Here is a 922746-nt window from a genome sequence, read left to right as displayed (position 1 = left end):
TGAATTTCGGAATCTAAGAGTGAATCGCGCACCGCTGCTAGAAATAGGCGGAAAATCCGGTTTCCATGCCTATTTTCAAGGGCTTAGAAAGCGCGCCATCGCAACTCACCCGCGATGATCGCGCATTTCAACGATGTTGTTTTCGATTCATCGATGGTGATCGCGCACATGCGATGACGATGCATCGTCACCGCATGTGCGCGTGTTGAATCACTCAGCAGCAGCGGCGCGATGGCGCGCGCTTGCTGCGCTCAGCATGAAGTCAGACACGCGCGGCACGATTTCAGATTTGAATCGCGATCCATTGAACACGCCGTAGTGTCCAACGCCCTTCTGAACGTAATGCACACGACGCTCATCGGGGATCGAACTGCACAACATATGCGTCGCCTCGGTCTGACCGAGGCCGGAAATATCGTCGTTCTCGCCTTCGACGGTCATCAGCGCAACGTTGACGACCTTCGACGGATCAACAGGCTTGCCGCGATGGGTCATCTCGCCCTTCGGCAGCGCATGTTTGACGAACACGGTATCGACGGTCTGCAGGTAATACTCTGCAGTCAGATCCATCACCGCCAGATATTCGTCGTAGAATTCGCGATGCTTGTCCACGAGATCGCCATCGCCCTTCACCAGGTTCTCGAACAGCTTCTTGTGTGCTTCCACGTGGCGGTCGCGATTCATGCTGATGAAGCCGCTGAGCTGCAAAAAGCCTGGATAGACGTCGCGCATGATACCTGGATGCGGAAACGGCACCTTGGTGATCACGTTGTTGCGGAACCAATCCATGCCCTTTTCGGCCGCGAGATTGTTCACAGCGGTCGGATTGCGGCGTGTATCGATCGGGCCGCCCATCAGCGTCATCGACAGGGGCACATAGGGATCGTTCTCGGCTTCCATCACCGACACCGCAGCAAGCACCGGCACGGCGGGCTGACAGACGGCGAGAACATGGACGTTGCCGCCGAGCACGTGGAACATCTCGATCACATAGTCGATGTAGTCTTCGAGATCGAAGCGGCCCGCGGCCAGAGGTACCTGACGCGCATCCGACCAGTCGGTGATGTAGACCTCATGGGTCGGCAGGAAGGCCTCGACGGTACCACGCAGCAATGTCGCATAATGGCCGGACATCGGCGCCACGATCAACACGCGCGGCTGCGGTGCGCGCAGCGGACGCGGGTGCTTGCGATCGAAATACAACAGACGGCAGAACGGCTTTTCCCACACCGAGCGAATCTCGATCGGCGTGCGCACGCCGTTCACGTCGGTATCGTGCAGGCCCCATTCCGGCTTGCCGTAGCGGCGCGTGGTGCGTTCGAACAATTCGCAGCCCGCCGTCACCGACTTGCCGAACTCAGTCTGCGAGAACGGATTCAGCGGATTCTGAAACAGCATCCTGGTAGCGTCTGTCATCGCGCGCGCCGGATTGAGCGACGCGTAGGCCATCTCATACATCCAGTACATCGGGGTGGTCAGAGCCGGGCTCGTCTCGGACGGCAGGGCTGGCGGCCTGCCAAATTCACCTATCGGCATCTGTCCTCACTCGTTGAGCGTCTGCTTTTGCGCTGCAGTATATACTGGTGTCTGCGTAAGAAAGCGTCAATGCGCCGCACGCATGGCTTTCAGGCCATTGGCGGTAAAAACGGCGGTTATCCCTTGATAAATGGTCTTATTCGCCGCCGGAGATCAGCATTCCGGCGCGCCTGGCGCTGTTCAAAAGCCCAAGAAATATCGCGAATGAAACAATAAACAGCACGACGTTGATGGCCAGCGCAGTCAACATCAGGTCGGCGCGGAAGGTGTGATCGAACAGCAGCGCCCGCATGCCCTCGAACACATAGGTCGGCGGCAAGGCCCAGGCGACATATTGCAGCCACGTCGGCAGCACCGAGACTGGATAGTAGACGCAGGCCAGCGGCATCAGCCCGAACATCAGCGTCCAGACAATGCTCTCGGCGCCGAGGCCGTTGCGCAGTACCAGACCCGACACAAAGATACCGAGCGACCAGCTCGTGAAGATCAGGTTGCAGAAGAACGCGATCAGCGGCAGGCCGAGCGCGAACAGGTTGAATTTGAAGAACATTGCGAGAATCACCATCGGGATGATGCCGATGGCGAGGCGGATCAGGCTCATGATCATCAGCGAGATCAGAAACTCGATCGGCTTCAGCGGGCTCATCATCAGATTACCGAGATTGCGCGCCCACATTTCCTCGAGGAAGGAGATGGAGAAGCCAAGCTGGCCGCGAAACAGGATGTCCCACAGGATCACTGCGCCGATCAGCGTGCCGCCGGCCTGGGCGAAGAACCCGGCATTCTGCGAGATGTAATTCTGCAGGAAGCCCCAGGTGATGATCTGCAGCGCCGGCCAATAGACCAGTTCCAGCATCCGCGGCCACGACGACACCAACAGATACCAGTAGCGCAGCACCATCGCATTGATGCGATGCATGGCGATGCCGTGTGACCGCTCTACGAGGCTCATGGCGCCTGCTCCCGGTCGCGACCGCGCGCGACGTCGAGAAATACCTCTTCCAGAGTCGTGCGGTTATAGCGCAGCAATATCTGCTCCGGACTGTCGTCGTCCTCGATGCGGCCCTTCTTCATGATGATGATGCGGTCGCATAACCGCTCGACTTCCAGCATGTTGTGCGAGGCCAAGAGGATCGTGGCGTTGTTGCTCCTGCGATAGGTCTCGATATGTCGCCTGATCCAGTCCGCGGTATCCGGGTCGAGCGAGGCCGTCGGCTCATCGAGCAGCAACAGCTCGGGCGCATTGATCAACGCCTTGGCCAGCGCGACGCGCGTTTTCTGGCCTGCAGAGAGCTTGCCGCTGGCGCGGTCGAGAAAATCCGTGAGATCGAGGTCTTCGGCCAGTTGCGCGATGCGGCCCTTGAGGTCAGGCACGGCATAGAGCTTTCCGAACACGGTGAGGTTCTGCCGGACCGTGAGTCGCATCGGCATGTCGACGTAGGGGCTTTCAAAATTCATCCGGCCGAGCACTTCGGCTGATTGCGCCGGCATCGCACAGCCGAGCACCGAGACCTTGCCCGAGGTCGGCAGCGTCAGCCCCATGATCATGGCAATGGTGGTGGTCTTGCCGGCGCCGTTGCCGCCCAGGAGACCGGTGATGCTGCCGCGCGCGATCTTGAACGAGATGTCGTCCACGGCGCAGTTGGTCTTGTAGAATTTGACGAGATGAGCGACGTCGATCGCCGCCGCAGCATTGCGATCAGCCGTCGCCGCATGACCTGACTTGGTGTCTTCAATCGTCATTGCTGCCGTTCCATGCGGCATTGTGGCGGCGAAGGCAAGCTTGGGCGCTTCAAGTGGCCGCAGCCCGCATGGGTTTGTGGTCATCGCCCGGGGCGTCTAATGTCCTGATATGACCGATATTTCCGCCTCCGACTTTCGCCAGCCGCGCCGTTATGTTCGCCTCGACACGATCCTGCGTTTGCGCTGGCTCGCCGCGCTCGGCCAGTTGGCTGCGATCTTCGTCGTGGTGCAGGGGCTCGAATACGACGTCGCCATCATTCCCTGCGTGACGATCATCGGCCTGTCGGCGACCCTCAATCTCGTGCTGCAGACGCTGTTCAATCCGGTCCACCGCCTGGAACCGCTCTTCGCAGCTGCCCTGCTCGCGCTCAATATCATCGAGCTCGCGGGCCTGCTCTACTGCACCGGCGGATTGCAGAATCCGTTCTCGTTTCTGTTTCTGGCACCGGTGCTGATCTCGGCGACGGCATTGCCGACGCGGTTCACCATCGCGCTCGGCGTTCTCGCGGCAGCCTCTGCCACCGTGCTGGCCTTCTTTCATCTGCCGCTACCATGGGACTCCGCAGAACCGCTGGTGCTGCCGCAAATCTATCTGCTCGGCGTCTGGTTCTCGATCCTGACCGCCATCGGCGTGACCAGCCTCTATGCGTTTCAGGTCACCGAGGAAGCCCGCAAGCTTTCGGACGCACTCGCCGCCACCGAACTGGTGCTGACGCGCGAGCAGCATTTGACCCAGATCGACGGTCTCGCCGCCGCTGCCGCGCACGAATTGGGAACGCCGCTCTCGACCATCTTCTTGATCTCCCGGGAGCTCGAGAAGAACATCCACAACAACCCGGAACTTGCCGATGACCTGAAGACCGTCCGCGAACAGGCGCAGCGCTGCCGCGAGATTCTGTCCAAGATCACGCAGCTGAATTCGAGCGGCGCGCCATTCGACCGCATGCCGCTCTCGCAGCTGATCGAGGAAGCGGTGGCGCCGCATCGCGACTTTGGCATTGCCATCAAGATACGTATCGCCGTCGCCAACGCCCCCGAACCAGCCGGCATGCGCAATCCGGCGATCCTCTACGGCGTCGGCAATATTCTGGAGAATGCGGTCGATTTCGCGCGGGAGCAGGTTGAAGTGAACGCCTGGTGGAATGCGGAAAGTATCGTGATCTCGATCTCGGACGATGGCCCGGGCATTCCGCCAGACCTGCTGAAGCGGATCGGCGAGCCCTATCTGTCGCGTCGGCGCCCCGCCGAGGAGGGCGAACACCGCGGCCTCGGCCTCGGCGTGTTCATCGCGCGCACGCTGCTGGAGCGTACCGGCGCCAGAGTCACTTTCAGCAATCGTGTATTTCCCGATCACGGCGCGGTGGTGCAAATCTCATGGCCACGCGACGCGTTCGAGACTGCGGACCAGTTGGCCGATGTCGACTGATACAGGTCTCACTGTCGCGTGAACGCAGCCGACAGTTGCACCTCATTGACAGCTAGACGCCTTTGAGCCAATTTTATCTCGGTTGATACGACCTGCCGGTTGCGCCCTGAACGGGACGGTGAACGTATCACTTCCTTTGCCGACACCCTTTGTCCGAGCGACCGGGTCAGCAACGCAACCACCTGATGCCCCCTGGTTCGCTCACGCAAAGGACGAAACAGATGCGCGATTTTCGCGATGCAAAGGCTATGGCGCAGACCCTGCGCGAAAACCTCACCACCAAAGCCGTCACGATCAGTCACAGCGAAAGCCTGGAGCTGATATCGAGAATATTGGGTGTCGCTGACTGGAATACCTTGTCTGCGATGCTGCAGGTCGGTCGAACTTCGCCAGAAGTGCCGACTATCAAACTTCAAACCGGAATATCAAGCTACCCGGCCATTCCTCTGAGAGATCTCGTTCCATTCCCGACAACGACCTACCCGCTTTTTGTCGGACGGGAGAAAACAATACTCGCTCTGAAAGATGCCTTCGCGCGGCAGCGGGAGGTCGTGCTTGCTATTCAAAAGAACGAAACTGTTGACGAACCTGGCTTCGAGGACATCTACGACATTGGGGTTCTCGCCCAGTTGCTTGAAATTCAAAGGCTTGATGACGGCACGCTCAGGGTTCTGGCACAGGGACGTCAACGCGTCGTGATTCAGCGCTTCGTAGGCGAGACCGGCTCGTATAGAGCCGACGTTACAGGCGTGAGTGAGGGTCCGATTCCTGATGAACCGGAACTGATCCAGCAGGCAGTCAAACGGTTCGAGAGCTACATTTCGGCTCACGACATGCGCGTGCCACCGATTTGGCCGCCACTGGAGAGAACCCTCGACCCCGGACGGGTTGCCGACGTCATCGCCTCGCATATCGTCTTGCCGATCAGCGAAAAGCAGAAGCTGCTAGCGACTCTCGACCCCGTAAAGAGGCTGAAAAGCGCCGATGCCCTCATCGACCTGTCGACGCTGCCGCTTTCGCCCGCGCTTCACGCGACACGGCGACGCGCTATCGAATATGCCGACCAGAGAGGCCATCAATATGCAACGTTGGAGCACCTGTTACTTGCACTGGTCGATGACACCGATGCCGCCGCGGTGCTGCGGGATTGCAATGCCGATTTCGGCACGTTGAAAGCCGACCTGATCCGCTACCTCGATAAGGAACTGAAAAACCTGATGATCGAGACCGGCAAGAATGGCCAGCCGACGGCAGCATTTGTGCGTGTGTCTCAGCGTGCTGCGGTTCACGCGCAGGAGCTTGGCTGGTCCGAAGTGAGAGGGTCAAACACCTTGATGGCCATCTTTCCCGAAACAAGAAGCCCGGCTGTCCGCCTGCTGAGCGGACAAGGCATCACCCAGAAACTGGTGGCTGCTTCGATCACCGGAAACACAGGATCGGTCTGACGACGTCCGGACGTCCCAGAGTGTCGTTCACAAATGCCGGCTTGGGCGATGGTGATCGCCCGGCCGGCAAGTGTGTGATGCGCCTTGGTTAGACCGCCGGATCGGGAAAGGCCGCAGCCTGCTGCGACGCCCGGCGCTTGACAAAGCCGGCCATGATCAGCGCGACCAGGCCGAGAATGACCGGCGGGAAGACCACGGCATTCACGGTGGGCCAGCCATAATTCGCCAGCAGCTGGCCGGACGAGAACGAACCAACCGCCATCAGGCCGAACACCAGGAAGTCGTTGAAGGCCTGCACCTTGTTGCGCTCCTGCGGCCGATGGGTCTCCAGCACCAGCGCGGAAGCGCCGATGAAGCCGAAATTCCAGCCGAGGCCGAGCACGACGAGACAGACCCAGAAATGCATCGCGCTGATGCCGGCGATGCCGATCACCGCGGCGATCGCCTCCAGCGCCAGACCTGCGGCCACGACCTTCGACGCGCCAAAGCGTGCGATCAGCGATCCCGTGAAGAAGCTCGGACCGTACATCGCCACGATGTGCCACTGCAGGCCGAAATTGGAATCGCTCAGCGTCAGCCCGCAAAGCTTCATCGCCAGCGGCGCCGAGGTCATCACGAGATTCATCATCGAATACGACACCACGCCGCAAATTGCAGCCGCGATGAAGCGCGGCTGCCGCACGATCTCCAGCAGCGGCCTGCCACCATGCATGTCCGCGGGCGCGGGCCTCGGCGCATCCACCGTGGAGAGCAAGGCCATCGCGATCAGGGCGACTACCGCCTGCGCCGCGAAACTCGCAGCAAACAGATAGGGCGACCAGATATCCATGGTCCATTGCACGAGCTGCGGGCCAAGCACGCCGGCGAATACGCCACCAGCCATCACCCAGGAGACGGCTTTCGGACGATAGGACGGGCTGGCGCCATCGGCGGCGGCGAAGCGATAGGACTGCGCGACCGCGCCGTAGAAGCCGCCAAAGAATGTCGCGCAGCAGAACAGCGCGAATGATGCTTTCAGGATCGCGATGGCGCCGAGCAGGCCGCAGATCGCACCGGCGCCACTGCCGATGATGAAGGCGACGCGGCGGCCATAGGCTCGGGAGATCATCCCGACCGGCAGCGTCCCGCAGGCAAGTCCGACGACATAGACCGAGATCGGCACCGTCGCGAGCGAGACGCTGGGCGCCAGTGTTGCACCGACGATGGCGCCGGTGGCGAAGATGACCGCCGAATTGGCACCGCCAAGCGCCTGCGCCGCAGCCAGCCGCATCACGTTGGAACGTGCGCGCGCGTCATCGTGAATCTCTGGGGTAGCCGCGTCGATCATGGGGAAATCCGCCCGGATGTGGCCCGGTTCGTCCGGGGGCCTTTGTTCAGCACGACTATGACGACCGCCCTGCGGCAGATCAACACACGCCAGCGCGCATGCACCATGCGCCGATCATTCAGGCGGCCGGGCAAATACCAGAATCAGATTGTTGGCGGGCATCTCGATGACCTCAGCCAGCCGAAGGCCGACGCTCTGCGCGACGTGCTCCAGATCCTCGACATCGCGCACGCCCCATTCAGGATTACCGTCGCGCAGACTGGTGTCGAACACGGCATTGCTCACGGCCGTATGTTTGCCGCCGCGCTTGAACGGGCCATAGATAAAGAGACGTCCATCCGGCCGCAGATATCTTGCTGCGCCCGCGATCAAACCTTCGGCGACGGGCCAAGGCGCGATGTGGACGACATTCGCGCAGAACACCGCGAGCAGCGCATCCGGGCCGTTGCCGTTCTCCATCTCCGGGCACCATGCCGGATCGGTCAGATCGATCCGCAGCGGCGGTCTGACATTCGTCAATTTCGCATGGGTGCGCCAGGCGGCGATGCTTTTGAGATGAGCGTCGTTGAGGTCGCTCGGCCACCAGGTAATGTCGGGCGTTTGTCCAGCGAAGTGAATGACATGCTGGCCGGTGCCGCTGCCGACTTCCACAACGTCGCCGCAAGCCTGCTGCAGGAAAGTCGCAAGAACCCGCCAGATCGCCTCGTGGTTGCGATGGAAAGCTGCGGCATCGAGCCGGCCATCATCTTCCACGCGTCGGCCATCCCGACCGAATTCGACCACATATTCCGCCATCAGGCCCTCACTGCTGCGGGCAGTATCCCGAACTTGCCTTCACGAACAAGAGAAGAAAGAGATCGTCCAAACGCAGCCAAATGGGTTAATATTCTGACGAATACCCGATCTGAAGAAGGATCGACCACGCAGAATTGGTGCGCCTATGATCTTCCGTCAGCTGTTCGACAGTGTGTCCGGCACATATAGCTACCTGCTTGCCAGCCGCCACGGCGGCGAGGCGCTGATCCTCGATCCGGTCCTGGAAAAGGTCGATCGCTACTGTCAGTTGCTGCGCGAGCTCGACCTGAAGCTTGTGAAGGCGGTCGATACGCATCTCCATGCGGACCACGTCACCGGCCTTGCCGAACTGCGCGATCGCACCCATTGCGTCACCATCATGGGCGACCAGAGCAAGGCCGACGTCGTCGCCATGCGTGTCAGCGACGGCGACAAGGTGACGATCGAAGGCGTCGAGCTCGATGTGATGTATACGCCCGGCCACACCGATGACTCCTACAGCTATCTGATGGGCGACCGCGTCTTCACCGGCGACACGCTGCTGATCCGCGGCACCGGCCGCACCGATTTCCAGAACGGCAGCGCGCGGGCGCAATATGATTCACTGTTCAACCGCCTGCTCAAGCTGCCCGACGAGACGATGGTGTTCCCGGCGCACGACTACAAGGGCGACACCGTGAGCACCATCGGCGAAGAGAAGCGCTACAATCCGCGGCTGCAGGTGAAGTCCGTGGAGGACTACATCGAGCTAATGGGCAAGCTCAACCTGCCGAACCCGAAGCTGATGGATGTGGTGATCCCGGCCAATATGAAGGTCGGGCTGAAGCCGGACGCGCTGAAGAAGCAAGGCCTGGCGCTGTCTCCGCGAGAGGCCATTGCTCACCTCAGCGATCCCGCCATCCTGCTGGTTGACTTGCGCGAGAGCAGCGAGCGCGCCAAGCACGGCGTGCTCGCTGGCGCGCTGCATGCGCCCTACCCTTCGATATCGGACAGCCTCAAGCCCGGCGGCATGTTGCGGGAGGTCGCCACTGCCACCAAGCGCCGCATCGTGTTCTTCTGTGCCTTTGGGGAACGTTCGGCCATGGCGGTCAATGCCGCGAAGGATGCGGGGATCGACAATGCCGCACATCTGGACGGCGGCATCGATGCGTGGAAGAAAGCTGGCGGCCCGGTGTTGGCCGCATAATATAGCGAGCAAGGCGGACCAACCCGCCGCTTGACAGGGGGAGGACTACCATGGCGTCGACACGATCGGCTGTGCCAATGCTGCTGGCAATTGTGCTCGCACTCTCCCTGCAACCGGCCTCCGCACAAACCGCAGCACAGCCCCCCGCGCCAACATCTGCCGGCCCCGTCGATCCGGCGTTGATGCAAGACCTAGTAGTGGCGAACCGCGTCCTAACCGATCTCAATGTGATCGACGGTTTCGGCCATGTCAGCATGCGCCACCCGACCGATCCCAATCGCTACCTGATGGGGCGCTCCGTGGCGCCAGCGCTGGTCACGGCCGACGACATCATGGAATACGATCTCGACTCCAATCCCGTCGACGCGAAGGGACGCGCCAGCTTTCTCGAACGCTTCATCCACGGCGAAATCTACAAGGCCCGGCCCGATGTCAAAGCTGTCGTCCATACGCATTCGCCCGGGATCATCCCCTTCAGCGTCAGCAGCACGCCGCTGCGGCCGGTGTTCCACCTCGGCGCCTTCCTGTTTCCCGACGTGCCGGTGTTCGAGATCCGAGACAGCGCCGGCATGAGCAACATGCTGGTCAGCAACGCGCAGCTGGGCAAGGCGCTGGCCAGTACGCTCGGTGACCGCAGCGTGGCACTGATGCGGGGCCATGGCAGTGTCGTCGTGGCGAGCACAATTCCGATGGCAGTGTTTCGCGCCCATTACAGCAACATCAATGCGCAGCTGCAGTCGCAGGCGCTCGCGCTTGGCGGATCGGTGAGCTATCTGCTGGGCGAGGAAAGCCAGAAAACGCTGGCTGTGATCGACCAGATCCATGGCCGGGCCTGGGATCTGTGGAAGCGCGCCGCGCTGGAAAAGATGGCGCCCAAATAGCGACGCCGCATCAGGCCTCGTGAACCCGTACCTCGATGTCGTCATAGCCTTTGACGCGATAGACGATCACCGAGATCATCCAGCTCAGGATGAAAATCGCGATGATGAGATAGCCGAGCGCGCCGAAATTCTCGTTCAGCGCTTCGATGCCGTCCCAGAAGCTACCTGACAGATCGAGCTTGCGGCCAATCAGGCCGAGCGCCTCGACACCGCCGATCACCAGCGCCACGATCACCGACACCAGCGTGATGATCATGTTGTAATACAGCTTGCGGATCGGCTTCACGAAAGCCCAGCCATAGGCGCGCACCATCAAGACCGAGTCCGTTGCATCGACCAGCGACATTCCCGCCGTGAACAGTGCCGGGAATACAAGGATCGACAACATCGACATGCCATCGGCGCTCTGCGAGGCCGAAATGCCCAGCAGCGCGATTTCGGTCGCGGTGTCGAAGCCGAGACCGAACAGGATGCCGAGCGGATACATGTGCCAGCTCTTCGAGATCACGGCGAAGACCGAACGCAGCATGCGGCCGATGACGCCGCGCTGCGAAAGCAAAACATTGAGATCTTCATCGATGAATCGCTCACCGCGCTTCACTGCCTTGAACAGGCGATACACCGATACGAGAATGAAGATATTGGCCACTGCCACGATCAGCAGGAAGAAAGCCGAGACGCTCGTGCCGATCAGGCCGCCGATTTCCTTGAAGTCCGCGAATTTCTCCTGCAGTGCCGACACTGCCAGCGCCACGAAGATGGATGCTACGACGACCACAGTGGAGTGACCGAGCGAGAAAAACAGGCCCACGGACAGCGGCCGCTTGCCGGACTGCATGAGCTTGCGCGTCACATTATCGATGGCTGCAATGTGGTCGGCGTCCACAGCGTGGCGCAGGCCGAAGGTGTAGGCGAGCAGCGCGGTGCCCAGCAGCACCGGCTGGTCGCGGAAGGCGACCAGGGCCCATATCCAGGCCAGCACATTGGCAGGGATCAGAATGGCGTAGATGGCGATGATGCGGCCGCGCAGGTTGTCGGCGCCATCGTTGAACAGTGTGCGGATCATGGAGATTCTTGCAGTCCGGATTACCACCGGATTGTCTCAGGAAGGCCTGACGGACGCAACCTGGCCTCATTCGCGTCGAATTCGCCGCATTTCCGGCACAAAGCGATTAACTGCAGCGGCCAGTTAGGTGGCAGCAGGGGTGCCGCTTCCTATATCTACGTGATAAGAATGACACAGAGTTCGCTGCGCGCCGATCGCGCGGCCTAACCCGAGGCGTTGATGGACACCGAACAGGAACAGAAGACACCCGCAGAACTGAAGGAAATCCGGCTCGCCCGCAAGGCGGCGCAGGAAGCCGAAGGCGTGAAGGCGATGGCCGACATTGCGGCCGCCGATGTCGCCATCCGCAAGCGGACCGAGGAACTGCGCGCGCTTCGCCTTGCCAGGGAAGCCGAAGAACTAGCCAACCCGCCCGAACCCAAACCGAAAGCTACCAGAAAAAAGAAAACGAGCTGATGCCAACTGACGACAAAGCGACGAAATCCGAACGCGACGCCGCGGCCAAAGCGGTACTCGACAACATGGCCCGACTGAAGGCCATGCGCCTTGCCCGCGAAGCGGTATCGCCCCCCGCGCCGGCCAAGAAGAAGACCGCAACGAAATCGGGCAAGACGTCTTCGAGCAAGACATCGTCGAGCAAATCGGCGGAAAAAGCACAAGCCCTGGCAGCGTGGCTCGCCGATCAGCGCAGCGGCGGCCGCAGGACCTGACTATCGCAGGACCTGCTTTCGCAGGGTCTGATCTATCTCAGGCCGCGCTCGGCGCAGGCCATTCGATCATGGTACGGGTCTTGGTCGCAGAATCGTAGACCTGGATCTGAAGCATCTGAAACTGGTTCTTCAGCTTCATGCCGGCTTCTTCCGCGGCTTCGACCGTATCGTGATGGGATTTGAAATGGCCATCCACCACCAGTGAATAACCTTCGGTCGGCGCCCTGTCGGCGCGAATGAATTTGCGCGCCTGCGGTTCGTCGAGCTCTAACTTCGGTTTTTTCATCGTCACTCCAGAACAAGATTCGCCCGATTTCAAAGCGGGCAGGATTCGCCCCCGTTTACACGGTCATGCGGAAAAACACAGGGCAATTGCGGGATTACGGCAATATCTGCTTCAATCACGGTCAGAATGAGGTCAACACAAGCAATCCGGCGGGGAAAATGATGAGCGGACGAGTGGGCGGAGCCCGCGACGACAAACCGGCCAAGGACGACAAGCAAAAACCCGTCCCCGCGCCGCCGCGGCCTGACGACGACGAGGAAGACGGCGATATCGCCACACCGAAACGCGATCGCGACGACGAAGATGTCTAGCTGTGCGAAGGCATCGCTACATAAGACATCGGCGCGCCACGACTGACGCGCCGATAAATTTCAGATAGCGACGAGTCGTTAAGCTGCCTTGAGGCCGACATCCGGCAGCATCGGACGGTGACGCAGCGCCTTGGTCATGATTCCCTCCACTTCCGCTTTTTCATGCGGCAGCAGCGCCAGACGTGGTGGCCGGGTCAGTGCGGTACCGCGGCCCATGATGTTTTCGCACAGCTTGATGCACTGGACGAGATCCGGGCGCGCATCGAGATGCAGCAGCGGCATGAACCACTCATAGATCGCCATCGCCTCTTGGAGTCGTCCGGCCTTGGCCAGGCGGAACAGCGTCTCGCCTTCGCGTGGGAACGCGTTGGACATGCCGGACACCCAGCCGACGGCGCCCATCGCCACGCTCTCGACAATGACGTCGTCGAGGCCGGCGAACAACACGAAGCGGTCGCCGACCATATTGCGCGTGTCGATGAAGCGGCGTGTATCGCCTGACGAATCCTTGAAGCAGACGACCGTGTCGACATCGGCCAGCGTAGCGAGAATGTCGGGGGTGACATCGTTCTTGTAGATCGGCGGGTTGTTGTAGAGCATCACCGGCAGATCGGTGGCGGTGGCGACCGAACGAAAGTGGGCGGCAGTCTCGTGCGGCTTGGACGAATAGACCAAAGCAGGCATCACCATGATGCCATCGATGCCGACGCGTGCGGCTTCCTTCGCGGTATCCACGGCAAAGGCCGTGGTGAATTCGGCAATACCGCAAAGCACGGGCACGCGGCCCTTCGCGACCGACTTGGCCGCTTCCATGATCGCGATCTTTTCCTTGCGCTCCAGCGAGGTGTTCTCGCCGACGGAGCCGCAGATGATCAGGCCGGACACACCGTCGCGGATCAGGCCGTCCATGACCTTCGCGGTGGCGTCGATGTCGAGCGACAGATCGTCATGGAATTGGGTAGTGACTGCCGGGAAGACACCTTCCCAGGAAATACGGGGACTCATGGCAAAACTCCGTGTGATGCCGGCGCGCATAGCGCGCCGGTTGATGAGAACGATGGGTGGAATTGAGGATCAGATCGTCGCGCCGACCTTGCGCAGCTCGGCGAGCACAGGCGCTTTGGGCAGCCAGATCTTGTCGAATTCAGCGATGACGGCTTCGGTATCCTTGACGGCCACCTGACGCACCGGCACCGACGTGCCCTTGAAATTCTCGATCAGCGCCGGCTCACCAGCGGCCAATTCGTCGATCTGCGCATCGAGCGTCGATTTGACAGCCTTGGTGATCAGTTCCCTGTCGGCGGCGGGCAGCGACTGCCAGACGCGGCCGGATACGACGGCAGCCATCGGCATGAAGACGGCATTCATCTGCAGGATCGACTTTGACACCTTGTCGAAGCGCTGGTTCCAGGAGAATTCCAGATCGGCTTCCAGACCATCGACCTGGCCATTCGACATGGCGTCGAACACCTGCGGCGTCGGAATCGGCGTCGGTGCGGCGCCGAGCGACGAGTAGAAGTCGCGATAGACCGGCGTCGGATTGATACGCAGCTTCATGCCCTTGATATCAGCGAGCGTGTTGAGATCCTTGACCGCGAAGACCGCGCGCATGCCGGTGATGCCCCAGCCGAGGCCAATGGTGCCGGTTTCCGCAGGCAGCACGTCGAACAGTTTGACGGCCGCCGGATGACGCACGAATTTCGCCACGGCTGGCGTGGAGCGCACGATATAGGGCGCGTTGATCGCCGCGATATGCGGCACGCGCGAACCGAGTTCGGCAGCCTGGATGAAGCCCATATCGAGCGCGCCGGTCTGCAACTGCTGCATCATCGCTGCTTCGTTGCCGAGCTGGCCGGAGTGAAACACCGTCATGGTGAGACGGCCCTTGGTCTCTTCCTTGAGCTGATCGGCGAGCTTCAGCGCAGCCTTGTTCCAGGAATGGCCGTTCGGCGTGATCAGGCCGAGACGCAGCTCCTTGGCCTGCGCCAATGCGAGCGACGGCGCAAACACCGAAGCAGCTGCCGATGCGGCGAGGAAGCGACGACGTGAGATGGTCATGACGGAGGCTCCTTGATGGGTATGGGGCTTACTTGATGAGGGCGAGAGACAGATACGGATAGAGCGAGAGCAGCACCAACAGGATGCAGGAGATGAAGAAGAACGGCAGCGTCACCATGAACATCTTGCCGGGCTTGGCGCCGGTGACGGCAGCGGCGACGAAAAAGCAGAGCCCGACAGGTGGCGACAGCAGGCCTAGTACGAGATTGATCACGACGACGACGCCAAAGTGCCTAGGATCGATGTGATAGATCTCGGTGGCCACGGGAAGAAGGATCGGCACGGTCATGATCAGTCCGGGCACGCCGTCGATCACGGTACCGATCACCAAGAGGATGACATTGCAGATCAGCATGAAGCTGATCGGATCCTTGGCGACGGTCTGGATCCAGGCGGCGGTCTCCTGCGGCACCTTGCCGAAAATCAAAACCCAGGAAAACACGGCGGCCGCGGCAACGAGAAACAGCACGATCGCCGAATAAATGCCCGAGCGCAGCATCATTTGCGGCAATTGCGACCACTCGAATTCCTTGGTCCAGTATTTGCCGACAACAGCAGCGGCGACAGCGCCGACGGCAGCCGATTCTGTTGCGTTCGCCAGACCGCCGAGGATGGAGCCGACGATGACGATGGGAATCAAAAGGGTCGGCGAGGTGCGCAGGATGGTCATCACGCGCTGTTTTGGCGTCTGATATTCAGCGCGCGGATAGTTGTAGATGTAGCCCATCAGCGCGATGACGACGCAGAACATGCCGGTCAGGATTACGCCGGGAATGATACCGGCGATCAGCATGTCGCTGACCGACACCTGCGCCAGCACGCTGTAGACCACGAACATCACCGAGGGCGGAATGATCGGGCCGAGCATGCCGCCGTAGGCGGTGAGACCGGCAGCGAAGGTCTTGTCGTAGCCCTTCTTCTCCATTTCCGGCACCATGATCTGCGCCATGATCGCGACTTGTGCGGTCGCCGAGCCGAGAATGGAGGAGATGAACATGTTGGCGAGGATGTTGACGTAGGCCAGTCCACCCTTGAGCGAGCCGACAAAGGCCATCGCCATGTCGACGATGCGCTTGGTGATGCCGCCGCCATTCATAATCTCGCCGATCAGGATAAACAGCGGGATCGCGATCAGACCGTAGCTGTCGACGCCGCCGAACAGTTGCAGCGGATAGGACTGGAACAGCACCGGATTGCCGGACGCCATGATGTAGACGAAGCCGGCGAGGCAGAGACAGAGGCCGATCGGCACGCCGACCAGCATGATCACCGTGAATGCAGCGAAGGTGATCATATCAGTTCACCCCGTCGAGTTCGGAGAGCTGGAAGCCTTTCGGCGGCACCTTGGCGACGAGGCCGAGGTCCTCGAGCAGATTCGCAATGCCATGGATGGTGATCGACACCGCGAAGATCGGCAGCGTCAGATAGAGCACCCAGGTCGGCCAGTTCAGCGTCTGGGTTCGCTCGGTGTAGAGGAAATTGAAGGTCTGGCCCGCGAACTTCTTCGCGTCGAAGCCTGCTTGCGCAAGGCCGATCGGGTCCATCCAGAGCATGCAGGTGACGATCAGACCGATACCGAACACGATCACCGTGCTCGTGGCGATAATCTTGAATATCTGCTGGCTCCTGGCCGACAGGCGCTCGGTCATCATGGTGACCGCAAAATCGAGCCGCAGACGGGTCATGGCGGAGGCGCCGATGAAGGTCAGCCAGACCACCGAATACACCGCCGACTCATCGATCCAGTAGATCGGGAAGTGCGAATAGCGGGTGACGACATTCACCAGGATCAGCGCCGTCAGCAGATACATCAGGCCCATCAGAGCCAGCCGCTCGAAGGCCAGCAGCCCGGCGGACGCCACCAAGATGACCCGGCGGGCCCCGATGGCCGGGGCCGTCGACATCGTCTGGTCACTCATAAACTGCCCCCGCTGTCACGATTGTGATATGATTTTTGGATCGTATAATTTATACAATTTCCCTGTCAAACGCTGATTTGCACAAATTCGCGCCTTGAGGAGTTTTTGTGCGGCAGCGAAGACGGGACGAGATCTGAGATCAATCCGGCCGAAATCCAGAGAAAAGGCTCGATAAATCAATGAGCGCGCCGCTAAAGCACCGCACCCTGTCGGCCATGATCGCGGATCAACTCCGCCAGGCGATCCTCGACGGCACCCATCCGGCCGGCGCGCAGTTACGCCAGGACGCTTTGGGCGAGGCCTATGGCGTCAGCCGGATTCCGGTGCGGGAAGCCCTGTTTCAGCTTGAGGCCGAAGGGCTGGTGAAGATCGTCCCGCAAAAGGGCGCCATCGTTTCGGAACTGTCGCTCGACGAAATCAACGACGTGTTCGATCTCCGGGCCATCCTCGAGCCACGGATGCTGGCGGAGTCCGCGCCGCATTTCGTCGACGACGACTTCGCTGCACTCAACGACATCCAGCACCGCTTCGAGAAGGCGATTGCCGCCGGCAATATCAGCGAATGGGGACAGCTCAACGCCGATTTCCACATGGCGATGTATGTCCGGGCGCGGCAGCCGCGCACGCAGTCGATCGTGATGGCGCTGCTGCAAACCAGCGACCGCTACACGCGCATGCAACTCTCGACGACCACCGCGATGGGCATCGCTGAGAAAGAACACGCCGAACTCATCGCTCTGTGCCGCAGCCAGAAGATCGATGACGCCTGCCGTTTCCTTGAACGTCACATCGAGTCGGTGCGCGCAGACCTTCTGCGCGTCATCGGCCGCACCATTCCGAAGAGCGGCGCGACCTAGACAGACCGCGTCAACAGCAACGACTCGTTTTATGCGAGTTCCTGCTCCACAAGACCGGCGAGATAGCTCGCGCCGATCGGCAGGAGATCGTCGTTGAAATCGTAGCCGGGATTGTGAACGGGCACGCCGCCCTTGTCGGCGGTGCGCTGCCCGAACATCAGATAGGCACCACGGTTGCGTTCGAGCATGAACGCGAAATCTTCGCCGGCAAGAATTGGATTGCCTTCGCGCAGCACCTCGGTAACGCCCGGCACCGCCGCCGCCGCTTCTGCCGCGCGCACCGTCTCGTCGGCCGTGTTGATCGTGGCCGGATAGGCGTGGCGATACTCGATCTCCGCCATGCCGCCGCAGGCTTGCGCGGTCAGCGTCACCGCGCGCATGAAGAACTCCTCGACGCGTTCGCGCACCTCGGGCTTCAGCGTACGTACCGAGCCGCGCAACTCCACCGTCTCGGGCAGAACGATGTCCGAGGTACCGCCATGGATCTGGCCGATGCTGATGATGGCGGATTCCAGCGCATCGATCTGGCGCGACGGAATCGCGTTCAGCGCATTCACCACCTGCGCTGCCATCGCCACCGTATCGATACCCTGATGCGGATGCGCACCGTGCGAGGAACGGCCACGCAGCGTCACCTTGAAATAATCGATCGCCGCCAGCGCCGTGCCGGTCAGCGCCTTGACGGTGCCGAGCGGCATGTCCGGGCTGTTATGGATCGCATAGATGGAATCGCAGGGGAAACGCTCGAACAACCCGTCGTCCATCATCGCCTTGGCGCCAGCGAGCCCTTCCTCGGCCGGCTGAAAGATCAGATGCACCGTGCCGGCGAAATTGCGCGTCTCGGCAAGATATTTCGCAGCACCAAGCAACATGGTGGTGTGCCCGTCATGGCCGCACGCATGCATGCGGCCAGGATTCTGCGAGCGATATTCAACACCGTCGCCCTCCTCCATCGGCAGCGCGTCCATATCGGCCCGCAATCCGATGGCGCGGTTGCTACCGGCCGCCTGGTGACGGCCGCGGATCACACCGACGACGCCGGTACCGCCGAAGCCGCGATGCACCTCGATGCCCCACTCCGACAACCGCTCCGCTACCAGCGCGCTGGTGCGCTCCTCCTCGAAGCCAATCTCCGGATGCGCATGGAAATCCCTGCGCCATGCGGTCATTTCCGGGTGCAATTGGTCGAGACGTTCGCGCGGGGTCATATGCTCTCACCTTTGGGCTTGTCCTGCCCATAGGCTAGCCCGGTGATCTTGCCCTCGCAACCAACCGGCCGCACACGCTGCGCGCGCCACACACTTCAGCGCTCCGTGGTGACAACAAGCAGTTGGGATTAGCGGCTGCGAGATGCGCGCCACCACATGATCGACATCGTGATCGAGCGGCCTGCCTGTGAATGCTGAGCGTTCCGGAAAATGGCACGCCATTCAGAATAAGACTGCGAACCCTTATGCTGTTGAAACAGATACATAATTTCGATTGAACACCTCATGCGCTCAAATGGACAGCAGCCACTCTCGTTTGGGGAAGAAGTGTCGCGGCGCTCGCGCACTCACCATCGACAGCGCGGGGTCCTGATTATCTCGCGAGAGAGTTGGTCATCGATAACGAATTGCAGCTGTCGGATGGGAGGCCTATGCTGAGCCTATAACCACGCAGCCGCCCATCGCACGGCGAGAGTCTGCAGACAAAGACCTTACGATGGATGGCTTGCATTTTGCCCCGGAGGTCACGCCATGACCATTGCTCCCACCCTGCAAAAATACCTGGCCGCTGAAAACATCCAATACGAGGTGATCCCGCACGAACTCCGCATGACGTCGTCCGGCACGGCTGAGGCATGCCACATCTCGGGCGATCGCCTCGCCAAGGGCATCGTGTTGCGGCGCGACGGCGAATATATACTGGCCGTCTTGCCCGCATCGCATCACCTCCGCCTGTCGGACCTGAGAACATCACTCGGCGACAATGTCCACATGGCCGATGAAACCGAGATCCATCAGCTGTTCCGCGACTGCGCACACGGTGCAGTTCCTGCCGTCGGTAAATGCTACGGGCTGGATATCATCGTCGACGACAGCATCCAGGCGCAGCCGGAGGTCTATCTGGAAGCTGGCGATCACGAGACGCTGCTTCATATGGGTCACGCGCAGTTTGCGCGCCTGATGGCCAACGCCCAGCACGGGCGCTTTAGCGCGCATGACTGAGGATTAGTCCGGCGATCCGCGGCGACCGTCGCGGACCCAAATGGAAAGATCGTGCCGCTGCTTAATTGTCGATGCAGCGATGCGACGCTTCTTTACGTCTCATGCCCTGCATCGAAATCGTCTTCGAAACGCAAATGCTTGACGCTGCGCCCGCGGCGCCGCACAAGCTTCAGGGCCTCCACTCCGATCCTGATATGCCTCTCGACATAGTTCGCAGTCACCTCCTGATCCGACGCTTCGGTCTTCACACCCTCAGGAATCATTGGCTGATCGGACACGAGAAGCAGTGCGCCAGTCGAAATGTGATTGGCAAATCCCGCAGCAAAGATTGTTGCGGTCTCCATGTCGATCGCCATGCTCCGTGTACGACGCAATATATCCCTGAAGCGATCATCATGTTCCCAGACACGACGATTGGTCGTGTACACGGTGCCGGTCCAATAGTCGTGACCGAGATCGCGGATCATGGTCGACACCGCGCGTTGCAACTGGAACGCGGGCAGCGCCGGAACCTCCGGGGGCAAGTAATCATTTGAGGTGCCTTCGCCCCGAATGGCCGCAATCGGTAAAACCAAATCGCCGATTTTATTTTTGCGTTTCAACCCACCGCATTTGCCGAGAAACAATACGGCTTTCGGCGCGATGGCACTTAACAGATCCATCACGGTCGCCGCATTCGGACTTCCCATGCCGAAGTTAATCAGAGTGATACCATCGGCAGTCGCATTGGGCATCGGTCGATCTGCGCCCTTTACCAAACTGCCATACGCCGTGGCGAACCATTCGACGTAGTTGTCGAAGTTGGTCAAGAGAACATACTCTCCGAACTCAGCAAGCGGCGTGCCGGTGTAACGCGGCAACCAGTTTTCTACGATATCCTTTTTCTCTTTCATTCCCAATGATCTCGTCCGGAGATGTGCAACACCGCCGCCTGCCAAACTAGTGGATAGGACCGCTCCCTGTCCAATGAGACACGTTTGGATTATTTGGGTTCCATTAATCCACTTGCAACCGTGGATGGTCCGGGCCTTGCGTCGAATGCGCGCTGTTCAGGAGGGTGGATTGCAACAGCGGCCGCGTTTGTCCGGTCTGATCGCGCAGGAATGATGTTTTCTTCTGCGACCTCGCACGTAATTGATTGTATAGTTGGAGAACATGGAGGGAGGCGAGACATACTGCATTGCATCAATTCATCTGAACTCTAGGAACGGAGGTTCGCCATGAAAGTCAAAGAGGTGATGCACAAAGGTGTCGACTGGGTCAGCCCCGACACTCCTGTCACCGAGCTCGCGAAATTGATGCGGGGGCATGACATTGGCTGCGTTCCGGTTGGCGAGGACGACCGCCTGATCGGGATGGTGACTGACCGCGACATTGTCTGCAAAGGGCTCGCGAGGAACAGCTTCGATGCCGGCCGCGCGACGGCGCGCGATGTGATGACCGAAGGTATCCATTGTTGCCGGGAGGACGACGATCTCGCAAAGGCAATACATCACATGGAGAAACTGCGGGTCCGCAGGCTGCCGGTAATCAACAAGAGTAAACGGATGGTCGGCATCGTCAGTCTGGGCGACGTCAGCCATTCTGCGTCAGGTGATTTGTTGTCCGAATGCGTCAAGAGCGTTTCGGCCCATCACTGAAACACGGCCAGCGCTCCTCTTGCGATCCGGCGGAGGGGCGCGGCCAGTCGGCACGATCGTCGAACAGTTCGATGACAGAACTTTGCTCATCGAGCCGCGATGAAGAAGGCCGTGCCTACGCGGTCACGCCATTGTTCGGAGGCGAAGCGAGGGCGTGGATCGAAACTGCGAACTTCTTATGCCATTGAGACTGCCTGATAATATCGACGATTCTTCTCGTCTTACGCAGCCCTCACATTCGTTTCGACAACGGGCGATGGCTCGCCAATCCCGGTCGTATTGAGATTCTGCCAGGACCTCCCACATCATCTTGATAAGGGAGTCCAGGCTGTGCAGACCGTACAGGCCACTCTTGCGGCGACAGTTGCGATTGTCGCTCTGGCCGTCTCCCCCACCACGCCTGTCTCGGCGGAGGGGAGTGGAAAACTTGTGCTGACGATCGCAATCGACGGAGCGATCGGACCGGCAACCGCCAGCTACGTGAAAGACGCACTCGCCAAGGCAAGCGAACGGCGTGCCGAAGCTGTTATTCTGCGTCTGAATACGCCGGGCGGTCTCGTCACCAGCATGCGCGAGACCATCGCCGACGTGCTGGCCTCGCCCGTTCCTGTCATAGGTTATGTCGCCCCGTCGGGAGCCCATGCTGCCAGCGCCGGCACCTATATCCTCTATGCAACGCATATCGCCGCAATGGCGCCGGGCACCAATCTTGGCGCAGCGACGCCAGTGCAAATCGGCAGTCCGGTGCCAGGCCTGCCGGGCATCACCCCTGACAAAGACGGCAAGGACAAGAAAGACAGCTCCCAACAAACGGAGCCGAAGGATGCGATGATGGCGAAGGCGACAAACGACGCCGTCGCCTTTATCCGCAGCCTGGCCGAGTTACGCGGACGTAACGCCGATTGGGCCGAGAAGGCTGTCCGCGAGGCAGCCAGTCTTTCCGCCAGTGCTGCGTTGCAAGCGAGTGTCATCGATCTCATTGCGCGCGACCCGGTCGAACTGCTCAGGCAGGTCGATGGTCGCGTCGTGGAACTTCCCGGTGGCGACAGACGGCATCTGGCGACAAAGGATGCGACGATCGAGACGATCGACTCCGGATGGATCGCGCAATTTCTGTCTGTGATCACCAACCCCAACGTCGCCTTCATTCTTCTGCTGGTCGGCATCTACGGTCTGATTTTTGAATTCATGTCTCCTGGCGCCGTCGCGCCCGGCGTGGTCGGTACGATCTGTCTGTTGCTGGGCCTCTATGCCTTCAACCTGCTGCCGACCAACTATGCCGGCCTTGGGCTGATGATGTTGGGGATCGCGCTACTGATTGTCGAGGCCTTCAACCCGACCGTGGTTCTTGGCCTCGGCGGTGCCATCGCCCTGATCCTCGGTGGGTTGATGTTGTTCAGGATCGAAGCGCCCGGATACCGGCTGTCATGGACACTCGTCGGCATCGTGACGGCGATGTTCATCGGACTGCTACTCATTGTGCTCGGCTCGCTTCAGCGCGCGCGCAAAGCTCCGGCACGAGTCGGCGCGCAGGCCATGCGCGGCCTGCCCGCCGAAGTTCTCGACTGGAATGACATCGAAGGTCACGTCTTCACGCAGGGTGAGCGCTGGCGAGCCCGCGGCATGGAAACATTCAAGCCCGGAGAGACGGTCGAGATCGCCAGCATCACGGATCTGACGCTGATGGTGCGTCGCCGGCCGGCACTCAGCGCCGGTGAAGGAGGTGTGCGATGATGCTCGATTACATAGCCTATTCGCTGCTCGCGATCATCGTGATCGCCTTTCTCTCCTCCGCCATTCGCATCCTGCGTGAATACGAGCGCGGCATCGTCTTCACGCTCGGACGGTTCACCGGCGTGAAAGGTCCGGGGCTCATCATCCTTATTCCGTTCGTGCAGCAGATGGTGAAGGCCGATCTCAGGGTGATGGTGCAGGATGTGCCGCCGCAGGACGTCATTTCCCGCGATAATGTTTCCGTCAAGGTGAACGCCGTTCTCTATTTCCGCATCGTCGACCCGGAACGTGCGATCATCAAGGTCGGGAATTTCATGGCCGCGACCAGCCAGTTGGCACAGACCACGCTGCGCTCGGTGCTCGGCAAGCATGAGCTGGATGAAATGCTCGCAGAGCGCGACAAACTCAACGCCGACATTCAGGAGATCCTCGATCAGCAAACTGACGCGTGGGGCATCAAGGTCACCAACATTGAGATCAAGGATATCGACCTCAATGAGAACATGGTGCGTGCCATCGCCAAGCAGGCCGAAGCGGAGCGGCTGCGGCGGGCGAAAGTGATCAATGCGATAGGCGAGCAGCAAGCCGCTGAGAAGCTCGTCGAGGCCGGCCGGATCCTTGCTCAGGAGCCGCAGGCGATGCAGCTGCGCTATTTTGCGGCGTTGCACGACATTGCAGGCGAGCGGTCATCGACTGTGGTCTTTCCGCTGCCGATGGATCTGCTCAGCCATATGACGCCGCGGCCGGGCGGAGTACCGTGAGTTTATTTCTTGTGCTTCTGCGCCAGCTTCAGCTTGAGTCTGTCATGGGCCGAACGAACCATGGCTTGCGCTGGCTTGCTCATCACCCCAATTTACCATCAATGAGTATCCTCGGCGCGCTCGTCGACAGGCACATGTGACGGGTGTCGTGCGTCGCCGCGCCGGTTTTGCGGGCGCACATACATCGTCATCGCTTCCGGGAGCTCCGCCTTGACTTTCAGAGCGGCGACAAGCGCGTCCTCGGCGTCTACGACGACATGACCCGCCTTGCCCTTCAGCTTGAATCCAACGGTAAATTGCATCTGCGCACCACCTCGTCTTCACTAATTGTCTCGCCCGCCTACTTTCCGCCAGCGGGCGCCATCTCGGCCTTCTTTCCTGTCGACATGACATTTGGCCGGCGCGTGGCACCTCGCGGACGCGCTTCCGGTCCGCAATCAGCCCAGCGACTTGATGATCTCCCGGTAAGCTGTTTCGGGAAACGCTTTCAATGTGTGCGTTCGAATGTTTCCCAGCATGCCCAGCTGCAAATTGAATCGCGCGGCGACGGCATCGTCCGGCGCTTCGTAAACCGCGACGATGTCATAGTCGCCCATGGTCAGAAAGAACGATTTGAACTCTCCGTCCATATCCTTGAGAGCTTTCTTCGCCAAATCGAGACGACGCGGCGAGTCCTTGACGTGTTGGATACCTTGATCAGTCCAGTTTGCAAGCATGATATATGTAGTCATGAAAGTCCTCCTTGCGCACGAGACCCCCGTTCATCTTCACGCCCCAGTCTTGAAGAAAATGATCCGACTCAACAACGTGTAGTCCGATTCAAACACCATGATCCCGACAAAAACCAACAACACCAACGGCGGGAGCAGGATGGCATAGGCCAAAGCCAGACGCTCCCACGCCATGTGCATGAAGACCGCAACAATCAAGCCTGCCTTCAACATCATGAACACCACGATGAGAGACCACCTCAGATATCCCTGCAGATTAAAGTAGTCGACGAGGTAAGAGCATGTACTCAAGACAAACAGCCATCCCCAGACCACGAGATAAAGCTTGATCGGGTGCTGGTGTCCCTCGGCATGTGCTGCGGGAGTTGCATGAGGTGTTGCATGTAGCGTGACTTCAGCCATGTTTTTTCCCTCACCAAAGATAGAAAAAGGCAAAGATAAACACCCATACCAAATCGACGAAATGCCAATACAGGCCGGTGATTTCGACGATCTCGTAGTTCCCCTTCCTGCTTGTGAAAAAGCCCCGACGTTCAGTCTCGAAATCTCCGCGCCAGACCTTTCGCGCAATGATGATCAGGAAAACAACACCAATCGTTACGTGCGTTCCGTGGAATCCTGTAATCATGAAAAAGCATGAGCCGAATTGCTCTGCCCCCCACGGATTTTCCCAGGGCCTCACCCCCTCCATGATCAGCTTGGTCCATTCGAAAGCCTGCATTCCGACAAATGTCGCACCGAACGCGGCGGTCACCAGCATCAGAATCGCCGTTTTGCGGCGATCGTGGCGGTAGCCGAAATTGACGGCCATCGCCATGGTCCCGCTGCTGCTGATCAGCACGAAGGTCATGATGGCAATCAGAATGAGCGGGATGTGTTGTCCTGCAATCGTCAGAGCGAAGACTTCACTCGGGTTTGGCCAGGGCACCGTCGTGGACATGCGCGCCGTCATGTACGACAGCAGGAAGCAACCGAAGATAAAGGTATCGCTGAGGAGAAAGATCCACATCATGGCCTTTCCCCAGGATACATTCTTGAATGCCCGTTGATCCGAGGACCAGTCGGCGACAATACCTTGCCAGCCTGCGGTCGTCGTTCGGCGCTTTTCGATGTTTGTCAGCACAGTCTCTGTCATCGCATCGATGCCTTCCCTATGTCAGCAACTGGCGACAGATGGTGACGAAGTCATCCGCCCAGCCTGTCAGCAGAGCGAGCAGGATCAACCAGACCAAAAGCAGGAAATGCCAATACATCGTGCACAGTTCCACACTCAAATGCAGGCGCGGGATTTCAACACCACGCCATGCCTTGACGATGGTTCTGCCCAGAGCGACGAGACCGCCGAGCAGGTGCAGTCCATGGACTGCGGTGATCAGATAGAAGAAGGCGTTGGCAGGATTGGCCGCCAGAAAGTAGCCCCCGGTGTTGAGCTGCTGCCACACCAGCAACTGACCTATCAGGAAAACAACGGCGGAAAGGCCGCTTGCAAGCAGGCCGATCAGCACATTTTCGCTGTCGTCGCGATGTACGGAAACCTGCGCCCATTGCAGTGCGCCGCTGCTCACGATCAGAACACCGGTGTTGAACCACAGCAACCCGGGCACGGGCAGCGACCGCCAGTCGATCAGTTGCATGCGCATGGAGTAAGCGCTGACGAAGAGCGCAAACAACGACCCGACGACCGCGAGAAACACACCCAAACCTATTTTCGCCGCCGGCAACGACATCGAACTTCCGCCGGGAAAATCGCCGACCGCCCCCTCCTCCAGCCAGGGCTTGGCCGCAAGCCGTTGCTGCGAGAGCCACCATCCCGCAATGGCCGCTATTCCAGCCATGAACAGGACGATGGCCGTCATGGATGCGCTCCCTTCGGCGTCGAGCTGGCCGGCGGTTCATTCTGGGGGATGAAATCCCGTGCTGCGCCGGGCACGCTATAATCATAAGCCCAGCGATAGACGACCGGGAGTTCCTTGCCCCAGTTGCCATGTGCCGGCGGCGTCTGCGGCGTTTGCCACTCGAGCGTGGTCGCGTTCCACGGATTGCCGCCGGCGTCCTCGCCCTTGGACAGGCTCCGGATCATGTTGAACACAAATACGAGCTGGGCAAAGCCGACGATGAGCGCAGCGATACTCATGAATGCATTCAGGTCATGGGCCGACGCCGGGACGAATGCCGTCCCACCGATGTCGTGATAGCGGCGCGGCACACCCAGCAGCCCGAGATAATGCATGGGGAAGAAGATCGCGTAAGCTCCAAGGAACGTGACCCAGAAATGGAAGCGCCCCAGCGTCTCGTTCAGCATCCGTCCCGTCACTTTCGGATACCAGTGATAGATCGCACCAAACACGACCATGATCGGCGCAACCCCCATGACCATGTGAAAATGGGCGACCACGAACATGGTATCGGACAACGGAACGTCCACGACGACGTTGCCGAGGAACAGGCCAGTCAGGCCGCCATTGACGAACGTGATAATGAATGCGAGCGCGAACAGCATCGGAACGGTGAGGTGAATGTCGCCACGCCACAGGGTCAGGATCCAGTTGTAAACCTTGATCGCCGTGGGGATCGCGATGATGAGGGTCGTTGTTGCGAAGAAAAATCCGAACTTCGGATTCATGCCACTGACATACATGTGGTGCGCCCACACCACGAAGCTCATCGCTCCGATGCCGACAATCGCCCACACCATCATGCGATAACCGAAAATATTCTTTCGAGCATGAGTACTGATGAGGTCAGAGACAATGCCAAAAGCAGGTAACGCAACGATATAGACTTCGGGGTGGCCGAAAAACCAGAACAGGTGCTGGAACAGCAGCGGACTGCCACCGCCGTACTTCCCCAGCTGCCCCATCTCCACGAGCGTTGGCATGAAGAAGCTGGTGCCAAGAAGCCGATCGAACAGCATCATCACCGAGGCGACGAACAAGGCTGGAAATGCGAGCAACGCCATCACGGTCGCTGTAAAAATGCCCCACACCGTCAAAGGCAGCCGCATCAGCGTCATTCCGCGCGTGCGACCCTGCAGCACCGTCACGACGTAATTCAAGCCGCCCATGGTGAAGCCGATAATGAACAGGATCAGCGACACCAGCATCATGATGATGCCTGCTTCCTGTCCGGGGCTTCCGGAAAGAATGGCCTGCGGCGGATACAGCGTCCAACCAGCGCCGGTCGGCCCACCCGGTACAAAGAAGGTCGCAACCAGCACCAGCACGGCAAGCAGATAGATCCAGTAGCTCAGCATGTTCGCATAGGGGAACACCATGTCGCGAGCACCGACCATCAGCGGGATGAGATAATTCCCGAAGCCTCCGAGAAACAGCGCCGTGAGAAGGTAGATCACCATGATCATGCCATGCATGGTGATGAACTGAAGATACTGGCTCGGATCGATAAACGAAAACGTTCCGGGGAATCCGAGCTGCAGCCGCATCAGCCACGACAGCACCAGCGCGACCATACCGATGGCCATTGCTGTAATCGCATACTGGACCGCAATGATCTTGGCATCTTGCGAGAAGACATATCGCGTCCACCAACTTCGTGGGTGATAGAGATCGACCTCCCCCACTTCGGCCGGCGGAATTCCTGCGAGTACGTCAGACGGGACATCAACCATTAAAATGTCCTCCCGGATTTATCCTCTGATCGTCGCTCATCGTAAGTGTTACAACGTGCAACGCCGCCGCGCCGGTCCTGCTATTTGCCGCGGGTCTTGTAAGTCGCCTTCGTGATGGGTCGGTGGCCGGATAACGCTGCGAATGTCTGCTGCTTCTCCAGCCATGCATGATATTCGCTCTCTTCCTGGACGATGACGTTGCTCCGCATTTGCGCATGCGCGATGCCGCACAATTCCGCGCAAAGAACCTCGAATGTTCCTGTGCGCGTGGGAGTGAACCAGAAGTATGTGACCGAGCCCGGCACCATATCCATCTTCGCCCGGAACTCAGGCACGTAGAAATCGTGCAGAACGTCGATTGAACGGAGCAATACCTTGACCGGCTTCCCGATCGGGAGATGCAAATCGTCGTTCTCAACCACGACGTCGTCCTGACCATTGGGATCGTTCGGATTCAAGCCCAGTGGATTCTCGGCACTGACATTGCGGGCATCGACCGTCCCGAGCCGGCCGTCCTTTCCTGGCAGCCGGTAGCTCCAGCGCCATTGCTGGCCCATGACCTCGATCTCTGTTGCATCGGACGGCACCGTCACAAACTGATGCCAGACAACCAAACCGGGCGCCAACATCGCTCCGACACCGATCGCGGTCCCTATGGTGAGCCACCATTCGAGCCTTTTGTTTTCGGGCTCATAGGCCGCTTGTCTTCCTTCTTTGTGATGAAAACGGAAGATGCAATAGGCGATGAATGCGACGATCGCGAAGAAGACCGCTCCGGTGATCCAGAACGTCATGGTGATCGTGTCGTCGATGTAACTCCAGTTCGATGCGATCGGCGTCCACCACCATGGGCTAAGGAGGTGAAACAGCACCGAAGCGACTGCGACCAACAGCAGTATGAATGCTACAGCCATCCCTTGTTCATCCTTGCCTCTAGAGGCTGCGGACAAGACTTAGAAAAGGGCGCAGTTCACGTCTGCATCGATGGCTGATTTCGAGCTCGCCATCACAATGCTGGCCGCCTTGCCCTCTAACCGGTCGCAACATCAAATTCGAAAAGTTGCGATCGCTGGTGTCGTCGAACTACGGGCACTTGCCACTACAGGATGTTCCCCGGCGAGCTTGATTGTCAATAGACCGGCTTATTCCTCACGACGACGATAGCACCACGATCGAACCGTTGAGCAATGGCACGCGCAACGGATACTCATATCGCATTGCAATAGACGACGCCGTGCGTCCGCATGACAGACAAAGTGATGCGTCATGCCATCAGCGACGTGGCGAAACGTAAACCTTACAAAGTAAGAATTCACCGAACAGTGCGTGCTATTCTTTCCGGATTGCGCTAAACTTGCCGCACAGGTTGCGACAGGTTTTGCTCGGCAAAGCTCTCTTCGTTGAACTTGGCCGTCTTCCAGAACCCAGTCGCGATTTCTGCGCACGAAGGCGAATACTCGTCATTTGAAAATGACCAGATCTCGCCGGTGCGAACGCGTGGGAGATCGTGACCATGGCTACTCCGTATTCTGACAAGATCTCGCAGACAGCACCTGGCGCTTCCGATAGCGTCGCCGCGCCCGTCATTCGCAAGATCGGGTTGTCCGATTTACATGAAGCGTTACGGCTGGGCTGGGAGGACTTCAAAGCGGTTCCGAGTCACGCCATTATTCTGTGCATTATCTATCCTGTTCTCGGGCTTGTGCTGGCCAGAATGACCCTTGGCTATTCGGTGTTACCGCTGCTTTTCCCACTAGCCGCCGGTTTTGCGTTGATTGGTCCTTTTGCAGCCCTCGGTCTCTATGAACTCAGCCGCCGCCGCGAACGCGGCGAAGAGGCGTCGGCGTGGCATGCACTCGGCGTGCTGCGCTCGCCGTCCTTTGGAGCCATGCTTGGCCTCGGCACGCTCCTGCTCATTCTGTTCGTGGTCTGGGTGACCACTGCGAATGCGATTTACGTTTCCAAGTTCGGCAATGCCCCTGCGGCCAGCATTCCTGATTTCGCATCGCGCATCTTCACAACCACAGAGGGGCACCAACTGATCGTCCAGGGCTGCGGCGTCGGACTATTGTTCGCTATCATGGCCCTGTGCGTTAGCGTCGTGGCGTTTCCGCTGATGCTCGACCGACATGCGAGCGTGACAGACGCAGTTCAGACCTCGCTGCGGGTCGTGATGAAAAATCCAGTGACGATGGCGGCATGGGGTCTGATTGTGGCCGCGCTGCTGGTGGCCGGTTCGCTGCCGTTATTCGTCGGTCTCGCCGTTGTTCTGCCCCTACTCGGTCATGCCACCTGGCATCTTTATCGCAAGGTGCTGGAGCCGGACCCGAATCCTCGGCAGGACCCTCCCCGTCCGCCGAAAGGGCGGCGCTATGCGGCCGATTTTCCGGTCTCTCTCTTCCCGTGGGGCCGCGATAAGCCGTAGGTCGAAACAAACGACCGGAGACGCAGGTTCACAACCATACGGCTGCGGTTTCGATCGCTCGCATGCGGTTCCCTGTCGCGTGAGATTCTGACGGGCTCGCGACAGGCTCGCTGAAGAAGAGCAGCAAAAAGATATTTGTGTCGGCTTCACAATCAGTCGAAGCACCCCGCCCGCGCGGATGAAATCCAGCCCGGACGAGGGGCGATCCCGGATATCCGCCGGAAGCGGACTCCGCTCCCGGCAGGATGTCCGCCCATTATCTATCAGGAGAACCCAAACAGCTTTGCCGGATTTGTGACTAGTATCTTTTCCAGCAAGGCATCGTCCGGCGCGTAGCGATAGAGCAATCCAAGCAGGTCGGCGTCGTTCGGCGGCTGGACGACCGATACCGGGTGCGGCCAGTCGCTTGCCCAGACGCAGCGATCGGGCGCGGCTTCGAGATAGGCTTGCGCGATGGGAACGACGTCGTCCCACGGCGGACCTTTCCTGGACGTCTTTTCGCCGAGCGAGAGCATCACCCAGAAATTGCCCTTCGACAGCAGATCGAGAACCGCACGTAAATTCGGATCGTTCTTGCCGAGGGTTGGATCCGGGCGGCCCATGTGATCGATGAGGACCGGCACCTTGAGGGACGCGATCTTGTCGAGGTTGGCAACGATGCCGTCCTTCTCCGGCTGGAATTTAGCGTACCAGCCGAGTTCGGAAATACGTGCGATCGCGCGCTCGTAGTCGCTGTCCGAAAGTACGGCGCCGAGCTCCTTGCGGAAGCTGAACCGCGCCCCGCCGACGCCGGCGTCGTTCAGCTTGGCGAGATACGCATCGTCACGCTCTGCGAAAACCAGCGCATTCGCGCAGGCCTTGTAGTTCGGCCCCATCGCCGCCAGCCCGTCCAGAACCACCGAGTGATCGGCACCATATGTCGTCGTCTGCACGATGATGCCGCGCTCGATACCAAGCGCCTTGTGTACCCGAAGCGCAGCCTCCCAGGTCGCCGTCGGCATCTGATAGGCCGCGCCCGGCCGGATGGGATAGCGTTCCACCGGACCGAGCACATGGAACTGACTGTCGATGCTCTTCGGCGGCGGCTTGCGGGATGGCGTGCGCGGGTTTGGATCAAATGGAAGATAGTCGGGCATCTGTCTGCTCCTTTAATCGATCACCGCAGTGAAATCGCATTGCACCAGGGCGCCGCCCTCCATCTCCATGGAGAGCGCATGACGGGCTGGGCGCGAATGCTCGTCGGGAAACATCTTGAGCCACTCGACATTGACCGGCCCGCGATTGCTGCGATCCTTGAGCCAGACCGTCATCTTGATGATGTCGTCAGTGCTGCCGCCGCCGGCTTCCACGATCGCCTTCATATGCGCGAACATGTTGGCGCACTGGCTTTCGAGATCGGGCGGCATCTCGCTTGTCCTGGGATCGCGGCCGAGGATGACGCCGGACATCAGCAGATTGTTGATGCGGCAGGCATTGGGGATCGGATTTGCGTGCTTGAACTCGCCGATATGAACGCTGCGGCGGCGCCTGGAAGATGTCATGGCTGCGGTCTCCAGATAACGGTCAAACGAATTGGCACGACACCGAGCCATACGGCCCGTAATCGGCATGTATCGTATCGCCGCGGTTGACCTCGATCGGGCGCGTGAAGGATCCGGCGAGCACCACCTCGCCTGCAGCGAGATATTCGTCGTGCGGCGCGAGGCGATTGGCGAGCCACGCGATGCCGTTTGCCGGATGGTTCAGCACGCCGGCGGCGACGCCGGTCTCCTCTATCTGGCCATTCCGGAACAGCAGCGCGCTGACCCAGCGCAGATCGACATCCAGCGGACGGAATGGACGACCGCCGACCACAAGCGCGGCATTCGCTGCGTTGTCGGAGATCGTGTCCACCACCGTGCGGGGCTTCTTGGTTTGCGGATGCACGCGGTGCATGCGCGTTTCCAGGATTTCGAGCGCCGGTGTGACGTAGGCTGTCGCGTTCAGCACGTCGAAGATCGTACAATCCGGCCCGCGCAGATCGGTCTTGAGCACGAACGCCAATTCGACCTCCACGCGCGGCGCGAAGAACCGCTCATAAGGGATAGCGCCGGCATCCTGATAGAACATGTCGGCGAACAGCACGCCATAATCCGGCTCGGAGATGCTGACCGCGTTCTGCATCGCCTTCGAGGTCAGGCCGATCTTGTGGCCTTTGATCACTCGCCCGCGTTCGAGCTGCAGCGCCGTCCAGGTCCGCTGGATCGCATAGGCATCCTCGATGGTGAGATCGGGATAGTCGGCGGTGAACATGGTGATGAGCGTCTTGGTCCGCTCCGCTTCGTCGAGGCGACGCGCCAGCGTATCGATGACCGTCTGATCAAGCATCGCTATTTCTCCTCTGCGACGACGTTGCGAAGAATGCCGATCTGCCTGGACTCAACCTCGACGACATCGCCTGGCTTGAGCCAACGCGGCGGCGTGAAGCGGGCGCCGGCGCCGGTCGGCGTTCCGGTCGCGATCATGTCGCCGGGTTTCAAGGTGGCAAAAGTCGACAGATAAGAAATCAGATAGTCGAAGGTGAACATCAGCCGCTCTGTCGCATCGTTCTGACGCTCCTCCCCGTTCACTCGCGTGACGATATCGTGCGTCCCTTGCGGATCGCATTCGTCCGCCGTGACGATCCACGGCCCGACGCTGCCGGACCGATCGAAATTCTTGCCCTGGGTGACGTTGAACTTGCCGTGGTGCAGCCAATCCCGCACCGAGCCTTCGTTGCAGAGAGTCATGCCGAAGATGTGCGACCACGCATTCTCTCGCGTAATGTGACGACCTTCCTTGCCGATGACGATCACGAGCTCGCCTTCGTAGTCGAGCTGCTCGGAGATCTTCGGCTTTTCGATGGGCTGATCGGAGCCGACCACCGACGACGGGTTGCGGACGAACAGGCTCGGATATTTCGGCAAATCCGAGCTGTCTTTGTATTCAGCATTGCGGTCCTTATAGTTGACCCCGATGCACCAGAGCTTCTCCGGCGCCGGGATCGGCGGCAGCAAGACCAGATCCGACAGTCGATGATCGGGCTTGTGGCCGGCGCTCACCTGTTTCGCCTTCGCCAGCCCGTTGCCGGCGATCAAGCTGCGCAGATCGGGAAACTCCGATCCAAGCAATGCACTGAGATCGATAACGCCGTCATCGGCCACCACGCCGTAGCGGCTGTTTCCGCCGGTCGAATAGCTGCATAGTTTCATGAAGGCTCCTGAATAATTCACTGGATCGATTGCCGCCGGATCGCGGTGCCGGACCGGCTGCTCGAGCTGCGCCCGCGGCGTTCTTCCAATTACTTCGATGTCTGGAATACGGACTTCAACGTGAAGATCTCGCCTAGCCGCGCGTAACGCGGACCGGCAATGCGGGCGATCGGATCGAGGCTCTCGGTTTCAATCTTGCCGTTGGCGAGCAGATCATCCTTGATGTGAAATGCGACCACTTCGCCGACGATCAACCGGCTGCGGGTATCGCCGAATTCGAGGCATTGCCGAAATCGGCATTCCATCGCAATAGGCGCCGCCGTCAGCCGCGGCACCCCGATATGGTCGCTGGGAGTCGTCTCGAGACCGAGGACTTCAACCTCGCTCACCTCCGGCGGATGTTCGGCGGAGCTTTCGTGAACCGCAGACATCAACGGCGAATCCGCGATGTGAATGACGTATTCTTCGCGATCCAGGATGTTGCGCGCCGTGTCTTTGTAGACGCCTGATTTGCGGCCGACGCTGATTGCCAGCATCGGCGGCTTGGGCGAGACGAAGGTGAAAGCACTGAACGGCGCAAGGTTGACGGTACCTGCCTGCGACAGGCTGGTCACCCATGCGATCGGTCGCGGGACGACGATGCCGGTGAGCAGACGATAAGCCTTTTCGGCACCAAGTTCAGCGGGATCGATCTTCATTCGTCAATCCGCCTTTACGTTGGCCTTGCGCACGACCGGAATCCACTTGGCGTCCTCGCGATCGAGATAGGCTCTGAACTCACCTGGCGTCATCGGGAGCGCTTCGGCGCCAAGCTTTTCGAACTTGTCGATCACGCCTGGCTCTTTGAGTATCTCAACCAGCACTTTGTTCAATTTATCGGCGATGGGAGCGGGGGTGCCCGCCGGGGCAAACAGCCCCGTGAAGGTCTGGCCGTCGAAATCCGGATAGCCGAGCTCAGCGAAAGTGGGCACGTCCGGAAGCGTCTTCAGTCGATGTGGGCTCGTGACCGCCAAGGCGCGCACCATTCCACTCTTGATATATTGAAGGCTGACCGACAGTTGATCGAATGCGAACTGAACCTGTCCGCCGAGAAGGTCATTGGTCGCGGGCGCGTTGCCGCGATAATGCGCCGTCACCCAACGAATCTCGAGCTTGGACTGCATGAGTTCGCTAAGCAGGTGATTGGTGGTGCCCGGCCCCGGAGAGGCCATCGTCAGCTTGCCCGGATCGCGCTTCGCGAGTTCGAGCAATTCGGCGAACGACGTAGCCTTCACGGAAGGATGAACCTCGAGCACCAGCGGCGTCATCGAGATGCTCGAGATCGGCAGGAAGTCGCGCTTCCAGTTGTAGGCGTCGCGCTTGTTGATTTCGGGAGCGAAGAGAACCGGACCATTGGCGCCGACCATGAGCGTGTAGCCATCATTCGGCGCTTTCGCCAGCGCTTCCCCGGCGATCATGCCGCCAGCGCCCGACTTGTTTTCGATCACGAAGGGCTGGCCCAATTTCTCTTGCAGCCGATCCGCGACGATGCGCGCCGCGCTATCGACGTTGCCGCCGGCCGGATAGGGCACGATCAGTTTGACAATGCGCGCGGGCCATTCCTGGGCCGTCGCCGTGCCATTAACCAGCGTCGCGGCAATGGCTGCAGCGATCCATAGCGACCTCATCATTTCCTCCCGCCAGATGCGGCATTCACGCCGCAGACCGTATGTTCGACGCCGATTGGGACCAGCGCTCTTGCGGAGAACCATTGGTTCAACCGCTTTACTTGTCGATGCCAATGTGCGGTTATTGTCCACATTATGGACAACGGATTGCCAACAACACTCGATCCGGAGCCGCGACAAGGCGCGCAGGCGATCCGGCGCGCGCTCTTCCTCCTGCGCGTGCTTGCAGCGGGCGGTGAGAGCGGATTGCCGTTGAATGAGGTCGTCCAAGCGACGCGTCTATCGCGCCCGACCGTACACCGGATCATTCATGTCCTGATGGAGGAGGGGCTCGTCGAGCGCCACGAGCGCTCGGGTCGCTATGCAATCGGCACGCAGGTCCCTGAATTGGCACTCGCTCGCCCATCGCGCTCGCCATTGCTCGCCGCAGCGGACCACATTTTGCGCGAAACATCGCAACGGGTCGGCGACACACTGTTTCTAACGGTGCGCACCGGCAACGACACTTTATGCGTGGATAGGAGAATTGGCTCATATCCGATCCAGGTACTCTCGATCGCCGTCGGTGCGCGGCGGCCGCTGGGCGTCAGCAGCGCAGGCGTTGCCATCCTGGCCGCGTTACCGGCTCAAGAATCACGCCGGATCGCTATGACGAATGAGCCTCGATTTGCGGGATATCGGACCGATCGGCAGACTGTGTTGTCAGAGATCGCCGACGCCCGGCGCAGGGGCTATGGCGTGCGCGAAGTCGGGTTGGTCCAGGGCACGAAATCGATTTCGACCTGGATCAAGACAGCCGACGGCGATCCGGCGGCGGCCCTCACCATATCGGCCGTCCGAACACGGCTCGGCCCGCGACGCGAGCAGGAAGTTGTCGAAACGCTTTTGAAGGCAGCTTACGAGGTCGAGCAGAAAATCCGATAAGCAAGCACGCGTCGCCCAATCCAAGGCAAAGGTCCGCTTGCGACATATGCAGCGATTGAGCAGCCAATCGACGGCTAGCTATTCTAATCTGAACGGAGAAGTCTGGCGGTCCATTCGGGATAAAACTGCGCCCCCCTCCCGTTGCCCGCGCAAAATGGCGCGCCATTCGGCGTATAACCACAAACTCATATATTATTGAAATTGCTTGTGATTTTATAAGATGCCTTATGGCGCGAGGCTCGTCCGCATCGATTCCGGCCTCAAGACACACCTCACAACTCCGCGCGCCACGGCGGCTCCGGGGTGCTAACATAGTCAAGACCGCACGACCGAAGATTTCACCTGTGCGATTGAAACGCGGTCGGGAAACGATGGCGCACGAAGAGATGCACTCCAAAAACAACGGCCGACCGTAATTGCGGTGAGTTGGCTGGGACGTGGAGGACGCTATGGCGTGGCGTGACGACAAGGCCCGGGCAACTCTGATCCGCGACGCGGCGGGAAGCGTGCAGCCGGGCAAGGCTCCCCGAACCTTTGCCGAGCTTATGTTCGGCTACACCAATGCCGAGGACCTCGCCAGTTACGATGCCTCCTCGCTTGCCTTCCTGGCGGAGCAAGCCTGGGAGCATGTACAGCGACGCACGGCGGGTCGTGCCGATATCCGCGTCGTCAATCCGATGATGCCGGACGGGCGCGAGATGTCCGTGCTCGAAATTCTCAACGACGATATGCCTTTCCTGTTCGATTCCATCATGGCGGAGCTCGCCGAGCAGGGCATCGAAGTCACCCTCGTTGCTCACCCCATCATCGCGATGGAGCGCGATGACCAAGGCAAGCTCCTGCACTTCCACGGTGAAACACTGCCGGAAGGGACAAAGGGCGCGCGCGAGAGCCTGATTCACCTCCACATCACCCGCCTCGACGCCGACGCTGACCGCGAGAGGCTGATTGACGGCCTCACCAGAACGTTAAGCGACGTGCGCGCCAGCGTCGCGGACTGGCGCGTCATGCGCGACCGCGTCGAGAACGCGATCAAGACTTTCTCTTCCAATCCACCGCCGCTGCCGATCGACGAGGTCGCCGAGGCCAATCAGTTCCTGCAATGGCTGTGCGCGGACAATTTCACCTTTCTCGGCGTGCGCGAGTATCGCTTCTCGCCCGACAGCGATGCGTCGGACGACATCACGACCGCTGAGGGCCTCGGCATCCTCCGCGACCCCGATGTAAAGGTCCTGCGCCGCGGCAACGAAATGGTGGTGATGACGTCGGAAATTCGCGAGTTCATGCGCGAGCCGACCCTACTCATCGTCATCAAGGCCAATGTGAGTAGCCGCGTTCATCGCCGCATCCGGATGGATTATATCGGCATCAAGCTCTATGCGCCCGACGGCCGGCTCGAGGGAGAACTACGAGTCGTCGGCCTGTTCACCTCAGGCGCCTATACGCGCTCGGCACGACAGATCCCCTATGTTCGCCACAAGGTATCGCGGGTACTCCAGCGCGCCGGCTTCGATCCGAACAGCCATTCGGGCAAGGCGCTGATGCATATCCTCGAGGAATATCCGCGAGACGAACTATTCCAGGTCGACATCGACACCCTCTTCAATTTCGTCATGGAGATCCTGATCCTCTATGAGCGCCCCCGCGTCCGGGCGCTCGCTCGGGTCGACAAGTTCGATCGCTTCGTCTCCATCCTCGTCTTCATTCCGCGCGACAAATACGACACTGATGTGCGCATGCGCGTCGGCGCCTTCCTGTCGCAGATCTACAAGGGGATGCAGGCCGCCTCCTACGTGTCTTTCCCCGAAGGAGCATTGACGCGCGTTCACTACATCATCGGACGCTATGAAGGTAAGACTCCTGCCGTCGAGCGCGCCACGCTGGAAGCCGGGATCAGCGCCATTGCCGCGACCTGGGCCGACAAGCTGAAGGCCGCGCTGACTGCGTCTACCGATGGCATGCGGGCGCGCATGCTCGCCAATCGCTATGCCCAGGCCTTTACCGGCGGCTATACCGAGGTTTCCACGGCGGAACAGGCGATAGCCGATATCGCCACCATCGAAAGGCTCACGCCAACCCGCCCGGTGACGATTTCGGTTCATCGCTTCGAGGGCGAGGGCGATCCCAGACGCTTCGGCCTGAAGGTGTTCTCGGATGCCGCGCCGCTGTCGCTGTCCTATCGCGTGCCGGTGATCGAAAATCACGGCCTGCGCGTGGTCGATGAACGTACCTATCAGATCGTGCCCGGTGCCAGGCCTGAGCCGGTGTGGCTGCACGACATGACGATCGAGACCAGCGACGGCCAGCCGATCGAGATCAACCGGGAGTTCAGCCATCGGCTCGAAGCCTCGATCATGGCGGTGGTCGGTGATCGAGCCGAATCCGACGGATATAACGGGCTGATCCTGCGCACGGCCCTGGGCTGGCGCGAAGTCTCGACCATCCGGGCGCTGTCCCGCTATTTGCACCAGATCCGCGCGCCGTTCAGCCAGGATTATATGTGGGAGACTCTGCGCAAGAACGCAGCGATCACCGCCAACCTCGTCGCGCTATTCCAGGCCCGCCTCGATCCACGCCTCACCCTTACTGATGCCGAGCGCTCGGCCCGGGAGACCGCCCTCCTTGCCGATATCGAGGAGCAGCTCAAATCCGTCGCATCGCTCGACGAAGACCGCATCCTCCGCCGTTTCACCAATCTGGTGCAGTCCACCATCCGCACCAATTTGTGGCAGGTCGGCGAGGACGGACATCCGCGTCCGGTGATCTCATTCAAGTTCGACGCGCGCGGAATCGAAGACCTGCCGGCTCCGCGACCGCTCTACGAGATTTTCGTCTATTCTCCCCGCGTCGAAGGCATTCACCTGCGCTTCGGCAAGGTTGCGCGCGGCGGACTACGGTGGTCCGATCGGCCGCAGGATTTCCGCACCGAGATCCTCGGCCTGGTCAAAGCCCAGCAGGTCAAGAACGCCGTGATCGTGCCGGTCGGCGCCAAAGGCGGCTTCGTGCCCAAGCGCCTGCCGCCGCCCTCCAGCCGCGACGCGTGGCTCGCGGAAGGCACCGAAGCCTATCGCATCTTCGTTCGCTCGCTGCTCGAACTCACCGACAATCTCGACGGCGACGACCTCCTCCCGCCCGACTCGACCTTGCGGCACGATGGCGACGATCCTTATCTGGTCGTCGCCGCCGACAAGGGCACCGCCACCTTCTCCGACATCGCCAACGCGATTTCGGCCGAGAAGAACCATTGGCTCGGCGATGCCTTCGCCTCCGGCGGCAGCCAGGGCTACGACCACAAGAAGATGGGGATTACGGCGCGAGGCGCCTGGGAGGCGGTCAAACGCCACTTCCGCGAGCTCGGCACCGACATTCAGACCATGCCTTTCACTGTAGTTGGCGTCGGCGACATGTCCGGCGACGTCTTCGGCAATGGCATGCTGCTCTCGCCCGCGACGAAATTGGTTGCGGCGTTCGATCACCGCGACATCTTCATCGATCCCTCTCCCGATCCGGCGATCAGCTACGCCGAACGCAAGCGCATGTTCGACATGCCGCGATCGAGCTGGCAGGACTACAACAAATCGCTGATCTCGCAAGGCGGCGGCGTGTTCTCGCGCTCCCTCAAGGCGATTCCGCTCGCACCGGAAGTGCGCACCTTGCTCGATCTCGACAAGCCGCAGGCGACGCCCTTCGAGGTGATGACGGCGATCCTGAAGACGCGCGCAGACCTACTGTGGTTTGGCGGCATCGGCACCTATATCCGGGCGTCGGTGGAGAGCGACGATCAGGCCGGCGACCGCGCCAATGATCCGATCCGCATCACCGGGACCGACGTTCGCGCCAGGGTGATCGGCGAAGGCGCCAATCTCGGCGTCACTCAGCGCGGCCGCATCGAAGCGGCGCAGACGGGCGTCAAGCTCAACACCGACGCGATCGACAATTCGGCCGGTGTGAATACGTCCGACGTCGAGGTCAATATCAAGATCGCATTGGCCCGCCCCGAGCGCGAGGGACGCCTCAGCCCGGCTGACCGTAACACCCTACTTGCCGCGATGACCGACGATGTCGGTGCGCTGGTCCTGCGCAACAACTATCTGCAGACGCTCGCGCTCTCGCTCGCTGAACGCAAGGGCGTGGCCGAAACCGGCTTTCTCACTCGCCTGATGCAGTCGCTCGAGCAGCGCCGCCTGCTCAGCCGGGCAGTCGAATTCCTGCCCGACGACGCCGCGATCACCGAGCGCACACGACGCGGGCAGTCCCTGACGCGGCCTGAACTTGCCGTGTTGCTCGCCTACGCCAAACTGACGCTCTACGACGACCTGCTCGGCACCAGCGTGCCGGACGATCCTTATCTCGCCCGCGAGCTCTCCGGGTATTTTCCGGGCCAGGTTCAGGACAGGTTCCCGACAGCGGTAGAGTGCCATCGCCTCCGACGCGAAATCATCGCGACCAGCCTCGTCAATACGGTCATCAACCGCGGCGGCCCGGCGTGTATCGTGCGCCTGATCGACGAAACCGATGCCGATATCCCCACCATCGTCATGGCCTATGTGGCGGTGGATGAATCCTACGGGCTCAAGTGGCTAAATGATGCGATCGATACGCTCGACGCCTGCATCGAAGGGCAGTTGCAATTGTCCCTCTATGAGGCGGTCCAGGACCTTCTGCTTTCCCGCATGGTCTGGTACGTGCGCAATATTGATTTCAAGGATGGCCTCGAGGCGGTGATCGCACGTTTCGGCCCGGGTATCCGCGAGATCAGCGCCTCTCTCGACAACACCCTGCCACCGGACTTGCAGGCCGCGCGCGGCAAGCGCCGGCAGGAGCTGACCGATGCCGGCGTCCCGTCCGGCCTCGCCGGCGAACTGGCCGATCTCGACACCCTGGTCTCGGCGCCGGACATCGTGACGGTCGCCGAGCGCACCGGCCGCAGCATCGGCGATGCCGCCGCGACGTTCTTTGCCGCCGAGGCCAATTTCCGTCTCGACCGCATCATCGCTGCCGCGCGCAGCGTGCCCGCCAGCGATCGTTTCGAACGCCTCGCCATCGACCGCGCCGTCGACCTGATCGCGGCTGCCGAAAGAGGCCTCGCTGCGGATATGTTGGCAACCGGCCAATCCGGCCAGCAGGCTGCGGAGACCTGGCTTGCAGCTCATCCCGAGGCGACGCGCATCCGCCGCGCAGTCGAGGAGATTGCTGCTGGCGGCCTGACGCTCGCCAAGCTGATGGTGGCGGCAAACCTGCTGGGGGACTTGGTCAAAGGCTGAGGCGTGCGGGGCAGCGATGTGAAACTCTAAAGAGCAATGCTAGCGCAGGTTGTTAGCCAGCGAACGGAGGACCCCAATGATCCACGCTACTTGCCATACCGCTGATAATGTCCGCTGCATCGAGTTCGATGCCACACCCTGGTTCAGCGAGGCTAACGCTCCGAGCATTATCGATTTGGCCGAACGCGGATGGGCCAGCACAGCGATTGCAGATTCCCTCGAGAGCCGACGAGGATACGAACGCTTGCACGACCTCGTTGAGTATGCAGCGAAGCGACTGCAACCGGAATCCCTGGAGGACCCCACCTGGGAAACCTTCGAGTGCGTCGTCGATGGACCCGAGGCCGTAGCCTGGCTCGAGAAAAACCGGCCCGACGTTGTGGCAAGGATCCCGTAAGCTACGAGAAGCGCAGCAATGGCGACGACGATTGGCGCATCACAATGAAGCGGAAATGGCGCGCCCGAAAGGATTCGAACCTCTGACCCCGTGATTCGTAGTCACGTGCTCTATCCAGCTGAGCTACGGGCGCGTGCCGCGATGTGGGGCCAAAGCCGCCAGCACCGGATGCGTTTCGGAAACGATGTTTGCGAAAGCGGGCCATAGCTACCGGGTCGAGCCCGGCTTGGCAAGCGCCCTGAGCCGCTTATTTCACTCCCGTGACATAGCCGGAAAAGACGGCTCAGGCCCGCGCGCGTTCGCTACGGATGCTGTGCAGTTCCACCGGCCGGTCGGGAAGGCTGATCCGGAAGGTGGCGCCCAAAGTGCCTTCCACAAGGTGAATATCGCCGTCATGAGCGCGGACCAGTTCGGCCGCGATCGCGAGGCCCAGCCCACTACCACCGGGGCGGGACGAGCCCTGAAATGCCTCGAACAGGTGGTCGCGCGCCCGCTGCGGGACGCCTGGGCCGGTGTCGGACACTTCGAGAATGGTGACAGCGCCTTCGCGGCGGCCGGTGATGCGGATCTGCTGCGGGGCGACGTCGCTCTGCGGCTGCCCCTCCAGCGCCTGGGCCGCATTGCGGACCAGATTGAGCAAAATGCGAAACAACTGATCGGGATCGGCATCAATCATCAGCCCGCGCTCGATGGCGTTGACCCAGCCGATCGACACGTCGGTCGCGAGCCCGGCCGATTCGCGGACTTCGTTGACCACCGGTTCAACGAGAATCATCTTGCGGTCGGGGGCAGCTTCCTGCGCGCGGCCATAAGAGAGTGTCGACTGGCAGAAGGCGATGGCGCGCTCCAGCGAGCGCATCAGCTTCGGCGCGAAGCGCTGCACGCGGGGATCGGGCACGCTGGCGAGCTGATCCGACAGCAATTGTGACGACGCAAGCAGATTGCGCAGGTCATGATTGATCTTCGAGACCGCGAGGCCGAGCGCAGCGAGACGACTCTTCTGATGCAGCATCGAAACGAGATCGCGCTGCATGTCGGACAATTCGCGCTCCGCCACGCCGATTTCGTCAGCGCGCTGGCTCGGCACGATGATCCGCGCCGAGCTCTCGGGGTTTTCATGGAAAGCGACGAGATTGGCCGTCAAATTCCGCATCGGCCGCACGAAAAGATAATGCAGCGCCAGATAGACCAGCCCCGCAGAGAGAATCGCCAATCCCAGCGACACCCACAACAGATTGCTGGAAAAACGATACATCGCCTGCCGCAGCGGTAACTCATCGACCACCACTTCAATGAATTGCGCCCCGCCGGGCGCCGGCCCGATGATGCGCATCGTCTGATCGCCGGTTTCCAGCATGACCTCGAACGCATCGACAATCGCCGACCACACCGTCATCGACCGCATATCGATGTCATGGTCGATCTGCGCCGGCAGATCCGCGCTGGCGAGCAGACGGCGCTGCTGGCCCATCTTGATGGCCACCGCACGGGCGCCGATGCTGCTCAGGATTTGTCGCGACAGCGATTCCGGGACCATGCCGAGCGGCGCGGCATCCAGCACCAGTGCTGCCGTATTGGCCGCGGCCAGCCTGTCGTTCAGCCTGTTGATCCGGAAATTGGCGATCGAGGGCACATAAATGAGAATTTCGGCAATCAGCACCAGCGGAATGGTGAGCAGCAACAGCTTGCCCGACAGCCCCAGCCGTCGCATGGGGCCGAGCCTGAACGCGGGCTCGATGGGCTTTTCGCCGGCCGAAGACACAATATTGGCCTCTGATCTCACGGTCTGACGCTGAACTATCGAGAGATACGGGTCCAACGACGATTTGTTACGATGATGTTTGCGACCAGTTCTTAAATTTGTCCGCTGAGCGAACACGCTTAAGCCATAGAGCAATTTCACAACCGCCAACAACCTGAAAACACCGGGAAATTGGGATTAATCCCATAGTTCCAAGAATTTGGCGGATCAGAACACCACTACAGGGCAACATTGACGAAAACAGGACGCTCCCGTATAAGCCCGCCAACTGTCCGCGATGACCCGGTTTTGGATCGGGTGCGGCTCGTCTTTGGGCCGGAAATGGCTCGTTGAGCCAACATCTTAGGACTTACCTCAAATTACTCGGCGAATTGCCCGGTCAGCGGAGAACGACCCGTGAAGCGGACTTATCAACCCAGCAAATTGGTGCGCAAGCGCCGTCACGGCTTCCGCGCTCGCTTGGCGACCGTTGGCGGCCGCAAGGTTCTGGCTGCGCGCCGCGCACGTGGCCGCAAGCGCCTCAGCGCCTGATCGGATCTCTTCCGAGAGTTCATCATGGACCGGTTACGGCAGCGGGCGGACTTTCTCGCCGCTGCCAATGGGCCGCGGGTGAACAGCCCTGCCTTTGTGATGCAAACCCGGCGACGTGACGACGACGGCCCGATCAGGGTCGGCTTTACCGTGACCAAAAAAAACGGAACCGCCACCGAGCGGAACCGTATCCGGCGCAGGCTTCGCGAACTGGTGAAGCGCGTCGATGTCTTATCCATGCGACCCCACAGCGATTATGTGCTAGTCGGCCGTCGTGTCGCGCTCCAACGCGATTTCACGATGATGCTCGACGACCTCCGCTCGGCGCTGCACCGCCTCGATCGGCAATCTTCTAAGACGCAATCTTCTAAAACCAGCGTGACCTGACGCTTTCAGCCTGCGACAAGCGCGCAGTTGGAAGCGAGAGCCGCACCCGCATTTGAATGACGAGACCTGAACGATGACCGACAATCGCAACACCATCATTGCCGTCATTCTGTCCGGCCTGGTGCTGATCGGCTGGCAATATTTCTACAACATCCCGCAGATGGAGAAGCAGCGCGCACAGACCGCGACGCAGACCCAGCTTGCCAACCCGACCGCACAGCCCAACGCCACGCCCGGCAGCACGACGCCGACCGCGAATTCCACCGCCGCAGGCGGCGCACCCACGAATGTGGCGCCGGCCAACGCTCCGATCGTCAGCCGCGACAGCGCCATTGCAGCGTCGCAGCGCGTCAAGATCGACACGCCGCGCATCTCCGGCAGCATCGCGCTGAAGGGCGCGCGCCTCGACGATATCTCGCTGACCAAGTTCCGCGACACCGTGGATCCGAAGTCGCCGGCGATCGTGCTGTTCTCCCCCTCCGGCACTGCCGCGCCTTATTATGCCGAGTTCGGCTGGGTCGCCGCCGCCGGTGCGAACACCAAGATTCCCGACCAGAACACCCAGTGGCAGCAGGAAGGCTCCAACGCCCTGACGCCGACCACGCCTGTCGTGCTCAAGTACAACAACGGCGACGGCCTGACGTTCACCCGCACCATTTCGATCGACGACCGCTACCTGTTCTCGGTCAAGGATGACGTCAGCAATATCGGCAACGCGCCGGTGACGCTGTATCCGTTCGCGCTGATCTCGCGCCACGGCACGCCGCATGTCGAAGGCTATTACATCCTGCATGAAGGCCTCGTCGGCTATCTCGGCGACCAGGGCCTGCAGGAATACGGTTACAAGAAGATCGACGAAGCTAAGGCGGTGAATTTCAAGGTCACCAATGCCTGGCTCGGCATCACCGACAAATACTGGGCTTCGGCACTTCTGCCCGACACCAATGCGCAGCTGCAGGCCCGTTTCTCGTCGAACCTGACCGGCACCCAGCGGACCTACCAGACCGACTATCTGCAGGACGCGCAGACCATCGCCATCGGCGGCACCGGCACGGCCAATGCCCGCCTGTTCGCCGGCGCCAAGGAAGCGGCCACTGTCGGCATCAACTTCCCGCTGGCTGTTGGCCTCGGCGGCTACAATCAGGCGCTCGGCCTCAACCACTTCGACCTTCTGATCGACTGGGGCTGGTTCTACTTCATCACCAAGCCGATGTTCCTGGCGCTCGACTGGTTCTTCCACCTCTTCGGTAACTTCGGCATCGCTATTTTGCTGGTGACGGTGCTGGTGAAGATCATCTTCTTCCCGCTGGCCAGCAAGTCCTACGCCTCGATGGCGAAGATGAAGGCCGTGCAGCCGCAGCTGGCGGCACTCAAGGAGCGCTTCCCTGACGACAAGATGAAGCAGCAGCAGGAGATGATGGAGATCTACAAGAAGGAGAAGATCAACCCGATCGCCGGTTGTCTTCCCGTCATGTTGCAGATCCCGGTGTTCTTCTCGCTCTACAAGGTTCTGTTCGTCACCATCGAAATGCGCCACGCGCCGTTCTTTGGCTGGATCAAGGATCTGTCGGCGCATGATCCGACCAATCTCTTCAACCTGTTCGGCCTGATCCCCTTCGATCCGACGACGATTCCGGTGTTCGGTCACTACCTCGCGCTCGGCATCTGGCCGATCATCATGGGCATCACGATGTGGTTCCAGATGAAGCTGAATCCGACACCGCCGGATCCGACGCAGAAGATGATCTTCGACTGGATGCCGCTGATCTTCACCTTCATGCTGGCCGGCTTCCCGGCCGGCCTCGTGATCTACTGGGCATGGAACAACACCCTCTCGGTGCTGCAGCAGGCCTACATCATGAATCGCAACGGCGTGAAGGTCGAACTGTTCGACAACGTGAAGTCGACCTTCGCGAAGAAGCCGGCTGAAAAGAAGACGTAACCCTTGGAGCCCTCATCCTGAGAAGCGGCCACTTGGCCGCGTCTCGAAGGACGAGGGCGGGGCGCTCATGGTTCGAGACGGCGCTTGCGCGCCTCCTCACCATGAGGGCCGGAGCAGCACAGAAAGCCACTTCGCATGACCACTGACACCGATGCGAAGCTGATCGAACAGGGCCGCCTACTTTTTGCAGGCGAATGGACGTTCATCTGGGCCTCGCCCTCGATCGAGACGCTGCCGCCAATGGCAGGGATGGAAGTTGCCTTTGCCGGCCGCTCCAATGTCGGCAAATCCAGCCTGATCAATTCGCTGACCGGGCGCAACGCGCTGGCGCGGACCTCGCATACGCCAGGCCGCACCCAGGAGCTGATCTTCTTCGAAGGTCCCGATGGCTCCGACTTCCGGCTCGTCGATATGCCCGGCTATGGCTATGCATCCGCGCCGAAGGTCAAGATCGCGTCCTGGACCAAGCTGATCTACAATTTCCTCCAGGGCCGGGCGAGCCTGGCGCGCGTCTACGTCCTGATCGACTCCCGGCATGGCCTGAAGGATGTCGACCTCGACGTGCTCAAGTCCCTCGATCGTTCGGCGGTCAGCTACCAGATCGTGCTGACCAAGGCTGATCAGGTGAAGAAGAGCGAACTCGAAAAGACGCTCGAAGAGGTCCGCACCGACTTGAGGACTCATCCGGCAGCCTTTCCGGACGTGCTGGTTACATCGTCGCGCACCGGCGACGGCATGGCCGAATTGCGGGCTGCAATGGTCCGCCTGTTGAACGAGCGCAACTGATGACCCGCTTTAGCCTGTTTCGCATTCTTGTCATCCTGGCCGGCGTGATGGGCGCGGACGGCGTCATTCTGGCTGCCGCTTCGGCGCATCAGCCGGACGCGACGCGGCTGGCCTCGGCCTCCTCGATGCTGCTGTTTCATGCCGCCGCCATTCTCGGTGCCGTCGCCCTGATCGAGCGCGGCGTCGCCCACCTGCAGATCGGCCTGACAGCTGCGTTCGGCTTCGTCATTGCTGCGGCGATCTTCGCCGGCGACCTGACCCTGCGCCAATATGTCGGTCACGGCTTGTTCACAATGGCCGCCCCGACCGGCGGCACCCTGCTGATCCTGAGCTGGCTGGCGCTGGCGGTATCCGCAGCTTGGCCGCGCCCCACCTGACGCCGGGCCACTAGACAGAGCAGCGATGCTTTGCGCGGCGGCAATCAATCGGCTAGAACGCGCCGCAGATTGCTCACCGTGAGATCCGCTTCATGACCGACGCGCCCATCATCAGTGCTCTCGACCAGGCCCGCATCCTGTCGGAGGCGCTGCCCCACATGCAGCAATATGACGAAGAGACAATCGTCATCAAATATGGCGGGCACGCCATGGGCGCCGAGGATACGGCCCGCGCCTTTGCCCGCGACATCGTCCTCTTGGAACAGACCGCCATCAATCCGGTGGTCGTGCATGGCGGCGGCCCGCAGATCGCGCAGATGCTGACGCGCCTCGGCATCAAGTCGGAATTCGCCGCCGGATTGCGCATCACCGACGCGGCGACCATCGAGATCGTCGAGATGGTGCTGGCCGGCTCGATCAACAAACAGATCGTCAGCTACATCAACGAAGCCGGCGGCAAGGCCGTTGGTCTCTGCGGCAAGGACGGCAACATGGTCACCGCGTCGAAGGCGACGCGCACCATGGTCGATCCCGATTCGAACATCGAGAAGGTGGTCGATCTCGGCTTTGTCGGCGAGCCGGAAAAGGTCGATCTCACGCTCCTCAACCAGCTGATCGGCTATGAGCTGATCCCGGTGCTGGCGCCGCTCGCAGCAAGCAAGGACGGCAAGACCTTCAACGTCAATGCCGATACCTTTGCCGGCGCCGTGGCAGGCGCGCTGAAGGCCAAACGCCTGCTTCTGCTCACCGATGTGCCGGGCGTGCTCGACAAGTCGAAGAAGCTGATCCCGGAACTGTCGATCAAGGATGCCCGCAAGCTGATCGCCGACGGCACGATTTCCGGCGGCATGATCCCAAAGGTCGAGACCTGCATCTATTCGCTCGAACAGGGTGTCGAAGGCGTCGTCATTATCGATGGCAAGACTCCCCATGCCGTGCTGCTCGAACTCTTCACCAATCAGGGCACGGGCACGCTGATCCACAAGTGACGGACAACACGCACCACAAGCCGTCATGGCCGGGCTTGTCCCGGCCATCCACGTCTTGGCGGTGGAAAGCGAAAGGCGTGGACGCCCGGGTCAAGCCCGGGCATGACGTGCGGAGGGAGGGCGGACGAACACTCCTTTTCGGTGTCGCCCTGATCTGCTCGGCGTTCGTCTCGGGCAAAGCCCGCGCCGACCTCAAACTCTGCAATCGCATGAGTTATGTCGTCGAAGCCGCCATCGGCATCGACGACAAGAGCGCCACCGCGACGCGCGGCTGGTTTCGCATCGATCCCGCGCAATGCCGCATCGTCGTGCAGGGCACGCTGACGGCCGACCGCATCCTGCTGCATGCCCGCGCGCTCAGCATCTATGGCGCCTCACCCGTGGCGCAGAACGGCACCGACAACCTGTGCATCGCGCCGGATAACTTCGTCATCGCTGCTGCCCGGCAATGCCGTGCCGGACAGTCACAAGTGCCGTTCACGATGATCAAGCCGACGCAGACCGACGACGGCAATATGGTCGCCTATCTCGCGGAAGACAGCGAATATGACGACGAACAGGCCAAACTCGCCGCGATCCAGCGCCTGCTGGTGATCGCCGGTTACGACGCCGCGCCCATCGACGGCGTGGATGGGCCCAAGACCCAGAGCGCGCTCTCGTCCTTCCTCAAGAGCCGTAGTCTTGCTGCCGATGTGGTTTCAACGCCGAATTTCTTCGAGACAATGATCGCCGCCGTGCAGGCGCCCTCCGCAACAGGCCTCACCTGGTGCAACGACACGTCCTACAAGGTGATGGCGTCAGTCGCGACCGATGATGGCAAGGGCGTTGTCAGCCGCGGCTGGTATCGCATCGAGCCAGGCAAATGCCTGCGACCGGATATTGTCGGCCAACCCCGCCAGATCCTCAGTTTCGCCGAGGCCGTCGACGACAATGGCCGTGCCATCAAGCTCAACGACAAGCCGCTGAACTGGGGCGGCGTTCGCATGCTGTGCACGCGCGAGAGCAAATTCGAGATTCGCGACCACAACGACTGCAATACTCGCGGCCTCACCAGCGCCGGCTTCGCTATCGTCGACATGTCGGGCGGCGGCAGGACGCTGCGCTTTGCGACGCCGTGACGACCGGACAACAGAGACAATCAATGACCCTGCCGACCAAATCGCCCCGTGCCTTCAACCATGTCGAGACATGGGTGTTCGATCTCGACAACACGCTGTATCCGCACCACGTGAACCTGTGGCAGCAGGTCGATGGCAAGATCCGCGACTTCGTCGCGAACTTCCTCAGGATTTCGCCCGACGCGGCCTTCAAGGTTCAGAAGGACTATTACAAGCGTTACGGCACCACCATGCGCGGCATGATGACCGAGCACGGTGTGCGCGCCGACGACTTTCTGGCTTTCGTCCACGAGATCGATCACTCGCCGCTGGAGCCCAATCCGGTGATGGGCGCCGCCATCGCACAACTACCAGGCCGCAAACTGATCCTGACTAATGGTTCGGTCGCCCATGCCGGCGCCGTGCTGGAGCGCCTCGGTTTCGCCGATCAGTTCGAGGCTATCTTCGACATCATCGCCGCCGATCTGGAGCCGAAGCCGGCTCAGCAGACCTATGACAAGTTTCTTCGCCTGCACGGCGTCGACCCCTCCAAGGCCGCCATGTTCGAGGACCTGTCCCGCAACCTCGTGGTGCCGCACAAACTCGGCATGACGACCGTGCTGATCGTGCCCGACGGCGCCAAGGAGGTCGTGCGCGAGGACTGGGAACTGGAAGGCCGCGACGACGACCATGTCGACCACGTCACCGACGATCTGACGGGGTTTCTGGCGGCGCTGAACGTGGCGCGGTAGGACGGGATCGACGCCCGCGCGTCTTGACTCTCCCCGGCCAAATCCCGACAAAAGCTTCAAGAAATCACTTTTTACCCACGATCTGCCCAAGGAAATCGCGATGTCGCTGACCGCCCTCGAATCCACCATCAATGCCGCCTTCGACGCGCGCGATAACGTCAACGCTGCGACCAAGGGCGAAGTCCGCGACGCCGTCGATCAGGCGCTGAACCTGCTCGACAAGGGCGAGGCCCGCGTCGCCGTCCGCGCCGACGACGGCAAGTGGACCGTCAATCAGTGGCTGAAGAAGGCCGTGCTGCTGTCGTTCCGCCTCAATGACATGGCGCAGATCTCTGGTGGTCCCGGCGGCGCGGCCTGGTGGGACAAGGTGCCCTCGAAGTTCGAGGGATGGGGCGACAACAGCTTCCGCGACGCCGGCTTCCGCTCTGTGCCGGGCGCTATCGTGCGCAAGTCGGCCTTCATCGCCAAGAACGTCGTGCTGATGCCGTCTTTCGTCAATCTCGGCGCCTATGTCGACGAGAGCTCCATGGTCGACACCTGGTCGACGGTCGGCTCCTGCGCCCAGATCGGCAAGCGCGTGCACATTTCCGGCGGCGTCGGCATCGGCGGCGTGCTGGAGCCGCTACAGGCCGGCCCGGTCATCATCGAGGACGACTGTTTCATCGGCGCCCGCTCGGAAGTCGCTGAAGGCGTGATCGTGCGCAAGGGTGCGGTGCTGGCCATGGGCGTGTTCCTGGGCGCATCGACCAAGATCGTCGATCGCGAGACGGGCGAAGTATTCGTCGGCGAAGTGCCGGAATATGCGGTGCTGGTCCCCGGCAACCTGCCCGGCAAGCCGATGAAGAACGGTCAGATCGGCCCCTCCACCGCCTGCGCCGTGATCGTGAAGCGTGTCGACGAGCGCACCCGCTCCAAGACCAGCATCAACGAACTGCTGCGCGACTGATTTGTCGTTTCGTCCGGTTTGCGCGTAGCATCGTGTAAACCGGACCGATCCGTTGAATTGAGGGCTGCCATGGACTGGACCACGCTGCTTTTCAGCTTCAAGGGACGGATCAACCGCGGCAAATACTGGCTCGCGATCCTGATCTACATAGTGGCCTGGATCGCCTTCGTGGCTGCTGCCGTGATGTGGCTCGGCGGCTTTGACACCGATCGCCTGTTCAGCATGGTCGGCGGCGCGTTGCTGCTGTGGCTGGCCGCCATTGTCCTCATCACCGCCGGTACATGGTCCGGCATCGCCACCGGCATCAAGCGGCTGCATGACCGCGAGAAGAGCGGATGGTGGATCCTGGTGTTCTGGCTCGGCCCCAGCGTCCTGAGCGGCATCGGCAGCACCAGCAGCGCGAGCACCAGCTTCGTCTTTCATATCGCCAGCTTCGCCGTGACCATCTGGGCCATCGTCGAACTGGGCTTCCTGCGCGGCACCGCCGGGCCGAACGAATACGGTCCCGATCCGCTTGCCGCGCTTGCCACTGCACCAAGGGTCTGATGTCCACCGACGCTCTCTCCATCGCTCAAGATCTTCTCCGCTGCCCCTCAGTCACTCCTGCTGACGCCGGCGCCCTCGGCGTGCTCGAGACCCTGCTGACGTCGGCCGGCTTCGAAGTCCATCGCGTCACCTTCAGCGAGGAAGGCAGCGCCGACATCGAAAACCTCTATGCCCGTATCGGGACTTCCGCGCCGCATATCTGTTTTGCTGGCCATACCGACGTGGTGCCGCCCGGTGATGAAGCGGCGTGGACCCATGGCGCTTTCTCCGGCGACGTGACGAACGGCCTGCTCTACGGCCGTGGCGCGGTGGACATGAAGGGTGGCATCGCCGCGTCAGTCGCCGCCGTGCTGGACTATCTGGCCGCGAATGACGGCAAGCCGCAAAAGGACGGCGGCGGTTCGATCTCCTTCCTCATCACCGGCGACGAAGAAGGCATTGCCGTCAATGGCACCGTGAAGCTGCTGCAATGGGCGGCCGAGCGTGGCGAAAAATTCGATCATTGCATCGTCGGCGAGCCTTCGAATGTCGAGGAGATGGGCGACACCATCAAGATCGGCCGCCGCGGCTCGCAATCCGGCACGTTGGTCGTCGATGGCGTGCAGGGCCATGTCGCCTATCCGCATCGCGCATCGAATCCGGTACCGGATATCGCCGCGTTGATCACAGCGCTGAGCAGCGATCCGCTCGATCAGGGCAATGCGCAGTTTCAGCCGTCCAATCTCGAATTCACCTCGGTGGATGTCGGCAACAAGGCGACCAACGTCATCCCCGCGCAAGCGCGGGCGAAGTTCAATATCCGCTTCAACGACCATCACACGCAGGCGTCATTGCGCGACCTGATCGATGCACGCGTCGCAACTGCCGCCGGCAATCGCATTCGCGCGCATGTGATCTGGGAGCCGAGCAATTCGGACAGCTTCGTCACAAAGCCCGGCGCCTTTACCGATACGGTCGTCGCCGCGATCAAGGATGTCACTGGCCGCACACCGGATCTCAACACGGGCGGCGGAACCTCGGATGCGCGCTTCATCAAGAACTACTGCCCGGTGATTGAATTCGGCCTGGTCGGGCAGACCATGCATCAGATCGACGAACACACGAAGGTTACCGATCTGGAGAAGCTCACCCAAATCTATCGTGGCGTGCTGGATCGGTATTTCGCATGAACGGCAAGATTCTCGTCCTCACCGCGCTCGAAAGCGAGCTCGACAAATCACGCGCGCCTGCCGAGATCCAGGTGATTTTCACCGGCGTCGGCAAGATCAACACCACAATCGCAACGCTTCAGGCGGTGCAGGCCATGCAGCCCAAACTCGTCGTGAACTACGGCACCGCCGGCAAGCTAAACACCAAACTCAACGGCCTCGTCGAGGTCAGCGACGTGATCCAGCGCGACATGAATGCCGAGCCGTTGGCGCCGCGCGGCCGCACGCCCTTTGCGCCCGATCTCGACCGCCTGGTCTCGGGCCAGCGCGGCGTGATCTGCGGCAGTGGTGACAGTTTCGTCACCTCCACCGATCCTTGGCTGGTGTCGAACAATGTCGACATCGTCGATATGGAACTGTTTGCCATCGCGCAGGTCTGCCTGCGCCATGGCATCCGCTGGCGCGCCTTCAAGTTCATCACCGACGACGCCAATGATTTTGCGCATGAGCATTGGACGGCGAATGTCGCGAATGGACAGGATCTGTTCTGGGACGCGATGAAGGGCGTGAAGGTCTAGTAGTCGACCTTTACCAGATACAGCCCATCCGGCGGCGCCACGATGCCGCAGGCGCTGCGGTCCTTCGCGGCAAGCGCCGCAGCCAGATCGTCCGGCGTCCAGCGGCCGTTGCCGACCCAGACCAGTGAGCCAACCATCGAGCGCACCTGGCTGTGCAGGAACGAGCGTGCGGAGGTCGTGATGGTGATCGCCTCACCGTTCTGCACCACATCGAGCTGATCGAGCGTGCGGATCGGCGACTTGGCCTGGCATTCGGTATCGCGAAAGGTCGTGAAGTCGTGTCGACCGAGCAAACGCTTCGCAGCCTCGCTCATGGCAGCGACATCGAGCGGGCGCGGCACGCGCCAGACCCGGCCGGCATCGACGGCGAGGTTCGCGCGGCGATTGGTGATGCGATAGACATAGTGGCGTTTGATGGCCGAGAACCGCGCCTCGAAATCATCCGGCACGATATCCGCCGACAGCACGCCGACCGGATGCGGCCGCAGATGGGCATTCATGCCATCGCGAAAGCGACCCGGCACCAGCACTTTCGGCACGTCGCAATGGGCGACCTGGCCGAGCGCATGGACGCCGGCATCGGTGCGACCGGCGCCATGGACGCGGATCGGCTCGCCGCAAATGGCCTCGGCGGCACGCTCCAGCGCGCCCTGTACGGTCAGCGTCGCGTTGGCCTGCACCTGCCATCCGGAAAATGGCGCGCCGTCATATTCGATGATCATCTTGTAGCGCGGCATCAGCCCACCTGCAGAGGCGGCTTCAGCGGCGTGCCACGCAGAAATTCACTGGCCTTCATCGGCTGCTTGCCGGCGCGCTGCAGGTCGATGATCCGGATCGCGCCCTCGCCGCAGGCGATGGTGAGCTGATCGTCGATGATCTCGCCGGGCGCACCCGCGCCCTTTGCAAGCTCGCAGCGCAGAACCTTCACGCGTACCGCCTCGCCCTCGATCGGCACTTCGCACCACGCGCCGGGAAACGGCGACAGCCCATGGCAATGCCTGAGCACCTCGCGCGCCGGCTTCGACCAGTCGATCTTGGCCTCCGCCTTGTCGATCTTGGCCGCGTAAGTGACGCCGTCTGCGCTCTGCGGGGTCAGGCTCAGCCGTCCCCTTTCCAGCGCACCCATGGCCCGCACCATCAGATCGGCGCCGAGCGGCGCCAGTGCATCATGCAGGTCCAGTGCCGTCATCGCATCGGTGATCGCCAGGCGCTCGGCCATGGCGACATCGCCGGTGTCGAGGCCGACATCCATCTTCATCACCATGACGCCGCTCTCGGCGTCGCCCTCCATGATGGCACGATTGATCGGTGCGGCGCCGCGCCAGCGCGGCAACAGCGAGCCGTGCAGGTTGAAACAGCCGAGCGGCGGTACATCGAGAATATTCTGCGGCAGGATCATGCCATAGGCGACGACGACCGCAGCCTCGGCCTCATGCGACCGGAACTCGGCTTCGGCTTCCGGCGTCCGCAGCGTCTTCGGCGTGAAGACGGGAATGCCGAGCCGTTCAGCCTCGCGCGCCACCGGCGTCGGCTGCAGCTTCATGCCACGGCCGGCGGGCTTTGCTTCGCGGGTATAGACGGCGACGATCTCATGGCCGTGGGCCACGAGTTCGAGCAGCGTCGGCACCGCGAAATCCGGCGTGCCCATGAAGATCAAACGAAGCGACATAGGTCGGAGCCGATCTGTTGCAGCGTTGCGCGGAGAAACTACTCCGCGCGCTTGGCGAGCTTGGTGAACTTCTTCAGCACGCGGTCGCGCTTCAGCTTCGAAAGGTAATCGACGAACAGCACGCCATTGAGATGGTCGATCTCGTGCTGAATGCAGGTCGCGAACAGGCCAGAAGCCTCTTCCTCGATGGTCTTGCCGTCGAGGTCCATATAGCGGATCCGTACCGTCGCCGGACGTTCCACTTCCTCGTAATATTCGGGGATCGACAGACAGCCCTCTTCATAGACCGAGAGCTCTTCCGAGGCCGAGATGACCTCCGGATTGATGAAGACACGCGGCTTCTTGCCGTCCTCCTCATCGTCCTTCTTGGCGATGTCCATGGTGATCAGCCGCAGCGGAACCGCGATCTGGATCGCCGCCAGCCCGATCCCGGGTGCGTCATACATCGTCTCGAACATGTCGTCGGCGAGCTTGCGCACCTCTGACGTCACCTTCTCGACTGGTTTGGAGATCAGCCGCAACTGTTTGTCGGGCAGGATAATGATTTCACGAATGGCCATGGCGGCGATTTAATCTGCGCGCCGGTCCGGGTCAATCCGCTGGAAAAGCTGGACTTTGAAGGACGTTAACTCCCCGCCAACCATGAAAATTGAGGCGCGGTTAACCATGCCGGTTAAGGTCTGCTTAACCACATTTCTTAGGCTTGGGTTAACCAGGAAAATTCATTTTGCATTAACCATAAATGTTCCCTCTTCGTTCGCGCAGCCGACCGAATCGGCTACAAGGATGGAATGAACGAGATTCTTTTCATGATCGGCGACATGCCGGTCACCGCCGGCGTAGCATTGATGGGCTTCAGTGCTCTGGCGCTGGGTTTGCTGCTCACCATCGCCATCATCATCGCTCGCTCCGGTAGCCGCGGCGCCGCCATGGCCATGGCCCAGGCGATCCGCGCCGACGAACTGGAAGAACGCCTCAGCGAAGTGCTGAAGGCGCAGAACGAAGCCACCGGCCGCGTCGACGCCATGGGCCAGGCCTTGGCAGGCCGTCAGGCCGACATGGCACGCGCGGTGTCCGAGCGACTGGACTCCGTGACCCATCGCGTCGGCCAATCCATGGAACAGACCACCCGCAACACGATGGAAAGCCTGAGCGCGCTGCATGAGCGGCTGGGCATCATCGACAACGCCCACAAGAACCTCACTGACCTCACCTCGCAGGTAACGACGCTCCGCGACGTGCTCGCCAACAAGCAGTCGCGCGGCGCCTTCGGTCAGGCGCGGATGGAAAGCATCGTCAAGGACGGCATGCCGAGCGGCGCCTATGCGTTCCAGCACACGCTATCGTCGGGCAAACGGCCGGACTGCGTGATCTTCCTGCCGGATCAGCGTCCACTGTGCATCGACGCGAAATTCCCGCTGGAAGCCGTCACGGCGCTGCATGACGCACGCAGCGATGACGAGAAGAAATACGCAGCGCAGCGCTTGCGCGCGGACGTGATGAAACATGTCACCGACATCGCCGAGAAGTATCTGGTTGCCGGCGAGACGCAGGACACCGCGCTGATGTTCGTGCCGTCGGAATCCGTCTATGCGGAAATCCACGACGGTTTCGATGACATCATCCAGAAAGCCTATCGCGCCCGCGTCGTCTTGGTATCGCCGTCGCTGCTGATGCTGGCGATCCAGGTGATGCAGCAAATCCTGAAGGACGCGCGGATGCGCGACGCCGCCGACCAGATCCGCACCGAGGTACTGAATCTGGGCGACGACCTCACCCGGTTGCGCGATCGCGTGATGAAGCTGCAGACGCATTTCGGGCAAGCCAATGAGGACGTCCGCCAGATCCTGATCTCCGCCGACAAGATTGAGAAGCGCGCCGGCCGCATCGAGGAACTGGATTTCAGCAAGAGCGAGCCGGCGGCCGAGGTAGCCCCGGCCATCGCGAAGACCGCCGCCCCCGACATGTTCGCGCCGCTGCCGCGCAAGATTCAGGCAGGGGAATAGGCCACAGGCCGCTTTCCCCCGAATCTGCTAACCCTTCCCCATGACCAGCGCGCCTGACTCGTCCGAAGCCGCCCTCGCCTTGAAGCCCCGTGCCACCTGGCGCGAGAGCATGGCGGTGTATCTGCAGCCGCGGGTGCTGATCGTGCTATTGCTTGGCCTGTCGTCGGGTCTGCCGCTTGCATTGTCCGGTTCCACGCTGCTGGTGTGGATGCGCGAATCCGGCGTCGATCTCGGTACCATCGGGTTGTTCGCCCTCGTCGGCACGCCCTACACGCTGAAGTTCCTTTGGGCGCCGCTGGTCGACGCGCTGCATGTGCCGTTCTTCACGCGGCAATTCGGCCGCCGCCGTGGCTGGCTGGTGTTCTCGCAACTGTTGCTTATCGGCGCGATCCTGCTCCTTGCACTGACCGACCCCGCCCGCTCGCCACTGTTCGTCGCCCTTGGTGCGCTGCTGGTCGCTGCGATGTCATCGACGCAGGACATTGTCGTCGATGCGTTTCGTGTGGAGAGCCTGCCGGAGAGCGAACAGGCGGCCGGCATGGCGTCCTATGTCGCGGCCTATCGCATCGGCATGCTGATCTCGACCGCCGGCGTGCTGTTTCTGGTCAGCGCCTTCGAGAGCACGGGCATCGCGCGCTCCACCGCCTGGATGTGGGGCTATGTGGCAATGGCGGCGATGGTGCTGGTCGGCACGGTCACAGCGCTTGCGGCCACCGAGCCCGAGCAATCCGCGCAGGCCGAAGCGGCCACACGCGGCGAGAGCGCCTTCAATCGCGTGCTGCAGGCTGCAATCGGCGCGTTCTCCGAGTTTCTGGCCCGCAAGGACGCCTGGGCCGCGCTGGCCTTTGTCGTGCTGTTCAAATTCACCGACGCCTTTTCCGGCACCATGACAGCGCCGTTCGTGATTGATCTCGGCTTCACCCGCAACGACTACGCCGCCATCGTCAAAGGCGTCGGCCTTGCCGCCACGCTGATCGGCGGCTTCGCTGGAGGCTTCGTGGCGCGACGCTATTCGCTGGCGGCGAGCCTGTGGATCGGCGCTGTGTTGCAGGCGCTGTCCAACCTGGCATTCTCGTGGCTCGCCATCGTCGGCGTCAATCAATGGGCGCTGGCACTGGCCATCTCGGTCGAGAATTTCACCAGCGCCATCGGCACGGTGATCTTCGTCGCCTATCTCTCCGCGCTCTGCAAGAATCCGCTGCACACGGCCACGCAATATGCGCTACTCACAGCGCTCGCTGCGGTTGGGCGGACCTATCTGTCGGCAGGCGCAGGTTACGTTGCGCAAGCGACGGGATGGCCGATGTTCTTCGTCATCAGCGTGGTGGTCGCGGTACCGAGCCTGATCCTGCTGATCTGGCTGCAGCGCCGCGCGCATTTCGAGATGCTGGGGCCGGTGCGGGTTTAACCGAAGCGAACTCAGTTCGGCTTCGTCACCACGCTCCATTTCGTCACAAGCGCTTCACTCATCTGCCCGGCCTGCTCGGCGCAGGTGACTTCAGCAACCTTGAGCGCCACTTCCTTGCCGACAAGTTTCTTCAGCTGCGTGGCCTGCGCGTCATTGGCCACGACGATCTCGAACGTCTCGGGTCCGGTCTCAAGATTGCACAGCCCTGCAGGCGCCGGCAGCCGACGCGGCTCGCTGACAACTTGATACACATTGGTGCGCTTGCCCTTGGCATCGCGGCTGCGCATGGCGTTGAGCTGCCCGGTCAGCACATCGCCGATCTTCATGGTCTTCGGTGCCACCGGTGCGGCTGGCGGAGCCGGCGTTTCGGTCGCGCCTCTGGCAGCCGTAGCAAACAGGCCGGCCGCACAAATCGCAGCGGCCCAGGTCGGCAAAGCCTTCAAGTCATATCGTGTCATCAATGCTCTTCCAGTCTTAAAACAGCGTCCGCTGTCGCATCGCGGCCGACAACGTGCCTTCGTCGAGATAATCGAGTTCACCACCAACCGGCACGCCATGTGCCAGCCGCGTGACTTTCACATTCGCCTCTTGCAAGAGGTCAGTGATGTAATGCGCCGTGGTTTGCCCATCCACCGTCGCATTCAGCGCCAGGATGATTTCGCTCACCTCTGAATCATGCGCACGTGACACCAGCGCGTCGATGGTCAGATCCTGCGGGCCGACGCCGTCGAGCGGCGACAGCGTTGCACCCAATACATGATACTTGCCCGTCGTCGCATGGGCGCGTTCGAGCGCCCACAAGTCCGCGACATCGGCGACCACCACGATGGTCGAGGGATCGCGGCGCGGGTCCGTGCAGATCGTGCAGGGATTCTGCGTATCGATATTGCTGCAGACCTTGCAGACCTGAATCCGGTCGATCGCCACCTGCAAGGCACCGGCCAGCGGCGTCATCAGCGCCTCGCGCTTCTTGATCAGATGCAGCGCGGCACGCCGGGCCGAGCGCGGGCCAAGACCGGGCAGCCGCGCCAGCAGTTGAATCAGGCGCTCGATTTCCGGACCGGCCGTGGATGCCATCTCAGGTAAGGCCCATCCCCGGCGGCAGACCGAGACCGCCGGTCAGCGCCTGCATCTTCTCTTGCATCGCAGCTTCCGCCTTGCGGCGCGCATCGCCCAATGCAGTCACCAGCAGATCTTCTAGAATCTCGACTTCATCGGCTTTGACCAGCGACGGGTCGATCTTCACGGCCTTCACTTCGGTCTTCGCGGTCATCCGCACAGACACGAGGCCACCGCCGGAGATACCTTCGACCTCGACATGGTCGAGCTCGTCCTGCATCGCCTTCATCTTTGATTGCAGCTGCGCTGCCTGTTTCATCATGCCGAGAAAATCAGCCATGAGTTTTCCTTCGCAGTTCGATTAATCGTCGTCGTTGAGACCGTCGGTCGCGTCATCGCTGATCAGGTCGCTATCGCTGCCGTTGAAGTCCGGCGGCTCAGGGGCGATGACACGAACCTCGACCTTCGCACGCGGAAACCGTGCCAGCACTTCCTTGACCCGCGGATCGGCTTCCGCCACACGCTGGCGCTCATTCTTCTGCTCGAGCTGCTGATCGCGCAGCGTCGGCTGTCCCTGCTCGTTGGACACGATCACGGCCCAACGCCGGCCGGTCCACTGTTCGAGCTTCCGCGACAGATCGTTGATCAGCGTGCGCGACGCCGTGCGCTCCATCGCCAGCTCAAGCCGCCCGTCTTCGATCTTGATCAGGCGCACATCGGCTTCGAGCGCCCCGCGCACCATCAGGTCGCGTTTCTCGCCGGCCAGTGCGACGAGTTCAGGGAAGGTCGAAATCTTCAGCACCGCTGCGGGCGGTGCATCTGCCATGCCGACTTGCGGCCGCGGCGATGGTTCCGCGCCGCCGCGCTGCATGGTCGGACCACGCGACGCACTCGCTGACATCGTCGGCATGGCGGACGGCATCTGCGCTGACGGCAAAGATGCCGACGGAGCGGACGATGGCGCGGCACGGCCTCCACCATTCGTTGGGATCATCGGCGACGTCCCGCCATTCTGGTCGAGCATCCGGATCGCTTCATCCGGCGTCGGCAGATCGGCAACGTAAGCGATGCGCACCAGCACCATCTCTGCGGCGGCGGCGGGACGCGTCGCGCCCTGCACCTCGGTGATGCCCTTGAGCAGCATCTGCCACATACGCGACAGCACCCGCATCGACAGCTTCGAGGCAAAATCGCGTGCGCGCAGACGTTCGGTCTCTCCAAACGCGACATTGTCGGCGGTTGCCGGCACGATCTTCACGCGGGTGACGAAATTGACGAATTCGGCAAGATCGCTCAGCACCACAATCGGATCAGCGCCGACGTCGTATTGTTCGCGAAATTCCTTAAATGCACTGGCGATGTCACCGCGCGCCAGCGAATCGAACAAGTCGATCACGCGGGTGCGATCGGCGAGGCCGAGCATCTGTCGGACGGCATCGGCGCGGACCGTGCCCGCGGCATGCGCAATCGCCTGATCGAACAGCGACAGTGAATCGCGCACCGAGCCTTCGGCGGCGCGGGCGATGATGCCCAGCGCTTCCGGCTCGACCTCGACATTCTCTTTGCCCGCGATGTTCGACAGATGCGACATCAGCACGTCGGCATCGACGCGGCGCAGGTCGAAGCGCTGACAGCGCGACAGCACCGTCACCGGCACCTTGCGGATTTCGGTCGTGGCGAACACGAACTTGGCGTGTTCTGGCGGCTCTTCCAGCGTCTTCAGGAACGCGTTGAAGGCGGCGGTCGACAGCATGTGGACTTCGTCGATGATGTAGACCTTGTAGCGCGCGCTGGAGGGCGCATAGCGCACGCTGTCATTGATCTGGCGAACATCGTCGACGCCGGTGTGGCTCGCGGCGTCCATTTCGAGAATGTCGATATGCCGGCTTTCCATGATCGCCTGGCAATGGATGCCCGGCGTCGGCATATGGATGGTCGGGCCTTTGACCGAGCCATCGGCCATTTCATAATTCAGCGCGCGCGCCAGAATACGCGCCGTCGTCGTCTTGCCGACACCGCGGACACCGGTAAGGATCCAGGCCTGCGGAATGCGGCCGGTCTCGAACGCATTGGAGACGGTGCGGACCAGCGCTTCCTGGCCGATCAGATCGTCGAAACTGCCGGGGCGGTATTTACGCGCGAGCACGCGATAGGGCGTGGCGGCAGCAGGCGCCGGGGCAACGCCCATATCGAAACCGCTCTGGTGATCATCGGGAGGGGACGTGCCAGCGTCGGTCATCGAGGAATCCGCAATGTGTTGTCTCGTAAAGCCGGCTTGCGGAACATCTGGCGCATCATAGGCGGAACGGGACACAGGTTCCGGCCTTCGATGCTGCCTCACTCATCGAACAAGGCGCCCACCGAGCTAACGACCCATGTGCAGGACGCTGAATTTGCTCGATAAAACAAGTAGGAGACTGACGAGCGACCCGATCCGGATCTCGTTAGGGCTGCTTCCTTCCGGACCTGACCCGATTGGCGAGTGGCTCGTCCACCGCCAATCTCCCGGTGCTTATTTGGGGCCAAAATGGTCGGAAAGCAAGCGCGGCGCGTGTCGCAAGTCCGCCGCAAGTTTTGCGCAGGAAAGTCGCAAGAAAACGTGGTCCAGACGCGCAAAACCGGCCATGACGGGAGTTGTCTGCGCAGCCGCTTCCTGCGACGCTGTGCGCCTTAATCGAGAGTCAGAATGGCCGCTCCCTCCTCCTGGTCGCTGCACGAGCAGCTGCAACAAGACACCATCGACATCGGCGACCTCCCCCTCAGCCGCGTGCTGGTGGTGAAGGACGCGCACTACCCCTGGCTGATGCTGGTGCCGCGCCGCGCCGACACGACCGAGATCATCGATCTCGACGAGGTCGCCCAGGGCCAGTTGATGACCGAGATCAACCGCGTCGGCCGCGCACTCAAAGACATCACCAAATGCGACAAGCTCAATGTCGCGGCGCTCGGCAACATGGTGCCGCAGCTGCACGTCCACATCATCGCGCGCCGCAAGACCGATGCCGCCTGGCCGCGGCCGATCTGGGGCGTGATGCCACCACTCGCCCATGACGCGGCCGAAGTGCAGCGTTTCATCTCAGAACTCCGCCGCAAGATCTGGCTCGGTTGACCATCATGACAAGCAAGCTGTTTCCGCTCGGCCATCCGGCCTTCGTCTCCAATACGCTCGATCGCGCCGCGCATCTGCGCTTCAGCGACGAGAAGCTATTCGCGCTGGAGGGCAAAAGCTCCTCGCGCGCTTATGTGATCTACCGCGACTCACTGGTCATGATGAAGGATGGCGATGCCCAGCGCGCGCTGCTGACCATCGACGAGGCGCTGACATTCGGCGCCAATCCCGGCACCGTCTTTCTCGGCTTGCGTGATGGCGATGCCGTATTCGGCATGGGCATCGGCGCACCCGCCGTGGAAAAGCTGCTGACCCGCGACGATGTCGTCGTCAGCGAACTCCGCGGCATGGCCATGCAGGGTATGGTGCCGCCGGAGCAGCTTTCGGCGGTTGCACAGGCCAAGTCGCTCGTCTCCTGGCATCAGCGCCATGGGTTTTGCGCCAATTGCGGCGCCAAATCGTCGATGGCCGAAGGCGGCTGGAAGCGCGTTTGCCCGAGCTGCAAGACCGAGCATTTCCCGCGTACCGATCCCGTCGTCATCATGCTGGTGGAGAAGGGCGACAAGTGCCTGCTCGGCCGCCAGAAGCAGTTCGCACCGGGCATGTATTCGTGCCTTGCCGGTTTCGTCGAAGCGGCCGAGACCATCGAGGACGCGGTGAAGCGCGAGATCTTCGAGGAATCCGGCATCCGCTGTACCGACGTCACCTATTACATGACGCAGCCCTGGCCCTACCCGTCATCCCTGATGATCGGCTGTTCGGCGCGCGCCATCAGCGACGAGATTACCGTCGACAAGATGGAACTTGAGGACGCCCGGTGGTTTGACCGTGACGAGGCGATGCTGATGTGGAAACGCGAACACCCGGACGGGCTCGCGGGGCCGCACCCATTCGCCATCGCGCATCATCTGCTCGGTCGCTGGCTGCATCCCGACCAAGCCTGACCACACGGGGAATCCTTCATGAGTGCCAAGCCTGTCCACGTATTGTGTATCGGCCTGCCGGTTCGCGACCTGACCTTTGCCGTCGAAGCCGTCCCGGGGCGTGGCCAGAAATTCCCCTCCCAACGTTTCGCCCAGATCATCGGCGGCAATGCGCTCAACGCCGCCATCGGCGTCAGCCGGCTGGGTGGCCGGGCGTCGATGACCGGGCCGATGGGCGACAAGCGCGAGACCGCCGACCAGTTTCTGTTCGACGATCTTGCCAAGGAAGGCATCGACTCCGCGCATCTGGTGCATATGCCGGGCCTGGTGACGCCGATCTCGGCCGTCATGATCGACCCGTCGGGCGAGCGCACCATCGTCACCTTCCGCGATCCCGAACTCTGGAAGGTAAAACTGCCCGACCACGACCTGCTGCTGCAGGACTGCAGCGCCATTCTGGTCGAGAGCCGCTGCGCCGGCTTCGCCACCGAGCTGTGCATCGAGGCACGTCATCGCGGCATTCCCGTCGTCGTCGATATCGACAGCACGCTGTCGCAGCGCGAGGGCCTGCTGACCGCCTCCTCGCACCTGATCTTTTCGGACGATGCGCTGCAATCGACCGCCGGCATCACCGACAATCTCAAGGCGCTGCAGAAGATGGCGACGCTCACCTCGTCCTTCCTTGCTGTCACCCGCGGCCCCAAGGGCACCCTGTGGCTCGACGAGCAGGGACATCCTAAGGAAACCCCGGCCTTCCCCGTTCACACCGTGGACACCCTCGGCGCCGGCGACATTTTCCATGGCGCCTTCGCGCTGGAATTCGCGGGCGGCAAGTCGGTACCGGAGGCGCTGCGCTTCGCCTCCGCCGCCGCGGCCCTGAAATGCACCCGCTATGGCGGTGCTTTTGCCTGCCCGCAACGTGCTGAAGTCGAACAGCTTTTGAGGGAATCCAGAGTCGGCGCCCTTAGCTGAGGCGGTACAGGGCTTGCCTTGGAAGAATGTTCTATATATGAGGTTACTCGACCCCATAATTAGAACAAAGTTCTTCCCATGACCGATGTCGCCGACCAGCCCCTTGAATCCGCCCGCCGCCTCGATGCGATCGATCGCAAGATCCTGACCGTCCTGCAGGAAGACGCCTCGCTGTCGGTGGCCGAGATCGGCGACCGCGTGGGGCTTTCGTCGACACCGTGCTGGAAGCGCATCCAGCGCCTCGAGGCCGATGGCGTGATCCTCCGCCGGGTTGCCCTGGTCGATCAGAACAAGATCGGCCTCGGTATCTCGGTGTTTGTCTCGGTGGAGAGCGGCGACCATTCCGACGCCTGGCTGAAGAAGTTCGCCGATGCCGTGAGCGCCATGCCCGAAGTCATGGAATTTTACCGGATGGCCGGCGACGTCGACTACATGCTGCGCGTGGTCGTGGCCGACATGCAGAGCTACGACATCTTCTACAAGAAGCTGATCAGTGCCGTGGCCTTGAAGAACGTCACCTCGCGCTTCGCCATGGAGAAGATCAAGTCGGTCACGGCACTGCCGGTGCCACCGATGCCGGCTGCTTGAGAAATACCGCGCTGTCGTCGCCCTGTCGGACCGGGCGACGACGCCGAAACAGATCAATCGTATACTTCGATTGAATCAACAATAATGATCAATTAGATTTATTGATCAAACGGCATGAGGATGTGGCCAAACCGGAGTTTGGCCCATGACCGTTCTTGCCCAAGATGCGAACCGCACCAGCCCGCTTGCTGCTCGCAACCTCCCGCTTCTTCCCGGATTGGCGCTCACCGGCGCCATCGCCGGCACTGCACTCGCCTTGCGTGAAATCCCCTATATCGGCCTCGCCAGTCCGATGATCCTGGCCATCGGCATCGGTATCGCGATCCAGAACACATCCGGCGCGCCGGCTGCGGCCAAAGCCGGCATCAGTTTCTCCATGCGCAGCATCCTGCGCTTCGCCATCATCCTGCTCGGCCTGCAGCTCACCGCGGCGCAGTTGCTGGAAGTTGGCGGCATCGGCTTCGCGGTAATCGCGGCGACGCTCCTTGCAACCTTCATCTTCACCACATGGCTTGGCCGCGCGATGGGTATCGACCGCCGGCTGGTCGAACTGATCGCCGCCGGCACATCGATCTGCGGCGCCTCCGCCGTGATCGCGACCAACACCGTGACCCGCGCGTCCGATGAGGATGTCGCCTACGCGGTCGCCTGCGTCACCATCTTTGGCTCGATCGCCATGTTCGTCTATCCACTACTCGGTAGCGTGCTGCAGCTCGACCCACATCATTTCGGGCTTTGGGCTGGCGCATCGATCCACGAGATCGCGCAGGTGGTCGCGGCCACCTTCCAGCACAGCCGCGACGCTGGCGAATTCGGCACCGTCGCGAAACTCGCGCGCGTGATGATGCTGGCACCGGTGGTGATCGCACTTGGCCTGCTGGCGACACGGCGCGCACGTGCCATCGGCGCGGAATCCGGCAGCGCCAAGGTGCCGATGCCGTGGTTCGCCTTCGGCTTCGTTGCGATGGTGATCCTGAATAGCCTCGTTGACGTGCCGCATGCAGCTATGAGCGTGATCATTCCGATCACGACCTTCCTGCTGACCATGGCGCTCGCCGCCATGGGGCTGGAAACCAATATCCAGAAGCTGCGCGCCAAGGGCCTGCGCCCGCTGCTGCTCGGCGCCGCAGCCTTCCTGTTCATTGCCAGCTTCAGCCTCATGCTGGTGAAGCTGACTACCTGACGGAGATCACATGACACTCGAACAGCTCCGGATATTCGTCGCCGTCGCCGAACACGAGCACATGACGCGGGCTGCCGAGAGTCTGCATCTCACCCAATCTGCCACCAGCGCCGCCATTGCGGCGCTGGAAACGCGCTATGCGACGCAACTGTTTCACCGCGTCGGCCGCCGCATCGAATTGACCGAGATTGGCCGCGCCTTTCTGATCGAAGCCCGGGCCGTGCTGGCACGCGCTGCCGCCGCGACGACCGTCCTCACCGATATGGCCGGCATGACGCGCGGCTCCCTTGCGCTGGCCGCGAGCCAGACCGTCGGCAACTATTTTCTACCACCCATCATGGCGCACTATCGCCAGCGCTTCCCCGGCATCGACCTCAGCCTCCGCATCGGAAATACCGAACAGGTGGCCGATTGGGTGCGCGACGGCGAAGTCGATCTCGGCATCGTCGAAGGCGCGGTTGACCATCCGGCACTCGCGACCCAGCCCGTGGGCGACGACGAACTTGTGCTGGTGGTCGGTCAATCGCATCCATGGGCGCGACAACGCACCATCGCGCCAGCTCAGTTCGCCGAGACGCAATGGGTGCTGCGTGAAGTCGGCTCCGGCACGCGCGCCATTGCGCAATCGGTGCTGGGCCAATCAGGAAGCTCGCCCGATGACATCCGTATCGCCATGGAGCTGCCGTCGAACGAAGCCGTCTGCGCGGCCGTCGTGGCCGGCGCTGGTGCGAGCATCATGTCCCGGCTGGTCGCCGCCGCCTTGATCGGCAGCGGCGATCTCATCGCCCTCGAAGCCTCGCTGCCAACACGGCGCTTCATCCAGCTGCGCCACAAGGAGCGCTATGTGACGCAAGCGGCAAGGGAGATGTCGGAGATGATTGCGGCGGATCAGGCAGCCAGAACGTAACTCGCACGATTTTCCACCAACTGTCGTCGCCCGGCTTGGCCGGGCGACGACAGCAGAAATCAAATCGTCTGGTTATACGCGCCGACTTCCGGATGCGTCCGCAGCACCACATTCATGGCTTCGAACATGTCGTGCATCCGCGCTTCGGAGACCGGGCTTTCGACAACGACCACCAGCTCCGGTTTGTTCGATGACGCCCGCACCAGACCCCAGCTGCCGTCCTCGCAGGTGACGCGCACGCCGTTGACCGTGACGAGATCGCGGATCGATTGTCCGGCGACCTTATCGCCCTTCTTCTGCGCATCCTCGAAATGCTTCACCACCGCAGCGACGACGCCGTATTTGGTCTCGTCGGCACAATGCGGCGACATGGTCGGCGACGACCAAGTCTTCGGCAGCGCGTCCTTGAGATCGGCCATGGTCTTGCCCGGCGCGCGGTCCATCATTTCGCAGATCGCAATCGCCGAGACGAGGCCGTCGTCATAGCCGCGCCCCACCGGCGCATTGAAGAAGAAGTGACCGGACTTCTCGAAGCCAGCGAGCGCCTTCAGCTCATTAGTGCGGCGCTTCATGTAGGAGTGGCCGGTCTTCCAATAGGTCGTCTTGGCATTCTGCTTCTGCAGCACCGGATCCGTCACGAACAGACCAGTCGATTTCACGTCGACCACGAAAGTCGCATCCTTGTGAACCGCGGACATATCGCGGGCGAGCATCACGCCGACCTTGTCGGCAAAGATTTCCTCGCCGGTGTTGTCGACGACGCCGCAGCGATCGCCGTCACCGTCGAAACCGAGACCGACATCGGCCTTGTGTTCGAGCACCGCATCACGGATCGCATGCAGCATCTCCATGTCTTCCGGATTCGGATTGTATTTCGGGAACGTGTGATCGAGCTCGGTATCGAGCGGGATCACCTCGCAGCCGATCGCTTCCATCACTTGTGGTGCGAAAGCGCCGGCAGTGCCGTTCCCGCAAGCCACGACGACCTTCAGCTTGCGCTTCAGCTTCGGGCGATTGGTGAGATCGGCGATATAACGCGCCGGATAATTCTCATGGAATTGGTAGGAGCCGCCAGCCTTGTTCTTGAATTCGGCATTGAGCACGATTTCCTTCAGCCGGGTCATCTCGTCCGGACCGAAGGTCAGTGGCTTGCTGGCGCCCATCTTCACGCCGGTCCAGCCATTGTCGTTATGCGAGGCCGTCACCATGGCGACACAGGGCACATCGAGATCGAACTGCGCGAAATAGGCCATCGGCGTTACCGCGAGGCCGATATCATGCACCTTGCAGCCGGCGGCCATCAGGCCCGTCATCAGCGCATATTTGATCGAGGCGGAGTAGCCGCGAAAATCGTGTCCGGTGACGATTTCCTGCTTCTGGCCGAGTTCTGCAATCAGCGCGCCGAGCCCCATGCCCAGCGCCTGAATGCCCATCAGGTTGATTTCCTTGCCGAACAGCCAGCGCGCGTCATATTCGCGAAAACCCGTGGCCTTTACCATCGGCTCGGATTCGTAAGCGTAGGTATTCGGCACGAGCAAGGGCTTCGGCTTCGGAAACATCGCAGGACCTCGCATCAATTGGGATCAGTCTTGAATGCGCAGGCTTAGCCTTTGCGCACGCCTGTGGGAAGACGCATGGGCATTCAAGGATGCGAGTTTGTTTAGAATTGGGCTGCGGCGTAAATGCGTGGGGATATGAGGTACTACTGTTCGAGTACCATCCGGCCATTTGCATATTCGAAGCGTTTCAACTTCGAGAGAAACGACAGGCCGAGCAGATTCTCGGACAGTGCCTCATCGGGCAGCACCATCGCATCGACATCACGCACGGTCAGCTCACCGACCTGCACGACAGCGATTCGCGCGCGGGCTGCCTTCAGCGTTCCATTCGCCGTTGTCACCGTGGCGTTATAATCGGCACGCGAGGGACGCAGGCCAAATCGCGCCGCCGACTTTTCATTCAATGCGATGACGGACGCGCCAGTATCGACCATGAAACCGATGCGCTGGCCCTCGATACTCCCCTCAGTCTGGAAGTGACCGCGCGCATCGCGCGCAATCGACAGGCTGCGGACACCGGCCTTTGCATTGGCCTGTGTGGTGGGTGCGGGGGATGACGCCTTCGCCATGGCCGGCGTCGTCGCCGTCATCTTGTCGGCCATCTGCGCCATCACGGTGCCCAGACCGATCAGGATCGCCGCGAAGAACATGATACTACGCATACGCAACCTCACTGAACGCAATCAGGGGAACCGCGAGTTCATCACACGGGCTCACCACCGTCCGTTCAGGACGGTCTTACAGACTGCTATTTTCGCGAAAAGGATGAGCGAAGCGTTAATGAGCGGCACTTTGCCTGATGATCACGTCCCGCGCGGCTTCACGCGGCGCGTGGGCAGCGCATTGGCGGGATCTTCCGGCCAGGGATGGCGCGGATAGCGGCCGCGCAGGTCGGAGCGCACATCGAGGTAGCTGCCGCGCCAGAAGCCCGGCAGATCGCGCGTCACCTGCACCGGCCGCTGCGCCGGCGACAGCAATTCCAGCACCAGCGGCACCTTGCCCTTGGCGACCGACGGATGGGTGTTCAGCCCGAACAATTCCTGCAAACGGACGGCAATGGTCGGCCCCTGTTCCGCTTCATAGTCGATCGCCAGCACGGTCCCCGTCGGCGCCTCGAAATGCGTCGGCGCTTCCTTGTCGAGCCGCGCGCGCAGATCCCAGGGCAGCAGGCCCATCACGGCATCTGACAGATCGCCGGCCGAAAAATCCTTCAGCGAGGTCTTGTCGAACAGCGCCGGCATCAGCCAGCTCTCGCGCGCCGCGGCGAGCGCAGTGTCGGACAGATCGGGCCAGGCGTCGCCTTCCGACGCGCGCAAGAACATCACGCGCCCCCGCCACTGCTGCAGCGCCTTCGACCATGGCAGGCGATCGATGCCCGTGGCCACAAGACCATCGGCGAAGACACGCGCGGTGTCTTCAGAGGGTTTCAGCGTGAACGGCGCTTCCGACAACGTAATCGCATGCAGCACACGCTTGCGACGCCCGCGCAGCGACATCGATGCCCGATCGAAGGTCACGTCGTCGGTATTCTCGATCTGATCGGCGAAACGCGCCTCAATATCAGCCTGCGTGATCGGTGCCGCCAGCAGGATACGGCCATTGGCCGCCGTGCCGGTGAGCTCCGCCACGGCGACATATGGCGCGCGCGCCAGGGCGGCACTTTGTTCGATCGACGCGCCCCGGCCATTGGCGAGCACGAAACTGCCATTGCCGCGGTTCTTGGCGACACGGTCCGGGAAAGCGAAAGCAAGCATGGTGCCGGTGGAAAGCTCCTCGTTCTCTTCGGCTGAAGAGGATTTTTCAACCTGCGACGCCCAGCGCTCCGCGAGCTGCCGGGCGCTGCCGGCGCGCTGCGAGCGGTCGCGGCGGAACAGATCGAGTCTGACATCGAGATCGACGCTATCGCCACCAAGCCCGCGTTCAGTGAGAATGGCGGCGATCTCGGCCGCCTCCTCGCCATAACCAAACCGCGCCGAATCCACGATCATGCGCGCCAGCCGCGGCGGCAGCGCCAGCGCGCGCAGCGCATGGCCTTCCTCGGTGATGCGGCCATCGCCATCGAGCGCGCCGAGTTCGCCGAGCAGGCCGCGTGCTTCCTTCAGCGCCGGCGCGGGCGGCGGATCCAGAAAGGTCAGTTGTGCGGGATCGCTGACGCCCCATTGCGCGAGATCGAGCACCAGCGTGGACAGATCCGCGCTGAGAATTTCGGGCTGTGTGTAGGCCGGCAATGAGGCGGTCTGCGGCTCATCCCATAGCCGGTAGCAGATGCCGGGCTCGGTCCGGCCGGCGCGGCCGCGGCGCTGATCGACGGCGGCGCGCGAGGCCCGCACGGTCTCCAGCCGCGTCAGTCCGATGTCCGGCTCATAGCGCGGCACGCGCGCGACGCCGGAATCCACCACGATCCGCACGCCTTCGATGGTCAGCGAGGTCTCGGCAATCGACGTCGCGAGCACTACCTTGCGCTGTCCCTTGGGCGCAGGCTGGATGGCACGGTCCTGGACGCCGGCATCGAGTGCACCGAATAAAGGGACGATCTCGATGGATGCATCCTGTACGCGCTCGGCGAGAAAATTCTGCGTGCGACGAATTTCTGCAGCGCCCGGCAGGAACGCCAACACCGAGCCGGGATCGGCACGCAAGGCGGTCGCGATGGCGTCGGCCATCTGCCGCTCGAGCTGGATATCGGGCTTGCGGCCGAGATAGCGCGTCTCCACGGGATAAGCGCGACCCTCGCTAGCGATGACCGGTGCATCGCCAAGCAGTTTCGCGATGCGCGCACCGTCGATGGTCGCCGACATCACCAGGATGCGTAGGTCCTCACGCAATCCGGTCTGCGCATCGCGCGCCAGAGCCAAGCCCATATCGGCATCGAGCGAGCGCTCATGGAATTCGTCGAACAACACCGCGCCGATGTTCTTCAACTCGGGGTCATCAAGAATCTGCCGCGAGAAGATACCTTCGGTGACTACTTCGATCCGGGTGTTGCGCGAGATCTTCGAGCCAAAGCGGACGCGATAGCCGACGGTTTCGCCGACGCGCTCGCCCAGCGTTTTCGCCATCCGCTCGGCGCTGGCGCGGGCCGCGATGCGCCGCGGTTCCAGCATGATGATCTTTTTGCCCTTCAGCCACGGCGCATCGAGCAAAGCCAGCGGCACACGCGTGGTCTTGCCGGCGCCCGGCGGCGCCACCAGCACCGCGGCGTTGCCGGCTTCCAGCGCGCCCGACAGGTCGTCAAGCACAGCATCGATGGGCAGGGATGTATCGAAGGTTCGGGTCAAGTCGTCATCTTCGCGATGTTCTCGGGGGGCATACCAATCTCAGGTGTCATACGCGGGCTTGACCCGCGTATCCATCTTGCTTCGCGAGAAGATGGATCGCCGGGTCAGGCCCGGCGATAACGGTGGAGCGGACGTTGCGCCCCATTCCCCCACTCCTTAACGCCCGTTAACCACCCCGCCAAACTCGCCCTGCCGCGACCATTTGCGGGGCATATTTGGGGTTCAGGGAAAGGCAATTGAAACCGATCTCGTCTCATGATCCCGCCAAAAGAAGCGCCGAACAGGGGATACCGATGACCACCAGTGGCACCTTCGCCGTCGCCGATCGCGCGGCGCTGTCAGGGACAGAGCGAATCGACTGGGTCGATTACGCCAAGGGCATCTGCATCATCATGGTGGTGATGATGCACTCGGTGCTGGGCGTCGAACTGGCCGCCGGCCAGACCGGCTATATGCACCTGCTGGTGGCCTTCGCCAAGCCGTTCCGGATGCCGGACTTCTTCCTGATCTCCGGGCTCTTTCTGGCCCGTGTCATCGACCGCGACTGGCGGACCTATCTCGACCGCAAGGTCGTCCACTTCCTGTATTTCTACGTACTCTGGGTGACCATCCAGTTCGGCTTCAAGGCGCCCGGCTTTGCTGCCGAACACGGCTGGGCCTATGTCGCCAATCTCTATCTGATCTCCTATATCGAGCCGTTCGGCACGCTGTGGTTCATCTATATGCTGCCGGTGTTCTTCATCGTCACCAAGCTGGCGCGGCGCGTGCCGCCGCTGCTGATCTGGGGCATCGCCGCCGCGCTGGAGATGGCGCATATCAGCACCGGCTGGACGATGATCGACGAGTTCTGCTCGCGCTTCGTCTATTTCTATTCGGGCTACCTGTTCGCGACGCAGGTCTTCGCGCTGTCCGATCGCGCACGGGCCAAACCAGTGATGGCGCTGGTCGGCCTTGCGGCCTGGGCACTGGTCAATGCCGCTCTCGTCTATGACGGCTGCAGCGAATGGCCAGTGATCTCGCTGATGCTCGGCTTCGCCGGTGCGGTCGCGATCATCGTGATGGGCACGCTGCTGGCGAAGATGCAGTGGCTCGGCTTCATCCGCTTCTTCGGCGAGCATTCCATCGTGATCTATCTCGCCTTCTTCCTGCCGATGGCGACATCCCGCGCGCTATTGCTGAAATTCAGCCCGTTCGACATCGGCACGATCTCGCTGCTGGTGACACTCTGCGGCGTCATCGGCGCGCTGGTGATCTGGAGGCTCGCGCTGATGGTCCGTGCGAACTTCCTGTTCGAGCGCCCAGCAGCGTTCTGGATTGCGCCGAAGAAGAAAAGCGCGACGCTGCAGGCGGCGGAGTAGAACTTACACCGCCGTCGGCGACCTTCCGTCATCGAGCTTCACGCCGTCCTTCATGCCATCAATTTTGGCGCGGAAACCTTCCGCATCGCCGAAATCTGCAAATCCGACATAATGCGGATGCGGGCCGAGCACACGGCGCGCATGCTTGATCGGACACCAATAGACCTCGGTGCGCGCGGCAACCTCGCGCACGAAGGCGGCCACGCCGTTACAGTATGAGCAATAGGCGCAGTTCACCTTCTCGATGATGTTGAGATAAGCGAGATGATGCCGGTCGAACACCAGATAGTCGCGCCGCCGCACCTTGGGGATGCCATAAATCGGAAAGCAGACCGCCTGATAGGCCATCACCCAGAGATCGATCAGTACGAAGGGGATGATCAGTGAATAGATCACCGGGGCGGACAACACGATCAGCGGATTAGCGCTGAAGAGGTATTTCGACGCGCCCACCTTGATGGCGCGCTGCAGCTTCTCGATATCCTGCTCGAAGACAATCTTGCGCCGCTCGAAACGGAAGCGCAGCTCTTCCCGCCGGCGGGTCAGCTCGGCCTCGATCTCGGCCTCCACGCCCTTCAACTTGTCCATCAGTTCGGCGAGCTCGGGCATGACTGGTCCTTCGATTGGCAATGACCGGCGCAAGGGCACATGGAACAGGGCGCGGCGCAAGCCGGGCGGCATCACAAAAACCGGCGGGATGACTGGCTGACAGACTGTCATTTCCGGCGAAAATCCTTAAGTTGCGGCCATGCCGAAAACCTCAGAAACAGCCGCCGCCAAGCCCGCCACCGTCAAGGCCCTCGCGAAGGGTGACCATGTCTTTCTGGTCGACGGCTCGTCCTATATTTTTCGCGCCTATCACGCACTGCCGCCGCTGAACCGCAAATCCGACGGGCTGCAGGTCAATGCGGTGCTGGGCTTCTGCAACATGCTGTGGAAGCTGATCCGCGACATGCCGCCGGACAACCGGCCGACGCATCTGGCGATCATCTTCGACAAGTCGGAAGTGACCTTCCGCAACAAGTTGTATCCCGAATACAAGGCGCACCGGCCGCCGGCGCCGGACGACCTGATCCCGCAATTCGCGCTGATCCGCGACGCCGTCCGCGCCTTCGACCTGCCGAGCATCGAACAATCAGGCTTCGAGGCCGACGATCTGATTGCGACCTATGTCCGCGAAGCCGGTGAGCGCGGCGCGACCGCCACCATCGTGTCGTCGGACAAGGATCTGATGCAGCTCGTGACCGAACAGGTCACCATGTACGACACCATGAAGGATCGTCGCCTCGGCATTGCCGAGGTGATCGAGAAATTCGGCGTGCCGCCGAACAAGGTCGTCGAAGTACAAGCGCTGGCCGGCGACAGCGTCGACAACGTGCCCGGCGTCCCCGGCATCGGCATCAAGACCGCTGCGCAACTCATCATCGAATATGGCGACCTCGAAACGCTGCTGAACCGCGCTGGCGAGATCAAGCAGCCGAAGCGGCGGGAATCGCTGATCGAGCACGCCGAAAAGGCACGCATTTCGCGGCAGCTCGTCCTGCTCGACGACAAGGTCGCCCTCGACGTGCCGCTCGATGACCTCGCAGTGCACGAGCCCGACGCGCGCAAGCTTATCGCGTTCCTGAAGGCGATGGAATTCTCGACACTGACGCGCCGTGTCGCTGAATATGCCGAGATCGATCCGGCAGATGTGGATGCCGACAGCGCAACGAAGAGCAGCTCCGCGCCCTCCGCTCATAGAGCAGGCGGCGATCTGTTCGGGAACACCGAATCTACACCCACAGTGAAAGGCAAAACAGGCGCAACCAGCCCCGTGAGCGGTAGTGCTCATGCGACCGGTCCAGGCAGCAAGGACGTGCTCACCCCGATCTCGCTGGCCAAGGCCCGCGCCGAAGCCGCGCGCAAGATGCCGGTGAAGCGCGAGGCCTATCAGCCTGTACGCTCCCTGAAAGAGCTCGAGCTATGGATCTCCCGCATCCTCGATACCGGTCACGTCGCGTTCGAATGCAAGGCGTCGTCGATCGATCCGATGCAGGCCGACATGGTCGGCATCGCGCTGTCGCTCGGTCCGAATGATGCCTTCTATGTGCCGCTGGCCCATCGCCAGTCCGGCGACGGCGCAGGCCTGTTCGCCGCCGATCTCGAGCCCGACCAGATCAAAGCTGCCGATGCGCTTGCTGCGCTGAAACCGGTGCTGGAATCCGCAGGCCTGCTGAAGATCGGCTTCAACATCAAGTTCACCGCGGTACTGCTCGCACAGCACGGCATCACGCTGCGCAACCATGACGACGTGCAACTGATGTCCTATGCGCTCGACGCCGGGCGCAACGCCCATGGCCTCGATGCGCTCGCCGAGATCTGGCTCGGCCATGCCATGCTGACCTTTGGCGAACTGATCGGCTCCGGTAAGGGCAAGCTGACGTTCGAGCAGGTCAAGATCGACCGCGCCACGGCCTATGCCGCCGAAGACGCCGACGTGTTGCTGCGGCTGTGGAATGTGCTGAAGCCGCGGCTTGCGGCCGAGCGCATGACCACCGTCTATGAGACGCTGGAGCGGCCGCTGATCTCCGTGCTCGCCCGCATGGAGCGCCGCGGCATCTCCATCGACCGTCAGGTGCTGTCAAAACTCTCGGCCGACTTCGCGCAGACCGCTGCGCGCATCGAAGCCGAAATCCGGGAGATCGCCGGCGAGGAGGTCAATATCGGCAGTCCCAAGCAATTGGGCGATATCCTGTTCGGCAAGATGGGTCTGCCGGGCGGCAGCAAAACCAAGACCGGCGCGTGGTCGACCTCGGCGCAGGTGCTCGATGACCTCGCCGAACAAGGCCACGAATTCCCGCGCAAGATACTCGACTGGCGTCAGGTATCGAAACTACGTTCGACCTATACCGACGCGCTGCCGAATTACGTGCATCCGCAGACCCATCGCGTTCACACCACCTACGCACTGGCGGCGACCACCACGGGCCGCCTATCGTCCAACGAACCGAACCTGCAGAACATCCCTGTTCGTACCGAGGATGGCCGCAAGATTCGCCGTGCCTTCATCGCCGCTGATGGACACAAGCTGGTGTCGGCCGACTACTCGCAGATCGAATTGCGACTGCTGGCAGAGATCGCCGATATCCCTGTGCTGAAACAGGCCTTCCAGGACGGCCTCGACATTCACGCCATGACGGCTTCGGAAATGTTCGGCGTGCCGGTCAAGGACATGCCGGCGGAAATCCGCCGCCGCGCCAAGGCGATCAATTTCGGCATTATCTACGGCATTTCGGCGTTCGGCCTCGCCAACCAGCTCAGCATCCCCCGCGAGGAAGCCGGAGCCTATATCAAGAAATACTTCGAGCGCTTCCCGGGCATCCGCGCCTATATGGACCAGACGCGCGATTTCTGCCGGGAGCACGGCTATGTGCAGACCCTGTTCGGGCGTAAATGTCATTACCCGGACATCAAGGCCTCGAACGCCTCGATCCGCGCCTTCAACGAACGCGCCGCGATCAATGCCCGCCTGCAGGGCACCGCCGCCGACATCATCCGCCGCGCCATGACGCGGATGGAAGACGCGCTGGCGGAGAAGAAACTCTCAGCCAAGATGCTGCTGCAGGTGCATGACGAACTGATCTTCGAGGTCCCCGACGACGAAGTCGCGGCGACGCTGCCGGTCGTGCAGCACACGATGCAGGACGCGCCGTTCCCGGCGGTGCTGCTGTCGGTGCCACTGCAGGTCGATGCGCGCGCGGCGGATAACTGGGAAGAGGCACATTAAGCAGCAGCCTTTCCCCGCGCCCGATTGAAACGTCGCGAGGGCCCACATGAGTTTCACCGGCATCAATCCACTGCTGGCCTTCGCGCTGACCGCAACGATTATCGAGATCACGCCTGGGCCCAACATGGCCTATCTCGCGTCCCTGTCGCTATCGCACGGGCTGCGGGTCGGCTTCGCAGCGGTTGCCGGTATCGCCTTGGGCCTGATGACCTATGGTATTGCCGCGACGCTCGGACTTGCCACAGTGATCGACAATTCGCGCTGGCTCTATGAGATACTGCGATGGGCCGGCGTGGCCTATCTGGTGTGGCTCGCCTGGGACGCATGGGCGAGCGAACGCGAAACTGCTGAAGCGGTCGAAGGCGAGGATAGCCAGCCAGGGCGCGCATTCCGGCGCGGACTGGTAACCAATCTGCTCAATCCCAAGGCTGCGGTCTTCTACGTCGCAGTGCTGCCGGAATTCGTGCGGATCGACGGCGGCCCGGTTATGGCGCAGACGCTGATGCTGAGCGTTATTTATGTCAGCATCGCCACGGCGATCCATATGGCCATCGTCATGCTCGCCGGAAGCCTGCAGAAAACCATTGCGACACCCGATCGTCGCCACAAGATACGCCGCTGCCTGGCCGTGGTTCTGCTCGGCATCGCTGTCTGGTTCGCCTTCACCAGCGGCCGCGCACATTGATCGACGAGCTGGCGTCTCCCGGCTGAAATATTTGACCGCCGCGGGCGTGTTTTACGCAATGGCGCCAGATTGCGTTGCCCGATAATATGTCCGCGACCCACCGGAACGTCAGAATGCCCCATCTCACATCCCTGCTCGGTTTTGCCCTCGTCTCGCTCGGCATGGTGCTGACGCCGGGGCCGAACATGATCTACCTGATCTCGCGCTCGATCACGCAGGGGCCTGCGGCCGGCATGGTGTCGCTCGGCGGCGTGGCGCTTGGCTTCATCTTTTACATGCTCTGCGCGGCCTTCGGCATCACCGCGCTGCTGTTCGCCGTACCCTATGCCTATGACGCGCTGCGTCTTGCAGGCGCAGCCTATCTGCTGTGGCTGGCCTGGCAGGCACTGAAGCCAAACGGCCGCTCACCGTTTCAGGTCAAGAAGCTGGCGATCGACAGCCCGCGCAAGCTGTTCGCCATGGGCTTCATCACCAATCTGCTCAATCCGAAGATCGCGATGCTGTACCTGGCGCTGCTGCCGCAATTCATCGATCCCACGGCGGGCAGCGTGCTGACGCAGTCGCTGGTGCTGGGATCGACGCAGACCATCATCAGCGTCGGCGTCAACGGACTGATCGCGCTCGGCGCCGGGTCGATCGCGCTGTTTCTCGGCGAACGACCGACCTGGCTCAAACTGCAGCGCTGGCTGATGGGCACGGTGCTCGCCGGCCTCGCCGTGCGGATGGCGCTGGAAACGCGGAAGGCGTGATCTTCCTAACCTCGCCCCGCTCTTTGCGGGGAGAGGTCGCGCGCACCTTTGCGCGCGGGTGAGGGGCAGGACACCGGGCCTGCCTCACTAACAGTCTGTCGGATCGGAAAGTCGAACCACGCGTTGAGTAATACGCGAGTAGCAGGGACGTTGTGACGTCAGCGCCATGCCCCTCACCCCAGCCCTCTCCCCGCAAAGGGCGGAGAGAGGGAGCCGACCTCAATCCAGCTTCGCGTCCATGCCGCGCTTCACACCCGGACGCGCCATCAGCGTGTCGTACCAGCGGCCGACATTCGGGAAATCGGCGAACGACACCTTGTGGCGCTCATGCCGCCAAGCCCAGCCGAGGACGGCGAAATCGGCCACCGACAGCGCGCCGGCGACGAATTCGTGGTCGGCCAGGCGACGATCCAGCACGCCATAGAGCCGGCGCGTCTCATCGGAATAGCGCTTCAACCCGTAGGCCCGCTGGGTCTCATCTTCCAGCGCGATGAAATGATGCACCTGGCCGGGCATCGGACCGAAGCCCCCCATCTGCCACATCAGCCATTCCAGCACCGGAATCCGCTCGCCGAGAGATTTCGGCAGGAATTTGCCGGTCTTTTCGCCTAGATAGAGCAGGATGGCGCCGGATTCGAACACGCTGACCGGCTTGCCATCCGGCCCTTCGGGATCGACGATGGCGGGAATCTTGTTGTTCGGGCTGATTTTCAGGAATTCGGGCTTCATCTGCTCGCCCTTGCCGATATGCACCGGGAAGACCTTGTAAGGCAGGCCCATTTCCTCCAGTGCGACGGAGATCTTGCGCCCGTTCGGCGTATTCCAGGTGTGCAGCTCGATAGTCATGCGATTCCTCTTCCGGTCTTGCCCGATCTTGTTGCCGGGTCTGTAGCATCGTCCCGATGAGCGGTAAAACGGCCCGAGAGTGTTGACGACACCTGCGCCAGTCTGGAATGTGCCGGAAAGCGCCGATAGATTGCGCCCGGTTCAGCACAGAGACCGTTTCAACAGAGACATGCCATTGACCAAATCAGCCGCCCGCGCCCGCCTGTTCGAGATCATCCGCGACCGTTCGTTCGGTTATGGCGAGATCACGCTGGCTTCGGGCCGCAAGAGCAATTTCTATTTCAACCTGAAACCCACGATGTGCCACCCGGAAGGCGCGGCGCTGCTGGCCGAGCTGACCTACGACGCGCTGCGCGACGACAATCTCGATTATGTTGGCGGGCTTGAGATGGGCGCCGTGCCGCTGGCCGGCGCGCTGGCGCAGCTCTCCTGGCTGAAGAACCATCCGATCGCGGCCTTCTTCGTCCGCAAGAAGCCGAAGGAACATGGCGCGCGCCTCGCCGTCGAAGGCCTCGCCAAGGGCGAGACGCTGGAGGGTAAGCGCATCGTCATTGTCGAGGACGTCACCACCACTGGTGGCTCTGCCGTGAAGGCGCTCGAAGCCGTGCGCGAGGCCGGCGGCGAAGTCGTGCTGGTGTTCACCATGGTGGACCGCGACGAAGGCGCAGCCGAGACCTTTGCCAAGGCCGGCGTGGCGTTTCGCTCGCTTTACAAGGCCGGCGAATTTCTGAAGGGTTGATCCTTCATCGGCTCCGTTCGCGCACAATGCGCGCAAGGACGCAGTGAAAGGTCACCTTTTGCTTCGCTTCATCGCCCTCGCTGCTTTGCTCCTCATTGTCACGCTTGCGCCCGATATGGCGCACGCAGCCGAGGGCGGCCTCGATGGCACCAGGCTGTCGCTGCTGTGGGCATTACCGTTTGCCGGCATCCTGTTGTGCATCGCCACGGGGCCGGTGCTCTATCATCACCTGTGGGAGCACCATTACGGCAAGTTCGCCGCGTTCTGGGCCACGTTGGTGATCTTGCCGCTGTTCTTCGTGACTGATGCAACGACCGTGGTGCACACGCTCTCCCACACCGTGCTGCTCGAATATCTACCGTTCATTCTGCTACTGCTGGCGCTGTTCACCGTGGCCGGCGGAATCTATGTCGAGGGCAACCTGCATGACAGCGTGTTCACCAATACGGCGCTGCTGGGCTTCGGCACGCTGATCGCCAGCGTCGTCGGCACCACCGGCGCGTCGATGATCCTGATCCGGCCGCTGATCCGCGCCAATGACGATCGTCGCACTAACGTACACGTGGTGGTGTTCTTCATCTTCCTCGTCTCGAATATCGGCGGCTCGCTCTCACCACTAGGCGACCCACCGCTGTTTCTCGGCTTCCTCCGCGGCGTCGATTTCTTCTGGACCACGGTGCACATTTTTCCGGAAACGCTGTTCGCGGCCGGCATCGTGCTGGCGATCTTCATGGTGCTCGATGTCTATTTGCATCATCGCGAAGGCAACTTTCCCAGGAAGAAAGACCCGACGCCGGATTCGCCGTTGCATTTGCACGGCAAGATCAACCTGCTGCTGCTGGTCGTGATCATCGGCGCGATCCTGATGAGTGCCAGTTGGAAGCCCGGCATCACTTTCACCCTGCTCGGCACGCCACTCGCATTGCAGGATTTGCTGCGCGACGTGATCTTCGTGCTGGTGACATTTGCGTCGCTGTGGCTGACAAAGACCGAGTACCGCAAGGCGAACGATTTCAAATGGGGGCCGATCGAGGAAGTCGCACTGCTGTTCGCCGGCATTTTCATTTGCATCGTGCCGGTCATGGCCATGCTGCAGGCTGGCGCCAATGGCCCGTTTGCGTCGCTGGTGGCGCTCGTCAGCCATGCCGACGGTACGCCGAACAATGCCGCCTATTTCTGGCTCACCGGCATCCTGTCGTCGTTCCTCGACAATGCGCCAACCTATCTGGTGTTCTTCGAACTCACCGGCGGTGACGCCAAGACATTGATGGCATCGGGCGCGGCGACGCTGGCGGCGATTTCAGCAGGCGCAGTGTTCATGGGCGCCAACACCTATATCGGCAACGCCCCGAATTTCATGGTCTATGCCATCGCCCGCGACGCGGGCATAAAAATGCCAAGCTTCTTCGGTTACATCCTGTGGTCGGGTGCGGTGCTGATCCCGGTCTTCCTGGTGATGACATGGGTGTTTTTCATCTAGCCCGCTGCGCTGGTTACCATTCATTTACCATGACGCCCTAACATGACACCGCACCGGAGCGTTTTCGCTCGGGCACTGACATGCGGTCGCGGAGCTGGCGTTGCGTCACAATCGAACATCCTCGCGTGTCGTGCGTCCCCTGGTGTTGCTGACGGCCATGAGCCTCGTCGCACTGACCCCGCAGACGGCATCTGCGCAGAATTTCTTCGATTTCCTGTTCGGCGGCGGCCAGCCGCAGAAACAGCAGCAGCGCCGCGGCGCGCCCGCGCCGGAGAGCAATTTCTTCTCCGATCCGTTCGGCCTCAACACGCCGGCCGAAGCGCCGCCACCACAGCGCAACGCATCTATCGGGGGCTCCGGTCCCGCCTTCTGCGTGCGCACCTGCGACGGCAAGTATTTTCCGCTCGGTCGCGGCATGAGCCCGGCACAGATGTGTCAGGCATTCTGCCCCGCAGCGACCACCAAGGTCCTGTTCGGCAGCAGCATCGAGAACGCATCATCGAGCACCGGTGAGCGTTACAACGATCTCGAAAATGCCTTCGCCTATCGCAAGGCGCTGAAAGCCGACTGCACCTGTAACGGCCGCGATCCCTCCGGCCTCGCGCCGGTCGATCTGACGCTCGATACGTCGCTGCGTCCCGGCGATGTCATCGCCACCACCAACGGCCTCGTCGCTTTCTCGGGCGTCCGCACCGGCAACACCCAGACTGCGGAATTCACGCCGGTGGCGAATTATCCCGGCCTGACCTCGGATGTCCGTGCCCGGCTCGGCGAGATGAAGGTGGCACCGGTCTCTGCAGAAATGATCACCGACGAAGCGCCGATGTCGGAAGCCGCGCGTGATGCAGCGCCGGCTGCTGCCACGACCGTCGTGCCGAAGAGCGCGCCAACGGCCCGCGCCAAGCGCGCCGAGCTTCAATAGATCATCGCCCGACGATGACGCCGATCACGTTCGGCGCCGAGAGATACTTCTCCTCGATCTCGGCACGCGCCGCCGCGCGATTTTCCGGCGTCAGCAATCCGCGCTTCTCGGCGAGGATCATCCAGCAATAGCCCCACCAGTCCGTCAGCATGCCGTGGTCGTCGACGAGGTCGTAGCCCTGCTCGGCCGCAAAGATCCGCGCATGTGCCTCGTCGAGCTGATCGAGCCAGGCGTGATCTTCCAGCGAGAACAGGTCATCGCTGATGTCGTCCGTCGTATAGCCCCAGACCGAGAGGCAAACGGTGTTGAACTCGCGATCGATCTGATCGTCATCGATCGGATGCCGGCGCGCCATCAAATGCAGCCGCGACAGCGACCGCGCAAAGTCGGCTATGCGGGTGAGAGCAAACTGATCGAAGGCAATGGTGGACATCTAGTCCTCGCGAGCTTGAACAGACCATAGATATTGTAGGCGAAGGCAACGAATCACCTCGGAATATCAATAGCTTACTAATTTGTTCTTAATTTGTTCCAAATTTTTATAAATCCGGTTCTCGCGTGCCTGCCCAAATCCCGGGCAGCTCCATGGCAAAAGCTCGCCACCCCCACGGGTTCCGGGAGCAGCCAAATGCGCGTATGATTTTGGTCAGTGACACAGCTCAGGATGGCCGGTTTGTCAGATCTATCAGTCCCAGCAAAATTCCAACCCGAGAATACGGCTGTCGATGAACTGGCGCTTGCCGACATCAAGAGCGCTATCCTCGTCAAGTTGAGGCTGGCAATCGGCAAGGAAGCCGCATTCGCCACCAAGCACGACTGGTACAAGGCTGCCGCCCTGACGCTGCGCGACCGCATGGTGCATCGCTGGCTGAGCTCGGACAAAGAGAGCTACGACGCCGGCCGCAAGCGGGTCTATTACCTCTCGCTGGAATTCCTGATCGGCCGCCTGTTCACCGATGCGCTGAACAATATGGGCCTGCTGCCGCTGTTCGAAGCCGCGCTCGGCGATCTTGGTGTCGGCCTCGACGAACTCCGCAAATGCGAGCCCGATGCAGCGCTCGGCAATGGCGGCCTCGGCCGCCTCGCCGCTTGCTTCATGGAGAGCATGGCAACGCTCGGCATTCCAGCTTTTGGCTACGGCATCCGCTACAACTTCGGCCTGTTCCGTCAGGTCATCTCGCACGGCGTGCAGCAGGAATATCCCGACGAGTGGCTCGGCTTTGGCAATCCGTGGGAACTACCGCGGCGGGAAGTCACGTATAACGTCTATTTCGGTGGCAGCATCGAGACCGTCGAGGACGGCAAGGGCCGCAAGCAGGTCATCTGGCATCCCGGCGAGACCGTCGAGGCCGTTGCCTATGACACGCCCATCGTCGGCTGGCGCGGCCAACATGTGAACGCGCTGCGGCTGTGGTCGGCGCGCGCGCCGGATCCGCTGCGGCTCGACGTCTTCAACACCGGCGACTATGTCAGCGCCAGCGCCGAGCAGGCGCGCGCCGAAGCGATCTGCAAATTCCTCTATCCGAACGACGAGAGCGCCGCCGGCCGCGAATTGCGTCTGCGCCAGGAATACTTCTTCGTCTCCGCCTCGCTGCAGGATCTGGTGAAGCGTCACCTCCATTCCGACGGCAATCTGCGTGGCCTCGCCAACAAGGCGGCGGTGCAGATGAACGACACGCATCCGAGCCTGGCCATCGCCGAGCTGATGCGCATCCTGGTCGATCAGCACAATATGCGCTGGGATGCCGCCTGGCAGATCACCAACGCGACCTTGTCCTATACCAACCACACGCTGCTGCCCGAAGCGCTGGAGACCTGGCCGGTCGAACTGTTCCAGCGTCTGCTGCCGCGGCATCTCGAAATCATCTACCGCATCAACGAAGCGCATCTCGACCGCGCCGATGCGACGCGCCCCGGCGACACCGCCTATCGCGCTTCGGTCTCGATCATCGACGAGACGTCAGGTCGGCGCGTGCGCATGGGCAATCTCGCTTTCATCGGCTCGCACCGCATCAACGGCGTCTCGGCGATGCATTCGGAGCTGATGAAGGAGACCGTGTTCCACGATCTCAACCAGCTCTATCCCGGTCGCATCACCAACAAGACCAACGGCATTACTTTCCGCCGCTGGCTGATGCTGGCCAATCCGAAGCTCACCGACCTGTTGCGCGCCACTTGCGGCGAAGCCGTGCTCGACGATCCCACGCGGCTCATCAAGCTCGAGGCTTTTGCCGGCGATGCCGCGTTCCAGCAAGAATTCCGCAAGGTCAAACATCACAACAAGCTCGCGCTCGCGCGCGTGATTGGCGAGAAGCTCGGCGTACAGGCCGATCCCTCGGCGCTGTTCGACGTGCAGATCAAGCGCATCCACGAATACAAGCGACAATTGCTCAACCTCATTGAAACAGTCGCGCTGTATCAGGCGATCAAGGACGAGCCCAGCAAGGACTGGGTGCCGCGCGTCAAGATTTTCGCCGGCAAGGCGGCAGCGAGCTATCGTTACGCCAAGCTGATCATCCGCCTCATCAATGACGTCGCCGAGGTCGTGAACAACGACACCACGATCGGCGGCAAGCTGAAGGTCGCGTTCCTGCCCGACTACAATGTCAGCCTGGCGGAAGTCATCATTCCCGCGGCCGATCTGTCCGAACAGATCTCCACCGCCGGCATGGAAGCCTCCGGCACCGGCAATATGAAGCTCTCGCTGAACGGCGCGCTGACCATCGGCACGCTGGACGGCGCCAATATCGAAATCCGCGACAATGTCGGCCCGGAGAACATCGCAATCTTCGGTATGACCGCCGCCGAAGTCGTCGAGCGCCGCGCCAAGGGCCTCGACGCTTCTGACGTCATCAACAAATCGCCCAATCTCGGCCGCGCGATCCAGGCCATCGAGACCGGCGCGTTCTCGCCGGATGATCCCGGCCGTTACGCGTCGGTCGGCCACGCGTTGCGCCACCTCGATCACTATGTGGTCTCGGCCGACTTCGACTCCTATTACGAAGCGCAGCGCGGCATCGACACGCGGTGGAGGGCCGGCTCAGCCTGGAGCCGCGCTGCGATTCTCAACACCGCCCGGATGGGATGGTTCTCGTCAGACCGCACCATCCGCGAATATGCCGATGATATCTGGGGCGTGCCGGTTGCTGGCGATCTGCCGGGCACACCGAGTCTGCAGGCACGAAAGGCAACGTAAGCGCGACGGTGCTCACGCGCGATACGCGACGAGCACCGCGCCGCAGGCGATCAGGATGACGCCGAGCCAGTTCGGCAGCGACAATTTCTCGCCGAGAAACAACACGGCAAACACCGCCACGAACACCACACTGAGCTTGTCGATCGGCGCCACCTGTGCGGCATTGCCGAGCTTGAGCGCGCGGAAATAGCAGATCCACGACGCGCCGGTCGCCAATCCCGACAGCACGAGGAACAACCACGTCTTCGGTGAGACAGCTGACGGCGATTGCCAGTTGCCCGTGACATAAACCATCATGCCCGCGGCCAGCAGGATAACGATGGTGCGGATGAAAGTGGCAAAATCGGAATTGACGTTCTCGATGCCGATCTTGGCGAAGATCGCCGTGAGCGCCGCAAAGCCCGCGGACAGCAGCGCCCAGAACGGCCAGGACAGCATGACGTTTTTCATATCGAAGCAGCCCTCAAACTCTTAGCTGTCATGGCAAGCGGCCCTCGCGGCGACAATCCCATCTTCGCTTGTAACACTGGACTGCATCACTCCTTGCCCGAGGATGGCCTTAAATTTTGTCCATCAAACAAAAAGGGCGGCCTTACGGCCGCCCTTTCGCACTCAATCTTAAAGCAGCGACTTACTCCGCCGCCAGCTTCACATCAGGCGCGGCGGCGCGGACATCCGCATCGACCTGCGCTTCGAACTTGGCGAAGTTCTTCTGGAACATACCGACCAGCTTGCGCGCGGTGGCATCGAACTCGTCCTTGTCCTTCCAGGTGTTCACCGGATTGAGGATCTCCGACGGCACGCCATCCAGCGCGGTCGGGACTGCGAAGCCGAAATACTTGTCGGTGCGGAATTCCACGTTGCGCAGCGAGCCGTTCAGCGCCGCAGTCAGCAGCGCGCGGGTCACCTTGATCGGCATGCGCGAACCGACGCCATACTTGCCACCGGTCCAGCCGGTATTGACCAGCCAGCAGTCGACATTGTGCTTGGCGATCAGGTCACGCAGCATGTTGCCATAGACCGAGGGATCGAGCGGCAGGAAGGGCGAGCCGAAGCAGGTCGAGAATTCCGGCTCCGGATCGTTGCCGAGGCCGCGCTCGGTGCCGGCGACCTTGGCGGTGTAGCCGGACAGGAAGTGATACATCGCCTGCGCCGGAGTCAGCTTGGCGATCGGCGGCAGCACGCCAAACGCGTCGGCGGCGAGCATCACCACGTTCTTCGGCTGCGGCGCGCGGCCGGTGCGCGAGGCATTCGGGATGAAGTCGAGCGGATAGGCGGAACGGGTGTTCTCGGTCTTCGAACCATCGTCGAAATCCGGCAGGCGGGTATTGGCGTCGAGCACGACGTTTTCCAGCACCGCGCCGAAGCGCTTGCTCGCCGCATAGATCGCGGGCTCGGCTTCCTCGGAGAGCTTGATGGTCTTGGCGTAGCAGCCGCCTTCGAAATTGAAGATGCCGTCCTTGCCCCAGCCATGCTCGTCATCGCCGATCAGCGTGCGCTTCGGATCGGCAGAGAGCGTGGTCTTGCCGGTTCCGGAGAGGCCGAAGAAGATCGCGCTGTCACCGTCGGGGCCGACATTGGCCGAGCAATGCATCGGCAGCACGCCCTTGGCGGGCAGATAGTAGTTCAGCGTGGTGAAGACCGACTTCTTCATCTCGCCGGCATAATAAGACCCGCCGATCAGGACGATCTTGCGGGCGAAATCGATTGCTACGACGTTTTCCGAGCGGCAGCCGTGACGTTTGGGATCGGCCTTGAAGCTCGGCAGGTCGATGATGGTGAGTTCAGGCACGAAGTCCTTCAACGCAGCGGCTTCCGGACGGATCAGCAGCGTGCGGATGAACAGGGAGTGCCATGCGAGTTCGGTGAACACGCGGGTCTTGATCTGGAAACTCGGATCGGCGCCGCCATAAAGGTCCTGCGCGAACAGGGTCATGCCTTCGGCGTGCTTCTTGAAATCGATATAGAGCGCTTCGAACTGCTCCGGCGTGATCGCCTGATTGCCAGCCCACCACATCTGTTCGGTGGAAGCGTCCTTGACGGTGAACTTGTCCTTCGGGCTGCGGCCGGTGAATTCACCCGTGTCAGCACAGAGCGCGCCATCGGACGACAATTCGGCTTCGCCGTTACGCAGCGAATATTCGTAAAGCTGCGGCGCGCCGAGATTCCAGTTCACCGCTTTGAGATTTTTCAGTCCGAATTTGTCGGCGCCATAGGCACCGTTGCGTACGCCCGTCTCTTGCACGGAATATTCCTCCTTGAGTCCGCATATCCGACCTGTGCAACTGTCTTCAATCGCACGTCAGCAGCGGTAGCCGTCATTATAACCACCGAGGCCGTAACCCGGCGATCTAATAGTGACGAAGATGTGAAATGCCAAGCTGCTGTCCGCATATTTGGTTTATTCCAGCACGGCACTTGATACCGCTCAATTATTCAAAGCGCGGGCCTGCTCTGCGAGTTCCTTTAGGACTTGCCGCAATGCACCCGGAGTGACAATCCGCCGCGGAAAGTCCAGCCGGATCACCGTCGCGCCGTTCTGCAGGTCCATGCCATCCGGATCGCATCCGGTGCACCGCCAGTCGCCTGCGTCCGCGTGGAGAAGCTTGGTTGCATAGAGATTGAGCGCGTCGAGATGATCGGCGTTCATATGAGCAACGGCGCCCTCCTCGGCCTCGAGCATGCCTTCGGCATCGGTGAGATCGGTCAGGAATTGCTCTGGCTTCAGGTCGTTGATACGGCCAAAGCCGGCCACCAGATGGGCACTCTTCGGCTTGATCCGGAAGAACGAAAAATCCTTAAAATCCACAAAGACTTGCGCGGATGGATGGACGCTGAGATAGCGCCGGCGCAGCAGCGATTTTTCGCTTTCGCTGGCCTCCTGCGCGATACCTCCGAGCATGATGCGTGAGCCCTCCAGGGGGTCCCCCGGCGCCCGCTCATCCAGCATCAGCGAGACGCGGGCATCCGCCAGAATATTGCGGGTATGCAGCGCCAGCCGGGAAATCAGGAGAATCGGCGACCCGTCCGGGTGGCTGGCGACATTGGCCAGCGCACAATAAGGATCGCCGGAACCGACGGCCAGGGTAGCCAGCGCCCCCTGCCGACTGCGCCGCAACAGCGACCGGGTGACGCGCGAGGGGTCGAAATCAGGGGTCGGCTGCATGGTTAAATCCCGTATTTCATTGCAAAAAGTGGCTATTTCTTCTCCCCCGGGAGGTCTATACATCTACGGAACCCACGCGTCATTCAAGCGTTCAGGGAACTTGGCCACACTTCAGCCCAGCTTGCATTGCTCGTTGACTGTGTTCTTAAGGCCACCTCATACGGCGGATTGTTGAATTCTGCCGGATAGCCCATCCCGCTTCGGAAAGCAGGCTCATGCCAACTATCGCACTGGTCGACGACGACCGTAACATTCTCACATCCGTATCGATCGCGCTGGAAGCCGAGGGCTACCGCATCATGACCTATACGGATGGTGCTTCCGCACTCGATGGCTTCCGCACGAGCCAGCCGGACCTCGCAATCCTCGATATCAAGATGCCCCGCATGGACGGCATGGAGACACTGCGCCGTCTGCGCCAGAAGTCCGATCTGCCGGTGATCTTCCTGACGTCGAAGGACGAGGAGATCGACGAGCTGTTCGGCCTGAAAATGGGCGCCGACGATTTCATCCGCAAACCGTTCTCGCAGCGTCTGCTGGTCGAGCGCGTCAAGGCCGTGCTGCGCCGCGCCGCGCCGAAGGACCCGACTGCCGCTCCGAAGGAGACCGACGCCAAGGCGCTCGATCGCGGTTTGCTGCGGATGGATCCGGAACGTCACACCTGCACCTGGAAGAACGAGCCGGTCACATTGACCGTCACCGAGTTCCTGATCCTGCAGGCACTGGCGACGCGCCCCGGCGTGGTGAAGAGCCGCAACGCACTGATGGATGCCGCCTATGACGATCAGGTCTATGTGGACGATCGCACCATCGACAGCCACATCAAGCGGCTGCGCAAGAAGTTCAAGGTCGTCGACGACGACTTCGAGATGATCGAGACGCTGTATGGCGTCGGTTATCGCTTCAAGGAAACCTGATCTGTAAGGGTTTCCGCGGCACGGCTGGGGGCCTGACGGCTCAGCCGTGCTGCGCTAGAATGCGCATCCGCACACGCAACAATGAGCGCCGCGTGACGCATCGCAGATATCGACAACAACCGGGCAGTTTTGGCATTGCTGGATCGTACGCAGCCTGATGAAAGCCTGGACGCCGACGGCACGTCGCCGCATGCGACAGGCGGCGATGCCGATCGCACCCGTCGCGGCTGGCAGCGCCCGCTCGACTGGCTGCGCCGTGCCCGGCAGTTCTTCGTTGCGCTGACCTTTTCGAGCCTGACGCGCCGCATCGTCTCGCTCAACCTCGCCGGCCTCTGCGCGCTGGTCGCCAGCATTCTCTATCTCTCGCAGTTTCGCGCCGGCCTGATCGACGCGCGCGCGCAGAGCCTGCTGGTACAGGCCGAAATCATCGCCAGCGCCATTGCCGCTTCGGCCACGGTCGAAACCAATACGATCACGATCGACCCCGACCGCTTGCTCGATCTCAAGCCCGGCGAAACCTACGGCGTGCCGGACGAACTCTCCGGCCTCGATTTCCCGATCAATCCTGAACGCGTCGCGCCGGTGCTGCGGCGGCTGATTTCGCCGACCAAGACGCGTGCGCGCATTTACGACCGCGACGGCGTGCTCATCCTCGACAGCCGCAGCCTTTATGGCCGCGGCGATGTGCTTCGTTTCGAACTGCCCCCGCCGACGACCGAAAAGCCCGGCTTTGCCGAACGCACAATGATCGCGGTCCGAACCTGGCTCAATCGCGGCGACCTTCCGCTGTATCGCGAACTTGGTCCGGAAAACGGCAACGGCTATCAGGAAGTGCAACAGTCGCTCGACGGTCTGAAGAGCAGCATGGTGCGCATCAACGAACGGGGCGAAGTCATCGTCTCGGTCGCCGTACCAGTGCAGCGCTTCCGCGCCGTCCATGGTTCGCTGATGCTGTCGACCCAGGGCGACGACATCGATCAGATGGTGACCGCCGAACGTCTGGCGATTCTGAAAGTCTTTGCGGTCGCGGCCGTGGTGATGATCGTGCTGTCGCTGCTGCTGGCATCGACCATCGCAGGTCCGGTGCGACGTCTTGCCGACAGCGCCGAGCGCGTTCGCCGCCGCATCCGCACCCGTGTCGAGATCCCGGATTTCACACGCCGCCGCGACGAGATCGGCCATCTCTCCGGAGCGCTGCGCGACATGACCGATGCGCTTTATAACCGCATCGAGGCGATCGAGATGTTCGCGGCCGACGTCTCCCACGAGCTCAAGAATCCTTTGACCTCGCTGCGCTCCGCCGTGGAAACACTCCCGCTGGCAAAGAACGACAACAGCCGCGGCCGCCTGCTCGCCGTGATCGAACACGACGTGCGGCGGCTTGACCGGTTGATCTCGGATATTTCCGACGCCAGCCGTCTCGACGCCGAACTGCAGCGCAACGACACTGCGCCCGTCGATGTCCGACGGTTGTTGACCACACTGACCTCGGTCGCCAACGAAACCAAGCTCGGTCATGACGTCGGCGTTGAAGTCCGCTTCGAAGGGGCCGCCAGCGATGCGTTTTCGGTGCCCGGCCACGACTCCCGCCTCGGTCAGGTCATCACCAATCTCGTCACCAATGCGCAGTCATTCTCGACACCGGGCGGCAAGGTGCGGATCGTCTGCCGTCGCCTGAAAGGCAAGATCGAGATCGTGGTCGATGACGACGGCCCCGGCATCGGACTGGATGCACTCGAACGGATCTTCGAACGCTTTTACACCGACCGCCCACATCAGGGCTTTGGCCAGAATTCCGGCCTCGGCCTGTCGATTTCCAAGCAGATCGTCGAAGCCCATAGCGGTACGATCTGGGCGGAGAACCGCATCGGCCCGGCCAACGCCGACGGCGAGATCCCGGTGCTGGGTGCACGCTTCGTGGTACGGTTGCCGGCCACATGAGCGCGGATGGCAAAAGCATCCATGCCTCCGCCGTACTGGTCGATGACCGCGCTGTCCTGATCCGGGGGCCGTCCGGCTCCGGGAAATCGCGGCTGGTCTTCGACCTGATCCTCGCAGCTCAGAGCGGACAGCTTCCCGAGGCCATGCTGGTCGGCGACGACCGGGTGCATCTGGATGTCAGGGATGGAAAACTGTGGGTACGGCCGGCGCCCGAACTGGTCGGGCTGCTTGAGGTCAGGGGGCTCGGAATCCGGCGTCTGGACTGCGCTACCGGCGCCATCGTCGGGCTGGTGGTCGATCTCGCCGCCACCGACGCTGCACGCCTGCCAGAGCCGGAAGCACTCAAAACCACACTGGAGGGCGTTGAATTGCCCCGAATCCCGGTCGGGACAGGCTTTTCACCACTACCATTGGTCGTAGCCGCGCTTATTACAAACGATGGTTTAGCCGCAGTGCGACCTTTGGACGATTGCTCGAAGGGAATTGGTAACCATATTAGTCCCACTATCGCCACCGAATAGACCCGCGCTACTTCCCGCCGCATCCGTGCAATTTAAGGGAGATTCGCGAAGAGCCCTCTTGCATAGGGGCTCTGGATGGTCAAAGTGGCCCTTTCGTGCGGTGCACCAAAAGCACCCACGAGGAGTTTCCGATGATTGGTCTAGTACTTGTGACCCATGGGCGCCTTGCCGACGAGTTTAAGGCGGCGCTTGAGCACGTAATGGGTCCGCAAAAACAAATTGAAGCCGTGACGATCGGCGCCGAAGACGATTCCGATTTGTGTCGCAGCGACATTATCGAAGCGGTCAATCGCGTCGACAGTGGCGATGGCGTTGCCATCCTCACTGATATGTTCGGCGGCACGCCATCGAATCTGGCGATCTCCTGCATGAGCCGGCCGAAGGTCGAGGTTCTCGCCGGTATCAACCTGCCCATGCTGGTGAAGCTCGCAAAGGTGCGCGAAGAGCGCACGCTGCCCGATGCGATCGCCATGGCGCAGGAAGCCGGCCGCAAATACGTCACCATCGCCAGCCGCGTTCTCGCCGGCAAATGAGCGACAGCCCAGACGATACGACGGTGTCCGGCAGCGTCTCCCGCGAGATTCCGATTACCAACAAGCGTGGCCTTCATGCGCGCGCCTCTGCCAAATTCGTGCAGATGGTCGAACGCTTCAATGCCGACATCACGGTGACACGCAACGGCGAGACCGTTGGCGGTACATCCATCATGGGCCTGATGATGCTGTCCGCCGGACCCGGGACCAGCATCACGGTCACTGCCAAAGGCGCCGAAGCTCAAGCGGCGCTGGATGCGATCACCGAGCTTGTGACCAACAAGTTCGGCGAAGAGTAGCGGTTCGCCGAAAGCTGCTTTGTCAGCGAACGGCTATTTCATCGCGCTAGGCGCCACCACATAGACATCCCACCGCGTGGTCGTGCCGACATTGCCCTTGAAGAAGCGTCGCGTCGACATCACGATGCGTTCGGCATTCGGGAGATTGTCCTTCATCCACGCTTCGCAGCGATCGAATTTCCAGTCACCGACCATGCAGATTCCGATGAAGCCGTTACGCTTCGCTTCGGCCATCGACGTCACGCCTGACGGCCACGGCTCGTAAGGCGTCAGCGGCAGCGGATGATCGGGACTGTAGAACGTCATCTGCTCGGCGACATCAACGAAGCCCACGACCTCGCTCCAGCGCGTGTGGAAGCGCTTGTGCCAGACTTCGGTGAGTTCGCGCGCGAGCTGCGAATAGGAGATGTGAGCGAAATTGCCGTTGGCATCGCGCGGCAGTGACGCGATGGCGATCTGCGGTGCGGCGGCGAGCGTGACCAGCGACAGCACCAGCCAGATCGCGGCGAGCCGTACCAGCGCGACCCGCGGCATCTTCAGCGCCGGGATCGCAATGACCGCCAGCGGCACCAGGAAGAACAGCGAGATACCCCAATCGGTCTTGATATAAACGTCGAACAACAACGCACCGATCGGCGGGCCGACGGCGACAATGGCCTGGATCAGCCAGATATTCAGGGCCTGATCCCTGCGGACACCGGGATTAGTCGTCAGTGACCACGGCCGCCTGACGAATGCGCGGGGATCGCGCGCCACCGACGCCCACCAGCGTGGGCCCGAGGCTAGCACCGCAGCGGCCAAACCCAGCGGCAACAGCAGCAGCGCGAGGTTATGGCCGACATAGCCCCACGCCAGCTGCAAACTCTCCCAGCGTGACGAGATCGCATAGGTATTGCCGGCATAACGAAATGGCGCGTATTCCACCTGCCGCACCCAGTCGAGATGCGGAATCAGCGCCGCCGCCATCGTCGCGATGGCGATCCATGGCGCCGGCGAGCGCAGGAACAGCATCCGCTGGGGATGGATCAGCGCGGCCAGACCGATGGCGCCGATCATCGTCACCACCCAGTATTTGGTCATCAGCGCCAGCGCAGCGGCGAGGCCAAGCAGGAAGCCCGAGCGGATCGAGCGCTTCTCGAACGCGTGCAAATAGGCGAGCACCACCAGCGGCAAAGTTACCAGCTGCAGCAGGTCCGGATTGTATTTGAAGCCCTTGAAATTGAAGATCGGATAGATCGCGACCATCAGCAGCACGAAAAAGGCACGGCGGCGATCGACCACGCGCAGCGCGATCGCCCAGCAAAGGATCATGCCGATGCCGACCGTGACCATGGCGAGCAGATAGGTCGCCCAGTCCACCGGCGGGAAAAATCTGAACCAGACGCCCGAGATCCAGCCCGACAGCGGCGGATGCTTGCCGTAGCCCATCAGGAACTTCTGCCCCCAGGCATAGCCCTCGGAGACGTCGAAATGGATGTCCTGCGCCGCCTTTACCTGGGTCAGGATCGCGGTCCACAGCACCACATGGGCGATCGTGAAGCCGAGCACCAGCAGGACGCTCAATTGCGGATCACACGCCCAGGCAACGAGCCGCGCAGCGCCGCGGCGGCCGATCGACAGCAAGCCCCGGCGTTTGGCGGGGGTAGAGGAAGCGATTGTACTCATGGGCCCTGCCTAGCGTGTTTCGGGCCGGAGTAAAATCAGGATGCCGTGACGGAAACAGGGCCGGGAATCAGGCCGAAACCCGCATTAAGGTTGCCGCATCGGGGCCTGAATGCTATCCCGCGCGCATGACAACCTCCCCGATTTCGAACGTTCGCAACTTCTCCATCGTCGCCCATATCGACCATGGCAAATCGACGCTGGCCGATCGCCTGATCCAGATCACCGGCGGGTTGCAGGCGCGCGAGATGAAGGAGCAGGTGCTCGATTCGATGGATATCGAGCGCGAGCGCGGCATCACCATCAAGGCGCAGACCGTCCGCCTGCATTACAAGGCCAAGGACGGCAAGGATTACATCTTCAACCTGATGGACACGCCCGGCCACGTCGACTTCGCCTACGAGGTCTCGCGGTCGCTGGCGGCCTGCGAAGGCGCACTGCTGGTGGTCGACGCCTCGCAGGGCGTGGAAGCGCAGACGCTCGCCAACGTCTATCACGCACTCGACGCCAATCTCGAAATCGTGCCGATCCTCAACAAGGTCGATCTGCCCGCGGCAGAACCCGAGCAGGTGAAGAAGCAGATCGAGGACGTCATCGGCATCGACGCCTCGGACGCATTGATGATCTCGGCAAAAACAGGTCTGGGCGTGCCTGACGTGCTGGAAGCCATCGTGCACCGGCTGCCGCCGCCGAAGGGTGACCGCGACGCCACGCTGAAGGCGCTGTTGGTCGATAGCTGGTACGACGTTTATCTCGGTGTCGTCGTCCTCATCCGCGTCGTCGACGGCGTCATGAAGAAGGGCCAGCGCGTCCGCATGATGGGCACCAACGCCGCCTATGATGTCGAGCGCGTCGGCTACTTCACGCCGAAGATGGTCAATGTGGACGAACTCGGCCCAGGCGAGATCGGCTTCATCACGGCCGCCATTAAGGAAGTCGCGGACACCCGCGTCGGCGACACCATCACCGACGATCGCAAGCCGGTCACCGAGATGCTGCCAGGCTTCAAGCCCGCGATCCCCGTGGTGTTCTGCGGGTTGTTCCCGGTCGATGCCGACGACTTCGAGACGCTGCGCGCCGCGATGGGCAAGCTGCGGCTGAACGACGCGTCGTTCTCGTTCGAAATGGAAACCTCGGCTGCACTGGGCTTCGGCTTCCGCTGCGGCTTCCTCGGCCTGCTGCATCTGGAAATCATCCAGGAGCGCCTGAGCCGCGAGTTCGATCTGAATCTCATCGCGACCGCACCGTCAGTGATCTACAAGATGCATCTCACCGATGGCGAGGAGATCGAGATCCACAATCCGATCGACATGCCGGATGTGGTGAAGATCGCCGAGATCCAGGAGCCGTGGATCGAAGCCACGATCCTGACGCCCGACGAATATCTCGGCAGCGTGCTGAAGCTCTGCCAGGAACGCCGCGGCAATCAGAAAGAGCTTACTTACGTCGGCGCCCGCGCGATGGTGAAATATGAGCTACCGCTCAACGAAGTGGTGTTCGATTTCTACGATCGCCTGAAATCGATCTCGAAGGGCTACGCCTCGTTCGACTATCATCTGACCGACTACAAGGCCGCCGATCTCGTCAAGATGCAGATCCTGGTCAATGCCGAGCCGGTCGACGCGCTGTCGATGCTGGTCCATCGCACCCGCGCCGAAGGCCGCGGCCGCGCCATGGTCGAGAAGATGAAAGAGCTGATTCCGCCGCACATGTTCGTCATTCCGATCCAGGCAGCGATCGGCGGCAAGGTGATTGCCCGCGAAACCGTCCGCGCGCTGCGCAAGGACGTCACCGCGAAGTGCTATGGCGGCGATATCAGCCGCAAGCGCAAACTTCTGGAGAAGCAGAAGGAAGGCAAGAAGAAGATGCGGCAGTTCGGCAAGGTCGACATCCCGCAGGAAGCGTTTATTGCCGCGCTGAAGGTGGATAGCTGAGGGCATATCGCTTGCAGCTCTGACAGGAGGGGCACTACGTGGCAGCGATGCGGAAGTTGAGCAAAGCGGCCCAGCAACACCCCTCCGGTTTTTCCGATCCGGCCGTCAAAGCGGCATTCGACCGTTACCCGCCGCCCTTCAAGGCGCGGCTCATGGCCCTCCGGCGACTGATCTTCGGGACCGCCGCGGGAATCGATGGCGTCGGTCCGCTGCAGGAGACCCTCAAGTGGAATCAGCCCAGCTATCTGACAAGCGAGACGAAAAGCGGCAGTACCATCCGGCTTGATCGCATGGGGGCCACAGAGCAGTACGCGCTGTACTTTCACTGCCAGACCGATCTGGTTGCAACCTTCCGTGAATTGTATCCAACGGAGCTAAGCTTCGAAGGCAACCGCAGCATCGTGCTGCACGTCGATGATCCCGTGCCGGAACAAGCCCTGAGTCACTGCGTCGGACTGGCGCTGACCTATCATCTCCGCAAGCGCAGGCCTTCAACGAGGTCATCTCAGGCTGAATGAGCGCGGCGACAACTGGCTGTCGTCCGGGAACAAATAGCGCCGTGAATGAACGGATTCCGCCGGCACAATTTTCCGCCCGCCGCAATGCGGCAGGTTTCTGCGACCAAACATCCCCCACGACCGCTATTGCCTCCCCGCTCGCCTCCCCCCATGCTGCCGCCCACGACGCCGAAAACGGCGCGTATAAAAATTTGAGGAGGATTGAATGATCGCGCACCGCACGGTTGCGGCTACGACGTTTGCTGTTTCGCTGCTTTTCGGCGCTTCCGCACTGGCCCAGCAGGCCAACACGCTTCCGCTCAAGATCGGCGTGCTCGCCGACTTCGCTTCGGTCTATGCCGACATCGGCGGCCAGGGGAATGTCGAGGCAGCGAAGATCGCCATCGAGGAATTCGGCGGCAAGATGTTCGACAAGCCGATCGAACTGGTCACCGCCGATGCGCTGAACAAGGCCGACGTCGCCGCCACCATCTCGCGCAAATGGTATGAGGCCGAGAATGTCGACATGATCATCGACATGCCGACATCGGCCACTGCGTTGGCCGGCATGGAGATGTCGAAGCAGTTCGAGAAGATCATGATCGTCACCGACGCCGCGTCGTCGGACATCACCGGCAAGTCCTGCTCGCCCTATACCGCGCACTGGACCTACGACACCTATGGCAACGCTCACACGGTCGGCAGCGCGATCGTCAAGCAGGGCGGCGATTCCTGGTACTTCATCACAGCGGACTATCTGTTCGGCCATTCCATCGAACGTGACACCGGCGACGTGGTGCGCGCCGCGGGCGGCAAGGTGGTCGGCAGCGCCAAGCATCCGCTCAACACGGCGGACTTCTCCTCCTTCCTGCTGCAGGCACAATCGTCCAAGGCCAAGATCATCGGCATGGCCAATGGCGGTGGCGACACCATCAACACCATCAAGCAGGCGTCCGAGTTCGGCATCGTCGCCGGGGGCCAGAAGCTCGCGGGCATCGTGATGTTCATCTCCGACATCCACTCGCTCGGCCTGAAGATGGCGCAGGGGCTGATCATCACCGAGGCCTATTACTGGGATCTCAACGATCGCACCCGGGCTTTCGGCAAGAAGTTCTTCGACAAGATGAAGCGGATGCCGACCATGAACCAGGCGGCGACCTACAGCGCCACGCTGCACTATCTCAAATCGGTGCAGGCGGCAGGCACACGTGCCACCAAGCCGGTGCTGGCGAAGATGCGCGAGATGCCGGTGCGCGACGCCTTCACCGACAATGGTGTGCTCCGCGAGGACGGCCGCATGGTGCACAGCATGTTCCTGCTCGAGGTCAAGAAGCCGGAAGAATCCAAGGCGCCGTGGGATTACTACAAGGTGCTCGCGGAGGTCCCCGGCGATCAGGTGTTCCGTCCGATGAAGGACGGCGGCTGCCAGTATGTGAAGCAGTAACCGCTGACGAGTTCGATCGCCCGGCCCGCCGGGCGGTCGACCCACCACAGGCCAACCGGTCGATGGAGCACGTCAATTCTTCATCGGATTTTGAACGAGGACCCCAGTTTCCGGCTTCGCCACCGGAGCCCTCAACCAGAAGAGCGCCAGGAACGCGAGCGACGTCAGCCCGCCTGTGAGCGCCAGCGCGACGCGCGGGCCACCGTGATCCAGCACAAGGCCGAACAGCAGCGGCGCTGCACCCTGCAGGATGCGCGCCGGCGCGGCCAGCCAGCCGGTTCGCATGCCGTATCCGACGGCGCCAAACATGGCCAGCGGAAGCGTTCCGCGCGCGATCGTGAACAGGCCATTGCCGGCACCGTGCAGGAGAGCGAATGGCAGCGCGACGGGCGCTCCGAACAGGATCAGCAATCCGGCGCCGACGGGATGCAGGCCCGCGGCCAGGCGTGCGGATATCATCGCCGACGCATGTCGTAGCAGACCGAATTCCCCGATCCGGGCTGCGACTTGCGCAGGCCCCATCAAAGCCCCGGCGAGCACGGCCTGCGCCGGGGTGGCCCCGAGCGCTTCCAGCAGGCGCGGCATGTGCGCGGCAAAGGCGGTGGTGACAAACCAGGTCGCACCAAAGACGCCCGCCAGAACGATCATCGCCCATGGAATGCCTGATGTGGGGACGGCAGGCTCATCCAGATGCGCATGCGGCGGCGCCTTCGGAACGAGAAAGCGGTTGAGCGGCAGACCGATGACGATGTGCAACGCGGCCCATGCGAAGCAAGCGCCACGCCAGCCGAAGGCATCGATCATCGCAGCACTGAGCGGCCAGCCGATGGTGCTCGCAAAACCGGCGAACAGGGTGATGCCGGTGATCGCACTGCGGGCCTGTCGTCCCCACAATCCCGCAACCGTCGCAAACGCAGCCTCATACAGGCCGAAACCCATGCCGGCGCCGATGACCAGCCAGGCCAGGGCAAGCGTGATCGGTCCCGTTGCAACCGCAAGCAAGGCCAGCCCCGCCGCAAACATCAGATTGGTGCCGACAAGCACGTCCCGGCCACCGCTGCGGTCGATCATGCGGCCGGCGAGCGGCCCGAGCAAACCCGACACCAGCAGCGCCACGGAGAACATGGCGAAGAACCAAGTCCTGGACAGATGCAGGTCGTCGCAAATGGGATTCGCGAATACGGCCGGAACATAGTAGCTGGAAGCCCATGCCAGTGTCTGCGTCGTACCGAGCGCGGATACGACTTGCCAACGAACGACTGCCACCTCAGTTCACAGCTCCCCGCTCGTACCAGTCCCGTGTCGCCTTCACGATGTGAACCACAGAGAGCATCACCGGCACCTCGATCAGAACGCCGACGACCGTTGCCAGTGCCGCGCCCGATTGAAAACCGAACAGTGCGATCGCCGCGGCCACCGCGAGCTCGAAGAAGTTCGATGCGCCGATCAGGGCGGAGGGGCCGGCCACACACCAGGCGACGCCGAGGCGGCGGTTGAGCCAGTAGGCGAGACCGGCATTGAAATAGACCTGGATCAGGATAGGGACGGCGAGCAGCGCAATGACCATCGGCTGCCGGGTGATCTGCTCGCCCTGCAGCCCGAACAACAGCACCAAAGTTAGCAGGAGCGCGACCAGCGATACCGGACCGAGCAGCGACAGTGCCTGCGATAGCGCCGCCTCGCCTCCCCTCGCCAGCAATGCGCGCCGCCAGAATTGCGCGATTGCCACAGGCACGATGATGTAGAGCAGGACGGACAACAGCAACGTGCCCCAGGGCACGATAATGGATGATAGTCCGAGCAGAAGGCCGACGATCGGAGCGAAGGCGACCACCATGATGGTGTCGTTGAGCGCGACCTGTCCAAGTGTGAAGTTCGGCTCGCCATCGGCCAGATTCGACCAGACAAACACCATCGCCGTACAAGGCGCCGCGGCAAGCAGAATCAGACCGGCCGTATAGCTATCGATCTGGTCCGCGGGCAGATAAGGCCTGAACAGATGGCCGATAAACAGCCAGGCGAGAAGCGCCATCGAGAACGGCTTCACCAGCCAGTTGATTCCGACGGTCGCGGCAATGCCGCGCCAGTGTGCGCCAACGTGACCGAGCGCTCCGAGGTCCACCTTGAGCAGCATGGGAATGATCATCAGCCAGACGAGAACAGCCACCGGCAGATTGACCTGTGCAATCTCCGCCGAGCCCAGCGCATGGAAAACGGCCGGCATCCATCGCCCCAGCAGAATCCCGACGACAATGCAGAGACCGACCCAGATCGTGAGATAGCGCTCGAACAAGCCCATGGCTGGAGCGGAAACCGGCCTGCCGATGGCCTCACTGGTCATGACGTTGTCCTGCGATCCGCTGGCCGCTCGCATCCACGACCCGGTCGCCATCCTCTTTCGAGAACGCTCCAAGCTGCGGAGTGGGCATGATGTCCAGAACCGCTTCGGATGGCCGGCAGAGCCTCACGCCGAGCGCCGAGACCACGATCGGGCGGTTCATCAGAACCGGATGGGCTTCGATGGCGTCGAGCAACTGCGCGTCGGTCAGACTGGTGTCGGAGAGGCCCAGTTCGGCATAGGGCGTTCCCTTCTCGCGCAGGATTTCGCGCACCGACATGCCGGCGCGCGCGAGCAACTGAACGAGCATGACCCGCGACGGCGGTGTCTTCAGATACTCGATGATATGCGGCTCGATGCCGGCATTGCGGATCATGGCCAGCGTGTTGCGCGAGGTGCCGCAATCCGGGTTGTGATAGATGATGACGTCGACGCTATCAGGCACGTGACAGCTCCCTGCCATCCAACGTGCATGCGGACGCCGTGGCCGGCATACAGATGTCGGGATGACCCGCGCAGCAATCCCGCATCAGGAACTGGATGAGGCCCGACAGCGCGTCGTAATCGGCGGTGTAGACAATCGAGCGGGCCTCCCGCTTCGCGCTGGCAAGGCCAGCCTGGGTCAGCTCCTTCAGATGGAAGGACACATTCGAGGCCGACACGCCTGCCGCCTCCGCGATGGCGCCGGCCGGCATCCCGGCGGGACCGGCCTGCACGAGCAGGCGCACGATGCGAAGTCGCGTCTCCTGCGACAGCGCTGCGAAAGCCGACAGGGCTTGACGTTCTTCCATATTTCAATAATCCTAAAAATATCGAATCATGGAGTAACATCGATGCTGAACCTTGCCAAGCCGGAAATTCCGCCTTCGCCGCAGATCGCCGCCGACGACATCAGCATCGGGGCGCTCCTCGCCGCCTGCGACGCGGCACCGGCATTGCCTTTGGTGTTCACCTATGGCGGTCACAGCATTCAGCCGGGCTACCACATCACCGAAGTCAAGGCGGGCGCCTTTTCCGCGCTTGATTGCGGCGGCAATCCCGAAGCGTGGTCGGAGATCTTCGTGCAGCTGTGGGACATCGTCGAAGGCGACCGGACCCATATGACCGCCGGAAAGTTCGCGGCCATCATCCGGAAAGTCTCCGACCATGTTGCTATCGATATCAATGCGCGACTGACTTTCGAAGTGAGCGATGGCATCGCGCCGATGCAACTACACTGCGCGGATACCCCGCGCATACAGGGCGACGTTCTCACGGTGGCGCTTGCCCCACGTCCGGCGAGTTGCAAGCCACGCGACCGCTGGCTGGAGGCGCAGAAGGAAGCCAGTGCATGCTGCGCGCCGGTATCGTCCAAAAGCACGTGCTGCCGGTAGACGCCGCGGTTCAGACCGGAGACCTGTTACTGGACTCTCAACGAGAGCGCGCGGTAGAGCCCACAATCATTATCCTTTGCCACCTGCGGTCGTTGCGCTGCGTCGATCCGCGAGGCGACCAGTCTCTTTTGGCAAAGCTCCTGGCGAGGAGCCGGGATGCGCAGACGCCTGGGCTTGCGATAGCAACCACGCCCGGAATGCCTGCAGCAAAGGATTCCCGGCTTTCTCCTCCGGGCAGGCGAAATAGTACGAGCCGACGCTTTTCAGGGTCAGGCTCGACAACACCTTCAATTTGCCCGACCTGAGTTGGTCGGAAATCAGGAATTCGGGAAGCAGGGCAACACCAAGACCCGAGCTTGCCGCGCTGATCAAAGTGGACTGGATATCGAAACGCGGCCCGCGGATCACATTCGTGCCGCCGAGCTCCGCAGCATCGAACCAGCGACGCCATGCATCGGCGCGTGTGACGAGATGCAGAAGCCGCAGCTCGGCGACCTCGCTCGGCGGCAATTCGCCGCGCCTGCCGATCAGCGTCGGCGATCCGACCGGCAGAAGAATTTCATCGAACAGATAGTCGGCCTGCGTGCCCGGCCAGTCCGGCTCGCCGAAGTAGAGGGCACCATCGAGCGCGGTCTCGCTGAAGAAGAAGCGCGTGTTGCGCGCGCTCACATTGACGGCGACGCCGGGATGACGCGCATAGAAATCCGGCAGGCGCGGAATGAGCCATTGGGCGCCGACGGTGGGCAGTGCCGCGACGTCCAGAACCATGCTGTCGGCCTCATAGCCCATGATTTCGAGCGCATCGCGCTCGATCCGCTCGATCGTCTGCGCCACGCGGGTGCTGTAGGCCGCGCCCGCACGCGTCAACGTGATGCGCTTCTTGATCCGATGAAACAGTTTCACGCCGAGCTGCGTCTCCAGCTGCGCAATCTGGCGCGACACCGCGCTTTCGGTCAGCGCAAGTTCGCTGGCGGCGCGCGTGACGCTGAGGTGTTTGGCAGCCGCGCTGAACGCCATCAGCGCGCCGAGGCTCGGTATTCTGCGGCGCATAGTTCATTCCAAAAACGCAAGATGTCCGCAGATTAAATTGTTTGCACGCCTAAGCACAAGGCAACAATCTCCCCGCGGATGACAAAAGTCATGGCGGGCAGCGACCTCTGGCGAGGTCACGCCCCGGCAACGGTCTCAAGACATGCAGACTGCAGCGCGGTGCCCCGCACAGGTGCTTCGGTCATCAACTTCAAGGAGCACATCAGTGGCAGTCAACAAATTGCATGACGAATTCCACACGCTCGACATGGAGAGCGGCTGGCAATTGCCCGAGGGCTACGATCCCGCGTCGGGCGCGCTGGAGAAGATCCTGTCCGGATCGCTCGATACCGCGAACAAACGCGGCAGCCGGACGCGATTGCTGAAGTTCCCTCCGGGTCTCTTCACCACACAGCAGATCGTTCACGACCACTGGGAAGAAGTCTTTCTCGTCTCCGGCGACCTGATCGTTGGCAACGACGAGAACGGGCAAGGCGGCACGCCGTTCGCCGGCTACACCTACGCCGTCAGACCGCCAGGCGCGTGGCATGGTCCGTTCAAATCCGAGGGCGGCTGCCTGCTTCTCGAAATGCACTACTACGATCCCGCCTGAGAGCCACAGAGACGATGACGGCAGCCTCTTAGAGGGGCCGCAGATCAGAGCCGATGCTCCCTGAAATCCCCGCAAGAGGTCTTGATATGAGTAATGCGAAGCTTCCCGTCATCATCGCTGGTGCAGGGCCGGTCGGCATGGTGGCTGCCGCAGATCTGGTGCGGCAGAACATTCCGGTTCTGGTGCTCGAGAAGAACGACGCGCTGAGCAGCGAGTCGCGCGCATCGACGTTCCATCCGCCCACGCTGGACATGCTCGACGATCTCGGTTTCGCCAGCACGTTGATTGCACAGGGGCTGAAGGCACCGACGGTCCAGTACAGTTCGTCCGAGGACGGTGTGCTCGGCACATTCGATTTCGCGGCGATCTCCGATCTGGTGCGGCATCCGTTCCGCCTGCAAGCCGAACAGTTCAAGCTCACACGCATCATTCTGGACGCCCTGTCCGGCAATCCATTGTTCTCGATCGCGTTCGGCAGCGAGGTTAAATCGGTCGAGCAGACCAGCGATACCGTCAAGGTGGTGGTCACGGCCAACGGCCACGACACCCCGCATGAATGCTCCTGGCTGATCGGCGCCGATGGTGCGAACAGCATCGTCCGCCGCAGCCAGGACATGGAATTCGAGGGCTTCACCTGGCCCGAGCGTTTCCTCGTGATGACGACACCGGTCGATTTCACCGCGCTTCGGCCGGGCGTCTCATCGGTCAGCTATGTCGCCGATCCCGAACGCTGGTACTTCCTTCTGCGTATCCTCGGCGCATGGCGCGTGATGATGCCGGTGGCCGCGGAAACATCCGATGAGGAAGCACTGTCCGAAGCCTATGTGACGGCGTCGATCCGGCGGATCGTTCCCGCAGAGCTGGACGCCCCCATCCTCCACACCACGCTCTATCGTGTGCACCAGCGCGTCGCCGCGAATTTCCAGAAAGGCCGCACATTTCTGGCCGGTGACGCCGCCCATATCAACAACCCGCTCGGCGGCATGGGCATGAATGGCGGCATTCATGATGCATTGAACCTGACCGCGAAGCTGGGTCCAGTCATCAACGGCACCGCTGATGAGGGCATTCTCGCCGATTACGATCTGCAGCGCCGGACGGTCACGATGCAGGCCATTCAGGGCGACACCATCCGCAACAAGAAGAACCTCGAAGCGAAAGACGAAGCCGATCGCGCGCGTTTCCGCGACGACATTCGCGCAGCAGCCGCCGATCCGGAAAAGGCACGAGCGCTATTGCGCCGGATCGCGATGCTCGACTCGCTTGAGCGGGCCGGTGCGTTGCATGTGGCTGAGCACCGCCCGGGGTGATCAGCAACTCTCTCTGAGACGATGTCGACGGCAACCGGTCACTCGGCTGGATAAGAACCGCGGCAGTGGAAGCGCCAGTAAGCCTGGAGGAGCCAACACCATGGTTCCCAAGATGTCATGCAGGAGTTTCAGAATGCCAAGCAAGGATTTACGGATGAAGTGGACGACGTTTCTTTTGGCGGCGCTGGTAGCGCCTGTCGCCTTGGGCGTGCCCGGCGCGGCAGCGGCCGGCTTTCCGGAAAAAATGATCACAATCGTGGTCCCTTATCCGGCTGGAAGCACGGCGGACGCGATTCCACGACTGGTGGCTCCGCTGATGTCGAAGTCGCTCGGCGTCACCGTGATCATCGAGAACCGCGGCGGCGCCAACGGCTCGATCGGGGCGGCTCGCGTCGCCGCTTCGCCGGCGGATGGCTATACGATTCTACTCGCGACAACCGGCATGATGGCGATCAATCCGTGGATCTATGAAAAGCCCGCCTATAATTCCGAAAAGGATTTCGCGCCCATCACCAATGGCGCTTCGACGCCGAACATCCTGGTCGTCAATCCGTCGGTCAAGGCGAACTCGCTGAAGGAACTGGTGGCGCTGGCCAAGGCCGAGCCGGGCAAGCTGACATTTGCGTCGGCCGGTATCGGCAGCACGAGCCATCTGTGCGGCGAGACGCTGAAGGTGCTCGAAGGCATCGATGCCGTCCACATCCCGTATCAGGGCGCAGCTCCGGCACTTCAGGATGTCATCGGTGGTCAGGTGTCCATGATGTGCGATAATCTGTCGAACACGGTCCAGCAGGTACAAAGCGGAGCGCTGAGGCCCATCGTCGTGACCGCGCCTGAACCAAGCAAACAGCTGCCCAATGTGCCGACGTCACCGCAGGCAGGCTATCCCGATCTCCTCGCGGGCAACTGGTACGGCTTTGTCGCTCCATCGGCGACCCCCAAGGATGTGATTGAGAAGCTCAACACATCGATCGTGGAGGCGTTGCGAGATTCAACTGTTTCGGCTCGCCTGGAAGGCCTTGGTTTGACCGTGATCGCGGACAAGCCCGATCAGTTCGGAGCTGTTATCGCCAAGGATTCTGCGCGGATGGAAAATATCGTGAAGCGCTCGAAAGCGAAGATTTCCAACTAGGGATTTTTCGGCATCCCTCCGAGCTTAAACTGGTCTTGACTTTAGTCCTAGATTGAGTTACCTCGCTTCCAGCCTGCTCGATTGCTGCGTGCTCATGACACACAGCGTCGATCAGACTGCAGCGGCGACCCGGTCATCCGGGCAGCTGCTGGTGGAGCGCCGGGAGGCGCAGCGTTCGCTCGGCGGGCTTCGCACCCCCACCGATGTCGTAACGCGCGCGTCTTCCCTGCGGGACTCGCAATCCCGCCGGTGCTGACGTGCGGGCCGGCCCTCGCAAGGCCAGCCTCAAGGGGTCTCGCAAACCCCTGGCGCCTCCCGGCGCTCCATTCTCGCAATGGGAAACGGGATGAAGGGTCGTCCGCACCCTCGCCGAAGCGGAGATCGGCGCGTGCCTTATGCGACCTGTGCGCGGACGGACAGTTCCGCGTCTGGCGCAGCAATGGCCTGAGCGCGCAGCAGCTCGATGATCTCCTCGTTCGGTCGCGCGCGGCTGAACAGGAAGCCCTGCCCTTCATGGCAGCCTTCACTGCGCAGGCAGGCGAGTTCGGATTCTGTCTCGACGCCTTCCGCCGTGATGGTGACACCGAGGCCCATGCCGAGGCTGATGATCGAGCGCACGATGGCCTGCGCATCGCGATTGGAGCCGAGATCGCGCACGAAGGACTGGTCGATCTTGATCTTGTCGAACGGAAAGCTTCTGAGATAGCTCAGCGACGAATAGCCGGTGCCGAAATCGTCCATCGATATGCGAACGCCGAGCGCGCGCAGCGCGTGCAACGTCGCCAGCACCTGATTGCTCTTTTCCAGCAGGAGCGTCTCGGTGATCTCCAGTTCAAGCCGCCGCGGCGGCAGTCCGGAATGCTTCAGCGCATCCATCACCACCGAGAGCAGATTGCCGACGCGGAACTGCAGCGGCGACAGATTGACTGCGACGCGCACTTCATCGGGCCAGCGCGCAGCCTCATTGCAGGCCCGGCGCAGGATCTGCGTGCCGAGCGCATTGATCAGGCCGGTGTCTTCCGCAACGGGGATGAAATCCGCCGGCGAGATCATGCCGCGTTCCGCATGCGGCCAGCGCACCAGCGCCTCGCAGCCGGTGATGCGACCGGTCTTGAGATCGATCAGCGGCTGATAGAATGGCCGGAGCTGATCGTCCTGAATCGCGGAGCGCAGATCGATTTCGATCTTGCGACGCGCCTGCGCGCGAGCGTCCATGCCGGACTCGAAGAAGCTGAAGGTGCCGCGCGAGTCGTTCTTGGCGCGCGACAGCGCCATGTCGGCGTTCTTGAGCAATCGCTCGGATTCGTCACCATCGCTCGGCGCCATCGCGATGCCGATGCTGGCGCCGATGACCACCGAATGACCGTCGAGCAGATAGGTCTCACCGACGGCGTCGAGCAGCCGGCGCGCCAGCAGCACGACATCCTCGGGACGGTTGATGCCGGTCTGGATGATGGCGAATTCGTCCGAGTTCAGCCGGGCCAACGCGTCTTCCTCGCGCAATGACGACCGCAACCGCCGCGCCACGCCACGCAGCAGCTTGTCGCCGATACCATGGCCGAGCGTGTCGTTGACGCCCTTGAAGTTGTCGAGGCCGAGAAACAGCACCGCGACCTTCTCGCCGGTGCGCCGCGTATGCGCGAGGACCTCGTCGAGACGCTGACGCAGCAGGTTGCGATTTGGCAGGCCGGTGAGGCCATCATGATGCGACATGAAAGCCAGCCGCATCTCGGCACGCTTGCGCTCCGTGATATCCATCAGCGCCAGCATCACGGCTGGCACCTCGTTGTAGACGAGGTGCCGCGAATAGATCGCCAGATCGATCAGCGAGCCGTCGGCCTTGACGTGTTTCCAGGTTCGCGCGGCCTGCTCGTCATTGGCGTGATCACCGACCCAGGGCGGGGCGGCCTCGAAAGCCTGCAACTGGCGGATGGTGAGCTTCTCGAACTCCGGACGCGTGTAACCGTAATGTTCGATCGCAGCGTCGTTGACGCTGAGGATGCGTTCGTCATCGAGCGCACAGACGATCATCGGCACCGGATTGCTCTCGAACAGCAGGCGGAACGACGCCTCGCGCTGTTTCAGCTCGGTAATGTCGACGCGCAGACCGATGACACCGCCGTCTTCGGTGAGCCGCTCTTCGATCAGGACGACGCGGCCGTCGGCCAGAACCTGCTCGTGACGTTCGCCTGGATGGAACAGCTTGGCGACGCGTTCCGCGATCCATTCGTCCTCGCGACCGATGGCCTCAGGATAGTCGCCGCGTTCGACACCGACGCGGATCGTGTCCTGCAGACGCGCACCCGGCACGAACTGATCCGAGCTGCGGTTGTAGATTTCCGCGTACTTTTTGTTCCAGAGGATGTAGCGCCCATCGGAATCGAGAAACACGATGCCTTGCGGCAGGATGTCGATCGCCTCGCGCAGACGCTCGTGGGATTTACGGGCTTCCGCGATCGCCGCCTCGGCCTGGGCACGCTGGCGCACGATCTCGCGAATGGGACCGCTGACAAGACCCTTTTTCGGCGCCAGTTTCGGCGCAGCCGCGATCGCCCGGCTCGGCCGGGTGATCCGAGACGCCAGTCCGGCTTTCGCTTTCTTTTTCGCTTCAGGCCGGAACTTCGGCATCAATGATCCACTCGCAACGCGCGTGTGACAATATGTGCAAGAAGTGTCTGAAAAAACGGTATCAATGCCCGTTCACAGCAACCGATTACCGTCTGAACTGCGCGCCTGTACACATCCCGTGCCTTCACAACAGGCAAAAACCGTGGGCCTATGGTTACCCATGTCTGGACGTTACCGGGTCACGCGCGATCATCCCCGCCAAGTGAGAGACGCAAGCGGCTCGAAACGCTGATAAAACGACTGAGCCGGTGGCAACAGGAGGACCGGCAAACCCAAACGCAAAAAAAAGCGCCAGCGTCAGACGTGGTTACCCGCGCGTTAAAATCATGCGTGCCGCAGGTCACTCACCTCATCGACAGCTTCAGCTATAGTCGCAGCATGAGCCTTCGCCTGATTCTCAGCCTCATATTCCTGCCCGCCGTCATTGCTTCAACGCCGCTGGCGTTGGCGCAAACCAAAGGCAGCGTCGATCTGAAACCGCTGCCGCCGCTGGCCAATCCGAACGACCCGGCCATCGGCGCCAAAGAACTATTCGGCCGCAAGGTGCTGCCGACGAAATCGCCGGTGCGCGTGGTCGGCTTCTACGCCAAGGGCTGCATCGCAGGCGCCGAAGCGCTGCCGATCAACGGGCCGACCTGGCAGGTGATGCGGCTATCGCGCAATCGCAACTGGGCGCATCCGCAACTGGTCGAGCTGCTGGAGCGGCTATCGGTCAAGGCTAACAAGAACGCCGGCTGGCCAGGCATCCTGGTCGGCGACATGTCGCAGCCGCGCGGCGGCCCGATGATCACAGGCCATGCCAGCCATCAGGTCGGGCTTGATGCCGATATCTGGTTGACGCCGATGCCGAACCGCCAGCTCTCGCGCAACGAGCGTGAGGAGATGTCGGCGGTGATGATGGTGCGGCACGACCGGCTCGACATCGATCCGACCACCTGGACGCCGTCCCATCTGCCGGTGATCCGCGCCGCGGCGGTGGAGCCCAGCGTGGAACGCATCTTCGTCAACGCCGCCATCAAGAAGGCGCTGTGCCGCGAAGCCAAAGGCGACCGCAGCTGGCTGTCGAAGGTGCGGCCGATGTACGGCCATGATTATCACTTCCATGTCCGCATCAAATGCCCGGTCGGCAGTGCCGAATGCGAAGCCCAGCCACCGCCGACTGATTCCGAGGGCTGCAGCGCCGGCGATCTGGCTTACTGGTTCAGCGATGCCGTACTGCATCCGAAACCGCCGCCGGTTCCGCCCAAGCCGAAGCCGCCGATGACGCTCGCAGAAATGCCGGCTGCGTGCCGACAGGTTCTGACGGCACCGTGATCGGCCGACTGGCTATCGCATTGTCGTGAAACCGGGTTAGAACACGCCATCGTTGTGCCGTAAGCCGACGATCAACAACGGGCGCCCCTCCCGCACTCCTTCCATATCAGCCGCGGCTGTCAGCTGCCCGGCCCAATCCTGCGAGATCCAACATGCGCATCAGTGCACGCAACCAGATCAAGGGTACCGTCCTCGAAGTGACCAAGGGCGCGACCACCTCGCATGTCCGCGTCGACATCGGCGGCGGCCAGGTCGTGACCTCGTCGATCACCAACGAAGCCGTTGACGATCTGGCGCTCAAGGCCGGCGGCAAATGCATCGTCGTGGTGAAAGCCTCCGACGTCATGATCGCGGTGGATTGATTATGTATGCGCGTCTGATTGTCGCGCTCATACTGCTCGGTTCGGCGCCTGCATGGGCTGCCGAGCCCAGCGGCTGTGACAAGTTCAAGTGGCCGATCGACAAGGAGCGCGCCGCACTGACGGCGCAAGATCGCCTCAAGATTGCCTCTGGCGCCGACCTCGCAATTCCCGCCGCAGCGATCCTTGATTTGAAGACACCCGCTGAGGCGAAGCTGCCGACGTCTCCAGAGCGAAAGCCGAAAGACGGCACATTTGCAGGCTTTGCGCGCTTCCAGAAGGCGCCGAAGGCTGGCACATACACCGTCAGCCTGTCGGCGGCGGCGTGGGTCGACGTGGTCCAGGATGGCGAAATCCTGAAGCCGATGGAGTTCAGCGGCGCGACCGACTGCGCCGGCATCCGCAAGACCATGAAGTACGATCTTGCGGCAGGTCCGTTTGTGATCCAGGTCAGCGGCGTGACTGAAAACACCATCAGCTTGGCCGTGCTGCCGTCCGAGTGACGGCAGCCTTAGAGGCCTCCGCGCCCAAGGGCCTTTACCCCCTTGGCCAGCCTGATATTATTCCCCAGCGATATCCCTGCGGACCGTAAGTCCTCGGGATTGCCGGAACGGCGCTTCCGCCTGTCGCATGTCCCACCCAACCAACGCCTGAGTTGCGCGCACTTTGCGCTGTGCTCACGCATGGAGCGCCACATGAACCGTTTTGCCGGACTTTTCGCTGCGTTCTCGATCCTGCTCGGATCGACCTTCACGCCTGCCCATGCGCAGGACAAAACCCTCACCGTGTTCGCCGCAGCGTCGATGAAGAACGCGCTCGACGAGCTCGATGCCGCCTACACTGCCAAGACCGGCGTGAAGATCACCGCCAGCTATGCTGCAAGCTCGGCGCTCGCCAAGCAGATCGAACAGGGCGCGCCGGCCGACGTCTTCGTGTCCGCTGACACCGACTGGATGGACTACGCCATCGGCAAAAAGAACATCAACGTCGCCACGCGCACCGACCTCCTCGGCAACAGCATCGTGCTGATCGCCGCCAAGGACGCCAAGCTCGACAACGTCACCATCGGTCAAGGCTTCGATCTCGCCAAGCTCGCCGGCGACGGCAAGATCGCCACCGGCGATGTGAAGTCGGTCCCGGTCGGCAAATACGCAAAGGCCGCGCTTGAGAAGCTCGGCAGCTGGACCGCCGCCGAGTCGAAATTCGCCATGGCCGAGAGCGTGCGCGCTGCGCTGACGCTGGTCTCACGCGGTGAAGCTCCGCTTGGCATCGTCTATGCGACCGATGCCAAGATCGATCCGGGCGTGAAGATCATCGGCACCTTCCCGTCGGACTCGCACCCGGCGATCATCTATCCGATAGCTGCGACCACCACCGCCAAGAGCGAAGCCGCCGACTACCTGACCTTCCTGAGGTCATCGGCCGCAAAGACGGTTCTTGAGAAGTACGGCTTCACGTTCCTGGTCAAGCCGACGTCCTGACACGTGTCCGACATCTCTCCTGAAGAATGGACGGCGATCCTGCTTTCAGTCAGGGTCGCCGTGATCGCGACATTGATCTCGACGCCGATTGGAATCGGCGTCGCCTGGCTACTCGCGCGGCGTGACTTCTGGGGCAAGCCGATCATCGACGCCATAATCTATCTGCCGCTGGTGCTGCCGCCCGTCGTCACCGGCTATCTGCTGCTGCTGCTGCTCGGCAAACGCGGCCTTCTCGGCGCCTGGCTCGCCGAACATCTCGGCATCGTCTTCGCCTTTCGCTGGACGGGTGCCGCGCTTGCATGCGGCGTGATGTCGTTCCCTCTGCTGGTGCGGCCGATCCGGCTCTCGATTGAGGCGGTTGACCGGCGGCTCGAACAGGCATCGAGCACGCTCGGCGCATCGCCGTGGAAAGTATTTGCAACGGTGACCCTGCCGCTGGCGCTGCCCGGCGTCCTGGCCGGCATGGTCCTCGGCTTTGCCAAGGCCATCGGCGAATTCGGCGCCACCATTACTTTCGTCTCAAACATTCCCGGCGAGACCCAGACGATTTCCTCCGCGATCTACTCGTTGATCCAGACGCCCGACGGTGACGCGGCAGCTTCACGTCTGGTGATGATCTCCATCGGCATCGCCGTACTGGCGCTTATCGCTTCGGAATGGTTCGCGCGCCGCGCGACGCAACGGCTGCATGGAAACTGATCGTGCTGCGCGTTGACGTGTTCAAACAACTCGGCGAGTTTTCGGTCGACGTCGCCTTCACCAGCGAAGGCCGCGTGACGGGCCTGTTCGGCTCCTCAGGTGCGGGCAAGACCTCGCTGGTCAGCATGATCGCCGGCCTCGTGCAGCCGGATCGCGGCATCATCGCCGTGGATGGCGACGTGCTCTATGACGGCAGCGCGCGCGTCCACGTTCCGCCGCATCGGCGCCGAATCGGCTATGTGTTTCAGGATGCGCGACTGTTCCCGCATCTGAGCGTCGCGCAGAACCTCGACTACGGACGCCGGATGAACCGCCTGACACGCGATTCTGCTGAGGAAACGCGCATTACAGAGATGCTTGATATCGGACATCTGCTCGATCGTCGTCCCGGCGGCCTCTCGGGCGGTGAACGTCAACGCGTGGCGCTGGGACGTGCGCTGCTATCTCAACCGAGGCTGCTACTGCTCGACGAACCTATGGGGGCGCTCGACGAGGAGCGGAAGGCAGAGATCCTGCCCTACCTCAAGCGGCTGCGCGATGCAGGCGATGTGCCGATGGTCTTCGTCAGTCACGATGCCGACGAGATGCGGCAACTGGCGACGCAGGTCGTGATGCTGAAGCGTGGCCGTGTCGCGGCCTTCGGTGGCACCGAGATCCTGCCGCGTATCATCCCGGCAGCCTGAGCCAATCAGGCGCCGGACAGCGTGGTCCAGCCTCGCTTCAGTTTCGCCTTGAGGGCTTGCCTGCGTGTCAGCTTTGGCGGCGCGGGATCTTCGTCTTCGGGCAGACGCAGGCCAACCACATTGACGCGTCCGCCGCCAAGGCTGCGCGCGACGAGATCGATGCTGTCGATCGGCAAGGCGGCGCCAACGGTCGGCGCATGATCGAGATGGATGTCGAAATAATCGGCCAGCGTCAGCGACTCCTGGGCTGGATCGACGGCAATGCCGTAGATCGCCGCAAGATCGCCGAGAGTGATTTCACCAGACACCATGAAGTCACCAAGCAGATGCGGGTCCGGCGCCATGCTCGGCGGCATGTCGACAAAGAAGCGATCCAGCGCCTCGGCCTTTTCCGGCGGCGCCAGCAGATAGATGTAATCGCCGGCCGTAACAGGCTCGGCCTCCGCCGGCGTCAGGATGCGCTCATCGCGAATGACCAGCGTCGGCTTCGACCATGACGGAATAAGGTTGCGTTTCAGGTAGAGGCTCTTCGGGCGCACGGCATAGCCGACCAGTTGCTGTTCGAGCTGACCTGGCAAATCGAGTTCGATACGGCGCGGCCCCCTGTCGGTGCGCGGCAGAGCGACATGCAGCTTCCGGGCGGCAAAAGCCAGCGTCCACCCCTGAAACAACAGCGAAATGATCACAACCACGAAAGCGACGTCGAAATACAGCGACGCCTTGGGCAGACCAACCAGCATCGGGATCGAGGCAAGGAAGATTGCGACGGCACCGCGCAGGCCGACCCACGAAACGAACATCTTTTCGCGCCAGTTGAAGCGGAAGGGCTGCAAACACAGGAAGACCGCGACCGGGCGCGCCACGAACATCAGAACCAGGGCAACGCCGACCGCCGGAATGATGCTGCCCACCAGCCGCTCCGGCGACACCAGAAGACCGAGCATGACGAACATCACGATCTGCGCCAGCCACGTCGCAGCGTCGAGGAACGTCACCACGGAATTATGCGCCCGCGTCGGACGATTGCCGATGATGATGCCGGCAAGATAGACCGCCAGAAAGCCTGAGGCGTGAGCGATCTGAGCCAGCCCGAAGATCACCAGAGCCGCGGTGCAGACGAAGGGCGCATGCAACCCCTGCGGCAGCGCCACGCGATTCATGGCCAAGACAACCAACCGGCCACCGACGACGCCGATCAGGGTGCCCAGCACGGCTTCCTGAACAAACTCCATTGCCACATGACCGGCGGAGGCGTCCCCCAGCGACAGAAGCTTGACCAGCGTCAGAGTCAGAAAGACGGCGAACGGATCGTTCGTTCCGGACTCAACTTCGAGTGTCGCGCCAACCCTCGGTCTGAGGCGCAGGCCTTGCGCGTGGACCAGCAGAAAGACAGCAGCCGCGTCGGTGGAAGCCACCACCGCGCCGGTCAGCAGCGCCTGGGTCCAATTCAGGTCGAGGGCATATTTGGCGACCGGTGCCGTGATCAACGCCGTCAACAACACGCCAATCGTGGCCAACACCATCGACGGGGCCAGCACCGCGCGAATGGCCTGAAATCGTGTCTTCAACCCACCGTCAAAGAGGATCAGCGCGAGTGCAACCGAGCCGACCACATAGGTTGTATGGACGTCGTCAAACCGCAGTCCGCCGGGGCCCGCTTCGCCTGCCACCATGCCGATAAACAAGAAGAACAGCAGCAAGGGCGCGCCGAAGCGAAGCGCAAGCAGGCTGGACAGGATGCCGGCCATGACCAGAACTGCGCCGAGAAGGATGGCAATGCTGACGGAATCAAGTGACGCCATGAGGCTCCGAGGCCGGAAATACTTGTAAATCCATGCTTATCGTCGTCACCCCGAGACGCCAAACGTTTTCTGCGTGATACCTATTTGCAGGTATATTTCTCGGGAATTGCTCAAGACCGAAGCTCCGCTCGATGGCGCCGACGTGGTGCTTGTGTGAATCTCTGCCCATCCGAATCAAATGCGCCGTCCAGCGATGATTCCACACCACACGATACATTCACGACAACGAGAGCTGCGCGATGCTTGACCTGACCGACACCCACGAATTCGTGCTGGCAACCGCACGATCGTTCGGCGCCGAGGTAACCTCGCCGTGGTTCTATTTGCAGCTCGGACTTATGATGGCCGGCGGCGGCATTGCCTTCGCCATCGGGGCCGCAATCCGCTCGCGAGTCGATATGACCTCGCTGGCGATGGGCTGGCCGGCGCCGCTGCGCATGTTCATGCGCATTCTCGTCGGCAGCGCGGCCACTGCGGCCTTTGCGATCCTGATGACCCTCGACCGCGTGATCATGCTGAGCGTGACATGGCCGAGCCGCAGCTATTTGCTGTCAATGGCCGCGAAGCTTGCACTCGCCTGGCTGGTGATCCGGCTTGTCACCAGCGTGATCCGTAACGAATTCCTGGTCCGGCTGGTGTCGATCTCGGCCTGGCTCGTGGCGGCGCTCAGCATTGTCGGCCAGTTGCAGCCGACCATCACCATGCTGGATGCGAACGGGATTGATCTCGGCGGCCTCCGGCTGACCCCGCTGCTCTTGATCAAGCTCGGCGTCTTGCTCGCGGTAGCGCTATGGCTCTCGAACATCGCCAGCAATTTTCTCGAAGGCCGCATCAGGCAGTCCCACGATCTGACCCCTTCGATCCAGGTCCTGCTGATCAAGCTGGTGCGCCTGCTCTTGATGGTGTTCGCCGTCGCTCTCGTCATGGGTGCGGTCGGCATCAATCTCTCGGCCCTTGCCGTGTTCTCCGGCGCGGTCGGTGTCGGTATCGGTTTCGGCCTGCAGAAAATCGTCGCCAATTTCATCAGCGGCGTGATCCTGCTGGCGGATAAATCGGTGAAGCCCGGCGACCTCGTCACCATCGGCGACAGCTCCGGCCGCATCAGTGCGATGAATACGCGCTACATCTCGGTCGCCGCGGGCGACGGCCGCGAGTTCCTGATCCCCAACGAGGACCTTATTACCCAGAAGGTGGTGAACTGGACCTATACGGACAAGGACACGCTGGTAAAGGTCAATTTCAGCGCCAATTACGATGCGGATCCGCGCATCGTCTGCAAGCTGGCTATTGACGTCGCAACGGCATCGCCACGGGCCAATACGGCCAAGACGCCGAACTGCATCCTCACTGAATTCGCCGAAGCCGGCATGAAATTCTCACTGACCTTCTGGATCGACTCGCCCGATGGCATGGATGCCGTGAAGAGCGAGGTCATGCTGGGACTGTGGGATGCCTTCAAGCGCGAGGGCATCCGGGTGCCCTATCCGGTCCGCGAGCTGAAGATCCGTGGCGGTGCACTACCGGTCGAAACCATTGTCGAAGTCGCATCCGGTCCGGAATAGTTCTGATGAAGCTACAGGCCGATCTGGTTCCGGCGACGCTGCTGCGGCGCTACAAGCGCTTCCTTGCCGATGTCGAGCTCGCCGATGGCAGCATTATCACCGCCCATGTCGCCAACCCCGGCGCGATGCTCGGCCTGCAGGCGGCCGGCGCGCGGGTCTGGCTGTCGAAGTCGCCGAGCAAGACCCGCAAGCTGCCTTTTTCGTGGGAGCTGATCGAAGCCGATTTCGGCAATGGCCCGGAACTGGTCGGCGTCAATACAATGCACCCCAATGCCATTGTCGCCGAGGCGCTGGCGGCGAACGCAATCCCCGAACTCGCCGGCTACGACACCATCCGCCGCGAGGTGAAATATGGTGCGGCATCGCGGGTGGATTTCGTGCTGGAACACCCGTCGCGGCCGCCCTGCTATGTCGAGGTCAAGAACGTCCACATGATGCGCCAGCTCGGACTGGCAGAGTTCCCGGATTCCGTCACCGCACGCGGCGCCCGTCATCTCGACGAACTGGCCGCCATGGTTGCCACAGGCGCCCGGGCCATGATGCTGTTCGTGGTCCAGATCGGCTCATCCACGGCTTTTGCGCTGGCGCGGGATATCGACCCGGCCTATGGCCGCGCCTTCGACAAAGCCTGCACCGCAGGCGTCGAAGCCATCGCCTATACCTGCCGGATCGACCACGGCAGCATCGTTTTGGCCGGCCGAGTGCCGATTCAGCCATGAATATGGCTGGCGTGGGGACCGAGCAATGAGGTCCTGGAGAGGCTGCTTTGGCTTGCGCTGACCGCCCCAGCCATTAAATTGGGGCCTCAAATCACGCATTCCCGTCGCATCCTGCCTGGCAAGATCACCTGATGAGCTACGTCGAAGCCTCCGAAACCTCCCAGCGCAAAACCGGTCAGATCAAGCTGCATGGTCCCGCCGCTTTTGCCGGCATGCGCAAGGCCGGCGCGCTGGTGTCGCAGTGTCTCGACGAGCTGACCGATCTGGTGAAGCCGGGCGTGCTGACCTCGGCGATCGACGACTTCGTCCGCGAATTCGCCTTCAGCCATGGCGCCTTTCCGGCCACGCTGATGTATCGCGGTTATCGCTATTCGACCTGCACGTCGATCAATCACGTGGTCTGCCACGGCATGCCCGGCGACCGCGCGCTGAAAGAAGGCGACATTGTCAATGTCGACGTCACCTTCATCGTCGAGGGCTGGTATGGCGATTCCAGCCGCATGTATGGCGTCGGCGAACTCGCCCGCAAGGCTGAGCGTCTGGTCGAGGTCACCTATGAATCGCTGATGCGCGGCATCGCCGTGGTCAAGCCCGGCAATACCACCGGCGACATCGGCCATGCGATCCAGAGCTTCGTCGAACCGCAGCAGATGAGCGTGGTGCGCGATTTTTGCGGCCATGGCCTCGGCCGCATGTTCCACGACGAGCCGAACATCATCCATGTCGGCCGCCCTGGCGAAGGCGTGACCTTGCGCCCCGGCATGTTCTTCACCATCGAGCCGATGATCAATCTCGGCAAACCGCATGTGAAGGTTCTGTCCGACGGCTGGACCGCCGTGACCCGCGACCGGTCGCTGTCGGCGCAGTTCGAGCACACCGTTGGCGTGACCGCCACCGGCGTTGAGATTTTCACGCTGTCCAAGCGGCATAACGAACAGCCGCCGACGCCCGCCGCCTAAACTTCAAATCGCCGCAGCGCTACAGACACTTTCTGGTTGCAAATGTAGCCGGGCACGGCATGCTCGCGAATAGTGTCCATGCGAGCGTTTGCGCCACATGCCCGTCAGCCCCATCGATCCGACTGTGCCGCCGGGTCTTGCCGAAGCGCCACATTATCATGGCCATCGGGAGCGACTGAGGGAACGCTTTCGGAGCGTCGGCGCCGATGCGCTGAGCGACTACGAGCTGCTGGAAATGGTGCTGTTCCGTGCGCTGCCGCGCCGGGATGTGAAGCCACTGGCGAAATCGCTGATCACGAAATTCGGCTCCTTCGCTGAGACGGTGCATGCCCCGGACACGCGGCTGCGCGAGGTCGACGGCCTCGGTGAAGCCGCCATCACCGAGATCAAGCTGATCGCCGCTGCCACCAGCCGCGTCGCCAAGGGGCAATTGAAACAGCGCACCGCATTGTCGTCATGGGCCACGGTGATCGACTATTGCCGCACGGCCATGGCCTTCGCCGACAAGGAGCAGTTCCGTATTCTGTTCCTGGACAAGCGCAACCAGTTGATCTCGGACGAGGTCCAGCAGGTCGGCACCGTCGATCACACACCGGTCTATCCGCGGGAGGTCGTGAAGCGCGCGCTCGAACTATCCGCGACAGCGATCATCATGGTGCACAACCATCCATCCGGCGATCCGACGCCATCACAGGCCGATGTTCAGATGACCAAGGCCGTGATCGATGTTGCCGCACCGCTCGGCATCGCGGTGCATGATCACATCATCGTCGGCAAACACGGCCATTCGAGTTTGAAGGGGCTGAAGCTGATCTGAGCAGGTTAATCTCAAGACGTGCAGCGCCGCAGATGCTGCCCGTTCACCCAACGCTTTCCGCGGTAAGCGGGTCGTGGAGCGGCGAGCCAAGCCACCTTATAAACCTCGAATGTGCCGCTGTTGATCTACCACAGAGACGGCGAATATGTTCATCGCTCATCGCCGGTGAACGGAACAGGCGACTGAGTAACGGGCGTCATTGTCGAGTATTGGATACGAAGGCACTGCAGGCCGATTCGCGGTGACAATTTTAGGCGACGAGAATTGATAGTGAATTGGAACCCACGATTTGGCGGATCGTTGATTTCCGACAGAGATTCGGCGTGCGTTCTCGGGCTCATCACGGTCCATCTGTTGCGAACTCGATCGCGCCTCGGCTCGGCCGTTCCCTCCTGGGAGTCGTTCCAAAATTGTCATTCTGTGATTCGATGCTGAGAGGCATGGATCGAAGGAGGAGGATGGCGGAGCGGGATAAACTGAGCCTTGCGGAAGCACTGGTGTCGCTGCTGGCGCGATTGAAGTTCGAGGGTGCAGGCCGGCGGCCCATGATCCACTGGTGATGCTGAAGGCGTTGCTATTGCGGCAATGGTACCCGCTGTCGGATGCGGAGGCGGAGAATTGCTTCGGATGCGACGCTGGAGTAAGCGGATCGTTGCACCGGCTCCGCTCCAGATTAACCGGCTTGTTCGATAACTTCCTAGCGCCTCGACGGTATGCCTGCGGTTGTCTCCAACAGCTAATGCGTCTTGCTAGCGGGCTTCTTCTCCCACCGCTTTGCTTCCTTGATTGCGACATCTTGCGATAAAGGAATTTCGGAAGAACGGCGCTTATTGCTCCGCAAGAAGACGAACACGGAAGCCAACAGAAACGCGGCTTGCCCGGTGAACATGCAAAGAAGCGTCTTCCAGACAATCTGGCCTTCGACATTAGCTGAGAGTACAATTGCTGAGAAAAGCATCGAGCCAAGTAGCGCAAAAATTGCGATGCCGCTCCGTCCAAGCAGACCGAGCGCAAAGCCAGCCAGCCCGTTGATTATAATCAGCATCATGATGACGCTCATGTCAGCTCTCGCTGCCTAAGCAGAACGTTAATGCGTCCCAAGCTAAATTTTGTGAGGCAACTATCGAACTAACGAAACTACACCCAGAGTCCAGAATATTCGATTCCGCGGCGCAAAATCTTGTTAGCATTCGCGGTAGGCGCCCATGTTTTGGACACATGGGGCGAGCGTGCATCTGATGCGCGTGATTTCAAAGAATCAGAAGCGAGCTTCCGCAGCCACCCTGTAGTCGGATACGGTCTGCGGGACCGATCGGATAAGAGTGATAAACTTCAGGAAATCAACAGAGGGCGCGTTCGAAACGTAGATCATATCCCGATCACGCATGATGAAATCCGAGATGAGAAAGTAACCTGATGGATCTTCGAGGTCTGCCCGATACACTGTCGGGACAAGCGGGCCGGGATGCAGGCTCACGTCTACGCCCATGCGCTCAAGTGCTTGGCGCGACTCAAATCGATAGAGAAATACGGCTGCCGCCTGCGCGCGGTCATCTTGAAGACCGCCGGCCTTGGCGAGAGCGTCTCCGAGAGACATACGGTACGAGTCGAACGGGAAGCGACGATCCAGGGGCCCAAGAGTTGTTGTCTGACCAGTCGCGCCGAAAGCCAAGAAGTAGCGCGGACGACGCGTAACCGTCACGACATCGCCGGGACGAAGCTGAATATTGTTGTCCGGCCGTTCATTTACAGCAACGAGCAGCGCGCTGTCGATTTTCCCTTCTCTCTGGATCGAAATGAGACTTTCAAACGCCGGTGCCTTTGTGCCGCCCGCCCGGGCAAGCGCTGGCAGCAACTGGATGCCGCCAGGTTCGATCGGAATACGAGCAGGCGTATTCACCTCGCCAAGAACGCTGATGCTGTTGGAGATTCGATCCGCGACCGAAACAAGGACCTGAGGATCAATCGCACGGCCGCTTAGCTTACTCTTGATCTCAAGCTGCACATCCTGCGGTGACCGGCCCGCAGCCTTGATGGCGCCAGCATAAGGCACGGTGATGTTGCCGGCCAGGTCGACCTGCTGACGTGGCAGCTCCACAGCGTTGCCAGGCGCGGCATTGCCTTCGGTCGACGTGAACAAACCGCCGCGCTGGGCCTCATAAATTGTGATGCTGACGACATCGCCGATTCCAAGCGCAACACTCGTCTTCGCGCGTCCCCGCATGTTGCTAAAGAGCCGCCCGCCATCTTCGGAATTCAAATGCGTAACCACCTCGGGGCGGAGGTTAACTACAACATAGCCGACGGTCGAATTGGGGTTACCAACCGTGTCGACCGACTCCTTGAAGACCCTAGCTGACGGAGGACCACTGGACGGAAGCACTCCGCCCGCACAGCCTCCCAACAGCAACGAGACAAATGCCAGCCCTGCCAACACAGGCCGAGGCCGCGCGCAGTTGGAGAAAAGCGTAATCCGTAAACCGCCCTCGGAATTGGTTGGCGTAGACGTATTCATCAAAGGGGCAGCCTTATTGGCAAGAACGCAAACGCATTTCTGAACAATAGCCTGCAGATGCCGTACCAAGGCAGGTCAGACTCGTCCAACCCCTTTGAACTACCAGTGCTTTTTTATTGGGAATGGAGGATTTCAGGCAACATCGATTAATCGATGATGACCAAAGACGGTTAACGAATGCTTATGGCCGGAAACCAAAAATAACATACTGATATCATTGGGAGTCTTGAGAGCAGAGGTGAGAGACTCCAATGAGCCAGAGAGCACCGCGGATTCCTGCCAATCGAATAAGCACAGCTCACCCGACGAGCTCTCAAATGATACTTTCAGGATGCCGCTTTATTAAGCACAACGCCCAGCATTTTCTCATAGACCATTGGTGCCGTAGACAGGGCACCAATGACTTCGTCGTAGGAGGTCTTTCTCCACTCCACAACGAAGACGAATTTTTCGATCAGAGGGCTGATGGCCCTGGCATCCACCGCTTTGGTTAGCGGCGGCAAATCGATGATAATGTAATCGAAGTTCTCCTTGGCCTTCTTCAGCAACAAATCCATCCCGACCGACGAGAGTTTCTCCGCCGTGTGGATCGGTCTTTCCTGCGTTATCGCTGGCAGGAACTTCAATCCCGTCTCACCATCTTGCCAGAAAAATTCATTGGTATCTTCAGGACGTCCGATCGCATCGAGTAGTCCGGTTGCCGCCGTTGGAGCCAGCGCACGCGTCAGGCCGGCATCCCTCAGACCGCCGTCTATTAGCAACACATGATTGCCGGCATGCGCCACCAGATGAGCGAGATTGGCAGCAATTGTAGTTGCACCCTCTTCAGGCATCGCTGAAACAATACCAATGACCTTCGACTTCCCGATCAATCCGGCGTGATCAGCAGCGACCCTGATCGTGCGAAGAGTTTCAGCAAAGCGCGAGAATGGATCATTAATGACGTAGCGCGCAATTGACTCGCCTGGGTCGAGGTCGCGGGCCGGAGCATCAGTCTTAGGCTCTCCCAAACCTAGTATCTTCGGTCCCGACCTGCGCAATTTCCTCCCCGCTACGAACGGCAAAGCTCCGAAACAAGAAACGCGCAGCGTCGACTCGACACTCTCAGTCGAGCGGAACGTCCGATCGAGTGCCTCGCGTCCAAACGCAGCAGCTGCGCCGGCCATCAAGCCAAGCGCGCTTGCGATACCAAGAATGATGCCGCCCTTTGGATTGCTCTTTTTTTCTGGCGGCGTCGCAATCGTGATAACGCGCGCTTCCGTGGAAGGAACCGAAGTTTGCTGATTCGACTGCACATACTTTTGAAGAAACGAGTCAAAAATCGCGCGATAGCTCAGCGCTGTGCTTTCAAGCTGGCGTAGGGTCACCTGCGCCTTGCGCGTCAGCGCTTCGCCTTTGATCAAGGTATTTACATTTGCAGTGATCGCTTGCTGACGTAGCAGGGCAATTTGGTAGTCGCTTTTGTTCGCCTCGGCAACGCGGCTTACTTCGTCGGCCATCGACCGCTCGAGGCCAATCATCACGTTTCGCAGGTTGACGGCGGCTCCGTGTTCGCGTCCGTACTTTCTCGACAATTGTGCTTCTTGCTGCTGCATATCGAGATATTGTTGGCGCATTCGGTTGATAACTTCACTTTTCAACGTATCTGCGACCGCGGCGTTGGTAACACCTTCGGTCATGACCACGTTCACGCGATCCAGTCGTGCTTTGGCTTCCGCGACCTGCCCTTGGACGAGCACCAGTTGCGTGTTCAGTTCGCCAAGTTGCTGTTCACTAATGAGGCCCTGCTTGGTGTCGACGATATTGTTCTGCGATTTGAAATCCTGCACGGCGCTTTCAGCAACGAATGACTCCTGCCGAAGCTCTGCAATTCGTTCACGCAGCCAGTCGGCCGCTCTCTTCGCTTCGCTATACTTTGCTTCCAGTTGACCTGCGATATATGCATCTGAAAACGCATTGGCGATGATGGCAGCCTTCTTCGGATCACGGGCGCGAAAGCTGATCTCGATGACGTAGGTCAATCCAACCCGAGTGACTGTCAGATTCTCAAGCAGATTATCGACTGCAGCACGCGAAACCCGGCTTTCGCTGGGATCGGACGATTCGGTGAAGAGGCCGACAACAAACCGGATAGCAGTCGCGACTGGAGACCCGCCCGGCGAAGTAAAGTCAGGATCGTTGGCAAGATCCAATTTCTTGGCGACAGCAATGGCAACGCCTTCCGATCGCACCACCTCGACTTGGCTCTCGACGGTCATGGCATCCAAAACCCCGTCGGGCGCGCTAGCTTGCTGCGACGACAGGAACTTTGACCTCGTCGCATCCAGCATCATGCGGGCCTTCGACGTGTATAGCTTGGGAGACGTCATATAAACGGTCGCACCAATGCCCCAGGCGATGACGAGGCAGCCTATCACCAACCAGCGGTTTCGGCGGAATATTGCCAGGAATCCGGACAGGCTAAGACTTCGATCGCCAAAAGGCGGCGCCTGATTGATCTCTTGGTCAACACGAAACGAATTTCGATGCAATTCGAGCACGGCATGCTCCCTTACTCTGACACTACTTCACAATACTGCGCGTCGTAGAAAGCATAGAAAGGTAGTTGGACTCGAAATCTTCTGAGCCGAACCAAATACTAAGCAAGGACGGTGCCAGATATCGGCCACGATCTCACTCAGACATCTCCACCCTCGATCCTTCTTAGATATCCATGGATTTAAACATACGTTCCGGGATCGCTCGGATAATGAACATGATCCCTCGCCAGACACCCAGCACATAGAGTACGTCCTTCTTCTTGCGGTGTGCACTGATGATGGAACTGGCAACCTGCTGCGGACTCGCCGTCAGAAGCGGTGGAAGTGCCATTCCCTCGGTCATTCGGGTGGCGACAAATCCAGGTTTGACCGTAAGCACGTGAAGTCCGCTCGATCCGAAGCGATTACGCAGACCGGATAAAAACGCAGTGAAACCTGCCTTGGCGGAACCATATGTATAATTCTTCTTGCGTCCCCGGTCTCCCGCGACCGAGCTAATTCCAATGATGCACGCGCCTGGCCGCTCCGCCATGAGATTGGCCAAGGCCCCGAGCAATAGGGACGGAGCAACATAATTTACTTGCATGATGTGGTTAGCAGCAGCGGCACTGCTCCATGCGGCCACTTCGTCGCCGAGAACACCGGCAACGGAAATGACGGTACCGGGAACCTCCGTTAGTTTTCCAAGCAGTGCTTCGCGCTGCCCCTCGTCAAGAATATCAAGCTCCATTAGCTGCGCGTCCGCCTTATATCGATAGAACAGATCCTTCACGTCGGGCTCCAGCCTGCTGACATTTCGCGCGGCGAGAATGAGTGAAGCGCCAGCCTTGGCATACTCCGCCGCAATCGCGCGTCCGATATCGGACGCGGCACCCACGATCAAAACAGGCGAAGCGATCATCATTAGATGCCCAGTCGGTCAGAGAGTAAGGAACGCATTTTGCGATCTGGATCGAACCGTTGCCGTACAGCGGCAAATTCAGCGATCCGCGGATATCCACGCTCCAGCATGCGGGCTCCCATCCTGGCATCCTTCGCCAGATAGATCCGCCCCCCGTGATCATCGACGATGCGATCAAGTTCGAGGAGCATGCTGAAAGTTCTTGCTCTAATGGGATAATCGAGAGTCAGCGTGTAGCCCTCCCGTGGAAACGAGAGTGGACTATTCCGCTGTCTCCCACAGAGCTTCAATACGGAGAGAAATGACCCCAGTCCGTAGTCAGAGGCAGTCTGAAGGATCGCGCTTATTCCTGCGAAACTGCTCTCGCGCGGAAATGCAACCTGATACTGAACGAAGCCCGCGCGCCCGTAGATCCGGTTCCATTCCGCGATACTATCGAGAGGGTAGAAGTAAGGCTGGAAATTGATCAACGAGCGCCCGAATTTGCGCGATCCGACATAGAGTGCATTGAAGGCCGATACGCTAAATCTGTTCAGAGTCATTCCGGGAAGGTCGAATGGCACTTTTCGCCCGTTCGGAAGCTTGGCGGAAAATGGCACAGATGCCCGATCCTTCGGCAATTCCGCTGCCGCCAGATGCTCTCCCGTGAATACAACCGAGCGGCCGAGCTTGTCGCCCTTTGCCAGGCTATCGATCCATGCGACCGAATACGTTGCAGAAAGCGATTTCTCCAGCACGTCAAAAGCTTCTCTCAGGTTGTTTGCACGGATCGTTTCCTGAACGATCAGGTCCGTCTCGATGCGCAGCATGCGGAAGGTCGCGCGCAGGATGACGCCGGTCAGTCCCATGCCGCCGATCGTGGCATTGAACAGGTCGACATTCTCATCACCCGCACAGCGCAACGTTCGTCCATCGCTGACCGCGAGTTCAAGGGACTCAACATATTCGCCAAAACTTCCCGCACCATGATGATTCTTTCCATGGACGTCCGAGGCGATCATGCCTCCCACGGTCACGTATTGCGTGCCCGGCGTAACGGGCGGAAACCAGCCCTGCGGTACGAAGACGTTCAGGATGTCGGCGAGAAGCACTCCCGCCTCGCATGTCAGACGCCCCGTCTCGTTGTCGAAAAAAAGAATGCGGTCGCTGCCCTCCATCAGCAGCGTCATCTGCGAATTCAGTGCTGCGTCGCCATAAGCGCGGCCCGCTCCGCGGGCGATCAGGCTTGTTGTTGAAGCCATCAACTTGATAACATCGGCTTCGCCGCGCGCCTTCCGGGCTGTGCATGGCAGCACAGGATATCGTCCCCATCCTGAAAGCATCATACCGTCGCCTCAAAGACAAATCGCCGATCGAGGTGGTACTTGAAGACATAGCCGATAGTGAGCCCGATCACGCCGCCGACCATCAATCCCGTTGTCGTCGGCACGATGAAGAACGCTACGGATTCGAATATCCAGAAGATGGCCGTCGTCACCAGTCCCATCGCCGTATACTTTGAGAACTTGCGCGCATGAGAGTTAAGGTCGCGACTCCGGTCCTCGAAGATATAGCGCTTGTCCAGCACGTACTTAATCAGAAGTCCCGCCAGTGTACCGCCGGTGAGCACGACAAGCAGTCGAAACTGGTCTGCAACTCCCTGCTTTATTAGCAGCCAGCTCAACGCGTTCTGCGTCCCGAGGTTAGTCGCCATTGCTATCACGCAAAAGACGACATAAGTCGCGATCAGGCTATGAGTTGATGACTTCATAGGCTGATATACACGACACCGAGGCATACCGCTCCGACGCCCAGACTGACCCGGTCCCGCGCAGCGAACACGATGGGATCATCGTCCATCTGTCCGCGATGAGCCTTGAGCAACATCCGACTCGTCCAGAACAGCAACGCCACACAGATCAGCAGTAGGCGATGCGGCTTGTTATAGAGATTTACGACAGCCTCGCTATTCAGGTAGAGCGCCATCACCAGCGCCGACAAATAGCCGCTGGCAGCGGCCATGGACTCGATCACCGGCAAATCGTCGAGCCGATACCCTCGTCCGCTCGGATCACCACGTCCGCTGTTTACTCGATCAACAAGTTCTCCGGAACGCTTCACCAGCGCGAGGCTGAGGAACAGGAAGATGGAGAACGCTTCCAGCCACTGAGAAATTAGTACGCCCGTCGCTACCGATCCGCCGATCACCCTCGCTGCATACAGGCAAGCGAGTGCGATGACGTCCACCAGAACTTTGCGCTTAAGCCAAAAGGAATATAGTGTTGTCAAAACCAGGTAGCCGGCCAAGACGATCGCAAAGACCTTCGGCAGGAACAATGTGAGGGAAAACGCCGCGAGCAACAGGCTAGGCGCCATCACCGCTCCATGGATGATGGGAACGCGCCCTGATGCGAACGGACGATGGCGCTTGCGCGGGTGCTGCCGGTCGGCTCGCAGATCGAGCAGATCGTTGAGAATATAGACAGCGGACGCGCACAGGCAAAAACTGATGAAGGCGAGGATCGACCCGAACCAGGTCGTCATCAGGACGTGTCCAGCGATAGCGGGAACAAACACGAGCGCGTTCTTCAGCCATTGATGCGGGCGCAGCGCCGAGATGTAATCGCGAAGGCCCGGCTGAGACCCAACAATCTCCACCACGCCGGGCTGGCCGCCTGAAATCCCGGAGCGCCAGGCGCCACGACCACCCGCGACGATTGCAACGTTACAGGTGCTCCAGACCTTAAGGTCCGCCCGGCTGTCGCCAACATAGTCAAACTGCGCCCTGCCAAATCGCTCGCACAAGGCATCCGCCTTGGCCGCACCAGACAGGTTGATCTTGCCGTCGGATCCAAGCACACCGTCGAACAGGCCAAGGTGATCGGACAGTGCGGATACGAGCTGCGCATCTGCCGCAGACGCGAGATAGATCTTCCGCCCTCGAACCTTCTCGCCGTGAAGGAAGGTGATGACCTCTTCCCGCACGGGCATCAGCGAGATATCGATCTCGGCTTCGCTCGCCAGCCGTGCCTTGAAGGCAGCCTTACCCTCCCGCAACTCCGCCAGTGCCAGCAGCGCTCTCCATGGCTTGCGCGAAAGCAACGCAAGAAATGTCTCAACGAGCAAATCTGTCTTCAGGAGCGTTCCGTCGACATCGACAATAAGCGGAACTGACATACCGGATAACGACGCTTCTGCTAAGCCCATACGCCTTACTCCAGCTCGCCTCACAGTATTACAGGTCGTCTCACATCAACTCGTCTGCATCTCCGCCTTGCGTTGCGCCAGCCCATCGAGGCCCCACCTGTCGCCGCCTCGGACTTCAGAGCGCATCCCGCAGGCCACACGGAATCGGCTTCTTCGCACTACCCGCAGGTGCGACCGGAAACATGTTTGCGGCCACATTGTTGAAGAAATCCCGCGCCGGGACCTCAATTAGATTGTACGTATGACGCGACACGAAGATCACGATGACGAGATAGCCAATCGCAACGAGATCCAGAAACCAGGGACCACCGACCGTGAGAACATCGAACGGGGCTCCGTCATGAACGAATTGCGCACGCAGCGGCATATGCAGTTTTTGCTCCAGCGCCCGTGTCAGCGCATTGAAAATGGTCAGAACAACAAAATGAACCAAATAAATCGAGTACGAAATCTCTCCCATGCTCTGAAGCGGCCGCCACATGAGCCCGTTCGATACGATCCCGCCCCCGCCCGCGAAGACAAACACAACCGCTCCAAAAAGGATTGGGCTCACGAGCGCCAGCTGGCTGCGGGATGACACCGAAAGCAGAACGACCATCACGATAACGATTGGGATCTCGAACCACGACGCTACACGTACCCCCAACGGCGGCGTCATGCGGAAGAGCCGGTAAACGAAAACGCCAACGAAGAATTCACACATACATCGCGGAACAGCAGTATAGAGCGGCGGCGGCCCGGTACGTTGACCGATCAACATGTAGAAGACGACGGCAGCCAGCGCAGCCGCTACCCCCGCAATCACCACCGATGGCCGTCCGAACACCACGCAAATACTTGCGAATGCTGCATAGACGTAGAATTCAGTGCTGATACTCCAACTCGGCAGGTTCCAGGTGAAGTCCGGGAAGAAACCAAGACCATGCAGCAAGAATACATTATAGATGAGCGCCTCCATGCTCGTTCGCCCGGCAAATGCAGGCGCGCCCGCACCGAGGCCAGCAAACTTCATCGTCGCGTACTTCAGGACCTCGCTTGCGAGCAGAACAAGCGTAGTGACAATGTGCAGCGGCCACAGCCGGCCGAAGCGACGAATAGCGAAGCGAAAAAACTCATCCTTGTTCGAAAGGCGGCTGCCATAAGCGTGAGTAAGAACAAAACCGCTCAGGACAAAGAAGAAATCGACGAATACATCCGCTTTTCGGACAAAGGGAATATCAAAAAAATGACCGAGAACACTGAGATGGAAAACTGCAACCCCGATGGCTGCTATACCACGCCAGCCATCTAAAGCTGCGAAACGCAATGGATCCTCCTAAAGGAAAATTCCACTTCGGGTAGGCTATCGAACGCGTACAATTTTCGGCAAGTACATATTATATGCAGGAAACGCCTTCATTTACGACATCTACAGAAACTACACTTCCGAGTTTGTTCGGATGGAACCGAGACTTACTTTTCCTGTAAAATTAGCCTTCCGCAGCTTTTTCTTCGGAAGCGCGCGATGTCCTATAGCGCACCATTCGCACTGCGGACCGCGCCCGCGTCGCGCGTGGTGCCTATGTTCGCGGCGATTTGAGGCGAGCCAATCCACCGAACGATGCCAATACCAGCACAATAACGAACTGGCGCTCCACCGCCTGGGTGACAATCATGGGAGCGAGCAACGCGACGCATGCGATTGCAAATGAGAATGATGAAACTCGAATTCGTTCACTTCGTGCCACATAGATCAAACCGATGAGTGCCATTAGCTCGAGGCCGTAGAATGCCATCAGGTCGAGTTTTGGGCCGACATTACAGCCATAACGCTGGCCCGGGACACAGCCCTCTTCGCCAATCAGGCCTGTGGCGCGCTGCATCGCCCGGATCGCTACGCCCGCCGGATCGGCGCGGACCTCCTCCATGGCCATTTCCTTGAATATGCGGCGCTTGTTTTCGTCATGGAGCCACTGCTCGTATCTTCCCTGGGGCAACAACATGGGGCGCGGGTATGTCACCTTGTCACCCGCTTTATACCGCCGCTCCATTTCCGCGAAGAGCAGTTCATCCGCCTGCGGTCGCTCATGATTCCGAAGGAACACATTATTGTTCCGTGCAAGATTTTCCTCGGCCGTGGTCGCGAATAGCACCACGCCGTTATGTATCATCGCCTGCGCAGCAACGTAGGGCCCGGCGATCAGGGCAAATGCCACCACAAAATGAAACCGATACCGGATCCTGAGCAGAGCGAGTATCACAAGATAAATGGCCAGCACCGCAACGAAAGCGTGTGTCAGACAAGCCATCGCGAACAATGCCCCGCAAAGCACATACCGGCTAGGCTGTCCCTGCGTACCAACGGAGAACAGGCGATACTTCACGATCAGAAATATCGCGGCGCCGAGCAACAGGAGCACCAGGCTTTCAGGACGAATTTGAAAGTAATAATGTGTTCCGATAACGAACAGGGCGACAACGACGATGCCGATATAGCGGCCCCATGGCCGCGCTATCGCGGCGATCAAAAACCCAAAGCCACCATAGGTCAGCAATACACTAGTTCCCCGAAGAAACCCCACGCCGCAATTCGTTAGTGCCTGAATACTGCCCATCAGCATCGGATAGAGCGGCGGCCAGATTCCCCCCGCATAGAATGTGCCGATGGTCTCGAGATTTGCATTTCCGCGGACAATGCTGGCAAACATCATTGACCGCTTGAAGTGGTCATGCTCGTCCGAGAATGTTTCGACAACGCCGAAAATGCCGTTACGGCCCAGCATCGCAAGCGTCAGGACAAAGGCAATGCCAAGCAGGACGAATGAGCCTCCCGGCTTGATATAAAAAGCTGCAGCGCGAGCCATCTCTTTGACGGCGCTTGCGTCATTCGAAGAACTCGTCTCGGCCTGCATAATTGCCTCACTCTGCCCCGTTTACTTTCAACTCGCCCGTTCGCCGGCTCGGCCAGGCCAGGGTTCTCACTGCTGCAGGCGCGGATTCCACAAGCGACCGAAGGAGCCCACGCCGGCCGGAAACAGGAGCCTGTGCACTGGCGGCACGCTGCGAATGACAACAGCAACACCCACGGCGATCACAATCGTCAAAGCGAGCGTCGCAGCGCCTGTCGCCCAAGGCCCCCAATTGGTGACCAGCACCGCCGGCGATATCGCGCGGATCCCGATATAGATCGGCTGGTGAAGGACAAAGAGATCGAAGGACATCCTGCCAAGCCCGCCGAACAACCTTTGCACCGGCAATAACCGGCTAACGGCCATGAGAGTGACAAAGGCCCATATCTGGATGAGGTCGAGCGCAATCAATTTCAACGGCGTTGCGACTGAGGGCACAAAGATCATTCCGACATTGAGCGGATGACCACGATTGATCAGCCCCGTCGCGAGCATGAGCGTCAATGCAATCGCGCCAAGGCCGATGAGCATCCACACTGGTATTCGGCGTCGCCCAAGGTCGAGGAGCGCAATTACCATTCCCGGAAACAGCAGCAACGCCGCAATCGGCCACCCGAATGGCGTGACGTATTTCAGACTCTCCGGCAACAGACCTACCAGACTGTGGGCGAAAGCCGCGACGGCCAGAACAGGCCATAATTGCGCGCCTGCGAGCGGTGCCACGAGCATCATCGCGAAACGGATACCGATCAGCGCTGGCAAAAACCAGAGCAGCTGAAGGCCTGTCGCGTGATCGAAGCCACGCGCGCTCATGGCAAGCACGGCTTCAGCGACCAGCATGGGTACTTCAGTCAATGAGCGACCGGAGAATTTTACAAAGATAAGTGAGTAGACGAGTGTGAACACCACACATGGCCAGCCGTAGCGGATGATCAGGTCGAGTGGTTTTGCCCGCCCCCACGTCTGCCACGGCCTCAGGAACGGCAAGTACAAGAACATCGCGACGTGAAACAAATACAGAAAAGCCCGGAACTCCGGGCTCGCATATTCCAGGCTTTTGTTATGTCCGAAGATGATAAGGAAGATGCAGATACCTTTGAACGCATCAGCCGACGCCGATTCTAACCTTCCAGCATGCGGCTTCTGCTCATCAATGACTTCCGGCGTCGGATGAGTTGCGGAATAGGTCATAGGTCCTTTGCTCCGTCGAAATCGGTCGCCGGCCCCGGGCATGAAGCCCATGACGCACTACATCCTGCGTCAAGCAATCGACATGCCAGAGCTGGCCTCACTATTGCATGAGTAGTTCATCTCGAGCTTGAGAGGTGCGTATGCCGGACCGTAGCTGGGAAGACGAGTCTCGCTCGTCAGGCTGGCGCGAGTTTCACTGCGCAGCATGCGGAAGCCCATCCATTCGGATCCCGAAGGTCCTCAGAGAGGATCAGGAAGTCAGATGTCAGCGCTGTGACTTCGTCGTCTCGACGTGGGGTAATTTTAGGACTTCGATCGAAAACAATATTAGCTGAGACAGAGTTTCTGCCGATAACGCCACATGACTCCCGCGAGAGCTTTGCGGCATTCTTCTTGCACTACATTCTTGGGGCTATTTTCGCATCCTTTTAAATCCATTGTATCGCGCTTGCGCGATGCGACTGAGCGTGGACGAGCGAATGTCTATTCGAGACCTCCGCGACGCAGAGATCGACGAGACGAAGTTTGCACAGATATGTGTCATCGGAGCCGGCTTTGCCGGTTTGGTTGCATCGCTGCGCATGGCCAGGCTGGGCTATTCCGTAATCCTTCTTGAAAGCGGTTATCAGACGGTCGAGTCTGACATCAACGAGTTGAACCGCGCGGACACATCGACGACGTCATATGCCGGCGCCATGACGGGACGGATGCGCGGCCTTGGCGGCACATCGCGCTGGTGGGGTGGCCGCCTTCTTCCACTGACACCGCACGACACGGGTCCACGGCCGCATCTGTCGCTGGATGGCTGGCCGTTTCCGATCCACGAACTCGATATCTATACGACTGAGATCGAGCGCTTATTCGGTCTGGACAACAGCGCTTTCGAGGGCGACGTTCTTGACAGCTTGGACCCCGATACTGTCATTCCGCGGCGCGATCCGGATATCCAGATCCGCCTGCCAAAATGGCCAAACTTCCGGCGCCGAAATATCGGCCAGCGGCTGAGGCGGGAGATCGCACGCAGTTCCGGTCTCCAGCTCTATCTCGGAGCAACCGCTTGCCGCCTGCAAGTCGACGAAGCGACGGGTCGACTGACCTCGGTCGAGGCACGTTCGCTCAGAGGCCGCAAGCTTCAGGTCAGGGCCGATCAGTTCCTGATCTCAGCTGGCACGATAGAAACGACGCGCCTGCTGCTATTGCTAAATTTGCAGACACAATATCGCGCATTCGAAAACTGCCGTGCACTAGGCCATTATTTCCAGGATCATATCCGGCTCGAAGTCGGGCGCCTGCAGCCTGGAGACGATAGTCGCGTAACCCGCCTGTTCGGTTACGACTACTGGGGGAGTACTCGCCGAAAGCTCTACTTCCAGCTCAGTGACCAGGCGCAGGATATCAATGCCGTCGCCAGCGCCTATGCCGAAGTGCGCCTTCATATATCCGACGGAACGCCACTGGACATGCTGAGAGCCCTCGTTCGCGATTTCCAGCGGCACGAGATACAGCATTCGCTACGAAAGTTTCTTTATCTTTCGACAAACGTCGATTTGCTGAGGAGCCTTCGTCTCTGGCGCGCGCTGACGCAGAAAAAATTTCTACCATCGGCGGCCGAACTACGCCTCGATGTCAGGATCGAGCAAGTCCCCGTCTACGACAACCAAATTGCACTCTCGCAGCAGCGCGACAGCTTCGACGTTCCGCTACCCAAGCTGCAATGGGCGCCAGGCGAGACCGATCTCCGCACCTTCCTGCGGACGATTCAGTGCCTCCGCGATTTCTGGGTTCGTGCGGGGATCGAGCGGCTTTGTCCGGTAATCTGGAATCCGAACGTGATCGAGGGAACCCTGTCCCTCTCCGACTCTATTGACACTTCTCACCCGTCCGGCACGACACGCATGGGCACTATACCGGCAGATTCTGTCGTCAATCCGGATCTGCGATGCCATGCGGTCCCGAACATCTGGATCGCCAGCGCATCGGCATTCCCAACTTCTGGCAGCGCCAATCCGACTTTCACAATCATACAGCTGGCGCTCCGGGCGGCCGATGGAATCGTAAGGACAATGCTATCGGGAGGTTGACGTTGGCCATCCCCGCATATCCCGAAAGGAAGCCAACAATGCGTTTTCTTGTCACGGGCACAGCCGGCTTCATCGGCTTTCGCGTTGCACGTGAACTCCTCAAGCTGAGTCATACCGTCCACCGGTCCCGCGAATTGGCAGGGATTCTGCATATCAGGCTATGAGGTGCCGTTCGCGCGTCGCTTCAAATATGTGCAATTGCCGGACTTTCGTTTTCTCGAGTAAAAGAGGTTTGAACGATGGATATTACGGTAGTAGGTGCTGGCTATGTCGGACTGGTTTCGGCAGCCTGTTTTGCAGACTTTGGTCACTCTGTGACTTGCGTGGATACGGACTCCACCAAGGTCGAGAACCTCAAGATTGGTACCATTCCGATCTTTGAACCCGGACTGGACGACCTCGTCACCCGGAATATTTCCGCCGATCGATTGCGATTCACCACAAATCTCAAGGCTGCTGTCAAAGGCGCATCCGTCATCTTCATCGCCGTCGGCACGCCATCACGACGGGGCGACGGCCATGCGGATCTGAGTTATGTCTACCAGGCAGCGCGCGATATAGCGGGAACCGTCGATGGCTATGCAATCATCGTTCTCAAGTCGACGGTACCGGTTGGAACCGGTGATGAAGTCGAGAGCATCATCAGGTCGGCGCGACCTGATCTGCAGTTCTCGGTTGTTTCAAATCCGGAATTCTTGCGTGAAGGCGCTGCGATCGGCGACTTCAAGCGGCCGGATCGTATTGTCATCGGCACCGAGGAAGAGCGTGCACGGGATGTAATGAGCGAAGTCTATCGCCCACTGTTCCTCAACCAGTCGCCAATCTTCTTCACGGAGCGGCGAACTTCCGAGCTTATCAAATACGCATCTAACGCCTTCCTGGCCGTCAAGATCACGTTCATCAACGAGATCGCAGACCTTTGCGAGCTAGCCGATGCCAATGTCCAGGATGTCGCGCGCGGTATGGGGCTGGACAACCGGATCGGTCAGAAATTCCTGCACGCCGGCCCAGGCTATGGTGGGTCATGCTTTCCGAAAGATACGGCGGCCCTTGTCAAGACGGCGCAAGACTATGGTGGAGCGTTACGTATCGTGGAAACGGCCGCTGCCGTAAACGACCAGCGAAAGCGCGCCATGGCTCGTAAGGTCATTGCCGCCTGTGGCGGCTCCGTTAAAGGCAAGACGATCGGATTGCTGGGGCTGACCTTCAAACCCAATACCGACGACATGCGCGATGCTCCATCCATCGCGATCGTTCAGGCGTTGCTCGACGCCGGCGCGACGGTCAATGTTACAGATCCAGTGGGAATGGCGCAGGCCCAGGGGGTTATTAGCGGAGTGACGTTCTATCCGGATGCCTACACTTGCGCTGACAATGCGTCCGCCCTGGTTTTAGTGACGGAGTGGGATGCTTATCGTGCACTGGACTTCCCACGGCTTCGCGAGCTGATGCATCTGCCTATTCTGGTCGACCTCCGGAATGTCTACCGAGCGGCCGAGATCGAACGCCACGGCTTCATTTACAACAGCGTCGGTCACAAGCCTTCGCGACCCAAGTCTTTGCTTCGCGCCGTCAGCTAGATGGCAACATGTAGGCGCCTGGGCTGTCAGTCAGCCTCAGTCGACCGACACAACGGGCAGGCCAACCACCGGCCTGCCCGTCCGGATCTTGATCAGTGAGAATATTCTGCGCCGGGCCCAAACCAGATCCTCGCCGATGATCCGATCCGGCAACAGCGACATCGTCACCGCAAGAACGATGATTAGCGCCACTGCCCCCGCACCATGCGACAGAAGCCAGCCAAACCGTGAGAAGGACCAGATCACCGCGATGTCGGCGAATGCGCCAACGCCAGCGATCCCAACGGCGCGCACGTGCACGAAGGCGATGCTTGCCCAGCTGAGATTAACAAGACGCCGAGCCTGGAGAACACTCACCACGTAGAATATCCAGATTGCAGCAGTGAAGCCGCTCGCGACTCCGACCAGGCCGTGCGGAGATCCTACCAGCAAGCCAACGCTCACAAGGACAAGATAGAGCAATTGACGAAAGGCAACGCCGTTGAAACGTCCTTTGCTGAGCGCTAGTGACTCCGAGATTTTGTAGCTGGCGCGGCCTGAAAATGCCAGGAACAACACACTGGTCACGGGGATCGTGGGCAACCATTGAGAACCGAACAGGATACGAATGATCGGCTCGGCATGGATGGCGAGCCCGACGCCTATAGTGACGTAGATAGGCAGCAACACGGACAGCATGCGCCGAAAGAGCAACGTTACACGCTCGCCATCGTCCTGAACTCCCGACAAACCCGAGAACATGACCCGCTCAACCGTCGTGGAGAATAGTTGCGTTGCCATGGAGAATAGACTGCCGGCACGTGAGTAAAGCCCCAGTCCATCCGCGCCGAACAGTCGCCCGACGATGACATTCGGACTCGAAAGCGCACCCCAGTTCAAAAGCCCACTGGAGACGGAGGCGCGCCAGTCGCTGATGAAATTCCGATCTGTGATCCGCCATACGAATTTTCGAGGCGGACCGGCTGCACGACCAACCAGGACCAGCTCGGTCAACGCGGCGAGAATGCTCGGGATCACCAAAGCCCAAATCCCGAATCCCAGAGCGGCAAGCAAGATGGCTACGATGGAGTAGGCGAATATGCTCGATAACAGCGCGGCAACCGTGACCTCCCGATAGCGATGATCGCGCATCAGCAACCCGATGGCAGGCGCCGCCATCGCTTTGATTGGAATGATGACGACCGCAGCTAACAGCGGCCATTCGAGTCCTTCAATCCTGAAAAATCCGGCCACCCACGGCGATGCAGCGGCTGCCAAAGCTCCGAGCACGAGGCCAAATATTGCAGACAGACTGAAAACTGCATTTCTGAGATCAGCATCGACCTTTGTCCTTTGAATGATGGGAGAGACAAAGCCGCCCTCGGTCAGAGCATTGCCGAGAAACAGAACGACCGTGATCGCAGCCATCATGCCGAATTCACGCGGTGACATCAGTCGTGCCAGTGCCACTGACGACGCAAGCCCGGAGAGTGCCAACCCGAGGCGCCCGATCATCAGCCAGCCAACGCCGGTACCGAGCCTTCGTGTGAGGCTGCCGCCGGAGGATTCCCCACGCGCGTCCATCAGAGAAACGTCCCTCCAGTATCAACTGTGTTACGGTTCACGACGCCACCTCGCTAGCCCAGATAGATATCCGCTGGATGCAGTCGCGGCCGGACATTCCCCGAAAATTTAACGCCGAAAAAGAATGAGCCATTTGCACCGTCAATCCGCCGCTGCTCGGGGATAAATCGATCCAGCATGACGAAGGCCAGTCCCGGAGCTGCCAACAAATTGCCTAGCGTCTTTGATCGCGTGACCGCCCTCCAGAACTGACGAACGGCCCAGTAGAGCGAAAGACCAGGCCCACCGAGAGTGCCACGATCGATTGCCTCGAACTCGCGGAAGAGCAGCCGATGCCCGCTTTCGCTAAAACGCCAGAAATCATAGGCACCCTCGTGAACATGCTGCAGGAATGGTGTTTCCGCATAGACGAACCCGCCGGGCTTCAGTACGCGAACGATCTCGGAGACCACTCGGACAGGGTCCACGACATGCTCCAGCACGGCCTGAATGCAAACCAGATCGACACAGCCCGACATCAATGGGATCGAGTGAGCGTCGGCGACGAAGAGCGTATTATCGCTCGGATAGATGTCGAACGAGACGACGCGTAATTCGGCATCACTATAAAGCGCGTCCGCCCCCTCTCCCCTGGTTCCGCCACCAATCACCAGCACAACCGGCTTGGCGACACGCGCCTTGATCTCCGCCGCTACCCGCTTGTAGTTCCGTGCGCTTGTCGCCGTAGACACATAGAGACTTTTCGCGAACCGTCTGAAAAAAGAGTGTCGCTTCCTATCCAGAAGCGGGCGAAATCCCTCGCTGAAGTCCTCCGGTCGCGCCACGCTGGTGTTGAAATCAATTAGTATCGGTTGCCCATGAATGCGGCGGACGGCGTCTTCCGTTTGGACCGCTTCGCCGCCGCTGGTGCCAATAGCTTCCTTCAAGAATAACGGCGTCTCCAGACATTCAGGACGCCTGAGCAAATGGGCGATCTCGGTGAGGTTAGCCAACACGGTCACATCCCCTTTTCTGAGGGTTGAAAGATCACTAGGCTTGATTGACCTGAGATGTCTCGCGAGTGGTCCTTAGTCCGACAGAAGCGCCTGGCTCGGACAGGGCACGATAGAGTTCAACGTAGCGCATCGCGACTGACTCAAGATCGAACGTTCTCTCCGCGTGCTGGGACAGCCGCCGCGACCACTCCAACCAGACCGCGGGATCGAGTGCATAGGCCCTGCGAACGGCGACCGCGATATCGACTTCGCTACCGCTCACCGAAAACAGCGGATAATTCTCGAACGGAATCACGTCGCGCGCGCCGCTCATATCCGTAATGATTGGCACCACACCAGCCGCGAGCGCCTCCAGCAGCGCGTTAGAGAGGCCTTCAGAGCTTGAGAGCAGCAGCAGAAAATGCGAGCGGTGAAGAAGTCCGCTAACGTCCGTAATGGCACCGAGCAGCCGTACATCTAGCGGATTTCGCGCACTTTTCAATCTGGCTTCGATTGCTCCCCGTAAAGGTCCCTCACCGGCCAGCATCACCGATGTCCCCTTCGGCGCCGGTACGGACTGGAGGCCCGCAATCATCGACAACACATTCTTCTCGGTAGACAACCGCCCCACGAAGCTGAACACCGCCGCGTCTTTGACACTTGCGGCCCGCGCTTCCTGTGTCTCCTCAATACGCGCTGCGAAACGAGTGAGATCGACACCGTTCGGGATCGACGCGATTGCAAATGGAGATACGCCATGCGCCTTCAGATCGTCTTCGATCTGCTTGCTGATCGCAATGAACCGACTCGCATGCCTAACCACAAAATCGACACCGGCCTTCCCGAACAGATACTTCCTCCGTCCGATCACCACGAGATCGTTCTCTTCTCCGCCAACGCCCAACTTCAGGACCGATGGCAGCTTCAGGAACTTGCTTGCGACCGCGGCAACATAGGCATTGATCCGGAGCTGGTGCGCGTGAACGACTTTGATGTGCTGGCGATGCCAGGATAGCCAGAACAGCGCCTGAACCGCCCAAAGCAATGACGACAACAAATGGCGACCGGCGAGCTGCGGCGGCGACGGACACCAGAATCGGATCACTCGGATACCGATAGCAGCATCATCGAGAGCGACACCAGGTACGCGGCTCGACAAGACGATGACATTCTCTCCACGACCTTCCAGCGCCCGAGACAGGCTCAAGCACTGCTTTTCCGCGCCGCCCATGATCTCCACGAACTGACACGTGAGCATAACAACAAGGGACTGGCGATCGTCCTGCTTATGCCGCAACCACATAATCGAGTACTCCGACTCAAAGCAGTCGCTCAAAAACAAGCATACGCTATGCCAACTAATATCGACGCGAGAGCAAGCAAACCGCCGCACGAAAGACTGCGCAATACTTCATATCCTGCCGCTGCGATGATTAATGACGGAACTCTGGGCGCTGCCTTCAGAGCAATCGTAACGTCCACATCTTCGGCGGCCACTGGCGCGAAATCTCGCAGAGCATCCACAAGTTCTTCGCTACAGGTCATGTCACGACGGCGAACCTACGATTTTGAAAGCAAACACCGCTAAACTTTTAATCTTGACGTTAAGCGCCTTCGCAACCCTGAATAGGGCCAGGATATTTTCTTCTGAACTAACAATTTCTGACTATCAAGAATTACGCTCAACGACCTCGACTGCAGAACGATACAAAGCGACGGTCCCCATGCGGGGCTTCCATGCCGGTTCGACTTTCTATCTTTTTCAATGCAACGCGTCGGTAGCAACTATGGCATCGGTATCAGAGTTCCACGGGCCACAGCTTCTGTTCAAGCCCAGCCATCGAATTCCGTTATCGTATGAAGCGTGGGGCTACGCGCTGGCAATAAGCGACGCCTGCGCCATTGTCCTGACCGGCTGTATCTCCGTACTGACATACGCATACTTCTATTCGCACGCCCAGCTCCCAGTTTTCAGCGAATTACGCGCTCCGCTCGGCGCGAGCTTCGTACTCGGTGCTTTGTATCTCGCCTCAGCACATGCACGAGGGATATATCGCCCGTCATCACTGCTGCGAAACGGAACCACACTGACCAAGATACTGACAAACTGGGTAGGCGTCTTTCTCTTCGGCTCTTTGGCGGCGTTCTTGCTGAAGATCGGTGATCAATTCTCGCGAGGCGCTCTCGTTCTTTACTTCGTCACCGGTGCCGTAGCGCTCGGGATCGTAAGATATGCCGCAGGACGTCTTCTAACGAATGCGCTTCGCTACGGCGGCCTCAAGCGCAAGCGGATCGCCCTAATCCAGGATTCCGACCCGCACGCGCCACTGTCGACAACCAATGACATCATTCACTCTCTGTCACAGCATGGGTATGAGATTGTTCGATCTTATCCCGCCAATGATCTTGCGGGCACCTTGGGCCGGGACAGCGCGATCGCCCGCGACGACCTCCTCGATCTTAACCGCGACGGAAAACTCAACGAGATCGTCATTTGTGCTGGCGCCATGAATTCGACGCAGCTTACAAACCTGATGCATCAACTGCGTCGCATCCCGGTTTCCGTGAAATTCATCCCGCATAGCGAGCTATATTTCCTTCTGCAACGGCCATTGGTCGATATCGGAGCCGGCGTTGCTGTCGAGCTGCAGCGCCGACCGTGCTCCACGTTCGAACAGACCATAAAGCGCCTGATTGATATTGCTTTCGCCGGGGCTGGTCTACTCGCTCTGTGGCCGATGATGCTGATGATCGCGGTACTAATCCGCCTGGATAGCCCGGGACCCGTGTTCTTCGCACAAAGGCGCACTGGCTTTAATGGCCGTGTATTTCGGATCCTCAAGTTCCGCTCGATGACCACTGCAGATGACGGCAACGTTATCCGGCAGGCATCGCGCGGCGATGCACGCATTACCCGAATTGGTAGCTGGCTCAGATCGACGAGCATCGACGAGCTGCCTCAGCTGATCAATGTTCTTCGCGGCGAAATGTCAATCGTCGGACCTCGTCCGCATGCCGTTGCGCATGACAAGACCTACGGCAATTTGCTCGATAACTATGCGCTTCGCTACCGGATGCCGCCAGGCATTACGGGATGGGCGCAAGTCACCGGCTATCGCGGCGAGACGGCCACCACAGACCTTATGGCCAAGCGCGTAGAGCAGGATCTCTGGTACATCGAAAATTGGAGTCTGACTCTCGATATTAAGATTATCTTTCGAACTATCTACTCGGTTATGAAAATTCGCGATGTCTACTGATCTACGGGGACGCCGTTTAGCGTTCCTCGACCCGTTTGCCATTTTACGTTTTCTCTTCCGGAGAAATCGACATGTACAATACGAATCCGCATCATATTCTTCACATCATCACTCGCCTCGTTGCAGGAGGAGCTGATGAAAATACAGTCCTCAGCTGCAACCATTTTGCTCAACTGGGGCATCCCGTCACAATCATCTATGGTCACGACTTCGATCCGAAGATGATTGCTCGGTTGCATCCGGCGGTGAAAGCCATTCAGGTCAAGTCCCTGACCAGAAGCATCAGCCCGATGCGGGATCTGCGCGCCATGCGTACGATCCGGCGCCTGCTGTGGTGGCTCCGGCCGGACGTCGTACATACGCACACCAGCAAGGCCGGCGTCATCGGGCGCATGGCGGCAATGAACATCCCGAGTCTCGCCGTCGTTCACGGAATTCATATCCTCGCTTTCATCAACGTCGGCTGGCTGCAGCGTCAGGTCTATGTTGCTCTGGAGCGGGTCACCGCATCATGCACCCACGCTTTCGTCGATGTGAGCCCCGGCATGATGGAACTAGCGCTCGCGCATGGCGTCGGCACCCCCGATTTGCACTATATCGTGCCCAGCGGCATGGACATTGATGCCTTCCGATGCCGACAGCTGGAGCACGTGCGCATCGACACTCCGACGAGCCGTCCGCGCCGACGAGTTGTCTATCTCGCTAATTACGAACAGCGGAAGGCTCATCGCGAGCTGATCGACGGCATCAGCGAGCGAAGGGCACAGTTTGGCGACACGACATTCGTGCTGGCTGGTACAGGCGCGCTCGAAGACTCATTGAAGGAGCATGTGTCTAATCTCGGGCTACAGGAGACTATTGATGTGTGCGGTTATGTCTCCGACGCGCCCGCGTTTCTGGAGACGGCAGATCTGTGCATCTATTGCTCTGGCAGAGAGGGCCTGCCGCGGGCCGTCGTTCAATACTGTGCCAGCGGAAAACCTGCCGTTACTTTCGACCTGCCGGGCATCGAGGTGATTGTGAAGTCGGAGTATAACGGCGTGGTCTGCAAGCAGGGAGATTTTGATTCAATGCTGACCTCCGTCCGCAGCCTACTCGACGACCCGTTTCTTCTTGCCAGCATGAGTTCAAATGCAAAATCCATCGATCTGGAAAAGTGGTCGACTGCCAGTATGGGCGTGTCTCTAGAGACGATCTACCAAACTGCCATCATGCGAGCGCGGGCCATTGTACAATAGTTCCCTCAGAAGCCGATTTGAGATTACACCGCGAAGCATCGTCACGGCCGGCATCGTCTGTTCGCTCGGCGCACTTTTCATGGGCCTGGAGTTACGAACTCCGGCTGGCACGCTGAAGCCCATCGACATTGTCACCCTGGGTCTTATTGCACTGTATCTATGCACGACACATCCGCGTCACATCAGAGCAAGTGCAGGCCTGCTCCTTCTCGTCATGTTTTATCTGGTTTCGACGCTTCCGGCACTTTGGACCGGTGAGCTAGCTTACATCAGCAAGCGATTTTTGCAGATCGCAATTCTTATCTCTCTCGGAATTCTCATCTGCAATATCGATACGTCCGGCCTTCGACGTTGGCATTACCAGCTACTTCTCGGGCTTCTGGCCGCGACAATTGCATTCAACGTCATCTGGCATGTCTCACATGGCCATATCATTGTTTGGAAGCAACTAGGCGATCCAAAATCGGCCTTTCTGTTTCTCCCGATGTGCATCGCGATCGGCCTTGTGATCGGGGCGCTGCCGACCAACCGCTTCTGGCTCTCGATCTGGGGTCTGCTTTTTGTCTTGATCCTGATGTCGGCCGAGCGAAAGGCGCTGGTACCATTTCTGGCCGTCACACTCGCGGTATTTCTCAATATTCGGAACCTGGGCGCTCTCGTTCTGGCTGCCGCGGCGGGCGCTCTGGCCATGGTCTTTGCAGACATTCTGACCGACGGACAGATATCGCGGCGTGTCGGCAGTATATTTTTCGAGCAGGACCGGAATGAGATCTGGTACGCGATAGAAGGCGGCTTACCTTCCTCCATTAGCGATACCGCTCGCAGGCTTGGCACCGAAGTCGCGTGGGCGATGTTCTCCCAGAACCCGTTCCTGGGCGCAGGTACTGATGCAACCGGCAATTTCGCACGGACATATTTCGCAAACTATCCGCCGTATTTGCGGGCAGCCGTGCATAATGAATTTCTGCGCATGCTGGCTGAGAACGGAATTCTCGGTACTGGCATCGTACTTGCTGCGCTTGGCCGTTCGATGATCCTGAGTATTCGCGATGCCATCTGGATGCGGCGTCGCTTCGGCGACTATGCCTACATCCGAATCCTGTTCATCATGTTCATCCCAGTGCTGACCTACATGTGGTATGAAGGGTCCGGCACCGAGATGTTCGTGATCATCGTTTTGATTACTCTGATGCCGGACTTGCTACCCAGTATTGTCATGCGCGCGCGGATTTACGTGGAGCAACGTGTCGCGGTCGCTCGCGCGCAGCACGCGATCGAACCCGGAAAACAGCATCGGTATATCATGGAGAACCGGGCCACTTGAGCTGGTGGCGATATGCATAGACCGCACCTGACGCAGAGAAGCCGGTTGGAACGTAGTAGTGAGTAATCGCATGAGTGTTTCCGTTATCGTTACCTGCTTTGACGAGGGGCCTTTTCTGCATGCAGCCATTGCCAGCGTGCTCGGGCAAAGTCGCGCTGACCTGATCGACCACATCGTTATCTGCGACGACGGGTCGGATGCGGAGACCCAGGCGATCCTGCAGGAGCTCCCCGCGCGCGATCCCCGTATATCGATCTTGCCGGTCGCCACAGGCAAGATTCCGGGCACACGCGGTGTGTCGCTCAACCGCAATCGCGGCGTCGCCGTCACCGACAGCGACTATATCGCCTTCCTGGATGCGGACGATCTCTGGCGAGCGGACAAGCTCGAACGGCAGCTTGCCGTTTTCGAGGCCATCCCGGAGACCGCGCTCGTCTATACTGCATTCTCATTATTCTGGTCGGACAATCGCAAGCCGCCGGAAGTGGCCCCGCTCGTTGATCTTACCCTTCAGTCCGATCAAAGCCTGGCGTATTTCATGGACGACCCCCCCATCGTCCCGTCCACGGTGCTGATGCGGCGATCATTATGGGACAAGCTTGGCGGCTTCGACGCGACGCTGGAAGTGTTCGAGGACACTGAATTTTTCTTCCGTGCAACAAGGCTAGGTCGCGTTGCAGCGGTAAAGATCCCTCTGATTGACAAGCGACTTCACGAATCGGCCGTGACCTCCAAACGCAACCAGTTGATGAAGCATCACGCCTACGTGGCGCTTCATATCGCTGCTCAGGATCCACGTCTGCTTCGTTACGCAGCTAGGCGGCTATCCGAACGAGCACGAAAGCTCGGCAATCTGGAGGCGCTGGACGGCCGTAGCGACAGCGCCGTGAATCTTCTGACGTCGGCGATCTATTTCCATCCGTTGAATCTGCGAGCCTGGCTGACTCTCGCATTACACTATCTAGGCGGCGAATCGGCCATGAGAGCCGTAAAGTTGACGCTGTCACGCGCGAGCCGATCATGACCGGGCAACGCCGCGTTATCTACTTCATTAATGGCCTCACGCGAGGTGGTGCCGAGATCGGGCTGCGCAGCCTGCTGGAGAACGGCCTTTTCGAGGGTTACGACTTCCGGGTCATCATTTTGCACAGAGGTTCCGCCGAGCTCAGGCGTGAAGTCGGAGCTTTGGCGGGCGAAGACCGCATCATCGAAGCCAGCGCTTCGCCAAAGCTGACGATCCGCGGCTGCGTCATCGGAATGTATCTGCTGTTCCGGACCATCGTCACCTTCCGTCCAGACTCAGTTATTTTGTCACTTAAACAGGCGAACATTATCGGCAGGTTCGTTCTATATGCATTTCCCAAGGTCAAGTGCATTGCCTTCGAGCATATTGCCGAACTGGAGCGCGGACGGGCCGTCGCGTTATATAGCAAACTTCTGAGACTGACTTCCGATCGCGTCGATAGCGTTTGGGCAGATTGCACGACGACATTGAATGCAACGCGCGTTTATTTCAAACCGCGGCCGCGTGAGGAGAAAGTCGTACCGCTGTTCCTTGCCAGTGATGAAGCACCGTTGAAGAGCTGTTATGAACTCTCTGGCCCCGCGCGGATCGTAACCGCTGGTCGCCTGGTCAGTCGAAAACGCGTCGATCTCCTGCTCAAGACAATTCGGATTCTCGCCGATCGTGGTCGTATCGTCGTTCTGACCATCTATGGCGAAGGCCCCATGAAATCCGCATTTCAACAATTGGCGAACGAGCTTGGCATTGGCCAACAGGTCGAGTTCGCCGGTTTCAAGCATAAATGGTACGCCGATGCGGCTGAGCACGATCTCTTTATCCATATGAGTGACGAGGAAGGATTCTGTATCGTCGTCGCCGAAGCTATGATGGTAGGCTTGCCCGTTATCGCAAATGCCGTGGGCGGGATACGCGATTACTCTTGCGACGGGAGGACGGCTGTTCACCTGGCATCGATGGATCCGCAGTATGTGGCCGATATTATTGGGAGACATCTCGACTGCGAGAATCATCGGCAACATTTGGGCAATTGTGCCGCTGGCTGGATCAAATCAACATACCAACGAGAGCGAGTGAAGGAGCTGTACAGGAGCGTTGAGTTCTGATTTTCCCTTCACGGATTATTCCTGGATTGACCGACCACGGCCGGCTCATCAATCCGCGGCACGGCTCGGAGACAATTACGCGGTTCATTCTATTTTTCTATTGTTGGATTTTAGTTTCCGTTTTTGTTACGAGGCACGTCTTCTAATGACAGCGGCTCAAGTATTTGTTCTTGAGATTGACGGCAGGCCGACGCTTGTATTTGACGCACCCGATGCGGATATCGCTGGTGCAATGTGTGCCGATGATCTGCTTAGAACAGATCTTGAGTCGTTGACCGCCAATGGCGAGCCGATTTGCACCCCCCATTCCCGCCTCGCATACCGCCTTGCCTCGCCACGCGAGATCGCTGCCTTTGAGCACGCGCATCTTCGCGCTCCCGAGTCTGAGGAGCCGACTATGGTGTTCCTTATCAATGTCGATGGGATCGTCATGATATCCGTCGACCCTTCCGCATAAGTCCGACGAACATCAATCCGAATTCACCACCAGACTTCCTATCGTCTTGGAGATCTTTGAAGAGTAAGGGGGCAAACGTGACGGTTCCGTCGAACAATGTTTGGTCGGTTGAGGAAGATCAGAGACTGAGGGAACTTGCTATAGCCGGCCGATCTAGTTTTGAGATCGCGCAGTTCCTCGATCGTACGCCGGCTGCAGTCAAACGACGGGCAAGCTCTCTGGGTGTTCGGTTTGGTCGGGTCGGACGTGCACGACCGAGCGTTTCACGATTTGGATAGAACCACCCCCTTCTAGAATAGGCTCGTCTCTTACGCGTAGCCGCTAATGTATTGGGGTTTCATTGGCCTTCGGAGAGATTTCGAAGCAGACGACGGCTTTGAGCCGGCTGACGAGCGGCACATGGTCAGCCAGCCATAGTTCGAGACAACAAACGAAGGGTTTCAATACACAGCTCTCAAACCCAACAGATGAGCTTGCTTAGCCGAGCATTGAGCTCTTGACCCAACGTTTATCCAGGCGGTTTGCGCCTGGTCGTCTCAGAGATAAATGTAATTCGTGCGCTTTGATCGTTGTTGCGGCCCGAGTTCGCCCAATTTCTTTCGCTATCTCTTCTGGCGTTAGCCTACCAGCTAGACTGCGGAGCTTTGCAATCTCATCGTCCGTCCAAGGCCGGTGTAACATTGCCATCTGTACCTCCTAACACTGAACTCCTTGCGTAAGTGCTGCAACTTCCATTCCACGCCTTGGGATAGAACCGTAACCTGGTAGTCTCTATCGTTTACTCGCGAACAAATCGCCGTGAGCTATTCCAAATCCAAAACGGAGCTTTCTCACTACAGCATACCGAAGTATTTTATCAGTTCTGCGAACAGATCAACGAATCGCGGAACTAACTAGCTTGCACGCCAGCGATGATGTTCTTTCAGCTGAATATGGACGTGAGTCCTACAGAAGCTGTCGCCTAAGACGCCTTCGACGCTTGATCGCCACTCAAGTCCTGCGCTGCGGAGCAGATTGCCTGCTCCTCCGCGGCCGCGAGTAGACCATCACCATCGTCCTCACCAGCCCATACCATAGTAGAGCGCAAGACCATTTGCGATTCGGGCACTTAAATTAAAGCCGTGCTTGACCCGAACGTCCGCCCTGCACCAGGAGCAGTCATTCCAGAATCGTTCATTCCGCGGTTCGTGCATGAGCTTGCTTTGGGCTCTACGCCGACGCGCGTTCTGTAGCGTCAGAAGAGCAGGAATTTAGACCGATGTATCGGAATGGTCGCAATCCGCTGACGGTGTTCTCGGAGCCGAGATCAGTCAATGTTTGATTGCAGAACACCTTCTGCACTTACCGGAGTCTCTTCGATGACCATCGATCCTAGCCTCACGCAACTTGGAACGTGCAACAGGTCATTGCGCAATTTCGTCACCAGCCGCTCCTTCGTACCTCCAGCAGGTCCAGTATTTTCCACCGTTGGGGAGGTTGTTGAGCGTTATCGCGGACAGGTCAGCGGAGCTCCTCCGTAACTGGCGCTCGATGAGAAACGGTCCATCGTTCCTCAAGATCGGTAAAGCTATTACCTATCCTCTGGAAGAGCTCGATCGCAGAAATCTAGTTCTTTGCCAGTCCTCACGATCGCTCCCGTTGGAGGACGCTATATCGTGACATCTGCCAGTCCGACAGTTGCCGCTGAGTGACATGATCTGGCCGAGATAGATCTCGATTCGGCATCCGTACTACAATGTGACCGTGGAGTTTCGTGAAGGCAGCTGCATGATACTTCCGGTCTATTCCGACCTGTAACGAGGAATCAGCCCAAGTTACCCCCCTTCCGACTTAGGAAAGCACTAGAATCTTGCTTCTAAATGAGATTCTTCCTTCAAGGATGTTGATCCACAACTATCCCACTCCATACCCCACTCGCACATTTTGTCACGACTGATCCCGGAGCTGAAAATGATCGAGCATGATCTGCTGCGTTTACACAAATCGGAGCAGTGGGAGGTAGACAGCCCTGATCGGTCCAATCCATCAAGAGAAAATTTGAGTTAAGTCCAACCAACGTCGAGCCAGTGAGATCTACCATCGACACCTCAACGACCGCACCATAAGAGGTCATCATCCCCCAGCGCCGCAGCAGCTTGCGTACATAGGACGACACCGAATCCTGCGTGATCAGCATTGCAACGCTGTCGCCGACCGGTGCCGCCGCCTATCTCGTTTCGAAGCTACACAGCCCTCGTCAGTGCACCATCGATGATGAGATTGGTACCCGAGATGCGACTCGCGATCGGGCTAGCCACGAACACGACCCCGGCGGCCACTTCCTCTGCGGTTCCCATTCGGCCGGTCGGATTCAAGCTCATGGCCGTTTTGTAAAGCTCGGGCGAGCCGTGTTCTATGCCTTGCCATATGCCGCCCTCGAAATAGGTGTTGCCGGGCGACACCGCGTTGACGCGGACGCCTTTGCCGGCGAGCTGATTGCTCAATCCCTTGGCATAGTGGATCAGTGCAGCCTTGAAGGCGCCGTAAGAGCCGGCGGCGAAATCGACCTCGAACCCGGAGACGCTGGAGACGATGACAATCGACGGCGTCTTCGATTTTTCCAGATAGGGAAGCGCGGCCGCCACCGCATTGACCGTGTGCATCATGTCGATGCGGAATGACTTTTCCCAGGTTTCCGCGGTATCGCCGACCGCCAGTGCGCTGACATTGCATACGAGGATATCGACACCGCCGAGCTCGGCGGCCGCGCTGTCAACCCATTGCTTGAGGGCGACGGGATCGGCGACATCGGTCGACTTGCCCCAGGCTTTGACGCTCTTCGCCTGCAAGGCCGCAACGACGCTGTCGATCTGCTCTTGTTGTCGCGCGCAAATGGCGACGTTGGCGCCCTCGCTAGCGAACATATCCGCAATCGCACGACCGATTCCCTTACTTCCGCCCGTCACGAGAGCGTTCGTGCCCTTCAATCCCAGATCCATGATTCACTCCTCGGTTGAGATGCCTGACTGCTCGGCTTGCACGATTGTCATCGGTGCTCTCGCGCGTGCCACCCCGCAGCTTTCGTGATCAACCCGCGGTAGCTGTGCGGCATCCGCATAGCAACTAGATCTTTCCGGCGCACAACGTTGGTCGGATAGACGGTGTCGAGATTCGTGGTGTCCACCACCGCCGTCGCTGTCCCTTCGGTATCCGCCGCGATGGCTTCCCGACGCGGAAACTCGAAGGTGTCGGGGCCGAACACGCCGCTGAGGCCTGGATATCCGTTGCCGGGATCGAACACATTCGAGAACGCAAAAAACACGTTGTTCTCGCCGGCGCGAACCCGGAAGTGATGCCAGTGATAGAGATCGGCGCCGGTCGGGATCGGATAGTTCTGCGACACAAGCGATCCCACATGCGGGGTGCTGAAACGTTCCTTAATCGCTGCCGCGCAGACGATGAGATCACACCCCTTCAGCGCAAGGATGCGGCCGGCTTCAGGAAACGATGCATCGTGACCGATCAGAAGGCCGATGCGCCCGACCGACGTGTCGGCCACCACCCAGTCATCGCCGTGACGCGCCCAGGCACGCTCGGATTCCGTCAAGTGGGTCTTGCGGTAAACCGCGACAAGGCCTTCTGGCCCGATCAGGCACGCGCTGTTGTAGATCGCATCGCCGTTACGCTCGGCGATGCCGACGACAAGATACACCTTGAGCTGGGCGGCCAGACGGCAGAGCTGATCGGTCTCCGGCCCCGGAACAGTCTGCGCTCGCGCGCCGGGATTGTTGAGGCCGCTCAGCGCGAGTTCCGGAAACACGACGAGGTCGGCCTTGCCCTCAAGCTCCGCCTGCCGCGCAAGCGAGGTGATGCGCGCGAGATTTGCTTCGACGTCATCACCGGGACTCATCTGCGCGACCGCAACCCGCGACGTCCGCCCCGTCGGCCAGGGCTTGTGGCCGTACAACTTGAAGAAATCGCGAGGATTCCAGCTGAACGTATCGGACAGCAGCCCCGCATAGAGTTCGGGGCGGCGCTGAGAGAACACGGCTTCACCGCCAACACGCCGCGCGCGGGACGCGTCCAGATCCATGTCAGCTAGTGCGAAGCCGTCCCCGCCATCGATCAGGGCCACAATTGTTCCGTCCGGCGCGATCACGCAACTGCCGCCGCTGAACTGGACGGTGCGTTCAAGTCCCCACCGATTGCTTTCGATCAGATAGCAACCGTTCTCGAACGCCCGGCTGATCCAATACGGAGCCGGTGTGCGCTCAGCGAGCCAGTTCGAGATATGGCAGATCACGTCGGCGCCCTGCAAGGCGACGAGACGCGCGGTCTCCACAAAGTGGATGTCCATGCAGATCAGCAGCGCGATGCGCCCGATCGGCGTGTCTAAGACCTGATGGCCGAGATCGCCTGCCGCCGACCATTTCGGCTCCGCAATATAGGGATGCGTCTTGCGATGCTGGCCAATCACACCTTCGGGTCCGATCAGCACCGCAGAGTTGAAATAGATGCTGTCGCTATCGACCTCCGGCATGCCGACAACAATGTAGCAGTCATGTTTCCGCGCGAGCGCTGCGAAGCGATCCGTGGTCGGCCCCGGGATCGTCTCGACGAACGGTGCGACCTCAGCCCGGTCGAACCAGCAATAGCCCGTGGTGCCCATCTCCGGCGTAACGATGAGCCGGGCGCCCGCTGTCGCCGCCGCTTCGCAGAGTTCGAGCAGCCGCGCGATATTGCGCTCCTTCTCGAACATGGTCGGTTCGAACTGAACCGTGGCAACCTTGTGCACGCGCGACATGATCGGCTTACCCTTTTAGACCAAAAATGATTTCTTGATCGAAGCGCCGAGCGTATATTTCGGATCCACCATGTTGCCGAGCCGGACGCGGCCGGTCTGGGTCAGTAGCATGTAGGCATCGATCTCCTCAAAGCCGTAATCGGCCGTCATCCAACGGCAAAGCTCGCGATAGGCGATGCGCGCAGCATCTTCCATCGGCCGCGCCGAGCCGATCGTCATGATGAAGTCCTTGGTCTCCAGCCGCGGCCAAGCAATGCTCCAGCCCTTGATCAGATCAATCTGGACCGTGGTCACGGTCGGATGCTCGATCGCGACGCCGCAGAGTTCGCCGTCGCCCTGCGCCGCGTGGCAGTCACCGAGATAGAGCAACGCGCCCTTGGTATTGACCGGCAGATAGATCACCGCACCGACACCGACGTCGGGCAGGTCCATGTTGCCGCCGTAATAGTCCGGCACCAGCGACGAAATCGCCTCGATCTCCGGCGAAGTGCCGATGGTGCCGATGAACGGCTCATAGGGCAGCGTGATCTTGTCGTTCCATTTGGTGCCGTTCTCGAGAGTGATCTCGAGCTTCTTGACGCGCTCGGGCAAAGCCGGATTGAGCAACGCGGTCTGGCCGGTGCCGACCAGCCCGCCGAATTCCGGCATGACGACAGTGGTGCCGCGCGGTTGCGGCCCACGCGGCACGATGCTCTCGATATAGACCGCGAGCGTATCGCCCTTCTCGGCTCCGTTGATCCAGATCGGCCCGTTCTGCGGGTTGAGAAAGGGAAAGTTGAGAATCTTCGAGGGGATGTCGGTCTCGTGCTTGATGGCGCCCTCGAACGCATCATGGGTTTCGGCGGAGACCACAGCGCCGGGATCGACCGTCAGCACAGGCCCTACGTAAGGGCCATAGACATAGTGGTACTTGCCCTGATCCTGTTCGGTGATCATGTGATGGGTGCCGGGTTTTCCCTTGGCGACGCCCTTGCTCGCCATGATCGAATTTTCCTGCCAGGCCATCGATTCACTCCTTCGTCTCTGTGTTGTTATGGGCGTGGGTTGGTTTCAGACCGCGAGATGACGGCGCATTTCTGCCTGATCGTCGAGCGCGGCCCGATCGAGGCTTGCGACGATGCGCCCCTTGTCCATCACGTAGCAGCGCTGCGCCATGGCGCGGATCATGTCGAGATTCTGCTCGACCAGGATGATAGTGACGCCGGTGCTGCGGTTGAGTTCGACCATGTTGCGGGCAATGTCCTGAACGATATTCGGCTGAATGCCTTCGGATGGCTCATCGAGCAAAATAAGGTGGGGATCGGCAATCAGCACACGCCCGATGGCGAGTTGCTGCTGCTGGCCACCGGACATGGTGCCGGCACGCTGGCTCCAGCGCTCCGCGAGGATCGGAAAGGCTTCCACGATCCGCCGCCGTCCCTCCTCGGGGATATCGCCCTTGATCGCAGCGCCGACGGCGATGTTTTCGGCCACCGTCAGGCGCGGAAACACGTCGCGCCCCTGTGGCACATAACCCATGCCAAGCCGCGCCCGTTTGTGCGGCGGCAACAGTTCGACGGCCTCGCCGCGATAGACAATCGAACCGCTCATCGCCGGCACGAGGCCAATCAGGCTTTTCATCAGCGTCGATTTGCCGACGCCGTTGCGGCCGATCACAGCGACGATCTCGCTCTCCCACACCTCGATTTCGAGGCCCTGCAACACCGGCTTGCCGCCGTAACCGGCGCGCAAGGCCTGCGTCGAGAGAATGACTTCCTTACGCATGGGCCTGCCCCAGATAGATAGCGGCGACGCGTTCGTCGGCGACGATCTCATCGATCGAGCCTTGCGCGAAGACCTGTCCAAGATGCAGCACCGTGACGCGCTGCGCGACCTGGCGCACGAAGGCCATGTCGTGCTCGATCGCCAACACTGTCATGCCGTCCGCATTCAATCGCTGCACCATCTCGCCCGTCTGATGCGTTTCTTCCGGCGACATGCCCGCAGTCGGCTCGTCGAGCAGCAACAGTTGCGGCTTCAGGCTGATCGCCATGCCGATTTCGAGCCACTGCTTCTGGCCGTGGCTCAGATTCCCGGCGGTCTGCATCTGCTCGGCTTCAAGGTTGAGGAACGTCAGCAACCGATCGATCCCGCGCGCGAGCTCAACGCTGCGATGCGTCCGCTGCAGGGCGATTTCGAGGTTTTGTCGGACAGACAATCCCTTGAATACGCCAGGCACCTGGAATTTGACCGACAGCCCGCGGTGAATGCGCGCGAACGGTTTCAGCGCAGTGATGTTCTCGCCGGCGAACAGAATATCGCCGCTGCCGGGATGGTGTTCGCCTAGGATCAACCTGAACAGCGTACTCTTCCCCGCACCGTTCGGACCGATCAGGCAATGGATTTCACCGGCCTCAAGCACGAGATCGACCGAATTGGTGACATGCAAGCCGCCGAAATGTTTATTGAGTCCGCGAAGCTCGAGAAGCGCCATCAGACGTCTCCCTTGCTGCGGCGCGCAACGAGCCGGGAAATCAGATTCATGGCACCGAGCACGAGCCCGTTCGGCGCGATCAGCACGGTCAGTACCAGCAGCACACCCATGAACACCAGCGCGTATTGGCTGCCGTAAATGGTCAGGGCCTGGAAGGCCGCGAGCACCACCAGCGTGCCGATCACGGTCGACGTGAGATCGCTGCGGCCGCCGACCGCGACCCAGATCAACGGCAGCGCGGCCGCGGTCATGCCCATGCTCGACGGCGTGATGTACTGTCCCCACGCCGTGTAAAGCACGCCGGAAATGCCCGCGAGCGCCGCTCCGATCACGAAGGTGATGAGCTGATATTTGCGCACGTCGTAGCCCAGCATCTCCGCGCGCTCCGGATTCTCGCGGATAGCAACGATGACGTTGCCAAACGAGGAGTTCATCAGGATGCGCAGGCCGAGATAGACCAGCAGCAGCAATCCCAGCACGGCGTAATAGAGTCCGATATCGGCCAACAACACGATGTCGCCACCGGACCATGGGATCGTTAGCGGCGGCATCGCGCTCATGCCATTAAAGCCGTTGAGGCGCGCCGCGCCGATGCGCCACTCAGGGCCCGCGGTCTGGGCCATAAAGCGCTCCAGCATCAGCGTCACCGCCAGCGTGACAATACCGAGGAAGACGCCGGCGATACGGCCGAAGAACATGAAATAGCCGAGCAGCAACGCAAACAGCGCGGCGATCACGACCGCCAGCACCAGCGCGACCAAGGTGAACCCATAAGCCGAGCCGAAATTGAGCGTGAGGATGCCGTAGCTATAACCGGCAATGCCAAAAAAAGCGGTCTGCCCGAACGAGAGCGAACCGCCATAGCCCCAGATCACACACAGGCTGAGCGCGATGAACACCCAGACGAAGAAATACACGGTATTGCCGACCGTATAACCGTCGCTGAACAACGGATAGGCGCAGGCAATCGCGAACACGATGGCGAACGTAATCCAGAACGCCGGACCACGACCCACAGTCTGCGGGCCTTCGAGGCGGCGGAGGAAACCAGGCAAACCGTTCACAGCTGCGGATCCTTCAGGTTCGTTCGCGCAGCAGGAAGCCGGAGATGCCTTTCGGCAGGACCCGGACAACGATGATCACGGCGACCAGCAAACCGATCTGGCCAAACAATTGTCCCTGCCAGGAGGTCATCACCGACTTCACCACCGCGAGGATCGCGCCGGCCGGCGCGGTACCGAGGAATACGTCGGCCCCACCAATCACCACGGTGACGAAGGCCTCCATGATGAAGGTGGCGCCCATCGTCGGCACCAGCGTCATGGTGGGCGCGTACAGGCCACCTGCAAGACCGGCGAGCCCGGCACCGCAGGCAAAGGTGAGACTGTAGATCAGGCGGGTATCGACACCGAGAGCCGCGGCCATGTGCGGCACCTGGATGGTGGCGCGGGCAAGCACGCCGAAGCGCGTCCAGTTGAACAGCATATAGAGGCCGCCGAGTACGCCGAGCGCGGAGGCAAACAGCACGAGGCGATAGATGGAATAAGAATACTCGCCAACCTGAAAGCTGCCGAACGGCGTTCCGACGCCGGCCATGGAAGAGCCCACCAAGATCAGCGTCCCCTGGGTCGCAATGAGGCTCAGGCCCCAGGTTGCCACGATGGTGTCGAGCGGCCGGTCATAGAGATGGCGGATCACCACGAGTTCGACTAGCGCGCCGACCAACGCGGCGACGATGGCCCCGGCCAAGATCGCCAGCGGCAGCGGCAGGCCGAGATGGACGGTGGAAGCCGTCACATAGGCGCCGCACATGATGAACTCGCCATGGGCGAGATTGATCACGCCCATCATGCCGAAGATCACCGCGAGTCCGCATGCCGACAGCACGAGAAAAGCGAATGCATCGCCGAACTGATAGAGCGCCGAGAATATATGCGTTGCGATGTCCATGAACCAACCGGGATGATGCAAATTCGAAATGCGAGGGAAACTTCAGCTCTTCGAGAACACTGTCCCGGCAGGCAGACGTACCTGCCGGGACGGCGCCGACGCCGATGTCAGGGTTTCGGCGGCGGGTTCGAGGGCGTGTACTGCGCCATAGGATCCTTCTTGGTCAGATCGCAACCGGCATCGCCCAGCCAGTACGGCTTGATGCCCTCCCACACTTTCGGAAACGAGATCGAATGATCGGCCCCGACCTTGGCGAGATAAATGGTGTGCGACATATGCTGGCTCTTCGGGTCGATACAGACCTTGCCCTCCGGCGCATCCATGCAGACATCACCGACCGCGATTACCTTGCGGATATCTTCCCGCTTGGTCGATTTCGCCCGTTCGACCATCTGCTTATAGAGATAGACTGCGAGATAGGAATTCTCGGCTTCCTGGTTCACATAGGGCTCGTTAGGGAACTTGGCCTTGAACTTGGTGTAGAATGCCTTGCTGGCCGGGGTATCGATTTCCTCGATGTAGTTGGTCGTGACGTACATGTCCTTCAGGCTTGGCGGCTTGAAGCGTTTGTGTTCGTAGCCCTGCCCGACGTTGACCGACGAGGCCATCGGCAGATTGACGTTGGCGGATGCCGCCTGCTCGTAATAGGAAGCCTGCGCAGTGCCAACCAGCAGCGTCACCACAAAATCAGGCTTTGCTTTCTGGATATTCTGGATGCTCTGTGAGAACTGGGACACGCCGAGCGGGATGAACTCCTCACCGGCCATCTTGCCGCCGTTCTCCTTGACGATGTTGCGCACCCACTCCGCCGATATCTGGCCGAAATTGTAATCCGCGGCGAGCGTGTAGACGTTCTTGCCGTACTTCTCCATCATGTAGGGAATGAGCGTGGAGAACTGCTGTTCCGGCACCGCACCGGTGACAATCATATGGCCGTCGCAAACGCCGCCTTCGTACTGATTGTTGTAGAATGCGAAGCCGTTGAACTGATCGACGATCGGGCGATAGGCCTCGCGCGAAGCGGACGAGAAGCCAGCGAATACTACGTCGACCTTGTCGCGCTGGAGCACACGCCGCATGAATTCCTGATAGCGTGTGTTGTCGGACTGAGTGTCGTAGGCGACCAGCTCAAGCGGCCGGCCGTCGATACCACCGGCCTTATTGATCTCTTCGGCCGCGAGTTGGATCGCATGCACTTTTCCGATGGTAGCCACTGCGAAATCGCCGGACTGGTCCTCCAGCACCCCGAGCTTGATCGGGGTTTGCGCAAACGCCGCACCTGTCGCGAGAACAAGCGTCCCCGTGAGGGCTACGGCGCGCAGCCCCCGCAACACATTCTTGGTCATGTTGGTGTCTCCTACATCGCTTGCTTGTTGCCGCCTCGCAGCGTGATGCTGGTCGCGCGGCCGGGAATGTCGGGCGCACTTGCCCGCCTGCTCAGAAATTCCTCGCAGTAGAGTTCCAAGTTCTGCCGCGCGCGCATGCTCTCGCGGCGAAGCTGGGAATAGGCGCTCTCTTCATCGAGACCGTCTTGCTGCATCAAGAAGATCACCGCGCGGATCACCGCGCGACGGCTACGACGGCGTTCTTCGAGATCCTGAAGGCGGGCATGCATATCGCTACGCAACATGAACTGGTTCACGCCCATGAACAGCGAGGTGTAGACGGCGCCGCCGTGGACCGGCTTACGCAGGAAGGAAGTCGCGCCGAGATTGACCAACGCCTTCAGACGGCTCGGCGCCTCAACGCCGACCAGACCGATCACCGGCACCGGCGGCAGGCGTGAGATGGGATTGACCTCAATCGCCACCGCGCCTTCGAGATCGCCGTCAATGAACAGGATATCGCGCTCGGACTGCAGGTTGCCGACATCGATCTGCGCGCGGCCGTCGACGATCTCGGGATATTCGGTCGTCACACCAAGTTTGGCGAGGGTGGACTCGAGTGAGCCCTCTTTTCCACCGCGTCCGATGACGACAAGAGCGCGACCGCCTTTGAAATTCTGCAGCAACCGGGATGTCATGATTGCACCACTCTGAGCACGGGAGAGCGCATTGCACTCGCAAAGCGCGGCGACGACTGAACGAGATAGGGATCTGGCGCAATTGGGCTGCGTGCCTCCAGCAGCACTTCGAACTGCCCATTGAGGGTGGAACGGGCGATCCGCGGTGTCAGCCAGGCGTGATAGGTTTGCGGATCAATGCGCACCTCGCCCTGCGGCGCCAGCAAGCTCTGGCTGGCGACCGCGGCGCGCACGGCGCGTGCATCATCGGTACCCGCCTGCTCCAATGCTGCGGCCAGAAGCTTGACGGCGATGTAGGACGCTTCTGCGTCGGCGGACGATACTGGTCCGCCGGGGAAGGCCTTGGCATAGGCGGCGATGAATGCCGCATTCGCCGGAGATTCCAACGAGGAGAAATAGACGCTGGAGCTCAAGTGCCCGTCGATAGCCTCGTCGCCAATCTCCGCAAGCTCCGGCTCTGACAGCGTGCAGCTGGCCACCGGAATTTCATTGACCTGATCGATACCGCGCGCGCGGCAGGCCGCGCGGAAAGCGCGGAAGAAGGCATAGGCGCTCGTACCGATCAGATTGTTGAAGACGAAATCTGGACGCTGCTCAAGGATCGCCGATATCACCTGGTCGAATTCGGTATCGCCCACGGACAGGTATCGCTCTGCGACCACGGCGCCTCCCCGCGCGGTCAGCGCCTCACGGAAGATGCGGTTGTTCTCCCAAGCCCAAATGTAGTTGGAGCCTACACAGAACGCGCGGGTGCCGACTCGCGACACGAGATAGTCGACCAGTGGCAGCACATGCTGATTGGGTGACGCCCCGGTATAAATCACATTGTCCGAACTCTCGAATCCCTCATAGTGCGACGGATACCAGAGCAACCCGTCGAACTTCTCGAAACACGGAATGACCTCCTTGCGGCTCGAAGAAGTATAGCAGCCCAAAACCTGGCGGATCCCGGCGCCGAGTAATTCCAAACTCAGCGCGCGGTAATGCGTAAGATCGCCCGAAGGGTTGACCACGACCGGCTCCAGCGTCACCGCACCGCCTGCTTCGGCATTTTCCTGGAAAGCCAACAACGCACCATTCAGCATCGAGCGTGCGACGACACTGTAAGACCCTGTCGTCGAGAACATCACACCGATACGATAGTGCTTCCGCATCATCAGCTCGATCCAAAACAAAAAAAGCGCCCGCCGGCTGTGAAGCCGAGGGCGCCCTCGCCACCAACTGGACACGCTTGAATTTCAAAGCGCGGTGTTGGAAATGGTTTGAACTTGTAGCGTTATCGGGCAGCTTTGCCCAACGCCTGCAGTTTAGGCTCCTTTAGATCGACCATGCTGTCAAGCGCGTTGTTGCGGCGGGAATTGCTCCAATTCATGCCTCACTGCAGCAAAACTATGCAGGACGCCGAGAACAAGTTACTGATTGCACGAGCGCCAATGACAGCTGTTCCGTCAGCATTCATTCTGACGCCGACACAAAGCATCACCTACAATCTGCCGCTATCGAGTTACATCACACGTCATACCCAGCAGATGTATTTAAGGATTTAGATGCTCGTTCCAATTGCGCTTTGCCGATCATTTCCTGCAGGGTGATGTCGACGACGACGGCACGATCGACTTCGAGGTCCATGTCAACAGCGTCGCGTTGAGAGCAAGTGACTTCATTCTGTGATGACGAAGTGGCTGTTGGCGTCGCTGCCAAGCCTGCTCGTTCGCAGTATCATTTCGAATTTGATCCGAAAGACTTCAGGTTTACGCCAGCGTACTCCAGTCGTTCGCGGAGGCGGCGCGCAGTTGCGACGGCATGAGTGGAATCGCCATGGACGCAGATCGAGCGGATCGGCGTTTGCAGGCGCTTCCCGCACGCGGTGATGACTGCGCCCGTCTCAACCATCTCGACTACCCGCGCGGCCGCCTGCCCGGCATCCTCGATCATGAATTGATAGTGAATTGGAACCCACAAGGTTGACGCACTTAAAGAGCGCCTGCGCGCAGTCGCGCCTAACGTGACGGTCGATGTTTGGCGCGGCCCAAAGAGCCGAGATACCAGAGCGCAGTCATTAGCAGCAGCCATCGAGACAGTGGTAGGCGACGATTACGTGATCAATTGCTGCCAGCGCGGCTGACAGCTTGCTGTTCGATGCCATGCCCGCCCGCATCTGTGCCAATATCTCCCGCCGCACCGCCGGATAGTCGATCCCCATGACACGCCTATCTTTGACAATGCTGCGGCCGGCAACGATCAATTCGCGGATATGGCTGGCGCTCGCGCGCGAGAACAGCAGATTGATGGGATCGATGTCATCGCGCAGGGAATCGTTGTCTACGGCCGCCCAGTCCAAAAGCAACAAATCAGCGCCTGCTCCGGCGCGCAGGACGCCAGCATCGGTGATGTTGCTCACGGAGAAGCGGCCATTGCCGACCGCCGATTGCAGTGCCTGATGTCGTGTGGCGGTGAGATCGAAACCGCTGCCGGCGTGGAGCAGGTGAGACAACCTCAATTCGCGCAGCGAATCGTCATCGTCATCCAGCGCCTTGCTGTCGATGCCTATTGCGAGCTGGCATCCGGCTTTGCGCATCTCGGCCATGGGCGCCAGCCCGGAGTGTAGATGCAGGTTCGAACTGGTGTTGATCGAAATAGTTACGCCGCGTTCGGCCAGCAATTCGAACTCGTCCTGCCGCGCCCAGACGCAATGCGCCAATGTCAGGCGCGGCGACAGCAGGCCGATCTCATCGAGCATGCGCACGACGCCGTCGGGATAATTCGCGTCAGCCCACAGGCGCTGATATTTCGTCTCCAGCAGATGCATATGCACGCGGCGGCCGGTGCGCGCAGAAGCTTCGGCGATCGCCTGCAGCAATGCGTCGCTACACCACTGCACACCGTTGGGCCCGTACTGCACGTTGAAGTTCGGGCCATCCGTCGCTGACGCAACCTCGTCGACGAGAGTCATGTAGTCCTGCGGCGACAGCGGCGCGCGGATGAAGCGGGTTTCGATCTCCGGGCGCAGCTCCGGCGGCAATGCTGCGAGGATCGGTTCGGACGATCCATAGACCAGCGGGTTACGATCCTTCATGGAGACCGCGAAGCCGGCACGGACGCCGACATCGCGCGCGGCGCGCGCGACTTTGGCAACTTCGGTCGGCAGATCCGTCAAGCCCTGGGTGCGGGTGTAGTGGTTCATCACCGTGCCGGCGCCGCCGAGTGCGCTGTTGGCGAAGGCCATGGCGGCGGCGAGATAGGCATCGACCGACGGAAACAGCGCCAGATAGTGAATCCACGATTCCAGCGGCTTGGCGTCGGCGCCGATCGAACTGGTGCGGATGGCGCGGCCGTGATCATGCGCGTTGACCAGTGCAGGCAGCGCCAGCAGCTTCTCCCCGGCGGTATCGGTCGCAGACGCAATCGATGCGATGCGCCCATCGCTGATCGCGATCGACTGCGCGCCGGCCATCGGTCCATCGGGCCCAATGACATGCGCGCAGGTGATGGTCCTCTGGTGGTCAGTCATCAGGGAGCAATGGTCGGCGGTGTGCGGTCCGCCTTGGCGGGCAGGAACGCGCGATTAAAGATTTCGCCCGCTGCGGGCATTTTGGGCAGTTCGAACGAGGCAGCGATGGTGGCAATCGACGAGCTCAGCCTCTTGTCGCTGATGTCGCCGAGCCCGAGGTCGCGCACTTCCGGTGTGTCGATCAGGTTCGTGTAAACGTAAAGCAGGCGGCGCTTCTCGAGATCCTTCTTGATCAGCGGCTCTTCCGCGGCGAGCACGTCGATGGTGGCGTCCGGATTTTGCACCGTCTCCTTCATTGCGCGGTTGATGGCGCGCAGCAGGCCCTTCACGGCCTCGGGATTGTCCTTCGCCAGCTTCGGCGACACCATCACGCCGTTGGAATAGAGATCGAGGCCGAGGTCCGAATAGAAGAACCAGCGGAAATCCTTGTCCGGATCGAGTTTCAGCGACACCAGATTGAGATAGCTGGTGGCGGAGAACACCGCGACGGTGTCGACCTGCCCCTGCAGAAGCATCTGCTCCTGCAGCGCCGGCGACACCTGCGTCACATTGATCTTGCTGTAATCGACGCCGTTCTGCTTGGCGAGCAGCGGCAGCAGCTTGAACGAGGCGCCGCCCGGAGGCGAGCCGAGCTTGGCGCCTTCGAGATCCTTCAGGCTCTTGATCGGGCCGTTTGTTTTTGCGAGCAGCGCGAACGGCGCCTTGTTGTAGATCATATAGACCATCACCGGCGCCTCGCCGGGCTTGGTCGCGGCATTCTGGATGATCGCGTTGATGTCGCCGAAGCCGGCGTCATAGGCGCCGGACATCACGCGCGTCACCGCGGCGGCCGAGCCCTCGCCCTGGTCGATGGTGACGTCGAGATTTTCGGCGGTGAAATAGCCCTTGGCCTTGGCCCAGTAGAACCACGCATGGAGTCCCTGGATCTTCCAGTCGAGCGTGAACTTGATCTTGACCGGATCCGCCGCCTGCGCGGCAAACGGGAGCACAAGGCTGCTGGCGAGGACGAGAGATGTCAGGAGGCGGCGCATGGACGAATTCTCCGGGGAAGGTTGGTTCAAGCTTCCGGTCTTCCAGTGCTGCGATCAACCGCTAAGATTTTGATGCAGCGGTGCTGAAAAGGCATCACTGGATTGGACTGTCACAGCCACTTCGGCACGTCGGTCTTCTGGAAGCTGCGCAGCCGCTCGATCAGCGCTGCAGGATCGGGATCTACTGATATCGAATGCCGGTGCGCCGGCGGCAGAAACTTGCTGACCACCATGTGGTCAATGAAGCCGAGAAACGGCGCGTAGAAGTCGTTGATGTTCAACAGGCCCACGGGTTTGTCGATCTCGCCAAGCTGGTTCATGGTCCAGACTTCCATCATCTCTTCCATGGTGCCGATGCCGCCGGGCATGGCGATGAAGGCGTCGGCGAGCTCCGCCATGCGCTCCTTGCGCCCGCGCAGGGTCGCGACAATCTCACGGCGGTTGAGATGGGGATGCGCATGACCACGCGCGCACAGGCTTTCGGTGATGACGCCATGGGCGGTGCCACCGGCCTTCATCAGCGAATCCGCGACGACGCCCATCAGGCCCTTGGTGGTGCCGCCATAGATCAGCGTGATGCCGGCCCTGGCGAGCTCTTCGCCGAGTTGGCGCGCGCCGTCGGCATAGGCATCTGAATTGCCGAAATTGGAGCCGCAGAACACAGCGACGCTTGTGATCGAACACGTCATGACTATCGCTTCGATTGTGCGAGGATGTCGTGCCTGATCATCGCGTGGATGCCCTTGCTGCGGTTGACCAGTTGCGTGACATGCAGGTCCGCGGCTAGGCTGCAGAGCTGATAGGCATCCGCATCGCTCAGCGTGGTCCGCGCCACGATCAGCGCGATCAGCCGACGCAGCGCGACTCGGGCTGCTTCGTCGAGATCCTCGTCGAACGCCATGGCGATCAGGTGCGTCTTCGTTTCGGCATAAGGCGCGTCGAGCTTGGCGTCTTTCACGAGATCGATCTTGAAGGTGCCGGTAAGGCCGGTCTCGACCGCGGTGAGGCAGACCTCGCCGTCGCCCTGCACTGCATGGCCGTCACCACATGAAAACAAGGCGCCTTCCACCGACACCGGCAGATACAGCACGGCACCAGCGCCGAGTTCCTTGTTGTCGAGGTTGCCGCCGAAATAGGACGGCATCACCGAACTGGCGCGGCCCGTCGCTGGCGACGGCGCGACGCCCATCACGCCGAAGAACGGCTGCGCCTTGAGCCTGATGCCCCAGGTGGTGTCGATCACGCGCTCGGCCGTGTCGATCGGCAGATACACCGTGCGGGCATAGGGAAAATCATCGGGCAGCGTGCCCATGCCGGGCTTGAATAGGGTAAAGCCCCAATCGTCCGCAAGCTTCACGTCCAGGATTTCGACCCGCAGCGCATCGCCGGGCATCGCGCCGCGCACCGCGACGGGACCGGTGAGAATATGCGGCCCCAGATCCGGCTTCACTGCCTGAAGCACTGCATCCAGTTCCGGGCGCACCGTCATGCCGTGCTGTATCGGTCTGCTCTCGGCCGATCCGCTGACGCTGTCGATCGCAATGGTCTCGCCAGGGTCGATCGTGGCCACAGGCTTCAGTGTCGCGTCGAAATAGCCCCAGTGAACGGTGGCAGGATTCGGAAGCAGTGTCTGTGTCATGGAGTGTCCTGTGTTCAGCCGCCAGCGGCAAAGCTGTCGCTGCGCACCGCCCAGCCGGTGACGCGCGCCTCGATAAGCGAGAACACAATATACAAACCGACGCCCAATCCAGCCAGAATGAACAGGCCGGCGAACACCAGCGGCACATCGAAGCTCGACGACGCGATCATCATCAGATTGCCGATGCCGCGATTGGAGGCCACGGTCTCCGAAATCACCGTGCCGACGAAAGCCAGCGTCGCAGCCACCTTCAGTGAGGCGAAGAAGTACGGCATGGTGCGCGGCAGCCCCACATTCCACAGAATTTCCAGCTTGGTCGCGCGCAGCGTCTTCATGACATCCTGCAATTCGGGCTCTGTGGCCGCAAGGCCGGTGGCGACGTTCACGACGATCGGAAAGATGCACATGATCATCGCGGTGAGGATCGCCGGCACGGTGCCCGCGCCGAACCACAGTACGAAGATCGGCACCACCGCGACTTTCGGGATCGACGAGAATCCCACCAGCATCGGATAGGCGACATCATAGGCCAGCTTCGACGAGCCGATCAGCATGCCCAGGAGAATGCCGATCGCGATGCCGAAGCCGAACCCAACCATGGTTGTGTACAGCGTCTGCAGCGCATGCGGCCAGATCGCGGGGAAGCGCGTCCAGAGCGTCGCAAGCACCTGGCTCGGCCGCGGCAGCACGATGTCCGAGACATGGAACATCAGGCACAACAATTCCCACAGTACGAAGAAGCCGATGATGCAGGCGGTGGACATGACCTGGCGGCGGACGCGTTCGCTCATGACACGATCTCCTGAACGGCGCGAGCCGCGACGATGCGCTGGCGCAGGCGCTGGGTCAGCGTGACGAAATCCGGCTCGAACGACACGTCGATGGTGCGCGGCCGCGCGAACGGCACCGTGCTGTCATTGACGATGCGACCGGGCCGCGCCTGCATCACGCAGATGCGCGACGCCAGATAGGCGGCTTCCTTGAGGTCGTGAGTCACCAGCAGCACCGTCGGACGCTTCTCGATCCACAGGTTCTGCATGATCTCCCATAGTTCCTCGCGGGTGAACTGATCGAGCGCGCCGAACGGCTCGTCCAGCAGCAGCAGCGTGGGATCATGAATCAGCGCCCGGCACAGCGAGGCACGCTGCTGCATGCCGCCGGAGAGCTGCCAGGGAAACTTGTCGCCGAAGCCGCCGAGGCCGACCTGCTTGAGCGATGCCTCGACGCGGTCGCGATACTCGGTCTTGCGCTTGGCGCTGAAGCGTTCCTTGAACGGCGGCACGATCTTCAGTGGCAGCATGACATTGTCGCGGATATTCAGCCACGGCAGCAGCGTGGGGTTCTGGAACGCCATGCCGATGCGCGCCGCACCCGCGCCGATTTCGCGGCCGGCAACGAACACGTTGCCCTGGGTCGCATTCAGCGTGCCGGCCACCAGTTTCAGAATCGTCGACTTGCCGCAGCCGGACGGACCGACCAGGGCGACGAATTCGCCCTTGTCTATGCGTAGCGACGTCTCGGCCAGCGCGGTCACGGCGTTCTTCGCCGTGCCGAAGGTGACGCGTACCTTTTCGAGCTCGATCACATTGTCCACAGCGCGGGGCTTTGGGTGGGCGAGCGGTGCGTTCATCGGGTCAGGCTTTCTGCACGGAGGTGATCGCGGCCATGGTCGAGTCGGTGTTGGCCGGCATCGCCGGCGGCATCTGCTGGATCGCATGCACCGATTGCCCGGTGCCGCGGGCTTCCTCTTGCAAGATCCGGTCCTTCATCACGAAGCGGCCGCGCACGATGGTATGGATCGGCAGTGCCGAGGCCTTGCGGCCATGCCACGGCGAAATCTTCGCGCGCGACTGGATCATCGCGTCGTCGACGGTCCATTCGCGCTTGAGGTCGACGATGGCGATATCGGCATCGGACCCCACCGTCAGCGTACCCTTGCGTGGATACAGGCCCCAGATTTTGGCGGGGCTCTCGGCGCTCCAGCGCACGTAGTCGTTGATGGTGGCGCGGCCCTTGTTGATCTCGGTCAGCATCAGCGGCATCTGGGTCTCGACGCCGGGAAAGCCGCAGTCGACCGTCCAGATGTCCCGCCGGGTCTTCTCGTCCGGTGCATGTGGCGCATGGTCGGTGGCGATCATGTCGATCGTGCCATCCATCAGCGCGTTCCACAGCGGCTGCTGGTTGGGCTTCTCGCGCACCGGCGGATTGACGCGCACGACGCCGCCGAATTTTCCGTAATCGGTCTCCGACAGCAGCAGATATTGCGGGCAGGTCTCGCCGGTAATGTCGACGCCCCGCGCCTTGGCTTCGGCCAGCGGCTGCAATTCGGCAGCGGAGGAAATGTGCAGCACGTGGATGCGCGCACCCGTCCATTCGGCGAGGATCGCCGCGCGAGCGACGGCCTCGACGGCGACGACGGCGGGCCGTGCTGCCAGATGCGCGATCGATTCGATGCGTCCGCTGGCACGCAGCCGTGCTTCGCGGCGCTCCATGATGGAATTGGTCTCGGCATGCAGCGAGATGCGCTTGCCGGTCGGGGCCACCACTTCGAAGGCTTCCAGCATCGCGCCGGTGGTCGGCGAGGGGATGCGGCCGAAAGTGTTGCCCATATAGAGCTTGAAGCCGATCACGCCGCCATCGATCAGCGCGTCGACATGTTCGATGCTGTCTTCGCCCAGCACCGCATAGAGCCCGTAGTCGACATAGGCCTTGGCAGAAGCGATCTTGTGCTTGTCGGCCAGCGCTTCCGCATTGTTGATGGTCGGCAGCGTGTTGGGCATGTCGAACACGGTGGTGACGCCGCCAAAGGCCGCGGCGGCGGTGCCGCTGGCAAAGTCTTCCTTCTGCGGATAGCCGGGATCGCGGAAATGCACGTGCACGTCGATGGCGCCGGGCAGAATATGAAGGCCTGTGGCGTCGAGTATCTGCGTCGCCGGCGGCATCGCCTCCGGCGCGCCAATAGCGTGGATCACGCCATCCTTGATGGCGATGCTAGCCTTGTAGCTTGCATCGGGCGATACGATGGTGCCGCCATTGATGACCAAATCAACCTTGTCGCCCATGTTAGCCCCCTCGCTCACAGCATGGCCCAACCGCCATCGACCGGCAGGTCGACGCCGGTAATCTGGCGCGAGACGTCGCTGGCCAGAAACAGGCAGGCATTGGCGACGTCTGCATCGACGGTGACGCGGCGCAGCGCGTAGTCCATGGCGTGGCGCTCGGCGGCTTCTTGTTCGGTGATGCCGAGCTTCAGCGCCATGTCGCGGCAGACCTTGTCGCGAAAGCGCGGGCCATCGACCATGCCAGGCGCCACGCAATTGACGTTGATGTTGTGCGGGCCGACCTCGAGCGCGAAGCTCTTGGTGATGCCGCGCAGACCCCATTTCGAGGCCGAGTAGGCCATGCGGCCGGCGCGGCCGCGCATGCCGAAAGTGCCGCCGACATTGACGATCTTGCCGTAGCGCTGATCGATCATGGTCGGCAACGCCGCGCGCATGGAGTGGAAGCAACCGTTCATATTGAGCGTGATGATCTCGTCGAATTCCTCCGGCGTGGTCTGCACCCCCGTTTTGCCAATCGGGCCGGAGCCGCCGGCGACATTGACAAGAATGTCGATGCGCCCACCGAACGCCGCCTTGGTCTTCTCGGCTGCGGCCTCGCATTGCTCGGACTTCGTGAGATCGCAGGGAATGACGATCACCTCGCCGCCCTTGGCTTTCACCTCGGCGGCAACCGGCTCAATCGCCGAGATATCGCGGCCCAGCAGCGCCAGCTTGCAGCCTTGTTCGGCAAAGGCGTGGGTGATGGAGGCGCCCATACCCTTGGCGGGGCCTGTGATCATGACGACGCGATTTTCGAGGGAGAGTTTCATGGTGCTGTCTTTCTTGGGTCGTTTGCTCTGGCCCCTCCACGTCATTGCAAGGAGCAAAGGCGACGCGGCAATCCAGAAGCCATGAGCGCAGGAAGATTGGAGGCGATGATGCTGAGGGGCCGGTTCGTCGTTACATCGCGGCCTTGATGGCCGTTGGGCGATCGGCCAGCGGCGGCATGAAGCTGCGGTCGAATACGTCGCCGACCTTCGGCGTGCGTGGCAGCTCCTTGGCGCTGACGAGGATATCGATCGCCTTGCTCATGCGTGCGTCGTTGATGTCGCCATGGCCGATCTTTGAAATTTCCGGCGAAGTCATTTCGTCGGACAGCGTGGCTTCCAGGCGCGCGCGTTCGATCTCCGGCTTGATCAGCGGTTCGCGCTTCTGCACGGCCTCGATGGCGGCCTTCGGATCGGCCATCGCATCCTTGACGCCACGGTTGAGCGCCTTGAGGAAGCCCTTCACGGCGTCGGGGTTTTCCCTGGCAAACTTGCGCGAGACGATGATGGCGTTGGAATACAGATCCATGCCGTAGTCGCCGAACTTGATGAAGCGAATCGCCTTTTCAGGATCGATGCCGATCAGCCTGGCGCTGAAACGGATGGTGGTGATGTAGCCGAACACGCCATCGACCTGATCCTTCATCAGCATCTGTTCGCGCAGATTCGGCTGCATGTTGGTCACCTCGACCTTGCTGCAGTCGATCTTGGTCGCCGCGCAGAGCGCCGGGAATAGCTTCAGCGCGCCGTCGTTGGCCGCACCGCCCAGCTTTCGTCCGACGAAATCGGCGGGGGTCTTGATTGGGCTGTCGGCTTTCACCGCCACCGTGAAGGGCGGGCGGTTGTACATCTGGTAGACGCCGATCGGCGCTTCGTCCGGCTTCCTGGCGGCAAGTTCGATCAGCGCATTGATGTCGCCGAAGCCCATGTCATAGGCCCCGTTGGCGACCTGCGGCACCGCCGCACCAGAGCCGTTACCCTGGTCGAAACTGACGTCGAGGCCTTCAGCTTTGAAGTAGCCGCGATCCTGCGCCAGGAAGAACATGCCCTGCGGACCTTCATACTTCCAGTTCAGGACCATCTTGATCTTGGTGTCGGCCTGCGCGGCGACAAACGATCCGGCCGTCACGATCAGTGTCAGGGCAAGCGTCTGCAATCCACGAAATGCATGGCGTCCGGTCATCGGTGTGTTCCTGTTGAGAAGAGTGACACGATCGGCCGGTGGGGTGTCTCTGCCTGCGGCCGCCCTCAGGAACAAGTTAAGCCTATCCGAGTGCGCTTATCTGCTGCTATCTTTTTGCTTAAGCGGTGCAAAAAAGGCCTCACCTGGAAAACGCATGCGACACCTGAAATTGCTGACCCATGTGGTTGAAGTGGCCCGCACCGGCTCGATACGCCGTGCGGCGGAACTGCTCAATCTCACGCCTTCGGCAATGAACCGTCGGATTCAGGATCTGGAGGCCGAAATCGGCACGCCTTTGTTCGAGCGCCGTCCGCGTGGCGTGAAACTCACGACCGCGGGCGAAATGTTCGTGCGCTATGCACGGAGTCAGATCGCCGATGCCGATCGCATGAAGTCTCAGGTCGAGGACCTGCGCGGTCTCAGGCGCGGTCCGATCCAGATTGCCTGCAGTCAGGCCTTGGCACTCGATTTTCTGGCGCTGCGTGTCGCGGCGTTCCAGAAGAAGCACCCGAAAGTCGTATTCGATCTGAAGGTAATGGACCACGAGCGCGCAATGGCGGCGCTTGCCGCCTATGACGTCGATCTGGCTTTGGTGCACCGTCCGACGATGTGGCCGTCGCTGCGCGTCATCAACAGTGTGCCGCAACGGCTGGTAGTGGTGATGAAGGCAGATCATCCGCTTGCGGCCAAGAAAGTCTTGCGGCTGTCGGACTGTGTCGAGTACCCCGCTGCATTGCCGGATCGTACCCTGAGCGGTCGCCAGATTCTTGACGAAGTCACGACGCGGCGCGATCTGCGACTGAATATGCTCGCCGAATCCAATTCCTTCGAGATGCTGCGCGGCTTGGTGTTCCACTGCGACTTGATCTCGTTTCAGATCGAGATCGGCGCGCCTAACGGGACGCTTGGCATGGGTCTTATCGGCCGGCCGATCGATACCCGCGACGTGCCCACGGCCGATTTGGTGCTCTGCCAACTCCGCGGTCGCACGCTACCGGTTGCGGCTGCCACATTTGCGGAAATCCTGACGAAGAGCCTGAACGAGATTCGCCCGGCCGCCTAGCCTTTTCACCGTAAATTATATCATTACGCGAAGCTATTTGAACCGCCCGTCAATCATGCAAGAAGGTCGAGAAACAGCAACCATCAAAGCGCCTTGCCCGCACTGAAGCGGTTTTCGATGACGCCTCTATTCGCATTCAGCAGACCTCGTGGGCTTCGCGAATGTCCGCTTTGCGCCGGAACGGTCATCGACTATGCAAGTTTAACCGCTTCCTCTCTAACCTCTTGATATTAATTTACGCCGATGCACGCTTCGCAGAAATTTTCGGCCCCCGCTGCTCGAATATCCCACCATCCTCGGCAGCTCGTAGCCCTGGAGCAACGATAGGCTGAGGCTGATGAATCCGCTTCGGGATGACGTTGGAACGAAAGGTATCAGAGAAATTTTTCAGCGCACTGCCCAACCTATAGGCTTGCCGGGTTGAACGCTTCTTGGTGAATTACGCTCAGAGTAGAAGCGGTCAGAACCAGTGCGGTTCGGGACATTGCTCGGCAAAGATCGTTGTTTTCGTTCTGGCGCCGGCAAGATGCAATTTTACTGCCCATTTTACAGTCCGTCAGATCTGCAGCGATCCCGCTCAACGGGAGAAGCAGCGATAATCACGCGTAAACGGCATCATCATGCTGTTTAAGTTATTACGCCTCGCTTCTGCAGTTTCGCACCTTGGCCAATGATGGAGTGTGACATGACAACAAAAAGCAACGTCGGGTACGCCCTCGACGAACTGAACCAGGAAACCAACTTTGGCGGCGTTGGTGGTCTCAAGCACCGGGACATCCCGCGTATTGACCTTGCCAGTTTCAAAGTTCGAAAGCAGGAGATTGCCGACCAACTCTGGGCTGCGTCGACGGAGATCGGCTTTTTCCAGCTGATCAATCACGGCATTCCGCAAGAGCTGGTCGACGAGGCCTTCGATATGACCGCGAAGTTTTTTGCGCTCGCCTCGGACGTAAAGGCAAAGTACCCGCTCGGCAAAGGCACCAATGCCGGCTGGGAGTACAAGAGCCAAGTTCGCCCATCCACGGGAACTGCGGACAATAAGGAATCCTACCAAATCACTCTGCCTCGGATGGCTCAGCTGTGGCCGACGGGTCACGAAATCCCCGGATTCAAGGCTGCAATGCTGGCCTTTGAGCACGCCAATTGGGCGGTCGGCATGAAGGTGTTGTCGTGCTTCGCACTCAAACTCGGCTTCAAGCCAGACTTCTTCACCGAAGCGCACGATCCGCAATCCGCGGAATATCAGAGCACTCTACGACTGCTGCATTACTTGCCGATGACGAATGCCAAGCCTGAGGACTATACCGGCTGGCGGGCCGGGGCCCATACCGACTTTGATTGCCTGACGCTCCTGCACCAACGCCTTGGCCAGGGTGGCCTGCAGCTGTGCCCGGGCAAGGAATCCGCCGAATTGGAATGGACCGATGTTGAACCGGCGTCGGGCGTCATCACTTGCAATATTGGCGATATGCTACGCCGCTGGAGCGACGACCGGCTCCTCTCGACTCTGCACCGCGTGCGGATGCCCAAGGCCGACGAATATCTCGGCCCGCGCTATTCTCTCCCGTTCTTTTGCCAGGCGAACAAGGATGCGATGATCCAGGGCCCAGGCAAGATCTACGACCCGATCTCCGCGCACGATTACCTGCAGCAGCGGATCGCAGCGAACTTCGCACAGTAGACTGAGACACAGATCGAAATGGATCGCTGCAGCGCTCACGTCACCGCATCGATCCTCTCCTGCCGGCGAGGCAGCATGGGCGTTCGTATCACCGCATCGCGATGAAATGGGCGGCATGTCTATCAGTGCGGCGGCCAACCGATCGGATGGGCTAGCTGCAGGAACTTCATCGCCGACAGAATGAGCGGTTCTTCGAAACGTGGGCCGACGACTCGAATGCCGGTCGGCAGGCCTTCGCTCGTGAGTCCCGCAGGCGCCGATCCAGCTGGCAGGCTCATGAGGGTGACGAGGAATGATCCTGCAATCCAGTCGGTATAGTTGTCGAGTGTTCTGCCGTTGACCTCGGTCGGAAAATTCATGTTCACCGGAAACTGTTTGACCGGCGATTGAGGCGTCATCAGGAGATCAAAATTTTCGAAGAACCTTGCAAAGGCGAGGAACAACTCCATGCGCTTCTGCTCGGACGCGGCCAAATCCAGCAGCGTAATCTTCAGACCGGCCTTTACGTTCTCCTTCAGGTTCATGCCGAACTCCTCGAGTTGATCAAGATTTTCATATTGCTGACCAACCATCCAAAGCCCACGCCACGCCTGATACGGAGCCTTGCCATCCGACATATCAAAATGGACTTCCTCGACCGTCGCACCGACATCTCGCAGCAACATTGTGGCGGCGCGGCAGATCACATCGATCTCATTATCTACGCCGATCCCGGAAATATCCGAGACATAAGCGATGCGGAGCCCTTTCAAGTCCTGAACGGTGTCGACGATCGTGAACGCGCTCGACCATGGCGGCGCCACCGAAATCGGCGAGCGTCGGCTGAAGCCAGTCATTGCATCCAGCATCAGGGCAGCGTCTTCTGCCGTGCGCGCCAAAGGGCCATGCACCTGGCCGGGATCCCAAGCCAATGGCATCGGGTAGTTCGGGGTCAGCCCCGGTGTCGGACGAATACCCACGATACCATTGAACGACGCCGGCATCCGGATCGAGCATCCAAAGTCAGTGCCCTGCGCCAGCGGTGCCATCCCGGTGGCAACAGCGACTGCCGAACCACCGGATGAGCCGGATGGGCTCAGCGCTGAATTCCATGGGTTGCGCGTGACCCCAAATACATCATTGAAGGTATTGGCCCCAGCAGCGAATTCAGGCGTGTTGGTCTTGCCTAGAATGATGGCGCCAGCGGCTTTCAGCCGCCGCACGACTTCAGCATCCTCCGCAGGGACATGATCTTTGAACCGCGGCGAACCATATGTGGTGCGAATGCCAGCCGTCGGCGTGATGTCCTTGATCACCACGGGCAGCCCGTGCAGCGCGCCAAGGCGATCGCCGCGCATCACCGCTGCCTCGGCATTTTTAGCCGCAGCCCGTGCGCTCGCATCGGCCAAAGTGACAATGGCATTGAGCTTCGGGTTGACGCGCGCGATGACATCCAGATGCGCATCCAGCACCTCGACGGGGCTGACCGACCTGCTCGCAATCAGCGACGCGAGTTCGACGGCGGATTTGCGCGTGAATTCGTCAGTCATGCGGTTTCCCATTCGTCATCGCGGGCCTCCGACCAAGGGCGATGACAACGGTTAAGCTGGCTATTTTCCCGACCAGTGCACGAAGCGGCGTTCGATGGTCAGGAAAAGAAGATTGAGCCCATAACCCAGAGCGCCGGCAGCGAAGATGGCGGCGTACATGTCCGGCATTTCGAACATCTGCTGCGCCTCAAACACACGCTGGCCAAGGCCATCGACCGAGCCGATGAACATCTCGGCAACGACGACGATGACCAGCGCCAGCGACACGCCGTTACGCAAGCCCACGAATGTGGCCGGCATCGATTCCAGCAACATAACGTCCCACAACACCCGCAAGCGCGAAGCACCCATCACCCTCGCGGCGAGGATGCGGGTCTTGCGCGCATTCATAACGCCATAGGCGACATTGAACAGGATGACCAACGCTGCGCCGAATGAGGCAACGAAGATTTTCGTGCGATCGCCCACGCCGAATAGAACCAGGAACAGCGGAAACATGGCCGATGCTGGCGTGGAGCGAAAGAAGTCGATCAGAAATTCAACCGAACGATAAAGCCGCTCGGAAGACCCGAGCAGAATGCCGAGCGGGATGGCGACGATCGCAGCAATGATCGTCGAGTAGATCGTGCGCTCGACCGTTTTGACAAAATCGACACCAAGCTTGCCGTGAAACATGCCGGTCCACAGCGCCTTGAATGTCGCAGCCGGCGACGGCAGCAGGACGGGATCGACGATCCGCAGCCACGTCACGACCGACCAGACGGCCAGCAGCACAACCACGCCGACGAGTGGCAGCAGGACTTCCAGGCGCTTCCAGTTCATCGGTTCGTCAGCCCTTCCGCACTTCGCGCTGGAAGATCTCGAGGCAATGCGCCTTGGTGCTGATGAACTCCCCCTCGGTCATGGTCTTGTCGGTACGTGGGCGCGGCGCATCGTAATGTACGAATTCGACCGGTCGTGCCGGATGCCGCGACAGCAACAGGATGCGGTCGGACAAATAGACTGCCTCCTCTAGATCGTGGGAGACCAAGACGGTCGTGGTATGGGTCTCGACGAACACGCGCTGCAATTGCTCACGCATGAACAACGTCATCTCGTAATCCAGCGCCGAGAACGGTTCGTCGAGGAACAGGATCTCAGGGTCGACCACCAGAGCGCGCATGATCGAGACCAACTGTTGCTGGCCGCCGGACATCTGATAGGGATACAGGTTGAGGTCGATCTTGACGTTCAGACTGGCAACGATCTTCTCGACCTTGAGATTGCGCTCCTTCTTCGGCACGCCCATTACCTTCAGGGGATAGGCGATATTGTCGAAGGCGCTCAGCCAGGGAAACACCGCCTCGCGGTAGTTCTGGAATACATAACCGAACTTGATCTTGTTGAGCGGCTGGCCATCGAACAGGATCTCGCCCTTGTCGGCGGGAAACAGCCCGGCGATCATGTTGATCAGCGTGCTCTTGCCGCAACCGTTCGGACCGAACACCGACATCAGCTTGCCGCGCGGAATATCGAAATCGAAATTGTCGTAGATCGCGGCGTCCGCGAACCGCTTGCTGAGGCCGCGGATCGTCACATGCGGCGCGGTCCGCGTCGCCGCGGCCCGCGCGTTGGCAGACAGCTCCATGCTTGCAGCGGGATGCATCACGATCACGCCTGCTTCAAAATTTTGTAGATATATTTGGTGACGTCGAGCTTCTCCGGCACGACTCCGATCGAAGTGCCGAAGTCCGACAGTTTCTGCAGATCGGCGATCTGCGTCGGCGTCATGTCCTTGGCCATCGTGTAACCGAGCATCGAGACCATATCGACGACATTATCCGGCGTGAACGTGTTCTTGGCGAGATATTTACGCGCGTCATCCGGGTTCTTGTTGATGTAGTCTACGGCCTTACTCCAGGCCATAGCGAAGCGCTTCGCCACCTCTGGCCGCTTCTGGATGAAGTCGCTGGTGATGGCACAGCCGGCTGCATAGGCGTCGGCTTTTGGATTCCCGAGAATGTATTTCGAGATCACACCGGCCTCCAGCGTCCGCGCGACGCCAGCCTTGATCATCATCGACGCATTCGGTTCCAGCGTGTAGCCGCCATCGAACGTGCCCGCGGTCATTGCATTGACATGCTGGCTCATGTCGAGCTGATCGATGGTATAGTCGCCGTCCTTCAGCCCATTCTTGGCAAGAATACCCTTGGCAGTGTTGAGATTGGCCGGCCCCGGCGCCGACATCAACTTCATGCCCTTAAGGTCGGCAATCTTGTCTGCCTTCACGCCGTTGCGAACGACGAATTGCTCCATCTTGAATTCAGGGGTCTGGCTGTTCAAGGCGATATACATCGCAACGCCGGGCTTCTTGATATTGGCGTTGAGACCCTCGAGCGTGACGAGCACTGCGGAGACCTCGATCTGGCCGGTAATCATCGCCGCGACATTGGCCGGACCGCCCATCAGCTTGGTCATTTCCGGTTCGATATTCTGCTCCTTGAAGAACCCCTTCTCCAGCGCCACAAAATACGGCAGGGACGAACTCAGCGGGAACACGCCTACCGCAACCTTGTCCTGCGCCGACGTGCGTCCAGTGCAAAAACCGGTCAGGGTAGCTGCGACGGCCAAGGCAAATGTCAAACGAGCCAGCGACTTCATACGTGCAACTCCTGTTACCAGCATGGCGAGCCCTCTCGCCTTGAACGTTCACGCCCGATGTGGCGGCTGCCTCATTTCAGAGCAAGACTCGTGCCGCATGAACGGATTCAGCGGCTGCTTTTGTCGCCGCTACATCCGGGACCGAAATTCTCCGCGCAGCATCTTTTCGTAACCTTCACCGCGATCGATCATAGGCAGATCGCCTGGCCGCGCCTTGGCCAGCGCCGCACGCTTTGCCGCAGTCGCGGCTTCGTTGATCACCGGTTCGTCCGTGCTAGCCGCTGTGAAAACCACACCATAATCCCGCCCCGCCGCGGCGACCGAGACCCGCCCTTCGATGACGTCGCGCAGCACCAGCGCCAGTTCTCGCGTCAACGGGTCGCCCCAGCCGCCGCCGCCTGTGGTGACCACCTGCACGACCTGGCCCTTCTTCACCTCGGCGCCATCGACCAGTCCCCCGAGCTTGCGGGCTTCGCCTTCGGTGTCCACCGTGACGCAGAACGGCTCGCCCGCCTTGCCACCTTTCAGCCCGTAGCAGCCCAGGCGGACGCGATCTGCGGTGACGATGGTGCGGCAATCCACCAGCGCACGATAGTGTTTCTCATAACCCTGCCCGCCGCGCCGCAAGCCGGCGCCACCGGAATCGGTCGACAGCGCCAGTTTCTCCACCATTACCGGAAACCGGGTCTCGGTGAATTCGGCTGGTTGGTTACGGGAGTCCGGCACGATATGGATCGCGTCATTGCCGTCGGCATAATAACGGCCCCCGGACCCGCCACCGAGCACCTCGCGCGACAGGAAGGGCTTGCCGTCGGCGTCGTTGCCGTAGAAACCGGTATAGCGGATGGTCTCCTGATCCGCCGGCATCCGTCCATCGACCGCCTTTGCCACCACGCCGGCCAGCAGCCCGAGGCTACGTAGCAGCACGAATGAGCGCGCATTGGTCGCCGCTGGCCATTCCGGCGTGATCAGCGTGCCCTTCGGCGGAAAGACGATCTCGAACACGTCGCACACGCCTTCATTGACGTGAATTTCCGCGGCACGCTCCGGTGTGTCGGCGAGATTCCGCAGGATCGGCGCGATCCATTTGATCAGGAAGGCACCATCGGCGTAGTCGGTCGGCCAGTTGATCGGGCCGGTGGATTGCGGATCGGTGCCATTGAAGTCCAGCACAATCTTGCCGGCCTTCTTCGTCATCTTGATCGCGATCTTGTGCAGCTTGGGATCAGTCAGACCATCGTGTTCGACATAGTCCTCCCACGCATATTCGCCATCCGCGATCTTGCGCAACAACTCGTTGCGGTAGATGTCGCGGCACTTGTCCAAGATGGCCTGAAAACAGGCCTCGACCTGGTCCTTGCCAAAACGCTCGAACAATCCCTGCATGCGGCGCGCGCCCATCAGGCAGGCCTGCACCTCGCTGTCCAGATCCGCGGAAAGCATTTCCGGCACGCGGGTGTTGCGCTTGATGATGGTGAAGACGGCATCGTTCTTGACGCCCTCGCTGTAGATCTTCACCGGCGGAATCGCCATGCCTTCCTCGAATACCGTGGCCGCCGTGCCGGGCATCGAGCCAGGCACCTTGCCGCCGACGTCGTCGTGATGGCCGAATGCCTGGATATAGGCGACCACGATGCCTTCGTGGAACACCGGCACCGTACTGCAGAGATCTGGCAGATGGCCGATCGAGCCCTCGGTCAGATAGGTGTCGTTCATCAGGAACACGTCGCCGGGCTTCATGGTTTCCGGCGGGAAGTCACGAACGACTGCATTCGGCATCGCCGAATAGGAACGCCCGGTCAGCTTGCGACAATAACGGTCGAACAGGCCGACGCGATAGTCGTGCGCCTCGCGGATCATCGGCGAGCGCGCGGTGCGCTCGATGGCATATTCGATTTCCGCCTCGATGGAATTCAGCGTGCCTTCGACGATCTGCAACACGATCGGGTCGACATGGACAACGTCACGCGCGGGCGCAGTGGGCCAGGGATGCCTGCTATGCTGGTTCATCACATCGCCTCCTTCGACGACACCGGACGGATCACGAGAATGCCGTGCGGATCGACCTCGACGTATTGTTTGGGGAACACCATCGTCGTGGAGCCGAACTCCTCGATGACGGCCGGACCGGCAATCTTCGCGCCGGGCGGTAGCGTCGCCCGATCATAGAGCGGCGTATCGACGAAACCGGTGTCGAAGTAGACTGGACGTGTGCTCTTCGGGGCAAACTTGCCGTCACCTACGGTGAGCTTCGGCATTTGCGGCCGATCGATTACACCGAAACCGGAGACGCAGAGATTGACCAGTTCGATCTTCTGTTGGCCGGCATAATCGTAGCCGAAGGTCTTCCTATGCGCAGCGTGGAATGCGCCGGTGAGACCCGCAAGGAACGCCGCGTCCATCGGTCCTGCAGGCGCGGTGACCCGCACCTCCATCGACTGCCCGGCGTAGCGAAGGTCTGCCTCACGCACCAACCGGATCTGCGAGGCAGCAATACCATCGCGTTCGAGATTGGCAACGGCTTCTTCTTCCAGTGCCGCATAGCGCTGCGCGATGTTCGCGAGATCGATGGCGTCCTCATGCATCACCTTGGTGACCATATGATCCGTGCGCCAGTCCACTGCGAGCAGGCCGAAGGCGGAGAGATTGCCGGGATTGGGCGGAACGATGCAGGCCTTCATGCCCAGAAGGTCCATCACCGCCGGCGACTGCACCGGGCCTGCACCGCCGAACGACAGCAGTGCGAAGGTGCGCGGATCGATGCCGCGCTGGATAGTCATCTGGCGGATCGCATTGGCCTGCGCCCAATTGGCGATCTCGATGATACCCAGAGCGAGTTGTTCCGCGGTCATGTTACCCGGCAGCCTCGAAGCCAGCGCGGCGACGCCGGCGCGGGCACGCGCGACATCGAGCGCGATGCCGCCGCCGATCAGCGCCGGGGGCAGCCGCCCCAGTACCAGATTGGCATCGGTGATCGCGGGCTCATTGCCGCCGTTGGGATAACACATCGGCCCGGGCACTGCGCCAGCGCTGCGCGGACCGACCTTGAGGTGCCCCTCGCGACTGATCCAGGCAATCGAACCACCACCGATGCCGATGGTGGAGATGTCGATCATCGGGATGCGAACCGGAAACTGCCCAACCGAGCCGCCGTTGGTAGTTGCGGCTTGGCGTTTTCGATCAGGCAAAAGTCGGTCGAGGTGCCACCGGCATCCAGCGTCACCAGATCGGGGAAGCCGGCGATGTCGGCAATGACCGCGCTACCGAGAGCCCCTGCCGCTGGGCCGGACAGCGCTGTCGTGATCGGCTTGCGCAGGATCTGTTCAGAACTGGCGACGCCGCCGCTCGACTGCATCACCAGGAACGGCACGCTCTGCAGCAGACCCAACTCGTCATGCACGCGCTTCAGATAACGGTCGAGATAGGGCTTTACGAACGCATCGACGAGGGTTGTGACCGCGCGCTCGTATTCGCGATATTCCGGCAACACGACGCAGGACAGCGACAAGGTCGCCTCGGGATATTCCTCGGCGACGATCTCGGCGACGCGACGCTCGTGGCTGTCGTTGGCGTAGGAGTGCATCAGGCAAATGCCGATCGCCTGGACCTTGTGCTTGCGATAAAAGCGTGCGGCCTCCCGCACCATGGTTTCGTCGAGGGGACGCAACTCATTGCCTTTGAAGTCAAAGCGACCGCCGACCTCGCGAACGAATTGCAGCGGCACCAGCCGCTCCGGCTTCACCCAGAAATAGGAATTGCCGTAACCATCGGGCACAGACTGTCGTGCAATTTCCAGCAAATGGCGAAAGCCCGAAGTGACGATCAACCCCAGAGATTCGATGCCGCCCTGCAGCAGTGCGTTGGTGGCAACAGTCGTCCCGTGAGCCAGCCCGGCAACGTCCGCCGGCCCGGCACCCGCCCGCGCGAGAATGTCGTTAACGCCGCGCACCAGACCGATTGCCGGATTGGATGGCGTGCTCGAGACCTTGGTGACCTCCATCGCACCGGTGGCAGCGTCCACCGACACGATGTCGGTAAAGGTCCCTCCGGTATCGATTCCGATGCGAAAACGAGGAGTGGCGGTTTGAGACATGCTGACAACTTCCGATGTGAAGATGTGTCAGCATGGGTCCGCGGCCGCTGCGGAGTCAAAATCCGATTTTCGATGGCGCCATCGGAAAAACAGATAGCAGGGACCATTAGCCCTTCAGCATCTCAAGCATCTTCTGAAGCGCGGTTTCCTTGCGTCGTGACATCGGTTGACGCCTACGAAACAGACTGAATGCAACATTTCGCGCCGGCGCGATCGGCATCGCCTTCAACAGACCGAGTGCGACTTCATTGGCGACGCAAGCGCGCGGCACGATGGCGATGCCCCCGCCGGACTGTACGATGATCTTGATGGTCTCGATGTTATCGACGACGGCGATCACGTTCGGACGCATGCCGAGGTCCGTGAACAGCGACATCACCACCTGACCGTAACCGACGGTGAGTTCGCTCATGATCAACGGCTCGGCCAGAAGGCGACCGATATCGACCGGCTGCTTACCACGCCCGAGTGGATGCTTGGCCGGAACGATCAGCGCCATTTCAGCATCGACCAGCCCGGACGGCAACCGGTCCGGATCCGACTCAATGGCCAGGCCAGCGTCGATCCGCTCCTCATGCAGCTCTGTGAAAATATTGCGGGTCGGTGCGGTGATAATCTCCAGCCGCACGCCCGGAAGTTCGCCTTTGAGGTCGGCGAAAAGACGCGGCATGAAGATCTGCGCCATGCCCGAGCCCATCGCGATCGTCAGCGTGTCCAGCACTGCCCCGCGCAATCGCCGCGCGGTATCGGACAGGCTCAGGAGATCGCCAACCACGCGTTCGGATTCATAGAGAAAGGTGCGCCCGCGATCAGTCGCTTCGATGCCACGGGAGGTCCGCGTGAACAGATCGAAACCCACTTCCTCCTCGAGCAGCCTGACTTGCTCGCTGACGGCGGACTGCGAGATGTTCAGCCGCTTCGCGGCTCGGGTAAAGCTGCGCTCCTTCGAGACCGAAAGGGCATAGCGTAACTGCCGGAAATCCAACGATGTGCCCCTTGCCTGTGCCGCGACGCGTGCGGAATGACGCTTCGTATCCGCCACAACGATATAGCACACCTCACTGGCGGGATCGTAACTCCCACAACGCGCTGGGGGCGGCCGGGTGAGCTTTCTTGCTGTGGACCATCTTCAGATCGACGAACATCTCGGCCGTGGGCAGGCCGACCGCAACGCCGTTGATGACGGGTATCCCGATCTCGTCCTCGATCTCATGGGGATCGACTATGAAAGGTACGAACACAGCGCAGAATGGCAGAACGACGTTGACATCGACCCTTGCCATCGCTTCACGACACAGACGCAACGTCAGCTCACGCATCTCGCCGCGGCGCTGCCAAACTTCCGCCAGCGGCATGTCCCACGGCATCATCGAGGAAACCTGTTCGGCCACCCCCAGCCTCGCAGCAGCTTGCGCACATAGGACGACACCGAAGCCTGCGTGATCAGCATTGCAACTCTGTCACCGACCAGTGCCGCCGCGTGGAACGACGGGGTGCCGGTATCAATCACCGTGATGCGCACTTTTGACTCCCCACGTTCCGCGCCGTTACGCCATATAATGAGACAATGTATGCAATTTTAGATCTTTAGTGTGCAAATGACCCGGTCTGGCACGACCATTGCTTGGCTGCCCCTCGTACGTCCGTCTGTACCTTTTCGCTTGAACAGCAACCACGAGACGCTCTCATGACCCGCTGCGATATCCTTCTCAAAGGCGCCAGATTGCGCGGCCTCGCGGAATTCACCGACATTGCGATCACCAACGGCAGGATCACCGCGATCGCGCCGGGACTGACGTTGCAAGCAGAACAGATCATCGAAGCCCGCGGCCGGCTCGTGACTGAATCATTCGCCAATCCGCATCTGCATCTCTGCAAGGTGTGGACACTCACGATGGTCGAGGACGAGGCGCGCGCGAACTATCACGGCGCCAGCATGGGCAAGGCGATGGCGGCCATCGAAGTCGCCAGCCGCGTGAAAGAGAAATACGCCGAAGGCTGGATCATCGAAAACGCACGCCGCGCAGTCGCGCTCGCGGCACTCTATGGCAACCTGCATATCCGCGCCTTTGCCGATGTCGACAGCAAGGGCCGCCTCGAAGGCCTCAATGCGCTCCTGAAAGTGCGCGACGAATTCAAGGGGATCGTCGATGTCCAGGTCGTCGCCTTCCCGCAGGATGGCGTGCTGCGCGAACCCGGGACCAAGGAACTGATGCGTGAAGCGATGGAGCGCGGCGCGGATGTCGTCGGCGGCATTCCGTGGATCGAATATACCGACGCCGCGGCCACCGAGCACATCTCATTCTGTTTCGACCTGGCGCAACAATTCGAGAAGGACGTCTCGATGTTGCTCGACGATGCCGGTGATCCGGGCCTGCGCACGCTGGAGACCTTTGCGATCGAAGCCGGCAAGCGTGGCTGGAGCGGACGCGCGCTCGCGCACCACTGCCGCGCCATGAGCCAGTATCCGAAACCATATTTGCATCGCCTTATCGGCACGCTGCGCGCCGCGAATATCTCGGTGGTCAGCGATCCACATACGGGCCCCCTGCATGCCTGCGTACAGGAGTTGCTGGCGGAGAACGTGAATGTCTGCCTCGGGCAAGACGACATCTCTGACGCGTATTACCCGTTCGGCCGCAACAACATGCTCGAAGTGGTCTTCCTGGCGTCGCATCTGCTCTGGATGATGGCGCGGGAGGAGATCGAAACGCTGTACGATCTCGCTACGATCAATGCCGGCAAGGCGATGAATGTGCCGTTGAAGCTCGGTGTCGGTAATCCCGCGCATCTCGTGATGCTCGCGCAGAACGACGTGCTCGAAGCCGTACGCTTTCATAGCGCGCCGGTCTGCGTGATCAGTCACGGCAAGGTCGTCGATCTCGGCCGGATGCGTGAACTCGCCGGCGAGCCTGCGGTCTAACCGCAAGCACTATTACATCTTCAGCAGCTTGCGCGCGTTCTCGCCGAGAATCCTGGCCTTGTCGGCATCGCTGAGCGATGTCCGCATCACCCAGTCGGTCCCGGCCTTGTTAGAGGCGAACGGCCAATCCACCGAAAACAGGATGCGATCAACACCCATCTCTGCGATACTGCATGCCAAAGCGGTGTCGGAGAAATTGCCGCTCGTGGTGAGGTGGAAGTTGCGCCGGAAGATCTCGCTGAACGTCATGCCGTCGCTCACCGGGCGCGCCAGCAAATCGTCGATGCGCCACAGCATGAACGGTAGCGCCTCGCCAAGATGACCAAGGATCAGCTGCAGCTTCGGATACTCCGCCAGCGCGCCGCTGAGCACCATGCGCACCGCTTGAGTGGCGGTTTCCGCGGTGAAGCCCCATACCGGCCCGCGGAACTCGGGAAATTTGTCGGTAATCCCGTCGTAATAGATCTTCTCGACATCCGGGCTCGGCAACGCCGGGTGCAGATAGATCGGCACGTCCAGTGCTTCGGCGCGCGCAAAGATCGGCCAGAACTGGCGCTCGTCGAGAAACTTGCCGTTGGTCAGGCCATTGACCACCGCACCCTTGAAACCCAGTTCGGTGACGCAACGCTCGAGTTCATCGGCCGCAGCTTCAGGCGCCGGCGTGGGCAACACCGCAAATCCCGCGAAGCGATCACGTGCCATGAAGAATATGCTCTTCGCCAGGCGATCATTGGTCAGCCTCGCCATCCGCACGGCTACATCCGGCGCAAGCTTCTGCGTCGTCGGCCCGGCATGAGACAGCACCTGAATATCGACTGCCCCCTCGTCCATCTCGCGCAGCCGGACCTCACCGAGATCAAGCAATTTGCGCTCGATCTCCGGCGGCCTCAGCAAGTCGAGGCCGGTAAAATGCGCGACCAGCTCGGGGTCGTTGTAGTGTTCTTCAATCGCTATCGTGAAAGGTCTGTGGGCCAGCATCTTCGTCGCCTGTTTGATCCTCGCACCCTATATTTTGTATGCAAAAATACATGCAAAAAATATGGGCGATATCGCTGATTTATAAGCTCCTTTTTTCCCTATTGATTGGTCATGATCCTTCAACACGCGGTAAATGCAGAGACGTGTATGCATGACTTTAGGGATCACCAGATGACCGGCGCCGGGACCGTGAAACGCTACGCTTTCTTGCAGGCGTTGGCCGCGCGCACCGAAAATCAGCTCGTCGTGACCAACCTCGCCAACACCGCCACCGAATGGCTCTCTGTGCGGCCATCGGATGCCAATCTCTATGCCGCAGGCATGGGAATGGTGACATCCTACGCTCTGGGCCTCGCGTTATCGCTGCCCAAGCGGGAGGTCATCGCACTCGACGGCGATGGTGGAATCTTCTTCGACCCCTCGGTATTCGGCGTGATCGCCGCACAGGCCGGCGCCAATCTAACCGTGATCGTGTTTGACAATGGCGGTTACGTATCGACTGGAAAACTGCCGGCGGTCGGTTCGCTCAGCTCATCCGGCGTGGACCTGGAAACACTGGCACGGGCATATGGCATCGCCAATGTCGTGACCGTCGCAGACATCGACGGCTTTATCGGCGTGCTCGACAAACGTATCGTGAACGCGCCGCTGGTAATCGTGGTGAGAACGAGTGTCGAGCAGCAATTTGTCGGCGCGCTGCCGATGGACCTCAAGGAAAACAAGTATCGCTTCGCCCGACACATCGAGCAGAGCCAAGGCGTAAAGATCTTCAAGCCCTCGGCCAAGGAACATGGCGCCAAGCCCGCGGCCGACCCCGCTTTGCGCGAGACCGGACATTCCAGCCTCGGCCAGGTCTTGTACGAAGGCCTCAAGGAGAACGGCGTCAACTTTGCGATCGGTCTACCCTGCAGCGGTTTTTCATCGGTGCAGGAGCTGTTACTTAAGGACGATGGCTTCGACTATGTCTCCGTACCCCATGAAGGCACCGGCCTTGGCATGTGCGCTGGCGCGTGGCTTTCGGGACGGCGACCAGCAGCATTGATCGAGAATTTCGGGCTATTCGCCAGCGTCTATCATCTACTGCGCGGCCATATGAGCTACGGCATTCCGACCTTGATGCTCACGGAATTCCGCGGCGACACCGGCGACCAGGAATTTTTTGCCGAAAGCGGCGAGGTAACGCTCGATGTATTGAAGGCCATGCGCATCAATTATCGCGTCGTCGATCAGATCGATAATCTCAAGCCCGCGATCCGCGACGCGCTTCGCTGGATGGATGGTTGCCTGCGTCCGTTCGCGCTGGTGCCAACATTCAACCTCACTCGCCTGAAATCCTGATCCGCATGACGTCCGCCGGAATCACAGATCGTTTCGACTACGTGATCGCGGGCGGAGGCTCCGCCGGTTGCGTGATGGCGTCACGGCTGTCTGAAGACCCCGCTATCCGCGTGCTGCTGATCGAAGCCGGCGCAGACACGCCGCCCGGCGAGGAGCCCGCGGAAATTCGCAGCCCGGCCCCTGCGGTCATTTTCCACGGCACGCGCTACATGTGGCCGAAGCTTCGGGTAATCCCGTTCCAACACCGGGGCGGCGACCGCTTCTACGAACAGGCCCGCGTGCTCGGCGGCGGCTCCAGCATCAATGCGCAGGTCGGCAATCGCGGCATTCCCGACGATTATGACGAATGGCAGCGGCTCGGCGCCGCCGGCTGGGGCTGGCACGAGGTGTTGCCATACTTCCGCAAACTCGAGCGCGACCTCGACTTTTCCGACAACACGCAGATGCACGGCAGCGACGGGCCGATCCCGCTGATCCGCGTGCCGCGCGCCGAATGGCCGGAATTCTCGCAGCGCCTCGCTGGCGCGGCCGAGAACACTGGACTGCAGGACATCCACGACCAGAACAGCGTTTTCACAGACGGCTATTTTGCGCCGGCCTATACTAACGAGAACCACCAGCGCGTGTCCGCCGCGATGGCCTATCTCACCGCAGTGGTGCGCAAACGGCCGAACCTGACGATCCTCACCGACAGCCTCGTCGTTAGATTAGGCTTCGACGGCACGCGCGCGGTCAGCGTCGATTATGAGAGAGACGGCCAGCGCGCCACCGCGCAAGGCGGCGAGATCATTCTCGCCCTTGGCGCCTTGCAAACACCGGTAATGCTGATGCGCGCAGGCATCGGCCCCGCCGCCACGCTCGCACGGCATGGTATCCCTCCCCGCGCCATACGCGAAGGCGTCGGCCAGAATCTGCGCGATCATCCGGGCACGCATCTTTGCGCACTGGTGAAGCCGCATGCCCGTATGCCGAAGCGGCTAAAGAAGTCCGGCCACGTGGCCCTGCGTTTTACATCGTCGACGCCGGTCTCGTTGCCGTCAGACCTTTATATGCATAACGGCGTGTCTTCGGCGTGGCACGGCGTCGGCCAGCGCATTGCCTATTTCTATCTCTGGCTCAACAAGTCGCGCTCGACCGGCGAAGTGACGTTAAAAGACGTCGATCCCTACAGTATGCCGATCGTACGGATGAACCTGCTCGGCGCCGATGGCGATGTCGAACGGCTCGCGGACGGCTTCCGCGTCATTGCCGGCCTGCTGCGTGATCCGCAGATGGCCCCCGTGATCGAGCATCCATTCGCGGTGCGCTTCAGTCCGTTCATCCGGAGCATGAGCCAGATGCGCCGTTCCAACAAATGGATTATGGGCACACTAGGGAGGCTGCTCGATGGCCCCGCCTGGTTGCGCAGCCTGCTCGTAAAACATGTCCTGTCCAACGCGCCGTCGATCGACGCGCTGTTGGGAGATCCCACCATGCTTAAGGACTACCTCAAGCGGTATGCCATGAGCGTTTCTCACGTCACCTGCACCTGCCGGATCGGACAGCCGGACGATCCCCGTGCCGTGGTCGATCCCGATGGCCTCGTCTATGGCGTCGATAATCTGCGCATCGTCGATGCCTCGGTGATGCCATCGCTGCCGCGCGCCAATACCAATTTGGCCACCATGATGATTGCGGAGAAGATCAGCGACGCGATCCGGCGTAGCTGGACTGCAAGAGTCGCGTGACGAAACGGAGGCGTCAGTGAAGGTCGCGCGTCTGCATGCCGGAGCCGTGCTGTATTTCGACGCTGTGCGGCGCTCCGGCTCGATCCGCGAAGCCGCGCGCCGGCTCAACGTCGCCTCCTCAGCGGTCAATCGCCAGATCCTGCGTCTCGAACAGGACGTCGGGCTGCCGTTATTCGAAAGGCTGGCCACCGGCGTAAGGCTGACAGCTGCGGGGGAGGCCTTTGCGCGCCATGCTATTGTGGTGCTGCAGGATGCCGAACGTCTGAGCGCCGAACTGGACCAGTTGGTCGGCGTGCACTCTGGCCACGTTACGGTGGCCGCCGCTGAGGGAATTTGCACCACCGTCATGCCGGGCGTGATTGCCGCGCTGCGCGCCAAGGCGCCGCGGATCACCGTGTCATTGCGTCGAACAGAGTCGCTCCGGATCGAGCAAACCCTGACCGCCGGGGATGTCGATCTCGGCGTCGGTTTCGATTTGCCGGTCTCAGTTGGATTGCGACGACTGTTCGCCGCCGAATTTGGCGTTGGCGTCATCATGAAGCCCGACCATCAACTGGCGGCGCGAGCGCCAATCCCGCTTTCGGCATGCCTCGATTATCCGTTGATCCTGCCCGAAGATGCGATCTCGATCATGCAACTTCTCGCGCCAGCGTTCCTGCGGCTCAATGTGCGACCGGTGGCATCTGTCAGCACGAACTCCATCGATGCCATTCGCTCGCTGGTCGAAATGGGGGTTGGCATCGGATTGCAGACCCGGTTCGGGCTCGAGCGCTCGCTGGCTGAGCAGCGCATCGCCCATGTTCCGCTCGACGCCGGCGGTCCCGTGGTCAGCACGGTCTCGATCCTGGCCCGCGCCCAGCGCGCGCTCCCCGCCCCGGTCGACATGCTGATCCAACTGCTGGCCGACGACCTGCGGCAACGCCAGCAGGCGGAGCAATTGACCTGATGCCGGATCGGCATCACCCTGAGCGATGATCTGTGCTTCCTGAGCGCACTCATCCGCGCATATGCTGAAGACAACGGCCGGCGCCGCCGGCTGACCAGGATTCGAACTCAAGCGAGGCTTATGATGTCCGACTCTCTGCACGCCGCCGAAATCTCCACGAACCAGCTCCCCGTCATCGATGTCAGCGGGCTCTCCTCGTCAAAATTCACAGATCACAAGGCAGTCGCCGACGCGATGCACGCCGCCTGTGTCAATAACGGCTTCTTCTACATCGCCAATCATGGCGTGCCGCAGGGGCTGATCGATGCCGTGCAGGAGCAGACCCGGATTTTTTTCGACCAGCCGGAAGAAGACAAACGCAAGGTCTCGAAAGCACTGTCGAACTGCAACCGCGGCTGGGAACCGCTGAAGGCGCAGACGCTCGATGTCAATGCGCCGCCGGACCTCAAGGAGACCTATTATATGGGTCTCGAACTGCCCGCGGATCACCCGATGGTCGTCGCTAGGAAATTCAACTATGGCCCGAACCTGTGGCCGCAAGACCTGCTTGGCTTCAAGCCGACGATGCGCGCCTATCACTCCGCCATGCGCGATCTGTCGGAACGCGTCATGATTGGCCTGGCATTGTCGCTCGATCTCCCAGAAGATTATTTTGACGGCTTCAACCGCGATCCGCTCTCGACACTGCGGATCCTGCACTACCCACCGCATCCGGCCGATGCGGAGGCTGGCCAGGCTGGTGCCGGCGCACATACCGACTATGGTGCGCTGACGCTGTTGCTGCAGGATAGCAATGGTGGCCTGCAGGTGCGCGACGCCGGAAATAGCTGGATACACGCTGCACCGATCCCCGGCACATTCGTGTTCAACATCGGCGATGCCATCGCGCGCTGGACCAATGACCTGTATCGCTCGACGGTGCACCGCGTGGTCAACGTCTCCGGCAAGCGCCGCTATTCGGTCCCGTTCTTCTATTCGGGCAATGCAGATCATCCGCTGGAATGTATCCCCGGTTGCCTGAAGCCGGGCGAGACACCGAAATACCCGACCGCGACCGTGGCCGAACACATGCAGCAGATGTATGCGCGCAGCTATAGCACGGCGCCGAAGGCGGCCTGATCTTCGCTTTCTGTTCGCAATGAAAAGGCCCCCCCGAGGGGCCCTTTGTCTTGGTGCGCTCGAAACACTGGCGCTTACTGATAGTCCAGCGACAGCATGTTCGGTGGCATCTTGGTGAAGCCGATCACTTCCGGGCCGGCGACTTTGAAGACGATATCGAATGTCTTGTCGAGCGCAGCATTCATGTCGGGCGTAAACTTCTTGACCAGATCGCGACGGACCTGATCGCGGAACGCGACGATGCCTTCAGGGGACAACTTCATCTCCGCACCGCGCTCTTCCCAGACCTGATCATTGGCCATAAGGATATCGTAAACCTCCTGGTAGGCGGCGACGAAGGCCTTGACGTTATCCGGGTGCTCCTTGACGTAGTCGGCGCGCATCCCGAAGAACAGATATGGCACCGTCGGGATTCCGAGATCTTCCGTGATCTGCCGGATTGTGATCAGCGTCTTGTACTTCTTCGACGCCAGCATGTCGGCCGCTAGTGAATTCCACATCTGGGTGGCATCGAGCTGCCCTTGGTCGCTCGCGCCGCGCAGCAGCGGTGCAGCAGCTTCCTGGATGGTAACTTCCTTGGCGAGATCGATGTTGTACTTCTGCTTCGCCGCCGCCTGCATGATCATCCAATCGTAGGATGTCTTGCTGTGCACGCCGAGTTTCTTGCCCTTGAGGTCCGCCAGGGTCTTGATGGTCGAGTCGGCCGGCTCCAACACTGTGTTGATGTATGTCATGAACGGCGCCACGCCAACCACGGGAATGCCGCCATCGATAATACGCGCGGTGGCGAGCCACTCATAGACGATCATCTCCGCGCTCTTGCTCTGCATCGCGGCCGTCGCGGTGTTGGCATTGGTGTAATTGATGGTTTCGAACTTGAAGCCATACTTCTCGTCGAGCTTGAACTTCTTGATCACGAACGGCGGAAACGACATCGTGCCCGCCGGATTCAGCATCATGCGGATAGTACTGCCGTCGCCCTTTGGTGCGGCATCGGCTGCCGAGCCAATAACCGAGCTCGCGAAGAGAGCGAGCAACGGAAATGCCGCCACGCGCAGAAGACGTTTGGTGCCAGACATCAATTTTCCCTTTCGTAGAAAACGGTGATTAAGCGAGGACAGGATCGGTTCGGCCGGAGTGACTGCGAAGTGCATTGACGACGGTCTTGCTCTTTTCGAAAAGGCTGAGGTCCTCATAGGACCGCGGGCGCTGTACGCCGACCATGCTGATTTCCTCCCGGATAGTTCCTCCAGGACCGCTGCCCATGACCATAATGCGATCGGCAAGAAACGATGCTTCGGTGGCATTATGACTGACGAACAGGATGGTCGTGCGAAATGCCGACCAGATATTGAGCAGGCTCTGGCGCAGATGTCGCGCGGTCATCTCGTCCAACGCGCTGAATGGTTCATCCATCAGCAAAATGTCAGGCTCGATCGCAAAGGCACGAGCGATCGAAGCGCGCTGCTGCATGCCACCGGACAATTGCTGCGGATAGAACTCGGAGAACTTCGAAAGCTCGACCAATTCCAATACGTTGTCGACGCGGTCACGCCACTCACTGGCTGGGAACTTCGAGGCCTTCAGCGCGAATTCCACATTGCCGCGCACCGTCTTCCAGGGTAGCAGGCGGGATTCCTGAAAAACATAGGCCACCCGAAATCCTGCCGCGATCTGCTCCTCGATCGTCTTCCCTTGAATGGTGAACTGGCCATCATAGTCGTTGTCGAGACCGGCCACGATATTCAGCAGCGTGGATTTTCCGCAACCGGACGGCCCAAGGATGCCGACGATCTCACCGACCTCGATCGAAAGATCCACGCCGTTCAACGCCGTCCAGCTTCGGGCACCGCGCTGGCCGCCGAACTCCTTGCGGACATTACTCAAAACTATCTGCGACACGTAATCTCCTTGCGAGGGCGAAGGCAACTTCCGAGACTATTACGCACGCCAGCGGAAGATGCGTTTCTCGATAGTTCCAAGGATGACGACTTCGATGAACAGCATCACCATGAGGAAGCTGAGCGCATGCGCGAGCACCTCCTTCATGTTGAACATCTGGTAGTAGAATTCGATCTTGTAGCCGATGCCGTCACCACGCCCGAGTAACTCAGCGAACAGGATCATCTTCCAGACCAGTCCGAGGCCGAAGCGCGCCGACGCGAGCAGGATCGGTGCGACCTGCGGCGCAACGACCTCGAATATCTGCTGCCGGGTGCTGGCGCGGAACGCCTTTGCCATTCCGAGCAATCGCGGATCGATGCCCTTCACGCCATCGCGAATATTGATGGTAAGGATCGGAATGATCGGGATTGCCGCGCCGAGGATCGCGGCCTTGTCGTTCAATCCGATCACCATGTAGCAAGTCAGCATGATGACCAGCGCCGGGATGGTGATGAAGCAGACGATCCACACCCGAAAGAAAACGCTGGCGCGGTGCGAAAGCCCCATGGTGAAGCCGAGCGCGGCCGAGATCGTCATGGAGATGGTGAACGCAATCAGGATGCGGCCAAGCGTGATGCCGATATCGAGCCAGATTCCGCCTGAGCGCATCGCCTCAAAGAGAACCACGGCAACGACGTGAGGCGCAGGCAGCACCTTCTCCGACATCGTCCACGAGCCGAGATACCAGGCGCCGATGATCGACAGCACGGACAGCACACTGGTGATCGCATCCGCCGTGCGCGGTTGACCGGCGCTGAAACTGGCCATCCGCAAACGGCCTGCGAGGGGGCGAGACGGTATCGGCTTGATCGCGGATGACGGATCAGACGACGCGGCAGGCATACTGGGAGCAGAAATCCGCATGCAAATTCCTTGGTGACCCGATTTTGTAACGCAAGGAGTGTGCCAGTTTGCATACACGGCATTTTCGTTGATATACGCGCGGAAACGCCCTAGTTTTGACGAAACACGACTTTTCCCAATCATTCCGCGGACGGATTTTGGGATTTATGTATGCAAAATAGATCAAAGAGAATGCATCGATGGCGAAAAAGAATGCGGCGGCCGTTTCGGAGAGCGTGAGCCTCAAGCTGGAGACCGGCGAGACGCTGACCGAGGTTCTGCACCGCGAGCTCGAGCAAGCCATTCTCAAAGGCGAGCTTAAGCCAGGCGATCGGCTCGACGAGCAAGAGATCGCGCAGCGCTTCGGCGTGTCGCGGACCCCGGTCCGCGAAGCGTTCCGACTGCTCGGCGCCAACGATTTAGTCGACCTGCGAAGCCGTCAGGGCGTCGTGGTGCGCAAAATCGGCATCAACACGTTGCTTGAGATGTTCCAGGTGATGGCCGAACTCGAAGGGCTCTGTGCCCGCCTCGCCTCACGCCGGATGCTGCCGGAACAGGAAATCGAAATGCGGGCAGCTCATGAACGGCTGAAGACATCGGCCGATGGCACTGACGTCGATGAGTTCAACGCGTTGAACATTGCATTTCACCGCATCATCCATGATGGCGCCCGCAACGTCTATCTCGCACAGGAAACAAGGCAACTGCGCAACCGTGTCGCGCCATTCCTGAGGCGCGTCACTTACAAACCGCACCGTTTTCAGACCACGATCACGGAGCATCAGGCAATCATCGACGCTATTTGCGCGCATGACGCAGAGAAAGCGCATTCGGCAATGCGCGTTCATGTCAATTTGCTGGGAGATGATCTTACGGACTTCATTGCCGCCTATGAGTGATGTCAGCCAACTTTGGCTGCGATGGCCATCGCTGTTCGCAGTTTCTGTGCGTATCGGCCATAGCCGAGCTTGTCTAGAACGCCGCCATAACGTTGCTTGCGTAGCTGAGCTATTGTCCGCTTTGCGCCAGAAACGGTCATAGGAAAATATCCTGTAAAATTACAGGAAATCCTCAATCGGGCAAGAGCCCCAGATTGGCCGCCAGCAGTACGAGCGCTTCCATGATCATATGGGAGCACAGTTGCGCGGCCATCCCGTTGACGTCCTGTGGCGGACTGATTGTGTTGAAGTCCATCGCGACAATGTTCAGGCCTGACAGGCTGCGCAACAGTTCGATTCCTTCGCGGGCCGTGAGACCGCCCCACGCCGGTGTGCAGACGCCCGGGGCTACGGAGGGATCGAACACGTCCATGTCCCAGCACAGATAGACCGGCCGGCCGGCGACCGTGTCGCTGAACTCCGCAACAGTCTGCGCGAAGCCGCGGCGCATCAGGTCCTCGATGGTGATGACACGGAAGCCGAGCCCGCGCGTGTGTTCCAGCACGCCGGAGCAATAGGTGAAGCCGCGAACGCCGATGTGCCAGGACGACGAGGCGTCCACCAGGCCTTCCTGCGCCGCATTGGTGAACTGTGTCGCTGCGTTGTAGCGATCGTCCGGCGTATAGGGATAGGCATCAGTGTGACTGTCGATGTGCAGCGCGACCAAACCCTTGTGCTTTCGCGCTGCGGCCCGCATCAGCGGTAGCGAGACCGAGCCATCGCCGCCGATGCCGATGGGTACCGCGCCGGTCTCGACAATGCGCGCGGCAGCCGCCTCGATCCGCACGAACGCGTCGTCGATGCGACCCGGCACCAGCGCGACGTCGCCGGCATCCACCGCACCGAGCAGCGACAACACGTCAACATCGGCGAGCGAAGGATGGTACCGGCGAATGAGCCGCGACTCGCGGCGCACTTCCAGTGGCCCCTGCCGCGCACCGACCCGGAACGGATGCGTGCCGCAGTCGAACGGCACGCCAAGAATCGCCGCGCGGCATCCCGGCTGCGGCAGGCCCGCAGGCAAGCCCATGAAGGTTTCCGGCCCGATGAACTCTGCCGCTTCGCTCATGTGCCACTCGCTTCCTTCGTTAGAAAATCAAAAGCCGTCAGCGCGTGCACGCGGGAGACGATGCCCAATTCGGAGATATCTGCATATTCGTCAGGGGCGCCCATATTGTAGGGCGTCGGGCCGTAAACGACGGTGGGGATGCCGGCCATTCGAAACCAGCGCGAGTCCGAGCCGCCAACGCGCATGTTCACCGCCGGTGCCATTCCCATCACGTCGGCTGCGGCCCTTGCGCAATAACGTATAAGCTCGTTGTCCGGGTTGGTGTAGTTCGGCTCGAAGCAGCGCAATACGCTCCATGTGATGCCAGGCAGATCGAGCCCCTGTTTCAGGCTGGCAAGAACGGTCTTTGCTGTGACACCCACCGGCAGACGGATATCGACCGCGGCATGCGCGGTGGACGGCACCAGATTGGGCGACGTACCGCCCGATACGATGCCTATATTGGCCGTGACGGCCGACAGTACGTCCGCTTCGCCGGCTCCGCAAAGTGCCTCGGAGATGGCTTTGGCGTCGGCGACCGCCTTGCGGACCTGGTCCGGCATGTCGACTGGCAGATCGCGCAAGGCGCTCACGCGATCCAGAGCAACACGTAATCGGTCGAGCGCGTTCATGCCGAGATGCACATGGGCGCCATGGGCCGCCTTGCCCTTCGCAGTGATATCGATCCAGATGAATCCCTTCTCGCCGAAGCGCGCCACCATCGGCGATCCGGCATCGCCGATGATCGTCGCAGCGCCGGTGGCGTGAGGGACCCGATCGAGCAGAAGCTTGGTCCCGAGCGGACCCATCGTCTCTTCGTCGCCCGCCAATGTCAGCACGGCTTCGCCGCTCCAATGAGCGCGCTGTTCGGCCAATGCAGCCATCGCAACAATGGATGCCGCGATGCCTCCTTTCATATCGGCGGCGCCGCGGCCATAGAGGCGGCCGTCCCGCACCTCGCCGGCCGGATTGACCGACCACTGCGCCGGCGTACCGACCGGATAGGTGTCGAGATGGCCGTTGAACACGACACGCCGGCCGGGACCGGCGCCGCGGATGCGGGCGACCACATTGACGATGTCGGCCGAGCCGGGATGGAGTTCGATCTCCACGCCGGGCACATGCGTCTTGATGAGATCGACAGCGAGAGCCGCCACGGCGCGTGTGTCGCCATCGGGATTAGGCGATGGCGTGCCAATCATCGGCAGTGCCAAGTCGATCACCTGATCGACCCGGTCGCGCGACACCGCCTGGCGTGCCGCATCAACGTCTGGCAAGGCGCGCCTCCCAGATGCGGATCGAGTGCGTCAGAGGCCAGCAGATCACAAAATAGATCAGCCCGATGAAGGTGAAGATTTCGAGCGGACGGAAGGTCGAGGACGACAGCTCCATGCCTCGGCGCGTCACCTCGCTCACCGAGATGACGGAGGCCAGCGAGGAATATTTGATCAGCTGGACGAAGTTCGCAGCAAGCGGGGGCAGCACGCTGCGAATGGCCTGCGGCCCGACGATCCTGACGAAGCTTTGCAGCGGGGTCAGGCCGAGCACTTGCGCGGCCTCGCGGTGTCCGACGGGGACAGTCGCAATGCCGGCGCGGAAGACCTCAGAGATAAACACCGCCGAGTAGAGCGACAGGCCCAAAATCGACGCGGATAGTGCGTCGATCTGGATGTTGAAGACGATCGGCATCACGTAATAAACCCAGAGCAGTTGCACCAGGATGGGCGTATTGCGAATGATCTCGCCCACGGCCAGGGCCGCGATCCGCGCAACACGAAAACGCGACATCTGCATGAGCGCGATCACCATTCCGAGCACGGTCGCCACGATCAGCGTGACGACCGACAGGAACAAGGTCATCCCGATGCCGTCGGCGAGGAAGCCGAAATTTCTCGGGACGATGTCCCAGCGAAAGCTATAGCTCTGCATCGGGTGGCCTTAAGGCGCGACGATCGGGCCGAGCTTGTTCTTCTCGGCGGCCGCCTTCAGGCGTCCATCGAGCTTGATGTTCTGAACAAACAGATTGACGTAGTTCAGCCAGATCTGGTCGCCCTGGTTCATCACATAGGCATAGGGCGTCACCGACATCGGCTCCGGCGGAGATAGCGTCATCGACCAGTCGAACTGGGCATTCATCTTGGTCGATGCCGGAAAGTCCGTCGCCATGACGTCAACCCGGTGCGACATCAGCTCGGCCTGCACAGTGGCAGGCGGCGCCACGGCGACGACCTTGGCGTTCTTCAGATAGCCGCGCATGAAAGGTTCGATGTAGCTGCCCAATGGCATACCCACGTTGACCCCGGGCTTGTCGATATCGGCCCAGCTCTTGATCTTGCCTCCCTTCTGGACGACGGCGTAGACGCCGCTGATCAGGTAGGGCTGCGTGAAAGCGACGGCCTGCGCGCGTTTCATTGTCGCGCCGACGCCGAACATACCGAGATCGCACTTGCTGGCCTGCAGATCGGCGATGAACGTGCTGAAGGACGTCTCGACATATTCGAGCTTCACACCGAGGTCCTTTGCCAGCTGTTCGGACAGATCGATGTCGATGCCCTCAAGCTTGCCGGTATCGGGATTGCGCAGAGAGATCGCATAATATTGCGGCCAGATGCAGACTTTTAGCATGCCGCTCTTGGTGATGTCGTAGAGATGAGACTGCAGTTGCTCGGCGCTGGCCTGATACGCCGTCAACGACGTGACAGCCAATGCAGCGACAAGTGTCAAAAGCTTTTTCATGGTCATCAATCCTCAAAATGCGTCAGGAAACGCCTGGCTCGTTCAGTGGTCGGGTTCTCAAAGAAGAGCGATGGATCGCCCTGCTCAACGATGACGCCCTCGTCCATGAAGACGACACGGCTGGCGACACGGCGCGCAAAGCCCATTTCATGCGTGACGACGAGCATCGTCATGCCTTCGAGCGCCAGCGTGCGCATCACCTGCAGCACTTCTCGGCGCAATTCGGGGTCGAGCGCGGATGTCGGCTCGTCGAACAACAGGACCTTCGGCTGCATAGCCAAAGCGCGTGCGATCGCGACGCGCTGCTGCTGCCCGCCGGACAACCGTGGCGGATAGCTATCGCGCTTCGCGGCCAACCCGACTTTTTCCAGCAGGCTTTCCGCAGTGGCGACCGCCTCGTCGCGAGCGACGCCACGCACGCGCATCGGCGCCTCGATGATGTTTTGCAGCACCGTCATATGCGGCCACAGGTTGAACTGCTGGAACACCATGCCGATCTCGGGCCGCACCTTTTTGGCGGCGGCACGCACGCTGGACGACGGATTTGCTTGCGCCACGGTTGTGCCATCCATCAGGATGCGTCCGTCGGACGGAGCCTCAAGCAGCGCCATGCATCGCAACAGGGTCGTCTTGCCCGAACCGCTGGGGCCAATGATGCAGGTCGACTCTCCCGTGCCGAGTGCCAGATCCACGCCATGCAGCACGGTGTTGGGCCCGAAACGCTTCACCACGGCGTCCGCAGTCAGCAATGGGCCGGACGGGGAAATTGGCGGACTGCTCTCAATCATGCCAGCGGGCGCTCCAACAGGGGTCCGCAATTCATAAGCAAACCTAATGCCAAAATAAACCAGACGCCGCCAAAAGTCATTTTTTGGTATTTTTCCGTAAAAAACTCCTAAATGATGTATAGATGCTGGTTATGGATCTGAGACTTGTCGAGATCTTCAACGCCGTGATGCAGCACCGGTCAGTCACGGAGGCCGCGCGGGCGCTCGGCGTAACGCAGCCCGCCGTCAGCGCAGCGCTCAAGCGCCTGGAGCAGAATGTGGGCTTCGTGCTGTTCCGACGGGAAAGCCGGCATATCGTCCCGACAGCCGAAGCCCATCTCCTGCATAGCGAAGCGGTGCACGCGCTTGCGGGATTTTCCGAGCTGGAAGATGCCGCCGCGGGTATTTCGGCCGGTCAACGCGGCGTTCTGACGATCGCCAGCAGCCCAGGTCCCGGCATCGCCTGGCTTCCGGAGATCGTCAGCCGTTTCCGGCGGGACCGGCCCGCCACCCAGATCAGGCTGCTGACGCGCAGCTCCGACAATGTGCGCAGTCTGGTGTCATCAAGGGCATTCGACATCGGCATCGCCGAACCGCCCTTCGACCGCACGAACACGGTGTTGAAGCGCTATCGGTTCCGGCTGCAATGCGTATTGCCCGCGTCTCACGCATTGGCTGCCCATGAAACGCTCACGCCTGATCTCCTTGAGGGAAGTGATCTCATCATCACGCCGGGAAGCCGAACATCCTACGCTGCAATCTCGCGCGCCTTCGAAGCCAGCGGGACACCGTTTCATCCCGCCATTGAATGCGAGTTTTTTGCTATCGCTCTCAATCTGGCCATCGACGGCGCCGGCATCTGCCTGGTGGACGCGCTCAGTATTTCCGACACGCTCAGGCGGACCGGCAACACCGGCGCGCTGGTCGTTCGACCATTTTCACCATGCGTCTTCTACGAAGTGGGCGTGCTGAAATCGAATGTCGGAGAGCTCAGCGTACTCGCCAGACAATTTCTGAAACTTCTCGATGAGTACACGATGCCTCACCTCGCCCGATTCTGACGGGGATGACGACCGTCTAGCACGCGGGTTACCCAGAGACGTTGCTCGTGATCGGAAAAACCACCGAATACTGGCCTTTCTCGACGACGTCTCCTCTGCGCCACAAACTGCCATTCCAGAACCGTTCATTCCGCGATTCGTGCATGAGCTTGCTTTGGGCTCTATGCCGACGCGCATTCTGTGGCGTCAGAAGAGCAGACATTTAGACTGATGTATCGGAACGGTCCGCAATCCGCTGACGGTGTCCCCAAACCGCAATCAGTCAATGCTTGACTGCAGAACATCTTCTGCACTTATCGGATCCTCTTCGATGACCATCGATCCCAGCCTCACGCAACTTGGAACGTGCAACAGTTCATTGCGTAATTTCGTCACCAGCCGCTCCATCGTACTTCCAGCAGGTCCAGTATTTTTCACCGTTGAGGAGGTTATTGAGCGCTATCGCAGACAGGTCAGCGGGGGCCCCTCCGCAACTGGCGTTCGATGAGAAACGGTCCATCGTTCATCAAGATCGGTAAAGCTATTCTCTATCCTCTGGAGGAGCTCGATCGCTGGGATCGCAGAAATCTAGTTGTTTGCCGGCCTTCACGATCGCTCCCGTTGGAGGACGCTATATCGTGACATCTGCCAGTCCGACATTTGCTACTGAGTGACATGATCTGGCCGAGATAGATCTAGATTTGGAATCCGTATTACAATGTGATCGTGGAGTTTCGTGAAGGCAGCTGCATGATACTTCGGGTCTATCCCGATCTGTAACGAGGAACTAGCCCCAGTTACATCCCCCATCCGGCGACCCGACACCGTCGCAGGCCGATGTGCAGATGACCAAGGCGGTGATCGATGTTGCCGCGCCGCTCGGCATCGCGGTGCATGATCACATCATCGTCGGCAAACACGGCCATGCCAGCCTTAAGGGGCTGAAGCTCATCTAAGGCCAATCAGAACACTTAGTTCTTGGTGGTTTTGACGTATTCTTCTGCTGCTCGAATACCGCTTTTTGCCTTGAGTGTTAAAGCAGTTGTCCGCGGCTTCCATTCGGACACCAGTTTTTCTGCGTTCTTGAGTTCTGCTTCGGACAACATGGCCGCCATTTCATTTACATTCTTTTTGGGCGCTACGTTCGAGAGTTTGAAATATGCATATGACAAAGACAGATCCTTTGGCGCGCCTTTTCCGGCGGAATACAAACGGGACAAACCAAAGAGTGCACCGGGATATCCCTGATCGCCCGCCCTTTTCCACCATTTGAGCGCTTCTTCCGAATTTCCTCGCCTGTCATACAGATTGGCGACATCGTGCTGGGCAAGCGCATAGCCGGCTTCGGCAGAAACAAGCTTATATTTCAAAGCTTGATCCGAGTCAGATTCCACGATGCCTGCGCCTTGCCCGTCATAGTAACAACCAAGCTTATAGGCTCCCAACGGGTCGCTCGACGCAGCTGATTTTTGAAACCACTCAAAGGCCTGCCTACGATCCTGTTGTGTGCCGATGCCATTATTGTACATCATGCCCACATGATATTGCGCCTCTGCATCTCCCTTCTTCGCCAATGCGACCATTGCATTGAAGGTGTCTGCGTCATTGGCATTGGCAGGCATTGAGAAAAATAAAAGGCACGAGAAAGCCAAGGCGAAAAATTTCATCTCACCCTCCAATCGGGTTTGAACCATTTCATCTTGGTAACGCGCAGCGGAAATAGGTTCGAAGAGGCTGATTTGGACCGGACGGATTGTTGCGCAGAGCGCAGTTCGGGCAACGACCTCTCCTCGTCGTCCCCGCAAAAGCGGGGACCCATACACGCCGCGGCGTCATTTGGAGTGCTGTCGTCGTGTGGCTCGCCGTTACAATTGCGTATGCCGTGGTTATGGGTCCCCGCCTTCGCGGGGACGACAAAAGCGGGCGCGGAGCGACCTCCTACTGCCGCAGCAGGATGAGCGGGTCGGCACTATCCGGCACGCGGCGCCACTGAGCGTTATCGTCTGCTTCGAAATGCCAGATCTCGCCTGAGGCCGACATCATCAGCAATTCGCCCCGTTCGAGGCGCCACTGCTTGGGATTGAAATTCGCCACCAGGGGGTCGCAGCGCGGCTTCAGGAACACGGCGAAGTTGTCCTGGGTCGTTTCGGTATTGGTCAGCGTCAGACCGCAGACCACGCGGCCGCTGCCGCGTACCATCGACCAGTCGCCAATCATCTGGTCCATCGACTTGGTCAGCGAGCGGGCTGCAGCGAGATTCTGCAGGATATAGACGCCCTCACCCGTGCGAATGCCCTCGAAGATGCCGCTCTCGACTTCGGTGAAGTCGATCACGGCTTCGCCCGTCGGATTCTGCAGCCGGACGATATCGAGCCCCTTGATGTTCCAGGCCGTGATATCCTTGGTGAAGGGCAACGCCTTCGCGCAATCCGGTTCGAGTTCGAGCTTGAGCCCCTGCGGAGACGTGTCGTTCTTCAGCGTCACCACGCAGGTCTTGCTGCGCTCGGTGGTGGAGAGCTCCCACTGCCCGATCATGTTTTTCCGAAGGGTGGCGGCATCCTGAGCTCGCGCCGGTGCGCCGACAAGCATCGCGCCGGCCACTGCCAGCGCAAAATATCGACAGCGCCCCGACGCGAGTCTCACGATCAGCGTCCCTTTATCGGCGTTTCCGCAATCGGCGTCGTCGGCGCCTTGCCGGCGAACCAGAGTTTGAGGTTGTCGACCACAAGCTGATCCATCGCGTTGCGCGTCACCACCGACGCCGAGCCGACATGCGGCAACAGCACGACGTTCTGCATCGACTTCAGCTCGTCCGGCACTTTGGGCTCCTGCGCAAACACGTCGAGGCCCGCGGCCAGAATGGTGCCCGATTTGAGCGCCGCAATCAGTGCGGGCTCGTCGATCACCGAACCGCGTGCGATATTGATGATGATACCGCGCGGACCGAGCGCCTGCATGACTTCCGCATTGACCAGGTTGGCCGTCGACGGTCCGCCCGGCGTAATGACGATCAGCGTATCCACCGCCTTCGCCATCTCGATCAGGTTCGGATAGTGTTTGTGCGAGACGCCAGCGGCGGGGTTGCGCGAGTGATAGACCACCGGCACCAGCGAGGCGTCGAGACGGCGCGCAATGGCCTGACCGATGCGGCCCATGCCCACCATGCCGACCTTGCGGTCGCGCAGCGAGCCGACTGTGAGCGGATAAGGCTGCGTCAGCCACAGGCCCGAACGGACATATTTGTCCGCCTTGATGAATTCGCGGGCAGTCGCAATGAACAGGCCGAGCGCCGTATCGGCGACTTCCTCGGTCAGCACATCCGGCGTGTTGGTGACGAGGATGTTGTTCTCAGCGGCATATTTCGCGTCGATGTGATCGTAGCCGACGCCGAACGAGGATATGATCTCGACCTTGGGATATTTCGCCAGCACGGCGCTGTTGGTCGGCACCAGGCCGGTCACGGCGATGCCGCGGATTTTCTCGGAGACGCCCGCCGGCAGCCGTTCGAGATCGTGCTGGGTTTCATATTTATGCAATACGAACTGATCCGAGAAGCCGTTATTGATCAGCGGCTTCGTCGGTCCATAGATCAGCAGGTCGATTTTGTCCGAAGAGATTCCCGTCCCCATTATTTTTCCTTTCGCAGTGCACTCTCATGCCAGCGCCGCAACAATTCGTGGGATACCAGCGCGAGCAGCATATAAATCACAATCCCCGCAACGGACAGCAACAATAACGCAGCGAACATTCGGGGAATATTGAGGCGATAGCTGGATTCCGAAATGCGATAGGCGAGGCCTGAACCAGCACCCGCCGCACCTGCAGCGATTTCCGCCGCCACCGCGCCGATCAGCGACAATCCGCCCGCAATGCGCAATCCGCCGAGTATGAACGGCAGTGCCGCCGGAAGCTTCAGATAGCGCAGCACCTGCCAGCGCGACGCGCGGTAGAGCTGGAACAGCCCAGCCAGATTGCGATCCACCGAATTGAGGCCCAGCGTCGTATTGGCCAGCACCGGGAAGAACGCCACGATCCAGGCGCAGACGACGACAGCCGTCTGCTGCGGCAGATAGATCAGCATCAAGGGCGCAATGGCGATGACGGGTGTCACCTGCAGCACGATGGCATAAGGCAACAAGGAATATTCCAGCCATTTGGACTGGTTGAACAACAGCGCCAATGCGATGCCGCCGATGGCTGCGGCGATGAAGCCCTCCAGCGCGGTCAGCAATGTCACGCCGAGGGATTCAGACAGAACCGGCCAGTCGGCGATCAGCGTCTTGAAAACAAGTAAGGGGCCGGGCAGCAGATAGGGCGGGATTTCGCCGATCCGGACGACGAGATCCCACAAAACGATTCCGGCGACGAACACGACCACCGGCCAGACGATGCGCTGCCACGGCATGCTGCTGGGCATTGCCGAACCGCGATCGACTGTGGGCAATGGCTCCAGCCCTTTCATGCCCGCGCCTTTGTCTCGTTGAATGCCGCGTCACTGGCCGCCATCAGTGCTTGCGAAACATCGCGGCAATAGCCGGCATAAGCCATCGAGGTGCGAAACGCGTCGTCGCGCGGTTCAGCGGATTCGATATGGCATTCGGTGCTGACGCGACCAGGCCGCGAGGTCATCACCACAACGCGCTGCGACAGATAAACCGACTCGAACACCGAATGGGTAACGAAGATGACCGTCTTGCCGAGTTCACGCCACAACGCCAGCAGGTCGTTGTTGAGCCGGAAGCGCGTGATCTCGTCCAGCGCGGCAAAGGGCTCGTCCATCAGCAGGATATCCGGCTCGGTCACCAGCGCGCGGGCCAGCGACGCCCGCATCTTCATGCCACCCGATAATTCGCGCGGATAGGCTTCGGCAAAGTCCGCGAGACCGACCTGTGCGAGCACTTCATCCACCCGCGCCGTCGACTGCGCATCCGGCATATGTGCCAGCTTCAGCGGCAGTCGCACATTCTCCCGGATCGTGCTCCATGGCATCAGCGTCGGCTCCTGGAACACGAAACCGATGGCGTGACCGCTGCTCTGCGCAGCGATATCTAAAGTGCCCGCTGACGGCGCGATCAGGCCTGCAATCAGGCGGAGTGCAGTAGATTTGCCGCAGCCGGACGAGCCCAACAGCGAGACGAACTCGCCCTTGCGAATATCGAGATCAAGCGGCCCCAGCGCCACGGTGCCGTTGTCATAGACCTTCGTGACACCGCGCAGGCGCACGGCGGTGGGTGCATCGCTCAACAAGGCAGGGTCGGCCATCTGCCGGGCTACTTCTTCGGCCGGAGATCGAGACCGACACCCTTGTTGATGAACTGCAGCGTATAGGCCTTGCGATAGTCGATGTCGCGCTTGACCACGCCTGCGCGTGACATCTTGTCGAAGAAGCTGGCAACACGCGCTTCGCTCATGGCGCCGATACCGTCTTTGAGCGCATCACCTGAGTCGACGATACCGTATTCCTTCATCTTGGCGATGGAATAGGCCAGCAGGTCATCGGTCATTTCCGGGTTGAGCTTCTTGATGACTTCATTGGCGGCTTTGTTGTCGCCATAGAGATAGTTGTACCAGCCGATCATCGAGGCATCGACGAAACGCTGGACAAGGTCCGGCTTCTTATCGACCCATTCGCGGCGCGTTTCGATCAAGGTCGAATAGCCATCGAAACCGTAATCCGCGAGCAGCATCACGGTTGGCTTGAAATTGGCTTGCTTCTCGACCACGAACGGCTCGGACGTAACATAGCCCTGCATCGCACTGTTCTTGTCGACGATGAAAGGCTGCGCATTATAGGTGTAAGGCTTGACCTTGGACGCGCTGAAGCCAAGCTCGGATCGCATCCATTGGAAATAGCCGGCGACGCCCTCCTTCGAGATCAGCAGCGTCATCGGCTTGAGATCTTCGAGCTTGGTCACCTTGGGATTGGGATGCGCCAGAAAGACCTGCGGGTCCTTCTGGAAGATCGCGGCGACAGCGACCACCGGCACATTATTGGCGACGGCATCGAAGGATTGCAGCGTGTTCGCGCTCATGAAGAAGTCGAGCTTGCCCGAGATCAACAGGATGCGGTTGTTCACGTTCGGGCCGCCCGGCACGATGGTGACGTCGAGGCCGTAATTCTTGTAGGTGCCGTCCGCGACCGCCTGGAAGAAGCCGCCATGTTCAGCCTCGGCCACCCAGTTGGTTCCGAAACTGACCTTGTCGAGCCTGGTTTCCGCCGCGGCAGGCGACCACACGGCCATCACGGCCAATGCGCCAATGGTTAACGCGCGCAGCAGGGATATCGGGCTCATATTGGACTCCGTCGACCGTTATGGCCCATGATAGGAAGCAATCTGCTGCCAGACTACCCTGCAAAATTGACCAAAGAAACGCACCTCGATGACTGCCAATATGCCGCCCCGCGACTGGACTGCCATTCACTGGCCCGACATCGCCAAGAGCGATCCGGCCTCCTGGATTGCTGTGCTGCCATTGGCCGCGACCGAGCAGCACGGACCGCATCTGCCCCTCGGCACTGACGTCATGATTGCGGAGGCTTATCTTGCAGAGGTCCAGCGCCTGCTGCCCGCCGATATTCCGGTAACGTTCCTGCCGCTTCAACCTGTGGGCATTTCGACCGAGCACCTCGCCTTTCCCGGTACGCTGACCTTGCCGACCGAGATCGCATTGCAGACCTGGACCGCGATCGGCGAAAGCGTCGCGCGCGCCGGCGTTCAGAAACTCGTGATCGTCACTAGCCACGGCGGCAACAGTGCAGCAATGACGCTCGCGGCGCAGGACCTGCGCGCCGAATACGGCATGCTGGTCGCCACCACCGGATGGAATCGGTTCGGTGCGCCGGATGGCCTGTTCACCGACGAAGAATTGCGTCACGGGATTCATGGCGGCGCCGTGGAAACATCGATCATGCTGGCGCGCTATCCGCAGCATGTGCGCAACGACAAGATCGCAAACTTCGCGTCGTCAGCGATCGCGATGGAGAAGACCTATCGCTGGCTGTCGGCGAGCCGACCCGCGCCATTCGCGTGGCAGGCCGAAGACCTCCATCCCAGCGGCGCTATTGGCGACGCCACGCAGGCATCAGCCGACAAGGGCGAGAAGCTGCTGGCACACGGCGCAAAAGCGTTCTGCGAACTACTCGCGGACATGCATCGCTTCGACGTGACAGCGTTTGATCGCGAACCGGATGCCGGCGCGTGAGATGTGGTTAACCGCGGATTGCGCGATTCACGCGACGACATATTCCGCGCGGATGACGACACGATTCTGAAACCAAAAGAATTTGCCTGAAACCAAATAGTTCGACCGGGTCTCGAACCCGATCCGTTTGGGCTCCGACTGATTGGCATGCAGGCCACGATGGCTGCACTTCAACAGGATGGAGTTATCCCATGTCGATCAAGTCCAAGATTGCTGCTTTCGCTCTCGTTGCTCTCACCGCTGCCGGCACCGTGGCATCGTCCCAGCAGGCTCAGGCCAAGGGCCCGGGCATCGGCTTCGGTATCGCTGCCGGTGTAGTCGGCGCCGCAGTCGTCGGCAGCGCCATTGCCGCCAACAACGGCTACTACGGTTACGGATATCGCTGCGGTTGGGTCCGCCAGTATGACGGCTACGGCAACTATGTCGGCCGCGTCCGGACCTGCAACTACTAATCTCTTGATCGACTGACGTGGATTTGCGTCCGACACGGGCGCCTCATCCACCCCGTGTCGCACCAGACCCGCTCGGTTGTCCCCCCCGAGCGGGTCATTTTTTTGCGCTCGCCAAATGCCTTTCGAGCCGTGCCGGCCAGCTGCTGTTATCCAACCGTCATGATCGGCTGCCACTGAAACATGCTTCTCCAGTTGCTTCTTGCTATTGCGAATTAGTTGCAATTATAGTCGGGGAGTCGACGGGTTGCTCATTCTGTTTCGTTTTGTCTCACGACGACCCTCGATCCCCCCCAACGTTATGGGCGAATCGACTATTTTTGTGGAATATCAAACGGTTCGTCGCATGATCGGCGGCGACCTAAAGCGAGAAATGACGGCCGCATGAAGTACCCCGACCGATCGCGAGTATTGTCGTGAAGCGCGTTTTGGCCGGTTTTGCGCTGGGCGCATTGGCGTTCGATGGCTCTGCGATCGCGGCCGATATTTCGCCCGGCATGGCGCTGAAAGCGCCCCGCCTGGTTTACGACTGGACCGGGTTTTATCTCGGCGGTCACATCGGCTATGGCGGCGGCAGCTTTGGTCCCGGCAGCAATCCGCTGCCCGCGCAGGGCGTTTTCCTGCCGCCTTCGCCGACCGGCCTGATCGGCGGCTACCAGATCGGCTACAACAGGCAGCTCAGCAACAACGTCGTGCTGGGCTTCGAGGCCGACGCCACGTTCAGCAGTCCGCAGGACGCAGCGCGGTTGATGCCAGCGCCTTTCCATACGACCTTCGACTATTTTGCGACCGCACGCGGCCGCATCGGCTACGCCTTCGGTGCGTTGATGCCGTACGTCACCGGTGGCGTGGCGTGGGGACGCACCAAACTCAATCTCAATGATGCCGACGGCGACCTCATATCATCGGCGACCCGCACCCATTTCGGCTGGACCGCCGGCGCGGGCGTCGAATTTGCCGTTGGCGGCAACTGGACCGCGAAGGCGGAATACGCCTATCTCGATTTGATGCGGCAGACCTATGACCTCGGCAATACCGGGCTGCCGAATGTGAGCGTTGATCCGAATATTCACACCGTCAAAGTCGGCTTGAATTATCGGCTGTGGGACACGCCGCCCTGGTTGCCGTCAGCTCCCGTCACCGGCAAGACTGTGCTGCCGGAATCGACAGACTGGAACGTTCACGCCCAGACCACTTTCATCGCGTCCGCCTATCCGCGGATTCGCTCGCCCTATGAAGGCACCAACAGCCTTCCTGGCGGCGGCCAAGGGCGCGAGACCTTTACGACGACGGCGTTCCTCGGCTGGCGACTGTGGCAGGGCGGTGAGCTCTATCTCAATCCCGAGCTGGCGCAGGGCTTCGGCCTCAACTCCACGCTCGGCCTCGCCGGCTTCCCCAATGGCGAGGCGCAAAAGGGCGGCGCGCCGTTTCCGCGCTTTCGGATGCAGCGCTATTACTTCCGCCAGACGCTTGGCCTCGGCGGCGAGCAGGAAGACGTCCCCGACGCCGCCAATCAATTGGCAGGCAAGCGCGACATCGACCGCATCACGCTCACGGTCGGACGCTTCGCGGTGGGTGATTTCTTCGATGGTAATTCCTACGCCAAGGATCCGCGCGCCGACTTCATGAACTGGGCGATGTGGTCATCGGCCGCTTACGACTTTCCAGCCGACCTGCCGGGCTTCACCCGCGGCGCCATCGTTGAACTGAATCGCAAAGACTGGGCGATCCGAGCCGGCCTGTTTCAGGTGCCGGCGCAGCCTAACAACGACGTCCTGACGTTCAAGACTGGCGGCGCGGTCGTCGAATTCGAGGAGCGTCACCAGATCTTCGACCAGCCCGGCAAGCTGCGCGTCGGTGCCTTCATCAATCGCGGCAATACCGGCAGCTATCGCGGCGCACTGGCGATCGAGGCCAATGATCCCACGCTGGATATCAACGACGTGATGTCCTCGATCCGCCGCGCCAGCGACAAATACGGTTTCTACGTCAACGGTGAGCAGCAGGTTGCCACCGACGTCGGCATCTTCGGGCGCGTCAGCTGGAACGATGGCCAGAACGAGATCCTGTCCTTCACCGATATCGACCGCAGCGTCTCTGCCGGCGTGTCGATCAAGGGCAGCCATTGGGGTCGCGCCAATGACACGATCGGCCTTGGAGGCGCGATCAACGGCCTGTCCGCTGCGCATCGCGACTTCCTCGCCGCTGGCGGCAACGGATTGCTGATCGGCGACGGACGGCTAAATTACGGCACCGAGCGCATCCTCGAAACCTATTATGCCTATGCCATCGACAAGAACTTCACCCTCACGGCCGACTACCAGCTGATTGCGAACCCTGCCTATAACAAGGATCGCGGGCCGGTCTCGATCTTCTCAGGCCGATTGCACGGCGAGTTCTGACGACACATCCTGCGCCGTTTGTAGCCCGGATGAGCGCAGCGATATCCGGGCTACGATAATCTAGGCCGAACGTTCCAGAGCTGCTGGCAGGAACGAGCCCGCTTGCGCCATTTCCCATGCATCGCGAAAGCGCTTGTCGCCGGTGCCATCGACCAGCTCGTTGTGGCGCAGCGCCGGATACATCCGCGTGAAGGACAGAACATCAGTGCTGGAGGCGCGATGCGAGAAATGGATCGGACGAATATCCTGCGGATGAGCGAGCCCGGCTGCCGCGATCAGCTCAGCCAGCGCATGCAACGTCGCCTCGTGATAGTTGTAAACGCGATCGGTCTTCTGAGGCACAGCGAGGGCGCGATTGCGCGTGGGGTCCTGCGTCGTGACGCCGGTCGGGCAACGATCGGTGTGGCAGCTCAGTGACTGGATGCAACCTAGTGCGAACATGAAGCCGCGCGCCGAATTACACCAGTCGGCACCGAGCGCCATGGCGCGGGCGATATCGAAGGCGGTTGCGATCTTGCCGGAGGCGCCAATCTTGATGCGGTCACGCGCGCCGATGCCGATCAGCGCATTGTGCACGAAGTTGACGCCCTCGCGCATCGGCATGCCCAAATGATCCATGAACTCCAGCGGCGCCGCGCCCGTGCCGCCTTCATTGCCATCGACCACGATGAAATCCGGATAGATGCCGGTCTGCAGCATCGCCTTGCAGATCGCGAGAAATTCCCAGGGATGACCGATGCACAGCTTGAAGCCGGCGGGCTTACCGCCGGACAGACGGCGCATCTTGTCGATGAACTCCATCATCTCGATCGGTGTTGAAAACGCCTTGTGATAGGCCGGCGAGATACAGTCCTCACCCATGGCGACGCCGCGGATGCGCGAGATTTCTTCCGACACTTTCGCCGCCGGCAACACGCCGCCGTGGCCCGGCTTTGCGCCCTGGCTGATCTTGAGCTCGACCATCTTGATCTGATCGTTGACGGCAAGCTTCGCGAAGGCGTCGGGATCGAAGTTGCCATCACGCGTGCGGCAACCAAAATAGCCGGAGCCGACCTCCCAGATCAGGTCGCCGCCGTTCTCCTGATGATACGGACTGACGCCGCCTTCTCCAGTGTCATGCGCGAATTCACCACGCTTGGCGCCAGCATTCAGCGCGCGGATCGCATTGGGGCTGAGTGCACCAAAGCTCATAGCCGAGATGTTCAGTACCGAGGCCGAATAGGGCTTGAGGCAATCCGGGCCACCGATGGTGATGCGGAACTGCTCAGTCGCATGCGGCCGCGGCGCGACCGAATGATGCATCCACTCATAGCCCTCTTCGTAGACGTTCTTCTGGGTGCCGAAGGGACGCTTGTCGAGCACCATCTTGGCGCGCTGATAGACCACCGCGCGGGTGTCGCGGCTGAACGGCATACCATCCTTTTCGCTCTCGAAGAAATACTGCCGCATCTCCGGACGGATTTCTTCGAGCAGGAAGCGGATATGCGCCGAGATCGGATAGTTGCGCAGAACCGCATGGTCCTTCTGCAGCACGTCGTGAATGCCAAGCATGGTCAGGCCGCCGAAGACGATGACCGGGATGACAACGAGAGGGATGACCTTGGGGTCGTGAATGCCAATGCCGACCAGCAGCAAGGTGGCGACACCGCAGATCGTCAAAACGATGAAGCGCGGCGAGAGGGGAAGCATCAACGTTTCCATAAAAATCCTGCCTGACATGAATGGCGCTAGCGTTACACAGACCCGATGACGCAAACATCACAGGCGCGTTGCCGCAGAGCATCGCGCCAGAGTGCCCAATCTATCGCGCCACGCTCAATGAATCGTTGCAAAAAGCGAGGGCCCCAGACGACAAAACCCGCGCCGGAGCGCGGGTTTTGCAGTGCAGTGAATCTTGATGGTGTCGGCTGCCTTAGCGCTCGACGAACGCCTTCTCGATCACGAAGTGGCCCGGCTTCGAGCCGCTGCCTTCGATGAAATCGCGCTCTTCGAACATGATCTTGAGATCCTCGAGCATGCTCGGGCTGCCGCACAGCATGATGCGGTCGGTCTCGATCGAAAGCGGGCCCTGGCCGATATCGTTGAACAGCTGCGACGACGCGATCAGGTCCGTGATCCGGCCGCGGTTGCGGAACGGCTCGCGCGTGACCGTCGGGTAATAGGTGAACTTGTCCTTCATCAGCTCGCCGAACAGCTCGTCCTCGGCCAGCTTGGCGACCAGGCGCTCGCCATAAGCGAGTTCGGAAACCTGACGGCAGCCATGCACGAGCACCACATGCTCATAGCGCTCATAGACGTCCGGGTCCTTGATCAGGCTGGCGAACGGCGCGAGGCCGGTGCCGGTGGAGAGCATCAGCAGGCGCTTGCCGGGCAAAAGATTGTCGGTGATCAGCGTGCCGACGGCCTTGCGGCCGACCAGGATGGTGTCGCCTTCCTTGATCTTCTGCAGGCGCGAGGTCAGCGGACCATCCGGCACCTTGATGCTGAAGAATTCCAGCTCTTCCTCGTGGTTCGCGCTGGCCATCGAATAGGCGCGCAACAGCGGCTTGCCATCGACTTCCAGGCCGATCATGGCGAACTGGCCGTTCTGGAAGCGGAACGAGGTGTCGCGGGTGGCTTTGAAGCTGAAAAGTGTATCGGTCCAATGCTGGACAGAAAGAACTTTCTCTCTGTGAAAGGCGCTCATGAGATTTGATTTTCCAGTGCGGGCTTTTTAGAACAAGTCCATTGTTTGCCGCGTCACGATGCCGAGAAACCATTGCGGCTATTGGCTAATTTTGGTTCTCGCAGCTGCGAATGACAATTAGTCAAAGTAGCCATGAAGTGCAATTGCGGACTGAGGGAGGCGGTCGATTAATTTCCAAAGCAGGTTACCCATGCAGCAGCAGCCCATCTGGCCGCGACATTAAATTACCCGATATGGGAGGTTTCGTTCAGTTTCTTGCCGGACACCGTTAATGGTATCCGGCTGGATCGCGTGATCCCGATCCGGTAGTTTCCGGCCACCTCGTTAAAGTCGTCGCAGGCGGCTTTTCGTTCAATCGTCGGCCTGGTCCTTGATGACATCCCTTCGCGACATCCGGGCTGGAAAGCCCCCATCCTATCCCGACCAGTCGATCTATGCCGAATACGCTTGCCGCCAGTTCGGGCTGGATTTCGCCGACGTCGATGGCGGAACGGGCCTGATCTTCACCGTCGGCCGCAATGGCAGGAGCGCATCCTTCGGCGCCGGACGCGGCTCGTTCTTTCCGCAGAACAACGCCACGGCTGCGACGCTGGCGAATGACAAGTATTTCGCCAATGTGCTGATGGAGCGCGCCGGCGTCCCGACTTTGGGCGGGAAATACTTCTTCCTGCATGAGCGTTATCGCGCCCATCGCCCGCCCGGCCACGAACATGCCGACGCCGTCTGGCATTTCGCCGAACTCGGCGACCGGGCCTTCATCAAGCCGCTGATGGGATCGCGCGGCGACTTTGCGGAGATTGTCGTGGGCGGCGACGCGCTCATGGCCTATCTCAAGCAGGTCGCGCAGTATTATGACGCGATCCTGATGCAGCGCATCTATACCGGCCAGGAATATCGCGTGTTCATCCTCGACGACGATGTCGTGTATTGCGCGCAGAAGACGTCGCCCTTTGTGACCGGCGACGGCAAGGCGACGCTCAGGCAATTGATCGCCGCGGAGACGTCCGCGCTGGACCGCCACGGGATTTCGTCGGCCGCCACAGGTCCCGACGACACCTCCCTCGATCGCGTGCTGCCATATGGCGAGCGGCGCGCGATTCCCGGCCGGATGAATCGCAGCGCAGGCGGCAGCATGAGCTTTGCGGCGCCGGGCAACGAGACTGTCGCCTTTGCGATGGCGCTACAGGCCGCCAAGGCGCTCGGCCTGCGCGCTGGCGCGGTCGACCTGTTTACGGATATCGACGGCGATGCTGCGGCCTTGCGCGTGATCGAGGTCAATGCCAATCCCTCGATCCGCTTCCTCGAAGACAGCGGCCGCGAGGATCTGATCCTGCGCATCTGGCGGCATACAATTACGGCGATTGGCCTGCTCGATGTTTAACCTGCCCAAATATGGCGACGGCCTATGCCTCGCCCGGCTGGCGATGCTGCTCGACGCGCTGTCGATCGACCGTGTCAGGCTGCGCAAACATTCCGTCGTCGTCACCGGCTCCAACGGCAAGGGCTCGACCGCGGCATTCTGCGCCAGCATCGGACGCGCTTTCGGCCTGCGGACGGGCCTGTTCACGTCACCGCATCTCTATCGCTTCAACGAGCGCTTCCAGATCGACGGCGTCCCCGTCGATGACGAGTTGCTGGAAGCTCTCGTCCTGCGCGTGGCCACTGCCATCGCCGATCTCAAGCAGCACACGCTGCATGAGACCTTCGGCGCCTTCGAGGCTCAGTTCGCTCTGGCCTGCCTGTATTTCCAGGAGACCGAATGCGAATTCGCCGTGTTCGAAGCGGGCATCGGCGGACGTTACGATCCGGTTCGGCTGGTCGGCGCCGACATCACCTGCGTCACCTCGGTCGATCTCGAACACGTCAACCTGCTCGGCAACTCGCTGGAGCTGATCGCCTGCGACAAGAGCGATGCCTGTATCTCGGGCGGCACCGTCGTCTACGGCGAGAACTGCCTGCCCATGCGCGGCAATCTCGCCGAGTACAATCGCAACCGCAACGTCACCGGCCTGCATATCGGCGACGAGATCACGATCAGTAACGTCTTTGCATCAGCCAAGGCCCAGGCCTTCAACTGCCGGCTGGGCGCATTCGATCTGCGCGCGCTCGAACTCATGCTGGCCGGCGAGTTCCAGCTCAACAACGCCGCCATTGCGGCTGCGCTGTTCATTCTCTGGATGCAGCGCATGCATCCGGATGCGACCACCAGCGCCATCGATCTCGCGGTCCGGACCGGGCTGCGCGATACCAGATGGCCAGGACGGCTCGAAATCGTTCAGCGCGATCCCCTGACCATCATCGATGTCGGCCATACGCCCGATGGCGTCGCACAGGCCCTGAAGAGCCTTCGCGCCATCCATGGCGATGACAACTGGTTGCTGGTGCTCGGCGTCTCCGGCGACAAGAATGTCGACGATATCGCCAAGCATCTCGCGCCCGTCTTCGATACGATCGTGTGCACCCGCGCCTATCACAAGGGCGCCGATGCGCGCGTGGTCGGCGCTGCAGCGCGCAAGGCTCATCCGGCGGCGCGCATTCATGTGGCCAATGCCATGGAAGACGCGGTGCGCCTCAGTCAGCAACTTGCTCGCGCCGTGCCGCGCAAGATCTATGTGGCGGGTGGACTGTTTGCGGCGATCGAATATGCCACGGTGCTGCGCGGCGGCAAGGCGCAGGATCTGCAGTTTTTTTAAAGTTCCCCACTCGTCATTCCGGGGCGTGGCCGGCACTTGCCGGACGCGAACCCGGAATCTCGACATGGGAGTCTCCGGAGAGCCAAACACACCGGGATTCCGGGTTCGCGTGCAGCTGGCGCTGCCCGCGCCCCGGAATGACAGTGTGTGGCTAATTCGTCCCGCCCGCTGAATCGTCCAGCACCTTGAAGCTCTCTTCCAGCTGCGGCGAGATCGAGACACCCATGCGCTCGCCGGTCGGCAGGCGTGCGACGAACCATTTGTTATAGAGCGGGATCAGATCACGGTTGGAGCCGAGCCGTCGAAACGCACGCTCGACGACAGCCGCAAGCTGCGGCTCGCCCTTACGAAACATGATGCCGTAGGGATCATAGGACAGGTAATCGCCGACCACGCGGAACTTGTCCTGCGATTTGTGCCGCGCGATCAGGCCCGACAGCAGGATATCGTCCGTCGCGAAGGCATCGGCCTTGCCGTCGACCAGCATCTGGTAGCTCTGCTCGTGATCGGGCGAGACCACGATGTTGAGGCCGAGATTGAACTTCTTATCGACCGCATGCATCGCCTGTTCGTTGGTGGTGCCTTTGGTGACGACAATGGTCTTGCCCTTGAAGTCAGTCGGTGCAGTACCCGCCGTGGTTTTCGGCACCATCAGCTTGGTGCCGGCGACGAACATCAGCGGCGAGAACGCGACCAGTTTGCGCCGTTCGGCATTGGCCGTGGTCGAGCCGCATTCGAGATCGATCTTGCCGTCGACCACGGCGGGAATGCGATCGTCCGACGTTACTTTTACATATTCGATCTTGAGCTGGGGATCGTCGACCTCGATGCCGATATCCTCGACGATGGCCTCGCAGAGTTCGAGACTGTAGCCGATCGGCCGGCCCGCCTGATCGCGAAACGAGAACGGCGGCGAACTCTCGCGGTAGCCGAGCTTGACCACATGCGCCTTCTTGATCGCCGCCAGCGTCGGGCTAAGCCCTTCCGCAGGCGCTTGCGCCTGCGTAGTCGTCGCCAGCAGCAAAGCTGCCAGAAGCCCGGTGATCGAACCGGTCAGATAGTAGCGCATCACGCACCTCAACCATGTCCGAGGGCGGGGATTTCTCCGGGGATCATGTCGCCAGGCACCACATCGTCGGGACCGAGCTCATGTTCGGGCGCGAGTTCGCCTTCCCATTTAGCAACCACCGCCGTGGCCAGCGAATTGCCGATCACATTGGTGGCACTGCGGCCCATATCTAGGAACGTATCGATACCCATGATCATCAACAGGCCCGCTTCGGGAATGTTGAACTGGCTGAGCGTCGACGCGATCACCACCAGCGAGGCACGCGGCACGCCGGCCACGCCCTTCGAGGTGATCATCAGCGTTGCCAGCATCGCGAGCTGCGTGCCGAGCGACATTTCGATGTGATAGGTCTGCGCGATGAAGATACTGGCGAAGGTGCAGTACATCATCGTGCCGTCGAGATTGAACGAATAGCCCAGCGGCAGCACGAAACTGGAGATGCGCGACGAGGCGCCGAAGCGGTTAAGACCTTCCAGCGTCTTCGGATAGGCAGCTTCCGAACTTGCCGTGGAAAACGCAATCATCAAGGGTTCGCGGATCAGCCGCAGCAGATGGCTGTAGCGCGGCCCGATGACGATGAAGCCGACCACCACGAGAATGCCCCACAGGATCGCCAGCGACAGATAGAAGCCGCCCATGAAGACGATCAGCTTCCACAACACACCGAGGCCATTCTTGGACACGGTCGCCATGATCGCCGCCCACACCGCCAGCGGTGCGAACAGCATCACATAGCCGGTGACCTTCAGCATGATGTGACCGAGGTCATCGATCAGCTGCAGCATCGGCTTGGAGCGTTCCGGCATGGCGCCCATCGCAACTGCGAAGAACACGGCAAAGATGACGATCTGCAGGATTTCGTTCTGCGCCATCGCGTCTGCGATAGAGGTCGGGATCAAATGGGTGAGGAATTTTTCAATGGAGAAAGCCGACACCGGCAAGCCCGTCGATTGCCCCGCAGCCGGTAGCGTTCCCGGGAAATTCGCGCCGGGCTGCAACAGGTTGACCATCACGAGGCCGAGCAGCAGCGAGATGAAGGAGGCGCTGACGAACCAGCCCATGGTCTTGGCGAAGATGCGGCCGAGCTTGGAGCCCGAGCCCATATGGGCGATGCCGCCGACCAGCGTGGCAAAGACCAGGGGCGCGATGATCATCTTGATCAGGCGCAAAAACAACATGGCGATCAGATTGACGTCGGCCGCGATCTCGCCGCGACTATCGGGCAAATAGTTGAAAACCAGCGAGCCCATCACGATGCCCAGCGCCATCGCGATCAGAATGTATTGCGTAAACCTGTTCGACATACCGACCCCCGTTACACATTCCCAACTGCGACAGTCTGTCATATTGATCAGAGCGCGCAACAAGCTTCGTCAGCCGCGTACCGTTTCGGTATCATCAGGCGGCAAATAGCCGTTGTGGAATGCCGCGCTGCCGCATAGCGTCATCGCCAACTACAAAAACTGTGCAGCCTGATTGTTTTGTACGCGGCGACTGCAACAAGTTTCGACAAAGGAAGAAACAGGGAGACAACGGCCATGACCGACACCGTCAATCATCAGGTGCTGCTCGTCGAAAAGCCCACAGGAAAATTGGGGCCCGAGCATTTCAAACTATCAAAGGGTCCGATTCCCGAGCCGAAGGATGGCGAGGCGCTGCTGCGCGTGCGTTACATCTCACTCGACGCCGCCAATCGTGCATGGATGCATGGCGCGACCTATCGGGCGGCGGTCGAGGCCAACACGGTGATGGCGGGCGGCGGCATTGCCGAAGTCGTGTCGTCGAAGTCGCCCGCACTGAAGCCGGGCGATATCGTGTTCGGCGACACCGGCTGGCAGAATTACGCGGCGGTGCCGGCCAAGCATCTCAACAAGATGCCATCAATGGAGCCGATGACGCATCTGCTCAGCGTCTATGGCATCGCCGGACTGACAGCCTATTTCGGCCTGCTGGACGTCGGCAAGCCCAAGGCTGGCGAGACCGTCGTCGTCTCGGCGGCGGCCGGTTCGGTCGGCTCCATCGTCGGCCAGATCGCCAAGATCAAGGGCTGCCGTGTGGTCGGCATCGCGGGCGGCAAGGACAAATGCGACTGGCTGACCAAAGAACTCGGCTTCGATGCCGCGGTGGACTACAAGGACGGCGCGGTGTTCAAGGCGCTGAAGGCGGCAGCGCCGGGTGGCATCGACGTCTATTTCGACAATGTCGGCGGCGACATTCTCGAGGCTTGTCTGGCACAAATGAATCTCAACGGCCGCATCGCCTGCTGCGGCGCCATCTCGCAATATGACGGCGCGCCCTCGGCGACCGGCCCGCGCGGCGTGCCCGGTCTGATCGTGGTGAAACGCCTGATCATGCAGGGCTTCATCGTGATGGACTATATGAACCAGCGCGAAAAAGCTTTGACCGATCTGCAGTCCTGGGTCGCCGCGGGCAAGCTCAAGGTGCAGGAAGACGTCATCGACGGGCTGGAAAACACGCCGCAGGCCCTGATCGGTCTGCTGGCCGGTGAGAACCGGGGCAAGCGGATGGTGAAGGTGTAGGGAGATCGTGTAGCGGGGCTTCTCTCTTATCCCTCCCCCTTGCGGGGAGGGTGGCCGGCCGCTTGGCCGGTCGGGTGGGGGTGCCACGAGCGACGCTCTCCCGTGGGGCACCCCCACCCCGGCCTCCAATTCGTCGATGCTCCGCATCGCCTCGTTCGGCCGACCCTCCCCGCAAGGGGGAGGGATTCCTCTGGCGCCTGTGCGTCGTTGCTGATGTGAATGTCAAACAGCCACTGTTCTTCAGACATGCGTTATCACCCCCATTATTTGCGGCGCGGGGGCGCCGTCGTGTCTTGCATTCCCTGCCCCTGTGAGAGGGCGTGCGGAACGCCGGGTGCCCGATGCACCCTTGGGCCTGATGCGATGCGGTCTTCCGCAATTGTGAGTGCATCAGGACTTTCGGAGGCGCCGAGCAAGTGCCCGACGTTCCGCCTGCGGTGTTTTTTCGGTTGCTTGCACTTTGCCTCGACGAACGCTCCGATCGCGAATTAAAGTCCCAAGGCGATGGGAAGGGAGCCTCAAGCGAGTAGGCCGAACGCGTTTTAACTTGGTCGTCCGTCACACTGTCCAGAGCGTCTTTCCATCCAGGGCCGGCCGTCTCCTTGCCAGTGGCAGTGCTGGCGCAGATCCGTCCTGCCCGAAGACAGACGTCCCCCATGAACCGCGTGACGCCGCATCTCCGGCGTCCACCGCATCCCACCCCGCGAACGTGACGATCGCGATCGCCCCTCTCGGTGGGGCAGGACGAAGGGGAATATAAACCTGGCTGGGATATTGTCAACGGGATGTAGGAATAAATGTTTGGGTGCTGTATATCGCCCCATACTGTCATTCCGGGGCGTGGCCGGCACTTGCCGGACGCGAACCCGGAATCTCGACCTGTTCAGCGCCAAACACTCCGGGATTCCGGGTTCGCGCCGGCCCGCTTCGCGGTCCTCTGCGCCCCGGAATGACGAGGGGGTAGCTGAACACTCCGGCAGTCCGGCCCGGTCCGCCCGGGACAACGAGCGACGAGCCATGCAGATTGCGACGCGCCCCAACGCTGCGACGTCCTATCCACCCGCCCCCCGCTTTTGTATGACCTAGCACTCACTCCCTCCAGCCCATCGATATCTCGCAAGAAGGAAAATCCATGACTGATGCGGCGACTGACGCGGCCTATGCTGAACTCGAAGCCGCCGGCTGGAGCATCATGGACGATGACGGGTTCATCCATTTCGTCGGCCCGATGTGGCACCGGGTCGTCGATGGCATCAATGAATTCGCCATTCTTGGCCAGGACAAGCACCGCAACCGCCGCGGCGTGGTTCAGGGCGGGGCAGTGATGACGCTGGCCGACCGGAGCTGCGGCATGGCGGCGCGCGAGGCTGCGGGGGTCGAGGCGCTCGCCACCGTCCAGATGGATACTTATTTCGTCGATGCCGCGCGGATCGGCGACCTGATGATCTCCCGGCCCAAGGTCGTGCGTGCCACCAAGAGCCTGATCTTCATGAGCACCGAGGTCAGTGTGAACGATCACGTGGTCGCCACGGCGCATGGTGTGTTCAAGACGGTCCGCGACCGCACCGATGCCGGGCGCAAGAACGACTAACCTGACGGCGCCGCGGATTTTCGTCATCTTCACGGATTTTTTTTCGCACGCGGCGGAACGAAAGCGCGATCAGCTCGCTTAGCAAAGACATGCGAACCAAAACAGTTTTTACGCGACCTATATTCGTATTCGATTGATCACGTTTAGACTGACCGATGCTTTCGACCCGAACCATCCCGGCCCTGTGGCCCATGGAACCGGCGATCAAGGTTCAAATCCCATGGCCCAAGACGCTGCCGTAAACGACGCCGCCCTCCCCGCCACCGTCCTGGTCGTCGAGGACGATGTACTGCTGCGCATGTTTGCGGTCGAGATGATCGAGGACGCCGGTTTCCGGGTGATCGAGGCGCCGGATGCCGACGCTGCGATCCGCGTGCTCGAAGCGCGCAACGATATCCGCATCATCTTTACCGATATCGACATGCCCGGCTCGATGAACGGGCTCAAGCTCGCCCATGCCGTCGCCAATCGCTGGCCGCCCATTCGCATCATCGCAACATCGGGCCACTTCAGGATAGGCGAACGCGACCTGCCGGATGGCGGTCGCTTCATTCCCAAACCCTATCGACAGCACCAGATCATCGGCGCCCTCACCGAATTCGCCAATTCTCGCAGCGCATTCGGCGTCTGATAAGCCCCGTTCGCAATTGCGCTCACGCTTGACGCCTCCACACCGCCCGGTCACCCTCGGTTGCTAGATACCAGCTATCGGCGGGGGCACGCGATGTGGGCATCACTCCAGAACTTTCTCGATAGTTCCATGTTTGCCCCGCACGGCATTTGTCTGCTGTGGGATCCCGGCCTGATCTGGCTTCACGTCGGCTCGGATGCACTGATCGCCGCGGCCTATTTCTCGATTCCCGTCGTACTCACAATCTTCGTCTGGAAGCGCCGCGATGTGGAGTTCGGCTGGATCTTCTGGGCCTTCGCGCTCTTCATCATGGCCTGCGGCCTGACCCATGTGATGTCGATCTACACGCTGTGGGTTCCGGCCTATGGCGCCGAAGGAATCCTCAAGGCGATCACCGCCATCGCCTCGGTTGTCACCGCAGCGATTCTCTGGCCACTGCTACCGAGGCTACTGGCGATCCCCTCGCCTGCGCAATTGCGCGAAACCGAACTGGCGCTGATCGAGGAAGGCCGGCACCGGCGCGAGGCCGAGGACATGCTGCGCCATACGCAGAAGATGGAAGCGATCGGTCACCTCACCGGCGGTGTCGCCCATGACTTCAACAATCTGCTGACCATCATCATCGGCAATCTCGAAATCGCCGAGCACAGCATCTCGACCTGGACGGAATCGTCACGTGATCGCCTCAGGCGCGTCATTGCCAGCGCAGCCGGCGGCGCGCAGCGCGCCGTGGTGCTGACGCAGCGCCTGCTCGCCTTCGCACGCAAGCAGCCGCTCGACCCGAAGACCATCAATGTCAACGGATTGCTCCACGGCATGTCGGACTTCTTCCAGCGCACATTGAGCGAGAATATCGATCTCGAAATCGTCGGCGGCGCCGGGCTGTGGCAGGTCGAGGTCGATCCGAGCCAGATGGAAGCCGCCATCCTCAATCTCGTGGTCAATGCCCGCGACGCCATGGCCGGCCAAGACCATCTGAAGATCGGCAAACTGACGATCGAAACCAGCAACGCTTTCATCGACGAGATCTACGCCCTGCAGCATTCCGATGTGGTCATCGGGCAGTATGTTCTGATCTCGGTGACGGACACCGGACCGGGCATGCCCAAGGACGTGCAGGAGCGCGCGTTCGACCCGTTCTTCACCACCAAGGAGCCCGGACAGGGCACCGGCCTCGGCCTGAGCCAGGTCTACGGCTTCGTCAAGCAATCCGGCGGCCATGTGAAGATCTATAGCGAGGTCGGCGAAGGCACGACCATCAAGGTCTATCTGCCGCGCAGCAGGCAGCATACGGAGCAGGCAAGCGAGATCGAGAGGCGCATCGTCGGCAGCAAGGGCAACGAGACTGTGATGATCGTGGAGGACGATCCGGATGTGCGGTCCTACCTGGTCGAGACGCTGGAAGGTCTCAACTATCAGGTCCGCGAAGCCGGCAATGCCGACGCAGCGCTGGCCGACTTCACCGAAGATCCCGAACCGTTCGACCTGCTGCTGACCGATATCGTGATGCCCGGCATGAACGGGCGACTGCTGGCCGACGAGATGCAGAAGCGGCAGCCGAAGCTGAAAGTGCTGTTCATGACCGGCTATTCGCGCAACGCCATCGTGCATCAGGGCCGGCTCGATCCCGGCGTCTCCTTGCTGCAGAAGCCGATTACACAAGCGGCCCTCGGCAACAAGGTGCGCGAGATGCTCGACAAGAGATAGCGACTACGGGATCCGTCTGACGGACGGGACGACGCCCAGCGTCCGCTCCGGATGCGCCTGACGCCGCATCTCACTCAGGGCAATGGCGGCACGCGACGTTTCGTGACCAGCGAGCCAGAGTTCGAAATCCGGCACCGGCAGCGCAGGCGAATAGACGAAGCCCTGGATAACGTCGCAGCCGAGTTCGGTGAGAATCCGGCGCTGCCCGTCGGTCTCGACGCCTTCGGCGACCACGATCATGTCGAGGCTCTGGCCAACGCGTATGATGGCCCGCGTAATCGCCAGCGCGCTCGCCTCGCTTTCAAGGCCGCGCATGAAGCTGCGATCGATCTTCAATTCACGAATCGGCAGATGCGCGAGACGGCTGAGGCTGGAATAGCCGGTACCGAAATCATCCATCGACAGCTGCACGCCGGATTTGCGAATTTTCTCCATGGTCTCGACGGCGGTCGAATGCTCGCTCATCACCACACCTTCGGTGACCTCCAGCATCAGCATGTCCGGCGACAGACCGTTTTCGGCGATCACTTCGCCGACCAGCGTGGCGAGATCGCCATTCTGGAAATTGATCGGAGACAGATTGACCGAGACGCTGGGCACGTCGACGCCATTTCTGCGCCAGGCCGCGACCTGCCGGCAGGCTTCGCGCAGCGACCATGTGCCGATCAGCTCGATCAGTCCGTATTCTTCCGCGAGCGGAATGAATTTCGATGGCGGCACTTCGCCGAGCACCGGATCTGACCAGCGAGCCAGCGCCTCGACACCGTAAAGGCGACCGTCAGCGCGAACCTGCGGCTGATAGTGAAGCCGCAGCGCATCCTGCACGATGGCATTGCGCAGCGCCGTACTGAAGGCGAGTCGCTCCTCGCTGACGCGGTTCATCTCCGCACTGAAGAAGCGATAGGTCGAGCGGCCGGCCTGCTTGGCCTGATACATCGCCGCATCGGCATGTTTGAGCAGACCATCGATATCGCCGGCATTGTCGGGATAGATGCTGACGCCGATGCTGGCCGATACCGGCACCAGCTTGGCGCCAAGCTGCATGGGCGGCAGCAGTGTCTCGAGCAGGCGGCTGGCGATCAAGGCGGCGCCTTCAACATCGCAATTCGGCAGCACAATGACGAATTCGTCGCCGCCCTGCCGGCTCAGCGTATCGGCCGGCCGGATTTGCCTGCACAGTCGTTGCGTGACCTTGACCAGCAACTCGTCGCCAATGGAATGACCGAGCGTGTCGTTGACGTCCTTGAAGTGATCGATATCGAGGAACATCACCGCAATGCGGTCCCTCGGCTTGCTCTTGTCGATCAGCCCCGTCAGGATCTGGCGCAGTTGCGCGCGGTTCGGCAGGCCGGTCAGCGCATCGAAATAGGCCAGACGCGCGATTTCGCTGCGGGCCTCGTGCCGTTCAATGGCCAGTGCGCACAGATGCACACAGGCATCGACGATGGTCTGGTGCCAGCGCGTCGGGCCCCGTGTCTCGCGGAAATAGAAGGCAAAGGCGCCGATGACGCGGCCGTCCCGCGCCTTGATCGGCGTCGACCAGCAGGCGCGCAGGCCGGCCTCCAACGGCAGGCTGCTATAAAGCTGCCACCGCGGATCGGTGGCGATATCGGTGGCCAGCACCGCGTGGCCGAGAAAGGCTGCCGCGCCGCAGGACCCGACATCGGGACCGATGGCAATACCGTCAATAATGGGCGCGAAGGCCGGCGGGAGACTGGGGCCGCCGAGTGGATGGAGCCGGCCGTCCGCGTCCACATGCAGCACCGACGGGACGATATCGGGCGCGATGGCTTCGACGCGGTGGCAGAGATCGCCGATCACATCCATGACCGGCATGTCATTGGCGAGATTTTCCAGCACATGATGCTGCAGCGAATGGATCTGCTTGCTCTCGGTGATGTCGTCGAGCACCGCGACCAGATGCTCGACCTCGCCGGCTTTGTTGCGGCCTGCGTTGACCGTGCTTGAGATCCAGATCTCGTGACCGTCCTTGTCATAGACAAGGATATCCTCTTGCCCGTGTCCTTCGGCATCGATCTGCGCGTGAAACCGCTCCAGCGTTTCGTTGTCGGTATATTCTCCGGTCAGCAAATCCCGCGGGTGTTTGCCCATCGCTTCCGCAAGCGTGTATCCGAACAGCTCCGTGAAAGCGTCGTTGACATAGACGATGGTCATGTCGCGTTTGGAGACCATCACGACGCGGTCGGTCTTTTCGGCAACCAGTGCCATCAGCGCATTTTGTTCGCGGTCACGGACATCGTCCGTCACGTCGCGGATGAAGTTGATGTAGAGCGTCTTGCCGGCGTAATCGACGCGTGAGATCGAGAACGCGCCCCAGGCCTCGCTCCCGTCCTTGCGGCTGATCCTGAACTCGCGGCGGCCCTTGACCGCTACTTGCGGATCCATGGCAGACTTTGCCGCAATCACTCCATCGAGATGTTCGCGCACGTCGAGGGGAACGAGGAAGCTGACCTGCCGGCCGACAACTTCGTCGCGGTGATATCCCCACATCCGCTCGGCAGCAGCATTGAAATGCCTGATCTCGTTGTCGATCCCGGTGATCACGACAGCATCGACCGCCTGTTCGAATGCAGAGAACAGCGCCTTCGCCTCTTCGCTGGGCTGGCCGACAGGACTTGCAGACATGAAACGACCTTCGATCACAGGAGCCGCGGGAGCACGACGACAACTGTCTTCGTTACAGCGGCAATGTCATTCGCTGGTACGAGTGTATTCGAACTCCAGTAGCTAAGAAGTTCGTTCGATCTCATCTTGAAGGGCCGGAATACCGGATGTCGTTAACAACGCGTTAACGACGGTTGTCAATTTCTCGAGATTACATGGCCGCGAGCGCACCCGGCCACATTTCCTCTTGCGCAGCTTCGGCCCGGCGCTCGTCAACCAGCGCCGCCCAGCGTTCGGCATGGCGGGCCACCAGCCAGGCTTCGAGATCGAATGCGGACAGTGCAGGCGAATACAGGAACCCCTGAATGACGTCACAGCCCAGCCCGGCCAGAATCCTGCGCTGCTCTTCGGTCTCGACGCCTTCGGCCACGACCGTCATGTTGAGGCTCTGTCCGACGCACACGATGGCGGTGGCGATCGCCAGAGCACAGACCTCGGTCTCAATACCGCGCATGAAGCTGCGATCGATCTTCAGCTCGCGCACCGGCAAATGCGCCAGGCGACTCAAGCTCGAATAACCGGTGCCGAAATCATCCATCGATAATCCGATGCCCGCCGCGCGGATCTGCATCATGATCTCGATCGCGGTCGTGTGTTCGCTCATCACCGCGCCCTCGGTGACTTCGAGCATCAGCCTGTTAGGCGCCAGCCCGTTTTCCGCGATGATATCGGAGATCAATGCCGGCAATCCCGGATTCAGAAAATTGATCGGCGACAGGTTGACGGAGACGCAAGGCACATCGAGCCCTGCCTTTTGCCACGCCGCAATCTGCCTGCACGCCTCGCGCAGCGACCAGACACCGATCTGCTCGATGAGGCCGCATTCCTCCGCAAGTGGAATGAACTTCGCTGGTGACACATCGCCCAATACGGGATCATGCCAGCGCGCCAATGCCTCGACACCGTACAGATCGCCGCTGCCTGCGCGGATCTGCGGCTGGTAGTGCAACCGCAGGCCGCCTTGCGCAAGCGCGTGGCGCAAAGCGGTGCTGAGACGAAGGCGCTCCTCATTCACGCGATCCATGTCGTTGCTGAAAAACCGATGCGTGGAGCGGCCGGCCTGCTTGGCCTTGTACATTGCCGCATCGGCATATTTCAGCAGACTATCGAGATCGCGGGCATTGTCCGGAAACATGCTGATGCCGGCGCTGGCAGAAATCGGCACCTGATTGCCGCCGAGCTGCAGCGGAACCGACAGCGCCTCGGTGAGACGGCCCGCGATGCGGGATGCATCTGCCGCGATACAGTTCGGCATCAGGATGATGAATTCATCGCCGCCCTGACGACTCAGGATATCGCCCGGTCGGATGTGCTGATGAAGCCGCTGTGTGACAGCGACCAGCAAGTCATCGCCAACAGCATGCCCCAGCGTATCGTTGACGTCCTTGAAGTGATCCAGGTCAAGAAATATCAGCGCCATCTGCGCATCTGCGGGGCATTCCGCGACGGCACGCTCCATCAACTGGCGCATATGGGTCCGGTTCGGCAGTCCGGTGAGTGCATCGAAATAAGCAAGCCGTGAGATTTCGTTGCGCGCTTCCTCCCGCTCGATGGCGACCGCGGCGAGATGAACACAGGCATCGACGATGCCGTGATGCAAGCGGCTGGGTCTGCGACATTCCCTGAAATAGAATGCGAACGTGCCGATGACGCGCCCATCCCTGGTCTTGATCGGCATCGACCAACAGGCCTTCAGACCGGAAGCCAGCGGCGCGCTGTTGTATGGCAGCCAGAGAGGATCGTTTTCGATATCGGTGACCAGAACAGGCTCGCCGCGAAAGGCCGCGGTCCCGCAAGACCCGACATCCGGTCCGATGGCAATGCCGTCCAGCGCCTGCGCATAACCTGCCGGGAGGCTTGGTCCTCCCAAAGGATGCAGCAATCCCGCAGAATCGACATGTAGCACCGAACAGACGACATCGGGCGCGATCTGCTCCACCTTCCGACACAGATTGTCCATCACACCCCGCAGCGGCTGCTCATCGGCCAGCGCTTCGAGAATGTGATGCTGCAACGACTGAAGCTGCTTGCTCTCGGTGATATCGGTCATCAATGCGACGAGGTGCTGGATTTTTCCATCCGCGCCATGAATCGCATTCAAGGCAACCGAGACCCAGACCTCGTTGCCGGCTTTGTCGTACAGGAGGATTTCGTCTTCAGCAGATCCTTCCGTTCTGATCTGCTGGTCCAGATATGCGAGCGTCGCCTGGCTGGTGTATGCGCCGACGAGGAATTCCTCCGGGATGAGTCCCGTCGCCTCATCCAGCGAGTAGCCGAACATGCCGGTGAAGGCGCCGTTGACATAGCAGATCCGTGCATCGCGACCCGCGATGTAGATAGCGCGTTTCGTCTTGTCGACCACGAGAGCCAGCGGGATAATTTCTTCCCTGCGCTTCACCTCCTCCGTCACATCGCGGACGAAGCCCATATAGGTGATCTCGCCATTCACCTCGACCCGCGACATCGACAACGATCCCCAGATCTCGCTGCCGTCCTTGCGTTCGATTTTCACCTCGCGGCTGTGACCGACGATGCGATTGACGCCGGTCGCGCGGTTCGCGGCGATATATCCGTCATGCTGCGACCTGATGGCCATCGGCACCAGAAAGCCGATATTTTGCCCGAGCACTTCATCGCGCTCATAGCCCCACAACCGTTCGGCGGCGGCGTTGAAATGGGTCACGCTATTCTTGCTGTCGATCATCACGACAGCATCGATGGCCTGCTCCAGCCCGGCGAGGAGCGTCCTGGCAGCATCACTCTTCTCGACATGCACCAACGTCATAAACGCAACTCGCAATTACTTTGCTCAAACCATCGGACCGTCTTTGAAATGACCCGATCACCGGCTTTCAGCCGAGGTGGTGCAATCGTATGTGCGAGACGTCGCCAAATTGTTTTGCGCGGCGCCCGAGTTCCCGGCGGCCGCGAACGTACTTAAGGTCCGGATAAAACCACGCAGCCAGAGCAGGACACGCAAGCAACGACGCAACCTTCGATAGTTGGCGCGTCGCTCAAGCGGTATCCTGACGCCGCTGATGCGACGCGAGAATCCTAGTGGGCTTCAGCCGCGAGCACGGCCTCGACACGGATTTCTTCCGTGAGCCGTGCCTTGAGGTCGGAAAAAGCCGGGCTGGTCTTGATGGTGTAGTGCCGCGGATGCGGCAGATCGACCGGGATATCGGCCTTGATGCGCCCGGGACGCGCCGACATCACCACGGTGCGCGACGCGAGGAACACCGCTTCCTCGATATCGTGGGTGACGAAGATCACCGTCTTGCGCTCGCGCTCCCAGATGCCGAGCAGCAATTCCTGCATCAAGGCGCGGGTCTGGTTGTCGAGCGCGCCAAACGGCTCGTCGAGCAGCAGGATCTTCGGATCGTTGGCGAGGGCCCGGGCGATGGCCGTGCGTTGCTGCATACCGCCCGAAAGCTGCTTCGGAAAATGATTGGCGAAGCTGGTGAGGCCCACCTTCTCCAGCCACTGTTTGGCGATGTCGTTGCGCTCGCGGGTCGAGACGCCGCGCTCGCGCAGGCCGAAGGAAATATTCTCCGACACCGTGAGCCAGGGAAACAGCGTGTAGGACTGGAACACCATGCCGCGATCGGCGCCAGGACCGGTGATGGCCTTGCCGTCGAGCAGGATGCGGCCGGTGGTGGGCGTGTCCAGACCGGCGACCATGCGCAGCAGCGTGGACTTGCCGCAGCCTGACGGGCCAAGGATCGTGACGAAGTCGTTGTCCGCAACCGACAGATTGGTCGGCTCCAGCGCACGCGTCGGCGTGCCGCCGCGCACGGCGGGGAAAATCCGCGAGACGTTGTCGATGACGAGCTTGCTCAAATGATGCTCCACGGAAACAAGCGCCGGTTCGCAGCCTTGAACGCGTAGTCCGAAATCAAACCGATGATGCCGATGACGATGATGCCGAAGATGATCTGGCCGGTGGCCAGCAGCGCTTGGCTGTCGATGATCATGTGGCCGATGCCCGAGGACGAGCCGATCAGTTCGGCGACGATGACATAGGTCCAGGCCCAGCCGAGCACGAGACGGAGAATTTCCGCGATCTCCGGCGCCGCGGACGGGATGAGAACGCGCTTGAGCACACCGGCGTCGCGCGCGCCAAGCGTCAGCGATGCCTCGACCAGATCCCGGCGCACGCTGCCGACACTGACAGCGACCATCAGGATGAGCTGGAACACCGAGCCGATGAAAATCACCAGGAGCTTCTGCAATTCGCCGATGCCGGCCCACAGGATCAGCAGCGGAATGAAGGCCGAGGCTGGCAGATAGCGCGCGAAGGAGACGAAGGGTTCGAGAAAGGCTTCGATCGGCTTGTAGGCGCCCATCAGGATGCCGATCGGCACCGCGAACAATGCGGCCAGCACGAAGCCGCCGAGCACGCGCCAGATGGTCATGCCGATATCATGCAGGAAGCCCTGCTTCACCAGCAGAAACCAGCCGTCCTGCAGCATGGTCCACGGATTGGCGAGGAAGGTCTTGGAGACGAAGCCGCCAAAGGTCGCATAGGACCACGCGGCAACGAACAGCACGAAGAACGATATGCCGAGCACCACGCGCGCGGTGGATGAGATGGGGGCGAGTGGTTTCATGCTGCGTATTCGATGCTCATGATCGTCATTGCGAGGAGCTCTTGCGACGAAGCAATCCAGTCTTCCTTAAGTAAGAGCTGGATTGCCGCGTCGCTTCGCTCCTCGCAATGACGGAAGCGACGGCGTGTGTATTTACTGAATGAAGCGCGGATCGGCGAGCTTCGTCAGATCCGGGATTTCCTTGATCACGCCGATCTCGAGCAGCAGCTCGGCAGCTTCCTTCGAAAACGCCTGGTGCTCGCCGGCGAAGAACTTCTTGTTCGCCTCCTGATCCTGCCAGCGCAGATACTGCGCGGAGGCGCCGAACTTCTCGCCGGTCTGCTTCACGTCGGCGCCCATGATCTCATAGGACTTGGCCTGGTCGGCCTTGATCATCGCAACGGCCTCGAAATAGCTCTTGGCCAGCGCCTTCACGGCACCTTCGTTATCGGCGATGAATTTCGGCGTGCAGCCGAAGGTGTCCATGATCATCGGATAGTCGAGCGTGGTGGCGATGATCTTGCCGGCTTCCGGCTTCTCGCGCACGGCAGAGAGATATGGCTCATAGGTCATGGCCGCATCGTTCTGGCCGGCGATGAAGGCCTGTGCTGCCGGACCCGGCTCCATGTTGACGACGGAGACATCCTTCACGCTGAGGCCGTTCTTCTTCAGGAACCAGGCGAGCGTGAAATAGGGCGCAGTGCCCGGGGCCGATGCGGCGACGGTCTTGCCCTTCAGGTCCTTGATCGATGCGGTGCCGGCGCGCACGGCCATGCCGTCAGCGCCATAGGACTTATCGAGCTGGAACAGCTGCGTGGTGGCGACGCCGTTGGCATTCCACACCACCCAGGTCTCGACCGTGGTGGCGGCGCATTGCACATCGCCCGATGCGATGGCGAGATGGCGGCTGGCCTGCGGCACCTTCTTGATGGTGACGTCGAGACCGTTCTTGGCGAAGATGCCGGCTTCCTTCGCCAGCGTCAGCGGCGCAAAACCCGTCCAGCCGGAAATGGCGATGGTGACCTTGGTCTGCGCCGCAGCCGGGGTCGCAACGAGAGCCGCGAGCATGGCGGCGACGGAAACTCCAATCAACTTCATAACGCACTCTCCTCAGCCAGATTTAGAATGATACTGCATGGCAACATGGCGGATTGCCAGAGTCAATTTCCGCAGACGGCCTGCGGCAGATGATTCATATCGTCCTCATGATCGCAGCCCCGTCGGCGTGAAGCGCGCGGTGAGCTGATACAGATCGTTCGGATAGGTGACGCGCACCGATGTGATGATCTTGTTCTTGCGCCACGTGCGGCGCTCGACCACGAGACAGGCGGCCGGCTTCTTCAGCGTCAATGCCTTCAAGGCGACATCGTCGGCGAGACTTGCCGTAATCCGGTGTTCAGCCTCATTCCACGGCACGTGACCAAGCAGCCAGGTACCGGGCGGCACGCGCGTGAAATCGATTTCAGATGCGGGCGGCACCACGTCGAGATTGATCAGGCGCTCTTCCAGCGCGAAGGGCCTGCCCTTGGCGATGTGCCGACAGCTCAACACCAGCACGTCGCAGCTTTTGTCGATGCCGAGACGTTCGAGATCGTCCTTGGTTGCCTTGCGTCGTTTGCGCGTGAGCAACTCATAGGCATAGGCCTCGCCGCGCTTGGCGATCTCGGCCTGGATATCCGGAATATGCAGCACTGCGGACTGCACCAGCGGCTTGGCGACGAAGCTCCCGACGCGGCGCTTGCGTTCGATGACACCAGCGGCTGCGAGACCCGACAGCACCTTGTTCACGGTCATCCGCGAACAGTTATAGCTCTCGACCAGCTCATGCTCGAATGGAATGCGATAGCCGGGCGGCCAGCGGCCGGACAGGATCTTCTCTTCGAGATCGGCGCGGATGCGCTGATACAGCGCCTGCGGCGCGGCCTGCGCTTTTCCATTTGCCGACTTTGACACGCGCGCTGTCGCCATCAGAGTGTCGCCAGCCGCTGCACGACGCGCCGATAGCGCTCGGTGATGAATGCGCGCCTGATGTGGCGACCGCCGTTGACGACCTGCTTGCCGCCGACGAAGACGTCGGAGATCGCCGATTTTCCGACGACGAAGGTCGCGGCATCGAGCCAGCGGTCGCCTGTGACGGCACAGAGATCGGGATGCGCGGTGTCCAGCACGACGATGTCCGCACGCTTGCCGACCGCAAGTACACCGATATTGCGGCCCGAGGCCTGCGTGCCGCCGACCAGCGCATGTTCATAGAGCGCACGGCCGGTGGACTCGCCCTCATGGCGCGCCACGGCATTGCGGACGCGATAGGCGAGACGCTGGCTGTATTCGAGCTGCTTGAGTTCGCCTGGCGCCGTGATCTCGATGTTAGAATCGGAGCCGACGCCGAAGACGCCGCCAGCATCGATGAAGCGCGGGCCTTCGAAAATGCCGTCACCGAGACTCGCTTCGGTGAGCGGACACAGGCCGATGACGGCGCCTGTCTTCGCGATACCGGTGACTTCCTCATCGGTCATATGGGTCGCGTGGATCAGCACCCAGCGCCTGTCGACCGGCATATGATCCAGCAGCCACGCCACCGGACGCTGACCGGACCAGGCGATACAGTCGTCGACTTCCTTCGTCTGTTCCGCCACGTGGATATGGATCGGACCATCGGGCACCGCCTTGAGAACTTCGCTCAACATCTCCGGCGTGATCGCACGCAATGAATGCGGCGCGATACCGATGACGGCGCCATCGAGAGGCGCGATGGCAGCGCGGGATTTATCCAGCAGCGCCAGAAAGCGCGCGGGATCATTGACGAAACGGCGCTGACCGTGGATCGACGGCGCGCCGCCAAAGCCGCTGAAATTGTAGAAGGACGGCAGCAGCGTCAGACCGATGCCGGTCTCGCTGGATGCCGCCGCGATGCGCGTACCCATCTCCGCGAGATTCGCATAAGGCGCGCCGGTCTCGTCGTGATGCAGATAGTGGAATTCCGCGACTGAGGTAAAACCGGCTTCCAGCATCTCGGCATATGCGAAAGCCGCGATGGCCTCGACATCGCCCGGCGTCAGCGTATCGATGAAGCGATACATCAACTGCCGCCATGTCCAGAAACTGTCTTGGGTCGCGCCGCGGATTTCGGTGAGGCCGGCCATGCCGCGCTGGAACGCATGGCTGTGCAGATTGGGCAGTCCGGGCAGCGCCACGCCGCTGATGATTTCAGCGTCAGCACTGCTCGAATTCGCGGCAACGGCCGTGATGGTGCCATTCTCAATCGCGACAATGACGTCGCGCGCCCAGCCTGACGGCAGCAGCGCGTGCGCGAAGAACAGCCTTTTTGCAGCACGTTGCGTGCCCATAGCGATTGCCTGTTGCATTCAAAAGACGCTCGACAATAAGCGAGGCCGCTGATTATGTATAGACATACGACGTCCCGAATTTACGGCAGTCCGTCATGACCTTCGATACCATCTGGACCAATGCACGCCTTGCCACCATGGCGCCCGGCCAGCCCGGCCTCGGGATCTTGGAGGATGGCTGCATCGCAACAAAGGACGGCCGGATCGCTTTCGTCGGGCCGGCTTCGGAATTGCCGGCGGGCGCCGACGCCAAGACCCGCATCGATTGCGAAGGGCGCTGGATCACGCCGGGGCTGGTCGATTGCCACACCCATCTGATCTATGGCGGCAACCGCGCCAGTGAATTCGCAATGCGGCTCGAGGGCGCCAGCTACGAAGATATTTCGCGCGCCGGCGGCGGCATCGCCTCGAGCATGAAGGCGACGCGCGCGGCGAGCGAACAACAGCTCGTCGCCAGCGGATTGAAGCGGCTCGACCATCTGCTCGCCGAAGGCGTCACGACCATCGAGATCAAGTCGGGCTACGGCCTCGACAAGGATACCGAAATCCGCTGCCTCAAGGCCGCGAGGCAGCTCGGCCGCGAGCGCGACGTCTCCGTCCTGACATCGTTTCTTGGCGCACATGCGATGCCGCCGGAAGCGAATGGCGACAATGACGCCTATATCGACACGGTCATCGCCAAAATGCTGCCGGCGATTGCCGAACTAAAGCTCGCCGACGCCGTCGACGCGTTCTGCGAGGGCATCGCATTTTCGCCGGAGCAAACGGCGCGGGTGTTCGACGCCGCCAAGAAACTCGGCCTGCCCGTGAAGCTGCATGCGGACCAGCTGTCCAACCTTCACGGTGCAAAGCTCGCAGCCGATCACGGCGCACTGTCTGCGGATCACCTCGAACATACCGATGAAGACGGCGTGATCGCGCTGACCAAGGCCGGCACCGTGGCCGTGGTATTGCCGGGTGCTTACTACACCCTGCGCGAAACCCAGGCGCCGCCGATCGCGCTGTTCCGCAAACACGGCACCCATCTGGCGCTGGCCACCGACAGCAATCCCGGCACGTCGCCGCTGACCTCGCTGCTGCTGACCATGAATATGGGCGCGACACTGTTTCGCATGACCGTCGACGAATGCCTGCTCGGCGTGACGCGCGAAGGCGCACGGGCACTCGGCAGGCTGAGCGAAGTCGGCACGCTGGAGCCAGGCAAGGCCTGCAATCTCGCTATCTGGGACATCGAACATCCCGCCGAGCTGGTTTACCGCGTCGGCTTCAATCCGCTTCACGCCCGCGTCTGGCACGGCCGGACTTCCGCGACATCCAAATAAGGACATCATCATGGATCGCAGCAAGAACAGCCGCATCGTCCGCAGCCCGCGCGGCACCGAGCTTTCCGCAAAGGACTGGCTCACCGAAGCGCCGCTGCGCATGCTGATGAACAATCTCGATCCGGAAGTGGCCGAGAACCCGAACGAGCTGGTGGTCTATGGCGGCATCGGCCGCGCCGCGCGCAACTGGGAAGCGTTCGACCAGATCGCTAAATCACTTCGTGAGCTCAATGCCGACGAGACGCTGCTGGTGCAATCCGGCAAGCCGGTCGGCGTGTTCAAGACGCATGCGGATGCGCCGCGCGTGCTCATCGCCAATTCCAATCTCGTGCCGCGCTGGGCCACCTGGGAGCACTTCAACGAGCTCGATCGCCGGGGGCTGATGATGTATGGCCAGATGACGGCCGGCTCGTGGATCTATATCGGCTCGCAGGGCATCGTGCAGGGCACCTACGAGACCTTCGTCGAGGCCGGACGTCAGCACTATCACGGCGACCTCTCTGGACGCTGGATCCTCACCGCCGGCCTCGGCGGCATGGGCGGCGCGCAAACGCTGGCGGCGACCATGGCCGGCGCGTCGTGCCTCGCGGTGGAGTGTCAACCGAGCCGCATCGAGATGCGGCTGAAGAGCCGTTATCTCGACGTACAGGCGAAGGATCTCGACGATGCCCTGGCAATCATCGAGAAGGCCAACAAGGAGAAGAAGCCGATCTCGGTCGGCGTGCTCGGCAACGCTGCCGACATCTTCCCCGAGCTGGTCCGCCGCGGCGTCAAGCCGGACATCGTCACCGACCAGACCTCGGCGCATGATCCGGTCAACGGCTATCTCCCGAAAGGCTGGACGCTGTCCGAGTGGGAAGCCAAGCGCGCCAGCGATCCGCAGGCCGTCGAGAAGGCCTCGCGCAAATCGATGAGCGAGCACGTCCGCGCCATGCTCGACTTCCACAAGATGGGCGTGCCGACTGTCGATTACGGCAACAACATCCGCCAGATGGCCAAGGAAGAAGGCGTCGATAACGCATTCGACTTCCCGGGTTTTGTCCCCGCTTACATCCGTCCGCTGTTCTGCCGCGGCATCGGCCCGTTCCGCTGGGCTGCTCTCTCAGGCGATCCCGAGGACATCTACAAGACCGACGCCAAGGTGAAGGAGATCCTCGGACACAACAAGGCGCTGGTGAACTGGCTCGACATGGCGCGCGAGCGCATCCAGTTTCAGGGCCTGCCGGCGCGGATCTGCTGGGTCGGCCTCGGCGATCGCCATCGCCTCGGCCTCGCCTTCAACGAGATGGTGGCCTCGGGCGAGCTCAAGGCACCGATCGTGATCGGCAGGGATCATCTCGACTCGGGTTCAGTGGCAAGCCCGAACCGCGAGACCGAAGCGATGAAGGACGGCTCCGACGCCGTCTCCGACTGGCCGCTGCTCAATGCGCTGCTCAACTGCGCATCTGGCGCAACATGGGTGTCGCTGCATCACGGCGGCGGCGTCGGCATGGGCTTCTCGCAGCATTCCGGCATGGTCATCGTCGCCGACGGCACGCCGGAAGCGGCCAAGCGCCTCGAACGCGTGTTGTGGAACGATCCGGCCACCGGCGTGATGCGTCACGCCGATGCAGGCTATGAGGAAGCCATCGACTGTGCAGAGGAACATCACCTCAATCTGCCATCGCTGCACGCCAACGGCTGAGTGCGGCGCATGCAGATCCTGCGCGCCGCGAACTACAAGGTGATGCCCTGGAAGAACGGGCTGGGATCGACCACGGAGATCGCGATCTTCCCGGCGAATGCAAAGCTGGACGATTTCGACTGGCGCGTCAGTATGGCGCAGGTGACGAGCGACGGACCGTTCTCGTCATTTCCCGGGATTGATCGTACACTTCTGGTCATCGATGGCGCCGGCATCGACCTCAATGTCCACGGCAGCGCATCTGTGCGCATTGATCGCAGTACGATCCATTCCTTTCCGGGCGATCAGCAAACGTCAGCCTTACTGATCGACGGCCCCATTACAGATTTGAATGTGATGAGCAGGCGCGGGATCGTCTCACAGCATGTGAGACGCATCAACGTCATGAAACGTCAGGATTTTATAGTTTCTGCACAAGCGTTTCTGTTCGTTGAGCATGGCACTGCGACCGTACGGTCGGCATCGACCGTCGACAGCCTGTCGGCGCATGATGGGCTGCTTGTGGAACAAGGATCAGCACCTGTCGCGATTGAGTCCGATGCGACGGCGCGAGTAGTCATCATCGAATTCGGTAGATAGCCGCCACACACTGATTTTGATGACGCCATAAGTTCCCGAAATGCCATCCAAATCAAATATATAACCAAGAGTGATTACGCCTATATGATTGGTAGAGAATCGCGACACCACTTGGTCCGACTCATGGCGCAATTGCGAGGCTGGATATTCAAATGCACAAGCGGCATCTCAATATTCCGATTGAAATTGTTCGTACCGTCGTTGCCATTTCAGAAACAGGTAGCTTGACCAAGGCTGCGGAGCAATTGGGGTTGAGTCAGCCCGCGGTGAGTTCGCAGATCAAGCGCCTCGAACAACTTGTTGGCGGTTCGCTGTTCAGCAAGACGCCAAACGGAAGTTGTCCGACCGATCTCGGCAAGCTGGTGCTTGCGCAGGCGCGCAAGATCATCGAGGCCAACGATCAGGTGCTTGCGCTCGGCGGAGCCGATAATCATGTCGACCGGCTTCGTTTGGGCCTGAGCGTTGTCCTCGCGCAGCGCTTCGTCGCCGAGCAAAGCCTGAGCAACCTCAATGACATCCATATCCATGCCGGAATGTCCACCGAGATTGCGACAGCGTTGATCGACGGCCATGTCGACGTCGGGTGTTTTTTCCAGCGGGGAGAAATCAGTCCCGATCTGGCTCCGCTCATTGTCGATGAATCCGAGGATCGGCTGGCATGGGTTCGCTCGAAATCATTCGTGCTCAGCCCCGGCGCACCGATCCCAATCGTCACCTGGACCAATGACGACTGGATGATTCATACGCTCACGCGGCATGGCCTTTCCTATCGGATTGCCTTCAGCAGTCAGGACTACAGCGCGAAGAAAGCCGCCGTCGAAGCCGGCATCGGACTGACGGCTGTTCCCAGCCGGATCATTCCGCCAGGACTGGTCTGGGCCAGGGACTATTACTTACCGGAGCTTCCGACCATCAAAGCGCTGCTCTGCATTCGCCCGGGTATGACATCGCCGCGTGTCCTGGAAATCAAGGATCAGCTCTCGGCGATGTTCCTGCGCCCCGCACTGCCCATGGAAAACGACAAAGTTGCCTAGCGAAGCCGCATATTTCAGAGAGCAGGCCGAGCGCTGCGAAAAGCTGGCGCGGGAGATTGACGACCCCGTGGTTCGCGAACGACTGCTGAACCTAGCCACGGAATATGCTCGCCGCGCGGAAAGGAAACCTGTGCAGCCCCGAGCCCGGCAATCGCCGCGGCCGGATCGGCGCTGAGCGACAACGCGCTACTGCCGGATGCCGTGTTTTTCCAGATCCGCCTGAACCGCCTCGTCTGAGAGGTCGAGCTTGCGCGAATGTTTCCAGTCGTGATGCGAGGTCTCGACGAGACGCTTCACAACATGGTGCGCATCGGTCTCAATGGCCAGTTCGCGGCGATCGTCAAAACTGCCCGGCGTGAGATTGATCGAACCGACGATAGCGCGTTCCTCGTCGGCCAACAGCATCTTGCCGTGCAGCTTCATGTCATTGAGCCGGTGCACCTTGGCGCCGACGTCATGCATGATGCGCAAGCCGCCGATCCCCTCGATCAGCTTGTTCTTCTTCAGCTTGTGCGGCTGCCGCGCCATGATGTGGACCTGAACGCCGCGCAACACTGCGCGAACCAGCCGCTCGATGATGTCCGTGTCCTGATAACGCTCGTTCTGGATCCAGAGCGTGTCCCGCGCGGAATCGATAAAAGCGCCGATCCGCTCGCGGCCATTGTTCGGGCACCAGATCAGTTGCGAGTCCGGGTTCGGTACGAAATCCTGCTTCGCCCAGTCGGCCTCGAAGCAATCCACCATCTCGGAAATTTCAAGCTTCTTGGTCGTGGTCACCGCGTAGTCGCGCGTCTCGGTGAGATCGCGGGTCTCCCAGTTCAGCGACTCGACGAAGCCCCACTCATGATCGATCACCATCGATTTCTGATGGGTCAGCGCGAAGGCCGGATTGCTGTCACGGACCTCGACCCCGGCAGCAGCCAGTGCCGCGGCGGTTTCGTTATTCTCGCTCTCGCCGTTGCGCCGGGCCGGATTGAGCATGACGCGCACTTTCACGCCGCGCCGCTTCGCCGCGATCACCTCATGCAGCAGCGTCGGATCGGTGAACAGGAACATCCGGATATTCAGGCTGCGCTTTGCAGCCCTGATCGGATCAATGATGCACTGCGCGGTGTCATCCGGAAACACGAGCAGGTTATGCGTCATGATTGACCTCTCGCGAGAAATAAAGGTGCCCGCAAACGGCTGATGGTTCTGCAAAACAGCGTCATGGCCTGGAACTACGTCTCCGACTCTATACTTGAATGCGGCGCCGCAGAAAATGGGGCCCGCGCCAGCGCCGAACGGCGATGATGGATGAGATTGTCGAGGCGCTGCGCCGAAGAGACCAGCGTCGCCATTTCAAGTGCATCTTCATCATTGCGCATGGTCTTCGCCAGCTGCGCGCTGAGAAGATCGTCGACCTCCTGCTCGATCGCGCACAGTTCCGCATCATCCGCCGCCGCCCGGATCCGGCGCGGTAATGCATAAAGTGCATTGAGTGTCGCCTCACGGTGGTCGGGCGGGCGGATGCCGAGGAATTTCCAGGCGGCAGCCAGCACAGAGGCAAGGGCGCCAAGGATCATGGGGGCGAGATAGATGTCGTCGCCGTATTTGTCCATGAAGCTCTGCTCGGTACCGTTGTAGTAGGCAGCCGCGCCGGGATGAATGGGGATAAAGGCATCGGGATCGGTGTCGGCAGCGGCGATACCGGCCAGTTGCGGTTGCCCGGCGATCAGATCGCGGCGCGCCGCGATCACCATTTCGGTCAGACGCGCGATCAGGCTGGAATGGAGCTTCTTGTTCGCGACCAGATAATAACTGACCCGAAGCGTCGTCACGTCATCATCCGGGACGGGCGGCGCACCGCGGAGCGACCCTTTCGGAATGTCGAAGCTTTCATAGGCGCCATTGGCGTCGGCAATGGCGCCGGCGGCATCGATCGGGATCAGCACGGGGGCGCCGGTTTTGAACAGACCGCGGACCAGGGACAAATACTTCTCGGTCAGCGGAATCACCACCAGCAGCGCGCCGACTTCCTTGGCTTCCACCGCGCGCCGGGTATCGCTGACCTCAAGATTCTTGAATGTGACCCTCGCGCTCGTCAGGTCGTATTGCTTGGTGAGCGCATCGACCAGCCTGCGATTGACCTCGCCGCCCACCACACCGACGGTGCGGCCGCGCAGGCCTTCGACGCTGGTGATTTTCGAGCCGGGAGGCGCGATCAGCATCACCACCGCCTTGGCCATGACGGCAACGGCGCGCGCCTCGGAGAGATCGCCGACATCGGCCCGGACGACAGCGAGATCGACCTTGCCGGAGGAGAATGCCTTGCCCGCATCGACGGCGTTGCCGAAGGTCTCGAAATCCAGCCGGATGGGCGACTTCCTGGTGGCGAAATGGCTGGCGATGATCGATGCCGTCTTGCCGGCTTCGCCATCGATCGACCCGACCGCCAACTTGAGCACGGTCGGACGCTCGATGTAGCGCCAGGTCAGAAGGCCGCCGCCCAGCACCAGACCGAGGATGCCGGCCAGCAGAAGCACCCTGCCCCAGAACGGGAAAGCAACGGATCGCACGTTCATGTTCGGTCCTGCGCAGCCCTGCCAAATTAACTGACGCTCCTGCCCGCATGCCACAATGCGCGGGCTGTCAGCAAAAATCCATCTGTACCCGACTACAGTTAAGACCCGCTAACCGACGGCGGCTATATACTGCGACCGCCCGGAGTGCTCATGATTCCCGGTCTGGCCGTGTTGCTGGAGACAATGTTCGATGACTCGTCTGGTACTCGAGATGCTCCGGCCCTATCGCGGCTGGCTGATCATCGTCTTCCTCGCCATGCTGGTCGAGATCGCCATGAGCCTGGCCGCGCCCTGGCCGCTGAAACTGGTGCTCGATGACGCGCTGGGCAGCCATCACCTGCCCGCCTGGCTGGACTGGGCCCATGACTACGGCATCGGCCGCCACACGCTCGGCGTCGCACTGTTCGCCGGCATCGCCACCCTGGTCATCGCCGTGATCGGCGCGATCGCCACTTACATCGACAACTACTATTCGACATCGGTCGGCCAGTGGGTGGCCAACGACCTGCGCATCCGCATCTATGCGCATCTGCACCGGCTGTCGCTGCGCTACTACGACAAGGCCAAGACCGGCGCACTGATGTCCACGATCACCACAGACGTCACCACGCTGCAGAACTTCGCTTCATCGTCGACGCTGGATATCCTGCTCGATCTCATCACCATCGTCTTCATGATCGGGTTGATGTTTTGGCTCGACTGGGATTTTACGCTGATCGCGCTCGGCATCACGCCGTTCCTGATTGTCTTCGTGTTCCATTTCAAGCGCGCCGTGAAGGACGTGACGCGCACGGTGCGGCAACGGCAGAGCGAGATCGTTGCCGTGGTCCAGCAGGGCCTCGGCCAGGTGCGCGCAGTCACGGCCTTCGGCAGGCAGGATCTCGAACTGGCACGGCTGGAGGCCGCCAGCCATGCCACGGTCGAGGCCGCCATGAAGGCGCGTCAGGTGAAGTCATTGCTCTCCCCTGTGGTCAGCATCGTGGTGGCGTTCTGCACCGCCATCGTGCTGTGGAAGGGGACCTCGCTGATTGTCGCTGGCACCATGACGGCTGGCGCGCTCACCGTGTACCTCGCTTATCTCGCGCAGTTCTTCAAACCGGTGAAGGACCTCGCCAGCATGACCAGCGCGATCGCGCAGACCACCGTGGCACTGGAGCGGATCCAGAATATTCTCGCGGCCGATGATGTGATCATGGAGAAACCGGGTGCCGTCGATCCCGGCCGTGCCAAAGGCGCTATCACCTTCGAGAACGTCGCCTTCGCCTATAGCGAGGAGGCCAGCGTGCTCCGCGACGTCTCGCTGCATATCGAACCCGGCCAGATCGTCGGCGTGGTCGGGCCGACCGGCTCCGGCAAATCCACGGTGCTGAGCCTGATCCCGCGCTTCTACGATGCGACATCGGGGCGCGTGCTGATCGATGGCGTCGACGTCACCGATTACAAATTGTCCGCCCTGCGCGCCCAGGTCGGCTTCGTGCTGCAGGAGACCGTACTGTTCCGCGGCACGATCCGCGAGAACATCGCTTATGGCCGGCCCGGCGCCACCGATGACGAGATCGTCGCCGCCGCCAAGATCGCCAATGCCGACGAGTTCATCAGCCGCATGCCGCATGGTTACGACTCCATGGTGGGCGAGCGCGGCGACACGCTGTCTGGCGGCCAGCGTCAGCGCATCGGCATCGCGCGCGCGGTGGTGCGCAACAGCCCGATCATGATCCTGGACGAGCCGACCGCGGCGCTCGATCCGGAATCCGAGGCGCTTGTGATCGAGGCGCTGCGCCGGCTGATGCAGGGTCGCACCGTCATCATGATCGCGCATCGGCTTTCAACCATTCGTGACGCCGACAAGATCATCGTGCTGAAGGACGGCGTCGTGGCCGAGCAGGGCTCCAATGACGAATTGATCGCGCAAGGCGGCATCTATGCAGAACTCGTGAAGATCCAGCAGCGGGTGGTGAACGAGCAGTCTGCGGGCGCATCGTAAGCGGTGCCGGAGCGCCTCTTTATAATCATTCTAATAACATACGAGCGTTTGTCTTGACCTTGTCAGGACGCTGCTCGACAAGGTCGGGCATGACCGTCCACCAGACTGCATCCGAAACATCCACACACGAATTGCGCCTCGGCAATGCGCCGCGCGGATTCGTCGGAACCATCGTGGCGTTGCAGCCCGATATTGCAGGCGCCGCCGAGAGCGGCCACGAGCTCGAACGGCATCTGCTGGAAATGGGCTTTACCGAAGGCGCGCGCGTCGAGATCCTGCATCAGGGTGCCATCCAGCGCGATCCGATCGCGGTGCGCGTCGACAATATTACGATCGCCGTTCGCCGGCGCGAAGCCATGGCAGTTGTTGTGAAATGACCCATACAGACGTGACCACCGAGCGCTTTCATCTCGCGCTGGTGGGAGCCCCCAATAGCGGCAAGACATCGCTCTTCAACGCACTCACCGGCAGCCGCCAGAAGGTGGCCAACTATGCAGGCGTCACCGTCGAGCGCAAGGCAGGCGCCTTTGTGACACCGGCCGGCCGTCAGGTGACGCTGCTCGACCTGCCCGGCACCTATTCGCTGCGCGGCCGCAGCCCGGACGAAGAGATCACCCGCGACGTCGTGCTCGGCAAGCGCCCCGGCGAAGCTGCGCCCGATCTGGTCCTGTGCATCGCCGACGCCACCAATCTGCGCCTCACGCTACGGCTGATCCTGGAACTCAAGCGCACCGGTCGCCCGCTGCTGGTGGTGCTCAACATGTTCGACATCGCGCAGCGCCGCGGCGTCAGCATCGATGTCGATGCGATGTCAGCGGCACTCGGCGTGCCTGTCATCACCTCGATCGCGGTGAAGAAGGCCGGCGTCGAGGAATTGCGCAAGCGCACCGACGAATTCGCCGCCAACATGCCGGCAGTTACCACAGGCGATGGCTGGAAGCCGCTCGGCCTGTCCGAGATGAAGGCGCTACAGCGCGAGGCTGACCGCATCATCCGCGAAACCGTCACGATGCCGACCAAGCCGGACACGCTGACCACGCGCGTCGATGCCGTGGTGCTGCATCCAGTCGCCGGTCTCGCGATCCTCGCGCTCATTCTGTTCGTGATGTTCCAGGCGGTGTTCTCCTGGGCGCAGCCGCTGATGGAGCTGCTGTCGGATTCGTTCGGCGCGCTGGGTACGCTGGTGGCACAGGTGCTGCCTGAAGGCATCTTGCAGAGCTTCCTGCAGAACGGGTTGATCGCCGGCGTCGGCAGCGTGCTCGTGTTCCTGCCGCAGATCATCATCATCTTCCTGTTCATCCTGCTGCTGGAAGATTTCGGCTACATGGCGCGCGCGGCGTTCCTGATGGACCGCATCATGGGCGGCGCAGGCCTCCATGGCCGCGCCTTCATCCCGCTGCTGTCGAGCTTCGCCTGCGCCATCCCCGGCATCATGGCGACGCGTGTGATCGATAACCGCCGCGACCGCCTGACCACCATCCTGATCGCGCCGCTGATGACCTGCTCGGCACGCATCCCGGTCTATACGCTGATCATCTCCGCCTTTATCCCGGCGGAAAACGTCTGGGGCTGGGTCAACCTGCAGGGGCTGGTGATGTTCGGGCTCTATGTGGCCGGCATCGGCAGCGCGCTGGCGGCATCCTTTGTCATCAAGTTCTTCATGTGGCGCGACTACCAGCCGGCACCATTCATGCTGGAATTGCCGGACTACAAGCTGCCGCGCATCAAGAGCATCGCCATCGGCGTCTATACCCGCGCCAAGATGTTCCTGCAGCGCGCCGGCACAACCATCCTGTCGATGATGATCCTGATCTGGTTCCTCGCCTCTTTCCCGCAGGCACCGGCCGGCGCCGAAGGGCCGGCGATCAATTACAGCCTCGCCGCGATGATCGGAAAATTCCTGGAGCCGTTCTTCGCCCCGCTCGGCTTCAACTGGCAGATCGCGGTGGCGCTGATCCCCGGCATGGCGGCGCGTGAGGTCGCGGTCGGCGCGCTTGGCACCGTCTATGCGATCGAGGGCGGCAAGGAAGCAGTGGACGCCATCGGCCAGGCGCTGGCCAGCAAATGGAGCCTTGCCACCGCGCTGTCGTTCCTGGCCTGGTTCATCTTCGCCCCGCAATGCGCTTCGACGCTGGCGGTGATCCGCCGCGAGACCGGCAGCACCAAGTGGATGGTGGTGACGTTCCTCTACATGTTCGCACTGGCCTATGTGGCGAGCCTGATCACCTACACGATCGCGAAGGCCGCCGGGCTGGGGTGAGACTCAAACGTAGGGCGGATTAGCCGAAGGCGTAATCCGCCCTACGGCTCAAAATCCCGCCGCGAGTCCATCCTTGCGCGGGTCGGAGCCGGCGACATAGCCGCCATCGATTTTACGCACGAGCTGCGCACCGCCGAAGCCGAAGGCGGAATCCGGCGGTTCGCGCTCGATGACATGGCCGCGGCTGGCGAGGTCTGCCGCGACATTGTCCGGCACTGCGGTCTCGATCGCCACTTTCAACCCGGCGACATAGCGCCAGCGCGGTGCATCCGCTGCCGTCTGCGGATCCTGTCCCCAGAGCTGCATGCGCAGCATGATCTGCAGATGGCCCTGCGCCTGCATCGGGCCGCCCATCAGGCCGAAGGCCATCAGCGGCGCTTTGCCCTGCATGACGAAGCCCGGAATGATGGTCTGGAACGGCCGCTTGCGCGGACCGACCTGATTGGGATGACCATCGGTCAGGACGAAACCGAAGCCACGATTCTGCAGGCTGATGCCGGTGCCGGGCACGACCACGCCGGAGCCGAAGCCCGAATAGTTCGACTGGATATAGGACACCATCATGCCGGAAGCGTCGCCGGTGGACAGGCACACCGTGCCGCCGGTCTTGGGCGCACCGGCGCCAAAATCCTGAGCGCGACTCATGTCGATGAGCTTGGCGCGCGAGGCGAGATAGCTGGGATTGAGCAGATGCGCGACGGTGACGTCGCGCATGTAATCGAGATCGGCCGCATAGGCGTAAACGTCGGCGAAAGCGAGTTTTGTGGCTTCGATCTGCAGATGGAAGGCATCGCCGCTGTCCAGCACGAGACCGTCGGTGCCGTAGGCCCGCATGATTCCCAGCGCCATCAGCGCCGCGATGCCCTGCCCGTTCGGCGGGATCTCATGCAGCGAGGCATCACCGAAATCCTGATGGATGGTGCCGCACCAGTCATTGCGATGCGCAGCCATGTCGGCCTCGTCGAGCACAGCGCCATGCTCGCGCGCAAAGGCAGCGATACGCTGCGCGAGTTCGCCGCGATAGAAGGCTTCGCCTCTGGTCTCGGCGATCAATTTCAACGAATATGCATGGCCCGGCGCCTTGAAGAGCTCACCGGCCGCGGGCGCGCGACCGTTCGGCATGAAGGCCTCGGCAAAACCCGGCTGGTTCTTCAACTCCTCCGCGCCGCGGCGCCAGAGTTCGGCGATCACGGGCGAGACGTGGAAGCCATTCTCCGCATAGGCAATCGCAGGCTCGAACAAGTCAGCGAATGGCAGCTTGCCGAAGCGTTCGGACAGATCGACCCAGGCCGAAACGGCGCCGGGCACGGTGACGCTCTCCCACCCGCGATGCGGGAAGGTCTTGTGATTTGCAAATCGGTCAGGGGTCCATCCCGCTGGCGACCGGCCGGAGGCGTTGAGGCCGTGCAGCTCCTTGCCATCCCAGAGGATGCAATAGGCGTCCGATCCGATGCCGTTGCCGGTCGGCTCGACCACGGTCAGCGTGATAGCTGCCGCGAGCGCCGCATCCAGCGCATTGCCGCCGCGCTCCAGCATGCGCAACCCGGCCTGCGTTGCCAGCGGCTGCGACGCCGCCACCACATTGCGCGCCATGACCGGCGAACGGCGGGAAGCGTAAAGGCCATCATGTCTGTATTGCATCAGTTCAGGCTCTCTTCAGGACTTTGCAGATCAACGCGTCTTCTTATCGTCATTTGCACAAGCCGAACAGACGGGTTGCACCTGCCAAATAGACAGGCGGGTCTGCTCACCTCTCGATCTTGCACCGCCCGGCCGCTTGCGCTTACGGTTCCTCGCCTTCCATCAAGAGGATCAGTATGGCCATCACCGTCATCCGCAACGCGGACTATGTCGTCGCCTGGGACGCCGCAAAGAACAGCCACACCTATGTCACCGGCGGCGATGTCGCTTTCGACGGCGGCCAGATCGTGTTTGCCGGCCGCGACTATCAGGGCGAAGCGGTCGAGACCATCGACGGACGCGGGTTCATGGTGATGCCGGGTCTCGTCGATATCCACTCGCATCCGTCCAGCGAACCGCTCAACAAGGGCTTTCTCGACGAGATCGGCTCGCCCGGCCTGTATAATTCGTCGCTTTACGAATACATGCCGATCCTGCGGTCCGATCCGGAAGGCGTGCCGGACTGCGTGCGCGTTGCGTATTCCGAATTGCTGCTGTCCGGCGTCACCACGGTGGTCGATCTATCGATGCCGCATCCGCAATGGCTCGATCTCGCCGGACAAAGTGGCCTGCGCGTCTATATTGCTCCGGGATTCCGCTCGGCGCGCTGGTTCACGCCGAATGGCACGCTCGTCGATTACGAATGGAACGAGAAGGCCGGCGAGGATGCCATGCTGCAGGCCTTCGCGCTCATCGATGCCGCCGAGAGCCATCCGTCCGGCCGTCTGTCCGGCATGATGTATCCGGCGCAGATCGACACCTGCACGCCACAACTGATGAAAGACAGCTACGCTGAAGCGAAGCGCCGCGGCATTCCGTGGCAGACTCATGCCGCACAGTCGGTGTCGGAATTCCACGAGATCGTCCGCCGCCATGGCGTGACGCCGATCCAGTGGCTCGGCGAACTCGGCGTGCTCGGCCCGACCTCGCTGGTCGGTCACTCCATCTTCGTCGACGACCATCCGCTGACGCCGTGGCACACGAAGCGCGATCTCGCGCTGCTCGCCGAGACAGGAACCACCGTCGCACATTGCCCGACCGTGTTCATGCGCCGCGGCATCGCGCTGCGCGATGTCGGCCGCTACCGCGCCGCCGGCATTTCAGTGGCGATCGGCACCGACACCTATCCGCACAACATGATCGAGGAAATGCGCAACGTGACGATGACCTCGCGACTGATGGCCGGGCATCCGCGCGGCCTGAACTCGACCATGCTTTTCGAGGCTGCCACCACCGTCGGCGCCAAGGCGCTCGGCCGCGACGACATCGGCAGGCTCGAAGCCGGCTGCAAGGCGGATTTCGTGATGGTCGACGTCACCCATCCGATGATGCAGCCGCATCGCGATCCAATCCGCAGCATGATCTATGCGGCGGCGGAACGCGCGGTGCGTCACGTCTATGTGGATGGCCGGCAGGTGGTGAAGGACGGCGTGGTGCAGACCTTCGATTATCCGGCGGCGGCGTTGCGCGTGCATGAGGCGCAGATCCGCGCGGAAGAGCGCACGCCGGGTCTCGACTGGGCCGGCCGCAAGCTGACGGAGATCTCGCCGCTGTCGTTCCCGATGGCGTGGCCGTCGAACGAATGAGCCGGTACTTGCGGCATTCGGACTTTACCACGTGCGCCGGCGCGCTCCCTCTCCCCGCCCTTTTGCGGGGAGAGGGTTGGGGTGAGGGGCGGGGTTTGACGCTTCAACACACGCGGACTCGCGGGTCGAGAAATTTTCCGACCCGCGAGTCCGCGTGTGCTGTGTCTGAAGTGATAGCCCCTCACCCGACCGGCTTTGCCGGTCGACCTCTCCCCGCAAAGAGCGGGGAGAGGTTAAAGCTTACACGCGCTCGATGATGATCGCCGGTGCCATGCCGCCAGCGGCGCACATGGTGACCAGACCGCGCTTCAGGTTGCGGCGCTCGAGTTCGTCGAGAACCGTTCCGATCAGGATAGCGCCGGTGGCGCCGATCGGATGACCGAGCGCGATCGAGCCGCCATTGACGTTGACCTTGCTGCGATCGAGATCGAGATCGCGGATGAACTTCTCGGCGACCACGGCGAAGGCTTCATTGATCTCCCACAGATCGATGTCTTCCTTCTTGAGACCGGCCTTTGCCAGCACCTTCTTCGCAGCCGGCACCGGCGCATTCAGCATCAGGGTCGGGTCGTCACCGATATTGGCCATGGCGACGATGCGCGCGCGCGGCTTCAGGCCATGCTTGTCGGCATAGGACTTCGAGGTCAGCAGCAAGGCTGCGGCACCATCGACCACACCCGATGAATTGCCGGCGTGGTGGAAATGCTCGATCTTGAGATCCGGATATTTCTGGTTGATCTGCTTGCGGAAGGTCATGCCGCTTTCATCCAGCGGATGATCGGCCATCGCAGCGAAAGCCGGCTTCAGACCTGCGAGACCTTCGGCAGTGGTTTCCGGACGCGGGTATTCGTCCTTGGCGAGCACGATGTTGCCCTCGTCATCCTTCACCGGGACGATGCTCTTGTCGAAACGGCCTTCCTTGATCGCGATGGCTGCGCGACGCTGGCTTTCGAGGCCGAGCGCATCGAGCGCCTCGCGGCTGATGCCCTCCATCGAGGCGATCGCGTCGCCACAAATGCCCTGATGCGACTGCGGATGCACCTTGGCGAGCCGCTTGTTGCCCGAGCCCATGCCGAGCGGCGCCTTGCCCGCGGCCATATCCTCGGCGGCCATCGCACCGGTCAGCGACATCATCTCGGTGCCGCCGGCGATGACGACGTCTTCCATGCCCGACATGATCTGGGCCGCCGCGAAATTCACCGCAGTGATGCCACCGCCGCAGAAACGATCCAGCGTGGTGCCGGACGCCTTGATGTCATAGCCGGCGTCGAGCGCGGCCATGCGGCCGAGATCGCCGCCCTGCTTGCCGCGCTGGGTCGAGGTCGACCAGATCACGTCGTCGACGTCAGCGGTGTTGAGTTTGTTGCGCTCGGCAATCGCCTTGAGCACGGTCGCTGCCAGATGCTGCGGATGCTGTTCGGCGAGCTTGCCCTTGCCCACTTTGCCGATGCCACGGGGCGTGCGGACTGCGTCGATAATATAGGCGTCGGCCATGATCTTCTCCCAAGAGTTTTGAAGTGTTTTTCTGACCGCGAGATTGGCCAAGCGACCCGTGAAGTCAAGGTGCGCAGGCGGCATGCACGTCTGCCAAAATTGGCGGGCATCCGGCGCAATTTCGTCCACTACCAGAAAATTGGCACAACCCAGGCACGATATTATAACCATACCCGCGCTACGAAACGGAGGCGGCCGCGCCGCCGCACGCTCATTGCGCTCAACAGCCAGAAATCCAGGAACCTATCTTCATGGATCAGCCTGATGTCCCCCGTCGACGCTCGCGCGTATTTGCGCCCGGCCTCGCCGTTGCCGCGCTTTTGCTTCTGCTGCCTGTAGCCGTGTGGCTCGATCTGACCAATCTGGTTGACGCCGCCTTGCGCCGGCAGGCCAACGACCTGAACTCCGTGATCACCAGCGTGCGTGGTTACTACGCAACCAATGTGGTCGGGCGCGTGCTGGCCCATCAGGGCACCACGCAGGTGGTGCACAATTATGAAAGTGTGCCCGGCGCGATCCCCATCCCGGCGACGCTTTCCCTCGAACTCGGCCGGGTGATCGGGGCGCAGCAGGAGAATATCAACTACCGCTTCGTGTCGGATTATCCGTTCCAGAACCGCGCGCCGCACCAGCTCGACGATTTCGAAAAGACGTCGCTGCGCAGCCTGCGCGACAATTCCGAGCAGAAGATCATCGACACCAAGGCGTCGCTGTTCAGCGACACCGTCCGCATCGTGGCACCCGTGCTGATGGGCCCGGCCTGCGTCAGCTGCCACAACAGCCATCCGGAAAGCCCAAAGAAGGACTGGAAGGTCGGCGACGTCCGCGGCATCCAGGAAGTCATTATCACGCAACCGATCGCGGCCAACCTGTTCTCGTTCAAGTTTTTGCTGGCCTATTTTGCGCTGGCCGCCGTCAGCGGCGTCTCGTTCCTGGCTTTGCAACGCCGCCAGTCGCAGCGCATTGCCGGCATGAACCATGAGCTGGAAGCCAACAACGATTTCCTCGCCGCGCTCTCCATGAAGATCTCACGCTATATCTCACCACAGGTCTACAAGAGCATCTTCAGCGGCCAGAAGGACGTCACCATCCATACCGAGCGCAAGAAGCTGACGATCTTCTTCTCCGACATCCAGAATTTCACGGCCACCACTGAGCGGCTGCAGCCGGAGCTGACCACGCATCTGCTCAACGAGTATTTCACCGAGATGTCGGCGATCGCACACGAGCACGGCGGCACCATCGACAAATTCATCGGCGATGCGATGCTGATCTTCTTCGGCGACCCCGAGACCAAGGGCGACCGGCAGGATGCGCAGGACTGCCTGCGCATGGCGTGGCGGATGCAGCGCAGGCTGATCGAGTTGAATGCGAAGTGGCGCACCGAAGGCATCGAGGAGCCGTTCAAGGCGCGCATCGGCATCAATTCCGGCTATTGCAATGTCGGCAATTTCGGCAGCGCCGACCGCATGGACTATACGATCATCGGGGCCGAGGCGAACCTCGCTGCGCGCCTGCAATCGATCGCAGAACCCGGTGGCATCGCCATCAGCTACGAGACCTTCGCGCTGGTGAGCGACATCATCACCTCGCATCCGCTGCCGCCGATCACCATGAAGGGCATCAGCCGTGAGGTCGTGCCCTATGCGGTGGACAGCATCATCGACGACAGGCCGGTACAAACCGATATCGTCGTTGAACGCATGCCGGGGCTGGATTTCTATCTGGACCCTTCCGCCGTGCGGCCGGCCGACGCCGACCGCCTGCGTTCCGTGCTGAACGAGGCGCTCGCCTCGCTGGATCGCAAGGTATAATCGGCGCCGAATCAACGCCCCAGCGCCACACAGCTGTGTCTATCGCCGGCAGGCAGGTTGCCCCGATTCAGCGAACACCATAGTCATGGCAAAATGACGCTGCGCCTGAAGAACTGCCCGGAATCAGATGCTCCAAGACGATCTTAGCCTGCAGGACGATCCCAGCCTTGCCGCCATGGCGGACACGCTCGCCCGATCCACCGACTATCGCGTGCTCCGCCGGCTGATCCCGCGCACCGAATTCGCGCCGGCCAATGGCCAGCCGACCCGCTCCGGCATTCTCCTCGACGTCGAGACCACGGGTCTCGATCAGGTGCGCGACGAAGTCATCGAACTTGCGATGATCAAGTTCGACTATCTGCCGGACGGCAGCATTACGCGCGTGGCGGATGTCTTCACCGCATTCAACGAGCCGTCGCGGCCGATCCCGCCGGAGATCACCGAGCTCACGGGGATCACGGATGAGATCGTTGCGGGCCACCGCATCGATCCCGATGCCGTCGCCGCCTTCGCCGAAGACGCCGTCATCGTCATCGCGCATAATGCAGGCTTCGACCGCAAGTTTTCCGAGCGCTACTGGCCGGTGTTCCAGCACAAGGCCTGGGGCTGTTCGGCCACCGAAGTCGACTGGCGCAAACATGGTTTCGATGGATCGCGCCTCGGCTATCTGCTCGCCGGCGCAGGCTTCTTTCACCAGGCCCACCGGGCGATCGACGACTGTCACGCGCTGTTGGAAATTCTCGCCTACGAACTCCCCGATCTGGGATCGCCGGCGCTTGCCGTTCTGCTGGAGCGCGCCCGCAAGAAGACGATGCGGGTCTGGGCGGAGCAGTCGCCCTTCGATCTCAAGGACGAGCTGAAGCGGCGCGGCTATCGCTGGAGCGACGGCTCCGACGGCCGGCCGAAGTCCTGGTACATCGATGTCGAAGAAAGCAAGGAAGCGAGCGAAATCGAATTCCTGCGCAAGACGATCTATATGCGCGACGTCGAGCCGCGCGTGCAGGCACTCAGCGCGATGAGCCGGTTTTCGGTGCGAGCGTAGAACATCTAAAGAATAGGCTAGATATTCGCGCCGTCATTGCGAGGAGCTCTTGCGACGAAGCAATCCAGTCTTTTTGTTCTTGAAGACAAGAACTGGATTGCCGCGTCACTTCGCTCCTCGCAATGACGAACGTTAATTCAATCCAGCCGGTGGTCAGACCGGCTGCAGACCGAGCGCCTGCGCCGCCTCGATCCAGACCGGCAACTCCTTCTGATACAGCGCATTGGTCTCCTTGAAGCCGAGCGCCGGTTCGAGCACGAAGGTCTTCAGCACTTCCTTCACTTTCGGATCGCTGTTGGCGGCGACGCAAAGCTGCGACAACCGATCGACGATCGGCTGCGGTGTCGCCTTGGGCACGGCCCAACCCGTGAAGCCGCTCACAGTGAAGAACTTCGACGTTGCGCCCTGCTCGGGCAGCGTTTTCACATTCGGGATGGCGTCGACCTTCTTCGAATGCACGGCGAATGGCACGCCGCGGTCGCTCTGCAGCACACTTTGTGACGCAGTGTAGCTGCCCATCGCGAAATCGATCGAGCCTTCCGCCAATCCGGTCCACATCGGCGCTTCGCCGCGATAATGGATCGGCTCGATCTTGAGGCCATACTGTTTGTTGAGTTCGTTGATCGTCATGTGCGGCGCTGAGCCGACGCTATAGGTGCCGAAGTTCACCTTGTCGTTCTTGCGCGCGAAGGCGACGAAGTCCTCCAGCGTCTTGACGCCGGATTTCGGACTGGCGACCAGTGGCAATCCGGCACCGGGAATGACGCTGACCAGTGTCAGGTCCTTGTCCATATCGTAGCCGGGCGTCTTCAGCATCACCCGGTTCATCACATAGGTGGTCGAGATGGAGCAGAGAATCGTGTGACCGTCGGGCTCGGCGCGCGCGACTTCCGCTGTGCCAATGGCGCCGGATGCGCCGGCCTTGTTTTCGATGACGACAGTCTGTCCGACCTGTTTGGAAATGTATTCGCCGAAGGCACGCGCGAGCAGATCGGTCTGCCCGCCGGCCGGATAGCTACAAATCATGCGGATCTGCCGCGACGGCCAGGCGGCTTGCGCCGAAGCACCGCGCGCGACGAACGGCATGGCGGCGGCAGCCGACCCGGCAGCAATGAAGTGACGACGATTGATGATCGCAGACATGTTTCCCTCCGTTGTTTTTTATGACGGTACCCGATCGCTCCCTCATTCGCCACGACGATAGGCGGGACAGATTGGCGCATTGGAAAAGCAAATCGCTTCCAGCTCTGCACCTATCGGCTCACGCCATCTGGATCGCAGCGCGGCAGTGCAGTAGTGTCCGCTTCAACTAAAAATGCCGGACCGTTCGGATTTGGCGCACACATCACGTGAGGGACGAAACACCATGGCGCGGAATATTCTGATTCTCGGAGCTTCCTACGGCTCGTTGCTGGCGACGAAGCTCTTGATGGCCGGTCATAACGTGACCCTCGTGTGCCGGAAGAAGACCGCCGAACTCATCAATCGCGATGGTACTGAAGTGCGCATCAAACTGCGCGACGAACCGACCCACCGCGCCATCTTCTCACGCGACCTGCCGGGCAAACTGGATGCGACCTCGCCGGATCAGGTCGACATATCGCGCTACGATCTGATCGGCCTTGCGATGCAGGAGCCGCAATATACCAACCACACGATCCGCGTGCTGATGATCAAGATCGCCGCGGCGAAGCTACCTTGCCTGTCGATCATGAACATGCCGCCGCTGCCCTATCTCAAGCGCATTCCGGGGCTGGCCGACATGAAACTCGAAGAGGCCTATACCAATGCCCAGGTGTGGGAACGTTTCGACCCGGGACTGGTGACGCTGTGCTCGCCCGATCCGCAGGCCTTCCGGCCGCCGGAAGAAGCGGCGAATGTGCTTCACGTCGGCCTGCCGACGAATTTCAAGGCATCGGCCTTTGCCGATCCGGCTCACAACAAGCTGCTGCGCGAACTCGAAGCCGACATCGACGCTGTGAAGCTCGACGGCCAAGACGTGCCGGTGAAGCTGAAAGTATTCGACTCGCTGTTCGTGCCGCTGGCGAAATGGTCGATGCTCCTGACCGGCAACTATCGCTGCATCACGCCCGAAGAGCCGCAGTCGATCCGCGAGGCCGTTCACGGCGATCTCAAGGTGTCGCAGTCGATCTACGAGCATGTCGATGCCGTTGCGCGGCGCCTCGGCGCTGATCCCGAAGATCAGGTCCCGTTCGCCAAATACGCCAAGGCAGCCGAGAGCCTGCTCAAGCCGTCATCGGCCGCCCGTGCAGTCGCTGCTGGAGCGCCGTTTATCGAGCGGGTCGATCTTCTGGTGAAGCTGATTTCGCATCAGCTCGGCATGACCAATGCAAATATCGACCGCACGGTCGAAGTCGTCGATCAGAAGCTCAACGAGCGGCTGGAGTCCAGCGCGGGAATCTGACGCGCTGGCGTGACGGTGCTGCGATTGAATACCGGCTTCGCGACTGACATCAGACGCGAAGCCACACCGCCGCGACGGCGTCCTCTATTCGATCGATATGATCTCGAGCTCTTGGGCGCCCGCGCCGACGATGTCACCGACGGCCTTGCCCATGAGCGATTTCGCCACCGGGGAGACGAAGGAAATCGAACCGGCCTTGGGGTCGGCTTCGTCCTCACCCACGATCCGATAGGTCTGCACACGCCCGTCGTTGCGACTGAAAGTCACCGTGCTCCCAAAGGCTACGGTGTCGGTCGATGTCGGAGCTGGAACGAGTTGGGCCGTGCGGACACGGGCCGCGAAATAGCGCATGTCCCGCAACGGGATTGCCGCCTGCCGCCGCCGTTCGTTCACGTCGTCGATCGCGCTCGCGGCGTCATGGGCTTCGCGGGCCTGCTGGAGCTGCGTCTCCAGCGCCTGCAAACCTGCCTCCGTCACAAGGTTCGGATGAGACGAAATAGGGCGATCGGGCAGCTGGGTTTCCGCAGCCGTTTCGGCACTTTCTTCCTTGGTGAAGGCAACGCTCAATCTCGAACTCCGTATCGACGCGATCCGCTGTGACGGCGCAGGAAGCGATTACCCCATTGGTTTGTCAAAACCATGCAGAAATAGCCTGATCGCGTAAATGGCACCCGGAATTTTGCTGCTTTGCGGCACCGGACGGCGACAAGGCAGCCTTGTTCCAGCGGAGGGGCAATCCGATTGTGTTTGCGATCTTCGGGGGTTATGCACTGGCTAGACCGATCCTAAATTGGATCGTGGACGGACCCTGCCCTGACCGCAGGGTCTGACATGCGCCAATGCCGAGCGCCGGCGGCGGTGCATTCAAGCCTCGCAGATCAAGAACGCCGTCAGGAAGGAATTCGTCGTGTCCAAGTCGCCCGTCGTCACCATCGACAACCATCCCGGCCGCTCCGCGCAGACCATCGGCATTGCGCGCATACTCGGCACGGACGAGACGCTCATTCATGAGCCGTCGGTGGGCGTGGTGGGCACCAAGGGCGACAGCCAGTGCTATATGGGCGTGATGTCCAAGGTGGACGCGATCCATGAGAGCCTGAAGAAGCGCATCGGTCGCGGCGAAGGCCAGTTGCCCTATCGCCTCGTGCAGCCGGAATACACCATTGCGACCTCGGACGGCATCCGCAACGGCACGCGCGAAATGCGCTATTCGCTGATCGGCCGCGAAGTGACCAACGACGCGCTGTCGGAGCATCTGAGTGCCACCGGCCTGCTCGGCACCATCGCCGTGGTCGCCTGCGACAAGCCGCCGGTCGGCGCGCTAGCCGCGCTGCTCGAACATAACGAGCCGTCGATCATCATGTCGGACGGCGCGATCCATCCCGGCACGGATCCGGAGACGGGCGAGAAGCTCGACATCGTCAGCGCCTATCAGGTCGCCGGCAATCCGGATGCCGAATATCGCCACCGCATCGCCTGCCATGCCTGCCCGGGATATGGCTCTTGCGGCGGCATCTTCACCTACAACACCATGCAGACCTTCATCGGCGTGGTCGGCATGCAGCCGCTGCACATGGTGGCGCCGCCGTCGGACGATCCGCGCCGCGTCAAGGAATTCCCGGAGCAGCTGGTCAGCTATCTCGCCAACATGATCGCCAAGGGCATCAAGCCGCGCGACATCGTCAGCCGCGACTCGATCCGCAACGCGATGATCGTGTCGCTGGCGATCGGCGGTTCGACCAATGTGACGCTGCATGCGCCGGAAATCGCGCGCGCCGCAGGCTTTGCGGACTTCTGGAAAGAAGTCATGACGCCGGCGGAGTTCAACTACCTTTCGCAATATATCGTGCCGGTCCTCACCGACGCGCGGCCCTATGGCAAATATTCGATGGTCGATATCGATGCGGTCGGCGGCGTGCAGGTGATCGTGCGCGAGCTGATGGATGCCGGCCTGATCAATGGCGACGTGCTGACCTGCACCGGCGAAACGCTGGCCGAGCAGATCAAACGCCTCGAGACCAAGCCGGCCGACGGCCGTGTCGTCTATACTGTCGCGAAGCCCTACAAGCCGACCGGCGGGTTGCGCGTGCTCGGCGGCAACCTGTCGCCGGAATTTTCCGCCATTCTCAAGCTCGCCGGCGTCGAAGGCGGGCTCGAGGACAATCGCTTCCGCGGCACCGCGCGCGTGTTCGAAGGCGAGCGTGGCCTGCTGCAGGCGCTCGACCAGCATCCGGAGAAATTCCAGAACCACGACATGGTCATCGTGCGCTACGACGGCCCCGTGGGTGCGCCCGGCATGCCGGAAATGCTCGACCCGACCTCGCGCATCACCACGTTGTGCCGCGAGCGCAACATCGTCGTGGGTCTCATGACCGATGCGCGCTTCTCCGGCGGCTCGGTGGGTCTGGTCATCGGCCATGTCGGCCCGGAAGCCGCACTCGGTGGTGCCATCGGGTTGATCGAGGACGGCGACGAGATCATCGCCGATCTCAATCTCAACGAACTCAACTGCACGCAGCTGCAGGACCCCGCCATCTATGCCAAGCGCAAGGCGGCATGGGAGAAGGTGGTCGCGGACAATGGCGGCATCCATCCAAGCTGCGGCGAGGCTGATACGCGCTTGCTGCATCGCGCACGCACCAGCGCCGTGCCCGCCACCCGCGGCGCCGGCCTGCATCCGAACCGCGAGGTTTGGGTGCGCAACCAGCGCGAGGCCACACGCTCGGGTTTCGTGCCGAAAAACACACATCGTCCGGAAGCCAACAAGGCCTTCTAGACCTGCGGACGGGCGCTCAGGGCCGGGTTTGCTGCAAAGCTCCCGGCCTGAGCCATTTTCCGTCATCTTCCATCAGCTCTTCCCAAAGCGGCTGGAGCATTTTTCTTTATTGGAAGCATGATCTCTCGACGAACTCGTTTGTCGGCGAAAACAGGCATCCACTTTTCGGGATCATGCTCTAGCCATCTCCCGCTTCAAGCATTTTGAGCGCCTCGCGGTTATCGGCGGCGCGGGCATCGTCGATGTAAGCGACGAGCAACCGGTTGATGGCGACCGAATCAAGCAGCCTGAATTCGCGGGGCCTGATCCAGCCATCGAAATAGCGGTCGATATAACCGATGGGGCTATCGCGCTCCTCCACCCAGTTCGGCCCGATCAGGCCTTGGGGGTGCGGTTCCCAGTAGCAGGAAATGAGGTGGCCGCCTTGGGCACCACCTTGGGCAGAGTGGCCAAGGATTCGCTGACCGTCGCGTGGCGCTTCACTCATCGGCCGAAGGAAGTGGCCGTATTCACGTAAAATCCGCTCAACCTGCATGCAACGCGATTCCATTCCCGGAGGCGCCGACCGACACCACGCAAACATCTAACGGATCGCGCGTTTTTTGTTTCCCATGACAGACCGGTCGGTGTCATCACGCAGCCGGCATTCGCACAGCGGTTTGAGACGTTCCAAACGTGATGCGGGGGTTGCAGCCGATGCAGATAAAGCGCTGCGGTTTTGCCGATCACAATAAATCGATCTAGAGCAAAACCAAACTGCTGCGGGTTAGCGCGAGCAGGTACGCTGGTCCGCCAAACCTCTGTAAATTAAGGCATCTTTCAGCTTTTATTAAGGCGTCGATAAGCATGCCGTTGCGCCAATCCAGATCGTGTCGGGTTGTCGATTGCTGTGGCGAATGGGTGACAGCATTTTACGCAAAAGCTGTCTAAGTCCACGCCATAGACGGAGCGAACGCGCTCTCGGTCTAAAATGGTTTTCTGGAGAAGAAGAAAATGAAGAACTTCCTGATGGGCACCGTTGCCCTGATCGCCCTGGGCGCCTCGGTTCCGGCAATGGCCGCTGATCTGGCTGCTCGTCCCTACACCAAGGCTCCGGCTTACGTTGCCGCTCCGATCTACAACTGGACCGGTTTCTACATCGGCGGTCACGTCGGCGGCGCGTTCAACGGTTCGAACGGCTTCGGCGGCACCTCCGACAATTCGGACGGCCGTTTCCTCGGCGGTCTGCAGATCGGCGCTGACTACCAGTTCGCTCCGAACTGGGTCGTTGGTATCGAAGGTCAGTACAGCTGGGTTGGTTCGAACAACACCAACGTGCTGTTCGCCGGCACCGGCCTCACCTACAACCTGAACCAGAAGGGCCTCGGCTCGGTCACCGGTCGCATCGGTTACACCTGGGGTCCGGCACTGCTCTACGTGAAGGGCGGCTACGCTTACTCGGACTACAGCGAATCCCTGGTCAACGTTGCTGGCGCACCGGTTGCTTTCGCAGCTGGCACCAAGCATGACGGTTACACCGTCGGCGCCGGCCTCGAATACCTGTTCACCCAGAATTGGTCGGGCAAGGTCGAGTACCAGTACTACGACTTCGGCAAGACCCAGTTCTCGGCTCCGACCGCTCTGGTTGCTTTCGGTTCTTCCAAGAACGACGAGCACACCGTCAAGGCCGGCCTGAACTACCGCTTCAACTGGGGTGGCCCGGTTGTTGCGAAGTACTGAGCTTCGCGCCTGATTTCAGGCTCTTAACTACGGAAAGGCCGGCGGAAACGCCGGCCTTTTTCGTTTTACCCTTTGGTAACCTCGCAAGCCCCGCGACAGCCAAAGGTTGCCGATTTACCCGAATATTAACCCGGTACCTACATACTCTCTACGCGATCCGCCACCAGGACGGTGGACGCGGGGGGAATCAATGGCACTGACGTCGTTCATCGGAAAATTCGGACGGTTTCGTTTCTCGCGGCCCCGTTGGGGCATTCGCGGCAGCCTGTTCGCCGCCTTCGCTGTTATCGCGGGCATGGCGATCCTGATCAGTGCCGGTGCCGGCATGATTCTCGGTCAGCTCGGCGGCATGATGACGGACCTGAACGGCCGGGACATTCCGAAACTGACCGCCAGCCTTCAACTGGCCACCGCCAGCGAGAGCCTTGCCAGCCAGGGCCCGATGCTGCTGGCATCGAGCAGCCCCGACGTTCTGAAGGAACGCTCGCAGCGCATGCGGGATACGCACAAGATTGCAGTCGAGAAGCTCGACACCATCGCCAAGCTCGGCGCCGACAAGGCCGTGGTCGCCGCCCTGGCCGATACCGTCAAGAACATCGAAGACACGATTCGCAGCCTTGGCGCTGCCACCCAGGAACGCCTCGACGCCGTCGCCCAGCATCAGAAGCAATACGACTCCCTGCGCGCCGCTGCAGCAAACTTCGTCAAGATGTCGGAGCCAGCCGCCACCGACGCCCAGAACGTGATGAACGACACGCTGCGGGCAACAGTCTTCTCGGCCGAAGATTCGGGCGAGGCCGCGCGAGTCATTGTGCAGGTCGGCGAAGTCGTCGCCAGCACCAACCTGATCTCGTCCGATCTGATGGCCGCGCTGTCGGCCGGCTCGTCCGAAGCGCTCTCTCCGATCGAAGCCAACTTCAAGGCCGCCCAGACCCGCGTCAAATCCAATCTCGATGCCCTGGTCGGCATCAAGGGCACGAAGGAACTGAAGGAAGCCGCCCTGCAGCTGCTGGCGATCGGCGACGGCAAGAACAGCGTCTTCAAGGTGCGCCAGAAAGAGATGGACACCGTCGAATACGGCGAACTCATTCTCGACGAGACGCGCAAGCTGAATGTCGGCCTCGGTATGAGCGTCAAGCAACTGGTCGACAAGGTGCGCAGCGAAACCGACGCCGCCACGACACAGGCGCAGACGACAATCACGCTGGCGACGCAGGTGATGCTCGGCCTCGGCGCGCTGACGCTGATCGGATCGGCGTTGTTCGTCTGGCTCTATGTCGGCCGCAGCATTCTGCGCCGCCTCGCGCAATTGCAGCGCGCGATGCAGCGGCTGTCCAGCGGAGATCTCGACACCGAGATCGCCCGAAGCCGCCAGCAGGACGAAATCGCGGCGATGGCGGGCACGCTCGAAGTATTCCGCGACAGCATGATCAACGCCCGCACGCTGAGCGCGGAGCAGGATCAGGACCGCATTGCCAAGGGCGAACGCACGTCGCGCATCGAAGCCCGCATCGTCGACTTCGAGAGCAAGGTGCGCAATGCTTTGGAGAAGCTGCAGAGCTCGGCCGATTCCATGCAATCGACCGCGCAGAGCATGACGGCTACTGCCGATCGTTCTAGCGCGCTGGTCAGCGCCGTCGCATCGGCCGCAGAGGAAACCTCGGTGAACGTCCAGACGGTGTCGGCCGGGACCGAACAGCTGTCGTCATCGATCAACGAGATCAGCCGACAGGTCGTAACGTCAACCGAAATCGCCGCAAAGGCCGTCAACGAGGCCGGCGAAACCGATGCAACGATGCAGGGCTTGGCCGACAACGCCAATCGCATCAGCGTGGTGATCGATCTGATCCAGACCATCGCGTCGCAGACCAACCTCCTCGCTCTCAACGCGACCATCGAGGCGGCACGCGCGGGCGATGCCGGCCGCGGCTTCGCCGTCGTGGCATCGGAAGTGAAGAGCCTTGCCGATCAGACCGCAAAGGCCACCGACGAGATTCGCACGCAGATCGTGTCGATGCAGCAGGTCACTTCCACCGCCGTCGGAGCGATCCGCAACATCGGGCAGACCATCGCCGAAATCAATCATGTGAGTGCTGCCATCGCCACCGCCGTCGAACAGCAAGGTGCAGCAACACGCGAGATCGCGCGCAACATCCAGCATGCCGCCGGCGGCACCAGCGAAGTGTCAAGCAACATCGTCGGCGTCAGCGATGCATCGACGCAGGCTGGCACGGCTGCCAACGATGTGCTCGGCGCCTCGGGCGAATTGCGCCGCGAGGCCGACGTTCTTCGTGGTGAAATCGACGAATTCCTGTCGAGCATCCGCGCGGCATAGGAGCGGCGATCCAGCGCATGGCTGCACCCGGCCAGCGTCATTGCTCCAACCCTCAAAATCATGGACTGCTTTCACAGCAGCCCATGATCGGTGGCTGCGCAGAATGTAAGGATTGCGTGAATGCCCCCAACTTCCTCTGCATGGACATCGACCGAACTGCGCCACGACTGGCAACGCCATGAAGCCCAGGCACTCTATGATTTGCCGTTTGCAGACCTGATTTTTCAGGCGCAGAGCACCCACCGCAGCAATTTCGATCCGAATCACGTCGAGACCGCGAGCCTGCTCAGCATCAAGACCGGCGGCTGCGCGGAAGACTGCGGTTATTGCTCGCAAAGCGCGCACTACAACACTGACGTCAAGGCGACCAAGCTGATGGATCGCGACGCCGTGGTTGCCACGGCGCAGCGCGCCAAGGATGCCGGTGCGAGCCGTTTCTGCATGGCCGCGGCCTGGCGCAATCCCAAGGACAAGGATCTCGACCGCGTATGCGACATGGTCAGCGCGGTGAAGGATCTCGGCCTCGAGACCTGCGCGACGCTGGGCATGCTCACGGAAGATCAGGCCAAACGCCTGCAGGACGCCGGTCTCGACTTCTACAATCACAATGTCGATACCTCGCCGGAATTCTACGGCAAGATCATCACCACGCGCACTATGGAAGATCGCATCGAGACATTGGCGCGGGCGCGCCATGCCGGCCTCAAGGTCTGCTGCGGCGGTATCATCGGCATGGGCGAGCAGGTCGAGGATCGCCTGGGCATGCTGATGCTGCTGGCGAACCTGCCGCATCATCCGGACAGCGTGCCGATCAATATGTGGAACGAGGTGAAGGGCGTGCCGGTCAACGACACCGCCGAACGCCCGGATCCGATCGCGCTGGTCCGCATGATTGCCGTGGCGCGTATCATGATGCCGAAGAGCGTGGTGCGGCTTTCCGCCGGACGGCAATATATGACCGATGAATTGCAGGCTCTGTGCTTTGTCGCCGGTGCTAATTCGATCTTCATCGGCGACGTACTGCTGACCACGAAAAACCCCCAGACCGACCGGGACGCCAACCTGCTGGACCGGCTCGGCATGACCTCACGGCTCGACGACGTGAGCGGAAAGAACACGCCGACTCCGCCGGTTACCGCTTCAGCACAGGCCGATATGCGCGCCAGCGCATAAACCCATGCCCTGCGCCAGCCGAATTTGTGCTGGCGCAGGGGTCCTTGGCCCGCTAAGCCGGATGAAAAGGACATTGTGACAGAACCGATGCATTCGAAAACAGACGCCAGCACAAAGCCAGCCGATGACCTCCGCTATCCCTGGGAGAACCATCCCGGGACCGATCAGGTGGTCGAAATTGCTCCGGGCGTTCTCTGGATCCGGCTCGACCTGCCGTTTCGCCTCAACCATGTGAACATCTATCTGCTCGCCGACGGCGATGGCTGGGCCATGGTGGATACCGGCATCGGCAACGACGCGACCATCGCTGCATGGACGAAACTGTTCGAAGGTCCGCTGAAGGGCAAACCGATCAGCAAGGTGATCGTCACCCACGCGCATCCCGATCATGTCGGCCAGGCCGGTTGGATGGTGCAGCGGTTCAACTGCCCGTTCTATATGTCGCAAGTCGAATATCTGCAGGGCGTCTATCACCAGCACCGCCGCACCGAAGAGCGCATCGTCAATATGCGGCAGTTCTTCCATCGCCACGGCATGGATGCAGATATCACCGAGCAATTGCTCGGCCGCGGCCAGGAATATCTGAAGAAGACGGTGCCGCTGCCAGCCGCCTATCGCCGGTTGTCCGACGGCGACGATCTCGTGATCGGCACGCGCACCTTCCGCGTGCTCACCGGCGCCGGCCATTCGCCGGATCAGGTGATGCTGTATTGCGAGGCCGATAAACTGTTCCTGTCGGCCGATCAGGTGCTGAGCAAGATCTCGCCGAATGTCAGCGTCTGGGCCCATGAGCCCGACGAGAATTCGCTCGGCTCCTATCTGCATTCACTGAAACGTCTCGCTGATACACTGCCCGACGACGTGCTCGTGCTCCCCGGTCACGGCGTGCCCTTTCACGGCCTCAAGATCCGCATCAAGCAGCTCGCCGATCATCATGAAGAGCGCTGCCAGATGATCGCCGCAGCGTGCAAGGATGCCGGCAAGACGTCCGCCCAGCTGGTGCCGGTGGTGTTTCACAAGCACAAGCTGGATGCCCACCAGACCGGATTTGCCGCCGGCGAATTGATCGCCCACGTCAATCACATGCTGGCGCAGAAGCGGCTGACCTCGACAATGGGCGCCGACGGCATGCTGCGGTTCAAATCGACGTAACCTGCAGCGCAGCAAAAATTCGTGAACGACCTCAGGCTCTTGATGCACATCAAAAGCCGCGGCACGTGGTCAAATTGACCAATTGCGCCTCGACAGCCAAGCTGGAAAAGCTCTAAAACGCACCTGACGCTGGGTTCGGGTTTCGTTTTTGGGTCTTTTGCGATGGATTACAGCAAGTTCTTCAGTGACGCGCTCAATCGTTTGCATGACGAGCGCCGCTATCGTGTCTTCGCCGATCTCGAGCGCATTGCCGGTCGGTTCCCGCATGCGGTCTGGCACACGCCGAATGGTCCGCGCAATGTCGTGATCTGGTGCTCCAACGATTACCTCGGCATGGGCCAGCACCCGAAAGTGGTCGGCGCCATGGTCGAAACCGCGACCCGCGTCGGCACCGGCGCCGGCGGCACCCGCAATATCGCAGGCACGCATCATCCGCTGGTGCAGCTCGAGGAAGAACTCGCGGACCTTCACGGCAAACAGGCCGCCCTGCTGTTCACCTCTGGCTATGTCTCGAACCAGACCGGCATTTCGACGCTCGCCAAGCTGATGCCGAATTGCCTGATCCTGTCTGACGCGCTGAACCATAACTCGATGATCGAAGGCATCCGGCAGGCCGGCTGCGACCGCGTGGTGTTCCGCCATAACGACGTCGCGCATCTCGAGGAACTGCTAAAGGCTGCCGATCCCGCGCGTCCGAAGCTGATCGCCTGCGAGAGTCTGTATTCGATGGATGGCGACGTCGCGCCACTGGCGGCGATCTGCGATCTCGCCGAACGTTATGGCGCGATGACCTATGTGGATGAAGTCCATGCGGTCGGCATGTATGGCCCACGCGGCGGCGGCATCGCCGAGCGCGACGGCGTGATGCATCGCATCGACGTGCTCGAAGGCACGCTGGCCAAGGCCTATGGCTGCCTCGGCGGCTATATCGCAGCAAACAAGGACATTGTAGACGCCGTGCGCTCCTATGCGCCGGGCTTTATCTTCACCACCGCATTGCCGCCGGCGATCTGCTCGGCCGCGACCGCGGCGATCAAACACCTGAAGAGCTCGAGCTGGGAACGCGAACGCCATCAGGACCGCGCTGCGCGGGTCAAGGCGATCCTCACCGCGGCCGGCATTCCGGTGATGTCCACCGACACCCATATCGTGCCGGTCTTCGTCGGCGATGCCGAGCTCTGCAAGAAGGCCTGCGATCTGCTGCTCGAAGATCACGGCATTTACATCCAGCCGATCAACTACCCGACCGTCGCCAAGGGTGCCGAGCGCCTCCGCATCACGCCGTCGCCCTATCACGACGACGTGCTGATCGATCACCTCGCGGAATCGCTGCTGCAGGTGTGGGATGAACTCGGCCTGCCACTGCGCAGCAAGGCGCTGGCGGCAGAGTAACTCACACCAGCGACAACTAAAACATCGTCATGGCCGGGCTTGTCCCGGCCATCCACGTCTTTAGGGTGTCGAAGACGTGGATGCCCGGCACAAGGCCGGGCATGACGAGTTTTGATTGAGCGCACCTTCCTGGTTGCCAGCCCAAGGACTTCTTAAGTGGACATCATCTGGAAAGGTATTCTCGGCGGACTGCTCACCGCCCTGATTGCCTGGTTGTCCAAACGGGGCAACACGCTGCCCGGCATTCTGCCGTTGTTTCCGACCTTTGCGATCATTGCACTGCTCATCGTCGGCGCAAAAGGCGACAGCGCAGGCTTCCGGGAAGCCTGCATGGCCGGCGCGAAGACCATTCCGGCCTATCTCGCTTTTCTCGGCATCTGCTATCTCACGGTCGGCACGTTCGATTACCGCCTCGCTCTGCTGGCCGGCGTGACCGCGTGGCTGTTCATTATCCTGATCGCCTTTTTCGGCCCGCGCTGGATTTAACGACAATCCGGCATTCCCCGGCGTCCGGCCAAATCCCTGTCGCCTGCACCGGCGCAACCGGCTAGATTTTCGCCTGACGGACGGGCTTCAGCCCGCCAAAGGGAGCACGCGCGATGCTGCACGACTGGGGCGTGATTGTTGCCGCCCTCTGCTACATCGGATTTCTGTTTTGCGTCGCCAGCTATGGCGACCGGATCGCGCTGTTCCAGAGCGGCCGCGCCAAGGCCGTCATCTATCCGCTGTCGCTGGCGATCTATTGCACGTCCTGGACGTTCTTTGGCTCGGTCGGAGTGGCCAGCCGGACCAGCGTGGATTTCCTCGCCATCTATGTCGGCCCGATCCTGTTCTTTGCCTTCTTCTCGCCCGTGCTGCGGCGTGTGATCCACCTCGCCAAGACCCAGAACATCACCTCGATCGCCGACTTCATCGCCGCGCGCTACGGCAAGAGCCAGGCCGTCGCCGCTACCGTGGCCGTGATCGCCATCATCGGCTCGGTTCCGTACATTGCGCTGCAGCTGAAAGCCGTCGCATCGTCGCTGGAAACGATCCTCGGCGAAGACAAGGCCATTGCCGGCGTTCCCATCGTCGGCGACATGGCGCTGGTCGTGACGCTCGCCATGGCGATGTTCGCCGTCCTGTTCGGCACGAGGCAGACCAATGCGACCGAGCATCAGCACGGCTTGATGCTCGCCGTGGCGACCGAATCCATCGTCAAGCTGGTGGTGTTCATCATCGCCGGCGCCTTCGTGACATTCTGGATGTTCGGCCCCTCGGAGCTGGTCGAGCGCGCGATGAAGACACCAGAGGCGATGCGCGCCATCAACTATGTGCCGTCGTTCGGCAATTTCCTCACGATGGTGCTGCTGTCGTTCTGCGCCATCATGCTGCTGCCCCGGCAGTTCCACGTCAGCGTCGTCGAGAATTCCAGCGACTCCGAAGTGAGCCGTGCGCGCTGGCTGTTTCCCACCTATCTGATCGCCATCAACCTGTTCGTCATTCCGATCGCCCTGGCGGGCCTCGTGACCTTTCCGTTCGGCGCCGTCGACAGCGACATGTATGTGCTGGCGCTGCCGATCGAGGCCGGATCCAGCGCGCTCAGCATGGCGGTGTTCATCGGCGGCTTGTCGGCTGCCACCGCCATGGTGATCGTCGAATGCGTTGCGCTGGCCATTATGGTATCCAACGATATCGTGTTGCCACTGGTCTTGCGGCGCGGGCCACAGACGCAGAATGAGCAGACCGACTTCGGCAACTTCCTGCTCAAGGCGCGGCGGTTTTCGATCTTCGCCATCATGGTGATGGCCTATTTCTATTTCCGCGCACTCGGCAATACGCAACTGGCCGCCATCGGCCTGCTGTCATTTGCCGCCATCGCGCAACTCGCTCCAGCTTTCTTTGGCGGGCTGATCTGGCGGCGCGCGACCGCCCGCGGCGCCATGGGCGGCATGGTGGTCGGCTTCTTCGTGTGGGCCTATACGCTGTTCATCCCGAGCTTCCTTGAAGGCAGCACCGCAGGCGTCCTGTTCCTGCAGCACGGGCCGTTCGGCATCGAGGCGTTGCGGCCACAGGACCTGCTCGGCACCGAACTGCCACCGCTGCTGCACGGCACGCTGTGGAGCCTGTCGCTCAATATCCTGACCTATATCGTGCTGTCGCTGATGCGGGCGCCGTCGTCGATCGAACGACTGCAGGCTGATGTCTTCGTGCCGAATACGCTGGCGCCGATCACACCGGCATTCCGGCGCTGGCGGACCACAGTCACGGTGCAGGATATCCTCAGCACCGTGACCCAATATCTCGGCCCGGACCGCGCGCGCGAATCCTTCGATGCTTTCGCCACGCGTCGCCGTGTCGATCTCGATCCGGCCGCACCTGCGGATTTCGAACTGCTGCAGCACGCAGAATATCTGATCGCGTCATCGATCGGCGCAGCCTCATCCCGCGTGGTGATGTCGCTGCTGCTGCGCAAGCGTACGGTGTCGGCCAAGGCGGCCTTGAAGCTGCTCGACGATTCCCATGCGGCGCTGCATTTCAATCGCGAAATTCTGCAGACTGCGCTCAATCACGTCCGCCAGGGCATCGCCGTCTTTAACCCCGACCTGCAGCTCATCGTCTCCAACCGGCAGTTCGGCGAACTGCTCGGCCTGCCGCCGCAGATCGTGCAGATCGGCATTCCGCTGCGCGAGATCCTGGAATTCATCGGCATCCAGAGCGCGTCGCCTTACGGCGACAACGAAACCCTGACGCAGGCGCGGTTGGCTGCCTACACCACCGAGGGCGAGCCTTATCTTGAACGTCTTCAGGATCGCCAGATCGTCATCGAGGTGCGTACCAATAAAATGCCCGATGGCGGGCTTGTGCTGACCTTCTCCGACGTCACGCCCAGCTTCGAGGCAGCAGAAGCGCTGGAGCGCGCCAATGCCACGCTGGAAAAGCGCGTCCGCGACCGCACCGAGGAACTGACGCGACTGAATTCCGAACTGGCGCTCGCCAAGAGCACCGCGGAAGACGCCAATATCTCGAAGACCCGCTTTCTGGCCGCCGCCAGCCACGACATTTTGCAGCCGCTTAATGCGGCACGGCTCTATGTCACCAGCCTGGTCGAACGAAAGAGCGGCGGCGAGGATGCGCGGCTGGTCGAGAATATCGACGACTCGCTGGAGGCCATCGAGGAAATCCTCGGCGCCCTGCTCGACATCTCGCGCCTCGATGCCGGCGCCATGAGTCCTGCGATTTCCAGTTTCCGCATCGGCGACCTGATGCGCTCGCTTGAGATCGAATATGCACCGATCGCGCACGCCCGCGGCGTCAAGCTCACATTCGTGCCGTGCTCACTGCCCGTCGAATCCGATCGCCTGATGCTACGACGTCTGCTGCAGAACCTGATCTCGAACGCGATCAAATACACGCCGCATGGCCGCGTGCTGGTCGGCTGCCGGCGCCGCGGCAAGGCCTTGCAGATCGGCATCTACGACACCGGCGTCGGCATTCCGATTCTCAAGCGCGGCGAGATATTCAAGGAATTTCACCGGCTCGAACAGGGTGCACGAATCGCGCGCGGCCTTGGGCTCGGCCTGTCGATCGTCAAGCGCCTCGCCCATGTGCTCAATCACGGCATCGCGCTGGATTCCAATCGCAGCGGCGGCTCGTTCTTCTCGGTGACGGTGCCGGTGGCCAAGGCGATCAATCACACCACCGCGGTCACCAGTGCGACGCCTCTGTCGAAGTCACCGATGTCGGGCACACTCGTTGTCTGTATCGAGAACGACATGGCGATTCTCGACGGCATGAAGACGCTGCTGCAGGCCTGGGGAGCCGAGGTCGTCGCAGTCCCTGATCCGGAAGCTGCGATGAATGCGATTGCCGAAATCCAGGCCTCAGGCCGACGGCTCACGGGCTTGCTGGTCGATTACCATCTCGACCGCGGCAACGGCGTCGCCGCGATCCGGGAAATCCGCACCCGCTTCGGCAAGGAAATCCCGGCGATTCTGATTACTGCCGACCGCAGCCCGCATGTGCAGTCGGCTGCACGGCAGGAGAAGATCGCCGTGCTGAACAAGCCGGTCAAACCGGCGTCGTTGCGCGCCCTGCTCGGACAATGGCGCACGCAGCAGATGATCGCGGCGGAATAGGGCTCTGCCCTCATCCTGAGGAGCGACATCTTCGTCGCGTCTCGAAGGATGATGTCTTAGCATTTCATGGTTCGAGACGGCGCAAGTGCGCCTCCTCACCATGAGGCCGGAGCGATGTCGCTACTGCTGCGGCGTCTGCTCGCCCTGGCGCCACTGGCCGCCAGCGATCTTCGCGGCAGCGATGACAGCCTGGGTGCGGCTCTCGACACCGAGCTTCTGCAGAATCGCCGAGACATGCGCCTTGATGGTCGCCTCGGATACGCCGAGCTCATAGGCGATCTGCTTGTTGAGCAGTCCCTGCGACAGCATCATCAGCACGCGGACCTGCTGAGGCGTCAGCGTCACCAGCCGATCGCGCAGTTTGCTCATTTCCGGATCGGCCGCTGCGGACATGTCGACGTCCGGTGGAACCCAGACGTCGCCATCCATCACGCGCACGATGGCATCGCGCAGCGTATCGACGCCGAAGCGCTTTGGAATGAAGCCTGACGCGCCAAAGTCCAGCGATTGGCGGATCGTACCGACGTCATCGCTGGCGGAGACGATAACCACCGGAATCGCGGGATACTGTGCTCGGAGGTAAATCAGTCCCGAGAATCCTGATATCCCCGGCATCGACAGATCGAGCAGGATCAGATCGACGTCGGAATCCTGTTCCAGCAGTTTGGTCAGATCCTCGAATGTACCAGCTTCATCGACCGTGGTCGTCGGCAGCACACTGCTGACCGCCTGCCGCAATGCACCGCGGAACAACGGATGATCGTCGGCAATAATGAGGCGCGAGGGAGCGATAACGGTCATCAAAATCCATGCAAAAATCTTGCGGCGAACCAGCGACCGCGTTGAGACGACGCGCAAAAGCGCATTTCGCCACAAGTGTCCCCCGCGCGACAACGTCTTGCAAGCGTCCAATGCTGCCACGCGGTAAATTGGTGAACGCAGACCGTTGTGCGGCGCAATATTTCATATGCACGCGCACGGCCGGAAGGACGTTTTCGCCACTGCGACGTCTGCGCGCAGCCCCTTGCGCACGGCCTAAAGTCGTATTGGGTCGCATTTCCCCGCAATGCTACCTTTTGCATCGAAGTTCTCTGCAATGAGCCGACAGAAGTTCGGCGCAGCGAGCGAGAAGCCACAATAAATTTTGCAACGGATTTGGGGAGCGATTCAAACATGTCCACCATCGCAGCAACATCGGCGAAAGCCCAAGGGATGACGAAGGACGAACGCTTCGTCATCTTCGCGTCATCGCTCGGCACTGTTTTCGAATGGTATGACTTCTACCTGTTCGGCTCGCTTGCCGGCATCATCGGCGCGCAGTTCTTCGGCGTGATCGATCCCGCCACCAAGCTGCCGATGTTCAATCAGGCCACGCGCGACATCTTCGCGCTGCTGGCCTTCGCCGCGGGCTTTATCGTTCGTCCGTTTGGCGCCATCGTGTTCGGACGCGTCGGCGACATCGTCGGCCGCAAGTATACGTTCCTCGTCACCATCCTCATCATGGGCCTGTCGACCTTCATCGTCGGCATCCTGCCTAACGCAGCGACCATCGGCATCGCGGCTCCGATCATCCTGATCGGCCTGCGCCTGCTGCAGGGCCTTGCGCTCGGCGGCGAATATGGCGGCGCGGCAACTTATGTGGCGGAGCACTCGCCGGCCGGCAAGCGCGGCTACTACACGTCGTTCATTCAGACTACGGCCACGCTCGGCCTGTTCCTGTCGCTGCTCGTGATCCTGTTCACGCGGTCGGCGCTGGGTGAGCCTGAATTCGCCGCCTGGGGCTGGAGAATTCCGTTCCTGGTCTCGGTGGTTCTGCTCGGCATCTCGGTCTGGATCCGTCTGCGCCTGAATGAATCGCCCGTGTTCCAGAAGATGAAGGACGAGGGCAAGGGCTCCAAGGCTCCGCTCACCGAAGCCTTCGGCAACTGGAGCAACGCCAAGATCGTGCTGATCGCACTGTTCGGCGGCGTGATGGGCCAGGGCGTGGTCTGGTACACCGGCCAGTTCTACGCGCTGTTCTTCATGCAATCGATCCTCAAGGTCGACGGTTACACCGCGAATCTCCTGATCGCGTGGTCGCTGCTGCTCGGCACCGGCTTCTTCGTGTTCTGGGGCGCCTTGTCCGACAAGATCGGCCGCAAGCCGATCATTCTGGCAGGCTGCCTGATCGCAGCGCTGACCTTCTTCCCGATCTTCCGGATGATCACCACCAACGCCAACCCGACTCTGGAAAAGGCGATCGAGACCGTGAAGGTGGAAGTCGTTTCAGATCCCGCGCTGTGCGGCGATCTGTTCAACCCGGTCGGCACCCGCGTGTTCTCCACGCCTTGCGATACGGCCCGCGCCTATCTGGCCCAGTCGTCGGTCAAGTACTCGACCGCCTACGGTGCAGCGGGCTCGGGCGTGAAGGTCGTCGTCAACGGCAAGGACGTGCCCTACACCGCGGCTGCAGCGTCGAACCCGCAGGTTCTCGCAGCGGTTCAGGCGGCGGGCTATCCCAAGGCGGGCGACGCGCAGATCGTGAAGATGGCGCATCCGTTCGATATCTTCCGTCCGCAGGTCGCGGCGGTGATCGGACTGCTGTTCGTCCTGGTGCTGTTCGTGACCATGGTCTACGGGCCGATCGCGGCAATGCTGGTCGAACTGTTCCCGACCAAGATCCGCTACACCTCGATGTCGCTGCCCTATCACATCGGCAACGGCTGGTTCGGCGGACTTCTCCCGGCGACTGCCTTCGCCATCGTGGCCTCGACCGGCGATATCTATGCCGGCTTGTGGTACCCGATCATCTTCGCGGCAATCACCGTGGTCGTCGGCTTCTTCTTCCTGCCGGAGACCAAGGACGTCGATATCAGCGCGAACTAATCTCGCCAAGCCGGCAGCCCAGGCTGCCGGCGGACACGACGACAACAAACGGCCGCGGAGCAATCCGCGGCCTTTTTTTGTTTCGGCAGATCTGCGAGCGTCAGGTCGCGCCGACGAACTGCAGCACCACCTCGCGGCGATGTGGGCGGGCGCGGTGTTCGATCAGATAGATCCCCTGCCAGGTTCCAAGCGCGAGCTTGCCTGACAGAACGGGGATGTGCAGCGAGGTTGCGGTCAGCATGGTACGAACATGCGCCGGCATGTCGTCGGGACCCTCCGTATCGTGCGTCCAGTTAAAATCCTGGGGCGCAAGACGATCGAGCGTTGTCATGAGATCGACCAGCACGGAAGGATCAGCGTTTTCCTGGATGGTGAGCGACGCTGAGGTATGGCGGATGAACAGCGTCAACGAACCTTCACGGGCGCCGATCTCGCTCAGGAATTTGCCGACCTCGCGGGTGATATCGATGAAGCCGGCACCGGATGTCTGCACAGTCAGCAGCGACGACACGACAGTTTCGATGCGAACTGCAGACGGCGCGCTGCGCGTGATAGATCTGGCAGAGGTCACGACGCTCACCTTTCGACTGGTGGATCTTCTGATGAACCAAAACGCGCATATGGCGTTCCCACTTCAATCAGGATGGACAAGGGAAAACGCCATGAAGCCTAAAACATCAAGGGACATTCCGGGGCCGGGGCCACGCAAGGACGAACAGCGCGCGCAGGAGAAAGCGGTGATTAAGGACGCAGACAAGACCGATCAAGCCGACCGCGACGCCATCCATGGCGATGGCGACGATATCGGGCTCGACCGCAAATAAGAGCTGCGCACTGCGTTAATCGTCAGAGCTAACCACATCTGCGCGGTGAATTTCCTCGCCCTCTTCGTTGCGGACGGAAATGGCGAAGTGCTTGCCGCGGAGCTCGGGCCTGATCTTGTAAATATCGCCTGCGAGCTTGTCGGCGACCTCAGCGGCCAGCAATTCATTGCGCAAAATCTGCCCGGAAGCGTCGGGCACGGTCGTCCCATCGACGAGATCAAAATAAAATCTCGGCATCAAAGTGCTCCCTTAAGTCGAAAAACGTACGATTTGGCTCCTCTCTGCTAGTACCGAATTATTCTCGATATCGCGGCAAAAGGCGCTGCGATAATACCAGTCAGCTATGTGAGCGCTGCCATCCGGCGCTAAACTCGCAGCGCTCAGATCTTCCCGCTGGAATCGCGCTGGATGCGGCTGGCCATGTCGACAAGGCGACGCCACGCGTTTTCGACAAAGGCCATCACCCGATCGACGTCGCGTTCGCTCGGCAGCGGAATCTCGATCTTCCTCTCGCCATCCGCACTCCCTGGTTTTCCGGGCTTCAGCGAATCCTGCTTCGGGAGCGCTTCATCGGTCTTGCCGGCGACGGCTGGACCGCGCTGGGCAAGCTCCGCCTTCAGCTTGTCGTTGTCCCTCTGCAACCGCCCGATCTCGGTATCGAGCGCGGCACGTTCATCCGGCAAGACATAACAGGCCCAGCCGGATCCCTTATCCGTGCATGTCGAAACCGTGCCGGTGCGGGTATCCAGGCGGATGACGCCTTCAGCGATCGGCGACAGCGAATAACGGCCATTCTCGATGTCCGGGAGGGCCTGCGCAGACGCACTGACGATCCCGGCCATCAGAACCGCGCCAACCCGCGCAGCGTACCGCATGGGCTGTCCGGGGGAGGCAAAACGCACCACAGCATTCTTCATGGAGATGCTCCGCGTTGCGAGTTCGGGGCGATAGCCGCCTTTACTCTCAAATGTGCTCAGATTTGAGATTTGAAAGGCGCCCGCTTCGCCTTCAACGCATCAGCCAGCAATTCGAGCCGGTCCTGCCCCCAAAATACTTCACCGTTGAGCACATAGGCCGGCGAGCCGAACACGTCAGCCGCAATCGCCTCCTGACGGTTCTGTTCGTATATCGCAGCCACATCGCTGGACGCTGCGCGCTCTAGCAGTTTCGCGCCCGGCAGCCCCGAATCATCCGCCAGCCTGGTCAGCACGGCCGTGTCGCCGAGATTGAGCTGACCTTCCCAGACCGCGGGAAATGCACGGCGCAGGAACGGGTCCGGATCGTGTCCAGCCTCGAGCGCCGCGATCACCAGACCATCGGCGAGTCGGCCATCGAATGGCCAGTTCTTTGGCTGCAGATGGAAATCGAGACCGCGTTTGTCGCGCCAGCGCTGCAATTCAAGCATCCGGTAGCGCTGCCGCACCGGATGACGCTTGCCCAGCGGAAGGCCGCCGGTTTCCGAAAACAGATCGCCGAGAAATACCGGCTTATGATTCACCTTGAGATCATAAGTACTTACGAGATCGCGAAAGAGCGTGTGGCCGATATAGGCCCAGGGCGATGGCAGCGAAAAATAGTAGTCGATCTCTTGAGACATTCCGGGCTCCGGCAGGGGCGTTTTCAAACTCTGCGGTACTCCAACAGAGCGCCCTGCGCCGTGCAAGATAGATCACCTCGAAAGTCATTCTTGCGCTGCGGCGATCCCGCGCAGCGGGATTCGAATTTCGTCAATAAAATCAAATGAATCAAAGCACTAACGGGCGATCAGCGAATCTTGACTTGGCAAGATGCGCTAAGTATGGTCCGCCCGGCTTTGAAGGGTGATGGGGCGTTATTTCCAGCATTTGCAGCGTTATTTCGAGTGTCGCAAGCATGACGAACGGCACACGGGACGATGACAGTGAACGCAGAAACGATGGCAAATCGTCTCCCGATGAGGCTGCGCTTTCCGCAAGGCTCGGAAGTCTGAATCAGCGTCTGTCCAAACTTCAGGATGAGCGCAAACTTCAGACTGACCAATCCGAAACTGGAAGCGGAAACGCGCAGTCCAGGGCATCGGCCATGGCGGTGGGTCTCCGTCTTTCTTCGGAACTGGTCGCGGGCGTCGTCGTCGGAACGATTCTGGGCTGGGGCTTCGATCGTTTGCTGTCGACATCGCCGTGGGGGCTGATCGTTCTCATGCTGCTCGGCTTCGTCGCCGGCGTGATGAACGTGATGCGCTCGGCTGGGGTCGGAAAAAAAGCGGAATAAGAAATTCGCGCCCAAGACCTCCGCGTCGTTGGCGCAGCATTTGAGTGCCGGCTGTCCGGCAAGGAAACGCCGGACGTTCCGGCCGAATTGAAAGACCGACGTGGATGGCCGATCCGATCCATCAATTTGAGATCCACAAGATCTTCACCCTGGGCCATATCGGCAATCAGGAAATCGCCTTCACCAACTCATCGGCCTATATGTTCGGCGCTGTCGCCGTCGTGTCGCTGCTGATGATCGGCGGCAGCGCCGGACGTGCGCTGATCCCGAGCCGTTTCCAGTCGGTCGCCGAGCTGTCCTTCGAATTCGTCTCGAATACGGTGCGCAGTAGCATCGGCGAAGAAGGCATGAAGTTCTTCCCGTTCGTGTTCTCGCTGTTCATGTTCATCCTGACGGCGAATCTGATCGGCATCATCCCCTATACCTTCACCGTCACCAGCCATCTGATCGTCGCCGTCGCGCTGGCATTGATGGTGTTCCTGACCGTGCTGCTCTACGGCCTCTACAAAAACGGTCTCGGCTTCTTCAAGCTGTTCGTGCCGCACGGTATTCCGATTTACATCCTGCCGCTGGTTACGGTGATCGAGGTGATCTCGTTCCTGTCCCGCCCGGTGTCGCATTCGGTCCGTCTGTTCGCCAACATGCTGGCCGGCCACATCACGCTGAAGGTTTTTGCCGGCTTCGTGACCTCGCTCAGCGCACTCGGCGCACTCGGCATTTTTGGTTCGGTGCTGCCGCTGGCCATGACCACGGCGCTGACCGCACTGGAACTGCTGGTCGCCTTCCTGCAGGCCTACGTGTTCACGATCCTGACCTGCATCTATCTCAACGACGCACTTCATCCGGGCCACTAACCGCGTTTTAGTGTTCTGGCGGAATTCCACCCCTCAACTGTCTTAATCCCCTATCCCAAGAAGGAGTTTTACTATGGATCCCATCGCAGCGAAGTACATCGGCGCCGGCATTGCTTGTCTCGGCATGGGTGGCGCTGGCATCGGCGTCGGCATGATCTTCAGCCAGTTCCTCAACGGTGCGCTCCGCAACCCGTCGGCTTCCCAGGGCCAGTTCGCTAACCTGATCTTCGGCTTCGCCGTGACTGAAGCGCTCGGCATCTTCTCGCTGCTGATCGCGCTGCTGCTGCTGTTCGCCGTCTAAGCTGAAAACGGATCCGGTTGCCGCTCCGTCCTGGAGCGCTTCCGATCGATAAGGAGACTGCTGTGGCTGAAGGTCAGGGCAAATCCAAGGGCGCCGATCACGGGACTGCCGCACACACTACGGCAGACGGTGGTCACAAGGCGTCGTTTCCGCCGTTCGAGAGCAACACCTTCGCTTCACAGCTGGTGTCGTTCGCGATCGCGTTCGGCTTGCTCTATCTGATCGTGTCGCGTCTGGCGCTGCCCCGCGTCGGCGGCGTGCTTGCGGCCCGTCAGCAGGTTCTCGATACGGACCTGAACGAAGCCGCGAAGCTCAAGGGCGATTCCGATGCTGCATTGAAGGCTTACGAAACCGAACTCGCCAATGCCCGCGCCAAGGCGCAGGCGATGGCGACCGAGGTTCGTGAGAAGCTCAATGCGGAACAGGAAGCCGCCAAGGCGAAGCTCGAAGAGAGCCTTGCCAGCAAGCTTGCTGCAGCGGAGCAGACCATTGCCACCACCCGCGCAACGGCGATGGGCAATGTGCGCAGCATTGCTGCGGACACGGCCTCGGCGATCGTCGAACGTCTGACGGGCATCAGCCCGGATGCAGGCGCCGTCAACGCCGCGCTCGACGCGTCGCTGAAAGGATAAACGGATGTTCGGACTTCAAGCTGAATTCTGGGTCGCCGTCGCTTTTGTCCTTCTGATGGCGGTGTTCGGCTGGTTCGGTATTCACCGCACCATCCTGACGGCGCTCGACCACCGCAGCGTCCGCATCAAGCAGGAACTCGACGACGCCCGTCGCCTGCGTGATGAAGCCGCCGCGTTGCTCGTCGACTACAAGAAGCGTCATGCAGCGGCCGAGCGCGAAGCGCAGGACATCATCACGTCCGCCAAGGAAGAGGCCGAACGCATTGCCGCCGAAGCCAAGACCAAGATGGAAGATTTTGTCGCTCGCCGCACCAAGAGCGCAGAGGGCAAGATCGCGATGGCGGAAGCCCAGGCTATCGCGGATGTTCGCGCAGCCGCAGCCGAAGCCGCAGTGAATGCCGCAGCCTCGGTACTGTCGCAGTCCGTAAAGGGCTCGGTGGCCGACGACCTGATCGCCAAGGGTATCGGCGAAGTTCGCTCCAAGCTGAACTAAGCGAAAGACTTCAAACTAAAAAAGCCGGCGCGAGATGATCGCGCCGGCTTTTTTCTTGGCTCGGATAACCCCTTAGCGCCGCTTGCGTGCGGGTGCCTGCGATTTCAGGGCCTGCGGATCGAAGCCGATATAGAAGATATAGGAATCGCCTGCAGTGCCTGTGGGCACGGGATAAACAAGATCCTCACCGACCAGACTGAACGGCACGCTGGTCTCGCTGCCGATCTGCACATTGGTCTGGAACACCTTGGTGGCGATGGTCTTCGGCGTCACGCCCTCCTGCACCACGGCGACACGCAGCGGCACATCGACCACTGCTGGCGCGCCGGCCGGCCCGACGATGACGCGGCCCTGGATGCCGATCTTGACCGAGATCTGACCGCCATTGAGATCGCAGGAGCGCGCCGTCCGGGTGATGGTGGCCTGGAAAGCCAGATCGTTGCCGACCGCAGGCTTGCCCGCAGCGCCGACCGCATAGGTCGAGGCGCCCGGCCGGATGCTGACGCTCGGGCAGGTCAGATCGTTCTCGTCGGTCTGCGGCGACTGCGGCGCGCCGACCTCGGTGGACTTGCCCGAGAACAACTGGGTGAAGCGATCGGTCATCGACGGGCTGCCGCCGCCGCCGCTGCTCGGCGAACCGCCGCCGAACATGCTGCCGCCGCCGCAACCGGCCAGCGTCAGGCTTGCTGCAGTGATCACCAGCAGGCCGCGGAGCGCGCCGGTGCGGCCGCTGATCGGCATCGAACGAATGTTTCGCATTATGAAGATATCCCCGGAAATTCAGTCGTTTGCGCAGCCCCGCCCAAGGCGTGCGCAGGGCCTTATAACAGCGCAATGGCGGCGAACCCAAGGCGCTTGAGAGAGGACAGATGCGCGCCATTGCGCCACATCCGGACATCGCGTTGCAGCACGACTACCCGCGGAAGTCCTCATGCAGCATGCCGTAAAGCAGGTGATCCTGCCAGATGCCATTGATGCAGAGATAACGCCGCGCCAGTCCTTCGCGCGAGAAGCCACACTTCTCCAGCACCCGCACCGACGGCAGGTTGGTGGGAATGCAGGCGGCCTCGATGCGGTGCAGGTTCAACTCGCCGAACAAGGTTGGCAACAGCACCCGCAGCGCCGCGGTCATGACGCCCTGCCCGGTATAGGGCTGGCCGACCCAGTAGCCGATGGTGCCGGCCTGGACGATGCCCCGGCGCACATTGGCGAGCGTCACGCCGCCCAGCAGCGTGCCATCGGACTCGCGAAACACCAGAAACGGATAGGCGCGATCAGCGGACGCATCGTCGGCATAGCGGCGCAGCCGGCGGCGAAAGCCGGAGCGCGTGAGGTCGTCTGACGGCCAGATCGGCTCCCACGGCGTGAGATAACCCCGGCTCAGCTCACGCAGATCGGCCCATTGCGGAAAATCGCTCATCACGGGCGCGCGCAATGCAACGCCGTAGCCGCGCGGCGCCAGCGCCGCCGGCATGCTTGATGGCAAACGAAACAGGGCCATAGGCTCGCTCCCTGATGCCTCGGACCTCACCTGCCTAGTGGAGCAGGCTCTTGTCCTTGGCGCGGGTCAATCCTTCCGCAAAAGCCACTGCCGTGTCCAGCCCCCGGCCGCTGCCGAGCGCCGCCACGGCCGGGCGGCTGCGCGTCAGCAAGCCACGGGCGACGTTGCGGGTCGATTCCACGCTGACATCATCGATGCGCTGGACGAGCTCTTCCACGGTGAGCGGACGGCCATAGGCCAGCATGTGCCGCGCCAATTGCTCGGCGCGCGAGCTGCAGCTCTCCAGCGCCATCAGCAGACCGGCCTTCATCTGCGCCTTGGCGCGCGCGATTTCGGCTTCGGTCAATGTCTCCACCGACTCGTTGATGACATCGACGATGACTTCCATCATCTCCGGCGCATCGGTGGGATCGGTGCCGGTATAGAGACCGAAGAAGCCGGTGTCGGTATAGGGCGCGTGGAAGGTGTAGATCGAATAGCAGAGGCCGCGCTTCTCACGCACTTCCTGGAACAGCCGCGAGGACATGCCGCCGCCGAGAATGTTGGTGAAGACCTGCAGGCTGAACAGCGACAGGTCCGATTGCGGCAAGCCTTCCAGCGCCAGCGTCAGATGCGCCTGTTCAAGATCGCGATTGACCACGCGCGAACCGCCCTTGCCGAACATCGCCGGCTGCGGCTTCGGGGCTGCGGTGCCTTCAAAGCTGGAAAAGCGATCGGCGGCTTCATGCACGACCTGGCGGTGATTCACGGCGCCTGCGGCAGCCACCACCATGTCCGGCCCGCGATAATGCGTGGACAGGTAGCTCTGGAGCATGTCGCGATCAAAACCCTTCAACGTCTTGGCGGTGCCCAGAAGCGAACGGCCCATCGGCTGGTCGGGATAGCAGAGCTCGTTGAGATGTTCGAACACGACATCGTCCGGCGTATCCTGCGCCGCGCCGATCTCCTGCACGATCACGCTCTTCTCGCGCTCCAGCTCATCCGGCACGAATGTCGGATTGGCGAGAATGTCGGAGAGCACGTCGAGCGCGAGCGGCACATCGGCCTTCATCACGCGGGCGTAATAGGCTGTGGTTTCGGTCGAGGTCGCGGCATTGAGATCGCCGCCAACCGCCTCGATCTCCTCGACGATCTCGCGCGACGAACGCTTCTTGGTGCCCTTGAACGCCATGTGCTCAAGCAGATGCGAGATGCCGTGCTCGTTGGGCTTCTCATCGCGGCCACCGACGCCGGTCCAGACGCCGAGCGCTGCGGTTTCCAGATGCGGCATGGTATCGGTGATAACCGTCAGGCCCGAAGGCAGCTTGGTAACTTCGACGGTCATCAGGATACTCCTTGCTTCGCAGCACGGCTGACCGACAGCACGAACTGCTCAATATCGCTTTGGTCATTCTTCATGACCTTAATATGCTCGGGCTTCGTCATCAGCCCTTCCAGATAGACCGGCAATGCCGGCCGCACGCCGCACGCCGCTTCCACCGCATCGGGGAATTTCGCTGCATGCGCCGTCGACAGCACGACGTTGGGCACATGCATCTCGGTGGTGTCGCGATCGGCGACGGCCAATGCCACGGCGGTATGCGGATCGATGAGATCGCCGGTTTCGCGCCACGCCGCGCGAATGGCGGCCGAGGTCTCGTCCTCATCGGCGCGGCCGGATTCGAAATCGGCACGGATCGCGGTCAGCACTTTCTCGGGCAGCACGAAACGACCAGACTGCTTCAGCGAATCCATCAGGCCACGCACCAGCGCAGCATCGCGGCCGGAGGCTTCGAACAGCAGGCGCTCGAAATTCGATGACACCTGAATGTCCATCGACGGCGACGACGAGGCATGAACCTCGCGCACCTCGTAGATGCCGGTCTTGAGCGTGCGATCGAGGATGTCGTTGACGTTGGCGGCGACGCGCAGCTTGCGCACCGGTAGGCCCATGCGCTTGGCCACATAGCCGGCAAAGATGTCACCGAAATTGCCGGTAGGTACCGTGAAATCAACGCTGCGGGCAGGCGCACCGACAGCGACGGCCGAGGTGAAGTAGTAAACCACCTGCGCAACGATACGTGCCCAGTTGATCGAGTTCACACCCGACAGCGACACGGCGTCACGAAACTTGTGATGATTGAACAAGCCCTTCACGATCGCCTGGCAATCGTCGAAATGGCCCTCGATGGCGAGCGCATGGACGTTCGACGCGCCGGTCGTGGTCATCATGCGACGCTGCACGTCGGAAATACGGCCGTTCGGAAACAGTACGACGAGATCGACATTGTCGCGACCGGCGAAGGCATCGACGGCAGCGCCACCGGTGTCGCCGGAGGTCGCGACGACAATCGTCGTGCGCTGATTGCGCTTGGCGAGGACGTGATCCATCAGCCGCGCGATGAGCTGCATGGCGACATCCTTGAACGCCAGCGTCGGGCCGTGAAACAGCTCGAGCACGAACTGGTTCGGCGCGGTCTGGTCGAGCGGTACCACGGCGGGATGGCGGAAGGTGGCATAGGCCTCATTGGCCATGCGCCCGAGATCCTCGTCGGAAATCTCGCCGGCCACGAACGGCCGAAGCACTTCGACGGCGACTTCCCAATAGGGGCGGCCGAACAGCGACGCGATGGTCTCGGCTGACAACTGGGGCCAGACCTCGGGAATGTAGAGGCCGCCGTCGCGGGCAAGCCCGGTCAGCATGACATCGCAAAAACCGAGTTTCGGGGCCTCTCCCCGCGTCGAGATATAGGTCGTCAAGGCGTCCTCCAAAGGCGCGGAAACCGCCAAGCCTTTGATAATAATGGGGTTAAAACTTCACGCCGCGTGAAATCGAAGGGCACCATAATGGGTTTCGCCGGGCGAGGAAACCGACTTTGGCCAGGGTTCAGGCTCGCCGCTGGCCCCTGATCCAGACCCCGAAAGCAATCACCACGGCGGCCGCGAGGCCAAACCATGTGATGGCATATTGCATGTGGTCATCCTTGAGATGGATTTCGAGCGGACCGGGCTTCGGAATGGCGTTGGCCGGCACGGGACTTTCCAGATCGACATAGAACGGCGCGACAGGGCCCCAGCCGAGCGCCTGCGCCATGGCGCGCTGGTCCCGGTTGAACCAGAGGCGCTTGTTGACGTCGTCATGGGGCGTCAGCGTACCCGCTGTTTCGGGAAAACGCAGATAGCCGGTCATGGTCACCGGCGCTCCGGTGATGAGCTTCTGCACGGCGCGGTCCTGCTGGGCGCGATCCTGCATCGTGTTCTGCACGAAGCCCGCATTGATCACGACAGTCTCGCCGGATACCAGCTGCGCCGGCAGGAAGGCCCAGGTCACCGGACCCGGCACATCGGGCCGCACGCCGGAGCCGGAGCTGTAGACCATGCCGTCCGGCACGGATTTGTAGGTGGCCGAGAAGCTGACGCGGCGGAATTCGTCTTTCGCCGGGGTCAGCGTGCTCCATGTGGCGGGCGCGGGCAATGTGCCGGGCGCACCTGCAAGGCGCTCCGTGAGTGCGGCGATCAGCGCATGCTTCTCGGTGCGGCGCTGCAACTGCCAGAAGCCGAGGCTGAGGAGCGCACCGACGATGATGAGCGTGACGATGCCGAGACCGGTGATACTGCGCCGGCGCGCTGCAACAGTGTTCATTTCGGCGCGCGATCGATGAGTTGGCCTTCGGAAGCCTTGTGGTGGAATTGCAGGGCGATCAGCAGCGACTTCATGGAGCGCAACGGCAGCAGCGTGGTCGCGAGAATCAGCGGCAGCCATAGCGCGGCATGCAGCCAGAATGGCGGCTGGTACTTAACCTCTACCACCAGCGCAGAGCCGACCACGATGGCACCGGCGAGCATGATGATGAAGATTGCCGGGCCATCACCGGTGTCGATGAAAGCATAGTCCAGTTCGCAACGCTCACAGCGCGGCGCCAGATTGATGAAGCCCGCATAGAGCTTGCCCGCACCGCAGCGCGGGCATTTGCAGGTCAGGCCGCGGATGACGGTCTGGCCGAGCGTGACGGGGGCAGCGAGTTGATCGGGCATCGAGTCGAATTCTTTCACGCCGCAGAGGCCAACGAAAAAGGGCGGCCCTGCGGCCGCCCTCTTGTAGCACCGAATGCGGTCAGTGCGCGGCTGCGCCGACGATGGGGCCGCCATAGCCCCAGACATAGATCGTGACGAACAGGAACAGCCAGACCACGTCCACGAAGTGCCAGTACCAGGCGGCGAATTCGAAGCCGAGGTGCTGCTTCGGCGTGAAGTGGCCGGCATAGACGCGGAACAGGCAGACCAAGAGGAAGATGGTGCCGACCAGCACGTGGAAACCATGGAAGCCGGTCGCCATGAAGAAGGTCGCACCGTAGATGTTGCCCTTGAAGCCGAAAGCAGCGTGGGCGTATTCGAACGCTTGCACGCAGGAGAAGGCTGCGCCGAGCAGCACCGTGAGGATCAGCGCATACTTCACCGCCTTGCGGTCACCTTCCAGCAGCGCGTGATGCGCCCAGGTCACCGTGGTGCCCGAGGTTAGCAGGATCAGCGTGTTGAGCAGCGGCAGGTGCCAGGGATCGAAAGTCTGGATGCCCTTCGGCGGCCAGACGCCACCGAACAGCGCCTCGCGGGTGGCATGGACGGGATCGCCGGGGAACAGCGACGAATTGAAATAGGCCCAGAACCAGGCGACGAAGAACATCACCTCCGAAGCGATGAACAGGATCATGCCGTAGCGATGGCTGATCTGCACCACGCGGGTGTGGTCGCCCTTGTACTGGGCTTCGCGGACCACGTCGGTCCACCAGCTTGCGAACACGTAGAGCACGCCGATGGTGCCGACGCCGAACACGATGGGCGCCGCGGCATACATGTGATGCATCCAGCTGACCGCGCCGACCGCCATGATGAAGGCAAACAGCGAGCCTACCGCCGGCCACGGCGAGGGATCGACGAGGTGATAGTCGTGGTGCTTTGCTTGCGCCGTAGCCATTGCGGTTCTCTCCGTCAGCTGCGCCGGTTGAAGCCGGTGCGAGTTCTCTCAATTTTATAACTTGGAACGCTCCAGGATTTCTCCTGAAGGTTACCCGTATCTCAGAGGTTTCCCTTGCGCTTGTCAGTCTCCGTCGCCGCCAGCGGCTTCGGCGCCGGATCGCGCAGGGGGTAGAACGTGTAGGACAGTGTGATCGACTTCAGTCCGTCATTCTCGCTGTCCGCGGCCAGCGCAGGATCGACATAGAATACGACGGGCATTTCGCGCTTCTCACCGGGCGCCAGGGTCTGGTCGGTGAAGCAGAAGCAATTGATCTTCTGGAAATACGCACCCACCGTCAGCGGCGCCACATTATAGGCAGCCTGTGCGGAGGTGGTACGGGCGGACTGGTTGGTCACGGTGTAGAATACAGTCACGACCTCGCCGATCTTGACCTCGATCTCGCTCTGCTCCGGGACGAACTTCCATGGCAGGCCGCCCGACACATTGGCATCGAAGCGCACGGCGATCGTGCGTGCGATCGGGCCCGTCGCGGGTGCTGAACTCGCCACCATCGTGGTGCCGTTGAAACCGGTGGCGCGGCAGAACCAGTTATAGAGCGGCACGGCGGCGTAGGACGCGCCGACCATGAAGGCCACCAGCAGACCGCAAGCCGCAGCCACCGTCGCATCGCGACCGAGGCGCGGCTTGGAGGCTTTGATGTTCTGCGGCTGATCGGTCATGTCACTCAGCTTTTGCCATTACATGGGCCGGATGAGAACGGCCGGCCCTTTGACCATGGTGACGGCAAAGAACAGTACGACGAGAATGCCGAGCGCCCAGGCGATGGCCAGCGACCGTTCGCGCCGGCTCTTCTTCTGGGCCTCAGTGAGGACGATGCCCTCTGGCTCGGTAGGCTTGCGCTCATTGTCCATCGGATCATGCGCCCCTCTACCAGACCATCGGGAGGATGGCCTTCACGACCACCTCGAGCAACAGAATGGCAAACAGCGCGAACAGATAGACGATCGAGAAAGCAAACAGCTTGCGCGTCGCGCGATTGGCAGGCGTGCCTTCGCGCAGACGATAGACCTGCACGGCGAGATACATCATGCCGGCGCCGAGGATCAGCGACGCCGTGCCGTAGACGGCCGAGAAATAACCGAGCGGCCAAGGCGCGACGGCAGTTGCGACCAGCACGACGGTGTAGAGCAGGATCTGCAGCCGGGTCGCGTCGGGACCGGCGACCACCGGCAGCATCGGCACGCCGGCGCGGGTGTAATCGTCGTTGCGGAACAGGGCCAGCGCCCAGAAATGCGGCGGGGTCCAGAAGAAGATGATCAGAAACAGCAGGAGCGGCTCCATCGAGAGCGTTCCTGACGCCGCAGCCCAGGCGACGACCGGCGGCAGCGCGCCGGCTGCACCGCCGATGACGATGTTCTGCGCGGTCCAGCGCTTCAGAGCGATGGTGTAGATCACGACATAGAAGAAGATGGTGAAAGCGAGCAGCGCGCCGGCGAGCCAGTTGACGAGGATGCCGAGCGTCATCACCGAGAAGAAGGCCAGCACCAGACCGAAGGTCAGCGCTTCCGGCCGGGTGATGCGACCGCGCGGGATCGGGCGGTTGGCGGTGCGCGACATCAGCGCGTCGATATCGGCCTCGTACCACATGTTCAGCGCGCCGGAGGCGCCGCCGCCGACAGCGATACAGAGGATCGAGGTGATCGCCAGCACCGGGTGATGATCGCCCGGCGCCAGGAAATAACCGACCATCGCCGTGAACACGACCAGCGACATCACCCGCGGCTTGAGCAGCGCGATGTAGTCGGCAACACCCGCTTCGGAGACGCGGGGGGCAGACAGGTCGATGGTATGGTGGTCGAGGACGGACAAGATCATTCTCACTTTTGTTACGAGCACTCCGCCGAAACTCTTGCGAGTTCGGCGGAGGCATTAACTCGGTGCGGCACCCAAGAGCGCCGCACGAAAACCACTTACTGAACGCGCGGCAGCACTTCGAACTGATGGAACGGCGGCGGCGAGCTCAGGGTCCATTCCAGCGTGGTCGCGCCCGAACCCCACGGATTGTTCGCAGCCTGTTCCTTGCGGACGAAAGCTTCGATCACACCGTAGATGAAGATCAGCACGGCAAAGCCGGAGATGTAGGAGCCGATCGACGACACCAGGTTCCAGCCGGCAAAGGCATCCGGATAGTCGACATAGCGGCGCGGCATGCCCGACAGACCCAGGAAGTGCTGCGGGAAGAACACCAGATTCACGCCAATGAAGGTGACCCAGAAATGCGCCTTGGCGATGGTTTCCGAATACATGTAGCCGAACATCTTCGGGAACCAGTAATACCAGCCGGCGAAGATGGCGAACACGGCGCCCAGCGACAACACGTAGTGGAAGTGCGCGACCACATAGTAGGTGTCCTGCAGCACGCGATCGACGCCGGCATTGGCCAGCACGACGCCGGTGACGCCGCCGAGGGTGAACAGGAAGATGAAGCCCACGGCCCACAGCATCGGTGCCTTGAACTCGATGGAACCGCCCCACATCGTGGCGATCCAGGAGAAGATCTTCACGCCGGTTGGTACCGCGATGACCATGGTGGCGGCAACGAAGTAGGCCTGCGTCGCCGACGACATGCCGACGGTGTACATGTGGTGCGCCCAGACGACGAAGCCGATGCCGCCGATGGCGACCATCGCATAGGCCATGCCGAGATAGCCGAACACGGGCTTCTTCGAGAAGGTCGAGATGATCTGCGAGATCATGCCGAAGCCTGGCAGGATCAGGATGTACACTTCGGGGTGACCGAAGAACCAGAACAGATGCTGGAACAGGATCGGATCACCGCCGCCGTCTGCGGCGAAGAAGGTGGTGCCGAAGTTACGGTCCGTCAGCAGCATGGTGATGGCGCCCGCCAGAACCGGCAGCGACAGCAGCAGCAGGAACACGGTCACCAGGATCGACCACACGAACAGCGGCATCTTGTGCAGGGTCATGCCCGGCGCGCGCATGTTGAAGATGGTGGTGATGAAGTTGATGGCACCGAGGATCGACGACGCACCGGCGATATGCAGTGCCAGAATCGCGAAGTCGACGGCGGGACCCGGATGGCCCGATGTCGAGAGCGGCGCATACATGGTCCAGCCGGCACCGACGCCGTTGGCGCCGGGCTCGCCCTCCACGAAGGTCGAGATGATGAGCAGCGCAAAGGCAGCCGGCAGCAGCCAGAACGACACGTTGTTCATGCGCGGGAACGCCATGTCCGGCGCGCCGATCATCAGCGGCACCATCCAGTTGCCGAAACCGCCGATCATCGCGGGCATCACCATGAAGAAGATCATGATCAGGCCGTGCGAGGTGACGAAGACGTTGTAGGTGTGGCTTTCGTGGAATATCTGGACGCCCGGATACATCAACTCGATGCGGATCAGGATCGACATGATGCCGCCGATGACGCCCGCCACGATCGCGAAGATAAGGTACATCGTGCCGATGTCCTTATGGTTCGTCGAATAGACGTAACGCCGCCACCCCGTCGGATGCGCATGCGCATGATCGTCGTGGGCGTGATCGTCGTGAGCCGGTGTTGCCGCGGTCGTTGCCATTTTCAAATCCTGCTTTGTCTTCTTCTGGCAGTCTTTGGACCTTGCGGTCCCCTCGCCCTAATTTCTTACAGTGCGTGCGGAGCCTCGCGGCTCCGCCAACCGCTTACTGCGCCACAGCAGTTCCGGCCGAAGCATAGGAATTCGCCGGATTGGACGCGAACTTCTTCTTCGCGGTCTCGACCCATGCGGTGAATTCCTGATCGCTGACGACGCGGATCGCGATCGGCATGAACGCGTGATCCTTGCCGCACAGTTCCGAGCACTGGCCGTAGAACATGCCGGTCTTGGTGGCCTTGAACCAGGTCTCGTTCAGACGGCCCGGAACGGCGTCGATCTTGATGCCGAAGGACGGGATCGCGAAGGAATGGATGACGTCCGCGGCGGTCGTCTGCACGCGCACGACCTTGTTCACGGGAACGACAACTTCGTTATCGACGGCAAGCAGGCGCGGCTGCTTGTCAGCGGCCATCAGCGAGTCGAATTCGAACGGGCCGTTGTCGGGATAGCTGTAGGTCCAGAACCACTGCTTACCGGTTGCCTTGATGGTCAGGTCGGCTTTCGGAATATCGAGTTCCAGGAACAGCAGACGGAACGACGGCACCGCCACAGCGACCAGGATCAGAACCGGGATGATGGTCCACGCCACTTCGATCAGCGTGTTGTGCGTGGTCTTGGATGCGACCGGGTTGGCCTTGGAGTTGAACTTCATCACCACGATGACGAGAAGTACAAGCACGAACAGTGTGATGGCGGTGATCAGCCAGAGCAGGAAATTATGAAACCAGGTGATGTTCTCCATCACCGGCGTGGCGGCTTCCTGCAGCTTGAATTCCCACGGCGCGGGCTGGCCCATCACCTCTGCGAATGCAGCACCGCCAAAAGCAAGCCCGGCCCCAACAACTGCTAACCCCAGCAACCGGCGGCCAATCTGGCCCCTCGACATCCTCATGCCGCTCGCGCTCCCATATTTACTGTCGCATTTCGGCCTGTCGCCGAATTATGCCGCCCGATCCGCACCCTGCCAATTTGCCAAAACGCCCAAGTGATTGGCCTGGAGGCAGTTGTTAGAATGCGTCGAAATCTAGCCTCTCAAACCATAATTCGCGGTCTGTCGCAATGCAGGAGTGGCGCATCCCGTAATGCATTCGGCGGTATTGAACGAAGGTCGCAATTGCTGCATGAAATCAGGCATAAACAGGCGTGCGGCAGCCGAACGGCGCTTGACAGCGGAATTGTCCGATGTAGGCACAGATCAGGCGATCGGCAGGATGCTGATTCGCGCCTGCGAGCGCTTTCGTGGCTCCGTGGATGCCTTCAAGGCGCCGTCATTGCCGTATCATTCCGTGGTTTGGAAAAATCCTCCGGACAGACAGCGTCAAGCGTGCTGCCCTGGACTACGACCACCACGTCACCGCCTAAGGAATCGACCCGGATGGGGCACTCGAAGTTGCAGCATAAACCGACCCTGAACCGCCCGGCCCATGGGATCGCAGGCTGGCGCCGGCTGGCGCTCGGTTGTCTCGCCCTGGCGGCGATCGCCGCCGTCCCGGGTACCGCCAACGCGCAGGGCGCGGTGCGCTCGGTTCATGGCGACTGGCAGATCCGCTGCGACACCCCGCCCGGTGCCCAGGCCGAACAATGCGCCCTGATCCAGAGCGTGGTGGCGGAAGACCGCTCCAATGCCGGCCTGACCGTGATCGTGCTGAAGACCGCCGACCAGAAGAGCAAGCTGATGCGCGTGGTGGCGCCGCTCGGCGTGCTGCTGCCATCCGGCCTCGGCCTCAAGCTCGACAATCAGGACGTCGGCCGCGCCGGCTTCGTGCGCTGCCTGCCCAATGGCTGCGTTGCCGAAGTCGTGATGGACGACAAGCTGCTCGCCCAGCTCCGCACCGCCAAGACTGCCACCTTCATCATCTTCGAAACGCCCGAAGAAGGCATCGGCTTCCCGCTCAGCCTCAACGGCATCGGCGAGGGTTACGACAAGCTGCCATAGGCTTTGAACCCGGCAGCATTAGCCGGAACCGCGCCCTCTGTAATAGTCCAGCAATCGCCGGGCATCTTCAGATGTCCAGTCGGCCTCTCCAGCAAGATATCCCTCGACCTGCCCCGTCGTCCCGATCAGATATGAGATAGGCATCGCGTAGAGGCTGAACGGAGTATCCGGAGCAGCAACCTCGCCGGCACGCGCGACCAGTCCACCAGGGTCGATACCGACATCGAGGTGTCTCAGCTTCAGGTTGCGCACAAACGAAGCAACGTCTGCGCGATCGGTGGCGATCGCGATCACCTGCAGATTTGCGCGCGTCTCGATATCCTGAAGCCGATCAAGGATCGGCAACTCGGTCTTGCAGGCCGGGCACCATGTCGCCCAGAAATTGACCAGAACGACCTTTCCTGGAAACGCGGTCAGATCAACCGGCTTGCCAACTAGGCGAGGCACCGCAACGGACGGGATCGGCCGCGCTCCCCGGATGACAGTGAACTGATGCCGGGTGGTGCCAAAGGGCGGCGGCCCATCTGGCCGCGCATCCACGGCAGCGCCCCCCGCCGCCAATGCGGCCGTCGTGGCCAATGCCCCTTTGAGCAGCGTACGTCGCGAGATTAGCGAGCGAGCGACAGCCCGTGCGCGATGCGGTGTTGTCACGGTCCAGCCTCCGATGGGCATCAAATAGGGTAGCGAAGCGTGCCGCTCAGGATCGGATATAGGACCAACCCGCTTCCTGTAGCTCGATGATCCGTCCAGGCCCGCTCGGAACCATCTGGACATTATCGATAAACGAAATCGGATGACCCTCGCTGCGCTCCATACCGAGCTTAGTCGCTTCGCAGACCACAAAGCGAATGTCAGGGGTAAGAGCCTGGACGACCTTCAGCAGTTCCTTGACTGGCGACGTGTCCACTCGAAACATATGAATGCCGGCGTTGTAAGCGACGATTTCGATCGAGAAGTCCTGCTTCGTCTCCCGGTAGTATTTCGGCAGGTTCAGCGACGTCGAAATCAGCGCTCTCATGACGGTCGGGTCGTCAGTGTTGATCTGCAGTACGAGACGATGTGCCTTGGCCGCCGCAGGCTTCGTCTCCGGCGCCCACGGCTTTGAAATGGCGGACCCTGCGTCCGTCAAAGCCAGAGTGACGAATAACGGTGCCGCAAACGCCAGACCGAACGCCACCGTGGCCAAAGCCTTGCCGCTATAACTCCGCATTGAAATCATCACTTGCACTCGAACACACTGAAACGTTCGGCTTTTTTCAACGGCAATCCGTGGATGGCCGGATGAGAGCGTGAGCGCTCGCTACCTGAGGATCATGCTGCGCTTGGCGTAAGCTACGATAGCGCTCAATGCGAGCAGCACGATCGCCGGAATCGGCGAACCGCCAATGACAAACACATGCGTGAAAATCGCACCGATCATGATGCAGCACAGGAGGGCCGCGCCAAACGCGACCGTTGACGGAATGATGATCAGGACCGCTCCGAGGATTTCGAGCGTGCCGGTCAGATAGCGGAACCATTGCCCAAGACCGATATGTTCGAACTCCTCGACGAGCATCGGCACGCCGTAAAGCTTGCCAGTCCCCGCAGCGGCGAACGCAAGAGCGAGCAAGCCCCTGACGGCCCAGAGACTGATGGAGGTCCAGCGCCGCGGTGCTGACGAGGTGACGGAAGACGATGACATAAGCAGCTCCGAAGATGGTCAAAACGGTTTCGGCGGCGCGGCTGACGACAAAGTCTGCTTCAGATCCACGGCGCGCTTTCGAAGCACAAATTTCGGCAGTAAGATGAAAAAGACAAGTAGAATGCTTTTTCTGAGATAGTATGAAAAACATGACTAATGGAAAAACAGGCGATATCGCGCTCCCCGAATGTCAGCGGGGCCGGGAAGTAGAAGATTTTCATCGGGCGCTGGGGATGATTACCGGCAAATGGAAATGTGAGATCCTCTGGCAACTGGTCCAGAGCAAGCACCGGTTTGGAGAACTGCAGCGAGCGATTCCGAGTGTCACGCAACACATGCTGACGACACAACTGCGCGATCTCGAGTCCAACGGACTCGTCAAGCGCACGGTCTTCGCCGAGATACCTCCGAGGGTGGAATATGAAATCACGGAATCGGCGAGAGCGCTCAGGCCGGTCTTCGACGAACTGTTCCGATGGTCGCAGGCGCATTTCTCTGCGATGCAGGCCCGATCCGCGACCTCATCCGGATCCGACGAGAGCGCAGCGCCCCTGACTCATCCTTGATCCGGGAACAGAGCGGCTTACTCGCCGGGCACCAGGTTGACCGCATGACGGCGCCCGGGCTTCGATGCCGCGCGCAGGCGGCGGCGCGAGAAATACAGGATGAAGCCGGTCACAGTGAACAGCGGCATCAGGGCCGCGGCCAGCAAGAACACGATGCGACCGGGCAGCCCCAGGAATGCACCGGTGTGGATGTGCAGCACCGCGGCCAGAATGCACTCACCGAATGTCTTGTCGTTGTAGAGTTCTGCCGACACCATGCGGCCGGTCACGCCATCGATGCGGAAATCGTCGCGCGCTTCATCGAATGACGCATCCTTTGCCACCGAGCGGATACGCACGACACTGCCCGGTCCGTTCGGCACCTGCATGATCGCCATCGCATAGCGGCTGCCTTGATCAGCCAGAAACGTCGACCAGACCTTGTCGAGTGACGGAACCGCAGGCGCATCAGCGGCAGGTGCTTTGGCGCCCCCCTTTGCTGCGCGCATGGCCGGCGCGGTCACAGCGGGCTTGCTCGACAGAAGCCAGGTCGCGCTGGCCTTGTACCAGTCGAACGACCACCAAAGGCCGGTGAGAATGGTCACCAGATAGACCGGCAGCAACCAGGTGCCGACGACGCTATGCAGCGACCTGTGAAACGGACGGCCGGGCATCGCCAGATTCGGCTTCATCCAGGCCTTGATGCTGCGGACACGGCGCGGCCAGCGCAGCACCATCCCGGAGATCAGCAACACGAACAGGCCGAGCACGGCGACGCCGGTGATCAGACGGCCATAGCCATTGCCGTTACCGGGCAGCAGCAGAAAGCGATGCAGGTTGCGCAGCGTCGCAAAGAAGCCCTCCCCCTGCATCGCCGAGACGACGCGGCCGTCATAGGGATCGACATAGACCGACGAGCGTTCCCCAGTCTCGCTGCGGGCAAAGCGCATACGTACCGCGATACCCGGTTCGCTCGAAAAGACGATGAGGCCAACCTTGCCCGCCCCCGGCACCGCCTGAACCCGCGCCACCAGCTCATCAGGTCCGAGCACAGGTGCAGGCCGCGGATCGACTTTCGTCACATCGCGGTTCAACGCAGCGACGATTTCGTCCTCGAAGCTCAGCATGGCGCCGGTCAGACCGATCAGGCCCAGGATCAGCGAGATCGCCAGGCCGATGATGGAATGGACTTGCAGGAATGCGGATTTGGTTCGTGAGGCCATGAAAAGCGATAATTGCCAGAAGAGATTAGTCCTGCAAGGAATACCGTTCGCACAGGATGATGCTCGGAGGTCTACCGCACTGCAGCCTGAGGCGCATCGGAGCGCAGTTTGTAATAGCTCCAAGGTAGCCCCATCATGGCTGGCACGGTTGCCCCCAGAGGATCTCGCCCCGGCGATGTGCAGGCCTCCCTTTTTGTCAAAACAGCACCTATCTTGGTTTGAATCGCCTGTTTCGCCGCAGGTTACGCCATTGTAAGGCGACCCATCCCCGGGTTGTCGCTACAAATTGAAATCGTGGGCCCGCGCCTGGCGCCGGGGCCGCGCCGCTGACATTGGAGCCTGCATGACCAGCCCAGCCACCACCTCCCTGATCGACCGCGCCAATCTGGACCGCGACGAGGTTCGCCGCGAGCTGATGCGGGGGCTACAGGGAGCTGACGATGGCGAGCTGTTTCTCGAATACAGCCAGTCCGAGGCACTCGGTTTCGACAACGGCCGGCTGAAGCAGGCGACCTATGACACCGCGCAGGGGTTTGGCCTCCGCGCCGTCAAGGACGATGCCGTCGGCTATGCGCATTCTTCCGATGTCTCGATCCCGGCGCTGATCCGTGCGGCTGATGCGGTCAATGCGGTCCGTGGCGGCTATGCCGGTACCTTTGCCGCAGCGCCCTCGCACACTAATGTGCGGCTCTATAGTGACGACAATCCGCTGGATGCGCCGGGCTTCGAGGCCAAGGTCAAGCTGCTGGCCGAAATCGACGCCTATGTCCGCGACAAGGACCCGCGCGTGCGCCAGGTCTCGGTCTCCCTCGGCGCCACCTGGCAGGTGGTCGAAATCCTGCGTCCGGACGGCGAGAGCTATCGCGACATCCGTCCGCTGGTCCGCGTGAATATCTCCGTCGTCGCCGGTCAGGGTGATCGGCAGGAAAGCGGCTCGAAGGGCTATGGCGGCCGCGAGGGCTATGCGCGCTTCATCGAGAGCGGTTCGTGGCGCACGGCAGCCGACGGCGCGCTGCGCGAGGCGCTGGTGAACCTGGAATCGATCCCGGCCCCTGCCGGCGAAATGGATGTGGTGCTCGGCCCCGGCTGGCCCGGCGTGATGCTGCATGAAGCCGTCGGCCACGGGCTCGAAGGCGACTTCAACCGCAAGCAGACCTCGGCTTTCGCCGGTCTGATGGGTCAGCAGGTTGCCGCCAAGGGCGTGACTGTCGTCGATGACGGCACGATCTCGTCGCGCCGCGGCTCGCTGTCCATCGACGACGAAGGCACGCCGACCAACCGCACCACACTGATCGAGGACGGAATCCTTGTGGGCTACATGCAGGACCGCCAGAACGCGCGCCTGATGGGCATGAAGCCGACCGGCAACGGCCGCCGTCAGGGCTATGCCCATGTGCCGATGCCGCGCATGACCAACACCTACATGCTGGCCGGCCAGCGCGATCCCGCGGAGATTCTGGCTTCGGTGAAGAACGGCATCTATGCGGTGAACTTCGGCGGCGGCCAGGTCGACATAACTTCCGGCAAATACGTGTTTCAGTGCACCGAGGCCTACAAGATCGAGAACGGCAAGATCGGCGCGCCGCTGAAGGGCGCGATGATGATCGGCAACGGTCCGACCGACCTGCACCGCATCAGCATGATCGGCAACGATCTCGCGCTCGATGACGGCATCGGGACCTGCGGCAAGCACGGCCAGGGCGTGCCGGTCGGCGTCGGCCAGCCGACGCTGCGCATGGACAAGGTGACCATCGGAGGAACGGGCCAGTGACTACGGATACGGAAACCACAACCGTCGCATCGACTGCAAAGCGCTGGTCCGGCCAGCTGGCACAGATCGTCGCGATCGTCGGCATCGTCTTCGTGGCAAAGGGGGCTCTCGCCGAGCCGTTCTATGTGCCGTCGGCCTCCATGGAGCCGACGCTTCTGATCGGCGATGCATTGCTGGCGACCAAGTTTCCCTACGGCTATTCAACAGCCTCGCTGCCGATCCATGTCTCCCTTCCCGAGACCGGCCGCGTCTTCGCGACCACGCCGAAGCGCGGCGATGTCGTGGTGTTTCGCTGGCCCGGCGACCGCTCCCAGGTCTGGGTCAAGCGGGTAATCGGCCTGCCCGGCGATCGCGTCGAACTGCGCGGCGGTCAGGTCTGGCTCAATGGCGTCGCGACGTCGGTGAAGGCCGACGGCATCGGTGCCGCGGAAGATGACAGCGGCGGCTCCGAACCGGCGCATCGTTATGTCGAAACCCTGCCCGGCGGCGTGTCGCATCCGATCTTCAAGCTGCGCGACAACGGCCGCCTCGACAACACGCCGGAAGTCGTCATTCCCCCCGACCATCTGTTCGTGATGGGCGACAACCGCGACAACTCCGCCGACAGTCGTGTGCCGGTAAGCCAAGGCGGTGTCGGCCTGCTGCCGATGGATAATCTCGTCGGCCGCGTCGATGCCATCGTCGGCTCATGGGATCTCGGCGTGCGTAGCCAGCCGGTGACCAACTGGCTATCGGGTTTCCGGATGGCACGGTTCTTTACCGGGGTGCATTGAGCGCCGCGACAGCAGCATGCGCACAGCAGATTTCATTTCCGCTGTGCTGCGCAATCCAGTCCATGACGCGCTACTCTGCCGGCTGAATGAACTCGGTCTCCCGGACGCCTGGATCGTCGCCGGTTGTCTGACGCAAACGGCGTGGAACGTATTGACCGGCCGCAGGGTCGATTACGGCATCAATGACTACGACGTGTTCTACTTCGACCCCGATCTGTCGTGGGAGGCTGAAGATCGAATCATCGCCGGCTTCCGCGAGTGCGCCGACCGTACCGGCTCTCGCATCGAAGTACGCAATCAGGCCCGCGTCCATCTCTGGTATCCCGAGAAACACGGCAAGCCATACCCTGCTTTGTCTTGCGCAACGGATGGCATCGACCGGTTTCTCACCCGATGCACGCAAGTCGGCCTGAGCAGCAATGGTGTAGATGTCTACGCGCCAGCCGGACTTGATGACGTGGGTGGATTCGTCGTGCGCCCGAATCTGGTGCCAAATTTCTCCGCAGAGGCGTATCGGACCAAATCTGCGCGCTGGCGGGCTCTGTGGCCTGAACTCAAGCTTCACGCTCCGGAAGCTTGGCATCTCGACATGACCGGCGAGGCAAGGCCGCTATGACGTTCGAAGATATCCGCACACTCGCGCGCGTTTGGCCTGAAGTCGACGATGGCACTTCCTACGGCACACCGGCTCTCAAGGTGCGCAAGAAACTGCTGGTCCGACTAAAGGAAGACGGCGACTCGCTGGTGATGCCCGGTGTTCCGCGGGACGAGCGCGACATGCTCGTCGAGAACGAACCGAATATCTTCTATTTCACCGATCACTATATCGCGATTATCCGATGGTGTTGATCCGCCTCTCCAAGGCGAAGCGCGCCCTGGTCGAACCGCTGTTGCGGCGACAGTGGCTGGCGCTGGCCTCGAAAGCTGCGCGCAAGGCGTTCGAGACCGAAGGCTCTTCCCGTCAGAAATAAGCAATTGCGCGGCCGCATATGGCGACCGCGAACCAGATGGCGATTGATGCCAGCGCGCCTTGCCGCGCGCCCGCAGGCATCGGTGACAGCGGCGGCAACGCGGCGATCCTCGGCATGATGATCGCCTCGACCCAGACAACATTGAGCAAGCCCAGCGCGATCAGAGCCGCCTTGATCTGAAACACGCGGTTCAGCACGACATGACTCGCTTCGGCGGTAAACAGAATGCCGCCGGTGAGCACGAGGCCGAGAAATCCGGCAATGGCAAAACGGCGCGCCCTGCGCAGCAGCGGACCAGGCGCCGTTGCAGCTAACCCGCCCGCGAGCCGGACATCCATCACCGCAATGGCACCGGCGAAGAACATCAGCGCGACGATGTGACCGATATTGGCGGACATATAGAGCCAGCGCGATTGCCGGATCGCAGCGCCAATTGCGGACGCTTCCATCGCCATGAAGATCGCGGGTGCGCCCTCAGTCATGAGCCGGCGCTATCGCAATTCGTAGGTCTTGCCGTCCACGGTGATGCGTTCGGCGCGCATCTCGTCCTTCTCGACGGTGGATGGATAGCCGAAGGCCGAGACGGTCTTGCCGACAGCCACGATATCGGCAGACGCCCCGCGCGCCGTCATGCGGGAGGTCGGCGCAAGAGTGACAGTCCAAGCCTTGTCGGACCCCTTGATCACGATCGTCGCGTGCGGGTTCTCGAATTTGCTGTTTTCGACAGGACCGTTCACGGTGACCGGATTGGCAGCGTCGTAGCTGCCCCAACCGTGATGGGCGACGGCGGCGACCGTCGTAACAGCAATCAGTAATCCAGCGCATGTCAGTGCGGGCAGGAGACGCGTCATGGCTCAACTCCCTTTATTGCTGGAATGCTACCTCACAACGCCCGAGATGAAACCCGGTTTTCGCCGCGGCGGCTTGATGTCGTTCTTCAGGAAGCAGCGCGCATTCTTGCCGGCATAACCGGGCCGCGCAAAGGTCCAGGCGCGGCATTTATTGTCACCCTGGCAGGCATCGCGGCAGGCATCGCCGTGCTCGGCCTTGTCGTCGTTCTTGATCTCGAACGAACGATAGTCGCCGCCAAAACGATCAGTCGAGGTTTCCACCGGACCGGTGCGCGGTTCGATGACGCCGGCGCCACGCACGCCGGAGACGCAGCAATAGCTCTCGACCCGCGGCGGCACCTTGTCTTTCAGCCAGCACACCGCGTTTTCGGAATTGTCGCTCGGATAGTTGAAGCTCCAGGCACGACACTTCTTGTCGCGCTCGCAGATCAGCGCGCATTCGGCCGGATCGCCGGATAGTGAGACCGAGCGCGAATAATCACCGCCGGGACGATCGAAATTGGTTTGCGCCTGAGCAGGCGTAACGGCTGCGACCAACAGCATGGCGAGGGCTGTCAGACACGCTCTGAACAGGTTCCTCGGCATGCAGGATGACTTTCAGCGGTTTGCAAACGGCGTAAGAAGGACGCCATTGGAACGCCGGTCACCTGTACCGCTGATGAACGGATTTTCAGCTTCGCCAAGCCGCTGATCTAGAAGCAGTATTCCTCATAGGCTGGCGCCACCGAGCCACCCCAGGCGCCATGGAACCTGTCGAGCATCTGCTCGGCCGGAGTCTTGCCGGAATCCAGTATCCGATCGAGTGCCTCCAGATGGTGGGACTCATCGCGGCCGTGCGCGTCGAGCTTGCCGCGCCGGCGCAGGCCACCATGGGCCAACTGCAGACACTCCTTGGCGATTTCGAACAGATAGCGATCCTTGATCTTCGCCTTGAAGCCCAACTTCGGCACATCGTCGCGCAACGCCTGTCGTTCCGCCGCAGTCCAGTTCTTGACGATATCCCAGGCCGCATTGAGGGCGCTGTCGTCATAAAGCAATCCGACCCAGAACGCCGACAGTGCCGGCAAACGATCCGACGGCACGCCATCGGCGCCGCGCATTTCGAGATAACGCTTCAGGCGGACTTCCGGGAAAATCGTCGAGAGATGATTGGCCCAGTCCGAGAGAGTGGGACGCTCGCCGGGTATCTTCTCGTTCTTGCCCGCGAAGAAGTCGCGGAACGACGAGCCGGACACATCGATATAGGTATCGCCGCGCTTGACGAAATACATCGGAACATCCAGCGCGTAATCGACCCAGCGTTCGAAGCCCATGCCGTCTTCGAACGCCCACGGGATCATGCCGGAGCGGGCATTGTCGGTGTCGCGCCAGACTTCGGACCGGAACGACAGGAAGCCGTTCGGCTTGCCTTCAGTGAATGGCGAATTTGCGAACAAGGCGGTCGCGATCGGCTGCAGCGCAACGGAAACGCGCAGCTTCTTGACCATGTCCGCTTCCGAGGAGAAGTCGAGATTGGTCTGCACCGTGCAGGTCCGGTACATCATGTCCAGACCGTACTGGCCCACTTTGGGCATGTAGTTGGTCATGATCTTGTAGCGGCCCTTGGGCATCACCGGAATCTGCGCGCGCGACCAGGATGGCGTGAGACCGAGGCCAAGAAAGCCGATGCCGAGCGGCGTCGCCACTTCGCGCACCTGCGCCAGATGCGCCATCAATTCGGATTGCGTCTGGTGGACCGTCTCCACCGGCGCGCCTGACAATTCAAACTGGCCGCCAGGCTCGAGCGAGATTGCGCCGCCGCCGGTGACGTCATAGAGGCCGATGATATTGCCGGCTTCCATGATCGGCTCCCAGCCGAGCAGATGCTTCATACCGTCGAGCACCGCGCCGATGCCGCGCGGGCCTTCGTAAGGCACGGGATTGTGACCGTTCAGAGTGAACGGCGTCTTCTCGTGTTCGGTGCCGATGCGGAATTCCGATGGCGGCTTCACGCCCGCCGCCAGCCACGCCACGAGTTCGTCGCGCGATTGCAGCGGCGTCATATCGATTTGGTCACGCGCCATGGAAATTCCGAATGAAAGGCGCTGCAATCTGTTGCGCGCGGTGTCGGGAACGCCCGCGGCCCGTGCGGGTCGCGAACGCAGGCAAAAATTTAAGGTTCATCGCGCCGGCGCGGCGTCTCTGGCGGCCGGCGATGTCACTGTCGATGCCGCTTCTTGGCACGCGCAGCCGAGCCGGTCGAGCAGGCCGCACAGTTTTGCTGCATCTGCGTCGGACAGTTTCGAGCCGACATGTTTCTCGATTGCCGTTGAATAGGCGCAGCCCATCTTCTTGTGCAACTCGCGCCCGGCAGCCGTGATTTCGACGAACAGGCCGCGCTTGTCCATCTTGCATTCGCGGCGTGCAGCCAGGCCTTCGTCGACCAGACGATCGATCAGCCGCGATGTCGAATATTGCGGTATCAGCATCTGCTTTTCGAGCTCGACCGGGCGCATCTCGCCGGTCGGCGAGCGCGACAACTCGGCCAGCGCGTCGTACCATGCGAGCGGCGGAAAACCGGCGCGCTTGAGGTCCTGCTCGACGCCGTCCAGCACCCGGCTCTGGATTCGCATCAGGCGGATCCAGGCGGCTGTCGCCTCGGTGGAAGGTTTACGTTTCATGGCTCAGTCCAAATGGTGGCGGCACCCTAGCCCACTTGATGCAGCTGCATCAATCTTGACTCTTTCATGCATATGCATTTAGTCACCCGCGTGGTTAAACCAATGTCCTCAGGGAGGAATTTTCGATGAAGCTGTATTATTCGCCAGGCGCCTGTTCGCTCTCGCCTCATATCGCACTTCTCGAAGCTGGCCTGCCTTACGATCTCGTGAAGGTCGACCTCAAAGCCAAGAAGCTGGAAAATGGCGACGACTATCTCGCCATCAACCCCAAGGGCCAAGTGCCGGCCCTCGGCCTCGACAGCGGTGCGCTCGTGACCGAAGGTCCTGTCATCGTGCAATACATCGCCGACCAGGCTGCTGCCAAAAATCTGGCGCCGGCCAATGGCAGCGATGCACGCCGCCAGCTGCAGGAGTATCTTGGCTTCATCAACGGGGAGCTGCACAAGAACTTCAGCCCGCTGTTCCAGCCGGTGTTCGACGACGAAGTGAAGGGCTTCTTCAAGACCCGCCTGATGGGCAAGTTCAAATATCTCGATGGCCAGCTCGCAGGTAAGGACTACATGCTGGGCAAGGATTTCAGCGTCGCTGACGGCTATCTGTTCGTCATGCTGAAATGGGCCGACCGGATGAGCATCGATCTCTCCGAATTCAAGAACCTGATGACCTACAAGGACCGCGTCGCTGCCCGCCCGCAAGTGCAGGCCGCGCTGGAGAAGGAAGGCCTGATGAAGGCGGCGTGAGCTGCTGGCATCGAGCTGAAATACGAAAGGGCCGGATCAATGATCCGGCCCTTTTTTGTTTGCTGCTTCCCCTCTCCCCCAGCAGAGGGTGCCTGAGCGGAGCGAAGGCGGGAGAGGGCTCTTGAGAGCCCCCTCTCCCGTCTCGACCGCCCGCGCGAAGCGAAGCTTCGCTAGAGCGGTCGATCCACCCTCTCCCACCAGCCGCGGCTACGCCGCGTCCGGGGGGCGAGGGGAAAGACCTACGCCGCCGCGAGTTTCTTCGGCGGGAAGCGGCCGTAGAAGGTCTCGCCTTTGGCGGCCATCTCTTCGAGCAGCTTCGGTGGCGTGAAGCGGGAGCCGTATTTGGCTTCAAGCTTGTGGCAGAGCTCGACGAACTTCTTGGTGCCCATGAAGTCGATATAGCTCAGCGTACCGCCGGTGAACGGCGCGAAGCCGAAGCCGAGGATCGAGCCGACATCGGCCTCGCGCGGATCGACGATCACGTGATCCTCGACGGTGCGCGCGGCTTCCACCGCCTGCACGACCAGGAAGCGCTGTTTCAGCTCCTCGACATCGAGCGTATCGGGATCGACCGGTTCCGGCAGCAGCGGCGCAATGCCCTTCCACAGAGCCTTCGAGCCCTTGCCCTTCGGCGGATACTCGTAGAAACCCTTGCCGTTCTTGCGACCGAAGCGCTCCTGCTTCTCCACCATCTCGACGATCAGCTTCTTCTGCGCCTGATCGACGGCCTGCGAACCCAGATCGGCTTCGGTGGCCTTCATGATCTTCAGCACCAGATCGAGCGCGATCTCGTCCGACAGCGACAGCGGCCCGACCGGCATACCGGCCATCTTGGCGGTGTTCTCGATCATCGCCGGCGGCACGCCCTCGAGCAGCATTTCAAGGCCTTCGGCCGTGAAGCGCAGCACGCAGCGATTGGCGAAGAAACCGCGGGAGTCATTGACGACAATGGGCGTCTTGCCGATGACGCGAACGTAGTCGAGCGCAGTGGCGAGCGCGACATCGCCGGTGTTCTTGCCGACAATGATCTCCACCAGCATCATTTTCTCGACCGGCGAGAAGAAGTGGATGCCGATGAACTTGGACTGGTCCGCGAATTCTTCAGCGAGCGAGTTGATCGGCAGCGTCGAGGTGTTGGAGGCGATGATGGCGCCTTCCTTCAACAACGGCTGCACCTTCTTGTAGATCTCGGCCTTGACGGCGCGATCCTCGAACACGGCCTCGATAACAAGATCACACTCCTTGATAACGTCGAAGTCCGCAGTCGCGGTGATCTTTGCCAGCAGCGCGGTCTTATCGGCTTCCTTGGCGCGGCCCTTGGCGATCAGACCGTCGATCGCGGCGATGCAATGACCGAGGCCCTTGTCGGCGCTGGCCTGATCGCGATCGATCAGCACCACATCCATGCCGCCGCGCGCCGAGACGAAGCCGACTGATGCGCCCATGAAGCCGGCACCGATGACGGCAAGCTTCTTGACCTTGGTCGGCGGCACGTTCTGCGGACGACGCGCACCCTTGTTGAGCTCCTGCATCGACAGGAACAGGCTGCGGATCATCGCCGCCGCTTCCTTGGTCTGCAGGATATGCGCAAACTGGCGTGACTCGACACGCAGCGCCGCATCCATCGGCAGCTGCAGGCCTTCATAGACGCACTGCATGATGGCGCGGGCCGCCGGATAATTGTCGAAGGTCTCGCGGCGATAGATCGCGTTGCCAGCGGGGAACATCATCATGCCCTGCTTGGAATAGACGGGGCCGCCGGGCAGCTTGAAGCCCTTCTCGTCCCAAGGCGCGACAGCCTTGCCGCCAGCCTTGATCCACTCCTTCGCAGTCGTGATGAGATCGGCCGATGGCACCACCGCGCCGACGATGCCCATCGCCTTCGCCTTGACGAGATTGATCGCTTCGCCCTTCAGCAGCATCTGCATGGTGTCTTGCGGCTGCAGCATGCGCGCGAGGCGCTGGGTGCCGCCGCCGCCGGGGAACAGGCCGACCTTGATTTCGGGCAGGCCCAGACGCGTCTTCGGATTTTCAGCCGCGACGCGATAGTGACAGGCCAGCGTCAGTTCGAACGCGCCGCCGAGCGCGAGGCCATTGATGGCCGCGACCCATGGCTTGCCGGAGGTCTCGATCTTGCGCAGCGTCAGCGACAGCTTCCGGCTCTCGTCGAACAGCATCTGCTGCGCGGCTTCCTCGCCCTTGGCAGCCCTGGTCTCGGCAAACACCTTGCCCATGCCTTCGAGCATCGACAGATCGGCACCGGCCGAGAAAGCTTCCTTGCCGGAGGTGATGACAACGCCCTTCACGGCGGCATCCGCAGTGGTCTGATCGACGATGGCCCCGAGTTCCTCGATGGTCGCTACGTCGAGCACATTCATCGAACGGCCGGAGATGTCCCAGGTGACGAGCGCGATGCCGTCGGCGTCGGTCTCAACCTTGAAGTTCTTGAAGGTCATGTTGGCCACTCCTTACACGCGTTCGATGATGGTGGCGGTGCCCATGCCGCCGCCGATGCAGAGGGTGACGAGGGCCGTCGATTTGTTGGTGCGCTCGAGTTCGTCCAGCACGGTGCCGAGGATCATCGCGCCGGTGGCGCCGAGCGGATGGCCCATGGCGATGGCGCCGCCGCAGACATTGATTTTCTCATTGTCGATATCGAAAGCCTGGATAAAGCGCAGCACCACCGAGGCGAAGGCTTCGTTGAGCTCGAACAGATCGATGTCCGACAGCTTCATGCCGGAACGCTCCAGCACCTTCTTGGTGACGTCCACCGGACCGGTGAGCATCATCGCCGGCTCGGAGCCGATATTGGCAAAGGCGCGAATCTTCGCGCGCGGCTTCAAGCCCGCCTTCTTGCCGGCCGCCTCGCTGCCGAGGAGCACGGCGCCAGCGCCATCGACGATACCCGACGAGTTGCCGGCGTGATGGACGTAGTTGACGCCTTCGATTTCCGGATGCGACTGGATCGCCACGGCATCGAAGCCGCCCATCTGCGCCATCGTCACGAAGGACGGCTGCAGCGCGGCCAGTGACTGCATCGTCGTGGACGGACGCATATGCTCGTCCTTGGCCAGAATGGTGAGGCCGTTGATGTCCTTCACCGGAATGACCGAATTCTTGAAGCGGCCTTCATCCCAGGCCTTGGCAGCGCGCTGCTGGCTCTGCACCGAATAGGCATCGACGTCGTCGCGGGAGAAACCGTATTTGGTTGCGATCAGATCGGCCGAGACGCCCTGAGGCATGAAATAGGCAGGAACGGCGATCGACGGATCGACCGGCCATGCGCCACCGGCAGCACCAATGCCGACGCGGCTCATGGATTCAGCGCCGCCGCCGATGGTCATTTCGTGCTGGCCCGACATGATCTGTGCCGCGGCGAAGTTCACGGCGTCGAGGCCGGAAGCGCAGAAGCGGTTGATCTGGATGCCCGGGACGTCGTTGCCGTAGCCGGCGGACAGCGCAGCCATGCGTGCGATATCGCCGCCGGCTTCGCCGACCGGATCGACCACGCCGAGGATGACGTCATCGATAGTGCCCGGCTGCAGGTTGTTGCGCTCCTTGAGCGCCTTCAGCGGTGCAGTAGCGAGCGCCAGCGCGGTCACCTCATGCAGCGAGCCATCGGCCTTGCCGCGGCCGCGCGGCGTGCGAACGTGATCGTAGATATATGCCTCGGGCATGGTGTCTCCCTCGCGATTAATCGTGTTGTTCGAATTTCTATAACGCCGTCATGGCCGGGGCAAAAGCGCGAAGCGCGGCTTCGCTAGATGTCCCGGCCATCCACGTCTTCTCTCGCGCGCCGCCAAGGCGTGGAGCCCGGCACAAGGCCGGGCATGACGGCGCATATAGTGACTAGAACGCTTCCGCAGGAAGCTCCATCGTCGTCGCGCTGCCGGTCTGGATGCGGGCGAGATGGAGTGCGGTTTCGGGCAACATCCGCTCCATGAAGAAGCGGCCGGTGACCAGCTTGGTGGTCAGATAGGGTGTCGCACCATCAGTGGCAATCTTGTCCTGCGCCACCTTGGCCATCTTCGCCCACATATAGGCGAAGGCGGTGAGGCCGAACAGCTGCATGTAATCGGTAGCGCCGGCACCGGCGTTGTCGGGCTTCATCATAGCATTGTTCATCAGCCACATAGTCGCCTGCTGCAGATGACCGAGCGCATTCGAGAGCGGATCGATGTAAGGCTTCATGGCTTCGTCAGCGCCATGCTCCTTCGCAAATGCGCCGACCTCGCCGAAGAACGCCATCGCGGCACGGCCGCCATCGCGCGGCAGCTTGCGGCCGACCAGATCGAGTGCCTGGATGCCGTTGGCGCCTTCATAGATCATGGCAATGCGCGCGTCGCGCACGAACTGCTCCATGCCCCATTCGGCGATATAGCCGTGACCACCGAACATCTGCTGCGCTGAGACCGCATTGGCAAAACCGCCGTCAGTCAAAACACCCTTCAGCACCGGTGTCATCAGGCCCATGTGATCGTCGGCAGCCTGACGCTCCTTCGGATCGTCCGAGCGATGCGCGACGTCGCTCTTCAGCGCGGTCCACACCACCATGGCACGGGCGGCTTCGTTGAAGGCGCGGATGGTGAGCAGCGTGCGGCGCACGTCCGGATGAACCATGATCGAATCGGCCGGCTTGTCCGGCGACTTCGGCCCGGTCAGCGAGCGGCCCTGCAGGCGATCCTTCGCATAGGCAACCGCATTCTGATAGGCGACTTCGGACTGCGCGAGACCCTGCACGGCAACACCGAGACGGGCTTCGTTCATCATCACGAACATGCCCTGCATGCCCTTGTTCTCTTCGCCGATCAGCCAGCCGGTGGCGCCGTCGTAATTCATCACGCAGGTGGAATTGCCGTGGATGCCCATCTTGTGCTCGATCGAGCCACACATCACGCCGTTGCGTGCGCCGATCGATCCATCGGCATTGACCATGAACTTCGGCACGACGAACAGCGACACGCCCTTGATGCCGGCTGGTGCGCCCTCGATGCGGGCCAGCACCAGATGGATGATATTGTCGGCAAGGTCGTGCTCACCGGCCGAGATGAAGATCTTGGTGCCGGAAATCTTGTAGCTACCGTCCGCCTGCGGCGCGGCCTTGGTGCGCAGCAGACCCAGATCCGTGCCGCAATGCGGCTCGGTGAGGTTCATGGTGCCGGTCCATTCGCCGGCGACCATCTTCGGCAGGAACATCGACTTCTGCTCGGGCTTGCCGTGCACGATGAGTGCTGCGGTCGCGCCCATGGTAAGGCCGCCATACATCGAGAACGCCATATTGGCGGAGATCTGGAATTCAGCGACGGTCTGCGACAGCGTCACCGGCAGACCCTGACCGCCGAATTCAGCGGGAGCCGAGAGGCCGAGCCAGCCGCCCTCGGCGACCTGCTTATAGGCTTCCTTGAAGCCTTTCGGCGTCGTCACGCTGCCGTCGTCGTTGCGCTTGCAGCCTTCGAGATCGCCGACACGATTCAGCGGCTGCAGCACTTCTTCGCTGAGCTTGGCGGCTTCGCCCAGAATCGCTTCGCGCACATCGGCGGACGCGTCAGCAAAGCCGGGCAGGTTGTTGTAGCGATCGAACTGAAACACGTCGTTGAGCAGGAAGCCGACGTCTTCGAGCGGGGCTTTGTAGCTGGGCATGGAATTCTCTCGGTTTGAATTCGATTGATCGGATGATACGGCGGCGCCGTGTCAGATTTACGCAATTGTTATCGGAGATGAAGCAAGCGGCTGGCGGCTCATTGCCGCGCCAATTCCTCGCCCATCAACCGGTGCAACAGGTTGATGGCCTTGAGCGGCCTGACCATCACCTTGAAGTGGGTAATGCGCCCATCATCGGCGAAGGTGATCATGTCGACGCCATTGATTTTGATGCCTTCGATCTCGTTCTCGAATTCGAGCACCGCGCCGTTGTCGCTGCGCCATTCGCCTTTGTAGGCGAAGCCGGGGCCACCCAGCACTTTCTCTGCAGTCGTCAGATACTTGAACACGATCTCACGGCCCCGCTGCGGCGCATGCACGACCGGGCTTTCGAACACGGCGTCCGGATGCAGCAGGTCCCACAGCATCGCCCGATCATGAGACCGCATGAAGCTGTACCATCTATCGAGGCCGCTCACGCTCATCGGCTCTCCCTCCCGCATCGGGCACTGTTCGGCCAGTGCCGCTCCATACACTTCTGCATGGACGTTAACGCCAGAGCGTGGATTTCGTCAATACACATGTGTATGGTCGGGGAATGGATGACCAACTGACCAAAGACCGCCTGACGCGCTCGGCCTGGCTCGACCACGGGCTGAGGATCCTCGCGCGGCAAGGCGCCGACGCGCTGAAGGTCGGCGCACTGGCCACCGGCCTAAACGTGTCACGCGGAAGTTTCTATTGGCATTTCAAAGACATATCTGAATTTCGACTACAGCTTCTGCAGCGCTGGCAGGAGCGGACGACCGATCAGGTGATCGAGGGGATCGACGCCTCGGTCGCTGGCGCCGCACGTCTGACCCACCTGATGAAGCTCGCTTTCAACGAAGATCGCAGCCTGGACCGTGCCATCCGCGCCATGGCCTCGACCGACACAGACGTCGCCAAAATGGTCGCCTCGGTGGATGCGAGGCGGGTCGGCTATATGGCGAAATGGTTGATTGAGGCCGGGGTGGAAAGCCAGCGGGCACTGCCCCGCGCCGAGTTTCTCTATTGGGCCTATATCGGCCAGTCCGCGGTGATGGATCCGCGCCACAGCGCCATCACCGAACTGGATGTCGACGATTTGAGTGCGCTGTTTACGCGCTGACGCCAAAGTCAGAGACATCCGATCCTACCTGCAAATCGGCGCAAGTATATCAGCGAGTTAACTTTTAAGGCTGGCCGAGCCCGATCCTTAACCCGTTATTTACCCTAACCCTGAAAAGTCCGGATCAGAGGCAGACGACCCGCGCACGTTACGATTGTCTTCACAATGGGACGCGCGGGGGAGGCTGCAGGCGCTGGTGGGCGTCAAGCTCGGAACCGGACCAAAGCATGAATTCGCGCGTATCGTGGAGTGTTGACGGGATTGAGCCATCGGTTCGCGAGCGGGCCGAAGCTGCGGCGCGCCGTGCCGGCATGTCGCTCGGCGACTGGCTGAACTCGACCATCGGCGAAGCTCCCCCGCGCTACAACTCGCCCAATGCACGCCCGCGCGACCAGGAACGCCCCCTCACCCCGCGTGCGGCCCTGCCGCAGCGCGACGCGGCCGATGTCGTCGAAATCCACGAGCGGCTCGACGCCATTGCACGGCAGATCGAACTGTTTTCGAAGCCTGCCCAGCGCAGCAGCGAGCCCGGTGTTGCGCGCCAGCTCAATGATGCGATTTCGCGGCTTGATGCGCGTTTGTCGCAGATCAGCGAGCCCGCATATCGCCCCGCGCCGCCGCCGCAACAGCCGCGCATCGATATGGTCGAGCGCGCCGCCAATCAGGTCTATAGCGCCTCGCCGCCGATCGATCCGTTTTCGCTGGATTTCGCTATCGCCGAGATCGCCGCCCGCCAGGGCGAACTCGACGGCACGCCGCGCATGGCCCCGCGCAATGCGCCGCCGATTGCACCGTCATTTGTACAGCCGCCTTACGCACAACCTGCCGCGCCGCCGCAAAGCTTCATGCCGGATATGTCCGGCCTGGAGCGCCAGCTGTTCCAGATCACGACCAAGATCGACGCGCTGCAGCGCCCGGACAATAATATCGAGCAGTCGATCGCGGCCTTCCGCAGCGAACTCGCCGAGATCCGCAACGTCATCACCGAAGCGATGCCGCGTCGCGCGATTGAATCAATCGAGAACGAGATCCGTGAACTCGGCCGCCGCATCGACGACAACCGCCACAGCGGCATCGACGGCGACGTGCTGGCCAATCTCGAACGCGCGCTCGCCGACATCCACAAGACGCTGACCACGCTGACGCCGGCCGAACAGCTCGCCGGCTTCGACGAGGCGATCCGCAATCTCGGTGGCAAGATCGACTTGATCGTGCGCTCGAGCAACGATCCCGGCACCATGGAACAGCTGCAGGGCGCGATCGCCGCGCTGCGTGCCATCGTTTCCAACGTCGCCTCCAACGAAGCGCTCGGCCGTCTCAGCGACGACCTGCAGACGCTGTCGTCGAAGATCGATCAGCTCGCACGCGCCGACAACAGCGATTCATTTGCCGCGCTCGAAGCGCGCATCATGACGCTGACGGCGGCGCTGGAAAATCGCGAGCGCCCGGCTGTCATGGCCAGCTCGGATCATCTGGAAACCGCATTGCGGACGCTGTCCGAGCGTCTCGACCATATGCCGGTGGGCAATGACTCGTCGTCGGCCTTCGCGCATCTCGAACAGCGCGTCTCCTATCTGCTCGAGCGGATGGAGAGCATCACCGATACGCGCGGCAACAATCTCGGTCGCGTCGAGGACGGGCTGCAGGACATCCTGCGCCATCTCGAACGCCAGCAATCGCTGTTCGCCGCGCTGGACAATCCCCGCAGCAAGGCGTCATCGATCGATCCCGGCCTGGTCGACACGATCAAGCGCGAACTCTCCGACATGCGCTTCAGCCAGTCGGAAACCGACCGCCACACGCAGGATTCGCTTGAGGTCGTACACTCCACGCTCGGCCATGTGGTCGATCGCCTCGCAAGGATCGAGGGCGATCTGCGCGCGGTCAGCGCCGCGCCTGCCAAGCAATCCGCGCCCGTTGCAACACCCGCTCCGACCTCGCGCCCCGCGACTGCACCAGATGTTTCGGTGCCGGCTCCGACGCGCCCGCAGATGCCCAATCCGGTGAAGCCACAGGCTGCGCCGTCGCAGGTCGAGGTGCGTCCGCCGCAGGTTCACTTCGATGCCGCGCCGCGCGACTTCGCGGCAACTGCGATCTCGCACGAACCGGCATCGGCCTTCCCGATGCCGAAGGCGATCAGCGACATTCTCGATCCTCCGCCCGCGCCAAAGCCAGTCGCGCAGTCTGCATCCGCTGCTGAGCGTGCGTCGCCGCGCCCGATGGTTGACCCGGCGCTGCCACCAGATCATCCGCTCGAACCCGGCACGCGTCCGCAGGGCCGCGGCGCATCGCCATCCGAACGCATCGCCGCGTCGGAAGACGCTATCAGCGAAATCGCCGTCGATGCCCCCGAACAGGCCACGGCGTCGAGTTTCATTGCTGCCGCGCGTCGCGCCGCACAGGCTGCCGCCGCAACCGGCAACGACAAGTCCAGGTCTGACAAATCCAGGACCGACAAATCGAAGGCCACCAGACCCGGGCCGCAGCTTGCCGATAGCGAAAAGTCATCCTCCACGATCGGCTCGAAGATCCGCTCACTGCTGGTCGGCGCCAGCGTGGTCGTGATCGTGCTCGGCTCGTTCAAGATGGCGATGACGCTGCTGGACAGCGGTTCGCCGGCGCCGTTGGCCGAGAATATTCACTCGGCACCGCCGCTGCAGCTGAACGCGCCCGAGCCGGCCGAGGTCCTGACCAAGCCCGCTGCTCCCGTGCCGGCCGCGCCGTTGATGACGTCGCCGACCCCGATCGGCAAGCAATCGCTGATCGCACCGCCACCCGCCGCCGTCGAGCCTGCGCCGCAGCCAGTGCCACAGGCCGCGCCCGTGCCATATGTGTCGCCCGACGTGACCGGCAGCATTGCCGCACCGCAGGCCAGTGCCGCCGGGCCGGTGTTGCCGTCGAGCAGTCAGAAGATCACCACAGCCTCCATCCCCGCCGGCGAGCGCCTGCCCGAGACCATCGGCAGCACCGCGTTGCGCAACGCGGCGCTCAAGGGCGACGCCTCTGCCGCGTTCGAAATCGGCGTCCGCTATGCCGAAGGCAAGGGCGTAGCGCAGAACTACGACGAAGCCGCCAAGTGGTATGACCGCGCGGCGCAGGCCAATGTCGTGCCGGCCATGTTCCGCCTGGGCGCGCTGTTCGAGAAGGGCCTCGGCGCGAAGAAGGATCTCGACGTCGCCCGCCGCTATTACGTGCTCGCCGCCGACCGTGGTAACGCCAAGGCAATGCACAATCTCGCCGTGCTCGATGCCGATGGCGGCACCAAGGGCGCCAACTACAAGAGCGCGTCGTACTGGTTCCGCAAGGCGGCCGATCGCGGCGTGGCCGACAGCCAGTTCAATCTCGGCATTCTCTATGCCCGAGGCATCGGCGTCGAACAGAACCTTGCCGAGAGCTTCAAGTGGTTCAGCCTCGCCGGAGCCCAGGGCGACGTCGATGCCGGCCGCAAGCGCGATGACATCGCCAAGCGCCTCGATCCGCAGTCGCTGGCCGCGGCCAGGCTGGCGGTCCAGACTTTCGCACCGGAAGGCCAGCCCGAGGACGCCATTAACGTGGCCACTCCCGCGGGCGGTTGGGATGCTGCGCCGGCACAGGTCGGGGCGAAAGCATCGATGGGCAAGCGAGCTGCGCGCTAAGGCAGATTTTCTGGCCGCCGGATCGAACCGGCGGTCTTATTTCCTCAACAAACCTTCAGCAGACTCGGCACAGTGAAGTGTGCGCCGAGCCCGACTGAACGACGAGGAAATTGATTTGTCTTTTCGGAATGACGACACGTCGGGGGACGCGGAACGCCCATCAGGGATTCCTACGGTCAACCCCTGGGCCGCACGTCCCGCCGAGCCGCCTGCCCCACCGCAGCCCCCGCTGCCCGAGCCACCGCACAGCAAATGGTTCAACTGGCCCTCGGTCGCATTCGCGGTCGTGATATTCGGCGGCATCGGTGCGCAGGCCTATCAGGAGCTCTCCAAACCCGAGGCCTGGGCCTATTGGAAAGACCTCTATGTCTCGCCGAGCATGTCGTCTTCGGAGGTCGGAAGTCTCGATCCGGACAATTCGGGCCGCGGCCGTCCAGCGCTGGCGATCACGGGCGAGATCGGCCCGGCCACTGCGAGCTGGTTTCGCGAAAAGCTCGATGACGCCAAACTCGCGCCCGGCGATACCGTGCTGCTGTCGTCTCCGGGCGGAAATGTCGGCCAGGCCATCATCATGGGCGAGATCATCCGCGCGCGCGGGCTGACTACGGCGGTGGGCACGGTGGATTCGGCGGGCCGCATCAAACCGTCCTACTGCGCCAGCGCCTGCGTGATGACCTATGCCGGCGGCAAGGCCCGCATCGGCGTCGAGGGCTCACGGCTGGGCGTTCACCGCTTCGTGTCGCCCAAGCCGGGCGCTGACCCCACCGCTTCGGCACAGCGCACCATGGGCTATGTGCTCAGCTACATGACCAAGATGGGCGTCGCCTCGTCGGTCGTCGAGGCGATGTCAGCCACCGAGAAAATCCGCTGGCTCGGCACCAGCGAGGCCGCCGCCATGAACCTCGTCACCGATCCGGCCAGGAAGTCGTGATACCCCCGGCCTGCGCCTGGCCCAACAAAATTTACCACCTTGAAAGGTGCCTCATCGGTAGAGGCGGAAAACCGCGCCTTTACCGAATTCTTTAATCCCATCAACGGACGATATCGTCTAAGACGAGGACGCGGCTCGCAATCCGCGCCGCCTCCAGAACCACGCCATGAGCGGTTTCGGCCCAACTCAGGGCCAGAATTCCGAAGCGAACGCGCGTGCAACTGTATCTCCCGATCGCCGACATTCCGATCAATGTGTTGCTCATCCTGGCGATGGGCGCTGCGGTCGGCTTCGTCTCCGGCATGTTCGGGATCGGCGGCGGCTTCCTGATGACACCGCTGCTGATTTTCGTCGGCATCGCCCCCGCGGTGTCGGTCGCGTCAGTGGCAAGCCACATTGCAGCCTCGTCTTTCTCCGGCGCGCTGTCCTACTGGCGACGCCGCGCCATCGATCCCGCGCTTGCGAGTGTGCTTCTGACCGGGGGCGTGGTCGGCACGGCGCTCGGCGTGTGGGCCTTCACGCAGCTGCGCAATCTCGGCCAGCTCGACCTCACCATCTCGCTGTCCTATGTGATCCTGCTCACCGCCGTCGGCAGCTTGATGTTCTGGGAGGGCCTGCGCGCGCTGCTGCGCATACGGCGCGGTGATCCCGTGAACTTGCGCCGTTCCGGCAGCCATAGTTGGGTTCACGGCCTGCCGCTGAAGATGCGGTTCAAGCGCTCCAAGATCTATCTTTCGGTGATCCCGGTGATCGCCGTCGGCCTCCTGATCGGCTTCATCGGCGCCGTGATGGGCATCGGCGGCAGCTTTATCCTGATCCCGATCCTGATCTACTGGTTGCGCATTCCAACTTCGACGGTCATCGGCACATCCATGGTGCTGACGCTGGTCACCATGGTGATCGCGACATTGCTGCACGCCGTCACCAATCATCTGGTCGATGCGGTGCTGGCCCTCATCCTGATGGTCGGCGGCGTCACCGGCGCACAATTCGGCGCCCGCGCCGGGCAGAAGATTCGCGGCGAGCATTTGCGCCTGCTGCTGGGCCTGCTGATCCTGGCGGTCGGCGTCCGCTTCGCGGTGGAACTGGTCGTTCGCCCCGCAGATCTGTTCACGATCCGCGATACCGGAGGCGTCGCTCCATGATACGCGCGCTCCCGATCATCGCCGCACTCGGCATCGGAATGCTCGCCCCGGCCCGCGCCGAACAGCTGATCGTCTCGGTGTCGAACCATCGCGTGACCGTGACGCCGAATTATGCCGGCGAGGAACTGGTGCTGTTCGGCGCTGTCGAGAAAGACGACAAGACACCGCCCGGCCGCAACAACTACAATCTCGTCGTCACCGTCAACGGGCCGCGCACCGACCTCATGACCCGGCGCAAGGAGCGCCGCTTCGGCATCTGGATCAACACGGATTCGCGCCAGTTCCTGCAGGTGCCGTCCTATCTCGCCGTGTTTTCCAACCGTCCTATGGACGCTATCGCACCTGCCGACGTACAGCGCCGCCAGCAGCTCGGAATCAATAACGTCCTGCTGACCCAGCGCGTCGGCACCGACTATGCGGACGTCGTGGCCACAGACCCGTTCCGGAGCGCCTTTGTACGACTGCGCAAGGAACACGGACTGTATCGCGAGGAGACCTCAGCGGTGACATTCCTGACACCGACGCTGTTCCGAACCAGCATTCCGCTGCCCGCCGAAGTCCCCATTGGAACCTACGATGTCGAGATCAAACTGTTCGCCGACGGTGCGCTGATCTCGAAAGCGGAGACGGCGTTCGATATCGTCAAGGTCGGCTTCGAGCAGTTCGTCGCCAATGCCGCGCGCAATCACGGTTTCATCTACGGGCTGCTCACCGCCGCGATGGCGCTGATGTCTGGGTGGGCCGCGTCGATCGTGTTCAGGCGGGATTAAAGAAAGATTCCGGCGACCATCGCCACTACACTGACAGCCATTGCTGCAGTCGACAGCCAACCGAGCCAGTGCAACGGCCCCTTGATCACAAAATCGCCCATCACATCCTTGCGGCGCGACATCACCATCAGCAACACCATCACCGGCACGGCGAGCACGCCGTTGATGACCGCGCTCCAGTACAGCGCCGAGATCGGGTTGATCGAGGTGAAATTCAGCGCGATCCCGATCACCGCGGACAGTGCCAGAACCGAGTAGAACGCCACGGCCTCGCGCGGCTTGCGATCGAGTCCGACCAGCCAGCGCTGACCTTCGCCCACAGCATAGGCAGTGGAGCCTGCGAGCACCGGGATCGCCAGCAGACCCGTGCCGACGATGCCCAGCGCAAATATCCACTCTGCGAATACTCCGGCGATCGGACGCAAGGCTTCCGCCGCCTGCGCCGAGGTCTCGATATCCGTCTTGCCGGAGGCATTGAGCGTGGCCGCAGCCGTAATGATGATCGACAGCGCGATCAGGTTCGAAAATGCCATGCCGACGATCGTGTCGGCCCGAATGCGCGAAAACTCCATCGCGGCACCAATCGGCCTCTCGATCAACGGAGCTTTGGCGGGATCGATACGTTCGTCTTCAGCCTCCTGCGAGGCCTGCCAGAAGAACAGATATGGCGAAATCGTCGTCCCGAGAATGGCGACTATGGTGGTGAGATACGAGCCGCTCCAGGTGATTTGCGGCAGCAGGATGCCTGTGAGAGCCGCACTCCAGTCGACCTTCACGACCGCAAGCGCGGCGACATAGGAGAACAGGCAGAGCGTCAGCCACTTCAGCACCGAGACGTAGCGCTTGTAGTCGAAGAAAATCTGCGCGCCCACCGAGAGCGCGCCGAACAGAACGACATAGATGATGCCGTGACCGCCAACGAGCAGCTTGGTGGCATCGGCCATGGCGCCGAGATCGGCCGCGATGTTGATCGTGTTGGCGATGAACAGCAGTGACACGATGAGATGCAACAGCGACGCCGGATAGTGCCGGCAGACATTTCCGGAGATGCCGCGACCGGTCACGCTACCGACACGTCCGGAAATTTCCTGGATTGCGACCATCAGCGGAAAGGTCAGCAGCATGGTCCAGCCGATGCCGTAGCCGAGCTGCGCCCCGGCCTGGCTATAGGTGCCGATGCCGGACGGATCGTCATCGGAAGCGCCGGTGATCAGACCAGGACCAAGCCGTTTCAGAAAGCCTTTCGAACCAGCAGCTTCTTCCTCCTGATCATCAGGCTTCTCGCTGGACTGGTCCGACATCTGATCCCTGCCATCTCACCGCTCGGCAACGTGCCGTCGCAGCTAACGTTCCGAAGCAGGGACTGGCAATGGGCTAGATCAAGGTCGGCACACCCGGTTCGAGGATACGCAGACGGGCACCGAAGCCGAGCGTGTCGAAGGATGCGCGCAGGTCGCCGGCACTCTGTTTGAAATGCGCCCATCCGTCGGTGTGCACCGGCACAATCGTCGCATCGGGAAATGCGCGCGCCGTCTCGATGGTGTCGTTGGTGTCCATGGTGAGGTGGAATGGCCCGCGGGTTTGCGCCGCGCCGGCGAAGGGCAGTACCACGCCGGCTGGAAAACGCCGCGCGACCTCGGCGACGCCGTCGAACCAGACGGTGTCGCCTGTAATGTAGATCGGCCTGCTCCCCGGCGCGTGCGAGCTCAGCACGAATCCGATGACATCGCCCGACAGCGGCTCGATGCCGGCCGGGCCATGACGCGCCGGGGTCGCGGTGATCGTCAGCGATCGACCATCCTTGCCTGTCAGCTCGGTGCTGTCCCATGGCGCGAGACCCTCAACATCCCCACCGAGGCGCTTGGCGCCCGCAATGGTTGTCAGTGCGCGCGGCGCGTGGCGCAGGAAATCGTGCCCGGAGTTATCAAGGTTGTCGGAGTGCTGATCGTGACTGAGCAACACCGCATCAACCGCGCCGACTTGCGCGGCGGAGATCGCGGGGCCAACGAGTTTTTCCAGCGTTACATGCGGCAGCTTGTAAGCGCCCGGATGATCGAACGTCGGATCGGTGAGCAGCCGGAAGCCGTCGAATTCAATCAGCGCGGTGGGTCCGCCAATCAAAGTGATGGTGAGAGACATGAACTACTCCTGTCGCAGGGGGGCTGGTGAAGCGGCCGGTCTGGTGACGAGATAGATACCGAGGGCGATCGGGACGATCCCCAGGAGATCACGACTTTCAACATGCTCGCCGAGCACCATCCAGGCGAACAGCATGCCGAGTGGCGGCATCAGGAAGTGATAGGCGCTGGCAGCGGTGGCGCCGCAGGTCTTCAGCAGGTGAAACCACAGCAGATAGCCGAGGATAGAACCGCCCAATGTCAGGAATGCAAACGAACCGATCAATCGCGCACTCGGCACGATCGCGCCGATATCGGAAAACGTGAGCGCCACCGGGATCAGCACCACGCCGGCCACAAGATTCTGCACGCCGTTGCCGAGCCACAGGCTGCCCTTTGGTGCCAGCAGCTTGAACAGGATCGTCCCGGTCACGATGGACGCGAGCGATGCCAGCGTGAACACGATGCCCTGCGCGCTGTCGGTGCCCACCGATATGCGGTGCCAGACGATCGAGGTGACGCCGGCGATGCCGAGCAAGAGCCCGGCGACCTTGCGCCCTGTGAGCGGCTCCTTCAGCAACAGCGCTGCGAACACGGCCGTAAATACCGGGTTTGCGCTGACGACCAGGCCGCCGAGACCGGCGGAGATGGTTTGCAGGCCGGTATAGCCGAGGCCGAGATACAGCGCGTTATTGGCCAGACCGATGACGGCGTAAGCCACAACATCGCGCCAAGACAGCGACCAGGCACCGCGGCGCAGGGCGGAAATGCCAAGGATCAGAACACCCGCGAGCGAGAACCGCGCGGCGAGCAAAATGAGCGGCGGGCAATCGGTGACAGCGATTTTCCCCGCGACGAAGGAGAAACTCCAAAGCAGACAGAAGATGCCGATATAGATCGGCAGCGGATTGAAGGCGGCACGGGGAACCACGACTGACGGCGCAAGGGACATCGGAAATCTCCTTTGTCACTGGTCTATGCGCCCACCTTCCCATTTGGAAATTAAATGATATACTTGTTGTCAGTCGAAAAACGAATGGATAGCCGATGCTGGATCTCGAACTCCTGCGCAGCTTCGTCTCGGTGGTCGATGCCCGCGGCTTTACCCGCGCCGGCGAGCGCGTTCACCGCACCCAATCCACCGTCAGCCAGCAAATCAAGCGACTGGAAGAGGATATCGGCCAGCCGCTGCTGAACCGCACAGGCAAGGACGTGACCCCGACCGAAGCAGGCGAGCGGCTCCTGTCCTATGCGCGACGGCTGCTTGCGCTGGCGGAGGAAGCCCGCGACGTGCTGGCCCGGCCGACCAATGAAGGCGCTGTCAGGCTCGGCATCCCCGAGGATTTCGCGGCCTATCGCCTGACCGAATTGCTGGCGAATTTTTCGCGATCCCGGCCCGGCTTGCGGCTCGACGTGCGCGCCGACCAGAGCACGTATTTGCGCCGCGATCTCGAACGCGGCGAACTCGACCTGGCACTGTTCAAGCGCGCCGCCGGTGAGAAAGGTGGCATTGCGGTGTGGCCCGAGCGGATCCATTGGGTCACGAGCAAGGCGCATCCGATCGACCCCGCCATCCGGTCGGTCCCGTTGATCGGCTTTCCCGCCGGCTGCCTTTACCGGACCCGCGCAATCCATGCCATCGAGGCGGCAGGCCGCAGTTGGCACATGGCCTATACGAGCTCCGGCCTCGCCGGCATCCAGGCCGCGGTCGCCGCGGGACTTGGCCTCAGTATCCTGTCCGACATGGCTATCCAGGCCGACCATCGCATCCTGACGGCGAAAGAAGGCTTTGCGCCGATCGACCAGACTGAAGTGACGCTGATGGCCGCCCCCGATGCGAGCCCAGCAACGCTTCGGCTTGCCGACCACCTCGCCGAGTTCTGCGATACGGTGCAGGCGAAGGCGGCGTAAGGCCGCTCTTTCTTTTAATGCTCGTCGGTTTGCAGGGCCATGAAGCCATGCTTCGGACACGCCCCCAAGGAGCCCTCCATGCCGACATCCGACGCTGTTACTGTTGAGGCTCTGAGTCCCACGTCGTTCGAACCCTTCGGATGGGTGCTCGGCAAAACCGATCCTCTCAAAAAAGACGCGGTCGGTTTTCGAAGCCCGGCGAGCGATTTCTGGCACGAACACTTCTTTGATCCCGGCACGGAAGGCAACACCGAGGTCTTGTGGGTCGAGTATCGCGACAACAATCCGCTTGTCTCAAAGCTCGAAGTCCATCACCTGACCCAACAGGCGGTCGTGCCTCTCACAAAAGAGATCGTTCAGATCCTTTGCTTGAGTGACGCAAACCGGCAGCCGGATTTGTCGACCCTCCGAGCTTATCGTTTGTCTCCTGGCGTCGGAATCTGCATGCGTCCCGGCGTTTGGCACGCAACGCGCGCCGACAATGCGACCTGCCTGATGCTGACCCGAAGCTCGACGACTGAGGATCTTATCGACCATCTCGTCAACAGCCAGCCCGCAAAGGAGACTGCCATCCTGGAAATCCCGCAGGTTCGCCTTCTCCTGGACGGGTAGAACGACGATGTATGAAATGTTGCTCTAGCAGCAGCGCGAGGCAGCAATGGCGTGCATACGCCGGTCGCCGAGCACATGGGCAACAAAGCCAAGGGTCTGGAAGATCCGCGCGAATGCCGCATCGCGGATGTTGAGCCCGCCGGCATAGGCGCCGAAGGCCGGCATCACCGCGCGGGCGCCGTCGCTCGCAAAGCAACGCCGTTCGACCGCGCGACCGCGCGTGCTGACGCGCGCCTTCGGATGCAAATGACCGGCAATCTCGCCTGCAGCACCGGTCGGCTCATGACGAAAGGTGATCGGGCCGATGGCGACTTCTTCCGCGACGGTGCCGCCGAGATCCGGCGGCAATGCGGGATCGTGATTGCCTGATATCCAGATCCAGTCACGGCGCATCTGCAATGCGGACAGCACCTCGCGATTGGCCGGGGACAACCGCTCATGGGCGTCACGGTCGTGGAAACTGTCGCCGAGCGCAATCACAATGCGCGGATCGTGACGCGCGATCACCGCACCGAGGCGACCGAGTGTTGCGATCGTATCGTAGGGCGGCAGCAGCACCCCGCGATTGGCATAGCTCGAGCCCTTTTCGAGATGCAGGTCGGACACCACGAGAAGTTTCTGCTCTTCCCAATACAAGGCGCCCGACAGGTCCGCAGCCAACGTGACGCCGGCGATGCTGACGGTGCTCATATCGGCGGTGATGATCGAATCGGCGTGCATGGTTCTTTTGTAGGATGGGTAGAGCAGTTGCGAAACCCATCAATAGCGCGGAACTGCAGCATGGGTTTCGCTTCGCTCTACCCATCCTACTGTCCAGAGGCCTCTTTCACGAGTTCCTCGGCGGCTTCCGCCAGGAGCTCGTCCGACGCTTCGCCGTATACCGCTTCACGGCCGATTTCCAGCATCACCGGCACCGCCAGCGGCGACACGCGATCGAGTTCCCGGTGAATGATACGGCCCTGGATGCGCGTCAGCATGTCGCTCAATCGCCGAATGTCCAGCAATCCCGTCGCAGCATCGGCCCGCGCGGCGCGCAACAGCACGTGATCGGGTTGATGCTTGCGCAAAACGTCGTAGATCAGGTCGGTGGAGAACAGCACCTGACGGCGCGATTTCTCCTCGCCGGTGAAACGCGTATGGATCAGCCCCGAGATCACCGCGCAGGTGCGGAACGTCCGCTTCATCAGCGCCGATTCCGCGAGCCAGGCTTCGAGATCGTCGCCGAGCATGTCGGGATCGAACAAAGCGGCGAGATCAAGCCTGTCCTGCCTGATCATGTGCGACGTGTCGCCGAGGCCCCATATGGCCAGCGCATATTCGTTGGCGACAAAACCCAGCGGCCGCGCGCGGGCGCGTTCAAGACGGCGCGTCAACAGCATGCCCAATGTTTGATGCGCGAGGCGGCCTTCGAACGGATAGCAGACGAGATAATGCTTGTCGGCGCGCGGAAAGGTCTCAACCATCAGTTCGCGCGTACCAGGCACATGCGAGACATGGGCCTGCAGCAACAACCATTCGCGCACCTGGTCGGGCAGGCCTTTCCAGGCGCGCTCATCGTCCAGCAGTTTGCGCACGCGTTCCGCGAGGTAGGTCGAGAGCGGAAACTTGCCGCCCATATAGGACGGCACTTTCGCGTCCTTGTCATGGGCGCGCGAGACATCGACCTGATCCTCGACCAGGGATTCATAGCGGACGACTTCTCCGCCGAAGACGAAGGTGTCGCCGACCACGAGGCCTTCGATGAAATATTCCTCGATCTGACCGAGCATGCGTCCCCCGCGCGCCAGCGCACCAGTGACACCCTTTTTGGCTTTTCCGCTGCCTCCGCGCACCAGCCGCACCTTCAGCATCGTGTCCTCGACGATGGTGCCGACATTCATGCGATACATCTGGCGCACCTTGGGATTGGTGACGCGCCATTTGCCCGAGGCGTCCTGCTTGATACGGGCGAAACGCTCATAGATTTTCAGCGCATAGCCGCCGGACGCCACGAACTCCACGGTATCGTCGAAGTCGACACGCGACAGTTCGGCATAGGGCGCCGCCGAGCGCACTTCGTCATAGAGATCGTCCGCGCGAAACGGTGCGCCGCAGGCGCAGCCGAGCACGTGCTGCGCCAGCACGTCGAGCGAGCCAGTCCGCAACGGCGGCGTATCCTGTGCATTTTCGGCAACGGCATCGATGGCGACGCGACATTCCAGCACCTCAAAACGATTGGCCGGAACCAACACGGCGCGCGAAGCTTCGTCGATGCGGTGATTGGCGCGGCCAATGCGCTGCATCAGCCGCGATGCCCCCTTGGGGGCGCCGACATTGATGACGAGATCGACATCGCCCCAGTCGACGCCGAGATCGAGCGACGAGGTACAGACCACACCGCGTAGTTTCCCGGCCGACATCGCGTCCTCGACCTTGCGGCGCTGCGCGACGTCAAGAGAGCCATGATGGAGCGCGATGGCGAGACCGTCGTCATTCATGCGCCAGAGATCCTGGAACAGCATCTCGGCCTGACTACGGGTGTTGACGAAGACCAGCGTCGTCTTGTTGGCCTTGATGAGATCGTAGATTTCGCCAAGCGCATGGCGCGCGGAGTGGCCGGCCCAGGGCAGACGTTCCCTGGTGTCGAGCATCTCGACCACCGGCTCGGCCGCGCCGCCGGCGACGACGATATCGGCCGAGACGCTTTCACCAACAGGCTGCGGCACCAGAAAGCGTGCCAGTGATTCAGGCTCGGCAACCGTTGCCGACAAGCCGATGGCGCGCATGTCGGGCGCGAGCTTCCAGAGGCGCGCAAGGCCGAGCGACAGTAGATCCCCGCGCTTCGACGTCACCAGCGCATGCAACTCGTCGAGCACGACGCGCTTGAGTGACGAGAACAGAAACGGCGCGTCGTCGGACGACAACAGCAAGGCCAGCTGTTCCGGCGTGGTCAGCAGGATGTCCGGCGGATAACGCCGCTGCCGCGCGCGGCGCGACACCGGCGTGTCGCCGGTGCGGGTCTCGACCTTGATCGGCAGCATCATCTCCGCGATCGGTGTTTCCAGGTTGCGCGCGATGTCGACGGCGAGAGCTTTGAGCGGGGAAATGTAGAGCGTGTGCAGGCCACCGGTGCGCTGAACGCCGCGGCCGGTGGAGACAAGGGCGTTTTTCCCCTCGCCCCGCTTGCGGGGAGAGGGTGGCGCGGACGCAGTCCGCGACGGGTGAGGGGGAGCTTCGGCGAACTCGGGAGTTTCAATTATGCGCTCCCCCTCACCCGACTTGTTCGCTGCGCTCTCAAGCCGACCTCTCCCCGCAAGCGGGGAGAGGTTAGACAGTTCCACCAGCGTCGGCAGGAAGCCGGCCAGCGTCTTGCCTGCGCCGGTCGGCGCGATCAGCAGCGCCGAGCGATCGTCGCGCGCCTTCTGCAGCAGCGCCAATTGATGTTCGCGCGGCGACCAGCCGCGCATGGCGAACCAGCGCAGGAAGTGATCGGGCAACAGGTCGGGTTTGGCGACGGATTTACGGGGCGGCACGCGTTAGAACTAGGCACTCTCAGCCGTCATTGCGAGGTCAAGGAAAGTTGCCGTGCAACTTTCCCCTAAGCCCTTGCGACGAAGCAATCCAGAAAACAGCAAGAGAGGACTGGATTGCTCCGCCCAAACGAAATTGGCTGCGCAATTTTCGCCGGGGCTCGCAATGACATGGAGAGACCTGTGGTCTTATTGCGTCACCGACTTGTCGGAGATGATCCAGTCCTTGCCGTCGAACCGCTGGGTGTACAGCGTCGCCATCGGAACATAGGCGTCATTGGTATAGCTGTAGCTCACCCCCGGCAACATTTGCGGAGCGCGGAAGCCGTTTAGGCCGATAGCCTGTTTCAGCACGTTCTCGTGGGTGAGCTCGTCGCCGCAGCGGCGCAAAATCTCTGCCATGGACACGGCCTGACCATAGCCGAAGAAGGCGATCGAATTATCGGCAGAGACCGTGGGCAGATATTTCGCGCGCAAAGCTTCGAACGCCACGATGTCGGGATCCTTGGCATAAAGCGGCGAACCAATATCCTTGCCATAGGCAATCGAGACGATGCCCTTGGCATTCTCCAACCCTGCCGCCTCCAGGATCGATCGGCCGGTGGAGCCCGCGGACAACAACTGCAGCGGCTTCCAGCCGAGCTCGACCACCTTGCGAATCGATTGCGACGTCGCCTTGCCGGTGGTGATGTTATAGAAGACATCGGCGCCGGATTTGGCGAGATTGATCAGCTGCGAGTCGATCGTGGGATCGGTGAGATCGTAGGTCACCTCGGCGATCACCTTCGCGGTGCCGCCGGCTTTCGCGAGTTCATCCTTGAACGGCCCCAGGAAATCCCGGCCGAAATCATCGTTCTGATAGAGGATGCCGACTTTCGCATTCGGATTCACGCTGACGGCATATTTGGCGAGAATACGCGCCTCGGTCGGATAGAGTGGCAGGCCGGCCATGGTCCATTTGTTGTTCTTCGGATCGTTCCACTTGGATGCGCCGGTGTTGAGCAGCAGCTGCGGTACGCCCTTGGAATTGAGATATTTGTGCACGGCCGTCTGCGGCGCTGTGCCGAGCGAGCCGTACAGAGCCAGGACTTCTTCCTGCTCAACGAGACGGCGGGTGGCCTCGACCGCCTTCGGCGCGCTGTAGGAATCGTCCATCGTCAGAAACTTGATCTTGCGGCCGTTGATGCCGCCTTTCTCGTTCAAGCTCTGAAAATAGGCTTCACCGACACGGCCCAGCACGCCATAGAGCGAACCGGGTCCGCTATGCGGTATGGTTTGTCCAATCTTGATTTCAGTATCGCTGGCACCTGGATCGTATTTCTTGTCGGCGGCGATAGCGGCCGTCACAGTCAGTGGCAACACGACGACGGCGACCCGCGCCGCAGACGCAAATAGTCCCTTGTTCATAGCGTTTTCTCCCTGATGATTTTTGATCCGGCTCTTTGTGAGTCCGATTGGTCGTCTCCATCCCCGGCCTATCGCCGGGAATGGTCGTTATTTTAAAGTACGCGCTTACTGGCTCACCGGCTTGTCCGACAGATCCCAGTCGGTGCCGTTGAATGTGCCCACATAGAGCGCCTTGATGGTGGTGTAGTCGGTCGGCGTGAAGCCATAGGTGATACCTGGCAGAAACACCGGTGCGCGGTAGCCTTCCAGATTGGTGGCGTGCTTGAGCACATTCTCGCGGGTGAGATCGTCGCCGCAGCGGCGCAGGATCTCCGCCATGGTCACGCCCTGCGAGTAGCCCTGGAATGCGATGGTGTTATCGGGATCGACGTTCGGCAGATACTTCTTGCGCAGCTCCTGGAAGGCGATGACGTCCGGATCGTCCTTCCACTTCTCGCTGCCGACTTCCTTGGTGTAGGTCATCGCCACGATGCCCTTGGCATTCTCGGCGCCGGCGGCGTTGATGATGGAGCGGCCGCTCGAGGTCGATACCAAGAGATGCAGCGGCTTCCAGCCGAGCTCCGCGACCTTGCGGATCGACTGCGACGTCGCCTTGCCGGTGGAGATGTTGAAGAAAGTGTCGGCGCCCGATTTGGCCAGATTGATCAGTTGGGAATCGATGGTCGGATCGGTGAGGTCATAAGACGCCTCGGCGATCACCTTCGCGGAGCCGCCCGCTTCGGCCAGAATCTCCTTGAAAGAATTCATGAAGTCCTTTCCGAACTCGTCGTTCTGGTAAAGGATCGCGACCTTGGCGTTCGGCTTGGCCTGCATCAGGTAGCGCGCGATAATCCGGCCCTCGGTCGAATAGATCGGCAGGCCCGGCGTGGTCCACTTGAACTCTTGCGGGTTATTCCAGCGCGAGGCGCCGGTGTTGAGCAACAGCTGCGGGATCTTCTTGCTGTTGAGAAACTTCTGCACCGCCGACTGCGGCGCAGTGCCCAGCGAGCCGAACAGCGCCAGCACCTCGTCCTGCTCCGCGAGCCGGCGGGTGGCCTCGACGGCCTTCGGCGCGCTGTAGGCATCGTCCAGCGACATGAAATTGATCTTGCGGCCGTTGATGCCGCCCTTTTCGTTCAGCATCTGGAAATAGGCGGCCTGTGTCCGGCCGATCACGCCATACAGGGAACCGGCGCCGCTATAGGGGATGGTCTGACCGAGCTTGATCTCGGTATCGCTGGCACCGGGGTCGTATTTCTTGTCCGCCGCAAAGGCCGAATGGGCCAGTACGGAGACAACTGCAGCGAGTGTTGCGGTCCTGAAGACGGACCTGTCGCGCGAAGGCATCTGGTGTTTTCTCCCTGAGACCCGGTTGTGCGGGCGTGTTTTTGTGACCCGTCGCGGCGTTGATCGCGGCTGTACGGGCTTGCCCTTATCCTCTGCGGGCGCGACAGGCTTGGCAATCCCTCACAGGTTGCCTCATGTTTTCCGTGGGTTGGCTATCGACAGGGCCTCAGCGCACCCAAACGTGACGAAATACGCACTGCGCCAAGAGCATCTAAACGTTTATTTAACCGGCTTTTTTCGGCCCGCGCCGCAGCGGTTGCAATGTCGGACAGTGTGGCCGTCCGGATACAGCCAATATGACCCGACTCCCCTATTCTAACGGTTCAAATCTGAATTGGGGTCGACCATGAAACGTATTCTTCTTGCGAGCGCCGCGCTGCTCGGAACCGCTGTGAGCGCGCAGGCTGCCGATCTGGCCGTCAAGGCCCCTTATTACAAGGCGCCCCTCGTCTCGGTCTATAACTGGACCGGCTTCTACATCGGTGTGAACGCCGGCGTCGGCATCGGCCGCGACCGCGTCACCCACAGCTACACCGGCGACTCGCTGTATCTCACGCCGCAGGGCGGCTTCGGCGGCGGCCAGATCGGCTATAACTGGCAGGGTGACTCGCTGCTCGGCCCGATCGTTTACGGCCTCGAAGCCGATATCCAGGGTTCGGGCCTCACCGGCGGTGGCGCCAATGTGGTGGGCCCGCTGCAGACCGTCTACGGTCAGAAGTCGGATTGGTTCGGCACCGTTCGTGGCCGCGTCGGTCTCGCAACCGGTCCGGTCCTGAGCTACTTCACCGGCGGTTTCGCTTACGGCAACGTCAAGACCACGATCACTGAAGGCGGCGTGACGGCGTTCTCGGATAGCCGCATGGCGACCGGCTGGACCATCGGCAGCGGCGTGGAAGCAGCGCTGGGCGGCAACTGGACCGGCAAGATCGAATATCTCTACCTGAACCTCGGCAACCGCTCTGATGCGTTCGCTACCCCGACCCAACTCACCAACACCGAACTGCGTGAAAACCTGTTCCGCGTCGGTCTGAACTACCGCATCGGCGGCAACAGCGTTTACACCCCGGTCGCTGCGGCGAACTGGACCGGCTGGTACCTCGGCGGCAACATCGGCTCCGGCACCGGACGCGATCGCACCACGCTTACCGGCGTCACCCCGGTTCCCGAGCAGTTCAACCTTGCTCCGGACGGCATCAATGGCGGTGCCCAGATCGGTTACAACTGGCAGGCATCGAACTGGGTTTACGGTCTCGAAGCCGACATCCAGGCTTCCAGCCAGCGCGACAACAAGACTGCGGTTGCTCTCGGCCTCGTCAGCTACGATCAGAAGCTGCCCTGGTTCGGCACGGTTCGTGGCCGCCTCGGCTACTCGGTCGGTTCGACCCTGTTCTACGCCACCGGCGGTTACGCCTACGGCGGCGTGAAGACCAAGATCAACGCACTGGGCGTCGAAGTTGCTAACGCTTCGACCACCAAGAGTGGCTGGACCGCCGGCGCCGGCATCGAGACCCCGTTCAAGCTGCTCGGCCTGTTCGGACCGAACTGGACCTCGAAGACCGAATATCTCTATGTCGACCTCGGCTCAGCTTCGACCACGATCCTTCCCGGCGTCGTCAGCGAGAGCAAGGTTACCGAGCACATCTTCCGCACCGGCCTGAACTATCACTTCAACAGCCCGGTCGTTGCGAAGTACTGATCACAGCAACATCCGCTAAAATCGAAAACCCCGGCCTCGCGGCCGGGGTTTTTGTTTGCGTCCTGAACAACGCTGTTCCGAGAAAATTAACCACAAGGAACCCAATATCCAAATACCGCAATTTCTTGGTCGCACGGCTGCAGACAGCATTCTGTTACCCCTTCATAGTTCGGCCAGAAACCTGAACTGGATCCCATCATGAAAACCCTTCGCCTCACCGCCGCGGCACTGCTCGCACTGACCGCCGGTGCGCAAGCCGCCGACATGGCCGCGAAGGCGCCCTACTACAAGGTGCCAGTAACAGCGGTTTATGACTGGACCGGCTTCTACATGGGCGTGAACGCGGGCTACGGCGTCGGCCGGGATCGGCTGCAAAACAACGACCCCATCACTCCCGGCTCAGCCACCTCGACCTATCTGCAGCCCGCTGGCGGATTCGGCGGCGGCCAGATCGGCTACAACTGGCAGACCGGCTCCATGTTCGGCCCGCTGGTCTACGGCGTCGAAGCGGACATCCAGGGCGGCGAGTTGAAGGACAGCTATCCGTTGCTGAACAACGGCGCCTTTCCGCTGGCGCCGCAGGACACCTACAGCCAGAAAATCGACTGGTTCGGCACGGTGCGCGGCCGCGTCGGTCTGGCAACGGGTCCGGTGCTCAGCTATGTGACCGGCGGCTATGCCTATGGCAACGTCACCACCACCACCACCTCCCTGGGCTTTCCTGCCCTGGCTACGAGCCGCGTCCAGGGCGGCTGGACCGTTGGCAGCGGCGTCGAGGCATCTCTCGGCGGCAACTGGACCGGCAAGATCGAGTACCTCTATCTCAACCTCGGCAACAAGACCGATCAGGTGATGGTGCTCGGCACGTTTCCGCAGACCACCACCACTGAACTGCGCGAGAATCTGTTTCGCGTCGGCCTGAACTATCGCATTGGCGGCAACAACAGCACCTATGTGCCAGCGCCCGCAGCGAACTGGACCGGCTGGTATCTCGGCGGCAATGTCGGCTCGGGCATCGGACGCGACCGCACCTCGGTCTCCAAAGCCGGTGACGGCCTTGGTGACTTACCTTCCTACGATGCTTTCAACCTCGCTCCCGATGGCATCAATGGCGGCGTACAGCTGGGTTACAACTGGCAGATGGCGAACTGGGTCTACGGTCTGGAAACCGACATCCAGGCCTCCAGCCAGCGCGACAACAAGACGGCCATTGGCCTGGGCGACGTCCCGTTCGACGCCAAGCTGCCCTGGTTTGGCACCGTACGCGGCCGTCTCGGCTACTCGGTCGGTTCGACGCTGTTCTATGCCACCGGCGGTTACGCCTATGGCGGCGTGAAGACCAAGGCCAGCGAAGACGGCGTCGTGCAGCTCAATGCTTCGACCACCCGGAGCGGCTGGACCGCGGGCGCCGGCATCGAGACGCCGTTCACCCTGCTTGGCCTGTTCGGCCCGAGCTGGACCTCGAAGACGGAATATCTCTATGTCGACCTTGGTTCGACCTCGAACCTGATCAACACCACGACCATCACGACCAACGTCTCCGAACACATCTTCCGCACCGGGCTGAACTATCACTTCAACAGCCCGGTCGTTGCGAAGTACTGATCCTGGTGACATCGCTGAAACGCAAAACCCCGGCCTCGCGGCCGGGGTTTTTATTGGTAGGACGCCTGGCGCTCACCGACGTTATTGCCGGCCGTCATTGCAAGGAGCCCTGGCTGACCCCGACGGCGTTAAAGCCGACGCTTGATCGCGACGGCCACCAGTCCTGGTGCGGCAGCGCCGCGTTCCGTGCGAGACGAAACGTGCTCAAGATGAATGAGCGCCAGGCCAGCAGCTGCGATCAGGCCGCGCAGATGATCTTCGCTCTGCGCATAACGCAAGCCCGCGCCGAGAGCGACACCGTCGCCGTCATGGGTCTCGGCCGTGAAGGCGAGCAGCCCGTCTGGAACCAGCACGCGCGTAGCTTCTCGCAAAACCGGCGCAAGGTCGTGCAGATAGATCAGCACGTCGGCGGCGATGACCAGCTCGACACTGCTATCTGACCGGCGGCACAAACCCTCGACGATCTCGGCCACTTCAAGCTCGGCGTAAAGCCCGGTGGCATGAGCGCGCTCGATCATGCGCGACGACAGGTCGATGCCGATGATGGCTCCGGTGCAGGCAGCAAAAGCGCCGGCCGCCAGCCCGGTGCCGCAACCGAGATCGATGGCGCGGGGGAAGAGCATCGCCCTATCCGTCGCAGCGCAGGCCGCACGCACGGCGCCCAACAGGACCGCTGGTCCGCGATAGCCGAGCGTATCGACCAGAGCGGCGTCGAACTTGGGCGCATATTGATTGAACAGCGCCGTCACATAGGTCGCCGGCATGGCCGAGAGATCGTCAGCGCCGAGCCGCATCAACCGCAGACCAGCACCGTTGCGATCACCGGGATCGCTGGCCTGCGCGCGGCGAAACGCGGCGATGGCGGCGGCGGTGTCACCCAGCTGCTCCCGGACCTCCCCGAGCACGAACCATGCGGTGGCAAAGCCCGGCGCCAAATCAGTGGCCTGCTCGAACAGATCGGCCGCCGCCACCAGATCGCCCTGCACCTGCAGGTCGCGCGCATAGTCGAAACGCCGGTCGGCGTTCATATCGCCGGATGACATGAACAAGCGCGCGGGCATGGTGGGAACCGATCGGAGGGCGGGGCGTTCGCAGGATGACTCGAACCAACCCAAGGCGGACCTATATAACCGAGATGCGTCCGCAAGACATCCTTATCCCGGTTCCCGCCGGCCTTTGCTGCAAACCGGGCGGCTTCCATATCGACCCGGTCAGACCGGTCGACCGCGCCGTGATCACCCACGGCCATTCTGACCATGCCCGCCCCGGCCATGGCGCAGTGCTGGCGACGCAAGAGACCCTCGATATGATGCGGCTGCGCTATGGCGATAATTTCGCCGGCAGCACGCAGGCGATCGCCTATGGCGAGACGGTCAAGCTCGGCGATGTCACGGTGTCCTGCCATCCGGCCGGGCATGTGCTGGGATCGGCGCAGATGGCGGTGACCTGCAAGGACATCTGCATCGTCGCGTCCGGCGATTACAAGGACGCCCATGATCCGACCTGCACGCCGTTCGAAGTGGTGCCCTGCGACGTCTTCATCACCGAAGCGACATTCGGGCTTCCGGTATTCCGTCATGGCGATGCCGCCGACGAGGTGAAGAAGCTGCTGGCCTCGGTCGCGCTGTTTCCGGAGCGCGCGCATCTGGTCGGCGCCTATTCGCTGGGAAAGGCGCAGCGGGTCATCAAGCTGATCCGCCAGGCCGGCTATGATGCGCCGATCTATCTGCATGGCGCGATGGAGAAGATCACGCACTACTATCAGAGCCGCGGCATCGATCTTGGCGACTTGCGCCCGGTGAAGGGCGTCAGGAAAGCGGATCTCGCCGGCACCATCACGCTGGCGCCGCCATCGGCCACGTCGGACGTGTGGACGCGGCGCTTTCCCGATCCAGTCACCGCCTTTGCGTCCGGCTGGATGCGCGTGCGTGCCCGTGCGCGGCAACGCGGCGTCGAGCTGCCGCTAGTGATTTCGGATCACGCCGATTGGGACGGTCTGATCGCAACAATCGGCGCCACTGGCGCGGACGAGATCTGGGTGACCCATGGCCAGGAAGACGCGCTGGTGCATTGGTGCCAGAGCAAAGGCCTGACCGCGCGGCCTCTTGCGCTGATCGGCTATGGCGACGAGGAGGAAGAGACTCTTCCGCCTGGCGAAAGCGCCGAGGCATGAACCGCTTCGCCGAACTGCTCGATCGCCTGGCCTATGAACCCGGCCGCAACAACAAGCTGCGGCTGATCACGGGCTATTTCCGCGAAGTGCCCGATCCCGACCGCGGCTACGCGCTGGCGGCGCTGACAGGTGCGCTGTCGTTCAAGCATGCGAAAGCTGGATTGATCCGCGACCTCATCGCATCGCGAACTGATCCGATGTTGTTTGAACTCTCTTATGACTATGTCGGCGATCTCTCGGAGACGGTTGCGCTGATGTGGCCGAAGGCTAGCGCTGACAGAGAGGCCGTACTTTTGGGCTCCCCCTCTCCCCTAGCGAAGCTTCGCTTCGCGCGGAGGGGGGAGGGAGCGCAGCCGCGTGCTGGGCGAGAGGTGAGTAACACCGCGAAGAAAAACATCGCCAGTAGTGTCCCCTCTCCCCTTGCGGGAGAGGGGCAGGGAGAGGGGTACACTGAACTCGACCGACATGAGGCGGCACCCACCCATCACAACAACCCGCCACCGCCGACACTCACCGAAGTCGTCACCACACTCCGCACACTCGGCAAAGCGGAACTCCCCGCACAACTCACCCGCTGGCTCGATGAGCTCGACGAGACCGGGCGCTGGGCTCTGTTGAAGCTCGTCACCGGCGCGATGCGGATTGGCGTTTCGGCGCGGCTGGCCAAGACCGCCGCCGCGGCGCTCGGCGACAAGGACCCGCATGACGTCGAGCTGATCTGGCCCGGCCTTGCGTCGCCCTATGGCGAATTGTTCGCCTGGCTCGAAGGTCGCGCGGAGAAGCCGGTCAATCGCGATCCGGCGCCGTTCCGCCCGGTGATGCTGGCACATGCCGTCGAAGATTCCGACTTCGCCAATCTCGACGCGTCCGATTTCGTCGCGGAGTGGAAATGGGATGGCATCCGGATTCAGGCGGTCAGCGGCAAAGGCGATGACGACAGGATCGTCACGCGGCTCTATTCGCGAACCGGCGAGGACATCACCGGAAGCTTCCCGGACCTGACGCCATCGCTGCGGCTGCCCGGCGCGATCGATGGCGAGTTGCTGGTCCTGCGCGAGGGGCGCGTGCAGTCATTCAACGTGCTGCAACAACGGCTGAACCGGAAAAGCGTGACGCCGAAGCTGATGAAGGAATATCCCATTCATCTGCGCGCCTATGACCTGCTTGGCGATGGCGAGAAGGATTTGCGCGAACTGCCATTCGAACAGCGACGAACCAAACTGGAAAGATTCATCGCGGAGCTCGACGACGACAGGATCGATCTGTCCGACCAGATCCCGTTCGCAACATGGGATGCCCTCACCGCCGCGCGTGCCGATCCTGTCAGTGCCGGAGCCGGCGAAGATGCCGATGCCGTCGAAGGCGTGATGCTGAAGCGGCGCGATTCTGCCTATCTCCCGGGCCGACCGAAAGGCCAGTGGTGGAAGTGGAAGCGCGATCCGCACATCATCGACGCGGTGCTGATGTATGCGCAACGCGGCCACGGCAAGCGCTCGTCCTATTATTCGGATTACACCTTCGGCGTCTGGACCGCCGGCGAGAGCGGCGACCAGCTGGTGCCGGTCGGCAAGGCCTATTTCGGCTTCACCGACGAGGAACTGCTGCAAATCGACCGCTTCGTTCGCCGCAATACCACCGAGAAGTTCGGCCCGGTCCGCCACGTCACCCACGAACCTGACAAGGGGCTGGTGCTGGAAGTTGCCTTTGAAGGGCTGGCGCGCTCGCCCCGGCACAAGTCGGGGGTCGCAATGCGGTTTCCCCGCATCAGCCGGCTGCGCTGGGACAAGCCGCCACGTGAGGCCGACCGGCTGGAGACGCTTGAGCGCATGCTGAAGGCGGAGACCACAATTGCGCCGCCCGAGCCTGCGACGCCTTGACGGTCCATACTTGACGAACGAGCCGGGTTCCCCATTTGCGTGGGACCACCTATGATCAGCGCGCGATTTGCGCGCAGGAGACCATGATGCAGCCAAATGAGACCCGGGACTTGCCGGCCAACAATGACGGCCTGGCGCGCTTCCTCGGCGGTTCGCCGCTGGCGGTACTCGGCCGGCTGATCCTGCTGTCGATCCTGGTCGGCGTCGTTCTCGCCGCCATCGGCTTCGATCCGTGGAACATCGTCACCAGCATCCGCCGCCTGTTCCAGTGGGTCTATGACCTCGGCTTCGATGCCATCAATGGCCTCTGGCGCTACTTTCTGCTCGGCGCCGTGATCGTCGTGCCGATCTGGCTGATCATGCGGCTGTTCAGCGCCCCCCGCGGCCGCTGAGACGCGCATCATCCGCTTCAGGCTGCATTGATGTCGTCGGGATTGTCCGTCACCAACAGGCGCGTCTTTGCCATTGCCGGCCCGGCCATGCTGGCCAATCTGACGACGCCTCTGATCGGCATCGTCTCGACCGCGGCAATCGGCAGGCTTGGCGACCCGCACCTGCTCGGCGGTGTGGCTTTGGCCTCCGTGGCATTCGACTGCATTTTCTGGCTGTTCGGATTTCTGCGCATGGCGACGGTTGCCTTCACCGCACAGGCGCTTGGCGCCGGTGACCGGATCGAGGTGCGCGCTATCCTGCTGCGCGCGTTGATGCTCGGAGCGGCGATCGGGCTGACGCTGATTATCTTACGGACACCGCTGGCGGCGCTGGTGTTCAGCATCATGGGCGGCAGCGACGCCGTCACATCCGCCGCACGCCAGTATTTCTTCATCCGACTCTGGTCCGCGCCGCTGATGCTCGGCAACTACGTCATTCTCGGCTGGCTGGTCGGCCAGGCGCGCACCGGGATCGCTCTGGCACTGCAGGTCGGCATCAATCTCGCCAACATGGCACTCACCTCCCTGCTGGTCCTGCAATTCGACTTTGGCGTCAGCGGCGCAGCACTGGCCACGGTGATCGCGGAAACCGCGGGCTTTCTCGCCGGCCTCATCGCCATTTGGAAAATCCTGGGCCGCCGCATCGATGTGCCGCGCGCGATCCTGTTCGATCGCATCCGGCTACTACGGTTGTTCGCAGTCAATCGCGACATCATGATCCGTACGGCAGCACTGATTGCTGCATTTCTCTTCTTCACGGCGCAGGGCGCCCGTGCAGGCGACCTGACCCTGGCTGCCAATGCAGTGCTCAACAACTTCGTCATGATCGGTTCGTTCTTCCTCGACGGCATCGCCACCGCCGCCGAGCAACTCTGCGGTCAGGGCACCGGCGCTCGCGACCGCAAGCAGTTTTCCCGGGCCGTAAAGCTCGTCCTGATCTGGAGCACGGCATTCGGCATCGCTGTCACGTTACTATTCGTGCTGTTCGGCGGCGCGCTGATCGATTTCATCACCACCAGCCCCGAAGTTCGGCTCGCTGCGCGGAATTACATGCTGCTGGCAGCGCTGGCGCCCGCCTGTGGCGTCCTCGCTTACGCCTATGACGGCATCTATATCGGCGCATCGTGGGCGCGCGACATGCGCAACCTGATGCTGCTGGCGTTAGCGATTTACATCGCCGCATGGTTCGCACTGGCCAGCCTTGGCAATACCGGACTATGGCTCGCGTTTCTGGTGTTCATGCTGTCGCGCGGCGCGTTGCAGGCGCTGCGTCATCCAGCCCTGCTGCGACAGTCGTTTCCGCAGCAGGCCTGGCTTACGCCGGCCAGTCTTCCGCTGTGATCGTCGCCGCATCGGCGCCGACGATTTCCGACAGTGAATCACGGCCGGTGCGCAGCAGCGTCGAGGACAGGTCAGCCTTGATGCTGTCGACAAGGCCGACGCCTTTATAGACCAGCGCCGAATAGAGCTGGATCAGGCTCGCACCCGCGCGAATCTTGGTGAGCGCCGCACCGCCGCCGTCGATGCCGCCGGCGCCGATCAGCGGAAATGCACCTTCGACACGCACGAAGGTCTCCGCCACCATGCGGGTAGACAGCCTGAACAAGGGCCGCCCGGACAATCCGCCCTGCTCTTTCGAGCGTGCCTGTTCGCGCAAGGTCGAGGGACGGCCGATCGTGGTGTTCGCGACGATCATGCCATCGACGCCGCGCGAGCGCGCGACATGGACGACATCGTCGAGGTCGGCGAGGCTGAGATCGGGCGCGATCTTCAGCAACACCGGAGAATCTCCCGCATTCTTGCGAACGCGCTCACGCGCATCGATCACCCGCGCCAGCAGATCGTCGAGTTCGGCGGCCTGCTGCAGATTGCGCAGGCCCGGCGTGTTCGGCGATGACACGTTGACGGTGAAATAGCTCGCCACCGGCGCAAAGGTCTCGATCAGCCGCACATAATCCTGCGTGCGATCGGGCGAATCCTTGTTGGCGCCGACATTGACGCCGACGATACCGCCATTCTGCGCACGTGCAGCCAGCCGACGCAGCACGACCTCCGCACCGTCATTGTTGAATCCGAGCCGGTTGATGACCGCCTCGTCACGCTCCAGCCGAAAGATGCGCGGGCGTGGGTTGCCGGATTGCGGCTTCGGCGTCACCGAGCCGATCTCGGCGAAGCCGAAGCCGAGACGGAGCAGCGCGTCCGGCACCTCGGCATTCTTGTCGAAGCCGGCGGCGATCCCCACCGGATTGGGAAAGTTCAGACCGAATGCACGGACCGCGAGTTTCGGATCATCCGGCCGCGGGCGGGCGTAAGGCAGCATGCGCAACCCGCGGATCGCGAGGCGGTGCGCGTCTTCGGCATCGAGCATGCGCAGCATCGGCAGGGAAAAGGCATCGAAAGCGCGGATCACGATTTGAGCTCCGGAATGTCGTGGTTGCCGTCGGAGCGCGCACGCAGATCCATGACGGCAGTGACGGCGCCGAGATCGAGTTCGCCGTAGAGATGCGGGAACAGATCGCCGCCGCGGGATGGCTCCCAGCGCAGGTCGTCACCGAGTGCGTCTGCGTCCACAGCGACCAGAAACAGGCCGGTCTGGCCGAAATAGTACTTCCGGAGCGTCTCGGGGAGCTGTGCCGCGGTCGAGAAGTGGATGAAGCCGTCCCGGGCATCGTCGGCGCTGCCGCGATAGGTGCCCTGGCGCTCGGCCTCGCGCCAGCTCGAGGCCGGACAGATTTTATAGATGGTGCGCAACCGCCCAGACTTCCAATTTGGTTGAATCAGCTGTTTTCGATGTGGTGTGGACGCCCAGTCGCGGGATTCGATGGCTGGAGCCGACAGTCGACCGTATCGGCGCCCCCCCTCCACTTCAAGGCTGCACATTTTTTTCAAATGCCTGTTGCGAAATCCGTGCATTCACGGCAATAATTCCTAGATTTCGCCACGATTCACCGCCCCGCAGAAATCCGGGCCAAGGGACCGAAACCGATGATGCTCTCGCACGCCCAGATCTGGAACGCCCTCGACCGCCTCGCAGAGCGCAACGGCATGTCACCCTCCGGCCTTGCGAAGAAGGCGGGGCTCGACGCCACGACCTTCAACAAATCCAAGCGCATCACCAACGACGGCCGCGAGCGCTGGCCGTCGACGGAGTCGGTCTCGAAGGCGCTGACCGCAACCGGCGTGACCATCGACAGCTTCGTCACGCTGATCGAAGGCACCAAGCGCATCGTGCAGTCGGTGCCGCTGCTCGGCTTCGCACAGGCCGGCCATGGCGGTTACTTCGACGACGCGGGTTTTCCCGCCGGCAGCAAGGGCTGGGACGAAGTGGGCCTGCCGTCGGTGAATGACGAGCACGCTTATGCGCTGAAGATCTCTGGCGACTCGATGAAGCCCGCTTATCGCGACGGCGACATCATCGTCGTCTCGCCTGAAGCGCAGATCCGCAAAGGCGACCGCGTCGTGGTCAAGACCAAGGACGGCGAGGTGATGGCGAAGGAATTGAAGCGCCGAACCACGAAGATCATCGAGCTGCAGTCGCTCAATCCGAACCATGTCGACCGCAGCTTTCCGGCCGCCGACATCGCCTGGATCGCGCGCATCGTCTGGGCGAGCCAGTAACCGAACACACTCTGGACTGGCGTCCGGCCACCGAATGATCTATGCGAGTTCCCTATCCGAAACTCGCAACCTTCGGTGGCGCCATGAAAACCAGAACAATCGTTGCCGGCGCGATCGCGCTGGCCCTCGTTAGCGCAGGTTCTCTCGCACATGCGAAGCCCATGACCTGCGCGGTCGTCACGACAAAGCAGCTCGAAGCGCTATTCGACCGCTGGAATGCCTCGCTCGCAACGCTCGACCCCGCCAAGGTCACCGCCAATTACGCCTCGGACGCGGTGCTGCTGCCGACGGTGTCGAACACGCCGCGCACCGACAGCGCGTCGATCCAGAGCTACTTCGTGGATTTTCTGAAGAAGCACCCGCAAGGCAAGATCGACACGCGCACCGTCAAGATCGGCTGCAACATGGCATCCGACGTCGGCACCTACACCTTCACACTGTCCGGAAAATCCCCCAGCGATACGCAAATCGTCAAGGCCCGCTACAGCTATGTCTATGTCTACCGCGACAAGAAATGGCTGATCGCGCATCACCACTCGTCGGCAATGCCGGAGCCTGTCACGCCGGCAGCAGCGCCAAAATAGGCATCAAGAAAAAGGCGCGCTCCGTCAGGAAGCGCGCCTTTGACGTTTCGTTGGGTGTAAGCCTCAGGCCGAGCGCGCCAGCGCGCCGTCGATCATGTTGATCGCATTCTGCACGCCATAGACCGCGACGAAGGACCCGAAGCGCGGGCCCTTCTCCTGGCCGAGCAGCACCTGGTACAGCATGTTGAACCAGTCGAGCGAGACCCCGGGCCGGCCATCCTTGGCGAGCTTCTTGTGATCGAGGAACGGCTCGCGGCGGCCGATCTCATAGACCGCGTTCTGGATGTCTTCCGGCGTGGCCTCCGCCGGCAGTTGCGAGAGGGCATCGCGCAGATCCTGCAGCGCCACGCGCTCGACATCAGTGGGCTCGCGGAACGTCTTGGTCGGCGCCACGAAGTCCCGATAGTAGTTGATGGCATAGCCGACCATCGCGTCGAGCCGCGGATGCGTCGCCGCGGAGACGCCCGGCCGATAACGCCGGATGAAGCCCCACAGGGTTTCGGCATTCTCGGCATTCGACGACGACACCAGCGTCAGCAGGAGCTGGAACGTGACCGGCATGTCCGCCACCGGCGGATCGCCGGCATGGATATGCCAGGCCGGATTGGACAGGCGCTGCTTGGGATCCTGCTTTGCATAGCCTTCGACGAATTGCTGGTACTCGTCGACATTGCGCGGAATCACGTCGAAGAACAGCCGCTTGGCCGCCTTCGGTTCGCGATACATGAACAGCGACAATGACTCCGGCGACGCGTAGCGCAGCCACTCGTCGATGGTCAGGCCGTTGCCCTTCGACTTGGAGATCTTGCCGCCCTTGTCGTCGAGGAAGAGCTCATAGTTGAAGCCTTCCGGCGGCGTGCCGCCGAGCGCCGCGCAGATCTTGCCCGACAGCTTTACGGAATCGATGAGATCCTTGCCGGCCATTTCATAGTCGATGCCGAGCGCCGCCCAGCGCATCGCCCAGTCGGCCTTCCACTGGCACTTCACATTGCCGCCGGTGACCGGCGTCGTGACTTCTTCGTTAGTGTCAGGATCGACATAGGTGATGGTGCCGGCGGCAACGTCGCGGCGAATCATCGGCACTTGCAACACGACGCCAGTGGTCTTGCTAATGGGAAGGAACGGCGAATAGGTCGCGCGGCGATCCGGGCCGAGGGTCGGCAGGATGATGTCCATGACCTTGTCATAGACTGCGAGCATCTTCAGCAGCGTCGCGTCGAACCGGCCGGATGTGTAGTAGTCGGTCGACGAAGCGAATTCGTAGTCGAAGCCGAACTGATCCAGGAAGACGCGCAGCCGTGCATTGTTGGCCGCACCGAAGGACGGATATTCGTTCGAGAACGGATCCGGCACCCGCGTCAGCGGCTTGCCGAGATGCGCGGCCAGCATGTCCTTGTTCGGCACATTGTCCGGCACCTTGCGCAGGCCGTCCATGTCGTCCGAGAAGGCAATCAGCCGGGTCTTGATCTTGTCCTCGGTGAGTACGCGGAAGGCGTGGCGCACCATGGTGGTGCGCGCGACTTCGCCGAAGGTGCCGATATGCGGCAGGCCCGACGGACCGTAGCCGGTCTCGAACAGCACTTCGTCTTTCGGCGTTTTCTTCAGACGCGCCACCAGCGCCTTCGCCTGCTCGAACGGCCAGGCGTTGGAAGTCTCGGCGAGCGCGCGCAGCTCGCTCGGGCTCATGGTGGGGTCTAGCGTGGACATCGTGTTTTGGGCCTCCGGGCCGCGGAACCTAGCGGCTCCGCACCGAAATGCCAAACCGCGGGATGAGAAAATTCAGAACGGGCTGACCGAGAAATAACGCAGCCACAAATCGGTGTAGCGGCCTTTCTCCCAGACCCGGAACAGGGCCCAGTTCAGCGCCTGGCGCAGCGTGTCGTTGCCTTTGCGGACGGCGATGCCGATGCCCTCGCCGAAGAAACGGCTTTCGATGAAGGGGCCGCCGCTGAAGGCGCAACAATCGGCGGAATCGCTGCCATTGATCCAGAAGGCGAACGAGATCGCATCGCCGAAGATGAAATCGACCTCGCTGCGTTTCAGCGCCTGGCGTAGCGCATCGTCGCTTGGAAAAGGCACCAGCACCGCATCGGTGAACATCGCCTTCAGATAGGCCTCATGGGTCGAGCCCGCGATCACGCCGACCTTCTTGCCTTCGAGATATTCCGGGCGGATCTCCGGCATCACCGCATTCTTGCGGGCCGCGAAGCGCGCCGGCGCACGGTAATAGGGATCGGTGAAATCGACGCGGGCGCGAATCTGCGGCGTCACCGCCATGGAGGCGATGATCGCGTCGCCCCGGTTGCTGGAAATGGCATCGAGCAACGTCTCGAAGCGGCGCATCTGCACCGTGCAGGTGACCTTGATCTCCTCGCAGAGAAGACGTGCGAGATCGACGTTGAAGCCCGCCGGATTGCCGTCGGGGCCGGTGAAGTTGAACGGCGGGTAGTCGGTCTCGGTCAGGAAGCGGATCACGGTGATGCGCGACAGGTCCGGCCGGTCCGGACGGCGACGCGGATCCCAGAAGCCCGGCACGGCCTGCGGACCGGGCTGGCTCACAGCCGGAGCCGACGTCTGCGCCGAAGCCGGTGCGGCCGAAAACAGCGACATCCATGCGGCCAGCAAAGCGCCAAGGGTCAGCGCAGTTGCGCGACACTTCATCAGCGGTATTTGGTTGCGGGAATTAACCATCTGTGGTTGCATAGGGTGCTTCCGGATCGCGGTCTTATAGACCATCCGGCGCGAGACGCGAGTAGCGTTTGTGGTGTGAGGGCGTTGCATGGGGGTGCAGCAATCTTCCCGGGGTCATCGGCCGCGCGTTTCGCGCCAGCCGGCCGCCGCGCTACGCTCTCCTCCTCTGCCGATCGGCAGGATGACCTCCTTCCCCATGCCGGAGCGAGACGGGTCGGACCGGCGCGCGGAACCAGCCAGCGAACTCGACTGCCTGCGCGGCATACTCCCGGTCCCGCTTCTGCACGCCGCGGAGCGACGGAGCCGCGAGCTCAATCTGGGCGCCGATCAGATCCTGATCCAATGGGGCGTCATCACCGAGGAGACGTATGTCGCGCATCTGGCCCGCCACCTTGGCATAGGCTTCGACGATCTCTCGACAGTCGGGCGCGCTCACTGCCCCCTGGCTGATGCCGATCTTCCGGAGATCGCAGAGTTCGGCATCCTGCCCCTCCAGAAGAATGACACACTCAACTGGGTCGTCGCGCCGCGTGCTTTTACAGCACGACGCCTGACACGTTTCTCCACCACATATCCATCGCTGATCGCGCGCATTCGGCTGACCACGCGGCGTCACCTGCATCAATATCTGACCGAGCAGACCGGCGACGCGCTTTCGGATATCGCCGCCGAAGGCCTGCTGCAGACGCGACCTGCCATGTCGGCCAAGTCGATCATCGGTTGGCGCAGAGGATTGCAGCCAGCGATTCTGCTGCTGGTATGCGCGGTTCTCGCGCTTCTGTATCCGACGCTGGCGATGGATCTGATCGGCGGCCTGGCGGCGATCTGGTTTCTCGCCTTTTCGCTTCTCAGGCTGACTTGCGTGCTGGTGCCGCCGCAACCGGAGCAACGGTTTCCGCCTTTGCGCGACGACCAACTACCGATCTACTCGGTGGTCGTCGCGCTCTATCGCGAGGAAACGTCCGTTCCGGGTCTGTTGCGATCCCTGCAAAGGCTCGACTATCCCTCCGAAAAACTCGACATCATTCTGGTGCTTGAGCCCGACGATCTGCGGACCCGCGCCGCCGTTGCCAGAGCCCGGCGGGGGCCGCAGGTTCAAGTCCTGATCGCACAGGCGACGGGTCCGAAAACTAAGCCGAAGGCGCTGAATGTTGCACTTCCCTTCGTCCGCGGCAGCTTTCTGACGGTGTTCGATGCCGAAGACGATCCCGACCCCGGCCAATTGCGCGCCGCGCTCGGCATGTTTCGCCAGCATAACGACGACGTCGCCTGCATTCAGGCCGGGCTGCATTTCGACAATCTGACGCACAGCCTGCTGTCACGCATGGCGGCAGTCGAATATGCCGGGCTGTTCGCGGTCTTCCTGCCCGGACTGGTCGCATTGGGCATGCCACTGCCCCTCGGCGGCACCTCCAATCATTTCCGCACGGACACCTTGCGCCGCATCGGCGGCTGGGACGCCTATAACGTCACGGAAGATGCCGACCTCGGGATTCGCCTGGCGCGGCTGGGCTATCGCTCGGTGACCATTCCATCGGTCACGCTTGAGGAAGCACCGATCGCGTTCGGCGCGTGGCTGCGACAACGCTCACGCTGGATGAAGGGCTGGATGCAGACCTGGGCCGTGCATATGCGCGATCCCCGAAAACTGTGGGACGAAGCCGGTGCGCGGGGATTCCTCGCACTCAACATCGTCTTCGGCGGCAATATCCTGACGTCGCTGGCTTTTACGGTGCTGGTCGTCAAACTTATCGCCTGCCTGCTGCTTGCCGATAGCACCCTGCTGCTTGGCGACCGGCTGTCGTCACTGCACGTGCTGGCTATCGCCTGCGGCTTCATCGCGACCTGCATCCTGGGCCTCACCGGCCTGATGCGCCGCGGCCGTCTGCGCGACGGCTGGATCCTGGCCCTGACGCCGATTTATTGGGGATGTCTCTCGATCGCGACCTGGCGCGCGCTGTGGCAATTCTGGACCCGGCGCCATCACTGGGAAAAGACCGAGCACGGTCTCGTGCATCGGACCGGCACGATGGCAGCGAACCGCAGGCGACCTCAGAGATAGCGCTTGAGATCCGTGGCCGCTTCTTCCGGCTTGCGCTTGAGGTTGAACGGCGCGACGAAATTGCCGTCGCGGTCCATCAGATAGATCAGCGCGGTGTGATCCATCGTATAGTCACCGTCCTTGGTCGGCACCTTCTTGGCATAGACACGGTAGCCGGAAATCACCTTCGCCACCGCATCAGGCGTACCGGTCAAACCCTTCAGATGCGGATCGAAGCTCGACAGATATTCCTTCATGATCGGTGCCGTATCGCGCTCGGGATCGACCGAGACGAAATAGGTATTGATACGATCGGCGTCCTTGCCCATCGCGCGCAGCACTTCCGACATTTCGAACAGCGAGGTCGGGCAGATGTCCGGGCAATGGGTGAAGCCGAAGAAGACCAGCGTCGGCTTGCCCTTCAGGCTCTGCTCGGTGACGGTCTGGCCGGACTGATCGGTGAGCTGGAACGGACCGCCGATCGAGGCCGGTGCGGCGACATTGCGGAAACCGCCCGTCAGCCACAGCACGACCAGCAATCCCGCCGCGAGGCTGCCGGCGAAGGCAGCAATAATGACCAGCGGCCGGGTGGTTCGATCAGTCATGGAATGTTCCCTGAATTGCCCTTTGGCAGCCGATCACATGCAGGCGGCGATGCCGGTCTTGATCATCTCGAAAAATACGGCCGTGCCGTAATGTGCCCACAGCCCGATTGCACCCACCAGAAGGAGCGCTGCGAACGCAGCGGCCGATGCGACAATGACCGACGCAAGCCGTGACGGCGGCTCGGACGCGGGCATCGGGCTCTTAGGCGTCAATAAAGGCTGCACCATCAGACGATCTCAGAACGGCGAAGGCCCGAGATCATTCAAGAGCCCGCCATCCAGGTTCCAGATAGGCTGAGATGACGGCGCGGGCAAGCGCCCCCGGCGCCGCAGAGCATCACGTCATGCTGATGGAATAAAAACCAGATCGGCCTTTAGCTTTTTGTTCTGACGCGTTTTCTTGACGCGAACCGGCATCCACTTCGCTCGAAAACGCTCTAGCGCGCGCTGGAGGCGTGAGCATCCATGTAACAGGGCTTGTACATGCCCATCAGCTGGCGGCCGCGCAGGAAGATCATCTGCGTCTTCAGCCCGCCGCGTTTGGAGATCCAGCGCCGGATCTGCGTCGGATACATCGAATACAGCATCTGGGTGGCTTCCGGATTGGTCACCGCGCGACCATTGGCACCCATGTCCCAGGCCGCATGAAAGCCGAGATTGGCATTGGAGGTGACGCAGATCCGGTCACGCGGAACCGCGCCAAGCACGATCGTGCAGGCCGAGGCGCACAGGCCATCGATGATCACGGTTTCGCCGGAAGTGCGCAATCCCTGATATCTGTCGACATAGGTTCCGATCCGTCCGCCACGATCATCCGCGATCCGAACCACCGCGTGACTTGCCCCGACGCCCGCGAACAGCAAGACCGCCGCCAGCAAACCCGTAACGAACTTCATGTCCAGCCCCAAAACCTGTCGATCCCGAATCTGAGCGCCCTGGTGATGCAGGGCATCGTCAGCGTGTTGCCAGATCGTGGCTTTGTCCAGACGAGCATGACGCTTCCAATGCGATTCAAATCGAGTGTTGCGCGCGGGATGCACCTCGTTCCCTCGCGGTATCAATCTGAAACAGCGCCGCCCTTCACGCGCAATTTCCGTTGACCAAAGTTCCCGCGCCGACTTCAATCTCCATTAACAAAATGGGGGAAACAGTATGGCCGTTGATGCGGATGTCATCGTCGTCGGCGGCGGACTCGCGGGCCTCGTTGCGGCCACGGAAATTGCCGACGCTGGCAAGCGCGTTGTCGTGGTCGATCAGGAAGGCGAGCAGAATCTCGGCGGCCAGGCGTTCTGGTCGTTCGGCGGTTTGTTCTTCGTCGACTCTCCGGAACTGCGGCGCCTTGGCATCAAAGACTCTTATGACCTGGCGATGCAGGACTGGCAGGGCACGGCCGGTTTCGATCGTGATGAGGACCTCTGGCCACGGCGCTGGGCCGAAGCCTATGTCGCTTTCGCCGCCGGCGAGAAACGCGACTGGCTGCGCGCCATGGGGCACCGTGTGTTTCCCGTGGTCGGCTGGGCCGAGCGCGGCGGCTATGACGCGATGGGCCACGGCAATTCGGTTCCGCGCTTTCATGTCACCTGGGGCACTGGCCCCGGCATCGTCGAGCCGTTCGAGCGGCGTGCGCGCGAGGCGCAGAAGAAGGGTCTGCTGAGCTTCAGGTTCCGCCATCGCGTCGATGCGCTCAGCGTCACCAACGGAACTGTCGATGGCGTGAGCGGCGCGATTCTCGAACCGTCCAACACAGAGCGCGGCGAAAGCAGTTCGCGCAATGTGATCGGCGACTTCTCGCTGCGCGCGCAAGCCGTGATCGTTGCCTCCGGCGGCATCGGCGGCAATCATGATCTGGTGCGGCAGAACTGGCCGAAGCGCCTCGGCGAACCGCCGAAGCGCATGATCTCTGGTGTGCCCGCCCATGTCGACGGTCGCATGATGGGCATCACGGAAGCCGCCGGTGCGCGGCTGATCAATCGCGACCGCATGTGGCATTATGTCGAGGGCATCGAGAACTGGAATCCGATCTGGCCGAAACACGGCATACGCATTCTGCCCGGCCCGTCGTCGATGTGGTTCGACGCCACCGGCAAGCGGCTGCCGGCGCCGCTGTTTCCCGGCTCCGACACGCTCGGCCAACTGCAATACATCCAGTCCACCGGCTATGATTATTCATGGTTCGTGCTGACGCAGGCGATCATCAAGAAAGAGTTTGCGCTCTCGGGCTCCGAGCAGAATCCCGATCTCACCGGCAAGAGCTGGCTGATGACCGCGCGCCGCGCCACCAATAAGGGCGCGCCGGCGCCGGTCGAAGCCTTCAAGGATCACGGCATCGACTTCGTGGTGCGCGACAATCTCGACGACCTCGTCAGCGCCATGAATGCGCTGACCGGCGACAATCTGCTGAAGCTCGACGAGATCCGCACGCAGATCGAGGCGCGTGACCGCACCATGGCCAATCCCTACGTCAAGGATGCGCAGGTGATGAACATCCACAATGCGCGCAAATATATCGGCGACCGCCTGATCCGAACCGCGAAACCGCATCGCATTCTCGACCCCGCACAGGGCCCACTGATCGCCGTGCGGCTCAACATCCTGACGCGCAAGACGCTGGGCGGCTTCGAGACCGATCTGGACTCGCGCGTGTTCGGCAGCAACGGCCAGATCATGCCTGGCCTTTACGCGGTCGGTGAAGCTGCCGGCTTCGGCGGCGGCGGCATGCACGGCTATCGCTCGCTGGAAGGCACGTTTCTCGGCGGCTGTCTGTTCACGGGTCGCACCGCCGGGCGCGCAGCGGCGAAGGCGGTGGGGTGATCGGTCTCCCGCTCACAGCCATCCGTTGCGCTTGAAGCGGGTATACAGGTAACCGCAGATCGCGGCGATGCCGCCCAGCACCACGTAATAACCGTAAGCCCATTTCAGCTCCGGCATGTGTTCGAAATTCATGCCGTAGATTCCGGCAATCGCCGTCGGCACCGCCAGGATCGCCGCCCAGGCCGCAAGCCGGCGGGTAATCTCGGTCTGCTGCGACTGCCCTGACATCAAGCTGGCTTCAAAGGCAAAGGCCAGCACTTCGCGCAGCGAATCGATATCTTCTTCCGCGCGTTTGACGTGATCCAGCACGTCGCGGAACAGCGGCTTCATGTCATCGTCGATGAACAGGATATCGATATGTTCGAGTCGGTGACAGACATCGACCAGCGGTCCGACCGCGCGACGAAGGCGCAATAGCTCGCGGCGCAGCTTGTAGAGCCGCTCGAATTCGGCCCGCGTCAGCATGCGGTGCAGGACACCATCCTCGAGCTCGTCGATCTCTGACAGGATGGATTCGATGACTGGACGATAGTTGTCGACGATGAAATCGAGAATTGCGTAGAGGATGTAGTCTTCGCCGTGCGTCAGGTTTGTCGGGCAAGCCTCGCATCGCTCGCGGACAGACGCATAGGACGTCGAGGCGCCATGGCGCACGGACACGACGTAGCCTTTACCCAAGAAGATATGCGTCTCGCCGAAAGCAACAGTCTGATCGACCAGCTGCGCCGTTCGCGCGACGATGAAGAGCGCCTCGCCATACTGCTCCACCTTGGGATGCTGATGCGACTTCAGCGCGTCCTCGATGGCGAGCGGATGCAGATCGAATTGCGCGCGCAGTTTCTCGAGCAGTTCAAGGGACGGTTCAAACAGTCCGATCCAGACGACATGGCCCGGCTTCTGCGCCCAGACGCCCGCCTCCTCGACGGGGATATCCGCAACACGGCGGCCATTGGCATAGACGCTGGAGGCGACAACGCCGGGGACATTGCCAGCGGTTGCAGCTGAGAGGGGAAACGTCATGCAAGAACCTTGTGTTGTGCGAACAGCAACGGGCGCCTTTGAAGAACGGCGGGACTGCCAAACCGTTCAATCGCCATGCGGCACCGATCATCTGGAATGAATGAGGGGGCTGGAGCGGACGGAGGGAATCGAACCCTCGTATGCAGCTTGGGAAGCTGCCGTTCTACCATTGAACTACGCCCGCATCGTCGCGCCATCTGATCTAGCCGAGACCGGCCGATCCGCCAAGCGGATTGATGGCAGCCGGTTACAGTTCCTTGCGCCGCACACCCGGCCGCGCCCTCCGAAAGGTCACCGCTCAAAGATTCCAGATGACGGTTTCAATTCGCCTGCTAACATCGCCTTCGGGATGGCTGGGCACGGATACACAACCTTCGACACGTCGGTGGGCCGATGCGGTATCGCATGGGGCGATGCCGGCATTGTTGGCGTGCAATTGCCGGAAGCGCGCGAGATCGAGACCCGGCGCCGCCTGCTGCAGCAATTTCCCGATGCGCGCGAATTCCGGCCGCCCGCCGATGTCGGCTACGCCATCGAGGGCATCGTTGCGCTGCTGCGCGGGCAAGCCGTCGACCTCGTCGATGTCCCCGTCGACATGCATGGCCTGCCGCTGTTCAATTGCCGCGTCTATGAGGCCATTCGGATGATCCCGCGCGGCGAGACCCGCACCCATGCGGAGATCGCGGCCAAGCTCGGCGCCAGCGGCGCTGTCTATTCGGTCGGGCAAGCCATCGCGCGCAATCCGTTTGCGATCCTCGTGCCATGCCACCGCGCATTGGCCGTTGCGGGCCAGACCAGCGGCTTTGCCGGCAATGGCGGCATCATCACCAAGTCGCGGCTGCTCTCGATCGAGGGCGCGCTGGCGGGCCGGACGACCACCCTGTTCGATGCCCTGCTGTCGGTTGCCCCACCGCGCCCGCAGGGCTAAATTCAGCCCATGCAGGCAACAACACTGTTCCAGAGCAACGCGATCACCGTCACGGACTATCGCTGTACGGCGGGTCCGGACGACCAGCCGTTTTCCGAACAGCACGCCGGCCATTCGCTCTCCTATGTTCGCAAGGGCAGTTTCGGCTGTCGCTGCCGCGGGCAATCGCACGAACTCATCGCCGGCGCGCTGCTGATCGGGCACCCCGGCGACGAATATACCTGCCATCACGAGCATCATGGCTCTGGCGACGAGTGCCTTTCATTCTCCTTCGCGCCTGAGCTGATCGACACCGTCGGCGACGCCAGGGACATCTGGCAGCAGGGCGCCATCGCGCCGCGCGCCGAATTGATGGTGCTGGGCGAGCTCGCGCAGGCCAGCGCAGAGGCGCACAGCGATCTCGGGCTCGATGAGATCGGTCATGCCTTTGCGGCGCGCTTTGTCGACGTCGTCTCGGGCGAGCCGCGCAGGCGTGTAAATGGCAATGCACGGGATCGCCGGCGCGCGGTCGAGGCCGCGCTGTGGATCGACGCCCATGCCAGCGAGGAGATCGATCTCGATGCGGCCGCCCGTCAGGCCGGATTGAGTCCGTTTCATTTCCTGCGCTTGTTCAGGAATGTGCTCGGCGTGACACCGCACCAGTATCTGGTGCGCGCGCGGCTGCGGCAGGCTGCAAACCTGCTGGTCGAGGAAGACCGCGCCATCACCGACATCGCCTTCGATGTCGGCTTCGGCGATCTCTCGAATTTCGTGCGCAGCTTCCATCGCGCTGCCGGCGTCTCGCCCCGCGCATTTCGACAGGCTTCCCGCGGCGACCGCAAGATTTTCCAAGAACGGCTGGCCGTGCACTGAGTAGCTTGCCGTCCTGATCAACCGGGAGGCACAGCATGGCATCGATTCACAAAGAGATTTTCCTCGGCGCACCGGCCGGCGACGTCTGGTCCGCACTGGCCGACTTCGGCGCGCTGCACACCCGGCTGGTGCCGGGGTTCGTCACCGACACAAAGCTGGACGGCGACGCGCGTATCGTGACGTTCGCCAATGGATCCGTCGCACGCGAAAGACTGGTCACCTGCGACCACGACCGACGGCGCCTCGTCTATGCCATCGTCAACGAGCGGATCAGCCAGCACAGTGCGTCAGCGCAGGTGTTTGCCGATGGCGATGCGCGCTGCCGGTTCGTCTGGATCGCCGACGTGCTGCCGAACGAGATCGCGCCTTACATGAGCGAGCAGATGGATCTGGGCCTGGCGGCGATGCAGACCCAGTTCGGGAAAGCCGCGCGATGACTGCATCGTTTCTCGATGCGCTCGCAGCGGACGGTCCTGCCCCGGATCGCATCGGCCAGATGGATCTCTATGGCTGGCTGATCGGCGCCTGGGATCTCGATGTGGTCAGGTATATGCCGGACGGCGGAGAGCGCCGGCGCAAGGGCGAATGGCATTTCGGCTGGGTGCTGGAAGGCCGTGCCATCCAGGATGTCTGGATCGTGCCGCCGCGCGGCCGTTTGCGCGACGGCGACGCCGCAACGAATGCCTACTCGTATGGAAGCACGCTGCGGATCTACGATCCGCGCATCGATGCGTGGCAGATCCAGTGGACCGATCCGGTGATGCAGAATTTTCTCACCATGACCGGCCGCAAACAGGGCAACGACATCGTCCAGCTCGGCCGCGACAATGACGGACGCCCGATCCGCTGGAGCTTCTCGCAGATTACGCCGCGCTCGTTTCTATGGCGCGGCGAGACCTCGCGTGACGACGGCGCGACGTGGCGGCGCGATGTGGAATTTACTGCGACGCGCGTCGGCTAGAAACTGCTCAGACGAGCTCCGGCCGGATCTCGGGCACGGGACCGGCCTTCGGTCCCCACGGCGTCAGCAGCACGCTGAGTGCCGACAGCACGCCGAGCAGCACCATGGACGCAGCAGCAAGCCAGAAGAAGCTTGTGGCCGAGGCATCGATAGACAGCAGCCACCAGCCTCCAACGCTGACGAAGACCAGCCGCGCGGTTTGCGCTAGCACCGGGCCGAGCACCTTGGCGGCGCCCTGCGAGGCAAAATAGGCCACCGTGGACAGCCCCAGAAAGGCATACATTGGCGCACAGGTGGCCAGATAGGTCCGGCTTGCCGCACGCACACCGGCATCATTGGTGAACATATTGACCCAGGCATCGGGGAAGATCGCGATCAGTGTGCCGAGCAGACCGACAACACCGAAGGCGATCACGCTGCCAGTCCAGGTCACGCGGCGCGCACGCGCGATGCGGCCAGCGCCGATTGCCATGCCGACGATCGGCACCGAGGCGATACCCACCGCGAAAGCCAGCGTGCTCAGCATGAATTCGAGCCGCGCACCGATGCCGTAGCCGGCCAGCACCGCGGTGCCGTATTGCGCCAGCATATGGGTGAAAATCAGGAGAGTCAGAACGCCCTGTAGCGGATTGAAACAGGCGATGGCACCCACTTTCAGAATATCGAAGAACATTCCGCGCTGAATGCGGAAGCCCTTGATCTGAGGCCGGACTCGCGCACGACCGGAAAAGACATACCAGCCCATGACGCCTGTGCCGATCGTGAATGCAATCAGCGTGCCCGCCGCGACGCCGGGCATGCCGAATTGCGGGATCGGACCGAAGCCGAGGCCCAGCACGCCACCGAGAACCACCTGCAAGGCGGCCCCCGCCATCTGCATGGCGGAGGGCATCTTCATGTTGCCGGTGCCGCGCAGGATCGCCGCGAAGGTATTCAGCAGCCACGGGATCACGCCACCAGCGAAGAAGACGGTGATGTAGCCCTGCGCCTGGCTCAGCACATTGCCGCGGCCACCAAGCAGTTGCAGCAGCATGGAGCCGAAGGTCAGCATGCCGACCGTGAAGGTGAGGCCGAAGCAGATGGCGATCAGCAGCGCATGGCCCGCCAGCGTATCGGCGCGCGCGCGGTCGCCGGCGCCGAGCGCGCGCGCGATGGCTGAGGACACGCCACCGCCCATGGCGCCGCCGGACATGGTCATGGTCAGCATCACGAATGGAAACACCAGCGCCATCGCCGCCAATGCTTCGGTGCCGAGCCGGCCGACATAGGTGGTCTCGAAAATAACGACAACGGCGCCTGCCGTCAGCGCGATGACATTGGGCCAGGCCAGCCGCAGGATGGTCGGCAGAATGGGATGATCCAGCAGGGGATTTTTGGCGGGCGCCTTCAGGCTCGGAAGCGGCTGCTTGTCGGCATCGACCAATCGGGGTTCGGCGACGACAGCGTCCGACATGCATTCTCCCTGAGCTTCCGGTCTTGCCTGCCGGACACCTCGTTCCTAGCACCGATCGCGGACAAAGCCATGCGCGACACACGCATGGGGGATGTTCGATTTGCACTGCAGTATCAAGGGGTCGAGGCGCTAGCCGATCGACCAGATGAACGGGAGCGCACCACCTCGTGCCGGCGTCATCGCGATGGGTATATTGCGACCGCATCCGGCGGCGAGGCCCTCGACCAACCCCTGCAAGGCCCTCGCGCAGGCGGCATTGTTGTCGGCGACGCCGTCCATCAATTTCCAGCTCTGCTGCCGGATCTCGAACTGGCCCTCGGACTTGCCGATCTCCACGATGTCGTCCTGCGCTGCGAACAGGGTGCCGAGGAATTCCGCGAAGGCCTTGACGTCTCCGCGCGGCAGGCCAAAGCCCGCAGACATCTCATCGAAATACTGCATGCCAATCAGCTTGCCGGTGAGATGCAGTAAATAGCCCGCATCGACCGGGCCGAACAGTTGAACCGCCACAGGCGCTGCGGTCCGTACATATTCCATGGCGTAGTTGCGATAGGCCTTTTCCAGCCGGGCTTTCGGCCAGCTATCCACCGGCAACGCGGGTGCCTTGGCGGGATCGAACAACGGCGCTTCCAGATGGCGCGCGAACACCAGACGCTGATCGATATCCAAATCATGGTCGTATTCGCAGTAATAGCCTTCGAGACCATCCTGGCCATCGACGCTCTGCTTGGTGCAGACGAAACCCATGCGCGAATTGCCAAGCGAGACGCCGTTGTTGGCGTGCCAGCCGCGCAGCATCGCGCGGGAGACTTCGCCGGGCACGCCGCAGATTGCCGTGCCGCGCCAGATCCAGCGCGGCGGCGGATAGCGGATCCAGGCCTTGCGGTCACTCTCAACCATGTACTCGACCGACACGCCGCCGATCCAGTTCGAGAGATAGTGATACTGGGCCGCAGCGACCGCGGGTGGCAGGCCGGACAGACCGAGCTTTGCGAGGCCGGGCAGGAAGCGCTCCTGCTGCTGCCGGCGGAAGATCCGAAACATGAATTCCGCGGCGTCTGCCGTGCCGCGGCGCGTGACCGTGGTCAGGATCAGGCCGGTGAAATAGGCGTGATAAAGATCGGCGACGCTACGCCAGCGCGTCCAAGTGGCTTCGTCGCTCGTATTTGTCGGTCCGGTCATCGTTTCTTCCCTGATTATTGGGAAGGACCATAGCCGCGCATCACTCTAGCTTCACATGAAATTCATGCAGGGAGGTCGAACGTTCCTGCATTGGCCGCATTAGATCGTTTCAGTCACAAGGACATTCCATGCGCCAGAAATTCCTGCTTTCGGCCTGCCTCGTCGCTCTGGCGCTGCCGCTGGCCGGATGCAACGAACAATCCACCATCGCATCAGGCGAGGATTTCGGAGCGTCGCCGAAGCTTGTCGAGCCCAACAAGTCGCTGATCCCGACCGTCAATGTCTCGAAGGCGGTCGGCTGGCCCGCCGGTGCCAAGCCGAAGGCTGCGGACGGCATGACGGTCAACACTTTTGCGCGCGGGCTCGATCATCCACGCACGGTCTACGTGTTGCCCAATGGCGACGTGCTGGTGGCAGAAAGCAATGCGCCGCCGAAACCGGAAGATGGCAAGGGCATCAAGGGCTGGGTCATGAAGATAGTGATGGGCCATGCTGGCGCTGGCACACCGACAGCAAATCGCATTTCGCTGCTGCGCGACGCGGACGGCGATGGCGTTGCCGAGACGAAGACAGCGTTTCTCGAAGGGCTCAACTCACCCTTCGGTATGGTGCTGGTCGGCGACGAATTCTTCGTCGCCAATGCCGATGCTGTGGTGAAGTTTCCCTACAGAACCAATGATACCAGGATCACGACGCCAGCCGTGAAGGTGGTTGACCTGCCCGGCGGCCCGATCAATCACCACTGGACCAAGGATCTCACGGCGAGCCCCGACGGCACGAAACTCTATGCAACCGTCGGCTCCAACAGCAATGTTGGCGAGAATGGCATGGACGCCGAAAAGGACCGCGCCGCGGTGCTCGAGATCGACCGCGCGACCGGCGCCTCACGCGTCTTCGCATCCGGTCTGCGCAATCCCAACGGACCATCGTGGCAGCCGCAAAGCGGCGCGCTCTGGGTCACCGTCAACGAGCGCGACGAAATCGGCAGCGACCTTGTGCCGGACTACATGACCTCGGTGAAGGATGGCGGCTTCTACGGTTGGCCCTACAGCTATTACGGTCAGCATGTGGATGTCCGCGTACAGCCGCCCCGCCCTGACATGGTGGCCAAAGCCATCGCGCCGGACTACGCGCTCGGCGCGCATACCGCGTCGCTCGGCCTGACCTTCAATACCGGCGATCTCTTCCCGGCCAATATGAAGAACGGCGCTTTCATAGGCCAGCACGGTTCGTGGAATCGGCGTCCGCAAAGCGGATACAAGGTGATCTTCGTGCCCTTCACCGACGGCAAGCCATCGGGCAAGCCGCAGGATGTGCTCACCGGCTTCCTCAATGACAGCGGTGAAGCGCAGGGACGCCCGGTCGGCGTGCGCATCGACAGCAAGGGCGCGTTGCTGGTGGCTGACGATGTTGGCAATACGATCTGGCGCGTGACGCCATCGGGCGCGAAGGCGGCAGCGTTGAAGTGATACCAGAGACCTGACGAAGCTCCGTCATGGCCGGGCAGCGCGAAGCGAGGGCTTCACTTGATGTCCCGGCCATCCACGTCTTCCTGAGTTTATGGCCGAGACGTGGATGCCAGGCACGAGGCCGGGCATGACGAGTTTTTACTACTTCGCCTATCCCACTTGAAATTCTTCACGTCACCGGCGCGGGGTTGAACAGTACCAGATCGTTGTGCAGTCCCCACTTGTCCGCCCAGACCTGCTTGCGGCCGCTGGCGACGTCGAGGATCAGCTGGAACAGCTCCCAGCCGGCTTCCTCGATGGTCATCTCGCCTGACGCAATGCGGCCGGCGTCGAAATCGATCAGGTCCGACCAGCGCTTCGCCAGTTCGGTCCGCGTCGAGACCTTGATGACCGGTGCCTGCGCCAGCCCATAGGGCGTGCCTCGTCCGGTGGTGAAGATCTGCATCTGCATGCCGGCGGCAAGCTGCAGCGTGCCGCAAACGAAATCGCTGGCTGGCGTTGCTGCAAACAGCAGTCCCTTCGTCGTGGCGCGTTCGCCGGGGCCAATCACGCCGCTGATCGCGCTCGAGCCGGACTTGACGATGGAGCCCAATGACTTCTCGACGATATTGGCGAGACCACCCTTCTTGTTGCCGGGCGTCGTATTGGCGCTGCGATCGGCGCCACCCCGCGCCAGATAGGAATCGTACCAGTCCATCTCGCGTATCAGCGCGCGGCCGACATCCTCGTTGACCGCACGGCGCGTCAACAATTCGATGGCGTCACGGACTTCGGTGACTTCGGAGAACATCACCGTGGCGCCGGCGCGCACCAGCAGATCGCTCGCGAAGCCGAGCGCCGGATTGGCGGTCACGCCGGAAAACGCGTCACTGCCGCCGCATTGCAGACCAATCACGAGATCGGAGGCCGGGCAGGTCTCACGCTTGCGCTGGTTCAGGATTTTCAGCCGCGCCTCGGCCATGGTGATGATCGTATCCACCATGTCGCCAAAGCTCTGATTGCTCTCATCCTGAAGGCGCATCATGCTGCCGGGATCCTCCTTCGGCAGCAAACGCTCCGGTGCGAGCTTCTCGCAGCCGAGGCCGACCACCATCACCTCGCCGCCAAAATTGGGATTGCGCGCGATGTTCTGCAGCGTGCGGATCGGGATATAGGCATCCGGCGCATTGATCGCGACACCACAGCCATAGCCGTGGGTGACAGCGACGACGTCATCGACATTCGGATAGCGCGGCAGCAGCTCGGCCTTGATCTTCTTGAGCGCAAATTCCAGCGTGCCGGCGACGCATTGCACCGACGTGCTGATGGCGAGAATGTTCTTCACGCCGACGGAGCCGTCGCGATTGCGAAAACCTTCGAATGTGTAATCGTTCAGCGGCGGCTGAGGCTCCGGAACCGCATTGGCAATTTCAAGACTGTCGAGATCCGGCGCGTCGGGCATATGGATGCGCGCCTCCTCGACCCATTCGCCGGCGGAAATCATATCCAGCGCATAACCGATGATTTCGCCGTAGCGGATGATAGGCGCATCCTTTGCGATATCTTCCAGCGCCACCTTGTGCCCCTGCGGCACGAAATTACGCAGCTCCAGACCACCGGTCATCATGGTGCCCGCAGGCAGGCCAAAATCATTGACGATGATGGCGACGTTGTCGCGCGCATTCAGTTTGATGTAGCGCGGCGCATATGCATCTGCTGCCAGCGTGGTGGCCATCGCCTTGTCCTTCCCAAATCTGCCGGCATTCGCGCCGGTCTCGCAGCAGAGCAGTAGCACAAAAGATGACGGTGTCGCGCACTTGACCGACACGCGCTGCAGCCCGAATGATGATCTTGAAATGGGCCGGCGCGCCCGAATTCATGCAGAAATGGGATGATCGTGCGTCTTTTCGTCTTCGGGCTCGGCTACAGCGCAAACCGGTTCATCGCCCGGCACGGCGGTCAATTCACCGGGATTGCCGGCACCGTCCGCACGGCCGGCAAGTCGGCTGCTCGGGATATCGAGACGCTGGTCTTCAACCCGGATGTCACCGATCCCGGCATTGCCGATCGCCTCACGAGCGCCAATGCGCTGCTCGTCTCGGTCCCGCCCGGCGCAGATGGCGATCCCGTGCTGCAGACCTTCGGCTCTGTAATCGCGGCCAGCGGCATCCGGCGCATTGTCTATCTCTCCAGCGTCGGGGTTTACGGCGATCATCAGGGTGCCTGGATCGACGAAACCGCCCCGGTCTCCGGCGAGGGTCGGCGCAGGGCACGCATTGATGCCGAAGACGCATGGCGCGCCGTGGCCGGCGATCGCACGACAATCCTGCGCATCGCCGGCATCTACGGTCCCGGCCGCAATGCGCTGGAGAATCTCAAAACCGGCAAGGCCCATCGCATCGTCAAGCCGGGCCAGGTGTTCAACCGCATCCATGTGGACGACATCGCAACATCTGTCGCCGCAACATTCGATCACGCGCAGACCGGCATCTTCAATCTCTGCGACGACGAGCCCGCGCCGCCGCAGGACGTCGTGACATTTGCCGCTTCGCTGATGGGAATCGCGCCGCCGCCCGAGCAGGACTTCGCAACCGCCGAGATGAGCCCGATGGCGCGCAGCTTCTATGCCAGCAACAACCGCATCTCGAATGCGCGGCTGAAACGCGAGCTCGGCGTGAAGCTCGCATTTCCAACCTACCGCGAAGGCCTCACGGCACTGTGGGAACAACGCGAGGTCTAGGCAGCGAGTGACCTGCGGACTACCGGCCGGTCATCGCCTCCAGCCTGTCCGGATATCGGTTGCCCTGCACGGTGATTTTTGCAGCAATGCTGTCGATATCCCGCAGATCGTTGGCTGTCAGCTCAACGTCTGCTGCACCGAGGTTCTCTTCAAGCCTGTGCAGTTTCGTGGTGCCCGGGATCGGCACAATCCACGGCTTCTGGGCCAGCAGCCACGCCAGCGCGATCTGGGCCGGCGTCGCCTGCTTGCGTCCGGCGATCTCGCCGAGCAGATCGACCAGCGCCTGGTTGGCCTTGCGCGCTTCGGGCGTGAAGCGCGGGAGGATATTGCGGAAGTCTCCGCTGTCGAGCGTCGTGCACTCGTTCATGGCGCCCGTGAGAAAGCCCTTGCCGAGCGGGCTGTAGGGGACGAAGCCGATACCGAGCTCCTCAAGCGTCGCCAGCACTTCCTTTTCGGGGCCACGCGTCCACAGCGAATATTCGCTCTGGATTGCGGTGATCGGCTGTACGGCATGGGCACGGCGAATTGTCGTCACGCCCGGCTCGGACAGGCCGAAGTGCTTCACCTTGCCCTCGCTGATCAGGTCCTTCACCGCACCGGCGACATCCTCGATCGGCACGTCGGGATCGACGCGATGCTGGTAGAACAGATCGATGGCATCGATCTTCAAGCGCTTGAGCGATGCTTCGGCGACCTCACGAATATGTGCGGGGCGGCTGTCGAGACCGACCTGCTGACCGGTTGCGGGATCGAGCCTGAAGCCGAATTTGGTGGCGATGACCACCTGATCGCGAACCGGCGCGAGCGCCGCGCCGACGAGTTCTTCATTGGTGAACGGGCCATAAACTTCGGCGGTGTCGAAGAACGTGACGCCGCGTTCGACCGCCGCGCGGATCAGTGCGGTCATTTCCGTTGTGTCGGCCGGAGGCCCGTAGCCGAAACTCATGCCCATACAGCCGAGCCCGATGGCTGAGACGTCCAGTCCGCTGCGTCCGAGTTTGCGTGTCTTCATGTCAGATCTCCTGTGCCATCCGGCCAATGAGCGGCTCCCGCGCTGGTGGGATTTTGCCGCCGACATGCGACATCTGGAGATCGTGCGCCCATGAGACTAGATGATATAATCTGCACGCACTTATCAGCCGGATTCATGAATGGCCCGCCAGACAATCGACGACCTCCTCGCCTTCTTTGCCGTCGCGAAGGAGGCGAGCTTTACGCGCGCAGCCGCCAAGCTCGGCGTCTCGCAATCCGCGCTCAGTCACACCATCCGCGGTCTCGAAGAACGGCTCGGACTGCGCCTCCTGACCCGAACGACCCGCAGCGTCGCGCCGACCGAGGCTGGCGAACGCCTGATCCGGACGATCGGCCCGAAGCTGGAAGAGATCGACGCCGAACTCGCGGCCGTCACGGAGCTGCGAGAGAAGCCTGCCGGCACCATCCGCATCACAACCGGTGAGCATTCCGCCGAAACGATCATCTGGCCTGCGCTTGCCAAGCTGCTGCCGCGCTATCCCGACATCAAGGCGGAACTCGTCGTCGATTACGGCCTCATCGATATCGTCGCGGAACGCTACGACGCCGGTGTTCGCCTGGGAGAACAGGTCGCGAAAGACATGATTGCCGTCCGCATCGGACCGGACTTTCGCATGGTCGTGGTCGGCGCACCGTCCTATTTCGCCAAACGACCGCCGCCGAAACGACCGCAAGATCTCACCGCGCATGACTGCATCAATATCCGTCTGCCGACCATGGGCGGCCTCTATGCGTGGGAGTTCGAGAAGCGCGGGCGCGCCTTGAAAGTACGCGTCGATGGCCAGATCGTGTTCAACAACATGTCGCTGCGCCACAAGGCGGTGCTGAACGGACTGGGGCTGGCCTATTTGCCGGAGGATCGCGTGCGCGATCACATTGCCTCAGGCCGGCTTGTTCAAGTGCTGGACGATTGGTGCCAACCGTTCTCGGGTTATCACCTTTATTATCCGAGCCGCCGACAACCGACATCCGCATTCGCGGCGCTGGTTGAAGCGTTGCGTTACCGTGGCTGATCAACGGTTGTCGTGTTCCAGCGCCTCAATCCGAACGTGATTGAAGTGAAATTGCACATCGTGAAAAGTTCCTGAATCAATTTGGGCAATGCTGTGTCTTAAGCGCGACGTGGTCGCCAAAGCTGCCTTTTTCGTTTGAGGCGCTGTTGCACGTGTGTGACAGCAATCACTGCGCAATAGTCTAGGTTGCCTTTCGTCATCCCCCGTCGGGATTGAGAAGGAACACCTGATGAAGAAGCTTCTACTGTCTACCGCTGCTCTGGCCCTCGTCGCTTTGGCCGCTCCGGCGTCCGCTGCTGACCTGGCTGCGCGCCCTTACACCAAGGCTCCGGCCTATGCTCCGGCTGCTCCGATCTACAACTGGACCGGTTTCTACATCGGCGGTCACATCGGCGGCGCGTTCCCGGGCAACGACAACAACCTGCTCGGCGGCAGCAATGACGGCACGTTCATGGGCGGTGTGCAGGGTGGTTACGACTACCAGTTCGCGCCGAACTGGGTGTTCGGTCTCGAAGCCAATTACAGCTTCCTCTCCACCAGCAGCAACTTCGACAATCGCGGCCTCGGTTCGGTCACCGGTCGTCTCGGTTACACCTGGGGTCCAGCACTGCTCTACGTGAAGGGCGGTTACGCATGGGCTGACTCGCGCTTCACCAACGGCTTTGCCGGCGATGGTGGCCGCGATGGCTACACGGTTGGCGGCGGTCTCGAATATCTGTTCACCCAGAACTGGTCGGGCAAGGTCGAGTACCAGTATTACGACTTCGGCAACGTCAACTTCATCACGCCGACCCTCGCCGTTGGTGGTTTCAAGAACGACGAGCACACGATCAAGGCCGGCCTGAACTATCGCTTCAACCTGGGCAACTTCGGCGCAGGCTTCGTTCAGTAAGCCTGACGATCTATCGTCTACTTCGTCTCCAGAAAAAACTTAGGCCCGCAGCAATGCGGGCCTTTTTTCTTGCTTGCGCGGAGCGGTGAGCGATCAGACTTTGAAGTGCTTCGAGAGCTTCAGGCTCTGGCCCTGATAATTCGAGCCGATACGCTGGCCATAGAGGGCATCCGGACGATCCAGCATGCGCTCATAGACCAGACGGCCGACGATCTGGCCATGTTCGAGAATGAACGGCACTTCGCGCGAGCGCACTTCCAGCACGGCGCGCGAACCTTTGCCGCCGGCGCCATCATGGCCGAAGCCGGGATCGAAGAAGCCGGCATAGTGGACGCGGAATTCGCCGACCAGCGGATCGAACGGCACCATTTCGGCGGCGTAGTCCGGCGGCACCTGCACCGCTTCCTTGGAGGCGAGAATGTAGAACTCGCCGGGATCGAGGATCAGCGTGCCGTCCTTGCGCGCCGAGATCGGCTCCCAGAATTCATTGACGCTGTAGCCACCGCGACGATCGATATCGACCACGCCGGTGTGTCGCTTGGCGCGGTAGCCGACGAAGCCCGAAGCGTTCTCGCCCGACAGATCGACCGATAGTGCGAGGCCGTTGTTCAGATCTGCCGTTTCGCTGTCGACCAGCGGCTCCTGCGCATGCAGGTCTTCCAGTGCCTCGGTGTCGAGCACCGCATTGCCGACCCGGAAGCGGACCTGCGACAGACGCGAGCCCTCACGCAGCAGCACCGGAAATGTCTTCGGGCTGATCTCTGCATAGAGCGGACCGTGATAGCCGGCGCCGATGACGTCGAAGCGGCGGGTGCCATCCGCAATCACGCGGGTGAACACATCGAGGCGACCGGTCGAGCTCTTCGGATTGGCGGCGGCGAAGATGTTCGGCGGCAGCGCCAGGCTCTCGATCAGCGGGACGATGTAGACGCAGTTGGTTTCCAGCACCGCACCATCGGACAGATCAATCTCGTGCAGCTTCAGCTCGTCGATGCGCTCGGCGACCGTCGAATTCGGCCCCGGCAGGAAGCTGGCGCGCACGCGATAGGCGATGGAGCCGAGCCGCAGATCGAGGCTGGCGGGCTGAATCTGGCTCTCGACGAAGGGATATTCCGGCAGGATCAAGCCGGCATCGGCCATCGCCGCAATCATGCGGTCGGGCAGAATTCCATCGGCATCGGGGGCAAGCGTAAACGGCACAGGTCTCGTCCTTCGGTCGTCCTTCAGCGAGAATACACTGAAAAATAGCGACTTTACCGGTTATCTCAGCCCCGCCTTGACGAAAAGGGCAAGCGGGAATATGCACATCACTTATCCCGTGGTGATTTGAGCCGGCCGGCTTGCAGCCACGTAAAATAAGTCGCTAAACAGGCCGGGGACACATGTCCTTCCAGCATGCGATCCCGGCCTGAGGACGTCCGTCCAGGCCGGTTTTTTTGTGCCCGTGTTACGCGGGTACGTTGGAGGTCACATGTCTACGAAGTCCTATCGCCCCGAAACCCGGCTCGTTCATTCCGGCGCGCTGCGCTCGCAATATAACGAGACGTCCGAAGCCCTCTTCCTCACACAGGGCTTCATCTACGAGACCGCGGAAGCCTGCGAGGCGCGGTTCAAGGGCGAAGATCCCGGTTTCATCTATTCGCGCTTTTCGAATCCGAATACGTCGATGTTCGAGAGCCGCATGATCGACCTCGAAGGTGCGGAGGCTGCACGCTCGACGGCCACCGGCATGGCCGCCGTGACCACCGCCATTCTCGCGCCGCTGCGCATGGGCGATCACGTCGTCGCTGCGAAGGCGCTGTTCGGCTCCTGTCGCTACGTCATCGAAGAGCTGTTGCCGCGCTACGGCATCGAATTCACCCTCGTCGATGGACTCGACCTCGACCAGTGGCAGAAGGCAATGCGGCCGAACACCAAGTCGCTGTTTCTGGAAAGCCCGACCAATCCGACGCTCGACGTGCTTGACATATCAGCCATCGCGGACATCGCCCATGCCGGCGGTGCGCGACTGATCGTCGACAACGTGTTCGCGACGCCGCTCTGGCAGAGCCCGCTCGCGCTCGGTGCCGATGTCGTCGTGTATTCGGCGACCAAGCACATCGATGGGCAAGGGCGCTGCCTCGGCGGCATCATCCTGTCGTCGAAGGACTTCATCGATGAACACATTCACAACTATCTGCGCCAGACCGGCCCCTCGATCTCGCCATTCAATGCATGGACGCTGGTGAAGGGGCTGGAGACACTGGCGATCCGCGTCGAGCGGCAAACCCAGACGGCCGCGGCGATAGCGGATGTGCTCGCACAGCATCCGAAGATCTCGCGGCTGATCTATCCGGGCCGCGAGGATCATCCGCAGGCGGCAACGGTGAAGAAGCAGATGCGTGCGGGATCGACGCTGATCGGCTTCGAGGTAAAGGGCGGCAAGGCAGCGGCGTTCCGCGTCCTCAACGAGCTGAAAGTCGCCCGCATCTCCAACAATCTCGGCGATGCCAAGAGCCTCGTCACGCATCCGGCGACGACGACGCATCAGCGCCTGCCGCTGGAAGCGCGGCTCGAACTCGGGATCACGGAAGGCTTCATCCGCTTCTCGGCCGGCCTTGAGCATCGAGACGATCTGATCGAGGATCTCGAAGCGGCGCTGGCGAAGGCGTAGTTCGCGCCATCACACTCTGTGATGCCCGGCGAATGCCGGGCATCACAGAGCTTTATTACATGTATCGGCGGAAGAACGGCTGGCTTACAGCGGCTTCTGCGCCTGCTGAATCTGCGGCTCGTTGATGCCGAGCTTCACCTGGCCGACCGACTTGATGATGTTGTCGCCAAGCAACTGCGCGAAACACGCATAGCCCCAGTCGTTCATGTGCAGGCCGTCGGAAATGACGAAACTGTCGAACGCCATCTGCTGGCTCTCGTGCCATTCCTTCATTACCTCGAAGCGCGGGAAGATTCCCACTTTGCGCAGCTCGGCCACCTTGTGCATCAGCGATAACATCTTGCCGGTGCCTTCCGGCTTCGATGTCGTCGCCGGCGAGTATTGCGGATCGACCAGCACCACGTCGGAGCCCGCGGCCTGAATGCGGCCGACGCCGTCCTCGATCATCTTGCCGGTCTCGGCCGGATCGAGATTACGCAGCACTGCATTGGTACCTACCTGCCAGATCACGAGATCCGGCTTGGCATTGATCACTTCGTTCTGCAGCCGCGCCATCATTTCCGGCGCATCCTCGCCGCCCTTGCCACGATTGAGCACAGCAATGTCGGCGCCGGGATAGGCGCGGTGGAGCTGCGCAGCGAGACGGTTCGGATAGGTGAATTCCGGCGCAGTAGATCCCCACCCCTGGGTCGAAGACGAGCCGAACGCGACGATGACAACAGGCTTGCCGGCAGCGAGCTTGCTGGCGACATGCGGCAGCGCGCCCATCGCCTTCATGCCGCCCTTTGGCGCGCGGCACGGCACGCGGCTCAGAATGTCAGTGGCGGACTTCGCGACTTCCTTGACCTTGTCGATAGCCTTCGCAGCGACGCCTTTCTTTGCGGCATCTGCGGCATCGGTCGCCACGGTCTGTTCGGCGGTCTTGCCGTCAGATGGTGCTGCCTGCGCCGTATCCGCGCGAGCGATGGAAGACGAGATCGGGAGTGCGAGGGTCGTAGAGGCGGCAAAGGCAGCGACGACAGCAAAGCGAGACAAATGGCCGACGAAACTCATTAACGCTGAATCCTCAAATCCGCTGCTTTGATCTTGGCCGCATCGACGACAAAGGTCGAAAGCGCCCGGCCAAGACAATCATGCACCCGCTTCGCCAGCTCCATGCCGGGCGACGCGCTGAACAGGTCAAAATCACCGCTCTCATTCCAGTGCCGCATGATGGCGAAACGGTCGAACAGCGGGACGTCGTGCTGCTGCGCCACCACACGCATATTATCTAGGTAAGCGGAGCCGGAAATCATCGTCTCCGTGCGCGGACTGTACTGCAGATTCATTAAAATGACGTCAGTTCCGGCCTTTTGCATGGCGGCAACACCCTCATCCAGGGCGTTCCGGAAGTCGTCGGCGTCGGCCTGTTTCATGGCATCCACGGTTCCGGTCTGCCAGATCACCAGGTTCGGCTTCTTGTCCGTCACCAGCTGTTCCAGGGTCGGGGCCATTTCCTCGGCTGTCTTCTTGACCTGCAGCTCCAGTGCCACGTTCACCTCGACGCCCGGCAGCTTCTCCTTCAGATAGGCCTGCAGGCGGTTCGGATAGGCTGCGGAGTGGTCTGAGACCCCGATCACCGAGGATCGGCTGCCAATGACCAGAATATCGAGCTTTCCGCCCGGTTTGGCCGCAGCCTCGACCTTGGGCAGGGTGCTTTCGGAGGTCAGGAGGTAGGCGGGAACCTCACAGGTATGCGCGGGCGGTTCGGCCCGGACAGGAGCCGCCACCAGCAGGCCAGCCAGCATCGTGAGCCGCAGAACGGCCTTCATGCTTCCCCTCCTGCGAGATCCGCGTCGGATCGTTTGGCGCGGGATCCGCCTTTGACAGTGACGCCCTTGTACCACGAAAACACCCAGGCGGCGGTTGACATAACAACTATGCCGAGGAAGCTGATCAAGGCATGCATGCCAGCCCCGCCGGCGACCTCAGCCAGCACGAAATGGCCGGCAAAGGCCAGGAACACCCCGATACAGAAGATTTCGAGGGAGTGCTGGCCGCACAGCACCATTGGCCGCAACCAGACCGATTTCAGCCCCGGCCAGTCCTTGGGCAGGAAACGGACCGTGAGCGCCGCCAGCGCCAGGAAGTGGGCGAAACGCAGCACGTCGAGATCGGTCTTGTTGATGGGATACATCCACTGCTCGATGACCTTCGGCAGCAGATGGTGGATTTGCGGAATGTACCAGGTCAGCGTCACCCAGAACGCCGCCAGAAGATAGGCCACGCAGAGCCACAGCGTGATATTGGATGACAGTATTCGCGACATCCTGACGGCGCCGCCCAGTGCACACCAGGCGCCGAACACGAACAGCAATTGCCAGGCGAACGGATTGAAGGCCCAGACGCCGTTCGGGTAGGCGGTCAGATGCAGGTCGAATTCCCAGGTCAGCGCGTAGAGACCGACCGACAGCGCCAGCGTGAGATCGGCGCGGCGCCGCATCAGCCAGAGGATCGGCGGCAGGAACAGCATGAGGACGATATAGAGCGGCAACACGTCCATGTTGACCGGGCGAAATTTCAGCAACAGCGCCTGGACGATGGTCACGTCGGGCTGTTTGAGAAAATCGAGAATCCCCATTTCTTCGGAATAAAGCGGGTTCTCGAACCGCGTCGCGACATAGGAGATTTCCGCGAGGAAGATCGTGAACAGGAAGACGTGGGCGACATAGATCTGCCAGACGCGCTTGAAGATGCGCGCGCTGGCGACCAGCGTGCCCTGCTCCTGCATCGCGCGGCCATAGACGAAAGCGGCGGTATAGCCGGAGATGAAGATGAAGATCTCGGTGGCGTCGCTGAAACCGTAATTACGGATCGTCAGCCAGGTCAGGATATTCGGCGGCAGATGATCGATGAAGATCAGCCACAGCGCCAGCCCGCGAAACAGATCGAGGCGCAATTCGCGTTCGGTGCCTGCGACGGGAAACGACACGGCATCCGCACGCGTCGAGGCCCGCGACGCGGACACGTGGGAGGACGCATCTGCGTGGGGATGGCCGGCAATCGGGTCGGCAACAGAGGTCATTCAGCACCGCTCAACGGAAATCGTCGCATGATGAAATCGACCGCCCCACACCACGCAGGCCATCTGCATGGGGCGATCCGTCACGTCATAGCCAAATCAGGGATCGATTATGGGGTAACTATGTTGAAACCGCGATGGGTTGCCGCCGTTCCGCGCAGCACTCCACGCCGATTTTCCCTGGATTTGGCCGGTAACGTGTTTTTCGCTATGCTTGCGACGCATTTTGAACGATGACACCGCCATGTACCGCGCCATAACACGACAGATCGAAGTCACCGTCGAACCGAATTTCATGCCTGAAAGCTCGTCGCAGGAGAAGCGACAGTTCTTCTGGTCCTATACGGTCGTCATCACCAATGCCGGCAAAGAGACCGTGCAGTTGAAGACCCGGCACTGGATCATCACCGATGCATCCGGCCGCATGCAGGAAGTGCGCGGCGAAGGCGTCGTCGGCGAGCAACCCGTACTCGGCCCCGGCGAACGCTTCGAATACACATCGCGCGTGCCGCTGCCGACAACGTCCGGCTTCATGGAAGGCACCTATCAGATGGTGACCGATACCGGCGAGCCGTTCGAGATCGACGTGCCGCTGTTTTCGCTGGACGGACCGGACGGCAAGCGCGTGCTGAATTAGGGGCTGGCTCTTCTCCCTCTCCGGGGCCGTGTAGCCGCGCAGCGGAAGGGGATCATCGGCTTCTCCCCACGTCATGGCCGGACTTGTTCCGGCCATCCACGCCTTCCTTTGTCACCAAGACGTGGATACGCGGGACATCTAGTGAAGCTCGCTTCGCGCTGCCCGCGCATGACGGTGTTTGTGCGCGCGTCACGCGATTTCAGATTCAACTGTCAAACAGCCACGGCTCTTCAGACATGCGTCATCGCCCCCATTATTTGCGGCGCGGGGGCGCCGTCGTCGCTTGCATTCCCGGCCCCCGTGAGAGGGCGTGCGGAACGCCGGGGCCTGATGCGAATGCGGTCTTCCGCAATTGAGAGTGCATCAGGACTTTCGGAGGCGCCGAGCAAGTGCCCGACGTTCCGCCTGCGGCGTTTTTTCGGTTGCTTGCACATCTGCCATGGCGAACGGTCCCATCACCAAAATTAATGTCCCAGGGCGGAGGGACAGGGTAGCCGCAAAGCACTTGGCCGAACGCGTTTCGATTTGGTCGTCCGTCACACTGTCCAGGGATCTTTCCATCTCAAGGTCGGCCGTCTCCTTGCCAGTGGCAGTGCTGGCGCAGATCCGTCCTGCCCGAAGACAGACGTCCCCCGTGAACCGCGTAACGCCGCATCTCCGGCGTCCACCGCATCCCACCCCGCGAACGTGACGATCGCGATCGCCCCTCTCGGTGAGGCAGGACGGAGGGAATATAAACCTGATGAAGATATTGTCAACGGGATATAGGAATAAATGTTTGGGTGCGCCAAACTGTCATTCCCCGGCAAACTAATTGGTTTGCCTGAGGGCGCGAGGAGACGCCGAAGGCGGCGTATCGCGAACCCGGAATCCCGACCTGTTCAGCGCAAAACACTCCGGGATTCCGGGTTCGCCTGCGCGCGACTTCGTCGCACTCCGACGCCCCGGAATGACGAGTGTGGATTGAGATTCCCCGCCACTCCATGTGGAGTGGCCGAGGTTCGCGCTCTGCCGGCTTAGCCGCTTTCGCGCGCCCTCAGGCACACCAATTGGTGTGCCGGGGAATGACAGCGGGGCGTGACGCGGGCGAATGCCTATTCCACGCCCGCTTCCTGCGGTGTGAACTCGTACACTGACGAACAGAACTCACAGGTCACGACGACCTTGTCGTCCTTGACCATATCGGCGCGGTCCTGCGGCTCGAAGCTCTTGAGCATGCCGGACACGGCATCGCGCGAGCAGGAACACTCCGCGCGCAGCGGCGATGGCGCGAAGACGCGGACGCCGCGCTCGTGGAACAGGCGATACAGCAGCCGCTCGCCGGAGAGATCTGGATCGATCAGCTCGACATCCTCGACGGTGCCAATCAGCGACTGGCCCTCGACCCAGGCGTCATCTTCCGGCACAGCATCCACCTTCGCGCCCTCCGGCGCATCGCCGGCATGGAGGTCGCGCTGCACGCGCTCCGGCGCCTTCGGAAGGAACTGCAGCAGCATGCCACCGGCGCGCCAGCGATGTGTCGGGCCACCTTCCTCGCCGCTGCGCCATTCCTCGCCGACGGCGAGGCGCACCTTGGTCGGAATCTGTTCGGAGCGCAGGAAGTATTCATGTGCGGCATCTTCCAGCGTACCGCCGTCAAGCGCGACGAGCCCCTGATAGCGGCTCATATCCGCCCCCTGATCGACGGTCATCGCCAGATGGCCCTTGCCGAGCAGCGCCGCGGTGCCGAGACCGGGCAAAAGGCGCTCGGCATCGAACCGCGCATAGGCGCGCATTTTATCCGGCGCGCGGAAGTCGACGATCATCAGCGACACCGGACCATCGGTCTGGGTCTGCAGGATGAAGCGGCCGTCGAATTTCAGCGACGATCCGAGCAGTGTGGTCAGCACGATGGCCTCGCCGAGCAGCTTGGCCACCGGCGCGGGATAATCATGCTTGGCGAGCAGCTCGTCGAGCGCCGGGCCAAGCCGCGTCAGCCGCCCGCGCAGATCGAGCGGCGCCACCTCGAAGGGCAGCACCGCGTCATCGACCGGAACGGAGGACGGCGCGCGGATGGGGGCGTCGGGCTGGAGATTTGGATTTGATGGGGTCATGGCGCTCTATTTGGGGGCGGAGGGCCGCAAGTGAAAGGGGGCGATGGAACCGGGAAAATGGAGCGTAAGCAGCTGCGCTTTTCTTCCCTCTCCCCCGCGCGAAGCGAAGCTTCGCCAGGTGGGAGAGGGTGGATCGAACATGCGAAGCATGTTCGAGACGGGAGAGGGGGCGCCACAAACACCGCGCTTTGCCGCTACCCCTCTCCCGCCCTCGCTTTGCTCAGGCACCCTCTCCCGCAAGGGGAGAGGGGAAGAAAGAAAGCTCCGTGCTGTCTCACGCCACCGCGTTGAGGCACCAGGCCAGAATGCCCTTCTGTGCATGCAGACGGTTTTCGGCCTCGTCGAACACCACCGACTGCGGACCGTCGATGACCTCGTCGGTGACCTCCTCGCCGCGATGCGCCGGCAGGCAATGCATGAACAGCGCATCGGGCTTGGCCAGCGACATCAGGCGCGCATTGACCTGATAGGGCTTGAGCAGGTTGTGGCGCGTCTCGCCGTCCTTGTCGCCCATCGACACCCAGGTGTCGGTGACGACGCAATCGACGCCCTTCACCATCGCATCGGGATCGTCGCTGAAAGTGATCGGCGCGTTTGCCGCCTTGACCCAGTCCTTGAACGGCTTCTTCGGCGACAGCTGCGGCGGCGTCGCGATATTAAGCTTGAACTGGAAGCGCTCGGCCGCATGCGCCCAGGACATCAGCACATTGTTGTCGTCGCCGGTCCACGCCACGGTGCGTCCCTTGATCGGGCCGCGATGTTCCTCATAGGTCATGACATCCGCCATCACCTGGCAGGGATGCGAGAAGCGCGTCAGGCCATTGATGACCGGCACCGTCGCATTCTCCGCGAGCTCCATCAGCGAGTCATGATTGAGGATGCGGATCATGATGATGTCGACGAAGCGCGACAGTACGCGTGCGGTGTCGGCAATGGTCTCGCCGCGACCGAGCTGCATTTCGGCGCCGGTGAGCATCACGACTTCGCCGCCGAGCTGGCGCATACCGACCTCGAACGACACGCGGGTGCGCGTCGAGGGCTTTTCGAAGATCATCGCCAGCGTCTTGTTCTTGAGCGGACGATCGGGCTCGGCATTCGTGCCATCCCGCCCCTTCAGCTTCGCCTTCATGGCGGCAGCCGCGTTCATGATATTGCGCAACTCGCTGGCCGGCACGGCCGTGAGATCGAGGAAGTGCCGCGGTGACGTGCTCATCACGCGGCTCCCTGCGTCTTTGCAGGTGAGCTGAGCGCCACGCAAGCCTGTTCCAGCCGCTGCACGGCCTGCTCGATCTCGGACTCGCTGACGATCAGCGGCGGCAGGAAGCGCACGACATTGTCGCCGGCACCAACCGTCAGCAGCTTCGCGTCACGCAATGCGGCCACGAGATCGCCGGCCGGCACGACAGCCTTGAGGCCGATCAGCAGACCTTCGCCGCGCACTTCGCTGAGCACATCAGGATGGCCGTCGACCACGCCCGCGAGTTTCTGTTTCAGCAACAGCGACATCTTCTTCACATGGTCGAAGAAGCCTGGCTTCAGCATGATATCGAGCACGGAATTCGCCGCGGCGACCGCCAGCGGATTGCCGCCGAAGGTCGAACCATGGGAGCCGGGCGCCATGCCTTCGGCCGCTTCCGCCGTAACGAGGCACGCACCGATGGGGAAACCGCCGCCGAGCGCCTTGGCCAGCGACATGACATCCGGCGTCACGCCGATGCGCTGATAGGCGAACAACTCGCCGGTGCGGCCCATGCCGGTCTGCACTTCGTCGAAGATCAGCAGGATGCCGTTCTTGTCGCAGAGTTCGCGCAATGCGCCGAAGAACGCGTTGCTCGGCGCGCGCACGCCGCCTTCGCCCTGCAGCGGCTCGATGAGAATGCCGGCGGTGTTCGGACCGATCGCCTTCTTAACGGCTTCGATATCGCCGAGCGGCAACTGATCGAAGCCGTCGAGCGGCGTGCCGTAGCCTTCGAGATATTTGGCAGCGCCGGTCGCCGCGAGCGTGCCGAGGGTGCGGCCATGGAACGCGCCTTCAAAGGTGATGATGCGCGTGCGCTCGGGATGGCCCTTGGAGAAATGATAGTGGCGGGTCACCTTGATCGCGCATTCCATCGCTTCCGCACCCGAATTGGCGAAGAACACGAAGTCGGCAAAGCTTTGTTCGCACAGCCGCGCGGCGAGGCGCTCGCCGTCCGGGCTCTTGAACAGGTTCGACATATGCCAGAGCTTGGTGGCCTGCTCCTGCAATGCGGCAACCATATGTGGGTGCGCATGGCCAAGTGCGTTCACGGCAACGCCGCTGGTGAAATCGAGATAGCGCTCGCCATCGGTTCCAATCAGCCACGCGCCTTCACCGCGCTCGAAAGCGACATCCGCACGCGCGAAAACAGGCAGCAAGTGAGCCTGAGAGAGGGGCGAAGACGTTGCGTTGCTGGTCATAACCGATCCGATCGAAAAGACTGCGGCCGCGTCGATGACAACTGTGCGAAATCGAACAACGGACCCTAGAAACGAAACGTGCCGCCCTTCTCGGGCGGCACGTGGGCATTATTCTATGTGTGCTGTGAAGACTGTCAACCGCGCACTGCGGCTTTCGAGTCACACGGAGTCGCAGAAAAAGCCGATTTTGCAGCTTTACTTGCAGAAGCATGTGGACGCGGCATGCCCGACTCTTGCGCGCGAGTCACGGCATATTGTAGCTTTTGCCTCGTCGGATACGACATCTCGTGCGGCGGTAGATCCTTTTGACACATCCAGTGCGGCGTAACAGCCGGACGCGAAATTCGCGCCCGGTGAGCGCTAAAGGATTCTGACCGCAGGGATTTTTGAAGTCTCAACTCGCAGCGCTGCCCGGTCAGGCCGGCGCTCACGAAGGGAAAACGGCGATGACGGTAATGACATGGACCGACGATCGCGTCGAACAGTTGAAGAAACTCTGGGAAGGCGGCCTTTCCGCCAGCCAGATCGCTGCGGAACTCGGTAACGTGACCCGCAACGCCGTGATCGGCAAGGTTCACCGCCTTGGCCTGTCCGGCCGTGCCAAGAGCCCCTCCTCGGCAGCTCCGCGGCAGCGCAAGGCGCGCCCGGCGCAGCAGATGGTACGCGTTGCCCGCCCGATGGCACGCGGCAATACCGCGCTGGCCCATAATTACGAGATCGAGGCCGAGCCCGACCCGATCGCCTATGACAACATCGTGCCGATCAGCCAGCGCCTGTCGCTGGTCGAACTCAACGAAGCCACCTGCCATTGGCCGATCGGCGATCCGTCGAGCGCGGACTTCTATTTCTGCGGCGGCAAGGCCCTGGCCGGCGCCCCCTATTGCGCGCATCACTCGCGCATCGCCTATCAGCCGGCAAGCGACCGCCGCCGCGCGGTGCCGAAGCCGACGCGCTGAGCTGGAAGATATCCAAGCCAAAGAAAATGCCCGGTGATGAGCCGGGCATTTTTTTGTTTGGGGCTTCTAACCTCTCCCCGCAGGCGGAGAGGTCGACGTCCGCATGCGAAGCATGAGGGCGTCGGGTGAGGGGCGCGCTCCACAGACTCCGAAGCCGATGGAGAGTCCCCCTCATCCGACCCGGCGTCGCTGCGCTATGCCGGGCCACCTTCTCCCCGCAGGCGGGGAGAAGGAAGACACCTACTCCGCCGCCTTGTCGAACCGGTCGTCCAGCGCGTAGCCGGCACCGCGCACGGTGCGGATCGGATCGGGCTCGCCGGCGGGATTGAGCAGCTTGCGCAGGCGGCCGATATGCACGTCGACCGTGCGCTCGTCGATATAGATGTCGCGGCCCCAGACGCTGTCGAGCAACTGCTCGCGGCTGAACACGCGGCCCGGATGTTCCAGGAAGAACTCCAGCAGGCGATATTCGGTCGGACCGAGATCGATCGGACGGCTTGAGCGCACGACGCGGCGCTTGTCGCGGTCGAGTTCGATGTCGCCAAACGCCAGGACGGTGGCGAGACGCTCGGGAGCTGCACGACGGAGCAGACCCTTCACGCGGGCCAGGAGCTCCGGCACGGAGAACGGCTTGACGATGTAGTCGTCGGCACCGGTGGCGAGACCGCGAACGCGCTCGCTCTCTTCGCCGCGCGCCGTCAGCATGATGATCGGCAATGCCTTGGTTTCGGGCCGTGCGCGCAAGCGGCGGCACAGTTCGATGCCGGACAGGCCCGGCAGCATCCAGTCGAGCACCACGAGATCCGGCACCCGCTCCTTCAAGCGGGTGTCGGCATCGTCGCCGCGAGCGACGGTTTCAACATCATAGCCTTCGGCGTCGAGGTTGTAGCGAAGCAGCGTCGTTAGCGCCTCTTCATCTTCCACAACCAGAATGCGTGCATTCACAGCCATCTTGATCAATACCCTCAGTGACGTCCGACAAGTCTTTAAATCATGATCCTTGCGGAAGACTGGCTTCCACTTTTCCTGATCATGCTTCAGACCGTCGGCGTATTCGCGAATGTGGTCATGTCGCCCTTCGGGCGCTTGTCGAGGATCTGCTGGCCCTCGATCATGTAGAACACGGTTTCCGCAATATTGGTGGCATGGTCACCGATCCGCTCGATGTTCTTGGCGCAGAACATCAGGTGGATACAGAACGAAATATTACGCGGGTCTTCCATCATATAGGTCAGGAGTTCGCGGAACAGCGAGGTGCAGATCGCGTCGATTTCCTCGTCGCCCTTCCACACCGTCATCGCAGCGGGCAGATCGTGTGCGGCATAGGCGTCGAGCACAGCCTTGACCTGGGTGGTCACGAGGTCGGTCATGTGCTCGAGGCCGCGGATCAGCTTCAGCGGATGGAAGTCGCTGTCGAGTGCATTGACGCGCTTGCCGATATTCTTGGAAAGATCGCCGATGCGTTCCAGATCGGTGGCGACGCGCAGCGCGCCGACGATCTCGCGCAAATCGACAGCCATCGGCTGGCGCTTGGCGATGGTCAGCACGGCGCGCTCTTCGATCGTGCGCTGCAACTGGTCGATCTCGGAGTCAGTGGCGACGACGCGCGCACCGAGCGCGACGTCCCGGCGGATCAGCGCATCGACGGATTCGACGATCTGCCGTTCCGCAAGGCCACCCATCTCGGCGACGAGACGGGTCAGCTCCTGCAGATCGTCATCGAAAGCCTTGGTGGTGTGTTCAAAAGCCATCTCAAATTCCTCCCGCGAATATGTCGCGTCAGCCGAAGCGGCCGGTGATGTAATCCTGGGTGCGGCGGTCGGTCGGCGACGTGAAGATCTTGTTGGTCTGATCGAACTCGATCAACTCGCCGAGATACATGAAGGCCGTGCTGTCGGAGACGCGGGCAGCCTGCTGCATGTTATGGGTCACGATCGCGATCGTGTACTGATCCTTCAACTCATCGATCAGCTCCTCGATCTTCGCGGTCGAGATCGGATCCAGCGCCGAGCACGGCTCGTCGAACAGGATCACCTCCGGCCGCACCGCGATGGTGCGCGCGATGCACAGACGCTGCTGCTGACCGCCCGACAGGCTGAGGCCCGACGCGTTGAGCTTGTCCTTGACCTCATTCCAGAGTGCACCGCCGCGCAGCGCCCTCTCGACGCGCACGTCCATCTCCGACTTTGAGATCTTTTCGTAGAGGCGGATACCGAAGGCGATGTTTTCGTAAATCGTCATCGGGAACGGGGTCGGCTTCTGGAACACCATGCCGACGCGGGCACGCAGCAGGTTGAGATCCAACTTCGGATCCAGAATGTTCTGGTTGTCCAGCATGAGCTGACCTTCGGCGCGCTGGCCGGGATACAGATCATACATGCGGTTGAAGATGCGCAGCAGCGTAGACTTGCCGCAGCCCGACGGGCCGATGAATGCGGTTACGCGGTTCGCCATCAGCGTCAGGTTGATCTTCTTCAGGGCGTGGTGTTCGCCATAGTAGAAGTTCAGGTCGCGCACGGTGACCTTGGGACGGGTCTCGCCCTGCAGGGCCGACGGTGGCGGCATCGAGACGGAAGGAACGCCAGACGACACAGAAAGCTCACTCATTTTGCTGTCCTCTCGGCGCCGAGAATGCGCGCGCCAATGTTAAGGGCAAGTACGGTCAAGGTGATGATCAGGGCACCGCTCCAGGCGAGCTGCTTCCAGTACTCGTAGGGGCTCTGCACGAAGTTGTTGATGGTCACCGGCAGGTTGGCCATCGTCTTGGTGAGATCGAGGCTGAAGAACTGGTTGCTCAGCGCGGTGAACAGCAGCGGCGCCGTTTCACCGGCGACACGCGCGGTCGCCAGCAGCACGCCGGTGATGAGACCGGCGCGGGCTGCACGATAAGCAATCCGCTTGATGACCAGGGAGCGCGGCAGGCCGAGCGCCGAGGCCGCTTCACGCAGCGGGTTCGGCACGAGACCAAGCATATCTTCAGTGGTGCGAACCACGACGGGGATCACGATCACGGCGAGCGCAAGCGAACCGGCGAGAGCCGAGAAGCCGCCCATCGGAACCACCACCGCACCATAAACGAACAGGCCGATGATGATGGACGGGGCCGACAGCAACACGTCGTTGATGAAGCGGATCACCGAGGTGAGTTTGTCGTGCTTGCCGTATTCTGCGAGATATGTGCCGGCAAACAGGCCGAGCGGCGCGCCGATGCCGACGCCGATGACGGTCATGATGATCGAACCGACGATGGCATTGAGCAGGCCGCCTTCCATGGAGCCGGGCGGCGGCGTGTTCTGGGTAAAGATCTGCAGGCTGATGCCGGCGATACCATTGTAGAACAGCGTGAACAGGATCAGCGCGAGCCAGGTGACGCCAAAGAGAGCGGCACCCATGCAGAGCCCGCGGATGACCATGTCGTTGCGGCGGCGTGAAGCATAAATCGGGTTCATATTAGTTGCCCGCCTTCTTTTCCAGACGCAGCAGCATCAGACGCGCTGCCGAGAGCACGAAGAATGTCAGCACGAACAGCAGGAGACCGAGCAGGATCAGACCCGATTGATGCAGACCGTCGCTCTCCGCGAACTCGCTGGCGATCGCTGCCGAGATCGTGGTGCCCGGGCCAAAGATCGAGCCTGTGATACGGAACGAGTTGCCGATGATGAAGGTCACCGCCATCGTTTCACCGAGCGCACGGCCGAGCGCCAGCATGACGCCGCCGATCACACCAACGCGGGTATAGGGGATGACGACGTTGCGGACGACTTCCCAGGTGGTGCAGCCGACGCCGTAGGCAGCTTCCTTGAGCACCGGCGGCACCGTCTTGAACACATCGACCGAGATCGAGGTGATGAAGGGCAGCACCATGATGGCGAGGATCAGCGACGCGTTGAACAGCGAGAGATAGGACGGCGGGCCGGCGAAGATCACGCCGAGGACCGGGACGCCTTCGAAGGCGTTGATCATGAATGGCTGCACGTGGTTGGCCAGGAACGGGCCGAGCACGAAGAAGCCCCACATGCCGTAGATGATCGAAGGAATACCGGCGAGAAGCTCAACCGCCATGCCGATCGGGCGGCGCAGCCAGTTCGGGCACAGTTCGGTGAGGAAGATCGCGATGCCGATGCCGACCGGGATGGCGATCGCCATCGCGATCACCGAGGTGATCAGCGTGCCGTAGATCGGGCCGAGCGCTCCCAGCACCGGCGGATCAGCCGACGGTGCCCAGCGCTGCGTCGTGAGGAACGAGAAGCCGAATTCGCGGAGCGCCGGCCACGCACCAACAATGAGCGACAGAATGATGCCGCCGAGAATAAACAAAACGGACAGCGCCGAGATGCGGGTGATCCAATAAAACGCCTGGTCCCCGGTCTTGAAGGCATTCAAAGCCTTCGCACGATCATAAGGTCCGGCAGCGTCCATCGAAGAGCTCTGTACGGCCATGTCTGCCACGCCAGTCCCCTGTAATTGTTACAATACCCCAAAACGCGTTGCCCTGGAGGGGCTTGTCAGGGGGCTAAGTCAGAAGAGAAGAAGAGAGAAATTCAGCCCTGCAGCAAACGGAGGAGAGATGCCCCTCTCCTCCGCCCACACACCGGATCAGCTCTTGATGTCAGCCGACCAGGTCTTTTCGATCAGTTTGACGACGGGTTCCGGCATCGGAATGTAATCGAGCTCTTCAGCCATCTTGGCGCCCTTCTCGAACGACCACTTGAAGAACTTGATCGCTTCAGCCGAGGCCGCCTTGTCGGTCGGGGTCTTGTGCATCAGGATGAAGGTCGCGGCAGTGATCGGCCACGAGGTTTCGCCCGGCTGGTCGGTCAGGATGACGTAGTAGCCAGGAGCCTTGGCCCAATCGGCGTTCGACGCAGCAGCCTGGAAAGCCGCGACGGTCGGCTGCACGGTCTTGCCAGCCTTGTTGACCATGCCGGTATAGGTCAGCTTGTTCTGCTTGGCGTAAGCATATTCAACATAACCGATGGCATTCTTGGTCTGGCCGACGTTGCCAGCGACGCCTTCGTTGCCCTTGGCGCCAACGCCAACCGGCCACTCGACGGCGGTACCGGTGCCGACCTTGGTCTTCCAGTCAGCCGAGGCCTTGGACAGATAGTCGGTGAAGTTGAAGGTGGTGCCCGAACCGTCCGAACGACGAACGACGGTGATGGCAGCCGACGGCAGCTTCAGCTTCGGGTTCAGCTTGGCGATGGCAGCATCGTCCCATTTGGTGACCTTGCCGAGATAGATGTCGCCGAGCACTTCGCCGGAGAGAACCAGCTCGCCCGAGGCGATGCCTTCGAGATTCACGACGGGAACGATCGCGCCCATCACCATCGGCCACTGAACCAGGCCGTCCTTCTCGAGCTGCTCAGCCTTGAGCGGCGCGTCGGTGGCGCCGAAGGTCACGGTCTTGGCCTGGATCTGCTTGATGCCGGCGCCCGAACCAATCGACTGGTAGTTCAAACCATTGCCAGTCTCTTTCTTGTAGGCGTCGGCCCACTTCGAATAGACCGGGAACGGGAAGGTTGCGCCGGCACCCGTGATGTCGGCGGCAAATGCCGAGGTCGAGGCGGCAACAAGGCCGGCAGCGACGATCGCTTTGAGGAATTTCATGGGATGTCTCCAATCTCGTGAGCGACCGCGCCGGATGCGCCAGTTGTGCTCACGCCGCCCGTTTAGGGGTGGTCGATTGTGCTTTTATGATAGTTCCGTGACACTTGGATGACGGCACCAAGCATCTGTAAATGCTTTGTTTTTCTGCCTCCGCGGATAATTTTACCGTGCAAATGACATCGAAAATGCCCTGCCATAAGGGTCATGCCAAGCCGTCAAAATCCGCCGTCACAGGGGTTAACAATATGTTTCAGCAGGCGGAATCCGGCCTCGCGCGCATGCGCGCGTATGACAGCGGCGGGTACGATATTGAGGGGGATCGGACGCCATGTCGCACCACGCGCCAGCGCTTTTTTGACTGTCTGAGCGAGGCGCAGGCATACGAGACCGCCCGAGGGCGGTCGCTATGGGCGCAGGAGAACGAAGGGAGTTAAGGCGTCAGGACGCCGCGGAGGCGGGAGGCGCCGGCGGCGTCTTCACCTGCGGAAAGGCGGCGGTAAAAGTCGCGCCGTTCTTCGGCACGCTTTCGATCAGCAGCCGGCCGCGATGCCGGTTCAGGATGTGCTTCACCAGCGAGAGGCCGAGGCCCGTACCGCCCTGTGCGCGGCTGTCGCCGACATCGACCCGGTAGAAACGCTCGGTCAGGCGCGGCAGATGCTCGGGGGCGATGCCCGGGCCATAGTCCCGCACGGCGACGCGGATTTCCGGCACACCCTCCGAGGTCGACTCCGTGGTCAACGATACGTCCACCTTGCCACCGGATGCGCCGTATTTCAGCGCGTTCTCGATCAGGTTCTCGAACAGCCGAAGCAATTCCTCGCGATCGCCAGCGATGGACACCGGCGTCTCCGGCAGCGCCATTTCGATCCTGACGTTGCGCTCATTGGCCAGCGGCTCCAGCCCATCGCCGACCTGACGGATAATGGGGAGAATATCCACCAGCGTATCCGGCCGCACATGCGCCGACAGTTCGACGCGCGACAGCGACAGCAGATCGTCGATCAGCCGTGCCATGCGGGTCGCCTGCGCATGCATGATGCCGAGAAAGCGCTCGCGCGCCTTGGCGTCGTCCTTGGCAGGTCCCTGCAGCGTATCGATGAAGCCGGACAGCGCCGCCAGCGGCGTGCGCAGCTCGTGGCTGGCATTGGCAACGAAATCGGCACGCATTTCCTCGACACGGCGTAGCGGCGTCTGGTCGTGGAACGTCATCAGCATGCAGGTATCGGTGCCGCCAAAGGCGGTCGGAACCGGCACCGGCGTGATCATCAATTCCATCCAGCGATCGACCGGAACGTGGTCGAGATAGGTGGCGCGGCGCGGCTCGGTGGTGGCGATGGACTCGCGCAAGGCGGTGATAATCTCCGGCGAGCGCAGCGCGAATTGCGCCAGTTCGTTCTTGCGCAACGCGGGCGCGAGCTGCGCCGCTGCGGCATTGAGATGGATGACGCGGCCGGCACGGTCGAGCAGCACGGCGGGATCGGGAATGCCGGCGATGATGGCGCGCACCGCAGGCGCCTCGACAGGATTGGCGGCCAGCGCCTCGTCGCGCGCCGTCACCACGTCATGCAGCCGCCACGGCACCAGCGCCGCGCCGGCGATACAGACGAACACGATGCCCGCGCGAACAGGCGACAACTCGCCGAAAAACACCAATGCGGCCAGCGCCAGGCCGGCGGCCAGCAGGATGATCGCCGAATGCCGCAGCCGGTCCGGCCACGGCGAAAACATGGTCGATGGAGAAGCTTCAATGGCCATCTGAACCGAATCTCTTCCTGCTGCGAATGCGAACGTATGTCAGGCGCCGGAGCGACCATGTTCCTTGAGCGGGTGGCCGACGCCGGGCTTGGCGTCCGCCGCGACCGCCTGCAGCTTCTTCGATCGCGAACCGATAATAAGCTCGCGAAGCGTCAGTAACATGACTGATATAAAGAACGGCGCGAGGTAATAAAGCACCCTGAACAGCAGCATGCCAGCCAGCAGCTTTTCCTGATCCATCATTTCGAGGCCAACCAGCATGGCGGCGTCGAACACGCCAAGACCGCCGGGCGAATGGCTGGCGAAACCCAGCAAGGTGGCCGAGACGAATACCACCGCCACCACGACGAAACCGACGTCAGGCTCGGCAGGCACCAGCATGTACATCGCGAGCGCGCAGAAACCGAGATCGATGATGCCGATGGTGATCTGCAGCAAGGTCAGCGGACCGCCAGGCAGTACCACCGACCAGGGGCCACGGCCGACGCTGCGCGGCTTCATCCAGACCCAGACCACATAGCCGACGAGGCCGGCCAGGATGATATAGGCCAGGATGCGGTTCATCCATGGCGGCACCTGGTTGATCGCGCTGGCCGCCTCCGGGTGATAGGCGATGCCCATGCCGAGCACCGCGAGATTGCCGAGCCAGAAGGTCAGGCCGGCGAGAAAGACGATCTTGGCGACATCGACGGCGCTGAGATCCCAGGCCGAATAGATGCGATAGCGCACCGCGCCGCCGGTGAAGACGCTGGCGCCGACATTGTGGCCGATCGAATAGCTGGTGAAGGCCGCCAGCGCGTTGATCCGGTACGGCACGTCGCGGCGGCCGATCGTGCGCACCGCGAACCAGTCATAGAATGTCAGGGTGAAATAGCCGGCGGCGACCGACAGCGCCGACAGCATGATCAGCCGCGGCTCGGTCTCCGTCATCGCCCGGAAAACGGCGGCAGCGTCGATGTTGCGCAGCTTGTGATACAGCATGTAGCAGGCGATGCCGATCACCGCGACGCTGATCAAGACACCGAGCTTGTGCAGGATTTGCTTCTCGCGCAGAAACGAGATCGCCCTGCGTATTGCTTCCAGCATCTCAACCTCGAATGCGATCCCCTGACCAGAGAGATCTGGACCAGGAAGTCAGACTAGCCTCGGCGGAACCGCCACATCAGTTGTCTCCGGCACAACCGTCGTAGCGCGTTTTGCGGCAAAGTGGAATTCGCCGACTGTGAATAAAAACAAGCCACATCAGTATATTAGGTCAGTCCTAACAAACCACCAGCCTCTCGGGCGCATTCGCTGCGGCAAAATGCCGACGTCGTGACGCGTCTCACGTGACAATGAGGCTTTCGTGACCTCATGCCGCCGATTTGGCGGCGAGACGTTGAAAAAGACGGCAGCGGCATGCACCACAGTCCTCAGGTCGCGCGAGCCTGCTGCCGGGTCACCACGATGTCGCGCAGCCATGATCCGATGGCGCAGCCCACGAGATAGAAGCCGACCAATGCGAGGCCGAGATCGAGCCAGTAGCCGAAGCGGCCGGGCACGACCTTGGCAATCGCGATGCCGACGATGACCGCGGCGATCACCGACAGACGCTGGATCCAGACCCGCGACACCGGACGCCCCCGATAGACCACGGCGATCCAGCCTATGCAGAAGCCGATCAGGAACGCCCCGAGCAGCCAGCCCCAGTGAAACATCGCAAGATAAGTCATGGCGCTTGCCTCACGACGAATTCGATCCGGCGATTCTGCAGCTTGCCTTCGTCGGTATCGTTGGTGGCGATGGGTTGGGTGCTACCGTAGCCGATGGTGGAGAAACGGTCCGCCGGCAGACCGGCCTTCACGAGATATTCTTCGACGGCAAGCGCGCGCTTTTCCGAGAGCGACTGGTTGAACGCTGCGTCGCCATCGCCGTCGGTGTGACCGGCGATCTCGACCCGGACATTGGGACAACGCATGGCGATTTCCACGAGGCGATCGAGCAAGCCCGCGGAATCCACATTGATGCTGGCGCTGGACGTCTCGAACCGGATGCGACCCTTGGTCAGATTCTGCGCGAAGAGCTGCTGGCACACGCTGGCATCGACCGGCGCCGCGGCGGGCTTCACCGAGACTTCGGCTTTGGCCTGCCAACCCTGCGGGAGCTCGCGCGCCAGGCTTGCGCGTATCTGGTCGGCGGCCACTTCGTAGAGCGCGTCACCTGACAGCTTCACCTCGCGGTCGGACACCACCAGGGTCCCCGTCGACAGGCGTGAAAGCGCACCCAGCGCCGTCGTCACCGCGGCGGCAAAACCACCGGGCGCGCCGATGCTGGCCTTCAGGTTATCGACGATCTTCTCATTGCCGAACTTGCGTCCGGCAGCCGACGCCAGCGCGGCGTGAATGGTGTTGTCCGGGACATAGCCACTCAGCGTTAGCGTATTCGTCACCGGGTCCTTGTTGGCCTGGAACACATAGGGCGGCGCCTTGACGTCATTGGCCGCGACCGTGAAACCTTCCGGCAGATTCTTCAGCGCCGCCGCAATGGCTTCGCGGCCACCGAGGTCGCGCGCCATGCCGGAGAGGCTGATATTCGTATCCGAAATCACCGCCTTGCCCTCTTTCAGCTTGGCGACCTGATCGAGCAACAGCACGGCTGCGGCATCGAACCGCGGCGGCGCGCCGCGCTTCAGACCCATGCGGTCGGAGACCTCGGTTCCGCTGAGTGCGGCGCGGGCCGCTTCCACGATGCGCGCCTTGCTGGCCGGCAATGGCGCGGTCCCCCACAGCGTGACGCGGACATTGTCGCGCTCCGCGACCCAGACGAACGGCTTGGCTTCCGCGACGAGACGGGTTTCGTCATTGACCAGGCGAACGCCAGGCGTGGCCTCGACCGACGAGACCGCACTGCGGCGACCATCTTCGGAAAATGCTTCGGCAGAAAACGAGACGTCACGCCCGGCAACCGTGATCTGGCTCTTGTCGAGGATCGTGTTTTTCAGCGCCTCAGTGCTGCGCGCCGTTAAATCCGTTTCAAGCGGAATCGTGCTAACCCAGGCAGCAACCGCCCAAAGGATGGCAAGCGGGATGAGCCCGGGCCACCATTTGGCACTCCACCTGTAAAATCCGTGCATTCGACGTCCTGCGGGTCTGGAAACAGAGAGAAAACAAACCCTTGCGGGACTGTCAAATTGAAATCAAGGCAAACCTCTGGCGTCGCCGCGGGTATTCGAATAACGCTTTGTTCAATCGTTTCTGATCATTTCCGTGGGTAGCATCAATTGCTCGGTCATACGATGAAGCAGATTCGCAACACGATTATTCGTGCCGGGCTGGATGCGCTGTATTTCAGTGGCGCCCACCGCGTGTTGCGACCGATCTTCGGCGGCGTGGGCACCATTTTCATGCTGCACCATGTGCGCCCTGCGCATGCCGGTCCGTTCCAGCCCAACCGTCACCTCGAGATCACGCCGGATTTCCTGCGCGCCACCCTCGCTTATCTGCGCGCGACCGACGTCGATATCGTGACCCCCGATGAAGTGCAGCGGCGGTTGACGGAGCGGGATTTCTCGCGCCGCTTCGCCTGTTTCACCTGCGACGACGGCTATCGCGACAACCGCGACCATGCATTGCCCGCGATGCGGGATTTCGACGCTCCCTTCACGGTCTATGTCACCAGCGACTTCGCCTCCGGCACAGGCCGGCTGTGGTGGGTGGCGCTGGAGCGCGTCGTTGCCAGGGCCGATGCGATCGAGGCCCCGATCGACGGACAGATGGTGCGCCTGGACACATCGACTCTCGCCGGCAAGGACATGGCGTTCGACCGCCTGCATGGCTGGCTGCGCGGATTGCCGGAAGAAGCGGATATCCGCCGCGAGGTCAGCGCACTCTGCGCCGCGCATGGCATCGACGAAGATGCGGTCAGCCGTGAGCTGTGCATGTCGTGGGACGAACTCAAACCTTTCGCCGCCGATCCGCTGGTGACCATCGGCGCGCATACCGTCAGCCACTGCAATCTCGCCAAGCAGACCGAAGCGATGGTCGTGCATGAGCTGTCAGCCAGCCGCACCGATATCGAAAACGTTCTGCAGCGCCCGGCCGTGCATCTTGCCTATCCCTATGGCGACCGCTGCGCCGCGGGCACACGGGAATTCGCACTGGCGAAAAACGCCGGCTTCGAGACAGCCGTGACGACGCGCCCCGGCGTGATCGCCTCGGACAACTTCTCGCAGCTCACAGCGCTGCCGCGGGTCTCGCTGAACGGCAACTATCAGGACACCCGCTATCTGCCGGTGCTGACCTCCGGCGCGGCCACCGCTATGTGGAACGGCTTCCAGCGCGGCGGCGTCGGATAGTCCGAGCATGCACTGCAGGCGAACTGCAGCCTTGCTGGAGTCTTGCGCCCCGTACCGGATCAGACCGGCTTTTGCGGCAGATCGGCATCCGGCGGAAAGTACACGCCCGACATCGGATCGACCCAGCACAGATGCTCGTTGACGCGGGTTACGCCAGCCACATTTTCAGCAGCCACGACAATCGCCCGACGGACATTCTCGTCCGTGATGAAGCCGTCGATGTCCACGACACCATCCTTCACCCGGACGTCGAGGCCGAATGGTGTCCATTCGTTATGCCTGAGCACAGCGACGATGCGACGGCGGATCAACGCATCACTCGACCCGACATCGGAGACATCGTGCATGACATCGGCGATGGCTTCGACGAAATTCTGCCGGCTGACGATACCCACGAGCTTGTCGCCCTGCACCACCGGCACGCGCTTGATGTGATACTTCTCCATCACGTCGACGATATCGGCCAGACCGGTCTCCTCGGTCACCGTGCGGACCTCGCGGGTCATGATCTCGTGCACCTTGCGGCCGGCTTCGCGGACATAATCGATGGCCTGCAGGCTGGGGCCACGCACGAATTCGAGCCAGCGCGGACGCCTGCGCTGCGTGCCGACCTCATGCCGACGCAGGAAGTCCCGCTCGGTCACAATGCCGACCAGCTTGCCGGCCGCATCCACCACAGGCAATCCGCTGACGTGATAGTCGATCATCAGCCGCGCAGCTTCGCTGATCGACGCGTCTGGCGACACGGTGACGAGCTTGCGGGTCATAATTTGATGAGCTCTCATGACACTCTCCCATTGGGTTGAGGTCCGTTTGCTGGACGAACCAACGCGAGAAGCCTACGCCGGCCGCCGGTTCGGGCCTTGATCTGGGTCAACTGCAGCAGCGCTTGTTGACTCGCCTTGCTGGCCGCCGCACACAATCGGCCCAACGACAAAACAAGCGGGAGGCGTCATGTTCACCAATCTGTTTTCGCTCGATGGCCGCATTGCACTCGTCACCGGCGGCTCGCGCGGCATCGGCAAGATGATCGCAGCAGGATTTCTCAACCAGGGCGCGGCGAAGGTCTACATCACCGCGCGCAAGGCCGGGCCGTGCGAAGCGACCGCAAAAGAACTCTCCGCGCAATATGCCGGCGAATGCATCGCGCTGCCGATCGACATCTCGACCATGGCCGGCATCGAGATGCTGGCTGCCGAAATCAAGAAGCGCGAACCCAAGCTCGACATCCTCGTCAACAATGCGGGTGCTGCCTGGGGCGCGGACTTCGATGAATTTCCAGAGAGCGGCTGGGACAAGGTGATGACGCTGAACGTCAAGACACCGTTCTTTCTGACCAAGGCGCTGGCCGGGCCGCTGCGCGCAGCAGCCAGCGCGGACAAGCCCGCCAAAGTCATCAATATCGCTTCCATCGACGGCATCTTCGTCAATCCGATGGAGACCTATTCCTATGCGGCGAGCAAATCCGGCCTGATCCACCTGACGCGGCGGATGGCCGTCAAACTGATCCAGGATCACGTCGTCGTCACGGCCATCGCGCCGGGCCCGTTCCAGTCCGACATGAACAAGGCTGCACGCGACAATGCCGATGAAGTGGCGACCCGCGTCCCCGCCGGCCGGATCGGCACCGACGAGGACATGGCGGGCGCCGCGATCTATCTCGCTTCGCGCGCCGGCGATTACGTGGTCGGCGCGACCATCGCGGTGGACGGTGGCATCGTCTATGCGAATCCTGGCATCAAGGGCGACGGCTGGGATTGAGGTCACGCACGCCACGTCATTGCGGCCCTCGGGCTGCAATGACGCGCGATCGCTGCCGATCTATCAGCCTCGGCTATAAACTAAGCAATTAACCAGCCTATGGCCTGCGAACGACATTTAGGCCGCAAAGCTATTCTGAGATAACCATCTGATTTATATAAATATAATCTCCTGACCTATTCCATCGTCGCAGTTGTACACAATGGCACGCTGCTTGCTTTGTTAACCTCTGAGACATCCATGCCTCGGGGAGTACACGGCAATGGCGGACTCACTGCATACAACGACGGTCCTTGCAGAACCCGGCCCGATCGCGGTCGACTGGGGCACGACAGCGCTCGTCATCATCGACATGCAGCGCGATTTCATGGAGCCCGGCGGCTTCGGCGAGACGCTCGGCAACGACGTGTCGCAACTCGCCAGCGCCGTCGCCCCGATCGGCGCGGTCCTGAAAGCGGCGCGCGAAACCGGGATGATGGTGGTGCACACCCGTGAGGGGCACCTGCCCGATCTCTCCGACGCACCGCCCGCCAAGATCGAACGCGGCGCGCCGTCACTGCGGATCGGCGATCCCGGTCCGATGGGACGCATCCTCATTCGCGGCGAGGCCGGTCACGACATCATTCCCACGCTCTATCCGGTCGAAGGCGAGATCGTCATCGACAAGCCCGGCAAGGGCGCATTCTACGCCACGACGCTCGGCGCCGATCTCAAGGCGCGCGACATCGACACGCTGCTGGTCTGCGGTGTCACCACGGAGGTCTGCGTCAACACCACCGTGCGCGAAGCCAATGACCGCGGCTATCGCTGCATCGTCATTTCTGACGGCTGCGCGTCCTACTTTCCTGAATTCCACGAGATGGGCCTGAAGATGATCAAGGCCCAGGGCGGCATCTTCGGTTGGGTCGCCTCATCCGCCGCAATCCTTGAAGCAATGACACTTTCTGAAAATGCACCGGAGACTTCCAACAAACTTGCAGCAGGAGCATCACGATGAGCACGACCGCGGGGACGTTTTCTAAAGATTCTGCCGGCAAATCCGACTTCAAGCCCGCTCTATGGACGCCGGGCGACTGGAATGCGTTTTTCGGCTTCGGCACCAATATCCTCGTCAACATGCTGGTGCTGACCGGCCTGCTGCGCTTCGTGCTGAAGATGCCCGACAATATCGTGTTCGGACGCATCCTGCCGGCCATGGGCCTGATGATGTGCCTGTCGACGATGTACTACGCCTGGCTCGCCTACAAACTGGCGCAGAAGACCGGCCGCAGCGATGTCTGCGCGCTGCCCTCGGGCATCAGCGTGCCGCATATGTTCATCGTCACCTTCGTGATCATGCTGCCGATCTCGATCACCACAGGCGATCCCATCAAGGGCTGGGAAGCCGGCCTCGTCTGGGTGTTCTTCCAGAGCTTCATCCTGATGATCGGCGGCTTCATCGCGCCCTGGATCCGCAAGGTGACACCGCGCGCCGCGCTCTTGGGCACGCTGGCCGGCGTCTCCATCGCTTTCATCGCGATGCGCCCGGCGCTGGAAATGTTCATGACGCCGGTGATCGGCCTCACATGTTTTGCCATCATCATGCTGAGCTGGTTCGGCGGCTATAAATATCCCAAGGGGATTCCGGCTGGCCTCGTCGCGATCGGCGTCGGCATGGTGATCGCTTGGGGCTCCAATCTGTTTGGCGTCGGAATCGGCGGCGTCAGCGTCGCCGGCGTCAAGGCGGCCTTCACCAATTTCGGCTTCTCGGTGCCACTCCCGGCTTTCGATCACGTGTTCTCAGGATTCCAGTTCCTCGGCATCATCCTGGTCACCGCCATTCCCTATGGCATCTACGATCTGGTCGAGGCGATGGACAATGTCGAAAGCGCGGAAGCTGCCGGGGACGAATATCCGACCACCCGCGTGCTGACCGCCGACGGCGTCGTCTCGCTGATCGGCTGCCTGATGGGCAACCCCTTCATCAACGCGGTCTATATCGGCCATCCCGGCTGGAAGGCGATGGGCGGCCGGATCGGCTACTCGGCAGCGACCGGCCTGATGGTGATCGTGTTGTCATGGTTCGGCGTCATCTCACTGATGCTGGCCGTTATCCCTGTGGTCGCGATCTCACCAATCCTGCTCTATATCGGCATGCTGATCTGTGCGCAGGCGTTCGAGACCACGCCACGCGAACACGCGCCGGCCATCGCACTCGCGCTGACGCCGCATCTTGCGGCCTGGGCCACGGTGCTGCTGTCGGGCGCACTCGGGGCCGCCGGCATGAATTTCGGCGCGATCCATTCGCCTGAATTCATCGCCAAGATGGGACAGAACGGCGTGCTGTTCCACGGCCTCGAAGTCATGGGCGGCGGCTCGATCCTGGTCGGCCTGGTGCTCGGCGCCATTGCGGTTTTCGTCATCGAGCGCAAATTCCTCAATGCATCGGCCTTCGCTCTGGCCGGTGCGGTCCTGACCTATTTCGGCTTCATGCATGGCGAGGCGATCGGGATCGGCGGCGGATTGGGGGTGACGCCCGGCGTCGCTCTCGCTTATGCTCTTGTTGCAGCCGGGCTCTTTGCCGCGGACAAGTTCGGCGCAACCAGCCTGTCTTCTGTCCCGCAATCGGAGCCGCCACTTGCCGTGCCTGCTGAATAACATCGTCTCAACCTGCGGGTGGCACACCCGTGCCATCCGCAGCAGGTTCGCATCGTGAGTGAGTCCGTTCCCGAAACGATCGCCGCCATCGTCGCCGCGCATCGCGCCGGCACCGTCACGCCGGCACAGACAGTCGCCCGCAGCTATCAGCGAATCCGCGACCGCGGTGACACCGCCATCTTCATCACGCTCCGCGTTGAGGCCGAGGCGATTGCCGAAGCCGAGGCGCTCGCTGCGAAGGATCCTGCAACGCTGCCGCTCTATGGCGTGCCGGTCGGCGTGAAGGACAATATTGACGTCGCCGGTCTGCCGACCACCGCGGCCTGCCCCGCCTTCGCTTACAACGCGACACGCGATGCCAGCGCCGTGGCACGGCTGCGCGCAGCGGGCGCGATCATCATCGGCAAGACCAATCTCGACCAGTTCGCGACGGGTCTGGTCGGCGTGCGCTCGCCCTATGGCATTCCCAAGAACGCGATCCGCGACGATCTCGTGCCCGGCGGATCGAGCTCCGGCTCTGCCGTTGCAGTGTCCGCGGGACTCGTGCCGCTGACGCTGGGGACAGACACTGCCGGCTCCGGCCGCGTGCCCGCCATGCTCAACAATATCGTGGGCCTCAAGCCCAGCCTCGGCCTGATCCCGACCGCCGGCGTCGTGCCGGCCTGCCGCACGCTGGATTGCGTGTCGATCTTCACGCTGACGGTGGACGATGCTGTTGCCGCGCTCGATGTGATGGGCGGCTATGACGCGCATGATCCCTATTCGCGCAAGCGCGTGCCGGGTTCGGTCACGGACTTTCCGAAGGGCCTCAAGCTCGGCGTGCCGCGCAATGGCCAGCTGATCTTCTTTGGCGACAAGGCCTCGGAGAAAGCCTATGCGGACGCGCTCAAGCGCTGGACCTCGCTCGGCGCGACGCTGGTCGAGTTCGACCTCGAGCCGTTCTACGAGACCGCGCGGCTGCTTTACGACGGACCATGGGTCGCCGAACGCCTGCTGGTGATCCGCGACCTGCTGGCGTCTGCGCCGGGTGCAATTCATCCGGTGACGCGCGAGATCACCATCGCCGGTGCACGCCAGAGCGCGACCGATACGTTTGCGGCCCTGTACAAGTTGCAGGAGCTGAAGCGTGTCGCAGAACAGGCTTTCACTGCTATCGACGCGCTGGTGCTGCCGACGGCGCCGACCGCCTATACGACGGCGCAGGTGCTCGCCAACCCCATCGAGCTCAATTCCCGGCTCGGCACCTATACCAATTTCGTCAACCTGCTCGACCTCTGCGGCCTCGCCATCCCCGCCGCCATGCGTGCCGACGGCATCCCGTTCGGCATCACGCTACTGGCGCCGGGCGGCGACGACGCCTTGCTGGCGAGCATCGGCCGCGTGTTTCACGCCGACACCAAATTGCCGGTTGGCGCCGGGGCCCTGCCGCCGCCGGCGCTGGCGCCGCTGTCCACTGAGTTGGCCGAAGGCGAGATCGCGATCGCCGTGGTCGGCGCGCATCTCTCCGGCATGGCGCTGAACGGCGAATTGACGACGCTGAACGGTCGCTTGCTGAAAGCCACGACGACGGCGCCGGACTACAAGTTCTATGCGCTCAACGGCACGACGCCGGCGAAGCCCGGCCTGCTGCGCGTCGCGGAGGGGACGGGTGCGGAAATCGCCGTCGAAGTCTGGGCGCTGTCGGCAGAGGCTTTCGGCAAATTCGTTGCATCGCTTCCGCAGCCGATGTCGATCGGCACGCTGACGCTGTCCGACGGATCGAGCGTCAAGGGCTTCCTCGTGGAAGCCAAGGCGACGGAAGGCGCGCGGGACATCTCGTCGTTTGGCGGATGGCGGGCCTATATGGCAGACGCAAAATAATACGCCGTCATGGCCGGGCTTGTCCCGGCCATCTACGTCTTGCTTTGCGGCAAAGACGTGGATGCCCGGCACAAGGCCGGGCATGACGCAGTTATAGTTGCGGGCATCGCGTTTACGCCGCGCGGATATTCCCCATGAACCGGTCCAGCTCGGCCCGCAGCCGCGCGCTCTCGCTCGACAGGGTCTGCGCCGAATTCAGCACCTGAGCCGATGCAGCGCCGGTTTCGGTCGCACCGCGATTCACATCGACGATATCGCCGGCGACCTGCTGGGTGCCGTGGGCAACGCGCTGAACGTTCTGCGCGATTTCGCGCGTGGCAGCGCCCTGTTGCTCGACGGCGCTGGCGATCTCCGAGGCAATGCCGGAAATCTCGCCTATGGTGTTGCCGATCTGCTTGATCGCCGACACCGACTCCTGCGTCGCACTCTGCATACCCGCGATCTGAGTCGAGATTTCCTCGGTCGCCTTGGCGGTCTGGCTGGCCAGCGACTTCACTTCGGACGCCACAACCGCGAAGCCGCGGCCGGCATCTCCGGCACGCGCAGCCTCGATGGTCGCATTGAGCGCCAGAAGGTTGGTCTGTTCGGCAATCGCCGTGATGAGATCGACGACGTCGCCGATGCGCTGCGCTGCGCGCGACAACTCGCCGATGCGGGCATCGGTCTGCTGCGCTTGCACGACCGCACTGTCGGCGATCTTGCTGGAGGTCTGCACCTGGCGGCCGATTTCATTGACCGACAGCGAGAGCTCCTCGGTCGCGGTCGCCACTGACTGCATGTTCGAGGAGGCCTGATCCGATGCGCCGGCGACGCGGCTCGACAATCCCTCGGTGGTCTCGGCGGTGCGCGTCAGCGTGCCCGCTGCGGTTTCCAGCTGCCCGGCCGATGCCGATACGTTCGAGACGATCGCGCCCACGGCGGCCTCGAAATCGTCGGCAAAGCGGATGAGTTCGGCACGGCGCGCCGCACCGGCTTCGCGGCTTTGCTCTTCCTGCGTAGCGGCATCCCGCTCGGCCTTCGCGATGGCCTGTACCTTGAACTCTTCCACGGCGGACGCCATGTCGCCGAGTTCGTCGCGGCGGCCAAGACCTGGCAACACGACCTCGAAGTCGCCGGCTGCGAGCTTGCGCATCGCTGCGCACATCGCAATCATCGGACCGGCAATGCTGCGGCCCAGCAGCAGCGCAAGGATGGCACCGACGATGAAGCCGCCAACGCCCAGCACCATCACCTGGCGCTCGGTATCGTGGATCGTGGTGTCGGATTCGGTTTCGAGACGCTGCTGATCGGACAGCAGATCCCCCTTCATCGCCGTCGACAGCTTGGTGATCGCTCCCGCCGTCTCTGACATTTCCTGAACGAGACCGTCGACCTTCTTGGTGTTCTCAACGAACTTGACGAAAGCATCAGCGTAGAGCTTCGTCTCCGCGGTGATCTCCTTCACCTTGTTGTTGATCTTGTCGTCATTGGCATAGATCGTCGCAAACGAGTTCTGCAGGAACTTGATGCGGGCCGTTGCGGCATTCGAGGTCTTGTCCTCGGCCTTGCCGATATAGGTGTTCACGAGCGACGTCGCGGTGATGAACTGGGTGGTGATTTCCTTGACCTGATCCTGCACGGAAGCAAGGCCGGCCATGGTCGCGGTGTCGCCGAGATCATCGATCTTGTTACGCAGCATCAGGCTGGTGCGCGACAACTGGGTCGAGGCGATGGCGTCGTTCTGTCCCTTGACGGTGAGGATGTCGGCGAACACCTTGGTGAACGTAATGAATTCGCGGGACAGTTTGGTGATCTTGTCGAGCCGCGCGGAGTCCTTGGTCACCTTCATCGACTGGTCGATGGCGTCCTTCAGACTTGTTTCCGCAGCCTTCGCTGCCTTGGCGTCCACTTCATTGCTGGTGAGGACGTAATAGCGCGTCAGCGCCTGATAGGAGGTCAGTTCGCGGTCGATATTGCGGGCCAGACCGGACTCCGCAACGCTGGTGCGATACGACACCACGCCGGCCGAGATGCGCTCGAAGCCGACATAAGCGAGCACCATGCTGAGCGCGGAGATGGCGAGCACGGCCGCAAAGCCCAGCGTCACCTTGGCGCGGAACCTGAGGGCAGGAAACTTAAAAGAAGCCGGCTTCTTCCGGACAAGCGTCGTCGTTGCCACGTGGGGCCCCCGTTCATCACTCCCAACATCCCGGTCATCGCGTGCAAGCACACGCAAAGCCGATGCCCAAACCTACGGCACATTGGCTAAGGACGAGTAAACGGATACCGGAACTTCTGGAGGTTGCGCGGCAGGCGAACAGGACTGTCATTCCGGGGCGGGCCGACGCCGTAGGCGGCGGGACCGAACCCGGAATCTCGACATGTTGTGCAAAGCAGCTCAAGATCCCGAGCCCATGCCGGCCCGCTACGCGGTCCGTCCTGTCCCGGAATGACGAGCCAACTACGCCGCCATCGCGGGCGGGGTGAGCGACTGCCAGTTGTTGGCGAGCTGCAGCTTGGGCTCGGTGAGCGCCTGCAACTGCTCTAGAGTCATGCCCTCGACCATCTCGCGCACGAACAGGCCCTGCTCCGTGACGTCAATGACCGCCAGGTTGGTGTAGATGCGCTTGACGCAGCCCGGTGCCGTGAGCGGCAGCCGGCACTTCTTGAGGATACGCGGCTTACCGGCCTTGTCGGTATGATCCATGATCACCCGGATTTCCTTGGCACCGACCGCGAGATCCATCGCGCCGCCGACTCCCGGCGGAAAGGATGGATCTTCCGTGGTCCAGTTGGCGAGATCGCCGGCTTCAGAGACCTCAAAGGCGCCGAGCAGGCTGACATCGAGATGCTTGCCGCGGATCATCAGGAACGCGTCGGCGTGGTGCATGAACACGCCGCCCTTGATCAGGGTCGTGTAGTTCTTACCGGCATCGATCAGGTTCTCGTCCTCGGTGCCGGGCTCCGGCTTCGGACCGAGACCGAGAATGCCGTTCTCGCTGTGGAAGATCACCTCGCGGCCATCGGGCACATAGCTCGCCGCCCGCGTCGGCATGCCGATGCCGAGATTGACATAGGCGCCTTCCTGCAGGTCCTGCGCGGCGCGCCAGGCCATCTGGTCGCGATTGAGCGGCTTGTATGTTGCGGTCTTATCAGACGACGTCATGCCTTTGCTCCCACTACCACCACACGATCGATGAAAATGCTCGGTGTCACCACCGCTACCGGATCGAGACTGCCGAGTTCAACCATTTCATTGACCTGCACGACGCTGAGATCGGCAGCCATGGCCATGATCGGATTGAAGTTACGCGCCGACTGGTCATAGACGAGGTTGCCCCAGCGATCCGCCTTCTTGGCGCGCAGCAGTGCAATGTCGCCCTTCAGCGGCTTCTCGAACACATACAGCACGCCGTCGATCTCGCGGGTCTCCTTGCCCTCGGCGAGCTTGGTATGCGCCGTCACAGGCGAGAAGAAGCCACCAAGTCCCGCGGCATGCGCATGCATGCGTTCGCTGATGATGCCCTGCGGCACCAGTTCGAGTTCCAGCGTCTTGGCACGATAGGCATTCAGGAAAGCGCTGTAGTCGCCGGAGCGCGGATAGGAGCAGATCACCTTGGCTACGCGACCGGAATTGATCAGCCGGGCCAAACCAGTGTCGCCATTGCCGGCATTGTTGTGGACGATGGTGAGATTTGTCGCACCCTGCTCGTGCAACGCCTCCAGCAGATCATCGGCAATGCCGACAGTACCGAACCCGGCCACCAGGACGACTGCCCCGTCCTTCACCCCAGCCACGGCCTCGGCCGCGCTGGCTACGCTCTTATCGATCACTCCCGAAAACTCCTCGTCGCGGAATTGTTATTGTCCGCAATCGCTTGCGGCATTTATTGCGCCGCGACTAGAGCATTGCAGCCTGCAGATATGAAGGCGCAAATTTGCAGGAGGGATACGCGCGTTGCTTACTTCCCCTCTCCCCTTGCGGGAGAGGGTGCCTGATCGAAGCGAAGGCGGGAGAGGGGTAACAGCAACGCACAGTGCTCGTGGCACCCTCTCCCGTCTCGACCGCTTACGCGGTCGATCCACCCTCTCCCGCGGCGCGCGGCTTCGCCGCGCTGGGGGAGAGGGGAAGAACCACCCCACCAAATTCCCAGTTGCAAACTTTCCGGACCGCGCTTCTAATTGGAATAATTAAAAAATACCGGGAGGTCTGCGTGTCCACAGTGAAACTGACGGTCAATGGCAAATCTGTCTCTGCCACGGTCGAAGACAGAACCCTTCTCGTCCACCTGCTCCGCGAAAATCTCAACCTGACCGGGACCCATGTGGGCTGCGATACCAGCCAGTGCGGCGCCTGCATCGTGCATATCGACGGCAAGGCCGTGAAATCCTGCACCACGCTGGTCGGTCAGATCGACGGCGCCAATGTCACCACCATTGAAGGCATTGCCAAGGGCGACCAGCTGCATCCGATGCAGGCGGCGTTCCGCGACAATCACGGCCTGCAATGCGGCTACTGCACGCCGGGCATGATCATGTCGGCGATCGACATCGTGAATCGCCACGCGGGCGATCTCGATGAAGAGACGGTGCGCCACGAGCTCGAAGGCAATATCTGCCGCTGCACCGGCTACCACAACATCGTCAAATCGGTGCTCGACGCCGCCGGACGCATGAAGGTTGCGCAAGCGGCTGAATGAGCCGCGGCGCATTGATCTGAGCTGAGCCAACCGCGCCTTTCGATGGAAAGCGCGGACAATCAAAAACTCCGGCAGGGAGACCCATGAGATGGGCGTTGAAGGCATCGGCGCACGCGTTGCGCGCAAGGAAGACAAGCGATTCATCACCGGCCGCGGCCGCTATGTCGACGACGTCAAGATCGTCGGCCTCACCCACGCGCATTTCATCCGCAGCCCCCATGCCCATGCCAAGGTCAAAGGCATCGATGCTTCCGCGGCGAAGGATATGCCGGGTGTGGTCGATGTGCTCACCGCACAGCAGTTGGTGGACGACAAGATCGGCAATCTGATCTGCGGCTGGGCGGTGTCCTCCAAGGACGGCACACCGATGAAGATGGGCGCATGGCCGGCGATGGCGCCGGACACAGTGCGCTTCGTCGGTCAGGCGGTCGCCGTGGTGATCGCCGAGACCAAGAATCAGGCGAAGGATGCGGCCGAGGCCGTGGTCGTGACTTATGAAGAACTCCCTGCCGTCAGCAGCATGACCGCAGCGCTCGCCTCGGGTGCACCGCAACTGCATCCGGAAGCTCCGGGCAATGTGGTCTATGACTGGGCGATCGGCGACGAGAAGCTGACCAACGACGCCTTCAGCAAGGCCGCCAATGTCATCTCGCTGGACCTGACCAATAACCGGCTGGTGCCGAATGCGATGGAGCCGCGCGCAGCCGTCGCGGAATATGACGACGCAGAAGAGCACTTCACGCTCCATACGACATCGCAGAATCCGCATGTAGCGCGGCTCGTCCTGTCGGCGTTCTACAATGTTGCGCAGGAACACAAGTTGCGCGTGATCGCCCCCGATGTCGGCGGCGGATTCGGGTCGAAGATCTTCATCTATCCCGAGGAAATGGTCGCACTCTGGGCCTCCAAGAAAGTGCGTCGCCCGGTGAAATGGACCGGTGACCGCACCGAAGCGTTTCTCACTGACGCCCATGGCCGCGATCACATCTCCCATGCCGAGATGGCGTTCGATGCCAACAACAAGATCCTGGGCCTGCGGGTGAAGACCCACGCCAATTTCGGCGCCTATATGTCGCTGTTCTCGTCCTCGGTGCCGACCTATCTCTACGCCACGCTGCTGTCGGGCCAGTACAATATCCCGACCATCTATGCCGAAGTGATGGGCGTCTATACCAACACCACACCGGTCGATGCCTATCGCGGCGCCGGACGCCCGGAAGCGAGCTATCTGGTGGAGCGGCTGATGGAGACATCGGCGCGGCAGTTGAGGGTCGATCCAGCCGAACTGCGCCGCCTCAACTTTGTGACCCAGTTTCCGCATCAGACGCCTGTGATCATGGCCTATGACATCGGCGACTTCGGCGCCTCGCTCGACGCAGCGCTGAAGGCGATCGATTATGCCGGCTTCCCGGCGCGGAAGGCCAAGGCGAAAGCCGCCGGCAAACTGCGCGGCCTCGGCTTCTCCTGCTACATCGAGGCCTGCGGTATCGCGCCGTCCAAGGCGGTCGGCTCGCTCGGCGCCGGCGTCGGCCTCTGGGAATCCGCGGAAGTTCGCGTCAACCCGGTCGGCACCATCGAAGTGCTGACGGGATCGCACAGCCACGGTCAGGGTCACGAGACGACCTTCGCGCAACTGGTCGCTGACAGGCTCGGTATCTCCGTCGATCAGGTGCAGATCGTGCATGGCGACACTGATAAAGTGCAGTTCGGCATGGGCACCTATGGCTCGCGCTCGGCGGCGGTCGGTATGTCCGCGATCTTCAAGGCGATGGAGAAGGTGGAAGCCAAGGCGAAGAAGATCGCCGCGCATCTGCTCGAGGCCTCCGAAGGCGACATCGTCATCGAGAATGGCGAGTTCAAGGTGGCCGGCACCGACAAGGCGATCGCGCTGCCGATGGTCGCGCTCGCCGCCTATACCGCACACAATCTGCCTGATGGCATGGAGCCCGGGCTGAAGGAAGGCGCGTTCTACGATCCCACCAACTTCACCTTCCCGGCCGGCGCCTATATCTGCGAGGTCGAGATCGATCCCGGCACCGGCAAGACTGACATTGTCGACTTCGTGGCCGTCGATGACTTCGGCCGGCTGATCAACCCGATGATCGTCGAAGGCCAGGTCCATGGCGGCCTCGCCCAGGGCATCGGGCAGGCGATGCTCGAAAGCGCTATCTATGACGACAACGGCCAGCCGGTGACGGCGTCGTTCATGGATTACGCCATGCCGCGCGCCGACGACGTGCCGTCGTTCCGGGTCTCACACACCACGACACTGTGCCCGGGCAATCCGCTCGGCGTGAAAGGCTGCGGCGAGGCCGGCGCGATCGGTTCGTCACCCGCGGTGATCAACGCCATTACGGACGCGCTCGGCCACAACAAGATCGAGATGCCGGCAACGCCCGGCCGTGTCTGGGAAGCGCTGCAATTGCAGCAGGCCGCGGAATAAGCGGAGTGTTTTCAAGCGAAGTGGAAGCCGGTTCGCGTCAAGAAAACACGACTAAAAGATAAGGAAGCAATACGATGTACGAGACCACTTATCACCGCCCCGCCAGCATCGACGAAGCAGCGGCCCTGTTCGCTAAACATCCCGAGGCCAAATATCTCGCCGGCGGCCACACGCTGATCCCCGTGATGAAGCAGCGGCTTGCAGCACCCTCGGATGTCATCGACCTCGCGAAGATCAAGGACTTGATCGGCATCGAGGCAACATCCGACGCGCTGATCATCAAGGCGGCGACGACCTATTACGACATCACGCGGAGCGCTGCGGCGAAGAAGGCAATTCCCGCCATCGTGCATCTGACGTCGGTGCTCGGCGACCCTGCCGTGCGCTATCGCGGCACCATCGGCGGCTCGATTGCCAATAACGATCCCGCCGCCGATTATCCCGCCGCCGTGCTGGCGCTGAATGCCACCATCAAGACCAACAAACGCGAGATCAAAGGCGACGATTTCTTCCAGGGCCTGTTCTCGACCGCGCTGGAAGAGGACGAGATCATCACTTCCGTGTCGTTCCCCATTCCGGCCAAGGCCGGCTACGCCAAGATGCGCCATCCGGCGTCGCGTTTCGCACTCACCGCGGTGTTCGTCGCCCAGACAAAGTCCGGCGAAGTCCGCGTCGCAGCCACCGGCGCATCGCAGAGCGGCGTGATGCGCGTGCCGGCGATCGAGGCTGCACTGAAAGCCAACTGGTCGGCAGGAGCGCTGGACGGCGTGAAGATCTCAGCGGATGGGTTGATGGGTGACATCCACGGCTCGGCGGAATATCGCGCCAATCTCATCAGGGTGATGGCACAGCGCGCGGTGGACGCGGCGGGCTGACATTCCATCAAACGGCAAAACCTACTGAAGCAAAATGCGCGCGAGAAATCGCGCGCATTTTTGTGCAGTGCCGCAGCATGGCCGCATGCAGGATTGCGGCCAAAAGCTTCTTGCCCTTGTCACCTCCAGCATAGACAGTTTCCGGCAAATCGGCCCGTCGCCATCGACGGCCTATATCAAGCATGGGAAACACAAGTGCAGGACACCACCATCGCGTCGTCGCGATCACAGACCAAAGCCACCGGCCCGCTCAAAGGCACACGCATCGTCGAGTTCGCGGGCATCGGCCCCGGTCCGTTCGCCTGCATGCTGCTGGCCGATATGGGCGCCGAGGTGATTACGCTGGTGCGGCCGAAGCAGATGCCGAAGGGCGCTGCGTCACGCGGCCGCAAGGTCATCGAGGTCGATCTCAAGGACAAGGCCGCCATTGCACAGGTGCTGTCGCTGCTGGATAGCGCCGATGCGTTGGTGGAAGGCTATCGGCCCGGCGTGATGGAACGCCTCGGCCTCGGGCCGGATGTCGTCCTCGGCCGCAACAGGAAGCTGGTCTATGGCCGCATGACCGGCTGGGGCCAGCATGGCCCGCTGGCGCAGGCCGCCGGCCATGACATCAATTACATCTCGATCACCGGGGCCCTCGCCGCGATCGGCGGCGCCGACAAGCCCGTGCCACCATTGAATCTCGTGGGCGATTTCGGCGGCGGCTCGATGTATCTCGTCATGGGCATGCTCGCCGCCATGCTGGAAGCCAGCCGCTCCGGCCAGGGGCAGGTGGTGGACGCCGCCATGTGCGACGGCGCGGCATCCTTGATCACCATGTTCTTCGACATGACCGCGGCCGGTCGCTGGAAGGAAAGTCGCGAGAGCAACATGCTCGATGGCGGCGCGCATTTCTACGGCGTCTACGAATGCAGCTGCGGCAACTTCATCTCGATCGGCTCCATCGAGCCGCAATTCTATGCCGAGCTGCGCGAACTCGCCGGGCTTTCGGAGGCTTGCTACGACAATCACATGGACTCGAAGAATTGGGCCGCGGTGAAGGACAAGCTCACCGCGGTGTTCAAGACCAAGAGCCGCGATGAATGGTCAAAAATCATGGAAGGCACCGATGTGTGCTTCGCACCGGTGCTGACCATGTCGGAAGCCACGAAACATCCGCATATGGTGGCACGCGAAGTCTTCATCCAGCACGAAGGCGCGACACAGCCGGCACCCGCACCGCGGTTCTCGCGCACGCCATCAGTAGCACGGCCGGCGGTGAAGGTGGAGCTGGGTGATGCGGTGAGGGAGTGGCAGGGCGCGTAGCGCCTGTTCTTATCCCTCCCCCGCGCTTGCGTGGGGAGGGTGGCCGGCCGAAGGCCGGTCGGGTGGGGGTGCCCCACGTGACGTCGGTGTGTGGGAAACACCCCACCCGTCTCGACCGCTTCGCGGTCGATCCACCCTCCCCACTGCGCAGCTGCGCTGCTTGGGGGAGGGAGAAGATTACGCCGCCGTCTTATCGCCGACGTGCAGCACACCGCGCCTGATCTGATCTTCTTCGATCGACTCGAACAGCGCCTTGAAGTTGCCCTCGCCGAATCCGTCATCGCCCTTGCGCTGGATGAATTCGAAGAAAATGGGTCCGATCGCATTGGCCGAGAAGATCTGCAGCAGCACCTTGGTCTCGCCGCCTTCGACCACGCCCTCGCCGTCGATCAGGATGCCGTTCTTCTGCAGGCGCGGCACGTCCTCGCCATGCTTCGGCAGCCGCGCATCGATCTTCTCGAAATAGGTCTGCGGCGGCGCCGGCATGAAGGGCAGGCCATCGGCGCGCAGCTTCTCGATGGTCGTGTAGATATCCGTCACACCGCAGGCGATGTGCTGGATGCCCTCGCCGTGATAGGTGTTGAGATATTCCTCGATCTGGCCGGCATCGCCGGCATCCTCGTTGATCGGAATCCGGATCTTGCCGTCAGGGCTGGTCAGCGCACGCGAGAACAGGCCGGAAGCGCGGCCTTCGATGTCGAAGAAGCGAATCTGACGGAAATTGAACAGTCTCTCGTAGAAGCCGGTCCAGACATCCATGCGGCCGCGATGGACGTTGTGGGTGAGGTGATCGAGATAGAACAGGCCGGCGCCCTCAGGACGCGGATTCTTGGCGCCCAGCCATGCGAATTCATGGTCATAGGCCGAGCCCTTGGCGCCATAGCGATCGACGAAGTACAATAGGCTGCCGCCGATGCCCTTGATGGCCGGCACGTCGACCGTCTTCTGCGCTGCGATCACATCCGCCGGCTCGGCACCGAGCAAGATCGCGCGGTCATAGGCCGCCTGCGCATCGACGACTCGGAACGCCATTGACGGCGCGCAGGGGCCGTGCGCGGCGACGAAATTGAAGCCGTGAGTTCCGGGCTCTTCGTTGACGAGATAGTTGATGTCCCCCTGACGATAGACCGTGATCTTCCTGGTCTTGTGCTTCGCGACGGGCACGTAGCCCATCAGCCTGAACAGCGCGTGGAGTTCTTCGGGCCTCGGATGCGCGTATTCGACGAATTCAAAGCCGTCGGTGCCCATCGGATTATGTGCCGAGATGGTGGCGGCCGGCGCGTCGTGCGGAAACGGACCCATGGTGATCTCCCGAAGCTGATTTGCATTATCGCTCGCCTGGAGTGTCGGTCGTTTGCGACGCAAGGTGCATGCAAATTCGGATGGAATATGCGATATTCATGCACGGTTCACGCATGAAAGAGGCTTTTGACGCATGATCCCGGTAGACGCCTTCGATCTCAAGATGCTGACCGCCCTGCAGGAAGATGGCCGGCTGACCAACCAGCAGCTCGCCGATACCGTCGGTCTGTCCGCCTCGCAATGCTCGCGGCGCCGGATGCGGCTCGAAGAGGAGAACGTGATCTCCGGCTATCACGCCGACCTGTCGTCGGATGCTCTCGGCTTCAACGTCATCGCCTTCATCCAGGTGCAACTGGCCACCCACTCGCCGGACAATGCCAAGAAGTTCCGCACGCTGGTGCAGCGGGTCGACGAGGTGCAGGAGGCTTACTCGCTAACCGGCGATGCCGACTACGTGCTCAAGGCCGTGCTGCGCGATCTCAAGGGACTGTCCGACCTCGTCAACAATGTGCTGATGCCGCATCAGAGCGTGGCGCATGTGCGCTCGTCGATCGTGCTCGACCGGTTGAAGGAAACATCGAAACTGCCGCTGAGGAGCTGACAGCTCTGCACAATCGACGTTCTCACCAGCATCGCGATCTGCGAAGATCGCGGCAATCAATTGGGAGGACAACATCGATGGCACTGGCGCTGCGGCCGAATTGCGAATATTGCGACAAGGACCTGCCGCCCGCGGCACGCGATGCATTCATCTGCACTTTTGAATGCACGTTCTGCGCGGACTGCGTGGAGAGCAAACTCTTCAATGTCTGCCCAAATTGCGGCGGGGGTTTTACGCCGCGACCGATCCGCCCCGCCACCGAATGGCGGCCCGGCCTGTCGGTCGCCAAGCGCCCGCCATCGGACAAACGCGTGCATCTATCAAAGAGTAGCGAGGACATCGCGGCGCACTCGGCGCGCATCAAGGACGTCCCGCCCTGGGAGCGATGACCTCGCGCACCTAGCGCTTATTCGGATCGAAGCGCTTCTCCAGACCCTTCCAGCAATCGGCGTAGTCGCTCTGCAACGTGGCGGTGGTTGCGGCATGTTCGGTGACGCGCTGCGGGTAGCGGGTCTCGAACATGAAGGCCATGGTGCCGGTGAGCTTCACGGGCTTCAACTCGCCATTGCTGGCGTGATCAAAAGCCTCGCGGTCTGGCCCATGCGGCAGCATCATGTTGTGCAGGCTGATGCCGCCCGGCGTGAAGCCCTGCGGCTTGGCGTCATAGACGCCGTAAATGAGCCCCATGAATTCCGACATGATGTTCATGTGATACCACGGCGGACGGAACGTGTTTTCCGCCACCGCCCAGCGCTCTGGGAAGATCACGAAATCGATATTCGCGGTGCCGGCGGTTTCCGATGGCGAGGTCAGCACCGTGAAGATCGACGGATCCGGATGATCGAAGCCGATGGCGCCCACCGGCGAGAAAGTCCGCAGGTCGTATTTATACGGCGCGTAGTTGCCGTGCCAGGCGACGACATCGATGGGCGAATGCGGCAGCGTGGTGACAAACAGCAAGCCGCCCCATTTCACATAGAGCTCGGTCGGCGTGTCCTTGTCCTCATAAGCGGCCACCGGCGTCAGGAAGTCACGCGCATTGGCGAGGCAATTGGCGCCGATCGGTCCGCGCTCGGGCAGCGTGAAGGCGCCGCCATAATTCTCGCAGAGATAGCCGCGCGCCGCGCCGCCCGTGAGTTCGACGCGGAACTTGACGCCGCGTGGGATCACCACGATCTCGCCTGGCTCAGCATCGATGCGGCCGAATTCGGTGACGAACAACAAGTTGCCCTGCTGCAGCACGAACATCATCTCGCCATCGGCATTGTAGAAATGCTGATCGACCATCGACTTCGTGATCAGATAGACATGCGCCGCCATGCCGGCCTGGGTGCTGGCGTCGCCGGCCGTGGTCATGGTCTGCACGCCCTGCAGGAAGGTCATATCCTCCTTCGGGATCGGCGCTGGATCCCAGCGCAATTGCGCGATCGGCAGATCGTTCTCGTGGCACGGCGCGGTGCGCCACAGCTTGCTATCTGCCTTCTCGAAGCGGCCCGAATGTTTCACCGATGGGCGGATGCGATACAGCCAGGACCGCTCATTGGTGCCGCGTGGCGCGGTGAAGGGCGAGCCCGAGAGCTGTTCGGCATAGAGCCCATAGGCCGCCCGCTGCGGCGAGTTGCGGCCGATGGGCAGCGCGCCGGGCAGCGCCTCCGTCTCGAATGAATTGCCAAAACCGGACATATAGCCCGGCGTGACATTGACGGTGTTGCGGCTGATCAGATCGGGATTGGCAGTGATGTTCATCTCATCCTCCTTTTCCTACCGTCATTGCGAGGAGCGCTTGCGACGAAGCAATCCAGTCTTCCTTTGTGCCTTCTGGATTGCTTCGCTTCGCTCGCAATGACGAATCTACTACGTTACCCTTGCAGCGCGGCCCACATTTCGCGGTCGCGCTTGTCGGTCCAGATCACGGGGTCGTCGATCCCCGAGGCTTCATCGAAGGCGCGGGATACATTGAACGGCAGGCAGTGCTCGTAAATCGCAAAGCTCGAAAACTTCTTGTCCATGACGTCGCGGGTCGCCGCCATGGTTTCCTTCAGGCTGCGACCCTTGGCGACTGACAGCTCCGCCGCGCCGTAGAGTGACATCACGAAATCACGCGTCATCGCGATCGCCTCGCGGGTCGTTTCCAGTCCCTTCAACGCATCACCGCGACCGGGCGCGATGGCCTTCGGATTGAACGCGCGAATCTCGTTGAGCGTCGACGGCCATTCGCGCAGCAGCGCATCGCCGCAGTAGCAGGCCGAATGATATTCGATGAGATCGCCAGAGAACATCACCTCGGCATCCGGCACCCAGGCAACGATATCGCCCGACGTATGACCGGCGCCGAGCTGCATCAGGCGCACCTCGCGCTTGCCGAGGAAGATCGACATCTCGCCCTCGAAGGTCAGTGTCGGCCAGGTCAGGCCGGGAATGCTCTCGGCATCCTGGAACAGGCGCGGGAAGCGGCCGAATTCGGAATCCCAGTCCTGCTGGCCGCGCTCCTCCACCAGCCGATAGGTTTCCTGCGACGCGACGACGCCCTGCGCCTTGTAGGCGGACGCGCCGAGCACACGCACCGCATGATAATGCGACAGCACGACATATTTGATCGGCTTTTCGGTGACGGTTCGCACCCGCTCGATCACCTTGTTGGCCATCGCCGGCGTCGCCTGCGCGTCGAACACGATGCAACCGTCATCGCCGACGATGACAGCCGAGTTCGGATCGCCCTCGGCCGTAAAGGCATAGAGATCGGTGCCGATCTCCGAGAAGGTGACCTTCTTCTCGGTCATGTCGGTGGTGGATGCGAAACCCTTGGTCATCTCTCTATTCCTTTGATCTTTACGTCAGTCAGTTCATGTGGCGACAGGCAGCCGCCGCTTCGCCAGCGCAATCGCATCGCCGAGCACGCCGGCATCGCCGATATGATTGGCGAGGATCAGCACCAGCGCCGTATCGAGCGCCGCGCTTTGATCGTCGGTCAATCCGCGATGCGCCTCGACAATCGCACGATAGGCGTCGTCGGGACTGGCGAAATTGGACGTCGTCGATAGTGCCGTCATGACGGCCTCCCGGAGGCACGCGCGACCGCGGCCTTGATCGCCTGCGGCGTCGGATGCCGGAAACGCGCGGCGACATAACCATCGGGGCGCAGCAGATAGGCAACACCCGGGTCGGCGCCATAACGCGCCTTGAACAGCCCGGTCTCGTCGCGCAGCGCCGCATCATCGCCGACGACCAGACGCGCCACGCCCTCGGGCAGTTCGATCGCCTGACCATCCGACTGCAGCACGGTGAAGCCGCGGCCGGCTCCGGCGAAACATTCTGAGAGAAACACATGCGCGCCGTCATCAGTCGCGAGCGGCGCGTCCGGCATATGCGCGCCCGGTTGCAGACCGACAGACCAGTCGTCGCTATCGGCGGTCGACAGCGGCGTCTGATAGACCGACGGCACGGACAGCCGGCCGCCATTGATCATCCGCTTGGCGAAATCGGCCTCCCGGGCAAGTGACAACACGGCTTGCCGCATGCGCTGCTCCTGCTTCGAATGCGGGGCGATGAAATCCGTCGCATGGGTCGAGGCACGGATATTCTCGTCCGCGGCCGGACCCCGCTCGGCGTCATAGCTCGCCAGCAGCGACGCCGGCGCATTGCCGGCCAGCACCAGTGCGAGCTTCCAGGCGATATTCTCGGCGTCTTCGAGGCCGGAATTGGCGCCCCGCGCGCCGAAAGGCGACACCTGATGCGCAGCGTCACCGGCAAAGATCACGCGCTCATGCAGGAAGCGCTGCATGCGGCGGCACTGGAACTTGTAGACCGAGATCCACTCGAAATCGAAATCGTCGTGGCCGAGCATACGCGCGATGCGCGGACGCACTTTCTCCGGCCGCCGCTCCTCGGCGGGGTCTGCATCTGGCCCGAGCTGCAGATCGATACGCCAGACATCGTCGGGCTGACGATGCAGCAGTGCGGACTGGCCCGAATGGAACGGCGGATCGAACCAGAACCAACGCTCGGTCGGAAATTCCGCGGTCATCTTGACGTCAGCGATCAGGAACTGATCCTCGAACACCTCGCCCGAAAAATCCGCGCCGACCATGCCGCGCAGCCCTGACCGCGCGCCATCGCAGGCGACGACGTAATCCGCGCGTAGCGTGTAAGGCCCGTCGGGCGTCTCGACGGTGAGTTCGGCGTGATCGTTGTGCTGAGCCAGCGCGATAACCTTGTTGCGCCAGCGCAGATCGATCTCCGGCAACTGGTGCACGCGATCGACCAGAAAGGACTCGGCGTAATATTGCTGCAGGTTGATGAAGGCCGGCATCTTGTGGCCGGTCTCGGGCAGCAGATCGAACTGGTAGAGCATGTCCGGTCCGAGAAAGATCTTGCCGACCTTCCACACCACGCCCTTGTCGATCATGCGATCGGCGGCACCGAGACGGTCCCAATATTCGAGCGAGCGTTTGGAGAAACAGATGGCGCGCGAGCCGTCGCCGATGCGATCGGCGTCGTCGAGCAGCACCACGCGCTGGCCCCGCTGCGCCAGATCGATGGCCAGTGACAGGCCGACAGGGCCAGCACCAACAATCACCACGGGATGATGCGCCGCAGCGGCGGCTGACCGCACCTGATCGGCATGGCGGCGATAGGCAAACTGGCGGACATGCTGCGCCATGGCTCAGCCCCTGCCCTGCAACCGGATGCATTTTCGGATCAACGCTGGTCTGGCCAACGGATCGCACTCCCTCTAAGATAGTCTCATTTGCAACCATCTAAACGCCGGACCCGTGGCGGCGTCAACAGCAGAATTGGTGGCTCCGTGGCAAAATTCGACCTGTTTCAGTTCGTTCCGTTCCGGCTCAACCGGCTGGCGGCGGAGGTCAGCGCCGCACTGTCCGATGAATATCAGGTGCGCTACGGGCTCGACATTCCGGAATGGCGCGTCATTGCCACGCTGGGCTTTCGCGACGATGCCTGCAGCGCGCAGTTCATTTCGCAATGCACACGCACCCACAAATCCACCATCAGCCGGGCGGTGACGGCCCTGCTGGACCGCGAACTCATCGAACGGGTCGAAAACGAAGACGACCGCCGCGCCTTCGAACTGCGTCTCTCCGCGAAAGGCACAGCGCTCTATGAAGAACTGATCCCGCGCCTGCTCAGCAAAGAGCGCGACATCCTGTCATGCCTGACGGCGCAGGAGCGCAAGGACTTCGCCGCTGCACTCGGCAAGATCGAGCGTAGCCTCGACCTCGTGCAGACGCGGCATGGGCAAAAGGCCGGCGCCTACTAAGGCGCGCGTTCTTCCCTCGCCCCGCTTGCGGGGAGAGGGTGGCGCGGCAGGCGAAGCCTGTCGCGACGGGTGAGGGGGAGCCAGTGCTTCACTCGTTGGCTCCCCCTCACCCGTTTTCCACATGCTTCGCATGCGGAAAACGACCTCTCCCCGCAAGCGGGGAGAGGTCAGAAGCTAACCTGTTACGAAAGAGCGCGACGGCATCTCGTGCAGCGCATAGGCATCGGCCTTGCTGCCCTCGACGCGCGGATAGAGCTCACGTACCAGCGGATCATGGCCGGGAATGATGCGATCGGGGTGGCCGGCAAGGCGCTCGCAGGTGGTCCAGCCGTCGCACATGTCACCGATATTGTAGACAATCGGAAACGGGCTGCGGCGCTGCATATTGCCGTAATAATGCGAGGCATCCGATGCCAGCACAACGGGGCCCCGCGCGGTCTGCACGCGCACGATCTGCAAACCATCGGAATGGCCACCAACGCGGTGCAGCGTGACGCCCGGAGCAACCTCGCCATCGCCATTGTGGAACGTGACGCGCTCATTGAACACGTGTCGCACCATCAGCGTGACGTCTTCCGCCGAGAACGGATGCCGCAGCAGCCCGTTGCACATGCAGCGGCCCGTCGCGTAGCTCATCTCGCGGTCCTGCAGATGGAACCTGGCATTGGGGAGGCGATCGAGATTGCCGGCATGATCGTAATGCAGATGCGTGACAATGACGTCGCGGATGTCCGCCGCGCGAGCGCCGAAATCGGCCAGCGCGTCGATGGGATTGATCGTGAGCTTGCGGCTGCGCTCCTTCGAGGCGGCTTCGTTGAAGCCGGTATCGACAAGAATGTCGCGGCCACCGCCGCGGATCAGCCAGACGAAATAATCTAGATCGGCCGCTGCGGTCTCATGGGGATCGGGTGCGAGATAATTCATCTGCGGCGTCCGCGGCGTCATCGTGGCATAGCGGATCGCATAGATTTCGTAAGTCACGCTCATTCGTCCCGTCCCATTCCCGATCGTTGTTATGCGCAACAAGCCATTGCTGCCGGGAAAGGTCAAACCGTTCCAGCCACCGGAATGACCGGGAACCAGGACTGTACGACAACGCCAGACGCGTGGTGAATTGATGCGATAGCTGGCGCCCACACAGCACGTTGACAGCCGCGATCACGCCGGTTTGATAATGCGAATGGCGTGGATTAGTGTCGCTTGCGGCGCAAGCCGCAGCTTGGACAGCGCCCTCAAGTGTGGACCGGTTTCATTATGAAAATGCGCATTGCTCTGATCGCTCTCCTGACGTTTGCCGCCACGCCCATCTGGCAGACCTCCGCCGCGGAAGATCGGACCCACCGGATCGCACTGGTGATCGGCAATGCGAAATATCCGGACGCCGAAGCTCCGCTCAAGGAGCCTATCAACGACGCCCGCGACGTCGCTGCCGAATTGAAGCGTGACGGATTTGAGGTCGATACCGGGGAAAATCTCGGCGGCGACGGCATGCGCCGGGCGCTCGACAAATTCTACGGCAAGGTGAAGCCCGGCTCGGTCGCCCTGGTGTTCTTCAGCGGCTTCGGCATCCAGTCCGCGCGGCAGAGTTACATGATCCCGGTCGATGCCCAGATCTGGACCGAGCCCGACGTGCGCCGCGACGGCTTCAGCCTTGAGACCGTGCTGGGCGAGATCAACGGCCGCGGCGCCGGCGTCAAGATCGCGCTTTTGGACGCATCTCGTCGCAATCCGTTCGAACGCCGGTTCCGCAGCTTCTCCGCCGGACTCGCTCCGGTGATCGCACCGAGCGGCACGCTGGTGATGTATTCGGCGGCACTCAGCTCCGTGGTCAGCGATGGCGGCGGCGATCACGGGTTGTTCGTCAGTGAGCTACTCAAGGAAATCCGGGTTCCCGATCTCACCGCCGAGCAGACGCTGAACCGAACCCGTGTCAACGTCACCCGCGCGTCGCGCAGCGAGCAGGTGCCGTGGATTTCCTCGTCGCTGGCGGAGGATTTCTCTTTCATAGCGGGAACGCGCCCGGCATCGGCCGCTGTGGCGGAAGCCAAACCGGCCGATCCAGCGCCGACCGCGACACCGCGCCCCTCTGCTGTGGCCAAGCCGGAAGTCGTCGCCGCACCTGTCGCCCCAGCGCCTGCTGCACCCACGCCGGCCGCTCCAGCAGCAGCGCCTGCGCCGGCCGCGGCACCGACTCCTGCCCCCGCCGCTGAAGCGCCCCGTGACGAAAACAAGATCCTGCTGGCACTGGCAGAGGATCCGACCGTCAAATCGCTAAATGTCAAGCTGACCGATAATCCGGAAGACGCCGGCGCGCTGTATCGCCGTGGCCAGGTCTATGCCAGCAAAGGCGCCTATTCCGCTGCGATCAAGGATTTCGACGCCACGATCAAACTGAATCCCAAGGATGTCGAGGCCTACAACAACCGTTGCTGGGCGCGCACCGTGACCGGTGACCTCGCCGCCGCGCTCAAGGACTGCAATGAAGCGCTGCGCCTGCGCCCGAATTTTGTCGATGCGCTGGACAGCCGCGGCCTGGTCAACCTCAAGAACGGCCAGAGCAAGAACGCGATTGCGGATTTCGACGCTGCGCTGAAGATCAATCCGCAGCTGACCTCATCGCTCTATGGCCGCGGCCTCGCCAAACATCGCCTTGGCCAGACGGCTGAAGGCGATCTCGACATCACCAATGCCAAGGCCATGGACCCGGACATCGTCAAGGAATTTGCCAGCTACGGCGTTCGATAGAACGGCGTCCGATAGGACAGCGCGCGATAGCACGCCAGCCGATGATCCCCAGAGGTCACCAGGATTTCGCAGGAAAGTCGCAAGAAAATCGTAGGAAAGTCGCAAGCCCGGTTTGAACCTGCGGCGCGCGAGCGGACACTATTGATGGCAAGCCGGAAGCCATCCTGAAGCGATCCGGCACCAGATTTTGCTGGATTTGATTCAAGCGCGTTTCGCGCGACTAGATGAAGGATGCACCCATGCCGAACACATCCGCACGCCCCGGCTTCAAGGCACTTCGCACGATCGCCATGATCAGCGTCGCCCTGTCGCTGACCGCAGGCATCGCCGCAGCGGCTGAGGAAGTGACCTCCGACCAGATCCTGCGCGCGCTGGCACCAAAGAAGCCGCTGACCCGCGGTCTGTCGATGACGCCGCCGGCCGAGCCGGCCGTCAATGCCGCCGAAGGCAAGTTCGTCGATTCCCTTCGCAATCGCAGCACGCGGTCGCTGTCGATCGGCGAGCGCGAGCAGATCGCCGCCGTCGCCCAGACCAAGCCGGCCATCGATCTGGAAATTACCTTCGACTACAATTCGGCGAATATCAGCAAGAAGTCGCTGTCCTCGGTGCAGGCCCTCGGCAAGGCGCTGAGCAGCGAAGACCTCAAGGGCGCGACCTTCGTGGTCGCCGGCCATACCGACGCGGTCGGCGGCGAAGAATATAACCAGGACCTGTCCGAGCGCCGCGCCGACGCCATCAAGCGCTATCTGACGGACAAATACGGCATCGCCGGCGCCGACCTCGTCACCGTCGGCTATGGCAAGGGCAAGCCGAAGGCCGGCGTTGCGCCGACCGATCCGTCGAACCGCCGCGTTCAGGTGGTGAATATGGCGAACAAGACCACCGCATCCCAATAGGCTCGGTGGTACCTCTGAGCTTGCTGCGGATTGCCGCACCACAGCGTTCCGCGCCACGCGGGACGCTGTTTGCTGTGGTGATCGCGGATATCCTGTATAGATTGCCCCGACCTGCCGCCGCACCGATCGAATGCCCCTGGTGCTCCGTAATACCAAGTGGATCGATCTCGCAATGAAGGCTTTTGCCTGCTTCTCCCCCTCTCTCGCATGTCTGTCGCTGGCGGCCACGATGGTCGCAACCACCTCTATCGGCTTCGCCGCTGAACCCGCACCCGCCGGCTCCGCTTCGCCGAATGGCGCCATGGTGATCGTCGCCAAGGCCACCAATGCCTGCTTCTCGGATCTCGTGCGGGTCACTGGCTTCGTGGTTCCGCGCCGCGAGGCCGTTGTCGGCGTGGATACCGAAGGTTCGAAGGTTTCCGAAGTGCTGGTCCGCGAAGGCGACACCGTCACCGAGAACCAGGAACTGGCCCGGCTGATACCGCCGCCGACAGCAGGCAATGCACGCCCGAATCCTGTGACGCTGCGCGCCCCCGCGGCAGGTCTGATTACCTCCGTGAACACCATCGTCGGCGCACCGGCCTCGCCGCAGGCCGGGCCGATGTTCAGGATCGCCATCAACAACGAACTCGAGCTCGATGCAGAAGTGCCGAGCATCCATATCCTCAAACTCAACCCCGGCGTCACGGCGCGGATCAGCCGCGACGATCAGCCCGATATTTTCGGCAAGGTGCGGCTGGTGTCGCCACAGATCGACCGCGTGACACAGCTCGGCCATGTCCGGCTGTCGCTGGCCAGCAATCCGTCGCTCAAGGTCGGTGTCTTCGCCCGCGCCAGCATCGACGCCAAGCGCAGCTGCGGCGTCGCGATCCCGCGCTCGGCGATCGAACACTTCATGGTGCAGCTCGTGAAGGGCAACACCATCGAGACCCGACGGGTAAAAGTCGGGCTGGTGTCCGATACGTCGACAGAAATTCTTGAAGGCGTCGAGGTGGGCGACATCGTCGTCGCCGATGCCGGCACATCACTTCATGACGGCGACAAGGTCCAGACCATGTTCGCCGATGACCTCGATCGATCGCGGGTGCGTTAATGGCAATGAATATCTCGGCATGGTCGATCCGCCATCCGCTTCCGTCCATCGTCTTCTCGATCATTCTTCTGGTACTCGGCTGGATCAGCTTCACCAAGCTGGCGATCACGCGGCTACCGAGCGCAGACATTCCGGTGATCTCGGTCGCCGTCTCGCAATTCGGCGCGGCCCCCGCGGAACTTGAAGCGCAGGTCACCAAGACCATCGAAGACGGCGTCTCCGGCGTCGAAGGCGTGCGCCACATCTCGTCGTCGATCACTGACGGCCTGTCGGTCACGACGGTGCAATTCGCGCTGGAAACCAATACCGACCGCGCGCTGAACGACGTCAAGGACGCCGTGACGCGCGTGCGCGCCAATCTCCCCCAGAATGTCAATGAACCACTGATCCAGCGCGTCGACGTCATCGGCCTGCCGATCGTGACCTATGCGGCGATATCGCCGGGCAAGACGCCGGAGCAGCTGTCGTGGTTCGTCGACGACGTGGTCAAGCGCGCGTTGCAGGGCGTGCGCAACGTCGCCCAAGTCGAGCGCATCGGCGGCGTCGAGCGCGAAATCCTCGTCTCGCTTGATCCTGATCGCTTGCAGGCCGCAGGCCTTACCGCCGTCGATGTCTCCAGACGTCTGCGCGGCACCAATGTGGACCTCGCCGGCGGCCGCGCCGAAATCGGCAAGAACGATCAGGCGATCCGGACACTGGCCGGCGCCAAGACGCTGAATGAACTCGCCGGCACCATGATCAGCCTGCCCTCCGGCGGCGAAGTGCGGCTCGAAGATCTCGGGACGGTCACCGACACCATCGCCGACCGCCGTACCTTTGCGCGCTTCAACGGCGAACCGGTGGTGGCGCTGGGCATCAAGCGATCCAAGGGCGCCAGCGACGTGGTGGTCGCGGCGGCCGTGCAGAAGCGCATCGATGCGCTGAAGGCGTCCTATCCCGACGTCGATCTGAAACTGATCGATACGTCGGTCGACTTCACCAAGGGCAATTACGAAGCCGCGATCTCGACCCTATTCGAGGGCGCGGCGCTTGCCGTCATCGTGGTGTTCTTCTTCCTGCGCGATCTGCGGGCCACGGTTATTGCGGCGATCTCGCTGCCGCTGTCGATCTTCCCCGCCTTCTGGGCGATGGACCTGCTCGGCTTCTCGCTCAACCTCGTGAGCTTCCTCGCCATCACGCTGTCGACAGGCATTCTCGTCGACGACGCCATCGTCGAGATCGAAAACATCGTGCGGCATATGCGGATGGGCAAGTCGCCTTATCGCGCCGCGCTGGAAGCGGCCGACGAAATCGGCCTCGCCGTGATCGCCATCAGCCTGACCATTATCGCGATCTTTGCGCCGGCGAGCTTCATGTCGGGCATCGCCGGACAATTCTTCAAGCAGTTCGGCATCACCGTCTCGGTGCAGGTATTCTTTTCACTATTGGCAGCGCGCTTTGTCACGCCTGTGCTGGCAGCCTACTTCCTCAAGGATCACAAGCACGACGATCCACCGCCGGGACGCCTGCTGCAAGCCTATAACAAGCTCGTGACCCTGTCGGTGAAGCGCTACTACGTGACGGTTCTGTTCGGTCTCGCCGTCTTCGCACTGTCGATCTGGAGCATCCAGCTGCTGCCGCAGGGCTTCCTGCCGGCCCAGGACACGGCGCGTTCGCTCATGGCGATGGAATTGCCGCCAGGATCGCAGCTCGCTTACACCGAGAAAGTCACAGAAGACATCGTCGCACGGCTCCGCAAGCGACCTGAAGTGAAGAGCGTGTTCGTCGATGGCGGTCACGTCCCGCCTGGCACCTACGAAGTGCGGCGCGCAGCTCTGATCATCAACTACACCCCAAAGAGCGAACGCGACAGCGCACATACACAGCGCCTGCTCGAACTCGATATCAGCAAGGAACTCGAAAGCGTTCCGGATATTCGCTACTGGTTCCTCGACGAAAACGGGCTGCGCGCCATCTCGCTGGTGGTGACCGGCACCGACAGCAATATCGTTGCCAATGTCGCCAGCGAACTGGCGACGCAGATGAAGCGCATTCCGCTGATCTCCAATGTGATCTCGGAAACCTCGCTGGATCGTCCTGAGCTGCGCGTGCAGCCACGCGCCGATCTGGCGGCACGGCTCGGCGTCTCCACCGAGAGCCTGTCGGAAACCATCCGCGTCGCCACCATCGGCGACGTCGGTCCCGCTCTGGCGAAATTCGATGCCGGCGATCGCCTGGTGCCGATCCGCGTGCAGCTCGAAGACACGGCACGCGCAGACTTCCAGATTCTCGAGCAATTGCGGGTACCACTTGGTGGCGGCCGCGGCGGTGTGCCGCTCTCCGTCGTTGCCGACATCAAGCTCGATCAGGGACCGACCAGCATCAACCGCTACGACAGGGAACGTCAGGCCACCGTGGCCGCGGATCTCGTGGGCACCGCCGCACTCGGCGATGCCCTGAAGAAAATCTACGAACTGCCGGTCATGAAGAGCCTGCCGAAGAATGTCAGCGTCAAGCAGTCCGGCGACGCCGAAAGCCTGAACGAACTCGCTGATGGTTTCGCCACCGCAATCTCGGCGGGCCTGATGATGGTCTATGCCGTGCTGGTGCTGCTGTTCGGCACGTTCCTGCAACCGATCACCATCCTGTTCTCGCTGCCGCTCTCGATCGGCGGCGCGATCCTGGCGCTGCTCCTGACAGGCAAGCAACTGACGACGCCTGTCTGGATCGGCATCCTGATGCTGATGGGCATCGTCACCAAGAACGCCATCATGCTGGTGGAATTTGCAGTGGAAGCCATTCGCGAAGGCAAGCCGCGAGAGATCGCGATCATCGACGCCGGCATGAAGCGCGCGCGGCCGATCGTGATGACCACCGTTGCCATGGTCGCTGGCATGATGCCGTCCGCGCTGGCCTTCGGCGCCGGCGGCGAGTTCCGCTCGCCGATGGCGCTTGCTATCATTGGCGGGCTGATCTTCTCGACGGCGCTGTCGCTGCTGTTCGTGCCGGCGATGTTCATGATGATGGACGATGTCGGACAATTGGCATGGCGCTTCGGGCGCAAGCTGCTGGTGTCGAGCGGCGAGGAAGACCCGCAAAACGGTCAACCACCCGCCGTCCCGCACAAATAGGCAAATGCAATGACCCTGTCCGTCGCATCTTCCAAGCGAACCACCACATGGGCCAGATTGCTGGTCGCGCTGTCGCTATGCGTGTTCACCCAGCCGGCTCTGGCCGCCGACGATCCTGCTGATGCCCCGAAGGGTGCAGCAGTGACCGTGCTGACCGCCGCGAAGTCCTGCTTCTCCGCGACCGTCGAAGTCTCCGGCATCCTGATCCCGCGCGAGGAAGTCTCGATCCGTCCCGATCGTCCGGGCCTCAAGGTCGCAGAGGTCATGGTCGATGCCGGTGAGAACGTCACTGCGGGCCAGATCCTCGCACGCCTGACGCCACCGGAAGGCGGATCGCTTCAAGTTCAGGCCACGGTCGCAGGATTGGTCAGCGCCTCGTCCGCCGTGGTCGGATCACTCGCATCGGCCAAGGGCGAGGCTCTTTTCAGCATCATCGCGCGGAGCGAGTTCGAATTCATCGGCCAGGTACCGACGCGCGACCTGCCGAAGCTGAAAGTCGATCAGCCGGTCAAGGTCAAGGTGATCGGCGCTGGAGAGCTGGACGGTAAAGTGAAACGCGTCGCCTCCACCGTGGAGCCCAACAGCCAGCTCGGCCAGGTCGTGGTCTCGATCACCTCGGCCCGGCGGCTGATGAGCAATTCCTACGCGCGTGCCATCATCAAGACTGGCGAAAGCTGCGGCGTCGCAGTGCCACTGACCGCCGTTCTCTATAGTGCCGGCGGGACCGTCGTGCAGGTGGTCCGGCGGCAGCGCATCGAGACGCGGCGCGTCGAGATCGGGCTGATGTCAGGCGGACGCGTGGAGGTACGCGAAGGTTTGAGCGATGGCGATGTGATTGTCGCGCGGGCGGGCGCCTTGTTACGCGAAGGCGATCCGGTTCGTCCGGTGATGGCCAGCGCAGACGCTCACAAGTAAACGCGAAGGGAAAGCTTAGCTGCCGGCTTTGGCCGTTGCGCTATCGCCGAGCAGGATGTCCTCAACGAGCGACGACGACACGGCAGGAACCTGCTCACCGGCGGTCGCGCGGGTAACCGCAACGCGGGTGTTGGTGAAGACGGACTCGGCACTCGCCGGCTTGGCCTTCATGTTCTTCAGCAATTCGGTTGCGAGCAGGCTGTTCTGACCATCCACATCGTCGGCAACCTTGCCTGGCGTCGCCGAGGTCAGGATCAGCGCATTCTCCGGCACGTCGATCGGCGCGAGACCACGGGAGTAACCGCGGAAGCGACGCTCATAGGGATTGCGGCGGGATGCATCCAGCACGACCAGTTTGGCCTGGGCACCCTGCTCCTTCATGATATCGAGAACGGACTCGACGCTCATGCCATCGCGACGGATGTCACGCTCTTTCCAGATCGCAGCATCGACCGGGATCATGTAGCTCTGGCGGCCAACCTGAACGCCATAGCCACCGAAATACAGCATCACGACGGTTTCAGGTTTGATCTTGGCCTTCAGGCGCTCGACAGCGCGGGTCATGTCATCGCGGGTCGCGTCTTCCACCACATCGACGTCGAAACCGTCGCGGCGAAGTGCGCTCGTCATGGCACGTGCATCATTGATCGGCTGGCTCAGCGGCGCGCCGGCGTCGGGGTAATGACCGTTGCCGATCACCAGCGCGATGCGCGACGCCTTCGTCACGGGATTAATCGTCCCGGTCACCGTCTCGGCCTGTGCAGCTTCCAGTGAGCGCTTGTTCAGCGCGGCGTTGGCGCCAAGCACCAGCGACACCAAGCCGACAAAAGCTGCGGCCACAGTGATCGAGCGACGGGATACGCGAAACTGCCGTACGTTCATAACGTCATTCCTGCTCATCGTTCAGGCGCAACCGTGGGTCGCGCGAACGTCGAAATAGGTTTGAAGGGATGCCAAACCAATGAGTATTAAATGCGCTCAATTTGCGGCATCGCAGCAAACTGGTTGTTAACCCGTCGAGCCCACCCGGGCAACCGGTAAAGCCCGGGATTTAAGACAGGGTTACTGACTGACCAGGCTAAGGTCTTGAACGGGCTTGCGCTTCACGCAATTGTAATCTCGACCGATTCGTGCAAGTTTTCAAAGGCTTGCAAGTGTCGGGAGGCGATTGCGCCGCAGCAGCGGCGGGCGGTTTTCGAAGCGTGCGCAGGGGGCGGCACTGAAAGAAACCTCATGGGTGTGACTTATTTTGCCGGCGCCGCATACCGCGCGCTGACAGCGAGCAAGGTCGGCCCGTCGCTTTACGACCTCTGCGACCCCCTATTCCACAAGCACACCGGCGGCGACGCCCATATCGTCAAGTTCTACAAAACCGCGCTCGGTAATCCTGCGCTCCGTCCATTGCTCTGTCGCGCCGGCCTGCCCGAGTTGCGTGACCCCGCCCGGTTCAAAGCCATACAGCAGGCCCTGAGAGCGGCGCGCGACGACGCGAGCCCCGATTGGGAAGCCATCGGCCAGCCCATCGCCGAGCTGCTCGACACGGTCGCATTGAGCCATCCAGAGCCGAAGCCGGTGACGGCGTCAGCGCAGGCACCGTCGCTGGGCGAGATCGACGATGTCATCAAGGCCTGCGGCACGCATCTGCTGCGCTCGTTCGACCGCAACGGCTTCATCCCCACCTACGCGGCATTCAACCTGATCGGCGATCCCGACATGCATGGCCGCGATTTCCTGATGGCTCTGACGGGCCTGAATTCGCGCGGCTACAAGAATTCGACGCTGCTGTTCACCCTCGCGCGCATCTTCATCGCACGCTCACCGGCCGGAAAACTCATCAATCCGCCATGGACCGGAATTGCCGAACCCATGTGGGAGCCGGTGCAGATCCGGCATCGCTCTGCCTATTACGACGCGTTCTTCACCGAGGCGCTGCTCAGCTTCGGCGAAACCGGACTGCCGTCGCCGGACCAGACGACATCCTCGCACCGCGCCATCGATGCGATGGTTGAATTCTGCCTGGTCACCAGCCGCGAGGAAGTCCGCTCGCATGACGGAACGAGTGTGAACGTCATCACGGCGCTGGCACCGCCGCCGCATCCGCGCTTCAGCCGGCTGTTCGCGCAGATCAAGCAGGACCTCGGCTTCGGCATCTATGTGCCGGACTGTGACACCACCGCCTGCTCGTTCTCCGCCGCCACACAGGCCGGCTCGACCGATCCGATCCTCGATCAACCCCTGCTCGACTTCTATGCCGGTTATCAGGTCGGCAACGGCAGCAACGAACCGATGGTCACCGTGCCGCTCAACGACCATATCGACTATGACGGCGCCATCGTCACCTGGATCGACAATCTCGCGGGCGAGCGGCCCTACGGCAACGATCTCGATCCGACACTCAATCTCGACGTGCTCGAAGTCTCGTTCCGGAATCTCGTCCGCTGGAAGGTGATGGAAACACCGACACGTCTGGAAACGATGCAGCGGATCATCGGCTTCCAGCGCCGCCTTGTGGCATCCGGCGCCTTCGCCGATCCGAAATCGCACATCTACTATCTGCCGGAGCTCTACAGCGCCTATTTCGGCCGCTGCTATGCGGCCTTCCGTGAGCTGCCAGCCGCAACACAACAGGCCATAGACACCGACGGCACGTTCGACTTCATTCGCCTGCGTGTTCTCGCTTATGTGCAGGATGAGTTGATTGCGCGCGAGATGAATACTTTCGATGCGGCACTCGCACTGATCGCGCTCGGACATCTCGGCGGTGAGCTCGCGCATTTCGCACCTGCGCTGCGCTGCATCATCACGGCAACAGGCGAAGGTGGCCGCAAGGGTCCGTTCAAGGCCTATGAATGGAACAAGATGAAAACGCCGACACGGATTCTCGTCGGCGGTCCCGAAGTGACCTCAGCCTTCGTGCTGATGGGTCTCGCGCTGGCGCGGCGGAGAATGATGAATGGCCACGCGGCATAGGTCATCGCGCGAAGTTGAAGGTATGAAGGAGCGACCGCGCTGGCATGGGCGGCGAAATGCCCGCACTGTCTCCGGATTGTCGTCATGATTTTGCAATCAAACGGTTCGATGCGCATGTTCCGCACCTTCTCTCTTTTTATCGCGATACTTTGCATTCCCGCACTGGCACAGGCCGCCGACGTGACCGGGGTGCCGAAGATTCGCGATGGCGACCAGATGACCATTGGCGCGACCCGCATCCGGCTCGCCGGCATGGACTCGCCCGGCCTCGATCAGTTGTGCCTGAATGCCGCCGGCGAGCGCTGGACCTGCGGCGTCGCGGCACATGAAGCGCTTGTTGAACATGTCGGCGACAAGAGCTGGACCTGCCACGTGCTAAGGACCGATCGCTTCGGTCGCTCGGTCGCCAAATGCGAGGTGGACGGCGAAGACATCAGCCAATGGATGGTAAAGAGCGGCTGGGCGCTTTCCTATGTGCGCTTCTCGCATGCCTATGATGCCGACGAGAAGGCCGCACGCGAGGCCAAGGCCGGACTTTGGGCCGGCGCCTTCTTTGCGCCCTGGGACTGGCGCGTACGCAACAAGAAAACCACCATTCTCGGCTCGATCAAGCCTCCGGAGGATGCCTTGCCGATCTTGCTGGCCTCGGCATCCGGCCACGTGGCGCCGTCTCCAACTTGCCGGATCAAGGGCAACGTCAACCGGGCCGGCGTCTGCATCTACCACACGCCCGAAAGCCGCTGGTATGCCAAGATCAGCATGCGGATCAGCAAGGGAACACGCTGGTTTTGCTCTAAAGAAGAGGCCGAAGCCGCCGGCTGCCGCGAGACCCGACGATGACATCGTGGCGCTGACGTGGCAGGTTCCCCGCTCAGATTCGATCGAGCGGAACCGTGGCTGACCTGCAGACGGATGTCATTGCGCAAAAACAACGCCGCAGCCGGACATTCCGGGCGGCGCGGCTGACGCTGCTCGCTTTGGTCATCTATGGCGGCATCGCCTATCTGTTGCTCCCGGAACTCTGGACCCATTACGAGCACCAGAAGAGCCTTGCCGGATTGCCGATGACGACGATGACCGCGCAAGGTATTCCCGGCGATCCCATCAATGTCGGCCTGATCGGCGACAAGAAGGACGTGCTGTGCGCGATGCATGCTGCCGGCTGGTATCCCGCCGATCCCGTAACCTTGCGCTCGTCCCTCGAAATTGTCGGCAGCGTCTTGCTCGACCGCCCCTATCGCGAAGCACCGGTGAGCCCGCTGGTTTACCTCGGCCGCCGCGAGGATCTCGCTTTCGAGAAGCCGGTCGGCAACAGCGCTGACCATCGCCACCACATCCGGCTCTGGAAGGTCCTCGACAAGGGGCAGGAAGATCGCCCGGTCTGGCTCGGCGATGCGACTTTCGATCGCAGCGTCGGGATCAGCAAATACACCGGCGCGATCACGCATCATATCGCTGCCGATATCGACGCCGAGCGCGCGGTGCTCGCGGGCGATCTCGAAAAGGCCGGCATGGTCGAGGCCAAATATCAGGTCACCGGAATCGGCCCAACCGTCGCCGGCCACAATGGCGGCGGCGACCTGTACTACACCGATGGAGAAGTCTGGATCCTGCGGCTGGTGGTGGCTTGCGCCAAACACGACGGCCCTCCCGAGACGATCCCGAGCCCGGCAGCGACCGAGATCAAGGACCAGATCTTCCAGGCCATCGCGAATGTGATCGGGCGTGATGCGCTGACTCACTAAGCAGTAAAATTCAAACCACCTCACGCGCGCTTTGATTTCGCGCTGCGCCATGGCACCATGGCCGAAAATACCAACAAGGATTGAAAATGGTCGTTCGTGCAGGTCGTGAATTTCTCGCCATCCCCGGCCCCACCACGATGCCAGACGAAGTATTGCGGGCGATGCATCGTCCGCCGCTGGATATCTACTCCAAGGAAATGGTGCAGCTCACATTCGGGCTGCTGCGCGATATCGGCACGTTGTTCGCCACCAAAGGCAACACCTACATGTACATCGCTAACGGCCATGGCGCCTGGGAAGCGACGCTCACCAATGTGCTGTCGCGCGGCGACAAGATCCTGGTGCTGGAAAGCGGGCGTTTCGCGGTCGGCTGGGGCCATGCTGCGCGCGCCATGGGCGTCGACGTGCAGAGCCTGAAGGGCGACTGGAATCGCGCCATTCGTCCTGCCGAGGTTGAAGCGACGTTGCGACAGGACACCAAGCACGAGATCAAGGCTGTGCTTGCAGTGCAGATCGACACGGCGTCGGGCGCGTTCAACGACATTGAAGCCATCGGCAAGGCGATCAAGGCCGCCAGCCATCCCGCATTGTTCATGGTCGACACCGTGGCTTCGCTCGGCTGCATGCCGTTCGAGATGGATGCGTGGGGCATCGATGTCGCCATGTCCGGCTCGCAGAAGGGCCTGATGACACCGCCCGGCCTCGGCTATGTCGCGGCGAATGACCGCGCCCGCGAGGTGCATAAGACCGCCAATCTGCGCACGCCCTATTGGGACTGGACCGAGCGCGACGGCGACGAGCACTACCGGAAACATTCTGGCACCGCGCCGGTGCATCTGATGTTCGCGCAGCGTCAGGCCATCGACATGCTGTTCGACGAGACGCTGGTCAACGTGTTCCAGCGCCATCGATTGCTGGCGGAAGCTGTGCGCCGCGCCGTTGCCGTATGGGCCGATGGCGGCGTGCTGAGCTTCAATATCATCGAGCCGAAAGAACGCGGCAACACGGTCACGACGGTGCGAATGGATGACCCGACGCCGCTGCTCGATTACTGCCGCGACAAATGCGGCGTCATTCTCGGTGTCGGCATCGGCGACCTGCACGGAAAAGCATTCCGCATCGCCCATATGGGCCATGTCAACGCGCCCATGATTCTCGGAACGCTCGGCGTGATCGAGATGGGACTGCAGGCGCTTGGCATTCCGCACGGCAAGGGCGGTGTCACGGCCGCGATCAACTTCCTCGGCGAGAGTGTCACGCCCTAAGGTCCGCTCTCAACCTCGCCGTGGTCGCGGCGGGTTTCCGGCATCACGAGCCAGATCAACAAGAGGCCGAGCCCGGCGACGCAGGCCAGACCGACAAAGGCAACCGGCGCGCCGAGCTTGTCGGCGACGAAGCCGGCGGTCACCGTACTGAGCGACGCGCCGATGCCGGTGGCTGTTCCGACAATGCCTTGCGCAAGGCTGAAGCGCCCGCTGCCAAAAGCGATGTCGGCGACGATCAGCGGGATCATCACGCTGAACACGGCAGCAGTGACGCCGTCGAAGACCTGCACAGCGACCAGCGCAAACGGATCGGTGACCACGGCGAATAGCAATCCGCGGATCACGAGCGCGGCGAAGGCGATCAGCAGCAGTGGTCGACGGCCCCATTGCTGCGCCTTTCGGCCGACCGTCGGTGAGGTCGCCGCGACGATGGCCTGCGGGACCACGATGCAGAAGGCGATCAGCGCCGGTGCCCAGTCGGCCGAGCGCGTCGTGACGACGCCCGCCATCAAAGGCAGCATCGCGGCATTGGCAAGCTGCAGCAGCAGCACAGCGCAGGCAAAAATCAACAGCGGCTTCTGCCGCACCAGATCGCGAAAACGGATCGGCTTATTGTTCTCGGCTTCTTTGGTGCTGGCGCCATGGGCCTGCGCGGAATTGATCTCCTGAGGTCGAATCCGCGACAGCGCGTAGAGCACCGGCAGCGCCAGCAGGAAGGTGACGATGAACACCGACCGGCTGGACAGTAGATAACCGCAGGTGCCCATCACGGCGGCGGCGACGCCATTGCCAAGCGAGGCGAAGCGCGCATTGCGCCCCAGCCGTTCGCCGATCCGCAGCGGCCCGACCAGCCCCAGGCTGATAGCGGCAATCGCGGGGCCGAGCACACAGCTCGCCATCGCATGCAGCGTCGCTGCCGCGACGATGACAGGAAACACCGGCAGCGCGGCATAGGCTAGCGCACAGCCGCCGATCGTTGCGACCGCGGCGCCGGCGACCAGCCGCGTCGAGCGCGCCGCATCGATAATCGCGCCACCCGGAATTTGGCCGAGCAGCGCGACGATGCCCCCGATTGACAGCACGAAGCCGATCTCGACCTGGGTCCATTTCTGTGTGGTGAGATAGACCGCAACGAACGGGCCGAATCCTGTCTGCACGTCGGCGAGAAAGAAGATGAACCAGTCGAGCCCGCGCAGGCTCTGCTTCGATGGCTCAGGACTCCGCTGCGGCTCCTGCGGGCCCAGCTCGGACTCCGGCGCAATCCCCGGCGCACAGGCAACCTCGGGCACCGCCGCGACATCGTCGCGGCGGGAGAGATCGGCTGCACGAGTGGTCGCGTGAACCGCCAATTAGCGCTCCTGCATGGTGAGAGGCGGAAACCTCAGCGGCGTCAGTGTGCCGGACGCGCCGAGCACGACGATGGGCTGATCGTCCTTGTATTCCGGCGCGGCACGGACCTGTTCGCGCGTGAGATCCAGCGTGATGCTGGCGGTCTTGTCGGCCACGTTCCAGAAATGCAGCGCCCCCCAATCGACCACGATCTTGCGCGAGCCAACCCCGAGGAATCCGCCGAAGTCGATGACCGCGCCGCGCACCTGCCCCGCGCGATCGACGATCACGTCGGCGATACGTCCCATATTCTCGCTTGCCGGACTGCGCACATCGCGGCCGAGAATGCCCTTGGCATCGAAAGCATCGATCACCGTAACCGATGGCGGCTTAGCGACAGGCGCAGGAGGCGTGGACGCGACCGGTGGCGTTGCCGGCTGCACGGCAGCCGCATCAGGTGCGGGCGACGGCACGGACGGCTGCGCTTCAGGGGTGGATTTCTCTGACGCGGGCGGAGGCACAGGCGCATCCGCCGCCTGGCACACGGCCACGGCGTTCAACGCCAACGCTACAGCCAATCCGACAACGATGCGAATTGCAGGCATGGAAACTCCCTCACTCACGCGTTTCGCTGATGGGCACGACCCCAGCGCCAGGCGACGCGTCAATGCGTCAATACGATCGATACCTGGATCTGACCGCGGGTTCGCAGCACTTCCAGCGACACATCGTTCTCGTGTTTGCGCAGGCAGAGATCGACGCTGGATTCGCCGAGCCGAAGATCACGCAAAATGACGTATTGCAGGAAAGCGGGCAGCCGCGGATTGCGGAAACGAATTTCCCCGCGCGCAACATCGAATTCGATTCCTAGTGCTGCCTCGAGCAGGGTATACGGCGTAGCGCTGGCCCAGGCCTGCGGCGCGCAGGCCACCGGATACAAGGTCGGGCCGCGGCGTTTTTCGCGCTGGAAGCCGCAGAACAATTCCGGCAATCGTCGCAAGTCCATATAGGCCGCGGTGTCGAACAGGCCCTTGAAGACGGCCTCGACCGAATGCTTCAGGCCATAGCGCGCCAGACCGAGTGTGATCAGCGCATTGTCGTGCGGCCAGATCGAGCCGTCATGATAGGACATGGGATTGTAGCGCGCCTCGCCGCGCGCAATGGTGCGAATGCCCCAGCCGGTGAAGAAATGCGGACGCATCAGGTCGGCAGCGACCATGCGCGCACGGTCTTCACGGACGATGCCTGTAAACAGCAACTGTCCCGCATTGGAGGCACGAACCGCGCAAGGCATCTTCTTGCCGTCGAGCGCAAGCGCATAGGTGCCGAGTTCCTCGCACCAGAATGCTTCCTCGAACCGCGCAGCAAGTTGCTCCGCTTCGGCCTCGAGCTGCCGGGCCCTGTCGGGCAGGCCTGTGCGCAATGCGAGACGCGACGCCAGATGCTTGGCGGCGAAGACATAGCCTTGCACCTCCGCCAGTGCGATATTGCCCTCAGCGAGCTTTCCATCGGCATGAAAGATGGCGTCATACGAATCTTTCCAGCCCTGGTTCTGCAGTCCCTGTTCGGTGGCGCGCTGATATTCGACGAAGCCATCCTTGTCGGGGTCGCCGGGACCATCGATCCATCCGAGGGCGGCCTCAACGGCCGGCCACAGCTCGTGCAGGGTTTCATCATCGCCGGTGCGCTCGACATACATCCCTGCGAGCATCACAAAGAGCGGCGTGGAGTCGACGCTGCCGTAATATTGCGCGAACGGGACTTCGCGGAGCGCAGCCATCTCGCCGCCGCGCATTTCGTGCAGAATCTTGCCGGGCTCGGCATCCGCAAGCGGATCGACCGACTTCGCCTGAAATGCCGCAAGCCGTTTCAGCACGCCGCGCGCCACGCGCGGATCGATCCACAACAGTTGCAGCGCCGTGATCAGGCCATCGCGACCGAATGTCGTCGAATACCAGGGAATACCGGCATAAGGGTAACGGCCCTGCGGCGTATTCGTCATCAGGATACTGAGATCGGCCATCGCCTGGCAGAGCACCTCGTTGAAAATATCGTTCGAGGTCTCGACCGTCGCCGCACCCTTGCTGAAATTGCGCATCTCGCGGCGATGCGCGAGCAAGCCACGAAAGAACGGTACAGGCTTGTGGCCGACCTCGGCGTTGCAACTGACAGCAACGAACAGTGACGTCGTTTGCTGCGGCTTCAGCTCGAAGTGGTAGGTCGCGGTATTGGCCGCCAGCCGCGTCGGGCGCGGATCGAAATGCACCATCGTGCTGAGCGGCTTACCGTCGAGGCCGGTATATTCCAGCGCAACGTCACTGGGCCCGACCAGGCGACTGGTGGCGATGCCGCGATGCTTGCGCTTTTCGCCACGCACCTCGAACAGATCGGCAAAGTCATTGTCGAATGACAGCGTCAGATCGAAACTCGCACGGTGTTCGCCGTGATTTTGCAGACCGATCCGCTGATAAGCCGCACCACGCCACAGGAAGAACGTGCGCACGATGTGCAGCATATCTTTCTGCAGCACGAGGCGGCCGTTGCGATAGATATCCGGATTGGTCAGATCGACGGTCAGCGACGAGTTGTCATCGCGCAGATTCGAACCGAGCAACAACGGCTGCACGTCGTTCAGCGCTAGCTCCAGCCGCGCGAGATAACGCGTATCGGCATTGAACAGGCCATCCGGCCCGCCCGCGGACGCGCCAATGTCACCATGACTGTCGAGCACCACAAACGTATCGTCGTGCTTGAGCGCACGTCGCGGGCGCGAAGCAGGACCCGTCATCGGAATGTAGAACGGCGACTCGACCGCCTTTTGATCGGCGATAGCGTTCAACTTGGTCGCGGCGGCTTCGATGGGCATGGATGACCTCGGCCGGTTGTAAGGTGAAGACAGGCACGAAGATAAACGCAGCGCCTGGAGAGGATAACTGAGTCGTCAGGCTGCGTGCTGCGCGAGACGGCTCATTTCCTGTGTGACGAGTTCCCGATACGGCCCCTCGCCCTGCATCAGATGATCAGGTTTGCCGTCCTCAATGATCTTGCCGCTCTGCAGCATGACCACGCGATCGAAATTGCGCAGCGTCGCGAGGCGATGCGCAATCGCGATTACCGTGCGACCACGCATCAGACGCGCCAGCGCCTCACGGATCGCCTCTTCCGATTCACTGTCGAGGGCCGCCGTTGCCTCATCCAGCAGCAGAATGGGCGCGTCCTTCAGGAAGGCGCGTGCAATGGCGATGCGTTGACGTTGCCCGCCGGACAGTTTGACGCCGCGGTCCCCGACCATGGTGTGAAGACCTTCCGGCAGCGTCTCAACAAAGTCGCAACGCGCCGAAATAGCGGCACGCAGTACCTCGTCATCCGTCGCCTCAGGACGTCCATACCGGATGTTCTCCATGATGGAGCGATGGAACAATGAGATGTCCTGCGGTACCACGGAGATTGCGTGACGCAGGCTGTGCTGGGTCACGCGTGAAATATCCTGGCCATCGATGGTGATGCTACCATCCTGCACGTCATAGAAGCGCTGCAGCAATACAAACAGGCTCGACTTGCCGCCGCCGGACTGGCCGACAAGGCCAACGCGCTGGCCGGCATTGAGTCGCAACGTGAACTTGTCGAACACCTGCAGACCGCCGGGATAACGGAACGAGATATTGTTGAAGGCGATCGCTGCACCTGACTTCACCAGCGGCTCGGCTTCGGGATGGTCGCTGAGCTCATGCGGTACCAGCAATGTGGACAGCGCCTCGGACAGGCGCGCAACATGTTGCGTGACATCTACGAGCGCTACCGCAAGATCTCGCGTCGCATGTAGGATCGAGAGACCGAGCGTACAGATCAGAACGACGTCGCCGGTGCTGGCGCCGCCTCGCTGCCACAGCATGATCGCCCAGGCGAGCAGCCCGATCGTCAGCGCGACCGTGATGGCCGCATGCGTCAGGCGCAGACGCTCGAGATAGCGCAGGCTGCGACCACGGGCGTTCAGCTCGCGATCGACCGTTTCATCGAAACGATCATGCTCAAAGCTCAATCCGCAAAATGCGCGGACCAGCGGCATATTGTTGATGACATCGACCATTTCGCCATCGACGGCGGCCGCCTTGCTGGCGAAGTCGTCATGCAGTTTCTTGCCGGCCGCGGCCATCTTGAACATCATCACGACGACCGCGCCCGCCACCACTGTCAGTCCCGCCGCCATGGGCAGGCTGACGGTTCCAATCAGCAGGATCGCCGCGAATGTCGCGACGCAGGGCGGCAACACGTTCCAGACAAACATGTTTTCGACCGTGAAGACCGCGTTGGATGTTGCCGTGATACGGCTGGTCAGCATGCCGGGCAGCCGATCCGAGAAGTAGCTCGGTGCGTGTCCGGTCAGATGGCGAAAGATATCGCGCCTGAGATCGCCGGTGACACCAACGAATGTGTAGCTCGCGGTCCAGCTGGCCACGCGCCACAGGAACATGTCTGCCGTGATCAGCGAGATCAGAACGCCAAATGCGATCCAGACGGTATTACCGGCTCCCGAAGGTCCAGATGAGAGGCCATCGACTAAAAATTTAATTCCGTACTGTGTGCCCACCGAACAGGCGACGGCTGCAAGCACGGATATCAGGATGATCATATGCGATGCAGAACGCATCCTGATGTAGCGCATCACGAAAGCGAAAGGGCGATACGCATATCCGGAAAGACTGTCCATGTGATTGTCAAAACCCGTTGAATAAGAACAAGAATCTCGACGGACAGCGTCCCCGCCCGCTGATGGAGATGATGCCATCCCGAATTACCCACGCTCTCGCCATCTCGGCGCAACATTCGGGCAGCATTAACACTCCGGAAACCGTGGTTGAACGTGATGGCATCAGCAAGACCACAGTGTGGACGAACTACGCAGATCACATAGGAACCTCGCAGATGCGAGAACGTTCCAGCTTCAGGCATACCGGTACCGACACGTCGTCGCTGAAGTTGTTCATCACTTCCAACATGGGAGATATGTAAAATGCGCATCGCGCAAGTTGCTCCGCTGACAGAAGCCGTTCCGCCGAAGCTCTATGGAGGCACGGAACGCGTCGTCCACTGGTTGACCGAAGAGCTGGTGGCGCAGGGGCATGATGTTACGCTGTTCGCCAGCGGCGACTCTCAAACGTCAGGCAAGCTTGACGCCGGATGGCCGAAGGCGCTGCGGCTCGATGGCTCTGTCCGCGATCCCAACGCCCTCCATATGGAAATGCTCGAGCGCGTAAGACAGAAATGTGACGACGACGAATTCGACGTTCTGCATTTCCATCTCGATTACTATCCGTTCTCGCTATTCTCCCGCCAACCCACACCATTTCTCACGACGCTGCACGGCCGTCTGGATCTGCCGGAACATCAGCCGACCTTCACGACTTTCTCCAAGATTCCCGTTGTTTCGATTTCGAACGCGCAGCGGCGCCCGGTACCGCAGGCGAATTTCGTGCGCACGATCTATCACGGCCTTCCCGAGAAATTGCTGACGCCGCAACCGATCACGCCGAGCTACCTCGCCGTGCTCGGGCGTATTGCGCCCGAGAAGGGCGTCGACCGCGCGATCAAGATCGCCATCCGCGCCGGCATCCCGCTGAAAATCGCGGCCAAGATCGACCGCGCGGATGAGGACTATTACGAGCAGGTCGTTCGCCCACTGATGGATCATCCGCTGGTCGAATATATCGGCGAGATCAGCGACCGGGAGAAGCCGGAATTCCTCAGCGGCGCCTATGGTCTGTTGCTGCCGATCGACTGGCCCGAGCCGTTTGGCCTGGTGATGATCGAATCCATGGCCTGCGGCACGCCGGTCATTGCCTATAACCGCGGCTCGGTGCCGGAGATCATCGACGAGGCCCTCACCGGCTTCATCGTCGAGGACGAGACCAGTGCAGTTGCCGCGGTGGGTCGTCTCGCCGGCATGGACCGTACAGCGATCCGCAAGCAGTTCGAAAACCGCTTCACCGCCCGGCGCATGGCTCTCGATTATGTGGCCACCTATCGCAGCATGATGGAGCATAGGGTGTCGCTGCGACTGGTCAGCAGCGCAGAGTAGTCTGAAGCGCATAATTAAGGCATCGAAGGGCGGCCCGTCGGGTCGCCCTTTTTCGTGCTGGCCTGCTGCAAAATCACTGGCCCGCTGTACAGCCAGTGCGACATTTGCAAGATAGATGACAGACATCAGATCACGGCATTGGCCCGAATCGACGTCCGACCGTTTTTCTCGCATCTCGACAGGCCCTCATGACCGCCGTTTCCCGCTTCGAAATTATCCTGCTGCTGATGGCTGTCATCGTTTTGCTCGACATGATCGCGCGGCGTTTTCAGCTCCCGCGCGCGGCTGCACTGATCCTCGGCGGCATCGGCTTCGCGCTGATCCCGGGCACCCCGGATGTCGAAATCGACCCCGAGCTGGTGCTCGTGCTGTTTCTGCCGCCGCTGCTGATGTCGAGCGCCTGGTTCACCTCCTGGCGGGATTTCCGCGCCGATCTTCGCATCATCCTGCAGCTCGCCGTCGGCGCTGTCTTCTTCACCACCCTCGTGGTCGGCGTGGTTGCGCATCTGGTGATGCCGTCGCTGCCCTGGGCTGCCTGTTTTGCGCTCGGCGCCATCGTCTCGCCGCCGGATTCGGTGGCGGCCAAGGCCGTGCTGCAGAGCGTGCCGCTTCCGCCGCGCATCATCGTGCTGCTGGAGGGCGAAAGCCTCGTCAACGACGCATCGGGCCTGGTGCTGCTGCGCTTCGCCATCGCGGCAGCGCTGACCGGCTCGTTCAGCGCCACTGCGGCCACCGTGAGTTTCTTCTCGGTCGCGATCGGCGGCCTGCTTGTTGGCATCGTCTTCGCCTTCGCCGCCATCCTGGTGATCAAGCGCATCAAGGAAATCGACCTTGCGATTGCATGGACCTTCCTGGTCGCCTGGATCTCCTATATCGCCGCGGAAAAGCTCCACGTCTCCGGCGTGCTGTCCACCGTCGCCTGCGGCATGATCCTGGGATGGAAGCAGCACGAGTTCTTCGGCGCTGCGACGCGCACCCGGGCCACCGCAGCGTGGAGCGTCGTCGTATTCGTGCTGGAATCTCTGGTGTTTATCCTGATTGGCCTGTCGCTGCGCGGCGTGCTGTATCGCCTCGGCGGCTATGACGCGGTGGTGGCGCTGTTGCCGGTGACGGCTGCTGTCATCGCAGCAGTGATCCTCGCGCGCTTCGCCTGGATGTTTCCGGGCACCTATCTGCCGCGCATGCTGATGCCGAAGCTGCGCGCCCGCGACCCCGCTCCGCCATGGACGGTGCCGTTCATCATGAGCTGGGCCGGTTTGCGCGGCGTAGTGAGCCTCGCTGCCGCATTATCATTGCCGGAGGAATTTCCGGGCCGCGACGTCATCCTGGCGATCACCTTCGCAGTCATCCTGGTGACGGTCCTTGTCCAGGGTTCGACGCTGGCACCGATCGTGCGCCGTCTCATCAAAACCGACAATGTCCGCGCACCGCATCATTCCAAACTCAGCGAAGCGCAGGCGCGTGCGCGCGTTGCGGCCGCGCAATTTTCTGCCATCGAGAAGGCGTCACGCAATGATGACGGCACACATCGCCATCCGCGCCTGTTCGAGCAATATACCTATCGCAAGGGCGCCGCGGCGCGCTATGCCGAAGAGGCTGAGGCACTATCGCCGCACCGCATCGACCATTACACGACGGTGCTGGCCGCCATCGAAGCCGGCCGTGCAGAGCTTCTGAAGATGCATCGTGAGGGTGAAATCCACGACAGCGTGCTGCACGCCATCGAGGAAGGCCTCGATCTCGAAGAAGTCAACGCAAGACGCTTCCTGTAAAAGCCACGCTTCCTTTAGCAGCCATTCGCTGTCGAGACTTCCCAGCCGCCATCACAGGCTCTAACGTTCATCGTCAAGCGCCAGCCAAGGCGCGGCACCCGGGAGAAAACACCATGAGACTTCAAGGCCTATCCACTATCGTCACCGGCGGCGCATCGGGTTTCGGTGCCGAGATCGCGCGGTCTTACGCGCGCGAAGGCGCCAAGGTCGTCATCCTCGATCTGAATGCCGATGGCGCGAAAAAGGTTGCGGCCGAGATCGGCGACAGCGCAATCGCCCTTGGCGGCAGCGTCACCAGCAAGGCCGATGTTGATGCCTCGGTGAAGCTCGCGGTCGAAAAATTCGGCAAGCTCGACGTCGTCGTCAACAATGCCGGCTGGACCTTTCGCAACAAGCCCTTGCTCGAAGTGACCGAAGAAGAATTCGACAAGGCGTTCGACATCAATGTGAAATCGATCTTCCTGATGACCAATGCCTGCGTACCCGTGATGAAGAAGCAGAAGAGCGGTCGCATCATCAATATCGGCTCGACAGCCGGCGTCCGGCCGCGTCCGGGCCTGACCTGGTACAATGCCACCAAGGGCGCGGTGAACCTGATGTCGAAATCGATGGCCGTGGAACTGGCGCCCGATGGCATCCGCGTCAACTGCATCGCGCCGGTGATCGGCGAAACCGCGCTGCTGGAATCCTTCATGGGCGTGCCGGATACGCCGGAGAACCGCGCCAAATTTATCGGCACGATTCCACTGGGCCGCATGTCGCGCCCCTCGGATATCGCCAATGCCTGCGTGTATCTGGCGGGCGAGGAATCCGAATTCCTCACCGGCGTGATCCTGCCGGTCGATGGCGGGCGGACGATTTAGGCTCACCTTTGTCATTCCGGGGCGCGGCCGGCTCTTGCCGGACGTGAACCCGGAATCCCGGCATGGTTTCAATCTCGAATCGACTCACACTGCGAGATTCCGGATTCGCGTGCGCAAGATGCGCCCACGCCCCGGAATGACGAACTGGAAAATTCATAAACCATCGAATCCGGTCAGATTTGATTTACCACGCGCGTTAAGCAGTTCACCGGCCATTCATGCGATGGTCGCGTCATGATCGAGGGACACACCTCGGCAGGGAAGGCGTCAGGGTCAGGCCGGTCAACGGTCTGACCCCTCTCTTTGGGGATCGTCATGGCAGCAAAGAAGAAACCGGCTCCGCGCAAGAAAGCCAGTGCATCGGACGCTGTTCATCCGATTTCTGCAGTCGCGGCCGTTGCAATCCGCAGCCTTATCAATATGGCGATTGTGTCCGCATCCTGCGCAACCACCTTGTTGACGCTGATGGCCGTGCTCAAGTTCCAGACCGCCTGAGCGACGATCACTTCATCTCGTTGAGTAGCGTCGGGATCAGTTCCGACACCGTCGGATGGATCGGCACCGCCCATTGCAACTGGGTGTAATCGGCGCCGGCATTCATGATGTCGAGAATGCCATGGATCGCCTCGTCGCCTCCGGTACCGAGGATGGCGGCTCCCAAAATCTTCTTCGTTTCAGCATCGACCACAACCTGCATCATGCCCGCGGTCTCGCCCTTCTCGACGGCGCGGCCCACATGGGTCATCGGCCGGGTGCCGATCAGCAATTTCCTGCCTGTGGCCTTTGCCTGAGTCAGCGTCATGCCGACGCGGCCAAGCGGCGGGTCGATGAACAGCGCATAGCCGGGAAGCCGATCGCTGACACGGCGGCTTGCGCCATCGAGCAGGTTCGCGGCGAGAATCTCGAAGTCGTTATAGGCCGTATGCGTAAAGGCGCCGCGACCGTTGCAATCGCCCATGGCAAAAATGCCCGGCACATTGGTGGCGAGACCGTCATCGACCTTGATGTAGCCGCGGGCATCCACAGCGACGCCAGCTTTGTTGAGACCGAGATCGTCGGTGTTCGGCCGACGCCCAACCGCGAACAAAACATCGCTGCCGATAATCTCCGGCGCGCCTTCGGTGCAATCGACGCCGACTGCCACGCCATCGGGATGCGGCTTGAAGGTGATGCATTCGGCATTGGTGCGGATATGGATGCCTTCGGCGAGCAGGATATCGCGGATCGCTTCGGAGATCTCCGCATCCTCGCGCGAGACCAGATGCGCGCCCTTCTCGACCACCGTCACTTCGGCGCCGAAGCGGCGATACATCTGCGCAAATTCGAGCCCGATATAGCTGCCGCCGATCACCACCAGATGTTTCGGCACGCGATCCAGCTGCAGGATTCCCGTATTGGTCAGATAGGTGACGTCGTTGATCCCCGGCATATCCGGCACGACAGCCCGCCCACCAACATTCAGGAAAATCTTTGGCGCCGTCAGCAACTCATCGCCCACGCGGATCGTATCCGCAGATTCGAACCGCGCATGGCCGTCGATGACCGTGCATTTGTCCATGCCGCGCAACCAGCTTTCGACGCCATTGCGCGAGTCGTGGATCACCTTGTCTGCCCGCGCCTTCACGCGAGCCATATCGATCCGCACCGGCGCGTCAATCATCACGCCATAGTCGCTGCCGCGGCGCGCAAGATGCGCGGCATAGGCGGAGGCGACCAGCGTCTTGGTCGGCTTGCAGCCGGTATTGACGCAGGTGCCACCAAACAGATGGCGCTCAATGATCGCAACCGACATGCCGGCGGACGTAAGCCGACCCGCGAGCGAAGGCCCCGCCTGGCCGGCGCCGATGATGATCGCGTCGAAGCGCATGATTTCAGCTCCCAACCGGCGGAGCCAACGTTCCGCCGCGGCAAGAGACTATCGTTGGAAACGGCATCAGCCAACGGATGACGGAAGTTCCAACGTCGGCAATTCCCGAGCCGCTTAGGGCTTGCCGGCAACCGCAGGGCCGCGCCAGCGCGCCCAGAGCCGTTCAAACAGCGGCAACAGCCCGCGCGGCGTCACCAAAATCACCGAGATCACCACGATGCCGTAGATGAAATAATGCAGGCCGGGCAGCGTGCTGCCGAGCTTGCCGCGCAGGATTTCACCAAGTGGCACCAGCAGCAATGCGCCAAGCGCGGGGCCATAGGCGCGGCCGAGCCCGCCGACGGTTGCAAACAGCACGATCTCGATGGTGATCACGGGCGAGATCAGCAGATAGGGATCGGCAAAGGTGAGATAGCGCACATAGGCAGTACCGACGACGGAGGCGAGCATCGCCGAGATCACCATGGCGGTGATCTTGTAGCGCAGGATGTTGACGCCAATCGCCTGCGCCGCCTTCTCGTTGTCGCGGATGGTGCGCAGATAATAGCCGAGCGGCGAATTGAGAATCGCGACATTGACCAGCACGCAGATCGCCGCCAATGCCAGCATCATCCAGAACGCACCGTGACCGCCGCCAAACTGGAACGCCAGGAAATTACCCGTGTCCTTCGGCAGCAGCAGCCCGGATGCACCGCCGAGGAAGTCCCAGCCCTCGACAACGATGCTGCCCATTTCGGCGAAGGCGAGCGTGATGAGTACGAAAGAGAGATGGCCGAGCTGAAAGCGGAAGTCGATCCAGGCGATGACGGCGCCCAGGATTCCGGAGATTACCGCCGAGATCACGAGACCCAGCCACATATTGATGCCGAGCTTGAGCAGGAGCGCGGCCGAGAACATCGATCCGATGCCGATAAACAGGCTGTGCGCCAGCGAGATCTGCCCGGCCATGCCGCCGACGATGTTCCACGACGAAGCCAGTGCCACATAGACCAGCGCCAGCGTGAGAATGTGGACGTAATAGCTCGACAGCACGAACGGCATGATGGCGGCGATGACCAGCGCGCCCCACCAGATCGGCGATACGAGCGTCTTGTAGAATTCGTCTCTCATCGTGCCGAGCTCCAGGTCAGGCCCTTCGGGAGAAACAGCATGATCGCCACGAAGATGATGTATGGCAGCAGCAAGCCGATCGGGCCGTCGAGATAGATCGTGCCGAAGGCTTCGGCGATGCCGATAATCAGGCCGCCGAGCATGATGCCGACGAAATTGGTCATACCACCGAGCACAACGACCAAGAGCGTGATCACGGTATAACGCAGGCCCTGGGTCGGCTGGATCGGCGTCCCCGGCAGCAGCAGCGCGGCAGCCAATGCGAGAATGCCGATGCCGAGCGCGAACGTGAGCACCTGGACGCGGCCGACATTGATGCCCATCAGCGCCGCGGCATGGGCATTCTGGTGCACGGCGCGGATCGAGCGACCGAAATCGGTCGAGCGCAGCATGATGTAGAGGCCGATGGCGAGCGCAAAGGAAACGACGAAGGCGACGATGTGCGGCACTCGCAGCACCACGTCACCGAGAATGATCAGCTTGGATTCGACGAAGGAGGGCGTCCGCGCCGGCTCGCCGCCGAACACCATCAGGATGCCGTTCTGCAGCACCAGGCTGAGACCCAGCGTAAGCTGCACCACCATCAGGAACTGATGCCCGACCATTGGCCGTATCAGGAAGATGTAGACCAATGCGCCGATCGCGGTCATCAGCGGCACCGTGATGATGATGGACACATAAGGGTCCATGGCGAAAGCCGAATACAGCGCGAGGCACATGAACATGCCGAGCGAGATGAAATCGCCATGCGAGAAATTGACGACGCCCGACACGCCGTAAACGAGCCCCATGCCCAACGCCAGCAAGCCATAGGTGGCGCCGATCAGAAGGCCTTGGGCGAGAGCCTGATAAAGTTCGGTCACATCACTCTCCGATCACAGACCAAGATAGGCGCTGCGGGTGCGCGGATCGTTTTTCACGGTCTCCGCATCGCCCTCAACCGCCACCTGCCCGCGCTCAAGCACGTAGCAGCGCTTGGCGTGGCGCAACGTCAGATTCAGATTCTGCTCGACCAGCAGGATGGTCAGCCCATCGGCATGCAATTTGTCGATGATCTCGAAAATATACTGCACGAATAGCGGCGACAGACCGAGCGAGGGCTCATCGAGCATCAGCAGCTTGGCTTCCGCCATCAGCCCGCGGCCGATGGCCAGCATCTGCTGCTCACCGCCTGACAGTGACCCGGCACTCTGGGTCAGCCGCTCGCCGAGCCGCGGAAACAACCCGATGACTTTTTCCATCTGCTGCGGACGATGCTTGCGCGCATGCGCATTGATGCCGCCAAGCAGAAGATTTTCGCGGATGCTCATTTCCGGAAACACCAGACGGCCTTCCGGCACCTGCACGATGCCGAGCTCGACACGCGCCTGCGGCGTTAATTTGCTGATGTCTTCGCCGAGAAACAGAATGCGCCCGGAGAGCGGCTTGACCATGCCGGACAGCGCATTGATCAGCGTGGTCTTGCCGGCATTGTTGGCGCCCAGCAGGCCGACGATCTCGCCCGCAGCGATCTTGGCGTTGATGTCGCGCAGCACCGGCACGCCACCATAGCCTGCAACCAGATTATCGATCTCAAGCATCGAGATGATCTCCGAAATAGGCATCGACGACGCGCTGATCCCGAAGGATCTCGTCGGGCGTGCCCTGCGCGATCTTCTCGCCGAAATTGATCACCACCATACGCTGCGCCAGCCGCATGATGACGGGCATCACATGCTCCACCATCACGATGGTGACGCCCTGCTTGTTGAGCTCCTCGATGATCGCGATCGGCGCGGCGGTCTCGGCCATGGTCAAGCCGGCCATCACCTCGTCGAGCAGGATGCAGCGCGGATCGGTAGCGATGCACTTCGCCAGTTCCAGCAGCTTCTTGTCCTGCAGCGACAGTGTCGCCGGCGTCTTGTGCTCCTTGCCGCCAAGGCCGACACGCAGCAGCGCCTGCGCCGCATAGTCGATGGCCTCGCGCATCGGCCGGCGTGTCAATGCTGCGGTCGTGACGACGTCGAGCGCTGTCATGTCGGCAAAGGACTGGACGATCTGGAAGGAGCGCATCAATCCGCGGCGCACCAGCCGATCCGGCGACACCCCGATAATGCTTTCACCGTCATAAACAACGTCGCCCGCGCTCGGCGGAATGAAGCCGGAGATCACACCGAACAAAGTGGTCTTGCCGGCACCGTTCGGGCCAATGATGCCGAGAATCTCACCCTTCTCGACGTCGAAACTCACCGCGTTGAGCGCGACCAGCCCGCCAAACCGCCTGGTGATGTTGGAGACTTCCAGAAATGCCACAGCCGTCCACTCTCTAGATTGCGCTCAGTCTTACTACAGCGCCGATCAGGACTTCGGCCGCGGCGGTACCTGGGCAAATTCCTTCGGGAATACGACTTGCTGATCCTGCTCGGGAGTCCACTGGATGAACATTGCAGAACCGTCCTTGAGCAGACGGTCTTCCGCGAATTGCAGGCCCTTCGGCTTGGCAATGTAGAGGTTCGGATCGCCTGCTGGAATGTTGACGTTCTTCAGCGCCTCGAGCAGTGCATCGCTCTGCAGCGACTTGGCGTTCTCGAGCACCTGCTGCAGCACGCGTGCCGCCTGGGCATATTGCACCGCGCCCTGGCCGATTTTGTCGAGCTTGGCGACATCGCGCAATTCCGTGACGATCTTCTGCATCGACTCGATCTTGGCGCCCGCGCTAAAGCCGGTCATACCGAACAGGTTCTTCGTCAGCACGGCCTTGCCGATCTCGGGTCCGAGATCCTTCCAGAGCGACAGATCCGAATAGCCGCCGGTGCCACCGCAGAAGATGCTGCCGTGATAGTTCAGATTGTAACGCGCCTGATGCAGCAGGATGCCGTCGCGCGGCGTCACGAGACCGACAACGACGTCCGGCTTGAGCGAGCGAATACGGACCATCGCCGCCGTCTGGTCCTGCGCACGAATATCGAGCGCGGCTTCGCCGATGATCTGGATGCCGCTGGCCTTCAGCTTCTCGACCAGGAATTTGTTGGACTGCTGGCCGGCCTCGTAATTCGAATAGGCCATGACGGCAGTCTTGATCGGAAACTTGAAATCGTCGCGCAATGAGATGACGAAATCATGCATGGTCTGCGCATAGCCGCGATCATACGGGTATCCCAGCGTAAACATATAGTTCGACTGCGACCCACCGGCCCAGACCGATAGCGTCGGAATCTTGGCTTCGTCGACCACCGGTGTCAGCGCCAGCATCTGTGCGCTGAGAATGGTGCCGGTCAGAAGCTGCACCTTTTCCTCGGTGATCAGGCGCCGCGCTTCGGCAGCGGTCCGCGCCGGCTGGCTGGTATCGTCCGCCAGCACCAGCTCGATCCTGGCGCCGCCCTTGCTCTTGATGCCGCCTTCGGCATTGATCTTCTTGATGATGTATTCGAAAGCCGGCTGGCCTTCCTGCGCGTAAGCCGCAAGACCGCCGCTCATCGAATTGACCATGCCGATGCGGATCGCCGGCTCGGCGGCGCCTGCGCTACGAATGAACGGCGCGGCGATCGGCCCTGCCAGAACTGCAGAGGCACCAAGTCCAAACGTGCGGCGGGTCAAGGTCATGTCATATCCTCCGATGCGCAACGTCGCTGAAGCGGCGCACTTTCTTGTTCTGTTACTGGGCGCTGGAGTGTCGAACACCGCGTTGCAGATTGGGAGTCTGCATATCGCAGTCGGGCAGCGTTTTTCGGACTTAGCCGCGTTTGCGCAGCTGCGTCAAATTGCGGCGCGTGGAAATCGCGAATGAGGGCCATGCATCCGTGACGGGGCTTTCACAGTCGCGCAATCGCAAAGCCTGCACGCGGGAAGTGTACAACCGTCGCGCCGACATCGGGATCCTCACGCCGCAAAGCGATGCTGTCATGACCCGCAGAAACTAACGCACCGATGACGGGATCGAAACCCCAATCGGTCGGCATGACCGATACCATTACGCCTTCCTTAAACGGCAGACCTTGATCATCTGCAATATCGTTATGAGGAGAAGCAGATGTCGCCATAGGCTGACAGAGCCGCGCTATGTCCAGCGCCTGCTCGGGCGACAGCTCCTCAACCGTTCCGTGCCCCAGCGCGGCAACCCGGTCCATCCACGCGAGAATGCGGCGCGTATCGCAATAGACGTCTGCGCCGATCTGCAGCACCGGAATGCGGCGATAGCCTCCGGTGAGCGCCACGAGCTCTGGCTTCGGCGCCATCCGCGGCTGAATCACCGATCGCCAAGACAGACCCTTCAATCCGAAGGCGACGCGCACCTTCTCGGCAAACGGCGAACGCGGATAGTGATGCAGAACAAGATCGGTCGCCGTCACTGCATCCCTTGCCTGTCAGCTATGTCGCATGCACCGCCGTCGTCGCACCGGCGGAATACATCGCCTCGAATTCGGCAATCGGATGCGGAAGTCCATCCGGGCCGGTGATTTCAACATCCCAGCTGCCGTCATCGAGCAGCTCCCTGGCCTTCTTGACAGCTCCGGCCGCGTTGTCGCGGCGGAGTGAAACAGTCCCTGACGTATCGGTTCCCCTGACGAAAAACGGCAAGTCACGTCCTCCCTGTGTGAGGCGCCCCGCAATGCGAGACCGCGCGCGACGTCTTGATCGCGTCACTCTGCGCATCAGACCACAGGACTCACGGCAATTCCAGCAACTTGCCGTCGCAATCGTCATGGACCTATTATGCAGCCCCGCGCTGCGCTGCGGGACGCGTCAACACGAAGAAGACGAGGGTGCATACGGTCAGGAATACCGCCATTGAGATTAAAACTGCGGGCAATCCCCAGGCGGCAGCGATCGGACTGGTAGCCGATTGCATCACGGCGGTGCCGAGGAAGAACGACAGGTTTGCCGCAGAGAGCGCTTTGCCAATATTCTCGGCAGCAACGACCTGGCGGATCATCGCATAGACGAGCGGCTGCATCGCCACGAGAAGGCCGATGACCACAAGCAGGCCGGTATCGACTGTCACGGGCATCACTGGCAGGCCGAAAAGCGTGGCCAACGGATAACCCGGTGCACCGAGCGCCATCACGAGCAGCAGCGCGGCGGCGCACAAATGGACCGCAAACAGCAGCATGCGGCGATGACCCAGCTTGCGATCGAGCAGGCCCGACAGCGCCGGTCCGATCACCAGCGCCACCGTAAACAACGCCAGCACATTGCCGGCCTCTATCCGCGACAGTCCCTTGATATTCATCAGCCAGGGACCGGCCCAAAGGCCACGCAACACAAGCTGAACCGCAAGTGACACGAAAGCGAGGATCACGATACCGCGCACAGCACGTGATACACCGAGTTGCAGAACCGAAACCATCTCGCCCAGAAGCGCGCGCGGCTGGCCTTCGGGACGCGATGCCGGCACCATGACCGCGATCAGCATCGCCACGACAATCGCCGCTGCGGCGGCAATCCAGAATCCGGCGCGCCATCCCCAGTGCTCGACGACGTAAGCAAGCGGACTGGCCGACAACAGCAGCCCCGCATTGCCGAATGACAGAATGATGCCGGACCACAGACCGAACTGCGCTGGTGTCAGCCGCTTGGCCGCGAGCGTCATCGGGCACATCAGCATGCCCGACGTCGCCATGCCTATCGTTGCCTGCGACACGAAGAACGAGAGCGGCCCGGTCGACAGCGCCGCAATCGCCGCGCCGCCGACCGTACCGGCGAACAGCACGAGCGACACCGTGCGGATGCTGTAGCGATCCAGCGCGACGCCGACCGGAATCTGCAGGAGCGCGAAGAAAAAATGATATGCGGAAGTCAGCGCGGCCAGCGTCTGCGGCGTGACGCCGAGATCAGTCGACATCACATCGATCGCGACCGCAGGCGTGGTGCGCAGCATGTTGGACAGTACATGCCCGCAGGTCAGAATGAGCATCGCGGCCACGAGCGCTACGCTCACGGGCGGATCGATGGCAACGGGCTTGAAGGCAGCAGAGTCGGCAGCACTGGTCATGGCGCTCGCCTACGCGGAAACACGGCGCGCATCAACCGCCACGAAAGCCGTGGCCGTCATGCTCTCTCAATGCTGCGGTGCAGCTTAGGCGGCCGATGCCTCGATCCGGATCGGGATCGATTTGTAAGCCGGCGTTCCCGACTTCAAATCGTGCTGGTCGAGCGACACGAGCACATTGGCCTCGGGATAATAGGCCGCCACCGATCCTTGCGGGATGTTGTAAGCCACCGCCGTCACTCGACGCAGTGCGCGCGGCGCGCTGTCCGGACGGTCCAGCACGATGTCGATCAGATCACCGTGGCTCAGCCCGCGGCGGGCGAGGTCCTGCTCGTTGACGAACACCACATCGCGCCGCCCGGTGATGCCGCGATAGCGATCGTTCATACCGTAGATCGTGGTGTTGTACTGGTCGTGGCTGCGCAGTGTGGTCAGCGTCAACGCGGTCTCGGCGGGGCCGTCCTCATAGAGGCCGGAGAAGACCAGGAACTGCGCCTTCTTGCTCGGCGTCAGCCATTCCCGTTCCGAGGCGGCGTTGCGCAGCCGGAAGCCACCCGGCTTCTTGATCCGTGCATTGTAATCCTCGAAGGCCGGAAAGACCGACTCGATGGCGTCGCGGATCTTGCTGTAGTCGGCGACGTAGTCCAGCCACTTCACCTTGGTATTCGGCAAAGTCGCGATGGCCATATCGGCAACGATCGCAGTCTCGGACTTCAGATGCTCGGACGCCGGCTTCAAGCCGCCGCGCGAGGCATGCACCATCGACATCGAATCTTCCACCGTCACCAGTTGCGGCCCCGTCGCCTGCACGTCGATCTCGGTGCGGCCAAGGCATGGCAGGATGATCGACTCCTTCGCGATCAGAAGATGCGAGCGATTGAGCTTGGTGGCGATATGCACCACGAGATCGAGGCTGCGCATCGCGGGATAGGTCTCCTCGGGATCTGACATCGCGACCGCGAGATTGCCGCCAAGACAGATCAACGCTTTTGATCGTCCATCGCGGATTGCCTTTACCGATGCCACGGCGTCGTGACCATGCGCACTCGGCGGCTTGAAGTTGAAGGTGCGTTCGATACCGTCGAGCAGCGCGGCGTTGGGTACTTCGGTGATCCCCACGGTGCGGTCGCCCTGCACGTTGGAATGGCCGCGCAACGGCGAGATGCCGGCGCCGGGACGGCCGATGTTTCCGCGCAGCATCAGGAGATTCGCGATCTGCTGCACGTTACCGGTGCCGTGGCGATGTTGGGTAATACCCATGCCGTAATTGATGATCACGCTCTTGGCCCCGGCGTAGATATTGCCGAGGTTTTCGATATCGGCGCGCGGCAGGCCAGACGATTTCTCGATCGCCTCCCATGAGGTCGCATCGAGATCGGCCAGCAGCGCCTCGATGCCGTTGGTGTGTTCGGCGATGAAGGCGCGGTCGAGCACGCCGGGACCGCCTTCGGCCAGGCTGGCAGCGTCGAGCGCCACGACGGCCTTCATCACGCCCTTCAGCACCGCAATGTCGCCGCCGACCTTGACCTGGTAATAGGTCGACGAGATCTGCGTAGAGCTCAACGTCAGCATTTCCGCGGGATGCTGCGGGGATGTGAATCGTTCCAGCCCGCGCTCGCGCAGCGGATTGATTGAAACGATAGCGGCACCGCGCTTGGAGCATTCGCGGAGCGTCGTCAGCATGCGCGGATGATTGGTGCCGGGATTGTGCCCGATACAGAACACCGCATCCGCATGATCGAAATCCTCGAGCGTCACCGTGCCCTTGCCGACGCCAATGGATTCCGGAAGGCCGACGCTGGTGGCCTCGTGACACATGTTCGAGCAATCGGGGAAATTGTTGGTGCCGAATTCGCGCACGAACAACTGATACATGAAGGCTGCTTCGTTAGAGCAACGGCCCGACGTGTAGAATTCGGCCATGTTCGGATCGGGCAAAGCGCGCAAGCCGGCACCGATCCGCGCCATCGCATCCTCCCACGAGATCGGAAGATACTTGTCGCTAGCCTGGTCATAGGCCATCGGATGGGTGAGACGTCCCTCGTTTTCTAGGTCGTGATCATGCCAGTCCCAGAGTTCGCTCACCGTATGGGCCGCAAAGAATTCCGGCGTCGTGCGCTTGGCCGTTGCTTCCCACGACACCGCCTTGGCGCCGTTCTCGCAGAATTCGAAGGACGATGTATGCTTCGGATCGGGCCAGGCGCAGCCCGGGCAATCGAAGCCGTGCGGCTGGTTCATCGTCAAGAGGCCATGCGTTTCGTTGACCACCGCCATCTGTCCGCGCACCGCGTCGGCCACTGCCTTCAACGCACCCCAACCTGCGGCCGCGCCTTTATAGTCTTCGACGCCCTGAACGTGCTTCTTCGCCATCGCGATCCGTCCTTCACCATTCCGGCCCATATGGCCTAATTCCGCCTCGTAGCATTAAAGACTGCAATACAGCGAATAGATGCCATCAACTTTGATTGACCGACCCCTGCGCTGTATTGAACGATACGAATGCCGCGACACCTGTTCACCAAGGCTATCGCCCGATTGATATTTTGAATGGAGCGCCGATGACCTCTTCTTCCCTCTTCCAGCCGCTGCAAGTTGGCCCGTATCAACTCAGCCACCGGGTTGCGATGGCGCCGCTGACGCGCATGCGTGCCGAGAAGACATCTCTCGCTGCGTGGACGCTCAATGCCGAATATTATGCTCAGCGCGCGACCGAAGGCGGATTGATCATCGCCGAGGCGTCGCAGGTCATGCAGGAAGGCCAAGGCAACCCGAACACGCCGGGCATCTATTCGAAAGAGCAGATCGCCGGCTGGCGTCAGGTCACTGACGCCGTGCATGCCAAAGGCGGCATCATCTTCCTGCAGCTCTGGCATGTGGGCCGTGCCTCACATTCCTCGTTCCAGCCCGGCGGCGGGCTTCCGGTCGCGCCGTCAGCCATTGCGATCAACGCTACCACGCGGACGGCTTCAGGCGAGACGGTATCTTACGAAACACCCCGCGCCCTGGACACCAGCGAGCTTCTCGGCATCATCGACGCCTACCGACAGGCCACGCGCAACGCCAGAGAAGCCGGCTTCGACGGCGTCGAGGTGCACGGCGCCAACGGCTATCTGCTCGAACAATTTCTGCAGACCCGCAGCAATCGGCGCACCGACCAATATGGTGGCTCCATCGAGAACCGCGCCCGCCTGCTGCTCGAAGTGACCAATGCCGTCATCGACGCCTGGAGCGCGGATCGTGTCGCCGTCCGCCTGTCGCCCTATGGTGTCTCGAACGACTCCGGCGAAGCCGATCCGATGCCGCTCTACAGCTATGTGGTCCGTGAGCTCGACAAGCTCGGCCTCGCCTACCTCCATTTCGTCGAGCCGCGCACCAGCGGCGTCGGCCGCGCGGAAGTGTTTCATAACAATGTGCCTAAAGCCTATGAGCTGTTCCGGCCGATGTGGAGCGGCGTGCTGGTCACGGCCGGCGGCTTCGACGGCACCTCCGCCGAGGAGGCCGTCGCTTCCGGCAATGTCGATATTATCGCCTTCGGCCGCCCGTTCATCGCCAATCCGGACCTGCCGGAGCGTATCAAGCGCAAGGCGCCCTTTACGCCTTATAACCGGGCGACGTTTTACGGCGGCGATGTGGCTGGCTACACCGACTACCCGGTGCTGGGCGCAGGCTAGTCTGCGGATTATTCAATAGAAAGCACTTCTGGCGCGCTATAGGCTGTGTATGGGCCCGTAGCGGGTCAGGAGTATCGCCCCATGGATTCCACCCTATCAGCCGCCGAGCTCGACGATCGTATCGCCATCCTTCGCGATAATATCCGGCAGTTGATCGAGCAGGCCACCGCGGCTTCCGGCGAGAGCAACGAGGAGCGCACCGCGGATCGGCTGGCTCAGCAGAATGAGGAGCTGGACCGGCTGATCGCCCAACGCGACGCCTTGGGCAAATAGCCGAGAGGACTACGGACTGGAAGCCTGCCCGGTTGTCGGGCGGGATGCGTAAAACCGCGGCTTTTCCTCCAGTAAACTTTTGGCTAGCTTGGCTGCATGAACGTTCAAGCCAAGATCGACATCAAGCACTCCACCTGCCCGCATGATTGCCCCTCCGCCTGCGCCCTCGACATCGAGGTGATCGGCGGGAACACCATCGGCCGGGTCCGCGGCTCCAAGGAGCAAAGCTATACCGCCGGCGTGGTCTGCGCGAAGGTCGCGCGCTATGCCGAGCGCATCCATCATCCCGAACGGCTGATGTATCCGATGCGCCGCACCGGCCCGAAGGGCTCCGGCCATTTCACCCGCATCAGCTGGGACGAGGCGCTCGACGAGATCGCTTTGAGGTTCAACGAGGCCGAGCGCGACTTTGGCGCGGAGTCGGTGTTTCCCTATTACTATGCCGGCACCATGGGCCTGGTGATGCGCGACGGCATCAACCGCCTCGCCAATGTGAAGAAATATTCGCGCTTTTACTCGACGATCTGCGCAACCATTGCCTGGGCCGGCTTTGCCGCCGGCACCGGCAAGGTCGCCGGCGTCGATCCGCGCGAGATGGCGAAGTCGGACCTGATCGTGATCTGGGGTACCAACCCCGTCTCGACGCAGGTCAATGTGATGACCCACGTCTCGCGCGCGCGGAAAGAATGCGGCACCAAGCTGGCCGTCGTCGATATCTACGATAACGACACCATGAAGCAGGCCGACATCAAGATCCTGCTGCGACCAGGTACAGACGGCGCCTTCGCCGCCAGCGTGATGCATGTGCTGTTCCGCGACGGCCTGGCTGATCGCGACTATCTCGCCAAATATACCGACCACTCGCCCGAGTTCGAGGCGCATCTGGCGGCGCGCACGCCGCAATGGGCCTCAGACATTTGCGGCGTGCCCGCTGCGGAAATCGAAGCCTTCGCGCGCCTGGTCGGCGAGACCAAGCGCAGCTATTTCCGCCTCGGCTACGGCTTCACCCGCAGCCGCAACGGAGCCGCGCAGATGCATGCAGCGCTGTGCGTGCCCACCGTTACCGGCGCCTGGCAATATGAAGGTGGCGGCGCTTTCTTCAACAATGCCGCAATCTGGAAATTCGACAAGACGCTGATCGAGGGCCTCGACGTGCTCGACGAGAGCGTTCGGCGTCTTGATCAGTCGAAGATCGGCCGCATTCTGACCGGGGACGCGGAAGCCTTGCACAACGGCCCGCCAGTGAAGGCGATGCTGATCCAGAACACCAATCCGATGACGGTGGCGCCCGAGCAGGCCTTGGTGCGGCAGGGCTTTGCCCGCGAAGACCTGTTCGTCGCGGTGCATGAGCAGTTCATGACCGAAACGGCCATGATGGCCGATATCGTGCTGCCGGCGACCATGTTCATGGAGCACGACGATCTCTATTACGCCGGCGGCAACCAGCACATCTCGGTCGGTGCCAAGCTGATCGATGCGCCGGAAGAATGCCGCTCGAACCACGACGTTCTGCAGGGCATCGCCACCCGCCTCGGCGCGAAACACCGCGCGTTCGATATGCATCCGCGCGACATCATCGACGAGACGCTGCAAGTCAGCGGCCGCGGTGGCATCGAAGGGCTGGAGGCCGACAAATGGCGCGATATCCAGCCGGATTTCCGCACCTCGCACTATCTCGACGGTTTCGCCCATGCCGACGGCAAATTCCACTTCAAGGCGGACTGGTCGACAGTGCCGATGCCCAATGCCGGGCTGATGGGCGCGTGGGACGAGATGCCGTCGTTCCCCGACCACTGGGCGGTGATCGAACAGGTCGATGAGGCGCATCCGTTTCGTCTGGCCACGAGCCCGTCGCGCAGCTTCCTCAACACCTCGTTCAACGAGACGCCATCATCGCAGGCCCGCGAGGGTGCACCCAGTGTGATGATGCACCCCGTCGACGCGGCGAGGCTCGGCATTGCCGATGGCGATGCCGTGACACTCGGCAACACGCGCGGCGAGACGACCCTGACCGCGCGTATCTTCGAGGGCCTGCGGCGCGGCGTGCTGATTGCGGAATCGGTGCACCCCAACAAGGCGCATATCGGCGGTCATGGCATCAATATGCTGACAGCAGGCGAAGCCGTCGCGCCCTATGGCGGCGCGGCGTTTCACGACAACAAGGTGTGGGTGAAGAAGGCGGGATAGCCCGCCTTCTTACGCCGTCGATACCTGCACCAGGATGTCGGAGAAGGTCGGCGCACGTCCGAGATCGGCCATCGCCGGCGAAGTCAGCGCATGCACCGTTGCACTCTTGCGGGTCGAGCGTTGCCAATAGCCGCTCGGTGCCACCACCACGCCGGGCTTCACATCCGCCGAGATGGTGACGAGCGCCTCGAACGAGCCGCGATCGTTATAGACACGGATCGGCGCGCCCGCTTCGATGCCACGTACTGCAGCATCGTCGGGATGCAGTAGTACGGCCTGCTCGCCGGCATGATGGAGCTGCTTCGGCATATTGCCGAAATTGGAATTCAAGAATGCGTGGCTCTTCGGCGAGATCAGGCTGAGCGGATATCTCTTCGCCAGCTCGGGATTGGTCTGCGGCGATTCTCGTGGTGGAATATAGGACGGCAACGGATCGACCGGCTCGCCGGACTGTTGGCCACCATAGCCCTGCCGGAACAGCGGCACGACGAAATTGCCGCCGGCGGCGATCGAGGATTTGAATTCGCATTTGCCTGATGGCGTGAAAAAATTGCCTTCGCGATGTGGCGCGTAAGTATCGGATCCCTCGACTTTCAAGCGCGCATAGCCGGTTTGCTTCAATTGCTCGATGGTGATGTTTTCCAGCACGGGACTGGTCCAGTCCATCGAATCCGCAATCATCTCGTCATCGCTGCGGAAGAACGACGGATCGTCGATGCCCATGGCGGCGGCGAGCCTGCGAAACAGCTCAGTGTTCGATACGGCTTCGCCGAGGGGTTCGATCGCCTGGTTGTTGTAGGACAGATAAAGATGCCCCCACGAGAACATTAGATCCTTCTGTTCGAGCTGCGTCGTCGCCGGCAACACGATATCGGCAAAGCGCGCGGTGTCGGTCATGAAGTGTTCGCTGACGACGGTAAACAGATCCTCACGCGCCAGGCCAGCCTCGATCTTGCCCTGCTCTGTGACCATGGCCATCGGATTGGCATTGTAGACGCACAGCGACTTGATCGGTGGATCGAAACCAAGCTCGCCGGTGAGCACCGGGCCGAGTTGCCACAGATTCACGATGCGCAGATCCTCTCCTTGTAGGTCCGGGCGCATCAGCACGTCCCATTTCACCGGAAACGCCCAGATCGGCAGCTGCAGCAGACCGCCGCCGACGTGACGCCAGGCACCGATCAGCGCGGGCAGACATGAGATCGCGCGCACGGTCTGGCCTCCGCCGGCATGTCGCTCGACGGCGACGCCGATGCGGATTACCGCGGGCGGCGTGGTGGCATATTCACGCGCCAGCGTGCGGATGTCGTCCGCCGCGATCCCGGTGATTCCAGACACGTAGTCGGGCGTGTAAATCGCGGCACGTTCGGCCAGCTCGTCATAGCCGATCGAATAGTTGTCGACGTAATCGCGATCGATCAGCCCCTCGGTGGTGATGACGTGGATGAGGCCCAGCGCCAGCGCCGCGTCTGTCCCCGGCCTTATAGCGATGTGCCAGTCCGCCTGCTGCGCGGTCCGCGTCCGCACGGGATCGATGACCACAAGCTTGGCGCCGTTCTTCATCGCCTGCTTGATATAAGGCCAGTGATGCGAGTTGGTGCTGAGCGTGTTGCAGGCCCAGAGGATGATGTATTTGGAATGGACGAAGCTCTCCGGATCGGTACCCGGCGTATGGCCTATCGTCATCAGATAGGCAGTACAGGCGCCGGAATCGCAGAACGTACGTTCGGCCACCGTGGCGCCGAGCTTGTTGAACAGGGGATCGCCGACATTGAGGCCGTTGATGATGCCCTGGGTGCCAAGATAGCTGCACGGCAGGATCGCCTTGGCGCCGTCCTCAGCGATGATCGTCTTCCATTTGCCGGCGATCTCGGACAGCGCGGCACCCCATGAGATGCGCGTAAACTGGCCACTGCCCTTCGGCCCCGAGCGCCGCATCGGATAGAGAATGCGCTGGTCGCTATAGACGCGCTCCTGATAATCGTTGACCTTCACGCAGAGCCGACCTTGCGTGAACGGGTGATCCGGATTGCCCCGCACGGACACGGCGCGGCCATCTTCGACCGTCGTGATCATGGAGCAGGTGTCGGGGCAATCATGGGGGCATGCACCAATTACGGTTATCTGGGTCAAGCTGGCCTCCGCTGGCTACCGATCTGGGTCGATGCCGAGCATGCTGAGCTGACGGACTGTTGGCTTTTCCGAGCCTGCTGTTCTGTTTGCAAATCCTGCTGACCACGCGGCGGGTTCCGCCCCGCGCCCATGGCACAGGAATTGAATGTTAAGCGGCGATCATTTCAGCGAGTGGGGGTTGGCTATGACGATTGCAGGCCACGGCGCGGAAAAGTATGTCACCGGACATCTCATCGATGGGTCTCAGGACCGGAATTGGCCCCATCTGCTCGCGGAGCGCTGGAGCCATCGGGCCGGCGATTTACCCTCGGTGCTGCCACGAGATACCGAGATTGCCATGTTCCTGCGCGGCAACTCGGTCGTAGAGCGTCAGGGCGGCGGTATGCGGCAACGAACGTCGGGCCATCGCGGCACCATCTGGCTCTGCCCCGCCGGCATTCGCGAAGAATATATCAACGTCTCCGAACCGGTCGCGGACTGCCTGCACATCTATCTTCCCGGCCAGCCCTTTGAGGACACGCTTCTGCAGGATCTGGAAATCGATCCATCACGTATGACCTTGCGCTATGAGAGCGTCGATCATGATCCATTCATCGAACAGGTCGCCGAGCTGATCCTGCAGGAGCTGAATACCGAGACCTCCGCCGGCCGACTGCTGATTGAAACACTCAGCAGTGCATTGTCCGCACATCTCGTTCACAAATATGCGGCGAACGCGCTTCCGCTGAAGCCGCCACCGTCATCCGACAAGCCATTGGATCAACGGCGGCTGGCGCGGGTAATCGAATTCGTTGACGCCAACATCTCGCGCGAATTCGCGGTCGCCGATATGGCCCGCACGGCCTGTCTCAGCCCGGCGCATTTCGCGCGGGTGTTCAAGGTCCGAACCGGTCTCACACCGCATCAGTTCGTCAGCGAACGGCGGCTGACACTGGCGAAACAAATGCTGGCGGATCTGTATCGACCAATCGTCGATGTCGCCTATACCGCGGGCTTTTCATCTCAAGCCAATTTTACCCGCGCCTTCCGCCGGGCGACCAACATGACGCCCGGCCAGTTCCGCGGCCAGACAGCCGCCTATCGGATGTCCGACGAACTGTAGCGCTGGAGCTCGCAACTGGAGCTACCGCGCATCCTCCAGGATCATATCCGACGCCTTTTCGGCAATCATGATCACCGGCGCGTTGGTGTTGCCCGACATCAGGTCCGGCATGATGGATGCATCGATCACGCGCAGACCTTCCAACCCACGCACGCGCAGGCGCTGATCGACCACCGCTTTCGTATCATTGCCCATCCGGCACGTCGAGGTCGGGTGATAGACCGTGCTGCCGCGCTGGCGGCAATAAGCGAGCCATTGCTCATCGGTCACCGTGCCCGGGCCGGGCTCGACCTCTTTCGTCACGAAGGGCTTCATCGCCGGCGCGTTCAGCATCTTGCGCAGGATCTTGAGCCCTTCGACATTCGCCGTACGATCCGTTTCGGTCGCGAGATAATTGATCCGGATCGCCGGCGGCACCGAAGGATCCGCGCTCTTGATGCGCAGCGAGCCGCGGCTTTCCGGGCGCAGCTGACAGACTGAGGCGGAGAAGCCCGAGAACGGATGCAGTTTCTCGCCCATCTTGTCGGTGGAGAACGGCAGGAAGTGGATCTGGATATCTGGCGACGCCATGCGCGGATCGGTCTTGAAGAAGGCGCCGGTGGTGCCGGCAGCATAGGTCAGCGGACCGGTGCGGAACGCCGCATATTGCAGACCCATCATCGCCCTGCGCACCGGATGATTGACGAAGTCATTGAGCGTGATCTTCTGCGGACACTCCATCACCATCCGGACCTGCATGTGATCCTGCAAATCGCTGCCGACGCCGGGTGCATCGAGGAGGACCTCGATGCCGTGTTCCTTGAGCAGATCGGCGGGACCGACGCCGGAGAGCTGCAGTAGTTGCGGTGAATTATAGGCGCCGCTCGACACCAGCACTTCCTTGCGGGCGCGCGCCTTGCGCACCACGCCATGCTGCTTGAATTCGATGCCCACCGCGCGCTTGCCTTCGAACAGGATACGCTGGGCCAGCGCTTCGGTTTCGACGCGGACCTTGCCCTGCTTCAGCGCCGGGCGCAGATAGGCGCGCGCGGTCGAGGCGCGGCGGCCACCTTTCGTGGTGGTCTGGAACCAGCCAGCGCCCTCCTGCGTGGCACCGTTGAAGTCGTTGTTCACGGGAATGCCGGTCTCGGCAGCAGCGGCGATGAAGGCCTCCGACAACGGATCGGGGCAGCGCGAATCCGACACCGGCAGCGGGCCACCGACGCCGTGATACTCGCTCGGCCCACGCGTCTGATTTTCCGCCTTCTTGAAATAGGGCAGCACGTCGTCATAGCCCCAGCCGGTATTGCCGAGCTGGCGCCAGCGATCGTAATCCTCGTGCTGACCGCGTACATAGAGCAAGCCGTTGATGGAGCTGGAGCCACCGAGCACTTTTCCGCGCGGCTGAAACACTGAGCGTCCATCGAGGCCCGGTTCGGGCTCGGTCTGATACATCCAGTTGACGGACTTCTCCTTGAAGAGCTTGCCGTAGCCGAGCGGCACGTGAATCCAGATATTGCGGTCCTTCGGGCCTGCTTCCAGCAGCAGCACCGAATATTTGCCGGAGGCCGACAGGCGATTGGCGAGCACACAACCGGCCGAGCCGGCACCGACGATGATGTAATCAGCCTCAATGGCATCAGCCGACGCGCGATGCGTCGACGCAGTTTGACCGCTCATGTTTCCCCCGACTGTTTTCAGCAACTGAAAACGGAAATGACGGGGATGTAAATGGGCGCGGCCGGAAGCATGGCACGCATGCGGCTAGAATCGTCGCAATGCGAAAGCGGGAGACTGCGTGAGGTAAGCTCCCTCTCCCCGCTCTGCGCGGGGAGAGGGTTGGGGTGAGGGGCAGGCACATACGATGCAAAAGGAGTGGTCTCTCGGGTCGAAGACATGTGAACCGAGAGACCCGTGATGGAGGCTTCGTCCGAGACGGCCCCTCACCCGCCGCGAAGACGCGGCGACCTCTCCCCGCGCAGAGCGGGGAGAGGTTAAGAAAGAGCGTCGCTTCAGTTATAGCGGCTGATCGCCAGATCCTTGACATCCAGCTCCGGTGCCTTGCCGGAGATCTGGTCGGACAGCACGCGGGCGGTGCCGCAAGCCATGGTCCAGCCGAGCGTGCCATGGCCCGTATTGAGATGCAGATTGCCCAGATGCGTCGGGCCAACGATAGGCGGGCCATCCGGCGTCATTGGACGCAACCCGCTCCAGAAGGTTGAGCGCGAGAGATCGCCGGCGGTCGGAAACAGATCCGTCACCGATTTGTCGAGCGGCATACGGCGCGGGGCGGTAGGCACCGGATGATAATTGCCGACTTCAGCGGTGCCGCCGACGCGGATGCGGTCACCAAGGCGCGTGATGGCCACTTTGTAGCTTTCGTCCATGATCGTCGACTGCGGCGCAACGCTCTCATCGGTGATCGGCACAGTGAGCGAATAACCCTTTACCGGATAGACCGGCGCATCGATACCGAGCGGTCGCAACAGCAGCGGCGAGAAGCTGCCAAGCGCCATCACGTAACTATCTGCGGTGAAGACGCCCTTGTCGGTCGTCATCTGCGCGACGCGGCCACCCGTCACATCCACCGACTTGATGGTCGTCTCGTAGACGAATTTCACCCCAAGTCCGGCCGCGATCTTTTCCAGCCGCTGCGTAAACAGATGACAGTCGCCAGTCTCGTCCTCCGGTAAACGCAGGCCGCCAACAAAGAGATCCTTCACACCGGCAAGGCCCGGTTCGTATTTCACGCAGCCGCCGCGATCGAGCACCTCATAAGGCACGCCATATTGCTTAAGTACGTCGATATCGCCGCCGGTGGCATCGAGCTGCGACTGTTTGCGGAACAGTTGCAGCGTGCCCTGGCTGCGGTCGTCATAGGTGATGCCGGTCTCGGCACGCAGTGCGCGCAGGCAATCGCGGCTGTATTCCGCAATGCCGACCATGCGCGACTTGTTCAACGCGTAGCGCGCGCTCGTGCAGTTGCGCAGCATCTGCAGCATCCAGCGCCACTGGTGCGGATCGGCCTGTGGCCGCACCACCAGTGGGCCGTATTTGTCCATGATCCAGCCGAGCGCCTTCTTCGGCACGCCAGGGCCAGCCCAGGGCGAGGCGTAGCCGGGCGAGACTTCGCCGGCATTGCCGAACGAGGTCTCCAGTGCGGCGCCGGGCTGCCGGTCGATCACCGTCACCTCGTGGCCTGCCTTGGCCAGATAATAGGACGTGGTGACACCGATCACGCCCGCGCCAAGAACCAGAACCTTCATCGCACCGTGCCTCCAGACCGGGCGGTCCACCGCACATCGATCTCATCCGAGTAAATTCTCTCATAGCGCTGACCCAGCGAGGTCAGCATTTCGTAGCCAATCGTGCCCGCGGTTGCGGCCAGTGCGTCGAGCGACTGATGCCCGCCGATGATCTCCACTTGCGAGCCCCGTGCCAACATACCGGGCGGCAGATCGCCAAGATCGACTGTCAGCGAGTCCATCGAGACGCGCCCAGCAACCGCCAGCCGGCGCCCGCGGAAATAGACCGCGCCGCCATTGCCGAAGGCGCGCTGCAAACCGTCGGCGTAACCGATCGCCAATGTCGCTAGCCGTGTCGCCTTGGTCGCCCGGAAATTCCAGCCATAGCCGACATGGGCGCCGGCTGCGACCTCGCGCATCTGGAGCACCTGCGCGGTGAGCCGCACCACCGGCAGCATCGGATTGCTTTGCGCGGGATGGGGATTGAGCCCGTAGAGCGCGGCGCCGGGGCGGACGAGGTCATGATGATAGTTGCGCCCAAGGAAAATGCCGGACGAATTGGCCAGAGATTGTCGCGCAGCAGGGAAGCGTTTCGCGAGCGCCTGAAACGCGGCGAGCTGGTGCGCATTGGCCGGATGCTCCGGCGTGTCGGCACAAGCGAGATGGCTCATCACCATCTGGATATCGAGAACTGAGGTGTCCTTGCCCGAGAGTTCGGCGACCTCAGGCGGCGACATGCCTAGCCGCGACATGCCGCTGTCGACCTGAATGACCGCCGGGAGAATCCGGCCGCGTTGCCGCACCTGATCGGACCAGGCCTCAAGCTGTTCGCGCGAATTGAGCACCGGAATGATGCCGGCTTCCGCGCAGTCACGCTCGCTGCCCGAGGGCAGACCGTTGAGCACGTAGATCGTAACGTCGCGGGCCAGATGGGTCTGGAGATCCAGCCCTTCGTCGAGATGCGCCACGAAGAAGGTGCGGCAGCCGGCCCGATAGAGTGCCGGCGCGACACGATCAGCGCCGAGGCCATAGGCGTCGGCCTTCACTACGCCGGCGCAGGTGACGCCGGGGCCGACCCGCTCGGCCAATAGCCGGTAATTGCGTGAGATGGCTTCGAGATCGATGGTCAGCACCGCGCTCGCATGCCGCGTGCCCGTTCCGCCTGTCCAAGGTGCCAGCATCACATCCCCCGCTACGAATGATCGCAACGGCAGTATCTCACCTTCCGCATGGCGCTTTACGGCGATTCCGGCCGCTGCTACGGTCATAAATGGTGATTATCGGCGTAAATTTACGTCCCTGTAGAGAAATCCTGCAAAACTTTGGCGAGAACCATGGCAAGCGACCTCGATTCGACCGACCGGAAGATCCTTCGCGAGGTTGTCCGGGATGCCCGGATCAGCCAGATGGCACTGGCAGAGAAAGTCGGCCTGTCACCCACCGCCTGTACCCGGCGTCTCACGGCCCTGGAAAAGAAGGGCGTGATCAAAGGCTATGCCGCCGAGATCGACGCATCCGAGCTCGGCTACATGATGACGGTCCACGTCCACATCACGCTCGACAAGCAGAGCGAGGATGCGCTGTCCGCCTTCGAGCGCGAGATCGCCAAATGCCCGGATGTCGTGTCGTGCTACCTGATGTCGGGCAATGACGACTATCTCGTCCATGTGCAGGCGCGCGACATGGAAGACTATGAGCGCATCCACAAGCAGCACCTCTCGCGGATGCCCGGCGTGGCGCGGCTGCATTCAAGCTTCGCGATGCGCAGCGTGGTGAAGCGCGGCGTCTCGGTGTCCGCGCTGACGGGCTGAACTTGCTTAACCTCTCCCGCCTAGCGAAGCTTCGCTTCGCCGGGCGGGGCGAAGGAAACAAGCGCGCTTAATTCGGATGCAAACCCGGCGCTTCCTGGCCGGTACGTTCGACATATTCAGTATAGCCGCCGCCATATTGCTGGATGCCGTCCGGGGTCAGTTCGAGCACGCGGTTCGACAGCGCCGCGAGGAAGTGGCGGTCATGCGACACGAACAGCATGGTGCCTTCGTAATCGCCGAGCGCCTTAATCAGCATTTCCTTGGTGGCCATGTCCAGATGGTTGGTCGGCTCGTCGAGCACCAGGAAATTCGGCGGATCGAACAGCATCTTGGCCATCACCAGACGCGCCTTCTCGCCGCCTGACAACACGCGGCAGCGCTTCTCGACATCGTCACCGGAGAAGCCGAAGCAGCCGGCGAGCGCACGCAGCGTACCCTGCCCGGCCTGCGGGAATGAGTCTTCGAGATTCTGGAAGATCGTGCGCTCGCCATCCAGCAGATCCATCGCGTGCTGCGCGAAGTAACCGAGCTTGACGCTGCCGCCGATGGTGACGTTGCCGTTGTCCGGCTCGGCCGCGCCGGTCACGAGCTTCAACAGTGTCGACTTGCCGGCGCCGTTGATACCCATCACCGCCCAGCGTTCTTTACGACGCACCGAGAAGTCCAGCCCTTCATAGATGGTACGGCTGCCATAGGCCTTGTGGATGTTCTTCAGGCTGACGACGTCTTCGCCCGAACGCGGCGCCGGCAGGAAGTCGAATGACACGACCTCGCGGCGCTTCGGCGGCTCGACGCGCTCGATCTTGTCGAGCTTCTTGACGCGGCTCTGCACCTGCGCGGCATGCGAGGCGCGGGCCTTGAAGCGTTCGATGAACTTGATTTCCTTGGCCAGCATCGCCTGCTGGCGCTCGAATTGCGCCTGCTGCTGCTTCTCGTTCATGGCGCGCTGCGCTTCGTAGAATTCGTAATCGCCGGAATAGGACGTCAGCGAGCCCGCATCGATCTCCATGATCTTGGTGACGATGCGGTTCATGAATTCGCGGTCATGCGAGGTCATGAGTAGCGCGCCCTCGTAGCCCTTCAGGAACCCTTCGAGCCAGATCAGGCTTTCGAGATCCAGATGGTTCGAGGGTTCGTCGAGCAGCATCACATCGGGACGCATCAACAGAATGCGTGCCAGCGCGACGCGCATCTTCCAGCCGCCGGACAGCTTGCCGACATCGCCGTCCATCATTTCCTGCGTGAAGGACAGACCCGCCAGCACTTCGCGAGCTCGGCCTTCCAGCGCGTAACCGTCGAGTTCCTCGAAGCGGGCCTGGACCTCACCGTAGCGCTCGATGATCGTGTCCATATTGTCGGCCTGGTCCGGATCAGCCATGGCCGTTTCCAATTCCTTCAGCTCGGTCGCGACCACGCTGACGGGGCCGGCGCCCTCCATCACCTCGGCGACGGCGCTATGGCCCGACATTTCGCCGACATCCTGACTGAAATAGCCGATGGTGACGCCGCGCTCGACCACCACTTGCCCCTCGTCGGGCAGTTCGCGGCCGGTGACCATGCGGAACAGGGTCGTCTTGCCGGAACCGTTGGGCCCGACCAGACCGATCTTCTCACCCTTCAGCAGCGCGCCGGCGGCTTCGATGAAGACGATCTGATGACCGTTCTGCTTGCTGATATTGTCGAGGCGGATCATGGGAACTACGGGCTCACGAGACAGGGATTGAGGCCTGCCAATAAGGCATCCGGCCCCTGTACGGAAGGATATTTTGCGCTGCAAAAGGCAATATGGCCGGTATGGTGTGCGGGCAAGACGAGGAATCAGGGGGCATCGATGACGCAGACCATTCAGCCGACACCCGCCACCGTGCATTGGGGCTATTTCGACGCCGCGCTGAAGCCAATCGCGACCATCGATCCCGGCGAGACGATCACGATCACAAGCGTCAGCGGCACGCGCGAGAACCTCCCGACAGAAGCGGGCATGACCATCCGCCGCGAACTTGTCGCCATCCTGGACGCCGTCACGCCAGAACTCGGGCCGCATATCCTCACCGGGCCTGTCGCCGTGCGCGGCGCCCAACCGGGTGACGCATTGCGTGTCGAGATCCTTGATGTCCAGCTCGCGGATGACTGGGGCTATACGCTCTTCAAGCCCGGCATGGGCACGCTGCCCGACGACTTCGACTATTTCCGCCGCGTCCATATCGGACTTGATCGTGCCAGCGGCGCGGTAAAGACCCCATGGGGCATCACGCTAAAGGCGCAGCCGTTCTTCGGTGTGATGGGTACCGCGCCGAAACCTGCGGTTGGCCGGGTCAGCACGACCATGCCCTCGCATTTTGGCGGCAATATCGACAACAAGGAGCTCGGCGCAGGCTGCGTTCTCTATCTTCCTGTCTGGGCCGAGGGCGGCCTGTTCTCCTGCGGTGACGGTCACGCCGTGCAGGGCGATGGCGAAGTCTGTGTGACCGCCGTCGAAACCGGCCTCACCGGTACGTTCAAGATCGATCTCGTCAAGAATACGCAGTTGGAGGCACCTTATGCCGAGACGAAGGATCACCTCATCTCGATGGCCTTCGATCCCGATCTCGACGAAGCCGCGCGTATCGCGCTCCGCCGGATGGTGAGCATGATCGTGGCACGCACGACGCTGACGCCCAACGATGCCTATATGCTCTGCAGTCTCGCCGCCGATGTCCGCGTCACCCAGCTGGTCAACCTCGACAAGGGCATCCATGTGATGATGCCGCATGCGGTGCTGAACCAGTCGAAGCGCTAAACCGTGCGTTCGGCCGGCTCAAACGCGAACTCTTCGTCGTCGATCTTGTCGACGAAGGTCGCCGGCACGAGACGCTTGCGATTGATGGTGAGATCAAACACGTCGAAACGATTGTAATAGCCGACCACGTCGTGGAACTGCTTCGGCTCGATGCAGCGGCGCAGGTCGAATTCGGCATAGGCGATGCCCTCCTCGTCCTGCAGCATGTCGCCGAGCACTTCGCCGGTCGGGTCGACGAAGAAGCTGGCGGCGCGCTGCGTGCGATCGATCACATCGACCACATCGGGATCCCGCGCTATCAGGAAGTCGCGCATTGCCTTGTCCATATAACCGGCGGTGACGATGCCGAAGGCCTTGGCCTCGAAGGAATGCGCGCTGGCACGAATGCGATTGGCGGCGACATTGTTGAAATTGCCGCCGCTGCTCGGGCGGCGCGTCGGCCACATCGGCGGCCAGCTCGAAATGTGGATCTGCTCGGCCTGAGCCATCAGTGTATAGCGTGCCAGCGGATTGGTGTTCTCGCCACAGATGAGATTGCCGACACGCCCCACAGGCGTATCGGCAACACGGAGGCCCGCGCCATCGCCGGCAGCCCAGACCAGCTTCTCGTAGAAGGTCGGCACCAACTTGCGGTGATGATTGAGAATGCTGCCGTCGGGCCCGATCAGGACATTGCTGTTCCAGATCAGGCCGACGCTGACCGGCGAGCTCTCGCTGATGCCCATCGAGACGGTCACGCCAAGCGCCCGCGCCTCGTTGCGCAAGGCGGCCATTTCCGGACCTGCAATCGAGACCGACTGTTCGGCCATCGTCACGAACAGATCGTGATTCTCGATCGGCGCCCACAGCGCCGCCCAGACCGGAAATGCCGGGATATAAGTTTCAGGAAATGCGATCAGCTGCGCACCCGCGGCCGCAGCCTCGCGAATGATCGAAATCGCCTTCGCCGTGGTGGCCGCGCGATCGAGAAATACCGGCGCAGCATGGACCGCAGCGACTTTAACCTGTGACGACATCGTCATTCTTCCTCTTGCATCGATGCAGCGATGTCTCAGGCTCGTCGGAAGGCCCCGAAACGTCGCTGAACCATGTTCGGGGAGGAACCTATCCATTCAAGGCCGCGGGACCACCGGGCATTTCTGCAACCCGGGCTGCACGGACCACCATGCTTCGAGGATCGACCGGGCCTAGGTCGGCACCTCGCTTCACCACGTCTGATTGCGGGAGTTGTCGCCGATGCCGTAGCCATAGCTGGTCGGCGCACTCGCATAGGAATCCATCGGCCGTACCGGCGGAGCAACGGAAGGAACCGTCGCGCGGGCGGGAGCATGGACACGTCGCTGCTGTACACGGCGGGCTGCGCTGATGTCGGTGGAGAGCCGGGGATCTCCGATCCAGCGATAGGCCTTGTCTGACGCCGCCGAGCTCTCCGCCATAGAGGTCAACATCACGAAAGCCACGGACGCGGGCACCAGGAGCCACCTCCGGGCCGATTTCATCATCGTATTGCGCGCAGACATTTGAGCGATCCTTTCTTGGTGGTTGAGGTGGCGAGACATCTTCGGTTGGAGCGTCGATGCGAACTATTCGTCAAAGGCGAGAACGATCATGCAAGCGTCCATGACCCGCTTCTGGATACTCCCCGAGGAGCATCACTGCTGTGTTGCGAGCGCGGACATCATCATGTTGTCGCGGCGCCAGACGTTGGGGCTGGCCCCTGTCGCGCGGCGAAACTGGCGGCACATGTGGGCCTGATCGGAGAAGCCACAATCGATCGCGATCTCGCAGAGTGACTTGCTGCTGGATGTCATCAGCTCCATCGCACGCGTCAGACGGCGGGAGACGATATAGGCATGGGGAGACTGGCCGAAGGTGGTCTTGAACGCATTTGAGAAGTAACCGCAACTCAGGCGAGCGAGACTCGCGAGATCCGATACTTGGATCGCCTCATCCAGATTTGAATCAATGTGGCGCTTGATCCGCTCCGCCTGCCAGCGTGCGAGGCCGCCCCTCGCGGGGCTGACGGGCGACGGTTGGGAGGGCGCCTCGAGCAGCGATGCAGCCTGCCTGATGCAGCGAAGAGCCGCACCGACATCCGATCCAATCGCCTGCCGTGCATCTAGCAGGAGCTGGGCGACCGTCGTAGAACTTGCGTCAGACAATATACCGGCAAACGAGTCAGAATTCTGGGACTGTGAATCGAGCAGCATATCGGTCTCCTTTGGGTGGTGAATGACATCGACATCGCGATGACTTCGACGATCCAAGGATGAGGGATTCCGGCCGCGCTAACCATTCTACGAGGATAGAGATTCAAGAAACGAAGGTAATCCCGCCCTATACCAAGGTTTATCCCGGGCGAGACGCCACCGACTTCGGACGACTTCACCACTCCTTGCAGGACGTATGCCCTGCTTCCTATTTTGCGGCTCAAATGACCAATTCTGATCGGGTGCAACGACCCTCACAGCTGCCCATGGCCATTGCGACAGCTATCCTTGCCGCAGGCATTTTCGCGTTCGACGCCTTCAGCACATTCGAGATCGCCGTCGCCGCTCTTTATATCGTCGTGCTGCTGATGGCGCTTCGTTTCACCAATGTCATGGGCATCATCCTGATCGCCCTCGGTTGCATCGGCCTGACAATCCTCGGCTATCTGATCGGCCACGCGAACGACCCCAATGAGGGAGCAATGCTGCGCGGCGCCGTCAGCGCGCTCGCCATTGCCATCGCCGCCGTGCTCTGCGTCCAGATCAGAATGTCGGATGCAAGGCTTCGGCGGAGCGAAGAGCGCTATCGCAACATCTTTCAGGGCACGAGTGTTGCCATCTGGGAGCAGGACTTCACGGAAGCGGCCAATGCCTGCGCGCCGATCCTGCAACAAGGCCTGCCCCGACTTCGCGACTATCTCATCGCCAATGAGGGCTTCCTCAAACATTGCCTGTTTCTCGTCCGGACCCTCGACGCAAATGACGCCGCGAAGCAATTGATCGGCGATCTCGACCAGAAGAACGTTCGGCAGTCCTGGGATGCGGCACTTGAGCCGGAGACTTTGGTCGCCTTTCGCGAAATCCTGCTCGCATTTCTTGCGGGAGAAAGCTCATTCACGATTGAAGCGGCCATCCGTGCCGTCAACGGCGAGTTGCGCACGACCATCGTCACGGCAACCTTCCCCACTGATCGGTCTCGCTCCGTCCTGATCAATTCGCTCGATGTCACCGACAAGATCGCAGCCGAGCAAGCACTCCAGCAGAGCATCGCAGAACTCACCCGCGTGTCGCGCATCGCGACCTTGGGTGCCTTGACGGCATCGATCGGCCACGAGGTCAATCAGCCACTTGCCGCCGTGGTGACCAATGCAGAGGCCGCCTTGCGCTGGCTGTCGCGGGAGCGGCCCGATCTCGGCGAGACCACGGCCTGTCTCAAGGAAGTCGTGCAGGAGGGTCGGAGGGCCGGCGACATCATCCACCGGCTGAGGTCGCTCGCCGTGAAGGGCGAGTTGGCGCGCGGCCCGGTCGACGTCAACGCCATCGTCACGCAGGTACTGGCGATGGTTCAGCGCGATCTGGCACAGCACCAGATTTCAGCAGTCCTCGACCTGACACCCGATCTGCCCACCATCGCTGGCGACGAGGTGCAGCTTCAGCAGGTGCTGATGAATCTCGTCAACAACGCCGTCCACGCTATGAAGGCGACCGCGACGAAAGAGCTGAAGGTGTGGTCGGCATTCGACGCTACGCGGGGAATTCTGGTCTCGGTGCGCGATTCAGGATCAGGTATCCCGGACGACCATATGCAACGCCTGTTCGCGCCGTTCTTCACGACAAAGGCCGAGGGGATGGGCATCGGCCTGTCGATCTCCCGCTCCATCATCGAGTCGCATCACGGGCGCATCTGGGCGGAACGAAACGAGAGTGGTGGAACCACCTTTCATTTCGTGATACCGACGGCCACCGCAGAAGGATCCGGTAACCTTGCCTAACGACGCAGAAGCACCTTTGGTCGTCGTCGTGGACGACGAAGCCGCCATCCGCACTGCGGTTGGCAGTCTGCTGCGCTCGGTCGGATATGAAGTCAGCTTCGCCTCCTCCGCAGTCGAGCTTCTCGAGAGCGACATTCTCACCAGGGCCAGCTGCCTTGTCCTCGATATCCGGCTGCCGATCGTCAGCGGCCTCGACTTTCAGAAGCGTCTCGCGGATCTCGGCGGCAATACGCCCATCGTCTTCATGACCGGCCATGCCGATGTGCCGATGACGGTGCGCGCCATGAAGGCCGGAGCCGTCGATTTTCTCGCCAAGCCGTTTCGCGATCAGGAAATGCTCGATGCCGTCGCGGGCGCCGTGGAGCGCGACCGCAAGGCGCGGCAAGAGCGCGATGGACTGGCCGATATCAAGGAGCGTTTCGGCACTTTGAGTGCGCGGGAACGCGAGGTGATGGAATTTGCCACCGCTGGGCTGCTGAACAAACAGATCGCCGCAAAGCTGAACCTCAGCGAAATTACGGTTAAGATCCACCGCGGCAAGATGATGAAGAAGATGGATGCGAAATCCTTCGCCTCTCTGGTGCGCATGGCCGAGGCCATCGGCATGAAACCAGCCCCGGGTACCTCCCGATAAACCTCAGTATGATTTCACTACACGGCGTTATTTGACAATATCCTAAGCGAGACGGCTCAACACTGGGGTCGCTGTCAAAGCCGCCGTGTGGAGATTGCGTTGAACTCTGAACATGCCATTGCCATCATCGACGATTCCTCGTCGGTTCGCCGCGCGCTGGAAAGCCTGCTGCGATCGCTGGGCTTTGTCGTCCTCAGCTTCGAATCCGCCGAAGCGTTTCTGACATCGCCGTCGGTGCTCGCTACGTCATGCGTGGTGACCGACGTCGAAATGCCGGGCCTCACCGGCATCGACCTCTATGAGCGCATGCGCTCGGACAAGAACCAGACGCCGGTCATTTTCATCACGGCCAATTCCGAAGAGAAAGTGCGCGCGCGGCTGGGCAGCACGCCCTGCGTCCTCAACAAACCGTTCGAAGTCGACGAACTCGCCGCGTGCATCAACCAGGCCATCGCGGCGCCATAGTCGCCGGCACCCGCCCCGATTATCCTGGCGCCGATCCCCCATGAATGATGGGCTCGCATGCCCGGCACGCCGTCACGCAACGGTTTTAACCCGCGTAGGTGTCGGATAGTGTGCGCGCAATCGAATGGGGGAATGACATGAGCTTGTCTGGAGTTTTTGCGCGCCTTGTCGCGGTGATCGGCGGCGCTGCGCTGCAATGGCGCCGTCTGCAGGGCAATACGCACGCGCCCGCCTGGGGTAGCGCGCCAGTGGTGCCGGAGGCAAAGCCGCAAGGCGCCATCCCCACATTGAAGATGCCGACGGCCCAGGGATGGGCCGCAGGACAGAAGCCCGTCGTCGCGCCCGGGCTCAAGGTCAACGCTTTTGCGACCGGCCTGAAACATCCGCGCTGGATCAACGTGCTGCCCAATGGCGACGTCCTCATTGCCGAAGCGACGCAGGTCGCGGGCCCGGTGCGTAATATGTTCGGCTATGCGATGCAGGCCACGATGCGGCGGGCCGCGGCGCTCGGCGTCAGCGCCAACCGCATCACGCTGCTGCGTGACCGGGATGGCGATGGCGTCGCCGAGACCAGCCAGACCTTCATGGAGGGACTGAACCAGCCGTTCGGCATGGCGCTGCTGAACAACACATTCTATGTCGGCAATGTCGATGGCGTGGTGGCCTTCCCCTATGTGGCGGGAGCAGACAGCATCACGGCGTCGGGTAAGAAACTCACCAATTTCAAGTCGGGCGGTCACTGGACGCGGAGCATCCTGCCGAGCCCGGATGGCAGCAAGCTCTATATCGGCGTCGGCTCGCTGAGCAACATCGCCGAAGGCGGCATGGAGGTCGAAGAAGGCCGCGCCGCCGTCCATGAGCTCGATATTGCGACGGGCAAGAGCCGCATCTTCGGCGCCGGATTGCGCAATCCCGTCGGCCTCGCATGGGAGCCGACAACGGGTTCGCTCTGGACCGTGGTCAATGAGCGCGACGGCCTCGGCGACGAGACGCCGCCGGACTATCTGACCTCGGTACGCGACGGCGGCTTTTATGGCTGGCCTTATTGCTACTGGGGCAAGACGGTGGATGACCGCGTGCCGCAGGATCCGGCACTGGTGGCCACTGCGATCACCCCCGACTATGCGCTGGGCGGTCACACCGCATCGCTCGGACTGTGCTGGCTGCCGGCCGGCACGCTGCCGGGATTTCCGGACGGCATGGTCATCGGCCAGCACGGGTCGTGGAATCGCAGCACGCTGAGCGGCTACAAGGTCGTCTTCATCCCGTTCGTGAACGGCAAGCCGTCCGGACCGCCACGGGATATCCTGTCTGGCTTCCTCGCGCCCGACGAGAAGGTGTCTTATGGACGCCCTGTCGGCGTCACGCTCACCCCGGACGGCGCGTTGCTGGTGGCCGACGATGTGGGCGACGTCATCTGGCGTGTGACGGGCGCGGCCTAAGACCCGCGGAATAATCCGGCGGGCTTGTGAGGCGCGCGTTAATCGCGCGCCCCACGCTCCGATCTACTTCATCGTTGGCATCACGAATTCCGGCCCCTGCGCGATGCTCGTCGGCCAGCGGCTGGTGACGGTCTTGAGCCGGGTATAGAAGCGAACGCCTTCCGGTCCGTGCATCGAATGATCGCCGAACAGAGAGGCCTTCCATCCACCGAAGGAATGGAATGCCACGGGCACCGGGATCGGCACATTGATGCCGACCATGCCGACGCGGATGCGATGAGCGAATTCACGCGCGACGTCGCCGTTTTGCGTGAAGATCGCGGTGCCGTTGCCGTATTCGTTGTCGTTGATCATGCGCGCCGCCGTCGCATAGTCCGGTGTCCGCACCACGGCGAGCACCGGCCCGAAGATCTCTTCCTTGTAGATCTTCATGTCCGGCGTCACGTGATCGAACAGCGAACCGCCGATGAAGTAGCCGCCTTCGTTGGACCGGAAATCACGTCCATCGACGACCAACTTGGCACCCTGCTCCACACCTGAATCGACATAGCCGCGAACCTTGTCGAGATGCTGCTGAGTCACCAGCGGGCCCATTTCAGATTCGGCGTTGAAGCCAGATCCGACCTTGAGCGCACGAATCTTCGGCTCAAGCTTCGAGATCAAGGCGTCCGCCGTCTTCTCGCCGACCGGCACTGCGACCGAAATCGCCATGCAGCGTTCACCGGCCGAGCCATAGGCCGCTCCCATCAGCGCATCGACCGCCTGGTCGATGTCGGCGTCGGGCATCACGACCATGTGGTTCTTGGCGCCACCGAGTGCCTGGCAACGCTTGCCGGTGCTGGTCGCGGTCGAATAGATGTAGCGGGCAATCGGTGTCGATCCGACGAAGCTGATCGCTGCAACATCGGGATGATGCAGCAGCGCATCGACGGCTTCCTTGTCGCCATGCACGACGTTGAACACGCCGGCCGGCAGACCTGCTTCGGCCAGCCATTCGGCAATCAGAAGCGATGCCGACGGGTCACGCTCGGAGGGCTTGAGTACGAAGGTGTTGCCGCAGGCCAGTGCCACCGGGAACATCCACATCGGCACCATGACCGGAAAGTTGAACGGCGTGATGCCCGCGACCACACCCAGCGCCTGACGGACGCCGTAGCTGTCGACACGCGTGCCGACATTCTCGCTGACTTCGCCCTTCAAGAGCTGCGGAGCACCCACAGCGAATTCGACCACTTCGAGGCCGCGCTGGATTTCGCCCTTGGCGTCCGACAGGGTCTTGCCGTGCTCCGAGGTGATCACCGCCGCGAGATCGTCGATGCGGTCTTCGCAGATGCGCAGGAATTTATTGAGAATACGGGCACGACGCAGCGATGGCGTATCGGCCCAGCTCTCTGCTGCCGCGAGTGCGGCAGCAACCGCGGCACCCACTTCGGACGTGCTGGCGAGGCCCACCTGAGCAGTTTGCTCGCCGGTGGCCGGGTTGAAAACCGGCGATGTCCGGCCGCTACGGCCCGCAACGAGCTGTCCGCCGATATAGTGCTTGATTTCCGAAGCCATCGAACTCTCCTTTGATGCTCCGGCGGTCTTGCGCCGCTTCCCCGGCCCGGACAACGCGAAGTATTGCGGCTTCGATGTGCAGCAAATAGAGTCCAACGATGGATTGGGACAAAGTTCGGATTTTTCTGGAAGTCGCCCGTACTGGCCAGATTCTCGGTGCTGCCAAGCGGCTGAAGCTCAACCACGCAACAGTCGCGCGCCAGCTCACCGCCCTCGAAAAAGACCTGAAGACAAAGCTGCTGAACCGGCAGACGACGGGCTCGTCGCTGACGCCATCGGGAGTTGCGCTGCTCGCCGCCGCCGAGCGCGCTGAGTCCGAACTGCTCAAGGTGGGATCGCAGCTGACATCGGCCGCCGACAAGGTGGCAGGCACAGTGCGGATTGGCGCACCGGACGGGCTCGGCAATTATTTTCTGGCTGACAAGCTTGGCGGCTTTGCCGCAACCAATCCGGATCTCATCGTCCAGCTCGTGGCGCTGCCGCGCACCTTTTCGCTTGCCAAGCGCGAGGCCGATATCGTGGTGACGCTGGAGCGGCCCGACGAAGGGAAATTGATCTGCACCAAGCTCACCGACTACACGCTGAGCGTCTACGCGTCGGAGGACTATCTGGCCCGGTCGACGCCGATCCGCGAGCCCGGCGATCTCGCCAATCATCTGCTCATTACTTACATCTACGACATCATCTACAGCCGCGCGCTGGACTATGCGTCGACCTTCAGCGAACTGATCACCCGCCGCTTCGAATGCGGCAGCGTGGTCGGTCAGCTTGAAGCGGTTCGCGCCGGTCACGGCGTCGGCATCCTGCACGATTATGCCGCGCAGCTTTATCCCGAGCTGAGGCGCATCCTGCCCGCCAGCCGCTTCACGCGAAGCTACTGGCTGGTCTCGCATCCAGACACGCATGACACGAGCCGGGTCCGCGAGGTACGGCGCTATATCGTCGCCAAGGTCCGCGAGGCCCGCAGCCAGTTCGTCGTGCAATAGGTCACAGCCGCCGCGTTCAGCTTGCGGAAACGACCGCGCCGAATTTGGTGAAGAACTCGCCGGCCAATTTCTTGGCGGTGGAGTCAATCAAGCGCCCACCGAGCTGCGCCAGCTTGCCGCCAATTTGGGAGTCGACCTCATAGTGCAGGATCGTTTCATTGTCGCCGGCCGCCTCGAGCCTGATTGCTGCGCCGCCTTTGGCGAAACCGGCGACACCGCCAGAGCCTTCCCCCGTTATCCTGTAGCCGTTTGGCGGGTCGAGATCACTCAGCGTCACCTTGCCCCCGAAGGTCGCTTTCACCGGGCCCACCTTGATCACGACCGTTGCCGTCATCTCGGTCGGTGACGTCATATCCAGCACCTGACAGCCGGGAATACACTGCTTCAGCACAGCGGGATCGTTGAGCGCGGCCCAAACCTTGTCGCGCGAGGCCGGAACGGTTTGGCTGTCTTTCATCTGCATGGGAGTGACCTGTCTGCAAGCATGCGCGTCAGACCGCGCAATAACGTTCCTGGATTTCCTTGTCGGCAAGCAATGCCGCCGAGCTGCTCTCGTAAACGACCTCGCCCTGGTCCATGATGATCGCGCGATCAGCAAGGCGCAGCGCCCATTCCACGTTTTGCTCGACCAGCAGCAGCGTGACGCCCTGATCGCGCAGCTTGCGGAACAGCATGCCCATCTCTTCGACCAGCACCGGCATGATGCCTTCGGAGGGCTCGTCGAGCAGGATCATCTTGGGCTTGGCGATGGTCGCGCGCGCGATGGCGAGCATTTGCTGCTCGCCGCCGGACATGGTGACGCCTTCCTGATCGAGGCGCTCCTTGAGGCGCGGGAAGCTCTCTGCGATTTCCTCGATGGCTTCGCGCTCGTCGATCTTCCCGCGGCTGGCAACGAGACCAAGCTGGAGATTTTCGCGCACCGTGAGTCCAGGAATGATCCGGCGCTCTTCGGGCACATAGGCAAGGCCGAGCCTGAAACGATCATGGGCGGGCATCGACGTCAGGTCGTTGCCGTCGAATGTCATGCCGCCCGTGGTTTTCGACATTAACCCCATGACCGAACGGATCGTGGTGGTCTTGCCGGCGCCGTTACGGCCGACCAGCGCGACGACTTCGCCCTGCGCCACCGAGATCGAGACCCCATGCAGCGTATGGCTGGCGCCGTACCAGGCGTTCAGGTCTTTGGTTTCAAGCATAGCCATCGTTCTGTCCCAGATAGACGCGACGAACCTCGGGGTCCGTCTGAATGTCGTGCGGCGTGCCATCAGCGATCAGCCGACCATGGTGCAGCACCAGGATGCGATCGCTGAGGCCGAGGATCATCTTCATCTTGTGTTCAACCAGGAGGATGGTCCGCTCGGCGGCGAGCTTCTCGAGCAGCGCCACCATTTCCTTGGTCTCTTCCGGACCCATGCCTGCGGTCGGCTCGTCCAGCAGCAGCACCTCCGGATTGGAGATCAGCGCGATGGCAATCTCCAACGCACGCTGCTGGCCATGGGCTAGAAACTTCGCGGTCTCATCGCGCTTGGCGACCAGACCGACGGATTCGAGCGCCGCATCCGCCTTAGCATCCAGCTCGGTGAACCTGTTGCGGTTGGTCCAGATATTGTAGCGCGAGCGACTGGCCTGCGCAGCGACACGAACGTTCTCGTGGACGCTCAGATCGGGAAAGATGTTGGTGATCTGATAGGAGCGCGCAATGCCGCGATGCACGAATTCATGCTGTTTCGTGCCCTTGAGATCGTCCCCCTTGAAGTGGATCGATCCGCTGGACGGCGTCAGCACGCCGGACAGCACGTTGAAGAACGTGCTCTTGCCAGCACCGTTGGGGCCGATGATGGAGGTGACACGGCCCGGCCGGAACTCCGTCGTCACGCCTTGCAGCGCGACGAAGCCGCCGAACCTCACTCCGATATCGTTGACGGCGAGAAGCGGCGCGTTCATCGCATGACCTTTGTGAGAAATGTGCCCCAGATGCCCTTAGGCAGAAACAGCACGAACAGCACGAAGATGGATCCGACGATGATCTGCCAGTGCGACGTCCACAGCGAGAACACGTCTTCCATCACCAGGAACACCAGTGCACCAATGAACGGGCCGAAGAAGCTGCTGGCGCCGCCCAGTAGCGTCATCATCACGATCATGCCGGAGGACAGGTAGTGCAGCGAATCCAGCGGCACGAAGGCCAGATGCAGTGCCGACATGGTGCCACCAAGCGCGCAGATCGTGCCTGACAGTGTGAATGACAACAGCTTGGTGCGCTCGACATTGTAGCCGCAGGTCCGTGCACGACGCTCGTTCTCGCGGATCGCCTCGATGGCGGCGCCGAATGGCGAGTTGAGAATGCGCGAGACCAGCCACAGCGCTGCGGCGGCGAACGCCATCAGCACATAGTATTTGTTGACCGGGTCGAGAAAATTGATCTCGAATCCGAACAGATTGATCTTGTTGACGGTGAAACCGCGCAATCCGTTCTCGCCACCTGTCCAGGACGGCGTCTGGAGCGCCACGTAATAGACCAGCTGCGCGAGAGCGAGCGTGACCATCGAAAAGTAGATGCCGCGCGTTCGCGTCGACAGCGCGCCCATGACGAAGGCCAGCAGCGCACCGCCAATAACGCCCATCAGCACCGCGAGATACCAGGGCACACCGAACTGGCCGATGGCGATACCGGTGACGTACGCCCCGGTGCCGACAAAGGCTGCATGGCCGAATGATAGCAGGCCAGTATAGCCGAATAGCAGATTATAGCCGACGGCGACCGTGCCGTAGATCAGGACGTTCACCGCCAGCGCCTTGGACGGCAGCAACCACGGCAACAGACAGAGCGCGAGGATCGACAGCGGGACACGATATTTGGTCACGAGCGATTTGAAGCGCGCAGGTTTTCGCGCACCGGCGGAAGGAGAAACGGCGAGCGCTGGGGATGTCATGGTCCGCTCCGTTACGCGAGTTTGCCGAACAGACCTTGCGGCCGGATCAGAAGGACGATGGCCATCAGCGCGAACATCACGATGGTCGCCATTTCCGGTGCGAACAGCGCGGTCATGCTGATCACGACGCCGACCAGAAGACCCGCGATGATCGAGCCGACCAGCGAGCCGAGGCCGCCGATTACCGTCACGACGAAAGCTTCGGCCAGCACCAAGGCGCCCATTTCCGGATTAACTGACCGCATCGGCCCGGACAGCACGCCGCCGAGCGAGGCGAGACCGACACCGAGCCCGAACACCAGCAGCCAGACCTTGCTGATATCGACGCCGAGCACCTTCATCATGGTTGGATCGCGCGCGCCGGCGCGCACGATCAGGCCGAATTTGGTCTTCTCCAGCCCCATCCACAGCAGCACCACGACCAGGAAGACGACGCCGACGACGAAGATGCGGTAGATCGGAAAGAAACCGACGCCGAGATCGACCACCCCGGTCAGTGATGACGGCGTCGGGAATGGAATGCCGTCACTGCCGAATACGATCCGCACGCCTTCCACCAGCACGTAGCTGAGACCGAAGGTGAGCAGAAGCGGATCGTCGATAGAACGGCCGTAAAGCGGACGTATCAGGACATATTCGATTGCCATCCCGAACACGCCGATCATGATGGGGGCAACGAGCAGCCCCCACCAGAAACTACCGGTCAATGAGGCGACCCACAGCCCGGCATAGGCGCCGACCATGAACAGCGCGCCATGCGCGAAGTTCACCACACCGAGCATGCCGAAAATGATCGACAGGCCGAGCGCGGTGATCACGAGGATCGCACCGAGGGCAACTCCGGAGAAGAGTTGCATCAGAATGAGTTCCGTATCCATGGACGACGAATGCTTTCGTTAGGCCGGGAAGCCGAGTTCAGTGCAGCTGCGCAGCACGTTTTCCGAAGCCGGCTCATTGGCCACGATGCTGAATAGATCGCTGTCGCCCTTCATATCGGCCTTCTTCTTGGACTCGAGCACGAGGACCGACTGGACCGACTGGTGATCGCATTTGCGATAATATTGCGGGCCCTTGGCGACATCGTATTTCAGGCCTTCCAGCGCCGCGATCACCTTGTCGGTGTCGGTACCGCCCGCCACCTGCATCGCCTGCAGCAGCGACGAGACGCCGGTATAGCCATAGGCGCCGTAGTCGGTCGGGATCGCGCCCCCATTGGCTGCGCGATAGGCGTCGTTGAATGCCCTGGCGCTCGGCAACTGGCTCTCAAGGCCCCAATAGTAGTTAGAGCCGCCAACGACCCCTTCGAACACTTCCGGGCTCACCGCCAGCCGCTGGTTATGCAGCAACACTGGCACGACGATCTTGGCCTGCTGCTTGAGGCCGAAATCCACCGCCTGCTTGATCGAATTGGCCTGGTCGCGGCCGAAATTGCTGATGCACAGGATGTCAGGACGCATCGAGCGCAGACGCGGCATGAAGGTCGAGTAATCGGCCGCACCGAACGGATGCATGATCTCGCCGACGGTCTCAGCGCCGATTACGGCTTGTGCACGCTTGAAGCCGCGCAGCATTTCATGGCCATAGGCATAGTCGGCCACAAGATGCGCGACCTTGGTGCCCTTCTTGAACGCATGGCGCGCCACGGCACCTGCGGTCATGGTCGGGTTGAGCGCTTCATGGAAGGTGTATTTGCTGAAATCCTTCACTTCATTGATGGTGTCGGACTGGCTGATGGAGACATAGAGCACGCCGCGGGCACGCGTCACTTCATTGACCGCGAGCTGCACCGCGCTGGACAGCGATCCGACGATCGCATGCACTTTGTCTTTTTCGATGAGCTCGAGCGTGCGGGTCGCCGCCTCGCCGCCATTGAGCTTGTCATCGCGCACCAGCAGCTCGATCTTGCGACCGTTGACGCCGCCCTTGTCGTTGAACTGCTTGACGGCGAGCTCTGCGCTCTTGACCTGATCCTTGGCTTCGGCAGCGAACGGCCCGGTCAGTGGTGTCGGAAAACCGATGCGGATGGTGTCGTCGGCCGCGCGTGCGACCCACGGCATGGCGACGATGCTCGCGCCGGTGCCGAGCGCGGCCAGCACATGGCGGCGCGAAATATGATTGCGTTTGGTGTCTTGAATGTCCTTCGTCATGATGTCCTCCGTTTGATTTCTTTTATGAGTCAGATGTGTCCAAGCGCCTTGAGTATTCGCGCCGGTGTCATTGGCACCTGCGCGACCGTTCCTCCGAATGGCTTCATCGCATCATTCATCGCATTAAGCGCTGCTGCCGATGCCGCAGCCGTGCCGGCCTCGCCAACGCCCTTGGCGCCGAGCTGGGTGTCCAGCGTCGGCGTCTCGACATGTCCGATTTCGATGTCCGGCATCTCCACCGCCATCGGCACGAGATAGTCTGCAAGCGAGCCATTGGTGAGCTGACCGTTGTCTCCGTAGACGCATTCTTCGAAGAATGCCGCGCCGAGCCCCTGCACGACGCCGCCGCGGATCTGCTCGTCGACCAGCAGCGGATTGATGACACGGCCGCAATCCTCGACCACCCATAGCTTGAGTATCTTGACCAGACCTGTCTCGACATCGAGTTCGAGATGGCAGGCCTGAACACCATTGGTGAATGCGAAGGGATAGCCCTGCGGCGCATAGTGATGCGCGACGGACAGTTGCGCCTGTGTGCCGGGCGGCAACGTATCCGACCGGAAGTAAGCGATACGCGCGATCTCCGAGAGCTCCATGCGCTGCTGCGCCGTCGCGGCATCCACGATCCAGCCACTATGGATGTCGAGCTTATCCGGCTCGTCCTGCAGGATCGCCGCAGCCACCGCGAGAACATTGGCTTTTAGCTTTTTCGCCGCTTGCAGCGCCGTCTCGCCGCCAATGCCGGCGCCGCGGCAGGCATAGGTCGCGCCGCCATGTGGGGTAGTGTCCGTATCACCTGTCATCACCTTGATGCGATTGCTATCGACGCCGAGATGTTCGGCGACGATCTGCCCGATGATGGTCTCGGTGCCCTGCCCGAGTTCGGTCACTGAAATCGAGCAATGAACATCCCCCGACGGCGCGATCTTGATGATGGCGCCATCCTGCGACGAGATGCGCGCACCGCCGACGCCATAGAAGGCCGGACCGGGATTGGTGATTTCCACAAAGGTGGCAATGCCGATGCCGCGATGAATGCCTTTGGTGCGCAGCTCCGCCTGCTCGGCGCGCAGCCGGTCGTAGTCCATCATCGCCTTCAGCTTGGCGAGACAAGCGTGATGCGACAGCGCTTCGAACTGGTAGCCGGTCGGCGACGTGCAGGGATAGGCATCGTCAGCAATCATGTTGCGGCTGCGGATGTCGAACGCATCCTGTGCCGTCTTGTCGGCAATCATGTCCACCAGACGCTCGGTGACGGTGCAGGCGACTGGATGACCGACGGCGCGGTACTGGCTCATCTGCACCTTGTTCTGGAACACCACCTGCAGATCGGCCCGGTAATTCCTGAACGTGTAAGGCGCGCCCATCAGGCGATAGACCTGATTGCCTTCGACCACACTGGTGCGCGGATAGGCCGAGAATGCCCCGATGCCAGTAACGTCCTCCACGTCCATCGCCAGGATGTTACCCTCTGCATCGGCCGCCATGCGCGCGCGGACGCGGTGATCGCGCGCGTGAATGTCGGACACGAAAGATTCGATACGATCAGCGACGTATTTGACGGGACGGCCAAGCATCATGCTGAGCCCGACCACCGCCATGTCCTCGTGATACATGTGCAGCTTCATGCCGAACGAACCACCGATGTCCGATGCGATCACCCGCACACGGGATTCAGGGATACCGTAGTGGCGTGAATAGATGTCCTGGAACTGATACGGCGTCTGCGTCGCATGATGCACCGTCAATTGCCCCTCGCTGGCATCGTAATCAGCGATGATCGCGCGCGGCTCCATGGTGACCGCCGTGTGGCGGCCGAAGTGAAACTCCTCCTCCACCACATGCGCGGCGCCGGCGAAGACATCCTCGACACCACCGGTATCGATCTTGCCGTGGAAACAGAGATTGCTGCCGAGTTCCGGTGAAATAACCGGCGCATCCGGTGCGCGCGCAGCGTCGATATCGACAACAGCGGGCAGTTCATCGAACTCGATACACACCGCCTCGGCTGCATCTTCAGCCAGTGCGCGCGTATCGGCCACGACCGCGACAACCGCCTGGCCGGACCATACGACCTTGTCGATCGGCAACGGCAATTGCGGCGGTGACTTCATGCCCTTGAAGTGATCCATGGTGCCGATCCATGGCGCGCACAGTTTTGCGAGATCCTCGCCGGTAGCCACCAGTCGCACGCCAGGCATCTCGCGCGCCGTCGTCGCATCAATCGAGACGATGCGGGCGTGCGCATAAGGACTGCGTACATAGGCGACATGCAGCATGCGCGGCAGCGTGATGTCGGTGACGTATCGGCCGCGACCGGCCAGCAATCGCTTGGCGTTCGGGCGCGGCACCGAGCGGCCGATATAGGAATTCGGACGATCCAGTGGGGTTAGCACGCTCATGCGCCGACCTCCTCGGACGCCTGAGCAATCACACCAGCATCGCGGTCGCGCGCGACCTTCTCGATGGCGTCGACGATGGCTTCATAGCCGGTGCAGCGGCAGTAATTTCCAGATAGCGCGTCGCGAATGCCCTCACGCGACGGCACACCTGGCTGCGACAACAGGGCGTGGGCTGTCATCAGCATGCCCGGCGTACAGAAGCCGCATTGCAGGGCGTTGCGCTGATGAAATGCCTCCTGGATATCCGCAATCACCGCGCGATCACTGAGACCTTCTACGGTCTCGATGGCCGCCCCGCTCGCCTGCACCGCGAAGGTCAGACAAGAATGTACGACGCGGCCATCCAGAATAACCAGACAGGCGCCGCAAACGCCCATCTCGCAGCCGGTATGGGTGCCGGTCAGTTCTAGCGTCTGGCGCAGGAAATCCGCTAGCGTGATGCGCGGCGCGATGCTGTGCGACACCTCAGTGCCGTTCACCGTCATGGTGACATTGACGAGATCGCTCATGCGCCCTGCCTCGCGATCTCGCCCAGCAGTCGGCCAAGAAGAACGCGCGCAAGATGGCGCTTCATGGCAGGCGGCGCGTGCTCGTCTTCAGGCGGATCGAGATCGTCGCCGACAACGGCCTGGGCCGCAGCGATCGCGGCCTGATCCAGCCTCTTGCTGATCAGACTGTCCTCGGCCTGCCGGGCGCGCAGCGGCGTGCTGCCGACGGAGAAGAACGCAATACGCACCTGTTTGACGACGTTATCGACGAATTCGGCGAGAACACCGCAGCCGACCAACGCAAAGTCGCCACGCCGACGCGCAAGCTCATGAAAGGCCCAGCGATGATTGGGCTGAACCACCGGCACATGAATCGCGACAAGCAGCTCGCCCGGTTCGATCGCTGTCTGAAACAGATCGAGGAAGAAATCGTCGGCCGGCACGCGACGTACGCCGTCGCGGCTAGCAATTTCGAGCTCGGCGCCCAGCGCCAACGTCATCGCCGGGAATTCCGACGCAGGATCGGCATGAGAGATACTGCCGCCGAGGGTGCCTTTGTTTCGTATAGCCGGATGCGCCACATGCGGCGCGGCTTCGCTGTAGAGCGGCGCGTGCTGGCGGATCAATGGATCGGTCAGCACTTCGTGATGGCGGGTGAGCGCGCCGATGCGCAGCCAGTCGCCCTGCAGGTCGACACCACGAAGCACCGGGATATGCGCGATGTCGATCAGCAATTGCGGCGCCTGCAAACGCAAGGCAAGCGTCGGCACGAGGCTCTGGCCGCCCGCGATGTAGCTCGCGTCGTCGCCGGCTTCCTCGAACGCTTTCAAAGCCTCCACCACGGTGGAGGCCCTCACATAGTTGAACGCCCTCGCCTTCAACGTCTTCTCCCTAAACGTCTCGCGGACGTCCAGTTGTGACCATTTGGTCGGAAATCTAGAACACGTCGATTTCCCCGGGTCAACTTAAAATGACCATTTGGTCTCTTTTTCGAATTGAGCTATTCAGAACTCCCGCAACGCGAAGCAAAAATGGCAAAAAAGCCCATCAAATCAGTCGAAAAGCCACCGCGTCGCAACATGCGCGCGGCGGAGCGCGAGCGCTTCATCGTCGATGAAGCCGTGAAATTTTTCGCGGAACACGGCTTCGGCGGGCAGACGCGCGAACTGGCGAAACGCATGGGCATCACCCATTCGGCAATCTATCGCCACTTCCCGAGCAAAGAGGCGCTGATCGAACGCGTCTATGAAGAGATCTATCTCAGCCGCTGGTCGCCGTCCTGGGCCGGCCTGATCCAGGATCGCACGCTGTCGCTGCAGGCCCGGCTGTCGCGCTTCTATCTCGAATATGTCGAGCAGGTCTTCGAATACAACTGGGTGAGAATCTTCGTGTTCTCCGGGATGAAATCGTTCGACATCACCAAACGGTATCTTCAGATCGTCCGCGAACAAATCATCGAGCCCGCCTGCCGCGAGCTTCGTCACGAATTGAAGCTGCCTTCAAGCGATCAGGTCCCGCTGTCGGAGCGCGAAGTCGAAATGTTCTGGGGCTTGCACGGCCGCATCTTCTATATGGCCATCCGGCGTTTCGTCTACGACACGCCCACACCGGAGCGACTGGACGACATCGTCAACGACGCAGTGAGGGTGTTTCTCGATGGCTCAAAACAGCTGATGCCTGAGCTTGTACAATCGGCATCATGACGTTTGTAGCACAGCCACGCCGGCAGATTGATCAAGCTGCTCGAGGGCATGAAGTGCAGCTACGGAGCCAGGTTCTGCCGCGGCATTGATGTGACCCGGCACCGGCGCACGCATTTTGCGTCGAAAGAGTGAGATCGCGCCACGCCGACATTACGGGCTTTCCGAAGTGCGACGCCCGAAATGGGCACCCGAGGTCGGAGAGAAGCTTGCTGTCGTCGTCACGAGTGCAACTGCAGCAAAGGAAAGCGAAACGCGCGTCACCGAGTATCATTTCTCTCAGCGAAACTTATGCGCGCTTGTGTAGTTCCTTCACCGCATCGGGACTATCGAAAAGTACCGCTGCGAACAGATTGAATCGTTACGCACCGTGCTAACACTTCTCTGATACCAGCCTCCAAGTTTTAGCACAATAAACTCACTGTTTCGTCCGGTGCTGCGACAAACTCCCGCCTCAAACGTAAACAAACGTTAATCCATGGGCGCTTCGATCAAAGCTAACGCAGAACTGTAGTTACATACCTGCATTTACTTTTACGAAGATTCTTGGGGGCCTCGTCAACGTACTACAATACAGGGGAACGGTATTGGCAACATTACACTACGCATCAGGCGACAACATCGACGCACAAGGTAACTTCACCCCAGCTCAAGCAGGCTTCAATCTTGCCGACGTTTCGTCGGTGGAGCAAGTGAACGCTTTGCCGGCAGGCGTGAAGGGCCTCGTCTGGCTCGATCAGGGTGACGGCGTCACCCAGAGCTTCATCGACGCTGTGAAACCTTACATCGGTAATCCCAACGTCTACGGTTTCTTCCTTAAGGATGAGCCAGATCCCACGGGGCAGTGGAATACCCTCGTGACCGCTGCAAACCTGAAGGCTGAGTCCGATTGGATTCACGCCAACGTTCCGGGTGCGAAGACGTTCATCACCATGATGAACATGGGATCTTCGGATAATCCCAGCTTCGCGAATACGTACACCCCGGAGAACACCCATATCGACCTCTTCGGAATCGATCCGTATCCGGTGCGGTCGGATAGCTCGACAGTCGACTACAGCATGATTGACAAGGCTGTCGCTGCCGCCAAAGCCGCTGGAATTCCGGAGGCCAGCATCGTCCCGGTATTTCAGACATTCGGCGGCGGTAACTGGGTCACCGATCAGGGTGGTCACTATGTGATGCCGACCGCCGCGCAGGAACAGCAAATGCTCGACCATTGGGCATCTGTCGTTCCCAATCCGGCTTTCGACTACGCCTACGCCTGGGGATCGCAGAACGGAGACGTGGCGCTGGAAAACTCGCAAGCGCTCCAGAACGTATTCCTGCAGCACAATACGAGCACCACGACGACGGATTCGACATCGACTGGAAGCACGACTCCGGTTGACACGTCGAGCAGCAACCCGACGACGCCGGTCGATACGTCGCATAGCGGCACCTCGACGGATACGACGTCTTCGAGCGATTCTTCGACGACGCCCACGGCCTCTCAGCCAACGACGACGGCGCCGACCACCGATGCCAGCGGCTCCGGGCACAACCATCATCACAAGGCCGACTCCTCCCAGTCGACAGATGGAAGCACATCGTCCGGTTCCGGAGGTGGACACCATCACCACGGATCCGCGGCAAACGCGTCCGTGAGCACTGCAACGGATACCGCTTCCAGCAGCGTTACCGACGCAGCGTCGGTCGACACCTCGACTGCGCCCACGACCACCGAGCCAACGACGACGGCGCCGACCACCAACGCCGGCCACTCCGGGCATAACCACCATCACAAGCTGGACTTCTCCCAGCTGACCGAAGGAAGCACATCATCCGGAGGTGGACACCATCACCACGGATCCGCGGCAAACGCGTCCGTGAGCGTTGCAGCGGATACCGCTTCCAGCAGCGTTGTCGACACCTCGACTGCGCCTACGACCACCGAGCCGACGACGACGGCTCCGGCCACCGACGTCGGCAACTCCGGGCACAACCACCATCACAGGCTGGACTTTTCTCATCTCACGGATGGGAACAAATCTTTCTGGGGTGGTCATCATCAGCACGCATCCGCTTCGCCCGCTGCAACCGCAGCAGCGACGGCTGCAACGGATACGGCTTCGAGCGACGTCACCGACGCAACTCTGGCGCCGCATCTGGATCTCGCCAGCCTCCACAACAACCATCACGTGGATCACCATTCGTGGCACTGGTAAACCCGCAGAACTGAGTCTGCGACAAAGAACGACATATGCGCGGTGATCCGCGCATATGAAAGCGACTTGGGGGGCCTTCATGGCCCCCCATTTGGGGATCATCGCGGCCAGTATGGTCGCGAGAGGAATGCCGTCTCGCGCAGTGCGGGATGTGTTGCGTACGAGCCAATTCGCGCTCGCTTCTTCGCATATGGCTTCTCTAACGTTAGCGCCGTCCGATCCGGGCGGCCTGGATGCACACATGTATACTTCAGCAAGACCGCCCGCGCTTGCGGACGCTTTCCGCCAGATACGTCCAGGCCTGCTTGCCGCTGGCGGGCTGTCTATCTTCATAAATCTCCTGGTGTTCGTTTCGCCGCTTTATACGATGCAGATCTACGATCGCGTGCTGACGAGCCGAAACGCGATGACGCTGTTGCTGCTTTCGCTGATCGCGCTCGCGCTTTTCATCAGTTACGCAGCACTCGAGCACTTTCGCAGCCGTGTTCTCGTGCAAACCGGAATTCGCTTCGACCATTTGCTGTCAGGAGAAGCTTTCGAAACGGCTCTCGCACAGGCAGTGCGCACAGGAAGCTCGCATCATGTTCAGCTGTTGCGCGACGTCGACACATTGCGCGACGTTCTATCCGGCGGCGTGATCACGTCTCTGATGGACGCACCCTGGACTCCGATTTTTCTCGGCATGTGTTTTCTGCTTCATCCATCGATCGGCATGGTTGCTCTGACAGGCGCGCTGGTCATCCTTGCGCTCGCCTTTCTCAATGAGCGCGCCACCAAAGCGCCGCTGATGGCGGCTTCGTTCAAGAATCTCCACGCTCTGGACCGATTGACGTCCTCGCTTCGTAACGCGGAAGCGATCCGTGGTCTCGGAATGGGGCCTGCCATACGCGCCGCCTGGGGCGCCACGCATGGACAGGCGCTCGTTGAAAGCGCCAAGGCCGGAGAACGCGGCGGAACGCTGCTCGCAATCTCGAAATTTCTGCGGATGGCGATTCAGGTGGCGATTATGGGCGTCGGGGCTTACCTGGCAATTCATCAGGAGATCTCGGGAGGCGTTCTCTTCGCTGCCTCCTTGATCATGGGGCGCGCGCTCGCACCGGTAGAGGCGGCTGTCGCGCAATGGAGAGCGTTCGTGTCGGCGCGGACGTCTTTTTCCCGCCTCGACGAGGCTCTGCGGACGCGGGCGACGGAAAGACAACCGACGCGATTGCCGCCCCCGGTCGGCAACATCTCCGTCGAGGCTTTGACCGTTATGGTACCGGGATCGCAGTTGGCGGCGATTTCCGATGTCAGTTTCCGGCTGTCACCTGGCGAAGTTGTTGCGATCGTCGGTGCGTCCGGTTCCGGCAAATCTTCCCTAGCGCGCGCGCTGGTTGGAGCCTGGCCAGCCGCACAGGGTTGCGTACGCGTCGATGGAAATGACATCCGGCATTTCGAGGCCAGTTTCCTTGGACAAAGTTTCGGTTACTTGCCGCAGGATGTTGAATTATTCGCCGGAACCGTCCGCGACAACATCGCTCGCTTTCGTGACGGCGCGTTGGATGAACAGGTTGTCGAGGCGGCGCAGCTGGCTTCGGCGCACGCCATGATCCAGCGGCTGCCGCAGGGCTACGACACTGTCATCGGGGAAAACGGGGCGGGTCTTTCCGGCGGCCAGCGACAACGCATCGGGTTGGCCCGCGCACTTTTTGGCAGGCCCGTCTTTGTCGTGCTCGATGAGCCGAACGCCAATCTGGACGGTGACGGCGATCGTGCTCTGGCTGATGCCATCCAAATGCTCCGTCAACAGCGTGTAACGATCGTGATCATCAATCACAGACCAAATCTCCTTTCATTGGTCGACAAGATTGTTTTCATGCATGACGGACGCATCGGGCGCGCGGGTACGCGCGAAGAGCTTCTTCCCTTGCTTCTTGGTGAGACCGTTGCGCCCATGCGCCGCGAACCGCGGATCGCAACAGAAAGCCACCGAGTTGACGGGGCCTCGCGCCACGCGCCGTTCCCAAGTTCGGTTCGGCCTGTCCATGTCACGAGGCAATGATGAAGATTCCCAAATTGCGAGCAGAGATTGCTGCTCAGGACGAACTGGCGCGACTCCTCAGACGTTTGAGCGATGGCGGCCACGCGTTTCGCAGGCCTGATGTCTTGCAACGATTTGTGGAGATCAAGGCGCGGTTGCTGATCTGGCTATCAAAGGTATGGCTGTCGATATTCCCGAATCGAGACGCCGGGAACGCAAATGGCGACCCATCGGGCGATTGGCGCACTCCGGCGAGACGCGGCTTTGGTATCGTGTTCCTGACCTTCGTAGTGTTTGGTGGTTGGGCTGGCCTAGCCTCCATCGATGGTGCCGTCGTGGCTGCAGGCTCGATCGTCGTCGAGAGCGACCGTAAGTCCGTTCAGCACCTGGAAGGTGGCATCGTCCAAAGCCTGATGGTGAGGGGCGACGCGCATGTCGAACAGGGACAGGTGCTGTTGCGACTCGATCCAACACAGGACCGGGCGCGGGAGGAGATGGCGCGTTCGGCCGTGTATTCGGCAATCGCGGAAGAGGCGCGTCTGCTTGCGGAAGCCGATGGGGCCGATACGATCACGTTTCCATCCGAACTGACGCAGAAGGCCTCCGATCCCTCTGCGCAGCGTGCCATGGGCGACCAGAAGCGGCGGTTCGAGGAACGCCGCGTCGCGCGAAAGATCGAGGTTTCGATCCTTGAAGAAAAGATCGGACAGGCGCAGCGCCAGATCCAGGGAAACGCTGCGCAAAGCAAGGCTGCACGCGCGCAGTTTGACAGCATGGCGCAGGAATATACCAAGCTCAAGCCGCTCGCCGACCAGGGGATTGTTCCGTTCGCGCGGATTGCGACTCTGGAGCGTTCCAAATCCGACCTTGAGGGCCGAATTGGTTCATACGACGCCGACATCGCGCGCTTCGGACGGATCATCGACGAAGCACGGTTACAGATCAATCAGGTCGGGCAGAAAGTTCTGGAGGAAGCCACCGGTAAGCTTGCCGACACCCGCGCTCAGCTCGCTGACGCGCGCGAGAAGCTGCGCATGGCCGCAGACGTTCTCGGTCGGATGGACGTTCGCGCATCTCGCTCCGGACGTATCGTCAATCTGAAAGTCCACACGGTCGGCGCGGTGATCAAGCCGGGCGACGTCTTGATGGAGATCGTGCCGGACAACGACGTCCTCGTGGTTGCCGCGAAAATATCCTCTCTCGACGTCAATCACGTACAAATCGGCATGCCCACGGAAGTGCGGCTTCCCTCGTTCAAGGCTCGCTCGACGCCGATCGCCATCGGCGAAGTTCTTTCGGTGGCAGCCGATGCGCTTCGCGACGAAGCCACGCACCAGCCTTACTACGAAGTCAAAGTTTCAGTGCAAGTGACGAAATTTCCCGACAAAATTCGCGAGAAGCTCAAGCCCGGCATGATGGCCGACGTCCTGATCGCGACTGGTGAACGCACCGTTCTTGCCTATCTCATGCAACCGATGACCGATGCGATACGGCGTGGCATGCGGGAGGACTAAGGCGGCCAACCGGCGTCGCGACTTGCCGAGGCATCGCCGGCGGCTTGGTTCAGCACAACCATCGTTGCCGCAACGCCTAGACATTGCAGATGTTGGAGCGTTGGATGAACGAGCGGGTGCGAAGGCAGCTGCGCATGCGGCGAGGCGACAGATATGTCGGGCTGGTATCTTCGCAACGGAGGTGAGGGAACTGGTCGCGTTGTCCTGCACTCGTACGCGCGTCGGTCAGGGCGCGGGCCAGTTGCATGCCGTCGCCATCTTGCGTCGGACGGCATTCAAGCCGACCAATTGAAACGTACTTTCATATGGTGGACCTTTCCCAACGTGGACTTTAACGAGAAGCTGGCCACCATCCGGCATTGAGCGGAGCAAGCGAACAACGTCGCCTGGAAAGGCAAGACCTTTCCCCGTTTCTAACGCCCGCCAGCGCTGTTCAACAACTGGCTCTTCGTTGATCCGGTGCGCGACCTTCACCTCGCCATCCGGGACCGGCTTCCAGGATCCCGTTGTGGAAATTATCAACTCCGTGCGATGGGCGCGACAATGGATGGCGAACGCGGAGGCAGCATTTTGCGATGCTGTGCGCGCTGTCATCAGCGCCTCAATCTGCGGCTGATAATCCACCGGAGAGGTGGTCTCGCTGATGATCCAGTTCGGACTTGGAGACGGCGTGGTAGCGTGGGTTTCGGTCATCTCCCCCAACAGCTCATCGACGCACTTCAAGCGCTCCATGCCTTCAAACTGTGAGCAGGTCTTCAGGCGATCTATGGCGCCACCGGTTTGAGCACACACAGTCTGGCTCATAATCAAGAGCACAGCCAGACCGAGAGTACCCGTGTCCTTCATGGGGACCGTCCTGCTGTTACGGCTTGCGGAAGATCAAGCCATTCCTGCGCCGGCTTAAACCGGCCGAGGCTCGGCACGCTGGCCCGCAGATTGACCTCTTTCCATTTCGGATCGAAACCAGGGGACTGCAACCGGTCGAAGCGACCAAACAGGTGATCGACAAGGCGCGCCACGCGCCGGTATCGGTCAGACTGTTGTGGCCAGTTATAGGCCGCAAGAATGGTGGGGACTGCAATCGTCGCTATCCGCTCACCTTTCGGCACCAGACTCGGATAGTCCGCCGCATCGATAGACGATGGAAGATAGTAGTCCTCAAATTTAGCGCCGTATTCGACGGGGAGGAACTTAAATCCGGGATCCCAGCGTCCCTTCAGAAAAGCGTCGACGGGCTTTGACGTCACAAACACAACGGCCGCGATTTCTCCGCGCTTCATTTGCTCCAATGCGACCTGGTGCGGAATGAACATCTTTTCCACGTTTAGTCCCAGCCGACTGAAGATCAGCGGACCGGAATAGGCGGCTGCCGTACCTTGCGTATTGAAATTGACCTTTTTTCCCTTAAGCTCTTCGAGCGACCGGATCTCCGGGCGGACGAATATGTGCAGTTCGGACGGAAAGAGGTTCAGAACGTAAACGATGCGCCGTTCGATAGACGGAACTTGAGCTTTATATTCCTCAAGAGCATCCGTGTTGATGATCGCCGCATCAACGCCTCTAAGATACAGCAGCGAATTGACGTTTTCCGTTGCTCCGCGCGTCACGATCGGGAGGACGTGAAGCTTATCCTCCTCGTTTACGACGCGAGCGATCTCTGCCGCGAGACGAAGCGGAGCCCCTTCAATGAGCCCGCCGGCGAGGCCGACAGTCCATGCATTGATGCGCTCTTTCGCGGCCGTTTCGGTCCTTTTCACCGCCGCCATAGCCTGCGTCTCGCGCGTCGGGAGAGATTGGGCATTGGCAGCCAGTTGCAGCCCGAACGCCGCTAATGCCATAGCAAATGAGAACTTGATGAGCGACATGCGAGTCTCCATTCTCGGAATGACCATCTAGGGCTGACGCGTCAGGAGCAGGCTGCTATTTCAGCGACTCAATCCTCGCCTTCGCATCCTCAATGCCGCCCGCCTGTGCCTTTTCATACAGTTCGAGTGCCTTTCTGGAATCACCGTGGACCCCACGTGCGCTCCACGATTTCAGCACGCGGGCGTCGTAGGTCTCCGCGAGCATAAAGGCGGCTCGCGCGCTACCATGTCCAAGAGCGTGTTCAAGCAATGGGCGCGCCCCGCTGATGTCAGCTTGCCGGAGCAATGCGTTCGCCCGAACAAGCAGTCTCTGTTCGTCCGCCACAGAATAGGGAGCGACACTCGCCAGCACGGTTGCCTCTGATGCCACGGGGACTTTCGGCTCCACACTTGGCACGGCTTCGCGAGTGGTCGACCGTGCTTGCGGTGGCGTTTCCAACACGGACGATCGTTCCGCATATGAAGCGACGGCCTGAGTGGAAGCCCACTGCGGCAAGGCGATCTTTCCCTCGGTCGTCTTCGCATGGGGCTCCGCCGCGCCTTCGTTCCGGCCAGTAGGGGCGGGTTGGCGCGAAGCGAGAGTCTGAGAAGCACTCACGGCAGCAAGCTGCTGGTTTCGAGCCTCCAGTTGGTTCTTAACAAGAGCAAGCTCCTGCACAAGTGCGTCAGCACGCTCGCGCTCGCTGGCAAGAGCTCGCTTCTGCTCTGCTGCCGTGGTGTTGCTGGCCTCCGTCGCCCGAAGCACCTCAGCGTGTGCCGCCGCGAGGCGGCTGGCATGCTCCTCGATCTGCTGACGCGCCGAGGAGAGCTCGCGGGCGACTGCCTCGGTCCGGCTGCGCTCCTTTGCAGATGCGCGCTCTTGTTCGACCTTCGCAGCCTCGACGATCCGCGCAGCCTCCGGCGTCGCGGCACGCGCCGCGTCGAGTTCGGTCCGGAGAGAGATCAATTCACGCTTGAGGGCTTCCGTCCCGTCTTGCTGCTGTTTGAGCTGCTGTTCGAGCGCCTGCTTTTGCTCGATCTCTGCCGCGGTGGCTTTTGCGGCGTCCGAAGCTGCGATCCGCACCGTATCGAGTTCCGCCCGAAGGGAAGCAAGGTCATAGGCGGGCGCGTCTGCCTTCCACCGCTCCTGCTGTTCGAGCGCCTGCTCTTGCTTGATCTCTGCCTCGGTGGCTTGCACAGCTTTCGAAATCACGATCCGCGCCGCGTCGAGTTCCGTCCGAAGGAAGGCAAGCTCACGCATAAGGTCGATTGTTTTGTCTCGCTCCTGTTCGAGCGCTTGCGTTTGCCTGATCCCTACCTCGATGGCCTGGGCAGATTCCTTGCCTGACACCCGCGCCGTCTCGAGTTCCGCCCGGAGGGTCGCAAGTTCACCCGCAAGGGCGTCTGCCCTAGCTCGCTCTTGATCAAGCGTCTGTCTTAGCGTGGTGCTGGTCGCTTCAGCCGTCGACTGGGCTGCATTGAGTTCTGCTCGGGGGGGCGCGACAAGCACAGGTGCAAGGGCTTCAGCCCTGTTCCGCTCCCGTGTTTGAGAAGATTCGGAGGCCTGCGCGCGGAATTGGCTTTCACCGCATAGCCCATCCTCCGCAGCCCCAATGAGGACCCACAGAATGCAAGCTCCTACTGCAGACGAGGCACGCGCAGCGGTTCTGCTTGTTGCGCGGGAGCCCTCAACAGCTTTGGATCGCGGTAGCCAATGCGATGCTACCTCAACTGCCTGTGACCACATCGTGACAACTCAGGTGAGCTTTTATGTGTGTCCATTTTGATGACACAGCCTTCATCGGCCGTTTGTCGATGTAGCAATGGAAGTAGTCACAACGAGGTAGGCGCACCAATCGCGGCAATTAAGTAGATCACGCCTGCATTGTCTGAACCATTCTTGACCCGCCCGTTCGCGCGCGATTACGCTATCGCGCACACTTGAGCCCGCACTCCCAGCACACTCAAGGAAACAACATGACCAGATCACTCGTCGTCTTCGCCAGCATGGCCGCCGTTGGGAGTATCTTGATGCTGAGCACCCAAACCAGCGGGGCTGTAGAAATCAATACGTCTGCCAAGACTTCTGCCAAAATGAACGCCAACGCCAAGGTGACCACTGCCGCCATCCGAATGCAGCCCCATCGGCTCGTTGTACAGGTTGACGTCAATGACCCCGCGACAATCAATCTCGCTCTCAATAATGTCAGCAATGTAGCTCAGCACTACAGCGAGATCGGTCAAAAGGTGGGGATCGAAGTGGTCGTTTTTGGACCCGGACTGCATATGCTGCGAGATGACACTTCTCCCGTCAAAGCGCGCATCAAATCCATGAGCGAAACCATGCCACAGCTGACCTTTTCAGCATGCGGGAACACCCGCGAGAACATGGCAAAAGCTGAGGCGAAAGATATTCCTCTCATCCCGCAGGCCAAGGTCACCAAATCCGGAGTGGTACGGATCATGGAGCTGCAAGAGCGAGGCTGGAGCTACTTGCGACCTTGATCCAGAGGGGGCCTCTGCGATCTGCATCGCCTCGTTCAAATCTGTTGGATCTGTTGGTCGAAGATCAGGAACAGGACGACGTGATCGCTCGTTCGATGACCGGTCGGTTGACGGTCAAATGCGGGTCGATCACGAGATCGAGATGGCCGCCAGCAATCGGAATTACCTCCAGTTTTGCAAACAGAGAGTCCCATCCGAGGTGTGCTGGTGACCCTCGCCGGTTGCAAAGGAATAGCGTTCCGGTAATTGGCAAGCGAGATTTGGCACTCGCCACCCAGCGGCCGAATTCCTGCATCCGGAGAATCTCCTCAAGCTCCAACTTGAGCATGAAGCGGGTGCCGGCCAAACGCGTCCAGATCCTCGCATCGAGAATTCGACAGAACTTCACCTCCCAGTGGAGTCGAGCAACACATTTTGCGATAGCGCGACACAGCATTCGGTACATCGTAACCCGGTGTGATCTAACTCGTTGCAGCGTACGTGACAGGGTCTCCCGATAGTCACTCCTGCGGGGGCCGATATTCGTATCCAGAATGCCCAAAAATTTCACCGACCGGCCTTCCGCAATCAGCCGGGCTGCCACTTCAAATGCGACGCCGCCACCCAGCGAATAGCCGATCAGACGTATGTCGCCGCGAGGATGAACGGCGTTAATCTGTTCCAGAGCCAACGTCGCCATGTGGTCGACCGAGCCGCATCCGGTCAGGGCAGACGTCAGATCCGGGTAGCGGATCGGGATCACATGAGCCGTCTTGCTCAGCTGCGCCCCGAACGCCGCCAGACTCGGACCGTAACCTATCGAGCCTGGCAACATCACCAGATGAGGCAGGAATTCCCCGGCGGCTTGTTGCCGCTGCGATCGGCCACCTGCAGCGACGATCTGAATCATATCGGCTGCGCTCATGTCCACCGTGAAAGCTTCCATGTTGAGCTCTTGGCCGACCAGCTCTTCCAGCTCCATCACGCATCGCAGAAGCTTGAGGGAATCGCCACCTGCCTCGTCCCAGCGGCTGGCAACGTCGGCCGTACCTAGGATCCGCGTCCATACCTGCGCCACTATTTTTTCGGCTTGCTTCACTTCACCCGCCCCTGGGGGCTGAGGTGGGGCTGGACCTCTTCGGCTCTCGCTATCCAGCACCTTGAGTTTCGCGACGTCTATCTTTCCGCCGGCGAGCCGCGGAAGCTCTGCGATTTCATGCAATCTGGTGGGATGCAATGCGGTCGGAAGTGTCTGCCTGATGACGTCCCGAACGTCAGCCGTGAATGTTGCTTTGGCCTCGACACCTGGCGATGCAAAAATAACCAGCTCGCTTGAATCGGTGACGATGGCGACGGCGTCGCTCACATAGGGAATTCTGCGTACGACGACCTCGAGTTCAGCCGGTTCGACACGCCGTCCATTGATTTTGAGCTGACGCCCCTTTCGTCCCAGCATCTGCATCAATCCGCGCGCATCGACAGTAACAAGGTCGCCTGTCGGGAAGATGCGGCAATGGCTATCATCCGGGTCGGGTAATGCAGGAAGCACCTGACCGTTCTCCCAGTAGCCAAGCAGCACATGCATGCTCTTGATGATCAGCTCTCCGACCTCGCCGGTGGGCACAGGCACCCCGTTGTCGTCGACGACGGCACACGACATTCCGGGAAGCAAATAACCAACCGGGGGTATGCTGAAATCACTTTCCTTGCAGTCGTCAGGAAGAAACCACTGCGTGCCGGTAGTCTCGGTCGACGAATAGCTGATCTGAATGAAGCAGGAGGGCTTCACGACCTTTCGGACGAGCGCGACATCCGTCCACAGCACCTTCTCGCCGCCGATGCGGACAACCCGGAGCGATTCGAAATCACCGGTTTCACTCGCGGTAATCACTGCCCGCAGAAGAGCGGGAACGATGTAGGTGATCGTTATCTGCTGCGATCGGATCTGACGCAACACGCCGCGAAGGCCAAGGGCCTCGACATCCGCCATATGCAATCTTGCGCCGGTCAACAAGGCCGTGAGCATCTCTCTGGTGCCCGCAATGGTCGTAGGGCCGCTCAGAGGCATGAAGACGTCAGTGGCGTCTATGTGGCATGCATCCGCATATTGCTGGACACGCTGGAGCAAGCTGCGCTGGCTATTCACAACACCCTTTGGCTGTCCGGTGCTACCGGAGGTGTAGAGCACAAGGGCAGGTGCATCCACCGAGACTGGCTCAAGCGATGGGGCGTCATCGAAAAGTTCGTTCGCGTGCGTAATATCGATCCAACGCAGGCCGTCTTCGTCGATCCATTTGGTTGAGCTACTGTCCCCCTGGCCGATCAGTACAGAAATCTGTGCATTTGCAACGATGTGGGCAAGTCGCTGGTCCGGATCGCGCGGATTGAGCGGCACCAGGGGGCGCCCTGCGGCCATACATGCAAGCATGGCGATCGGATGCCAGATCGAGTGGCGCAACAACAGGCCGACGGCCCGCCCCTCGGGAGCCACCGCTGCAATCGCCTGGGCCAGCGTCAAAACTCTGATCAGAAAATCCGAATATGTGATTTGGCGGGTGTCATCGCTGATGGCTACGTTGTTCGGAAATCTCTTTGCCACCGCATCCAGATGCGTGATCGCGGGCACGCCGGCAAATTCGACGCCCATACGATTGAACGGGCGATCGACAGGCCCGCCCAGGTCGAGGGGCAATTCGGGAGGTTTCATCCAGAGGGTTTGTGCAGGCTCGCCTGAATCTCCGGAAAGTGCGCGCCCGCCAGCGAACGTCTTCGCGCGTTTCGCCAAGGATCCATCGGGAAATCTCTGAAGTTGCATGACGGTACTCACCGTTGCGGGATGGAGATCGTAGGCCACACGTCGGCTATTGACGTCCTTCGAGTGAATGATAGGGCTGCACCAATTTTCCGGCCTCTATCCAGTTACCGGGCTATTCAGCGGCGGCGGGCCGACGAAACTCCACAAAGGCAAAGAGCAGGCCGGCCGTCATGTTCACGCGTTTGTAGATGTAGATCGCCATTGCCATGTTCCAGGCTACATTCGTCACGGCCGTCGCAACGGCGGCACCCATCACTCCAAAGAAAGCAATGCCGATCGCACAGGCGACAACGTTCATGATGGCTCCGATCGCTGTGATTGCGGCAGCTGCTCGCTCGTGCCCAGTCATGGTCAGAAGATTTTGCTGCGGACCAGTAGCAGCAGCAAAGATCTGTCCGACGACGAGAATTTGGGCGACCGGAGCTGTTGCAACGAATTCCTCGCCAAAAAAGCGGAGTAGCGGTACCGTCAGCAACAAAAGTGGAAGTGCCAGCACGACTGTTCCAGCCAGCGACAGGACAGTTGCTCGGGCAAACAGACTCTGAAGCGCTGCCTCATTCCGATGCGCGTGAAGCTTCGAGACGTTCGGCGAAAAGAAAGTCCCTACTGCCATCCGAGGGAGAACAAGAAAAAGAGCTAAATTCAACCCCAGTGCGAAGATGCCAGCCTCGTGGGCATCGCCGGTCCAGCCGAGGATAATCACGCCGGCGCGGCTCATGAGAACCTCAACTCCAATCAAGATCATGACAGGACAGGCGAGATGCCACCAGTCGCGAGGTGCATAAGCCGGCACCGCCGAGCGTAGTTGTGGCGGCCAAAGCTTCCGCATGCTCAGTCCGACGATGGCCGCTGTGACGGCAGAGCTTGCCATCAAAGCGATCAAAACCGTTGTCGCATCAATTGGCGTGACGTTGAGTGCCACGGCAAGCAGAAGCAGCACGACCATAAGGCCATCCCGAACGAAGCGTTCGGGCGCAATTGCCGAAATGACGCCACCCAGCGCGCGTACCGTAGCGGAACCGAGAACGTAAAGCGCGACCAATGGGACGGTCGCCATGCCAACCGCCAGACTGATAGTCAGCTCCCGATGAAGCGTCTCCGACAGGAATAGTGCGGTGGCGACTCCGCAGATCGCAATCAACATCCCAACCAACAATGATCGTCCGAATGCAAATTGAATGACTCCGCGCGCCAATGGCCACTTTCCGGTCGCGCTATAGGCCGGCACATATCGCAGCAGAGCCGTGTTGAACCCGAGTCCCGCGATGTAAGAGAGAAGGGTCGTCCAGGCCAAGACGTATGAATAGATACCGTAACTCGTCGCTCCTATCGTACGGGCAATGACAAGTTGAGCCACGCACGTCAGCCCGGCGCCGCCAACATAGATAACGAACGCCCACAGACTTGCGCTGGCCATGCGCCGAGCGAGCTCGGGTTGAGCCGGAGCTGTGAAAGCTCCGATTGTCTCGGGCGTCGGCAGGGGTGGCGTGAACTTCTCGGCATAAGGTTCAAAACTTTCCTCCCCTGGGTCGGGTGACGAGCTGACCGCTCCGTTGGGCCTGAACTTACTCGAGACCTCTTCTTCGATACGGTCGAGAGCCCTAGACATCAGGCCGGGATCAAGCGAGTTGATGCAGATCAACCGTTGATGCTCGGCCGCGAGTAATGAGCCAACGTAGTCAGTAATCGGCTTTGCCTTGAGAAAGGTCGCTACGTCAGGCTCGAACCATTTCTCCATGTAGGTTTTTTGGTGTACTCGCTCATGGAGGCGCTTTTCCAACAGCTCCTTCGGAGCATCAAACCGGATCAGCAGATCGGATTGTGTCCTCATGCCGATTGCACGAGCGATCGTCTTCTCGTCTGCTCGGCTAAACAGGGCCAAGGTGCAAACGATCTGCACAAAGCCCTGGTCGAACAAGACGATGCGATCTGACTTGTGCGAATCTCTCCACACGCAGGAGAATCGGACGACGTATTGGCTAAGCCTGATCCACCAAACGGGATTGTTGGGTGGCATTAGTCGGAGCAGGTCTTTCGCTAGACGCAACCCTCGGGCATTTGCGATAGGACGGCACAAGATTGCGATGGTGGCGAAGATCGCGAGAGTGACGCGCTGCAGCGCTGGAAGAAATCCACCAAAGTTCAGAAGATGATTGGATAGATGCGGCAACGTAAGTACGAGGTCGACCTCATACCCGCGGTCACGCAGGCGTTGAGCGAGTGCCTGACTAAAGGTTGTTTTGCCAGCGCCTGGTGGACCGAAGGTCTCGATAATCATGCTGCCCTCAATCGCTTCTCAACCAATTGCGGGGGTTCAGTTTGGGTGATCCGGAGCGTTTCAGCTCGATTGCGTCTCCGCGCCACGTTCGCCACGTGATTGCTCTCTTCGACCGCCGGCAGAGTGCGCCCCAAGTCCTCTTGACCAGCTGCTGTGCGCGCTCACCGAACTGGTCCTGCTGTAGCGGCTCGACACGAGTTAAGACCGACGAGAATCTCGTGTTCTGGGCAGGGTTGAGATGTTCTGTCCGAACAAGTTGATGCAGCGCGGTCTGCGCCGCCTCACGATCGGTGCTTCCAGAGTGAATGGCGAGCAAAACGTGGTCAGCCCAACTCGCCAGAAGTCTTGCTTCCGGGGCTTCCAGCAGCGAAGGTCCGTCGATGATCACGAAATCATAGGTGTCGCTCAGCTGTCGGAGCAACGAAGGAATCTTGGGGTCGGCGAGAATCCGAAGCCGATGTCCCCCAAACGATGTGGCGGGCAGGTAGTCAATTCCGGACTCATGGATATGTTCGATCGCGTCTGCAAGTGGACGGCCGTACGCCAGTACACTGAGTAAGTTGGCGCTCTCGCCACCCGGTCGACGAGTGAATTGGCCAAAGTCAAGGAGTAGAGTGCGCCACCCGAGCCGGGCAGCGTAAAGACCAAGGCTCCATGCAAGTGTGGTCTTGCCTTCCCCACCGATGCTGGAGCTGACGAGGACAACACGCTGCGATCGTGGGGTTGCCGGGTCGGAGGCCAGTATGGATACCAGAATGGAGCGGATTGCTCTGGCATAGTGGCTCGCAGGCTCCTCCAAAACATAATGCGGCTGCTTGCCCGGCTCCAGTGGAATCGAAGGTATCAGTCCGGCGCATGGAATACGCAGAGCTTCAGCGGCGTCGGCTTCCGTGTGCAGGGTCCGATCGAAGTGATTCAATACGACTGCGAGAACAGAAGCCAGCAGAGCGAAGATAATTGCCGCAGGAGGAATCATAAGTAGCGGGTGTAATGAGGTCGGTCGTTCTGGCGGTGTGGCCGTGGCGAGAATACTGACGTCTGATTGCGCGGTCAGACCTTTTGCGGTGAGCTCCTGCCGCCGCCGCAGAAGCGTTTCAAACTGTTGCGCCAGCGTGGTGACCTGCCACTCCAGCGCGGCGTTCCGGGAGGGTGAGGGCTGGCCAAGACGGGAGGCTTTTAGTTCCTCCTCCGCCTTTGCAAGGTCACGCTGAACTTTGGATGATTGTGTCGCAAGGGAGCTCAAAGCATACTCCACATCGCTTTGCTTCTGACGCGCGACCTCGTCGACATACGATTGTGCCACCGTATTGGCGATTTCCGCCGCTCGTTGCGGATTGGTGGCCGTAGAAGTAACGGCGATGATTCTGGAGCGCCGCTCCTGACCAACCTTCAAGCTGCGCTTTAGAGCAGCGAGAGCCGACCCGTCATCGGGCTCGTGGTTCTTGCCAAGTAGCAGCTCCTTGGTTGCTGACCATGTACGACCAAAGAGCGTGCGCAAGCTTTGCATCCACGTTCGTGACCCCTTTTCAGCACCGTGCCTCGCATCTTCGAGAGCGCGGAGCGTTGGAAGGAGTCTCCGCAGATAGGCGTCGGAAAGCAGCACCGTGACATGTGTGTCGATGGTGGATTCCTCGGCGGCCGGTGTAGGTGCTGCGGATGCGCCACCGGCATTCAAGGCATCGACGGCGCCGGACTGTCGGACGTCAACAGCAAGTTGTGCCGTCGCCAGATAAGAAGGAGACATAAGAAGGCCGGCTACTCCAGCTAGCAAGGCGCCGACGACAATCATCCTGACGACAAGCCGCTTGTACTTCCGCACACTATCCAGCACGCGATTCAAAGACTGGAGACCGTCATTTGAAGCCAGGGATTGTTCCGTCAGGCGCCGCCCAAGTTCGTCCTCTGCCATATCCGGCGAAAGAGCCTGCAGGGATCGAATACGTCTTCCTACTAACGCTTCCATAGCTCGCTCCTCTACTGTGCGGGCTCGAGGGTATCTGCCGATCGGCACGTACTCTGTTCAACCATCATTCCTAGCCATGATTGCAACATCAGGACGGCCCATAGCATTCGCGAGTGATCGCGATTGCCACTCAGATGATCCTGCCAGCAGCTCTGGACTCGTTGTACGTCCAGCAAATTCTGGCGGTTAAGGCGTGATTCGGAGAGCAGGTCTGCAGCCCATGAGCGCAGGGGGCCTTTCAACCAGGCGCCAACAGGCACGTCGAAGCCCTGCTTGGGTCGATCTATCAAGTGGCGCGGCAAGTAACGGCTGAGAACCTGCCGCAAGATCCACTTGCCCTGTCCGTCGCGCACCTTGGCCGTGTTCGGCAGTCGCCAGGAGAATTCCACGACGCGATGGTCGAGAATTGGACAGCGCGCTTCCAGGCCTGTCGCCATGCTGGCGCGATCGAGCTTCACCAGAATGTCGCCGGGGAGATAACCGATCATGTCCCGTACAATGAAGTCGGATAGAAGATCGTTCAGCGGCGGCACCTTAGCCGAATCGGTTACCTGCTCCGGGGTCAATTGCAGCTCGGAAAGCCGCATAACTTTCCGGTACATGTCGTCGGCGTCATTGCCTGCAAACAGTTGCGCAAGGCGGTTAACCCGGTCGCTTCCGATCATCCGTCGCAGGCGGCCAGGAAGAGGTAACGCGTCAGCGATGTCTTCCCGCAAACCGCGGGCGAGCAATGACACACCCATTGCCGCCGTTCGCCGAAGTGCTCGATTGGAGTTAAGGAGGGGAGCCAGACGGGCGGTCAAAAGATGCCTGGAATATCCAGCAAAACATTCGTCTCCGCCGTCACCGGAGAGGACAACAGTTACATCCCGGCGGGCGAGGCGAGATAGCAGCAGTGTCGGAATCTGCGATTCATCGGCGAACGGCTCGTCCCAAATACGGGGCAGTTCGGGAATGACATCCATGGCCTCCGAGGGAGTGAGACGTAGCTCCGTGTGGTCCGTGCCGAGGTGACGAGCCACGGCCGCGGCACTGGCCGCTTCGTCGAAGGCGGGCTCGCCGAAACCGATAGTGAACGTGCGGACGGGCCGGGTGGATTGGGATTGCATCAGGGCGACGACAGTTGAACTGTCGATGCCACCGGACAGGAACAGCCCGATTGGCACGTCGGCAACCATGCGCTCACCGACAGCCTCGCGAAGTAGGCCATCAAGATGCGACACGAGCTCGCCATCGTCCGCGGAAACGGGGTTTCTTCGGCCGTGCTTTGCGATGTCGGTCAGCGACCACCAAGTGCGCGCCTTTGCCCGAAGCGCTGCAGCATCCCGAGATGCCAGAAGTTCATCGGCGCCGAAAGATAGAATGTTGCCGGGCGGAAGTTTGAAGACGTCTTTCCATATACAATGTTCATCCGGTAGCCAGCCGCGAGCGAGAAATTCAGCGACCCCGCGCGGATTGACCTCCGCAACGAAATCGGGGAACGCGTCGATCGCCTTCAACTCTGAAGCAAAGACAACGGCATTTCTCGTTCTGGCGACGTATAGGGGCTTCTTTCCCATTCGATCGCGGGCCAGATGGAGCGTACGGGTCTGCCGATCCCAAAGGCCGATTGCGAACATGCCGTTGCAGCGCGCCAGGGCAGCCTCGAATCCCCATCTCTCGATCATCGCGAGCAAGACCTCGGTATCGCTGCTGCCGATGAAGTTCTGGCCGAGGCGTTGAAGCTCCTGTCGCAACGACGGATGATTGTAGATCTCACCATTGAATGTGATGACGAATCGGCCGCTCTCGGAAAACATCGGTTGTCGCCCCGCGTCGGTGAGGTCAACGATGGAGAGCCGGCGATGCCCGAATGCAATCCCGGCGTCACGATCGCACCACGAGCCGTGGGCATCGGGTCCGCGATGGTGCAAACGATTCGTCATTCGGCCGATCGCATCCAGATCGGCGGATCGGGAAGCTTGTGGCATCTGAAGAATTCCGGCGATTCCACACATGATCTAGCTTCCGATACGCGTGTGCGGCGACGGCGGGCGCGCCGATCCGAGGATCAGGCTGAGAGCAAACGCGAACCACACGATGGGATGACGCAAGATGAAATGGCTGATGCTGAAAATGGCCAGCGCAGCGAACAATGCTGCCAGGGCATCGAGCTTCGCGCGGAACATAAGCATGAACGTGCCTGCGAAGAGGCCGCAAACGGCAATCACAGCGAGCAGGCCACCTTGCGTAAATATATCCAGCAGTGTGCTATGGGCTTCGAAAGGAGTTGGAAGCGCCTTGTTATTGGCGACGTTCGGCTTCTCGAGATGCGGGCCTGGCCCCAGCCCGAGCGATCCGGTTTCCAGCCCTCGATGGAGTGCATCTTCCCAGAGTTGCAGTCGCAGGGACGCGGTGCGCTTCGTTGCCTCGCCGCCACGGTCCTTGGCCAGACTGATTGCCAGACCTTCAAACTCATCGGCGGTCGCAACGGCATACGGTGCTAATGCGAGCGCCAGCGGGACGGCGGCGGCGATGACCAGAACCGCGACCACCGACCGGAAATTTAGTCTGTGCTGTGGCGAGGTCAGCCAACTGCGCAAACGCAGCAAAGAAAAGATCGCGGTGGCAATCACCATCGCAACAAGAAATGTATCGCTTTTGGTCAGGCGCCCGACGGCGAAGGTTAGCAGGCAACTGAATGATCCCGCTATGCGGCCAAACCCTTTGGCCGACAGGGCAAGGCTGAGAGACAGCGGCGTCAAAACGGCGCAATAGAGAGCGATCTGATTGGGATTCTCCGCCCAGCCTCGAAATCGATCCCAATACCATGGATCGACCGACGGCAGGCTGATGATGGACCAGCCCGCAGCGATCTGAAGGACCAGTGCGATGTTCCAGAAAGCGAGCAGGAACCATTGGGTTTGACGTAGGGCAGCGTTGGCTTCCATCGTTGCGACGATGAGGCAGGTCAAAGCTGCCACCAACAGATACGCGAAGGTGTCGTGCAACATCGTAGGAAGGTCCAGCTCCTCGCTCAGATAGGCCACGCATGTCCCTATGCTCAGGGCGAGTGCAAGACAGGCCCAAAACGCACCGATTCGGAGCAAAGCTGTCGCGTTGTAAATCTGGCCGGTAACGATGACTCGCAATGAGACGAAGGCTAGCCACAGGACAAGACAGACCTCGCCAACACCCAGCGGAATTCCGGGAAGGCGCAGCTGTGAAGCTGTCGTAAGCACGATGCCAAAAGAAAGAAGCGCATTGGCGATCATGATGATTTCCCGCTGTGCTGGCTAACCCTTCGATCTTCATGGGCGTCGCGAGACAAAGCAGCCGGATCTTCGCTTCGCCTCCCGGTGAAAATCAGCTTCCTGTAAAGATCGGCGTAGCGGTCAGCCACGACGTTCAGGTCGAACTCACGGCGCACGAGCGCGATCGAGCGCTGTCCCATGCTCTTTGCGCGGGCAGGATCCTGGAGAAGATCGAGAATGGCTGCGGCGAGCGCACGCGGGTCCCGGGGCGGCACCAAATGGCCATTGCAGTTCTCCACCACAACATCGCCGCAGCCTGGCATACGCGTGGCGACAATAGGCACACCCGCCAATCCTGCTTCCAGCAGAACACGGGGGATTCCTTCCCGATACTCCGTCGGGAAGGCAAAGACATTCGCGATTCCGAGAAGCGCAGGAACGTCGGATCGCGCACCGAGAGCGATTACGTGTGGTGCGTATCGATCAATCAAAGCCCGATCCACGGCAAAAGGACCTTCGCTCTCCCTTGGACCGACAAGCAAGAAACGAACGCGGGGCCGCGCTTCGCGGACAATCGCCGCCGCATCCAGAAGCGTGGGTATGCCCTTTTGTACGGTCAGTCGGCTCACAGTCATGACGACTTCGTCGTCACCGAGTCCGAGTTCTGTACGAAGTTGTGCGGTGGACGGCGCCTGAGCCCGCGCTGTGTCGAAAGCATCGACATCGATTCCCGAACTTCCGATCAGTACAGCGGGGCTGCTGCCAAGCAGACGATAGCGGCGGAAAAAGTCGCCATCCTCCTTGTTTTGAAATACCGTTGCCGAGGTCCAGCAGGCGGCCAACCGCTGCAGCGCTAGGTAAGCTGGCCTGAATGCAAGAGCTTTCAGCTGTGCCGAGGAGAATACCCAACCCATTCCGTTGATGGTGCGCACAATGGGGATTGCGCCTCTCACCGCAAGAGGAGCAAGCAGATTTGGTTTGGTATCGAACGTTTGAACAACGTCCGGTCGAATGCCACGCACAAGCTGTGAGAGCTGGCCGACAGCTAGGCGGTCAGCAACCCGTGCACCGAATCTATTGAAGTCATAGCGATGATACTCGATGCCGCTATTTGAGAACGGGAGTGCGGCGCCAGTACCGGCAGCGCTCACCCGAAAGCCACGACTGCGCAAAGCTGCCAGAAATGGGATCCGTAGGGCATGATCCTCGCCTCCCACACAAAGCACATGCAACGTCATGCTAATCCTTTCGGTCGCAATCGGAATGCAGCCCAGTCGATCCGGAGAATCGGCTACAGATGAATTTCGATGTCCTCGCGTATGAGCGGACTATGTGAGCTTACGAGGCGATCACAAAGTGTCTTCATTCGTTCGAATGACGGCCGCGTCGGAAGTATTCGGCGATCCTGAAGAATTGAGACATCGACACCAAGAGGATTACTCCGAAGCGCGTTTGGCATCATGCACGCAAGCTGAAGCGTCGTGTCGTCAGATCCAGAATCAGTTCAAACGTCGGAGCAAAGCAGGCCTGTCGGCGACCCGTTTCACTTGCCGCTGTGTTTGTGCCCGGATGAACAAGGAGGCTCGCCTGGGTGCCTATCGTCAGACTCAATTACCGGGAGAAGGCAGGACGGCGACACGCCCGAGTAATGCAACCAGCTCCGCCTGCCGCCGTGTCTGTGTCTTGACGAACAGGGAGGCCAGATGTGAGCGGATCGTCGTCCGGCTCAGCCGTCGGGCGCGAGCAATATCAAGTAAATTATGGCCGCGCGCCAATTCGACTGCAAGCTGGGTTTCCGCGGCTGTGAAGCCGAACAAACACCGGAGCGCTTGGGGCGTCGGCTCCGGATGAGCGTCGAGATCGAGCAGAATGATGGTGCTGGTTTCATCCGTCCAAACATTGACCATCTGGCTTACAAGGCTGGTGACGCCCTCCTTGAAGGAAGTCGCGAGCCATGATGTCGAGCCAACGGGAATTTGGGCTCCCGCGCGGTTCACCAGCTGCTTGACGGCGCTGTAGAGCGTTTCAGGGCTGGTGGTGAGGTTGCATTCGCGTTCCAATATCGCACGTCCGATTGCACTCACGTCAAGCACACAGCCACGCTTGAGCAGAACTTGCCCGCAGCCAATACGCGCCAAAACCGCGTGTAGGACGTCACGTTGCTCGCCAAGGTCGGGCTTCTTGCCTGGGTCAGCGTCTGGCCGGATAGCGGGAGCACGATTCGAAATGTTGAAGATGGATTCCCTGCAGGGATGAAGCGATGCAATTGCGCCGGGCAATGTGGCACTCTGGTTCAAATTCAACATGTCGTCATTCCCTTCGCTACTACTTCAATCGAATGACAAGGATTGATCGGAGGGAAAGCATTCCAATTTCGACGAGCCATGTAAATGTTCAAATTGGGGTAACCCGACTGCACATTTGGCTGAGGCAGTCTACTATTCGTGGGGCCCCTAGCGGTCTGAATGACATGGAGGAAATGTCGGTTGGAAAAGCGATGCGCGCCTCAGCGCGCAGTTTTGTGCAGGCGTCCGGCCAGAGGTCGTAAGCGCGGTATCCTTTGTGGGTACCCCCGCTTGTGCCAATGGCTCAGTTAGATGCGCTGGCTACTCCCGAAGGGCGCAGCGCAACTTCGACCACATCTCCCGGCTCTACATCGAAATCAACTGATGCGACGATCCTGTTCCACTGCTGGCCGACCTTTCGTGCGATCGTTACCTCTGCTCGGAGATCGCTGGTTCCGACAGGTAGTGCTCCCGCACCGCCGACAGGCTGCAATTTTTGACTCAACGCCTGCAATTTAACCCGCAAGTCCGCCATGCGAACGGTTGAATCCTTCAACTCGCGCAACAGATTGATGGTTCGTAGATTGGCGACCCGCTCGATCTGGCGCACGAAGTCGTCGCGCTGACGTTGCAGCCGCATGACTTCGACCATCGTCTGAAGACGCCTTGTCGACGACAACAGAAGAGCGCGTCGGCTTTCCGTAACACGGGGGCTTGGCAAGGATCCTGCACCAAACAACTTGGCTACCCGATCAAGCTCATCCTCATCGGCCTGAACACCCTTTTCCTCACCGTCCTGCTGCTTCCTGAGGGTTACGAGCTGAGCCTCCGATTGTTTGACTGCATCCTCCAGAAAGCTTCGTTCCTTACGATAGTCGATTTGCGCGGTCTTTAGCGACGCCGACTCGGATTGCATGATCGACTCGATGACGGAGACCGGCAAAGATACTTCGCTGGGTATCTTCTGATCGAAGCTGTCATTGCCCTGGAGTTCCGCATTGGTGCGGATCACGTGGATATACTCTTTGATGTACTCGGTCGACAAAGATTGGTAATCGCGCAACAGATCCGCCGGATCGATAGCACCGACCTGACCGCGAGAACGCAACAGGCTAAAGCCACCGGCGACTGCAACGGCTTGGCGTACAGTCATGGACGCGCGATACACCAGCTGTCCGGGCGTGAGAACGTCGCCTGTGACGTAGATCGGTCGATATTCCACGACGCTCGCGATCACGTCCCCAGGCTTGATGACGAGCGCCTGCTCTCGCCCATCCGGTGAGCGCTGACGCAGAATCCTGGACTGCAGCAGCGTCTCCATGCGAGTCTGAAGTTCCGACGGGGTCAGACCTGCAACCGGCACCGTACCGACCCCGGGAAGAGCAATGGTGCCGTCAATCTGGATCTGAGCTCTATTGCGCTGTTCAGGCGCTCCACCGACCGATACCTCGACAGTATCGCCAGGCGCGAGGCTGTATTGAGCTCCAAGGCAACCGTCGCTGCCTGCCAAGACAATGATCCCTGCCCAGACGCTGATGGGGACATAGCTGAAAGTCTTACTGCGCCTGTTGCCCTTCATGACGATCTCCTTGCGCTAAGTCGTTTCCGCTGTCTCGATCGGCCCAGTCGATGCGGGAAACAAAATCAAATACCGGCCCGCCTCGTTGCCCCCAGTTGCTCGACCAGATGACTTGCGATCCATCAGGAGAAGGTGAGCCATGCGTTTCGCTCCAATAGTCATACGGAGCATTGCGCGTATGCGCGATACGTCGAAACTCGCCACTGCCATCGATTTTAAGTGCGATAACTTCCTGAGCGAACGGTGCCACTTTCTTGCCGCCGGCGGGAGCGAGCGCGGCGCCGGCATAACTCATGAAGACCCAGCCGGGACGGCGTATCGCTCGCATCGATGCATGCTGAGCTTCTCCATAGGGAGCGAGCGCCGTGACCTGTCCGTCCTGGAGTCTCCGTTTGATGACCTGATACTTGTCGGGCGCCGACTTACTGATGCCGACATAAACTTCATCACCGCCGGCATCGACGGTCATGTCGCCGTGGCCGGGCCGGTGATGCTCTGTCCAGCTCTGCAGGAGATCACCCTCAATGCTGAAGACAAATGCTTGATCTGTGAAGTCAATGAGAGACTGCTGGCAGAATATGTACTTGCCCAGCGGCGAGATTCCGCAATAGCTGTTTTTGCCGGGAATTCGCGCCAGCTCAATATCAGGAAATTTCCGGCGATCCGAAAGATCCATCGCAAATGCGACAAGCGTGCCCTGCTGGCCGATGGCGCGCACCACGATACGGTTGCCGTCCCATGAGGGATTGCCCTTGTAGGGACCGAATTGAAGCTCGCGATATGCTTCAGTCTCAAGAATTACATCTTCGGCGTTGCTTCGCGGCGACCATCGCGAAATGCGGCGCCCGGCGACACAAATCATGACCTCCGGATCTTGCGGATGCCATTCGCATTCACCCCCGCGCTGTCGCCGGAACAGTGGAGCATAGGTGTGCCCATCAAGAAAGCACAGGCCATTGCAGCCGTTGACAATCAAAAGCAGGCTCTGGTCGGCGTTCCACGCCTGCGCACTCGAATAGCGATGGGTGCAATAGGAACGCTTGCAAACCATGCCGTTTCCCATCGGACTTTCAGGCGTGGTCACACGAACCAAGGTCGTACCGAGAGACGCATCGACGACTGGCGCGAGATAGCCAGGCAAATCCATGGCGGGCGCCGGGAGGAATTGGGCGTTTGCGAGCGATTCCGTTGAGGCGGGTCTTGAGGAAGCGAGCAAGACAAGAGCGCCACAGCACAGGAGAGCTCGGGCATAACCCAGCCGGGCCATCATGTGATGAAATCCTTTTGCCGCCGGACTTGCTTTCCCGAAAGGCGATGACGCCACCAGTCAACTGTCCGCTCCAACCCTTCCCGCAGCGTGACCTGCGGTGACCATCCCGTTGCATGGACGAAGCGGGTGCAATCAGCGAGCAACGCTCGCACTTCCGAATTTGTCGGTCGCAGACGCCTCTCATCCTGAAGCACAGGCTTGTCGCTGGAAGTAAGGTCGACGATGACATCAATCAGGTCGCGGATCATGATCGCCCGCTGACTACCTGCGTTATATGGCTGGCCGTATTCGATGCCCTCGGCCAGTCCGGCAGCCATGAACGCGGCCGCGGTATCTGCAACGAATGTAAGGTCACGTACGGTTGTTGCATCCCCGATCATGATCGCGGGGCAGGAAGGATCTAACGCCTGCCGTATGATGGCAGCGATGATCGCCCTTTCGCTCTGTCGTGGCCCAAACGTATTGAATGGTCTGAGAATGACGACTGGTACGCCGAACGATTTCGCAAAAGCCCCTGCCATCATGTCCGCGGCTATTTTGGAGGCGGAATACGGCGATTGTCCCTGCAGCGGATGAGTTTCATCGATCGGCATTGTTATGGCTGTGCCGTAGACCTCGCTGGTCGACGTGTGAATGACCCGCTCGGTGCCGCACTGCCGCGCGGCCTCGAGCACATTCAAGGTGCCGAGCACGTTTGTTTCGACATAGGATTGCGCAGCGACGTAGGAATAGGGGATCGCGATCAGTGCCGCGAGATGAAAGACGATTTCGTGGCCGGGTACGAGACGACCGACGAAAGCCGCATCGCGGATGTCGCCGCGAACCAGGTTGACTTTCTTTCGGGTCGAATCCGGAAGGTCGTCCAGCCAACCATGGCTATCGAAGGAATTGTACTGGGCAAGAGCGGTAACGTTGGCCCCTGCCGAAACAAGCGCTTCGGTCAGGTGCGAGCCAATGAAACCGTCGGCTCCCGTGACGAGAATTCTGGCACCAAGGTAATTCATGGCCGTCAATGTCCGGTTTGTTGTTTAGATTCTTTCGATTGATTCTTCCGCGTGTATTCGGTCCACGATCCCACCGCGATTGCCCAGGCCGCACGAACAATCCAGCCGAGATCAGAAGCCAGTGTTCGGCGCGGGAAATAAGCGAGATCGATTTTCGCCTTGGTCGGGAACAGAACTTGGCGATAGAAATCCACAGCCGCAACGTCAGCGGGATAGAGCTTGCTTTCATGTCGAAACATGACCTGGCACGGACCAACAAGACCAGGCTTGTGGTCGAGAAGCTTCTCGAAGCCACCGTGAAAGCAGTCGAAAAATGCGAGCGATTCAGGCCGCGGTCCCACGAGCGCCATGTCGCCGCGCAAAACGTTCCAGAGTTGCGGTAACTCGTCCAGCTTGCTCGCGGCAAGGATGCGGCCAATCCTAGTCAGGCGGCCGTCTCCCTCCATTGTGAGCGGACATCCATACCGGTCGCAATCCGGCCTGAACTTGCGAAATTTGTACATGCGGAACGGTCGTCCATTTTGCCCGAGACGAAGTTGCGAGAACAAAATCGGCCTTCCGCCTTCGATCCAGATAGCAAGTGCTACGATCAGGAAGAGAGGAGCGAGAGAGGCTGTCGCAGCACCGGCAAACAGAATGTCAAGGGCGCGCCGCAAGCCTACCTGCGTAGCAGGAGTTGACGCCAAGAGCTGGTTCGCTGCTCCGCGCATGGCTACGCGATTGCCCCTAATGGAAACTCCGTGCCAAGTGCGGCTGCAAGGGAATTCACTACCTGTTCCACGTCGGCCGGGTTCATCCGGGGGTGCAGCGGCAGCGTGAGCTCACGTTGGGCAAATTCCTCGGTGCGCGGCAAGAATGTATCGGGATAGAGTTCTCTGTAGAATGTCAGGTGGTGGACGGCAGGATAGTGAATCGTAGTCTGTATGCCGCGCTTGCGGAGCCGATCGATCACAGGCTGCCGATCGGTTGCCGTCGGCAGGACGACCGGCATCAGATGGTGCGCCGATGGCCAAGGATTCGCGAAGGGTATCATCACCGCTGGGCAATGCTCCGCCATCAACTGACGATAGCACAGGGACAGGCGTCGCCTGGTGTCATTCCATTCCGGAAGTTTCTTGAGTTGGGCAAGGCCAACGGCAGCGCGCAAATCGTCCATACGATAGTTGAATCCGAGGATCGTAACATCGTAGTCGGGACGACGACTGGTGAGGCGCTGTCGCGTGCTGCTTGTCATGCCATGAGACCGTGCTCGTTTGATGGTTTCCCTCAGAGCGCGGCTGCGGGCGATAATGGCGCCGCCCTCGGCGGTCGTCATGTTCTTGTTGCCGTAAAAGCTGAATGCTGCCGCCTCGCCATAGGTCCCCACTGCGGGCAGTCCGGGCGCATGAGCTGCATCCTCGATCAGGAGCAAGCCCTTGCGACGAGCGAAAGACTGCCAAGTGTCGCGATGCGCGAGGTAACCGGCGAAATGGACGAGAATAATCGCTTTTGTTCTCGATGTGCATTTGGCTTCAGCATCATCCAGCGACATCAACGGAATCTCGGCCGAATCGATATCGACGAAGACGGGGCGCGCTCCCACATAGAGAACGCTATTGGCCGTGGCGACGAAGGTCAGCGATGGAACCAGAACTTCGTCGCCCGGCCCAATGCCGAGCGCGTGCAGGATGAGGTGGAGGGCTGCCGTGCACGAGCCGACGGCGATCGAATCCTCGGCCTCATGAAGATGAGCAAACGCTTGTTCGAACTCCCGGACCCGGTCTCCCATCGTAACCCAGCCGCTCTCGATGACAGAAGCTAGGGCTGTTTGCTCGTCCGGACCCAGGACTGGCTCTGATACCAATAGCATGTGTTCATCTCCAATCCCGGATTCAGCGATACGTTTGAGATTGCACGAGCAGCAGCCGTAACATGCAGCGTCTTCGTCAGGCCGCGACGGTTGCCACGAATGCCGGGGGCGACTGCTCGTCCCATGCAATATCCTGAGCCTTGAGGAAGTCGTCCACCCGCCCGATGTCGAGCCACATGCCGTTGTGCTTGAATACGTTCACGGGTATTTCCTCTTCCAGCATCTGGGCCATCAGATCGTCGAAGCCGAATGGAACACCTGACGGAATGCGGTCCAGCACCGAGGGATCCATGCAGTAGATGCCCATACTCACCAGATGCGACAGTTCGGGCTTCTCGCGGAATCCGGTGACGCAACCGCCCGTCTCGTCGATCACGCCAAAGTCCATCTTGGTAGGACGTGTGGCGGTGGCGATGGTGAGGGGACCTTGGTGTCGGCGATGACAGCTCACGAACTGACTGAGATTCAGGTCCGTGAGCACGTCGCCGTTGAGGACCAGAAACGGCGTGTCGAGTTGTTCTCGCAAAAGCGACAGCGGGCCCATCGTTCCAAGCGGTTCCACTTCCTGCGTGTAAACGATCTGCATGTTCCACTGATTGCCGTCGCCGCAAACACTGCGAATAAGGTGGCCCAGATATCCAGTCGTGATGAAGACTTCTCTGATGCCATTTCGCCTGAGCCATTTGAGCAGGAGCTCGAGGACGGGCCGCGATCCGATCGGCATAAGCGGTTTCGGCAAGATGGATGTATGCGGACGCAAGCGCATTCCCTTTCCGCCGCATTGAATGACAGCCTTCATATTATCCTCCTGTGTTACTGAAGCGCGCAATCGTTCATCATATCAACGCGACAGCCCGGCCTGGTGCTGATGGCCAAACCGGAATGCCATTGACGAGAAAACTAGACGCTGACTATCCTCGCGTCTTCGTGCGTTTGCATGAGATGTCGGAATGATAGTTGGATTGCACGCGAGCACTGTATTGCAGCGGCAAAGCTGCAGCTCGCAGTGGTGCATGATGGGACGTGACAGACCAAACCGGACTTCGGCTGCATCGCTGGCGCGCGATATCGCGAGGCCCGATTGACATCGCCGCGCTTGGAATGACGACGACAGCGCAACGAGCCGGCTTTTCAGAAAGCCTGTTAGGAACTGACGCGGGCATCCCTCACGCGCGCGAGCGACATCGCACTAACCGTTGCCCAAGATCGGTGGAATGATTTATTGAAGCGCGTCGCAAGAACACGCGCGATCGTCAGCGCCTCACGTATCCATGTTCGATCGTTCACCGGCGCGAGCGCCACGCTCCGACAACCACCGGTCGGCGCGACTTGCTCGCCTACGCCAACAATCGCTGACTATTTGCCGATTCGTGCCGCGCCGCAGATCTTTCCGTTGATGCCCTTACGGATCAGACCGTCGATGCGCGAGACCTCAATATGATTTGGCTCGTGGTTGATCACACCCAGTGGCACTGGCGTCTCGTTTTTCTTGATCTCGGAGATCATCGCAACGGGATTTGAAAGCCGACCGTTCGAATCGCCAGCTAAAGGCGGAGAGTTGCTGTTTGCCGGTTCCGCCAGTGATCCGTTGTTCATCCCCCAAATCGCTGCCTGTGTCCGATTCTGGACACGGAGCTTGCGAAGGATCGCCTTGACGTGGACTTTTACAGTTGCTTCGGCGATATGGATCGTCCGCGCGATGCTTTTGTTGGAGGCGCCTTCAATCAGGCAGTGCAAAATTGATTTTTCCCGCGGAGAAAGCTGCGGCGTGGTCATATCTTCTGTAGCGATAAGAATCGCCTGCGTCTTGTTTTGGTCGCGCGACCCCGTCTCGCCTGGGTGACTGCCTTCGGGAGCAAGAACAGATGATAGAAATGCCGGAGGAAAGATCGTTTCACCCATCATTATCAGTTCGATGGACTTTATGAATACATCGCAGGTCATAACGTTGACAAAGTAGCCGTTGGCACCTGCCCGAAACGCAGAAGCCAGTTCGTCCATTCGATAATGATCGGCCACGATCGCAATGCGCCCGCCCGGATGGTAGTCCCTGAAAAGTTCGATTTGTTCAATCGCGGCGTCAAAATCATCGCCGGTGTGAGCAATAAGAAGCAGGGGCTGGTGTGCTTGCGGTTGACCCGGGAGCAAATCATCCACGCTTGATACTGAGGCTAGGATACGAAAATTTGCTGAGCGTAAAATCCTGGCAAGACCTTCTCTGAGTAAAGTATTTTTCCCAACGAGAATTGTAAAAAAAGATTGTTGCCTCCGCATCGCGATCCTCCCAACCATACGCAACTGATTTAAAAAAAATTGAGCGATTGAAATTCAGCTCATTCTTGGTGATCTGTCGGCGGTTAAGCCCCGCTTCTTCGGCAGAAATTTTGGCATTGGAATATTTTCAGTCGGCAAGAAACTCTGTCTTTTTAGAAGCATTTCGTCGTCGAATTGAAGACGCCTCCCTTCTCGTTTGCGACGATTTTATGAATGTTAGATGCGAATTCTCGATCTCCCTATATACCTTTAGTTATAGGCGATGGGCCGGTACTGAGGGATGTCGTTCATAATAGTAAACGGGGGAATCACCGCAGACTTCGCAGAGGGAGTGCGTGCTTCGTCATACGGGACATCTATCCTTGAGTGACCATTTCAGATACGTCCACCCAAGGTTGTACGTGTTTTCTTTGTTGCGTTGCGATGTAGCGTAACGAATTTGAGCCTCTCGAAAATTAGGCTAAGAAGGGAATATCCGGGGTCGCGTGGAGTTTAAGTTTTGGGGGGCTAGGCTGAGGACCGCCCATGCGTTGCACCAGTGTCGTGATCGCAGACCGCCATCCTGTGGTTCTGCAAGGTTTGACGAGCGTGCTTGAAGCGCAAAGCGGCTTCAAGGTTGTCGCGTGCTGCAGCACTGGCCCGAGCTGTATCGAAGCGATTCGAAATTTAACGCCGGACATCGCCATTATAGACATCGAAATGCCAGGCCTGACCGGGCTGGAAATCGTTGCCATCGCCAACTCCGAGGGGCTTTCAACGCGGGTCGTCTTTTTCACCGCTGTCGTTGAAGATCGCCAACTGGCTTTATCGGCCGCCGCTGGCGCCTACGGTGTCATCCTGAAGGACATGCTGCTCGAACCCCTGGTGCAGTCCTTGCGGGAGATCGCGGCTGGCCAAAGGCTATTGCCGCTTCCCGCGGTCAATAACGTTATACCTTCCGAACAGAAGAGTATCGCGATCACGGAGAGTGTTCTGGCGGTGCTGACAGAGCGCGAGCGTCAGATCATGCGCCTGGTATCTGAAGGGTTGTCGAACAAGGAAATTGGGCGCCGGCTGAATATTGCTGATGGCACCATCAAGCAACATCTCCATCACATCTATCAGAAGCTTGAAATCAACAACCGGACAGTGCTTGCGGCGCTTGCCATATCGCACAACGAACGTGGGGGCTTTCTTGAGGATCGGGCTCTGTCGGTTCATTGTGATTGAGCGTCTGCAGTCGCTGCTGACCCGTGCACCACTTCCCGCTGATACGGGCACTGATTGGCGCACAAGCCTTGTCGGCGACATCCACCTCGCCGCCATCGCGGAGGCCGAAAGGACCCTGATGCGTGGCTTCACCACCCTGCCCGACATCGGTGGGCCTTCTTCAGCAAATCGCTGAGGAACCTGCATTGCTAGTCGCGCGGCGCCATGCCCCCGCGGCAATCCGGTCGCAGCGGAAAAGATGCGGGTGAAGTGGCTTTGATCGGCAAAGCCACAAGCCTGTGCAACATCGGCCAACGGCATATCGGTCTTCATCAGAAGATTTCGGGCCAACTCGACGCGCTGGGACAGTATCCACTGGCCGGGCAACGAAGCCACCACGCAGGATAGCCCGGGAAGAAACCACGGTCTTGTCTGCAAGTCATCGGCATTGAACGATCGGCCACCACGCGGCGTTCCGAACGCTTCTCCGCGGCCTGACTTGCACCCCTCTGTTATGGTTCGGAAACTATATCGATGCATGCAGCCGTGTATATTGATGCGCCGACGTAGGCGCATGAGATCGTGACCACCGCCGAACATGTTGCCGCCATCAGAGCGAAGCAAGATAGGCTCGGGCCTGTCGCCGTCCTTACCATGTCGATGGCGGAGCCGACGCTGAAATAATACGGTACGACCTTGTAACTTGCCAGCCGCCGGATCTGCTAAGTTGTGCGGAGCGGTGGCAGGCGGAAGACCGAGTGACCTGAGGGACACCAAGCCCGTGGGAGCGCGCGGGTGCTTGCTTGCCGTTCCATCGAACCCGAACAGTCGCTTGGGCCGCTCAGCAAGCCCGGTTGCGCAAGGATGGGATCAGATGGACGCGATTTATGTTGGCATCGATGTGTCGAAGGATCGGCTGGATGTGGCGCTGCGTCCGGGCGGTGAGAGTTTTGCGGTTGCCCGCAATGGTGCGGGGATCGATGATCTGATCGCGCGGCTGAAAGCGCGGCCGCCACGGATGGTGGCGATCGAGGCGACGGGCGGCTTTGAGACGGTCGTCGCCGCAGGATTGGGCGGCGCCGATCTGCCTGTGGTGGTGGTCAATCCGGCGCAGGTGCGCGCCTTTGCCAATGCCCTCGGCAAGCGCGCCAAGACCGATCCGATCGATGCCATGGTGATCGCGCATTTTGCCGAGGCGACCAAACCGCAACTGCGGCCGCTTCCCGATGCGACGACGCGGCTGCTAGCCGATCTGGTGGCACGTCGGCGCCAGATCGTCGAGATGATCGCCGCGGAAAGCCAGCGTGCACGGCGCGTCAGCAATCTGCGGCTGAAGAAGAGCATCGCCCGGCTCCACAAGGCACTGGAGAAGGAGTTGTCCGAACTGGACGACGACATCGGCGATCACGTGCGGGGATCGCCGGCCTGGGCCGAGAAAGAAGACTTGCTGGTGTCGGTGCCCGGCATCGGTCCGACCATCGCGCGCAGCCTGATTGCCGAACTGCCGGAGCTCGGCACACTCGATCGTCGTCAGATTGCGGCGCTCGCCGGTTTGGCGCCATGGACCCGGCAATCCGGCCAGTGGCGCGGCAAGAGCTTCATCGGCGGCGGCCGGGCCAATGTACGCCGCGTGTTGTTCATGGGAGCGATGGTGGCCGCCCGCTTCAATCCGCAGCTCAAACTGTTCCGCGACAAGCTTGTCGCCGCCGGCAAGCCCAAGCTCGTCGCTATCATCGCCCTCGCCCGCAAGCTGCTCACCATCCTCAACGCAATCCTGCGAGACAAGACCCCATGGCAGCATCAAAACGCTTGACCAACAAGACAGTCGCTCTCCCAGACAGCGGTCGAGATAGATCATCTTCGGCGCGTCCGGCCATGCGAGCGATACGGTGCAGCCGCTCGCGTCGCCAACCGCTGTAACTGCTCGTGGACAACGGGCAGAACTCTCATATTGCTCAGTAGCGAAAAAACCAGCGTCAGAATGCGCGGACGGAACTGATATTTGCCACCGACGGGTTCGTAATCGAGGTAATCCGCGGCCACCAAAGCTCGGGTCAGCCGGGACACGATCGGCTTCGAAGGTACTCGACGATATTTCCAAGACAAATCTCGGAGAAGCCTATCGAACGCGCTTGTATCAACCGATTGCGCCGAGACGGGACAATCCCATAGGGCGGAGCCCTCGCGGTCGTTGCGTGGACGCACTACGAGGCCCACCATGAAATGTTAGATTCCAATCATGGTTCTACGCGGAATACTCGTACGGCAAGCCGCCCCTTGGCAGCACAGACCCACGATCATTCGCGCGATAACTCACGGTGAGCCAAAATGCGGCAGCACCTAACGAGGCAGCGGCACCGCTGCCAGAGGCCTCTCGTCTACTGCAACTTTCTGAATGCTTGGCCGATCTGATTGCGCTAGCCAGGCTAGGCGCGTCTCAATACCGTCGCAGACGGATTTCGCCGGCTCAAATTAAGCCGGCTCGACCTTGAACAGACAATGATCGTGAGCGCCTTCAGCCTCGCAATAGACCTCCTGCGCCCGCAACCTGACCTCACGACCGGCACTTGCGGCAACATATTCGAGCGAGCCCTCAAGCCAAGACGCAAACATGTAACACACCTTGCGACCACTGTTGCGGCGCTCGCCATCAACCATTGCCGAATTTCGCAAGCGCACTGTCGCCGTCCCTGCTTCCGGCGACACGTCGAGCACATCAAATTGGCCCCATCCGCGCTGCGTGATGCGGCGCATATAGTGACGGAACACATCGACGCCGGACATGCCGTGGAATTCGGCTTCCTTCTCGCACCAGTAATAGGCCGAGCGATGGCCGGCCGGCCGCAGAATGCGCTCCAGCTCTGCAGCTCCCACCGCGGCCTCGATGGCGAAGTGGTTGTTCATGTAAAAATGCTGCGGCACCAGGATCATATTGGTCGCGTCGACCGACCAGCGCCCGGTCTGATCATCGACATTGATGTCAACCTGCGGCTTCCCCATCTCAGGCTCCCCAGACGGTCTTCAGGAGATTGACCCAGTTCTTGCCAATGACGGCCTCGATGCGCGAGGCTTTCCAACCGCGCTTCTCCATGGCGGCGGTAAGATTCGGCCATTCGCCGATAGTCTTGATGCCTTCGGGATTGATGACGTCGCCGAAATTGGTGAGGCGGCGGCCATATCCCTTGTCATGGGTGATCCAGTCGAAGAATTCCTGACCATAGCCCTGCGTGAAGTCGGTGCCGATGCCGACGCTGTTCTCGCCGCAGATATCGATGACGTATTCTATTGCCTCGACATAATCGTCCACAGTCGATGCCGGACCGCGCTTCAGGAAAGGCGGGAACATGGTGACGCCCACAAAGCCGCCGTGATCGACGATGAAGCGCAGCTGCTCGTCGGACTTGTTGCGCGGATGCTCCTTCAAGCCGGCTGGCAAGCAGTGCGAATAAGCAACCGGCTGCTTGGAGGCGAGGATGACGTCTTCGCTGGTCTTCGATCCGACATGCGACAGGTCGCAGAGGATACCGAGGCGGTTCATCTCGGCGACGACCTCGCGACCGAAGTCGGACAGGCCACCGTCCTTGGACTCGTAGCAGCCGGTGCCGACCAGGTTCTGCGTGTTATAGGCCATCTGGATGATGCCGACGCCGAGCTCCTTGAACAGGCCGAGATAGCCGATCTGATCCTCGATACCGGTGACGTTCTGCCAACCCAGGATGATGCCGGTCTTGCCTTCCTCTTTGGCCTTCAGGATGTCAGCGGTGGTGTAAACTTGCTTGAGGATGTCGTCGTTGTCTGCGAACCAGCGCTTCCACTTGACCACATTGCGCATGGTGGCTTCGAAGCCTTCCCAGACGCAGCAGGTGCAGTTGGCGGCTGTCAATCCGCCCTTGCGCATGTCCTCGAAGACCGGGCGCCCGAAATCCGAGATGATCAATCCATCGACGACGATGGCGCTTTCATGGATGGTTGAGGACATGACGTTTCCTTTCAGATGATAGTCTGACTTTTCGTTATGATGCGGCAGCCATATCAGCTAGCGCGACGTTCTTTCTGATCAGTGCGCTCCACCGAAGTAGGCGCTTTGGACTTCCTCGTTCTTTGCCAGCATCTCGGAGTCGCCCTGGACGATGATCCTGCCCTGCGACAACACATAACCGTAATGGGCGATGGCGAGGGTTTGGTTGACGTTCTGCTCGACCAGGAGAACCGTCACTCCAGTTTCGTTGAGCCGGCGGACAATGTTGAAGTTCTCCTGCACGAATAGCGGAGACAGGCCCAGCGATGGCTCGTCGATGATCAGAAGCTTGGGATCCGTCATCATTCCGCGGCCGATCGACACCATCGCCTGCTCACCGCCGGACATGGTGCCGGCAAGCTGCTTGGCGCGCTCTTTCAGGCGCGGAAACACCTCATACACCTTGCCAAGGCGCGCTTTGACCGTCTTCTCCGCATTGACGAGATAGGCGCCGACCCGAAGATTTTCTTCGACGGTCATCTTCGCGAAGATCCGGCGCCCTTCGGGAATGCAGGCGATCCCGAGACCGACGATCTCGTGGGTCGCCATCTGATCGAGCGTCTTGCCTTCGAAAGCGATCGAGCCGGCGCGCGGCGGCGTCAGTCGCAGGATTGAGCGGATCAGCGTCGACTTGCCGGCACCATTGGAACCGAGGATACAGGTGATCTTGCCCGGCTGCACGTCGATGGAAATGCCGGACAGCACGTCGGCCCGATCATAGGCGGTGAAGATGTTCTCGACTGTGAGATGACCGCTCATGCTTGCCCCAGATAGGCTTCGCGGACCACAGGATCGGCCGCGACATCACGGAATTTGCCTTCGCAGATCTTCTTGCCGTAGTTCAGCACGACACAGCGATCGGTGACGCGTTCGATCAAGCCCATCTCGTGCTCAACAATGATGATCGTGAGCCCGCCGAGCGATTTGCGGATGCCGAGAATTTCATCCACCACCTGATCCGTCTCGTCATGGGTCATGCCGGCAGACGGTTCATCGAGCAGCACAAGCTTTGGCTTGCCGATCAATGCGCGGCAGATCTCAACCCTGCGCCGATCGATCATGCCGAGCGAGATCGCCGGATCGAACAGCTTGTCCGGCAGCGCGGGATTGAAGACATGCAGCAGCTCGCGGGCTTCATCCGCGATTTTCTGCGCTTCCGCGGCGAATGATTTCCGCTGCACGATATTGTGCCAAAGGCCATTGTTCAGCGTTCGCTGCGCACCCAGCGCAATATTGTCGAACACCGATAGCGACAGGCACAGGCGCGATCGCTGGAACGTGCGCGACAGGCCATAAGACGAGATGTTGTGAGCCTTCTCGCGGGTGATGTCGATGTCACCCAGCAAGATCTTGCCTGCACTTGCGGAATAGACGCCGCTGATCACATTGAGGAACGTGGTCTTACCGGAGCCGTTCGGCCCGATCAGTCCGAGCACTTCGCCATTGCGGACGTCAATGTTCAGCTCATTAAGTGCGAACAGGCCGCCGAAACGGACCGTCAAGCCGCGGCTCTCGAGCAGCACGTCGTTGGACAAGCTCGTCATGCGCTTGCCTCTGTATGCAGTTTCCGGACCCGGCGCGCCACGAGGCCGTCCGGACGCATGGTCAGAATCGCGATGACCAGGACGGCGTAGAAGATGAGCCGGTATTCCTGGATGAATTGAAGCTTCTCGGGCAGCAGGACGACGATCAGCGCCGCTGGCAGAACGCCCCAACGATTGCCGATGCCGCCCAGGATCACGATGGACACCATCACCAGCGAGTCGCCGAATGTGAAATTCGCCGGCGCGATGAACCCCGTCATTTTCGCATAGACGGCCCCCATCAGGCCGGCCAAAAAGTTGCCGATCGTGAATGCTAGCACTTTCCAGTAAGCTATCTTTAGTCCGAAAACGGATGCTGCGGTCTCATCGAGGCGCACCACATCGAACCAGACACCGACCCATGAGCGGTCCAGCAATCCGACAAAGATCATCGCCAGCGCTGTCAGAATACCGGTCAGGATCACGTAGTTCACATAGGACGACAGCACGAGGCCGAAGATATGGATGTCATTGGTGAAGTCCCAGCCAAACAGATTGATGCCGGGAAGCTTCAGGCCCTGCGGACCGCCAAAGAAGTCATTCGCATCGAGAAAGACATTAAACATCACGCCGAACGCCATGGTCGTCAGCGCGCCGTAGTGTCCGCGGGTGCGCAGCACCGGGAGGATGAGCAGCGAGCCGATGAAGACCGCGACCAAGCCGCCGCAGACCAAAACCAGCGCATCGGGCAGACCGCCCCGCTGTCCCAGCATCGCTGCGGTATATCCGCCGGTGCCGGCGAAAGCTGCGGCTGCAAAGTTGGTCAGGCCAGCATAGCCCATCTGCACAGTGAGGCCGAGGCAGATCGTCGCGTAGATCAGCACCGTCGCCAGCATCAGCAGGCCGAAATTGTCGTCGCGCAGCACGAAGATGACAGCGAGCGAGGCCACCATGATCAGGCCACGCAGCAGCCAGGGATTTTCCGAAGCGGCGACTTCCATCGCGGCGACGCCTCCGAACCGAGCGGCGCAGAAGCAGACCGCAGCCGTAATCGCCAATGCGGCACCGAGCAATTTCTGGTTTTCGATCAGGACCAGCGCCGTGAGCGCCACTGCGGCGAAGGCCACAGCGACAAACAGCGGCCACACCGCCCGCCGTGCAAGCGTCCGAGAGGTTGGCGTCATACCCGCTCGCTCCCGCGTTCGGCCAGAAGCCCGGTCGGCCGCCAGGTGATGAGGACGATGATCAGCACGAAAGCAAACACGTTCTTGTAGTCGCTCATCGACGGCATCGCGGCGACGACGAAAGTCTGCAGCCCCGCGAACAGATAGCCGCCGATAATCGCGCCCCAGATATTGCCGAGACCGCCCACGATCGCAGCCGTGAAGCCGATTACGGCCAACAGCAGGCCCATGCTGTAATTGATCTCGCTGTAATACAGCGCATAGATCATGCCGGCGAAGCCTGCGGTGATGGAGCCCAATGCAAAGGTCAGCGGGATGATGCGACCGAAATTGATCCCCATCACACGTGCCGTTTCGGTATCTTCGGCCACCGCCCGCATCGCAAGGCCGAATTTGGAGTGGTTGATAATCCAGTAAACGGCGCCGATCGAGGCGGCGCCGGCAATGATCAGAATGATAGCGTCCGTGCGGAAGAACGACGGACCGATATTGAAGCCTCCGGCCGGCAGCAATTCCGGAAAGCGCTGCGGATTGGTGCCATTCGGAAAGAACAGCCGGATGGCTTCACGGATGGCCGTACCGACCATCATCGTCATCAGCAGCATGTTGAGCGGCGGCGCATTGCGCAGCGGCATGATGAGAAAATGCGAGATGCCGGCACCGACCACCGCGGTTAGTGCCATTGCCACGCACAGCGCGACAATGAACTGCAGCGGCACCGACAGTCCCAGCGCGTTCGCCGCCCAGACGGCGACGAGGCCTCCGAAGGCGCCGAGCGTGAGCACGTCCCCGTGCGAGAACTTGATCACATTCATGACGCCGAAGAAGATGGTGAACCCCATGGCGACGAGGCCATAGATCGTTCCTTGCATCAAGCCGTTCAGCAGGTGTTGACCGATCATACCCATGGGATGTCCCGACGATCCGCGCTTACGGCAGGTTCTTGAGCTTGCGCTTGCCGGACACGTATTCGCTTTCTTCCCAGACCACCCACTTGCCGTCCTGGACGACATAACTCGTGGTCAGCGGCGTGATGTTCTGGCCATGGTCGTCGAAGGTGACCGGACCAACGATGGACGGACGGTCCTTCACATCGCCAAGGTCGGCGGTGACCTTGGCGCGATCCGGCCCGACCTTCTCGATGGTCTCCATGACCAGACGGGTGGCGACATAAGCGAACGGTCCATAAGCTTCCGGCGGTTCGGAATAACCGGCAGCCTTGTAGGCATCCGAGAACATCTTGCCGCCCGGCATCTTGGACAGCGGCGGGCTGTCGAAGAAGGTCAGCGTGCCTTCGGCGAGCTCCGGACCAGCGGCGTTAACGAACGCGTCGCCCATGATGCCGGAATTGCCCTCCAACTGCGCGTTGATGCCGAACTTGGCCATCTGCGTGCGGAGGCGCGCGCCGAGCGGCGTCAGGCCACCAAAATAGATGACCTCCGGATTGAGCTCCTTGATCTTGGTCAGCTCGGCCGACAGATCCTGCTGATCCGGCGGGACCGAGAAGCTGCCCAGGATTTCATTACCGTTCTCGAGCGTGAACTGGGTGAAGTACTTGTTCATCGACTTGCCGTAGTCGGTGGAGTCGGCGAAGGACACGAATTTCTTGTAGCCGCGTGCCTTCATGAACTGCGCGCCGATGCGGTTCTGGCCGATCAGGATGCCGCTGACGCGGTGCACTTCCGGATACTTCTTGGCATAGGTAATTTCGGGCAGCACGGCCGCCCACACGACCATCGGCATCTTGAAGCGATTGAAGATATCGACGGTGGCAATCGCAGTAGCGGAACAGTAATGCGGGATCGCGGCAATGATCGAACGATCGGACGCGATCTTGGTGACGACCTGCACGCCCACGTTGGGCTTGCATTCGTCGTCAAGCACGACGAGCTCGTACTCATATTTGGTGTTGGGCTCGGCATTCATCAGCTTCCCGGCCAGTTCGGCCGAGTTGCGTCCGCCAATACCGTGAGGCGAAATAGCGCCGGTCAGCGGACCCACGAAAGCAATCTTCACCTTGTCCTTGGCGAAGGCCGCGCTGAAGCTGCCAAAGGCCAGTGGCAACACGCTCGCAACGGCCAATGCGGCCAAACCACGCTTGCTAATCGTCCCCATCGCTGATCCTTCCAGGTTGATCCAGCCTGCAACGCTAGTGGTCCGCGAATACGGCAGATAGGATGCACGCGCGCTGTTGCTTGTAGAATTGCGTCATAACTACCGAATATCGACTGCCTGTTCTTGGTTGGCGCGCCGCGCCGCTGGTCGAGACGATTTTGCGTAGCAAACACAGTGATTTCCGCTGCGCTGCAAAATTCATCGCGAAGATTAAATCTTGGCCTGTCCATGCTTTTCAAACGAGCATTCGCGGCGACGTTCGTCGTCGCATTGCGGGCGCTAGAACACCACCGTCTTGCGTCCATTCAAAAGGACACGACGCTCGAGATGAAGCCGCACGGCACGCGCCAGCACTCGCGACTCGATGTCGCGCCCGACGGCGACAAGATCGTCCGAGGACGACGCGTGCGTCACCCGTTCGGTCTCCTGTTCGATGATCGGACCCTCGTCGAGATCCGGCGTCGCATAATGCGCGGTAGCGCCGATGATCTTGACACCCCTGTCGTGGGCCTGGTGATAGGGCCGCGCGCCCTTGAAGCTCGGCAGGAAGGAGTGGTGGATGTTGATGACGTGACCATAGAGCTTGCTCGACAGATCGTTCGACAGGATCTGCATGTAACGTGCAAGAATGACCAGATCGGCACCTTCCTTCAGATACAGCTCGTAGAGTTGCCGCTCCTGCTCCGGCTTGGTCTCGTTGCTGACGGGCCAGTGGTAATACGGGATCCCCGCCTTCTCGGCGATCGCTTCGCAGTCGCGGTGGTTTGACACGATCGCGACGACCTCGGCTTTCAGCCAGCCGACTTTAACCTGATACAGAAGCTGCTCGAGACAATGGTCCGACTTGGAGACCATGATGATCACTCGGGGACGCGACGCTGCATCGACCAGAACGGCGTTCATCTCGAATCGCGACAACACCGGATTGAGCACGGATTCCAGTGTCTTTCGACTGATCACATCCGGCGTCTCGAAAGCAATGCGCATGAACAGGCGGTTGGTCGTCCTGTCCCAGAATTGCGCGCTTTCCAGGATGTTGCTATCGACATCGGAAATCGCCGTCGTGACGGTCGACACGATGCGCGGGCGATCCTGGCAATAGAAGGTCAGGATCCAGTTCTTCTTCGTCATCTTGCTTGTCTCGGTGGTAGATCGATCGCGCGGCTGCGATCGCTATGGGGTGAAGCATGTTGGTGTGGCTGCCGCGCAGCGGGGTCCGCGGACGCCCACATCACGCGGTCCGACGATGCCTGTCGGCGCGGTATCGCGTCAGCTCTATGCCGACTTCTTCTAAGATCGCTGTGATTGGCGCCTGCGGCTTGTGGACGGTGACGCGCACGGCGCTGGCGCGCATATGGACATCGAGAATGCCGTCGGCGATGGCCGCCGCGGCCCGCTCCAACAGCACATGGCGCGAGGCCAGAAATGCCTCAGTCGCGGTGGCGACGACCGACGCATAGTCGATCGTCTGTCCGATGTCGTCCGAACTGGCCGCATCGGAGAGATCGACCTGCAGATCGATATCGATCACGAAGCGCTGCCCCAGTTGCGCCTCGTGATCCAGCAAGCCGTGGCGCGCGTGAACATTCAGCCCTTGGATGAATATCCCGTCCGCCTGCCCCTCTCCGACACGCTCCATCAAGCGGCCTGATCAGGACCGATAGATCGGGAACGACGCAACCAGCTCGGCAACGCGGCCACGTGCCATTGCCTCGACCTCCGGCGCTCCCTGGTCCGGCGCTCTGGAATTCGCATCCAGGACGGCGGCAATGAGCTTGCCTACTTCTTCGAATTCACCGACGCCAAAGCCGCGTGACGTCGCGGCCGGCGAGCCGAGCCGGATGCCCGAGGTGATGGTCGGCTTCTCCGGATCGAACGGGATACCGTTCTTGTTGCAGGTGATGTTTGCCCGCCCGAGCGCCGCTTCGGCGAGCTTGCCGTTCAGATTCTTCGGCCGGACATCGACCAGCATCAGGTGATTGTCGGTGCCACCGGTGACGATCGGATAGCCCGCACTTGAGAGAGTGCCTGCCAACGCGCGCGCATTGGCAACGACATCGGCCGCATATTGACGGAACGAGGGCTGCAGGGCCTCGCCGAACGACACCGCCTTGGCGGCGATGACATGCATCAGCGGCCCGCCCTGCAAGCCCGGGAAGATCGCCGAATTGATCTTCTTGGCGATGTCCTCGTCATTGGTCAGGATCAGGCCGCCGCGCGGGCCGCGCAACGTCTTGTGGGTGGTCGAGGTCACGACATGCGCATGCGGGAACGGCGACGGATGGGCACCGCCGGCGACGAGACCGGCGAAATGCGCCATGTCGACGAACAGATAGGCTCCGACCGCATCCGCGATACGGCGGAACGCAGCAAAATCCCAGAACCGCGAATAGGCCGAGCCGCCGGCCACGATCACCTTCGGCTTGTGCTCCACAGCCAACTTCTCGAGCTGCTCCATGTCGATGGTGCAGTCGTCGCGACGAACGCCATAGCTGACGACGTTGAACCACTTGCCCGACATGTTCGGCTTGGCGCCATGCGTGAGGTGACCGCCTGCGGCGAGATCCAGACCCATGAAGGTGTCGCCAGGTTTCATCAGCGCCATAAAGACGGCCTGATTGGCCTGGCTGCCGGAATTCGGCTGCACATTGGCATAGCTGCAGCCGAACAGCGTCTTGGCGCGCTCGATTGCAACCTCCTCGACTTCGTCGGCGAAGCGACAGCCGCCATAGTAGCGCCGGCCGGGATAGCCTTCGGCATATTTGTTGGTCAGCACCGAGCCCTGCGCCTGCAGCACTGCACGCGATACGATGTTCTCGGACGCGATCAGTTCGATCTCGTCACGCTGCCTGCCGAGTTCTCCGGCAAGCGACGACGAGATGGTTAGGTCTGCTTGGGCGAGATCGGTCGTGAAGAATGCCTCGCGTTCGGCTTGGGTCATGGTCTTCCCTCAACATTCTGCCAGATTGACAGCGAGACCTCCCAGTGAGGTCTCCTTGTATTTCGATTGCATGTCGCGCCCGGTCTCGCGCATCGTCGCGATCACCTTGTCGAGCGGCACCACATGGGTGCCGTCGCCCTGCAACGCGAGCGACGCCGCATTGATCGCCTTCACGGCACCAAAGGCGTTGCGCTCGATGCATGGCACCTGCACCAGCCCGCCGATCGGATCGCAGGTCATGCCGAGGTGATGCTCCATGCCGATCTCGGCAGCGTTCTCGATCTGCTCATTGGTACCGCCGAGCACGGCCGCAAGCCCCGCCGCCGCCATCGAACAGGCCGAGCCGACCTCGCCCTGGCAGCCGACCTCCGCGCCCGAAATCGACGCATTCATTTTGAACAGCGCGCCGATGGCGGCGGCAGTCAACAGGAACACGCGCATGTTTTCAGGTGACGCCTCGCGGCAATGGTCGCGGAAATAGCGAAGCGTGGCCGGGATGATGCCGGCCGCGCCATTGGTCGGTGCCGTCACCACCTTGCTGCCCGCCGCATTCTCCTCGTTGACCGCGATCGCATACAGGCTGACCCAATCCATCACCTCATGCTGGGCGCGGCTGTTCGAGCTTGCAGCGGCGACAAGGCGCCGATGCAGTGAGGGCGCGCGGCGCTTGACGTTCAGCCCGCCCGGCAGCTGCCCCTCTTTGGTCATGCCGCGATCGATGCAGTCCATCATCACCTGGATAATGCGATCGAGCCGCTGCTCGATCTTGTCCGGCGGGAGCGACGACATCTCGTTGGCCATGACAATCTGCGCAATCGACAGACCGGTTTTCGCACCGATCTCGAGCAGCTGCTTGCCCGACCTGAAAGGATGCGGGACGGGAACGTCCTCGACAATACCGACGACGCCGACCTGTGCTTCCGGAACGACAAAGCCGCCGCCGACGGAGCACCAGCGCTCACCATGAAGGACATGACCGGCCGCATCGAAGGCGGAAAGTGCCAGCGTATTCGGATGGTTTGGCGGCTCGGTCACGCCGTCGAAGATGATGTCATTGGCGAAATCGAACGGAACGTTGCGCCGCTCGGCAATCCGCAGCGTGCCCGCCGCGCGGGCGCCATCGACCAGCGTCTCCGCCTCTTCCGGATCGATCGTTTCCGGAAACTTGCCGGCAAGACCGAGAACGACCGCCTTGTCGGTGCCATGACCGCGACCGGTCCAGGCCAGCGAGCCGAACAGCTCGACCTTCACGCGCGCGACATCCTTCAGCAGACCGCGCTCCGCAAGCTGGCTGGCAAACAGCGCCGCAGCCTTCATCGGTCCCATCGTATGCGATGACGATGGCCCGATGCCTATCTTGAAGAGATCGAACGTTCCAATCATCGCGCGGTCTCCAGGGCGCAGCCGGGCTGCTAGGACAGGCTTCGCGCTTCGTCGAGGAACTGCCAAACATAGGGCGCAAACGAACGCCATACATCCACATGGAACACGTGCTCTTCAGAACGTGACAGCAGAAGTGATGCCTTGCCCAGCACCGTGCGCGTGCACATCCCGACCGGGAACGCCTTGAGGGACAGATCCAGCGGGCAGCCATGGTTCAGCACCAGCGCCGCCGTTGGACCCGCAACCGCGATGCCATCCGAACGATGGCTAACATCCACCAGCGAGCAGGCCTGTGCTTGCAGCGCTGCCGACATCCCGCCAAATACCTCGATCGGATTCTCGTTCACCGCCTGGAACAGCCATTCGTCCGGCCCCAACCAATAGACCGACCGGCCGCCGACAGCCACGAAGCGGCAGGCCTCAAGGCTCGGTTTGACGCCAAAATGCGCCCCGGCAGCCTCGATCGCCTCGGTCTTGCCGCGAAACACCAGCTTCGCCGCATCGGGAAGAATCGAGAGCGTCGTGGCGAACGCAGCAGTGGTGCCGGATGACTGCATTGGGGACAACGCGTTCGAACGCATGATCGCAGGACTAAGCATTCAAACGTTCCCCCTTCGGATCGAACAATATCGAGTCGACGACTTTCACCTTGATCACGCCATCCGGCATCGGGATCGAGAGCTCCTCACCCATCCGCGAGCGACCGCCGCGAACGAGTGCCAGCGCGATCGAACGGTTCAGCGTCGCGCTCCAGTAGGAGGAGGTGACATGACCGATCATCGGCACCGGAATGGGATGCGCGGGATCGAGCACGATCTGGGCGCCCTCTTCGAGGACCACCTTGGGGTCCGTCGTCAGCAACCCGACCAGTTGCTTGCGGTCTTCCCTGACCAGCGCCGGCCGCGATAGCGAGCGCTTGCCGACGAAATCCCGCTTCGCCTTGCCGACAGCCCAGCCGAGGCCGGCGTCATCGGGCGTCACCGTGCCGTCAGTTTCCTGACCGACAATGATGTAGCCCTTCTCCGCGCGCAGCACGTGCATGGTCTCGGTACCGTAGGGCGTGATCCCGTAGGGCTTGCCCGCCGCAAAAATCGCTTCCCAGACCGCCCGGCCATAGCCGGCGGGAACGTTGACCTCGAAGCCCAGTTCGCCGGTGAACGACACGCGGAACAGCCGCGTCGGCACGCCGCAGATACGTCCTTCGCGGACGCTCATATGCGGCATGGCATCGGCCGACAGATCGATACCCTCGACCAGCGGCTCCAGCACCTTGCGCGCATTCGGTCCCTGCAAGGCAATGACTGACCACTGCTCGGTAGTCGAGGTGAGCCACACTTCGAGGTCCGGCCATTCGGTCTGAAGATAGTCCTCCATCATGGACAGCACGCGGGCCGCGCCGCCGGTCGTCGTCGTGACATGGAATCGATCCGTTGCCATGCGGCCGACGACGCCGTCATCCATGATGAAGCCGTCTTCGCGCAGCATCACGCCATAGCGCAGCCGGCCGGGCTCCAGCTTGGTCCAGGCATTGGTGTACATGCGATTCATGAATTCGGCAGCGTCCTTGCCGACGATCTCGATCTTGCCGAGCGTTGAGGCATCGAAGATGCCGACCGACTCGCGCGTCGCCCTGCATTCGCGCGCGACGGCGGCATGCATGTCCTCGCCCACCTGCGGGAAATACCAGGCGCGCTTCCAGACACCGACATCCTCGAACTGTGCGCCCTGCGCTTCAGCCCATGGATGAATGCTGGTCTTGCGTACGGGATCGAACAGATCACCACGCGATTGGCCGGCAAAGGATCCGAAAGTCGTCGGCGTATAAGGCGGCCGGAACGTGGTCAGGCCGACCTTCGGCACAGCGACGTCGATCTGCTTCGAGACGACGCCGAGGGCGTTCATGTTGGACAGCTTGCCCTGGTCGGTGGCCATGCCGGTGGTCGTATAGCGCTTGACGTGCTCGATCGATCGGAACCCTTCGCGGGTCGCGAGCCGGACATCCTTGGCCGTCACGTCGTTCTGGAAATCGACCCAGGCCCGCTTTTCCGCCTGATGATCGGTCATCACGGAGCCGATGAACGCATCGGCACCCACCGACTGCGCGGAGACCGCATAGCTGCGCTCGCCGTGCGGGGGGAAGCCGGCCTTGGCCGCAGCGTCCCGACCACCCTTGGCGCCGCTTTCGATGACGCTTTCGAGCGCGAACAGTCCCTTGCACGCCCCGACCGACCGCTCACGCTCGACAGACTCGCCAGGCACATAGGCCCGCAGCTCTTCGCTGTAGCTGAGCTTGCCGCGGCTCTGCGAGAACAGATGCACCGACGGCGTGAACCCGCCGGACATCAGGATAAGATCGCAAGCCACGGTCTCGGCATCGCCGCCCTGCGCGTTGGAGATCTGCGCCGACTTTACCCGCAGCCAGCCCGACGTGCCGCGAACGATGCTGTCGGAGCGGACCTTGATGCCTTCGGCGCGTGCCTTGTCGACCCAATGGCTCGATACGCTTTTGCGCAGATCCACGATCACCTGGATCTTGGCACCGGCTGCCTTGAGGTCCAGCGCCGCGCGATAGGCGCTGTCGCAGACGGTGAACACGACCACCTGCTTGCCCGGCACCACGCCGTACCGATTCACATAGGTCCGGGCAGCACCGGCCAGCATGATGCCCGGCCGGTCATTATCGGTGAAGACGAGCGGCCGCTCGATCGCGCCAGCCGCCAGCACGACTTCCTTGGCCCTGACCTGCCAGAGCCGCTCACGCGGCTGGTTCGCCGCGGGATTGCTGAGATGATCGGTGACGCGCTCGTTGAGACCGACGAAATTGTGCGGGTACCAGCCAAACGCCGTCGTGCGCGACATCAGCTTCACATTGGGGCGCTTGCGCAATTCATCGAGCGCCGCGCGCGCCCAGTCGGCGGCCTGCATACCGTCGATCGATGCCGAACGATCGGACAGTAGCGAGCCGCCCATCTCTGCCTGCTCGTCGCACAGGATCACGGTGGCATCGCTGTTGCTGGCTTCGAGCGCTGCGGCAAGACCCGCAGGTCCGGCGCCGACGATCAGCACGTCGCAATGCGCAAACACCTGCGTATAGCGATCGGCATCCGGCTCAGCCGGCGCCTTGCCGAGACCGGCCATCCGACGGATCACCGGCTCATAGAGCTTCTTCCAAGCCGTGCGCGGCCACATGAAGGTCTTGTAGTAGAAACCAGCCGGCAGGAAGGCCGAGAAATATTCGTTGAGGAAGCCGGCATCGGTCTCGAGCGACGGCCAGCGATTCTGGCTTTCAGCCACCAGCCCGTCATAGATCTCGACCTGGGTCGCGAGCAGGTTCGGTGTATAGCGCGACTGGGTCGCGCCGACACCGACCAGCGCATTCGGCTCTTCCGAGCCGGCGGAGACGAAGCCGCGCGGTCGGTGATACTTGAACGAGCGGCCGACCAGATGCACGCCATTGGCGATCAACGCGGAGGCCAGCGTGTCGCCGGCCAGACCCTGATACGACTTTCCGTCGAACGTGAAATGAACTGCGTTGCGACTTTCAGCGCCGTCGCCGCGCCGCACGCGATACGTATCCGTCATGGCTTGGCACCCTGATGTTCGGCTTCGGGGCGCTCGCCCATGCGATAGGTGCGCTTGATGACGTCCGTGGTCGTGTCGCGGCTGGCATTGAAGAAACGGCCACAGCCATTGGCGTGCCGCCAACGCTCGTGATGCAACCCCTTGGTGTTGTCACGCATATAGAGATAGGCGGCCCACTCGTCGTCAGTGAGGCTCATCGGGTCGGCCGGGCGGGCGATATGCGCCTGCCCGCCATTGGCAAATTCGGCCTCCGGGCGCGGCCCGCAATAGGGGCAATTGATCAAGAGCATCTCGTTTTCCCCGCTATCAATGCGCCACGGCGGCCGCAGCCGCTTCGTCGATCACGGCACCATCGCGGAATCGCTCGATGGTGAACGGCGCATTGATCTTGTTCGGCTCGTCCTTGGCGATCGTGCTGGCGAACACCTCGCCCGATCCCGGCGTCGCCTTGAAGCCACCGGTGCCCCAGCCGCAATTGACGTACAGTCCGGATACCGGTGTCTTCGCCACGATCGGCGAGCGATCCGGCGTGACATCGACGATGCCACCCCAGTTGCGCAGCATGCGCAGGCGCCGGAACGCCGGCACCAGTTCGCAGATCGCATCCAGCGTATGATTGACGATGTGCAGGCCACCGCGCTGCGTATAGGACGTGTAGACGTCCGTTCCCGCACCGATTACCATCTCGCCTTTGTCCGACTGCGAGATATAGGCGTGGATCGTGTTCGACATCACCACGCAGGGGAAGATCGGCTTGACCGGCTCGCTGACCAGCGCCTGCAGCGGGAAGCTTTCCAGCGGCAGACGTACGCCGGCCATGTTCATCACCGTGCTGGTATTACCGGCCGCGACGACGCCGATGCGCTTTGCATTGATGCTGCCGCGCGTCGTATCGACGCCGACCACCTCGCCGGTCGGCGCGCGGCGGATGCCGGTGACTTCGCAATTCTCGATAATATCCACTCCGAGCGCGTCAGCAGCGCGGGCATAGCCCCAAGCCACAGCGTCGTGGCGCGCCGTGCCGCCGCGACGCTGCAGCGCGCCGCCGAGGATCGGATAGCGCATGGACCCACCGACATTCAGCGGCGGACAGAATTCTTTGCATTCCGCCGGCGACAGCCATTCATTGTCGATGCCGTTGAGACGGTTGGCATGAACGTGTCGCTTGAAACTCTGCACATCGTGAATGTTGTGCGCCAACATCAAGACGCCGCGTGGTGAATACATGACATTGTAGTTCAGTTCCTGCGACAGCCCTTCCCACAGTTTGAGGGCGTGCTCGTAGATCCCGGCGCTTTCGTCGAACAGATAGTTCGAACGAATGATCGTGGTGTTCCGGCCGGTATTGCCACCGCCGATCCAGCCCTTTTCGAGGACGGCAATGTTTTTGACGCCGTAGCGGCTGGCCAGATAGTAGGCCGTTGCAAGCCCGTGGCCGCCACCACCGACGATGATGACGTCATAGCTCGGCTTCGGTTCAGGCGAACGCCACTGTCGCTGCCAGCCGGCATGACCGGTCAGCCCTGCCCGTAGTAATGAAAGCGCTGAAAATTTCTGCATGGCTGTCCACGTTGTGATTGGATGGAGCCTACAACTCGCTGCCGCTTCGCTGCCAGCATCAGCCCGCCAATCATGTTGGATCAGAGCGACATCGGAACGCCGCAGGTTTGCAAAGCCCCGACACGAAACACGTAGATTTGCGACAAGCCGCCCGGCTTCGCTCGCCAGGGTCTCGAATTCGCGACGTATCCATGCGACACGGATCGCTGCCATGTAGACAGGACGGCATGCCCCGGGCGCACGCAGTCCCGCCCTCGACGATCAAGGACACGCAGGATGAGCATCGAACGCAGCGACGAGATTCTTCAGTATCTCAAAGACAAGTCGATCGTGGTGGAGACGTTCGAACACCCGCCCGTGCATACGGTGGAAGAGTCGCGTGCGCTACGCGGCGACATTCCCGGCATTCACACCAAGAACCTGTTCCTCCGCGACGGCAAGAAACGGTTCTTCCTGTTCGTCACCGACGAAGCCGCGACCGTTCACCTGAAGTCGCTGGCAAAGACGATCGGCGCCAAGGGCGGGCTGTCATTTGGAAGCGCGGAAGCCCTGAAGGAATTGCTTGGGATCGAACCGGGATCGGTCTCGATTCTGGCGCTCTATAACGATGCCAATCAGGCGGTCACTCCCGTCATCGATGCGCGCTTGCGGTCGGCGGAGCGCATCAATTGCCACCCCGTCATCAACAGCCGCACGACATCGCTGTCGGTCGGTGCACTCGACGCATTTCTTGCTGCGATCGGCCGCGAAGCGCAGTTCGCGACGCCAGAAGAGCCGCCGTCCGCCGGCTGACCCTCCTGCGCCGCACCGGCCGACCTGATCTAGCCGCAACAATCTGGGGCTTCTCGGTTCCCAGCCGACGCCCCGAACGTCGCGCACCAGGCGAGACGCTTCGCCGCCCTTGCGCGCGCGGCAATGTATTTTTAGGATCAGTCCGTCGCAAATGCCTGCCCCGGCGCGCTGGAGGTATGTAATGATGCGACATGGGTCCGTTTTGGAGCATCGTCTCGCGGCGATCACCCGGATTGCCATTCGACCATATGGTGAATGCGAAGGCAGGGGTGATGCAACCAAAGGTCCGTCCGCTGCGCGTTGGCTTCATTCTGACCAAGAATTTCACGCTGACTGCGTTGGCCAGCTTCGTGGACGTGCTGCGTCTCGCCGCCGACGAAGGCGACAACAGTCGGCCGATCCGCTGCCAGTGGCACATCATGGCCGACACCGACGAGCCGATCCGTTCGAGTTGCGGTCTGCTGATGTATCCGAATTCCCGGTTCCTCGATCCGCGCGAGCTCGATTATGTCGTCGTCGTGGGTGGCCTGCTGCATCAGGGCCCGCAGATCGATGACAAGATCAAGCGCTATCTGCTGGAGGCTGCGAACACCAAGGTCGATCTGATCGGCGTCTGCACCGGCAGTTTCGTGCTGTGGCGTCTAGGCCTTCTCAACCAGAAAAAGTGCTGCATCAGCTGGTACCACTATCGCGATTTCCTGGAGGAATTCGGCGAGACACTCCCGGTGGCCGACCAGCTCTTCGTCATCGACGGCAACCGCATCACCTGTTCGGGCGGCATGGGCGTTGCCTACCTCGCCGCCCATATCGTGGAACAACGCATGGGCCTGTCGAGCGCGCAGAAGGCGCTCCACATCATGCTGATCGATCGCATGAAACCCGGATCCTCGGCTCAATCGGCGCCGCCGACCGAATTTGCCGAGACCGACGGACGGATCTCGCGCGCGCTGCTAATGATGGAGCAGAACCTATCAGCGCCGCTGTCTGTCGCGCGACTGGCCGGCAAGGTCAGTCTGAGCACGCGGCAACTGGAGCGTCTTTTCAAAGAGGAAACCGGACAGTCGCCGCAGGCGACATATCTGCGGCTGCGCCTGAAACATGCACGGTGGATGTTGAAGACCGACCTATCGCTGGCCGCAATCGCCGCCGAAACCGGCTTCGTCGACGGTTCGCATCTCAGCAAGGCGTTCAAGGCCGCCTTCAATACCAACCCGTCCGAGGAACGCCGCAGAATAATCGGTCAATCCCACGGGCAAGATGCCGGCGAAGGTCGGCGTATATTCAGTCCGGCTTAGGCGGCACTTGTTATGGTCATACACTCCGACGACCTGATCATTCGCCCGGCTGAGCCGGCAGACCGGGCAGACATCTGGTCGGTCATCGAGCCGACCATCCGTGCAGGCACGACCTACGCCCTGGACCCCCTGATGACGAAGGACGATGCTTTGTCCTACTGGCACGGTCCGGATAAACGAACCTTCGTTGCCGTGCGCCAAGGTCAGATCGTGGGATCTTATTATGTGCGCGCCAACCAGGACGGTGGTGGCAGCCACGTGGCCAATTGCGGCTACATGACGCTGGCGAGCGCGCAAGGCGGCGGTGTGGCGCGCAATATGTGCCTACACTCGCTCGACTATGCCAGAAGCTCCGGATTTCGCGCGATGCAATTCAACTGTGTCGTGAGCAGCAATGTGCGTGCGGTGAGACTCTGGACTACGCTTGGTTTTGAGATCGTCGGACGGCTGCCTGAGGCTTTTCGGCTTCCGACTGACGAATATGTTGATGCGCTCGTGATGTTTCGTAAGCTTGACGCTCAATAACGGCATCGCGAGGCGCGGTGTGCGCCGCTCCATAATTTTTGCTGATCTGATCCGGTATCCTCACGGCTGAGCACTCGGTATCACCATGGCCGAACACCATGACGGCATCATCGGCGGCGGCGGGCCCGCGCGGGCCTGATGGAGGCGAGCGGGCGCTGGCTTTGCCGGGGGTTCGACCAACGCTCTTCAATCTCGACAAGCTTCAAGGCGTGGAGACGCTTTGCCTCGACTGTATCTCGGGTACCGAGGCTAAGCCGCCCTTCGCGTTTGCCGAACAAACTCGCGGAGATCGTCCGGCACGCCTCGCCGGAAACAATAGTCGCCGCTGTCGGGTGCTTCCAAGAACAAGACATGGGTAGAGCCATGTGTACCACCCGCGTGTACAAAACGGGCGGCAAAAGGCTATTGCTTTCAAAGGTCTATCGATCTGGCTGGCGGAGAGGGGGGGATTCGAACCCCCGATGGGCTTGCACCCATGCCGCATTTCGAGTGCGGTACAATCAACCACTCTGCCACCTCTCCAAGGCGCCAAGACCCACGGTCGCCCGTGGGTGGTTGCGCGGAGTTCTAGGCGAGGATGGCGGGCCAGACAAGACGGGCAGAGCGGAAAATCCGCACCCAATTGCCCGCAGAGCCGCAAAAGCTGGCTCTGGCTGGCGCGTAGACTAGGAAGCCAGCCTTTTCGTTGCAGATTCGCAGCGGCAACGCACGCTATGGTTGGACGCGCGGCATGACGAGCCATGGCGGCGCCAGGATGATTCGCCGACGGATGCATGCACTCGGCCATTGGCCGAGGCGGCACCGGGACGCTCAACGGTCCTGCTCAATCCTTGTCTTTCTTCGCTTTCTTGTCGTCCTTCTCTTTCTTGCGGTTGGTGAAGCGAGCATTGCCCAGCCCCGTTCCGATCGTCAGCACGCCCCAGCGTTCGAAGTCCTGCATGAAAGGGACTTCACTGAGGCCTTGGACAACGCCGTCATTGTGCATGAGCACCGCAGTATCGTGATCCCCGATTGTGGGAATGCCTTCGGCGAGCAAGGCTGGCAGGTTGAACTTGCTGCTTTCCCAATTACCCGGAAGATTCTGCGCTCCCTTCGCGATGGTGCCGTCTTCGTTGATCACCCCCGGGCACGAGATGCCGATGAACGGCGCCAGCTTGAGGCCTTCATTGTCGGCGGCGGAGATCAGATCCTTCAGCATCTTCACCAGCCGCTTGACGGCGCCTTCACGCGTCGGCTCATCATCGGCATGTTTCCAGAGATCGGACTTCCACACCGCGGCCTTGGAGAGATCCTTCGATTTCTTCCATGCGGTTTCGACCACGCCACAACGGATGTTGGAGCCGCCGATGTCGACCGCAAGAATGCTGTCGTAACCTTCGAAAATCCATGACGGCGCCAGATGCAGGCAACCGATCAGGCCGGCTTCATCTGGATGAAAACGGATCGGCACCAACGTAACTTTGAGATCCTCGGCCTTGAGAATGATGTCCGTACGCGCAATGACGAGTTCCCCGACACGGCTCTGGCGGAAACCGCCGCCGACCACGATGCATTCCGTATCTGCCCAGGCCTTCGTCTTGAAGAAGCGCTGCGTGACATAAGCCAGCTCCCTCGCGAATTCTTCGATCGCACCATGGACGAGCGCAGCCGCGGCCACATCGTCGCCAAGCAGGATTTCGTCGAGGCTGGATTTACTGATCTCGTTGGCAGCCTTTTTGCCGAGCGGATCGTCGCCGTTTTTCTTCAATGGCTTTCTGAGATCATCCAGTATGCGCTGAAAAGCGCCCTTGCTGGCGCGGTCACCGAGAAAGCCGTTGTCGTCCTTCAGCTCGATGTTGAACGTATCCACGTCAACGGATGGCAGCCGCTTGGCACCGTGATTGCCGATGCCGACGGTCGTCATTGTGTCTTCAGCCATATTGCCCCTGCCAGACTAGAACCGCATGACAATGCTCCGGGAGCCGGTTTGTTTCATCGCCCCGCCGGGATGATCGTACCGCTCACCTTTTGCGTCGGTCGCGCGAGCCGGTTTCAATGATACCGGTAGAACATCCTTAACTAACCAACAGGGCAGCAACCCAAGCCACTACCTTTCTGCGATCGACCTAACAGTAAATTTATCAGCTCAGGTAATTATCTCTGCATTCATACGGGTGCGTATTCATGCTGAAGTCATTCCTCGGGCTATCATTCCTTGGGCTAACCGATCGTTTTCGCCGCGACCGGCGCGGCAATGTCGCGATCATATTCGCGATCACATGCATCCCCCTTATTTCCATGGTTGGCGCCGCGGTCGACTATACGCGTGCACTACAGATCAGATCTCAACTGCAAGCCGCCCTTGATACTGCGAGCGTCGGCTCCATCGTGCAGAAGTCTGCTGCATTCATTACCGCAGGTTCGATGGCGGCGGACGGCGCCGTCCCCGGGGGCGACGTCGACGCAATCAATATTTTCAAGGGCAACACGTCCGGCCGGACCGGCTTCACGCTGACCAGCACGACAGCGACCGTCAATCGCGCCAACGGCGTCGTGACGGCCACTATGCAATTCTCGGCGGATGTGCCGACCAGTCTTACATCCGTCATGGGCTTTTCCAAAATGACCGTTACCGGCAGTTCTGTCGCGACGGCGACGATGCCGAATTACATCGATTTCTATCTGCTGCTCGACAATTCGCCATCCATGGGCGTCGGCGCAACACCGGCCGACGTGGCTCTGATGGTCAAGAATACGTCGGACAGCTGCGCCTTTGCCTGCCACGACCTCAACAACAGCAACAACTACTACAAACTCGCCAAGACACTTGGCGTGATCACGCGCATCGACGTGCTGCGTACAGCCACCCAGAAGTTGATGGATACCGCGGCCAGTACGCAGACCTATTCCAACCAGTTCCGCATGGCGATCTACGACTTCGGCGCGGCCGCCTCGACGTCCGGTTTGAGAGCCCTGTTCACATTGTCGTCCAGCCTCTCAAGTGCGAAGACGGCGGCCGGAAACATCGACTTGATGACGGTGAACGGCCAGAACGACAACAACGATCAGGACACCGGCTACAGCGCTATATTCCCGGCGATCAACACCGCCATCAGCGCCCCCGGAGCCGGTACAGCCGGTGCACCGCTCAAATACCTCTTCTTCGTATCCGATGGCGTGGCTGACGAATACAATCCCGGCAACTGCCTGAAACCGACGACTGGTGGACGATGCCAGTCGCCGATCAATCCGGCGCTTTGCACCACGTTGAAGAACCGCGGCATCAAAATTGCCGTGCTCTACACGACCTACCTCGCACTTCCGACCAATGCCTGGTACAATAGCTGGATCGCACCATTCAACGCTGGTCCTTACGGACCTTCGCCCAACAGCCAGATCGCCAGCAATATGCAGAGCTGTGCTTCGCCGGGCTTCTATTTTGAGGTCAGCCCAACCCAGGGCATCTCGGACGCGATGACAGCGCTGTTTCAGCGTGCCGTCGCCGATGCGCGCGTGAGCCGTTAGCTCGCGCAACAACCAGGCAAGTCGGTCTCAGCTCCGCGACATCGATTGCGCGATCCATCTTCAAGATCATGTACGACACCGCAGTCGTGGCGAATTCTCATTCGCTCGCGCTCTCCTTCAGGCTATCCAGTAGCAATTGCGCCGGCCGGCTGAGGCCCTTGTCGCGCACCGCCACGATGAATTGCCGTTTCGCCCAATCATTACTGAGCGGAATGACTTTCAGCCCCAGCGTTTGCTGGATGGTGGAGGCTTCTTCCTGCGGAATGATGGCGACGGCCAGTTGCGCCGCGACGATGCGATAGGCGGCATCCACGGTGGAAACCTGAATGCGGTAGCGCATCTGCTTGCCGGCCGCAGCCGCGACGCTTCGCTGCATGGTTTGCATGATGCTCCGCGCGACGATATCGACATGCTCGAAGTCGATCGTATCCTCGAACGACACTGACGTGCGTTTCGCAAGCGGATGATCGGGGTGCACCACCACCGCGAGATGATCGCGGTGATAGGGAAACGTCTTGAGGCCGCGCAGGTCAACCGCATCCCAGCAGACGCCGATATCGGCGCGCCCTTCCTCGACGCCGCGCACGACTTCCCAGATCTCGCGCTCTTCCAGACTGACGCGCACGTCGCGATAGCGCTTGGCGAACAGGCTGATGTCTTCCGGCAGCACCTGCGCAACCGCCGACTTCGAGGCGAACACCCGCACATGGCCCTGCACACCATCGGCGAAAGCGCCGAGTTCGGCCTGCATCCGGTCGAGCAGTTGCAGCGACTCGCGTGCGTAACGACACAGCGCTTCACCGGCCGCCGTCACCGTGACACCGCGTCGGCCGCGCTCAAGCAACTGGACGCCAGCTTCTTGCTCCATCTGACTGATACGCTTGCTCACCGCTGAGGGCACGATGGCCTCGCGCTTTGCGGCATTGGCGATATTGCGCTCCTCGCAGACAGCGATGAACAGGCGGAGTGAAATTGGATCGAAGCTTTGCATGGGACGTCCGGGATGGTACCAGCCATCTTATCTTGGAACTTCTTAGATGAAAAATGACCATTTCAGAGATGGCTAAGAGAGGCGTATGCCTCTCCGCAAGCCCGTCTCACCCCAGCCGCAGGAGCGCCTCATGCGCATCGTCGACATCCGGGAGCGTACCGCCCCGATTGCCTCCCCTATCGCTAACGCCTTCATCGACTTCAGCAAAATGACCCTGAGCCTGGTCGCTGTGGTTACCGACGTGATCCGCGACGGCAAGCCGGTGATTGGCTACGGCTTCAACTCCAACGGCCGTTACGGCCAGGGCGGCCTGATCCGCGAGCGCTTCGCGCCGCGCATCCTGGAAGCCAAGCCCGACAGCCTGATCGACGCCTCGGGCAACAATATCGACCCGCACAAGGTGTGGGCCACCATGTTTACCAACGAGAAGCCGGGCGGCCACGGCGAGCGCTCGGTCGCGATCGGCACCATCGACATGGCGGTGTGGGATGCGGTCGCCAAGATCGCGGGCAAGCCACTGTTCCGTTTGCTCGCCGAACGCTATGGCGCCACCGCTGACCCGAAGGTCTTCGTCTATGCCGCGGGCGGTTACTATTATCCCGGCAAGGGTCTCGAAGGCCTCGCCTCGGAAATGAAGGGCTATCTCGATCGCGGCTACAATGTCGTGAAGATGAAGATCGGCGGCGCGCCGCTGGCCGATGACTGCAAGCGCATCGAGCATGTGCTGAAACTGCTTCCAGCAGGGGCTAAACTCGCTGTCGACGCCAATGGCCGCTTCGATCTCGACACGGCCGTCGCCTACGCCAAGGCACTGCGCGAATACGACCTGTTCTGGTACGAGGAAGCCGGCGATCCGCTCGATTACGAGCTGCAGGCAAAGCTCGCCGAGCATTATCCCGGCCCAATGGCGACCGGCGAAAACCTGTTCTCGATGCAGGATGCGCGCAACCTGATCCGCTATGGCGGCATGCGCTCGGACCGCGACTGGCTGCAATTCGACTGCGCGCTGTCTTACGGCCTCGTCGAATATCTCCGCACGCTCGAAATGCTGAAGAGCTACGGCTGGTCCTGGCGCCGCTGCATCCCCCATGGCGGCCACCAGATGTCGCTCAACATCGCGGCCGGCCTCGGCCTCGGCGGCAACGAGTCCTATCCGGACCTGTTCCAGCCCTATGGCGGGTTCCCGGATGGCGTGAAGGTGATTGATGGCCACATCACCATGCCGGAACTCCCGGGCATCGGCTTCGAGGGCAAGTCCGACCTGATCAAGGAAATGCTCAGCCTGGCGTCGTGAGGGCGACCGAGAGGCTAAGCCTCTGATTTGGAGAACAAAACTCCGTCATGGCCGGACCTGACCCGGCCATCAACCTTTCCGCCATTCCGTCCGAAGATGGATGCCCAGGTCATCTAGCGAAGTTCGCTTCGCGCTGCCCGGGCATGACGACTAAAGGCAGGCGCCCGAAAAACGGGGCGGCAGGTTAAATGGTACGCTCCATCGCAAGCACCGACTCATCCGCCAAGACTCTGTTTTTGGCTCGCTTTTCGCCCGTCTTTCCTTGACTCTCCGCCTTCACCCTCTATAAAGCACGCTTCGGCGCAAGCTTTGCTTGGCGCCGATTGTTTTTGCGTGGGGTCGCAACGTCGACCAAAAACGCAAAGATGCGCGACTTCCTGGAAGTCGCGGTGAACCCTTATCGACTGAACAAGAAGCCGTCCCGGATCTGATCCGAGGATGGGATCGAACACGAAGGAATATAACGATGTTCGCAGTCATCAAAACCGGCGGCCGGCAATACCGCGTCGTTCCGGATGATGTGCTCGAGATTGGCAAGATCGCCGGCGATGTCGGAACGATCGTGCAGCTTGGTGAAGTTCTCGTGCTGGGCGGTGATACGCCTGTGCTTGGCCTGCCTTTGGTGGCTGGTGCGTCGGTTGCGGCCGAAGTGCTCGACCACAAGCGCGGTCCCAAGGTCATCTCTTTCAAGAAGCGCCGCCGCAAGAATTCGAAGCGCAAGCGTGGCTACCGTGACGAACTCACGATGATCCGCATCACCGAGATCCTGGCCGACGGCAAGGCGCCGACGATCGGACCTCGTCCGAAGCGTGAGAAGCCGGTCGTGACCGCTCCGGTCGATGGCGACGAAGCTCCTGCCAAGAAGGCGCCGGCGAAGAAGGCCGCTGCTCCGAAGGCAGCCGCCGCCAAGCCTGCTGCAGCCAAGAAGCCGGCTGCGAAGAAAAAGCCCGCCGCGGAATAAGCCGCTGCGAAAAGTTGAGAATCTGTGAGACAATTCCTTCAAGGAATTGATCTAGAACTTATCGAGATCGGAGACGGGCTATGGCTCATAAAAAAGCAGGCGGTTCATCGCGCAACGGCCGCGATTCGGCTGGCAAGCGCCTCGGCGTGAAGGCGTTCGGCGGCGAACGCGTGATTCCCGGCAACATCATTGCGCGTCAGCGCGGCACGACCTGGCACCCCGGCCTTAATGTCGGCATGGGCACAGACCATACCCTGTTCGCCAAAGTCGAAGGCCACGTGGAGTTTCGCGCCAAATCGAACGGCCGCACTTTCGTATCGGTACTCCCGATTACTGAAGCCGCGGCCGAATAAACGGTGGACACATTGGAGTCCGCCGGGTCCTGTTGAACCGGCGGAGCGCCAAAATTGGGCTCCAGGGGAGGCGGGAAACCGGCCTCCCCTTTTCGTTTGGTGCGTCGCTTCGGGGCGCACACAGGAGCCCGAGATGTTGCAGGATATTCCGACCCCGACGTTGAGAGAAACCAGAGGCTGCGTCCTCGAGACCGAACGGCTGGCCTTGCGCAAGCCGACACTCGCGGACGTAAAAGCCATCGCGCTTCTCGCCAATGATCGCCGCATCGCCGAGATGACGCGTCGCCTGCCCTTCCCGTATCAGCAGGATCACGCAGTCGATTTCGTCAATTCGCTGAGCGGCACGGCAAGCGACAGCGTGTTCCTGATCGAACTCGATCGTCGTCCCATCGGCATGGTCGGAATCGACTGGCGCGAAGCCGAATCGCCGGAGCTCGGCTACTGGCTCGGCGTCGATCACTGGGGCCAGGGTTTTGCGACCGAGGCCGCACGTGCCGCGATCGATTACGCATTCGACGAATTCGATATCGATCACCTGATCTCGGGCGCGCGCGTCGCCAATCCGTCGTCGCGCAACATCCTGGAGAAGTGCGGCTTCCAGTGGAGTGGCGTTCAACTCCACCGCTTCGAAGCGATCGGCTCGTCAACACCGGTCGACTGCTTCAAGCTGACAAGAGGCGTGTGGAGTTCGCTGAAGAACTGGGGAACGTCGACGCGACGGTGAACGACTCTTACTTCCCCTCTCCCCTTGCGGGAGAGGGTGCCTGAGCGAAGCGAAGGGGAGAGGGGACAGGCTCTCGTTCCATGGCTCTCCCTCTCCCGTCTCGAACCCGCTTCGCGTGTTCGATCCACCCTCTCCCACGGCGCGCAGCTTCGCTGCGCTGGGGGAGAGGGAAAAGAAGTTCACACCGCTGGCGGTACTTCGTCGGCGATCTTTCCGAGCTGCTGCTCGCGCAGGAAGATATAGAGCCCTGCTGCGATGATGACCGCCGCACCGATCAGCGTGGCCCACGACGGCAATTCGCCGAACACGAGATAGCCGAAGATCACCGCCCAGATGATCATCGAATACTGATACGGCACCACAGTGCTCGCCGGCGCCAGCTTCAGCGAGCGATTGACGCAGAGCAGCGCGCAGACCGAGACAACGCCCGCCAGAAAGAACAGGCCGAGATCGCGCAGATCGGGCGTCACCCATGCGAACGCCGTGAATACGGCGCCGAAAGTAAACGTGCCGATAAACTGGGTCGTCGCGAGCACGACGTCCGGCGCGGAACGCAACGAGCGGGTGATGAGCATCAGCGCGGCGAAGGACAGGCTGCCGCCGAGCGCGATCAGCGCCGGCCATGTCACCGTCTGCGCCGACGGCTGCAGCGCGATCAGTACACCGCAGAAGCCGACGAAGATCGCGCTCCAGCGCCGCCAGCCGACAGATTCGCGGAGAAAGATCGCGGAGCCCGCGGTGACGAAGATCGGACAGGCCAAATAATAGGTGATGACATCCGCCAGCGGCAGATAGGCCGCCGCCCAGAAGAACGCCGCGACTTCCAGCGTCGACAGCACCACGCGAATGAGCTGCAGACCCGGCCGGTCGAGTTGCAGGAAGTCCGCACGATGCCGCCAGATCGACGGCGCCAGCAGCGCCAGCGCCGCGCAGGCCCGCAGCAGCATCAATTGCCCGACCGAATAGGTGCCGACGAGGAATTTGCCGATCGCATCGCCGCAGGAGAACATGCTGATGCCCAGGAGCATCAGGCCGATACCGGCCAGCCGGGCGGCACGATTGTCGGCTGCGGTCGAAATGGTCGCAAACATGCCTATATGAGCCTTTAGGTAAGCTTCTGGGTGCGGCTTGGTTAACGGCGCGATGTTGTCGTTTAGGACGCCACCAGATGCGCAGCAAGGCCCGAAAATAAGGGCTTTTCACGATGCGCCGACGATGAAGTGGTTGCCGCGACCACCCCCCTGCGATACGGATACGCCATGAAATTCCTCGATGAAGCCAAGGTTTACATTCGCTCCGGCGACGGCGGAAACGGCTGCGTGGCCTTTCGCCGCGAGAAGTATATCGAATTCGGCGGTCCCTCCGGCGGCAATGGCGGCCGCGGCGGCGATGTCATCATCGAAGTGGTCGACGGCCTCAACACGCTGATCGACTATCGCTACCAGCAGCACTTCAAGGCGCCGCGCGGCACCAATGGCATGGGCAAGGACCGCCATGGCGCCAATGGCAAGCCGATCACGCTCAAAGTTCCGGTCGGCACGCAGATCATCGATGAGGATCGCGAGACGCTGATCCACGACTTCACCAAGCTCGGCGAGACCTATGTGCTGGCCGAGGGCGGCAATGGCGGCTTCGGCAATGCGCACTTCAAGTCATCGACCAATCGCGCACCGCGCAATGCCAATCCCGGCCAGCCCGGCGAAGAGCGCTGGATCTGGCTGCGACTGAAACTGATTGCGGATGCGGGCCTCGTCGGCCTGCCCAATGCCGGCAAGTCCACATTCCTCTCCAAGGTCAGCGCTGCGCGGCCGAAGATCGCCGACTATCCGTTCACAACACTGCATCCGCAGCTCGGCGTCGTCGATGTCGATGCGCGCGAATTCGTGCTGGCGGATATTCCTGGCCTGATCGAAGGCGCGCATGAAGGCGCCGGCCTTGGCGATCGCTTCCTCGGCCATGTCGAGCGTTGCCGTGTTCTGCTGCATCTGATCGATGCGACCTGCGAACATGCGGGCAAGGCCTACAAGACCGTCCGCGCCGAACTCGATGCCTATGAGGGCGACCTCGCCAACAAGGTCGAGATCGTCGCGCTCAACAAGATCGATGCGGTCGAGCCGGACGAGTTGAAGAAGCAGAAGGACCGGTTGAAGCGCGCTGCGAAGCAGACGCCGCTGCTGATCTCGGGCGCAACGGGCGAAGGCGTGCCGGACGCATTGCGTGCGCTCGTTGCAGTGATCGGCGAGGCGCCGGTGTCGGACAAGGCCAAGAGCGCAGCGCAGTCTGCGCCATGGGCGCCGGCGACGAGCTGATCTGCCTCTCACGTCCGTCCAAGCATCACACGTCCTGCCAAAGCCCACATCATGTCGCGCCCCGAGCTGAAGAACTTTCGCCGTATCGTCGTCAAGGTTGGCTCGTCGCTGCTGATCGATTCCGCGGCCGGCGAAGTCAGGGCCAAATGGCTTGCGGCGTTGGCCGCCGATATCGCCAAGCTGCATGCGGACGGTCGCGACGTCCTCGTGGTCTCATCAGGCTCGATCGCGCTCGGCCGCAGCCGCCTCAAGCTTCCGCGCGGTCCGCTGAAACTGGAAGAGAGCCAGGCCGCCGCTGCCGTCGGGCAGATCGCGCTGGCGCGCATCTGGTCGGAAGTACTGGGCCATCACGGCATCGGTGCCGGACAGATTCTCGTGACGCTGCAGGACACCGAGGAACGTCGTCGTTACCTCAATGCGCGCTCGACCATCGGCAAACTGCTGGAATGGCGCGCGGTGCCGGTCATCAACGAGAACGACACGGTGGCGACCAACGAGATCCGCTATGGCGACAATGATCGCCTCGCAGCGCGCGTCGCGACCATGGCATCCGCCGATCTGCTGGTGCTGCTGTCGGACATCGACGGGCTCTATACTGCACCACCCGGCGCCAATCCCGACGCGAAGCTGATTCCCATCGTCGACAGCGTCACTGCCGAGATCGAAGGCATGGCGGGCGCTGCCGAGAGCGAATTGTCGCGCGGCGGCATGTACACCAAGATCGAAGCTGCCAAGATCGCGACCACCGCGGGCACGCATATGATCATCGCGTCCGGCAAGGTCGAACATCCGCTGCAGAAGATCGCCGATGGCGGCCTCTGCACCTGGTTCCTAACGCCTGCCAATCCTGTGACAGCGCGCAAACGCTGGATCGCGGGATCGCTGGAACCGAAGGGCACGCTGACCATTGATGCAGGTGCTGTCGCCGCACTCCGTGCCGGCAAGAGTCTGCTGCCTGCCGGCGTCATCAAGGTGGAAGGTGACTTCGCACGCGGCGACGCCGTTATCGTGCGTGGACCGGACACGCACGAAATTGGCCGCGGCCTCGTGGCTTATGACGCAGACAATGCTGAGAAGATCAAAGGCCGCTCATCTCCGGACGTGATGATTATTCTTGGGATCAGCGGCCGCGCCGAAATGATCCATCGCGACGATCTCGTGATTTCGGGATCACGAAGTTAAGCAGCGATGCTTCGCCTGAATGACGTAACGCGCAATCCGTAAACTTGGCGCCGGATGCTCGCCATCATTGCGCCATTCCCGCGTACTTCGTTGCGCGCCATAGAATCAGATAGCCAATTTTTAGGGAGGCCCATTTCATGACCCGGCTTTTGATCATCCCGTTCCTGCTGATCGCAACGTCCGCTTTCGCGCAGGGCGGTAACACATCAGCCAATCAGTCGGCCTGCTCACGCGACGTCTCGCGCTTCTGCCGCGCCAAGATGAACGATGGTGACATGGTCGTGCTCAGCTGCCTCAAGGAAAACCGTTCGAAGCTCAGCAAGGCCTGCGCGAAAGTTCTCGCCGAGAATAATCAATAGCGCGACTAGCGTTTTCGAGCGAAGTGAGCACCGGTTCGCGTCAGGAAAACGCGTCAAGATAAGAAGCTCTAACCGCTGCTGCCGGCCGGCGTCGCGACAGGAAGCACCTCGGTCGCTGCGCGATCGGGCGTATCGTCCTTCCAGCGCACCGAACCGAACGGCCGCTCCAGCATGCGACGCACGCGAACCGGATCCGGCCCCAGATGATAGTCCGCCGCGCGCTGATACAAAGCGCGCTCGGACTGCGTCGAACGATTACGCTGGCGCAGGAAATCGAGCCAGGTCGGGCAATGGTAGCGTTCGGTCCACAATTCGGGATCAGCGATATCGCGCGCGATGGACCACCCATAGGCGCCGTTGCGCTGGCGCGAGAGCTGCACGTCCTGCATCACGCCGTGGAACGCCCGCGCACTTTCCTGGTCGACGCGATATTCGATCTCCACCACCAGCGGACCACTGCGCGCGGTCAATTGCAGCTGCACTTCCGGATCTTCAAGACGCTCCGCATCCTCGTCGCGCGCGCCGGTCGGCGGCATCCTTAGGAACAGGCCAAACAGCGGCGAGAGAAACATCGCTCCGCCAGACACCAGCAATGCCGCTTCGACGCCGACCATGTCTGTGAGATGCCCCCAGCCCCAACTGCCAATCGCGATGCCGCCGGCAATCGCAGCCTGAAAGGCGGCGAGCGAACGTCCGGCAACCCAGCGCGGCGCCGAGAGCTGTACGCCGATATTGAACAGCGCGACCGCCAGCATCCAGACCGAGCCGGCCACCACCAGCGCCGCCGCAGTGATGACCGGCTCGCTGCTGACCGCGACGACGGCAATCGCGACGCCCATGATCAGCGCACAGGCCCGGATCGAACTTTCGCCGCTCAGATGCTTGCGGACATGCCCAATATTCATTGCGCCGATCACCGCACCCATGCCGAAAGCTCCGAGCATGATTCCGTAGGTCTGCGCGCCGCCATGCAGCAGGTCGCGCGCAACCAGCGGCATCAGCGCCGAGACCGAACCACCGCAGATGCCGGTGATCAGCGTGCGCGTCAGCACGATCTTGATCGACGGCGAATTAGCAATGTAACGCACGCCGGACACGATGGCCCGGCTCAGCCGCTCACGCGGCAGCCGCGACACATCGACCTTGCGACGCCACAGAAACAGCACCACCAGCAACGGGATGTACAGCACCGCATTGGCCGCGAAGGCTGCGACGGCACCGGCGGTGGCGACCACGATGCCGCCGATCGCCGGCCCGAAACTGCGCGCGATATTGTAACTGATGCCGTTCAGCGCCACGGCGGATGGCAGTACCTCCGGCGGCACCTGCTCGCCCACGGAGGATTGCCAGGCCGGTCCGAACAGCGCCATGCCGCTGCCGATGATGAAGCAGAAGGCGAGCAGGATGTTCGGCGTGATGTGACCGGTCCAGTCCAGCATGGTTAGTACGCAGGCGCCGACCAGCGACAGCACCAGCGAAGCCAGCGACACGACACGGCGGTCATACATGTCGGCCACGGCGCCCGCCGGCATCGAGATCAGCATGATCGGCAGCATCAAGGCGGTCTGCACCAGCGCCACCTTGTCGGCCGACGCGGTCATCTGCGTCATGGCCCAGGCAGCGCCCACGCTCTGGATCATCAGGCCCAGATTGGACAGCAGGCTGGCGAGCCAGATCCGCCGGAACACCGCAAACCGCAGCGGGGCGGCAATGCCGTCGGAGGGAAGAACCACTGGTTTCGCTGCTTCGGCCATCATCGTCCCGTCGTCTGCTGCAGATAGCGACTGCAGGGCCATGCGGGTCTGATTCCCCGCGGGCACATCAAGTTGATGCCTGCGAAACGCGTTGTCTGTCCAGTGCCTGCTCCGCTATCACAGTGGCAGGCGTCGGATGTGCGCAGATAGAGGGAGACCAACCATGGCGCTGTCGCGACGGACCATACTCACGGGCGCAGCGATGCTGCCGCTGGCTGCCCATGCGCTCCGTTTCGAGGCCGCAGCACAGACCGGCCCCGGCACGACTGCGGGTTCCGACATTCCCCCGATCCTGTTCGTCCACGGCAATGGCGACCACGCGGCGCTCTGGATGACGCAGATCTGGCGCATGGAAACCAATGGCGTCCCGCGCAACCGGCTGATGGCGCTCAATTTCACCGATCCGCTGGCGCGTTCCGACGATGCTGTGGCGCAGCAGGGCCGCTCCTCCACCGAAGACCAGCGCCGCGAACTCGGCGAAGCCATCGCGGAACTGAAAAAGCGCACTGGCGCTGCGAAAGTGGCGCTGGTCGCCAATTCGCGCGGCGGCAATGCAGTGCGCAATTACATCAAGAATGGCGGCAGCGCCGATGTCAGCCACGCCGTCCTGTGCGGCACCCCCAATCACGGCGTGTTCGACGGGACCGATAGCCCCGGCAGCGAATTCAATGGCCGCAGCCCGTTCCTCAAGAGCCTCAATCCCGGCGAAGGCCCTGAGGTGACCGAAGGCACCGCTTTCCTCACCCTCCGCAGCGATGGCATCGACAAATATGCGCAGGCCGACGGTCGCCTGCTCGGCAAGCCGGGCGTGGCCACCGGCGTCACCTCCGATGGTCCGGCGCTGCGCGGCGCCACCAATCTGGTCCTCGGTGCCATCGATCATCGCGAAACCGGCTTTCACCCCCGTGCCTTCCGCGAGATCTACAAATTTATCGTCGGCCGCGAGCCCGTGCGGATCGATATCGCGCCGGAAGCTGAGGTGAAAATCAGCGGTCTCGTCACCGGCACGCCCGGCGGCGTGCCCACCAACCGGCCGGTCGCGGATGCCCTGGTCGAGGTGTACCGCGTGGCGCCGGACACGGGCGAGCGGATCGGGGCAGCGCTCCATTCGGCCCGCACATCCGCCGATGGCCGCTGGGGTCCCGTTCAGGTCGATCCGACCTGGCCTGTCGAGATCGTCCTGACATCGGCCGGAGCGCCGATCACGCATTCCTATCGCTCGCCATTCCCCCGCTCGTCCGACGTCGTGCATCTGCGCGCCGGCCGGCCGCTGGGACCCACCGATGCCAATGCCGGTGCAGTGGTGTCGATGTCGCGCGTCCGTGGCTATTTTGGATTACCGCGCGATGTCGTGCTGCTCGACGGCAAGGAGCCGACCGACGTGAAAGCCGGCGTGCCCACGGATTCGCTCTCGACTATCCGCCTTCCGGCCACGGACATCGGACGTCCGGTGGCAGCGCTGTTCAATCAGGAGCGGATCGTGGTGCGCGCCTGGCCGGTGTCGGAAAACCGGATCACGGTGGCGGAATTCACCGAGTAGATCAAGCCAACTCGCGCGCCTCAGCGGCTGGCTTTCTATATAACCGCTTTGCTGACTTCCCTGCGCGTCTCCGGTCAGATCGCATGAGGCATTGTTCGAAATCACCAGGAGCCCCGCCATGTGCGGGGCTCCTTCGTTATTCTGTTATCGCAGCAATAGTACCAGGATGATGAGGGGAAGCGGGATTCCGAGTAGCCACAGAAGAATGGGCATGGTTGTCTCCTTTGATTGGGGTTAACGACGCTTCTTCCAGGTCCCGTCACGAAGCCCGCCACCTTCCGTCGCGGCAAGGCTGGCGGAGAAGGCGCCGATCAGCAGCGACGCCGTGAGCCAGAATGCGAGCTGCATCGCGGCCTTGCGTGCGGCATCCACCGCGGTCTTCGCATCGTTGATGACTTCAGTGACGCGCTTGTCGGCATCTGCCTCGCTCAGACCGGTGCGGCTGGCGACAACCTTGTTGACGTAGCTGCGGTCGGCAGGCTTGAGCTCTCCACCACGGAAACTGGCAGCCATCACACGTGACAGTTCACCACGCGCTTCCGCGCTGGTGCCATCGGCCGACGGCGTCGTCGGACGCAGCAGCGAATCCAGGTAGCCATCGCTCGGACCTGACTGGGCTGCAGCAGCGGTTGCACCGGCAGCAACACCCGACGCGGCTCCGCTCAGCAAAGTGGTTGCTGGAGATGCCAGCAGGATCGCTCCCAAAACCGTCGCGAACGACCAGGCCAGGAATCCATGCGCGGTGTCACGAAAGTAGACTTCGTCCGAATGCACGCCGATCCAGCGCGACCGCAGACGGCCGGCAATATAACCACCGAGCGATGACGAGATCATCGCGATGACGATCAGGTAGATACCGGTCGTGATCTTGAACGTGGTCGCGGAGGCGCCGGAACTTGCCCACGGAGACACGACAGACAGACCGAGACCTGTGCCAAAGGCAATCAGGACGAGCGTCAGTGCGAGCGAAACCATGGCACCGGCTGCAACCGCGGCCCACGATACGCCGGAGGTTTGCGGTTCGTCGACGCTTACGGCGGGTTGGACGACAACGGTATCGATCATTTTAAATCCTCAGGCCGGTCCGATATGGAGCCACTGCCTCCCTAATGTGCATGCGTGAGTATCGTTCCGAGGGATGCGCCCGCTGGACCGCAATATTGGTCGATGCGTGCGTTGCGGCCACGCTTTCCATCGACGCCTCCATGGCGCGCGGATGGACGCCTGCTATAATGACGAGACGCTCCGGTCCCTGGATCAATTGCGAGGCCCATCGTGAGCATTGCCGAGGTCTACGATTTCTCCGCTGCGCGAGCGCCCCTGGTGCCGCCGAGCCCGCCACGTGCGCCCGAGAACATGGGTGCGCTGGGGCGAATGTCGGCGATGCGCCGCAGCGCTATCGAGACCTGGGGCCAGCGCGCCTATGAAGATGACATCATCAACGGCCGCTTCTTCGGCCATGCCAGCTTCATCCTCAACGACCCCGATGCGATCCGCCATGTTCTGGTGGACAATTACGAGAACTATACCCGCACGCCCGCTGCATTCCGCGTGCTGCGGCCGATGCTCGGCGAGGGCCTGCTGCTCGCCGAAGGCCGCACCTGGAAACACCAGCGCCGCACCCTGGCGCCGGCTTTCACGCCGCGCGCGGTGACGACTTTGGTGCCGCACATGATCTCGGCCGTCGACGATACGCTCGCCGATTTACAGTGCGCCGAGGGCAAGCCGGTCGATCTTCGCGCGATCATGCAGCGGATGACGCTGGAGATCGCAGGCCGCACCATGTTCTCCTTCGGCATGGCCGAGCATGGCGCGAAGCTGCGCGACTTCGTGATGGAATACGGCATGAACCTGGCCCGGCCGCACTTCCTCGATCTGCTGCTGCCGCTGGGCTGGCCGACGCCGCAGGATATCTCGCGCGCCTTCTTCCGCAGACGCTGGACGAGATTCGTCGGCGAGCTGATGACCGCACGTCGCGCCGCCGGCAAGAACGACGACGCGCCGCGCGATCTGTTCGACCTGATGGTGGCCGCGCGCGATCCGGAAACCGGCGCATCCTTCACCGATGGGCAGCTCGGCGATCAGGTGGCGACGATGATCCTCGCCGGCCATGAGACGACGGCAACGGCGCTATTCTGGGCGCTGTATATGCTGACGCTCGATCCGGCGAGCCAGGAGCAGGTCGCGGCCGAAGCCCGCGCCGCCAGTGCGAGCGGCACGTTCGATATCGAACATCTGAAATTCACCCGCGCAGTGATCGATGAAACCATGCGGCTCTATCCGCCGGCTTTCCTGATCGCGCGCGCCGCCGCGGGCCCTGATCGTCTGGCTGGCCAGTCCGTCGCCAGCAAGGACGTGATCCTGATCGCGCCCTGGCTGCTACACCGGCACGAGAAATTGTGGCACGAGCCCAACGCCTTCATGCCGTCCCGTTTCATGCCCGGCGCGACGCCGCCGGACCGCTTCGCCTATCTGCCTTTCGGCGTCGGTGCCCGGGTCTGCATCGGCGCGCATTTCGCGCTTGTCGAGGCCACATTGGCACTGGCGAAAATCATCGGAGCGTTCCGCGTCGAGCTGCCAGATAAAGCACCCGTCATGCCAATCGGCGTGGTGACGACACAACCGGATCGCTCGCCACAGTTCTGGATTGAGCGGCGCTGACGTTATTTCAGCACGCCCTCTCCTCGCGTCTTCCCCGCCCTGCGCGCGTTCATGGCACGCGGGCGGAACGACAAGTTGAAGCGCTGCGGCAAAGCCCTGTCTTGGACGTAGCGACTATTTGGCCTAAACTGATGCCATGAGTGATGTTCAGGCACTATTCGCGACATTGAGCCAGGCGACCGATCCGGCCGTAGCCGATGCCATTGCACAACTGATCCGCGACGGCGCGGACCACGAACTCAATCGTATCAACGTGCTGGATTTTGCGGCACGCCGTGGCCTGAACGAAGAGCGCGTCATTTCCGGCTTCCTGCATGCCTCCCGCCTCGGCCTGTTCGACCTGACCTGGAATGTGTTGTGCCCGGGCTGCAGCGGCGTCCTCGACGCCCACAGCACGCTGAAATCGCTGCGCCATGACGACTACCATTGCGGGCTCTGCGCCTGCGGCTATGAAGCGTCGGTTGACGAGCAGGTCGAAGTGGCGTTCACGGTCGCACCGCGCGTCAGGCACATCGCTGCACACGACCCCAATACGCTGCCGCTCTGGGAATACTTCAAGCAGGTGTTCTGGAGCTCAGGCGTCGATCTCAATCAGGAATCGTTCGCGTCACTCACCGATGAAGTGACACTGGACGCAATGGAATTGCCGGCGCATGAAAAAGCGGTGATGTCGCTGCACTTGCCGTCAGAATTCGTCATCGTGTTCGAGCCGGTAACCCATGCCGCGCAGTTCATCGATGTGCAGGGTGAGCCGACCAAGGAACGACAGCATTTGTCGCTGATCTACAACCGGCAGCATACACCGACCGGCACCATCATGCTACAACCCGGACCGTTGCGATTGTCCCTCGAGAACCAGACCGAGGTGCGTGTGCTGCCATCGGTATTTGTCGCGGCCGAGGGCCTCCATCACCTGATCGGCAAGCGCAAACCGTTCCTCACGGCCAAGCGGATACTCACCAACCAGACCTTTCGCGATGTCTACAAGGCCGACAACCTCAATATCGATCAGCGCCTGAAGATTACCTCGCTGACTTTCCTGTTCACCGACCTCAAGGGCTCGACTGCCTTGTACGAGCGCGTCGGCGATCTCGCAGCCTTCGATCTGGTGCGCGCGCATTTCCACGCACTGCTGGAGATCATTGCGTCGGAAGCCGGTGCCGTCGTGAAGACCATCGGGGATGCCGTCATGGCGACCTTTACGCGGCCCGAACAGGCGCTGGCCGCGGGTCTGCGCATGCGCGCCGCGATGGAGCGACTGAACGAGGAGCGCGGCACCAAAGACCTCGTGGTCAAAATCGGTATCCATGAGGGACCCTGCCTCGCTGTGATGCTGAACGAGCGGCAGGATTACTTTGGCCAGACCGTCAATATCGCTGCCAGGGTGCAGGGCCTGTCAACCTCGCAGGCGATCCATGTCACCAGCCCGGTGATATCGGCGCTGGCCGTGGAAGCCATCCTGAGGAAGGCCGAAATCACACCGATCCAGAAGCACGCCGCCTTGCGCGGTATCGCCGACAAGATGGTGGTCTATGAAATCCCGTGACATGAGTCCCCGTAAACTGCCGATCGCCTCAATTGTTACTTAACTGTCATCAGCGCTTCGGGAACCCGGCCGCATTGCGCGCGTTCCATTTTCGCGCCACAAAGTACGAGCGCTTTCGCCGCATGGCAGCCCGCTCGATCATCTGGTTCAAGGAATAATGCTGGAAAAACTGCGCCAATTCATCGCCGATGTGGTGTCTCCCGATGCGCACGGAAATCAGGCATTCGACGATACCGGCTTCCGTCTTGCCGCCACGGCGCTGATGCTTCACGTCATCTCGCTGGACGGTGAGCCCTCAGCTATCGAGAGAGCCAAGTTGCACAGCCTGATCGAGTCGCGTTTCGAGCTCGATCCCGGCACGGCTGACAGACTCATCTCGGCTGCCACCCTCGTCGAAGGCGAGGCCGTCGATCTCTATCACTTTACGAGCGTCATTATGCGCGTGGTCGACGAGCCCGGTCGTGTCCGTCTCGTCGAGATGATGTGGCAGCTGGTCTATGCTGACGGCCGCGTCAGTGAGTTCGAGGAAAATGTGGTCTGGCGCGCAGCCGACCTGCTCGCAGTTTCATCACGTGACCGGATGGAGCTCAAGCGACGCGTGGCGGGCGGTACAGCCACAACGGATACGACTGTCTGAGCAGGCGCAGCCTGACCGGAAAATGACAGCACTACGACGCATAACCAAAGTTTAATGCGCGGTCCCCGATAATTCATGCCACTGCTACGCATTCGGGAACTGAAGGCCTGCGGTATTCCGGTGGTCATTCCGACTTGCACATCACGGGTATCCCTATTACGCCTGTAGATGCATGCAAATCGTCCTCACGTATTTTAAGAGTACCTTATTGTGACTGAGCGCGTGACGTTAATAACCGGAGCCTCGGCCGGAATTGGCGCCGAGTTCGCGCGCATCTTCGCCGCGAACAAGCATCGCGTCGCTCTGGTTGCACGCCGTGCCGAGCGTCTGAATGCGCTGGCCGCTGAAATCACTGCTGCCGGCGGTGCTGCGCCCATCATCATTCCCTGCGATCTAGAACAGCGCGACGCCTGCGACCAGATCGCGGCTGCCCTCGCTGCCGCCGATGTCGAAGTTGAGTATGTGGTCAACAATGCCGGCTTCGGCATGTTCGGTCGCGCGATCGACATGGACCGCGACCGGCAACTCGGCATGCTTGAGGTCAATGTGCGCGCGCTGACGGATCTGTCGCTGCGCTTTTCCGAGAGCCTGATCCGCAACAAGGGCGGCATTCTCAATCTCAGCTCGATCGCGGGTTTTTTGCCGGGTCCCGGAATGGCCGTGTACTACGCCAGCAAGGCCTATGTGCTGTCCTTCACCGAAGCGCTGCGTCAGGAGCTCGGCTCCAAGGGTGTGCGCGTGACCGCATTGTGCCCCGGTCCGGTGCCGTCGGAATTCCAGGCGCGCGCCGGATTCACGCCGGGCCTCGACTCGGCGATCCTCAATGTCTCGGCGGCTGACGTCGCCCTGCTGGGCTATCAGGGCCTGATGGCCAATAAGCGCACGGTGTTCCCCGGCCTCGGCATCAAGATCGTGCCGCTGCTGCTGCGGCTTTTTCCGCGCGGCTTCATCGCGGGGGCGGTGGCAAGGTTGCAGTTGAGACGGGTGTGAATCCGGTCCGCCTACGCCCTGCGGGCTTCGGCGAGACATCCTTCGTTTGCTTCGCTTTTTATGGTCGGGAGGGTGGCTTGCCGAGCCGGAGCTTGCGAAGCAAGCGAAGGATGGTGGAGCCAGGCGGGATCGAACCGCCGACCTCGTCATTGCGAACGACGCGCTCTCCCAGCTGAGCTATGGCCCCGATACGAACCGGGTCGCCCATGCGATCCGATCAGCAATCGGCGCCATTTACAATCCCCGTTAACGGCAAGTCAAGAACGTCGCAAAAGCGCGGTTTTCCGGCACTTTTCGCCCGGAACTTCCCTTGTTTGAGGGGGGCTGAACCGATATTTAGCGGACAGTCGAATCCGCGACCTAACCCGCGAGCCATCCCCGCCATGCGCGCCGTTCTCGATATCGTGCTGATCATTCTCGATCTCTATGTCTGGCTGCTGATCGCCTCGGCGATCCTGTCCTGGCTGATCGCCTTCAACGTCGTCAACACCCGCAACCAGTTCGTCTCCGCGATCGCCGAATTCCTGTTCCGGATCACCGAGCCCGTGCTGGCGCCGATCCGCAGGATGCTGCCGAGCCTCGGCGGTCTCGATATCTCGCCGATCATCCTGATCCTGATCATCATGTTCCTGCAGCGGGTGATCACCTACTACATCTATCCCAGCGTCTTCTGATCGGCCGCCGGCTTCGTGGCAGATCCCTGGCGCTACGCGACTGACGGTGTCAGCATCGCCGTTCGCGTGACGCCGCGGGGTGGCCGAGACGATATCGACGGAATCGAGACGATGGCCAATGGCCGCTCGGTGGTGAAGGTGCGGGTGCGCGCCATCGCCGAGGGCGGAGAGGCGAACCGCGCGGTGACCGAACTGCTTGCCAAGCGGCTCGGCGTGCCGAAACGAGATGTGCGCGTGCTGTCCGGCACCACGTCGCGCGTGAAGCAGATCGCGGTCGACGGCGACCCGACGAAACTGGGCGCGATGCTGCGCAGGATCACTGCAGCAACGCCCGACGATACAGACGACAGGACCGACACATGACCGCCAGCATCATCGATGGAAAGATCATTGCCGCCGAATTGCGCGGCCGCGTCGCCGCCGAAGTCGCGCGCGTCAAAGCCGAGCATGGCGTGACGCCTGGCCTCGCCGTCGTGCTGGTCGGCAGCGATCCTGCCAGCGAGGTCTATGTGCGCAGCAAGCACAAGCAGACCCAGGAAGCCGGCATGGCCTCCTTCGAACACAAGCTGCCGGCTGATGTCGCACAGGCCGATCTGATCGCGCTGGTGCAAAAGCTGAATGCCGATCCCACCGTCCACGGCATTCTCGTGCAGCTGCCCCTGCCCAAGGGTCTCGATACCGACGCCGTCGTCAATGCCATCGATCCCGCCAAGGACGTCGACGGCCTGCACCCGATCAATGCCGGACGCCTCGCCAGCGGCATGCCCGCACTGTCCCCCTGCACGCCGCTCGGCTGCATCATCCTGACCAAGAGCGTGCACAAATCACTCGAAGGCATGAATGCCATCGTGATCGGGCGCTCCAATCTGGTCGGCCGTCCCTTGGTGCAGTTGCTGCTCAATGAAAACGCCACCGTGACCATCGCGCATTCGAAGTCGCGCGATCTCGCCAAGCTCTGCGCGCAGGCCGATCTAGTCTATGCGGCAGTGGGCCGCCCTGAAATGGTGCGCGGTGACTGGATCAAGCCCGGCGCGACCGTGATCGATGTGGGCATCAATCGGCTGCCCGGTGCCGAAGGCAAGACGCGTCTCGTCGGCGACGTGGCCTATCAGGAAGCGCTGAAGACCGCCGGCGCGATCACGCCGGTCCCCGGCGGCGTCGGCCAGATGACCGTTGCCTGCCTGCTGGTGAACACGCTGCGCGCGGCCTGTGCGATTCACAAGCTCGCAGCGCCGGCGGTTTAGTTCGCCGTATTCTCGATCAACCGTCGATAGAACCGGATCATGTCTGCGTAATTCGCGACGCTCAGCCGTTCGTTGGTGCCGTGAAAACGCTTGAGGTCTTCCGACGTCGCGCGCACCGGCGAGAAGCGGAAGATGTTGTCCGTCACATTCGTATAGTGCCGCGAGTCCGTTGCCGCGACCATCAGGCCTGGCGCCACCAGCGCATCCGGGAAGATCTCGCGAATGGTCTGGTTAAGCGCGCGATAGGACGAGCTCGCCGTGCCGGTCACCGGGGGCGGATCGGTATTGCCGGGGAATGGCGCGATGGAAATCCTGTCGTTGCTAACCGCGCTGCGCACATGTTCGGTGACGCTGGCCTGCGTATCGCCGGGCAATAGCCGGAAATTCACCGTGGCCTCCGCATTGCCCGGCAGCACATTGTCCTGCTCACCGGCCTTGAAGATCGTCAGCGCGGTGGTCGTGCGCACCGTCGCCTCGGTCGGGCCGCTCTTCTCGAATTCGCGCAGCAACAGCGGCTTGAACAGCCACAGGTTGGACAGCACCACGCGGTTGAAGCCGCTCATTTCCGGCGCGATGGTGTCGAACATCTCGCCGACGGTGCCACGGATCTGCATCGGCAGGCGCTTGTTTTCGAGCTGCGTCAGCGCCGCGCTCATCATGCCGATGGCAGTCTCGCGCGGCGGCATCGACGAGTGACCGGGCGTGCCATGCGCGGTCAGCACCAGCGTCGCATAGCCTTTCTCGGCGACGCCGATCAGCGCCATCGGCTTGTCGAGCCCCTTGAGAATGCCCTCGGTGATCAAAAGGCCTTCATCGAGCACGAAGTCGAGCTTGACGCCACGCGACGTCAGCAGCGCCGCGATCGCCCTTGCGCCGCGGGTGCCGGAGACTTCCTCGTCATGGCCGAAGGCGAAATAGATGGTGCGCTTGGGGCGGAAACCCTGCTTCGCCATCACCTCGGCGGCCTCGAGGATTGAATACAGATTACCCTTGTCGTCCCAGGAGCCACGGCCCCAGATGAAGCCATCGGCGACGACGCCCTTGAACGGCGGTTGCTGCCAGTCTTTCTCGGTGCCCGGTGCGACGGGCACGACATCCTGATGCGCCAGCAGCGCAATCGGCTTCAAAGCGGGGTCGCTGCCTTCCCATGTGTAGAGCAGACTGTAGTTGCCGACGAGTTCGCGCTTCGCCGCCGCATGGAAGGCCGGGAAGCTCGCCACCAGATGCGCCTGCATCGCACGCAGTGGTTCGGCGGCCTGATCGGGATTGAGGAAATTGGAGATGGTCGGAAAGCGGATCGCCTCTGCAAGGCGCTCTGCGGCCGCCTGCTCATCAACCGGCGCCTTTGCCGCGGCGGTCACCTGAAGCTGCCGTGATCCCCCGCTGAACGTCTTGACGAGAACGATGCCCGCGAGCAGCAAAACGGCCGCGATGACGATCAGCGCGGCCGTTCGGAGCAGTTTGATCCATCGGCGCATCGGAAGTCCCCTTCTGCTACGCCGGTCTCTGTTACTTGGTCTTGGCGGCCGATTCTTTTGCAGATTTGGCGCGCTCGACCCCTTCGAGGATCAGGCGCTGCGCGTCGGCGGCATCGCCCCAGCGCACCACCTTGACCCACTTGCCGGGCTCGAGATCCTTGTAGTGCTCAAAGAAGTGCTGGATCTGCTGCAGCGTGATCTCAGGCAGATCGCTGTAGTTCTTCACCTTGTCGTAGCGCTGGGTCAGCTTCGAGGTCGGCACGGCGATGATCTTCTCATCGAGGCCGCCTTCGTCTTCCATCAACAGCACGCCGACGGGACGCACGCTCATCACCGCGCCCGGCACGATGGCTCGGGTGTTGGCAATCAGCACGTCACAGGGATCGCCGTCGCCGGACAAAGTGTGCGGGATGAAACCGTAATTCCCCGGGTAGCGCATCGGGGTGTAGAGGAAGCGATCGACGAACAGTGCGCCGGATTCCTTGTCCATCTCATATTTGATGGGCTCGCCGCCCACCTGGACCTCGATCACGACGTTCACTTCATGCGGCGCCTTGGCGCCGAGCGGGATTGCGTCAAGACGCATCAAACACTCCAGATTTCATAGGACAGGTTGCGACAGGCGTAGCCGAGCGGGAGCCCGGATTCAACGCCTGCGAGACCAGAAAATCATGAACCGGCTTAATGGCTTAATTCGTCCAGGCGAATGCCACTTTATCGAGCGATTTTGCGCCGAAACGCTCCGAGGAACGGGCGACCATGCGGCCACCCAGGGCGCGGTAGAACTCCGTGGCGCCCTCATTGTCCGACAGCGCCCAGATCACCATGCTCTTCAGCCCGCTCTGCACGAGATCGCGCTTGGCGGAGGCGAACAGCCGGCGGCCGAAGCCGAGGCCCTGGAATTCCGGACGCAGGTAAAGTTCGTAGATCTCGCCTTCGAACTGCAGGCTGCGGGCGCGGTTGCGACCGTAATTGGCGTAGCCGGCGACCTTGTCACCGAAGCACAAAACGCTGACGCGGCTGCCCTTGCGGATCGCCGAATCCCACCAGCCGGGACCGCGGCGGTTGATCAGCTTTTCCAATTCGGGGCCCGGGATGAGGCCTTGATAGGCCGCGCGCCAGGCTTCGTCATGGGTGGACGCCACCGCGGCTGCATCCGCAGCTTTGGCCGGCCGAACCTCGATCAGGGTTGTGCTCATGAGGGGATCAAAGCAAGTCGGCGGGCGCTCTTCAAGGTCCATCGTTAATTATCGGTTAACGTGTGGATTTTCAGCATCAGTTTACCGAAAGAGTTGTATCGAAAAAGGACAGAGGTGCATCCAATGCGCGCCGAACGCCATGTTTTCCACTGCTGGCACGTATCGCGCGAGTCGCGTCGCAGTTGCACACGCGTATCGATGTGCACAACTGCATCAATGTGATTCGCGGCGTGTAGAGTTCGACAGGCATTGCGTCCGCACGAAAGTCCCTGAGCGCTCATGAAACACGTCCAAGCGCTTTGCCTGCTGGCTGCATTGCTCGGAAGCGCCGCTACTGCCACAGCCCAGACATCAGGCGCGCAGGCCCCGGAAGAAGCGCCGCATCGCCGGCAGGTCTGGACGGTAGCGTCGCCCGATCCAAATACCAGTTCCCGCGCGGTGCTATTCCGCCCACCCGGCAATGGCCCGTTCCCGCTCGCTGTCATCGCGCATGCCACCACACAGAATGCGCTGCGCCGCGCGCAGATGCCGCAACCGGAATATCGCGCACTGGCCTCCTGGTTCGTTGGGCGTGGCTACGCCGTGCTGGTGCCCGAGCGCCCCGGCCATGGCTTAACCGGCGGGCGTTATCTCGAAGACCAGGGCGGCTGCGACAATGCCGACTATCTCGGCGCCGGCCGCGCCACGGCGGATAGTATCGCCGCAGCGATGACTGACATTCGCAAACAACCCTTCATTCGCAGCGACGGCACGATCGTCGTCGGCCATTCCGCGGGCGGCTGGGGCGCGCTCGCCATGGCCGGCGCCAATCCGCAAGGCGTCAGAGCGATCATTGCCTTTGCCCCCGGACGCGGCGGCCATGCCAATGACCGGCCGAATGACGTCTGCGCGCCGCAGCGCCTGATCGCCGCTGCCACAGCCTTCGGCAAGACGGCGCACGTGCCTGTGATCTGGCTCGTCGCGCGCAATGACAGCTATTTTTCGCCGGACTTGTCACGCCAGCTGGCGGATGCGTTTCGCAAGGGTGGCGCCAGGGTCGATGTCCACGAGCTGCCGGACTTCCAGAGCGAAGGCCACTGGCTTGCGGAGAGCGACGGCGGTAACGACATCTATGGCGCCACGCTGGACAAGGCGCTGAAGGCAATCACGGCGAGGAAGCGATGACGCGCAAACCTGCGCAACCGGAATGGACAGTGCAGTGACCGAGCCCTGGCCCGATGACAATGTCATCCTTTATGACGGCGTCTGTATCTTCTGCTCGCGCTGGATCCAGTTCGTCGCCAAACGCGACACCGATCACCGCTTTCGTTTCACGCCGATCCAGTCCGACTATGGCAGCCGCCTCGCCCGCCATTTCGGCATCGATCCCGCCGATCCCGACACCAATGCGGTGATCCATGGCGGCGTGGCTTATGTCAGATCCGATGCGGCGCTGACGGTGTTGTCGACGCTGCCCGGCTGGCAGTGGGTGCGCGTTCTGTTCGCGGTGCCGAAGGCGCTGCGCAATCCGGTCTACAGCCTGATCGCAACGAACCGCTATCGCATCTTCGGAAAGACCGAGGCGTGTATCGTGCCGGATGCGGCGATGAGGGCGAGGGTGATGGAGTAAGCGAGCGTCTACGCTTTGCTCTGGTTGCCTGTGGCCAGCGCTTCCTTCGCCGCCCGCTCTCCACTCTCCCGCGCCCCATGCGCCGTCGAGAAGAAATTCGGCGATGTCGCTTCGCCGGCAAAAAACAGCCTGCCATCCACCGGCGCCGCGAGGACCGCGCGGGCATCGGCATGACCGGGCTTCGCCGCCGAATAGGCGCCTTGCGCGAAGCGGTCGTGACCCCAGCGGGATTCCGCGAGCGGCGTGAGCTTGCTGCGGATATCCGAGCCGAGCAGCGCCACGATCTCGTCGATGCTTTGCGCAGCGAGCGCGCCCTCACCGGCGTCTTCCAGGTCGCGTGCGAAACTGCCCCCGAAGAAGCCGGCGATGCAGGGGCGGCCGGACGGGCGCAGGTGAAAACTGCCGACACCCGTGCGCAGGGCGGCGCCGCGCAACCCGATATCCGACGGCCACTTCTCCGCGTCGGCGAGCGCCAGCATTACCTTGTTGTCGGCGCCGAGCGGCAGGCCCGCGGCGGCCTCGACCTTGCTGGGCAACGGCGGCGTGAAGCGGATATTTTCATTGGCGATGAGATTAGTCGGCACGCAGACGATCACTTTCGCCGCGCTGAGCGTGCCGCGCGACGTCTCGATGCGGATGCGCGCACTGGAATGATCGATAACAGTGACTTCGGTGTTCAGCGCCACCGGACACGGCGCGCCATAGGCCGCAATCAGCGCTCCATAGCCATCGGGCAGGCGCCAGTTGATGTCCGTGTCCTCATAGGCATCCATGTCGTGCAGCGACACATCCTTGAGCTCGAAACCGTTGATATAGGTCGAGACCGCATCGATCATCGGATTCCATGGATTGCCGGGCTCGAGGCAGGTCGCAGCAGGCGCATCGATCTCGTTTTCCGCGGCTTCCTCGGCGCGGTCATAGAACGCGTCGATCGCGGCGAAGAACTCATCGCGCTTCGCCTTTGAGAAGGCGACGTCATAAGCCTGATCGCGCCACGGCGGGCGCGACTTGTCGACGGCGAAGCCGAGCTCTTTCGCGATGCCGACGAAGTCATTCTTGTCGGCGGAGTGCAGCCATTCACAGCCCAGATCGAACGGAATGCCGGGGGCCGCCATGATCGTATGGGCACGGCCGCCGATCCGGTCGCGCGCTTCCAGCACAATCACGGAGAGCCCGTAACCTTCCAGCATACGCGCGGCGCCGAGGCCGGCAGCGCCGGCTCCGATGATGGCGACATCTACGTCGGAAGGCAGTCTGGTCATCGCGTCGGTATTCACAGCGGATGGGAAACGGGTGACAACGGGATAAAGGCTTGCTTGAATTATTCAAGCCACCGCTGCCCTCGGAGAAGATGCATGACAGCCCCACACGATTTCGAACTCTACGGCTTCTGGCGGACGTCCGCGACCTATCGCGTCCGCGTAGCGCTCAACCTGAAGGGATTGGAAGCGCACGAGCGCGTGATCGACCTCGACAAGGGCGAGCAGCGCGGCGACGCGTTCCTCAAGATCAATCCGCTCGGCGCGATTCCGGCCCTGATCGAGCCCGGCCACCTGCCGCTGACGCAGTCGCTGGCGATCCTGGAATTCCTCGACGAGATCCATCCGACCCCGCCGCTGCTGCCGAGCGATCCACACGGCCGCGCCCGGGTGCGTTCGATCGCCGCGATGCTGGCCGCCGACACCCACCCGCTCATTACGCCGCGTGTGCGGAAATATCTCGCCATCACCGCCGGCTTTGACGATGCCGCAGTTCGCGCCTGGCTGGTGCACTGGTTCACCACGGGCCTCGTCGCCGTGGAGAAGCGCCTCGCCAGCGAGCCCGCCACCGGCCGCTTCTGTCATGGCGACGAGGTGACCATCGCCGACATCTGTCTGCTCAGCATCACCGCAACCATGAAGGTGCTGAAGATCGAGATTGCAGGTATTCCAACCATCAATCGCATCGTCGCTACCTGCGAGGCGATGGAGGCGTTTGCGAAGGCGGATCCGTTGAAGCAGGTGGGAGCGCCGGCAAATTGACTCCGCCCTCATCCTGAGGAGCCGCGCAGCGGCGTCTCGAAGGATGGCCACAAGCGTCGGCGCGACACCAACTCATGGTTCGAGACGGCGCTGCGCGCCTCCTCACCACGAGGGGCGGAGTGAAGGCATCGCACCAAACAAAAATGCCCGGCTTTCGCCGGGCATTTCGTAACCAGTCAAAGAATGCTCTCGCTTACGCGATCACTTCCTTGGTCTTTTCGGCGCGCTTGCGGTCGTTGGCATCGAGATGCTTCTTGCGCAGGCGGATTGACTTCGGGGTGATCTCGACCAGCTCGTCGCTCTCGATATAGGCCAGCGCCTTTTCGAGGGTCATGCGGATCGGCGGCGTCAAACGCACCGCTTCATCCTTCGAGGTAGTGCGGATGTTGGAGAGCTGCTTGCCCTTGAGAACGTTGAGTTCGAGATCGTTCTCACGGGTGTGCTCGCCGATGATCATGCCCTTGTAGACCTTCCAGCCCGGCTCGATCATCATCGGGCCGCGATCTTCCAGCTTGAACATGGCATAGGCCACCGCTTCACCCTGGTCGTTGGAGATCAGCACGCCATTACGGCGGCCGGCGATCTCGCCCTTATAGGGCAGGTAGTCGTGGAACAGGCGGTTCATGATCGCGGTACCCTTGGTATCGGTCATGAGTTCGCCCTGATAGCCGATCAGGCCGCGGGTCGGCGCGTAGAACACCAGACGCAGGCGGTTGCCGCCCGACGGACGCATCTCGATCATCTCGGCCTTGCGTTCGCTCATCTTCTGAACGACCACGCCGGAGAATTCCTCATCGACGTCGATGACGACTTCCTCGACCGGCTCCAGCGTGTTGCCGTTCTCGTCCTTGGTGAGAACCACGCGCGGACGCGACACCGACAGTTCGAAGCCTTCGCGGCGCATGTTCTCGATCAGGATCGCGAGCTGCAATTCGCCGCGGCCCGACACTTCCATCGCGTCGCGATCGGCGGATTCGACAACCTTGAGCGCGACATTGCCTTCGGCTTCGCGCAGCAGGCGGTCGCGGATCAGGCGGCTGGTGACCTTGTCGCCCTCGGTGCCGGCGAGCGGCGAGTTGTTGACGATGAAGGACATCGACACGGTCGGCGGATCGATCGGCTGCGCCTGGATTGGAATTTCAACCGACGGATCGCAGAAGGTATCGGCGACCGTGCCCTTGGGCAGGCCGGCGATGGCAACGATGTCGCCGGCTTCGGCGAGTTCCACCGGCTGGCGCTCGAGGCCGCGGAAGGCCAGGATCTTGGTGATACGGCCGGTTTCGACGACCTTACCGTCACGCGACAGCACCTTGACGGCCTGGTTCGGCTTCACCGAACCGGCCGAGATGCGACCGGTGATGATGCGACCGAGATAGGGGTTGGCTTCCAAGATGGTTCCGAGCATGCGGAACGCACCTTCTTCAACCACCGGCGGCGCGACATGCTTGATGACGAGATCGAACAGCGGCTTCATGCCGACATCATGCGACGCGTCCGGGCTGTCGGCCATCCAGCCGTTGCGGCCCGATCCGTACAGAATCGGGAAATCGAGCTGGTCGTCGGTGGCGTCGAGCGCTGCGAACAGGTCGAACACTTCGTTGACGACTTCGGTGATGCGGGCGTCCTGACGGTCGACCTTGTTGATCGCGACGATCGGCTTGAGGCCGAGCTTCAGCGCCTTGCCGACCACGAACTTGGTCTGCGGCATCGGGCCTTCAGCGGCGTCGACGAGCACAATCACGCCATCGACCATCGACAGGATGCGTTCGACTTCGCCGCCGAAGTCAGCGTGGCCCGGGGTGTCGACGATGTTGATCTGGACTTCATCCCACAGCACCGAGGTGCACTTGGCGAGAATGGTGATGCCGCGCTCTTTTTCGATGTCGTTCGAATCCATCGCGCGTTCCTGGACGCGCTGATTGTCGCGATACGTGCCCGACTGCTGCAGCAGCTTGTCCACGAGAGTGGTTTTGCCGTGGTCAACGTGGGCGATGATAGCAATGTTGCGAAGGTTCATAGGTCTTCTTCTGGTTACGGTCTGGGTGCCCTTGAGCGGGTTCAACAAGACATGCTCGACAACAAAAGGCTTATGCCTTGCGCTCGAGCGCGTTCGATAACTGCCTCGTCTGAAAACGCGCTGGGGCAATCCCTCCAAAAGCAAACCCGGCCAGAAGGGGCCGGGTACTCGGACGCGTTGCGGCGCAATATAGGGGGAAATCGCCGAAAAACAATGCGAATCTGCCAAATGGTTAGCCCAATTTCGGGTCCAGAACCGTGGCCCAAAGGGCCATATCGGCCCGATCCCGCAAGGTAACGGTCATTTGGCCGCTTTGGCCGTCGATTTTGACGTGACCGAAGAACTGCATGCCGGCCGACGGGGGCAAATTCTGCTTATCGGGCCCCGGCGCCTTCACGAAACGGACCTCGGGACCGAAGGTATTGTCGAGCGCCGCCGGCCCGAAAGTTCCGGCGTAAAACGGGCCCGAAACGAACTCCCAGAACGGCTCGAAATCCTGAAACTGCGCCTTTTCCGGATTGTAGTAATGCGCCGCCGTGTAATGCACGTCGGCGGTCAGCCAGACTGTGTTGCGGATACCGGCCGATTTGATGAAGCGCAGGATGTCGGCGATTTCCAGCTCGCGGCCCCGCACTGGCCCGTCGCCCTGTGCGATGGCCTCAGACCCGGTTTTGTCGGCAGCGTTGTCATAGACGACGAGGCCGATCGGCATATCCGAGGCGATGACCTTCCAGGTCGCCTTCGAGGCCATCAATGCGCGCTTCAGCCAGGCCATCTGCTCCGGGCCGATGAAATACGCATCGGGACCATAGCTCTCCTGCAGGTTCGGGCCGTTGGGCCCGCGATAGCTGCGCTCGTCCAGCATGAAGACGTCGAGATGCGGGCCGTAATTGAGCGTGCGATAGACGCGGCCCGGTTCGGCCGGACTGACCGAGATCGGATACATCTCGTGAAAGGCACGGGCGCCGCGCGCAGCCAGCAGCGTGATGTCGCGCTCCTTGTAGGATGCCGGTAACTGTTTCGAGAGCGACCAGTTGTTGGTGACCTCGTGATCGTCCCACTGGCCGAAGATCGGCACCTGCGCATTGAAGGCGCGGACATTGTCGTCGAGCAGATTGTATTTGTGCGCGGCGCGGAATTCATCGAGCGTCTCGGCGACCTTCGCCTTCTCCGGCACCGTGATGGTGTTCTTCCAGATCGTGCCATCCGACAATTTTGCTTCAGGCAGGATCGGGCCGTCGGCATAGATCGTATCGCCGGAATGGATCAGGAAATCCGGATTATGCTTGCGCATGGTCGCATAGGTGACCATGCCGCCATCCTCGGCGTTGATGCCCCAGCCTTGGCCTGCGACATCGCCGCCCCAGACGAAAGACACATCGCGGCGATCCGCCGGCGCGGTGCGGAAGCGGCCGATGACCGGCTCGCCAACGATGTCGGTATGCGAGAGATCGCGGAATTTGACGCGGTAGAAGATGTCCTGCCCGGCCGGCAGATTGTCGAGCAGCAGCTTGGCCGTGAAATCGGTTTCGGGCAGCGCCGTGACGACGGGCAACAACCGCGCATTGCTGAAGGATTCGGTGGTGGCGACTTCCACCATCATCTGCGCCGGGCGATCGGCGCGCGACCAGATCATGCCGCTGCTCGTCCCGACATCGCCGGACTGCACGCCATGCGACACGGCCGGGCGATCCGCGGCGCGACTGAGAGAGGGCATGGCCAGGAAGCTTGCGCCTGCTGCAGCTGAGTGCGTGAGAAAACGACGGCGGGAAATACGTAACGCCATGGCGAACTCCTGATCCTGGCTCTGGCACCAGTGGCTCTAGGCAGATCGCTTGACGCTGCGATGACAGGTGATGCGCAATATCAACACCCGCCAAAGCAAGCTGCGAATGACTGGCAGCTTGATTGACACATTTGGAAATTTCACCTTAACGTGAATGCGACGGTTCCCTTCGGGGATCAAAAGGGAATGCGGTGAGGGGGATCCCCCGATTCCGCGGCTGCCCCCGCAACTGTAAGCGGCGAGCCTGCGCCAAGAGCCACTGGGTGTTCACCTGGGAAGGCGGCGACAGGCAGTGACCCGCGAGCCAGGAGACCTGCCGCCAGTCGTGGTCACACGCGAGCACATTGGGCGGGGTGTCCTGGTGGAAGTCACACTGCCTGTTTGAAAGCGGCGGGGCGACTTGGTTTGCGGTGACGTGCCACGTAACCGCGAGTCCTGTTCATGACCTCCGTTTCTCCCGTCGCATTGAAGCGACATACTCCCTTTCTTTATTCTGTTGCTCTCTCCTGCTTGTTGTGTCCGAGCGAAAGCTGGTCGCAAACCTCACAGTCGAGCCAGACGCTCGATCCTGTTGTCGTTCAGCCGTCAGCGACGCCTCAGCGCGCACGCCGCGCCACGAACGGCAATGCATCGCGCGCTGCGCGCTCGCGGCAGCAGCGCAATGTCGCCGCCAATACCGGCGCGCCGGTTGCCACTCCGACAGGCCCCGTCTTCGCAGCGCCGACGCTCAACCTCACGGGCACCACATCCACCGGCAGCCGCCTCGGCCTGACGCGCCTGCAGACGCCGGCCAGCGTAGAGGTGATCTCGGCAGAAACCATGGCCGAGCGCGGCCAGCAGAACGTGCTCGACGCGGTGACGCAGAACGCCACCGGCATCACCGCCATCGGAGATCCCGGCAATGGCGGCGTCGCCTACAGCACCCGCGGCTTCTCCGGCACGGATTCGGTGAAGATACTGCTCGATGGCACGCGGCTCTATGTCGGCGCGGGCACCGTGAACTTTCCGTTCGACACCTGGTCCACCGAGCGTATCGAGGTGCTGCGCGGTCCGGCCTCCGTGATGTTCGGCGAAGGCGCGGTCGGCGGCGCGATCAACATCATCTCGAAGATGCCATCATGGATTCCGCGCAATCAGGCCGAGATATCGCTCGACAGCAACATGGAACGCCGCATCGCCGTGGACAGCGGCGGCCCGATCAACAAGGACGTCGCCTATCGCATCACCGCCACCGGCAACATGTCGGACGGCTGGGTCGACCGCGGCAACAGCTCGAACATAGCGCTGCATGCTGCCGTGCAGGTCAAGCAGACCGAAGACGTGGTCTGGACGATCTCGACCGACTACGGCGATCGCCAGCCGATGCGCTATTTCGGCACGCCGTTGATCAACGGCCAGTTCGATCCGGCGCTGCGCTTCAAGAACTACAATGTAGGCGACAGCACCATCCGCTGGCAGGATAGCTGGAATCAGGTGAAGACCGAGTGGCAAGTGGCCGACGGCATCTCGATCCGCAACACGTTGTACTACCTGTACAGCAAGCGGCACTGGAAAGAGCTCGAAAATTATGCGTTCAATCCGGCCACCGGCCTGATCGACCGCAGCACCTATCTGGAAATCTTCCACGACCAGCAACAGATCGGCGACCGCTTCGACGCCACGTTCAAGGGCCATGTGCTCGGGATGGCCAACGAATTCGTCGCCGGTTTCGACGTCAACCGCATAGATTTCAAGCGCTCGACCAACTCGCCCTATGGTGGATCGTCGTCGGTCGACGCCATCAATTTCAATCCTGGCCTGTACTTCAGTCCCGATCCGCTCACGTCGGACTTCTCCAGCGTGACCAACCAGTACGCGGTGTTCGCCGAGAACCGGTTGTCGGTCACCGAGCAACTGTCCTTGATCGCCGGCGTTCGCCAGGACCAACCGACCGTCGAGCGGACCGACGTTCGCAATGCCGCCAACAGCTACAGCCGGGACTATTCTTCGACCAGTTGGCGCGCCGGTGTGGTCTACACACCGATCAAGGATCTGGCCTTTTACGGCCAGTATTCGGTCGCAGCCGATCCTGTGGGCGGCCTAATCACGGCGAGCAACGCCAACGCCAAATTCGATCTGGCCACCGGCAAACAGGTGGAGATCGGCGTCAAGCAGTCGTTCTGGGGCGGCCGTGGCGAGTGGACGCTGGCGGGCTATCAGATCGTCAAGAACAACCTGCTGACGCCGGACCGAACTGACCCGACACTGACACGGGTCGTGCAGGTGGGCCAGCAGTCTTCGCGTGGCATCGAGGCCTCGATCGGCGTCGCGCTCGATTATGGCTGGCGCGTCGACGCCAACACCGCGTTCGTGCGCGCGAAATATGACGATTTCATCCAGAACGTGGGCGGCATCGCTGTGAACTACGCCGGCAACGTGCCGTTCAACGTGCCGCAGAACGTCACCAACGTCTGGGCAACCTGGGCCTTTGCGGCGAACTGGTCGGCCAATGCCGGCTTCCAGATCGTCGGCAAAACGTATGCAGACAATGCAAACACGCTGGAGATGCCGAGCTACACACTGGTCAATGCGGGCCTGCAGTGGAAGCCGGACGTCAACACCACGGTGTCACTGCGCGTCTACAACCTGTTCGACAAGATCTATGCGACGTCGAGCTACAGCGACAATCAGTGGATGCTCGGTATGCCGCGCACGGCTCAGCTCGCCGTCAATGTGAAGTTCTGAGCTTGTCGCGCAAGCTGACACGCACTCTCCGGCGGTGGCTGTATATCGGCCACCGCTGGGTCGGTATCGTCACCTGCCTCTTCTTCGCGATGTGGTTCATCTCCGGCGTGGTGATGATGTATGTCGCGTTTCCCGGCCTCTCCGATAAAGAGCGGCTGGCGGCATTGCCCGATATCGTCTGGGAGAAAGTGGCGCTCTCTCCCGACGAGGCGATGAGGGCTGCCGGTGCCGCGCGCTATCCGCGCGAATTGCGATTGAACATGGTTGCCGACGAGCCGGTGTATCGGTTGACTGGCTGGGACGGCAAACGACAGACCATCTCCGCCATCGATGGCCGCGCGATCACTGACGTCTCCGAACAACAGGCGCTTGCGGTTGCGCAGCATCATCCCGCAAGCAAGTTGCCTCAGCTCGAAGAGACCGTCGATCGCGATCAATGGAGTGTCACCGCACGCTATGATCCGCTGCGGCCATTGTATCTGATCACACTCGGCGACGACGCCGGCACCAAACTCTATGTCTCCTCACGCTCCGGCGAGATCGCACTCGATACCAACCGCACCGAACGCGTCTGGAACTGGCTCGGCTCGATCCCGCACTGGATCTATCCGACCGTGTTGCGCAAGGACGGCCCGCTGTGGCGGCTCGTCGTGTTGTGGATCTCCGGCATCTGCCTGATCGTCGGCGTTACCGGAATCTGGATCGGCATTTTGCGCGTGCGCCTCAAGCGGCGTTATGCGAGCGGCAACATCACGCCCTATCGCGGCTGGATGGCGTGGCATCACGTCACCGGACTGATCGCCGGCCTATTCGTGCTGACCTGGATGTTCTCGGGCTGGCTGTCGCTCGATCCCGGCCGCGTTTTTGCCGACCGCAATACGCCACGCGAGGTATTGCAACGCTATGCCGGCCACGACGCGCCTGATATCGCTGCGGCCATTCGCGCACCGGGGGACAAGGCCGCGGTCGAAGCGCGCTTCGTATGGATCGACGGCATGCCGCTGATGATCGTCGCGAAGCGCGACGGCACGAAGACGGTGATCGATCCGACAAGCGGCGAAATCGCAAGACTGCCGCAAGACCGCCTCTGGAACGCCGCAACAAAACTGCTTCCGGATTCGCGCCTCGAACGCCAGATAACCCTCGGAAAATACGACGCTTATTGGTACGCGCACCACAATGACCGCGAATTGCCGGTGTTACGCGCCAAATTCGATGACGACGCGCAAACCTGGTTTCACATCAGCCCGGTCACCGGCGACATTCTCGGCCGCGTCGACTCAAGCCGGCGTACCTATCGCTGGCTATTCAATGCGCTGCACAGTTTCGATTTTCAGCTGTTGTTGATGTATCGCCCGGCCTGGGACATCGTGGTGTGGCTGCTGTCGATTCTCGGCACCATCGTCTCGGCGAGCGGCGTCGTGATCGGCTGGCGCTATCTCAAGCGCTAAAGCGTTTTCGAGCGAAGTGGTCCCGGTTCGCGTGAAGAAAACGCGTCAAAACGAAAGACTCTAGACCGCGAGCGGCCGCGGCGGCTGACGCAATTGCTCCGGCGGATTCATCGGCTCCGGCGGGATCATGCCGATCAGCGCCTTGCGGTCGGCGACGGCGTTGTGGAATTGCTCGAGCGCAATATTGAAGGCTGTCAGCGTGCCTTCCTCAATGGCACCATGCTCGTAGCAATTCAGCGTATGACGCAGAATATCGTCGGCTTCCGCCTGCATCGTATCGAGCTCTTCGAGGGACTCGCTCTTGCGCGCGGCGGCAATCATGTCGAGCAGACGATCGCGCTCTGACACATTCACGTTGCGCTCATCCTTCTTCAGATAGCTCGCGAACCAGGCGCCGATCGAGCCCATCGCCGAGAGCCCCATCAGGCTCCACCAGATGTAATCGCTATAGCGATCGAGGAAGGTCTTTTCTTCACCATCCACATAGGCGGCCGCGCCGGGATGCACGGGGATCACCGCATCCTTATCGGTATCCGGCGTCTCGATCTTCGCCGCCAGCGGGAAGTCGTTGATGATCTGCTGACGGATCGCAAACAGCTGCCGCGTGAAGGCGGCGATGGTCACATCAGACAGGCTCTGCCGTGCCACGATGTGATGCGAAAAGCTGATGGTCTTGACGTCGTCGTCCGGCCGCGCCGGCGCGCCGCCGAATGCGCCTGCAGGAATTTCCGATGATTCATACATCGGGAAATTCTGCGCGATGGCTTCTGCGGAATCGATCGCGAGGAAGGTCGGCGTGCCATCGCGGCTCGAAGCCTGGATCGCATCATTGGTGATCTTGCTGTTCACCGGACCTGCCGCGATGAACGCATCGACCTTCTGGTCCTTCACGGCCTCAGCCACTTCGGTGGTCGAGAACTGCACGATGGTGACCTTGGCCGGATCGACGCCATATTGCCGCAGGATGATGTTCAGCAGGTTGACGTTGGCCTGCGTCTTGCCGATCACGCCGACGCGGCGTCCGGCGAGCTGCGAGAATTTGGTGATCTTCGGCCCGGATTTCTTGCCCTTGGCGGCCGGCGGCACCCAGATCACAGCAACGTTCTTGCGCAGCGTGGCGACGGCGCGCGCATTCTTTGGCACTTCGAGATCGCCGCGGATGATCGCGAGATCGGCCTTGCCATCCGCGAGCGCCTTGGCGCTGGCAGTGGCACCTTCGGTGAGGATCGGCCGCAAACGAACCGTATAGTGATCGCGCGAGAACGACTGCACCAGCGCCTGCACAACCTTCACGTCGTCGCTGTTCGGCGGACCGACGGCGATCCGCAGCGGCACCGGCTTCATGGCGAAGTAGTAAGCGCCTGCCACGGCTGCGACGATCGCCAACGTCCCGGCCAGCGTGATCAGCGTCATCTTGCGCCGGATCGACCGCGGTGACGGCGGCCCTATCGGCCCGATAACATCGGGACCGTCTGCCATGGATCTGGAAAACAATCGCTTCAAATTCATCTGCGCCAAATGGGTTCGAGCGACAATGTAGCAAAGTTTCGGGTCGACGCGCCGTTCCACCGGCAGCATGGTTACCGACGGGCTTGGTTACTTTCCTGCATGCGCGGCATTTGCTGCCTTATTGTGGCATGGATCCCAACTGTGTCACCGGGCGTTAGAGTAAAGTTCAAGTGAAGCAGGAGGTTGGCATGGTGGAACGACTCTCGGCCGAGGCCCGCAAGGCGGCGCTCAAGGAGCTCTCGGGCTGGAGCGAGGTTTCCGGGCGCGATGCCATCGCCCGGACCTTTACGTTCAAGGATTTCAACGAGGCCTTCGGCTTCATGGCGCGGGTCGCCCTGGTCGCCGAGAAGAGCGACCACCACCCGGAATGGCGCAATGTTTACAAGACAGTGGAGGTAGTACTCTCCACCCACGACGCCGACGGCGTCACCAAGCGCGATGTCGATCTGGCCAGGGCCATGAATACCATCGCCGGGCAACTCGGCCACTCCTGAGCGTTGCTGAATGTTGCGACGCCGGAGCCGGATCACCATTTACCGGAAAGGCTGCAAACTGCAGCCGCGAGGACATTGCCGATGGCAACCGACCACAGCGTGGGCTTCGAGCCAGCCGATGAACTGGCCAAAGACCGCGAAAGCGTGCGCAAGCAGTTCTGGCACAAGCTCAAGCGACTGGCGGTCAAACTGCCTTTCGCCGAAGACTTGCTGGCGGCTTACTACTGCGCCTTCGACCGGCAGACACCGCGCCATGTCCAGGCGGCGCTGCTCGGCGCCATCGCGTATTTCGTGCTGCCATTCGATTTCGTGCCGGACATGCTGCCCGTTCTGGGATTCACTGATGATGCCGCGGTGCTGGCCACCGCCTTGCGCATGGTGGCGAGCCACATCAACGCGGACCACCGCGAAGCCGCCAGAGCGGCCATCGCACGTGGATTGGCGAAGGGTGAAACGGACGCGTAATCCGCGTCCGCCTCATTCAGTTTATGGATGAAGGATCACTTTGCCCATGGCCTGACGGCCCGCCAGTACCTTCAACGCATCGGCTGTCTTGGCTAATGGGAAAGTCCTGTCGACATGGGATGAGATCTTCCCTTCGGCGGCCCACTTTACCAGCTTTTCCAGGTTGGCGCGGTTCTTTTCGGGATTCTGCCGTACCCAGGCGCCCCAGAACACGCCGCGGATGTCGCAGCCCTTCAGCAGCGCTAGATTAAGCGGCATCTTCGGAATGTCACCGGCGGCGAAGCCGATCACCAGGAAGCGGCCCTCCCAGGCGATGGCACGCAGCGAGGCTTCGGCATATTTGCCGCCCACCGGATCGAAGATGATGTCGACACCCTTGCCGTCCGTCAGCTTCTTCAGACCTTCCTTCAAATCTTCGGTCGCGTAGTTCAGGCCGATATCCGCGCCGTGCTTCTTGGCGAATTCCAGCTTCTCGTCCGACGATGCGCAGGCGATGACCTTGAGTCCCAAGAGCTTGCCGAGTTCGCAGGCCGCGAGCCCAGTGCCGCCCGCGGCGCCGAGCACGGCCAGCGTCTCGCCGGGCTTCGGGCTGGCGCGGTCTTCCAGCGCATGCAGCGCCGTGCCGTAAGTGATGATCACGCCGGCGGCGCGATCGAAATCGAGATTGTCGGGAATCTTCACGGCGGACGCCGCAGGCACCGCGATCTTTTCACGGGCGCCATTGTGGCCCACAGATGCGACCACACGGTCACCAACCTTGAGGCCGGTCACGCCGCTGCCGATGCTCTCGATCACACCAGCGACTTCCGCAGCCGGCGAGAACGGGAACGGCGGCTTGATCTGGTACTTGCCCTGGATCATCAGGATGTCGAAGAAATTCAGCGCCGCCGCCTTGATGGCGATAACGACCTGACCGTCACCGGCAACGGGATCATCGATATCGGCGAGAACGAGATCATCGGGTTCGCAGAATTGCGAGCAGAGAATGGCTTTCATCTGATCATCTGACCTTCGGCTTGAGACAGTTGAATGGAGTCATGCCGGATTTGACGGCGCGCTACAATCTGATTCGAGAAAAGGTAATTCCGCCACGCGGCCAACCGAGGAACCGTCCCATGTTCGAGACAACGCTGCTCGCCAACAAGCGCATTCTGGTCACCGGCGGCGGTTCCGGCCTCGGTGCGTCCATGAGTCGCCGCTTCGGAGAACTGGGTGCCGAGCTCATCATTTGCGGCCGCAGACTTGAATTGCTCGAACAAATTGCCGCGCAATTGCGTGCAGATTTCGGCGGCAAGGTGAGCGTCGCACGATGCGACATTCGTGACGCAGCGGCGGTCGAGGCGATGATGGAGACAATCTGGCGCGACGGGCCACTCGACGTCCTCGTCAACAATGCCGCGGCCACCTTCATCGCACAGAGCGAGCACCTCTCTGCCCGCGCCGCCGATGCGATCCTCGCACCGACGCTGCACGGCGCCATGTATTGCACCCTCGAAGCCGGACGGCGCTGGATCGCAGGACACCACAAGGGCGTCGTGCTGAGCATCCTCTCGACATCCACGATCACCGGGCGCGCCTTCACGGTGCCATCGGCGATGGCCAAATCTGGACTCCTTGCAATGACGAAGTCGCTCGCGGTGGAGTGGGGACCCAGAGGCATCCGCACCGTCGCGATCGCGCCCGGCCCGTTCCCCACCACCGGCGCGACCGGGCAGCTGCGGCCCGAGGGACGCGACAGCGGCCCTGCGGCGCAGAACCCGCTCGGCCGCGTCGGCGAACACAGCGAGCTCGCAAATCTCGCAAGCTTCCTGATTTCCGATCAGGCCGGCTATATCAATGGCGAGATGGTGGTGCAGGATGGGGGCGCACACCTGCGCGCATCTGGCGCAGAGGATCTGCTGCAGTGGAGCGATGCGCAGTGGGCAGCGCAGCGTGCGGCGCGTGCAAAAAACTGAGCAGAAAACTGAGGATGACTCCTGCGCCGTCAGCGCGCAGCAAGGCAAGGACTGCTATCCTTGCGGGAGTCGCGTCTGCCTTTTCAAGAAAGCGATTTGCGGATATGGCAGACATCGTGACGTCAGCGATTCCAGATCGTCTTGGTAAAGCCGTCTTGTTGCGAGCCATCTTCCAGTCACAATGATAGAGGATCGAGACTTGATGTCCGTGCGGCGATTCCTGACAGTTGTGTCGATGAGTGTAGCGATGGTCGGTATCTCCGATCTTGCGCAGGCGCAGAGCGCTGCATCGAAGGGCAAGGCCGCCGCACCGAAGGCAGCGCCCACACCGGCAAAGCCAGCAGCCGCGGCGCCTGCTGCAGCGGGTGGCGCCGAGCCCACGCTGGTCGGACAGTTCGGCTCGTGGGGCGCCTACACCGCGACACCGAACGGCAAGAAAGTCTGCTTTGCTCTGGCCAAGCCGGCGTCGTCAAAGACCAATCCGGCGAACCGCCCGCGCGATCCCGCTTACGCCTTCGTCTCGACCCGCCCGGCCGAGAAGGTGACCAACGAAGTCTCGATCATGATCGGCTATCAGTTGAAGCCGGGCTCCGAGTCCACGCTGGAAGTCGGCGGCGCGCGCTATGCGATGTATACGCAGGGCGACGGGCTCTGGATCAAGAATGCCGCCGAAGAAGAGCGCATGGTGGAAGCCCTGCGCAAGGCGGCCGACGTGACCGTGAAGGGCGTCTCCGCCAAGGGCACCGAGACCACCGACACGTTTTCGCTGAAGGGCCTGGCCCAGGCGCTGGACCGGCTGGCGCAGGATTGCCGGCGGTAATTGCCGCCAAACACCGGCTAAATCCTTGTCGCCGTTAATATTGCCGCATTTCGCGCCTTTTCATTCGGGCGCGAAAAGCTTATTTGAGGTCGGCCTGTTTAAGGCCTGATTTCCCGCGACATCATAGATCGAACGCCATGACCCCCGTTTCAGCCGAGGCAAGTGCTTCCGTATCAAGCTCCGCCATCGACGCTTCCCGCGCATTGCCCGCGGGCGAGATGCCGCTGGAGAAGATCGCCACCGAGACCTATGTGCCGCTGGCCAAGCCGTCCCTGATCGGCCTGTCGCGCACGGAAATCGCGGAAAAGCTCGGTTCCATCGGCGTGGCGCCGGCCCAGCGCAAGATGCGGACGCAACAGATCTGGCACTGGATGTATGTCCGGGGCGTCCAGACCTTCGCCGAAATGTCCAGTATTTCCAAAGGCATGCGCGAAGACCTCGAGAAGCATTTCACGGTGGCACGGCCCGAGGTCGTGGTCGAGCAGATCTCCAATGACGGCACCCGGAAATGGCTGCTGCGGCTGCCTTCAGGTACCGCCGGCGAGAAGGCCCACGAGGTCGAGTGCGTCTATATCCCCGAAACCGACCGCGGCACGCTCTGCGTCTCGTCGCAGGTCGGCTGCACCCTGAACTGCTCGTTCTGCCACACCGGTACCCAGCGGCTGGTGCGCAACCTGACGGCCGGCGAAATCGTCGGCCAGATCATGGTTGCCCGCGACCGCCTCAACGACTGGGCCGACAGGGAAACGCCAGACGGCAACCGCCGCGTCACCAATATCGTGATGATGGGCATGGGCGAGCCGCTCTACAATTTCGATGCGGTGCGCGACGCGCTGCTGATCGTGTCGGACAATGAAGGCATCGGCATCTCGCGCCGGCGCATCACTTTGTCGACCTCCGGCGTGGTGCCGAACATCAAACGCACCGGCGACGAGATCGGCGTGATGCTGGCGATCTCGCTACATGCGGTGCGCGATGAACTCCGCAACGAGCTGGTGCCGCTGAACAAGAAATATCCGCTCGAAGAACTGATGCAGGCCTGCCGCGATTATCCCGGCGCCTCCAACGCACGGCGCATCACCTTCGAATATGTGATGCTGAAAGGCGTTAACGACTCGCTCGAGGACGCCAAGCTGCTGGTGAAGATGCTCAAGGGCATCCATGCCAAGATCAACCTGATCCCGTTCAATCCGTGGCCCGGCACGCGCTACGAATGTTCGGACTGGGACCAGATCGAGAAGTTCTCCGAATATATCTTCAATGCCGGCTATTCCTCGCCGGTGCGGACGCCGCGCGGCCGCGACATTCTCGCGGCCTGCGGCCAGTTGAAGTCGGAGACCGAGAAACTGTCGGTGCGCGAGCGTCAGGCTTTGCGCGCGATGGCGATGACGGACTGACAGTGGCGCTGATCGGCCGCCTGTTCGTCATCTTTCTCGGCTTCTGCGCCGCCTGTCTCGTCGGCGGCGCGATCGTGGTGTTTTCGATCCTGTTTCCGGAACTCAGCGCGCTCGATACCGGCGTCATCGATCCCAACACGATCAATATTCTGCTGGGCTTCGGCTTCGTCTTCATCAGCGGCTTTGCGCTGATCCCGGCGATACTTGTGGTCCTCATTACCGAGGCTTTCTACATTCGCAGCGTCATCGTCTATGCGCTCGGCGGCGCGGCGGTCGGGCTCGCCTGTTATCTCGGCCTGATCCCCTATGACCCTGCCACGATGAGTTTCGACGGCATTGTACGTCGGCATCTCGAAGTCATGACCGGCGCGGGTATCGTTGCCGGACTGATCTACTGGGTGATCGCGGGCCGCAATGCCGGCGCCTGGCGGCAGCCACGGCGCGCACCACCGCAGCCCGATGTCGCGGCCGGCCCCTAGTGCACTGCCTTTCCTTCAACTCCTGCCTCGGTTAAACCGCCCGCCATGAACCGGACCGGACTCCTCATCGCGCTTGGGCTGTTTGCCGCCATTGCCATTATCTTCGGAGTCTGGCCCGACCTCGACCTCAAGCTCGCGGCACTGTTCTACGATCCCGAGACCAGACGCTTCCCCACGACGTCGCTGCCCTATGCGCAATTCGCCCGCGATGCGGCGATGTGGATCGCATGGGCCTTTGTCGCGCCCTCGATCCTCGCGCTGATCGTGAAGCTGATCTGGCCGAACCGGCCACTGCTGGTGAAGGGCCGCACCATGGCCTTCCTGATCCTCACCATGCTGATGTCGGCCGGGGTCCTGACCAATCTGACCTTCAAGACCTTCTGGGGCCGCCCGCGGCCGGTGATGGTCTCCGAATTCAATGGCCCCTGGCAATACAAGGCCTGGTGGGATCCGACCGGCCAATGCGGCCGCAACTGCTCGTTCTTCTCGGGTGAGGGCGCCACGGCCTTCTGGACCTATGCTCCGGCCGCGCTCGCGCCGCCCTCGGTGCGGCCCTACGCCTATGTGGCAGCGACGGTGTTCGGAATCGCCACCTCGGGCTGGCGGATGGCTTTCGGCGGCCATTTCTTTACCGACGTGACCATCGCCGGCCTCGTGTCGTTCGTGGTTATCTGGTTGATTCACGGATGGATTTACCGCTGGCCCTCGACCCGGATGACGGATGAGGATGTCGATCGCTGGCTGACCAGGATCGCCTGGCCCGGCTATCGCTGGCGCCTGCGCATGATCGGGCGGCAGCCAAAGCCGTCTTTCGTCAACCGGATCACCGAGCAGCACCACGATTGAGCGGCCTCAAGCGGATGCCGCGTTGACGCGCTTTGCCCGGCCGGGCTATCGCTGGCCGCAGAAATTGCCCCGATTGGACGTTCCATGACCACGATCTTGAAGAGCCTGCCCAAGGGCAAAAACGTCGGCATCGCTTTCTCCGGCGGCCTCGACACGTCAGCGGCGCTGCTCTGGATGAAGCAGAAGGGCGCCAAGGTCTTTGCCTATACCGCCAATCTCGGCCAGCCTGACGAAGCCGACTACGACGAGATTCCCCGCAAGGCGATGGAGTTCGGCGCCGAGAAGGCGCGCCTCGTCGATTGTCGCGCCCAGCTGGTCCATGAAGGCATCGCCGCGATTCAAGCCGGCGCCTTCCATGTCTCGACCGGCGGCATCGCCTATTTCAACACCACGCCGCTCGGGCGCGCCGTCACCGGCACGATGCTGGTCTCGGCCATGAAGGAAGACGGCGTCAATATCTGGGGCGATGGCTCGACCTATAAGGGCAACGATATCGAGCGGTTCTACCGCTACGGATTGCTGACCAATCCGGAGCTGAAGATCTACAAGCCCTGGCTCGACGATCAATTCATCGACGAACTGGGCGGCCGCGCCGAAATGTCGGCCTTCATGACCGCCCACGGCTTCGCCTACAAGATGAGCGCCGAGAAGGCGTATTCGACCGACAGCAACCTGCTCGGCGCAACGCACGAAGCCAAGGATCTCGAACAGCTCGACAGCGGCATCAAGATCGTCAACCCGATCATGGGCGTGCCGTTCTGGCGCGACGACTGCGCCGTCAAGGCCGAGAAGGTCGTGGTGCGGTTTGTGGATGGCCAGCCGGTTGCGCTGAACGGCCAGACCTTCACCGATCCTGTCGCGCTGTTCCTGGAGGCCAATGTGATCGGTGGCCGCCATGGCCTCGGCATGAGCGACCAGATCGAGAATCGGATCATCGAGGCGAAGAGCCGCGGCATCTACGAGGCGCCGGGCATGGCGCTGCTGCACATCGCCTATGAGCGTCTCGTGACCGGCATCCACAACGAAGACACCATCGAGCAGTATCGCATGAGCGGCATGAAGCTCGGCCGGCTGCTCTATCAGGGCCGCTGGTTCGATTCCCAGGCCTTGATGCTGCGCGAGACCGCGCAGCGCTGGGTGGCCCGCGCGATCACCGGCGAGGTGACGCTCGAGCTGCGCCGCGGCAACGACTACTCGATCCTGAACACCGAGAGCCCCAACCTGACCTATGCACCGGAGCGGCTCAGCATGGAGAAGGTCGAGGATGCGCCGTTCACGCCTGCAGACCGCATCGGCCAGCTCACCATGCGCAATCTCGACATCACCGATACCCGCGCCAAGCTGGATCTGTATTCGAAGACGGGTCTATTGAGCGCCGGTGAGGGGTCAAACATTCCGAAGCTCGAGAACGACAAGAGCTGAATTGCGCGGTGCGGCTGTGACAAGTAAGGCGGGTTAGGCGAAGCCGTAGCCCGCCGATCGTCGTTACAGCCTCGGCGGTGGATTACGCTTCGCTAATCTGCCCTACGATCTAGCGGCCGGATGTCGTCGTCACGTCATCCGGCCGTCGTATTGGAAGGACATCGCCTCACGCAGGCTCTCGCTCGGGACGTCCACCATGAGAAACACGTCGTTGCTGGCCGCGTTTGCGGCTTTTTTCATGAGCGCGCCAATCTGCGCGCAGACGATCTATCCGCTCGACCGCGCTGATATCCTCGCGGGCGCGAAATTCGACTTCAAGGTCGAGTTTCCCGAACTCGTTCAGGTCACCGACATCAAGGTGACGATCAACGGCGCCGATCAGACCGCAGCGTTCGGCAAATCCGCTGATTACATCGCGAAGGAAGACGGCAAGGATCAGTCCGCGCTGCTGCTGCGCGACGTGACGCTCGATAGAGCCGGGACTTACAAGATCGAAGTCAGCGACGGCGTGCGCAGCCGCGCGGTGACGTGGAACGTCTACGACACTGGCCCGCGCAAGGCGAAGAACGTGATCCTGTTCATCGGCGACGGCATGTCGCTAGCGCATCGCGTCGGCGCACGCTTGCTGTCGAAGGGCATTTCCGAAGGCAAGAGCCGCGGCAAGCTCGCGATGGACGACATGCCGCATATGGCGATGGTAGCAACGGCGGGCTCCGACTCCATCATCACCGACTCCGCGAATTCAGCCAGCGCCTATGCCACCGGCCACAAGACCGCGACCAATGCGATGGGCGTCTATGCGGATCGCACCGCGAATGTATTCGACGACCCGCAGGTCGAAACCATCACCAGCCTCGCGAAGCGCAAGCTCGATCTGGCGATCGGCATCGTCACCAATACCGAGGTCGAGGACGCGACGCCCGCCGCAATGATCGCGCATACCCGCCGCCGCGCGGCCTATGACGAGATCGTTGCGCAGTTCCTTGCGGCCAAGCCGGACGTATTGATGGGCGGCGGCGCAGCGAATTTTCTGCCGCAGGCGGCCACGGCCTCGAAGCGCAAGGATGACATCGACTATGTCGCGCGATTTCGCGATGCCGGTTATTCGGTGGCGACCACGGCGCCCGAACTGAACGGCCTCGCCAAGAAGCCGGAGACGCGCAAGCTGCTTGGACTTTTTACGCCTGGCAATATGGACGGCGTACTGGACCGCAAGTTTCTCGGCGGCGGCGGCGTGAAGAAATTTCCGCAGCAGCCTGATTTGACCGAGCAGGTGCATGGCGCGCTCAAGATCCTGTCGCGCAACGACAACGGCTTCTTCCTGATGGTCGAGTCCGGCTTGATCGACAAATACGCCCATCTGCTCGACATGGACCGCGCCGTCTATGACGTCATCATGCTCGACAATGCCGTGAAGCTGGCGCGCGACTGGGCCGCCAAGCGCGGCGACGATACGCTGATCCTTGTCGTCTCCGACCACAGCCATCCCAACAGTCTCGTCGGCACCGTCAATGACGACATGAGCAAGGAGTCAAACCTGCCGCTGCGCGAACGGCTTGGCGTCTATGAGAAGGCCGGGTTCCCGAACTATCCCGCGCCGGACGCCGAAGGCTATCCATCGCGCGTCGATGTCAGCCGGCGGCTTGCGATCATGTCGGCGAGCCTTCCCGATCACTACGAGACGCTGCGGCCGAAGCTCGACAACCCGAACGCTCCGACTGAGAAAGGCGACGAGCCCGGAACTTTCAAGGCCAACGAGAAATACAAGAATGCGCCCGGCAGCATGCTGCGGCTCGGCAACCTGCCGGCAATGATGGGCGCCAGCGTGCATTCCGGCGAGGACGTGATCCTCACCGCCACCGGTCCCGGCAGCGACCGCGTGAAGGGCGCGATGGATAATACGGAAGTGTTTCGCGTGATGGCGGACGCGTTGGGATTGGGTGTGAAGAAGTAACGGAGCTCCGCTTATCCCTCCCCCTAGCGTGGCGTAGCCACGCTAGGGGGAGGGTGGCACGACTGCGAGCGTTCAGCGAGCATCGTGACGGGTGGGGTGTTGCCACACACTCCGTCCTTCCGTGGGAGAGACCCCACCCCGGCCTATCGGCCGACCCTCCCAACTACGCGCAGCTACGCTGCGCTTGAGGGATGGAAGCCATTGGCAGCAGCGTACTATCAAAACAAAAATGGCCGGGATCACTCCCGGCCATTTTCTTTCATATCAAACCGCTCAGCGACGCGGCGGCGCGGTGCCTGGAGGCGGTGGCGGCAGCGAGGCCTGACCGCCGTTCAACAGCGGCGTGATGTTGCGAATCGTGACGCGGCGGTTCTGGCGCTCCGGACCGTCGGTCTGGATCTTCAGATACTGCTCGCCATAACCCTGCGACGTCAGGTTTTCCGCCGGCACCTGGAATTGCTGGGTGAGCAATTCAGCCGCCGACTGGGCGCGGCGATCCGACAGCGACAGATTGTCGACGTCCGATCCAACCGCATCGGTGTGCCCCTCGATGAGGAACACCGCTCGTGGGTTGCGCGAGATTGCCCGGTTAAGACCATCTGCGATCACCTGCAGCTTCGAGGCTTGGTCCGGCGGGATATCCCACGAGCCTAGCTCGAAGTTGATCGAGTCCAGATCGATCGACGGCATGCGCTGGCGCACCATCGGGCTGTAGCGGATTTCATCGAGCGTATAGCGGCGCTCGATGCGATCCACCGGAGGCGCGATCAGCGTGTCGTAGACGAGATCGGGCGAGGCCTGATCGTAGTCGACGATGTAGCGGTTCTGCGGAATCCGGATCATCGGCGGCGGCAGATCGACATAGAAGCCAAGTCCACCCGGACCGCCGGGGCCACGCGGACCGCGGAACGAGTTATCGATGATGATGATCTCGCGTCCCTCACGATCCCTGCGGATACGTCGCAGCAGCTGGCCGTCGCGGCCGACCACCGTGATGATCTGCGAGCCGTCGGGACGGATCACGATGGTCCGATCCTCACCGCCGACCCGATCCGTACGGATGTCACGCGCGCCGTAGCGGAAGCGATCGACCTCGTTGTGGCGGATGAACGACTGACCGCTCGGATCCTGCACGATGATGCGTCCAGGCTCGGTGATGATCGTGCGACCGCCTTCCTGGCGCTCGCTGCGCTGGCCGCGGAAATCGCCCATGTTGCGCGGCCCTTGGGGGGCAGCGCCCGGTGCGATCGGCGTCAGCGCTGCTGCTGGCGGCGGCGCCTGAGGAATCGGTGCCGTCACAGTTGGTGCGGGCGGCTGCACGACCTTGATGTTGCCGCCACCGGGGGCGACCACGAGAGGTGCAGCAGTGCTCGTGGGCGGCGCAGCGGCGGGTGCCGTAGCGTTCGGCGCGACGCCGGGCGCAGCAGCGTTGGGCGGCGTGCCGGGTGCACCGGGCGCGCCTGCGCCCGGACCACCAGGAGGACCACGGCGACCATCCGAACCTCGTCCGTCAGGACCACGGCCATCAGGGCCACCGGGGCGACCAGACGGAGGCGCACCCGCAGCAGGCGGTGTGCCCGGCGCAGCCGGAGCTGCCGACGGCGCCGGTGCTGCTGCAGGAGGCGTTGCCGCGGGGGGAGTCGCAGCCGCTGGCGGCGTCGCCGGTGTTGGAGCCGGTGTCGGCGCAGCAGCAGGTGCCGGACGCGCGGCAGGCGGAGTTGCTGCAGGCGGTGTCGCCGGCGCCGCGGCTGGTGGCGTTGCAGGCGCGGGACGTGCGCCGGCCGGCGGCGTTGCACCGGGTTCACGGCGCTCAGGACGTCCTTCGCCGGGCTCGCGACGTTCGGGACGCGCAGCGGGCGGCGTTGGCGCTGACGGAGCTACAGGCGCAGCGGTGGGCGCTGGAGGTGCGGCGCGCGGGGCCGGAGGCGCGACGGGAGCCGGCGGCGGAGCTGGGCGCGGCGGCGGAGCGGCCGCAGGTGGTGGGGGTGGCGGCGGTACCGGGCGCGGAGGTGCAGCCGCAGGCGGCGGCGCAGCAGGAGGTGCCGGAGGCGCGGGACGCGCAGCAGGGGGAGCCGGTGGCGGCGGCGGCGGCGCAGGGCGTGCGGCCGGCGGCGCAGCGGCGGGAGGCGCAGCAGCTGGCGGAGCCTTGGATGGTGCCTTCGGGGGAGCCTTGGGCTCACCTTCAGGCGCAGCAGGTGCGGCCTGCGCGAGCACGATCGGCGCATCGACACTCGACGCATAAGCAGCGGTCGCTGCGATATGCGCAACGCCGAGCGTCGTCGTGGCCAGTAATACGAGACGAAGTTTTGTCATGATAGACCTTGGGCCCCCGGATAAGGATCTTCAACAAACTGATTTTTGTCGGCCGAACAAATCGGCATATTGATCAACTGATATGCATTGGGCCGGAATGTGGCGACAGGCAAATGCAAATTCGTTTTTATTTTCGACACGACAATGGCCCAAACGCGCTTTGTTCATTGCGCGTTCAGGCCATCGATCTGTAGTTCGCTACATCACTGCAGGCGGCTGCTGACCCGGATTGATATCAGGATTTGGCACCGGCATCTCATCAGGCACATCTCCAGGTAACTCTTCGGGTCGCGACGGCTCACCGGGATCGCGCACCGGCGGCGGTACCTCGGGCCGCGGATTGCCCGGCGGGCTCTCCTGCGGCGGTTCGGAGGGTTGACCGGGCTTGATCGGCGGATCCTCGACGGGATCGATGCCGGGTGAATCGTCTTTAGGCATCTAGATTGCGACCTTACGGTTGGTGCCGATGTCCGGACGCGTACCAGTCACAGCCGCAGCGGCCATCTTGACATAGCTGATCACAGTGCCCGGCGAGTCCCAGAACTCGGCATCGTCAGGCGTGAACTTCAGCACACGAATATTCGGATCTTCCGCGCTGTCCCACCACGCCTTTGCGGAGGTGGTGAACAGCTCCTTGATCTTGGCGCGATCGTTCGAGACGGCAGCAGTACCGCTCACCGAGACATACTTCTGATCGCCCGCATCCGCGAAAGAGAGATTCACGTTCGGATTGCGCTTGATCTCATCATCCTTGTGTCTGCGCGCATCGCTGAGGAAGTAGACCGCATCCGCATCGCGATCCACATAGGCGGCCATCGGGCGCGCTCGCAGCTTGTCGCCATCATGCGTCACCAGCATGGCGAAACCGATCTTCTTCATCAATTCCCAGGCGCGTTCGATATCACGGGTATTGTCATTGGCCATCATCTGTCTCCCTTGGGGCTGAACTAACAACGGCGCGATCGATGCGATGTTCCGCGACAACGGGCCGGATGAAGGCGGGTTTGACAGCGGAACAGGAACCGCCCATCAAGACGCAGTTTGGCCATACTATTTGACCTGGGGGATTTCGATGCCGTTCGCCTATTGGAGCATTCTGATTGCTGCACTGCTGCCGCTGATCATTATTGGTTATGCCAAAGCGGGATCGCGCGATAACAGCTCGCCGCGCGACAGCGCCGAGAACCTCTCAGGTGCCAAACGCCGCGCCTATGCCGCGCATCAGAATGCCTTCGAGAGCTTCCCGTTCTACGCCGTCTCGGTCATCGCAGCGCTGAATTTTGGCGCATCGGCGACGACCGTGAGCGTGCTGGCCGCCCTCTATCTCGCGTTTCGGATTGCGCACGCGCTGTTGTACATCGCGGATAAATCGTCGCTGCGCTCAGCCGCCTATGCCGGCGGGCTCTTCGCCAATATCGCGATCTTCCTGTCGCCGGCGCTGAAGATCAACTTCTTCTAGTTCCAGGCACAGATCACGCCGCGCTCTTGGCCGGCTTGCGATGGCGCAGGAAGCGTCCGAGCAGACGGCGCTTGCCCTTGCGCGGTATGAGATCGATGTCGCTGACCAGCTTGGCGCCGCCCTTGCGGCGCTCCAGCACGATCTTGCGGCTATGGAAGGCCTCAAGCTCAACTCGATGGGCGACAGATACCACCGTGGCGTTGGGCAGTTCCTTGGTGAGCAGCTCCATCATCTTGTCCTGGCTCTTTGCGTCCAGTGCCGAGGTCGCTTCGTCCAACACAATGATATCAGGACGGTGCAAAAACAGCCGCGCGAAAGCGAGACGCTGCTTCTCGCCGCCGGACAGCGTCTGGTCCCACGGCGCATCCTCCTCGATCTTCTCCTTGAGATGGCCGAGCCCGACCTTGTCGAGGGCCTCGCCGATCTGCTCGACGGTCCAGTCTTCCGACGCCGCGGGATAGGCGGCTGCGCGGCGCAAGGTGCCTGACGGCACATAGGGCTTCTGCGGCAGCATAAAGAGCCTCCGGTCCGGATGGAAATTGACGCTACCGCCGCCCCATGGCCACAGGCCCGCAATGGCACGCACCAGCGTGCTTTTGCCGGTGCCGGACTCGCCCGCGACAAGCAGACGTTCGCCAGGCTCGATCTTCACTTCGGCATCGCCGACGACGGCAGTGCCGTCATCGAGCGTCACGGAGAGATCATGCAGGCTCAGCATCGTCTCATCCGTCGTTTCACCGCGCTTGATACGACCGATACCGTCGCCGAGTTCAGCGCGTTCGAGGCCGTCCAGCGACATCATCAGCGAGGCGATGCGGCGCGCGCAGGCGTTCCAATCGGCAAGGCGCGGATAGTTATCGACCAGCCAGCCGAATGCGCTTTGCACGATGGTGAAGGCAGACGCCGCCTGCATCACCTGACCGAGCGACATGCTGCCGTCGAGAAACTTCGGCGCGCACAGCAACAGCGGTACGACGGGCGCGATCAGGCTCGAGCCCTGCGACACCAGCGTGGTGCGCATATGCTGTCCGGCGAGACGCGCCCATTGCCTGAGGACATTGCCGAAGGTCTTGTCGATCCCGTCGCGCTCTTCCTCTTCGCCGCCGACCAGCGCGATACTCTCGCCGTTCTCGCGCACGCGGGTAAGCGCATAACGATACTCCGCCTCGGCCTGGTTTTTGTCCTCGGAAATCTGCACGAAACGCCGGCCGATCGCCATGATCGAGCCGGACGCAATGGCCGCATAGATGATCGCGGCAATGACAAGGAAGCCGGGAATGGTGATGAGACTTCCGCCCACCGTCAGCGTCAGCGCGCCGCCGATGGTCCACAGCACGACGATGAAGGTGGTGGCGGAGAGAAATGCCGCGATGACGCCGGAGACGAAGTCGACAGGCGAGTCGGTCGCGATGCGCAGATCCTCGGCGATCCGATATTCGGGATTCTGGTGATCGCCGCCGACGAGATTAAGCTGATAATAGCGGCCGCTGGTGAGCCAGCGCGACACCACAGAATTGGTCAGCCATGCGCGCCAGCGACGCTGGATACCCATGCGGCCATAGACCTGCGCGACGCCAAGGAGCACGCTGCCGATGGCGAGCGGAAAGAACACGCCGGTGAGATGAAACACGCTGGCCGCATCGCGTTTCTCGATGGCGTCGAAGATCGCGCGGTTCCAGACATTGATGCCGTATTGAAACGCCACATTGGCGACGATGAGCAGCAGCAGCCCGACCGAGAACACCCAGGCTAGCCTGTCGCCCGACTTGCCCCAGAAGCCACGCGCGCTGATCCAGAACCGCGTCAGTAGATAATTCTTGCGCGCCTGCTCGGCCTCTTCCGGCGTCAGGTCCGGATCGGGTTCGACCACTTCAGGCGGCGGCGGCTCGATATGCTTACCGGCCTCATCGACGACCCCGACAATCGGCCCCCTCGCGTCGGATGCGGGCGCGGGCTTGACTTCGTTAACTGAATGTTTGCTCATGGCGCGATAACGCCAAGGAAATCAAAAGGTTCCCGAGGGTTCCCGGCGACTCAGACGGCTTCGCGCTGAGCCTTGCGCCAGGTGCCGGCCTTCGTGAGCACCCGCGACAATTGCTCGATCGAATAGGGCTTATGCAGCAGCTCGAACCCGAAGGTACCGTTCTGCGCAAGCACGTGACTGTAGCCGGAGGTCAGCACCACCGGCAGATCCGGATAGAGTTTTCGAATCTCCTGCGCCAGTTCGATGCCGGTCATTCCAGGCATCACGACATCGGAGAACACGACGTCATAGTGCGTGGCATGACGGGCGAGTTCGACGAGCGCTTCCTGAGCGTTCGGCCGCAACACCGTGGTGTAGCCAAGCTCGCTCAGCGCATCGGTCGCAAAAGTCCCGACGTCGCGATTGTCCTCCACCACCAGCACCGACATGCCGTGGCCATCGACGACGGGCGCTTCGCTCGCCGACAGCGCCGGCGAGATGCTGTCGCCGGAGACGCGCGGCAGATAAAGCGTGAAAGTGCTGCCCTTGCCGACTTCGCTGGCGACCACGACCTCACCGCCGGATTGTTTGGCAAAGCCGAACACCTGCGAAAGCCCGAGGCCTGTGCCCTGCCCGACTTCCTTGGTCGTATAGAATGGCTCGAAGATGTGCTCGAACTGATCGGCAGGAATACCGCTGCCAGTGTCGGATACTGAGATCGCCACATAGCCGTCAGACCTCAGGGCAAGCGCAACAGGGACTTGCTCTGCCGCGCTGACGGCGATCGTCAGCCGCCCCTCGCCCGCCATGGCATCGCGCGCGTTAACCGCGATGTTGATCAACGCGGTTTCGAACTGGCCGATATCGGCATCCACAAACAACGCCTCATCGGGCACATGGGTCATAATTTCGATGGGCGCGCCCGTCAGCGTGCCGATAATCTCGCTCACCGAATGGACGCATTGGCCGACGTCGAATACTTCAGGCTTCAGCGTCTGGCGCCGCGCAAAGGCCAGCAATTGCGCTGTCAGCTTGGCGGCGCGATTCACTGTTTCGGAGATCGCTGCAATGTAGCGGGCACGACGATCCGGCGAGAGATCGGGCCGTTGCAGCAAGTCGACTGACGAGCGGATCACGGTGAGGAGATTGTTGAAGTCATGCGCGACGCCGCCAGTCAACTGGCCGAGTGCTTCGAGCCGCTGGCCATGTTTCAGCGCTTCTTCGGCCTCACGCCGTTTCATCGCTTCGAAATTAAGCCGGCGGGTGCGACGGATCGCGAATGCCAGCAACAGGAATAGCAATGCCGTCGCAGGAACGCCGAAGATCAGATGATAGCTGATGGTGCGCAGCCAGCGCGCACGGATCGCTGACGTCTCAAGGCCTGCCGCGACATAGACCGGATAGCCGGCGAGCTGCTGATAGCCGATACGGCGCTCGACATTGTCGCCGGGCGAGACAAGCGTGACCAGTCCTCCAGCCGGATGGGCCGACAGGGTGCGGCCCACGGGCCCCTTGGGATCGAGACGCACCTCACGATCGAGCTGCGGATAACGTGCCAGTATCGAACCATCGGTGAGACCAAGCGCAAAGAAGCTCCCGGCATCGTGGCCGATGCGCGCATAGAAACGATCGAAATATTCCGGAAAGACAGAGGCCTGCACCACGCCGGCGAAGCTGCCATCGGCCGAGACCCGCCTGCGGCTCACACCAAAGAACGGCGCCCCCTGATAGGGCGGGCGCGGCAACAATGATTGACCGATGAACGTGCCGGCATCACCTGCGATATGGACCCTGTAATAATCGCGATCAGAGAAATCGAGATCCGACAGCGTCAGATCCAGACTGTTGACCAGCGCGCGACCTTTGTTGTCGAACACCCAGACCGACTTCAACTGCGGCAGCGCATCGGTGAGCTGCTTCAGCCGGCCCGCCATCCGGTCCGATTGCGCACGCAGCTCGTCGTCGGATTTACCGCGTACGATCTCGTTCATTTCCGACAGGCTGCGGTCGATCGTCTCGAACACCTTTAAAGCGTGTTCATGCGCCACATCGAGCGCACGCTCGATCTCGCGGTCGGCGATTTCGCGGGTCGACACCCACGACGTCGCCGCCGCGAACAGAAACAGTGCAAGCGGAAGGGCCAGCGATGCAGCCATCATCCATTGCAGCGTTCTCAACGAATTTTGGTGTTCGGTCTTCACAGCACCTGCCCGACTCCCTGCAGTCTAGCGCAAGGGCGGTGTCTCACCAACCGCTCCGCGGGCGGGAACCCGCCGTGGGCGGAGGAGGTCCTGTGGCGTTAGCCGGCCGCGCTCATTTGCGACCGGAAGGCCCATTTGGTGAAATGCTGCTCGATCCCCGCGAAGACCGCGTACATGAGCACGCCTTCAAAGGCGAGCAGCAGCAAGGCGGCGTAGACATTCGCCATACGGAAGCTGGCCCCCTCCAGCGCGATCAGATAGCCGAGCCCGGCATTAGCGCCGAGCGTTTCCGACACGACGGTGCCGACGAAAGCCAGCGTGATGGCGATCTTCAGCGAGCCAAAGAAATATGGCAGCGCACGCGGAATGCCGACCTTGAGCATGATGTCGAGCTTGCCAGCACCGAGGGCCCGCAACACGTCCTCGAGTTCCGGTTCGGTTGTCGCCAGACCGGTGGCGATATTGACCACGATCGGGAAGAACGAAATCAGGAAGGCGGTGACGATTGCCGGCACTTCGCCGATGCCGAACCACAGGATCAGCAGCGGGACGATGGCGACCTTCGGGATGGTGTTGAAGCCGATCATCACCGGATAGAGCCCGCGATAGATCGCACGCGACCACCCCACGACGAGACCGAGAATGATGCCGAAGCCCACGGCCAGGGCAAATCCGACCATGGTCACCCAGAGCGTGACCCAGGAATGATAGAGAAACACACGCCAGAGTTTGAACATCGCCGCAAAGGCGGCCGATGGCGGCTGCAGTACCGACGTGTTGACCTTGAAGACGATGCAGGCCAGCTCCCAGACCAGGAAGATGGCAATGGTGAAGAGCCAGGGCGAAAGCTTTTCAAGAGTCCGCGGGTTCATGACTGGCGCACCTGTGCGATCTTCATGCGCAGCTCCATCACGATGTCACCGAAATCCTTTTCATAGGTCACCTGCAGATCGCGCGGGCGCGGGAAATCCACCGGTTTGATCTGGACGATGTGACCGGGGCGCGCGCTCATGACGTAGATATTGTCGGCGAGGAACGCCGCCTCGCGCAGATCGTGCGTCACCAGAATCACCGTGAAGCCCAGTCGCTGCCAGAGATCGCGCAGCACGCACCACAGCTCCTCGCGCGTGAACGCGTCGAGGGCGGCGAAGGGCTCGTCGAGCATCAGCAGCGCCGGCTCGTGGATCAGCGAGCGGCACAGCGAGACACGCTGCTGCATGCCGCCGGACAATTCCCAGGGATAGCGGTCGCCGAAGCCGGCGAGACCGACCGTGGCCAGCAACTGCTCGGCCTTGGCGCGGAACTCCACTTTCTTGGAACGAAACTGCGAGCGATGTGGTTCTACGATTTCCAGCGGCAGCAGGACGTTGTCGATCACCTTGCGCCACGGCAGCATGTTGGCGTTCTGGAACGCCATGCCGGCCATCTTGACCGGGCCTGTCACCTGTTTGCCGTCGATGGCGATAGTGCCGGCCGTCGGCTTGTGCAGGCCCGTGACAAGCCGCATCAAGGTGGACTTGCCGCAGCCGGAGGGGCCGACCACCGCGGCGAATTCGCCGCGCTGGACTTTGAGCGTCGCATCCTGAAGCGCGACAATGTCACCCGAGGCGCCACGGTATTTCAGCGTGACGCCGTCGATATCTACGAACGCTTCCATGCGCGGCGACCTGACCTTCTGTCGTGGCGCTTAGAACTTGCGTGCGTCGACCGGGGGCAGATACTCCGACGTGAACAGATCCCCCGCCTTCGGTTTCGGATTCTTGAACTCGTAGGTCACAGCGATCTGATCGATAGCATCCGTCATGCGCTTCTCATCGATGCCGCCGACGCCATTGGCCTTCACCCACGGGGTCACGAAGTTGTCCTTCAGCGACATCTTGAGACGGGCGAGTTCGATCTTCTCGTCGGCGGTCTCGTTACGCTTCATCACCGACTTGATGGCAGTGTCGGGGTCCTTGATGGTGTCGATAATGCCCTTGACGGTCGCGCGCACGAAACCGGCGACCACCTTCGGATTGGCCTTGGCGAATTCGGGGTTCACCATGATGGCATTGCCATAGAGCACGATGCCGTAGTCGGACATCAGCATTACCTTGATGTCCTTTTCGGCGATGCCCTTGGACATCAGGTTGAAGTAGGACGAGAACGAGAAGCCGGTGATCGCATCGACCTTGCCGTCGGCGAGCATCGGCTCGCGTACGGGGAAGCCGACATTCTCGATCTTCACCTTGCTGTCGTCGATCTTGTTCTCTTTGACGAAGGCCTTCCACTGCGCGAATGCACCGTCCGGCGCCGGTGCGCCGAGGATCTTGCCTTCTAGGTCCTTCGGCCCATTGATGCCGGACTTCGCGATACTGACAATCGAGAAGGGCGGCTTGTCATAGACCATGAGGACGCCCTTGACGTCCTTGTCAGGATTCTGGTCGCGAAAGCGCGCCAGCGAATTGATGTCGAAGAAGCCGATCGGATAGGTGCCCGCCGCGACCCGCGCGATGCCGGCGACCGAGCCTGGACCGGAGTCGATGGTTACGTTGAGGCCTTCGGCCTTGTAGTAGCCTTTGTCGAGCGCAACGAAATACGGCGCGGACGGACCTTCGAATTTCCAGTCGAGCGCGAATTTGACATCGGTGTCGGCGCTCGCGGATAGCGCAGACGCCAGCAGCGCTGCACCCGCCATGACGCTCAAACCCAGCTGACGAAACATGAAAAACTCCCCCTGATCAATTATCAGGCACAGGCTAGCACAGCCCGTGCCAACCTTGGCGAGTCCCCTTTTCAACGAGAAATAGCGCCGCGGCTCCGAGGGATCGGGTTCGAGGAGGCAATATGCTTAAATCGTGAGCAAAAAAGAACACCGGCCTGCTTGCGCAGACCGGTGTCCTGATCGGCAAACCCGGATCCTTAAAACGTCAGACCTGACGCTCGACCATCTTCATCTTCAGCTCGGCGATGGCTTCAGAGGGGTTGAGACCCTTCGGGCACGCCTTGGCGCAGTTCATGATGGTGTGGCAGCGATAGAGCCGGAACGGATCCTCGAGATTGTCGAGACGTTCGCCGGTGGCTTCGTCGCGGGAGTCCTTGACCCAGCGGGTGGCCTGAAGGAGGGCAGCCGGACCGAGGAAGCGGTCGCTGTTCCACCAATAGCTCGGGCATGAGGTCGAGCAGCAGGCGCACAGGATGCATTCGTAGAGGCCGTCGAGCTTCTCGCGGTCCGAATGGCTCTGCTTCCATTCCTTCTGCGGGGTCGGCGTAGTGGTCTTCAGCCACGGCTCGATCGACGCATACTGGGCGTAGAAGTTGGTGAGATCCGGCACCAGGTCCTTCACGACGGGCTGATGCGGCAGCGGATTGACCTTGATGGCGCCGTCGTCGACTTCGTCCATCGCACGGGTGCAGGCCAAGGTGTTCTGGCCATCGATGTTCATGGCGCAGGAGCCGCAGACGCCTTCGCGGCAAGAGCGGCGGAAGGTCAGCGTCGGATCAATGTTGTTCTTGATCCAGATCAGACCATCGAGAACCATCGGACCGCAGTCGTTGGTATCGATGTGATAGGTGTCGACCGACGGGTTCTTGCCGTCATCCGGATTCCAGCGATAGACGCGGAATTCGCGCATCTGCGTGGCGCCGGCCGGCTTCGGCCATTCCTTGCCGCCGGTGATCTTGGAATTCTTCGGAAGTGCGAACTCAGCCATTCTCTCAAGCCTTCGCTGTCATCATTAGTACACGCGCGCTTTGGGCACGATGTACTGAACGTCGTTGGTCATCGTGTAGTCGTGCACCGGGCGATAATCGATGGTGGTCTTACCGCCCCCATCGATCCACGCCAGCGTGTGCTTCATCCAGTTCTTGTCGTCGCGATCTGAGAAGTCCTCGCGCGCATGCGCGCCGCGGCTCTCGGTGCGGTTCGCAGCCGAGTCCATGGTGACGATGGCCTGAGTGATCAGGTTGTCGAATTCGAGGGTCTCGATGAGATCCGAATTCCACACCAGCGACCGGTCAGACACGGCGATATCGCCGATACCGCCGTACACCTTGTGGATCAACTCCTTGCCTTCGTTCAGCACTTCACCAGTGCGGAACACGGCGCAGTTGGTCTGCATCACATGCTGCATGTTCTCGCGGATCTTCGCGGTCGAAGTGCCACCCTTCGCATAGCGGTAGTGATCGAGACGACCAAGCGCGCGGTCGGCCGAGTCCTTCGGCAGGTCGGGCTGCTTGGCATTCGGCGTCAGCTTCTCAGCGCAGCGCAGCGCGGCCGCACGGCCGAACACCACGAGATCGATCAGCGAGTTGGAGCCGAGACGGTTGGCGCCGTGCACCGACACGCAGGCAGCTTCGCCCACGGCCATCAGGCCCTGCACCACCGCATTGTCGTCGCCGTCTTTCTTGGTGACGACTTCGCCGTGATAGTTGGTCGGGATGCCGCCCATATTGTAGTGCACCGTCGGGACGATCGGGATCGGCTCCTTGGTGACATCGACGCCGGCGAAAATGCGTGCCGAGTCGGAGATGCCCGGCAGACGCTCCGCCAGCACCTTCGGATCGAGATGGTCGAGATGAAGGAAGATGTGATCCTTCTTCTTGCCGACGCCGCGACCTTCGCGAATTTCGATGGTCATCGCGCGCGAAACGACGTCGCGCGAAGCGAGATCCTTGGCGGACGGTGCGTAACGCTCCATGAAGCGCTCGCCTTCGGCATTGACGAGATAACCGCCTTCGCCGCGCGCGCCTTCGGTGACGAGACAGCCCGAACCGTAAATGCCGGTCGGATGGAACTGAACGAATTCCATGTCCTGCAGCGGCAAACCAGCCCGCAGCGCCATGCCGCCGCCATCACCAGTGCAGGTATGCGCCGAGGTGCAGGAGGCGTAAGCGCGGCCATAGCCGCCGGTGGCGAGAATGACGGTCTGCGCCTTGAAGCGATGCAGCGTGCCGTCGTCGAGCTTGAGTGCAATGACGCCGCGGCAGACATTCTGATCGTCCATGATCAGATCGATGGCGAAGTATTCGATGAAGAACTCGGCCGAGTGACGCAGGGCCTGGCCGTACATCGTGTGCAGCATGGCGTGACCGGTACGGTCGGCGGCCGCGCAGGTGCGCTGGGCCTGGCCCTTGCCGTAATCCATGGTCATGCCGCCGAACGGGCGCTGATAGATCTTGCCGTCTTCGGTGCGCGAGAACGGCACGCCCCAGTGTTCGAGCTCGTAAACGGCGTCGGGCGCGTTGCGCACCATATATTCGATCGAGTCCTGATCGCCGAGCCAGTCCGACCCCTTCACGGTGTCGTACATGTGCCAGCGCCAGTTATCCTCGTGCATGTTGCCGAGCGAGGCGGAGATGCCGCCCTGGGCTGCAACCGTATGCGAGCGGGTCGGGAACACCTTGGTGATACAGGCGGTGCGCAGGCCAGCTTCGCCGCAGCCGACGGTCGCGCGCAGCCCGGCGCCGCCGGCGCCAACGACAACGACGTCATAGGTGTGATCTTCGATGGGATAGGCGTGGCCGTTGGTGGCGGGGCCGCCAACGCCGTTCGCGCCAGTGCCGTTGACGGCCATGCGCTACACTCCGGATGAAAGTTTAAGGATGGCGTAGATCGATGCCAGCGCCACGGCGGCAGAGAAGAAATTGTTGCCGATGATCGAGATCAGCTTGATCTTCTCGTCATGGACATAGTCTTCGATCACGACCTGCATGCCGATCTTCATGTGCCAGATGCTGGCAACGATGAAGAGTAGCATGACGATAGCCACGATCGGCGAACCAAGGACCTGCGCGACGCCGGCCTGGTTGCTTCTGAAAACCGACATCACGATGAAGATCACAGGGATCAGCAGAAGCAGCATCGCCACTGCGGTCAGGCGCTGACGCCAGAAGTCTGATGTGCCCGAATGCGAGGAGCCGAGACCGCGAACGCGACCGAGCGGCGTGCGCACCGACTTCGGAGAGTTGGAACCGCTCATCGTCCGCCTCCGATCGCGTAGGCAATGATCCAGAGCAGGATGGTGATGCCGATGCCGCCGATCAATGCGGCCCAGGTGAGCCATTCACGTTCGGAAGGCTTGAAACCGTAACCGAGATCCCAGACCAGATGGCGGATGCCGCTCATGGCGTGATGGATCAGCGCCCATGTGTAGCCGAATGCGATCAGGCGACCGATGATGCTGCCGGTGAAGGCCTGCACATGTGCATAGGCGGCTGGGCCGGACGCAGCGGCGATCAGCCACCAGACAAGAAGCAAGGTGCCGAAATACAAGGCGACGCCAGTAGCGCGATGCACGATGGACAGCGCCATCGTCAGGGTCCAGCGGTACACTTGGAGATGCGGCGAAAGGGGTCGTTCGATCCGAGCGGTCATTTAGCAACTTTGACAGGTTAATGGGCAGACGGCGCCCGATTGGGGATCGCGTAGAGCAATTCTATTTACGAACTCAAAACAACCAGTGCAATCGCGAAATGACATACTCCGAACAATCGTTCAGAGCTTCAAATGAGCCTTGCATTTGCGGGTATTGACAGTTGCCGGGCTTGTTGCTGACAGCCTTGGTGAAGCGCGATTCATGAGAACTTCATGATGCGATAGCAAATGGCAATCGGGGCGGGAATGGCTGGGCTCAATGTAACCGAGATTGTCGAACTGGCGGCGCTTCTTATTGCCGTCGGCGCACTGGCCGGTTTCCTGGCAGGTGTCTTCGGGATAGGCGGAGGCGCCATCCTGGTCCCCGTATTTTACGAGTGTTTCCGCATCGCCGGAGTGCCTCTGGAAGTACGGATGCCGCTCTGTATCGGCACCTCGCTGGCCATTATCATCCCGACCTCGATCCGGTCCTTCCGTGCCCATATGGCCCGAGGCGCCGTCGATATTGAGATCCTGCGGAAGTGGTGGTGGCCGATCCTGATCGGCGTCGTCATCGGCAGCGTCACAGCCCGTTATGCCCCGGAGCGGCTGTTCAAGATCGTTTTCGTTGCCGTTGCCTGGTCCGCGGCGGCACGGCTGCTGCTCGCGCGCGACGGCTGGAAGCTCGGCGACGACTTGCCCGACGGCCCACTGATGAAGATTTACGGCTTCTTCGTCGGTCTTCTCTCCACGCTGATGGGCATTGGCGGCGGATTGTTCTCGAACCTGCTGATGACCTTTTATGGCCGGCCTATCCATCAGGCGGTGGCGACATCCTCAGCACTCGCCGTGCTGATCTCGATCCCCGGCGCCATCGGCTACATCTATGCCGGCTGGCCGGCCGCCGCGCGCTTTCCCGATGTCGCAGCGCTGCAGCTTCCCTTCGCTGTCGGTTATGTCTCGCTGATCGGCGCGCTGCTGGTGATGCCGACCAGCCTGCTGGTGGCGCCGCTCGGCGTGAAGGCGGCGCATGCAATGTCGAAGCGCGCGCTAGAAATGGCGTTTGGAATTTATCTATTCATCGTCGGCAGCCGGTTTGTCATCGCTCTAATATGACCCCGTAAATCGGGGCGGCCGACGCGCAGCAGCAACCGTAATAGTATCCGGATCACAACTTGCTATGGATGCCGTCAGACCACACGACGGAACACCGATGGCGCACTCACATCACGATCATGACGACCACGGTCACACACACGACCATGCCGGCCACGACCACGCGCAAGGCGATCACGCCGGTCATTCCCACGGCCCCGGCGGGCATGTGCATGCGCCCGCGAGTTTCGGCATGGCCTTCGCCATCGGCATCAGCCTCAATACCGTCTTCGTCGTCATCGAGGCGATCTATGGCTATGCCAGCGGCTCGATGGCGCTGGTGGCCGATGCCGGGCACAATCTCTCGGATGTGCTCGGGCTGATCGCGGCATGGACCGCGGCTGTGCTGTCAAAGCGCGCGCCAACGCCGCGCTTCACCTATGGTTTGCGCGGGTCCTCAATTCTCGCAGCGCTCTTCAACGCCGTGTTCCTGCTGGTTGCTGTAGGGGCCATCACCTGGGAGGCCGTGCTAAGACTGTTCAATCCCGAACCGGTAGCCGAGATCACCGTGATGATCGTCGCGACCATCGGCATCGTCATCAACGGCGTGACCGCCTGGCTGTTTGCCTCGGGCCGCAACAGCGACCTCAACATCCGCGGCGCCTATCTGCATATGGTCGCCGACGCTGCGGTCTCGGTTGGCGTGGTCATTGCCGCGATCGTTATCATGTTCACCGGCTGGCTGTGGATCGACGCCCTGACCAGCCTCGTCATCTGTGTGCTGATCGTCTGGGGCACCTGGAGCCTCTTGCGCGACTCCACTGCGATGTCGCTCGCCGCCGTTCCGCGCGGCATCGACCCCGTTGCCGTGCGCAGCTACCTCGAACAATGCCCCGGCGTCGCGCAGGTGCACGACCTGCATATCTGGCCCATGAGCACCACCGAAGTGGCACTGACCTGTCACATGGTGATCCCGTCAGGCGCGCCTGGCGATGCCTATCTGATGGAAGTCGCCGCACGCCTGAAGCGCGACTTCGGCATCGAGCACGCGACGATCCAGATCGAGATGGACCCGAATTCGGCCTGCGCGCTCGCGCCGGAGCATGTGATCTAGGGTATGGCCACACATAGCATCTCATGGTTCGAGACGGCGCTGCGCGCCTCCTCACCACGAGGGATCGTGCGAGGACCTACTTCGCGTAGATATCCTTGTAGCTATCGCGCAGTACGTTCTTCTGCACCTTGCCCATGGTGTTGCGCGGCAGATCGTCGACGAAGATCACGCGCTTCGGCATCTTGAACTTGGCGATCTGGCCATCCAGCGCCTTGAGCACGGAGGCCTCGTCGATCGCGGTCTTCTTGTCGCTCACGACCACGGCGGTGACGCCCTCACCGAAATCTGCATGCGGCACGCCGATCACGGCGCTTTCTATCACGCCGGGCATGGCGTCGATCTCGCTTTCGATTTCCTTCGGATAGACATTGAAGCCGCCGGAGATCACCAGATCCTTGCCGCGGCCGAGAATGTGGACATAGCCCTTGGCGTCGATCTTGCCGAGGTCGCCGGTGATGAAGAACCCGTCGTCGCGGAATTCCGCCTTGGTCTTCTCCGGCATCCGCCAATAGCCCTGGAACACATTCGGCCCTTTCACCTCGATCATGCCGATGGTGTCGCGCGCGAGTTCTTTGGCCGTTTCCGGATCGGTGACGCGCACGGAGACGCCGGGCAGCGGGAAACCGACCGCACCGGGCACGCGCTCGCCGTCATAAGGGTTAGACGTGTTCATGTTGGTTTCGGTCATGCCGTAGCGCTCCAGCACGGCGTGGCCGGTGCGCGCGAACCATTCGCGATGCGTATCGGCCAGCAGCGGCGCGGAGCCGGAGATGAACAGCCGCATGTGGCTGCAAGTCTCTTTCGTCAGGTTCGGCGACTGCAGGATACGCGTGTAGAAAGTCGGCACGCCCATCAGCACGGTGGCGCGGGCCATCAGCTTGATGATGAGTTCCGGATCGAGCTTGGGCAGGAAGATCATCGACGCGCGCGCAAACAGCGTCACATTGCTCGCCACGAACAGACCATGCGTGTGATAGATCGGCAGGGCGTGGATCAGCACGTCGTCCTTGGTGAAACGCCAGTATTCAACGAGGCTCAGCGAGTTCGACGCCAGATTGTCGTGGCTCAGCATCGCGCCCTTGGAGCGGCCGGTGGTGCCCGACGTATAGAGGATCGCGGCGAGATCTTCGTTCTTGCGCTCGACCGTGCTGAAGTCCGGCTTCTCTTTCGCTGCCGCATCGGTCAGCGACCCCTTGCCGTCGGCGCCCAGCGTCTCGACCTTCGCACCGACCTTGGCCGCAATGGCGGCGAAGCCTTCAGCCTTGGAGGGATCGCACACCACCAGCGACGGTTCGGCGTCGGTAATGAAGTAATCGAGCTCGTTCAGCGTATAGGCGGTGTTGAGCGGCAGATAGACCGCGCCGGCGCGCACGGTCGCCAGATACAGCACCAGACCGGGCACCGACTTCTCGGTCTGCGCCGCGACGCGGTCACCCGGCTTGACGCCGCGAGCCACCAGCACGTTGGCCATCTGGCCCGCCAGCGCGATCAGATCGCCATAGCTGATGTGCTTGCCCTCGAGCGTCTCGATGGCGAGACGCGAGGCATCGTCGAGTTTATCGAACAGGCGAGAAAACAGGTTGGCGTTCATGGCAAGGTCACGCGGTGCAGGAGTGCGGGAGCGACCGGTGCAGCTGCCTGACGATCGCGTCAATTTGTCCCGTTCCTTAGCAAGAATGGCCATATCTAGGCAACGCATCCTGCAGACGGATGGACCGCCATATCTGGTGGATCAGCCCGTCGGGTCGCGTCATCTCGTCGCGACTTCCGCTCATGATTGTATCAAACGCGATGCATCGCACTCGTCATTGATTGCCTCGCGCGAACGAAATGCACCCGCAAAAGTTTCAACGGCGCCGAAAAATATAGCCTGAAACTGGTCCCGAGACCTCGCGTAACTCGGGCATCGACGGCGCAATCTGGCCTCCAGGGGATTGCCGCGGTTGATGCCATTCATCGCACCAGCAAGATCGCTGGTCACTCACATCACTCGGGAGACGATCCATGTCCAAGCGCATTGCACTTCTGTCGGCCGTCGCATTCAGCACTCTCGCCATCACTGGCGCCGTGCTCGCCCCCGCACAGGCCGAAGACAAGAAGATGATGAAGAGCGAAATGTCGGGCGAGAAGACCGTGATGGTCGGCGGCGCGCCGATGTATCCGTCGAAGAACATCGTCGAGAACGCCGTCAACTCGAAGGATCACACCACGCTGGTCGCCGCCGTGAAGGCCGCCGGCCTGGTCGATACCCTCTCCAGCAAGGGCCCGTTCACGGTGTTCGCACCGACCAACGCCGCCTTCGGCAAACTGCCGGCCGGTACCGTCGATACGCTGGTGAAGCCTGAGAGCAAGGCGACCCTGACCAAGATCCTGACCTACCATGTGGTCTCCGGCAAGCTGAACGCCGCCGACCTCAAGGATGGCCAGAAGCTGAAGACCGTTGAAGGCGAAGAGCTGACCGTGAAGGCTTCGGGCGGCAAGGTGATGATCGTCGATGCCAAGGGCGGTTCCTCGACCGTGACCATCGCCGACGTCAACCAGTCGAACGGCGTGATTCACGTCATCGATACTGTCCTGATGCCGAAAGCCTGATCTCCGGCTTCTGCGCAACAAGTTCGCGCATCCTGACTTGTCCCCACTGGATGCGTGCGCGTCCCCGGAGGATACCGAGGGGCGCAAAAGGAGCGAGCCGGGGCAACCCGGCTCGCTTTTTTGTGATCGATATGAGCCGGCCCGACCGGGGTTGTTACAGGAGCCGCCGTAACGAACGACCGGTTATGCCGTATAGCTGGTAATAACTCGCGTCACCGAGCACCAATCGAACCACTGCTCAGCCCAGGATATGCCTATGTCGAGCATCACAGCCGCCGGCGACCGCGCCGCAACCAAGGTTACGAATAGCAAAGTCATCCAGCCCGCCTGGGTGCGCGTCGTGCACTGGGTCAATGCCGTCGCGATCGTGCTGATGATCATGTCGGGCTGGCAGATCTACAACGCCTCGCCGCTGTTCAATTTCACCTTTTCATCGTCGATCACGCTCGGCGGCTGGCTCGGCGGCGGCATCATGTGGCATCTCGCAGCGATGTGGCTGCTGGTGATCAACGGCCTCGTCTATCTCACTCTTGGCATTGTCACCGGACGCTTCCGCAAGAAGCTGCTGCCGATCTCGGCGAAAGGTGTGCTCGACGACACCAAGGCTGCGCTGACTGGCAAGCTCTCGCACGCTGATCTCTCGACCTACAATCAGGTGCAGAGGCTGCTCTATACCGGGATTATCGTGGTCGGCATTCTGATCGTGCTGTCGGGTCTCGCGATCTGGAAGCCCGTCCAGCTGCAATATCTTGCTGCGCTGTTCGGCGGCTATGACACTGCCCGCTATGTGCATTTCTTCATGATGGCGGCCATCGTCGGCTTCCTCGTCATCCATATCGCTCTGGCCCTGATCGTGCCGAAGAGTTTGCGTGCAATGATTATCGGACGCTGAGGGACACGACCATGATCAGAAAAATTCGCTCCCTCATCATTCCCGGCGTCGACAAGGATCTCCTCGTCAAGGACGCCACGAAGCTAATGCCCGACCTGTCGCGCCGCCGTTTCATCGCGTCGGGCGCAAGCTTCGGTGCGTTAACGCTGCTCACCGGCTGCGATGTGAGCGACAGTCTCTCGGCTGAAAACCTGCTGACGCATATGTCCAAGTTCAACGACATGGTTCAGGCCCGAATCTTCAATCCGAACACGCTGGCGCCGACCTATTCCGAGAAAGACATCAAGCGTCCGTTCCCGTTCAACGCCTTCTACGCCGAGGACGACGCACCGAATGTGGACGGCAAGGAGTGGAAGCTCGAAGTCTCCGGTCTGGTGCAGGACAAGAGGTCCTGGACGCTGGATGAACTGCACAAGCTGCCGGAAGTATCGCAGATCACCCGCCATATCTGCGTGGAAGGCTGGAGCGCCATCGGCTCCTGGCAGGGCACGCCGCTGCGCGACTTCCTGAAACTGGTCGGCGCGGACACCAATGCGAAGTGGGTTCATTTTCGCTGCGCCGAGGACTATGCGAGCTCGCTCGATATGCCCACGGCGATGCATGCGCAGACGCAGATGACCTTCAAGTTCGACAATCAGCTTCTGCCGCGGGCCTATGGTTTCCCAATGAAGATCCGCGTACCGACCAAACTCGGATTCAAGAATCCGAAATACGTCGTCGCGATGGAAGTCACCAACGACTACAAGGGCGGCTATTGGGAAGATCAGGGCTATAACGATTTCAGCGGGAGCTGATCGGCTTCTGGAACATCGCCAGCACCGCACCGAACACCAGCGTCGCTGCTGAGACCACAAGAGCGGATGTGAGACTGCCGGTCGCGTCCGAAATGGCACCCACCGCGATCGGACCAAGAGTCTGGCCGATGCCGAACACGATCGTCACCGCCGCGATGGCCTTCGACCATGCCGCGCGAGGATAGTTGAAGCGCACGAAGGCCGTGGTTGCCGCAACCACCGCGAAGAATGCAACGCCGAAAATGGCGGCGGAGATGCCGAGCACCACAGGCGAATGCCCGAGCAGCGGCATCGCTGCGCCTACCGCATTGGTGCCAAGAATGATTGCCATGGCGCGGCCGCTCTGGCCACGCGCCAGCACATTACGCCACAGCCAGGGCGACGCGAACGAGCTGACGCCGATCAGGCACCAGAACGCGCTTTGTGCCAAAGCGCTGCCGCCGCCATCGCGCACATAGGCAATCATGAAGGTCATGTAGGCAATATAGCCGGCGCCAAACATGAAATAGGCAATGAGGTAAATCCACATCGGGCGGATCGCGAGCGGCGCCTTGTCGTCCGTTGACGTGTCATCAGCCGCATCGACGCGCGGGCGCAACAGCGGCAGGCCGATCACGACCGATACGAGACCGAGGACCAACCACACGATCCACCAGGAGCCCGGACCAAAGCCCTGCAGCACGAACGGCGCGATCAGACCGGACAGGAGGATACCCATACCTGGCCCGGCATAAAACAGACTGAGCAGATAGGACGACCGTTCGGGATAAGCGAGGCCGATGGTGGCGGCGAGCGCGCCGCCGGCCACGAACGAAACCGCCGCACCAAAACCGGTGACCAGCCGCGCGATGCTGAGCAGCGTAAAATCCACGGTGACGCCGCAAACGATGAGCGACAGGATGCAAGCAAGCGTACCGCCCTGAATCACCGCGATCAGACCGAAGCGCCTGCCGAGCCCGGCCGCAACCAGTGCGCCGGCGAGATAGCCCGCGGCGTTGACGGTATTCATGAAGCCGGCCGCCGAATAGGACCATTGCAGGCTGTCGCGCATATCGGGCAACACCAGCGAATAGGCAAAGCGGCCGATGCCGAGCCCGATGGCCGGCGCGAGCGACAGGACGAGTATCAGCCACGCCGGGTTAGGGCGCGCCGGGGAAGGCACAGATGACGTCACGGGGATCTCCGCTGCGTCAGCAATGTCGCAGGTTTCACGGCACCCGCAATCATCCCTTCGGCAACACTGTCTTGCCATTCCCGCAATGACGTCTTAGCACTCGCGGCAATCAGTAACGGATTGCAAGGGCACTTGAATATGGCAACGCACAAATTGCTGCTTCTCCCCGGCGACGGTATCGGCCCCGAAGTGATGGCCGAGGTGAAGCGCCTGATCGACTGGATCGATGCCCAGGGCATCGCCAAATTCACGATCGAGAACGGCCTGGTTGGCGGCGCCGCCTATGATGCCGACAAGCTCCCCATCACCGATGCCACCATGGCCAAGGCGGATGCGGCCGATGCCATCATCTTCGGCGCCGTCGGCGGTCCGAAGTGGGACAGCGTGCCTTATGAGCATCGCCCCGAGGCCGGCTTGCTGCGCCTGCGCAAGGATCTCGGCCTGTTCGCCAATCTGCGTCCAGCCGTGTGCTATCCCGCGCTGGCGGAATCATCGAGCCTGAAGCGTGAGGTCGTCGAGGGCCTCGACATCATGATCGTGCGCGAGCTCACAGGCGGCGTCTATTTCGGCGAACCGAAGACCATCACCGATCTCGGCAACGGCCAGAAGCGTGCCGTCGATACGCAGGTTTACGACACCTATGAAATCGAGCGCATCGCCCGCGTCGCTTTCGATCTGGCCCGCAAGCGTCAGAACAAGGTGACGTCGATGGAAAAGCGTAACGTCATGAAGTCGGGCGTGCTCTGGAACGAGGTTGTCACCCAAGTGCATGGCCGCGAATACAAGGACGTCACGCTCGAGCATCAGCTCGCTGATTCCGGCGGCATGAACCTCGTGAAGTGGCCGAAGCAGTTCGATGTCATCGTTACCGACAACCTGTTCGGTGACATGCTCTCGGATATCGCGGCGATGCTGACCGGTTCGCTCGGCATGCTGCCCTCGGCCTCGCTCGGCGAAGTCGATGCCAAGACCAAAAAGCGCAAGGCAATGTATGAGCCGGTGCATGGTTCGGCGCCGGACATTGCCGGCAAGGGCATGGCCAATCCGCTGGCGATGATCGCCTCGTTCGGCATGGCGCTGCGTTACTCGCTGGACATGGGTGAGTTGGCCGACAAGGTCGACCAGGCCATCGCCGCGGTGCTGGCAAAGGGTCTGCGCACGGCCGATATCAAGTCGGAAGGGTCAACCGTGGTGAGCACATCCGGCATGGGCGAAGCACTGCTGAAGGAATTGCAGACGCTGCACGCTTAAGCGCGCTCGAACTTCTCCCACAAACAAAAAATGCCCGGCTGAGCCGGGCATTTTCGTATTTGGATGTCGCCGCGCTCAGTAGAGCGGGAAGCGCTCGGGATAACCGCCGAGATCCCACTGCGAGTTGAGCGGCTGGCGGTCCAGCGGACGGTTGTTGTTGTCGCGGGCGAAGGAGTAACCGGGCGGATAGGCATAATCAGTGAACTTGCGGTCACCCGGGAGCACTTCGACGCCGGCATCGAGCCAAGAGCGACGCGTCACGTAAACGCGGGTGCGGCCCTGCTGATAGGACACGTTCGGGCCGCGCGCGCCATAAACAGCGTCACGGTCAGAAACACGAACCTTCTTCTTGGTGGCGGCATCGGCCGGCGAGACGGCAACGGCGGTCGCGATGACGGCAACCGTCGCGAACAACATGGCGAGAGTTTTCGCGGCGGGGAATTTCAAGGTCATCAGGTCCTCATTGCAGTCAGAAGATCGGCATTCAAAAGCCGAGTCGGCAAATCCGATTTGCGGTCAATTTAGCTGGCCGAGGTATCCGGCCACAAGGTCTATCCGGCCACAGTCGCCGATATAATGCGCGGTGTGGCCGAATGTTGCATGTAATCCAAGGCCTTGGTCCTGCCCATCACGAAGAGGTCACAGACTGCCCCGCAGCAGCGGATTCTGGGCGCCGGTGACCCAATCGGCTGAAATGGCCGACAGTGCCGCACCGCTGATGCAGCCGGCCCGCTTCAAATCTGCCTGGGCAAAGGCCTCCTGCAGCCGGGGTTCATTGCCGGCGGTGAGCAGCACCAGCCGGTTCAGGGTGCAGGCGATCGCCGCCCGCCGCGCCGGCAGGCCTTCGCCTTGGCACGACCAGCCGGAAATCCTGAGATTGGCCACCTCCAGCGTCTTCATGAAGCCGAGGCAGCGCTTGTTGTCTTTCAGCCGGTCGGCAAAGCCCATGAGGGCGACCGGCCCGAACTTGCTGTCGATAATGCCCTCGCCCACCACCTCGCGAACGCCGCCGGGGTCCATGCGGCCCGCAATATCCGCTGCCGGCGGACCTGCCCGCTCGGCCTCGGCACCAGAGCGATACAATTCCAGCTCGGCCACCGGGGGCTCCCCGGGCGACGCCCAGCGCAAGACATCCTTGCGGCCGCCTTCGGGGTGCCTCAAAATCTCGTAAGATGCTGTTTTACCTGACGAATCAAACTGACTGACAGCAAAAGCGGGATGAGAACGGCTAGCGGCGCCCCAGCCGGCCTTGGTGGCCGGTTCGCTGCTGAGGTCGAATTCCAGTCCGTCGAAAACCGTAACCGCGGCCATGACAACCAGCGCCAGCACCCCCATATACGCGAGCAGACGCACGGCGATGGCACAGCACTCGTCGGCAAAGCTCTGCAGGGCCGGATGGACACCTGCCGACTTTGGGTGGTGCGAAACCAAAATTGAACGCATCAAACCACGCAAACACGCTTAGGACGTTGTCTTTGCGACGTTTCTCGCATAGAAGCGCGGCTCTTCCCTTTCCACGGTATGTGGGGGTGAAGCATTTTTCTTCGGAGAGTGAACGATGGGTTACAAAGTCGCGCTGGTCGGAGCGACCGGCAATGTCGGGCGTGAAATGCTCAGCATTCTGGATGAACGTAAATTCCCCGCTGACGAGGTCGTGGCGCTCGCGTCGCGCCGCAGCATGGGCGTTGAGGTTTCCTTCGGCGACAGAACCCTGAAATGCAAAGACCTCGCGACCTATGACTTCAGCGACGTCGACATCTGCCTGATGTCGGCCGGCGGAGCCGTGTCGAAGGAATGGTCGCCGAAGATCGGCGCAGCCGGTGCCGTCGTGATCGACAACTCGTCGACCTGGCGCATGGACCCGGATGTGCCGTTGATCGTGCCGGAAGTGAATGCCTCGGCCGTTGATGGCTTCACCAAGAAGAACATCATCGCGAACCCGAACTGCTCGACTGCGCAGCTCGTGGTGGCGCTGAAGCCGCTGCATGACAAGGCGACGATCAAGCGCGTCGTCGTCTCGACCTATCAGTCGGTGTCGGGCGCCGGCAAGGATGCGATGGACGAGTTGTTCTCGCAGACCAAGGCCGTCTACACCAACAGCGAGCTGGTCAATAACAAATTCCCGAAGCGTATCGCCTTCAACGTCATCCCGCAGATCGACGTGTTCATGGAGGACGGCTACACCAAGGAAGAGTGGAAGATGATGATGGAGACCAAGAAGATTCTTGATCCCAAAATCAAAATGTCCGCGACCTGCGTGCGCGTGCCGGTGTTCGTCGGCCACTCGGAAGCGGTCAACATCGAATTCGAGAACCCGATCTCGGAAGATGAAGCCCGTGACATCCTGCGTAATGCGCCAGGCTGCCTCGTGATCGACAAGCGCGAGCCCGGTGGCTACGTCACGCCCTATGAGGCCGCCGGCGAAGACGCCACCTATATCAGCCGCATCCGCACGGATTCGACGGTCGATAACGGTCTGGTTCTTTGGTGCGTGTCGGACAATCTGCGCAAGGGCGCCGCGCTCAACGCCGTGCAGATTGCGGAATGCCTGATCAACCGCAAGCTGATCACGGCGAAAAAGAAGGCCGCGTAAGCGGACCTTCGATCTCCAACAATCAAAAGCCGGATGCTCAGCATCCGGCTTTTTTTGTTTTACGCCACCGGCCGAAACTCTTTCGCGGCCTGATCGAGCACGGACAGCGAGCCGACAGCGACACCGAAGTAAGCGCCGTGCAATTCCAGCTCGCCGCTCTCGACCTTGCTGCTCACGAACGGGAACGTCATCAGGTTTTCCAGACTGCGGAACACCGCGGCCTTCTCGATACGGGTGACGAAATCCTGGAACGCCTCGTGCTCGCGGATCTCGACCTTCTCGTCGGGCTTGATGAACATCGACATCCAGCGGCCGATGAAGTCACCCGGCGACAGCGGAGCCGCATTGTCGACGAAAGCGCGGATGCCGCCGCATTGCGCGTGACCGAGGATGACGATGTGCTTCACCTTCAACACCTGCACCGCATATTCCAGCGCCGCCGAAACGCCATGGGCGCCGCCATCGGGCTGATAGACCGGCACCAGGTTGGCGATGTTGCGCACCACGAACAGTTCGCCGGGCGAAGCATCGAAGATGACCTCCGGCGACACGCGCGAGTCGCAGCAGCCGATCACCATGACTTCCGGCGACTGGCCCTTTTCTGATAATTCGCGGAAGCGCGACTGCTCGGTCGGCAATCGCTCCGACGTAAAGGTCTGGTAACCGGCAATGAGCTGCTTCGGAAATGATGTCATGGTCTGCCTCGTTCGGAGCATGATCCCGAAAAGTGGATACCGGTTTTCGCCGACAAACGGGGTCGTTTGTCGAGAGATCACGCTCAAACATACGGTCCCCACGGATAACCATAGGACGCCAGCGCGAACAAGCCTTCCGGGCGGCGGGCTGAAATGTTATCGCGGATGCCTGAATAACGAACAGGCCATAATCACAGGGAAATGACGCCATGATCCGTCCGCGCCGCAGCCATTTGTTCATGCCCGGCTCGAACCCGCGCGCGCTGGAAAAGGCCCGTACTGTGGCCGCTGACGGCATCATCCTGGACCTCGAAGACGCCGTAGCGCCGGATGCCAAGGGAACCGCGCGCGACGCCATCGCGCAGACGTTGGCCGCCGGCGGCTTCGGCAAGCGCGAGGTCATCATCCGCATCAATGCGCTGGATTCGCCGTGGTGGATCGACGACGTGACCATGGCCGGCAAGGCCAAGCCCGATGGCATCCTGGTGCCGAAGATTTCCAGCGTCGAGGATCTCTCAGCCGTTGCTGATCGCCTGAGTGACATTGGCGCCGACATGTCGATCAAGGTCTGGGCCATGATCGAGACCTCGCGCGCCATCCTGCATGCGGAAGAACTCGCGGCCGCCTCGCGCGATTCCGAAAATCGCCTGGCCGGCTTCGTGTTCGGCCCCAACGACATCGCCCGCGAGACCCGCATCCGCATGATGCCCGGTCGCGCGGCAATGTTGCCGATGATCACGCATTGCGTGCTGGCGACGCGGTTGCATGGTCTCGAAATTCTCGATGGTCCCTACAGCAATTTCAGCGATACCGAGGGTTTCATCGCCGAAGCCGAACAGGGCCGCGACATCGGCTTCGACGGCAAGACGCTGATCCATCCGAGCCAGATCGAGGCCTGCAACAAGGTCTTCACGCCGCCGGACGACGAAGTCGCCCAGGCCCGCCGCATCATCGCCGCCTTCGAACAGCCGGAAAACGCCAAGCGCGGCGCGATCCAGCTCGACGGCAAGATGGTCGAGCGCCTGCATGCGGAGATGGCGAAGCGCACGATCGCGATTTCGGACGCGATCGCAGCGATGGGGGGTTAGTACCAGTCAGCAACGACGCGCTTTCTTCACCCTCCCCCTTGCGGGGAGGGTGGCGCGTTGCGAGCGCAGCGAGCAGCGCGACGGGTGGGGGTGCCACAGGCGATGCTCTCACGTGTGGCACCCCCACCCCGGCCTCCACCTGAACGATGCTTCGCATCGTCAGGTTCGGCCGACCCTCCCCGCAAGGGGGAGGGATACCGCGGGCCGTTGCGCGAAATTTGTAGATTCAAAGGCTGATACTAACGTGCGCCAACCCGCTCCGTCACCCACGCGTAAAAGCTTCCCGGCACCGGCGCTTCTTTGCCGCGCCCCTTCGGCGAGATGTGAAAGCCCAATATCCCGGGATCGCCAATCAGCCCCTTAAAATTCGACGGCTCGAAGAACAGCTTCGGCTCGGCATGAACCGCATAATACGACTTCCGCGGCAGCGCGTGATGCTGCGAGCCGTGACGCTTCGCCAGCGCCGTCAGCGATGCCGGGCCGAAGATCGCGACGCGCACATCACTGGCACGCTTCGACCTGTCGCGCCATTTGCGCCATGCGAAAGCGAGGCGATGGCGCAATGACATCCAGTCTGGCGTCAACTCGTCCTGCATGATCAGCGCCTCGAACGCCGCGACGATCGGATCGTCAGGCGGCAGATACAGCACCGAATTGCCGAGCTGACGTCGCTTCTCCCAGGCGAAATAGGGTTTTGCGGAATCGATCTCGACGGGTTTCAGCAGCAGCACATCCGCATCGAGCCAGAGGCCGAGACCTTCGGCCATCAGCCGGATGCGAAAGAAATCGCTGAACTGCAGCGGGGTCCAGCCAACCCACGCGCCATCGGGAGCTGACGGGCGCAGCCGCTCGGCAAAGGCGCGCGGCAACACGGCTTCCGCATCGGCATTGCTCACGCCATCCGGCAGATCGGTGATCGGTGCAAAACTGTAGAGCGTGACGCGGTGGCCGGCCTCGACCTGCGATCTCAGGCACAGCCTGCGCAGCGCATCGAGCGGGCCCTCCCAAAAGGTGACGACGTCAGGAATCACGCGTCACCTTCCGAAGTGAGATCAGGCCCAGGCGCGCGCGGTCTTGAGCTTCTCTTCGTAGCTGTCGATGGAGGCCTTCTTCTCCATCGTCAGGCCGATATCGTCGAGACCGTTGAGCAGGCAGTGCTTGCGGAACGGATCGATTTCGAACTTTACCGTGCCGCCGTCAGGGCCACGAATTTCCTGGTTCGGCAGATCGATGGTGATTGTCGCATTGGCGCCGCGCTCGGCATCGTCGAACAGCGCGTCGAGATCCTTCTGCGAGACACGGATCGGCAGCACACCGTTCTTGAAGCAGTTGTTGTAGAAAATGTCGCCGAACGAGGTCGAGATCACACAGCGGATGCCGAAATCCAGCAGCGCCCACGGCGCGTGTTCGCGCGACGAACCGCAGCCGAAATTATCGCCGGCCACCATGATCTTGGCATTGCGATAGGCCGGCTTGTTGAGCACGAAATCCGGGTTCTCGCTGCCGTCATCCAGGTAGCGCGCTTCCGAGAACAGGCCCTTGCCGAGACCGGTACGCTTGATGGTCTTCAGATACTGCTTCGGGATGATCATGTCGGTATCGACATTGATGATCTTCAGCGGTGCCGCGACGCCTTCCAGCGTGGTGAACTTGTCCATGAACGTATCCTCGGATTGAGCGGGCGTTTTAGCCCGATCGGGCGGCCCGTCCAAGGGTGATTTATGCAGGGCTAATCGGCGACGCCAGCCTCGATGGCCTCCATATCGGCATCCGACAGGCCGAAATGGTGGCCGATCTCGTGGATCAGCACGTGGCGGACGATATGGCCGAGGGTTTCGTCATGTTCGGCCCAGTAATCCAGGATCGGCCGGCGATACAGCCAGATCATGTTGGGCAACTGCCCGGTATTGTCCTGGCTCTGGAATGGCAGGCCGACACCTTGGAACAGGCCGAGCAGGTCGAATTCAGTCTCGGCCTGCATCTCCTCCAGCACCTCGTCGGTGGGGAAATCATCGACCCGGATGATCACGCCCGCGCAGAGCTTGCGGAAATCCTCCGGCAGAAGGGCGAGCATGGCATGGGCCATGTCCTCCATTTCCGCGAGATCGGGAGCTTTTGCCTGGTGCCACATGTTTCCCTGTCTAGCCAATTCCCATGACATGGCAATGCGCCGGTGCAGTGCGTTCACGAGCGGTTGACGGGCGGGCGTCAATCGGAGACTTTGCGGCGGCGTTTGAGGCATGATCCTGTCCGAAAACCGGCATTTACTTTTCGGGATCATACGTATGGCGGTTTGGGGCGTTAAGATGCGGATCATGATGGCGGCACTGGGATTGGCGGTTGCGCTCGGCGCGTTGCCGACGGCGAACACCGCACAGGCGCAGACGGCCACGCAGGTCGCCCAATCCGGCGACAACGTTCAGCCCCGCCGTGCCCGGCCGCGCGTCCGCATCTATCGCACGCCCGATGAGCGCGGCGTTTATCCGAGCTACAATCCCGGCCCGAATGCCGTGCGCGATTGCACCGCCAATCTGGTGCAGGAATATCGCCCGAGCGGCACCGTGATCGTACCGCGGATGAACTGCTACTGGCGCCGCGGCTGAGCCGACACTTCATACTTTAATTTTCAATGACGTCGGGCCGAAACTTTGCAACTGCGGAGATGGCGGTCGCATGCGCTGACTTTCGTTCCAGCGATGCGTCACAAAACCCTGCGACATATCGCACCGAGCATATTCACATCGCGTTCACCTCCTGCGCCCTAGCGTCATCAGCATGGGCGATGATCCATTCGTGAAGCTGCGTCTCGACATGAACGCAGCAGACTCAGGAGAGAACACGTGAACGTGAAGAAATTTTTCGGCCTAGCCGCCATCGCAGGATTGCTCTTCGTCGCAGCGCCGACGCAGCAGGCAAATGCAGTCTCGCTGAACAGCCCGGGCATCGCATCGTCCGTACAGGGCGGTGAGAAGCTGACGACTGAGGTGCAGTATCGTCATCACCACAATCGCGGCTATCGCGGGCATCACGGCATGCGGCGTCACCACGGTTGGCATCGTCCGCATCACATCCGCCGCCATCACGGCTGGCACCGGCCGCATCACGTGCGTCGTCACGGCTGGCGCTACTAAGACTCTCTCTAAAAGTCCAAACAGGCGTGCGCAAGCGCGCCTGTTTTCTTTGACGAGATGTTGACCGCGTCGGTCTGTCGCGGGAAATCATTGCAGCTATATGCGTTATGGGGTGAAGGCGACGAAAGACGATCGATGGAAAGCGATCGAGGCAAGGAAAAATCATGAAGAACTGGGTAGGCGCAGCCATGCTGGCTGCAACACTTTCACTTGGTGGCGCATTGACCAGCGCCCCCGCAATGGCTGACGCACAGACGCCTCAAAATGCTGCGGCTGACAATAAGGCAAAGGCCACGGACTTCAGCGCGCAGCGGCGCCATCGTCACTTTCACCACCGCCATCATCACTTCGGCCACCGGCACTACGGGTATCGCAGCTATTACGGCCCGCGTTATGGCTACGGATACGGCTATCGCCCGTACCGCTCATATTACGGCCCGGCCTATTACGGACGTCCCTATGCCTATCGCCCTGCTTACTACGGCGGATACGGCTACCGGCCCTACGGCTATTATGGCGGCTATCGTCCCTATGCCGCCTATGGTTATGGCCCGGGCGTCGGTTTCGGCGGCCCGCTCAGCGTCGGCTTCAGCTTCGGCCGCTGGTAAATTCCAGGATCTCTAGACGACATTGACAGGCGCCCTTTGCGGCGCCTGTTTTTTTGTGCGCGCCGCGCGGCTTCCGCCTGCGTCATTCATGACGCGTTCAGATCGACATCCTTAATTTTCGGTCAAGGCGCGACAATTCACATGACACGACCATGCGCAAACGCACCGTTCGCGCAAACGAGGACCTGCACTGTCAGGTTTGCGCGATCGATGTCCCATGCGCCGATCGAGGGAGGATGTTTCCGATGAGAGATGTTCAGAATCGACAACCTGTCCTGAATGCCGAACGAGGTTTTGCGATCAGACAATTCATGACGCGCTCGCTCGGCGTGGCTGCCGCCGCAGCGATGATGATGTCGCTGACGCCACCGGCACGGGCAGTCTCGCTGATCGGTCCCGGTGCGGCACCCGCAGCCAAGCAGGCGAGCGACGCGCTGCTCACGCAGGTCCAGCATCGCGGTGGACGCGGTGGCGGTGGCGGTTTCCGCGGCGGTGGCGGCGGTCACGCCTTTCATGGCGGAGGCGGCGGCGGATTTCGTGGCGGCGGCATGCCGGCGTTTCGGGGTGGAGGTGGCGGTGGAGGCTTCCGTGCCGTATCGCCTGCGTTCCGCGGCGGAGGCGGTTTCCGTCCGGGCCCGGCCTTTGTCGGCGGCGGTTTCCGGCGCGGCCCCGCATTTCATGGCGGCGGCTATCGATACGCGGCGCCATTGATCGCCCGGCGCCCCTATTATGCGCAGACACGCTACTACGGCGCGCGCCATTACGGCTATCGCCGCCATTTCCGGCCGCATTATTACGGCTATGCGCCGAGCTACTATTACGGCCCGCGCTACTACCAGCCGCGACGCTTCTGCCGCGTCGTCTGGACCTATTACGGCCCACGCAAGATCTGCCGTTATCGCCCCTGGCATCACCGCCACTGGCACCACCGGCGGCATTACCATCGCTTCAATATTTATTGGTGAGATGGGTCGGGTTGACTGAAGCGACTCTCCACACACTCCGTCATGGCCGGGCATAGCGCGAAGCGCGGCTTCGCTGGATGTCCCGGCCATCCACGTCTTTGCTTGTTGCCAAGACGTGGATCCGCGGGTCAAGCCCGCGGATGACGGAGCGTAGTGCACGCGCCGGAGCTCACTCCCCGAGCTGAAACGCCTCGAACCGCCCGAGCTCTTCCTCGATGCGGCGCTTCCATTCCTTGCGCGGTGTTTTCGGCTTGGTGCCCTCACCGACCCAGCTCCATTGCTGCATCAGCAATTTGCGCTTCTGCCGATCGGTCTTGAGATCGACCGCTGCAACGATCTGATCATCCACCAGCACCGGCAGTGCGAAGTAGCCGAGCTGGCGTTTTTCTTTCGGCACATAGGCCTCGAAGCGATGGTCATGCCCGAAGAACAAATTGGTCCGCTTGCGCTGGATCACCAGGGGATCGAATGGCGACAGCACATGCACGAGCCCCGCCTCGCCCGGGCTGGTGTCCTCGATCGCCGCGGGCGTCGTCCAGTGCTCCTGCTTGCCGGCGCCATCAAGCGTAACGGCCACTAATTCGCCTTTACGCATACGTGCCTCGATCAGCTTGCGTATGCCGACCTTGCTCGGTGCATCCAGGTGGCAGATCGAGTCCAGACTGACGATGCCCTGCGACCGCAGCGCGCGGTTCAGCAGATAGGCGAATTTCTCCGTAGCGCTCGCCGCTTTCGGCAGCGTCTCCCAGCCGAAATGCCGCAGCAGAAGATCATAGGTCTTCAGCATGCCCTGCCGTTCGGAGATCGTGAGATGCCCCTCATAAAACGCGAGCTGCAGCGCCCGCTTTGACGGCTTGCGGCTGGCCCATTCGTGATCCTTCTCGCGCAGCACATCGTCATCGATATCGCGAATCGACAACGGGCCGGCCTTGGCCAACCGCATGACCTTGCGCTTGTCCGCCGGTGTCACCGAAGCGAACCAGCTATGGCCCTCACGGCGATAATATTTCATGTCCGGCACGAAGAAGCCGATGTCGTCGGTCGGCACATAGGCCAGCGCATGGGTCCAGTATTCGAACACGCTCTTATCGTGCGTCTGCGCCTGCCTGAGATCCGCGCGTTTGTAGTTCGGGATCCGTGAAAACAGGATGTGATGGTGACTGCGCTCGATCACATTGATGGTGTCGATCTGCACATAGCCGAGATGTTGGACAGCGGCCTTCACGGCCTCCGCGCCATCACCGAACGGCGCCCGCGTATCGAGCCGCTGCGCGCGCAGCCAGATGCGTCGGGCGGCGGTGTTGGTGAGTGCGATGGGTTTGGCAGGTGTGCGGGGCATCGACAGCGTTCAACATGGCTCATAAAAAGACGGCCTGCATCAGCAGGCCGTCGATCTTATCGAGGATGTACCGCCGTGTGCAGCTAGATTAGTGCCACTCGCGGATATCGACGAAGTGTCCCGCGATCGCAGCCGCAGCAGCCATCGCCGGCGACACCAGATGGGTGCGACCCTTGTGGCCTTGACGACCCTCGAAGTTGCGGTTCGAGGTGGCGGCGCAGCGTTCTTCCGGCGCCAGCTTGTCGGGGTTCATCGCCAAGCACATGGAGCAACCCGGCTCACGCCATTCGAAGCCGGCCTTCAGGAAGATCTTGTCGAGGCCTTCAGCTTCCGCTTGTTCCTTCACCAGACCCGAGCCCGGCACGATCATCGCCGAGACATGGCCGTTGACGGTCTTGCCGTCGACGACCTTGGCCGCGGCGCGCAAATCCTCGATGCGGCCATTGGTGCAGGAGCCGATGAACACACGATCCAGCTTGATGTCGGTGATCTTGGTGCCCGCGGTCAAACCCATATAGGCCAGCGCGCGCTCCTTGGAGAGGCGCTTGGCTTCATCGGCGATGTCGGCGGGGTTCGGCACCTTGCCGGAGATCGAGATGACGTCCTCGGGCGAGGTGCCCCAGGTGACGATCGGCGGCAGCTTCGCAGCATCGAGACGAATCTCATGATCGAAATGCGCGCCTTCGTCGGAGCGCAGCGTTTCCCAGTAGCGCACGGCCTGTTCCCACATCTCGCCTTTCGGCGACATCGGGCGACCTTTCAGGAATTCATAGGCCTTCTCGTCAGGTGCGATCAGGCCGGCACGGGCGCCGCCTTCGATCGACATGTTGCAGACCGTCATGCGGCCTTCCATCGACAGCGCACGGATCGCCTCGCCGGCATATTCCAGCACATAGCCGGTGCCGCCGGCGGTACCGATTTCGCCGATGATGGCCAGGATGATGTCCTTGCCGGTGACGCCGTCGGGCAACTTGCCATCGACGGTGGCGCGCATGTTCTTCGCCTTCTTCTGGATCAGCGTCTGTGTCGCCAGCACGTGCTCGACTTCCGACGTGCCGATGCCATGCGCCAGCGCACCGAACGCGCCATGCGTCGAGGTGTGGCTATCGCCGCAAACGATCGTCGTTCCCGGCAGCGTGAAGCCCTGCTCGGGGCCGATGACGTGGACGATGCCCTGGCGCTTGTCGAACTCGTTGTAATATTCGATGCCGAATTCGCGCACGTTCTCGGCCAAAGTCGCGATCTGCTCGGTGCTTTCCGGATCGGGATTGGGCTTGGTGCGATCGGTGGTCGGCACGTTGTGATCGACGACCGCAAGCGTCTTCTCCGGCGCATGCACACGGCGGCCGGCAGCACGCAGACCTTCGAAGGCCTGCGGGCTCGTCACTTCGTGCACCAGATGGCGATCGATATAGAGCAGGCAGGTGCCGTCAGCGGCTTCCTCGACCAAATGGTCGTTCCAGATCTTGTCGTACAGGGTGGTCGGCTTTGCAGAGTCAGTCATGAGATCAGGCCTCAAAAGAAAACGTGGGCCAGTTGCGTGCTACTAAATGATTCGCCGCATCGACGGCGCAAAGCGCGCAACTGAGAAACGGGAAAAGAAACGCGTGAGATTGCTCACGCGCTTCTAAGCGCGCCCACGATCGACGTGGTGAAGCGACCGAAGAAGCGACCGGGCAGCCGACTATGATCGTCGATGACGATGCGCAAAGCGTGCTGGTGCAGGTCTAGAAACATTCCAGTCATATAGCACTCGGCGATCACGACGCCAATGCGACGGAGGTATGCAGTCACGTAACAAAAAAGCGCGGCTTGCGCCGCGCTTTTCGCCTCGCACATTCGATGGTGCGGAAAATTACTTGGCAGCAGCCGCAGCAGCGACCTTGGCCGGACGCTCGGTCTTCTTCTCGACGATGCGGGCCGACTTGCCGCGCAGATCGCGCAGGTAATACAGCTTGGCGCGACGCACCTTGCCGCGACGCACAACCTTGATCGAGTCGATCATCGGGGAGAGCAGCGGGAACACGCGCTCGACACCCTCGCCGTAGGAAATCTTGCGAACGGTGAAGCTCTCATTGATGCCACCGCCATTGCGGCCGATGCAGACGCCTTCATAGGCCTGCACGCGGGAGCGCTCGCCTTCGACAACTTTCACGTTGACGATGAGGGTGTCGCCGGGACCGAATTCCGGGATCGACTTGGTGGCGGAAAGGCGGTCGAACTGCTCTTTTTCAAGCGTCTGAATCAGGTTCATCGAAAATCTCCATCGGCGGCGCGCCCAGACGTTGCGCGGGCTGCGCACGAAACTCTTACCCTGCCAGTGCACGGATTTGGCGCTGCTATACGGGAAAGCGAAGCCGTTGTCACCCGTCTCTGTCACTCGCCCGTCGTGATTTTTGGCGGTTTTCGCTTTCTGCCCGATTCCGGGGCTTTCGGGCGAGCCGCCCATAAATCGGGCCGGCGCTCCTGGGTAAGCGCCTCCGCCTCGGCCAGCCGCCATTTGGCAACCTTCGCATGGTCGCCCGAAATCAGGACATCCGGGATTTGACGCCCCTCGAAGGTCTGCGGGCGGGTATATTGCGGGTATTCTAGTAGCCCATCGGAGAAGCTCTCGTCGGTCCCCGAAGCCAGTTTGCCCATGACCCCCGGCAAAAGCCGCACACAGGCGTCAATCAGCGTCATGGCGGCAATTTCGCCGCCGGACAGCACATAGTCGCCGATCGAGACTTCCTCGAGCCCTCGGGCGTCGATGACGCGCTGATCGATGCCCTCGAAGCGGCCACAGACGATCAGCGGCCCCGGCCCGGCCGCCAGCTCCGCCACCCGCGCCTGGGTCAATGGCCGACCGCGCGGGCTCATGACCAGCCTGGGACGGTCGTGCGTATCCACCGCATCGATCGCCGCCGCCAGCACATCAGCCCGCAGCACCATGCCCGGCCCGCCGCCGGCCGGCGTATCATCGACGCTGCGATGCTTGTCGGTGGCCGAGGCACGGATATCCCGTGCCTCCAGCACCCACAGGCCGGAAGCCAGCGCCTTGCCAGCAAGGCTGATGCCGAGCGGACCCGGAAACATCTCCGGAAACAGCGTCAGCACCGTCGCGCGCCATGGCGCGGATGAAGGATCGGAAGTCATGGCCTTCCATCGCGCGTCCGGCGCGAGGCGTCAAACCCCGGCGATCGCCGCGTCAGGCCGCCGACATCTGCTCGCTGGTGTCACCCGCATCGAAGGCGGCGCGAGCGGCCTTGATCTCCGCGAAGCTGCGCTCAGCCCAGTCGATCAGGCCGGCCAGCGGCCCGAGGGCCGATTGTCCCAGCGGCGACAGCCGATATTCGACCGAAAGCAGAGCGACAAAACAGTCCCATACGTTCGTCTGCCGGAAGCCAAATTCAAGGCCATCATGCTCAATGCGGGCCTTCCGGAAGAACTCGCGGATCTGATCGCGACGTCAAACACGGCGGCAGCCGACGGCGCGCTGTTCGATGACAGCCATACGCTGAGTAAGCTGATCGGGCGGAAGACGACGCCGTTCGCAACAACGATAGCGGAGGCGTTGAAAGCGTAAACCCTACGCCGCAGTGGGATCGTCGCCGATGATCTCACCCGGCAATTCGATCACGACCTGTCCAGCCACAAGATCGACGGTCGGCACCACCGCATTGGTGAAAGGCAACAGCAGGGTCGCGCCCTCTAGCGGCGCGATCTCGATGATATCGCCGGCGCCGAAATTATGGATACCGACGACACGGCCGATCGAGTCGCCCGCAGCATTGACCGCAGCGAGGCCGATCAGATCGGCGTGGTAATATTCATCGTCTTCGGTGTCGGGCAGCGCATCGCGCGCCACAAAGAGCTCGACGCCATTGAGGCGCTCGGCGTCTTCGCGGGACGCAACGCCCTTCAGCGTCGCGACCAGATGGCCCTTGGCCTCGCGGACATCATCGACCTCAAAGCTCCGCTTGCCGTCCTTGGTGGCAAGCGGACCGTAGTCGAGCACGGCGAATGGATCTTCGGTGAAGGTCCACAGCCGGACCTGACCGCGCACACCATGCGGCGCGCCGATGCGCGCGACGCAGATTTGCGCGGAGGTCATTCCGCCTTACTTCTTGGCGGCGGCTTCAGCGTTGGCCTTGCGCTCCTTGCGCGGCACGGCCTTCTCGGGATTGTTGCGCGCTTCGCGCTTCTGAACGCCAGCGGCATCGAGGAAACGAGCAACGCGATCCGACGGCTGTGCGCCCTTGGCGATCCAGGCCTTGGTCTTGTCGAGGTCGAGCTTCAGGCGCAGCTCGTTGTCCTTGGCGAGCAGCGGATTGAAGTAACCGAGACGCTCGATGAAGCGGCCATCGCGGGGAAAACGCGAGTCGGCGACGACGACGTGATAGACGGGGCGCTTCTTGGTGCCTGCACGAGCGAGGCGGATAACGACGGACATGGGATTCTCCTAAGTATGTTCGATTTGAATGTGAGTTGAATGGGTCGCGTTATTTCTTTTTCCCGAGACCGGGAAAGCCGCCGAGTCCCGGCAGCGTCGGTTTGCCCAGGCCCGACAGGCCCGGGAAATCTTTCGGCAATGACGGCATGCCCTGCGGCAGCCCGCCCGGCATCTTCTCGGCCATCGCCTTCATCTGTTCGGGCGACGGCATGCCACCGCCGCCGAAGCCCATGGCCTGCGCGATGCCGGCCATCGGGCCGCGCTTGCCTGAGCCCATGGCCTTCATCATGTCGGCCATGTTCCGGTGCATCTTCAGCACCTTGTTGACTTCCTCGACCTTGAGGCCGGCGCCGGCAGCGATACGCTTCTTGCGGCTGGCCTTGAGGATGTCGGGATTCTTGCGCTCCTGACGCGTCATTGAATCAATAACCGCGATCTGGCGCTTCACCACGCGGTCATCGAGACCGGCAGAGGCGATCTGGTTCTTCATCTTGGCGATGCCGGGCATCATGCCCATCAGGCCGGAGAGACCGCCCATATTGGTCATCTGGATCAGTTGCTCACGCATGTCTGTGAGATCGAACTGACCCTTGCGCATGCGCTCGGCAGTGCGCGCAGCTTTTTCCGCATCGATATTCGCAGCAGCGCGCTCAACCAGCGAGACGACGTCGCCCATGCCGAGAATACGGCCGGCGATGCGGCTCGGATGGAAGTCTTCCAGTGCATCGGTCTTTTCACCGGTGCCGATCAGTTTGATCGGCTTGCCGGTGACCGCACGCATCGAGAGTGCAGCACCACCGCGGCCATCGCCGTCAACACGCGTCAGCACGATGCCGGTAAGGCCGACGCGGGTGTCGAAGGCGCGCGCGAGATTGACGGCGTCCTGACCGGTCAGCGAATCCGCCACCAGCAGTACTTCATGCGGCTGCGCGATGGCTTTGATCTCGGTGGCTTCCGACATCATTTCTTCGTCGAGCGTGGTGCGGCCGGCAGTGTCGAGCAGCACCACGTCATAACCACCAAGCTTGGCGGCCGAAAGCGCACGCTTGGCTATGTCAGCAGGCTTTTGCCCTTCGACGATTGGCAGCGTCTGGATGTCGAGATCGCGGCCGAGCACCGCGAGCTGTTCCATGGCGGCCGGACGATAGACGTCGAGCGAGGCCATCAGCACCTTGCGCTTGTCGCGCTGGGTGAGACGGCGGGCGAGCTTTGCAGTGGTGGTGGTTTTACCGGAACCCTGCAGACCGACCATCATGATGGCGACGGGTGGCACGGCTTGCAGATCGATGCCGCCTTCACCGTCGGCGCCGAGCGTGGCGACCAGCTCGTCATGGACGATCTTGACGACCATCTGGCCGGGGGTGACCGACTTGACGACGGTGGCGCCGATGGCCTGTTCACGGACACGATCAATGAAGCTGCGGACCACGTCGAGCGAGACGTCGGCCTCGAGCAGCGCCCGGCGGACTTCGCGCATGGCGGCATCGACATCAGCCTCCGACAGCGCACCGCGCCCGGTGAGCCGATCGAGAATTCCGCCAAGCCGTTCCGACAGACTGTCGAACATCGATTGTCGCTTCCGCTCGTGCCATCCCCATGATGGCAAATAACCAAACACTTTTGCGCCCGAGGGCGCATCGCGCTGTCGGGCGTTGACCTCCGGTCTCCAGGACCGGTCGGCGGGTCGAAAAGAGAACTTTTCGAGAAGTGGCGGGATTTACAGTGCTGGAGCCCGATAAGTCAAGGTTTGCAGGGCGATCGCCTGGTCAGGCGGCCGCGCTCCGGGTTCCGCCGGCATCATAGTGCTGCTGTGCCTCAAGCACCTGGCCCATATGGTTTTCAGCCCAGACCCGCAGCGCATCGACGGTATCCGACAGGGTTCGTCCGAGCGGAGTGATCGCATATTCGACCGTGACCGGCACGGTGGGGATCGCCTTGCGGCTCACCAGGCCATCGCGCTCCAGGCTTTTCAGAGTCTGCGACAGCATTTTCTGCGAGATTCCCTCGATCTGCCGCCGCAGCTGGTTGAAGCGAACGGGGCCGTCCGTGAGCAGGCCCAGCACCAGAACCGCCCATTTATCGGCGATCCGGTCCAGAACCAGCCGGGTTGGGCAGCTGCTCGCATAGACGTTGCCGGCTTTCCAGCGCTGGGCGGCGCTTTCGATATCGGTCTGCATGGCGGCGGTCTCCTCGGGGTAACCAGCTAACGCAAAAGTGCCTTCTTCACAGCTACTGCCGAAATGAATAGCAAGTTTCTATTGGTTACTACATGGAGATATCAAATGAAAATCGCCCTGATCGGCGCCACCGGCCGCGCCGGCTCGCAAATTGTCGCTGAACTGTCCCGCCGCGGTCATACCGTCACCGCCATCGCCCGCAACCCGGAGAAAGCCCCTGTTCTCGCCGGGGTGACGCCACTGAAGGCCGACGCCAACGATGTTGCCGGTCTCACTGCCGCCCTGAAGGGCCACGACGTCGCCGTCAGCGCGATCCATTTCCTCGTCAGCGACCCGCACAAGCTGATCGCGGCCGTGAAGGCGGCGGGCGTTCCGCGCTATCTGGTGGTCGGCGGCGCCGGCAGCCTCGAAGTCGCTCCCGGCCTGAAGCTGATCGAAACCCCGGGATTTCCGGCGGAATACCGGGCCGAGGCCGCGGTGGGCGGCCTGTTCCTCGACATCCTGCGCCACGACAAGGAGCTCAACTGGACCTTCCTGTCGCCCTCGGCCCTGTTCATCCCGGGCGAGCGCACCGGGACATTCCGGCTTGGCGGCGATCAACTGCTCGCCAACGACAAGGGCAGCAGCATTTCCTTTGAGGATTATGCCATCGCCATGGCCGACGAGATCGAGACGCCTGCGCATGCGCGCAAGCGGTTCACCGTCGGCTACTGAGCGAACAAAGGATCGGCGCGGGTTGCGGAATCCACTGACAAATTCCATGTGATGCGGGCTGCGCCTCGTTGGGCGCAGCCCGTCGTCCCACCGGATTTGATCCAGCTCCATGATTCTCACCCGCCGCCGCCTTCTGACGTCGCTGGGCGGTCTCGCCGCAGCCGCTGGGCTGTCGGCCTTCTGGGCTTCCCGCATGACCAATTATGACGGCCCCGTCTCCGATCACTTCGACGGCAAGATCTTCTTCGATCCCGACGGCGTGCCGCCCAAGTCGCTCGGCGAAGTGCTGCGGTGGCAATTCGGCGGCGGCCGTACGCGCGAGGTCTGGCCCGACTGGGTCGAGAACGAGTTTGCCGATACGCCGCCGGCCAAGGTCGAGGGTACGGGCGTTCGCTTTAGTTACGTGGGTCACGCGAGCTGGCTGATCCAGACCGCGGGAATCAACATCCTGTTCGACCCGGTGTGGTCCGACCGCGTCTCGCCATTCTCGTTCGCCGGCCCGAAGCGCCACACCGCACCCGGCATCGCGTTCGACAAGCTCCCCAAGATCGATGTCGTGCTGGTATCACACGGTCACTATGACCATCTGGATCTTCCAACCCTGTCGAAGCTATCGGCCAAATTTGCGCCGCGCGTGATCACGCCGCTCGGCAATGACGTCACCATGAAGAGCGCCGACAGCGCGATCAAAGCCGAGGCCTATGACTGGACAGATCGCGTCGAGCTCGGCAACGGTCTCGCGGTCACGCTGGTGCCGACGCGACACTGGACCGCGCGCGGGCTGTTCGATCGCAACAAGTCGCTCTGGGCGAGTTTCGTGCTGGAGACGCCGGCGGGCAAGATCTACATCGTCGGCGACAGCGGCTATGGCGACGGCCTGCACTTCCGCCGCGTGCGCGAAGCCCATGGTGCTATCAGGCTCGCGATCCTGCCGATCGGCGCCTATGAGCCACGCTGGTTCATGAAGGACCAGCACATGAATCCGGAAGACGCCGTGAAGGCGTTTGGCGATTGCGGCGCGCAGCAGGCGCTGGCCAGCCATCACAGTACATTCCAGCTCACCGATGAGGCGATTGACGGACCGGTGAAAGGATTGGCTGCCGCATGCAGCGCGGCGGAATTACCCAGCGAGAAGTTTATGGCGCTTAAGCCGGGACAGGTGGTGGAGATTTAAGGAGAGCACGAACTCTCAGTCGTCATGCCCGACCAGTGCGAAGCGAGCTTCGCTAGATGTGCCGGGCATCCAGGTCTTTAGCGAAGACTGAAGACTAAGACATGGATGGCCGGGACATCTGGCGAAGCCGCGCTTCGCGCTTTGCCTGGCCATGACCGAGTTTGTAGTTACTGCGCCGGCTTGATTTCCCAGCTCACGCTGACATTCACGCGCAGCACTTCCTCGCCTTGCGCCACCGGAGCCGATGCCACATCGGCGCCCATCTTGCGCAACATCATTGGCGCTGGCGCGCTGCCGGAGTCCTCGGAGATGCTGATCGGCGCGCCGAGCTTGACGCCGGCAGCCTTGGCGTAAATCTCCGCCTTGCGCCGCGCATCCGCGATCGCGTCGCTGCGCGCATCGTCGAGAAGTTGCGACGCCTTGGTCACCATGAAATTGATGCCGCCAACCTCATTGGCACCCGACGACACCAGCGCGTCGATCGTGCCGGCCACCTTGGTCACGTCGCGTACGCGGATGGTGACGCGGTTGCTGGCGCGATAGCCCGAGATGACGTTGGGGCCAGGATTGGGATTGGGACGGGTCTGCTGCGCATATTGCGGAAACAGCGACAGCCGCGACGTCTGCATGTCCTTCTCGGCAATGCCGGCACTCTTCAGGGCCGCCAGCACCTTGGCCATCGCGGTATTGTTGGCCTCGGCGGCCTCGCGTGCCGTCTTGGCATCAGTCGTGACACCGCCATCGACGACGGCAAGATCCGGCGGCACCGAGACGGTGCCTTCGCCGGAAACGGAAATCACCGGCGGTGGATTGACCTGCGCGAGCGCAGGAGTGGCGATGAGCGCAATGGCCAGCGAAGCGAGAGCGAAATGATTTGTCATGCCCATTCTCTCGCGACCGTCCAAGGCTTCTTTATGACCAGAGGCTATGACAGAGCTACGGCTCGACTACTTCAGCGGCACATAGACATTGATGACCAGCTTGTCTTCCGCCGTCTTCAAGGGATCGGTCATGTATTCCTCGATGAACGTGTCTTTCGCCTCTAACTTCTTGTCATCGAGGTGATTGGTGATCGCCTCATAGGTGTTGTCCATATTGTCGTAGGAGCCGCGATGGACGAACTTCAGCGCCTTGCCATCCGGCGACAGGCCCATCTTCATCGCCTTCGGCAGATTTTTCACCTCCTGATCGATCGGGATTTCCGCGAGGAAGGTGAAGCCGGTGTCGTCGGTGGTCGTATAGACGATCATCGGATTGCCGGATGATTTGACGCCCTGTTTGTCGAGCACGGTGGTGATCTGCTTGAACGCATCCATCAGCGTATCGAAGGCTGAGTCCCAATTCGCCTTGCCGACGAACGTCACCATCTGCTTCGGCGACAGCGTGATTTCCTCGCCAAACGGATCGGCAACCTGGACCTGAGGCGCGGGGGGCGTTGCGGGGGCCTGCGCCGCGGCGGGCGGCGTTGCCGGCGCGGCGGGGGCCGGCGTCTCCGGTGTGGCGGGAGCCGTTGCCGCCGGAGCTGGTGTCGCCGGCGCGGGCGGGGTGGCCGGAGAGCTTGCCGCTGGCGGCGTGGCAGGCGGAGATTGTGCCCAGGCCGCGGCGTTCAGCGTCAGCGCGGCTGCCGGGATCAGCGCCACAGTGGCGAGGCGGGACAGGCGAGAACAGGTCATTCGAAGGGTCTCCAGTGACATCCTGCAGCGCAGCGTCCGGCAACATGCGCGATACGGCATCATGGTAACACGCAGCCGCGGCTTTCGTCCCCTCCCCAAATTGCGCAGGGCCATTCAAAACAGCCGACACAGAATCGCCGCACTGGCCAATCTGCCCGGCCTCGCCATATAAGGCTGAGATCAACGGGACCGAGCATGAGCGCACTAGCCAACCATTCCTTCGCCAAGATGAACGGCATCGGCAACGAGATCGTCGTGATCGACCTGCGCGATTCGGCGTCCGGTATCACGCCTGCCGACGCCCGGGCCGTGGCCACCCCCGAAGGGGTGCCCTATGACCAGTTGATGGTGCTGCAGAAGCCCCGGCTGGCCGGCACCGACGCGTTCGTCTCGATCTACAACAATGACGGCTCCGAGGCGGGCGCTTGCGGCAACGGCATGCGCTGCGTGGCGCGCCAGACGTTTGCCGGCGGCGACAGGACGGCACTCACATTCGAGACCAAGGCCGGCCTGATCAATTGCTGGCAAGGCCCGACGCCGGATCTCTACACGGTGGACATGGGCACGCCGAAGTTCGGCTGGCAGGACATTCCGCTGGCCGAGGAATTCCGTGACACCCGCGGCATCGAGCTGCAGATCGGCCCGATCGACGCGCCAATCCTGCACACCCCGTCAGTGGTCTCGATGGGCAACCCGCATGCGATCTTCTGGGTCGACGACATCCAGGCCTATGATCTCGAAAAGTTCGGGCCGCTGCTGGAAAACCACCCGATTTTCCCGGACCGCGCCAATATCACGCTGGCCCATATCGTCGATCGCGATCACATCGTGATGCGCACCTGGGAGCGCGGCGCCGGCTTGACGAAGGCCTGTGGCTCCGCGGCTTGCGCAACCGCTGTTGCCGCCGCCCGTCTCCGCCGGACCAACCGCACGGTGCATATGACGCTGCCCGGCGGTGAACTCACCATCGAATGGCGCGAGAGCGACGACCACGTGCTGATGACGGGGCCGGCCGCGTTTGAATATGAGGGCACGTTCGATCCGAAGCTGTTCGCTTCGGTCGCCTAAGCCCTACTCCCCGTTCCAGCCACACGCCTTGAGCCGCTCATGCAGATGCGGCGGGGCCGGTGCGACGACACGGATCGGGTCTTTATTGCGCGAAATCGGAATCACGATCTCCCGCGCATGCAGATGCAGTGTCGGCTCGCCGAAGCGTGGCCCGTTGCCGTAGATATTGTCGCCGACAATCGGAAATCCGGATGACGCAGAGTGCACGCGGAGCTGATGCGTGCGACCCGTCACCGGCTCGAGCGCCAGCCAGCTCATGTCGCCGCCGCGGCCGAGCACGGTGAAATTCGAGACGGCCTTGAGACCCTCGGGATCCGGCTTCATCCACCAGCCCCGATCGGCATTGAGCCGCCCGAGCGGCATGTCGATGACGCCCGACTCCTCGGCGGGCCCGCCCTCGACCACCGCCCAATAGGTCTTGCGGATGCGGCTGTGCTTGAACAGCAGGCCCAGCGACGCTGTCGCCTTGCGGTGCCGGCCGAGCACCAGGCAGCCTGAGGTGTCGCGATCCAGCCGATGTGCCAGAACGGGTGCACGCGGCAGGCCATAGCGCAGGAATTCGAACGATGTTTCCAGATTGGCGCCGCCCTTGGGGCCGCGATGTACCGGCAGGCCAGCCGGCTTGTCGATCACCAGCATCAGGCCGTCACGGTGCAGCACCCGCGCCAGAATCTCGGCCTCGGTCAGCTCCACCGCATCGGTGCGGGGTTCCAGCCGGGGCTCGGCCTCCAAGCTTACGTCTTCGTCACTTTCGCTGGTCATACTTTGAATCATGGCGCGAAACGGCTAACACACCCCCGACATGAGCGACACTCCCGAAACGCCAAAACTGAGCTGGTGGCGACGGCTCTCCGGCGGGCTGAAGCGCACCTCAAGCGCCCTTGGCACCGCGGTCGCCGACCTCGTGACCAAGCGCAAGCTCGACCGCGCCATGCTCGAGGACATCGAGGACGTGCTGTTGCGCGCCGACCTGGGTACCGAAGTGGCGGCGCGGATTTCCGCCGCCGTCGGCCATGGCCGCTATGACAAGGCGATCTCCGCCGATGAGGTCAAAACCGTCGTAGCCACCGAGGTCGAGAAAGTGCTCTCGGCGGTCGCCAAGCCGTTGGTGATCGATACTTCGCACAAGCCGTTCGTGATCCTCGTGGTCGGCGTCAACGGTTCCGGCAAGACCACCACCATCGGCAAACTGGCGTCCACCTTCTCCGCCGAAGGCCGCAAGGTGATGCTCGCCGCCGGCGATACGTTTCGCGCGGCAGCCATCGAGCAGCTCAAGGTCTGGGGCGAACGCAACAAGGTGCCGGTCATCGCCGGCGCGCAGGGTTCGGATTCCGCGAGCCTCGCCTTCACCGCCGTCACCGCGGCCCGCGACGACAAACGCGACGTGCTGCTGATCGACACCGCCGGCCGCCTGCAGAACAAGACCGAACTCATGGTCGAGCTCGAGAAGGTCGTGCGCGTGATCAAGAAGGTCGATGCCACAGCGCCGCATGCAGTGCTACTGGTCCTCGATGCCACAGTGGGACAAAACGCGCTGTCGCAAGTCGAAGCGTTTCATCGTACGGCTGGCGTCACCGGCCTTGTGATGACCAAGCTCGATGGCACCGCGCGCGGCGGCATCCTCGTGGCACTGTCGGAAAAGTACAAACTGCCGGTGCATTTCATCGGCGTTGGCGAAGGCATCGACGATCTCGCGCCATTCACCGCCAGGGATTTCGCGCAGGCGATTGCAGGAATTGAAAGCTGACATGACTGACGTGATCGACAAGAAGCAGCCGCACCCGCTATTCAAGCTCGCCACCGAGCTCGGCCCGCTGATCGTGTTTTTCGTCGCCAATGCCAAGTTCAACCTGTTCGTCGCCACCGGCGCCTTCATGGTGGCCATCGTTGCGGCGATGATCGCGTCCTATGTCGTGGTCAGGCATGTGCCGATCATGGCGCTTGTCACCGCCGTCATCGTGCTGGTGTTCGGCACGCTGACGCTGGTGCTGCATGACGAGACCTTCATCAAGGTCAAGCCGACCATCATCTATGGCCTGTTCGCAGCGATCCTCGGCGGCGGCCTGTTGTTCGGCCGCTCCTTCATCGCCATCATGTTCGACCAGATGTTCAATCTCACGCACGAAGGCTGGCGCGCGCTGACGAAGCGCTGGGCGCTGTTCTTCTTCGCCATGGCGCTTCTGAACGAAGCGATCTGGCGCACCCAGAGCACGGATTTCTGGGTGGCCTTCAAGGCATTCGGCGTGATCCCGCTGACCATGGCCTTCGCGGTGGCCCAGATGCCGCTGATCAAGCGCTACGGCATCGAGCCGGCCACGCTCGCGGAGAGCGCGGCGGACGAAGGCGATCTGAGGAAGTAGAAGCGGCTCTTACTTAACCTCGCCCCGCTTGCGGGGAGAGGTCGGGTTGCGAGCGCAGCGAGTAATCCGGGTGAGGGGGAGCCAGTGTTTCACTCGCTAGCTCCCCCTCACCCGTCGCGGACTTCGTCCGCGCCACCCTCTCCCCGCAAGCGGGGAGAAGGAAACATCACACCGCCAGCGTGCCGGCCTTTGCCGCCGCATAGCGCTCGCCGACCTTGGTCCAGTTGACCGTATTCCACCACGCCTTGAGATAATCAGCGCGACGGTTCTGGTAGGTCAGATAATAAGCGTGCTCCCAGACGTCGTTGCCCATCAGCGCGCGCTTGCCGTCCATGATCGGATTGTCCTGATTCGGACGCGTCTCGATCGACAGCTTGCCGTCCTTGTCGACGATCACGAACACCCAGCCAGAACCGAACTGACGGCCGCCGGCGGCGTTGAAATCGGTCTGGAATTTCTCGAGGCCGCCGAGGTCGCGATCGATCGCCGCGAGCACATCGCCTTCCGGCTTGCCGCCATTCGGGCCCATGATCTGCCAGAACATGGTGTGGTTGGCATGGCCGCCGAGATTGTTGCGCACGCCGGTGCGGATCGCGTCAGGCACGCTGTTGAGATTGCCGAGCACCTCGACCAGCGGCTTCTCGCCGATCACCGGGGTATCCTTGGCAAAATTGTTCATGTTGGCAACGTAGGCGGCGTGATGCCTGTCGTGATGGATCTCCATCGTCTTGGCATCGATATGCGGTTCAAACGCCGTGACCGGATAGGTCAGCGGCGGCAGGATGAATGGCGCATTGCCGGCAGTAGGGGTGGCCGGCGCAGCCGCCTGGGCGAAAGCAAGACGGGGCGCGACGGCCGCGGCAGCGATGCCGGTCGCAGCGAGCATGAGATGGCGTCGGGACATCGATGACATGGGGCTTCTCCCTTGAATATGGACTGCTACGTCTGGCAAATACGCACCGCATCTCTGGCAGTTTCGTGTGCGGGCATTGTGACGCAGCGCGACATAGCACATCACAGGTCTGAGATACCGTCTCACATGGGGCGAATCAGGATCCACCGGGCCGGACGCTGCGTTGGCCGTCGCGGTGCTTCAGGAGATAATGCAGGCCGACCAGGGCCGCAGCCATTCCCGAGATCGCGCCGATGGCTAGCGCCCAGCGCGGACCGAATCGATCAGCGGCCCAGCCGACAATCGGCGCACCGATCGGCGTACCACCAAGTGCAATGGCTAGCAGGATCGCCATCACGCGACCGCGCATGGCCGGCTCGGTCGAGAGCTGCACCAGGCTGCTTGTCGAGGTGGTCACGGTTTGAGCTGCGATACCGATCACGATCAACGCAACACCGAACAACCAGTAATTCGGCATGGCGGCGGCGAGGGCGAAGCCTGATCCGAACACGGCGGTCCCGATGATCAGGAGGCTGAGGCGCGGCCTGTCGCGCCTCGCCGCCAGCAGCGAACCGATCACCGACCCGACCGCCATGATCGATGTCAGGACGCCATACTGGCCGGCGCCGGCATGAAAGGCCGTGACCGACATGGTCGAGATGAAAATCGGAAAGTTCAGACCGAAGGTACCGATCAGAAACAGCATCAGCAGGATGGCTTTCAGATCCGGCCGTTTCCAGACATAGCGAAAGCCTTCGACCAGACTGCCGCGGCCACCTGCAGAACGCTGCGCCGGATACATCTCATCGGCGCGCAGAAGCATGAGGGAGCCAAGCACCGCCATGAACGAGACCGCATTGAGAATGAACACCCATCCGGAGCCGACATGGGCAATCAAGAGGCCAGCAACCGCCGGACCGATCATCCGCGCCGCGTTGAACGAGGTCGAGTTGAGCGCGACGGCATTCGACAGATCGGCCTCGATGACCAGTTCGGAGACGAAGGTCTGCCGTGCCGGAAAATCGAAGGCCGCAACACAGCCGAGCAGGAACGCGAACACATAGACATGCCAGAGCTGCACGTGACCGCTGAGGAGAAGGAGTCCCAGCCCAAGCGCCAGCAGCCCCATCGCCACCTGCGTCGCGATCAGTAGCTTGCGGCGATCCAGATGATCGGCGGCATAGCCCGTGAATGGCAACAGCAGAAGCATCGGCCCGAACTGCAGCGCCATCACTATGCCGACCGCGGTGGCGTTGTTGTCGGTGAGTTGCGTGAGCACCACCCAGTCCTGCGTGGTGCGCTGCATCCACGAGCCGATATTCGACACCAGCGCACCACCTGCCCAGACGCGGTAGTTGAAACCGCGCAGCGAGCGGAACGTACCGGTGGCCGATATATTCATGAACCGAGCGGTGTGTTGCCGCCGTGAAGGCGCCCGAACAGCCGCGCCGTAAAGATTGCCATCAGCAGAGCACCAAGACCGAAAGCGGTGACGTCGATCGTGGAATGCAGATCGAAATCACCGACGCGGACGACGAGGAGATAGCCGATCACCAGATTGACGAAGCCCCAGATCACATTGACCGTCGATGAGGACAAGCCTTTGCCGGATGGGGTGGCGAAGGGACTTTGAAACGGCCGGCCGGATGCGCCGCTCACGAGGTGCGGGATCACATTGATGAGGAAAGCGCCACCGAAGAACCAGGCGAGATAATGAAGCCAAAGCATCTCACGCACTCCGTTTGTCGAGCAGGTTGATGACGTCCTGCGTGGTGCCGGTCTCACCGAGACGGGGGAAGACCTTGGCGATGCTGCAATCATGCGCTTCGGCGCGCATATCCGTCATCGCATCGACGGCGAGCGTGACGTTGAAGCCCGCTTCATAAGCTTGGCGCGCAGTGGCTTCGACACCGGTCCCCGTCGCAACACCGGCGATGACGACTTGCGTGACACCGCGCGACTCCAGTTGCTGTTGGAGATCGGTCGTGGCGAACGCGCCCCAGCTGTGCTTGGTCACGGTGATATCGCGGGGGTGCTGATCGAGTTCAGGGATGAGATCGGTCCAGCCCTCGGCAAACGGCACCGATCGGCGTAGCTGTTCGGTGCGGCCCGGCGCACCGCCGGCCACGTTGACGAGCACGACCGGCAATTCGCGGACGCGAAACGCGTCGAGCAACAAACGTGTCTGCTTCACGACGTCCCCGATCGGATGCACCGTCGGCAGCGCGACGATGCCTTGCTGCAGATCGACGACAATAAGTGCGGTGTTCGGATCGAGCATGGTGAGGGCCATGGAGCTCTCCTTTAAATGCGACGGCGCGATCAGGCGTCGACGATGCGCTTGAGCAACCCGATGCTGCCGGCGAGCTGATCCTGCTCCACGGCGGTCAGGGTTTTCTGGATGGCGTGGAACAGCCAGTCCTCACGGGCGGCGCGACCGACACGGATCCATTCCTTACAGGCGGGGGTGAGCGCCCAGATGGTCTGGCGACCGTCATTCGGATCGGGGGTGCCGCTGACCAGCCCGGTGGTCTCCAGCGCTGCCACTGTGGCGCCCATGGATTGCGGCCGCACGCCCTCGGCGCGAGCAAGGTGGGTCACCGTCGCCGGGCCATCGCGATCCAGCCGGCTCAGCACCGCCACCTGGGACATCGTCAGGTCGCCGATGCCGGCCTTTTCGCGCAATCTGCGCTTCACCTGACCGATCAGGTCGCGAATCTCGGTCGCCAATGCCAGTGCCTGGGCATCTTCGGGGTTGTCGTGATGGTCCGTCATGACCTCGGATTACAGGATACGAAGGAAAACTACAAAGGAAAGCTTCATATCTGTCGATCACATCGTCGTGTCGTTTCAAACCTCGCAGTGATGGGGGCAGGTGTCTTGCCGCTAAACAAAAAGGGCGGCCTCTCGGCCGCCCTTTCGCATTCTCTATGTCGCAAAAATTACTCCGCTGCAGTCGCGCCTTCGGCGGCCTTCTGCTTGGCTTCGAGGTCTTCGCCGGTCTCCTGATCGACCGCCTTCATCGACAAACGCGTCTTGCCGCGATCGTCGAAGCCGAGCAGCTTGACCTTGACCTTGTCGCCTTCCTTGACGACGTCGGAGGTCTTCTGGACGCGGCCGCCGGCGAGCTGGCTGATGTGAACCAGACCGTCCTTGGCGCCGAAGAAGTTCACGAATGCACCGAACTCCATGACCTTGACCACGGTGCCTTCATAGATCGCGTTGAGCTCCGGATCCGAAGCGATCGACTTGATCCACTTGATCGCAGCCTTGATCGACTCACCATCGGATGAGGCCACCTTCACGGTGCCGTCGTCTTCGATGTTGACCTTGGCGCCGGTCTTTTCGACGATCTCGCGGATCACCTTGCCGCCGGTGCCGATCACTTCACGGATCTTGTCGGTAGCAATCTTGAAGGTCTCGATGCGCGGTGCGTATTCGCCGAGCTCGGCACGGGCGTTGTTGAGCGCCTTCGACATCTCACCGAGAATGTGAATGCGGCCTTCCTTGGCCTGACCCAGAGCGACCTTCATGATCTCTTCGGTGATACCGGCGATCTTGATGTCCATCTGCAGCGAGGTAATGCCGGTATCAGTACCAGCCACCTTGAAGTCCATGTCGCCGAGGTGATCTTCATCACCCAGGATGTCCGACAGAACCGCGTATCGAGCGCCTTCGAGGATCAGGCCCATGGCGATACCCGCCGTCGGACGCTTCATCGGAACGCCCGCATCCATCAGCGCCAGCGAAGCACCGCAAACCGATGCCATCGACGACGAACCGTTGGACTCGGTGATCTCCGACACCACGCGCACGGTGTACGGGAATTCGTGGTGACCCGGCAGAACCGGATGGATTGCGCGCCAGGCGAGCTTGCCGTGGCCGATTTCGCGACGCTTGGTACCGCCCATACGACCGGTCTCGCCGACCGAGTAGGGAGGGAAGTTGTAGTGCAGCAGGAACGTCTCTTTGTACGTTCCCGACAGCGAGTCGATGTACTGCTCGTCTTCACCGGTGCCGAGCGTGGTCACGACCAGCGCCTGGGTTTCACCGCGGGTGAACAGCGCCGAACCGTGAGCGCGCGGCAGCACGCCGACTTCGGCGACGATCGGACGAACCGTGGTCAGGTCGCGGCCGTCGATGCGCTTCTTGGTGTCGAGGATGTTCCAGCGAACGATCTTCGATTCCAGTTCCTTGAACACACCGGCGATGCGGAGCTTGTCGTATTTCGGCTCCTGACCTTCCGGGAAGTAGTGTGCCATCGCCTTCGCCTTGACGGCGCCGACGGCAGCGTAGCGGTCCTGCTTCACAGGGATCGCGTAAGCAGCGCGCAACTCGGCTTCGACGAGACCGAGCATTTCCTTCTCGATTTCGCTGTCATCGATGGTCTTGACCTCGCGCGGCTCCTTTGCGGCCTTCTCGGCGAGCTCGATGATCGCCTTGATGACCGGCTGGAAGTGGCGGTGACCGAACATCACGGCGCCGAGCATCACGTCTTCGTTGAGCTCCTTGGCTTCCGATTCCACCATCAGCACGGCATCGCCGGTGCCAGCGACGACGAGGTCGAGATTGGTGTCGGCCATTTCGTCGAGGGTCGGGTTGAGCACGTATTCATCATTGATGAAGCCGACGCGGGCTGCACCGATCGGGCCCTGGAACGGGGCGCCGGAAATCGTCAGCGCAGCCGAAGTGGCGACCAGCGCGAGAATGTCCGGATCGTTTTCCATGTCGTGCGACAGCACGGTGACGACGATCTGGGTTTCGTTGCGCCAGCCATCGACAAACAGCGGGCGGATCGGGCGATCGATCAGGCGGGAGACCAGCGTCTCCTTCTCGGTCGGGCGACCTTCGCGCTTGAAGTAGCCGCCGGGAATGCGGCCGGCTGCATAGGTCTTCTCGATGTAGTCGACGGTCAGCGGCAGGAAGTCGATGCCATCCTTGGCAGTCTTCGCGGCGACGACGGTGGCGATAACGACGGTCTCGCCATAGGTGGCGATGACGGCGCCGTCAGCCTGACGGGCAACCTTGCCGGTTTCCAGCTTGAGCGGACGACCGCCCCAATCGATCTCGACGGAGTGAACATTAAACATCTTAGGTTTCTTTCATGGGTTCACGGAGGACGTGACGGCCAAAAACACTGAAGTCCAAAACACAAAAGCCATGCGCAAGACGGCAAGAGGCTGCTCGCGATGTCGCGAAATCAGCGTCCGGCGATCCTGCCATGGCTCTGGTATTCTGAATGGCGTCCATCCTTCCGATGGTCGCGGGGATCTTTGGAGGATCGCACCGCGCGACGGGCACCTTGCCCGTCATCGTCCAGTTGCCGGATTGCTTCTGAACGTTATCGCGAAAGCCGCACATGGCTTCCGCTACAAAAAACGCGCGCAAAGGGTTTTTGCGCGCGTGATTTCGCTTAGCGGCGAATGTTGTGCTTCTCGAGCAGCGCCTTGTAGCGCGCCTCGTCCTTGCGCTTGATGTAGTCAAGCAGCGAACGACGCGTGGAGACGAGCTTCAAAAGACCACGGCGGGAATGGTTGTCCTTGGTGTGGGTCTTGAAGTGTCCGGTCAGGTTGGCAATGCGCTCGGAGAGGATCGCAACCTGGACTTCCGGCGAACCAGTGTCGCCGGTCTTGTTGGCATTGGTCTTGATGACTTCCGCTTTGCGTTCTGCGGTAATCGACATCGTCAGTTACTTTCTTTGCGGGCCGAACTGGCGGTCAGTCCGGTCAGGTTAAACACGCGCTTGGGGATGAGTTCGCCATTGCCAACTTCAGCGAGGGCCAATAATCGCCCTGCCACCGTGACATAAACTGTGCCGCTACAATCGGGCGCATCCCGTCCGCGCAACAAAACGGCTTGGCCCCGATGGAGCCTTGCCGCATCCGCCCGTGTGACGGCCAGTGCCGGGATGTCGTCCAGCGCGGTCTCAACGGGCAGTAGCGCGTCGGCGAGGCTACCCTCGCCAGACGCGGCTCTATCGCACAAAGCCTCCAACTGTTCCAGCGGAATCATGTCGGCTTCGGCGAAAGGTCCGACCAGGGTACGCCGGAGCGCACTGATATGGCCGTAGCAGCCGAGTAAACGGCCGATATCGCGGGCCAGCGCACGCACGTAAGTGCCCTTGCCGCACTCGGCTTCGAACACGGCATGGTCGCTATCTGGCTGTTCTGTCAGGACTAATTCGTGAATCACAACCGGTCGGGGAACCAGCGGCACCACCTCGCCGTCGCGGGCGAGATCATAGGCGCGCTCGCCCTGGATCTTGATCGCCGAGTATTGCGGCGGGGTCTGTTCGATATTGCCGGTAAATTGCGGCAGCAGAGCCCTGATCTGGTCGGCCGTTGGCCTATTCGGGCTGGTGAAGGTCGCACGGCCCTCGGTGTCGTCGGTATCGCGTTCCTCGCCCCAAGCGACCGTAAAGCGATAGCGCTTGCGGCCGTCCATCACGAACGGAACCGTCTTGGTGGCTTCGCCGAGCGCGATCGGCAGACCGCCGGACGCCAACGGATCAAGGGTACCGGCATGGCCGGCGCGCTTGGCCTGGAACAGGCGCTTGGCGATCGCGACGGCCTGGGTCGAGGTCATGCCGATCGGCTTGTCGAGGATCACCCAGCCATGAACGTCGCGCTTGTCGCGCCGGACCTGGCCCTGCTGACGCTGCTTGCCGCCCTGATGGCGGGGATCGTTATTGCCGCGATGGCCCTGATGCTGACGCTGGTCATTGCCGCCGCGGTCACCTTGCTGACCGTGGTCGCCGTGCTGCACGGCCGGAGACAGGGTGGGCTCGCCATTGCCCGCTTCATCGAGGCGTGAATCGAGGGCGGCGGCTGGGGTCGTCACAGTCATTCGTTTTCGTCCGAGTCTGGTTTGAGGTCGCGCGCAACGGCAGGCGTGCGCAGGAGTTTGTCGATGCGTTCGGCTTCGTCGAAGCGCTCATCGATGCGGAAGCGGAGATCGGGGGCGTATTTGAGGTTCACGCGATACGCGACCTCGGTTCGCAGGAAGCTCTTGTTCGCCGCAAGCGCCTTCAGCACCGGTTCGGTGTTCTGGCCGCCGAGCGGCATCACATAGACGGTGGCGAGCTTGAGATCGGGCGACATCTTCACCTCGGGCACGGTGATGATGGTGGTCTGCAGAACGGGATCGTGGACCCCACCTTGGGACAGGATATCGGCAATCGCGTGGCGCATCAGCTCGCCAACGCGCAATTGACGCTGCGAGCCGCCCGGCGCGGCAGATTTTTGGTGATGCTTGGGCATCGGTTTCCCTACGAAAACAAAATTCGTCATGGCCGGGTTTGTCCCGGCCATCCACGACTGCTCTTTTGAAATTCAAAGACGTGGATGCCCGGCCATCTAGCGAAGCTAGCTTCGCGCAGGCCGGGCATGACGTCTCGTTTAAATCCTGTCTCTCTGTAAGATTTGGACTTACAGGGAGCGCTGGATGGTCTCTACGCGGTAACACTCGATCACGTCGCCGGCGCGCATGTCGCCGTAGTTCTCGAACGCCATGCCGCATTCCTGGCCTGACGCCACTTCCTTCACTTCGTCCTTGAAGCGCTTCAGTGTCGACAGCTTGCCTTCGTGCACCACGACGTTGTCGCGGATCAGGCGCACATTCGCGCCGCGTTCCACGGTTCCGTCGGTGACGCGGCAACCCGCAACCTTGCCGACCTTCGAGATGTTGAACACTTCGAGGATCTGCGCATTGCCCAGCATGGTTTCGCGCAGCGTGGGCGCGAGCAGACCGGACATGGCTTTCTTCACGTCATCCACGAGGTCGTAGATGATGTTGTAGTAGCGGATTTCGATGCCGTTGCGCTTGGCAGCAGCGGCTGCTTCCTTGTTGGCGCGAACCGAGAAGCCGATGATGGCGGCGTTGAAGCCCTCCGCCAGCGTAACGTCCGATTCCGAGATGCCGCCGACGCCCGCATGCAGGATGCGCGCGGCGACTTCGTCGGTGCCGAGCTTCTCGAGCGAGCCGAGAATGGCTTCGAGCGAACCCTGCACGTCGGCCTTGATGATCAGCGGGAAGTCCTTGCGACCCGAGGTCTTCAGCTGGCTCATCATCTGCTCGAGCGAGCCGCGCATGCCGTTGGTGGAGGCTGCGGACTTCTCGCGCTTCTGATGGGCGCGGTAGCCGGTGATTTCACGGGCGCGGGCTTCGTTCTCGACCACGGCCATACGATCGCCAGCTTCCGGCGGACCATTGAAACCGAGCACTTCGACCGGCACGGACGGACCTGCCGCGGTCAGTGTCTCGCCCTGATCGGAGATCAGCGCGCGGACACGGCCCATTTCGGCACCGGCCACGATAATGTCGCCAACCTTCAGGGTGCCGCGCTGAACCAGCACGGTCGCCACCGGACCACGACCACGATCGAGCTTGGCTTCGATCACGGTACCTTCCGCCGGACGCTCCGAATTGGTCTTCAGGTCGAGAATATCGGCCTGCAGCGCGATCATTTCCAAGAGCTTGTCGAGGTTGGTCTTGTTCTTCGCCGACACTTCGACGTCGACCACGTCGCCGCCGAAGGATTCGACCTGCACGTCATGCTGCAGCAGTTCGGTGCGCACGCGCTCCGCCTTGGCGTCGGGCTTGTCGATCTTGTTGATCGCCACGATCATCGGCACGCCGGCTGCCTTGGCGTGGTTGATGGCTTCGATGGTCTGCGGCATGACGCCGTCATCGGCCGCCACCACCAGGATGACGATATCCGTGACCTTGGCGCCGCGGGCACGCATCGCGGTGAACGCAGCGTGGCCTGGCGTATCGATGAAGGTGATCTTCTTGCCGCTCTCGGGCGACGTGACCTGATACGCACCGATATGCTGGGTGATGCCGCCAGCTTCGCCGGACACCACATTAGCATGGCGCAGCGCGTCGAGCAGCGAGGTCTTGCCGTGGTCGACGTGGCCCATGACGGTCACGACCGGCGAACGCGGCTCGGTATCGGTGGAATCGTCGACCTTGTCGAACAGACCTTCTTCAACGTCCGATTCGGCAACGCGCTTGACGGTGTGGCCCATTTCTTCGGCCACCAGCTGCGCGGTGTCGGCGTCGATGACGTCGTTGATCTTGTGGATCGCGCCCTGCTTCATGAGCAGACGGATCACGTCCACGGCGCGCTCGGCCATACGGTTGGCGAGCTCCTGAATCGTGATCGCTTCCGGGATCGTGACTTCACGAACCAGCTTTTCCTTCGGCTCGTTCGACTGATGACCCTTCAGACGCTGGGTGCGGCGACGGAACGAGGCGATCGAACGCTCGCGGACGTCGCCGGCCGACAGCGCGGTGACGACGGTGAGACGGCCGCGCTCCTTCTGCGGACCGGGCTTGGCAGTGGGCTTCGGCGCGATCACGGGGCGCGCGGCGCCGCCGGGACCACGGCGAATGACGCGTGGACCTTCATCCTCGTCGGTGCCGTCGGCAGCGACGCCGGGCGCACGCGCAGGCGTAGTCGAGGTGGCGCCGGGACGGGCCGTCGTCGTGGCCGGCTTGGCGGCCTTCGCATCGGCTTCAGCCTGACGGCGCTTGGCCTCGACTTCGGCGCGGCGCTTGGTTTCTTCTTCCTGGCGGTGACGCTCTTCCTCGGCCTTGCGACGGGCTTCGGCAGCTTCACGCTCTTCCTGTTCCTTGAATTCCTTGGTGTTGCGGCGGGCAGCCTCGATCTCGGCGAGGCGACGCTCTTCCTGCTCGCGCACGCGGGCATCGGCCAGCGCGCTGGCGCGGGCATTGCGCTCTTCTTCGGTCAGGGTGCGGAGCACGACGCCTGAACCTGAACGGGCCGGAGGCTGCGGGCGCTGCGGCGCGCGCGACGGCGGCGCTGCGGGAGGCGGAGCGGAGCTGCGTCCTGCGGGAGAAGGGGCAGCGGTGCGGGAAGCCGGTGCGGCCGGTGCAGGCGCAGCAGCGCGCGCAACCGGCGCCGCGGGCGCAGCAGTTGCAGCGGGAGCAGCCGGCGCAGCAGCAACGGGAGCTGGTGCAGCAGTCTCGACAGGTGCGGGAGCAGCAGTTGCTGGTGCGGCGACAGGCGCAGCCGCGGGCGCATCGCCGGGCATACGGCGCTTGCCGCGCTTCTCGACCACCACCTGCTTGGTGCGGCCATGGCTGAAGCTCTGGCGCACAGTGCCCTGCTCGACGCGCGGCTTGAGCGTCAAGGTCTTGCTGGGAACGCTCAGAGTCTTGTCACCAGGCGTTTTCGTATCAACCATTCAGCAGTCCTAATCTTGTTGCGTTGTGCGCGGTCGCACAGTCGTCGAAGTTTCGATCAGCGAGATCGTTGGCGTCAGCGGCTCCGTCTCCGGCGCAGCAGTTGTCAGCGAAGCTTTGGCGCTTGCGTTGATGTCGTCGTCAGCCAGCCGGTATTGGACCAGAGTCTGGCTGCGCGACAGGAACGTTTTGCCCGCCGGGCCCGTAAGCACGGCAGCATGTATCACATTTGACCGCCCTAATGCCAAATCCAATTCATCGGAGCTTAAAACCGTAATGATCGGCAGTTTCGGCGCGTCGTCGCCGGATTCCGCGTCAAATTCCACGCGTTGCCGGGCAACGCTGTCCAGTTTACGGATTCCGTCGGGGGCGCCGTTGGAGGCGTGGAGAAGAACACCGACCGTTCCGCGGCGCAGGGCGTCTTCGACCTTGGTGAAGCCGGAAACCACCTGACCGGCCTTGGCAGTTATGGCCAGCGCCTCGATGACGCCGCGCACCATGAGCTTGTCGGTGTCGTCGGCCAGGGTCGGCGACGCCTTGACCGCTTTCTTGAAGCCCTTGGCAAAAAGATTGCGCTTCGCCGCCTCGGTCACCGCCTTGCGGGAGGCCGTGACCCAGAGGCCGCGGCCGGGAAGCTTGCGCTTCAGATCCGGGATCGCCTCGCCCGTGGGCGCGACGACGAACCGGATCAGATCATCGATCGGGCGCACGCTCCGCGTGACCACGCACATCCGCTCGGTCCCAGGCTTGGTGCTCCGGGGGCCGTTATCCAGATCTGCTTGGTCAGCAATGGCGAGCATGCGCGTGGCATTGTCCTTACGCTTCTTCGGTGGCGTCGAGCGGCGCACCCTTGTCGAGATCGGCCTGGGTGATCCAGCCGGCCACGACGCGGGCCTGCATGATCAGATGCTCGGCGTCCTCACGCGAAATTTCGCTGGCATCGAGAATGCCCGGGTGCTTGGTCGGCTCGGAGCCTTCCTTGCGTTCGGTCCAGCCCACCAGATCGTCAGTGGCGCAGCCGGCAAGATCCTCGACGGTCTTGATGTCGTTTTCGCCGAACTTGACCATCATCTTGAGGGTCACGCCCGGAACGTCCTTCAAAGCGTCTTCCACACCCAGTTCCTTACGTTTGCCTTCGAGTTCAGCTTCGAGCTGCTCGAGGTATTCACGTGCACGGCTCTGCAATTCGGCCGCTGTTTCGTCGTCGAAGCCCTCGATGCCCGACAGTTCCTTGGCATCGACCATCGAAAGTTCTTCCACCGAGGTGAAACCTTCCGACGCGAGCAGCTGACCGACGACTTCGTCGACGTTCAGCGCTTCCATGAAGACGCGCGTGGAATTTTCGAAATCGGCCTGGCGACGTTCGGATTCTTCCTGCTCGGTCAGGATGTCGATATCCCACCCGGTCAGTTGCGAAGCCAGGCGCACATTCTGGCCGCGACGACCGATCGCAAGGGATAGCTGGTTATTCGTGTCGGGAACGACAACCTCGATGCGCTCACGATCTTCATCGATCACGACTTTCGAGACTTCCGCCGGCGCCAGCGCGTTCACCACGAAAGTGGCGATATCCGGCGACCATGGAATGATGTCGATCTTCTCGCCCTGCAGCTCGTTGACCACGGCCTGCACGCGGGAACCACGCATACCGACGCAAGCGCCGACCGGATCCACCGACGAGTCGCGCGAGATCACGCCGATCTTTGCACGCGAACCGGGATCGCGGGCCACGGCCTTGATTTCAACGATACCGTCATAGATTTCAGGCACTTCCTGCGCGAACAACTTGGCCATGAACTGCGGATGGGTGCGCGACAGGAAGATCTGCGGACCACGGGTCTCGCGGCGCACGTCGAACACATAGGCGCGAACGCGGTCGCCGTTGCGGAACACTTCGCGCGGCAGCATCTCGTCGCGGCGCACGATGGCTTCGCTGCGGCCAAGATCGACGATCACCGAACCGTATTCGACGCGCTTGACGATGCCGTTGACGATCTCGCCGATGCGATCCTTGAATTCCTGGTACTGCCGGTCACGCTCGGCTTCGCGCACCTTCTGCACGATGACCTGCTTGGCGGACTGCGCGGCGATACGGCCGTATTCCAGCGGCGGAAGCGTGTCGGCGATAGTGTCGCCGATCTGCGCACCCGGATTGGCGCGCTGCGCGTCAAACAGCGAGGTCTGGAAAGACGAATTCTCGACGTCCTCTACCACCAGCATGTGGCGGGTCAGAGAGAGCTGGCCGGTCTTGGGATGAATCTCGGCATGCACATCGGTCTCGGAACCGTAACGCGCGCGGGCCGCTTTCGCGATCGCCTCTTCCATCGCCTGGATGACGATGTTGCGGTCGATCGATTTTTCGCGCGCGACGGCGTCGGCGATCTGCAGCAGTTCGAGTTTATTGGCGCTGACAGCGGCCATAGCTCATTCTCCTTCGATGGGATCGATTTCGCCTCGGCGCGCACGATCGGCGGCCAGACGATGTTCTTTGGTATTCTTCGGCAAAGGCTTCTTGGCAGCTTTCGCGACCTTGAGTTTCGGCTTCGGCGCAAAGCTCTTTTTCGGATCGCTGCGCTTGGCATGCGGTGCCGGCGGCGGCGCGAGACCGAGCTCCCGCTTGAGATCAAGCTCGGCGTGCTTGCCGCGGCGCATGGACTCGGCGATCAGCTCGTCGGTCAACACCAGGCTGGCATTGGAGATATCTTCCAGCGGCAACCGCGTGATGGGGTCTTCGCCGTCGCGGGCGCCTTCCCGATCGATCAGTACGACGTCGCCTTCGATAGCGCCGAGCAGGCCACGGAAGCGTTTGCGGCCGCCGACGGCGACAGCCATCTCGATCTTAACCAGATAGCCATGATAGCGCTCGAAATCGGAGCGTCGGACCAGCGGACGATCGATGCCGGGCGAGGAAATTTCGAGGCGATAGGCTCGCTGGATCGGATCGGCGACGTCCATCACCGGCGACAGCGCGTGTGAGATCGCCTCGCAGTCCTCGACCAGCATGGTGCCATCCGGCCGCTCCGCCATAATCTGCACGGTGCAGCCGAGCTCGCCGGAAATTTTGATCCGCACCAGCCGGTAACCGAGGTTTTCGAGCACGGGCGTAGCGACTGCCGATACCCGCGCCGCAGCACCCGGCTCGATCACCAGGCGCGGCTCGGAAAGCAGCTCGGTATCAACGGTTTCTGGGTTTTGGTCGGTCATGTCCAGGATCGAAGTATTCCGGTTGGAGGATGTCTGAATGCGCGCGCAGCCTGCAGAAGTGTATCGCGTCGGGCTTTCGGCCCTTTTGGACCCGGCCGAGCCTCGCCGGATTATCGGCCAAGGTCCGTTCAGGTAATAAAAAAGAGCGGGTCCCGAGGGGCCCACTCTCAAACGCGATCGTATGAGAACCTAATAAGTTGTGGGCGATATAGCCCTTTTCCTGCGCGCCGGCAAGGCCGCAGTGGCTGCCCCGCAATAATTCTGCAACCCGCGGTAGCCCAATCCTGCGGACTAACCGTTCCTTCATCAACCCCATCTAGGGTGCCCCAGCCTTTCCGTATGGTGGTGTTGAGTATTTTTTGATGGCTGAGGCGAAATCGCTCATTCCCGGGCTGGAGAACATCGTCAGAGATGGCGATCCCAAGCGCCGCGGCGAGGCGGTCCGTAAGATTTCCGAGCTTTTCCTGCGGGGCGCGTCCCGTTTTCAGCCGGCCCATGTCGATCTGTTCGACGGCGTTCTGACGAGTCTGGTTCCACAAACCGAGGTCGAAGCACGCACCGAGCTGGCCGAACGGCTGTCCGATCTCGTCAACGCACCGCCGCAACTGGTGGCCTTGCTCGTCCGCGATGACGAAATCCTGATCGCCGGGCCGCTGTTGCGCCGCTCACCTTTGATCGACGAACCGACACTGGTCGACATCGCCAAGGCCCAAGGCCAGTCGCATCTGCTGGCGATCTCCGATCGCTCGACGCTGACCCCGCGCATTACCGACGTGATCGTCCGCCGCGGCGACCGCGACGTGATCCGCCGCGTGGCCGGCAACGCCGGTGCGGCTTTCTCGCAGCTCGGCTATACCGGCCTCATTCGCCGCGCCAGCGACGATGGCGCCCTCGCCGTCACGGTCGGGCAACGCGACGATCTCGCGCCGGAACAGCTCAAACACCTGTTGGCGCAGTCGGTCGAGGTGGTTCGCCGCCGGCTGTTCGATGCCGCCGCCCCCCAACTGCGCAACGCGATCAACCGCGCGATGCAGGACATCACCGGTACGCCGACGCATCTGGCCGTCACCCGCGACTTCGCCACCGCGCAGCGTGCCATTCGCAAGCTCCACCAGGCCGACGAGCTGGACGAAGGCGCTTTGTTGCGCTTTGCCCGCGCCCATCAATATGAGGAAACCGCCGCCGCCCTCGCCGCTCTGTCGGGCGTGCGGATCGGGACCATCGACCAGCTCCTCAAAGGCGACCGCGACGATCCGATGCTGATCCTCGGCAAATCGATCGGGATTTCTTGGGCCACCGTCCGCGCCCTGATGACGCTGCGTCTCGGCCCCGGCCGTTCACCTGCCGCCGCCGATGTCGAGGAAGCCCGGCAGAATTTCGAGCGCCTGGTGCCCGCCACGGCACAGCGTGTGCTGACCTTCTGGCAGACCCGCGAGACCGCCTCAGCGATTCCCCTGCCGCTCTGATCCACTGGGGTTCTCCGGGGCCGCAGCCCGCCGCTCCCGTTTGCGCCACTCCGCCACAAAATTCACGAACGCCGCCAAAGCCGGCGGCGGCTGCCGACGGCTTGGATAATACAGGAACGGGCCCGGGAATGGCGGCAACCAGTCCTCCAGCACGCTGACCAACCTCCCGGTCGCGAGGTCGTCCCGCACATAGCCCTCAAACACCGCGTAAAAGCCAAGTCCGTCCCGGGCTGCTTCCAGCCCGAGCCGGGAATAGCTCGCCAGCAGAGGCCCCCGGGGCGGTATCCGGACCACCTGGCCGTCCTTTTCGAACTCCCATTCCGGGATAGAACCGTTGTCGAAACGCGTTCTGATGCAGCAATGCTGCAGCAATTGCTGCGGTGCAATAGGTCGCCCATGCTGCGCAATATATTGCGAAGAAGCCACCATCACGAAGCGTTGCGGTGGCCCCAGCGAGACCGCGATCATGTCCTGCGCCAGATCCTCGCCATAACGAATGCCGGCGTCGAACCCCTTGGCGACGATGTCGATCAATGACGTCTCGGCAACGATCTCAAGTTCAACCTGCGGATATTGCTGCAAAAATGGTGTAACCATCGGCGCCACCACGATATCGATGGCTGGTGCTGGACCGTTGATCCTGAGGCGGCCAGACGGCACATCACCGAAATCGCGAACTTGCTGCAACGCAGCATGGACATCGCCCATAGCCGGAGCGATTTTGCGTTGCAGCAATTCTCCAGCCTCGGTGAGCGCCACACTCCGCGTTGTGCGATGCAGCAAACGAACGCCGAGGCGCTCTTCCATGTCACGCAGTCGCTGGCTCAGGCTGGACACCGAGACATGGGTCTCCACCGCCGCCCGCCGGAAATTCCGGGTCCGTGCAACTGCCAGAAAGGCCGCCAGATCGCGCAGATCGAGATCGCTCATTGTTCGACAGAGTGAACAAGCCTTTCGGGATTGTCCAGCTTATCGGATCAATGGAGCGGGCTCATATCGGGGCGGCAGCGGCAAAGGATCGGTCCGGCCGCCTTCTGGGAGAACCACCATGAAACACCTTCAACTCGGAAAGACTGGCCCGACAGTGGGCGCGCTCGGCCTCGGCTGCATGGGCATGTCGGATGTCTACGGCCCGGCCGACCGAGGCGAAAGCATTGCCACCATCCACGCCGCGCTGGAGGCCGGCGTCACCCTGATCGACACCGGCGACTTCTACGCCATGGGCCACAACGAACTCCTGATCGCCGAAGCCCTGCGCGGCCGCGACCACGATAACCTGCAGCTTTCGGTCAAATTCGGCGGTATGCGCGATCCCGCCGGTGCCTTCATGGGCTTCGACAACCGCCCGATAGCGATCAAGAATTTCGTGGCCTATTCGCTGGTGCGGCTCGGCGTCGAGGTCATCGACATCTACCGCCCCGCGCGGCTCGACCCCAATGTGCCCATCGAGGACACCGTCGGCGCCATCGCCGACCTGATCAAGGCCGGCTATGTCAAACATATCGGCCTGTCCGAAGTCGGCTCCGAGACCATCCGCCGTGCCCACAAGGTGCATCCCATCACCGACCTGCAGATCGAATATTCGCTGATCTCACGGGGCATAGAGGACGACATCCTGCCGACCTGCCGCGAACTTGGCATCGGCATCACGGCCTACGGCGTGCTGTCGCGCGGCCTGATCGGCGGCCATTTCGCCAAGACCGACCTCAACGCGAAGGACTATCGCAGCTACAGCCCGCGCTTCAGCGCTGCGAATATCGATCGGAACTTGGCTCTGGTTGAAAAAATCCGCACCATCGCCAGCGAGATCGGCGCCTCGGTCGCGCAGGTGGCGATCGCCTGGGTTGCCGCGCAGGGCCAAGACATCCTGCCCGTGGTCGGTGCCCGCCGACGGGATCGGCTCACTGAAGCGCTGGGATCGCTGGAGGTGAAACTCACGCCCGCGCATCTCAGGGCGCTGGCGGAGGCGATCCCGGCCGATGCGGCAGCCGGCGGCCGTTATCCGGACGAGCATCTCGCGCATATGGACAGTGAAAAGAAGCGGGCGTGAGACGACACAGGCCAATGGCATCCCTCCCCCATGCGGGAGGGATTAAGAAAGCGCCTCACAAATATGCGCTCAAATCCCTGATGCTCGGCGCATCCCCGTTCAGCGGATTCGCCGGATCGCGCCCGTAACGCAGCGTCTCGAAGCGCATGTTGCGGGCGTCGATCATCAGCAGACGCCCGACCAGCCCTTCACCAAAGCCCACGATCTCGCGGATCGCTTCCAGCGCCATCATCGAGCCAACCATACCGGCCAGCGCACCCATGACGCCGGCTTCCTGGCAGCTCGGCACCGTGCCCGGCGGCGGCGCTTCGGGAAACAGACAGCGATAGGTCGGGTTCAATGCACCCGAGGCGTTGACCTCATGGGCACGAATCGTGGTCAGCGAGGCATCGAAAGTGCCGAGAGCCGCGGAGATCAACGGCTTCTTTGCAAGATAGCAAGCATCCGACAGCAGATAGCGCGTGGTGAAATTGTCGGAACCATCGAGCACGATGTCGTAGCCCGACAACAGCGTCATCGCATTAGCTGCATTGAGCCTGACGGCATGGCCGATAAATCTGACATGCGGATTGAGCGCATGGATCTTTGCGGCAGCGCTGTCGGTCTTCAGCGCGCCGATATCCGGCGTTGCGTGAATGACCTGCCGCTGCAAATTCGACAGTGATACCGTGTCGTCGTCGACCACACCGAGCGTGCCGATGCCCGCGGCCGCCAGATACATCAGCGCCGGTGCACCGAGCCCGCCGGCGCCGATCACCAGCACTTTCGCGCCCTGCAGCGCGGTCTGGCCGGGACCGCCGACCTCGCGGAGCACAATGTGACGCGCATAGCGCTCGAGTTCATCGGCATTCAGCATCGCAATAGTCGCTCCAAACTCCGACCCTCATGGTGAGGAGCGCGCTTCTTGCGCGCGTCTCGAACCATGAGATGAACAGCTCATCCTTCGAGACGGCGCTGAAGAAGCGCCTCCTCAGGATGAGGCCACAGATCAGGTCCCGCATTGTCGTGAACCCTTCCCGCGCTGTCACCGACCCACGAGATGTGCTTAATTCCACCGAAATCAATCACCAGCTTCAAGACCGGACATGTCATGAGATCGATGCTTTCAGCAACATTGATGATCGTGGCAGCCTCTGCGGCTCACGCACAGGTGCAGGCGACGCCTCCCGCGGTGCAGGGCATCAAGCCGAAGCCGGTCACCACCACACCGATCCGCCCGGCGCTGCAGACCCCTGCCGACACCGCCAATGCCATGGCGCAGGCCGAGCGGCTGGGGATCCAGTCAGATCTCGCTTGGACCGGGCAATATAACGGCGCCATTACCGGCGAGGTCTCGGATCGCATGGTCAATGCGATCAAGACATTCCAGAAGGACAATGGCGCCAAGCAAACGGGCGTTCTGAACCCCCAGGAACGCGACGTGCTGCGCGCTGCGGCGAAGAAGCTTCAGGACAATGTCGGCTGGAAAATGGTGACCGACATGGTGACCGGCGCACGGCTTGGCCTTCCCGGCAAGCTGGTGCCGCAGCAGGCCTCCGACGCGAACGGCAGCAAATGGTCGTCCTCCACCGGCACGGTCCAGATCACGCTGGCGCGCCGCAAGGAGGACGCGCCCTCCACCGCGAAGCTCGCCGAGGCCGAGCGCAAGGAGCCCGGCCGCAAAATCGACTATCAGGTGGTGAAGCCAGATTTCTTCGTGCTGTCCGGCCTGCAGAACCAGAAGAAGTTCTACATCCGCGGCCAGTTCAAGGACTCCGAGGTCCGCATCCTCTCGATCTTCTACGATCAGGCCACCGAAGGCACGATGGAGCCGGTGGTGATCGCGATGTCGTCGGCCTTCAACGCATTCCCGACCGGCGCACAGGCGATTGGCCCGCCGCCGCGCAAGAAGGTCGAATATGCCAGCGGAATCGTGGTGAGCGATGACGGCGCCATCGTCACCGATCGCCAGGCAGTCGATGGCTGCATGTCCATTGTCGTCGCTGGTTACGGCAATGCCGACAAAGTCGCCGAAGATAAAGTGCGCGATCTCGCACTGCTGCGCATCTATGGCGCGCGCGAGCTGAAGCCGCTGTCGCTTGGCGCTGGCGCAGCGAAGCCCAATCTCGATCTCGTAGGGATCGCCGATCCGCAAAACCAGGGCGGCGGCGCAGCCGTCACCAGCGTGAAGGCAACCACCACACCAATCGGCACCGGAAGCGAACTGGCGCTGTCACCCGCACCGGGGCTCGGCTTTTCCGGCGCGGCCGCCATCGACAGCGACGGCAAATTCGCGGGCCTCGCGCAATTGAAGCCGCTGCTCGTAGCCGGCGCGCCGAATGCAGCGCCACAGGCGGCTCTGGTGCCCGCGGAACTCGTGCTGAATTTCGTGAAAGCTAATGGCGTGAACGCGAACGGCAGCTCGGCCGATGCGAAGGCTGCGATGGTGCGTGTGATCTGCGTGCGGAAGTAGTTTTCGCTGGAAATTAGCTCTCTTTTGGCCTATGCTCAAGCATATGCCGCGGAGGTGCCGATGACCGACTCCCGTCACGTCAGGCTGTTTCGTAACGGTCGCAATCAGGCGGTCCGCATTCCCGTTGAATTCGAGTTACCGGGCGACGAAGCTGTCATGCACCGCGACGGCGACAGGCTGGTGATCGAACCCGTACGCAAGCGCGGCCTGCTGGCATTGCTTGATACGATGGAGCCCTTCACAGAAGAATTTCCGGACGTCGATGCAGGCCTGCGCCCGCTACGGGACATCAAGCTGTGAGCACACCACGCTACATGCTTGATACAAACGTCGTCTCGGATCTGATCCGAAATCCAGCGGGTCGTGTAGCCAAGAGAATTCGTAAACTCGGCGCCGAGGGATTTTGCGTCAGCATCATTACGTCCGCCGAATTGCGGTTCGGATGCGCCAAACGTAATTCACCGCGGCTCACGCAACTCGTAGAGCAGGTGCTGAATGAGCTCGATATCCTGCCGCTGGAAAGTCCGGCCGACACCGAATACGCCCGCATTCGCCACGACCTTGAAAAGAAGGGCGTCCCCATCGGCCCGAATGACCTGCTGATCGCGGCTCACGCTTGCGCCGTCGATGCCACGCTGGTGACTGCGAATGCGAAAGAATTCAAACGGGTGAGCGGTCTGAAAGTCGAGAACTGGCTGTCATAGGCAACCGCCTGTCCGATGCTCTAGTCCACTTCCTCGTACATCGAATCCATCTGCGCCGCGAACGGCGTTGCGCGCGGCGGCGGCGCGGCAGGGGCGCGGATGATCCGGCGTTCGAGCTGTTCGCGGTTCTGCTGCTCGACGAATTTCACTGCGAATCCGCCCTGGAGATGGCGCACCACGCGGCCGACGCAGGCGCCGACGGCGAGCGGCGTTCCGACCTCCGGCTGCACATCGGCCGAGATCGCGGCGCCGGACACGGACATGTCGATGACGAAGCAGTTCTTCATACTGCCGTCGGCGAAGGTCAGCATGGAATGCGGGCTCGCGGGAATGAGGCGGGCCTGCTTGCGCTCCTCGCGCACCGTAGGGTCTTTCTGGAATTTCTCCAGCCAGGTCAGCTTGTCCGAGAGCTTCTGACGCATCGGCGGCGTCATGTTGAGTTCGAGCAGGAAGCTGCCGGAGATGGTGTCGCTGATACGACCTTCGAGATGGCCGAAATCGCCGAAATAAGGCGTGATGCGATCGCCGATACGACCGACCACCGGCACATCGACAATCATCCGGAACGGCGAGACGCGGCTGGTCCGGCAGGCAAAGCTGCGCGGATTGCCTTCGGAATCCAGCCAATTCGACAGCGTATATTGCCCGCTGACAACGACGTTGACAGCCCGCTGCTTGAGGAATTTTTCGACGGACACAGGTTCATCCTCTACGGTACATTTCCACCACCATAGAAAACCCAACCACGCCAGCATTTGCGCCCGCCTTGGTTATTGCGTTACTTATATACCCCTTCAAGTTGAGGAAATATTACCGGCAAAATCCCGGCGATTGGCGCTATGGAGGCCAGAGGCTTCTCTGCCTCAGCCGGGCACCCGCCCCTTGATGGCATTGGCGCGGGCACTGCAGGTGATACGGCCGGTTGCATCCTCCGAAAGTCCCGTCCGGACGCGCGATTTGAGCTGCACAATCTCCTCCGGCGTCATCACCGTCAGAGCTGCCTTCACCGATGGCCCTGCGGACGAGGCCGACCAGAAGTCGTCGAAATCGGTGAAGGCACGGGTGACATCGATCACGCGGGTTTCGACGTCCACTAGGCCGGCGGAGGTCCACAGCGACTGCATCACGTCGAGGCGCGATGCGTCCACGCTCGGCGGAAGCGACGGCATCTGGCCCATCTTCAGCAATTCACCCAGGATCGGCTGCAGCGGAAAGCCGCCGCCATCCATATCCCAGGCATAGGCGGCCACCGTGCCGCCGGGTGACACGACACGCACCATCTCCGCAACGCCCTTCGACGGCTCCGGCACGAAGAAGATCACCAGCGCCATCACGGCGACATCGAAGGACTTGTCGGAGAACGGTAGTGCCATTGCGTCGCCCAGATGAAACGCCGCCATCGCAGCACCCGGCCGCGTCCGCGCATAAGCAAGCTGCGGCTCCGAGGGATCGATGCCGTCGATCACCGACGGCGCATGGCGCTCGGCGATCAGCTGCGTGAAGGCGCCGTTGCCGCAGCCGACATCGACCCAGGCAAGACCCGGCTTTGGCGCCACCCAATCCAGAAAGACCTCGCCGGCGCTGCGGCTCCAGACGCCCATCATCCGCTCATAGGACGCGCCGTCATTGAAGCGGATGGAGGGAGACGATGCGTCGGTCATGGGGAGTCCTCAATACGGTGTTGGCAGCAGATCATGGCCGGAAATGCCGGGCGCGCAACCACGTTGCCTTCACGGTGGGATCGGCGCGATGCGCACGCATCGGCACGGTTGTTGCTTGGTTTACCGCAAGCAGAACAGTTCGCGACGTCCCGAGGCGTCACCCTGTTACAGAGGAGAGCGAGATGAAGGTCGGCGTATTCATTCCAATCGGGAACAATGGCTGGTTGCTCTCTGAAAATGCCCCGCAATACATGCCGACTTTCGACCTCAACAAGGAGGTGACGCTAAAGGCCGAACATTACGGACTCGATTTTGTGCTCTCGATGATCAAATTGCGTGGCTTCGGTGGGAAAACCGAATTCTGGGATCACAATCTGGAATCCTTCACCTTGATGGCCGGGTTGGCCGCAGTGACCAAGCGAATAAAACTATTCGCCACGGCAGCGACGCTCGTGATGCCTCCCGCGATTGCCTCACGCATGGCTGTGACCATCGATTCGATTTCACATGGCCGCTTCGGCCTCAATCTCATCACCGGCTGGCAACGTCCCGAATATTCGCAGATGGGGCTTTGGCCGGGCGATGACTATTTCGCACGCCGTTACGAATATCTGTCGGAATATGTCGAGATCCTCCGCGACCTCTGGCAGACCGGCGCCTCGGATCGCAAAGGTGAATTTTTCCGGATGGAGGACTGCCGCGTCAGCCCGCGGCCGCAAGCCGATATGAAGATCATTTGCGCCGGACAGAGCGGCGCCGGAATGGCCTTCTCCGCAAAATACGCCGACTACAATTTCTGCTTCGGCAAGGGCGTCAACACCCCGACCGATTTCGCGCCCGCCGCCGAACGGCTGATCGAGGCCACGCGGAAGAGCGGCCGGCACGTAACGACCTATGTCCTGTTCATGGTAATCGCGGCCGAGACCGATGAAGCCGCGTTCGCAAAGTGGGAACACTACAAAGCCGGCGTGGATCACGAAGCGGTCGCCTGGCTGGGCGTACAGGGTGCCGTCGACACCAAGTCAGGCAAGGACACCAACATCCGCCAGATGGCGGACCCTACATCAGCGGTCAATATCAATATGGGGACCTTCGTCGGCTCTTTCGCCAATGTCGCCCGCATGCTCGACGACGTCGCCACCGTGCCGGGCACCGAGGGCGTGTTGCTCACCTTCGACGATTTCGTCCAGGGCGTCGAAGACTTCGGACAGCGCATTCAGCCGCTGATGACATCGCGTAAGGGAGTTGCGGAGGCGGCGGCAGAGGCATTGAAAGGCATGTGACTGTCGATATCAAAAAGGAGTCGCCGACAAGGTCAGCCCCGACTCGGTGTCACCTCTGACACGGCGCACATTCATGGGCTAAGAAAGAGTGTTAGCGCCCTGACAAAAGGTGATAAGATTGCATCTTACAATCCACGCGTGCCTTAAAACGGCCATTTGAGCGCGAAAATCTACCTATTCCCCACTCAGAATGGGACTAGGCCTATGGGCTATGCCTCTTATTTTGAAGACATCGCTGATAGGGCGCTTGACCGTGCAATGATGCTTGCCGCTCACGAGGACAAATTCTGTTTCGAGCAAGCGCGCGAAACTCCGCCGCCACTACCAAAGCGTATTATTACTTTAGCAGCACCCGAAGCGTCACGAGCACAGATCGAGCAAGCACGGATCGAAAAACGCATCCGCGACCTGCAGGCAGTAAACATTCTTGCAATGTTGGAACTGAGACCTAGTCCGCGCCATCATTACTAACGGGAAAATGACCGCCAAATCTCATCACATCGTTCCTCGTATGCATCTTGAGAATTTCGTCGGAACCGACCCCGCTGGTCAGGTTTGGACATACGATTCATTGACTGAAAAACAATGGTCTCAGACACCTTTGGAAGCAGGCACTCAGACGCATTTCTATTCATTTAAGCGCAGTGACGGAACAAGCGATACTCGCATCGAAGAGATGCTAGGTACGTTCGAATCTAATGCAGCGCCGGTATACGATTCGCTTTTGCGTGGCATAATTCCAAAGACAGGCACTCAGGAACGTGTCTGGTTTGCGGAGTTTCTCGCAATTATGTTCGTTAGAACATCCGGCGCCCGACGGCGGCAAGCTGAAATCGAGAGTCGCTTGCTACAAACTAAGTTGTTTGCCTACGCGCAAAATCCAAAAGCGTTCAAGAAAATGGTGAGCGCGCTCGAGCGCGAACGCGGCGAGCCCATCGATTTGGATACGCTCGAAAAAGTTCGGCAGGCGATGATCAAGCCAGGTGATTATGAAATATTGATTCCCAAGGAAAGAACGTTCAGGGCACTAAGTGCAGCAGATGACTTGGCTCCAATTTTCTACAACATGACTTGGTCGTTGGCTTATCCGGCGGATGGTTATTTTATTACAGGGGACAATCCCATTGCGCTAACGACCGACCCAAAAACGCGACATCCCGCAATGGGACAGAGTTTTAGGAATCGGACGGCAGAAACGTCATTTCCATTGTCGAGCGATAGAATGCTGCTCACCTCTTGGGATCGTGACGCGCGGGCACTCGGCGTGTTCGAGAGACGCGACGTAGATTCTCTCAACGAACTACGTGCGATTCGCTCGGACCGCTATATCTATGGCCACTGCAAGGATGAGGCGCTCGGAGCATTGGCCAAGAAGTTCAGAACTGTCCGGCCAGGCATTGTTTCGAATGGGTATGGACCATCAACATTCGCGCCCACCAGGGTGGGACGCTGATCTCAGTTTATATTCTTGGTTTGCTGAGCTAAGACTTCCACTTCACCTCTGACACTTCGGGCACCAGAAGGTCGACCGCCCGTTCTGCACGAAGCGCTTCACGATGCCTGAGCAGCCATCGGTTTGGCAGGGCTCGCCTTCGCGGTCATAGACCTGGAACGAGTGCTGGAAGTAGCCGAGCTCGCCGTCGGTCTGGCGGTGATCGCGCAGCGACGAGCCGCCGGCCTTGATGGCCTGGTTCAGCACCTCGTGGATTGCCGTGACCAGTCGTCTGGAATGATCGGTTGGCTCGCCCTTCTTGGTCGCCAGTGTCGCGGCCAGCCGCCGGGGCGACAGATGCGAGCGAAACAGCGCCTCACAGACATAGATGTTGCCGAGGCCGGCGACGACGCGCTGATCGAGCAGCGCGGCCTTGAGGCTGGTCTTCTTGCCTGCGGTGGCGCCGGCCAGCATCGCCGCATCGAAGGCGTTGCCCAGCGGCTCGGGCCCGATGTCCTTCAGGAACGGCTCGTTCTCGATCTCGCTGCGCGCAAAGATCTTCATGAAGCCGAAACGGCGGGGATCATTGTAGATCACTGACGGGCCCGACGACATATGGAAGACGACGTGATCGTGTGCCCGCTCGTCGCTGCGCGGATGATGGAAGGCGCCCGGCATCACATTTTCTTCATCAGGCGCATCGGACACCACCCGGAACGAACCGGACATGCCCAGATGCATCAAGAGCACATCGCCGGAATCCAGATCCGCCAGCAGATATTTGGCGCGGCGGCCAAGGCTGGCGACGGTCCGGCCCTGCAACCTGTCGGCAAAATCCGGCTGAAACGGAAACCGCAGGTCTTTTCGCCTGAGATCCAGACGGGTGATCTTCGACCCCTCCATGGCCGGCTGCAGGCCCCGGCGGACGGTCTCGACTTCGGGTAATTCAGGCATGATTCACGTCATTCACCTTGAGAGGCTGACGTGATAGCCCCATTGCCGCAGGCGCGCTATGGTCCGCCGCGATGAGGCTTTTGAGATGAAAACGATGGATCAGCCGGGCGAAACCACCCATTTCGGCTTCAGGGACGTCCCCGTAGGCGACAAGCAGACGCTGGTGAACGATGTGTTCCACAGCGTGGCCCGGCGCTACGACCTGATGAACGATCTGATGTCCGGCGGCATGCATCGCGTCTGGAAGGACGTGATGATCAACCAGCTCAACCCGCCGCGCTCGGACGCGCCGTTCGCGCTGCTGGACGTTGCCGGCGGTACCGGCGACATTTCCTTCCGCGCTGCCAAGGCGTCGGGCCTCGGCTTCTCGGCGACGGTCTGCGACATCAACACCGGCATGCTCGATGTCGGCCGCGAGCGCGCCATTACCCACCATCTCGAACATCAGGTCTCCTTTGTCGAGGGCAATGCAGAAGAGTTGCCATTCGCCGACAAGAGCTATGACGCCTATACGATCGCCTTCGGCATCCGCAACGTGCCGCGCATCGACCGCGCGCTCGCTGAAGCCTATCGCGTGCTGAAGCCGGGCAGCCGTTTTCTCTGTCTCGAATTCTCGACCGTGGATGTGCCCGGCCTCGACAAGATCTATGACTTGTTTTCGTTCAAGGTGATCCCGCCACTCGGCAAGGCGGTCACCGGCGACTCTGAGTCGTATCAGTATCTCGTCGAATCGATCCGCAAGTTTCCGAAGCCGCCTGTGTTCGCCGACATGATCCGCGAGGCCGGCTTCTCCCGCGTGAAATACGAACTCCTCTCGGGCGGCATCGTCGCGCTGCATTCGGGCTGGCGTTTGTGATCTCGGCACTCAATCATATGGCGCGGCTGGCCCGCGCCGGCTTCGTGTTTGCGCGCGAAGGCGTGTTCGGCGTCGTCGATCCCTCGCTGGTGCCGCCGCCGGGACAGCTCGCGCTACGCATGGCGCGGCTCATTGAGCGGCCCGGCGCTAAATCGGGCGCGCGGCTGTCGCGCGCGCTGACTCGGCTGGGACCTGCCTATCTCAAGCTCGGCCAGTTTCTCGCGACACGACCCGACGTGGTCGGCGTCGCCATGGCGCGCGATCTCGAAAGCCTGCAGGACCGGCTTCCGCCGTTCTCCCTGACCGAAGCCGAAGGTGTCGTCGCCGCTTCGCTGGAACGCCCTGTGGCGCAGCTCTATGCGAGCTTCAGTCCGCCGGTCGCCGCGGCCTCGATCGCACAGGTGCATCGTGCCGAGATAGACAAGGATGGTGTCCGCAAGGTCTACGCCGTGAAAGTGCTGCGCCCGAATGTCGCCGCGCAGTTCCGCCGCGACCTCGGCGATTTCGCTTACGTCGCCCACAAGGCCGAAGAGCATTTTTCCGAAGCGCGGCGCCTTCGCCTGATCGAGATCATCACCACCATGTCGCGCTCGGTGGCGATGGAGATGGATCTTCGGCTCGAAGCCGCAGCACTCTCCGAGATGGCGGAGAACACCCGCAACGATTCGGATTTCCGCGTGCCGGAAGTGGACTGGGATCGTACCTCGCACAATGTGCTGACGATGGAGTGGATCGACGGTATCGCACTGAACGATCACAAGGGCCTGGAAGAATCCAACGTCGATCTGCCGGACCTTGGCCGCAAGGTGATCCAGAGCTTCCTGCGCCACGCGTTGCGTGACGGCTTCTTCCATGCCGATATGCATCCGGGCAATCTGTTTCTCGATCCTGACGGCCGCCTCGTCGCGGTCGACTTCGGCATCATGGGCCGACTCGGTCTGAAGGAGCGCCGCTTCCTTGCGGAGATTCTGCTGGGCTTCATCACCCGCAACTATCGCCGCGTCGCCGAAGTCCACTTCGAGGCCGGCTATGTGCCCGGTCACCATTCAGTAGAAAATTTCGCGCAGGCGATCCGTGCCATCGGCGAGCCGATTCACAATCGCACGGCCGAAGAAATCTCGATGGCCAAGCTGCTGACGCTGCTGCTTGAGGTCACCGGTCTCTTTGATATGCGTACGCGGCCAGAATTGATCCTGCTGCAGAAGACCATGGTCGTGGTCGAAGGTGTCGCACGAAGCTTCGATCCTAAGCTCGACATCTGGAAGGTCGCCGATCCCGTTGTCCGCGAATGGATCGAGCGCAATCTCGGCCCATTGGGCAAGATTCAGGGCGCGCTCGCCGGCGCCGGCGAACTCGGCAAGGTCGCCGGCAGTCTGCCGGCCTTGGCAACACGGGCGCTGACGGTGCTCGAGCAGTTGGAGACCATGACCCGCGACGGCGTCAGGCTCGACGACGCGACCATCGCCGCCATCGCGCGGGCGCGGGCCAAGCAGCTCCGCTGGCGCACCGTGGGCGTCTGGGTGATCGCGCTGTCGTTCCTCGGGCTGCTGCTGTCGATCCGCTAGAATGATTGCAATGCCGGCACTTTGTGCTAGCATTGCTGTCAAAATAGCGCGAGACGCCTCATGGCCAGCCTGACCATCCGCAAACTCGACGACGCCATTCGCGATGAATTGCGACTGCGTGCTGCCCGCAACGGACGGTCGGTCGAGGACGAGGTGCGGGTCATCCTGCGCGATGCGTCGCAAGATGGCCTCAGGCCTGACGCAAGTTTTCCGCAAGATGCGCCAAACCCATCCAAGCCATTGAAATACATCGGCGATCAGCTCCGCGTCACGCTGATCATCGGCGGCGGAATCGCGGCCTATAAAGCGCTCGATCTGATCCGCCGGCTGAAAGAGCGCGGCATCCACGTCCGCGTGGTACTGACCCGCGCCGCGCAGCAATTCGTCACGCCGCTGGCCGCTAGCGCGCTGTCCAACGAGCGCGCCTATACCGACCTGTTCGATCCGCAGAGCGAATTCGATGCCGGGCATATTCGCCTTGCGCGTGAATGCGATCTCATTGTTGTGGCACCTGCGACGGCGGACTTGATGGCGAAGATGGCCAATGGCCTTGCCGATGATTTGGCCTCTGCGATTCTCCTGGCCGCCGACAAACCGATCCTGATCGCGCCGGCGATGAATCCGCTGATGTGGAATAACGCCGCGACGCGCCGCAATGTCGCGCAATTGCAGCGTGACGGCGTGCGGATGATCGGGCCGAATGCCGGCGAGATGGCCGAACGCAACGAAGCCGGTGTCGGTCGCATGGCCGAGCCGACCGAGATTGCGATTGCGGCTCACACCTTCCTGCGGCCGCCGCGCGCGCAACCGCTGGCGGGCAAGCGCGTGCTGATCACTGCAGGCCCGACCCATGAGCCGATCGATCCCGTGCGCTACATCGCCAATCGCTCGTCCGGCAAGCAGGGCTATGCGATCGCCGCGGCGGCACGGGACGCGGGCGCCGAGGTCATTCTCGTCTCGGGCCCGGTCGATCTCGACGAGGTGCCCGGCGTGATGATGACGCATGTCGAAGCCGCGCGCGACATGCTCGCTGCAGTTCAGGCCGCGCTGCCGGTCGACATCGCGATCTTCGCGGCGGCCGTGGCCGACTGGCGCGTCGTCAATGAAGGCGCCCAGAAGCTGAAGAAGACCGCCGGTGCTGCGATGGCGCCGCTGCAGCTCACGGAAAATCCCGACATCCTCGCGACGATCTCGAAACTCCCCGAACATCGTCCACCCCTGGTGATCGGTTTCGCCGCCGAGACCGAACACCTGATCGACAACGCCAAAGCCAAGATCGCCCGCAAGGGCTGCGACTGGATCGTCGCCAATGACGTATCGCCCGCCACCGGCATCATGGGCGGCGACAACAATACCGTGCATCTGCTGACGCGCAGCAAGGACAGCGCGGATATCGCCGTTGATTCGTGGGCGCCGATGAGCAAGGAACAGGTCGCGACGACCCTGATCGCGCGAATCGCCGACACCGTGACGCAATCCACGAAAGACCAATCATGAGCGCTGCCATCCCCGTTCAGGTCGACGTCCAGCAGCTCCCGCATGGCGCTGGCCTCGCGCTACCGGCCTATCAGACCGCGCATGCCGCCGGCCTCGATCTGCTCGCCGCGGTTCCCGAAGACCAACCGATGATTCTCGCTAGCGGCAAATATGCACTGGTGCCGACCGCGCTGACCATCGCGCTGCCACCCGGCTATGAGGCACAGGTGCGCCCACGCTCCGGCCTTGCCGCCAAGCACGGCATCACCGTGCTGAATTCGCCAGGCACCATCGACGCCGATTACCGCGGCGAGATCGGCGTGCTGCTGATCAATCACGGCCTCGCGGATTTCACGATCAAACGCGGCGAGCGAATCGCCCAGATGGTGATCGCGCCGGTCACGCATGCGGAACTCGTGGTGGTCGCGGCGCTCAGCGAAACCGAACGCGGCAGCGGCGGCTTCGGATCCACCGGCCGCTAGCGCGTATTTCGTCACATCGCGCAGCATTTGAATCAAATCCGCCTGCATTTTTTAACCGGGGACTCTGCGTTCACGGTCTGGACTCTTACCCGGCGACTCCCGAAGCGGATATTGTCGAACGATTCGCGATCGGGAGGGGCTGGTCGGGAAGACGTGCGGTTTGGGGCGAATGATGTCAGGCGTGATCGCGGCGATGCGTCGGACCTTGCTGTCGTGCACTTCTATGGTGCGCGACGGGCTTGTCGGCATCAGTGCGTCTGCACTTCTGGCCACCTCCTCGGCGTCGGCCGCTGACGAACCCTTCATTACCCAGACGCTCGCCAATCTGCTCGATCTCGATCGCCAGGAAATTGCCGCGCTGACGACCGCCACAGCGGTGCTCGGCTTCTCCGTCGTTTCCGCCATCCTGTTGATGCACAATCGTATTCGCTCGGCCAAGACCGAGGCGAAGCTGCGCGCGGAGCTGCATACGCTGCAGGTCGAAGCCGACCGCTTTCGCGCCCTGCTGTTCACTGAGCCGCAGGTTCTGATCGCCTGGGCCGCAGGCGAAACCCGTCCCGATATCTCCGGCGACACCGCATTGATGATGTCGCAGGACCCGCAGCAGCATCAGCCGCAGCGCATTCTCGCGTTCGGAACATGGCTGTCGCCGGAACCCGCGCTGCGGATGGATCATGCCGTCGACGCACTGCTCGATGCCGGCGAAGGCTTTGTGCTGAATCTGACGACCTCAAGCGGCCGCGCCGTCGAGGCGATGGGTCGCGCCATCGGCGGTCAGGCCATTGTCCGGATTCGCGAATTGAGCGGTTTGCGCCGCGAGCTCGCCGAAGTCTCGCTGCGTCACAAGGAACTCGCGGAAGAAGCCGAAATTCTCCGCGGCTTCGCCAATGCCGCGCCATGGCCGATCTGGGCCAAGCAGGCCGATGGCCGATTGAGCTTCGTCAATGCGGCCTATGCGCGTGCGACTGAAGCGACTGATACGGGCGATGCGGTCGGTCGCAACCTGGAACTGCTGGATAGCGATGACCGCAGCAGTCTGGCGCGTGCGCTGAACGACAACCAGCCATTTGCCGCGCGTGTACCGATCGTGATCTCCGGTGAACGCCGCATCTTCGACGTCCACGCCGCCAAGGTCGCCAGCGGCAGCGCCGGCATGGCCATCGACGCCAGCGAGGCTGCCGCGCTATCAGCCGCCTTGGTGCGGATGGCCGAAGCGCATCGCCGCACGCTCGATCAGCTGTCGTCGGGCGTCGCCGTATTCGACGGCCAGCGCCGCCTCGCCTTCTACAACGACTCCTATCGCCGGCTGTGGGATCTCGACCGCACCTTCCTCGACGGCAATCCCGACGATTCCAGCGTGCTCGACCGTCTCCGTGCTGCACGCAAACTGCCGGAGCAGCCCGACTTCCGCGCTTGGAAGGCCAAGCTGCACGAAGCCTATCGTGCCGTCGAAGCCCATAAGGATGTCTGGTATCTGCCGGATGGCCGCGCGCTCTCGATCGTCACCACGCCGAATCCCGAAGGCGGCGTCACCTATCTGTTCGACGATGTCACCGAGAGCCTCGAACTGGCACGGCGCTTCGATGGCCTGATCCGTGTTCAGCGCGAAACGCTCGACAATCTTGCCGAAGCCGTCGCCGTGTTTGGCAGCAACGGCCGCGCGCAACTGTTCAATCCGGCTTTTGCCAAGATGTGGAAGCTGTCGGACGAAGCGCTGGAGCAGCGTCCGCATATTGAAATGGTCGAAACCTGGTGCCGGCCATTGTTCGACGACACTCCGACATGGCAGGCGATCCGCAGCGCGATTACCGGGATCGACAATCGCAAGTCTGTTCCGCTCAAGCTCGAGCGCAAGGACGGCAGCGTGCTGGCCTGCATGACCATGCCGCTGCCCGACGGCGCGACCATGCTGACCTTCCAGGACATTTCGGACGCCGAGAATGTCGAGCGCGCGCTGCGCGAGCGTAACGAGGCGCTGGAGACGGCCGACCAGATGAAGGTGGATTTCGTCCACCACGTCTCCTACGAACTGCGCTCGCCGCTGACCACGATCATCGGCTTCGCGCATCTGCTCAGCGATCCCGTGACCGGCCCGTTGATGCCGAAGCAGGCCGAATATCTCGATTACATCACCACCTCGACCGGCGCGTTGCTGGCGATCATCAATAACATCCTGGATCTCGCCACCATCGATGCCGGCGCGATGACGCTGAATCTCGGCCCGATCGATATCCGCAAGACCATCTCTGCGGCGGCCGAAGGCATTCAGGATCGCCTGGTGCGCGACCGCATCGCACTGCAGATCGACGTTGATCCTGCCATCGGCAGCTTTACCGGCGACGAGAGCCGCGTCGTGCAGGTGCTGTATAATCTGCTCGCCAATGCCGTCGGCTTTTCACCGCATGATGCCGCAATCACGCTGACCGCGCGACGATCCGAGCATACCATCACCTTCACCGTCACTGATCGCGGCCCGGGCATTCCGCCCGAGGTGAAGGACAAGGTGTTCGACTGGTTCGAGAGCCACGCCAATGGCTCGCGTCATCGCGGCGCAGGACTCGGCCTGTCGCTGGTGCGCTCCTTCGTCGAGCTGCACGGCGGCAAGGTCCGCGTCGATTCCGCGGTCGGCAAGGGCACCACCGTCAGCTGCGACTTCCCCATCGACCAGACCGCGCATCGCAACGCCGCCGAATGAGCGAACCCATCATAAACGAGCCCTGCACATTTTCGCTGGCGCTCGCAAATGAGACCGCCACTGCGCAATTGATGGCCGACCTCGCCCTGCTGATCGGCCCCGGCGATGTCATCACCCTCTCGGGCGATCTCGGCGCCGGCAAGACGGCCGCGGCACGCGCGATGATCCGCTATCTCGCCAGCGATTCTGAACTCGAAGTGCCGAGCCCGACCTTCACGCTGGCGCAGAACTATGACCTGCCGTCGTTTCCTCTCATCCATGCCGATCTCTATCGTATCAACGACGCGAGCGAACTCGAGGAGATCGGCCTATCGCCGTTGCCGGACGACGTGGTGGCGCTGATCGAATGGCCGGAGCGCGCCGATGGTACGCTGCCGCCGGATCGTATCGATATTGCGCTCAGCCATCGTCCGGCACTGGGCTCCGTGGCGCGTGCTGCGGAGATCACCGGTCACGGCAAGGCCGCATCGACCGTTCTGCGCCTGAAAGCACTGCGTGAATTTCTCGAAGAGGCGCGCTATCTCGATGCTATCAGACAGCGCATGGCCGGCGATGCGTCGACGCGCTCCTATGCGCGGTTGATCCGCGGTGATGACGTCTTCATCCTGATGAATGCGCCGAAGCGGCCGGATGGTGCGCCGGTCTATGACGGCAAGTCCTACAGCGCAGCGGTGCATTTGGCGGAGGACGTCAGACCGTTCGTCGCCATTGCGAACGGTTTGCGCGCGCAGGGGATCTCCGCGCCGGCGATTCATCACGCCGATCTCGATGCGGGTTTCCTGATCACCGAGGATTTCGGCACAGCGCCGGTGACCGAAGGCGAGCCCCCGGCACCGATCGCCGAGCGCTATCAGGTCGCGACCGACATGCTGGCCCTGCTGCACAGCAAGTCGCTGCCGGAAACGCTGCCGCTGTCGCCGCATGTCGATTACGCCATTCCCGTCTTCGACACGGATGCATTGCTGGTCGAGATCGGCCTGATGCCGGAATGGTATCTGCCGGACCGCGACGCGCCGCTCGCAGATGACGCACGCATTGAATTTGTCACGATGTGGCGCGAGCTGCTGGCGAAACCCGCTGCGGCGCCAAAGACCTGGGTACTGCGCGACTTCCATTCGCCGAATATCATCTGGCTCGACGATCGCGAGGGCATCAACAAGGTCGGTGTAATCGATTTCCAGGACACGGTGCTCGGCCCCGCCGCCTATGATCTCGTCTCGCTGCTGCAGGACGCGCGTATCGACGTGCTCGAGCATCTGGAGCTGACCATGCTGACGCGCTACATCAAGGCGCGACGCGCGGCCGATCCCGCTTTCGATGCCGCGGCCTTTGCCGAGCTCTATGCGATCATGTCGGCACAGCGAAACACACGACTGCTCGGTACATTCGCGCGGCTCAACCGCCGCGACGGCAAGCCGCATTATCTCAAGCACCAGCCGCGGATCTGGACCTATCTCAACCGCTCGCTGGCGCATCCGACGCTGGCGCCGTTCCAGCAGTGGTATGCAGCGCATGTACCACCGCCCCGCGGTTAGAGGCCCCTCCTTCCGAGACGAATCACGACCTCTGCGTCGTCATTGCGAGGAGCCCTTGCGACGAAGCAATCCAGCCCTCGCTTGTTGCCTTCTGGATTGCAAGAGCAATTTTGCCGGCTCGCAATGACGGAGTCGTTGGTCCCGCTGATCGACTCACACTCTAACACTTCCTTAACTACTTATTAGTCGCACACGCTCTATCCTGCGCTTGAGCCCTGCACGTGCGGGGCTTGGCGTACTGGACAAGGGACGTGTCATGACGGAGCGGCGTGCCGGAGATCGGGTCGTTTTCGAGCGCGGCTTTCCTGCGCACATGATGGGCATCGACGGCACCTGGCGTCGCTCCTGCATCATGGAAGATATTTCCGAGACCGGCGCCAAGCTCACCGTCGATGGTTCTGTCGAAGGATTGAACCTGAAGGAATTCTTCCTTCTGCTCTCATCAACCGGACTTGCCTATCGCCGCTGCGAACTCGGCTGGGTCAATGGCGACCAGATTGGTGTGAATTTTCTCAAACCCAACGACAAAAAGAAAAAGACGAAACGTTCCGAGACGCAGGAGACAGAAACGTGACTGTGCAGGCGGGTGCAATTGTCGCATCCGCGTCATCTCGGCCCATTATGGCTCGATAGGTTCATGCATGCGACACGCCGCTGTGCTACCATTATTTCAGCTCAAAAATTCAAGAACGATTCCATCAAGGCCCATCATTCTACCAAGGCCCGTCCTTCTATTAAGGCCAATGTCGCTATGTCCGTAAAACCCACCAAAGCAATGGTTCTCGCCGCCGGTCTCGGCCTGCGCATGCGACCGCTCACCGACAACTTGCCGAAGCCGCTGGTCCCTGTCGCAGGACAGCCGCTGCTGGATCACGTGCTCGACAAGCTCGCCGCTGCTGGCGTGACCGAAGCCGTCGTCAATGTGCATTACCTGCCCGACCAGATCATCGATCATGTCGCGACGCGCACCAAACCGAAGATCACCATTTCCGATGAGCGCGATCAGGTGCTCGGCACTGGCGGTGCCGTGGTGAAGGCGCTGCCGCTGCTCGGCTCCGAGCCGTTCTATCACCTCAATGCCGACACGATGTGGATTGACGGCGTGCAGCCGAATCTCGCGCGTCTTGCGGAGGCCTTCGATCCCGCACGCATGGACATTCTGCTGCTGATGGCGCCGACCGCCAACAGCATCGGCTATGCCGGCTGCGGCGACTACGCGATGCTCACCGATGGTGCGCTGCGTCGCCGCAAGGAGAATCAGGTCGTGCCGTTCGTCTATGCCGGTGTCGCGATCTTGTCACCGGCGCTGTTCAAGGATGCGCCATCCGGTGAATTTTCGCTGACCAAACTGTTCGACAAGGCCAACGAGCAGGAGCGCCTGTTCGGACTGCGCATGGAAGGCGTCTGGATGCATGTCGGCACGCCCGACGCCGTGCGCGCCGCGGAAGATGCGTTCCTCGCCAGCGTCGCCTGAGTTTCCTGCGACTCCCGCCGCCTTCTCAGCCATGCCATGATGCACCCTGATCACGAATCAGGGTGTTCATGCGCGTCTTCAATATACCGTCCTCGGCGCCATTCCTGCGCACGCTGATCACCGCGCTTGTCGACGGTGATCTCGTCGAGGGATTCTCTGCACGCGGCGCGCCGGAGAAACTGGCTGAAGTCACCCTGTATCTGCCGACACGCCGCGCCGGCCGCATGGCGCAGGAGATCTTCCTCGACGTGCTCGGTACCGACGCCGTGCTGCTGCCGCGTATCGTTCCGCTCGGCGATGTCGACGAAGAAGAATTGGCCTTCGCGCAGGCGGCCTCGCCTGAGGCGCTCGAAAGGCTCGATGCACCTCCCGCGCTCGACGGATTGCAGCGCCGGCTTCTGCTGGCGCAACTGATTGCCGCATGGGCGAAGCAACTTGCACCGGGCGATCCCACGCAGACGCCGCTCGTGGTCGGTGGCCCCGCCTCCACGCTCGCTCTGGCCGACGATCTGGCGCGGCTGATGGACGACATGGCGACGCGCAAGGTCGACTGGAGCGCGCTGGACGGGCTGGTGCCCGATGCGCTCGATCAATATTGGCAACTGACGCTGCAGTTTCTCAGCATCGCCAAGGACGTCTGGCCGGGCATTCTCACAGCTCACACTGCGATCGAACCTGCAGTGCGCCGCGATCTGCTGATCGAGGCTGAAGCTTCGCGCCTGAAAGCGCACAAAGGCGGTCCGATCATCGCCGCCGGCTCGACCGGCTCGATGCCGACCACGGCGAAGTTCCTGCGCGAAGTCGCGCAACTGCCTGATGGTGCTGTCGTCTTGCCGGGGCTCGATACCGACCTCGACGACACCGCATGGAATCTCATCGGCGGTACGAAGGATGCATTCGGCCGAACCGAATCCTCGGCATCGAACCATCCGCAATTCGCGCTCCATGCGCTGCTGGAACGTTTCGGCATCACGCGCCGCGACGTGATGACGTTCGGCACGCCGTCGCCGCAGGGCCGCGAATTGCTGGCCTCGGAGGCGATGCGGCCATCCAATGCCACGGCGCAGTGGCATACGCGTCTCGCTCAGCCGGCCGTCGAACAGAAAATTGCGGCCGGCATGCAGAACCTTGCTGTGATAGCCGCCGCGAATCCGGAAATGGAAGCACTGGCCATCGCGATCGCCATGCGCGAAGCCTACGAACTCAAGAAATCCGCCGCACTGGTGACGCCCGACCGCGCACTGGCGCGCCGGGTGATGGCCGCGCTGGACCGCTGGAATCTCGTCTTCGACGATTCCGGCGGCGATGCGCTGACCGAGACCTCGGCCGGCATCTTCGCGCGCCTCATCGCCGAGGCGGCAGCGGAGCAGCTCGAACCGGCGACATTGCTGGCGCTGCTGAAACATCCGCTGTTTCGTTTGGGCACGGCGCCGAACGCCTGGAAAGACGCGATCGAGACGCTCGAAGTCGCGCTGCTGCGCGGCACGCGGCCGACGCCCGGCACCGCCGGACTGGCGCAGGATTTCGCGCGCTTCCGCGACGAGCTCGGCAAGCTGCGCCGCCGCGAAGCGTCGATGCTGCATGGCGCGGAGCCGCGCGCAAAACTCGACGACGACCGTCTTGACCGCGCGGAAGAACTGATCGCCGGATTGCGCACCGCGCTGGCGCCGCTGGAAGGCATCCACCCCATCAGGCCGATCGACTTCGCTGAAGTTGCCTTGCGGCATCGTGAGGCGATCAAGCTGCTGTCGCGCGATGACAGGGGCAACGATGTCGCGCTGGCCGGGCGCGAGGGCACGGCGCTGACCAAGGCATTCGACGATCTCGTCGTCATGGAGACTGTCGCGACCGAGAGCGGCGACGAGGAGCGGCTGCGCCCCAGCGGGCTGATGATGCAGCTCCGCGATTATCCCGATGTGTTTCAGACCGCCTTCGCTGACCGCATCGTGCGCCGGCCGGAAGTCGCCAATGCCAACTTGCGCATCTATGGCCAGCTCGAAGCGCGACTGACGCAATCGGACCGCGTGATTCTCGGTGGTCTCGTCGAAGGCATCTGGCCGCCCTCGCCGCGCATCGATCCATGGCTGAGCCGCCCAATGCGGCATCAGCTCGGCCTCGATCTGCCGGAACGCCGTATCGGCCTCACCGCGCATGACTTCGTGCAATTGCTCGGCACCGAGGACGTCATCCTGAGCCACGCCGCGAAAGTCGGCGGCGCGCCGGCCGTCGCGTCGCGCTTTCTGCACCGGCTCGAAGCTGTTGCCGGCGAGACCCGCTGGGACGCGGCGCTGGCCGCGGGCGAACACTATGTTCGCTATGCCGAAGAGCTCGATAAACCCGAGACCGTCACGCCGATTGCCCAGCCGGAGCCGCGGCCGCCGCGTGCTGCACGTCCGCTCAGGCTGTCGGTCACCGCCATCGAGGACTGGCTGCGCGATCCCTATACGATCTACGCCAAATATATTCTGGGTCTGGCGCCGCTCGATCCCGTCGACATGCCGCTCTCCGCCGCCGACCGGGGATCGGCGATCCATGCGTCGCTCGGCGATTTCACGATGGAATACAGCAAGGCGTTGCCAGACGATCCCGCGCGCGAGCTGCGCCGAATCGGCGATCGACATTTTGCGCCCCTGATGGCGCGGCCCGAGGCGCGCGCATTGTGGTGGCCGCGTTTCCTGCGCATCGCTTCGTGGTTTGGCGCCTGGGAAATCGACCGCCGCATCAATGTCGCCAGCATCGACGCGGAAGTGCGCGGCGAGATCAAGATCCCGCTCGATCACGGCCGCGTCTTCCACCTCTCGGCGCGAGCCGACCGCATCGAACATCGCAGCGACCGCACTTTCGCGCTGCTCGACTACAAAACCGGCCAGCCGCCCACGGGCAAGCAGGTGCGCATGGGCCTGTCACCGCAGCTCACGCTGGAAGCCGCGATCCTGCGCGAGGGCGGATTTGCCGGCATTGCCGCGGGATCGTCGGTCAGCGAACTGGTTTATGTCCGGCTCAGCGGCAACAATCCGCCCGGCGAAGAGCGGCTGCTTGAACTGAAGATCGAGCGCAAGGACGAGCCGCAGTTGCCCGACGATGCCGCGATCGAAGCGCGCGCCAAGCTGGAAGCGCTGATCCGCAGCTTCGAGGACGAAGCCACCGCCTATACGTCGCTCAGCCTGTCCATGTGGTCGAACCGCTATGGCAGCTATGACGATCTGGCGCGGATCAAGGAATGGTCGGCCAATGGCGGCGCTGGCGGGGGCGAGTCATGAGCGGCCCGCGCAATATCCCGCCCGCAGCGAGTGCAAAGCAGCAGCTCGCATCGGATCCCGCTTCGTCGGTGTTCGTTTCAGCGAATGCCGGTTCCGGGAAGACCTATGTGCTGGTCAACCGCGTGATCCGACTGCTGCTCGATGGCGTGCCGCCCGAGAAGATTCTCTGCGTCACCTTCACCAAAGCCGCGGCGGCCAATATGGCAGAGCGCGTGTTCGCGCGGCTCGGTCACTGGGTCACACTGGATGACACCGCACTTGATGCCGAAATCAGAAATGCCGGCGTTCCCGCGTCGAACAGCAGACTGCGCTCGCGCGCGCGCGAATTGTTCGCCAGCGCGCTGGAGACGCCTGGCGGCCTGAAAGTCCAGACGATCCACGCGCTGTGCACGCGGCTGCTGCAGCAATTTCCGTTCGAGGCCAATGTGCCGGCGCGGTTCAGCGTGCTCGACGACCGCGACCAGAACGAGATGATGGAGCGCGCCAGCCTGCAGGTGTTGTTGCAAGCAGCCGCCGCACCCGATAGCGCCGAAGGCCGCGCGCTGACGACCGCTATGACCTCGGCGGCAGACGTGACCTTCCGCGACGTCGTGCGCGAGGCGAGTCTGTCCCGCGATCAGTTCCTGGCTTGGATCACCCGCGCCGGCTCGACCGACGCCGCGATGGCGCAACTCTCGGCGACGCTGGGCGTGACAGCCGGCGATACCAGAGAGAGCGTCGAGCTGGAGATTATCGACGGGCCGCATCTGCCCCGCGAACGCTGGATCCCCGCCGCCGAAATCTTCGAGACCGGCAGCAAGACCGACAACGATCAGGCAGCGCGGCTGCGTGAGGCTTTGGCGTTGTCCGGTACCGAACAGGTCGAGAAATATCTCGAACTGTTCCTGACCAAGGACCAGTCACTCCGCAAATCGCTTGCGACCAAGAAGATCGCCGACAGCCGGCCGGATCTGCTGGCGGCCCTGCAGCGCGAGGGCGATCGTGTAATCCCGCTGCTGGAGCGCCGCCGCGCCGTCGCGATGCGCGAACGCACCCAGTCGCTGCTGGTGATCGCCAGTCAGGTCGCGGAGAATTATCGCCGCGAGAAGAACGAGCGCGGCCTCCTGGACTACGACGACCTAATCGCGCGCACGCTGGAGATGCTGGATCGGGTGTCGTCGAGCTGGGTGCATTTCAAGCTCGACCGCGGTGTCGATCACGTGCTGATCGACGAGGCGCAGGACACCAGCCCGCGGCAGTGGGACATCATCACCCATCTGATCTCGGAATTCACCTCCGGCGAAGGCGCGCGCGACGGTCTCAAGCGCACGATCTTTGCCGTTGGCGATGAGAAGCAATCGATCTTCTCGTTCCAGGGCGCGGCACCGCGCGAATTCGACCTGCGCCGCAAGGCGCTGCAGAGCCGGTTCAAGGATGCCGGGATGAAGTTCGATCCCATCGCGTTCAGCCATTCGTTCCGGTCGGGCTCGGCCATTCTGCAATCGGTCGATCAGGTGTTTCGCGAAGAAGCGATCTTCCGGAGCATCCACGCTGTCGAAAACGGCTATCCCATTCATGAAACGCTTGATGATGCCGGACCCAGCCTGATCGATCTGTGGGAGCTGGAGCAGCCCGACGACCGGCCCAGCATCGAAGGCTGGCAGGCGCCGTTCGACAAGCGCTCCGAGACCAGCCCCGAAGTGAAGCTCGCACGCCGTGTCCAGACCGAGATCAAGGACCTGATCGCGGCAAAGACGGAGACCGGCCCGATCGGCAAACGCCGCGCGCTGCGCTATGGCGACATGCTGGTGCTGGTGCGCCGCCGCGGCAAGGCCTTCGACGCCATCATCCAGGCGCTGAAACATGCCGGCATTCCCGTCGCCGGCGCCGACCGGCTGAAGCTCACCGAACATATCGCCATCATCGACCTGATGAACCTGGCCGACGCGCTGCTGCTACCGCAAGACGACCTGGCATTGGCGACCGTATTGAAGAGCCCACTATTCGGCCTCGATGACGATGACCTGTTCAAGCTGGCCTATGAGCGCACGGGATCGCTGCGCGACGCACTCGGCGAAAAGGCGGCGAGCGATCCCAAGCTCGGCGGCGCTTTCAAGCGGCTCATCGCTTGCGAGAAGCGCTTTGCCAGCGAGACGCCTTTTGCGTTCTATGCCTGGCTGCTCGGCGGTGATCACGGCCGCGCGCGCATTCTGCGTCGGCTCGGCCATGAGGCCAATGACGCGCTCGACGAATTTCTCGAACTCGCGCTGGGCTATGAGCGCAAGGCACCGGCCTCGCTGCAGGGCTTCGTCGCCTGGCTGCGCGCCGCCGACACGGAAGTGAAGCGCGACATGGAGATCACCCGCGACGAAGTCCGCGTGATGACCGTGCATGGCGCCAAAGGCCTGGAAGCGCCGGTCGTATTCCTGGTCGATACCACATCGTCGCCGGCGGATTCGCAGCGACTCAATTTGATCCATCTCCCGCAGGGCAACGCCGCACCGAACAGCCCGGGCGTCGTGGTCTGGGCCGGCAAGAAGGCGGACGATCCGCCAGCAGTCGCGGCGGCGCGCGCCGACATGATCCGCGATACCGAGGACGAATATCGCCGGCTGCTTTATGTGGCGATGACGCGCGCGGCCGATCGCCTGATCGTTGGCGGCTGCATGCCCGGCAACCGCAACGAGGTGCGGCCACTGTCCTGGTACGACCTGATCCAGAAGGGCCTGGAGAATTCCGGGCTGCAGATGCAGAGCGTGCCGCCGCCGGACGGCGTGGTGAAACGCTATACGCGCGTGGAAGACGTGACACCGGCGCCTGGCGCGATGGCGCCTGTCGCAGCAGGTGCGCCCATCGTGCTGCCATCCTGGATGCGCGACAAGGTCGGCGACCAGCCGCGCCGCGAAAGCCTGTTGCGCCCATCAGATGCCGACGATGACGACGGCCGCGGACAGCGCTCGGGCGAATCCGAACGGCTGCGTCAACTGGCCTTGCAGCGCGGCAATCTCGTGCATCGCCTGTTGCAATCGCTGCCCGACATCGCCGCCGAGAAGCGTCGCGAGACCGCCCTGAATTTCCTCGCCCGCAACGCCCATGACTGGACCGATCTCGACCGCGTAGCGCTGGCCACGCAAGTACTGTCGCTGATCGGCGATCAACGCCTTGCCGAGCTGTTTGCCCCCGGCAGTCGCGCGGAGGTGGCAGTGGCCGGACGACTGACGCGGAAGGACGGGTCGCCCGTGCTGGTGTCAGGCCAGATCGACCGGCTGGTTCTGACCAAAACCGAGATCCGGATCGTCGATTACAAAACCAACCACAACCCGCCGCGCAAGCTGATCGAGGCGCCCAAGGCCTATATCCGGCAGTTGGCGCTGTATCGCGGCGTGCTCGCCAAGTTATACCCAGACCGGCCGATCCGGGCTGCCCTGCTCTGGACGGAAACGCTTGAAATGATGGAGATTTCCGGTGCTGCGCTGGACGCGGAGCTGGCCGCCATCATCTCGGCGTGACCAACCTTGACCCGGCAAGGGGGCGTTCATAGGTTGGATGCATCATTCCAGCGCGCGAATCTTCCAGCGCGCCCTTCATTGAACAGGACGAGGATACGACAATGGCCGTTGGCAAGGTGACAGACGCCGATTTCGAAGCAGAAGTGCTCAAGGCGACCGGCCCGGTCGTGATCGACTTCTGGGCCGAATGGTGCGGCCCGTGCCGCATGATCGCGCCGGCGCTCGACGAAATCTCCGCTGCCATGGGCGAAAAGGTCACCATCCTGAAGCTCAATGTCGACGAGAACCCGAAGACTGCCTCCAAGTATGGCGTGATGTCGATCCCGACGCTGATGATCTTCAAGGGCGGCGAGATGGCCTCGCGCCAGGTCGGCGCCGCGCCGAAGGCGAAGCTGCAGCAGTGGATCAGCGCTGCGGTCTGATCGCGCGCTTTATTCGAGAATTTACGGCCGGTGATTTTCACCGGCCGTTTTTGTTTTGTGTACCTAACCTCGCCCCGCTTGCGGGGAGAGGGAAGCGACGCCGACCGTTTTTCTTTACATCAGCGAATCCATCCCGTCGCCAGTGCACTCGCCCATTCCGGTCGCTGGTTCTCCAACGCCAACTCCGCCATCGCCTGATGGTCGTAAGGCACCTGACGAAACGTCACCTGCCAGCGGCCTGAGCTGGAATCCAGAATCGCATAGCAGGCGTCGGGCGTGCCGACTTCCAGCGTATGCGGATAGGGCGTGACGTCGCGATAGCCGGGGCCGCCTACGCTGCCCGGATTGACTATCATGCGGCCGTCGCGAAGCCGCACCGACCGCGCGATATGCGTATGCGCGCAGAGAATCAGCGATTGCGTGATGCCCTTGGCCTTTTCCTCGATGGCTTCGATCGCGGCCATATGCACGATGCCTTCGGGGGTCACCGCTTCCATCCAGTAGGTGTTGTCGTCATCGGGCGTCGCGTGAACGAGATAGACCTCGCCCTGATAAATCGTGCTGAAGGGCAGCGCGCGCAGCCAGTCCATCTGCTCTGGTTCTAGCTGGCTGTGGGCCAGCCGATCGGACGGCCACATGTCGTCAAGCTTGTAGTCGGTGATGTAACGATCATGATTGCCGCGGACATTGGTGGCATTGAGGCCCATCATGATGTCCACCGCACGGCGCGCATCGAGCGCACCGCTGGCCATATCGCCAAGATTGACGATGTCGGTGATGCCTTGGGTACGGATATCGGCGACAACCGCCTCAAGGGCAAAGTGGTTGCCGTGAACATCGGCAATGGCAGCGAAGCGCATCGAACCTCCCTAAAATCAAGCAAAGATCGATCAGAGATCACTTGTATCGATGCCGTTCTATGCAGGGAGCGTGCCGTTCTCCGCAAGTACATGACCGGCCAGATAGAGCGAGCCTGCAATCAGGATCCGCGGAGGCACTTCATAGGCGAGCCGGGTGAGGGATTGCAGCGCATCGGCGACGCTCGGCGCTGTCTCGACGCGCATGCCGAGACTCCGCGCGGCGTCGGCCAGCGCATCCGGTGCCATGACGCCGTCGCGGCCGGGGATTTTCACGGCGATGATATGGCGGGTCTGGCCGGCGAAATTCGCCAGAAAGCCCGTCGCATCCTTGTTGGCCATCATGCCAGCGATCACCACCAGCGGCCGCGGCACGCGCTCTTCGAGATCGCCGAGCGCGGCTGCAATGACGCGCCCGCCATCGGCATTGTGACCGCCGTCGAGCCAGACTTCGGATTCGGCAGGCGCCGCCGCGACAAGCTTGCCCGACGTCAGCCGCTGCATCCGCGCTGGCCATTCGGCGCGCGCCACACCGGTTTCATAGGCGGCAGGATCGATCTTGAAGATATCCAGCGCGCGCAATGCCGCAATCGCCAGACCCGCATTGCCGAACTGATGGCGCCCGAACAACCGCGGCGCAGCAATATCCATCAACCCGCGATCATCCTGATACACGAGGCGGCCGCGCTCGATATTGACGTGCCATTCCTGCCCGGCGCTCACAAGCGGCGCATGCATCCTGCGCGCCTGCTGTTCGATCACTTCGGTTACATCAGGCGCTTGCTCGGCCGTGATGACCGGCACGCGGCGCTTGATGATGCCGGCTTTCTCGGTTGCGATTTTCGCGAGCGTGTCGCCGAGGAAGTCGGTGTGATCGATGGTAATCGGCGTGAGCACGCAGGCGATGGGCGCTGCGATCACATTGGTCGCGTCGAGCCGCCCGCCGAGACCGACTTCGAGCAGCACGACGTCGGCGGGATGCTTCGCGAACAGATCGAACGCGACGGCGGTCTCGGCCTCGAACAACGTGATCGGCGCGCCAGCGTTAATCGACTCAACATGCGCGAACGCATCACGCAATGCGTCGTCGCTCACCAATGTGCCGGCAAGGCGAATGCTCTCATTCATGCGGACGAGATGCGGCGAGGTATAGACGTGAACGCGCAGTCCGGCGGCTTCGCAAATCGCGCGCAGATAGGCGATGGTCGAGCCCTTGCCGTTGGTGCCGGCCACATGAATGACCGGGGGCAGCTTGCGCTCGGGATTGCCGAGCTGCGCCATCAGCCGCTGCATGCGGTCCAGCGACAGATCGATGGCGTTCGGATGCAGCTTGGAGAGCCGCGCCAGAATCTCGCCGAGGTCGGGCGACGATGGCGGCGCGGAGGTGCTCACGCGTGCGCGGCCGGCACCGCGTCCGGAGCCACGAGGATCTCGGCCGGAATGCTCTCCGCGCGCGGCGGGCTCGCAATGGCCGGAGATTTCGTCAGCAGACGGCAGAGCCGCGCGAGCGTCGGCTTCAGATCGTGGCGATGCACGACCATGTCGACCATGCCGTGGTCACGCAGATATTCGGCGCGCTGGAAACCTTCCGGCAGTTTTTCGCGAATGGTCTGTTCGATCACGCGCGCACCGGCAAAGCCGATCAGCGCGCCGGGCTCGGCGATCTGCACATCGCCCAGCATCGCATAGGATGCGGTGACGCCGCCGGTGGTCGGGTTGGTCAGCACCACGATGTAAGGCAGCTTGGCCTCGCGCAGCATCTGCACGCCCACCGTGGTGCGCGGCAGCTGCATCAGCGACAGGATGCCCTCCTGCATCCGCGCGCCGCCGGAGGCCGCGAACACGATGAAGGGCGACTTCTTCTCGACGGCGAGTTCGAGCCCGCGCACCAGCGCCTCACCGGCAGCCATGCCGAGCGAGCCGCCCATGAAATCGAAATCCTGCACGGCGACGACAACGCCGGAGCCTTCCATCCTGCCGTAGCCGACCTTCACCGAGTCGTTCATGCCGGTCTTGGTGCGGGCGTCCTTGATGCGGTCGACATATTTGCGCTCGTCGCGAAACTTCAGCGGATCGGCGATCACCTCGGGCAGCGCGACGTCGTACCAGGTCTCGTTGTCGAAAATCGACTTCATGCGGGCGGTGGCGCCCATGCGCATATGATAGTTCGAGCCCGGAATGACGAACTGGTTGCTCTCGACGTCCTTGTAGAACACGAGCTGCCCTGTATCCGGGCACTTGATCCAGAGGTTCTCGGGCGTATCGCGCTTGAGGATGCTGCGGATCTTCGGCCGGACGACGTTGGTGAGCCAGTTCATATGTGTCTCCGCGTCGCTGAGATGATGCGTCGCTCTGATATCTATATGGCGGCCGGGATGGAGCCCGGCAACCGTTGTTCCCGGTTGATGGAGGCCAATTGTGGCTTATTCGGCAGCCTGTCTGGCCCCATGAACGCCCTGGGCGAGGGCGGCGGCCAGATCGGCGACCGCACTGACAGTCTTGGCCGTGGCCTTGCCATCGGCGTCCAGCGAGCCCTTCAGCGCATCGATCAGCGCCGTTCCGACCACCGCGCCGTTGGCATGCCGCGCGATGTCATGCGCCGCTTCCGGCGTCCGGATGCCGAAACCGACACAAACCGGCAGCTTGGTATGACGCTTGATCCGCGCCACAGCCGTGCTCACGGCGGATGAATCCGCGCTGGCCGAGCCGGTGATGCCGGTGACCGAGACGTAATAGACGAAGCCCGACGTGTTCGCGAGCACCGCCGGGAGGCGCTTGTCATCGGTGGTCGGCGTGGCCAGACGGATGAAGTTCAATCCGGCTTTGATTGCCGGCAGGCAGAGCTCTGCGTCTTCTTCCGGCGGTAGGTCGACGATGATCAGACCATCCACGCCGGCCGCCTTGGCATCAGGCAGGAACTTGTCGACGCCGTAAATATAGATCGGATTGTAGTAGCCCATCAGGACGATGGGCGTCTTGTCGTCAGCGGCGCGGAAATCGCGCACGAGCTGCAGCGTCTTGCGCAGCGTCATGCCGCCCTGCAGCGCGCGCAGGCCGGCGGCCTGGATCGACGGGCCATCGGCCATCGGATCGGTGAAAGGCATGCCGATCTCGATGATGTCGGCACCGGCTTTCGGCAGCGCCTTGACGATCTCGAGCGAGGTTGCAAGATCGGGATCGCCGGCCATCACGAAAGTGACGAATGCCGCGCGGCCTTCGGCCTTGAGTTCGGCGAAACGGGTATCGATGCGGGTGGTCACGACTGCCTGCCCTTCAGGATATCGCCGACCTGCGGGACGTCTTTGTCGCCGCGGCCGGAGAGGTTGACGACCATCAGGTGATCCTTCGGCAGCGTTGGCGCGAGTTCGCTCACCTTGGCGAGGGCATGGGCCGGCTCCAGCGCCGGGATGATGCCTTCGAGTTTCGACAGCAACTGGAATGCGGCGAGCGCTTCCTCGTCGGTCGCAGACAGATACTTCACGCGGCCGATCGTATGCAGCCACGAATGTTCGGGGCCGATGCCGGGATAATCGAGGCCGGCGGAGATCGAATGGCCTTCCTGGATCTGGCCGTCTTCGTCCATCAGGAGATAGGTGCGGTTGCCATGCAGCACGCCGGGACGGCCGCCAGCGATCGATGCGGCGTGCAGGTTGGTGAGCCCGTGGCCCGCCGCTTCGACGCCGTAGATATCAACCGAGGGATCATCAAGAAACGGATGGAAGAGCCCCATCGCATTGGAGCCACCGCCGATGCAGGCGATCAGCGAATCCGGCAAACGACCTTCGATCTCCTGCATCTGCACGCGAGTTTCCTCGCCGATGATCGACTGGAAGTCGCGCACCATCATCGGATACGGATGCGGGCCGGCGACGGTGCCGATGCAATAGAACGTGTCGTGCACATTGGTGACCCAATCGCGCAGCGCCTCGTTCATCGCATCCTTCAGCGTGCGCGCACCGACCTGCACCGGTACCACCTTGGCGCCGAGCATTTCCATGCGGATCACATTGGGCTGCTGACGCGCGACGTCCACCGCACCCATATAGACGATGCATTCGAGGCCGAAGCGCGCGCAGAGCGTCGCCGTCGCCACGCCATGCTGGCCGGCGCCGGTCTCGGCAATGATGCGCTTCTTGCCCATACGGCGCGCAACCATGATCTGGCCGAGCACATTGTTCACCTTGTGCGAGCCGGTATGGTTCAGCTCCTCACGCTTCAGATAGATTTTTGCGCCACCGAGATGTTCGGTGAGACGCTCAGCAAAATACAGCGGCGACGGGCGGCCGACATAGGCCTTGAGGTAACCGTCCATTTCCTTGCGGAAGGCGGGATCGGCCTTTGCATCCTCATAGGCCTTCTGCAGATCGAGGATCAGCGGCATCAGCGTCTCGGCGACGAAGCGGCCGCCGAAAATGCCGAAGTGACCGGTGTCGTCGGGACCGGACCGATAGGAATTGGGAATGGCTTGAGTCATCAGGTCGTCAACTCTTCCGTTGCGCGCGCGGCGCGGATGAAAGCGCGGATCATGTCGGGATCCTTGATGCCCGGCGCGCTTTCCACGCCGGACGAAATATCGACACCGCCGGCCCGCGTGATGCGCAGGGCCTCGGCGACATTGGCGGCAGTGAGGCCGCCCGATACCATGAAGGGCAGCTTCAGATCGAGGTCTTCGAGCAGATGCCAGTCGAAGACCTCACCGAGACCACCGGGACGCGTTGCATCCTTCGGCGGTTTGGCATCGAACAGGATGCGATCGCAGACCGCGGCATAGCCGGGCAATGCAGCGAGATCGGCCCTGGTCTCGACGGCGAGCGCCTTCATCACCGGAAGGCCGAACCTCTGTTTGATATCACGCACCCGCGCCACGCTTTCGTTGCCGTGGAGCTGCAGGATATCGGGCCTCAAGGCATCGATACTGTTTTCGAGATCCGCGTCGTCGGCATCCACCGACAGCGCGACCTTCACGGCGCGCCCCTTCGACTGCTTGCCCAAAGCCCGCGCAACATCGAGCGTGACGTGACGCGGCGACGGCGGAAAGAACACGAAGCCGACCATATCCGCGCCGCCGGCCAGAGCCGCGTCGAGCGTCTCCGGAGTGGACAGGCCGCAGATTTTGACGATCAGAGACATGCTTCAAATGGCCGCTGGCAATACCGGGAATGGCGGGAAAAGCCTATGCGCGGGGTTCTACAACGTCGCGCCGGACTTGTCTCGCTCACCGGCCATATAGGAGGAACCCGGCGCCGAAAGCCGCTGTACACCGTTCCGTGACGTGGTCGCGGTATGGGCGCGCAGATCGGCCAGTTCTGCACGGGCCCGCCTGATATCGGCCTCATGCTGACGTGCTGCGCGGCGCCAGTGCCCTTGCCTGAACCAGGTCGCCATGCCCCCTGCAATGACACCCAGGATGGCCGACAGGATGATCACAACGAATAGCGGCATCGTGGCACCGACCGCGGGATCGCTGCTGTTGAACGGATCGAAGGAGACCGTGACCAGATGACGATTGGCGACGGCGAACACGACGAAGACGATCGCGAGGGGGATGATCACCAGAGCTGAGAAGAATTTGCGCATCAACGTCTCTCGCGAAGGCGATGCGGGCGCGCATTCCGCTAATTGGCTCAGACCTGTCGGCCCGAATGCGCGCTACCTCAAAGTTCTTTATGACGCCGCGCTGGCTTCCGGCGCGCCATTCTCACGGTTGAGCCGCTCGCGCATTTCCTTGCCGGTCTTGAAGAACGGAACGCTCTTCTGGTCTACCGGAACATGCTCGCCAGTCCGCGGATTGCGGCCTGCGCGGGCGGGGCGATGCTTCACCGAGAATGCACCGAAGCCGCGAAGTTCGACACGGTCACCGCGTGCCAGCGCAGCTACGATCTCATCGAGAATCGCATTCACGATGTTCTCAACATCCCGCTGGTAGAGGTGCGGGTTATGCTCAGCGATGCGTTGAACGAGTTCGGATTTGATCATCGAGACGTTGGACTCTGAACGGGAGGATGCATTTCCGTGAAAATGCCTTGAACTGTCAAGACGCTAAATGAATTCGGGCACCTTCGAAAATGCGTGACAAATGCCCGAAACCGTTGTTGCAGCCTTCCTTGCAGTGCGGAAAGAACAGGACGAGCGGTTCCCTAGTTAGTGGTGGCCGGCCGCCACAACGCCAGCATGCCATCGAGGCCGAAGCCATCCATGGCCTGCGCGAGGCCCGCCTGCTCGACCTGCCGCGCGATCGCACCAAGACCTACAGCGTCGAGCGTGATCGTCGCAGCAGCGCGCAGGAAGGTGAAATCGCTGAATTTAGGCGTCAGCTTGAAGTCGCGAACCGGCAGGTCACTCTTGATCTTCTTCTCGGATACCAGCCACGCCACGGCGGCTTTCTCGTCGCCAAGCTGATCAATCAGCTTGAGGTCCACGGCCTGGCGCCCCGTGAAAACACGGCCATCGGCGACTTTCTGTAGTTGCGCGTCATCCATGGCGCGGCGGCTCTGCACGAGCCCGCGGAACCAGCCGTAGGAGTCCCTCACCAGCGATTCCAGCGCTGCCCGCGCCTCCGGGCTGGTCGGCTCGAAACCATTGGGCGCCGCCTTCAGGGGCGAGGATTTGACCTGCTCGACCTCGACACCGACGGTCTTCATCAACCCCGTGAAATTGGGAAACTGGAACAGAACACCGATGGAGCCGACCAGCGAGCTCTGCTGCGCAACGATATGGTCGGATGCGAGTGCCGCGATGTAGCCGCCCGATGCGGCCAGGCCCTCGACGACAACGACCATCGGTTTCTTGGCCTTGAGGCGCATCAGCGCGTCATAGAGCTGCTCAGAGCCAGCCGTGGTGCCGCCCGGCGAATTGATATGTACCACCACCGCTGCCGCGGATGACTTCTCCAGCCGCTCCAGCGCCTCGACGCGATCATTGTTGCTCTGGATCAGGCCCTCGATCTTGATGCGCGCGATCGCCCCCGACGACGACAGCGCCTCAGAGCCCGACCGTGTCACCACGACGCCAACGACGACCACAGCAGCGACCGCGACCAGTACCGCTGCCACGCGCCAGAACGTCAGCTTGCGACGTATCCTGCGGCGATCGACGATCACATCGGAATCAAGCGACATCGGAAATCTCCTAAGCCCTCGGCGAGAGCTGCGTCTGGCGGATGCTGCATCTGTCGTCCGGGCAGCGTTTACTTGAGGTATCTCAAATACATCAATTGCGAGGCAATATGAAGAAAACATGGTCGAAACAGCAAAAAGGGCCCCGGTGAAACCGGGGCCCCTAATTGGTAGCAACAAGTGAGTCGAAACTTACTTGCGCGCTTACTTGTCGGTGCTCTGCTTGAGCGCCTTGCCGAGAATGTCGCCGAGGGTCGCGCCCGAATCCGACGATCCGTACTGCGCGATGGCTTCCTTCTCTTCTGCCACTTCGAGAGCCTTGATCGACACCTGGACCTTACGGGCCTTCTTGTCGAACTGGATCACGCGGGCATCGACCTTCTCGCCGACGGCGAAACGCTCAGCGCGCTGATCCGAGCGCTCACGCGCCAGTTCCGAACGCTTGATGAAGGTCGTGAAGTCGGTGCCGGCGATCTGAACGTCGATGCCGGATTCCTTCACTTCGATCACTTCGCAAGTCACGACAGCGCCCTTCTTGACGTCGCCCGGCTCTGCGAAGGGGTCGCCTTCGAGCTGCTTGACGCCGAGCGAAATGCGCTCCTTCTCGACATCCACATCGAGGACGATGGCCTTGACCATGTCGCCCTTCTTGAAGTTGTCGATAACCTGCTCGCCCGGCTGCTTCCAGTCGAGATCGGAGAGATGGACCATGCCGTCCACGTCGCCTTCGAGACCCAGGAACAGACCGAACTCGGTCTTGTTCTTGACTTCGCCTTCGACGGTCGAACCGACCGGGAACTTCTCGACGAACACTTCCCACGGATTGCGCATGGTCTGCTTGAGACCGAGCGAAATGCGGCGCTTGACGCTGTCGACTTCGAGAACCTGCACTTCGACTTCCTGCGAGGTCGAAACGATCTTGCCGGGGTGCATGTTCTTCTTGGTCCACGACATCTCCGACACGTGGATCAGGCCTTCGATGCCCGGCTCCAGTTCGACGAATGCGCCGTAGTCGGTGATGTTGGTGACGCGACCCGAGAAGCGTGCGTTCAGCGGGTACTTGGCCTCGATGCCCTGCCACGGATCGTCGAGCAGCTGCTTCATGCCGAGCGAGATACGGTGGGTCTCGTGGTTGATCTTGATGATCTTGACCTTGACCGTCTGACCGATGGTGAGCACTTCGGTCGGATGGTTGACGCGGCGCCACGCGATATCGGTGACGTGCAGCAGGCCGTCGATACCGCCGAGGTCAACGAACGCACCGTAATCGGTGATGTTCTTGACGACGCCGTCGATGACCTGACCCTCTTCGAGGTTCTGGACCAGTTCCTGACGCTGTTCGGCGCGGGTCTCTTCGAGAACCGTACGACGCGACACGACGATGTTGCCGCGGCGGCGATCCATCTTGAGGATCTGGAACGGCTGCGAGTTGTTCATCAGCGGAGCGACGTCGCGGATCGGACGAATGTCCACCTGCGAACGCGGCAGGAAGGCCACTGCACCGTCGAGATCGACGGTGAAGCCACCCTTGACCTGGTTGAAGATGACGCCGTGAACCTTCTCATTGTTGTTGAAGGCCTTCTCGAGCTTGCCCCAGCTCTCTTCGCGGCGGGCCTTGTCGCGCGACAGAACGGCTTCGCCCAGTGCGTTTTCGATCCGGTCGAGGAACACTTCGACTTCGTCGCCGACCTTGAGTTCGCTGTCACGGCCGGGACCGGCGAATTCGCGCAGTGCCACACGGCCTTCAGTCTTCAGGCCGACGTCGATGACGGCCATGTCCTTTTCAATCGCAACCACGATGCCCTTGATAACAGAGCTTTCCTGAAGGTTGCCGCCCGCGAAGGACTCGTCGAGCATTGCCGCGAAATCATCGCGGGAAGGATTATACGAAGAAGCAGTCGAAGCCATTTGTTCTCCAGATGCGGGTATCGCCGGCCGTTCGGGTTAATGGGCGTCTCAAATGTGAAGTGTCAGGGGTCCGCAACCTCTAACGACCGCCTTGCAGGAGGATGCAAGAACGGGCCGGCAGCATGCCTTCACGATCGAAACGTGGGTAGGGTCTTGATGGTGTCCGGAGCCTGAAGCGCGTATCGCAGCTCGAGATCGGGAGCGGGCTTTCCTCCAATGACGGCAACGGTTTTGTCTGAGGTCTTTCGGAAAGAAAGAAAAATCAGACCCGTTGCCGGCCCGCTCGGACGGCCTCGACAATGTCGATGGCGGCCCGGACGCCGCCTTCTATATCCAAATTGGAGTTATCCAGCAAGTATGCATCCGTGGCCGGCTTCAGAGGCGCAATCGGGCGGTTCCGGTCGCGTTCGTCGCGCCTGATGATATCCGCCAGCACGGCAGCCTCATCGGCCACCTCGCCCCGTCCAAGAGCCTCCAGGGTGCGCCGGCGGGCGCGGACCCTGGCATCGGCGACGACGAAGATCTTCACGTCGGCATGGGGGCAGATCACGGTTCCAATGTCCCGGCCGTCGAGCACCGCACCCGGCGGATCCTCGGCAAAACGCCGCTGGAAGTTCAAAAGGACCTCCCGCACCCGGGGGATGGCCGAGACCACAGAGGCCGCATCACCGACTTCTTGGGTCTTCAGCGCCGGATTGCCGAATTTCTCGGGATCGAGCTCACTGGCGACAGCCACGGCCTGCGCCTCATCGGTCAGGTCCGCGCCAAGATCGAGCAGCGCCTTGGCGACCGCGCGATAGATCACGCCGGTATCGAGGTGCCGGTAGCCGTAATGGTGCGCCAAACGTTTGCCCAGCGTGCCTTTTCCGGATGCGGCGGGACCGTCGATAGCAATAATCATGCGTTGCGCGTGCTCGTCTTGTCACGATGAATGGCGGTGGATCGGGAGTCAGGCTCGCGCGACCTGCGCGGGCTTAGCACCCGTCTCCGGAAATATCCACGCCGGCAACCTCAGGAGAAATCAGCACCCAGCCGACGCATCATCGGGATGAAATCGGGGAAGCTGGTCGCGATGAATGTCGTGTCGTCGATGGTCACCGGTCTGTCGGAAGCGAGGCCCATGGCCAGCGCCGACATGGCGATGCGGTGATCCATATGGGTGGCGACGAGGCCACCGCCAGCAACGCGACCGTCACCGTGCACGATGAGGTCATCGCCAACGATCTGGACATTAACGCCGTTGACCCGCAGCATCGCCGCAGTGGCTTCCAGACGGTCGGATTCCTTCACGCGCAGCTCCTGCAGCCCGCGCATGATGGTCGTGCCCTCGGCAAAAGCCGCAGCGACTGCGAGCACGAGATATTCGTCGATCATCGACGGCGCGCGCTCCGGCGGCACTTCGACACCGTGCAGCTTCGAGGCCTTGATCCGGAACTGCGCCATCGGTTCGCCGGCATCGCCGCGGATATCGCTTTCCTCGATGGATGCGCCCATCTCGCGCAACGTCGTGAACAGCCCGGTGCGCAGCGGATTGGTCATCACATCGGTGAGCACGATCTCGGAGCCCGGCACGATCAATGCCGCGACCATCGGGAATGCTGCGGAGGACGGATCTGCCGGCACCACGACATTGGCCCCCTTCAGTTCGGGCTGGCCCGTCAGCGTGATCTTGCGGCCGTGCGCGCCTTCTTTCTCGGAAGTAATCTCGGCGCCGAAATGCTTGAGCATCAGCTCGGTGTGGTCCCGGCTGGCCTCGGTCTCGATGACCGTGGTGGTGCCAGGGGCCGACAGGCCGGCCAGCAGCACGGCCGACTTGATCTGGGCGGAGGCTACCGGGGTACGATAGACGATCGGCAGCGGATCACGCGCGCCTTTGAGCGTCAGCGGCAGACGCCCGCCGTCCTGGCTCGCGGTCACCCTGGCGCCCATCAGCTCCAGGGGATCGACGATCCGGCGCATCGGCCGGCTGCGCAGCGACGCATCGCCATCGAATGTCGCCTCGATCGGGCAGCCTGCGACAGCCCCCATCACCAGCCGGCATCCGGTACCCGAATTGCCAAAATCCAGTGGCGCCTTGGGCGCGGCGAAGCCGGCAACGCCGACGCCGTTGACCTTCCACGCAAAATCGCCGGTTCGTTGGACGCTGGCGCCCAGCGCCTGCATCGATTTGGCGGTATTCAGGACGTCCTCACCCTCCAGCAGTCCCGTGATCCGGGTCTCGCCGACCGCCAAGGCACCCAGAATAAGAGCCCGGTGCGAGATCGACTTGTCGCCGGGCACGCGGGCAGAGCCGCGCAGGGCGCCGGATTTTCGCGCTGTCAGCGGGGTCGGCTGGGCGGCGGCTGTGTCTGATTGGGTCAAGATTGTGTTCCTTCGCGCAGGCGGCTCGTAGCATATGAGCCACGCTGCGTCACGCAGCGGTCATTCTCACGCAAACCGCTATTGACAGGGGCGCGTCAACTAGCCAAGTGAAGCACCGTTTTTCAAAAAATCCCCAGGACCCTTCACGTGGCCAAATCCGATCTCGGAACCAAACGCATTTGCCCCACGACGGGCAAGAAGTTCTACGACCTCAACAAGAGCCCGGTGATTTCGCCTTATACGGGCGAGGTTGTGCCGATTGCGCCGATTGCGCCGCCGCGGACCCGCGCGGATGCAGCCGCACGCGCAGCTGCAGCATCTGCCGCCGCGGAAACTCCGGAAGCCGCCGAGAGCGAAGAATTGGTCTCGCTGGAGGAAGCCGACGCCGAGGAAAATACCGGCAAGAAGGCTGCCGTGCTGGAATCCGAGGACGATATCGAAGTCGATGACACCATCGATGACGATGAGGACGATGATTCGACCTTCATTGCCGACGAAGAAGAAGGCGATGAGGACGTGACCGACATCATCGGCGACGTCTCGGGCGACGAAGAAAGTTAAGCTCAGAAGAGACTTGAGATCACTCCTGATATGTGATCTTGGTTTGCCGCGCGACGCCCCACCCAGTGCGTCGCAGGTATTGGGGCCATAGCTCAGCTGGGAGAGCGCTTGCATGGCATGCAAGAGGTCGGCGGTTCGATCCCGCCTGGCTCCACCATCCTTCGCTCGCTTCGCGAGCTTCGGCTCGGCAAGCCGCACCAACCCATCCTCGTAGAGAATGACCGCGCTAATCCCCGAGCGCTGCGTTCAGCCGATCACGTAGCGCCACGAGTTCATTTTTCATCGCAGCCATTTCGCCGACCGTGCAGGCTGACGCTGCGAGGATTCCCTGCGGCACAGCCTTGGCTTTTTCACGCAGCGCCTGACCTTGCGCCGTCAATGCGATCAGCATCTGCCGCTCGTCTTCGATGCTGCGGGTGCGTTTGATCAGGCCGGCCGCTTCCAGCCGCTTCAACAGCGGCGTCAGCGTGCCGGAATCGAGAAACAGCCGCTCGCCGATGTCCTTCACCGGCACATTGTCCTGCTCCCACAGCACCAGCATCGCCAGATATTGCGGATAGGTCAGCTTCAATCGGTCCAGCAGCGGCTTGTAGACGCGGTTGAACGCGTGGCCGGTCGAATAGACGGCAAAGCAGAGCTGGTTATCGAGCTGCAGCAGCGGAACAGGTGCGGGTTTCTTGGCCATGATTATCTCCGGAGCTTATTTGGCCACAGGTGATCCCAGACCCAAACCCCTTCACGATCAGTTGAGCACAATTCGATTGCCCCGTCCATTTTATGTATTGCGCACAATCTAATTGTGCGCAATTATGATAGGGCAAGACACAAACAACGAGGAGACCCACCATGTCTGTCAACGTGCTCTACAAGACCAGCGCCAAGGCAACCGGCGGCCGCGATGGCCACGCCGCTACGCTTGATGGCGCGCTCGACGTCAAACTCACCACGCCGAAGGAACTCGGCGGCGCAGGCGGCGCCGGCAACAATCCCGAGCAGCTGTTCGCGGCCGGCTATGCTGCCTGTTTCATCGGCGCGATGAAGTTCGTGGGCTCGCAGGGCGGCCCCAAGGTGCCCGCAGACGTTTCGGTCACCTCCACGGTGGGCATCGGTCCGCGCTCGGCTGGTGGTTTCGGCCTCGATGTCGAACTCGCGGTCTCCCTGCCGGGTCTGGCGCGCGCAGAAGCTGAAGCGCTGGTCGAGAAAGCGCATCAGGTCTGCCCGTATTCCAACGCCACACGCGGCAATATCGACGTCCGCACCGTGATCGTCTGAGTTACGGCGACGCAAGCGAATTAACTCTCGATACGAACGGGCTCGGCCATCGGCCGAGCCCGTTCGCGTTCGTCTGGCGGTTGCGCCATACCCTCGCTCTGGCCATAGCCGCTGCCCGGACAAGGCCATTGCTGACCAGCCGGAAGCCCGCTAGCTCTGACAGCCCTTACATGCTCTCTGGCATAAAAATATCCCAACGACACTTGAGAGAAGGCTGATTGAATGAGCTTGCCCATAGCTCCCGGCGCGATTGCCGGCCTGCGCGTGATCGATCTGTCGCGCGTTCTTGGCGGACCCTATTGCACCCAGATTCTGGCCGACCACGGCGCTGACGTCGTCAAGGTCGAGCCGCCCGCCGGCGACGAGACTCGCGACTGGGGCCCCCCCTTCCACGACGACGATGCGGCCTATTTCATCGGCACCAACCGCAACAAGCGTTCGATCGGTCTCGACCTCGCCTCCGACGGCGGTCGTAGTGTGCTGATGCGGATGCTCGAAAATGCCGACGTGATGATCGAGAACTTCAAGCCCGGCACGCTCGACAAATGGGGAATCGGCAACGATTTCCTGCGCGAGAAATTCCCGCAGCTGATCCATTGCCGCATCTCCGGCTTCGGCGGCGACGGCCCACATGGCGGGCACCCCGGCTATGACGCGATCATCCAGTCGATGGTCGGCCTGATGGCATCGACCGGCTCGCAGGAAAGCGGCCCGACCCGCATCGGCGTCGCGCTCGTCGACATGGCGACCGGTCTCTATGCCTGCGTCGGGATCCTGATGGCGCTCGCCGAGCGTGCCAAATCGGGGCTCGGTCAATTCGTCGAGGCGACACTGTACGAAACCGGCCTCGCGATCATGCATCCGCATACCGCGAACTATTTCTACAATGGCGGCAAGCCGCCGGCGCTGACCGGCAACGAACATCCGAACCTGGTGCCCTACGCCGTGTTCGCTGCCCGCGACGGCAACATCTTCATGGGCGTCGGCAATGACGGCACCTTCCGGAAGCTGTGCCGCGAACTTGGCAAGCCGGAGCTCGGCACGGACGTGCGCTTCGCACGCAACCGCGACCGCGTGCAGAATCGCGATGCGCTGCGTGCCGAGCTGGAAGCGATCCTGAAGGATCACGACAGCGCGCCGCTGTGCGAGCGTCTGCTTGGCGCCGGCCTCCCCGCCGGCCCGGTGCAGTCGATCGACAAGGCGCTCGCCAATGCCCACACGAAGCATCGCGGCGATATCATCGAGAAGGACTGGTACAAGGGCGTCGCCTCGCCGGTCCGCTTCGACCGCACCAAAGCGAGCCTGCGCCACGTGCCGCCTAAGTTCAACGAGCACTTCAACGAGATCCTCACCGAGTTCGGCTACTCCGGTGATGAAATCAAGGAGCTGGTCGCCAAAGGAACCGTGAGCGGCTCCGAGCGCAAGCGATAAAACAACACGGGGCTGCGCGATCTGCAGCCCCGTTCGTCTTCGACTTTTTGCGGCTTCCCAACGCCGCCATTTCCCGCCTAGCATCCGCGCTGTCAAAATGTCGCATGCACGTCATCCGGCGCAGCTTTGTTGCAACGAGACGATGACGGCTAACGGGAGAAACTGGATGATCCGCCCCCAATTCGCACTCGCCACTCTGTTCGCATGCACGCTGGCGCTCGCTTCGCCCGCGCAAGCGGTGACCGAGATCCAGTGGTGGCACGCGATGACCGGCGGCAACAACGACATCGTCAACAAGCTCGCGGCTGACTTCAATGCCAGCCAGTCGGACTACAAGGTGGTCCCGACCTTCAAGGGCAGCTATCCCGACACCATGAATGCCGGCATCGCAGCATTTCGCGCCGGCACCGCACCGCACATCCTGCAGGTCTTCGAGGTCGGTACCGCGACCATGATGAGCGCCAAGGGCGCCGTCAAACCTGTCTATCAGCTGATGAAGGATGCGGGAGAGCCGTTCGATCCAAACAACTATCTGCCCGCGATCACCGGCTACTACTCGACATCGAAGGGCGAAATGCTGTCGTTTCCCTTCAACTCATCGTCGATGGTGATGTGGGTCAATCTGGATGCACTGAAGAAGGCCAACATTGCCGAGATTCCCAAGACCTGGCCCGAAGTGTTCGAGGGTGCCAAGAAGCTCAAGGCGGCTGGCTATGCGACCTGCGGCTTCTCCAATGCCTGGGCGACCTGGGCCAATATCGAGCAGTTCTCGGCATGGCACAACGTGCCGATCGGTACCAAGGCGAACGGACTCGACGGCTTCGACACCGAGCTGAAATTCAATTCGCCACTGCATGTCAAACATCTGCAGACACTGATCGAATTGCAGAAGGACAAGACCTACGATTATTCCGGTCGCGCCAATGCCAGCGAGAGTCGCTTCGGCTCCGGCGAATGCCCGCTCTTCATGACCTCGTCCGGCTATTATGCGACGGCGAAGGGTACCGCCAAATTCCCCTTTACCTCGGTGCCGATGCCCTACTATCCCGACGTCACCGGCGCGCCGCAGAATTCGATCATCGGCGGCGCTTCGCTATGGGTGATGGGCGGTAAGAAGCCTGAGGAATACAAGGGCATCGCGAAATTCTTCAGCTTCCTGTCCGACACAGATCGTCAGGCCAAGCTGCATCAGGAGTCCGGTTATCTGCCGATCACCAAGGCCGCCTATGAAAAGACTAAGGCCGACGGTTTCTATGACAAGAACCCGATCCTGCAGACCCCGCTGAAGGAGCTGACCAACAAGGAGCCGACCGAAAATTCGCGCGGCCTGCGGTTCGGCAACATGGTGCAGTTGCGAGACATCTGGTCCGAAGAGATCGAGGCTGCGCTAGGTGGCCAGAAGACGGCACAACAGGCGCTCGACACCGCCGTGAGCCGTGGCAACGCCATGTTGCGGACCTTCGAAAAGACTGCGAAGTAGTATTCAAGCGGACGCTGTCGTTGCCCGGCCTCGCGCGCAATTGCGCGCTTGGACGGGCGATGACATGAGCAGAATGAGGCTGCTTTCTGGGGCACGACGAACTGCATGGAAAAGTCCGCGGTCTTCAAGGGTAAGCTGCTGCCATATTTGTTGCTCGTGCCGCAGCTGGTCATCACCCTGGTGTTTTTCTACTGGCCGGCCAGCCAGGCTGTCTGGCAATCGTTTTTGCGCGAGGACGCGTTCGGCCTGAACTCGGAATTCATCGGGCTGGAGAACTATCAGGCGCTGCTTGCCCAGCCGGAATACTACAAGGCAATGGCGACGACCGTGGTGTTCTCGTCGCTGGTCGCGGCGCTCTCGCTGTCGATCGCATTGTTGTTCGCCACCCAGGCCGACAAAAATCTGAAAGCAGCACCGACCTTCAAGGTCATGATGATCTGGCCCTATGCGGTGGCGCCGGCCGTCGCCGGCGTGCTGTGGCTGTTCATCTTCCATCCCTCCCTCGGCACCATGGCACGGCCGCTGCGCATGATGGGCTTCAACTGGAATCCGATGTTGAACGGCAACCACGCCATGGCGCTCGTCGTCATGGCCGCGGTGTGGAAGCAGATCGCCTATAATTTCCTGTTCTTCCTGGCCGGCCTGCAGGCGATCCCGCGCAGCGTACTAGAGGCCGGGGCGATTGATGGCGCCGGGCCGTATCGGCGATTCTGGACGATCACGTTCCCGCTGCTGTCGCCGACCACGTTCTTCCTGCTGGTCGTCAACGTCGTCTATGTGTTTTTCGACACCTTCGGCATCATCGACGCGGTCACCGGCGGCGGGCCGGCCGGGGCGACGACCACCATGGTCTACAAGGTCTATGCCGACGGCAGGCTCGGCGGCGACCTCGGCGGATCGGCAGCGCAGTCGGTGATCCTGATGGTTATCGTGATCGCGCTCACGGCCATCCAGTTTCGCTATGTCGAGCGCAAGGTGCAGTACTGATGGTCGAGCACCGCCGCTGGAACGACATCCTCGCTTACGCGATCCTGACACTCGGCGTGTTCATCGTCGTGTTCCCGGTCTATGTCGCACTGATCGCCTCGACACATGACGCAGCAACGGTGGTCAACGGCAACATGCCGATGCTGCCGGGCAGTCATACGCTGGAGAACTACTACCGGGCGATCTTCGTCGGCGGATCGCGCGCCAGCCGCGAGCCGGTCGGCCATATGCTGATGAACTCGTTCGTCATGGCAATGGGCATCGCGCTCGGCAAGATCGTGATCTCGATCCTCTCCGCCTATGCCGTGGTGTATTTCCGTTTTCCGTTCCGCCAGACGGCGTTCTGGATCATCTTCGTGACGCTGATGCTGCCGGTCGAGGTCCGTATCTATCCGACCTACAAGGTGATCGCCGATCTGAAGATGCTCGACACCTATGCCGGGCTGATCCTGCCGCTGATCGCATCGGCCACCGGCACGCTGCTGTTTCGCCAGTTCTTCATGACCATCCCCGATGAATTGCTCGAAGCCTCACGCATCGACGGCGCCGGTCCCTTTCGCTTTTTCAAGGATACGCTGCTGCCACTGTCGGTCACGACGATGGCAGCGCTGTTCGTGATCCAGTTCATCTATGGCTGGAACCAGTATCTGTGGCCGCTGCTGATCACGACGCAGGAATCCATGCAGACCATTGTCACCGGCATCAAGAAGATGCTGACGACGACGGATGAACTCGCTGAATGGCAGCTCGCGATGGCGACGGCGATTCTTGCGATGGTGCCTCCTGTCGCCGTGGTGGTGTTCATGCAGCGGCTGTTCGTGCGCGGCCTGGTCGAGACGGAGAAGTAAATTCAGATGGCCAATGTTTCGCTGCGCAACGTCCGTAAGACCTATCCCGGCGGCTTCGAGGCCATCAAAGGCATCGATTTCGATATCGGCGACGGCCAGTTCTGCGTGCTGGTAGGACCAAGCGGCTGCGGCAAGTCGACCTTGCTGCGCATGGTTGCCGGCCTCGAAACCGTCACCTCCGGCGAGGTCGATATTGGCGGCCGTGTCGTCAACGAGATCGAGCCGGCGGATCGCGACATCGCCATGGTGTTTCAGAATTACGCGCTCTATCCGCATATGAGCGTCTACAACAACATGGCCTACGGCCTGCGCAACAGGGGCATGCCGAAGCCGGAGATCGATACGCGCGTACGCGAAGCCGCTCAGACACTCGAACTCGCCGGCATGCTCGATCGCAAGCCCAGACAATTGTCCGGCGGCCAGCGCCAGCGCGTTGCCATGGGCCGCGCCATCGTCCGCCAGCCGAAAGTGTTCCTGTTCGACGAGCCACTGTCCAATCTCGATGCTAAGCTGCGCGTTGCCATGCGGGTCGAAATCCGGAAGCTGCAACGTCGCCTCAAGACGACGTCGATCTACGTCACCCACGATCAGTTGGAGGCGATGACGCTGGCGGATATTCTGGTGGTAATGAACGGTGGCCAGGTCGAGCAGATCGGCAGTCCGCTCGATATCTACCGCAAGCCGGCGACCACTTTCGTCGCCTCCTTTATCGGCGCGCCGCCGATGAACCTGATCAAGCTGGGCGGCGATGAGATCCGTGCGCAGTTCGCTGGCGACAGCCGCAGCGCTGCCGAGGCCGGTATCCTGGGCGTCCGGCCGGAAGACCTTGCAATCTCCGGCGAGGCGGCAGCTGACGGCGGCATCACGCTGAACCTGACGGTCGAGGCCATCGAGCGGGTGGGCGCGGAAACCTTCGTCTATGGCACCCGTGCGCGGGCCGAGAGGGCCGTCAGTGCCACTCCGGGCGAGCTGCCCGAGGGCGAGGTCATCGTGCGTATCCCTGGCCAGGATGCCCCGGCCATCGGTGCTTCGATCCGCGCCACTGCCCCCCGCGACAAACTGCACCTGTTCAGCGCTAACGGCCGCAACCGGATCGATATCTGATCGGTTTCAAGGCCTTAGTAACGGTTTTCCGGCAATTTAGAAGTGCTTGAACCGGGCTTTGGCATGCCCATATTGTTGATTGACCGGTTGGCAGAGTGCCGATTGGCCAGGGGTGCCGTAAGGGCCCCTCAAAGTCGCTTCGAGAGGGCTTTGTAGGTATGTCTCGTGTTCCTTCGTTATCTAGTCCGTTCCTTTTGGGATTCGACGAGATTGAGCGTGCGCTCGATCGCGTCGTCAAAGGCGCCGACGGTTATCCTCCTTACAACATCGAGCGGTGCGACCGTAACAACGGTCAACCCGAACGCCTGCGGATCACGCTGGCGGTCGCAGGTTTCACCCGCGATCAGCTCGATGTGACCACCGAGGAAAACCAGCTCGTGATCCGGGGCCGCCAGCAGGACGACAAGACCCGGCAATACATCCATCGCGGCATCGCCGCGCGCCACTTCCAGCGCACCTTCGTGCTGGCAGAGGGGATGCTGGTGCTAGGTGCGGATCTGAAGAACGGGCTGTTGTCGATTGATCTGGCCAGGCCTGAGCCTGAAAGGGTCATTAAGACAATCGCTATCAATGAACACGAATAATGCATGATGCGACAAACTGGTTTCCGGTTTTCGATCAGGTCATGCATCCTGAACATGGAACGAGTAGCGGACTCGACCGCTTGATCTCATAGAAGGAGTCGAGACGATGACTGAAGTTGTTACGATCAATGAAAATGCCGCCGTCACCACCGAAGCATTGGCGCATCTGGGCGAAGGTATGATCGCCTATGTGAAGCCGGTTCGCTCGGAAGATGTGCCGGGACTGTTCCCGCAGGCGCCGGAGATTGCGCCCGGATTGCAGCTGTTCGCGCTGCACGCCGCCGACGGCACGCCGATCATGCTCACCGACAGCCGTGAAGCGGCGATCGCGAATGCATGGAGCCAGGAATTGCAGACCGTCAGCGTTCACTAACGCGAACTGGCCAGCATGCAGGCGTCAGGATACGCGGTGACAGCCGCGTATCCCAATGTCGAGTATCCCAGCGTCCAAACGACGATCATCACGCGCAGGCGCTCGGCTTGCATGACGCGGTATCTATTTAACCCGTCGTCAATATCGTGAGCACATCATCGGACGCAATCGATTCGCACGCGACCTCTCATCCGCTGCGCCATCTGAAAAACTGATCCCCCTATCAATAGCAATCTGGATATCCGACGCGATGGCATCATTGCGCCTGATCTTTGCTGCCGTTTCACAGAAGAAAATGGTGACCACGCATTCACCATGACTTGAGAAAATCTGGTCATGTTGAGATTCGAGGTCGCCATGAATGGATCGACACAAGCCCAGATAGTTCAAGTCGAAGACTTGCTACGGAGCTTCGGTGCAACGATCACCGCTCCAAAATCAGAGGCAGTTCCCCGGACCGGCTCCTGGGATTTTGATAGTCGGCCGGTGATCGCAGCCTGTTTCGCGATCCTCGTCTTTGCACCGGGCTGCGCAGCTGCCACCGTATTCTTGATGCGCGCCGACGGCACCGTCCCTCCCATCATCGCACCCGACAGCAGCCCGCCTTTCGTGACCAAGTCAGACCGCTTGCCGCTCGGGCAATGGAGTATCGAGGCCGTTCAGAGCCTCGGCACTCTAAATAACGCGCGCCTTGCGACGGCTGCTGCACTCGCAGATCCCATATTTCTCTCACCAATCCTGATCCGCGGCAGCCTCGAGGACGGCACGCTCACGACCTTCGCCGAGCCCGCGGCCATGCCTGGGCCGACCATGCTGCTGTCAAAGCTGCGGGTGAAGCGTGACGTCCGGCGCCCCAAGCCACCCAAACTCGTCGCTGAAATCACTCACCCCGAGCCGCCACAACCAACCTTCTTCGAAAAGCTGTTCGGACGACGTTTCAACTAGCTCAGTCACTCTTCTCACAAGCGAGGAACACAATGCAAAACACTGCCGCGATGAACTCGGACGTCAAAGCTCTCCTCACTTTGCTGTTGCTGAAGACCGGCACCAGTTCGCCGGAGATTCACAATGCTCTGCAGCTTGCTGCCGCATCGCGGGTAATGATGGCGGAAGAATATGCCAATCCGATGCGCATGCAGGGCATAGAAGCTTCAGGCAGCAACGTCGCCAAGCTTCGTCCCGTAACCGCCGTCAACGTTCCTGAAACGTCACCGGCCGTGCGACGCATGAAGCAGAGCGCAGACGCGATGAATTCCGACGTCAAGGCGCTGCTGACGTTGCTGCTGCTCAAGAGCGGCGCGGATTCCAACGAGATCCAGACAGCACTGCGGATGGCAGCATCATCGCGCGCAGTCGCTGCAGCGGATGAAGCAGAATCGATCCGTGCCGAAACGCAGGCCGAAGCTGCCTCTGCAGCCATGAACGAGCTCGCATCGATCACCGCGCGGCAGGTGGTGCGCAACGAGTCGCTCGCTCCAATCTCGGCCAAGGAATTCGCGGCATAAGCTGGCAAGGCCAACCAGCCTTCTATCTCCGCGCAAGCAGGGATATGGTTCGGAGTAGGAGAATCGCCCGGTCCAACCGGGCGATTCCCGCGTAAGCTGCGGGATGAGCCGGTTAGGCGGCTGTCGCCGGCGGCAAAGCGAGCACGGAATAAATCGCCTGCGCGTCACGGGAGGCACGCAGCTTTTTGGCGACGTCCTGATCGCGTAGCAGACGCGCGATCCGCGCCAGCGCCTTCAGATGATCGGCGCCCGCACCTTCCGGCGCCAGCAGCAGAAACACCAGATCGACTGGCTGGCCGTCCATGGCCTCGAAATCGATCGGACGATCGAGACGCGCAAACAGGCCGAACAGCTTGTCGAGCTTCGGCAACTTGCCATGCGGAATGGCAACGCCATAGCCCACGGCCGTCGTACCGAGCTTCTCACGCTGCAACAGCACCTCGAAAATGGCGCGGTCGTTCTGACCGGTGAGCGCGGAAGCGCGCGCAGCGAGCTCCTGCAGCGCCTGCTTCTTGCTGTTGACCTTCAACGCCGGGATTATCGCCTCGGGCGCGACCAGATCGGTAATCGTCATTGACCGTTCCGAGGATGTTTGACCGTCAGCGGGTAGTTAGAACCAAAACCGGCAGCGTCAAGAAAGACTGGAAAGGGACATCGTTCCCTGTGATGGAAAACGCGCCGGGCGCGAACGCCCGGACGTACTCTAGCACCGGAACCCCCCATGCGAAATCCATTGACCGGTATAACCCTGTCAAAGGCGGCGGACCATAGGGAGGGGCCGTTTGGGCGTCAATGCCGTCAGGACGGTTTAACCACCGGTGGATCGACCCAACCCACGTTACCGTCGCCTCGGCGGTACACGATATTCACCCGACCGGTACTGCCATGCAGGAATAGCACGACGGCCGCGCCGGTGAAATCAAGTTCCATGACAGCTTCGCTCACCGAGAACCGCTTCAGCGACCTGGTCGATTCGGCAATGATGACCGGATCGTAGCCACTGTCGGCATCGCCCTCATGATCGGGCGCCTCAAGGATGTAGCTCGGCGCGTCCAAAGTCGGGGCCGTGAGTTCAGCCATTGCCTGATTTTCAGCATGCGTCTTGCGCGCGGAACGATCCTTCAGCCGGCTCTTGTAGCGACGCAAACGTTTCTCGATCTGAAGCAACGCCTGATCGGCACTGGCATAAGCATCCGCTGCATTGGAGTCCGCTTCGAGCGTAATTCCGGAATCGAGATGCAACGCACAATCGGTGCGGAAGCCGAAGCCGTCTTTGCTGAGCGTGATGTGACCGGAATAGTTGCCATCGAAATATTTGCGAAGGACCTCATCGGTCCGCTCGCTCACGCGGCCTCGCAAAGCGTCTCCGACATTGATGCTTTTTCCCGAGATACGAAGGGTCATGCTGATGCCTCGATTCTTCTGCCTTGAACCGACAGTATCCCGTTTCCACGGGAGTGCAATCAAGCTGGTGCAGTGTCGCGGGATCGGTCGGGTGCCCTATCGGACGGAGTGGCGGGTGCCGTGAGTGCATTGCCGAGCATACTCTGCTTGTCGCGTCGGCGCTGAACTGAAGACGGGATACGCATGGCTTCACGGTATTTGGCAACGGTACGGCGCGCGATATCAATTCCGGCTTCGCGCAAGCGTTCCACGATCGTGTCGTCCGAAAGAATAAGAGAAGGACTTTCTCCATCAATCAATTGCTTGATGTGATGTCGCACCGCTTCAGCCGAATGCGCTTCGCCGCCATCAGCCGACGCGATCGACGCCGTAAAGAAGTATTTCAATTCAAAGCTGCCGCGATTTGTCGCCATGTACTTATTGGCGGTGACGCGCGACACGGTCGATTCATGCATTTGAATGGCATCAGCAACCGCCTTGAGATTCAACGGCCGCAGATGCGCAACACCCTGCGTGAAGAAGCCATCCTGTTGCCGGACGATCTCGGTCGCAACCTTCAGGATAGTACGCGCGCGCTGATCGAGCGCACGCACCAGCCAGGTCGCATTCTGTAGACAATCCGTGAAGTACGACTTGTCGCCATCCTTACGGATCGTTTTCGACAATTCGGAATAATAAACCTGGTTCACGAGAACGCGCGGCAGTGTGTCGCTGTTCAACTCAACATGCCAGCCGCCATCAGGACCCGGCCGCACATAGACATCAGGCACTACGGTCTGTGTTCGCGCCGAGCCAAACTTCAGACCGGGCTTCGGATCGAGTCTGCGAATCTCACCGATCATGTCGGTCAGATCTTCGTCGTCGACGCCGCAGATTTTTCTGAGATTGCCGATGTCGCGCTTGGCCAGGAGATCGAGATGCTCGACCAATGCCTGCATCGCGGGGTCGTAACGGTTCTGTTCACGCAACTGGATTGCGAGACATTCGCTGAGACTGCGCGCGCAGACACCCGGCGGATCGAATTTCTGCAACGCACCGAGAACATTTTGGACATCGTCAACAGAGGCACCCAGCCGCTCATGCACGTCGCCAAGATCTTGCGGCAGGTAGCCGGCCTCATCAACGAGATCGATCAGATACTGACCGATCATCCGCTGCGCGGGCGACGAGAACGCCACCGAGAGCTGTTCGGCGAGATGGCTGCCGAGCGTCACTTCCGCGGCAACAAAGGCCTCAAGATTGTAGCTGTCGTCGTTGGAGGCGCCGCCGCCCCATTCGGTATAGGCGGTCGGAGCAGCGTCTTGTGCGTTGCGTGCGGCGGTTTCGGCCGGCTCTTCGGAAAAGACGTTATCCAGCCCGGTGTCCAGGGTCTGTTCGATCTCGGCGCGGGTGCCGAGTTCGCGGTTCATCCACTCGTCGGGCGCCGGCGCATCGAAGCTGTCGCCGCCTGAACGATCGGAAAAATCGGAATGGTCACCGCCATCGTCGTGGCCGGAGGCATAGCCCGCCTCGTCCTGGCTGGAAAACTCGCTGCGCTCGGGGCTGGCCTCGCCGGCCACTGGCGGCTCAGGACCGTCGCTGGCGCGTTCCAGCAGCGGATTGCGCTCCAGTTCATCTTCGACAAAGGTTGCGAGATCGAGATTCGACAGCTGCAGCAGCTTGATGGCCTGCATCAGCTGCGGCGTCATCACCAGCGACTGGGATTGCCGGAACTCTAGTCTCTGCGTCAGCGCCATGGAGGCAAAAACCGATCCAAAAGTTGGTCCGTTTCTTGCTTATCTCTTTCCCGGCCTGATGTACACGGCTTGACGAATTGTAAATTTGGTCTAGAGGCGGAATTCCTCGCCAAGGTAAAGGCGACGCACGTCCGGGTCAGCCACGATCTCCTCAGGAGATCCCTCCGTCAGGATTTCACCAGCATAGACGATGTAGGCGCGGTCTGTCAGCCCCAGCGTTTCGCGCACGTTGTGGTCGGTGATGAGCACGCCGATGCCGCGATTGGTCAGGTGACGAACCAGGTCCTGAATATCCCCCACCGCAATCGGGTCGATGCCGGCAAAGGGCTCGTCGAGCAGCATGTAATTCGGCCGCGTCGCCAGCGCGCGCGCAATTTCAACGCGGCGGCGCTCACCGCCGGACAGCGCGATCGACGGCGACTTGCGCAGTCTCTGGATGTTGAACTCTTCGAGCAGCCCGTCGAGCTCGCGCTCGCGCTTCTTGCGGCTGGGCTCGACGACCTCCAGCACCGCACGGATGTTCTGCTCGACCGTGAGGCCGCGAAAAATCGAGGCTTCCTGCGGCAGATAGCCGATGCCGAGGCGCGCACGTTGATACATCGGCAGCTGGGTGACGTCGTGGCCGTCAAGCTCAATGGCGCCGCTGTCGGGCTTGATCAGGCCGGTGATCATGTAGAACACCGTGGTCTTGCCGGCACCGTTCGGTCCGAGCAGGCCGACGGCCTCACCACGACGAACATAAATGCTGACGCCGCGGGTGACCTGGCGTGAGCCGAAGCTCTTTTTCACATTATGGACGGCCAGATAGCCCGCACGCGGGGCAGCTTTTGGTGCGGCGGCGCCGTTGGTCCGGGGCCGCTGCGGCGCCTTGTCCGGACGGCGGGCCGGCGCAGGCTGTGTGGCACGCGGCGCCTCCGCCCGAGCCTGCGGAACCTGGGGCGTATCGGCCGGAGCGGTGCGCGCCAAGGGCGGCGCCTCGCGGCTGGGGCTGCCCAGCATGTCGCCCATGCTGTCGCCGAGCGCCGTGATGTCGACCGGCGAGCGTGCAAAGCCTTGCGGACCGCGTTTTGGAGCGCGCCGACGGAACATGCCGAGGAAATCAACCATTCGCGCTTCGATCAGCCTCTAAACGTCATCCGCGCCAGGTCGCGGCATGTTCGATCACTGGGAACAGCATGGCGGACTAGATGTCCCTTGCCCAGCCGAACGCCAAGCCTTCCATGTCGATTAAAACAATGGCGATAACGGGTTACGCAGCCAGATTCAACCGGATCCGGCTCGCCCCTATCGATAAACCCTTCGAGTTACTTGGGTTTTCCGCCTCCAGGCCCGGGTATGATCGAAGTCGGGCCACCGCCACCCTTCTGGCCGGACGACTCGAACATGCCCTGGACCCTGCCGCTGTTGGATTCGACGCGTGAGGTGCCCGTGGTCATATCCACGGTCAGACGATCGCCGCGCAGTACATTCTTGCCCTGGGTAAGCACAACATTGCCCTGCATGGTGACGAGATTGGTCCGGGTGTCGAACACCGCCGTCTCGCCGGTGACGACCTGGTCCTTCTGGGTGACGATGACGCCGCCGCGCGCTTCAAGCCGCTTGATCGCCGACGAACCGCCCGGGCCCGGCTGCGCCGCCTTGATCGGCGCCTTGGGCGCAGCCTTGGCCGCCGGCTCGTTCGCGGAGCCGCCGCCGTCATAGAAGACCACGAGAGTCTTCGACTTCATCGTGGTGTCGCCCTGGACGACCTTCACATCGCCTGCGAAGGTCGCTTCCTTTTTCTTGTCGCGCATTTCCAGCGATGCGGCCTCGATCTGGATGGGCTGATCGCGATTCTGCGAGAAGCCCTGCATCGCGTTCGGCACACCCTGCACCGCGCTCTGCGCATTTGCGTCACCTACCAGAATGAGCAAGAGCACAGCGATCGCAGCGCCGGTCACCCCGCGGAATCGGACATTGCTTACGGGAAAAATCATCACATTCATTTCGCGTTGGCGCGCTTGCCGTTGGCGGCCCGCGGTTTCACGGGCTCCGGCGCGACTTCAGGCTCTGCCACGGTCTCAGGCTGTGCCGTAGCATCCGGCGAAGGCGGGTCCATCTTCAGGTTCATCGACACACCGCCCTCGAACCGAACCAGCTCACCGTGTTCCGTGATGCGCATCCGTTGCCCGAGCAGAGTGCCGTTGAGAAGTTTGACATCGACCGGTTCGTCCGACGTGACCGTGCCATTGGCAATATCAATGTTCGCCTGTGTCAGCTTGGCTTCGTAGCCGGTCGTGGTTTGCAGGAAAATGTCCTGATACAGATAGAGCATCTGCGATTTCGAATTGAACTTCCCGGTGCGGGCATCCATCGTCATTGTCGACTTGTCTTCCATCATCACCTTGGCGCGCAAGGTTGTTAGTTCGACATTGTCGGGATCTGTCAGATCCTGCGTCGCAGCCTTGGCCCATAACTCATAGGGCCGTCCGTCCGGCGAGAAACCGGCCAGATGCGGCGTCTCCATGGTGATCTTGGTCCCCGAAACGACCAGATTGCCCATGTCGAGCGGCAATTTGGCGAGGATCCGGAACGGATTGAAGATCGACACGCCGACAATTGCCGCCATCGACAGGATCACGACGGCAGGGACAGCAATCCGCAGCAGACGCACCAGACGGCTATGGCGTGCCGCGGCCCTGAACCGCGCATCCATGCCCGCCTGATAGCTGGGAATCTGAACTGAACTCACCGTCGCTCCAACGGGCCATGACAAAAAGGGCCACACCGAAAGGCCTGCCAAACCGGCGCCAGTCTACGCTGAAATGCACCGGTTTGCAGCCCCGCCCACCAGAACGAGGAGTATGACCGAAACGCGGCGGGAGGGACCCTGAACTGTTTCAGAAAGTCACTTCGCCGCAGGCCGGTCACGAATGAGCGAAAATGTCCTCATTTTCCCAGCCTGAGAGGTCCAGTTTGGCCCGGGTCGGGAGGAAGTCAAAACAGGCCTGCGCCAGTTCGGTGCGGCCCTCGCGCGCCAGCATGACGTTCAACCGCTCGCGCAGCCCATGCAGATGCAGCACGTCCGACGCCGCATAGGATAGCTGGGCCTCGCTGAGGGTCTGACTGCCCCAGTCGCTCGACTGCTGCTGCTTCGACAGATCCACGCCGAGGACTTCGCGGACCAGATCCTTGAGACCATGCCTGTCGGTATAGGTGCGACACAGGCGGGAGGCGATCTTGGTGCAATAGACCGGCTCGGGCATGACGCCGAACGCATTGTAGAGAGCAGCGAGATCGAACCGCGCGAAGTGGAAGATCTTGGTCACCTTGGGATCGCCGAGCAGCTTCTTCAGGTTCGGCGCATCCGTGTGGCCCATCGGGATCTGTACGACATCGGCGCTTCCATCGCCGGGCGAAAGCTGCACCACGCATAGCCGGTCGCGATGCGGATTGAGACCCATGGTCTCGGTGTCGATCGCAACTGAATCGGTGTAGCGGCTCAGATCTGGTAGATCGCCGCGATGCAGGCGGATGGTCATGGTCTCAATTGCCTCTTTCAGCGCCCGCGATTCGCGGGATTTGGGTGACTTTACCGCGCAATGGCCGGGCTGACGAGAGATACGCTCCCCCAGGTATGTTTCGCCTGCAGCAAAAAGCTGACAGACTGAGCGGGCCATTCATCCAGCGGGCAGAGGTTGCAGATGAACGTCGCACAGCAGCGTTTGCCCCGTTTCGCGGTCCTGATCGATGCCGACAACACGTCTCCGCAGATTGCTGGCAGCTTGTTCGAGGAAATCTCCAAATTCGGCGAAGCCAGCGTTCGCCGGATCTACGGCGACTTCTCAAGTCCGCAGCTCAGATCCTGGGCCGACATCCTGCAAAAACACGCCATAGATCCTTACCAACAGTTCGCCTACACGAAGGGCAAGAACTCGTCCGACATCGCGCTGGTGATCGACGCGATGGACCTGCTGCATAGCGGGCGGTTCGACGGCTTTTGCCTGGTGTCCTCCGATAGCGACTTCACACGTCTCGCCTCACGGCTCCGCGAGCAGGGCGCTGACGTCTACGGCTTCGGCACGCGGAAAACACCCGAGAGTTTTCGGCAGGCGTGCCGGCGCTTCATCTATACGGAGAACCTGAGATCCGAGCGTGCGACGGCAAGCACGGAGCAATCGTCAAAGCCGGCAGCCTTGCAAAGCCCCGCTGCCGCAGTTCCCATTCTGGAAAAAGTGGTATCCCAACTGAGCAACGAAGACGGCTGGGTCAATCTGGACCGGGTCGGAGAACAACTTCCGAACACGGTGTCTGACTTCGACGTCCGCACCTACGGCTTCAAGAAGCTGAGCGACCTAGTGCGCAAAATGGAGACATTCGAGGTCGGAGAGGGCTCGACCGGACGTTTGCGACTTCGGATCAAACCGAAGACGGCCACGCCGGCCGAGGAGAAACCTTCCGAAGAAGCAGCGGTCGCGCCACGAAGAAAGCGCGCCGCCATCAGGAGGAGACGCGAAACGGCTCAGGCCGGATCGAAATAGTGGATTTCCATCAGCACGCAGCCACCGATCGACTTGAACGGGCCGTGATAGGCGCCGGGCGGACGGCAGGCATAGGTGTTAGGCTTGAAGGACTCGCCGCCATTGCCATGCTTGTCATTGCCGACGATCAGGTCGCCGGTGAACAGGAATACTTCTTCCCAATATTCGTGCACGAACGGCTCGGTGGTGTAGACGCCCGGCTCGAAGCGCAGCAAGCGGGTGCGGCTGCCACGCTTGTTCACTTCGTCGAGCGCCCCCGACAGGATCTTCTGCTGGATGCCGGCCGGATAGCCCGCGGGCGTCTCCCATCCCGAAGACATATCGACGGTGCGGAATTCGTCGTGAAGTTTATTGATGGCCATGGTCAGTGTTCCTGAGGGGACAGATCAAGCGACAGCGCGCGGCGAGGCAGCCGGCGCCGTTGAGGTGGAGACTTCATCGGCAAGGTCATAGCTGGACAGCATCTTGTCGAGCAACGCCGCCGACCTCATCCAGTCATAGGTGCGGAACGCATGGCCCTTGGTGACGAAGGTCGCGCCGGCGAAAAACATCTCGTATTGCGAGTGACGCGAGGCGAATTCGGAGCCGACCGCGTCCCAGGCCAGCTTGTAAAACTTGACCTTCTCGGTCGCGCTGGCCGCGGGGGACTGCTGGGTCTTGCCGATCAGACGCGCCAATTCCGGATTGGCAAAATCCTTCACCGAGGACGGCAGCATGATCATGCCGCCGCCGGCGAGCTCGCGCAGCGTGTTGATGACCTTGGAATAGAGCTGCTGGGTGAGGACCTGTGCCGAATACAGCATCGCCCGGTCCGGCACGTAATGAGCGCCGCGCTGCGTGCCCTTGGTCTCCATCGCGACGACGAAGGCTTCGACCATCGACACTTCGGCTGCGAGTTGGCCGAGCATTTCCCTGACCTGCGGGAAGCCGGCTATGCCGTTGGTCTCGGCGGTCCGGTGCGCGATCCCGATCAGGAAGCGCAGCTTCACCGAGAGCCGGATCATGGCCTGATAGTTCTGATACACATGCGCCGGGGTCGCGTGGAACTGCTTCTGGCACATCGCGATGTCATCGACGATGAACACCCGATCCCAAGGCACCTTCACGTCGTCGAAGTACAGCACGGCATCATTTTCATCGAAGCGGCTCGACAGCGGATTGTCGAACACGGACGGCGACGCAGCTTCATAGGACTTGCGCGACAGAACCTTCAGACCCTTGGTGTTCATCGGAACCGCGAAAGACACCGCATATTTCTCATCGCCGGGCTGCAGCGGCTGGATACAGGTGACGAACACCTCGTTCGCCATGATGCCGCCGGTGGCCAACATCTTGGCGCCACGGATCGTCAGGCCCTCGGCATCGCGCGACACTACGCCCGCCGACAGGAACGGATCGGCCTGCTCGGCCGCGCTCTTGGAGCGGTCGGCCTGCGGGTTGATGATCACATAAGTGAGGTAAAGATCGTTGTCGCGGGCGTAGCGATAGTAATCCGCCAGCGCCTTCGCGCGATCCTTGTCGTAGGCCTCGAATACCTCGACGCCCATATACATGCCGGCGATGCACGAAGCGACGTGATCCGGCGCGCGGCCCATGAAGCCGGCATGCAGCTCGGTCCAGGCCTCCAGGCCACGGCGACGATTGACCAGCGCATCATAGCTGCCGGGCAATTCCCAGATCCGGTTGGCTCGGGTGCCAGTCTCGGTCTCGAAAGTCATCAGCTCGCGATTTTCCGGCGCGCTCTGGAAATCGAACATCCGTCCGATCGAAGCCACCGCCCCCCGGAAGGCCGGATGGGTGGTCACGTCATCCACCAGCTCGCCATCGAGATAGATTTCACGGCCGTCGCGCAGGCTCGCGATATGCTGTTCGCCGGTCTTGATCATGGGTTGCCTCGATCACTTTCAGTCATGGATAGCATTTTCAGGTGCGTTATTTCAGTAGTGCATCGGCAGCGGCCATTCCGGGCTGCGCTCGGTGCTTGCAAGGCTGCGATAGGCCCTACGGAAGAAGACCAACGGCTCGTTGGCCGGATAGGCGCTGAACTTCACCACCCGGCCGACGAAGATCACATGGTCCCCGCCGTCATATTGCGCGTATGGCGCACATTCGAAGTGTGCGAGCGCGCCGGCGATCAGGGGCGCCGCCTCATGGCCCAGCGTATGTTCGACCGCCGCCCACTTGTCGCCGAGCGCCCTGGCGAACTTGTTCGACAGATGCTCCTGATCGCGGCCGAGGATGTTCACGGCATAACCTTTGGCCTCGGTCATCGCCTTGAGGCTGAAGGCCTTGCGGTCGATCGAGAACAGGATCAGCGGCGGGTCCACCGAGACCGAGTTGAACGAACTCATGGTCAAGCCGATCGCCTGGCCATCGGCCGCTTCGGCCGTGATCACGGCGACGCCGGTGGCAAACTGTCCGAGCGCCTGTCGGAAGGCGCGAGGATCCACGTCCGCAGTGGCGCCCATGGTCATCTCCTGATCGCGAAACCTGAACGACGCGCATTAGCTTTATAACAAAGCTATATTATCGAACGAAAGTGCGCGCTGTCAAGCATGGCTGGCCTGCTATCAAAACGCACTGGTTCCAACTTGTTTGTGCGTAACGCCGCCGCTATACGACTCATAGGTGTGCGGGGACCTGATGGCGATTAAGAGCAAATCACGTAAAATGAAGGTAGAACCGACGATTTCGCGGCCACAATTGATGGTCGACGGATCGGATCGGGCTTTCCGTCAATTTGTCCATGACACATTGGCGTTTTCGGCGCGGCTTCAGGCTGTGCGCGGGCAACTCGGCGCAGTGATCGGCCTGTCCGGCACGCAATACACCGTGCTGATTGCCATTGCTCATTTGAGCGGCACGGATGAGAAGATCGGCGTCAATCAGGTCGCCGAGCACCTGCACTTCAGCGGCGCGTTCATTACGATCGAGATCAACAAGCTGGTATCAAACGGCCTTGTTGAAAAAGAGACCGATGAGGAAGATCGCCGCCGTGTCATTCTGACCATCACGCCGAAAGCGCGCGCGCTGCTCAATGAATTGGCACCCGTTCAGCGTCCGGTGAACGATATGCTGTTTCGCAGCATGTCGGCTGCGGATTTCGAGCGAACGCGCAAGCTGATGTCGGAGATGGTGGACGCCGCCGACGAGGCGATCCGGCTGCTGGACTACAACGCACCGGCATCGGCCGCCCGGCAGACCAAATAACCTGCTGTTTGACGGGTTTGTCGTTAGCTATTCTCCGGCGCGCAGCCGGTAGCCGATACCCGTTTCGGTCAGGACGAATTGCGGGCGCTCCGGATCGAGCTCGATCTTTTGACGCAGCTGGCGGACATAAACGCGCAGATATTGTGCGTCGGTGAGCTCGTCCCACAATTCCTTCAGCAGAAACCGATGGGTCAGCACCTTGCCGGCATGCTGCACCAGGACCCGCAGCAACTCATATTCCTTTGGTGACAGTTTCACCTCACGGTCACCCACCTTGACGATGCGACGCACCAGATCGACCGACAATTCCCCGGAGCGGAATACCGGCCGCTCGCCATGAACCTGTAGCTGATGCCTGAGCGCGGCCCGCATGCGTGCCAGCAGCTCATCCATGCCAAACGGCTTGGTGAGATAGTCGTCGGCACCGAGATCGAGCGCCTGCACCTTGCCAGCTTCATCGCCGCGGCTGGACAGCACCACGATCGGCACGCTGTCGTCGCGGGCGCGAATCATCTGCAGCAGATCGTGGCCCTGGATGTCCGGCAGGCCCAGATCGAGAATGATCAAAGCGGGCTTCTCCGCCAATTTCTCCAGCGCGATCTTGCCGTTGCTGGCCTCAAGGATGTCATAACCCTGGGTGCTGAGGCCCATGCGCAGCAATTTGCGGATCGGCGGCTCATCATCGATGACCAGGACCTTGATGGCGGCGGTGTTCATGCGGCGGTGTCCAGAGCTTCGGAGGCCGGCGGGATGGGAAGGCGGATGGTCAGCACGGCGCCTGATCGGTCGGCGCGATTGGTGGCCGAAATAGTGCCACGCATTGCCTCAACAAAGCCCCGGGAGATCGCAAGGCCGAGGCCGGTGCCCGCCCGAACGTGATCGCCCTTGTTGGCGCGATAGAATTTATCGAACACCTGCTCGAGATCGGCGGGTGGAATGCCCGTCCCCTCGTCCGTCACCTGCAGCGAGACTGAGTCCGCATCGCGCATGGCCCTGATCGTGATGGTGGTGTCATCCGGGGCATATTTCGCGGCATTGTCGAGCAGATTGAACAGCACCTGCTCGAACAATACCGCATCAAGCTCCAGCATCGGCAGGTTTGGCGCCAGATCGAGCGCGACGCGATGCCTGCTGAGGATCTTGCCGGCCCGGCGCAGCGCGCTACCGACGATCTCGGTGAGATCCTGCAGCGTTGCATTCGGCACCACGGCACCGGATTCCAGCTTGGTCATATCCAGCAGATTGGCGATGAAGCGGTTCAGCCGTTCGGATTCGTCGATTACCGTACCGAGCAGATCGGCCTTCTCGGCCTCGCTGAGCTTCGGCGATAGATCGCGCAGCGTGGAAGCCGCACCGAGCACGGAGGCCAGCGGCGTCTTCAGATCATGCGAGATCGAGGTCAGCAGCGCCTGACGCAACCTATCGGATTCGACGTTGCGCTGCGCACGGTCCATGTCTTCGACGAGTTGTACGCGCTCGATGGCGAGTGCGCTCTGATCCACAAGCGCATCCAGCAACCGGCGCTGGTCCGGCGTCAGCAGCGGACCCGTACGGTCATCGTCGATGCCGATCACGCCGATCGGCCCACGGCCGGTGCGCATGGGAAGAAACAGCCGCTTCGCGCCGGGTAACGTATCGGACCCACGCCCCGCCGGGCGATCATTGCTCCAGGCCCAGTTGGCAGCGGCCAGATCCGCCTTGTCCAATTCGTCCTCAGGCGGATATCCGGCCTTGACGGTGATCACACCCTGCTCCGGCAACAGCAACACAACCCGCACCTTCAGCATCAATGCGATCTGATACGCGCTCGCCCACAGCACGTCGTCAAGCGCCGCCGTACCCGCGAGTTTGCGGCTGAACGCATAGAGCGACTCGGTTGTGCGCACACGGCCAAAGGCCGAGACGGCCTGGGTGCGCACCCGCGCCGCGACATTGGACACGAGAATGGCGATCAGCATGAAGAAGAAGAAGGCCGCCACATTGGTCGGATCGGTGATGGTGAGCGTATAGACCGGTGGCAGGAAGAAAAAATTATAGCTCAGCGATGCCACGACGCTCGCCAGCAGCGATGGCCAGAGACCAAAGCGCACGGCGACGCCGACCACGGCGGTGAGAAACATCAGATCGACATTCTCGATCCCGAAGATCGGACGCAGCAGCGTTGCGGCTCCAAGAGCCAGCGCCACGACCGCCAGCGCCGCAATATAGGGCTTTGCATCGAACGGCTCGACGCGGTCGGTCATCTGCGCACGTTTCGCAGCCGGCTCCGTCGGCAGTGCATCGCCGGCGATCACATGCACGCTGATATTGCCGGCGCGCCGCACGAGATCATGCACCACCGAACCGCGCACCAATTCGAACCACCATGACCGCGATGCCTTGCCTATCACGATCTGGGTGACGTTATTGGCATGCGCATAGCCGAGCAGATCGTCGGCGATGCGCCGGCCTGCGCCCGGAATCGTTAGGGCTTCGGCGCCAAGCGCCTCGGCGAGCCGCAACGTATCAGCAAGCCGGTCGCGCTGTTCTTCGGTGAGTTGAAGGCTGCGTCGCGTCTCGATGCTGACCGCCGTCCACGGCGCGTGAAGCCGATCCGCGAGACGCTTGGTGTAGCGCACCAGCCCGGCTGAGCGCGGGTCCTCACTGATACAGACCAGAATGCGTTCGCCGGCAGCCCACGGGCCGGCAATGGCATTGGCCTGCATATGCGTGAGCAATTGCTCATCGACCCGGTCGGCCGTCCGTCGCAACGCCAGCTCGCGCAACGCCGTGAGATTGCCAGGCGAGAAATAATGCTCCAGCGCGCGCTCGGCCTGTTTGGGAACGTAGACCTTGCCTTCCTTCAGGCGCTGGATCAGATCGTCCGGGGTGAGGTCGATCAGCTCGATGGCGTCTGCACGATCGAACACCGAATCCGGCACGGTCTCGCGCACCCGCACATGAGTGATTTGGGCGACCACATCATTCAGGCTTTCGATGTGCTGGATATTGACTGCCGTGTAGACGTCGATCCCTGCGGCCAATAGTTCCGCGACGTCGAGATAACGTTTCGGATGCCGACTGCCGGACGCGTTGGTATGGGCGAGTTCGTCCACCAATGCGATCTGCGGCCGCCGTGCGATCAAGGCATCGAGGTCCATTTCCTCGAGAACTTGACCCTTGTGATCGATACGGCGCCGGGGAACGACTTCAAGACCCGTGAGCAACGCCTCGGTCTCGGCGCGGCCATGGGTCTCGACGACACCGACCACCACATCGACGCCCGCCTTGCGCCTGGCATGGGCGCTCTGCAGCATCTCATAAGTCTTGCCGACGCCGGGGGCGGCGCCGACGAAGATCTTCAGCCGCCCGGCCACGCCCTCCTCGCGCCTTGCTGTTTCCAGCAAGGCCTCAGGCGAAGGTCGTTGATCGGGATCGCGGCGCTGATTTGCCATAAGGCAATATAGTCTCCGCTACGGCTGCGGCCTAGACGGCCTACTTCAGTGCGGCGGCGTCCAGCGCGAGGTTCAAGGCAAGAATGTTAACGCGCGGTTCGCCTAGCAGACCGCCGAGGCGGCCTTCGACCTTATCTGTCACCAGCTGACGGACGCGATCCTCCGGCAGCTTGCGCGCCTTGGCGACGCGAGGCACCTGAAACAGCGCACCCTCCGGCGAAATGTTCGGGTCGAGACCGCTGCCCGAGGTGGTCACGAGATCGATCGGCACCGGCATCGACGGGTTCTCGGCCTTCAGTTTCTCGACGTCCTCCTTCACGCGGTCGATCAGCGCCTTGCTGGTCGGGCCGAGATTGGAGCCCATCGAGTTGATAGCATTGTAAGGCTGCGGCACCGTCTTTGTGGAATCCTGCGGGTCGGGACCCAGGGTCGCCGACGGGCGGCCGTGGAAGTATTCCTCACCCTTGAATTCCTGACCGATCAGGGACGAGCCGACAACCTTGCCGTCCCGTTCGATGAGGCTGCCTTGCGCCTGGTTCGGCATAATCGCTTCAGCGACGCCCGTCATCGCGAGCGGGTAGCCGAGACCGGTGATGGCCGTGAGGCCGAGCAGCAGAACGATGGCTGGGCGAATTTCTCTCAACATAATGTAACTCCTCAAACCAGGTGCAGGGCGGTGACGACGAGGTCAATCGCCTTGATGCCGATGAACGGAACGATGATGCCGCCGAGGCCGTAGATCAGCAGGTTGCGGCCGAGCAGTGCGCCGGCGCCGATCGGGCGATAGGCGACGCCTTTCAGGGCCAACGGAATCAGCGCGATGATGATGATCGCGTTGAAGATAATGGCCGACAGGATGGCGCTCTGCGGGCTCGCCAGCTTCATGACATTGAGCGCTTCAAGCTGCGGATAGAAGGCGAGGAAGATCGCCGGGATAATGGCGAAGTATTTCGCCACGTCATTGGCGATCGAGAACGTGGTCAGCGCCCCCCGCGTCATCAGGAGCTGCTTGCCAATTTCGACGACTTCGATGAGCTTGGTCGGATTGGAGTCCAGATCGACCATGTTGCCCGCTTCGCGCGCCGCCTGCGTGCCGGTGTTCATCGCAACGCCTACATCGGCTTGCGCCAGTGCCGGCGCGTCGTTGGTGCCGTCGCCGCACATCGCCACCAGCTTGCCCTTGGCCTGCTCGTCGCGGATGAGCTGCAGCTTGTCCTCGGGTGTCGCCTGCGCCAGGAAATCATCGACGCCGGCTTCGGCTGCGATGGCCGCAGCGGTCATCGGATTGTCGCCGGTGATCATGATGGTGCGGATGCCCATGCGGCGCAGTTCGGCAAAACGCTCACGGATGCCGCCCTTGACGATGTCCTTCAGATGGATGACGCCGAGCAGTTTGCCATCGCGCGCGACCGCCAGCGGGGTGCCACCGCCCTTTGCAATCTCGTCGGAGATCGCCTGGATTTCACGTGCCGTGTCCGACATCGCGGCCGGCTGCATTGCACGCACGGTGTTGCCGGACGCGACGGCGAACGACGCGCCACCGTTGACGTAAGCGAGTATCGAATCCACCGCTCCCTTGCGGACCGACGAACCACCGGCATCGACACCACTCATCCGGGTCTGTGCGGTGAACGGCACGAAAGTCGCTGACAGTTCGGCCATGTCGCGGCCGCGGATGCCGTATTTCTCCTTGGCCAGCACGACGATGGAGCGGCCTTCCGGGGTTTCGTCCGCGAGCGATGCAAGCTGCGCCGCATCGGCCAGTTCCTGCTCGGTCACGCCGCGCGCCGGACGGAAGGCTGTCGCCTGACGATTTCCGAGCGTGATGGTACCGGTCTTGTCGAGCAACAACGTATCGACGTCACCGGCGGCTTCCACCGCGCGGCCGGACATCGCAAGCACGTTAAAGCGCACGAGACGATCCATGCCCGCAATGCCGATGGCGGACAGCAGCGCGCCGATGGTGGTCGGAATCAGCGTGACAAACAGTGCGACCAGCACCACCACGGAGATCGAGCCACCGGCATAGGCCGCATAGCTCGGGATCGTCACCGTGGCGAACACGAAGATGATGGTGAGGCCGACCAGGAGAATGTTCAGCGCGATCTCGTTCGGCGTTTTCTGCCGCTCGGCGCCTTCGACCAGCTTGATCATGCGGTCGATAAAGGTCGAGCCTTGCGCCGCAGTGATGCGGACGCGAATCCAGTCGGACAGCACCTGCGTGCCACCGGTCACCGCCGAGCGATCGCCGCCGGATTCACGAATGACAGGTGCGGACTCGCCGGTGATCGCCGCCTCATTAACTGAAGCCACGCCTTCGATCACTTCACCGTCGGACGGGATGTTGTCGCCGGCTTCCACCAGAACGATATCGCCGACCTTCAGGCTGGTGCCCGAGACCATGCGGTAGCTCTTGTCGCCGCTGTCGCTGCCGGTGAGCAGCTTGGCCTGGCTTTCGGTGCGGGTCTTCTTCAGCGATTCCGCCTGCGCCTTGCCGCGCCCTTCGGCGACGGCTTCGGCAAAGTTGGCGAACAGCACCGTGAACCAGAGCCAGAGGATGATCTGGAACGCAAATCCCAGATCGCTTCCGCCGGTGATGACGTTCTTGATGAAGATCACCGTGGTGAGTGCGGCGACGACCTCGACCACGAACATCACGGGATTCTTGATCATCAGCCGCGGATCAAGCTTTTTGAAAGCCGAGCCGATGGCTGGGATGACAATTTTCGAATCGAGCATGGCCGAGACCGGCACCCGCTTCTGCAGTTTCAACGTTTCCATGGACATAACTCCAAATCCGATCAGAACAGGGTGCTGGCGGTCATCGTGAGGTGCTCGACGATCGGCCCGAGCGCGAGTGCCGGGAAGAAAGTGAGACCGCCGATGATCAGAATCACACCGATGACGAGGCCGACGAACAATCCGCCGGTGGTCGGCAAGGTACCGGCCGAAGCCGGAATCGACTTCTTCGCGGCCAATGATCCGGCCAGCGCCATGGCGGGCACGATCATGAAGAAGCGACCGACGAACATCGAACTCGCCAGTGTGAGGTTGTAAAAGAAGGTGTTGCCGGTGAGCCCGCCGAAGGCCGAGCCGTTATTGCCGGTGGCCGAGGTGAAGGCGTAGAGCACTTCGGTGAAGCCATGCGGCCCAGCATTGGCCATGGAGGCCACGGCCGAGGGCAGCACCACCGCCACCGCGGTCCAACCGAGATACATCAGCGGCAGGACGAGAATGGCAAGCATCGCCATTTTTACTTCGCGCGCCTCGATCTTCTTGCCGACATATTCCGGTGTGCGACCGACCATCAGACCAGCGACGAAGATCGCCAGTACGACGAACAGCAGCATGCCATAGAGACCGGCACCGACGCCGCCAACGATGATCTCGCCGAGCTGCATATTGATCAGCGGAATCATGCCGCCAATCGCTGTAAACGAGTCATGCATCGCATTGACCGCACCGCAGGACGCCGCCGTGGTGATGACCGCGAACAGGCTGGAGGCGACGATGCCGAAGCGCAGCTCCTTGCCTTCCATATTGCCGCCGGTGAGGCCGAGTGCATTCAGGCCTGTGGTACCCGAGGCTTCGGCGCCATAGGTGACGGCAACGCCGACAATGAACAGCACACCCATCACGGCCAGAATCGCCCAGCCTTGCCTGGGGTTGCCGACCATGCGGCCGAACACATTGGTCATCGCCGCACCCAGCGCGAAGATCGAGATCATCTGGATGAAGTTCGACAGCGCTGTCGGGTTCTCGAATGGATGCGCCGCATTGGCGTTGAAGAAGCCGCCGCCATTGGTGCCGAGCATCTTGATGGCAACCTGCGACGCAACGGGGCCAACCGCGATGGTCTGCTTCGCACCTTCAAGCGTCGTCGCATCGACATAGGCGCCGAGCGTCTGCGGCATACCCTGCCAGACCAGGAACAGCGTGTAGACGATGCAGATCGGCAGCAGCACATAGAGCGTGCAACGGGTAATATCGACCCAGAAATTTCCGATGGTGCGCATCGACGAGCGTGCGAAGCCGCGGATCAGTGCCACGGCCAATGCGATGCCGGCCGCCGCCGACAGGAAGTTATGTACCGTCAGACCCAGCATCTGGGTCAGATACGACATGGTGCTTTCGCCGCCGTAGTTCTGCCAGTTGGTGTTGGTGATGAAGGAGATCGCGGTGTTGAAGGAGAGATCTTCGGCGACCGCGGATTGCCCCGCAGGATTGAACGGCAGCACGGCCTGCAGCCGCATGATCGCGTAGAGACCGAGGAAACCGACCACGTGAAACAGCAGCATGGCAACCGTATAGGTCAGCCAGTGCTGCTCACGTTTCTCGTCGACGCCACCGATCCAGTACAGCCCGGCTTCGACCGGTCGCAGAATCGGAGAGAGGAAAGTACGCTCGCCGTTGAAAACGGATGTCATGTAGCCGCCGAGCGGCTTCACCAGCGCGAGAACCACCGCGCAGTACAGAGCAATTTGAATCCAGCCAATCATTGTCATGTCAGTTGACCTTTTGAGGTGCGCGCGCTCAGAACCGCTCGGGTCGCAGCAGCGCGTAAGTGAGGTAGATCAGCAATGCCGCGGACACGAAGCCGGCGAGCGTGTAATCGAAAATCATGATGCGCTCCTCACAGCCGCTCGCAGGCATAAGCGTAGCCCAGGGTGAGAATGAAAAAGCCGAGCCCGAGGGCCAGCATGACGATGTCCAGCATGGAATGCTCCTGATGCAATGGCTGAGGCGGCACGGAGCAAATGGCTCGCGCGCCCGATGCACGATCAGGTGCCATTCAGGACGTAGGTTTTCGAGATGAGGCCAGCAGCGAACTTATAGGAATTTCATAAAGACGCGGCGGAGCGCATGCGCGTGCGCCGCTAGTCCTCGGGCGCTTATGCAGCCTTTATATCTTCGTGCCCGAAGCTGCCTCGTATTCAAATGACGGACTACGGATATTGCATGATGCGGTCTTCCGAAGATCGCGCTGTTCATGGAGACCCGTCATGTCGTTCATCTCGATTCAGCGAACGCCCCTTTCCGAAGCGCCATCCGAAACGGCTCCGCTTGACGCTACGAGTTTCACCGCGATCTGCCTCACCACCTGCAAGCGCCTGCCGGCAATGCGCCGCACAGCGGAGGCCCAGCGCCTCGATCGCCTGGTCGCTGCCGGCGCCTGGACCGATGCCGCGCTTGCCCTGATCGCGATCGAACTGCCGCGGTGGCAACTGCGTCGGCTCGCTTATGACGAAGGTGAATGGCATTGCGCTCTCTCGAACCAGCGTGACCTTCCTGACTGGCTGGACAGCGCCGTCGAGACGCATCACCCAGACATGGCGATGGCGATCCTGGATGCATTTCGCGCTGTTGTTAGCCGCGGAGGCACGCCGCATCTGACGCAAGCGCCGGTGCGCGCGATCGAACCCACCGATTCCGAGCCGATGCTGTGTGAGAATTACTGTTGAGCGAAGAGGGGCGGTGCGAAATGCTGTAGCTCGACCGCCGCGAACAGCCTTCCAAGAGTGAAGCTTTCGGCTATGCTCGGCACAAATTCGTGCCATGACAAGCCAGAGCAAAACGTGACAGCAGACAAACCGGCCTTCGTCGCGGTCGATTGGGGCACCAGCAGCTTTCGAGGCTGGTTGATGGTGGCCGACGGCAGCGTGCTTGCGGAGACGCGCGGGCCTGAAGGCATGCTGCATTGCGCGGCTGCCGGCTTCGCTCCGGTGCTAGCTGATCACCTTGCCAGACTCGGTACGACGCAGGACCTGCCCGTGTTGATCTGTGGCATGGCCGGCGCACGACAGGGTTGGATCGAGGCACCCTATCTGCACACACCGACACGACTCGACGCCTTGCACGACGGTGCGCGGCCCGTCGACACACAAGGCGACGTGCGTATCCTGCCCGGCATCGCGCAAGCCGACGCCGCGGCACCCGACGTCATGCGCGGCGAAGAGACGCAACTGCTCGGCGTGACCGAACCCGACTTCACCGGTCTGGTCTGCATTCCCGGCACCCATAGCAAATGGGTCTGGATCGACGCCGGCAGCGTGGTGTCATTCACGACCTATATGACCGGCGAGCTCTTTTCGGTCATCACTCAACACAGCATCCTGAAACACGCGGTGGATCACGACGCACCTTCGCCCGCCGCGAATGACGCGTTCCGCGATGGCCTGCAACGCGCGCTCGATGCGCCGGTCGGCTTGACCGCCTCGCTATTCAGCTTGCGCGCGGCGCAACTGCTCGGCTTCCAGCAACAGGCCGACGGCGCGGCGCGCCTGTCGGGCCTCCTGATCGGCACGGAAATCGCCGATGCCGGATCGCGCTATGGCACGCGGCATCCGGTACGCCTGATCGGTGCCGGCGCGCTCAAGGATCTCTATGCGTCGGCGCTTACAGCTGCCGGCTTCGAGGTCGCCATCGTCGATGCCGAACGCGCGTCGCAACACGGCCTGACCAAGGCCGCAATTCATCTGTGGGGAGCTCAGTTCACATGAACCAGCCAATCCGTTGGCCCACCGTGAAGCGTCCGCTCGTCGCCATTCTGCGCGGCGTGCAGCCCGACGAGGTGGAGAGCATCGTCGAGACGTTGATCGACACCGGCTTCGAGATGATTGAAGTACCGCTGAACTCGCCCGATCCGTTCGAATCCATCGCACGGATCTGCAAACGATTTGGCAACGACACCCTGATCGGCGCCGGCACAGTCCTCACCGCGAATGACTGCGCCCGTGTCGCCGATGTCGGCGGGCGTCTGATGGTGAGCCCGAATGTCGATGTCGATGTGCTGGCGATGGCGGCGAGCCGCGGCATGGTCACGATGCCCGGCGTGTTCTCGCCGACCGAAGCTTTCCTCGCCCTACGTGCAGGAGCTTCCGCCCTGAAATTCTTTCCGGCATCGATCCTCGGCCCGTCCGGCATCGCCGCCATTCGCGCGGTTTTGCCCAGGGATGCCGTGATCGGGGCTGTTGGTGGTGTTTCCGACCGGAATTTCGCGGACTATGTCGCCGCTGGCATAGAGGCCTTCGGCCTTGGCAGCAGCCTGTATCGGCCCGGAATGAGCGCTATCGAAGTGAAGGCGACCGCGCAGGCGTCTGTCGTGGCTTATGATCAGGCGATGGCCCGCTAGAAGCAGAGTGCAGTGTCTGTTTGCGGTTGTTGCACGCTTCGCGGCGGCGGCAAGGCAGAAACACCTCCGCGCCCGCACGCATCGACCGCGCAGCCCCAAACTGTCAAATTCAATGAATTGCTCTGAATATCAGAGACTTAGGAGCACCGTGGTGCCCAGGAAAGGACTCGAACCTTCACGGCCGTTAAGCCACTGGCACCTGAAGCCAGCGCGTCTACCAATTCCGCCACCTGGGCACGTGCGAGGCACGTGGCGCGGTTAGTAGGGGGCCGTTACGCGCTTGTCAAATTGCTTCGTTCAATTCCAAATCCGCTGTACAGGCCCCGCGCGTTGGCGTATCGCGAATTGGTCTAAATTCCCCCGTTTTGCCCTTGCATGACTGACTCAAGGAACTGATCCATGGCTGCCCCCATCGACACCCTCGTTACGGTTTTCGGCGGATCCGGCTTCGTGGGACGCCATGTGGTCCGCGCGCTGGCGAAGCGCGAATACCGGATCAGGGTCGCCGTGCGTCGGCCGGAACTGGCCGGCCATCTGCAACCGCTTGGCCGTGTCGGACAGATCAATATCGTTCAGGCCAATCTGCGCCACCCCGCCTCGATCAAGGCCGCGATGCGCGACGCCAGCATCGTCGTCAATCTGGTGGGTATCCTGACCGAAAGCGGCGCGCAGACCTTTGATGCCGTGCAGGCGCGAGGCGCCGGCGCGGTCGCGCAGGCTGCCGCCGAGATCGGCGCGCGGATGGTGCAGTTTTCAGCCATCGGCGCCGATGCCGATTCCGAATCGGCCTATGCCCGTGCCAAGGCGGCCGGCGAGCAGGCCGTGCTGGCGGCTGTGCCTTCCGCAACGATCCTGCGCCCGTCGATCGTGTTCGGCCCCGAGGATCAGTTCACCAATCGATTTGCCAATCTCGCCCGGATGGCCCCGGTGATGCCGGTGTTCGGTGCCACGACCAAAATGCAGCCGGTCTATGTGGGCGATGTCGCCCAGGCTGCGGCCGATGCCGTCGACGGCAAGACCAAGCCAGGCGCCACCTATGAACTTGGCGGCCCGGAAGTGCTGACGATGAATGAGATCATCGAGATCATTCTGACCACCATCGAGCGCAAGCGCATGACGCTACCGGTGCCGACGGCCATCGCCAAGCTTCAGTCCTATTTCCTGCAATTCGCCCCTGGCGACTTCAAGCTGACGCCGGATCAGGTCACCATGCTTGGTGTCGACAATGTGGTGTCGGAAGCCGCCAAGGCGGCCGGTCTAACGCTGGATGGCTTGGGTATTGCCGCTGATTCGCTGGAAGCGATTGCGCCACAATATCTCTGGCGCTTCCGCGCCACCGGTCAGTTCGCACATAACGGCATAAACTGACGATATCGTCCCCGCCTGGCACGCCGAAGGCGTGCGCGGCGGGGATGACAGCAGGATGTTTGGCAAAATTCAGTAGCCCAGCGCCAGCGCGATCAGGCCGAGCGTACCGACGATCACGCGCCACCATGCGAACAACGCGAAGCCGTGGCGGGTCACGTAGCCGAGAAAGCTTTTCACCACGATGATCGCGGTGATGAACGACACCACGAAACCGATGGCGATGATCACGCCGTGATCTACCGAGAGATCGGCCCGGCTCTTGTAGAGATCGTAGACGAAGGCGCCGACCATGGTCGGGATCGCCAGGAAGAACGAGAACTCCGCCGCTGCGCGCTTCTCGGCGCCGAGCAGCATGGCACCGACGATGGTCGCGCCGGAGCGCGACACGCCTGGAATCATCGCCACGCACTGCGCCAGACCGATCTTGAGATACATCGGCAATGGGAACGTCGTGGCATCGTGATGCACGGGCTCAAGATCGAGCTGATCGACCCAGAGCAGGATCGCCCCGCCAACGATCAGCGAGAAACACACGACCCACGGATTGAACAGATAGCTTTTGACATAGCCGCCCGCAGCGGCGCCGATGATCGCGGCAGGCAGGAACGCGATCAGCACGCCGATCACGAAACGGCGCGCCGCAGCGTCGCCTTTGAACAGGTTCAGCGCGATATGCCACAACTTGCCGAAGTAAAGTGCAAGGATCGCCAGAATGGCGCCGAGCTGGATCAGCACGGCAAAGCTCTTCCAGAAATTGTCCTCGCCCAGATCGAAGAAGCGTTCCGCGAGCAGCAGATGCCCCGTTGAGGAAACCGGCAGGAACTCGGTGACACCCTCGACAATGCCGAGAATCACCGCCCTTATCGCATCAGACATCATCTGCTTATCTGTCCTTCGTCAGTGTGGGCCTGAAAAAGCCGGGTTCTTCTCGCCTATTCCCTTCATTGCTGCAATCGCAAATACCATCACATTCGCGGGTTGCCTCAGAGCCAAGCTTCGCTAGTTTGGCGCGCGCCGCGTGACACTTTTACCACCGACGCAACCGAGACGCTTTCTTAACGACCGCATAACTATCAAGGCCCGCATGTACACGCTTTACCATCACTCGTTCTGTCCGCATTCCCGCTTCATTCGTCTCGTACTCGGCGAATACGGACTCGACCTCACACTGGTGGACGAGCGGCCGTGGGATCGGCGCGAGGCATTTCTGGCGCTCAATCCTGCGGGAACTACGCCTGTGCTACTCACCGACGGTTTCCCGCCCATTCCTGGCGCCGGGATCATCGCCGAATATATCGACGAGACCCATGGACCGGAGATGGGCGATCGCCGCCTGCTACCTGTCGCGATGGCGGAACGCATCGAAGTGCGCCGGCTGATGGCGTGGTTCAACGAGAAATTCTTCGAGGAAGCGTCCGGCCCACTGGTCACCGAACGCATCTACAAGCGCTTCATGAGCGAAGAGGTCGGCGGCGGCGCCCCGGCGATGGATGTGATTCGCGCAGCCACCGCAAATGTGCGCTATCATCTGGCCTATATCGGCTGGCTGGCGCGGACACGCAATTTTCTGGCCGGTGACCGACTGACTTATGCGGATCTGGTCGCGGCAGCTCATCTGTCGGCGATCGACTATCTGGGCGATGTTCCATGGAGCGAAGACGACGCGGCGAAGGCGTGGTACGCGCGGGTGAAATCCCGTCCGTCGTTCCGACCGCTGCTGAGCGAATGGCTGGCGGGCGTGCCAGCATCGCGGACCTATGTGGATCTCGATTTCTGAGCCCACCCGCTGACGATGCGATCGCCACGCTTCCCGCCGATCTCAAGGATAGGCTGACGCGCGAGGCGAAGGCGCTGGGCTTCGATTCAATCGGGATCACCGATCCGGACGCCATCGCCGGCGTACGCGAACGGCTACAGGAATTTCTCAACGCCGGCGCCCATGGTGACATGGAGTGGCTTGCCGACAATCCCGACCGCCGCGCCGACCCCAAGGTGATGTGGCAGGACGTTCGCTCCGTCATCATGCTCGGCGTCAATTACGGCCCCGACGAGAATCCGCTCGAGATCCTCAAGCAGCGCTCGCATGCCGCGATCTCGGTCTATGCCCGCGGCGACGACTATCATGACCTCATCAAGAAGCGCCTGAAGCTGCTGGCGCGCTGGCTGATCGCGCAGGCTGGCGGCGACGTCAAAGTGTTCGTCGATACGGCCGCGGTGATGGAGAAGCCGCTCGCCGGCGCAGCAGGATTGGGCTGGCAGGGCAAGCATACCAATCTCGTCTCGCGCGAATTCGGCTCGTGGCTGTTTCTCGGCGCGATCTTCACCACGCTCGAACTGCCGCGCGATGCGCGCACCATCGATCACTGCGGCTCGTGCCAGGCCTGCCTCGACAGCTGCCCGACATCGGCCTTCCCCGCGCCCTACAAGCTCGACGCGCGGCGCTGCATTTCCTATCTCACGATCGAGAACAAGGGGCCGATCCCGCACGAATTCCGCAAACCCATGGGCAATCGCATCTATGGCTGCGACGATTGCCTCGCCGCCTGCCCATGGAACAAATTCGCTCAGGAGGGCCGCGAGATCAAACTCGCCGCACGCGATGAGTTGCGCGCGCCGTCGCTGGCCGAACTCGCGAAGCTCGACGATGCGGCTTTCCGCGCGTTCTTTACGAAGTCACCCGTGAAGCGTATCGGCCGCAACCGTTTCATCCGCAATGTGCTGATCGCCATCGGCAATTCGAACGACCTATCACTGGTAAGCGATGCGCAGCAGCTGCTGGGCGATGAAAGTCCTGTGGTGCGCGGGGCAGCGATATGGGCGCTGTCGCAACTAATGCCCGCAGACGAATTTGCTGCGCTGGCCACGCAACTCGGCGACGCTGAAAAGGATGGGAGCGTGAACGACGAATGGCAGCTTGCGCTCAGTTCGTCAGGTGTCGCGCCATCTCCGGTCGCGCTTTGAGCGTTTCACCCTGCTTGGCGACGATCTTGGCGATGCGCTCCGGCGCGAAATGCAAATCGACGAAGGCCGGCGCCGTATTGGCCACTTCATGATAGCTCACGATCTTGCCGTCACGCAGCGTCATGATCGCAACGCCCTCGAACATCGCGCGGCCGCCATTGGCTTCCGGGAGTTTCGAGCGATAACTGAATGTATAGCGCGCATAGAGCGTGGTGCCGTCGCTAACGGGCGTGTGCATGTCCCAACGAAAATCTTCCGCGGTCCGGTAGAACCAGTCATCGACCATGTCGGCGATTTTGGCACGGCCTTCGAATGCGCCGTAGAAGACGTCGTGATAGACGCCGTCTTCAGTGAACAGCGCAGCGAAGCTCTGGCCGTCACGCTGTTCAACGGCATCGCAAAATGCGCGCAAGAGTGCCGTAGCGTCCATCCGAATTCCTCCCGCTGATTGTCGCTCTTTTCAGGCGAGCCTATTCAACGGTACGGGTGATGCAATCAAAACTCCGCCACAGCCGACAATAGTCGCGCAATGTCCTGCGGGCGTGACAGCCGATGGTCGCCGTCCTGGATCATGGTCAACACGACATCTTCGCTCGGCAGCCGTTCGGCCAGCCGGAAAGCGTGCTGCCAGGGCACGTCGGGGTCCTGCCTGCCTTGCAAAATCCGCACGGGGCAACCGACATCGATCGCGCTGCCGAGCAGCAGATGATTGCGCCCCTCTTCGATCAACTGCCGTGTGATCGGATAGGGCTCGCCATATTCCGACGGGCGCAGCCATTGACCGGTGGTCTCGATCTCCGCGCGGATTTCCGGCGAGAAGCCTCTCCACATCAGCTCTTCGGTGAAGTCCGGCGCCGGCGCGATCAGCACCAGGCCCTTCAGCGTCGCGCGCCCTACTTTGCCGCGTCGGGCCAGCGCGCGCGCCAGCAGCAGTGCCATCCAGCCGCCCATCGACGAGCCGATCACCACCTGCGGACCCTGGCAGGCTGCATCGAACGCCGCGAGGCTATCCTCCAGCCATTGGCCGATGGTGCCATCGACGAAATCGCCGCCGGATTCGCCGTGGCCGGAATAGTCGAAACGCACGCAAGCGCGGCCGTGCTCGGCGGCCCAGGCATCGAGCGCCACCGCCTTGCCGCCCTGCATGTCGGATTTGAAGCCGCTCATCCAGAACAGGCCCGGAGCAGCGCCGTCGCGGACCCGCATCGCGATCTGGCGGCGGCTACTGCCTGTACCTGCCGTGATGAAAGTGCGGTCGGTCGATACCGTTGTGCTCATCAAACCATCCTTGTTCGACCCTGAAATGCCGATTGCTGTTTGATTGAGCAGGTCGGGATCGTCAACGTCGATCCCTCAACGTCCATATCATCCCAGGGAACGTCCACCTCGATGCCGCGTTGCGCTCCTGTCAACCACGGCTTGCAGAACGGGCCGGGGAACTCTATTTGAGCAAGGTCAGCGGTGTACGACGCCTATGGCCTTTCGCGTGACGAAATTGCCTCGTATTTGAGTGATTGGCGCTGCGTTGCGTGAGTTTGCTTGCTCCAAACGCCTTATTCCTTCACACTGCGGCCTTCCTAAACAACATTGGAGAGTTACCCATTCGCCGTCCCAACAGAGCCCCGCCCGCCGCAACCAAAGACGGGCCGCGCACCAACGATGAAATTCGCAATCTGCAGATCCAGCTGATTGATCAGACCGGCCTCAACCACGGCACCGTGGAAACCATTGCTGCGATCAAAATGGCGATGGAAGCCGGTATGGATCTGGTCGAGATTTCGCCGAATGTGAGCCCCCCCGTCTGCAAGATCATGGACTACGGGAAGTTCAAGTATTCGGCGCAGAAGAAGGCCGCCGAGGCCCGCAAGAAGCAGAAGATCGTCGAAATCAAGGAGATCAAGCTCCGCCCGATGATCGATGATCATGACTACGACGTGAAAATGCGCGCGATGCAGCGCTTCTTCGAAGAAGGCGACAAGGTCAAAATCACCTTGCGCTATCGTGGCCGCGAAATGGCGCACCAGGAAATCGGTACCAAGCTGCTCGACAAGGTCAAAGCAGACGTCGCCGAATACGCCAAGGTGGAGCAGGACGCGCGCTTCGAAGGTCGTCAGGTGGTGATGGTGCTCGCACCGCGCTAATCACAGCGGCGACTGACCTTAACGAGGTTGGTAATCAGGAATTTCGGCCCGTCAGATTTCTGGCGGGCCTTTTTCTTTGGGAGAGTATTCTGAAATCGTTCGGAGCTAGGCGGCTCAGCCCGAAATGAGGGCGAGTGCACCGGCCAGCGCGAGAGCCGCGGCGAGGCCAGCGGCTGCGAACATCCAACGGGTGGCGGTCTGAGCAGCAGCATCTTGCTGGATGGCAACCGCCCTTGCGGCGGCACGTGCATTCCGGGCCATTGTCGTCGTCCCTCTGTTTCTCTGGTCCGGATCACATAGGCATCCGGGGCGCGTCGGACCAGTCTGAAGCCATGCGCTAAACAGAGTGTTGAGCCGCGTTAATCGTTGCCATCGGAGCATTCCTCTGCCATAAGCGCAACCTTCGTCGCCCGGCTGATTAAGGGCTGCCGTGTCGACGACTGTGCTGACTTTCCGCAAACGGCGGTTAGTTGAGCATTTTCAACGCTCTAACGAGCATTTTAGCCGACGCAACGCCTTTCGGGGCGCTTTCTGCGTGGCCATAGGAGAGCCAAATGCCCAAGCTGAAGACCAAGTCGGGCGCTAAAAAGCGCTTTAAAGTCACCGGAACGGGTAAGGTCATGGCCGCCCATGCCGGTAAACGCCACGGTATGATCAAGCGGACGAAGAAGCAGATTCGTCAGCTCCGCGGCACCCGCGTGCTGTTCAAGACCGACGGCGACAACATCAAGCAGTACTTTCTGCCAAACGCCTGATCGCCCTTACGCCGCTTCATTGCGGCGGATATCACCCCTTTTGTTATTTCAGATGAAGGAGATCAGTCATGGCTCGCGTAAAACGCGGTGTGACGGCTCACGCCAAGCATAAGAAAGTCTACAAGGCCGCCAAGGGTTTCCGCGGTCGCCGCAAGAACACCATTCGCGCCGCAAAGGCCGCCGTCGACAAGGCCGGCCAATATGCGTTCCGCGATCGCAAGCGCAAGAAGCGTACGTTCCGCGCGCTCTGGATCCAGCGTCTCAACGCTGCCGTCCGTCCGCTCGGCATGACCTACAGCGTGTTTATCAACGGTCTCGCCAAGTCCGGCGTGACGGTCGACCGCAAGGTGCTCTCGGATCTCGCGATCAACGAGCCGGCGGCGTTCAACGCGATTGCTGAGAAGGCCAAAGCTGCACTCGCAGCCTAAGCCAGCAAAGGCCGCACTGGCGGCCTGAGCTCTCCACACCGCGTATTCATCGACATTGTCATGGCCGGGCAGAAGCGTTCACGCGCTCCTGTCCCGGCCATTGACGTCTTAATCCCTGTGATACCCGTGCTGTAGAAGCTGGTGCCCGGCCTTCCGTCGGACGCGCAGACAGCAAGAGGCGCCCGCCTCTCTCATCGAGGTTGCTGATGTCCGATCTGACGACGCTCCAACAGACTATTCTGGCCGATATTGCCAATGCCTCCGACGAAGCCGCCCTGGAAGCCGTGCGCGTCGGCGCGCTCGGCAAGAAGGGTTCGATCTCCGCGCTGTTGTCGACTCTCGGCAAGATGACGCCAGAAGAACGCAAGACCGAGGGCGCGGCCATCAACCTGGCCAAGGACACCGTCACGCAAGCGCTGACCGCGCGCCGCGATGTGTTGAAATCCGCAGCCCTCGATGCACGTCTCGCTTCCGAGACCATCGACGTGACGCTGCCGCTGCGCGATGGCCCCGCTGAACTCGGCCGCATTCATCCGCTCAGCCAGACCTGGGACGAATTGACGACGATCTTCGCCGATATGGGCTTCGCCGTTGCCGAAGGTCCGGATATCGAGACTGACGACTACAACTTCACCAAGCTCAACTTCCCCGAGGGCCATCCGGCCCGCGAGATGCATGACACCTTCTACTTCAATCCGAAGGAAGACGGCTCGCGCCTGCTGCTGCGCACCCACACATCACCGGTGCAGGTCCGCACCATGTTGAGCCAGCAGCCACCGATCCGCGTGATCTGCCCGGGCCGCACCTATCGCAGCGATAGCGATCAGACCCACACACCGATGTTCCATCAGGTCGAAGGCCTGGTCATCGACAAGGGTTCGCATCTCGGCCACCTCAAATGGATCCTGCACGAATTCTGCAAGGCTTTCTTCGAGGTCGACAACGTCAATATGCGCTTCCGTCCGTCGTTCTTCCCATTCACGGAGCCGTCGCTGGAAGTCGATATCCAGTGTCGCCGCGACAAGAACGAGATCCGCTTCGGCGAAGGCGAAGACTGGCTCGAGATTCTCGGCTGCGGCATGGTGCATCCGAATGTGCTGCGCGCCTGCGGCATCGATCCCGACGTGTATCAGGGTTTCGCCTGGGGCATGGGCATCGATCGTATCGCGATGCTGAAATACGGTATGGCCGACCTGCGTCAGCTGTTCGAAGGCGACGTGCGCTGGCTCAATCACTACGGCTTCAAGCCGCTTGAAGTACCGACGCTGGCCGGAGGACTGAGCACGTGAAATTCTCCCTCTCCTGGCTGAAGGATCATCTCGACACTGACGAGTCGCTCGAGACGCTGACCGACAAGCTCACCATGATCGGGCTCGAGGTCGAACATATCGACGATAAGGCGAAGCTGCTGAAGCCGTTCACGATCGCCGAGATCGTCACAGCCGTGCAACATCCCAATGCAGATCGGTTGCGCGTCTGCACCGTGAATGCCGGCGATGACAAGCTGCTGCAGATCGTCTGCGGGGCGCCGAATGCGCGCGCGGGACTGAAGACCGTCCTCGCCAGGCCTGGTACTTTTATCCCGGGTAAGGATTTCACCATCGGCCTCGGCAATATCCGCGGCGTCGAAAGCCAGGGCATGTTGTGCTCGGCCGGCGAACTCGGACTCCCCGACGCGATCGACGGCATCATCGAACTGCCCGCCGATGCGCCCGTCGGCGCAATCTATCCCGACTGGGCCAAACTCGGCGATCCCGTCATAGAAATCAACCTGACGCCCAATCGTCAGGACTGCACCGGCGTGTCGGGCATCGCCAGGGATCTCGCCGCGGCCGACATGGGCGTGTTCAAGAATCCCGGCATCAAGCCGATCAAGGGCGAATTCCCCTGCCCGGTGAAAGTCACCGTCGAAGACGCCAAGCTGTGCCCCGGCTTCGCACTGCGTCTCGTGCGCGGTGTCAAGAACGGCCCATCGCCGGAGTGGCTGCAGAAGAAGCTGACCTCCATCGGCCTGCGCCCGATCAATGCGCTGGTCGACATCACCAACTTCCTGACCTTCGACCGCGCCCGTCCGCTGCATGTGTTCGACGCCGCCAAGGTGAAGGGCGATATCGTTGTCCGCCGCGCACGTGACGGCGAGACGCTGCTCGCGCTCGACGGCAAGACCTACACGCTCGACAGCAAGGCCTGCGTCATCGCCGACGACAATGGTGTCGAGTCGCTCGCCGGCATTATGGGCGGCGAAGCGTCGGGCTGTTCGGAAGACACCACCGATGTACTGATCGAATCCGCGCTGTGGAACGAGATCAATATCGCGCAGACCGGCCGCAGGCTCGGGATCAATTCCGACGCGCGTTATCGGTTCGAGCGCGGCGTCGATCCGGTCTTCATGGTGCCCGGTCTCGAACTGGCAACCAAGCTGGTGATGGAACTGTGCGGCGGCGCACCGTCGGAGAGCATCGTCGTTGGCAAGCCCTACGGCGACGACCGTATCATCGACTTCCCGATTGCCGAGGTGAAGCGCCTCGCCGCCATCGACGTGCCATTCCCGGAGATGCGACGCATCCTGACGCATCTCGGCTTCATGGTGGCCGGCAGCGGCCCCGTGGTGAAGGTCGCAGTGCCGTCATGGCGTAGCGACGTGACCGGCAAGGCTGACATCGTCGAAGAAGTCATGCGCATCTTCGGCGTCGACAAGGTGCCGATGACGCCGTTCCCGCGCGGCGATGCCCCGCGCAAGCCGGTACTGACGCAGATCCAGCAGCGCACCCGCCGCGCCAAACGTGGACTGGCCGCGCGCGGCCTCGTCGAGGCCGTGACATGGTCGTTCATCTCGAAGCCGCATGCCGAGGTGTTCGGCGGCGGCGCGCCGGAACTGGCGCTGGCCAACCCGATCGCCTCCGACCTCTCCGACATGCGGCCGAGCCTGTTGCCCGGACTGATCGCAGCCGCTCAAGCCAATGCGCATCGCGGTTCGTCCGACCTAGCGCTGTTCGAAGTCGGCCAGATCTTCCGCGGCGATCGCCCGCAAGATCAGTTCATGGCTGCATCCGGCGTGCGGCGTGGCCTCGCCTCGTCGGCTGGCAGCGGCCGTCATTGGTCAGGCGCCAGCGCTGCGAACGCACTCGACGCCAAGGCCGATGCCTTTGCAGTTCTCGCAGCCGCAGGTGCACCGATGCAGGCGCTGCAGATCGTCGCCGGTGGCGCGAACTGGCTGCATCCCGGCCGTTCGGGTACGATCCAGATCGGACCGCAGAACGTCCTCGGTCATTTCGGCGAATTGCACCCGCGCACGCTCGAAGCACTCGGTGCCGACGGCCCGTTGATGGCGTTCGAAGTGATCCTCGATCGCATTCCCGACGCCAAGCAGAAGGCGACCCGCGCCAAACCGACTTTGGAGCTCTCGGCGTTCCAGCCTGTGTCACGCGACTTCGCCTTCATCGTCGATCGCAAGGTCAGGTCCGGTGACATCCTCCGTGCGGCAGCCGGCGTGGACAAGAAGCTGGTCACCGATGTGACGGTGTTCGACGTCTATGAAGGCAAGGGCATCGACGACGACAAGAAGTCGGTGGCAATTGCGGTCACGATCCAGCCGCGCGAGAAGACGCTGACTGATCAGGAAATCGATGCGGTGGCAGCGAAGATCGTGGCGGAAGTAACGAAGAAGACGGGCGGCACGTTACGCGCATGATGGAATCACTCGGCCTGGTCCAGTATTCGACCACGTCGCTCGTTTTTATCACCGTCACCGCCTTCATCGCCGGACTGGCCCGCGGGTTTTCGGGCTTCGGTTCGGCGCTGATCTTCATGCCGCTCGCCTCAAGCGTGGCGGGCGCGCAGGTCGCGTCGCCCTTGCTGCTGCTGATCGACTTCTCGACCACGCTGACGCTGATCCCGAACGCCGCAAGACGAGCCGACAGGCGCGACGTCAGCATCATTTCGCTGGGCGCACTTATTGGCGTGCCACTTGGCACGATGGCCTTGGCCTGGGCCGATCCGCTGACCGTTCGCTGGGGCATCGTCGCACTGATCGTCACGATGCTGACGCTACTGATCTCCGGCTGGCGCTATCCCGGTAAGCCGACCGTTCCGGTGACGGTCAGCGTCGGCGGCGTCGCCGGCTTTTTCGGTGGCTTGGCGCAACTCGGCGGCCCGCCGATAGTGATGTATTGGCTGCGAGACGCGGCAGTCGCTGCCGTCACCCGCGCAAATATCATCCTGTATTTCGCGGTCGCAGACGTCTTGATCATCATCAGCTATACGATCGGCGGATTGTGGAGCACGGCCATCCTTGGGCTCGCGGTAGTCACCGGCCCCCTGTTCGGCCTCGGCCTGTGGATTGGCTCGAAACTGTTCGGCAAGGCTAGCGACGAGCTGTTCCGCAAGATCTGCTACGCCCTAATAGCCGTCTCGGCGCTGATCAGCCTGCCGCTGTTCGACGGCATATTTCACTGACGCTTGCGTGACTTGCGGCGCCAGCCGCCGCGGCGCTAGGGTCTCTTCAATTCAAGAACAACGGGAGAAGACCATGATCGATCGCCGCGACATGCTGAAGTTTGCCGCTGCCGGCGCCATGGTCCTCGCGGCGCGCCCCGCGCTGGCGCAGACGCCAGCAAAACCGCGCACCAGGATCATATTTCTCGGCACCAAGGGCGGCCCACGCGTCGGCGTCGGTGCGTCCAATCCCGCCAACCTCGTTGTCGTCAACGACACGCCATTCGTGATCGATTGCGGCATGGGCGTCAGCCGGCAACTGGTCAATGCCGGCGTGCCGCTTCCCTCGGTGAAGTATATCTTCATCAGCCACCACCATTCCGATCACAATCTGGAATACGGCAACTTGTTCTACAATGCTTGGGCCGCAGGCCTCTCGACGCCGATCCACTCGTTTGGTCCCAAGGACATCGAGGCAATGACCCGGACTTACTGGGAGTTGAACAAATTCGACGTTGATACCCGCATCGAAGATGAAGGCCGCCCCGATCCGCGGCCGTTGCTCGTTGCCAAGGATATCACCGATGATGGCGTGGTGCTGCAGACCGCCGACGTCAAGGTGACAGCGTTTCGCACTCCGCATCCGCCGATCGTCGACAGCTTCGCCTACAAATTCGAGACGCCCGACGGCGTCATCGTGTTCTCCAGCGACACCGCCTACAACCCGAGGCTAGCAGAGTTCGCCAAGGGAGCGGACGTGCTGGTGCATGAGGCACTTTACGTGCCCGCTGTTGACCGGCTGGTGATCAAGACGAAGAACGGCGCGACGCTGAAAAAACATTTGATGGAAAGCCATACCACCACCGAGGATGTCGGCCGCATCGCCGCCGCGGCTGGCGTGAAGGTGCTGGTGCTCAGCCACTTCGTGCCGGGCGACGATCCCGAAGTCACCGACGAGGACTGGATCTCGGGCGTGCGAAAGAATTTTTCCGGCAAGATCATCGTGGCCAAAGATCTGATGCAGCTGGCGCTACCGGTGTAGCGCCAATAGCAGCCTCACGTCGCGGCTACTCCAACCCCGCTCCGCTCGACCGCTGCCGCCGCTGCTTCGTCCGCACCGGCTTGTCTGGTTCCGGCTCTTTCATTGCGCCGATCTTCTTGAGCGCCGCCTCTGCTGCGCGCTCGCCGCTTTCCCATGCGCCATCGACCGTGCCCCACAATGTTTCGTGCGTGGCTTCGCCGGCGAGGAACAGATTGCCCATAGGCTCAGCCAATACGCGGCGCGAGGCCTGGCCACCCGGTGCGGCCCCCGACATGGCTCCGAGCACGAATGGCATCGTATCCCAGCGCGTCGTTGCAGAACGCTTGATCGCCGGTTTGATATCGGAGCCGAACAGCTTCGTCAGCCATTCAACGGCGAAAGCCACCATCGCGGCCTCGCCCTGAGTTGCAAGGTCGCGGCCGAATGCGCCCGCGACATCGACGGTACACAGCGATGACCCGCCAATATTCGCAAACAGCGCACCGGTACGTGTGCTCGTGCTTTGCTCGACCATCAGCTCGTCGCGACCCAGCCCGAGCGGATTGCCCGTAAACTGTAACGCGATACGGTCATAGCTACCGAGGCTGAGTTTTGCCGCCGCGTCGAGCTGCCGCTTTGGCAGTTCCGGCGTGAACTTGATCACCCCCGACGACAGCACGTTGCTCGACGCGGTGATGATCACCGCCCGCGCCGCAATGCGCCCCGACGCCGTCTCAACGCCAATGTCGCGTCCGCTCCAGGTCACGCGCGTCGCAGGCGTCGACAGCGCCACCGGGACGGCCTCGCCGAGTTTGCCCATCAACGCGCCGAGTCCCTGGCGCGTGGCAACATCGATGGCGCGATCCTGCGCGCGCGAGAGATCCAGCGTCGAGAGATCCTTGAGGTCCTTGCCGGTCGCATAGGCCCCGAGCACGAAATCGATCGTGCCCCCCCAATCCCCAAGGTCCTTCGGCAGCGCCGCGGCGCAGGAGATGTCGGCACGGCGCGCTGCTTCGTCGATGGCGCGATTGGCGCGCACGACCGCGGCGAGCAATTCCTCGGTCTCGCCGGCGCGGGCATTGCGACGGCCGATGCGCAGCTTCTGACTCGGTGGCGATGGTGCGACATCGATTCCCACCGGCCGGGCAAGCTTCACAACTGCGTTGGTTTCCGGCGTGTGCAGCCAGCGCGCGCCGCGATCGAACGGGGCGTCGAAACTTGTCGCGTCTGTCATGCACCGTCCGCCAATCCGGCTGGAGGCCTCGACCACGATCACCTTGCGATTGGCCGCCTGGATGCGACGCGCCGCAGCGATGCCCGCAGCGCCCGCGCCAATCACGACAATGTCAGCATCCCGCGGCAGCGACGCGGCCAATGTCCTTGCGCCGAACAGCGGCACAAGTGTCAATGCTGCGGACGCCGACAGGAAATCTCGGCGTGAAATCGTCATGACATGGTTTCCGAAATTTTATGATGCATGAGAACGTCTCGCGAACCTTGCCGTATTCGAGGGTGTGCGGCAACCGTCGTGGTGAATGAATTGTCACCAGCGCCGCGCGGGCATGAACCAAATTGCAATGGCTCTCGACCATGATGGAGCCAGGGAAAGCGGTCGACATGAACCGCGCTGGGGGAGTCACGATCATGGGCCTCATGCTCGATACGGTCGGGAAACTGATCGCGAAATATCTGCAGAAGGAGCTGCCCGGCTACGAGCCTTTCACGCCGAGCGACCCCGAACGCCTGCGCGGTATCATCGAGGAAGGTGACGTGCTGCTGGTCGAAGGCAACAACCGCGTCTCCGGCATCATCAAATATCTCACGCAATCGACCTGGTCGCATGCCGCGCTCTATGTCGGCCCAATCGATGGTGCTGCAGAGCCGAACGGCGAGCCGCATGTGCTGATCGAGGCCAATATCGGCGAAGGTGTCACCTCGGCACCGCTGTCGAAATATTATCCGTTCCACACCCGCCTGTGCCGCCCGGTCGGTCTGTCCTACGAGGACCGCACCACTGTGTGTCGCTACGCCATCAACCGGATTGGCTTTGGTTACGACACCAAGAACATTCTCGACCTGATGCGCTTCCTGATCCCGCTGCCAATACCGCAGCGCTGGCGGCGGCGCATGATCGCTTTCGGCTCCGGCGATCCCACCAAGATCATTTGCTCGGCATTGATCGCGCAGGCTTTCGATGCCGTGCGCTATCCGATTCTGCCGAAAATCACCCGCGCCGGTAGCCGCCAGGCCCGTCGCGAAATTCTGCACATCCGCGATTCATCGCTGTATATGCCCAGGGATTTCGATATCTCGCCCTATTTCGAAGTGGTGAAGCCGACCATTGAACTCGGATTCGACTACACGGCATTGCATTGGGCCGACAAACAAAAGCCGCTCCGGGAGGTGGCGGGCACTTTCGATCCATTTCCGGACGTCTTCGGCACGCCGACGCTCATTCCTGAGACGACTGACACGGAAGCGGAAGTGGCTGACGAAGACGTGAGCAGGCCTCCGATCAGGCTTATCGCCTGATCGGCCACTTCAAGACTTGACCGCGCCCGCTGTGAGTCCGCCGACCATGTAGCGCCGGAAGGCGTAATACACTGCGGCTGGTGGTAGCGCGTATATAAAGCCCGTGGTCATCAGCAATTCCCAGGGCGAGTCATCAGCGGCCAGGAAGTTGCCGAGCGCGACGGGTAGCGTGATCTCGGTATCCTTGGACAGCAGCAGGAAGGCGTAGAGATATTCGTTCCAGGCGAGCAGCAGCGCATAGGTGCCGATCGCGACCAGCGACGGCAACATCAGCGGCACATAGACCATGCGAAACAGTTGCAGCGGCGTCGCGCCATCCATGATGGCGGCCTCATCCAGCTCGAGCGGCAGCTTGTCGGACGCCTGCTTGAGCACCCAGATCGCATAGGGCGAAGCAATGGTCACCATCGCCAGGATCAGCGACCAGTGATTGTTGAGCAGGCCGTAATTGCCCATGGTGCGATACATTGGCACAGCGAGGAATGCGGCGGGAATGAAATAGGTGAACAGCGCCATGTTCATCACCGTTCGGCCGCCGCGGACGCGCAGGCGACTGATCGCAAAGGCCGCCGATGTCGCAATCACCAGCGTCAGCGCACCGACCGCCACCGCGATGACGACGGAATTGAAGAACTGCGCCCAGAAATCGCGCAAGAAATAGTGCTGCTGATTGAACACGATCCTGAAGTTGTTCAGCGTCGGATGGTCGGGCCACAGCTTGCCCGCGAACGCATCCTGCTTCGGCGAGATCGCGAACAGGAACATGTGGTAGATGGGAATCAGCGTCCAGATCAGCACGGGAATGCCAATCAACAACAGTCGCGCTTCGGTGCCGACCTCTCGTAGCGTTGGCACTCTCATCGGGTGAACCTCTTCATCGAGAGAGCCGTTTCATCATGAAATAGACCAGCGGCAGCACAAGCGGCATCGCGCAAACGATGGATGCCATCGACATGTCGAGCTGATCGAGGCGGAGATAGCGAATCCCCAATGTGGACAGAACATGAGTGAGATCCGCTGGCCCGCCTCCCGTCAACAGATAGACGCTGTTGAAGTCGCCGAGCGTCCAGATCATCGAAAGCAGCGTGCAGGTGAGATACAGCGTCTGCATCGATGGCCAGGTGATGAAGCGGAATTTCTGCCACCAGCTGGCGCCGTCCACATCGGCGGCCTCGAACATGTCCGTCGAGATTGCCAGACGTCCTGTCATCAGGATCAGCGTCCAGAACGGCAGCGACTTCCAGATGTGGACCATGATCGCCAGCGTCAGGCCGATAGCGGGATCGTTCAGCCAGTTGGGCCCATCCTCGCCAGTAAACTTGAAGATCAGATTATTGATCACGCCCCATTCGGGATTGAACATGAAGCGCACCGACAGGATGGTCGGGATCGACGGCACCGCCCAAGGCAGGATGAACAGCACCGACAGCCAACGTATCCAGGTGCGCGACTGCACGAAGAATCCGGACAGAAACAGAGCGATCAGCATCTTCACATTGATGCCGATAATCAGGAAGATCAGCGTGTTGACGACGGCGCGCGCGAATACCGGATCGTTATAGAGCGCGACGTAACTCGCCGGGTGCCGCGCCAGCCACAAGCCATAACCGATCGGATAGACCACGAAGGCGGTGAACACGAGCAGATAGGGCGCGATCATCACGACGCCCCAGACCTGCGGCGTCGTCAGGCGGGCCGACCATGGCCGGCGTGGCAGCGTATCGGCGGGAGCGGGATAGGTGATCGTGGCCATGCTGTACACCATTGCAAAAGCCGGCCGCGAGGGGCGGCCGGCTTTGTCTCGGACTAACCCGCGATTTCCTTGATGCGGGCGATCAACTCATCGACGGCCTTCTCGACCGGCACCTTCTCGCTGACCACGCGGTTCATCGCCTTGGCCCAGACGTTCTCGTTATTGAGGATCGTGAACTTGTAGTTCTTCACGAAATCGAACGACGAGGTGCCACCCGTGAACTGGGTATAGACTGCCTTGCGATGCTTGTCGGCCTGCCAGAACGGGCTTGCCTGTCCAGCCTTGGTTACCGGGAACCAACGACCGAGCGCGCCCTCGACATAGGGGCCAAGGTTTTCTTCTTCCATCAGGAACTTGACGAATTCCTTGGCGCCCGCCTTGTTCTTCGACTGCGAGAAGATCATCCCCGTCTTCACGTCGGAGCGATACTTGATCGGCGTGCCGTCCGGCTTCAGCGGGAACGATGCCGTGACGATGGTTTCCTCATAGGCCTTCTTGCCGGCCGCGCGCTGCTCCGGCGTCAGCGTCTGGTTTTGCGAATCCTCGAACCACTTCGCCGCGATCGAAATCGTGAAGTTGTGGGTCATGATGATGCTCTTGTTGTGGAAGGCGACATTGTTGTCGGGGTCCTTCCACGTTGTCGAGGATGGCGGCGTGCAGCCCTTGATATAGGTGTCGGTATAGTCCCTGAGCGCACCGATCAGGCCTTCTTTGACCTTGGGGTCGTCCACCAGAAGCTTGCCATCGTCGTCCACCAGCTTGACGTTATAGGCATCCATGAAGGTGTAGAACGATTGCAGCGAGTCCGTGGACTCCACGCCCATCGGCTGGCCGACACCATAGGCACGGCTGCCTGACGCCTTGCGATAGGCCGGCTGGACCTTGTCGCACCAGAACGACCAATAACCCTTCCAGTCCTTGGGAATATCGCTGACCTTGAAGCCGGCCTGCTCGAGCAGATCGCTCCAGATCTCCACATGCATCGACTGCTGCTTCAGCGGAAAGCCGTAATACGCCTTCTTCTTGGTCTGGCCGTTCATCAGATAGGCCGTCTCGACCGTATTCGGCGCGAATTTATCCATCATTGGCTTTAGGATGTCGGTGATATCTTCCAGCTTGCCTTCGAAGGCCCATTTGCCGGATGCCTGCACATCGTAGGTGTCGGCATAGGCGACATCCGGCGGCGTGCCGGAATCCAGCGCGGCCACGGTCTTCGGGATCATGTCCTGAATGGCATATTGCGAGAGTTCGACCTTGATCTTGGTTTTGTCTTCGAACTTCTTGATCGCCGCCAGCAGCGATTCATCTTCGGATTTATAAAATCCCTTGCTGAACCAAACGGTGATGCTTTGCTGCGCGAAGGCGGGCGCTGCGGTCAGAAACAAGCCGGAAGCGGCAGTGGCGAAAACAAGCGCACGGGTACCCTTGGTGATCAAGACGTCGTCCTCCCTGATGATTGTTTTTCTTGAGACTACCTCTTTCTATTTATCCGTCCAGTGAAGAAGTCGATGCTGCGCTGCACTTGTCTGACAACTTCGCAAGGGTTACGTCTTCGTGATTGCAAGGAGAAAATCGGATGCTTGTCGCTGCCGCCAAGGCGCTATCGCAAATTCTTTCACCACCGATGCGCAGCATTCTGTGGAAGTCGATCGGACTTGCCTTGGTTTTAATCACCGTCTTGGCGGTCGGCATGCAGCGGCTGTTGAACTGGGCTGCCACTTCGGGCGGCGTCTGGGCCGAAAGCACGATCGGGTCGGACTACCACACGATGATCAATGTGCTGTCCTGGATCTTGTCGATTGCCGCCGGTCTCGGCGTCGTCGCCGGCGCAATCTTTCTGATGCCGGCGATTACATCACTGGTCGCCAGCGTGTTCGTCGATGATGTTGCCGATATCGTCGAGCGCGAGCACTATCCCGCCGAGCGGGTCGGCGTCGCATTGCCGTTCGGGCTCGCCATCACCGAAGGCGGCAAGACCGCGCTGCTGACCATCGCGGTCTATCTGGTCGCGCTGCCCTTCGTGTTCTTCGCCGGCATTGGTTTCGTTGTCTTCTTCATCGCCACAGCCTGGCTGCTCGGCCGCGAATATTTCGAGCTGGCCGCCATGCGGTTCCGCTCGCCGGCGGACGCCAAGGTGATGCGCAAGCAGCATGCGGCGACGGTGTTCACCGCCGGGCTATTCATCGCAGCCTTCGTCTCGATCCCGATCGTCAACCTGGCCACACCGCTGTTTGGCATGGCCTTCATGGTCCATATGCACAAGCGATTGAGCGGACCACGACCGGAGCTGATCGAGCCGGGTCGCGTGACGAAGATGCCGGTCGCTTAGACCACCGTCTTCTCCGGCCACTGGCACAGATCGTTGATCAGACACACCTCGCAGCGCGGCTTGCGCGCGAGACACGTATAGCGGCCGTGCAGGATCAGCCAATGATGAGCATGCAGCATGAACTCATGCGGGATCACGCGCTCTAATTCGAGTTCGACGTCCAGTACGTTCTTGCCCGGCGCCATATTGGTGCGATTGCCGACGCGGAAGACATGGGTGTCCACAGCCATCGTGTGCTCGCCAAACGCCATATTGAGCACGACATTGGCGGTCTTGCGCCCCGCCCCTGGCAGTGACTCGATTTCGGCGCGGGTGCGCGGCACGACGCCGCCGAATTCGCGGATCAGCTTTTCCGACAGCGCGATAACGTTCTTCGCCTTGGTGCGATAGAGGCCGATGGTCTTGATATATTCCCGCACCGTCTCTTCGCCGAGATCAATCATTTTCTGCGGCGTATCGGCGATGGGAAACAGCGCGCGCGTCGCCTTGTTGACTCCGGCGTCAGTCGCCTGCGCGGACAACACCACTGCAACCAGCAATGTGTAGGGATTGAGATGTTCGAGCTCGCCTTTGGGCTCGGGATTAGCCTTGCGGAAGCGCGAGAAAGCTTCATGGACCTGGGCTTTGGTCCAAGGCCTCAACTTGATGGGTTTCAGCTTGGCTATCTTATTCGCTGGTGCCTTGACCGCTCTCGCTACGACCTTCTTTGCAGGACTGGATTTCGTGCTGGCGGGCAGCTTGCGGGTGATTTTCGGCATCAAAGGGATATACTGAGGGACCATGACATCAGGCAACGACTTTGACGTCCCGCCGGAACCGATGCTGTTCAGCGCGCTACTGCGTCCGCATCACGCGCTGGGTCGCAAGGGCTTCCTCATGCTCATGGGTTTCATCAGCATGGTCTCGTTCGGCGCGGGTATGGCCTTCCTGCTGATGGGCGCCTGGCCGGTGCTCGGCTTTTTCGGCCTCGACCTGCTGGCGATCTATATCGCCTTCAAGATCTACGACAGACGCGCCAGGGCCACCGAAGAGATCACGGTCACGCCGTCGGAAATCCGTGTGCGCCGGGTCAGCCCATCAGGCGACGTCGTGGAATGGGCATTCAATCCGCTCTGGGTGCAGATCGATCAGGTGTGCCACGCCGAATTCGGCATCGAGCAGCTTTTTCTGGTGTCGCGCGGCCGTCGGGTGTCGATCGCACGGTTCCTCGGTGCGGAGGAAAAGTCAAGCTTTATCAAAGCCTTGATGGAAGCGCTCCAGGCCGCCAAACGCGGCCCGACCTATAATCCGGTGAACTGATGATCCATCGGGAAACGGGTGGTTTGCGCGTCGGGGCAGGCCTACATCGATATCATGATGAATCTTGCCAGAGACCTAGCGATGACTGAGCATCGCCCGATCAAGCCGGGCCAGCGCGACGCGGCCCTGCGCGATTACGATTCCGTACGCCGTGCCATCGGCTTCATGCACTCACAGTGGCGGGGCCAGCCGAACATCGAGGCCGTGGCGGACGCCGCGAGCGTGACACCAGACGAGTTACACCACCTGTTCCGCCGCTGGGCCGGACTGACACCGAAAGCGTTCATGCAGGCGCTGACGCTCGACCACGCCAAGCACCTGCTGCGCGATTCCGCCAGCGTCCTCGACGCCGCGCTCGACTCAGGCCTTTCCGGCCCCGGCCGGCTGCACGATCTCTTCGTAACCCATGAAGCGATGTCACCCGGAGAATGGAAAACCGGCGGCGCCGGCATGGGGTTGCGCTACGGCTTCCATCCCTCACCGTTCGGAACCGCCATCGTGATCGCCAGCGACCGCGGCCTTGCGGGTCTCGCTTTCTCCGATCCCGGCGACGAACAGCGCGCTTTCGCCGACATGAGCCGGCGCTGGCCGGCGGCCACATTAATTGAGGACACTCCCGGCACGGCCGGACTGGCGCAGCGCATCTTCGACAGCAAGCTGTGGCGCCCGGACCAGCCGTTGCGCGTGGTGCTGATCGGGACGGATTTCGAAGTCCGCGTCTGGGAAACGCTGCTGAAGATCCCGATGGGTCGTGCGGTCAGCTATTCGGATATCGCCTGCAAGATCGACAACCCGAAGGCCTCACGCGCCGTCGGCGCGGCCGTGGGCAAGAACCCGATTTCCTTCGTGGTGCCGTGCCACCGCGCGCTCGGCAAGTCCGGCGCGCTGACGGGTTATCATTGGGGTATTACACGGAAGCAGGCCATGATCGGCTGGGAAGCGGGACAGGTGGGAGCGAATTAACAGCAACGGGCCGCAGTTTCCTGCGACCCATTGGACTGAACGAACGACTAAGACGCTTCCTTCAGCACGGGCGCTGAGGATTCGTCGGTCTTCATTTCTTCGAGGCTGCGGTTCCGCGGCTCAATGCCGAACGCCCACACCGTGATGATCTGCAGCACCAGCAATCCGATCATCAGCGCCATTACGCCCGCAACGCCGCGCGCCTCGAACAGGGTAACCACCAAGAACGGCGTCACGATGGTTGCGCCGCGCCCCAGCGTGTTGACGATCCCCGACGCCCGCAAGCGCACTTCGGTGGGGAACAGTTCGGGGATATAGATGCCGAACAGCAGCGCAACCAGCACATAGATCGGGATCGTGAGCGCGAAACCGACCGCTGGCAGCAGAAGCGGATCGGAAATCATCGGATAGATGATGCCCAACACCACCGCGATCAGCGACGAACCGATGATGGTCGGCTTGCGGCCCCAACGGTCGGCCGTCAGCGCGCCGATGGCCGAGCCGACCGGAGCACCCAGCGCCATCAGCAGCGAGTAACTGAACGACGTGGCGACACTCAATCCCTGTTTGATGAAGAACACCGGCAGCCAGGTCACGAAGCCATACAGCAATGTGTTGATGGTGATCAGGCAGACCGAACCGACGATCATGCGCGACAACAGTGGGGGCGCGAATAGCGACGACAGCTGGCCGGACGCCTGCACGGTCGAGACCGTGGTCACCGGCGGCAGCGGCTTGCCTTGGGCGGCCTCACTCTCGATCTTCTGCATGAGCGCCTCTGCCTCCTCGCGGCGGCCGACGGCCTCGAGCCAGCGCGGCGACTCCGGCAGGTTCTTGCGCATGTACCAGACCACCAGCGCACCGATGCCGCCGAGTACGAACATGGCGCGCCATCCGAACATCGGCACCACGAACGAGGCCACCAGTAGCGCCACCGGCAGGCCACTGACGACGCAGACGGCCATCAGCCCCAGATACTTGCCCCGCGAACGCGCGGGAACGAACTCGGTCATCGTCGAGTAGCCGACCACGTTTTCGGCACCGAGTCCGAGGCCCATCACGAAGCGGCACAGGATCAGAATGGTCATGTTTGGTGCGAATGCCGCCGCAAGCGATGCCACGCCGAACAACAGCAGATTGAACTGGTAGGAGAACCGACGGCCGTAGCGATCGCCGAGAAAGCCGGTGCCGAACGAGCCGAGCATCATTCCGAAGAACGTCGCCGAAATGAACAGCGCATTCTCGGCGAGCGTCGAGAAGCCGCTCTTGAGCGTCACGCCGAGCACTGTTCCTGCGATGTAGATGTCAAAGCCATCGAAGAACATTCCAATCCCGATCAACGTCATGATGCGGTAGTGGAACGGTCCGATCGGCAGCCGGTCCAACCGGCCGCCCGCATTTACTGATGTCGGCATCGTCGTCTCTCCCTGTTTGTTTCCATATCGATTAGCGCCGTCCCTCTGTGGGGGATCTGTTGGCGATCGCTTTGCTCTAGTTCAGTCGCTTCTGCCCCGCCGTGTCGCGATACCAGTCGAACGGGCCATCGCCCGTCGCCACCATCACGCTCTTGGTGTTGAAGTGATCATCGAAGCTTTCGGTGCCGCATTCACGGCCGATGCCACTGTCGTCCACGCCGCCCCAGGGCGATGCGGGATCGAGGCGATGATGATCATTGATCCAGACGATCCCCGCCTTGACGCGGCCAGCGACGCGATGCGCGCGCGCGACATCACGGGTGCGAATGGCCGCTGCAAGCCCGAACGGGGAATCATTGGCCAGACGCAACGCATCGGCCTCGTCCTTGAACGGCGTGACAGAGGTGAACGGACCGAACACCTCTTCCTGGAAGATGCGCATGTCCGACCGAACATCCGCGAACACCGTGGGCTCCACGAAGAACCCGTTTTCGTGACCGGCTATCTTTGCCGCAACGCCACCAGCAACCAGCCGGGCGCCATCCTCGTGACCGAAACGCGCATAAGACAGCACGCGGTCACGCTGGCGCGCCGAGATCACCGGGCCGAGCTGCGTGTTGGGATCGAACGGATCGCCGATACGGATAGACTTCGTCTTGGCCTGCAGCTTCGCTACGAACTCGTCGTAGATCGAGGCCTGCACGATATGCCTGGAAGCGCAGACGCAAGTCTGGCCGGCACCGATGAAGGCACCGAAGGCAGCGTAGTTCACTGCCTGATCGACATCGAAATCGTCGAACACCATGACAGGCGTCTTGCCGCCGAGCTCCATGGTCTGATGCGCGAACACTTTCGCCGCGGACGATCCGGCGATGCGCCCGGCTTCGGTGCCGCCGGTCAGCACCAGCTTGTTGATGTCAGGGTGTTCGGACAACATCTTGCCGGCACTTGGGCCGTAGCCCAGCACGATATTGAACACACCCGGCGGCAGGCCGGCTTCGGTGAAGATCTGCGCAAGCTTCAGCGTGGTCAGGGGCGTGTATTCCGAGGGCTTCACGACCGTCACGCAGCCGGTGGCCAGTACAGCAGCCAGCGACTTGCACAGGATCATCAGCGGATGATTGAACGGCGTACAGTTCGCCACGATCCCGATCGGCGTGCGCAATGTGTAGTTGAGATACGCGCCTTCGACCGGGATGACCGAATCGCGCCGCGCCAGGGCAACGCCGGCGAAGTAGCGGAAGAAATCAGGAAGACGCGCAAGCTGCGCACGGGTCTCGTTGACAGGACGGCCGTTGTTCAACGTTTCCAGCCGATACAGCGTGTCTAGGTTGGCCTCGAACGCATCGGCGAGCTTATTGATCAGGCGCGCACGGGCACGTGTATCCATGCCACCCCAGGCGCGCCCTTCGAACGCCGCACGCGCGCTCTTCATGGCATGATCGATATCGGCTGCGGTCGAATTGGGAATTCGTGCGATGACGTCGCCCGTGGCCGGGTTGCGCACATCGATCATCTCGCCGTTGCCGGCCTCGACTTCGCGGCCGTCTACGAAGTTGCCGTGAATCTCGACATCGATGGAGCCGGTTTTTGCTGGAATGTTCATAGATCTCTCCCTTCGACGATGATCGCGTTACGCGCCAAGGCAGGCAGCACGCGCTTTTCTGTTTTCTCGATGTGGGCCTTGATGATGCGCGCCGCGCCGCGCTGGTCGCGGCGCTGCATGGCGTCGATCAGGCTGACGTGCTCACCCACGAGCTGCATGTGATCGCGGCCCTTGACGTTGGCGATGCTGACGCGCACTAGCCGGTCGGCCTGTTCGATCAGATCGCGCGCGGCCGACGCCATGCGCCGGTTGCCGGACGCCTGTGCCAGCGCGATGTGGAAGGCGCGGTTATAATCGATGAAATCTTCCGCCGAGCCGTCGAACGACCGGTACTGGTCCAATCCGCGCAGGATGTTGTCCGAGGCGTGCTCGATCGCTTCCGACACACAGGCCGGCTCGACCGCATAGCGAAACCGCAACAGGTCCCGGGCGTCCGAGATCGAGATCGGATTGACCCGATAACCCTGGCGCGGCTGCACCGTCACGAGATGCTCGCGCTCCAACCGCAGCAAAGCCTCACGTACGGGCTGGCGGCTGACCGCATAGCGCTCCGCAAGCTCCTGCTCCCGCATATCATCGCCTGGTAGAAAGCGACACATCAGGATATCAGACCTGAGGCTATTGTAGACATTATCTCGAAGAAGCACGGATATTTCCTCTGATTCTCCGACAAAGATGCATCTCGTGAAATATCACGTCAAGTCAGATTTGCACGATCGGGGACTTGCTTTTAGACTCCGGTCCGGGACACAACAGGACAGGCGGATGCGACAGCCGATCAGGCTGCGGGCTGCAAGCTTTTGACTGGAGAGGCAAAAATGGCAGATCGGCGCTTGGCAAACGGCACCGTCAATGCAGCGCAATTCGGCGAAGGACCGGCCATCGTGCTGCTTCACTCGCTGCTGTCTGACCGGGCAAGCTTCGACAGCATCGTGCCCTCGCTGGCCAAAACCCACCGTGTCATCGTTCCCGAATTGCCGGGTTTTGGGGGATCAGACGCCGTAAGCGGCGGACTGGCCGCGGTGGCGGACCGCGTGGCGGAGGCCGTCAGGGACTGCGGCGACGGCGCGGACACGATCGTGCTCGGTAACGGCTATGGCGGTTTCGTTGCCTTGCAGATGGCGATCCGCCATCCGGGCATTGCGGGCCGTCTGGTTCTCGCCGATTGCGGCGCAGCGTTTTCCGAACCCGGCCGCGAGGCGTTCCGCAACATGGCGACGGCCGCATCGACCAAGGGATTGCCGGCGGTTACCGATGTCGCGATGCGACGCTTGTTCGCCGCTGAATTTCAGGAGCACAACCCGGAGCTGATGCGCGATCGACGCGAGGCCTTTTTGCGCACGGATCCCAGGGTGTTTCAGAGTGCCTGCGAGTCCCTGGCGACGCTGGACCTCCGGCCTGAGATCGGGACCGTCAAAGTGCCGGTGCTGGTGCTGGTCGGCGAGCACGATGAAGCGACGCCACCACCGATGTCCAGAGAGCTTGCTGCCGGACTACCTGATGCACGGCTGATCGTGCTTCCGGGCTGCGCGCATGTCCCGCAATTGCAAAAGCCGGACGTCTTTCTCGATGCGATCTCGGATTTCGTGTCGGCTGCGATGGCGCGCTAGCCGCGCCACGCAACCGAGCGCGTCGATCAACCCGCCAGATCGAGTTTCGACGCCACCGTCGCATCGGCATTGAGCCGATAGATCACCGGCACGCCGGTTGCGAGTTCGCGGGCGAGAATGCCTTCCGGCGTCAGCTTCTCCAGCACCATGATCAGGGCACGCAGCGAATTGCCGTGGGCCGCCACCAGCGTGCGTTCGCCGCGCAGCACGCAGGGCAGGATCTCTTGCACGAAATACGGCAGCGTGCGCGCCAGCGTATCCTTCAGGCTCTCGCCGCCGGGCGGCGGCACGTCGTAGGATCGACGCCAGACATGGACCTGCTCCTCGCCCCATTTGGCGCGGGCGTCGTCCTTATTGAGGCCGGAGAGATCACCGTAATCGCGCTCGTTCAGCGCCAGATGTTTCGTGATCGGCAGGCCGGTCTGGCCCATCTCGTCCAGTGCGAGATTGAGCGTGTGCTGCGCGCGGGTCAGCGCCGAGGTGAACGCGACATCGAAGGTCAGACCCTGCGCCTTCAGCTTGCGGCCGGCTTCCTTGGCCTCTGCGACGCCCTTCTCGGTGAGATCAGGATCTTTCCAGCCGGTGAAAAGGTTCTTCAGATTCCATTCGCTCTGCCCGTGACGGACGAGGACGAGAAGACGTTCGTTCATCGAGAATTCCGTTTCGTTCTTCTTACATTTCACCAAGGCCGAGCACGTCAGCCATCGAGTACAAACCTGGCTTTTTTCCATGCGCCCACATCGCCGCCTTCAGCGCACCATGGGCGAAGATCATGCGATCCTCGGCCTTGTGCGACAGCTCGATGCGTTCATGGGGACCGGCGAAGATCACCGTATGATCGCCAGCGACAGTACCGCCGCGCAACGAGGCAAAGCCGATATCGCCGGTTTTGCGCGCGCCGGTGAGCCCGTCGCGGCCACGCGCCGAATGTTGCTCGAGCGGAATCTTGCGGCCCTCGGCAGCAGCCTGACCCAGCATGAAAGCCGTGCCCGAGGGCGCGTCGATCTTGGCCTTGTGATGCATCTCCAGCACTTCGATGTCGAAGCCGTCATCGAGCGACTGCGCAACGCGCTTCACCAGCGCAGCGAGCAGATTGACGCCGAGGCTCATATTGCCCGACTGCACGACGATGGCCTGACCGGTCACGCTCTTGATCACCGCGTTGTCCGACGACGACAGGCCGGTGGTGCCGATCACGTGAACAAGGCCGCGCTGGGCTGCGATCGCAACATTGGCGATGGTCGCCGCAGGCACCGTGAAATCAAGGATACCATCGGCATCCTTCGACAGCGTCCAGAGGTCGGCCGAGAGTTTGACGCCGTTCTCGGGCAGGCCGGCGAGCACGCCGGCATCCTGTCCGAGCAGCTCCGAGCCGGGCGCCTCGAGCGCACCGGAAACGACAGCGCCGGGGGTTTCGGAGATGGTGCGGATCAGCGCGCGGCCCATTCGGCCGCCGGCGCCAGCAACGATCAGTCTCATATCGGACATTGAACGATCCTCAGTATCTCAAGGCGGTATAGCGGCGCGTTGCCACGGCGGCAACACGCCCACGGTACCTAAAGTCCTTAGATACCAATCAGATCAAACACATGCTTAAGGCCCTGCCGCTCAAGGCTGCGGACCGTCATACCCCTCGATGATCACGAGATCGCTCTCGCCGTGCGGGCTGCGCATCGCGACCAACCGCTGGTATTCCGGCGAATTGTAACAGGCTAGCGCGGTCGCGTAGTCCTTGAATTCGAGCACAACATTGCGCGAGCGCGACGTGCCTTCCTTGGCCTCGAACTGACCACCGCGCACGAGGAATTTGGCTCCGAATTTATTGAAGACCGGGCCGTTCTCGGCCACGTATTGCTTGTAGCCGTCCATATTGTGCACGTCGACGCGTGCAATCCAGTAAGCCTTGGCCATCTGTCTCTCTCCCTGTCCCGTTCTTACTTGTTCGCCAGTGCCTGCGTAATTTCGGCGACGATCGCCTCGGCCGCAGCCTTGGGATCGGCGGCTTCCATCACCGGACGGCCGACCACCAGATAGTCCGAACCTTCGGCAATCGCGCGTGCCGGGGTCATGATCCGCTTCTGATCGCCCACGTCACTGCCCGCAGGGCGCACACCGGGCGTGACCAGACACATCTCAGGCTTGATGTGCTTGCGCAGATTCGCCGCCTCTTCCGGCGAGCAGACGAGGCCATCGATACCGAGCGCCTGCGCCTGCTGCGCGCGCGCGGCGACGAGATCGCTGACACCGAGTTGATAGCCCGCGGCCTTCAGATCCTCGTTGTCGTACGAGGTCAGTACTGTCACCGCGAGGATCTTCAGGCCGGAGCCCTTGCTGGCATTGGCCGCCGCCTGCATGGTCTGCGGATAGCCATGCACGGTGAGGAAGGTCGCGCCGAGCTTCGCCACGCTTTCCACACCGCGCGCGACGGTGTTGCCGATGTCGTGCATCTTCAGATCGGCGAACACCTTCTTTCCGGTATCGGCGAGCTTGCGCACCAGCGGCAGACCACCAGCATAGCCGAGCTGATAGCCGATCTTGTAGAAAGTCACGCTGTCGCCGAGCCGCGCGATCATCGCTTCGGCAGCGTCAACATCCGGCAAATCGAGCGCGACGATCAGGCGGTCGCGGGGATCAATGGTCTGCAACGTCATCTCGTCTCACTTCATCTGCTGCGCAACATCGATAAGCTGGCGCACCATCGCCGTCATCGCATCCTTGTCGGCGGCGTGTTTCAGCCGGTCCATATCGTCGTAGGCCTCACCGGCGAACGCCAGCGTGAGCTGGTTCGGGATCACCATCGCGCGACACGCCGACAGCACCAGCCGCAAGGCCTGCAAACAGCGCGCACCGCCAAGCCGCCCATTCGAAGCCGCCGCAATCGCAAACGGCCGCTCGCGAAACACCTGGCCCTTGCTCTCATGCGTGTCTTCCACGCGCGAGATCCAGTCGATCGTATTCTTCACCAGCGGCGGCAGCGACGCGTTGTATTCAGGCGTCACGATCAGCACACCATGATGCGCCGATATCATACGCTTCAGATCGAGCGCATGTTTCGGTACGCCGGAATTGCTCTCGAGGTCGCCGTCATAGATCGGCAGCGGAAAGTCGCCGAGCGAAATCCTGGTGGCATCGACATCGGCGCGAACCAGCGCGTCAATGGCGACAGCCGCGAGTTTCGCATTCAGCGACCCTGTGCGCAGCGAGCCTGGAATAACGAGGATCTTGATCGCAGCCATGATTCCGATCGTCGGGGCGAAGCCACCGCGCGATCGCGGCCGGCACTAACGTTTGCGATACACCCAGACGCGCGCCGGCGGAAGGTTCATCCAGATCCGCTCGGAGGCCTCTGTGGACACGCCGGGCAGCGATTTGGGGATCGGCGGCGCCACCGAATAGGTGAACTGCACGAAGGGCGCGTTAGGCGACATCGCCGCGAAGGCATCGCGGATCAGCTTGAGGCGCGTCAGCATCGGCTTGGTGACCAGCGGTAGGCCGGAGACGACGGCGGAGGCGGGCTCTTTCAGCACATCCCACAGGGTATCGCGCAATGTGTAGGCGTCGCCCTGAACGATCGTCGCCTGCGGATAACGCTCACGCAGCAGTGCGCAAAAGGTGGGATTGAATTCGACGAGCACCAGACGCTTCTGGTCCACCCCATGAGCGACGAGCGCAGAGGTGATCGCGCCGGTGCCTGGTCCAAGTTCGATGACCGGACCGGTCGCGTCATTGTCGACATATTGCGCCATCGTGCGGGCAAGAGCTTTGCCCGACGGCATCACGGCACCCATATGCAGCGGCTTATCGATCCATGAACGGAGGAAGCGAACCTCGTCGTCGAGACGGAGCGGCTTCTTCAACGTACGCGCGGACGAGTGCAGAGGCATGTCGCTTCCAGGCAGACCGCGGAACGTGCGGAACGTCAGAATTTCGTCATAAAGAGGTATAGGCAACAATAGAAACGGTCAAGCTTCCAACGTCAGGAGCCTGTCCGCGTTCCGAAGAAGTCCTTGACCTTAGTGAAGAAACCCGCGGCTTCAGGTTGCGTTGCACCCGAAGATAGTTTCTCGAATTCGGCCAGCAGCTCCTGCTGCTTTTTCGTCAGGTTCTGCGGCGTTTCCACGACGACCTGGACATACATGTCGCCGGTCTGGCGCGAGCGCAGCACCGGCATGCCCTTCGACGAAACGCGGAAGCGCCGCCCGGACTGGGTGCCCGAGGGAACCTTGACCTTGTTGCGCCCGCCTTCGATGGTCGGCACTTCGAATTCGCCGCCCAGCGCGGCCGTCACCATCGATATCGGCACGCGGCAATGCAGGTCCGCGCCATCGCGCTGGAAGAAGTCGTGCGAGGCCAGCGTCAGGAAAATATAGAGATCGCCCGACGGGCCACCGCGCGCGCCGGCTTCGCCTTCATTGGCAAGACGAATGCGGGTGCCGTCCTCGACGCCCGCCGGAATGTTGACCGAGAGCGTGCGCTCGCGCTCGACCCGGCCAGCGCCGGAGCAGCTCGGGCACGGATCCTCGATCATCTGACCGCGGCCCTGACAGCTCGGGCAGGTCCTTTCCAGCGTGAAGAAGCCCTGGGCCTGACGGACGCGGCCGGCACCGCCGCAGGTCGAACAGGCCTTCGGCTTGGTTCCTGCCTTGGCGCCGGTGCCGGAGCAGGCTTCGCAGGTCACCGCGACCGGAATCTCGATCTGTGCGGTCTTGCCGGAGTAAGCCTCCTCCAGCGTGATTTCCATGTTGTAGCGAAGATCTGCCCCGCGCTCGCGGCCGCCGCTGCGGCCACCGCCACGTTGTCCGGCCATGCCGAACAGGTCTTCAAAAATGTCGGAGAAGGACGAGGCGAAGCCGGATCCGAAGCCCGGACCACCGCCGCCACCATTGCCCTGTTCGAAGGCCGCATGGCCATAACGGTCATAGGCCGCGCGCTTGTCGCCGTCCTTGAGAACGTCGTAGGCCTCGGCAATTTCTTTGAACTTCACTTCAGCGGCGGCATCGCCTGGATTCTTGTCCGGATGCCATTTCATCGCAAGCTTGCGAAACGACGTCTTCAGGGTCGCATCATTCGCGCCGCGCTCGACTTCCAACGTCTCGTAATAACATTGCTTGGTGGACATCAGTCAGATCCGCCCGAAATTGGTCCTCATCCCGAGGAGCATCCCAGAAGAACGCATCGATGAAGATGCTACTCCCGCACTAACAAAACTTACCTAACAAGGCCCGCCTGACAAAAAACAACCCTCATCCTTCGAGACGCGCACCGCGCTACTCAGGATGAGGGTCATCGTTCCGCTCGCCTATCAGGCCGACTTCTTCGGCTTGTCGTCGTCGACTTCCGTGAACTCGGCGTCGACCACGTCATCCTTCTCGGCATCGCGCTTGGCGTCAGCCTCGGCCTGCTGGGTGTACATCGCTTCGCCGAGCTTCATCGAAGCCTGCGCCAGCGTGTTGGTCTTGGCCTTGATCGCCTCGGCATCATCACCCTTCAGAGCTTCCTTCAGGTCGCTCATGGCATCCTCGATAGCGCGACGCTCGGTCTCACCGACCTTGTCGCCATGCTCGCTCAGAGCCTTCTCGGTCGAATGCACGAGGGCATCGCCGTGGTTCTTGGCATCGACAGCCTCGCGACGCTTCTTGTCCTCGGCAGCGTTCGCTTCGGCGTCCTTGACCATCTTCTGGATGTCGGACTCGGACAGACCGCCGGATGCCTGGATCCGGATCTGCTGTTCCTTGTTGGTCGCCTTGTCCTTCGCCGACACGTTGACGATGCCGTTGGCGTCGATGTCGAAGGTCACCTCGACTTGCGGCATGCCGCGCGGAGCCGGCGGAATGCCCATCAGGTCGAACTGGCCGAGCGGCTTGTTGTCGGCTGCCATTTCGCGCTCACCCTGGAAGACCCGGATGGTGACGGCGTTCTGGTTGTCCTCGGCCGTCGAAAACACCTGGCTCTTCTTGGTCGGGATCGTCGTGTTGCGCTCGATGATGCGGGTGAACACGCCACCCAACGTCTCGATGCCCAGCGACAGCGGGGTCACGTCGAGCAGCAGCACGTCCTTGACGTCGCCCTGCAGCACGCCGGCCTGAATGGCGGCGCCGATGGCCACGACTTCGTCCGGGTTGACGCCCTTGTGGGGCTCCTTGCCGAAGAACTGCTTCACGACTTCCTGGATCTTCGGCATGCGGATCATGCCGCCGACCAGAACCACTTCGCCGATTTCACCGGCGGTGAGGCCGGCATCCTTGAGCGCCTTGCGGCAAGGCTCGATGGTCTTCTGCACGAGATCGTCGACCAGCGCTTCGAACTTGGCGCGGGTCAGCTTCAGCGTCAGATGCTTCGGACCTGAGGCATCCGCCGTGATGAACGGCAGGTTGATTTCGGTCTGGGTCGTCGACGACAGCTCGATCTTCGCCTTTTCTGCAGCTTCCTTCAGACGCTGTAGGGCCAGCTTGTCGTTACGCAGGTCGATGCCCTGCTCTTTCTTGAACTCGTCGGCGAGGTAGCCGACCAGACGCATGTCGAAGTCTTCACCGCCGAGGAACGTATCGCCGTTGGTGGACTTCACCTCGAACACGCCGTCGCCGATCTCGAGGATCGAAACGTCGAAGGTGCCGCCGCCGAGGTCGTACACCGCGATGGTGCCGGACTTCGACTTGTCGAGGCCGTAAGCGAGCGCAGCCGCCGTCGGCTCGTTGATGATGCGCAGCACTTCGAGGCCAGCGATCTTGCCAGCATCCTTGGTGGCCTGACGCTGAGCGTCGTTGAAGTAAGCGGGCACGGTGATGACGGCCTGCTCGACCTTCTGGCCGAGGTGAGCCTCCGCGGTCTCCTTCATCTTCTGCAGCGTGAAGGCGGAGATCTGCGAGGGCGAATAGGTTTTACCGTCGACTTCGACCCAGGCGTCGCCATTGCCACCCTTGGCAATCTTGTAGGGGACGAGCTTCTTGTCCTTCTCGACGGTCGGATCGTCATAGCGGCGGCCGATCAGGCGCTTCACCGCGAAAATGGTGCGCTCGGGATTGGTAACTGCCTGGCGCTTGGCCGGCTGGCCGACGAGGCGCTCGCCATCATCGGTAAAAGCCACGATGGACGGCGTGGTCCGCATGCCTTCTGCGTTCTCGATGACCTTCGGCGTTTTGCCATCCATGACGGCGACGCAGGAGTTCGTCGTACCGAGGTCGATACCGATGACCTTTCCCATGCTCTCATATCCTTTTTCTGCGGCAGGTTGGCTGGGCCCTGACGGCACCCCGCTCCCAACCCCCAAACATCAACTATTCGCGATATTGCGACGGTAGGCCTCATATAGGAGGGGGGGTGGTGGCCGCAAGGCATCTGGCACACTCCAGACCCATGAAAACACGACCGGTGCGCGAAATTAATATTTGGTGAAACAGACCCTTGGCGGTTGTTTCGCCAATACGCGACGGATGGGCGCGGACGGCGCCGGGAACGGATTTATGGCTTGATCTGTTGGCGGAACAGGGCAACCGTGAAAGCCCTTTCCGACCGGGCGCGCGGCGACCAAGGCCGGAGCCCCGCACCATCGAACAGCCTCAATGCAAACCCAGTAGATTTTTCATGAAACATGCTGCGCCCCTGTTCGCCTTGACCATGCTGACGGCCATTTCGGTCGCCCACCGACCCGCTTTGGCGGCTGATCCCGTCTTCCCGCCGGGTGTCCGTGTGGGTCTGGCCCCGCTGGTTGGCCTCGCCCCGGCAAAGACCTTTGTCGGCTTCGAGACCTCCGATCAGGGCGTCAAGGTGCTCGTGACCGAGTTGCCAGCCGCCGCCTTCAACGAGGTTGAGACCGCGTTCAAGGCCAATCCGGCTGGTATGGCCGCGAAGCCCGAGAGCATCGAGACCACGGCCGGAAAGGCCTTCTACACGATCGAGAACGCCAAGGACGCGACCGGCAATGTCAGGCGCTATTCGATGATCGTCGGCGGCGGGACCTTCTCCGGCTATGTCGCCGTGCAAGTCCCGGAAAACGCCCAGAAAATCTACACCGACGACGCGGTGCGCCAGATGCTCTCATCCGCCGTGGTCCGCAAGGAAGTGCCGCTGGCAGAACAACTCGGTCTGATGCCGTTCAAGGTCTCGGAAATGAGCGACTTCAAGACCGTCCGCACGCTGGCGCCGGGTGCCGCGCTATTGCTGGCCGACTCGAGCGACGAGAACAGCATCGAAACGAGTCCTTTTGTGGTGATCGGCAGCCTGGCCTCCGCGCCGGAAAAGGCTGAAGATCGCGGCCGCTTTGCCCAGCAGGCCGCAGGCACGATTCCCGGCCTGCGCGAAGGCCGCATCACCATGTCGGAGCCGCAACGGATCGACGGCATGGCAGGCTGGGAGACCCGTATCGACGCCGTCAGCGGCAAGAACAACACGCCGGTCAGCGTGGTACAGTGGCTGCGCTTCGGCGGCGGCAAAATCACGATGCGCATTATTGCAAGCGCACCGCGCGATGATTGGGCCAAGGCATTTCCGCGCTTCCGCGCTGTACGCGACGGCATCGAGCCGCGCTAACGCAGCACGTAACACAACATCGGCTTCAGGGCTCACGGCTTCGCGTAAGAAACGTCACCTTGTTGATGGCGGCCACGACGTGAAAATCCTTTAACAGATCAGCAACGTCGGGATGCGCTTTTAGCCATTCCGAGCCGCTGCCGGTGAGATCATCCACCAGCACCAGGGTCGGTGGTCTTTTCTTGATATCCTCGATCAGCATCGTGCGCTCACGCGCGGCATAGGCCTCGAGCAGTCGATCTTGTGCAGGACTGACTCCGCCTCTGCTGCGCAGGACCGCGTGATAGACGGCGACCCACAGGCCTTGCTGTCGCGAAACCCATGTGCCGCCGACCGCGCGCACAAGAGGATGCCCGATACCCGGCTCGGCGGAGATAGCAAGAATGACAGGACGCGATCCCAGTTGCGCGATTTTCTCCTGCAGTGGGCGCGCATCGAAGGCGGTGTCGAACCATAACATGGAGCGCATGAACAGCAGCGCCAGCAGGACGACCGCGCCGACGCCGAACAGACGATCCGTCCCGGTGACCGGCAGATAGGTCATACGCGCATAGCCAAAAGCAAGCAGTGCGAGCGCAATCATTGGGTATGAATGGTAAGGCCAGCCTTTGCCCTGCAAAACGAAACCAGCGGCAAAACCGGCCGAGGTCGCCAGTAGCAAAACGAACGGACCATCGACACCGACGCGCCGTTTGAGCACCATAGCCGCGAGCAGCGCGGTGGCCCACAGTGCCACAGCGGGCTTTTCCAGGAGCATCATGACCGGCTGCTGCACCTGAAGATAAACATCGCGGACTAGCGGCCCGACTACCGTTAGGAATTCCGGAAACAGCACGATGACGACGGCAGCGTAGAGGGCCAGCGCGACGGCGAGCGCCAGATACTCCGGCCGCAGCAGGACGCGCCACGATAAGCGTGTGGAGACAGCCTCCGCGATCAACGCGCCGAGGAAGGCGATCGCGAAGTAGGGCTTGAACGACAGCGCAATCGCCGCGCCGATGCCGGCTGCGATAGCCGCGGACCGTGATGGTGCGCTGTGCTTTATGCGGCCCGCCAATACAGCCAGCATCGGCAGCATGGCGATCAGTGCAATATGTTCGCGCTGACCGAAAGTCTGCGTCGGCAGCACGGCCAGCAGTGCAACTGCCAGCAGCGCCAGCGGCCAGCCTTGCGCGACACCGAGAACCGACGCGCGCGACAGAATGCGGACGCTGAGCAGCAGCGACACGGCGATGCCGATGAAGACCAACGCATCGGTCACGTCCTCCGCAGCCAGCCCGAGCGCACGGGCGATGACGATACCCGGCAGATAGGCCAGGACGGCCATCGGCGGATTGGTCTCGATGATATCTATATAGAGGCGCTGGCCGTCGAGTACGCGCTCGCCGACGGTCAGAAGCCAGCTTACATCCGTATTGGCCGCCAGAACGTGACGCAGCACAATCGCCACGATCAGCAGTGCGACGACGGCCAGCCACGGAAGGATGCGGCTTCGCTGCAGCGACCGCCCGGGCAGAACAGCACTTGCGGTTTCGCCCGGCGTGGTGGCGCGCATCACGGCATCCTCTTCAGGATGTCGATGCCGTCGATGGTCTGCACCAGGGCATAGGGCTTCAGGAGCTGCGCCAACTCCGGATCAGCCTGCGCCCAAGCGCCCCAGTCGCTGTCGCGATTGTCGACCAGCACCACATCCGGCGAAGACGCCCGGAAATCCGCGACCAACCCGTCGCGCTCGGTTGCGACATGGCGATCGAGACGCGCCGAGGTCACTGCATCGAAGGACTGTTCCTGACGCGCGCGGCGAACGATCTCCCGGATCAAGAATGCCTCCTGACGCGATACCCAGGTACCGCCGACATCGCGCACGAGCGGATGCGCAATCGTCGCCGCGCCGCCCAGCATCATGATCTTCGGATGTGGTCCAAGCTTCGTGACCGCAGCTTCGAGTTTGCGGATATCGACGCTGGCGTTGAACCAGACGCAGGCGTTAGCGAGGATCGCAACGGCCGCAAGCGATGCCCCGATGCGCACGCGCGCCGTCACAGGGTCGACCGCCGCAACGGCATAGCCGAGCGCCATCAGCGACAGCGCCACCATGGGATAGGCGTGATAGCCCCATCCCTTGCGCTGGACGAAGAACGCCACCGCAAAGCCGAACGAGGTTGCCAGCAACACAGTGACCGTGGCGTCGGGCTTATGCCGGCGTTGCAATAGCAGCACCGCGAATACCGCAGCGAGCCACAGCATCGTGGCGCCGCTGAGCGCCAGGGCTAGCCACGGCGCTGCAAGCAAGAGATAGACATCGCGGACGACGGGATAGATCAGCGTGAAATAGGCCGGGAGCGATATATAGATCCAGACGGCATAGGCCACGACCAGCACGCCGGCGATCCAGTGTTCCGGTGCGACGAGAATGCGCCACAGCCGCGCCTGCAAGGTCGCGGCGAGGATGGCCGCGCCGATACCGAGCGCGAAATACGGTTTGAAGCTCATGGTAACGGCCGCGCTGACCCCGGCGATGACGATCGCAACGATCGACACCGGCTCGTTCCCGACACGGCGGATCAGGACCGCAAGTGCCGGCATCAAGAACAACAGCGCGAGATGTTCGCGCTGGCCGAAATCATACATCGGCAGGATACCGAGCAGCGCCACAGCCCAGACAGCGAGCGCACCGGCGGCAGAGCGACCCGACAGCTTTGAGTTACGTAGCAGCCACCATGTCAGTCCGAGCGAGGCCGTCATCAGAGCCAGCATCAGTGCAATGGTCACCGCTTCCGGCCGCAGGCCCGTGGCGCGCGCCAGCGCCACGCCGAGAAAATAGATCGATCCGGCCATCGGCGGATTGGTCTCGAGAATATCCAGATAGAGCCGTTGACCGTCGAACACACGTTCACCGACGATCAGCCACCAGCTTACATCGACATTGAACGGCAGCGCCCAGCGCAGCCCGAGCGTCAACGCGCACACAGCCAACCCGGCAATCAGCCAGGGCCACGCAAGTCGTGCATGGGGAACGGCAGCCTCACCAGTCAAATTCCGATTTTGGGCAGCCCGCCCTCGGGCAAGCCGCAGGCCGATATCGATCGTCATGCGCTCAACTTTTCAGGCAACGCTACCGCCGAAACTAGGAGAGGCGCATTAACAAGCCCTTGCGCGGGCGGCCCGAAATGCGGCCCCCGCCCGCACCGCGATCCGCTTTACGCGATGACCGCGACCTGATTGTCTGTGAAGGTTCAATCACGGGGGGACGATGATGCTCAACAGACGTCAAATTCTCGGAGGGCTTGGAACCATGGCCATGACCAGCCTAGCTCCCAAAACACTGTCCGCCGCCGGCAAGGTTAGCCTCGACCGCACATCCGTCCTGCTGGTGATTGACGTGCAGAACTGCTTCCTGCCCGGTGGCAGCCTTGCGGTGAAGGACGGCGATAAGGTCGTGCCGGTCATCAACGCCATCGCGAAGAAATTCGCCGACGTGGTGATGACGCAGGACTGGCACACGCCCGGCCATATCTCCTTCGCGTCCAGCCACAGCGGCAAGAAGCCGTTTGAGACCACCGATGTGAAATACGGCAAGCAGGTGCTGTGGCCGGATCACTGCGTGCAGGGCACTGAAGGGGCTGCGCTCTCGAAGGATCTCGCCATCCCGCATACCGAGCTGATCCTGCGCAAGGGCTTCAACAAGGACGTCGACAGCTATTCGGCCTTCACCGAGGCCGACGGGAAGACCACCACCGGTCTCGCCGCCTATCTGAAAGCCCGCAAATTGCAGCGCGTGTTCATCGCCGGTCTCGCCACAGATTTCTGTGTCGCGTGGTCCGCCCTTGATGCGCGAAAAGCAGGTTTCGATGTCTATGTGATCGAAGATGCCTGCCGCGGCATCGACACGCAGGGCTCGCTGGCCAAGGCTTGGGCCGACATGAACAAGGCCGGCGTGAAGCGGATCCAGTCGGGCGAGCTGGCGGCTTAACTCTCGCTGTCATCGCCCGGCTTGACCGGGCGATCCAGCTCCTACTACACAGCTTTATTCCGACGCTACAGGTGCAGCCTTGGCGCCGCCCTTCGACACGCCGACCAGCGCCGGGCGCAGCACGCGCTCGCCGATGGTATAACCGGCCTGCACGACCTGAACGACGGTGCCCGCAGGCACGGAAGCATCGGGCACTTCGTACATCGCCTGCTGGAAATTCGGATCGAACTTCTCGCCCGACGGGTCGAACTTTTTCACGCCGTTCTTTTCCAGCGTGTTGAGCAGCGAGCGCTCGGTGAGCTCGACGCCTTCGAGCAGCGCCTTCAGGCCCGGATCGGCGGCGGCCTTGGTGTCGGCAGGCACGGCATCGAGGGCGCGCTGCAGGCTGTCGGCGATATCGAGCACTTCGCGCGCGAAATTGGCGATCGCATAGGTGCGACCGTCGGCGACCTCCTTCTGGGTCCGCTTGCGCAGATTTTCCATCTCCGCCAGCGTGCGCAGCATCTTGTCGCGCGCGTCCGCAGCTTCCTTGGTTAGGGCCTCGACCGAGTTCGGCTCCGGATCGTCCGGCATGATGTAGGGCTTGGAGACCACCGGATCGGCGGCCGCTGCCGTCTTGTCCTGATTGTCGTTCTGCCCATTGGAATCAGTCATCACGCTGCCTTCTCAAAAACACGCCAAAATGGTGGGATTGCTGAGCGGGATATCGGGGTTTGAGCGCCGAAAATCAAGCGCAACCGGCCGGATTCGGCCGATCTGTCAGCCGCCGAGCATGCGGCTGACGATGCGCGCCGCGTAATCTACCATCGGGATCACCCGCGCATAGTTCAGCCGGGTCGGCCCGATCACGCCGAGAACACCGACAATATGGCCGGCGCCATCGCTGTAGGGCGCAATGATCGTGGACGAGCCGGACAGCGAGAACAGTTTGTTTTCCGAGCCGATGAAGATGCGGACACCTTCCGCCGTCTCCGCCCGACCGAGAAGGTCGATCACCTCGCGCTTGGCTTCGAGATCGTCGAACAGGAGGCGAACGCGTTCAAGATCCTCCAGCGCATGGAGATCCTCGAGCAGATTGGCCTGGCCACGCACGATCAGCTGCCGATCGTCCTTCTCGCCACCCGACCAGCTGGCAATGCCGGCGGCAATCACCTTCTGGGTCAGCTGATCGAGCTCGATCTGGTTCTGGGTCAGCGCCGTTTCCAGCTCCAGCCGGGCCTCGGCCAGCGTGCGGCCGCGAATCCGGGCATTGAGGAAGTTCGACGCCTCGTTCAGCGCCGACGACGGCACGCCCGGCGGCAGGGTCAGCACGCGGTTTTCGACCTGGCCATCCTCGGCAACCAGCACGACCAGCGCCTTTTCGGGCTCTAAACGGACGAATTCGATGTGTTTCAGCCGCACATTGGACTTGGCGGTCAGAACCACCGCCGCCGCGCGGGTCAGGCCGGACAGCTGCGTCAGCGCCTCGCCGAGCGCTGCCTCCACAGTCTGCGAGCGCCCCACCGAGGATAATTGCTGCTGGATCGACTGCCGCTCCGGCTCGGTGAGGTCACCGACCTGCATCAAGGCATCGACGAAAAACCGCAGTCCGAGTTCGGTCGGAAGCCGTCCGGCAGAGGTATGCGGCGCATAGATGAGGCCGAGCTGCTCCAGGTCCGACATCACGTTGCGGACCGACGCCGGCGACAGCGGAACCGTGATCAGGCGCGAAATATTGCGCGAACCGACAGGTTCGCCCGTGGCGAGATAGCTCTCGACGATCTGCCGGAAGATCTCACGCGATCGCTCATTGAGCTGGGCGAGCCCGGCATGCGGCGAAATCAGGCCGATCGGATCGTGGTGGGCCACAGGGTACTCCTTGAGGACCTAATCTGTCGCCCCGAGCCCCCGGATACAAGCACCATTGCGGTTGTGGAACCTGCCCCGCCCTTGCCGCTGCGGTCTGTGGCCCCTAAAAGCACCGCGAACAGGCTTCTCTGGACATTTGGAAGGATTTTCTCATGCGGCCAAGCCGTCGTGCGCCCGATGAACTGCGCGCCGTGTCGCTGGAACGCGGCGTGGTCAAATATGCCGAAGGCTCCTGCATGGTGAAATTCGGTGACACCCACGTGCTGGTGACCGCCACGCTGGAGGAGCGCCTGCCACCATGGCTTAAGGGCCAGGGCCGCGGCTGGGTCACCGCCGAATACGGCATGCTGCCCCGCGCCACGCTGGAACGCACCCGCCGCGAAGCCGCATCCGGCAAGCAGGGCGGCCGCACCGTCGAGATCCAGCGCCTGATCGGCCGCTCGCTGCGCGCTGCCGTCGACCTCGAAGCGCTCGGCGAACGCCAGATCACCATCGACTGCGACGTGATCCAGGCCGATGGCGGCACCCGCACGGCGTCGATCACCGGCGCATGGGTTGCGCTGGCCGACTGCATCTCGTGGATGAAGAACCGCAACATGTTCAAGAACGGCGGCGGCAACGTGCTGCGCGACAATATCGCGGCGATTTCCTGCGGCATCTATCAGGGCACCCCGGTGCTCGATCTCGATTATGCCGAAGATTCCGAAGCCGACACCGACGCCAATTTCGTGATGACCGGCGACGGCCGCATCATCGAGGTGCAGGGCACTGCCGAGAAGACGCCGTTCACGCAGGACGAGTTCCTGAAGTTGATGGCACTGGCGCAAAAGGGCGTCGGACGTCTGGTTGAACTGCAGAAAATGGCCATCGCGTGATTCCGCAAGTCATCAAGCAGGCGTAGACTCGCATCATGCATCGTCGAATCACTGGGAAGCTCGTCATCGCCACCCACAATCCCGGCAAGCTTGCCGAGATGCGCGATCTCTTGGCCCCCTACGGCATCGAAGCAGTGTCGGCCGGCGAACTCGACCTCGCCGAGCCCGACGAGACCGGCGACACCTTCAAGGCCAATGCCGCGATCAAGGCGATTGCCGCGGCCAATGTCGCGCAACTGCCGGCCTTCGCAGATGATTCCGGCCTCGTCGTCGATGCCCTCGACGGCGCGCCCGGCATCCTCTCGGCGCGCTGGGCCGGCGAGTCCAAGGACTTCACCGGCGCAATGACGCGCATCGAGCGTTTGCTGCAAGAGCGCGGCGCGACCTCGCCTGACAAGCGCACCGCGCATTTCGTCTCGGCACTCTGCGTGGCGTGGCCCGACGGTCATCTTGAGGAAGTCGAAGCGCATGCGCATGGCACGCTGGTCTGGCCACCACGCGGCACTGCCGGCTTCGGCTACGATCCGACATTCCTGCCCGATGGTTACACCCGCACCTATGGCGAAATGACCGCGGTCGAGAAGCACGGGTTGCCGCCACTCGGCGAGGGCTTGTCGCATCGCGCCAGGGCATTCGTGAAACTCGCGGAGATCTGCCTTGAACCCCGCTGACGCACAGCAGGACGCTTTCGGCGTCTATGTGCACTGGCCGTTCTGCCTGTCGAAGTGCCCGTATTGCGACTTCAACAGCCACGTCCGTCATCACGCCGTCGACGAAGTACGTTTCGCGCGGGCCTTCGCACGGGAGATCGAAACCACGGCTGCCCGCACGCCAGGCCGCACCGTGACGTCGATCTTTCTCGGCGGCGGCACGCCGTCGCTGATGCAGCCGCAGACCGTCGGCGCGATTCTGGATTCGATCGGAAAATACTGGAACGTTGCCTCCGACGCCGAAGTATCACTCGAAGCCAACCCGACCTCCGTCGAAGCGACGCGCTTTCGCGGTTATCGCGAGGCCGGCGTCAACCGCGTGTCGCTCGGCGTACAGGCGCTTGACGATGCGTCGCTGAAATCACTGGGACGTTTGCATACGGCGCGCGAGGCACTCGATGCCGTGGCCATCGCGCGCAGCGCGTTCGATCGGTATTCGTTCGATCTGATCTATGCGCGCCCCGACCAGACCCCGCAGATGTGGACCGACGAACTCAAGCTCGCCATCTCGGAAGCCGCCGAACATCTATCGCTGTATCAGCTGACCATCGAGGAAGGCACGCCGTTCTTCGGATTGCACGCCGCCGGCAAACTCAAGACACCCGACGAAGGTCTCGCGCGCACGCTTTATGACGTGACGCAGGAGGTTTGCGCACAGCAGGGCCTGCCATTTTACGAGATTTCCAACCACGCCCGCCCCGGTGCGGAGTGCAAACACAACCTCGTCTATTGGCGCGGTCAGGAATATGCCGGCATCGGGCCTGGCGCCCATGGCCGCCTCGACATCGACGGTGTCAGACATGCCATCGCCACCGAGAAACGCCCGGAAGCCTGGGTGATGCGTGTGGAAGACAACGGCCACGGCGTAACATCGGATGAATTGCTCAACAGCGAAGAACGCGCCGACGAATATCTGCTGATGGGCCTGCGCCTCGCCGAAGGTATCGATCCCGCGCGCTATCAGATGCTGTCCGGCCGCGCGCTGGATGAGAAGCGCATCGCCATCCTGCGCGAGGAAGGCGCCATCGTCGTCGAGCAGAACGGCCGCCTGCGCGTGACGCAGGAGGGATTCCCTGTGCTTGATGCTGTCGTGGCAGATCTGGCGGCGTAGGTGCTACGCCCCGAAACTCTTCGGTGAGCCCGCCACGGCCTGACCACCACCCGACGCAACCTTCATCACGGCGAGGCCGCGATCGTTGCCGCCATCGCTGCGGAAACGGAATAGACCATCGATGCCGGCAAAGCCGGATGGATTGGTGAGCGTTTCAGGTGCGAAGCGCTGTCCGCCTTGGGTGCGCGCCAAAGCGGCGACCAGCGCCACTGCATCGTAAGCGAGCGTGGCAGTGCGCACAGGATCGCCGCCATATTTCGTGCGATAACGGCCGGCAAATGCACGAAACCCTGCGGGATCCGGCGCGGCATAGAGCCCGCCCTGCAAGGCCGCGCTGTTGAAGACGCGCGGATTGTCCCACAGGCCCGTGCCGAGCAATTGCACATTGCGCAGATTGGCACCCGCCGCAGTCAGGGCATCAGCCGTTGCGACAACCGCGTCGCCATCGTCAGCAATGAACAACGCGTCGGCGCCGGTCAGGGATGCGGCAATGTTGCGTGCTGCGCTGGAGCGGTCAGCACCATAGCGCTCAAAAGCGACGACGCGGCCACCCTTGCGCGCGACGGCCTGCTTGAACGCAACTTCGACCACATTGCCATAGGCATTCTCGGGCAGCATCGCCGCAAAGGAGCGTTTGCCCGTGCCCGCGGCGTAATCGACGATGCGATTGACGTCGGACTCGGGCAGGAAGCTGAGCAAATAGACACCACGGCCGGCGACGCTGGAATCGGTAGAGAAGGCGATCACCGGCACGTTGCGCGCGCGCGTGAGCTGCGCGGTGGCCGGCACTGACAGCGCAAACAACGGTCCGAGAATGATTTCGGATCCTTCGTCGAGCGCCTGCTGGGCGGCCTGCTGCGCGCCCTGCGCACTGCCATTGTCGTCCTTGATCAGGAGTTGAATGCTGGGATTCTGGAATTCGGCGAGCGCCATTTCGGCGGCGTTCTTCATCGACTGCGCGGCGACGCCAGCATTGCCGGAAGCCGACAGCGGCAGGATCAGTCCGACTTTCGTGCCCCCGGTGCCGATGGCTTGCGACTGCTGCGCCGGTCCGGCAGGCGGTCCCGATGGCGCCGTCGGTCCGGTGCCAAACGCATTGGTCAGCGTCGATTGCACACCCGCGCAGGCCCCGAGCAGCGGCGCGCCCAGCAGCAGGCCGACAGCCGTCCGCCGTGTTGCGCCCGACGTCGCGCCCTTGGTCCCGGATTTGGGGTCGAACGGATCCGCCATCACTTCTCTTCTTTCGGCCGTATCAGATCGGCCCGCCTCGTCACCCACTATATAGTGTGAGGCGCGGATTCAGACATATTGTCGGCGATAAGTTAACCAAAACAAAAGCTTTATGTCCGGCATACCCCGTCACCGCGGCTGGATTAGCACGACGGGAATGAACCACGGCCAAACGCCCAAAAAACGGCTGTCCCCCTTTGGCGCAATTCGCTCTACATTGTCGCCATGCGCGCAACACCCCTCTCCTCATCGCCTGCGGACGCCGCGGCGCCATCGGCCCGGACCTTCACGGTCTCCGGCCATCTGCTCATGGCACCGAAAGCTGTTCCGGGGCTGCATCTCGTAGCCACGCCGATCGGCAATCTTGGCGACATCACCCTGCGCGCGCTGGAGACCCTGGCGGGGGTCGATATTATCGCCTGCGAAGACACCCGCATCACCCGCCGTCTGACCGAGCGCTACGGGATCACCGGCACACTCAAGCAATATCATGAGCACAATGCCGAACAGGCACGGCCAAAAATTCTTGAAAAGCTGTCGCAGGGCGCGTCCATCGCGCTGGTGTCGGATGCCGGCACGCCACTGATTTCCGACCCCGGCTTCAAGCTGGTGCGGGAAGTGACCGCAGCAGGCTTCAATGTGATTTCGCTGCCGGGGCCATCCTCGGTGCTGGCCGCGCTGGCCGTCTCTGCCCTGCCGACCGATCGCTTTTTCTTCGAGGGCTTTCTGCCGTCGCGGCAGATGGCGCGGCGATCCCGCCTGACCGAGCTGGCTGCCATCGATGCCACGCTGGTGATGTTCGACTCCGGCAACCGCGTGCAGGATACGCTGGCCGATCTCGCGGACATCATGGGCAACCGCAATGCGGCGATCTGCCGCGAACTCACCAAGATGCATGAAGAGGTCAATCGCGGAGCGATTGCCGACCTGGCCAAGGAAGCCGATGGGCTGGAGACCCGCGGTGAATTCGTGCTCGTCATCGGGCCACCGGCTGCGGATGCGCAGGCCATGACCGAAGACGATCTCGACGCCCTGCTGCGCAGCTCGTTGCAGCGTGACAGCGTCAAGGATGCCGTGGCGCATGCGGTCGAACTGTCCGGCCGGCCGCGCCGCGCCGTCTATGCCCGCGCGCTGGAACTGGCCAAGGAGATTCACAGGGACTCAGGCAATGGCGAAGACTGACAAAGTCTCCGCCCCGAAGCCCGCAGCCAAGCCGGCTGCGCCGGAGCGCGTCGCCGCGTTCAACACCGGTCTCTCCGCCGAAAGCCGTGCCGCTGCTTTGCTGCTGGCCAAGGGCTACCGCATCCTCGCCCGCCGCTTTCGCACGCCCCACGGCGAGATCGATATCGTTGCCAGGAGGCGCAGCCTGATCGCCTTTGTCGAGGTGAAGGCCCGCGCCAGCCTGGACGAAGCCGCCTATGCCGTGACGCCCCGCCAGCAGGCCCGGATCATGGATGCCGCCCAAGGCTGGCTGATGGTGCATCCCGAACATGCGGAATTCGACCTGCGTTTCGACGTCGTGCTGATTGCGCCAAGACATTTGCCACGCCATCTGTTAGCGGCATTCGACGCCAGTACCTGAATTTTCGCTTTCCCGACCACAATTCCGGACCCCAGCATGACCTTGAACGTCGCCGTCCAGATGGACCCCATTGCGCGCATCAATCACAAGGGCGATTCGACCTTCGCGATGCTGCTGGAAGCCCAGAAGCGTGGCCACAAACTGTCCTATTATACGCCGGACAAGCTCTCGCTGCGCGGCAATGACGTGGTGGCGCCGGTGCAATCGCTGTCGGTGCGCGACGTCGAAGGCGATTACTTCACCCTCGGTGAACCCACCCGCACCAGCATGGAATCCTTCGACGTGGTGCTGCTGCGCCAGGACCCGCCATTCGATCTCGCTTACATCACCTCGACGCATCTGCTCGAGCGCATTCATCCGAAGACGCTGGTGGTCAATGATCCGGCCTCGGTGCGCAACGCGCCGGAGAAGATCTTTGTGATGGGCTTCTCGGACCTGATGCCGCCGACGCTAATCTCGCGCGACAAGGACGAGATCAATGCATTCCGCGCCGAGCATGGCGCTGTGGTGATGAAGCCGCTGCATGGCCATGGCGGCGCAGCGGTGTTTCGCGTGCTGCCGCAGGACATGAATTTTGGTTCGCTCTACGATCTGTTCTCCGTGACCTTCAAGGAGCAGTGGGTCATCCAGCGTTTCCTTCCCGAAGTGAAACATGGCGATAAGCGCATTATCCTGATCGACGGCGAATTCGCGGGTGCCGTGAACCGCGTGCCGGCTGAAGACGATTTGCGCTCCAACATGGTGCGTGGCGGCGCCGCCAAGGCCACCGAACTCTCGCCACGTGAGCGCGAAATCTGCGAACGCGTCGGACCGGCGCTGCGTGATCTCGGTCTGCTGTTCGTCGGCATCGACGTGATCGATGGCAATCTCACCGAGATCAACGTGACGTCGCCCACGGGCATTCGCGCCATCGCCAAGCTCGGCGGGCCCGATGTGGCCGCACGCGTCTGGGACGTCATCGAAGCGAAGCGGAAGTAAACTCCACCCACGTCATTCGCTGCGTTGCGTCAATGCTTGACGCAGCAATTTAAATTCCATTCGTCACAATTCTTCACCCACTGCTTTTGCTTGCCAGTCATTGAGGGCAAGGGCAGCATGTTGATGCATGCCCGACCAATCGGACGGCCCGCCATGTGTGGCGGCAAGCAAAAGCATATCAGTGGAGAAACGCATGACTTCAGAAGTTTCGCGAAGGTCCCTGCTCTCGCTCGGCGCTGGTTTGGGCGCTAATCTCCTCGCTCCCGGCCTCATCGGCAGCGCATCGGCCAAGGCACCAAAGCTCGGCACACAGGCGCCCTACTTCCACCGTTTCATGTTAGGCAGCGCGGAAGTCACCGTTGTCTCCGACGGACCTTTGCCGCTCGGCGATCCCTCCGGCACATTCGTCGGCGTACCCAAGGAAGACGTGCAGAAGATGCTGACGGATAATTTCCTCAGCAGCAGCAATGTCGTGCTCGAACAGAACGCGCCGATCGTCAACATGGGCGACAGACTGATCCTGTTCGACACCGGCATGGGCACGTCGCAACTGTTCGGCAACACCACGGGTCGCCTGCAGAAAAGTATGGCCGAAGCCGGTATCAAGCCCGGCGATATCGATGCCGTGGTGTGCTCGCACGCCCATATCGATCATATCGGCGGCATCGTCGATGCCAATGACAAGCCACTATTTCCCAATGCGCAGGTCTATCTCAGCGAGGAAGACTTCAAGTTCTGGACCGACGAAGGCAAGCTCGGTTCGCCGCTCAAGGACTTCATCGTCCATGCGCGCAAGAACCTGCTGCCGGTGAAGGATCGCCTGGTGTTCTTCAAGGACGGCCAGGAGTTCCTGCCCGGCGTTACCGCCATGCATGCGCCGGGCCATACGTTCGGCCACCACATGTTCATGATCCAATCGGACGGGAAATCTTTCGCCTTCCTCGGCGACCTCACCCATCATCAAGTGCTGTTGCTGGAGAAGCCGCGGATGGAGTTCGCCTATGACTCCGATCCGAAGATGGCAGCGGCGACGCGGGTGAAGATGCTCGACATGCTCGCAGCCAACAAGACCGCCGTGATGTCCTATCACTTCGCGTGGCCGGGCTATGGTCATGTGGTGAAATCAGGCGACGGCTTCCGCTATATCGCCGAGCCGATGGTGATGAATCTCTAGCGGAAATCCTGCGACTTTCCTGCGGCGATCTTGAGACAATGACCGCCGCAGGAATTCCGCAGCAATTTATCCTCACGCCGCGGATGAGGCGTCCCTCTGACGTCTCTCCGCTCCGCGTTTGTAGATCCGGAACGTGCCACGTCCGGCATCCTTCGCTGCATAGAGCGCCGAATCGGCCATGGCTGCCAATTGCGATGACGTGCAGTTATCGGCCAGCGCGATGCCGACCGATGCGCCAACCCGCAACTGTTGTCCGCGATGATCAATCGGCAGTCCCAACTGCGTGACAATCGCACGCGCCGTCTCCGAGGCTTCCTCGAATTCCGCGTGAGGCCCCAGCAGAACCGCGAATTCGTCACCGCCGAGTCGTGCGACCAGTTCCGCACCGGCACAGATGTTGCGAATTCGATTTGCAACGACGGTCAGACAGGCATCGCCCGCTGCGTGGCCGAAACAGTCATTGACCGGCTTGAATTCATCGAGATCGATCAACAGCAGCGCGCCGAACGGCTTCACCTTGATGGCCGACGCCGCATCGAACAGCGACAGCTTGGTTTGAAACTGGCTGCGATTGGCAAGGCCGGTCAGCGTATCGAATTCGGCGAGATAGCGATTGCGATCCGCCAGAATTTTCTCTTCGGTGATGTCTTGCTTCATGCCGAAGATGCGGACGGCAACGCCATCGACCGACTCGACAGTGGCCGTGATCCTGATCCAGCGCCGGTTGCCCTTGAAGGTGATGATCTCCGCATCGAGACTGAAGCCCGTGCGATCCTCGATGGCCTTGCTGCGCCGCTTCGTCAGTTCCCTGACGGATTCTTCGGGATAACAGGCGAGCGCCTCCTCGCGAATCGGCGTCGAGCCACGCGGTAGATCGAAGATGTCATAGACAACATCGGTCCAGACCAGCGATTCATCGGAGAGGTCGCATTCCCAGACGCCGATTCGCGCTGCCGCCGAGGAGCGATCGAATATCTTCCGGCTATGCGCCAGCGAAGCAGCCTGTTGATCGATGATGGCCTGCTGAGCTTCGATCTGCGCCTTCAGCGCAGCGATCAGGTCGGCGTCATCCGGAGCGTCTGGCGGCATCGACAAGCGATCTGACATCTGCGGGCACCCAGTCTTCGTCTCGAAGCTCATAGGATGCTTTGCATGACGTGTTTAAGATTTTCTACGCCAATGGCCGACTTCAGCCAAAACCAGCATACTTTACCGCTACATTTCGTTCACTGATTGTTCTTGATGTAGAAGCAACCTTAGGTTACGCTCTCATCTCGAATGGGGGCGGCATGGTTCAACGGGTTTCCACCGTAGCCTTTGAGGGGATCGAGGCCCGCGCGGTCGACGTGCAGGTTCAGGTCGTGCCCGGTCTGCCGAATTTTTTGATCGTCGGCCTGCCCGACAAGGCAGTATCCGAAGCGCGCGAACGGGTCCGTGCCGCGCTGGTCGCCTCGGGTCTGGCGCTGCCGGCACGGCGGATCATCGTCAATCTCGCGCCCGCTGACTTACCCAAGGAAGGCAGCCATTACGATCTGCCGATCGCGCTGGGATTGATGGCCGCGATCGGCGCGATTCCGCCGGATGCATTGACGGGCTTCACCGTGCTCGGCGAACTCGGTCTCGATGGCTCGCTCGCTCCGGTCGCCGGCGTGCTGCCGGCTGCCATCGGCGCCAATGCGCGCGACGAGGGATTGATCTGCCCAGAAGCCTGCGGCGCGGAAGCCGCCTGGGCCAGTCCCGATATCCAGATCATCGCCGCGACGTCGCTGATCCAGATCGCCAATCACTTTAAGGGCACGCAGGTTCTGTCGCGGCCGCAGCCGAAGATACATGCGCGTGAGGAAACGCTGCTGGATCTGCGCGACATCAAGGGACAGGAAAGCGCCAAACGCGCGCTGGAGATCGCTGCCGCCGGCGGCCACCATCTATTGATGGCGGGATCGCCAGGTTCCGGCAAATCCATGCTGGCGGCACGGCTCCCGTCGATCCTGCCGCCACTATCGCCGGCGGAGCTCCTCGAAGTCTCGATGATTGCGTCGGTGGCCGGCGAGATCAAGGACGGCGCACTCACCTCACGCCGGCCGTTCCGCGCACCGCATCATTCCGCCAGCATGGCCGCACTCACAGGCGGCGGCCTGCGCGCGCGGCCGGGCGAGATTTCGCTGGCGCATCAAGGCGTGCTGTTTCTCGATGAACTGCCGGAGTTCGATCCGCGCGTGCTGGATTCGCTGCGCGCACCGCTCGAGAATGGCGAGGTGGCGGTCTCGCGCGCCAATCACCGCGTCACCTATCCCGCCCGCTTCATGCTTGTCGCTGCGATGAATCCATGCCGTTGCGGTCACGCGTTCGAGCCGGGCTTCTCCTGCAAGCGCGGCCGCATCGATCGTTGCACCTCGGATTATCAGGCGCGCATCTCGGGCCCCTTGATGGACCGCATCGATCTGCGCATCGAAGTCCCGGCGGTGACCGCAGCAGATCTCATTCTGCCGCCACCTTCCGAGGGTTCTGCCGAGGTCGCGACGCGTGTCGCCGCCGCGCGCGATCTGCAGACCATGCGCTATGCCGCGGCGGGATTGCCGGGCACACATACCAATGCCTCCGCGCCCGCCTCCGTGCTGGAAACGGTTGCGCAGCCCGATGCGCAGGGACTGACATTGTTGCGCGATGCCGCCGAAACGATGCGACTGACCGCGCGCGGTTATCACCGCGTACTGCGCGTGGCGCGGACGCTGGCGGATCTCGACGGCGCCGAGAAAATCGGGCGGCTGCATCTGGCCGAGGCGTTGTCTTACCGCGCGCTGGCGGAGGACATTCGCCGAGCTGCTTGACGTCTCCTCCTCGCCACTGATGTGGACGTCAACGCGATAGTAACGAGTTTTGTTTACGCTCTGCTCACCATAACCCCGCGTTACGGGGCCAGGGCGAGTACCGTGTCATGCTGCGTTTCAAGATTTTAGCCTCGACGATTCCTTTGGTACTCGCGGCCTTTCTCGCGCGTGGTGATCTCGTAGCCGGCACGCATCCCTGCATCTCCACCGGTGAAACCACCATCCAGATCGCCACCATGCCCTGGCAGGCGCAATCGCATGTCAGCTTCACGAGCGATCCCCAGCAGGCAACCGTCCGTGTGCAAATCGTCGATAGTGCTGACACCGCCGACTTCGTCGTACTTGATGATGTCGATGCCGCGGAACCGGATGCTTGTCCCGTCACTGCTGCGACGCGCTTCATCCGCATTGCCGACACATCCGCGAGTTCGGAACCCGTCATCTATCTGTCGGAGGAAGGTGACGCCGACTACCGGATCTTCGTGAAGTCTCGCAGCTTCACGGCACGCGATGCCGCCGCGCTGATCGTCAGCGCCCGCAGCCGCAGCCCGGCGCGGATGGCAGCGGCCAGCCTCTAGGCCGCGCATTAACGCTTCATCAACCATGCCTGCGCGGGCAAATTCAAAACTGCCACCGCGCAAGCACTTGGCAACAACATACCCGCATTGTTTCTGATATCTGCGATCGCCTGATCGCGGCCTGTATTCGCGTGCAATCGCGAGCCATGATGTGACCAAGCCGGAGTGCTGATCTGTGGCGAAAGGTGTCTTCCGGATCAAGGTCTACTTCCGCCGCTTCGCGCGCCGTTTTCCGTGGCTTGCTTTTGTCATCCGCTCCTTCGTGATGTTCTCGGCTGCCTTCGGTGGCGCCTATGGTTTCATCTCAGGTTCGACCTCGAAAGACTCAGGTTACGACCCGCACGCTTTTGCGATCGGCGCCAGCTTCCTGTTCGCGCTGGCCTGCGTCGCCCTGGCCACCATGAGCATCCGCATGCGCTTCATGGGCAAACGGATGCGCAAACTGGCTGCGCATAATGAAGCCTTGGTCGACCGGAACTGGGAATTGAAGGAAGCCGAAGAGCGCGCGCGCAGCCTGTTCGAAGCGCAAGGCGACCTGATCGTAATCCGCAATAGCGAAGGCTGCATCACCTTCGTCAACGATGCCTATTGTGCGCTGGCGGAACAATCACGCGAAGCATTGATCGGCAGCCGTTTCGAACTCACGCTGCTGGAGCAGGGCGATATCGCCAACGAGCCCAACGGCACCAGCATGCACGATCAGAAGATCGCCACGGCGACCGGTCCGCGCTGGATCGCCTGGCGCGAAGGTCTGGTGCGGATCGATGCGGGCCAGCCCGCCGAGTTGCAATGCGTTGGACGCGATGTCACCGACCGCACCCAGACCGAGCGCGCCCTCGGTGAAGCCCGTGATCATGCCAATGCCGCCAACCGCGCCAAGTCGCGGTTCCTCGCGATGGCGTCCCATGAAATCCGCACGCCGCTGAACGGCATTCTCGGCATGAGCGGCTTGCTGCTCGATACGCCGCTGACACCCGAACAGACCACTTACGCCAAGGCCGTGAAGACCTCCGGCGATGCGCTGCTGTCGCTGATCGAGGAGCTGCTGGATTACTCCAAGATCGAGGCCGGCAAGATCGATCTGGAACATCGCCCCTTTGCACTAGCCGGATTGATCGAGGACATCACCGAATTGCTGGCGCCGCGCGCGCAGGCACGCAATCTCGAAATCGCGGCCTATGTCGATGAGCGATTGCCGCTGACAGTGATGGGCGATGCGGCGCGCCTGCGCCAGGTGCTGCTCAATCTCGCCGGCAATGCCATCAAGTTCACAGCGACCGGCGGCGTAGCGCTGATCGTCGAGCCCGGCATCTGGCCGAACGAAGTCTCTTTCCTGGTGCGTGACACCGGCATCGGCATCGCGCCGGATGCGCAGCAGCGCATCTTCCGCGAATTCGAACAGGCAGACGAGGGCACCGCGCGCCACTATGGCGGAACGGGCCTCGGCCTCAGCATCAGCGAGCGTATCGTCAAGCGCATGAACGGCCGCATCACGCTGCAGAGCACGCTCGGCGCCGGTTCGACATTCGAAGTGTCGATCCCGCTCGCCGCATCCGACAGTGGCACCGCGACTTTCATGGCACCCGATCTTACCGGCCTTTCGGTGATGCTGGTGGCGCCGCAGACCATCGAAGCCTCACTGACGGCCCTGCGGCTCGGGCGCTGGGGGGCACAGACTTGCACCGTGTCCGATATTGCCGTCGCGCAAGCCCTGCTACCCGAACGGTCGTGGCATGCCGTCATGATCGATCGCGCCCTTGGTGCTGACGCTGCCGAGCACCTCGCGGACACCGCAATTCCGCATGCGCTGCGACGGATCGTGCTGTTCACGCCTGCGATGCGCCATGAATTGCAGCCCGCGACGCCGAGTGCGTTTACCGGCTATCTGGTGAAGCCACTGCGTGCGGCCTCGCTTGCCGCGCGCCTGACATTACAGACGGACTTACCGACGATCGCCGCCGATGATCTGTTGGATCGCGATCCGGCCACACCGGAACTAACGGAGGCGATGGCACCCAGCCTCTCGATCCTGGTCGCCGAAGACAACGAGATCAACGCGCTACTGATGCGCTCGTTGCTGACGCGGCTTGGCCACAAGCCGGTCGTGACCACCAATGGCGAAGAGGCACTGGAATCCTGGCTCGCCTCCGACTCCGCAGGCACGCCCTATGACCTCGTCCTGATGGATATCCAGATGCCGAAGCTCGACGGCATCGAGACCACCAAACGCATTCGCGCGCGCGAGGCCGGTCAACGCGTCAGGCGGACGCCGATCCTGGCCCTCACAGCGAACGCACTGGTCCAAGATCGCTATGCCTGTTTCGAGGCCGGCATGGACGGCTTCCTGATGAAGCCGCTGGACCGCGACAAGCTCGCCGAAGCCCTCAAGGGACTCGCCAAGACGCGGCACGTCGCCGCCTAGCAGCTCCACCTTCGCTGTCACACCCCCGCAACACGCCCGTCACACGGCTGTTGAGCGCCCGTGATGTCTGGTGCGGATAAGCCGCATCGATGATTCGCGTGATGCCTGCGGCACAAGGCGATTGAGTTGGGGATGGCCATGCACGGCAACGAACTGGTGCGACCGAAGCAGGGTTTCATGCAGATGTTGCGGCCCCAGAACATGAGCGCCGCCGCACAGACTGCGATCACCTGGTTCAAACCGCCGCTGCATCTCCATCCCGCCAACGGCATTCCGGTCGCCACGACTTCTCTGGGCCGGATGGGTCCGCTTGAAGTTCGCCTCGCGCAGGACAAGCGCGACGTGAAGCGCGCGCAGCGGCTGCGCTACAAGGTATTCTACAAGAACGGCACCGCGATCGCCGACGCCGCCACCATGCTGGCACGCCGCGACAAGGATGCATTCGACAAGATCTGCGATCACCTTCTCGTCGTCGATCACGATGCCAAGCCCACACTGTCCGGCAAGCAGCCGGTGGTCGGCACCTATCGCCTGCTACGCCATGAGGCGGCCATGCAGAACGGGGGTTTCTATACCGACAGCGAATTCGATCTGTCGGGGATGATCGAGCGCCATGCGGGTCTGCGCTTCCTCGAACTCGGTCGCTCCTGCGTGCTGCCGCGCTACCGCAACAAGCGCACCGTCGAATTACTGTGGCAGGGCATCTGGAGCTACGTGCGACAGAACAAGTTCGACGTCATGATCGGTTGCGCCAGTTTTGAAGGCACCGATCCGGATCGCCTCGCGCTGCCGCTGTCGTTCCTGCATCACAACGCCCGCGCGCCCGAAGCCTGGCGCGCCCGCGCGCATCCGTCGCGCTATGTCGAGATGAACCGGATGGCCGCGGATGCCATCGACACCAAGGCGGCGCTTCGTGCGCTACCGCCGCTGATCAAAGGCTATCTACGGATCGGCGCCATGATCGGCGACGGCGCCGTGATCGATCATCAGTTCGGCACCACCGACGTTCTGATCGTGATGCCGGTGACGTCGATCGGCGCACGCTATATCGAGCATTTCAGCACGGACACCTCACGCCACGCGGCGTAATCGCTTAGAGGCGACGCAGCGCGACGTTTTCCACCACGTGATCCGCGCCCTTTTTGAGGATAAGCGTCGCACGCGGCCGCGTCGGCAGGATGTTGTCTTCGAGATTGGCGAGGTTGGTACGCTCCCAGATCGCCAGCGCCGTCGCCGTCGCTTCTTCATCCGACAGCAATGCGTAGCGATTGAAGTAGGATCGCGGATCGTGGAATGCGGTGTCGCGCAGCGCCAGAAACCGTCTCACATACCAGTCGCGCAGTACCGGCTCATCGGCGTCGATATAGACGGAGAAGTCAAAGAAGTCGGAGACCACAGGCACCGCCTTGCCGTCGCGCGGCAGGCGGCCGGTCTGTAGCACATTGACGCCTTCGACGATCAGGATGTCGGGCTGATCGACCTCGACCCACTTGTTTGGGACCACGTCGTAAGTGAGATGCGAATACACAGGCGCGCGGACGGCATTGCGGCCGGCTTTGATGTCACTGAGAAACTGTAGCAGCGTCGGCAGATCGTAGCTTTCGGGGAAGCCCTTCTTCTGCATGATGCCTTCGCGCTCGAGCACCGCATTCGGATAGAGAAAGCCGTCGGTGGTGACGAGATCGACCTTGGGCCGCGGCGACCATCTTGCGAGCAGTGCCTGCAGCACGCGGGCGGTGGTCGACTTGCCGACAGCCACCGACCCGGCGACGCCGATGATATAGGGCATCTTGCGATCCTCGATGCCGAGGAACTTGCGCTGCGCGTAATACAGACGTTGCGTCGCCGTGACATAGATCGAGAGCAGGCGGGACAGCGGCAAATAAATCTCTTCGACTTCGCGCAGATCGAGGCGATCATACATCGAACGCAGGGCGGCGATCTCGCCGGCCTCCAGCGTCATCGGCGTATCGTCGCGCAGCTTGGCCCACTGCTCGCGCGAGAAATTCCGATAGGGATTGTATTGTTGGTCTGCCCGCATATCCATGAAGCGGTCCCCGTTGTGATCGACGCTGTTACTCGCTCTTGCGCGACGCTTTCTCTTGCAGTCCGGATTGGGACGTGCGCTGACCGAGCGCCGCCTCGACCTCCTGAATCGTTACGCCGCGCGCTTTCAGCAGCACCAGCAGATGAAACAGCAGGTCGGCACTTTCATTGATCAGATTGGTGCGATCGTTCTCGACCGCCGCGATCACGGTTTCGACCGCTTCCTCGCCGAATTTCTTGGCGCAATGCTCCGCGCCCTTGTCGAGCAGCTTGCGGGTATAAGACGCGTCGCCACCCGCCGCCGCGCGGGCGTCGATGGTATCGGCAAGGTCATGAAGCGTAAAAGCCATTTCGGCGCCTTGTTGGCTGGGCAGCACGGACTCCTGCCAGAGATTGACCTAGGGGTCGAGCCGCATCGGCAGTCCGGCCCGGACCATATGCTCCTTGGCCTCGCGAATGGTAAATTCCCCGAAATGAAAAATCGAGGCCGCCAGCACCGCGGTGGCGTGGCCGTTCCTGATACCTTCGACCAGATGGTCGAGATTGCCGACGCCGCCCGAGGCAATGACCGGTACGCCGACACTGTCGGCGATGGCCCGGGTCAGTTCGATATCGAAGCCGGAACGGGTGCCGTCGCGATCCATCGAGGTGAGCAGGATTTCACCGGCCCCCAATGAAACGACTTCCTGGGCGAATTCGATGGCATCGATACCGGTCGACTTGCGGCCGCCATGGGTAAAGATCTCCCAGCGCGAGCCAGACCGTTTGGCGTCGATCGCCACCACGATGCACTGGTCGCCGAACTTCTCGGCGGCTTCCTTGACGAACTGGCGATTGGCCACCGCGGCCGAATTGATCGAGACCTTGTCGGCACCGGCGCGCAGCAGCGTCTTGATGTCGTCCACCGTACGCACGCCGCCGCCGACCGTCAGCGGCATGAAACAGGCTTCTGCCGTGCGACGGACCACGTCCATCATGGTACCGCGGTTTTCGTGGGTGGCGTTGATGTCGAGGAAAGTGAGTTCATCGGCGCCAGCGGCGTCATAGGCGATCGCAGCCTCGACGGGATCGCCGGCATCGCGCAGGTCGACGAAGTTGACGCCCTTCACGACACGTCCGTCCTTGACGTCGAGGCAGGGGATCACGCGGACTTTGAACATGGCTCGGTCCTTATGCCGCCTGCTTGATGAGCTTCAGCGCCTCGGCCGGGTCAATCCGCCCGTCATACAGCGCACGGCCGGAGATCGCGCCTTCGAGCTTCGCAGCACGTGGCTCAAGCATGGCCTTGATATCATCGATGGAGGCGAGACCGCCCGAGGCGATCACCGGAATTGAAATCGAATCTGCCAGCGCAATCGTCGCATCCCAATTGATACCCTTGAGCAAACCGTCGCGCGCGATGTCGGTGAAGATGATGGCGGCAACGCCGGCATCTTCAAAACGCTGCGCGATTTCCAGCGCAGTGACGGTCGAGGTCTCAGCCCAGCCCTCAACGGCAACCTTGCCATCGCGGGCATCCAGACCGACGGCGACCTTGCCCGGAAATTTCTTCGCGGCTTCCTTCACCAGAGCTGGATCGCGCACCGCGGCCGTTCCGATGATGACGCGGGTAATGCCCTTGGAGAGCCAGGCTTCCACCGTCTTGAGATCGCGAATGCCGCCGCCGAGCTGCACCGGCATCTTGATGACCTTCAGCATCGATTCCACGGCCTGCGCATTCACCGGCTTGCCTGCAAAGGCGCCATCGAGATCGACGACATGAAGATATTCGAAGCCTTGAGTCTCGAAGTCGCGCGCCTGTGCTGCGGGATCAAGGTTGAACACAGTGGCGCGCGCCATATCGCCCTGCTCAAGGCGAACGCACTGGCCGTTTTTCAGATCGATGGCGGGAAAGAGAATCACGGCTTCCACTTCAGAAAGTTCGAAATCAGAGCCAGCCCGAAACGCTGGCTCTTTTCGGGATGAAATTGCGTACCGATCGCGGTGTCCTTGCCGACGATGGCGGTGATGGGACCGCCGTAATCGGCGCGCGCCAGTACATCGGCCTCGTTGACCGCGTTCAGGTGATAGGAGTGCACGAAATAGGCGTGGCGCCCCTTCGGCCCAAGCGGCAGGCGCTCCAACACCGCGTGCTCACGCACCATGTCGAGCGTGTTCCAGCCCATATGCGGGATCTTGAGATTCTCTTCGCGCGGCGTGATCTTCTCGACATCGCCGGCAATCCAGCCCAGCCCGTCGGTCGTGACGTGTTCCTTGCCCTTGGTCGCCATCAGCTGCATGCCGACGCAGATGCCGAAGAAGGGGCGCGCCTTGTCGCGCACCGCTTCGGTCATCGCCTCGACCATGCCGTCCAGCGAATCCAGTCCCTTGCGGCAATCCGCAAAGGCGCCGACGCCGGGCAGCACGATGCGATCGGCGCGGAACACCGCTTCGGGATCGCGCGTGACGATGATTTTCTCCGGCACATCCATGCTGCGCGCGGCGCGCTCGAACGCTTTCGCTGCGGAGTGCAGGTTGCCGGAGCCGTAATCGATAATGGCAACGCTCACCGTGTCACTCCCGGTTGCGGGAATAACCCGATGATGTCGTTTTGCGCCGGAGACGGCGGACGTGAGAAAGACTGGCTGGGAACGTGACGGGTCGGCGGCGGACCGCCGCGATCGCTCGCCCACTGATCGTTGACTGCGTTGTGCTGCGCGGTCCAGCGATCGAAGAAGCGACGCTCGGCGGCATCCTTGTTATCGGCGACGACCACATCGAGCTGACGCCACTTGCCGCGCGACAGCGTCCAGCGGCGCAGGCTGGCGGCCTCAAAGCCCATCAGCAGCGCGAACAGCAGCATCACGACGAAACGGGCGCCGAGATCGACCTTCAACATCGACAGCGCGACTTCGCCGGCGATCGACAGCACGACATAGCCGAGCAGTGCCCACCACAGCCGATGATAGATCAGCCAGATCAGGCCGGCGACGAACGCCCAGAAATGGAATCCATCGCGCACGAACTCGAACTTGTCCGTTGCCGCAAACGGCTCAGGGCCGGCACCGCGAGGTGCGTGAACTGTGTAGACCGGCATGGCAAACTCCGCCCGAAACCGTAGAGGCCGATCAGCCGCCGAGCTGACCCTTGGTGGATGGCACTTCGCCGGCGTTGCGCGGATCGATCGCAACACCCGCCCGCAGCGCCCGCGCCAGACCCTTGAAGCAGGATTCGGCAATGTGATGGCTGTTCTCGCCATATAGGGTTTCGACGTGCAAAGTCACGCCCGCATTGCCGGCAAAGGCGTTGAACCACTCGCGCACCAGCTCGGTGTCGAATTCGCCGATCTTGTGGGTCGGGAAGGTGGACTTGAACACCAGCACCGGCCGGCCGGAAATATCCAGCGCCACCCGGGTCAGGGTCTCGTCCATCGGCATATAGACCGAGGCATAGCGGGTGATCCCGGCCATGTCGCCAAGTGCCTGCTTGACCGCCTGGCCAAGCACGATACCGACATCCTCTACCGTATGATGGAAATCGACATGAAGGTCGCCGACCGCTTTCACGGTGACGTCGATGCGGGAATGGCGGGCGAGCAGATCGAGCATATGGTCAAAGAAGCCGATTCCGGTGGTCGATTTGGATACGCCGGTACCGTCGAGGTTCACGGAGACCTCGATATCGGTTTCCTTGGTCTTGCGCTTGATCGTCGCCGTGCGCATGAAAACGCCTCTCCGCCTGCTGAAAACGCGCCCTTTTAACAGGGAGATGACACCTTCGCTACCGCGAGAGAGCCGATTCCGGACCGATCTTTGCGCCTATGGTGACCGGAATCCGCGCCCATCGGCCGCTGGCCTATGCTTCCTCGCCGGATTTGCAACGGCCGGTATCCGTGCCTAGATCAGGCGCTCAAGAGGGTTTCCATGAACGCATCTTATTCGGCTTCCCATGACGGATCGTCCCCGGTCTGGCACGGCACCACCATCCTGACCGTCCGCAAGGGCGGTAAAGTCGTGATCGGCGGCGACGGCCAGGTCTCGATCGGCCAGACGGTCATCAAATCCAACGCCAAAAAGGTCCGTAAACTGGGTAAAGGCGACGTGATCGGCGGCTTTGCCGGCGCCACGGCGGACGCCTTCACCCTATTCGAGCGGCTGGAAGCCAAATTGGAACAGTATCCCGGCCAATTGACCCGGGCGGCCGTCGAACTCGCCAAGGACTGGCGCACCGACCGCTATCTGCGCCGGCTGGAAGCCATGATGATCGTCGCCGACAAGGACGTCTCGCTGGTGCTCACCGGCACCGGCGACGTGCTCGAGCCGGAAGCCGGCGTGATGGCCATCGGCTCCGGCGGCAATTACGCGCTGGCGGCAGCGCGGGCGCTGGTCGACACCGACCAGGATGCCGAGACCATCGTGCGCAAATCACTCGATATCGCCGCCGATATCTGCGTCTACACCAACCGCAACGTAACGCTGGAAATGCTGGAGGCATGACCGTCGCGGGTCACAATACCCGCGCGTCGTCCGGCAGCGACCTCTCGGTCAAGCAGGGCGTAGTCATCGCGCTCGGCCTGCTCGCCCTGCAGGCGACTCTTCTTTATGCGATGGGGCGATTGCCGATCTGCGCCTGTGGCTACGTGAAGCTGTGGCATGGCGTGGTGCTGAGTTCGGAGAATTCACAGCACCTCTCCGACTGGTACACATTCTCTCACATCATCCATGGCTTCCTGTTTTACGCCGCCACCTGGCTGCTGTTTCCACGACTGTCCTGGATCGCGCGCCTGATCGTCGCCATGCTCATTGAAGGCGGCTGGGAGCTGCTGGAAAATTCGAGCTGGATCATCGAACGCTATCGCGCGGGTACGATGTCGCTGGATTATTTCGGCGACAGCATCGTCAATTCGCTGGCTGATACACTGTCGATGATCACGGGCTTCATCCTGGCGCGGAAGCTGCCGGTCGCCGCGACCGTCGCGATCGCGCTTCTGTTCGAGATTCTGGTCGGCCTGCACATTCGCGACAATCTCACTTTGAACGTGATCATGTTGATTCATCCATTCGAAGCGATCCGAACCTGGCAGGCCGGCCCACCCATTATCTGATCCGCTTGTCCCCACGCCCTTCTCAACTTACGTAGAGTGACATGACCGACTTTTCTCCCCGCGAAATCGTAAGCGAACTCGACCGGTTCATCGTCGGCCAGCACGACGCCAAGCGCGCGGTATCGATCGCGCTGCGCAATCGTTGGCGGCGCCTGCAACTGACCGGATCGCTCCGCGAGGAAGTGCTGCCAAAGAACATCCTGATGATCGGCCCCACCGGCGTCGGCAAGACCGAGATCGCACGGCGGCTGGCGAAGCTCGCTGGCGCGCCGTTCATCAAGGTCGAAGCGACCAAGTTCACTGAGGTCGGCTATGTCGGCCGCGACGTCGAGCAGATCATCAGGGACCTCGTCGAGGTCGCGATCTCGCTAACCCGCGAGCGCAAGCGCAAGGACGTCCAGGCACGCGCTCAGCTCGCCGCCGAGGATCGCGTGGTCGACGCGCTGGTCGGCGCCACCGCGAGCGCAGCAACGAAAGAGTCGTTCCGCAAGAAACTTCGCACCGGCGAGCTCAACGACAAGGAAATCGAGATCGAGGTTCAGTCCTCCGGCGGCCCCTCGATGTTCGAAATCCCGGGCATGCCCGGCGCGCAGATGGGCGCAATTTCCATCGGCGATATCTTCGGCAAGATGGGGAAGGGCACCAAGACGCGCCGCCTCCGGGTAGAAGATGCGCATGAGCCATTGGTGAATGAGGAAGCCGACAAGCTGCTTGACAGCGACGCACTCGTGCAGGAATCGATTTCAGTGGTCGAGAACAACGGCATCGTGTTTCTCGACGAGATCGACAAGATCTGCGTGCGCGACGGCCGCAGCGGCGGCGAAGTCTCGCGCGAAGGTGTACAGCGCGACCTGCTGCCGCTGATCGAAGGCACCACCGTCTCCACCAAGCACGGCGCGGTGAAGACCGACCACATCCTGTTCATCGCATCCGGTGCATTCCATATCGCCAAGCCGAGCGATCTCTTGCCGGAATTGCAGGGCCGCCTGCCGATCCGCGTCGAGCTCAATGCGCTGACCCGCGACGACATGCGCCGCATTCTCACCGAGCCGGAGGCTTCGCTGATCAAGCAATATGTGGCGCTGCTGCAGACCGAAGGCGTGACGCTGGAATTCGCCGACGATGCCATCGATGCACTGGCCGATGTTGCCGTTGCCGTGAATTCAACCGTCGAGAATATCGGCGCACGACGTTTGCAGACGGTGATGGAGCGCGTGCTCGACGAGATTTCCTTTGCGGCGCCCGATCGCAACGGCGAGACCATCCGAATAGATGCCGCCTATGTGCAGAAGCATGTGGGGGATCTCGCGAAGAATTCGGATCTGAGCCGGTTTATTTTGTGAGACGAAGCACTGACCTCGCTCCCTCGCCCCGCTCTTGCGGGGAGAGGTTAAGAACGCGCCCGCCTGATCCGCACATACAGCGCACCGGCGCCGCCGTGCCCGATATGCGCTTCCTCGAATCCCACCACCAGCGACCGAAACTCCGGCAGGCCCAGCCAGAGCGGCACCTGGCGGCGCAGGACACCGCGTTCGGATTCCGGGCCGGTCGTGCGGCCCTTGCCGGTGATAACCAGCACGAAAGTCATACCGTCATGGCTGGCGCGATGCAGGAAGGCCGACAGCGCGTGATGCGCGCGCGTCTGTGTCATTCCGTGCAGATCGATCCGTGCGTCGATGTCCTTGCGACCGCGCGAGAGCTGCGAACGTTCGCGACGGCCGAGCGGCGCCAGAGGCGGCACGAGCGGTGGGGCAGGCTTTGCGGTTTTAAGGGCTGCCGGGGGTGCCGAAGTCATCTTCTTGGGCGCCGCGACTTTCACAAGCGTTGGCGCGTCTTCCGCGGGCTCCGGCTTCACCACACGCTTTTTGCGCAGCGGCTTGACCTGTTTGGCGACCAGTTCCCACAGCACGCGCTCCTCGTCGCTCAGCACGCGGCGACGGCGCGGCGCCACGGGATCGATGAGTTGCGGTGGACGTGAACGCTTCATTGCCAGGGGAAACGGAAGAGGGACTGCGGCTGCTTCGCTGCGCGACGATACACGCGGTGCCGGGCTTTGGCACGTTTCGGTTTCACTTCCCGCTTCACTTCAGGTTTTACTTCGGGTTTTTTCTGCGACTTCGCCTCGGCTGCGACTTGAGGCGCGACCGCAGGCCGAGCCTCAGGCAATGGCACTGTCGTAGCCGCGGCTGGCTGCGATGCCGGAGCGACTGCAGTTGCGGCTGGTTTTGCAACTGGCAATGGCGTCGTCGTTGTCACGGTTGGCGCTGCGGATTTCGACGCGACCGATGTATCAGACCTGGACGTATCGGGCCTTGCTGCAGCCTTGTTGTCGATCGCGGGATTTTCGACCTTCGATACTTCCGGGGGCTTCAGCTCGGTCTGTGGAAACAGCTTTGCGATTCGCTCCGAGGGCCGCGCATCGGGCAGCGGCATGTGATGGCCGCGCGCAGAGGGATCGAGACTCTTCGGCACCAGCATCACGAAACGCGCGGGATGGCGCATCCGGCCGGCGACTCGGCCAGCTTCTGCGCCGGCCCCAAAATACAGATCGGCACGGGCCGGGCCGACAATGGCCGAGCCTGTATCCTGCGCCACCATCAAACGACGGAACGGCGTCTTTGCCGTATCCGAGTCGACAGGCAGATCGCCTTCGATGAAGAACGGTGTGCCATAGACATGCAGCGACTTGTCGACGGCGATGGATCGGCCCGGCGTCAGCGGCACGCCTTGCGCACCGACGGCTTCGTCCTTGTCGGAGAGCTGCACTTCGCGAAAGAAGACATAGGAGCGATTCTGCCGACGCAGTTCGCTCGCGGCATCCGGGTTCTCTTCCATATATTGCCGGATACGCTGCATCGACATCTGCTCGCGCGGAATGATGCCACGATCAATCAGCACGCGACCGACCGGCGTATAGCGATAGCCATTATGCGCATCGTAATTGATCCGCACCGTGCCGCCGTCTTCGAGGCGAACGCGCGCCGAGCCCTGGATCTGCGTGAACAGCAAATCGGTCTGGCTCTTCAGCCAGACGATTTCGAGCCCGCGCCCGGCGATGGCGCCGTCTTCGATCTCACCACGATCATAATAAGGCACGAGTTTGCGACGGCCAATCTTGCGGAACACATCGCCGCCATTTGGCATGCTTGCGGATGACTGGCGATAGCCGCGCACAAACAGATTCGACGGGCGGCGATAGACCGGCACGGTGTAAACGTCAGTCTTCGTGCGCGAACCGTCGATCACCGGCTCATAGTAGCCGGTGACGAAACCTTCAGGCTCGCCGAGCCGTGAGATACGCAGCGGCAGAAAATGGTCTTCGAAGAAGGCGCGCGCCTTGGCGCCATCGGAAATCTCGGCAGTTCTCGCAGCCCGGCAGGGATCGCGGAGCGTGGTGCCGAGCGCCTTCGAATCAGTTGGTGGGTTGCGTTGAGCAACAATCGGCTTGCAGCTGGTGCGAAACGCCTGGAAGGCGAGGAGGTGATCGTCCTCGCTCCAGCCGCCAATACCGGTCCAATTCACCGGCGCATATTGGCTGCCTGTGAATTCGAACGGCCATTCCCGCGGCGGATTGTGCCGCGGCACATACACAAATTGTGCAGGATCATTCTTGACGTGCTTGGCGTGACGCCGGACCCGTGCGTCTGCAGAGACAGGGACCAACGCAGCAGCAATCACGCACAGCGCGGCAAGCCGGCCGAGCCTGGCAGCGTTATTGCACGCTGCCGGTGCCAACCAGCTTCCAATTCGGATCGCGCGAAGTGATGTCGCGGGCAAAGGTCCAGACGTCGGTGATGTCGCTGACCTTGTCGGCATTGCCGTCGACCACAGCGCCGGTCTTGTCGCGCGTCACCGAAATCATCTGCGACACGAAACGTACGGTGAGCTGTGCCGCGCGATCGCGCACTTCGGCGCCGACGAGTTCGGCCTTGTCGATGGAGACGAAACGGGTCTCGGTCTTCTGCTCGTTCTTCTCGCGGTCCTTGATGACGGCGTCGAACGAGTCGAACACTTCCGATGACAGCAGATCCTTCAGCGACCGACGATCGCCATTGGCAAAGGCCAACACGATCATCTCATAGGCGCCCTTGGCGCCGGTGATGAAATGGCGCGGATCGAACGACGAATCCTGGTCGACGATGGCATCGAGACCGGCGGCGAGCGGCGTGCCCGGTTCGGTGATGCCCTTCCAGCGCTCGGCGGGAGAGACGTCGGCGGCCGGTGCCGGCGCAGCCTGATCGATCGGACCGCCGGGCATCGGCACGACATTGCCTTCGGGCGGCAGAGCATCACGCGCGGCGCGGTCGAAGGGCGGACGCTCCTCGCCGGTGCGCTGTCCGAGCACGTTGCGCAGGCGGATGAAAATGAAGACCGCCAGTGCCAGGAAGATGATGGTGTAAATGTCCACGTCTTATTGCTTTCTGATCGGTGCCGGGCATGCCCGGCGGAAGACTATGCCGCCCATCGCGGTGCTGAAATCGGCTCCCACAGGGTCGGGAGATCGCGTCATGGGCGAACCTGCTCCATGTAGACATGAAACTAAGCCCAGCCAATGGCGCGCCATCGTGTCCGGCTGCGGCAAAGCGGCCTTCGCACCGGCAGCCTCGACCGCAACCGTTTCGATAAATTCTAGCGCGTTTGTCTGTCAGAGGAAATCGGATCGAACGAGGAAAACCCGCACTTTCAGTCATTTAACGTGAATTCGGGGCGAATATGACCGGTTTTGCACCTGGATGCCCAAGCGGTGGGTCAAACCAGCGATTTTCTAGCGTCCAGGTTGTGGCGTGGCATCCTTGTCGAGTGCCGCAGGCCTATGATAGCCACTCGCCGCGATCACCTCATTCGACCGTTCGTGCGGACGCCCGCGACGAACCGGTTCCACCCGCCCGGCAGCGCTTCAGGAGAATTTTCGATGGCAAACGGCAACGGCACCCCTCCGGAGCAGTCCCCCCCTCAGCTTAATGTACTGGCGCAGTACACCAAGGACCTGTCGTTCGAAAACCCGAACGCCCCAGCCTCGCTGGCACCGCAGGCCCAGCAGCCAAACATCAATATCCAGATCAATGTCGGCGCCAACAATCTCTCCGAGAGCGAATATGAAGTGACGCTGTCGGTCGAGGGCAAGGCCGAGAACGCCGGCTCGGTGCTGTTCTCTTTCGAACTGGCCTATGCCGGCGTGTTCCGCATCGTCAACGTGCCACAGGAAAACCTGCACCCGCTGGTTATGATCGAATGCCCGCGCCTACTCTTCCCGTTCGCGCGCGAAATCATCGCCACCGCGGTGCGCGATGGTGGCTTCCCGCCGCTGATGCTCGATCCCGTGGATTTCGTCGGTCTGTACCGGCAGAACCTGGAACGTCAGGCTCAAGCCGACGCTGGTCCGGCAAACTAAGTTCGGGTGCTCCAAACAATAAGCTTACGTCATGGCCGGGCTTGTCCCGGCCATTGTCGTTTTACGACGGCGTTCCCAGAAATTCGTTCCAGATTGCCTTCTCGCCCATCGTTGCGACAAAGGCGCGGTGCTCGGCGCGATCGGCTTCGGTCACGCGCGGCGCAAGTGCGATCTCGCGCTGGCGGCGCGGTGCGTCATTGATGCTGCCGGTGCGCTGCGCAGGCGCTTCGTCCGCCAGGATCAGTTGCGACTGCCGGGCGCCAATGAGGTCGATATAGACTTCCGCCAGCAATTCGGAGTCGAGCAGCGCGCCGTGCTTGGTGCGGCGGGAATTGTCGATCGCATAGCGGGCGCAGAGATCGTCGAGCTTGTTCGACACACCGGGATGCTTGCGACGCGCCAGCAGCAGCGTGTCAACGAGACGCTCGCGCGGCACCGGCGGGCGCTTGATGCGATCGAGTTCGGCATTGATGAAGCCGAGGTCGAACATGCCGTTATGAATCACCAGCGGCGAATCGCCGATGAAGGCCATGAAGTCGTCGACCACTTCGTGAAATAGCGGCTTGGTCGACAGGAACTCGGCCGACAGCCCGTGCACGTTGAATGCTTCCTGAGGCATGTCACGCTCGGGATTGACGTAGACATGGAAGGTCTGGCCGGTCGGCATCCGGTTGAAAATTTCGAGGCAACCGATTTCCACCAGCCGATCGCCCCGGAGGGGATCGAGGCCGGTTGTTTCGGTATCCATGACGATTTCGCGCATCGCAATAAGCCGGTTGTCGAATCAGGGGGCGGTTACGGTCGCCGTTGCGGCATCTTAACAGCCTCGGCGAGAATTTCACGGATCTGCTCCCGCACGGGATCCAATCCGTTCGATGTATCCACCACGAAGTCGGCGCGCTTGCGCTTTTCGGCGTCAGGCAGCTGCCGCGCCAGAATGGCGTCGAGTTTCTCGGCCGTCATACCCTCGCGCGCCAGGATGCGCTCGCGCTGCTGCTCGGGATTGGTGGACACGACGACTACCGCATCGACCCGCTTTTCTCCGCCGGTTTCATAGAGCAGGGGCACATCGACCACTACCACCGGCACACCCGACTTCTCTGCATCGTCCAGGAATTTTCTGTGATAGGCGCCGAGCAGCGGATGCACGATCTGCTCGAGCCTCTTCATCGCGGCGGCATCGTGCACCACCAGCGGCGATAGCTTCGCGCGATCGACCTTGCCATTCACGGTGGTTCCGGGAAACGCCGCCTCGATCAGCGGTGCAGCTTCGCCCTCATAGATCATGTGCACGGTGGCGTCGGCGTCATAGACCGGCACGCCGGCTTCCATGAACAACTTCGCCGTGGTGGATTTCCCCATTCCGATCGAACCGGTCAGCCCCAATACGCGCATCAATTCCTCATAAAAATCAGATCGCGATCATCTCTTCGCCCCGCAGGAAACTCAACAGCGGCAACAGCGGCAGGCCGAGAATGGTAAAGTGATCGCCTTCAATCAGCTCGAACAGATGCACACCCAGACCTTCGAGCTGATAGGCGCCGACACTCGTCGTCACCTTGTCGCCCGCAGCGTCCAGATAGGCATTGATCGCCGCATCATCCAGCTTGCGCATGGTCATATGCGCCACGGAGACATTGGAGAACAACGTCGCACCATCGCAAACGACGGCAAGCGCTGAATGCAATTCGTGGGTCCGACCGGCGAGGATCGCAAGTTGTTCGGCCGCCTGTTCGCGTCCGGCGGGTTTGCTGAACATCCGATCCCCGAGCGCCAGGATTTGATCGGCGCCAAGAACATAGCGGCCGGGATGACGCAGCGAGATAAAGGCCGCCTTCCGCTCGGCGAGCAAGGCTGCGATCTCGCCCGGCGCCTTCAACCCGGATTTCTGCTGGATGCCGCGCTCGTCGATATCCGCCGGCATCGCATCAAACGTAATGCCAGCATTCGCCAGCAACTCACGACGCGCCAAACTCTGCGACGCCAGGATCAGTGGTTGCACGCCACGCCAAATGGTCATTCGGACATCCTCTGACGCTGGCGATCGGCCAGCAGTTTCATGATGGCTGCCGCGGTTTCCTCGATGGAGCGACGTGTCACTTCCAACAAAGCCCAGCCGTATTTGGCGCTAAGCTTGCGCGCATAGGTGACTTCGTCCGTGACCGACTGGCGATCGATATAATCGTCATTGGCCGTATCGCTACCAATGCTGAGAAGCCGGTTCTGGCGAATCTGAATCAAGCGCTCCGGCGTCGCGTGCAGGCTGACCACCAGCGGATTTTTCAACGTCTCAAGCTGATGGGGAATGGGGATGCCGGGGACGAGCGGCACATTGGCCGTGCGCACACCACGATTGGCAAGATAGATCGATGTTGGTGTCTTCGATGTGCGCGAAACGCCGACCAGAACCACGTCCGCTTCTTCGAGGCCTTCCACATGCTGGCCGTCGTCATGCATCATCGAATAATTCAGCGCGTCGATACGCTTGAAATATTCGGCGTTGAGCGTGTGCTGCGCACCGACGCGGCCGGTGGTCGACGCACCAAGATAAGCCTGAAAGAGCTGCATCACTGGCCCGATGATCGACAGGCTCGGGCTGTTGATCTCCTGGCACTTGGCTTCCAACCGGCCGACGAGATCTTTTTCCAGCAGCGTGAAGAGAACAATGCCCGGCGCTTCCTCGATTTCGGAAAGCACACGATCGAGTTGCTTTTGGCTGCGGACAAGTGGGTAGACATGTTCGACCGGGGTGACGTTGGCATATTGCGCCGCGACGGCGCGGGCCACCGTGATCAACGTCTCACCGGTCGAATCGGAGACCAGATGAAGATGAAAATAGCTGCCGGTGGTGGGCACCATGATCGTGTATGTCCTGTGAATCTCTGTGGAGCTTTTCCGGGAAATCGACCATCGCCTCAGCGGGCCCGGGATAACTCGGTTTTTTCTTCACAGGGCTCATGAAGAGGAAAAGCTCTGAGGCTGCTCTGAATGATAATGGGGTTATCCGGGTTTGTCTTGGGATAATCCAGTGCACGGCGACGGTAAGCCTTTGCGCTGCATATCGAACTTGCATGCAGGCCGCTTTGGAGAAATCACGTGGCCATGTGCATAAGCGTGGGACAGTTCCGGGATTGTTTTGGGCGGCTGAAATCCACTGTCACTTAGACTCAAACCTAAGATTCTATAAATATTATTTAAGAGAAGGATGGCTTGCGGATAGTGCGGTGATCCGCTCTGTATCGGCGCGTCCTGCAACGCGGCTTTCCGGTGAAATGTTCCGGTGTCTGCACGTGCGGTGTGACGCAGTGATGCTGGAAAGAACTTTCGAATGTATGAATGGGCCAAGGCGTTGCATGTGATCGCCGTCATCTCCTGGATGGCGGGCATGCTCTATCTGCCGCGACTGTTCGTCTATCACTGCGATGCGGAGATCGGCTCGAAGCAATCCGAAACCTTTAAGGTGATGGAGCGTCGCCTGCTCAAGGCGATCATCAATCCGGCGATGATTGTCACTTGGATCCTCGGCCTGTATCTCGCCTGGGCCGGTCACTGGTTCAGCTCGGGCTGGTTTCACGCCAAACTGACGCTGGTGCTGCTGATGTCTGGCGTTCATGGCTTCCTGAGTGCCCGGGTGCGTGATTTTGCTCAGAACAAAAATACGCGGACTTCGAAATTTTATCGAATTATCAACGAGGTACCGACAATTTTGATGATCCTGATCGTCATTTTGGTGATCGTGAAGCCGTTCTAGGCCAAATTTGTCATCACAACCGCCGTTTCGGCTCCTTGCGCGACACCCTGCGATTTTCTATATTCGCGTTATCCCACCCCACGCAGGCGGATGTGGTTTGTACCGGTTTCGCTTTTTGAACCGGCCACCGCATCAGGTTTGAAGCTCCTTCAGCACCTTCCTCGCTCAAGACTTCCTGGCCAGAGACCTGCGGACTTTCCTGATCTTTTCCAGCGTCCGCATCCGTCTTGGCTACCTCGCGCTCCCTCCCCGACTTTCCACAGGATCCCTCCCAATGCGGGAAATGAAACTCCAGGACCTCAAGGCCAAGACGCCAGCCGAGCTTGTCTCGTTTGCGGAAGAGCTCGGGGTCGAAAATGCCAGCACCATGCGCAAGCAGGAGCTGATGTTCGCGAGCTTGAAGCAGCTGGCGATCAAGGAAACCGACATCATCGGCGAAGGTGTCGTCGAGGTTCTCTCCGACGGCTTCGGCTTCTTGCGGTCGCCTGATGCGAATTACCTGCCTGGCCCGGACGATATCTACGTCTCGCCCTCGCAGATCCGCCGCTTCGGCTTGCGCACTGGCGATACGGTCGAAGGCCATATCCGCAGCCCGAAGGAAGGCGAACGTTATTTCGCTTTGCTCAAGGTCAATACGCTCAACTTCGAAGATCCCGAGAAGTCGAAGCATAAGGTCAATTTCGACAACCTCACCCCGCTGTTTCCGGACCAGCGCTTCCGCCTCGAGCTGGAAGATTCGACCCGCCGCGATCTCTCCGCGCGTGTCATCGACATCGTCGCGCCGATCGGCAAGGGTCAACGCGCACTGATCGTCGCGCCGCCGCGTACGGGTAAGACCGTGCTGATGCAGAACATCGCGCATTCGATCACCGCCAACCACCCGGAATGCTATCTGATCGTTCTTCTGATCGACGAACGTCCGGAAGAAGTCACCGACATGCAGCGTTCGGTGAAGGGTGAGGTCGTCTCCTCGACCTTCGACGAACCGGCGGTGCGTCACGTTCAGGTCGCCGAAATGGTGATCGAGAAGGCCAAGCGCCTGGTCGAACATGGCCGCGACGTCGTCATCCTGCTGGATTCGATCACCCGTCTCGGCCGCGCCTACAACACCGTGGTCCCGTCGTCCGGCAAAGTGCTCACCGGCGGTGTCGACGCCAATGCGCTGCAGCGTCCGAAGCGCTTCTTCGGTGCCGCCCGTAATGTGGAAGAAGGTGGCTCGCTGACCATCATCGCCACCGCGCTGGTCGATACTGGTAGCCGTATGGACGAAGTCATTTTCGAAGAATTCAAGGGCACCGGTAACTCGGAACTCATCCTGGACCGCAAGGTCTCGGACAAGCGGACTTTCCCGGCGATCGATATCTCGCGCTCGGGCACCCGCAAGGAAGAGCTCATCACCGATCCGCAGCTCCTCAAGAAGATGTATGTGCTCCGCCGCATTCTCAATCCGATGGGCACGATGGACGCTATCGACTTCCTGCTCGACAAGCTCCGCAACACGAAGAACAACTCGGAATTCTTCGATTCGATGAATACGTAAGTTTCGGGGCTGTTCGAGCGAACAGCTGCAGGACTGCAAAATGCGCCGTTGCGAAAGCAGCGGCGTTTTTTTGTGTCGGTTCTTTGTACTGGCCGTTGACCGTCATTCCGGGATGTACGGAGGTCGGCGAAGTCGGCCGAAGTACAGACCCTGAATCCCGGATTGTTTTAAACATCTCGGGATTCTGGGTTCAGAATCCCCATTGCATCGCATCGCCCCCGTCGGCAAATAGGCGATGCATCCACGCGACCAGACGATCTACGCTTTGTCCTCCGGGCGCCCGCCGACGGCGATTGCGATTGTCCGCGTGTCAGGTCCTCAGGCAGGTGAGGCGCTGACGCGTTTGGCAAGGAAGCTGCCGGCGCCGCGGATGGCCACCCATGTTCTCCTCTCGGATGACCGGCTCGGCCCGATCGACGATGCGGTGGTGCTGTGGTTTCCGGGGCCAGCAAGCGCGACCGGCGAGGACATTGCCGAGTTTCATATCCACGGCGGGCGCGCGGTATTGGCTTCTTTGTTTGAGGCCCTGGGCGCCATCGACGACTTGCGGCCGGCGGAGCCCGGCGAATTCACGCGCCGCTCGTTTGAGAACGGCAAGCTCGACCTGACCGAGGCGGAAGGTCTCGACGATCTGATTCACGCCGATACCGACCGACAGCGGCGTCAGGCGCTGCGGCAACTCAGGGGACTGCTCGGCGAGAAGGCGCGCAACTGGCGACAGCAGATCATCGAGGCGCTGGCTCTGGTCGAAGTCGGTATCGATTTTTCCGACGAGGGCGACGTATCCGCCGAATTGCTGGCGCCGGCTTTGGCGAAAGCATCGGCGCTGCATCGGGAGATTGAGGACGTGCTGGCGGCGCAGGGTCGAAGCGAGCGGTTGCGTGACGGTCTGGTGGTGGCGATCGCCGGCCAGCCCAATGTCGGCAAATCGACGCTGATGAATCAGCTCGCCCGGCGCGACGTGGCAATTGTTTCACCGCATGCCGGCACCACCCGGGACGTTATCGAGGTGCAGCTCAACCTCGACGGTTATCCGGTAACTATCATCGACACCGCCGGCATTCGGGAGACGGCCGATCCGGTGGAGGGGGAGGGCGTGCGCCGGGCGCGGGCTCGGGCGGCCGAAGCGGATCTGGTGCTGTGGCTGGTGGACTCCAGCGCAGGGGCATCTCATCCAGAGCAATGGCTGGCGGAATCTGAGACGCCGGTCTGGGTGGTCCGGAACAAGGTCGATCTGATCCAGACTGCGTCGGCCGGGCCAGACTTGTTGATCGCCATCTCAGCAGAGCGTGGCGATGGCCTCGCACAACTGTTGGCCCTGCTGGTCGATTTCGCCGGTCGGTACTTCGGGAGCGGTGAGGCCGGGCTGATTACCCGGGAGCGGCAACGTCTTTTGCTGCGCAGCACGTCGGATTTGCTGCAGCATGCTGCAGCATCGGCTGAACAAGGCGAAGAATTCGTTGCCGAGGATATGCGTGCTGCATCGCAGCAATTAGGACGGTTGCTTGGGCGTGTCGATGTAGAGGACATCCTGGATAGCATCTTCCGGGATTTTTGTATAGGTAAGTAATATTTCTTTGTTCATTTTTAATGAAATGAATATTGAATCAACCCGGGCGTGGAACTTTCGGTAAAAGCATAGAGATTTCAACCATCATTGCGAGCGGAGCGAAGCAATCCAGAAGGCCGGGTAGCTGATTTGCAGAAGACAGGACTCTCGCAATGATGGCCGAAGAAGAATGTGTTTCACGTGAAACAGTCCGGCCTCCATTCTTCCAAAGACACTGTTGTTTCACGTGAAACGCTGCCTGTGGATTTCTCTTCAATCCCGGCGGCACCCGCGCTAGAAGCTGCGGCCATGCAGGACAAGTTCGACGTCATCGTAATCGGGGGAGGCCATGCCGGCTGCGAGGCCGCGGCTGGTGCTGCGCGTATGGGCGCGCAGACTGCACTGGTCACGCACAAGTTTGCGACCATTGGGGCGATGTCTTGCAACCCCGCCATCGGTGGGCTGGGCAAGGGCCATCTCGTTCGCGAGGTCGATGCGCTGGACGGGTTGATGGGGCGCGTCGCCGATGCCGGCGGCATCCAGTTCCGCATGCTCAATCGCAAGAAGGGCCCGGCCGTCCGCGGCCCGCGCACCCAGGCGGACCGCAAGCTTTACGCTGCAGCGATGCAGGCGGCGATCGTGGCGACCGAGAATCTGAGCGTGATCGAGGGCGAAGCCGACGATTTGCTCACGGCCAATGGTCGAGTCACCGGCATCCGTCTGGCCGACGGCCGCGAACTCTCCGCCGGATCGGTGGTCATCACCACTGGGACCTTTCTGCGCGGCCTGATCCATCTCGGAGAGAAGAACTGGCCCGCTGGCCGGATCGATGAAGCTCCCGCACTCGGCCTGTCCAAGGCGTTCGAGCGCGTCGGTTTTACCCTCGGACGGCTCAAAACCGGCACGCCACCGCGGCTCGATGGGACCACCATCGACTGGGCCGGGGTCGAGATGCAGTCCGCCGACGATCCGCCGGAGCCGTTCTCGGTCATGACCGAGCGGATCACCAATCCGCAGATTCAGTGCGGCATCACGCGCACTACACAGGCGACCCATGAGGTGATCCGGGCCAATGTGCATCGCTCGCCGATGTATTCCGGCCAGATCAAGAGCTCAGGGCCGCGCTATTGCCCGTCCATCGAGGACAAGATCGTCCGCTTTGGCGATCGCGATGGTCACCAGATCTTCCTGGAGCCGGAAGGCCTCGATGACTCCACGGTCTATCCGAACGGCATCTCTACCTCACTGCCCGAGGAGGTTCAGGCTGCGATCCTGGCCTCGATCCCCGGTCTCGAGCGGGTCCGAATGGCCCGCCCGGGTTATGCGATCGAATATGACCACGTCGATCCCCGCGAACTCGATCCGACGCTGCAGACCAAGCGCGTCCCTGGCCTGTTTCTGGCCGGGCAGATCAATGGCACCACAGGATACGAAGAAGCCGCCGCCCAGGGTCTCGTCGCCGGTCTGAATGCGGCTTTGGTGGCGAGCGGTAGCCAGTTGACCGTATTCGATCGCGCCGATGGCTATCTCGGCGTGATGATCGACGATCTGGTCACCCGCGGGATTACCGAGCCCTATCGGATGTTCACTTCGCGGGCCGAATATCGTCTCACGCTGCGTGCCGACAATGCCGATCAGCGCCTGACCGACAAGGGTATCAGCCTGGGATGTGTCGGCAGCGCTCGTTCGGTCCGGCATGGCGCCAAGATGGAAGCCCTCACCGTCGGTAAGACGCTCACGCAGGCGCTTTCGATCACTCCTAACGGGGCGGCGAAGCATGGTCTGGTGCTCAATCACGACGGTCAGCGTCGCTCTGCCTTCGATCTCCTCTCCTACCCCGAGACCGAATGGGCCACTGTAACCCGGATCTGGCCAGAATTATCGGCCATTGACCCAGCGATCGGCACCCATATCGAGATCGATGCCAAATATGATGTCTATCTGAAGCGTCAGACCGCGGATGTGGAAGCTTTTCGCCGTGACGAGGGTCTCTCGCTGGTGGATGTCGACTATGATGCGGTCCCCGGACTGTCCAATGAGGCCCGGGCCAAGCTCAAGGCCGCGCTTCCGCACACGGTGGGGCAGGCGGGACGTCTGGATGGTATGACTCCGGCCGCATTGGCCATTCTCGCGGCCTATCTCCGCCGCGAAGCACGGAAGCCGAAGGCTGCTTTGGCCTAATTGGTTGTTTCACGTGAAACAGAAGCCGAAATCAGCGCGGCTCCGTTGAAGATGGCTTCACTGGCCGGCGGGGCCAGAAGGCAACAGCTGCGACGGCGACTGTAAAGAGAACCACGGCGACGATCGTCTGGACCGCGTCGAAATTGAGTGCATCACGCGAGACGAATAGCGCAGTGATGGGTGCTGCCAGCATCAGGAAAAGCCGTACGATCACACTCATGGTCATCTGCCTCCAACGATGATTCATTGGAGGCCGGACTCGTCCTGCTCGCATTGATCCTGGTCAACTCACTGTCCTGAATCCTCTAGACTGCAAACTCTTGCGCCCTCAGGACGGCATTCAGCTGGTCATCAGAGGTGTTGAACTTAGCGACGACAGGTCGGCCTCTGGCCGACCATTGATAGAGCGCGAAGTCATCGGCATCGCGAAAATGCTCCCAGAGCAGGGTGGCTACGGAAGATCTATCCGTGGCACAACAGACGATATCGATGTCGCTGCCGGGTCTGGCCACGCCAAGCGGAAGTGTGCCGACCACATGCGGATCGAACGGCGCCAGGATCCTGAGCAGATTAGTTCGCCGCAGAGCCTCCTGATAGGTCGGTCGCTCGGTCATCGCGTGCTTTTCGTCCCGATTTGCCGCTGCCGCTCCGCAATTCGATAGCTGGAAAAATGGACTCAGAGTATGGATGGGTCCCAACAGCTTTACAGACAATCCAATGGCTCAACGATCCCAACAAGCGGCGCCGGCACCCCGGCTCGATGCCGATAAAGCTGCGGCCTTGCGGCTGACCCCTGTTTCACGTGAAACGGAAGACAGGCTCGATCGCTATGTCGACCTGTTGCTGCAGTGGCAGGCCAAGACAAATCTGATTTCGCCGGCCACGCTTCCAAATCTCTGGACGCGCCATATCTCGGATTCGCTGCAGCTTCTGAACCTCGCGCCGGATGCAAAGATCTGGCTGGACTTCGGCAGCGGCGGAGGTTTTCCAGGCGTGGTTCTGGCCTGTGCCATGGGTGACGTCGCAGGTGGGCATGTTCATCTCGTCGAGCGCAACGCCAAGAAGGCGGCGTTCCTGCGCGAAGCGTTACGTGTGACGCAAGCCCCCGGCACGATTCATCTGGCTGACATCGGGGATAATGTGGATAGATTTCCCGAGCATGTCGATTGCATCACCGCGCGTGCCGTTGCCTCGTTACATATCGTCATCGGTTTCGCCGAGCCTCTGATGAAGCCGGGCACAAAAGCCTTATTTCTCAAGGGTCAAGATGTAGAATCGGAATTGACCGAAGCTACTAGATATTGGAATATAAGCCCGCGCCTGCATGCCAGCCTGACCGGCGGACAAGGCTGGATCGTCGAACTCGACCGGATCGAGCGACTGACCCCGTCCGCAAACCAAGATGGCCACACCAATGACCGTAATTGATCAGCAATATCAAGAGCATACGTCAAATGCGGTGCCTGGCCATCCGCGCATCCTGGCGCTGGCCAACCAGAAGGGCGGCGTCGGCAAGACGACGACTGCGATTAATCTCGGCACCGCACTCGCCGCGATCGGCGAGCGCGTGTTGATCGTCGATCTCGATCCGCAGGGCAATGCATCTACCGGTCTCGGCATCGATCGTCGCAATCGCAACTGCTCGACCTATGACGTTCTGATCGGCGAAGCACCACTGCGCGATGCGGTCGTCGTCACCGCCGTGCCGCGTCTGCACATAGCCGCCTCGACCATGGATCTGTCGGGCCTTGAGCTTGAACTCGGTTCGGCCCGCGACCGCGCCTTCCGGCTGCGCGATGCGATCGGCGAATTGAACAACAATGTCTCGCCAGGCTCCGACTATACTTACGTGCTGATCGATTGCCCGCCATCGCTCAACCTTCTCACCGTCAATGCCATGGCCGCGTCGGATGCGATTCTCGTTCCGCTGCAGTGTGAGTTCTTCGCGCTCGAAGGTTTGTCTCAATTGTTGCAGACCGTGGAGCAGGTACGCTCGACGCTGAATCCGAACCTGTCGATCCATGGCATCGTGCTGACCATGTTCGACTCGCGCAACAACCTGTCAAACCAGGTCGTCGCCGACGTACGCGAATTCATGGGCAGTAAGGTCTATGAGACCATGATTCCGCGCAACGTCCGCATTTCGGAAGCGCCGTCCTACGGCAAGCCGGTGCTGGTCTATGACCTGAAGTGCTCGGGCTCTGAAGCCTATCTGCGGCTCGCGACCGAAGTGATCCAGCGCGAGCGCGACCTGCGCACCGCTCACTGAGCAAGTAGGGTGGGCAAAGCACAGCGTGCCCACCACAGCGGATCGCAAACGATAATGGCAGGCACGGCGCAAGTACGCCTTTGCCCAGCCTGCAACCGAATTTCAAGTTTGAGTACGGAGTGGCGCGATGAGTTCGAAGGGATTGGCGATGGCTGATGAAGCGCGTTCGCGGCTGGGCCGCGGTCTTGCAAGTCTGATCGGCGATGTCGGCGGCGAAGCCGCGCATGTCGAGCGTCCTTCGCGTAACCAGCGCAAGGTGCCTATCGAATTTCTCAAGGCCAATCCGCGCAATCCGCGGCGGGTCTTTGCGGATGCGGAACTCAGCGAACTCGCGGCGTCGATCAAGCAGCATGGCGTGATCCAGCCGATCGTGGTGCGGCCGGTGAAGGGTAGCAACGATCGCTTCGAGATTATCGCCGGCGAACGCCGCTGGCGCGCGTCGCAGATCGCCGGTCTACATGAAGTGCCGATCGTGCCGCTCGACGTGACGGATTCGGCCGCGATGGAAATCGCGATCATCGAAAACGTCCAGCGCGAAGATCTCAACGCGATGGAAGAGGCGCAGGGCTATCACGCGCTCGCCGAGACCTACAAACACAGCCAGGACGAGATCGCGAAAATCGTCGGCAAGAGCCGCAGCCATGTCGCCAACATGATGCGCCTCACCAAGCTGCCGGAGGACGTGCAGGGCCTGATCGCTTCCGGTCAGTTGTCCAACGGTCACGCTCGCGCGCTGATCAACCTGCCGGACGCATCGGGCGCTGCGAAGCGGATCATCGCCGAGGGACTGAACGTTCGTCAGACCGAAGCACTCGCGCACGAAGAGGGCGTGCCGGAACGCGCGCCGCAGAAGCCCCGCACGTCGTCTCCCAAGGCGGCGAAGGATGCCGACACGATCGCGCTGGAAAAGCGGGTCAGCGACGTGCTCGGGCTGAAGGTGTCGGTGGATCACCGCGATCCCGGCGGCACCGTGATCATCAAGTATCGTGATCTCGATCAGCTCGACGAAATTCTGAAGCGGCTGGATTCGGAGAGCTAACCGCGCCGCCTTGCGTTCACGGCAATCGACATCAACGCCCTCTGTGCGATCACCGCGCCGAGGGCGTTTTGCTTGCGGACATCGAGAGCGGCAACGGCGAGCTGGTCGATGATGTTGACCAGCCGCTGTGCGGAGAAATTTCGCAGCGCTGCTTCCACCGTTCCCTTGCGGGAAAAATGCAGCCGCGGAAATCCGCTTTCCACGGCTGCTGATGCCGAACTACCAGCCTCCACCAGCAGGCTGGCTTTGTGCAGCAATGCGGCCTGGCGCTGCGCGGCCATCATGATCATGCCCGGATAAGTTCCGGCGATCATCGCCTTGTTGAACTCGACTTCCACCGCGGCGGGATTCCCGGCAAAGGCGCCGTCGACAATTGGATCGATCTTCAGCTCGGACGCGTCGGCGACGACGGCCATCACGTCGTCGAGCGTGACTTCGCCGGTACCATGCGCATAGAGCGTGAGCTTGCGGAGCTCGTTACGCGATGCCTGCCGATCGCCGCCGAGCAGCGACATTAGTGTGGCGCGTGCATCCGGCGCCATGCGGAGATTGGAGACGCGGAGCTCTTCATCGATAAGCTTTGCGAGATCGCGCTCGGTGTCGGGATAGCAGGCGATGGCCACCGCGGTCCTGGCCTTCTCGCAGACTTTCCGCAATGGCGATTCCGGCCGAAGCTCACCAGCCTCGATGACGATGCGGCAATCCTTGATATCGGAGTCAGCGAGCGTGTCGACGCCGCTGGAAAAATTCTTGGAGCCTGCGCGGACGCGGATCGCGCGACGACCGCCGAACAGCGGCACCGTCATAGCTTCTTCGACGAGACGCGACGGCTCGGCGGCCAAATCATCGCCGTCCATGCGAACCAGCGAAAATGGATCATTGGGATCGTCGACCGCGGATTTCATCAGCGCGTCGGCGCGCTCGCGGACGAGTCCAGCGTCAGCTCCGTAGAGCAGAATGATCGGGCGGCCGGCATCCGGCCGCGCCAGAAACGTGTCGATGTCTTTTCCGCGAAGCGCGACCACGCGACGGCTTAGGTGCCGGCGTAGAAGAACGACGCCAGACGGGTATTGATGTTGTCGGCGATCTCACCCGCCGCGCGGTCCTCGGCGTCGCGATAGGCGCGGGCGCGGGCGAAGCGCTGTAGCTGGCCGGGGATGTCATAGGTGACGCGGGAGAAGGTGCTGCCGGTCAGGACCTGCTTTCCGGTGGCGATCTCGATCAAGCCGTAGGTCGCGTCGATGCCGTAATTTTCGCTGGTCGGCAGCGCGGTATTCGGGTCGACGATCAGCGAGGTCCGGCTTGGGTTGAAACGGATCTTCAGCTGATAGGTCGGCGGCAGGCCGGTGGCACTGCCATACATCTTGAACATCAGCGCATTGCGGATGTTCACGCCGACGCGGGCCTGCGGCGATGCATTGGGATATTCCAATGGCGGAACTTCGACGCCCTGCAGCTTCTCGCGCAGGCCGGGTTTGCCGTCGCCACGCTCGGCATACATCGGCTGGAAGCAGCCGGCCGTCAGCGCCGCCAGGGTGGCGACGACCATAAGCCGGGCGGCAATGCGGGATTTAGCCGACAACATTCACGATCCTCTGGGCGACGACGATGACTTTCTTGACGGGTTTGCCGTCGAGAGCCTGTTTTACAGCATCGAGCGCCAGAGCGGCAGCCTCAATTTCCGGGGTCGTCGCTTCCCGTGCCACTGTGACTTCTCCGCGCTTCTTGCCGTTGACCTGTACCGGCAGGGTCATGGTGTCTTCAACCAGCAGATTGGGCTCGATTTGCGGCCAACGGGCTTCCGAGATCATGCCCGGTTGCCCCAGCACACCCCAGCATTCCTCGGCCAGATGCGGCATCATCGGCGCAAACAGTTGAACAAGGATGACCGAGGCCTCGTGGAGCGCCCAGCAGACATCCGGGGTCGGGGTTCCCGAACGCGCCAAAGCTTCGCCCAGCAGGTTGGAAAATTCGCGGATATGGGCGAGGCAGACATTGAAATGCAGTTTTTCGATCTCGGTCGAGACCTTGCTGAGCGCGCCATGCGCGGCCTTGCGGATCGCCATCGCATCCGGACCGAATTCGGTGGGACGGGCTGCCGGCGCCGATTTGCCGTGCGCGGCTGATTCGTTGATCTGACGCCACAGGCGCTGCACGAAACGTGAGGCGCCCTTGACGCCTTCCTCGCTCCAGATGACGTCGCGGTCCGGCGGCGAATCCGACAGCATGAACCAGCGGGCGGTATCGGCGCCGTAGGTGCCCATGATGTCGTCGGGGTCGACTGTGTTGCGCTTCGACTTCGACATCTTTTCGATCGGGCCGATGGTAATGTCTTCGCCAGTGGCGATCAGCGTAGCGCGTTGGCCGTTACCGCCGATCTCGATGTTGATCTCGGCCGGTGAGGCGAAGGTGCCGTCCTGTTTCTTGTAGGTCTCGTGCACCACCATGCCTTGCGTGAACATGCCGGCAAACGGCTCGTCGAAATTGACGTGGCCGGTGGCCTTCATCGCGCGGGTGAAGAAGCGGCTGTACAGCAGATGCAGGATCGCGTGCTCGACGCCGCCGATATACTGATCGACAGGCATCATTCGATTGGCAACCGCGGTCGTCGTGGGTGCCGACGTGTTCCATGGATCCGTGAAGCGCGTGAAGTACCAGGACGAATCCACGAAGGTGTCCATGGTATCGGTTTCGCGCCGCGCATCCGCGCCGCAGTTCGGGCACTTCACATGCTTCCACGTCGGATGATGATCGAGCGCATTGCCCGGCTTGTCGAAGGAAACGTCCTCCGGCAGCACGACCGGCAGATCCTTGTCCGGCACCGGCACGATATCGCAGCTCGGGCAGTGGATGATCGGGATCGGGCAACCCCAATAGCGCTGACGTGAGATGCCCCAGTCGCGCAGGCGGAAATTGATCTCGCGCTTGCCCCAGCCGTCCTTCTCGAAAATCTCAAGCGACTTCTTCATCGCTTCTTCGCAGGTCATCACGGCGGGTTCACCCACCCAACGGACATACTGCACAGTCTCACTTTTCGCCGGAGCGAAAGCGATGTTACCAACGCGCTCATCGCTACCGACGGGCACGAACACGTCGAGCACCGGCAGATCGTACTTGCGCGCAAAATCCAGGTCGCGCTGATCGTGTGCCGGGCAACCGATGATGGCGCCGGTGCCGTAATCCATCAGCACGAAGTTTGCGATATAGAGTGGCAGTGTCCATGACGCGTCGGCGGGATGCGTGACCTTGATGCCGGTGTCAAAGCCGAGCTTCTCGGCTGTGTCGATCTCGGCCTGCGAGGTGCCCATGCGATGGCATTCCTCGATGAAGGCGACAACGTTGGGGTCTTTTTCTGCCAGCGCTTTCGCCAGCGGATGATCCGGCGAGATCGCAGCGAAAGTCGGGCCATACATGGTGTCCGGGCGTGTCGTGAACACCGGCAGTTTGTCGAATCCCGCGGGTGCGCCGATCAGTCCGAACTGGAAATGCAGACCTTCCGACTTGCCGATCCAGTTGCGCTGCATCAGGCGCACCTTGTCGGGCCAGCGATCCAGCGTATCCAGCGCAGACAGCAGCTCGTCGGAATATTTACTGATCTTGAAGAACCACTGGGTCAGCTCGCGCTGCTCGACCAGCGCCCCTGAGCGCCAGCCGCGGCCGTCGATCACCTGCTCATTGGCCAGCACAGTGTGATCGACCGGATCCCAATTCACCTTGGACTTCTTGCGCTCGGCCAAACCTGCCCGCATGAAATCGAGAAACATCTTCTGCTGATGCTTGTAGTAGGTAGGGTCGCAGGTTGCGAATTCGCGCGACCAGTCCAGCGACAGACCCATGGTCTGCAGCTGCTTTTTCATCGACGCGATGTTCTCATAGGTCCACGCTTTCGGAGCGACCTTGCGTTCGATCGCGGCGTTCTCGGCGGGCAGGCCGAACGCATCCCAGCCCATCGGATGCAGCACGTTCTTGCCCTGCGCGCGCTGGAAGCGCGCAACCACGTCGCCCATCGTATAGTTGCGGACATGGCCCATATGGATGCGCCCCGACGGATACGGGAACATCTCGAGCACGTAATACTTCTCGCGCGGATCGTCGTTCTTGGTGGCGAAGATCGCCTTGTCGTCCCAGACGCGCTGCCAGCGCGGTTCGGTCTCGCGGGCGTTGTAACGTTCGTTGCTCATGGTGTTTTTGAAATCCGCCGGCCGGTTCGAGCGCTTCTCAGATCATGGACGCGCGAACGAGGTCGCAAACCGGTGCTTGCTCGGGCTGAATTCGCGCTGAGGCGGGGGACTAGGCCATAAAAGGCCGCGTTAGGTCAATGGTTTAAGACAAGAAACGGGCCAGGGGCGGGGGCCCGCCGTCTCACCCCGCCAGCGACACGGCCGTGCCATATGCCCGGACGAAGCCGTGCTCCACCACGGTGTTGCGGCCACGCCGTTTGGCGGCGTAGAGCGAGGCATCGGCTGCCTCGATCAAATCGTTTGCGGTCTCCAGCGCCGCCGGCGTTGCCGAGGCGACGCCTACACTGACCGTGACCCGCTGATGTGCGCTGGTGGCGTGGGAGACTGACAGGTTCCAGATTGCCGCGCGGACCATTTCGCCGATCTGGATGCCGCGGGCGACCTCGGTGCCTGGCAGCAGCAGGCAGAATTCCTCGCCGCCATAGCGTCCGGCAAAGCCCGAGCAGCGATCGGCTAGGCTAGAGAGAGCTTCGCCGACGCGCGCCAGGCAAGCATCGCCTTCGGGATGGCCATAGGTGTCGTTGAAGAGTTTGAAGTGATCGACGTCGATCATCAGCAGCGTCAGATGGTCGCCGGATTGCTGGGCCTTCAGCCATTCGAAATCGAGGCGGCTCTGGAAGCCGCGCCGATTGGCAAGGCCAGACAGCATGTCGATGGAGGCAAGCACCGTGAGCTGCTCGTTGCTGGCGCGCAATTCGCGTTCGCGACCACGCAACTGCGCCGCCATGCCGTAAAATGCGCGTGCCAGCGGTACGAACTCGGCCGGCAGCTTGTTCCGCGCTACGCGGGCCGACCAGTCGCCGCGACCGAAGCGCTGCGCCATGGTCTCCATCATCTGGATCGGCTTGATGATTAGTCGCTCCGCAACCACCAGCGCGCCAAGCAGAACGAACAGGCAAACGAAGGCGAGCTGCAAATAGGCGGTGCGGATCTCGCGATCGGCAACCGCCGAGACTCGGGCCTCGTCGATGCTGACGATCAATTGCGCGCCGGTACCGGGGATTGTCGCGAATGATACGGCGCGCTGTGAACCGTCACTGGCGCTGAATGACAGCGAACCGGTCTGCTTATCCGTATTGCGCAGATGCGCTTCGATCATCGGCAATAGAGCAAGATCTTCCATCGGCCGACCAATCGCGCTGGCGTTTGTCGGCGGCGCTGCAAGCACGGTGCCGGCATGATCGACCAGCAGTGTCGTGACACCGGGCCGGTCGCCGAGATTGCCCATGATCTTCGACATCCAGTCGAGATTCACCGCCGCCAGTACCACGGCATCGTCGTCCTTAGTCAGGCCCGGTGCGAGATAGGCAGCCATCACTGTCGGCTGGTTCGTCAAGCGGCTGAACAGATAATCGCTGACGACAAACTCACCGGTCGCTATCGCTTTCTTGAAATAGGGGCGATCGCTGAAATCGAATCTCTGCTCGATGACTTCCGGCCAGGTCGAGCACATGGCGATGCCATCCGCGCCGGCCACCGTCAGGCTGCGCAGCCACGGCATATCGCCGCGGAGGCTCGCCCGCATAATGGCGCAGCTCCGATTCACCTGAGCGGCCGACGTATAGATGTAGGCGGATGATTTCAGCACGGCCTCGATCGAGGCGAAGACTTCGCGCTGTGCATCGGCGCTGTGCTGGGCGACGCCAGCGAAATCACGCGCGGCCGTCGCGATCTGGTGGGTACGCGTCGCATCGAGTGAGCGAATTCGCTCCGCCATCAATGGCCCGACCAGAATGAGGGCCAACAGGACCAGTCGAGCGCGAATACCGAGAGCTCCCCTAAGCCTCGCTTTATTGCGGTTAATACCGATGCGTGACATCTTCGATCCCTAAGCCCCGCGGACATAGGTACTCCAAAGCCTTCAAAAAGCCTTTCCCGGATTCGTTAAACTGCAATGGATCTCAAGAAAGTTCGCGCCTTGGTTGAAAATAAATCCGTGCAAGAGTCGTCGGGCGTAACGTCTTCTTTACCAACCGACGGACTCGCTTCGGTCGAGTACGATATCTTCCGCGCATGTAACGAAGCGCGGCGGGACCGCAGTTCTGTGACGTTGATCGCGGTGTCGAAGACGTTCGAGGCTGACGCAATTGCGCCCGTGATCCAGTCCGGTCAGCGTGTGTTCGGCGAAAATCGCGTCCAGGAGGCAAAATCCAAATGGCCGGCGCTGATCGCCACTCAACCCGCGATTGCGTTGCATTTGATAGGGCCTTTGCAGTCCAACAAGGCCAAGGAAGCGGTCGCCTTGTTCGATGCGATTCACTCGGTCGATCGACCGAGCATTTGCGAAGCGTTAAGCAAGGAGATGAAGGCGCAGCAGCGGACGCCGCAGCTCTTCGTACAGCTCAACACTGGTGAGGAGCCGCAAAAGGCCGGTATCGCGCCGGGCGAGGCTGATGATTTCCTGGCGCGTTGCCGCGATACCTATGGGCTGACGATTTCCGGACTGATGTGCATTCCGCCGGTTAACGATGCGCCGGCACCGCATTTCGCGCTGACAGCGAAGATCGCTGCACGCAACGGGCTCACGCAATTATCCATGGGAATGAGCGCCGACTTCGCCATCGCCATCCAGTTCGGCGCAACTCATGTGCGCGTCGGCTCGGCAATTTTCGGACGTCGCTAGGCCATCGGCCTAGCCGATAACGATCTTCGTCTTCGGTCCGATCTGGGCCAGCAGCCGCAGCATGGCTGGCTTGGTCATGGCCACACAGCCCGCGGTCGGTGCGAATTTCGGGCGGGCCAGATGCAGGAACACTGCACTGCCTCGCCCTGCGATCCGTGGTCGGGTGTTCTGGTCGATCTCGATGATGAAATCGTAGAGATGATCCTCGCGGGCCAGTCGGTCGCCGTCATTTCCATGATCGAGCCGGACCGGCCGATTGTAATGCCGGTCTGATGGATCTTCGCACCAGCCATCCATCGGCGTGATGGGGCGGATCGGCAGGAAGCTACGCGGACGTGGATTACGGTCGGCCCGCCACCACAGCCGGATGGGGCGAAACGTCCCACGCGGCGTTCCGCCATCGCCTTCGCGTTTGTTCGCCTTGATTCCGCCGCGGCCGAGCGCGACGGGTATGGTTGTGTGGTCGGTCGTCAGCCATCCACGGGGTCTGTCTCCGGCTGACGCTCGAATGTGAACCATAGTTAGCGGTCGATCACGCAAGCTTGTTCGATAAGTGTCTGAAATAACGAGACTTCCCATCCGAATCGCGAACTCCGCCTTGCTATTTACCGCAAATGTTCTATTTCGCGCTGCAGCAGTACATTCGCCGGGAATGTCGCTGATTTTGCGCTAGAATATGCGTTAACGGCGAAGCCTGTCACGATTTCTGGCCCACTGTTTCAGCGCGGCGAACAACGCTCCGCCGCAGCCGTTCAAAGGATTGTCGCAATGCCCAATGCCCGCAAGATCTTGATCGTGGATGACGATACTGACTTGCGCGAGGCGCTGGTCGAGCAGCTGTCGCTGCACGAAGAGTTCGAGGCCTCCGCTGTCGACACCGGCGCCAAGGGCGCTACTGCAGCCAAGGCCAATTCCCCTGATCTGGTGCTGATGGATGTCGGCCTGCCCGACACGGACGGTCGCGAAGTCGTACGCAGCCTGCGCAAGGGTGGCTTCAAGGCGCCTATCATCATGCTGACCGGCCATGACACCGATTCCGACACCATTCTCGGTCTTGAATCCGGTGCCAATGATTACGTCGCCAAGCCGTTCCGCTTCGCCGTGCTGCTGGCGCGTATTCGCGCGCAGCTCCGTCAGCACGAAGCCAGCGAAGACGCTGTTTTCACCGTCGGTCCCTATAGTTTCCGGCCCGGCTCCAAGATGCTCACCGGCGCCAATGCCAAGAAGGTCCGCCTGACCGAGAAGGAAACCGCGATCCTGCGCTTCCTGTATCGCGCCGGCCAGTTGCCGGTGTCTCGCGAGACGCTGCTGCAGGAAGTCTGGGGCTACAATTCCGGCGTCACCACGCACACGCTGGAAACGCATATCTATCGGCTGCGTCAGAAGATCGAGAAGGACGCCGCCAATCCCGAAATCCTGGTGACGGAAGCCGGTGGCTACAAGTTGGTGCCGTGATACGATTCGGGAGCCGATTCGCCATTAGCTGTTCGGTATCCTCCTTCGCGCGTCCCGATCACACGGTTCTGCATGTCGATCGATGATGATGTAGCCCTGCTTGAGCGCGTCCCGACATTGCGCCTGTTGGGTATCGCCGCTTTGCGCGTGATCGCGATCGGTTCCGAGCAGCAGGAATTTGCGCGGGGCTCGGTGTTGTTTCGGCAGGGCGACGATGCCGATTGCGGCTATGTCGTCCAGAACGGTGCATTCCGCATCAGCCTCGACGACGGTAGCGATCATGAAGTGATCGCAGGCCCCGGCACATTGATGGGCGAACTTGCATTACTGGTGGCGATGCAGCGGCCCTCGACAGCAGTCGCCACGGAATATTCCAGCACGATCCGGATCACACGCAGCCTGTTTCAGCGCGTGCTCGACAGCGATCCTGCGGCCGCGCGCCGTTTGCGTGACGACATGGCGACTCGCGTCAGCCAGCTCGCCAGCGATGTGACGCTGATCGGCGCCAAGCTCAGTCAGTAACTGATATCAAAGCTCTAGCACCGTTGTGACCGGGACGTGGTCCGATGGCCGCTCCCAGCCGCGTGCATCTGACGTGACGGTGAAGTCGCGGATCGAATCCTTCAGTGCGGACGACACCCAGATGTGATCGAGGCGGCGGCCGCGATTCGACACCGCCCAGTCGGCGGCGCGGTAGCTCCACCACGTGTAGATCTTTTCCGACAGTGGAATGCGTTCGCGCGCGACGTCGATCCAGTTGCCCTCGCTCTGCACGGCGAGCAGCTTTTCGCATTCGATCGGCGTATGCGACACGATCTTCAGCATCTGCTTGTGCGACCACACGTCATTCTCATGCGGTGCTACGTTGAGATCGCCGACCAGGATATGACGCGCATCGCCGCGCGGATGCAGCGGCTCGCAGGTCTTCATCTCGTCGAGGAACGAGAGCTTGTGCGTGAACTTCGCATTCACGTCCGGATCCGGAACGTCGCCGCCGGCAGGCACATAGAAATCATGCACGATCAGCGGCACGGCCATGCCGGCCTTTTCGCCGAACGATACCGAGATGTGGCGTGAGTCCAGATTGTTGCAGAACACGCGGATGTCGCTGCTCTCGAATGGAAGTTTCGAGACGATGGCGACGCCGTGATAGCCCTTCTGCCCGTTCAGCACGACATGGTCATAACCGAGCTGTTTGAAGCGCTTGAGCGGAAAGGCATCGTCCGGGCACTTGGTTTCCTGCAGACACAGCACATCCGGCTGCATCTCTTCGAGAAACTTGGCGACAAGGTCGATGCGCAATCGCACCGAATTGATATTCCAGGTGGTCAGGGAAAAACGCATGGAAATCCGATGGTGAGACGGCGCAAGCGCGCCTGCTCATCATGAGGGCATCACCTGCAGCGAAAACTAATTCGCGCCGCTGGTGGGATACTTGGTGAAGTCGATCTTGAACAGCCCCGGGTCGGGCTTTTTCGCGGTATCGAGATTGTAGATCGCGACCGTGGTGTCATAGCCCTGCGGGTCGGTGACGGTCCACTGCTTGAGCTGTCCATCCTTGGTGCCGACCATCAGCATCAGGCGCGAGGTGCCGACCAGCGCGTTCTTTTCCTCAATGGTCACCGACGTATAGAGGTCGTCAGCGCTGACGGCGACCACATTGGTGTCCTTCATCAGATCGATGCGATCGGACAGCAGATAGCGCAACGGTGTCTGCGACAGCGGGTAGATGTCCTGGGTTGCCAGCTTGGAATCGCGGACGGCGAGCGACTGGCCGTCGGACACCATGGCGATGGTCGTCGGTGCATCATATTCGAAACGGACCTTGCCGGGCTTCTGGATGAAGAAGTCACCGGTGGTGCGGCTGCCGTCCGGGCCCACCTGAACAAAGTTACCGCTCAGATTGCTGAGCGATGACAGATAGCTGCTGACCTTGCTCGCCTGCGCCTTCTGATTGGCGTCGAAGCTCATGAAAATGCTGGCGGGAACGTTGCGGCGCGGATCCGGAATGATTGGATTCGGTGGCGTGGATGTCGTCGCCGATGTCTTGGGTGCGATTGCAACTGGCGGCCGAACGGCCTGGGGCTCGGAGGCCGACATCTGGAAACTGCCATTGCTGCGCGCCTGCGGTGCAGGTCGCGGCAATGGGATTGACTGGGCATGGGCCGAGGGCGCCACAATGGCGGCGACAAACGTCGCGACGAGGCCGGCTGCGCCGATGCGCAGGAAAGACCGGTCTGCGGCGTGATGGGTCGGGCGTCTCATCAAGGCGTCGTCCTGCTCGGCGGGTTCGGCGCATTTTACCGCGCTTTGCGTCAGAATGGGTACCGGTTTTGCGGTCCGGCCGGTGGTCTCTTGCGCCCCCGCCGCGGCTGGCGCCGCCAGCGCAGGCGCTAACCCGGAGCTGTGGCGATTTCGCGACTCAAAAGCGGGATTGTCCATCGGCGGGGTCAAACTCTCAGAACCCGCTTTCTTCTTCTTCGATCAGAATCTCGCGTTTACCGGCATGGTTGGGCTGACCGACGATGCCTTCGTTTTCCATGCGCTCGATCAGCGACGCTGCGCGATTGTAACCGATCTGCAGCCGGCGCTGGATGTAGCTGGTCGACGCCTTCCGGTCGCGCTTCACGATGGCAACGGCTTGCTGGAACAGATCGCCACCACCGCCATCGGCACCCATGCCGGTCGAATCGAATACCGCGCCGTCCTCGCCCTCTTCCGGTTCTTCGGCGGTGACCGCCTCGAGATATTCCGGCTCGCCCTGCGTCTTCAGGTGGCGCACCACCTTCTCGACTTCCTCGTCCGACACGAAAGGACCGTGTACGCGCGAGATGCGGCCGCCGCCAGCCATATAGAGCATGTCGCCGCGGCCGAGCAGTTGTTCGGCGCCCATCTCACCCAGGATGGTGCGGCTGTCGATCTTCGACGTGACCTGGAAGGAGATACGCGTCGGGAAGTTGGCCTTGATCGTGCCGGTGATGACATCCACCGACGGACGCTGCGTCGCGAGGACGACGTGCAGACCCGCGGCACGTGCCATCTGCGCGAGGCGCTGCACCAGGCCTTCGATGTCCTTGCCGGCGACCATCATCAGGTCGGCCATTTCGTCGACAATGATGACGATATAGGGCAGCGGCGCGAGATCGAGTTTCTCTTCCTCGTAGATCGCCTTGCCGGTTTCCTTGTCGAAACCGGTGTGAACGGTGCGCGAGAGCTCCTCGCCCTTGGCCTTGGCTTCCACGAGGCGCGCATTATAGCCGTCGATATTGCGCACGCCGAGCTTGGCCATGCGCTTGTAGCGCTCTTCCATCTCGCGCACAGCCCATTTCAGTGCGACCACGGCCTTCTTCGGATCGGTCACGACCGGCGTCAGCAGATGCGGGATGCCGTCATAGACCGACAGTTCGAGCATCTTCGGGTCGACCATGATCAGGCGGCACTGATCCGGCCGTAGCCGGTAGACCAGGCTGAGAATCATGGTGTTGATCGCGACTGATTTGCCCGAACCGGTGGTACCGGCGATCAGCATATGCGGCGTGCGCGCAAGATCGATGATGATGGACTCGCCGCCGATATTCTTGCCGAGGCAGAGCGGGAGCTTGATACTGCCGTCATTGGTGTCCTGCACGGTCAGCAGTTCGCGCAAGTAGACGTTTTCGCGATGGGCGTTCGGCAGCTCGATGCCGATGGCATTGCGACCGGGGACGACGGCGACGCGGGCGGACAGCGCGCTCATGGAGCGTGCGATGTCGTCGGCAAGGCCGATCACGCGCGACGACTTGATGCCGGGTGCGGGTTCGAGTTCGTACAGCGTGACGACGGGGCCGGGATTGGCTTTGACGATTTCGCCGCGCACGCCGAAGTCCTGCAGCACGCCTTCCAGCGCGCGCGAATTGGCTTCGAGTTCGGCCTTGCTGAGCGGCTTGCGATCCGCGGCCTTCGGCGCGGTGAGCATGCCGACGGAGGGCAGTTCGAACTTGCCGTTGGATTTGCGCACCGGCTCCTTGGCCGAGGATTTCTTGCGCGCCTTCGGGGCGGGCTCCTCTTCCTCTTCTTCTTCCTCGTAGTCCTGCTCTTCGTCCTCGTCGTGACCGCTCTCGTCTTCGTCATGCGGCGCGATGGAGGGACTGTTGCGGCGACCGCCGAGATTGGGTTCCTGACGCTCGAAGGATGCCGCGCGCGCCTTGGGTTCGCTCGCAACCATCTTGCCATAGACCAGCGAGAGCAACCGGCCGAGACGCGCCTTCGCGCTCATCACGGCATGCGCGGCCCAGCCCAGCGAGACCGAGATCGAGCTGCGATCGCGGGTTTCGTCTTCCTCGAATGGCTCGTCGCCTTCCTCGATGTCGATCTCGGCAAACTCTTCCTTCGCCTGCGCGCCATAACCGCAGGCGATGAAGAAGGTCACGATCATCGCCGCGCAGAGAATAAAGCCGAGGACGAATCGATAGATGAAACCGACGGGGCCGAATACGACCGCGGGCGCGCGAAACAGCGCGTCGCCGACCACGCCACCGACGCCGGTCGGCAGGGGCCACGACCCGCCATGCTGCCAGCAGCTGGCAAAGCCTGATGCGATGATGGTGCAAAGGACCCAGCAACCGATGCGCAGCGCTTCGCGATCGAAATGCCGATGCGTCATCATCCGCCAGCCCCAGACGGCGATGGTGAGAATCATCATGATCGCGCCGAGGCCGAGGATCTGCATCAACAGATCGGCACCGATCGCGCCGGGATAACCGGCGACATTGCGGATCGCACGCGAGGTGGCATGGCTCAGACTCGGATCCTGCACGGACCAGGTCATCATCGCTGCCGCCGCGACACCAGCGGCGCAGACCAGACCGAAGCCGGCGAGTTCGCGCAGCCGTCGTCCCAGCATCTCGCGAATCGACGCGGGCAGATGGCCGACGAGAGGAATGACGCGTTCGATCGTGGTGCTCATACCGGAGTGCTCATGCGCCCTGCATCAATCCAGGATCTTCAATTCAAAATCTTCACCAGCCGATGCAAAGCCTCGGCTGTCGTTTCACTGTCCTGCACCATGGCCAAACGAATATAGCCGGCGCCGGGATTGCTGCCGTCGGCCTGCGGGCGCGCCAGATAACTTCCGGGCACTACGCGCACGCCGCCATCGCGATACAGTCTCACGGTTGCCTCTTCGTCGCCGCCATATGCGGAAACATCGAGCCACAGACAGAAGCCTCCGGCCGGTCGCTTGTAGCCGTAGCGATTGCCGAGGATCTGATCCGCAAGATCGAACTTCAAGCGGTAGAGCCTGCGATTCTCTTCCACATGTGTTTCGTCGCTATAGGCGGCAACCGCGACCTGCTGCAGCGGTACCGGCACCTGCGGCGCGGCCACGTTGCGCAATTCGTGAAACGCGCCGAGGAATTTCTTGTCGCCGGCGACGAAGCCGACGCGCATGCCTGGCAGATTCGAACGCTTAGACAGCGACTGGAACGCGACGACATTGGCATAGTCGGGTCCGGCTGACGCCAGCATGCTGCCGGGCGCGGCCTGCGTGTAGATTTCCGAATAGCATTCGTCTGACAGCACGATGAAACCGTAGCGCAGCGCGAGGTCGTGCAGCTTCTTGAAGTAAGCGGGTGTCGCGACGGCGCCTTGCGGGTTAGCCGGCGATGCGACGTACATCGCCACCGTGCGTGCCAGCGTCGCCTTATCGAGTGCGTCGAGATCGGGAAGGAAGCCGTTGGCCACTGTGGTTGGCATGAAGATCGGCTCGCAACCGGCGGCGCGCGCACCGGCGCCGTAGGCTGGATAGAACGGATTTGGCAGCAGGATCGCCGGCGTACCTTTGCGCGGGCCGACAAAGCGCGCGGCCGTGATCGCGGCGAAGAACAGGCCTTCACGGCTGCCATTCAGCACCAGTATTTCGGTTTCCGGATCGAGGTCGCGCGGGAGATTGAAGCGCGTACCCATCCACGTAGCGGCGGCGCGGCGGAATGGCTCAATGCCCTTGGCGATCGGATAGCGGCCGAAATCGGCGGTGTGTTTGGCGAGGACCGGCCCGACGAAATCCGGCACCGGGTGCTGCGGTTCGCCCAATGACAGTGTGATCAGCGGTTGGCCGGGCTGATATGGCGCCAGCAATTCCGTCAGTCGCGCAAACGGCGAACGCTCGCCATCGGGCCCAGCCGAGGTCCGGCTGCCAGCGCCTTGCGCCGCGGAAGGAGGAGCGGTGAGTGCCATCAGGAAAACGCCAGTACTTTCAAGGCAGCCGATCGCCCCATGAGATCGGCCGAAACGAGATCAAACCACCATAGATACGGCGAGGTTAAGACGCGATTAACCATCGAGGGGCGGGCCTTGCTATCACGTGTTCGGCGGCCGTCCAGGCCTACGCGGGGATCAGAATGGCCCCCAAAAAGTGAAAGGCCCCAGCTTGCGCTGGAGCCCTTCGACGGTTGGGACATTGCCGGGTAGTGCCCCAACCGATCCCTTTGTGAGCATCCCGGACCGATGATCCGGGATGCTCGTAACGCTTACATGTTGTAGGCGCGTTCGGTGTGCTCGGTGACGTCGAGGCCTTCGCGCTCAACTTCAACATTGACGCGGAGACCGACGATCACGTCGACGACCTTGAACAGGATCGCCGAACCGACGCCCGACCACACCAGCGTGGTTGCGACAGCCTTACACTGCGCGATCATCTGGGTGACCATGTCGTAGTCGCCGATCTTGCCGGCGACGTAGTCCATGACGCCCGTGCCGCCGAGGGCCGGGTTGACCAGGATGCCGGTGCCGAGCGCGCCGATGATGCCGCCGACGCAATGGACGCCGAACACATCGAGCGAGTCGTCATAGCCAAGCGAGTTCTTCACGACGGTGCAGAAGAACAGGCAGACGACGCCTGCGACCAGACCGAGAACCATCGCGCCCATCGGGCCCGAGAAGCCGCAAGCCGGGGTGACGGCGACGAGGCCGGCAACCGCACCCGATGCTGCACCGAGCAGCGACGGGTGACCCTTGGTCATCCACTCCGCGAACATCCAAGCCATCGCCGCAACCGCAGTTGCGAGGAAGGTGTTGGTCATTGCGAGAGCGGCAGTGCCCGAGGCTTCGAGGTTCGAACCGACGTTGAAGCCGAACCAGCCAACCCACAGCAGGGACGCGCCGATCATGGTCATGGTCAGCGAGTGCGGAGCCATCAGCTCCTTGCCGTAGCCGGTGCGCTTGCCGATGATCAGGCAGCCCACGAGGCCAGCAATGCCGGCGTTGATGTGAACGACGGTGCCGCCAGCGAAGTCGAGAGCGCCCCACAGGAACACCTGGCCGGCATCGGCCATGACTTCATCAAGCTTGGCCTGAGCCGCAGCCTTCGCATCGGGAGCCGCAGCCGCAACAGCCTTGGCGGCTGCAACGATGGCGTCCGGACCAGCCCAGTACCAGACCATGTGCGCGATCGGGAAGTAGATCAACGTCACCCAGAGCGGGATGAACAGTGCAATCGCGGCGAACTTGGTGCGTTCTGCGAAGGCGCCGACGATCAGACCGGGGGTAATGGCGGCAAAGGTCATCTGGAAGCAGAAGTAGACGAGTTCCGAGATGTTGGCGTCTGCGGTGAACGAAGCAGCCATCGAGTCAGGCGTCACGCCGGCGAGGAACGCCTTCGAGAAACCACCGATATAGGCCGAACCGCCAGTGAACGTGATGCTGTAGCCGTAGAGAGCCCAGATCACCATCACGATGCAAGCGGTGTAGAGGACCTGCATCAACACAGAGAGCATGTTCTTGGAGCGAACGAGGCCGCCGTAGAACAGGGCGAGGCCCGGGACGGTCATCAACAGAACCAGCACCGTCGAGGTCATCATCCAGGCGTTATCGCCCTTGTTGACCGTCGGATCGGCGTAAGCCGCAGTTGCGGCGAACAGGCCAACGGCGAGTGCCGCCAATCCCGCGCCAGAGGGACGCTTAAACGTCATTGTGTTTGACTCCTGATTGAAGAATGGGTGAGCGCGAAATCCGAGGAATTCGACTTAGAGGGCTGCAGCATCGGCCTCGCCGGTGCGGATGCGAACCGCGTGGTCGAGGTTGATGACGAAGATCTTGCCGTCGCCGATCTGGCCGGTCTTGGCGGCGGTGGTGATGGCTTCGATGGTCTTGTCGACCTGATCGGAAGCGACAGCCACCTCGATCTTGATCTTGGGCAGGAAGCTCACCGCATATTCAGCGCCGCGATAAATTTCCGTATGGCCCTTCTGTCGGCCATATCCTTTGACTTCCGTCACCGTCAAACCATGAACGCCAATGGCGGTCAGGGCATCACGGACTTCCTCAAGCTTGAATGGCTTGATGATCGCCATAACAATTTTCATGGGTCCTATCCCCGCTTGGGCCCGACCGAAAACCGACCGGGCGATCTCGACTGAGGTTCACCACGCGGAGAAGTTCACTACGCGGGCACAGCCAGACCAGATAGAATCAAATGCCGTGCCAGATCGGCGGAATTCTCTAACGGTTTATGAATCCCCAGCTTTTCGCGTTTCTCACGTGATGAGACAGAGTGCGCTATTCGGTCGCGCCCAAACTCTAGCCAATCCTGCTCAAAAGGGAAGCATGACAGGCTCTCGACATATTCCTGCTTAGGCGGCGGGCAGCCCAGAGGTGCCCAAATACGTCAATCCGAGGCAAAAAACTCGAAATTGTCTAATCTGCAGGCCTTCCAACTGGCGCGCGTAGAATTGACATGGTTCAACCGGGCAAGGCCGTAGAGCCCTTCGGGCGTATTCGAGCGGACTGTGAGAGCAGCTCTGGCTGAAAGCCCAGTGGGCGCTGGCTTATTGCCTAAAGCGCGTCGCTGTCGGTCTCGCCGGTGCGGATACGCAGGGCGTGGTCGATCGGGGTCACGAAGATCTTGCCGTCGCCGATCTGGCCGGTCCGGGCTCCGGTGGAGATGACCTCGACCGCCTTGGCCGCGAGGTCGGACGCCACAGCGATTTCGAGGCGCAGTTTGGGCAGGAAATTCACGATATACTCGGCGCCGCGATACATCTCGGTATGGCCCTTCTGCCGGCCATAGCCCTTCACTTCGGTCACCGTCATGCCGTGGACGCCGATGGCCGTCAGAGCCTGACGCACTTCATCGAGCTTGAAGGGTTTGATGATCGCGACCACGAGCTTCATGCAGGATTCCTCTTCGGGGGCGGTGTACGACCCTGCTTACGCAATCAGACAGCTTTATGCCATCCCCGTTGGCATGGCGCGTGGAAATTGGGCGGCGACCCTGCCTTCGGGGCGGGCCGTTTGCACGCCAAGACGGCGAAGCGGGATTCATGGCTGGAAGCGGAGCAACTTACGTCGCCGGCTTCTCGCGGCGCTCGCGCACTGAGCCTTCCTGCGCCACGGTCGCCACCAGCGTGCCGTCGGGCTTGAAGATCAGGCCGCGCGCGAGGCCGCGACCGTTCTGGGCGCTCGGCGAATCCTGGCTGTAGAGCAGCCATTCGTCGGCGCGGAACGGGCGGTGAAACCACATGGCGTGATCGAGACTGGCCGCCATCGCCTGACCGTCGAACAAGGTGCGGCCATAGCGGGCCATGATGGAATCGAGCAGCGAAAAGTCCGACGCATAGGCCAGCGCGCACATATGGAGCGCCGGATCGTCGGGCAGCTTCGCGGCGGTACGAATCCAGAAATTAATCCGCCCCTCCGGAATCTTCTCGCCAGCATAACGCTGGAATTCCACCGGACGCAGCTCGATCGGCCGATCGGACTCGTAATAGCGGCGGATGAAATCGGGCATCTTCTCGATGATCGGATGTTTCGAGAGCTCTTCCGCAGTGAGCTTGTCCGGCGGCGGCACGTCTGGCATCGGATCCTGGTGGTTGAACGAGTCCTCCTCCTCGGCGTGGAACGACACCATCATCGAGAAGATCGCATGGCCGTGCTGGATCGCGGTGACACGCCGGGTCGAATAGCTCTTGCCGTCGCGCAGGCGCTCGACCTCGTAGACGATCGGAATCTGCGGGTCGCCGGGCAGAATGAAATAACAATGCAGCGAATGCGGCATGCGGCCTTCGACGGTGCGGCACGAAGCCACCATGGCCTGGCCGATCACCTGGCCGCCGAACACCCGCTGCCAGCGCGTTTTCGGGCTGCGCCCGCGGAACATGTTCACCTCGATGGTCTCGAGATCGAGGATATCGATCAGATCGATCAGGCTCTTGGACATGTCGGCATCTTTCGCTCAGCGGCAATATTAAGGGAGGTTTACCAAGACCTTGGCCGTGCAGGCCCCGGTCCCATTGCCGCCCTTGTTTCGCGATCCTGTTTCGCCCAGCTATAAGCGCGTGGCAACAGCGAGAACGGATATCATGGCGGCACAACGAGGCATTGTCATCGGCGGCGGAGCCTTCGCCGGACTGGCGCTGGCTTTGGCGTTGCGCCAGGGGCTTGGCCCCGATCTGCCGATTATTGTAGCCGATCCCGCGCTGGCGAACCGGCCAAGCCGCGATCCGCGTGCCACGGCCATCGTTGCTGCCTGTCGGCGGCTGTTCGATGCTCTCGGTGTCTGGGATGCCGTGGCTGCCGAAAGCCAGCCGATCCTCGACATGGTCGTTACTGATTCCAAGCTGGAAGACGCCACCCGTCCGACCTTCCTGACCTTCGGCGGTCATGTGGAGCCGGGCGAGCCGTTCGCACATATGGTTGAGAATCGCCGGTTGATCGACGAACTCGTGATCCGCGCCGAAGCGGCGGGCGTCGACCTGCGTGCGACCGCGGTAACGACATTCGATTCACGGGCCGACGGTGTCAGCGTCACGCTCGGTGATGGCAGCGTGATCGAGGCAGCACTTCTTGTCGCTGCCGATGGCGCGCGCTCGAAGCTGCGCGAGCGTGCGGGCATCGCGACCCATGGCTGGGATTATGACCAGTCCGGTATCGTCGTCACTGTCGGCCATGAGCGCGATCACGACGGACGTGCCGAAGAACACTTCCTGCCCGCCGGGCCGTTTGCAATTCTGCCTTTGACTGGCAAGCGCTCGTCGCTGGTGTGGACCGAGAAGCGCGCGGAAGCCGCGCGCATCGTCGCTTTGCCGGATGATGAATTCCATGCCGAGCTCGAGCGGCGGTTCGGCCTGCACCTCGGCGAGGTCAAAGCGCTCGACAAGCCGCGGGCCTTTCCGCTCGGCTACTTCGTCGCGCGCTCCTTCATCGGCGAACGGCTGGCGCTGATCGGCGACGCTGCGCATGTGATCCATCCGATCGCGGGGCAGGGACTCAATATGGGTCTGAAGGATGTCGCGGCATTGGCAGAGACCATCGTCGATGCTGCACGTCTTGGGATGGATTTCGGCCAGAGCGATGTGCTGGAGCGCTACCAGCGCTGGCGCCGCTTCGACACCATGACAATGGGTGTCGCCACCAATGTGCTCAACGTCCTGTTCTCGAACGATCTGCCATTCGTGCGCAGCATCCGCGACATCGGTCTCGGCATCGTCGACCGGCTGCCGCCGCTGAAGGGCGCGTTCATCAAGCAGGCGGCGGGATTGTCGGGCGAAGTGCCGCGGCTATTGAAGGGCGAGGCACTGTAGGCAGCACGTCATGCGGTTATGCCGCTCAACGTGGTGAAGGTGTCTGCTTCTTCTCGCCTTCGAACAGTGGGCGCTCGCGGATCAATCCTTCGCCGACGAGATCGAAGAAGGCCCTGACGCGCGCCGTATTCTTCAAATCCGCATGAGTCACGATCCAGAGTTCACCCTCAAGTTCCTTGAGGGGCTCAGATAGTGCTCTTGCCACCCCGGCGTCGTGATCTGCGAGATAGCACGGCATTAGCGCGAGCCCGATGCCGGCCTTCGCTGCGACGAGCTGATTGACCAGACTGTTTGTCCGATAGACGAAGGCGTTCGATGGCGCGGCGCGCGACAGCCAGTCGGCGGCCCCGATGCCTGATGTTGTTTCCTCCCAGCCGATCAAGGAATGGCGATCGATCTCGGATGGATTCGATAACGGGCCGCCAATTGCCTCGAGATAGGCAGGGGCCGCATAGAGCCCCCACGCGATGGCCGACAGTCTGCGTCCCCAAAGATCGCCTTCCTTCGGACGGATAGGGCGCAATGCGATGTCAGCTTCGCGGCGCGACAGGCTCAGTACGCGGTTGTCGATCACCAACTCCACGACAATGCCGGGGTGAGTCTGCTGGAAGGCGGCGAGAAGCGGCGTCAGCCGGCTATAGGCCAGCGTTTCGGACGACGTGACCGTCAGGCGGCCGGACAAACGATGATCGCGACCGGATATGTCGCGATCAAGCGCCAATGCCTCGTCCTCCATGCGCTCTGCGCCGGCAGTCATCCGCGCACCGGCCTCCGTCGCTTGATAGACGCCGCCTGGAAGTCGTTCGAATAGCCGCACACCAACCTTGTCCTCCAACGCTTTCAGGCGGCGGAAGGCCGTGGAGTGATCGACGCCGAGTATTATCGCCGCCGCCGTCAGGCTGCCCGCGCGTTGGATGGCGAGCGCCAGCCGAAGTTCGTTCCAATCATCCATGCCGACGAAGATAGCAGTGTGGCTGCTTGCAGTCACGCAAGCGTCGCTGGCGAAATGCCAATGAGACTTGCGTTTGCGCGGGCGCTACCTTGCTGGTGCGATAGCGACCCCACGACGGATGCAATGAAAGATCCAAACATGAAACTCTATTACGCCACCGATACCTGTTCGCTCTCGCCACACATTGTTGCGAACGAGGCGGGTATCCCGCTTGAACTCGTGCGGGTGGATATCCGGAAGTCGCCCCACGTCACCGAGGCGGGCAGCGACTATTCGACGGTGAACCCGAACGGCTATGTGCCGGCGCTGGCGCTCGATGATGGGACAGTGCTGACCGAGGGCACCGCGATCGTTCAATACCTTGCGGACCTCAAACCCGAAAGCAGGTTGGTGTCACCTGCGGGCACCCCGCAGCGTGTCGAGCTGCAATCCTGGCTCAACCTCATCGCCACTGAACTCCACAAGATGTTCAGCCCGTGGCTGTTTCACCCCGAATATGGCGCGCAGGCGGCAGATGTCGCGCGCGCAAAGATTGCAGAGCGGCTGACGTCGGTCGAACGCCATCTGGCGGCGGGCGGGCCGTTCCTGCTCGGAGAAGGCTTCACGGTGGCCGACGCCTATCTGTTCACGATCGTCGGGTGGTCCAACTTCGCAAAGGTGGATCTGTCCAACTTTCCGTGTCTGCGCGACTTCATGGCTCGCGTCGAAGCGCGACCCGCCGTGCAGCAGGCCATGCGCGCCGAGAGAATAAAGGTGAGCGCATGACCGTGGATCAGCCAGACGCGCCAGCACTGACGCTCGTCAGCCATCATCTCTGCCCTTATGTGCAGCGAGCGGCCATCGTGCTTGCCGAAAAGGGTGTCCGTTTCGAGCGGCGCTATATCGATCTCGCGCACAAGCCGGACTGGTTTCACGCGATCTCGCCGCTGGGCAAGGTTCCGCTTCTGCTTGTCCGGCGCGACGGCAATGACACCGCCGCACTTTTCGAGAGCGCGGTGATCTGCGAATATCTCGAAGAGACGCAGATGGGCGTGCGGCTTCATCTATCCGATCCGCTCGAACGAGCCGGGCACCGTGGCTGGATCGAGTTCGGCTCGTCGATCCTCGCCGATCTGTGGGGATTCGAGACGGCCACTGACGCGAACAGCTACGAAGCGAAGCGGAAGATGTTGGCCGGCAAATTCGGTCGCATCGAGAACGTGCTAACCGCAGCGCCGTTTTTCGCGGGGGAGCACTTCAGTATGGTCGATGCGGTTTACGCGCCGATCTTCCGCTACTTCGATGTGTTCGATACCATCGCTGACACGGAAGTCTTCGCCCAAACACCCAAGGTTCGGGCATGGCGCGCAGCGTTACGCAGGCGTCCGAGCGTAGCGAATGCCGTCACGGCCGACTACGCTGATCGGTTGCGCGCATTCCTCGCTGAGCGGGACGCACATCTTCTCAAGATCGCAGCATGAGGCAGCCATGAGCCAGGGCGTCGCATGGCTGCTACTGATCGTGGCCGGGCTTCTGGATGTGGGGTGGGCGATTTCGATGAAATATGCGACGGGTTACACCCGACTGGGCTGGACCATCCTGTCGCTGATTTTCCTCGCCGCGTTCGTCTACCTGCTTGGTCGGGTTCTGGAGGTTCTGCCGGTGGGGTCCGCCTACGCGGTATGGGTCGGGATCGGTGCAGCCGGGACGGTTCTGTTCGGAAGCGTGCTGTTTGGCGAGTCGATGAGTCTGCTGCGCGGCGGCGGGGTCGCCCTCATCGTCGCGGGTATCGTCGCCCTGAGATTTGCGCCGGCATGAGCCGCCACATCAGAAATTCAGTCGATCTTCCGCGCTTCTTCCGGCAGCATGATCGGAATGCCATCACGGATCGGATAAGCAAGCTTGGCCTGGCGCGAGATCAGCTCCTGGCGGGCCGCATCGAATTCGAGTTGCCCCTTGGTCAGCGGGCACACCAGAATCTCGAGCAGCTTGGCGTCGACGGTGCTTTCGGCGCGCTCGATTGGCGGTGTGGTCATGGGTGCGCTCCGGTGATGCGGTCGTTGATCATGGTTATTTATCAGAATTACTGCAGCGGTGGGTCGCCGCTGGTGCGCTTCTTGGCCAGATCCATTTCAGTGACAGCGATCAGGATCTCGGCGCGGGTCTTGAGATCGGGCGCTTCGAGCATCGCCTGTTTCTCGGGCGGACCATAGGGCGACATCATCGCCAGCGCATTCACCAGGGCCTCGTTGGGGGCCTTATCGATGCCTTCCCAATCCACTTTCAGGTTGTTGGCCTTGAGGAAGTCGGTGAGCACCGCGAGCAGCGCGGCCCGATCGACATCGTCTTCGCCCTTGCGCGCGGTGAAATCGTCGATAAAGGGGAAGTAGTCGACCTTGCACTGCCGGTACGCCGTCAGCACCGAGAGTTCCTGTACCACCTCGAAACGGGAAACGCCGGTCAGTTCGAGGATGTAGCGGCCGTCGCCGGATTCGGCGAGTTGGGTGATGCGCCCGACACAGCCGACCTTGAACAGTGCCGGCTTGGCCTCATCCGGCGAATGCGCCGCATCGGGCTGGATCATGCCAATCAGCCGGTGCCCGTCGCGAAGCGAATCGTCGATCATCGCCAGATAACGCTGCTCGAAAATGTTCAGCGGCATCTGGCCGCGCGGCAGCAGCAGCGCGCCCGGCAGCGGAAAGACCGGGATCACCTCGGGAAGTTCGGCAGGCCCGCGATAGTCGGCATTGATGGGCATGTCCGGTTCCGATTCGTCACGCGAGGAGAATTACGAGAACAGGATAGTCGATAACCGCCTGCGACCGTCAACCGTGGCCTCATCCGTCGGTCCCCAGGCGTCGAAGAACTGGATCAATTGCTTGCGGGCGCCGTCGTCATCCCATTTGCGATCACGCTTGACGATTTCAAGCAGGTGACCCGTGGCCTCACTGCGCTGATTGGCGCCATTGAGCGCGATCGCAAGGTCGAAGCGGGCCTGATGGTCGAGCGGATTCGCGGCGACCTTCTGTTCCAGTTCGGTGACCGGACCGAGCGCACTGGCCTGTTCGACCAGATCGATCTTGGCCTGCACGGCCTTGACCGCAGCGTCCTCACGCTTCGCGACCGGGACGAGCTCAAGGGTCTGCTTGGCCTGCTCGATGGCGCCGGTCTCGACGTAACAGCGGGCAAGACCAGCAATGGCGGCGATATTGCCGGCGTCGGCGGCAATCACCTCGCCATAGATCGAGGCGGCGGTCGCCGGATCGCCCTCCGCCAGAATTGCTTCGGCTTCCTGCAGCAATTCTGCTGCCGTGGGCTCGGCCCCAGGCATGCCGGCTGTCAGCTTGTCGATGAACGCGTTGACCTGGCTCTCCGGAACCGCACCCATGAAGCCATCGGCCGGCTGGCCGTTGACGAAGGCGATCACGGCGGGGATCGACTGGATGCCCATCTGGCCGGGAATCTCCGGATTCTCGTCGATGTTCATCTTGACCAGCTTCACCTTGCCCTTGGCGGCGGTCACGGCTTTCTCGATGACGGGAGTCAGCTGGCGGCACGGACCACACCAAGGCGCCCAGAAGTCGATCAGGACCGGCTGGCGCTTGGATTCCTCGATGACGTCCTGCACGAAGGTGCGGGTGGTCGTGTCCTTGATGAGAGCGGTTGCTGCCTGCGGCGTCGAACCTGCCTGCGGCGCCTGTGCGCCGCCCTGATCCATGATGGTCACGTGAACCTCGCTCGATGTCTGAAAAATTTGGCTGCTTCTAGCATGGCCTGAGCGATTAAATGGCGTCCGTGACAGTAATTTGCAATCCGGTGAAACAGGTCCGGCAGGGGTCGATTCGACCCGAGAAGCGACATTTGACTGTTTTGAACCGTTTTCCGGGCCGAATCGGGCTCAAAGGGCCATAAATCGCGATTAACTCGCCGCGATTCGAGTTGCAGTCTAACTGTTGCATTCGCCACCGGCATTTGGCATAGGTCTGCGCGTCGGCGGCGAGCAATCGCTGCCTGTCTTCTCGGATGCGGGTGTAGCTCAGTGGTAGAGCACGACCTTGCCAAGGTCGGGGTCGAGGGTTCGAATCCCTTCGCCCGCTCCAGAATTTTCCTGGTTTTTTGGCATCAGTTTTATCGATCGCAGGCCGCCGTCAGGCGGCCTTGTCGTTTGTGATCCGCAGGCACGCAGATCCGCCCTGCATCGCTTGAAATCATCGGGCGTTGGGCAGACAATCCACGGGCGAAGCGGGTACGAGACTGACGATGCCGTCGACCACTGATTCCAACCTGGAAATTGCCAAGCGTGCCAATGACGAGGCGCGGGCGGATTTTGCGACCTGGGTGATGATGGCGAAGCTGAAAAGCCTCGACGCGCTGCCGCAGGAAGCCCAGACATTCTATGCGGGCTATCTCGCGCTGCTGGCGCGTGGCAAACAATCCGAGCCAGCCGCGGCCGAAGCCACCATCCAGACTGTCTACCGCAGCTATTATTCCCGCATGGGCGGCACCGGCATCGCGCCCATCATCAAGACGGCTTCGAGATCAAGACCAATGCCCGACGACAACAATAACAACGTCACGCCTTTTCGCCGGATCAAGCCCAACACGCCACCGCCCCCGCGCGAAAAGAAGAAGCTGCCGGTAGCGTTGATCTTCATCGGGTTGATCTTGCTGGCCGTGGCCTGGCGCTATCTCACCAAGGGTAGCCTTTAAAAAACGTAGCAGTGATCGCGCGATGATGCGGTGCGATGCGCCAATTGCATCAGGCTACTGGAACTAACTTTCAAAATTTTTCAAGATGTCGTCGTGATGGCGACGTCTTTCATTTGCGTGAGCGTTAGTTGCGCTTTTCACCTGCGACATTTGTGCTAGCATCTCACTGTCTGAGAAAATCACAGACCAATAAAGTTCGTCTCGAACGTTCAATAAGACATAGCAGCCGCAACAAGCTGCACAGGGAGTGACGCGATGAAATCGATGACTGGTCGATCCGTTGTTGCGTGCGCCGCCATCCTCGCTACGGCGATCGGCATGGCCTCGCTCAATCAAGCGAGCGCACAGCAAAAGCTCAAGAGCTACAAATCCGATACCAAGGAATTCTGGACCAATCCGCCGGACGACTGGTTCCTCGGCGACGAGACCGAAGCGCAAAAGGGCCTCGCGCCGCCGTCGGGCCCGCCGACCGGTGCGTCCGATGCCGAACTCGCAGCCATGATGAAGAAGATCAAGCTGCCGCCGGGATTCAAGATCGAGGTCTATGCGTCCGGCGTGCTGGCGGCGCGGCAGATGGCCTGGGGCGATAAAGGCACGCTCTTTGTCGGCTCGTTCGGCCTCGGCAACGTCTATGCGATCACCGACAAGGGCGGCAAGAAAGAGGTCAAGACCGTCATCAAGGGCATGAAGATGCCGACGGGCATCGCCTTCCAGGACGGCGCGCTCTATGTGATCGATATCAACAAGCTGATCAAATACGAGAATGCCGAGGCAAATATCGACAAGCTCGGTGACGGCAAGGTTGTCTATGACGACATGCCGTCATTCGCGGCGCATGGCTGGAAGTATCTCGCGCCGGACAAGGACGGTTGGTTCTACGTTCCGTTTGGACCTCCCTTCAACATCGGCATTCCGCCGACCAGCCTTTCGCAGATCCGCCGTGTCGATCCCAAGACCGGCAATGCCGAAATCGTTGCGCTGGGCGTGCGCAACTCGGTGGGCGGCGACGTCGATCCCCGCACCGGCAAATACTGGTTCACCGAAAATGCGCGCGACTGGATCAGCGACGATATGCCGAGCGACAAACTCAACATGATCTCGAAGCTTGGCGAGCATTTCGGCTATCCGCATTGCCATCAAGGCAACATGCCGGATCCGAAATTCGCCATGGGTCACAAGTGTTCGGAATTCACGCCGCCGGTGTTGAATCTCGGCGCCCATGTCGCTCCGTTGGGGATGAAGTTCTATACCGGCAGCATGTTTCCTGCCGAATACAAGAACAACATCTTCATTGCGGAGCATGGCTCGTGGAACCGGCACAAGTATCAGGGCGCACGTATCAAGCGTGTGATCGCCGGGCCGGATGGCAAGAACGCCAAGCAGGAGATCTTTGCCTCCGGCTGGATCGAGGGTGACCAGGGTTATCTCGGCCGCCCTGCCGATATCGTTCTGGCCAAGGATGGATCGCTGCTGATTGCCGACGATTGGGCAGGCGCAATCTATCGCATCAGCTACGCGAAGTAAGTCGCGAATTGCGTGAGGCTGGAGTTGCGTCATCCGCAGCTCCAGCCTCATGTATTCTGGAATGGGAATGTGGCTCATGCATCGTTCTGCAATCGCGGCTGTTCTTGTCTTTCTAGTTCTTGGTTCTGAGTCCAGTCCGGCTGATGCCGCCGATATCGCCGCGGGCAAGGAGAAAGCCGAGCTCTGCAGCGGCTGTCACGGCGAAAACGGCATCTCGCAAATGGAGAACGTCCCTTCGCTCGCCGCACAGCCGGATCTGTTTATCCAGTGGCAGCTGGTGTTCTTCCGCTCGGGCACCCGCAAGAACGAACAGATGCAGCCGGTCTTGGAGCAGATCGACAACAACGACATCCGTAATCTCGGCGCCTATTTCGCCTCGCTGAAGCCGCCGGAGGGCAAAAAGCCCGATGACAATCCGGATCTGTCGGCCAAGGGCGCGCAAGCGGCGGTCGGCCGGCGCTGTGCGTCGTGTCACACGGAAAGTTATGGTGGCACGAAGGCGGTGTCGCGTATCGCCGGACAGCGCGAGGACTATCTCGTCAAGGCGCTGCGCGATTACAAGTCCGGCGTCCGCGCCGGTGGCGGCATGGCAGCGATGGCTGAGGTTGCCTATTCGCTAAGTGAAGAAGAGATCACTGCGCTGGCGCATTATCTGGCGCATCTATGAGGGCAAATCCGTAGCCCGGATTGCGATTGGCCTGATCCGGGCTACGTTGCGATGCTTACGCTACCCGCTGATACTCATACGCCTTGAGATGCGTATAGATCATCCGCAGTCGCGGCACGGCAACCTTGGCGGCATCGGCGCGGGCGATGACATCGCCGACGATCTGGTCGGCCTCGATCTGCGCCTTGTTGAGGATGTCGCGATACATCGAGGCGGTCATCTTCGAACCTTCTGCTGTCAGCATGCCCTCGGTGCGTTCGAGGAAGGCTGCCCGCGGTGCGAAGCCGTTGGCCTTGGCGACGCCACTCATCTCATCCCGCACGCCGAGGATGAAGTCCCGGCCGCCAGGTGCCGCGACGATGTCACCGACAGCGCCGCGCATCGCGCTGGTCGAGCCGGCAATCGTCGCCAGGAACACCCACTTCTCCCACATATCCTGCATGATATTCTCGGAGGCCGCGCCTCCAAAGTTGCCGGTCGCCATGATCGCAGCGATCGCCTTCACGCGATCTGAACTGCCGCCCTTGCGTTCGCCGAAGCTGAGCACCTGCATTGGCGCCATCTGGACGACCTCGCGCGCCTCGTTGAGCGTCGCTGCGATCTGGCATTGGCCGCCCATGACGTTCTCGGCGCCGAACTTCTTCTCCAGTACGTCGAGATGCTTCATGCCGTTGAGCAGCGGAATGATCGCCGTGTTCGGCCCAACCGCGGGTGCAAAGGACGCGATGGCGTCGTCGAGGTCGAAGGCCTTGCAGCTCAGCAGCACGACATCGAATTTCTCCTTGATCGCATCTGCCTGCACCGTCGGCGGATTCTTCAGGGTCACGTCGCCGTGCGGGCTCTTGATGACAAGGCCGGCGCTTGCCAGCTCACCGGCGCGCTTCGGGCGAACCAGGAAAGTGATGTCATTGCCGGCCTGTAACAGCCTGCCGCCGAAATAGCCGCCGATGGCACCGGCGCCGACCACGAGAATACGCATTGGGATGAGTCCATGTTGGATTGGAACGTGAAGCTGTCAAACAGTAGCCCGTCATTGCGAGTGAAGCGAAGCAATCCAGTTCCTTGTCGATGCAGGGCTGGATTGCTTCGTCGCAAGGGTTCCTCGCAATGACGGCTGTGGCGTGAGCGGACTACCACTTCTCTCCGAACGGGCGGATCTCCAGCTCGAACGTCCAGGCGCTACGCGGCTGCTGATAGAGCTGCCAGTATGACTGGGCGACCGATGCAGGCGGCATCAACAAATCGGGATTGTTGAGCGCCTCCTTGCCCCACATCTGCTCGCGGCGTTCGCGCACCCAGGCGGTGTCGACGCCGCTGTCGATAATCAGATGGGCAACATGGATGTTTTTCGGGCCGAGCTCGCGGGCCATCGCCTGAGCTACTGCACGCAACCCGAATTTGGCCGATGCAAAAGCGGCAAAACCACTGCCGCCACGCAAGCTCGCGGTGGCGCCTGTGAAGAAGATGTTGCCCTGGCCACGCGGCATCATCAGCCGTGCAGCTTCGCGCCCGGCCAGGAAGCCGGAATAGCAGGCCATCTCCCAGACCTTGCGAAACACCCGCTCGGTCGTCTCCAGAATTGGGAAATTGACGTTGGCGCCGACATTGAAGATGCAGACCTCCAATGGCGCATGCGCATCGGCGTCATTGAGGAAGGCGGCGATCTCGTCTTCCTTGCGGGCATCGAGCGAGCGCGCCACGATCGTGCCGCCCATAGCCTCGATCTCTGCCACCAAAGGCGCCAGCTTGTCGCCGTTACGGCGCCCAGCGAACACCGTGAAACCTTCGGCGGCGAATTTCTTGGCGATCTCCGAGCCGATAAAATCACCGGCGCCGATGACCGCGACAGTCGCGTTGCGCTTCTGCATGATGTGCTCTCCGCTATTTGCCGGCGCCGGTAATCAATTCCTCGACCTCGCGCAGCTGTTCCTTGCCGAAGAACATCTCGTTACCCACGAAGAAGGTCGGCGAGCCGAAGGCGCCGCGCTCCACGGCGGTCTGTGTGTTCGCCACCAGTACTGCCTTCACCTCGGGCTCCTGTCCGCGTGCGAACAGTCTTGCGCCATCGAGACCCGACTCGGTCAGCGCTTTGATGGCCACGTCGGGGTCATCCATCTTCTTTGGCTCACCCCACATATGATGGAATGCCGCCTCGACATATTTCTCGAACACGCCGTCAAGCTGTGCCGCGATGGCGACGCGCATCAGGTTCAGCGTGTTGACCGGGAAGAACGGATTCATCGTGTATGGCTTGACGCTGAAGCGCTTCACGAACCGCTCGGTCTCGATTTGATGAAATTCACGTTTGTTCTTGACGCCGGCATAGGTCTCCGCCGGCGAGCGATTATTGGTCGCCTTGAAGATGCCGCCCAGCAGGACCGGGACGTATTCGAATGTCACGCCGGTGCGCGCTTCGATCGCCGGGATCGCCAGATGGCTGAGATAGGCGTTGGGGCTGCCGAAATCGAACAGGAATTGTGGCGACGTCTTAGTCAAGGCGGTCTCCCGAATTTTTATTGGGTGCAGTGTGGCGCAGCACGTGCGATGCGTCCACATCTTTTATGATGACCGTAATGCTATGGCTTGACGGCGTACAATGTCAGATCAGACGCTGTACGGTCCGTTTGCGCCACACCAGCATGTAATAGCTCATCTGCAGAAGAAACATGGCGCAGAAGGTGATGGGGTAAGCGGCCCAGACGCCATCGAGACCGATAGTGCGGCTGAGGATGACGGCCGAGGGCACCTCGATGGCAACGATGGCGAAAACCAGAAGCGCCAATGGTGCGAATACCGTTCCGCTGGCACGCATCATTCCGGAGAAGGTTGTGGCCATGCCGAACAGGACCGAACTCCACAGTACAATGTGAAGCGATCGCTGTGCGAGTTCGAGGACCACGGGATCGACAATGAAAAAGCTCATGAGAGTGCGGGAGAACAGGTAGGCGATCGCCACCAGTCCGCCGGTCAGGACGAGGTTCATCAGCAATCCGGTGCGGACGATGGCGCCGAGCCGGTCGGCCTGGCTGCGGCCGATGGCCTGCGCGCCGAAGATCGAGACCGTAATCGAGATCGAAATGGCCGGAAACTGCACATAGCTCAAAATCTGGTTGACCGCGCCATAAGCGGCGGTCGCGTTGGAACCGAAGCCGTTGACGAGGCCGAGCAGCACAAGTTCGGCCACCGACATTACGGCCATGCCGATCGCGGAAGGGATACCGATCCGCAACACCTTGCGCAGCAGCGCGGGGTCAAGCCGTATTCTGCGCAGGAGCTCCGCGTCGGGCGCGAGCGCGTGTTTCTTGCGGCGCAGGTACATGGCGAGCCAGAGCAGCGTGAACGCGCTCGACGCGGCCGCGGCGCAGGCAGCGCTGGCCACGCCAAGTCGCGGCAGGCCAAACCAGCCCTGGATCAGCGCCGGTGTGACGGTGAGGCCTATGAATGTGGATAGTGCCAGCGCCCATAGCGGCGTCACGGTGTCGCCGACGCCGCGCATCATCGATGTCATCAGAATGAAGATGAAGGTCGCCGGCATCGCCAGCATCATGATCCGGGCATAGGCGCTGGCCTGGTCGAGAACATCTGCCGGTGTCGCAAGCGCAACCATCATTGGTCGGCTCAACAGGGCGCCGAACACCGCGATGATGACCGCTAGCAGAAGGGCGACAGCGAGAGTCGTGCCGGCCACCGCCTTTACCTTGTGGCGCTCGCCTGCGCCCCAGGCCTGGCCAATCAGCACCGACGCGCCCGCTCCCAATCCCACGACGAAGGAGATGAAGAAAAACATTATCGGAAAGAACACCGATGCCGCCGCGAGCGCATCGACGCCGATCATCTGGCCGACATAGATGCTGTTGATGGTGCCGAACAGCGATTGCAGAATATTGCTCAGCATCATCGGCGCAAGGAAGGTGAGAAACGTCCTCCACAAAGGACGCGGTGTCATCGGCAAAGGCTCAGACATAGCGGGTTCTCGGTTGGCACGAAGACATAACGGTCCGTTAGCGCGCGTTGATGCGCACGGTGTTGTGGTGGTCGATGAGGCCGGGTGATCAGGCCGGTGGGGCGGCGGCCTGATCACGAAATGCGAGTATTACGATGTGATCGCGGATATCGACTGGCCAGTTCGCGATGAGTTCGGTGAAGCGCCGTTGATCGCCGGCAAACAGCGCGCGCGACGCTTCCTCAAAGCCCGGCCGATCCCCGGCCATGGTCGACATGAAGTGATAGGCCGCATCGCGCGCGGCGCGTTGACGATCCCTGTCGCCACTCGCGCGGCGGGCATTTTCTACCAGCTTGCGCAGCGCGACTGAGGCACCGCCCGGCTGTGCGCCGAGCCAATCCCAGTGTCGCGGCAGCAGCGTTATTTCGCGGGCGACGACGCCGAGCTTCGGCCGGCCACGGCCACGGGGCTCAGCGGGCGCGTCGGTTTCCGGCTCGATAGTTGTTGGCTGAGGCAGACGGGCGACGACCTCGCGGTGGCTGCCGCGCAAATCGATATCGAGTGACTTGCCGGTGGCATTGTCGAAAATGACGATCGGATCGGCGATTGCGCCGGTCGCGATCTTGATTGCGATCGCCACCTCGGCCAATGGCCCAGAAGCCAGCAGCTTCGGACCGGCAAAGGCGCTAAACGGAGGAACACTCATTTCAGTCATGGGATAAGCCCGTCTCATCATCAAGATCGATGCTAATTATACCCGGATAATATATCTGTCAATATTACCCGGGCGATAATTAAGTGCGCCAGCTCGCAAAGGATCGCCATGCTCACTGTCCATCACCTGAATAACTCGCGCTCCCAGCGCGTCCTGTGGCTGCTCGAAGAGCTCGGCACTCCCTATGAGATCATCAGATACAACCGGCAGCCCAACATGCTGGCGCCGCCGGAGCTGCGGGCGATTCATCCGCTCGGCAAGTCGCCGGTCATCACCGACAACGGCAACACGATCGCCGAGTCCGGCGCGATCGTCGAATATCTCGTCAAAACCTACGGCAACGGCCGGCTGATTCCGCCTGACAACACACCGGAGCGCCTGCGCTTCACCTATTGGCTGCACTACGCCGAGGGGTCGGCGATGCCGCCGCTCCTGTTGAAGCTGATCTTCCTGATGCTGCCGAAGCGCGCGCCGCTGCTGATGCGCCCGGTGGTCAAAGCCATCGCGGCGAAAGCGCTGAACACGCTGGTCGATCCGCAACTCAAACAGCACATGGCGTTCTGGGAAGGCGAACTGTCGAAGAGCGAATGGTTCGCGGGCAGCGAGTTCACTGCAGCCGATATCCAGATGAGCTTCCCGCTCGAAGCCGCGTCCGCGCGCGCCGGGCTGGAGCAAGGACACCCCAAGGCGATGGCGTGGCTCGCGAAGATCCACGCGCGGCCCGCCTATCAGCGTGCGCTGGAGAAGGGCGGGCCGTATTCGGTGGGGCGCTAGACCGCGGGGAAGCCGAACAGCTTCTGCGGATTGTTCGTGAGGATACGATTGCGCGTCGTCTCATCCGGCACCCACTCTGCAAGCAGGTCGAGCAGATCACTTACGCCCATCATCACATCCCAGTTCGCCACATGCGGCCAGTCGGAGCCCCAGATGCAACCATCCGGATTGGCGGCGACCAGCTTCAGGGCGAAGGGAATCGTATCGCTATAGGGCGGGCTACCCTGGATGCTGGTGCGATAGGCGCCGGACAGCCGCACCCATGCGCTGTCACGAACGAGTCCGACCAGAGCGTCGAAGCCCGGATCGTTGATGCCGCGTGAGGTCGGGAAGTGTCCCATGTGGTCAACGAGGAATGGCACCGGCAGTTTCGCAAAGCGTGAGGCGAGAGCCGGAATATCCTTGGCATCGATCAGGAATTGCAGATGCCAGCCCATCTCGCGGCAGAGCGACGCGTAGTCCTCAAGCTGCGCGAAACCCATCCCGCCGCCATAAAGCACGTTGAGCCGAAGGCCGACGACGCCGGCTTCTTTCAGCGCGGCCTTCTCCTTCTCGGGGCAATCCAGCCCGATCACGGCGATGCCGCGCAACCGCTGGCGATTGGCGGTGAGTGCATCCACCAGCAGGCGGTTGTCGGTGCCGTGTACGCTGACTTGCGTCAGCACGCCGTAAGTCATGCCGGTCGCATTGAGCATCGATAGATAAGATGCCGCCGTGGCCTCCGGCGGTGTGTAGCTCCGCCCGGCGACGAACGGATAGTCCGGCGGCAGACCGATCACATGGGCATGGGTATCGACGGCACCACGCGGCACGGTGAACCGTGTCGCGCTGCGCTGGGTCGGTTGCGGCCCCGGGCAAGCCCGGGGTTCGCTGGGGGATGAATCAGGCGTCTGCATAGAGAATACGTCCGCGGGTTTCAGGCAACGCATAGGCTGCGAGGAAGAACAGGCCGTAAGCCAGCACTGCGAAGATCGCGATGGCATTGCCGAGGCTGGTGGTGTTGGACAGAGCGCCGACCAGGAACGGGAACAGAGCGCCGATACCACGGCCGAAATTGTAGCAGAAGCCCTGACCAGATCCGCGCAGACGTGTTGGATAGAGCTCCGTGAGGAACGCGCCCATGCCGGAGAAGTAGCCCGACGCAAAGAAGCCGAGCGGAAAGCCGAGGATCCACAGCACTTCGTTGGTGAGCGTCACCTGTGTGTAGATCAGGATGACTGCGATGGCGCCGAGCGAGAAGGTCAGGAACAGGTTGCGCCGACCGATGCGGTCGGCGAGCCATGCACCGACGAGATAGCCGATGAAGGAGCCGACGATCAGCGCCGAAAGATATCCGGTCGATGAGACGATCGACAGCTTGCGCTCGGTGGTGAGGAAGCGCGGCACCCAGAAGGTGATGGCGTAATAGCCACCCTGGCAACCGGTCGCAGCAAGCGATGCAAGGATCGTGGTCTTCAGCATCGGGCCGGCAAAGATTTCGCTGAGCTTGGGCCGATCGCCGCTGGCGTTCTGCTTGGCGCGGGTCTCCGCGGCGATGACCGGTTCTTCGACGTAGCGGCGCAGATACAGCACCAGCAAAGCCGGCAGCGCGCCGATGGCGAACATCCAGCGCCATGCCGTTTCTGGTGGAAGCCATGAGAACAAAACCGCTTGGGAGAGCACGGCGAGGCCCCAGCCGATCGCCCAGCCGGACTGTACAGAACCGACTGCGCGGCCGCGATACTGAGGACGGATGGCTTCGCCCATCAGCACTGCGCCTGCAGCCCATTCACCGCCGAAGCCGATGCCGAGCAGCGCACGCGCCACCAGCAGCTGATCGAAATTCTGCACGAAGGCACAGATCAGCGAGAAGAACGAGAACCACAGGATCGTTAGCTGCAGCGTGCGGACGCGGCCGATACGGTCGGCAAGATAACCGCCGAGCCAGCCGCCGATGGCGGATGCGAGCAGTGTCACCGTGCCGGCGAGGCCGGCGGTGCCGGGATCGACCTTCCACATCACGATGATGGTGCCGATCACCAGCGGATAGATCATGAAATCCATGCCATCGAGTGCCCAGCCTGTGGCGCAGGCCCAGAACGTGCGGCGCTCCGGTGGATTCATATCGCGATAGAAGGCCAGAAGGCTGGTGTCTTCGATTTCCGCGCGCTCAATGGCGCCGGGATCGGTTGGTCGGTTGCCGCTCATGGTTGTTTCCCCCCTTTTGTCATCTTGGTTCGGGGGGGGCGCTCACCCGCGCGCCCCTGGGGGCACCGGATATGTCATTGGACGTCAGTACCCAGATGCCTCAGCGCCACGCGTACGCGGATCAGGGGCACCAAGCAAGCCGTCTGGCGTCACCAGAATAGAATTGGCCGAAGTCTGGCCCATGGGCTCGACCACCTTGTGGCCCATGGCACGCAGGGCATTGAGGGTCTCTTCGCTAAAGCCGCGTTCGATGCGCACTTCATCAGGCAGCCACTGGTGATGCAGGCGAGAGGTCGCGACGGCCGACATCACATCCATTCTGTAGTCGATCACATTGACGATCACCTGCAGCACCGTCGAGATGATGCGGCTGCCACCGGGCGAGCCTGTGACGAGAACAGGCTTGCCGTCCTTCAAGACAATAGTCGGCGACATCGATGACAGCGGCCGCTTGCCCGGGCCGGGCAGGTTGGCTTCGAAGCCGACCAGGCCGAAGGCATTCGAGGCGCCGGGTGCTGCGGTGAAATCGTCGAGCTCGTTATTCATCAACACGCCCGTGCCATCGGCGACGAGGCCGACACCGTAGGGAAAGTTGAGCGTATAGGTATTGCTCACAACATTGCCGGCAGCATCGACCACGGAATAGTGGGTCGTGTTCTGCCCTTCACGCGGAGGCACCGCAGACAGCGCGTCGGTCCATGGCGTCGCCTTGTCGAGATCGATCGAGGCGCGCTGTTTGGCGGCGTAGTCTTTCGAGGTCAGTATCGCAATCGGTGCATTGACGAATGCGGGATCGCCAAGATAGCGCGCACGATCGGCATAAGCGCGTTTCATAGCCTCGATCAGTAGATGCAGCGACGGCGCCGAGCCTTGCCGCAAGGTTGCCACTGGAAAGCCTTCGAGGATGTTGAGTGTTTCCAGCAGCACTGTGCCGCCGGATGATGGCAGTGGCATCGAGACGATATCGTAGCCCCGATAGCTGCCGCGCACCGGCTGGCGGATCACCGGCTGATAGGCCTTGAGGTCTTCGATCGCAAAAATGCCGCCGGCCTTGTTGATGCCATCGACCAGCTTCTGCGCCACCGGGCCTTCGTAGAATCCGCGTGGCCCTTGCGCGGCGATTGCCGTCAGCGTCGCAGCAAGGTCGCTCTGGGTCAGCGTATCGCCCGGTTGCAGCGCTGTGCCATCGGAGCGCGAGAAGATCTTCACCGATGATGGCCAGCGCGCGGTGCGTCGTTGCAGATCGGGCAGCGTGGCGGCGATATCGTCCGCCACGACGAAGCCGTCGCGCGCCAGCGCAATCGCGGGCTGCAGCAGATCCGACCATGTGAATTTGCCCGAACCGTATTTTTCCAGCGCAAGCGCGAGCCCTGCCACCGTGCCGGGGACGCCGATGCCCAATGCGGAGTCACGCGATTTCGCGATATCCGGCTTGCCGTCATTGCCGAGAAACATGTCACGGGTGGCTTTGGCCGGCGCGGTCTCGCGGTAATCGATGGTGATGTCCTCGCCGGCGGCGGTATGGATCACCATGAAGCCGCCGCCACCGATATTGCCGGCGCGCGGATAGGTGACGGCCATGGCGAAACCGCTCGCAACAGCCGCATCGATCGCATTGCCACCGTGCGCCATGACATCCGCACCGACCTTGGCGGAGATCTTCTCCTGGGCGACGACCATGCCATGCGTGGCTGCGATGGGTTTGAGCGTGCCTGGCGGTGCGGGGGTATAGATGTCACGCGCCTGCTGCGCGTTTGTCGATGCCGGGACGACGAGTATAAATGCGAGTGCTGCGACGCACGTACAACGCAGGAAAGCAAACGGTGCCATCGATCACTCCGGCTGACAGCGGACATGATCGCATCGCCGTCTCGAATGCTATATGGCTTGTGAAACGTACGAGACAACACTCTGTGATTCGCGGGGGATACCACGCATGGCGGTCGCCGCCGCTTCATCAGCCTCTGTGACAGCGGCGCCAAAGACCTATCCACCGCGCTCTGCGGTGATCAGCTGGATGTTTTTCGACTGGGCGGCCCAGCCTTACTTCAGTCTCATCACCACCTTTGTCTTCGCGCCCTATTTCGCCACGCGCGTGGCATCCGATGCCGCCACGGGACAATCGCTGTGGGGTTTCGCTACTGCTGCGGCCGGGTTGATCATCGCGCTGGCATCGCCGATGCTTGGCGCGATTGCCGATGCGAGCGGCCGCCGCAAGCCGTGGATCGCAAGCTTCGGTGCGATCTTCGTGATCGGCGCCTGCATCATGTGGATCGGCAAGCCCGGCGATCCCGCTATCATCCTGCCGCTGCTGATTGCCTATGGCTTGGCGACCATCGGCGTGGAATTTGCCACCGTGTTCAACAATGCGATGATGCCGACGTTGGTGCCGCCGGATAAAATCGGCCGCCTGTCCGGTTCGGGCTGGGCGCTCGGCTATGTCGGCGGCATTCTCAGCCTGATCATCGTGCTCGGCTTCATGGCTGCGAACCCGACCACTGGGCGCACATTGTTCGGTCTGGTCCCGATCCTCGGTCTCGACCCCGCGACGTTCCAGGGCGATCGCATTTCGGCGCCGCTGTCGGGCCTGTGGTTCGTCGTCTTCGTGCTGCCGATGTTTCTGCTGACGCCGGATTTTCCTGCAAAGGTTTCGCCCGGTCACGCCGTGCGTGCAGGTCTGACCGATCTCAGGCACACGCTAAGCGATCTGCCGAAGCATCGCTCGATGATGGCATTCCTGATTGCCAACATGATCTACACGGACGGGCTGGTGTCGCTGTTTGCTTTCGGTGGCATCTATGCGGCCGGCACGTTCGGTTGGAATACGATTCAGATCGGCACGTTCGGTATCATCCTAGCCATTGCCGGAACGTTCGGCGCCTTCGTCGGCGGCAAGCTCGACGATGCGTTCGGACCGAAGCGTGTGATCACTGGCAGCATCCTGCTGCTGCTGACCTCGATCATCGCGATCCTGCTGATTGATCGCGAAACCATCTTCTTCATCAAGGTCGCGCCGCCGGTGCCCGGTGGCGGCCTGTTCGCGGCGCCTGCGGAGAAGGCCTATCTCGCGCTGGGTTGCCTGATCGGCATGGCGGGCGGTCCGTTGCAGGCGGCATCGCGCACGCTGTTGATCCGGTTGGCACCGCAGGATCGCATCGCGCAATTCTTCGGTCTGTTCGCGTTGACAGGGAAGGTAACGTCCTTCATGGGGCCGCTATTGATCGGCCTCGTCACCGCAGTCACCGCCAGCCAGAAGGCTGGCATGGCGGTGCTGGTGCTGTTCTTTGTTGGAGGTCTTGGCCTGCTCGCACGGGTGCGAGAGGCCTGAGACTGAGAAGCCTTAGTGCTTGAAGTGGCGGACGCCGGTGAACACCATTGCGATTCCGGCGTCATCCGCCGCCTTGATCACTTCATCGTCGCGGATCGAACCGCCCGGCTGGATCACGGCCGTGGCTCCGGCCTCGATCGCCACCAATAGTCCGTCGGCGAAGGGGAAGAACGCATCTGATGCGACGACCGATCCTTTGGTCATAGGCTCGGCGAGTTTCAGTTCGGCAGCAGCATCCTGCGCCTTACGTGCGGCAATCCGAGCGGAATCGACCCGGCTCATCTGGCCTGCACCGATACCGACGGTGGCAAGGTCCTTCGCGTAAATGATCGTGTTCGATTTGACATGCTTGGCCACACGGAATGCAAATTTGAGATCGCGCAATTCAGCTTCCGTCGGCTGCCGTTTGGTAACCGGCTTCAGGATCATGTCATCGACCACCGCGTTGTCACGGCTCTGCACCAGCAGGCCGCCGGCCACCGTCTTGTAGGTCAGGCCCGGCGCGCGCGGATCAGGCAGACTGCCCGCCAGCAGCAGGCGGATATTCCGTCGTTTGGCGATGATGGCGATTGCTTCTTCGGTGGCGTCCGGCGCGATGATCACCTCGGTCAGGATCTCGGTGATGGTCTGCGCGGTCTCCGCGTCCAGCGTGCGATTCATGGCAATGATGCCGCCGAAGGCCGAAGTAGAATCGCAGGCCAGTGCTTTGCGATAGGCGTCGATCAGGTTGCTGCCTTCGGCCACGCCGCAGGGGTTGGCGTGCTTGACGATGACGCAGGCTGCGGTGCGCTTTGGATCGAACTCGGCGATGCATTCATAGGCCGCATCGGTGTCGTTGATATTGTTGTAGGACAGTTGCTTGCCCTGCAACTGCCGCGCCGAGGATACGCCGGGGCGCAGTTCGGGCGTGCTATAGAACGCGGCGGTCTGATGCGGGTTCTCGCCGTAACGCAACGCTTCGACGAGCTTGCCGCCAACAGCCCGGAAATCCGGCGCATCGATTTTCAACTGATCGGCAAACCAGTTCGAGATCGCGGCGTCATAGGCCGCAGTGCGGGCATAAGCCTTGGCTGCCAGACGGCGGCGCAGCGTCAGCGTGGTCGCGCCCTTGTTGGTGGCGAGTTCGTCGAGCACCGACTGATAATCGGAGGGCTCAACCACGACGGTGACGTCGTCATGATTCTTGGAGGCTGCGCGGATCATTGCCGGACCGCCGATATCGATATTCTCGATACAATCCTCATAGGACGCGTTCTTCGCGACGGTCTCCTCGAACGGGTAGAGGTTCACGACGAGCAGATCGATCTGCGAAATTCCGTGATCCTTCATTGCCTTGGCGTGTTCGGCATTGTCGCGGATCGCGAGCAGGCCGCCATGAACCTTGGGATGCAGCGTCTTGACCCGGCCATCCATCATTTCCGGGAAGCCGGTGAGATCGGATACATCGGAGACCTTCAGGCCCGCCGCAGCGATCGCCTTGGCGGTACCGCCGGTGGAGACGAGGTCGATGCCGTGAGCAGACAGCGCGCGAGCAAATTCGATCAGCCCGGACTTGTCGGAAACGGACAATAGAGCGCGAGTAACCTTGCGCGGATGGTCGGTCATGATGCGTATCCCGTGGGAGAAGGACGCCGCGTAGCATGGTTTCGCGGTGCAAGAAACTGCAAGGGCTTGCATGCCAGCAATTTCGTCGTGAAGGCCTGATTTACAACGGCAATTCCGGCTCGCGGCGGGCGTTGCGGCGGGCCGTAGTCTGCGACGGCGAGGAGGCCGAGCGGGCAAAACTCCAGCGGATGCTGGAGGTCTGCTGGGCGTTCTGGTGGATCACGATCTGGGCGGTTCGGCGCGGTCCGTCATTGCCGGCCAGGAACACGCTGTCCTCCAGCTCGACCTTGTCGTCCAGCGCCTCGAAGGTCCAGACGTCGCGGTTCGGCAATACCAGCATGACACCGCGGGCGTCGCTGAGCCGGCTGGCCTTTACCGACGGGTGCAGATGGAAGCGCAAGGCGTAGTCGGTATTACTGCCTTTCAGCCGCGCGCCGGGCGCCGCCGCGACAATGTCCTCGCCCTCGAGTTTCGAACCGTCCTCGGAGATCATCAGCACGCGCCGATGGGTGACGCCAAAACGCGGGTGGTAGCCGTCATGCGCGGTGGTCAGGATGGTGCCGTTCGAGGTGATCTCGCGATAGCTCTCCACTACATGCGGGCCGTTGACGATCGGCGCGCCCTGCAGAAACTTCTTCATCGCGCTGCGTTCGATGAACTGGCACGACGAGGTGTTGTGATAGGTCATCGTCGAATGCGCGGGCGTGCCGCGCGCGAAAGCGCGCCAATTGTCGCGACCCGTCGAGGGCATGCCGCAATTGATGACGATGCGGCTCGGGCCGGACGACAGTTCGAACGACAACGTACCGGCATGCGCATCATGACTAACGCTCGGTGGCGGCGGCGGGCCGGTGTCGATGATCACGATCATCTGACCGGCTTCGAGACGCTGGAAGCCGGTATGCGGCATATGCGCCATCGGCACGCCGTGCGTGTCGTCATAGGCCAGCAGCGTCGCCAGCAGATGCGATGGCGCATTGCTCATACCGTTGAACAGTGCGAACGAGCCGTCGCCATGACGGAAGAATCGCAGCATCGGCATCATGCGATCGATCGCATTCAGTAGCGCCGGCGGTGGCGCGATGTTGCGGGCGGCAAAAGTCTGCCGCAGCGGCAGCAGATCGATCAGCAATTCGATCAACGCGCCCGGATTGCGCGAGATATGCCCGCCGTCCGGTAGAATCTGGCGCTGCAATTCGTCGGAGAGTTTGCGTGTGGCGGTACGGATGTGGCGCGCTTGATTGGCAAGGCACAGCGATGCGTAGCACAGAGCAATGAGCACCTGCAGCTTCGGCACGCCGTCGGGAGCGTGAGACAGCGCGTAGCGTAGCGAGCGGATCTCACGGCTGAGTGAGCGCAGATAGCGACGATAGAATTTTCCGTCGGTATCGCCGAGCACCAGCGGCGCCTGCGATAGCAGCGAGATCACACGGCGGGCGATGACGTCGGCGCGGCGTCCGACCGGGCGCTTGCGCGACGTATTCGACATCCAGTCGTCGATCAGCGAGCGCGCATTGGCGCGGGTGATGGCGGTGTCGGCGGCGCGCAGATGGCGGAGCCAGCCGAAGCCGAGCAGTGAAACTTCCCAGTCTTCCGATGGCGGTTCCAGATCGAAGATCGAGCGACCGTGGCAGGTGACGATCTTGCCGGCGAAGACGAAGCGCCCGGCATAGATTTCGGCGGCGCGGGTGGCATCGGTGGTGCGCAGATCATGCGGCGCGATGATCAGGCGATCTGTGCGTCCGGGCCAGAGCCGGGCCAGCGCTGCCGATCCGCCAGACGCGCGCGACATCGCGCTCCGCGCGAAGCGGCCGAGGATCAGCCCCGAGATACGTCTGCGATGTGCGACCACGCGCGCCTTGAACTGGAAGAGAAAGGGTTGTTGCGAATCCTTTTAGCCGGAAACGCGATCCGCACACAGTACAAGGAAGCTCCCTGTGGAAGCCTCGCGAATCGGGAGATTACTCTGTGAATATCAGGATTTAATGAGTCGCGCCGCATAGAAGCCGTCGAGCCCGCCGAGCCGAGGATCGGCATGGGGCAGATGGCTCGGCAAAGTGCGCAGATCGCCCTCGGGGGTGACGATCTCGGCCAGGCCGGCAACTTCACTGGCGTCGGCGGGGGCGCGGCGCATACTGGAATCCTTGGCCAGCAGGTCGGCGATGGCTTGTTCGCCTTCTTCTGGCTCCAGCGAACAGGTGCAATAGATCAGGGTTCCGCCGGGCTTCAGGATGGAAGCCGCCTTCTGCAGCAGGCGCCGCTGCAGCGCCGTCAGCATGACGATATCGGAGTCCTGTTTCAGCCAGGCGACGTCGGGATGCCGCCGGATAGTGCCAGTCGAGGAGCAGGGCGCGTCCAGCAACACGCCGTCAAAACCCTCGCCGGGATATTCGGTGCCGTCGACGACGACGGTTTCGGCTTCCAGCGACAGTCGCGCCAAATTTTCGCGCAGCCGCGCCACGCGGTTCGGCGAGCGGTCGATAGCAGTGACCTGCGCGCCGCCCTGGACCAATTGCGCAGTCTTGCCGCCCGGCGCGGCGCAGAGATCGACGATGCGTTTGCCCTTGAGGTCGCCGAACAGTCGTGCCGGCAGTGCCGCCGCGGCGTCCTGCACCCACCACTGGCCGTCATCGAAACCGGGCAACATGGTCACCGAGCCCTGCAGCAAGGTTCGGACGGAACCGGTTGGAAGCACTTCGCCGTGCAGGCGCGTGGCCCAGGCATCGGCTTCGGATTTGACGGTGAGATCGAGCGACGGCTCATGGCTCAGCGCCACGGCCATTTCCTTGGCTGCCGTCCCGCCGTAATGGGCCGTCCAGCGCGCCATCAGCCAGGGCGGGATGTCGAGAGTCTGGGCGGCAACTTCGTCGATCAGCGGCTGGCCTTCACGGGCGCAGCGTCGCAACACGGCATTGACCAGCCCTGCATATTTCGCGGCCTTACGGTCGGATTGCACCATGCGGACCGAGAGGTCGACGGCGGCGTGATCCGGCACATCCATCCAGAGGATCTGGGCAGCACCAATCAGGAGCGCGCTCTGCGCACGCGGGGCATCGGTGGGGACACCGCGGTCGAGCAGGCGGGAGAGAATATGCCCGAGCGTACCGAGCCGGCGCAGGATCGTCGCAACCAGACGTCGCATCAGCGCGCGGTCGCGGTCGGATAGCGTTTTCAGGCCGGGATGGGCCGCGGCGCCTTCGAGCTGGTCGTCGAGGGTCCGATGCTTGTGCAATACGCCGTCGAGAATATCCGCCGCAATCCGTCGCGCGGCGAGGCCGGGGACCTCGGTTGGCGGTGCGTATCTTACTTGCGACATGCGAAAACATCACGACGGAGGGCGGGCAATGGCGCGGGCAGGCTCAGCATGCGGCCACTGGATGGGAGCGATTCTGTCGCATGCGAATATGCCAAATGTAAGAATCGCCCTTATATGCTCACAGTCGAACGGCAACTGTTCGACATTGATTTATGTAACGCGTGCCGCCCTTGCCGGTTCAGCAGGAAACCTGAGATGAACGACATTCCTTCCGAGTCCGCAACGTCTTTGCCGGAGCCTGAGCCGGCATCGAAGAAAGTTTTGACGCCCGCCGCGCAGCGCGCGCTGGCCGAGGCAGAAGAACGTCGGGCTGCAGCTGCAGCAGCACATACTGCGGCGAAAGCGAAAGAGTTCCAGGGACCTGAAGGCCCGGAGCCCACGCGCTTTGGCGACTGGGAGCGTAAGGGCATTGCGTCCGACTTCTAACTCTTCGGATCACTGAGCCAGATTCTTCTGGCTGGTTGTTTCGACTCACATTATCGCAGGACGATGACCCCAGCATCGCGCATTCACCGTGCGTCGCCGTGGCGATCCCGCATGTCCGCGGCGATGCCGTGGGTATTCGTGCTCGGCCTGGCCGCCGGCACCATGCTGCCGGTGAAGCGTTGGCTGCCGTTCCTGCCCGGCGCGGATCAGACCGAGGCGGCCCGCGATTCCGAGGCGATCGTCAGGCGCGCCGGCAATGCTGAGGCGCGCTACTCGATCGAGATGCGCTATGCCATCGACGGCGATACTTTTGGCGCGCGCGTGCATCTTGGGTCGGGTGAAGACGTCAGCGTGCGCATTCGTTTGCGTGGCATCGATGCGCCGGAGCTGAAGGGGCAATGCGCGCGCGAGATTCAGAAAGCAGAAATCGCGACGGCTGCACTGACCAAGTTGCTCCGCGAGGGAAGTCTCACGATCTACAATATCGGGCCTGACAAATATCCCGGCCGCGTGGTCGCCGATGTCGCGACCAGGCAAACGCCCAACGTGTCTGCAGCAATGCTCAATGCAGGGCACGCGCGCCCGTATGGTGGCGGTCATCGCAACGGCTGGTGCGATAGCAGATGAGATCAGCAAAACAAAAAGCCGCGCATCATGCGCGGCTTTTCAGAATAGCGAAGCTGCCAGCGATCAGCGCTGGGTGACGATCACCGGCGTGCCGACCGAGACGCGCGAATAGAGGTCGGTGATGTCTTCGTTGTACATGCGGACGCAACCGTAAGAGACATAGCCGCCGATCGAATTGGGGCGGTTGGTGCCGTGGATGGCATATTCGCCGCCGGCGAGGGTCATTGCAGCAACGCCCATCGGATTGGCTGGCGAACCGCCCGCAATCACATCGGGGATATTAGGATTGTCACGCTTGACGTCGGCGGGCGGAGCCCAGGCCGGCTGGCGGTACTTGCCGTCGATCTTGGTGGCGCCGGCCCACTGTTTGCCGGGCTTGCCGACACCGACGGGATAGCGCACGGCCTGACCCTGTTCGAGCACGAGATACAGCTTACGCTCATTGGTCTTCACGACGATGGTGCCGGGGGCATAGTCGCCGTGGAAGCCGACCACATTGGGCGCTGCCTGCGCGGCGGGGGACATCAGGGCGCCAATGACAACGGTGGCTGCCAGCGCACTAGCAATCTTCAAGGACATCGATCTCTCCAGTTCGGCCCGGCCGGTAGCGGCCGACGAGGTCGTGCCGCCTCTCAAGGCGACGAAAACAATTGCACACGGGAAATTCTCAACCAGTCGCGTAAACAACCGGTCTCTGCCGGCGCGGGGGAGTGCGCCAACGAGCGCCTAAAGAGGAAATCCGCTGAACAAAGTAAATGCCCGGAAAACAACACTCGCTCTAAATTGGCCGGGGGTGGCCATCCGGCCCTGACAATCACGTGAGGGCAGCCAGATGCGATGCGTTGGAGGTCACTAGGCCAGCGTAAAGGCCTCATGGACGGCGGATTGTACCGCGCCGCCGAGGACAGCGCCGCCACCGGCCACATAGATCCAGTCGCCGATGACTGTGGCGCCGACCGCATGGCGCGGGGTCAGCATCGGCGCGTGGCTCTGCCAGGTGTCGGAGGCCGGGTCGTAGCTTTCCATCTGTCCGTACACCTTGCCTTGGGTGAGCTGGCCGTTCTGCACCACGCCGGATTCGCCGCCCATGGCGAACAGCCGGTCGCGATACACCACAAGACCATGGCCCGAACGGGTCGTCGGCAGTGCGGCGCGCAGCTCCCATGTGTCGCGCTCGGGCAGATACACATGGTGCAGATCGGTATTGTACTCGAACGTATTGAAACGCCCGCCGATCACATGGATCACGCCGCGCGTGGCGACGCAGCCGACATGGTCGCGCGCACCGGGCAGTGCCTTGCGGCTCTCCCATTTGTCGGTCTTGGGATCATAGACTTCGTGCCAACTGACACTGGCGCGCTCTGCCGCAGGTTCCGACGCGCCGCCGATCAGATGGATTTTGCCGTTCAGCGCAACGGCAGCGCCGGCACCGCGTGGTCGCGGCAAGGGCGCGATCGTATCCCAGCGATTGGCAGCGACATCATAGGCATAGGCGTTCTGGTCCGAGCCGCGGTTCTGCTGCATGAAACCGCCGAGCGCATAGACGCGTCCGGCATCGGCAGCGACCGAGACATGGTTGGCGCCGCGCGGCAGGGGCGCTGCGTCGAGCCACTGATCTGAAGCGGGATCGTAGACATGGTGATAGGGGCGGTCGACACGGCCTTCGCCGTAGCCGCCGACGATATGCATACGATCGGCCCATGATGTCGCCCAGGCCATCTCGCTGCGCGGCAACGGCAGTGCCGCACGCGATATCCACTTTCCTTGCGGCCCTTTCGGCGCCGGACTCTCTGTGACGCGCTGCGCCTCCTGCTCGGGCGTCATGTGATGCGGTACGCCACCTTGCAATTTGGCGTAGGGCTCTTTCGACGATGGTGCCGCAGGCAACGCGGGATGACCGGCATGTTGCGCACGGGCGGAAGCTCCGCCCGCAACAACTGCAGCACTTCCCAACACGAATGACCGACGATCCACCACATCACTCCGTGTTTGCCGACAGATTGGGCGAGCGGTTACGCCCCCGGCTTCTTGTTCTGCCGATGCTCGACGAGGTCGGTGACCACGGCGGGATCGGCCAGTGTCGATGTATCACCCAGAGATGACGGTTCGTCTTCGGCGATCTTGCGCAGGATGCGACGCATGATCTTGCCGGAGCGGGTCTTTGGTAGACCCGGTGCGAACTGGATCAGGTCTGGCGAGGCGATCGGGCCGATGTCCTTGCGAACCCAGGCCACGAGCTCCTTGCGCAGCTCTTCAGTCGGCTCGACGCCGTTCATCAGCGTGACATAAGCATAGATGCCCTGGCCCTTGATGTCGTGCGGATAGCCGACCACGGCGGCTTCCGACACTTTCTCATGCGCAACCAGCGACGATTCCACTTCGGCGGTGCCCATGCGGTGGCCGGAGACGTTGATGACGTCATCGACGCGGCCGGTGATCCAGTAATAGCCGTCGGCATCGCGGCGGCAGCCGTCGCCGGTGAAGTACTTGTTCTTGTAGGTCGAGAAATAGGTCTGTTCGAAACGGGCGTGATCGCCATAGACCGTCCGCATCTGGCCCGGCCATGACTTGGCGATGCAGAGATTGCCCGAGGTCTCGCCCTCCAGCACCTTGCCATCGGCATCGACGATCTCGGGGACGACACCAAAGAACGGCCGCGTCGCCGAACCCGGCTTCAGTTTCGTGGCGCCGGGCAGAGGCGTGATGAGAATGCCGCCGGTCTCGGTCTGCCACCAGGTGTCGACGATCGGCGCACGCGCCTCGCCGACCACGTGATAGTACCACTCCCAGGCTTCCGGATTGATCGGCTCGCCGACCGATCCCAGCAATCGCAGGCTCTTGCGCGAGGTTTTCTTCACCGGCTCGTCGCCGGCCTGCATCAGCGCGCGGATCGCGGTTGGCGCGGTGTAGAAGATGTTGACCTGATGCTTGTCGATGACTTCCCAGAAGCGCGACATCGACGGATAGTTCGGCACGCCTTCGAACATCAGCGTGGTCGCGCCGTTGGCCAGCGGCCCATAGAGAATGTAGCTGTGACCGGTCACCCAGCCGACGTCGGCGGTGCACCAGTAGATGTCACCCTCGTGATAGTCGAACACATATTGATGCGTCATCGACGCAAACAGCAGATAGCCGCCGGTGGTGTGCAGCACGCCCTTGGGCTGGCCGGTGGAGCCCGACGTATAAAGGATGAACAGCGGATCTTCCGCATTCATCGGCTCGCAGGGGCATTCGGTGGTGACGACTTCGGCGGCTTCGCGGTACCAGAAGTCACGGGCCGGATCCATGTTCACCGGTGTGCCGGTGTGCTTGACCACGACGACCCAGTCGACGCCGCCGGCCTTGGCGACCGCGGCATCGACATTGTTCTTCAGCGGCACCTTCTTGCCGCCGCGCAGGCCTTCATCGGCGGTGATGATGATCTTGGACTGGCAGTCAGTGATGCGCTGCGCCAGCGAGTCCGGCGAGAAGCCGGCGAAGACCACTGAATGGACCGCGCCGATGCGCGCGCAGGCCAGCATCGCGTAAGCGGCTTCCGGAATCATCGGCAGATAAATCGTGACGCGGTCGCCTTTGCCGACATTGCGGTTGCGCAACACGTTGGCCATCTTGCAAACTTCGTCGTGCAGTTCCTGATAGCTGATGTGCTTCGACTGCGAGGGGTCGTCGCCTTCCCAGATGATCGCGGTCTGGTTGGCGCGCTTCGGTAGATGGCGGTCGATGCAATTATAGGCGGCGTTCAATACGCCATCCTCGAACCACTTGATCGAGATATTGCCCGGGGCAAAGGACGTGTTTTCGATCTTGGTGGGGGCGTGGGTCCAGTTGAGGCGCTTGGCCTGCTCGGCCCAGAAGCCGTTGGAATCGCTGATCGAGCGCGCATACATCTCGTTGTATTTTGCGTCATCGACGAAGGCGCGCGTCGTCCACTCAGCCGGTACGTCGTAAATCTTGTCGGACATCGTCCCCTCCACCACCATGCGACCGCTGCGCGAATTCGCCGCCAGCCGGTTCTCGTTGCGCGCAATATGCGCCGGGGCGAGATAGCCGGACAAGCGGGGACGGACTAGGCCTTTGGTCGGTCCGCAAGGTCGCAGCCCCGATCACGTTCGCGTTTTGACGGCTCGGAAATTTCATCATAAAGCCAATTCGGGCGCTAAACGGTAACCAGTAACCGAAATTGCGTACCTGTGGACTCGCAATAGTTGCGGGAAGCCCCTAAATCGCCCTCGCAGGGACGGCCAAGCGGCCCGGAACCAAAAATCAATAAACGGCATTAGCAGAGACACAGGGCCGACGAGGCAGATAACACTATGATGGAACAGCAGAATTTCGCGCCTTCCCGGGCCGTTTCCGCCCGTTCCGTCGCGCGGCCAGCCCGTATGGCCAAGCCAAGCCCCGCGAGTGTGGAGGTTTTGGCCCGTGAAATGGGCCTGAAGCTCGGAGATCAGTCTGAGCTGACGATCCGCCGGCTCAAGCGCGGAAAATCTTATTCCTTCGTCAGGGCCAACGGCACCCCGATCAAGCATATTGGGACGATCAAGCGGCTGAACTCCATGGCAGTGCCCCCGGCCTATGCCGAGGTCCGCTATGCCGCTGATCCTACGTCGCATTTGCAGGCCGTAGGTCGCGACGCGGCCGGCCGCCTGCAATACCGCTATCACTCGGATTGGGAGAAGGTCCGCGAGCAACGCAAGGCGCATCGGCTGGCGAAGCTGGTGGCGGCACTGCCGAAGATCCGCCGCAACGTCTCGGCGCTTCTGGCTGGCGACGAGCCGACGCGTGAGTTCGCGCTCGCCGCTGTCATCGAACTGGTCACGCGGACCGCGATCCGTGCCGGCAACGAGAGCTACATGAAGCTGTCGGGCACCCGCGGCGCTACAACGCTGATGAAGTCGAACGTGCAGCTCGAAGACGATTGCATCGTGCTCACCTTCAAGGCCAAGGGCGGCAAGGCAGTGCGCAAGGAGTCCAATGCGTCGAAGCTCGTCCGCGCGATTGGTATCCTGCACGACGTGCCGGGCAAACGCCTGTTCCAGTATCGCGACAATGCTGGCCGCATTCACAAGGTCAACACGGCAGCAGTGAACGCCTTCCTGCGCGATATCGCCGGCATCAAGATTTCACTGAAGGATTTCCGCACTCTGATGGCGTCGGCGACGGTGGCTGAAACCCTGTCACGGATAGAGCCGGCAGCCAGTGAGCGCGGACGCAGGAAGCAGGTGCTCGAAGCCGTGCGGTCGGCGGCGGACGAATTGCAGAACACGGCGGCGATCTGCCGCAAGAGCTATGTGCACGATACCATCGTCACCGCCTTCGAAGACGGCGTCCTCGCGCGCATCGCCGCGACGCAAACGGGCTATCGCTCGCAATCGAAGCGGGAGCAGCTTTTGGCGCAGGTGGTGGCAGAGGCGGGGTAGTTAGGCCAGCGTCCACACCGCCGTGTTCTTGATCTCTGCATCTTCAAGATCGCGCGTCACGGGCACTCTGTATTCCGCGAGCTTGCGCAACTTGTCTTTCGGCAGATAGCTGCGGCCGGGGTCGCCGATCAGGACCGTTGCACCGCGCGCCGCTTGCTCTGAAAGAAATGCAAAGGCGCGCTCTGCGGTGTCGCGTTCATAGAAAATATCGCCTGCCAGAATCGTTTGTGCGGTCGGGACAGATGAGCCGCCGAGCAGATCGTCACCGCGAGCATTGATCGTAACGCCATTTTCAGCCGCGTTCAGTGCGATGGCCGTGCGCGCAAAGGCGTCGATGTCATAGGCGAAGACGCTGCTTGCCCCGGCTTTCATCGCGGCGATAGCCACCAGCCCCGACCCTGTTGCGAAATCGATGATGGTCTTTTCAGCAACATGCCCGGGATGATCGATAACAAAGCGCGCCAGTGCCTGTCCGCCGGCCCAGGCGAAGGCCCAGAACGGTGGCGGCAGTCCGGCTTCGCCGAGTTCTTCCTCAGTCTTGCTCCACAGCGGTACGGCCTCGTCGGCTGTGTGCAGCACAATGTTCGGCACCAGTGGCACCGGTCGCAGGCGCGTATTGGCGCGGATGAAAGCTACGGGATCAGTGATTGCAAGATTGGCCGCGCCGTCGGCGCTCACAATCCGCCCATTTTGCAGACGAGCTTCCACTCCTCCGCGGTCACCGGCTGCACCGAGAGCCGCGACAGTTTCAGCAGCGCCATCTCGCCGAGCTTTGGCTCGGCCTTCACGGCAACGAGCGTCACCGGCGTCTTCAAAGGCTTCTCGGCGGCAATGTTGACGCAGACGAACTTGCCGGATTCGTCGGTCGGGTCGGGATAATGCTCTTTCACGATCTCGACGATCCCGACAACTTCCTTGCCTTCGTTGGAATGATAGAAGAAGGCGCGATCACCTTTCTTCATGGCCATCATGTTGAGCTTGGCGCTGTGGTTGCGCACGCCGGTCCAGGCTTCGCCCTTCTTGCCCTTCGCCACCTGCTGGTCCCACGACCACACCGAAGGCTCCGATTTCACCAGCCAGTATTTCATCACGTCTCTAACCTTCTGCCTTGAACGGCCGCGTCAGCAGGCCATCGATTGCCTGATCGATGGTTGTCTGGCCGGCCAGAATTGCCGCCACGGCCTCTGCCACCGGCATATCGACGCCCTTCGATGTCGCAAGCTCCATCAGCACCGGCGCCGTGAATTCACCCTCGGCGAGTTTGTCGCGTGCAGGCTGTTCGCCGCGGCCCAATGCAACGCCGAGCGAAAAATTACGCGATTGCGCGCTTGAACAGCTCAAGATCAGATCGCCAAGACCTGACAGTCCCGATAGCGTCTCGGTGCGCGCGCCACATGCGATGCCTAGTCGCAGTAATTCGCTGAAGCCGCGCGTTGTGAGTGCTGCAAGGGCCGACGCGCCGAGCTGCTTGCCGGCGACGATACCCGCCGCAATTGCCAGTACGTTCTTCGCCGCACCGCCGATCTCGACGCCGCGCACATCGGTGGAGTGATAGGGACGGAACGTTGCCGAACCCAGGGCCTGCACGAGTGCGACAGCGATATCCTCGTCGGCGCAGGCGAGTGTCACGGCCGTGGGCAGGCCCGCTGCGACATCGTCGGCGAAATTCGGTCCCGACAGAATGGCAGGGATCGCATGCGGTGCGACGTCGGCGATGACTTCCGTCATGAATTTGTGACTGCCGCGCTCGATGCCCTTGGCGCAGGCGACCACCGGAACGCCTGCTGGCAATAGCGGCGCAAGCGCCGTCAATGCCTCGCGCAACTGCTGCGACGGGACGGCGAGCAGAATGATATCGGCGCGCGCTGCCAGCGAAAGATCGGCGGTGACGAAGACAGAGTCATCGATGGCTGCGCCGGGCAATCTCGGATTGGCGCGCGACGACTGCATCAGTTCGGCGGCTGCAGTCGAGCGTGCATAAAGCACGACCTCGCGACCGGCGCGCGCGGCGACATCGGCCAGCGCCGTGCCGTAAGCACCAGCGCCGATCACCGCCACAGAGTTGAAGTCAGCCATGATGTTCCCGTCAGTAAGCCGCGCGGGATTTGGAATGGCCCGCCGGCGCCTTGGCGTCAGCGTCGAGCAGCCAGCGCGCGCGGGGCGGTGCTTCCATCGTGTCGGTGAGTCCTAACGCAAGACGTTCCGCGCCGGCCCAGGCGATCATCGCGCCGTTGTCGGTGCACAGTGCCGGCGGCGGGATGATCAGCGTGGTCTGCGCTTTTGCGGCGACGGCCTGCAGCGCGCCGCGGATCGCCTGGTTGGAGGCGACACCGCCGGCTGCGACCAGCGCATGCGGCGGGCCGAATTGCGCTTCGAACAGTTTGAGGCCGACGCTCAACCGATCTGCCGTCGATTCTAGCGCTGCCGCCTGGAAGCTGGCGCAGAGATCCGCGATGTCCTGCTCTTCCAAAGGAATGAGACGGCTGGCTTCGTTACGGACCGCCGTCTTGAGACCGGAGAGCGAAAAATTCGCATCGGGCCGGCCAAGCATCGGCCGCGGAAACGCAAAGCGCTTGGGATCGCCACCGGCAGCGGCCCGCTCCACTTGCGGCCCGCCGGGATAGGGCAGGCCGAGCATCTTGGCGACCTTGTCGAAGGCTTCGCCCATGGCGTCATCGACGGTGGTGCCGAGCCGGACGTAGTGGCCGACGCCGAGCACCGCGACGATCTGGGTATGACCGCCGGAAACGAGAAACAGGCAATACGGAAACGCCAAGGAAGTGGTCAGCCGCGGCGTCAGCGCATGGGCTTCGAGATGGTTCACGGCCACCAGCGGGGTGTCATGCACCATGGCTATGGCTTTTGCGGTGGTGAGACCAACAATGACGCCGCCAATCAGGCCGGGTCCGGCGGCTGCGGCCACACCGCTCAGTTGCGCGAAATTGACGTCGGCGTCCTTCATGGCGCGACCGACGATGCCGTCGAGCAAGTCGATATGGGCGCGCGCGGCGATCTCGGGCACCACGCCGCCATAGGGCGCATGGTCGCTGATCTGCGAATGGACGATATTGGACAGGATCTTGCCGCTGCCGTCGGGCTGGCGTTCGACGACGGCGGCCGCGGTCTCATCGCAGGTCGTCTCGATTCCCAGCACCAGCATCGGTTGGTCGGTGGTCACTATCGGTCCTTGCTAAATCAGCCAAATCCGGGCTTTTCCTGTCCCCGGCGTAGCATTGCGGGGTTGCAAGGTGCAATCACTCGATGCCCTGCGTGGCATGCGAGACCCCCGAAACCGGACCTCAGATATGGCTATTCTCGTCACTCGCCCGCAGCCGGACACTACCAGCACCGCCGCCGCCTTGCGCGCGCGGGGCTTCGAGGTGCTGGTGGCGCCGATGCTGCGCTTCGAAAAGGTGATGCTGTCCATCGATTCGGATGCGGATTTCGGCGCGGTGATCGTGACGTCGTCCAATGCGCTACGCGCACTCGCCGATCAGCCGGTGCAAGCAACCCTGCTTCACCTGCCGCTGTTCGCGGTCGGTGACCGGACCGCAGAGGCCGCGCGCGATCTCGGCTTTGCCAAGGTCGTGTCCGCCGAAGGTGATGCTGCGGCGCTGCGGGACCTATTGACGGAGAGCAGCAAGAGCAAGCTGCTGAACAAGACCCGCCCGCTCCTTTATCTGGCCGGCGCCGATCTTGCGCGGGATCTCGCTGGCGAACTCGGTGCGCGTGGTTTCACGGTGGTGACACAAACCACCTACCGGATGATGCCGGTGGCCGATCTGCCGGATGATGTTGCTGCGGCCTTCGTGGCCGGCAGGATCGAGGCCGTGCTGCATTATTCGCGGCGGAGCGCGCGGGCATTCTTCCAGGCGGTGGGCTTATCGGGCGTCGAGATCGCTGCCCTCGCAGTTCCACACTATTGCCTTTCAGCTGCGGTCGGTACGATTGCGCATGATGCCGGAGCCAGCCAGGTCGTGGTGGCGCAGACCCCGGACGAAAATGCCCTGTTCGCGGCGCTGGACCGTGCCATCGCGCCATTATCGCGTTAAGACTGCTGTGACCAAATCCCGGTAGGGATCGGGCATGTCACGAGGGAACCGACGCCATGGCCGACGATAATGAGACGGGATCGTCTCCGGATGCCGGTCGGCCCAAGCGGCCGCCGCCAACCATCGAATTGACGGCTGCCGAGGTCACCGAGCGTCCGGCTGCAGCGGAGCCTGCGGTACCGGAAACAGCATCGGAGTCCGTCGATACCGCACCGTCGGACATGCCGCCGTCCGAGCCCGCCGCGGAGGCTGCGGTTGAAAAGCAGGCGCCCGTCTCGCCTGCGCGTGCACCTGTCCTGGTTCCCGCCGCCGTTGGCGCGGTTGCCGGTGCGCTTGTCGCCGGAATTGCATGGTTCGGCCTGAGCGGCATTGCATCGAGCGATAAGGCAGATGTCGATGCGCTGACCTCTCGCATTGCGCAGATCGAAGCGCGCCCGGTCGCTGCGCCGGATACGGGGCTGGCAACGCGGATCGATACGCTCGAGAAATCCATCGCGGCATTGCGCGGCGATTTCACTGCCGCGAAGACGCAATCGGATCGTGTCGTCGCCGACATCAATCAACTCAAATCCGCGCCGCGTACCACGACCGGTGTGGTCGATCTCGGGCCGATCAATGAGCGGCTCGGGCAGATCGAACGTGCAGCCGGCGAGTTGAAGTCTTCGGCCGCCCAACAGAATACCAAACCTTTCGATGACACGGTCTTGCGCCGTGTCGTTGCGGCGTCGTTGCTCGATACGTCGGTGCGCCAGGGTGAGCCCTTTGCGACGGCGCTTGCGGCGGTCAAACCGCTTGCCGGCAATGCCAATCAGCTGAAGCCGCTCGATGCGTTTGCAACGACGGGCGTACCAAACACAGTCGCGCTCAGCCGTGAACTGCTTGCAGTGTTACCGAAGCTCACACCCGCTCCGGCAGACACGCCTGCGGTAGGCGCAGGTTTCATGGATCGTCTGCAGGCCGGCGCGGCCAAGCTGGTGCGCATCGAGCGCACCGATGCTGTCGGCGCAGGTAGCAACAGCGGCGCTGTGTCACGCGCGTCTGCGGCTGCGCGCAGCAACGATATCGCCACGGCCAGGCGTGAGTTGCTGACGCTGTCGCCAGCGGATCGTGCCGTGGTTCAGCCCTGGCTCGATAGAGTCGATATGCGCGATGCAGCGCTGGCGGCTTCACGTCAATTCGCAGCCGACGCGATGGCGGCGCTTTCCAAACCGGCGCCATAGGAATCCGATGTTCCGCATTATTCTGTTTCTTGTGTTGATAGCACTTGCGGCCGCTGGCGCCGCTTGGGTCGCCGATCAGCCCGGCGATGTCGTGATATCCTGGGGCGTCTGGCGCGCTTCGCCGTCGGTGCCGGTGTTTGTGCTGGTGCTCGGCCTGACAATCGTCGCGGTGGTGTTCGCCTGGTCGCTCCTGCGTGGTTTGTGGGGCGCGCCGAAGCGAATGCGCCGTCGTCGCCATGAAAAGCGTCAGGCGCGCGGACGTCAGGCCATCACCCATGGTCTGCTGGCGATCGGGCAGGGCGATGGCCACGCCGCGCGGTGTCATGCCGATATCGCCAAGCGTTTGACGACTGACGATCCGCTCGCTCTGTTGCTGCATGCCCAGTCCGCCCAGCTCGATGGCGATCGCGCCGGTGCGCATCGTGCGTTTCAGGCGATGGCTGAGCGTGGCGATACGCGGCTGCTGGGTCTGCGCGGTCTGTTCATCGAGGCGCAGCGCAGCGACGATCCCGTTGCCGCCGTCACGATCGCCGAGGAAGCGTTGAAACTGTCGCCGGCATCGACGTGGGCGTCGCAAGCCGTTCTTGGCTTCCGCTGCGCGCAGAGCGATTGGACGGGGGCGCTGAAAATCCTCGACAACAATTTTGCCTCTGGTCTGATCGATCGCGCGGCGTTTCGTCGGCAGCGCGGCGTGCTGCTCACCGCGCGTGCGCTGGAGCTTGAGACACAAGATCGCGATCTGTCCCGCGACAGCGTGACCGAGGCGATCAAGCTTGCGCCAACTTTGGTGCCAGCCGCCGTTCTCGCCAGCCGATTCCAGAGCGAGGCGCATCAGACCCGTCGGGCAATGAAGATCATCGAGACAGCGTGGCTGGCGCAGCCGCATCCGGATCTCGCCGACGCCTATGCCCATGTGAAGCTCGGCGATTCCGCGCGGCAGCGGCTGGTGCGTGTCGAGACGCTGGCATCTAAAGCGCCAGGCCATATCGAAGGCGCGCTGGCGATCGCCCGCGCGGCCATCGATGCCGCCGAATTCACGCGCGCCCGCGAAACACTGGCGCCGTTCACGACCGACTCCACCCAGCGCGTTGCGATGCTGATGGCGGAAATCGAACGTACCGAACATGGCGACAGCGGCCGCGCCCGCGCCTGGACATTGCGTGCTGTGCGCGCGTTGCATGATCCGGTCTGGACCGCGGATGGCTATGTGTCGGATCGCTGGCGGCCGGTATCGCCGGTCACCGGACGGATCGATGCGTTCCAGTGGCAGACGCCGCTGGCCGCGCTGCCGTCGGACAGGGCCTCGACGATTGAGACCGAGATTTTGCGCGAGACCGTGCTGGCCCCGCCGCCGGCGGTGCCCAAACCCGTGGTGCCCGTACCGACCGAGGTCACACCCTCCGCGCCGGCTCAGGATCTGGCGGCGGAACCTGAAGTACCAGCACAGCCCGAACCGGTGGCCGATGCCACGTCTGAGCCCGCCGAGGCGCCGCCGCTCCCGAAACCGGCCCCCGCGCCGCCACCGCTGTTCCGCGACCGCAGCGATATCGCCAGCGCCGTGAAGCCCGCGGTGGCTATTCCGGCCGTCATTCCCATCGTCAGGCCCCCGGACGATCCGGGCGTGGACGAGGCGGACGATTATCGCGATGAATTCGCCGAGCTGAATGCAGGCCAGCAACAGGGCGGTTGGCGCGGGTTTCTACGGCGCTGGGGCGGATAACAGCCCCGATTCAGGCCCAAATGGCCGGTTTCAGTGGGTGGTTGGTCGCGCTTTTCGGTCGCCAGATTCGCCGCCGCTTCTTGCAAAGCAACGCCCCGGGCGATATCAGATGCCCCAGCGTTTTCGGCCGAAAAGCCGAATCGCCGCTTGGTTCGCCGCAATAGCTCAGTTGGTAGAGCACGTCATTCGTAATGACGGGGTCACAGGTTCGAGTCCTGTTTGCGGCACCAATTGCGCTCCGGCGCGATCCGTTTCAGTCGCAACAGTCAGTCGTAGCTTTGGTGCCTTACGCGGCGGTGGCAGGCATTTCCAGGTCGGCCCAGATCTTGGCGAAATAGGCCTGGAAGGCAGCGTCGGTGCGCAGCGCTACGGGATCGCGGCCTGCTTTGGGCAGATCGATGACATGCAGCGCCCGCACGGTCGCCGGGCGTGCGCTGAGCACCAGAACGCGGTCGGCCATGGCGATGGCTTCGCCGATGTCATGGGTGACCAGAATGGCGCTCTTGCCGTTTTCGGCGATGATGCGTGACACGTCGGCCTGCAGCAGTAGGCGGGTCTGGAAATCCAGCGCCGAGAACGGCTCATCCAGCAGGATCACCTGCGGATCGAAGGCCAGCGTGCGCATGATGGCCACGCGCTGGCGCATGCCGCCTGACAAGGTTGCGGGCTTGGCGTTCTCGAAACCGGCTAGGCCGTAGGCGCGGATCAATTTCATGGCGATGTCGCGCGAGGTCTGTCGCGGCGCGCCGCGCACTTCCAAACCGAGCATCACATTGTCGATGACGGAGCGCCATGGCAGCAGCAGATCCTTCTGGAGCATATAGCCGACATGCCCTGCAGCATCGTCGACGCGGATGCCTGCAACCTCGACATGGCCGCGTGTGGGCTTCAGCAAACCGGCAATGACATTGAACAATGTGGACTTGCCGCAGCCGGACGGGCCGACGATAGCCAGGGTTTCGCCCTGCCGCAGTTCGAAGCTGACGTCGCGGATGGCTTCGACAAACTGCTTGCCGCTTCCGAAGGATGCGCCGATCTGTTCGGCCTTGAGCACAGCGGATGTGGACGACGACGTGGCGATTGGTGTCATGGCGTTCATGCGTCCACCTCACTGCAGAAGCCGAGTAGCATGTTATTGAAAACGTCGGGTATCACGGCGGTGAAGGCATGGGCGCCCCATTCCACTTCGCGAACGCGCGCGCCCGGAATGGCGGCAGCCAGTTGTTGCGAGAGATAGGCCGGCACCAGACTGTCGTCCCGCGATGAGGCCAGCAGTGTGGGCGTTGCAATGGTCGCGAGAGCGTCGCCGGGGTCGAAGGCGAGAAACATGTCGATCCGCGCATTCATCGTCGCCGCTGTCGGGAAGTGCGCGAGGATGCGCTCTTCTTCCGCGTCGAGCTGCGCGGCGTTGTCGGAAATCCATCGCGGCGGATAGAGAAACAGTGGCTGCGCACGCACATAGGCTTTCGGGCCGGACTGATTCAGGATCTGTTTGCGCACTTCGAAGCAGCGCCGCAGGAACGGATCGGCCCGGCCCCAGCCGTTCACCACCACCAGGCTGCGCAAGCGCGCGGGGTCGCGCAGGGCAAGTTCAATTCCGACGATGCCGCCGATAGCATGCCCCACCACATGTGCGTTGCTGACACCGGCGTGGTCGAGTACATGCGCGATGTCGTCGGCCATGCCCGCAATCGATCGTGGTGGTGCGCTGTTTGCAGCACTGCGGCCGGTGCCGACGTGGTCGTAGAGGATGACTTGGTGGCGCTGCGCGAGTGCTGTGACCTGCGGCGCCCAGAACGATCCGCTGCCGCCCATGCCGGCCGACATGAGGATCGCCGTTCCGTGTCCATGAGTTTCGTAATAGATGTCGGCGTCAGCGCCGCTTGCATAGGGCATGGGTTGTCTTGCGGGTTCGAGCGATGGAAAGTCAGAAGCGCAGACGGCGTTCGAGAATGTCGATCGCGCCGTACATCAGGAGCGCTACGGCCATGAGCGCGGCGATGCCGACCCAGACGGCGTTCAAATCGTAGAGCACACCGGCATAATAGATCATGTAGCCGAGGCCCTCTTTCGAGGCGATGTATTCGCCGACGACTGCGCCGATCAGCGCGAAGCCGACATTGAGACGGAAGGCGGACACGATCCACGGCATGGCGCCCGGAATGACGACAGCACGCCAGGTCTTCCATCGGCTGGCACCGAGCGAGCGCATCAACTTGATCAGGTCGCTATCGACTTCCTTGGCGCCTTGCTGCGCGGTAATGACGGCGACGATGAAGGTGATGATGGCGGCGATGGCGATCTTCGATGAGATGCCGATGCCGAACCACACGATAATCAAAGGTGCGAGTGCGATCTTCGGCAAGCCGTTGAGCGCGATGAGATAGGGGCGCAGCACCGCCGCGCTGGTGGGAAACAGCCATAGCAGCAGCCCGACGGCGCTGCCGGCAATAGTGCCGATCAGGAATCCGGCGATGGCTTCCCAGGCAGTCAGTGCGGCATCGCGCAGGAGTTCTCCGTTAGCGATCAGAATAGAGGCCTTGGCGAAGATGCCGCTTGGCCGTCCGTAGAGATAGACGGCGATCCATTTGAAGCTGATCGCAATTTCCCAAGCCGCAAGCAGCACGGCCAGCAGTGCCAGCTGCAGTAGCGCGATCCGCAGGACCGGCGGCATCAGCCGCCGCGCGACATTGGCTTGGGTGGCTTCGATGGTCGTCACATCAAACTCGCTTGTGTGCGATCGACGCGATCTCGACGAGGCAATCCGGTTTCACCAGTCCGCACTGGATGCAGTAGCGAGCCGGCTTCTCGCCGGGGAAGTATTCGGCATAGACCTTATTGACGGCGCCGTAATTGGCCCAATCGGTTACGAAGATGGAGTTGAAGGTGACATCGGCCATCGTGGCGCCTGCGGCAGTCAGCACGCTCTTGATCGTCTCAAGGATGTGCCGGGTCTGCGCCGCCGCATCGCCGACATGAACGACGTCGTTGTTCTTGTCGAAGGCCAGCGTGCCGGACACATAGATCACGCCGTCGGCCATCATGCCGGGCGAGTAAGGTGCGAGCGGCGGATGAGTGCCGGGCGGAATAATCGCGCGATCTGTCATGGGATCCTCAGGCTTTCGTGGAGGTTTCAGTCTGCGCGAATGCGCGGCGGAAATCGGCCGTGCTGGAAACCCAGCCGAAGAAGGTTTCGATGTTGAAGACAGCCGCCTTCTGGACGTAGTCGGGGCCGGCCTGATGCGTGGCGTCTTCGAGCATCACGCCGAAATATTCGAGATGGAAGCCGTCGCGCAGGGTCGATTCCACGCAAACATTGGTGGCAACTCCGCAGAAGACGAGATTGCGGATGCCGCGCGCGCGCAGGATGCTGTCGAACTGGCTGTTGAAGAAGCCGCTGTAGCGCGGCTTCGGTACCACGATGTCGCCGGGCTGCGGCTGGAGTTCATCGACGAGCGCATAGTCCCAGCCACCCTTGGCGAGTAGGCTGCCTTGCAATTCCGGGCGCGCGCGCATGGTCTTGAGTGCGTTCGATTTGTGCCAGTTCGGGGATCCCGGACCGCCGGCCTCGACATAGTCGGCGTCCCAGCCGTTCTGGAAATAGATCACAGTGACGCCGGCCTCGCGCGCGACCTCCAGCGTCTCCTTGACGGCCATGATCGCTGCCTTGGCGCCGGTCACGTCGAAGCCCGCGAGATCCAGATAGCCGTTCGGCGACGCGTAGGCGTTCTGCATGTCGACCACGATGACTGCGGTCTCCTCGACCGCGAGCCGCAACGGCTCGGGGCGTGCGGGCAAGGTGACGTAGCGCCGTTCAGGCGGAAAGCTGGTTGAGACCGACATCACGCCAATCCGAATTCTTTGGTCGCTTTCTCGGCGAAGCGATTGTCGACCATTTGTGCATAGGGAAGCGTCGTTGAGACTGCGCCGCCGCCTTGTTCCAGCAACATCGCGCGATCCCATTCCTCGGCGGAGATGGTGGGGTTTTTCGGAATCGCCGTCTTGCTGCCAAAGAAATTCTTCGTCGCATTTCCGACGACCGAGGGCGAGACTTTCGGAAAGTACTTCTCTGCGACCTCGGTGAAGACCGCATTGTTCTCGTGCATCATCTTCTGCGCCTCGGCGATGGCGTTACAGAAGCCTTGCACCGCCTCCGGGTTGGAGGCGATCACGTCTTCGGTGGCCATGGCCGTCGTGAAACACAGCGGACCAAGCAGATCGGCAAATGATAGCGACGGTACGAGGCCAAACTGTTCGGCGCCGATGCTGATGTCCCATTCGAATGCGGTGGCGATGTCGGCACGGCCATCCTTGACGGCTGCAGCCTGGGCGCCCGGTGGCAATTCCAGGAAGGTGACGCCGGCTTCCTTGGGGTCGAACTTGCCGACCGTCTTCATGGCATAGGTTGGGACCTGGATCGTCGAGGACGGGAATTTCAGCGTCGCGATGGTCTTGCCGCGCAGATCATCGATGGTGGTGATCTTGGTGTCCGGGCGGGTCATTCCCCACATCGACACGCCGCCGACGATCTTGGCGATATTCTTGATCTTGCCGCCTTCACGCGTGGCGTTGACCGACATGCCAGGGCTGGTGACGCCGATCTGGCCGCGGCCGGACAGCAGGATCGGCACCGGCAGGGCGATGCCGCCCGCGGTCGACAGGTCGGTGTCGAGGCCATGTTTGGCGAACAGGCCCTTATCGGCGGCGACATAGAGCGAGGCATACATGCCGAGCCGGATGGCCTCGGACACCAGAACCTTGCGGCCGGCGGCAAAGGCCGGGCCTCCCAGGCCTGCGAACGGTGCCGTTGCGGCGCCGATGAGCGAATATTTGAGTAGGTTGCGCCTGTCGATCATGCCTCTGTCCCTCGCCGCCATTGCCGATCTCAGATGGTGCGCTGCATAGTTTTTAGCCGCAGCGCGTTTTCGCATAAAATTCTTGCACCCGTTAATTTCATTAACAAGTCGGGAAAAACAGATATATTTATCTGTAATGCTTATGAATATTGACCTCCGGCAACTCCGTGCCTTCGCCGAGGTGGTTCAGGCTGGCAGCTTCAGCCGGGCTGCGCGGAAACTTGGCGTTTCCCAGTCCGCCCTCAGCCAGGCCGTTCGCCAGCTCGAGGACGAGCTGCAGGTCCGGCTGCTGGACCGGACGACGCGCAGCGTTCAACTCAGCAAGGTCGGTGCCGAATTCCTGCCGGGGATCCAACGCCTGCTGGCGGATCTCGATCACCAAATTCAGGATTTACGCGATCTGCGCGAGCATCGCCGCGGCCATGTTACGGTGGCCTGCGTGCCGTCGGTGGCGTTGCGTCTGATGCCGGTGGTGTTGGCGAACTTCCAGCGCGAATATCCCATGGTGAGCGTGACGCTCAAGGAAGTGTCACGGCATCAGATCATTGCCGGGCTGCGCAGCGGCGATGCCGAGCTTGGCATCGCCAATGTGCCGGGTGAGGATGCGGATCTTGACGCGACGAAGCTGCTGACGGACCGTTTTGCGCTGGTGATGCGGCGGGATCATCAGCTGGCGTCACAAAGCACCGTGAACTGGATGGACGGCGTCGCTGCAGGCATGATCGCAATGGCGACCGGCACCGGCATCCGGCTGGAAATGGAACGCGGCCTGCAGGAACTGGGGCGTAGCAACCCGCTGCACGAGGCCGAACACCCGGCGACCCTGCTCGCCATGGTCGAGGCCGGCGTCGGCGTGGCGCCATTGCCAGGTCTGGCGTTGCCGGCGACGGACCACCCCGTGCTGACCTTCCGCAGGCTGCTCGATCCGGTCATCGAGCGCGATCTGTATCTGATCCGGCGCGTAGGGCGTGACCTGTCGCCGGCCGGTCGCGCGCTTTACCGCGGTATCCAGCTCGTGGCGCAATCGATCCGCGAGCGCACAGCGGCAGGATGGTAGCGAACACGCTTTGACCTTGCTCCCGTGAGTCCCTATTTTGGGGTCGTGAATTCCCATTCCGCCCATTTGAGCCCGCCATGACCGCCTCGCTGAAAGCCATCGACGGATCGGCTGATCTGCCTGTCCTGATGAACGACCTCGCCCGGAGCGCCCGTGCGGCTGCGCGTGCGTTGGCGGTGGCCCCAACGGAACAGAAGAACCGGGCGCTTGCGGCGATGGAGCGCGCGATCCGTGCCGGTGCGCCTGCGATTCTGGCGGCCAATGCCGAGGATGTCGCCGAGGTGCGCGCCAATGGCGCCACATCGGCCTTTATCGATCGGCTGACCCTGACCGAGGCGCGCGTGCATGCGATGGCCGACGGCATTCGTGTGATTCATGACATCGCTGATCCCGTCGGCGCCGTCACCGAGAGCTGGCAGCGGCCGAATGGCATGACCATCGAACGCGTGCGCGTGCCGCTCGGCGTCGTTGCGGTGATTTTCGAGAGCCGTCCGAACGTCGCCGCGGACGCCGGTGTGCTGTGCCTGAAGTCGGGCAATGCCGTGATCCTGCGCGGCGGTTCGGACAGTTTCCGGTCTTGTCGTGCGATTCACGAATGTCTGGTGCGGGGCCTGCGCGAAGCCGGTCTGCCTGAGGCTGCGATTACGCTGGTGCCAACCCGCGATCGTGCGGCGGTGGGGTTGCTACTGACCGGACTCAATGGCGGGGTCGATGTGATCGTGCCGCGCGGCGGCAAGAGTCTGGTCGCGCGCGTCGAGGCTGAAGCACGCGTGCCGGTGTTCGCGCATCTCGAAGGCGTCAATCACGTCTATGTCGATCACGCCGCGAGGCTCGATATGGCGAAGTCGATCGTGCTGAACGCGAAGATGCGCCGGCCCGGTGTCTGCGGCGCGACGGAAACGTTGCTGATTGACCGCGCAGTCGTGGGTACGCATCTCAAGCCGCTGGTGGAAATGCTGATTGATGCCGGCTGCGAGGTGCGCGGCGACGCTGCCGTGCAGCAGGCCGATGCGCGCGTCAAGCCTGCAACGGACGAGGACTGGGACACCGAATACGAAGATGCGATCATCTCGGCCAGGGTCGTCGATGGTGTCGATGATGCGCTCGCGCATATTCGCGATCACGGCTCGCATCACACCGATGCGATCGTGACCGAGGACGTCGCGGTGGCCACGAAGTTTCTCAATGAGGTGGATTCGGCAATCGTGCTGCATAACGCCTCGACGCAGTTCGCCGACGGCGGTGAATTCGGCTTCGGTGCCGAAATCGGAATCGCCACCGGCAAATTCCATGCGCGCGGCCCGGTCGGTGCCGAGCAGCTCACCAGTTTCAAATATTGCATTCACGGCACCGGACAGACCAGGCCGTGATGATGTGCGTTTCGGCGCGTGGAGACTGAATTGGATTTGCATTCAGTCCCGCCGGCGCAGGGCATACCGCCACATAGTCCCGGTATGCGGATCGGTCTGCTTGGCGGATCGTTCAATCCGCCGCATGCCGCGCATCGGGCCATCAGCCTGTTCGCGATGAAACGGCTGCAGCTCGATCGCGTCTGGTGGCTGGTGTCGCCGGGCAATCCGCTGAAGGATCAACGCAATCTGCACGATCTCGCCGAGCGCGCGGCTGCTGCGAAGGCGACGGCCGATCATCCGCGCATCGATATCACCTGTCTCGAGAGTGTCATCGGTACGCGCTATACCGTCGACACCATCAGCTACCTCCGACGTCGATGTTCGCAAGCACGATTTGTCTGGATCATGGGTGCCGACAATCTCGCCCAGTTTCACCGCTGGGAGAGCTGGCAGGTAATTGCCGGAGAGGTGCCCTTTGCGGTCATCGACCGACCGCCGCAGAGCTTCCAGGGACTGGCATCGACCGCCGCCCAGGCCCTCGGCCGTTACCGGATACCGGAGCAGGACGCTGGGTCATTGGCCGACCTGAAGCCCCCCGCATGGGTATTTTTGACCGGTTTGAAGTTGAATCTGTCCTCCACCCGGCTGCGGAACCCGGATGGCAGCTGGAAGACGTAATTCCACAACACTCGCCCGATAAGTGCTATAGGGCGGGCGCTGGAATATTGAATCCGGCATTCCCACATGCATACTTGATCTCACCGGGCGTCGGATTCGGCGTCCCAATACAGTGAAAGGAATGGTCCTCTGGCCACTTCTGTATTGTCCAAGACGGGCGCCAAGAAAGCCCCGTCAAAGGTTGCCCCACCCAAGAAGTCCGCTTCGGTAAAGAAGGCTGCCGCGCCTAAAAAGGCTGCCGCAACCAAAACCGCAAAGCCGAAGGCTGCAGCCAAGACACCCGCTGCTGCAAAAGCTGCACCGAAGGCTGTCATTCCGAAGAAGGTTGCTTCGCCCAAGGCAAAGAAATCTGCTGCGGCAGTGCGCGATAGCGCGACCGAAACGCTCAATCTCGTTCTCGCCCGCCTTGACGACATGAAGGCCGAGGAAACGGTGACCATCGACCTGCGCGGCAAGTCGGCTTTCTCCGATTACATGGTTGTGACCACCGGCCGGTCGAACCGCCATGTCGGCGCGGTGGCCGAAAATGTCGCCAAAGGTCTCAAGGAAGCCGGTCAGAAGAAGCTGCATGTCGAAGGCCTGTCCAATTGCGATTGGGTGCTGATCGATACCGGCGAAGTCATCCTGCATGTCTTCCGGCCTGAAGTTCGCGAATTCTACAATCTGGAACGTTTGTGGACGCAGAGCCCGTCGGATGAACCGCGGATCGATCTGAAGGCTGTTTGAGCCAGCGGGAATTCGGCAACGGCGCGACGCGTGCTAGTCTGCGCCGATGCATCTTCTTGTGATTTCCATCGGCAAGCTCAAGCAGGGTCCGGAACGCGAGCTCGCGGAACGGTACCGTGATCGTTTCGACGATATTGGCCGCAAGCTCGGTTTTCGCGGCCTTGCGATTCATGAAATTTCGGAAAGCCGCGCACGCGATGCGGCGACCCGGATCAATGAGGAAGCAGCGGCGATTTCGGCGCTGATTCCGGAAAAGGCTGTATTAGTAGCGCTCGACGAGCGTGGCAGCAGCGTCGACAGCGCCAGTTTCGCTCGCCATATCGGGAAGTGGCGGGACGAATCGGTTCCACATAATGTTTTTGTCATCGGCGGGGCGGACGGACTTTCGCCCGAATTGCGGCGCAAAGCCAAACTGAGCATTGCATTCGGCTCGGCGACCTGGCCGCATCAAATGGTTCGCGTCATGCTTCTGGAACAGATTTACCGGGCCGCTACAATTTTAGCTGGCCACCCGTATCACCGCGTTTAGCCCGCTGTGTTAGCTTAACGCGTTTGAAAGAAGGCGCTGTCGAAACCACGATGCTGTCACCGCGGTCCATTCCATCTGAACACGACGCCGTTCGCCGCGGGATGTCGAACGCATCGTCGTTATCCATGATGCTGGTATCAGCGACTCTTGCAGGTTTGATGACGACGTCAGTCCGTGCGCAAACCGCTGCGCCGATCCAGCAAGCGAATGCGCCGTCGCCCGATATCATTCGCCAGCGCGAGCAGGAGCTTGAAGTGGTCCGCGCGCAGCAGAAGAGCGCTGCGGAGCTGCAGGCGAAATTGAAAGCCGATATCGCGGCGATCGGACAGGATCGCGGCAAGCTCAGTCAGCAGCTCATCGATATTGCCGCCCGCGTCCGCAACGTCGAAACCCGGATCGACGATGCCGAAGTACGTCTGCGGCCGCTGGATGCGCGCGAGCAGAAGATCCGCGGTACGCTGGAATCGCGCCGCGGCGAAATCGTCGAAGTATTGTCCGCTTTGCAGCGCGCCGGCCGCCGTGCGCCGCCGGCTTTGCTGGTACGTCCCGAAGATGCGCTGAAGTCGCTGCGCACCGCGATGCTGCTCGGCTCCGTTGTGCCCGAGATGCGCGCGCGCGCCGAGCAGCTGGTGGCTGACCTCAGCGAACTCGTGAATTTGCGCAAGGCGATCTCGACGGAGCGCGATCAGCTTGCCGGCGATCGCGACAAGCTGAAGGAAGAACAGACACGCCTCGCGTCCTTTACCGAGGAGCGCCAGAAGCAGCAGTCGGCTGCGGAAAAGGACATGGAAGCGGAAGCCGCGCGTGCGCTGACCTTGTCCCGTCAGGTCGACAGTCTGCAGGGCCTGATCGCGAAGATGGAGCAGGACTCCAAGGCGGCGGCGAAGGCGGCGGCCGCAGCCAGTCTGCAGGGCACGCCGGCGGCGCTCAGCAACGGCAAGCCAAATATCGGCGCCTTCAAGGATCCCGGCAGGCTCAGTCCGGCGATCGCCTTTGCTTCGGCAAAGGGCATGCTCGCACTTCCGGTCAACGGGGTTAAAATTCGCAATTTCGGCGGTTCCGACGGTGTGGGTGGCGTCGAAAAGGGCATGTCACTGGCCGCACGGGCGGGTGCGCAGGTCACAACACCGTGTGACGGCTGGGTTGTTTATTCCGGTCCGTTCCGTAGCTATGGACAACTCTTGATCCTCAACGCTGGGGGCGGGTATCATGTCTTGATCGCCGGGATGGAGCGTATTTCGGTGAACATTGGTCAGTTCGTCCTTACCGGGGAACCGATCGCTGTCATGGGATCAATATCCCGGGTAGCATCCGTCCTTGCGGCCAATGCCAGCCAGCCTGTGCTTTATATCGAGTTCCGGAAAGACGGGACTCCCATTGATCCAGGCCCATGGTGGGCCGCTAACGAAGGCGAAAAGGTTCGCGGATGATGCGCAAGACTTCCATAATTCTGCTGAGTGCTGCCACTGGCGCCGCCTTGACGCTCTTCGTGACTCAGCCACGCGCCGTGTTCATGGGCACCAGTGCCCGCGCAGCGACCTCGGATACCTACCGCCAGCTCAACCTGTTCGGCGACGTGTTTGAGCGCGTCCGCAGCGACTACGTCGAGAAGCCCGACGACAGCAAACTGGTCGAGTCGGCGATCTCCGGCATGCTCACCGGTCTCGATCCGCATTCCAGCTACATGGACGCCAAGAGCTTCCGCGACATGCAGGTGCAGACCCGCGGTGAGTTCGGCGGTCTCGGCATCGAAGTCACCATGGAAGACGGCCTGATCAAGGTGGTGTCACCGATCGACGATACCCCGGCATCGAAGGCCGGTATCATGGCCAACGACATCATCACCAGCCTCGACGAGGAAGCCGTGCAGGGTCTCACCCTGAACCAGGCCGTCGAGAAGATGCGTGGCCCGGTCAACACCAAGATCAAGCTGAAGATCATCCGCAAAGGTCAGGACAATCCGCTCGACGTCACTCTCGTGCGCGACAACATCCGTGTTCGCTCGGTGCGTGCTCGCGTTGAAAGCGACGATATCGCTTACATCCGCATCACGACCTTCAACGAGCAGACCACCGAAGGCCTGAAGCGCGAGATCGCGGCTCAGACCGCGGCGATCGGTGCTGACAAGGTCAAGGGTTACATCATCGACCTCCGCAACAATCCCGGCGGTCTGCTTGAAGAAGCCGTCACCGTTTCCGACGCGTTCCTCGAGCGTGGCGAGATCGTCTCGACCCGCGGTCGTAACGCTGAAGAAACCCAGCGCCGCACGGCGCATGCTGGCGATCTGACTAAGGGCAAGCCGGTGGTCGTGCTGATCAATGGCGGTTCGGCTTCGGCATCGGAAATCGTCGCTGGCGCGCTGCAGGATCACAAGCGTGCGACCACGATCGGTACGCGCTCGTTCGGCAAGGGCTCGGTGCAGACCATCATCCCGCTGGGCTCTGGCAACGGTGCGCTGCGTCTGACCACGGCGCGTTACTTCACGCCGTCGGGCAAGTCGATCCAGGCCAAGGGCATCGTCCCGGACATCGAGATCGTGCAGGACGTGCCGGACGAGTTGAAGTCCCGCGACATCAAGGGCGAGGCTTCGCTCCGTGGCCATCTGAAGAACGATGGTGACGAGAAGACCGGTTCGCAGTCTTACGTGCCGCCGGATGCGAAGAATGACAAGGCGCTGAAGGCCGCTGCCGATTTGCTCCATGGCATCAAGGTGACGTCGAACGCAATCATCACGCCGCCGCCGGGAGCCGCTGCTGCTGCGGACAAGCCAGCAGACGACAAGCCGGCCGCCAAGCCGAACTGATCGGCGAGTGCGCATCAATTCTGCGGAAAGGGCGGCCCTCGGGTCGCCCTTTTTGTTGGAATCCTCCCAAAGGGATCCGATGTCCTTCCGGCTGCCGTGGCCACGACCGGGCGTGTTATTGTCCGGTCGGCTGATTCGGGAGATTTATGGCAGTGTCGGCGGACGATCTAAGCGCCCCGCTTGGACAAAAATCGACGCGTAAGCGGCGGTTCCGGCTGCCTTTTTCCGGAACACAGGCGCTTGCCACGATCCTTGCCCTGCTGCTGCTCGGTTTTGGCGGCGTTGCCATCTTCAACAATAACCCGATGGGCGGCGAGCCGGTTGTGCGTGTCGCGATCAAGGCGCCCGCCGCGACCGAGGACAAGGCTGCTGCGAAGCCTCCGGTCGAGGTCAAGCACGGTACGCCCGAGACGGCCAAGGCGCCTGAGGCTCCCGGTCAGAAGACCATCACCATCATCGACGGCTCCAGTGGCGCTCGTAAGGACGTCGTGGTGTCCAGCGAGGGCTCGGACAGCGCTACGGTTGATTCACCGCCGCCGATTATGACGGGTATCGATCAGAAACTGCTAGAGAAATCCCGCCACGGTATGGTGCCGATCGCCATCGGCGCGCTGAAGCCCGTGACGGCCTATGCCGCCGGTTCCGAGGCCGAGCGCGCCAGGGCGATGAAGACGCCGAGCATTTCCATCGTCATTGGCGGCCTCGGCGTCGGTGCAGCCAAGACCACCGATGCCATCATGAAGCTGCCGCCGGCCGTGACGCTCGGCTTCACGCCCTATGGCTCGGAGCCCGGCAAGCTGGTCGAACGCGCCCGTGCGCAGCGCCACGAGGTGCTGCTGCAGCTGCCGATGGAGCCGTTCGACTATCCCGACAACGATCCCGGCCCGCAGACGCTGTTGTCCTCGGCTACGGCCGAGCAGAACCTCGATCGCATGATGTGGCATATGAGCCGCTTCCAGGGTTATGTCGGCGTCGCCAATTTCATGGGCGCGCGCTTCATCGCCACGGATACGGCCATGCAGCCGATTGCACGCGAGGCCAGCAAGCGCGGGCTTGCGTTGTTCGACGATGGCTCGACGCCGCGCAGCGTTGCCGCCGCAGCCGCCGAAGGGCAGGGCATGCCCTTCGCACGCTCCGATGTTGCCATCGACGCGGTCCCGACCTCCGCAGACATCGACAAGGCGCTGGCGCGGCTCGAGGGGCTGGCCAAGGAGCGGGGTGTGGCTGTCGGCGTCGCTTCGGCGCTGCCGATCTCGATCGAACGTATCAGCGCCTGGGCGAAAACCCTTGAAAGCCGCGGGGTCATGCTGGTGCCATTGACAACCGCGATGCTGAAATCAAAATCAAGCTAGCGTCTTTGGGCTAGGGTGAATTCGGCACGGCCGAATCGCTGCGATTCAGCAAGGTCGAATCGCTGCGTAAAGAGTGCTCGAACGGACGCGAGAGGCATTGACGGAATGGCGCGCTACGAAGACCTGCCCTATCGAACTTGCGTCGGAATGATGCTGATCAACCCGCGAGGGCTCGTCTTTATCGGCCGACGTGCCGGCGGTATCGAGCACGTCGATGACATGCATGTCTGGCAGATGCCGCAGGGCGGCGTCGATCCCGGTGAGGACACCTGGGAGGCCGCAAAGCGCGAGCTCTACGAAGAAACCAGCGTCCAATCGGTCGAGAAGCTCGGCGAAGTGCCAGACTGGTTGATCTATGACATTCCCCGCACGGTGGCCGGGCGGGCCTGGAAGGGTCGCTATCGTGGCCAGCGGCAGAAATGGTTCGCCGTACGCTTCACCGGCGATGACAAGGAAATCAACGTCACGCATCCACCTGGTGGCCACAAGGCCGAGTTCATCAATTGGCGCTGGGAGCCAATGAAGAACCTTCCGGAGCTGATCGTGCCGTTCAAGCGCCCCGTCTATGAGCGGGTGGTGAAGGAATTTGCCGGTCTGGCGGACGGCTAGTACTGGAATGACGGACAACCGGCCCTATCGCCCCAATGTGGGCGTCGCACTGTTCAATGCCGACGGCAAAGTTCTGATCGGCCGCCGTTTCAAGGATGACGGGCCAGAGATCATCCTGCCGGGCCTGGAATGGCAGATGCCTCAGGGTGGTATCGATCCCGACGAAGATCCTCGCGTCGCCGTGATGCGCGAATTATGGGAAGAGACTGGCGTCAGCCATGCCGACTATCTCGGCGAGACCGGCTGGATGACCTACGACTTCATCCCGTTCGAGAACCCCAGCCATCGCTTTGCGCAGTTCCGCGGGCAGCGGCAGAAGTGGTTTGCGCTGAAATTCACCGGGGATGATGCCGAAGTCGATCCGCTGACGCCGCGCAACGGTCAGCCGGCTGAATTCGACGCCTGGCGCTGGGAGCGGCTGGATCGCGTCGCGGATCTCGTGGTGCCGTTCCGGCGGGAGGTCTATCGCGCCGTGGCCGAGAGTTTTGCGAAATTTGTCTGAGGCGAAGCCCTGACGAAACGAAGCGCTACCCGGGCTATAGCGCTTAGTGCATCGCCGTCGAGGTGATGTGCTGCTGGATGACCTTGAAGTGGTCGAGGCGCTCGATGGCACGGTCCAGAGCGGAGCCTTCCTTCTCGGCCAGCTTCTCTTCCATCTCGGCGATGTCCTTGGCGAAAGCTTCGCGGTCCAGCTCGGCGATCGACGTCGCGACGTCAGCAAGAACCGTCAAGCCCTTGTCCGAGACTTCGGCAAGGCCGCCGAGCACAATGATCTTCTCATGCTTGCCACCGTTGGTGACAGTCATGATGCCCGGACGCAATGCAATCACCACAGGTGCGTGGCCGGCCATCACGCCGACATCACCCTCGGCGCCCGGGATATCGACCTGCTCGACTTCGCCTGTGAAAGCGAGCTTTTCCGGTGAGACGAGATCGAAGTGGAACGTGGCCATGTCGTTATCCGCTGACTGCTCCCTCCCCCCTTGCGGGGGAGGGTTGGGGAGGGGGGTAACCAAGGGCGAAGGCGCTTGTGGCACACCCACCCCGGCGCAAATGCGCCGACCCTCCCCCCCCTAGCGAAGCTTTGCTTCGCGCGGGGGGAGGGTAAGAACTTTATGCCGCTTCAGCAGCCAGCTTCTTGCCCTTCTCGACGGCTTCTTCGATCGCGCCGACCATATAGAAGGCGGCTTCCGGCAGATGATCGTACTTGCCTTCGCAGATCGCGCGGAAACCCTTGATAGTGTCGGCGAGCTCGACGAACTTGCCCGGCGAACCCGTGAAGATTTCAGCAACGAAGAACGGCTGCGACAGGAAGCGCTCGATCTTGCGGGCGCGGGCCACGGCCAGCTTGTCCTCTTCCGACAGTTCGTCCATGCCGAGAATGGCGATGATGTCCTGCAGCGACTTGTACTTCTGCAGCACCTGCTGAACCATACGCGCGGTCTCGTAGTGCTCCTGGCCGACGATCAGCGGGGACAGCATGCGCGAGGTGGAGTCGAGCGGATCCACTGCGGGGTAGATGCCCTTTTCCGAAATCGCACGGTTGAGCACGGTCGTCGCGTCCAAATGGGCGAACGAGGTAGCAGGCGCCGGATCGGTCAAGTCGTCAGCCGGAACGTAGATGGCCTGCACCGAGGTGATCGAACCCTTATGCGTGGTGGTGATACGCTCCTGCAGCGCGCCCATGTCGGTCGCGAGCGTTGGCTGATAACCCACCGCCGAAGGAATGCGGCCGAGCAGCGCCGACACTTCCGAACCTGCCTGGGTGAAGCGGAAGATGTTGTCGATAAAGAACAGCACGTCCTGGCCCTGATCGCGGAAGTGCTCGGCGACGGTCAGACCGGACAGGGCAACGCGCATGCGGGCGCCCGGAGGTTCGTTCATCTGGCCGAACACGAGAGCGCACTTCGACTTCACGGCCGGATCCGGATTGTGCGGATCGGCGTTCACCTTGGACTCGATGAACTCGTGATAGAGATCGTTACCTTCGCGGGTACGCTCGCCGACGCCGGCGAACACCGAGTTGCCGCCGTGCGCCTTCGCGACGTTGTTGATCAGTTCCTGAATGAGAACCGTCTTGCCGACGCCGGCGCCGCCGAACAGGCCGATCTTGCCGCCCTTGGCGTAAGGCGCAAGCAGATCGACGACCTTGATGCCCGTTACGAGAATTTCAGCCTCGGTGGACTGCTCGGTATACATCGGCGCTTCCTGATGGATAGCGCGGTTGCCTTCCGAAGCGATCGGACCGCCTTCATCGATCGGCTCGCCGATCACGTTCATGATACGGCCAAGGGTGCCGACGCCAACTGGAACCTGGATCGGCGAGCCAGTGTCGGTGACTTCCTGACCGCGGACCAGACCTTCGGTGGTGTCCATCGCGATGGTGCGGACGGTCGATTCGCCGAGATGCTGGGCGACTTCGAGAACCAGGCGGTTGCCACCGTTCTTGGTTTCGATCGCGTTCAGAATTGCGGGCAGGTAGCCTTCGAACTGCACGTCGACGACGGCGCCGATGACCTGGGTGATACGTCCGGTCTGGTTGGCGGATGCGGCCATGAAAACTTCTCCATAAACTTCAAGGACTCGGAAGTCCGAAACTTGAACGGCGGCCCATGAGGCCGGAAGGTTGTTGTTAGATCGCCTCGGCGCCGGAGATGATTTCGATCAGCTCCTTCGTAATCATCGCCTGGCGGGTGCGGTTGTAGATCAATGTCTGCTTGCGGATCATGTCGCCGGCGTTGCGCGTAGCGTTGTCCATCGAGCTCATCTGCGCGCCGTAGAACGAAGCGTTGTTCTCCAGCAGAGCGCGGAAGATCTGCACCGCAAGATTGCGCGGCAGCAGGCCGTCGAGGATCTCATCTTCGGCAGGCTCGTAGTCGTAGCTCGGCGTTGGGCCGGCATCGGCTTTAGGCGCCTCGACCACCAGGGGAATGATCTGCTGGGCGGTCGGGATTTGCGCGATCACCGACTTGAAGCGGGAATAGAACAGCGTGCAGACGTCGAATTCGCCAGTGTTGAAGAGTTCGAGAACCTTCTTGGCGATGTCGTTGGCATTGACGAAGCCGAGCTGACGCACCGAACGCAGTTCGAGATGACCGACGATCTGCTTGTCGAAGTTACGGCGCAGTTGCTCGTAGCCCTTGCGGCCAACGCAGAAGAATTTGACCGTCTTGCCCTGGTTCATTAGCGCCAGTGCGCGTTCGCGCGCCAGACGGACGATCGAGGAATTGAAAGCGCCGCACAGGCCACGCTCGCCGGTGCAGACCAGCAGCAGATGAACCTGATCCTTGCCGGTGCCGACGAGCAGCGCCGGGCCGGAGCCTGCCGTTGTAGCGCCGGCAATGCTGGCGATCACGGTATCCATCTTCTCGGCGTAAGGACGTGCAGCTTCGGCAGCGGTCTGCGCACGACGCAGCTTCGACGCTGCGACCATCTGCATCGCCTTGGTGATCTTCTGCGTCGCCTTGGTCGAGGCGATGCGGACGCGCATGTCTTTAAGTGAGGCCATTCTCAGTCCACCCCGGCGATCTGGCCGTTTGGCCGATCGCGAACCTCTCGTTCGAAACGCCCGACCTCGTGCCGGACATCAACGCGAATGGCCGGCGGGAGCCGGCCATTCATTGACAGTATTAAGCAGCGTAGGTCTTCGCGAAGCCTTCGACGACGGCCTTGAGCTGGGCGGCGACGTCATCCTTGAGATCGCGGCTGTCGCGGATCGCGTTGAGGATCTCAACGTTCTTGCCACGCAGCAGCGACAGAAGACCGTCTTCGAAGCCCCGAACCTTGGCGATCGGCAGAGTGTCGAGATAGCCGTTGGTGCCGGCCCAGATCACGCAAACCTGCTCTTCCATCTTCAGCGGCGAGAACTGCGGCTGCTTCAGGAGTTCGGTCAGGCGCGCGCCGCGGTTCAGCAGGCGCTGGGTCGACGCGTCGAGGTCCGAGCCGAACTGCGCAAAGGCCGCCATTTCGCGGTACTGCGCGAGCTCACCCTTGATCTTGCCGGCGACTTTCTTCATCGCCTTGGTCTGCGCGGCGGAGCCGACGCGCGACACGGACAGACCGACGTTCACGGCAGGACGGATGCCCTGGAAGAACAGATCGGTTTCAAGGAAGATCTGACCGTCAGTGATCGAAATCACGTTGGTCGGAATGTAGGCGGACACGTCGTTGGCCTGGGTTTCGATGACCGGCAGCGCCGTCAGCGAACCATTGCCCTGGGAATCATTGAGCTTCGCAGCGCGTTCGAGCAGACGCGAGTGAAGATAGAACACGTCGCCCGGATAGGCCTCGCGGCCCGGCGGACGGCGCAGCAGCAGCGACATCTGACGGTAAGCAACGGCCTGCTTCGATAGATCGTCATAGATGATGACGGCGTGCATGCCGTTGTCGCGGAAAAATTCGCCGATCGTGCAGCCGGTGAATGGCGCGATGTACTGCATCGGAGCCGGATCTGAAGCGGTCGCGGCGACCACGACGGAGTATTCCATCGCGCCCTGCTCTTCGAGCACCTTCACGAACTGAGCGACGGTCGAACGCTTTTGACCAACGGCGACGTACACGCAGTACAGCTTCTGGCTCTCGGGAGCGCCAGCAACGTTCAGCGACTTCTGGTTTAGAATGGTGTCGAGCGCGATTGCGGTCTTGCCGGTCTGACGGTCACCGATGATCAGCTCGCGCTGGCCGCGGCCGACCGGGATCAGCGCGTCGACCGACTTCAGGCCGGTTGCCATCGGCTCGTTGACCGACTTGCGCGGAATGATGCCCGGTGCCTTGACGTCGACGCGCATACGCTTGTCGGCCTGGATCGGACCCTTGCCATCGATCGGATTGCCGAGCGCGTCGACCACGCGGCCGAGCAGACCCTTGCCAACCGGCGCGTCCACGATCGAACGGGTGCGCTTAACAGTCTGGCCTTCCTTAATTTCGCGGTCAGCGCCGAAAATAACGACGCCGACGTTGTCGGTTTCGAGGTTCAGCGCCATACCGCGCGTGCCGTTCTCGAATTCGACCATTTCACCAGCCTGAACATTGTCGAGGCCGTAGACGCGGGCAATGCCGTCGCCGACGGACAACACCTGTCCAACTTCGGAAACTTCAGCTTCCTGGCCGAAATTCTTGATCTGGTCTTTGAGGATCGCGGAAATTTCTGCGGCGCGGATGTCCATCAGCCTGCCTCTTTCATCGAGTGCTTGATCGAGTTGAGTTTGGTGCGAAGCGAGCTGTCCACCATGCGGCTGCCGAGCTTGACGACAAGCCCGCCGATGATGGACGGATCGACTTTCACGTTGAGCGCGACGTCCTTGCCCGTCACTGACTTCAGCGCGGTCTTGAGAGCGTCGAGATTCTTGTCACTGAGCGGCTCGGCGACGGTGACGTCAGCCGTAGCTTCGCCCTTAAACTTGGCGACCAGCGCATTGAAGCCGCGCGCCACGTCACCAATGGCGAACAGGCGGCGGTTGGCGGTGAGGACCTTGAGGAAGTTGGCGGTGATGCCGGTAATTCCGGCTTTCTCCAGAACCGAAGCGAGGGCCTTGCCCTGAATCTCGGCAGAGAACACCGGGCTGCGAACCAGTCGCGCCAGGTCGGCGCTGTCGGCCATCATCGCTGCGAATTTGTCGAGATCGGCCTTCACCGCATCGACGGACTTTTCGTCACGCGCCAGCTCAAACAGAGCCGTTGCATAACGACCGGACATTCCCGAAACCGACGGATCTTGTGTTGCCACGAATTGCGCTCTTCAGGCTGTCAAACTCGCAAGGGAACAACTATCGCCTGAATGTGGCGCCTAGCGATCCAAGTCCTTGGAATTCAAGCGGGACTTCGATTTTTAGGTCACAACAAAATGTCGTGACCCGTTCAAATCGCGGCTTTGCTAACATAGCCCGCGCGCTGGTGCAACGCGACGAAAGCGTTTGATGATGCCTTGTCGCAGGCCCTCGCAAAGAATCATTTCAGGGAGATGTGACGCGCCAATCGGGTCACTGACGGAGTGTTTCATCGTCCATCTCCGAGGCGGAATTTCTTATTCCGCATGACGGTACACGGTGCCGATTCTTTTGAATCACGCAACGTCGAGTGCTGTAAGTCCGCAATTGAAATCGCGGCGTACGCGTTTCATGTCACCGTTTCGGGCTGCTTAACATTTACTTACCGAATGCTATCCATGCACGGCGATCACTTAGCTATTCAGTATAGTTATGTAATATGCAGTATATTTAATAGTTAAAAATTCATTAAAGCGGCTCATTAGGCATGTTCTGTTCCATCACAAGATATTTCATCTGGTCATGGAACGATTGCGTTGCCTATTTTACGCCTCATTACGTCGTCAAACGCTCAGCCAGTGAAATTGGGACGGGGGTCCACTTGCCACATTTGTGGCAATACTGTCTGAGGGACAACAACTTATGCTGCGTTACGGAAAATCGACGCTGGGTGCTATCGCCCGGCCGCGTACGGCAATCGCTGTCATGACTGCCGCTCTTGTTCTCGGGGGAACGGTTTCTGAGGCTTCGGCCAAATCCCGGCACCATCGCCATCACCACAAGCACCATCACGTCGCCAAGGCTTCGCCGTCGCTGTTCGATGCCAATGCGTCGATCGCGCCGACCACCGGCGGCCGTAGCTTCTCGGGTGTTGCGTCCTATTACGGCAATGAGTCGGGCAGCCGCACTGCGTCGGGTCAGCGCTTCAATCAGAATGCGATGACTGCCGCGCATCGTTCGCTGCCGTTCGGCACCAAGCTGCGCGTGACCCATGGCGGTCGCAGCGTTGTTGTCACCGTCAACGATCGCGGACCGTTCATCCGTGGCCGCGTACTCGACCTGTCCAAGGGCGCAGCGAGCGCGATCGGTCTGACCGGCCGTGGTGTCGGCCGTGTCGTTGCGGAAGTCATGTAAGCGCAGAGACGCGCTACGATACTGATCTCTCAAGTTTAGTAAGCGTTGCGTTGTGTTCGCGTTCAGTAAAAGCCTGTTGTCAGTAATGACAGCAGGCTTTTCTTTGATCTGTCACACGGGCGTTGCTTACAGAAAGCTTTGCGGATCGACATCCACTTCGAGCTTGAGATTGCCGGTCGTCTTTGGCCCATGCGCGAGCCAGTCGCGGAGATAGTGCGACAGGTCGACATTGCGCGCCGACTTCACCAGCAGTCGGAAGCGATAGCGACCTTTGATCACGGCGAGCGGTGCTTCGGCGGGGCCGAGCACCATGATGCGCTCGTCGATCGGTGCTACGGCGGCGAGCTTGCGCGCATAGCCCTCCGTGGTTGGCCGGTCCCCGCCTGAGATGATCAGGCTCGCCAGCCGTCCGAAGGGTGGATAGCCCGCGCGCTCGCGGGCCTCGATCTCGCTGGCGTAAAACGCTTCGCGGTCGTTTGCGATCAGCGCCTTCATCACCGGATGTTCCGGCTGATGGGTCTGCAGATAGCCGACGCCGCGGCCCTGTTCACGTCCGGCGCGGCCGATGACCTGATTGAGCATCTGATAGGTGCGTTCCGCGGCGCGCGGATCGCCATTGCCGAGGCCCAGATCGGCGTCGATGACGCCAACCAGATTGAGCCGCGGGAAGTTATGGCCCTTGGCCACGAGTTGCGTGCCGATGATGACATCGACACGGCCCTCTGCGATCTCGGCCAGCTCCGTGCGCATCGCATCGATCGACGTAATAAGATCGCTCGACAGCACCATGGTGCGCGCGTCCGGGAACAGGCTCGCCGCTTCCTCCTGCAAGCGCTCGACGCCCGGGCCAACGGCGACCAGCGATTCTTCGGCCTGGCAATGCGGGCATTGATGCGGGCGATGCATCGAGAAACCGCAGTGGTGGCACACCAACCGCTGCCGAAAGCGATGATCGACCAACCACGCATCGCAGATCGTGCAGGCAAACCGGTGTCCGCAGCCGCGGCACAGCGTCAGCGGCGCATAGCCGCGGCGATTGAGGAACAGCAGCGCCTGTTCCTTGCGCTCGATGGCGATCTGGATCTTTTCGGCGAGGCGCGGCGCAATGAAGCGGCCGCGCATCGGCCCTTCGCGGCGCAGGTCGATGGCCTCGATATGCGGCATGTGCTGACCGCCGAAGCGTGAGGGCAACGCGATGCGCTGATAGCGTCCCTTGCGCGCGTTGACCTCGGACTCGACCGACGGTGTCGCCGAGGCCAGCACGATGGGAATTTTGGCGATCGACGCCCGCACCACTGCCATGTCGCGGGCGTGGTAATGCGCGCCTTCGTCCTGCTTGTAGGCTTGGTCATGTTCCTCATCGACGATGATCAGGCCGAGTTTCGCGTAAGGCAGAAACAGCGCCGAACGCGCACCGACGATGACATGGGCCTCGCCATTGGCGATCGACGCCCAGTTGCGCGCGCGGGTGCGCGGTGTCAGTTCGGAATGCCACTCCAGCGGCCGCACGCCGAAGCGTTTTGAGAAGCGCTCCAGGAATTGCCCCGTCAGCGCAATTTCGGGCATCAGGATCAGCACCTGTTCGCCGCGCCTGATCACCTCGGCAACCGCCTCGAAATAGACCTCGGTCTTGCCGGAGCCGGTGACGCCGTCGAGCAAAGCGGCGTGAAAATCCCCCTTGGCGGCGAAGGTCCGCATCGCCTCGGCCGCGACGGCCTGATCGTTTGAAAAGTCCGGTTCGGCGAAGGTGGGATCAGGCGCTGGCGGCGGTAGCGCGCGGGGCATGGCTTCAATAGCAAGCGTGCCTTCATCGACGAGGCCGTCGATTACGCCTGCGCTGACGCCGGCCTCCTTGGCTGCCTCAGACTTCGCGTGCAGCAGGCCGTCCGACAGGATCTCGATCAGCCGTGCGCGTGCCGAGGTCATGCGCTTGGGCACTTCGCCGACCAGGCGGACGCCCATGCGCACCCGCTCCGGGCCGAGGTGCTCGCCCATCCGCAGAGTCATCTTCATGACCATGCCGCGCGCGGACAAAGTGTAATTCGCCACCCAGTCGACCAGGCTGCGCAATTCCTGCTTCAGCGGGGGGACATTGAATTTCTCGCCAACCTCTTTCAGGCGATTGTGCAGGCGGGGGTCGGGATTGGCATTTTCTGCCCAGACCACGCCGATCACCTCGCGGGCGCCGAGCGGTACGCTGACGACATCGCCGGGCTGCAGGTCGAGGCCACGGGGCACGCGATAGGAATAAGCCTGGTTCAGCGCGACCGGCACCAGCACGTCAACGACGCCAGACGATGTTTTGGTGCGCGCAGCTTCGTCCATCGGCGGAATCAGACTCGAATTGGGGTATCCGCTAACCTAAGCTCGCGGTGCGGTCCGGACCAGTGTCCGCCGGATGGCCGGTCTTATGACCGATCGGCCGCCACGACAATGAAACGAGAACAAGAACCCGCAGGGAGAAACATCATGCGCCACAAGCTCGCCGGGACTCTAGCCTCACTTCTCGTGCTGTCAGTTACCGCCATCCCCGCACGGGCACAGGACCGGATGCCGCCGATCCCGGCCGACAAATACACCGAAGCGCAGAAGAAAGCTGCCGAGGAGTTCGCCGGCGGCCGGGGCTACGAGGTCCGTGGCCCCTTCGTGCCGCTGATTCGCAGCCCGGAAGTCATGCTGCGCGCCAAGGCGATGGGCGATCATCTCAGGTTCAAGAGCGCACTGGCGCCGCGGCTCAGCGAAATGATCATCCTGATCACCGCACGCGAATGGACCCAGCAATATGAGTGGGTTGCGCATCATGACATCGCGATCAAGGCCGGCTTGCGCAACGACATCGCCGATGCGATTGCCGATGGCCGGCGTCCTGTTGGCATGGCCGAGGACGAAGAGGCCGCCTACGACATGTCGATCGAGATCCAGCGCACCAAACGCGTGAGTGATCCGACCTGGAACAAGGCCGTCGCCAAATTCGGCGAGCAGGGTGTTATCGATCTGCTCGGGATCAATGGCTATTACACCTTCCTGGCCATGGCCATGAATGCAGCGCGAACAGGCCTCCCGGCCGGTGTCGCGGAGCCCCTGAAGCGGTTCCCGGATTGACGATGCCGGCGGTTCACCAAAGTGAAACGAGCAGGGTGTGATAATCTCCGCCCGTTCGCGCATGGCGAACCGCAAGGCATTCCGATGGCCAAGCTTTCCGACAAAAAACCAAACGCACCCGCACCTATCGATCTCATTTGCGCCGATGCTGATGTCTCGCTGCAAATGACGCGCTGGCTGTCGCATTTGCGTGCCGAGCGACGGCTGTCGCCGAAGACGCTGGAGGCTTATGCGCGGGACGTCCGGCAGTTTCTGACATTTCTCGCCGAACACTGGGGCGCGCTCGTCTCGCTGCCGCGTTTCGCCAAACTGGAAACCAGCGATGTCCGTGCCTTCATGGCGGCACGGCGTAGCGACGACATCGGCGGCCGCTCGCTGATGCGGGCGCTGGCTGGTCTGCGGTCGTTCGGGCGATTTCTGGAGCGTGAAGGCAAAGGCAACGTCGGTGCGCTGTCAGCGATACGCGCGCCCAAAATCGGCAAGAGCCTGCCGAAGCCGTTGCAGATGGTCTCGGCCAAACGCCTGGCCGATGCGGATGAGCGCGCGGGCGAAAATCGCGATCCGTGGATCTGGGCGCGCGATGCCGCGGTGATGGCGCTGCTCTACGGGTCCGGCTTGCGTATCTCCGAAGCACTTGGTCTGAAGCGCCGCGACGTGCCGGCAGCCGGCGCGGGCGATGTGCTGATCGTCAACGGCAAGGGTAACAAGACCCGTATGGTGCCGGTGCTGCATAATGTGCTGGAGCTCATCGCCGACTACGCCGCGCAGTGTCCGCATCCGCTCCCTGCCGATGGCCCGATGTTCGTCGGCGCGCGCGGCGGGCCGCTTAGCCCTCGGATCATCCAGTTGACCATGGAGCGGATGCGCGGCGCGCTCGGCCTGCCCGACAGCGCCACGCCGCACGCGCTGCGCCATTCCTTTGCCACCCATCTGCTGACCCGCGGTGGTGACCTGCGCGCGATCCAGGAATTGCTCGGTCATGCCTCGCTGTCGACCACACAGATCTATACCGGCATCGACACCGAGCGGCTGTTCGAGGTCTACAAGACCGCACACCCGCGAGCGTAGGGCCGGGCAAACCCCAGCTGTAGTAGAAGTGTCATGAGCTGCCCCTTGCGAAGTCGCCACGGTTCGGTCAAATCGACACATCGACCAACCGGAGGGGATTACGATGGGTGCGCACGAAAGTATGGAGCACGCGGAGCATGCCGAGCATGCGTCCGGCTCGAACAAGAATATTGCACTGCTGATTGCCGTGATCGCGCTGTTTCTGGCGTTCTCGGAAACCCTCGGCAAGGGTGCGCAAACCGAATCCATCAGCAAGAACGTCGAGGCATCCAACCTCTGGGCGTTCTTCCAGGCCAAAAGCATCCGCCGCACCGTCGTTCAGGCGACGTCAGATCAGGCCAGGCTCAGCCTCGGCCTGATGGGTGACGATGCCGCCAAGGCCGCACTGTCCAAGCAGATCGACGACTGGAAGAAGACCGCGGATCGTTATCGCTCCGAGCCGGAGACCGGCGAAGGCTCCGAACAGCTCGCTGCCCGTGCCAAGGAAGCCGAGCATGCGCGCGACCTCGCAATGGCGCGTTATCATCACTATGAAGTGGCCTCCGCCGCATTCCAGATCGGCATCGTGCTGGCATCGGCCACGATCATCACCGGCATGATCGCGCTGGCCTGGGTATCAGGTGCACTGGCGATTGCCGGCGTCGCCTTTACCGCGATCGGCCTGTTCGCGCCGCATGCGGTTCATCTCATGTAATGACTTAAGCCGAAGCGGTCCGGCATAGCTGCAGGACCGCTTCGGCAAACGCCTTGGGCGCTTCCTGCGGTACATTGTGGCCAACGCCCGCGATGACGCGGCGCTCGTAAGGGCCCGTAAAATACTGGCCGTGATTCTCGGAATTCTTTACGGGTCCAATGCCATCGTCAGCGCCGTGCAGAACGATAGTCGGGACATCGATCTTCGGCTGCGCCGCAAGCTGGGTCTCCAGAAAAGCATAATTCGGATCGCCGGCGACGCTGCCGGTACGGTGCATATAAGAGTGCACGACCACATCGACGAAGTCATCGTTGTCGAAGGCCGACGCCGAGCGCTCGAATGTGGCATCATCGAATGCCCAGCTGGGCGACCACATCTTCCAGAGCAGTTTGGCTAGTGCGTCGCGGTTCTGGATCAGGCCGTTGCGGCCACGTTCGGTATGGAAATAATACTGATACCACTGTCGCGCTTCCTGCTCGGGAGCGGATGGTCGCGCCGCATTCGTCAGGTCCTGGATGTTGTAGCCGGTGCAACTGACGAGGCCGTGCACGCGTTCGGGCCATAGCGCAGAGACGACGCAGGCCGCGCGGCCGCCCCAGTCATAGCCGGCAACCAGGGCCTTGCCGATACGCAGCGCGTCCATCAGCTCCAGCAGATCCTGTCCGAGCGCAGTCTGTTGCCCCGAGCGGATGGTCGCGCTGGAAAGAAACCGCGTTGGCCCATAGCCACGTAGATAGGGCACGATGGTGCGGAAGCCAGCGGCGTTGATGATGTCGACCGCGTCGTCATAGCCTCTGATGTCATAGGGAAAACCATGCATCAGCAGAACGGGCAAGCCACCATCCGGTCCGCTATGTTCATAAGCAATATCGAGAAGGGGAGTTTGGATGCGTGCCAGTTCAGCCAAGTTGCTCTCCCGTTCGATCTACCGCGCCGAATGCGCCCGATGACGCAGCCGCTGTACCAGCCGCATCCAACGCGACGATGAATTGGAGCGGAACATCGCCATCGTCGCCTTGATTCTTGCAGTCACAGGCGCGACCAATTCGCCGGCCCGGCGGCGGATGTCGAGAACGAATTCGTAGAGCTTCCGAAACCAGTTCATCTGCAACAGCTTCGGCCGTGTCACATCGAAGATGAACGCAGCGACGCCGACGCCGAGAAACTTGCTGAACACGATGAGCGCGAAAGCGCTGATCCAATACTGATGCATGAGCAGCCAGGCGCCGGCCAATTTCAATGGAAATAGCAGGATCGCCGGAATAACAAACACGACCAGCGTCAACATCGGCGACAGTCGCGCGATTCGCGCGGCCAGCCATTCCTTGAATGCGCGCAGCGGTATCGCTGCAACGATGCGCGCGACGACCGGTTCGAGATGATCCCACAGCCACGCTTCGATCAGGAAGATCAAAGCGAGGAAGAACCATAGCGGCTGCAGCACGCGTCGCATCATGGTGTTCGTCTCCCAGCCGGCGTCGTGCCGGCCGTGACTCACATATGGATAGCGCGCTTGGCTACTGCAAATGCTGCTTCCTTCACCGCCTCGGAGCGGGTCGGATGGGCATGGCAGGTGCGGGCCAGATCTTCGGCGGAACCGCCGAATTCCATCAGCACGCAGGCCTCGTGGATCATTTCGCCGACTTCGCGGCCGATCATATGCACGCCGAGCACGCGATCGGTCTTCGCATCTGCGAGAATCTTCACGAAACCATCGGTGGTCTGGTTGACCTTGGAGCGGCCATTGGCCGTGAAGGGGAACTTGCCGACATTGTAAGCGATACCGGCAGCCTTGAGCTCTTCCTCGGTCTTGCCGACGGCGGCGACTTCCGGCGTGGTGTAGACCACGCCCGGGATCACGTCATAGTTCACATGACCGGCTTGGCCTGCAAGAATCTCGGCGCAGGCAACGCCTTCGTCTTCCGCCTTGTGCGCCAGCATCGGGCCCGCGACGACGTCGCCGATAGCGTAGACGCCCTTCACATTGCTTGAGAAGTGATGGTCGATCTTGACGCGGCCGCGCTCGTCGAGCTCGACACCGGCTTCCTTGAGGCCAAGCGCTTCGGTGTAAGCCACGCGGCCGATCGCCACGAGAATCACGTCGGCTTCGATGGACTCGGCAGCGCCGCCCGCGGCTGGCTCGATCTGTGCCTTCAGCTTCTTGCCCGACGTATCGACACCGGTGACCTTGGCACCGAGCTTGAAGGTCATGCCCTGCTTCTCGAGCATGCGCTGGAACTGCTTGGCGACTTCGCCATCCATGCCGGGCAGGATGCGGTCGAGGAATTCCACCACGGTGACTTCGGCGCCGAGGCGGCGCCACACCGAGCCGAGTTCGAGGCCGATCACGCCGGCGCCGACGACGATCATCTTTTCCGGCACCTTGTCGAGCGACAGCGCGCCGGTCGACGACACGATGCGCTTCTCATCGATCTCGATGCCCTTCAGCTTCGCGACGTCAGAGCCGGTAGCGATGACAATGTTCTTTGTCTCCAGCGTCTGGGCCTTGCCGTCAGCGCCGGTGACTTCGACCTTGCCTGTGCCGAGCACACGGCCGGTGCCCATCACGACATCGATCTTGTTCTTCTTCATCAGGAACTCGACACCCTTGACGTTGCCGTCGATGCCCTGCTGCTTGAAGTTCATCAGCGCGGGAAGATCGAGCGTCGGGGCGGACACCTTGATGCCCATCTTGGCGAAGGAGTGGCCGGCTTCCTCAAAAAGCTCCGACGAATAGAGCAAAGCCTTCGAGGGCATGCAGCCGATGTTCAGGCACGTACCGCCCAGCGTGCTGTTCTTCTCGACGACGGCGACCTTCATGCCGAGCTGGGCCGCGCGAATCGCGCAGACATAACCACCGGGTCCGGTGCCGATAACAACGAGGTCGTAAGAAGCCATGATGCAGTCCTGTATTGTCTTCAGATGATATGGGGCGTCAGGGCCTCAGCGGCCACCGGACACGTCGAGAATGGTGGATGTAACGTAAGAAGCCTCGTCCGAGAGCAACCAGACGATGGCATTGGCAACTTCATCCGCAGTACCGACGCGCTTCATCGGGACGTTGACGGACAGACGATGCGCGCGATCCGGCTCGCCGCCTGATGCGTGGATATCAGTATCGATCAGACCGGGCCGAATGCCGGCAACGCGAATCCCTTCGGCTGCGACTTCGTATCCCAATCCGATGGTGAAGGAATCGATCGCGCCTTTCGACGCGGCATAGTCGACATAAGTGTTCGGCGCACCCAGTTTGGCGGCTACCGATGACAGATTGACGATGACGCCACCCTTGCCGCCATGCTTGGTCGACATCCGCTTCACGGCTTCGCGGGCGCAGAGAATGCTTCCGGTGACATTCACCGTCATCATGTTGGCGATGCGTTCGGCAGTCATCTGATCGACGCGGATGGAAGGGCCGACAATGCCGGCATTGTTGACCAGGGCGCCGAGAGGACCAAAGGCGTCCGCTGCCTTGAACAGCGCAAGAATGTCAGCCTCGGAGCCGACATCGCATTTCACCGCGATGGCCTTGCCGTTGGTCGCTTCGATCTTTGAAACAACCTCATTCGCGGCCGCTTCGTTGCTGGCATAGCCGACCACGACCTTGAAGCCACGTGAGGCCGCCAGCAGCGCGGTGGAACGACCGATGCCGCGGCTTCCGCCGGTAATGATGATGACGTTGTCGCTCATGCGTCGCTCCCGGTGAGTGCGGCGTTGAAGGACCAGATGTGTCCGAATGGATCGCGAATGGTACCGTAGCGGGCACCCCAAAAAACATCCTGAGGCGCCATCACGACTTCTGCTCCCGATGTTTCCGCGCGGGCGATCGCGGCGTCGACATCTTCAGGCTTGGGCAGATTGATATTGATCGTCATGCCAGCGCCGCCGCGGGTCTGCGGCGACAGGATGTGGCCACCAAACTCGGGAAATTCGTCATGCAGCATAACTTCGCTGCCGAACATTTCGAGATTGGCGTGCATGACCCGCTTGCCGTCGTCGGCCATTGCGTGGAACGAACACTTCGCGCCAAGCGCCTTCTCATAGAAGGCAATGGCCTCAAGCCCACCCTTGACGCAAAGGTGGGCCTGAATTGGCGGAGGGGTCGGTCCGAACGCCATGGCGACCTCGGGTTAGAGATCCAGAACGAGACGGGCTGGATCTTCCAGGCTTTCCTTGACGCGGACGAGGAAGGTCACGGCTTCCTTGCCGTCGATCACGCGGTGATCGTAGGACACCGCCAGATACATCATCGGGCGGATCTCGATCTTGCCGCCGACCACGACCGGACGTTCCTGGATCTTGTGCATGCCGAGGATGGCCGACTGCGGTGCGTTCAGGATCGGCGTCGACATCAGCGAGCCGTAGATGCCGCCATTGGTGATGGTGAAGGTGCCACCTTGCATTTCGTCGATCTTGAGTTGACCGTCACGGGCGCGCTTGCCGAAATCTGCAATGGTCTTTTCGATGTCGGAGATCGACTTGGTATCGCAATCGCGCACCACGGGGACCACGAGGCCCTTGTCGGTGCCGACGGCGACGCCGACGTGATAGTAGTTCTTGTAGATCAGGTCGGAGCCATCGATCTCGGCGTTCACGGCCGGAATATCCTTCAACGCCTGCACGCAGGCCTTGGTGAAGAAGCCCATGAAGCCGAGCTTGGTGCCGTGCTTCTTCTCGAACACATCCTTGTACTGCGAGCGCAGCGCCATCACGTTGGTCATGTCGACCTCGTTGAAAGTCGTCAGCATCGCGGCGGTGTTCTGCACGTCCTTGAGGCGGCGCGCGATGGTCTGACGCAGGCGCGTCATTTTCACGCGCTCTTCGCGGGCAGCATCGTCAGCGGGTGACGGCGCACGTACCTGCACGGCGGCGGCAGACTGATTGATCGGCGTCGGTGCCGACGCAGCCTTTTCGATCGCAGCGAGCATGTCGCCCTTGGTCACGCGGCCATCCTTGCCCGAGCCGGGGACGGTGGCGGCATCGATGCCGCTCTCTGCCGAGATCTTGCGGACCGACGGCGCCAGTGGCGCATCGACGGGTGCGGACTTCTGAGCGGGAGCAGGCGCAGCAGCGGCAGGTGCAGCGGCCGGAGTCGGGGCAGCGGGCTTCGCAGGAGCAGCAGCCGGTTTGGCGCCACCGGCGCCATCGGTGATCTGGCCGAGCAGTGCGCCGACAGCGACGGTCTCGCCATCCTTGGCAACGATTTCGCCGAGTACGCCAGCGGACGGCGCGGGCACTTCGATCGTGACCTTGTCGGTCTCGAGTTCGACCAACGGCTCGTCAACGGCGACGGCATCGCCAGCCTTCTTGAACCAGCGGCCGATGGTGGCTTCCGTCACGGATTCGCCGAGCGTGGGAACGCGAATTTCAGTCATTGTCTATTTCCTCTTGTGGCGTGGCGACCCGCTCGGTCATCCCTGCCTGAACTTAAAATCAATGGGGATATGCGAATGCCCCGCGGGTGCGGGGCATTCGCCAACAGAATGGAGGCTTAGCCGAGCGCTTCGTCGAGGAAGGCCTTGAGCTGGGCGAGATGCTTGGACATCAGGCCGGTGGCGGTCGCCGCAGATGCGGCGCGGCCGGCGTAACGCGGACGCTTGTGGGTGGCGTTGATCTGGTTGAGCACCCATTCGAGATACGGCTCGATGAAGTGCCAACCGCCCATGTTGCGCGGCTCTTCCTGACACCAGACGAATTCCGCACCCTTGAAGCGGGTCAGCTCCTGCACCAGCGTCTTCAGCGGCACCGGATAGAGCTGCTCGATGCGCATCAGGTAGACATCGTCGATGCCGCGCTTCTCGCGCTCCTCGTAGAGGTCGTAATAGACCTTGCCGGAGCACAGAACGACGCGACGGATCTTGTTGTCGGCGGTGAGCTTGATCTTCTCGTCCGGCAGCTTCTCCGCATCGTCGAACAACACGCGATGGAACGATGTGTCGGCACCGAGTTCGCTCAGCTTCGACACCGCACGCTTGTGGCGCAGCAGCGACTTCGGCGTCATGACGATCAGCGGCTTGCGAATCTCACGCTTCAACTGACGACGCAGCATGTGGAAGTAGTTGGCCGGAGTAGTCGGATAGACCACCTGCATGTTGTCTTCGGCGCACATCTGGAGGAAACGCTCAAGGCGTGCGGAGGAATGCTCCGGGCCCTGGCCTTCATAGCCATGCGGCAGCAGGCAGACGAGGCCCGACATACGCAGCCACTTGCGTTCACCCGAGGAGATGAACTGGTCGAACAGCACCTGTGCGCCGTTGGCGAAGTCGCCGAACTGCGCTTCCCAGATGGTCAGCGCCTTCGGCTCGGCCAGCGAGTAGCCGTATTCGAATCCGAGCACGGCTTCTTCGGACAGCAGCGAGTTGATGACCTCGTAGTGACCCTGGTCGGGCTTGAGGTGGTTGAACGGCGTGTAGCGGCTTTCGTCTTCCTGGTCGAACAGCACCGAATGGCGCTGCGAGAAGGTGCCGCGCTCCGAGTCCTGGCCGGACAGCCGGACATGGTGGCCTTCTTCCATCAGGGTACAGAATGCCAGCGCCTCGCCCGTCGCCCAGTCGATGCCTTCGCCACTATCGATCGCCTTGGCGCGGGTATCGAGGAAACGTTGCACCGTGCGATGAACGCGGAAACCATCGGGCACCTTGGTGATCTTGGCGCCGATCTCTTTCAGCGTCTTGACGTCGACGCCGGTCACGCCGCGACGGGGATCTTCCTCCTGGTCGGCATATTTGAAGCCGGCCCACTTGCCGTCGAGCCAGTCAGCCTTGTTCGGCTTGTAGCCGGCGCCGGCTTCGAGTTCGGCATCGAGACGGGCGCGCCAGTCGGCCTTCGCCTTATCGACTTCGCCCTCGGTCATCACGCCATCGGCGATGATGCGCTTGGCGTAGATATCCAGCGTCGACTGATGCGCGCCGATCTTCTTGTACATCACCGGCTGGGTGAACGCCGGCTCGTCGCCTTCGTTATGGCCGTGGCGGCGATAGCAGAACATGTCGATGACGACAGGCTTGTGGAACTTCTGCCGGAACTCGATCGCGATCTTGGCGGCGAATACCACCGCTTCCGGATCGTCACCGTTCACATGGAAGATCGGAGCATCGATCATCTTCGCGACATCGGACGGATAGGGCGACGAACGGGAGTAGCGCGGATAGGTGGTGAAGCCGATCTGGTTGTTGACGATGAAGTGGATCGAACCGCCGGTGCGATAACCCTTCAGGTCCGACAGCGCGAAGCATTCAGCAACCACACCCTGACCTGCGAAGGCCGCATCGCCATGCATCAGCAGCGGCAGCACGGAAATACGCTGGTCCGGCGGATCACCATTCTGGTCCTGCTTGGCGCGGACCTTTCCGAGCACCACGGGATCGACGATTTCAAGATGCGACGGGTTCGCCGTCAGCGACAGATGAATGTTGTTGTTATCGAACTCGCGATCCGACGAGGCGCCGAGGTGATACTTGACGTCACCCGAGCCTTCGACCTCGTCCGGATTGGCCGAGCCGCCCTTGAATTCATGGAACAGCGCGCGGTGCGGCTTGCCCATCACCTGGGTCAACACATTGAGGCGACCGCGATGTGGCATGCCGACGACGATGTCACGGACACCGAGGCTGCCGCCGCGCTTGATGATCTGTTCCAGCGCCGGGATCAGTGATTCGCCGCCGTCGAGGCCGAAGCGCTTGGTACCGGTGAACTTGACGTCGCAAAACTTCTCGAAGCCGTCGGCTTCGACCAGCTTCTGGAGGATGGCGCGGCGGCCTTCCGGCGTGAAGCTGATTTCCTTGTCCGGGCCTTCGATACGTTCCTGGATCCACGCCTTCTGCGCGCGGTTGGAAATGTGCATGAACTCGACGCCGAGGGTCTGGCAGTAGGTGCGCTGCAGGATCGCAACGATCTCGCGCAGCGTGCCGTATTCGAGGCCGATGACGTTATCGAGGAAGATCTTGCGGTCGTAGTCGGCATCGGTGAAGCCGTAGGAGCGCGGATCGAGCTCCTCGTGATCCTTCTGGCCTTCGATGCCCAGCGGATCGAGATTGGCGTGGAAATGGCCGCGCATGCGGAAGGCGCGGATCAGCATCAAGGCGCGTACCGAATCGCGGGTCGCCTGATTGATGTCGCCGGTCGGGGCGGCTGCACCGGGCTGGGCGGTCTTGGCGGCGAGCTTGGCGCCCATCACCTTCTCGACCTCGGCCCAGTTGCCGTCCATGGCGGAGGTTAGGTCGTCCTTGGGCGTCAGCGGCCAGTTGGCCTGCTCCCAGGACGGGCCTTCGGCGTTCTTTTGAACGTCGGCGGGCGAGTCCTTCAGGCTCTTGAAGAACTCCTGCCACTCGGCGTCAACTGAGGAGGGGTCCTTTTCGTAACGGGCATAGAGTTCGTCGATGTAAGTGGCGTTTGCGCCTTGCAGAAATGAAGAGAGTGCAAAGGCGGCGTTCGCGTCCTGGCGAGACATGATGGCGTCCTGATTTGGTATCGCGCGGAAATTTTAGCGAGGGCTGATCCGGTTGCCGGACCATCCTAAAGTCGAGCGAGCTTCTACCCTATTTAATCCGAATGTGCGCCCTGAAAAGCACGAAGAACTGAATATTTCGTCAATTCTTTGTGCGCGAGATTTTGTCCGCTGATTTCAGTCGACGACACTGAGGTCTTCCTTAGCCAAAGCGGCAGCGCCTCCTTGCAGTCCGGCGCGCCGGGTGCGGCGGATTTTGGGCGGCCCGCAAGCCTCGTCGAGCAGGGCATTGGCGGCCATGCCGGCGGCGTCTGCCACGGTCGGATCGCGGGTCACCATGGCGGCGACGATGGCGCCGTCCATCAAGAGGCCGATCTGGTGCGCGAGAAAGTCCGGCTTCTTGGCGCCGGCGGCCTCGGCCAGTCCGGAGATGTGCTTGAGAATGAATGATTTGTGCCGGATCGTGATGTCGCGCAGCCGGGTCTCGTCCTTGGCGTGCTCGCCGACTGCATTGATGAAAACACAGCCATAATAGGTCTCTTCGGCAAACCAGCCCTTCAGCGCGGGGAAAATCGAATCCAGTTTTTCACGCGGAGTTCTGGCGCGTTCCACGGCGGCAATGAACCAGCCGCGCCAGGTCTCGCTCTCCGCCCTGAGCACGGCGTCGACCAGGTCGTCCTTGGATTTGAAGTTTTTGTAGAGGGTGGTTTTGGCCGTACCGGCCTCGCTGACGATGGCGTCTATGCCGGTGGCATTGATGCCATTCTTGCAGAACAGCCTTGTCGCCGCGTCCATCAGCCGCTCACGCGGCGTCACCTGCGGAACATTGCTCTCGACAGCCTGCGGCATCGCATCAGTCATGCCCTGTCATATGTCATGGCGCGCGCGCGGCGCAAGCGATCATCGGTTCCTGACCAATATTCGAGCGGGTAGATACGTATTTGCCGCGCTAAGCGGCAGTTCAGCGTCTGCCCCATTTCGCGTCAATTGCGTAACTCGCTGATCCCGCGTTGATTTTCGCATCGACCGACGCTGGCACGGTTTCTGCAAAGCTACAGAACGTTCTGTATCTATCCATTCTTCCAAGGGAGAAACCCAATGACTGCTGTTGCCGCCAAAACCGCCCTGACCGGCTGCCTCGCGCCGATCGACAAAGGCGGACTCGAACAGCTGATCGCCAACGGCAAAGCCAATCCCAATGTCATCAAGACGCTGAAGTGCAAAACGGTGGCCGAGGGCAAGTTCCGCCACGCCAACTACATCCGCAACCTGCCGCCTTACATCGTCGATGAGCCGCCGGCGCTGCTCGGCGACGACACTGCGCCGAATCCGTCAGAGGCGTCATTGGCGGCGCTTGGCTCCTGCATCGCCGTCGGTCTGCACGCAAATGCCGTGCATCGTGGTTGGACCGTCAACAAACTCGAACTGCAGCTCGAAGGCGATCTCAACATCACTGCCGTCTGGGGCACCGGCGACATCAGCGAGAAGCCGGTCGGTTTCACCGATGTGCGCATCAAGGTCGATATGGAATGCGAAGGCATCGCACAGGCCGAGATCGATGCGCTGATCACCCACGTCAAGAAGTGGTCGCCCGTCGCCAACACGTTTACGCGCCCGGTCAATCTCGAAGTCTCTGCCTGAATGTGAGTTAGCGCGGCCGCAGCGATGCGGCCGCGGTCTCTCTTCCTTGCGCGTGACGGAGATCGACATGACCACGACGGCAGTGCTGCGGAAATCTGACGATATTGAAGGGGCCGGCGACACACCGTCGCTCGTCGAACGAATAGCTGCCGTCGCGCGCACCGATCTTTCACCGATCGCTTTGGAGATAGATGAAGGCACGATCTATCCGGATCGGGCGCTACGTCATCTCGGCGGTGTTGGTGCCTGGTCGGCACACGCGGATCTCGGCGAGACGATCGCGGGCATCACCACCATCGGCGAGACCTGCGGCTCCACGGCCTTCATGGCGTGGTGCCAGAACACGCTGGTCTGGTACATCCTCAACTCCGACAATGCCGCACTGAAGGCGAAGTATCTGAGCGATGCCGCGAGCGGCAAGCTGCTCGGCGGCACCGGCCTGTCCAATCCGATGAAGAGCTTCTTTGGCATCGAGAAGCTCAAGCTGAAAGGTCGCCGCACCAACGGCGGTTACATCGTGCGCGGTGCTCTGCCATGGGTATCGAATCTTGGCCCCGACCATATGTTCGGCACCATCTTTGAACTCGATGACGGCTCCGGCGAGAAGGTGATGTTCCTCGCCGACTGCGCCGACGAGAATCTCTCGCTGACGCCGTGCAAGCCGTTCCTCGCGATGGATGGCACCGGCACCTACGCCGTGCAATTCCGCGATGTCTTCATTCCAGACGGTCAGGTGCTCGCGGCACCGGCGATGCCTTTCGTGAAGAGAATTCGCGCGGGGTTCATCCTGATGCAGATGGGCATGGGGCTCGGGCTGGTGCGCGATTGCGTTGCTATCATGGAGAGCGTCAAGCCGTCGCTCGCCCACGTCAATTGCTTCCTGCCGCAGCAGCCCGAGGATTTCGCGGGTCTGCTGGCGAAGATGGAAGCCGAGACGATGATGCTCGCCGCCACACCCTTTGACACGAGCAATGCCTATTGGCGCAGCGTCGTCGAACTGCGTCTGCGCGCCGGCGACGCCGCCGTCGCCGCAGCCCATGCAGCGATGCTGCATTGTGGCGCGCGCGGCTATCTCAAATCGCACCGCGCCCAGCGCCGACTGCGCGAAGCCTATTTCGTGGCGATCGTCACCCCCGCCACCAAGCAGCTCAGAAAAATGCTCGCAGACAATGCGCGCGAATATCAGGGAGACCAGGGCGGGGCGTGATCCCGATCATGCAAATGATCCCGATCACGCGAACGGAAAGCGAATTGACTTAAGTCACGGCGAAACGACAGGCGATCCAGCACAAACGACTCAACAACGATGGTTCAACACAGTGGAGGCTTTCAATGGCTGAAGTTCTCATTTCCGCAGACGACCTCGTCACGTTCATGAAGTCAGAACCTTGTGTCATCATCGACACGCGCAATCCCGACGCCTATGCGGCCGGGCATATCCCCGGCGCCGTCAATCTCCATGAGATCTTTACGTTCCTCGCCACCTCGACGCCCGAAGGTATGGACGAGTTGAAGAAGAAGTTCGCTGCGGCCTTCGGCGGTGCCGGCCTGTCCGGCAGCGAGACTGCGGTGATCTACGAACAGTCGATGAATTCGGGCTTCGGCCAATCCTGCCGCGGCTACTTCCTGCTGGAATTTCTCGGCTATCCCAAGATCAAGGTCCTGCATGGCGGCTTTGAAGCCTGGACCATGAAGGGCCTGCCGACCACCACGGACGTTCCGACGCCGACGGCAGCATCCTTCGTCATCAAGCCGGAAGCCGGTTCGATCCTGATCGATGCGGGCACCATGCAGGGCGCGCTCGGCAATCCGTCGATCGCCATCCTCGACGTACGCGATGTCGATGAATGGATCGGCGAAAGCTCGTCGCCCTATGGCAAGGATTTCTGCCCGCGCATGGGCCGCATTCCCGGCGCCGTCTGGATCGAGTGGTACCGCATGATGAAGCCGACATCGGAAGGCCCGCGCTTCAAGTCGAAGAACGAGATCCTCGCCGAATGCGCGACTGTCAGGATCACGCCGTCGACCACTGTCTATCTTTACTGCTTCAAGGGCGCACGCGCGTCGAACACGTTTCTCGCGCTAAAGAACGCCGGCGTGGCTGATGTCCGGATGTATTTTGGTTCGTGGAACGAATGGTCGCGCGATACGAAGTATCCAATCGAGGAAGGTTTGCCGCTGGTTGGCGAGAAGCAGGCGCAGGCGGCGTAGAACTCCAGTGTCCTCGCCCGGCCGGGCGCGCACTTGGACCGGGCGATCCAGTCAGAGTGTCAAAACAAAGGCCCGCTCTCGCGAGCGGGCCTTTCTTTTCTCAACTCTGCCGAGCTCAGCTTAGCCCTTCAGCACATCAACCAGCGTGGTGCCGAGGCGGGCCGGCGACGGCGAGACGCGGATGCCGGCGGCTTCCATGGCCGCGATCTTCGACTGGGCGTCGCCCTTGCCGCCCGAGACGATGGCGCCGGCATGGCCCATGCGACGGCCGGGAGGTGCGGTGACGCCGCCGATGAAGCCGACCATCGGTTTCTTGCGGCCGCGCTTGGCTTCGTCCTTGATGAACTGTGCCGCGTCCTCTTCCGCCGAACCACCGATTTCGCCGATCATGATGATCGAGGTGGTCTTGGGGTCGGCCAGGAACATCTCGAGCACGTCGATGAATTCGGTGCCCTTGACCGGATCGCCGCCGATGCCAACCGCCGAGCTCTGGCCGAGGCCGGCCTGGGTGGTCTGGAACACGGCTTCATAGGTCAGCGTGCCGGAGCGCGACAGGATGCCGACGCTGCCGGGCTTGAAGATGTTGGCCGGCATGATGCCGATCTTCGATTCACCGGCGGTGACGACGCCCGGGCAGTTCGGCCCGATGAGGCGTGACTTGGAGCCGGACAGCGAACGCTTGACGCGCACCATGTCGAGCACCGGAATGCCTTCGGTGATGCAGACGATCAGCGGGATTTCCGCGTCGATGGCTTCGCAGATCGCGTCCGCAGCACCCGGCGGCGGCACATAGATCACCGACGCATCGGCGCCGGTCTTGTCGCGGGCCTCGGCCACGGTGTCGAACACCGGCAGGCCGATATGGGTGGAGCCGCCTTTGCCCGGCGAGGTGCCGCCAACCATCTTGGTGCCGTAGGCAATCGCCTGTTCGGAGTGGAAGGTGCCGTTCTTGCCGGTAAAGCCCTGGCAGATGACCTTGGTGTTCTTGTCGATCAGGACGGACATCGGCTTACTTTCCCTTCACGGCGTTGACGATCTTCTGAGCGGCGTCGTCGAGATCGTCGGCGGGCAGAACGTTGAGACCGGATTCACGGATGATCTTCTTGCCTTCCTCGACATTGGTACCTTCGAGGCGGACAACCAGTGGCACCTGGAGGCCGACAGCCTTCACTGCGGCGACAACGCCGGCAGCGATGACATCGCATTTCATGATGCCGCCGAAGATGTTAACCAGGATGCCCTTTACGTTCGGATCGGCAGTGATGATCTTGAACGCTGCGGTCACCTTCTCCTCGGAAGCACCGCCACCGACGTCGAGGAAGTTGGCCGGGCTTTCGCCATACAGCTTGATGATGTCGAGCGTGGCCATTGCGAGGCCGGCGCCGTTGACCATGCAGCCGATGGTGCCGTCGAGCGCGATGTAAGCGAGGTCATACTTCGATGCCTCGATTTCCTTCGCGTCCTCTTCCGTGGTGTCGCGCAGCGCGACGATTTCCGGGTGACGATACAGCGCGTTCGAGTCGAACGACATCTTGGCATCGAGGCACTTCAGCTCGCCCTGCTTGGAGATGATCAGCGGATTGATCTCCAGCATGTCCATGTCCTTGGCGATGAATGCGGCGTAGAGCTGCGACACCAGCTTCTCGGCCTGCTTAGCGAGATCGCCCTTGAGCCCCAGCGCCTGAGCAACGGTGCGGCCGTGGTGGCCCATCACGCCGGTGGCTGGATCGACCGAAAAGGTCACGATCTTGTCCGGGGTGTTATGCGCGACTTCCTCGATGTTCATGCCGCCTTCGGTCGAAACGACGAAAGCAACGCGCGAGGTTTCACGGTCGACGAGCAGCGAGAGGTAGAATTCCTTTTCGATGTCCGAGCCGTCTTCCAGATAGATCCTGTTGACCTGCTTGCCGGCCGGGCCGGTCTGTTCGGTCACGAGGGTCGCGCCGAGCATTTCCTTGACGAACTGCTTGGTCTCGTCGATCGACTTGGCGAGGCGGACGCCGCCCTTGTCGCCGGCCGATGCTTCCTTGAACTTGCCCTTGCCGCGGCCGCCGGCGTGGATCTGGCTCTTCACCACCCACAACGGACCGCCCAGCTGCTTGGCGGCAGCTTCAGCTTCCTCGGCCTTGAGGATTGGCACGCCCTTGGAAACGGGCACGCCGAATTCCTTCAGCACGGCCTTCGCCTGATATTCATGGATATTCATAAGTTGCTCCCGAACCCCGGATGGTGAACTTGGAATTCACGTCATTTTCTTTGAACTGGCATACCGTATACCAAGCATGCTGCAAGTCAAAGCCGACGATAATTCCGCGTGACGGACGAATTGGCTGAGGGGTTCGTTGCAGTGTTTGCCAATGTCGTCAAATGCAAAACCGGCACCCAGAGGGTGCCGGTGAAGTGAGCTTGATCTTAGCCGAGCAGGTCGGGTGCGATCTTCTTGCAGGCGTCCATCAGGCCGACCACCGAAGCTACCGACTTGTCGAAGCCTTCCTTGTCCTTGCCGAGGAGTTCGATCTCGACGATGCGCTCGACACCCTTGGCGCCGATCACGACGGGAACGCCGACATACATGTCCTTGACGCCGTATTCACCGTTCAGGTGAACGGCGCAGGGCAGAACGCGCTTCTTGTCCTTGAGATAGCTCTCGGCCATCGCGATGGCCGACGCGGCCGGAGCGTAGAAGGCCGAACCGGTCTTCAGCAGGTTGACGATCTCGGCGCCGCCGTTACGGGTACGGTCGACGATTTCGTCGATGCGAGCCTGCGAGGTCCAGCCCATCTTCACGAGGTCGGGCAGCGGGATGCCGGCAACGGTCGAATACTTCACCAGCGGAACCATGGTGTCGCCGTGGCCGCCGAGCACGAAAGCGGTGACGTCTTCGACCGACACATTGAATTCATCGGCCAGGAAGTAGCGAAAGCGCGCCGAGTCCAGCACGCCAGCCATGCCGACGACCTTGTTTGCTGGAAGGCCGCAGGCCTTCTGCAGCGCCCACACCATCGCGTCGAGCGGGTTGGTGATGCAGATGACGAAGGCGTTCGGGGCGTACTTCTTGATGCCTGCGCCGACCTGCTCCATCACCTTGAGGTTGATCGAGAGCAAGTCGTCGCGGCTCATGCCCGGCTTGCGCGGCACGCCGGCGGTGACGATGATGACGTCCGAACCTTCGATCGCCTCATAGGAGTTGGCGCCGGTCAGCTTGGCGTCGAAGCCGTCTACCGGTGAGGACTGTGCGAGATCGAGCGATTTGCCCTGCGGCACACCTTCCGCAATGTCGAACATCACGACGTCGCCGAGTTCTTTCAGGCCGACGAGGTGAGCAAGTGTTCCGCCGATCTGACCAGAACCAATCAATGCGATTTTGTTACGCGCCATGGGAAATCTATCCTTTAAGCCCGAAGGGGTAGGGAGGGAGCAGGAAATGCTGACAGGCTGGTTATCCCTTTCGCGGACACCGTTCAAGTCGGAGCCTGCCCAATTGTCGAGCGCCGGCCTGCAATGCAAATTATTATGAGTGAACTGGAAATTGGAATCGCTCGCGAAAGTACCGATTCCGCTTTGATATCCATCTGATTGCGCGCGTCAGGTTTCGACCAGGCCCGTGGTGGCGCCTGACGCGGTGGAATCGCTGCGGCCATGGGGTAGGGCCAGATATGTTTCAGAGCCCATCTCGAACAGGCGCGAGGCGGTTCGTGCGAATTCCATCGCCTCGAAGCCTTCGCTGGCCTGATACAGCGCGTGCGGTTCGCCGGCCGCCGAGGCCATCAGCTTCACGGCATTGTCATAGAGCGTGTCGATGAGTGCGATGAAGCGTTTGGCGGCGTTGCGGTCGCCGTAGTCCATCATCGGAATATGTTCGATGAACAGCGTGTGATAGTCGTGCGCCAGTTTCAGATAGTCTGACGCGCCAAGCGGCTTCTCGCAGAGATCGCCAAATGAAAACCGGGCCACGCCCTGCGCTTCCAGGGGAACACGCAGCGTGCGGCCCTTGATCGAGATATCACGCGACTTTGCCGGTGCGCCGCCCGTGAGCTTTGCCCAGGCCTTGTCGAGCGCGGCCTTTGCTGCATCATCGTCCGGCACCAGCCAGCTCTTTACGCCAGCCAGTTTTTCCAATCGATAGTCGGTGCGCGAATCCAGCTTGCGCACTTCCATATGATCTTCGATCTGTTTGATGAACGGCAAGAACAGCGCGCGGTTGAGCCCGCCCTTGTAGAGATTGACGGGTTCGACATTGGACGTCGCGAAGACGACGGTGCCGAGTTCGAACAGCCGTGCGAACAATCGGCCGAGGATCATCGCATCGGCGATGTCGGTGACGTGAAATTCGTCGAAGCAGAGGAGCCAGGCTTCGTCGAAGATCGAATTCGCCGTCAGCGCGATGACATCGCCGTCGGGGAGCTCGCCGCTCGCGATTTTCTGGCGAAAATTATAGATGCGCTCATGGGTGTCGGCCATGAACTCATGGAAATGAGCGCGACGCTTGTGCGTGACCGCGCTGGCTTCGAAGAACAGGTCCATCAGCATGGTCTTGCCGCGGCCGACCTCGCCATGGACGTAGAGACCGCGCGGCGGTTGCATATCCTTATCGCCGAACAGGCGTCCAAAGAAGCCCTGCTTGCGCGGTGGCTTATAGGTGGCCAGCGCACCATCGAGCGCCGCGATGGCCTCGACGGCGCCGGCCTGCGCCGGGTCAGCCTCGATGGCGCCGGAGGCAACGAGGGCTTGATATTGTTCGCGGAAGGATTGAGGAGGGCTGGACGACATGGGGCCCTAACGGCCCCATGCGCCCGGAAAATGCAAGATGCGAATTGGTCGAAGCGGATATGCGCTCATGCGCAGAGCGCGTAGGAATCCTCCACCAGATAAGGGCCGCCGCCCGTGGATGCCCGCGAGGAGAACAGCACGAAGCGCGAGGCGGTGAAGATCTTCGTCGGGAAGTAGCCGCGCACCGAAAGATAGTCGGCGACGTCGCGGTCGCAGGAATCTCGCAGTCGGGCCAGCGTGACATGCGGCGTGAATTTGCGGCCCTCGGGCTCGAGCCCGCAGCGGCGCACCAGCCGTTCCAGTTCGGATTGCAGTTCAAGCAGCGGACGACTCGGCTCGACCGCAGCGACGACAGCGCGGGGTTTCTTGCCGCCGAAGCTCGAAAGGCCACGCACCGCGACCTCGAAGGGCCTACGTTCCACGCGCGACATCAGATCGGCGATTTCGTTGGCGGAAACGCCGTCGATGTCGCCGATGAAGCGAAGCGTGACATGATAATTTTCGGGATCGATCCAGCGTGCGCCTGGCAGGCCGCCACGCAAATTGGCCAATGTCTGGCCGATCTCGGCTGGTATCTCCAGTCCGGCGAACAAACGCGGCATAGTCAGCTCCTCTTTGCCGGGGCGCGATTTTCGCCGAAAGGTGCTGACTACGGTGTGCTTACGCACGCCCACACCCCTCGGCGAAAATCATGCCCGAACAAACGAGCCGGTGACGAATCACCGATGTCTTTTTTTTACCCGACTTCTGTGACTCTGCGAAGCAGATGCCGCGCTCGGTGCATGAAGGTTCCGTGAAAAACCGTCATTAAGGTTGAGGCTGCCTGTTTCTCAACTGCGTTGCCCAGCGATCGTGCCGACAAATGCCTCGACGCTGGGCAGGATGTTTTTCACGACGATGTCGACCCCATCCGCTGTCGGATGCATCGCGTCGGCCTGGTTGAGTTTACTGTCCCCGGCGACGCCTTCGAGAAAGAACGAATAGAGTGGCACGCCAAATTGCTTGGCGAGATCCGGATAGATCGAATTGAACTTTTCCGCATAGTCGGCGCCGTAGTTCGGCGGTGCCACCATGCCGCAGAGAAGCACGGCGATGTTGCGGGCCTTCAGCCGCGTCAGAATCTCGGTGAGTGCCGCACGCGGGACCTTCGGATCGGTGCCGCGCAGTGCGTCGTTGGCGCCGAGTTCGACGATCACGCCCTGCGTCCCCTCGGGCACCGACCAGTCGAGCCGCCCGAGGCCGCCCGAGGTGGTATCCCCGGATACGCCGGCATTGATCATCTCGACCTCTATCCCCTTGTCCTTCAGGGCCTTTTGTAGCCGGACCGGAAACGCGGCTGCCGCCGGCAGGCCATAACCTGCGCTCAGGGAGTCCCCCAGCACGACCAGTTTGACGGGCTTGGCCGTGCCGGTGGCGGCCGTCTGCGCCGTGGCGGTGGGGATCGGAAGTGCGACCGTCAGCCCGGCGACGACCAGCCACATAAACGTGCACAGCAGCCCCTCGACCGCCGCAAACGAAGTGCCATATGAAGCTCGCATGGATACTTTCATTGAAGCCTCATCATCGGCCGGCGTTTCGCCGGACACCATTTCAATCTCGAACATCAACCTCTCGCTCGGCACCGGCGCTGCGCGGGTGCATATCCTCAAGGATATCAGCCTGCGCGTCGGATCGGGTGAAGCGATCGGGCTGATTGGCCCGTCGGGCTCCGGCAAGTCCACGCTGCTGATGGTGATGGCGGGGCTGGAGCGTCCTGACTCCGGTCAGGTGGTGGTCAATGGCACCTCTTTCAATGATCTCGATGAGGACGGATTGGCGCGGTTTCGTGGCCGTCATGTCGGCATCGTCTTCCAGTCCTTTCACCTGATCCCGACCATGACGGCGCTGGAGAATGTCGCGGTACCGCTGGAGCTGGCAGGTCATCCCGACCCAGCCGGCCGTGCGGCGCGCGAGCTGGAAGCGGTCGGTCTCGGTGCCCGTCTGCATCACTATCCGACCCAGCTTTCCGGTGGCGAGCAGCAGCGCGTCGCGCTGGCGCGCGCATTGGCGCCGGATCCTGCGATCCTGGTCGCCGACGAGCCGACCGGCAATCTCGACGAATCCACCGGCGGCCAGATCGTCGATCTCTTGTTCGCGCAGCACGCGCAGCGCGGCATGACGCTGGTGCTGGTGACTCACGACAATACGCTGGCGCATCGCTGCGACCGCGTGGTGCGATTACGTTCCGGCCGGATCGATGGGCCCGCCACCGAGCGCAACTGGGTCGAGACGGCCTGATCCGATGACCATCACCGAGACCATTCCTAACAGCCGAGGCCCGTCGCTGGCGTTGCGTTACGCTTTCCGCGAGCTGCGCAGCGGCCTGCGCGGCTTCTACGTTTTCATCGCCTGCATCGCGCTGGGCGTCATGGCCATCGCAGGCGTTGGTTCGGTCGCGGCAAGTTTGGGCGAGGGCGTGGCGCGCGAAGGCCGTACGCTGCTCGGCGGCGACGTGGCATTCTCGCTGATGCAGCGTGAGGCCAAGCCGGAAGAACTCGCCTTCTTGCGCGCACGCGGTGCAGTGTCGGTTGCCGCAACGCTGCGCGGCATGGCGCGCGCGCAGGACGGCAATCTTGCGCTTGTTGAGATCAAGGCCGTCGATGGCAGCTATCCCTTGCTCGGCAAGGCGACCCTGGCGCCCGACATGCCGATGAGCGATCTGCTCGCCGAACGCGACGGGGCCTATGGCGCCGCGACGGATACGACATTGATGGCCCGGCTAGGCCTCAAGGTCGGTGACCGCCTCACGGTCGGTAATGCGACGTTCGAGCTTCGCAGCGAAATTTCAGCGGAGCCCGACAAACTCGCTGGCGGTGTCGGGTTCGCGCCGCGTTTCCTCACCAGTGAGGACGCTCTGCGCGCCACCAAGCTTCTGCAGCCCGGCAGTCTGGTGCGCTGGATCTATCGTGTTCGCCTGCCGGACACCGTTTCCGGCGATCGCGCTGCCAAGGCGCTGGCCGACGATGCGCGTGCCCAATTGCCGCAAGCCGGCTGGGAAATCCGTTCGCGCGACAACGCGTCGCCGCAGCTTGAGCGCACCATCACGCGATTCACCCAGTTCCTGACGTTGGTCGGCCTCGCGTCACTGCTGGTCGGCGGCGTCGGCGTCGCCAATGCCGTGAAGAGCCATATTGATCGCCGCCGCGATGTCATCGCGTCGTTGAAAGCGCTTGGCGCGACTGGCCGCGACGTATTCGCGATCTACCTCACCCAGGTACTGGTGCTGGCGGTGATCGGCTCGCTGATCGGCATGGTGGTCGGTGCGTCCCTGCCGTTTGCTATTGTCGGCCTGTTTGGCAAGCTGCTGCCGCTGCCGGTGGTGCCGGCGCTTCATCTCGGCGAGCTGGCGTTGTCGTTGCTGTACGGGCTGCTGACGGCGCTGGCTTTTGGGCTGTGGCCCTTGGCCCGGGTGCATGACGTCCCGGTCGCGGCGCTGTTTCGTGATGCGGCATTGACGGAATCTCACCGGCCGAAGTTGCGCTACATACTCTGGATGGCACTCGTGGTCGGGGTGCTGATCGCGGTGGTGGTCGGGCTCGCTTACGACAAACGCGTCGCTGCCGTATTTGTGGTGTCGTCGATGGTCGTTTTCGCCTTGCTGCGCGGTATCGCTGGCGCATTGATGGCTTTTGCGCGCAAATTACCGCGGCCGAGCATGACCATGCTGCGGCTGGCTATTGCCAATATCTACCGGCCGGGCGCGCTGACGCCGTCGGTGGTGATGTCGCTCGGGCTCGGCCTGACGGTGCTGGTGACCGTCACCCAGATCGACGGCAATCTGCGCCGGCAGTTCATGGCAGCGCTGCCGGAGAAGGCGCCGTCGTTCTATTTCATCGACATTCCCTCCACCGAGGCCGACCGCTTCAGCGCGTTTCTCAGGGAGAAGCAGCCGCAGTCGACCGTCGAGGATGTGCCGATGCTGCGCGGCCGGATCGTCGCCGCGCGCGGCGTCAAGGCAGAAGACCTCAAGCCGTCATCCGATGCCGAATGGGTACTGCAGAGCGACCGCGGCCTCAGTTACACCAACGAGGTTCCGCGTGGCTCCAAGCTGGTCGAGGGCGAATGGTGGGCGCCCGACTATAGCGGCCCGCCACTGGTGTCGTTCGAGAAGAAGCTGGCCGACGGGCTCGGGCTCAAACTGGGCGACGAGGTCACCGTCAACGTGCTCGGCCGCGATATCACCGCCAGGATCGGCAATATGCGGTCCGTCGACTGGCAGAGCCTCGGCATCAATTTCGTCCTGGTGTTCTCGCCCAATACCTTCCGCGGTGCGCCGCATACCCATATTGCCACGCTGACCGAACCGAAGTCCGATCCGTCCCAGGACGCCGGTCTGGTCAAGGCGGTGGCCGACGCATTCGCGATGATCACCACCGTGCGGGTCCGGGAAGCGCTCGACACTGTGGGATCGGTTGTCACAAATCTCGTGCTGGCGATCCGCGGTACCAGCGCGGTGACGCTGCTCTCGGCCATCCTCGTGCTCGGTGGCGCGCTGGCCGCCGGTCACCGGCATCGCGTCTATGACGCCGTGATTCTCAAGACCCTCGGCGCAACGCGTGCGCGGCTTTTGGGTGCCTATGCCCTCGAATATCTGATGATCGGCCTGGCCACGGCGGTGTTTGGGGTCATCGCCGGCTCGGTGGCGGCGTGGCTGATCGTCACGCGCCTGATGACGCTGAGCTTTGTCTGGCAGGCTGGCAGCGCGGCTGGCGTCGTGCTGGCGGCGCTAATTGTCACAGTGGGTTTGGGCCTGGTGGGTACGTTGGTAGCCTTGAACCAGAAGCCTGCCACCGTGTTACGGAATTTGTGACCTGTTTTGACACGAAGCAGCCTTTGCACGGGCTGATTCGTGCAAAATGACTGAGAAATCGCCAAGCTTGCGTCAGGCTGAAAGTTTACCCGGTTGCCTGAATGCAAATCGGAGCGACATTCCGCCACGCGTGGAAGCTTGCAGCGAATGTGTTAGTTTACCACATACCCTATGGGTCAGGCATCGAGCGCAGATGACATCGATTTTTTATGAAATCGAGTTTAGTGTCAGGAAGCGCAGATATCTGGGATATAATTCGAACCGGCGACGCGAACCCTTTGCGATCAGCCGGACAACATCGAGGTTTCGACCATGTCGGATCTAGACCGTAACTATGCTTCCCCCTTCGGCCGGGCCGGCGCGCGCGATGCCGCTGCCGTGGACGCCGGACTGCGCTCCTACATGCTGCGCATCTACAACTACATGACGATCGGTCTGGCCATCACCGGCCTGGCTGCTCTCGGCGTGTACATGGCCGCCGTGACTACCGACCCGTCGGGCGCCGCTGCCCGGATCGGTAGCTCCTACCTGACGCCGTTCGGCTATGCGATGTTCGTGAGCCCGCTGAAGTGGGTGTTCATCCTGGCGCCTCTGGTCATGGTGTTCGCCATCTCGTTCGGCATCAACCGGCTGAAGCCGGCTACTGCGCAGTTGCTGTTCTGGGCCTTCGCGGCTCTGATGGGCATCTCGCTGTCGTCGATCTTCCTGGTGTACACGCACACGTCGATCGTGCGGGTGTTCTTCATCACCGCTGCCTCGTTCGGTGCACTGAGCCTTTACGGCTACACCACCAAGCGTGACATGACGGGCATGGGCTCGTTCCTGCTGATGGGCCTGTTCGGCATCATCATCGCGAGCGTCGTGAACATCTTCGTCGCTTCGTCGATGCTGCAGTTCATCGTGTCGGTCGTCGGTGTGCTGATCTTCGCGGGCCTCACTGCCTACGATACCCAGCGGTTGAAGAACGACTACATCTACGGTTACGCCTCGCAGGGCGGCGATATCGCCGAGCGCGCGGCGATCACCGGTGCCCTGTCGCTCTACTTGAACTTCATCAACCTGTTCACGCTGCTGCTGCAGCTGCTCGGACAGCGCGAATAAGCTCAGAGCATAGAGAAGATCTTAGCCCCGACCGAAAGGCCGGGGCTTTTCTTTTGGGTGGAGCAAAAATAGTCTCAGCGCCATGTCCGATATTGAAATCAGGCCCGCCACGGCGGCAGATCTGCCCGCGATCACCGCGATCTATGCCGAGGCGGTGCAGTTCGGCACGGCCACGTTCGAACTGATCCCGCCAGATTTGGCCGAGATGACGCGGCGTTTCGAGGGGATGGTGAGCGGGGGCTATCCGTATCTCGCGGCTGTGCTGGAAGGCCGGGTTGTCGGCTATGCCTATGCCAGCGCGCATCGCCCGCGACCGGCCTATCGCTTTACCGTCGAGAATTCGATTTATCTCGATCCGAAAGCCCAACGGCGAGGCGTTGGCGGCAAACTTCTGGCGCGGCTGATCGCCGAATGCGAGAGCCGCGGCTACCGCCAGATGGTCGCCGTGATCGGTGACAGCGCCAATGCCGGCTCCATCGCGGTTCATCGCAATGCCGGGTTTCAGATGGTTGGGGTGCATACCGATGTCGGGTTCAAGTTCGATCGCTGGCTTGATACCGTTTCGATGCAGCTCGCACTTGGCGACGGCGCCCGCACGCTGCCCTGACGCTGTGCGAATCGATTACACCACCGCCAGCTTGCGATCGATCACCAGGAGCACGCGGTCGAGTTCTTGGCCGCGGCGCAGAATCATGCCGCTGGCCGAGATCACACTATACATGCCCTGCTTGCGCGCCAGTCGCGGATCTTTCTCGATGCGATAGAGCGGCACTTCCGACGAGCGGCGGAACACCGAGAACACCGCGCGGTCGCGCAGAAAGTCGATGGCGTAATCGCGCCACTCGCCGTCGGAGACCATACGGCCGTACAGGTTGAGGATGCGGCTGAGCTCAAGGCGATTGAAGCTGACGACGGGCGCGGCGGCGGCAGAGCCCGTCGCCGCGCGATTCTCGGTGGGCTCAGTATCTCCCGGAATCACATTCATGCAGCGCCTCCTGTCATATCGTCGACATGATCGCGCCGACCGCGGTCCTCTGCAAGGGCCGATCCGCAGGCCCGATGGTAGAAATTTCCCGTCACGGGAACGTCAGGTGAATCTTATTGCCGCCAAATTTTGGCCCATCGGGCGCCCTTCTGGATTGCGACAAGAAGATACTGCGTCGGGTCCGGTTCTTCCGGTCTCGGATTCCTCAGCCCCCAGCCCCCCGCGGTCGTTGGGATCGGACCCTGCGCAGGAAGTTAATCCCCACTGGGCCAACGCAAGTTGGTCCTTTTCTTTTTGGTGGATGCTTTTGCGAGACCATCAAGCGTCATTGCGATAGGCGAAGCGACGAAGCAATCCAGTCTTCGCCGAGGGCTCACAATGGTGCGGGCATGCCACGCGTAAGCGCAGCAGCTACCGAAGTTATCAATCTGAAGACTTACTGTAGCGACGTATAGGCCGCGCCGCGCATCGCGCCGGGCTTGTCGCGCGTGCCGTCTTGCACATAAACGACGGCGGCATCGACACCATCCCTGGAGATGTTCTCCAGCGGCAGCGTCCAGTTGGCGGCGTTGCCGGTCCAGTCACCGACCTTCAGCCAGTTCCGGACGACATTGTAGTATGTCAGTTGCTTGCCGCGATTCTCGCCGCGCCCGACCGTGATCGGCACTGCCTTCGACACGGAACAGATCCAGACTTCGCCATGCGCCGTATCCGGCGCATTGTTCGATGCGGCAACGGACACGTTGACGTGTTTGCCGGAAACCGACATCGACACCGGCACCGTCATCACGGTGCCTTTCTTGGTTTCGCTGATCGCGCCCTGGATACGATCGGCATCGCTGCCGATCACCTGAGTGGCGCCGTTGACGACGACTTGCGGCGTGTAGATGTCGCGATCGCCGCGCATCTGTGAATAGGCCTTCTGCCGCGCGCTGAAACGCGAGTCGGCCAGCGTGTCCTTCCAGCCCAGGTAGTCCCAGTAGTCGATCGGCATGCTCAATGCGATCACCGACGGGTCTTTGGCGAGGTCGCCGATGATCTTGTCTGCAGGCGGGCAGGACGAGCAACCTTGCGAGGTAAACAGCTCCACCACGGCCCTAGGCTGGGCCAGCGCGCTACCGCTTGCTGCAATGGCGGCGCACACGCTGAGCGCGCCGGTCCACTGCGATATGCCGCCAAAGGATTTCATGAGGTTTTGCCACGCTCGAGGTGAGACACATAACAGACGGTGTCGCACATTGGTGTCGCTAACACGTTCATGCCCTCAAACGCCAGAAGGCGGCCCTTCATAGGCCGCCTTCTGTTCACTAGCCACTCACTTCGCGGTGAGGCACTACGTCACACCACGTATGGGCGTCAGGCTGCAAGCTGACGCAGCACGTAATGCAGGATGCCGCCATTGCGGTAATATTCGAGCTCGTCCAGCGTATCGATGCGGCAGAGCAGCGTCTCCTTGTGGAGTGAGCCATCGGCCGACACGATTTCCGCCACCATCTGCTGGCGCGGCTTGATGTCGCCGGTCAGGCCGCGGATCGTGACCTTCTCGTCGCCCTTGAGGCCGAGTTTCTTCCACGATGAGCCGTTCTCGAAGGTTAGCGGCAGAATGCCCATGCCGACCAGATTGGATCGATGAATACGTTCGAAGCTTTCGGTAATCACGGCGCGAACGCCGAGCAGACGGGTGCCCTTCGCAGCCCAGTCGCGCGACGAACCGTTGCCGTATTCGGCACCGCCGAACACGACCAGCGGCACTTGTTCGGCCTGATACTTCATCGCGGCGTCGTAGATCGACATGGCTTCTCCATCGGGCCAGTGCTTGGTCATGCCGCCTTCCGGCACGTTGCCGTCAGCACCCTGCATCATGAAGTTCTTGATGCGGATATTGGCAAAGGTGCCGCGCATCATCACTTCGTGGTTGCCGCGGCGCGTGCCGTACTGGTTGAAGTCGGCCGGGCGCACCTGGTGCTCCGACAGATACTTGCCCGCGGGTGAGGTGAGCTTGATCGAACCGGCAGGCGAGATGTGGTCGGTAGTGATCTTGTCGCCGAACAGAGCCAGGATGCGCGCGTCGATGATGTCGGTGGTCGGCTCCGGTTCCTTCTTCATGCCTTCGAAGTAGGGTGGGTTCTGCACATAGGTCGAACCCATGTTCCACTTGTAGGTCTCGCTCTCGACCGTCTTGATCTTGCGCCAGTTGGCATCGCCGTCGAACACGTTTGCGTACTTCTTCTTGAAGATCGTCGACGTCACGTACTTCTTGATGAAGGCGTTGATATCCTTCGTGGTCGGCCAGATGTCTTTCAGGAACACCGGCTTGCCATCCTTGCCTTCGCCGATCGGCTCGACCGCTAGATTCTTGGTCACCGTACCGGCAAGTGCGTGCGCGACGACCAGCGGCGGCGAGGCGAGGTAGTTTGCCTGCACGTCCGGCGAGACGCGACCCTCGAAGTTACGGTTGCCCGAAAGAACCGCTGCGGCAACGATGCCGTTGTCGTTGATCGACTTCGAAATCTCCGGCGGCAGCGGGCCGGAATTGCCGATACAGGTGGTGCAGCCGAAGCCGACGAGGTTGAAGCCGATCTTGTCGAGATCGAGCTGCAAGCCGGAATTGGCGAGATATTCAGCGACGACCTGCGAGCCCGGCGCCAGCGAGGTCTTCACCCACGGCTTGGTCTTGAGGCCCTTGGCCACGGCGTTACGTGCCAGCAGGCCGGCGGCGATCAGCACGCTCGGATTCGAGGTGTTGGTGCAGGAGGTGATGGCAGCGATCACCACGTCGCCATGGCCGACATCGAAGTTCTTGCCCTCGACGGGGAAGCGCGCGTTGTGGTTATCCGGCTTCTTGTATTCGGTGGTTAGCGCGGCAGAGAAGCCATCGGCGATGGCGGGCAGTGCGACGCGGCCTTCCGGACGCTTCGGGCCGGCCATCGAGGGTACGACGTCGCCGAGATCGAGCTTCAGCGTTTCGGTGAACACCGGATCGGGCGACTTGGCGGTGCGGTACAGGCCCTGCGCCTTGGCATAAGCGGCAACCAGTGCGACACGCGCCGATTTGCGGCCCGAAGTTTTCAGATAGTCGATGGTGGCGGCATCGACCGGGAAGAAGCCGCAGGTCGCGCCATATTCCGGCGCCATATTTCCGATTGTCGCCTTGTCAGCGACCGACATGGCGTCGAGGCCGGGGCCGTAGAATTCCACGAACTTGCCGACGACGCCCTGCTTGCGCAGCATCTGGGTGACGGTGAGCACGAGGTCGGTGGCGGTGACGCCTTCCTTGAGTGCGCCCGACAGCTTGAAGCCGACCACGTCGGGCAGCAGCATCGACTGCGGCTGGCCGAGCATCGCGGCTTCCGCCTCGATGCCGCCGACGCCCCAGCCGAGCACGGCGAGGCCGTTGACCATGGTGGTGTGCGAGTCGGTGCCGACCAGCGTGTCCGGATAGGCGACCTCGAAGGTGGCGGTCTTCTTACCGACCGTCATCTTCTGCTTCTTCGTCCAGACGGTCTGGGCGAGATATTCGAGATTGACCTGGTGGCAGATGCCGGTGCCGGGCGGCACGACGGAGAAATTCGAGAACGCGCTCTGGCCCCACTTCAGGAACTCGTAGCGCTCCTTGTTCTGCTTGTACTCTTCGGCGACGTTCTTGCCGAACGCCTTGTTGTCACCGAAGAAGTTCACGATCACCGAGTGGTCGATGACCAGATCGACCGGGACCAGCGGGTTGATCTTCTTGGGATCGCCCTTCAGCGCCTGCATCGCATTACGCATGGCCGCAAGATCGACTACCGCGGGGACGCCAGTGAAGTCCTGCATCAGCACGCGCGCAGGGCGGAACGAGATTTCGTGCTCGAGCTTGCGCTTCTTCAGCCATTTCGAGAAAGCAACGATGTCTTCCTTCTTGACGCTGCGGCCGTCCTCGTTGCGCAGCAGATTCTCGAGCAGGACCTTCATCGAATAGGGCAGCTTCGAAATGCCTGTCAGACCATTTTTCTCAGCGAGCGGCAGGCTGTAGTACACGTAAGTTTTAGCGCCCACCTTGAGGGTTTTTTGGCACTTGAAACTGTCGAGCGAGGTCATGTGAAGGGGTCCCAATTCAGTTGACCGATACCCGGAAAATGGTATCGAGACACCGTCGGCGGAGAAGGCCGGTTTGCTTGCAGGCGCCGATTGTGTGCTGCATCAAGTTCCGACTTATAGAATCTTTCTAGAACCGCTGCCATATCGACAATCGTTTGCAGCCCTGCGAAATGATGCAACAACGCCGCGGCGACCTCTGAGCCAAATCAGATGGTCATGGAAGGGTTAAGATGCGGCTCTCGGGGCGCAATTTACGATGCCTGCGGGGCGGCCGCGAAGTCTTCGCCGGGCTCGATTTCGATGCCACGGCAGGCAAGGCAGTGGCGGTCATTGGCCCTAACGGGGCAGGCAAAACCTCATTGCTGCGGTTGATCGCAGGCCTGCTGGCGCCGGCCGAGGGCTCCATCACTCTCGAGGGCGGCGACGGCGAAATGACCGTTGCCGAACAGGCCCATTACCTGGGCCACCGCGACGCCATGAAGCCGGCTTTGACGGTGACGGAAAACCTGACCTTCTGGGCCGACTTCCTCGGTGGCACGCCGGCCGATCCAGCCACGTGCATTGCAGCAGTAGGTCTCTCCCATGCCGCAGCATTGCCCGCGGGTTTCTTGTCGGCCGGCCAGCGTCGCCGGCTGTCGATTGCGCGTCTCCTGACCGTCCGCCGGCCGATCTGGCTGCTCGACGAACCGACCGCAGCGCTGGATCTCGCCAGCCAGCGAGTGTTTGCGGGGCTGATGACGGATCATCTCGCATCGGGCGGACTGGTTATTGCCGCGACCCATGGTCCGCTCGGCATTCCCGCCCGGGAGTTGCGCATCGGGGGCGAGGCGTGAGTGCCCTTGGCGCGTTGATTCGCCGTGACATCCGTATTGCCGTCCGGGTCGGCGGCGGGGCGCTGATCGGTGTGCTGTTCTTTCTGACGGTTGTCGTGCTGATGCCTTTCGCGCTGGGGCCGGATCTAGCGCTGCTGGCACGACTGGGGCCGGCGATTCTATGGCTCGGGGCGCTGCTCGCGAGCCTGCTGACGCTAGACCGGTTGTTTACCGCCGATCACGACGATGGCTCGCTGGATCTCATTCTGATGAGCCGGACGCCACTGGAACTCGCCTGCGCCGCCAAGGCTCTTGCGCACTGGCTGGCCGCGGGCGTGCCGCTGATCGTCGCGACGCCAGTGCTGGGGCTGCTGCTCAATCTCGACGGACCGGCGACGCTGGCGGTCGCCCTGACGCTGTTGGCGGGCACGCCGGCGCTGACCTTCACCGGCATGATCGGGGCCGCGCTGGCGGTGACCCTGCAGCGCGGAGGGCTCTTGCTGGCGGTGCTGGTGTTGCCGTTATCGATACCGGTGCTGATTTTCGGCGTTGCGGCCTCCAATGCGGCCATCGCCGGACAGTTGTCATTCTCGACGCCATTCTCGATCCTCTGCGCGCTATCGCTGGCGAGCCTCGTGATCGGGCCTTTCGCGGCGGCGGCGAGCCTGCGGCATGGACTGGATTGAGACAGTTGGATGGATCACGACAGGCTGAGACACTGGATTGACCTGGGTCAACTCGTCGCGAGCCGTGTTGAACGAGAATAAGTTGCATTGATCCCGGGCAGAGCCGCGACTATTGGAAATGCCATGACGCTGACCGAACTCGCCAATCCAACCCGGTTCCTGTCGCTCGCCACCCGCATCCTGCCGTGGCTGGCGATGGCGACGGGCATTCTGCTTGCGATCGGCCTGTATCAGTCGGCCATGGCCCCGGATGACTACCAGCAGGGTGCTACCGTCAAGATCATGTTCATCCATGTGCCGAACGCCTGGCTATCGATGTTCGTCTGGGGGGTCATGAGCGTGGCATCGCTGGGCACGCTGGTGTGGCGGCATCCGCTCGCCGACGTCGCCGCCAAATCCGCAGCACCGATCGGCGCGGCCTTCACCTTTCTCGCATTGGTCACGGGTTCGCTGTGGGGCCGGCCGATGTGGGGTACCTATTGGGAATGGGACGCCCGACTGACTTCGGTGCTCATTCTGTTTCTGATGTATCTCGGCCTGATAGCGCTGTGGCGTGCTGTTGAAGACCCATCGCGGGCGGCGCGCGCCGCGGCGGTGCTGACGCTGGTCGGTGCCATCAATATTCCGATCATCAAGTTCTCGGTCGATTGGTGGAATACGCTGCATCAGCCGGCGTCGGTGATGAAGATGGGCGGCTCGTCGCTCGACAAGTCGTTTCTGATTCCCCTGCTGGTGATGGCGGTGGCATTCTCACTGCTGTTCATCACGCTGCATCTCGCGGCCATGCGTAACGAGATCCTGCGGCGCCGCCTGCGCGCGCTGCAGATGCTGCAGGCCTCAAAGCCGGTGGCACTCCCGTGATGGCGCTTGGTCCCTACGCATCTTTCATCGTCACGTCCTACGCGCTGGTCGCAGCGGTGGTGCTGATCCTCATCGTGTGGATCGCCATCGATCATCGTCGCGTCCGCGCGCGGCTGCATGAGTTGGAATCCTCCGGCGTGGCGCGGCGCTCGGGTCGTGGTGCGACGGATCTCACATGACCACGCAAGCCACTCCGAAGCGCCGCTGGATGCTCGCGCTGCCTCTGCTGATCTTTGCCGCGCTCGCGGCGCTGTTCTGGTTTCGGCTCGGAGCCGACCCCGCGAAACTGCCCTCGGCATTGATCGGCCGCGCCGCGCCACAGACGACATTACCGGCACTGGAAGGCCTTACCGATAGCGGTGCGTCGGTACCGGGTCTCGATCCCGCAGCCTTCAAGGGCAAGGTCAGTCTCGTTAATGTCTGGGCATCGTGGTGCGTGCCGTGCCACGAGGAGGCACCGCTGCTGACAGAACTCGGCAAGGACAAACGGCTGCAACTGGTCGGCATCAACTACAAGGACGCACCGGACAACGCGCGCCGCTTTCTCGGTCGTTACGGCAATCCGTTCGGCATCGTTGGCGTCGACGGCAACGGCCGCGCCGCGATCGAATGGGGTGTCTATGGCGTGCCCGAAACCTTCATCGTCGGCCGCGACGGCCGCATCGCCTACAAGATGGTCGGTGGCATCACGCAGGAAAATTACGAGCGCGTGCTGAAAGTCGAGATCGACAAGGCACTGCAGGCAGGGTCCTGAGCGCAATCCTCATCATGAGCAAGCCGGCTTAACTACCAAAATAAACTTCAGCTTTTATCTGCGGTTCATTTTCGCGCCATGGCGGCGCCATGAATCCGCAGCTAGCTTGATGGCGTTACTTAACCGTCCTTGGAGGGACACCACGATGCGCCATTTCAAATTTGCTACTTTGACCGCTGCCGCTCTCACTCTGGGTCTGCTCGCATCCGCGCCGTCGATGGCGCAGTCGCCGCAGCCCGCTGCTCCCGCCGGCAAGATGGCCCCGGCTGCCACATCCAAGATGGCGCCTGCCAGCGAATCGAAGATGGCCCCGGCACCGAAGGCTGAGCTGCTCGATCTCAACTCCGCCAGTGTCGAGGCGCTCGAGGCTCTGCCCGGCATCGGCAAGGCCTATTCGGCGGCCATCGTCAAAGGCCGTCCGTATAAGGGCAAGGACGAACTCGTGCAGAAGAAGATCGTGCCCGAGAAGACCTATGACGGCATCAAGGACAAGGTCATCGCCAAGCAGAAGAGCTAGGCGCGATCGCTTCGCTCGTCCGGAAACGCATCGGCGCAGCCGCGCCGGTGCGTTTTCTTTTGTGGTCCATCACGATCAGCCGATAACGCTGTCCTTCACCACATCGCCCAATGCGGCGAAGTCCGCCTTGCGCGGAGACGTCCGGCGAAAGGCGAGGCCGATGGTGCGGCCGGGCTGCGGATTCTCCAACCGCAGGAATTTGACGCGCTGGTCGCGTTGTTCGACGTCGGCGGCGATCTGCGGGATCAATGTCACGCCATAGCCGCTGGCGACCATCTGCATCACCGTGGAGAGGCTGGACGCAGCGAAGGCCATGCCGTTGCCGCCGGACTGATGGCCGCGCGCTGCGGTGGCGCAGAAGGCCAGCGCCTGATCGCGCAGGCAGTGGCCGTCCTCCAGCAGGATCAGTCGGCTCTGGTCGATCTCCATCGCCTTGATGCGTTTGTCGGCCGGACGGGGATCGTCTGCCGGCACCGCGAGCAGGAACAGATCGTCGAACAATTTGGCCGTATCGATCTCAGGCTCGCCAAGCGGCAGCGCCAGCATCGCGGCATCGAGTGCGCCTGACTTGATATCGTCGACCAGTTGCCTGGTCTGCGTCTCGCGCAGCTCCAGCCGCAATTCCGGAAACTGTTTCTGTAGCATCGGCAGGATCCGCGGCAGCAGATACGGCGCCAGCGACGGGATCACGCCGAGCGTCAGCCGCCCGGTCAGGAGTCCACCGCGATGCCGCGCAAAGTCCACCAGGTCGCGCGAGGCCGCCAGCACGTCCTCGCCGCGCCGCGCCACTTCGCGCCCGACATCGGTCAGCATCACCTCGCCGGGCCGGCGCTCCACCACCTTGACGCCCAGCGTCCGTTCGAGATCGCGTATCTGCATCGACAGCGCAGGCTGGGTGACGTTGCAGGTCTCGGCCGCGCGGCCGAAATGGCCATGTTTGGCAAGAGCGGCGAGATAGCGGAGTTGGCGGAGCGTGATCATGAATCATCAGATAAACTGATCGGAGAGAGAAGACAATTCGACTGGACCTGATCTAAGAATTCTTCCAATCTCTCGTCACGAAATCCAATTAGGGTGAGCGCCAAGCTCGCCGAGGAATTCGGCAGACAATTGAAATTAGACAGCTTTTGGAAAATTTGAGCGGGTTTTTGAAGGCGATCCGGTGTGTCGGTGTTGCCTGGGACGGCTCATATTCCAAACAGCCAGAAGGAGAGACTGATGGACACGACGAATGAGAATGGCGCCGGCAAGTGCCCCGTTGCGCATGCCCCCGCTGCCCGGGCCAATCGTGACTGGTGGCCGAACAAGCTAGACCTGTCGATTCTCCACCAGCACTCGTCGCTGTCCGATCCGATGGGCGATGCGTTTAACTACGCCGAGGAATTCAAGAAGCTTGATTACGAGGCGTTGAAAAACGACCTGCGCAAGCTGATGACCGATTCGCAGGATTGGTGGCCGGCTGATTTCGGACATTACGGTCCGCAGTTCATCCGCATGTCGTGGCACGCTGCCGGCACCTATCGGCTCAGCGATGGCCGCGGTGGTGGCGGTCGCGGTCAGCAGCGTTTTGCTCCGCTCAATTCCTGGCCGGACAACGTCAACATCGACAAGTCACGCCGCCTCCTGTGGCCGATCAAGCAGAAATACGGCAACAAGATCTCGTGGGCCGACCTGCTGATCCTGACCGGCAACGTGGCGCTGGAGACCATGGGTTTTCGCACCTTCGGTTTCGCCGGCGGTCGCGCCGACGTCTGGGAGCCTGATCAGGACGTGAACTGGGGCCCCGAAACCACGTGGCTGTCCCACCGGTCGCTCGACAAGTTCGAAGCTCCGCTCAGTGCCACGGAAATGGGCCTGATCTATGTGAATCCGGAAGGTCCGGGTGCCAGCGGCGATCCGGTTGCGGCCGCCAGCTTCATCCGCGAGACCTTCAAGCGCATGGCGATGAACGACGAGGAAACCGTGGCGCTGATCGCCGGCGGTCACACCTTCGGTAAGACCCATGGCGCTGCGCCTGAGTCCCACAAGGGTCCGGAGCCTGAAGCTGCCGGCCTGGAAGCGCAGGGTCTTGGCTGGGCGAGCAACTACGGTACTGGATCCGGTGCAGACGCCGTTGGTAGCGGCATTGAGGTCACCTGGACGCAGACGCCGGCGCAGTGGAGCAACTTCTTCTTCGAGAACCTGTTCAAGTATGAATGGGTGCAGACCCGCAGCCCCGGTGGGGCCATCCAGTGGGAGGCCAAGGACGCCGAGGAAGTGATCCCCGACGCGCATGATCCATCGAAGAAGCACAAGCCGACCATGCTCACGACGGATCTGTCCCTGCGTCTGGACCCGGCCTATGAGAAAATCTCACGCCGCTTCCTGCAGAATCCGCAGGCCTTCGCTGAAGCTTTTGCTCGGGCCTGGTTCAAGCTGACTCATCGCGACATGGGTCCGCGCGTGCGTTATCTCGGTCCGGAAGTGCCCAAGGAAGAGTTGATCTGGCAGGATCCGATCCCTGCGGTTGACTATCCGGTGATCGACGACACCGACGTCTCTGCGCTCAAGGCCAAGCTGCTGGCATCGGGCCTGACCGTGTCCGAATTGGTCAGCACGGCCTGGGCTTCGGCCTCCACCTTCCGTGGTGGCGACAAGCGTGGCGGTGCCAACGGCGCGCGTATCCGTCTGGCCCCCCAGAAGGACTGGGAGGTCAACCAGCCGGCTCAGCTAGCCAAGGTGTTGCAGGTGCTCGATGGAATCCGAAAGGAGTTCAACGCGGCGCAATCTGGTGACAAGCAGGTTTCGCTTGCCGACCTGATCGTCCTCGGCGGCAGCGCGGCGGTCGAGAAAGCCGCGAAGGATGCTGGCCTGGATGTGACCGTTCCGTTCTCTCCGGGGCGCGGCGACGCCTCGCAGGCGCAAACCGATGTGGAATCCTTCGAGGTGATGGAACCGGTCGCGGACGGCTTCCGTAACTACCTCAAGGCCACGTCGGCCGTACCGGCCGAAGTATCTTTGGTGGATCGCGCGCAATTGCTGACGCTGACTGCTCCGGAAATGACGGTTCTCGTCGGCGGCTTGCGAGTACTTGGTGCGAATTCCGGGCAGTCCGTGCGCGGTGTCTTCACCAAGACACCGGAGACGTTGACCAACGACTTCTTCATCAACCTGCTCGACATGAGCACGGAGTGGAAGGCGGTCGATGGCTCGAACAATGTGTACGAGGGACGTGATCGCAAGAGCGGCGAAGTCAGGTGGACCGGTACACGCGCCGATCTGGTCTTCGGTTCGCACTCGCAGCTGCGTGCCTTCGCGGAGGTCTATGCAAGCGCCGACGCCAAGCAGAAGTTCGTGAAGGACTTCGTCAAGGCTTGGGTGAAGGTGATGAACGCGGATCGTTTCGATCTTGTCGAGAAGCCGATACTGCAGGCGGCTGAGTAACCTCGGCCCGCCATCGTGAATATGAAAGCCCCTGCGACTATGTCGCGGGGGCTTTTTCTTGTCGCGCCGCGTCATACTCAACTGTCATCACTGACACTGCCGGTTACTGGATCCCGCTTTCGCGGCGATGAGAGTTTCGAAGAGTCTGAGCGCTCTGCGTCTTGCAGCTTTCTCCGAATCCCCGCACAAATGGCAAAATGTTTCTCCGGAGGATCTCCAGATGATGAAACTCTACTGGTCGCCGCGCTCGCGCTCATTCACGGCGCTTTGGCTGATGGAGGAAACCGGCGTCGCCTATGAGCGCGTGCTGACCGATATCTCCACCGGTGCGCAGCGCACGCTGGAATTCCTCGCCGTCAATCCGATGGGCAAGGTGCCGGCTTTGCAGGATGGCGACGCCACCATGGCCGAGGCTGCGGCGATTTGCGCTTATGTGGCCGAGCGCTATCCCGAAGCGAAGCTGGCGCCCCCGCTCGGCGACTCGCATCGTGCGAAGTATCTCTACTGGCTGTTCTTTGCGCCGGGCTGTATCGAACCGGCGATCGCACAGATCGCGACCAAGATGGAGCTGAATCCGGTGGCCGCGGGCTGGGGTGATGCGCAGCGCGTGTTCGATGTGCTCGAAGCCGCGCTTGATGAAGGTCCATGGATTCTTGGCGCACAATTCTCTGCCGCCGATATCGCCATCGGTTCAGGACTGAACTTTGCCGTGCGCAATTTCAAGATGGTCCCGTCGCGCCCGGCGTTCGAGCGCTATCTCGACCGTTGCAGCGCTCGTCCGGCCTTCCAGCGGGCAATGGAATTTGCATCGGGGGAAAAGACGTAAGGCGAATTACTCGCTTGCGTCTGCCTTCAACGCATCCGGATGCGGCATCGAGATGATGTTGTAGCCGGAGTCGACGAAATGCGTTTCGCCGGTCACGCCGCCGGAAAGATCCGACAGCAGATACAGCGCAGTGCCGCCGAGTTCTTCCAGTGTTACGCCGCGGCCGAGCGGCGAATGCTTCTGCTGGAATGCGAACATCGCGCGGGAATCGCCGATGCCCGAGCCGGCCAGTGTGCGTACCGGGCCAGCCGACACCGCGTTGACGCGAATGCCCTGCCGGCCAAAGTCAGATGCGAGATAACGCACCGAGGCTTCGAGAGCGGCCTTGGCAACGCCCATGACATTGTAGTTCGGCATCACGCGGGTCGATCCGCCAAAAGTTAGCGTGATCATGGCGCTGCCGGGCTTCATGATTTCCGACGCGCGCTTGGCGACTTCGGTGAAGGAGAAGCAGGAGATCACCATGGTGCGCGAGAAGTTCGCACGCGTGGTGTCGGCGTAGCGCCCCTTGAGTTCGTTCTTGTCGGAGAAGCCGATAGCGTGAACCAGGAAATCCAGCCCGCCCCATTTCTCCTTGATCGCAGAGAACGTAGCATCGACGCTGGCGATGTCCTCGACGTCGCAGGGCAGGATCAGATCCGCATTGAGCGATTCCGCCAGCGGCTTGACGCGCTTGCCAAGCGCATCGCCTTGATAGGTGAAAGCCAGTTCGGCACCCTGCGCATGCAGGGCCTTGGCGATTCCCCACGCGATCGAATGATCATTGGCGACGCCCATGATCAATCCGCGCTTGCCCTGCATCAGTGATGGCATCGCGTTATGCGTCCATCCGCTTGAAGACCAGCGTGGCGTTGGTGCCGCCGAAGCCGAAGGAGTTCGACAGCACGGTGCCGACCTTCACATTGTCGATGCGCTTGCGCACGATCGGCATGTCGGCGAACACCGGATCGAGTTCGGTGATGTTGCCGCTCTCGCAGATAAACCCGTTCTGCATCATCAGCAGCGAGTAGATTGCTTCCTGCACGCCGGTGGCGCCGAGCGAGTGGCCGGTGAGGGCCTTGGTCGCCGAGATTGGCGGGCATTTCTCGCCAGTGCCGAACACGTTGCGGATCGCCTGCATTTCCGGCGGGTCGCCGGCAGGCGTCGACGTCGCATGCGGGTTGATGTAGTCGATCTTGATGCCGCCGGTGGTGGCCAGCGCCATCTTCATGCAACGCTCTGCGCCTTCGCCGGATGGAGCGACCATGTCGTAGCCATCCGAGGTGGCGCCGTAGCCGATGATTTCGCCATAGATCTTGGCGCCGCGTGCTTTCGCGTGCTCGAGTTCTTCGACCACGACCACGCCGGCGCCGCCGGCGATGACGAAGCCGTCGCGGCTGACGTCATAGGGACGCGAGGCTGTCGATGGTGTGTCGTTATACTTCGAGGACATTGCGCCCATGGCGTCGAACAGCACCGAGAGCGACCAGTCGAGTTCCTCGCAGCCGCCGGCAAAAACGACGTCCTGCTTGCCCCACTGGATCATCTCGTAGGCATTGCCGATGCAATGGTTCGAGGTCGCGCAGGCGGAGGAGATCGAATAGTTCACACCCTTGATCTTGAACCAGGTCGCGAGCGTCGCAGAAGCGGTCGAGGACATCGCCTTCGGCACCGCGAACGGACCAACGCGCTTCGGACCCTTCGTTCGCGTGATGTCCGCGGCTTCGACGATGGTGCGTGCGGAAGGTCCGCCCGAGCCCATGATGATGCCGGTGCGCTCGTTCGAGATATCCGACTCTTCGAGACCGGAGTCCTGGATGGCCTGTTCCATGGCGATGTGATTCCATGCGGCGCCTTCGCCGAGGAAGCGCATCGCGCGGCGGTCGATCACATCGGCCGGATTGATGGTCGGTGCGCCCTGCACCTGCGAACGGAAACCAAGCTCTGCGTATTTGTCGGCGCGCGTGATGCCCGACTTTGCCTCATGGAGGCTCGCAAGCACTTCCTGAGTGTTGTTTCCGATAGATGAGACAATGCCCATCCCCGTGACGACAACCCGCCTCATGATCGCCTCGCCCTTTGAATTACGTTGTTGTGGAACTGGCGGTCGCCCCCTCGGAGACCGCCGTTGAATGGCACCCGGTAGATCACGTTCCCGGCTGCAATGCGGCAGGTGCTTCCTGCTTGAACAGGCCGACCTTCAGGTCCTTGGCGCGATAGATAATCTCGCCATCGGCCGAAAGCGAGCCGTCGGCAATCCCCAACCACAATTTTGAACGCATCACGCGCTTGATATCGATGGTGTACACGACCTTTTTGACGTTCGGGAGAACCTGGCCGGAAAACTTCAGCTCGCTGAGCCCGAGCGCACGTCCGGGGCCGATGCCGCCCGACCAGCCCAGAAAGAACCCGACCATCTGCCACATGGCGTCGAGGCCGAGGCAGCCCGGCATGACCGGATCGCCCTTGAAGTGGCAGGCAAAGAACCAGAGGTCCGAATTGACATCGAGTTCAGCGCGCACGAGACCCTTGCCGAATTCGCCGCCGTCAGCCGTGATCTCGGTGATGCGGTCGAACATCAGCATCGGCGGCAGTGGCAATTGCGCATTGCCGGGTCCGAACAGCTCGCCGCGGCCGCAGGCCAGCAGGTCTTCATATGCGTAGCTGTTGCGTTGTTCCTGGATCATGCCGGCTTTCTGGGTCCATCGATGGTGGTGGCTACCCCAGGTTGGAGTCGCCACATATAGAATTGTTCCAAATGACACGGGAACTTGCCCCGGTTGGGCGCTCTCTATCATAGGCTTAGGGGGCGGCAAAGCGCCGGATCGCCTGCTTTTGGCGGGTTATTGACCATGTTGCGATGCACTGCGGAAGCATCCCTTCTGATGCATGGCTCCTAGTTGCGAAAACCTTGCATCTGAGGCCCCGCCTTTCTATAATAGAAGGCTAATTCAGTGTTCTTTTTGAGTGTGAACGGCAGGATTACTGACGTGGATATGAGCGACAGCGTTTCAGTTCTGGATGACGCAGCTGCGGTTGCGGAAATCAATCACGGCCGCCAGCCGGCTTTGACTGGTTGCCCGTGGCATGACGTCAACGAGATGCTGCAGTCGGTCGGCCTGCGTCCCACCCGTCAGCGCATGGCGCTGGGCTGGCTGCTGTTCGGCAAGGGCGCGCGTCATCTCACCGCGGAAATGCTCTACGAGGAAGCGACCCTCGCCAAGGTGCCGGTGTCGCTGGCGACCGTTTACAACACGCTCAATCAGCTCACGGATTCCGGCCTGCTTCGTCAGGTCAGCGTCGACGGTACGAAGACCTATTTCGATACCAACGTGACCTCGCATCACCACTACTATCTCGAGAACAACCACGAGCTGGTCGATATTCCGGACCAGAACCTCGTGCTGACCAAGATGCCGGAAGTCCCCGAGGGCTTCGAGATCAGCCGCATCGACATGGTCGTTCGTCTGCGCAAAAAGCGCTAAACGGCTTTATCCAAATTCTGAAGTTATTTGCGCCGCCGAACCGTTTTCGGCGGCGTTTGCTCGCCAGCTGCAGCCGTCGCCACGATCGCGCGGGCGAGGGAGCGACCGGTGCATTCGTAGCCGGCTGCGGAATTGTGTAGTCCGTCCCAGGCCGTTAGCGCTCTCATCGAGAGCCCTGCGTCTACTGCACGGCGCATCAGCTCGAAGCGCGAGAACAGCGCTACGCGTTCCTGCTGGGCGGCGTCAGCTATGCTCGCCTGCATCTTGGAATATTGCGATGCGAGAATGACCGGCGCGTATTGCTGATCCATCAGGATCACGTCGGCGCCGTCAGCCTTCAGCAGGCGGATGCCCTCGACGATCCTGCCGGTCAGGCTGTCAGCGCTTTGCAGCCAGGTCACGTCATTGGTGCCGATCTGCCAGATCACGAGATCCGGGCGATGCGCCAGCACATCGCGGTCGAAGCGGGCGATATTGCCCGGGATCGTGTCGGCGTTCCGGCCGCTATTGATGACCTCCAGGCGCAGTCCCGGCTTCAGGCGTTGCAGCTCGCTCTGCAGCATGCCGGGATAGGTTTTGGTGGGGTCGGATTGCCACAGGCCGAGTGTCGATGACGAGCCCATGGCGACGATCGTGAGTGGGCCACCGGTTTTCAGCGCAGCCACGGTGCGCCGAAGGGTCGCATCACCAGACAGCCGCTGATCCACAGCCAAGCACGTTTCAGTGGCGGATTGCGCACGAGCCGGGCCGGACCATGGCAGCGCTGCCATGGCGACCACTGCACCGGCGCAGGCCAGGCTCCCGATGCGGGATGTGCTCAGTTCACCTTCTCGTCGGCGTAGACGCCCCATAGCCGTTGCTGTTCGATCCAGCCATCAAAGCCGTTGCCGATCACCCGGCACCAGCCATTGTTGCAGCGCTTTACCTGCGCCACGACACCCGCCTGTAACCGCGCTGCGACGGCGCTGGTCGCATCCGGATTGTCGTAGATTGAGGCGAGTTCGTCCTTGGATTTCATGGTCACGACCGCGGTGCGGCGGCCGGACAGCAGCGAGTGATAGACCCAGCCCTCGGCGCCCTCGGAATCGCGGACGCGGCGCCAGTTCTCGTATTCGGCGGTGATCTCCACCGGCAGGCCGGAGCGAGTATAGACCCAGGCGACATCATTGTCCTTGGTGGGGCCGGCGCGGACATTAACGTGATCCGACTTGAGGCTGACGTAGCGCGGCACCGGCAGGCCGCTGGCGCCCAGCGGCGTGTCCTTGGCAGCGAGAGCCGGATCGATTGCTGCCGCGATCAGAGTACCCATCGCCAACATCGCACACGCAAATCGCCGGAACGCCATCAACCCCACCTCAACCCAATCCAAAGAACGCAAGTGCCGCCGCGCCGCACGCGCCTGTTGGGTTCTTGTTTTGGCTTGGTCTTCTGCTAGAGAGGACCGAAGGCCAAGGCACCAAAAAGGGTGTCGGGGAACCCGAGGAAACGGTGAATTCGCGGCTGCGGCAGTTTCGAACAACCGGGTTAATGCGGACTGAACGGATTAGCCAAAGCGCGAGTGAGCAGGACATGTCGGTCAAGAAAAAGCCTCTCGTCATCGTCACGCGCAAGCTGCCGGACTCAATCGAGACCCGCATGCGCGAACTGTTCGATGCGCACATCAATCTCGACGACACGCCGCTGACGCCCGAGCAACTCGCTGAAGCGACCCGCACCGCCGATGTGCTGGTGCCAACCGTCACCGACGAGATTACCAAGGAACTGCTCGAGCATCCCGACTGCAAGCTCAGGCTGATTGCCAATTTTGGCAACGGCGTCGACAATATCGATGTCGTCGCGGCCCATGCCCGCGGCATCACCGTCACCAATACGCCGAAGGTGCTCACTGAAGACACCGCCGACATGACCATGTCGATGATCCTCGCAGTGCCGCGCCGGCTGATCGAAGGTGCCTCGATCCTGACCGAAGGCAAGGACTGGCAGGGCTGGTCGCCGACCTGGATGCTGGGCAAGCGGCTTGGCGGCAAGCGGCTCGGTATCATCGGCATGGGCCGCATCGGCCAGGCCGTCGCGCGCCGCGCCCGCGCTTTCGGGCTACAGATCCACTATCACAACCGCAAACCCGTCGCCCCGAAGATCGCCGAAGAACTCGGTGCGACCTATTGGGATTCGCTCGACCAGATGCTGGCGCGCATGGACATCATCTCGGTGAACTGTCCGCATACGCCGGCGACGTTCCACCTGTTGTCAGCACGCCGTCTCAAGCTGATCCGCAAGGACGCCTATATCGTCAACACCGCGCGCGGCGAGGTGATCGACGAAGAGACGATGATCAAGCTGATCGAGTCGGGCGACATTGCCGGTGCCGCGCTCGACGTGTTCGAACATGAGCCCGCGGTGAGTCCGAAGCTGGTGCGGCTCGCGCGCGCCGGCAAGGTGGTATTGTTGCCGCATATGGGCTCGGCGACGATCGAAGGCCGTGTCGAGATGGGCGAGAAAGTCATCATCAACATCCGTGCCTTCCTCGACAATCACAAGCCGCCGGATCGTGTGCTTCCGAACATGCTGTGAGGCGAAGCGCTTACGCTCGCCGCTTATCTTACGAGATCAGCTTGAAGATGAGATAGGCCGCGATGCGGCCCTCGCGCGTGGCTTTGCGGCCGTAGCGCGTCATGGTGTAGTTCGGCCATGGCAGGCGCCAGTCATCGGCGCGCTCTGCGGTCCAGATGAAATCCGGCGATCGCGACACATGCCAGAGTGTCCACGCGACGTAATCCGGAATGTCATGCACGAAACGAAATTCGCCTAACGGCTTCAGCACGCGCGCCATCGCAGCCAGTGTTGCGTCCTGTACGAAGCGGCGCTTCCAGTGACGCTTCTTCGGCCACGGATCCGGATGGATCAGGTCGATGCGTGACAGCGATTGGGCCGGTGCCCATGTGAGAAGTTCAGCGGCGTCGCCGGCGACGAGGCGGATATTGCCGATGTTCTGCGCCTCGATCTGCGTCAGAATCTTCGCCATGCCGTTGATATAGGGCTCGCAGCCGATGAAGCCGATGTCGGGATGCGCCAGCGCTTCCGCGACCAGATGTTCGCCGCCGCCGAAGCCGATCTCCAGACGCACGGTCTCGACATCAGTGCCGAACAGCGTGCGGATATCGTCAGGTGCCGCGTGTGCGATGTCGACGGTGAGCGCCGGCAGCAGCGTCGCCATCAGGTCGGCCTGATGGTCGCGCAGCTTGTGGCCCTTGCGGCGTCCGAAGAACGAGCCGGTGTAATGGCCGCTCTCGGCAGGCGTGGACGCACCCGCATCAGCGGGGGCATCGTGATCGTTATGATTGGAATTGGCTGTGGTCATCGCGCGCGAGTGATACAGCCGAAACGCCATCGGCGCCATCAGGCGCGATGACGAATTTCCGTTGAAAGTACCGTGATTTTAGCGCTGATCCGGGGCTTCGCGCGAAGCGATCTGTTCGACCAGGTCGACGATGCTGCGGCGGAGCTTGGCATCGGTGATGCGCGTGAAGGCGCGGGTCAGAGCGAGGCCTTCGGAGGTGGCGAGGAAGTCGGAGACATAGGCAGGCGAGGACGCTTCAGCGAAGCCTTCGCCGTTATGGATCGCGCCGGGGCCGCCTTCGAACAGGAACGAGACGGGGACCTGCAGGATTTCCGAAATCTGCTGCAGCCGGCTGGCGCCGACGCGGTTGGTGCCCTTCTCGTATTTCTGAACTTGCTGAAACGTCAGACCGAGGGCTTCGCCCAGCTTTTCCTGACTCATGCCGAGCATAATGCGCCGCATGCGCACACGGCTGCCGACATATTTGTCAACAGGATTGGGCGCTTTCGTCGACATCTCAATTACTCCTGGATCACATCAAGGGAGACGGATCATGCGTGGCAATCCGTCATTTAGGGCGGCTTCGGTTGTAACCAAAGGTATCCTAGTGGATTATAACAACCGCGCAAATTTTCCTAAGCGGAAAATTTAAGCCACTGCACCTTTATTTCTCAATAGGTGAGAAATAAAGCTTACAAAGCTAGCTTAAAAAGCAATCACATCGAGAGGGTTGTTCGGTAGGCGGCGAAAGCTAGCTTGCAAGCTATATCAAATGCTTCAAGTATCAAGCTAGTGACGTACCGGCGTACGCCGCCGAACGGCGAAAATGATCGCGAGCGCGACAAACATCGCGGCGGGAATATCGCCGATTTTCGAGTAGACCGTCGGCGAAATGGCCGCTGGTAATCCCGAATCCAGCACGCCTTCGACACCGAGATCGAGCCGCGCGATCAGGCGGCCGACAGGGTCGACCACGACGGAAATGCCGGTGTTCGCAGCGCGAACCAGCGGCAGGCCTTCCTCGATGGCGCGGACGCGGCTTTGCTGCAGGTGCTGATAGGGGCCCGTGGAAATCCCGAACCAGCCATCATTGGTGAGATTGACGATCCAGCCCGGCCGATCGTTGCGCGTGGTGATATCGTCCGGGAAAACCGCCTCGTAGCAGATCAGCGGCAGCATGCGCGGCGCGCCGGGAATGTCCATTGGCTTCCGGCGCGTGCCGGGAATGAAGCCGCCATGGACTTTGGTCAATTGCTGGAAGCCGATCTTCTCCATGAAGCTCTGGAACGGCAGATACTCGCCGAACGGCACCAGATGAAGTTTGTCGTAGGTCGACAGGATGCTGCCGTCATGGTCGATCACGTAAATGGAATTATAGGCCTGCGTGATGCGCGCGCCGAGTGGCGCATCCGGCGGGCGCACGGCTCCGGTGACCAGCACGGTGCCTTTCGGCAGCAGATTGGCGATCTGCGCCATCGCATCGGGTTCGCGCGACAGGAAGAACGGGAACGCTGATTCCGGCCAGATCAGGATGTTGGCTGCGCCGACGCCTGAATTCTGCGGACCGGTCGCGCGGTCCGACAGCGCAAGATATCTGCTCATGACATCCGCCTTGGCGGAATAGTTGAAGCGCGTGTCCTGCGACAGATTCGGCTGCATGATGCGCAGTTTCACATTGGCAACCAGTTGCGTCGGGGTGCGTGACAGCCGGGCCATGCCATAGGCGCCCATCGCGACGAGCAGCACCAGCGCAAGCGCCGGCGCCAGCCACGGCCGCTGCGTGCGCGAGCGTCCGTCGATCAGCACCGCAGGCGATGCAAAGATCGCTACAGTGATAAATGTCAGTCCCCATAGGCCGACCAGCGATGCGCTCTGCGCGAGCGCGAGCGGTTCGGTGAGTGCATAGCCGAACGCATTCCAGGGAAAGCCCGTCAGCACGTGGCCGCGCAGCCATTCGCCGATCGTCAGGCTGGCGGCGAGCGCGAAGATCCGCGCGACATCCTTGGTCCAAAGCAGGCGTGCCAGCGCGAAGCCGATCGCAGTGAACAGCGCGAGATAGGCGGGCAGGCCGCAGATCGCGGCGGGCAACAGCCATGCGAAGGTCTGCGCGTCGACGAGGAAAGCGTAGCCAATCCAGTACAGGCCCGGCACGAAATAACCGAAGCCGAACCACCAGCCGGCCATGGCGGCGGCTGGAATGCCGCGCATCTTGCCTGCGGCAGCGCCATCGATCAGCCAGACCACGACAGGGAAAGTGATGAACAGCACCGGCCAGGCGTTGAACGGCGCCATTGCCAGCGACGATACCGCGCCGGCCAGTAGCGCGATGCCTGCGCGCTTCCAACCCCATGCGAGAATGATGCTGAGTGCGATCGAGCGCAGGCTACGTGATGTCACGGCGTTCCCGCGCTGTCGCCTGATGGAGGCGTATTCACATTGTCATTGGACGGTGCTGCGCCGGTGTCCGACGTCGTATCGCGGCGGCGCGGCTCGCGGGCGCGCGGCGCAGGCCGCTCCTTGCGGGGGCCGACGCGCAATCGCTTGACGCGGCGCGGATCGGCATCGAGCACTTCGATCTCGAAATTACCAGGGCCGGAAATCACTTCGCCGCGCACGGGCAAACGGCCGACATGGGTGACGAGATAGCCGCCGAGCGTTTCGACTTCCTCGCCGTCTTCGCCGGTCTCGAATTCTTCACCGATCATGGCGCGCACGTCATCGAGGCTGGCGCGTGCATCGGCGATGAAGCTGTCGCCCTGCCTGACAATGGATGGCGGCTCGTCGCTGTCGTGTTCGTCATCGATCTCGCCGACGATCTGCTCGACGATGTCCTCGATAGAGACGAGGCCGTCGGTGCCGCCATATTCGTCGACAACGAGTGCGAGATGGATGCGTGCTGCCTGCATTTGCGCGAGCAGATCGATGGCGCGCATTGATGGCGGCACGTAGAGCAGCTTGCGGATGATGCCGGTGTCAACGACGGTCTGCGCCAGATCGACCGAACGCAGGTCGAGGCCCGCGGGAAACACTTTCTTCTTCTTGGCTGTCGACGGCACGACGTTGCGCGCCTTCACGGTCATGTATGCCAGCAGGTCGCGGATATGGACGATGCCGACGGGATCGTCGAGGGTTTCGTTGAATACGACCAAGCGCGAATGCGCCGCGCTCTCGAACAGGCCCATCAATTCGCCGAGCGAGATATCCTGCTTCACCGCGATAATATCGGCGCGATGCACCATGACGTCGGCGATACGGCGCTCGTTGAGCCCCAAAATATTGCGCAACATCGTGCGCTCGATGGTGGAGAAGCCGGTCTCGTCCGGCGCGGAGGCGTCGAGCACGACTTGCAGGTCGGCACGCACCGAGCCCGGCTTCCAGCCGAACAGCGAGCGGATCGCGCGGGTCAGCCAGGTCTCCGACGTCGGGCGCATGACCTCGCCGTCGTGAACCACCGCAGGCAGATTGCTTGAGGTCTTCGAATGATCGCTTCTAGTGTCGCCGTCCGGCATCTCAGGTCACCCGATCCTGATCTGCATAGGGGTCCGGGATCCCGAGCGTTGCCAGGATCTCGCGCTCCAGCGCTTCCATCTCCTCGGCTTCGTCGTCCTTCTCATGATCGTAACCGACCAGATGCAGAAAACCGTGAATGGCGAGATGGCTGAGATGGTTGGCGAAGCTCTTCTCTTCTTCGTCAGCCTCGCGGCGCGTGGTCTCGTAGGCAATAGCGATGTCGCCGAGCATGCGCGGCATGTCATCGGGCTCGTCTGCGCCTTCGGGCGGCTGCAGCGCCGGAAATGACAGGACGTTGGTCGGCTTGTCGATGCCACGCCAGTTCTGGTTCAGCGTGCGGATGCCGGCATCGTCGGTGAGCATGATGGCGAGTTCGGCGTCGGCCGTATCGGTATCGACCATGGCGGCGGCAGCTTCGATGGCGCGGTGAATCACGGCGTCAGCATCGGCCTCCGCAGACCAGCAATCGGCGACAACAAGAACCTCTGTCGCGGGAGATGAATAGGTCGGCATCGGTATCGAACTTCTTTCGCGAACGGACCCGATCCCGGGTCCGCCGTCAGCGTATGAGTGTGTCATCAGGTCTTTGTAGCGACCGCCTTCTGCGGCGTTCCTTCGTAGGCGGCGACGATGCGGGCCACGAGTTCGTGGCGGACCACGTCTTCGCCGGTGAATTTCACCTGCGAGATGCCTTGCACGCCGTCGAGCAGACGCGCGGCCTCGGCGAGACCCGAGGTCTGGCCGTTGGGCAAGTCGACCTGCGAGGGATCGCCGGTGATGATCATGCGGCTGTTTTCGCCGAGACGCGTCAGAAACATCTTCATCTGCATCGATGTGGTGTTCTGGGCTTCGTCGAGGATGATCGCGGCATTGGTCAGCGTGCGACCGCGCATGAACGCAAGCGGCGCGATTTCGATTTCGCCGGTCTGCAGTGCGCGTTCGACAATGCGCCCGTCCATCAGGTCATAGAGTGCATCATAGATAGGGCGCAGATAGGGATCGACCTTCTCGCGCATGTCGCCGGGCAGGAAGCCGAGCCGTTCGCCTGCTTCCACCGCGGGACGCGACAGGATGATGCGATCGACCTCCTTGCGCTCGAACAGCATCGCTGCCTGGGCGACTGCGAGCCAGGTCTTGCCGGTACCGGCGGGGCCGATGCCAAATACCAGCTCGTTGCTTCTCAGCGCGCGGATATAGGCGTCTTGCGTCGCGGTGCGGGCACGCACCGGGCGCTTGCGCAGATTGATGGTGTCGAAATTCGAGGCGGCTGCTTTCGACCCCTTGGGATCGAACGGAAACAGCGTGCCTTGCGCCAGCGTCGCGCGGATCGTGCCTTCGACATCGCCAGGGGCAAGGTCATGGCCCTGCACTGCCTGCGCATAGAGCGTTTCGAGCACACGGCGGGCGGCGTCGCAGGCGTCGCGGGTGCCGGTGAGGGTGATGTGGTTGCCGCGGGAATCGACGACGACATTCAGCCGGCGTTCGATGATCGCGAGGTTCTGGCCATAAGGCCCGACCAGCGAAGAGGCCGCCCGGTTGTCATCAAAGTCGATGACGACCTGCGTCTCGGCCTGCGGTGGAGTATCGAGTTTGCGAACAGCGAGCGTAGACGAATCCGATGCGCTTTTGGCCAAGAATTCAGGCTCCCGTGACGGTGTGAGAACGGACTGGCTGCAACACTGGTGGTACTGGAGAACTAGCAATTGGAGATGATGCGAGGCTGCCGAGCAGGCTGTAGCGCTCGAGGCTCTCAATGGTGACCGGAAGCACCTGGCCAATGATGTCGTCAGAAGCCATCACATGGGCCGGCTGCAGGTAAGCGGTGCGACCGACGATCTGGCCGGGATTGCGCGCGGGGCGTTCGAACAGCACATCCACAGTGCGTCCAATCGTGGCCGCGTTGAAGGCCGATTGCTGGCTGTCGATCAGGTTCTGAAGCCGCACCAATCGCTCGTCCATGTCAGCCTGTGACACCGTCTCCTGCAAATCCGCGGCCGGCGTTCCCGGACGCGGCGAATACTTGAACGAATAAGCGCCAGCGTATCCGATTTGTGTGACGAGCGCGAGCGTGGCTGCAAAATCTTCCTCGGTCTCGCCCGGGAAGCCCACGATGAAATCAGAAGTAAAAGCAATGTCTTGCCGCGCGTCGCGAAAACGGTCGATGACGCGGCGATAATCTTCGGCTGTATGTTTGCGGTTCATGGCCGCCAGAATCCGGTCGGAACCCGACTGCACCGGCAGATGCACGAAGGGCATCAGCTCCGGCAAATCGCGATGTGCCGCGATCAGCGTGTCCTCGACATCGCGGGGATGGCTGGTGGAATAGCGCAGCCGCGCGATGCCGGGAATCTCGGCGAGGCGATAAAGCAGTGTGCCCAGCGCCCACGGGCGGCCGTCGGGACCCTCGCCGTGATAGCCGTTGACGTTCTGGCCGATCAGCGTGATCTCGCGCACGCCGTTGTCGGCGAGCCGCTGCACGTCGTCGATGATTTTCGCCACGGGGCGCGAGACTTCGGAGCCACGGGTATAGGGCACCACGCAGAAGGTGCAGAACTTGTCGCAGCCTTCCTGCACGGTCACGAAAGAGGAAATGCCGCGGGCACGAATCGCTGCCGGCTTCGGCGGCGGCAGGAAGCCGAACTTGTCCTCGATGGGAAATTCAGTGTCGAGCGCGCGGCCGCCGGCTTTCGCCTGCTTCAGCAGCGCAGGCAGGTTGTGATAGCTCTGCGGCCCGACCACGACATCGACAACAGGCGCGCGGCGAATGATCTCGTTGCCCTCGGCCTGCGCGACGCAGCCGGCGACGACCACGTTCATCTTGCGTCCGGCCTGCGCGGCTTCTGCCTTGGCCACGCGCAGCTTGCCGAGCTCCGAATAGACCTTCTCGGACGCCTTCTCGCGGATGTGGCAGGTGTTGAGGATCACCAGATCCGCGTCGTCGACATTGGCCGTCTCGACGAAGCCTTCAGGCGCCAGCGTGTCCACCATGCGCTGGGCATCGTAGACGTTCATCTGGCAGCCGTAGGATTTGATATGCAGCTTACGCGGCGCGGTCATGGAACCTGTAATGGGCTGGAAATGCGCTTGCTGCGCAGCGCTCAATTATAGGCTAACGTCCGGAAAATCCAGCATTTCTGCAAAATATAAGTGCTCGCAATGGCTTAGGCGAGGCCGACGGGCTCGCCAGCCAGTGCGCCCCTGGCCACCAGGCCAGGGAGCTGCCGCATATCGTCGAATACGAGATGGGCTCCAGCGGCCGTCAGGGCTGCGGCGGTGGTCGGGCTGCAGTGGCCGCCGCCGTGATAGCCGAACACGGTCATGCCGGCTGCGATGCCCGCCGTAACGCCGGGAATGCTGTCCTCGATCACCACGCAGCGCTCCGGCACGGCATTCATCTGCGCGGCGGCAAACAGAAACAGATCGGGCTGCGGCTTGCCGCGCTCGACCTGCAGAGCGGAAAACAGATGCGGATCGAAACGATCGAGCAGCCCGGTCGTAGTGAGGCTGCTGCGAATGCGTGTCGGTGTGCCCGAGGACGCTACGCAAACCGGCTGTGACAATATTGCGAGTGTCTCGGCGATATGCGGGATCGGCTGCAGCTTCGCGCCGAACACCTCGTCGATCGTGGCTTTCAGCGTCGCGGTGTAGTCATCGGGCAGCACGTGGCCGAGCTCGGTCTCGACTTCCAGGCGCGCCTCGCGCGCGGACCGGCCGAGGAAACGCTCATGCACCTGATCGGCGGTGATGGGATAACCGAACTGGGTCAGGACATCCGCGTGGACGACGCAAGCGAGGGACTCACTGTCGACGAGCACGCCGTCACAATCGAAGATGACGAGATCGAAGCGCGAAGAAACTGAACTCACTTGGTTGATTCGCTCACTTGGTGGTTTTGTCCTCGTCGAGCGGCACGCAGTACAGCTCCAGCCGGTGATCGACCAGCTTGTAACCGAGCTTCGCGGCGACTTCAGCCTGCAATTTCTCGATCTCTTCAGACGTGAATTCGATGACGGTCCCGTCACGCAAGTTGATCAGATGGTCGTGATGGCTGTCACG

At 61.6% G+C, this 922746-nt stretch carries 854 protein-coding genes, 8 tRNA genes, 1 other RNA gene, 5 pseudogenes and 2 riboswitches (1 of these 870 running past the window's edge); of the genes and pseudogenes, 376 read left to right on the top strand and 492 right to left on the bottom strand.

Annotation, left to right across the window (positions count from 1 at the left end; translation table 11 throughout):
• Positions 1–210: 210 nt before the first annotated feature.
• The 3 genes from AB7828_RS24855 to AB7828_RS24845 form a co-directional block, all read right to left on the bottom strand.
• Positions 211–1536 carry a polyhydroxyalkanoate depolymerase gene (locus AB7828_RS24855; RefSeq protein WP_089262721.1) on the bottom strand — a complete coding sequence of 442 codons (1326 nt, stop codon included), beginning with the start codon at positions 1534–1536 and terminating at the stop codon, positions 211–213.
• A gap of 136 nt (positions 1537–1672) precedes the next feature.
• Positions 1673–2488: an ABC transporter permease gene (locus tag AB7828_RS24850; protein WP_320446585.1), complete on the bottom strand. Its 816-nt coding sequence runs from the start codon at positions 2486–2488 to the stop codon at positions 1673–1675.
• Positions 2485–3279, bottom strand: a complete 795-nt coding sequence (locus AB7828_RS24845) for an ABC transporter ATP-binding protein (RefSeq protein ID WP_441231440.1) — start codon at positions 3277–3279, stop codon at positions 2485–2487. Before AB7828_RS24845 ends, AB7828_RS24850 begins: the two co-directional genes overlap by 4 nt.
• A 109-nt stretch (positions 3280–3388) precedes the next feature.
• Between AB7828_RS24845 and AB7828_RS24840 the strand changes: the two genes are divergently transcribed.
• Together AB7828_RS24840 and AB7828_RS24835 are read left to right on the top strand one after the other, a co-directional pair.
• A complete protein-coding gene (locus tag AB7828_RS24840) occupies positions 3389–4705 on the top strand; it encodes an ActS/PrrB/RegB family redox-sensitive histidine kinase (protein ID WP_089262725.1) in 1317 nt (438 codons plus the stop codon).
• A 221-nt stretch (positions 4706–4926) separates the two neighbouring features.
• A complete protein-coding gene (locus tag AB7828_RS24835) occupies positions 4927–6150 on the top strand; it encodes an LON peptidase substrate-binding domain-containing protein (RefSeq protein ID WP_441231439.1) in 1224 nt (407 codons plus the stop codon).
• Positions 6151–6238: 88 nt separating this feature from the next.
• Here AB7828_RS24835 and AB7828_RS24830 read toward each other — a convergent pair whose 3' ends face one another.
• Entirely contained in the window at positions 6239–7477 is a 1239-nt protein-coding gene (locus AB7828_RS24830; protein ID WP_441231438.1) for an MFS transporter, read from the bottom strand.
• A gap of 114 nt (positions 7478–7591) precedes the next feature.
• Positions 7592–8272: a DUF938 domain-containing protein gene (locus AB7828_RS24825; protein ID WP_441231437.1), complete on the bottom strand. Its 681-nt coding sequence runs from the start codon at positions 8270–8272 to the stop codon at positions 7592–7594.
• 145 nt (positions 8273–8417) lie between these two features.
• Between AB7828_RS24825 and AB7828_RS24820 the strand changes: the two genes are divergently transcribed.
• Together AB7828_RS24820 and AB7828_RS24815 are read left to right on the top strand one after the other, a co-directional pair.
• Complete coding sequence (locus AB7828_RS24820) at positions 8418–9458, top strand: MBL fold metallo-hydrolase (protein ID WP_441231436.1); 1041 nt, start codon at positions 8418–8420, stop codon at positions 9456–9458.
• Positions 9459–9508: 50 nt separating this feature from the next.
• The gene (locus tag AB7828_RS24815; RefSeq protein WP_441231435.1) at positions 9509–10339 is read left to right on the top strand and encodes a class II aldolase/adducin family protein; all 831 of its coding nucleotides are present in this window, start codon (positions 9509–9511) and stop codon (positions 10337–10339) included.
• A 10-nt stretch (positions 10340–10349) separates the two neighbouring features.
• Here AB7828_RS24815 and AB7828_RS24810 read toward each other — a convergent pair whose 3' ends face one another.
• Positions 10350–11405 (bottom strand): HoxN/HupN/NixA family nickel/cobalt transporter, encoded by a 1056-nt coding sequence (locus AB7828_RS24810; protein WP_441231434.1) that lies wholly within the window; start codon positions 11403–11405, stop codon positions 10350–10352.
• A 219-nt stretch (positions 11406–11624) separates the two neighbouring features.
• On the opposite strand from AB7828_RS24810, the gene AB7828_RS24805 reads away from it, so the two are divergent.
• Positions 11625–11861: a hypothetical protein gene (locus tag AB7828_RS24805; RefSeq protein ID WP_068732887.1), complete on the top strand. Its 237-nt coding sequence runs from the start codon at positions 11625–11627 to the stop codon at positions 11859–11861.
• Positions 11861–12115 (top strand): hypothetical protein, encoded by a 255-nt coding sequence (locus tag AB7828_RS24800; protein WP_089262737.1) that lies wholly within the window; start codon positions 11861–11863, stop codon positions 12113–12115. Before AB7828_RS24805 ends, AB7828_RS24800 begins: the two co-directional genes overlap by 1 nt.
• A 37-nt stretch (positions 12116–12152) precedes the next feature.
• Here AB7828_RS24800 and AB7828_RS24795 read toward each other — a convergent pair whose 3' ends face one another.
• Positions 12153–12401, bottom strand: a complete 249-nt coding sequence (locus tag AB7828_RS24795) for a hypothetical protein (RefSeq protein ID WP_068732883.1) — start codon at positions 12399–12401, stop codon at positions 12153–12155.
• Positions 12402–12562: 161 nt separating this feature from the next.
• Here AB7828_RS24795 and AB7828_RS24790 point away from each other — a divergent pair, with 161 nt between their 5' ends.
• Complete coding sequence (locus tag AB7828_RS24790; RefSeq protein WP_176454452.1) at positions 12563–12712, top strand: hypothetical protein; 150 nt, start codon at positions 12563–12565, stop codon at positions 12710–12712.
• Between the two features lie 78 nt (positions 12713–12790).
• Here AB7828_RS24790 and AB7828_RS24785 read toward each other — a convergent pair whose 3' ends face one another.
• The 4 genes from AB7828_RS24785 to AB7828_RS24770 form a co-directional block, all read right to left on the bottom strand.
• Positions 12791–13717, bottom strand: coding sequence for a dihydrodipicolinate synthase family protein (locus tag AB7828_RS24785; RefSeq protein WP_068733701.1), 927 nt, complete (start codon positions 13715–13717; stop codon positions 12791–12793).
• Positions 13718–13786: 69 nt separating this feature from the next.
• The gene (locus AB7828_RS24780) at positions 13787–14770 is read right to left on the bottom strand and encodes a TRAP transporter substrate-binding protein (RefSeq protein WP_441231433.1); all 984 of its coding nucleotides are present in this window, start codon (positions 14768–14770) and stop codon (positions 13787–13789) included.
• Between the two features lie 28 nt (positions 14771–14798).
• Positions 14799–16064: a TRAP transporter large permease gene (locus AB7828_RS24775; RefSeq protein WP_089262743.1), complete on the bottom strand. Its 1266-nt coding sequence runs from the start codon at positions 16062–16064 to the stop codon at positions 14799–14801.
• A 1-nt stretch (position 16065) separates the two neighbouring features.
• Entirely contained in the window at positions 16066–16689 is a 624-nt protein-coding gene (locus tag AB7828_RS24770) for a TRAP transporter small permease (protein WP_441231432.1), read from the bottom strand.
• Positions 16690–16868: 179 nt separating this feature from the next.
• Here AB7828_RS24770 and AB7828_RS24765 point away from each other — a divergent pair, with 179 nt between their 5' ends.
• Complete coding sequence (locus tag AB7828_RS24765) at positions 16869–17546, top strand: GntR family transcriptional regulator (RefSeq protein WP_441231431.1); 678 nt, start codon at positions 16869–16871, stop codon at positions 17544–17546.
• Positions 17547–17575: 29 nt separating this feature from the next.
• On the opposite strand, the gene AB7828_RS24760 is transcribed toward AB7828_RS24765, so the two are convergent.
• Positions 17576–18754: a M20 aminoacylase family protein gene (locus AB7828_RS24760; protein WP_441231430.1), complete on the bottom strand. Its 1179-nt coding sequence runs from the start codon at positions 18752–18754 to the stop codon at positions 17576–17578.
• 531 nt (positions 18755–19285) lie between these two features.
• Here AB7828_RS24760 and AB7828_RS24755 point away from each other — a divergent pair.
• Positions 19286–19756: an aminoacyl-tRNA deacylase gene (locus AB7828_RS24755; RefSeq protein WP_089262750.1), complete on the top strand. Its 471-nt coding sequence runs from the start codon at positions 19286–19288 to the stop codon at positions 19754–19756.
• A gap of 92 nt (positions 19757–19848) precedes the next feature.
• Here AB7828_RS24755 and AB7828_RS24750 read toward each other — a convergent pair whose 3' ends face one another.
• A complete protein-coding gene (locus AB7828_RS24750) occupies positions 19849–20649 on the bottom strand; it encodes an AMP nucleosidase (protein ID WP_089262752.1) in 801 nt (266 codons plus the stop codon).
• 327 nt (positions 20650–20976) lie between these two features.
• On the opposite strand from AB7828_RS24750, the gene AB7828_RS24745 reads away from it, so the two are divergent.
• From AB7828_RS24745 to AB7828_RS24735, 3 genes are all read left to right on the top strand, one after another.
• Positions 20977–21396, top strand: a complete 420-nt coding sequence (locus AB7828_RS24745) for a CBS domain-containing protein (RefSeq protein WP_120288271.1) — start codon at positions 20977–20979, stop codon at positions 21394–21396.
• Positions 21397–21726: 330 nt separating this feature from the next.
• Complete coding sequence (locus AB7828_RS24740) at positions 21727–23130, top strand: NfeD family protein (protein ID WP_231078248.1); 1404 nt, start codon at positions 21727–21729, stop codon at positions 23128–23130.
• On the top strand, positions 23127–23891 hold the full coding sequence (locus tag AB7828_RS24735) for a slipin family protein (protein ID WP_093759775.1): 765 nt from the start codon (positions 23127–23129) through the stop codon (positions 23889–23891). The genes AB7828_RS24740 and AB7828_RS24735 overlap by 4 nt, the downstream gene beginning before the upstream one ends.
• 98 nt (positions 23892–23989) lie before the next feature.
• On the opposite strand, the gene AB7828_RS24730 is transcribed toward AB7828_RS24735, so the two are convergent.
• From AB7828_RS24730 to coxB (AB7828_RS24700), 7 genes are all read right to left on the bottom strand, one after another.
• A complete protein-coding gene (locus tag AB7828_RS24730; RefSeq protein WP_089262760.1) occupies positions 23990–24193 on the bottom strand; it encodes a hypothetical protein in 204 nt (67 codons plus the stop codon).
• 135 nt (positions 24194–24328) lie between these two features.
• Positions 24329–24622 (bottom strand): GYD domain-containing protein, encoded by a 294-nt coding sequence (locus AB7828_RS24725; RefSeq protein ID WP_120288269.1) that lies wholly within the window; start codon positions 24620–24622, stop codon positions 24329–24331.
• A 36-nt stretch (positions 24623–24658) separates the two neighbouring features.
• Positions 24659–25024 carry a cytochrome C oxidase subunit IV family protein gene (locus tag AB7828_RS24720; protein WP_089262764.1) on the bottom strand — a complete coding sequence of 122 codons (366 nt, stop codon included), beginning with the start codon at positions 25022–25024 and terminating at the stop codon, positions 24659–24661.
• A gap of 10 nt (positions 25025–25034) precedes the next feature.
• Positions 25035–25757: a heme-copper oxidase subunit III family protein gene (locus AB7828_RS24715; RefSeq protein ID WP_441231429.1), complete on the bottom strand. Its 723-nt coding sequence runs from the start codon at positions 25755–25757 to the stop codon at positions 25035–25037.
• A 16-nt stretch (positions 25758–25773) separates the two neighbouring features.
• The gene (locus tag AB7828_RS24710; protein ID WP_441231428.1) at positions 25774–26478 is read right to left on the bottom strand and encodes a cytochrome c oxidase subunit 3; all 705 of its coding nucleotides are present in this window, start codon (positions 26476–26478) and stop codon (positions 25774–25776) included.
• Positions 26475–28250 carry a cbb3-type cytochrome c oxidase subunit I gene (locus tag AB7828_RS24705; protein WP_441231427.1) on the bottom strand — a complete coding sequence of 592 codons (1776 nt, stop codon included), beginning with the start codon at positions 28248–28250 and terminating at the stop codon, positions 26475–26477. The genes AB7828_RS24710 and AB7828_RS24705 overlap by 4 nt, the downstream gene beginning before the upstream one ends.
• An 80-nt stretch (positions 28251–28330) precedes the next feature.
• Positions 28331–29164 carry a cytochrome c oxidase subunit II gene (gene coxB, locus AB7828_RS24700; protein WP_089262772.1) on the bottom strand — a complete coding sequence of 278 codons (834 nt, stop codon included), beginning with the start codon at positions 29162–29164 and terminating at the stop codon, positions 28331–28333.
• A 599-nt stretch (positions 29165–29763) separates the two neighbouring features.
• Between coxB (AB7828_RS24700) and AB7828_RS24695 the strand changes: the two genes are divergently transcribed.
• Positions 29764–30675 carry a DUF2189 domain-containing protein gene (locus tag AB7828_RS24695; RefSeq protein ID WP_441231426.1) on the top strand — a complete coding sequence of 304 codons (912 nt, stop codon included), beginning with the start codon at positions 29764–29766 and terminating at the stop codon, positions 30673–30675.
• A gap of 263 nt (positions 30676–30938) precedes the next feature.
• Here AB7828_RS24695 and AB7828_RS24690 read toward each other — a convergent pair whose 3' ends face one another.
• From AB7828_RS24690 to AB7828_RS24665, 6 genes are all read right to left on the bottom strand, one after another.
• On the bottom strand, positions 30939–31811 hold the full coding sequence (locus tag AB7828_RS24690; RefSeq protein ID WP_441231425.1) for an amidohydrolase family protein: 873 nt from the start codon (positions 31809–31811) through the stop codon (positions 30939–30941).
• 12 nt (positions 31812–31823) lie between these two features.
• Positions 31824–32216, bottom strand: coding sequence for a RidA family protein (locus AB7828_RS24685; RefSeq protein ID WP_441231424.1), 393 nt, complete (start codon positions 32214–32216; stop codon positions 31824–31826).
• A gap of 22 nt (positions 32217–32238) precedes the next feature.
• A complete protein-coding gene (gene hpaH, locus AB7828_RS24680; protein WP_441231423.1) occupies positions 32239–33042 on the bottom strand; it encodes a 2-oxo-hept-4-ene-1,7-dioate hydratase in 804 nt (267 codons plus the stop codon).
• A gap of 2 nt (positions 33043–33044) precedes the next feature.
• A complete protein-coding gene (locus AB7828_RS24675) occupies positions 33045–33905 on the bottom strand; it encodes a fumarylacetoacetate hydrolase family protein (protein WP_441231422.1) in 861 nt (286 codons plus the stop codon).
• An 89-nt stretch (positions 33906–33994) separates the two neighbouring features.
• Positions 33995–34603 carry a flavin reductase family protein gene (locus AB7828_RS24670; protein WP_068732840.1) on the bottom strand — a complete coding sequence of 203 codons (609 nt, stop codon included), beginning with the start codon at positions 34601–34603 and terminating at the stop codon, positions 33995–33997.
• A 3-nt stretch (positions 34604–34606) separates the two neighbouring features.
• Positions 34607–35572: a Bug family tripartite tricarboxylate transporter substrate binding protein gene (locus AB7828_RS24665; protein WP_441231421.1), complete on the bottom strand. Its 966-nt coding sequence runs from the start codon at positions 35570–35572 to the stop codon at positions 34607–34609.
• 135 nt (positions 35573–35707) lie between these two features.
• Between AB7828_RS24665 and AB7828_RS24660 the strand changes: the two genes are divergently transcribed.
• Positions 35708–36496 carry an IclR family transcriptional regulator gene (locus tag AB7828_RS24660; RefSeq protein ID WP_374725700.1) on the top strand — a complete coding sequence of 263 codons (789 nt, stop codon included), beginning with the start codon at positions 35708–35710 and terminating at the stop codon, positions 36494–36496.
• Between the two features lie 437 nt (positions 36497–36933).
• Positions 36934–41760 (top strand): NAD-glutamate dehydrogenase, encoded by a 4827-nt coding sequence (locus tag AB7828_RS24655; protein WP_441231420.1) that lies wholly within the window; start codon positions 36934–36936, stop codon positions 41758–41760.
• A 453-nt stretch (positions 41761–42213) separates the two neighbouring features.
• Here the strand turns inward: AB7828_RS24655 and AB7828_RS24650 are convergent.
• Together AB7828_RS24650 and AB7828_RS24645 are read right to left on the bottom strand one after the other, a co-directional pair.
• A tRNA-Arg gene (locus AB7828_RS24650) sits at positions 42214–42290 on the bottom strand.
• Between the two features lie 150 nt (positions 42291–42440).
• On the bottom strand, positions 42441–43868 hold the full coding sequence (locus tag AB7828_RS24645; protein ID WP_441232312.1) for an ATP-binding protein: 1428 nt from the start codon (positions 43866–43868) through the stop codon (positions 42441–42443).
• 447 nt (positions 43869–44315) lie between these two features.
• Here AB7828_RS24645 and rpmH point away from each other — a divergent pair, with 447 nt between their 5' ends.
• From rpmH to AB7828_RS24585, 12 genes are all read left to right on the top strand, one after another.
• Entirely contained in the window at positions 44316–44450 is a 135-nt protein-coding gene (gene rpmH, locus AB7828_RS24640) for a 50S ribosomal protein L34 (protein ID WP_011471298.1), read from the top strand.
• A gap of 24 nt (positions 44451–44474) precedes the next feature.
• Positions 44475–44837 (top strand): ribonuclease P protein component, encoded by a 363-nt coding sequence (rnpA, locus tag AB7828_RS24635; RefSeq protein WP_089262790.1) that lies wholly within the window; start codon positions 44475–44477, stop codon positions 44835–44837.
• A 73-nt stretch (positions 44838–44910) separates the two neighbouring features.
• Complete coding sequence (yidC, locus tag AB7828_RS24630) at positions 44911–46779, top strand: membrane protein insertase YidC (protein ID WP_093759796.1); 1869 nt, start codon at positions 44911–44913, stop codon at positions 46777–46779.
• A gap of 135 nt (positions 46780–46914) precedes the next feature.
• Positions 46915–47565: a ribosome biogenesis GTP-binding protein YihA/YsxC gene (yihA, locus tag AB7828_RS24625; protein ID WP_441231419.1), complete on the top strand. Its 651-nt coding sequence runs from the start codon at positions 46915–46917 to the stop codon at positions 47563–47565.
• Complete coding sequence (locus AB7828_RS24620) at positions 47565–47942, top strand: DUF423 domain-containing protein (RefSeq protein ID WP_175368585.1); 378 nt, start codon at positions 47565–47567, stop codon at positions 47940–47942. Before yihA ends, AB7828_RS24620 begins: the two co-directional genes overlap by 1 nt.
• 92 nt (positions 47943–48034) lie before the next feature.
• Positions 48035–48931 (top strand): acetylglutamate kinase, encoded by an 897-nt coding sequence (argB, locus tag AB7828_RS24615; protein ID WP_120288257.1) that lies wholly within the window; start codon positions 48035–48037, stop codon positions 48929–48931.
• A gap of 149 nt (positions 48932–49080) precedes the next feature.
• The gene (locus tag AB7828_RS24610; RefSeq protein WP_441232311.1) at positions 49081–50049 is read left to right on the top strand and encodes a DUF1036 domain-containing protein; all 969 of its coding nucleotides are present in this window, start codon (positions 49081–49083) and stop codon (positions 50047–50049) included.
• Positions 50050–50072: 23 nt separating this feature from the next.
• Positions 50073–50780: a pyrimidine 5'-nucleotidase gene (locus AB7828_RS24605; RefSeq protein WP_441231418.1), complete on the top strand. Its 708-nt coding sequence runs from the start codon at positions 50073–50075 to the stop codon at positions 50778–50780.
• A 100-nt stretch (positions 50781–50880) separates the two neighbouring features.
• The gene (gene dapD / locus AB7828_RS24600) at positions 50881–51726 is read left to right on the top strand and encodes a 2,3,4,5-tetrahydropyridine-2,6-dicarboxylate N-succinyltransferase (RefSeq protein ID WP_093759804.1); all 846 of its coding nucleotides are present in this window, start codon (positions 50881–50883) and stop codon (positions 51724–51726) included.
• Positions 51727–51795: 69 nt separating this feature from the next.
• Entirely contained in the window at positions 51796–52272 is a 477-nt protein-coding gene (locus AB7828_RS24595; RefSeq protein ID WP_093759806.1) for a DUF805 domain-containing protein, read from the top strand.
• Positions 52272–53441, top strand: coding sequence for a succinyl-diaminopimelate desuccinylase (gene dapE / locus AB7828_RS24590; RefSeq protein WP_120288254.1), 1170 nt, complete (start codon positions 52272–52274; stop codon positions 53439–53441). The genes AB7828_RS24595 and dapE overlap by 1 nt, the downstream gene beginning before the upstream one ends.
• On the top strand, positions 53438–53998 hold the full coding sequence (locus tag AB7828_RS24585) for a phosphorylase family protein (RefSeq protein WP_441231417.1): 561 nt from the start codon (positions 53438–53440) through the stop codon (positions 53996–53998). Before dapE ends, AB7828_RS24585 begins: the two co-directional genes overlap by 4 nt.
• Here AB7828_RS24585 and truA read toward each other — a convergent pair.
• The 3 genes from truA to def are packed head-to-tail and all read right to left on the bottom strand — an operon-like array spanning position 53995 to position 56227.
• On the bottom strand, positions 53995–54735 hold the full coding sequence (truA, locus tag AB7828_RS24580; RefSeq protein WP_184513178.1) for a tRNA pseudouridine(38-40) synthase TruA: 741 nt from the start codon (positions 54733–54735) through the stop codon (positions 53995–53997). The genes AB7828_RS24585 and truA overlap by 4 nt on opposite strands.
• Complete coding sequence (gene fmt, locus AB7828_RS24575; RefSeq protein ID WP_309947912.1) at positions 54735–55667, bottom strand: methionyl-tRNA formyltransferase; 933 nt, start codon at positions 55665–55667, stop codon at positions 54735–54737. The genes truA and fmt overlap by 1 nt, the downstream gene beginning before the upstream one ends.
• A 38-nt stretch (positions 55668–55705) precedes the next feature.
• The gene (gene def, locus AB7828_RS24570; RefSeq protein WP_175368577.1) at positions 55706–56227 is read right to left on the bottom strand and encodes a peptide deformylase; all 522 of its coding nucleotides are present in this window, start codon (positions 56225–56227) and stop codon (positions 55706–55708) included.
• Positions 56228–56458: 231 nt separating this feature from the next.
• On the opposite strand from def, the gene AB7828_RS24565 reads away from it, so the two are divergent.
• Positions 56459–57673: a DNA recombination protein RmuC gene (locus AB7828_RS24565; protein WP_089262814.1), complete on the top strand. Its 1215-nt coding sequence runs from the start codon at positions 56459–56461 to the stop codon at positions 57671–57673.
• A gap of 40 nt (positions 57674–57713) precedes the next feature.
• Positions 57714–59081 (top strand): AmpG family muropeptide MFS transporter, encoded by a 1368-nt coding sequence (locus AB7828_RS24560; RefSeq protein ID WP_089262816.1) that lies wholly within the window; start codon positions 57714–57716, stop codon positions 59079–59081.
• 11 nt (positions 59082–59092) lie between these two features.
• Here AB7828_RS24560 and AB7828_RS24555 read toward each other — a convergent pair whose 3' ends face one another.
• The 5 genes from AB7828_RS24555 to ffs all read right to left on the bottom strand — a co-directional run bounded on the left by AB7828_RS24555 (position 59093) and on the right by ffs (position 62646).
• The gene (locus AB7828_RS24555; RefSeq protein WP_309947918.1) at positions 59093–59539 is read right to left on the bottom strand and encodes a hypothetical protein; all 447 of its coding nucleotides are present in this window, start codon (positions 59537–59539) and stop codon (positions 59093–59095) included.
• Positions 59540–59555: 16 nt separating this feature from the next.
• Entirely contained in the window at positions 59556–60158 is a 603-nt protein-coding gene (gene recR / locus AB7828_RS24550; RefSeq protein WP_089262818.1) for a recombination mediator RecR, read from the bottom strand.
• 1 nt (position 60159) lies between these two features.
• Positions 60160–60480, bottom strand: coding sequence for a YbaB/EbfC family nucleoid-associated protein (locus AB7828_RS24545; protein WP_089262819.1), 321 nt, complete (start codon positions 60478–60480; stop codon positions 60160–60162).
• Positions 60481–60501: 21 nt separating this feature from the next.
• On the bottom strand, positions 60502–62379 hold the full coding sequence (locus tag AB7828_RS24540) for a DNA polymerase III subunit gamma/tau (protein ID WP_441231416.1): 1878 nt from the start codon (positions 62377–62379) through the stop codon (positions 60502–60504).
• A gap of 170 nt (positions 62380–62549) precedes the next feature.
• Positions 62550–62646: signal recognition particle sRNA small type (gene ffs, locus AB7828_RS24535), an RNA gene on the bottom strand.
• A 180-nt stretch (positions 62647–62826) separates the two neighbouring features.
• On the opposite strand from ffs, the gene AB7828_RS24530 reads away from it, so the two are divergent.
• From AB7828_RS24530 to AB7828_RS24505, 6 genes are all read left to right on the top strand, one after another.
• Positions 62827–63249 (top strand): HIT domain-containing protein, encoded by a 423-nt coding sequence (locus AB7828_RS24530; RefSeq protein WP_320446504.1) that lies wholly within the window; start codon positions 62827–62829, stop codon positions 63247–63249.
• A gap of 5 nt (positions 63250–63254) precedes the next feature.
• Complete coding sequence (gene nudC, locus AB7828_RS24525; protein ID WP_441231415.1) at positions 63255–64193, top strand: NAD(+) diphosphatase; 939 nt, start codon at positions 63255–63257, stop codon at positions 64191–64193.
• Between the two features lie 18 nt (positions 64194–64211).
• Positions 64212–65144 carry a sugar kinase gene (locus AB7828_RS24520; protein ID WP_441231414.1) on the top strand — a complete coding sequence of 311 codons (933 nt, stop codon included), beginning with the start codon at positions 64212–64214 and terminating at the stop codon, positions 65142–65144.
• A gap of 78 nt (positions 65145–65222) precedes the next feature.
• The gene (locus AB7828_RS24515) at positions 65223–65732 is read left to right on the top strand and encodes an Lrp/AsnC family transcriptional regulator (protein WP_441231413.1); all 510 of its coding nucleotides are present in this window, start codon (positions 65223–65225) and stop codon (positions 65730–65732) included.
• Between the two features lie 145 nt (positions 65733–65877).
• A complete protein-coding gene (locus AB7828_RS24510) occupies positions 65878–66915 on the top strand; it encodes a YeiH family protein (protein ID WP_441231412.1) in 1038 nt (345 codons plus the stop codon).
• A gap of 10 nt (positions 66916–66925) precedes the next feature.
• Positions 66926–67822, top strand: coding sequence for a LysR family transcriptional regulator (locus tag AB7828_RS24505; RefSeq protein ID WP_441231411.1), 897 nt, complete (start codon positions 66926–66928; stop codon positions 67820–67822).
• Between the two features lie 59 nt (positions 67823–67881).
• Here AB7828_RS24505 and AB7828_RS24500 read toward each other — a convergent pair whose 3' ends face one another.
• The 3 genes from AB7828_RS24500 to hrpB form a co-directional block, all read right to left on the bottom strand.
• A complete protein-coding gene (locus AB7828_RS24500; protein ID WP_089262839.1) occupies positions 67882–69381 on the bottom strand; it encodes a phosphomannomutase/phosphoglucomutase in 1500 nt (499 codons plus the stop codon).
• Positions 69382–69524: 143 nt separating this feature from the next.
• Positions 69525–70043, bottom strand: a complete 519-nt coding sequence (locus AB7828_RS24495) for a TIGR02281 family clan AA aspartic protease (protein WP_441231410.1) — start codon at positions 70041–70043, stop codon at positions 69525–69527.
• Positions 70044–70184: 141 nt separating this feature from the next.
• Positions 70185–72659, bottom strand: coding sequence for an ATP-dependent helicase HrpB (hrpB, locus tag AB7828_RS24490; protein WP_441231409.1), 2475 nt, complete (start codon positions 72657–72659; stop codon positions 70185–70187).
• A gap of 293 nt (positions 72660–72952) precedes the next feature.
• Here hrpB and AB7828_RS24485 point away from each other — a divergent pair, with 293 nt between their 5' ends.
• Positions 72953–74017, top strand: coding sequence for an acyltransferase family protein (locus AB7828_RS24485; protein ID WP_231078283.1), 1065 nt, complete (start codon positions 72953–72955; stop codon positions 74015–74017).
• Positions 74018–74020: 3 nt separating this feature from the next.
• Here AB7828_RS24485 and AB7828_RS24480 read toward each other — a convergent pair whose 3' ends face one another.
• Complete coding sequence (locus AB7828_RS24480) at positions 74021–74626, bottom strand: hypothetical protein (RefSeq protein WP_320446496.1); 606 nt, start codon at positions 74624–74626, stop codon at positions 74021–74023.
• 139 nt (positions 74627–74765) lie between these two features.
• On the opposite strand from AB7828_RS24480, the gene polA reads away from it, so the two are divergent.
• The 3 genes from polA (at position 74766) to AB7828_RS24465 (ending at position 79220) form a co-directional block, all read left to right on the top strand.
• A complete protein-coding gene (gene polA / locus AB7828_RS24475; RefSeq protein WP_441231408.1) occupies positions 74766–77786 on the top strand; it encodes a DNA polymerase I in 3021 nt (1006 codons plus the stop codon).
• A 46-nt stretch (positions 77787–77832) separates the two neighbouring features.
• The gene (locus tag AB7828_RS24470; protein ID WP_441231407.1) at positions 77833–78471 is read left to right on the top strand and encodes a LysE family translocator; all 639 of its coding nucleotides are present in this window, start codon (positions 77833–77835) and stop codon (positions 78469–78471) included.
• A gap of 113 nt (positions 78472–78584) precedes the next feature.
• Positions 78585–79220 carry a LysE family translocator gene (locus AB7828_RS24465; protein WP_439079181.1) on the top strand — a complete coding sequence of 212 codons (636 nt, stop codon included), beginning with the start codon at positions 78585–78587 and terminating at the stop codon, positions 79218–79220.
• A 219-nt stretch (positions 79221–79439) separates the two neighbouring features.
• Here AB7828_RS24465 and AB7828_RS24460 read toward each other — a convergent pair whose 3' ends face one another.
• Positions 79440–80066: a glutathione S-transferase family protein gene (locus tag AB7828_RS24460; protein ID WP_309947935.1), complete on the bottom strand. Its 627-nt coding sequence runs from the start codon at positions 80064–80066 to the stop codon at positions 79440–79442.
• 175 nt (positions 80067–80241) lie between these two features.
• Between AB7828_RS24460 and pyrE the strand changes: the two genes are divergently transcribed.
• From pyrE to AB7828_RS24445, 3 genes are all read left to right on the top strand, one after another.
• Positions 80242–80805, top strand: a complete 564-nt coding sequence (pyrE, locus tag AB7828_RS24455) for an orotate phosphoribosyltransferase (RefSeq protein ID WP_231078288.1) — start codon at positions 80242–80244, stop codon at positions 80803–80805.
• Positions 80806–80920: 115 nt separating this feature from the next.
• Complete coding sequence (locus tag AB7828_RS24450; RefSeq protein ID WP_441232310.1) at positions 80921–82285, top strand: sodium:proton antiporter; 1365 nt, start codon at positions 80921–80923, stop codon at positions 82283–82285.
• Positions 82286–82385: 100 nt separating this feature from the next.
• Positions 82386–83207, top strand: a complete 822-nt coding sequence (locus tag AB7828_RS24445) for a DUF2865 domain-containing protein (protein WP_374725701.1) — start codon at positions 82386–82388, stop codon at positions 83205–83207.
• A 1-nt stretch (position 83208) separates the two neighbouring features.
• Here AB7828_RS24445 and AB7828_RS24440 read toward each other — a convergent pair whose 3' ends face one another.
• A complete protein-coding gene (locus AB7828_RS24440; protein ID WP_089262853.1) occupies positions 83209–83640 on the bottom strand; it encodes a hypothetical protein in 432 nt (143 codons plus the stop codon).
• A 231-nt stretch (positions 83641–83871) separates the two neighbouring features.
• Between AB7828_RS24440 and AB7828_RS24435 the strand changes: the two genes are divergently transcribed.
• Positions 83872–86403: a glycogen/starch/alpha-glucan phosphorylase gene (locus AB7828_RS24435; protein WP_439060420.1), complete on the top strand. Its 2532-nt coding sequence runs from the start codon at positions 83872–83874 to the stop codon at positions 86401–86403.
• A 12-nt stretch (positions 86404–86415) separates the two neighbouring features.
• Here AB7828_RS24435 and AB7828_RS24430 read toward each other — a convergent pair whose 3' ends face one another.
• From AB7828_RS24430 to AB7828_RS24420, 3 genes are all read right to left on the bottom strand, one after another.
• Positions 86416–86853, bottom strand: coding sequence for an EamA family transporter (locus tag AB7828_RS24430; RefSeq protein WP_441231406.1), 438 nt, complete (start codon positions 86851–86853; stop codon positions 86416–86418).
• A 181-nt stretch (positions 86854–87034) separates the two neighbouring features.
• Positions 87035–88648, bottom strand: a complete 1614-nt coding sequence (locus AB7828_RS24425; RefSeq protein WP_320446492.1) for a phosphoenolpyruvate carboxykinase — start codon at positions 88646–88648, stop codon at positions 87035–87037.
• A gap of 183 nt (positions 88649–88831) precedes the next feature.
• Positions 88832–89569: a HugZ family protein gene (locus AB7828_RS24420; protein WP_441231405.1), complete on the bottom strand. Its 738-nt coding sequence runs from the start codon at positions 89567–89569 to the stop codon at positions 88832–88834.
• A gap of 215 nt (positions 89570–89784) precedes the next feature.
• On the opposite strand from AB7828_RS24420, the gene AB7828_RS24415 reads away from it, so the two are divergent.
• The 5 genes from AB7828_RS24415 to AB7828_RS24395 all read left to right on the top strand — a co-directional run bounded on the left by AB7828_RS24415 (position 89785) and on the right by AB7828_RS24395 (position 93780).
• On the top strand, positions 89785–90486 hold the full coding sequence (locus tag AB7828_RS24415) for a response regulator transcription factor (protein WP_068733897.1): 702 nt from the start codon (positions 89785–89787) through the stop codon (positions 90484–90486).
• Between the two features lie 135 nt (positions 90487–90621).
• On the top strand, positions 90622–92427 hold the full coding sequence (locus AB7828_RS24410) for a stimulus-sensing domain-containing protein (protein WP_441231404.1): 1806 nt from the start codon (positions 90622–90624) through the stop codon (positions 92425–92427).
• Between the two features lie 17 nt (positions 92428–92444).
• Complete coding sequence (locus AB7828_RS24405; RefSeq protein WP_414717131.1) at positions 92445–92948, top strand: HPr kinase/phosphorylase; 504 nt, start codon at positions 92445–92447, stop codon at positions 92946–92948.
• A gap of 131 nt (positions 92949–93079) precedes the next feature.
• Positions 93080–93481, top strand: coding sequence for a PTS sugar transporter subunit IIA (locus AB7828_RS24400; RefSeq protein ID WP_068733893.1), 402 nt, complete (start codon positions 93080–93082; stop codon positions 93479–93481).
• Positions 93478–93780, top strand: coding sequence for an HPr family phosphocarrier protein (locus AB7828_RS24395; RefSeq protein ID WP_093759856.1), 303 nt, complete (start codon positions 93478–93480; stop codon positions 93778–93780). Before AB7828_RS24400 ends, AB7828_RS24395 begins: the two co-directional genes overlap by 4 nt.
• Positions 93781–93813: 33 nt before the next feature.
• On the opposite strand, the gene AB7828_RS24390 is transcribed toward AB7828_RS24395, so the two are convergent.
• Positions 93814–95445 carry a glycosyltransferase family 39 protein gene (locus tag AB7828_RS24390; protein WP_441231403.1) on the bottom strand — a complete coding sequence of 544 codons (1632 nt, stop codon included), beginning with the start codon at positions 95443–95445 and terminating at the stop codon, positions 93814–93816.
• A gap of 125 nt (positions 95446–95570) precedes the next feature.
• Between AB7828_RS24390 and lepA the strand changes: the two genes are divergently transcribed.
• The 3 genes from lepA to AB7828_RS24375 all read left to right on the top strand — a co-directional run bounded on the left by lepA (position 95571) and on the right by AB7828_RS24375 (position 99317).
• Positions 95571–97376 (top strand): translation elongation factor 4, encoded by a 1806-nt coding sequence (gene lepA, locus AB7828_RS24385; protein ID WP_089262869.1) that lies wholly within the window; start codon positions 95571–95573, stop codon positions 97374–97376.
• A 47-nt stretch (positions 97377–97423) separates the two neighbouring features.
• Positions 97424–97894, top strand: coding sequence for a DUF1801 domain-containing protein (locus AB7828_RS24380; protein ID WP_441232309.1), 471 nt, complete (start codon positions 97424–97426; stop codon positions 97892–97894).
• A gap of 205 nt (positions 97895–98099) precedes the next feature.
• A complete protein-coding gene (locus tag AB7828_RS24375) occupies positions 98100–99317 on the top strand; it encodes an ABC transporter substrate-binding protein (protein WP_089262875.1) in 1218 nt (405 codons plus the stop codon).
• Between the two features lie 72 nt (positions 99318–99389).
• Here the strand turns inward: AB7828_RS24375 and AB7828_RS24370 are convergent, their stop codons facing one another.
• From AB7828_RS24370 to AB7828_RS24355, 4 genes are read right to left on the bottom strand one after another with little or no spacing between them, the layout of a single operon-like run.
• The gene (locus tag AB7828_RS24370) at positions 99390–100583 is read right to left on the bottom strand and encodes an MFS transporter (RefSeq protein ID WP_439079171.1); all 1194 of its coding nucleotides are present in this window, start codon (positions 100581–100583) and stop codon (positions 99390–99392) included.
• Position 100584: 1 nt separating this feature from the next.
• Positions 100585–101616, bottom strand: a complete 1032-nt coding sequence (gene arsB / locus AB7828_RS24365) for an ACR3 family arsenite efflux transporter (RefSeq protein WP_441232308.1) — start codon at positions 101614–101616, stop codon at positions 100585–100587.
• Positions 101617–101647: 31 nt separating this feature from the next.
• Entirely contained in the window at positions 101648–102100 is a 453-nt protein-coding gene (gene arsC, locus AB7828_RS24360; RefSeq protein ID WP_441231402.1) for an arsenate reductase (glutaredoxin), read from the bottom strand.
• Positions 102093–102446: an ArsR/SmtB family transcription factor gene (locus AB7828_RS24355; RefSeq protein ID WP_441231401.1), complete on the bottom strand. Its 354-nt coding sequence runs from the start codon at positions 102444–102446 to the stop codon at positions 102093–102095. The genes arsC and AB7828_RS24355 overlap by 8 nt, the downstream gene beginning before the upstream one ends.
• A 42-nt stretch (positions 102447–102488) precedes the next feature.
• Between AB7828_RS24355 and AB7828_RS24350 the strand changes: the two genes are divergently transcribed.
• On the top strand, positions 102489–103028 hold the full coding sequence (locus AB7828_RS24350) for a DUF6428 family protein (protein WP_441232307.1): 540 nt from the start codon (positions 102489–102491) through the stop codon (positions 103026–103028).
• Positions 103029–103097: 69 nt separating this feature from the next.
• On the opposite strand, the gene AB7828_RS24345 is transcribed toward AB7828_RS24350, so the two are convergent.
• On the bottom strand, positions 103098–104078 hold the full coding sequence (locus AB7828_RS24345) for a LysR substrate-binding domain-containing protein (RefSeq protein ID WP_441231400.1): 981 nt from the start codon (positions 104076–104078) through the stop codon (positions 103098–103100).
• Positions 104079–104283: 205 nt separating this feature from the next.
• On the opposite strand from AB7828_RS24345, the gene AB7828_RS24340 reads away from it, so the two are divergent.
• The 3 genes from AB7828_RS24340 to AB7828_RS24330 all read left to right on the top strand — a co-directional run bounded on the left by AB7828_RS24340 (position 104284) and on the right by AB7828_RS24330 (position 107112).
• Entirely contained in the window at positions 104284–104670 is a 387-nt protein-coding gene (locus AB7828_RS24340; protein WP_068733870.1) for a cupin, read from the top strand.
• A gap of 86 nt (positions 104671–104756) precedes the next feature.
• Positions 104757–105980, top strand: coding sequence for an FAD-dependent oxidoreductase (locus AB7828_RS24335; protein WP_441231399.1), 1224 nt, complete (start codon positions 104757–104759; stop codon positions 105978–105980).
• A gap of 154 nt (positions 105981–106134) precedes the next feature.
• Positions 106135–107112: a Bug family tripartite tricarboxylate transporter substrate binding protein gene (locus AB7828_RS24330; RefSeq protein ID WP_176454493.1), complete on the top strand. Its 978-nt coding sequence runs from the start codon at positions 106135–106137 to the stop codon at positions 107110–107112.
• Between the two features lie 393 nt (positions 107113–107505).
• Here AB7828_RS24330 and AB7828_RS24325 read toward each other — a convergent pair whose 3' ends face one another.
• A complete protein-coding gene (locus tag AB7828_RS24325; RefSeq protein ID WP_441231398.1) occupies positions 107506–109740 on the bottom strand; it encodes a putative bifunctional diguanylate cyclase/phosphodiesterase in 2235 nt (744 codons plus the stop codon).
• Between the two features lie 378 nt (positions 109741–110118).
• On the opposite strand from AB7828_RS24325, the gene mepA reads away from it, so the two are divergent.
• The 6 genes from mepA to modC all read left to right on the top strand — a co-directional run bounded on the left by mepA (position 110119) and on the right by modC (position 114276).
• Complete coding sequence (gene mepA / locus AB7828_RS24320) at positions 110119–111054, top strand: penicillin-insensitive murein endopeptidase (protein ID WP_439079161.1); 936 nt, start codon at positions 110119–110121, stop codon at positions 111052–111054.
• Between the two features lie 152 nt (positions 111055–111206).
• The gene (locus AB7828_RS24315) at positions 111207–111416 is read left to right on the top strand and encodes a TOBE domain-containing protein (RefSeq protein WP_089262895.1); all 210 of its coding nucleotides are present in this window, start codon (positions 111207–111209) and stop codon (positions 111414–111416) included.
• Between the two features lie 2 nt (positions 111417–111418).
• Positions 111419–111916: a hypothetical protein gene (locus AB7828_RS24310; RefSeq protein ID WP_231078305.1), complete on the top strand. Its 498-nt coding sequence runs from the start codon at positions 111419–111421 to the stop codon at positions 111914–111916.
• Positions 111917–112108: 192 nt separating this feature from the next.
• Positions 112109–112894 (top strand): molybdate ABC transporter substrate-binding protein, encoded by a 786-nt coding sequence (gene modA / locus AB7828_RS24305; protein WP_089263656.1) that lies wholly within the window; start codon positions 112109–112111, stop codon positions 112892–112894.
• Positions 112895–112897: 3 nt separating this feature from the next.
• The gene (modB, locus tag AB7828_RS24300) at positions 112898–113593 is read left to right on the top strand and encodes a molybdate ABC transporter permease subunit (RefSeq protein WP_068733848.1); all 696 of its coding nucleotides are present in this window, start codon (positions 112898–112900) and stop codon (positions 113591–113593) included.
• 2 nt (positions 113594–113595) lie between these two features.
• Positions 113596–114276 carry a molybdenum ABC transporter ATP-binding protein gene (gene modC / locus AB7828_RS24295; protein ID WP_089263657.1) on the top strand — a complete coding sequence of 227 codons (681 nt, stop codon included), beginning with the start codon at positions 113596–113598 and terminating at the stop codon, positions 114274–114276.
• Between the two features lie 5 nt (positions 114277–114281).
• On the opposite strand, the gene AB7828_RS24290 is transcribed toward modC, so the two are convergent.
• Positions 114282–116078: a potassium/proton antiporter gene (locus AB7828_RS24290; RefSeq protein WP_441231397.1), complete on the bottom strand. Its 1797-nt coding sequence runs from the start codon at positions 116076–116078 to the stop codon at positions 114282–114284.
• A 239-nt stretch (positions 116079–116317) separates the two neighbouring features.
• Between AB7828_RS24290 and AB7828_RS24285 the strand changes: the two genes are divergently transcribed.
• From AB7828_RS24285 to radC, 4 genes are all read left to right on the top strand, one after another.
• Positions 116318–117640, top strand: a complete 1323-nt coding sequence (locus AB7828_RS24285; protein ID WP_441231396.1) for a mechanosensitive ion channel family protein — start codon at positions 116318–116320, stop codon at positions 117638–117640.
• A 5-nt stretch (positions 117641–117645) separates the two neighbouring features.
• A complete protein-coding gene (sfsA, locus tag AB7828_RS24280; RefSeq protein ID WP_441231395.1) occupies positions 117646–118359 on the top strand; it encodes a DNA/RNA nuclease SfsA in 714 nt (237 codons plus the stop codon).
• Positions 118360–118490: 131 nt separating this feature from the next.
• On the top strand, positions 118491–119318 hold the full coding sequence (gene map / locus AB7828_RS24275; RefSeq protein WP_120288215.1) for a type I methionyl aminopeptidase: 828 nt from the start codon (positions 118491–118493) through the stop codon (positions 119316–119318).
• Positions 119319–119415: 97 nt separating this feature from the next.
• Positions 119416–120135, top strand: a complete 720-nt coding sequence (radC, locus tag AB7828_RS24270; RefSeq protein ID WP_441231394.1) for a RadC family protein — start codon at positions 119416–119418, stop codon at positions 120133–120135.
• A 736-nt stretch (positions 120136–120871) separates the two neighbouring features.
• On the opposite strand, the gene AB7828_RS24265 is transcribed toward radC, so the two are convergent.
• From AB7828_RS24265 to AB7828_RS24220, 10 genes are all read right to left on the bottom strand, one after another.
• Complete coding sequence (locus AB7828_RS24265) at positions 120872–121195, bottom strand: hypothetical protein (RefSeq protein ID WP_315841130.1); 324 nt, start codon at positions 121193–121195, stop codon at positions 120872–120874.
• A gap of 198 nt (positions 121196–121393) precedes the next feature.
• Positions 121394–122395 (bottom strand): polysaccharide biosynthesis/export family protein, encoded by a 1002-nt coding sequence (locus tag AB7828_RS24260; protein WP_158550426.1) that lies wholly within the window; start codon positions 122393–122395, stop codon positions 121394–121396.
• A 581-nt stretch (positions 122396–122976) separates the two neighbouring features.
• Positions 122977–125190, bottom strand: coding sequence for an AAA family ATPase (locus AB7828_RS24255; RefSeq protein ID WP_441231393.1), 2214 nt, complete (start codon positions 125188–125190; stop codon positions 122977–122979).
• Between the two features lie 163 nt (positions 125191–125353).
• Positions 125354–126094, bottom strand: coding sequence for an SDR family oxidoreductase (locus tag AB7828_RS24250; RefSeq protein WP_441231392.1), 741 nt, complete (start codon positions 126092–126094; stop codon positions 125354–125356).
• Positions 126094–127416, bottom strand: coding sequence for an FAD-binding protein (locus AB7828_RS24245; RefSeq protein WP_441231391.1), 1323 nt, complete (start codon positions 127414–127416; stop codon positions 126094–126096). Before AB7828_RS24245 ends, AB7828_RS24250 begins: the two co-directional genes overlap by 1 nt.
• Positions 127413–127841, bottom strand: a complete 429-nt coding sequence (locus AB7828_RS24240) for a GtrA family protein (RefSeq protein WP_441231390.1) — start codon at positions 127839–127841, stop codon at positions 127413–127415. Before AB7828_RS24240 ends, AB7828_RS24245 begins: the two co-directional genes overlap by 4 nt.
• On the bottom strand, positions 127838–129277 hold the full coding sequence (locus AB7828_RS24235; RefSeq protein WP_441231389.1) for a UbiA family prenyltransferase: 1440 nt from the start codon (positions 129275–129277) through the stop codon (positions 127838–127840). Before AB7828_RS24235 ends, AB7828_RS24240 begins: the two co-directional genes overlap by 4 nt.
• 115 nt (positions 129278–129392) lie before the next feature.
• On the bottom strand, positions 129393–130583 hold the full coding sequence (locus tag AB7828_RS24230) for an acyltransferase family protein (RefSeq protein ID WP_441231388.1): 1191 nt from the start codon (positions 130581–130583) through the stop codon (positions 129393–129395).
• Between the two features lie 253 nt (positions 130584–130836).
• Complete coding sequence (locus AB7828_RS24225) at positions 130837–132168, bottom strand: hypothetical protein (RefSeq protein ID WP_441231387.1); 1332 nt, start codon at positions 132166–132168, stop codon at positions 130837–130839.
• A 66-nt stretch (positions 132169–132234) separates the two neighbouring features.
• Positions 132235–133356 (bottom strand): acyltransferase family protein, encoded by a 1122-nt coding sequence (locus tag AB7828_RS24220; RefSeq protein ID WP_441231386.1) that lies wholly within the window; start codon positions 133354–133356, stop codon positions 132235–132237.
• A 479-nt stretch (positions 133357–133835) separates the two neighbouring features.
• Here AB7828_RS24220 and AB7828_RS24215 point away from each other — a divergent pair, with 479 nt between their 5' ends.
• Together AB7828_RS24215 and AB7828_RS24210 are read left to right on the top strand one after the other, a co-directional pair.
• Complete coding sequence (locus AB7828_RS24215) at positions 133836–135437, top strand: GMC oxidoreductase (RefSeq protein WP_441231385.1); 1602 nt, start codon at positions 133836–133838, stop codon at positions 135435–135437.
• Positions 135438–135676: 239 nt separating this feature from the next.
• A complete protein-coding gene (locus AB7828_RS24210; RefSeq protein WP_441231384.1) occupies positions 135677–137017 on the top strand; it encodes a UDP-glucose dehydrogenase family protein in 1341 nt (446 codons plus the stop codon).
• A gap of 36 nt (positions 137018–137053) precedes the next feature.
• Here the strand turns inward: AB7828_RS24210 and AB7828_RS24205 are convergent, their stop codons facing one another.
• Genes AB7828_RS24205 through AB7828_RS24195 form a run of 3 tightly spaced genes read right to left on the bottom strand, consistent with a single transcriptional unit; the run spans position 137054 to position 140857 of the window.
• Positions 137054–138580: an oligosaccharide flippase family protein gene (locus tag AB7828_RS24205; protein WP_441231383.1), complete on the bottom strand. Its 1527-nt coding sequence runs from the start codon at positions 138578–138580 to the stop codon at positions 137054–137056.
• Positions 138581–138633: 53 nt separating this feature from the next.
• Positions 138634–139581 (bottom strand): class I SAM-dependent methyltransferase, encoded by a 948-nt coding sequence (locus tag AB7828_RS24200; protein WP_441231382.1) that lies wholly within the window; start codon positions 139579–139581, stop codon positions 138634–138636.
• Between the two features lie 28 nt (positions 139582–139609).
• A complete protein-coding gene (locus AB7828_RS24195) occupies positions 139610–140857 on the bottom strand; it encodes a glycosyltransferase family 4 protein (protein ID WP_441231381.1) in 1248 nt (415 codons plus the stop codon).
• 484 nt (positions 140858–141341) lie between these two features.
• On the opposite strand from AB7828_RS24195, the gene AB7828_RS24190 reads away from it, so the two are divergent.
• The 5 genes from AB7828_RS24190 to AB7828_RS24170 all read left to right on the top strand — a co-directional run bounded on the left by AB7828_RS24190 (position 141342) and on the right by AB7828_RS24170 (position 147503).
• On the top strand, positions 141342–142814 hold the full coding sequence (locus AB7828_RS24190) for an undecaprenyl-phosphate glucose phosphotransferase (protein WP_441231380.1): 1473 nt from the start codon (positions 141342–141344) through the stop codon (positions 142812–142814).
• Between the two features lie 71 nt (positions 142815–142885).
• Positions 142886–144052 carry a glycosyltransferase gene (locus AB7828_RS24185; protein WP_441231379.1) on the top strand — a complete coding sequence of 389 codons (1167 nt, stop codon included), beginning with the start codon at positions 142886–142888 and terminating at the stop codon, positions 144050–144052.
• Entirely contained in the window at positions 144042–145376 is a 1335-nt protein-coding gene (locus tag AB7828_RS24180; protein ID WP_441231378.1) for an O-antigen ligase family protein, read from the top strand. The genes AB7828_RS24185 and AB7828_RS24180 overlap by 11 nt, the downstream gene beginning before the upstream one ends.
• Positions 145377–145446: 70 nt before the next feature.
• Positions 145447–146400: a glycosyltransferase family 2 protein gene (locus tag AB7828_RS24175; RefSeq protein WP_441231377.1), complete on the top strand. Its 954-nt coding sequence runs from the start codon at positions 145447–145449 to the stop codon at positions 146398–146400.
• Positions 146397–147503, top strand: a complete 1107-nt coding sequence (locus tag AB7828_RS24170) for a glycosyltransferase (protein WP_441231376.1) — start codon at positions 146397–146399, stop codon at positions 147501–147503. Before AB7828_RS24175 ends, AB7828_RS24170 begins: the two co-directional genes overlap by 4 nt.
• A gap of 142 nt (positions 147504–147645) precedes the next feature.
• On the opposite strand, the gene AB7828_RS24165 is transcribed toward AB7828_RS24170, so the two are convergent.
• From AB7828_RS24165 to AB7828_RS24065, 21 genes are all read right to left on the bottom strand, one after another.
• On the bottom strand, positions 147646–147870 hold the full coding sequence (locus AB7828_RS24165) for a hypothetical protein (protein WP_441231375.1): 225 nt from the start codon (positions 147868–147870) through the stop codon (positions 147646–147648).
• A 2312-nt stretch (positions 147871–150182) separates the two neighbouring features.
• Complete coding sequence (locus tag AB7828_RS24160; protein ID WP_441231374.1) at positions 150183–150938, bottom strand: SDR family NAD(P)-dependent oxidoreductase; 756 nt, start codon at positions 150936–150938, stop codon at positions 150183–150185.
• Positions 150939–150985: 47 nt separating this feature from the next.
• Complete coding sequence (locus tag AB7828_RS24155) at positions 150986–152743, bottom strand: nitrilase-related carbon-nitrogen hydrolase (protein WP_441231373.1); 1758 nt, start codon at positions 152741–152743, stop codon at positions 150986–150988.
• Positions 152744–152758: 15 nt separating this feature from the next.
• Positions 152759–153748 (bottom strand): acetamidase/formamidase family protein, encoded by a 990-nt coding sequence (locus AB7828_RS24150; RefSeq protein ID WP_120292939.1) that lies wholly within the window; start codon positions 153746–153748, stop codon positions 152759–152761.
• A 45-nt stretch (positions 153749–153793) separates the two neighbouring features.
• Positions 153794–154507: an ABC transporter ATP-binding protein gene (locus tag AB7828_RS24145; RefSeq protein ID WP_175365722.1), complete on the bottom strand. Its 714-nt coding sequence runs from the start codon at positions 154505–154507 to the stop codon at positions 153794–153796.
• On the bottom strand, positions 154500–155216 hold the full coding sequence (locus AB7828_RS24140) for an ABC transporter ATP-binding protein (protein WP_120292935.1): 717 nt from the start codon (positions 155214–155216) through the stop codon (positions 154500–154502). Before AB7828_RS24140 ends, AB7828_RS24145 begins: the two co-directional genes overlap by 8 nt.
• Entirely contained in the window at positions 155216–156280 is a 1065-nt protein-coding gene (locus tag AB7828_RS24135) for a branched-chain amino acid ABC transporter permease (protein WP_309944904.1), read from the bottom strand. Before AB7828_RS24135 ends, AB7828_RS24140 begins: the two co-directional genes overlap by 1 nt.
• Positions 156281–156293: 13 nt before the next feature.
• Positions 156294–157166: an ABC transporter permease subunit gene (locus tag AB7828_RS24130; RefSeq protein ID WP_089267934.1), complete on the bottom strand. Its 873-nt coding sequence runs from the start codon at positions 157164–157166 to the stop codon at positions 156294–156296.
• A gap of 107 nt (positions 157167–157273) precedes the next feature.
• Positions 157274–158512, bottom strand: coding sequence for an urea ABC transporter substrate-binding protein (locus AB7828_RS24125; RefSeq protein ID WP_120292931.1), 1239 nt, complete (start codon positions 158510–158512; stop codon positions 157274–157276).
• Positions 158513–158523: 11 nt separating this feature from the next.
• Complete coding sequence (locus AB7828_RS24120; protein WP_309944902.1) at positions 158524–159189, bottom strand: ANTAR domain-containing response regulator; 666 nt, start codon at positions 159187–159189, stop codon at positions 158524–158526.
• The gene (locus AB7828_RS24115; protein WP_441231372.1) at positions 159186–160346 is read right to left on the bottom strand and encodes a transporter substrate-binding domain-containing protein; all 1161 of its coding nucleotides are present in this window, start codon (positions 160344–160346) and stop codon (positions 159186–159188) included. Before AB7828_RS24115 ends, AB7828_RS24120 begins: the two co-directional genes overlap by 4 nt.
• Before the next feature lie 562 nt (positions 160347–160908).
• Positions 160909–161262 carry a LamB/YcsF family protein gene (locus AB7828_RS24110; protein WP_441231371.1) on the bottom strand — a complete coding sequence of 118 codons (354 nt, stop codon included), beginning with the start codon at positions 161260–161262 and terminating at the stop codon, positions 160909–160911.
• Positions 161249–162700 (bottom strand): amidohydrolase family protein, encoded by a 1452-nt coding sequence (locus AB7828_RS24105; protein ID WP_441231370.1) that lies wholly within the window; start codon positions 162698–162700, stop codon positions 161249–161251. The genes AB7828_RS24110 and AB7828_RS24105 overlap by 14 nt, the downstream gene beginning before the upstream one ends.
• Entirely contained in the window at positions 162700–163731 is a 1032-nt protein-coding gene (locus tag AB7828_RS24100) for an ABC transporter substrate-binding protein (protein WP_441231369.1), read from the bottom strand. Before AB7828_RS24100 ends, AB7828_RS24105 begins: the two co-directional genes overlap by 1 nt.
• Before the next feature lie 110 nt (positions 163732–163841).
• Positions 163842–164420 (bottom strand): TIGR00730 family Rossman fold protein, encoded by a 579-nt coding sequence (locus AB7828_RS24095; RefSeq protein WP_441231368.1) that lies wholly within the window; start codon positions 164418–164420, stop codon positions 163842–163844.
• A 2-nt stretch (positions 164421–164422) separates the two neighbouring features.
• The gene (locus tag AB7828_RS24090; protein ID WP_441231367.1) at positions 164423–165370 is read right to left on the bottom strand and encodes an acetamidase/formamidase family protein; all 948 of its coding nucleotides are present in this window, start codon (positions 165368–165370) and stop codon (positions 164423–164425) included.
• 14 nt (positions 165371–165384) lie between these two features.
• Complete coding sequence (locus AB7828_RS24085; RefSeq protein ID WP_441231366.1) at positions 165385–166161, bottom strand: ABC transporter permease; 777 nt, start codon at positions 166159–166161, stop codon at positions 165385–165387.
• A complete protein-coding gene (locus AB7828_RS24080) occupies positions 166158–167000 on the bottom strand; it encodes an ABC transporter ATP-binding protein (RefSeq protein WP_441231365.1) in 843 nt (280 codons plus the stop codon). The genes AB7828_RS24085 and AB7828_RS24080 overlap by 4 nt, the downstream gene beginning before the upstream one ends.
• 4 nt (positions 167001–167004) lie before the next feature.
• Positions 167005–168432, bottom strand: coding sequence for an allantoinase AllB (allB, locus tag AB7828_RS24075; RefSeq protein ID WP_441231364.1), 1428 nt, complete (start codon positions 168430–168432; stop codon positions 167005–167007).
• 14 nt (positions 168433–168446) lie between these two features.
• The gene (locus AB7828_RS24070; RefSeq protein ID WP_441231363.1) at positions 168447–169241 is read right to left on the bottom strand and encodes an SDR family NAD(P)-dependent oxidoreductase; all 795 of its coding nucleotides are present in this window, start codon (positions 169239–169241) and stop codon (positions 168447–168449) included.
• A 130-nt stretch (positions 169242–169371) separates the two neighbouring features.
• Positions 169372–170421 (bottom strand): ABC transporter substrate-binding protein, encoded by a 1050-nt coding sequence (locus AB7828_RS24065; RefSeq protein WP_441231362.1) that lies wholly within the window; start codon positions 170419–170421, stop codon positions 169372–169374.
• Positions 170422–170443: 22 nt separating this feature from the next.
• Between AB7828_RS24065 and AB7828_RS24060 the strand changes: the two genes are divergently transcribed.
• Together AB7828_RS24060 and AB7828_RS24055 are read left to right on the top strand one after the other, a co-directional pair.
• The gene (locus AB7828_RS24060; protein ID WP_441231361.1) at positions 170444–171484 is read left to right on the top strand and encodes a LysR family transcriptional regulator; all 1041 of its coding nucleotides are present in this window, start codon (positions 170444–170446) and stop codon (positions 171482–171484) included.
• 685 nt (positions 171485–172169) lie between these two features.
• On the top strand, positions 172170–173165 hold the full coding sequence (locus tag AB7828_RS24055) for an isopenicillin N synthase family dioxygenase (protein WP_441231360.1): 996 nt from the start codon (positions 172170–172172) through the stop codon (positions 173163–173165).
• A gap of 122 nt (positions 173166–173287) precedes the next feature.
• Here the strand turns inward: AB7828_RS24055 and AB7828_RS24050 are convergent, their stop codons facing one another.
• A complete protein-coding gene (locus tag AB7828_RS24050; protein ID WP_441232306.1) occupies positions 173288–174562 on the bottom strand; it encodes an amidase in 1275 nt (424 codons plus the stop codon).
• Between AB7828_RS24050 and AB7828_RS24045 the strand changes: the two genes are divergently transcribed.
• On the top strand, positions 174473–174739 hold the full coding sequence (locus AB7828_RS24045) for a hypothetical protein (RefSeq protein WP_441232362.1): 267 nt from the start codon (positions 174473–174475) through the stop codon (positions 174737–174739). The genes AB7828_RS24050 and AB7828_RS24045 overlap by 90 nt on opposite strands.
• Before the next feature lie 15 nt (positions 174740–174754).
• Here AB7828_RS24045 and AB7828_RS24040 read toward each other — a convergent pair whose 3' ends face one another.
• The 8 genes and pseudogenes from AB7828_RS24040 to AB7828_RS24005 all read right to left on the bottom strand — a co-directional run bounded on the left by AB7828_RS24040 (position 174755) and on the right by AB7828_RS24005 (position 182818).
• Positions 174755–175516, bottom strand: coding sequence for an ABC transporter permease (locus AB7828_RS24040; RefSeq protein WP_441231359.1), 762 nt, complete (start codon positions 175514–175516; stop codon positions 174755–174757).
• Positions 175517–175523: 7 nt separating this feature from the next.
• Positions 175524–176339: an ABC transporter ATP-binding protein gene (locus tag AB7828_RS24035; RefSeq protein WP_441231358.1), complete on the bottom strand. Its 816-nt coding sequence runs from the start codon at positions 176337–176339 to the stop codon at positions 175524–175526.
• A 5-nt stretch (positions 176340–176344) separates the two neighbouring features.
• Positions 176345–177334 carry an ABC transporter substrate-binding protein gene (locus AB7828_RS24030; RefSeq protein ID WP_441231357.1) on the bottom strand — a complete coding sequence of 330 codons (990 nt, stop codon included), beginning with the start codon at positions 177332–177334 and terminating at the stop codon, positions 176345–176347.
• Positions 177335–177463: 129 nt separating this feature from the next.
• Positions 177464–179344: a hydantoinase B/oxoprolinase family protein gene (locus AB7828_RS24025; RefSeq protein ID WP_441231356.1), complete on the bottom strand. Its 1881-nt coding sequence runs from the start codon at positions 179342–179344 to the stop codon at positions 177464–177466.
• Positions 179344–179919, bottom strand: a complete 576-nt coding sequence (locus AB7828_RS24020) for a hypothetical protein (protein WP_441232305.1) — start codon at positions 179917–179919, stop codon at positions 179344–179346. Before AB7828_RS24020 ends, AB7828_RS24025 begins: the two co-directional genes overlap by 1 nt.
• Positions 179920–179997: 78 nt before the next feature.
• Positions 179998–181427, bottom strand: a pseudogene (locus tag AB7828_RS24015) (hydantoinase/oxoprolinase family protein); the annotation flags it as partial.
• Positions 181428–181533: 106 nt separating this feature from the next.
• Positions 181534–182412: a LysR family transcriptional regulator gene (locus tag AB7828_RS24010; protein WP_441231355.1), complete on the bottom strand. Its 879-nt coding sequence runs from the start codon at positions 182410–182412 to the stop codon at positions 181534–181536.
• Between the two features lie 73 nt (positions 182413–182485).
• Positions 182486–182818 carry a hypothetical protein gene (locus AB7828_RS24005; RefSeq protein WP_441231354.1) on the bottom strand — a complete coding sequence of 111 codons (333 nt, stop codon included), beginning with the start codon at positions 182816–182818 and terminating at the stop codon, positions 182486–182488.
• 296 nt (positions 182819–183114) lie between these two features.
• On the opposite strand from AB7828_RS24005, the gene AB7828_RS24000 reads away from it, so the two are divergent.
• Positions 183115–184350, top strand: a complete 1236-nt coding sequence (locus AB7828_RS24000; RefSeq protein ID WP_441231353.1) for an amidohydrolase family protein — start codon at positions 183115–183117, stop codon at positions 184348–184350.
• Between the two features lie 12 nt (positions 184351–184362).
• On the opposite strand, the gene AB7828_RS23995 is transcribed toward AB7828_RS24000, so the two are convergent.
• Positions 184363–185328 (bottom strand): amidohydrolase family protein, encoded by a 966-nt coding sequence (locus tag AB7828_RS23995; protein WP_441231352.1) that lies wholly within the window; start codon positions 185326–185328, stop codon positions 184363–184365.
• A gap of 171 nt (positions 185329–185499) precedes the next feature.
• Between AB7828_RS23995 and AB7828_RS23990 the strand changes: the two genes are divergently transcribed.
• The 4 genes from AB7828_RS23990 to AB7828_RS23975 all read left to right on the top strand — a co-directional run bounded on the left by AB7828_RS23990 (position 185500) and on the right by AB7828_RS23975 (position 190458).
• Positions 185500–186666: a thiamine pyrophosphate-dependent enzyme gene (locus AB7828_RS23990; protein ID WP_441231351.1), complete on the top strand. Its 1167-nt coding sequence runs from the start codon at positions 185500–185502 to the stop codon at positions 186664–186666.
• A gap of 5 nt (positions 186667–186671) precedes the next feature.
• Positions 186672–188393 carry a GMC family oxidoreductase gene (locus tag AB7828_RS23985; RefSeq protein WP_441231350.1) on the top strand — a complete coding sequence of 574 codons (1722 nt, stop codon included), beginning with the start codon at positions 186672–186674 and terminating at the stop codon, positions 188391–188393.
• 46 nt (positions 188394–188439) lie between these two features.
• Positions 188440–189339, top strand: a complete 900-nt coding sequence (locus AB7828_RS23980; protein ID WP_441231349.1) for a LysR family transcriptional regulator — start codon at positions 188440–188442, stop codon at positions 189337–189339.
• Between the two features lie 123 nt (positions 189340–189462).
• Positions 189463–190458, top strand: coding sequence for an isopenicillin N synthase family dioxygenase (locus AB7828_RS23975; protein ID WP_441231348.1), 996 nt, complete (start codon positions 189463–189465; stop codon positions 190456–190458).
• A gap of 74 nt (positions 190459–190532) precedes the next feature.
• Here AB7828_RS23975 and AB7828_RS23970 read toward each other — a convergent pair whose 3' ends face one another.
• The 3 genes from AB7828_RS23970 to AB7828_RS23960 are packed head-to-tail and all read right to left on the bottom strand — an operon-like array spanning position 190533 to position 193170.
• On the bottom strand, positions 190533–191537 hold the full coding sequence (locus AB7828_RS23970; RefSeq protein ID WP_441231347.1) for an ABC transporter substrate-binding protein: 1005 nt from the start codon (positions 191535–191537) through the stop codon (positions 190533–190535).
• A gap of 28 nt (positions 191538–191565) precedes the next feature.
• Positions 191566–192360 (bottom strand): ABC transporter ATP-binding protein, encoded by a 795-nt coding sequence (locus AB7828_RS23965; protein WP_441231346.1) that lies wholly within the window; start codon positions 192358–192360, stop codon positions 191566–191568.
• A 39-nt stretch (positions 192361–192399) separates the two neighbouring features.
• Positions 192400–193170 (bottom strand): ABC transporter permease, encoded by a 771-nt coding sequence (locus AB7828_RS23960; protein WP_441231345.1) that lies wholly within the window; start codon positions 193168–193170, stop codon positions 192400–192402.
• Positions 193171–193445: 275 nt separating this feature from the next.
• On the opposite strand from AB7828_RS23960, the gene AB7828_RS23955 reads away from it, so the two are divergent.
• Positions 193446–194144, top strand: coding sequence for a GntR family transcriptional regulator (locus tag AB7828_RS23955; protein WP_441231344.1), 699 nt, complete (start codon positions 193446–193448; stop codon positions 194142–194144).
• Positions 194145–194316: 172 nt separating this feature from the next.
• On the opposite strand, the gene AB7828_RS23950 is transcribed toward AB7828_RS23955, so the two are convergent.
• From AB7828_RS23950 to AB7828_RS23930, 5 genes are read right to left on the bottom strand one after another with little or no spacing between them, the layout of a single operon-like run.
• Entirely contained in the window at positions 194317–195252 is a 936-nt protein-coding gene (locus AB7828_RS23950; RefSeq protein ID WP_441231343.1) for an arginase family protein, read from the bottom strand.
• A complete protein-coding gene (locus AB7828_RS23945; protein WP_441231342.1) occupies positions 195249–196508 on the bottom strand; it encodes a M20/M25/M40 family metallo-hydrolase in 1260 nt (419 codons plus the stop codon). Before AB7828_RS23945 ends, AB7828_RS23950 begins: the two co-directional genes overlap by 4 nt.
• A complete protein-coding gene (locus AB7828_RS23940) occupies positions 196495–197160 on the bottom strand; it encodes an amino acid ABC transporter permease (RefSeq protein ID WP_441231341.1) in 666 nt (221 codons plus the stop codon). The genes AB7828_RS23945 and AB7828_RS23940 overlap by 14 nt, the downstream gene beginning before the upstream one ends.
• A gap of 9 nt (positions 197161–197169) precedes the next feature.
• Positions 197170–197967, bottom strand: coding sequence for an ABC transporter substrate-binding protein (locus tag AB7828_RS23935; RefSeq protein ID WP_441231340.1), 798 nt, complete (start codon positions 197965–197967; stop codon positions 197170–197172).
• Between the two features lie 5 nt (positions 197968–197972).
• Positions 197973–198755, bottom strand: coding sequence for an amino acid ABC transporter ATP-binding protein (locus tag AB7828_RS23930; protein ID WP_441231339.1), 783 nt, complete (start codon positions 198753–198755; stop codon positions 197973–197975).
• A gap of 122 nt (positions 198756–198877) precedes the next feature.
• Here AB7828_RS23930 and AB7828_RS23925 point away from each other — a divergent pair, with 122 nt between their 5' ends.
• The 3 genes and pseudogenes from AB7828_RS23925 to AB7828_RS23915 all read left to right on the top strand — a co-directional run.
• Positions 198878–199795, top strand: coding sequence for a LysR family transcriptional regulator (locus AB7828_RS23925; RefSeq protein WP_441231338.1), 918 nt, complete (start codon positions 198878–198880; stop codon positions 199793–199795).
• Between the two features lie 385 nt (positions 199796–200180).
• A pseudogene (locus AB7828_RS23920) lies at positions 200181–200416 on the top strand (helix-turn-helix domain-containing protein).
• 164 nt (positions 200417–200580) lie between these two features.
• Positions 200581–200730 (top strand): annotated as a pseudogene (locus AB7828_RS23915) (JAB domain-containing protein); the annotation flags it as partial.
• A 15-nt stretch (positions 200731–200745) separates the two neighbouring features.
• Here AB7828_RS23915 and AB7828_RS23910 read toward each other — a convergent pair.
• From AB7828_RS23910 to AB7828_RS23885, 6 genes are all read right to left on the bottom strand, one after another.
• Positions 200746–201441 carry a tetratricopeptide repeat protein gene (locus tag AB7828_RS23910; RefSeq protein ID WP_441231337.1) on the bottom strand — a complete coding sequence of 232 codons (696 nt, stop codon included), beginning with the start codon at positions 201439–201441 and terminating at the stop codon, positions 200746–200748.
• A gap of 271 nt (positions 201442–201712) precedes the next feature.
• The gene (locus AB7828_RS23905) at positions 201713–202363 is read right to left on the bottom strand and encodes an AprI/Inh family metalloprotease inhibitor (protein WP_441232304.1); all 651 of its coding nucleotides are present in this window, start codon (positions 202361–202363) and stop codon (positions 201713–201715) included.
• 56 nt (positions 202364–202419) lie between these two features.
• Positions 202420–203403 carry a 2-hydroxyacid dehydrogenase gene (locus AB7828_RS23900; RefSeq protein WP_441231336.1) on the bottom strand — a complete coding sequence of 328 codons (984 nt, stop codon included), beginning with the start codon at positions 203401–203403 and terminating at the stop codon, positions 202420–202422.
• The gene (locus AB7828_RS23895) at positions 203403–204191 is read right to left on the bottom strand and encodes an ABC transporter permease (RefSeq protein WP_441231335.1); all 789 of its coding nucleotides are present in this window, start codon (positions 204189–204191) and stop codon (positions 203403–203405) included. The genes AB7828_RS23900 and AB7828_RS23895 overlap by 1 nt, the downstream gene beginning before the upstream one ends.
• A gap of 41 nt (positions 204192–204232) precedes the next feature.
• On the bottom strand, positions 204233–205036 hold the full coding sequence (locus AB7828_RS23890; RefSeq protein WP_441231334.1) for an ABC transporter ATP-binding protein: 804 nt from the start codon (positions 205034–205036) through the stop codon (positions 204233–204235).
• Positions 205037–205044: 8 nt separating this feature from the next.
• The gene (locus tag AB7828_RS23885) at positions 205045–206067 is read right to left on the bottom strand and encodes an ABC transporter substrate-binding protein (RefSeq protein WP_439056992.1); all 1023 of its coding nucleotides are present in this window, start codon (positions 206065–206067) and stop codon (positions 205045–205047) included.
• 88 nt (positions 206068–206155) lie between these two features.
• On the opposite strand from AB7828_RS23885, the gene AB7828_RS23880 reads away from it, so the two are divergent.
• From AB7828_RS23880 to AB7828_RS23870, 3 genes are all read left to right on the top strand, one after another.
• A complete protein-coding gene (locus tag AB7828_RS23880) occupies positions 206156–206977 on the top strand; it encodes a creatininase family protein (protein WP_441231333.1) in 822 nt (273 codons plus the stop codon).
• A gap of 191 nt (positions 206978–207168) precedes the next feature.
• Positions 207169–207429: a hypothetical protein gene (locus AB7828_RS23875; RefSeq protein WP_089266312.1), complete on the top strand. Its 261-nt coding sequence runs from the start codon at positions 207169–207171 to the stop codon at positions 207427–207429.
• 413 nt (positions 207430–207842) lie between these two features.
• A complete protein-coding gene (locus tag AB7828_RS23870; RefSeq protein ID WP_441231332.1) occupies positions 207843–209828 on the top strand; it encodes a carbohydrate porin in 1986 nt (661 codons plus the stop codon).
• 60 nt (positions 209829–209888) lie between these two features.
• On the opposite strand, the gene AB7828_RS23865 is transcribed toward AB7828_RS23870, so the two are convergent.
• Both AB7828_RS23865 and AB7828_RS23860 read right to left on the bottom strand, forming a co-directional pair.
• The gene (locus AB7828_RS23865; protein WP_320446465.1) at positions 209889–211529 is read right to left on the bottom strand and encodes an FMN-binding glutamate synthase family protein; all 1641 of its coding nucleotides are present in this window, start codon (positions 211527–211529) and stop codon (positions 209889–209891) included.
• Positions 211530–211740: 211 nt separating this feature from the next.
• The gene (locus AB7828_RS23860; protein ID WP_089266309.1) at positions 211741–212514 is read right to left on the bottom strand and encodes a ferredoxin--NADP reductase; all 774 of its coding nucleotides are present in this window, start codon (positions 212512–212514) and stop codon (positions 211741–211743) included.
• Positions 212515–212887: 373 nt separating this feature from the next.
• Here AB7828_RS23860 and AB7828_RS23855 point away from each other — a divergent pair, with 373 nt between their 5' ends.
• Both AB7828_RS23855 and AB7828_RS23850 read left to right on the top strand, forming a co-directional pair.
• Entirely contained in the window at positions 212888–213895 is a 1008-nt protein-coding gene (locus tag AB7828_RS23855; RefSeq protein ID WP_441231331.1) for an ATP-grasp domain-containing protein, read from the top strand.
• Entirely contained in the window at positions 213888–215207 is a 1320-nt protein-coding gene (locus AB7828_RS23850) for a bifunctional folylpolyglutamate synthase/dihydrofolate synthase (RefSeq protein ID WP_441231330.1), read from the top strand. Before AB7828_RS23855 ends, AB7828_RS23850 begins: the two co-directional genes overlap by 8 nt.
• 151 nt (positions 215208–215358) lie before the next feature.
• Here the strand turns inward: AB7828_RS23850 and AB7828_RS23845 are convergent, their stop codons facing one another.
• A complete protein-coding gene (locus AB7828_RS23845; RefSeq protein WP_441231329.1) occupies positions 215359–216276 on the bottom strand; it encodes an amino acid ABC transporter substrate-binding protein in 918 nt (305 codons plus the stop codon).
• A gap of 8 nt (positions 216277–216284) precedes the next feature.
• Positions 216285–217580 (bottom strand): dicarboxylate/amino acid:cation symporter, encoded by a 1296-nt coding sequence (locus AB7828_RS23840; RefSeq protein WP_089266305.1) that lies wholly within the window; start codon positions 217578–217580, stop codon positions 216285–216287.
• 234 nt (positions 217581–217814) lie between these two features.
• On the opposite strand from AB7828_RS23840, the gene AB7828_RS23835 reads away from it, so the two are divergent.
• From AB7828_RS23835 to AB7828_RS23820, 4 genes are all read left to right on the top strand, one after another.
• On the top strand, positions 217815–218816 hold the full coding sequence (locus AB7828_RS23835) for an NADP-dependent oxidoreductase (RefSeq protein ID WP_441231328.1): 1002 nt from the start codon (positions 217815–217817) through the stop codon (positions 218814–218816).
• A 1132-nt stretch (positions 218817–219948) separates the two neighbouring features.
• Positions 219949–220407: a PaaI family thioesterase gene (locus tag AB7828_RS23830; protein ID WP_089266877.1), complete on the top strand. Its 459-nt coding sequence runs from the start codon at positions 219949–219951 to the stop codon at positions 220405–220407.
• Between the two features lie 220 nt (positions 220408–220627).
• Positions 220628–221038: a response regulator gene (locus AB7828_RS23825; protein ID WP_441231327.1), complete on the top strand. Its 411-nt coding sequence runs from the start codon at positions 220628–220630 to the stop codon at positions 221036–221038.
• 129 nt (positions 221039–221167) lie between these two features.
• Positions 221168–222745, top strand: coding sequence for an ATP-binding protein (locus AB7828_RS23820; protein WP_441231326.1), 1578 nt, complete (start codon positions 221168–221170; stop codon positions 222743–222745).
• 3 nt (positions 222746–222748) lie between these two features.
• On the opposite strand, the gene AB7828_RS23815 is transcribed toward AB7828_RS23820, so the two are convergent.
• The 7 genes from AB7828_RS23815 to AB7828_RS23785 all read right to left on the bottom strand — a co-directional run bounded on the left by AB7828_RS23815 (position 222749) and on the right by AB7828_RS23785 (position 233366).
• A complete protein-coding gene (locus tag AB7828_RS23815; protein ID WP_441228466.1) occupies positions 222749–225391 on the bottom strand; it encodes an EAL domain-containing protein in 2643 nt (880 codons plus the stop codon).
• A 190-nt stretch (positions 225392–225581) separates the two neighbouring features.
• The gene (locus AB7828_RS23810) at positions 225582–228215 is read right to left on the bottom strand and encodes an EAL domain-containing protein (protein ID WP_441231325.1); all 2634 of its coding nucleotides are present in this window, start codon (positions 228213–228215) and stop codon (positions 225582–225584) included.
• A 269-nt stretch (positions 228216–228484) separates the two neighbouring features.
• On the bottom strand, positions 228485–229270 hold the full coding sequence (locus AB7828_RS23805) for an ABC transporter ATP-binding protein (RefSeq protein WP_441231324.1): 786 nt from the start codon (positions 229268–229270) through the stop codon (positions 228485–228487).
• On the bottom strand, positions 229267–230040 hold the full coding sequence (locus AB7828_RS23800) for an ABC transporter permease (protein WP_441231323.1): 774 nt from the start codon (positions 230038–230040) through the stop codon (positions 229267–229269). Before AB7828_RS23800 ends, AB7828_RS23805 begins: the two co-directional genes overlap by 4 nt.
• Before the next feature lie 132 nt (positions 230041–230172).
• Positions 230173–231117 carry an ABC transporter substrate-binding protein gene (locus tag AB7828_RS23795; protein WP_120288197.1) on the bottom strand — a complete coding sequence of 315 codons (945 nt, stop codon included), beginning with the start codon at positions 231115–231117 and terminating at the stop codon, positions 230173–230175.
• A gap of 105 nt (positions 231118–231222) precedes the next feature.
• Positions 231223–231987 carry a histidine utilization repressor gene (gene hutC / locus AB7828_RS23790; RefSeq protein ID WP_439073405.1) on the bottom strand — a complete coding sequence of 255 codons (765 nt, stop codon included), beginning with the start codon at positions 231985–231987 and terminating at the stop codon, positions 231223–231225.
• Positions 231987–233366 (bottom strand): formimidoylglutamate deiminase, encoded by a 1380-nt coding sequence (locus AB7828_RS23785; RefSeq protein ID WP_441231322.1) that lies wholly within the window; start codon positions 233364–233366, stop codon positions 231987–231989. Before AB7828_RS23785 ends, hutC begins: the two co-directional genes overlap by 1 nt.
• Before the next feature lie 95 nt (positions 233367–233461).
• Here AB7828_RS23785 and hutI point away from each other — a divergent pair, with 95 nt between their 5' ends.
• The 4 genes from hutI (at position 233462) to AB7828_RS23765 (ending at position 237985) form a co-directional block, all read left to right on the top strand.
• The gene (gene hutI, locus AB7828_RS23780) at positions 233462–234688 is read left to right on the top strand and encodes an imidazolonepropionase (protein WP_441231321.1); all 1227 of its coding nucleotides are present in this window, start codon (positions 233462–233464) and stop codon (positions 234686–234688) included.
• Between the two features lie 10 nt (positions 234689–234698).
• The gene (gene hutU / locus AB7828_RS23775) at positions 234699–236372 is read left to right on the top strand and encodes a urocanate hydratase (RefSeq protein ID WP_441231320.1); all 1674 of its coding nucleotides are present in this window, start codon (positions 234699–234701) and stop codon (positions 236370–236372) included.
• 9 nt (positions 236373–236381) lie between these two features.
• Positions 236382–236951, top strand: coding sequence for a HutD/Ves family protein (locus AB7828_RS23770; RefSeq protein ID WP_441231319.1), 570 nt, complete (start codon positions 236382–236384; stop codon positions 236949–236951).
• Positions 236952–237103: 152 nt separating this feature from the next.
• Complete coding sequence (locus AB7828_RS23765; RefSeq protein ID WP_441231318.1) at positions 237104–237985, top strand: LysR family transcriptional regulator; 882 nt, start codon at positions 237104–237106, stop codon at positions 237983–237985.
• Between the two features lie 186 nt (positions 237986–238171).
• Here AB7828_RS23765 and AB7828_RS23760 read toward each other — a convergent pair whose 3' ends face one another.
• Complete coding sequence (locus tag AB7828_RS23760; protein WP_093761610.1) at positions 238172–239131, bottom strand: phospholipase D-like domain-containing protein; 960 nt, start codon at positions 239129–239131, stop codon at positions 238172–238174.
• Between the two features lie 74 nt (positions 239132–239205).
• Entirely contained in the window at positions 239206–240549 is a 1344-nt protein-coding gene (locus AB7828_RS23755; protein ID WP_441228458.1) for a TAXI family TRAP transporter solute-binding subunit, read from the bottom strand.
• A 190-nt stretch (positions 240550–240739) separates the two neighbouring features.
• Between AB7828_RS23755 and AB7828_RS23750 the strand changes: the two genes are divergently transcribed.
• The 3 genes from AB7828_RS23750 to feoB all read left to right on the top strand — a co-directional run bounded on the left by AB7828_RS23750 (position 240740) and on the right by feoB (position 244793).
• The gene (locus AB7828_RS23750) at positions 240740–242533 is read left to right on the top strand and encodes an ABC transporter ATP-binding protein (protein ID WP_441231317.1); all 1794 of its coding nucleotides are present in this window, start codon (positions 240740–240742) and stop codon (positions 242531–242533) included.
• An 89-nt stretch (positions 242534–242622) separates the two neighbouring features.
• The gene (locus tag AB7828_RS23745) at positions 242623–242910 is read left to right on the top strand and encodes a FeoA family protein (protein WP_441231316.1); all 288 of its coding nucleotides are present in this window, start codon (positions 242623–242625) and stop codon (positions 242908–242910) included.
• Entirely contained in the window at positions 242907–244793 is a 1887-nt protein-coding gene (gene feoB / locus AB7828_RS23740; protein ID WP_441231315.1) for a ferrous iron transporter B, read from the top strand. Before AB7828_RS23745 ends, feoB begins: the two co-directional genes overlap by 4 nt.
• Before the next feature lie 48 nt (positions 244794–244841).
• On the opposite strand, the gene AB7828_RS23735 is transcribed toward feoB, so the two are convergent.
• Positions 244842–246434, bottom strand: a complete 1593-nt coding sequence (locus AB7828_RS23735) for a gamma-glutamyltransferase family protein (protein WP_441231314.1) — start codon at positions 246432–246434, stop codon at positions 244842–244844.
• A gap of 176 nt (positions 246435–246610) precedes the next feature.
• Between AB7828_RS23735 and AB7828_RS23730 the strand changes: the two genes are divergently transcribed.
• Positions 246611–248059: an amidohydrolase family protein gene (locus AB7828_RS23730; protein WP_441231313.1), complete on the top strand. Its 1449-nt coding sequence runs from the start codon at positions 246611–246613 to the stop codon at positions 248057–248059.
• Between the two features lie 240 nt (positions 248060–248299).
• Here AB7828_RS23730 and AB7828_RS23725 read toward each other — a convergent pair whose 3' ends face one another.
• A complete protein-coding gene (locus AB7828_RS23725) occupies positions 248300–249553 on the bottom strand; it encodes an acetyl-CoA C-acetyltransferase (protein ID WP_092141800.1) in 1254 nt (417 codons plus the stop codon).
• 251 nt (positions 249554–249804) lie between these two features.
• Between AB7828_RS23725 and AB7828_RS23720 the strand changes: the two genes are divergently transcribed.
• Positions 249805–251367, top strand: a complete 1563-nt coding sequence (locus AB7828_RS23720; RefSeq protein WP_441231312.1) for an adenylate/guanylate cyclase domain-containing protein — start codon at positions 249805–249807, stop codon at positions 251365–251367.
• Between the two features lie 127 nt (positions 251368–251494).
• Positions 251495–252409: a 3'-5' exonuclease gene (locus AB7828_RS23715; protein ID WP_441231311.1), complete on the top strand. Its 915-nt coding sequence runs from the start codon at positions 251495–251497 to the stop codon at positions 252407–252409.
• A gap of 153 nt (positions 252410–252562) precedes the next feature.
• Here the strand turns inward: AB7828_RS23715 and AB7828_RS23710 are convergent, their stop codons facing one another.
• A complete protein-coding gene (locus tag AB7828_RS23710; protein ID WP_093761630.1) occupies positions 252563–253552 on the bottom strand; it encodes a Bug family tripartite tricarboxylate transporter substrate binding protein in 990 nt (329 codons plus the stop codon).
• 223 nt (positions 253553–253775) lie between these two features.
• Between AB7828_RS23710 and AB7828_RS23705 the strand changes: the two genes are divergently transcribed.
• Positions 253776–254834 (top strand): ketopantoate reductase family protein, encoded by a 1059-nt coding sequence (locus tag AB7828_RS23705; protein ID WP_441231310.1) that lies wholly within the window; start codon positions 253776–253778, stop codon positions 254832–254834.
• 84 nt (positions 254835–254918) lie between these two features.
• On the opposite strand, the gene greA is transcribed toward AB7828_RS23705, so the two are convergent.
• Entirely contained in the window at positions 254919–255401 is a 483-nt protein-coding gene (gene greA, locus AB7828_RS23700) for a transcription elongation factor GreA (protein ID WP_184513066.1), read from the bottom strand.
• A gap of 340 nt (positions 255402–255741) precedes the next feature.
• Between greA and AB7828_RS23695 the strand changes: the two genes are divergently transcribed.
• Positions 255742–257610: a dihydroxy-acid dehydratase domain-containing protein gene (locus tag AB7828_RS23695; RefSeq protein WP_089266852.1), complete on the top strand. Its 1869-nt coding sequence runs from the start codon at positions 255742–255744 to the stop codon at positions 257608–257610.
• Positions 257611–257788: 178 nt separating this feature from the next.
• Here AB7828_RS23695 and AB7828_RS23690 read toward each other — a convergent pair whose 3' ends face one another.
• Positions 257789–258145 (bottom strand): hypothetical protein, encoded by a 357-nt coding sequence (locus tag AB7828_RS23690; protein WP_231078348.1) that lies wholly within the window; start codon positions 258143–258145, stop codon positions 257789–257791.
• A gap of 458 nt (positions 258146–258603) precedes the next feature.
• Here AB7828_RS23690 and AB7828_RS23685 point away from each other — a divergent pair, with 458 nt between their 5' ends.
• The 7 genes from AB7828_RS23685 (at position 258604) to AB7828_RS23655 (ending at position 269499) form a co-directional block, all read left to right on the top strand.
• The gene (locus tag AB7828_RS23685; protein WP_320446438.1) at positions 258604–259329 is read left to right on the top strand and encodes an outer membrane protein; all 726 of its coding nucleotides are present in this window, start codon (positions 258604–258606) and stop codon (positions 259327–259329) included.
• Positions 259330–259519: 190 nt separating this feature from the next.
• On the top strand, positions 259520–261664 hold the full coding sequence (locus AB7828_RS23680; protein ID WP_441231309.1) for a methyl-accepting chemotaxis protein: 2145 nt from the start codon (positions 259520–259522) through the stop codon (positions 261662–261664).
• Between the two features lie 120 nt (positions 261665–261784).
• Entirely contained in the window at positions 261785–262837 is a 1053-nt protein-coding gene (gene bioB / locus AB7828_RS23675; RefSeq protein ID WP_441231308.1) for a biotin synthase BioB, read from the top strand.
• An 87-nt stretch (positions 262838–262924) separates the two neighbouring features.
• Positions 262925–263989 (top strand): MBL fold metallo-hydrolase, encoded by a 1065-nt coding sequence (locus AB7828_RS23670; RefSeq protein WP_120288176.1) that lies wholly within the window; start codon positions 262925–262927, stop codon positions 263987–263989.
• Between the two features lie 162 nt (positions 263990–264151).
• A complete protein-coding gene (hemA, locus tag AB7828_RS23665) occupies positions 264152–265381 on the top strand; it encodes a 5-aminolevulinate synthase (RefSeq protein ID WP_441231307.1) in 1230 nt (409 codons plus the stop codon).
• A gap of 156 nt (positions 265382–265537) precedes the next feature.
• A complete protein-coding gene (locus tag AB7828_RS23660; RefSeq protein ID WP_068732644.1) occupies positions 265538–265867 on the top strand; it encodes a GlpM family protein in 330 nt (109 codons plus the stop codon).
• A 113-nt stretch (positions 265868–265980) separates the two neighbouring features.
• Complete coding sequence (locus AB7828_RS23655) at positions 265981–269499, top strand: NahK/ErcS family hybrid sensor histidine kinase/response regulator (protein ID WP_441231306.1); 3519 nt, start codon at positions 265981–265983, stop codon at positions 269497–269499.
• Between the two features lie 120 nt (positions 269500–269619).
• Here the strand turns inward: AB7828_RS23655 and AB7828_RS23650 are convergent, their stop codons facing one another.
• On the bottom strand, positions 269620–270300 hold the full coding sequence (locus tag AB7828_RS23650; protein WP_175365937.1) for a response regulator: 681 nt from the start codon (positions 270298–270300) through the stop codon (positions 269620–269622).
• 411 nt (positions 270301–270711) lie between these two features.
• Here AB7828_RS23650 and AB7828_RS23645 point away from each other — a divergent pair, with 411 nt between their 5' ends.
• Positions 270712–272364: an MFS transporter gene (locus AB7828_RS23645; RefSeq protein WP_374725619.1), complete on the top strand. Its 1653-nt coding sequence runs from the start codon at positions 270712–270714 to the stop codon at positions 272362–272364.
• Between the two features lie 100 nt (positions 272365–272464).
• On the opposite strand, the gene AB7828_RS23640 is transcribed toward AB7828_RS23645, so the two are convergent.
• Complete coding sequence (locus AB7828_RS23640) at positions 272465–272935, bottom strand: secondary thiamine-phosphate synthase enzyme YjbQ (RefSeq protein ID WP_441231305.1); 471 nt, start codon at positions 272933–272935, stop codon at positions 272465–272467.
• Here AB7828_RS23640 and AB7828_RS23635 point away from each other — a divergent pair.
• Positions 272886–273188, top strand: a complete 303-nt coding sequence (locus AB7828_RS23635) for a hypothetical protein (RefSeq protein WP_441232361.1) — start codon at positions 272886–272888, stop codon at positions 273186–273188. The genes AB7828_RS23640 and AB7828_RS23635 overlap by 50 nt on opposite strands.
• A gap of 15 nt (positions 273189–273203) precedes the next feature.
• On the opposite strand, the gene AB7828_RS23630 is transcribed toward AB7828_RS23635, so the two are convergent.
• From AB7828_RS23630 to AB7828_RS23620, 3 genes are all read right to left on the bottom strand, one after another.
• Entirely contained in the window at positions 273204–273425 is a 222-nt protein-coding gene (locus AB7828_RS23630) for a DUF6894 family protein (protein ID WP_089266842.1), read from the bottom strand.
• Positions 273426–273568: 143 nt separating this feature from the next.
• Positions 273569–274063 carry a hypothetical protein gene (locus tag AB7828_RS23625; protein ID WP_175365976.1) on the bottom strand — a complete coding sequence of 165 codons (495 nt, stop codon included), beginning with the start codon at positions 274061–274063 and terminating at the stop codon, positions 273569–273571.
• 98 nt (positions 274064–274161) lie between these two features.
• Entirely contained in the window at positions 274162–274785 is a 624-nt protein-coding gene (locus AB7828_RS23620; protein WP_120288171.1) for a 2-hydroxychromene-2-carboxylate isomerase, read from the bottom strand.
• Positions 274786–275060: 275 nt separating this feature from the next.
• Between AB7828_RS23620 and AB7828_RS23615 the strand changes: the two genes are divergently transcribed.
• The 5 genes from AB7828_RS23615 (at position 275061) to AB7828_RS23595 (ending at position 277718) form a co-directional block, all read left to right on the top strand.
• Complete coding sequence (locus AB7828_RS23615) at positions 275061–275438, top strand: AtpZ/AtpI family protein (protein ID WP_089266840.1); 378 nt, start codon at positions 275061–275063, stop codon at positions 275436–275438.
• Between the two features lie 104 nt (positions 275439–275542).
• Entirely contained in the window at positions 275543–276292 is a 750-nt protein-coding gene (locus AB7828_RS23610; RefSeq protein WP_089266839.1) for a F0F1 ATP synthase subunit A, read from the top strand.
• A 73-nt stretch (positions 276293–276365) separates the two neighbouring features.
• Positions 276366–276593 carry a F0F1 ATP synthase subunit C gene (locus AB7828_RS23605; RefSeq protein ID WP_068732626.1) on the top strand — a complete coding sequence of 76 codons (228 nt, stop codon included), beginning with the start codon at positions 276366–276368 and terminating at the stop codon, positions 276591–276593.
• 62 nt (positions 276594–276655) lie between these two features.
• Entirely contained in the window at positions 276656–277225 is a 570-nt protein-coding gene (locus AB7828_RS23600) for a F0F1 ATP synthase subunit B family protein (RefSeq protein WP_441231304.1), read from the top strand.
• Positions 277226–277229: 4 nt separating this feature from the next.
• Positions 277230–277718, top strand: coding sequence for a F0F1 ATP synthase subunit B family protein (locus tag AB7828_RS23595; RefSeq protein WP_441231303.1), 489 nt, complete (start codon positions 277230–277232; stop codon positions 277716–277718).
• 72 nt (positions 277719–277790) lie between these two features.
• On the opposite strand, the gene AB7828_RS23590 is transcribed toward AB7828_RS23595, so the two are convergent.
• The 12 genes from AB7828_RS23590 to coxB (AB7828_RS23535) form a co-directional block, all read right to left on the bottom strand.
• The gene (locus tag AB7828_RS23590; RefSeq protein WP_244628375.1) at positions 277791–278477 is read right to left on the bottom strand and encodes a hypothetical protein; all 687 of its coding nucleotides are present in this window, start codon (positions 278475–278477) and stop codon (positions 277791–277793) included.
• A gap of 154 nt (positions 278478–278631) precedes the next feature.
• On the bottom strand, positions 278632–279219 hold the full coding sequence (locus AB7828_RS23585) for a GNAT family N-acetyltransferase (protein ID WP_068732622.1): 588 nt from the start codon (positions 279217–279219) through the stop codon (positions 278632–278634).
• A gap of 34 nt (positions 279220–279253) precedes the next feature.
• Entirely contained in the window at positions 279254–280543 is a 1290-nt protein-coding gene (locus tag AB7828_RS23580; protein ID WP_093761650.1) for a M16 family metallopeptidase, read from the bottom strand.
• Positions 280543–281958, bottom strand: coding sequence for a threonine synthase (gene thrC / locus AB7828_RS23575; protein WP_441231302.1), 1416 nt, complete (start codon positions 281956–281958; stop codon positions 280543–280545). The genes AB7828_RS23580 and thrC overlap by 1 nt, the downstream gene beginning before the upstream one ends.
• A 127-nt stretch (positions 281959–282085) precedes the next feature.
• Complete coding sequence (locus AB7828_RS23570; protein WP_441231301.1) at positions 282086–282841, bottom strand: SURF1 family protein; 756 nt, start codon at positions 282839–282841, stop codon at positions 282086–282088.
• Positions 282838–283233, bottom strand: a complete 396-nt coding sequence (locus AB7828_RS23565; RefSeq protein WP_441231300.1) for a DUF983 domain-containing protein — start codon at positions 283231–283233, stop codon at positions 282838–282840. Before AB7828_RS23565 ends, AB7828_RS23570 begins: the two co-directional genes overlap by 4 nt.
• 79 nt (positions 283234–283312) lie before the next feature.
• Positions 283313–284170, bottom strand: a complete 858-nt coding sequence (locus AB7828_RS23560; RefSeq protein ID WP_089266832.1) for a cytochrome c oxidase subunit 3 — start codon at positions 284168–284170, stop codon at positions 283313–283315.
• A 101-nt stretch (positions 284171–284271) separates the two neighbouring features.
• Positions 284272–284892 carry a cytochrome c oxidase assembly protein gene (locus AB7828_RS23555; RefSeq protein ID WP_441231299.1) on the bottom strand — a complete coding sequence of 207 codons (621 nt, stop codon included), beginning with the start codon at positions 284890–284892 and terminating at the stop codon, positions 284272–284274.
• Positions 284893–284910: 18 nt separating this feature from the next.
• Positions 284911–285084, bottom strand: a complete 174-nt coding sequence (locus AB7828_RS23550; RefSeq protein WP_120288167.1) for a CoxF protein — start codon at positions 285082–285084, stop codon at positions 284911–284913.
• A 16-nt stretch (positions 285085–285100) separates the two neighbouring features.
• On the bottom strand, positions 285101–286042 hold the full coding sequence (locus AB7828_RS23545) for a heme o synthase (RefSeq protein ID WP_441232303.1): 942 nt from the start codon (positions 286040–286042) through the stop codon (positions 285101–285103).
• A 101-nt stretch (positions 286043–286143) separates the two neighbouring features.
• Positions 286144–287769 carry a cytochrome c oxidase subunit I gene (gene ctaD / locus AB7828_RS23540; protein WP_089266829.1) on the bottom strand — a complete coding sequence of 542 codons (1626 nt, stop codon included), beginning with the start codon at positions 287767–287769 and terminating at the stop codon, positions 286144–286146.
• A gap of 103 nt (positions 287770–287872) precedes the next feature.
• Positions 287873–288718 (bottom strand): cytochrome c oxidase subunit II, encoded by an 846-nt coding sequence (gene coxB / locus AB7828_RS23535; protein WP_175365929.1) that lies wholly within the window; start codon positions 288716–288718, stop codon positions 287873–287875.
• Between the two features lie 483 nt (positions 288719–289201).
• Between coxB (AB7828_RS23535) and AB7828_RS23530 the strand changes: the two genes are divergently transcribed.
• Complete coding sequence (locus AB7828_RS23530; protein WP_244628374.1) at positions 289202–289762, top strand: invasion associated locus B family protein; 561 nt, start codon at positions 289202–289204, stop codon at positions 289760–289762.
• A gap of 18 nt (positions 289763–289780) precedes the next feature.
• Here AB7828_RS23530 and AB7828_RS23525 read toward each other — a convergent pair whose 3' ends face one another.
• The 3 genes from AB7828_RS23525 to AB7828_RS23515 all read right to left on the bottom strand — a co-directional run bounded on the left by AB7828_RS23525 (position 289781) and on the right by AB7828_RS23515 (position 291446).
• Complete coding sequence (locus AB7828_RS23525) at positions 289781–290413, bottom strand: TlpA family protein disulfide reductase (RefSeq protein WP_439065678.1); 633 nt, start codon at positions 290411–290413, stop codon at positions 289781–289783.
• Between the two features lie 46 nt (positions 290414–290459).
• Complete coding sequence (locus AB7828_RS23520) at positions 290460–290972, bottom strand: DsrE family protein (protein WP_089266825.1); 513 nt, start codon at positions 290970–290972, stop codon at positions 290460–290462.
• Between the two features lie 90 nt (positions 290973–291062).
• Positions 291063–291446, bottom strand: coding sequence for a DoxX family protein (locus AB7828_RS23515; RefSeq protein ID WP_441231298.1), 384 nt, complete (start codon positions 291444–291446; stop codon positions 291063–291065).
• Between the two features lie 233 nt (positions 291447–291679).
• Between AB7828_RS23515 and AB7828_RS23510 the strand changes: the two genes are divergently transcribed.
• Positions 291680–292012 carry a winged helix-turn-helix transcriptional regulator gene (locus AB7828_RS23510; protein ID WP_410001902.1) on the top strand — a complete coding sequence of 111 codons (333 nt, stop codon included), beginning with the start codon at positions 291680–291682 and terminating at the stop codon, positions 292010–292012.
• A gap of 17 nt (positions 292013–292029) precedes the next feature.
• On the opposite strand, the gene AB7828_RS23505 is transcribed toward AB7828_RS23510, so the two are convergent.
• Positions 292030–293214 (bottom strand): PepSY-associated TM helix domain-containing protein, encoded by a 1185-nt coding sequence (locus tag AB7828_RS23505; protein ID WP_441231297.1) that lies wholly within the window; start codon positions 293212–293214, stop codon positions 292030–292032.
• 343 nt (positions 293215–293557) lie between these two features.
• On the opposite strand from AB7828_RS23505, the gene tldD reads away from it, so the two are divergent.
• From tldD to AB7828_RS23485, 4 genes and pseudogenes are all read left to right on the top strand, one after another.
• Complete coding sequence (gene tldD / locus AB7828_RS23500; RefSeq protein WP_089266822.1) at positions 293558–294985, top strand: metalloprotease TldD; 1428 nt, start codon at positions 293558–293560, stop codon at positions 294983–294985.
• Entirely contained in the window at positions 294982–295758 is a 777-nt protein-coding gene (gene lepB / locus AB7828_RS23495) for a signal peptidase I (RefSeq protein WP_315840323.1), read from the top strand. The genes tldD and lepB overlap by 4 nt, the downstream gene beginning before the upstream one ends.
• A 16-nt stretch (positions 295759–295774) precedes the next feature.
• Positions 295775–296374 carry a nucleotidyltransferase family protein gene (locus AB7828_RS23490; protein ID WP_441231296.1) on the top strand — a complete coding sequence of 200 codons (600 nt, stop codon included), beginning with the start codon at positions 295775–295777 and terminating at the stop codon, positions 296372–296374.
• A pseudogene (locus AB7828_RS23485) lies at positions 296371–296729 on the top strand (MmcQ/YjbR family DNA-binding protein). The gene AB7828_RS23490 and the pseudogene AB7828_RS23485 overlap by 4 nt, the downstream one beginning before the upstream one ends.
• Here AB7828_RS23485 and AB7828_RS23480 read toward each other — a convergent pair.
• From AB7828_RS23480 to AB7828_RS23460, 5 genes are all read right to left on the bottom strand, one after another.
• Positions 296720–297211, bottom strand: coding sequence for a DUF6644 family protein (locus tag AB7828_RS23480; protein ID WP_441231295.1), 492 nt, complete (start codon positions 297209–297211; stop codon positions 296720–296722). The pseudogene AB7828_RS23485 and the gene AB7828_RS23480 overlap by 10 nt on opposite strands.
• A 9-nt stretch (positions 297212–297220) precedes the next feature.
• The gene (locus AB7828_RS23475) at positions 297221–297580 is read right to left on the bottom strand and encodes a DUF6152 family protein (RefSeq protein WP_441231294.1); all 360 of its coding nucleotides are present in this window, start codon (positions 297578–297580) and stop codon (positions 297221–297223) included.
• Positions 297581–297607: 27 nt separating this feature from the next.
• On the bottom strand, positions 297608–298123 hold the full coding sequence (locus AB7828_RS23470; protein ID WP_116664682.1) for a PAN domain-containing protein: 516 nt from the start codon (positions 298121–298123) through the stop codon (positions 297608–297610).
• A 149-nt stretch (positions 298124–298272) separates the two neighbouring features.
• Positions 298273–299643, bottom strand: a complete 1371-nt coding sequence (locus AB7828_RS23465; protein WP_441231293.1) for a glutamate--cysteine ligase — start codon at positions 299641–299643, stop codon at positions 298273–298275.
• A 96-nt stretch (positions 299644–299739) separates the two neighbouring features.
• Positions 299740–300240, bottom strand: a complete 501-nt coding sequence (locus AB7828_RS23460; protein WP_068732586.1) for a MarR family winged helix-turn-helix transcriptional regulator — start codon at positions 300238–300240, stop codon at positions 299740–299742.
• 125 nt (positions 300241–300365) lie between these two features.
• Between AB7828_RS23460 and gstA (AB7828_RS23455) the strand changes: the two genes are divergently transcribed.
• Positions 300366–300980, top strand: a complete 615-nt coding sequence (gstA, locus tag AB7828_RS23455) for a glutathione transferase GstA (RefSeq protein ID WP_441231292.1) — start codon at positions 300366–300368, stop codon at positions 300978–300980.
• Positions 300981–301219: 239 nt separating this feature from the next.
• Here the strand turns inward: gstA (AB7828_RS23455) and AB7828_RS23450 are convergent, their stop codons facing one another.
• The 4 genes from AB7828_RS23450 to AB7828_RS23435 all read right to left on the bottom strand — a co-directional run bounded on the left by AB7828_RS23450 (position 301220) and on the right by AB7828_RS23435 (position 307105).
• Positions 301220–303436, bottom strand: a complete 2217-nt coding sequence (locus AB7828_RS23450; RefSeq protein ID WP_441231291.1) for a 3-hydroxyacyl-CoA dehydrogenase NAD-binding domain-containing protein — start codon at positions 303434–303436, stop codon at positions 301220–301222.
• Positions 303437–303448: 12 nt separating this feature from the next.
• A complete protein-coding gene (locus tag AB7828_RS23445; protein ID WP_184513022.1) occupies positions 303449–304657 on the bottom strand; it encodes an acetyl-CoA C-acetyltransferase in 1209 nt (402 codons plus the stop codon).
• Positions 304658–304829: 172 nt separating this feature from the next.
• Positions 304830–306620, bottom strand: coding sequence for an acyl-CoA dehydrogenase C-terminal domain-containing protein (locus AB7828_RS23440; RefSeq protein ID WP_089266812.1), 1791 nt, complete (start codon positions 306618–306620; stop codon positions 304830–304832).
• Positions 306621–306718: 98 nt separating this feature from the next.
• Positions 306719–307105, bottom strand: coding sequence for a nuclear transport factor 2 family protein (locus tag AB7828_RS23435; protein ID WP_120288154.1), 387 nt, complete (start codon positions 307103–307105; stop codon positions 306719–306721).
• A 77-nt stretch (positions 307106–307182) separates the two neighbouring features.
• Here AB7828_RS23435 and AB7828_RS23430 point away from each other — a divergent pair, with 77 nt between their 5' ends.
• The 5 genes from AB7828_RS23430 (at position 307183) to AB7828_RS23410 (ending at position 314251) form a co-directional block, all read left to right on the top strand.
• A complete protein-coding gene (locus AB7828_RS23430; RefSeq protein ID WP_349636628.1) occupies positions 307183–307770 on the top strand; it encodes a TetR/AcrR family transcriptional regulator in 588 nt (195 codons plus the stop codon).
• Between the two features lie 227 nt (positions 307771–307997).
• The gene (locus AB7828_RS23425) at positions 307998–311405 is read left to right on the top strand and encodes a hypothetical protein (protein ID WP_441231290.1); all 3408 of its coding nucleotides are present in this window, start codon (positions 307998–308000) and stop codon (positions 311403–311405) included.
• A 115-nt stretch (positions 311406–311520) separates the two neighbouring features.
• Complete coding sequence (locus AB7828_RS23420; protein ID WP_441231289.1) at positions 311521–312336, top strand: hypothetical protein; 816 nt, start codon at positions 311521–311523, stop codon at positions 312334–312336.
• Positions 312337–312551: 215 nt separating this feature from the next.
• Positions 312552–313481, top strand: coding sequence for a sulfite exporter TauE/SafE family protein (locus tag AB7828_RS23415; RefSeq protein ID WP_093761694.1), 930 nt, complete (start codon positions 312552–312554; stop codon positions 313479–313481).
• Positions 313478–314251, top strand: coding sequence for a TIGR02186 family protein (locus AB7828_RS23410; RefSeq protein WP_068737508.1), 774 nt, complete (start codon positions 313478–313480; stop codon positions 314249–314251). The genes AB7828_RS23415 and AB7828_RS23410 overlap by 4 nt, the downstream gene beginning before the upstream one ends.
• Here AB7828_RS23410 and AB7828_RS23405 read toward each other — a convergent pair.
• The 3 genes from AB7828_RS23405 to AB7828_RS23395 form a co-directional block, all read right to left on the bottom strand.
• The gene (locus AB7828_RS23405; protein ID WP_441231288.1) at positions 314248–315552 is read right to left on the bottom strand and encodes an NRAMP family divalent metal transporter; all 1305 of its coding nucleotides are present in this window, start codon (positions 315550–315552) and stop codon (positions 314248–314250) included. The genes AB7828_RS23410 and AB7828_RS23405 overlap by 4 nt on opposite strands.
• 73 nt (positions 315553–315625) lie before the next feature.
• Positions 315626–316390, bottom strand: a complete 765-nt coding sequence (locus AB7828_RS23400) for an MBL fold metallo-hydrolase (RefSeq protein ID WP_441231287.1) — start codon at positions 316388–316390, stop codon at positions 315626–315628.
• 3 nt (positions 316391–316393) lie between these two features.
• Positions 316394–317320, bottom strand: coding sequence for a DMT family transporter (locus tag AB7828_RS23395; RefSeq protein ID WP_441231286.1), 927 nt, complete (start codon positions 317318–317320; stop codon positions 316394–316396).
• 95 nt (positions 317321–317415) lie between these two features.
• Between AB7828_RS23395 and AB7828_RS23390 the strand changes: the two genes are divergently transcribed.
• Complete coding sequence (locus AB7828_RS23390) at positions 317416–318279, top strand: LysR substrate-binding domain-containing protein (protein WP_116664696.1); 864 nt, start codon at positions 317416–317418, stop codon at positions 318277–318279.
• Positions 318280–318357: 78 nt separating this feature from the next.
• Positions 318358–318891, top strand: coding sequence for a D-lyxose/D-mannose family sugar isomerase (locus AB7828_RS23385; protein WP_441231285.1), 534 nt, complete (start codon positions 318358–318360; stop codon positions 318889–318891).
• A gap of 24 nt (positions 318892–318915) precedes the next feature.
• Here the strand turns inward: AB7828_RS23385 and pdeM are convergent, their stop codons facing one another.
• The 4 genes from pdeM to AB7828_RS23365 all read right to left on the bottom strand — a co-directional run bounded on the left by pdeM (position 318916) and on the right by AB7828_RS23365 (position 325133).
• Positions 318916–319611 (bottom strand): ligase-associated DNA damage response endonuclease PdeM, encoded by a 696-nt coding sequence (pdeM, locus tag AB7828_RS23380; protein ID WP_439056934.1) that lies wholly within the window; start codon positions 319609–319611, stop codon positions 318916–318918.
• Between the two features lie 86 nt (positions 319612–319697).
• Positions 319698–322403, bottom strand: a complete 2706-nt coding sequence (locus AB7828_RS23375) for a ligase-associated DNA damage response DEXH box helicase (RefSeq protein WP_441228428.1) — start codon at positions 322401–322403, stop codon at positions 319698–319700.
• Between the two features lie 186 nt (positions 322404–322589).
• Positions 322590–323807, bottom strand: coding sequence for an ABC transporter substrate-binding protein (locus AB7828_RS23370; protein ID WP_231078378.1), 1218 nt, complete (start codon positions 323805–323807; stop codon positions 322590–322592).
• Positions 323808–323912: 105 nt separating this feature from the next.
• Complete coding sequence (locus AB7828_RS23365) at positions 323913–325133, bottom strand: ABC transporter substrate-binding protein (protein WP_441231284.1); 1221 nt, start codon at positions 325131–325133, stop codon at positions 323913–323915.
• Between the two features lie 346 nt (positions 325134–325479).
• Here AB7828_RS23365 and AB7828_RS23360 point away from each other — a divergent pair, with 346 nt between their 5' ends.
• Entirely contained in the window at positions 325480–326829 is a 1350-nt protein-coding gene (locus tag AB7828_RS23360; RefSeq protein ID WP_089266797.1) for an outer membrane protein, read from the top strand.
• 198 nt (positions 326830–327027) lie between these two features.
• Entirely contained in the window at positions 327028–328434 is a 1407-nt protein-coding gene (locus AB7828_RS23355; RefSeq protein WP_441231283.1) for an outer membrane protein, read from the top strand.
• A gap of 128 nt (positions 328435–328562) precedes the next feature.
• On the opposite strand, the gene AB7828_RS23350 is transcribed toward AB7828_RS23355, so the two are convergent.
• Positions 328563–329495: a methyltransferase domain-containing protein gene (locus AB7828_RS23350; RefSeq protein ID WP_441231282.1), complete on the bottom strand. Its 933-nt coding sequence runs from the start codon at positions 329493–329495 to the stop codon at positions 328563–328565.
• Between the two features lie 74 nt (positions 329496–329569).
• Here AB7828_RS23350 and AB7828_RS23345 point away from each other — a divergent pair, with 74 nt between their 5' ends.
• The 4 genes from AB7828_RS23345 to AB7828_RS23330 all read left to right on the top strand — a co-directional run bounded on the left by AB7828_RS23345 (position 329570) and on the right by AB7828_RS23330 (position 334256).
• Positions 329570–330607 (top strand): ligase-associated DNA damage response exonuclease, encoded by a 1038-nt coding sequence (locus tag AB7828_RS23345; RefSeq protein ID WP_441231281.1) that lies wholly within the window; start codon positions 329570–329572, stop codon positions 330605–330607.
• On the top strand, positions 330604–332484 hold the full coding sequence (locus tag AB7828_RS23340; protein WP_441231280.1) for an ATP-dependent DNA ligase: 1881 nt from the start codon (positions 330604–330606) through the stop codon (positions 332482–332484). Before AB7828_RS23345 ends, AB7828_RS23340 begins: the two co-directional genes overlap by 4 nt.
• Positions 332485–332570: 86 nt before the next feature.
• Entirely contained in the window at positions 332571–332876 is a 306-nt protein-coding gene (locus AB7828_RS23335) for a DUF6460 domain-containing protein (protein ID WP_068737958.1), read from the top strand.
• Between the two features lie 30 nt (positions 332877–332906).
• Positions 332907–334256 carry an MATE family efflux transporter gene (locus AB7828_RS23330; protein ID WP_441231279.1) on the top strand — a complete coding sequence of 450 codons (1350 nt, stop codon included), beginning with the start codon at positions 332907–332909 and terminating at the stop codon, positions 334254–334256.
• On the opposite strand, the gene AB7828_RS23325 is transcribed toward AB7828_RS23330, so the two are convergent.
• On the bottom strand, positions 334231–335325 hold the full coding sequence (locus tag AB7828_RS23325) for a quinone-dependent dihydroorotate dehydrogenase (protein WP_441231278.1): 1095 nt from the start codon (positions 335323–335325) through the stop codon (positions 334231–334233). The two genes, AB7828_RS23330 and AB7828_RS23325, sit on opposite strands and share 26 nt — an antisense overlap.
• Positions 335322–335666 carry a DUF952 domain-containing protein gene (locus tag AB7828_RS23320; protein WP_170849835.1) on the bottom strand — a complete coding sequence of 115 codons (345 nt, stop codon included), beginning with the start codon at positions 335664–335666 and terminating at the stop codon, positions 335322–335324. Before AB7828_RS23320 ends, AB7828_RS23325 begins: the two co-directional genes overlap by 4 nt.
• Before the next feature lie 237 nt (positions 335667–335903).
• Here AB7828_RS23320 and AB7828_RS23315 point away from each other — a divergent pair, with 237 nt between their 5' ends.
• Positions 335904–336533: a S24 family peptidase gene (locus tag AB7828_RS23315; RefSeq protein ID WP_089266927.1), complete on the top strand. Its 630-nt coding sequence runs from the start codon at positions 335904–335906 to the stop codon at positions 336531–336533.
• 83 nt (positions 336534–336616) lie between these two features.
• Complete coding sequence (locus AB7828_RS23310) at positions 336617–337117, top strand: SgcJ/EcaC family oxidoreductase (RefSeq protein ID WP_441231277.1); 501 nt, start codon at positions 336617–336619, stop codon at positions 337115–337117.
• 63 nt (positions 337118–337180) lie between these two features.
• Here AB7828_RS23310 and AB7828_RS23305 read toward each other — a convergent pair whose 3' ends face one another.
• Together AB7828_RS23305 and AB7828_RS23300 are read right to left on the bottom strand one after the other, a co-directional pair.
• Complete coding sequence (locus AB7828_RS23305; RefSeq protein WP_441231276.1) at positions 337181–338824, bottom strand: lysine--tRNA ligase; 1644 nt, start codon at positions 338822–338824, stop codon at positions 337181–337183.
• Positions 338825–338896: 72 nt separating this feature from the next.
• Positions 338897–339778 (bottom strand): transporter substrate-binding domain-containing protein, encoded by an 882-nt coding sequence (locus AB7828_RS23300; protein ID WP_441231275.1) that lies wholly within the window; start codon positions 339776–339778, stop codon positions 338897–338899.
• Positions 339779–339989: 211 nt separating this feature from the next.
• Here AB7828_RS23300 and AB7828_RS23295 point away from each other — a divergent pair, with 211 nt between their 5' ends.
• Positions 339990–341870, top strand: coding sequence for a glycosyltransferase (locus tag AB7828_RS23295; RefSeq protein ID WP_441231274.1), 1881 nt, complete (start codon positions 339990–339992; stop codon positions 341868–341870).
• On the opposite strand, the gene AB7828_RS23290 is transcribed toward AB7828_RS23295, so the two are convergent.
• The 3 genes from AB7828_RS23290 to AB7828_RS23280 all read right to left on the bottom strand — a co-directional run bounded on the left by AB7828_RS23290 (position 341861) and on the right by AB7828_RS23280 (position 343350).
• Positions 341861–342454, bottom strand: a complete 594-nt coding sequence (locus AB7828_RS23290) for an SCO family protein (RefSeq protein WP_089266787.1) — start codon at positions 342452–342454, stop codon at positions 341861–341863. The genes AB7828_RS23295 and AB7828_RS23290 overlap by 10 nt on opposite strands.
• A gap of 33 nt (positions 342455–342487) precedes the next feature.
• On the bottom strand, positions 342488–342649 hold the full coding sequence (locus tag AB7828_RS23285) for a hypothetical protein (RefSeq protein WP_244628370.1): 162 nt from the start codon (positions 342647–342649) through the stop codon (positions 342488–342490).
• Positions 342650–342891: 242 nt separating this feature from the next.
• A complete protein-coding gene (locus tag AB7828_RS23280; RefSeq protein ID WP_089266785.1) occupies positions 342892–343350 on the bottom strand; it encodes a hypothetical protein in 459 nt (152 codons plus the stop codon).
• A gap of 256 nt (positions 343351–343606) precedes the next feature.
• Here AB7828_RS23280 and AB7828_RS23275 point away from each other — a divergent pair, with 256 nt between their 5' ends.
• Entirely contained in the window at positions 343607–345265 is a 1659-nt protein-coding gene (locus AB7828_RS23275; protein WP_441231273.1) for an FAD-binding dehydrogenase, read from the top strand.
• 12 nt (positions 345266–345277) lie between these two features.
• On the opposite strand, the gene corA is transcribed toward AB7828_RS23275, so the two are convergent.
• Both corA and AB7828_RS23265 read right to left on the bottom strand, forming a co-directional pair.
• Positions 345278–346285, bottom strand: a complete 1008-nt coding sequence (gene corA / locus AB7828_RS23270; RefSeq protein WP_089266783.1) for a magnesium/cobalt transporter CorA — start codon at positions 346283–346285, stop codon at positions 345278–345280.
• A 110-nt stretch (positions 346286–346395) separates the two neighbouring features.
• Positions 346396–346469, bottom strand: a tRNA-Gly gene (locus AB7828_RS23265).
• A gap of 165 nt (positions 346470–346634) precedes the next feature.
• Here AB7828_RS23265 and AB7828_RS23260 point away from each other — a divergent pair.
• From AB7828_RS23260 to AB7828_RS23245, 4 genes are read left to right on the top strand one after another with little or no spacing between them, the layout of a single operon-like run.
• Positions 346635–347213 (top strand): methylated-DNA--[protein]-cysteine S-methyltransferase, encoded by a 579-nt coding sequence (locus AB7828_RS23260; RefSeq protein ID WP_441231272.1) that lies wholly within the window; start codon positions 346635–346637, stop codon positions 347211–347213.
• A gap of 9 nt (positions 347214–347222) precedes the next feature.
• Positions 347223–348065, top strand: a complete 843-nt coding sequence (locus AB7828_RS23255; protein ID WP_441231271.1) for a helix-turn-helix domain-containing protein — start codon at positions 347223–347225, stop codon at positions 348063–348065.
• A 35-nt stretch (positions 348066–348100) separates the two neighbouring features.
• Positions 348101–348502, top strand: a complete 402-nt coding sequence (locus AB7828_RS23250) for an SRPBCC family protein (RefSeq protein WP_441231270.1) — start codon at positions 348101–348103, stop codon at positions 348500–348502.
• Positions 348499–349026, top strand: a complete 528-nt coding sequence (locus AB7828_RS23245) for a hypothetical protein (RefSeq protein ID WP_441231269.1) — start codon at positions 348499–348501, stop codon at positions 349024–349026. The genes AB7828_RS23250 and AB7828_RS23245 overlap by 4 nt, the downstream gene beginning before the upstream one ends.
• Before the next feature lie 7 nt (positions 349027–349033).
• Here the strand turns inward: AB7828_RS23245 and AB7828_RS23240 are convergent, their stop codons facing one another.
• On the bottom strand, positions 349034–350479 hold the full coding sequence (locus AB7828_RS23240; RefSeq protein WP_309940737.1) for an MATE family efflux transporter: 1446 nt from the start codon (positions 350477–350479) through the stop codon (positions 349034–349036).
• A 129-nt stretch (positions 350480–350608) separates the two neighbouring features.
• Positions 350609–351661: a hypothetical protein gene (locus AB7828_RS23235; RefSeq protein WP_441231268.1), complete on the bottom strand. Its 1053-nt coding sequence runs from the start codon at positions 351659–351661 to the stop codon at positions 350609–350611.
• Positions 351662–351789: 128 nt separating this feature from the next.
• On the opposite strand from AB7828_RS23235, the gene AB7828_RS23230 reads away from it, so the two are divergent.
• Complete coding sequence (locus tag AB7828_RS23230) at positions 351790–353130, top strand: PQQ-dependent sugar dehydrogenase (protein ID WP_441231267.1); 1341 nt, start codon at positions 351790–351792, stop codon at positions 353128–353130.
• Between the two features lie 169 nt (positions 353131–353299).
• Here the strand turns inward: AB7828_RS23230 and garD are convergent, their stop codons facing one another.
• Complete coding sequence (garD, locus tag AB7828_RS23225; protein WP_175365886.1) at positions 353300–354844, bottom strand: galactarate dehydratase; 1545 nt, start codon at positions 354842–354844, stop codon at positions 353300–353302.
• A gap of 162 nt (positions 354845–355006) precedes the next feature.
• Between garD and AB7828_RS23220 the strand changes: the two genes are divergently transcribed.
• Entirely contained in the window at positions 355007–355849 is an 843-nt protein-coding gene (locus AB7828_RS23220; protein ID WP_441232302.1) for an SDR family oxidoreductase, read from the top strand.
• A 19-nt stretch (positions 355850–355868) separates the two neighbouring features.
• Here AB7828_RS23220 and AB7828_RS23215 read toward each other — a convergent pair whose 3' ends face one another.
• Positions 355869–356861 (bottom strand): aldo/keto reductase, encoded by a 993-nt coding sequence (locus AB7828_RS23215; protein ID WP_441231266.1) that lies wholly within the window; start codon positions 356859–356861, stop codon positions 355869–355871.
• Between the two features lie 139 nt (positions 356862–357000).
• Here AB7828_RS23215 and AB7828_RS23210 point away from each other — a divergent pair, with 139 nt between their 5' ends.
• Positions 357001–357894: a LysR family transcriptional regulator gene (locus AB7828_RS23210; protein WP_120287924.1), complete on the top strand. Its 894-nt coding sequence runs from the start codon at positions 357001–357003 to the stop codon at positions 357892–357894.
• 229 nt (positions 357895–358123) lie between these two features.
• Positions 358124–358786, top strand: coding sequence for an outer membrane protein (locus AB7828_RS23205; protein WP_184512957.1), 663 nt, complete (start codon positions 358124–358126; stop codon positions 358784–358786).
• Positions 358787–358879: 93 nt separating this feature from the next.
• Here the strand turns inward: AB7828_RS23205 and AB7828_RS23200 are convergent, their stop codons facing one another.
• Entirely contained in the window at positions 358880–359986 is a 1107-nt protein-coding gene (locus tag AB7828_RS23200) for a 2'-deoxycytidine 5'-triphosphate deaminase (RefSeq protein ID WP_441231265.1), read from the bottom strand.
• 108 nt (positions 359987–360094) lie between these two features.
• A riboswitch (SAM riboswitch) is annotated at positions 360095–360174 on the top strand.
• An 83-nt stretch (positions 360175–360257) separates the two neighbouring features.
• Here AB7828_RS23200 and AB7828_RS23195 point away from each other — a divergent pair.
• A complete protein-coding gene (locus AB7828_RS23195; RefSeq protein ID WP_441231264.1) occupies positions 360258–361439 on the top strand; it encodes an O-succinylhomoserine sulfhydrylase in 1182 nt (393 codons plus the stop codon).
• Positions 361440–361523: 84 nt separating this feature from the next.
• On the opposite strand, the gene AB7828_RS23190 is transcribed toward AB7828_RS23195, so the two are convergent.
• Genes AB7828_RS23190 through AB7828_RS23180 form a run of 3 tightly spaced genes read right to left on the bottom strand, consistent with a single transcriptional unit; the run spans position 361524 to position 364503 of the window.
• Complete coding sequence (locus tag AB7828_RS23190; protein ID WP_441231263.1) at positions 361524–362492, bottom strand: SGNH/GDSL hydrolase family protein; 969 nt, start codon at positions 362490–362492, stop codon at positions 361524–361526.
• Entirely contained in the window at positions 362492–363250 is a 759-nt protein-coding gene (locus AB7828_RS23185) for an SGNH/GDSL hydrolase family protein (protein WP_089266770.1), read from the bottom strand. Before AB7828_RS23185 ends, AB7828_RS23190 begins: the two co-directional genes overlap by 1 nt.
• Entirely contained in the window at positions 363247–364503 is a 1257-nt protein-coding gene (locus AB7828_RS23180; RefSeq protein ID WP_184512953.1) for an OpgC domain-containing protein, read from the bottom strand. The genes AB7828_RS23185 and AB7828_RS23180 overlap by 4 nt, the downstream gene beginning before the upstream one ends.
• Before the next feature lie 241 nt (positions 364504–364744).
• Here AB7828_RS23180 and apaG point away from each other — a divergent pair, with 241 nt between their 5' ends.
• Positions 364745–365137, top strand: coding sequence for a Co2+/Mg2+ efflux protein ApaG (apaG, locus tag AB7828_RS23175; RefSeq protein WP_089266768.1), 393 nt, complete (start codon positions 364745–364747; stop codon positions 365135–365137).
• Between the two features lie 1094 nt (positions 365138–366231).
• On the opposite strand, the gene AB7828_RS23170 is transcribed toward apaG, so the two are convergent.
• From AB7828_RS23170 to AB7828_RS23160, 3 genes are all read right to left on the bottom strand, one after another.
• A complete protein-coding gene (locus AB7828_RS23170) occupies positions 366232–367230 on the bottom strand; it encodes an Hsp33 family molecular chaperone (protein ID WP_309940765.1) in 999 nt (332 codons plus the stop codon).
• 274 nt (positions 367231–367504) lie between these two features.
• A complete protein-coding gene (gene argF, locus AB7828_RS23165; RefSeq protein ID WP_441228382.1) occupies positions 367505–368443 on the bottom strand; it encodes an ornithine carbamoyltransferase in 939 nt (312 codons plus the stop codon).
• Positions 368443–369669, bottom strand: a complete 1227-nt coding sequence (locus AB7828_RS23160) for an aspartate aminotransferase family protein (protein ID WP_441231262.1) — start codon at positions 369667–369669, stop codon at positions 368443–368445. Before AB7828_RS23160 ends, argF begins: the two co-directional genes overlap by 1 nt.
• 446 nt (positions 369670–370115) lie before the next feature.
• Here AB7828_RS23160 and AB7828_RS23155 point away from each other — a divergent pair, with 446 nt between their 5' ends.
• On the top strand, positions 370116–370625 hold the full coding sequence (locus AB7828_RS23155; RefSeq protein ID WP_068737968.1) for a GcrA family cell cycle regulator: 510 nt from the start codon (positions 370116–370118) through the stop codon (positions 370623–370625).
• Positions 370626–370865: 240 nt separating this feature from the next.
• Here AB7828_RS23155 and phoB read toward each other — a convergent pair whose 3' ends face one another.
• The 10 genes from phoB to AB7828_RS23105 form a co-directional block, all read right to left on the bottom strand.
• On the bottom strand, positions 370866–371570 hold the full coding sequence (phoB, locus tag AB7828_RS23150) for a phosphate regulon transcriptional regulator PhoB (RefSeq protein ID WP_068737970.1): 705 nt from the start codon (positions 371568–371570) through the stop codon (positions 370866–370868).
• A gap of 92 nt (positions 371571–371662) precedes the next feature.
• The gene (gene phoU, locus AB7828_RS23145; RefSeq protein WP_089266763.1) at positions 371663–372376 is read right to left on the bottom strand and encodes a phosphate signaling complex protein PhoU; all 714 of its coding nucleotides are present in this window, start codon (positions 372374–372376) and stop codon (positions 371663–371665) included.
• A 28-nt stretch (positions 372377–372404) separates the two neighbouring features.
• On the bottom strand, positions 372405–373232 hold the full coding sequence (gene pstB / locus AB7828_RS23140; protein WP_315840220.1) for a phosphate ABC transporter ATP-binding protein PstB: 828 nt from the start codon (positions 373230–373232) through the stop codon (positions 372405–372407).
• Positions 373229–374074, bottom strand: a complete 846-nt coding sequence (gene pstA / locus AB7828_RS23135; protein WP_441231261.1) for a phosphate ABC transporter permease PstA — start codon at positions 374072–374074, stop codon at positions 373229–373231. The genes pstB and pstA overlap by 4 nt, the downstream gene beginning before the upstream one ends.
• Position 374075: 1 nt before the next feature.
• On the bottom strand, positions 374076–375074 hold the full coding sequence (pstC, locus tag AB7828_RS23130) for a phosphate ABC transporter permease subunit PstC (protein WP_086937148.1): 999 nt from the start codon (positions 375072–375074) through the stop codon (positions 374076–374078).
• 147 nt (positions 375075–375221) lie between these two features.
• Entirely contained in the window at positions 375222–376232 is a 1011-nt protein-coding gene (gene pstS / locus AB7828_RS23125; RefSeq protein WP_089266760.1) for a phosphate ABC transporter substrate-binding protein PstS, read from the bottom strand.
• A 438-nt stretch (positions 376233–376670) separates the two neighbouring features.
• Positions 376671–377987: an ATP-binding protein gene (locus AB7828_RS23120; protein WP_439079031.1), complete on the bottom strand. Its 1317-nt coding sequence runs from the start codon at positions 377985–377987 to the stop codon at positions 376671–376673.
• Between the two features lie 39 nt (positions 377988–378026).
• Entirely contained in the window at positions 378027–379073 is a 1047-nt protein-coding gene (locus tag AB7828_RS23115) for a lysylphosphatidylglycerol synthase domain-containing protein (RefSeq protein ID WP_089266758.1), read from the bottom strand.
• 326 nt (positions 379074–379399) lie between these two features.
• Positions 379400–379699, bottom strand: coding sequence for a hypothetical protein (locus AB7828_RS23110; RefSeq protein ID WP_441231260.1), 300 nt, complete (start codon positions 379697–379699; stop codon positions 379400–379402).
• Positions 379696–381099 carry an OmpA family protein gene (locus AB7828_RS23105; protein ID WP_441231259.1) on the bottom strand — a complete coding sequence of 468 codons (1404 nt, stop codon included), beginning with the start codon at positions 381097–381099 and terminating at the stop codon, positions 379696–379698. The genes AB7828_RS23110 and AB7828_RS23105 overlap by 4 nt, the downstream gene beginning before the upstream one ends.
• A 162-nt stretch (positions 381100–381261) precedes the next feature.
• Between AB7828_RS23105 and AB7828_RS23100 the strand changes: the two genes are divergently transcribed.
• Positions 381262–382320 (top strand): polysaccharide deacetylase family protein, encoded by a 1059-nt coding sequence (locus tag AB7828_RS23100; protein WP_441231258.1) that lies wholly within the window; start codon positions 381262–381264, stop codon positions 382318–382320.
• Between the two features lie 59 nt (positions 382321–382379).
• Here AB7828_RS23100 and AB7828_RS23095 read toward each other — a convergent pair whose 3' ends face one another.
• A complete protein-coding gene (locus tag AB7828_RS23095; protein WP_441231257.1) occupies positions 382380–383105 on the bottom strand; it encodes a CBS domain-containing protein in 726 nt (241 codons plus the stop codon).
• A gap of 169 nt (positions 383106–383274) precedes the next feature.
• Here AB7828_RS23095 and AB7828_RS23090 point away from each other — a divergent pair, with 169 nt between their 5' ends.
• The 4 genes from AB7828_RS23090 to atzF all read left to right on the top strand — a co-directional run bounded on the left by AB7828_RS23090 (position 383275) and on the right by atzF (position 388578).
• A complete protein-coding gene (locus tag AB7828_RS23090; RefSeq protein WP_441231256.1) occupies positions 383275–384081 on the top strand; it encodes an SDR family oxidoreductase in 807 nt (268 codons plus the stop codon).
• A gap of 262 nt (positions 384082–384343) precedes the next feature.
• Positions 384344–385078 carry a cysteine hydrolase family protein gene (locus AB7828_RS23085; protein ID WP_441231255.1) on the top strand — a complete coding sequence of 245 codons (735 nt, stop codon included), beginning with the start codon at positions 384344–384346 and terminating at the stop codon, positions 385076–385078.
• Positions 385075–386718: a regulator gene (locus AB7828_RS23080; protein ID WP_184512929.1), complete on the top strand. Its 1644-nt coding sequence runs from the start codon at positions 385075–385077 to the stop codon at positions 386716–386718. Before AB7828_RS23085 ends, AB7828_RS23080 begins: the two co-directional genes overlap by 4 nt.
• 54 nt (positions 386719–386772) lie before the next feature.
• Positions 386773–388578: an allophanate hydrolase gene (gene atzF, locus AB7828_RS23075; RefSeq protein ID WP_441231254.1), complete on the top strand. Its 1806-nt coding sequence runs from the start codon at positions 386773–386775 to the stop codon at positions 388576–388578.
• A gap of 112 nt (positions 388579–388690) precedes the next feature.
• Here the strand turns inward: atzF and AB7828_RS23070 are convergent, their stop codons facing one another.
• From AB7828_RS23070 to AB7828_RS23060, 3 genes are all read right to left on the bottom strand, one after another.
• Positions 388691–390736, bottom strand: coding sequence for a methyl-accepting chemotaxis protein (locus tag AB7828_RS23070; RefSeq protein ID WP_441231253.1), 2046 nt, complete (start codon positions 390734–390736; stop codon positions 388691–388693).
• Positions 390737–391018: 282 nt separating this feature from the next.
• On the bottom strand, positions 391019–391723 hold the full coding sequence (locus AB7828_RS23065) for a 3-oxoacid CoA-transferase subunit B (RefSeq protein ID WP_210185319.1): 705 nt from the start codon (positions 391721–391723) through the stop codon (positions 391019–391021).
• Positions 391720–392388 carry a 3-oxoacid CoA-transferase subunit A gene (locus tag AB7828_RS23060; protein WP_441232301.1) on the bottom strand — a complete coding sequence of 223 codons (669 nt, stop codon included), beginning with the start codon at positions 392386–392388 and terminating at the stop codon, positions 391720–391722. Before AB7828_RS23060 ends, AB7828_RS23065 begins: the two co-directional genes overlap by 4 nt.
• Positions 392389–392771: 383 nt before the next feature.
• Here AB7828_RS23060 and AB7828_RS23055 point away from each other — a divergent pair, with 383 nt between their 5' ends.
• The 3 genes from AB7828_RS23055 (at position 392772) to AB7828_RS23045 (ending at position 396575) form a co-directional block, all read left to right on the top strand.
• On the top strand, positions 392772–393257 hold the full coding sequence (locus AB7828_RS23055) for a (2Fe-2S)-binding protein (protein WP_068737631.1): 486 nt from the start codon (positions 392772–392774) through the stop codon (positions 393255–393257).
• Positions 393258–393345: 88 nt separating this feature from the next.
• The gene (locus AB7828_RS23050) at positions 393346–395700 is read left to right on the top strand and encodes a xanthine dehydrogenase family protein molybdopterin-binding subunit (RefSeq protein ID WP_441231252.1); all 2355 of its coding nucleotides are present in this window, start codon (positions 393346–393348) and stop codon (positions 395698–395700) included.
• A 74-nt stretch (positions 395701–395774) separates the two neighbouring features.
• Positions 395775–396575, top strand: coding sequence for an FAD binding domain-containing protein (locus tag AB7828_RS23045; RefSeq protein ID WP_441231251.1), 801 nt, complete (start codon positions 395775–395777; stop codon positions 396573–396575).
• A gap of 7 nt (positions 396576–396582) precedes the next feature.
• Here the strand turns inward: AB7828_RS23045 and AB7828_RS23040 are convergent, their stop codons facing one another.
• Positions 396583–396759, bottom strand: coding sequence for a hypothetical protein (locus AB7828_RS23040; protein WP_441231250.1), 177 nt, complete (start codon positions 396757–396759; stop codon positions 396583–396585).
• An 11-nt stretch (positions 396760–396770) separates the two neighbouring features.
• On the opposite strand from AB7828_RS23040, the gene AB7828_RS23035 reads away from it, so the two are divergent.
• A complete protein-coding gene (locus AB7828_RS23035) occupies positions 396771–397880 on the top strand; it encodes a CaiB/BaiF CoA transferase family protein (RefSeq protein ID WP_441231249.1) in 1110 nt (369 codons plus the stop codon).
• 177 nt (positions 397881–398057) lie between these two features.
• Here AB7828_RS23035 and hppD read toward each other — a convergent pair whose 3' ends face one another.
• Positions 398058–399182, bottom strand: a complete 1125-nt coding sequence (gene hppD / locus AB7828_RS23030; RefSeq protein ID WP_441231248.1) for a 4-hydroxyphenylpyruvate dioxygenase — start codon at positions 399180–399182, stop codon at positions 398058–398060.
• Between the two features lie 133 nt (positions 399183–399315).
• Here hppD and AB7828_RS23025 point away from each other — a divergent pair, with 133 nt between their 5' ends.
• Positions 399316–399783, top strand: coding sequence for an Lrp/AsnC family transcriptional regulator (locus AB7828_RS23025; RefSeq protein WP_441231247.1), 468 nt, complete (start codon positions 399316–399318; stop codon positions 399781–399783).
• Between the two features lie 77 nt (positions 399784–399860).
• Positions 399861–400172: a DUF1272 domain-containing protein gene (locus AB7828_RS23020; protein ID WP_441231246.1), complete on the top strand. Its 312-nt coding sequence runs from the start codon at positions 399861–399863 to the stop codon at positions 400170–400172.
• 10 nt (positions 400173–400182) lie between these two features.
• Here AB7828_RS23020 and hmgA read toward each other — a convergent pair whose 3' ends face one another.
• From hmgA to AB7828_RS23000, 4 genes are all read right to left on the bottom strand, one after another.
• Positions 400183–401529 carry a homogentisate 1,2-dioxygenase gene (hmgA, locus tag AB7828_RS23015; RefSeq protein ID WP_441231245.1) on the bottom strand — a complete coding sequence of 449 codons (1347 nt, stop codon included), beginning with the start codon at positions 401527–401529 and terminating at the stop codon, positions 400183–400185.
• A gap of 113 nt (positions 401530–401642) precedes the next feature.
• The gene (locus AB7828_RS23010; protein WP_441231244.1) at positions 401643–402593 is read right to left on the bottom strand and encodes an MBL fold metallo-hydrolase; all 951 of its coding nucleotides are present in this window, start codon (positions 402591–402593) and stop codon (positions 401643–401645) included.
• 33 nt (positions 402594–402626) lie between these two features.
• Entirely contained in the window at positions 402627–402833 is a 207-nt protein-coding gene (locus AB7828_RS23005) for a DUF2783 domain-containing protein (RefSeq protein WP_441231243.1), read from the bottom strand.
• Complete coding sequence (locus tag AB7828_RS23000) at positions 402830–404443, bottom strand: FAD-dependent oxidoreductase (protein ID WP_441231242.1); 1614 nt, start codon at positions 404441–404443, stop codon at positions 402830–402832. Before AB7828_RS23000 ends, AB7828_RS23005 begins: the two co-directional genes overlap by 4 nt.
• A 144-nt stretch (positions 404444–404587) precedes the next feature.
• On the opposite strand from AB7828_RS23000, the gene AB7828_RS22995 reads away from it, so the two are divergent.
• Positions 404588–405061 carry a MarR family winged helix-turn-helix transcriptional regulator gene (locus AB7828_RS22995; RefSeq protein ID WP_089266730.1) on the top strand — a complete coding sequence of 158 codons (474 nt, stop codon included), beginning with the start codon at positions 404588–404590 and terminating at the stop codon, positions 405059–405061.
• Between the two features lie 174 nt (positions 405062–405235).
• On the opposite strand, the gene AB7828_RS22990 is transcribed toward AB7828_RS22995, so the two are convergent.
• Positions 405236–406048, bottom strand: coding sequence for an N-acyl homoserine lactonase family protein (locus AB7828_RS22990; RefSeq protein WP_441231241.1), 813 nt, complete (start codon positions 406046–406048; stop codon positions 405236–405238).
• A gap of 267 nt (positions 406049–406315) precedes the next feature.
• Between AB7828_RS22990 and AB7828_RS22985 the strand changes: the two genes are divergently transcribed.
• The 5 genes from AB7828_RS22985 (at position 406316) to AB7828_RS22965 (ending at position 413820) form a co-directional block, all read left to right on the top strand.
• Positions 406316–407806, top strand: a complete 1491-nt coding sequence (locus AB7828_RS22985) for a caspase family protein (RefSeq protein ID WP_184512907.1) — start codon at positions 406316–406318, stop codon at positions 407804–407806.
• A 239-nt stretch (positions 407807–408045) separates the two neighbouring features.
• Positions 408046–408702 (top strand): OmpA family protein, encoded by a 657-nt coding sequence (locus AB7828_RS22980; RefSeq protein ID WP_068737975.1) that lies wholly within the window; start codon positions 408046–408048, stop codon positions 408700–408702.
• Positions 408703–408931: 229 nt separating this feature from the next.
• Positions 408932–409795: an efflux RND transporter periplasmic adaptor subunit gene (locus tag AB7828_RS22975; RefSeq protein WP_439080021.1), complete on the top strand. Its 864-nt coding sequence runs from the start codon at positions 408932–408934 to the stop codon at positions 409793–409795.
• Positions 409795–412905 carry an efflux RND transporter permease subunit gene (locus AB7828_RS22970; protein ID WP_441231240.1) on the top strand — a complete coding sequence of 1037 codons (3111 nt, stop codon included), beginning with the start codon at positions 409795–409797 and terminating at the stop codon, positions 412903–412905. Before AB7828_RS22975 ends, AB7828_RS22970 begins: the two co-directional genes overlap by 1 nt.
• Before the next feature lie 9 nt (positions 412906–412914).
• Complete coding sequence (locus tag AB7828_RS22965; protein ID WP_441231239.1) at positions 412915–413820, top strand: efflux RND transporter periplasmic adaptor subunit; 906 nt, start codon at positions 412915–412917, stop codon at positions 413818–413820.
• Between the two features lie 15 nt (positions 413821–413835).
• Here the strand turns inward: AB7828_RS22965 and AB7828_RS22960 are convergent, their stop codons facing one another.
• On the bottom strand, positions 413836–414702 hold the full coding sequence (locus AB7828_RS22960) for a caspase family protein (RefSeq protein ID WP_439065616.1): 867 nt from the start codon (positions 414700–414702) through the stop codon (positions 413836–413838).
• 351 nt (positions 414703–415053) lie between these two features.
• On the opposite strand from AB7828_RS22960, the gene AB7828_RS22955 reads away from it, so the two are divergent.
• The 4 genes from AB7828_RS22955 (at position 415054) to AB7828_RS22940 (ending at position 419800) form a co-directional block, all read left to right on the top strand.
• Positions 415054–416790, top strand: a complete 1737-nt coding sequence (locus tag AB7828_RS22955; RefSeq protein WP_441231238.1) for a hypothetical protein — start codon at positions 415054–415056, stop codon at positions 416788–416790.
• Positions 416791–416904: 114 nt separating this feature from the next.
• Entirely contained in the window at positions 416905–417630 is a 726-nt protein-coding gene (locus tag AB7828_RS22950; protein ID WP_441232300.1) for a thermonuclease family protein, read from the top strand.
• Between the two features lie 53 nt (positions 417631–417683).
• Entirely contained in the window at positions 417684–418535 is an 852-nt protein-coding gene (locus tag AB7828_RS22945) for an LssY C-terminal domain-containing protein (protein WP_089266719.1), read from the top strand.
• A gap of 86 nt (positions 418536–418621) precedes the next feature.
• Entirely contained in the window at positions 418622–419800 is a 1179-nt protein-coding gene (locus tag AB7828_RS22940) for a pyridoxal-phosphate-dependent aminotransferase family protein (protein ID WP_441231237.1), read from the top strand.
• Here AB7828_RS22940 and AB7828_RS22935 read toward each other — a convergent pair.
• From AB7828_RS22935 to AB7828_RS22920, 4 genes are all read right to left on the bottom strand, one after another.
• Positions 419797–421062 (bottom strand): MFS transporter, encoded by a 1266-nt coding sequence (locus tag AB7828_RS22935; RefSeq protein WP_441232299.1) that lies wholly within the window; start codon positions 421060–421062, stop codon positions 419797–419799. The two genes, AB7828_RS22940 and AB7828_RS22935, sit on opposite strands and share 4 nt — an antisense overlap.
• An 87-nt stretch (positions 421063–421149) precedes the next feature.
• A complete protein-coding gene (locus AB7828_RS22930; protein WP_441231236.1) occupies positions 421150–421734 on the bottom strand; it encodes a PRC-barrel domain-containing protein in 585 nt (194 codons plus the stop codon).
• Positions 421735–421793: 59 nt separating this feature from the next.
• Positions 421794–423995 (bottom strand): amylo-alpha-1,6-glucosidase, encoded by a 2202-nt coding sequence (locus AB7828_RS22925; RefSeq protein ID WP_439065612.1) that lies wholly within the window; start codon positions 423993–423995, stop codon positions 421794–421796.
• A gap of 75 nt (positions 423996–424070) precedes the next feature.
• The gene (locus AB7828_RS22920; RefSeq protein ID WP_120287890.1) at positions 424071–425837 is read right to left on the bottom strand and encodes an ABC transporter ATP-binding protein; all 1767 of its coding nucleotides are present in this window, start codon (positions 425835–425837) and stop codon (positions 424071–424073) included.
• 17 nt (positions 425838–425854) lie between these two features.
• Here AB7828_RS22920 and AB7828_RS22915 point away from each other — a divergent pair, with 17 nt between their 5' ends.
• From AB7828_RS22915 to AB7828_RS22895, 5 genes are all read left to right on the top strand, one after another.
• Positions 425855–426139 carry a hypothetical protein gene (locus tag AB7828_RS22915; RefSeq protein WP_147421592.1) on the top strand — a complete coding sequence of 95 codons (285 nt, stop codon included), beginning with the start codon at positions 425855–425857 and terminating at the stop codon, positions 426137–426139.
• A 1-nt stretch (position 426140) separates the two neighbouring features.
• Positions 426141–427205, top strand: a complete 1065-nt coding sequence (locus AB7828_RS22910) for a glycosyltransferase family 4 protein (protein WP_120287888.1) — start codon at positions 426141–426143, stop codon at positions 427203–427205.
• Positions 427206–427393: 188 nt separating this feature from the next.
• Positions 427394–428977 (top strand): Na+/H+ antiporter, encoded by a 1584-nt coding sequence (locus AB7828_RS22905; protein ID WP_441231235.1) that lies wholly within the window; start codon positions 427394–427396, stop codon positions 428975–428977.
• 113 nt (positions 428978–429090) lie between these two features.
• A complete protein-coding gene (locus AB7828_RS22900; protein WP_093758024.1) occupies positions 429091–429840 on the top strand; it encodes a glucose 1-dehydrogenase in 750 nt (249 codons plus the stop codon).
• A 315-nt stretch (positions 429841–430155) separates the two neighbouring features.
• Complete coding sequence (locus AB7828_RS22895; protein WP_441231234.1) at positions 430156–430335, top strand: hypothetical protein; 180 nt, start codon at positions 430156–430158, stop codon at positions 430333–430335.
• A 7-nt stretch (positions 430336–430342) separates the two neighbouring features.
• On the opposite strand, the gene AB7828_RS22890 is transcribed toward AB7828_RS22895, so the two are convergent.
• The 10 genes from AB7828_RS22890 to AB7828_RS22845 form a co-directional block, all read right to left on the bottom strand.
• Positions 430343–431707 (bottom strand): FAD-containing oxidoreductase, encoded by a 1365-nt coding sequence (locus AB7828_RS22890; protein ID WP_441231233.1) that lies wholly within the window; start codon positions 431705–431707, stop codon positions 430343–430345.
• Between the two features lie 114 nt (positions 431708–431821).
• A complete protein-coding gene (locus tag AB7828_RS22885; protein ID WP_441231232.1) occupies positions 431822–432817 on the bottom strand; it encodes a branched-chain amino acid ABC transporter permease in 996 nt (331 codons plus the stop codon).
• On the bottom strand, positions 432814–433680 hold the full coding sequence (locus AB7828_RS22880; protein ID WP_068737690.1) for a branched-chain amino acid ABC transporter permease: 867 nt from the start codon (positions 433678–433680) through the stop codon (positions 432814–432816). The genes AB7828_RS22885 and AB7828_RS22880 overlap by 4 nt, the downstream gene beginning before the upstream one ends.
• Before the next feature lie 12 nt (positions 433681–433692).
• Positions 433693–434397 (bottom strand): ABC transporter ATP-binding protein, encoded by a 705-nt coding sequence (locus AB7828_RS22875; protein ID WP_093758021.1) that lies wholly within the window; start codon positions 434395–434397, stop codon positions 433693–433695.
• Positions 434390–435109, bottom strand: a complete 720-nt coding sequence (locus AB7828_RS22870) for an ABC transporter ATP-binding protein (protein ID WP_089266696.1) — start codon at positions 435107–435109, stop codon at positions 434390–434392. The genes AB7828_RS22875 and AB7828_RS22870 overlap by 8 nt, the downstream gene beginning before the upstream one ends.
• A 45-nt stretch (positions 435110–435154) precedes the next feature.
• A complete protein-coding gene (locus AB7828_RS22865; protein WP_441231231.1) occupies positions 435155–436399 on the bottom strand; it encodes an ABC transporter substrate-binding protein in 1245 nt (414 codons plus the stop codon).
• 209 nt (positions 436400–436608) lie between these two features.
• Entirely contained in the window at positions 436609–437145 is a 537-nt protein-coding gene (locus AB7828_RS22860; RefSeq protein ID WP_441231230.1) for a glutathione S-transferase N-terminal domain-containing protein, read from the bottom strand.
• Positions 437146–437164: 19 nt separating this feature from the next.
• Complete coding sequence (locus AB7828_RS22855; protein ID WP_068737702.1) at positions 437165–437374, bottom strand: hypothetical protein; 210 nt, start codon at positions 437372–437374, stop codon at positions 437165–437167.
• 133 nt (positions 437375–437507) lie between these two features.
• Positions 437508–438788 carry an MFS transporter gene (locus AB7828_RS22850; protein WP_441231229.1) on the bottom strand — a complete coding sequence of 427 codons (1281 nt, stop codon included), beginning with the start codon at positions 438786–438788 and terminating at the stop codon, positions 437508–437510.
• Positions 438789–438872: 84 nt separating this feature from the next.
• Positions 438873–441155, bottom strand: a complete 2283-nt coding sequence (locus AB7828_RS22845) for an FdhF/YdeP family oxidoreductase (protein WP_441231228.1) — start codon at positions 441153–441155, stop codon at positions 438873–438875.
• Positions 441156–441343: 188 nt separating this feature from the next.
• Here AB7828_RS22845 and AB7828_RS22840 point away from each other — a divergent pair, with 188 nt between their 5' ends.
• The 3 genes from AB7828_RS22840 to AB7828_RS22830 all read left to right on the top strand — a co-directional run bounded on the left by AB7828_RS22840 (position 441344) and on the right by AB7828_RS22830 (position 444916).
• Positions 441344–442456: an alkene reductase gene (locus tag AB7828_RS22840; protein ID WP_441231227.1), complete on the top strand. Its 1113-nt coding sequence runs from the start codon at positions 441344–441346 to the stop codon at positions 442454–442456.
• Positions 442457–442537: 81 nt separating this feature from the next.
• Positions 442538–442729 carry a hypothetical protein gene (locus AB7828_RS22835; protein WP_081422070.1) on the top strand — a complete coding sequence of 64 codons (192 nt, stop codon included), beginning with the start codon at positions 442538–442540 and terminating at the stop codon, positions 442727–442729.
• A gap of 96 nt (positions 442730–442825) precedes the next feature.
• Positions 442826–444916, top strand: coding sequence for a molybdopterin-containing oxidoreductase family protein (locus AB7828_RS22830; RefSeq protein ID WP_441231226.1), 2091 nt, complete (start codon positions 442826–442828; stop codon positions 444914–444916).
• A 9-nt stretch (positions 444917–444925) separates the two neighbouring features.
• Here the strand turns inward: AB7828_RS22830 and AB7828_RS22825 are convergent, their stop codons facing one another.
• A complete protein-coding gene (locus AB7828_RS22825; protein WP_120287878.1) occupies positions 444926–447049 on the bottom strand; it encodes a molybdopterin-containing oxidoreductase family protein in 2124 nt (707 codons plus the stop codon).
• A gap of 184 nt (positions 447050–447233) precedes the next feature.
• On the opposite strand from AB7828_RS22825, the gene AB7828_RS22820 reads away from it, so the two are divergent.
• A complete protein-coding gene (locus AB7828_RS22820; RefSeq protein ID WP_231078444.1) occupies positions 447234–448151 on the top strand; it encodes a helix-turn-helix domain-containing protein in 918 nt (305 codons plus the stop codon).
• Between the two features lie 21 nt (positions 448152–448172).
• On the opposite strand, the gene AB7828_RS22815 is transcribed toward AB7828_RS22820, so the two are convergent.
• From AB7828_RS22815 to alr, 3 genes are all read right to left on the bottom strand, one after another.
• Positions 448173–449810, bottom strand: coding sequence for a GMC family oxidoreductase (locus AB7828_RS22815; protein ID WP_441231225.1), 1638 nt, complete (start codon positions 449808–449810; stop codon positions 448173–448175).
• Positions 449811–450142: 332 nt separating this feature from the next.
• On the bottom strand, positions 450143–451396 hold the full coding sequence (locus AB7828_RS22810) for a D-amino acid dehydrogenase (protein WP_441231224.1): 1254 nt from the start codon (positions 451394–451396) through the stop codon (positions 450143–450145).
• Positions 451393–452556, bottom strand: a complete 1164-nt coding sequence (alr, locus tag AB7828_RS22805) for an alanine racemase (protein ID WP_441231223.1) — start codon at positions 452554–452556, stop codon at positions 451393–451395. The genes AB7828_RS22810 and alr overlap by 4 nt, the downstream gene beginning before the upstream one ends.
• 153 nt (positions 452557–452709) lie before the next feature.
• On the opposite strand from alr, the gene AB7828_RS22800 reads away from it, so the two are divergent.
• Positions 452710–453186 (top strand): Lrp/AsnC family transcriptional regulator, encoded by a 477-nt coding sequence (locus tag AB7828_RS22800; protein ID WP_068737711.1) that lies wholly within the window; start codon positions 452710–452712, stop codon positions 453184–453186.
• A gap of 67 nt (positions 453187–453253) precedes the next feature.
• On the opposite strand, the gene AB7828_RS22795 is transcribed toward AB7828_RS22800, so the two are convergent.
• Positions 453254–454879 carry an ABC-F family ATP-binding cassette domain-containing protein gene (locus tag AB7828_RS22795; RefSeq protein WP_089266678.1) on the bottom strand — a complete coding sequence of 542 codons (1626 nt, stop codon included), beginning with the start codon at positions 454877–454879 and terminating at the stop codon, positions 453254–453256.
• A 138-nt stretch (positions 454880–455017) separates the two neighbouring features.
• Between AB7828_RS22795 and AB7828_RS22790 the strand changes: the two genes are divergently transcribed.
• Entirely contained in the window at positions 455018–455965 is a 948-nt protein-coding gene (locus tag AB7828_RS22790; RefSeq protein WP_441231222.1) for an acetamidase/formamidase family protein, read from the top strand.
• On the opposite strand, the gene AB7828_RS22785 is transcribed toward AB7828_RS22790, so the two are convergent.
• From AB7828_RS22785 to AB7828_RS22775, 3 genes are all read right to left on the bottom strand, one after another.
• A complete protein-coding gene (locus AB7828_RS22785; protein WP_441231221.1) occupies positions 455962–456981 on the bottom strand; it encodes a carbon-nitrogen hydrolase family protein in 1020 nt (339 codons plus the stop codon). The two genes, AB7828_RS22790 and AB7828_RS22785, sit on opposite strands and share 4 nt — an antisense overlap.
• A 189-nt stretch (positions 456982–457170) precedes the next feature.
• Entirely contained in the window at positions 457171–457485 is a 315-nt protein-coding gene (locus tag AB7828_RS22780) for a hypothetical protein (protein WP_175369537.1), read from the bottom strand.
• 132 nt (positions 457486–457617) lie between these two features.
• Complete coding sequence (locus AB7828_RS22775; protein WP_441231220.1) at positions 457618–458175, bottom strand: helix-turn-helix domain-containing protein; 558 nt, start codon at positions 458173–458175, stop codon at positions 457618–457620.
• A gap of 266 nt (positions 458176–458441) precedes the next feature.
• Between AB7828_RS22775 and AB7828_RS22770 the strand changes: the two genes are divergently transcribed.
• From AB7828_RS22770 to AB7828_RS22755, 4 genes are all read left to right on the top strand, one after another.
• Positions 458442–459947: a sensor histidine kinase gene (locus AB7828_RS22770; RefSeq protein WP_441231219.1), complete on the top strand. Its 1506-nt coding sequence runs from the start codon at positions 458442–458444 to the stop codon at positions 459945–459947.
• The gene (locus AB7828_RS22765; RefSeq protein ID WP_089266657.1) at positions 459940–460581 is read left to right on the top strand and encodes a response regulator transcription factor; all 642 of its coding nucleotides are present in this window, start codon (positions 459940–459942) and stop codon (positions 460579–460581) included. The genes AB7828_RS22770 and AB7828_RS22765 overlap by 8 nt, the downstream gene beginning before the upstream one ends.
• A gap of 99 nt (positions 460582–460680) precedes the next feature.
• A complete protein-coding gene (locus AB7828_RS22760; protein ID WP_184512832.1) occupies positions 460681–461046 on the top strand; it encodes a response regulator transcription factor in 366 nt (121 codons plus the stop codon).
• 137 nt (positions 461047–461183) lie between these two features.
• Entirely contained in the window at positions 461184–462488 is a 1305-nt protein-coding gene (locus tag AB7828_RS22755) for a PQQ-dependent sugar dehydrogenase (RefSeq protein ID WP_441231218.1), read from the top strand.
• 63 nt (positions 462489–462551) lie between these two features.
• Here AB7828_RS22755 and AB7828_RS22750 read toward each other — a convergent pair whose 3' ends face one another.
• Complete coding sequence (locus AB7828_RS22750) at positions 462552–464045, bottom strand: CoA-acylating methylmalonate-semialdehyde dehydrogenase (RefSeq protein ID WP_093757997.1); 1494 nt, start codon at positions 464043–464045, stop codon at positions 462552–462554.
• A gap of 98 nt (positions 464046–464143) precedes the next feature.
• Between AB7828_RS22750 and AB7828_RS22745 the strand changes: the two genes are divergently transcribed.
• On the top strand, positions 464144–465031 hold the full coding sequence (locus tag AB7828_RS22745; RefSeq protein WP_441231217.1) for a LysR family transcriptional regulator: 888 nt from the start codon (positions 464144–464146) through the stop codon (positions 465029–465031).
• 16 nt (positions 465032–465047) lie between these two features.
• Here AB7828_RS22745 and AB7828_RS22740 read toward each other — a convergent pair whose 3' ends face one another.
• The 9 genes from AB7828_RS22740 to AB7828_RS22700 are packed head-to-tail and all read right to left on the bottom strand — an operon-like array spanning position 465048 to position 473882.
• Positions 465048–465494 carry a CoxG family protein gene (locus tag AB7828_RS22740; protein WP_175369531.1) on the bottom strand — a complete coding sequence of 149 codons (447 nt, stop codon included), beginning with the start codon at positions 465492–465494 and terminating at the stop codon, positions 465048–465050.
• A 28-nt stretch (positions 465495–465522) separates the two neighbouring features.
• Entirely contained in the window at positions 465523–466227 is a 705-nt protein-coding gene (locus tag AB7828_RS22735; RefSeq protein WP_441232298.1) for an ABC transporter ATP-binding protein, read from the bottom strand.
• Complete coding sequence (locus AB7828_RS22730) at positions 466220–466975, bottom strand: ABC transporter ATP-binding protein (protein WP_441231216.1); 756 nt, start codon at positions 466973–466975, stop codon at positions 466220–466222. Before AB7828_RS22730 ends, AB7828_RS22735 begins: the two co-directional genes overlap by 8 nt.
• Positions 466972–467964, bottom strand: a complete 993-nt coding sequence (locus AB7828_RS22725) for a branched-chain amino acid ABC transporter permease (RefSeq protein WP_089266644.1) — start codon at positions 467962–467964, stop codon at positions 466972–466974. The genes AB7828_RS22730 and AB7828_RS22725 overlap by 4 nt, the downstream gene beginning before the upstream one ends.
• Before the next feature lie 11 nt (positions 467965–467975).
• Positions 467976–468842 (bottom strand): branched-chain amino acid ABC transporter permease, encoded by an 867-nt coding sequence (locus tag AB7828_RS22720; RefSeq protein WP_089266642.1) that lies wholly within the window; start codon positions 468840–468842, stop codon positions 467976–467978.
• A gap of 18 nt (positions 468843–468860) precedes the next feature.
• Positions 468861–470111: an ABC transporter substrate-binding protein gene (locus tag AB7828_RS22715; RefSeq protein ID WP_441231215.1), complete on the bottom strand. Its 1251-nt coding sequence runs from the start codon at positions 470109–470111 to the stop codon at positions 468861–468863.
• A gap of 29 nt (positions 470112–470140) precedes the next feature.
• Entirely contained in the window at positions 470141–472513 is a 2373-nt protein-coding gene (locus AB7828_RS22710; RefSeq protein ID WP_441231214.1) for a xanthine dehydrogenase family protein molybdopterin-binding subunit, read from the bottom strand.
• Entirely contained in the window at positions 472510–473022 is a 513-nt protein-coding gene (locus tag AB7828_RS22705) for a (2Fe-2S)-binding protein (RefSeq protein WP_441231213.1), read from the bottom strand. The genes AB7828_RS22710 and AB7828_RS22705 overlap by 4 nt, the downstream gene beginning before the upstream one ends.
• Positions 473019–473882, bottom strand: a complete 864-nt coding sequence (locus AB7828_RS22700; protein WP_441231212.1) for an FAD binding domain-containing protein — start codon at positions 473880–473882, stop codon at positions 473019–473021. Before AB7828_RS22700 ends, AB7828_RS22705 begins: the two co-directional genes overlap by 4 nt.
• Before the next feature lie 150 nt (positions 473883–474032).
• Between AB7828_RS22700 and AB7828_RS22695 the strand changes: the two genes are divergently transcribed.
• The 4 genes from AB7828_RS22695 to AB7828_RS22680 all read left to right on the top strand — a co-directional run bounded on the left by AB7828_RS22695 (position 474033) and on the right by AB7828_RS22680 (position 480442).
• Complete coding sequence (locus AB7828_RS22695) at positions 474033–474704, top strand: TetR/AcrR family transcriptional regulator (protein ID WP_320446305.1); 672 nt, start codon at positions 474033–474035, stop codon at positions 474702–474704.
• Positions 474705–475288: 584 nt separating this feature from the next.
• Entirely contained in the window at positions 475289–476908 is a 1620-nt protein-coding gene (locus AB7828_RS22690; RefSeq protein WP_441231211.1) for a calcium-binding protein, read from the top strand.
• Between the two features lie 241 nt (positions 476909–477149).
• Complete coding sequence (locus AB7828_RS22685) at positions 477150–478949, top strand: type I secretion system permease/ATPase (protein WP_231078472.1); 1800 nt, start codon at positions 477150–477152, stop codon at positions 478947–478949.
• A gap of 161 nt (positions 478950–479110) precedes the next feature.
• Complete coding sequence (locus AB7828_RS22680; RefSeq protein WP_210269394.1) at positions 479111–480442, top strand: HlyD family type I secretion periplasmic adaptor subunit; 1332 nt, start codon at positions 479111–479113, stop codon at positions 480440–480442.
• Between the two features lie 225 nt (positions 480443–480667).
• On the opposite strand, the gene AB7828_RS22675 is transcribed toward AB7828_RS22680, so the two are convergent.
• From AB7828_RS22675 to AB7828_RS22665, 3 genes are read right to left on the bottom strand one after another with little or no spacing between them, the layout of a single operon-like run.
• Positions 480668–481288, bottom strand: a complete 621-nt coding sequence (locus AB7828_RS22675; RefSeq protein WP_120287852.1) for a type VI secretion system-associated protein TagO — start codon at positions 481286–481288, stop codon at positions 480668–480670.
• Positions 481285–482307 carry a TAXI family TRAP transporter solute-binding subunit gene (locus AB7828_RS22670; protein WP_089266912.1) on the bottom strand — a complete coding sequence of 341 codons (1023 nt, stop codon included), beginning with the start codon at positions 482305–482307 and terminating at the stop codon, positions 481285–481287. The genes AB7828_RS22675 and AB7828_RS22670 overlap by 4 nt, the downstream gene beginning before the upstream one ends.
• Before the next feature lie 55 nt (positions 482308–482362).
• On the bottom strand, positions 482363–483637 hold the full coding sequence (locus AB7828_RS22665; RefSeq protein ID WP_441231210.1) for a hypothetical protein: 1275 nt from the start codon (positions 483635–483637) through the stop codon (positions 482363–482365).
• Between the two features lie 626 nt (positions 483638–484263).
• Here AB7828_RS22665 and AB7828_RS22660 point away from each other — a divergent pair.
• Positions 484264–484791 carry a DsrE family protein gene (locus AB7828_RS22660; RefSeq protein ID WP_441231209.1) on the top strand — a complete coding sequence of 176 codons (528 nt, stop codon included), beginning with the start codon at positions 484264–484266 and terminating at the stop codon, positions 484789–484791.
• 64 nt (positions 484792–484855) lie between these two features.
• Here the strand turns inward: AB7828_RS22660 and AB7828_RS22655 are convergent, their stop codons facing one another.
• From AB7828_RS22655 to AB7828_RS22590, 14 genes are all read right to left on the bottom strand, one after another.
• Positions 484856–487585, bottom strand: coding sequence for an AMP-binding protein (locus AB7828_RS22655; RefSeq protein ID WP_441231208.1), 2730 nt, complete (start codon positions 487583–487585; stop codon positions 484856–484858).
• A 112-nt stretch (positions 487586–487697) separates the two neighbouring features.
• Positions 487698–489863 (bottom strand): oligosaccharide flippase family protein, encoded by a 2166-nt coding sequence (locus AB7828_RS22650; RefSeq protein ID WP_441231207.1) that lies wholly within the window; start codon positions 489861–489863, stop codon positions 487698–487700.
• A 7-nt stretch (positions 489864–489870) separates the two neighbouring features.
• Entirely contained in the window at positions 489871–491826 is a 1956-nt protein-coding gene (locus tag AB7828_RS22645) for an AAA family ATPase (RefSeq protein ID WP_441231206.1), read from the bottom strand.
• A gap of 11 nt (positions 491827–491837) precedes the next feature.
• Positions 491838–493823 carry an asparagine synthase (glutamine-hydrolyzing) gene (gene asnB / locus AB7828_RS22640; protein WP_441231205.1) on the bottom strand — a complete coding sequence of 662 codons (1986 nt, stop codon included), beginning with the start codon at positions 493821–493823 and terminating at the stop codon, positions 491838–491840.
• Positions 493824–493826: 3 nt separating this feature from the next.
• Positions 493827–495080: an O-antigen ligase family protein gene (locus AB7828_RS22635; protein ID WP_120287846.1), complete on the bottom strand. Its 1254-nt coding sequence runs from the start codon at positions 495078–495080 to the stop codon at positions 493827–493829.
• Positions 495077–496297 (bottom strand): glycosyltransferase, encoded by a 1221-nt coding sequence (locus AB7828_RS22630; protein ID WP_441231204.1) that lies wholly within the window; start codon positions 496295–496297, stop codon positions 495077–495079. Before AB7828_RS22630 ends, AB7828_RS22635 begins: the two co-directional genes overlap by 4 nt.
• A 369-nt stretch (positions 496298–496666) precedes the next feature.
• On the bottom strand, positions 496667–497365 hold the full coding sequence (locus tag AB7828_RS22625) for a helix-turn-helix transcriptional regulator (protein WP_093757979.1): 699 nt from the start codon (positions 497363–497365) through the stop codon (positions 496667–496669).
• 283 nt (positions 497366–497648) lie between these two features.
• Positions 497649–498923: a polysaccharide biosynthesis/export family protein gene (locus AB7828_RS22620; RefSeq protein WP_175369515.1), complete on the bottom strand. Its 1275-nt coding sequence runs from the start codon at positions 498921–498923 to the stop codon at positions 497649–497651.
• Entirely contained in the window at positions 498901–500070 is a 1170-nt protein-coding gene (locus tag AB7828_RS22615; RefSeq protein WP_441231203.1) for a hypothetical protein, read from the bottom strand. Before AB7828_RS22615 ends, AB7828_RS22620 begins: the two co-directional genes overlap by 23 nt.
• A gap of 119 nt (positions 500071–500189) precedes the next feature.
• Complete coding sequence (locus AB7828_RS22610) at positions 500190–501197, bottom strand: SDR family NAD(P)-dependent oxidoreductase (RefSeq protein ID WP_441231202.1); 1008 nt, start codon at positions 501195–501197, stop codon at positions 500190–500192.
• 5 nt (positions 501198–501202) lie between these two features.
• Complete coding sequence (locus AB7828_RS22605) at positions 501203–501853, bottom strand: sugar transferase (protein ID WP_441231201.1); 651 nt, start codon at positions 501851–501853, stop codon at positions 501203–501205.
• Between the two features lie 56 nt (positions 501854–501909).
• Positions 501910–503046: a DegT/DnrJ/EryC1/StrS family aminotransferase gene (locus AB7828_RS22600; RefSeq protein WP_089266610.1), complete on the bottom strand. Its 1137-nt coding sequence runs from the start codon at positions 503044–503046 to the stop codon at positions 501910–501912.
• A 76-nt stretch (positions 503047–503122) separates the two neighbouring features.
• Positions 503123–503845 carry a sugar phosphate nucleotidyltransferase gene (locus AB7828_RS22595; RefSeq protein WP_089266608.1) on the bottom strand — a complete coding sequence of 241 codons (723 nt, stop codon included), beginning with the start codon at positions 503843–503845 and terminating at the stop codon, positions 503123–503125.
• 557 nt (positions 503846–504402) lie between these two features.
• Positions 504403–505320: a LuxR C-terminal-related transcriptional regulator gene (locus tag AB7828_RS22590; protein WP_093758231.1), complete on the bottom strand. Its 918-nt coding sequence runs from the start codon at positions 505318–505320 to the stop codon at positions 504403–504405.
• Positions 505321–505845: 525 nt separating this feature from the next.
• On the opposite strand from AB7828_RS22590, the gene AB7828_RS22585 reads away from it, so the two are divergent.
• Positions 505846–506529, top strand: a complete 684-nt coding sequence (locus AB7828_RS22585) for a LuxR C-terminal-related transcriptional regulator (RefSeq protein ID WP_441231200.1) — start codon at positions 505846–505848, stop codon at positions 506527–506529.
• A 228-nt stretch (positions 506530–506757) separates the two neighbouring features.
• Here AB7828_RS22585 and AB7828_RS22580 read toward each other — a convergent pair.
• A pseudogene (locus AB7828_RS22580) lies at positions 506758–507048 on the bottom strand (helix-turn-helix domain-containing protein); the annotation flags it as partial.
• A 334-nt stretch (positions 507049–507382) separates the two neighbouring features.
• On the opposite strand from AB7828_RS22580, the gene AB7828_RS22575 reads away from it, so the two are divergent.
• Positions 507383–508321: an IS110 family transposase gene (locus AB7828_RS22575; protein ID WP_441231199.1), complete on the top strand. Its 939-nt coding sequence runs from the start codon at positions 507383–507385 to the stop codon at positions 508319–508321.
• A gap of 659 nt (positions 508322–508980) precedes the next feature.
• Here the strand turns inward: AB7828_RS22575 and AB7828_RS22570 are convergent.
• From AB7828_RS22570 to AB7828_RS22500, 15 genes are all read right to left on the bottom strand, one after another.
• The gene (locus tag AB7828_RS22570) at positions 508981–509508 is read right to left on the bottom strand and encodes a DUF5943 domain-containing protein (RefSeq protein WP_320446282.1); all 528 of its coding nucleotides are present in this window, start codon (positions 509506–509508) and stop codon (positions 508981–508983) included.
• Position 509509: 1 nt separating this feature from the next.
• On the bottom strand, positions 509510–510487 hold the full coding sequence (locus AB7828_RS22565) for a dipeptidase (RefSeq protein WP_439065548.1): 978 nt from the start codon (positions 510485–510487) through the stop codon (positions 509510–509512).
• Positions 510488–510565: 78 nt separating this feature from the next.
• Positions 510566–511285: an ABC transporter ATP-binding protein gene (locus tag AB7828_RS22560; RefSeq protein ID WP_315840111.1), complete on the bottom strand. Its 720-nt coding sequence runs from the start codon at positions 511283–511285 to the stop codon at positions 510566–510568.
• Positions 511282–512070 (bottom strand): ABC transporter ATP-binding protein, encoded by a 789-nt coding sequence (locus AB7828_RS22555; RefSeq protein ID WP_439065547.1) that lies wholly within the window; start codon positions 512068–512070, stop codon positions 511282–511284. Before AB7828_RS22555 ends, AB7828_RS22560 begins: the two co-directional genes overlap by 4 nt.
• Positions 512067–513233 carry a branched-chain amino acid ABC transporter permease gene (locus AB7828_RS22550; protein WP_441231198.1) on the bottom strand — a complete coding sequence of 389 codons (1167 nt, stop codon included), beginning with the start codon at positions 513231–513233 and terminating at the stop codon, positions 512067–512069. Before AB7828_RS22550 ends, AB7828_RS22555 begins: the two co-directional genes overlap by 4 nt.
• Complete coding sequence (locus AB7828_RS22545; RefSeq protein ID WP_068737795.1) at positions 513230–514141, bottom strand: branched-chain amino acid ABC transporter permease; 912 nt, start codon at positions 514139–514141, stop codon at positions 513230–513232. Before AB7828_RS22545 ends, AB7828_RS22550 begins: the two co-directional genes overlap by 4 nt.
• A 22-nt stretch (positions 514142–514163) precedes the next feature.
• Complete coding sequence (locus AB7828_RS22540; protein WP_441231197.1) at positions 514164–515348, bottom strand: branched-chain amino acid ABC transporter substrate-binding protein; 1185 nt, start codon at positions 515346–515348, stop codon at positions 514164–514166.
• A 279-nt stretch (positions 515349–515627) separates the two neighbouring features.
• Positions 515628–516479, bottom strand: coding sequence for a formyltetrahydrofolate deformylase (gene purU / locus AB7828_RS22535; RefSeq protein ID WP_441231196.1), 852 nt, complete (start codon positions 516477–516479; stop codon positions 515628–515630).
• 100 nt (positions 516480–516579) lie between these two features.
• On the bottom strand, positions 516580–516987 hold the full coding sequence (gene folB, locus AB7828_RS22530) for a dihydroneopterin aldolase (protein ID WP_441232297.1): 408 nt from the start codon (positions 516985–516987) through the stop codon (positions 516580–516582).
• Between the two features lie 12 nt (positions 516988–516999).
• Positions 517000–518289, bottom strand: a complete 1290-nt coding sequence (gene glyA / locus AB7828_RS22525) for a serine hydroxymethyltransferase (protein WP_441231195.1) — start codon at positions 518287–518289, stop codon at positions 517000–517002.
• Positions 518290–518298: 9 nt separating this feature from the next.
• Positions 518299–519672, bottom strand: coding sequence for an L-serine ammonia-lyase (locus AB7828_RS22520; RefSeq protein ID WP_441231194.1), 1374 nt, complete (start codon positions 519670–519672; stop codon positions 518299–518301).
• A gap of 29 nt (positions 519673–519701) precedes the next feature.
• Positions 519702–520271 carry a sarcosine oxidase subunit gamma gene (locus AB7828_RS22515; protein ID WP_441231193.1) on the bottom strand — a complete coding sequence of 190 codons (570 nt, stop codon included), beginning with the start codon at positions 520269–520271 and terminating at the stop codon, positions 519702–519704.
• Positions 520264–523254 carry a sarcosine oxidase subunit alpha gene (locus tag AB7828_RS22510; RefSeq protein WP_441231192.1) on the bottom strand — a complete coding sequence of 997 codons (2991 nt, stop codon included), beginning with the start codon at positions 523252–523254 and terminating at the stop codon, positions 520264–520266. Before AB7828_RS22510 ends, AB7828_RS22515 begins: the two co-directional genes overlap by 8 nt.
• Positions 523251–523544 carry a sarcosine oxidase subunit delta gene (locus AB7828_RS22505; RefSeq protein ID WP_068737808.1) on the bottom strand — a complete coding sequence of 98 codons (294 nt, stop codon included), beginning with the start codon at positions 523542–523544 and terminating at the stop codon, positions 523251–523253. Before AB7828_RS22505 ends, AB7828_RS22510 begins: the two co-directional genes overlap by 4 nt.
• A gap of 16 nt (positions 523545–523560) precedes the next feature.
• Complete coding sequence (locus tag AB7828_RS22500; protein ID WP_441231191.1) at positions 523561–524814, bottom strand: sarcosine oxidase subunit beta family protein; 1254 nt, start codon at positions 524812–524814, stop codon at positions 523561–523563.
• Positions 524815–525090: 276 nt separating this feature from the next.
• Here AB7828_RS22500 and AB7828_RS22495 point away from each other — a divergent pair, with 276 nt between their 5' ends.
• The 3 genes from AB7828_RS22495 to AB7828_RS22485 all read left to right on the top strand — a co-directional run bounded on the left by AB7828_RS22495 (position 525091) and on the right by AB7828_RS22485 (position 527426).
• A complete protein-coding gene (locus tag AB7828_RS22495; RefSeq protein ID WP_175369494.1) occupies positions 525091–525606 on the top strand; it encodes a prolyl-tRNA synthetase associated domain-containing protein in 516 nt (171 codons plus the stop codon).
• A 272-nt stretch (positions 525607–525878) separates the two neighbouring features.
• Positions 525879–526901 carry a GlxA family transcriptional regulator gene (locus AB7828_RS22490; RefSeq protein WP_320446267.1) on the top strand — a complete coding sequence of 341 codons (1023 nt, stop codon included), beginning with the start codon at positions 525879–525881 and terminating at the stop codon, positions 526899–526901.
• 33 nt (positions 526902–526934) lie between these two features.
• Positions 526935–527426: a GNAT family N-acetyltransferase gene (locus tag AB7828_RS22485; protein ID WP_175369627.1), complete on the top strand. Its 492-nt coding sequence runs from the start codon at positions 526935–526937 to the stop codon at positions 527424–527426.
• 107 nt (positions 527427–527533) lie between these two features.
• On the opposite strand, the gene AB7828_RS22480 is transcribed toward AB7828_RS22485, so the two are convergent.
• The 3 genes from AB7828_RS22480 to AB7828_RS22470 all read right to left on the bottom strand — a co-directional run bounded on the left by AB7828_RS22480 (position 527534) and on the right by AB7828_RS22470 (position 529344).
• On the bottom strand, positions 527534–527779 hold the full coding sequence (locus tag AB7828_RS22480; protein ID WP_420882366.1) for a DUF6538 domain-containing protein: 246 nt from the start codon (positions 527777–527779) through the stop codon (positions 527534–527536).
• 79 nt (positions 527780–527858) lie between these two features.
• A tRNA-Ser gene (locus tag AB7828_RS22475) sits at positions 527859–527948 on the bottom strand.
• 301 nt (positions 527949–528249) lie between these two features.
• Positions 528250–529344, bottom strand: coding sequence for an ROK family protein (locus AB7828_RS22470; RefSeq protein ID WP_120287815.1), 1095 nt, complete (start codon positions 529342–529344; stop codon positions 528250–528252).
• Between the two features lie 245 nt (positions 529345–529589).
• Here AB7828_RS22470 and AB7828_RS22465 point away from each other — a divergent pair, with 245 nt between their 5' ends.
• Positions 529590–530930 carry a TadE/TadG family type IV pilus assembly protein gene (locus AB7828_RS22465; RefSeq protein ID WP_231078508.1) on the top strand — a complete coding sequence of 447 codons (1341 nt, stop codon included), beginning with the start codon at positions 529590–529592 and terminating at the stop codon, positions 530928–530930.
• Positions 530931–531027: 97 nt separating this feature from the next.
• On the opposite strand, the gene AB7828_RS22460 is transcribed toward AB7828_RS22465, so the two are convergent.
• Positions 531028–531921, bottom strand: a complete 894-nt coding sequence (locus AB7828_RS22460; protein WP_441231190.1) for a LysR family transcriptional regulator — start codon at positions 531919–531921, stop codon at positions 531028–531030.
• A 130-nt stretch (positions 531922–532051) separates the two neighbouring features.
• Here AB7828_RS22460 and AB7828_RS22455 point away from each other — a divergent pair, with 130 nt between their 5' ends.
• The 4 genes from AB7828_RS22455 (at position 532052) to AB7828_RS22440 (ending at position 535253) form a co-directional block, all read left to right on the top strand.
• Positions 532052–533215, top strand: coding sequence for a mandelate racemase/muconate lactonizing enzyme family protein (locus AB7828_RS22455; RefSeq protein WP_441231189.1), 1164 nt, complete (start codon positions 532052–532054; stop codon positions 533213–533215).
• A 466-nt stretch (positions 533216–533681) separates the two neighbouring features.
• Entirely contained in the window at positions 533682–534176 is a 495-nt protein-coding gene (rplU, locus tag AB7828_RS22450) for a 50S ribosomal protein L21 (protein WP_089266555.1), read from the top strand.
• Between the two features lie 80 nt (positions 534177–534256).
• The gene (gene rpmA / locus AB7828_RS22445; protein ID WP_068737821.1) at positions 534257–534529 is read left to right on the top strand and encodes a 50S ribosomal protein L27; all 273 of its coding nucleotides are present in this window, start codon (positions 534257–534259) and stop codon (positions 534527–534529) included.
• A 133-nt stretch (positions 534530–534662) separates the two neighbouring features.
• Positions 534663–535253, top strand: a complete 591-nt coding sequence (locus AB7828_RS22440; protein ID WP_089266554.1) for a GNAT family N-acetyltransferase — start codon at positions 534663–534665, stop codon at positions 535251–535253.
• A 179-nt stretch (positions 535254–535432) separates the two neighbouring features.
• Here AB7828_RS22440 and AB7828_RS22435 read toward each other — a convergent pair whose 3' ends face one another.
• Complete coding sequence (locus AB7828_RS22435) at positions 535433–536350, bottom strand: DMT family transporter (RefSeq protein ID WP_441232296.1); 918 nt, start codon at positions 536348–536350, stop codon at positions 535433–535435.
• Positions 536351–536512: 162 nt separating this feature from the next.
• Between AB7828_RS22435 and obgE the strand changes: the two genes are divergently transcribed.
• The 3 genes from obgE to AB7828_RS22420 all read left to right on the top strand — a co-directional run bounded on the left by obgE (position 536513) and on the right by AB7828_RS22420 (position 539103).
• A complete protein-coding gene (gene obgE, locus AB7828_RS22430; RefSeq protein ID WP_120287811.1) occupies positions 536513–537562 on the top strand; it encodes a GTPase ObgE in 1050 nt (349 codons plus the stop codon).
• A gap of 51 nt (positions 537563–537613) precedes the next feature.
• The gene (gene proB / locus AB7828_RS22425) at positions 537614–538744 is read left to right on the top strand and encodes a glutamate 5-kinase (protein WP_092140564.1); all 1131 of its coding nucleotides are present in this window, start codon (positions 537614–537616) and stop codon (positions 538742–538744) included.
• Between the two features lie 137 nt (positions 538745–538881).
• Positions 538882–539103, top strand: coding sequence for a cysteine rich repeat-containing protein (locus AB7828_RS22420; protein WP_068737829.1), 222 nt, complete (start codon positions 538882–538884; stop codon positions 539101–539103).
• A gap of 68 nt (positions 539104–539171) precedes the next feature.
• On the opposite strand, the gene AB7828_RS22415 is transcribed toward AB7828_RS22420, so the two are convergent.
• Positions 539172–540857, bottom strand: coding sequence for an MFS transporter (locus tag AB7828_RS22415; RefSeq protein WP_320447697.1), 1686 nt, complete (start codon positions 540855–540857; stop codon positions 539172–539174).
• 163 nt (positions 540858–541020) lie between these two features.
• Between AB7828_RS22415 and AB7828_RS22410 the strand changes: the two genes are divergently transcribed.
• A complete protein-coding gene (locus tag AB7828_RS22410) occupies positions 541021–542397 on the top strand; it encodes a hydrolase (RefSeq protein WP_441231188.1) in 1377 nt (458 codons plus the stop codon).
• A 234-nt stretch (positions 542398–542631) separates the two neighbouring features.
• Here AB7828_RS22410 and AB7828_RS22405 read toward each other — a convergent pair whose 3' ends face one another.
• Positions 542632–543462: a hypothetical protein gene (locus AB7828_RS22405; protein WP_441231187.1), complete on the bottom strand. Its 831-nt coding sequence runs from the start codon at positions 543460–543462 to the stop codon at positions 542632–542634.
• A gap of 210 nt (positions 543463–543672) precedes the next feature.
• Here AB7828_RS22405 and AB7828_RS22400 point away from each other — a divergent pair, with 210 nt between their 5' ends.
• Both AB7828_RS22400 and AB7828_RS22395 read left to right on the top strand, forming a co-directional pair.
• On the top strand, positions 543673–545058 hold the full coding sequence (locus AB7828_RS22400; protein WP_441231186.1) for a cytochrome P450: 1386 nt from the start codon (positions 543673–543675) through the stop codon (positions 545056–545058).
• Positions 545059–545194: 136 nt separating this feature from the next.
• Positions 545195–546604: an adenylate/guanylate cyclase domain-containing protein gene (locus AB7828_RS22395; protein WP_441231185.1), complete on the top strand. Its 1410-nt coding sequence runs from the start codon at positions 545195–545197 to the stop codon at positions 546602–546604.
• Between the two features lie 49 nt (positions 546605–546653).
• Here the strand turns inward: AB7828_RS22395 and AB7828_RS22390 are convergent, their stop codons facing one another.
• Positions 546654–546875, bottom strand: a complete 222-nt coding sequence (locus tag AB7828_RS22390; RefSeq protein ID WP_441232360.1) for a hypothetical protein — start codon at positions 546873–546875, stop codon at positions 546654–546656.
• On the opposite strand from AB7828_RS22390, the gene AB7828_RS22385 reads away from it, so the two are divergent.
• Together AB7828_RS22385 and AB7828_RS22380 are read left to right on the top strand one after the other, a co-directional pair.
• Positions 546795–547241, top strand: a complete 447-nt coding sequence (locus AB7828_RS22385; protein ID WP_441232295.1) for a TerB family tellurite resistance protein — start codon at positions 546795–546797, stop codon at positions 547239–547241. The two genes, AB7828_RS22390 and AB7828_RS22385, sit on opposite strands and share 81 nt — an antisense overlap.
• Positions 547242–547451: 210 nt before the next feature.
• A complete protein-coding gene (locus AB7828_RS22380; RefSeq protein WP_439073632.1) occupies positions 547452–548231 on the top strand; it encodes an SDR family NAD(P)-dependent oxidoreductase in 780 nt (259 codons plus the stop codon).
• A gap of 111 nt (positions 548232–548342) precedes the next feature.
• Here AB7828_RS22380 and AB7828_RS22375 read toward each other — a convergent pair.
• Positions 548343–548418 (bottom strand) — tRNA-Ala (locus tag AB7828_RS22375).
• 196 nt (positions 548419–548614) lie between these two features.
• On the opposite strand from AB7828_RS22375, the gene AB7828_RS22370 reads away from it, so the two are divergent.
• The 3 genes from AB7828_RS22370 to folD are packed head-to-tail and all read left to right on the top strand — an operon-like array spanning position 548615 to position 550149.
• Positions 548615–548905 carry a YggT family protein gene (locus AB7828_RS22370; RefSeq protein WP_068737841.1) on the top strand — a complete coding sequence of 97 codons (291 nt, stop codon included), beginning with the start codon at positions 548615–548617 and terminating at the stop codon, positions 548903–548905.
• A 15-nt stretch (positions 548906–548920) separates the two neighbouring features.
• Positions 548921–549268, top strand: coding sequence for a DUF167 domain-containing protein (locus AB7828_RS22365; protein WP_089266538.1), 348 nt, complete (start codon positions 548921–548923; stop codon positions 549266–549268).
• Complete coding sequence (gene folD, locus AB7828_RS22360) at positions 549265–550149, top strand: bifunctional methylenetetrahydrofolate dehydrogenase/methenyltetrahydrofolate cyclohydrolase FolD (RefSeq protein WP_231078515.1); 885 nt, start codon at positions 549265–549267, stop codon at positions 550147–550149. Before AB7828_RS22365 ends, folD begins: the two co-directional genes overlap by 4 nt.
• Here the strand turns inward: folD and AB7828_RS22355 are convergent.
• From AB7828_RS22355 to AB7828_RS22345, 3 genes are all read right to left on the bottom strand, one after another.
• Positions 550146–551627 (bottom strand): M20 family peptidase, encoded by a 1482-nt coding sequence (locus tag AB7828_RS22355; RefSeq protein ID WP_441231184.1) that lies wholly within the window; start codon positions 551625–551627, stop codon positions 550146–550148. The genes folD and AB7828_RS22355 overlap by 4 nt on opposite strands.
• Positions 551628–551658: 31 nt before the next feature.
• Positions 551659–552213 (bottom strand): inorganic diphosphatase, encoded by a 555-nt coding sequence (gene ppa, locus AB7828_RS22350; RefSeq protein ID WP_175369480.1) that lies wholly within the window; start codon positions 552211–552213, stop codon positions 551659–551661.
• A gap of 103 nt (positions 552214–552316) precedes the next feature.
• Positions 552317–552826, bottom strand: a complete 510-nt coding sequence (locus AB7828_RS22345; RefSeq protein WP_068737851.1) for a GNAT family N-acetyltransferase — start codon at positions 552824–552826, stop codon at positions 552317–552319.
• 279 nt (positions 552827–553105) lie between these two features.
• Here AB7828_RS22345 and AB7828_RS22340 point away from each other — a divergent pair, with 279 nt between their 5' ends.
• Both AB7828_RS22340 and AB7828_RS22335 read left to right on the top strand, forming a co-directional pair.
• Positions 553106–553990, top strand: a complete 885-nt coding sequence (locus tag AB7828_RS22340; RefSeq protein WP_441231183.1) for an alpha/beta hydrolase family protein — start codon at positions 553106–553108, stop codon at positions 553988–553990.
• 34 nt (positions 553991–554024) lie between these two features.
• Positions 554025–554435, top strand: coding sequence for a thiol-disulfide oxidoreductase DCC family protein (locus AB7828_RS22335; protein ID WP_439078940.1), 411 nt, complete (start codon positions 554025–554027; stop codon positions 554433–554435).
• Positions 554436–554443: 8 nt separating this feature from the next.
• Here AB7828_RS22335 and AB7828_RS22330 read toward each other — a convergent pair whose 3' ends face one another.
• Positions 554444–555697: a flavin monoamine oxidase family protein gene (locus AB7828_RS22330; RefSeq protein ID WP_441231182.1), complete on the bottom strand. Its 1254-nt coding sequence runs from the start codon at positions 555695–555697 to the stop codon at positions 554444–554446.
• 93 nt (positions 555698–555790) lie between these two features.
• Here AB7828_RS22330 and maiA point away from each other — a divergent pair, with 93 nt between their 5' ends.
• On the top strand, positions 555791–556456 hold the full coding sequence (gene maiA / locus AB7828_RS22325) for a maleylacetoacetate isomerase (RefSeq protein ID WP_175369476.1): 666 nt from the start codon (positions 555791–555793) through the stop codon (positions 556454–556456).
• 193 nt (positions 556457–556649) lie between these two features.
• On the opposite strand, the gene typA is transcribed toward maiA, so the two are convergent.
• The gene (gene typA, locus AB7828_RS22320; protein ID WP_089266528.1) at positions 556650–558473 is read right to left on the bottom strand and encodes a translational GTPase TypA; all 1824 of its coding nucleotides are present in this window, start codon (positions 558471–558473) and stop codon (positions 556650–556652) included.
• Positions 558474–558705: 232 nt separating this feature from the next.
• The gene (locus tag AB7828_RS22315; RefSeq protein ID WP_441231181.1) at positions 558706–560259 is read right to left on the bottom strand and encodes an alkaline phosphatase D family protein; all 1554 of its coding nucleotides are present in this window, start codon (positions 560257–560259) and stop codon (positions 558706–558708) included.
• Positions 560260–560402: 143 nt separating this feature from the next.
• Positions 560403–560594: riboswitch (cobalamin riboswitch) on the top strand.
• 106 nt (positions 560595–560700) lie between these two features.
• Here AB7828_RS22315 and AB7828_RS22310 point away from each other — a divergent pair.
• Together AB7828_RS22310 and AB7828_RS22305 are read left to right on the top strand one after the other, a co-directional pair.
• Positions 560701–562983: a TonB-dependent receptor gene (locus AB7828_RS22310; RefSeq protein WP_309941160.1), complete on the top strand. Its 2283-nt coding sequence runs from the start codon at positions 560701–560703 to the stop codon at positions 562981–562983.
• Positions 562984–562985: 2 nt separating this feature from the next.
• Positions 562986–564434, top strand: a complete 1449-nt coding sequence (locus AB7828_RS22305) for a PepSY domain-containing protein (RefSeq protein WP_441231180.1) — start codon at positions 562986–562988, stop codon at positions 564432–564434.
• A gap of 60 nt (positions 564435–564494) precedes the next feature.
• Here the strand turns inward: AB7828_RS22305 and AB7828_RS22300 are convergent, their stop codons facing one another.
• Positions 564495–565913: a TAXI family TRAP transporter solute-binding subunit gene (locus AB7828_RS22300; RefSeq protein WP_089266522.1), complete on the bottom strand. Its 1419-nt coding sequence runs from the start codon at positions 565911–565913 to the stop codon at positions 564495–564497.
• A gap of 200 nt (positions 565914–566113) precedes the next feature.
• Here AB7828_RS22300 and AB7828_RS22295 point away from each other — a divergent pair, with 200 nt between their 5' ends.
• Both AB7828_RS22295 and AB7828_RS22290 read left to right on the top strand, forming a co-directional pair.
• Positions 566114–566437, top strand: coding sequence for a 4a-hydroxytetrahydrobiopterin dehydratase (locus AB7828_RS22295; protein ID WP_256461208.1), 324 nt, complete (start codon positions 566114–566116; stop codon positions 566435–566437).
• 81 nt (positions 566438–566518) lie between these two features.
• Positions 566519–566902: a YkvA family protein gene (locus tag AB7828_RS22290; protein WP_231078525.1), complete on the top strand. Its 384-nt coding sequence runs from the start codon at positions 566519–566521 to the stop codon at positions 566900–566902.
• A gap of 21 nt (positions 566903–566923) precedes the next feature.
• On the opposite strand, the gene AB7828_RS22285 is transcribed toward AB7828_RS22290, so the two are convergent.
• Entirely contained in the window at positions 566924–567898 is a 975-nt protein-coding gene (locus tag AB7828_RS22285; RefSeq protein WP_315840071.1) for an NADPH:quinone oxidoreductase family protein, read from the bottom strand.
• 119 nt (positions 567899–568017) lie between these two features.
• Between AB7828_RS22285 and AB7828_RS22280 the strand changes: the two genes are divergently transcribed.
• The 7 genes from AB7828_RS22280 to AB7828_RS22250 all read left to right on the top strand — a co-directional run bounded on the left by AB7828_RS22280 (position 568018) and on the right by AB7828_RS22250 (position 575775).
• Positions 568018–568857 carry an SDR family oxidoreductase gene (locus AB7828_RS22280; protein ID WP_441231179.1) on the top strand — a complete coding sequence of 280 codons (840 nt, stop codon included), beginning with the start codon at positions 568018–568020 and terminating at the stop codon, positions 568855–568857.
• A 202-nt stretch (positions 568858–569059) separates the two neighbouring features.
• A complete protein-coding gene (locus tag AB7828_RS22275; protein WP_170849636.1) occupies positions 569060–569677 on the top strand; it encodes an invasion associated locus B family protein in 618 nt (205 codons plus the stop codon).
• Between the two features lie 218 nt (positions 569678–569895).
• Positions 569896–571074, top strand: coding sequence for a 23S rRNA (adenine(2503)-C(2))-methyltransferase RlmN (gene rlmN, locus AB7828_RS22270; RefSeq protein ID WP_441232294.1), 1179 nt, complete (start codon positions 569896–569898; stop codon positions 571072–571074).
• 2 nt (positions 571075–571076) lie between these two features.
• Positions 571077–571553, top strand: coding sequence for a hypothetical protein (locus AB7828_RS22265; RefSeq protein ID WP_175369467.1), 477 nt, complete (start codon positions 571077–571079; stop codon positions 571551–571553).
• A 45-nt stretch (positions 571554–571598) separates the two neighbouring features.
• A complete protein-coding gene (locus AB7828_RS22260) occupies positions 571599–572399 on the top strand; it encodes a phosphatase PAP2 family protein (RefSeq protein ID WP_439060345.1) in 801 nt (266 codons plus the stop codon).
• 84 nt (positions 572400–572483) lie between these two features.
• Positions 572484–573821, top strand: coding sequence for an argininosuccinate synthase (argG, locus tag AB7828_RS22255; RefSeq protein WP_439060344.1), 1338 nt, complete (start codon positions 572484–572486; stop codon positions 573819–573821).
• Between the two features lie 196 nt (positions 573822–574017).
• Positions 574018–575775: an alkaline phosphatase gene (locus AB7828_RS22250; protein WP_441231178.1), complete on the top strand. Its 1758-nt coding sequence runs from the start codon at positions 574018–574020 to the stop codon at positions 575773–575775.
• Positions 575776–576048: 273 nt separating this feature from the next.
• On the opposite strand, the gene AB7828_RS22245 is transcribed toward AB7828_RS22250, so the two are convergent.
• From AB7828_RS22245 to AB7828_RS22235, 3 genes are all read right to left on the bottom strand, one after another.
• Positions 576049–578088, bottom strand: coding sequence for an OmpA family protein (locus tag AB7828_RS22245; protein ID WP_441231177.1), 2040 nt, complete (start codon positions 578086–578088; stop codon positions 576049–576051).
• A gap of 198 nt (positions 578089–578286) precedes the next feature.
• Entirely contained in the window at positions 578287–578526 is a 240-nt protein-coding gene (locus tag AB7828_RS22240) for a hypothetical protein (RefSeq protein ID WP_089266509.1), read from the bottom strand.
• Positions 578527–579012, bottom strand: coding sequence for a pyridoxamine 5'-phosphate oxidase family protein (locus tag AB7828_RS22235; protein WP_439065518.1), 486 nt, complete (start codon positions 579010–579012; stop codon positions 578527–578529).
• A 148-nt stretch (positions 579013–579160) separates the two neighbouring features.
• Between AB7828_RS22235 and AB7828_RS22230 the strand changes: the two genes are divergently transcribed.
• On the top strand, positions 579161–579547 hold the full coding sequence (locus AB7828_RS22230) for an MAPEG family protein (RefSeq protein WP_441231176.1): 387 nt from the start codon (positions 579161–579163) through the stop codon (positions 579545–579547).
• Between the two features lie 13 nt (positions 579548–579560).
• Here AB7828_RS22230 and AB7828_RS22225 read toward each other — a convergent pair whose 3' ends face one another.
• From AB7828_RS22225 to sdhC, 9 genes are all read right to left on the bottom strand, one after another.
• Positions 579561–581531, bottom strand: coding sequence for an ABC transporter ATP-binding protein/permease (locus AB7828_RS22225; protein WP_441231175.1), 1971 nt, complete (start codon positions 581529–581531; stop codon positions 579561–579563).
• 50 nt (positions 581532–581581) lie between these two features.
• A complete protein-coding gene (locus AB7828_RS22220; protein ID WP_441231174.1) occupies positions 581582–583711 on the bottom strand; it encodes an ATP-binding protein in 2130 nt (709 codons plus the stop codon).
• Positions 583712–583809: 98 nt separating this feature from the next.
• Positions 583810–584583, bottom strand: coding sequence for an ABC transporter permease (locus AB7828_RS22215; RefSeq protein WP_093757930.1), 774 nt, complete (start codon positions 584581–584583; stop codon positions 583810–583812).
• Complete coding sequence (locus AB7828_RS22210) at positions 584580–585368, bottom strand: ABC transporter ATP-binding protein (RefSeq protein WP_089266501.1); 789 nt, start codon at positions 585366–585368, stop codon at positions 584580–584582. Before AB7828_RS22210 ends, AB7828_RS22215 begins: the two co-directional genes overlap by 4 nt.
• 30 nt (positions 585369–585398) lie before the next feature.
• Positions 585399–586415 (bottom strand): ABC transporter substrate-binding protein, encoded by a 1017-nt coding sequence (locus AB7828_RS22205; RefSeq protein WP_441231173.1) that lies wholly within the window; start codon positions 586413–586415, stop codon positions 585399–585401.
• Positions 586416–586620: 205 nt separating this feature from the next.
• Positions 586621–587403, bottom strand: coding sequence for a succinate dehydrogenase iron-sulfur subunit (locus AB7828_RS22200; protein ID WP_441231172.1), 783 nt, complete (start codon positions 587401–587403; stop codon positions 586621–586623).
• A 24-nt stretch (positions 587404–587427) separates the two neighbouring features.
• The gene (gene sdhA, locus AB7828_RS22195) at positions 587428–589266 is read right to left on the bottom strand and encodes a succinate dehydrogenase flavoprotein subunit (protein ID WP_089266499.1); all 1839 of its coding nucleotides are present in this window, start codon (positions 589264–589266) and stop codon (positions 587428–587430) included.
• 3 nt (positions 589267–589269) lie between these two features.
• A complete protein-coding gene (gene sdhD, locus AB7828_RS22190) occupies positions 589270–589671 on the bottom strand; it encodes a succinate dehydrogenase, hydrophobic membrane anchor protein (RefSeq protein ID WP_089266497.1) in 402 nt (133 codons plus the stop codon).
• Positions 589668–590066: a succinate dehydrogenase, cytochrome b556 subunit gene (gene sdhC, locus AB7828_RS22185; protein WP_068737900.1), complete on the bottom strand. Its 399-nt coding sequence runs from the start codon at positions 590064–590066 to the stop codon at positions 589668–589670. Before sdhC ends, sdhD begins: the two co-directional genes overlap by 4 nt.
• Positions 590067–590312: 246 nt before the next feature.
• Between sdhC and AB7828_RS22180 the strand changes: the two genes are divergently transcribed.
• Entirely contained in the window at positions 590313–591161 is an 849-nt protein-coding gene (locus tag AB7828_RS22180) for a sulfite exporter TauE/SafE family protein (protein ID WP_441231171.1), read from the top strand.
• Positions 591162–591258: 97 nt separating this feature from the next.
• Entirely contained in the window at positions 591259–592254 is a 996-nt protein-coding gene (locus AB7828_RS22175) for a cation diffusion facilitator family transporter (RefSeq protein ID WP_441231170.1), read from the top strand.
• A gap of 76 nt (positions 592255–592330) precedes the next feature.
• Here the strand turns inward: AB7828_RS22175 and AB7828_RS22170 are convergent, their stop codons facing one another.
• Complete coding sequence (locus AB7828_RS22170) at positions 592331–593845, bottom strand: malonate--CoA ligase (protein ID WP_441231169.1); 1515 nt, start codon at positions 593843–593845, stop codon at positions 592331–592333.
• Positions 593846–594258: 413 nt separating this feature from the next.
• Between AB7828_RS22170 and AB7828_RS22165 the strand changes: the two genes are divergently transcribed.
• From AB7828_RS22165 to AB7828_RS22155, 3 genes are all read left to right on the top strand, one after another.
• Entirely contained in the window at positions 594259–594846 is a 588-nt protein-coding gene (locus AB7828_RS22165; RefSeq protein ID WP_309941195.1) for a fasciclin domain-containing protein, read from the top strand.
• Positions 594847–595102: 256 nt separating this feature from the next.
• Complete coding sequence (locus AB7828_RS22160; protein ID WP_441231168.1) at positions 595103–595738, top strand: cytochrome b/b6 domain-containing protein; 636 nt, start codon at positions 595103–595105, stop codon at positions 595736–595738.
• 11 nt (positions 595739–595749) lie between these two features.
• On the top strand, positions 595750–596532 hold the full coding sequence (locus tag AB7828_RS22155; RefSeq protein ID WP_184512662.1) for a molybdopterin-dependent oxidoreductase: 783 nt from the start codon (positions 595750–595752) through the stop codon (positions 596530–596532).
• On the opposite strand, the gene AB7828_RS22150 is transcribed toward AB7828_RS22155, so the two are convergent.
• Positions 596519–597706, bottom strand: coding sequence for a YbfB/YjiJ family MFS transporter (locus AB7828_RS22150; protein WP_244628364.1), 1188 nt, complete (start codon positions 597704–597706; stop codon positions 596519–596521). The genes AB7828_RS22155 and AB7828_RS22150 overlap by 14 nt on opposite strands.
• 138 nt (positions 597707–597844) lie before the next feature.
• Between AB7828_RS22150 and leuB the strand changes: the two genes are divergently transcribed.
• Positions 597845–598957, top strand: a complete 1113-nt coding sequence (gene leuB, locus AB7828_RS22145) for a 3-isopropylmalate dehydrogenase (RefSeq protein ID WP_089266487.1) — start codon at positions 597845–597847, stop codon at positions 598955–598957.
• A gap of 75 nt (positions 598958–599032) precedes the next feature.
• Here the strand turns inward: leuB and AB7828_RS22140 are convergent, their stop codons facing one another.
• Positions 599033–599410: a hypothetical protein gene (locus AB7828_RS22140; protein ID WP_089266485.1), complete on the bottom strand. Its 378-nt coding sequence runs from the start codon at positions 599408–599410 to the stop codon at positions 599033–599035.
• A gap of 186 nt (positions 599411–599596) precedes the next feature.
• Positions 599597–600400 (bottom strand): hypothetical protein, encoded by an 804-nt coding sequence (locus AB7828_RS22135; RefSeq protein ID WP_441231167.1) that lies wholly within the window; start codon positions 600398–600400, stop codon positions 599597–599599.
• Between the two features lie 115 nt (positions 600401–600515).
• On the opposite strand from AB7828_RS22135, the gene AB7828_RS22130 reads away from it, so the two are divergent.
• Entirely contained in the window at positions 600516–601550 is a 1035-nt protein-coding gene (locus tag AB7828_RS22130; RefSeq protein WP_068737914.1) for an aspartate-semialdehyde dehydrogenase, read from the top strand.
• 59 nt (positions 601551–601609) lie between these two features.
• On the opposite strand, the gene AB7828_RS22125 is transcribed toward AB7828_RS22130, so the two are convergent.
• Complete coding sequence (locus AB7828_RS22125; RefSeq protein ID WP_068737916.1) at positions 601610–602245, bottom strand: carbonic anhydrase; 636 nt, start codon at positions 602243–602245, stop codon at positions 601610–601612.
• 209 nt (positions 602246–602454) lie between these two features.
• On the opposite strand from AB7828_RS22125, the gene AB7828_RS22120 reads away from it, so the two are divergent.
• Positions 602455–603333 carry an HpcH/HpaI aldolase/citrate lyase family protein gene (locus AB7828_RS22120; RefSeq protein ID WP_441231166.1) on the top strand — a complete coding sequence of 293 codons (879 nt, stop codon included), beginning with the start codon at positions 602455–602457 and terminating at the stop codon, positions 603331–603333.
• Between the two features lie 239 nt (positions 603334–603572).
• Here the strand turns inward: AB7828_RS22120 and AB7828_RS22115 are convergent, their stop codons facing one another.
• From AB7828_RS22115 to AB7828_RS22105, 3 genes are all read right to left on the bottom strand, one after another.
• Positions 603573–604364: a hypothetical protein gene (locus AB7828_RS22115; protein WP_441231165.1), complete on the bottom strand. Its 792-nt coding sequence runs from the start codon at positions 604362–604364 to the stop codon at positions 603573–603575.
• A 21-nt stretch (positions 604365–604385) separates the two neighbouring features.
• Complete coding sequence (leuD, locus tag AB7828_RS22110) at positions 604386–604991, bottom strand: 3-isopropylmalate dehydratase small subunit (protein ID WP_089266479.1); 606 nt, start codon at positions 604989–604991, stop codon at positions 604386–604388.
• Positions 604992–605062: 71 nt separating this feature from the next.
• Positions 605063–605464, bottom strand: coding sequence for a metallopeptidase family protein (locus AB7828_RS22105; RefSeq protein ID WP_089266478.1), 402 nt, complete (start codon positions 605462–605464; stop codon positions 605063–605065).
• A 175-nt stretch (positions 605465–605639) separates the two neighbouring features.
• Between AB7828_RS22105 and AB7828_RS22100 the strand changes: the two genes are divergently transcribed.
• The 4 genes from AB7828_RS22100 to AB7828_RS22085 all read left to right on the top strand — a co-directional run bounded on the left by AB7828_RS22100 (position 605640) and on the right by AB7828_RS22085 (position 608037).
• Positions 605640–605936 (top strand): hypothetical protein, encoded by a 297-nt coding sequence (locus tag AB7828_RS22100; RefSeq protein ID WP_320447694.1) that lies wholly within the window; start codon positions 605640–605642, stop codon positions 605934–605936.
• A gap of 237 nt (positions 605937–606173) precedes the next feature.
• Positions 606174–606464: a hypothetical protein gene (locus AB7828_RS22095; protein ID WP_120287769.1), complete on the top strand. Its 291-nt coding sequence runs from the start codon at positions 606174–606176 to the stop codon at positions 606462–606464.
• Positions 606465–606628: 164 nt separating this feature from the next.
• Complete coding sequence (locus AB7828_RS22090) at positions 606629–607072, top strand: hypothetical protein (protein WP_441231164.1); 444 nt, start codon at positions 606629–606631, stop codon at positions 607070–607072.
• Positions 607073–607383: 311 nt separating this feature from the next.
• Positions 607384–608037 (top strand): hypothetical protein, encoded by a 654-nt coding sequence (locus AB7828_RS22085; protein ID WP_441231163.1) that lies wholly within the window; start codon positions 607384–607386, stop codon positions 608035–608037.
• A gap of 169 nt (positions 608038–608206) precedes the next feature.
• Here the strand turns inward: AB7828_RS22085 and AB7828_RS22080 are convergent, their stop codons facing one another.
• From AB7828_RS22080 to trmD, 4 genes are all read right to left on the bottom strand, one after another.
• A complete protein-coding gene (locus AB7828_RS22080) occupies positions 608207–609376 on the bottom strand; it encodes a winged helix-turn-helix domain-containing protein (protein WP_441231162.1) in 1170 nt (389 codons plus the stop codon).
• 88 nt (positions 609377–609464) lie between these two features.
• On the bottom strand, positions 609465–610880 hold the full coding sequence (gene leuC / locus AB7828_RS22075) for a 3-isopropylmalate dehydratase large subunit (protein ID WP_093757912.1): 1416 nt from the start codon (positions 610878–610880) through the stop codon (positions 609465–609467).
• A 351-nt stretch (positions 610881–611231) separates the two neighbouring features.
• The gene (gene rplS / locus AB7828_RS22070; protein ID WP_441228331.1) at positions 611232–611630 is read right to left on the bottom strand and encodes a 50S ribosomal protein L19; all 399 of its coding nucleotides are present in this window, start codon (positions 611628–611630) and stop codon (positions 611232–611234) included.
• A 122-nt stretch (positions 611631–611752) separates the two neighbouring features.
• Positions 611753–612511 (bottom strand): tRNA (guanosine(37)-N1)-methyltransferase TrmD, encoded by a 759-nt coding sequence (gene trmD, locus AB7828_RS22065; protein ID WP_441231161.1) that lies wholly within the window; start codon positions 612509–612511, stop codon positions 611753–611755.
• On the opposite strand from trmD, the gene AB7828_RS22060 reads away from it, so the two are divergent.
• Positions 612510–612941, top strand: a complete 432-nt coding sequence (locus AB7828_RS22060; RefSeq protein ID WP_441231160.1) for a hypothetical protein — start codon at positions 612510–612512, stop codon at positions 612939–612941. The two genes, trmD and AB7828_RS22060, sit on opposite strands and share 2 nt — an antisense overlap.
• A gap of 3 nt (positions 612942–612944) precedes the next feature.
• Here the strand turns inward: AB7828_RS22060 and rimM are convergent, their stop codons facing one another.
• The 4 genes from rimM to AB7828_RS22040 all read right to left on the bottom strand — a co-directional run bounded on the left by rimM (position 612945) and on the right by AB7828_RS22040 (position 615985).
• Complete coding sequence (gene rimM / locus AB7828_RS22055; RefSeq protein WP_093757910.1) at positions 612945–613469, bottom strand: ribosome maturation factor RimM; 525 nt, start codon at positions 613467–613469, stop codon at positions 612945–612947.
• A gap of 6 nt (positions 613470–613475) precedes the next feature.
• Positions 613476–613808: a 30S ribosomal protein S16 gene (gene rpsP / locus AB7828_RS22050; protein WP_089266465.1), complete on the bottom strand. Its 333-nt coding sequence runs from the start codon at positions 613806–613808 to the stop codon at positions 613476–613478.
• A gap of 49 nt (positions 613809–613857) precedes the next feature.
• Positions 613858–615375 (bottom strand): signal recognition particle protein, encoded by a 1518-nt coding sequence (gene ffh, locus AB7828_RS22045; protein WP_441231159.1) that lies wholly within the window; start codon positions 615373–615375, stop codon positions 613858–613860.
• A gap of 199 nt (positions 615376–615574) precedes the next feature.
• On the bottom strand, positions 615575–615985 hold the full coding sequence (locus AB7828_RS22040) for a winged helix-turn-helix transcriptional regulator (RefSeq protein ID WP_089266461.1): 411 nt from the start codon (positions 615983–615985) through the stop codon (positions 615575–615577).
• Between the two features lie 105 nt (positions 615986–616090).
• On the opposite strand from AB7828_RS22040, the gene AB7828_RS22035 reads away from it, so the two are divergent.
• Together AB7828_RS22035 and AB7828_RS22030 are read left to right on the top strand one after the other, a co-directional pair.
• Complete coding sequence (locus AB7828_RS22035; protein ID WP_184512636.1) at positions 616091–616699, top strand: NAD(P)-dependent oxidoreductase; 609 nt, start codon at positions 616091–616093, stop codon at positions 616697–616699.
• Positions 616700–616808: 109 nt separating this feature from the next.
• Positions 616809–617873: an MBL fold metallo-hydrolase gene (locus tag AB7828_RS22030; protein WP_441231158.1), complete on the top strand. Its 1065-nt coding sequence runs from the start codon at positions 616809–616811 to the stop codon at positions 617871–617873.
• Between the two features lie 167 nt (positions 617874–618040).
• Here the strand turns inward: AB7828_RS22030 and AB7828_RS22025 are convergent, their stop codons facing one another.
• On the bottom strand, positions 618041–618754 hold the full coding sequence (locus tag AB7828_RS22025; protein ID WP_093757907.1) for an SIMPL domain-containing protein: 714 nt from the start codon (positions 618752–618754) through the stop codon (positions 618041–618043).
• 66 nt (positions 618755–618820) lie between these two features.
• The gene (locus AB7828_RS22020) at positions 618821–619546 is read right to left on the bottom strand and encodes a GyrI-like domain-containing protein (protein ID WP_441231157.1); all 726 of its coding nucleotides are present in this window, start codon (positions 619544–619546) and stop codon (positions 618821–618823) included.
• Between the two features lie 195 nt (positions 619547–619741).
• Between AB7828_RS22020 and dapF the strand changes: the two genes are divergently transcribed.
• The gene (gene dapF, locus AB7828_RS22015; RefSeq protein ID WP_441231156.1) at positions 619742–620614 is read left to right on the top strand and encodes a diaminopimelate epimerase; all 873 of its coding nucleotides are present in this window, start codon (positions 619742–619744) and stop codon (positions 620612–620614) included.
• Between the two features lie 3 nt (positions 620615–620617).
• Here the strand turns inward: dapF and AB7828_RS22010 are convergent, their stop codons facing one another.
• Positions 620618–621253 (bottom strand): RluA family pseudouridine synthase, encoded by a 636-nt coding sequence (locus AB7828_RS22010; RefSeq protein WP_441232293.1) that lies wholly within the window; start codon positions 621251–621253, stop codon positions 620618–620620.
• Between the two features lie 163 nt (positions 621254–621416).
• Here AB7828_RS22010 and ftsY point away from each other — a divergent pair, with 163 nt between their 5' ends.
• Together ftsY and AB7828_RS22000 are read left to right on the top strand one after the other, a co-directional pair.
• Positions 621417–622361, top strand: a complete 945-nt coding sequence (ftsY, locus tag AB7828_RS22005) for a signal recognition particle-docking protein FtsY (protein WP_231078564.1) — start codon at positions 621417–621419, stop codon at positions 622359–622361.
• A 13-nt stretch (positions 622362–622374) separates the two neighbouring features.
• On the top strand, positions 622375–622974 hold the full coding sequence (locus AB7828_RS22000) for a septation protein A (RefSeq protein WP_231081247.1): 600 nt from the start codon (positions 622375–622377) through the stop codon (positions 622972–622974).
• A gap of 166 nt (positions 622975–623140) precedes the next feature.
• Here AB7828_RS22000 and AB7828_RS21995 read toward each other — a convergent pair whose 3' ends face one another.
• From AB7828_RS21995 to rimP, 13 genes are all read right to left on the bottom strand, one after another.
• Positions 623141–623887 (bottom strand): superoxide dismutase, encoded by a 747-nt coding sequence (locus AB7828_RS21995; RefSeq protein ID WP_309941256.1) that lies wholly within the window; start codon positions 623885–623887, stop codon positions 623141–623143.
• A gap of 136 nt (positions 623888–624023) precedes the next feature.
• Entirely contained in the window at positions 624024–625268 is a 1245-nt protein-coding gene (locus AB7828_RS21990) for an MFS transporter (RefSeq protein ID WP_441231155.1), read from the bottom strand.
• Positions 625265–625594 (bottom strand): hypothetical protein, encoded by a 330-nt coding sequence (locus AB7828_RS21985; protein ID WP_439060308.1) that lies wholly within the window; start codon positions 625592–625594, stop codon positions 625265–625267. The genes AB7828_RS21990 and AB7828_RS21985 overlap by 4 nt, the downstream gene beginning before the upstream one ends.
• Before the next feature lies 1 nt (position 625595).
• On the bottom strand, positions 625596–626159 hold the full coding sequence (locus AB7828_RS21980; protein WP_441231154.1) for an isochorismatase family protein: 564 nt from the start codon (positions 626157–626159) through the stop codon (positions 625596–625598).
• A gap of 29 nt (positions 626160–626188) precedes the next feature.
• A complete protein-coding gene (locus AB7828_RS21975) occupies positions 626189–626641 on the bottom strand; it encodes a MarR family winged helix-turn-helix transcriptional regulator (protein WP_441231153.1) in 453 nt (150 codons plus the stop codon).
• 167 nt (positions 626642–626808) lie between these two features.
• The gene (pnp, locus tag AB7828_RS21970) at positions 626809–628956 is read right to left on the bottom strand and encodes a polyribonucleotide nucleotidyltransferase (RefSeq protein WP_068734149.1); all 2148 of its coding nucleotides are present in this window, start codon (positions 628954–628956) and stop codon (positions 626809–626811) included.
• Between the two features lie 323 nt (positions 628957–629279).
• Entirely contained in the window at positions 629280–629549 is a 270-nt protein-coding gene (gene rpsO, locus AB7828_RS21965; RefSeq protein ID WP_068734145.1) for a 30S ribosomal protein S15, read from the bottom strand.
• A gap of 2 nt (positions 629550–629551) precedes the next feature.
• On the bottom strand, positions 629552–630712 hold the full coding sequence (gene truB, locus AB7828_RS21960; RefSeq protein ID WP_093757901.1) for a tRNA pseudouridine(55) synthase TruB: 1161 nt from the start codon (positions 630710–630712) through the stop codon (positions 629552–629554).
• Positions 630709–631125 carry a 30S ribosome-binding factor RbfA gene (gene rbfA / locus AB7828_RS21955; RefSeq protein WP_068734171.1) on the bottom strand — a complete coding sequence of 139 codons (417 nt, stop codon included), beginning with the start codon at positions 631123–631125 and terminating at the stop codon, positions 630709–630711. The genes truB and rbfA overlap by 4 nt, the downstream gene beginning before the upstream one ends.
• Positions 631126–631293: 168 nt before the next feature.
• Complete coding sequence (infB, locus tag AB7828_RS21950) at positions 631294–634077, bottom strand: translation initiation factor IF-2 (protein WP_089266436.1); 2784 nt, start codon at positions 634075–634077, stop codon at positions 631294–631296.
• Between the two features lie 9 nt (positions 634078–634086).
• Positions 634087–634875 carry an RNA-binding protein gene (locus AB7828_RS21945; RefSeq protein WP_093758215.1) on the bottom strand — a complete coding sequence of 263 codons (789 nt, stop codon included), beginning with the start codon at positions 634873–634875 and terminating at the stop codon, positions 634087–634089.
• Positions 634876–634891: 16 nt separating this feature from the next.
• Entirely contained in the window at positions 634892–636496 is a 1605-nt protein-coding gene (gene nusA, locus AB7828_RS21940) for a transcription termination factor NusA (protein WP_068734140.1), read from the bottom strand.
• A gap of 3 nt (positions 636497–636499) precedes the next feature.
• Complete coding sequence (rimP, locus tag AB7828_RS21935) at positions 636500–637279, bottom strand: ribosome maturation factor RimP (RefSeq protein ID WP_120287753.1); 780 nt, start codon at positions 637277–637279, stop codon at positions 636500–636502.
• A gap of 362 nt (positions 637280–637641) precedes the next feature.
• Here rimP and AB7828_RS21930 point away from each other — a divergent pair, with 362 nt between their 5' ends.
• Complete coding sequence (locus AB7828_RS21930; protein ID WP_089266433.1) at positions 637642–638745, top strand: DUF2336 domain-containing protein; 1104 nt, start codon at positions 637642–637644, stop codon at positions 638743–638745.
• Here AB7828_RS21930 and AB7828_RS21925 read toward each other — a convergent pair.
• Entirely contained in the window at positions 638722–639675 is a 954-nt protein-coding gene (locus AB7828_RS21925; protein WP_441231152.1) for a LysR family transcriptional regulator, read from the bottom strand. The genes AB7828_RS21930 and AB7828_RS21925 overlap by 24 nt on opposite strands.
• A 118-nt stretch (positions 639676–639793) precedes the next feature.
• Between AB7828_RS21925 and AB7828_RS21920 the strand changes: the two genes are divergently transcribed.
• Complete coding sequence (locus tag AB7828_RS21920; RefSeq protein WP_441231151.1) at positions 639794–640795, top strand: aldo/keto reductase; 1002 nt, start codon at positions 639794–639796, stop codon at positions 640793–640795.
• A 55-nt stretch (positions 640796–640850) separates the two neighbouring features.
• On the opposite strand, the gene AB7828_RS21915 is transcribed toward AB7828_RS21920, so the two are convergent.
• Positions 640851–641651, bottom strand: coding sequence for a HesA/MoeB/ThiF family protein (locus AB7828_RS21915; RefSeq protein ID WP_441231150.1), 801 nt, complete (start codon positions 641649–641651; stop codon positions 640851–640853).
• 234 nt (positions 641652–641885) lie between these two features.
• Here AB7828_RS21915 and AB7828_RS21910 point away from each other — a divergent pair, with 234 nt between their 5' ends.
• Genes AB7828_RS21910 through AB7828_RS21900 form a run of 3 tightly spaced genes read left to right on the top strand, consistent with a single transcriptional unit; the run spans position 641886 to position 643951 of the window.
• Positions 641886–643247, top strand: coding sequence for a serine protease (locus AB7828_RS21910; protein WP_441231149.1), 1362 nt, complete (start codon positions 641886–641888; stop codon positions 643245–643247).
• A gap of 60 nt (positions 643248–643307) precedes the next feature.
• On the top strand, positions 643308–643547 hold the full coding sequence (locus AB7828_RS21905; RefSeq protein WP_175369421.1) for an antitoxin: 240 nt from the start codon (positions 643308–643310) through the stop codon (positions 643545–643547).
• Between the two features lie 14 nt (positions 643548–643561).
• Complete coding sequence (locus AB7828_RS21900; RefSeq protein WP_120287747.1) at positions 643562–643951, top strand: type II toxin-antitoxin system VapC family toxin; 390 nt, start codon at positions 643562–643564, stop codon at positions 643949–643951.
• 20 nt (positions 643952–643971) lie between these two features.
• Here the strand turns inward: AB7828_RS21900 and AB7828_RS21895 are convergent, their stop codons facing one another.
• Entirely contained in the window at positions 643972–644649 is a 678-nt protein-coding gene (locus tag AB7828_RS21895) for a PilZ domain-containing protein (RefSeq protein WP_441231148.1), read from the bottom strand.
• Between the two features lie 165 nt (positions 644650–644814).
• Positions 644815–645612 (bottom strand): class I SAM-dependent methyltransferase, encoded by a 798-nt coding sequence (locus AB7828_RS21890; protein ID WP_320446185.1) that lies wholly within the window; start codon positions 645610–645612, stop codon positions 644815–644817.
• A gap of 182 nt (positions 645613–645794) precedes the next feature.
• On the opposite strand from AB7828_RS21890, the gene rutA reads away from it, so the two are divergent.
• From rutA to AB7828_RS21875, 3 genes are all read left to right on the top strand, one after another.
• On the top strand, positions 645795–646895 hold the full coding sequence (rutA, locus tag AB7828_RS21885) for a pyrimidine utilization protein A (RefSeq protein ID WP_441231147.1): 1101 nt from the start codon (positions 645795–645797) through the stop codon (positions 646893–646895).
• 204 nt (positions 646896–647099) lie between these two features.
• Positions 647100–647366: a hypothetical protein gene (locus AB7828_RS21880; RefSeq protein WP_441231146.1), complete on the top strand. Its 267-nt coding sequence runs from the start codon at positions 647100–647102 to the stop codon at positions 647364–647366.
• A 7-nt stretch (positions 647367–647373) separates the two neighbouring features.
• Positions 647374–648348, top strand: coding sequence for a DUF4238 domain-containing protein (locus AB7828_RS21875; protein WP_441231145.1), 975 nt, complete (start codon positions 647374–647376; stop codon positions 648346–648348).
• Positions 648349–648390: 42 nt separating this feature from the next.
• Here the strand turns inward: AB7828_RS21875 and mutM are convergent, their stop codons facing one another.
• Positions 648391–649281 (bottom strand): bifunctional DNA-formamidopyrimidine glycosylase/DNA-(apurinic or apyrimidinic site) lyase, encoded by an 891-nt coding sequence (gene mutM, locus AB7828_RS21870; protein WP_441231144.1) that lies wholly within the window; start codon positions 649279–649281, stop codon positions 648391–648393.
• A 94-nt stretch (positions 649282–649375) separates the two neighbouring features.
• On the opposite strand from mutM, the gene ubiE reads away from it, so the two are divergent.
• The 11 genes from ubiE to trxA (AB7828_RS21815) all read left to right on the top strand — a co-directional run bounded on the left by ubiE (position 649376) and on the right by trxA (AB7828_RS21815) (position 666534).
• A complete protein-coding gene (gene ubiE, locus AB7828_RS21865; protein ID WP_441232292.1) occupies positions 649376–650137 on the top strand; it encodes a bifunctional demethylmenaquinone methyltransferase/2-methoxy-6-polyprenyl-1,4-benzoquinol methylase UbiE in 762 nt (253 codons plus the stop codon).
• Positions 650134–651702, top strand: a complete 1569-nt coding sequence (ubiB, locus tag AB7828_RS21860; RefSeq protein WP_093757889.1) for a 2-polyprenylphenol 6-hydroxylase — start codon at positions 650134–650136, stop codon at positions 651700–651702. The genes ubiE and ubiB overlap by 4 nt, the downstream gene beginning before the upstream one ends.
• A gap of 60 nt (positions 651703–651762) precedes the next feature.
• A complete protein-coding gene (gene coaBC, locus AB7828_RS21855; protein ID WP_441231143.1) occupies positions 651763–653199 on the top strand; it encodes a bifunctional phosphopantothenoylcysteine decarboxylase/phosphopantothenate--cysteine ligase CoaBC in 1437 nt (478 codons plus the stop codon).
• Positions 653196–653660 (top strand): dUTP diphosphatase, encoded by a 465-nt coding sequence (dut, locus tag AB7828_RS21850; protein WP_184512601.1) that lies wholly within the window; start codon positions 653196–653198, stop codon positions 653658–653660. Before coaBC ends, dut begins: the two co-directional genes overlap by 4 nt.
• Positions 653661–653832: 172 nt before the next feature.
• Positions 653833–656355 (top strand): ATP-binding protein, encoded by a 2523-nt coding sequence (locus AB7828_RS21845; protein WP_441231142.1) that lies wholly within the window; start codon positions 653833–653835, stop codon positions 656353–656355.
• Positions 656356–656366: 11 nt separating this feature from the next.
• The gene (tsaE, locus tag AB7828_RS21840; protein WP_441232291.1) at positions 656367–657890 is read left to right on the top strand and encodes a tRNA (adenosine(37)-N6)-threonylcarbamoyltransferase complex ATPase subunit type 1 TsaE; all 1524 of its coding nucleotides are present in this window, start codon (positions 656367–656369) and stop codon (positions 657888–657890) included.
• A gap of 256 nt (positions 657891–658146) precedes the next feature.
• Positions 658147–658464 carry a PilZ domain-containing protein gene (locus tag AB7828_RS21835; protein WP_439065479.1) on the top strand — a complete coding sequence of 106 codons (318 nt, stop codon included), beginning with the start codon at positions 658147–658149 and terminating at the stop codon, positions 658462–658464.
• A gap of 177 nt (positions 658465–658641) precedes the next feature.
• Entirely contained in the window at positions 658642–659364 is a 723-nt protein-coding gene (locus AB7828_RS21830; RefSeq protein ID WP_089266886.1) for a nucleotidyltransferase family protein, read from the top strand.
• 68 nt (positions 659365–659432) lie between these two features.
• Positions 659433–662624: a double-strand break repair protein AddB gene (addB, locus tag AB7828_RS21825; RefSeq protein WP_441231141.1), complete on the top strand. Its 3192-nt coding sequence runs from the start codon at positions 659433–659435 to the stop codon at positions 662622–662624.
• The gene (addA, locus tag AB7828_RS21820) at positions 662621–666112 is read left to right on the top strand and encodes a double-strand break repair helicase AddA (protein WP_441231140.1); all 3492 of its coding nucleotides are present in this window, start codon (positions 662621–662623) and stop codon (positions 666110–666112) included. The genes addB and addA overlap by 4 nt, the downstream gene beginning before the upstream one ends.
• Before the next feature lie 101 nt (positions 666113–666213).
• The gene (trxA, locus tag AB7828_RS21815) at positions 666214–666534 is read left to right on the top strand and encodes a thioredoxin (RefSeq protein WP_068734104.1); all 321 of its coding nucleotides are present in this window, start codon (positions 666214–666216) and stop codon (positions 666532–666534) included.
• A gap of 119 nt (positions 666535–666653) precedes the next feature.
• Here the strand turns inward: trxA (AB7828_RS21815) and AB7828_RS21810 are convergent, their stop codons facing one another.
• The 12 genes from AB7828_RS21810 to aroA form a co-directional block, all read right to left on the bottom strand.
• Positions 666654–667394, bottom strand: a complete 741-nt coding sequence (locus tag AB7828_RS21810) for a metallophosphoesterase family protein (protein WP_309941327.1) — start codon at positions 667392–667394, stop codon at positions 666654–666656.
• A 57-nt stretch (positions 667395–667451) separates the two neighbouring features.
• On the bottom strand, positions 667452–668783 hold the full coding sequence (locus AB7828_RS21805; RefSeq protein WP_441231139.1) for a bifunctional folylpolyglutamate synthase/dihydrofolate synthase: 1332 nt from the start codon (positions 668781–668783) through the stop codon (positions 667452–667454).
• Positions 668780–669709 (bottom strand): acetyl-CoA carboxylase, carboxyltransferase subunit beta, encoded by a 930-nt coding sequence (gene accD, locus AB7828_RS21800; protein ID WP_231078580.1) that lies wholly within the window; start codon positions 669707–669709, stop codon positions 668780–668782. The genes AB7828_RS21805 and accD overlap by 4 nt, the downstream gene beginning before the upstream one ends.
• Positions 669710–669814: 105 nt before the next feature.
• Entirely contained in the window at positions 669815–670651 is an 837-nt protein-coding gene (gene trpA, locus AB7828_RS21795; RefSeq protein ID WP_231078581.1) for a tryptophan synthase subunit alpha, read from the bottom strand.
• Positions 670648–671865: a tryptophan synthase subunit beta gene (trpB, locus tag AB7828_RS21790; RefSeq protein WP_441231138.1), complete on the bottom strand. Its 1218-nt coding sequence runs from the start codon at positions 671863–671865 to the stop codon at positions 670648–670650. Before trpB ends, trpA begins: the two co-directional genes overlap by 4 nt.
• Positions 671865–672521 carry a phosphoribosylanthranilate isomerase gene (locus tag AB7828_RS21785; protein WP_441231137.1) on the bottom strand — a complete coding sequence of 219 codons (657 nt, stop codon included), beginning with the start codon at positions 672519–672521 and terminating at the stop codon, positions 671865–671867. The genes trpB and AB7828_RS21785 overlap by 1 nt, the downstream gene beginning before the upstream one ends.
• 57 nt (positions 672522–672578) lie before the next feature.
• The gene (locus AB7828_RS21780; protein ID WP_441231136.1) at positions 672579–672968 is read right to left on the bottom strand and encodes a LapA family protein; all 390 of its coding nucleotides are present in this window, start codon (positions 672966–672968) and stop codon (positions 672579–672581) included.
• A gap of 87 nt (positions 672969–673055) precedes the next feature.
• Positions 673056–673367 (bottom strand): integration host factor subunit beta, encoded by a 312-nt coding sequence (locus tag AB7828_RS21775; RefSeq protein ID WP_089266402.1) that lies wholly within the window; start codon positions 673365–673367, stop codon positions 673056–673058.
• Positions 673368–673528: 161 nt separating this feature from the next.
• Positions 673529–674509, bottom strand: coding sequence for a signal peptide peptidase SppA (gene sppA, locus AB7828_RS21770; protein ID WP_175369406.1), 981 nt, complete (start codon positions 674507–674509; stop codon positions 673529–673531).
• Positions 674510–674710: 201 nt separating this feature from the next.
• Positions 674711–676414, bottom strand: a complete 1704-nt coding sequence (gene rpsA, locus AB7828_RS21765; RefSeq protein ID WP_068730324.1) for a 30S ribosomal protein S1 — start codon at positions 676412–676414, stop codon at positions 674711–674713.
• A gap of 262 nt (positions 676415–676676) precedes the next feature.
• Entirely contained in the window at positions 676677–677315 is a 639-nt protein-coding gene (gene cmk / locus AB7828_RS21760) for a (d)CMP kinase (RefSeq protein WP_441231135.1), read from the bottom strand.
• Between the two features lie 110 nt (positions 677316–677425).
• Positions 677426–678775 (bottom strand): 3-phosphoshikimate 1-carboxyvinyltransferase, encoded by a 1350-nt coding sequence (gene aroA / locus AB7828_RS21755; protein WP_441231134.1) that lies wholly within the window; start codon positions 678773–678775, stop codon positions 677426–677428.
• A 147-nt stretch (positions 678776–678922) separates the two neighbouring features.
• Here aroA and AB7828_RS21750 point away from each other — a divergent pair, with 147 nt between their 5' ends.
• Together AB7828_RS21750 and AB7828_RS21745 are read left to right on the top strand one after the other, a co-directional pair.
• Positions 678923–679336, top strand: a complete 414-nt coding sequence (locus tag AB7828_RS21750) for a TIGR02300 family protein (protein WP_068730321.1) — start codon at positions 678923–678925, stop codon at positions 679334–679336.
• An 81-nt stretch (positions 679337–679417) separates the two neighbouring features.
• Positions 679418–679493 (top strand) — tRNA-Ala (locus AB7828_RS21745).
• 69 nt (positions 679494–679562) lie between these two features.
• On the opposite strand, the gene AB7828_RS21740 is transcribed toward AB7828_RS21745, so the two are convergent.
• Positions 679563–680021 carry a MarR family winged helix-turn-helix transcriptional regulator gene (locus AB7828_RS21740; RefSeq protein WP_175369404.1) on the bottom strand — a complete coding sequence of 153 codons (459 nt, stop codon included), beginning with the start codon at positions 680019–680021 and terminating at the stop codon, positions 679563–679565.
• A gap of 161 nt (positions 680022–680182) precedes the next feature.
• Here AB7828_RS21740 and AB7828_RS21735 point away from each other — a divergent pair, with 161 nt between their 5' ends.
• The 10 genes from AB7828_RS21735 to AB7828_RS21690 all read left to right on the top strand — a co-directional run bounded on the left by AB7828_RS21735 (position 680183) and on the right by AB7828_RS21690 (position 688920).
• Positions 680183–680608, top strand: a complete 426-nt coding sequence (locus AB7828_RS21735; protein WP_089266392.1) for an organic hydroperoxide resistance protein — start codon at positions 680183–680185, stop codon at positions 680606–680608.
• Positions 680609–680830: 222 nt separating this feature from the next.
• Positions 680831–682039 (top strand): CaiB/BaiF CoA transferase family protein, encoded by a 1209-nt coding sequence (locus AB7828_RS21730; RefSeq protein ID WP_089266390.1) that lies wholly within the window; start codon positions 680831–680833, stop codon positions 682037–682039.
• Between the two features lie 166 nt (positions 682040–682205).
• Positions 682206–683519: a sn-glycerol-3-phosphate ABC transporter substrate-binding protein UgpB gene (ugpB, locus tag AB7828_RS21725; RefSeq protein WP_441231133.1), complete on the top strand. Its 1314-nt coding sequence runs from the start codon at positions 682206–682208 to the stop codon at positions 683517–683519.
• A gap of 105 nt (positions 683520–683624) precedes the next feature.
• Positions 683625–684506 (top strand): sn-glycerol-3-phosphate ABC transporter permease UgpA, encoded by an 882-nt coding sequence (gene ugpA, locus AB7828_RS21720; RefSeq protein WP_089266387.1) that lies wholly within the window; start codon positions 683625–683627, stop codon positions 684504–684506.
• Positions 684506–685354 carry a sn-glycerol-3-phosphate ABC transporter permease UgpE gene (gene ugpE / locus AB7828_RS21715; RefSeq protein ID WP_231078589.1) on the top strand — a complete coding sequence of 283 codons (849 nt, stop codon included), beginning with the start codon at positions 684506–684508 and terminating at the stop codon, positions 685352–685354. Before ugpA ends, ugpE begins: the two co-directional genes overlap by 1 nt.
• A gap of 6 nt (positions 685355–685360) precedes the next feature.
• Positions 685361–686458: a sn-glycerol-3-phosphate import ATP-binding protein UgpC gene (locus AB7828_RS21710; RefSeq protein ID WP_441231132.1), complete on the top strand. Its 1098-nt coding sequence runs from the start codon at positions 685361–685363 to the stop codon at positions 686456–686458.
• A gap of 158 nt (positions 686459–686616) precedes the next feature.
• Positions 686617–687042, top strand: a complete 426-nt coding sequence (locus AB7828_RS21705; protein ID WP_068730313.1) for an Hsp20 family protein — start codon at positions 686617–686619, stop codon at positions 687040–687042.
• Between the two features lie 106 nt (positions 687043–687148).
• Positions 687149–687415, top strand: a complete 267-nt coding sequence (locus AB7828_RS21700; RefSeq protein ID WP_089266380.1) for a DUF1150 family protein — start codon at positions 687149–687151, stop codon at positions 687413–687415.
• A gap of 357 nt (positions 687416–687772) precedes the next feature.
• Positions 687773–688360, top strand: coding sequence for a hypothetical protein (locus AB7828_RS21695; protein WP_441231131.1), 588 nt, complete (start codon positions 687773–687775; stop codon positions 688358–688360).
• A 32-nt stretch (positions 688361–688392) separates the two neighbouring features.
• Positions 688393–688920: a hypothetical protein gene (locus AB7828_RS21690; RefSeq protein WP_441231130.1), complete on the top strand. Its 528-nt coding sequence runs from the start codon at positions 688393–688395 to the stop codon at positions 688918–688920.
• A gap of 112 nt (positions 688921–689032) precedes the next feature.
• Here the strand turns inward: AB7828_RS21690 and ptsN are convergent, their stop codons facing one another.
• The 7 genes from ptsN to AB7828_RS21655 form a co-directional block, all read right to left on the bottom strand.
• Positions 689033–689494 carry a PTS IIA-like nitrogen regulatory protein PtsN gene (ptsN, locus tag AB7828_RS21685; RefSeq protein ID WP_089266376.1) on the bottom strand — a complete coding sequence of 154 codons (462 nt, stop codon included), beginning with the start codon at positions 689492–689494 and terminating at the stop codon, positions 689033–689035.
• 224 nt (positions 689495–689718) lie between these two features.
• Positions 689719–690324, bottom strand: a complete 606-nt coding sequence (gene hpf / locus AB7828_RS21680; RefSeq protein ID WP_089266375.1) for a ribosome hibernation-promoting factor, HPF/YfiA family — start codon at positions 690322–690324, stop codon at positions 689719–689721.
• Between the two features lie 59 nt (positions 690325–690383).
• On the bottom strand, positions 690384–692060 hold the full coding sequence (gene rpoN, locus AB7828_RS21675) for an RNA polymerase factor sigma-54 (RefSeq protein ID WP_441231129.1): 1677 nt from the start codon (positions 692058–692060) through the stop codon (positions 690384–690386).
• Positions 692061–692150: 90 nt separating this feature from the next.
• Complete coding sequence (gene lptB, locus AB7828_RS21670; protein WP_441231128.1) at positions 692151–693167, bottom strand: LPS export ABC transporter ATP-binding protein; 1017 nt, start codon at positions 693165–693167, stop codon at positions 692151–692153.
• Positions 693168–693364: 197 nt separating this feature from the next.
• A complete protein-coding gene (locus AB7828_RS21665) occupies positions 693365–694036 on the bottom strand; it encodes an LptA/OstA family protein (protein ID WP_374725584.1) in 672 nt (223 codons plus the stop codon).
• Between the two features lie 5 nt (positions 694037–694041).
• On the bottom strand, positions 694042–694791 hold the full coding sequence (lptC, locus tag AB7828_RS21660) for an LPS export ABC transporter periplasmic protein LptC (RefSeq protein WP_231078596.1): 750 nt from the start codon (positions 694789–694791) through the stop codon (positions 694042–694044).
• Between the two features lie 175 nt (positions 694792–694966).
• Positions 694967–695581 (bottom strand): ribonuclease D, encoded by a 615-nt coding sequence (locus AB7828_RS21655; RefSeq protein WP_441231127.1) that lies wholly within the window; start codon positions 695579–695581, stop codon positions 694967–694969.
• 162 nt (positions 695582–695743) lie between these two features.
• Here AB7828_RS21655 and AB7828_RS21650 point away from each other — a divergent pair, with 162 nt between their 5' ends.
• Positions 695744–696580 (top strand): NYN domain-containing protein, encoded by an 837-nt coding sequence (locus tag AB7828_RS21650; RefSeq protein WP_441231126.1) that lies wholly within the window; start codon positions 695744–695746, stop codon positions 696578–696580.
• Here the strand turns inward: AB7828_RS21650 and AB7828_RS21645 are convergent.
• From AB7828_RS21645 to AB7828_RS21635, 3 genes are read right to left on the bottom strand one after another with little or no spacing between them, the layout of a single operon-like run.
• Positions 696562–696942: a cupin gene (locus AB7828_RS21645; RefSeq protein WP_441231125.1), complete on the bottom strand. Its 381-nt coding sequence runs from the start codon at positions 696940–696942 to the stop codon at positions 696562–696564. The genes AB7828_RS21650 and AB7828_RS21645 overlap by 19 nt on opposite strands.
• A 24-nt stretch (positions 696943–696966) precedes the next feature.
• Complete coding sequence (locus AB7828_RS21640) at positions 696967–698466, bottom strand: 4-hydroxyphenylacetate 3-hydroxylase family protein (protein ID WP_175369391.1); 1500 nt, start codon at positions 698464–698466, stop codon at positions 696967–696969.
• Between the two features lie 51 nt (positions 698467–698517).
• Entirely contained in the window at positions 698518–699048 is a 531-nt protein-coding gene (locus AB7828_RS21635; RefSeq protein ID WP_441231124.1) for a flavin reductase family protein, read from the bottom strand.
• 202 nt (positions 699049–699250) lie between these two features.
• Here AB7828_RS21635 and AB7828_RS21630 point away from each other — a divergent pair, with 202 nt between their 5' ends.
• The gene (locus tag AB7828_RS21630; RefSeq protein WP_441231123.1) at positions 699251–699790 is read left to right on the top strand and encodes a MarR family winged helix-turn-helix transcriptional regulator; all 540 of its coding nucleotides are present in this window, start codon (positions 699251–699253) and stop codon (positions 699788–699790) included.
• Between the two features lie 27 nt (positions 699791–699817).
• Here the strand turns inward: AB7828_RS21630 and AB7828_RS21625 are convergent, their stop codons facing one another.
• Genes AB7828_RS21625 through AB7828_RS21595 form a run of 7 tightly spaced genes read right to left on the bottom strand, consistent with a single transcriptional unit; the run spans position 699818 to position 708016 of the window.
• The gene (locus tag AB7828_RS21625) at positions 699818–700507 is read right to left on the bottom strand and encodes a response regulator (RefSeq protein WP_175369389.1); all 690 of its coding nucleotides are present in this window, start codon (positions 700505–700507) and stop codon (positions 699818–699820) included.
• On the bottom strand, positions 700504–703224 hold the full coding sequence (locus AB7828_RS21620; RefSeq protein ID WP_441231122.1) for a DUF4118 domain-containing protein: 2721 nt from the start codon (positions 703222–703224) through the stop codon (positions 700504–700506). Before AB7828_RS21620 ends, AB7828_RS21625 begins: the two co-directional genes overlap by 4 nt.
• A 40-nt stretch (positions 703225–703264) precedes the next feature.
• The gene (locus tag AB7828_RS21615; RefSeq protein WP_441231121.1) at positions 703265–703870 is read right to left on the bottom strand and encodes a K(+)-transporting ATPase subunit C; all 606 of its coding nucleotides are present in this window, start codon (positions 703868–703870) and stop codon (positions 703265–703267) included.
• An 11-nt stretch (positions 703871–703881) separates the two neighbouring features.
• Positions 703882–706005, bottom strand: a complete 2124-nt coding sequence (kdpB, locus tag AB7828_RS21610) for a potassium-transporting ATPase subunit KdpB (RefSeq protein WP_441231120.1) — start codon at positions 706003–706005, stop codon at positions 703882–703884.
• Between the two features lie 20 nt (positions 706006–706025).
• Positions 706026–707729 (bottom strand): potassium-transporting ATPase subunit KdpA, encoded by a 1704-nt coding sequence (gene kdpA, locus AB7828_RS21605; RefSeq protein ID WP_441231119.1) that lies wholly within the window; start codon positions 707727–707729, stop codon positions 706026–706028.
• 28 nt (positions 707730–707757) lie between these two features.
• A complete protein-coding gene (locus AB7828_RS21600; protein WP_081421711.1) occupies positions 707758–707847 on the bottom strand; it encodes a K(+)-transporting ATPase subunit F in 90 nt (29 codons plus the stop codon).
• 10 nt (positions 707848–707857) lie between these two features.
• Positions 707858–708016, bottom strand: a complete 159-nt coding sequence (locus AB7828_RS21595) for a hypothetical protein (RefSeq protein ID WP_441231118.1) — start codon at positions 708014–708016, stop codon at positions 707858–707860.
• A 211-nt stretch (positions 708017–708227) separates the two neighbouring features.
• Here AB7828_RS21595 and AB7828_RS21590 point away from each other — a divergent pair, with 211 nt between their 5' ends.
• From AB7828_RS21590 to AB7828_RS21580, 3 genes are all read left to right on the top strand, one after another.
• Complete coding sequence (locus tag AB7828_RS21590) at positions 708228–708686, top strand: hypothetical protein (RefSeq protein WP_441231117.1); 459 nt, start codon at positions 708228–708230, stop codon at positions 708684–708686.
• A gap of 114 nt (positions 708687–708800) precedes the next feature.
• Positions 708801–709724, top strand: coding sequence for a 2-dehydro-3-deoxygalactonokinase (locus AB7828_RS21585; protein ID WP_441231116.1), 924 nt, complete (start codon positions 708801–708803; stop codon positions 709722–709724).
• Positions 709721–710356 carry a 2-dehydro-3-deoxy-6-phosphogalactonate aldolase gene (locus AB7828_RS21580; protein WP_441231115.1) on the top strand — a complete coding sequence of 212 codons (636 nt, stop codon included), beginning with the start codon at positions 709721–709723 and terminating at the stop codon, positions 710354–710356. The genes AB7828_RS21585 and AB7828_RS21580 overlap by 4 nt, the downstream gene beginning before the upstream one ends.
• Before the next feature lie 149 nt (positions 710357–710505).
• Here the strand turns inward: AB7828_RS21580 and AB7828_RS21575 are convergent.
• A tRNA-Leu gene (locus tag AB7828_RS21575) sits at positions 710506–710592 on the bottom strand.
• Positions 710593–710755: 163 nt separating this feature from the next.
• Here AB7828_RS21575 and AB7828_RS21570 point away from each other — a divergent pair.
• The gene (locus tag AB7828_RS21570) at positions 710756–711724 is read left to right on the top strand and encodes a complex I NDUFA9 subunit family protein (RefSeq protein ID WP_441231114.1); all 969 of its coding nucleotides are present in this window, start codon (positions 710756–710758) and stop codon (positions 711722–711724) included.
• A gap of 69 nt (positions 711725–711793) precedes the next feature.
• Here AB7828_RS21570 and AB7828_RS21565 read toward each other — a convergent pair whose 3' ends face one another.
• Positions 711794–712603, bottom strand: a complete 810-nt coding sequence (locus tag AB7828_RS21565; protein ID WP_170849629.1) for an undecaprenyl-diphosphate phosphatase — start codon at positions 712601–712603, stop codon at positions 711794–711796.
• A 205-nt stretch (positions 712604–712808) separates the two neighbouring features.
• Between AB7828_RS21565 and AB7828_RS21560 the strand changes: the two genes are divergently transcribed.
• Both AB7828_RS21560 and queG read left to right on the top strand, forming a co-directional pair.
• Complete coding sequence (locus AB7828_RS21560) at positions 712809–713501, top strand: glutathione S-transferase family protein (RefSeq protein ID WP_068730287.1); 693 nt, start codon at positions 712809–712811, stop codon at positions 713499–713501.
• Positions 713450–714685 carry a tRNA epoxyqueuosine(34) reductase QueG gene (queG, locus tag AB7828_RS21555; RefSeq protein ID WP_441231113.1) on the top strand — a complete coding sequence of 412 codons (1236 nt, stop codon included), beginning with the start codon at positions 713450–713452 and terminating at the stop codon, positions 714683–714685. Before AB7828_RS21560 ends, queG begins: the two co-directional genes overlap by 52 nt.
• On the opposite strand, the gene AB7828_RS21550 is transcribed toward queG, so the two are convergent.
• Both AB7828_RS21550 and AB7828_RS21545 read right to left on the bottom strand, forming a co-directional pair.
• The gene (locus tag AB7828_RS21550; RefSeq protein WP_441231112.1) at positions 714645–715115 is read right to left on the bottom strand and encodes a nuclear transport factor 2 family protein; all 471 of its coding nucleotides are present in this window, start codon (positions 715113–715115) and stop codon (positions 714645–714647) included. The two genes, queG and AB7828_RS21550, sit on opposite strands and share 41 nt — an antisense overlap.
• Before the next feature lie 65 nt (positions 715116–715180).
• Positions 715181–715963: an alpha/beta hydrolase gene (locus tag AB7828_RS21545; protein WP_441231111.1), complete on the bottom strand. Its 783-nt coding sequence runs from the start codon at positions 715961–715963 to the stop codon at positions 715181–715183.
• Positions 715964–716286: 323 nt separating this feature from the next.
• Here AB7828_RS21545 and infC point away from each other — a divergent pair, with 323 nt between their 5' ends.
• Entirely contained in the window at positions 716287–716826 is a 540-nt protein-coding gene (gene infC / locus AB7828_RS21540) for a translation initiation factor IF-3 (protein ID WP_086936983.1), read from the top strand.
• A gap of 114 nt (positions 716827–716940) precedes the next feature.
• Here the strand turns inward: infC and AB7828_RS21535 are convergent, their stop codons facing one another.
• On the bottom strand, positions 716941–717087 hold the full coding sequence (locus AB7828_RS21535; RefSeq protein ID WP_176454502.1) for a hypothetical protein: 147 nt from the start codon (positions 717085–717087) through the stop codon (positions 716941–716943).
• A 293-nt stretch (positions 717088–717380) separates the two neighbouring features.
• Here AB7828_RS21535 and rpmI point away from each other — a divergent pair, with 293 nt between their 5' ends.
• The 6 genes from rpmI to AB7828_RS21505 all read left to right on the top strand — a co-directional run bounded on the left by rpmI (position 717381) and on the right by AB7828_RS21505 (position 723485).
• The gene (gene rpmI, locus AB7828_RS21530; RefSeq protein ID WP_068730283.1) at positions 717381–717581 is read left to right on the top strand and encodes a 50S ribosomal protein L35; all 201 of its coding nucleotides are present in this window, start codon (positions 717381–717383) and stop codon (positions 717579–717581) included.
• A 68-nt stretch (positions 717582–717649) separates the two neighbouring features.
• On the top strand, positions 717650–718009 hold the full coding sequence (gene rplT / locus AB7828_RS21525) for a 50S ribosomal protein L20 (RefSeq protein WP_068730282.1): 360 nt from the start codon (positions 717650–717652) through the stop codon (positions 718007–718009).
• A gap of 206 nt (positions 718010–718215) precedes the next feature.
• Positions 718216–719298 (top strand): phenylalanine--tRNA ligase subunit alpha, encoded by a 1083-nt coding sequence (gene pheS, locus AB7828_RS21520; protein ID WP_089263024.1) that lies wholly within the window; start codon positions 718216–718218, stop codon positions 719296–719298.
• Positions 719295–721700, top strand: a complete 2406-nt coding sequence (gene pheT, locus AB7828_RS21515) for a phenylalanine--tRNA ligase subunit beta (protein ID WP_441231110.1) — start codon at positions 719295–719297, stop codon at positions 721698–721700. The genes pheS and pheT overlap by 4 nt, the downstream gene beginning before the upstream one ends.
• The gene (locus tag AB7828_RS21510; protein ID WP_244558212.1) at positions 721697–722464 is read left to right on the top strand and encodes a sulfite exporter TauE/SafE family protein; all 768 of its coding nucleotides are present in this window, start codon (positions 721697–721699) and stop codon (positions 722462–722464) included. Before pheT ends, AB7828_RS21510 begins: the two co-directional genes overlap by 4 nt.
• A 73-nt stretch (positions 722465–722537) precedes the next feature.
• A complete protein-coding gene (locus tag AB7828_RS21505; RefSeq protein WP_441231109.1) occupies positions 722538–723485 on the top strand; it encodes an MBL fold metallo-hydrolase in 948 nt (315 codons plus the stop codon).
• A 25-nt stretch (positions 723486–723510) separates the two neighbouring features.
• Here AB7828_RS21505 and AB7828_RS21500 read toward each other — a convergent pair whose 3' ends face one another.
• Positions 723511–724914 (bottom strand): flavin monoamine oxidase family protein, encoded by a 1404-nt coding sequence (locus AB7828_RS21500; RefSeq protein ID WP_441231108.1) that lies wholly within the window; start codon positions 724912–724914, stop codon positions 723511–723513.
• Between the two features lie 194 nt (positions 724915–725108).
• On the opposite strand from AB7828_RS21500, the gene AB7828_RS21495 reads away from it, so the two are divergent.
• The gene (locus tag AB7828_RS21495) at positions 725109–725996 is read left to right on the top strand and encodes a YiiX/YebB-like N1pC/P60 family cysteine hydrolase (RefSeq protein ID WP_441232290.1); all 888 of its coding nucleotides are present in this window, start codon (positions 725109–725111) and stop codon (positions 725994–725996) included.
• Between the two features lie 9 nt (positions 725997–726005).
• Here the strand turns inward: AB7828_RS21495 and AB7828_RS21490 are convergent, their stop codons facing one another.
• From AB7828_RS21490 to AB7828_RS21480, 3 genes are read right to left on the bottom strand one after another with little or no spacing between them, the layout of a single operon-like run.
• The gene (locus AB7828_RS21490; RefSeq protein ID WP_441231107.1) at positions 726006–726857 is read right to left on the bottom strand and encodes a carbohydrate ABC transporter permease; all 852 of its coding nucleotides are present in this window, start codon (positions 726855–726857) and stop codon (positions 726006–726008) included.
• Between the two features lie 13 nt (positions 726858–726870).
• On the bottom strand, positions 726871–727749 hold the full coding sequence (locus tag AB7828_RS21485; protein WP_441231106.1) for a carbohydrate ABC transporter permease: 879 nt from the start codon (positions 727747–727749) through the stop codon (positions 726871–726873).
• A 53-nt stretch (positions 727750–727802) separates the two neighbouring features.
• Positions 727803–729185 carry an ABC transporter substrate-binding protein gene (locus AB7828_RS21480; RefSeq protein ID WP_093757839.1) on the bottom strand — a complete coding sequence of 461 codons (1383 nt, stop codon included), beginning with the start codon at positions 729183–729185 and terminating at the stop codon, positions 727803–727805.
• A gap of 140 nt (positions 729186–729325) precedes the next feature.
• Here AB7828_RS21480 and AB7828_RS21475 point away from each other — a divergent pair, with 140 nt between their 5' ends.
• Positions 729326–730078, top strand: coding sequence for a sulfate transporter family protein (locus AB7828_RS21475; RefSeq protein WP_441231105.1), 753 nt, complete (start codon positions 729326–729328; stop codon positions 730076–730078).
• On the opposite strand, the gene nth is transcribed toward AB7828_RS21475, so the two are convergent.
• Positions 730075–730836, bottom strand: a complete 762-nt coding sequence (nth, locus tag AB7828_RS21470; RefSeq protein WP_441231104.1) for an endonuclease III — start codon at positions 730834–730836, stop codon at positions 730075–730077. The two genes, AB7828_RS21475 and nth, sit on opposite strands and share 4 nt — an antisense overlap.
• A gap of 22 nt (positions 730837–730858) precedes the next feature.
• On the opposite strand from nth, the gene AB7828_RS21465 reads away from it, so the two are divergent.
• Together AB7828_RS21465 and AB7828_RS21460 are read left to right on the top strand one after the other, a co-directional pair.
• On the top strand, positions 730859–731377 hold the full coding sequence (locus AB7828_RS21465) for a DUF2244 domain-containing protein (protein ID WP_441231103.1): 519 nt from the start codon (positions 730859–730861) through the stop codon (positions 731375–731377).
• A gap of 54 nt (positions 731378–731431) precedes the next feature.
• A complete protein-coding gene (locus AB7828_RS21460) occupies positions 731432–732340 on the top strand; it encodes a methylated-DNA--[protein]-cysteine S-methyltransferase (protein WP_441231102.1) in 909 nt (302 codons plus the stop codon).
• A gap of 47 nt (positions 732341–732387) precedes the next feature.
• On the opposite strand, the gene AB7828_RS21455 is transcribed toward AB7828_RS21460, so the two are convergent.
• The 3 genes from AB7828_RS21455 to AB7828_RS21445 form a co-directional block, all read right to left on the bottom strand.
• Positions 732388–733755 (bottom strand): MFS transporter, encoded by a 1368-nt coding sequence (locus AB7828_RS21455; protein WP_441231101.1) that lies wholly within the window; start codon positions 733753–733755, stop codon positions 732388–732390.
• 76 nt (positions 733756–733831) lie between these two features.
• Entirely contained in the window at positions 733832–735361 is a 1530-nt protein-coding gene (locus AB7828_RS21450; protein WP_441231100.1) for an aldehyde dehydrogenase, read from the bottom strand.
• Positions 735358–736008: a GntR family transcriptional regulator gene (locus AB7828_RS21445; RefSeq protein ID WP_320446131.1), complete on the bottom strand. Its 651-nt coding sequence runs from the start codon at positions 736006–736008 to the stop codon at positions 735358–735360. Before AB7828_RS21445 ends, AB7828_RS21450 begins: the two co-directional genes overlap by 4 nt.
• A 171-nt stretch (positions 736009–736179) precedes the next feature.
• On the opposite strand from AB7828_RS21445, the gene AB7828_RS21440 reads away from it, so the two are divergent.
• The gene (locus tag AB7828_RS21440) at positions 736180–736971 is read left to right on the top strand and encodes an alpha/beta fold hydrolase (protein ID WP_441231099.1); all 792 of its coding nucleotides are present in this window, start codon (positions 736180–736182) and stop codon (positions 736969–736971) included.
• Between the two features lie 26 nt (positions 736972–736997).
• On the opposite strand, the gene AB7828_RS21435 is transcribed toward AB7828_RS21440, so the two are convergent.
• The 8 genes from AB7828_RS21435 to dnaK form a co-directional block, all read right to left on the bottom strand.
• Positions 736998–737621 carry a 2,3-bisphosphoglycerate-dependent phosphoglycerate mutase gene (locus tag AB7828_RS21435; RefSeq protein ID WP_441231098.1) on the bottom strand — a complete coding sequence of 208 codons (624 nt, stop codon included), beginning with the start codon at positions 737619–737621 and terminating at the stop codon, positions 736998–737000.
• Positions 737622–737643: 22 nt separating this feature from the next.
• Positions 737644–738459, bottom strand: coding sequence for a 4-hydroxy-tetrahydrodipicolinate reductase (dapB, locus tag AB7828_RS21430; protein ID WP_089263057.1), 816 nt, complete (start codon positions 738457–738459; stop codon positions 737644–737646).
• Between the two features lie 120 nt (positions 738460–738579).
• On the bottom strand, positions 738580–738882 hold the full coding sequence (locus tag AB7828_RS21425) for a DUF1330 domain-containing protein (protein WP_068730266.1): 303 nt from the start codon (positions 738880–738882) through the stop codon (positions 738580–738582).
• Positions 738883–738905: 23 nt separating this feature from the next.
• Complete coding sequence (pyrF, locus tag AB7828_RS21420) at positions 738906–739622, bottom strand: orotidine-5'-phosphate decarboxylase (RefSeq protein ID WP_089263059.1); 717 nt, start codon at positions 739620–739622, stop codon at positions 738906–738908.
• Positions 739623–739628: 6 nt separating this feature from the next.
• Positions 739629–740207 (bottom strand): NADPH-dependent FMN reductase, encoded by a 579-nt coding sequence (locus AB7828_RS21415; RefSeq protein ID WP_093757831.1) that lies wholly within the window; start codon positions 740205–740207, stop codon positions 739629–739631.
• A gap of 45 nt (positions 740208–740252) precedes the next feature.
• Positions 740253–740855, bottom strand: coding sequence for a class I SAM-dependent methyltransferase (locus tag AB7828_RS21410; protein ID WP_093757830.1), 603 nt, complete (start codon positions 740853–740855; stop codon positions 740253–740255).
• A 92-nt stretch (positions 740856–740947) separates the two neighbouring features.
• Positions 740948–742090, bottom strand: a complete 1143-nt coding sequence (gene dnaJ / locus AB7828_RS21405) for a molecular chaperone DnaJ (protein ID WP_441231097.1) — start codon at positions 742088–742090, stop codon at positions 740948–740950.
• Between the two features lie 183 nt (positions 742091–742273).
• Positions 742274–744172 carry a molecular chaperone DnaK gene (dnaK, locus tag AB7828_RS21400; protein ID WP_120287698.1) on the bottom strand — a complete coding sequence of 633 codons (1899 nt, stop codon included), beginning with the start codon at positions 744170–744172 and terminating at the stop codon, positions 742274–742276.
• 380 nt (positions 744173–744552) lie between these two features.
• Here dnaK and AB7828_RS21395 point away from each other — a divergent pair, with 380 nt between their 5' ends.
• The gene (locus AB7828_RS21395; RefSeq protein ID WP_231078622.1) at positions 744553–745497 is read left to right on the top strand and encodes a hypothetical protein; all 945 of its coding nucleotides are present in this window, start codon (positions 744553–744555) and stop codon (positions 745495–745497) included.
• 25 nt (positions 745498–745522) lie between these two features.
• Here AB7828_RS21395 and AB7828_RS21390 read toward each other — a convergent pair whose 3' ends face one another.
• Positions 745523–747052, bottom strand: coding sequence for a hypothetical protein (locus AB7828_RS21390; protein WP_441231096.1), 1530 nt, complete (start codon positions 747050–747052; stop codon positions 745523–745525).
• Entirely contained in the window at positions 747052–748467 is a 1416-nt protein-coding gene (locus AB7828_RS21385; protein ID WP_441231095.1) for a hypothetical protein, read from the bottom strand. The genes AB7828_RS21390 and AB7828_RS21385 overlap by 1 nt, the downstream gene beginning before the upstream one ends.
• 286 nt (positions 748468–748753) lie before the next feature.
• Between AB7828_RS21385 and pncA the strand changes: the two genes are divergently transcribed.
• Positions 748754–749470: a bifunctional nicotinamidase/pyrazinamidase gene (gene pncA / locus AB7828_RS21380; protein ID WP_439065441.1), complete on the top strand. Its 717-nt coding sequence runs from the start codon at positions 748754–748756 to the stop codon at positions 749468–749470.
• Between the two features lie 54 nt (positions 749471–749524).
• Here pncA and grpE read toward each other — a convergent pair whose 3' ends face one another.
• Entirely contained in the window at positions 749525–750124 is a 600-nt protein-coding gene (gene grpE, locus AB7828_RS21375) for a nucleotide exchange factor GrpE (RefSeq protein WP_441231094.1), read from the bottom strand.
• Between the two features lie 105 nt (positions 750125–750229).
• A complete protein-coding gene (gene hrcA, locus AB7828_RS21370; RefSeq protein WP_068730256.1) occupies positions 750230–751318 on the bottom strand; it encodes a heat-inducible transcriptional repressor HrcA in 1089 nt (362 codons plus the stop codon).
• Positions 751319–751470: 152 nt separating this feature from the next.
• On the opposite strand from hrcA, the gene rph reads away from it, so the two are divergent.
• From rph to hemW, 3 genes are read left to right on the top strand one after another with little or no spacing between them, the layout of a single operon-like run.
• Positions 751471–752193 carry a ribonuclease PH gene (gene rph, locus AB7828_RS21365; protein ID WP_093757824.1) on the top strand — a complete coding sequence of 241 codons (723 nt, stop codon included), beginning with the start codon at positions 751471–751473 and terminating at the stop codon, positions 752191–752193.
• A gap of 35 nt (positions 752194–752228) precedes the next feature.
• The gene (rdgB, locus tag AB7828_RS21360) at positions 752229–752864 is read left to right on the top strand and encodes an RdgB/HAM1 family non-canonical purine NTP pyrophosphatase (protein ID WP_441231093.1); all 636 of its coding nucleotides are present in this window, start codon (positions 752229–752231) and stop codon (positions 752862–752864) included.
• Positions 752851–754014 carry a radical SAM family heme chaperone HemW gene (gene hemW / locus AB7828_RS21355; RefSeq protein WP_441231092.1) on the top strand — a complete coding sequence of 388 codons (1164 nt, stop codon included), beginning with the start codon at positions 752851–752853 and terminating at the stop codon, positions 754012–754014. The genes rdgB and hemW overlap by 14 nt, the downstream gene beginning before the upstream one ends.
• A gap of 3 nt (positions 754015–754017) precedes the next feature.
• Here hemW and AB7828_RS21350 read toward each other — a convergent pair whose 3' ends face one another.
• Entirely contained in the window at positions 754018–755244 is a 1227-nt protein-coding gene (locus AB7828_RS21350) for a penicillin-binding protein activator (protein WP_309941480.1), read from the bottom strand.
• A 225-nt stretch (positions 755245–755469) separates the two neighbouring features.
• Between AB7828_RS21350 and rsmI the strand changes: the two genes are divergently transcribed.
• The 4 genes from rsmI (at position 755470) to AB7828_RS21330 (ending at position 758978) form a co-directional block, all read left to right on the top strand.
• Complete coding sequence (gene rsmI, locus AB7828_RS21345) at positions 755470–756426, top strand: 16S rRNA (cytidine(1402)-2'-O)-methyltransferase (protein ID WP_309941483.1); 957 nt, start codon at positions 755470–755472, stop codon at positions 756424–756426.
• Positions 756413–756826, top strand: coding sequence for a YraN family protein (locus tag AB7828_RS21340; protein ID WP_441231091.1), 414 nt, complete (start codon positions 756413–756415; stop codon positions 756824–756826). The genes rsmI and AB7828_RS21340 overlap by 14 nt, the downstream gene beginning before the upstream one ends.
• Positions 756827–756862: 36 nt before the next feature.
• Positions 756863–757804, top strand: coding sequence for a glutathione synthase (gene gshB / locus AB7828_RS21335; protein ID WP_309941488.1), 942 nt, complete (start codon positions 756863–756865; stop codon positions 757802–757804).
• Positions 757805–757997: 193 nt separating this feature from the next.
• Positions 757998–758978, top strand: coding sequence for an MBL fold metallo-hydrolase (locus AB7828_RS21330; protein ID WP_309941490.1), 981 nt, complete (start codon positions 757998–758000; stop codon positions 758976–758978).
• Between the two features lie 72 nt (positions 758979–759050).
• Here AB7828_RS21330 and AB7828_RS21325 read toward each other — a convergent pair whose 3' ends face one another.
• Positions 759051–760085 carry a diguanylate cyclase domain-containing protein gene (locus AB7828_RS21325; protein ID WP_439060257.1) on the bottom strand — a complete coding sequence of 345 codons (1035 nt, stop codon included), beginning with the start codon at positions 760083–760085 and terminating at the stop codon, positions 759051–759053.
• A 182-nt stretch (positions 760086–760267) separates the two neighbouring features.
• Between AB7828_RS21325 and AB7828_RS21320 the strand changes: the two genes are divergently transcribed.
• From AB7828_RS21320 to AB7828_RS21305, 4 genes are all read left to right on the top strand, one after another.
• Positions 760268–761806 (top strand): YifB family Mg chelatase-like AAA ATPase, encoded by a 1539-nt coding sequence (locus AB7828_RS21320; RefSeq protein WP_441231090.1) that lies wholly within the window; start codon positions 760268–760270, stop codon positions 761804–761806.
• Positions 761807–761913: 107 nt separating this feature from the next.
• On the top strand, positions 761914–762384 hold the full coding sequence (locus AB7828_RS21315; protein WP_441231089.1) for a hypothetical protein: 471 nt from the start codon (positions 761914–761916) through the stop codon (positions 762382–762384).
• Positions 762385–762559: 175 nt separating this feature from the next.
• Entirely contained in the window at positions 762560–764806 is a 2247-nt protein-coding gene (locus AB7828_RS21310; protein WP_441231088.1) for an ATP-binding protein, read from the top strand.
• A 138-nt stretch (positions 764807–764944) separates the two neighbouring features.
• The gene (locus tag AB7828_RS21305; protein ID WP_175369619.1) at positions 764945–765895 is read left to right on the top strand and encodes a GNAT family N-acetyltransferase; all 951 of its coding nucleotides are present in this window, start codon (positions 764945–764947) and stop codon (positions 765893–765895) included.
• Positions 765896–765899: 4 nt separating this feature from the next.
• Here AB7828_RS21305 and coaA read toward each other — a convergent pair whose 3' ends face one another.
• Genes coaA through hisB form a run of 7 tightly spaced genes read right to left on the bottom strand, consistent with a single transcriptional unit; the run spans position 765900 to position 770553 of the window.
• Positions 765900–766853, bottom strand: coding sequence for a type I pantothenate kinase (gene coaA / locus AB7828_RS21300; RefSeq protein ID WP_089263094.1), 954 nt, complete (start codon positions 766851–766853; stop codon positions 765900–765902).
• Between the two features lie 28 nt (positions 766854–766881).
• Positions 766882–767202 carry a phosphoribosyl-ATP diphosphatase gene (locus AB7828_RS21295; RefSeq protein WP_089263096.1) on the bottom strand — a complete coding sequence of 107 codons (321 nt, stop codon included), beginning with the start codon at positions 767200–767202 and terminating at the stop codon, positions 766882–766884.
• Positions 767203–767250: 48 nt separating this feature from the next.
• The gene (gene hisF / locus AB7828_RS21290) at positions 767251–768012 is read right to left on the bottom strand and encodes an imidazole glycerol phosphate synthase subunit HisF (protein ID WP_320446115.1); all 762 of its coding nucleotides are present in this window, start codon (positions 768010–768012) and stop codon (positions 767251–767253) included.
• Between the two features lie 10 nt (positions 768013–768022).
• Positions 768023–768754 (bottom strand): 1-(5-phosphoribosyl)-5-[(5-phosphoribosylamino)methylideneamino]imidazole-4-carboxamide isomerase, encoded by a 732-nt coding sequence (gene hisA, locus AB7828_RS21285; protein WP_120288087.1) that lies wholly within the window; start codon positions 768752–768754, stop codon positions 768023–768025.
• Positions 768751–769401: an imidazole glycerol phosphate synthase subunit HisH gene (gene hisH / locus AB7828_RS21280; RefSeq protein WP_068730241.1), complete on the bottom strand. Its 651-nt coding sequence runs from the start codon at positions 769399–769401 to the stop codon at positions 768751–768753. Before hisH ends, hisA begins: the two co-directional genes overlap by 4 nt.
• On the bottom strand, positions 769398–769928 hold the full coding sequence (locus AB7828_RS21275) for a DUF2628 domain-containing protein (RefSeq protein ID WP_089263100.1): 531 nt from the start codon (positions 769926–769928) through the stop codon (positions 769398–769400). The genes hisH and AB7828_RS21275 overlap by 4 nt, the downstream gene beginning before the upstream one ends.
• 31 nt (positions 769929–769959) lie before the next feature.
• Positions 769960–770553: an imidazoleglycerol-phosphate dehydratase HisB gene (gene hisB, locus AB7828_RS21270; protein WP_441231087.1), complete on the bottom strand. Its 594-nt coding sequence runs from the start codon at positions 770551–770553 to the stop codon at positions 769960–769962.
• 201 nt (positions 770554–770754) lie between these two features.
• Here hisB and hslV point away from each other — a divergent pair, with 201 nt between their 5' ends.
• Genes hslV through hslU form a run of 3 tightly spaced genes read left to right on the top strand, consistent with a single transcriptional unit; the run spans position 770755 to position 773278 of the window.
• The gene (gene hslV, locus AB7828_RS21265; protein WP_068730238.1) at positions 770755–771327 is read left to right on the top strand and encodes an ATP-dependent protease subunit HslV; all 573 of its coding nucleotides are present in this window, start codon (positions 770755–770757) and stop codon (positions 771325–771327) included.
• Positions 771324–771935 carry a DUF2585 domain-containing protein gene (locus tag AB7828_RS21260; RefSeq protein ID WP_441231086.1) on the top strand — a complete coding sequence of 204 codons (612 nt, stop codon included), beginning with the start codon at positions 771324–771326 and terminating at the stop codon, positions 771933–771935. Before hslV ends, AB7828_RS21260 begins: the two co-directional genes overlap by 4 nt.
• A 41-nt stretch (positions 771936–771976) precedes the next feature.
• A complete protein-coding gene (gene hslU / locus AB7828_RS21255) occupies positions 771977–773278 on the top strand; it encodes an ATP-dependent protease ATPase subunit HslU (protein WP_441231085.1) in 1302 nt (433 codons plus the stop codon).
• Positions 773279–773325: 47 nt separating this feature from the next.
• Here the strand turns inward: hslU and AB7828_RS21250 are convergent, their stop codons facing one another.
• The 3 genes from AB7828_RS21250 to AB7828_RS21240 are packed head-to-tail and all read right to left on the bottom strand — an operon-like array spanning position 773326 to position 776343.
• Positions 773326–773922 (bottom strand): Smr/MutS family protein, encoded by a 597-nt coding sequence (locus AB7828_RS21250; protein ID WP_441231084.1) that lies wholly within the window; start codon positions 773920–773922, stop codon positions 773326–773328.
• Positions 773919–775670, bottom strand: coding sequence for an MltA domain-containing protein (locus AB7828_RS21245; RefSeq protein WP_441231083.1), 1752 nt, complete (start codon positions 775668–775670; stop codon positions 773919–773921). Before AB7828_RS21245 ends, AB7828_RS21250 begins: the two co-directional genes overlap by 4 nt.
• Positions 775648–776343, bottom strand: a complete 696-nt coding sequence (locus AB7828_RS21240; RefSeq protein WP_068730234.1) for a Tim44/TimA family putative adaptor protein — start codon at positions 776341–776343, stop codon at positions 775648–775650. Before AB7828_RS21240 ends, AB7828_RS21245 begins: the two co-directional genes overlap by 23 nt.
• A gap of 504 nt (positions 776344–776847) precedes the next feature.
• On the opposite strand from AB7828_RS21240, the gene secB reads away from it, so the two are divergent.
• Entirely contained in the window at positions 776848–777327 is a 480-nt protein-coding gene (gene secB, locus AB7828_RS21235) for a protein-export chaperone SecB (RefSeq protein WP_068730233.1), read from the top strand.
• A gap of 61 nt (positions 777328–777388) precedes the next feature.
• On the opposite strand, the gene dnaQ is transcribed toward secB, so the two are convergent.
• Genes dnaQ through AB7828_RS21215 form a run of 4 tightly spaced genes read right to left on the bottom strand, consistent with a single transcriptional unit; the run spans position 777389 to position 780183 of the window.
• Complete coding sequence (gene dnaQ / locus AB7828_RS21230) at positions 777389–778090, bottom strand: DNA polymerase III subunit epsilon (protein WP_089263111.1); 702 nt, start codon at positions 778088–778090, stop codon at positions 777389–777391.
• Positions 778091–778122: 32 nt separating this feature from the next.
• The gene (gene coaE / locus AB7828_RS21225) at positions 778123–778722 is read right to left on the bottom strand and encodes a dephospho-CoA kinase (RefSeq protein ID WP_184512508.1); all 600 of its coding nucleotides are present in this window, start codon (positions 778720–778722) and stop codon (positions 778123–778125) included.
• A gap of 16 nt (positions 778723–778738) precedes the next feature.
• Positions 778739–779347: a Maf family protein gene (locus tag AB7828_RS21220; protein WP_309941539.1), complete on the bottom strand. Its 609-nt coding sequence runs from the start codon at positions 779345–779347 to the stop codon at positions 778739–778741.
• Positions 779344–780183 carry a pyruvate, water dikinase regulatory protein gene (locus AB7828_RS21215; protein ID WP_089263669.1) on the bottom strand — a complete coding sequence of 280 codons (840 nt, stop codon included), beginning with the start codon at positions 780181–780183 and terminating at the stop codon, positions 779344–779346. The genes AB7828_RS21220 and AB7828_RS21215 overlap by 4 nt, the downstream gene beginning before the upstream one ends.
• Positions 780184–780655: 472 nt before the next feature.
• On the opposite strand from AB7828_RS21215, the gene hemJ reads away from it, so the two are divergent.
• The 4 genes from hemJ (at position 780656) to mnmG (ending at position 786348) form a co-directional block, all read left to right on the top strand.
• Positions 780656–781078 (top strand): protoporphyrinogen oxidase HemJ, encoded by a 423-nt coding sequence (hemJ, locus tag AB7828_RS21210; RefSeq protein WP_439065423.1) that lies wholly within the window; start codon positions 780656–780658, stop codon positions 781076–781078.
• 274 nt (positions 781079–781352) lie between these two features.
• On the top strand, positions 781353–782618 hold the full coding sequence (gene rho, locus AB7828_RS21205) for a transcription termination factor Rho (RefSeq protein WP_068730228.1): 1266 nt from the start codon (positions 781353–781355) through the stop codon (positions 782616–782618).
• A 235-nt stretch (positions 782619–782853) separates the two neighbouring features.
• Entirely contained in the window at positions 782854–784188 is a 1335-nt protein-coding gene (gene mnmE, locus AB7828_RS21200) for a tRNA uridine-5-carboxymethylaminomethyl(34) synthesis GTPase MnmE (protein WP_441231082.1), read from the top strand.
• A gap of 288 nt (positions 784189–784476) precedes the next feature.
• Complete coding sequence (gene mnmG / locus AB7828_RS21195; RefSeq protein ID WP_441231081.1) at positions 784477–786348, top strand: tRNA uridine-5-carboxymethylaminomethyl(34) synthesis enzyme MnmG; 1872 nt, start codon at positions 784477–784479, stop codon at positions 786346–786348.
• Between the two features lie 31 nt (positions 786349–786379).
• Here mnmG and AB7828_RS21190 read toward each other — a convergent pair whose 3' ends face one another.
• Entirely contained in the window at positions 786380–786568 is a 189-nt protein-coding gene (locus AB7828_RS21190) for a hypothetical protein (RefSeq protein WP_309941551.1), read from the bottom strand.
• Positions 786569–786653: 85 nt separating this feature from the next.
• Positions 786654–786962, bottom strand: a complete 309-nt coding sequence (locus AB7828_RS21185) for a DUF4269 domain-containing protein (protein WP_441231080.1) — start codon at positions 786960–786962, stop codon at positions 786654–786656.
• A 103-nt stretch (positions 786963–787065) separates the two neighbouring features.
• Here AB7828_RS21185 and rsmG point away from each other — a divergent pair, with 103 nt between their 5' ends.
• From rsmG to AB7828_RS21170, 3 genes are all read left to right on the top strand, one after another.
• On the top strand, positions 787066–787776 hold the full coding sequence (gene rsmG, locus AB7828_RS21180) for a 16S rRNA (guanine(527)-N(7))-methyltransferase RsmG (protein ID WP_309943840.1): 711 nt from the start codon (positions 787066–787068) through the stop codon (positions 787774–787776).
• Positions 787763–788617, top strand: coding sequence for a ParA family protein (locus AB7828_RS21175; protein WP_309941557.1), 855 nt, complete (start codon positions 787763–787765; stop codon positions 788615–788617). Before rsmG ends, AB7828_RS21175 begins: the two co-directional genes overlap by 14 nt.
• Before the next feature lie 148 nt (positions 788618–788765).
• The gene (locus AB7828_RS21170; protein ID WP_120287673.1) at positions 788766–789656 is read left to right on the top strand and encodes a ParB/RepB/Spo0J family partition protein; all 891 of its coding nucleotides are present in this window, start codon (positions 788766–788768) and stop codon (positions 789654–789656) included.
• Here AB7828_RS21170 and holA read toward each other — a convergent pair.
• The 4 genes from holA to AB7828_RS21150 all read right to left on the bottom strand — a co-directional run bounded on the left by holA (position 789653) and on the right by AB7828_RS21150 (position 795716).
• The gene (gene holA, locus AB7828_RS21165; protein ID WP_439062036.1) at positions 789653–790681 is read right to left on the bottom strand and encodes a DNA polymerase III subunit delta; all 1029 of its coding nucleotides are present in this window, start codon (positions 790679–790681) and stop codon (positions 789653–789655) included. The two genes, AB7828_RS21170 and holA, sit on opposite strands and share 4 nt — an antisense overlap.
• A gap of 8 nt (positions 790682–790689) precedes the next feature.
• Complete coding sequence (locus tag AB7828_RS21160; protein WP_068730220.1) at positions 790690–791241, bottom strand: LPS assembly lipoprotein LptE; 552 nt, start codon at positions 791239–791241, stop codon at positions 790690–790692.
• A complete protein-coding gene (gene leuS, locus AB7828_RS21155) occupies positions 791228–793837 on the bottom strand; it encodes a leucine--tRNA ligase (protein WP_441231079.1) in 2610 nt (869 codons plus the stop codon). Before leuS ends, AB7828_RS21160 begins: the two co-directional genes overlap by 14 nt.
• A gap of 181 nt (positions 793838–794018) precedes the next feature.
• Positions 794019–795716 carry a diguanylate cyclase domain-containing protein gene (locus AB7828_RS21150; protein ID WP_441231078.1) on the bottom strand — a complete coding sequence of 566 codons (1698 nt, stop codon included), beginning with the start codon at positions 795714–795716 and terminating at the stop codon, positions 794019–794021.
• Positions 795717–795791: 75 nt separating this feature from the next.
• Between AB7828_RS21150 and AB7828_RS21145 the strand changes: the two genes are divergently transcribed.
• A complete protein-coding gene (locus tag AB7828_RS21145) occupies positions 795792–796520 on the top strand; it encodes a YggS family pyridoxal phosphate-dependent enzyme (protein WP_089263137.1) in 729 nt (242 codons plus the stop codon).
• Positions 796521–796529: 9 nt separating this feature from the next.
• Here AB7828_RS21145 and AB7828_RS21140 read toward each other — a convergent pair whose 3' ends face one another.
• Positions 796530–797039 carry a L,D-transpeptidase family protein gene (locus AB7828_RS21140; RefSeq protein ID WP_441231077.1) on the bottom strand — a complete coding sequence of 170 codons (510 nt, stop codon included), beginning with the start codon at positions 797037–797039 and terminating at the stop codon, positions 796530–796532.
• 249 nt (positions 797040–797288) lie between these two features.
• Here AB7828_RS21140 and AB7828_RS21135 point away from each other — a divergent pair, with 249 nt between their 5' ends.
• Complete coding sequence (locus AB7828_RS21135) at positions 797289–797975, top strand: response regulator transcription factor (RefSeq protein WP_068730214.1); 687 nt, start codon at positions 797289–797291, stop codon at positions 797973–797975.
• 72 nt (positions 797976–798047) lie between these two features.
• Positions 798048–798497 (top strand): cyclic nucleotide-binding domain-containing protein, encoded by a 450-nt coding sequence (locus AB7828_RS21130; protein ID WP_089263672.1) that lies wholly within the window; start codon positions 798048–798050, stop codon positions 798495–798497.
• 6 nt (positions 798498–798503) lie between these two features.
• On the opposite strand, the gene AB7828_RS21125 is transcribed toward AB7828_RS21130, so the two are convergent.
• The 8 genes from AB7828_RS21125 to tesB all read right to left on the bottom strand — a co-directional run bounded on the left by AB7828_RS21125 (position 798504) and on the right by tesB (position 808167).
• Positions 798504–799319 carry an exodeoxyribonuclease III gene (locus AB7828_RS21125; protein ID WP_441231076.1) on the bottom strand — a complete coding sequence of 272 codons (816 nt, stop codon included), beginning with the start codon at positions 799317–799319 and terminating at the stop codon, positions 798504–798506.
• Positions 799320–799385: 66 nt separating this feature from the next.
• Positions 799386–800240 carry an outer membrane lipoprotein carrier protein LolA gene (locus AB7828_RS21120; protein ID WP_309941581.1) on the bottom strand — a complete coding sequence of 285 codons (855 nt, stop codon included), beginning with the start codon at positions 800238–800240 and terminating at the stop codon, positions 799386–799388.
• 193 nt (positions 800241–800433) lie between these two features.
• Positions 800434–802920, bottom strand: a complete 2487-nt coding sequence (locus AB7828_RS21115) for a DNA translocase FtsK (protein WP_441231075.1) — start codon at positions 802918–802920, stop codon at positions 800434–800436.
• A 38-nt stretch (positions 802921–802958) separates the two neighbouring features.
• Complete coding sequence (locus tag AB7828_RS21110) at positions 802959–804188, bottom strand: aminotransferase class I/II-fold pyridoxal phosphate-dependent enzyme (protein WP_441231074.1); 1230 nt, start codon at positions 804186–804188, stop codon at positions 802959–802961.
• Between the two features lie 293 nt (positions 804189–804481).
• Positions 804482–805921: an ammonium transporter gene (locus tag AB7828_RS21105; RefSeq protein WP_089263149.1), complete on the bottom strand. Its 1440-nt coding sequence runs from the start codon at positions 805919–805921 to the stop codon at positions 804482–804484.
• Between the two features lie 54 nt (positions 805922–805975).
• Positions 805976–806314, bottom strand: coding sequence for a P-II family nitrogen regulator (locus AB7828_RS21100; protein WP_068730208.1), 339 nt, complete (start codon positions 806312–806314; stop codon positions 805976–805978).
• Between the two features lie 469 nt (positions 806315–806783).
• The gene (locus AB7828_RS21095; protein ID WP_089263151.1) at positions 806784–807122 is read right to left on the bottom strand and encodes a P-II family nitrogen regulator; all 339 of its coding nucleotides are present in this window, start codon (positions 807120–807122) and stop codon (positions 806784–806786) included.
• 169 nt (positions 807123–807291) lie between these two features.
• Positions 807292–808167 carry an acyl-CoA thioesterase II gene (tesB, locus tag AB7828_RS21090; RefSeq protein WP_089263153.1) on the bottom strand — a complete coding sequence of 292 codons (876 nt, stop codon included), beginning with the start codon at positions 808165–808167 and terminating at the stop codon, positions 807292–807294.
• Between the two features lie 142 nt (positions 808168–808309).
• On the opposite strand from tesB, the gene AB7828_RS21085 reads away from it, so the two are divergent.
• Complete coding sequence (locus AB7828_RS21085) at positions 808310–809530, top strand: ubiquinone biosynthesis hydroxylase (protein WP_441231073.1); 1221 nt, start codon at positions 808310–808312, stop codon at positions 809528–809530.
• A 25-nt stretch (positions 809531–809555) separates the two neighbouring features.
• Here the strand turns inward: AB7828_RS21085 and AB7828_RS21080 are convergent, their stop codons facing one another.
• On the bottom strand, positions 809556–810518 hold the full coding sequence (locus AB7828_RS21080) for a LysR family transcriptional regulator (RefSeq protein WP_441231072.1): 963 nt from the start codon (positions 810516–810518) through the stop codon (positions 809556–809558).
• A gap of 102 nt (positions 810519–810620) precedes the next feature.
• Between AB7828_RS21080 and gstA (AB7828_RS21075) the strand changes: the two genes are divergently transcribed.
• Genes gstA (AB7828_RS21075) through AB7828_RS21065 form a run of 3 tightly spaced genes read left to right on the top strand, consistent with a single transcriptional unit; the run spans position 810621 to position 812279 of the window.
• Positions 810621–811247 (top strand): glutathione transferase GstA, encoded by a 627-nt coding sequence (gene gstA, locus AB7828_RS21075; RefSeq protein ID WP_441231071.1) that lies wholly within the window; start codon positions 810621–810623, stop codon positions 811245–811247.
• Positions 811244–811942 (top strand): glutathione S-transferase family protein, encoded by a 699-nt coding sequence (locus tag AB7828_RS21070; RefSeq protein WP_441231070.1) that lies wholly within the window; start codon positions 811244–811246, stop codon positions 811940–811942. Before gstA (AB7828_RS21075) ends, AB7828_RS21070 begins: the two co-directional genes overlap by 4 nt.
• Before the next feature lie 7 nt (positions 811943–811949).
• Positions 811950–812279 carry a DMT family transporter gene (locus tag AB7828_RS21065; protein ID WP_441231069.1) on the top strand — a complete coding sequence of 110 codons (330 nt, stop codon included), beginning with the start codon at positions 811950–811952 and terminating at the stop codon, positions 812277–812279.
• Between the two features lie 17 nt (positions 812280–812296).
• On the opposite strand, the gene AB7828_RS21060 is transcribed toward AB7828_RS21065, so the two are convergent.
• From AB7828_RS21060 to trxA (AB7828_RS21050), 3 genes are read right to left on the bottom strand one after another with little or no spacing between them, the layout of a single operon-like run.
• Positions 812297–812497 (bottom strand): Trm112 family protein, encoded by a 201-nt coding sequence (locus AB7828_RS21060; RefSeq protein WP_068730204.1) that lies wholly within the window; start codon positions 812495–812497, stop codon positions 812297–812299.
• A 47-nt stretch (positions 812498–812544) separates the two neighbouring features.
• Positions 812545–813219, bottom strand: a complete 675-nt coding sequence (locus AB7828_RS21055) for an LON peptidase substrate-binding domain-containing protein (RefSeq protein ID WP_068730203.1) — start codon at positions 813217–813219, stop codon at positions 812545–812547.
• 30 nt (positions 813220–813249) lie between these two features.
• Entirely contained in the window at positions 813250–814188 is a 939-nt protein-coding gene (gene trxA, locus AB7828_RS21050; protein ID WP_414716828.1) for a thioredoxin, read from the bottom strand.
• A gap of 298 nt (positions 814189–814486) precedes the next feature.
• Between trxA (AB7828_RS21050) and AB7828_RS21045 the strand changes: the two genes are divergently transcribed.
• The 4 genes from AB7828_RS21045 (at position 814487) to AB7828_RS21030 (ending at position 817362) form a co-directional block, all read left to right on the top strand.
• A tRNA-Gly gene (locus tag AB7828_RS21045) sits at positions 814487–814561 on the top strand.
• Positions 814562–814721: 160 nt separating this feature from the next.
• A complete protein-coding gene (locus AB7828_RS21040) occupies positions 814722–815171 on the top strand; it encodes a hypothetical protein (protein WP_170849625.1) in 450 nt (149 codons plus the stop codon).
• 255 nt (positions 815172–815426) lie between these two features.
• Positions 815427–816695 (top strand): PQQ-dependent sugar dehydrogenase, encoded by a 1269-nt coding sequence (locus AB7828_RS21035; protein WP_120287658.1) that lies wholly within the window; start codon positions 815427–815429, stop codon positions 816693–816695.
• A 76-nt stretch (positions 816696–816771) separates the two neighbouring features.
• Complete coding sequence (locus tag AB7828_RS21030) at positions 816772–817362, top strand: c-type cytochrome (protein ID WP_439078814.1); 591 nt, start codon at positions 816772–816774, stop codon at positions 817360–817362.
• 55 nt (positions 817363–817417) lie between these two features.
• Here the strand turns inward: AB7828_RS21030 and panE are convergent, their stop codons facing one another.
• The 5 genes from panE to AB7828_RS21005 form a co-directional block, all read right to left on the bottom strand.
• Positions 817418–818341, bottom strand: coding sequence for a 2-dehydropantoate 2-reductase (gene panE, locus AB7828_RS21025; RefSeq protein ID WP_439074161.1), 924 nt, complete (start codon positions 818339–818341; stop codon positions 817418–817420).
• 151 nt (positions 818342–818492) lie between these two features.
• The gene (locus tag AB7828_RS21020; protein WP_120287656.1) at positions 818493–819230 is read right to left on the bottom strand and encodes an SDR family oxidoreductase; all 738 of its coding nucleotides are present in this window, start codon (positions 819228–819230) and stop codon (positions 818493–818495) included.
• 13 nt (positions 819231–819243) lie between these two features.
• Positions 819244–819858: a 2-hydroxychromene-2-carboxylate isomerase gene (locus tag AB7828_RS21015; protein ID WP_439078811.1), complete on the bottom strand. Its 615-nt coding sequence runs from the start codon at positions 819856–819858 to the stop codon at positions 819244–819246.
• Between the two features lie 103 nt (positions 819859–819961).
• Positions 819962–821326 (bottom strand): MATE family efflux transporter, encoded by a 1365-nt coding sequence (locus AB7828_RS21010; protein ID WP_439078810.1) that lies wholly within the window; start codon positions 821324–821326, stop codon positions 819962–819964.
• An 88-nt stretch (positions 821327–821414) separates the two neighbouring features.
• Positions 821415–822020: a DUF2239 family protein gene (locus tag AB7828_RS21005; RefSeq protein ID WP_441231068.1), complete on the bottom strand. Its 606-nt coding sequence runs from the start codon at positions 822018–822020 to the stop codon at positions 821415–821417.
• Between the two features lie 108 nt (positions 822021–822128).
• Between AB7828_RS21005 and AB7828_RS21000 the strand changes: the two genes are divergently transcribed.
• Positions 822129–822794, top strand: a complete 666-nt coding sequence (locus AB7828_RS21000; protein WP_441231067.1) for a glutathione S-transferase family protein — start codon at positions 822129–822131, stop codon at positions 822792–822794.
• Here the strand turns inward: AB7828_RS21000 and AB7828_RS20995 are convergent.
• The 3 genes from AB7828_RS20995 to ggt all read right to left on the bottom strand — a co-directional run bounded on the left by AB7828_RS20995 (position 822791) and on the right by ggt (position 826811).
• Positions 822791–823690, bottom strand: a complete 900-nt coding sequence (locus AB7828_RS20995) for an amidohydrolase family protein (RefSeq protein ID WP_441231066.1) — start codon at positions 823688–823690, stop codon at positions 822791–822793. The genes AB7828_RS21000 and AB7828_RS20995 overlap by 4 nt on opposite strands.
• Entirely contained in the window at positions 823677–824981 is a 1305-nt protein-coding gene (locus AB7828_RS20990) for an MFS transporter (protein ID WP_089263183.1), read from the bottom strand. Before AB7828_RS20990 ends, AB7828_RS20995 begins: the two co-directional genes overlap by 14 nt.
• 84 nt (positions 824982–825065) lie before the next feature.
• The gene (gene ggt, locus AB7828_RS20985) at positions 825066–826811 is read right to left on the bottom strand and encodes a gamma-glutamyltransferase (RefSeq protein ID WP_441231065.1); all 1746 of its coding nucleotides are present in this window, start codon (positions 826809–826811) and stop codon (positions 825066–825068) included.
• 106 nt (positions 826812–826917) lie between these two features.
• Between ggt and AB7828_RS20980 the strand changes: the two genes are divergently transcribed.
• Positions 826918–828309, top strand: a complete 1392-nt coding sequence (locus tag AB7828_RS20980) for an MFS transporter (protein ID WP_089263187.1) — start codon at positions 826918–826920, stop codon at positions 828307–828309.
• A 12-nt stretch (positions 828310–828321) separates the two neighbouring features.
• On the opposite strand, the gene purH is transcribed toward AB7828_RS20980, so the two are convergent.
• From purH to AB7828_RS20965, 3 genes are all read right to left on the bottom strand, one after another.
• The gene (gene purH / locus AB7828_RS20975) at positions 828322–829914 is read right to left on the bottom strand and encodes a bifunctional phosphoribosylaminoimidazolecarboxamide formyltransferase/IMP cyclohydrolase (protein WP_441231064.1); all 1593 of its coding nucleotides are present in this window, start codon (positions 829912–829914) and stop codon (positions 828322–828324) included.
• 100 nt (positions 829915–830014) lie between these two features.
• The gene (locus AB7828_RS20970; RefSeq protein ID WP_175369314.1) at positions 830015–831706 is read right to left on the bottom strand and encodes a heparinase II/III family protein; all 1692 of its coding nucleotides are present in this window, start codon (positions 831704–831706) and stop codon (positions 830015–830017) included.
• 183 nt (positions 831707–831889) lie between these two features.
• Entirely contained in the window at positions 831890–833230 is a 1341-nt protein-coding gene (locus AB7828_RS20965; protein ID WP_441231063.1) for an RsmB/NOP family class I SAM-dependent RNA methyltransferase, read from the bottom strand.
• Positions 833231–833425: 195 nt separating this feature from the next.
• On the opposite strand from AB7828_RS20965, the gene AB7828_RS20960 reads away from it, so the two are divergent.
• Positions 833426–833656: a DUF1674 domain-containing protein gene (locus AB7828_RS20960; RefSeq protein ID WP_309941640.1), complete on the top strand. Its 231-nt coding sequence runs from the start codon at positions 833426–833428 to the stop codon at positions 833654–833656.
• 111 nt (positions 833657–833767) lie between these two features.
• Positions 833768–834283 carry a thermonuclease family protein gene (locus AB7828_RS20955; RefSeq protein ID WP_441231062.1) on the top strand — a complete coding sequence of 172 codons (516 nt, stop codon included), beginning with the start codon at positions 833768–833770 and terminating at the stop codon, positions 834281–834283.
• Positions 834284–834346: 63 nt separating this feature from the next.
• Here the strand turns inward: AB7828_RS20955 and AB7828_RS20950 are convergent, their stop codons facing one another.
• The 3 genes from AB7828_RS20950 to acs form a co-directional block, all read right to left on the bottom strand.
• Positions 834347–834862: a L,D-transpeptidase gene (locus AB7828_RS20950; RefSeq protein WP_309941643.1), complete on the bottom strand. Its 516-nt coding sequence runs from the start codon at positions 834860–834862 to the stop codon at positions 834347–834349.
• A gap of 273 nt (positions 834863–835135) precedes the next feature.
• Positions 835136–836257, bottom strand: a complete 1122-nt coding sequence (locus AB7828_RS20945) for a Kelch repeat-containing protein (protein WP_309941645.1) — start codon at positions 836255–836257, stop codon at positions 835136–835138.
• A gap of 38 nt (positions 836258–836295) precedes the next feature.
• Positions 836296–838245, bottom strand: a complete 1950-nt coding sequence (acs, locus tag AB7828_RS20940; protein WP_175369309.1) for an acetate--CoA ligase — start codon at positions 838243–838245, stop codon at positions 836296–836298.
• A gap of 351 nt (positions 838246–838596) precedes the next feature.
• Here acs and AB7828_RS20935 point away from each other — a divergent pair, with 351 nt between their 5' ends.
• Positions 838597–839703, top strand: coding sequence for a DNA topoisomerase IB (locus AB7828_RS20935; RefSeq protein WP_089263196.1), 1107 nt, complete (start codon positions 838597–838599; stop codon positions 839701–839703).
• Here AB7828_RS20935 and AB7828_RS20930 read toward each other — a convergent pair whose 3' ends face one another.
• From AB7828_RS20930 to tsaD, 4 genes are read right to left on the bottom strand one after another with little or no spacing between them, the layout of a single operon-like run.
• Complete coding sequence (locus AB7828_RS20930) at positions 839704–840381, bottom strand: class I SAM-dependent methyltransferase (RefSeq protein WP_244528082.1); 678 nt, start codon at positions 840379–840381, stop codon at positions 839704–839706.
• Positions 840378–840791: an EVE domain-containing protein gene (locus AB7828_RS20925; protein WP_441231061.1), complete on the bottom strand. Its 414-nt coding sequence runs from the start codon at positions 840789–840791 to the stop codon at positions 840378–840380. Before AB7828_RS20925 ends, AB7828_RS20930 begins: the two co-directional genes overlap by 4 nt.
• A 7-nt stretch (positions 840792–840798) precedes the next feature.
• Positions 840799–841779, bottom strand: a complete 981-nt coding sequence (locus AB7828_RS20920; RefSeq protein WP_441231060.1) for an NAD(P)H-dependent glycerol-3-phosphate dehydrogenase — start codon at positions 841777–841779, stop codon at positions 840799–840801.
• 10 nt (positions 841780–841789) lie between these two features.
• On the bottom strand, positions 841790–842863 hold the full coding sequence (tsaD, locus tag AB7828_RS20915) for a tRNA (adenosine(37)-N6)-threonylcarbamoyltransferase complex transferase subunit TsaD (RefSeq protein ID WP_441232289.1): 1074 nt from the start codon (positions 842861–842863) through the stop codon (positions 841790–841792).
• Between the two features lie 145 nt (positions 842864–843008).
• On the opposite strand from tsaD, the gene AB7828_RS20910 reads away from it, so the two are divergent.
• From AB7828_RS20910 to AB7828_RS20895, 4 genes are all read left to right on the top strand, one after another.
• Positions 843009–843755, top strand: coding sequence for a uroporphyrinogen-III synthase (locus AB7828_RS20910; protein WP_439074174.1), 747 nt, complete (start codon positions 843009–843011; stop codon positions 843753–843755).
• Positions 843756–843811: 56 nt separating this feature from the next.
• A complete protein-coding gene (locus AB7828_RS20905) occupies positions 843812–844975 on the top strand; it encodes a COG4223 family protein (RefSeq protein ID WP_441231059.1) in 1164 nt (387 codons plus the stop codon).
• Between the two features lie 7 nt (positions 844976–844982).
• On the top strand, positions 844983–846695 hold the full coding sequence (locus AB7828_RS20900; protein WP_441231058.1) for a heme biosynthesis protein HemY: 1713 nt from the start codon (positions 844983–844985) through the stop codon (positions 846693–846695).
• Positions 846696–846849: 154 nt separating this feature from the next.
• Positions 846850–846925: transfer RNA gene (locus AB7828_RS20895), tRNA-Thr, on the top strand.
• Positions 846926–846981: 56 nt separating this feature from the next.
• On the opposite strand, the gene AB7828_RS20890 is transcribed toward AB7828_RS20895, so the two are convergent.
• The 6 genes from AB7828_RS20890 to AB7828_RS20865 are packed head-to-tail and all read right to left on the bottom strand — an operon-like array spanning position 846982 to position 851551.
• Positions 846982–847794: an ABC transporter ATP-binding protein gene (locus AB7828_RS20890; protein WP_441231057.1), complete on the bottom strand. Its 813-nt coding sequence runs from the start codon at positions 847792–847794 to the stop codon at positions 846982–846984.
• Positions 847791–848591, bottom strand: a complete 801-nt coding sequence (gene rutD, locus AB7828_RS20885) for a pyrimidine utilization protein D (RefSeq protein WP_276509765.1) — start codon at positions 848589–848591, stop codon at positions 847791–847793. Before rutD ends, AB7828_RS20890 begins: the two co-directional genes overlap by 4 nt.
• A gap of 31 nt (positions 848592–848622) precedes the next feature.
• A complete protein-coding gene (locus AB7828_RS20880) occupies positions 848623–849414 on the bottom strand; it encodes an ABC transporter permease (protein ID WP_441231056.1) in 792 nt (263 codons plus the stop codon).
• A 1-nt stretch (position 849415) separates the two neighbouring features.
• On the bottom strand, positions 849416–849802 hold the full coding sequence (rutC, locus tag AB7828_RS20875; RefSeq protein WP_089263218.1) for a pyrimidine utilization protein C: 387 nt from the start codon (positions 849800–849802) through the stop codon (positions 849416–849418).
• A gap of 7 nt (positions 849803–849809) precedes the next feature.
• Positions 849810–850538: a pyrimidine utilization protein B gene (gene rutB, locus AB7828_RS20870; protein ID WP_184512468.1), complete on the bottom strand. Its 729-nt coding sequence runs from the start codon at positions 850536–850538 to the stop codon at positions 849810–849812.
• Positions 850538–851551, bottom strand: coding sequence for an ABC transporter substrate-binding protein (locus tag AB7828_RS20865; protein WP_441231055.1), 1014 nt, complete (start codon positions 851549–851551; stop codon positions 850538–850540). The genes rutB and AB7828_RS20865 overlap by 1 nt, the downstream gene beginning before the upstream one ends.
• 82 nt (positions 851552–851633) lie before the next feature.
• On the opposite strand from AB7828_RS20865, the gene AB7828_RS20860 reads away from it, so the two are divergent.
• The 10 genes from AB7828_RS20860 to AB7828_RS20815 all read left to right on the top strand — a co-directional run bounded on the left by AB7828_RS20860 (position 851634) and on the right by AB7828_RS20815 (position 861159).
• On the top strand, positions 851634–852608 hold the full coding sequence (locus AB7828_RS20860) for a LysR family transcriptional regulator (protein ID WP_175369300.1): 975 nt from the start codon (positions 851634–851636) through the stop codon (positions 852606–852608).
• Between the two features lie 77 nt (positions 852609–852685).
• Entirely contained in the window at positions 852686–853978 is a 1293-nt protein-coding gene (locus AB7828_RS20855) for a glutamate-5-semialdehyde dehydrogenase (RefSeq protein ID WP_441231054.1), read from the top strand.
• A 30-nt stretch (positions 853979–854008) separates the two neighbouring features.
• Positions 854009–854638, top strand: coding sequence for a nicotinate-nucleotide adenylyltransferase (locus tag AB7828_RS20850; protein WP_309941682.1), 630 nt, complete (start codon positions 854009–854011; stop codon positions 854636–854638).
• 360 nt (positions 854639–854998) lie between these two features.
• Positions 854999–855364 (top strand): ribosome silencing factor, encoded by a 366-nt coding sequence (gene rsfS / locus AB7828_RS20845; RefSeq protein ID WP_244558251.1) that lies wholly within the window; start codon positions 854999–855001, stop codon positions 855362–855364.
• A gap of 46 nt (positions 855365–855410) precedes the next feature.
• Positions 855411–855893, top strand: a complete 483-nt coding sequence (rlmH, locus tag AB7828_RS20840) for a 23S rRNA (pseudouridine(1915)-N(3))-methyltransferase RlmH (protein WP_089263230.1) — start codon at positions 855411–855413, stop codon at positions 855891–855893.
• A 158-nt stretch (positions 855894–856051) separates the two neighbouring features.
• Complete coding sequence (locus AB7828_RS20835) at positions 856052–857323, top strand: murein hydrolase activator EnvC family protein (protein WP_441231053.1); 1272 nt, start codon at positions 856052–856054, stop codon at positions 857321–857323.
• Positions 857320–858696 carry a S41 family peptidase gene (locus tag AB7828_RS20830; protein WP_089263233.1) on the top strand — a complete coding sequence of 459 codons (1377 nt, stop codon included), beginning with the start codon at positions 857320–857322 and terminating at the stop codon, positions 858694–858696. Before AB7828_RS20835 ends, AB7828_RS20830 begins: the two co-directional genes overlap by 4 nt.
• 146 nt (positions 858697–858842) lie before the next feature.
• Positions 858843–860048, top strand: coding sequence for a divergent polysaccharide deacetylase family protein (locus AB7828_RS20825; protein ID WP_441231052.1), 1206 nt, complete (start codon positions 858843–858845; stop codon positions 860046–860048).
• 105 nt (positions 860049–860153) lie between these two features.
• A complete protein-coding gene (locus AB7828_RS20820; protein ID WP_089263237.1) occupies positions 860154–860657 on the top strand; it encodes an RNA pyrophosphohydrolase in 504 nt (167 codons plus the stop codon).
• A 7-nt stretch (positions 860658–860664) separates the two neighbouring features.
• Complete coding sequence (locus AB7828_RS20815; RefSeq protein WP_439074186.1) at positions 860665–861159, top strand: RNA pyrophosphohydrolase; 495 nt, start codon at positions 860665–860667, stop codon at positions 861157–861159.
• A 43-nt stretch (positions 861160–861202) separates the two neighbouring features.
• On the opposite strand, the gene AB7828_RS20810 is transcribed toward AB7828_RS20815, so the two are convergent.
• From AB7828_RS20810 to AB7828_RS20790, 5 genes are all read right to left on the bottom strand, one after another.
• Positions 861203–861610, bottom strand: a complete 408-nt coding sequence (locus AB7828_RS20810) for a F0F1 ATP synthase subunit epsilon (protein ID WP_093757757.1) — start codon at positions 861608–861610, stop codon at positions 861203–861205.
• 160 nt (positions 861611–861770) lie between these two features.
• On the bottom strand, positions 861771–863213 hold the full coding sequence (atpD, locus tag AB7828_RS20805) for a F0F1 ATP synthase subunit beta (RefSeq protein WP_089263243.1): 1443 nt from the start codon (positions 863211–863213) through the stop codon (positions 861771–861773).
• 76 nt (positions 863214–863289) lie between these two features.
• Entirely contained in the window at positions 863290–864165 is an 876-nt protein-coding gene (locus tag AB7828_RS20800) for a F0F1 ATP synthase subunit gamma (RefSeq protein ID WP_068730146.1), read from the bottom strand.
• Positions 864166–864286: 121 nt separating this feature from the next.
• The gene (atpA, locus tag AB7828_RS20795; protein ID WP_068730144.1) at positions 864287–865822 is read right to left on the bottom strand and encodes a F0F1 ATP synthase subunit alpha; all 1536 of its coding nucleotides are present in this window, start codon (positions 865820–865822) and stop codon (positions 864287–864289) included.
• The gene (locus AB7828_RS20790; protein ID WP_441231051.1) at positions 865822–866382 is read right to left on the bottom strand and encodes a F0F1 ATP synthase subunit delta; all 561 of its coding nucleotides are present in this window, start codon (positions 866380–866382) and stop codon (positions 865822–865824) included. The genes atpA and AB7828_RS20790 overlap by 1 nt, the downstream gene beginning before the upstream one ends.
• 682 nt (positions 866383–867064) lie before the next feature.
• Between AB7828_RS20790 and AB7828_RS20785 the strand changes: the two genes are divergently transcribed.
• A complete protein-coding gene (locus AB7828_RS20785) occupies positions 867065–867556 on the top strand; it encodes a septal ring lytic transglycosylase RlpA family protein (protein ID WP_175369293.1) in 492 nt (163 codons plus the stop codon).
• A gap of 126 nt (positions 867557–867682) precedes the next feature.
• Here the strand turns inward: AB7828_RS20785 and AB7828_RS20780 are convergent, their stop codons facing one another.
• Positions 867683–869881, bottom strand: coding sequence for a primosomal protein N' (locus AB7828_RS20780; protein ID WP_439060181.1), 2199 nt, complete (start codon positions 869879–869881; stop codon positions 867683–867685).
• 144 nt (positions 869882–870025) lie between these two features.
• On the opposite strand from AB7828_RS20780, the gene AB7828_RS20775 reads away from it, so the two are divergent.
• The 3 genes from AB7828_RS20775 to AB7828_RS20765 all read left to right on the top strand — a co-directional run bounded on the left by AB7828_RS20775 (position 870026) and on the right by AB7828_RS20765 (position 872420).
• Positions 870026–870658 carry a carboxymuconolactone decarboxylase family protein gene (locus AB7828_RS20775; RefSeq protein ID WP_439060180.1) on the top strand — a complete coding sequence of 211 codons (633 nt, stop codon included), beginning with the start codon at positions 870026–870028 and terminating at the stop codon, positions 870656–870658.
• 84 nt (positions 870659–870742) lie between these two features.
• Complete coding sequence (locus AB7828_RS20770) at positions 870743–871726, top strand: tyrosine recombinase XerC (protein ID WP_120287628.1); 984 nt, start codon at positions 870743–870745, stop codon at positions 871724–871726.
• A 103-nt stretch (positions 871727–871829) separates the two neighbouring features.
• On the top strand, positions 871830–872420 hold the full coding sequence (locus AB7828_RS20765) for a DUF4337 domain-containing protein (RefSeq protein ID WP_068730131.1): 591 nt from the start codon (positions 871830–871832) through the stop codon (positions 872418–872420).
• A gap of 4 nt (positions 872421–872424) precedes the next feature.
• Here the strand turns inward: AB7828_RS20765 and AB7828_RS20760 are convergent, their stop codons facing one another.
• From AB7828_RS20760 to AB7828_RS20725, 8 genes are all read right to left on the bottom strand, one after another.
• Positions 872425–873318, bottom strand: a complete 894-nt coding sequence (locus AB7828_RS20760) for an alpha/beta fold hydrolase (protein ID WP_441232288.1) — start codon at positions 873316–873318, stop codon at positions 872425–872427.
• Between the two features lie 27 nt (positions 873319–873345).
• Entirely contained in the window at positions 873346–873876 is a 531-nt protein-coding gene (locus AB7828_RS20755) for a hypothetical protein (RefSeq protein WP_068730456.1), read from the bottom strand.
• Positions 873877–873914: 38 nt separating this feature from the next.
• The gene (gene lpdA / locus AB7828_RS20750) at positions 873915–875318 is read right to left on the bottom strand and encodes a dihydrolipoyl dehydrogenase (RefSeq protein ID WP_439065382.1); all 1404 of its coding nucleotides are present in this window, start codon (positions 875316–875318) and stop codon (positions 873915–873917) included.
• 45 nt (positions 875319–875363) lie between these two features.
• Positions 875364–876110, bottom strand: a complete 747-nt coding sequence (locus AB7828_RS20745; RefSeq protein WP_441231050.1) for an SDR family oxidoreductase — start codon at positions 876108–876110, stop codon at positions 875364–875366.
• A complete protein-coding gene (locus tag AB7828_RS20740) occupies positions 876107–876538 on the bottom strand; it encodes a VOC family protein (RefSeq protein WP_441231049.1) in 432 nt (143 codons plus the stop codon). The genes AB7828_RS20745 and AB7828_RS20740 overlap by 4 nt, the downstream gene beginning before the upstream one ends.
• Before the next feature lie 12 nt (positions 876539–876550).
• The gene (odhB, locus tag AB7828_RS20735) at positions 876551–877795 is read right to left on the bottom strand and encodes a 2-oxoglutarate dehydrogenase complex dihydrolipoyllysine-residue succinyltransferase (protein ID WP_441231048.1); all 1245 of its coding nucleotides are present in this window, start codon (positions 877793–877795) and stop codon (positions 876551–876553) included.
• A gap of 116 nt (positions 877796–877911) precedes the next feature.
• Positions 877912–880869: a 2-oxoglutarate dehydrogenase E1 component gene (locus AB7828_RS20730; RefSeq protein WP_441231047.1), complete on the bottom strand. Its 2958-nt coding sequence runs from the start codon at positions 880867–880869 to the stop codon at positions 877912–877914.
• Between the two features lie 174 nt (positions 880870–881043).
• Complete coding sequence (locus AB7828_RS20725; protein WP_309941723.1) at positions 881044–881727, bottom strand: TetR/AcrR family transcriptional regulator; 684 nt, start codon at positions 881725–881727, stop codon at positions 881044–881046.
• A gap of 237 nt (positions 881728–881964) precedes the next feature.
• Here AB7828_RS20725 and AB7828_RS20720 point away from each other — a divergent pair, with 237 nt between their 5' ends.
• From AB7828_RS20720 to AB7828_RS20710, 3 genes are all read left to right on the top strand, one after another.
• Positions 881965–882507, top strand: coding sequence for an OsmC family protein (locus tag AB7828_RS20720; protein WP_184512455.1), 543 nt, complete (start codon positions 881965–881967; stop codon positions 882505–882507).
• A gap of 67 nt (positions 882508–882574) precedes the next feature.
• A complete protein-coding gene (locus AB7828_RS20715) occupies positions 882575–883714 on the top strand; it encodes an acyl-CoA dehydrogenase family protein (RefSeq protein WP_439065378.1) in 1140 nt (379 codons plus the stop codon).
• A 125-nt stretch (positions 883715–883839) separates the two neighbouring features.
• Complete coding sequence (locus AB7828_RS20710) at positions 883840–884718, top strand: sulfurtransferase (RefSeq protein WP_441231046.1); 879 nt, start codon at positions 883840–883842, stop codon at positions 884716–884718.
• A gap of 120 nt (positions 884719–884838) precedes the next feature.
• On the opposite strand, the gene sucD is transcribed toward AB7828_RS20710, so the two are convergent.
• From sucD to AB7828_RS20680, 6 genes are all read right to left on the bottom strand, one after another.
• A complete protein-coding gene (gene sucD, locus AB7828_RS20705) occupies positions 884839–885723 on the bottom strand; it encodes a succinate--CoA ligase subunit alpha (RefSeq protein WP_093757749.1) in 885 nt (294 codons plus the stop codon).
• 4 nt (positions 885724–885727) lie between these two features.
• Entirely contained in the window at positions 885728–886924 is a 1197-nt protein-coding gene (gene sucC / locus AB7828_RS20700; RefSeq protein WP_441231045.1) for an ADP-forming succinate--CoA ligase subunit beta, read from the bottom strand.
• Between the two features lie 206 nt (positions 886925–887130).
• Entirely contained in the window at positions 887131–888096 is a 966-nt protein-coding gene (mdh, locus tag AB7828_RS20695) for a malate dehydrogenase (protein ID WP_093757748.1), read from the bottom strand.
• A 207-nt stretch (positions 888097–888303) separates the two neighbouring features.
• Positions 888304–889488 (bottom strand): cell division protein ZapE, encoded by a 1185-nt coding sequence (gene zapE, locus AB7828_RS20690; RefSeq protein WP_441231044.1) that lies wholly within the window; start codon positions 889486–889488, stop codon positions 888304–888306.
• A gap of 65 nt (positions 889489–889553) precedes the next feature.
• Positions 889554–890090: an RNA 2',3'-cyclic phosphodiesterase gene (gene thpR, locus AB7828_RS20685; RefSeq protein WP_089263280.1), complete on the bottom strand. Its 537-nt coding sequence runs from the start codon at positions 890088–890090 to the stop codon at positions 889554–889556.
• A 228-nt stretch (positions 890091–890318) separates the two neighbouring features.
• Positions 890319–891026 carry an arylesterase gene (locus AB7828_RS20680; protein ID WP_441231043.1) on the bottom strand — a complete coding sequence of 236 codons (708 nt, stop codon included), beginning with the start codon at positions 891024–891026 and terminating at the stop codon, positions 890319–890321.
• Between AB7828_RS20680 and AB7828_RS20675 the strand changes: the two genes are divergently transcribed.
• The 4 genes from AB7828_RS20675 (at position 891025) to AB7828_RS20660 (ending at position 896045) form a co-directional block, all read left to right on the top strand.
• Positions 891025–891765, top strand: coding sequence for an ABC transporter ATP-binding protein (locus tag AB7828_RS20675; RefSeq protein ID WP_089263284.1), 741 nt, complete (start codon positions 891025–891027; stop codon positions 891763–891765). The two genes, AB7828_RS20680 and AB7828_RS20675, sit on opposite strands and share 2 nt — an antisense overlap.
• Positions 891766–891769: 4 nt before the next feature.
• A complete protein-coding gene (locus tag AB7828_RS20670) occupies positions 891770–894337 on the top strand; it encodes an ABC transporter permease (RefSeq protein ID WP_441231042.1) in 2568 nt (855 codons plus the stop codon).
• 312 nt (positions 894338–894649) lie between these two features.
• Positions 894650–895438: a Bax inhibitor-1/YccA family protein gene (locus AB7828_RS20665; RefSeq protein ID WP_089263288.1), complete on the top strand. Its 789-nt coding sequence runs from the start codon at positions 894650–894652 to the stop codon at positions 895436–895438.
• A gap of 82 nt (positions 895439–895520) precedes the next feature.
• Positions 895521–896045, top strand: a complete 525-nt coding sequence (locus tag AB7828_RS20660) for a GNAT family N-acetyltransferase (RefSeq protein WP_089263290.1) — start codon at positions 895521–895523, stop codon at positions 896043–896045.
• Between the two features lie 15 nt (positions 896046–896060).
• Here the strand turns inward: AB7828_RS20660 and AB7828_RS20655 are convergent, their stop codons facing one another.
• From AB7828_RS20655 to acnA, 3 genes are all read right to left on the bottom strand, one after another.
• On the bottom strand, positions 896061–896423 hold the full coding sequence (locus AB7828_RS20655; RefSeq protein WP_089263291.1) for a DUF2794 domain-containing protein: 363 nt from the start codon (positions 896421–896423) through the stop codon (positions 896061–896063).
• Between the two features lie 436 nt (positions 896424–896859).
• Positions 896860–897612 carry a DUF1223 domain-containing protein gene (locus AB7828_RS20650; RefSeq protein ID WP_441231041.1) on the bottom strand — a complete coding sequence of 251 codons (753 nt, stop codon included), beginning with the start codon at positions 897610–897612 and terminating at the stop codon, positions 896860–896862.
• 167 nt (positions 897613–897779) lie between these two features.
• Positions 897780–900500, bottom strand: a complete 2721-nt coding sequence (gene acnA, locus AB7828_RS20645; protein WP_120287614.1) for an aconitate hydratase AcnA — start codon at positions 900498–900500, stop codon at positions 897780–897782.
• A 230-nt stretch (positions 900501–900730) separates the two neighbouring features.
• Here acnA and ccmA point away from each other — a divergent pair, with 230 nt between their 5' ends.
• From ccmA to AB7828_RS20615, 6 genes are all read left to right on the top strand, one after another.
• Positions 900731–901333 (top strand): heme ABC exporter ATP-binding protein CcmA, encoded by a 603-nt coding sequence (gene ccmA, locus AB7828_RS20640; protein ID WP_309941749.1) that lies wholly within the window; start codon positions 900731–900733, stop codon positions 901331–901333.
• Positions 901330–901998, top strand: coding sequence for a heme exporter protein CcmB (ccmB, locus tag AB7828_RS20635; RefSeq protein ID WP_089263299.1), 669 nt, complete (start codon positions 901330–901332; stop codon positions 901996–901998). The genes ccmA and ccmB overlap by 4 nt, the downstream gene beginning before the upstream one ends.
• A 123-nt stretch (positions 901999–902121) precedes the next feature.
• Entirely contained in the window at positions 902122–902859 is a 738-nt protein-coding gene (locus AB7828_RS20630) for a heme ABC transporter permease (protein ID WP_089263301.1), read from the top strand.
• Complete coding sequence (gene ccmD / locus AB7828_RS20625) at positions 902859–903038, top strand: heme exporter protein CcmD (RefSeq protein WP_068730071.1); 180 nt, start codon at positions 902859–902861, stop codon at positions 903036–903038. Before AB7828_RS20630 ends, ccmD begins: the two co-directional genes overlap by 1 nt.
• Complete coding sequence (locus tag AB7828_RS20620) at positions 903035–903613, top strand: DsbE family thiol:disulfide interchange protein (protein ID WP_441231040.1); 579 nt, start codon at positions 903035–903037, stop codon at positions 903611–903613. The genes ccmD and AB7828_RS20620 overlap by 4 nt, the downstream gene beginning before the upstream one ends.
• 145 nt (positions 903614–903758) lie before the next feature.
• Entirely contained in the window at positions 903759–904130 is a 372-nt protein-coding gene (locus AB7828_RS20615) for a ComEA family DNA-binding protein (RefSeq protein ID WP_089263307.1), read from the top strand.
• 75 nt (positions 904131–904205) lie between these two features.
• Here the strand turns inward: AB7828_RS20615 and AB7828_RS20610 are convergent, their stop codons facing one another.
• The gene (locus AB7828_RS20610; RefSeq protein WP_441231039.1) at positions 904206–905111 is read right to left on the bottom strand and encodes a LysR substrate-binding domain-containing protein; all 906 of its coding nucleotides are present in this window, start codon (positions 905109–905111) and stop codon (positions 904206–904208) included.
• A 237-nt stretch (positions 905112–905348) separates the two neighbouring features.
• On the opposite strand from AB7828_RS20610, the gene katG reads away from it, so the two are divergent.
• Positions 905349–907553 carry a catalase/peroxidase HPI gene (gene katG, locus AB7828_RS20605; protein WP_441231038.1) on the top strand — a complete coding sequence of 735 codons (2205 nt, stop codon included), beginning with the start codon at positions 905349–905351 and terminating at the stop codon, positions 907551–907553.
• 220 nt (positions 907554–907773) lie between these two features.
• Positions 907774–908379, top strand: a complete 606-nt coding sequence (locus tag AB7828_RS20600) for a glutathione S-transferase family protein (protein ID WP_089263313.1) — start codon at positions 907774–907776, stop codon at positions 908377–908379.
• Between the two features lie 6 nt (positions 908380–908385).
• On the opposite strand, the gene fabI is transcribed toward AB7828_RS20600, so the two are convergent.
• From fabI to fabA, 3 genes are all read right to left on the bottom strand, one after another.
• Positions 908386–909192 carry an enoyl-ACP reductase FabI gene (gene fabI / locus AB7828_RS20595; RefSeq protein ID WP_089263315.1) on the bottom strand — a complete coding sequence of 269 codons (807 nt, stop codon included), beginning with the start codon at positions 909190–909192 and terminating at the stop codon, positions 908386–908388.
• Between the two features lie 4 nt (positions 909193–909196).
• Positions 909197–910423 (bottom strand): beta-ketoacyl-ACP synthase I, encoded by a 1227-nt coding sequence (fabB, locus tag AB7828_RS20590; protein WP_068730055.1) that lies wholly within the window; start codon positions 910421–910423, stop codon positions 909197–909199.
• Positions 910424–910505: 82 nt separating this feature from the next.
• Positions 910506–911045, bottom strand: a complete 540-nt coding sequence (gene fabA / locus AB7828_RS20585; RefSeq protein WP_210269351.1) for a bifunctional 3-hydroxydecanoyl-ACP dehydratase/trans-2-decenoyl-ACP isomerase — start codon at positions 911043–911045, stop codon at positions 910506–910508.
• Positions 911046–911354: 309 nt separating this feature from the next.
• Between fabA and irrA the strand changes: the two genes are divergently transcribed.
• A complete protein-coding gene (gene irrA, locus AB7828_RS20580; protein ID WP_089263317.1) occupies positions 911355–911843 on the top strand; it encodes an iron response transcriptional regulator IrrA in 489 nt (162 codons plus the stop codon).
• A 23-nt stretch (positions 911844–911866) separates the two neighbouring features.
• On the opposite strand, the gene AB7828_RS20575 is transcribed toward irrA, so the two are convergent.
• The gene (locus tag AB7828_RS20575; protein ID WP_441232287.1) at positions 911867–912550 is read right to left on the bottom strand and encodes an SGNH/GDSL hydrolase family protein; all 684 of its coding nucleotides are present in this window, start codon (positions 912548–912550) and stop codon (positions 911867–911869) included.
• A 110-nt stretch (positions 912551–912660) separates the two neighbouring features.
• Entirely contained in the window at positions 912661–913188 is a 528-nt protein-coding gene (locus tag AB7828_RS20570) for an SH3 domain-containing protein (protein ID WP_068730049.1), read from the bottom strand.
• Between the two features lie 224 nt (positions 913189–913412).
• Here AB7828_RS20570 and AB7828_RS20565 point away from each other — a divergent pair, with 224 nt between their 5' ends.
• Positions 913413–914414 (top strand): 2-hydroxyacid dehydrogenase, encoded by a 1002-nt coding sequence (locus tag AB7828_RS20565; protein WP_068730047.1) that lies wholly within the window; start codon positions 913413–913415, stop codon positions 914412–914414.
• A 28-nt stretch (positions 914415–914442) separates the two neighbouring features.
• Here the strand turns inward: AB7828_RS20565 and AB7828_RS20560 are convergent, their stop codons facing one another.
• From AB7828_RS20560 to AB7828_RS20520, 9 genes are all read right to left on the bottom strand, one after another.
• On the bottom strand, positions 914443–915201 hold the full coding sequence (locus AB7828_RS20560; RefSeq protein ID WP_439060568.1) for a tRNA (guanine(46)-N(7))-methyltransferase TrmB: 759 nt from the start codon (positions 915199–915201) through the stop codon (positions 914443–914445).
• Positions 915202–915279: 78 nt separating this feature from the next.
• A complete protein-coding gene (locus AB7828_RS20555) occupies positions 915280–915696 on the bottom strand; it encodes a helix-turn-helix domain-containing protein (RefSeq protein WP_068730045.1) in 417 nt (138 codons plus the stop codon).
• A gap of 273 nt (positions 915697–915969) precedes the next feature.
• Entirely contained in the window at positions 915970–917577 is a 1608-nt protein-coding gene (gene lnt, locus AB7828_RS20550) for an apolipoprotein N-acyltransferase (RefSeq protein ID WP_441231037.1), read from the bottom strand.
• Positions 917574–918689, bottom strand: coding sequence for a hemolysin family protein (locus AB7828_RS20545; RefSeq protein WP_175369265.1), 1116 nt, complete (start codon positions 918687–918689; stop codon positions 917574–917576). The genes lnt and AB7828_RS20545 overlap by 4 nt, the downstream gene beginning before the upstream one ends.
• A gap of 1 nt (position 918690) precedes the next feature.
• Positions 918691–919203 (bottom strand): rRNA maturation RNase YbeY, encoded by a 513-nt coding sequence (gene ybeY / locus AB7828_RS20540; RefSeq protein ID WP_093757733.1) that lies wholly within the window; start codon positions 919201–919203, stop codon positions 918691–918693.
• 65 nt (positions 919204–919268) lie between these two features.
• The gene (locus AB7828_RS20535) at positions 919269–920324 is read right to left on the bottom strand and encodes a PhoH family protein (protein WP_068730036.1); all 1056 of its coding nucleotides are present in this window, start codon (positions 920322–920324) and stop codon (positions 919269–919271) included.
• Positions 920325–920328: 4 nt separating this feature from the next.
• On the bottom strand, positions 920329–921747 hold the full coding sequence (gene miaB / locus AB7828_RS20530) for a tRNA (N6-isopentenyl adenosine(37)-C2)-methylthiotransferase MiaB (protein ID WP_120287603.1): 1419 nt from the start codon (positions 921745–921747) through the stop codon (positions 920329–920331).
• Between the two features lie 104 nt (positions 921748–921851).
• Positions 921852–922556 (bottom strand): HAD family hydrolase, encoded by a 705-nt coding sequence (locus AB7828_RS20525; protein WP_441231036.1) that lies wholly within the window; start codon positions 922554–922556, stop codon positions 921852–921854.
• A gap of 13 nt (positions 922557–922569) precedes the next feature.
• Positions 922570–922746: the final stretch of a Fur family transcriptional regulator gene (locus tag AB7828_RS20520; protein ID WP_068730031.1), read on the bottom strand. Its footprint extends 276 nt past the window's final position; the window shows 177 of its 453 coding nt (coding positions 277–453); its start codon lies off the right edge, out of view; it ends in the stop codon at positions 922570–922572.

Origin of the sequence: Tardiphaga sp. 215_C5_N2_1 (assembly GCF_052076055.1) — a bacterium.
Taxonomy (GTDB): domain Bacteria; phylum Pseudomonadota; class Alphaproteobacteria; order Rhizobiales; family Xanthobacteraceae; genus Tardiphaga; species Tardiphaga robiniae.
This window is presented reverse-complemented; position numbering and strand designations above follow the sequence as displayed.

Excerpts from the sequence above, each read along its gene's own strand:
- AB7828_RS22835 (WP_081422070.1), top strand. The coding sequence starts at position 442,538 with ATGGATTCCACCCTATCAGCCGCCGAGCTCGACGATCGTATCGCCATC.
- mepA (WP_439079161.1), top strand. The coding sequence starts at position 110,119 with ATGAGCCTTCGCCTGATTCTCAGCCTCATATTCCTGCCCGCCGTCATT.
- hisB (WP_441231087.1), bottom strand. The coding sequence starts at position 770,553 with ATGCGCACGGCGACGATCAAGCGCAAGACCAAGGAAACCGATATCGAG.
- AB7828_RS22030 (WP_441231158.1), top strand. The coding sequence starts at position 616,809 with ATGATTCTCACCCGCCGCCGCCTTCTGACGTCGCTGGGCGGTCTCGCC.
- AB7828_RS23255 (WP_441231271.1), top strand. The coding sequence starts at position 347,223 with ATGCAGGCAACAACACTGTTCCAGAGCAACGCGATCACCGTCACGGAC.
- AB7828_RS23910 (WP_441231337.1), bottom strand. The coding sequence starts at position 201,441 with ATGAAATTTTTCGCCTTGGCTTTCTCGTGCCTTTTATTTTTCTCAATG.
- AB7828_RS23065 (WP_210185319.1), bottom strand. The coding sequence starts at position 391,723 with ATGACGTCGTCTGATAAGACCGCAACATACAAGCCGCTCAATCGCGAC.
- zapE (WP_441231044.1), bottom strand. The coding sequence starts at position 889,488 with ATGTCGTCCAGCCCTCCTCAATCCTTCCGCGAACAATATCAAGCCCTC.
- sfsA (WP_441231395.1), top strand. The coding sequence starts at position 117,646 with ATGAAGCTACAGGCCGATCTGGTTCCGGCGACGCTGCTGCGGCGCTAC.
- AB7828_RS23835 (WP_441231328.1), top strand. The coding sequence starts at position 217,815 with ATGACCGACACCGTCAATCATCAGGTGCTGCTCGTCGAAAAGCCCACA.
- AB7828_RS21510 (WP_244558212.1), top strand. The coding sequence starts at position 721,697 with ATGATGGAATCACTCGGCCTGGTCCAGTATTCGACCACGTCGCTCGTT.
- atpD (WP_089263243.1), bottom strand. The coding sequence starts at position 863,213 with ATGGCCGCATCCGCCAACCAGACCGGACGTATCACCCAGGTCATCGGC.
- AB7828_RS22810 (WP_441231224.1), bottom strand. The coding sequence starts at position 451,396 with ATGAAGGTTCTGGTTCTTGGCGCGGGCGTGATCGGTGTCACCACGTCC.
- def (WP_175368577.1), bottom strand. The coding sequence starts at position 56,227 with ATGGCCATTCGTGAAATCATTATCCTGCCCGACAAACAGTTGCGGCTG.
- asnB (WP_441231205.1), bottom strand. The coding sequence starts at position 493,823 with ATGTGTGGAATCGCCGGAATTCTTCAGATGCCACAAGCTTCCCGATCC.
- AB7828_RS21020 (WP_120287656.1), bottom strand. The coding sequence starts at position 819,230 with ATGCAGAAGCGCAACGCGACTGTCGCGGTCATCGGCGCCGGTGATTTT.
- AB7828_RS23450 (WP_441231291.1), bottom strand. The coding sequence starts at position 303,436 with ATGACCTTCAAGAACTTCAAGGTTGAGACCGACGCCGACGGCATCGCG.
- AB7828_RS22235 (WP_439065518.1), bottom strand. The coding sequence starts at position 579,012 with ATGGCCAATGACAATACCCGTGATATCGAACGCGCCTGGGAATTGATG.
- AB7828_RS22740 (WP_175369531.1), bottom strand. The coding sequence starts at position 465,494 with ATGCAGATGAAAGACAGCCAAACCGTTCCGGCCTCGCGCGACAAGGTT.
- AB7828_RS22125 (WP_068737916.1), bottom strand. The coding sequence starts at position 602,245 with ATGACATCATTTCCGAAGCAGCTCATTGCCGGTTACCAGACCTTTACG.
- AB7828_RS21175 (WP_309941557.1), top strand. The coding sequence starts at position 787,763 with ATGACCGTAATTGATCAGCAATATCAAGAGCATACGTCAAATGCGGTG.
- AB7828_RS21615 (WP_441231121.1), bottom strand. The coding sequence starts at position 703,870 with ATGTTGAGAGAAATTCGCCCAGCCATCGTTCTGCTGCTCGGCCTCACG.
- AB7828_RS24095 (WP_441231368.1), bottom strand. The coding sequence starts at position 164,420 with ATGACGTGTTCGATCACAAGCGTCGCTGTGTTCTGCGGCTCCAATTTC.
- AB7828_RS24760 (WP_441231430.1), bottom strand. The coding sequence starts at position 18,754 with ATGACCCCGCGCGAACGTCTCGACCAATTGCACCCGGAAATGACCGCA.
- dapD (WP_093759804.1), top strand. The coding sequence starts at position 50,881 with ATGTCGCTGACCGCCCTCGAATCCACCATCAATGCCGCCTTCGACGCG.
- AB7828_RS22745 (WP_441231217.1), top strand. The coding sequence starts at position 464,144 with ATGGATTGGGACAAAGTTCGGATTTTTCTGGAAGTCGCCCGTACTGGC.
- AB7828_RS23445 (WP_184513022.1), bottom strand. The coding sequence starts at position 304,657 with ATGCCCGAGGCATATATCTACGATCACGTTCGCACGCCGCGCGGCCGC.
- AB7828_RS21915 (WP_441231150.1), bottom strand. The coding sequence starts at position 641,651 with ATGCTGAATGCCGATGAACTCGAGCGCTATGCGCGTCACATTGTGCTC.
- AB7828_RS24430 (WP_441231406.1), bottom strand. The coding sequence starts at position 86,853 with ATGAAAAACGTCATGCTGTCCTGGCCGTTCTGGGCGCTGCTGTCCGCG.
- AB7828_RS21785 (WP_441231137.1), bottom strand. The coding sequence starts at position 672,521 with ATGTCTCTGATCGTCAAAATCTGCGGCCTGTCCACTCCGGAGACGCTC.
- panE (WP_439074161.1), bottom strand. The coding sequence starts at position 818,341 with ATGCGTATTCTCGTGGTCGGCGCCGGTGCCATCGGCGGCTATTTCGGC.
- AB7828_RS22060 (WP_441231160.1), top strand. The coding sequence starts at position 612,510 with ATGGCCTTCCATCGCGCGTCCGGCGCGAGGCGTCAAACCCCGGCGATC.
- AB7828_RS20660 (WP_089263290.1), top strand. The coding sequence starts at position 895,521 with ATGTCCGATATTGAAATCAGGCCCGCCACGGCGGCAGATCTGCCCGCG.
- AB7828_RS24715 (WP_441231429.1), bottom strand. The coding sequence starts at position 25,757 with ATGACAGAGACTGTGCTGACAAACATCGAAAAGCGCCGAACGACGACC.
- rho (WP_068730228.1), top strand. The coding sequence starts at position 781,353 with ATGCGGGAAATGAAACTCCAGGACCTCAAGGCCAAGACGCCAGCCGAG.
- AB7828_RS20680 (WP_441231043.1), bottom strand. The coding sequence starts at position 891,026 with ATGCGAGCTTCATATGGCACTTCGTTTGCGGCGGTCGAGGGGCTGCTG.
- AB7828_RS24335 (WP_441231399.1), top strand. The coding sequence starts at position 104,757 with ATGAGTAATGCGAAGCTTCCCGTCATCATCGCTGGTGCAGGGCCGGTC.
- AB7828_RS23595 (WP_441231303.1), top strand. The coding sequence starts at position 277,230 with ATGTTCGGACTTCAAGCTGAATTCTGGGTCGCCGTCGCTTTTGTCCTT.
- AB7828_RS20630 (WP_089263301.1), top strand. The coding sequence starts at position 902,122 with ATGACGCTGACCGAACTCGCCAATCCAACCCGGTTCCTGTCGCTCGCC.
- fabA (WP_210269351.1), bottom strand. The coding sequence starts at position 911,045 with ATGATCCAGGAACAACGCAACAGCTACGCATATGAAGACCTGCTGGCC.
- AB7828_RS22925 (WP_439065612.1), bottom strand. The coding sequence starts at position 423,995 with ATGCCCATCGAAGCCGCCGCGACCAAGTTGAACGCTATCGCCGATCAA.
- AB7828_RS22170 (WP_441231169.1), bottom strand. The coding sequence starts at position 593,845 with ATGAACGCCAACCTGTTTTCTCGCCTGTTCGATAAACTCGACGATGCC.
- AB7828_RS23080 (WP_184512929.1), top strand. The coding sequence starts at position 385,075 with ATGAGCACGACCGCGGGGACGTTTTCTAAAGATTCTGCCGGCAAATCC.
- dapB (WP_089263057.1), bottom strand. The coding sequence starts at position 738,459 with ATGTCCGATATGAGACTGATCGTTGCTGGCGCCGGCGGCCGAATGGGC.
- AB7828_RS22410 (WP_441231188.1), top strand. The coding sequence starts at position 541,021 with ATGGCGCTGTCGCGACGGACCATACTCACGGGCGCAGCGATGCTGCCG.
- AB7828_RS22875 (WP_093758021.1), bottom strand. The coding sequence starts at position 434,397 with ATGCTTGAGATCGATAATCTGGTTGCAGGCTATGGTGGCGTGCCGGTG.
- AB7828_RS20830 (WP_089263233.1), top strand. The coding sequence starts at position 857,320 with ATGATGCGCAAGACTTCCATAATTCTGCTGAGTGCTGCCACTGGCGCC.
- AB7828_RS23085 (WP_441231255.1), top strand. The coding sequence starts at position 384,344 with ATGGCGGACTCACTGCATACAACGACGGTCCTTGCAGAACCCGGCCCG.
- rplT (WP_068730282.1), top strand. The coding sequence starts at position 717,650 with ATGGCTCGCGTAAAACGCGGTGTGACGGCTCACGCCAAGCATAAGAAA.
- hppD (WP_441231248.1), bottom strand. The coding sequence starts at position 399,182 with ATGGGTCCGTTTCCGCACGACGCGCCGGCCGCCACCATCTCGGCACAT.
- argB (WP_120288257.1), top strand. The coding sequence starts at position 48,035 with ATGACCGACGCGCCCATCATCAGTGCTCTCGACCAGGCCCGCATCCTG.
- AB7828_RS24450 (WP_441232310.1), top strand. The coding sequence starts at position 80,921 with ATGGCGCACGCAGCCGAGGGCGGCCTCGATGGCACCAGGCTGTCGCTG.
- AB7828_RS24805 (WP_068732887.1), top strand. The coding sequence starts at position 11,625 with ATGGACACCGAACAGGAACAGAAGACACCCGCAGAACTGAAGGAAATC.
- AB7828_RS23290 (WP_089266787.1), bottom strand. The coding sequence starts at position 342,454 with ATGACTGATCGAACCACCCGGCCGCTGGTCATTATTGCTGCCTTCGCC.
- dapF (WP_441231156.1), top strand. The coding sequence starts at position 619,742 with ATGAGCGCACTAGCCAACCATTCCTTCGCCAAGATGAACGGCATCGGC.
- AB7828_RS23705 (WP_441231310.1), top strand. The coding sequence starts at position 253,776 with ATGGCGCGGAATATTCTGATTCTCGGAGCTTCCTACGGCTCGTTGCTG.
- AB7828_RS21875 (WP_441231145.1), top strand. The coding sequence starts at position 647,374 with ATGACCGCCAAATCTCATCACATCGTTCCTCGTATGCATCTTGAGAAT.
- AB7828_RS20620 (WP_441231040.1), top strand. The coding sequence starts at position 903,035 with ATGACCACGCAAGCCACTCCGAAGCGCCGCTGGATGCTCGCGCTGCCT.
- folB (WP_441232297.1), bottom strand. The coding sequence starts at position 516,987 with ATGGAGCGTGTCGGAGAGGGGCAGGCGGACGGGATATTCATCCAAGGG.
- AB7828_RS24750 (WP_089262752.1), bottom strand. The coding sequence starts at position 20,649 with ATGAAAGAGAAAAAGGATATCGTAGAAAACTGGTTGCCGCGTTACACC.
- AB7828_RS24040 (WP_441231359.1), bottom strand. The coding sequence starts at position 175,516 with ATGAACTGGAAGCGCCTGGAAGTCCTGCTGCCACTCGTCGGCGTGGTT.
- coxB (WP_175365929.1), bottom strand. The coding sequence starts at position 288,718 with ATGAGGATGTCGAGGGGCCAGATTGGCCGCCGGTTGCTGGGGTTAGCA.
- AB7828_RS23300 (WP_441231275.1), bottom strand. The coding sequence starts at position 339,778 with ATGAAGTGTCGCGCAACTGCGCTGACCCTTGGCGCTTTGCTGGCCGCA.
- AB7828_RS21135 (WP_068730214.1), top strand. The coding sequence starts at position 797,289 with ATGCCCAATGCCCGCAAGATCTTGATCGTGGATGACGATACTGACTTG.
- AB7828_RS23025 (WP_441231247.1), top strand. The coding sequence starts at position 399,316 with ATGATCCCGGTAGACGCCTTCGATCTCAAGATGCTGACCGCCCTGCAG.
- AB7828_RS22520 (WP_441231194.1), bottom strand. The coding sequence starts at position 519,672 with ATGATTGGAACGTTCGATCTCTTCAAGATAGGCATCGGGCCATCGTCA.
- AB7828_RS24155 (WP_441231373.1), bottom strand. The coding sequence starts at position 152,743 with ATGTCGCGCGTGCACAAGGTTGCCACGGTTCAGTTCGAACCGACCATG.
- AB7828_RS23900 (WP_441231336.1), bottom strand. The coding sequence starts at position 203,403 with ATGGGGACGGGAATCTCTTCGGACAAAATCGACCTGCTGATCTATGGA.
- AB7828_RS20775 (WP_439060180.1), top strand. The coding sequence starts at position 870,026 with ATGCGCCACAAGCTCGCCGGGACTCTAGCCTCACTTCTCGTGCTGTCA.
- AB7828_RS22555 (WP_439065547.1), bottom strand. The coding sequence starts at position 512,070 with ATGACGAGCTTGTCCAACGACGTGCTGCTCGAGAGCCGCGGCTTGACG.
- AB7828_RS24790 (WP_176454452.1), top strand. The coding sequence starts at position 12,563 with ATGAGCGGACGAGTGGGCGGAGCCCGCGACGACAAACCGGCCAAGGAC.
- AB7828_RS23940 (WP_441231341.1), bottom strand. The coding sequence starts at position 197,160 with ATGCAGAGCTATAGCTTTCGCTGGGACATCGTCCCGAGAAATTTCGGC.
- ybeY (WP_093757733.1), bottom strand. The coding sequence starts at position 919,203 with ATGCCGACCTATTCATCTCCCGCGACAGAGGTTCTTGTTGTCGCCGAT.
- AB7828_RS20725 (WP_309941723.1), bottom strand. The coding sequence starts at position 881,727 with ATGACTGATGCGATGCCGCAGGCTGTCGAGAGCAATGTTCCGCAGGTG.
- AB7828_RS24195 (WP_441231381.1), bottom strand. The coding sequence starts at position 140,857 with ATGTGGTTGCGGCATAAGCAGGACGATCGCCAGTCCCTTGTTGTTATG.
- AB7828_RS21315 (WP_441231089.1), top strand. The coding sequence starts at position 761,914 with ATGCTGCGTTTCAAGATTTTAGCCTCGACGATTCCTTTGGTACTCGCG.
- AB7828_RS24465 (WP_439079181.1), top strand. The coding sequence starts at position 78,585 with ATGCCCCATCTCACATCCCTGCTCGGTTTTGCCCTCGTCTCGCTCGGC.
- AB7828_RS23340 (WP_441231280.1), top strand. The coding sequence starts at position 330,604 with ATGAACCGCTTCGCCGAACTGCTCGATCGCCTGGCCTATGAACCCGGC.
- bioB (WP_441231308.1), top strand. The coding sequence starts at position 261,785 with ATGCCCCCAACTTCCTCTGCATGGACATCGACCGAACTGCGCCACGAC.
- sdhD (WP_089266497.1), bottom strand. The coding sequence starts at position 589,671 with ATGAGCGGTTCCAACTCTCCGAAGTCGGTGCGCACGCCGCTCGGTCGC.
- AB7828_RS24595 (WP_093759806.1), top strand. The coding sequence starts at position 51,796 with ATGGACTGGACCACGCTGCTTTTCAGCTTCAAGGGACGGATCAACCGC.
- AB7828_RS21110 (WP_441231074.1), bottom strand. The coding sequence starts at position 804,188 with ATGGCACTCACCGCTCCTCCTTCCGCGGCGCAAGGCGCTGGCAGCCGG.
- AB7828_RS22595 (WP_089266608.1), bottom strand. The coding sequence starts at position 503,845 with ATGAAGGCTGTCATTCAATGCGGCGGAAAGGGAATGCGCTTGCGTCCG.
- typA (WP_089266528.1), bottom strand. The coding sequence starts at position 558,473 with ATGAACCTTCGCAACATTGCTATCATCGCCCACGTTGACCACGGCAAA.
- AB7828_RS21600 (WP_081421711.1), bottom strand. The coding sequence starts at position 707,847 with ATGATTTTCGATTACACGCTCGCCGGCTTCGTGTCCGCGGCATTGCTG.
- AB7828_RS20565 (WP_068730047.1), top strand. The coding sequence starts at position 913,413 with ATGTCGGTCAAGAAAAAGCCTCTCGTCATCGTCACGCGCAAGCTGCCG.
- AB7828_RS21565 (WP_170849629.1), bottom strand. The coding sequence starts at position 712,603 with ATGATGTCTGATGCGATAAGGGCGGTGATTCTCGGCATTGTCGAGGGT.
- AB7828_RS23785 (WP_441231322.1), bottom strand. The coding sequence starts at position 233,366 with ATGGGCACGCAACGTGCTGCAAAAAGGCTGTTCTTCGCGCACGCGCTG.
- trpB (WP_441231138.1), bottom strand. The coding sequence starts at position 671,865 with ATGACTCAAGCCATTCCCAATTCCTATCGGTCCGGTCCCGACGACACC.
- AB7828_RS22960 (WP_439065616.1), bottom strand. The coding sequence starts at position 414,702 with ATGAACGTACGGCAGTTTCGCGTATCCCGTCGCTCGATCACTGTGGCC.
- AB7828_RS23100 (WP_441231258.1), top strand. The coding sequence starts at position 381,262 with ATGAAGCAGATTCGCAACACGATTATTCGTGCCGGGCTGGATGCGCTG.
- argG (WP_439060344.1), top strand. The coding sequence starts at position 572,484 with ATGACCACGATCTTGAAGAGCCTGCCCAAGGGCAAAAACGTCGGCATC.
- radC (WP_441231394.1), top strand. The coding sequence starts at position 119,416 with ATGCCCGTCAGCCCCATCGATCCGACTGTGCCGCCGGGTCTTGCCGAA.
- AB7828_RS22795 (WP_089266678.1), bottom strand. The coding sequence starts at position 454,879 with ATGATCCGCCTCGACAATATCAGCAAGCAGAACGGTCATCAGATCGTC.
- AB7828_RS23995 (WP_441231352.1), bottom strand. The coding sequence starts at position 185,328 with ATGCTGGCCCACAGACCTTTCACGATAGCGATTGAAGAACACTACAAC.
- dnaK (WP_120287698.1), bottom strand. The coding sequence starts at position 744,172 with ATGGGAAAGGTCATCGGTATCGACCTCGGTACGACGAACTCCTGCGTC.
- AB7828_RS20710 (WP_441231046.1), top strand. The coding sequence starts at position 883,840 with ATGGCTGAAGTTCTCATTTCCGCAGACGACCTCGTCACGTTCATGAAG.
- AB7828_RS23680 (WP_441231309.1), top strand. The coding sequence starts at position 259,520 with ATGGCACTGACGTCGTTCATCGGAAAATTCGGACGGTTTCGTTTCTCG.
- AB7828_RS23580 (WP_093761650.1), bottom strand. The coding sequence starts at position 280,543 with ATGACCGTCGAAGTTACCAAGCTGCCTTCGGGCCTGACGGTTATCACC.
- AB7828_RS22085 (WP_441231163.1), top strand. The coding sequence starts at position 607,384 with ATGACGCGCTCGCTCGGCGTGGCTGCCGCCGCAGCGATGATGATGTCG.
- AB7828_RS23605 (WP_068732626.1), top strand. The coding sequence starts at position 276,366 with ATGGATCCCATCGCAGCGAAGTACATCGGCGCCGGCATTGCTTGTCTC.
- hutI (WP_441231321.1), top strand. The coding sequence starts at position 233,462 with ATGACCTTCGATACCATCTGGACCAATGCACGCCTTGCCACCATGGCG.
- rlmN (WP_441232294.1), top strand. The coding sequence starts at position 569,896 with ATGCCGCTGGAGAAGATCGCCACCGAGACCTATGTGCCGCTGGCCAAG.
- AB7828_RS21830 (WP_089266886.1), top strand. The coding sequence starts at position 658,642 with ATGTCCGTAAAACCCACCAAAGCAATGGTTCTCGCCGCCGGTCTCGGC.
- AB7828_RS23585 (WP_068732622.1), bottom strand. The coding sequence starts at position 279,219 with ATGGCCCTGTTTCGTTTGCCATCAAGCATGCCGGCGGCGCTGGCGCCG.
- pstS (WP_089266760.1), bottom strand. The coding sequence starts at position 376,232 with ATGAAATTCCTCAAAGCGATCGTCGCTGCCGGCCTTGTTGCCGCCTCG.
- AB7828_RS23875 (WP_089266312.1), top strand. The coding sequence starts at position 207,169 with ATGTCGATCAAGTCCAAGATTGCTGCTTTCGCTCTCGTTGCTCTCACC.
- AB7828_RS24500 (WP_089262839.1), bottom strand. The coding sequence starts at position 69,381 with ATGTTTCCGAAGCCGAAGCCCTTGCTCGTGCCGAATACCTACGCTTAC.
- AB7828_RS21505 (WP_441231109.1), top strand. The coding sequence starts at position 722,538 with ATGATCGATCGCCGCGACATGCTGAAGTTTGCCGCTGCCGGCGCCATG.
- AB7828_RS23845 (WP_441231329.1), bottom strand. The coding sequence starts at position 216,276 with ATGCGCTACTATCTGACCGGTTCGATCACCGGGCTTCTGGCAGCTTTG.
- AB7828_RS20980 (WP_089263187.1), top strand. The coding sequence starts at position 826,918 with ATGGCGGTCGCCGCCGCTTCATCAGCCTCTGTGACAGCGGCGCCAAAG.
- ppa (WP_175369480.1), bottom strand. The coding sequence starts at position 552,213 with ATGCGTCTTGACGCAATCCCGCTCGGCGCCAAGGCGCCGCATGAAGTG.
- AB7828_RS24120 (WP_309944902.1), bottom strand. The coding sequence starts at position 159,189 with ATGACATCCCGGTTGCTGCAGAATTTCAAAGGCGGTCGCGCTCTTGTC.
- AB7828_RS22645 (WP_441231206.1), bottom strand. The coding sequence starts at position 491,826 with ATGGAAGCGTTAGTAGGAAGACGTATTCGATCCCTGCAGGCTCTTTCG.
- polA (WP_441231408.1), top strand. The coding sequence starts at position 74,766 with ATGCCGAAAACCTCAGAAACAGCCGCCGCCAAGCCCGCCACCGTCAAG.
- AB7828_RS21055 (WP_068730203.1), bottom strand. The coding sequence starts at position 813,219 with ATGCCCATCAATGCCGACTATCGCGGGCCTGCCGAACTTCCCGAGGTG.
- AB7828_RS23710 (WP_093761630.1), bottom strand. The coding sequence starts at position 253,552 with ATGTCTGCGATCATCAATCGTCGTCACTTCATTGCTGCCGGGTCGGCT.
- rimP (WP_120287753.1), bottom strand. The coding sequence starts at position 637,279 with ATGACCGACCAAAACCCAGAAACCGTTGATACCGAGCTGCTTTCCGAG.
- AB7828_RS23330 (WP_441231279.1), top strand. The coding sequence starts at position 332,907 with ATGTCGTCGGGATTGTCCGTCACCAACAGGCGCGTCTTTGCCATTGCC.
- infB (WP_089266436.1), bottom strand. The coding sequence starts at position 634,077 with ATGGTTGATACGAAAACGCCTGGTGACAAGACTCTGAGCGTTCCCAGC.
- AB7828_RS20890 (WP_441231057.1), bottom strand. The coding sequence starts at position 847,794 with ATGAACGCCATGACACCAATCGCCACGTCGTCGTCCACATCCGCTGTG.
- AB7828_RS20755 (WP_068730456.1), bottom strand. The coding sequence starts at position 873,876 with ATGATGCGACGCGTGCTGCAGCCGCTATGGTTCTTCCTCGCTTTGATC.
- AB7828_RS23880 (WP_441231333.1), top strand. The coding sequence starts at position 206,156 with ATGACTGCCAATATGCCGCCCCGCGACTGGACTGCCATTCACTGGCCC.
- AB7828_RS22200 (WP_441231172.1), bottom strand. The coding sequence starts at position 587,403 with ATGGCTGAGTTCGCACTTCCGAAGAATTCCAAGATCACCGGCGGCAAG.
- AB7828_RS23755 (WP_441228458.1), bottom strand. The coding sequence starts at position 240,549 with ATGAACGTGCGATCCGTTGCTTTCCCGTTCTGGGGCAGGGTGCTTCTG.
- hemA (WP_441231307.1), top strand. The coding sequence starts at position 264,152 with ATGGATTACAGCAAGTTCTTCAGTGACGCGCTCAATCGTTTGCATGAC.
- AB7828_RS24400 (WP_068733893.1), top strand. The coding sequence starts at position 93,080 with ATGATTGGTCTAGTACTTGTGACCCATGGGCGCCTTGCCGACGAGTTT.
- AB7828_RS24125 (WP_120292931.1), bottom strand. The coding sequence starts at position 158,512 with ATGACCAAGAATGTGTTGCGGGGGCTGCGCGCCGTAGCCCTCACGGGG.
- AB7828_RS21945 (WP_093758215.1), bottom strand. The coding sequence starts at position 634,875 with ATGCTCGCCATTGCTGACCAAGCAGATCTGGATAACGGCCCCCGGAGC.
- AB7828_RS24545 (WP_089262819.1), bottom strand. The coding sequence starts at position 60,480 with ATGGCTGATTTTCTCGGCATGATGAAACAGGCAGCGCAGCTGCAATCA.
- AB7828_RS24315 (WP_089262895.1), top strand. The coding sequence starts at position 111,207 with ATGCGCATCAGTGCACGCAACCAGATCAAGGGTACCGTCCTCGAAGTG.
- AB7828_RS22775 (WP_441231220.1), bottom strand. The coding sequence starts at position 458,175 with ATGCTGCTCGATTCACAGTCCCAGAATTCTGACTCGTTTGCCGGTATA.
- AB7828_RS22650 (WP_441231207.1), bottom strand. The coding sequence starts at position 489,863 with ATGATTATCGAGACCTTCGGTCCACCAGGCGCTGGCAAAACAACCTTT.
- AB7828_RS22790 (WP_441231222.1), top strand. The coding sequence starts at position 455,018 with ATGACGCAGACCATTCAGCCGACACCCGCCACCGTGCATTGGGGCTAT.
- AB7828_RS21570 (WP_441231114.1), top strand. The coding sequence starts at position 710,756 with ATGGCTGCCCCCATCGACACCCTCGTTACGGTTTTCGGCGGATCCGGC.
- AB7828_RS21705 (WP_068730313.1), top strand. The coding sequence starts at position 686,617 with ATGTCTCGTGTTCCTTCGTTATCTAGTCCGTTCCTTTTGGGATTCGAC.
- AB7828_RS22285 (WP_315840071.1), bottom strand. The coding sequence starts at position 567,898 with ATGAAAGCCATTCTCTGCTCGCAATTCTGCGAACCCGATGATCTCGTT.
- gstA (WP_441231071.1), top strand. The coding sequence starts at position 810,621 with ATGAAACTCTATTACGCCACCGATACCTGTTCGCTCTCGCCACACATT.
- AB7828_RS22750 (WP_093757997.1), bottom strand. The coding sequence starts at position 464,045 with ATGGCTTCGGAAATCAAGCACTATATCGGCGGACAGCTCGTTGCGGGC.
- AB7828_RS24670 (WP_068732840.1), bottom strand. The coding sequence starts at position 34,603 with ATGAAGATCGATCCCGCTGAACTTGGTGCCGAAAAGGCTTATCGTCTG.
- AB7828_RS23115 (WP_089266758.1), bottom strand. The coding sequence starts at position 379,073 with ATGCTGGAAGCAATACGCAGGGCGATCTCGTTTCTGCGCGAGAAGCAA.
- AB7828_RS20745 (WP_441231050.1), bottom strand. The coding sequence starts at position 876,110 with ATGAGCGACAACGTCATCATCATTACCGGCGGAAGCCGCGGCATCGGT.
- AB7828_RS24695 (WP_441231426.1), top strand. The coding sequence starts at position 29,764 with ATGGCTACTCCGTATTCTGACAAGATCTCGCAGACAGCACCTGGCGCT.
- AB7828_RS21305 (WP_175369619.1), top strand. The coding sequence starts at position 764,945 with ATGCACGGCAACGAACTGGTGCGACCGAAGCAGGGTTTCATGCAGATG.
- AB7828_RS22985 (WP_184512907.1), top strand. The coding sequence starts at position 406,316 with ATGAAAATGCGCATTGCTCTGATCGCTCTCCTGACGTTTGCCGCCACG.
- AB7828_RS21735 (WP_089266392.1), top strand. The coding sequence starts at position 680,183 with ATGTCTGTCAACGTGCTCTACAAGACCAGCGCCAAGGCAACCGGCGGC.
- AB7828_RS24645 (WP_441232312.1), bottom strand. The coding sequence starts at position 43,868 with ATGCGACGGCTGGGGCTGTCGGGCAAGCTGTTGCTGCTCACCATTCCG.
- AB7828_RS22615 (WP_441231203.1), bottom strand. The coding sequence starts at position 500,070 with ATGGATTTGCCTGGCTATCTCGCGCCAGTCGTCGATGCGTCTCTCGGT.
- hutC (WP_439073405.1), bottom strand. The coding sequence starts at position 231,987 with ATGGCGACAGCGCGCGTGTCAAAGTCGGCAAATGGAAAAGCGCAGGCC.
- acnA (WP_120287614.1), bottom strand. The coding sequence starts at position 900,500 with ATGACCTCGCTCGACAGTTTCAAGTGCCAAAAAACCCTCAAGGTGGGC.
- AB7828_RS23560 (WP_089266832.1), bottom strand. The coding sequence starts at position 284,170 with ATGGCTACGGCGCAAGCAAAGCACCACGACTATCACCTCGTCGATCCC.
- leuS (WP_441231079.1), bottom strand. The coding sequence starts at position 793,837 with ATGAGCAACGAACGTTACAACGCCCGCGAGACCGAACCGCGCTGGCAG.
- AB7828_RS20955 (WP_441231062.1), top strand. The coding sequence starts at position 833,768 with ATGTCCGCGGCGATGCCGTGGGTATTCGTGCTCGGCCTGGCCGCCGGC.
- AB7828_RS23815 (WP_441228466.1), bottom strand. The coding sequence starts at position 225,391 with ATGTCTGCAAGTCCTGTCGGCCAGCCCAGCGAAGAGGCGAAGGCGCTG.
- AB7828_RS20950 (WP_309941643.1), bottom strand. The coding sequence starts at position 834,862 with ATGTCCTTGAAGATTGCTAGTGCGCTGGCAGCCACCGTTGTCATTGGC.
- AB7828_RS20670 (WP_441231042.1), top strand. The coding sequence starts at position 891,770 with ATGACCATCACCGAGACCATTCCTAACAGCCGAGGCCCGTCGCTGGCG.
- coaE (WP_184512508.1), bottom strand. The coding sequence starts at position 778,722 with ATGCGCGTATTGGGGCTGACCGGTTCGATCGGAATGGGGAAATCCACC.
- AB7828_RS22465 (WP_231078508.1), top strand. The coding sequence starts at position 529,590 with ATGCTGAAGTCATTCCTCGGGCTATCATTCCTTGGGCTAACCGATCGT.
- AB7828_RS23250 (WP_441231270.1), top strand. The coding sequence starts at position 348,101 with ATGGCATCGATTCACAAAGAGATTTTCCTCGGCGCACCGGCCGGCGAC.
- AB7828_RS23280 (WP_089266785.1), bottom strand. The coding sequence starts at position 343,350 with ATGAAGTTCGTTACGGGTTTGCTGGCGGCGGTCTTGCTGTTCGCGGGC.
- AB7828_RS22105 (WP_089266478.1), bottom strand. The coding sequence starts at position 605,464 with ATGTGGCACCAGGCAAAAGCTCCCGATCTCGCGGAAATGGAGGACATG.
- addB (WP_441231141.1), top strand. The coding sequence starts at position 659,433 with ATGCGCGTCTTCAATATACCGTCCTCGGCGCCATTCCTGCGCACGCTG.
- AB7828_RS21995 (WP_309941256.1), bottom strand. The coding sequence starts at position 623,887 with ATGTCATCGATGTCCCGACGCCATCTCATGCTCGCTGCGACCGGCATC.
- AB7828_RS23685 (WP_320446438.1), top strand. The coding sequence starts at position 258,604 with ATGAAGAACTTCCTGATGGGCACCGTTGCCCTGATCGCCCTGGGCGCC.
- AB7828_RS22705 (WP_441231213.1), bottom strand. The coding sequence starts at position 473,022 with ATGAGCGATCTCGTCAATGTCACCATGACGGTGAACGGCACTGAGGTG.
- AB7828_RS23960 (WP_441231345.1), bottom strand. The coding sequence starts at position 193,170 with ATGGCCAGTTTCAGCGCCGGTCAACCGCGCACGGCGGATGCGATCACC.
- kdpA (WP_441231119.1), bottom strand. The coding sequence starts at position 707,729 with ATGACAATGATTGGCTGGATTCAAATTGCTCTGTACTGCGCGGTGGTT.
- AB7828_RS20615 (WP_089263307.1), top strand. The coding sequence starts at position 903,759 with ATGCGCCATTTCAAATTTGCTACTTTGACCGCTGCCGCTCTCACTCTG.
- AB7828_RS22655 (WP_441231208.1), bottom strand. The coding sequence starts at position 487,585 with ATGCAACTTCAGAGATTTCCCGATGGATCCTTGGCGAAACGCGCGAAG.
- AB7828_RS20965 (WP_441231063.1), bottom strand. The coding sequence starts at position 833,230 with ATGTCGCAAGTAAGATACGCACCGCCAACCGAGGTCCCCGGCCTCGCC.
- AB7828_RS24080 (WP_441231365.1), bottom strand. The coding sequence starts at position 167,000 with ATGAACGCACCGCTCGCCCACCCAAAGCCCCGCGCTGTGGACAATGTG.
- AB7828_RS23985 (WP_441231350.1), top strand. The coding sequence starts at position 186,672 with ATGACGTCCGCCGGAATCACAGATCGTTTCGACTACGTGATCGCGGGC.
- AB7828_RS24130 (WP_089267934.1), bottom strand. The coding sequence starts at position 157,166 with ATGGACATCGCAACGCATATATTCTCGGCGCTCTATCAGTTCGGCGAT.
- leuD (WP_089266479.1), bottom strand. The coding sequence starts at position 604,991 with ATGGACAAGTTCACCACGCTGGAAGGCGTCGCGGCACCGCTGAAGATC.
- AB7828_RS24725 (WP_120288269.1), bottom strand. The coding sequence starts at position 24,622 with ATGACTACATATATCATGCTTGCAAACTGGACTGATCAAGGTATCCAA.
- AB7828_RS20770 (WP_120287628.1), top strand. The coding sequence starts at position 870,743 with ATGGCCAAGCTTTCCGACAAAAAACCAAACGCACCCGCACCTATCGAT.
- AB7828_RS21560 (WP_068730287.1), top strand. The coding sequence starts at position 712,809 with ATGTACACGCTTTACCATCACTCGTTCTGTCCGCATTCCCGCTTCATT.
- AB7828_RS20960 (WP_309941640.1), top strand. The coding sequence starts at position 833,426 with ATGAACGACATTCCTTCCGAGTCCGCAACGTCTTTGCCGGAGCCTGAG.
- AB7828_RS21130 (WP_089263672.1), top strand. The coding sequence starts at position 798,048 with ATGTCGATCGATGATGATGTAGCCCTGCTTGAGCGCGTCCCGACATTG.
- AB7828_RS24850 (WP_320446585.1), bottom strand. The coding sequence starts at position 2,488 with ATGAGCCTCGTAGAGCGGTCACACGGCATCGCCATGCATCGCATCAAT.
- AB7828_RS23520 (WP_089266825.1), bottom strand. The coding sequence starts at position 290,972 with ATGCGGAGTTATAGCGGCAAGGCTTTGGCCACGGTGGCGTTCGGTCTG.
- AB7828_RS22510 (WP_441231192.1), bottom strand. The coding sequence starts at position 523,254 with ATGACGGATACGTATCGCGTGCGGCGCGGCGACGGCGCTGAAAGTCGC.
- hslU (WP_441231085.1), top strand. The coding sequence starts at position 771,977 with ATGACCGACTTTTCTCCCCGCGAAATCGTAAGCGAACTCGACCGGTTC.
- ccmD (WP_068730071.1), top strand. The coding sequence starts at position 902,859 with ATGGCGCTTGGTCCCTACGCATCTTTCATCGTCACGTCCTACGCGCTG.
- AB7828_RS20765 (WP_068730131.1), top strand. The coding sequence starts at position 871,830 with ATGGGTGCGCACGAAAGTATGGAGCACGCGGAGCATGCCGAGCATGCG.
- fabB (WP_068730055.1), bottom strand. The coding sequence starts at position 910,423 with ATGAGGCGGGTTGTCGTCACGGGGATGGGCATTGTCTCATCTATCGGA.
- AB7828_RS22420 (WP_068737829.1), top strand. The coding sequence starts at position 538,882 with ATGACCCGGCTTTTGATCATCCCGTTCCTGCTGATCGCAACGTCCGCT.
- AB7828_RS24440 (WP_089262853.1), bottom strand. The coding sequence starts at position 83,640 with ATGTCCACCATTGCCTTCGATCAGTTTGCTCTCACCCGCATAGCCGAC.
- AB7828_RS21700 (WP_089266380.1), top strand. The coding sequence starts at position 687,149 with ATGACTGAAGTTGTTACGATCAATGAAAATGCCGCCGTCACCACCGAA.
- arsB (WP_441232308.1), bottom strand. The coding sequence starts at position 101,616 with ATGGGCTTGTTCGAGCGCTATCTCACGATCTGGGTCGGTCTCTGCATT.
- AB7828_RS24090 (WP_441231367.1), bottom strand. The coding sequence starts at position 165,370 with ATGACACAGACACTGCTTCCGAATCCTGCCACCGTTCACTGGGGCTAT.
- AB7828_RS20785 (WP_175369293.1), top strand. The coding sequence starts at position 867,065 with ATGCTGCGTTACGGAAAATCGACGCTGGGTGCTATCGCCCGGCCGCGT.
- AB7828_RS24025 (WP_441231356.1), bottom strand. The coding sequence starts at position 179,344 with ATGAACCAGCATAGCAGGCATCCCTGGCCCACTGCGCCCGCGCGTGAC.
- AB7828_RS22040 (WP_089266461.1), bottom strand. The coding sequence starts at position 615,985 with ATGCAGACCGATATCGAAAGCGCCGCCCAGCGCTGGAAAGCCGGCAAC.
- AB7828_RS23990 (WP_441231351.1), top strand. The coding sequence starts at position 185,500 with ATGACCGGCGCCGGGACCGTGAAACGCTACGCTTTCTTGCAGGCGTTG.
- AB7828_RS24020 (WP_441232305.1), bottom strand. The coding sequence starts at position 179,919 with ATGCATGAGGACGCCATCGATCTCGCGAACATCGCGCAGCGCTATGCG.
- AB7828_RS23355 (WP_441231283.1), top strand. The coding sequence starts at position 327,028 with ATGAAAACCCTTCGCCTCACCGCCGCGGCACTGCTCGCACTGACCGCC.
- AB7828_RS22470 (WP_120287815.1), bottom strand. The coding sequence starts at position 529,344 with ATGGCTGAAGACACAATGACGACCGTCGGCATCGGCAATCACGGTGCC.
- AB7828_RS23170 (WP_309940765.1), bottom strand. The coding sequence starts at position 367,230 with ATGACCCCATCAAATCCAAATCTCCAGCCCGACGCCCCCATCCGCGCG.
- AB7828_RS23155 (WP_068737968.1), top strand. The coding sequence starts at position 370,116 with ATGACGGTAATGACATGGACCGACGATCGCGTCGAACAGTTGAAGAAA.
- rpsO (WP_068734145.1), bottom strand. The coding sequence starts at position 629,549 with ATGTCGATTACCGCAGAACGCAAAGCGGAAGTCATCAAGACCAATGCC.
- corA (WP_089266783.1), bottom strand. The coding sequence starts at position 346,285 with ATGACGTTTCCCCTCTCAGCTGCAACCGCTGGCAATGTCCCCGGCGTT.
- AB7828_RS24765 (WP_441231431.1), top strand. The coding sequence starts at position 16,869 with ATGAGCGCGCCGCTAAAGCACCGCACCCTGTCGGCCATGATCGCGGAT.
- AB7828_RS24165 (WP_441231375.1), bottom strand. The coding sequence starts at position 147,870 with ATGCGCGTGCTCAAAGGCAGCGATCTCGCGTGGCGAGGCAAGGCGGTA.
- AB7828_RS23405 (WP_441231288.1), bottom strand. The coding sequence starts at position 315,552 with ATGTCGGACCAGTCCAGCGAGAAGCCTGATGATCAGGAGGAAGAAGCT.
- AB7828_RS22090 (WP_441231164.1), top strand. The coding sequence starts at position 606,629 with ATGAAGAACTGGGTAGGCGCAGCCATGCTGGCTGCAACACTTTCACTT.
- AB7828_RS21460 (WP_441231102.1), top strand. The coding sequence starts at position 731,432 with ATGATGAATCTTGCCAGAGACCTAGCGATGACTGAGCATCGCCCGATC.
- AB7828_RS20715 (WP_439065378.1), top strand. The coding sequence starts at position 882,575 with ATGACCACGACGGCAGTGCTGCGGAAATCTGACGATATTGAAGGGGCC.
- AB7828_RS23720 (WP_441231312.1), top strand. The coding sequence starts at position 249,805 with ATGGATCAGCCTGATGTCCCCCGTCGACGCTCGCGCGTATTTGCGCCC.
- AB7828_RS21545 (WP_441231111.1), bottom strand. The coding sequence starts at position 715,963 with ATGAGCACAACGGTATCGACCGACCGCACTTTCATCACGGCAGGTACA.
- AB7828_RS24770 (WP_441231432.1), bottom strand. The coding sequence starts at position 16,689 with ATGAGTGACCAGACGATGTCGACGGCCCCGGCCATCGGGGCCCGCCGG.
- AB7828_RS22785 (WP_441231221.1), bottom strand. The coding sequence starts at position 456,981 with ATGTCGTCACAGGTTAAAGTCGCTGCGGTCCATGCTGCGCCGGTATTT.
- AB7828_RS21340 (WP_441231091.1), top strand. The coding sequence starts at position 756,413 with ATGGCGAAGACTGACAAAGTCTCCGCCCCGAAGCCCGCAGCCAAGCCG.
- AB7828_RS22710 (WP_441231214.1), bottom strand. The coding sequence starts at position 472,513 with ATGAGCGTGCTAACCCCACTGGATCGTCCGAATTCCTATATCGGCCGC.
- fmt (WP_309947912.1), bottom strand. The coding sequence starts at position 55,667 with ATGTCGCTTCGTTTGATCTTCATGGGCACGCCGGATTTCGCGGTGCCG.
- AB7828_RS23670 (WP_120288176.1), top strand. The coding sequence starts at position 262,925 with ATGCATTCGAAAACAGACGCCAGCACAAAGCCAGCCGATGACCTCCGC.
- AB7828_RS21390 (WP_441231096.1), bottom strand. The coding sequence starts at position 747,052 with ATGCGCGCCACCACGCCGGGCGAAACCGCAAGTGCTGTTCTGCCCGGG.
- coaA (WP_089263094.1), bottom strand. The coding sequence starts at position 766,853 with ATGGATATGCGGGCAGACCAACAATACAATCCCTATCGGAATTTCTCG.
- AB7828_RS23460 (WP_068732586.1), bottom strand. The coding sequence starts at position 300,240 with ATGAAACGTAAACCTTCCACCGAGGCGACAGCCGCCTGGATCCGCCTG.
- AB7828_RS23515 (WP_441231298.1), bottom strand. The coding sequence starts at position 291,446 with ATGTCATCGTCTTCCGTCACCTCGTCAGCACCGCGGCGCTGGACCTCC.
- AB7828_RS23480 (WP_441231295.1), bottom strand. The coding sequence starts at position 297,211 with ATGACTGAGGGCGCACCCGCGATCTTCATGGCGATGGAAGCGTCCGCA.
- ggt (WP_441231065.1), bottom strand. The coding sequence starts at position 826,811 with ATGGCACCGTTTGCTTTCCTGCGTTGTACGTGCGTCGCAGCACTCGCA.
- AB7828_RS22515 (WP_441231193.1), bottom strand. The coding sequence starts at position 520,271 with ATGCTTAGTCCTGCGATCATGCGTTCGAACGCGTTGTCCCCAATGCAG.
- AB7828_RS24835 (WP_441231439.1), top strand. The coding sequence starts at position 4,927 with ATGCGCGATTTTCGCGATGCAAAGGCTATGGCGCAGACCCTGCGCGAA.
- AB7828_RS23930 (WP_441231339.1), bottom strand. The coding sequence starts at position 198,755 with ATGATTGAGAGCAGTCCGCCAATTTCCCCGTCCGGCCCATTGCTGACT.
- AB7828_RS20655 (WP_089263291.1), bottom strand. The coding sequence starts at position 896,423 with ATGAATGTGATTCCGGGAGATACTGAGCCCACCGAGAATCGCGCGGCG.
- AB7828_RS23425 (WP_441231290.1), top strand. The coding sequence starts at position 307,998 with ATGAATTCGCGCGTATCGTGGAGTGTTGACGGGATTGAGCCATCGGTT.
- AB7828_RS24755 (WP_089262750.1), top strand. The coding sequence starts at position 19,286 with ATGACCATTGCTCCCACCCTGCAAAAATACCTGGCCGCTGAAAACATC.
- AB7828_RS23830 (WP_089266877.1), top strand. The coding sequence starts at position 219,949 with ATGACTGATGCGGCGACTGACGCGGCCTATGCTGAACTCGAAGCCGCC.
- yidC (WP_093759796.1), top strand. The coding sequence starts at position 44,911 with ATGACCGACAATCGCAACACCATCATTGCCGTCATTCTGTCCGGCCTG.
- AB7828_RS22610 (WP_441231202.1), bottom strand. The coding sequence starts at position 501,197 with ATGAATTACCTTGGTGCCAGAATTCTCGTCACGGGAGCCGACGGTTTC.
- AB7828_RS23855 (WP_441231331.1), top strand. The coding sequence starts at position 212,888 with ATGACATCCCTTCGCGACATCCGGGCTGGAAAGCCCCCATCCTATCCC.
- AB7828_RS21185 (WP_441231080.1), bottom strand. The coding sequence starts at position 786,962 with ATGACCGAGCGACCGACCTATCAGGAGGCTCTGCGGCGAACTAATCTG.
- pyrF (WP_089263059.1), bottom strand. The coding sequence starts at position 739,622 with ATGACGTTGCAGACCATTGATCCCCGCGACCGCCTGATCGTCGCGCTC.
- AB7828_RS24730 (WP_089262760.1), bottom strand. The coding sequence starts at position 24,193 with ATGCAATTTACCGTTGGATTCAAGCTGAAGGGCAAGGCGGGTCATGTC.
- AB7828_RS20990 (WP_089263183.1), bottom strand. The coding sequence starts at position 824,981 with ATGAGCGGCAACCGACCAACCGATCCCGGCGCCATTGAGCGCGCGGAA.
- AB7828_RS22720 (WP_089266642.1), bottom strand. The coding sequence starts at position 468,842 with ATGGATACGGAACTCATTCTGATGCAACTCTTCTCCGGAGTTGCCCTC.
- AB7828_RS21275 (WP_089263100.1), bottom strand. The coding sequence starts at position 769,928 with ATGCCGGTCTACACAGTTCACGCACCTCGCGGTGCCGGCCCTGAGCCG.
- AB7828_RS22240 (WP_089266509.1), bottom strand. The coding sequence starts at position 578,526 with ATGCCTAAAGACGATTCACCCGGCATCGATCCCGTCGAGGATCCGCCG.
- AB7828_RS22225 (WP_441231175.1), bottom strand. The coding sequence starts at position 581,531 with ATGAGCAAACATTCAGTTAACGAAGTCAAGCCCGCGCCCGCATCCGAC.
- AB7828_RS24375 (WP_089262875.1), top strand. The coding sequence starts at position 98,100 with ATGATCGCGCACCGCACGGTTGCGGCTACGACGTTTGCTGTTTCGCTG.
- AB7828_RS22100 (WP_320447694.1), top strand. The coding sequence starts at position 605,640 with ATGCGGATCATGATGGCGGCACTGGGATTGGCGGTTGCGCTCGGCGCG.
- AB7828_RS22850 (WP_441231229.1), bottom strand. The coding sequence starts at position 438,788 with ATGACCAGTGCTGCCGACTCTGCTGCCTTCAAGCCCGTTGCCATCGAT.
- AB7828_RS22215 (WP_093757930.1), bottom strand. The coding sequence starts at position 584,583 with ATGAACCCGCGGACTCTTGAAAAGCTTTCGCCCTGGCTCTTCACCATT.
- AB7828_RS22975 (WP_439080021.1), top strand. The coding sequence starts at position 408,932 with ATGGTCGCAACCACCTCTATCGGCTTCGCCGCTGAACCCGCACCCGCC.
- AB7828_RS23440 (WP_089266812.1), bottom strand. The coding sequence starts at position 306,620 with ATGCCCAGCTACAAAGCCCCGCTCGAAGACGTCGGCTTCCTGCTCAAC.
- ugpE (WP_231078589.1), top strand. The coding sequence starts at position 684,506 with ATGGTCGAGCACCGCCGCTGGAACGACATCCTCGCTTACGCGATCCTG.
- tldD (WP_089266822.1), top strand. The coding sequence starts at position 293,558 with ATGACCAGCCCAGCCACCACCTCCCTGATCGACCGCGCCAATCTGGAC.
- AB7828_RS24350 (WP_441232307.1), top strand. The coding sequence starts at position 102,489 with ATGCTGAACCTTGCCAAGCCGGAAATTCCGCCTTCGCCGCAGATCGCC.
- AB7828_RS22355 (WP_441231184.1), bottom strand. The coding sequence starts at position 551,627 with ATGCGCCGATGGATCAAACTGCTCCGAACGGCCGCGCTGATCGTCATC.
- AB7828_RS22735 (WP_441232298.1), bottom strand. The coding sequence starts at position 466,227 with ATGCTTGAAACCAAAGACCTGAACGCCTGGTACGGCGCCAGCCATACG.
- AB7828_RS23240 (WP_309940737.1), bottom strand. The coding sequence starts at position 350,479 with ATGTCGGACGCTGTCGTCGCCGAACCCCGATTGGTCGATGCCGACAAG.
- AB7828_RS20560 (WP_439060568.1), bottom strand. The coding sequence starts at position 915,201 with ATGACCACAGCCAATTCCAATCATAACGATCACGATGCCCCCGCTGAT.
- accD (WP_231078580.1), bottom strand. The coding sequence starts at position 669,709 with ATGAACTGGCTCACCAACGTCGTCCGGCCGAAGATCCGCAGCATCCTC.
- AB7828_RS23350 (WP_441231282.1), bottom strand. The coding sequence starts at position 329,495 with ATGCCCGCGCGCTTGTTCATGTCATCCGGCGATATGAACGCCGACCGG.
- AB7828_RS22165 (WP_309941195.1), top strand. The coding sequence starts at position 594,259 with ATGTCCAAGCGCATTGCACTTCTGTCGGCCGTCGCATTCAGCACTCTC.
- rlmH (WP_089263230.1), top strand. The coding sequence starts at position 855,411 with ATGCATCTTCTTGTGATTTCCATCGGCAAGCTCAAGCAGGGTCCGGAA.
- AB7828_RS21710 (WP_441231132.1), top strand. The coding sequence starts at position 685,361 with ATGGCCAATGTTTCGCTGCGCAACGTCCGTAAGACCTATCCCGGCGGC.
- hpaH (WP_441231423.1), bottom strand. The coding sequence starts at position 33,042 with ATGCTTGATCAGACGGTCATCGATACGCTGGCGCGTCGCCTCGACGAA.
- AB7828_RS24395 (WP_093759856.1), top strand. The coding sequence starts at position 93,478 with ATGAGCGACAGCCCAGACGATACGACGGTGTCCGGCAGCGTCTCCCGC.
- AB7828_RS21395 (WP_231078622.1), top strand. The coding sequence starts at position 744,553 with ATGAAACATGCTGCGCCCCTGTTCGCCTTGACCATGCTGACGGCCATT.
- AB7828_RS22500 (WP_441231191.1), bottom strand. The coding sequence starts at position 524,814 with ATGCAGAAATTTTCAGCGCTTTCATTACTACGGGCAGGGCTGACCGGT.
- AB7828_RS23530 (WP_244628374.1), top strand. The coding sequence starts at position 289,202 with ATGGGGCACTCGAAGTTGCAGCATAAACCGACCCTGAACCGCCCGGCC.
- AB7828_RS23765 (WP_441231318.1), top strand. The coding sequence starts at position 237,104 with ATGCACAAGCGGCATCTCAATATTCCGATTGAAATTGTTCGTACCGTC.
- AB7828_RS20810 (WP_093757757.1), bottom strand. The coding sequence starts at position 861,610 with ATGGCCACGTTCCACTTCGATCTCGTCTCACCGGAAAAGCTCGCTTTC.
- AB7828_RS22770 (WP_441231219.1), top strand. The coding sequence starts at position 458,442 with ATGGCCATTGCGACAGCTATCCTTGCCGCAGGCATTTTCGCGTTCGAC.
- AB7828_RS21035 (WP_120287658.1), top strand. The coding sequence starts at position 815,427 with ATGAAATCGATGACTGGTCGATCCGTTGTTGCGTGCGCCGCCATCCTC.
- AB7828_RS23000 (WP_441231242.1), bottom strand. The coding sequence starts at position 404,443 with ATGGCGCAGCATGTCCGCCAGTTTGCCTATCGCCGCCATGCCGATCAG.
- AB7828_RS23295 (WP_441231274.1), top strand. The coding sequence starts at position 339,990 with ATGACCTCCTTCCCCATGCCGGAGCGAGACGGGTCGGACCGGCGCGCG.
- AB7828_RS23650 (WP_175365937.1), bottom strand. The coding sequence starts at position 270,300 with ATGACCGTTATCGCTCCCTCGCGCCTCATTATTGCCGACGATCATCCG.
- AB7828_RS22830 (WP_441231226.1), top strand. The coding sequence starts at position 442,826 with ATGAACGTTCAAGCCAAGATCGACATCAAGCACTCCACCTGCCCGCAT.
- AB7828_RS23345 (WP_441231281.1), top strand. The coding sequence starts at position 329,570 with ATGCGTCCGCAAGACATCCTTATCCCGGTTCCCGCCGGCCTTTGCTGC.
- AB7828_RS23635 (WP_441232361.1), top strand. The coding sequence starts at position 272,886 with ATGCGAACTGCAGACGGCGCGCTGCGCGTGATAGATCTGGCAGAGGTC.
- AB7828_RS21495 (WP_441232290.1), top strand. The coding sequence starts at position 725,109 with ATGGGCCTCATGCTCGATACGGTCGGGAAACTGATCGCGAAATATCTG.
- AB7828_RS22575 (WP_441231199.1), top strand. The coding sequence starts at position 507,383 with ATGGACGCGATTTATGTTGGCATCGATGTGTCGAAGGATCGGCTGGAT.
- rplU (WP_089266555.1), top strand. The coding sequence starts at position 533,682 with ATGTTCGCAGTCATCAAAACCGGCGGCCGGCAATACCGCGTCGTTCCG.
- AB7828_RS22620 (WP_175369515.1), bottom strand. The coding sequence starts at position 498,923 with ATGAAGGGCAACAGGCGCAGTAAGACTTTCAGCTATGTCCCCATCAGC.
- hslV (WP_068730238.1), top strand. The coding sequence starts at position 770,755 with ATGAACGCATCTTATTCGGCTTCCCATGACGGATCGTCCCCGGTCTGG.
- rsmI (WP_309941483.1), top strand. The coding sequence starts at position 755,470 with ATGCGCGCAACACCCCTCTCCTCATCGCCTGCGGACGCCGCGGCGCCA.
- AB7828_RS20570 (WP_068730049.1), bottom strand. The coding sequence starts at position 913,188 with ATGGCGTTCCGGCGATTTGCGTGTGCGATGTTGGCGATGGGTACTCTG.
- AB7828_RS24685 (WP_441231424.1), bottom strand. The coding sequence starts at position 32,216 with ATGACATCTTCCAGGCGCCGCCGCAGCGTTCATATCGGCGAGTTCAAG.
- AB7828_RS21295 (WP_089263096.1), bottom strand. The coding sequence starts at position 767,202 with ATGGCTTTTACGCTTCATGACCTTGCCGATACCATCGACGCCCGCGCG.
- AB7828_RS24480 (WP_320446496.1), bottom strand. The coding sequence starts at position 74,626 with ATGCCCGAGCTCGCCGAACTGATGGACAAGTTGAAGGGCGTGGAGGCC.
- rutB (WP_184512468.1), bottom strand. The coding sequence starts at position 850,538 with ATGTCGGTCTCAACCAGCTTTCCGCCTGAACGGCGCTACGTCACCTTG.
- grpE (WP_441231094.1), bottom strand. The coding sequence starts at position 750,124 with ATGACTGATTCCAATGGGCAGAACGACAATCAGGACAAGACGGCAGCG.
- AB7828_RS21145 (WP_089263137.1), top strand. The coding sequence starts at position 795,792 with ATGGATCTCAAGAAAGTTCGCGCCTTGGTTGAAAATAAATCCGTGCAA.
- AB7828_RS24810 (WP_441231434.1), bottom strand. The coding sequence starts at position 11,405 with ATGATCCGCACACTGTTCAACGATGGCGCCGACAACCTGCGCGGCCGC.
- AB7828_RS23800 (WP_441231323.1), bottom strand. The coding sequence starts at position 230,040 with ATGAAACCACTCGCCCCCATCTCATCCACCGCGCGCGTGGTGCTCGGC.
- AB7828_RS22395 (WP_441231185.1), top strand. The coding sequence starts at position 545,195 with ATGAGTGATGTTCAGGCACTATTCGCGACATTGAGCCAGGCGACCGAT.
- AB7828_RS22965 (WP_441231239.1), top strand. The coding sequence starts at position 412,915 with ATGACCCTGTCCGTCGCATCTTCCAAGCGAACCACCACATGGGCCAGA.
- AB7828_RS23230 (WP_441231267.1), top strand. The coding sequence starts at position 351,790 with ATGCGCCAGAAATTCCTGCTTTCGGCCTGCCTCGTCGCTCTGGCGCTG.
- pdeM (WP_439056934.1), bottom strand. The coding sequence starts at position 319,611 with ATGCACGCCGATTCGATCATCACCGCCGATATGAGCACCGTCAGCATC.
- AB7828_RS22895 (WP_441231234.1), top strand. The coding sequence starts at position 430,156 with ATGGCAGCAAAGAAGAAACCGGCTCCGCGCAAGAAAGCCAGTGCATCG.
- glyA (WP_441231195.1), bottom strand. The coding sequence starts at position 518,289 with ATGACCCAAGCCGAACGCGAGGCATTCTTCACGACCGATCTCGCCCAA.
- rutC (WP_089263218.1), bottom strand. The coding sequence starts at position 849,802 with ATGACAGATCGCGCGATTATTCCGCCCGGCACTCATCCGCCGCTCGCA.
- AB7828_RS22175 (WP_441231170.1), top strand. The coding sequence starts at position 591,259 with ATGGCGCACTCACATCACGATCATGACGACCACGGTCACACACACGAC.
- AB7828_RS21425 (WP_068730266.1), bottom strand. The coding sequence starts at position 738,882 with ATGGCCAAGGCTTACTGGATTGCACGCGTCGACGTGCACAATATGGAC.
- modA (WP_089263656.1), top strand. The coding sequence starts at position 112,109 with ATGAACCGTTTTGCCGGACTTTTCGCTGCGTTCTCGATCCTGCTCGGA.
- sppA (WP_175369406.1), bottom strand. The coding sequence starts at position 674,509 with ATGTCGCTTGATTCCGATGTGATCGTCGATCGCCGCAGGATACGTCGC.
- AB7828_RS23195 (WP_441231264.1), top strand. The coding sequence starts at position 360,258 with ATGTCTACGAAGTCCTATCGCCCCGAAACCCGGCTCGTTCATTCCGGC.
- AB7828_RS20825 (WP_441231052.1), top strand. The coding sequence starts at position 858,843 with ATGGCAGTGTCGGCGGACGATCTAAGCGCCCCGCTTGGACAAAAATCG.
- AB7828_RS23050 (WP_441231252.1), top strand. The coding sequence starts at position 393,346 with ATGGGCGTTGAAGGCATCGGCGCACGCGTTGCGCGCAAGGAAGACAAG.
- AB7828_RS20665 (WP_089263288.1), top strand. The coding sequence starts at position 894,650 with ATGTCGGATCTAGACCGTAACTATGCTTCCCCCTTCGGCCGGGCCGGC.
- AB7828_RS23840 (WP_089266305.1), bottom strand. The coding sequence starts at position 217,580 with ATGTCGAACAGGTTTACGCAATACATTCTGATCGCGATGGCGCTGGGC.
- AB7828_RS22315 (WP_441231181.1), bottom strand. The coding sequence starts at position 560,259 with ATGGCGTTACGTATTTCCCGCCGTCGTTTTCTCACGCACTCAGCTGCA.
- recR (WP_089262818.1), bottom strand. The coding sequence starts at position 60,158 with ATGGCATCCACGGCCGGTCCGGAAATCGAGCGCCTGATTCAACTGCTG.
- AB7828_RS22890 (WP_441231233.1), bottom strand. The coding sequence starts at position 431,707 with ATGCGCTTCGACGCGATCATCATCGGCGCCGGCCAGGCGGGGCCTTCG.
- AB7828_RS24390 (WP_441231403.1), bottom strand. The coding sequence starts at position 95,445 with ATGAGTACAATCGCTTCCTCTACCCCCGCCAAACGCCGGGGCTTGCTG.
- AB7828_RS20905 (WP_441231059.1), top strand. The coding sequence starts at position 843,812 with ATGGCCGACGATAATGAGACGGGATCGTCTCCGGATGCCGGTCGGCCC.
- AB7828_RS22140 (WP_089266485.1), bottom strand. The coding sequence starts at position 599,410 with ATGACCTTGAAATTCCCCGCCGCGAAAACTCTCGCCATGTTGTTCGCG.
- sucC (WP_441231045.1), bottom strand. The coding sequence starts at position 886,924 with ATGAATATCCATGAATATCAGGCGAAGGCCGTGCTGAAGGAATTCGGC.
- AB7828_RS21905 (WP_175369421.1), top strand. The coding sequence starts at position 643,308 with ATGACCGACTCCCGTCACGTCAGGCTGTTTCGTAACGGTCGCAATCAG.
- AB7828_RS23770 (WP_441231319.1), top strand. The coding sequence starts at position 236,382 with ATGCAGATCCTGCGCGCCGCGAACTACAAGGTGATGCCCTGGAAGAAC.
- cmk (WP_441231135.1), bottom strand. The coding sequence starts at position 677,315 with ATGATTATTGCTATCGACGGTCCCGCCGCATCCGGAAAAGGCACGCTG.
- AB7828_RS22120 (WP_441231166.1), top strand. The coding sequence starts at position 602,455 with ATGATCCGTCCGCGCCGCAGCCATTTGTTCATGCCCGGCTCGAACCCG.
- AB7828_RS21730 (WP_089266390.1), top strand. The coding sequence starts at position 680,831 with ATGAGCTTGCCCATAGCTCCCGGCGCGATTGCCGGCCTGCGCGTGATC.
- AB7828_RS20800 (WP_068730146.1), bottom strand. The coding sequence starts at position 864,165 with ATGGCCTCACTTAAAGACATGCGCGTCCGCATCGCCTCGACCAAGGCG.
- AB7828_RS23210 (WP_120287924.1), top strand. The coding sequence starts at position 357,001 with ATGGCCCGCCAGACAATCGACGACCTCCTCGCCTTCTTTGCCGTCGCG.
- AB7828_RS21690 (WP_441231130.1), top strand. The coding sequence starts at position 688,393 with ATGCAAAACACTGCCGCGATGAACTCGGACGTCAAAGCTCTCCTCACT.
- AB7828_RS23310 (WP_441231277.1), top strand. The coding sequence starts at position 336,617 with ATGAAAACCAGAACAATCGTTGCCGGCGCGATCGCGCTGGCCCTCGTT.
- AB7828_RS21630 (WP_441231123.1), top strand. The coding sequence starts at position 699,251 with ATGAAGGTAGAACCGACGATTTCGCGGCCACAATTGATGGTCGACGGA.
- AB7828_RS21990 (WP_441231155.1), bottom strand. The coding sequence starts at position 625,268 with ATGAATATATCGGCCACCGGTACGTTCCGCTCGCTGCGCGGTTTCAAC.
- AB7828_RS23390 (WP_116664696.1), top strand. The coding sequence starts at position 317,416 with ATGCTGGATCTCGAACTCCTGCGCAGCTTCGTCTCGGTGGTCGATGCC.
- AB7828_RS21010 (WP_439078810.1), bottom strand. The coding sequence starts at position 821,326 with ATGTCTGAGCCTTTGCCGATGACACCGCGTCCTTTGTGGAGGACGTTT.
- AB7828_RS21260 (WP_441231086.1), top strand. The coding sequence starts at position 771,324 with ATGACCGTCGCGGGTCACAATACCCGCGCGTCGTCCGGCAGCGACCTC.
- AB7828_RS23315 (WP_089266927.1), top strand. The coding sequence starts at position 335,904 with ATGCTCTCGCACGCCCAGATCTGGAACGCCCTCGACCGCCTCGCAGAG.
- AB7828_RS23570 (WP_441231301.1), bottom strand. The coding sequence starts at position 282,841 with ATGAACACTGTTGCAGCGCGCCGGCGCAGTATCACCGGTCTCGGCATC.
- AB7828_RS22715 (WP_441231215.1), bottom strand. The coding sequence starts at position 470,111 with ATGACGAAGGACATTCAAGACACCAAACGCAATCATATTTCGCGCCGC.
- AB7828_RS21620 (WP_441231122.1), bottom strand. The coding sequence starts at position 703,224 with ATGGCAAATCAGCGCCGCGATCCCGATCAACGACCTTCGCCTGAGGCC.
- AB7828_RS23160 (WP_441231262.1), bottom strand. The coding sequence starts at position 369,669 with ATGACCAGCAACGCAACGTCTTCGCCCCTCTCTCAGGCTCACTTGCTG.
- AB7828_RS23795 (WP_120288197.1), bottom strand. The coding sequence starts at position 231,117 with ATGAAGTTGATTGGAGTTTCCGTCGCCGCCATGCTCGCGGCTCTCGTT.
- AB7828_RS24065 (WP_441231362.1), bottom strand. The coding sequence starts at position 170,421 with ATGACCGGACGCCATGCATTTCGTGGATTGCAGACGCTTGCCCTGACA.
- rsmG (WP_309943840.1), top strand. The coding sequence starts at position 787,066 with ATGGCTCAACGATCCCAACAAGCGGCGCCGGCACCCCGGCTCGATGCC.
- AB7828_RS23825 (WP_441231327.1), top strand. The coding sequence starts at position 220,628 with ATGGCCCAAGACGCTGCCGTAAACGACGCCGCCCTCCCCGCCACCGTC.
- AB7828_RS22545 (WP_068737795.1), bottom strand. The coding sequence starts at position 514,141 with ATGGGTATGATCGGTCAACACCTGCTGAACGGCTTGATGCAAGGAACG.
- hemJ (WP_439065423.1), top strand. The coding sequence starts at position 780,656 with ATGTATGAATGGGCCAAGGCGTTGCATGTGATCGCCGTCATCTCCTGG.
- AB7828_RS22845 (WP_441231228.1), bottom strand. The coding sequence starts at position 441,155 with ATGGCGAAGAAGCACGTTCAGGGCGTCGAAGACTATAAAGGCGCGGCC.
- AB7828_RS22725 (WP_089266644.1), bottom strand. The coding sequence starts at position 467,964 with ATGACATCCCCAGCGCTCGCCGTTTCTCCTTCCGCCGGTGCGCGAAAA.
- rpmA (WP_068737821.1), top strand. The coding sequence starts at position 534,257 with ATGGCTCATAAAAAAGCAGGCGGTTCATCGCGCAACGGCCGCGATTCG.
- AB7828_RS21910 (WP_441231149.1), top strand. The coding sequence starts at position 641,886 with ATGAGATCGATGCTTTCAGCAACATTGATGATCGTGGCAGCCTCTGCG.
- AB7828_RS23370 (WP_231078378.1), bottom strand. The coding sequence starts at position 323,807 with ATGAACAAGGGACTATTTGCGTCTGCGGCGCGGGTCGCCGTCGTCGTG.
- pncA (WP_439065441.1), top strand. The coding sequence starts at position 748,754 with ATGCTCAACAGACGTCAAATTCTCGGAGGGCTTGGAACCATGGCCATG.
- AB7828_RS24345 (WP_441231400.1), bottom strand. The coding sequence starts at position 104,078 with ATGCGCCGCAGAATACCGAGCCTCGGCGCGCTGATGGCGTTCAGCGCG.
- AB7828_RS22980 (WP_068737975.1), top strand. The coding sequence starts at position 408,046 with ATGCCGAACACATCCGCACGCCCCGGCTTCAAGGCACTTCGCACGATC.
- AB7828_RS21120 (WP_309941581.1), bottom strand. The coding sequence starts at position 800,240 with ATGAGACGCCCGACCCATCACGCCGCAGACCGGTCTTTCCTGCGCATC.
- AB7828_RS23045 (WP_441231251.1), top strand. The coding sequence starts at position 395,775 with ATGTACGAGACCACTTATCACCGCCCCGCCAGCATCGACGAAGCAGCG.
- dut (WP_184512601.1), top strand. The coding sequence starts at position 653,196 with ATGAGCGCTGCCATCCCCGTTCAGGTCGACGTCCAGCAGCTCCCGCAT.
- AB7828_RS23925 (WP_441231338.1), top strand. The coding sequence starts at position 198,878 with ATGCTGGTTATGGATCTGAGACTTGTCGAGATCTTCAACGCCGTGATG.
- AB7828_RS23510 (WP_410001902.1), top strand. The coding sequence starts at position 291,680 with ATGATTACCGGCAAATGGAAATGTGAGATCCTCTGGCAACTGGTCCAG.
- AB7828_RS24170 (WP_441231376.1), top strand. The coding sequence starts at position 146,397 with ATGACCGGGCAACGCCGCGTTATCTACTTCATTAATGGCCTCACGCGA.
- AB7828_RS24205 (WP_441231383.1), bottom strand. The coding sequence starts at position 138,580 with ATGGACGCGCGTGGGGAATCCTCCGGCGGCAGCCTCACACGAAGGCTC.
- AB7828_RS21100 (WP_068730208.1), bottom strand. The coding sequence starts at position 806,314 with ATGAAAATTGTTATGGCGATCATCAAGCCATTCAAGCTTGAGGAAGTC.
- rph (WP_093757824.1), top strand. The coding sequence starts at position 751,471 with ATGCGGCCAAGCCGTCGTGCGCCCGATGAACTGCGCGCCGTGTCGCTG.
- AB7828_RS20865 (WP_441231055.1), bottom strand. The coding sequence starts at position 851,551 with ATGATCGACAGGCGCAACCTACTCAAATATTCGCTCATCGGCGCCGCA.
- rpmI (WP_068730283.1), top strand. The coding sequence starts at position 717,381 with ATGCCCAAGCTGAAGACCAAGTCGGGCGCTAAAAAGCGCTTTAAAGTC.
- AB7828_RS22730 (WP_441231216.1), bottom strand. The coding sequence starts at position 466,975 with ATGAACGCGCCGCTTCTCGCCGTCAACGATATCGGAGTGAGGTTCGGC.
- AB7828_RS22560 (WP_315840111.1), bottom strand. The coding sequence starts at position 511,285 with ATGAGCGGTCATCTCACAGTCGAGAACATCTTCACCGCCTATGATCGG.
- AB7828_RS24620 (WP_175368585.1), top strand. The coding sequence starts at position 47,565 with ATGACCCGCTTTAGCCTGTTTCGCATTCTTGTCATCCTGGCCGGCGTG.
- AB7828_RS23655 (WP_441231306.1), top strand. The coding sequence starts at position 265,981 with ATGCTGCACGACTGGGGCGTGATTGTTGCCGCCCTCTGCTACATCGGA.
- AB7828_RS22440 (WP_089266554.1), top strand. The coding sequence starts at position 534,663 with ATGTTGCAGGATATTCCGACCCCGACGTTGAGAGAAACCAGAGGCTGC.
- AB7828_RS24055 (WP_441231360.1), top strand. The coding sequence starts at position 172,170 with ATGACAACAAAAAGCAACGTCGGGTACGCCCTCGACGAACTGAACCAG.
- yihA (WP_441231419.1), top strand. The coding sequence starts at position 46,915 with ATGACCACTGACACCGATGCGAAGCTGATCGAACAGGGCCGCCTACTT.
- AB7828_RS23400 (WP_441231287.1), bottom strand. The coding sequence starts at position 316,390 with ATGTCTCTCACCATCACTTTGATTGGCGGACCCACCGCGCTGATTGAA.
- obgE (WP_120287811.1), top strand. The coding sequence starts at position 536,513 with ATGAAATTCCTCGATGAAGCCAAGGTTTACATTCGCTCCGGCGACGGC.
- AB7828_RS23505 (WP_441231297.1), bottom strand. The coding sequence starts at position 293,214 with ATGGCCTCACGAACCAAATCCGCATTCCTGCAAGTCCATTCCATCATC.
- AB7828_RS22290 (WP_231078525.1), top strand. The coding sequence starts at position 566,519 with ATGGCAACCGACCACAGCGTGGGCTTCGAGCCAGCCGATGAACTGGCC.
- AB7828_RS21650 (WP_441231126.1), top strand. The coding sequence starts at position 695,744 with ATGAACGTCGCACAGCAGCGTTTGCCCCGTTTCGCGGTCCTGATCGAT.
- mdh (WP_093757748.1), bottom strand. The coding sequence starts at position 888,096 with ATGGCGCGTAACAAAATCGCATTGATTGGTTCTGGTCAGATCGGCGGA.
- AB7828_RS20650 (WP_441231041.1), bottom strand. The coding sequence starts at position 897,612 with ATGAAATCCTTTGGCGGCATATCGCAGTGGACCGGCGCGCTCAGCGTG.
- AB7828_RS22815 (WP_441231225.1), bottom strand. The coding sequence starts at position 449,810 with ATGAGCGGTCAAACTGCGTCGACGCATCGCGCGTCGGCTGATGCCATT.
- AB7828_RS24115 (WP_441231372.1), bottom strand. The coding sequence starts at position 160,346 with ATGATGCGGAAGCACTATCGTATCGGTGTGATGTTCTCGACGACAGGG.
- AB7828_RS23365 (WP_441231284.1), bottom strand. The coding sequence starts at position 325,133 with ATGCCTTCGCGCGACAGGTCCGTCTTCAGGACCGCAACACTCGCTGCA.
- AB7828_RS23260 (WP_441231272.1), top strand. The coding sequence starts at position 346,635 with ATGGCTGGGCACGGATACACAACCTTCGACACGTCGGTGGGCCGATGC.
- AB7828_RS21190 (WP_309941551.1), bottom strand. The coding sequence starts at position 786,568 with ATGAGTGTGATCGTACGGCTTTTCCTGATGCTGGCAGCACCCATCACT.
- map (WP_120288215.1), top strand. The coding sequence starts at position 118,491 with ATGAGCTACGTCGAAGCCTCCGAAACCTCCCAGCGCAAAACCGGTCAG.
- ugpB (WP_441231133.1), top strand. The coding sequence starts at position 682,206 with ATGATCCGCCCCCAATTCGCACTCGCCACTCTGTTCGCATGCACGCTG.
- thpR (WP_089263280.1), bottom strand. The coding sequence starts at position 890,090 with ATGCCGCGTTTGTTCGCCGGACTGGAGATACCAGCCGAGATCGGCCAG.
- AB7828_RS21930 (WP_089266433.1), top strand. The coding sequence starts at position 637,642 with ATGGCTGAGGCGAAATCGCTCATTCCCGGGCTGGAGAACATCGTCAGA.
- pnp (WP_068734149.1), bottom strand. The coding sequence starts at position 628,956 with ATGTTTAATGTTCACTCCGTCGAGATCGATTGGGGCGGTCGTCCGCTC.
- AB7828_RS23385 (WP_441231285.1), top strand. The coding sequence starts at position 318,358 with ATGCCGACATCCGACGCTGTTACTGTTGAGGCTCTGAGTCCCACGTCG.
- AB7828_RS24310 (WP_231078305.1), top strand. The coding sequence starts at position 111,419 with ATGTATGCGCGTCTGATTGTCGCGCTCATACTGCTCGGTTCGGCGCCT.
- AB7828_RS21085 (WP_441231073.1), top strand. The coding sequence starts at position 808,310 with ATGGCGGCACAACGAGGCATTGTCATCGGCGGCGGAGCCTTCGCCGGA.
- AB7828_RS21595 (WP_441231118.1), bottom strand. The coding sequence starts at position 708,016 with ATGGCACCTGATCGTGCATCGGGCGCGCGAGCCATTTGCTCCGTGCCG.
- AB7828_RS24145 (WP_175365722.1), bottom strand. The coding sequence starts at position 154,507 with ATGCGTAAGGAAGTCATTCTCTCGACGCAGGCCTTGCGCGCCGGTTAC.
- AB7828_RS22020 (WP_441231157.1), bottom strand. The coding sequence starts at position 619,546 with ATGACCTGTTCTCGCCTGTCCCGCCTCGCCACTGTGGCGCTGATCCCG.
- alr (WP_441231223.1), bottom strand. The coding sequence starts at position 452,556 with ATGCTGGCACCTTGGACAGGCGGAACGGGCACGCGGCATGCGAGCGCG.
- AB7828_RS20925 (WP_441231061.1), bottom strand. The coding sequence starts at position 840,791 with ATGAAATACTGGCTGGTGAAATCGGAGCCTTCGGTGTGGTCGTGGGAC.
- AB7828_RS23760 (WP_093761610.1), bottom strand. The coding sequence starts at position 239,131 with ATGACGCATAACCTGCTCGTGTTTCCGGATGACACCGCGCAGTGCATC.
- AB7828_RS21000 (WP_441231067.1), top strand. The coding sequence starts at position 822,129 with ATGCTCACTGTCCATCACCTGAATAACTCGCGCTCCCAGCGCGTCCTG.
- AB7828_RS23275 (WP_441231273.1), top strand. The coding sequence starts at position 343,607 with ATGGCCGTTGATGCGGATGTCATCGTCGTCGGCGGCGGACTCGCGGGC.
- AB7828_RS23555 (WP_441231299.1), bottom strand. The coding sequence starts at position 284,892 with ATGACCGATCAGCCGCAGAACATCAAAGCCTCCAAGCCGCGCCTCGGT.
- AB7828_RS24705 (WP_441231427.1), bottom strand. The coding sequence starts at position 28,250 with ATGGTTGATGTCCCGTCTGACGTACTCGCAGGAATTCCGCCGGCCGAA.
- AB7828_RS24495 (WP_441231410.1), bottom strand. The coding sequence starts at position 70,043 with ATGCGTAGTATCATGTTCTTCGCGGCGATCCTGATCGGTCTGGGCACC.
- AB7828_RS24415 (WP_068733897.1), top strand. The coding sequence starts at position 89,785 with ATGCCAACTATCGCACTGGTCGACGACGACCGTAACATTCTCACATCC.
- AB7828_RS21065 (WP_441231069.1), top strand. The coding sequence starts at position 811,950 with ATGAGCCAGGGCGTCGCATGGCTGCTACTGATCGTGGCCGGGCTTCTG.
- AB7828_RS22905 (WP_441231235.1), top strand. The coding sequence starts at position 427,394 with ATGACCGCCGTTTCCCGCTTCGAAATTATCCTGCTGCTGATGGCTGTC.
- AB7828_RS23550 (WP_120288167.1), bottom strand. The coding sequence starts at position 285,084 with ATGGACAATGAGCGCAAGCCTACCGAGCCAGAGGGCATCGTCCTCACT.
- AB7828_RS22800 (WP_068737711.1), top strand. The coding sequence starts at position 452,710 with ATGGCAAGCGACCTCGATTCGACCGACCGGAAGATCCTTCGCGAGGTT.
- AB7828_RS23180 (WP_184512953.1), bottom strand. The coding sequence starts at position 364,503 with ATGACCTCTGTTGCCGACCCGATTGCCGGCCATCCCCACGCAGATGCG.
- AB7828_RS21250 (WP_441231084.1), bottom strand. The coding sequence starts at position 773,922 with ATGAAGCGTTCACGTCCACCGCAACTCATCGATCCCGTGGCGCCGCGC.
- AB7828_RS24605 (WP_441231418.1), top strand. The coding sequence starts at position 50,073 with ATGACCCTGCCGACCAAATCGCCCCGTGCCTTCAACCATGTCGAGACA.
- trmD (WP_441231161.1), bottom strand. The coding sequence starts at position 612,511 with ATGACTTCCGATCCTTCATCCGCGCCATGGCGCGCGACGGTGCTGACG.
- hisF (WP_320446115.1), bottom strand. The coding sequence starts at position 768,012 with ATGTTCAAAGTCCGCGTGATCCCCTGCCTCGACGTCAAGGACGGACGT.
- AB7828_RS20545 (WP_175369265.1), bottom strand. The coding sequence starts at position 918,689 with ATGCCGGACGGCGACACTAGAAGCGATCATTCGAAGACCTCAAGCAAT.
- AB7828_RS21040 (WP_170849625.1), top strand. The coding sequence starts at position 814,722 with ATGCCGTCGACCACTGATTCCAACCTGGAAATTGCCAAGCGTGCCAAT.
- AB7828_RS24825 (WP_441231437.1), bottom strand. The coding sequence starts at position 8,272 with ATGGCGGAATATGTGGTCGAATTCGGTCGGGATGGCCGACGCGTGGAA.
- AB7828_RS21590 (WP_441231117.1), top strand. The coding sequence starts at position 708,228 with ATGTCGTTCATCTCGATTCAGCGAACGCCCCTTTCCGAAGCGCCATCC.
- AB7828_RS24185 (WP_441231379.1), top strand. The coding sequence starts at position 142,886 with ATGTACAATACGAATCCGCATCATATTCTTCACATCATCACTCGCCTC.
- AB7828_RS23935 (WP_441231340.1), bottom strand. The coding sequence starts at position 197,967 with ATGAAAAAGCTTTTGACACTTGTCGCTGCATTGGCTGTCACGTCGTTG.
- AB7828_RS23475 (WP_441231294.1), bottom strand. The coding sequence starts at position 297,580 with ATGACGCGTCTCCTGCCCGCACTGACATGCGCTGGATTACTGATTGCT.
- AB7828_RS23010 (WP_441231244.1), bottom strand. The coding sequence starts at position 402,593 with ATGACCAAGGGTTTCGCATCCACCACCGACATGACCGAGAAGAAGGTC.
- AB7828_RS24855 (WP_089262721.1), bottom strand. The coding sequence starts at position 1,536 with ATGCCGATAGGTGAATTTGGCAGGCCGCCAGCCCTGCCGTCCGAGACG.
- AB7828_RS23735 (WP_441231314.1), bottom strand. The coding sequence starts at position 246,434 with ATGCAATACAGACATGATGGCCTTTACGCTTCCCGCCGTTCGCCGGTC.
- AB7828_RS24510 (WP_441231412.1), top strand. The coding sequence starts at position 65,878 with ATGACCGTTCTTGCCCAAGATGCGAACCGCACCAGCCCGCTTGCTGCT.
- AB7828_RS24515 (WP_441231413.1), top strand. The coding sequence starts at position 65,223 with ATGACCGATGTCGCCGACCAGCCCCTTGAATCCGCCCGCCGCCTCGAT.
- AB7828_RS23590 (WP_244628375.1), bottom strand. The coding sequence starts at position 278,477 with ATGCGAAACATTCGTTCGATGCCGATCAGCGGCCGCACCGGCGCGCTC.
- queG (WP_441231113.1), top strand. The coding sequence starts at position 713,450 with ATGGCTGGCGGGCGTGCCAGCATCGCGGACCTATGTGGATCTCGATTT.
- AB7828_RS21450 (WP_441231100.1), bottom strand. The coding sequence starts at position 735,361 with ATGAACATTCCAGCAAAAACCGGCTCCATCGATGTCGAGATTCACGGC.
- AB7828_RS24235 (WP_441231389.1), bottom strand. The coding sequence starts at position 129,277 with ATGGGCTTAGCAGAAGCGTCGTTATCCGGTATGTCAGTTCCGCTTATT.
- AB7828_RS21455 (WP_441231101.1), bottom strand. The coding sequence starts at position 733,755 with ATGCCGACATCAGTAAATGCGGGCGGCCGGTTGGACCGGCTGCCGATC.
- AB7828_RS22330 (WP_441231182.1), bottom strand. The coding sequence starts at position 555,697 with ATGACCAGACTGCCTTCCGACGTAGATGTCGCCATCATCGGAGCCGGC.
- AB7828_RS22950 (WP_441232300.1), top strand. The coding sequence starts at position 416,905 with ATGTTCCGCACCTTCTCTCTTTTTATCGCGATACTTTGCATTCCCGCA.
- sdhC (WP_068737900.1), bottom strand. The coding sequence starts at position 590,066 with ATGACCGCTCGGATCGAACGACCCCTTTCGCCGCATCTCCAAGTGTAC.
- AB7828_RS21775 (WP_089266402.1), bottom strand. The coding sequence starts at position 673,367 with ATGATCAAATCCGAACTCGTTCAACGCATCGCTGAGCATAACCCGCAC.
- AB7828_RS21535 (WP_176454502.1), bottom strand. The coding sequence starts at position 717,087 with ATGGCCCGGAATGCACGTGCCGCCGCAAGGGCGGTTGCCATCCAGCAA.
- AB7828_RS21095 (WP_089263151.1), bottom strand. The coding sequence starts at position 807,122 with ATGAAGCTCGTGGTCGCGATCATCAAACCCTTCAAGCTCGATGAAGTG.
- ugpA (WP_089266387.1), top strand. The coding sequence starts at position 683,625 with ATGGAAAAGTCCGCGGTCTTCAAGGGTAAGCTGCTGCCATATTTGTTG.
- pheS (WP_089263024.1), top strand. The coding sequence starts at position 718,216 with ATGTCCGATCTGACGACGCTCCAACAGACTATTCTGGCCGATATTGCC.
- AB7828_RS23110 (WP_441231260.1), bottom strand. The coding sequence starts at position 379,699 with ATGACTTATCTTGCGATGTTTCACTGGGGCTGGCTGCTCGGGGCGTTC.
- AB7828_RS22590 (WP_093758231.1), bottom strand. The coding sequence starts at position 505,320 with ATGCGGAGGCAACAATCTTTTTTTACAATTCTCGTTGGGAAAAATACT.
- AB7828_RS21465 (WP_441231103.1), top strand. The coding sequence starts at position 730,859 with ATGACATCAGGCAACGACTTTGACGTCCCGCCGGAACCGATGCTGTTC.
- odhB (WP_441231048.1), bottom strand. The coding sequence starts at position 877,795 with ATGACTGAAATTCGCGTTCCCACGCTCGGCGAATCCGTGACGGAAGCC.
- tesB (WP_089263153.1), bottom strand. The coding sequence starts at position 808,167 with ATGTCCAAGAGCCTGATCGATCTGATCGATATCCTCGATCTCGAGACC.
- AB7828_RS24540 (WP_441231416.1), bottom strand. The coding sequence starts at position 62,379 with ATGACCGACGCTGGCACGTCCCCTCCCGATGATCACCAGAGCGGTTTC.
- garD (WP_175365886.1), bottom strand. The coding sequence starts at position 354,844 with ATGGCCACCACGCTGGCAGCAGATGCATATGCGCCGCGCTACATCAAA.
- AB7828_RS22955 (WP_441231238.1), top strand. The coding sequence starts at position 415,054 with ATGGGTGTGACTTATTTTGCCGGCGCCGCATACCGCGCGCTGACAGCG.
- AB7828_RS22930 (WP_441231236.1), bottom strand. The coding sequence starts at position 421,734 with ATGCCTGCAATTCGCATCGTTGTCGGATTGGCTGTAGCGTTGGCGTTG.
- AB7828_RS22990 (WP_441231241.1), bottom strand. The coding sequence starts at position 406,048 with ATGAGCGTGACTTACGAAATCTATGCGATCCGCTATGCCACGATGACG.
- AB7828_RS23185 (WP_089266770.1), bottom strand. The coding sequence starts at position 363,250 with ATGAAGGCCGTTCTGCGGCTCACGATGCTGGCTGGCCTGCTGGTGGCG.
- hmgA (WP_441231245.1), bottom strand. The coding sequence starts at position 401,529 with ATGAACATCACTGCCAATCCCGATCTGATCAGCCGCAACACCGTCAAT.
- AB7828_RS20855 (WP_441231054.1), top strand. The coding sequence starts at position 852,686 with ATGACCGCCTCGCTGAAAGCCATCGACGGATCGGCTGATCTGCCTGTC.
- AB7828_RS22940 (WP_441231237.1), top strand. The coding sequence starts at position 418,622 with ATGGTCGTTCGTGCAGGTCGTGAATTTCTCGCCATCCCCGGCCCCACC.
- miaB (WP_120287603.1), bottom strand. The coding sequence starts at position 921,747 with ATGACCGCGCCGCGTAAGCTGCATATCAAATCCTACGGCTGCCAGATG.
- AB7828_RS21005 (WP_441231068.1), bottom strand. The coding sequence starts at position 822,020 with ATGACTGAAATGAGTGTTCCTCCGTTTAGCGCCTTTGCCGGTCCGAAG.
- AB7828_RS22585 (WP_441231200.1), top strand. The coding sequence starts at position 505,846 with ATGCGTTGCACCAGTGTCGTGATCGCAGACCGCCATCCTGTGGTTCTG.
- AB7828_RS24840 (WP_089262725.1), top strand. The coding sequence starts at position 3,389 with ATGACCGATATTTCCGCCTCCGACTTTCGCCAGCCGCGCCGTTATGTT.
- AB7828_RS20610 (WP_441231039.1), bottom strand. The coding sequence starts at position 905,111 with ATGATCACGCTCCGCCAACTCCGCTATCTCGCCGCTCTTGCCAAACAT.
- AB7828_RS23095 (WP_441231257.1), bottom strand. The coding sequence starts at position 383,105 with ATGAGAGCTCATCAAATTATGACCCGCAAGCTCGTCACCGTGTCGCCA.
- AB7828_RS24735 (WP_093759775.1), top strand. The coding sequence starts at position 23,127 with ATGATGCTCGATTACATAGCCTATTCGCTGCTCGCGATCATCGTGATC.
- AB7828_RS22570 (WP_320446282.1), bottom strand. The coding sequence starts at position 509,508 with ATGGGGAAGCCGCAGGTTGACATCAATGTCGATGATCAGACCGGGCGC.
- AB7828_RS22370 (WP_068737841.1), top strand. The coding sequence starts at position 548,615 with ATGCGCGCCGTTCTCGATATCGTGCTGATCATTCTCGATCTCTATGTC.
- AB7828_RS22670 (WP_089266912.1), bottom strand. The coding sequence starts at position 482,307 with ATGTCGCTCATCAAGTTCTCATTTGCTATGGCATTAGCGGCGTTCGGG.
- phoU (WP_089266763.1), bottom strand. The coding sequence starts at position 372,376 with ATGGCTTTTGAACACACCACCAAGGCTTTCGATGACGATCTGCAGGAG.
- AB7828_RS24485 (WP_231078283.1), top strand. The coding sequence starts at position 72,953 with ATGACCACCAGTGGCACCTTCGCCGTCGCCGATCGCGCGGCGCTGTCA.
- katG (WP_441231038.1), top strand. The coding sequence starts at position 905,349 with ATGGACACGACGAATGAGAATGGCGCCGGCAAGTGCCCCGTTGCGCAT.
- AB7828_RS22160 (WP_441231168.1), top strand. The coding sequence starts at position 595,103 with ATGTCGAGCATCACAGCCGCCGGCGACCGCGCCGCAACCAAGGTTACG.
- AB7828_RS20730 (WP_441231047.1), bottom strand. The coding sequence starts at position 880,869 with ATGTCTCGCCAGGACGCGAACGCCGCCTTTGCACTCTCTTCATTTCTG.
- AB7828_RS22230 (WP_441231176.1), top strand. The coding sequence starts at position 579,161 with ATGCCGTTCGCCTATTGGAGCATTCTGATTGCTGCACTGCTGCCGCTG.
- AB7828_RS23235 (WP_441231268.1), bottom strand. The coding sequence starts at position 351,661 with ATGACCGGACCGACAAATACGAGCGACGAAGCCACTTGGACGCGCTGG.
- AB7828_RS21580 (WP_441231115.1), top strand. The coding sequence starts at position 709,721 with ATGAACCAGCCAATCCGTTGGCCCACCGTGAAGCGTCCGCTCGTCGCC.
- lpdA (WP_439065382.1), bottom strand. The coding sequence starts at position 875,318 with ATGGCTTCTTACGACCTCGTTGTTATCGGCACCGGACCCGGTGGTTAT.
- gstA (WP_441231292.1), top strand. The coding sequence starts at position 300,366 with ATGAAGCTGTATTATTCGCCAGGCGCCTGTTCGCTCTCGCCTCATATC.
- AB7828_RS21475 (WP_441231105.1), top strand. The coding sequence starts at position 729,326 with ATGCTTGTCGCTGCCGCCAAGGCGCTATCGCAAATTCTTTCACCACCG.
- AB7828_RS21115 (WP_441231075.1), bottom strand. The coding sequence starts at position 802,920 with ATGAGCACCACGATCGAACGCGTCATTCCTCTCGTCGGCCATCTGCCC.
- AB7828_RS24530 (WP_320446504.1), top strand. The coding sequence starts at position 62,827 with ATGGCCGCTCCCTCCTCCTGGTCGCTGCACGAGCAGCTGCAACAAGAC.
- AB7828_RS24585 (WP_441231417.1), top strand. The coding sequence starts at position 53,438 with ATGAACGGCAAGATTCTCGTCCTCACCGCGCTCGAAAGCGAGCTCGAC.
- AB7828_RS20900 (WP_441231058.1), top strand. The coding sequence starts at position 844,983 with ATGTTCCGCATTATTCTGTTTCTTGTGTTGATAGCACTTGCGGCCGCT.
- AB7828_RS24110 (WP_441231371.1), bottom strand. The coding sequence starts at position 161,262 with ATGGCTGCTGCTAATGACTGCGCTCTGGTATCTCGGCTCTTTGGGCCG.
- AB7828_RS22210 (WP_089266501.1), bottom strand. The coding sequence starts at position 585,368 with ATGGAAGCGTTCGTAGATATCGACGGCGTCACGCTGAAATACCGTGGC.
- purU (WP_441231196.1), bottom strand. The coding sequence starts at position 516,479 with ATGACGAAGAAGAACTGGATCCTGACCTTCTATTGCCAGGATCGCCCG.
- AB7828_RS22600 (WP_089266610.1), bottom strand. The coding sequence starts at position 503,046 with ATGCTATTGGTATCAGAGCCAGTCCTGGGTCCGGACGAGCAAACAGCC.
- AB7828_RS23395 (WP_441231286.1), bottom strand. The coding sequence starts at position 317,320 with ATGTCCCTTGCGCCGTCAGTCGTGGTTCCCCGTGCCGCCTTCAATCCG.
- AB7828_RS24675 (WP_441231422.1), bottom strand. The coding sequence starts at position 33,905 with ATGAAACTATGCAGCTATTCGACCGGCGGAAACAGCCGCTACGGCGTG.
- AB7828_RS21980 (WP_441231154.1), bottom strand. The coding sequence starts at position 626,159 with ATGGCCCTCACCATGCTCGATCCGAACACCGCACTTATTGTCGTCGAT.
- AB7828_RS20820 (WP_089263237.1), top strand. The coding sequence starts at position 860,154 with ATGGCGCGCTACGAAGACCTGCCCTATCGAACTTGCGTCGGAATGATG.
- AB7828_RS20780 (WP_439060181.1), bottom strand. The coding sequence starts at position 869,881 with ATGGACGAAGCTGCGCGCACCAAAACATCGTCTGGCGTCGTTGACGTG.
- AB7828_RS23690 (WP_231078348.1), bottom strand. The coding sequence starts at position 258,145 with ATGCAGGTTGAGCGGATTTTACGTGAATACGGCCACTTCCTTCGGCCG.
- argF (WP_441228382.1), bottom strand. The coding sequence starts at position 368,443 with ATGAGCACGTCACCGCGGCACTTCCTCGATCTCACGGCCGTGCCGGCC.
- rnpA (WP_089262790.1), top strand. The coding sequence starts at position 44,475 with ATGGACCGGTTACGGCAGCGGGCGGACTTTCTCGCCGCTGCCAATGGG.
- AB7828_RS24505 (WP_441231411.1), top strand. The coding sequence starts at position 66,926 with ATGACACTCGAACAGCTCCGGATATTCGTCGCCGTCGCCGAACACGAG.
- feoB (WP_441231315.1), top strand. The coding sequence starts at position 242,907 with ATGACCCATACAGACGTGACCACCGAGCGCTTTCATCTCGCGCTGGTG.
- AB7828_RS23245 (WP_441231269.1), top strand. The coding sequence starts at position 348,499 with ATGACTGCATCGTTTCTCGATGCGCTCGCAGCGGACGGTCCTGCCCCG.
- atpA (WP_068730144.1), bottom strand. The coding sequence starts at position 865,822 with ATGGACATCCGCGCCGCAGAAATTTCCGCGATCCTCAAAGACCAGATC.
- AB7828_RS21160 (WP_068730220.1), bottom strand. The coding sequence starts at position 791,241 with ATGTTGTCGGCTAAATCCCGCATTGCCGCCCGGCTTATGGTCGTCGCC.
- AB7828_RS21325 (WP_439060257.1), bottom strand. The coding sequence starts at position 760,085 with ATGTCAGATCGCTTGTCGATGCCGCCAGACGCTCCGGATGACGCCGAC.
- AB7828_RS24160 (WP_441231374.1), bottom strand. The coding sequence starts at position 150,938 with ATGGATCTGGGATTGAAGGGCACGAACGCTCTCGTGACGGGCGGAAGT.
- trxA (WP_068734104.1), top strand. The coding sequence starts at position 666,214 with ATGGCCGTTGGCAAGGTGACAGACGCCGATTTCGAAGCAGAAGTGCTC.
- AB7828_RS24710 (WP_441231428.1), bottom strand. The coding sequence starts at position 26,478 with ATGACGGCCATCGTCCTGTTCATGGCTGGAATAGCGGCCATTGCGGGA.
- AB7828_RS24665 (WP_441231421.1), bottom strand. The coding sequence starts at position 35,572 with ATGAGGTCGCTATGGATCGCTGCAGCCATTGCCGCGACGCTGGTTAAT.
- folD (WP_231078515.1), top strand. The coding sequence starts at position 549,265 with ATGACCGCCAGCATCATCGATGGAAAGATCATTGCCGCCGAATTGCGC.
- addA (WP_441231140.1), top strand. The coding sequence starts at position 662,621 with ATGAGCGGCCCGCGCAATATCCCGCCCGCAGCGAGTGCAAAGCAGCAG.
- rpsP (WP_089266465.1), bottom strand. The coding sequence starts at position 613,808 with ATGTCCGTCGTTATCCGCCTCGCTCGTGCAGGCACCAAGAAGCGCCCC.
- AB7828_RS23970 (WP_441231347.1), bottom strand. The coding sequence starts at position 191,537 with ATGTCTGGCACCAAACGTCTTCTGCGCGTGGCGGCATTTCCGTTGCTC.
- AB7828_RS24815 (WP_441231435.1), top strand. The coding sequence starts at position 9,509 with ATGGCGTCGACACGATCGGCTGTGCCAATGCTGCTGGCAATTGTGCTC.
- AB7828_RS22780 (WP_175369537.1), bottom strand. The coding sequence starts at position 457,485 with ATGTCTGCGCGCAATACGATGATGAAATCGGCCCGGAGGTGGCTCCTG.
- AB7828_RS24085 (WP_441231366.1), bottom strand. The coding sequence starts at position 166,161 with ATGAGCGAACGCGTCCGCCGCCAGGTCATGTCCACCGCCTGCATCATC.
- AB7828_RS24030 (WP_441231357.1), bottom strand. The coding sequence starts at position 177,334 with ATGAAGTCGCTGGCTCGTTTGACATTTGCCTTGGCCGTCGCAGCTACC.
- AB7828_RS24225 (WP_441231387.1), bottom strand. The coding sequence starts at position 132,168 with ATGCAGGCCGAGACGAGTTCTTCGAATGACGCAAGCGCCGTCAAAGAG.
- AB7828_RS20720 (WP_184512455.1), top strand. The coding sequence starts at position 881,965 with ATGACTGCTGTTGCCGCCAAAACCGCCCTGACCGGCTGCCTCGCGCCG.
- AB7828_RS23745 (WP_441231316.1), top strand. The coding sequence starts at position 242,623 with ATGACCGTCCACCAGACTGCATCCGAAACATCCACACACGAATTGCGC.
- irrA (WP_089263317.1), top strand. The coding sequence starts at position 911,355 with ATGAGCGACAGCGTTTCAGTTCTGGATGACGCAGCTGCGGTTGCGGAA.
- ftsY (WP_231078564.1), top strand. The coding sequence starts at position 621,417 with ATGAGCGACACTCCCGAAACGCCAAAACTGAGCTGGTGGCGACGGCTC.
- nusA (WP_068734140.1), bottom strand. The coding sequence starts at position 636,496 with ATGGCCGCTGTCAGCGCCAATAAACTCGAACTGCTGCAGATCGCCGAC.
- AB7828_RS20675 (WP_089263284.1), top strand. The coding sequence starts at position 891,025 with ATGGATACTTTCATTGAAGCCTCATCATCGGCCGGCGTTTCGCCGGAC.
- AB7828_RS22345 (WP_068737851.1), bottom strand. The coding sequence starts at position 552,826 with ATGAGCACAACCCTGATCGAGGTTCGGCCGGCCAAAGCTGCGGATGCA.
- AB7828_RS24460 (WP_309947935.1), bottom strand. The coding sequence starts at position 80,066 with ATGACTATCGAGCTGCACACCTGGAATACGCCGAACGGGCGCAAGATC.
- nudC (WP_441231415.1), top strand. The coding sequence starts at position 63,255 with ATGACAAGCAAGCTGTTTCCGCTCGGCCATCCGGCCTTCGTCTCCAAT.
- AB7828_RS23470 (WP_116664682.1), bottom strand. The coding sequence starts at position 298,123 with ATGCTGTTGGTCGCAGCCGTTACGCCTGCTCAGGCGCAAACCAATTTC.
- AB7828_RS21060 (WP_068730204.1), bottom strand. The coding sequence starts at position 812,497 with ATGACCACACCGCCAATCGAGCGCGCCGAAAGCACCGTCGACGCCAAG.
- AB7828_RS23620 (WP_120288171.1), bottom strand. The coding sequence starts at position 274,785 with ATGTCTCAAGAGATCGACTACTATTTTTCGCTGCCATCGCCCTGGGCC.
- leuC (WP_093757912.1), bottom strand. The coding sequence starts at position 610,880 with ATGACTGACTCTGCAAAGCCGACCACCCTGTACGACAAGATCTGGAAC.
- AB7828_RS24175 (WP_441231377.1), top strand. The coding sequence starts at position 145,447 with ATGAGTGTTTCCGTTATCGTTACCTGCTTTGACGAGGGGCCTTTTCTG.
- allB (WP_441231364.1), bottom strand. The coding sequence starts at position 168,432 with ATGGGCGACAAGGTTGATTTGGTCATCAATGGCGGCACCATCGTATCG.
- AB7828_RS21500 (WP_441231108.1), bottom strand. The coding sequence starts at position 724,914 with ATGACGATTTCACGCCGAGATTTCCTGTCGGCGTCCGCAGCATTGACA.
- AB7828_RS22025 (WP_093757907.1), bottom strand. The coding sequence starts at position 618,754 with ATGACAAATCATTTCGCTCTCGCTTCGCTGGCCATTGCGCTCATCGCC.
- AB7828_RS23905 (WP_441232304.1), bottom strand. The coding sequence starts at position 202,363 with ATGCTTGTCGGCGCACCGGCGCGAGCTCAGGATGCCGCCACCCTTCGG.
- AB7828_RS21695 (WP_441231131.1), top strand. The coding sequence starts at position 687,773 with ATGAATGGATCGACACAAGCCCAGATAGTTCAAGTCGAAGACTTGCTA.
- AB7828_RS21780 (WP_441231136.1), bottom strand. The coding sequence starts at position 672,968 with ATGCGCAAATTCTTCTCAGCTCTGGTGATCATCCCCCTCGCGATCGTC.
- acs (WP_175369309.1), bottom strand. The coding sequence starts at position 838,245 with ATGTCCGACAAGATTTACGACGTACCGGCTGAGTGGACGACGCGCGCC.
- AB7828_RS22035 (WP_184512636.1), top strand. The coding sequence starts at position 616,091 with ATGAAAATCGCCCTGATCGGCGCCACCGGCCGCGCCGGCTCGCAAATT.
- AB7828_RS24250 (WP_441231392.1), bottom strand. The coding sequence starts at position 126,094 with ATGATGATCGCTTCGCCTGTTTTGATCGTGGGTGCCGCGTCCGATATC.
- maiA (WP_175369476.1), top strand. The coding sequence starts at position 555,791 with ATGACAGCCCCACACGATTTCGAACTCTACGGCTTCTGGCGGACGTCC.
- ubiE (WP_441232292.1), top strand. The coding sequence starts at position 649,376 with ATGGATCAGCCGGGCGAAACCACCCATTTCGGCTTCAGGGACGTCCCC.
- AB7828_RS22820 (WP_231078444.1), top strand. The coding sequence starts at position 447,234 with ATGACGATTGCAGGCCACGGCGCGGAAAAGTATGTCACCGGACATCTC.
- AB7828_RS24560 (WP_089262816.1), top strand. The coding sequence starts at position 57,714 with ATGACCAGCGCGCCTGACTCGTCCGAAGCCGCCCTCGCCTTGAAGCCC.
- fabI (WP_089263315.1), bottom strand. The coding sequence starts at position 909,192 with ATGCCATCACTGATGCAGGGCAAGCGCGGATTGATCATGGGCGTCGCC.
- AB7828_RS23890 (WP_441231334.1), bottom strand. The coding sequence starts at position 205,036 with ATGGCCGACCCTGCCTTGTTGAGCGATGCACCCACCGCCGTGCGCCTG.
- AB7828_RS21330 (WP_309941490.1), top strand. The coding sequence starts at position 757,998 with ATGACTTCAGAAGTTTCGCGAAGGTCCCTGCTCTCGCTCGGCGCTGGT.
- AB7828_RS21665 (WP_374725584.1), bottom strand. The coding sequence starts at position 694,036 with ATGATTTTTCCCGTAAGCAATGTCCGATTCCGCGGGGTGACCGGCGCT.
- AB7828_RS22310 (WP_309941160.1), top strand. The coding sequence starts at position 560,701 with ATGACCTCCGTTTCTCCCGTCGCATTGAAGCGACATACTCCCTTTCTT.
- AB7828_RS22205 (WP_441231173.1), bottom strand. The coding sequence starts at position 586,415 with ATGTTTCGTCAGCTGGGTTTGAGCGTCATGGCGGGTGCAGCGCTGCTG.
- AB7828_RS22505 (WP_068737808.1), bottom strand. The coding sequence starts at position 523,544 with ATGCTCTTGATCAATTGCCCCTATTGCGGGCCGCGCCCGGAGGCCGAA.
- coaBC (WP_441231143.1), top strand. The coding sequence starts at position 651,763 with ATGGCCAGCCTGACCATCCGCAAACTCGACGACGCCATTCGCGATGAA.
- AB7828_RS21975 (WP_441231153.1), bottom strand. The coding sequence starts at position 626,641 with ATGACGGACCATCACGACAACCCCGAAGATGCCCAGGCACTGGCATTG.
- AB7828_RS22490 (WP_320446267.1), top strand. The coding sequence starts at position 525,879 with ATGCAACCAAAGGTCCGTCCGCTGCGCGTTGGCTTCATTCTGACCAAG.
- AB7828_RS24035 (WP_441231358.1), bottom strand. The coding sequence starts at position 176,339 with ATGCATCCCGCTGCAAGCATGGAGCTGTCTGCCAACGCGCGGGCCGCG.
- AB7828_RS24720 (WP_089262764.1), bottom strand. The coding sequence starts at position 25,024 with ATGGCTGAAGTCACGCTACATGCAACACCTCATGCAACTCCCGCAGCA.
- ctaD (WP_089266829.1), bottom strand. The coding sequence starts at position 287,769 with ATGGCAACGACCGCGGCAACACCGGCTCACGACGATCACGCCCACGAC.
- AB7828_RS22010 (WP_441232293.1), bottom strand. The coding sequence starts at position 621,253 with ATGCTGGTGATCGACAAGCCGGCTGGCCTGCCGGTACATCGCGGCCCC.
- AB7828_RS24285 (WP_441231396.1), top strand. The coding sequence starts at position 116,318 with ATGCTTGACCTGACCGACACCCACGAATTCGTGCTGGCAACCGCACGA.
- AB7828_RS24565 (WP_089262814.1), top strand. The coding sequence starts at position 56,459 with ATGAACGAGATTCTTTTCATGATCGGCGACATGCCGGTCACCGCCGGC.
- AB7828_RS23865 (WP_320446465.1), bottom strand. The coding sequence starts at position 211,529 with ATGGAAACGTTGATGCTTCCCCTCTCGCCGCGCTTCATCGTTTTGACG.
- AB7828_RS22755 (WP_441231218.1), top strand. The coding sequence starts at position 461,184 with ATGAGCTTGTCTGGAGTTTTTGCGCGCCTTGTCGCGGTGATCGGCGGC.
- AB7828_RS22630 (WP_441231204.1), bottom strand. The coding sequence starts at position 496,297 with ATGACGTTGCATGTGCTTTGTGTGGGAGGCGAGGATCATGCCCTACGG.
- AB7828_RS22340 (WP_441231183.1), top strand. The coding sequence starts at position 553,106 with ATGAAACACGTCCAAGCGCTTTGCCTGCTGGCTGCATTGCTCGGAAGC.
- AB7828_RS24000 (WP_441231353.1), top strand. The coding sequence starts at position 183,115 with ATGACCCGCTGCGATATCCTTCTCAAAGGCGCCAGATTGCGCGGCCTC.
- rpsA (WP_068730324.1), bottom strand. The coding sequence starts at position 676,414 with ATGGCTTCGACTGCTTCTTCGTATAATCCTTCCCGCGATGATTTCGCG.
- AB7828_RS23625 (WP_175365976.1), bottom strand. The coding sequence starts at position 274,063 with ATGCGGTACGCTGCGCGGGTTGGCGCGGTTCTGATGGCCGGGATCGTC.
- AB7828_RS22300 (WP_089266522.1), bottom strand. The coding sequence starts at position 565,913 with ATGGCAGACGGTCCCGATGTTATCGGGCCGATAGGGCCGCCGTCACCG.
- AB7828_RS23305 (WP_441231276.1), bottom strand. The coding sequence starts at position 338,824 with ATGTCCACGCTAGACCCCACCATGAGCCCGAGCGAGCTGCGCGCGCTC.
- AB7828_RS23005 (WP_441231243.1), bottom strand. The coding sequence starts at position 402,833 with ATGACGGCACTATCGACGACGTCCAATTTCGCCAGTCCCGACGACGCC.
- AB7828_RS23645 (WP_374725619.1), top strand. The coding sequence starts at position 270,712 with ATGACGAAGGACGAACGCTTCGTCATCTTCGCGTCATCGCTCGGCACT.
- AB7828_RS24265 (WP_315841130.1), bottom strand. The coding sequence starts at position 121,195 with ATGAGCGTCATCATGATGCTGATTATAATCAACGGGCTGGCTGGCTTT.
- AB7828_RS21625 (WP_175369389.1), bottom strand. The coding sequence starts at position 700,507 with ATGAACACCGCCGCCATCAAGGTCCTGGTCATCGATGATGAGCCGCCG.
- lptB (WP_441231128.1), bottom strand. The coding sequence starts at position 693,167 with ATGGTTGATTTCCTCGGCATGTTCCGTCGGCGCGCTCCAAAACGCGGT.
- AB7828_RS21635 (WP_441231124.1), bottom strand. The coding sequence starts at position 699,048 with ATGGGCGCCACTGCGGACGTGGATCCTCGCGCCTTCCGACAGGCGCTC.
- AB7828_RS21105 (WP_089263149.1), bottom strand. The coding sequence starts at position 805,921 with ATGACGTTTAAGCGTCCCTCTGGCGCGGGATTGGCGGCACTCGCCGTT.
- AB7828_RS23820 (WP_441231326.1), top strand. The coding sequence starts at position 221,168 with ATGTTTGCCCCGCACGGCATTTGTCTGCTGTGGGATCCCGGCCTGATC.
- AB7828_RS22480 (WP_420882366.1), bottom strand. The coding sequence starts at position 527,779 with ATGTCTTGTTCTTGGAAGCACCCGACAGCGGCGACTATTGTTTCCGGC.
- AB7828_RS22280 (WP_441231179.1), top strand. The coding sequence starts at position 568,018 with ATGTTCGAGACAACGCTGCTCGCCAACAAGCGCATTCTGGTCACCGGC.
- AB7828_RS22550 (WP_441231198.1), bottom strand. The coding sequence starts at position 513,233 with ATGACGCCAACCTCTCGGACGCTTGCACGGCGGGCGGTGTGGCCGCTG.
- AB7828_RS23215 (WP_441231266.1), bottom strand. The coding sequence starts at position 356,861 with ATGAAGACACGCAAACTCGGACGCAGCGGACTGGACGTCTCAGCCATC.
- AB7828_RS24690 (WP_441231425.1), bottom strand. The coding sequence starts at position 31,811 with ATGCCCGACTATCTTCCATTTGATCCAAACCCGCGCACGCCATCCCGC.
- AB7828_RS23120 (WP_439079031.1), bottom strand. The coding sequence starts at position 377,987 with ATGGCCATTGAAGCTTCTCCATCGACCATGTTTTCGCCGTGGCCGGAC.
- AB7828_RS23885 (WP_439056992.1), bottom strand. The coding sequence starts at position 206,067 with ATGAGCCCGATATCCCTGCTGCGCGCGTTAACCATTGGCGCATTGGCC.
- AB7828_RS24240 (WP_441231390.1), bottom strand. The coding sequence starts at position 127,841 with ATGAAGTCATCAACTCATAGCCTGATCGCGACTTATGTCGTCTTTTGC.
- AB7828_RS23410 (WP_068737508.1), top strand. The coding sequence starts at position 313,478 with ATGATACGCGCGCTCCCGATCATCGCCGCACTCGGCATCGGAATGCTC.
- mutM (WP_441231144.1), bottom strand. The coding sequence starts at position 649,281 with ATGCCTGAATTACCCGAAGTCGAGACCGTCCGCCGGGGCCTGCAGCCG.
- rdgB (WP_441231093.1), top strand. The coding sequence starts at position 752,229 with ATGCATCGTCGAATCACTGGGAAGCTCGTCATCGCCACCCACAATCCC.
- AB7828_RS20910 (WP_439074174.1), top strand. The coding sequence starts at position 843,009 with ATGGCTATTCTCGTCACTCGCCCGCAGCCGGACACTACCAGCACCGCC.
- pstB (WP_315840220.1), bottom strand. The coding sequence starts at position 373,232 with ATGAGTGAGCTTTCTGTGTCGTCTGGCGTTCCTTCCGTCTCGATGCCG.
- rutA (WP_441231147.1), top strand. The coding sequence starts at position 645,795 with ATGAAGGTCGGCGTATTCATTCCAATCGGGAACAATGGCTGGTTGCTC.
- AB7828_RS21645 (WP_441231125.1), bottom strand. The coding sequence starts at position 696,942 with ATGGCCATCAATAAACTTCACGACGAATTCCGCACCGTCGATATGTCT.
- AB7828_RS22540 (WP_441231197.1), bottom strand. The coding sequence starts at position 515,348 with ATGGGGACGATTAGCAAGCGTGGTTTGGCCGCATTGGCCGTTGCGAGC.
- AB7828_RS23730 (WP_441231313.1), top strand. The coding sequence starts at position 246,611 with ATGGCCATCACCGTCATCCGCAACGCGGACTATGTCGTCGCCTGGGAC.
- AB7828_RS23850 (WP_441231330.1), top strand. The coding sequence starts at position 213,888 with ATGTTTAACCTGCCCAAATATGGCGACGGCCTATGCCTCGCCCGGCTG.
- AB7828_RS22250 (WP_441231178.1), top strand. The coding sequence starts at position 574,018 with ATGAGAAACACGTCGTTGCTGGCCGCGTTTGCGGCTTTTTTCATGAGC.
- AB7828_RS20920 (WP_441231060.1), bottom strand. The coding sequence starts at position 841,779 with ATGGCTGACTTCAACTCTGTGGCGGTGATCGGCGCTGGTGCTTACGGC.
- AB7828_RS20600 (WP_089263313.1), top strand. The coding sequence starts at position 907,774 with ATGATGAAACTCTACTGGTCGCCGCGCTCGCGCTCATTCACGGCGCTT.
- AB7828_RS23205 (WP_184512957.1), top strand. The coding sequence starts at position 358,124 with ATGAAGAAGCTTCTACTGTCTACCGCTGCTCTGGCCCTCGTCGCTTTG.
- hutU (WP_441231320.1), top strand. The coding sequence starts at position 234,699 with ATGGATCGCAGCAAGAACAGCCGCATCGTCCGCAGCCCGCGCGGCACC.
- AB7828_RS21410 (WP_093757830.1), bottom strand. The coding sequence starts at position 740,855 with ATGCCTCTGCACTCGTCCGCGCGTACGTTGAAGAAGCCGCTCCGTCTC.
- AB7828_RS21985 (WP_439060308.1), bottom strand. The coding sequence starts at position 625,594 with ATGCTTTGGCTTCATTATCTCGCCTGGTTCTTCGGTGGCGCTTTCCTC.
- AB7828_RS24290 (WP_441231397.1), bottom strand. The coding sequence starts at position 116,078 with ATGGCGTCACTTGATTCCGTCAGCATTGCCATCCTTCTCGGCGCAGTT.
- AB7828_RS22415 (WP_320447697.1), bottom strand. The coding sequence starts at position 540,857 with ATGGCCGAAGCAGCGAAACCAGTGGTTCTTCCCTCCGACGGCATTGCC.
- AB7828_RS24830 (WP_441231438.1), bottom strand. The coding sequence starts at position 7,477 with ATGATCGACGCGGCTACCCCAGAGATTCACGATGACGCGCGCGCACGT.
- AB7828_RS24380 (WP_441232309.1), top strand. The coding sequence starts at position 97,424 with ATGCGGAAGTTGAGCAAAGCGGCCCAGCAACACCCCTCCGGTTTTTCC.
- AB7828_RS23725 (WP_092141800.1), bottom strand. The coding sequence starts at position 249,553 with ATGGCCGACGCCTATATTATCGACGCAGTCCGCACGCCCCGTGGCATC.
- AB7828_RS24780 (WP_441231433.1), bottom strand. The coding sequence starts at position 14,770 with ATGACCATCTCACGTCGTCGCTTCCTCGCCGCATCGGCAGCTGCTTCG.
- AB7828_RS22635 (WP_120287846.1), bottom strand. The coding sequence starts at position 495,080 with ATGATCGCCAATGCGCTTCTTTCTTTTGGCATCGTGCTTACGACAGCT.
- rutD (WP_276509765.1), bottom strand. The coding sequence starts at position 848,591 with ATGCCCTATGCAAGCGGCGCTGACGCCGACATCTATTACGAAACTCAT.
- AB7828_RS24150 (WP_120292939.1), bottom strand. The coding sequence starts at position 153,748 with ATGGCCTGGCAGGAAAATTCGATCATGGCGAGCAAGGGCGTCGCCAAG.
- AB7828_RS23105 (WP_441231259.1), bottom strand. The coding sequence starts at position 381,099 with ATGCACGGATTTTACAGGTGGAGTGCCAAATGGTGGCCCGGGCTCATC.
- AB7828_RS22910 (WP_120287888.1), top strand. The coding sequence starts at position 426,141 with ATGCGCATCGCGCAAGTTGCTCCGCTGACAGAAGCCGTTCCGCCGAAG.
- AB7828_RS22695 (WP_320446305.1), top strand. The coding sequence starts at position 474,033 with ATGGCAAAAAAGCCCATCAAATCAGTCGAAAAGCCACCGCGTCGCAAC.
- AB7828_RS21030 (WP_439078814.1), top strand. The coding sequence starts at position 816,772 with ATGCATCGTTCTGCAATCGCGGCTGTTCTTGTCTTTCTAGTTCTTGGT.
- AB7828_RS24140 (WP_120292935.1), bottom strand. The coding sequence starts at position 155,216 with ATGGCGCTTCTCGAGCTTCGCGGACTCAATAAACATTTCGGCGGCTTG.
- AB7828_RS24105 (WP_441231370.1), bottom strand. The coding sequence starts at position 162,700 with ATGACTGACCACCAGAGGACCATCACCTGCGCGCATGTCATTGGGCCC.
- AB7828_RS23335 (WP_068737958.1), top strand. The coding sequence starts at position 332,571 with ATGCAGCCAAATGAGACCCGGGACTTGCCGGCCAACAATGACGGCCTG.
- ffh (WP_441231159.1), bottom strand. The coding sequence starts at position 615,375 with ATGTTCGACAGTCTGTCGGAACGGCTTGGCGGAATTCTCGATCGGCTC.
- AB7828_RS23020 (WP_441231246.1), top strand. The coding sequence starts at position 399,861 with ATGGCACTGGCGCTGCGGCCGAATTGCGAATATTGCGACAAGGACCTG.
- AB7828_RS22495 (WP_175369494.1), top strand. The coding sequence starts at position 525,091 with ATGAGCATCGAACGCAGCGACGAGATTCTTCAGTATCTCAAAGACAAG.
- AB7828_RS21880 (WP_441231146.1), top strand. The coding sequence starts at position 647,100 with ATGGGCTATGCCTCTTATTTTGAAGACATCGCTGATAGGGCGCTTGAC.
- apaG (WP_089266768.1), top strand. The coding sequence starts at position 364,745 with ATGTACCGCGCCATAACACGACAGATCGAAGTCACCGTCGAACCGAAT.
- AB7828_RS24245 (WP_441231391.1), bottom strand. The coding sequence starts at position 127,416 with ATGATGCTTTCAGGATGGGGACGATATCCTGTGCTGCCATGCACAGCC.
- AB7828_RS24100 (WP_441231369.1), bottom strand. The coding sequence starts at position 163,731 with ATGCGCCGCCTCCTGACATCTCTCGTCCTCGCCAGCAGCCTTGTGCTC.
- AB7828_RS20815 (WP_439074186.1), top strand. The coding sequence starts at position 860,665 with ATGACGGACAACCGGCCCTATCGCCCCAATGTGGGCGTCGCACTGTTC.
- AB7828_RS21440 (WP_441231099.1), top strand. The coding sequence starts at position 736,180 with ATGGCAGATCGGCGCTTGGCAAACGGCACCGTCAATGCAGCGCAATTC.
- purH (WP_441231064.1), bottom strand. The coding sequence starts at position 829,914 with ATGACCGACCATCCGCGCAAGGTTACTCGCGCTCTATTGTCCGTTTCC.
- AB7828_RS21490 (WP_441231107.1), bottom strand. The coding sequence starts at position 726,857 with ATGAGAGTGCCAACGCTACGAGAGGTCGGCACCGAAGCGCGACTGTTG.
- AB7828_RS23715 (WP_441231311.1), top strand. The coding sequence starts at position 251,495 with ATGCTCCAAGACGATCTTAGCCTGCAGGACGATCCCAGCCTTGCCGCC.
- AB7828_RS21415 (WP_093757831.1), bottom strand. The coding sequence starts at position 740,207 with ATGGCTGCGATCAAGATCCTCGTTATTCCAGGCTCGCTGCGCACAGGG.
- dnaJ (WP_441231097.1), bottom strand. The coding sequence starts at position 742,090 with ATGTCCACCAAGCAATGTTATTACGAGACGTTGGAAGTCGAGCGCGGC.
- rplS (WP_441228331.1), bottom strand. The coding sequence starts at position 611,630 with ATGAACCTGATTCAGACGCTTGAAAAAGAGCAGTTCGACCGCCTTTCC.
- AB7828_RS22275 (WP_170849636.1), top strand. The coding sequence starts at position 569,060 with ATGTCCGTGCGGCGATTCCTGACAGTTGTGTCGATGAGTGTAGCGATG.
- AB7828_RS24355 (WP_441231401.1), bottom strand. The coding sequence starts at position 102,446 with ATGGAAGAACGTCAAGCCCTGTCGGCTTTCGCAGCGCTGTCGCAGGAG.
- AB7828_RS21845 (WP_441231142.1), top strand. The coding sequence starts at position 653,833 with ATGTCAGGCGTGATCGCGGCGATGCGTCGGACCTTGCTGTCGTGCACT.
- truB (WP_093757901.1), bottom strand. The coding sequence starts at position 630,712 with ATGACTGTGACGACCCCAGCCGCCGCCCTCGATTCACGCCTCGATGAA.
- secB (WP_068730233.1), top strand. The coding sequence starts at position 776,848 with ATGGCAAACGGCAACGGCACCCCTCCGGAGCAGTCCCCCCCTCAGCTT.
- AB7828_RS23615 (WP_089266840.1), top strand. The coding sequence starts at position 275,061 with ATGACGAACGGCACACGGGACGATGACAGTGAACGCAGAAACGATGGC.
- AB7828_RS22685 (WP_231078472.1), top strand. The coding sequence starts at position 477,150 with ATGTATACTTCAGCAAGACCGCCCGCGCTTGCGGACGCTTTCCGCCAG.
- AB7828_RS20835 (WP_441231053.1), top strand. The coding sequence starts at position 856,052 with ATGACGACGTCAGTCCGTGCGCAAACCGCTGCGCCGATCCAGCAAGCG.
- AB7828_RS22155 (WP_184512662.1), top strand. The coding sequence starts at position 595,750 with ATGATCAGAAAAATTCGCTCCCTCATCATTCCCGGCGTCGACAAGGAT.
- AB7828_RS21740 (WP_175369404.1), bottom strand. The coding sequence starts at position 680,021 with ATGGCCAAGAAACCCGCACCTGTTCCGCTGCTGCAGCTCGATAACCAG.
- mnmG (WP_441231081.1), top strand. The coding sequence starts at position 784,477 with ATGCAGGACAAGTTCGACGTCATCGTAATCGGGGGAGGCCATGCCGGC.
- AB7828_RS21485 (WP_441231106.1), bottom strand. The coding sequence starts at position 727,749 with ATGGCCACGATCACCTATCCCGCTCCCGCCGATACGCTGCCACGCCGG.
- AB7828_RS21150 (WP_441231078.1), bottom strand. The coding sequence starts at position 795,716 with ATGTCACGCATCGGTATTAACCGCAATAAAGCGAGGCTTAGGGGAGCT.
- AB7828_RS22970 (WP_441231240.1), top strand. The coding sequence starts at position 409,795 with ATGGCAATGAATATCTCGGCATGGTCGATCCGCCATCCGCTTCCGTCC.
- AB7828_RS24660 (WP_374725700.1), top strand. The coding sequence starts at position 35,708 with ATGGACAACGGATTGCCAACAACACTCGATCCGGAGCCGCGACAAGGC.
- AB7828_RS21140 (WP_441231077.1), bottom strand. The coding sequence starts at position 797,039 with ATGGTTCACATTCGAGCGTCAGCCGGAGACAGACCCCGTGGATGGCTG.
- AB7828_RS22900 (WP_093758024.1), top strand. The coding sequence starts at position 429,091 with ATGAGACTTCAAGGCCTATCCACTATCGTCACCGGCGGCGCATCGGGT.
- AB7828_RS24470 (WP_441231407.1), top strand. The coding sequence starts at position 77,833 with ATGAGTTTCACCGGCATCAATCCACTGCTGGCCTTCGCGCTGACCGCA.
- AB7828_RS23040 (WP_441231250.1), bottom strand. The coding sequence starts at position 396,759 with ATGCTTGATATAGGCCGTCGATGGCGACGGGCCGATTTGCCGGAAACT.
- AB7828_RS21220 (WP_309941539.1), bottom strand. The coding sequence starts at position 779,347 with ATGACCATTTGGCGTGGCGTGCAACCACTGATCCTGGCGTCGCAGAGT.
- AB7828_RS22130 (WP_068737914.1), top strand. The coding sequence starts at position 600,516 with ATGGGTTACAAAGTCGCGCTGGTCGGAGCGACCGGCAATGTCGGGCGT.
- AB7828_RS24190 (WP_441231380.1), top strand. The coding sequence starts at position 141,342 with ATGGCATCGGTATCAGAGTTCCACGGGCCACAGCTTCTGTTCAAGCCC.
- AB7828_RS23975 (WP_441231348.1), top strand. The coding sequence starts at position 189,463 with ATGTCCGACTCTCTGCACGCCGCCGAAATCTCCACGAACCAGCTCCCC.
- AB7828_RS23810 (WP_441231325.1), bottom strand. The coding sequence starts at position 228,215 with ATGACGTTGGTGCATGTCGAGAAGAGTGATGCTGCCAGGACGCTCCTC.
- AB7828_RS24070 (WP_441231363.1), bottom strand. The coding sequence starts at position 169,241 with ATGAAACTCTCCCTCGAAAATCGCGTCGTCATGATCACAGGCCCCGCC.
- AB7828_RS23895 (WP_441231335.1), bottom strand. The coding sequence starts at position 204,191 with ATGCCCAGCAGCATGCCGTGGCAGCGCATCGTCTGGCCGGTGGTCGTG.
- mnmE (WP_441231082.1), top strand. The coding sequence starts at position 782,854 with ATGCATCCACGCGACCAGACGATCTACGCTTTGTCCTCCGGGCGCCCG.
- AB7828_RS21125 (WP_441231076.1), bottom strand. The coding sequence starts at position 799,319 with ATGCGTTTTTCCCTGACCACCTGGAATATCAATTCGGTGCGATTGCGC.
- AB7828_RS24210 (WP_441231384.1), top strand. The coding sequence starts at position 135,677 with ATGGATATTACGGTAGTAGGTGCTGGCTATGTCGGACTGGTTTCGGCA.
- sucD (WP_093757749.1), bottom strand. The coding sequence starts at position 885,723 with ATGTCCGTCCTGATCGACAAGAACACCAAGGTCATCTGCCAGGGCTTT.
- kdpB (WP_441231120.1), bottom strand. The coding sequence starts at position 706,005 with ATGGAAACGTTGAAACTGCAGAAGCGGGTGCCGGTCTCGGCCATGCTC.
- ptsN (WP_089266376.1), bottom strand. The coding sequence starts at position 689,494 with ATGACGATTACCGATCTGGTCGCGCCCGAGGCGATAATCCCGGCGTTG.
- AB7828_RS23950 (WP_441231343.1), bottom strand. The coding sequence starts at position 195,252 with ATGAGCGAAGCGGCAGAGTTCATCGGGCCGGAAACCTTCATGGGCTTG.
- rbfA (WP_068734171.1), bottom strand. The coding sequence starts at position 631,125 with ATGCCCAAGCATCACCAAAAATCTGCCGCGCCGGGCGGCTCGCAGCGT.
- AB7828_RS23610 (WP_089266839.1), top strand. The coding sequence starts at position 275,543 with ATGGCCGATCCGATCCATCAATTTGAGATCCACAAGATCTTCACCCTG.
- AB7828_RS21900 (WP_120287747.1), top strand. The coding sequence starts at position 643,562 with ATGCTTGATACAAACGTCGTCTCGGATCTGATCCGAAATCCAGCGGGT.
- tsaD (WP_441232289.1), bottom strand. The coding sequence starts at position 842,863 with ATGCTGGTGCTGGGAATCGAGACGACCTGCGATGAGACCGCGGCCGCC.
- AB7828_RS21170 (WP_120287673.1), top strand. The coding sequence starts at position 788,766 with ATGGCTGATGAAGCGCGTTCGCGGCTGGGCCGCGGTCTTGCAAGTCTG.
- AB7828_RS23630 (WP_089266842.1), bottom strand. The coding sequence starts at position 273,425 with ATGCCGAGATTTTATTTTGATCTCGTCGATGGGACGACCGTGCCCGAC.
- AB7828_RS23360 (WP_089266797.1), top strand. The coding sequence starts at position 325,480 with ATGAAACGTATTCTTCTTGCGAGCGCCGCGCTGCTCGGAACCGCTGTG.
- AB7828_RS22080 (WP_441231162.1), bottom strand. The coding sequence starts at position 609,376 with ATGCCCCGCACACCTGCCAAACCCATCGCACTCACCAACACCGCCGCC.
- AB7828_RS24845 (WP_441231440.1), bottom strand. The coding sequence starts at position 3,279 with ATGACGATTGAAGACACCAAGTCAGGTCATGCGGCGACGGCTGATCGC.
- dnaQ (WP_089263111.1), bottom strand. The coding sequence starts at position 778,090 with ATGCGCGAAATCGTCATGGATACCGAAACAACCGGCCTCGATCCCCTC.
- AB7828_RS24555 (WP_309947918.1), bottom strand. The coding sequence starts at position 59,539 with ATGACACGATATGACTTGAAGGCTTTGCCGACCTGGGCCGCTGCGATT.
- AB7828_RS22885 (WP_441231232.1), bottom strand. The coding sequence starts at position 432,817 with ATGAGAGACGAATTCTACAAGACGCTCGTATCGCCGATCTGGTGGGGC.
- AB7828_RS21925 (WP_441231152.1), bottom strand. The coding sequence starts at position 639,675 with ATGAGCGATCTCGATCTGCGCGATCTGGCGGCCTTTCTGGCAGTTGCA.
- rimM (WP_093757910.1), bottom strand. The coding sequence starts at position 613,469 with ATGACCTCCGCGCAAATCTGCGTCGCGCGCATCGGCGCGCCGCATGGT.
- AB7828_RS23435 (WP_120288154.1), bottom strand. The coding sequence starts at position 307,105 with ATGAGCGTGAGCGGCCTCGATAGATGGTACAGCTTCATGCGGTCTCAT.
- AB7828_RS21435 (WP_441231098.1), bottom strand. The coding sequence starts at position 737,621 with ATGAACGAACGTCTTCTCGTCCTCGTCCGTCACGGGCAGAGCGAATGG.
- AB7828_RS24795 (WP_068732883.1), bottom strand. The coding sequence starts at position 12,401 with ATGAAAAAACCGAAGTTAGAGCTCGACGAACCGCAGGCGCGCAAATTC.
- AB7828_RS22675 (WP_120287852.1), bottom strand. The coding sequence starts at position 481,288 with ATGAAGGACACGGGTACTCTCGGTCTGGCTGTGCTCTTGATTATGAGC.
- AB7828_RS23955 (WP_441231344.1), top strand. The coding sequence starts at position 193,446 with ATGGCGAAAAAGAATGCGGCGGCCGTTTCGGAGAGCGTGAGCCTCAAG.
- AB7828_RS21070 (WP_441231070.1), top strand. The coding sequence starts at position 811,244 with ATGACCGTGGATCAGCCAGACGCGCCAGCACTGACGCTCGTCAGCCAT.
- AB7828_RS22455 (WP_441231189.1), top strand. The coding sequence starts at position 532,052 with ATGCGCATCGTCGACATCCGGGAGCGTACCGCCCCGATTGCCTCCCCT.
- AB7828_RS24775 (WP_089262743.1), bottom strand. The coding sequence starts at position 16,064 with ATGATCACCTTCGCTGCATTCACGGTGATCATGCTGGTCGGCGTGCCG.
- AB7828_RS24785 (WP_068733701.1), bottom strand. The coding sequence starts at position 13,717 with ATGAGTCCCCGTATTTCCTGGGAAGGTGTCTTCCCGGCAGTCACTACC.
- AB7828_RS22245 (WP_441231177.1), bottom strand. The coding sequence starts at position 578,088 with ATGACAAAACTTCGTCTCGTATTACTGGCCACGACGACGCTCGGCGTT.
- AB7828_RS21350 (WP_309941480.1), bottom strand. The coding sequence starts at position 755,244 with ATGGCGGATCCGTTCGACCCCAAATCCGGGACCAAGGGCGCGACGTCG.
- AB7828_RS22135 (WP_441231167.1), bottom strand. The coding sequence starts at position 600,400 with ATGCGTTCAATTTTGGTTTCGCACCACCCAAAGTCGGCAGGTGTCCAT.
- AB7828_RS22260 (WP_439060345.1), top strand. The coding sequence starts at position 571,599 with ATGAACCGGACCGGACTCCTCATCGCGCTTGGGCTGTTTGCCGCCATT.
- AB7828_RS21320 (WP_441231090.1), top strand. The coding sequence starts at position 760,268 with ATGGTTCAACGGGTTTCCACCGTAGCCTTTGAGGGGATCGAGGCCCGC.
- AB7828_RS20935 (WP_089263196.1), top strand. The coding sequence starts at position 838,597 with ATGATGGAACAGCAGAATTTCGCGCCTTCCCGGGCCGTTTCCGCCCGT.
- AB7828_RS22625 (WP_093757979.1), bottom strand. The coding sequence starts at position 497,365 with ATGTTGAATTTGAACCAGAGTGCCACATTGCCCGGCGCAATTGCATCG.
- AB7828_RS22920 (WP_120287890.1), bottom strand. The coding sequence starts at position 425,837 with ATGGACAGTCTTTCCGGATATGCGTATCGCCCTTTCGCTTTCGTGATG.
- pstA (WP_441231261.1), bottom strand. The coding sequence starts at position 374,074 with ATGAACCCGATTTATGCTTCACGCCGCCGCAACGACATGGTCATCCGC.
- AB7828_RS21655 (WP_441231127.1), bottom strand. The coding sequence starts at position 695,581 with ATGACCATCCGCCTGCATCGCGGCGATCTACCAGATCTGAGCCGCTAC.
- AB7828_RS22180 (WP_441231171.1), top strand. The coding sequence starts at position 590,313 with ATGGCTGGGCTCAATGTAACCGAGATTGTCGAACTGGCGGCGCTTCTT.
- rpoN (WP_441231129.1), bottom strand. The coding sequence starts at position 692,060 with ATGGCGCTGACGCAGAGACTAGAGTTCCGGCAATCCCAGTCGCTGGTG.
- AB7828_RS22865 (WP_441231231.1), bottom strand. The coding sequence starts at position 436,399 with ATGACCTTGACCCGCCGCACGTTTGGACTTGGTGCCTCTGCAGTTCTG.
- dapE (WP_120288254.1), top strand. The coding sequence starts at position 52,272 with ATGTCCACCGACGCTCTCTCCATCGCTCAAGATCTTCTCCGCTGCCCC.
- AB7828_RS21810 (WP_309941327.1), bottom strand. The coding sequence starts at position 667,394 with ATGCGCTTCGCTGCCATTGCCGATGTTCACGGCAACCACTTTGCCCTT.
- AB7828_RS23465 (WP_441231293.1), bottom strand. The coding sequence starts at position 299,643 with ATGGCGCGTGACCAAATCGATATGACGCCGCTGCAATCGCGCGACGAA.
- AB7828_RS22660 (WP_441231209.1), top strand. The coding sequence starts at position 484,264 with ATGACCAGATCACTCGTCGTCTTCGCCAGCATGGCCGCCGTTGGGAGT.
- AB7828_RS24745 (WP_120288271.1), top strand. The coding sequence starts at position 20,977 with ATGAAAGTCAAAGAGGTGATGCACAAAGGTGTCGACTGGGTCAGCCCC.
- AB7828_RS21640 (WP_175369391.1), bottom strand. The coding sequence starts at position 698,466 with ATGATCAAGACCGGCGAACAGCATATCGCGAGCCTGCGCGACGGCCGT.
- AB7828_RS21920 (WP_441231151.1), top strand. The coding sequence starts at position 639,794 with ATGAAACACCTTCAACTCGGAAAGACTGGCCCGACAGTGGGCGCGCTC.
- AB7828_RS23190 (WP_441231263.1), bottom strand. The coding sequence starts at position 362,492 with ATGAGTTTCGTCGGCCATTTGTCTCGCTTTGCTGTCGTCGCTGCCTTT.
- AB7828_RS24330 (WP_176454493.1), top strand. The coding sequence starts at position 106,135 with ATGAAGTGGACGACGTTTCTTTTGGCGGCGCTGGTAGCGCCTGTCGCC.
- truA (WP_184513178.1), bottom strand. The coding sequence starts at position 54,735 with ATGCCGCGCTACAAGATGATCATCGAATATGACGGCGCGCCATTTTCC.
- AB7828_RS22840 (WP_441231227.1), top strand. The coding sequence starts at position 441,344 with ATGACCTCTTCTTCCCTCTTCCAGCCGCTGCAAGTTGGCCCGTATCAA.
- AB7828_RS22460 (WP_441231190.1), bottom strand. The coding sequence starts at position 531,921 with ATGCAAAGCTTCGATCCAATTTCACTCCGCCTGTTCATCGCTGTCTGC.
- sdhA (WP_089266499.1), bottom strand. The coding sequence starts at position 589,266 with ATGGCCGTCAACGGCACTGGCGCGAACGGCGTTGGCGGCCCCGCCACC.
- gshB (WP_309941488.1), top strand. The coding sequence starts at position 756,863 with ATGACCTTGAACGTCGCCGTCCAGATGGACCCCATTGCGCGCATCAAT.
- AB7828_RS23285 (WP_244628370.1), bottom strand. The coding sequence starts at position 342,649 with ATGCCCGCGTCCGAGCCGCCGTCACGGCTTGCGTCGGTCATTGTCGCA.
- hpf (WP_089266375.1), bottom strand. The coding sequence starts at position 690,324 with ATGACCCTTCGTATCTCGGGAAAAAGCATCAATGTCGGAGACGCTTTG.
- lepA (WP_089262869.1), top strand. The coding sequence starts at position 95,571 with ATGACAACCTCCCCGATTTCGAACGTTCGCAACTTCTCCATCGTCGCC.
- AB7828_RS20995 (WP_441231066.1), bottom strand. The coding sequence starts at position 823,690 with ATGCAGACGCCTGATTCATCCCCCAGCGAACCCCGGGCTTGCCCGGGG.
- AB7828_RS23490 (WP_441231296.1), top strand. The coding sequence starts at position 295,775 with ATGCGCACAGCAGATTTCATTTCCGCTGTGCTGCGCAATCCAGTCCAT.
- AB7828_RS21550 (WP_441231112.1), bottom strand. The coding sequence starts at position 715,115 with ATGGACGCTACGGCACTCTTGCGCGCATTTTGCGATGCCGTTGAACAG.
- AB7828_RS20740 (WP_441231049.1), bottom strand. The coding sequence starts at position 876,538 with ATGGCGTTCGGACCGACCCCTCCGCCAATTCAGGCCCACCTTTGCGTC.
- AB7828_RS24220 (WP_441231386.1), bottom strand. The coding sequence starts at position 133,356 with ATGACCTATTCCGCAACTCATCCGACGCCGGAAGTCATTGATGAGCAG.
- nth (WP_441231104.1), bottom strand. The coding sequence starts at position 730,836 with ATGCCGAAAATCACCCGCAAGCTGCCCGCCAGCACGAAATCCAGTCCT.
- AB7828_RS24420 (WP_441231405.1), bottom strand. The coding sequence starts at position 89,569 with ATGCAGCCGACCCCTGATTTCGACCCCTCGCGCGTCACCCGGTCGCTG.
- AB7828_RS21890 (WP_320446185.1), bottom strand. The coding sequence starts at position 645,612 with ATGACCGACGCATCGTCTCCCTCCATCCGCTTCAATGACGGCGCGTCC.
- AB7828_RS24800 (WP_089262737.1), top strand. The coding sequence starts at position 11,861 with ATGCCAACTGACGACAAAGCGACGAAATCCGAACGCGACGCCGCGGCC.
- leuB (WP_089266487.1), top strand. The coding sequence starts at position 597,845 with ATGGCAACGCACAAATTGCTGCTTCTCCCCGGCGACGGTATCGGCCCC.
- AB7828_RS24325 (WP_441231398.1), bottom strand. The coding sequence starts at position 109,740 with ATGCCGAAGTTCCGGCCTGAAGCGAAAAAGAAAGCGAAAGCCGGACTG.
- AB7828_RS22565 (WP_439065548.1), bottom strand. The coding sequence starts at position 510,487 with ATGTCCTCAACCATCCATGAAAGCGCCATCGTCGTCGATGGATTGATC.
- AB7828_RS20970 (WP_175369314.1), bottom strand. The coding sequence starts at position 831,706 with ATGTCGCGCGCGTCTGGCGGATCGGCAGCGCTGGCCCGGCTCTGGCCC.
- AB7828_RS23860 (WP_089266309.1), bottom strand. The coding sequence starts at position 212,514 with ATGAGCGCCTTTCACAGAGAGAAAGTTCTTTCTGTCCAGCATTGGACC.
- proB (WP_092140564.1), top strand. The coding sequence starts at position 537,614 with ATGTCGCGCCCCGAGCTGAAGAACTTTCGCCGTATCGTCGTCAAGGTT.
- AB7828_RS24820 (WP_441231436.1), top strand. The coding sequence starts at position 8,418 with ATGATCTTCCGTCAGCTGTTCGACAGTGTGTCCGGCACATATAGCTAC.
- AB7828_RS20555 (WP_068730045.1), bottom strand. The coding sequence starts at position 915,696 with ATGTCGACGAAAGCGCCCAATCCTGTTGACAAATATGTCGGCAGCCGT.
- AB7828_RS23750 (WP_441231317.1), top strand. The coding sequence starts at position 240,740 with ATGACTCGTCTGGTACTCGAGATGCTCCGGCCCTATCGCGGCTGGCTG.
- AB7828_RS24435 (WP_439060420.1), top strand. The coding sequence starts at position 83,872 with ATGGCCGGTTTGTCAGATCTATCAGTCCCAGCAAAATTCCAACCCGAG.
- coxB (WP_089262772.1), bottom strand. The coding sequence starts at position 29,164 with ATGGCTGTAGCATTCATACTGCTGTTGGTCGCAGTCGCTTCGGTGCTG.
- AB7828_RS23565 (WP_441231300.1), bottom strand. The coding sequence starts at position 283,233 with ATGCCCGATCAACTCGCTGCCCCCGTCACGCTCGGCCAGACCGTCATC.
- AB7828_RS24215 (WP_441231385.1), top strand. The coding sequence starts at position 133,836 with ATGTCTATTCGAGACCTCCGCGACGCAGAGATCGACGAGACGAAGTTT.
- AB7828_RS23090 (WP_441231256.1), top strand. The coding sequence starts at position 383,275 with ATGTTCACCAATCTGTTTTCGCTCGATGGCCGCATTGCACTCGTCACC.
- AB7828_RS24520 (WP_441231414.1), top strand. The coding sequence starts at position 64,212 with ATGAGTGCCAAGCCTGTCCACGTATTGTGTATCGGCCTGCCGGTTCGC.
- AB7828_RS21835 (WP_439065479.1), top strand. The coding sequence starts at position 658,147 with ATGACGGAGCGGCGTGCCGGAGATCGGGTCGTTTTCGAGCGCGGCTTT.
- ccmA (WP_309941749.1), top strand. The coding sequence starts at position 900,731 with ATGCGGCTCTCGGGGCGCAATTTACGATGCCTGCGGGGCGGCCGCGAA.
- AB7828_RS22405 (WP_441231187.1), bottom strand. The coding sequence starts at position 543,462 with ATGATCGATACCGTTGTCGTCCAACCCGCCGTAAGCGTCGACGAACCG.